Below are 922,746 nucleotides of genomic sequence, written 5' to 3' on the forward strand. Positions count from 1 at the left end.
ATGCCTACCATGATAAGCGCTGGAGTAGTCGCCATCAAAGGAATGACTTTCATTAAAGGGGTAAGGAATAAGGCAAAAATAAAACACAGTGCAACCACTACAGCGGTTAATCCTGTTCTACCACCTGCAGACGCCCCAGTAGCAGATTCTACGTAACTGGTTACTGGTGATGTACCAATAAATGCACCTACCACACTGGCAGACGCATCGGCGGTCATGGCAGGGCCAATTTTAGGCAATCTTCCGTTTTTATCGAGCAAGTTCGCACGGCGAGAAACACCGATTAACGTACCTATAGTGTCGAACATATTCACAAACATTAGCGCAAATATTAAATCCCAAGTTTCAGCGATATGATCAATTGGGTACCAAAAGTCCATTGCCATAAAGGTATTCGAAATAGGTTCTGGTAAGCCAATAATGGCTTCTGGCGTTGCGGTTAACATGCCATTCTCGGTTGGCACGAAGGCACCAATTACGGTGAGCAACACAATAGATATAAGAATGCCTCCGGTAACCTTTTTCACTACCATCACAATAGTAAAAATAATACCAAGTAGCGCAAGCATTACCGCAGGGTCAGATAAATCACCAAGACCCACAAAGGTAGCCGGATTGTCTACAACCAGCCCCGCATTTTTAAGGCCAATAAAGGCAATAAATAACCCTATGCCGCATTGCACACCAATTTTGAGGGCCGGGGGAATAGACTCAGCAACTTTAGTCCTCACCCCAGTTAAGGACAGAATTAAAAAGAGAATACCGTTCCAAAATACTATGCCAAGGGCCGCTTCCCAGGGAATCTCTCGAGATAAACAAATAGTAAAAGCAAAAAAAGCGTTTAAACCCATACCTGGCGCAAGCGCAATGGGGTAGTTAGTCATAAACGCCATCAATAAAGTGCCCAAACAGGCAGCTAGCGCGGTTACCGTTATTAACCCTTCGATAGGCATGCCACTTAAACCAAGGATCCCAGGGTTTACCACTAAGATGTACGACATGGCGGCAAAAGTGGTTAGCCCCGCTACCACTTCTGTTTTTATTGTGGTTCCATGCGCCTGAAGCTTAAAAAGGCGCTCTAATACGTTATTAGACATGTAGATTTCTCTATGCGTTGAGTCATTTATCATTATTTGTTGTTGCATGAAGCAAAAACTTGACCACTTAGTCAGTTTGTTGGTGCGTTTTGTGCTACGGTAAACATAGCCAGAATACGCAAAGTCAGTGTTACGCCAGTGAAATTAACTAATAAAGGTTTTAAAAACCGCGTATTTCACATTGGAAGCGTTATAAAAACGCCTGACTAAATCAACGCTAGAAAAGAAGTTGCGCACTAATTAAGATCAAATTGCATCAAAATGGTGCGCTTCTAACTGTGAGGGGCCATGTCGCTATCAACAATAATTCAAAAACTCCCGAAGGCTGAACTGCACTTGCATATAGAAGGCAGCCTAACACCTGAGCTTATGTGGCACCTGGCAAGTAAACATAGTATCACGTTGCCATATAAAAGCATTGAAGAGATAGCTGCTGCCTATCAATTTACTAATTTGCAAAGCTTCCTCGACATATACTATGCCGGTGCGGGCGTGCTCATTGATGAAGATGATTTTTACGCGTTAATGTGGGCGTATTTCACCCGCTGTCATGAAGATAACGTGGTTCACACTGAAATCATGTTCGACCCGCAAACCCATACCGCAAGAGGTATAGGATTTGATGTGTTCATGCCAGGTTTTTTACGGGCCATGAAAGATGCACAAAAGCAGTACGGTATTTCTAGTTACTTAATTATGTCTTTCTTAAGGCATTTACCAGAAAGCGACGCGTTCGCCACACTTGAAGCTGCAAAACCCTATTATAGTGTTATAGATGCGGTGGGTTTAGACAGTTCTGAACTGGGTCATCCACCATCTAAATTTGAACGGGTATTTCGAGAAGCGCGAGCTCTTGGGTTTAAAATAGTCGCGCATGCAGGTGAAGAGGGGCCGCCAGAATATATTTGGGAAGCATTAGACTTGCTCAACGTTGACCGAATTGATCATGGCGTAAGGTGCCAGGAAGACGAGAAGTTAATGGCTTACATAAACGCCAATCAAATTCCTCTTACCGTGTGTCCATTAAGTAATCTGAAATTGTGTGTGGTAGATGACTTAGCCAAACACAATATATTATCGCTACTCGATGAGGGTTTAATGGTTACTGTGAATTCGGACGATCCTACGTATTTTGGTGGGTTTTTGAATGATAACTATATAGCCCTGTGTGATGCGTTGCCTGTAACCGAAGCACACGTGAAGCAACTTGCTATTAATAGTTTTGCGGCTAGCTTTTTACCGGATGACATTAAACAACAACACATTGCGCATATACATTCGTTAACACGCTAAAATGATAAGCCGCTCATCTCATCTTTCTAGGCGTGGGCGGCAGCCATTTCTGATTTGGTGGCGTCGATTACTGACGCCAACGCGCAAACGTTTACTTCAATTTCATTCCAATCACCTGATGCCGACAATATTTCGATGGATGAGGCTTTCTGGCGCAATGCCTCGGCGCCCACATCACCCGATACACCTTTAATAGCATGGCTGGTAAAGCGAACGTCTTCTAAATTTCTATTTGAAACCGCTGTAGTAAGCGTTAAGTGTTTTTCATCGATTTGATCAATGAACATTTCAACAACACGTTTTAAAAGCGCGTGGTTTCCTGCTAAGCGTTGCAGTGCTTTTTCACGTTGCCAAAGCGACGTACTTTCAAAACTCATAAGTTATTTTTGCCTTGTAAACCAAGTGTGTAGTGAGAACATTTACTGTAGAACGAAAACTGTATACCAAAAAAATTTAAATGTGAACCCAGTTCTAGCAAGGTTTTGGCTGTTTTAATGAAGACAGACTTAAGTATTTCTTTATCGCTCTTGTGGCACTTATCGTATAACAACGACTTCTCAGTCGCGCTTTACGACATAATCGGTACTGTAAATGCATCTGCAATTACAATCAGCAAGAACAATGCCGATAACATAAGTGCAGTTGTATGTAGACTAAAGACTAATAACGAAATGTATAGCGTGGCCGATACTTACATAGAGAAAAAAGTAAATAAGGAAAAACGATAGCTATGGATATGCGAGCGCAAAAAGTGCTTATTGTTGATGACGAACCCGTTAATATCGTCATTATAGAATCTGCTGTAAGTAGTTTAGCGAACGTAATTAGCACCAGCAACAGCGTAGAAGCCCTTCATCTCATTGAAATTCATAAACCTGATTTAATTATTCTTGATATTAGTATGCCTAAGCGCTCAGGGTTCGACATCTGTAGAGCGGTTAAGGCTGATATGAGCTTGCGAGATATACCGATACTTTTTGTGACGTCTTTTACCGACAGTCAGAACGAGCGAAAAGCACTCGAATTGGGTGCAATTGATTTTATTGCTAAGCCTATCGATATCGAAATTTGTAGGATGCGGGTAAAAAATCACCTTTTAATACAACGTCAAAAATCACAGTTATCTATTTACAACGAAAGAATTCTTGAAGAAAAAGAACAATTAAACATTACGCTTAATGCTATCGCTGATGGCGTTATTGCCACCGACGCAGAAGGCGTTGTGACTTTCATTAACCCAGTAGCTCAGCGCTTAACTGGCTTTAATGAATTTCAGGCGTGCGGGCGAATGGTTGATGAAATTATGGATTTACGAGACGCCACGACTAATGCCGGAATGATTAACCCTGCGCTATATACCATGAAGGTTAAGCGGCCGGTTTCTATGGCGTTCAACGTAAAATTAATCAGCAAGCAAGGTAAAGAGTGCAGGGTAGAAGATACCGCTTCACCGATATTAGACACACAAGGGAGAGTTAAAGGGTCAGTCGTTGTATTCCAAGATGTGTCTGAATCGGTGGCGATGGCCGTTCAAATGACCCATGTCGCTAATCACGATCAACTTACTGGCTTACCTAATCGGGTGTTATTGCACGACAAAATTGTTCAGTCTATTAATCGCACCGACAAAGCGCAGCATAGTGTCGCTTTGTTACTTATAGACATTGATAATTTCAAATATTTGAACGATGCGCTAGGCCACAAAGTCGGCGACTCCATTATTCTATCTGTATCGAAACGTCTTCAACATGCATGCGGTTCGACAGCAACGTTAGCAAGGGTGGGCGGTGATGAGTTTGCTTGTTTATTAACCCATGAAGATAGTGGGTTAAGTGCAGATGAAGTCGCAATGAGCTGTTTACAAAGTGCAAGAGAGCCTATTCATATTGATGGGAAGCATCACCAACTTAGTTTAAGTATTGGTATAAGTTTGTTTCCTCAAGATGCTGCTAGTGCAGAAGAAATGATGCGTCACTCAGACACGGCCATGTATCGCGCGAAAGCCACAGGTAAAGATAAATTCAGCTTCTTCTCAAAAGATTTGAAACTTGCCATGCGCAAGCGGGTTGAAACCGAAATAAAGCTTCGCACAGCGCTCGATAACAACAGCCTGACGGTATTTTTCCAACCTAAATATGATTTGAATTTGAATAAAGTCGTTGGCGCGGAAAGTCTAGTTAGGTTAATAGATGAAGATGGCAACATAACGCCACCAGATGAATTCATTCCTTTGTCTGAAGAAACAGGGTTGATACATCGGTTAGGTAAGCAAGTTTTGGTCAAAAGTTGTGAGTTTATTGCTAAATGTGTTGAAGCGAATGAACCGTTTAAAATTGCGGTAAACGTGTCAGCGCAGCAAATAGCGAACCCTTACTTTGCAAAAGAGGTTGAGGAAGTCATTGTGTCGACCGGAATCGATCCGGGGCTATTAGAATTAGAGGTAACGGAGTCTGCTTTGATGGCTGATTTCGATCAAACGCGAAACGTATTACTAGCGCTTTCCTCGTTAGGGCTCTCGTTAGCACTAGATGACTTTGGCACCGGCTACTCAAGCTTGTCTTACTTACGTCAGTTTCCTTTAAACGTACTTAAGATTGATCGATCTTTTATAAAAGACATGGATACCGAACCCCAAGCGCTTGATATAGTGACGGCTATTGTTCGTCTCGGTAATTGCCTTAACATGGTCTTAGTGGCAGAGGGGCTTGAAACCGAATTGCAGTTTCACTCGCTTAGGCAGTTAGGCTGTGAATATGGTCAAGGCTACTACATGTGTAAACCGGTATCAGAAGATGAATTTACTGAACGATTTTTGAATCAGGCGTCTATAATGACGTAATAGCAAAGCTTAAAAACTTGAAAAGATGGCAGTTTGTCTTTTTAGGCTTAATATCTTTTAAGTAATGCTGTACTATCAATTTATGCTTTTTTCCCTTCATTCTCTTAAGACAGTCCTGTTAAATTTATGCAGTTAGAACTAAAACCATACTCGGCATGCAAGGTACTCGTGGTCGATGATGAGCCTATTAGCAGAATGCTGCTTACTTCTATACTTGAGCCTTTTGTTAACTGTATTTCTGCGTCAAACGGTGAAGAGGCTATTGACCAATGTTTGATGCACAAGCCTGATCTCATTCTATTAGATATGAATATGCCGGATGTCGATGGCCTTACTGTTTGTCGTACGTTAAAAGACAATGCTGATACCGCCCAGATACCTGTTGTCTTTGTCACCTCTACGATTGATGTCGAAACTGAAAATATGTGTTGGGAAGTGGGAGCCTCTGATTTTGTGTTGAAGCCGGTTACCGCTTCTACACTGGTTCACCGCATAAAAAACCACTTACAAGGTAAGCTACGCACAGAGCTGCTTGAAAGAATGACGTTTCACGATCAGTTAACGGGCTTATACAACCGGCTGTACTTAAGTAATGAAATTCCATTATTAGTAAAACAAGTGGCTCGTGACCATAGCTCGCTCGGCGTCATCATGATGGATATCGATTTTTTTAAGCTGTACAACGATAACTATGGCCACCTTCAAGGTGATATCTGCCTTCAACAAGTAGCAGCCATTATTGGGGGGCATGCGCGCCGTCCCAAAGATGCAGCCATTCGATTTGGCGGTGAAGAGTTTATGCTGGTATTGCCGTATACCGACATGAACGGGGTTAAGAAAGTTGCTGAAGACATTGTGGCTGCAATAAGAAGTGAGAATATCACGCATTATGCGGGCAAGGATGGAAAGCTAAGTATTAGCGCTGGCTATGCTGTAAGGTCTGCTAATGAATTGCAAGACACCGGCATATCTACACTTATCGAATCAGCTGATATTTTCCTTTTTGAAGCCAAAGAAGCTGGGCGTAATCGCGCAATAGGTTAATCGGCTTCTCCCTTAGAATAATAGCCTATTGTTTAATTTTTTTTCTTTTCTAAAACCACTATTATTGCCTTAATGGAGCAGTGTAAAAGCTGTAGTAGCTCCTCTCTCCCTTAGAGGGCTTCTTGATTTTAATGGCGGTTTGCTATGTCTCAACAATTCGATAGTAAAGAACAGTACCCTATTTCCGTTTCATCAACGGTACTTAACTTTGAAAAAGTACTTAAATCTGGTTGTGACATATTATCCATGCAGCAAGGCTTACTCTTGCACGTTACGGGTGAGCATATAGACGTTATCGCTAAAGCCGCCGCCTCTCTAGCGCCTAATAAATACCTACTACCCCCTTTTCCTGTTGATATTGACTCACTTCCTTCCAGTCAGTTAGAAAGCTGCACTGAGGTTAAACTATGGGCAAAGCAAAATTTATCGGCGGAAGACTTTATTATTGGCCGTATTCACCGTGTTGGTCACTACCACGTTGTGTTAATACTGGTAAACAGCATAGAAGATATCGATTTTTCCTACGATAGAGAAAAGTTATCGTTGCTCGATAACTGGCTGGAAAGCGTTTTACAAAAAGAACGTGGAGCCGACGACAATTCACTTAAACATGCCGAGTTATTTGAAAAACTACAGTCAGTGGCAAATATTGGTGTGTGGGAAGTTGATATCGTTGGAAATGCGCTTTTCTGGTCTTCTCAAACCCGCGTTATCCATGAAGTGCCTCAAAACTACGCCCCAGAGCTTGGCTCTGCTATCGAGTTTTATAAAGAGGGTGCAGATCGTGATGAAATAACAAGGTTAGTTAATCACGGTATAGAAACTGGCGAACCATGGAGCGTTACCTTGCAGATCATAACTGCAAAGGGAAACCATATGTGGGTAGAAAATCACGGTATGGCTGAAATGTATGAAGGCCAATGTGTTCGGCTTTTCGGTACGTTTCAAAATGTTGATAAGGCAGTAAAGCTTCGCCTGGAACTTGAAGCAAGACAGAAAGAAGTAGAAGCGGCCTTTAAAGAACGGGGTAACTTGTTATCTCGTATCAGTCACGAACTAAGAACGCCGCTTAATGGTATTACGGGCATGTTACAGGCCATAAAGTTTGAGCAGCGAGTGAATATTCGAGAGCGAAAAACTGATTTGGCGCTGAAAAGCGCCGACCGTTTATTGATGCTTATAGACGATGTTTTAGACTACACAGAAATTTCCAGTGGTGAGCTTGTACTGAAGAAAAATGACTTCTGCGTGCGGGCAATGGCAGAAGAATTAATTGATGTATTTAAACCCTTGTGCAAAGAAAAAGGCCTTCGGTTATTCGCGGTTCTCTCGTTCCCTGAAAATACCTATATAAATGGTGATGCCAATCGAATAGGACAGATCATCTCCAAACTATTACACAACGCCATTAAGTTTACGTCCCGAGGGCATATTTCTATACACTTAACACTTAAAGAAGCGTTCAATGTACCTAATTTGCTAATTTCCATAGAAGACACTGGTGAAGGAATGGATCAGGCAACGAAAGCTTCGTTATTCACTCCTTTTATACAAGGGAAAAATCAATCGGCCATTAAAGGCAGTGGAACAGGGTTAGGACTGTCTATCGTAAAGCAGTTAGTTGATACAATGGATGGCGAGATAGATTTCCGCTCTGAAATGCATGTAGGTACTAACTTTGATATTGTGCTTCCTGTCACCCTGACGGATGTTAAGCAGGGGCTGCTTGACCACGATGATGCTTTATCATCAAGTTTACTCACTATTCCATTATCTATTCTGGTGGTGGACGATAATGACATTAACCGCATTGTGCTTGCTTCCATGTTGGAAAAATACAACTTTATTGCCGATGAAGCTGAAGACGGTGAAGTGGCAATACAAAAGGCCAGAGAAAAAGACTACGATCTTATCTTCATGGATTGTGCAATGCCGGTGCTCGATGGTGTATCTGCCACAAAAATCATACTTGAAGAAGGGTTGATACGCAGTCAAGGTAGTATCGTAGCAGTAACGGCTAATACGTCTGAAGAAGACAGAGAAGCATGTAAAGAGGCGGGAATGTCAGCGTTTTTGTGTAAACCCGTCGATCAACGCAATGTTACGTTAGAACTTAAGAAAGTACTGCTTAGTAAGTCATTTGCAATACATCAGTGACAGCGGAAGCCCGCTGTCACAAATGGCTTGTAATTGCAGTTTTACTACTGCTTAACAGGTAATTCGTTTTTAACCGTATCCCAGTTTGTCGTAATTTCCTCAATCACCACCGACCCTACAGCATAGGCAGCCTCTACAGCAGACTGAAGTGCCGCGTAGCCTTCGCCAGAGCTTTCTAGTTCTAAGTTCTTAGCTGCCGTTAGCCCTGCTGGCTGCATAGTAAAGTTACTGGCAGTGCGAAGAATAAGAACACGGTCTTTATCAACCAAGTTAGCATTGTCTAGGTAAGTAAGCGCTTGTAGTGTGGCTGAATCTTCCATGCCTGAAGTCACAAAGTTACCCTTGCTTTGCGTCCAATAGCCCACCCAATCGTTTGCCCAGTCATTAAGTAATTTGCCGTGCCAGAATGTAGATGCCGATAAATGTGACCCCGTCATAACCGCTGGAGCAGAAAGCGCATTAGGGAATCCCGTATAAGTCGCTCGCAGTTTATCCATAGCAGGGGTATTAGGTAGCGCAGTATCTTTAGTAAGATTAAACGCCCAATCTCTTAAACTCGCATTTAAAATATAAACTTCACCGTTAGGGGCTTTTTCTGGATTTACCGATGCTGCGTTAGCATAAGGAGAGTGGGTGAAAAGCGGGAAGTAGCCCGTTTTCCAGTCACCTGGAATTTCACGTGCATCAATTTGATGGGCAAGGTCGCCGTCAACTACATAGTCAGTCCATACCGCAGAACCAATAGTGCCGTCAGCAGGATCCATACCTGCAATGCCGGCTACAAGCCAATAAGCATGCGTTAAGTCAAATCTAGGATCTAAGCCGAGTGCCATAATAGCGGCTGATGCGCGAGCGATACCCATACCCGTTACAATACCTAATACACCAGTTTCTTCATTAACAAAAATATCATGGTGAGCATGGGGCAGGGCATAGCGGGTTGAAAGCTTTTGGCCTTTTTTCCAAAGTTGGAACTCACCAGGTTTGTCGCCTTCGTCTTCACCAATTTCAAACATGGCAACCACAACGGCTTTTATCTCGATGGGGGAAGTGTCGGTTGTGTCAGCGCAGTGCCCAGCAGAAGCAAAGAAAGAAAGGGCGAGAATAGCATTAGCAAAATAGCGCATTAATAATTGTCCTCTTAGGTATAAAAAAAGGTAAATCTACGAGGGTAGATTTACCTTTATAACGTTTATTTTTACAACAGCGTTAAGACAGCGTCTTAAAACTTATAGGCGAACTTCGCGCTCCAATGACGTGGTAATTCAGGTAGTACAACCTGGCTACCAAACAAGTCAGGGAAGTTGGCGCGGAAATAACGCTCATCAGTTAAGTTCTTAACAGTAAAGTTAACAGACCAGTCATCTGCCTGATAAGAAACACCTGCATTCACTAGTGTGTACGCTGGAAGCATTACCGAAGCAGAGAAGCCAGAAGCCACTTCTTCAACGTCAACTACGCTCAGGTTAGCCGCATAACCGTTTTGGAAGTCGTAAGTTGCCGTTACTGTGTACACATTTTCAGGAATACCTGCTTTACGTGCATCAGAGTTAGCGAAGCCGTCACCAACTGAGTTTATGCCGATTACATTACCACCAAAGATTAGTGAAGGATCGGTAAGACTTGTTAAGTCTTCAGCACCAAGGAAACCAAACTGGCCCTCGTTTTCAAGTGCAGTAAGGTTGATAACTTTAATGTTAGTGTAGCCTGCAGACATCACTAAGTTTTCGTTAACAACCCAACGAAGTTCAAATTCAGTACCTTTGTTATTCGTGGTGTTGTTAGTAACCGTGTTTTGGCTGCTAAAGTCGGTTCTTTCCATTTCAAATGATGAAAGTGCAAAGTAAAGGGTATCGTCTAGCAATGAACCTTTAATACCAAACTCGAACAACTCAGACGTATCGAAAGCACCGTCTTCTAGTTGGCCAACACCAATTTCAGCACCTTGACCCGCAATAATAGTGGCTTGCTCAGCAGCAGTGATGTAAGGAATTAGGCCAAACGGAAGTTCGTAAGAAATACTGGTATTCCAAGACCAACCGCCTACTGTGTCTTCAGCGTACGCTGGTGTTTCATCACCTGTTGCGCCAAGTAGTAGGTCAGTACGTGAAGTACTTTCAATATCAATGGTGTCGTAACGTACACCAAGTACAAGGTTTAAGCCCCAATCCCACGTAAGGTCGGTCATGGCACCAATACCTAAATCAAGGTAGTTACCTTCATCGTAGTTATCAAAATTCTTGCCTGAACGAGTAGAAAGCAAACGCTTGTCTAGTGCAGATGACGGCATTGTTAAATCACGACGGTTAAAGTACTCGTACGTAAAGTCATCACCGTGTAAAAAGTCGGTGTAACGAATTGACGGTGAAATTTGAAATTGTGCTAACAAGCTGTCGTTTTCATATTCGGTAGCGAAAACAATCTTATCTTCAATTACCCAGCTATCGTGGAATTGAGAGAAGCCGTACGCATTTTCGTTGATGTTATCGTATGAATCGTAGAAGAACTGGTTACGAATTTCCCAGTTGTCTGCGTAATAGATGGTATCGAAGTAGAAAGTAATCGCTTCGTTACCCAATTGGTCATCTGGTGCAACCAATACTTGGCTACCGCTTAGGGTAGTAGTACCTACGTTTTCAAGTGCCATTAGGGCGGTCGCTTCATCATCGGTAAATGCAGCACCAGGCACGTAGAAGAAGCTGTTACCCGCAATGTTTACGGCGCCATATTCTTCGTGACTAATTGAGCCGTCACCGTCTGTATCAAGCGGTTGTGCAGTACCTGTAATATACGTACCGTCGTCAATTAGATCTTGTGTTAAACGGTTCCAACCAGCAACTTGGTTACCATCGTAATCGTGGTACATACCACCAAATTCAACACGTAGGTTATCAGTAATATCTATGTTGAAAGCGGCTTGTAGAATAGTTTGGTCAGTTTGCGTATTTTCATAATAGCTATCTGAGTTTTCAACTTCACCGTACAGGTAGTAACCTACTGTTTTGTCGCCAACTTGTGCTGGACCACCAACCTCTGCCGTTAGTACGCTCTTATCCCACGAACCCGTAGTGTAAGAAATTGCGCCTTCAGGCTTTTCTAAATACTGACCAGAAGAAGCTCGAGCAGATTTAGGGTTAAAGTTTAAGTAACCACCAATCTTAGACGGGCCATAAATAGGAGACGCTGGACCACGAACAATATCAATTCGGCTTGAAGCACCAATTGGCGTAGGGTAGTTACCTGGGTTATCTAGGCGTTTAACGCCGCGGAAATAGGTTTCACCAGGTGTACCACGTACATCAAGTGATCCTGCAACACCAAAGAATGATTGGGTAAATGTACCAGGTGCAAATGCCACTAGTTCATCAATATCTGAAACGTTAAAACGCTCCATTTGTTCTTGAGAAATCGTTGATGCAGAACGCGGTGTTTCAAGAATTGATTTTCCAAAACCAAAAACTGATTCAACATCTTGGCCAGGCAAACTGCCCAGAGAGCCTGTTACTTCAATTTTTTCAACGTCAGCGTCTTTCGGCGCAGATTCAGCCTCTTGTGCAAGTGCGATTGAAGGCACTGACAATGTCAGACCGAATGCTAGCGCACGGGCTAGTGGGTTAAGCTTGAATGTAGTGTTAATCATGGTTTCCTCTATTTTTAATAACCTTTTAAAAGGCCTTTTATACTTTTTTATTTTTCTGTCTGGATAAAAGCACAATGAGTGCCAGCTTCTTGTCCAGTTGGTCAGGAAATTAAATAAAATTAAATTTATGATTTTATTGAACTTTTTTAGAGTAGTGAAAATAGATAATGTTATTTTATTGTGAAGTGTCACAATGCTGGTGGCTCTCTGCACCAGCATTGTGATATTTAGCGTGAGTATTGCACCAATTTCGCTCTTTACACTTCACCTTGGGTCTTTGACGCCGTGCTGGAAGTTTTTTGCGGTGGACTGGGTAGGGTGAGATCTAAAATGATAGCGGTTAAACCCGCAGAGGTAACCGGTGAAAGTAAAACGTTTTCAAGCCAAGTGGGTAATTGTGATAATGCGCTGGGCACCATCATTACACCAATGCTCATCCCTAACGCACACGCGGTGATTAAGCTGCTTCTTCTATCTAACGCGTAGCTGGCAAGTAGCTTCAGACCACCCACGGCCACCATGGCAAACATAACCAACGTTGCGCCGCCCAACACGGGCTTAGGTATAGCTTGCAGCACTCCGCCAACCGCAGGGAACAAACCAACAAATACAAACATGCCCGCCACGAAGAAACCTACTTTTCTACTCGCAATACCCGTTAGTTGAATAACGCCGTTGTTTTGGCCAAAGGTGGTATTGGGAAATGTGTTAAAGGCGCCCGCAATCATAGAGTTAAGTCCGTCACCTAAAATGCCACCTTTTATACGCGATAGGTAAAGTGGGCCTGACACGGGCTCTTTGCAAAACAAGCTATTCGCGGTTAAGTCGCCTGCGGTTTCAATAGCGGTAAACAAGTAGATAAGTGCGATAGGTAAAAACAAGGTAATGTCGAAGCTAATACCAAACGCAAAAGGCTGGGGAACGGCAATAGCGGGTAAATCATTTAAGTGGGAAAAGTCTAATCCTTTAGTAAACCACACATAGGCGGTACCCAAGGTCATGCCTATAAATATAGCCGATAGCCTTACCCAATGATTATTCGACGCGTTCAAAAATACAATAATAAGTAAAACGCTTACTCCTAAGCCTAAATTATCTAAGCTTGCGAATGATTCAGCATTAAACCCACCTGCTAAATCTGTCATTCCAACATTAATCAGTGATAAGCCAATGGCAGTAATAACAATGCCAGTAGTCAATGGTGTGATAATGCGTTTAAGTTGTGTAACAAATAAACTAAACACCACCTCAACCAAGGCGCCCGCCAATGTAAGGCCAAAAAGAAGTGATAAAATTTCTTCGCTACTGCCACCTTCATTTTTTACCTTCATGCCAGCCAATAGCAACGCACTGATGAATGCAAAGCTGGTGCCCTGAATGGCCACTAAGCCACTGCCTACTGGCCCAAATTTTTTAGTTTGAATAAAGGTGCCCACACCACTAACAAAAAGCGCCATGCAAATAAGGTAAGCGGTGTGCTCTGTCAGCCCGAGGGTGGCAGAAATAATTAATGTAGGCGTTATCACGCCAATAAAGCTCGCCAGCATGTGCTGAAGCGCAGCGGTTAAGCACGCTACCGCATTGGGTTTGTCGTGCAGGCTATAGAGTAAATCTTGATGTTGTTCTTGCATGATTAATCCTTATTGCCGCTGCACAGTTCGCTTTCAAATTTACAGATGAATGCACGAAACGTTGGGGGAGTGGTAGGCACAGTTTCTGATGCCACCTGAGTTTCAAATTCAGCAACACGTTGATGAAATAAAGTAAGTTGCTGCGCTTTCACATTTGGTTGTAAAAAGCTGTACTGCAAACTGTTGGTGCCTAATGTGAGTACTTCTTCCCAACTTAAGTTGAATTCGGTTACCGCGATATAAAACTCATCGGTTAATGTGGAGTCGAACATGCCTCTGTCATCGGTAGATAGCGCGGTAGGAATACCTGTTCGCAAATATTCTGGAAAGGGGTGGGTATCGAAGCTTGGCACATATTCAAGCAGCAAGTTTGAAATAAGGTTAATTTCGATAAGGTACTGGCTGTTTCTCATTAGCAATAGCGTATCTGGGTCGAAAATGGTATTTAACCCGTGCCCAATGCGCTGTGAACCAAGCAACAAAGTGTCACGCACATTCGAATCGGCAGTTTCTGACTCGCCAGCGTGAAAGGCCAATAAAATTTTAGGGTAGTTAGCACGAAGCTTACGAAGTGTTGATGCAAACCGTTTCGGTTGCCCATTTATATCATCTTCTCTGCCAACCAAGTTAATGCCTACATAAATATCCCTGTGGCTATCAACAAAGTTATAAATCCACTCTAGCTGAGCCTCTGCGTCGGGTAGAAAGCGCACTAAGGCATACTGGAATCGAACGGTTACGCCAGTGGCTTTTGCTTCTTTGCTAGCAAGTACGTCGGTGTAAATTGCTAAGGCTTCATCTGGGGTATACAAACTGCCGTCAGGTTTTTTTGCGTAACGCATATTCACTTGGGTTTCCAAATATTGCAGATTTTCCTTTTGGTAAGCTTGCATGTTACGTAGCAATATTTTTGACACTAACGTGGGATTAGCGGTTAATTCGTTTAACCGTTGCCAATGGGTAGAAAAGAATTCTTCTCGTCCTTCCGACGCCGTATGTAAGCGAATACTATCCATAAACTCGCGTTTTGAATTGTTATCAAGTAAGCCTAATTCAGTGTAATTTTTCTGAATGCACGGGGGTAATTTAGCCCAGGTCGTTTCGCTAATGGTATGAAAGCGTAATGCACTTTGTGGGTCTGAATGACATGGTTTGATACTTACCTGAGTGTAATAGCTATACCCACCATTTTTTGTAGGATCGGCTGCCAGTTCGTACCACCATTCACTAAATCCTGAACCTGACAAGTGATGATGTAAATCACCGCCTTTTGGCATGGCGTGTAAAAATTGATACATCTGTTGTGGTGTTGCTGTTTTTTTGAAGCCCTCAAACCACAACGGCATAGAAAAAGATAACGAAGTAGAAACAGAAGTAGAAGATGAGGAATTGGCTACGGCACTGGATGCGGCAACACTTTTATAAGCAAAACTGGTAAGAGAGATAAATACAACAAGATAGAAAGGCAAAAAGGTAAGTCGCAAACGCATGAGTACTACAGCAGTATTAAAATTATAATGCGGGTTTTTGCAAGAAGCTGACCACTTAGTCTACGTCCTGCAAGAAGGTTAACTTAATGATTAACAGCTATTTTTAATTAGAAGAAAGGTGGGAAGAAAAAAGTGTAAAGGTGCAGCGCACCAAGTTGGTGCTCTAAAACGAAAAGCGCGCCAATATGACGCGCTCAAATTAACAGCAAGGCGATGAAAGTAATTAAAATTCAACACCTTCATCTAGCGTAACAAAGATGGAGTGACGCACTTCGTTGTACATGGCTTTTGAGCAGTGACCTTCACCTTCAGTATCTTCTAACAAGATAACATCACCAGAACCAAATACATGGCGCTCACCGTTAGAAACCGTAAACTCTGCGCGGCCTTTTAAGATAAATAGAAGTTGGCGTGCTGGCGCAGGGTGCCATTTAAAGTCATAGTCCGCAGGGGTTTCCCTAAAGATAATTTTATCGGCGCCAAACTTTTCTGATAAAAGCCCAATAGGTCCGCCATCTTTCAGTGGAATATCAATTTCACCAAAGTGGCTCTTGCCTTCATCGTCGTTATATATCCTTGCTATCTTCATCTTACTTATACCTGTTTCTTATCATTTAACGAATAATGCTTAAACGTGAACCTAGCGTAGGCAGGAACTAAGCCTTAGTACTTTAACGTACTAAGACTGTGGTGCATTACCGCTAAGCTCGCGGCAACATCTTCTGTGGTGATAGACTCAGCCGGATGGTGACTAATGCCACCTTTACAGCGTGTGAATAACATAGCAACTGGGCATATTTCAGCCATTGCCATGGCATCATGCCCTGCACCCGAGGCCAGTACTTTGGGTACTATGCCTGCTTCAGTTACACCTTTAAGCAATGTATTTTGTAGTGCACTATCACAATGAACCGCTGGCGCACTGTGTGTTTGCTCTATCTTCAATTCCACATTGCGCAACACGGCAATGTCGTTGATTTTTTGCAAAATCTCTGCCAATGCGGCATCTCTCAATGGGTCTTCTTCACTTCGAATATCTAAAGAGAACTGGCATCGGCCAGAAATCACATTCACGCCATTGGGCGCGTTCTCAATTTTACCCACGGTAGCCACAACGCCTGGGCGTTGCTGACTAATAGACTCTACCGCTAAAATCATTTCGGCGCTGGCGCATAAGGCATCGTGGCGCATCGACATAGGCACAGTACCCGCGTGTCCTGCCATACCGGTAACCGTTAACGAAAAGCGTTTCGCACCAGCAATAGCATTTACTACACCTACAGGTAAGTTCTCTTGCTCTAACACTGGGCCTTGCTCAATATGCAGTTCTAAGTAACCCAGCAAGTCAGTTTGTGCAATGGTGGCGCTGTTAATGGCATCAAAATCCAGTCCAAAGTGTTTCATCGCATCTTCTAGCGAAATACCATCTTCGTCTTTTAGCCTGCGCCACTCGTCTTGCCACTTGCCCGTTAACGCACGGCTACCTAATAGGGTAGTACCAAAGCGGGTGCCTTCTTCGTCACAAAAGCCAACAATATCGATATGAAAAGGGAACTGTCGACCTTCGCCGCTGAACATGGCCATTAGCGTTACCGGTGCAACTACACCAAGCATGCCATCGTATTTACCGCCATTTGGCACCGTGTCTAAATGGCTGCCAATAATCAAGCGAGGCGCGTTAGGAACGGCTGATGTATAGCGGCCCCAAATGTTACCTACGCTGTCTTGCCAGGTTGTCATACCGGCTTCTATCATCCAGCCGGACGTTAGCTGATTGGCCAGTTTGTGTTGTTCGGTTAAATAGCGCCTGTCTAAACAGCTTGGGTTTTGGCTTAGCGAACCTAGTGCTTCGCAGCGCGCCATTACTAGCGCGGCCGCATCAGAAAACTCAGACATTCATGGCTCCCGAGTACACAGCAAGTGCGGCGTCTACGCCAGCACCAGCCGGTAACGACATACCTTGTTTGCGTAACACGGTTTCTAGCGATTGCAGGGTATGCAGCACCGCATCTTGGCGCGCGTTATAACCCATAGTGCCTATTCGCCAAATTTTCCCTTTTAGCGGGCCAAAGCTGGTGCCAATTTCAATGTTGAAACGTAGCAGCAAATCTTCACGTACTTGTTCGCCGTGTACGCCATCAGGAATAACCACACCCACTACGTTGCTCATTTTGTTAGCAAGGTCGCCAAATGGTGTAAGCCCTAAAGCTTGTACACCTGCAAGCATGGCATCGCCTGCCACTTTATGGCGTGCAATCACATTTTGCTGGCCTTCTTCAAGGTGCAAAATAGCGCATTCACGGGCGCAATAAAGCATGGTTGCGGCTTCGGTATGGTGATTTAAGCGTTCGTCACCCCAGTAATCCATAATCATACCAAGGTCGAAATAGTTAGAGCGAATTTTCGGGCCACGGGCACTTTCGTGATGTGCATCGCGAATACCGGCTTCAACGTGATGGCGAGTACGCACCACATCAACAAACTTTTGGCTCATGGTAATGGGTGCACTGCCTGAAGGGCCGCCTAAGCATTTCTGCAAACCCACTGATACTGCATCTAGCTTCCACTTGTCTACTTCTAACGGGTTACCACCTACCGATGCGGTTGCATCGCAATAGAACAACACGTCGTTCGCTTCACAAATAGCCCCAATGTCTTCAAGAGGCTGAAACATAGTGGTAGAAGTATCGCCTTGTACTATGGCTAATAATTTAGGCTGTACTTTTTTAATGGCCGCTTCTATTTGCTCGGGCTTAAATACTTCACCCCAAGGCACTTCAATAGTGTGAACTTCTGCATCGGCGCGCTCTGCAATTTCAGCCAACAGGTGGCCAAAACGCCCGAAAATAGGCACGAGTACTTTGTCGCCCGGCTCGATAGCCGACACTAACACCGCTTCAATACCTGCCCGCGACGTACCATCAATCAACATAGTTTGTTGGTTTTCAGTGTTAAATAGCGTGCGGTACAGCGCCATGGTTTCGTTCATGTAGCCTGTCATTACAGGGTCGTATTGGCCTACTAGCTGCGTAGACATGGCCGACAATACACGCGGATAGCAGTTAATAGGGCCTGGGCCCATTAAAAGGCGTGGTGGAGGTGTTAATGGTGCAAAACCAGTCATAATAGGCTCCTAGATAAACACCTGCGCAAGCATGCGCAGGCCAGTAATGATGAGAACAACAGCGAATATTTTCTTAAGCAGACCAGCGTCTAGCTTATTGGCAATGCCTGCACCAATTGGCGCAAAAATTACCGTTAGCGGAACAATACATGCGAAACCAAGAAGGTTGACGTAACCGTAGGTAGCAAACGGCGCATCAACAGGCGTAGTGCCCACAAATAACAGAGTAATAGCAGCAGGCAGCGAAATAATTAGGCCAACAGCGGCTGCTGTACCTACTGCTCTGTGCGCAGGGTAGTTACAAAAGGTAAGGGTAGGGACGGTAAGGGTGCCGCCACCAATGCCAACCATGGAACTAAAAAAGCCAATGCATGCTGCCATAATAGACTGTCCAACACGACCTGGTAGGCCATTAAACAAGGCATCTTTTTTACCAACTAGCATGTTAATAGCAGATAGCGTGGCAATAACACCAAACATTAGCGTTAGGAAGTTAGCGTCCAGTACCGTTACCAAGTAACTACCTGCTAATACGCCAATTAAGATAAACACAGCCCAAGCCTTTAATAGGGCAAAGTCTACGTTGCCTTTGCTGTGGTGGGCGCGAATAGAGCTAATAGACGTAGGCACAATAGTGGCTAGCGATGTTGCAGTTGCAATCACCATGGCGCTTTCAGCCGATACCCCTAGTGCTTGAAATAAGAAAAACAGCACCGGCACTATAACAATACCGCCGCCTACACCTAATAGGCCAGCCAGTAATCCGGCGAACACGCCGGTACCAATTAACGATAAAATTACCGTCATGTTATCGAGTAAAAACTGCATAAATTAAAGATCTCGTTGTGAATGTGTGCTTGCTAATACATGTATGCCCAATGAAATTATGGTGGGTTGCTCTGGCTTATCTTAAAAGGGGTGGACGTCCTTTAAAAACAAGCCAAAAGCAACACACCGATAAAGCGGCTTGGGGTAATGTTGCTGCTAGATGTTATCGTTTGATTAAACCTAGAATGTAAATTTATCGCGGCGTTACACCTTATCAGTAAACGCTTTACCGTCGCTGCGAGGGTCGCTTGCTGCGCTTACTGTGCCAGTAGGCGTGCGAATAACCGCGCCAGCGTGGCCCATTAATTCGTTACAAGGGTCGACAGTCACCATTTCGTGGCCTCGGGCAATAAGGCTTTCACCTACATACTCGGCTAAGTCACGCTCGGCTTTTAAGTTGTTGCTCTCATCACCCCAAGTACGGCCTAATAACCAGCGGCCAAGAGCAATGGCTTTATCAATAGGCTGGTTGTGATAAATATGACGAGCAAATAAGGCAGCTTGTGTTTGTGGCTGACCTTCACCGCCCATGGTGCCGTAACTCATGCGTCGTCCATCGGCTAAATCTGCAAACGCAGGGTTAAGCGTATGAAACGGTTTCAACCCAGGTTTTAGATATTGGTTGCTGTTTGGATCTAACGAGAAAGACGTTCCTCGGTTATTCCACACAATGCCGGTTTGCGGGCTAACAATGCCTGAACCAAACTCCCAATAAAGAGATTGAATGTAACTTACCATTCGGCCTTCGCTGTCACACGCACCCATCCAAATGGTATCGCCAGGTTTCGCCACGTGCGGCCACGGTTGTGCTTTTTCTACCGAAATGTGTTTAACCATTTCATCTAACGATTCATCGGTTAATAAGCTAGACAAATCAACAGGCGTGCGTGATGGGTCGGTAACGTTTGCATTTCGCGCAATAAACGCTTGTTTGGTGCATTCAATTAACAAGTGCACCATGTCAGCATCGGTAGAGCCTAAATGCTGCACTTTGTCGTACAGCGCTAAAATAATTAACGACGCCACACCTTGGGTAGGCGCAGGCAAGTTATACAAAGTGCCTTTGCTAGTGGTGACCGAAAGCGGCTCGACAATTTGCGCTTTGTATTGATTAAAATCTTCAATACGAATAGGTGAACCAGCGGCTTCTAAGTCGGTAGCCAGTTTGCTAGCTAGTTCGCCATGATAAAAATCATCAAGCCCTGCTTTTGCCAAGTGGCTAAGTGTTTTAGACAACGCCGTCAGTTTAAGAATTTTGCCTTTCTTAAGTGCTTTGCCCTTTATTAAAAACTGGTCGAAATTCGGGTCGCCGGCTAAATCGTCAAAGGTTTTATTGCTGGCATCTACCAAGCTTTGCGTCACCTCAATACCCCAATTAGCCTGGCTAATCGCAGTATCAAACAGCGTATTAAGCGATAAGCCATCTTGCCACTGGTGACTTATTTTTAACGCTTCATTCCAACCTGCAACAGCACCGGCCATCGTTAAGGCTGATTTTCCGCCTCGGCTTGGAATGGCACTTTCGTCTTTGTAAAATTCAGGAGTAGCACCTAATGCGGCAATGCCCGAGGCATCAATGCCAATAGGGGCTTTGCCAGGTTCACTAATTAGCCAAAATCCGTCACCGCCCATACCATTCATGTGAGGGTATTCAACGGCAATAGACGCAGCAGCGGCCACCATAGCTTCAATTGCGGTGCCGCCTTTTTCTAAAATATTCAAACCCACTTGCGATGCCGCAAAGTGAGGGGCTGTAAAGCCTACGTTATGCTTTTCACTCATTGTCTTTTTTTATCCATTTGTTATTTGGCCAATGCAACCTTGTATATTCAGTAAGCCTAGTATGACCAATTAATTTGCTGTCAGTGCTTTCGCTAGCTTAATGAGTGCAAGATCGCTGCCTTTTTTGCCTACCAGTGATAAACCACACGGGGCATTTTGTAGGGTAAATAGCGGCATATGAATTTGTGGAAGCTCTGCTAAACCTGCAATTGAGGTAAGCGCCAGCAGGGCATTCCTATCGTTCGCTAATGTTTCTTCGTCAGCATCGCACCGTGGTGCAATGCCGGGGGTAGTGGGTATCAACAATACGTCTACAGTTTTAAATAAGCTGTTTATGTATTCTTGAAACGCCACTTGTTGCTTCTTGGCGTCATCAACTTCTTGTTCAGAAATCGTTTCACACCAATCTAATCGAAGCATAATATCGTTGGCAATGTCAGGGGATGTATCGGTTATCCACTGGCCATGTTGTTGCCAAATTTCAGCACCTTGTAATACGCGAAATGTCGCGGCAGTGTTCAGTGCCGATAAATCCAATTCGTTTTCGGTAATAGGGGTAATAGTAAAACCCGCTTTGTCGCTATCCGCTTTTTCATTAAGTGTTTCAAGCCATTTTGTGGCCAAAGCGCCGTGTTTCGCGCTTTGCAGCAAATGCTGAACAGCACCAATTCGTACTGTGATGTCGTTAGCTTCGTCTGCAGTATTAAATAGCGCTTCCTGCGAAGCATCGGCTAAACAAACGTGGCTCACTTTTTCTAGGGTGTCGAGATCGCGGGTCAGCCAACCTATGGTGTCGAAAGACGGTGCCAACGCCACCATGTTGTCACACGGTATAGCATTGTGCGTGGTGCGTAGCCCCCATAACCCTTGATAACTCGCAGGAACACGAATAGAGCCGCCTGTGTCTGTACCTAAACCAATGTCAGCTAAATGTGCCGACACCGCAACGGCCGAACCTGAAGATGAACCCCCAGGGATGTGCGCAGGTGCAACGGGGTTTACTAGTTGCGGATAATGTTTATTTTGACCGTGTAAGCTATAAGCGAGTTCATCGGTAATGGTTTTACCTTTGAAGGTAGCGCCTGCATCAAGTAATTTTTCAACTGTGCTATTGGTGGCCGTTGGTACAGGGTGTGTGGCCAACCAATCGGGGTTACCCGCTGCGGTTGGTAGCCCTTCAATATGAAATAAGTCTTTTACCGCTAAAGCATAGCCTTTCAGAGCATGGCCTGTTAATTCGAAAGCTGGTGAAGCATTCGCTGCTACAGAATTGGGTTCAGAATCTGAAGCGCTTTTGGCGTTGACTTTATTATCAGCAGGAATCGAAACAAAAGGAGAAGACACGGCACATTCGCAATAGTTGTAAATATACCTCCATGAAACAATCGTTTCTCTTTGTTGTCAAGTGAAACGTTTGTTACTGGCGTGTGATATGCTTTGTTTTTGTAGGTTAGTTATGTGGTTTAGTTTATGTGGCTTAGCTTTTGGGGCGTATCTTTAATGGCGTATCTTTTGTGGCTTATCTTTTGTGACGTAGTTTATGAAGTGTTTTCAATAACCCAACTACAGGCAATGCGAGAGGTGGGTGAACAACCAGTACAAGGGCGAAGCTGTGTTCGTATTAAAACCGACTGCCAGGCTTCAAAAGAAACGCTTCTTCTTCTTTTGTACTGGTTCTGCCCAACACCAAGTTTCGGTGCGGATATCGCCCAAATTGCTTAATAATGTTCACGTGTTTCAACTCATATTCATATTGTTGTTCTAAACCAGGAACCGCAAAAAGTTGAAGCGCAATATCGTGGATAGCCAATGATTCGCTGTGCATAAAAGGCATGTACAAAAATATACATTGCTGGGGGGTAAGGGTTTTGTCAGCCTCAACACTAACCGCCTCTTGGGCTAATACCAGGGCCATAGGATCTTGCGAGAAAGCGTGGGGCGTGTCTCGGTATATATTTCGTGAAAACTGATCAAGCAAAAGAATTTCCGCTAACCGACCTGTAGGCGTTGCTCGCCAGGGCCATAGTTCACCTTGTGATGCAGCGCGGTGCAAGTTTAAAAATTGCGATGCAATAGTGCGATCAAGGGCAGAATCTTGAGTAAACCACTGTGAAGGGGTGAGTTCATTAAACCAAAATGCTAAAACTCTGCTAGACTCTTCTATAACAAGGTGGGATTTATCCATTTCAACTCCAACATCAAATGCTTGGTTGCCTTACTTACGGGAGAACGGCGCGTGTTTGTTTGCATCTCGGGTGGCAACACGAATGGTTATACGTGCTTAACGACTTATTCGATCTTCTATTCTTGCTTAAACATTCTCTAAATAAAAGCAGTTAATGATACTTTAAGTGTTACTTCACATACTACTTTCGCTCGGAAGGCTCTAATTCATCAAGGTCGCCATACAGGCTAGTAATGGCCTCAACACGTTCCGATGCACTGTTTCCTAAGGCAGAATACGTAAAGTTACACAGGGTAGAAACCAAGCTCATTGGAGCTGCGTAACTGTCGAATGGCGTGTAATTATCTACCTGCGAACTTAAATGATTGCCTAAATGACACACCAATAAATGCTTTACGTTATCTCGGTATACTTGCCCGGTAGGGTCGGTGATTAAAATAGTTTGGCAATGAGAAAGCGTATTTAACACATGCTTGAACTGCCGAGTGCGCCTGCGAAACCCAAACAATACCACAACATCATCTTCACCCAAATCGACTAAATCTTCCCCTAACGTTTGGCCTGGTTGAGGCAAAAGCCTTACCGAGGTACGAATTTGCTTAAGTTGCTGGCGAAAATGCAGCGCTAATGGGTAAGCGTTTCTAAACCCGATAAGGGTAATTTGTTGCGCGTTTGCCAGCTTTTCAGCAATAGCAGTAAGGGTGGCAATATCAATATTGTCGAAAGTTTGCGAAATATTATTGAGTTCTTGCTCATGCTGCAGAACCGCAGTGGTGCCAGGGCTAATAGGCACGCCCTGTTCGCGTAAGGTAAGCAAGGTATTTTTTGCTTCTTGATGCGACTCAAAACCAAGCTGACGAAAAAAGCGACTTACCGTAGCTTTCGATGTGTTGGTTTGTTGAGCAATATGAGAGGTTGATTGGGTAACAACCGCAATAGGGTTACGCTGTAAATACTGAGCAATAGTTTGGCCTGATGGCGATAAAGATGCGTAATGCTTCTCTATTTGCTTAATAACATCATTCGAATTTTGGGCCATAAGGAATAATCTTCAACTGCTCAGTGTGTGTCGCGTTCTTTTGGATTGGCAACTATATTGATGCTTTTTAGCAAATAACAACATTACCCTGAAGGAAAATATTTCAGCAATAGTGCTTATTTGCGTGTTATTTATACATACAAAGTTACCGCTTTCTTGCCTGTAAATAAGCAAACGGCCACCCTTGTACCTTAGTTATGCATCATCATGTTCCATTCTCACATTTTATTCTACCGCCAGAACTTCAAAAACTCGCTGATTTTTCGTGACTTACTAATTTACGTCTAATGTATAACGCCGCAGTGTAAGACTTCTAAGCGAATTGGCACTATAATTTCATTATCTTTTATAGTTCATATTTCTGTCATCATTTTGCAATTAAGTAGGGGTTCTTCGTGGTAAAGCTGTGGTCTGAATTGGTCATTTTGTTCGTTGTACTGCCCATTGCCGTGCTTTACTGGATTAACCACGTCGCCGACTGGCTTATGCCTATTTTAGCTATAGTGTGTTTGTTTTGTTTAAGTGTGCTGTTAGCCGATAAGCAATTCCAACGAATTCGTTTATGGCATTGGGAAGATTATGGGCCTCATTTAAAAAGTACCCTTAAGTTCTTTTTACCATGGGCAAGTTTGCTTGCGCTGTGCGTTTACTTAGTTAAACCCGAGTTGTTTTTGCACTGGCCGATTAACGAGCCATGGATGTGGGTAGTCACTTTGTTGGTGTATCCTGTGGTGTCGGTTATTCCGCAAGAAATCATTTTTAGAACCTTCTTTTTCCACCGCTATAAACGCATTTTACCTTCACGTAACGCACGCTGGATTATAAGTACCTTTGTGTTTGGTTTAGCGCATCTGATTTACGGGAACTGGGTGGCAGTGGTTATATCTTGGTGTGGTGGCGCAATATTTGGCTATCGCTACATGCAAACAAATTCAACACCCATTGTGGTAATAGAACATGCTATTTGGGGAAGTTTCCTATTTACCATTGGCTTAGGCTCATATTTGGTAGTGGCTGGCCCTTAGCCTGAGTAAAAAGCAAAGGCCAAGTAGCGGTTAGGTTTAGGCTAATACGTTAATCAACGCGATAACCTATACGACCACCAATGAGAGATAGTGATTGTGTAAAGCTTGAGTAAAAACGGTTTCAAAGGCTGTATCTGAGTTTATATCTGGGTCTATATTCAAGCCTATATTTAAGCTTAAGCCAGATTTTATATCAGAGCGTAAACCTGTTCATGAACCTGTGCGTATCATATATATAATTATAGCAGCTTGTATTATTTAACTGCTAACAGTTAGCAGTTAGCAGTTAGCAGTTAGCGTGGGATGGTCATATTGTTAGGCTGCACCCGTGGTAATTAACCTCATTTCAAGGAGCGAAGGTGGGCATCATCAATTCTTTAACGGCTTTTTTTAACCTAGTTGATTTCTCCCTAGCAAAGCTCGACGTAACAAATTTCATTCTAACAAACATATTGCCCACAGCTTTGTTGGCCGCAGATACCCTTGCGCCTTCTTCTGGAGTAGAAAACCTTTCAGAAGCTCAGTCGGTGCTGTTAGATTTATGGCATGGCTTTTTATACCGATTACCCGGCCTTGGTGTGGGTTTGCTTATTATGGCGTTGTTTATTATTGCAGCCGGCCCGCTGTCCCGATTACTACTTAAGCCATTTTCTTTTTCTTCGTTAACGCCCTTAATCAAGTCGGTAGCGCAACGCTCGATTAGCTTGGTTATTATGCTGCTAGGTGTGTATTTATTCCTATTTATGGCAGGCTTAACCGGCTTTGCGGTAGCGGTAATAAGCGGAACCGGCGTAGTAGGGTTAATTCTTGGTTTTGCCTTTCGTGATATTGCCGAAAACTTTATTTCTAGTTTATTGCTTACTATTCAAAGGCCGTTTCGAATAGGCGATATTGTTGAAATAAACGAGTTTACGGGCATTATTCAAAAAGTAACGTCTCGTGCCACTACCATGGTCGATTTCGACGGTAATCATATTCAAATTCCCAACGCGACAATTTACAAGGGGGTAATTAAAAACCTTACTGCGAACCCACTCATGCGTGGGCATTTTGTATTGGGAGTAGGGTACGATGCCGATATTCGCAACGCACAGAATTTGGCAGTCGAGATAATATCAAGCCATGCAAAGGTGCTTAAAGATCCGGAACCCCAAGTGTTAATCGATAATTTAGGGGCATCGACCTACAATTTAAAAGTGTATTTTTGGGTGAACGTTGAAGACACCAGCGTGCTTAAAATGTCGTCGTTGCTTATGCGTCAAATTGTAGGCCGATTCACTGAAGAAAATATTAGTATGCCTGACGATGCTCGCGAACGTGTATTTCCTAATGGGTTAGCCATAGTGTCTAATCAATCCGTAAGCAAAGAAGATACCGCTGATGATACCAGCGGTTTCACATCGCTTAATAAACCCATCTCCGAAAGTAATAATTTCCCGTTAGCGACTAACAATAAATCAGCGGTAGAAATAGCGGGTGAGTCGGAAGAAAGTAGAGCGCCAGCATCTGCAACTCAATCAGATACAGCTAAGGCAGATACAGCTCGCAGCAGTGCTAACTCAGCGCTTGAACATGAAAATAACAACGAAGACGTTAGCAGTGAAGCAGAAGATATTAGAGAGCAAGCGAAGAAAGCCCGCGATCCTGAAAGCGGTGAAAATATTCTTTAGCTTGCAGCAGATATGAGTGAGCACGCTACGTTGAGTGATGAAACAGTCAGCCGCCTGATGTTAACTAAGGCGCAGTTGGCGATAAATTGCAGCGACCTAGAAAGTTTTGCCACAACGTAACATGGGCTTTCATTGTGGCACTGTATTGCGTGAAGTTATCAACGGCGTGGGTGCGTATGTGCGCTTTAAATGGGGCGCTCAATGCAGTGTTTCCGGCCCATTGTTCCCATAAAGGCTGTAGCTGATAGTGGTAACTATTAAGCGTACTCGCAACGGGCTGAATTTCTTCTATAAAGTACAAGTAAAACACATTTCGTAAAATAGTGGCTTTGTCGCTGTCTATTCCGTTTTCGCACTTCACGTTGTTAAGCGCAGGTGCTAATACTTGGTTCAGTAACGCTAAACGGTTATTCAATACAGTTTGTGTTTGCCACAACTTTGCGGGAAGCCGAGAAGACGCAATAATTTGTAATTGTTGTTCAAGCTCGCCATTGTTGTTAGTGCTAGCTTCTACGTATGCATCCACAGCATTTTTTTGCTTAAACGTTTCTGCTAAACCATTAATGAAGTTAAGCGCATTAACCGTTGCCTTAGCATCTTTATTTTCACTTGCCTGTAATGGCGCCCCCGCCATGCTTAGCCCTAGTTTCATCTCAGTACTGGTTTGCACTACATTTGCCCATACGCTTTGATATTGAGCTTGCTTTTGTTTACGCCATTCCGCCACGGTACTAGCAATGGGGTTATCGGCGGCCTGTAACCTAGCTTCGCAATTAGCCAATACGTTCAATAGGCGATGCTCGTACTGTAAACGCTGTGAAGGTAACTGTGTTTTACCCAAGGCCGTGTTTCTTTCAGCCACTATTCGGCCAAGTTCGCAATCTTGTATGGCGTAGAACTCTCGTATATTAATATTCAACGGGTTCACGTTATTGCCAAGTTCAGCAAGTGTTGGGTAGGTGTGAGAAGGCAGGGCGATATTGCTTGCCGCCACCAATGTGCTGTCTGGCAAAGCTTCTTGAGAAAAAGCCTCTTGTGTTAAAGGCTTATCCAGCACCCTAGACAAACGGGTGGTGTACTCATCCATGGTGTCATCAATGCTAGGCGCACCAAAGCACCCTTGTAATAAGCTAACCGTCATTACAACACTAACTAGCCGCATGGTTTTTCCAGCAATCACGTTTGCAGCGTAGCGGTTCGCTTCATTAACGTACTTATGCCGACGCATTCGTGTGTAGGCTTCGGCCACCATCCACATAAATAACTTGCCCCGTAATATAATTAGCTGAAATTAAGAATGTTGCGGTGTTTGCTATATCTTCAGGCGAGCCAAGCCCACCCAATGGAATGCTATCGAGTAATCGTTGCTTTTGGTCGTGCTCCAATTCTCTTTCAGGCCACAATATGGCGCCTGGTGCAATACCATTTACTCGCACCTCGGGTGCCATTTCAACCGCCAGTGAACGGGTAATAGACGCCAACGCCGTTTTAGCAAGGCCGTACACCGTATGGTGCGGTAGTGGGCGGTCTATGTGCATATCAACCATATTGATAATACAGCCGTTGCTTGCTTTTAAAGTAGGCCATAACGCTTGCGATAAAAACAAAGGGCCTTGTACGTTGCTGCCCACTAATGCTTGCCAGTCATTGGAAGAAATGTCGCCAAGGGGAGTAGGGTAAAAGCTAGATGCGTTATTAATTAGTACATCAATGCGGCCCATAGCTTTCACATTTGAGCCGGCTTTCACATTTGAGTCGGCATGCACTGTGTTACTGCCCAGCGAAAAAGCGTCTGGTGCAGTGGCTTGTTCAGCTAGGCGAGTAATATCCTCTAACTTACACAAGTCTGCCTGTAAGCAAATAGCACTATTAGGCCGTTTGGCATTTAATGAATTCACCAATGCCTTCGCGTCTTCTGCTGAATGGCCGTAATGTATAATTACACGATAACCTGCACTATGAAGGGTTTTCGCCATGGTGGCACCAATGCGTTTCGCTGCGCCGGTTATGAGCGCTACCGGCGAATTTTCTTCAAGCGCTAATTCGGTAGCCATGTCTGCATTCGCGGCTTCATCCATAGTGTTGTTGGCAAATTTTGGTTCGTTAGGCATTGGCAGGCACTACTCCATTGTTCGGTTTTTTATTCAGCGTAACTTTTTATTCGGTGTAACTTTTTATTCGGTGTAACTTTTTGCTCGGTGTTACTTTTGGCCTAGCTTGTTTGCAAAAGCCCGTTCGCGAAAGCCCGCTTGCAAAAGCTCGTTCACGTAAGTCTGTTCGCATAAGCGTGTTTACATAAGTTTGATTGCACAAGTTTGACAGCATTTCCAACAATTTAAAGATAAGAATAAGTAAGCTTTGCAGCCGCTGGTGGAATATTTCACGTGTTGTTTATACCCCGTACGCACAAAATATAGCCCGCAAGGCACCGAAAATACGCTTGCCCATTGCATGTGTGTTTACAGCCGTTATAATCGCCCATCGATAATTGTTTATACCGCCAACCCAAGTATGCGTGTTGGCAAAGAGTAAACGGTTATAAGGCTTATATGGTTTATATAGCACTTTCAGCTTATGTAATGAATATAACAACGACGCGTAAACACCAAAATGAGTGTTTTTATAATTAAAGATGCAAGTGGCGCAGAGTAGGCGTCACCACTGTAAAGGATATATCATGCCAGTAATTACCCTTCCTGATGGAAGCCAGCGCGCTTTCGACCAATCAGTTTCTGTATTAGATGTTGCCAACGATATCGGCCCAGGTTTAGCGAAAGCGACCATTGCGGGTAAAGTGAATGGCGAATTGGTAGACGCAGTTGACCTTATTGAGTCAGACGCTCAACTACAAATCATTACCGCTAAAGACGAAGCAGGCTTAGAAATTCTTCGTCACAGCTGCGCGCATTTGTTAGGCCATGCTATTAAGCAACTTTGGCCAAACACCAAAATGGCGATTGGCCCTACTATCGACAACGGTTTTTACTACGATGTTGATATGGAAGAGAGCCTTACTCAGGAAGATATCCAAAAGCTTGAAAAGCGTATGCTTCAGCTAGCTAAAACTAACTATAACGTGGTTAAAAACAAAGTTAGCTGGCAAGAAGCTCGTGATGCATTCGAAGCTCGCGGCGAAACTTATAAAATGGAAATTCTAGACGAGAACATCAGTCATGATGATCGCCCAGGGTTATACCATCACGAAGAATACGTAGACATGTGCCGTGGCCCTCACGTGCCTAACATGAAATTCTGCCAAAACTTTAAGCTTATGAAAGTCGCCGGTGCATACTGGCGCGGCGACAGCGACAATAAAATGTTGCAACGTATTTACGGCACCGCGTGGGCAGACAAAAAGCAACTTAAAGCATACTTGCAGCGCCTAGAAGAAGCTGAAAAGCGCGACCACCGTAAAATTGGTAAAGCGTTGAACTTGTTCCATTGGCAAGAAGAAGCGCCGGGCATGGTGTTTTGGCACAACGATGGTTGGTCTATTTACACCGAGCTTGAAAAGTTCGTGCGTGAAAAGTTACGCGACTACACTTACGACGAAGTAAAAGGCCCATTAATGATGGACCGTTCGTTGTGGGAAAAATCGGGTCACTGGGAAAAGTACGCCGAAAACATGTTCACTACCGAATCAGAAAAGCGTGAATATGCTATTAAGCCAATGAACTGCCCAGGCCACGTTCAAATATTTAACCAAGGCTTGAAGTCTTACCGTGACCTTCCGTTGCGTATGGCTGAGTTTGGTTGCTGTCACCGTAACGAACCTTCTGGTGCACTACACGGTTTAATGCGTGTTCGTGGGTTTACCCAAGACGACGCTCATATTTTTTGTACCGAAGAACAGATCCTAGAAGAAGTAAGTGGCTGTATAAAGATGGTGTATGAGACTTATGCAGCATTTGGTTTTGACAAAGTAGCGGTTAAACTATCTACTCGCCCTGAAAAGCGCGTAGGCAGTGACGAAATTTGGGATAAATCAGAAGCGGCATTAGCCGAAGCACTTAAAGCCAACGATATTGAATTTGAATATCAGCCAGGTGAAGGTGCGTTTTATGGCCCTAAAATTGAATTCACATTGCACGATTGCCTAAATAGGGCATGGCAGTGTGGAACGGTTCAGCTAGATTTCTCTATGCCGGGTCGTTTAGGTTCAACTTACGTAGCTGAAGACGGCGAACGTAAAGTGCCTGTTATGATTCACAGAGCTATTTTAGGTTCATTAGAAAGATTTATCGGTATTCTTACAGAAGAGTTCGCTGGCTTTTTCCCGCTGTGGTTAGCCCCTCAGCAGGTGGTAATTCTAAATATTACCGATAGCCAAGGCGAATATGCACAGGAATGTGTAAAAAAACTGCAAAAAAGTGGATTTAGAGCAAAGTCGGACTTGAGAAATGAGAAGATTGGCTTTAAAATCCGCGAGCACACTCTCAAGCGTGTTCCGTATATGCTAGTAGTAGGTGATAAAGAGATGGAAGCTGGCGAAGTAGCAGTACGCTCTCGCAGTGGCGACGACCTAGGCAAAATGAGCCTGGAATCTTTTATTGCCATGGCAAATCAGGAAGTGGCAGAAAAGACCATTAAGTAGTTTGAGGGTTTTCGTGTATACTACACGACGGTGTTTGCTTACCAGTACTGAACATTATCCAGATGGTAAGCAAACAGAAGAATTAAATGTTTGGAGGAATGCACATTAAAGGCGCTAATAACAAGGCTCAGGGCGACAAAGCCCGCATAAACGATGAAATTAAAGCCAAAGAAGTTCGCTTAATTGGCAAAGACGGTGAACAAGCCGGCATTGTGACGTTAGCAGAAGCGACGAAACTTGCTGAGGAAGCCAGTCTTGATCTAGTAGAAATCAGTCCGAATGCTGAGCCGCCAGTCTGTAAAGTTATGGACTATGGCAAATTCCTCTTTGAAAAAAGTAAAGCTCAAAAAGAGCAGAAGAAAAAACAGAAGCAAATTCAGGTCAAGGAGATTAAGTTCCGCCCTGGCACTGATGAAGGCGATTACCAGGTAAAACTGCGCAACCTGCGTCGCTTTCTTGAAGGTGGTGATAAAGCCAAAGTTACGATCCGTTTCCGCGGACGTGAAATGGCGCACCAAGAGATCGGTATTGAACTTCTAAACCGTGTTAAAGCGGATTTGGAAGAGATTGCTGTGTGCGAGTCTTTCCCACGTCGTGTGGAAGGCCGCCAAATGATCATGGTGCTAGCCCCAACTAAGAAGTCGTAGTGGTCTAAAAGTTTTTGAGGTACTGCAATCTCAAAACACCCTGCGGCTAAACATTAACCGACAACCGGTAACTGCATACCCAGCGTCGATACTAACAATGCGGAGTTTTAGCAATGCCTAAAATGAAAACTGTAAGCGGTGCCGCCAAACGTTTTAAGAAAACGGGTTCTGGCCGCTTTAAAAGCAAACAGTCTCACTTACGTCACATTTTGACTAAGAAGAGCTCTAAGCGTAAACGTCACCTTCGTGGCAAGAAACTGGTTCATGATTCTGATACCAAATTGGTTCAGCGCATGTTGCCGTACGTATAGACTTAGGAGACTGATTAATGGCTAGAGTAAAACGCGGCACGGTAGCACGTGCACGTCACAAAAAAGTCCTCAAGCAGGCAAAAGGTTATTACGGTGCTCGTTCACGTGTTTATCGCGTAGCGGTACAAGCCGTAACTAAAGCTGGTCAATATGCTTACCGTGACCGTCGTCAGCGCAAGCGTCAATTCCGTCAATTGTGGATTGCACGTATTAATGCTGCTGCACGTCAAAATGGTATGTCATACAGCCGTTTCATTAACGGTTTGAAAAAAGCGTCTGTTGAAATCGATCGTAAGATCCTTGCCGACATCGCTGTACATGACAAAGCGGCTTTCAGCGCACTAGTCGATGCGGCTAAAGGCGCATTAGCTTAATTATTAACTAATTAAGTTTAAGTTCTTTCGGAAAAAGGCGAGCAGGATGCTCGCCTTTTTTCGTTTCTGGCGTCTGTAATCTCAAGTCAAGCTTCATTTTCCACGACTTTTAGCATTGTCATATTTTTTAATCAGTATTTTTTACACTGACGCATTGTTAAACATCGTTTGCGCCGTCAATTGGTAGCATAAAGCCCATCGTCATTCCTACATTTGATAAACTAACAGCTATTCAACTCACAGCCATTGGGGTGGGTCATATTTGTTAGTGACTTTTAATCGGGTATTAAAAAGCTTTAAGGTAAAGTGCTAACATAACGTCTAGCAGCCCTGTATTAGTAGTCGTCACATTAACCATATGTGACCTGATGCAGCAATAATGTTTAGAAAAGAAGGGAAGGTGGGGTTAACTAAAGCCTGTTGAGACACTGAAATTAAGTAATTTAAGCATTACTCACAATGGGCAGTGTCAATTTTTCTGACGGTTAACTGTTGTGCTTTGAATAGTTCGGCGTAAAAGAATTAATGACTAAACAAGGTAATGCACTTTGTGTTGGTAATAAGTAACACTATGGTAGTAAGTAGTAAAGTGACGAACCAACAAATAACGAGTACATTTTTAAAGACCATAAGGTGTTTTAAATGTTATTTCAATATACACAACAAAAAATGCTTATTAAAAAATAGCTGCATAACTTAGCCAATGAATATATATCTTTTTAAATATCTGATGAAAATATGGTCTTAATTTCTATCGAATCGCCAAAGTGTGATGCCCCTAATTCAGTAAGGTGAGTTTTGTCATAGTAAAACAATTGATCGTTTGAGTCTGATACTCTACATTCTTCACTGGTACAGATTATATCTAGGAGGTTTAAATATGAATAATCAAATTCCAATGCAAATTTACTGAAGTAATTATGCTGATAACTGTAGTGAATCCCCTTTTCTTCAGAGACCTTACCAGCTGCAAAATTATTAAGTGATATCTCATTCTTATATGCTTGAAAATACATCAATGGAACTTTTTGGGTGAAAGATTTTCCACTAACTATAATTAATTTAGAGTTAGGGTTGATTTCTCGAACATTTTTAATTGATTCAAGAGCAAATGGTAAGTATTCATCGTACCAATTCATCGACAATATAACGAAATCTGCTTCAGCAAGAAGAGTGCTATTGAGAATGTTCTCAGTAGACTTAAGACAATTGAGGGTGTCCGAAGTAGATAACTCATATGAGTTTTCGGTTAGCATTTTTTCAAATAATTTGTTTTCTAAAAGTACGCTTCGACAACGCGTATATACTATTCTTGAAATTACGCTTAAGTTGTCTAACCTATTTGATTCATATAGGATGTTCAAAAAGTCTCCAGCTTGGGAGTCACCAATAATTAAAACTTTAGTTTTATCTTCTTCGAAAGATATTACCCTATTCAGTTTTTTATGAAGTTCCCAAGTATATTCACCATTGTCATCAGTGTTTTCATCCAAGGTAACTCCACTGTAAACAGTCGCCGGAAGCCTATAAAGCAAATTTGTATTGTGATATGCAAAGAACCCGAAAATACATAATAGCAAAGATATGTACAGTGGCTTAGAAGTAAAATAAGAAGCGGGGGACTTAAATGTCGTTCTGAACTTAATTTTTTCGATGAACCTATTGCTTAAATACCCAAGTAAAACTGATAAGCCTATGCCTAAATACACAAACTCACCGCCAAAATTGAAGTAACTGATAGCAACGACTATTGGCCAATGCCAAAGATATATTGAGTAAGACCAAGCTCCGATTTTTTGAAATATAAAATTACCGGTAACCAAGCTATCACCACGATTAGCTTGGATTATCAAAAATGAACCAAAAACAGGTAAAGCGGCCAAATAACCTGGCCAAGAATTGTATTTTGTAATAAATATATATGCTATTAATATTAATACTATTCCAGCACATTCAATCACTTTTTTATATCTATCACTGAAGCTAATAGGGTAAAGGAAAGCTATGCCGCCGAACATCATCTCCCATGCTCTTGTGTGAAGTAGAAAGTATGATGAATCCGGCCAGCGCGATGACGCTAAAATACCAAATATAAATCCAAGCCCTGTAGTAGTAACTAAAATTATTTTGATTAACCCTAGCGTAAAAAGCTTTCTCAACATAATCAAAATCAAGGGATAAATTATATAAAATTGCCACTCTGCGGATAGTGACCAAGTGTGGAGTAACCATTTTTCGTCTGACGCTGCATCAAAATAACCAGATTCGCTCCAATATACAAAGTTTGACAAAAAGCTAATGCTGGAAGCTACATGCGAAGCAAGTAATTGATATTCACTAGGTGAAAGAAAAAATATTAAAGTACTAAGTAGGACTAAACAGAGAAGTGCTAACGCGGGAATGATTCGGTTAGCACGAGCGATATAAAAGTTTAATATTGTAAAACTATTTTTTTCAATCGCACTAATAATAATTCCTGTCATAAGATAGCCAGAAATTACAAAAAATACATCAACACCTGCAAACCCACCAGGCATCCAAGCGGAATTAAAATGAAAAAGGACAACTGCGATAACTGCTATCGCTCTTAAACCATTTATATCTTTTCTAAACTGCACAGCTGCACACCAACATATATCAAAATAAACATTAAATTAGCGAATAATTCAAGCTAAAAATAAGTTTGAGCTATCGAATTTTGCGACTTTTACCGGGTGAAATCGGGTCTTGAGTGCAAAAGTCAATAAGCATTTTTGTTGGCTAATCCACCAAATACTGTCATGAATACAATTTTAATATCGAACCAAACAGACCAACGGTGAATATAATCTAAATCGTACTCTACACGTTGTACCATTTTGTTCACTGTCTCTGTTTCGCCACGTAAGCCGTTTACCTGCGCCCAGCCAGTAATGCCTGGCTTCACCTTGTGGCGTAGCATATAACCGGTAATAAGCTTACGGTACTCTTCGTTGTGAGCTACCGCATGAGGGCGGGGGCCAACAATAGACATTCTGCCCTGCAGCACGTTAATAAACTGCGGAAGCTCATCAATAGAAGAGCGTCGCAAAAAGCCACCAATTTTGGTTAGGCGCGCATCATTCTTAGTGGCCTGTTTAACCACAGCACCGTTGTCTTGCGTAGTCATAGACCGGAACTTATAAACCGTAATTTGTTTTCCATCTAAGCCGTAACGCTTTTGTTTGAAAATAACGGGCCCTTTAGAAGTCAATTTAACTGCCGCCGCTATGCCTAACATAGGGATGGCTAACATCATTAAAATTAAGATGCTTAACACAATGTCTTCAAAGCGTTTTAAAATGTCGCTAGCACCCTGAAACGGGGTGTCGTACACACTTAACGCTTGTACCGACCCAATCGACTGCCAGCGGGCATTAAGCAAGTTATACATAAAGAAGTTAGGAATAATATAAACGTTAGCCGTGGTGTCGCTGCACTTTTCAAGAATGTGACGAATACGGTTCTCGGCACTCATTGGCAGTGCAATGTAGATGTAGTCCACTTCATTGCGTTTAGCCATTTCAATGGCCGATTCAATATTACCTAGTACTTGATTCTTAAACTCATGAGGTAGGCGGTCTTCGCTTCTATCGTCGAACAAACCTAAGAAACGTATACCCAAATGTTCATTTGAAACGATTTGATTGGCCATGTTGTAACCCAACTGGGTAGCACCAATAACAATCGATTTTCTAGAGTTTAATCCGCTGCGGCGAAGGCGAAAAAGAAACTTTCGCATAACGAAGCGCCAAGCCAGTACAACAACAAATGAAGAGGCGGCCCATAGTAAAACGCCGGGAGGCGTAATTTTTAAATCGCCAAAGAAAAAGAAACCAAAAGCAGTCGTAGCTAACATACTAAGTGCCCACGCTATAGCAGCTGCACGAAGCATTTCATTCGTTCTGTGCCCACGCCAAGAACGATAAAGCTCTACGAATTCCCCCGAAAACTGGAAACTAATAACATAAACAAAAAGGAATAGAAGGCTGCCAGCCGTAACAGGGCTGTCGTAATAAAATGCTGAAGCGTAATAAAGTAAGGTGACAAGGCATAAATCAATAAGCCTATAAATGGTTGAAAAACCACTTTGATTCCTAACTATAAGCCCGCCAGAAGCATTGGGTTCAACCTCGTGAGATTTGAGGACTTGGTTAGGTGCTACTTTATTATCCATGTGTGTATCTCTAAAAAAATAAAAAGTCACGCCGACTTCAATTGTCAATAAAGCAAAAGACCACTGCGTTAATTATTAGCTTTAACTTATAACTAGATAAAGCAAAAAATGTACCGAAAAAGTGCAAAAGCAAAAAGGAAAATGACATCTGGTGCAAAAACTTATGCTAACAAAAGGGGTAAAGATAAAAAACTCGTCACCCGCGAAAAAGCATGAAAGCCTGTACTGCTAAAGTATAGTATAAGCAGGTTGTAATTTTATTACAAAACTATTGAAAGCAATTACCCAACTGATATTGTAAGATAACATATAACCATTATACTGCGTGCCAAAGATTTCAAACTTACAGCAATTAAATCACGCTACGTCTTGAATTGAATCATGTATTAGATCATGTAGTAAAACGTTGTTTTCGCTTAACCAGCAAGCCTGTAAGTTAGACACATTGCTGCAATAATTTTTCGTTAAGCTATCGGGAATAATTGAATGAGTTGGCAATAAAACGTTATTAAAGCAAAGTGTTTGCATGCGCACTACGCCCTGTATGGCACAGTATTAGCATGCCATCCGGCCAATAGCTGAAAAATTATAAATATCACACTCAAAGCGGTTAAATAAATATATTGGTGTTGCTTTTGTGAGCATCAAAACTGATGTTGCACTGTTTTACCCCAATATTTAACTGCATAAGACAAAAAAATTTTAGGAGCGAGTATGTTTAAAAGGACAACAAGCCTTGTTGCACTGTCGGTAATTAGCGCCATATCGAACGCACAAGAGGCTGGCCGTATTGAAGCAGGCCAATTCGACATTATCCCCACGTTCAATACATCGATGAGTTACGTAGATAACGTTGCTTATGCTCGCGATGGTGAACCTAAAATTTATAGTTGGCGCGCCACATTTTCGCCAGAAATTATTGCCGCCACAGAAATTGATGGTAACCCTGTTCAATTTGGTTACCGCTTAGAGCGTGGTGTGTATTTTTCAAGCAGCGCCGACGATTACACCGATCACTTTTTTGAAGCTTCCGGTGAATACGAACTAAATAGCCGTCATCGCTTAAGCGGCACCGCGCAATATGAAGATGGGCACGAAGACCGTGGTACTGGCTTTTCATTAGGCGCCGGTGACGAAATCACTTCGCCTGATACCTTTAAAAGTATGTATGCTGGTGGGGAATACAGTTACGGCGCGTTAACCTCTAATGGCATGCTAACGCTAAAGGCGAGTCGTCAAACGTTAGATTATGACCGTGACGAGCAGGCCTACCTACTTAGAGATCGAGCAAGTAATAAAATAGGCGCAGAGTTCGCCTATAAAATTGCCCCAGCAACCGCCTTAGTATTGGACGTAACCAATACATACGTTCGCTATGATATACAAGAATCTGCTACCCAAAGCCGAAACAGTGATGTAATGCGTATTTTAGCAGGGGTCGAGTGGGAAAGTACGGCTGCTACCACTGGCTTTGCCAAGGTGGGCTATACAGAAAGAGATTTTGAGTCAGCGACTCGTAGTACTTTTAACGATGTCAACTGGGAAGCCGGTGTTGAATGGCAGCCCCTTACGTATTCTACATTTCGCTTTGCGACCAGTGCTGATACGCGTGAAACCAACGGTGAAGGTAACTTTATTAGTGGCCGAGATTACACTGTATCGTGGGACCATGAATGGCTTCAGCGCTTAAGCACTACGGCTAGTATTGGTAGATATAGCGATGAATACGTATTAGATAACGAAGGTATTGCTAACCGTGAAGACGATTTAATGCGTTATAGTGCCGCATTAAACTATCAAGCACGTCGTTATTTAAGCTTTTCTCTATACTACACATTAAATGACAGAGACAGTAACCGAGATGCCATTGGTTACGACAGAAGTATAGTTGGTTTATCTGCCGAGGTTAGCCTGTGAAGCAAAGTGTAAACAGTATTTTCGCCTTCCTTTTTGTTGTAGTGATGTCGTTCAATGCTTTAGCACAGGAAGGTAATTTGAGCATGAGCCGCTACCAATTGGGCTCCGGTGACAGAATTAGTATAAATGTATTTGGGCAAGACGACTTGTCGATGGAAGTACGTTTGCCCGATGTTGGCACTATTAATTACCCGTTTATGGGTGAAGTTAAATTAGTAGGGCTAACATTAGGCGAAGTGGAACAGCTTATCTATGAAGGCTTAAAAGGGGATTACTTAGTTAACCCGTCGGTATCAGTAACCATAATTGATTATCGCCCCTTCTTTATAGACGGTGAAGTAAAACGCCCAGGTGGTTACCCTTACCAGCCAGGTTTGTCGGTAAACAAAGCTGCAGCGTTAGCTGGCGGCTATACCGAGCGCGCCGCACGAGACAAAATAACAATAGTTCGAGAAAAAGATGGCACTACACGTAGCTTTACCGTAACGGTAAGCGACATGATTCAGCCCGGTGACATTATTACCGTTAACCAACGCTTTTTCTAATTAGCAAAAATTTCAGGATACAAAAATAACATGGCAGTAAATCATAGGGACGACGTGAATCATGGCGTGCTAGATAGTGAAACTATCGATATTGCACACTATTTTGGCATATTGAAACGCTACGCTTTTCGCATTGTTTCGTTAGCCATAGCATTCACCATATTGGTGGCTTTGCTGGTAATGCGGATGACGCCACTTTACACGTCGTCTACCACTATATTGGTCGATTCTGAAAATGCCAATGTGGTATCTATAGAAGAAGTGTATGGCTTAGACACTAAGCGTAAAGACTACATGCAAACCCAATACGAAATATTACGTTCGCGCCAAATTGCCGAACGTACCGTAGAGGGGATGAATTTACACTTAAACGATAAGTTTATGCCGCCTGCTGAAGGCCCAAGTGCCATCGACTCGCTAATAGACAGTGCTAAAGACATGCTGCCATTTCTACCGCAGGAAGAAGTGGTAGAGCGTACCGAAGCGCAAATTATTGCAGCTAAAAAACGTTCAGCCGTATTCAGATTAATGCGCGCTGTAGAAGTTAGCATGGTAGATAATACCCAGGTAATGAAGATTTCCGTTACTACCGAATCTGCTTCTTTATCGGCTGAAATTGCCGATACTATTGCCGATGTTTACATCGAGAATTACCTTCAAGCTAAACTAGATATGACAGCAAAAGCAACGTCGTTTCTTACCGAAAGCTTAGAAGGCTTGAAAGATAAGCTAGATATTGCTGAAAAGAACCTATCGCAGTTTTATGAACGTAATCAAGTGGTAAACATAGATGGTGTAGTAGGGCTTGCTGCCGACGAACTAGAGCGTTTAAGCACGCAATTGCTTGATGCACAAACCGCATTAAAGTTAAACGCGGTAATATATCGTCAAACACGTAACAACGTGACCCTTGAAGACATTGCACGGTTACCTGAAGTTCTGAATCACCCTACCATTCAAGGTGTACGCCGCGACGAAGCGAAAGCTATGACCCGCGTGTCTGAACTTAGCAAAGTATACGGCCCTAAGCACCCGAAAATGATAGCTGCTAATGCGGAGCTTTCTTCCATTCGTGAAACGTTAACTACCCAAACTCGCGACCTTATTTCTAGTATTACTACCCAATACCAAGTTTCAGAGCAACGCGTTGCGCAATTGAAACAAGAAGTAGAAGTGGCAAAAGCTGAATTCCGTGGTTTATCTGCGTTAGACAATCAACGCAAAGCCCTTCAGCGCGATGTTGATATTAACCAGCAGTTGTACAATTCATTCTTTACCCGTTTAAAAGAAACCGATGAACTAGGTGGTTTTGAATCAGCAAACGCCAGAATTTTAGATAGCGCTGTAGTGCCGTCACGCCCCTCTGAACCGAATAAAAAACTGCTAATTGGCGCAGCCTTCGTATTCAGCATTGGCTTTGGTGTGTTCTTGGCCATTACCATGGAAACCCTTAACAGCGGCATCCGTTCAGTAGAAGATGTAGAGCGTAAGTTAGGCCAGCGTATGTTGGGTTTAATTCCTTGGCTTGCCCATAAAAAGAAAACCAACTTACCTATTCGCACTTATTTCGACGGTAAAAAGCATCAGTTTGCAGAATCGGTTAGAACCTTACGTACTAGTTTGTCGTTATTGAATTTAGATAAAGATAATCAGGCTATTATGGTTACCTCTAGTGTGCCTAAAGAAGGTAAAACTACTGTGTCTATTAACCTAGCGTTCGCATTAGGCCAGTTAGATAAAACCATTCTTATAGATGCAGACTTACGCCGCCCGAGTATTGGTAGGCAGTTTAATATTCCTAATTACCAGCCAGGTGTAGCTAACCTTGTACTTAAAACCCACAGTTTTGATGAGTGTTTGGTGCGTGACGAACAAGCGAATATTGATATTCTTTCGGCAGGTACAATACCGTCTAACCCACAAGAGCTTCTTGCGGATAAAGGTTTCGATGCGTTAATTAAAGAATTAAAAACCCAATACAAATATGTGGTGGTAGATACTGCACCTACTCAAGCGGTAAGTGATTCAATGGTAATTGCTAACTCGTGCGACTCTATTATTTACGTAGTACGCGCCGACAGTACCAGTGAAAAAGTGATTAATACTGGGTTGTCTCGTTTCTTACAAGTAGGACATCGTCTTGATGGGGTAGTGCTAAATCAAGTAGACTTACGAAAGTCTGATGTAGCACAGAGGTACGGCGGGTTTTATGATCAGTATGATTATACTAGTCATAAGGACAGCTAATAATTAATTGATAGACCTTCACAGTCATATATTACCTGGCATTGACGATGGTGCCAGAACCATGGCCATGTCGATTGACATGGCCAAACAAACACTTGAATGCGGCGTGACGCATTTAGTTTGTACCCCACATATACACCCGGGGTTCTTCGATAATACGCCCGCTATTATTGAAAACGCGTATAACGAACTTGTGTTAGCGCTTGAACAAGAAAACATTCCCCTTACTTTATCTTATGCCGCCGAGCTTCGTGTCTCGGAGCACATTCCTATATGGATAAAACAAAATGCGGTGCCTTTTTTAGGCCAGATTAACGGCAAAAACGTGATGTTGCTTGAAATGCCTCATAGTCATGTGCCATCGGGAATGGAACCGTTAGTAAAATGGTTATTAAAAAACAACGTGCAACCGCTTATTGCACACCCTGAACGTAACCGAGAGCTATTGCGCGAGCAACACAAGTTTGACTGGTTGCAGCGCATAGGCTGCTGGTTTCAGGTGACAGCAGGCGCTCTTACAGGCCGATTCGGTGAGCCTGTACAGAACTTTGCGTTAAGCTTGCTTGCCAACCAAAGCTTTCATGTAGTGGCTTCAGACACCCATGACACGGTTAGGCGACCTAACGATATGGGTGAGGCATTTGCGGTGGTATCGGCAGTAGACGCTGATTACGCCCAGCAAGTTTTCGTTACTACACCGAGTGAAATAGTAGGGGCACCTAGTGTCGTTATCTAACGTGTATGAGCGTCATCAGTTATTAATAAAACGTGTGGTCCGCACTGTGTTTTTTATCACAGCGGCATGGGGCGTAATATGGAGCGCACAGTTTTTTATATCGGGTAACTATTATTATCGGGTGAACAACCAATTACAGGCATGGCAGAATAATCCTGAACGCGTAACCGCTAGCAAAGTAAGCGATGCTATTACTAAAATAGATTCAGCCATTTTCATGTTTCCCAATAACGCGCTTTATTATCAAATGCGTGGCCAGCTTTACGAATGGCAAGCGTTTGTCTCTCAAAACGCAGATCGAAGTGCTGTTGAAAGTGCTGCTGAAAACGACAAAACAAACAGTTTGAAACTGGCCTTTAGTAATTACCAGCACAGCTTATTGCTACGCCCGCTTTGGCCAGCAAGCTGGATAGGGTTAGCATCGGTTAAATGGAAGCGTAACCAAGTAGACGACGCTTTCTATCAATATTTGAACAAAGCCATTCAGGTAGGCCCACAAGACGCTATAGTTCACAAATTCATAGTAGAGTACGGGTTAGCGAATTATGCAGCACGGTCGCCTGAATACATTAAGGTTATTCAGCCGTTAAAACATCATATGAAGTTGGGGTTAATAAACCCTCATAGCAGAGACGCAATAGTGCAAAGTATTGTAAGTTATAATGCAGAAGAGCCAGCGTGCCGATGGATGCGCTTGGCCCCTTACCCAGTTAGAAAACGCATTCCCAACTGTATTACTTACGACTAGTAGTATTAAACTAGCATTTAAAACTTACTTTTAAGCCAATCCCACAAGCCTAGTGAATAGTTTTCGAATAAGTTAACACCCAGCCACGATTTTAATATGTACAGCAGTACCATACCCACCAGTAATGAAAATAGAATAAACAGCGTAAAGCCAAACGCTAACGTAAGCTGGCCAATTTTACTTTCAATACGGGAAGGATCGCGTTTATCTTTACCGCCTAACAGCACAAAATAGAAGCGGCTGTGGCCAATGCCAAGGGTGCCGCGTAAGTCTAGCTTATGCTTGCCCCAGCGCCTGCCTGCTAACGCGGTATTAATATGGGTAAGCTGTTCTTCACTAAACGAGTTGGCCACATGCTTGGGCATTCTTTCTAGCATGTGCTTTACGTTGGGTTCTTCCTGAATAGGGTGATTAACTTTTAACACCACGACTGATTTTCCATAACTGAATCCATTAGTAAATACTTATTGAAATCCCTAATTAGGCACTTACAAAAAACCTAACTTTACGGCTTACGATTACGTTTTGTTGATTGTCGAACCCGAATTCGATTACTCATGGCTCCAAGTGCAAGTAGAGTAATAAAGATAGCAGTGTTAGCAGGCGCTTGTAAGGGAAAGTCTACGCTGGTGTGCATTGCCATACCAATAATAGCCATAAAACACGCAAATGCCGCACCGCGTGGAAGTGGGTGGTGGCGCTGACGAAAAGCATTAAAGGCATTAATGCCGCAAATTAATACAAATACGCCCATTAGTAGTGCGCCAATAACACCAAACTCAATACTAAACTGTAAGTATTCATTATGAGCATGGTCGTAAAAGTGTTGAATACTCTCACTTTGATATTGGGGGTACACAGTATAGAAGGTTCCGCCACCTGTACCTATTAAAGGGTACTGCGTTAACAAGGGCAGTGCATCGGTAACCACTTCGTCTCGGCTTTCATGGGTTAAATCGGTTTGCTCAAGACGTTCTTTCACTTCGTTTAACCCAAACACGCTACTTACTATCATAATGTCGATAATTAGCATGCTAACAAACAAGGCAATGTAACTTTTTTGTCTAGGTTTGAAATACCACAAACCTATGGCTGCGGTTATTGTCATGCTAACAAAAAATGCCGTATTGCCCATTCGTGAACGCGACATTACCAGTGCAATAACCATAATAATTATGCCAATACGAAACAGCACTTTATTGCCTAGCCAAAACTTAAGCCATTTTCTAAGGCGCTCTCGTTTTGATAGCCCATCGTCATCACCTAAACTGGCAATCAGATACCCTAATGCAGCACTTAAAGAAAGCAGCAAGTAGTTTGCAAAATGGTTTTTGTAAATAAAGCTGCCGGTAGCAATGTGCGTAACCGGTTGTTTGAATACTAGGCTGTATTCAATGCCCGACAATACCTCTAGCGACCCATAAATAGCTTGAAATATACCGCTTGCACTAATGGTTATTAACACTAGTTTCAACCGAGACGTTGAGCGCACCAAGGCTAAAACACTGAAAAAAAGCAGGCAATAACAAAGAGATTTTAAAAATACTATTTGGCTTTGGCCTACATCAAAACTAAGCGGTAACCAACTAGCACCCGCCGGTACGTTAGCGTAAGCGGGTAAGAGCTTCTCTGGCCGTAGGCTGGCAATAAGTGAGGCGGGTAGGGGAATTAAATTTAATAACTGCCAAGCAAGAAAAAGTACCCAAAGCAAAACAAAAACACGATATTGGCGAACTACAACAGTAACGGTACGAAAATGAAAGGCCATTAACGATGCACTTATACAAAAAACGGAAATTTGCATAAGGGCCCAAGCCCACGGCCTATTAGCACCTAAAGGAATAGGCAGCCAAAAAAGGGTAAATAAAAGAAAACCGAAAAGAAGCTTTTCGGTTTTTCTATTATTAATACTCAGCATTCACTATCGCCACTTCTTACTACCACTAACGATCACCAACACAGAGTTTAAATGTAATACAAACTTAGTTTGCTGAAACCGTGGTATCGCCACCGCCAGCACCAGCAGCACCAGTACCTACACCTAATGGAGAAACATCGTTGCCAGCAGCCCCTGCCGCAGTAGCAGTAAGCGTTGAGGTATCGATACCTGCATTAATCGCAGCCAAAAGCGCATCTTCTGCGCTAATTACACCGGTTTGTAATGCAACGTTATAAATTTCGTTGGCATCTTCTGGAAACAAGATCATGGCTATTGTTACCACATCAGAAGATTGCTCCGGTAGGGCCCCAAAGCCAGCAATCGCTAATTCAAAGCCGGTTGCGTTATCAACAAGCAAACCTACCATGCTTTCAAAAGCTGGCTGGTTAGTTTGTAAATAAGGAAGGCTAGCGGCAGGAACAGCCACGCTGCCTTCAGCAAGTACTTCGTTGCTTACGTTTACCGCAGCTTCTTCAGCTGGTGTTCCGCTATCGATAGCCGTTAACAGTTGGTTTCTAATTTGCAAACCTGGAACGCTACCTGCGCTGTCTTGCGCAATAGCCACTGGCGAAATAGCAATAAGCACACTCATTACTAATGAAAAAATAAATCTATTACGCATAATAGTTCCTACTTCGAAAAATTGGTTTGCATACATTGGGTATTGTATACCAAATGAACGCCCGTTGTCTTAGCTTTATTTGCTGTGAAAGCCGCAAACAAACTAGCTACTTAAATTATTTCCCTAAGCGCCAAGCTGTGGGCTTAGCAAAGTGATAGCCTTGCTGATAAACAACCTGCAGCTTACTAAGTGTATTACTTTCTAACTCGCTTTCAACCAGCTCGGCTATCACTTTAATGTGTAACCCATTAGCAATACTTACTAAGCTGCTAACAAATAGCTGATTGTCTTTGTCTTCATGAATATCCTTGGTCAATTTGCCGGATATTTTTACAAAATCGGGCTGAATAGCCCTTAACCCACTTAACGATGCAAGATTGTCGCCAAAATGTTCAATAGTAATGGTGCATCCTGCTTTTTTAACCATATCGCAGAATTTAAGGGTAGCTTCCCTATAATAAATAATGGCGGAGTCTTCAATTTCAAACGCTAATCTGTCGCACAACGATTTGTGTTCAAGAAGATAACCACCAAGCCATTGGCAGAAGTCGGCATTCGCAATTGATGCAGTGGCAATGTTCACCGCTACTGTGTGAGGAGAGGCCATGAGTTTACTGACTACCAGCGACGTTACCAATCTATCTACTTGAGGAATAAGGTGCAGCCGCTCTGATGCAGGAATTAACTGCGACATGGGTATATCGGTATTGGTAGATACGTCTTTAAAGCGCGCGAACCCTTCGTAATAACACGGGGCTTTGTTCTCGGTACTAAAAATAGGCTGTATTAAAATATCAGCATACTGTTGTAACAGAATATTGTTTAGCCTTTCACGCCATTCAGTATTGCTATGAATGTAAGTTAGCTCTGAAGCAAACTGCCAGCCTCTGTCTAACTTTGTTGCCGCTAATAGTGCGCTATCTGCTTTTTCCATTACTTCAGTAAAGCTATTTTCACTGGTATATTTAGCTGCGCCAATCCACGCTGTTTTATCGCCATCTTTAAGAAAATCTATTTTATTCATTTCATCGCTAAGGCTTTTCAGTCTTTTTTCGCACTCTTGTTGCGATACTGCTTCCATTAAAATGGCAAAGTCGGAACCCGATACTCTAAAAAGGGTTACTTTATCTGGAAATTGCATGGCGGCCAGTTTCAGTTTTTTTGCAGCCGCACTAACATATTCATCGCCTTCAGCGCCGCCCAGTAAATTATTTACCCGAGCAAGCTGCGTTAACCTAATTAACACCACGTAACCTTGTTCTACCGTAGCTGTGCCACTTAATAGTGCATTCATGTGTCGATTAAAGGCATTTCTATTGGAAAGTCCTGTTAGGCTATCGCCATACGCAATAGCCTTAAATTGTTCAGCACGTGCAGTAAGTTCTTTAAACATGCTTTCTACCGCTCTCGACAGCTTATTTACGGCTAGCGTGATAAAAGAGAATTCTTTAGTAAAAGGCTGGTAGTCAATTTCAGAAAACTTTTGGTTTTGAATGTCGCCTATTTTTTGAGTAACAATTTCTAGTGGCTTGGTAATTTGGCGAATAATAACCAGCAGCACTAGGTAGGCAATAACAAAGGCAATAAAAAACATTAATGCACTTTGGGTAATGCTATCCCATAGCTTTTCGTTCGCAAGGCCTGGGTGGCTTTGCACGGTAAGTTGCCCTGCCATTGTCCAGCCATCGTTAAGCTCGGTATTTTTCACCGGTGGGGTAACGTGCACCGCTTCAGTAAACCAATTTGGTACGGTATCTATTTTATTCGGGTTTTGACGAATAATAAGAGTGTTCCCGCTGGCGTCTTTAACCGAAATGGTTTGGTAGTAGCCCCTGTCGAATATGGCGTTTACCATGGTTTCAGCCACCGCCTGCCCATTTTCTTGCATTATATAGGGCGCCATGGCTAAGCCTAGCGATGTGGCGGTGTCTTGTGCGTGGGTAGCAAGTTGTTCATTCACGTATTCTTTGGTCATTTTTACGTTAATAAAAAAAGATCCGGCGAACACGGCCAGTAAAAAAATAAGTAAGCTAACGCTTAGTTGGGTAGATAATTTCATTGTTCTTGTGTATCTCCGAGCATTACGCTGTTTAAACGATCTATCATGTCGTCCCACATTTTCATGGGGCCGCTGCCTCTTAATTTTCTGCCTGTTCCCATAGATTTCGCCGCCCATAGACCATCACCGTTAAAACTATAAACAGGTGCAAGGTCGCGCCGTTGGTTTGCTGGCAGTATTCGGCGGTTAATATTATCAAGCACTAAAGGAACAGAGGTAGGGCTTGGATAATAGGCTAACACCATATGAGGTTGGTTTAACTCTAACGCGGTTACATACATAAGCCGAAGCTGCGATTTTGGAATACCAAGTTCTATTAACGAAAAGTATTTAGCAATTGAGTAATCTTCACAGTCGCCAGCGCCCGTTCCAATAAACTCAATTGGCGTGGCCCAGTAATCGGGTTGCCGCCAGTGCCTTAGATCATCTACAAAGTCGAATCGATTGAAAAAGCGATTCACCTGGTAAAGCTTTTCATCAATATCGTCGTTCTCAATGCTATTGACTAGTTGTCGCCACTTAGCTACATCTGCCGCACCGGTTTTACCAAACAGGGCTTCAACTCGGCTGTAAACTTCCTCAGTGAAGATGTTTTTCTGTTGCGCGATAACCAAAGAAGCCACACCAAATAAAAGCCCCGTTAGGGCACAAATACAGGTTCGTCGGTAAGTTTTACGCGCGTAGCGGGTTGTCATGCCAATTAAGCCTTAATGCACCATAATGAGACGAATTTATTAGAATAATAGCTGTAAGAAAACGTTAACCACTTCATAGTATAGTAAACATGTGGCAGCAAATTGATAATGTCAAACTTATACAAAAGTTGAAAGTTATTTCAATAAGGTAAAGCAAGTAAACATGATAATGCTGATATATGGCATGGTTCATGTATAGGTTTTTGTAAAGGTTCTGGTAAAGATTCTGGTAAAGATTCTGGTAAAGATTCTGGTAAAGATTATTGTATATGCCCATGAATGTAACAGGGATATTCTAAATGGTATTACCATATACTACGGTTTACGCAATAGCGCATAATAAGAACCGGAACAAAACAAGAGCCAAATATTAATTAGAGTATATTGAATTTTTTGTACTGTACATTAGCAAGCTTAAAGTAATGCAGCTTGCTATGTTGTAATTTTACTACAAAACTAAAATCGAGCTGTGCTAAACTTAGCGTTAGCATTTAGTCTAATGACAAGGATAAAGAAGTTTCATGCTAACTAGTAACCGCCCAGTAGTGTTTATTATTAATTCCCTAGAAGGCGGTGGTGCTGAACGGGTAATGGCAAAATTGCTAGCAATCATGGAAGATTACTTTTCACATGCAAACGTGCCTGTTCACCTTGTTTTGTTAGACACGCTGGAAGAAAGTCAGCAGTGCCCCCCTTATGTTACCAAAACAGTGCTAACCAGTAATGGCAGCCTTAAAGCTGGTTATCAGCAGTTAAAACCGTTACTTAAAACCCTAAACCCCCAAATATGTTTTAGCTTTCTAACGCGCAGTAATTTCTTGAATATAGCCATAGCAAAATCGTTAGGCTACCGCGCCATTATTAGCGAGCGCGTGAATACTACTAGCCATTTATCGGGTGGTTTAAAAGACGGTATTAGTCGCTTTTTAGTTAAGCTTTTATATAAGCGGGCTGACAATGTGGTGGCAGTGTCTGAAGGTGTAAAGGCCGATTTAATAGAAAACTATGCCGTGCCAGAACCTAAAGTATCATTGTTATACAACCCTTACGATATTGCGCAGCTGCACGAACTTGCAAGCGAAGCGGTAACCGATATTCCTAAAGCGCCATATATTATTGGGGTAGGGCGGTTAGTTAAAAACAAAAACTTTTCACTGTTACTAAACGCATATGCCAAAGCCGATATTGTCGAAGATTTAGTTATTTTGGGCGTGGGCGATGAAGAGGCCATGCTTAAAGCGCTAGCTAAAACACTTGGCATTGCAGATAAAGTACATTTTTTAGGTTTTAAGCCAAACCCTTACCCGTACGTGGCCAAAGCAGAATATTTTGTTTCAACCAGTAATGCAGAAGGTTTCCCCAACGCCATTGTGGAAGCCATGTGTTTGAACAAACCGGTAATTGCAACAAATTGCGAATCGGGCCCTGCTGAAATTATTGCCGAACAATACCCTTACCAAGTTTCTGGTGCCAGCGAAGAAAAGAATGGCATACTGTGCGAGTTAAATAACGCACAAGGTGTTGCCGATGCATTGGTGTTATTCAAAGGTAGTGCTAACAGAGCGCGATATGTTGAAAAAAGCCAAGCGTGCGCGCAACAGTTTTCCTATGCTGCTTTTTACAAGCGCGTAAGTGCCATTTTAGAAAAAGATGACTAACTAATTATGTTTGAAGCAATCAAGCTACTGGTAGGGGTGGTTAGCCTAATTATGGTGTATAGAACCATTACCGGTAATTGCAATAAATATTTAGCCTTTGCCATTTGCGCAATATGGTTACGCTACTTTCTATCTGCATTCCACACTGTTACTTACCCCTCTTTGGTGGCGGGTTTTTCAATAAATGCTTTAGGCAGTATAGGAGTGGCTGGTTTAGGTTTGTTATTGATTCCAAACGCTGTTTTTACACTTAAAAAGTTACTTCCGTTTTATGCATTTTTCATAGCGATAGCGGTAAGTGGTTTCGTAAATATGGAAATACCTGGCACCATTAATGTATTGGTGAAATGGTGTTATTTCTTGGTGTTAGCGGGCGCGTTATTTCTATCTATTCGCTGCCAAGGGCAGAATGAAACGTTTAAGAAGTTACTGATTGCCTTTGTTATGCCAGTTTCTTTGCAAGTGTTATCGATAGTGTTAGGAGAGGCAAAAGCCACGGAGGCCGATGGCTCCACTAGTTATATAGGTGGTTATAATCACGAAGCAGCATTTTCTATGATAATAGTGTCGTTCATATTTGTTCTCGGTTTGGTTAATAGAAACGCGATTAGTTTTAGAACCACTTTATTTACATTAGCTGTAGTGCTTTTGGTTTTGGTGAATTATAGAACGGCAATTTTGACTATATTACCAATAGCTGCGATTTTTTATTTTACCTTAATCGAACAGCGTCTAAAGCCATCCCAGAAGGCTCCCGTTTTAACCATTGTTACTATGGTGCTTGCCATTGTATTTTTTGTTCTTTCGCTCTCAATGCAAGAGCGTTTTGCCGATGTGGGGTTATTAGTTGGAAATCTTGACCTCATATTTAAAGCGCCAATGTATTTTAGCGATGCAGAACAGGACATTATGTCAGCGCGGGTATATATCTGGAGTCAATATATTAACGCTTTTACCAACGCCGATCTACTGCACCAAATTTTCGGCTTTGGGCCAGATTCTTGGAAGCACAAATTCGATTTGTATGCTCACAACACTTACGTTTCATATGTTTACGAGTATGGTTATTTGGGTTTTATATCCTTTATCGGATTGTTAGTTTATATCCTTACTGTGTCTTTCAACCTTTCAAACAAACCTCTAGGTAAAATTTTAGCATTCTCGTTGATTGGCTTTATGATAATGAATATGGCTACGATGCCGTTGTGGAATATTGAAGGATTGATATTTTTTGCACTTGCGTTAGGTACTGTTTTCGCTAACCCTAACGTTCAAAAGATGTCGAATAAAGTTAGTACAGAGCATAAAACTAGTATGGAAGTTGACTGATTATATGAAAATATGCGCAATAGGGCTTAGAGGTATTCCGGATGTGATGGGGGGCATAGAGTCTCATTGCCAACAATTGTATCCTCGCATGGTGAAGAGTGGTGCATCAGTAACAGTAATAGCACGTTCGCCTTATGTAGAACAAAAACAGTATGTTTATGAAGGCGTCGAAATTAGAAGTGTCTGGACGTTGAAGCACAAGTTTTTAGAAACATTTATGCATACGTTTCTTGCCATTATTTACGCTAGAATTTTTGTCCGACCAGACGTTATTCACTTACATGCTATCGGACCTGCCTTACTAACCCCGTTAGCACGCTTGTTAGGTATGAAAGTCGTGGTGACTCACCACGGCGCTGATTATGATAGGCAGAAATGGAGTCCATTTGCTAAAAAGGTACTAAAATGGGGTGAGTACTTAGGGGTGCGCTTTTCCAATGCCACTTTAGTGGTGGGCAAAACGCTAACTAATCTTTTGAGAAATCGGTACACCAAGGATTCTCTAAAGATCCGCTACGTCCCTAATGGAATGCTGCCTAAATTTTTAGAAGAAGTATCTTCCTCCCACCTACCTCAAGAATTGGGTATAGAACCGCACAGTTATATTTTGACTGTTGGACGTCTTGTGCCAGAAAAAGGGTTTCATGATTTAATTGAAGCATACAAAAATTCTAAGACTACTGATAAGTTGGTGATTGTTGGAGATGCGGATCATATTGATGAATACGCCTCCAACCTGCTGCAGCAAAAGTCTGAAAATATTATCTTCGCAGGTAGGCGTAAAGGCGAGCAATTACACGCTTTATTTAGTTACGCCAAAGTGTTTGTTCTCCCTTCTTATCATGAAGGGCTGCCGATAGTGGCACTTGAGGCTATTAGTGCTGGTATTCCAGTTCTTCTTAGCGATATAGCGCCTAACAAAGACATCGAAGCGAATGACGACAGCTACTTTCAAATAGGCAACACATATCAACTAAGTGAAAAATTAGATAGGCTAGACTCGCTTAACTTGAAGCTAGATAAAGGCATTTTTCTATCCAAATTCGATTGGGATATTATTGCTCACGAAACGTTTAATACTTTCGAAAGCCTGAACACTCAGTAGCTTATAGCAGTTCGAGCTAGTAAGGGGCCGGATTAGATTTTGTTTCTTACCAACGACTTTTATAGCCTAAATTTTAAAGGGGTAATTTTTGGATAAGCCCATTGTAACTGTAATTGTGCCTGTTTATAACGATGAAAAAAGAATCGCAGACTGTATAAGTACAATATGTGAGCAGAATTCGTCTAGTTTTATATTGGATGTTATAGTTGTTGATAACGGCTCTACAGATAGTACTTTTGAAATAGCCAGCACATTCCCAGTTAAGTATGAGAACGTAGAAGTAGTGCGTTGTATGACCCCAGGTTCTTATGCAGCTAGAAACTATGGAATATCCATGAGTCGTGGAAGCTTTTTTGCTTTTACGGATTCTGATTGCCTTGTTTCAAAAAATTGGATTGAATCCAATTTAGCTAAGTTCAAAAATTTCGATGGAAATACAGTTCTAGCTGGGGAAGTAGAGTTCTATCGTGAAGACGGTAAAAGTACAGAACAAAGCGCCATAGATTTTGAAAATACTTTTTCGATGAAGCAAGAAGAAAATGCGAACAACGGAAAATGTATTACCGCAAACTTTTTCTGTTCAAGGCTTTTGTTTGATAAGTGCGGAACTTTCGACGACTCATTAAAATCGGGTGGAGATATTGAAATGAGTTCTCGCGTTGTGCAAAACGGGGGCAGGGTAGTTTATAACCACCAAGCACTCGTAAAACACCCCTCAAGGAACGTCCGAGAACTAATTGTAAAAAGAAAACGCATCATAGGAGGGACTTGGGATTCATCTTTAAGTAAAGCCAGTTTAAAAGAAAGAATAAAGTTTTGTGTTCTTCTGTTAAAAACGTTTTTGGGTCGAAGTAAAAAGATAGTGCTTGAAACTAACTTTTCATTGCCCAGAAAAATGTCAATAGTTCTTCTTCTTTTCAATATTTTTGCAGTAAGCATCTTTGAACTAATTTCGCTTTCATTAGGTAAAGCCTCAAATAGACAATAAAGCTCATGATTGAGAAAATTTTTAATCATGACTGTCACCATATGGATTACTAAGTTAAATGTCGATCAAAAAGAAAGCCACCGCGGGCAGTTTATGGATGTCACTAACTCGGACGGGCATAAACGTAGTTGATTTTCTCGTCTACGCTTATTTAGCAAGAATTCTTACTTTGGAAGAGTTTGGACTTGCTGGCTTTTGTTTCTTATTCATAGAATTTGCGAACACATTAGTTAACGCTGGTGTTAACCAAAACCTAGTTCAAAGAAAAGAATGGGAAGACAGATACGCCGCCAGTACGATGACATTTGTATTTGGTATGGGTCTTATAGCGTCGGCCGGAATAGTAGGTATTGGTGCTCCTATCGCCTATTACAGCCATTCTCAATTAGCTGCGTTAGTGGTTGTAAGCCTTGCTCCAATAACGTTAGTCACTAGCCTACAGGTGGTAGTAACGGGTAAGTTACTTAGAGAGTTTAAAAATAAACAGATGGGAGTAGCCAAGTTTTGCGCCACCCTCTTATCTGCCATATCAATTATTGCCATGGCGGAAAATGGTTACGGGATATGGGCGCTCATATTCGGCAAACTTATAAATATAACCATTCAATATTTATTTTTAATTTATGTATCGAAATTCAAGCCAGCTTTCAATTTTGATAAGAATGACTTTAAAGAGTTAGTAACGTTTTGTTTACCGTTATTTTGGATGGTAGTACTGCGTTTTTTAAATAAAAAAGCCAGCAATCTATTTACGGGGTTTGTGCTAGGGCCTGTAAGCTTCGCGCTTCTTGCTGCTGCTCATAAAGGCGAGGTAGTAATAAATCAAGTCACAATGAGTTCAATAAACTCCATGATTGTTCCCAGTTTCTCACGTGTTAAAGAAGGTTCGGATTTAGGAGGGCTGTTTATAAGACTTGTTACTGTGGCCTCAACAATCGTGACACCTATATTTATGGGGCTTGCAGCAATAGCTGATCCTTTTGTGACAGTAGCTTTTGGTGAAAAATTTAGTGCTAGTGCAAATTATATGACGATATCTGCCTTTAGTATTTTTCCGCTAATAATAGCTAATTTCCTACCTAACTTGCTAATATCTAGAGCTAGAACTAAAGATGCATTTAATTTGGTCTTGGTTAACATTGTGTGCAACGTAGTTGTCGCTGGGTGTACAATTTGGTTTGGAGTAACGTTCATGCTTATTAGCCTGGTTATTAGCAATTTTTTAGCGACGCCAGTAAGGCTAGCTATAGTTAAAAAGCACATTTTTATAGATACAAAAGCTTTAGTCGTGTCGATAGCACCCTCAGCATTATCTTCAATTGGAATGTTTTTAGCGTTGATGTATGTAAAGCCTTTCATTGCAGCCGAGGTTAATTACGACATAGTAAATCTAGTTGTTTTAATGAGCCTAGGTGCAGTATTTTACGTCAGCTTTTCATTTATATTCTTTTTTAAACAAACATCTAGACAAGTTGAAGAGCTTAAATCGATGCTTTTGAAAAAGAAGAAGTAGATGACTAAAGAAAATAAACATTAAGTATGTTTAGATAAAGTAAAGAAAAGCCCTCGGTTAGAGGGCTTTTCAAGTATTAGCTTAGCAGTGCTAGACTATCTCGTATAATTCTTTAGCAAGAGTGCGTGAGTTAAACTCCTCTTCTACTTTTACCCTCGCCTCAGTTCGAATGTTAGTTAGTGATTCCAATGTAGTTATCTTTGTAATTGCTTTCGCAATACTTTCAGGGTCTTTCTCTGGTACTAAAAATCCGTTTATACCGTCATCAATAAGCTCAGGTATACCGCTATGAAAAGTACTCACAACTAACAAACCTGAAGCCATGGCTTCCATAAGGGCAACAGGCACACCTTCCATATCGCCCATACTATCGATTACCGAAGGCAATAAAAATATATCTGAATTATCTAGTGTTTCTTTTACAAACTGTGGGGTTTTTGGACCATGGAAAGTTATGCGATGAGATACGCCTAATTCTTTACTCATCTGGATAAGTTTATCTTCTAAAGCTCCGCCCCCGATGAGCGAAAGGTGAAAAGTATCATCTAAATAACTCATTGCTTTTATAGCATATTCTAAACCTTTCTTCTCTGTGGCGCGGGCTACACTCACTATTTGAATTTGCTTGGAAAGAGGGCGGTCTTTAAAATCGAATTTATGCATGTCGACACCCATTCTGTGCACAGCAATTGAGGTGCCTTTTGCTCCCCACTTCTCAAGCCTGTTCTTCCAAAAATTACTTATAGGTAGAAGATTACTTTTTTTAGATAACCTAACGTATTCCTGCTTCCAAAAGGCAATACTTTCGTACTCGCTAATTTCATAACCATGAAAAACAGTATGGAGTTTCCCAGTTAGAATACCTGCGGATATAAATTTTTGAGCAACTACACCGTTATTTCCAAAGTGCGCAATGATGCTATCTGCATTTATTCTAAGCAATCGATTGTTCCACAGTGTTACGGCAACCTCATAAGCTAAATTTATATTATTCTTTTTCAATGCATACATCACAAGATCAGCTGCATCTTTCATCGAAGGTTGTGAAGTTTTCACTGCAATAAAAAATTTGATCAAATAAAGAAGCTTTAATGGTTTCTTCACCTTTATCGCATCTGAAGGGGCTAGAAACCGTGTTCTATCCAATAAATTATTCTTTTGTAAAGAATCTAGCTGAACTTCCTGATGTTCTTTGTAGAATGAAACTATTTCTACATCAGCTCCTTGCTCAATTAAGCCATTAATCTGATCTATAACAAAAGTTTGGGATAGAACTGGAAATTTTCTCACGAAAAATACAACTTTTTTCAAACTTAATCCCCATTAGTTTTTACTGAATACACCTTAGCGTTAATTGCTTTTCATGTATAGATTTAGAGTGCTAAATAGTGGCTTTGAGAAGAAGAGTTTATGTGTGAAGAGCTAAAGTTTTAAACGCATTAGGATATAATGAATATAGTCATCATTAAATTTCTTGTCGTCGGCTAATGCCAAGACATTGGACTAGAGAATGAATTTTTGAGTATTCTTAATAATCAATCGATGTACACAAGTTTGAGGAATCCGTTACTGCAAAAGTGTGTCAATTTTTTTTACATAAGTTGTTTTTTTGATTCCCTATTCTTTTTAACGTGCTGTATTTTATGGCTTAATTTAAAGTGGTACAGCTTTTGCTTTTAAGATTATTGTTACTGAAAATATTATAAATCGTCATTTCGGAGTGAACTATGATGAAAAATTTATTTAAAACGTTGTGTGTAATATCGTTATCGACATTTGCACTGACGTCACAAGCTGCTGTTATCTTATCTTCTGACTTTACAGGAATTGATGGTGACGCTTCAAATGTTGCATGGATTGAAAATGATGTTTCAGTCACTTCTGAGCTAGCACCTTTTGATACGAGCGCAAACCTTCTAAGTTTATTCGATTTAGATAACATGTTCGCGGTAGACCAGAACATCCATACAGAAAGCAGCTGGTACGTTGATATCTTCTTAACTGTTAGTTCTTTGATTGATGGAATAGAGCTTTCAAGCTTTGTATTCGATGCTTCTATTTTCAACAATGCTGGTAACTTGCAAAACATCCAACGTGACCTTACTTTTTCATTCGAAGTTTTTGATGGTGCGACGGAACTTTTCAGTGACAGCGACAATGTATTCGCAGGTGATAACAATGATGCAGGTTTTAATCCTACTGAAACTGTAGAATTTGACCTAAGTAGTGTTGTTTTAGCCGGTGGCTCAGACTACACATTGCGATTAACTGCATCGGGTATTGGCGGTGGAAATAATGCAGGTTTTGATGATTTAGTATTGAATGGTACTAGCGTAAGCTCACCTTCTGCACCAGTATCTGTTTCTGCTCCAGGTAGTATGGCGTTGCTTCTTATGTCTGGTTTAGCGTTTCTTATGAGATGTAAACGTAACTAAAAATCCTGTAAAACATTAATTTTCAGAGTCCCCGTCTAGCTTAGGCTGTCGGGGATTTTTTATTTTAATTTGAACCCCTCTAATATTCCCTCCAATATCAGCGGTACCAAGGTTTTTTAATTGGCTTACGTTGAGAACATAATTTTGTCGAAAAATGTAACGAATTTTTACTAGTCCTGATTAGCTTCGAAAATACTAATACGCTATAAACTTCAGTATACTGACTAGCAGTATGCACTTATTTTAATATCTTCATTTATGAGAATTTATTCGGAGTTTCAGTATGCCGCTATTCTTAAACGAAAAAAAATCAGTTTTATTTTTACATATACCTAAAACCGGCGGGACAACTATCGAAAACTGGTTAAACTCCACAAATAAATTTAAGACGCAACTATTTTTTGGGCGACCACTTGAAGATACCAAAGTTACACCTCAACATTTTGGTTATGATACCGTTTCTAAGCTAATAGGTGATTTTGAGGAATTGGAGATATTTAAATTTGCCGTTGTTAGAGACCCATATGAACGTTTGATAAGTGAATTCTTCTATAGGGTAAAGTTGGGACATTTAAAATTAGGCCGGTATCCTGAGCGTTTCTTTGCATGTTGGGTGGTTGATACTTTAAAAAATGCAAAGAATAACCCGCACTTATTAGATAATCATATACGCCCGCAATCGTATTTCACCTCGTCAGATGTATCAATTTATAAATTTGAAGACGGTTTTAAGGAAATATTGCATGATGTAAGTCAAAATATAGGTGTAGTACCACCAGAAACAATAGACTCACATAAAGTAGGTACCAAGAGAGGCGTTATCTGGACAAATAGTGCTATTGAAATGGTACAAGAGCACTACGAATTAGATTTTATAAAGTTTAGTTATAGTAATGAAAAGACTAGTAAAAAAAGGTTAAATTCCTTAAAAGATAAGGTAACTTTTTCTTACTTGATGCTGCGTAAAAGTCTAAGTGACTATTACTGGCGTAACAAATAGCCTAGCGAGTTTAGTCTACTTGTAAAAGAGAACACCATGCCGTAGCTAAGTTATGAATGGTACGTGGAAACAATGGTTACTTACGGCATTGTGTTATCAATAGCTTCTGCTACATACACCTTTACGCTTTCGTGACTTTAACGAATTAGCCTGATTTCTACTTTGCTGTTTTCTAGCTCACTTAAAAGTGGGTCTTCATCAACACCATGTTGGCGAAGGAGTATATTTTTGAAGGTCGCTTTATCTTTATTCTTCGATTTTCGTACATCGTCATTATCAAGCGTTAAAACTAGATACTTGATTTGTCCTTGAACGTACTCACCGATAGGAAATGAGATAGTTGGGTTAGATTTGTCATAATGTTCGGTCGCATTAATCCCCCAGTCTTGCGTGCCGAAAAATCTCGCGACACGACCTCTACTTACTCCATTGTCCGTTTCAAACCCAACCCCTACGATCTCTGGCCAGCCCTCGATGTATAGCGCCAACTCAAGTACAGTCTCTGAAGTTACTTCAAAATCTACTTCAAATTTCGTCCAATTATTCCCTGTTAATACCACCGAGTTTTCATCTTCAATAGTAGTATCCCCATATTTAAGTTGGTTGCTAAATGGACTGTGCGTGTGTTCATCAGCGTCTAAATTCCAGTGTGTTTCAGCATCTAGGGTAGGGCTGTTTGGGGCTTGTAGGTCGCTTTCCTCGCTTGAAATAGTGATGTTTGGAATTATAAATTCTGAAGATACCGTTAGTAACTTGTCATCACTAGCTTCAAGTTCTTCTATATAAGATAGGTCATCCGAGTAGGGGTGCTCAATAACATTATCTAAGTTGAATTCATATCTGGCATCCATTGTATTTCGGTTGTAACAAATATCATTAGTGCTAGAACTACCAATGTATTTTTCTTTGTCGAATATACAATAACCAACCGAATAGCCTGTTTTCTTTGTTAAGAAAACATTGTTTTGAGTGGTTACCCAGAATGTTGTGTCGCCGTTAACGCCCGAAGCCGCTATACCGTTTCTCTCAACATCAATAAAGTTTTCGTAAATGTAGGTTCGGCCAGCCGGTTTAGCAATTAAGCCCCCAGCCTTAATTGCTGTCCATTCTTTTCCTGTTTCGTCGCCTAAATCGTAAATGTGGTTATGGAAAATATAGCTTGGGCCTAGCATGTTAGGGGCAATGCTAATTCCGGCATAACCTTGGGTCATTTCATTGTCGTACACGAGAACATTTTGTTGGCCGCCATCTATCTCAATTAAGTCATCATTGGCATATGCCAAATAGTTACCGTAAATAGCGGAATCGCGTACAAAACCACCTGTACGCTCAAAGTTCTTTCTACCTTCGATAACGTCGTTAAATCTATGGTCTTGTGAGCCGTAAAAGCGATTGTTGCGAACAATCATTTGCCCACGATATTGCTCTTCGGGATGATATGCCCAAACCTGTAATGCATTGGGGCCTTTGGGGTGGCCGTACACCCAGCTATTGGCGCCTAAATTAGGGCTATGAACTTCGCATTCCTCAATAACTGCAACGCCACTTCTTTCCAAATAAATACCTGAGTCATAATTTATTGGGGAATTATTCGTTGTGCTGGAGTACGCTATGTTGTTTCGCATGTCTACAGCTACACGTCCATACTCAGCTACATCACACCCTTTTATCCAAATGTGATGGGTTTTTTTAGCAAAAATTCCGTATCGTTGGCCGCCTCGAATAGTCAGGTTTTCTAGCATTATGTATTCTTGCGAACCGATATTTACAGCAGAAAGCACTTCGTCATCTGCTTGTATTATTTGTCCATCGCCAATAATTTTGGCGTAACCGTCTTCACTACCTTCAATATTTAGCGCTTCTAAATCTAATTGCCCACCGCTGTATATTTCAGAAAGGTAATAAATTTTGTTAGGATCTATTGGCGGAGTGTCTGGATTAGTTTTTTGTTGGAATGAGTACTCTTCAGCATTGCCCGTTGAATCAGAAATAGTGACATGAATGTCATAAACGGCATCAGCTTCTAAGTAAACAATACTGCCAGCAAATGCGCCGTAAATAGGCTCCCAAGTAAGGTCTAAACCTTTTTTCCATTCAGTATCGCTGGCAAGTTTAAACTGTACACTTGTGGTGCTGTATTCATCTTGTCCGTAAAATACCAAACCAATAGAATTTATCAACGGCGTTACGCTATCTGAAAAGCCAGAGGCCGACGCTAAGAATACCACTGAAGGATCTAACCCCGCGGTAATGGCCGCTTCATATATCTGGTTTTTGTTTAGGTTAGAATGCCTTGAAACTAAATTCATCCATTTGGCTGTATCTATAGGAAATAAAGCAAACAGAGCTGTAGCTTCACCTGTAGATAGTTTTGTAATATCAACAGCATTAGGTGAGCTTTCTTGGGGTAACCCTAACTCTAAAATACCTGAAAGGTACAAGCTTTCTATTTCGCTTTTGAATGCCTTAATCCTCTTCTGAACACTTGAAGGGCCTTTGTAAGCGTTCAACTTGGTTTGTATCGATTCCGGAGTGTTCTCAAGCTCTGATAGATAAAGCTGAAGCACCGCACCTGGCTGGTTAGCTTGGTTATAATTCTCCTTTTTAACCGTGGGGCTTGCACATGAAAACAGAAACAGAATGAAAAAAGCGAGAGAAATAAACTTAGCGTTTATTTTGATGAAAAAAAAACGATTCATAGTGAAGCCCTGTAGAAAAGCGAAAAAATGCAGTGCATTTTCGATACATATAAGAAGGGTAGTTGTATTGTATACTCTCAGCAAGCTTGCTTGGTTTTATTTACACAGATAGTTCTAATTTTAGCTGATATGTCTAGCTTGTTAAGTTTTTGTTATTTTTGATTTTTTTGTGGTTTCGTTTTGATAGAAACACTTTAATTGATAGCACACTAGTGTATTCTACTCTCATACTTCTGCGCTTTTAAAGGGCAGGGCGTGATTGGGTGAAAAGTATATATGGAAGTTATATGAAGAAAAAAGTAGCTGTAATTCATCCGGAAGCTGGCTTCTCATCCAGTGGGGGCTCTCAACTTAGCGCATACGAAATGGCTGAGCATTTGGCTACATTTTTCGATGTTCGTTTAATCAGTTCTTCTAAGTGCAGCGAGCACAGCGTTGTTATACCCTGCATTCCACGGGGAAAAGTGAAAAAGCTTCAGCGTAATAAAACAATGGATTGGTTGCTAACTCGCTTTGTATCTAACCCTTCACTACTTATAGAGTCGATAACTAGTTTTCTTACATACACACCTTATTTATTATTTAAACGGGCAGATGTAATTTACCCGAACAATGATTATGGTGGCTTAGCAGTAGCAGCGGTAGTACGTAAGCTTTTTAAAACGCCTATTTTATACACTGAACGTGCTGGAATGGTGTCTAATGGAAAAGTATTACGTAGAAATCTTAAATTTAAACCTGATTGTTTAGTGGTTTTTAATGAAGACACTAAAAATTACGTTAAACAGATAGCGCCAAACCAACGTGTTGAAATTATACCTAACGGGGTAAACCTTTCATTGTTTAGTCCACAGGGCGAGCGATTTGACCACGGGCTTTCGGGAAAAGTGGTATTAACTGTTGGCGCTTTGAGTAAGCAAAATCACAAAAGAATACATTTAGCGATTGAGGCGGTAAGCAAGTTAAACGATGTTTCATTGCTTATTTGTGGTGATGGCCCCGATGTGGCTTACTTTACGTCGTTGTGTGATGCAAAACTTGGAGCAGGCCGTTATAAAATAGTTAAAGTAGATTTTGCGGATATTCCTAACGTTTATCGTGCTGTAGACGTATTTACTTTACCTTCTGAAGATGAACCTTTCGGTCGCGTTTACTTAGAAGCAATGGCAAGTGGTTTGCCTGTTGTTGCTACCGATGACGCGATGAGAAGAACATTAGTTGGAAATGCCGGTAACGTATGTGACGTTACTAATATTGACGAATATGCTGCGGCGTTAGCGGCTACGCTTTCTACTGATTGGGAAAACAAACCAATAGAGCAGGCGGCAGACTACAGCTGGGAAAGTGTTGCAGAACAGTACGCGGAAGTAATAAATAGTTTGTAATTAGTAAAAACTGGGAAGCGGGGTTGAGAGTATTAACCCCAACCCATCTGCAGAGTTAGCTTATAAAGTATCGGTTATTTTCCAAACTTTTTGCGTAATCTGTCTTTTCCCAAGATAACTTTAGTTGTTGCAGTTAAGCCCGCTTCTTGAACAGACAGCGCTATCCAACGAAATTTATTTTTCTTTTTGCCAATTTGGCTAAGTATCTGGTTAGCGACTCTATCGTTATAAGCTTCTTTTCCGAGCAATGCTTTATGCTTTTTAAACGCTTTTAGTCGGGGAAATACTTTTTCAAGCGGCATATTAGCGACTTCGGTTGAAATACTATTGTGGCCTCTACGGTAAAAATAAACATCTTTAGCTATATTCCGAAACTCTGCGTTTTCCAAAGTAATACGAACAAAGAAGTCCCAATCTTGGCTATTCTTTAACTCTTCATCGAACATCAATTTTTTGGCCAAGGTAGCGTTACACGTTACACCGCTCATGCCGCAAAATTTATTACCTTTCTTTATAACGTCAGTAGTAATAACTTGGGTGGGGTTGATATGAATTTTTTCGGGTGTTTCCAAAAAACGATAACCACACGTGACGGCATCTGCGCCATCGTCATGAGCCTTAATATGCTGTTCTAAATAATTCTCATCCCAAACATCGTCATCATCTAAAAAAGCGATAATATCTGAAGTGGATTTTGATATTCCTAAATTTCTGGCTGCATTAGCCCCCGATGCTACAGGAGCCTTCACATATTCAAATTGTTCACGAGGAAAAAGGTTTAATACTTCTTCGTAACTTACCGATGAACCATCGTCTATAACGAAAACTTCTTTGGGTAAAACAGTTTGTTTTAGTACAGCTGCTAACGATTCTTTAAGGTAGTCGGGCCTATTGTGGGTAGTAATAATGACAGAAACTGTATTAGGCATGATTTGTCCACTCATTGTTTAGATATAGCTGTTCTAAGATTCATCAGTAGTGGCATATGCAATGTCTTTCTTGCTACCTTCTACCACTAAATATAATGAATCACATTTCTTTAATTACTTTGGCAAGCTCTTGCTTTAAGAACAGAGCATAAGATTTAGTCAAATGATGCTTGTCTTTAAATTTAATTAAACCATTATCGAGTACTGTACTACATACCCCATCTCTACAAAACTCATTTGAAAAGTCTATCGTAACATCTATGTTATTGTTTAATAGTGGTAATACTTCCTTGTCGTTGTAAAAAGATTTCCGAGTTGTTGCACATCTATCTGGCCCATTAATTTCAATACATAAAGGTGGGTCAAATTTAAACCAAGGGTTATCTCTTATTCCAACCAGTTTGGTATTAGTTAATTCTCTTTTTAAGTGAAGCCAGCTTTGAACATAGCCCTCTGGTATTCGCTCACCAAGGGGGCCGTTTCTTGAAACAGTAGTCATGATGTAAGATGGCTGTAATTCAATTAGCCTTTTTTCTAAATTAATATTCCAATCCAAGCAACTCTGAGATGGGGTATAAAATTCATCGGCAGATTGAGTTAAACTGCATGCACTCTTTATCATTAAGTGAATTTTAAAGCCTTGCTCTAGAGCAATTTCTTTAAGAGGCGAAATCCACTGTGCAGCATGTGAGCCACCTACCAAAGCAATTACCTTATTACTTTCTCTATTTCCATACTCACATTCAATTACGCCAGTGTCTCGCATATTTTGTTCACAGCTATTAAAATAACTTGCACGCATATCTTGTTTTATGACAGTTCCATGAGGGAATAATTGCGAACCTTCGACGCCTGGTAAAATTTTGTTGTTGTAATAAGTATATAAAGCCGCTTTCGCAGGTTTTTCATAAGTTTTGAAAGTCCACAGTGTGGTTAATGCAAAAGCACCCGGAAGAAGCATGGCAATAAATGAATATAAATAAGTTTTTTTATCGCTTTTAACTAAAGAGCTATTACTCCTAAATGGTTTTTCTAGGTATTCAGTGCTAACAAATGCAAGAATAAGGCTGACAAGAATTACAAGAAACCCTAATACATCATAGCTGGCGTCAATGTTAGTGTAGTGGAGTAGAACTAAATAGATTGGCCAGTGCCAAAGATAAAATGCAAAACTGTAATCACCTAGCTTAGTAAAGATTGGCCATCGAAGAATGGAAAAATTTAGAGATTTACTACTAACAATGATTGTACAAGCGGAGAGAACTGGTATGAGTGCTACAAAACCCGGCAGTGGATAGCTATTTCCCCAAAATAATCCAAAGCTTACAATACTTATTATGGCTATAACATTTAGAGCAGTAGACACTCTAACGCTTATTACTATTTTACTACTTACATGAAAAAGTAGTAACCCAATCGTAAATTCCCAAAGGCGTGCGAAAGTATCAAAATATGCTGATTGGGGACTATTAAAAGTCGAATAGAGTGAGTACGAAAATGAGCATATGCTAATCCCAACTAATACCTTAACAACCAGATCCTTTTGCCCTAGTGCCTCCCCCAATTTTTTTGAATACAAGTAAACAATCGGTATTAATAAATATAGTTGTACCTGCACGGATAACGCCCAAAACTGCTGGAAAAGACTTTTACTTTCGCCTTGCCTCAAATAGTCTGAGCCGCTCATCGCCAGATACCAGTTCTCAATGAACAAAAATGTTGCGAAAGCATTCTTTATTTCCATTTTGTAATTAACAAAAGGAATGGCAATCAAAATTGCTATACAAGTACAGCAAAAAACTACAATGGCAGTGGGTAGAATACGACGTAGTGTTTTTGTATAGTATGAAGAAATATGAGACCAATCTAACTTTTCATGTTTGCTTAAAGTATAGGCGATGAAGTAAGCTGAAACGACGAAGAAAACATCTACACCGCCGGAAACGCTGCTGAACCAAATATGATAAACGGCTACCAGTAGTGCTGCAAGCGTTCTTAGTCCTTGAACTTCAGATATATAAGCTTTACTCATATTAAGCGAACCTATTACATTTACGGTTAAGTGAAATTTACTAAAGCTGTAAATTCGTAGTTTTAACTAAATTTGAGGAAATAAGGGCACATACAACATTTCTATACCAGTATTTCAAAATGAATTTATGGTTATGAGTTAAATGTCAACCAACGATTAAGAATCATTTTCAACAAATACTGCGTACAAATAACCTAAATTATTAATTGCGTACAACGGTCGCATATGATTTTTATCACGGTAAAAAAAACCATCTTCTTTGTTTCTTGTTGGGCAGGTACCTTCTGTACACAGGTGTAATATAGGATCTATTACTTTAACACCATCTAGTGCTGTTAACCTTGCGAAGGCGTTCACATGCTCAAGGTATTCCTCCCGTGCTTTTAATTCTGTGATGCTACCTGGAAGGCTTCTTCTTAATGCTAACACTGGGTCAAATTCATCACCGCGGGGTTCTCCGAGTAGAATATAAATTTGGGGTGTTTTTTCTTTCATATCAACTAAAAAAGAATCAAATTCTTTAATTCTAATAAGTATTTGTTGTTCTCTCTCCAAAGGTTCTTTTGATAAATATGAATTAAAGCTGTAAAAAGAGGTAACTATTTTATCGAATTTCACCCTTTCTAAGAGTTCCGAATACATTTGAAGATTTGAACATTTCCACTTCGGATTTTTCATCGATGGCGTTACAAAGCATCCCGCTTGCGTCAAAAAGTAAATATTGTATTCGTTATCTAAGCTATCAACATAAGGATAGATTTGCTCGATATGACTAGCACCCATTACAAGAATGTTCTTATCCGATCTCCCTTTTATGAACCTAATATCTAAAGAACCAATTTCCATATTGGGCTTTGGGTAATTCCAATCATCTTTAGCTTCTATAGCCGACTTAACTAAAAGTTGTTCGCTTGGCGGCAAACGAAATAAGAAACCATTAGTGTAAAGAATTGACAGGCCGACAAGTGTAGATATAAAAGCAAAAGGCAACGGTCGTAGCACATATTTCAAATTTTTAACGCGATAGTCGCTTAATGTTTTAGATTCTATAAATTTAAAGCTAAGGGCGCCGAGGATTAAGGATAGTGGAATACCTATAGCCCACCAATTTTCACCGAGTTCGAAATAGTAACCAGCAACTACAATCGGCCAATGCCAAAGATAAATAGAGTATGACCATTTTCCAAGGGCATGAGTTACACTATTGTTTACAAGTTTGGATTCACCATTATTTGAAACAAGTACTATACAAGCTCCAATAATTGGTAACAAAGATGCGTAACCGGGCCATGGAGTGGTAGATGTGTAAATAAAAAACGAGCTTACTATCAAAAGTAAACCTAATAATTGCAAGGGGCTTTTTACACTATCTTTTAGCTGGATGGGATAAAGGAATACCAGACCGCCGGCTAACATCTGCCATGCCCTTGTCGGAAGCAAAAAATATGCGGCACTGCTTGATTTCATGGTTACTAAAACTGAAAGGATAAACGCTAAAATAGTCCCAGCTACAAGCATTAATGTTAACTGATTCAGTGTTAGAAATTTTCTCAAAATAACTAAAGCGATTGGGTAAATAAGATAAAACTGCCATTCAACGGAAAGGCTCCAAGTATGCAGAAGCCACTTTTCATTAGATGAAGGGTTAAAGTAATTGGATTCAGTCCAATAAACCATATTAGACAAAAACGTCAAGCTAGCAGCAGAGTGCTTCCCTAAATTTAAATAGTCTATTGGTGAAAGTAAAAATAGACCTAAAAACATAAGCACGAAACAAAGAACCGCTAAAGCAGGAATAATTCGTCTAACCCGCGCCTTATAGAACGATAAGATTGAGAAAGTCTCTTTTTCTAAGCCTTTGACAATAATCATTGTCATCAAAAAGCCGGAAATAACGAAAAAGACGTCTACCCCAGCGAAGCCGCCGGGTAGCCAATCATGGTTGAAGTGAAATAAAACCACAGAAACCACAGCAATTGCTCGTAGCGCATTAATATCTTCCCTGAATTTCATTTTCTTTTACTTCTTTTTTAAGGGGCTTTAAAGGTTAAGCACAGCGTACTTATTTATGCGTGCTATTGTCTTATAGAAATCACTAATAGTCGAGATAGTATGTCCCAAGGATAGGCTGTATTTAACAAACACCAAATAAAGCAAGCTTGCTGCCAACTTTAAATGGGCGTATGAATTCAGCCGTGATCCCTGTGACGTAGGGGATCTTCTGTTGAGTCGAGTAGTGCTAGAAGTAAAAAAAGCTGCGTTAAATGCACCTTACTGGTGAAAAGTTGAGTTTTAAATTACATATAGTTGATGTTTTTAGTGCGAAATTTACTCGATTGGCTATTTAATAGGAGTTAACAGCACTATACCCTTTAATTGGAATATTCAATAAGTGATGAAGTACAACGACTAAAGCTAGAAACGTCCTATAGAAGCCAAACAAAATTATCCACTCCCCATACCATCATCAGTAAAAATTTTAAAGTTTTTAGAACACACTCTACATTATTAAATCACCAAAAACATCGTCACTTTTAGTTTCGCTGTACGTGAAAATTTTGATATCTTTTTGATAAATCTGACTCAAGAAATCTAGATTACGTTGATTTATTTCTTCACGTTTGGTTCGTTTCCCTATTGTCTTATTTTTATGCTCGACTTGGGTTGAGTCTATATTTAAAAAGTCTGCAAGATCAGCATTGTAGTTCGTGAATGATAATAAGCGGTCAACCATACACAGGTTATCTTCCGATAATATATACTCCGATTGTGGTTGAAAATGAAAATACTTAAGTAGGTTGTCAAGCACAATTTCTTCGCGCATTGACTCGATAAAATCATTGACGTTATGACAAGATCTTACGTAACGTCTGGCCACTTCTGCGTCGATCAAGTTTCTTCCACCACTTGTTAAGTAATCGAAAGCCGAAAGAAATCGGTCGATAGGGTCCCTGATTATACAGAATTTCTTCCATTCTTTGAAACCACTAGGGTCCAGCTCGCTCCATTCCTTTGATGTACGATGACCTACTCGTTTATCGTCATATAATATTGACTCTACTGACGTCCCCCCATTTTTAGGGATATGTACAAAACAATACCCTGTTTTTGTAAACATATCCGTGATGCTATTGTGAAACTTGGGTTTTGACATCTCATTAAGTTTATCAAAATCAACAAATCGCAACTTGGCATTCCTAATAGCTTTTTTTATTTTTTTTCTCAAAACCATAATTCCTTCATTATTTTCTCCAAGTTTGCGGTAAACCACAGTCAAATAGTAATACAATTATCAAACTAATATCTACTTAAGTCTAATAGTGAAACAGCATTATTCTTTTATAGGTTTAGCTAAATGGGCTATTTTCCCAGACAAAAAGTCCGCTAACATACCCCGCTAAAGTCGGAAATAACGAAAAAGACGTCCACTCCTGCGAAACCTCAGGGTAAACAATCATGGTTGAAATGAAATAAAGCGACACAAGTCACAGCAATTGCTCGTAGCGCATGAAAACCTTCCCTTAATTTCATATTTTTTAATTCTAATAGTTTGAGTAATTTTAGAAGGTTGAGCACAGCGCATCTATATATTCTCGCTATCAACTTGTAGAAATCACTAATAGTCGAGAGAGTATGGCTCAAGAATTGGCTGTTTATTTCAAGTAAGTAAATACTTTCTTGTACATGATGCGATTGCTATAACAATAAAGAACACCCAAGTACTTGGCGAATCCACCCTTACCGCACTAACACTAGCCAGCGTAAATTCTAGCGTTGAATCAATGTTGCGCTCAAAACCGCCAACATCAGGATAAAAGCTCTCGTATACGTTAAACGTTCCTGAACCTTGTTGGTTGTCATCAGTAAAATTTGTATCTTCCCAGAAAAACGATTGCGAGAAGTCGGGCTGTTTGTCGAACAGTTCAGTTTCTTCGCTGAATACCAGAAAGTCATTAATTAAATCGAAAAAATAAATGCTTAAATCGTAGGTTAAGTTTGTTTCACCTTGGGGTGTCGTTTCTATAAGCCTAGCAAAATCGCTAAAATATTCGCCGTCACCAATGGGGCCGCCGTCATAATATGGCCCGTTATACATTTCAATGTGCTCTTCAGGAAAGAAGTCATCTTCAAAGGTGTTGTAAATACCTTGATTGGCAAGGCTGTATGTTTTACTACCCAGGTTTAATTGGGAAGTTAATACGGGTAAGCCAGTTTCCACTTGCCCCCACCAGTACCAGTTGGTTTCCAGTCTGCCTCGTACTTCGTTAGAAAGGTCTAATGTGAACGAACCGCTTACAGGCTGGCCAAGTAAAGTAGCTTCATCGAAAAACGTTTCTTCATTATTTTCAACACTAGAAACAAAGCCTGTGAAATTGAATTGCATGAACGCAGAATGCGCGTTGTAGGAAATAAATAATAAGAGTACAGCTAATATCTTGGTGTGCATAAAAGCTCCTTTTTACGCAATGCGAGTTAAGGCTTGGGTAGGAATTGATACTGCTTAACCATACTGCGCTTTAATAATAAACTTTGTATGAAATTTGTTCTATGGTTTATTTAACCAATCTAAAAACTACCTAAAGTCTTGTTTGCCAGCAAAGTAACCCCGCATTCAACAACTTTTATTCTAGCTTGGTACAAAAATCTGCCAATATCAGCCATATAGGGTAGCGGTTATGTCTATCAGTCGTGTAAACTGTCGCCTTTATTCAGGCAAGCCGCAATTTAACGCACTATATTTAGCCTTTACGGATTTAATCTTTTACAAGATTTAGCCTAATTACAGGGCAATGCATAGCGCATCGTGGTTATCCAGTCATCATGTCAATTGAGGAAAACATGGAGCTTGACGCTATTATCAATCAGGCAAAAGAACTGATTGACGCTGCACAAGATGCAGCCACACTAGACCAAGTTAGGGTCGAATTCATGGGTAAGAAAGGTAAACTTACCGACTTACTTAAAGGGCTTGGGAAGCTTTCTAACGAAGAGCGCCCAGCGGCTGGTCAAAAAATTAACGTGGCCAAACAGCAAATTCAACAAGCTATTTCTGCAAAAGGCGAAGCCCTGCGCAGTGAAGAGCTAAACAAGAAGCTTGCTGAAGAAGCCATTGATGTAACGTTACCTGGCCGTACTGAAGCGCCGGGCAACTTGCATCCGGTTAGCCGTACCATTGCGCGTATTGAATCGTTTTTTGGCGAGTTGGGTTTTGCGGTTAAAACCGGCCCTGAAATTGAAGATGGTTTTCATAACTTCGATGCCTTGAACATTCCGGCTAATCACCCAGCGCGTGCCGATCACGACACCTTCTATTTTAATCCAGACATGATGCTGCGTACCCAAACATCGGGTGTTCAAATTCGTACTATGGAAGCTGAACAGCCGCCGCTACGTATTATTTCACCTGGGCGTGTTTATCGTAACGATTACGATCAAACCCATACGCCTATGTTCCATCAGGTTGAAGGCTTGATGGTAGACAAAAACGTTAGCTTTACCGACCTTAAAGGTATATTGCACGATTTCTTGCATCACTTCTTTGAAGAGTCGCTTGAAGTGCGTTTTCGTCCGTCTTACTTCCCGTTTACCGAACCGTCTGCCGAAGTAGATGTAATGGGTAAAAACGGTCAGTGGTTAGAAGTATTAGGTTGCGGAATGGTACACCCAAATGTACTTAAGGCCGTAAACATCGACCCTGAAGAATACACTGGCTTTGCCTTTGGTATGGGCGTAGAGCGTTTAACCATGTTGCGCTATGGCGTGAATGATTTGCGTTCGTTTTTTGAAAACGATCTTCGTTTCCTTAAACAGTTCAACTAAGGCAGAGAGTAAGCATGAAATTCAGTGAAAAGTGGTTAAGAGAATGGGTTAACCCTGCTTTGTCGGCTAACGAACTGTCTGAACAGTTAAGCATGGCTGGCCTTGAAGTTGATGGTGTTGAACCTGTTGCAGGCGAATTTAGCGGCGTATTAGTAGGTGAGGTGGTTGAATGTGGCCAGCACCCGAATGCCGATAAATTACGTGTTACTAAAGTAAACGTAGGTGACGGTGAGCTTCGCGACATTGTTTGCGGTGCCCCGAATTGCCGTGAAGGCATTAAAGTAGCCGTTGCTGTTGTAGGCGCGGTACTGCCTGGTAACTTTAAAATTAAAAAAGCAAAACTACGCGGCGAACCTTCTATGGGTATGTTGTGTAGTTTTTCTGAGCTAGGTATTAGCGACGATCACGACGGCATTATTGAATTGCCAGCCGATGCCCCAGTAGGCACGAACATTCGTGAATACCTAGACCTAGACGATACCTCTATTGAAGTTGATTTAACCCCTAACCGAGCAGACTGCTTGGGTATTCGTGGTATTGCCCGCGAAGTAGGCGTGTTGAACAACTTAGATGTATGCGAGCCGGCTATTAGCCCTGTTCCAGCCACTATTGACGATAGCATTGCTATTAACTTAAGCGCGCCAGAAGCGTGCCCACGTTATGTAGGTCGTGTGCTTCGTAACGTTAATGTAGCAGCCGCTACGCCGCTATGGTTAAGCGAAAAGCTTCGCCGCTGTGGTATTCGTAGCATCGACCCTATTGTAGATGTCACCAACTTTATCTTGTTAGAGCTTGGCCAGCCTATGCACGCGTTTAACCTTGCTGCTATTGAAGGTAGCGTAAACGTGCGTATGGCGAATAAGGGTGAAACCCTTACGTTGCTAGATGAAACCGAAGCTAAGCTTAACGACGATACCTTGGTTATTGCCGACGACAACAAAGCCCTTGCTATGGCGGGTATTTTTGGTGGTTTACATTCAGGTGTGAATACAGAAACCAAAGATATTTTGCTAGAAAGTGCGTTCTTTAGCCGCGATGCCATCATGGGCCGTGCACGTCAGTATGGTTTACATACCGATGCGTCGCACCGCTACGAGCGTGGCGTAGACTCACAGCTTCAACGTAACGCTATGGAGCGTGCTACAGCCCTTATTTTAGAAATTTGTGGTGGTGAAGCAGGGCCGGTTGTTGAAGCCTGTGAAGAAGACAAATTGCCTAAGCAGGCTAGTGTTTTATTACGACGTGATCGTTTAGCCCGCGTGTTGGGTATAACCATTGATGATGCTCAAGTGCTTGAAATGCTTGAACGTCTTGGTTTAGACGTTGTCCAAACCAATGAAGGTTGGGAAGCGAAGGCGCCAAGCTATCGTTTCGACATTGCGATTGAAGAAGACTTAATAGAAGAAGTAGCGCGTGTGTATGGCTATAACAACATTCCACATGTTGCGCCAACCGCTGCATTGTCTATGTTGCCTTCTCAAGAAGCGGTGTTGCCGATTAACACCATGAAGTCGTTATTATTAAGCCGTGGCTATAATGAAGCGATTACATATTCGTTTGTCGACCCTAAAATTCAAAGTGCACTATTTCCTGATGCGAAAAGCATGGTATTGCCGCATCCTATTTCGTCAGACATGTCTGTGATGCGTGTTAGCTTGTGGCCTGGGTTACTAGGTGCAACGGCTTACAACCAAAAGCGTCAGCAGGGCAGAGTACGTTTGTTTGAAACTGGATTACGCTTTATTCCTCAACAAGATACGCCTAATGGTGTATTGCAACAGCAGGTTATTGGTGGTGTAGTAGCAGGGCGTCGGAACGAAGAACACTGGGACTTAGGCGACAACCCAGTAGATTTCTTTGATGCAAAAGCAGATGTAGAGGCATTATTGGCCTTAACGGGTAAAACCGGTGAGTTTAGTTTTGTAAGTGCTCAGCATAGTGCGTTGCATCCGGGTATGACTGCAAAAATTTTGCTTAATGATGAAGAAGTTGGCTATATTGGTGCTATACATCCACAGTTTACAAAATTGTTGGGTGTTAATGGTCGGGTATTTGTGTTCGAGCTTGAAGTGGAAGCTGTTGTCGCACGTAAATTACCGTCTGCCGCGCCTGTATCGCGCTTCCCATCGAACCGCCGTGATATTGCTATTACGGTGAAAGATGAAGTGAGTGTAGGAAATATTCTTTCTTACATAGAAGAAATTGGCGTAAATCAACTAGTTGGCTTAAACTTGTTTGACGTGTACAAAGGCAAGGGAATTGAACCTGGTTACAAGAGCCTTGCTTTGTCACTTCACTTACAAGATCCGGAAAAAACCTTGGAAGAAGCTGAAATTCAGCAGGCTGTAGATACTGTGGTTAAAGGTCTGGAATCTGAGTTTGAGGCCGCGTTAAGAGAGTAAACTATGGCATTGACCAAAGCCGAGATGGCTGAACACCTATTCGAAAAGTTAGGCATTAACAAGCGTGATGCTAAAGATCTGGTAGAGCTTTTTTTCGAAGAGATAAAAGGCGCTTTAGAAGCTGGTGAGCAAGTAAAACTGTCAGGTTTTGGCAACTTCGACTTGCGTGATAAAAACGAACGTCCGGGCCGGAACCCTAAAACCGGTGAAGACATTCCTATTAAAGCGCGCCGAGTGGTAACGTTCCGCCCGGGTCAGAAATTGAAGAGTCGCGTAGAAAACTCTTCGCCTATCGACCAGTAATCTACCGGTCGTTACAATACTGATAAAAGAGCGGGGTAACTCGCTCTTTTTTGTATTGCCTATTAAAAACCAGTAACCTTGTTGCTGCGTTTCATTTCAATTTGTCTGGAGGAAAGTGTGGCTAAAGCGCTTCTGATTATTGTTGCTGTTATCACGTGTATTGTTTTTGCCATTGCGGGTTGGTTTGTTTATTTGGCAGAAGATACTGATCAGCGCGATCAAGCGTCAGCACAAGTTCCTGTTATTACCCTAATGGAAATTCTACACGCCAGTGATTTGCAAGCTGGTGTAAAAGAAGCGGTTAAAAACGGCGATAAAGACGCCATTCATCAGTGGATGGAACAAGCGCAAGTAGTGGCTGAAGCAGGCCATTTAGCGCAAACTCACATAGAATATTTAGATTCGCAGCAAGCCTATGATTATGTAGTGTTTAACGCTAAGCGTCAGCTGTTTAACGAAGCGTTTGAAGCGCGTTATTATGCGCTAGAAGATATGGGTAATTTAAAAGACGAATACCCAGAGGCGTACGACTTGTTCGAACGTACCGAAGCGTTGCTTGAAAAACGCGATGCGATTATTGTTCAAATGGCGCAGGCTTTGTCGGGCACTAACCCGCCAAGTGACGCGGCGTTGAACGAAGCTAAACAGCGCTGGCTTGCACGTGCCGAAGGTGATTCGCTGTCGCTGACCATAGATGAGCCCCAATCAAATAAAAAGTAAAGCCAAAGAAATTGAACCCAAAGCAAGTAGACCTAAAAAATAAACGATAAGCGCAATGTCATTAACACCCGCACAACGGCCAAAAATACGTAGGCTAAAATACCAAGCGAAGCGCAGGGAGCCTACGTGTTTTTTTCCCTAGCGAGCGCAGCGAGTGCTAATGCGTTTGTTATGCGCAATTTGCTACAATGTGATGGTGAACTATTAGGAGGCATGTTATGGCAACAGCGAGCGTAAGACTAGACCAGAATTTAGTTGAGAAAGCGACCATTATGGGAAAAGCATTAAACCGAACTATGCCAAAACAGATTGAGCATTGGGCAAAGATAGGCGAAATGATGGAAGATAATCCTGATTTACCATACGAATTCGTAAAACAGGCAATTATTTCCAAAGCGGAAAAAGAGGCAGGAAAGTTAGAGCCTTACGATTTTGGCTAAGATTACCAGTGTTTTACAGACAGCTAATTTCAAGAGAGCAGTAAAGAAGTTATATCAGAACCAGAAAAAAGACGTGGATAAAGCTGTAAAGGAACTGATGGACGATCCTCTACTAGGAGAGCAAAAAAAAAACGACCTAGCCTTTCTTCGCGTGTACAAGTTCAAGATGGTTAAACAGTTAACCTTACTCGGTTACAGCTACGAGGATGGCACTGTAATACTTGAATTGATAGCACTTGGCTCTCATGAAAACTTTTACCGCGATGTTAAAAAATTATTCTGACCAATTGCGTATAACAATAAGCTTATTGTTTTACTTTGCTAGTCGGCGGCAATCTGGGCAGTCTTAGCTTGCGTTAAGCTAACAATATGTTGCGGGGGTATTTCTAGCTCTAAACCCCGCTTACCTGCACTTACGTAAATCATTTCGTGTGTTAGAGCGCTTTTATGCAACACGGTTGCTAGGCGTTTTTTCTGCCCTAATGGGCTTACTCCACCTAATAAATAGCCAGTACTGGCAACCACGGTGTCGCTAGGTGCCATGGTAATTTTTTTAACCCCAAGTACCTTTGCCAGCTTTTTTTCGCTTAGCGTGGTGTTTACGGGCACCAAGGCTACGGCTAATTTATTAGTTTCATCGCACACCACCAAGGTTTTGAATACTGCGCTTGGGTTAAGACTTAGCTTATCGGCGGCTTCTAATCCATAGGAAGGCGCCTTACTGTCGTGGTCGTACTTTAAAATAGTATGCGCAATACGCTTTTTCTTTAACAGAGTAATAGCAGGAGTCATCGCGTTATCCTTTTTCCTTCTTCCTTTGGCCTTTATCCTTCGTCCTTTGGGTACCATTGTCGTAAGTGAATAAGTTCACTTGGCAGTAACGGGGTAGCGGCTTGTGTGGCGTAGTCGCTAAAGCCCGCTTTAAAAAAGGGTGATAGCGGGTGGCCTGATTGAGCCCCAGGCAGCGTTAGGATGGCGTCGTCTAAATGACCTGGGCTAACAAAAAAGCGTTCTGATGCGCCGAACGTCGATGATTGAACGGCTGGCATATAAGTATCCCCAAAGCCTTCAACAGTATCCATATTCAGCTTATGCCCTACAAAAGGAATTTGCTCCGCAAACGGATGCTTTACCGTAAGTGCATTTACACTGCCCCAGCGTAAGTCTTCCATATTGGCTTCAATAGGGGAGTGCTCATCTAATAGCGTGTGTTTGGCGCGGCGATAGGCGTCAACCAGTAGATCATCGAAAGATTCAGTACCTTCTGGCAGCCAGCTATCGGGCTGAGTGTGAATGAGTTGCCATACCGCAGGCTCGATGCCGCGAAGTAACGAACGGCTTTGTACGCCTTGGTCATCAATGCTAGACAGTATTTTACCAAACAGTTGGCTTACCACCTCTTTACGAAAATGCTTTACTAGCGTGTAACCTACAGAGTCTTCGCACGCGCATTCACCCCATTTACGCAGATAGGCAAGGTCGGCCTTAAATTCAATATTGTCGTTTAATAACAAACCCGATAGCAGCTGCTGCCACGGCAGCAAAAATTGCGCGTGGTTATCTAACTGAATGGCGTAAAAATCGTTTTCGTTAAAAGAGTCTTTTTCAAATAAGCGATCTCTTATTTGCTGGCCTCTGGCACCAAGGGCATAACCACCATCACCCAGTCTTGCTATGTCATTGGCGGAAATTACCCGCGCATTGGCGGTCCATATTCTGTTGCTGCTTGGGTTTTTTACTACCGGAAGGTTAGTCGTGCGTGAGGGGGCTATTGGCGCAACGGTACTTTCGTCAACGGCGGTAAACGAAGCTTGCTCTCTGTTCATTACTGCGCCGCCGGGTAACCATGCTGCGCTGCCAGCATCATCAACTATCACCATGTTCTGGGTAGGAATGGCAATCTCTTTGCCTACGGCAATAGCATCGTCTACGGTATTCGCGGTGCCCATATCAACAATGGCAAGGTTTACTGCAAAAGGATGATGTGCCACCCAGTTTAATGCGTAACGCTTACCATTAACCAATTTAACGGGGCCGTACTGGCTAATTTCAAGGGTATAGGTATGCGATACCTCTTTGCTTACTATTACTTCATCTACCATATGGGTAGGCGTGTCGTCGGCAAGGGCTATCCAATCAAGGTTATCTAGGTTGGCATTCGTGAAGCCCCACGCGACTTTATTGTTCGTGCCAACTATCACGCCAGGTAATCCAGGCAATGACACCCCTGTTACCGATACGTTAGCCACTGATGAATTTATGCCTGATACAGCAAGGCTATCATACCCTTCGCTTACGGGGGCGCGAGGCGTGTCTTTATAATTCAGCTGTGTGCGATACCAAATAATAGGTACACGCAAACCTAAGTGCATGTCGTTAGCCAGTAAACCGCTTCCTGTTGCCGTAAGGTTTCCGGTAACCGCCCAGTTATTGCTGCCTATATCGGGCAGCTCTTCAGCGTCGTAAGACTGCAGTGCTATTTTTGCGGTAATTGGGGGAACCGAATCATCAATGCCGTCACTAGGTTTAGGGGCCTGCTCAGAAGGGCTAGGCTCAGACGGGATAGGCTCAGAAGGGCTAGGCTCAGACGGGGTAGAATCAGGAGAAGCTGGCTCTGGTAATACAGGGTAGGGCGGTACGTCGGCATGGTAAAGCGCCAGCTCACTGCCATCCAAAGCGGCTTGATAACGGCTAGGCTGGGTAATGAAGTTATATAACGGCGTGCCGTAGGTTTCTTTTAGTGCGGTGCGCGCCAAATCAATTTCAATTTGCCCGCCTTGTAAATCTAAATACATGCTGTAGGCCACCAAAATACTGTCGGTGGGTTGCCAAGGTGATAGCGTTAACCCGGCTGCAATATATTCGAAGGGGGGCACGGTATATTCGTCTAGCGCAGCATTTACGCCATGAGAGTAACTTACCAGCAACTGCTTTTGCGTTAATGGTAGGCTGTCGAAAACTTTTACAGCGCGTTTCGAAAACTGGTGAAAGCGGGCGTTTTTATCTATCTCTAGCGCCACATCGCCTACCCATTCTGATAAGCGGCCCGATGCACTTCTTCGTTGTAAGTCCATTTGAAAGAAGCGGTCTTGGCCGTGGGCAAAGCCTAGGGCATATGCGGCATCGAATTTGTCTTGTGCATTTATTACCGCATGGCCCATATTGTCGCGGGCAAGGGTAGCGGGCGCAGTAATACGAGACGTGGCATGATTGCCGTCTAATGTAGGTAAACTTAGGTGCAACGCCATATACACGCCACCTAGTGCTAAAACGACTAATGCAATTGCACCTAAAACCAACCACTTAATCCAATTTAACACGTGTATTACTCCATTTTTTTCTCTATCCTAACCACACTATCTACAAATTTGAAGTGATGTTTTATGACACGTTTGCGAGAAACACTATGGGCCCGTTAATGCTTGATTGTCAGGCAGAGCGTTTATTGCCTGAAGAGAGAGAAAAATTAGCACATCCTGTGGTGGGCGGCGTCATACTATTTAGCCGTAATTTTTACGATTGCGAGCAACTTACTCAGTTAGTAAAAGAAATTCGAGAAAGTGCCAAAAAGCCTTTATTAATAGCGGTCGATCACGAAGGGGGCAGGGTTCAACGCTTTCGTGAAGGTTTTACCAAGTTACCTGCTATGGGTAAGTTATCCGGGTTGGTGCAGGCGAAAGCGGCAGGTAAAGATATCGACTGGGCAGATTTACTGGAAATAGAGCCAGAAGTAGAAGAGACAATAGTCAACGATGCCACGCTAGAACTAGCTAAAGCCTGCGGTACCATTATGGCTCATGAGCTAAAACAGATAGACATCGATTTTAGTTTTGCCCCTGTGCTTGATATCAACGGGGTGTCGAAAGTAATTGGCGACAGAGCCTTCGCTGAAACCGCAGAAAAGGTGACCCCCTTAGCCTCGGCGCTAATTGAAGGTTTACAGGTTGCCAATATGCCAGCCATTGGGAAGCACTTTCCTGGGCATGGCAGTGTGGCCCCAGATTCTCACGTGGCGTTACCTGTAGATGAAAGACCGCTTGAAGAAATTAAACAAACTGATATGGTTGTTTTTGAAAGATTAATTTCTAAACAGTTGCTAGATGGCGTAATGCCAGCGCACGTTATTTATTCTCAAGTTGATAGCAAGCCAGCCGGTTTTTCCGAGCACTGGTTACAAAAAATATTAAAGCAAGACTTGGGTTTTAACGGTGCCGTGTTCTCTGATGACCTGTCTATGCACGGTGCCAGTGTTGCCGGCAATTATGTCGATCGTGCCATGGCTGCATTATCGGCAGGTTGCCATATGGTATTGGCATGTAATAACCCGAAAGGGGCAGAATCTATTTTAGATGCGCTGCCTCATTCAACAGATTCTTTCGAGGCTTTAACCTCACTTTACGGGCGCAAACCAGCTGTGCATGCCAGTGCAGCTTATAAAAACGCATTAAAGGTGTTGTCGCGCTATGGAACCGGTTAAACCGAAACTAATAATAATATCCTTGGTTAGCGCAGTTGCTCTGTATGGAGTGCTGTTGTTTTCAGGCTTGTCACATATTATGGCCATTAGTGCGGCCATTACTGTGCTGGTTGCCATGTTGTGGGTAACCGAAGCGCTGCATATAGCCTTGCCCGCACTCATTCCTTTCTTCGCCTTTCCTATGGCGGGGGTTATTAGCTATCAAGAGGCTGCATCGGCATTAGGTAACCACGTTATCTTGTTGCTGATGGGGGCGTTTATGTTGTCTAAGTCGTTAGAAAAATCTGGCGTACATAAACGTTTAGCGGTGTACCTTATTCAGCTAACCGGTGCAAACAGTGCCCGCAGGCTGGTATTTGGCTTTATGTTTACCTCTGCCATATTAAGCATGTGGATTTCAAATACCGCCACCACACTTATGCTGCTTCCTATTGCCCTTGCCATTATTCATGCATCTAATTCGCCTAAACTGGGTGTCGCCGTGTTACTGGGTATTGCTTACGCAGCTAGTGTGGGCGGTGTAGGTACGCCTATTGGTACGCCACCCAATATTATTTTTATGAGTGTGTATCAGCAAACTACGGGCACAGAAATTAGTTTTATTGACTGGATGAAAACCGGAGTGCCTATTGTATTGGTAGCATTGCCCTTAATGGCATTGTGGTTAACTCGGCATTTAAAGGGAGTGAAAACCGGAGGGCTTCCCGATGTTGGCCCTTGGCGAAGTGCAGAAGCACGGGTGCTTTTGGTGTTTACCTTTGTGGCCATGGCGTGGGTATTTAGGCCGTATTGGACAGCGTGGTTCGGTATGGATTTTGTTGGCGACAGCACTATTGCCTTAGCGGGTGTGGTACTAATGTGTGTTATTCCCAATGGCGAACGCGAACCTACCGCTACAGGCAGCAAACAAGGTTACTTACTTGACTGGAATACCGCGCAGCAAATTCCTTGGGGAATGTTGTTGGTATTTGCTGGGGGCATTTGCTTGGCCCAAGCGTTTACTGCGTCTGGCTTAAGTGAGTTGTTAGGCCAGGGCTTAACAGGCTTAGCCGTGTTACCGTTGTTTTTGTTGGTGTTAGTGCTGTGCTTGGCGGTAAGCTTTGTAACAGAAATTACATCGAATACGGCTACTGCTACCTTATTAATGCCCATTTTAGCCAGCGCGGCGGTGGCTATAGATGTAGACCCGCTTATTCTCATGATGCCCGCAGCCATTAGTGCCAGCTGCGCATTTATGATGCCGGTGGCAACACCCGTAAACGCCATTGTGTATAGCAGTGGTGAACTTACGGTGAAAACCATGGTGCGCGAGGGCGTAGTACTGAATATTATTGTGGCGTTTGTGGTAACCGCTGGTGTGCTGTTAACGCGAACTTAGTTTGCAGCGCTTAAATCGCAATGCAGCCGCAACTAAACAGCGACTTCATCGAACCCTGCTTCGGCATTTAAAAAGCGGGCGAAGGTGAACAAGTAATCAGACAGCCTATTTAAGTAAGCAGGCACTACGGCGGGTACATCGTAGTGCTTGGTTAGCACTATAACAGCTCGTTCTGCACGTCGGCATACGGCACGGCATACATGGCTTTGGGCAGCCGCTTTACTGCCACCAGGCAGTACAAACGTGGTTTGCGGGCCCAAAGTGGCTGTCATTTTATCAATATCGCTTTCCAGCTTAACCACATCATCTTGCGTAAGGGTAGAGCTGGCTGAAATAGCAAAGCCTGCCTGAAACAAGTTTCGCTGAATAGTGTAAATGTCTTCTTTCAAATGCACGGCTACCATTGAAGCCAATAGCCCCAAGTGGCTGTTAAGTTCATCGATATCACCGTAGCTTTGTACTACCGCATCATCTTTTTCTACTCTTACTGGCTTATCGGCATATATTTGCGTACTGCCTTTGTCGCCCGAGCGGGTATAAATTTTCATGCTGGTATTAATCCTTGTTCTTACTCTTCAGGTGCGCTTGGGCGTTTGTAACGACGAATTTGAACCACCATGCCAAATAAGGGGTGATCAAAGTAATGAAGCTGGTTGCTTATTACCCGGCGCTGTTCGCTAAAGGGTAGTGACACCAATTGATATTCTGGCGTAGCGTTGGCATCTTCATTGCTGCTTACGCTACTCATAGAGCTTGATGAGCTGGCTGCCGCTTGACCTTCAACAGGAATAGGCTGGCGATAGAAAAGCTCGCTATCGATATGCAAATAGGGCACACGGTTTATGTATTTCAAAAATACTTTTATGTTGCCGTCTACTTTCCAAATAGGCGCACGAAATGCTGCGCTTATATTACTTTCGTCAGCGTCGTCGATAACATCGGCGTTATCCAACGCCAATAAATCTTTAAATAATATGGGCGTTGGGCTAGCGAGTCGTGCATCTAAATCGTAAAAGAAGTCGCTTGTTATAGTTTCAGTGCTGGTAGCATTCAGCCCAAATGGCTGGCTGTTACCTTGGTTTTCATTTAACTCGCCAGTAGCACTAACGCCGCTAACGCCACTGGTGCCAATGGTTGTAGCGTCTAGACTTTGGATTTTATCTTCTAAATTTTGATAGCTGTTTTCATCAAAGCTATTTGAACCATAGCTATTCGAATCAGAGCTGTCAGAGATTGACGCAGTGTTGCCAAAGCGTAGTGGTGGCTGCGGCGGGCGCTGAACGCCGTCTTGGTCAAACTCATCTGAAAAGTTGTTGCCAGCAAAAAGGCGAACGTTGAAGGCATCGTCTTTACCGAATTTTACAGGCTGACGCCAAGTAACGTGTAATAAGCGAGTGAGATCGCGGTTTTGTCTAATTTGGCGCGATAAAGACGCCATTTCTTGTGCGTTCTTCGTTAATAAATGGGCGTGGCTAGCGTATGGCCAATCGCTACCTTCAGGGGTAATGGGAAGCTCTTTAGGTGCTGGTAAGCGGTTGTCTGGGCGATGAATATGCCATTTACTGTCGTAATAGCTCAACCAAGGCTTTTGCACTACGCAATACGGCTGGTTAGGTACCGTAACGGTTTCTGTTTCATCTAAACCTAGAAACTCTACCCAATAACTGGCTATTTCTTCTGCCGATAAGCCGTTATCTGATAAATCGTCATTTGATAACGTGTCGGTTGAAGCTTGGGTGCCCACTAATGATTGGGAGCCCAGCTCATTGGCAAAATTAGTTTGAGTAGACTGAAGTTGATATGAATTGGTTTCTTCAGATATTACTTTCGATGCCTGGTTTGTTGCTTGCGCATCCGTTTCACTTGAGGCGCTGGCAAAATAATCAAACTTTGGCCACTCAAGCGCATTGGTTTCACCACAAACCGCAATGCCTTGCTTTAGCATGCTAATGTCGGGGGTAATAACCGCGCCTATTACATCGGCATCGGTAGCCGGAACGGCTAATGAATCAGCTAAATCGAACTGTTCTTCAAGGGCAGACATTGCCACCTTTCTTTCAAAAACAATAACTTCAACATCGAACCACCAGTCGTCATTTGCCAACAACGGGGTAGAAGCCAATACAGCAAGTAGTGGGCTCCAACGAAAAAACCTCATGTTATCGCGACTCCTTTGCAAGGTCGGCAATGATATCGCTAATAAACGCAATACGCGCTTTTGCAGTATCAGTCTGTTTTACTAATCGTAGTTTCTGGCTGCCTTCAAATTTGAAGGTATTTGGCTTGGTTTGTACCAGCTTAATAATATAGCCAGGGTCAACCTTGGTGGTATCTGTAAACTCTATGGTACCGCCTTGTGATGACAAGTCTACTTTAAGCACGCCTATGGCTTCTGCTTTTATTTTTATTTCCGCTACTTCTACTAAGTTTTTCGCCGGTTCTGGTAACAAACCAAAGCGGTCGATACATTCTACTTGGAATTCGTCTATGTCGTCTTGGTTTTTACAGCTGGCTAAGCGTTTATATAACGAAAGCCTGGTGTTTACATCGGCAATATAGTCATCTGGCAGTAGTGCAGGAATGCGAAGCTCTACTTCGGTGTGGTCTGCCATGGCATCGTCTAGCGAAGGCTCTTTACCTTCTTTCAGCGATGTTACCGCTCTATCTAGCATGTCCATGTAAAGGCTGAAACCTATGCTGGCAATTTGCCCAGATTGGTCGTCGCCTAATAATTCACCTGCACCACGAATTTCAAGGTCGTGGGTGGCTAGCGCAAAGCCTGCACCCAAATCTTCCAATTTCGATATAGCATCTAATCGTTTCGCCGCATCTTTGGTCATGCGTTTAGGGTGCGGTGTTAATAAATACGCGTAAGCCTGGTGGTGTGAGCGACCCACACGACCACGCAATTGGTGCAATTGGGCAAGGCCTAAATGATCGGCTCTGTCCATAATAATGGTATTGGCGCTTGGCACATCAATACCGGTTTCAATAATGGTGGTACACACCAGTACGTTGTAGCGCTGGTGGTAGAAGTCGCTCATCACACCTTCAAGTTCACGTTCGCGCATTTGGCCGTGACCCATGGCAATACGTGCTTCAGGTACAATTTCGGCAATTTCTTCAGCGGTTCTGGCAATGGTATCTACTTCGTTATGAAGGAAGTACACCTGCCCACCACGTAAAATTTCACGCATTATGGCTTCACGAATAGTGGCCTTATTACGCTGCTGTACAAAGGTTTTAATCGATAAGCGTCTTGCTGGCGCAGTGGCGATTATCGATAAATCACGCATGCCCGACATGGCCATATTCAATGTACGAGGAATTGGCGTAGCGGTAAGGGTAAGAATATCTACGTCGGCGCGAAGCGATTTTAGCTTCTCTTTTTGTCGAACCCCGAAACGGTGCTCTTCATCGATGATCAGCAAGCCTAAATCTTTGAATTTAATATCGTTCGACAATAGCTTGTGCGTACCTACTACAATGTCTACTTTGCCTTCGCTAAGGCGCTGCATGGTTTCTTTCTGGCCCTTGGCGCTAATAAAGCGGCTCATCACTTCAATTTCAAACGGCCATGCGGCAAAGCGATCTTTAAAGTTTTCATGATGCTGTTGGGCAAGTAGGGTGGTGGGCACCAAAATAGCCACTTGTTTGCCTTGGTTTGCAGCTAAAAATGCTGCGCGCATGGCCACTTCGGTTTTACCGAAGCCTACGTCGCCACATACCAGTCTGTCCATAGCGTGCGGGCTGCCCATGTCGTGAATAACGGCAGCAATGGCTTGGGCTTGGTCTGGCGTTTCTTCAAACGGGAAGCTGTCGGCAAATTTTTGATATTCGTCCCACTCAATATTGTACGCAAAGCCAGGTTTAGCGGCACGACGTGCGTATACATCAAGCAGTTCAGCGGCAACGTCGCGTACTTTTTCAGCCGCTTTTTGTTTTGCTTTGCTCCATGCATCTGAACCTAACGAGTTAAGCGGTGCATGATCGGCATCGCCGCCGGTATAACGAGAAATAAAGTGTAACGACGCGACAGGTACATAAAGCTTGGCCTGTTTAGCGTATTCAATGCATAAGTATTCGGTGGTAACGCCGCCAGCGTCTAGGGTTTGCATGCCAATATAACGGCCTACACCATGATCTAAATGTACCACGGGTTGGCCGGTGGTAAGCTCGGCCAAGTTACGAATAATGGCACTTTCGTCAGTGGCGGAGCGTTTGTCTCGGCGTCTACGTTGGCTAACCTTATGACCTAATAGCTCGGTTTCGGTGATAAATAGCAGTTCGCCACTGTCACTTCGCCAGTTGAAGCTATTTTCAACCATGCCCACGGTAATACCGATGGTGTCGCTGGCACTAACAAAGGTATTGAACGATTCCGCCGCTTTAGGCTTAATGCCCGCCTTTTGTAAAACGGTAAGTAGCCCTTCACGGCGGCCTTGGGTTTCAGCGCAAAACAGTACCTTGGCACCGCGCTTTTTGGCATTGTTCACCGTGGCAATTAATTGTTCTGCGGGTACTTTCTTTTGGGTGTTTATAGCAATGTCGTCAAGCTTGTCGCAGCCTAAGTTAAAGCTGCCCGGCTTTTCTTCAATCACGTCTTTGGTCAAAGTTACCCGCGGCCACTGTTTAATTTCACCAAACAAGGTATTGATTGGTAAGAATAAATCTTCAGGTGGCAGCAATGGCCTTGCTGGGTTGTATCTGTGCTGTTCGTAACGTTCTTGAATGTCTGCCCAGAAAAACTCGCTGGCATCTTGTACATCACCGTGTAACAACAACACACTTTTAGGGTGCAGGTAATCGAATAAGGTAGCGGTTTTATCAAAAAACAACGGCAAGTAATATTCAACACCACTAGGCATGGTGCCTTTAGTTACTTGAGAAAACACCGACTCTGAGGCGTTGTTGGCATCGAACTTTTCTAAAAAGCGCTGACGGAAAAGGGTGATAGATTCTTTATCGGTAGGGAATTCCCGTGCTGGTAGCAACTTTATTTTTTCAACCGCATCGCCAGAGCGCTGGGTTTCGGTATCGAAAAAGCGAATAGAGTCTACTTCGTCATCGAACAAATCAATACGAAACGGCTTGTCGCTGCCCATGGGGAATAAATCGATAATACTACCGCGCACCGAAAATTCACTGTGGCTCATCACCTGACTAACGTGCAAATAGCCCGCTTGTTCTAGGTTTCGCCTGAATTGGTCTCTATCAAGGGTGTCTCCCTTGTTCAGCATCAACAAGTATTTAGCGAGGTAATCGGTAGGTGCCAAACGTTGCATTAACGTATTCACCGGCACAATGAAAATGCCATTTACCTGCTGGGTGAAGCGGTATAAGGTTTCTAAACGCTGCGAGACAATATCTTGATGCGGCGAAAACGAATCGTAGGGCAGGGTTTCCCAATCGGGGAACACTGTAATAGGGACGTTGGTTTCACCGCTTTTATCACCAGAGGCGCCGCCAGGCATAAAGAACGCCAGCTCTTTTTCTAGTTTTAGCGCCGATGGAGTGTCGGCGGTCACCAGCACAATAGGGCCATTGTATTGGGCTTGTGCTTGAGTAATGCACAGTGCGGCGCTGCTGCCTTGTAACTGACCCCATTGCTTGTGGTCTTGCACAGAGGCGGATTTTTTCTGGGTCGGCAAAGGCAAAGATAAAAGAGTTGCTGTCATGTCGTCCTATAAACTACTTATTCGGTTTAAGTGTGTTGCTGGGCTTTTGTATTCGAGCTTTGGTTTTCCGGCTTTTATTCTCTGACTTTTATTATAGCGTCAGGCTCCGGAAGCCTTGTCTTGCGCGCGCTTTTTAAGTTGCTGCGTTTGCAAATGCAAGCTGGCTCGAACAAGTAATTCTTGGTCTTGCTCTCGGATGCTATTGAAAACAAAAGCTATATGGTAGTCATCCTCGACGTTCTCGCAAGTAATAACTTCCCCGTAGCAAAATATAGCGGCCGCTTCAGTATCAAGAAATAATTTGAGTTCAGCTTGGCTGCCGATGTTCATGGCGGTTGAGCTTTTAATAATTACGCCCCCGCCACCGAGCTTTATTGTGCTAAAACGATGATCTGGTTCATCTTGCTGGTGCAAAATAAATGACATCATCAAATCTATTTTACGAGCTTGGTGATTTAAGTATTCCGCCAACGATTCAGCATGGTCGCTTAAATGGCGCAACGGGCGAAGTGCTTGAGCTTCAATGCTGGCCATTTCGCTCGCTACGCGAAATGCATAGGGCATGGCTTGCTCTAAACCCGCTTCAGAAGGTACGGATTCACCTTCAGCAAGTGGCTTCACGTTAATGTTAACGTTGTGCTGAATAGAGAAATACTCATCGAACTGGGCTTTTTTTTCTTCTAGGCTTAGGTTTTCCATCATATCTCCCGCCACTTATCTTGTACGGCCAGTAGCTTACACGTAGTATACGCACTTTACTATTTTGAGATTGCCCCGTCATCACACCTTTGGACTAAGCGCGCATTATGTACTTTCCTCTTCCCGCTTTTATTGCTTATCGGTATGCGAAATCTGGCCCGGCGCAGTCGTCTAGCCAAAATAGCTTTGTTTCCTTTATCAATCGCTTTTCAGTAGCCGGTATTGCCCTTGGCCTAACGGCGCTTATTATTGTGCTGTCAGTAATGAACGGCTTTGAAGCACAGTTAAAACAGCGCATTTTGGGTATTGTGCCGCATATTGAAATTAATGCGCCTGTTGAAGATAGCTTTGTAATGGGCTTGCCCAATGTGGTGGCGAGCATGCCGTTTAGAGAAGCTGAAGCGGTAGTGCAATCTCGTTCCGATTTACGTGGTGTACAGTTACATGGTGTGCAAGCAGACAGCATGGTGCAGCACACCATGGTTGCTCACGAAATGCAGCAGGGCGATTTTGCGAGCCTAACGGCAGGTAGCTATAACGCCATTATTGGCAGGGCGTTGTCTATACAGTTGAATGTGCGGGCTGGTGACAAACTTCGGGTAATGGTGGCTGGCGCTAGTGTTTACACACCATTTGGTAGAATGCCAAGCCAACGGTTGGTCACTATTTCAGGCGTATTCGATATGGGCTCGCAAATGGATGACAAAGTTATTTATATGCAGCTTGATGATGTGAACCGATTATTGCGAGATGTTTCAGGCAAGAATACAGCTACTCGATTATTTTTAGACGATGCTTTTTTGTATCAAGACACGCTAAAGCCTATTGTTGAGGCTGATTTGCCTGTACGTACATGGCGTGAGCGCCAAGGCCCTTTGTTCGATGCGGTAAAAATGGAAAAGAATATGATGTTCTTAATGCTGCTATTAATTATAGCCGTGGCAGCGTTTAATTTGGTTTCATCGTTAGTGATGGTGGTGTCTGAAAAACAAGGCGACATTGCAGTACTGCAAACCCAAGGTATGCTGCCTGGCACCATTATGACGGTATTTGTTTTAAACGGATTGTTTAATGGCGTGAAAGGCGCGGGTATTGGATTGGTGGCTGGTGTGGCAATCACTTTATTGCTCAATCCAATTATGAGTTTACTGAATGTGCCAATTGCGTTGTCGTCAGATGGGCAGGGGTTACCGATTGATATGCACTGGCTGCAAATAGTTTTTGTGACCCTATTTTCATTGTTGCTTTGTATTGTAGCGAGTATTTACCCTGCTAGGCGTGCCATGAAAACCCAACCTTCGCAAGCACTTCAAAACGAATAAGTTAGTGAAATTGCCGTGCAAATTGCGGCAAAATTCACTATAATCGCGGTCTTTAAATTTCGGCCAGTGAGACGTCATGAACAAGAATTTTATCACCTCGCAAGCGTTGCTTCAGGATTCCTTTCGTTTAGCAGCAAAGGTGTATGATGACGGGTTTCGCCCCGATTTCATCATTGGTATTTGGCGCGGTGGTGCACCTATCGGCATAGCGGTACAAGAATTTTTTGAGTTTAAAGACTATTCTACCGACCACATTGCGGTGCGTACTTCTTCTTACTATGGCATTAATAAGCAATCTAAAGAAATTCGTGTTCACGGTTTACACTACTTAGTGGAAAACGCTGACGCTGAACATAAGCTACTTATTGTTGATGATGTTTTTGATTCGGGCCGCAGTGTTGATGCGCTTATTCAGCAAATTCGCAAACTAATGCGTTTGAATATGCCAAAAGATATTCGTATTGCATGCCCTTGGTACAAACCTCAGAACAACACTACTGACATAGTGCCTGACTACTACGTTAACGAAAGTGACGAGTGGTTAGTGTTCCCACACGAAATCGCTGGGTTAAGCGAAGAAGAAATTCGTGAAGGCAAAGGCGAACTAGCCGACGTTATGGATATCTTATTCGATAAAAAGTAAGCGCAACACGCTAGCTTTTACAAAGACACCCATATTAAAACCGCCAACCAGGCGGTTTTTTTATGCCTAGCTTTTATCAAGACACCCATCTTTATGCTTATCACTATAAGGTGAATGCTCTTGGTTATATTTAAGGCTGCAAACGTGGGTGTCCATGTAATTTACTTGAGTGCAATGATGGGGGTCTCGTTAATGCTGAGACGAAAAAACATGGGTGTCTTGTTTAGTTTCTCTCTTATCATTCTCTTATCAAGACACCCATGTTATTTCGACATTCTCTTATCAAGACACCCATGTTTATGCTTATCACTATAAGGTGGATGCTCTTGGTTATATTTAAGGCTGCAAACGTGGGTGTCTTCATAAATCTGTTCATAACTTTGATTTTGAAAAAACATGGGTGTCTCCGTAAGGAGTTTATGAATTAGGGTGGGTGCTCAGATAATTCATCAAGGTTTAAAGGTGGGTGTCTTCATAACGCTCGGGTTACAAGCGTGGGTGTCCATGTAATTTACTTGAGTGCAAATGATGGGTGTCTCGTTAATGGTGAGACGAAAAAACATGGGTGTCTTGTTTAGTTACTGCTTAGTTATCGAAATAAAACTTATCGTGGAAGGTGTAAACCCAAGTGGGTTGATAGATAACAAGTAAGGTGATGGCCATTCCGTTGAGTAAGGCTTCTGGAAAGACCAAAAGTGGAATGAGAAGTACAAAATTATCGTAAATAACATCCCACGTATAAATGTCATCAACAAAATAATAACCCGCAAGTGCGCCGGTTTTAAGAGCAATGCTGAGTGCGCCTGGAAAGAAAGCGCACACAAAAATATAAACGAAAAGTTGGCGGGGTAGATGGTGAAAAGACACTAAATATACCAAGTAGGTTACCGCGACAGGCAGCATAACCCCTAATACGCCATTTACACCAATGGTGTGCCACTGTGCAAAACCAGCGGCGGTAGCACCTAATAACGCGAGGGTGCCGGCCAGAATGGCGTAACGAAACCCGAGCATAAGTGTGACCACACTCAAACCTACAAAATGTACGTCTAGCCCTTCAAAAATTCCCACTTTGAAGATCCAAAAAGCGAACAACGCGGCAGCGCTACCAAATAACAGGTGCTGTTGGTGTTTATCACCCATTAGGCCTACAACAGAAATTTGTTTAATAACGCCAACTAGGGTTAAACAATATAAAGCTAGGCCAAGCCACTGTAGCGTTGTCACGTACTCTCCGTTATTTATCTACTGTAGATTTCTTATTTACTGTAAGTAGCCCAAATAGGCGCATGATCTGACGGCTTTTCAATGCCGCGAAGTTCATAGTCTATTCCGGCATCACTCAATCGTTTGTGCATAGAAGGGGTAGCCAGAATAAGATCAATACGAAGACCACGATTATCATTAAAACCTTTTGAACGATAATCGAACCACGAGTACCTGTCGGTAGTGTCAGGGTTCAAGGTTCTAAAGCTGTCTTCAAATCCCCAATCCATTAGTGTGTTCAACCACACTCTTTCTTCGGGTAAAAAGCTACACTTGCCCGTGCGCAACCAGCGTTTTTTGTTTTCTTCGCCAATGCCAATATCTAAATCGGTATGAGAGATGTTCACATCGCCCATCACAATGACATTTTCATCTGGAGTATGGTGGGTGTCTAGATAAGTCATTAGATCTTTATAGAACTTACGTTTTGCGGGGTATTTAGTTTCGTGCTTTTCGTTTTCGCCTTGTGGGAAGTAACCATTTAATACCGTTACTGGCTGGCCGTCGTTGTCAGTGGTTTTCAATATGATCATGCGACGCTGCGCATCTTCATCATCAGTGGGAAAGCCCATAAGCACAGACTCTGGCTCTTTTTTCGCTAAAAATGCAACACCGTAATGACTCTTTTGACCATGAAAATAAACGTGGTAACCCATCGCTTCAACTGCTTCGACAGGAAACTGTTCGTTGTGAACTTTTATTTCCTGCAGGCCAATAATGTCAGGTTGATGTGCATCTATTAATGCTTGAAGTTGGTGAAGGCGGGCGCGAATGCCATTGATATTAAATGAGATTACTTTCATAAGAACTTCTTAAAAAAACGAATTAATGAATACTAACAGAATGCTGGGTTTAACTTAATGTTTGTGGTGGCAAATTTGTACTTTTTCCTAGCGATATAAGATGATCAAACCAAAGGTTCGCATCGTTGATAATAGCCACGCTTAACGTTTCACTGTTTTGGTTCCCAACATCCGCCCCTTCAATTATTAGGGGTAATATACGTACTACTTCTTGCTTAAATTCGGGCCAAGCTTTGGCCTGTTTTGCCATGGATTGGTAGTAATGTGTAGGAAAACCGAACCCTGCCTTTTCAAGCCTGCGGCTGATAATATTGGCGCCCATCGATGAGCCTAACCATACATACATCGCAGAAATGGTAGCAGAAAGTGGAGTTTCAAAATTAGGTAAGTCAACGTTTTGCAATTCACTAGTACACTGGGCGCTGATTGAATTCAGCTCTGCTAAGTCGTTATTAAGCGCCGTTATCACTGCTTGGGTTTCAAACTGATTTGCTAAAGCCTGAAGAGTAGGGTATTTCTCAGTCGCATCGTTAATGACTAACTTGCAACGCTGGTGGAATTCTCGCATAACGCAAAGTACGTTAAGGTAATTTCCCCGGTGAGCTTCATGAGCTTCACTGTCGTTACACTCCACCATATTATGAAAAAGCGCAAAAGGCGTGCTTTGTTCTAGCTCGTCATGTTTGTTGTAAGTTTTTGCTTTTAGGTCGCTAAATAAGTTCTGCATGAAGTTTTAAGCTTTGCGTTTTTTGAAAGAAAGGCAGATGTAATGTACTACCATGAAATGCAGATTGCTAACATACAAGAAGCATGTGGAGTGCGTTTTGAACCCTCAGCTTAAGACTTAGGCAACACTACACAAAATTGCTCGCAATAATATTAGCCGTAGGGAATGTTTTCAACTTGAATTTACAAGATTAAAGAGGCTTTGCTATTTGGCGGAGAAGCTTGCAAAGGGTATACTTAGCGCCTCTTATCGGCGCCTCTTAAATATAAGGTAATTTTTGTGTTTCCAGATACTGTAACAGCCACCCTAAATGATACTGTGCTAGCGCAAGCTAAAAATTTGTCTGCTGAAGACCGACAAATGCTAGTGATCAGCTACGTACCTAAAGCGAAAGAAATTTGGCTAATCCAAGGTACAGAAGGCTTTGTCATGCTGGAAGACAACGACATCACTCGACTACCCGTTTTTCCTCACAATAACTTAGCGCAGGCGTGGTTGGACGAGAATCAAATTACAGGTACGTGTGTGGCAGTGCCATTTGATGAGTTTACCGAAACGTGGTTACCTGGTTTAACTAAAAATGGGGTGGAATTGGTTATGTTTCCTACCTCTGCCGATGCCGAAAATTTAGTGATGACGGCAGAAGAGCTAAGCGCAGAATTTAGTGCAGATGCTAGTGCCTAGCTGTTGGGCTCAGTTTTCTGAAAACATTAATATGAACTACAACGCTGTAACCTCATAACGATGACAGAATCTACCCAATTGTTGCCTTTGGGGCAAACCGTGGCTACGGCTAAAGGCTGGGATGGCGCCACTCGCGCCATAATGCTGGCTGGCAAGCGGTTGTTGACTTTACCTGAGTCGGCACGCACAGAAGACTCATTGGTACCGGGTTGTGAAAGTAAAGTGTGGGTAGCGTGCACACCTTCACAGCCTTTGGGCGAGCTTGTTATTGCCGCCTATTCACCCAGTAAGATTATTCGAGGCGTACTGGCGGTACTTCTAGAAAAAGCAAATAGCCTTTCAGATGAACAAAGAAAGGCGTACGATTTTGAGCAATACATGAACGCGTGTAATTTGCAGCGCCATTTAAGCCAATCCAGAGGCAATGGTATTTTAAGTGTATTGCGCCGCTTAAATACGCTATAAGTTTTGGTTTTTAGCTTCAATCCACTGCGACATGTATTTACTCGCATTCAAGGTTTGATGCCATAGCAGCCCTTGTAAAAACAAGGCCTTGCGGTGGGCATTTACATCTGAAGCTATAATGGCAACTCGTTCTGCCAAGGTTTCACTCTCGTTGTCATTTTCAAAATCGTGATACAAGGCTAACCCTAACTTACTTGCTAACGACCAACTCTCTTCGCTGTTGTAAAGCCTAGCGGCGTGCTTCGCGAAGTCTTCTGCGGTATCGCAAATTGCGCCTCCCCATGCAGGCTGCGTAGCACTGTTCTCTGTTGCTTCTGTACTCTTCAACGAAGAACTTACCGCGAATGGTGTTATGGGGGACATTTTTTCAGCAATACCTTCAGCGCCAACCCAGGTTGTAAGGGTAGGGGTACCACATCGCATAGCTTCTAGTATTTTGCCTTTAATACCTGCACCAAAGCGCAGCGGCGCTATAAGAAGCTTAGCGTTAGCAATCACATCGTGTGCATTTTCAGCCCAGCCATCTACGTAAAATCCAGTTTTGGGGTTATGTAATTGCGTTGCCTTTTTAGGTGGGTAGGCCCCATAAATATGTAAATTTGCTTGAGGGAGCACCTTTCTAATAGCAGGCCAAACAGTTTGCTTTAGCTGCAAGACGGCATCCCAATTTGGCGCATGTCGAAAATTGCCAATAGTGACAATGTCGGTGCGTTTTTCAAAATCTGGAGCCTTGTCAGTTACCGTCGCGAGATTAAGCGGATGGTAATAAAGCTGTTTTGCGGGAACGTGGTAATAATCGGTAAGCAGTGCGTACTCTGTGCGAGAAATGACCAACGTAAGGTCGCAGCGTAAAATAGCAGCAATTTCCCGCTGGGCTAAAGGCGTATTGCAGTCAGCCTCTTTCGCGGCGCTGGCAATGTGCGATACAACAGGAGTGGCGGCAGTTTCTTTTGATGCTCGCAGTGCATTGTCGTGTGCTTTAACGGCATCGTGCCTAGCTTGTCGTAAACTGTGCAGGTCTTCGGTGTTTAAAATGCGAATAGCTGAAGGACAGGCGTCTTTTACTCGCCAAGAAAACTGTTCTTCGGTCATATATCTGTCGAAAATAACCACATTAGGCGATAGTTTCTCAATTCGCTCATTAAAGCTGCTGCAGTTAAGGGCAACTGCTTCACTGCTTACGCCTATATTATCTAGGTCAGCTTTATGGGTACTGTCAGCTGCTGCGGTCATGAAAGTGACATTATGGCCGTAGCTTAGAAACTGATTAATTAAGGCCAGCATATTTTGACCCGCTGCGGAGGAATTGGGTTCAGGCCACACGTAGCCAATGACTACAACCTGCATTACGCCTTGTGACATTCCTCCTGACATTCCTTGTGACATGCCTTGTAACATTCCCTCTGACATAGTTGCCTGTGCTTAAATGTGTAAAGCGCGAAATAGTAGCACAGCAGGAAATAAAGAAAATGAAACTCTACCGCCGATAAAAATGCTTAAAATCTCCTGCTATTATGGGGGAACCCCTATTGGGACTGAATAAAATGTAATGTAATTTATCGCATACTATACGAAAGATAATGAATTCTAATTAGCTAGGCTAAATAATCGCGCTATAATGTAGCTAGTAGTGAAAAAGCCAATCATGTTTTATAGTTACCGTATTTATTTTAAGGCTTGATGGCGAGATACCCTCTTCTAAATAGAGTAGGTTATATCAGGAGCGTACACCTAAATGACCCTACAAGATATTATCAGTAACGCGAGTACGTTGTTTGTGCTGCCCGACTCGGTAACGCGTTTAAAAGCGTGCATGGATGATGGAGCATCTAATATTGACGATATTGCCGACATCATCTCTTTTGACCCTGCGTTAGCTACACAGCTATTAAGAGTGGCAAACTCGGCCTTGTACCGTTTTCCAAATAAAATAGACACCATCACTAAAGCGCTACAAGTAGTGGGTACACGCTCTACGTACGATCTAGCACTTGCATTTGGTGTTAGCCAAGCGTTCAAAGAAATAGATGGCCAAGTTATCGACTTAGATAAATTTTGGGAGCAAAGTGTCTCTTGCGGTCTGTTAGCAAAGTATTTTGCTGAAATGCGAAATATCAGAGAACCGGAACGCTTATTTGTTGCTGGCTTACTGCATAATATTGGTGAGCTGGTTGTCGTGGACATGTTGCCAGATAGCGCGAAACGTTGTCAGGCGTTTAACGCAAGAGTTAGTCCTGCTGAATTACAGGCTGGTGTTTTGGGCTACACATTTACGAATGTGTCTGCGGGGATCATCAAAGAGTGGGGTATCCCTGAAACAATCTATAAGCCTATTGCAAATATACACGGCGATAAACGCAATCAATCTGATATTGAAGAGCAGATCTTGCAGTTGTCATACGTTTTGGCTTTAGATAACGTGAATTCAGAAATTTATCCTAGCTACAATAACTTAAAACCTGAATTGCACGAGAGCCTATCGCTTAATCGCGACGATTTAGAAGATGCATTGGATATTACCAACTTGCAGTGTATTTCAGTTATTTCCCTGTTCAACCCTAACGCGTTTATGCTTTATTAACGAAAAAGGGCGTACTCATTTATGCAGTACGCCCTTTTTAGTATCTAATTTTAGTGCCTTTCTAGCTAAGTCTAAGTCGCTCTTCAAACATCGCGACCTAATACCTAATCAAAAATTGCCACGGTCTGGCGACTTATAGCAACAACTTCGTTGTCTTTATCCCAAATAGTGGCTTCAGTATGCCCATAGCCATCTTCTGCCTGACGGGTATGCGCTTGGTAAGCAAACCAGTCTGTAGGGTCTACCTGCTTATGCGGGTGGATAAATTCTAAATTCCAACTAACAGTACTTGCTGGGGCAGGCAACTTCATCATTTGTAACAGCGTGGGCGGCCAAGCATCAATCATGGTAATGATGTGTGCATCTGTGATCTTCGCGGGTGGCTTTTTGAAACGCATGTGCCCGTGGTAAACGCTGGTCTTTTTGCGGGTGAAGGGAATGCCTCCCTTATCGATGGCTAAATCGAAATGACGCAAAAACTTAGGGGTAACCTTTGGAATTTGCGGTATGAACTTGCCTTTGGTGGGAGTAGGCATGTCATGGGTGTCTTGGTTTTCTACTTTAATGCCTGATTTTCTGCCAATACCAAAGCAGGCTTGCACGAATACACAGCTTTTTCCGTTTTGCTTCGCATGAGCGGTATATTGAGAAACGTTTTTGCCCTCACGCAACAAGGTTACTTCAATTGAAAATGGCGTATCTGGCGAAAGTGGACCTACAAAGTTAGTGGTAAATGAACGCAGCACGCGTTCTTCACTGACTTTTTGACGAATAGCGCTGTACGCCATGCCTGCTGAAATACCGCCGAATGCTGTACGCCCTTGCGCCCAATTGCTGGGAATAATGAGGTTATCTACTTTCCACTGATTTTCAGAAAGTGCCTCTAATGAAGAAAGAGTTAAAAGCTCGTCTACCGTCATGGTGTTTGTCTGGTCTGATGAGTAAGGGTGCTGATATCCTACCTTAAGCTCAAGCTAACAGAAAGCCTAGGCTAACATTCCTTTTTATATTTACAAATAAGTAACAATAAGTTGTCAATCTTTTAACCTGCCGCGTAGACTGAGTTTTCATTGAATTTAAAGGGAATGATATGGCCCATAGTCAGGTTCAAACGGCACCAGTAGAGAAAGCGGATACGTCCCGCGCCTACAGAAATTATGTGTTAGTGATACTAACGCTGGTTTACGCATTTAATTTTATTGATAGACAGATCATAGGCATCCTTTCTCCATTCATTAAAGCTGATTTGGGTTTAGATGACGCGCAGTTAGGCTTGTTAAAGGGGGTATATTTCGCCATTCTTTATACCGTGGTGGGCATTCCTATTGCGTGGCTTGCCGATCGCTATAGTCGCGTGAATATCATTGCTATCTCGCTCACCCTATGGAGTGGATTTACCGCTGCTTCGGGGCTTGCCATGAACTACACCCAACTGGCGCTGGCTAGAATTGGTGTGGGCATTGGTGAAGCAGGTGGTAGCCCACCTTCACACAGTATTATTTCCGACCTATTTCCTAAAGAAAAACGTGCTGGCGCATTGGCGGTGTACTCATTGGGTATTCCGTTTGGCGTAATGTTGGCATTCTTTGCTTCTGCATTTTTCCTACAAGGTGGTTCCGCTGATTGGCGTACCGTAATGATTAGTGTGGGGTTACCAGGCGTAATACTAGCGCTACTACTCAAGTTTACGGTAAAAGAGCCAAAACGCACCGAGTCAGTACAAACCGATGACGCTGAAAAGCCCAGTGTTTCAGCGTCACTCAAAACTTTATTGAAGATTCCAACGTGGTGGGGAATGGCGTTAGGCATTTCTTTTGGTTCGTTCGGTAACTACGCCATTTCAACATGGATCATCGATTATTATGTACGTGCCTTTGCAGGTCTAGATATAACGCAGTTGCTTATTGCGTTCGGTATTATCAATGGCTCTGCTTATGCGTTAGGCGTGTGGCTGGGTGGCTATATTGCCGATAGATGGGGTAAGCAAAATAAGAAAGCGTATGCGTTGCTACCTGCTATTGCGCTAATCATTGGCGTACCAGCGTTGTATTTTTCGCTTCAAGTTAACGACTTATGGTTGTCAGTAGGCTTAATGACGTTCTTACTCTTCACCAGTGGTTCCTATTTAGGCCCAAGCTTTGCCATGGCGCAAACCCTTGCACCTATCAATGTTCGCGCTATGTCTACTGCATTGTTTTTCTTTGTACTGAATATAATTGCATTGGGCGGCGGGCCAACGATTACCGGTATTATAAGCCAAGCGTTAGTGCCGTCGTTGGGTGAAGTTGAAGCGCTTCGTCAATCTTTACTGTATTTGATTGTGCCTTATGCGCTTTCTATTATCGTGTTCTTATGGACCAGTACTAAAATTGTTAAAGATTGGGAGATGGCAGAGTCGAGAGGGCTGTAGTACTATCTTCTTCATAAATAACATGTTGTTTTAATTAAGGGCTGGTTTACCAGCCCTTACTTTTCCCGCTTTGCTATCGGTACGTATAGCTTTGGTACCGCTTTTCGTGAAGGAGTATTTCATTGTCGAAAACCGATATAAGTTTTCACTTTGCCCATGCAAATGGATTTCCTGCAGGTAGTTATAACGCGCTTTTTTCTTCATTACCTGAGCACTTTCATCGTCTTCATGTTGACCGGTTTGGTCACGACCCTCAATTGCCAGTAAATGCGAATTGGCGCAATCAAGTTAATGAGCTCATTAAACACATAAAAGCCGAAAACACCGACAGTAGAGGTGTTTATGCGGTAGGGCATTCTTTTGGTGCGGTGATTTCATACATGGCAGCCTGCGAAGAGCCCAGCTTATTTCGTGGGCTTATCATGCTTGATCCTCCGTTAGTGATGGGGCCCATGAGTTACTTTTTTCGCTTTGCAAAGAAGACACCGTTAATTAATAAATTAACCCCAGCAAAGCTAGCTGAAACGCGAAATACGCAATGGCCATCTCATACTGATATGGAAGCGTATTTTCAAGGAAAAGCGCTGTTTCGTAATATGGATAAGCGGTGTATTCGTGATTATGTAAAGCATGTAACCCACACTAAAGGTGAGCTGACATCGCTAACATTTAAAGCCGAGGTAGAAGCGTCGCTATTTCGCAATGTACCGCACAATTTAGGTAAGTATAAAGGTAAACTGAAGTGCCCGGCATTGCTGGTAACGGCTAAAGATGGTGCCGTGTGCAGACCGGCTATGTACGAAAGGTTAATTCAGCATAACAACATTGACCATACTGAATTTAAAGGTGGCCATATGTTTCCGCTAGAACATCCTGAAGCAGTGGCTGAACTCATATCAACCACTATTTCAAAATGGAATAACTAGCTATTAGTTGGGAGATAGGCCGCCAACAGGTTGGCCTAGCATTTCTCTTGTAACTAACACCACGCCTTTTTCTGAAACACGGAATCCTCGTGCTCTATCGTCATCGTGGTTGTAGCCGATAACGGTGCCTTCTGGAATAACACAGCCTCTATCTAGCAGTACTTTTCTTAGTTTACAATGACGCATGATTTCTACATCAGGTAAAATTACCGCATCTTCTATAAGCCCGTACGAGTGCACTCTTACGTTAGAGAAGCAAATGGTACCGCGAAGGGTTGAACCAGAAATGATACAACCGCCAGACACAACCGAATTAATCGCTTCACCGCGTCTGTCGTGATCTTCCCACACAAATTTTGCAGGCGGTAATTGTTCTTGGTAGGTCCAGATAGGCCACTTCTGATCGTACAAATTAAGCTGTGGAACCGGCGCAACCATCTCCATATTGGCTTCCCAAAATGAATCAATGGTACCTACATCTCGCCAATAGGCATCGCCACCACCGGTGCTTTCAAATTCAAACGCATACACGGGATGATCTTTGATAATCGACGGAATAATATCTTTACCAAAATCACGCTGTGAGCCAGAGGTTTCAGCGTCTCTTCGTAATTGTTCGAAAAGAAATTCAGTATCGAAAACATAGTTGCCCATTGATGCTAGGCAGCGGGTATCATCGCCAGGTAGGGGAGCCGGATGCTCAGGTTTTTCTGCAAAACCGTTAATACGGAAGTTTTCGTCAACCGACATCACACCAAATGAACCGGCAGCTTCTTCGATAGGCACCGACATACATGAAACGGTCATTTTTGCGCCACTTTCAACATGACGAGCTAGCATAGTACCGTAATCCATGCGATAGATATGGTCGCCAGATAAAATCATTACGTACTTGGGGAGTTCGTCTCGAATAATGTCGATATTTTGGAATACTGCATCGGCGGTACCTTCATACCAGCTATCCGAAAATCGCTGAGAAGCCGGTAGTATTTCTACTGACTCGCCAAGTTCTTTCTTGAAGTGACCCCAGCCGCGTACTAAATGTCTTATTAATGAATGAGACTTGTACTGGGTTACTACGCCAACACGCCTAATGCCTGAATTAATACAATTGGATAGCGGAAAATCGATAATTCTAAACTTACCGCCAAAATAGAGTGCAGGTTTTGCGCGCCACGTTGTTAGTTCGTGTAAACGTGATCCCCTTCCTCCAGCTAATATAAGTGCGTAGGTATCGCGAGTCAGATTACTAATATAGCGTGAACTCTGATCTGCCATGTCCTCGTTCTCCATTTTTTGAGACACAATTTTGCGGTGTCGATGAATGTGTAAAAACCGTAATTCATACCGATAGCACTAGGGCGTAGTAAGTAGAATATTGCCCTTAAAAATTAGGTTTTATGATAACCTAACTTCATATTACACAAGAATAAATATAAAGCCACGGCGTTTTACTGAACTATGTAAAAAAAACGTTATTTTTTTCTTAAGGGATTTTTTATGTCTTCTACTACCCCAGTTATCTTTGACCACGATGGTGGTATTGACGATTTATTATCGTTAATACTTTTACTGCGTTTGCCTAATATTGATGTGGTGGGTGTCACTATTACGCCGGCCGACTGTTATCCTGATGATGCTTTGCTTAGCACTCGTAAAATTCTAACATTGACAGGGAACACTCATATTCCCGTGAGTGTAGGGCAGTTAACCGGCCCAAATCCGTTTCCGCCTGAATGGCGGGCTCAGCCTAAAATGTGCCATGCTACACCTTTGATGTTGCGTACGTCTCATGATGAAGTGAAAGTAGAAACCAAGGCCGCTCATGAATGGATGCAAAGTGCATTAGCTCATGCTGCTGAGCCTGTCACCGTGTTAATGACTGGCCCTGCAACTAACTTAGCCGCCGCGTTAACCCAAAATCCAGACCTGGTAGATAATGTACAAAAGGTAGTGTGGATGGGTGGTGCGGTGAAGGTTAAAGGCAATGTGGCTATGCATGATCATGACGGTTCAGCAGAGTGGAATGCATATTGGGACCCTAAGGCGACCAAAGCATTGGTAGTTAGTGGCGTAGACCTGCTATTGGTGCCTTTAGATGCCACAAACGATTTGCCAGTTAGTTGGGATTTCTTGCGGCAGCTTGCGGTAAAAAATACGCCAGTATCAGACCTATCTGGTCAATTCTGGGCGTCTACGGTAACGTCTATTCCATCTTATGAATTTACGTATTTTTTATGGGATATTCTTTCTACTTGTATCTTAGCGTTGCCAGAAGAAAAGTTACGTATTGAAACCGGTCAGGTTGCAGTAAGCACAACCACGCCGAATGCTGGTCATACATACCTCTGTGGCAAATCAGGGAGCTCAATCTCTTGGGTGGCAAGTGTTGATGCTGATTATGTTCGCGAAATGGTAATTCATTATTTAAGTGGAGAGTTTTGTCAATCACCAGTGCCATTTGTTAAATAATTGTTATATATTTCTAATCCTATGTGATTATCATGGAGTTTTAGATGGCAGTTTTAAAGAAGATAGTTTTAGGTGTGGGCTTACTGATTGGTTTGGTGGTTGTGGTTGGGCTGTTCCTGCCAAAGCAATATAAAGTTGAAAGAAGTATTTTGATTAATGCGCAACCTGAAGAAATTTATCCCGATGTCGTCGATTTACGGGCATGGCAAAACTGGGGCGTTTGGTTTCAACGGGACCCTAGTATGGAAATCGATTACTCCGGACCAGATAGAGCTATTGGAATGATGTCATCTTGGAAAAGCGTGACGGAAGGCAATGGGGAGATGAAAATTACCGATTTAGAACACAATAAAAAGGTAGTTTACTCATTGGCTTTTCCTGAATGGGAAATGGGTTCGACAGGTTCATTGGTAATATCGCCCGCAGGTGAGGCTACCAAAGTAACATGGGTTGACTCCGGCGACGTTGGTAACAATATTATCAGCCGCTACTTCGTACTTATGATGGATGGCATGATTGGGCCAGATTTCGAAATGGGATTAGAAAATTTGAAAACTGTTGTAGAAAATAAAGGGTAGTAATTTAGCCTAGATTTTACCTTAGCGCCAAAGCGCCAAATGATCTTCACTACAGACTAAGCCGAGTTCGCTTATATGGATATTTTCCGAAGCGAACTCGGCTTTTTTCATTTTCGGCGGTAGAAAATTAAACAAGTGACTTTTTAGTGCCGCTAGCTGATGTTATTGATGTTACAGAGACACCCACGTTTAGAAATAATATAAGGCGTTATCAAGACACCCTTGTTTTGAAGCATTAATCATCCGTTATAGAGACACCCATGTTTAGCAATAATAAAAGGCGATATCAAGACACCCATGGTGAGTAACCAGAGTAACCAGGACACCCACGTTATTTTGTACATCTATACTGTTTTACAGAGACACCCATGGTTTCGCAGCAAATAGTGCGTTTATCAAAGTGCGGTTATCAAGACACCCATGCTTAGGTCGTTTGATTTTTATGATGGGTGTCTCGATAAGTTTTGGGGTTTAGATTCGCCTAATTGGTAAGATTATTCAGAGGGTTAGTGCGATATATTACCCTTAAACACTGCATGATCGAGTTTTGAGTTGCTTTAGTATAAAGTCTGTTAAGTAAAGCTGAAGTGGTTGGCGTCGGGCTTATAGATAAGCACTAATCGTGATTGTGTTAACACATCTTGGGAATGGACATGCTGGGAAACAAACGTCGCTTAATAATAGGTCTAGCTTTTAATAAATTAGCCGACTTATTAGCATCTGCAAAAACCACATTACCTGCACTACTAATCTCCCTAGGAGCTCCAAGTTGGATGGTGATGTGGTTGGTGCCAATTCGCGAATCTGGGGCATTGTTGCCGCAAGCATTAATTGGTGTCTATTTACGAAAGAAAAGCGCTAGACACCATGTCTGGCGGCTCGGTATGGCCATACAAATCTCAGCAATATGTACCATGTTAGCTGCTGCGCTTGTCACTGAAGGTTCTGTGGCGGGGTTAATTATACTCGCATCGCTTGTGTTTTTAAGTTTAGGCCGTTCTGCTAGCTCTCTTACCGTAAAAGACATGGAAGCAGATGTCAGTCAAAAAGGTGAACGAGGCAAGTTAGTTGGTTTAGCATCCACGGCTTCCGGTGTGATGACATTGTGCGCCGCAGTTCCTCTCGTGTATTTTAAAGAAGAGCTTGAAGGCTATTCAGTCTTTATCCTGCTTGCATCGTCAGCACTTGCATTTTGTATCACGCTGTTTTTAATGTTTTCGATAAAAACTCATGTTGAAATAGAAAAGTCTCAAAATAAGTCGTTGTTTAATTGGCGTTTTGACAATACGGTATATCGGTTCGTTTTTGTGCGGGGGCTGTTCGTTCATTCTGCGCTAGTGGCGCCATATTTCATGTTGGAAAGTTCTCAAAATGCTCAGTCTTTACTTCCTTTTTATCTTGCCGCACAAGCCCTTGCGTCAATGCTTTCTTCGTTTCTTTGGGGGAAAATTGCAGATAAGAGTGCTCGATTTACCCTGCAATTGTCAGGGGGCTTGGCACTCATAGCCTGTATTGGTTTACTTGCTATGCAGCCTGAAAGTTTGTGGATGTCTGCAGGTTTGTTTTTTATTCTATCAATCGCTCATGCTGGCGTGCGAACAGGGCGCAAAACTTACAGCCTAGATATTAAAGATGGACAAGACAGAACTGAATTAGTTGGTTTTTCAAATACGGCTATAGGCCTTATATTGCTTAGCTTTGGTGGCTTATACGCGATTGTATCGTCATTTATCGACTTTTCAGTAGTGTATATTATGGCAGCAATGCTGGCTGTGGCAATTTGTACTACGCTTATGTTACCAAAAGAAAAATAAGAACAGAGGAGGTAAAGCGCTGTGCGAACTACTGTGATTGCATTTCTAAAGCCCGGTTTATATCTCAGTTGGCATCGGGAAAACGTGGCTTTAGTAATCAAGTTTGGTCTCAAATATGTCTTATAAACAGCATATAATAAATAAATCGGCTGCATTGCCAGTTAAGGATCCTGAAGAATTAGAAGGGTATCTTAATGCGTTTTTAGATATATCAGTTGACCCCGTATTTATTAAAGACGGTGAGGGTAAACTTTTAGTCGCTAACAATGCCTTTTGTGAGCTTGTGAACGTTTCTCGAGCAAAACTGATTGGAAAAATCTTTTCAGATGAAATATACCCTCAAGAGTTTTTGAAGCTGGCGCAACGCGACGCGCAAGTTTTAGATACTGGCGAGGATAAGGTCATAGAGCAAACCCTGAAAGGAAAAGGTAACAAAGTAAGTGTAGTACTCGCTAAATTAAGCAGATTTATCGACCGCAATAATAGACCATTTATTGTTGGTGTCATTCGCGATGTGACCAAACGCAGGCAGAATGAATTAAGAGAAACCACACGTAGTGAAGTGTTAGAGCTCATTACCAACGGAGAGCCTTTAAAAGTGGTATTGAATGCCATTGTCAGTGTGGTTGAGCTTAATAATCCAAAAATGATGTGCAGTATCTTGATTCTTGATGAGTCTGGGAGCCATTTACGAAGTGGAACTGGAGCAAGCCTTCCAGATTTTTACAATGATGCGATCAATGGGGTAGAGATAGGTATTGGCGTAGGTTCCTGTGGTACAGCAGCGTTTAAAAATGAACGTGTCATCGTGGCTGATATTCAAACACACCCTTACTGGGAAAATTTTAAAGCGGTAGCTGAACGCGCTAATTTAGGTGCCTGCTGGTCTGAACCCATTCGCTCTGCACAAGGCACTGTACTTGGCACTTTTGCCATTTATCACTCGAGTATTAATTACCCTTCTGACGCTGATCTTGCGCTAATTGAGCAAACGGCTAGCTTAGCAAGTATCGCTATCGAAAAAAATCGTTCTGAAGAGTCATTAAAGCGCGCTGCCAGCGTTTTTACTCATGCGAACGAAGGCATTATTATTACCGACGCCTCAGCGACTATTATTGAAGTGAACGATACGCTTTGTCGAATCACAGGCTACAGCAAATCGGAAGTGCTAGGGAAAAATCCTAGAATTCTTCAATCGGGTCGTCATGCTACGCAGTTTTATAAAAACATGTGGAATACGCTGAATACAGATGGGCACTGGAGAGGTGAGATTTGGAATCGACGTAAGGATGGTGAAATTTACCCTGAAATGGTCACAATAAGTGTAGTTAAAAACGCGGAAGGGCAGGTTCAACACTATGTGTCGCTTTCAACCGATATATCAGACATTAAACTCAATGAAGGTAAGTTAGAGCGTATAGCGCATTATGACTTGCTGACCAATTTACCTAACAGAGTGTTGCTTGCTAAGCGCCTTAATCAAGCCATTAAGCACAGTCAGATGCAGCAAAATTCATTGGCCGTCGCATTCATGGATTTAGACGGCTTTAAGGCGATTAATGATAATTACGGGCATGACATCGGTGATCAGTTCTTAGTTGAAGTCTCTAATAGTTTAAAAGACAGCTTGAGAGCGGGCGATACAATTGCACGTATTGGCGGTGACGAGTTTATTATTATTATGGTTAACCTGAATGAGTTCAGTGACTGTGAGCATGTTTTGAATCGACTGCTTAAATCTGCCTCTTCACAAGTCAAAGTTGCCGATGCGGTAATGCAAGTGTCGGCCAGTATTGGAGTAACTGTTTTTCCTCAAGATAACGTAGATGCAGATCAGTTGATACGGCATGCAGATCAAGCCATGTACGTTGCAAAACAGGGAGGTAAGAACCGATATCATCAGTTCGATTTAGAGCAAGATAATGCGATTAACACCTATAACAAGTGTATTGATAATGTGCGCATTGCTCTAGAGCGAAACGAATTTGTCTTGCACTACCAGCCCAAGGTGAATATGAGCTCTGGTGAGGTCATTGGCGTAGAAGCTTTGATCCGCTGGGAGCATCCCGAAAGTGGCCTAATTCCTCCGCTCGATTTTTTGCCCGTTATTGAAGGTCACGGTATTAGTTTGCAAGTAGGAGAGTGGGTTATTGATGCAGCTTTAACTCAAATTTCGCACTGGCAGAATCGCGGCATTTCATTACCGGTAAGTGTGAACATTAGTGCACATCAATTACAGCAGGACAATTTTACATCTCGGTTAGAAACCCTTTTATCGGCTCATCCTGAAGTAGATCCAAGCTATTTAGAGCTAGAAATTTTGGAAACCAGCGCGCTGCAAGATACCTTTCAAGTATCTTCAACAATGAATGCGTGTCACGATTTAGGGGTGAGCTTTGCTTTAGATGATTTTGGTACTGGCTACTCATCACTTACTTATCTGAAACGTTTGCCAGCCTACTTAATTAAAATTGATCAAAGCTTTGTGCGAGATATGTTAGATGATACTGATGATTTAGCGATTGTTGAAGGTGTGGTGGGTTTGGCAAAAACGTTTAAACGAGAAGTGATTGCGGAAGGCGTAGAGTCGGTTGAGCACGGCGTTGCTCTTGTTAGCTTGGGTTGTGAGTTAGCACAAGGGTATGGCATTGCTAAGCCTATGCCAGCTAGTCAAGTAGCTCAATGGCTAACAACCTGGGGAGCTAACGAGGCGTGGTTGGCATTAAGCGGTGACCGGGAGCCTGTTTGAGCGCAGAATGACCAAGACACCCATTAGAGTATTTAAAAGATTAATGGGACATCCACCCAATTACCAAGACACCCATCGCAAAAACGCTATCAGGGCTACCTTATTTTACGAAGACACCCATGTTTAAATTTATAGTAAAAATAAGAAGATACGAGAGATACGAGGACAGCCACCTTAATATTGGTTTGAGTCTCATACTTACTCCATTAGATGCGGTGGGTGTCTCGATAATTCGTTAGCCGTGCAAAGATAGAAATTCACCAAGCACTTTGCTCAAAAAATATATATGGACGTAATAAGGCCACTTAGGCGGTTGAAGAAAGGTTTGTAGAGCCGCAGTAGTATATTTCAGATAGGTCTTAAAATTAGCTTTATAAGTTGAAGAGAAGGTAAATTAACAAAGTTTTTTAGTTTTTTGACTCATTGCTGGAGCAGATAAAGGGCATTAACAAGTGATGGAAAGTAGTTTCGCGTTTTTTATACCTCTCGCTCGCTGTCGATTGGTGTTCTGCTTAAATCCCCTCATTGTAGTCTCACAACCAGCTGCATAACTAAACAGCTTTTCAAAGCGGGTTGTAAGTGACTGCCAGTGAACCTGACTAATCCCCAACCGTGATAATATTGGGGCGTAATTGCTATGAATATAACCAGGCTTGTCATCACGAATGATTCTTCCGGTTGTATCAACGAGTTCAAGGTAATCACTCAGTTTAATTGGTATTTCTTTTCTATCGGGTTGTCTATGTTCCCTTGAAAAAGGCAATAATGCAGAAGTTTTCAGTTTGCTTTTTACTGCTTGTAAACGTGCGTAAATACTGGTGTACCTAGAATTTTCAGGCGTTGTCGCTATATTAGCTCTAACGGGGTTTAAGTCCACGTAAGCCATACAGGAAAGTAGGGCGCTCTCATTTAATAAAGCTTGAGATTTAAATCTGCCTTCCCAAAATCGCCCCGTACACTCATCCTCTGTATTAGCTGCCCTAGCGATAAATTCATTAAGGTTTCGCATAAACCAACTAATGTCATATAGGCGCCGGCGGTATACTTCAGCGGTATCGGCTACGGCTTTTATTTCTGCATCCGAGAGGCGCTCACCCTTAAGATATCTCTGGGTAAGCAGAGTGCCTTTATGGATACGGTGCCATTGAGTTAGAACTTTTTCTAGGCTCCATGAATTGGCACTTTGTTTATCAACATGCAGGACTACATGGACGTGATTGCTCATCACCGCATAAGCACAAATGTCAATGGAGTATACCGAAGCTAACTCTAATAAGCGGCGCTCTACCCAGCCCCTTCGATGTTCGAAGCTTTTCCCCGAATGCTGATCAACACCGCATAGGTAACATTGTCTAACGCAGCGTGAAACGCAGTGATAATAAGGAGTATCAGCAAGGCTGATTTGGCTGCGTCTTGATTGCGGCACGGTTAATATCCAGTAAATTCATTTACGTCCATGCTAGCAATCAACTGTAATTGATGAACCTGTATCTTAGGTGTGAATTAATCGGATTAACTCTTTGTATTATTGTGGGTGTCCGGTTAGCTGACCTTTACTATGGGTGTCTTGATAGTACTTTATTGATAGCGCTTAGCGCCAAGCTCAACATAAAGTAAAATTAATTTGTTTTGGTAAGCAATGCGTTAGCAACTTTAGACATTGGCTTTCTGTTTAATACAGAAGAGATAAATTCAGTGGCAACAAGCAGCTTATCCATACTTACGCCACTTTCAATTCCAAGTCCATTTAGCATATACAGAACGTCTTCTGTCGCCACGTTTCCGCTGGCGCCTTTAGCATATGGGCAGCCCCCAAGGCCTGCGACAGCGCTATCTATGCTCGATATACCAAATTGTAGCGCGGTGTAGATATTAACTAGTGCTTGGCCATAGGTGTCATGAAAGTGGACGGCTAAGTCGGCAACAGGTACGTGGTGGCAAACGTTTTCGAGCAAACGAGCAGTAGATGCCGGAGTGCCGGTTCCAATGGTGTCGCCAAGTGAAATTTCATAGCAGCCCATATCATGTAACGCCTTTGATACTAACGCTACTGATTCGCTGGCAATTTCTCCTTCGTACGGGCAGCCCATCACACAAGAAACGTAACCCCTAACTGGGATTTTATGCGTGTTTGCGGCCGCAATAACGGGCTCGAATCTTTTTAGGCTTTCACTGATTGAGCAGTTGATATTTTTTTGAGAAAAAGATTCAGAAGCAGCGCCAAATATAGCAACTTCATCTACGCCAACAGACAGCGCAGCTTCAAACCCTTTTAGGTTAGGGATCAAGGCTGAATAGATAACATCATTGGCTCGGCTAATTCCATTGAAAACTGCGTCAGAATCTGCCATTTGAGGAACCCACTTGGGAGAAACAAAGCTGCCAGCTTCAATACGCTTTAAACCACTTGCGCTAAGCAAATTGATGAGATGTATTTTGTCTTTAGCGCTAAGAATCGCTTTTTCATTTTGTAACCCGTCACGAGCACCAACTTCTACGATCCTCACATTCGAGGGAAAGTGGGTCGCAAGGTTAGTGGCCGATTTTACGATGGGTGTCTTCATAGCGGTTTCCACACTCATTCAACTTCTGACTCAGAATCGAAATTAATTAGCACTGAGCCTCCATCCACCAACTCACCAGGCTGATAATAATAGCCTTGCACCACACCGTCGCAAGGCGCTGTAATACTATGTTCCATCTTCATGGCCTCCATAATAAGTAGCGGTGCACCTTTTTTAACGCTAGCACCAACCTCAACTAAATGAGCCACCACGGTACCATTCATTGGTGCATCTAAGCTTGCGCCACTATGGTTATCGTCATCCCCCATATCAGGTGCTAAGACCTTGAAATGGCAGTGTGAGTCTTGACTAAATAAGCCAAATTGCCCCTCGTTGTTCGAGAAATGGTATGTCCGCCTTACTCCATCTACAAAGGCGATTAATTTATCACCGGCAAGATGACCAGTTGCTTCGATGCTTTCGCTTTCCGTGATTACATTAAGGGAAATACCTTTTTGATTCAGGGTATTACCTGATTGGGCGATATGTCTTATTGTGATTGAGTGAACTTCGTCACCCACCATAATAGAGAGGGATTCTTGATATCCCATGTTGGGGCGCCAGGAGCCAACAATCCCCCAAGGTGAGTGCAGTGAATGACTCTTCGCTGTACTTTGATTACGTGAAAGTACAGACAAAAGTGCCATTGCGGGAAGCTCGGCATCTACTAATTGGCTCTTATTTTTGAACAGGGTGTCAGTGTGTTTATCAATAAACGTTGTGGTTAGTTCAGCGCTAGTGAAAGGCGCACTTGAAGCCACGTCGATAAGAAAATCTATATTCGTGGTCACGCCGTCAATATGATATTGCTTAAGTGCACTAACTAATTGTTTTAAAGCAGCTTCTCTGTTCTCACCCCACACAACGAGTTTAGATATCATCGGGTCGTAATAAACGCTAATGTCGTCACCTTGCTGCACGCCGGTATCAATACGTACTTTACTTGATGATCCTTGGCTAGATATCGTGGGTGTCTCGTTAGGCGACTGGCTTGATATCGTGGGTGTCTCGTTAAGCGACTGGCTTGATATCGTGGGTGTCTTGATAAGCGAGAGCGTGCCGCTGGCGGGCAAGAAATCATTGTTGGGATCTTCGGCGTAAATACGCGCTTCGAATGCGTGTCCCGTTAGCGTTAATTCTGATTGGGTCTTGGGCAGGGTTTTTCCTTCTGCTACATCAAGCTGCCAGCGAACCAAGTCTTCACCGGTAATCATTTCCGTAACAGGGTGCTCTACTTGCAAGCGGGTATTCATTTCCATGAAATAGAACGAGCCGTCTTCGTCATACAAAAACTCAACGGTGCCCGCACCTACATAATTAATCGCTTTGGCAGCTTGAAGGGCCGCTTCGCCCATTTGCTGACGAATATTGGCAGGAAAATTAGGTGCAGGTGCTTCTTCTATCACTTTTTGATGACGACGCTGTACTGAGCAATCACGTTCGAATAGATACACACCGTTACCATGGGTGTCACAGAAAACTTGTATCTCAACATGGCGAGGACGAGTAAGGTACTTTTCAACCAGCATATGTTCATCGCCAAAGCTTGCCATCGACTCTCTTTTTGCTGCACTTAGCGCCGCCGAAAACTTGCTTTCTTTCCACACTTGGCGCATGCCTTTACCACCGCCGCCAGCCGCTGCTTTGAGTAACACAGGGTAGCCCATAGCATCGCTGGCTTGTTTTAAGGTAGCCTCATCTTGATCATCTCCGTGATAACCAGGCACCAAAGGCACGCCGGCATCTTCCATAATTTTCTTAGCCGCAGATTTAGATCCCATGGCTTCTATGGCAGACGCAGGTGGGCCTACAAATATAATATCGTGCGCGGCACATGCTTTGGCAAATTCGGCATTTTCAGATAAAAAACCATATCCAGGATGAATGGCATCTACACCTAGCTTTTTGGCGTATTCAATAATTGCAGTTCCGCGCAAATAGCTATCTTTCGAGGGGGCCGGGCCTAAATAAACCGCTTCATCTGCCTGTAAAACGTGTAAGGCATTTGCATCAGCGTCTGAATAAACCGCCACCGTTTGAATACCCATGGCTTTGGCTGTACGCATCACTCGGCATGCAATTTCGCCGCGATTAGCAATCAGTAGTTTTTTGATCATGCTTGTTTCTCCTGCCACGCTGGGGGGCGTTTTTCGATGAAAGCCCCCAAGCCTTCTTGCCCTTCTTTCGAGGTTCTTATTTTGGCAATTTGCTTACTCGTATCGTCAAGTAACTCTGCATCAATAGGCGCGTTGGCAACCTGTTGCACTAAGGCTTTGGCTTGCGATACCGCCACGGGTCCATTTTTTGAAATTTGGCTAATAATATCGTCAATTGTGCTATCAAGTTCATCTTCGGTCACTGCCTCGCTAAGCAGTCCTAGCCTCCGAGCTCGGCGGGCAGAGAAGACTTCTGCGGTTTGAAAATAGCGCCTACACACCCGCGCCCCCATGGCTTCTATCACGTAAGGGCTGATAGTGGCGGGAATGAGGCCTATTTTTACTTCGCTTAAACAGAACTTGCTTAATTTGCTTCCAATGGCAATATCGCAGCAAGCAATAAGACCAACCGCGCCGCCAAATGCCGCCCCTTTCACGCGGGCAATAGTGGGCTTTGGCAAGGTGTATAAGGTGTGTAACATAGTAGCCAGCGCCATTGCGTCGATATGATTTTTGGCTTCATCGTACTGCGCCATGCGCTTCATCCACTCTAAGTCGGCACCAGCACTGAAGCTCTTTCCTTTGCCTTGTAAAACAACGGCGCGAACGCTGCTGTCGTTGCCAGCGCGCATAAATAGCTCGGTTAACGTAGCTATCATGTCATCGTTGAATGCATTGTGTTTGTCAGCGCGGTTTAACGTAATAAGGGCAACGTTTCTTTCGTCTACGTGATAAGTAACTGCTTGTTCCATAATAAATTCCCCTCAACTACATGCGAAAGACACCGAAGCGGGTGTCGGGTATAGGTTGATTTAATGCCGCAGATAACGATAAGCCTAACACTGTGCGGGTATCAGCAGGGTCGATAACGCCGTCGTCCCATAATCTGGCTGAAGCATAATATGGATGTCCTTGTTTCTCGTAGGTGTCGATAACCGGTTGTTTGATGGCGTGCTCTTGTTCGTCGGTCCAGGCTTCACCTGCACGTTCTTTTTGATCCCGCTTTACTTGAGCGAGCACGCCAGCGGCTTGTTCGCCGCCCATTACTGATATGCGAGCGTTAGGCCACATGAATAGAAATCTGGGGTCGTATCCACGGCCACACATGCCGTAGTTTCCCGCACCAAAACTACCGCCAATTAATACAGTGATTTTCGGTACTTGGGCACACGCAACGGCAGTAACCATTTTGGCTCCGTGTTTAGCTATCCCGCCATGTTCGTACTGTTTCCCCACCATGAAACCAGTGATATTTTGTAAAAATACGAGGGGAATTTTACGCATTGCACACAACTCAACAAAGTGTGCGCCTTTTAGCGCGCTTTCGCCGAATAAGATGCCGTTATTGCCGATGATGCCTACCGGGTAGCCGAAGATGCGCGCAAATCCACACACCAACGTAGTGCCGTATAAGGGTTTAAATTCATCGAAGTCTGAATCATCTACTACCCGTGCGATAATTTCTCGCACATCGTAAGTTTGTTTTGAGTCGGCAGGCACAATGCCGTAAATCTCTTTAGCATCGAAGCGTGGGGGCTTCGGTTCTGCCACATCTAATGCAACATGTTTGGTACGGTTAAGCCTAGAAACTGCATTTCTTGCAAGAGATAGTGCGTGATGATCGTTATTGGCCAAGTGGTCTGCCACACCTGAAATACGGGTATGCACATCACCGCCGCCAAGCTCTTCGGCACTTACCACTTCACCTGTTGCTGCTTTCACCAGTGGTGGTCCACCTAAAAAGATGGTGGCTTGCTCTTTTACAATAATGCTCTCGTCAGCCATGGCGGGCACGTAGGCACCGCCAGCTGTACATGACCCCATTACCACCGCAATTTGTGGAATATTTTTTGCCGACATATTGGCTTGGTTAAAGAAAATACGACCAAAGTGTTCTTTGTCGGGAAACACTTCATCTTGATAGGGTAGGTTCGCACCGCCTGAATCTACCAAGTAAATACACGGCAGGTTATTTTCTTCTGCAATGGTTTGTGCGCGTAAGTGTTTTTTCACAGTAAGCGGGTAGTAACTGCCGCCTTTTACCGTGGCATCATTAGCCACTATCATGCACTCAATACCTTCCACGCAACCTATGCCGGCTACTACGCCCGCGCAGGGTACATAATCGTCGTACACATCCCACGCCGCCAATTGGCCTATTTCCAAAAAGGGGGTGTTGTCGTCAATTAAGGCGTTAATTCTGTCTCGGGGAAGTAATTTTCCGCGTGATTGATGGCGTTCGGCAGCTTGTGCCCCGCCACCTAATGAAACTTGTTCTATTTTTGCAACCAAGTCATTTACTTGTGCTTGCATATGCTGCGCATTGGCAACAAAGGTGTCTGATTTTGTATTTATCTTTGAACGTAGAACGGGCATACCCCCTCCTGTTTGTTCAGTGCGACCTTATGAGCCGCACAGTCTGTCGTTAAGAGCAAAAAGCTGAACTGACACGTTATATTTATTATTTTGATTCGTTAAACAGTTCGCGGCCAATAAGCATTCGGCGAATTTCTGAGGTACCGGCACCAATTTCATACAACTTGGCATCTCTTAATAATCTGCCCGTGGAATACTCGTTGATATAACCGTTTCCACCTAAAAGCTGAATGGCGTCTAAGGCCATCTTGGTGGCTAATTCTGCAGAATATAAAATGGCGCCAGCGGCGTCTTTTCGGGTGGTATCACCACGGTCGCAAGATTTTGCAACGGTATACACATACGCTCTGGCGGCGTTCATTTGCGTATACATATCGGCTATTTTGCCCTGAACAAGTTGAAATTGACCAATAGATTGGCCGAATTGCTCTCTGTCATGAATATAAGGTACAACCACGTCCATACAGGCTTGCATAATGCCCAAGGGGCCACCAGACAGTACCAATCGCTCGTAATCTAATCCGCTCATGAGCACCCGTACGCCTTCGCCTTCTTTACCCAGAATATTTGCTGCAGGTACTTCACAGTCTTGAAATACAAGTTCACAGGTGTTTGAAGAACGCATGCCTAATTTGTCGAGTTTTTGTGCGCGGGTAAAGCCAGGGAAATCACGCTCTACAATAAATGCGGTAATGCCTTTAGGGCCGGCTTGAGGGTCTGTTTTTGCGTAAATGACAAAGGTATGGGCATCTGGACCATTGGTGATCCACATTTTATTGCCGTTTAGGATGTATTTATCGCCGCGCTTTTCAGCACGCAGCTTCATACTCACTACATCTGAACCTGCATTAGGTTCACTCATGGCTAACGCACCAATGTGCTCACCCGACACTAATTTATGCAGATATTTCTCTCGCTGTTCGTCGTTGCCATTTCTAAAAATCTGGTTTACGCATAAATTAGAATGCGCACCATAGCTCAGGCCAATACCCGCTGATGCGCGGCTTACTTCTTCCATTGCTATGGTATGGGCTAAATAACCCATATCGGCGCCGCCATATTGCTCAGATACCGTAACTCCCAACAAACCCATTTCACCCAGCTTGGGCCATAATGCATTGGGGAATTGGTTATTAGCGTCGGCTTCTTCTGCTAACGGGGCAATTTCATTTTGTGCAAACTGGAAGACTTGATCGCGCAATAAATCGATATCTTCGCCAAGATCAAAGTTTAATGTAGGGTAGGAGGTATTCATGCAATTTTTCCTTGTTCTAATTCCGCTAGCTCTTCACGGCATCGAGCTTCTACTTCATCGAGTTCTTGCATCAGGCTTTGAATATCCTCAAGTTGCTGATGAAGTACAGCCCGTTTTTGTGCGGTCATTTCTAACATGGTGCCTAGCTGAACGGCGGAATTGCCATTGGTGTCGTACATTTCGAATAAGGTTTTAACTTCTGCTAAGGAAAACCCCAATCGTTTCCCTCTAAGAATGAGCATTAATCTCACTCTATCTTTGTTGTCATACACACGGTTTTGCCCGGTACGCTTTGGGCTAAGCAGCCCTTGCTCTTCATAAAAGCGAATGGATCGGTGAGTTATATCGAACTCTTTTGCCAGTTCACCTATCGCGAATACCGACTCTTTCTCGTTGTTATTCATAACACGTACCTTTGGTCTTATGTCGTTGTCTTGTGCTGTTTACAAAAAGACTTTCCCTGAATGTAAGGGGATTCTTGACACTAAATATATTGAGGTTTACGTTAACGTTAATTACCTTTTACGTTAAGGTAAAGTAACATTTTGCTAACGTCAATTTTTCATATGTGAGATAGTTCGCTTATCTAAACATGGGTGTCTACATTTTTATACGAAAGTAAAGTTAGATGAATATTATTCCATAAATTACAACTGGTTAGGAGTTCAAGTGATGAGTAGTGAAACAATAGTGATCGTAGCAGCGAAGCGCACACCAATGGGGGGCTTCAATGGAAGTCTGTCTGGGGTAGCCGCCACCGAACTAGGTGCCACTGCCATTAAGTCGGTGTGCGATACATTCGATGTAAGCCACGTTGATGAAGTTATTATGGGGTGCGTTTTACCTGCTGGCTTAGGTCAAGCGCCCGCTCGTCAAGCATCGTTAGGCGCAGGCCTTCCTCTTAGCGCAGGCGTAACCACCATTAACAAAGTGTGTGGATCTGGTTTAAAAGCGGTAATGCTGGCTCACGATTTAATAAAGGCCGGTAGCGCTGAAGTGGTTGTCGCAGGTGGGTTCGAAAGTATGAGCAATGCACCTTACATGTTGCCAAAGGCAAGAACAGGCTATCGCATGGGACACGGACAAGTACTCGACCATATGATGTTAGATGGTCTTGAAAATGCTTACGATGGAAAGGCGATGGGATGTTTTGCGCAAGATACTGCGGATGCTGAAAACATTACGCGAACTCAAATGGATGAATTCGCGCTTAGTTCGCTTTCAAAAGCCAATGAAGCTATTAACAGCGGTAGTTTCAAAGATGAAATCGTGAATGTGACTATCTCAGGCCGCAAAGGCGATGTAGTGGTTGATACTGACGAAGGCCCAGGTTCAGCACGACCAGAAAAGATCCCATCCCTTCGCCCTGCATTTAAAAAGGATGGCACGGTAACCGCAGCAAATTCCAGCTCTATTTCAGATGGTGCGGCGGCGTTACTCGTGATGAGTGAGTCTAAAGCACACGCGCTGGGATTAGCCCCACTTGCTAAAGTGGTAGCCCATGCTACACATTCTATAGAGCCAGAAAATTTCACAGTAGCGCCTGTTGGAGCAATGGAAAATGTACTTTCTAAAGCAGGCTGGTCTAAAGATGAAGTCGACTTGTTCGAAATTAATGAAGCCTTTGCCATGGTTACTATGTTGGCAGTTCAAAAGCTGGGATTAGACGAGCGAAAAGTGAATATAAAAGGCGGCGCATGTGCGCTTGGTCATCCGATTGGCGCATCGGGTGCACGAATTTTGGTTACCTTGCTGCACGCGCTTAATCAAAAGAAAGCGAAAAAAGGCATTGCCTCTTTATGTATTGGAGGTGGGGAAGGCGTAGCACTAGCGGTTGAAATGCTATAAGCAGCATGCTTGATTGATGTCAAAAAAGCATGACTTTGAAGTAAATGGCACCACAACCCGGTGCCATTTGTGTTTTAATTATCCTAACAAAGCGTTCATTATTCGTCATTGCATAGATTCGTTTTATTATAGACGAGTGTCGAATAATTAAACGGATTTTTCAGCAAGCAGCAACTATGAAACGAAATGGCGGGTAAATTGCCTAAATTTTGGCTGAATGTGTTGGTATCGTGATTTTTTAGTTTAGACCGATGTTGCATTTGCAGGCGCTAAGTTAGATACTCTGGTATGCGATTTTTCGCATTTTACGTATTTGTATTTAGGTGGTCTTTTTGATTTCTTTCAGGTGTTTACGCCTTGTCTTCTTCGCAATTTTGCTTACGCTTTCTTACTCAGTGGAAATAGCAGCACAAGCGCTTCAACAGAATATTTCTCAACCGCAATCGACAAACAACACGGCTTCTCGTGAGGTGACGTATTGTGTCGATCCCGATTGGGCACCTTACGAAGCCATACGAAATAATAACCATGTTGGTATTTCTGCCGATTATATTAATACTATTTCCGAGCTCTCTGGCTTAACCTTCAAGCTAGTGCCAACTGAATCATGGGAACAAAGTTTGGCATTCGTACAGGAAGGTACCTGCCAAGTTATCTCCATGCTGAACGTTTCTGACTTTAGAAAACAGTTTCTTTATTTTTCCGCGCCTTACTTTGAAGCACCCAATATTTTAGTTGCCCGTTCAGGCACGCCTATTTTACAAGGTTACGCAGGCATTGGTCACCGGACTGTTGGGGTAGTGAAGGGCTACAGGCAAGTAGAGTATATTTCTAGGCATTATCCTGAGCTAAGGCTTAAGTTAGTACAAACAGAAAGTGAAGGGCTTGCTGAACTGGCAAGAGGAGACATCGACGTTATGGTGGGCTCGTTATTAAGCGTAAACACGCATATCAATAATCAAAAGATAGATAACGTGAGCATTGTGGGTTACGCGGAGCCGTTCGATTCACTTGCGTTTGGTGTTAACAAATCTTCTCGCGACATTATTCCTATCTTGAACACTGCAATTGCCACTATTCCAGAGAATCGAAAGGTTGATATTTATAAGCAGTGGAATAACGTTCAGGTTCGTTATGAGCGGGATTATTTTAAACTTGTGGTAACCACGTGCTTCGTATTGCTGGCCATTATTTGCCTAGTGTGGCGCAATAGAACAGTGTCACAATTTAAACGTTTAACAAAGCAGAAGAATGATGAAATAGAATCGTTGCAAACGACGTTGTTAGACAGAAATCGTACCCTAGAGTTTTTGTCAGCCCACGATACTCTTACTGGGCTATATAACCGCAATCATATGATTCAAAAAGCGGAAGAAGAAATCTCTCGCTTCCACCGCTTTCATACTACCGCATCGTTAATTGTTGTGGAGATTGAGGTTAAGCGCGATTGTCGGGGTGAATTAAACGAGTTCGATAGAGAAAATATTTTAAAACAGGTTGCGTCCCAATGTCTTGCGACCGTAAGAGAAGTCGATATAGTGTCACGCTTCACCGGTGAGCAGTTCATCATTTTATGCCCACAAACCGCCTTAGATGCAGGACGGGTTCTCGCTGATCGACTTGTAGAATGTATCGACGAAGACGTGCTTACCAAAAATACTAAAATGCAAGTCAGTGCGGGCTTAGCAGAACTAAAAGAGAGTGAAAACTTCACCGATTGGTTTGAGCGCACAACGAAGGCCTTGTATCACTCAAAAAGATTGGGCATAGCGAAGGTATCAATAGCAGACTAGCGTGGTACAAAGTGACGCTTAGCCTGCTGCAGTAAACCTTTCTCAAACCATGCTTGGCGGTTTAGATTTGCGATGCAATTGCTAGCGCTTTAAATAATAGGTTCGTAATGCCATTGGTGCGAGTCATAATGTATATGGGCTCGCTCATACTCACGCTCTGAGCGCCAATTACGATTGTTCAATTTAGCTGTTACACCAGGGTACAGCTTCTTATTGGCAATAAGCTTAATATCTTGTTGGTACTGAACTTTTGCATCGCTGATTTCTAGCACTTTCGACTCAATCCAATCAAGCAATGCGTTTTCGTTGTTAAACATTTCAAGCGCCTCAGCCACTTTTGTTTTAAGTTCTTTAGGCACTTTTTTACTTTTCAAAATATCAATTTTTTCTTTGTGCTTGCTATTGTTTTCACGTAGTTGGCGCACAAGTTCGTCAAGCGCATCTTTACGTTCAAGTAGCTGTGCGAAACCAGGGCTAAAATCGACTTTAAGCATGCTGCCAGATACCGCACCCAGGGTGCCGGCCTCTATTCTATCTTGACTTACAATATCGCAAGCAAACAAGTTGCCCATTGGTTTGTCTATTTGGCCCACAATAACGGCGCCACCACAGTGAAGCTTACTATAAGCTAATTGACGGCCAACGGTAATGTTGCCTGAACACTGAATTTCGATACCTTGACCATGCTGAACGTGAATACTGCCTTTCGCTATGAGGTGGCAGTTGAATTCACCTGCGCTATCATTGACTTTCCCCATTGCACCTTCGGTGATAATAATATCGCCACCAGACTCAATGTGAGCAGACTCGACAAAACCGTTTATGGTAACGTCGCCTTCTGCTTTAATTTGCATTTTTTCTGTCACGTCGCCATTAACCAGCACTGCGCCTTCATAATTTACGTGACCCGTACCTACATTGACTCCATTACAAATATAGGTGTCGTCGATATTCATAGTTTGGTCTTGGTATTTCGGCATGCCAGCAATGGATGACACTAATAAATTTTGATCGTTGTCAGCCTGAACGGTACCGGTGCCTTTGCGAAATTCTACCCACTCACCAGGAATGGGAGGTAGCTTGGTACCGCGCACATCAAAACCACTTCTGCCTAAGGTAGGCTCTGTTCTGCGAAGTACAGGGGTGTCTACTTTTACACAGATAACCTCACCCAGGTTGCGCATATCAACCCGCTCACCTTCGTTGGTTTGCGGTTTTAATATGCGTTCAAGCGCATTGGGAACTAACGGAATAAATCGCGATGAGCGGCCATTCCTAGCAGGTAGACCCTTTGATACTGTACGCTCGATGATGGTGCCTGGAGGTGATTTTCGTGCTTCCACTAACATGGCTTCGATAACGCGTGTGCCAAGGCCTCGATGTATATTGTTTTTTAAGGCTAAAGACTTAATGGTGTTTAACGTGGGGGATTTGCCACCGTAGGGTGATGTGATCACAAGGTTGGCCGTCATTGCGTCTTCAGGAATACGAAACTCTATTTCGGCGTTCCTTCTCTCACCAACGCGCTCTTGGACTACGGTGTTGTCACCGGTTTTGAAGTAATGATTAGCAGTATCGCAAGCCGATTTTAAAGCCGCATCAGAAACATATAACCGTTTAGTTTCACCGGTTGCTAACTCCGTTTTTACTTGGCGTATGTCTATTTCTTTAGAAAACTCTGAAGGGTTTAGTGTCAGGTTTATATAGGTTCTTGTTTTATCGAAGCTTATTGTTACGCCGTTCATTACTACATTCATCCTTTGAGCAGTCTTGCTTACTTTTCTATAGTCAATATCGACCTTAACGCTGCAGACTTAAGCGTGTTTATGCATTATTGCAGAGAACAGTAACGCATTAGACATAAGTTTAATGTAATGCGATTCGTTGCGCCGCGTCAAAGGTTTTCGGCATATTGAAATAATGCTCTTAAAATCGCCTGTTTTTCGGGGTTATCAACATGTTCATGAGCAAGGCGTTCTAACGTGCTCATATAGTGCTCAAGCGTAATTGATGCTGACGAAGTGGAGTCAGTTAAACGCTCTTGTCTGTGTCGTTGCCATTTCAGGGTTTCATCATAGGTAAGCGTCGACGGGAAATTACGTGCTCTATATCTAAACAATAAAGCCCTAAGGCCCACATGTTGAGTTTCTTCAGATAATGCGCCAAGTTGTTCCGGGCTTGATGCCAGCACTTTGTCGCACCAATGGCGATCTTCAGTACTTAAAAAGCCACCGCTATAAAGCGCGTGATCGATATCTTGCTCTTTATCGTCTGTGTCGTTTTCATACACGTTTGACAGCTTCATGCCTAAATCACGTTCTTGCGCCAGAATGCGGTAGTTTTCAAGGCAGGTATCTCTGTCTAACCCTAATCTATGCGCATTATCCTCAGTCATCGCTTTTGCGGTAGTCACAAAAGGAGAGCGGTTGATATGAATGAGCTTCAACCCTGGGCGCAAACTATTGGCATCACTGCCAGGCTCGTAACGCGCGTAAAGTTTGGCTTTTATTTCTTCAGCAGAGTCGTTAAGTAGGCTATCGATAGGCTTTGATAAGTCGACAGCAATAATCGCGTTACTGTTGGTTGGGTGTTTTGCAATTGGCATAATCCAAGTACAACACCCTTGGCTAGCAGGCAACTTAGCAGAAATATGTAACAGTACGGAAGGCTTAGTTAAATCAAACTGGTTAGCCACATTGTGCTTACTACGAAGCGAATAAGCATATTCAAATAACCTAGGCTGCTTTTCTTTAATTAGCTTTGCCAAGGCAATAGTGGCATGAACGTCACTTAATGCATCGTGTGCGTTTTCGTGGCTTATGTCGTTTTCTTTAGTTAAGTGCTCTAGTTTGAAACTAGGTGTACCATCTTCGCGAGTGGGCCAGTTTATGCCATCAGGGCGAAGTGCGTAGCATGCTCGAGCTAAGTCTATAATATCCCAACGGCTATTTCCGTTTCGCCATTCTCTGGAGTAAGGGTCATAGAAGTTTCGGTAAAACAAGAATCTAGCAACTTCATCATCGAAGCGTATGCTATTAAAACCCAAACTGCAGGTGTTGGGCGTCGACATTTCTTGATAAATACGCTTGGCAAAATCAGCTTCGTTCGAGCCATCTCGCAAGGTTTGTTGAGGCGTAATACCGGTAACCAAACAGGCTTCAGGGTGTGGCAAGTAATCGTTCGCAATAGCGCTCATAATATTAATGGGCTTACCAATAATATTAAAGTCCAGATCGGTTCTAATAGCAGCAAACTGACAAGGTAAATCTTTTTGTCCACTGGTACCGAAGGTTTCGAAATCGTACCAAAGAAAGCTAGGTTCGTGCATGTTCTGGGTTACATTTTTGAATAAGTGTCATCATGCTGGCAGTGTACACTGCGTGGGTTTGAATACCAAACCTAGCTATTTAAAATGAATTTGATTCATAACTTGCCAATCTGCAAATCTGAAACTAGTTTTTAATGTATATCAGGTAATTGGAATATATTTCACCTTGGCAGCGGTTATAAAACAGAAACTGGGAGCAACGTATTCCCAAAAAATATTGGGCTTCGCTGTTATTGGCGTAATTCTCTTTACTACGGTTGCGGCTCTTTTATTCGAAAGTAACCTTTCGCAAAGTGTTTTAGATGATGTGTCGTCTGAATTAAGTCAGCGAACAAGCGAGATAGAAGGGTTTACTCAAGGCCAAGCCGCGCAATATGCCGATAATTTGAAATTTTTGCATGCCACGCCACCAATATCGGGTATACCACGTGCAATTGAAGCGGGAGGCATTGACCCTAAAGATAAAGACGATTTCGCACTGTGGAAAAAGCGCTTAGAAATCATTTTTATTGCATTTTTGGAAAATAATGAAGAAGTTGATCAGCTTCGCGTAATCAGCGTTGAAGACAGTGGTCAAGAACTCGTGCGTGTTGAGAGAGATGGTTTAAAGATAGCAGCAGTAGAAAGCGTTGACCTGCAAAAGAAGAGCGAAAGAGACTATTACCAAGAGAGTGCAAAGTTATCTCGAAATCAGCTCTATATGTCTGGCATCAGCCTTAATAAAGAGTACGGCCAAGTTGAATTTCCTTATAAACCTGTTATCCGTTTATCCTTACCTATTTTTAGAGAAAATGGCGATAGATTTGGCTTTATAATTATGAACGTTAACACCGCTGTAGCGTTACGCGGTATGCAGCAGTTTGTATCTTCTAACCAACAACTTTATCTTACTGATGATGAAGGCTATTTCATTTACCACCCAGAAAAAAGCTTTAGTTTCAGTAAAGAACTGTCGCCAGAAGTAACGTGGCACACTGAATTTTCATCGCCCTTATACGAAGGAGCTCGGTTGTTAATAAATCGCGCTGATGGGAAGAAAAGTGAGATATACATAGCAAGTCGAAGAGTCATTGTAAGTAGCTCACCGAGCCCTATGTTTATATACGTGCACCTTGCTCTACCTGCAAAAACTATTGCTAATTTAATGAATGAAAGACGATTGGAGGTTTATGGTTTTCTTTTTGCAATGTCTCTGTTGTTCGCCGCGGTATTACTGGTTTTTCATCGTAGTGCCAAAAAGAGCTTTGAGCTGGCAGAGGCTCGGGGAGAGTCGGCAGCAATAGTCGCTGGGTCTAGCGATGCCATAGTGAGTATCGACACCAAGGGAATAGTGAAAAGCTGGAACATGGCCGCAGAGCGACTTTTTAGGTTACCAAGCTCTACCATTTTAGGTCATCACTACAGTGCCTTTGCGTCGATAAGCTCCATATCTTGGGATAAATATCTAAATTCTGAGGTAGCGCGAACCGGCTATTTTCAGGACGAAATTTTATTTAAACAAACATCAGGTATTGAGAGTTGCCTAGCGGTTACTGTGTCTCCCATTTGGGGGGATCACGGGCAGTATTCTGGCGTGGCAGTGGTTTTACGCGACATTACCAAAGAACGTAATACTCAACGCGCTATCGAGAAAAATAACTTAGAGCTTGAAGAGAAAGTGCAAAGCCGCACTAAGCAACTTGCAGAAGCGCGTGATGAAGCCCAAGAAGCTAGTCAGGTAAAAAGTGCGTTTATCTCTAGTATTAGTCATGAAATGCGAACCCCATTGAACGGTATCGTCGGGTCGCTCAACCTGTTGAAACGCCAACCGCTTTCTTCTAAGGCGGAACAACTTGCGGCTATGATGGATGTCAGTTGTAACAATTTGAGCGTTTTAATTAATGACATATTAGATATGTCGAAAATTGAAGCCGGAAAACTAGATTTAAACGTGCAAGCGTTTAATCCTGTGCAATTAATAGAGACATTATCTTCTTCATTGGCGGTACGAGCTCACAACAAAGGTCTGGAGTTTCTTGTAGATACCACAGAGTTGAAAGCTGAAGCCTTGGTGTCAGATCCTCATCGGGTTTCTCAAATTATTAGTAACCTAGTAAATAATGCCATTAAATTCACCGAACGAGGTCATGTGGCGCTTACTGCATCGCTGACACGCAATGACAAGGATACCGCCCAGCTCAATGTGACGATAACCGACACCGGGATCGGCATAGCAAAAGAGCACCAGTCGAAGCTTTTCACAGCCTTTACACAAGCAGATGCCTCTGTTGCTACCCGATTTGGGGGCACAGGGTTGGGTTTGTCTATCTGCAAACAACTTAGTGTATTGTTGGGTGGCGATATCAACTTTTCTTCCACGCAAGGCCAAGGTAGTTCCTTTTCGTTTTGGATTTCAGTGGATGATGTTACTTCGGCAGATAGTCAGCAAAACTTGGCATTATCTAATAAAATGGACGGGTTGCGTTTAGCTGTGTTTGCTCAGTACCCACCGCTTGCAGAAAATATTAACGCCTTAATTAAGAGTGAAGCTGGTAGCAGTGTAGAAACTTACACCGGCATCGTTTTATTCGAGGAAGTTTCTTGGGATACCATTGATGTAATTGTTACTGATTACAATAACCCTATCTTGTCGGTCGTGGACGAAAATTGGGACAACTTGCTTAAACAAATATCTATTCCTCATATCTGTATGTTGCAAAGTATTGGAAAACAAGCCACGTATTATGCCAACTTTACGCCGGCTATTTTAACTAAGCCCTTGTTAAAATCTGAGTTCTTAAAAGTCGTTGACAGTTCTTCCTCTGAGTTCATCGATAGCCCACCTGCCCAGCAAGTCGAATCCAGTGCAACTGATATGGAAAAAGAGAGCATAGCGGGGGCTCATGTATTAATAGTGGATGACAACGCGATTAATATAGAGGTGGCCAGAGGCGTTCTCGATAATTTGCCTGTGTCGGTGAAAATTGCTAGTAACGGTGAACAGGCGCTAGATATTGTAAGGGAATGTGAAAAAGAAGGGCACTATCTTCATTGTATTTTGATGGATTGCCAAATGCCAATAATGGACGGGTATGCTTGTACTAGCGCTATCCGAGATGGCCGCGCAGGGCAAGTACATCAGCAAATTCCTATTATTGCTATGACGGCAAATGCAATGTTAGGGGAAAAGGAAAAGTGCATTGCAGCAGGCATGAGCGACTACGTTACCAAGCCTATAGTGGCAAGCATGGTAGAGCCTAAAATTATTAATTGGATCCAGTCTGCCTACAGCCCCCAATTTCTAGGTAAATCGGTCATGGACGAAACTCGCGTAGTACACAATGAAGTGGCAGATGAAAGATCGCCTTTGGCATCGACATCTGGCTTTGTTGAGCCTTCATCACCCTCATCACCTTTATCTCCCTCATCACATGCATCGCCCACAACACCTGTAGCATCTATCTCATCTACCACACCTTCTTCGTCAGAGGGAAGCGATACGCCTGTTTGGGAAAAATCACGGGCCTTGATGCGGTTAGCGAATAACCAAGTTCTATTCGATAAAATATGTGAAATGTTTATTGAAAGTGTGCCTAGAAAATGTGATGAAATTAAAGCTGCTGTAAACGACAAAGATGCCTCTAAAGTCAAACTAGTGTCTCATACCATTAAAGGTATGGCGGGGGATATTGGCGCAGTGCGTGTGCAAAGTCGTTTTAGTGATATTGAGCGACTGGCCAAGCAGGAACAATTGCTAGAAATAGACAATGCATTGCCAGAAGCCATTAATGAGATAGCCGTATTTTTAAAGGAGTTAAAACCAGCCTAGGCTAGTGTGCAATGTGACATTTATGGTAAGTACGCAGTTTGGTTTAAAAAGCCGCTTAAAAAATGTTTTAGTGAGCAAATTCGAATAGAAAAAGTAGCTGTCATAAGCATAGTCTACTAGGCTTAAAGCGTAACAGAAATAATTTGATTACAAAAAGATAACATTGCGTTACATCATTACTATAACAAGCAGTGCCGTCTCGTCTTCAGGCTGTATAAAAATATAAAAGACGCCGCGGCCGGGAGAGAAATATGGAATCGTTGCTAGTCAGTGATTATATGAATACTCACCCCGTGAAATTAAATGGGGATATGACGGTGGCCGAAGCCGTAGAGGCTTTATTGGCTTGTGGGCAAAGTGGAGGCCCAGTTATTGACGTTAAAGGTAAAGTAATTGGTTTTTTGTCTGAGCAAGATTGTATTGCTCAAATGATAGCGTCGAGTTACTACCGAGAACAGATTTGCCGAGTGGCAGAAATAATGAAAGCGCCGGTTGTGGTTATTAAACCGTATCTGTCGGTAATAGAACTTGCACAATTACTGATTAAAAATAAGCCTCGCGTTTACCCTGTGGTTGATGACGATGGGGTATTGGTTGGAAGTATTAACCGAACGGCAGTGCTTCGAGCAATAGACGTACAACTTCGATCGGGCTATCAGCGCGCTAGCTAGCATTGGTCGTTTTGTAAAAGCATTCCAAAAGTATAAAGGGTAAGCCAATCAGCTTACCCTTTTTTTTGCGTAACGTATTGTTCTCATATCGTTTATCTCACGCAGCTCATCGGCGCCTGATTATCAAAGGTGGCTATGAATAACGGCTATGAAAAACGGCTATGAAAAATGATTGAGAGCAGTTAATTACCTAGAGTGAGTGCTTACGTAAGTGCTTATGTGAGTGCGAATAGCATCAGCTAAGTCGTCCCCGGCTACAAACTTAAAGTTTTGCCGCTGGCTAGGCATCACGTTTCTTCCATCTTGCACCACCAATAGCCCACCTTTAAAGGGACCGCCTAGGTTGACGTTGGAGGTTTCAAGACCATCGGTTTCCGACACGCCATCAATGCCTTTACCATAATTTGCACCAATGCTAATCATACCCACCAAACTATAAGGTGCCTTGCTTTCATAAACAGCGTACTGATTATTGCCTTGGCTAGAAGCAACTAAATAGCGTACACCGTCTACATCGAATAACGATAAACCTTCGATGTCAGCGGTAACCGGGGCTTTTATAGGAATAATAAGCATGGGTGTCTTGTTAATAGTTTTGCTAAGCGTTGATGAAGGCATTGTTTCGGCTTCAGAAATATCCAATGCCCATATGCCTGCGCCTTCTTCTCCCAAATAGGCAATTTGTGTATCAGTGTCTACAACGCAACCTTCCGGCTGAGATGGCAATTCAAAGTCGTGAATTAGGGTGGCAGAAACGCGAGAAGCATCTTCCAAATTATTCAACTGATAGTGCAAGTACCGTCCATCAGTACTATTCACTAATACTTGGGTGTGATTATTGTTTGAAAATGCACACAGCCCATAAATATCGGTTAGCGGGGTAGGGATGTTTGTGTTGAAGGTTAGCTTGCCAGTTTTCTTATCGATGAAAAAGACTGACATGCTGTTGCTGCTTCGGTTGCTTGCTACCGCGATATCGTGTCGTGGCGCCCAGTCGTATGCCACGCCCACGTTATTTACGCGCCCTACCTTGTGTGAGGCAACTAACTCGCCTTGTAAATTGTAGGTATTTAGGCTGCCTTTTTTGTTAGTGCCAATCACCAAACTTTTAGACGGGTTGTTTTTGTTTACCCAAATAGCAGGATCATCGGCTGCATCACCATAATTTTCCACCACATCGGTTTCATAAACAGGCTGCAGTTCTATAGCGGAAAACATGGGTGTCTTGTTAGTGGATACGTCATCGCTTGTGATGGGTGTCTTGATAGTGAGGTTTTCGTTTTTTACTATGGGTGTCTTGTTAAGCGTATCGCTAAGCATGGGTGTCTTGTTAAGAGATGCTTGGTTTGTATTGCAAGCGTACAGCGCGTTTATGGCGTGGGTGATGTCGGTGGTGAAGGTGCTGCCTGAGTTGTCATCGTAGATGTTGGCGAAAACCGTATCGCTTTTTACCGACAGCGCGATATCTTCTGGGGCTATGTCTTGATCAAAACCAAAGAAGGTTGTGGCGCAGGTATTGTGCAGCCAAAGCCCGTTGTGTTCTGGGCTTACCCACGCGGCAAGCGAGCTTTGTGTACCTGGGCTGTTTGTAACTGTGCTGTCTGTAACTGAGCTGGAGGAAAACAAGTTAAGTGCCTCCAACCCATTAAGCGTAGCAACACCTTCTATCGGCGTGTCAGGCTGGTTGAAGGTAAGCGTGCGCTCGACTTCTGCCTCTTCATCTGCAGGCATGACCCATACGCCAGCGTACTCGTCAGCTAAATAGAGGGTAAGTTCCGCGTGACGTGCCGCTGAACGATTAAACTTTGAGTCAGACACGTAAATGTCAGAAGCGTTGTAGTTAACCCCAAGCGCACAACTTTTTATGCCTGGGCCAATAGCCAGAGTTCGTAAATTATGAACGGTGAGTGTGCTATCGCTTTTATCGGGTATCGCCACGTACTGGGTGAGCATGCCTAACGCATCGATATTAACGAACTGTAATTTGCTGTCGATATTTGCACTACACAAGGCTTCCGAGTCTTTTACTTCAGTTGCTGATGTTTGGGTAATGCGAACAGTATGGTTTGGCGTATTGTCAGTACCTACTGTGTAGCTACGTACTTGTTGGCTGTTAATATCAAACACTAAGGCTTGAATATAGGTGCCGTTAGTATGCGCTAACTCATCAGTAACTAAGTAACTTCCAGCTGCAACAAAGTGGCCTTTTTGCGTCGCGAGTATATTTTTGTTATCAGAAACGGTTAAGCCATTGGTTTCACTAATGGTTACGCTTATCGTCTTACCGTTTAAATTGTATGTAGTTTCAAAGTCAGTAGAAACACTAGAGCCAGTTTTTGTTAGCGTTAGGTCGGCTACGCTCGATGCAACTGCATTCGCACTTGTCATAACGGCCAAACAAAACGCGAATTGACTTGTTTTTATGGCAAATGTTGTAAGGTGGTTCTTTACTTTATTCATTGCCAGTTCCTTTTGTTCCAGCGCTAGTCTTTTGTACTTTATGGCGATAAATCACGGCCCCTTTGTGGTTAATAAAGGTAAATCCAAGTTCGTTATTAGTCATACTTACCGCCACAAAGCCCCCCGTCGATTCAGCAAAACGGGTAAAGTCGTAATGTCCTACTGGGCGCACTTCTGAACCACCACCAGATACAATATGTACCAGCGAGTCATTGGGTAACTGGTTATGTTGCAAGTCATGTTCGTGGCCAGCAATGTAGGCATCTACGCCGTGCTGATGCAGTATAGGCTCGAGTACATTTTTAATAGCGCTGGTAGTGCCATAACGTTTTCCACTTGAATACAGAGGGTGATGGCCAATCACAATGTTCCATTTAGCATTGCTGTTTGAAAGCATGGTGTTTATCCACGCTAATTGCTTTTTTGAGCCTTGAGAATAGGCTTCTTGGTATTTCGCTTCAGTGGCGTAATCTGGGTTTAGCGGGTTAGTGTCGATAAATAGAATAAGCGCAGTGGTATTATCTTCTAATTGTACCGTTTTACTATAATACTGCGCGGGCATGTCCCAACGTCGACTCACTTTACTGTAGTCAATTTGTGCTTGCCAATTGCCGCGATAATCATGGTTGCCCAGCACAGGGTGCCAATCAACAAATAAGTGGGGCTGATGGTAAATGTCTTCAAATGAAGTATGCCAGTAAGGGTCTTCAACCGACGCCACCCCGTTATCATAAAAATTATCGCCGGTAGTGGCGATGAATTCAGCATCAAGCTGGTAGCTGGCAATGTCCATCCATTTAGCGACATCCCGTTGATAAAAATGGCCATTGCGGCCCCAGTCGCCCACCACTAAAAAGTGAAAAGCATTATCTTGACCTTCAAGATTATTAATGTGGTGTTGTTGGTAGTAATTGTGTGATGTGATTTGCCCTTGGCACGAAAGTGACAAAAAGGCAAAAAGAAGCAGTAGTACGCGCATGAATTTATCTCTAATAAGGGCGCGCTTGTAGCGCGCCCATTTTTTAAACGCCTATGTATGACGTTTAGGGTTTAACGTATATTTAAACGTAAGATCTTGTTTTACAAATATGGGGTAAATAATGCGCTTAGTTAGCGCATTTGCCATGTAAAACCTAGCTCAAACGTACGGCCATATTCTTCAAATTGTGCATTATTCGTGCGCGAATCGAAGTAGTTATAAAATGGCTCGTTATTGATATTGATTGCGTTGAAATACACCTGCATATCATCGTTAATGAAATACTTTGCAGTGAAATCTAGCTGGGCATGTTCATCTTCGTAACGCAGCATGTCGCCATCAATTTCCTCAAAGTTTTCACTCTTATAGGTCATGGCTAAGCGCAAGCTAAAGTCGTTGGCTTCGTAACCAAAGGTGAGGTTTCCAATGGTGTCTGACTGGTTAGGCAGTTGAGTTTCAAACTTTTCACCGTCTAAGAATGTGGTGGCGTCTGAATCGGTGAAGGTGGCATTGGTCGACATAATAAAGCCGTTGTTAAATGCTTTAACCCACGACAATTCTAGCCCGTGTAAACTGGCACTTTCACCGTTAATGGCTTGAATGGCTTCATCGTAGTCTTCCCAACCTTCGGTACCTGCAACATCGGCATACACCACAAAGTTGTCAATATCTTTGTAGAAATAACCGGCTGACAGTACGCCAATATCACCTGGGTAATACTCTATAGATAAATCAAAGTTTTGTGCTTCGTAAGGTTGAAGCTCTGGGTTGCCCACTTCGGCTTCTCGCTCGGTAACAAAAACGCCGTCATCTTCTTCAGTTTTGCTTTCGATAATTTGAAACGCAGCGACATCTTCAAACTTAGGGCGTGAAATGGTTTGCGTATACGCAGCGCGAAGTTGAAGTTTATCTGAAAATGCGTAGCGTGCGTTGATGCTGGGTAACCAGTGATCGTAATCTCGCTCGGCTTCCCATACCGTGTTAACCACGTCTTCAACATCCGTTTCTTCATTTTCAATAAGTTCAACACGCATGCCTGAGGTACTGAAATCAGTGCGCTCGTAGCGTACACCAGCCACAATATGAAGCTTATCAATATCAACACTACCCATTACGTAAGCAGCAAAGATATCTTCTTCATTGACATAAGTAGCACCATTAGATTCAATCTCTGAATCAAGTTCGGCCAATTCTAGTGCAGCACGGTTAGTGTTGAAATAATCACGCATACCAGAACGAGACAAGCCCGGACCAAAATCGCCTAGTGAATATTCTGGTGAGTCATCACCGAAATCAGCAGGATTAATCCCGTCAAAATCGCCATCGTAAATGAATATGCTGCTGTCGCGGTCTTTTTCGCGGCTACGATATTTTGTGCCTAATTTTAATTCACCCAAATAGCTGCCAAAGTTTACAGGGCGGGCCAAATCGAGTTTGAAACTGGTTTCAGTGTCTTTGGTATAGTTATCTTCAAACGAAATTTCATCAAGCTCGTACGTTGATAAATCCAATGCATCCGCATTTTGAGTGATGGCAGGCCGAATAGTGGCCAGATTCGCATCAATACTGTCGTTTTCAGTTACAAAATTATAGTAGAGCGCGTCTGGCTCATCTTCATCAGATTTAGCATAACCAAGTTGCCAGTCAGCTTTCCATGTTTGAAGCTGGTGTTCACCACCAAGGGCTACTGTAAAAATACTTTGGGTTTCTTTTCTGTCTTTGCTGCCACGCTCAATTTCCGAATCTTCACCGTCTAGGGTGAAGGTATTACTTAAGCGGTATTCTTCGTCTGAAAACTCACTGTACAGAGTGCGAAGATAATACTGGTTGTTAAAGTCTGGACGGTAATCAAGGTTTACTGCCCCACCCAAACGTTCGCGAGTAATGGTGTACTGGCGTTGTTCTACCTCATCATCGCCATTACTTTCAACGTTGTCAGAGCCGAAGTCACGGTCAAAGTATGAAAGGGCAGCAGCTATACCCCAATCAGGCGTTAATTTTTTTGTAATGGTGCCAGACACTTTAGGACTGACTTCGTCACGTAAGTCATTTTGGCTACCTTGTACGGTAATGCTCGCCGTATCTTGTTGTTTGTCGAACGCACTAACACTGGTCACTTCAACAGAGCCGCCAATGGCGTCGCCGTCCATATCAGGGGTAACCGACTTCGACACTTCAAGGGTTTGAATTAGCTCTGAAGGGATAACATCTAATGCCACCGAACGTACACCAGATTCTGGTGAAGGAATGTTTAAGCCGTTAATGGTCACGTTGTTTAAGTTAGGGTCGATACCACGAATGCCTACAAAACGGCCTTCGCCTTGGTCGCGCTCTATCGACAAACCTGGTAAACGTTGCAACGATTCTGCGGCATTTTGGTCGGGGAATTGCCCAATGGCATCGGCAGATACCACATTAGATATACGGTTAGATACACGCTGTTGGTTAATCGCGCTAGCTTGGCTACTACGTTGACCTAGTACGAGTAACTCTTCAAGTTCGTCACCTTCACCCAGCTCAATTGTAGGGCGTACCGTGTCATCATCGCTTACTGTGACTTTCTGCGTGACCGTTTCTTCACCTAAATAAGAAATTTCTAAGGTATAGGTACCCGCAGGTACACCCGAGAAGCGAAAGCTACCGTCGCGTCGAGATTCTGTGGTTAAGTTCAGCTCGACAAGTTTCACTTTAGCGCCTACGTACACTCGCGCTTCTGCGGCGTCGTTGAGCGTGCCGGTAATTGCGCCATTAGCGGCTAAGGCTTGATGAGACAGTGAAAGGCCAAGGGCGGCAATACAGGCAATGCGTAATGTAGAATAGCGGGTTTTAATTTTCATTCTTAATCCGTGAGCAATGTGTGCAAAGTAGTTTGATGATTAATGTGTATGAGCCATGTTTATGATCAAGGTTCGATGCCGAATACGGTAAAAAGTGGATATGACAATTACATGACGAGAACGCTATCAACACCGGCAGAAATGGCGAATATGATCAGAATGGAAGAAAGATGAGCTAAATTGACCTGCTAGTAACATGCTAATAAGTTTAGGTATTTTGATACTTTTTTTAATTTCAAAGGTGCCTTGCCACTAATTTGTCACATTGATGAGCCAAACTGACCCTCGACAATCAGATTAAAAATGGGATATTTCCTGAGTCTTGTTTTACTGCTTGTTCCCGATTGCTTGGTAATCGCGGGAAAAGTACAGTTTGCTACCCATAAGAGTGCGACATCATGTTTACCTTACGAAATGCCACACAGTTCAGTCATCACAAAGGCTGGCTATTCTTTACTTTTGCTACGGTTGCACTGGCGAGCTCTTTGAGCCTGACCTTTGGCAACGCCAAGCCCCTCGCCATTATATCTGGCCTAGACATCGTGGGTGAGGGCAGTGTAGTACTGCTGACTCTAGGATGGATTGTTGCCGTATTGGCCAGTCGGCCGCCAGGTAAGGTCACTAGCCTGTTAATTGTGGGGTTAGTATTTTTCTTATTCTCAATGACACTCGACTTACTTGATGAGTTTTTACGTTACCCTGATTCCGCGTTGTGGCTCAGCATGATTGAGTCGATACCCGCCGCGATTGGCATGATTATCATGACTGCGGCGCTCTACCTATGGCATCTAGAACAGCGTGCAATCAATTTACAGCTTCGGCGCCGAGAATGGGACTACCGAGACCACCAAGAAATAGATCCTATTACCCAGTTGTATCGAGGCGATTACTGGCAATCACGGGTTACCGCATTGCAAGCATCGGGAAATGATGGCTACGTGGCCATTATCGATATTAATGAATTTTCTTATTTTAATCAGCGCTATGGGCAGGCCGAAGGCGACCGCTACTTGCACGAAGTCGCTCAACTGGTGGTGATGAACCTAAGACAGCAAGATTTAGCTTGTCGATATGCCGGCGATAGATTTGCGCTATTGCTGCCTAATGTGAATGAAGCCGAAGCCCAAGATATTGTAAAAGAAGTTAGAGCCAGTATTAGCCATGTAGCGTTTCGCTATAAAGAAGACACGGCCGCCATTTATACCAGTGCGCGCGCAGTGGTTGCGCCACTTACTCAACAAGGATTGCTCACCGATACTTTGCAGCATTTGCTGCTTCAGCTTGAAGACAGCAACAGCGCCCAAAGTAATAAAAATGGCAGCAGGAACGCTGCATAGTGATAGATAGCTCAGTGGTGACTTCAGGGCCAACTCAAAGGCCTGTGCAAACACTTTCGCCAGCACCAGTGACTCAGTCAGACAAAGTGATACCTGCCTATCACCTTGTAAATGCAGTGCTGGACGTGGCCATTCCCCGCGGCGCAAGTAAAGACAGAATACTTCGTGGTACGGGCATTTTTGACGATAGCCTTACGGTAAATACGCGTATTAGTGCCAAACAATGTATAGCCTTATTTTCAAATGTAAGAGGGCAGTGCAAGGGTAATGACGTTAGCTTTTTGATAGGTAAAAGTTTAGGTGGGGTATGGCTACGTGAAGATATAGCCAATATTAAACGAAGCCAAAACCTTGAGCAGGCCATTGAAGCACTTACAGCAATACGGTGGGGGAGTATTCCCTTGGTATCGTTTAAGCGCTTTTCGCTACAAGATAAATATATTTGGGTGTTACAAGACACTATGGGGTGTGAAAAAAGAGGTGCCCATAAGCTTTGGCCATTTATTGCCGAGTTGTATTTATCCATGCTGGTGGCTTTACTTAAGCAGTGGACTGGCACCCGTTTACCTTTGAGTTTTACAATAGATTCAGAAAGACCACGCAACGTTCAAGATTTCGAAACTTACCTAGGACTTCGGGTTGCTTTTCATTCGCCCCTGATGTCTATAACCCTCCCCAAATCTTGTATGACTTCCGCTTTCCCGTTTGCCGATGATAAAGCAGGCAATGTTCAAGGCAATGTTCAAGGCGATATTCAAGGCAATATTCAAGATGATATACAAGGCGATGTTCAGGGTGATATCCAAGGCGATATCCAGGGTGATATCCAAGGCGAGGCACAGCGTAGTTTGGCATATCAGCAAACCCCGGCTTCACCTCAAGACACACCAAATTTGAGCTTACTCGATTATATAAGAATTCAGACATTACAAGAGCCTCAAAAAGGCTTAGCGGATTTAGCGAGAAATTTAGGGTGCAGTACCGCAACGTTAAAACGAAAGCTAAGCGACCATAACTACACGTACCGCGGGCTAAGCGAAGAAGCACGGCGGCAACAAGCCATCGTATTGCTGGCGCTTAAAAAGCTGAACAACGAACAAAGCGCCTCGCAAATGGCCTTTTCCGACCTGCCTAACTTTCGCCGTACGATAAAACGATTAACCGGTTTGACCCCAAGTGAGCTGCGCGCCCGTTAATTTGCTTTGCATTAGGTGCAAAACCTTTTATCCTTTCACTCGTTTTTACATTATTGTTTAAATGTCTACCAATGTAAGCGCGCTAACCTAAACCCGTTTGTTTATAGTTATTTAGACGTAAAGCGCCTTATAGATACAATAATCGTCGGCCTTACGCCGTGCCCATTCTGATTTAAAGAAGTAGAGTTTTCTGTGCAGCAATCAATTTCAAGTAGCCAACCTAAGCCCAATCCAATGGGTTTAACGCCCATTTTATTATTTGTTGTTTTGGTGGTAGCTACAGGCCTTATTACTAACGATATTACCGCTATGCCTATTTTGGTGGCGTTTTTTATTAGTGCAGGTTACGGGCTATGCCTAAACCCTAAAGGCGAAAAGGTAAGTTTCTCAGAAAAAGTACAAACGTTCTGCAAAGGCGGCGGCGATAAAAACATTATTTTACTGGTTCTGATATTTCTTCTTGCTGGCGCCTTCTACGCGGTCACCATCGATATTGGTGCGCGCGACGCTACGGTAAATATGGCACTACAATTTGTACCTACTGCCATGATATTGCCCGGGCTATTTTTGATTTGCTGCTTTATTTCGTTTGCCATGGGTACCTCTATGGGGACCATTACCGCACTTTCACCCATTGGGGCGGGGCTGGCAAACAGCTTAGGCTTACCGGTTGAGCTTGCCCTTGGCGTGGTAGTAGGCGGCGCTATGTTTGGTGATAATTTGTCATTTGTATCAGACACCACTATTGCGGCCACTCGAACCCAAGGTGTACAGCTTAAAGACAAATTTCGTGCAAACTTGATGGTAGCCTTACCAGCTTGTTTGGCCACCATGGTACTGCTGTTAATCTTTGTTGATGTAGATACCTCAGAGCTTATTGAAACTAAAGATTACGATGTATGGCGCATATTGCCGTATTTATTCATTATTGGTTTTGCACTAACAGGCTTTAACGTTATCACTGTTTTGGCAGTGGGTATTGCAAGTGCTTGCGTGGTTGGCTTGCTGCAAGGCAGCTTTACCGTGCTTACCATGATGCACAGCATTCAAAAAGGCATGGGATGGATGCAAGACTTAGCCATGATAGCCATTACCATTGGCGGGATTGTGGCCTTGATGCATGCGAACGGTGGAATTACCTGGCTGATTAACCGACTGACTAAACGTGTTACTAGCAAAAAGGGCGCAGAGTTTAGTATTGCTGGTTTAGTCAGCTTTTTAGATATAACTACCGCCAACAATACCATTGCGATTGTCACTGCTGGCCCTATCGCGAGCGATTTAAATGAAAAGTATGGAGTAGATCCTCGCCGTACTGCATCACTACTCGATATTTTTTCTTGTAGCTTTCAAGGGCTGGTGCCTTACGGGGCGCAGTTATTAAGTGCTGCTGCGGTAGTCGGTATATCGCCGCTTGCCATTACACCTTACTGCTGGTACCCCATGCTTATCTTCGTGTTTGGCTTGTTGGCTATCTGGTTCAACTTTCCCACCTTTGAACAAAAAAATGACGATGAGTTAACAGAAGCATCGGCTATTGTGAAGTAGCGCTAACTCAAAAATAGCTAGGCAACAAACTAGCGTGATTAACGGTGGAAATTTAGCGCCACTTCTTCTAGGATCGTTCTCCGCTGTTTAGCCGTATAGGTTGGTATAGTTGCGGCTTAGGTTGTTTTTACAACATTGGTTTACAGCACGTTTTGCTATTAAGCACCGCAGCTATAATTCGTAAGTACAGACCGCAAGTACAGATAGTACAAATTATACAGATTATACAAATAGTACAGTTCGTATCACCCAGTTCGTATTAAAAAGTAGGATGGTAAATTGTCTTCACCTAACGCGCCTTCGTCGCCTGTCGCTTTTCAAATTAAACCGCTTTATGCACAACTCGATGATTGTCTGTCGGCGGATAAATTCCCGTTAAAACGGCGTATTCAGCAGTTCACGAAACAGCTAAATAGCGGTGAAAAGGTAAAGGATAATAACCAAACTGATGCTGCTGATAGCCCGCAAAGCAAACTAGCCAATCGATATGAAAAGCTTGTTAACGATATTCAAGCATCAAAAGATAAGCGTGCCTTCAGGCTAAAGAATTTGCCAGAAGTGACGTATCCGCCACTGCCGGTTAGCGATAAAAAAGACGATATTAAAGCTGCCATTGCAGCGAATCAGGTGGTGATTGTAGCGGGTGAAACCGGCTCGGGTAAGACAACCCAGTTGCCGAAAATATGTTTAGAGCTTGGCCGTGGTGTCAGTGGCATGATAGCGCATACCCAGCCACGTCGATTGGCTGCTCGCAGTGTGGCAACTCGTATTGCTGAAGAGCTCAACACGCCGCTTGGTGAAAAGGTAGGCTTTAAGATTCGTTTTAGCGATCAGGTTAGCGAGCGAAGCTACGTAAAACTGATGACAGACGGTATGTTGCTGGCAGAAATGCAAAACGACCGTTTCTTGAATCAATACGACACCATTATTATTGATGAAGCCCACGAACGTAGCTTAAACATCGACTTCTTGCTGGGCTATTTAAGGCAGCTATTAGACAAGCGCCCTGAACTTAAACTCATTATTACCTCGGCTACCATCGACCCCGAACGTTTCTCGAAGCACTTTAATAATGCGCCTATTATTGAAGTGAGCGGACGTACGTATCCGGTTGAAATTCGTTATCACAGCCCTGAAGACAACGAGAACGATACCGATCAAACCGACGCCATTGTGGGGGCGGTTGATGAGCTATTAACCGAGAAACCGGGCGATATTTTGGTATTCTTAAGTGGGGAGCGTGAAATTCGCGACACTCAAGATGCGCTCATGCGCAGGCAATACCGCAATACTGAAATAGTGCCTTTGTATGCTAGGCTTTCCGCCGCAGAACAAAACCGTATTTTCCAGTCCCATACCGGAAGGCGCATTGTGTTGTCTACCAACGTGGCAGAAACCTCGTTAACTGTGCCGGGCATTAAGTATGTTATCGACCCAGGTGTGGCGCGTATTTCACGCTACAGCGCTCGCAGTAAAGTACAGCGGTTGCCTATAGAAGCGATATCGCAAGCGTCTGCGAATCAGCGGGCAGGGCGATGTGGACGTGTTTCCGATGGTATTTGTATTCGTTTATACAGTGAAGATGATTACCTTGGCCGCCCTGAATTTACCGACCCAGAAATACTGCGTACTAATTTGGCCTCGGTTATTTTGCAAATGCTTGCGTTGGGGTTAGGAGATATTGCTGATTTTCCGTTTGTTCAGCCACCCGATAACCGCAACATCAACGACGGCTTTAGGTTGCTAGAAGAAATTCAGGCCATCGTGAAACAAAAAGGCCGTATGCAGCTTACCAAAATGGGCAGACAGATTGCCCGTTTACCTATCGATCCTCGCTACGCCCGTATGGTGGTTGAAGCGCAGCGTACCAATGCGTTAATGGAAGTCATGGTAATTGCCGCGGGGCTATCTATTCAAGACCCTCGTGAACGCCCACAAGATAAACGTCAACAGGCGGATGAAAAGCACAGCGAATATACCGATAAAGATTCAGACTTTATTAGTTTGTATAACCTGTGGGACGCGTTTAAAGCGCAGCAAAATGAATTAAGCCAGAACCATCTTCGTAAGTGGTGTAAGAGCCAATTTATTAATTATCTGCGTATGCGCGAATGGCAAGATATTGTTAGCCAACTTAAAAAGTCGGTGGCCGAACTGGGCTTTGGCATTGTGAAAAACGAGCCAGATTATCAAGCTATTCACGAAGCCATTGCCAGTGGGTTACTGTCGCATATTGGCTTTAAAGATAAAGACAGAGAATACTTAGGCTCGCGCAACACCCGCTTTATGATTTTCCCAGGTTCTGGGCTTTCTAAATCGCAACCTAAATGGGTAATGGCGGCTGAACTCGTTGAAACCTCTAAGCTATTCGCCCGAATGGTGGCAAAAATAGACCCCGCGTGGATAGAGTCTTTAGCTGGGCATGTTAGTCAGCATAGTTATTCTGAGCCCCATTGGTCGAAAAAACGCGGTGCAGTTATCGCGTTTGAAAAAGTGACCTTGTTTGGTTTACCTATAGTGATGAAACGAGCCAAAGTGTATAGCCTAATTGACCCGCCGGTATGTCACGAACTCTTTATTCGGGAAGGCTTAGTTGAAGGTAATACGCGGCTTAATTTTGGTTTCTTGAAAGAGAACCAAGCTTTATTAGAACAAGCCGATGAGTTTGAACAAAAGACCCGACGCCGAGATCTTTTGGTTGATGACGACGAATTAGTCCGTTTTTATGCCTCGCGTATTCCGGTAGAAGCGAACAACGAAGCCGCGTTTAAGAAATGGTATAAAAACCAAGAAGCGTTAGTTAAGCAAGCGGGCGGCGAAAAGTCTGGTACCGAAAAGATAAGCGACGTGCTTACCTTTACCGAGGATGACGTGTATCGCCAACAGCCTGGACAAGCCATAGAGAACGCCTTTCCGGATGCATGGCGACAGGGCAACATCACCATGGGGCTTCGTTATCATTTTGAGCCGAATGCGGATGACGATGGTGTTAGCGTGATTATTCCTTTGCCGGTACTCAACCAAGTGGAAAATATTGGCTTTGATTGGCAAGTGGCAGGGCTACGACATGAACGCATAGTGTCGATGATCAGAACCTTGCCAAAGCGCTTACGCCGCAACTTTGTGCCTGCGCCTAACTTTGCGGATGCCTGCATTGCAGATATCAGCGAGACGGATAAAAATGGCCGCCCCATAAGCCTTGTAGAGGCGGTTACCGCCAAGCTTCGTAAAATGACCGGTATTACCGTAGAAGAAGATGAATGGAATCTGTCGCAGCTAGATAGACACCTGATCATGCACTTTACGGTAGTAAACGATAAAGGCGAAACCATTGCGCGCTCAGACGATTTACACGCGCTTAAACAGCAATGTGCTGGGCAAGTAAAAGAAACCTTTGAAAAGGCGGCTACGCCTGAGCTTGAGCGTAGTGGTATTGAAAGTTGGGATTTCGACACACTGCCTACTACTTTTGCGCAAAAAATGGGTGGCTTTGAAGTACAAGCTTTCCCCGCTTTAGTAGAAAAGGGCGACAAGGTAGATATCGCGCTTATAGACGAGCCAGAAAAAGCGCAATCAATGCACCGAAAAGGTGTAAACGTGTTGATTAAAAACGCCATGCCGTCCCCGCTAAATTACTTGCAAAGTAAGTTACCCAATAAAGCGAAGCTGGGTCTTTACTTTAATCCGTTTGGGCAAATTAAAGCGCTTATTGATGATTGTATTTTTGCCGGTATAGATGCGCTGGTGGGCGAATATTGTGAAAAGCACAACACAGATATTCGTAGCAAAGCGGATTTCGATGCCTGCGTAGATATAGTGCGCGCTGAAATAAACGACAAAGTATTAGAAATAGCCAAGCAGGTAGAGCAGGGCTTAACCCTCGCACATCAATGCCAAAAGCAAATGAAAGGCAATGTGCCCCTTAACATGATAAACGCATTGGGCGATTGCAAAGGGCATCTTTCTAGCTTGGTATTCCCAGGGTTTGTATCGGATATAGGTGAAGCACGACTTAACGATTGGAACCGATATATAAAAGGCTTGTCTCGTCGTTTAGAAAAACTACCGATTGATCCGAATAAAGACAGAATGCATCAACTCACCGTTGAAAAAGCCCTAAGTGAATGGGAAAAAGCATGTGGTAAATACCCTAAAGGCAAAGTACCAGAAGCATTATTAGATACGCGGTGGATGATTGAAGAATTAAGGGTGTCTTTATTTGCCCAAGCATTAGGTACGGCTTACCCCATATCGGCAAAGCGTATCTCACTGTTTTTAGCTGACTTCTAGCTGGGAAATTAAGCGGCTTGTTTAATTTCCCAAATGACAGAATCTAATTTTCTAAATATAAATGGACAATTATTGGTCAGGCTGATTGACAAGCAGCCAAGCTCGCCCTATAACAGGTAGAGCAACATGTGGTTTGAATACGTAGTGGAGATGTAGAAATGTTGGGATACGACGATAAGCGAAATTTTTTCAGGATGATGGTTAATTCGCCTTGTCAGTTACAGGTTACTGATGATGAATCGAGCCGCACTATGCAAGCAATGTGTAAAGATATAAGTGCAACAGGCATGTCTTTAGAAGTTGATGAACCTTCGATAGAAATTGGTACGCAAGTTAGCGTTGCTATAGATTCTCCAAGCTCTCAAGTGCCTTCACTAGCAGCCATTGCTACTGTGGTTCGCTGTGAGCCAGACACGGAATCTAGCTGTTTGATTGGGGTTGAAATCACAGAAATGAAATAGGCTGATAGTGTTTTCGCAAGCCTAAGTATATTCATTACAATGACTCACGAAGTCTCTCGTGAGTCTCTCTTGAGTTTCTCTTGAGTCAGACTAGCCTTTTTTTCTCACCGCTACCCATAGCTAATTACATTTAGTTATCGATAAATTATTGGCAATCATTTTGCAGACTTCCCCGGCGGTATGTTTCACGGGCTTTAATGGCCTCCGATTTATCTCGTTGGCTTATCTCACTAGCTTATTTCTTCACATTATGACTGCGCGTATATGACTTGTTTTAAACCTGCTAAGTAACGCCCTTCATAATTTTGAAATCGAATAAGTCGATGGCGCCCTTCGTAAAAATCAATTGTCTTTAACGTCTCTAATCGATAATAATTCTCATTAACGATTCGAGACAAACTTATTAGGTCAATCATTATGAAAAAGACAATCACTTTTGCGTGTATGCACTTCACCGTCGCTTTTACAGTGGCATATTTATTAACAGGTAGTGCAGTAGTGGGTGGGGCAGTAGCCTTAGTTGAGCCAGCTGTGAATACGGTGGTATTTTATTTTCACGAGCGAGTCTGGAAGAAGTTTGAGAGCCAGCCTAATGACCAAGCTAGCGAACAGCAACTACGTAGTGGTCCCGAGCAGGCTTTTGCTTCAAATGAGATGACATTGGCATCATAAGCGTTTGCTAAGTTTGCCTCTTATTTGAATTTTCGAAGAACGTGGCGCTAAAGGTGAGTTAAGTTCAATAACACTTAATAGAACCTTAGCGCCACGTTTTTTTATGCTTAATGAATTAAACAGTAACCCTGTATTAATTCGATTTATTCGTCTGTGACGTGTATTTCGTTGGATGTAAAAGTACGCCTGAAATTACAAATCAGTGACTTCACAAACTAAACCTTTCAAGTAATACCCTTCAGGATAACTGCCTATCACAGGATGATCGGTGGCTTGGTTAAGTCGCGCAATAATTTTGATGGTTCTTCCTGCATCCAATGCAGCATCAGCCACAATTTTTTGAAACAAATCGGCTGGCATTAAGCCAGAGCAGCTAAAAGTAAGCAGTAATCCACCATTTCTCACCGCATGAATTCCGTACAGGTTTATATCTTTATAGCCGCGGGCAGCACGGGTGAGTGATGCTTTGTTGTCGATAAATTTGGGCGGATCAAGGATAACCATATCAAATTGTTCTTTACGTTCGTGGTATTCACGCAACTGCTTAAAAACATCTTTTTTAACGTAATGACTTTTGCTTTCATCTAAACCATTTAACGCCACATGCTGCTTAGCAAGGTCAAGTGCAGGTTGAGAAACATCCACATTAGTAACCGATTTTGCACCGCCTTGTAGTGCGTAACAAGAAAAGGTGCCGGTATAGCTAAAGCAATTAAGCACGTCAGCGTCTTTGGCATAATGTGCAGCGGCAGCACGACTATCTCGTTGATCAAGATAAAAGCCTGTTTTGTGGCCGTTCTCTATATCAACAATGATAGAAAGCCCATTTTCTTTCACGGTAACTTGCATAGGTGGCTCGCCGCTCACCACACCTGTAACTGGCTCTAAACCTTCCTTTTTACGTACATCAACATCGCTTCGCTCGTAAACGTGGGTACCGGGCTTTAACTTGTTTATTGCCCACACAATTTTATCTCGGTGCTTCTCGGCCCCAGCGCTTAATAGTTGTAATACGGCTACGTTGTCGTACAAATCTATGGTAACACCTGGAAGGCCATCACTCTCAGATGCAATCCAGCGAAATGCATTGGTGACTTCTGGGTCAAATAAACGCATTCTCAAATTAAGCGCAATTTCCATACGGCGTAAAAAGAACGCGTTATCGATGCTTTCTTCTTTACTAAATGTCCACATGCGCACGCGAATTTGCGAAGTAGGTGAATAGGCGCCGCGACCTAACCAATCACCTTCTGAATCGAACACATCAACAGTGTCACCACTGCGCCCTCTACCTTTTAATTCTGCCACGGCGCTTTCAAACACCCAAGGATGGCGACGACGAAGGGATTTATCTCTATTAGGGTGCAAAATAACTTGTGATGACATGAAACGTACTCTATTTCTTGAATTAGCTAGGAAGTGGGTATTGCATTGAAAGCCATTAGCCTTATAAAAAAGCCTTTAGCCAAATAAAAAGCCTTTAGCAAATGAACGGCCTTTGCAACCACACGTAAGCGGCGGGGCGAAGTATAGCGATAAAGCGTTGCCTATGCGAATGATTACCCCGTTTACTGACCAGAAGTTAGCTATTTTACTAAGTTTGATAGAAAGTTGTTTAGGCCGCGCAGGCGAGTGGAAACACATAAAGTTATAACAAACTATTGGTGATCATGAGTTTTGTTTTAATCGCATTACGTTACATTATTTGAAGTCTAATTTTGCACAATAAGATAGGTGTTAGTGATATGAGGCTAAAATTGTAAACTCAATTATGCACTTAAAATTATCATCCACGTAGTCATAGGTTAACGTATTTATTCATGCTATCACTAACGTGCAAAAACACACTGCACCCCCAGTGAAATTCCAAAAAAGAGGATACTAATGCAATTTGTAAACTTCGAAAAAGGCTGTGCACCTGAAGGCCTAACAATAGCAGAGGTTGATGCACCCGTACTCACCGACGACAAAGTGCTAGTGCAAGTACACGCCTTTGGTGTGAACCGTGCCGATACACTGCAACGACAAGGGCACTATCCACCGCCCCCTGGTGAAAGTGAAATTTTAGGGCTTGAGGTTGCTGGTGAGGTCATAGAGGTTGGCGCTACCGTCAGTGAGTGGAAAGTGGGGGACAAGGTCTTTGGATTGGTCGCGGGCGGTGGTTATGCACAACAAGTTGCCGTTAACCCGCAGCATTTAATGCGCGTTCCCGAAAACATGCCGTATAGCTCGGCGGCAGGGCTTGCCGAGGTGTTTCTTACTGCATTTCAATGCTTGCGCCTTATTGCGAATGTAAAACCAGCAGAGCGAGTACTCATTCACGGTGGTGCTAGTGGTGTGGGATTAGCTGCTACTCAGCTTTGTCATTATTGGGGAGTAGAAAGCGCCGTTACCGCGTCATCCCAAGAAAAGCTAGCACACTGCCAGCAAAACGGCGCTAACCTGCTGATAAACTATAAAGATAAAAACTTTGCTGAAGAGATAAAAGCTAATTGGCCTGAAGGCGTTAATATGGTGCTTGATATGGTGGGGGGCGATTATCTAAATCGGAACCTTCACATTCTAAAGCGCGATGGCATTGTGGTTTACCTCGCCATGTTGGCTGGGCGTTATGCCGATAACCTTGATATGGCATTAATGCTGGGTAAACGAGCCAGAATACAAGGTACTACGCTGCGCAATAGAACGGATGAATACAAAAGCGCACTTATCAGTGACTTCTCGACAACCTGTTTACCTGCATTTACCACCGGCGAGCTTAGCGTAAACATAGATACGGTATACGGAATAAATGATGTCGCAAAATCTCACGCACGATTAGAAAGTAACGACACGCAAGGAAAGATAGTTGTAGAGTGGTAGTGAGAAGCGAAACATAAAAACAATTTAGCGTAATAAAAGAAAAGGCAATGCTGCCTTTTCTTTTTTGCAAAATCACAAACCTAAAGAGGTATTTGCGTGCAAAGCCATTAGCTCTTAACGCAGTTAGCCTATAAAGCCACTGTCTGGTGTTGTAGGTTTGGCTTCTGCCGCACCCCGAGCTAAATCATCGCAGCGTTCATTTTCAGGGTGACCCGAATGGCCTTTTACCCAGTGCCAATTAATTTTATGCTTGCTCACTGCTTCATCAAGGCGTTTCCAAAGGTCGGCATTTTTTACCGCTTTTTTGTCTGATGTGCGCCAGCCGTTCTTACGCCAGTTGTGGATCCATTGATTGATACCGTTTTTCACATACTGGCTATCTGTCGTCAATTCAACGTTGCAGGGCTCAGTTAAGCTGTTTAATGCTTCAATAGGCGCCATTAATTCCATACGATTGTTGGTAGTATGCGCGAATCCGCCACTTAGCTCTTTACGGTGACTGTTATAAACTAAAACAGCACCATAACCGCCAGGGCCTGGGTTTCCAAGGCATGAGCCATCAGTAAAAATGTGAATGGTTTTTTGAGCCACTGGGTGTCCTTAAATTATTTACTTTCATATTTCGCTTTTCCCTTAGCCTGTGGCGAAGGGGTTGATATACTATCAAAAAACAAAAGGTAAGATTAGAGGAATCATGCGTCAGATTGTACTAGATACAGAAACTACAGGTATCGACCCTAAAGAAGGTCACCGAGTGATTGAAATTGGGTGTGTTGAGCTGGTTAACCGTAAACTTACTGGCAATCACTTTCATGTATACATTAATCCAGGCCGCCAAATTGAACAAGAAGCGATAGATGTTCACGGTATTACGAATGAGTTCTTAACCGACAAACCTACATTTAGAGATGTCGCTGAAGATTTCGTGAATTTTATTCGCGGTGCACAGTTGGTTATTCATAACGCGCCCTTCGATGTGGGCTTTATGGATCACGAATTTGGGATGGAACCGAAAACCCGTGGCGTTATCACCAAAGATATTTGTAGTGTGCTTGATACCTTGGCGGTTGCGCGCAAAATGCACCCAGGGCAGAAAAATAACCTAGATGCGTTGTGTAAGCGTTATGGCATAGATAACAGCCACCGTGAGCTTCACGGGGCATTACTGGATGCTGAAATACTCGCCGACGTTTACCTGCTAATGACCGGTGGGCAGACAAAGCTTAATTTGGCATCTAAGGGCAGCGGTGAAAACCAATCAGATGCACTTCGCCGGTTGAACAGAAACGGAAATAAATTAAAGGTTATCAAGGCTAGCGCCGATGAATTAGCACAGCATGAATCCCGTTTAGATATTGTAGAAAAAGCAGGGGGTAAATGTTTGTGGCGCCCAGAGCAAAACGATGCATAGCTAATTCAGGTGCAGGTTATGGTGTGTTGTTTTAGCTGCTAGACGTACTTAACCATTTTTAAAATACATTTCCAAAGGAGCGGGCAACAGTGAGAGTAGGTGTGATGAAACTAGTGTTGGCGTTGTGCCTATTAGGATGTACTTCAACGGTATTTTCACAAGATACTTCGCTGCCAGCTCCGTCATCACAGGACACGCAAGTCGACACTGCGCCTTCGCCTATTACTGACTTGGGGGATGAATACGAGAACTCGATTAAGTTATTACAGAATCGTTTTCGTATTGATTACAACGTGAAAGAGGTCTCCATGATTTTCTTTCGCGAATACGGCTCTGCCCCCGTAGTATTAGTTCGCCCCGATGGTTCAAAGTTATTTCAAGGTCGGGTGGACGAGACCTACGTTAAGTGGTTCGATGCCGACACCTTCGACATGATCACTATTGAAAACCCTATGCCTGGCCCTTGGCAGGCGGTAGGTCAGGTTAACCCTGCAAGTCGGGTTATGGTCATTTCTGATATTAAGCTTCACGCCACATCGCTTCCCAGCATTCTCTTTTCAGGCGAAATATTAAAATCTACGGCTTACCTAACCAACGGCGGCGAAAAAATAGATAACCAACAGTTCCGTGATGTTGTGGAATTGTCTATTGAGTTCGAAAGTGCAAATGACCCTAATTACGACAACTTTGGTGCTAACGATGCAGAAATTGCAAAGTTTGAAGATAACGGTCGGGGTATGGATGAGCGTCCAATGGATGGCGTGTTCACTGGCCAATTCAATTTAAAGGTTGCAGCAGGTAAATGGCAGCCTGTTTATCGAGTAGACACGCCAATGTTCACGCGAGAACAAATTGGTGCACCCATTATCCTTTACAACAACCCTGTTTATGTGGATGTTGAATTAGACGCTACCGATGGCACGGGAGACGGTTATCACACGCTGCTCATTGATGTGAACCGCGAGCTAGTTAATATTGAGTCACTCCTGATTGACGGTAAAATTAAATTTCCAAACGCAGATATTCAAAACTTTTCGTTAACCGAAGGCGGCGATAGTGTGCGAGAGCATCTTATTGTGGCGTATGAAGAAGGGGTTTATCGCGTTAAATTAACCGCCTATGGCACAACATCAGAAGGCCGAGACTTCATACTGGATGTTCCTGAATATACTTTTGTGGCTGAAGCGCCTGAGCCAGAAGTGATAGACCCGCTTATTGACGGCGAAGACCCTATTGTTGATGGCAGTGAAGATCCGCTTTCAATGGGTGATAGTTCAACATCTCTCAATCAAGACAATACACAGTCGATGGCTGAAGATGATGAAATGGATTCAGGCACGCTAACCCTGATTATTTTAGCGGTGAATGGGACCATCATTTTAATAGGTGTTATTGCTGCGGTTATGATTATCTTGAAAAGGCGAAAGGCCAGTGGTCCTGCATCTGCAAAAGCAGCCACGAAAAAAGAAAATAAAAAGGCCAAGAAGAAAGTGGTGTCTGAATCTGACTTATCGCTTGATAATGAACCTAAGGGCTTTAAAAAGTTGTTGGCAAAGTTTAAGAAGTCGAAACCGGCAGAGTAGGGTAAAGAGTAGGGCAAATAAATAGGCCATTTAAATAGGGCTGTATCGCAGCAGCAGGAGCTCTTTTGCTATTTATTAATACAAAAGTGTAAGTAAGCTATCCTAAGGTGAGCGTGGCCTGTGGGAAGAGCGTCCTAGTTTTATGTGTACGAATTCCCGCCTGATTGAATTATATTTCAACATTGTGTTTATTTATCGTGCAAACAGTGCCCAGATGACAATTTTATTAATAAAAAGCATTGACTCTGCAGGGGCTAAACCGTATTATCTGCGCCGCAGTGAGGGCAAGGGGTTTTAACAACTCAACTAACTCACTGATAACATTGAAATTGTGGAGCGGTAGTTCAGTTGGTTAGAATACCGGCCTGTCACGCCGGGGGTCGCGGGTTCGAGTCCCGTCCGCTCCGCCACTTTCAATGCTATAACTAAAAGGCCACGGAGCGGTAGTTCAGTTGGTTAGAATACCGGCCTGTCACGCCGGGGGTCGCGGGTTCGAGTCCCGTCCGCTCCGCCATTTAGTTATAAAAAAGTGTCTCTTCGATGATGTGGAGCGGTAGTTCAGTTGGTTAGAATACCGGCCTGTCACGCCGGGGGTCGCGGGTTCGAGTCCCGTCCGCTCCGCCACTTATCGAAATAGCACACTTTCCCATTATGCGGAGCGGTAGTTCAGTTGGTTAGAATACCGGCCTGTCACGCCGGGGGTCGCGGGTTCGAGTCCCGTCCGCTCCGCCATTTTCGGGAAAGCATTTACTTTGGCAGGTTCTACTGCTCATTGATAAAACTTCTTTATCAACTTCATACCGCTGCAGGCATCCTGTTTGCGTTTCATCTATTATTTTTTCTACTTCTACTTCCTCTTCTATTTTTCATTTACTTAGTTTTCCCTTGTTTTTCTTACAGTGCTTTAATCTGTAGCTCTTTAATCTATAGCTCTTTCATCTATAGTTATTGTACCTATGTTCTTCTCTCCTAAAGTTCGTCGTTGCCACATAAAAGCCTTTCCCCATATTTGGTATTACTATCCCTTAATGGCGCCTTACTGTTAGGCAACTGAATAATTCGTCAAAGCAGCAAACCACTCGCTTTGTATAATATTGTGGCTGCGTGTCATCTGGACGTTAGATAACTTTATTCTCTTCACCTCATTAACTTATCTTAATACCCTGAAATACTTAAATTCATCTAAAGTATTATGCTAAAAGTCAAATTCTCGACTACTTTCATGTGTATATGCACAACAAGACGCCTTAATTTTATGTGGTACAAATGAGCAATAATGAGCATAGACAATATCTACTCGCTGACAATCTCAGAGCAATCGCCGTATCGTTTCTAACGGTTGTACTTGTTAGCGTTGTGCTCGGCCTACTGATGTTCTCAGTCATAAAAGAACACGAAGAGGCCCGTGCCGAAGATATCTTATCCAATGTGCGGATGGTATTTAAAGACGCTGAAGCGTCACTAGACTATTTAATCGCCAATTCTTATTATTCCTGTAGTGAAGATAATCTAAACGAAATGCGACGCACCTTGTTTCGCTCTCGTTTCGTGAAAGAAATTGGTTTCTTTGGTGATGGGAAGTTATTGTGCAGCACCTATCTTGGGGTATTAAAGCAACCCATAGATGAAGCTGTTCCAGATTTTGTTACGGCATTAGGGGATGCATTTTGGATAAATACACCTTTAGAGTTGTTCGATAATCAATCTAAAGGCACCATCGCGAAGCGGGGGCGTTATAACGCCGTGTTAGATTTAGACGGGGTTATCGGTCTGAATTTCGGTCGAGATTGGGCGCTTTTTTATAACGGTGAGCAACTTTACCATATGGCAGGCAGCCCCCGATTAACGCCTTCTATAACGGGGCGAGAGGGACGCAGTCTTAGTACCGACTATTTTTCCCTCAGAATAATTAAATGTGAAAAATATTACTCCGAAGTATGTCTAACCGTAGTACCTGATGAAGCCAGAATATTTAAAATTCACAAGGGCAAATTAGTGCTCTTTATCTGCATCATGTTAATGGCAGCTGCTTTATCCCATATGCTCACCTTCAATTACTTGCGACGCATACGTTCCTTAGAATCGCGGATAAACCGTGGGCTGAAATCAGGGAAGTTTTATTGTTTGTACCAACCGTTTGTAAACTTAGACACAGGAGAAGTAGTAGGCTGTGAGGTTTTGAGTCGTTTTGAAGATGAATATGGCCCTATCTTTCCTGATGACTTTATTTCCCAAGTGAGAGATATTGGCAAAACATGGGAATTTACTACTGTGATGATAAAATCGGCAATGGATGAATTAAATCGATGCGCCAACATTCCTGAAGGTTTCAAGGTGTCGTTTAATTTATTCCCGTCGGATTTTATGCAAGATGAATTAATCGATTTGGATTGGGTGCTAGATTTAAATAACAAAAATTTTAAGCTTGTGCTGGAAATCATCGAAGATGAACAGCTTGCGACAAGCAGTGCAGCAAAACATATTAAAGCCCTTCGAAGTCGGGGGTTTTGGGTTGCCATCGATGACTTTGGCGTAGGTTATTCAAACCTTAGCCAACTGAAATCTTTAAAATGTGAGTTTTTAAAAATAGATCGTAGTTTCGTGATGGACATGGAAGATCACAGTATTCGTTCATCGTTGATACCCCATATCGTTAATATTGCTGATGAGCTGAAAGTGACCTTGATTGCTGAGGGAGTTGAGAACAATGAGCAGCGACGAGAGCTTGTGAACATGAATGTGGAGTACGGGCAAGGGTGGTTATTTGGTAAACCGCAAACGGTTGAGAATTTAGCAAATACGATTGAGCTGTCTTTCCAAACCCATTAATCGGTTGGCGTGTCTGTCGTTCCGCGATACCATGCAGTTATTGTTAAAAGACGAAGAACGGCTGCATGCAGGACGTATTACATTGCCGCAAAATTTGTAAAATTTATCAAGAAGGCGACAACAGCACGCCTGTTCTAAATAACATTTCACTTTCTATAAATGCGGGAGAGCATGTTGCCATTTTAGGTAGCTCTGGCTCTGGAAAAAGTACCTTGCTGCATTTGCTTGGGGGCTTAGACACACCCACAAGTGGTGAGGTGTGGTTTAAAGGCGAGTCGCTTACTCATCTAAATGCTAAACAACTTGCCGCCTTGCGAAACAAAGAAATGGGTTTTATTTACCAATTCCATCATTTGCTAGGTGAATTTACTGCACTTGAAAATGTTGCCATGCCCCTTCGCATTGGCGGCGAGAGTGCGAGTACCGCTAATGCGAAAGCAAACGCCTTACTTAATGATGTAGGGCTTTCTCATCGTGCAGATCACTTGCCTAGCGCGCTCTCAGGCGGCGAACGCCAACGGGTCGCCATCGCCCGGGCATTGGTCACATCTCCTTCAGTTGTTCTTGCTGATGAACCAACCGGTAATTTAGATGCCAGTACAGGGGAGCAGATTTATCAGCTGTTAAAACGTTTAAGTGAGCAAAAACAAACGGCCTTTGTGATAGTAACGCACGATATTACCCTTGCTAACCGTATGGACAGAGTACTTCGCATTAAAGATGGTGAATTACTTAACGCAGTCACTGAGGAACAATCCTAGTGGCGCTGGCATGGCAACTTGCTAAACGATTTCGTCAAGCCAAGGTCCAAAATCGTTTCATCTCATTTATTTCTATGTCGTCTACCGTAGGTATAGGGCTTGGTTGTTTCGTGTTAATTATCTTATTAAGCGTAATGAATGGTTTTGAGCGAGAGCTAACGCAGCGAATTTTAACTGTTATTCCTCATGGCGAGTTATACAGCACCGATAGGACGGGTATTGAGAACTTAGATGCGCAGCTTTACCGCCTGAACCAAGACCCCAGAATTGCCAAGGTTGAACCTTACACAGAACTTACCGGTATGTTGCAATTCAAAGGTGAGTTAAAGGCGATTTCATTGACGGGCATTGCGGCAGACGCAGAAAACACATTTAGCCGACAAGTAACGGACGAGCACTGGCAAAACTTCGCGCTAAACAGTGACAGTGTGCTGATAGGTAAGGGAATTGCCAATAAGCTTAATATCGTGGTGGGCGATACCGTACAGGCACTTATTCCCGTCACTACGAAAGATTTACGCTTTAGTGCACCCACATCAATAACCTTAACCGTTGCTGGCTTTATGCATGTTGGTGGGGAGCTTGATAACCAATTGGGGCTGATGCACCTTGCAAAAGCTACCGCGGCCGCTGGCATAGAGGGCCAAGCATTGGGTATGCGCTTCACATTACACGATCCGTTTTCGGCCTATATCACCATGCGAGATATAGGTTATAACTACCCTCAAGCGGTCTATATGTCTGACTGGACGCGAACCCAAGGTCATTTGTACAACGACATTCAGCTCGTTCGCACTGTTGTGTATATTGCGTTGGTGCTGGTGATTGCCGTTGCCTGTTTTAATATTGTGTCTTCATTAGTAATGGCGGTACGAGAAAAGCAACCTGCCATTGCTATTTTAAAAACCATGGGCGCAACCGATACACTAATCCGGCGCACGTTTATGTTTCAAGGTGTGCTGAACGGACTCATTGGCATAGTGGTAGGGGTAACCCTTGCAATTATTATTGCCCCTAATCTTTCTACTATTGTGAAGTTTTTAGAAGGTGTTTTTGGGGTTGAAGTGTTGTCAGGCGATATTTATTTTATCGACTTTTTACCTTCCGCACTTATGTGGCAAGACGTGGTAGTCACCTGTGTGGTCGCCATCATCATGTCCGTACTAGCAACCTGGTACCCAGCCCATAAAGCGACAAAAGTGTCTCCTTCTCAATCCCTTCATTAACGGTGTTGGGGTTTAGGTATAGGGGGTAAATGTCATCGCTAGTATGACTAGCTAGCAATAATCTTAGCTATTAAAAGTTGTAGATGATAACCATAGCTAGACGCACACTGAAGCCTTTGATTGAGCGTATTACAGCATGAATACCCTTGGTCATTCACTTACCGATATGTATTGAGATTGTCAGTACAATGCAATTGTACAATGTATTTGCACTGGGTGATGGCAAGACCTATAAGCAATAAAAAAGGGTTAGCGATGCTAACCCTTTTGTGTAGTTCGAATGCGATGAAGGAATTAAGCGTTTTTGTCAAACTCGCTAAAATTCACATCTTCTTCTTTTTCACCGGCATGTTCATTGTAATAAATATCTTCATCAAGCCCACCTTCGCTTTTCGCGACAACACACGACACCATACAGTCACCTGTAATGTTAACTGCAGTACGGGTCATATCAAGTAAGCGGTCGACACCAATAATCAGGGCGATACCTTCAACTGGCAGGTTAACTTGCTGTAGTACCATGGCTAGCATGATTAAGCCTACACCTGGCACACCCGCCGTACCGATAGAAGCTAGGGTAGCGGTTAACACTACCATCATGTAATCGCTTAAACTCAAATCAACGCCATAAACTTGAGCGATAAATACGGTAGCCACACCCTGCATAATAGCGGTGCCATCCATATTGATGGTTGCACCTAAAGGAAGGGTGAAAGACGCTACTGAATTGTTAATACCCAATTTATTTCGCGCCGTTTCCATGGTGACTGGCAGCGTAGCGCTACTGCTTGAAGTACTAAATGCAAACAAGGCGGCATCGCGCATTTTCTTTAGTAGAACAATTGGGCTCAAGCCGCTTAAAAGTTTAAGCAGTATTGAGTAGGTTACTAAACCATGGATGATCAGCACGCCAAATACTAAGAAGAAGTATTTGGCCAAGCTAAAGATAGTGTCGCTACCAATGGTAGAGAACAGTTTAGCCATCAATACAAACACGCCGTAAGGCGCAAGGTTCATGATGATGGTGACAAGACGCATGATAACCGTGTTGATGTCTTCAAAAAACGCACTGACACGTTTGCCTGCTTCGCCAGTCATCGCCATAGAAATACCGAATAACACTGCAAACACGATGATCTGAAGCATGTTGCCTTGCGCCATCGAGTTAATAGGGTTACTAGGAAACATATTAACGATAACGTCACCCAAACTTGGTGCAGTTTTCGCTTCAAATGACGTTTCAGTGGTTAGGTTTAAGCCTTCTCCTGGTGAAATAAGTAAAGCCATACTCATGGCCAGTGTGATTGCTATTGCAGTCGTGACAACATAAAGACCAACAGACTTAGCGCCTAACCGACCTAATTTACTAGGGTCGGACAGGGTACTGGTACCACATATAAGCGAAACAAATACTAGTGGCACCACCAACATCTTTAAACTAGCGATAAAAATCTGCCCAAGGGTAGAAAATATACCATCTACAAAAATGCTATACGCAGAGAACTGGAAACCAAATACCGAAAACGTGAAATCTCCGCTATCATCGAACAATAGTTGAAGAAGCACACCTATCACGATACCGGCAATCATGCCGATAAAGATTCTGGTGGTTAAACTAAATTTATGTGCAGATTGAGACATTAAAATTCCCTGTACATTTTTATATTTTTATTTAGTGTGACAGATTCTATTGATTTTAAAACATAAAAAACGACCCAATTGTCATTTATAAAGGTTCAGGAACGAATTATGCGACAAATTATGCGCGTCTTGTCTAAGACACTCTGGCTATTTAGTACAATTTTTATACTAGCAGCATGTGGCGGAGGCGATTCAGTCTCTAGAGATGATAGCGATGGATCAGATGATGGCAGTGGTTCCTCCGCTACTGTTAATGTCGTATTAACCGTTCAAAACGCCAGCGGCGAAACCGACCGCAACCTAACCGCCGACAATTCTCTTACCGTTATTGCCACTGTTACCGATACCGACGGCGTTGCCCAAGCCGACCAACTTGTCACGTTTGCATTAAGTAATACCGACCTTGCGGTGTTCGGAAACGACACCGGTACAGCGCGAACTGACGACAGCGGGGTAGCAAGAATTACCATTAATGCCAGCACTGCCTCAGGTGATGGTGAGATAACAGGTAGCTTGAGCAGCGGTGAAACCGGCTCTACTACTTTTTCGGCAGTGGGCAGCGCAACGGTTGACCCAGCAACTACGGTATCGTTGGCATTGCAAAATGCCGCAGGTGAATCAGACAGTGACTTGTCTTCAGAAAATAGCTTAACCGCAGTAGCTACGGTATTGAACAGTGAAGGTGAGCCACAAGAAGACTTAATTGTTACCTTCACACTAAGCAATGATGAATTAGCTGTTTTTGGAAATGATACAGGGACTGCCCGTACTAACGAGAGCGGTATTGCGAGTATCAGCTTGGCTGTTGGCACTGCATCGGGAGATGGCGAATTAACAGCGACACTTTCAACCCTTGAAAGTGACACGACTACCTTCAGTTCTACTGGAAGTGTTACCGTTAGCGAAGACCCTGCATCTTTACAATTATATGCAAGTGCGGTTCAGTTGGCCTCTAGTGGCTCTGACGATATCGAACTTATCGCATTAATTAAAAACGAACAAAGCGTGTTGATGGAAGGCGTTGAGGTTAACTTTTCTGCTAGCAATGAAGCTGGTGTCGAATTGCAGCTAACCCAATCTACCACCACCGCCGATGGTACTGCCAGAGCGTTAGTGTCTACTCAGAATGATGCGTCGAATCGCACGGTAACGCTAACGGCTCAAACCGGCGCATTAGTTGAAACCGTTGATATTTTGATCACCGGCACCGAAGTGACTATTAATGGTGCAAATTCAGTTATATTGAATGACACCGCCGAATATACGTTGCGTGTACAAGATTCTGATGGGGTAGCCATTGTTAATCAAACTATCCTACTAGAAGCAGCGAATGGCTCTCTAAGTGAAACTTCGGTTAATACGGGGGCTGATGGTCAAGCGACTATCACTTACACAGCAACTACTTCGGGTGAAGATACGATCACTGCTTCGTCACTTAATGCCTCAGTAGAATTTGAATTAGAGGTTCAACAAGACGAATTTAGCTTTGTGGTACTGCCAGATGAAGAAATATCATTGAACGAAGCGGCCACAATCAGTGTTCAATGGCTACAAGATGGTACTCCAGCTGTGGGTAATAACGTGACATTTAGTGCTTCTCGCGGAGAGATTATTGGCGCAGCGCTTGTCACCACCGATGCTGAAGGTATTGCCTCTATCTCAATAGAGTCTGACAACGCCGGTTTTGCTTCCATTACTGCCACAGGTACTGAGTCTGGTAATGAGTCTACGGTGAATGCGGTTGCGCAAGTAGAGTTTATTGCGGTTGAACCGTTCACCTTGATAGCTGATGCTACACCTGACCTGATTGGCCCTGATGGGCAAACCAGTACTATTACCGCAGTTGTTAGAGACCCTTCAGGTAACCTAGTTAAAAATACCGTGGTTAACTTCAACGTTGATGATGTATCTACTGGTTCTATTTCACCTTCTCAATCTACTACCGACAGCAGCGGTATAGCGTCTACGGTATTTACCTCAGGTGCGCCTTCAAGTGAAGATGCTGTGATTATTCGCGCTGAAGTGGCTAGCGATGAATCTATCTCTGATTTGGTCTATATGACAGTGGGTGATAGAGCATTTGATATTTCAATTGGTACGGGTAACTCACTAGAAGAGCCTGACTCAACCACGTACTTAAAACGCTTTGCTGTTTTCGTATCTGACTCTGCTGGACGACCTGTCAGTGGCGTTGAGTTAACTGCTTCAGGTACGCCAGTCAAGTACAGCGATGGCGGAACATATAGAAAGGGTTTTTCGGATTGGAATGAAGACGAGTCCATTCATGTTCTGTATGTTACTGCTACCTGTCAGAATGAAGATATTGACGGTGATGGAATTCTCTATTTAGGAGAGGATGATAACGGTAACGGTGATCTGGATCCGGGAGAAGATGACAATGGTGACGGGTTACTGGATTTAGGTGAAGATACTAATAGTGACGGGTTCTTAACTCCCGGTATTGTAGGTACCTTAACGTTTGCTGATACAAGCGTAACTGACGAAAATGGTCAGGCCGAATTAGAGTATCGCTATCCGGCAAGTTACGGTGGTTGGTATAATATTGTGATTACTATTTTCGGTCAGTCTACAGGTAGTGAAGCAAGTCAAAATCACTATTACAGTTTAGGGATTTCTTCAGACGACTTAACCAATGAAGGGGCAGGCTTACCTGCGAACCCATTTGGATCTGAAGCCAATTGCAGTACTATTAATTAATACCATTTCAACTAACAAAAAAGCCGGCGTAAGCCGGCTTTTTCATATGCAAAACAATAACTAATCTTGCTGGAATGGATACACAGAACCAAGCTTTAATAGCTGAGTAAGTTCATCCAGTGCAGTACGTGATTCAATCAGTAACTGCGGATCGCGTAAATCGTCTTCAGTAAGTTCATCACGGTAGTGTTTATCTACCCATTTGTTAAGACGCGCAAATTGCATGTCGTTAATTAAGGTCGCTGGGTTTACCGCATCAAGTTCTTGGTCGTTCATGGCTACACGTAAACGCAAGCACGCAGGGCCGCCACCATTGCGCATACTTTGCTTTACATCAAAATAGTTTACCGATTTTATCGGCGTGCCCAAAGTAACTAGTTTGTCTAAATAACGCTTAACCGCATCGTTTTCTTCGCAGTTTGTTGGCGCAATAATCGTCATGTCACCGCTTGGTAGGGTGATGATTTGGGTATTGAAAAGATACGTTTTAATTGCATCTTTTACCGACACCTCATCAGTAGGCACTTCAATAAGATGAAGGGGGGAATCACCAAACTTAGTTTGTAGTTCTTTTAGCCCGGCGTCCTTTTTATAAAAGGCTTGGTCGTGGTAGAACAGTACGTTTTGGTTGCCTACGGCAATCACATCGTTATGGAAAACCCCTTGGTCGATAACATCAGGGTTTTGCTGCATGTACACCACGCCTTCTTCGCTTAACCCATGCAAGCGAGCAACAGCTTGGCATGCTTCTAGTGTTTGGCGGGCAGGGAATTTAGTGGGGGCGGGTTTACTTGGGTCGAAAGCGTGACGGCCGTATACAAAGAGCTCTACTCCAGCGTGGCTGTAATCGGAACACAAGCGAGTGTGGTTTGCTGCACCTTCGTCACCAAAATGTTCGTTATCCGGCAAATGTAAATGGTGGGCAAAATGTTTTTCGTTTGCGAAGGTCGCTTTTAAAATATTACCCGTCACTTGCGGTTCTAATGAACGATGAAACTTGTTTGTTAAGTTTGCAGGTGTAAAATGCACGCGACCATCGGCCGTATCAGCGCTTGGAGAGACTGTGGCGGCGTTTGCTGTCCACATGCTTGATGCAGAGCAACATGCTAAGAAAATCTCTCTAGATTGCTTTGCAGCGCTTTCTAGCACTCTGGCATCTGAACCAGAAAAGCCGAGTCGACGTAATGCTGCTATGTCTGGGCGTTCTTGAGGGGCAAGTACACCTTGCATCATGCCCATGTCAGACAAGGCTTTCATTTTTAGTAAACCTTGTTTAGCTGCTTGTTTAGGGCTGCTAACTGCATTGGCATTGTTCAGAGAAGCAACATTGCCAAACGAGAGTCCGGCGTAGTTGTGGGTTGGGCCAACAAGCCCATCAAAGTTAACTTCAAATTGCTTCATACTTTCCCTCTATTTGGTGTTTGAGCGTTTGACCGCTACCCTATAAATGCACAACCCATGATTTGGGGAGTATTTATAGTGAAGCTAACGTCTCATTTTTTGTTAGCCGCGAATTAATAAGCATAATAAATGCCTGTTAATTACTAGGCGCAAAGGCATAATGGCTGGCATTATACGGTTTTTATGCGCCTTGCCAATCAAGGTGGTTGAAAAGTGAACAGGAATTGCACGCGATTGAAGCAATGGGAAGAATAACTATTAAGAAGATCTTGTTTTCCATTCACTTTGTCGATATATGTTAAAAAAGCACGGGCACCGCAATGGCACAGTCTACGGGCCCTTTATCTTTGAGAATGACTAAAATAGTCCTTTAGAATCAATAGGTTTAATTCAATTATATGGCAAAATCTCTAGTCATAGTCGAGTCGCCAGCCAAAGCGAAAACGATAAATAAATATCTTGGTAAAGATTTTATCGTAAAAAGTTCTGTCGGCCATGTTCGCGATCTGCCTACGAAGGCATTGGGCAAAGTTGAGCCCAAAAAGCCAGCGAAAGAACTCAAAACTTATAGCGAAGAAGACAAGCAAGAATACCTTCGCAGACATGAATATTTAAAACTCGTTGACCGCATGGGTGTAGACCCAGAACAAAACTGGAAAGCCCACTATCAGGTTTTACAGGGTAAAGAAAAAGTGGTTAACGAGCTTAAACGCTTGGCCAAAGACGCTGACACTATCTATCTCGCAACGGATTTGGATAGAGAAGGGGAAGCTATTGCGTGGCACTTACAAGAGTTGCTGGGCAGTAAAGGCAAAACCTATCAGCGCGTGGTGTTTAACGAAATTACTAAAAACGCCATTCAAGAAGCCTTCTCAGACCCAGGTGAAGTGAACGTTGCTCGCGTAAATGCACAGCAAGCAAGACGTTTCCTCGACCGCGTTGTGGGCTTCATGGTGTCGCCGCTACTTTGGAAAAAGATAGCACGTGGTTTATCTGCTGGCCGAGTTCAGTCGGTAGCTGTACGTCTAGTCGTTGACCGTGAACGCGAGATTAAAGCATTTGTTCCAGAAGAGTTTTGGGATATTCATGCAGACTTAACCAGTGAGCAAAAAGCAGCGCTGCGTATGTTAGTAGCCAAGCATGAAGGTAAAGCGTTTAAACCGGTTAATAAAGCGCAAGCAGACAAAGCATTAGAAGATTTAAATGGCGCTAAGTACTTAGTTGAAAGCCGTGAATCTAAGCCTACGTCTAGCCGACCTTCAGCACCGTTTATTACCTCAACGTTGCAACAAGCTGCGAGTACCCGTTTAGGTTTTGGTGTTAAGAAAACCATGATGATGGCGCAGCGCTTGTATGAAGCGGGTTACATCACTTACATGCGTACTGACTCAACAAACTTGAGCCAAGAAGCACTCGATAATTGCCGCGCCTATATCGATGATAATTTCGGCAGCCAATACCTACCAGAATCGCCTAATCGTTATGGTAGCAAAGAAGGCGCACAAGAAGCGCACGAAGCGATTCGTCCTTCAAGTGTTAAGGTAAATGCTGCGCATTTAGGTGATATGGAGCGTGACGCTCAACGCCTTTACGAGCTTATTTGGCGCCAGTTTGTTGCGTGTCAAATGACGCCAGCTAAATACGATGCCACCACTATTAGAGTGGGTGCAGGTAATTACGAGTTAACGGCGAAAGGTCGTGTGTTGAAGTTTGACGGCTGGACACGTGTTCAACCACAGCTTCGCAAAAAAGGTGAAGAAGAGTTAATGCTGCCTGATGTTCAAAAAGGTGATGTATTAAACTTAAATGCGCTTGATCCCAAGCAGCACTTTACCAAACCAGTGGCGCGTTTTAACGAAGCGTCTTTGGTAAAAGAGTTAGAAAAACGCGGCATTGGCCGACCTTCTACATACGCAAGTATCATTTCTACCATTCAAGATCGCGGTTACGTTCGCCTTGAAAATAAGCGTTTTTATGCTGAAAAAATGGGTGAAATCGTTAACGACCGTTTGATGGAAAATTTTGATGACCTTATGAGTTTCGACTTCACCGCCAACATGGAGCAACAGCTTGATGATATAGCGGAAGGTAACAAAGATTGGAAAGACGTACTTAACCTTTTCTACAGCGATTTTTATGGCAAGTTGCTTAATGCCGAGAAAGCCCCTGAAGAAGGCGGAATGCGCCTTAATCAAGCTATTCCTGCTGGCATTACGTGTGACAAATGCGGACGTGAAATGAACGTGCGTACGGCGTCTACCGGTGTATTCCTTGGATGCTCTGGTTATAACTTACCGCCAAAAGAACGCTGCACTAACACCATGAACCTGACACCAGGTGATGAAGTGGTGAAAGTAGATGACGAAGAAGAGTTAGAAACCGAAGCGTTACGTGCTAAGAAGCGTTGTCCTATATGCAGTACTGCTATGGACAGCTACTTAGTGGACGAAACCCGTAAGTTGCATGTGTGTGGTAATACACCAACCTGCGAAGGTACCTTAGTGGAAACCGGTACGTTCAAGATCAAAGGTTACGACGGCCCCATTATCGAATGTGATAAGTGTGGCAGTGACATGGAGCTGAAAAACGGTCGCTTTGGTAAATACTTCGGTTGTACCAATGAAGAATGTAAGAATACGCGTAAGTTGTTACGTAACGGTGAGGCTGCGCCACCTAAAGAAGATCCGGTAGATTTACCAGAACTTCCTTGTGAAAAATCGGATGCGCACTTTGTATTACGTGACGGTGCTTCGGGTATTTTCATGGCGGCGCATAACTTCCCTAAATCTCGGGAAACGCGTGCACCAAAAGTGGAAGAGCTGGCGCGCTTCAGAGATAGAATTTCTGAAAAATTCTATTATCTGGCCGATGCACCGCAAAAAGATCCGGAAGGTAACCTTGCTATCGTTCGCTACAGTCGTAAGACCAAGCAGCAATATGTGATGTCGGAAAATGAAGCGGGTAAAGCTACGGGTTGGTCTGCATGGTATAACGACGGTAAGTGGGAAACACAAGCCGCCAGTAAACCTGCTGCTAAAACCAAAGCGAAAGCCAAAAAGAAATAAAGAGATTTAGTATATGGCCTCGTTACAGGAACAGTTATTAAAAGCCGGCATAGCAGACAAAGGTTCTGCTAAGCAGGCGCGTGCTGAAAAGCGCAAAAAGAATAAGCAAAAGACAAAGAACAACCAGGGTGTGGTGGACGAAGCAACTATTGCTGCTCAAAAAGCCGCTGAAGAAAAGAAAGCCCGTTCACGTGAGTTAAATCAGTTGCAACAGCAAGAGCGTGAGAAGCGCTCTGTCATTGCACAAGTGAAGCAACTCATTGATGTGAACAAACAGCCGCGTAAAGGCGATACCGTACTGAATTTCACTCATGACAATGTAGTGAAGCGTATGTACGTGAGCGCTGAAATGCACAAACAAGTCACCAAAGGCCGCTTAACCGTGGTTATCTTAGGTGACGCCTACGAGCTAGTGCCTACGCCTGTAGCCGATAAAATTGCGCAGCGTGACGATAGCTTCATTATTTACCGTGCAGATTTAGACACCAGCGATAGCGATGGTAAAGAAGAAGCACAAGATGATTGGTATGCCGACTACGACATTCCAGATGATCTTACGTGGTAAGAACTTCTGTGGCGTGAAAGTCTTTTTCACGCCTTTTTTCTTCCCTTCTTCTTTCCTGATTTATATTCCATTCTCTTCGCTATTCAATTTTCTCGCCTATTACTAAAAGGCTAGCGTTTGATGAGCACACCAATTTAACCATGTTTTAGTCACCTGTACGTCGTTATCCTGCCAATGCATTTCTAAGGGCACGGACAAAGACATTGTAGGTGTCTTAGTAAGCGGAATAAAAACACAACCCTCTGTCTGTAAATTTTTAATACAGCTGGGTACTAAAGCTATATTTCGCGTACTGGCGATGTGGGTCAGTAGGGCTTGCATACTACTAGGCTCGTTAGTTACTTGCGGTTGTACTTTCTCGCGGTGGAATGCACTAATAATGGTGTCAAATAAGCTAGATGCTTGGTCTCGGGCAAATAACGTGAGCGGATAAGGCGCTAAATCAGCCAAATTCACGCTGCTATTTTTCGATAATGGATGCGCTACAGACACTACAAGAACAATAGGATCATCAGTTAAATGATGTTGATTGATGAGGCCACTATAGCCGCCATCGATAGGCCGTGAAAAACCGACATCTATTCTTCCTTCACTAAAAGCTTCGAGCTGTTGCGCAGCTGTCATTTCAAATATTTGCACATCGATGAGTGGCTCACTTCGTGAGAAGCGATTTAATAATTCGGGCATAAAATGTGCGCATGCTGAGCTTAAGTAACCAATACGCAGTAACCCCTGTCTACCGTTGGCAACACTTTGGGTTTCATATTGTGCTTGTTGGTAATGGGCTAAAATATCTTCAACATGACGAAGAAATACTTTTCCAGGCGCGGTTAACTCCACATAACGCGTAGTACGCTCAAAAAGTTTAACGTTTAGGGACGACTCTAGTGCATGAATATGGCGACTAACTGCACTTTGAACCGTGTGTAAACGCGTAGCAGCTAATGAAAAACTTTTGCATTGGGCTACTTCAACAAAGGTGTACATGTGTTTTAGGTTCATGAACGTTTGGCCCACAGAGTTAGATTGATGCTGAATATGCATTAAAAGCACCTAAAATTATCATTTAACGGATAGCTTGCCAAGGCGTAAAATACAAGCCGAGTTAATTTAGTTTCATTGGGGTTTTATGCAATTATCACGTTTAGGCGAAATCACTTTATTGGTGATTTCAATGTTGACCATTATGGTTGGAGCAGTATTAGCGCCCGGGTTAAACTCCATTGCACCTGCCTTAGGTGTGAGTAAATTTGCACCCTTACTTATCACCTTGCCAGCATTAGGCGCTATCCTATTCGCCTCTTTTTTTGGAAAGCTCATTGACAGCATTGGGGCGCGCAAAACCTTAGTCATAGCCTTGTGGGGGTACTTACTATTAGGTATTGGTGGTATTTGGGTATACGGGCCTTTATGGGTAAGTATCGACCGAATTTTACTCGGTGGCTTTGCCGCTGGAGTCATGGCGTCAGGCACAGCGATTATTTCACAGTGGTATCATGGTAAAGCTAGGCTGTCTGTTATTGCTAAACAAGGCATGGCCATTGAGTTAGGCGGCGTAATAATACTGTTTTTAGGTGGTTTGCTAAGTGAAATTGATTGGCGAGCGCCATTCTTGCTTTACGGGCTGGCATTAATTTGTTTGGTGCTGACCGCAATAAGCATCCCGCGTGATGAGCCTGAAAACCAGCCTGTGACTATTGGCGAAGGTGGTCAAGTTAATGAAAATTTACGGTCTGTCTTGATTAATGCCGTATTAGCCATGTCGCTGTTCTTTAGTATGTTTATAACACTACCTGGTCATCTTGGGGAGTTAGGCTACAGCGAAGCCGAAACGGGCTATTTACTGTCTTTTATCTCATTCATGGCTGTTTTATCTGCACTGGTTATGCCGCAGGTAGTCCATGCTAAATCAGAGAAACTCACCTTATTTTTAGCCTTTATAAGTTTCGCGGCAGCACACGCAATCTTTGCGATTGCTGAGACTACAAGTTTACTCGTTGTAGCATCTATATTTGCAGGCACGGGCTTTGGGTTTTCTATACCCTTACTCAACCATACCACTGTTGAGCGCAGCAGTGAGACGAATATGGGGCGTAATTTAGCGTGGTTTGCCATGGCGGTATTCTCTGGGCAGTTTTTAACGTCGGCGCTTGAGTTTTTACCTGTAGCAGATAGTGGTGTATTCACAGTGTGTGGGGCAATTGCAATTCTTTGCTCGATTTACGTCGTAAAATCGAAAGCGTAGCTAAGTGATTTAAAGGTAAGTAAACAGTGTTAGCACTGTTTACTTACGCAAAAAGCGAGTTACGTAAGTGACGCTTAACCTTACGCGTTACGCACATTTATCTAAATAATCATTAAGCCCAGCTAAGTATTGGGCTTTCTCAGCGGTGCTCAGCCAGCTTGCTTTAAAGCTGTTTGCCACTAGCGTAGTTAGCTCATCTTCGCTAAATCCCCCTTCTTGCTGAAGTGCAATAAGGTTTTCATTTAAATACGCTCTGAAATAAGAAGGATCGTCTGAGTTAATCGTTGGCATTAATCCACGTTCAAGCATGGCTTTTATTTCAACTGAGGTAAGTGATTGCACCACGAATTGATTAGACACAGGACAAACCGTTAACCCAATATTTTTTTGCTTCACTAATTCGCATAACGCGTCTGATGCTAAAATATTGACGCCATGATCTATTCTGTCTACGTCTATATCTTCTAGTACTTGGCGAATATGTTCTAGGGTATTTTGCTGATTCACATCGCAATGCATCGTAAGTTTTAATCCCCACTCACGGGCTTTAGCAAATACCTCGGCAAACTTAGCAGGCGGGTTATTGTGTTCATCTGAATCTAACCCTACGCCAATGAGTTTACTTAGATGAGGCTCTGCCATAATTAGATGCTTCATGGCAGACTCGGCCGACATATCACGAAGAAAACACAGTATAAGATTACTTTGCACACCCAGTTTGTTACTTGCATCTTGTTGTGCTCGATAGATACCTTCAATGACTGTATCAAAATCGACACCCCTGGAAGTATGCGCTTGTGGATCGAAAAAGAGTTCCACATATACAATGTGCTGCGCCGCTGCTTTTTCAAAGTAGGCCATGGTTAGTGCGTAAAAGTCTTCTTCTTCAACTAATACACTCATGCCTGCGTAATAAATATCTAAAAAAGAGGGAAGGTCGTGAAAATTATAAGCATCAACCATTTGTTCTGGCGTTTCAGCATTCAGTTTTACGCCATTTTTCTGTGCTAAAGCAAAGCTTAGCTCTGGCTCTAATGTGCCTTCAATATGAACATGTAGTTCGGCTTTTGGCATCTTTTGTATGAATTCTTGCATATGGCCTCGGTGTTATTTTTTAGATAAACGCGCGAAAAACGCATTCAGTCTGAAATACAGCTAGTTTAAGACGCTGTTTGAAGTAGGTTTATGTGTAACGCTACGTAGAGTCAAAGCCACATAAAGTTAACGCTACATAAAATCAACGCTACATAGAGACAAAGCGATGCAAAAAACACGCCTTAGTTAAAAGTTATTTTAATCAATTAAATAGCGTAAGTTGTTAATACTAATGGGTTAATGTCGGTTTTATTCCGTGTTCATGTACAGGTGTTTAATGGAAAATGATAAGTAAATAAGCTGTCTAATGCACAGGAGGCGTTTTGGCGCTAATGGCGTCACGCGACAATAAGTGGCAGATGCATCGAGTTAGTGCAGCGTTGTGGTTTATAACACTGGGGATTTCACCACACGCCGGTATGCTCAGTGTGAATTGACCGCTCAATGATAGGGTGCTTGAAGGGGTAAATACTAAAAACCCGGGTAACGTTTTGAATGGATACTTGTACAAATCGCTCCGCGCCAGCAAACCCTTCCAGTTTTGGGTGAGACCACAAAATGGATGCTACGCCATTAACGAACAAGATATCCCCATTGTTATCATCAACAAAGCATAAACCAACACGCCCATCTGATTCGATATTGCCTAGGGTATTAAAAAACTTATTTCCACTAAAGTCAGGAAACAACAAGCTACTCTCATCTACATTAATAAAGCCAGGCTTGCCGCCTCGATGTGATACATCGATTCCGTGGCGAGGGTCGTCGGTAAATTCACTGTGCCTTGAGGCAATGTAAAACGTATCCGCCCGAGCGATTAGCAAAGCATCTTTATTTGTTAGCGCACTGGAACGTGCATATTGAATATTTGAATTTGTGCTTGAGCTGGCTTCCAGTGTAGGTGCAACATCACGGTGCAAGGTATCTCGAGGGTGAATATACTGAGGGCAGTTTCCATAACTTTGCTCTACTTGCACGCGTATAACACCGCCTCGATTGTGCATTATTAATCCGTTGAGCCTATTGCGGCGACGAGTGCTGAGCTGTAACCCAAGTAGCGCAATTTTACTTCCAGTATTGACATCTAACAATGCGGCATCATTAATTAACCAAGTTACATTATCATTTAAGGCAAGTGAAAGCTGAGTGGGTGATGGCGACTGAATATAGTGGTGGTCGTCAACAGTGGTATGGTCACCCCAAAGTGGTATAGCCCAGGGATGCCCCTGGCTATCCACAAGGCCAGCCATCATGAATGGGCTGCTGCAAAAAAATGCGCGGTGCTGTGCTGGCATAAAAGGGCGTATGAAGCCTTTCATCTGCTCATCCATACGCTCAGCAATGCCTAAACGTTGCTGAATACGATATTCCTCAGTATGAAAGACAATCGCATTACTAGTATTAGCGCTGTGCATAACAGATCCTACACCCTATATTCCGCTATGGGAGAACTGGCCATAGGAATAAAATTAGCTAGCGATTCAATACGGTTAACCCAAGCGCGAATAGCGGGGTAGGGTTGCAGCGAAACACCTCCTTCAGGTGCATGGGCTATGTAACTGTACATGGCAATATCCCCAAGCGTCAGCGAGTCGGTAGCCAAGTATGATTTGGTGCCGGATAAAGTATCTTCCATCACTTTTAGCAAGGTTTCAGTTATTGCTGATGCGCTGGCTACATCGATATTGGCACCAAATACATACTCAAGACGAAGTGCGGCCGGGCCTTTGGCGAGTTCACCTGCAGCTACCGAAAGCCAGCGTTGTACACGGGCCTTTTCAATGGGCGTTGTCCCCATCCAAGGATAAATACTGCCGTAAGTATCTGCTAAATAGACAATAATAGCGTTGGAGTCTGACACTGTGTGTTCACCATCAACAATCACTGGCACTTGTCCGAAAGGGTTCTTGGTAATAAAGTCGGCCAATTTGTGTGCACCGTTAACCATATCAAGTTCGTGATTAATGTAGCTAATACCAAGCAGCGACATAAACAATTCCACTTTATGACAATGCCCAGATTTCGGGTTTCGGTAGTGAATAATAGGAGCGTCTTTCATTGTGCTATTTGAGGCATTTTTCGATAATGAAGTCATCAACATTCTCCTTATAAATCAAGTTCTGTAAGGCTTGGAAAGTCATCTGGCCGGCTATCGCCTTCCCAAGTCAGTTTTCGTTCATTGTCACTAATAGGGTGGTCATTAATACTGGCAATGCGGCGCTGCATTAAGCCTTCTGGATTGAACTCCCAGTTTTCGTTGCCATAAGCCCTAAACCATTGACCTGTTTCATCTTGAAACTCATAAGCAAAGCGAACAGCAATACGATTTTCAGTATGCGCCCACAGCGCTTTTACCAATTTATAGTTAAGTTCTCGCGCCCATTTTCGTGTTAAGAAAGCCTCAATTTCAGCCGTTCCGGTAATAAACTCCGCACGATTTCGCCACTGACAATCAGCCGTGTACGCTGCAGCTACTCGCACAGGAGAGCGACTATTCCAAGCATCTTCAGCCAGGCGAATTTTTTCAATAGCAGTTTCTTTGGTAAAAGGGGGAAGTGGAGGTCTCATAAGCTCATCCTGTTTATTTATATTGCAGTGAGTATGATTGCTTGCTAAAAATAAATAATTACTCGATTTTGAAATTTATAATTTCATTATTTGAAATAATAAAAGTGTAGAATAGTTGGTGAATCCCGTTAGGAATGAGTAAAGCGACCCGGTATGGATAGAATACAAGCAATGTCAGTGTTTGCGGAAGCAGCCAAGCTTGGCAGTTTTGTAAGCACTGCCGAGCAATTGTCGATGTCGGCTCCGGCGGTAACGCGGGCTATCGCTACTTTAGAAGCACAGTTGAACACGCGGTTATTTCACCGAACAACCCGCCGTATTCGTTTGACCGAAGCGGGCATACAATATCTTAACGACGTGCAAAGAATATTGGCAGATATAGCGCAAAGTGAAGCCGCAATTGCGGGTGTTCAGTTATTGCCAAAGGGTACGCTGAGTGTAACGGCGCCCGTGTTATTTGGTGAGCTTTACATTACACCTATCATTGCTCAGTTTTTACGAGACTTTCCTGAAGTAAATGTGCATGGCTATATGTACGACAACATTGTTGATTTACTTGATACAAAAATTGATGTGGCAATAAGAATTAGTAAGCCGAAAGACTCTGGATTATATGCCACTACTGTGGGGTATGTAAGAAAGGTAACGGTAGCATCGCCAGACTATTTAGCTAATGCACCAAACCTAAAAACACCGGAAGATTTAAAACATCATACTTTGCTGTACCCGAGTGACTTCAAGGAGCCGCCGGTGTGGAATTTCAAACGTAATGGTAAAACGGTAGCCATCCGTTTACAGCCTAGATTTGAATGTAATCAAAATCGTTCGACAATTAGCGCCGCAAAATCTGGGCTAGGCATCACGCGCCTAATGTCTTATCAAGTTGCCGATGCAATAGAGAAGGGCGAATTAGTCAGTATATTAGATGAATTTAACGATGAAAAGTTACCTATACAAGTAGTCAGTCTTGAAGGGCGTCATAACCTAGAAAAAGTGAAGAAATTCGTAGAATATGTCAAAAGTGCCTTAGCAAAAGATGTGTACTTGAATTCTTAATCTCACGCTAATATTCAACAAGTTGATCGACAATCCGTTTAACAAGTTGTTCATTCGAGCTGTTCATACAAGCTGTTTATACGAGCCCTGCACAACCCTTTTTAAAAGCGCTGGGCCTAAACGTTGAATAGCGATTGATGCATTTCTTTTACTTACCCTCATTAATGACCTCGTTTCTTTCTCGTTCGTAGGTATCATAGCTTTTTTGATACTGAGCTTCGCACTCTTCTCGTTGTGCGCCATAAAGTTTACGGCACTCTTGAAGACGGTTCTCTTGCGTAGCTTCATACAAATCTTGCGACGTGCAAGCGAATAAAAACGCCGATACCGTTGCCACTACCGCGAGGGATGCGAGTTTGCGATTAAACATAAATTACCTTTGCGAACAGAAGTGCCACACTCGTGGCTAACAGGTATTTGTTATGACGGTTCAAATTCCATTTGGTTCATTGATTCACCCGTGCATTTTTTAGTGCTATCTTCATGCAGGTTTAATAAAAATAGCCCCATAAATAAAGAGTAAATAACCAGTCTTATGATTTCTTGGAAAGTATTAACATTTAGTCAGCTCAATACCCATCAGTTGTTCGAGCTTATGAAACTGCGAGTTGATGTATTTGTGGTAGAACAAACGTGCCCATACCCTGAGCTTGATGAAAAAGACAGACATAGCGATACGCGGCATTTATTGGGCTTTACTAATGACAAATTAGTCGCTTATGCCCGTCTGATACCTGCGGGGGTGAGTTATCCTGGGGTAAGTATTGGCAGAGTGGCTACCCATGCTAACTTCAGAGGCAATGGTGCGGGTATAAGCTTGTTAACTGAGGCGATAAAACAGTGTGAAAACCTGTGGCCGAATGAAGACATTGAAATTGGCGCACAAGAATATTTATTAGCGTTTTATCGTAAGTTTGGTTTTGTGCAAACATCTGACATGTATCTGGAAGATGATATCCCCCATGTGGACATGAAGCGTAAAGCCGCAGTTTGATTCAAGTATCGCCTGGGTATTTAGGGGGGCAGATAATTAGGGCGGGTAGTTAATTAAGGTGGGTAGTTAATTAGGGTGGGTAAAACACCCACCCTAAAAAAACCGGTAATTATTGTTGCTTAGGTAGCATGTCTACCAATTCGTTCAGGTCATTTACGTTGTAATCTGGTGCAATAGCCAGTGGATACAATACCTTTCCAGGGCGGGCAATAAAGGCGGCCTGCCAACCAGCTTGTTTAGCGCCAGCAATATCCCAACCGTGCGCTGCAACAAGCATGGCATCTTCGGGTTTAACACCCATCTTTTCAGCGGCCCATGCGTAAGTGCGAAGATCAGGTTTGTATAGGTTGATATCTTCAACACTTAAGCGGTGTTCAAAAAAATCCAGTAAGTCAGCGTTTTTAAACTGGGTATACACCCCTTTGTTTGAAGAGTTGGTCAAGCTTACCAGCGTATACCCTTTGTCTTTTAACGCTTGTAAACCACTACGTACATCTGGGTGTGGTGGCAAACTGCGAAGTGGGGTAACAATGGCAGTTTTCGCTTGTTCTTGAGTAAGCGAGATACCTTCTATCTCAGCTACCATTAGCAATGACGCCACACCAATTTCACCGAAAGTGTGAAAACGTTGGGTGGTGGAATCTACTAACGAGTGGTGCAACATGGTTGAAAACCACAAAGGGAGTAGTTCATTACGCCCGCCTAATGCTTCTCCCACTGAGCTTCGCATTGCAGTCAGGTCTAGCAGGGTTTCATTCACATCGAAGAATATAACTTTTGGGGCAGATGGCTTACCCGTTTCCATGCTGCTGTCTGCAGGCTGTTGAGCATAGCTTGAAAATAACGGCAGTGTGAGTAGTACCGCAGTAATAAATCGTTTCATAAGGTGTCCTCTTCTAATGAGCAAGATAAGTGAGCGAATAATAAGAATGGGTTTTACCAATGATATAAAAATAGACGCTCATATTTTGAATGATTGTTCAAAACGATAAAGGAGATTACAGCAGGGTTCAATAACTTTTTGAGTGTTTGTTCAAAATTGCTATGATGTAAATAGAAAAAATAGGAAATAAGCGAACGAAAGGCACCTGTGATGGCTAAAGCACAATTTGATAAAGACAGTATATTGGATAAAACGATTATGCTGTTTTGGCAGCAAGGCTACCATGGCACGTCGATGCAAGACGTTACCGCTACCACAGGATTAAAGCCGGGCAGCTTATACAACAGTTTTGGCAATAAAGAGCAGTTGTTTATTGCCAGTTTGGAACGTTACGCACAGCGTAGCGCTGACAAAATGAAGCTTGCGATGTCACATGGCACAGGTGAGGGCATCGTTATGCTGTTGACCGACATGGTGGCAGCAAGAGGGAAGAAAGACTATACCCAAAAAGACTACGCAAGCTGCTTTATCATTAAAACCCAACTAGAACTTACGCGTACAGAGCCTAAGCTCGCTAAGCTTGCTGGAGACTACTTAAGCCGTACTAAGGCGCAGTACAAAGTGGCGATTGCCAGCGAATACGGTGAAGCGCTGAGTGAGGTGTATGCCACGTCGGTCATGATGGCTATTTTCGGTATTCGGGTTTACGGATATCAGCAACCAAACGAGGCCGATGTGCTTGAAAGCCTGAGGCTGTCTTTACACTGGTTGCCTTGGACAAAGCACTAAATTAACGTCGCTAAGGCGATATCGGTTTGCCTAGTCAATTCACCGTTAATCTTCCAGTGGTCAGGGCTCCAACCGGCTAAAAATCGATTAAAATCAGCGCAGGCAATAGGATATAGCGCTCGCCACTCCTGTTCTATCTGATGATATTGAGATTCGTATTTTGTGTCTATTAGGTGAGTGTTAAGGCAATCGAAATAGTAATCCAAACATTGAGTAGTGTGGGTTCGTTGATTGCTTTCACTTAACGCGCTGCCAATAAAATAAGCAACGTCTTTTATTCCTACTCCTAATCCAGTGTATTGAAAATCCACACCACCGCATCGGGTAAAGTCGGGGGTAAAGCAAAAGTTGGCAACCTTGGCATCACCATGTAATAAGGTTTGAAAGCGTGCTGATGAAAGTTGGGTCGACAATCTGCTTGCTTCCCGTTTTAAAGGCCCATCTTTCATAGCGTGCCATTCATCTTGTCGTGTACTCAAGTGCCAGTAAGTGCCTTCGGGCCAGACATTTGTGTCAACAATACCCATGAAGCGAGCATGAAATGCTGCCAGCCAACGCAATACCGATTGCGCTTGTTTTACACTTAGCGAAGTGGCACGTTTTGTAAATCCCGCGTTATCTAGGTCGTCCATTACTAAGATATGTGCATTGCTATCGTTTTCACCGCTAGCGGCTGCTATGCACATAGGGGTTAAGCAGTCTGTGGTAGTGCTAGGTTGCAAATGGGTGTAAAAGTAGTGCTCTACGTCAAATGATCGGCATTTTCTAAGGTGACTGGTATTGGTTTGCCATCCTTTTGGGTGGCTAATTTGTGAAGAGGGTTGAACGCACTTGGCCACCACAGGTATTGAAGTATTCTTAGCGTTATCAAACAGGGTTGCACGAAAGCATGCGCCATAACCACTCCATAGTGACTGAATCAGCACTGGGGAACGCACTTCTTTTTGGGTGGTTCTTTCTAACCAATCAATCAAGCTGGGTTTAACTTTATCCAACGTTTTACTCCCACTGTTCAGCAATATGAATGACCATTAAAAAAGCCGCAATTAAGCGGCTTCTTATCGTGTGTAAACAACCTTAGTTCCTAGTAATAACGCTAAGTCAAGGATGACTAGCGTTATCGCTAACTAGCGTTGCTAGTCACGCTTAGGCGTTTTCATCAACACTGGTTGGCAGTGTTGTTGGTGCTGATGCGGCGGCACTTGCCTTCGCAATAGCTGCGCTTCTACCCGATACTACAATAGCTGGGCGGCTATCGTCAGACTTAGCGGTAAGCGCTACGTCATTGAAAGTGTCATCAACCGAAGCTGGTGCTGCCATTGGCGCAGATGCGTTAATACGACCACGGCTGCTAGCTGCTACACCTGTAGTAATAGGCTTAGTTACCGCTGCTTTGGCTTTCTTAAGGTTCGCTTTTGGCGCAGGTTTAGCCTTAGGTTCACTTGCTGCTTTAGCAGAATCTTCACCTAGGTTAATTTCAACCTGTTTAGGTGCAGCTTCAGCGGCAGGAGCAGGAGTAACATCAGCTTTAGCTGGCTTAGGTGCGTCCGCTTCACTTTTAGGCGAAGCTAGCTCGAACTGCATTTCGTCTTGAACTACTTCAGCTACTGGCGCTTCTGGCTTGGCTGATGCGGTTTCTGTTGTTGCAGGTTCTGCTTTTTCTTCCGACGGCGCTAGTACACCAGGCTTAGTGGCTTGAGTGTCTTCCGCTTTAGCCGCAGAAGGCGCTTCAGCATTATCGGCACTTGCATCAACAGCAGCAGGCTGGGCATTCTCATTTTGAGTGTGCGCAGTGTCTGCCTCAAGTTTACTAGGCATAGCCGCTTGCGTATCTTCTGCACGCGGTGCTGATTCACTAATGTCGGCGGTAGGAGCCGTTGAAGCTGGTACTTCTTGTGACGGTGCAGTTTCAACGTTTGCTGTTGACTGTTCACCTACCGGGGCGCTGTTGTCATCATTAGACTGCTGCGCTTCCTTCTTGCGGCGCTGACCAGCAGCACGAACATGACGAGGAGAGCGACGTGAACGGCCACGGCTTTCACGTTTTTGCCCATTTTCATCAGTGTCGTTGTTCGATTGCTCTGAAGAAGATTGAGCATCTTGTTCAGTGGTCGACTTAACGTCAGCTGGCTGAGAGGCTTGTGTTACTGGCGCTGCTGATTCAGAAGCTGCTGGTGCATCAGTTGGCTGAACTGGCGAAGTATTTACTTCTTCAGTTTCTGCCGGGGCTGCTTTAGCAGGTTTTGGCTTATCAACTGCAAGAGACTTAACTGGTTTGCTAGCAGGTGCTTCATTTGACTGTGTATTGTCATCTTTTTTCACACGTACGCTGCGACGAGTATCTCTGCGTTTGCGGCGCTCAGCTACTTCTTGTTTTTTCTGCGCTTCTTGAGGCTTAGCATCTTGAGACTTGCTATCTTGAGTCTTAGGCGCTTCTTCTTGCGCGTTATCTCTGCTTTGCTCTTGCTTAGGCTTCTGAGTCTCGTCACGAGGTTTACGAGGCTTACGAGGCTTGTTGTTGCTTGCGCGTGGCTTGTCGTCTTGCTCAGAACGTGGCGTACGCTGTTCTTGTTCGCCATCTTTGTTTTGAGGCTGGTTACGACGAGTGTTCTTTCTTGGCTTACGACGACGATCATCACCATTGCGATTGCGAGACTGATTGCCACCACGATTATTGCGGCTTTCAGATTGCTTCTGATTTTCTTTTTCTTTCGCTTCAGCTTCTGCTTTCGTTTTCTCGTCTTCACCACCAAGCACATCACCTAACCATTTACCTATGCGGGCAAATAATGATGGTGAGCTTTCAGTTTTAGCTTCAGGTGTTTCTGCTTTAGGCGCAACAACAGGTGCCGCGGTAGGTGCAACTAGCCCTTTCAATGCTGGCTCTTCACGCTTAACCGGCGCTGAAGTAGTGGTTTCAGTTTCCGTTTCAACCGTTGGCATTAACTCTACTTCGTAGCTTGCGTCATCTAGAATATCATCTGGACGGCGGCGAGTGACTTGGTAGTGAGGTGTTTCAAGGTTGGCGTTAGGAATAAGTAATAAGTTTACCCCATGACGCTTTTCTAAGCTTTGAATTGCTTTACGCTTTTCATTAAGCAAGTAGGTTGCTACTGATACAGGAAGCTGTGCTTCAATTTGGCCTGTGTTTTCTTTAATGCTTTCTTCTTCAAGAATACGCAAAATAGACAGCGCTAATGACTCGGTACCACGAATGGTGCCGTGACCTGAACAGCGAGGGCACACGTGGTGCGCTGAATCACCCAATGATGGACGTAAACGCTGGCGTGACATTTCAAGCAAGCCAAAGCGAGAAATACGGCCTAGTTGGACGCGAGCACGATCGCTGCGAACCGCGTCTTTCATGCGATTTTCAACTTCACGTTGGTGACGTACTGGGGTCATATCGATAAAATCGATAACAACCAAGCCACCTAAGTCGCGTAAACGAAGTTGACGGGCAATTTCGTCAGCGGCTTCAAGGTTTGTATTTAATGCTGTTTCTTCAATATCTCCGCCTTTTGTTGCGCGGGCAGAGTTGATATCAATAGAGGTAAGCGCTTCAGTAGGGTCGATAACAATTGAACCACCAGAAGGTAAGCGAACTTCACGTTGGAAGGCAGACTCAATTTGGCTTTCAATTTGATAATGACTGAACAAAGGTACTTCGCCACGATAAAGCTTAACGCGGCTAGCGAAGTCAGGGCGCACTAGTTGGATGTGCTGCAACGCTTGTTCGTAGATGCTGGTTTTATCAATTAAGATTTCACCAATATCGCGACGTAGATAGTCACGAATTGCACGTACAATTACGTTACTTTCTTGGTGAATTAAGAAGGGCGCTTCACGCTCTTCAGCCACTTTAGAAATTGCTTCCCAATGGGTAAGTAGTACTTTTAAATCCCACTCTAATTCTTCGTAAGATTTCCCTACGCCAGCGGTACGAACGATTAAGCCCATGCCATCAGGCAGGTCTAGTTTGTTCAAAGATTCTTTAAGTTCTGTACGCTCATCACCTTCGATGCGACGAGAAATACCGCCAGCACGAGGGTTGTTTGGCATTAATACTAAGTAGCTACCAGCCAGCGATAAGAAAGTGGTAAGCGCTGCGCCTTTTTGGCCACGTTCTTCTTTATCAATTTGAATGATAACTTCTTGGCCTTCCTTAATAACATCTTTGATGTTTGGACGGCCTTCGAAACGGTAGCCTTTAGGGAAGTAAGTGCGAGCGATTTCTTTAAGGGGTAGGAAACCGTGGCGATCTGCGCCGTAGTCTACGAATGCCGCTTCGAGGCTTGGCTCAACGCGGGTTATTTTACCTTTGTAAATGTTTGCTTTTTTCTGTTCGTGCCCAGGACTTTCGATGTCCAAATCGTATAACCGCTGCCCATCAACAAGGGCAACACGCAACTCTTCTAATTGAGTTGCATTAATTAACATTCTTTTCATTGTATCTAACTCTGTTTTTAATACAGCCGTCCAGATACAAAATTAAAGTGACATGTACAAACCCTCACCGCGCAACCTCACGATTGTACGGGGACCTTGTTGTAACGCCGCATTATCCTTGAACTTACGCGGCATGTAACGTTTTTCGTTACTCGTTCCGCGTTTTGTATTGTTCTTAAGGATGTCGGGAGCGACATACCCTTATCTCTATCTATCTTTTTAACAAACACCGCTCTTAGGCTGGCGCTTGTTTGTCAATTCAATTCTGTTAGCTAAACGGCGAACTTATTTTATGTTCGCAAACAGCATCTGAATTATCTAACGGCAGTGTAGTCGTTGCCTCTATAATTCTCGTTCCAGATATAAAATTGCGTGTTCATTGAATAATGCAATTGGAACGTGACGCTGTTCTTATGGATAACAAAAGTGGCGAAATAAGCGGGTAACGAATTAACCTGCTCTAAATGCTCACTATGTTAAATGTTGTGTTTCACCGGCGTGATTTGGCCGCGTAAAATACAGTTTTTATTATGGCATCAAAGGTTCAATTTAAGCAAGGTGTGAGGGGTAAATAACCCCAGATAATGGGGTTTTTCTGTGCTAAATGCTCGTTTAGTATCAAAAGTAGTCAAAGGGTTTTATTTTTAAGGCACATCAAAGTTTCTGTATCGGTCTGCTTTTGCATTGCGTTATAATGGAGTTTATGAAAGAACAAACCCAACAATCAGTCCGTTTCGTTACCGTTGAACCCGATTTAGCAGGGCAACGTGTAGACAATTTTTTGCGCACCCAATTAAAGGGTGTGCCCAAAAGCATGATCTATCGCATTTTACGTAAAGGTGAAGTGCGCGTAAATAAGGGCAGGGTAAAACCCGAATATAAACTCGTTGCCGACGATGTGGTGCGTATCCCACCTGTGCGAGTTTCTGAAGGAACACCTGGGCCGTCGCCAAAACTCGATAAAATTGCAGCGCTTGAATCTCAAATATTATTTGAAGACGATCGCATTATAGTGATTAACAAGCCTTCTGGTATTGCCGTTCATGGTGGTAGTGGTTTGAGCTTTGGTCTTATTGAAGGTTTACGGGCACTACGTCCTGATGCCAATTTTATGGAATTGGTACACCGTTTAGACAGAGACACTTCTGGCTGTATTCTTATTGCTAAGAAACGCTCGGCGCTTCGCCATATGCATGAGCAGTTGCGTACCGGTAAGATGGATAAACGCTACCAAGCCCTAGTGGCGGGGCAGTGGCCTGACAATCGCTTTAAAGTAAAAGCGCCTCTTCGTAAGAATGTGTTGCAATCGGGTGAACGCATGGTGAGCGTAAGTGAAGATGGTAAGCCATCTGAAACCCGCTATCGCATATTGCAAAAGTTCGACACCGCTACTTTGGTAGAGGCTTCACCTATTACAGGTAGAACCCATCAAATCCGAGTGCACTGTTTACACGCTGAGCATCCTATTGCATGCGACCCTAAATACGGTGATACCGAGTTTGATGAGTCTATACGTCAAAAAGGCTTAAACCGCTTATTTTTGCACGCATATAGCATTTCGCTAATTCACCCTGGCACAGAAGAGCGGGTTAAATTTACCGCACCGTTAGATGCCACGTTAACCAATACCCTTAAAGCCTTGTCATAAAGCTTTTAGGGTATTCGGTAAGTTTACTTATTAATTAAGTTCTATTTATTTATATAGATTCTTTATACAGAAGGAACGCTGTAACTATGCGCTATAAGTTGGTTATTTTTGATTGGGACGGCACCTTAATGGACTCTGCCGATAAAATTATCAACTGTATGCAGATAGCAGCAAAACACTGTGACATGCCGGTTCCAAGTGCTGATGCGGTAAGTCACATTATAGGTATTAGCTTAAAACCTGCTATTAAGCAGTTATTTGGTATTGACGATGATGCCCTTGCTGAGCGCTTAGTACTGGCCTATAAAGAAGCCTTTGTAAGTCATGATGCTACGCCGTGCCCGTTGTTTAATGGTGTAGAAGAATTGTTATCAGCACTAAAGGCAAAGGGAGCGACTCTTGCTGTAGCAACAGGGAAGGCGCGAAGAGGCCTTGTTAGGGCTTGGTCGCAAACCGAGACTGGCCATTTTTTTAGTGCGTCACGATGCGCTGATGACGCGCAGTCTAAACCGTCACCTGACATGCTACTGCAAATTTTAGACGAGCTAAATATTAGTGCACATGATGCCGTTATGATTGGCGACACCACTTACGATATGCAAATGGCAAAATCTATTGGTATGCGCAGAATAGGGGTTTCTTACGGGGTGCATGCACAAGTTCACCTTGAAGCGTTGGCGCCTGAAACCATTGTGCATTCCATTGGCGAACTTCAGCAGTTCTTGCTCCGCTAGTTTAGCGTTCAATAGCAAAGCAAATCTTCAACCGCTAGGCCTTGGCAGTAGCTAGGTCTAGCAAATCGATATTAAAATGTTTGTCTAGCATATTATGCAGCAGCATAACGGGAAGCCCTATTAACGTATTAGGGTCGCGGCTGGTAATGCGTTCAAACAATAAGGCCCCCATGCCTTCACATTTGAAACTCCCCGCGCAATCAAGAGGCATTTCGGCTTCAACGTAAGCGCGTAGTTGTGCTTCTTTATGGCTACGAAAATACACGCAGGTTTCTTCAGCCCGAGTAATAGTGTCTAAATTGCTAGTGAGGATGTCGGGTAGGTCTTCGTCTTCTTCAGCTTTACACAAACTTATCGCGGTATAAAAATACACCGATTTACCTTGGCACATTTTCAATTGCGCTACGGCGTTTTCAACTGTTCCCGGCTTGCCTAGTATAATTTTGCCATCAGGACCTTCGACAGAAGCAACTTGATCGCTTCCAATTACAATTCTCCCTGGCTGCTGTTGGGCAATTTTTTTAGCTTTTTCGAACGCTAAACGTTTACACAACGCAAGGGGAGTTTCATCGGGTAGGGGGGTCTCATCTATATCTGGTTTGCTTATTTCTGCTTGAATACCAATATTCGACAACAATTGCTGACGGTACTTAGATGATGAAGCTAAAACGAGTGTGGTCATACTACAAAACCTCAATCTTACATTAAGTGTTAATTAACCGGTTTACGCGTGGTGTGTTCTCTTACGCAAGTCTGTGCTTTTCTTAAACACTGAATTCCTTTTTATGTGGCTGATTTTACGAATAACCTAAAAATTACCCATAAAGAGTCATTACAACTTACCTTAAATATAGCGTGTTTTTATAAATGAGCGTAATACCGTTTGCCAACTTGGTTTTGTTTGATAATACGCCATTTTACCAACCTCCCCCTATTTTAAGCACATCATGTTCTTTTTACTTGTTATTTAGGGGTATTCCCTTAAAATTCGGTTTATGAAAAGAAGTACAAAATCGCTAAATTATTATACAAAAACGCCCATTAAATCTTTGACAGTGGGATGTGGAATCTATAGAATGCGCGCCCTATGCAGAAAGTGAAACTCCCTCATACGGTCGAACCGACCAGCAGCGCTATGAAACGTTCCGATTATCGGGGTGTTCTTGTGTCTGAAGATATGGAACGATTGAGTGGGGCAGTTGTCCGATGTAGTGAATATGTGAACGTCGATGTGCAGTTCAAAAAAGACGAGCAGGGTCTTACTGTATTTCACGGTCATTTAGACACTCAGGTAACACTTCTCTGCCAGCGGTGTAATGGTGAATTTGATACCACACTTGATGTGGATTTTTGTTTTACTCCAGTGCAGGGAGAAGAACGAAATGAAGAAGATCCAATACCCGAGGCTTACGAACCGGTAGAGGTCAACGACCACGGAGAAGTTAATCTGCTTCAGATATTTGAAGACGAGTTACTTTTATCTTTGCCCATCGTACCCCTTCATGCAGAGGAGGAGTGCTCAGTGTCTAAAGATGATATGTCATTTGGAAAGATTGAACCGGAACAAGAGCGAGAAAACCCTTTCGCGGTTTTGAAAGAACTTAAGCGAGACCAGGAGTAAGTTATGGCTGTACAAAAAAATCGTAAAACGCGCTCTAAGCGTGGCATGCGTCGTTCACACGATGCATTGACAGCGTCGACTTTGTCTGTCGACCCTACGTCGGGTGAAACACACCGTCGTCACCACGTGACAGCTGACGGTTATTACAAAGGCAATAAAGTAGTCGGCGCGTAATTCGGCGTCTACATTTTGTCTAAGCTAACCATCGCGTTAGATATCATGGGGGGCGATCATGGTCCCCCTGTTATCCTTTCTGCGGCTGTAAAAGCCATTGAACTTCATTCTGACGTTCATTTTTTGCTATGCGGCGACCAAGCCGTTATAAATCCAGCAATACAAAATCTCACCGCTTCTCAACGAAGTCGGGTAACCGTATCTCATTGCGACCAAGTGGTTGAAATGGGTGAGGCGCCTACCTCTGCGTTACGCAATAAAAAACGCTCTTCAATGCGCCGTGTGATTGAATATGTTCAAAGCAACGAAGCCGATGCATGTGTAAGTGCAGGCAATACGGGCGCGCTCTTAACCTTATCGTTCTACTTATTAAAAACGTTGTCGGGTATTGATAGGCCAGCACTTATCAGCATGATGCCCACCGCGAGTCACCATAATGTTTTCTTGCTTGATTTAGGCGCGAATGTAAATTGCACGCCTGAAATTTTATTTCAGTACGGTGTGATGGGTTCGGTGTTAGCGCAAGAAGCCGCGGGTATTCCTTCGCCGCGAGTTGCCTTATTAAACGTGGGCGAAGAAGATATAAAAGGAAATGCGTACGTAAAGTTAGCCGACCAACTATTTAAAGATGCACCAGGCATTAACTACATTGGCTACGTTGAAGGTGATGACATCTTTACCGACAAAGCCGATGTGGTGGTGACTGACGGTTTTACCGGCAATGTTGCACTTAAATCTAGTGAAGGGCTGGCCAAGTTAGTCATTAATGAAGTGAAGCGCCAGTCACAAAAGAACTTTTATACGCGGCTAATGGCCAAAATTGCTTTTCCATTGCTCAAATCTATCTATAACAGTGTGAACCCCGACCAGTATAATGGTGCGAGTCTGATAGGATTGCGCGGCATTGTTATCAAGAGTCATGGAAATGCATCTAAAGACGCCTTTTATTACGCCATTGTGCAAGCAATGAAAGAAGCAAAGATGCGAGTTCCAGACAAGATAAAAACGAAGATAGAAACGGTTTTATTGGAGCAGCTTTGAGCAAATATTCTCGATTTATCGGTACTGGAAGTTATTACCCTAGTGATATACGAACCAATGCCGATTTGGAAGTTATGGTTGATACCAGTGATGAATGGATCACTGATAGAACCGGTATTAAAGAACGCCGAATTATAGGTGCTGAAGAAACCGCTGCGACCATGGGTGCAGAGGCAAGTAAGAAAGCCATAGAGATGGCAGGCATCGACCCTCAATCAATTGACATGATAGTGTGTGCTACTACGAGCGGACGCTATGCACTTCCTAGCACGGCCTGTGAAATCCAGCGCATTTTAGGTATTAATGGTATTCCTGCATTTGATGTGGCTGCTGCTTGTGCAGGTTATTGCTACGCATTAAGTGTGGCCGACCAATATATCAAATCTGGCATGGCTAAGCGTATCTTGGTTATTGGTACAGATTGTCTTAGCCGTTTGATAGCGCCTGAAGATCGCACTATGGTCATTCTATTTGGCGATGCTGCTGGTGCCACTATTATAGAAGCCAGTGACGAGCCTGGTATATTATCTACTCATATCAACGCTGATGGTTCTTACGGCGATTTACTTTACGTTGGAAACCCTACGCGTGGTGATGAAGCATCTGTTCACGAAAATTGGGGCGTTATGCGCGGAAACGAAGTTTTCAAAGTTGCCGTGAACAAATTGTCTGAAGTGGTTGAGCAAACCCTTGCGGCCAACAATATGCAAAAATCTGATCTGGATTGGCTAGTGCCTCATCAGGCGAATTTCAGAATTATTAAAGCGACAGCAAAAAAATTAGATATGTCGTTAGACCAAGTGGTAGTGACGTTAGAAAAGTACGGTAATACCTCGGCTGCCACAGTACCCACAGCACTAGACACCGCTATTCGCGATGGTCGTATTCAGCGTGGGCAACATTTATTATTAGAAGCATTCGGCGGCGGTTTTGCTTGGGCATCTGCGCTGGTACGATACTAGTTTCTTCTATCCGTCTTATTGAATTCGTTGTATTCAAAAATTCGTTGTATACAAAAAAATAATAAGGAACAACAATGACAAAAACAGCCTGCGTCTTTCCTGGGCAGGGCTCACAATCGGTGGGCATGCTTAAAGAGTTGGCCGACAGCCATCCTTCGGTTTTAGATACCTTCAAAGAAGCTTCAGACGTATTAGGTTACGATCTTTGGGATCTGGTACAAAACGATACCGATGGAAAGTTGAACGAAACCCATATTACTCAGCCAGCTTTGCTTGCTGCTAGTGTTGCTACTTGGCGTATATTAGAAGCACAAGGTATTGAAGTGAGCTATTTAGCGGGTCACAGTTTGGGTGAGTATTCTGCCCTAGTATGTGGCGGTGCTATGTCTTTTGCTGATGCGATAAAGCTGGTTGAAGCTCGTGGTCAATATATGCAAGAGGCGGTGCCAGCGGGTGCCGGTGCTATGTATGCCATTATTGGCTTAGATGATAACACCATTGCTAACGTGTGCCACCAAACGGCGATTGCCACAGGCGACGTAGTATCTCCGGTTAATTTTAACTCGCCGGGCCAAGTGGTTATTGCTGGCGAAAAAGTGGCCGCTGAGCAAGCTGCTGCTGCGTGTAAAGAAGCGGGTGCCAAGCGGGCGCTTCCATTATCGGTAAGTGTGCCTTCGCACTGCGAACTCATGCGCCCCGCTGCTGACAAGTTAGAAGACGCACTGGCGACACTAAACGTTCATACCCCTGCAATTAATATTATCAATAATGTTGATGTGACCATTGAAACTGACGGTGCATCAATAAAAAGTGCGTTGGTACGCCAATTATATTGCCCTGTTCAGTGGACACGTACCGTGGAGTATTTGGCTGCAGCAGGTGTTGAACGCATCATTGAAGTAGGCCCAGGTAAGGTACTTACAGGATTAAATAAACGCATTAATAAAAGTTTAGAATCCATTGCTGTAAACACCCCAGAAAGTGTGGAAGCATTAAAACAATAAGGAAACGCTATGAGTCAGTTAGAAGGCAAAGTAGCACTGGTAACAGGCGCTAGCCGAGGCATTGGTAAAGCCATTGCTAGTCAGCTTGCAGCGCAGGGTGCTACGGTTGTAGGCACTGCTACAAGCGACAGTGGTGCAAGTGCAATTACTGAATATTTATCTGAATTTGGTGGCAAAGGTATTGCACTAAATGTTACCGATAAAGACAGTATAGATGCTATAATCAAGGAAATTAATGACACCTTCGGTGGCATTGATATTTTGGTTAATAATGCAGGTATTACTCGTGATAACTTGTTAATGCGTATGAAAGATGACGAATGGCAAGACATCATTAATACTAACCTTACAGCCATTTTTACGCTGTCAAAAGCAGTACTTCGCGGTATGATGAAGAAACGCTTTGGCCGTATTGTAAATATCGGTTCTGTGGTGGGTAGTTCGGGTAATGCTGGGCAAGCAAACTACGCAGCAGCGAAAGCAGGTGTTATTGGTTTTTCGAAATCTATGGCACGTGAAGTGGCTTCTCGTGGTATAACTATTAATGTTGTTGCGCCTGGTTTTATCGATACCGACATGACAAAATCATTGACGGACGATCAAAAAAGCGCAATTTTTAAAGATATTCCTGCTAACCGTTTAGGTGAACCTGATGAAATAGCAGCCACTGTTGCCTTCTTAGTGAGCAGCGGTGCAGCCTATATTACAGGCGAAACTATCCATGTAAACGGTGGTATGTATATGGGTTAAATTCACGAAAATTGTGAATTTAACTGTGTTTGGGGTGGATTTTCCCCGAACTTGAATGTAAAAATAGAACATTAAGAATTTGGGATGTCGCTGGTTTGACCAGAAAAATTGTTTAAACTGGTGCTTGCAAGCTTGTACCTTGCAAAATAAACTAGCGGCACTTTGACTATCTAGTGACGTTTAAGGGAAACCTAGAATTATGAGTAACATTGAAGAACGCGTTAAGAAAATTATCATTGAACAACTTGGCGTAAAAGAAGAAGAAGTAAAAGCTGAAGCTTCATTCGTTGATGATTTGGGCGCAGACTCACTTGACACTGTTGAGCTAGTAATGGCGTTAGAAGAAGAATTTGATACTGAAATTCCTGACGAAGAAGCAGAAAAAATTACTACTGTTCAGTCAGCTATTGACTACATCAATGCTAACAAAGACGCTTAAGTCTTCGTTACAGTAAATTAAAAAACGGCTCTCTTTAGAGCCGTTTTTGTATTCCCACCTTATTAGTTCCAATGCGAGGGCTTTTTGTGACAAAACGTCGCGTAGTGGTTACTGGTCTTGGCATGCTTTCACCTTTGGGTCTTTCTGTAGATGAGACTTGGCGTCGTCTGTTAGCAGGCGAAAGCGGTATTGGTGAAATCACCCACTTTGATTGCAGTGACTATTCCACCCGTTTCGCAGGTCAAGTTGATAACTTTGACCCGCAGGAATATATAGAAAAGAAAGAAACGAAAAAAATGGACAGGTTTATTCAGCTGGGTATTGCAGCGGGTAAACAGGCCATGGCTGATTCGGGCTTAACGATAACTGAAGAAAATGCACACCGTGTTGGTGTAGCTATTGGTTCAGGCATCGGTGGGCTAGAACAAATTGAACAAAACCACACTAAATTAATGAATAGCGGTCCTAAGCGCGTTTCTCCATTTTTTGTGCCTTCCACTATTACCAATATGATTTCAGGCTTTTTGTCTATCATGGAAGGGCTTAAAGGGCCAAACCTAAACGTTGTGACGGCGTGTACCACTGGTGTGCATAACATTGGTATTGCTGCGCGTACTATCGCGTATGACGATGCGGATGCCATGCTAGCAGGCGGTTCAGAAGCGTCTATTACGCCGTTAGGTATTGCGGGTTTTGCTGCGGCACGTGCATTGTCTGCACGAAACGATGATCCTCAAGGTGCTAGTCGCCCTTGGGATAAAGATCGTGATGGTTTCGTGATGGGCGAAGGTGCTGGCGTAGTAATGCTAGAAGAATACGAAGCGGCGAAAGCCCGTGGTGCAACCATTTACGCTGAACTTGTTGGTTTTGGTATGAGTGGCGATGCCTATCATATGACATCACCACCTGCTGACGGTGAAGGTGCAGCGGCTTCAATGAGTAACGCTATTCGCGATGCAAAAATTGAGAGCAGTGAAATTGGTTACGTTAACGCGCATGGTACATCCACACCAGCGGGTGATATTGCAGAAGTAGCAGCGGTTAAGCGCGTATTCAACGAACATGCGCATAACATGCTGGTAAGCTCTACTAAGTCGATGACAGGTCATTTACTTGGTGCAGCAGGCTCTGTAGAAGCTATTTTCACCATATTGGCACTACGTGACAAAATGGCGCCGCCTACCATTAATTTGGATGAGCCAAGCGAAGGATGCGATTTAGACTTCGTGGCGAATAAAGCAAAAATGTTTACTTCAGACTATGCGCTGTGTAATTCATTTGGCTTTGGTGGTACTAACGGTTCGCTTATTTTCAAACGAATTTAAGCCCGAACACACGTTCGGACACCCGTAGTTATTGATTAAAGGCAGCGCAAGCTGCCTTTCTTGTTTGCGCACAACAACTTGGTATACTGCACAGCAGACGTTAATTATTAGAGCTAGTTGTGAAAATAGTCGCAAATACCGACACCGCATCTTCCACCCCTTCATCCGCCGATGCAATTGCCTTAAACGACAGGGCACTGAACTATGGTGATGGCGTTTTTACTACTATGTGTGTTAGCCAGGGGAAAGTAGAACTACTGACTTTTCATCTTGCTAGGCTCAATCATGATGCTAAAGCGTTAGCTATTTCCCTCGACATGACTGCACTTAGACAGGCAATTGATGTTTATGTCAGCGCACTTACCGAATCTCTTGAACACCCCAGCATTAAAAGAGTAATGAAGGTTCATGTGTCTTCAGGAGAGGGCGGTCGTGGGTACGCACGAGATAGCCAAGCTCCGGCCATTGTTCGGTTTTCCACCCATACGTATCCTGCACATTATTCTGAACTTGCCGTTAGTGGTTTAACTCTAATAAACGCGAAAACACCCTTGGCCATACAGCCTTTACTGGGTGGTATTAAACATATGAACCGGTTAGAGCAGGTATTGGTTAAGCGTGAAGTTGTTGAGGCGAATGCCGATGATGCCTTGGTGTTCGACACGCAAGGGCACCTTATTGAAGCCAGTGCGGGAAACGTATTTTTTCAAACCGATACTGGATGGCACACGCCAAAGGTAAATAACTGCGGTGTAAATGGTGTTGTGCGCCAGTGCTTGTTAAGTACGCGGGGAAAAAATTCGGTAAAAGAAAGCCTAACTAACGCTGATGTTATTGGCGACAACGCCTTAAACGTTTATGAAGGCGAATACACACTGGCTGATATCGCTAATGCCAAGGCAATGGTGATCACCAATGCCTTAATGGGCGTAATGCCAGTCAATAAAGTTGTGCTAAACGACGGAAAAACGAGTGATGAGTTAGCATTTAGTGCGTCTCATGAAGGGGCAAAGCGCCTTGCTAAGTTAGTATTAGATAAAATTCAGGAAGATCATGCGAATAGTTATTAGCATTGGGATAATGCTAGCGCTTGTTGTGGGTGCAATTACCTTTGGTGTTTTATATGTAAATGGGCAAGCTTCATCGCCCTTGTCGATTTCTCAACCGCAGCTTTATACGGTAGAAAAGGGCAGTAACGGATATAAGGTGGTAAGGGAGCTTCGGGCACGGGAGTTAATCGATAGCCCTGAATTAGCAACAAAACTTTGGCTCAAATTTTTTGCTGCTAATACCCATGTAAAATCGGGTACATACCGTTTAACACCTGGGCTATCACTACGAGAAGTATTCGGCGTACTAAGCCGTGGTGAAGAGCACTATTTTGCCGTGAGCTTGGTAGAAGGACTGACACTAAAAGAGTGGTTGGTTACGTTAAAGGCGAAAACTGAACTGATAAACGATGTATCGCTGGATCAGGTTGAAGAGACAATTAATACCACAAGCTCGGTAAATGAGGAAAAAGCGCCAATGCTATGGCTGAACGAAGCTAGCAGCGCCGAAGGCTTATTTTTAGCTGATACGTATTTCTTTACCGCTAACACTGCGGCCAGTAGCATTTTAAAACGCGCGCACAAGGCCATGTTAGATTATGTCGAAACCCAGTGGCAGCAACGGCAACCAGATTTGCCATTGAACTCACCGTACGACGCCCTAATATTGGCAAGTATTATTGAAAAAGAAACCGCAGTGAGCGAAGAGCGCACTAAAATAGCGGGAGTGTTTGTGAACCGACTGCGGAAAAATATGCGATTACAAACCGATCCCACTGTTATTTACGGTATTGGTGATACGTATGATGGTAATATTACCCGTAAGCACCTTCGTACGCCCACACCTTACAACACGTATACAATTAAAGGTTTGCCGCCCACGCCTATCGCGATGGCGGGTAAGGAAGCCATTTGGGCCGCGTTAAACCCAATGGAAACCGATGCCTTGTATTTTGTGGCTAGGGGTGATGGTAGCCACGAATTTTCATCTTCGCTAGCAGCCCATAATGCAGCTGTGCGAAAATATCAGTTAAATCGAAAATAAAAAGTCCAACAACGAATAATTATGAACGGAAAGTTTATTGTAGTAGAGGGCCTTGAAGGGGCCGGAAAAAGTTCAGTGATTGGGCTTATCGTAAAGCATTTGCAAGACGCAGGTATTACGGTTGAGCAAACACGTGAGCCAGGCGGTACGCCTATGGCCGAGGCTATCCGCGAGTGTGTTAAACACGACTGGGACGAAACCGTAGCCGAAGAAACAGAATTACTGTTGATGTACGCCGCCCGGGTACAGTTATTAACTAACCGTATACTTCCGGCGTTAAATGCAGGGCAGTGGGTAGTAGGTGACAGGCATGATTTGTCTTCACAAGCCTATCAAGGCGGTGGCCGCGGCGTGAGTGCCGATACCATGACTGCCATTAGCAAAATAGCGCTTAACGGTTTTAAACCTAATTTGACCTTGTACTTGGACGTTGAGCCAGCAATAGGGCTAGAACGCGCTAGAGGCAGGGGAGAGCTAGATCGTATTGAACAAGCAGGTTTGGCCTTTTTTGAGCGCACCCGTGAACGGTATTTAAGCTTAGCAGCACAAGACGACAGTATTGTGGTGATTAATGCCATGCAAGCTATGGAAGATGTACATAAAGACGTGATAACCGCTGTGCAGGAGTACCTTTCTTAATGCAATCTGGGCAAATGCTTCCTTGGTTCACTGATACCTATAACGAATTGCTTGTACGCTATTTTAATAACAAGCTGCACCATGCGCTGTTATTCATTGGCGCTAAAGGTATTGGTAAAGCAAAATTGGTTGCTGGGCTGTCGGATACGCTGTTGTGCAAAAAGCCAACCCCTCAAGGTGCGTGCAATGCATGCCAAAGCTGCCATTTGCGTCTTGCTGGTAATCACCCGGATTTTTACGTGTTAGAAAGCGAAAAACAATTGGGCGTGGATAAAATTCGTGAAGGTATTGCCAAGTTAAGCGGCACGGCGCAAATGGGGGGCAATAAGGTATTGGTGATCCCCGTGGCCGATAGCATGACAGAAGCGGCGGCCAATGCACTCTTGAAAACGTTAGAAGAGCCCACCAATAATACCTACTTGCTGCTTATCACTGACAGCCTAAATAGAATAATGCCCACTATTTTGAGTAGATGTGAAAAACATTCACTTGGTCTGCCTGATGTGCAAAGTAGTTTGGCCTATTTGCAGCAACAAGGCGTACAAGATGCGAGTGAAGCGTTACTAGAAGCCTATGGTTATGCGCCACTTCGTTTAGAAGCAGCACTTAATAGCGAAAGCGATTTTAATTATCGTACCTTTACTGACGGTATGGGCGCACTACTTGCTAGTTCAGGAAGTCAGCAACTTTTAGCACTGGCTAATAAATGGCAAGGTGACGCTGTTCAGGTAGCAACATGGTGTCAACATATGGCGCATAAATCGTATGTAGAACGCCAGCAAACGCAAGATTACGCACGTTATCGCGCTTGCGTAGACGCAGTAAAAACCTTACAGCACCCAGGGGTAAATAAGTCCATGGTGTTGATAAGTATTTTGAAACAATTTCAGCGCTAGGCCAGGTTATTATTGGGTTAGCCGTAAAAAAGATAGGTATATTTTGTTCGTAGATTCACATTGTCATTTAGACAGATTAAAGCAATCGCCAGAAGCATTGGCAGAAACTCTTAACTTTGCTCGTACCCGCGGTGTAGAGCACTTTTTATGTGTGTGCGTATCGGTGACCGATTACGACAGCATGTTAGAAACCGTAAAGGGCTTCGATGACGTTTCTGTCTCTTGTGGCGTACACCCCCTTCACCAAGAAGATGCATGTACTTATCAAGAGTTACTTGAAAAAGCGCAAGACGATGCGGTAGTGGCCATTGGTGAAACAGGCTTAGATTATTTTTATAGCCCTGAAAGCAAAGCGGTTCAGCTAACGTCGTTTGTTGATCATATTAAAGTCGCCAACGAAACGAAGAAACCACTTATTATTCATACCCGTGATGCCCGTGACGACACCATCAATTTGCTGCGCGAACACAAAGCTAGCCATACAAAGGGTGTGCTGCATTGTTTTACCGAATCTCTTGAAATGGCCCAAGCTGCGATTGAAATGGATTTCTACATCTCAATATCAGGTATAGTCACCTTTAAATCCGCCAGTGAATTACAAGAAGTTGTAAAAGCGGTTCCCCTTGAGCGCTTATTAATTGAAACCGATTCGCCTTGGCTAGCTCCTGTACCTCACAGAGGTAAACAGAATCAGCCTGGCTATGTGGTGGAAGTTGCAGAATTTATTGCCGAATTGAAAGGGATTTCGGTGAAGGAATTAGCACGCATTACTACCGAAAACTTCTATACATTGTTTTCACTTGCCCAACGTAAAGCCGCTTAAGCGACCGGAGTATTTCAAAAATGCCGCAGTGGCGTACAGGGTTAACAAAAAGCTTACACGCTAGCAGAAGTATGCCTGAGAGCCGTTATTTTCAGTTGGCAACCGCTGATAAAGATGGCGTGCCATACTGCAGAACCGTGGTGTACCGAGGCTTAAGTGATGACAACAAGCTGATTGTTATTTCAGATACTCGTACTGAAAAGTACAACCAGTTGTCACAGCAAGCGAAAGCACAAGGTTGTTGGTATTTTTCGAAAACTCGTGAGCAGTATCGATTCAGTGTAAACGCGACTATTGTGACTGAAAACGAAGATAGGGCGCTAATAGAGGCGCATTGGGCAAAATTGTCTGATGCTGGTAAGAAGCAGTTTCTATGGGGCGACCCCGGTACGCCAAGAAACAACGGGTTGCCGCTTCAAATTACAGGCGACTATTCTGTCGCCCCTGAACATTTTTGCGTTATTTTGTTAGATATTTTCAACGTGGACTATCTGAATTTGCGCGGCAATCCACAGTATCGAGAATTACATCGTCGTGACGAAATGGGTAACTGGGTAAGCCAGTCTATTGTCCCATAACACAGCTCGTTGAACGCTAGAAATTAAACAAAAAAACGCCAGCAAATTTGCTGGCGTTTGTGATTTTATCACTAAGCTGTATTCGTTTATTCGAAAATTTTCGAAATCGGCGTATCACCCTTAAACAGATAAGTGGTTAGGTTATCAGTGTCACTACGATTCACTGCTTCCACGATGGCCGTTGCCACATCTTCTCTAGGAATGACAGCATCATCTTGGTTGTCAGGCATATCGGTAGACACCAAATGCGTACCTGGCTCGTTTAACAGTGTGCCTGGGCGTAAAATGACATAAGGCACACCGCTATTCATCAGGTGCTCGTCAGCCATGTGTTTAGCGACTAAATAAGGCTTAATGCTAGAGCTTACTGCGTCTGGATCGCCAGCCCCTATTGAACTTACCATCACAAATTTAGGTGTGTTAGCTGCCTTGGCGTAATTTGCTGCGTTTCGTGCAGCCCAAAGATCTATAAGAAGTGTTTTATCATCGCCAGAGTTGCCGCCGCTGCCCGCAACGAATACAACGCAATCTGCACCTTCAAAATGTTCAGAGAAGTCTTTTTCAAGATCTTGCTCTTTAACGACAAGGTTGTCGTTTTCAAAGTCGTTTAGCTTTTCAGGGCTTCGTACAGGTGCCACCACGTGGTGTCCTGCTTCAAGTAATTTTCCAGTAGCCTGTTTACCAATTTGGCCTGATGCGCCAATGACAAGAACCTTAGCCATAAATGTTACCTCCATGATTAAATATGGTTATTCATAAGCGTGGGAGAGAATTTCGATCACACAGTGCGATGAGTTTCATCATGGTGCGCTAATCGGCAAAAAGGCATTAATTGATTAACTAGGCAGCACCGTGGTTAATATAACTTGTAAAAACAGGAGCTTAAGCAGCAGGTTAAGGTGAGGCTATTTCACAACGGCATTGCGCCCTTCAGCTTTACCTTTATAGAGCTTTTTATCAGCGGCGTGTATGCATTGCTCTACGCTATCGCTTTCACGAATATCTGCAATTCCCGCGGTGATCGTCACATTCACATCATGCCCTTCGCAGTGAAAGGACGCTTTCTCTACCGCTTTTCTTAATTTTTCACCTACCCAATAGCATTCATGGACGTTAAGTTGGGGCAGTAGGATCAGAAACTCTTCGCCACCCCAACGACAAATAACGTCAGAATTCCTCAAGTTCGTACGTAGCAGTTCAGCTATTTTAACTAATATAAGGTCGCCCACATGGTGACCGTAAGTGTCGTTAATTCGTTTAAACCAATCAATATCCACGATAAGTAACGAAAAGGCTTGTGCGTAACGCTCGTAACTGTCCCAAGCCTCGTGAGCTCGACTGGTAAAGTAGCGCCTATTTTTCAGTCCGGTTAACGGGTCTTGGCTCGATACCTGCGTTAATTTTTCTACCACGTCTTCAAGATCTTTGGTTTTTTCTTCTACCATTTTTGCAAGCGCAACCGAGCGATTTTTAAGCGTTTGAATACGCCACCACACAAGTAGCGTTAAAAGCAGAAAAGCGGATGCGAAAATAGCACTTCGCCATACGGGTTTTTCCCACCATGGTGGAACAATACTGATTTGGAGCTTGGCTTCATTTGGACTCCATACTTTTTCTTTATTCATGGCTCGAATAGTAAGCGTGTAATTCCCGGGATCTAAATTGGTGTAGGTCACCCCGCGGCGGCGATGATCGGTAAAGCGCCACCTATTATCAAACCCTGATAATAGGTAGGCATAACTCACCTCGTTTGCGCGAGTAAAATCGAGCGCGGCGAATTCTACAGAAAATGAAACATTGTCCGAATTGAGTACTAATTTATCTACACTGGTACTTGGGAAAAGGTTTTCAGCTCCTTTGCTATGCTCATCAATAATTTCAATATGCGAGATATTGACCTTGGGCGACCAAGGCTGCTGTTTAATATCAGTGGGCTTGAAGCGAGTGAGTCCCTGTGGGCTCCCCATAAATATAGTGTCGTCATCGGTTTTTACGGCGGAGCCTATGTAGTAGCCAGACTCGCTGACACCATTTTGGGCCCCAAAATATGAAACCGACGATAGGGTAGAATCAATATGGGCAATGCCGACGGTTGTAGAGATCCAGAGTGCGTTTTCTTGATCTTCAATGATAGCGCCAATCGAGAGGTTACTTAAGTAACTGTCTGCTTCTATCTGTGTAAACGACACGGAGGGCCTGTCGTTATCCTCAATCACCATAAAATAGATACCGTTCGCCTGCGTGCCAACCCAATAGCCGCCACGAATAGAACGAGAAATCCACGTCACCACTGCGCCGTCAGGGAAATTAGTGCTACTTTCACCAATATTGCGAATTTCACCCGTAAATTTATTGGCAAAATATAAGCCCGATATACTGGCCAGCCATGCACTTTCATTATCTTCAAATATGATACGAGTGGTGAGTGAGATTGGCCATTGGCGAATCACCCGGTTCTCGGAAGGGCGATACACAAAAACGCCATCGCTATAACCGCCATACCAAACGTCGCCATCGGCATCCACGTTAAGGGTATAACCTGCCTTGCCCTTCAATGCCACCAAATCTACTTGTTCCGTGGCGGTATTTAGTTTCGCTAGCCCTGCGCGAGTAGAAAGCCAAACTGCGTCTGACGATTTATCGTAATGCACGGTTAGTAGCTTGTTTGAAGATACCTGACCTTCAGACTTAATTATTGAGGTATAGGGCCCGTTAACCTTGCCAGACTGATAATTGTAATGCCAAAGGTTGTCTTGTGTAGCAAGCCATAAGGAACTGTCTGTGTGGGTAGCAATGCCAGAAATATTATTACTAATAGCAGCGCTGGTTGAAAAGTTGGCCAGTACAGGGTGGTAAATAGAGAAACCATTATCGCGCGACCCTGCCACAATGGTACCCGCTTCGGTTTGATACAGCGATGTAATGTAATTATTCGCGAGATTCGATTGAGAAACCGATAACGACACAATCTCTGATGCTGCTTTAGCGGGAATAATATTCACGCCGCCACTTGTAGCAACCCAAACATTACCATTACGCTGAAATAAAATATTCAGCACATCATTAGATGAAAGGCCGTTACTTTCATCAAAACAAGTAGACGCGGAAAAGTCGTTGTTCGTGAATAAGGGGTACTGGCAAAGACCGTTAGCGCCTGTGCCAATCCACAAGCTCTCGTCAGCAGCGAGTGCCATCAAGGTTAATTTTTTGCCCGCCAGTTGTTGAAGCTCTAAAGTATTAAACGCTGAATTCAGCTTGTATAACCCTGATGTTGAGCTAAGCCAAACATGACTATTGCTATCAATAACAATGTCGGTGAGTGTACTGGTCACGTTCTCTAGAACAGCAATTTGAACCAGTTTATTTAAAAGCGTTGAAAAGCGATAAAGCGCACGGCCACTAATAACCCAAACGTTACCACTCTTATCGATTTTTATGCGTTTGATTGAGCCGGCTTTTATTTCGCTGGAAACCGAAATAGGGAAGTGTTCGAACGTTGCCGTTTCGATATGAAACTTGCTTACACCAGCAATAGAACCAACCCATAAGTATTCTTTGTCTAACGAAGATTCCATTTGAAAGGTAGTAACGGTGTTGAGCCCATCAGACTTATCTTTCTGCCATTTACCGAAATGCTTAAATTCGTTGCCATCAAACCTGTCGATCCCCGACTGTGTCGCCAGCCAAATATAACCGTTTTTATCTTCCGCAATATCTAAAACTGATACCTGCGATAGGCCTTCTTCGATTGAAAAACTTTTAAACACGGGCATAGGAAAGTCTGCGGCACGAGATGTGGCCGCAAAGGAAAAAATAATAGGGAATAGCATAGTGGCGGTAACCAGAAATCTTACCACTACAAACTTCATAAATACGCTCGGGGAGAAGGAATCAAGCGTTACGATATACTAGGGTTAACCTAGTAAAAATGGGACATAAGTATTAATTTTGCAAGTACGAGATATAAGGGCAGATAAAAAAGAACCCCGATTATCGAGGTTCTACTATTAAATCATTTAGTTGGCTAAAAAATTACCACCCACATTGACGGGTAGCATTTTGCTCATCTAACCACGTTTTTAACGGTGCAAAGTAGTCAGCAATAGTACTTGCATCCATTTCAGGTGAACCAGTAAGGGTTTCTAACGCATTTTGCCACGGCTGGCTCATGCCCATTTCAAGCATGGCGTTTAGTGCTGTACCCGCTTCTTCACTGTTGTAAATAGAGCAGCGATTAAGTGGACCTTCATCACCTGCAATATCACATAACGCTTTATGGAATTGAAATTGCAAAATATGTGCTAAGAAATAGCGCGTGTAGGGCACGTTAGCAGGAACATGATATTTAGCGCCTGGGTCAAATGCATCAGCAGGTCTGTCTATCGGTGCTTTTACGCCTTGGTATTTTTCTCTTAATTCCCACCAAAGTGTATTGTATTGCTCAGGCGATACTTCACCAGCCATCACTTTCCAGCGCCATTGATCGACCATCAGGCCAAATGGAATAAAGGCAATTTTATCTAGCGCCACCTGCATTAGCATGCCTATGTCGTTAGATGCATCTGGAATCTCGTCAATCAAACCAATTTCTTTAAGGTACTTAGGGGTGATCGACAAGGCAATGGTGTCGCCAATTGCTTCATGGAAGCCATCGTTAGCTGAACCGCGATACAGCAAGGGCTGGTCTTTATAGGCACGCTGATAATAGTTGTGACCCAGTTCATGATGAATAACGTTGAACTCTTCCCCCGTTTTTTGGATACACATCTTAATACGTAAATCGTCTTTGTCGTCTAAGTCCCATGCTGAAGCGTGACACTGTGCGTCTCGACCTTCAGGTTTTTGGAACATAGAACGTTCCCAAAACGTATCTGGCAGCGGCGCAAAACCCAGTGAAGAAAAGAAAGATTCAGCCTGTTTCACCATTTTTATTTCATCATAGCCCTGCGCAATAAGTGATGAGGTAACGTCGGGTACTGACATTTCTTGTTCAGGCTTCACGATATCGTAAATATTACCCCACGTTTGCGCCCACATATTGCCTAACAAGTGCGCTGGAATAGGTTGGTCTTGCGGAACCAATTCTTCACCATAATGCTCACCTAACTTAGCACGAACGTGACAGTGTAACGATTCATAGAAAGGCGCAACTTGCCCCCACAACCTATCAAGCTCTTTCGGAAAATCTTCTGCTGGCATATCGTATTTACCGCGCCATAGCTCACTCACGTTTTGAAAGCCTAGTTCAGTAGCGCCTTCGTTGGCCAAATTTACCTGTTGTTCATAAAGCGGCTTCATAGGTACAGACACTTCGCGCCAGCCCTTCCAGTACTCTAGTAAAGTGTCGGCATCGCGAATAGTCGCCATTTCGCTGCTCATTTCTACCAAGCTTTTACAGGTGCCATCTTCCATGCAGTACTGGCCAGAACCATACATTGCGCTAAGTTCAGAGCCAATTTTAGCAAGTTGTTCTGTTTTCGCCGGATCTGAGGGTGGTGGCATGGTAAGCCCGTTTTTAAGCAGGTTAAGTTGACGACGAGTATCCTCATCTACTTCAACATCGTTAAATTTAGCCGCTTCTTTAGCTAATACCGCTACTTTGGTGGACAGTACTTCATTAAAATAGGCACTTACCGCGGCGGTATCAAAATTGATGTTAGTGGCGTAACTCCATTCGGCATGTGCGGCGGGCACCTGCATTTTACTAATGTCGTTTTGCGCATTAATAAGAAATTCTTGTGCATCTTGCGCGGTAGGTGCCGCAGGTGTTGTTTCAGTTTTGGTAGTGGCTTCACCGCAACCTATTAGCGTAATGCTAACGAGTGCTGCGACGATAGTGCGTTTAGTTGAAAACATAAGTTTGCTCTTGTCGTTGTTGTTTTTATGTATTGGGAAGTACATATATTTTAGCGTTATATTTTGGAGTGACTAGCACACTTTGTAAAACAAATTTGCAACAAAAAGCGATGGCTGATTGATCTTGGGTAAAGGTGAATAGCGTAAAGCGAAAAATAAAGGCTTAGTCTGCTATCACTATTTTTAGATATTAGCGCATAAGCCGCCTCATAAGCTGTTTTATAACCCGAGTACATTGTGTGAAATTTTGTTTTATTTTGAGCGTGCAGAGGGTAGTCTTTGACGCTCACCTTAATAGGCTCAATGCCATTTTTAGTTGACTTAGTATCATAAGCCAACGGTAATCTCAGGAATTTAAATGAATGTAGAGGTTAGTTTTAGGTTTCTATCGCTCAATAAATTACAAGCTCATACGTTAGAAAGAGAAGTTGCGAATTCATCTACTCGTTATGTTGAAGATACAAATTGTTATGTGGGAACAATTCCACTTACCGAGGATATCTTTGACCCATTGATGATTTTCTTCGAACGCCAGCAGATTGCACTTTCCAACTGCGATATCTTTTTATCGGTGCTTAGCAGTAAAGACACCAACATCGTTGATGTTCCTTCCTCGGTCAACAAGATGTTAAAGCATACTAACTGCAAGCTAGTATTTTCATACACTTACAATCAGTAACGATGTAGTTATGTTCAGTATTATTAGTGTTATTGTAATTGAATGAACGGCATTTCATGGTTCATAAGGCTTTATAATGAGATGGATTTTGTTGGGGCTATGCGTATTGATACTACTTGGCTTTGTTATACCAGAGCCGCGAGTTATTCCCGTAGACAACGCCAGTTCCGCTGATTGGAACAAAGACACCTTTTGGTATGAACCCTGGGGCACTTCAGGGGTCCACAAAGGTATCGATATCTTTGCTAAGAAAGGCACGTCGGTGCTGTCATCCACGCATCAACTTATTATCTATCAAGGTCAAAAGCCAAAAGGCGGCAATATCATACTTGCCTTAGGGCCTAAGTGGCGGCTGCATTATTATGCGCATCTTGATTCAATAGATATTGACGGTATTACTTTTGTTTCCAAGGGGGCAAAAATTGGTACGGTTGGTTCAACAGGCAATGCCCAAGGAAAACCGCCTCATCTGCATTACAGCATTGTGGCACTATTTCCCCATTTTTGGCTGGCCGACGAGTCAACTCAAGGGAGCAAGAAGGCGTATTATTTGGATCCAATATCGTACCTAAGCGCAGCTGATTGAAAATGGAGATATAAATGAGTAGTACAGGCCTCTCAGATACTGGCGCTGAATATAAAACAGAATACGAAGAAGATCATGTGTACGCAGGTTTTGGGATTAGATTTGGCGCATCAATTATTGATACATTACTTTTATTAGCGATAACCTTTCCACTACTGCATCTAATTTATGGCAAAGGATATTGGAGCGCTGAAGACACTGTGGTAGGTATATTTGATATCTTAATTAGTTATGTTCTACCGTTAATCGCCACAATATTATTTTGGGTATATAAATCGGCTACCCCAGGCAAAATGGTGCTTAAAGTAAAGGTCGTTGATGCTAAAACGGGAAGAGCGCCCACGATACGCCAGTCTATAATTCGCTATATAGGGTATTACGTTTCTATTTTATCCTTAGGCTTAGGCTTTTTATGGGTATTATGGGATACCAAAAAACAAGGGTGGCATGACAAAATGGCTAGCACGGTTGTTATTCGACCTAAAAATAAAGGTGTTGAACCGGTACGCTTCCACAAAAACTAACGTTAGATATTGGTGCGAGCGAGGCCTCGAGTATAGCGTATATACTTGCACGGCTGCTTTCAAATTACGTATTAGCCACAAGGAAGTTCGATGAAGCTTGAGCAAAAAATCCCGCCAGTTGTTGTCTTTTTAATATCGGTAACATTAATGTGGGTAACAACCAAGGTTGCAGGTTTCTTAAGTTTTTATCACTCCTTCAGGTTACAGTCGCTAATACTATGTGTATTGCTGGGGGTAGGGGTCGCTTTACTGGGTGTCGCTTCTTTTAAAAAACATAAAACCTCGGTGCATCCTATCAAAACTGAACGTGTTGTTAGTTTGGTGACTTCCGGTGTGTATCAGTACAGCAGAAACCCAATGTATGTAGGTATGTTCTTTTGTTTGGTTGGCATTGTGCTTTACACATCCAACCCGCTTAATATTCTCTTCATTGCGCTATTTGTGTGGTACATGAATAAGTACCAGATAATACCCGAAGAGGCATTTTTAACGGATAAGTTCGGCGCCAGCTATACAGAATATATGAAAACGGTGCGTAGATGGTTATAAGCAAATTAGGTGTATTTATTACGCTTACATTTTGTACCACTTTATTAGCAACCACGTTTCTGAATTTGTTGCCAATAGAGGTGCTATACCTTTATATCGCTACCAGCGTTATTACTTTTGCAGTGTACGCGTTTGATAAATCGGCGGCTCGCAAAGGCAAATGGCGTGTACCAGAAACTCGGCTTCACGTTTTGAGTTTACTGGGTGGCTGGCCTGGCGCCTATTGTGCGCAAGAAAAATTAAGGCACAAGTCGGCTAAAGTTTCATTTAAGCGAATGTATTGGGCTACAGTTGCGTTAAATTTAACAGCGTTTATTTGGCTTTTTAGTGAACAAGGTAAATACTTGATTAATGGAGTTTTTGCTTAATTTATACGTTCTTTACTTGCTGGCATTGAACGGGTAAGATTAAAAGTTAACCACGGACTAAAACTAAAAAAATAAAGGATTATACTGTGCTCAAACATGTCATTACGATAGCTGCCTTTTTACTTATTTTGGCTCCTTCTTACTCGTATTCAAAGGTGCGGGGAGAAGCTACGCACCTGAGTATTCATTCTAAAATACTTGATGAAGAACGTGAGTTGTTCATACATCTACCCAATAGTTATTACCTGGCAAACAGTCATTTATCAAAAGAGCGTGAGCAATCACCATTACATTATCCGGTACTTTATTTACTTGATGGTCAGAGAAATTTTGGTCATGCAGTCGGCACGTTAGACTTGCTCAACCAATCTAATATGGCGCAAGAAATGATTGTTGTTGCTATTGCAAATACCCAACGTTCGAGAGACTTCACTCCAACTTATGATGAAAGCTACAATGAGTGGGGAATGTCAGGCGGGGCAGATAACTTCCTTGATTTTCTTGAGAAAGAACTCGTGCCTTTTATTAACGAAAACTATCGCGCCAATAACTACAAAATAATTTCAGGGCATTCTCTAGGAGGCTTGTTGTCGGTGTATGCCTTGCAGTCTAGACCCTATTTATTCCAAGCGCACTTTGCGTTTAGCCCCAGCTTGTGGTGGCACGAACAGGTTATCTTTGACGGCGCCGAAACCTTCTTTTCGAATTCCACTGAATTGAATAACTACCTGTATATCAATATGGGCAGCGAAGGTGGCCATATGCTAACGTCTTACCAACGCTATAAAGAATTGCTAGACACACATAAGCAAAAAGGTTTTAGCTACAACACAGATTTAGATACCTCAGAAGGTCACAATACCACTGCGCTTGCTGGGCATTCGTTGGCTTATCAATATCTGTACAAATCGTTGCAACCATCAAATGAAGTCTTAAACGGTGGGATACCTGCAATAAAGCAATTTTATAAATTACAGTCTGAAATGTATGGTTATGACATTAAGCCCAGCTATCGCGCCATCAATAGTGTGGGATACAAAGCATTATCTGAAAAAGACTATTCAACGGCTATCGCACTATTTCAAAGTAATGTCGACAGTTACCCCTACAACGCTGATGCCTACGACAGCTTAGCGGATGGTTTAGAAGCTAGTGGCAATTTACAAAAAGCACTAGAAATGAGGTCGCTCGCCATACAGAAAAGTGTGGTTGAAAATGTAGAAAACGGCGCCTATAAAACCCGTCATGCAAACTTACTCAAAAAGATTCAGGACAAGAATCTTTAGCTTTTTCCTTCTTTGAACAAAATTTATAAAGGGTATTGTTTTGGTAGTTATTTATGGGATTGATAAGCATCTAAACCCAATAAAAAGTCAGTTGTCGGATGCAATTCACGGTTGTATGCAATCTGTTTTAGGCATGCCAGAGGATAAACGGGCCCATCGCTTTATTCCGCTAGCCAAAGAAAACTTTTTCTACCCAGGTGGAAGAACAGATAGCTATACCGTCATCGAAATTAACTTAATGAAGGGACGAAAACCTGACACCCAAAAAGCACTGATTAAAGCACTTTTCAAAACTATCGAGTCTAAATTGGGTATCAGTACAGTAGATATCGAGATAACGATTAAAGAACAAGAAAAGTACCAATGGGGTTTTCGTGGTATTACCGGTGATGAGGCGTCAGATTTGAACTACAACGTTGATGTGTAAACTAGGCTCACAGCTTCACTGGACCAATATTATGCCAGCTAGTACTTTGTATTTTAAAAATAGAAATGATGGGAACGTTAACACATTAGTTATCGTGCCTTTCGCGATAGACAGCGATTTTTTTACCGCGCGGCATTATGTATACATAAGGAATTGTCGATGAAAATAAGAATATTAATAACAATGTTAGGCGCAATTGTACTATCGTCATGTAGTTCTTTTGTCAGTGATAATACGGGCAAACAAACCCAATCTAGTAGTTTGATGGATTTTCTTTACCCAGATGAAGAAAGCCGCGTTAAGCACCAGTCTGAAATTCCCACGCTTCAATTACCGGTAAAGGTGGGGCTTGCATTTGTTCCTTCAAGTAATTGGCAACGAGATGGCCTACACGGGAAAGACCAAGTGGAGCTTCTTGAAAATGTGAAGCAGTCTTTTCTTCAATACGAATATATCGATCGTATTGAAATCATACCTAGTGAGTACCTAAATGGAGGGGAAGGGTTTGCTACGTTAGAACAAGTAGGGCGGTTATATGACGTTGATGTAATGGCGTTAGTGTCCTACGACCAAGTGTCTCAGTCACTCGAAAATAACGCGGCATTATTATATTGGACCATCGTGGGGATGTACGTTATTCCAGGCAACGAAAACACGGTGCAAACCTTTGTTGATACCGCTGTTTTCGATATCAAAAGCAAAAAAATGCTATTTAGAGCACCAGGTGTAAGCAAGCTTGAGAAACGCACCACCGCTATAGGTATTGACGATACGCTGGCCGACAAATCATTAGAGGGTTTTGGTATTGCAGTTGAAAATATGTCTACCAACTTAGATGCCGAACTTGCTCGATTCAAAACCAGAGTAAAAGAAGAGAAAATTGCAAATGTTGAACACAGAGCCGACTACAGTGGCGGCGCACTTCATATTTATTGCTTACTCTTTCTGTGTGTCATGTTATTGAGAAAAATAACTGGGCGCTAAATCGATGCTAAGGAGAGCAGATTGAATGTTACCAAGCAAAACCTAGAAGATGCGGTAAGCGCTAATATTCTTTTAGTAAAAAGGAGCAGAGTACTTTAAGTTCCATTAGCAGTATTAAAGTACTCTTACTCTCTTATTGTTTGCCCGAAAAGGTCACATCTACCAACTGTTCTTTTGTATAAGCGTGTCCGTTAGCAATTACTTTTTCTACCGTGGTTGTATTATTGATATCTTCAAGCGGGTTAGCTTTTAGCAAAATAATATCAGCAATTTTCCCAGGAGCAATAACACCCGAATTCAAATCAAGCTCTTCAGCTGGCACTTTTGTCGCCGACTGTAGCGCTTGAAATGGCGTTAATCCTGCCTCATTAACGTAAAAACTTAGTTCACCATGTAAGTTGAGTGCTAGCACTAAGTCGGTTCCGGCCGTAATCTTTGTTCCTTGGTCAAATAACTGCTTCAACGATACAGCTTGTTGGCTCAGACTTTTTAAATAACGAGCTGGTATAGCAGTACCTTTATCCAGACTTTTATTAATCCAGTCTGGGTATAATGCTAGGCGAGAATCTTCGATTAACTCAGGGTGTTTTTTAAGCAAGATATTTAACGAACCAAATATGGTAGGAGTGACGACTTTATTCATCATCGCTAAGCCATCTTCATAAGCTCGCCCGCCTATATGCTTTGGGCTATATCCACGGCGGCTTGTAGCGCCTAAGTGTTCTACTCTATCTACTCCAAACTTAGCTGCGGGGAAAATTTCATGAGTAGTCACAGGTACCCCCATTTCGTTATGCGCGAACTCTACCACTCGCTTTTGCTGTTCATCAGGAAGACGCACATAACTTTTTAGCAAATCGTATTTCAGCGCTTTAGCGCGGCTTAATTCTTTTTCTAAATGGGCTGGGCCAGCGATGGCTATTCCCATTTTGTAATACACTCGTTGCCACTCCATGAGGTGGCCTGTTGTATAAATGCGAGGGCCCACTCTTACGCCAGCTTCGCTAGCTTCACGGTCTTCTACACCATGATAAGGTTGATTACCTGGGTCGCGAATAGTGGTAATACCGTACGCTAGCCAACCTCTGTGTGCACCTTGTCCAAAATCTTTTTGAGGATGAACATGACTTTCGATCAAGCCTGGCATCGCATATAGCCCTGAACCATCAATAGTCTCGTATTGAAGGTGTAATCCCTTACTGTGAGGTGCTATTTCTACAATTAAATTATCTTTTATTAGTATATCAACGTCTTTTTTGAGCGTGGGGCTATCACCGTCGAATAAGTGTGATACATGCAGAACTTTTGTACCAGACGGTATTGCGGGTACATAGGTGAGCTCAATCGGAATATCGGTTATTTTTCCGCTGAAAATATCTACGGTTTTTAGTTTATCGTTTGATTGATAAAGCAGAGTTCTGGAATCCCCAGACCAACTCGGACTGTGAGCAATGTCGCTATCCATAACTCGTGGTGGTCCTAAGAGTTTACCATCGCTTGAAACTGGCCACACGTTCAACTCTCCACCGTAAACCGCGGCCATCTTACTGCCATCAGGTGACCAAACCGGACCTGCACCACCTCGGGTATCAATAGACATATTTTCAATTGGCACGCGCCAATACGGTTCACTGCCATCAAGAGGGAGCATGTAGATTTGATTTGTCCCTTCACGAAAGCTTTTAGAATAAGCTAATGACATTGGAACTGCTAGCAAGCTGCTGTCAGGCGACCAACTGGGTTTACCTGGCTGTTTAAGTCTCTTGGTGGCAAAGGTGATGTCTCCGCTCGCTACATTGACAACGTCTATGCTTGCTTCTCCCCACATGGCGTCGACGTTAATAAACGCAATTGATTTTCCGTCAGGTGACCATGTGGCACCAAGTGGTTGAGTATCTAAATGAGTTAATTGACGCGCTTTGCCGCTATGCATATCGTGGATCCAAAGCTGCATCATATCGCCACCTTTGTCTGACGAATACACCAAATATTTTCCATCTGGTGACCATGAAACATCAGCTTCCATATAATGGTCGTCGGTAAGTTTTGTCGCTTGTTTGCCTATCTCTTTTATATAGATGTTACCTAAGGCGATAAATGCGATCTGATTTCCCTTAGGAGAAAGTGATGGACGCATTACACCCAATACAGGTTTTTCTGTTTTTGAAGTAAGATCACGGGTAGTGTGTTTGTATATTGGGTTTAAACGAGCAAGCTTAGCGTTGAGCGGTATCGTGTCTACTTGTTCTATATTGTCAATAGAACGGCGCCTGATTTTACCATCAGAGACATAGTAAAATTGATTGTTTTTAGACAAACTACTCTTAAATTCGAACACAACTTCATCTGTAGTTATAATCTTGTCATCAAGCTTCATTGCTGTGCCGTTAGTCGATGTTTCTTCTACATAAAGCAATTTGTTATCGTGAGTCCATAACATGGGAGAGAGGCTTGTAGAGGCTTGTTGCTCTAATTTTACATCGCCGTTTAAGCTCGCAGTCCAAATGCCATATATGCCATCATGTTGGCTTGTGTAACTGATAGCTTTTCCGTCAGGCGTCCAAACAGGCATCCTATTCTCGTGCTTGTCATCGGTTACTTGGGTAATGTTTTCGCTATTTACATCGATAATCCAAATGTCATAACTCGGGTATGTATTTTTGCGATCTGACGAAAAAGCCAATTTACTGCCGTCTGGCGACCATACGGGTTCTCTATCGTCAAAAGCACCACGTGTAAGTTGCTTAGGATTAGTGCCATCCGCATTAACTATCCAAAGGTCGTAGCCGCCATCAATAAAAGCAAAGTAGGCGATTTTTGTACCATCAGGTGACCACACTGGTTGCCTAACATCATGGGTTACGTCGGTGAGTCGTTTAGCGTCTCCGCCTTCTGCAGGTAACGTCCATAAGCTTCCTTGCAAGTCTATTGCTAATGTCGAAGCGTCGGGTGATAAGGAGACCGACAGTGCAGTACCTTCGTGAACACTAACATAGTCATAGTCTGGCGGGTTATTTTTCGCAGACACATATGATGTACATATTGAAGCTGTAAGAAGTGCGCTGCAGAGTTTTAAAACACGAGATCTTATTTTCATATAACAACCTAATAAGTAACTCTCGGATAAATCCGAGAGTAAAAAATTAAAATTTCATTTCTAGACTAGCGTAGAGATAACGAGAGTAGGGTAAATATAAGTTGGCTAAATAATTACCTGATGAATTGAGCGGCGGCTCCTTATCAAATAAGTTTTTGATGCCAATTTCTGCAGAGAGACCATCGAACGGCGATTGATAATCAAAGGTATATTGCGCTGATGTATTAACGGTTGTTACCGCCTCTACTTCATAATCGGCACCACTAGCGTAATTCCCATCGATGACACTGCCTGTATATTGAGCAGATAACCGGTAAATGAAGTTATCTAAACTCCAAATAAACCGGCTACTTGCTTTCCATTCAGGTTTTTTACCATCAATTCCCACTTCATCAGCTGCAGATATAGAGATATATTGGTCTAGCAAGCCAGCTTCTTGCGCTTCAAAAGCCGCTTGCATTTCTGGGGAAAGTTCTTGCTTAAAGCTTATGAGTCTAGATACCGCTAGGTTAAAAGAAAAATCACCGTATTCTGTGTTCGCCAGTGACCAGTCGACAGTAAAGTCGAGCCCTTTTGCTTTTAGAGAGTTGAGGTTTGCGTAATTTGTTTGTATATATTGAATTTCACCGACAGGATCTAAGCCTGTACCGCTGAAAGCAGCCAGTTGATCAGCATTGGGCTCATAGCGAAATACTCGCGAATCTGATGATCCTTCTGATACGCGTAAATATAAATCGTGGATGATGATATCAAGTGCAGACTCAACGCCAACTTGGTCGTCGATTTGAATAGTCCATGCATCAACGGTAAACCGCATTCTGCCTAAATTTTCTGGGATTTCTGGAGTGTAAACTAACCCAAATGATTGATTAGTCGAAGTTTCTGGTGTTAAATTTTCGTTACCTTCCATATGCCATGTAACTGCATAAGAGCTAGTACATTCTGAGTAGTTTGCGATAGTATTTTGTCTTACTGCTGCTTCACAAAAAATATAGTCAGGCATCGCGAGGTAACGAGCCATCTCTGATGCGTTAAGCACTTCTAAGTTTGGCGCTTTAAATCCTTCTGACCATGAACCGCGAACCATAAGCTCATCTGCGACACCCCAGGCCAGTGCGACCTTTGGCGTGGAAATATCACCTACATCGCTATAGCTCTCGAAACGACCGGCTAATTGCATATCTAGTGATTGCACTAAGGGAATAGACATATCTGGGGACACTAACGGTATGGCAAATTCGGCATAAGCTGTTTTCACATTTCGGCTACCATACGAGTCTGGAGTAGGACTTGAACCTGCTAAGTTACTGGCATACTCTGCGCCTGTATACCAATCTATGTACGGTTCGCTTCCGTCAACCAAGGCATCTCTTTCATCTTCTAAAGATTCATAACGTACCTCTATCCCCGCAGCAAACCCAACATTTCCAGCTGGTAGTTCTAAAATATCTGACTTATTAATTCTGAAGTCCCAAGACGCTAATTCAGAGATACTTTTTCTTGTAGACCATTGAGTGAAAGCGTCTATAGTAGACTGTGAATTAACGGAGTCATCGCCATAAGCTATGTGGCTAATGGAGCCGCCGGCAAAAGGATTATATCCGTCTGCAGTGGTACTATTTAATGCATCGACAATTTTGCTAACCACATACACCTCAGATCTATCTTTGGCATAACCTTGAGAGTATAGGACTGCAGATTCCCATTCAAAGTCATTATCGGTTAGTCCTTCGAAACCCGCTAATACACGGGTTTGTATATTATCAACCAAAACATCTCTATTACCCGCATCCGTAAATCGGTAATATCGTAGCTCAACCGGAACACCATCATCAGATACATTATCTAAACCGCTTATACGATTTGGGTTTACACTGCCATCGGCTAAATACGTCGCGCCAAGTGGGTTATAATACGCATCGGCAGAGATATAAACAGGCGTGTTTACAGAGAAGACCCCGGCATTCGTCACATACTTAGATTCTGCTTTATAAAGCGCTAATTCACCGATGAAATCTAAAGTAGGACTAACTTGATAAATGAAATTACTAAAGATATTAAAGCGGTCTACGCGCGGCGTTAGATAAGTGTCATCTTTCGCCGTATCATATTTATACTCCTGCGTTGTTGCCCCTTGTGCAAAGCATACATCGCCAACGCTGTCAGATGAACAATTCGAAGAGTCAGCTGTTTCTGCATGAAAGTAACCAGCATTAGATGTTATCTGGTTACCATTTTGTGTTATCGCGAAGGGGGCGACAAAAGTCCCCCATGGTGAATATGAGCTGCTGGCGTCTAAAGATGACGCACCGTATAAGTCGGTGCCAGGTAAAAATTGACTGCGATCACTGGTAGCGGTATACCATTGGTCTGACGTTCTCTGTGGCTCACGGTGGGAGTAGTTATACATCACTGAGATGTTGCCTCTACCATCATCTATATCGGTGCCGAAATACCCAGTTAATTCAGTGTCTGTGCGACTCGTACCTTCAGCTTGGCCAAATTTTACCTTTACGCCAGCACCATTGATATTATTACGAGTAACCACATTGACTACTCCAGCAATAGCATCAGAGCCATAGATAGCAGCAGCACCATCAAGTAAAACTTCAACTCTATCTAAACCATACATAGGAATTGCATTGGTATTAAAAGTAGTTGTCGACATACTATTATCGACGGTTGATGTAGTGGGGTGTATTACAGAGCGGCGGCCGTTAACTAACAGTAGTGTGTTTGATGCGCCTAAGTTCTTAAGGTTTAGTGAGCCCATATCTCCGCGCGCTGCGTTACTGCTTCCAGGTATCCAAGCTTCGTTCCACGTGATATCGCCCATTTGCGGCATACTACGGACTAACTCATTACCATCGGTAACGCCGGTTGCACTCAAGGCTTCTTGATCAAATACTGCTACGGGTAGCGCTGATTCGATACGAGAATTCGCAATTTTTGAGCCGACGACAGCTATTTTTTCGATTTTTGATTCATTATTTTCGTTTAATGCTGATGTTTTGGTTTCGCTACCAACTGGCGCTTGAACTCCACGTCGCTCAACCGTTGCTTCATTTTCTGCTGACATCCCCTGTTGGTTTGGTGTGTTGGATGCCAGTAGAATCTTTCCCGAAGTATTACTACTGTCTTCGAAAACTGCAACGGTATTGTCATCTATCACAGAGTAAGTTAATCCTGAGGAACCTAGTATCTCTGAAAGCGCTACTGAACTGGAATGTTCTCCGGATATTGGTGTGCTGCTTTTACCTGATACTGTATTTGCGTCCACGGCAATCTGTATACCTGACTGCTCGGAATATGTTAATAAGGCGGATGCGAGTGGTTGCTGGGGGATACTAAATTCAGACGAGCTGTTAATTGTTTTTGCAACACTTCCCATTGAGGTAAGGGATATGATCGTTGCCGCTAAAGGTATTAATTTAAAACTACGAAAGTTGAAATTGTACATGCAAACATTGATCCCTATAATTAATTTTTTCTAAAAATTTAAATAAATCTCACTTTCTAAGACGTAGCTAAATTAATTTTAGGAACCAATGTTTGAAATAAAAATAAATAAATTTTTATTAGGTTTTTAAATTGTAATTAATGTTAAATTCGTTGTTGTTTTTATCAACTTTTATGGGATATATGTGAGGTAGGGAATCAATCCAACCATTAATTCCATTTACGAAAATAGTGCCTGAATACCGGAGGTTTAAAATTCTATTGTCATTCACAATAATTGGAGTTTTTGAATATCGGTTGATGTCTTCTATAACAAAACCTAAACTTTCATTAATGTACTTTAATGTACCATTACGCCAAGATGAGTGAGCATCCACATCTACTGAGTCGACAGTAGTGATTGTTTTCTCATCATACGATATCCGCTGTCCAGCTTCTAAAAATGTATCTGTTTCTAACTTTTTGTAAAAAAGATTAGTGGTCATTCTAGCAATATATTTTTCACTTTCAGGCTCAACTATAACCTTTCCTTCAGTAACGCTAACGACGGAACGAATACTTTGTTGCGAGATATTGAATTCTGTTCCTAGAGCTGTTACCGATCTGTTACCGCTGTCGACAGTAAACGGTCGGAGAGGATCTTTAGCGACATCAAAATAGGCTTCACCATAATTAAGTAAAATATGTCTATTTTTATCTGTGTAGGTCACTGTGATTTTACTGTCCGCTCCTAGTGTTATTTCTGAGCCATCATCTAGAACAATGGGTAAATTAACCCCTTTATCAGATTGATAAACCACTTCGCTGTTCATGTGGTCGAAGCCCAAACCACAATGGACTAAATCAGCGATTAAAATAAATGATAGTAAAAAGCTAAAATATAAAAAAATAGGTTTTCGGGTTGTAATGTTGAAATTCACATCTATATTTTTCATATAGGATTTAATTATACTAAAACGGCTTTTTTTATTTTTTAAATGCTCTTTTACAGAAACTTCACCGTCATATCCATCATCTATTAACTCTCTATCATCAGGCCAACTTATTTCTTCTATAGAAGATGTTAAACACATTAATTCTTCTACTTTCTTAAATGCTTCTGCATTTCCTTTATCTTGCGCTAACCACTCTTGCCACAATTGAATTTCTTCTGTCGTGATATTGGCTTGCTTTAATTGATAGTACCAATCGGTAGCTACCTCGAACTGTGTCCTATTATCTGTCATCTTTCGTATCTCCAAATTTTTCATTCAAGCAGAGTTGGCAATGCTCTGTTGCTCGAACTAAATATTTTCTAACCATTCGGTCAGAGATGCGCATTAAATTTGCAATTTCTATATTTGATAAATCGTGAAAACGACTTAGTAAAAAAACTTTGCGGCATTTCGGGGGGAGTTCTTCTATACATGAAGTAATCATGCGAACTTTTTCTTTTCTTAATGCCGCTTGTTCTTCGGAAGGCGATTCTGTTTGGAAAAAAACAAACTTATCTACGCTACTTCGACGTTGCTTATGACGTAGACGATCTATGGCTAAATTAGACGCAATTTTAAATAGGTAAGCTTTTAAATAACTAATTGCATTAGGTTCATCCAGCTTAAGTAATTTTATGTAAGCTTCCTGAGCAACTTCATGCGCATCCGACTCCGATGGTAAACGAGTTCGCAAAAAGTTTAATAAAGATTCGTTGTGCTCTTTGAATAGATCTGCAACCACTTGCTTTTGTACTTCTAAAGGCTCGTCGTTATTAGTTTTTCTTACTGGGTTCACAGCTATATCCATTGTTTACTCTTCTAGAAAAGTCGTTGCTGAAATCATACCTATCCAACTTGTAAGACGCACAAGTCAGACAAAACGGAATCGTAGATAGCGAATAAAATGAATCATTAGCTAAATTGAGTAATAAGTACGTGTCTGAAGAACAATGCCGAATGGCGAAAATAATGGGCCTATAACGAGGTTTGCACGAAGGAGGCTTGGCCTTTTTAAATTACTACTCTGCACTTGAGGCAAGCGTAATTAGTGCTTAAAAAATCTGTAATAATATACAGTTAGGCAGGATATGTGTTTTCATTTTAAAGTAGCTAATGCTAATGATATTTGCAATAAAAAGAAAAGGAGGCCATAGAAAGCAAATACAAATATACATAATTTGGGGTGTTTAATTTTTGTAGTCTATATCCTAATCGTCATTGGATATCAGTGAGCCTGGGCTTTTTACTTTGACACTATGTCTGAACAATTTTGGTACAAAATGTACATTACACTTTGCTTCATACCTAAGAGCCGGAGGAGGGCCTGTAATGTTCTCAGCTATGCTTTGGCGTTAATAAGTAAAACCAAAAGCTATTGTATTAAATACGCTTTGTAGTGTTATTTTGTAAACTGGTTACGCGTTGTTGATTTCGTGATATTAACTAGTCACCTTGAATGAGAAAAGTAAGTTAATCTCACGCTATTATGTGGTGATGCACTGACAAGGAGAGCAGATTGAATGTTACCAAGCAAAACCTAGAAGATGCGGTAAGCGCTAATATTCTTTCATCTGAGCAGTCTGAACAACTGATTGCTTTTTTGAACCAACAAACTAGTACCACTGCTAAATTTGATTTCACCCATGTGTTGTACTACCTAGGTGGGTTAATTGCCATTGGCGCAATGACATTGTTTATGAACCTTGGCTGGGTATCGTTTGGCGGAATCGGTATTGTTTTCATCAGCTTATTCTATGCAGCTGTAGGAATTAAGTTAGCTAACGTTTTTAAGGTGAAAGGATTGTTCGTGCCGGCGGGCCTATGCGCTACCTTTGTTGTTGTGCTAACCCCGTTGGCAGTTTTTGGTGTTCAGCAGGCTTTAGGCGTTTGGCCTGACGATACCGTTTACCGCGACTATCACAGGTATATTCACTGGCATTGGTTGTATATGGAGCTAAGTACGTTGGCGGTCGGTGTTGTCATTGCTTGGAAGTATAAATATCCATTTTTAGTCATGCCTATTGCGGTTACGCTATGGTATTTAACCATGGATGTCTCTGTTATGTTGTCAGACGGGGAATACAGCTGGGAACTAAGAACAATAGTTTCTATGTACACGGGTCTTCTTATGATAGCGCTCGGGTTTTGGGTAGACGTACGCACAGCAAACAAAGCCGATTACGCATTTTGGATATACTTATTTGGCGTTATCGCGTTTTGGGGAGGGTTATCTTCTCAACATTCTGACAGCGAGCTTTCGAAATTCTTCTACTTTCTCATTAATTTCGTGATGATATTTATCGGTGTACTTTTAATTAGAAGAGTATTTGTTGTATTCGGGGCTATTGGATGTACAGGCTATGTAGGATATTTGGCGGCAGATGTTTTCGCAGATAGCTGGTTTTTTCCTATTGCGTTAACGTTTTTGGGGTTGTTTGTGATTTACCTAGGTATAAAGTGGCAAAAGAACGAAGCCGTGATTACCGCGAAAACACGTAAACTTTTGCCCAAGGCAGTGCAAACACTGCTGGACGCTAAACATCTCTAGATTAGCCCGTGTTAAATGCACAAGTTGATACTCGATTCTTGATTAAGAACCTGTTTTTAAATTAGCGTGTTTTTAAATTAGCGGTAAATAGGCCAGCCAATCATTTGGCTGGCATCTATTCACTTTGTGGTTGGTTAATACTTTCTTCGTTTTAATCCTGTCTCCGCCAATATTTTCGCTGAAATCTCTTCTATTGAATATTTGGTACTGTTTAAGAACGGGATCTTTTCTTTTCGGTACAAGTTCTCTACTTCTCGTAGCTCCATTCTGCACTGCTGTAATGATGCATAGCGGCTATTCGCTTTTCGCTCAGAGCGAATTTGGTGTAGTCGTTCTGGTTGAATGGTGAGCCCAAAAAGTTTGTCTTTATAGCGGCGAAGCGCCGTAGGTAATTTAAGCATGTCGCCCATGTCATCTTCGGTAAACGGGTAGTTAGCCGCTTTAATACCAAACTGCAGGGCTAAGTATAAGCTGGTGGGCGTTTTACCTGAGCGCGAGACGCCTACTAAAATAATGTCGGCTTCGTCGTAATCTTTCAGGTTAGAACCGTCATCGTTGGCTAATGCATAGTTAACCGCCTCAATACGAATATCATAAGTGGTTTCATGAATGCTATGCGTGCGATGTTTTTCTGGTTTTGAGGGCACACCAAGCACTTTTTCTAGGGGCGCCACGAATTGATCGAGGAAATTGTAGTTAATACCTACCGATTTTGAAATTATCTTGCGAACATCTACATTCACAATTGTATAAAAAACGAGCGGCCTTTCTCCTGTGTCTTGAAAACTTTCAGATATTTTATCCAAAACCTTGTTAGCTTCTTCCTCAGTTTCAACAAAAGGAATGGTATTGTGATTGAATTCAACAGGGAACAAAGACAGCAGGGCGTGGCCAAACACCTCTGCAGTGATGGCGGTACCGTCTGAAATATAAAAAGCTGTGCGCACAACAAATCCTTAACATTGTCGTAATTTTATTACAAAAGTAATAAAGAGTTTACTTTCCGATTTCCCCCATTCTAAGATGATTTCGTCGAAAAGCTATATGGTTATTAATGATGACTTGATGTAACGCAAGCCTGCTTTACTTGGTACTCGTTAATATTAATAAGCATTAAGCGCGTTTGGATATACGCAGTCGACACGTATTTTACCAATGTTGGGCATGTGGCCCGCCATTGCTTATACCCTACTCAAAAATAAGCTGGAGGCTTCGGCAGTGAAAGAATTCGTACTTTGGTATCAAGAACTGGGCATGCATGATGTAGGTCGCGTTGGCGGCAAAAATGCATCTTTAGGCGAGATGATTTCTAACCTAGCTAACGCCGGTGTACAAGTACCGGGAGGTTTCGCCACAACTGCAGAGGCTTTTAATGAATTTCTAGAGCAAAGCGGCCTAGAAGCTAAAATTCATAACGTATTAGATACACTTGATGTTGAAGATATTGGTGCGCTTAACGAAGCGGGCAAAGATATTCGTCAATGGATCATCGACACGCCGTTTCAACCTGAACTAGAAGAAGCAATCAAAGAAGCGTTTGTGAAATTGCAGGGTGATGCAGGCGATGAAGCATCATTTGCCGTTCGTTCATCAGCTACCGCAGAAGACATGCCAGATGCGTCGTTTGCCGGTCAGCAAGAAACTTTCCTAAACGTGAAAGGTTACGAGTCTGTGTTGGTAGCCATTAAACACGTATTCGCCTCGTTATTTAACGACCGTGCTATTTCGTATCGTGTTCACCAAGGTTACGACCATAAAGGCGTGGCATTGTCTGCTGGTATTCAGCGCATGGTTCGAAGCGATATTTCATCGTCGGGCGTGATGTTCACTATCGACACAGAGTCGGGCTTTGAGGACGTAGTATTTATTACGAGTTCATACGGCCTGGGTGAAATGGTTGTGCAGGGTGCGGTAAACCCAGATGAATTTTACGTACACAAACCAACCCTTGATAAAGGGCTTCCAGCCATTGTTCGCCGTAACCTAGGCAGCAAGCTAGTTAAGATGATTTACTCTGACGATGAAGCACATGGCAAGCAAGTGTCTATCGTTGATATCGACAGCACTGAAAGTAAAGCGTTCTCACTGAACGACGAAGAAGTGATGGAGCTGGCGAAGCAGGCGCAAATTATTGAAAAGCACTACGATCGCCCGATGGATATCGAATGGGCCAAAGATGGCGTAGACGGCAAGCTTTATATTGTTCAAGCGCGCCCTGAAACGGTTCGAAGCCGTGAAGATTCACAAAGCATTGAGCGTTTCCAACTTAAAGGGCAAAGCAATACGGTGTGTGAAGGCCGTGCTATTGGTCATAAAATTGGTGCAGGCGTAGCGAAAGTACTTGGCTCTATTGAAGAAATGGACAAGATTCAAGCTGGCGATGTACTGGTTACCGACATGACAGACCCAGATTGGGAACCTATCATGAAAAAGGCGTCTGCCATTGTGACCAACCGAGGCGGTCGTACATGTCACGCAGCCATTATTGCTCGTGAGCTAGGCATTCCTGCAGTAGTAGGGTGTGGTAACGCCACTGACAGCATCGAGAACGGCGATAAAATTACCGTGTCGTGTGCAGAAGGTGATACAGGTTACATCTATGGTGCAGAACTAGAGTTTGATGTAGTGACTTCACGTATCGACTCTATGCCTGACATACCCTTAAAAGTGATGATGAACGTGGGTAACCCCGACCGCGCATTTGATTTCGCGCGTTTGCCTAATGCAGGTGTTGGCCTTGCTCGCTTAGAGTTCATTATTAACCGCATGATTGGAGTGCATCCTAAAGCGCTACTTAATTTCGACAGCCAGCCTGCTGAGCTTAAAGAAGAAATTAGCGATATGATTGCCGGTTACGACTCACCAACTGAGTTCTACATTGAAAAATTGGTTGAAGGTATTTCTACCATTGGCGCTGCGTTTTCGCCTGAAAAAGTGATTGTTCGTATGTCTGACTTCAAGTCTAACGAATACTACAACTTAGTTGGCGGTTACCAGTACGAGCCAGATGAAGAAAACCCAATGCTTGGTTTCCGTGGTGCGAGCCGTTATATCTCGGAAGATTTCCGCGACTGTTTTGCTTTAGAGTGTGAAGCGATTAAACGGGTTCGTAATAACATGGGCTTAACTAACGTTGAGATCATGATCCCCTTTGTACGTACACTAGAAGAAGGCCGAAAGGTTATCGAACTGCTAGAAGAGCAGGGGCTTAAGAAAGGCGAAGATGGTTTACGCGTTATTATGATGTGTGAATTACCATCTAATGCATTACTTGCCGATCAGTTCTTAGATATTTTCGATGGCTTCTCGATTGGTTCGAACGATTTAACTCAGTTAACTCTTGGGCTAGACCGCGACAGTGGCGTTATTGCTCACTTGTTTGACGAACGAGACCCAGCAGTGAAAGCCTTGCTATCAATGGCTATTCAAGCGGCGAAGAAACGTGGCAAATACGTTGGTATTTGTGGTCAAGGCCCATCAGATCACGAAGACTTTGCTGCCTGGTTGGTAGAAGAAGGTATCGACTCAGTATCGCTTAACCCAGATACGGTAGTTGAGACTTGGTTATACCTTGCTGAAAAGCTTGGCTAATCTGTTTGACGCTAGCCTAGCAATACGCTATTTACAGAAGCTTAAACATCAAAAAGCCGCTTAGATTTTTCAATCTAAGCGGCTTTTTTAATGCGTATTTATTGTGCTTTATTGCGCCTTTATCAAATTATTAACCTTGGACTAAACTAAGTCAGTCTTAGGCTTTTAATTGGTTACCAATAGGTAATTGTCTTATACGCTTACCGCAAGCAGCAAAAATGGCGTTACACAAGGCAGGCGCATAAACCGGTGTTGCTGGTTCACCCACACCCGCTGGTGGTGCATCACTTGGAATAATCTCAACCTCAACCTCTAGCGGCGCATCACTCATACGCGGTACGCGGTAGTCATGGAAGTTACTTTGTTGAGCACGACCTTTATCAAAAGTAATACCGTCACTAATGGCGGCAGTAATACCAAAGATAGACCCACCTTGTACCTGGTTTTTCACCGTGTCGGTATTTACCACAGTACCTGCATCAATGCTGGCCCATGATTTAATGATTTTAAGATCACCTGCCTCAGACACTTCTACTTCAACCACAGTCGCCACATAGGTTAAGAAGCTTCGGTGCGCTGCTATACCAAGGCCTCTGCCTTTTGGTAATTCACGGCCCCAGCCACTCATATCAGCCACTTTCTCAATCGCTTTACGTAGTCGGCCAATATCGAGTGGATAAGCGTCTTTATCGGCGCCGTAGTTGTCGTATTCTGCATTTTGTTCGGTTACATCAACAATGCGATCAGGCCCAATAGTTTCAAGAAGATAGTCTTTTTGATCTCGTCCCGCTTTGTGAGCCGCTTCAGCAATAAAAGACTGAATAGCGAATGCATGGAAGATGTTAGACACCGAACGCATCCATCCTATACGCGCTTTCGCCGGTGCTTCACCACTTTCAAGTTTCATATTAGGGGTATTGATAGGATTATCCGTAAAGCCTAAACGAAGCTCGAAGCTGAACGGTGCGGTAGCGTCTTGTTGGAAGGTAGACGCAATGGGCGAAAAGGCCGTGCGGTGCAAGTAAGCATCAATGCCGCCATTTTCATCCAAAGAGGCTTCAATATGCTGTGCTGAAACCGCATGATAGAAACCATGCTGAATGTCGTCTTCACGAGTCCATTGCACGCGAATTGGCTTGCCTGTCTTCATTGAAAGGTAGGCTGCTTCAGCAGAAAAGTCGGGTTTCGATTTACGACCAAATCCTCCGCCTAGCATAGTGACATGCACGTTAATCTTCTCTTTCGGCATGCCAATCATGGCACCCACGGTTTCCATATCGGCCTGCGGATTCTGCGTAGCAGCCCACACATCAACACGGTCTTTATAATACATTGCCGTAGCGCAAGGTGGCTCCATAGGCGCTTGTGCTAAATGCGGCACGTAATAGTCGGCAACCAATTTATCACTAGCATTGGCAAGCACATTGGCTGCATCACCTTTTTCGCGAACTGATTTTTGTGGCTTCGATACTGTTTCCAGCAAGCTTGCTTTGAAGGCTTCGGAGTTATAATCACCGTTTTTACCATCGTCCCAACTTACTGTAAGGGCGCGACGGCCTTTTATGGCAGCCCAGGTATTGTTAGCGATAATGGCAATACCGCCTTTAGGTTGAAACTGTGGTGCGACTTTCGCGGCGGGAATTTCAACCACATCTACCACACCATCAATAGCTTTAACGGCTTTCGCATCAAAGCTTTTTACTTTTCCGCCAACAACTGGTGGGCGAACCACCACTGCAATTAACGCTTTTGGCTCAAGTACGTCAGCCGCAAAAGTCGCTTTACCGGTCACAATGTCTTTTAAGTCGATGTGCGCCATGGCGGTATTGATATAACGCCACTCGCTGCGTTCTTTTAGGGTAATGCGATCGAGCTCTGGCGGGGTAATTTTTAATGCATCGTTTACCAGTTCAGCATAGGTAAGGGTTTTACCTGAGGTATGAGTAACCACATGTTGCACTGCGCTGCATGAATCGAAAGGTACGTCCCAGCGGGTGGCGGCGGCTTGCTGCATAAGGTGGCGAACACTTGCGCCCATTTCACGTAAACGTTGCATGTTGTAACGAATACTGCGTGAACCATCGGTATTTTGATCGCCGTACTTCGGGTCGCCTTTACCTTGGATCACCACGACTTTGTCCCACGAGGCTTCCATCTCATCGGCCACAATTTGCGCCAATGCGGTACGAATTTGTTGGCCCATTTCAGATCGGTGACAGGTAATCTCAACAACGCCATCGGGGCGTAGTGCTACAAATAAGTTAGCCATTTTGGCTGATTCAGAGGGCTTTGCTAGTACGCCCGCCATGGCGCGAGGTGCAGCGCCCATGAAATACGTACCTAAAACGAGTGCACCAGCGGTGGCCGATGACTTTAGAAAGCTGCGACGAGTTAAGTCGAAATACTTGCTCATGCTTCTTCTCCCGCAGACTCAGATGTGGCTGTTTCTGGCGAGCTTGCTTCAGGAACATAATACTCCACACCAGCCATAGTTTTCGCCGCTGACTTAATCGCTTTGTGAATACGTGGGTAAGTACCGCAGCGACAGATATTGCCTGACATACCTTGCACAATTTCTTCATCGCTTGGGGTAGGGTTACTTGCTAACAAGCTGGCCGCTTGCATCATTTGGCCGCACTGACAATATCCACATTGAGGCACCTTATGTTCAACCCATGCTTGTTGAACGGGATGTTCACCGTCTTTACTCAAGCCCTCAATGGTCGTTATTTTACTGCCTGAAACCGCTGAAACAGGCAATACGCAAGAGCGCTGTGCTACGCCATTAATATGCACTGTACAGGCACCACATTGTGCCATGCCACAGCCAAATTTAGGGCCAGTTAGATGTAGTTCGTCACGTAAGTACCAAAGTACGGGAGTGGTAGGATCGCCCGCAAATTCACGTGTTTCACCGTTAACGGTAAACGTAATCATGGTCTTGTCTCCATTGTCGTAAGTGTCGATGGTCAGTCGAATGCCTCACGTTGCCTGTTTGAATAAATGAAAGGTTTTTGATTTTTATAAAGTGTTATTAATCGTGTCGTTGAATTTTATACTTTTAACGAGTTTAGTGTATAAAAATAACATGACTATGAAGGTTATACTGAAACTTCAGATTAATGGTTTACGATGTGCGATGACAGGGGGGGAAAGCGTAAATTATGCAGTAATTGCTTAGCGAAATTTACGCATTAATAATACGCGGTCTATTCTTCTAGCGCTTGACGCCATCATGTTCTGACTTATTTTGAGCCATCCACGTGCACGGGGCCAGTCGTAACTCAGTAACACTAATCCACCTATCACTAACAAAATTGACCCTGGTAAAAGGGTTAAAATAATGCCGCCGATAAAAAGAATGCCACCAAGGGTTAACCGAACTATTTTCATAATAATTTTTCCATGCGATTAAATGCTGGCTACTGACTTTTAGCTATTAACGGCAAGCCATCAAATGCAGCCATCGAACCTAATCGCTTAAGCCCAATGTTCGAATTAAAGCAATCGAACTAAGGGAATCAAAGGTAACTCAGTTCATTGTGGGTCAAAACCGAACAATTGCCAACCATAAAAGTGTAAACAAGTGTATAGCGTGGGCTTTGAGCACCTATTAGCTCTTAAACCAGGCCTAGCATGGCTAAACTGCCAAACCCGATGGCGGTAATAGGTAACGACACCAATGTGCTTAGGGCAATAATACTCGCCGCCAGACGGTGATCGCCACCTAAGTTTCTTACCATCACATAGCTGGCTGCGGCTGTCGGCGCAATAGACAGCAATAATACTATGCCTAGTTCCATACCTCTGAAACCGGAAAAATAGGCAATACCTACTAGTAAGGCGGGGTAAACAATGCACTTACTTACTGTGGCTAATGCGATGTTATACCAGTCGCTAGAAAAAGAGCGGAACTGCAGTGATGCGCCGGTACAGATAAGTGCTAAGGGAAGGGTAAGCTGGGCAAAATACTCTCCGGTTTTTAAGGCAACCTCGGGCAACGACCATTGAAAATAAGAAAACGGTAATGCTGCAACAATTGAAATAATAAGCGGGTTTCGAGCAATACCTTTAATTTGATTCATTGGCGCAGTAAAACCCACCTGATAGAAGTTGAGCACAAACACCGACATAACATTGTACAAAATGGTAATACAGCCCATATAAACGGATGCGGCTGCCAAGCCTTCTTGCCCATAAGTATTCGCGCAATAGGCCAAGCCGATAATACCCATGTTGGCCCTAAAGCCACCTTGCACTACTACACCACGTGCATTTTGTGGGTTCACGGTGAAATGAACCAATAACATTAATACCGCGCACATCAATATTGAACCACTTATTCCAATAGTGATGAGGGTAAAATTAGCGGCATTAGAAAAGTTTGACTGACTAATAGATAAAAAAAGCAACGCGGGTAGGGCGACATTGAACACCAGCTTTGAACCCGACTCGATAAAGGCTTCGTTTAACCAACGGATGCGAAAAAATACCCAACCCATTAAAAGTAGGATTAGAACGGGCACTAAGGTACTGGTGATAAATGAAAGCATGGGAGTTAATCGATAAAAGCACTAAATTCAGGAGATGGGTAATACATTATCAAACTTAAACAAGGTTGCGGCATTAGTTTGAAAATATAATTTCAATACTTTCATAGTGATGAGCTAATTTTTAACCTTCAGGGCATTACACTGATGTACTATTCCTTAAAAGGCGGCGCTTTATTATAGCTACCGCTGTTTTCATCCCATCAGTGCCGCATTAGTGAAAACAAAATAGGTTAAGCCTTAGGCGCCGCGCATGATGAGCGTTCCACCAAAGAGCAGGGCACCAGCATACGCGTATTTACCGATTTAGGATTATTGATTTTATTCATCAACATGCGCGCTGCTTCGCCGCCTAATTCGTAAGGTTGCTGTTTGATAACGGTAATAGGCACCTTAAAAAATTCAGCCATAGGGATTTCCTCGAACCCAAGTAAAGACACGTCTTGGGGAATAGGAATGTTAGCGGCTTCTAATTCTTTTAGTACATCAATGGTTATTGCAATTTGCTGAGTAAAAAAAGCGGTGGGTGGATTGTCTGACTTCAGCATATCAATGGGAGAGCGATGCAATCCGTCCTGCCGACTCCAATGTATAGTTAGGGTTTCGTCAACGGGTAGATTATGTTTTGTATGTGCATCTACAAAACCTTGATACTTCTCTTGGCGAGACTTAACCGATTCGAACTTTTGGGTTACAAAACAAATATGTTTGTGCCCCAAGTTAATAAGGTACTCAGTGGCATCAAAAGACGCCCGTTTGTAATCAGCAACCACAATGCCGGTGTCACAATCGTCATGTTCTAATTGAAATTGCACCACTGGCATAGTGTTATTCGAAATGTCTTCTATTAGCTTTGCGTTGTTTCCGCAAGAGGCAATAATGGCGCCGTCTACATTTAATTGGCAAAGTGTAGTCAGCGCATTTTTTTCGGTTTTGGGTTCAAAATCCGAATTATAAATGAATAAATCGTAGCCATGACTTTTACAATAATCGTCCATACCACGAATGGTCTGACTGGTGTAATAGCTAGATATATCTCTTACAATAACACCCAGGGTTTTGGTCTTATTGGTTTTCAAGCTACGGGCGATATTATTGGGAACATAATTCAGTTCCTCTACCGCTTTTTGCAATCGCAAACGGGTGTCGAACGACATAAAATCGAAGCGACCGTTTAAAAATTGCGAGGCGGTACTTTTTGATACGCCCGCTTTCTCAGCCACATCGATAAGTCTAACTTTACTTTTATTCATTATTATTCTCTTACTAAAGGCGTTTATAGGAATATTTGTGTTACCAAATACTCTTCACTATTTCACTGCAATAGCATCGCCTACCTGCAAATGAGAGAAGGACACGCGGGTGTAGTTACCTGCTTTTTTATCGGTTTCCCAGTCGCCCGTTCCCGGACAAGCGGGGTAGCGGAATGTTGGGGCATCCTTCGTACTGCATTGGTTATACGCGCCAGCTTTGAAAAAAAGCCAATCATTCTTGTACGCCACAGGGTCATCATAGTCATCTATAAAGCCATTAGCATCAACATTGTTTGCCAAGTTTATCTGGTGCTTAACCGTGGGGTGGTTCTCTGCGCTAAAGGTTAGATACATTGTATCGCCGTAAACGTTAATCTCATAACTGAAAGACTCACCAAGCGCGATGCCTGTTTCACCGGGATCCTTGTCGTCATGCCATCCATCTCCCCATACAGGGTAAGCAATGTCAGTACGTTTAGGGTTATCTTCTGGTAAATTTAGCTCATAGTTCCAAAATACCGTACCTGTCTCATGGTTTGGGTATTTCTTATAATAAATCTTTAGTGGTTCGTTACCCCAACCAAAACCCGACACATCATTTCTAAGGTCATCTAGCTTACCAGCATGAATTTGCCCTACAACAACCGAATATGCGGGGGGCTTGTCATGATATTTAGCATTGGTAGAAACGTGGTCTACTTTAAGGGTGGCTTCCATACGGGCACCGATGGCAGCGAACTTATCTGAGTCTGGGTTTGAGGCAAGTGCAAAGTAATTAGCTGGGCTTTCTAAGCTGGGAACATTGCCGTTTTCATCGGCGTACACTTGACGAAGCTCACTTCGGGTATTCGTTGAGGTGGGAGAGGTGAATGCTTTATTCGCCGCCGCAAATACCATGTTGTTATTGTCGTCTAAATAAAAGAACTCATCCACGTGAAAGCTTGCTAAGTCTTTATTTTTAATTTTGTCGGCCTTACCGTCACCGTCTCTATCTAGCGGTAAAAGTATGTTCCAAGGGGAAAGATCGAATACTTCGCCAGGAGCCTTAGCACCCGATACGGCGTGTGAATCTTGCTGTGCTGTGTTGGTCGATGAAGAAGTGTCAGCGTCGTTACACGCTGCCAAAAAGGAAAGCGCGGCTAAGCCGGCCAGATATACATGTTTAGCGTTTGACATGAATGCGCTCCTTACGGAAATCGTCAAAAGAAAAAAGAGTGATTGAATGAATTAGAAAGTTAGCCGTAGCGTTTACTACGGCAAATGGTCTGGTTAAATAACTATAATTGGTGCTAGCGTAGAGTGAACGTTGCACATACTTCGCCAACGTTGCCATTAGCGAAGTATGCTACAAAGCCTTACCAACGAGCTCGTACGCCGAAGGTAAAGCGTCTATCCGACTCGCTATACTGCCAAATGCTATCAAGCTCTGTTACTTGCACGATAGGCTCACCGGTTAAGTTAACCGCGTTCGCTACAAGCGTAATATGCTCGTTTACATCGTAACTGGCCGAAAAGTCGAACTGGCCGCGAGCATCACGATAGTTATTACCCAGCGTTGGGTCAAAAAATGCTTCTTCAGGGTTGGTACGGTTGTACACACCCGTGGCTAGCGCGCCAACAGGACGTACACGTTTTTCATCTTGAGTGTCTAAATACTTGTCACGCCAGTTATAGGCAAGACGTATTTGGATACCCGCATTTTCCCAGTAAACCTGGCCATTGAAGGTGTGGTTAGAAATATCTAGCAGTGGGTTACCATCAGGTTGTTCACTATCGGCGTAGGTATAGTTGGTGCTAACACCTAAACCAGACCACATGCCAGGAAGAAAACTAAACTGTTGTTGGTAGGCAAGTTCGATACCTGCAATTTCACCGCTTCCACCATTAACATCTGTGTCGATAACAATACCGGTTAGGCCGGCATCACGCTGAGCTTCTACATACGCTAAGTCTTGGTCGCCCGAAGCGTAATTCACATCAGCTTGGCTTACCCCTGCGGTATTCAGTAAACATACGTTAACGTACTCAGTCACGTTTTGACCTGTTACCGTGTTGCTATCAGCCATGCAAGAGCTGCTTGCTACGGTAAACGACTCTACATCTTTATAAAATATAGCGGCAGAGACCATACCACCTTGACCAAAGTAATGTTCAGCAGATAAGTCGTACTGGGTAATACGATAGGGGTCAAGTTGGTACGAGCCTTGTGTACCGGTAACGAGTGAATTATCGACACTAATTGCAGGGCTAAGCTCGCCAAATTCTGGTCGGCGCATTACTTTGGCCGCAGCAAAACGTAAAATGGTATCGTCTGCTAACGAGTAGGTGGCATTGATGCTTGGAAGAAAATCTGAGTAATCATAGCTGCCAGTTTGATCAAATGTATTAGACGTTAAATCAGTTTGCACATACCGTGCACCGACTACCGCGGTAAGTTTGTCGAAATCTAAATGAAACTGGGTATATAACGCTTGAGTTTCTTCGCTTATTTGGGCGTAAGAGCCAGTATTTCGAACCATGTTGTCATCTAATGATCCGGTTAATTCATGGCTACTGCCATCCAGCATTTGTTTTACGCGGTCGTAAGTACCATCAATATTGTAAGCCAGCTCAGCACCATCGTAAACGTAGTAATGGGTGAGCGCGTTAGTGCCAAAAATACCAGATTGTTCAAAGGTATTACTGTGGTTTATTTCCTTAAATCCCCCAAAAGCAGAGTTAAATTCATCTACCCATGTTGGTCTTATCACACCATCATAAGACACACTGGTTTGTAAGTTTTTAAGTTCACTACCATTGTTTCTTAAGTCGTAGCGGTCTAGTTCGTAATCTCTATCCGTAGTACGAATACCTGCTTTTATTTTAGTGAGGAAGCTTAAATTTGAAAAAGGCTCGATGTATTCCATGTCAAAACGAATTGCTGTTTCTTCGTTTTCTTCATAGTAACGCTGGTGGGTAAATTGGCGAATTGCTAAGTTACTTGGATCTAATAGCGCGTCCTCATCCGAAAACGCAATACCAGGTACTGCATCGCCTTCCTGGGTCATGGTAATGGTAAATAAATTTTCGGTAATAGTACCGTCTTCTTCATATTGATCGCGAGAAATGGGGCGTAAGTTAAATTCAGAATTGGTACGCAGGCTTTCAGACTTGGTATACGCCACTTCACCTGAAATTTTTAGTTTGTCGGTAATAAACCATTCACCACCTAGCGCGTTGGACATAGAGTCGTTGGTGGTAAAATCGGCCCATGTTTTAGGCTGTACAAACGCACTGCCTGAGCCAAAACTTTGCAGTTGACCTTGGGCATCGCCGTAGGCGTTGTCTAACACCAAATCAGAATAGTCTTTGCTGTCGTTCAGTACAGAGTAGGCTTCTTGTCCACCGTCAAGGTCGGTAGCATTTACGTCTAAGTAAATAAAAGCGTCGGTATCTTTTGGCGCCCATTGAAGGGACAATCCATAAGCGGTACGTTCACGCTGTTCAGTTTTTTGCTCAACGGTGTTTTGACTGCGAACTAAGTAGTTACCGCTAGGGGTGTTAGCAGCGTCACTGTTGCCGTCGCCGTCTAAATCTAATTCGGTTGGGGTTACAAGATTAAAGAACTCATCACGTCTTAGTGTGCGGTCTTGATACGACATCACTACTGATGCACCAAACGTACCGGCATCACCTAGATCCCAGTTTCTTCCGGCTGCGCCTGTAAACATAGGCGCCCAGTTTTCTGCTTTATCTGCGTACTCTCCATCTAAGGTCACGGCCACCAGAGGCTCTTCAAGCTCTAGCGGGCGTACAGTTGTCATGTTAATAGTACCGCCTAACGCACCTTCAATCATTTCTGGAGTAGGGGATTTAACCACTTCAACGGTTTTTAAGAAGCTAGAAGGAAAGTCATCAAGACTAATACCACCACGACCACTGCCTGAGGTAGAACGACCATTTAATTCAACGCGGTTTTGTGAGATACCACGAATGGTTACCGACTCACCCACACCAAAATCTCGGCTTATAGACACACCAGTGATACGCTGAAGCGCTTCAGCGATATTGTTATCTGGCAACTTACCAATATCTTCCGCCACAATCGCATCTACAATACGAGAGTCGTAACGTTTTAATCGGGCAGACTCAGCAATACTGCTAGCGATACCACGAACTTCAATCACCTCCAAAGAATCTGGGGTTTGTGTGTCCTGTTCTTCTTGCGCAAAACTTGGCAAAGAAAAACCTACAGTGGTAGCGGATAATATGGCTACCGTAAGTTTTGATAATTTGTTGTTCATTTTGCTTCTCCAAAAGCTGTTCAGCTAAGTACCTCACAAACATAAAATTATTATTAAATTCTCTTGTGAAGTGATGGCTTGTCTTATTAATTAGGCAACGTTAATTCGCACTATTATCTATTTCTTATGGCACTAAACCGGTTTAGTTTTTTATTTAAAAAAATTGCTCTGCAACCGGGATATTAACAATAAGGTTACATTTGCATCTCTTTTCGTCAACAAAAAATTATCCAAAAGTATCAAATTTATTCGTTTAGGCCGAAAAAAAGGTTTTTATATCCTTTTAAAATGGTGGGGTGCGGCGTTTATAAACATTTTTAGTTAACATTTTACTGTGAACTAGATAGTACGAGCGTGAAGTGAACGATACTGGGTAAGGTTAAATGCCAATTGTCGTTTTTTACATTTAGCACTGTGGTTACAAGTTTTAATAGACTAGTCCTCTGAAATAATTAAGAATTTTTTATGTGTTGCATATGTGATTTGTTAATTTATTGAGTGTAAAATGTATATTTAATTGGTATTTTAACGTTGACATCAATCACTTCTATGTTAGCTTGTTGGAAAAACTAAACCGGTTTTGTTTTGTTTTGTAAATAACGAATTTAACGCGGTGTTGAGCATGTTTCGCAGAGATTATTGCGGGTTTTCGATTTACGACATCATTGTATTTACGAAAATGCACAAAGCGTTATCTGTGAATTTGTTAACAGATTTTCAATTCTATAGAGGGTATTGACGTGAACACGTTAACAGGAAAAAGAGTATTGGTAACAGGCGGAGCCAGTGGTATTGGTGGTGCTATTTCTTCTGAACTTGCGGCACACGGCGCTACCGTTTTTGTGCATTACTATAGCTCGAAGCATGCAGTTGAAGAGCTTCAGCAAGAAGTAGTGGAATCTGGTGTTGGGGAAATCATTCCGCTACAAGCCGATTTAACCAAAGAAGAGAGTGTTATCGCCTTTGCTAACGACGTTGCTAATCTAACATCTACGCTTGATATATTGGTAAACAATACCGGTGACTTAGTTGAGCGACACACCTTGAGCGATATTAAAAATGACTTTTGGGAGCAAGTGATGGCGGTAAATGTGACTTCCATGATGATGGTTACCCGTGCGCTCTTGCCCATGTTAAAACAAGCCGAAGAAGGTGCATCTATTGTTAATTTGTCTTCGCTTGCAGGCCGAAAAGGCGGGCATGGCGGCTCATTAGCCTATTCCACGTCGAAAGGTGCTGTGCTTACGTTTAGTCGTTCGCTGGCAGCTGAATTAGCTGGCGATGGTATTCGCGTTAACTCGGTAACGCCAGGTTTAATTTTAGGCACACGTTTCCACGCTACCCATACCACCGATGAATCGGCGAACAAAACCATTAGTGAAATTCCGCTTAAACGGGCGGGAAATCCTCTTGATGTAGCTAGGGCGGTTGCGTTTTTTGCATCGGAATACAACGGTTTTATCACAGGCGCTACATTAGATATTAACGGTGGCGTTTACATGGCGTAATGCCTTTAGCACACATCGTACTTCAGCCAGTTCAGTTCAAATATAAGCGGTTGAAGGGCTAAGTTCCCATAAATGACAGAGGTAACGAGATGTCGTCGTTAATAAAAAAAATAATGGCCTTTGGGCCTGCCTTCTTTGCAATAGGGTACACCATAGGTACTGGTAGCGTTACGTCTATGATAGTAGCGGGAAGCACCTATGGCATGTCTTTACTGTGGGTGTTGTTTCTAAGTTGCTTGTTTTCAGGTGCACTTATTTATGCGTTTGGTAATTACGCCATTGTGACGGGCGAAACAGCGCTTTATAGCTTTAAAAAGCACCTCAAGTTCGGTCGGCCTATTGCCATACTCATTATTGCGGGCGTTACCTTTGGTCAGTGGAACTCTTTAATGGGCATTCTAGGTATTTCATCGAACATTATATTTGAAATGCTGGCGCTATATTCTCCATCGTTAAACGACTACAAATACGAGTTAGTACTAGCTATTGCGGTGAGTGTCATCAGTATTATGTACGCCATCATGCTAATTGGTAAGTACTCGTTGTTTGAAAAAATTCTGGTTATGTTTGTATCCTGCATGGGTATTTCTTTTGTGTTTTCCCTTTTGGTGGTGCACCCCATGCCTGCAGAAGTGGCGGCGGGTTTTGTTCCATCAATACCTGAAGTAGAAGGTGGAAAAATGATGGTGGCCGCGTTTGTGGGCACGACTATGGCTGCCGCTACATTTTTATCTCGCCCGCTGTTTATTCAAGGTAAAGGGTGGGGAATGGAAAACCAAAAGCAGCAGAAGAAAGATGCTTTTGTGGCGGCGTTTTTGGTGTTTGTTATTAGTGCGTCGGTGATGGCAGTAGCCCACGGGGCGTTGTTCCATGAAGGTAAAAAGATTACCCATGTACTCGACATGGTGAACGCCCTTGAGCCAATCGCGGGTAAAACTGCATTAACAGTATTTTTCTTCGGTACGTTAGCGGCGGGACTATCGTCGGTATTTCCCTGTTTACTTATTGCGCCCTTATTAATTGCCGATTACCGCTCAGGAAAGCTAGACACAAAATCTACTCAATTTAAAACTATTACCGGTATAGCGTGTTTAGTGGCGCTTATCATTCCAGTATTCGGTTTCAATCCAATAAAAGGGCAGATTCTTTCTCAAGTGTTTAACGTGTTTGTGTTGCCTTTGGTGATTATTGGCATACTCGTGGTTATCAACAAACGAGAACTAATGAAAGAACATGCGCCAGGCAAATTTTTGAATCTTATGTTGGGGCTGGCACTGTTATTCGCCATTGTGATTTCTGCCAATGGTGTGATTGCCATTGTTGAGCAGCTATAAAAGGGAGTGGCAATGGTTATTGTAGTAATGGGCGTGTCAGGAACCGGAAAGTCGACGGTGGGGGGATCCTTGAGTGACCAATTAGGGTTGCCGTTTATAGACGCCGACGATTTTCACCCCGAAGTAAATAAAGCAAAAATGCAAAGTGGAACGGCGCTTACTGATGAAGATAGGTGGCCGTGGTTGCAAACTTTAGCGAGCGAGCTTGCTCGCTACGAACAACAAACAGGTGTAGTGCTAGCGTGTTCTGCACTAAAAGAGAGTTATAGAAAGGTATTAAGCGCCAATAACACGCTTCCTATCAAGTGGGTGGTGCTTACAGGTAGCTTCGAATTATTAAGTGCGAGGCTTTCGGCTAGGGTCAATCACTTCTTTGACGGCAGGTTACTGAAAACTCAGTTAGATACCCTCGAAGTGCCCGGTTACGGCATAAAAATAGACGTAGAAAAGCCCATCACAGCGGTAATTCAATGTGCTGAGACATACGTTAATCAACAGTCTTAGTGCGTAGCCGTTGAGCATACCTTTGACATAACAATTATCTCGAACAACCCATTTATTGACACCGCCGACTTAAAGAAACCATTTTGGCGTGTCATCGAGAAGGAGTTAGATTATGAAAGACGTTTTATCACTACCAGCTAGTGCGTCGAAAGTACCGAAATTAGGCAAACAAGCTTTTACCGTATTTGCGAGTGGAGCATCAGTACTTGCAGTGGGTTTAAAGCGCTGTTTCGCTGCACCTAAACTTTTCATCTTGTTCGCGCTTATATGCTTTCAAAATATTGCTTCGGCGCAAATGGTTAATGATCTTAGTGAATTTAATCAAGCTGTGGCGGCGGCACAACCAGGCGATACCATTGTTATGGCAAATGGTGAATGGCATGATGTTGAATTGGTATTGAAAGGAAAGGGTACTGAAAATAAACCCATTACGTTAAAGGCCCAAGAGCCGGGCAAAGTGAAAATAACCGGCCTGTCTAACTTAAGTGTTTCAGGTGAATACCTTGTAATAGAAGGGCTTGTGTTTACCGATGGCCATACCCCTACGGGTGAGGTTATTGCTTTTCGTACTTCTCCAGACGAATTAGCGAGTTATTCTCGTTTAACTAACGTGGTCATTGATAATTTTAGTCACCCAGAACGCCAACTGTCTGACTTATGGCTAGCTATTTATGGTAAGCACAACCGAATCGACCACAACGCTTTCATTAACAAACGTAACCGTGGGGTAACCGTCGCGGTACGTATGAACTCGGAAGGCAGCCATAAAAATTACCATACCATCGAGTACAACTATTTTGGCCCACGCCAAGTGCTTGGTGCTAATGGTGGTGAAACCCTGCGTATAGGCACGAGTCATTTTTCTAGAGAGTATGCGAATACGTTAGTGCAATATAACTACTTCGATAGAACGAACGGCGAGCACGAAATTATTTCTAATAAGTCGAGCGGCAATACGTTTAAAGGTAACGTGTTTTTTGAAGCGCAAGGTACCTTAACCATGCGCCACGGCCACTACACTACAGTGGAAAACAACTACTTCTTGGGTAACCGTAAACCCAATACGGGTGGTATCCGCATTATTAACGAGCACCAAACGGTAAGTAACAACTACATGTATGGCTTAACAGGGCGTCGATTCCGTGGTGCGCTAGTGATTATGAATGGCGTACCGAATTCGCCACCAAACCGCTACGACCCTGTTATTGAATCTGCCATGAACAATAACGTGGTTATTGATAGTGATTACATTCAGCTAGGAGCGGGCGCAGACGAGGAACGCTCAGCGCCACCTACTACAACTGAAATGCAAAATAATATTATTTTGGGTAAGCAAAACCTTAACCCTATTACCGTATTTAGTGATGTATCTGGCATTTCCTTTAAAGGAAATGTGTTAAACGAAGACGCTAAAAACCCCATTTCATCAGGCTTTAAAAAGGTACCTTATAAGGTAAGTAAAAATAGCAACGGTTTGTGGGTGCCTGAAAAAGGTTTGCTTGAGCAGATTAATTTTGGCGAAGTAAAACTACCGGTTAACAAAAGTGAAACCGGCGCTAGTTACTACGCTAAAAATGAGAGCCACGTTGCGTTTAGAAGTGGTAACAAACTAGTCGTTAACCCCGGTATGGACACGCTTGCCACCGCCCTTGCTGATAGTAAACCTGGCGACGTATTGGTGCTTGAAAATGGCGGTGACTATTTGTTAACCCGATTTGCACAAGTAAACCACCCAGTGACTATTATGGCCGAGGAGGGTGATAAACCCGTAATACGCTCTGAAAAGCCAAGTTTTATAGTAATAGAAAACGGCGGCGCATTAGATGTTGAAAATTTATGGTTTGATGGGGCAGCTTCACCGGATTATAAAGGTAACAGCATCATTAGAACCAGCCGTTACTCTATGAACATTAACTATGCCTTGTCGGTTGAAAATGTGAAGGTGACTAACCTAGACATCAACGGTTATTTCTACTTTTTTAAAGCGCATCCTGGGACGTTTGCCGACTATATCGAGATTAAAAACTCACACATGGAAAACATCACGGGTGCGGTATTGTCTTTAAATAAAGAAACCGATGACCTAGGAGTTTATAGCGTAGAAAACTTAACCTTGTCGGGCAACACGTTTAAAGACATTAAAGAAGAAGTGGTAACCATATACCGTGGTGGCTTCGATGAAAGTACCTTCGGTCCAGCGGTTATTATAACTGACAATACGATAAGCAATGTAGGCAAAGGTTCTACCCATAGAACTGGTGCTTCCATGTATTTCCATGGGGTACAGAACCTACACATCAGTGATTCAAAATGGGTAAACAGCGCCCCCATATCGCTTTATCTAACTAATGGCGAACCGATCACTGTAATTGAAAACGTCACTATGAAAGATACGCCTAAGATACAATCGAACAGCGATAGTTTTGAAGTGAAAAATGTGACGTATTAAATTCGTTCTCGGTTATGTAAAACGCTGAATAAGCGCTTACGTAAATCATATAAACTCGGCATTTAATGCCGAGTTTTTTTATGGAGCGAACTTGGTTGGGTAGCTTAAAACCGATACTCAGTTCAGTATAAAAAGTAAATTCTATCGCTCAAAATGGTTTTGACGCTAACTCACTAATCCCAAGTCCTTTGCCCGTAGCCCTTCATTGATAATTCTATGAAAAAGCTATATGTAAAATTTGTTGTAACGCATTTTGTTTTAAGCGCCATTATGTTTTGTGTTTGGTACTTGGTTGCGGGAATAGAAAATGCGAGGGAGATGACTTTCGTGATAAGTACGTTAGCGAGCTGTATAGCAGCTAAAAATTTAATGGATGACACGTTGAAAGAAAAAACGCTGACGAGTAATAAGAGCTAACGGTTTGAGTATTGGTTAGCGTGACGCCAGGGTAATGTCTTCTCGATATTTTTTCTGAAGATTGTCGGCTAGATGCTAGTTTTTATCCTATTGAGTAGAGCGAATAGACAAATAGCCAAAGTATTTGAAAGCCATAACTTAAACGTTGATATAGTCCAGGGTGAGTTTTAGCTTTCAGTGCACCTGATAATTTATAAGAAAAAAAGAAACAGCCCAGAATGCAATTAAACGAAAATAAGCGCAGTGCTATTGGGTAGACGCTGGAAAATATCACGACAGCGGGCGCGATAATAAATGACAGCAGCATAACTAGCCCTGACCACGTATGAATTTTACAACTTTTTGTTGGTTTAGAGGTGTAAGGGTCGGCATCCATTGGGAAGTAGCCGCAGACCCATGTGCATAGACCATGAACAATCACCATTGCACCTATTATTGTAGTGGGGGTAATTGAGGAGGGATTGAGTGTCGAGTAAGCCACTATTAAATAGTAACCAAATAGAATAAATAAAAAGCCTAATGGGTAGTTGTTAATAGCGGGGGATAGTTTTTGGGTTGGGCTTCCAAAAGCGCCAAGTTCACTACAGAATTGTTTGGCGTGACTATAGTTCGGGTAATATAACGACGCGATGTAAATGCCCACAACAATCCATATTGATGCGACTATCCCAGTATACGACAATAAATCGAGCATGCTTAACTCTTCCTTGAAACTTGTTCTTTGAAACGTATCACCTTGCTATATAATAATTTTGAGCAATGTAAAGTGCTTACACTTGTTATGTGGCTTATGAGTTTAAATGTCTATTTCAATCTGTTGGATTGAGCGGCCAACGCCGCCAGCCATCAAACGAGTAATACAACCATCAACTAATTGTAAATCAACACTTATCACGCTACCTGAAGGGGGATGCATCAAATGGCCTTGCTCAATAAACAAAGTCGTTTCATCTATACCCTTGCGGTCATGAAGGTAGCAGGCTAAAGGGCCAGCAGCCATACCGGTAGCAGCCTCTTCGTCAATGCCATAGCGTGGGGCAAACATTCTAGCGCCCGCGTGACGCCCGGGCACAGTGGTTTCACTAGAAAAAACGTAAAAACCTATTAGGTCATATTGTGCGCTTATTTTCTTGATGAGATCTTGATTGGGCTTAATTTCTGCTACTGAAGATGCATTGTGAAGAGGTACAAGTAAAAAGGCGTTCCCCGTATTCACAATTGATATTGAATCAAGCGGTACGTTGCTTGAAAGATTAAGCGCTGCTCGTACTTCTTCGGTATCTACTACATCGGTGTAGGTTGGCGGTGACTGCTCCATAAATGCCATTGAACCATCAATAATTATATCTCTGGTTCCATCTACCGTCTCTTTCGACATTCGACCATTTTGAACCAAACCAAGCTCACTCATTCTGCTAAACGTTGCTATGGTGGCATGGCCGCAATGCGCAATTTGTTGTACTGGGGTGAAAAACTCCAGTTTTATAGTGGCAACGTCTGAGCGAGAAACAAAGGCTGTTTCTGAAAGCCCCACTTTTTGCGCCACTTGCAGTTTCTGCTGCGGAGTTAAGGCGTTCGCATCTAAAACCACACCGGCTGGGTTTCCACCTATGTCACCGTCAATAAATGCATTTACTATTTCAACAGAGACTTTCATGAGAGCTCCTTTAGCAAACAATAAGGGTTGAATGGACAAACGTCTTACTACCTCTATATTTGAGGTTGGGCAGATCAACTAATAATGGGGTATGTTTTAACTACCAGTCTGCACTGTATTTTTTATTCGCTTCAAAAGCTTCTACTTCTAACGGCGCGTTATCATAGCCGTACGCTGCTAAATCAGAAAAATGCTGCGTGATAATTTTATCTAAGCTGGCATTTTCTATCTGCCGCACATGCACTAATTCATGGGCTAGCTTTGGTCTAGTTAACTCATAACCATTTCGGATATAAATAGAATAACCAAAAACCTGAGCGTTATTGATTATACCTTCTCCGATAAACCCCAGTGCCTCGCCAAGGGTTTTTAGTGCGAAGTTTTCATGCGGAAACGGCACTTCGTCTACATACACCAACCTGACTTTTTCTGGATATGTTATGCCGATGTCAGCAGCAAGTTGTAATTCCTTTCTGTTTAGCGGAACACCTTCATCCACACCTTTATAGTCGGTCTCATATGCCCAATCTATGTACTGAGGAATTAACACCACCGAAATTATTTGTTTGTGAAAAACGACTACTGCGATTATCACAACAACTAGAAGCGACAATAGTCCCTTTATTAACTTCATGTATTACTCGCGTTCCTTTCTGATTTTCGATGTTTTCATAAGTTAACAATAACCTAAGGTCTGCGCAGTAGTATTTTAATAACCACTAAATAGCGTCTCTCTGAGCATTTGGAAATAACAGGCAAGCACGGTCAAACACAAGAGCAGTATGTCTTTGTGATAGGGTGATATCGATGGCATTTGAACTATGATTAAATACCGTAATAATGTTGTCGACTTGTTGAATACGCGCTGCGTTTTGTTTATTAATTCGCTTACCCTGAGACGGCCACAGTCTTGCCAAGGGAGTATGAAGAATTAACACTTCATCACCAATGTCTTGCAATACATGCTCCGGATTATTTAGGCGTGGTGAGCGGAACATAAAAAAAGTAAACAGAAATATAAGCAATGCTACTAAATAGAGATATTCCATGTGGCGCATTTTCCTTTAGTGAATAAATCCAGATTACCCCCTAATTCCCCCAAATAAAATAACAAACTAAAAAACAAAGTAGATTAGCGTACTTCGATAATTGATCAAAACCACCAAAACGCTCTGCCAAAAAAGAAAAGTGTATTTTGCTTAATTACTATGTTATAAATTATACTATGTATTACATAGTAATAAGTTTAACCTAGCTGGAAGGTCATGACAGAAGCTTCAAATCAAAGCGCGAAGTGGGATGCGCAACTTCGCAAAGGCACCTTAGAGTTGGCCATACTTGCCGCAGTCGCGGGCGAAGAAAAATACGGGCTGGCGATACTTAATTACCTGCATAGTTTTGAAACCATGGTGATTAGTGAAGGCACGCTTTACCCATTGCTCGATAGGCTGAAGCGCGAAGGGGTATTGAATGCGAAATGGCATCACGAGGGTGAAGTACGCCCACGAAAATATTACTCGCTTACCGAAAGTGGCCTTGAACGGTTACATATTCTGCGCGCACGGTGGAAGCGTTCGGTAGTCGATATGGAATCGCTGCTAGCAGATTCAGCTATCAGCGAAGGTAACGGCGCAGACAATGTGACAGAAACTGGAAAAGGATAATGAAATGAGTGGAAGGGAACAAATTAGCAACTACCTAAAAAGCTTTAGTCGTTACTTGGCCTCGTTAAGTTCTGAAGATGCAGCAGAAGTCATTCAAGAAATTGAATCTCATATTTATGATGTTATCGATCAGCAGGAAATGGCAGGAAAAGAAGCCAATATTGAAAGCATCTTGGCTGGGCTTGGTGCGCCAAGAGTACTTGCCGAAAATTACGTGAGTCATATTCAACAAGGTACACCCCCACCTAAAGGGTTTCGGCCTTTAACGTCGGTCACTAAAGGACTGTCTAAAACCTTGTACTGGGGCATGTTGGCTTTTGGTTATGGTACGGGTTTAGCGCTAGTTGTATTAGCATTTGCGAACTTATTGTTGCCCAACGGTATTGCCTTTTGGGTAGAAGCTGAGGGAAATTCAGTTGCTATTGGCTTTTTAAGTAACCCTATATTGGCAAATAGCGACGCTACTATTACAGGATTATGGATAACGCCAGTTGCCTTGGTAAGTGCCTACGCGATTAGCCTATTAACCTATCGTATTCTGGCTTTGCTTAAACGGTTTGCTGTGGGCTATCAATATGCTTAAGCGTACAGCGAAACGTTTAGCCAAATCAGTCGGGCATTTTCTACTTGTTTCTTTTATGTTGGCTATTGTTGGTGTGGGTGTCTTAATAAGCCAGCATGGCTCTATTGATATCGGAGACGCCCCATTGGCTTATAAAGTAGGCGGGGAAGGGCCCTTTGTATTTTTTAACGATGAGACACAGATAGGCTCTGATGTTACAGGCTCTGATAATGTAGGTGCTGATATTGTTGGTGCTAATATTGTAAGTACTGGCGTTGAAATTAATTACATCCGCGGAAGCCGAGAAGAAAACTTCTTCATTGAAAAACGCTACGTGCCTTTAACAGATCAAACAGCAGTGCCCCTTGAGGTATATTTTGCTTTAGAAGATGCCACGTTTACCTTCAATTTAAAGCCATTAGACACATTGAACACCAAAACGCCGTCGGTGTATGAAAGCACTGCGCCTATTTTGGCAATGTCTGACTTAGAGGGGAATTACAAAACCTTTCGTGATTTCCTTATTACCCATAACGTTATAAATGAAAACCTAGAATGGCAATTTGGTGAAGGTCATCTAGTGCTAGTGGGCGACATGGTAGACAGAGGATTCTCTACTACTCAATTACTCTGGTTCATTTATAAGCTAGAGCAAGAAGCCCAAAAAGCGGGTGGGATGGTGCATTATATTATTGGCAATCACGAGCTTAAAAACCTTCAAGGCAATTTTAAATCGGCGGCCAATAAGTATATTCCCATTGCGGGCTTAATTGGCAAAAGCCAAGCAGACTTATTCAGCCACAATTCATATATAGGGCGCTGGCTTGCCAGTAAAAATACCATTGAAAAAATTAATGGCCATTTGTTTGTACATGGCGGTATTCATGAAGATATCGCGAACCTTGATTTAAGTTTGCAACAGATAAACAACAAGGCTAAAGCTTATTACCGACAAATGTATTTCCCCGGCGTGGCTGACAAGGTTACAGAATCGCTTATTTCCACTGAGACTGGGCTGGCGTGGTATCGAGGGTATTTCAAAGGTGATGCTAGTAATACAGCTATACAGCAAACATTAGATAAATTTGATGCTTGCTCAATAACGGTGGGCCACACCCTGCAGTTTAAGGTAAATAAGCAATTTGATGGCCGCGTTTTCGCGATAGACGTAAAGCACCCTAATGACTATCGAGGAAGTTTTCCGACAAAATATTCTGAGGCGTTATTGATTGAAAGGGAAAACTTTTATCGGCTTACTGAAACCGGCGAAAGAATAGTTTTATAAGTATGTGGGTATTAGTTCTTGGGAATGAGTGTTAAGTTGATAATGAGCCAAACAGGTCATCACAGCTACGCTCGTAAAATAAAGGCGGCAGAGTACATTTTAAATTCCAAAAGTAGTCTGCCCCTATTTTATATGCCTATTTTATCGTTACCGTTGCGTCACTTACCCATGTTTCGCTGATGGCTTTATCGTCTTTATTTACTAAATATGCCCTTATCGTCACGGGGTTTTCGTTAATTTGTTTGTAATCGAAAGTTAGGCGCCATTGGTTTGTGCCTACTACCGGATAAACGCCGATAGGTTCAATTATTTCGCCATTGCTTGCTTCAACAATAGGCTTAACGCCGCTGTTTCTGTCCAATCCTTCGAATACTGCGCCTTCAAAGTCGATAACCATTTTGTTCACACCTTCGGGAATAGGCTGCCCCGGGATTCCGCCCAAACCCTGTCGAGTATTCGTCACCCGGGCTAATTCTTTGGATATTGGATCGAGCTCGCGCCATTCGATATCATAAGAAAAGGTAAACTCATCGCCTTTTTGAGCGGGTTTCTCGGGCACCCAATAGGCAACGATATTGTCAAATGTTTCGTCTTTCGTTGGGATCTCAATTAACTGAACAGCACCTTTGCCCCATTTTCCACGAGGCTTGACCCAAGCTGATGAACGTTTGTTGTAGAACACCCCATCGTCTTGGTAGTTGTTGAAATCACGATCTCTTTGAATTAATCCAAAGCCTTTGGGGTTTTTATCAAAAAAGCTATTGGTCGACACCAACTTAGGATTATTGAGAGGGCGCCAAATATGTTGACCTGAGCCAGTGTGAATAGCAACGCCGTCACTATCATGAATTTCAGGGCGCCAGTCTTTAGCAACAGTTTTGTCTCTTTCTGAATACCAAAACATACTGGTTAACGGCGCTATGCCTAAACGTTCCACATCTTCCCGCATATACAAATTCGCGGTAACAGACGTAACATGACCTTCGGCGTTTTTATTGTCTTTGGTTAGGCCGAATCGATAGGCGCCCGTGATAGAAGGCCCTTCAAGCAATGCCCAAACAGACAGATCTTCGCTGTTGTTTTCTGCCGGACCAACCCAAAATGCTGAAAATCGTGGAAATTCTTCCGGTTCGCTCATTCCAGTATTTATCGCAATACCTCGCGCTGATAACCCATATTGCCCTTGCGGCCCGTCGGTACGAAAATAAGAAGCACCCAGAAAAGATACCCAGTCTGGCTTCATACCTGGCCGCATAACTCTAAAGCCTGCATACCCGAAGCCTTCGGGGAGTGCGTGAGCAGGGCTATCAGCGGGCATATCAAAAAGTGCGTTACTGAAGGGAACCTCTTGGACAAGATTATTACTGTCTCTGATGAAAATTTTGACTGGCTCGGGAAAATATCGTCCAGGGTAGAATAATTGTACCGGTGCTATTTCACCACTCGGATATAAGGTTTCGTCTTCTTTAAAGCGTATTTTCCAGTGTTGATCGTAAGTGATTTTATCAATTAATTCGGGCACCGGAACGTCGGGAGGAGTATAGGGTTTACCAGCTGATGTTTTAGCAAGGTTTTTTAAGTCTTCGAAGGTAAATTTTGTCTTGTCTGATGCTTGTGCCGCATGTACCGACATGGAGGCAGAAAAAATAATTGCGATGAATAACATCAACTTCATAAAAATCTTCCAATCTATTGAGTCTAGTAAAATGAATTTGCTGTTCGAATTCCAGTGGTAAATTATTCAGCCAGTCCGAAACAGACAACGATAATAAGAAGGAGTTCTTATAATCACCTTTTGCCCTGTCCAGTAATTGCTTGATTGAGTTGAGTGAAACCCGTTCATCATGCACATGTTCCACAAATCTCAGGTTTTTAGGCGCTGGTGCAAAAGCAATGGTTTCTATTTTATTGATGACTAAGCTGACTGAATAACTACTTCAGCTTCATAATTTAGGATCTTAAATTAAGGGGGGCAGGATACATTTTCTTTCGAAAATATACTGTTACCTTATGAGGTTGTAACTCTGACTCGTCTGGCAGCGCTTCAGTACCACTTACCTAATAGATAACTGTGGTGAAATGCTGCAAAGCTGGTATTCGGACTTTATTTTCGCTATTTGCGTTGTTATACCCACTTCACTATTTGCATCGATTTCTCAAAAGATTTAGTTAGTTTCGTACTGCAGTTCGGCTTTGGATTAACTATGATTTGTTGATTGCAAAGGCGTAAAAGGGGGATATCAATTGAACTGTCGGAGTAACCTATAATTGTTTCGTATTCTTCAAGGTTATAGCGCATTTTGATGCGTTCAACTTTATTAGTTGAATAACAGTGAAACTTGCTGACCATACCTCCAGCGAGCCGAGTTTCTTCAGAACAAGCGAACTCCAGCTTTGGAATACAGAGCTTTGCAATAATACGCTTAACCATCCACTCTGATGCACCACTGACAATTACTACTGTGTCATTATTTTGGGTATGTGAAATTAACTTTTCAATCGCGTTTTTATATATGACGGTAGCGTTATTTTCCAAATACCTGTTAATAAAGCGCTTGCGTAATTTAGCTACCTTTTTAGGAGACATTCCACACGTCACTAGCCACAGAAGCACAGAGAAACCAATAAACTTTGTTTTATTCAGTATCAAAAAGGGCAGGGTGAAAGGTAGCGCGAAGAAGCATAATACAAACCGAATAGGATTGCGTTGCACCATGAACTTCATATACTCGGCGCCGGTATCTTTGTTTATTATTGTTTTGTCAAAATCAAACAATATTAAATTCACGGTGCTAAATATTTCCTCAATTTGACTACATGAGTCTTGGTAGCTATTCCACAAATAACGATATTCCACAGTTTGGACAAGTATAATTTGTGAATGTGAACATGCTCCATACCATTAAACTCAAAACTAATGCGATTATTCCGATACTAAGTCTTATTTCTTCAAGACTAGAAAAGGTAAACAATAAAGGGACAAACACACAGCCACAGACAACAGATACTAAGATCCATTTTTTCCTTCGTTTTTGAAACTCAATTGCAATTTCAATGGGAGTCAAAACTATTTACTTATAACGCTCAAGCGAAACGGAAAATACGACGCGTTTTGGCCGAAGGCCAGCGAGTAATTGCCCATACTAGCGAAGAGAAGTTTGATGCATCTGCTAGCGGACATTTCTAACATCACCTCTATCTAATTCTTTTTCTTCAACGCGTACCAGTTTTCTTTAAAATATACCAACGAACCCATGGCTACTGCGAAAGAGATGAGTACTGGATTGTTTGATATGTAGCTAAAAGCTAATATAGGGGATGCCGAAGCGATAGCAAAGCCCAAACGTTGGTTCCTTGTATAGCGAACTTTCTTAAACTTATTTGCTTTCAATAGCACCTGCTGAACAAACAGAGCTGTAACGATAACTAGAATTATAGTTACTTGATAAATGCTAATTTCTTCCATGATATCTCCTGTTGATTTGCTTGCTATATGACAGCTTCAAAGGTTTTAATTTCTCGGTTTTCACCTTGATAGTAAATAACTTAAGGAACTAATAGCTCACCTTCTTGTAAATCACTGCCAATCAAAACACTATGTGCTAATACTAAACCTATAATTTTCCCTACCGCTTCAGATATCAACATGTACTCCTTGCCACATAACAATTTACTAGACCCCAAATCGGTCTGTTTAAACACACTATTATGGTTTTTTTGATTTTATCTATATTCCCAGATTACCTGCTAACCCCTCAAAACAATAAAGCCGGATGGCGTTTTTTACTCACGAATTAAAAGTACAAAAACGGTATGTTCGAGGCTGAAGGAGTATCTGACTCATTTACTTTGTATTATGGTGTAGAAAGTTTAATTTAGCGAGAAGACCATAAAAGTACTAATAAAAGTACTATAAATTAAGCTCTATAAATAAAAGCGCTTAGGTAAAACAAATGAAAAGTGGCATTTATGGCGAAAGGTACGCTAAAAATATTTGTTTAACGCAGAGTGCCTAGAACGATTGTTTATTCTTCACGAATGATTGAAGCGCTCCAAAAGGGATAGGGAATCGCTATTAGCAAATAAATAAAGCAGCAAAAAATATAGTTACAATGAACTTACCTGCATCAAATTTACCCAACGCTGTCACCTGCATTGATAGCAAGTGCAGCGTAAGGTAAGCCTTAGCTATAAACTTCAGCTAGCTATAAAAACAAAGATAAGCAGTAGGTGTTTCAATTTTTACATCGAAAGAAAGGTTTGCATCAATAGTAAACTCTGTGCCCGTTTTGAACGACTGCCAGTCGCTTGAACCTGGAAGTTTAACGGTCATTTCACCTTCCATTACTTTCATTACTTCGTGCTGACTGGTGTTGAAGGTGTACTCACCTGGCGCCATTACGCCTGAAGTACAGGGGCCATTTGCTGACTCAAATGCAATTGAACGAACCTTGTCATCAAAATAACTGTTTACCGTAAAAGACATATGCGCTTTCCTTTTATTGAAAATAGAAGAGCGAGCATTGTGCAATAATTAAAGCTGAATGGCTAACCTGTGATTTTCTAAGATATTCTCATTCGCAAAATAAGCCGGCATTAAAAACGCATCCGGTTATATAAAGTGCAAAATTAGTCATTAAAACCACATGAAATATGTGTAATTGGCTAGAGACTCTCAAGCGCTGTGGTTATACTAGCTCACAATCGCATTTCCAGAGGTTTTACAGCAATTGAGCACAATGAGTTTGCCACGTGTGGTGCCCCAGCAGAGTCTTTTAACACATTATCAGACATATCTAGAACAGCTTGCTAGTACCGCTTTTACCGGCGATGTTGAGTACAGCTATGCCAGCCGTCTTGCTGTGGCCACCGATAATTCGGTATACCAAAAACTCCCTCAAGCTGTGGTATTTCCTAAAAGCGTTGCCGATTTGCAAGTATTAGGCAAGCTGGTTAATGACCACCCGCTAGTGAAATTCTCGGCGCGTGGCGGCGGCACAGGCACTAATGGCCAAAGTTTAACCGACGGCATTGTGGTTGATATGTCGCGTTACATGAATCAAATTCTGGAAATCAACGTTGAAGAGCAATGGGTTAAAGTACAGTCAGGCGTAGTAAAAGATGCACTGAATGACGCCCTTCGCCCCCATGGGTTTTTCTTTTCCCCGGATCTTTCTACCAGTAACCGCGCAACAGTAGGTGGGATGATTAGTACCGATGCGTCGGGGCAGGGCTCGTTGGTTTACGGTAAAACCAGCGACCATGTATTGGGCTTAACTTCGGTGCTGGCTAACGGTGAAGTATTAAACACCACGCCAATTAGTGTGCAAGAGGCAAAAGAAATAGCTGATACAAACGCAGAAAACAGCACTTACGCGGGGATTTTACGCCAAGTGCTAGCTACCTGTGTAGATAAGCGCGATGCCATTATTGAAAAATTCCCGCGTTTAAACCGCTTTTTAACCGGGTACGATTTAGAGCACGCCTATAACGAAACCGAGCAGCTTATCGATGTGAGCCGCCTGATAACCGGCGCTGAAGGCTCGTTAGCTATGGTGGCCGAAGCTAAGCTTTCTCTTACGCCTATCGCGAAACATAAAGCCTTAGTTAATATTAAGTACGATACCTTTGAATCGGCGCTTCGCCATGCCCCTGAAATGGTAAAAGCAAATGCCACGTCTGTTGAAACGGTAGACTCAAAAGTATTAAACCTAGCTAAAACCGATATTATCTGGCACTCCATTGCCAATTTAATTACCGACGTTCCACACAAGGAAATGTTGGGCTTAAATATGGTGGAGTACAACAGCAACGATGAAGAAGAAATTCGCACCCGTATTGCTGAGCTAGAAGACAGGCTTACCGCCGCTGCCGAAACCGGCGAGGGTGGGGTAATTGGTTATCAGGTTACGTTTGATAAAGCGGATATTGGTAAAATATACGCCATGCGTAAAAAGTCAGTTGGCCTGTTGGGTAAAACCAAAGGGGTGCAAAAGCCAATCGCCTTTGCAGAAGATACTGCAGTGCCCCCTGAAAACTTGGCCGATTTCATCATGGAATTTAGGGCTCTGTTAGACAGCCACGGTTTAAAATACGGTATGTTCGGGCACGTTGACGCAGGTGTGTTACACGTAAGGCCAGCTCTTGATTTATGCGATGTTGAACAAGAAAAGTTGATGCATCAAATATCAGATGAAGTAGTCGCGTTAGTGGCTAAATATGGCGGCTTAATGTGGGGCGAGCACGGTAAAGGTTATCGCAGCGAATACGGCTCTGCCTTTTTCGGTGACATGTTATTTACCGAATTGCGTAAAATAAAAAGCGCATTCGACCCGCTTAATAAAATGAACCCAGGCAAGGTGTGTACGCCTTTAGATAGTACTGAAAGCTTGGTAAAGGTTAGCGATACGAAACGCGCGACATTCGATAGAACTATTCCACTCACGTTTAAAGAAGCTTTTGCGCCTGCCATGGAATGTAATGGTAATGGCTTGTGCTTTAACTACGACACTACGTCACCTATGTGCCCATCGAGTAAAGTAACTCGCGATAGACGCCATAGCCCCAAAGGCCGTGCGGGCCTTATTCGTGAATGGATACGTTTGCTCGCGAAAGATGGAGTAGACACCAAAACACTAAGTGCTGAACAATTCGATACGTCGTGGTGGCAGCGCTTTAGTAATAGCCGAAACAAACAAGACGATTTTTCTCACGAAGTGCTAGACGCCATGAATGGTTGCTTAGCCTGTAAGTCGTGTTCAAGCCAATGCCCAGTGAAAGTAGATGTACCTGATTTTAGGTCGAAGTTTTTATCTATTTATTACCAGCGCTACATGCGCCCAATGAAAGACCACCTTGTGGGAAACATTGAACGCATGGCGCCAATTATGGCTAAGTTCTCGCCAGTGGTTAATTTGTTTTTGAAACGAAAGTGGATGCAAAACGGTATTGAGAAAACCATTGGTTATGTAGACACGCCTATTCTATCTGAGCCTACGTTGGCGAATAGAGTAAAAGGGAAAGTGGCTACTTATAACCACGACGCGTTATCTAAGCTAAGTGCTGAAGAAAAGCAAAAGACGGTGTTGATAGTGCAAGACCCTTTCACCAGCTACTACGATGCGAGTGTGGTTGAAGATTTTGTTACCTTAGTGAATGCCCTTGGTTTTACACCGGTAATGTTACCGTTTAAACCGAATGGCAAACCAGAACATGTAAAAGGCTTTTTAGCTAAATTCGCGAAAACCGCAAAAAATACCGCAGGCTTTTTAAATGAAGTGGCGCAGCTAAACATTCCTATGGTGGGTGTAGATGCGTCTTTGGTGTTAGTTTATCGTGACGAGTACACCAAAACCTTGGGTAAAACCCGTGGTGATTTTCATGTGTTGGCAGTGCATGAATGGCTTGAAACGGTACCTAGTGATGTATGGCAGGCGGCAAGCCAAAAGGCAGGTGTGTCAGAGCCTTCGGCTCAGACTTCGGGTCAGAATTCAGCGCAGACCTCAGCTCAGCCATTTGCACTGCTAAGTCACTGCACAGAAAAAACGGCGTTGCCCGCATCTGAAAAGCAATGGCAAGGTTTGTTTGCTAAAGTTAATCAGCCAGTTGATATTTTGGCGGTAGGCTGTTGCGGCATGGCGGGAACATATGGCCATGAAGCCGATCAAAAAGAAAAGTCGTTAGCCATTTATGGGTTAAGTTGGGAGCAAGCAATCAAACGCTATCCTGCTGATGCGGTGCTGGCTACCGGTTATTCATGCCGCAGCCAAGTTGCTCGCATAGAGCAGTTTAAGCCCAAGCATCCTTTACAAGGCTTGTTGGCCTGCGTTACATCACAGCTTTAGCTTATTGCGAACATCGACCGACAACGTAAAAACTAAAAAATAAAATAGATTAGAGAATACTATGACAGACAATACACCACAAAATGAAATGACCGACCAGCAGCGCAGTGAATGGGTGCGTGAACAATTTCAAAAAGCAAACAAACACCTCGCCGAAAATGGTGTGCTTTTTGAGTCAGTCGTAACAAATGAAAGCCGCTATTTGGTGCCTTACTTGGCAGTGTGGAAGATAAAAGACACCAACAATGCGATGTATTGGGTAATGAGTGGCGACTTACCTACAGATTTTATTGCTGATTCTATGGCTACTAGCGCCCGTGGTGCTATTAAGCATTTCGCGATGCAGTGGCAATTGAAGGCGGCGAATTTACGCGCTTCCGAAAGTGCTGATGCATCATCGTTGGAATATGCGGAATTATTAGAAAGTAGAGCTGAAGGTCTGTACGCCATACAAAACCAAGATGAGCTATGGCAAGGCGTTTAAGCTAACCTTTATTGATGCAATGGCTAATGTAGTAGTTAATGCATTTGTGAAACATCGGGGAATGGAAAACGTTCTGCAGGGCATTGCATGCGTTGGCGCGGTACGCCACCGTCCATAAACACTTGCCCTTCGGGCTTAAAGCCTAAGCCTTGATGGTATGACACGCTATCAAGGCTGCAGGACACTTTTAAGATAGTAACTTGATGGCGGTTGGCAACCTCTATTAACGCAGCAAACAGCGCGCGGTAAATAGACATGTTTCGGTAGCCGCGTTTCACCGCAATTCTGCCAATTTCCCCACACTGGGTTAACCGCCCGGTTGCAATGGGCAAGCTGGCTTCCTCACCTTCCTCCAAAAGCAGTACATGAAAAGCGCTGGCATCGCGCTCATCAAACTCACTGTCTTGGGGTACTCGCCATTCCAAAACGAATACATCTTCCCTAATTGCTTTAAGTCGATGCTTATCCCTTGCCCAATCGACGTTCTCTATCGTATAAGCCATATCGGTGCTTTATGCTTCTATCCATTCCCAGTAACCTTTGTTTATAAGTGTAGTTAATGTTGCTAAAAACGCAAAAGAGGGGGGATCTGGCAGAATATTCGCAAAAAGAACATCGTTGTTCACTAAAAGCTGAACCCATTGTTCATCTTCTTTGCTAAAACTAAAACGTTCGCCATTAACGTAAAAGTAGCTGCCAGAACGAGAAAGCGATGTATTTTCAGCACCAGTTGCAATGAGCGCACGTACACCCGGTGCAGGCGCAAACTCCACACCTTCTTCAAAGCCTGCGGCTATTTGGCTATCTGTATATAAATGCTCGGGTGGATATTCAGGGAGCCCTTGTTCGCTTAACGATTCAAGCAACGCATGGGTAAAGTCATCTGAATTAATGGCTGTGATGAGCTGTTTTTTCAACGCGGCGATATCGCTGGTTTCAACCACTGCCGAAGGCATTGACAACTCTCTACCCGCATCGGTAAATCGCACGTTAATGTCGCTGGTTTCTAACATTAACGACAGGCTATCAGCAAGTTGGGCAGTTTCAGGGGCACGAAAGCCTACCGAGTAGGTTAAGCAGTCTTCCAGCGCCTTACCGTCGTGTGGCCAACCCGGCGGAATATAAAGCACATCACCAGGGTGCAGTACTTCATCAATAATAGGCTCGAAACCCTCAATTTGACGAAGTTTAGGGTGAGGGAATACTTCGTTGTATTCTCCTGGCTTACCTACACGCCAACGGCGCTGTCCTTTTCCTTGTACTAAGAACACATCATATTGGTCGATATGTGCGCCAACCCCCGCATTTTTAGTGGCAAAACTTACCATTAGATCGTCTAAGCGCCAGTTTGGAAGAAAGCGGAAGGGTTCAAGAATATCGGCTACGTCGTGTACATACCTGTCTACACTTTGCACGAGTAGGGTCCATGCCCCTTCGCACACGGCTTCAAAATCGTGAATAGGCCCTTGATGCACTTTCCATTCGCCTGTGCCATCAGTAGCGTTGTCACTGGTACTTTCAAAGCTTAGCAGTCGGCTATCTATTTCTTCTTCTTGGGCTAAGCCTGCCAAGTCGTGTTCATCGATAGGATCTTCAAAATCTTGAAAAAAGCCACGTAATACGACGGGCTTTTGTTGCCAATAATGAGATAGAAAATGTTCTATATCGAATTCTTTCATTAAGTAATCTCCACGCATCTATGGGGGTATTATCGTTTATTCTATAAAGGGTTACTAGCTTAGTGTGTATCGTTAAACCGGTGCTCGAAGGCGGCCAATTCACCTATTTTGCTATCAATTAAAACTGGGTAGAACTTCGCTTGGGTTTCAGTGGCTAAATGGGGAAATGTGCTAGCGCAAACGGTAACGGAATTCCCGGTGCAATGTTGTTCTAGCATAGACGCCAAATTAACCGTATTACCCCACACGTCGAAAATGCCGTGCTGCCTTTGTGGCATGCCAGCGGTAACAGGGCCTGCTGCAACACCAATACGAATTTGGCACGGCCAGCCTTCTTTTGATGCAAACACTATAAAGGTGGCGGTAACGGCAAGGGCAAACTGCACGCAGTTGTTTATGTGATGGGTATTTTCTAGCACGCTACTGGGTGAATGACTCTGCGTGCTTACCTGTGTACTATTTCGCGTATTCTGGTCGCCTTTTCGCGAGCCATTTACAGGGGGGGAAGGAGGGAACATACACAGTTCGCTAACCGCCATGTATTCATCGCCATTCGTTTTTACTGGGAACATGTTGTGCGCAGCGGCAAGCTCATCTATTTGGCTGTAAAAGGCATCTAAAGCCTCTATTACCTTTTGTTCTCCAAACAGGGGGGCCAACGTTTGATAACCTTTTATATCTGCAAATAACACACTGGCCGAGGTAAAGGTTTGTCGCGTCAGCGTAGTTGAAAAACCATTTGATGCGCTACATGAATGCCCATTGAAGGGGGGATTTGAAACGCGCTTCAACGGACGAGTAAAAGCGCTTGTAAGCTTGGCGGCAGGGGTTGCTTTTATTAACAGTTGCCGCGTCTGCCGGTAGTTCACAGCAAGGTGATGCAGGTGACGACGGCTATGAGCATGTAAGGTCAGTATAAGGCCCACACTGGCTAGGGTTAACGTAATACTGTTGCTACGTCGAATAGCCCCCTGCCACCCTTGAAGCGAGTCGCTAAACAGGCCGTCGATAACGCAGAATGTTAGGGCAAACAGTAACCCCCAGTAAAGTCGTGGACGTTGCTCATGCTGGCTAAACACCCCCACACAGCATAAGCAGCCAATCAATAAAAAGTGCTGAATGTACACGTCGCCACGCCATAGGAAAGTCGCTAACACAATATAGCTGTAATAGCTGGTTAACAGCAATGTGCGGGCATGCGTCGGCAGGCCTTTGTTGCACAAATATAGCGTGGTAAATGCACAAAGAATATGAAAGGTTAGATTCCACCACAGTGCGATATAATGTGCGCTGTAGTGAGCATACGCCATCAATAGCGGTGTTTGTAACAACAAGCACAGAGCAAAAAAGCGTGCAGTTGCGTGAAGTATTGCCGCTTTTGAATGAAATGTTTTGTGTGTAAGCATGCCTAAATCCCAACCATAAAAAAACGCGGACTGGCCGCGTTTTTAAGTGTATGGAAAAGGCGATGCCTTTATAACTGATCTACTAGCCTGATTGCATCACCAATGTAGCTTGCTGGTGTTAATGCTTTAAGGTCAGCTTTTGCTGCTTCTGGCATGTCTAAGTTATCGATAAACTCAGCCACAATTTCAGCGTTAACCTTTTTACCACGGGTCAACTCTTTCAATTTCTCGTAAGGCTTTTCAATACCGTAACGACGCATTACCGTTTGAATTGGCTCTGCTAGTAATTCCCAGTTGTTATCAAGTTCATTCAACAAGCTTTGCTCGTTAACTTCTAACTTGCTAATACCTTTAAGGGTAGCTTGATAAGCAATAACCGCATAACCTACACCCACACCTAAGTTACGAAGTACAGTAGAGTCGGTTAAGTCACGCTGCCAGCGAGAAATAGGAAGCTTCGCGGCTAAGTGATTAAAGATAGCGTTAGCTAGGCCTAAGTTACCTTCCGAGTTTTCAAAATCGATAGGGTTAACTTTATGTGGCATGGTTGAAGAGCCAATTTCACCGGCAATGGTTTTTTGCTTAAAATGACCTAAAGCAATATAACCCCACACATCACGATCGAAATCGATAAGAATGGTATTAAAGCGGGCTACTGCATCAAACAACTCGGCAATATAATCATGCGGTTCAATTTGCGTGGTATATGGGTTCCACGATAAGCCTAGCGATGTGACAAACTTTTCAGACTCGCTGTGCCAATCTACATCAGCGTAAGCAGATAAATGGGCATTGTAGTTACCTACGGCGCCATTAATTTTGCCTAAAATTTCAACCTTAGCAATTTGTGCACGTTGACGCTTCAAACGCATTGCTACGTTAGCCATTTCCTTACCCATGGTAGAAGGAGAGGCGGGTTGGCCGTGAGTACGTGCCATCATTGGAATATGTTGGTATTCCTTGGCAAGTGCTATTAAGGCATCGATAAGTTTGTCGCAGTAAGGTAGCAACACGGTATCACGGGCTTCGGTAAGCATAAGGCCGTGAGAAAGGTTGTTAATATCTTCAGACGTACATGCAAAGTGAATAAACTCGTTCACAGCAGATAATTCGCTGTTACTCGCCACTTGCTCTTTTAGAAAGTATTCAACCGCTTTAACATCGTGGTTGGTGGTGCGCTCAATATCTTTAATGCGCATAGCATCATCAACACTAAAGTTAGCCACAATAGAATCTAATAATGCGTTTGAGGTATCAGAAAACGCAGGAACTTCTTCAATTTTAGTGTTCGCCGATAGCATTTGCAGCCAACGTACTTCCACTTCAACACGGTATTTCAGTAAGCCGTATTCGGAAAAAATACTACGTAATTCTACGCTTTTTCCAGCATATCGACCATCGACAGGGGAAATTGCAGTTAACTGACTCAGTTCCACCTTCAGCTCCTTAACTAGTTTATCAGCCTGAGCGCCTTTACAGCGCTATTTAAAATTTGTTTTCTGCGAAACAAAATGTTCCGACGTTTACCACCCATTTGACGCCACATTACCGCGGCGCGCACGCCTGCAAGTAATATAGCGCGAACTTTGTGTTGCGTAGCCGGTTGGCCAAGATGATCCGGATTACCCGCAATTTGAATACGCGGTGCTAATGGACTAATAATATCGCTGTATATACTGGCCAAAGACGACACAATTTGCGGGTTTTGAAAGTCTACATGTGCCAACTGGCGCTGCACGTGAGAAATACGCTCTGCCAGCTCTTTCATGGCGGCAGGTTTACGTGCAAGTTTTCTTTCAAGACCAAGAATGCTGGCAATATAACGGGTCAGCTCGGTGTCTTTGCTCTGTTGTTTATCTGATAACTGTGCGAATAAGGTTTTATATCCTACTTCAAGGTTACTTAACTTGCCGAACACTTGCTGTGGGTTTTCAGGATCGGTAACCAATATACTGGAAAGACTCGCTTCCACCGCTTCGTCGTTTGCGGTGCCTTTTCTTGCAAGGCTTTGCACAAGCGCCGCCGATTGACAAACGCCAGCCAAAGCTAAATTATTTTCTACGTCGGTATCTAACATTAACGAATATAGCTCTCAATAATTCCGCCGCCTAAACACACTTCATCTAGGTAGAAAACGGCAGATTGACCAGGTGTAACCGCTTTTTGCGGCTCATCAAAAATAACTTCAATCATATCATCATTGATTGGCGCGATTGCGCAGGGGATATCAGTTTGACGATAACGAGTTTTTACCACTGCTCGCATAGGTTCTGTAATAGTAGTACGGTCTACCCAATGCAGTTGTTTTGCCACCAAGCCTTTAGAGTATAGGCGAGGGTGGTCGGCACCTTGGCCTACAATTAATACGTTGCGTGCTACGTCTTTATCTACCACATACCAAGGTTCTTCACCGTATTTCGCGTGGCCACCAATGTGCAGCCCTTTACGTTGACCTAGGGTGTGATACATCAAGCCTTCATGTTTACCAATTTCTTCCCCTTCCGCGGTTTCAATAATACCGGGTTGGGCGGGTAAGTAGCGGCCTAAAAAGTCTTTGAATTTACGCTCACCAATAAAACAGATACCAGTAGAATCTTTTTTATCGTGGGTGATTAGCCCTTGTTCTTCTGCAATTTTACGTACCAATGGCTTTTCAATATCGCCCACAGGGAACAAGGTTTTCGCTACGTGTTCTTCACCTAGCGTGTAGAGGAAGTAACTTTGATCTTTGTTTTCATCCAACCCGCGCAATAGCTGCCACTTGCCGTCTTGATGACGGCGACGCACGTAATGACCGGTAGCAATATAGTCTGCACCTAAATCTTCAGCAGCAAATTCAAGGAAAGCTTTAAACTTAATTTCCTTGTTACACATGATATCGGGGTTGGGGGTTCTGCCTGCTTTATATTCTTCTAGGAAATACTCAAATACGTTATCCCAGTATTCCGCGGCAAAATTGATGGTGTGAAGCTCAATACCTAGTTTGTCAGCGACGGCTTGTGCATCTTTTAAATCTTCGGCGGCTAAGCAATATTCATCATTATCATCTTCTTCCCAGTTCTTCATGAACAGGCCTTCCACCTGATAGCCTTGCTGTAACAACAAGTAGGCAGAAACGGAAGAGTCGACGCCGCCGGACATTCCGACGATTACTTTTTTGCTCGCGTTTGATTCAATATCAGTCACAACGTAGATAACACTCATTTAGGTTGATTTCAGGGTGGCGGATTTTACCAGATAAAGCCCACCAATTCACATAATAAAGCGATTGTGTTCAATCGTTTTGCTTTCGCGACAAATTTTAGCGTCGCGATGCGTAAATTGGTCGTTTAAAAGCGTATTTCAAGCGCCGAGTTTAAAAATTCAATAAACCAAAAAGCTATAACTAATAATGAACGTAATCATAGTTAGGTTTCATCAATTTAATGGTCTATTAAATAGCGAAACAACTTATTGGCGTTTGAATAGGCGTTTGAATAAATCGGCATTGTTTTAGCGTCAATGTTAGAAACACACGTACTTGCCATTATCGATGCCATCAATGGTCCAATTGCCCACGCGATAGCGGACTAAACGTAATGTGGGGAAGCCAATATGCGCAGTCATACGTCTAACTTGGCGGTTCCTACCTTCACTGATTGTGATTGACAGCCAGCTAGTGGGAATAGCCTGACGAAAACGTACTGGCGGGTTTCTGTCCCATAGTTCAGGTGGATCTATAGCCACAACTTTTGCAGGTTTAGTCATGCCATCTTTAAGCTCAACACCATTACGCAAGGCGTCTAGCGCGGCCTCGTTAGGAATACCTTCTACTTGCACCCAATAGGTTTTACTGGTTTTGGCCTCGGGGTGAGCCAATTTATGTTGAAGCTTTCCGTCGTTAGTCAGTACCAATAGCCCTTCGGAATCCCTGTCCAATCGACCGGCGGCATACACGTCTGGTATATCAATATAATCTTTAAGGGTTTCACGGCCGTCTGCATCGGTAAATTGAGACAGTACTTGAAAAGGTTTGTTGAAAAGTACGATTTTGCTTTCGTTTGCCATGGTGTGAATAATTACTCTTATTCTTGGAATGCCTTCTATCGCAAAAGCCTATCACAAAGCGCGAAATACTGCCCGAGTAAGACAAAGCGAAAACAATAAAGAACATAAAAACGTGTAGGAAATTCGGCGAAATTCAGGCAAGTCGTCGGTTAAGACAATGGTATGACTTGTAACTAAAAGTTTCGACCTTATACTAATGTTCGCAGTTATAAAAATAACAGACTGCCCATTCGTGTTGAGTGCATGAAGGTTGCGTTAATCTCAGCACGAGGACGAAAACAACAAGTGGTTCTGTTGTTAAGTGCAACAGAACATAAAACATCAATTACGTATCGTAGTGACCGAAGGCTTTCCACATGCTTTGTGTTAGTGCGACTAATGGACTAAAACGGTAGTACGCTACCGACAACATTGAGGTACATAATGACCAAGTCTAAGATCATCTATACTAAAACAGATGAAGCGCCAATGCTGGCGACGTACTCGTTGCTTCCTATTATTAAGAAGTTTGCTAGTGCTGCTGATGTTGAAGTAGAGCTAAGCGATATTTCTCTTGCGGCCCGTGTGTTGGCTACTTTTCCCGAGTTTCTTTCTGAAGAGCAACGTGTAACCGATACGTTATCTGAACTTGGTGAAATGACGCAAGATCCTGAAGCTAACATCATTAAGCTACCAAATGTAAGTGCGTCTATTCCTCAGTTGCGCGCCACTATCGCTGAGCTAAACGAAAAAGGCTTTAACGTTCCAGCTTTCCCAGATTCGCCTAAAACTGATGAAGACCAAGAGATTCGTGAGCGTTACGGCAAGGTTCTAGGTAGTGCAGTAAACCCTGTATTACGTGAAGGTAACTCAGACCGCCGCGCACCTACAGCGGTTAAGAATTTTGCGCGTAAGCACCCGCATTCAATGGGCGAGTGGTCACAAGCATCACGCACTCACGTAGCGCACATGCGCGGTGGGGACTTCTACTCAGGTGAAAAATCAGTAACTGTAGAAAAAGAAGGTTACGTAAGCATTGAGTTCACCGGAAAAGACGGCAGCAAGAAAACGCTTAAGCCTAAAGTAAGCTTGCTTGCTGGTGAAGTTATTGACGCTATGTACATGAGCAAAAAAGCCTTGTGTGAATTCTTCGAAGAACAAATTGAAGATGCGAAAAACACAGGCGTTTTATTCTCGCTACACGTTAAAGCGACAATGATGAAGGTGTCTCACCCCATCGTATTTGGTCACTGCGTTAAAGTATTCTACAAAGACTTGTTCGAAAAATGGGGTGACCTATTTGAAGAGCTAGGCGTTAATGCTAACAACGGTCTTGGTAGCGTATACGATAAAATTGCTAGCCTTCCTGAATCTCAGCGTTCTGAAATTCAAAAAGACATCAATGCTTGTTATGCCGACCGCCCACCTATCGCAATGGTGAATTCAGACAAAGGTATTTCTAACCTACACGTACCAAGTGACGTAATTGTAGATGCTTCAATGCCTGCAATGATCCGTAACTCTGGTCAAATGTGGGGACCGGATGGAAAGTCGCACGATACTAAAGCGGTTATTCCTGAAAGTACTTATGCCACTATTTACCAAGAAGTGATTAACTTCTGTAAAACTCACGGTGCATTCGATCCAACTACAATGGGTACAGTACCTAACGTTGGTTTGATGGCTCAGAAAGCTGAAGAGTACGGTTCACACGATAAAACGTTTGAAATGGAAGCTGACGGTACAGTACAAGTTGTTGATCAAGACGGTAACGTATTGATGGAGCATGCTGTTGAAGAAGGTGATATCTGGCGTATGTGTCAGGTGAAAGACGCACCTATTCAAGACTGGGTTAAGCTAGCAGTTACCCGTGCACGTCAATCTGGTATGCCAGCTGTATTTTGGTTAGATGATGAGCGTGCTCACGATGCACAGCTGATCACGAAAGTAGAAACCTACTTGAAAGACCACGATACGTCAGGTTTAGACATTTCAATCATGGCACCTGTTCGCGCGATTCGTTTCAGCATGGAACGTGCTATTCGCGGTCTAGATACTATTTCAGTAACCGGTAACGTACTGCGTGATTACCTCACTGACTTATTCCCAATTCTTGAGCTTGGCACCAGTGCCAAAATGCTTTCAATTGTGCCTCTAATGGCAGGTGGCGGTTTGTATGAAACTGGCGCTGGTGGTAGTGCACCTAAACACGTTCAACAGTTCGTTGAAGAAGGTCACCTTCGTTGGGATTCACTCGGTGAATTCTTGGCGTTAGCAGTTTCACTTGAAGACGTGGCAATTAAGCACGACAACAAGAAAGCTAAGATTATTGCTACTGCATTAGATAAAGCGACTGAAACATTGTTAAACAATGGTAAGTCACCAATGCGTAAAGCTGGCCAATTAGATAACCGTGGTAGCCATGTTTACCTTGGTTTGTACTGGGCAGAAGAAGTGGCTAACCAAACTGAAGACGCTGACTTAGCGGCACAGTTTAAAGCGGTATATGACGAACTATCGGCTAAAATCGATACAATCATTACTGAGATTGATGAATCTCAAGGTAAGCCTCAGGATATCGGTGGTTACTACTACCCTGATTCAGAGAAACTAGAAGCGACTATGTCGCCTAGTGAAACCTTGAAAGCGATTCTAAACGCTTAATAAAACTAAATAGGTTACTGACTTTTTAGTCACCTATTTTAAAAGCGCTCCTGACCAAATAGTCAGGGGCGTTTTTTTTATATTTGTTTAAATTTGAAAAAAACTATCGGTGTAAATTTCTAAAATATTGGCTTATCTTTATGCTAATTAATTTCTATTTATTACTATTTAGTGCAATTTAATCTAACAATGTGGGTGAGCAGAAAGGCAAATTATCTGAATTAAACTCAGAATATTTAAAAATAAGTAATAATTAAAAGAAGCGTTGCGAGGAAATAAATAAAATTTAATAGAAAGAGTAGGGCAGACAACTCTGTGAGAGTGAACGATTGTCGACTCCCTAAGAAAAAACCCACTGCTGCCTAAGTAGGCAACAACAGGCTTCTGTAGAATATGTTCGGTGTTACTTAACGCTCTGGTTCTTCTTTAAAGCCTATGTTTTCGGCGTGTAAGCCTTTAGGGCCCTGTTGCACGTCATACGTGACTTCTTGACCAGCTTTAAGTGAGCGATATCCTTCCATTTGGATGGTTGAGTAGTGTGCGAAAATATCTTCGCCACCATCTTCAGGTACAATAAAACCAAATCCTTTCGCGTTGTTAAACCATTTAACTTTGCCAATCGCCATACTTCGACTTCCTCTTAATCCTTGAACTAACACGATTATGCCCCCACAATATAATTGAAGGCAGCGTGACGTGTTTTGAAAACAACAACGTCACCTCTAAAATGTAGATTTTTTAACCATATTATGTCAAGTGCAAATGTGAATTAATTTTATCCTAAAGTTAGTGAGACATCTGCCAACAAAGCACTATTATTAATTATGAGTAGAGACAACGCCATTAGCATCGAAAGGGAAAAACTCAAAGACGCGCAGCGCCAAAAAACGCAGCCGCCGCCAATGTATAAAGTGTTGTTGAACAACGACGATTACACGCCAATGGATTTTGTAATTGAAGTGCTCATGCAATTTTTTAATATGGATGCTGAGAAAGCGCATCAAATAATGCTAACAGTACACTACCAAGGTAAGGCGGTTTGTGGCATTTTTACTGCTGAGATAGCAGAAACCAAGGTGATGCAGGTTAATCAGTATGCGCGTAAGCACAGTCATCCGCTTATGTGTACTATGGAACAGGCGTAAGTCAATTTGTAGAGGGCGAGCGATATGTTAAATAAAGAATTAGAACAAACGTTGAATGATGCGTTTGTATTTGCCAGAGAACACCGCCATGAGTTTATGACGGTCGAGCATTTGTTGCTGGCGCTACTTGATAACTCAGCAGCCCGTGAAGCACTGCATGCCTGTGGTGCGGATATTGAAGCAATTAAAAGTGAGCTGATTTCTTTCGTTAAAGACACTACCCCGTTGATTCTTGACGAGCAAATGAACGAACGAGAAACGCAGCCTACCTTAGGTTTTCAGCGCGTGCTCCAACGTGCAGTTTTCCATGTGCAATCATCTGGTAAAGAAGAAGTCACTGGTGCCAATGTACTCGTGGCCATTTTCAGTGAGCAAGAGTCTCAAGCCGTTTTCATTCTCAAAAAGTCTGATGTAACCCGCTTAGATATTGTTAACTTCATTAGTCACGGTGTGAGTAAAGCCGAAGATGATGCGCCACTTAACCCGGAAACGGGTGAAGAGGGTGAAGGTGGTGAAGAAAGCGGGTCGGCACTAAGTAAATACGCGACAGATTTAAATCGCCACGCCAAAGAAGGCAAGGTAGACCCATTGATTGGGCGCGATAAAGAAGTCGAGCGCACTATTCAGATTTTATGCCGCCGAAGAAAGAATAACCCATTACTTGTGGGGGAAGCAGGCGTAGGTAAAACCGCTATTGCTGAAGGTTTAGCGTACCGAATAGTAAACGAAGATGTGCCTGAAGTTATCAGTAACAGCACGGTTTATTCGTTAGATTTAGGCGGTTTGTTGGCCGGCACTAAATATCGCGGAGATTTCGAGAAACGCTTAAAAGCAATTCTTAAAGAATTGTCGAAAGACGAAGACGCTATTTTATTTATCGACGAAATTCATACCATCATTGGTGCTGGTGCAGCATCAGGCGGTGTTATGGATGCGTCTAACTTGCTGAAGCCTAAGCTTTCAAGCGGTGAACTTCGTTGTATTGGCTCAACAACTTATCAGGAATACCAAGGTATTTTTGAGAAAGACAGAGCCTTGGCCCGTCGTTTCCAAAAAGTGGATGTGACTGAGCCAAGCGTAAGTGATACCACCAAAATTCTACTTGGCCTTAAAAGCCGATATGAAGATCATCACAACGTACGCTATACACAAAAAGCCATTCAGGCTGCAGCCGAGCTTTCGGCTAAGTACATAAACGAACGTCACTTGCCTGATAAGGCTATTGACGTGATGGATGAAGCCGGTGCAAGCCAGCGCTTGTTGCCGCAATCGAAGCGTAAGAAAACGATTGGGGTAGGGGATATTGAGCAGATTATTGCGAAGATGGCCCGAATCCCTGAAAAGTCTGTCTCAGCGTCTGACAAAGAAGTACTGAAGAACCTTGGCCGCAACCTTAAAATGATGGTGTTTGGCCAAGACAAAGCCATAGAGACGCTTAATGACGCTATTTTGCTATCGCGTTCTGGGTTAGGTGCGGAAGAAAAGCCAATTGGTAGTTTCTTATTTGCAGGGCCTACCGGTGTGGGTAAAACCGAAGTTACGCAGCAACTCGCTAAAATAATGGGTGTTGAGTTGGTTCGTTTCGATATGTCTGAGTACATGGAGCGTCATGCGGTTAGCCGTTTGATTGGTGCCCCTCCTGGTTACGTGGGTTTCGAGCAAGGTGGATTGCTAACCGATGCGGTTATTAAAAACCCGTACTCTGTGGTACTGCTAGATGAAATCGAGAAAGCGCACAGTGATATCTACAACATTCTGTTGCAGGTCATGGATCACGGTACGCTTACCGACAACAATGGCCGCAAGGTAGACTTTAGAAATGTAGTATTGGTAATGACGACCAATGCGGGTGTACAGGAAACTGTGCGCAAGTCTATCGGCTTTAAACAGCAAGATCATAGCCACGATGCGCTATCTGAAATCAACAAGGTGTTTACCCCTGAATTCAGAAACCGCTTAGACGGAATCATCTGGTTTAATCACCTAGATGCTGAGGTTATCTTGCAGGTTGTTGATAAGTTCATTATCGAGCTTCAGGCGCAGCTAGACGTTAAAGGAGTATCTTTAGAGGTTACCCCTGCAGCACGTGCTTATTTAGCCGAGAAGGGCTACGACAAGTCCATGGGTGCCCGTCCTATGTCTCGCTTAATCAAAGAAGAGATTAAGAAAGAACTGGCGAATGAATTGCTGTTTGGTGAATTAACGAAAGGCGGCGACGTTAAAGTAGATTTGAACGACGATAAGTTGGAGTTTGAATATTCGGGCGTTGATGCAGTTAAAGAAGAAACAGAGTCTAGCTAACACCTAGTGAACTTGTTGCACTAGACATTTAATGTTGAATAAAAAATGCTGCGCCTGAAAGGGTGTGGCATTTTTTTTGTTCTTAAAGCCTTGAGCCTCTAACGCGATAAACGCGAAAGGGCTAGGCAGGTTTATTGCCTGTTGATGCAAAGTGACGCTTTAAAGCGCTAAACTCAAACTCAAACCCCTACGCTTTAATGCTAAACCCCAAGCACAAGGGTATTGCTAAAATGCCATCGCGGGGCTTAACTCTACACATACAAAAAAGCCCAATGATTTACATTGGGCTTTTTTTGGAATGCGTTGACCGCTTAATGGCTCATTATCTGGCGCGATAAATGATACGACCTTTTGTTAGGTCATAAGGAGTCATCTCAACAGTGACCTTATCGCCAGTAAGAATTCGGATATAGTTTTTACGCATCTTACCAGAAATATGTGCTGTCACTACGTGACCATTCTCTAGTTCAACACGGAACATAGTATTAGGTAGGGTGTCTTGAACCGTACCTTCCATTTCAATACAATCTTCTTTTGCCATGTAAAGCAGTTACCTCAGTAATTCAAATTTTTTTGCCGCGCAGACATTAACCAATCTTGCGTTGCGTGTAAAGCGATTAAGCAGGTTTTTTATCAAAACGCTGCCATTTATTGCCAGAAAATTGCTCATAAGGGAAAAATTTGTGCTTATAAGACATTTTTTGGCATTCTTCTACGTAATATCCCAAGTAGACAAAATCTCGTTCTTGTTGCTTTGCCTGCTCGATTTGCATCATGATCATCCACGTCCCAAGAGACGATGAGTGATAATCAGGATCGTAAAAAGTATAAAGTGCCGATAAGGCTTGATGCTCTTCGCCATTGTCGATGGTGTCGGTTACTGCCACTGCAATTAACCTATCGCCATCGTAGGCTTCAATAAATTGAGGGCGTTTCCACTCGCACAGAATAAAGTTTTCAAACTGTTCGCTAGAAGGCGGATACATACTGCCATCGGTGTGCCGGGCGCAAATGTATTTCTCGTACAACGGGTAATATAAATGATTGGCGCTCTCGGCGCTGGTTACGACAAAATGTTGGTTGCGATTGAGTATGCGCTTCTGACTTTTAGAAGGGCGAAAAGTAGCCACCGGTATTCTTACCGATTCACAGGCATGGCAATCTGGGCAGTGTGGGCGGTAGATTTGCTCGCCGCTGCGTCTAAACCCTACTTGAATAAGTTGACCGTAACGCCACGCAAGCTGGTTATCTGATTCGGCATAAACCAGTAATTGTTCTTGTTGATTGGGCAAATAGCTACAATCAAAAGATTGCGTAATTCCAAATCTCACGGTGTGATAACCTGCGGATGCCACTGATGCATGTAGTCGGTAGTTAGAGAGCCTTCATCGGTTAGAGTGTGGTTGCTAGTTTGCAGTTTTTCAATAAATTCGTTACGGAAAATTGTTTTCGCACCCAGTGAGGCAAGATGATCCGTTGGCAGCTGACAATCAATGAATGCCATCTTGTTACGCTTCATGTGCTCAACTAACGCTAGCATAGCCAATTTAGAGGTATTACTTTGTTTGTGAAACATAGACTCACCGCAATACACTTTTCCTACACCTACGCCGTATAAGCCTCCAACAAGCGCATCACCGTCCCACACTTCTACCGAATGCGCTAAACCAAGCTGATGCAAATAACTGTAAGCTTTTTGCATATCTTCTGTTATCCAGGTGTCTTGACTGGGCGCTTGTGAATTCGGATTCTTACGTGGAATATTGGCACAGGCATTAATCACAGAATCGAAGGCGTGATTCAACGTAACCTTGTAGCGCTTTTGTCGAGCCAGTTTGCGTAAACTTTTCGAACACACGAAATCATCTAACTCGATAATAGAACGTGGATTGGGCGACCACCACAACAAGGGTTCATCATCGCTAAACCAAGGAAATATTCCGCTAGAATAGGCAGAAAAAAGACGCTGGGCGCTAAGATCTGCGCCAAAGGCTAGTAGGCCGTTTGGATCGTTAAGTGCTTCAGATACAGGAGGAAAGGGTGTATCAATGTCTAAATAAGGCAGCGCTATCATAAAAGGAAAGACATCAAGCCCTGAAAATGGCAGGGCTTGAAATCGAACAAGGCCTAGCCTTGCTCAGGCATAAAGCCATCTAAGTATTTTTCTGCGTCTAACGCAGCCATACAGCCCGTTCCAGCAGACGTTATTGCTTGACGGTAGATATGGTCGCTCACATCACCGGCAGCAAATACACCTTCAACACTGGTTTGTGTTGCATTGCCGTGCAAGCCGCTATTTACCACAATGTAGCCGTCTTTCATTTCAAGCTGTTCAGCGAAAATGTCAGTATTTGGCTTATGGCCGATAGCCACGAAAAGACCCATTACATCAAGTTCTTCGGTCGCTTCACCATCGGTTTCTTTAATGCGAATTTTCGTCACACCCATTTCGTCACCCATGACTTCATCAAGGGTACGGTCTAAGTGTAATACCACATTGCCATTTTCTGCTTTGTCGCGAAGACGCTGTTCAAGAATTTTTTCGCTACGGAAAGTATCACGGCGATGCACAACGTGAACTTCAGATGCAATGTTAGATAAATACAAGGCTTCTTCAACTGCGGTATTACCACCGCCAATGACCGCTACTTTTTGGTTACGATAGAAAAAGCCGTCACAGGTAGCACAGGCCGAAACCCCTTTACCCATAAACGCTTGTTCAGATTCCATACCAAGATATTTAGCAGATGCACCTGTGGCAATAATTAAGGCGTCACACGTGTATGTGCCACTGTCACCATAAAGAGTGAAAGGACGCTTGGTTAAATCTGTTTTATTAATATGGTCGAAGATAATTTCAGTATCGAACTTCTCTGCATGCTTTTGCATACGAACCATAAGGTCAGGACCCGTTAGTCCTTCTGGATCGCCTGGCCAGTTTTCTACTTCTGTGGTCGTAGTAAGCTGTCCGCCTTGCTGGATCCCCGTCAAAAGCACAGGTTCTAGGTTTGCTCTAGCTGCATAAACTGCCGCTGAGTAGCCTGCTGGGCCCGATCCTAAAATAAGTAGGCGAACATGTCTGTTATCTGCCATTTGTATCTCCAACTAATGCCCATTTGTCCGGGCTGAATTCTGCTATAATTTTGAAGCGAAGCTTGCCAACTGTCTGTCGCGCTGTCACTACGCTATAGGTAGCTAGGTAAGGACTGTACCTTGCTTTTTCAACTGCTAATCGGCCAATACCTTTGAAAAACACGATACCTGCGCACAATAGCACTGAAAGAAGGGCGTTATGATGCCTTCATGATGATGAAAAGTCACCCATCTGATGTACTTGGTGATAATTAATTATGCAATTAAGTCTGTTTTTAAATTATTTATAATAAAAGGCGGCGTTATTGCGACGAACTTGCGTTGTATTAGGCGAAATTCGTATTACAATTCATGTTGTAGCAATACGTTAAATCTGTGCTTTAGAAATCACGTTTAGGCACCATATTAACCTTGAGCGCTGGGATTATAATAAAGCGTTTGTGTCATCAATGAGCTTTTTTGCAAAAACAGCGTTTAAATAAGCATAGCGTTTATACTTGCGATAATCATGTGCCAATCCAGCGTTAAAACCGCGCTAACCGGCTATTGAAAAGCAAGGAACAAGCATCCAGAGTGCGCTACTTACTGAAGTGAAATGAGGTGGTTTATGTCACAGTCTGTGATAACAATGCTAAAAGATGGCCAGCACTACATGAAAACCTGGCCTGTCAAAAAAGAACTGTATGCCTACTTCCCTGAATGTAGGGTGGTTGCAGCCACGCGTTTTGCTATAAAGACCATGCCACCTGCGGCGATACTCTCTTGCGCACTGTTACTTCAGAACATGGGCACAGACTATATCCCACAAACTATCACTATAGGTGCATTCTTTCTCAGTATTCCGCTTCAGGGATTATTGTGGTTGGGTCATCGTTCAAACCAATACTTACCACCGCAGTTAAATAGCTGGTATCAAGATATTCACAGCAAGATGCGCTCTGAAGGTTGTAATGTATCGTCGGTCAAATCGAAACCTAAATATAAAGAATTGGCAGCGTTACTCAAAACTGCTTTTAATGATTTAGATAACGTATTTACTAAACATTGGTTCCGCTAAAATACAGTTGCTTGTTACTTTGTCGAAGCACGTTCGCGAGCGAATTAACCGACTAACTAGCTAACTTCTCTTCTACAAGTACGCCATTGCATTTTCGGCACTTGTACTGCGCCCCTTTTAAAATTTTGTTGTGTCGTCTTATTGTCAGTTGGTGTGAACTGCAAAGGCAGGCATAGTTGAACAACTTACCAATCACGCCTTTTACATCAAAACTGTGGGTAGCGTTAGCCGGACGCTTAAACACATCAACCATAATCGCCTGCCATTCCACACCGTGGGGTTTTACCTTTTTGAATAATTGCCAAGTAAGTAAATGGCTCACTTCATGGGGAATGACATCTTGGATAAATTCGTGTTCATTCTGTTTGAATAGTTCGGGGTGTAAGTTAATGCGATTTTGTTGAAGAAACGCAGTGCCTGCATTTTTACCAGAGCGTCTAAAGGTAAGCGCAGGGCGGGGGAATGTGCGCTTGAAATATTCATCAGCGCGTTGGTAGCAGCCTTCTACAGCATCAGCGATATGCTGACGCTGTAGAGAGGTTAAATCATGGTTTGCTATAGTAGTACCTTACCTACGTGACTAATTATTCTACTTGGCACTGCAGGCAAAGAATATAGGTACCCATCGGGTCGTTCAGTTCGTTGAAAATACTGAACTCGCCTAATACACGTTTGAATTCATTAATTAGCGCAGAGTCTGAGTTAGCAAACTGCCACTTTCCAACAAACGTAAAGGCTTGACCGAAGAACTCTTTCCAAAACAGTTCTTGTGCTGAAAGTGTACGTTGAACATAGAAAGTATCGTAGTTTTCTAGTGCAGCGAATTCTGCCGCTGAATTAACGGCGTCTTCTAGCGTGCCTAGTTCATCAACCAATCCAAGTTCTAAGGCGTCGGTACCAATCCAAACACGGCCTTGTGCAACGTCATCTACTTCATCTACCGTCATATCTCGGGCGTTCGATACCAAAGATAAGAAGTTGCCGTAGCTAGTTTCAACATTACGTTGCAAAATTTGACCAAATTCTGGTGCTAAAGGGCGTACTGCTGAGAAGCCCGCTAGCTCATTCGAGCCAACACCATCACTATGAATGCCTAAGTAATCAAGTGAGTTTTCGTATGTCATAAACATGCCGAATACGCCGATAGAGCCAGTAATAGTGCTTGGGCTAGCAAAAATGCGGTCGGCGTTAGCGGCAATCCAATAACCGCCTGATGCAGCATAAGTACTCATAGAAACCACCACCGGCTTACCTGCATTTTTCAACTCAAGTACTTCTTGGCGGATAATCTCTGAACCTAACGTACTGCCCCCTGGGGAGTCTATTTGCAGTACCACTGCTTTTACGTTTTCATCCAGACGAGCTTTACGCAATAACCGTGCGGTACTGTCGCCGCCAATGGTGCCCGCTTTTTGATTGCCGTTTAAAATAGTGCCCTTCGCTACCACAATAGCCACCTTATCGATGTCACTATTGATAGACGGTAGGGGAGGATTAACGACTTTTAAGTAGGTGTTAAAGTTAGTTACATTCACACCATGGTTGTCGTCGTTTTCGCCCACAAGACCGGTAAGTTCAACGCGAACCTCTTCACGGGTTTTTAGTGCATCTACCCAGTTATTTTGTAATGCGTAATTTGCGAAATCCCCACCAGCTTGTTCAAACTTAGCCAGTAAGCCTTCTAGGGTTTCGTCAAAGTTGGAAAGAGGGATGCCACGAGCGGCAGCAACGTCTTCTTTATACTGCTGCCAGTAACCGTCTAGCCATTTACGCTCAGCTTCTTTGGCCGCTTCAGACATATCGTTACGAATAAGTGGTTCTACGGCAGATTTATAAGTACCCACGCGGAAAATGTGCGTAGTAACTTTAAGTTTTTCCAAGAAGTCTTTGAAATACATGCCATAACGACCATAGCCATCTAGCAGTAATGAACCCATAGGATTGAGATAAACGTGATTCGCATGAGCCGCAAGGTAATACTGCTCTTTAGTGTAATAGTCACCAATAGCGTACACAGGCTTTTCAGAGGTTTTGAAATCGTTGATGGCGCGCGCAACTGTGCGAAGTTTGTCTAAACCGCCGCCAGATAAACCTTGAAGGTCTAAAACTAACGCTTTAATCCGTCTGTCTTGCTTAGCGTTTTCGATAACCTTTACGACATCACGCACTAGCACTTCTGGGTTATCAGGCTCTGACCCCATGGCATCTTGTAAGAACTGTTCGAATGGATCGACAGACTCTTTTTCAATAACAAGTTGTCCGTTCAACGTAAGCAAAAGCGCACTATTCGCTTTTACCGTAAGTTGGTCGTCTTCTTGAGAGGTAATCGCAATGATTATGCCAACAAAAATCACCAGAAAAATGACATTGAAAAAAAGCTTACGGGTGAAGTTTAAAACCGTCCACAGGCCAATAAATAAGGATTTAGTCCAGTTTCCTTTGGCAGCCATAAATTACATTACCTTCTGTTTGTTTAACTCTATTATGTTACCGAATCGAAACTAGATCGCTAACTTATTTGTAATTGTTTGTGATTGTACCGCAAAGTCACTCACTTATGGGCATTCTCGTCATCTGTTAGCCATTGCGCAATCACTTCAGCGATGTGCTTATGATCATTCGCGCTTAGTTGCATCATTAAGTCGCCAGTGGTCTTTTTATAGCCTACTTTTTTGTGGCCACGCACAAACAACCGCTTAAGCGGTGATATTTTTTGCGTATCCCGTGGTTGTTTTCTATTGTTAAGTGAAAGTTTATTCACTTCATCACGTTCCTATAACAATACGTTAAAAACGAAGTCCCAATAACAAGGCTCTTGATAATGATAAAGCAATTGTACGCGAACCTCTTTAAAAAACTAAGTGTGGCAGATGGAATACCACTACTGTTGTTAAGGCTTTATTTAGCCCCTGTCATGATTCAAGCCGGTTGGAATAAGGCGAGCAGCTTTTCGTCCATTGTTGACTGGTTTGGTAATGAAGACTACGGATTGGGATTACCTTTTCCGCTCGTGCTTGCTTTTTTAGCCACTGCCGCTGAGTTAGTAGGTGGTGTATTTTTATTGTTCGGCTTACTTACTAGGTTGGTGGCTATTCCGTTGATGGTAACCATGTTAGTGGCGATATTTACCGTGCACATCGACAACGGGTGGTTAGCCATTGCCGATGCATCATCCTGGTTAGCCGATGGCACTATTTTGATGAACGACAGCGTAATGGCGGCCCCTGAGAAGTTAAGTGCTGCGAAATCTCTACTGCAATCTTATGGTAACTACGATTGGCTTACCTCCAGTGGCAGTTTAGTCGTGCTAAATAATGGTATTGAATTCGGTGCTACCTATTTTGTGATGCTGCTGGTGCTATTTTTCTATGGGGGTGGTCGCTATGTGAGTATTGACTACTTCTTTCGTCCTAAATTGCAAGACAACAACTTTAGGTAGCCAGCCTTTAAAATAGACCAGCTATGCTGGTCTTTTCTCATGATAGAACGTAGGATCTTCCTATAACGCTTTGTTCGATAATAGGATACTGAAATGGATGCACTTACGTTACTGCTTAATAGAAGCTCTCAACCTAGACTGAATGCACCTGCTCCGTCAGGTGATGCGCTTGAAAACATCATGCAAGCTGCACTTCGTGCCCCAGATCATGCGTGTTTAACACCGTGGCGTTTTATTGTTTGTGAAGGAAAAGGCTTAGATAAACTAGGCAGCCTATACGAGAAATCTGCTATCGAAAACGATAAGTCTGAGAAAGAAATTGAGCGGGCAGTGCAGTTACCGCATCGCGCGCCTATGGTAATAGTGGCAATAGCCAACTATGTAGAACATGAAAAAGTCCCTCGTGTAGAGCAAATTGCTTCTGCATCATGTGGGGTGATGGCCATGCAAATGGCGGCGGTAGCGCAGGGATTCAATGGCATGTGGCGAACGGGAAGCTATGCGCAATGCGATACGGTAAAGCGTGGTTTTAACTTAAGTGATGATGACGAAATTGTTGGTTTTTTATATTTAGGTACGCCTGCTTTTGAACCTGCGGCGAAACCCAATCGCGATACTTCTGACTACTTTGAATATTGGCGCTAACTTTCAGCTTGTGGGATGCTGGGATTTAGTCTCGCGCTTTATGCGACAAAGATAATGCTAAGAGGTTAACGCTACGAGATTAATCTTACGAGCTTTGCGTTACAAACGTTATGTTACAAGCTTAAGCAGAAAGCTAACCGTGCAGACAAAGGATAAGACAACGTTATCTGCACGCATTGCGGGGGAAGGGGCGGCATTACATTTAAAGCCACCTCTTATCCCAAACTTTATCCTACATGCAGATTTACATTGTATCCGGCGTATTTACGAATGTTGATAACCCGGTCGCCATCTAGCATCCAATACTGGCCTTTAATTCCAGTGAGAACGCCTTCAAACTCTGGTGTTTTGTCTAAGTTAATCGACTTTATTTTTTCTGGGTAAGTATCTACAGGGTAGTGAATGTTATGCACTTCACCATCGGCTTCAGACACCGCTTGTATCCCTTTTGTCTGCTGAATTTGTGCTAATCCATCAGCAATTTTCGACAATATAGTGGCTTTTACTTCAAGTAAATCAACCTGATCTGGGGCACTTTTCAACATAGTGCGCCAATTGGTCTTATCGCCAATATGTTCTTTGCAAAGCATTTCCACTAGGCCGCTGGTGAGTCTGTCTGTTACGCGTAACATGACCGTGGCTTGGGTAGCACCCTGATCCATCCAGCGGGACGATACCCCATCAGTAACGTGGCGAGTGATGCCGACTTTTACATTGCCGGTGTTAGCTAAGTACACAAAGTGCTCGCTAAAGCAGTGTTCTTCGCCCCATTGCGGTTCTCGGCATGTGCCTTCGTGATAGTGACATTTTTCAGGTTTAATAATACAGCTATCGCACTGAGCTAATGAAATTAAGCAAGGGTAGCAATAGCCTTGGCTAAAGCTTTTCTTGGTCTTTCTATTGCAATGTACGCAGTTAATGTCGCCCGTAAAATCAAGGGAAACCTTTTGGCCGATAACCGGGTTTATATCTACCTTGTGTTCTCCAATAGGAAGCTGGTAGTTAACCGTGTTGTTGTCGTCAGCATGCGTGCGCATTTTTCTAAGCGCACCGCTATAAGATGTGGTCATGGTGTATTCCTATTCGCTTAGCTCGCCGCAAAGGTTTTGGGTAAGCTTGGCTTTAATGGTTTCAAACGGCAAATTCTTACTTAATAAATAATGTAATTTTGCTAACGCGGCTTCGGGGGTCATATCGCTGCCAGATAACGCGCCCACTTCCTGCAACCCATGCCCAGTGGCATAGCCGCCCATGTTGACGCGACCGCGCATACATTGGGTGCAGTTAAGCACCGGTATTTGTCTATCCCTTGCATATTCTAATTGAGCAATTAGGGCTGGGCTTTGGGGTGCATTACCTACACCGTAACTTAATAAAATGAGTGCATTTACCGGTTGCTGTAAGGTATTTTTAAGCACTTCTGAAGAAATGCCAGGGTACAAACTTACCATACCAATGGGCTGTGCTTTTACACTCGAAACCTTTAGGGTTTTATCTGACTTAGTAGCAAGTTCACCGGCCTTAAGGCGGATGTTAATACCTGCTTCAAGAAGTGGTGGGAAGTTAGGTGAATCGAAGGCACTGAATCCATCAGCATCTACCTTACGACTGCGATTTCCCCGTAACAAACGGTTATTAAAAAACAGTCCGACTTCTGCAATAGGGAAGTTAGCGGCAACATAAAGTGCGTTTAACAGGTTAACTTGGCCGTCAGAACGCAGCTCTGCAAGAGGAATTTGTGAACCAGTCACTATCACAGGCTTGGTCAAATCTTCCAGCATAAAGCTTAATGCAGATGCGGTATACGCCATGGTGTCGGTACCATGCAAGATGATGAATCCGTCGTATTTATCATAGTTTTCAGCAATATCATCGGCAATGCGTTGCCAATCAGAAGGGTCCATATCCGATGAATCAATGAGGTTATCGTACTCATGCAGTGTGAATAATGGCATTTCACTACGATGAAACTCAGGCATGTCATTCAACGTATCGCCGAGGAAGCCAGCCGCTGGAACATAACCATGATCTGATGGCTTCATTCCGATGGTGCCGCCTGTGTAGGCAATATAGATATGTTTACGCATTGCGTAACCTCACTTCTTTTGTGGGTTTAGGCAGAATGACGGCATTCTAACAGCCCGCAGACTAAAGTCATCCTGATCGCGCAAAAACCTTGTAATCATTAGGGGAGAACAGGCAATATTGGGCGGTAAATTAATAATAAATACACGACAGGTTATTTTTTATAATGAAAACAATGAAGATAAGTTTACTTAGTGCTGCCATAGTGAGTGGCTTAATGGCTGCACCCGCCTTAGGGCATCAGCAAGACAATACAGCGGTTTCTACACAACTGCAGTCTGCGGTTAGTGAAGTCAAAGACATCATAGAAGTGGATGCAAATAAAACAGAGGCAGAAAAATTAGCCGCCTTAACGCTTAAATATTTTAACGAGTCGTTGGAACAAAACCCTGTAATGGCGACATTTTATGGCGTGAGCGATTATAACGATCAGTTCAATGAGCCCATGAGCGAGGCATTGATTGCTAAATCAAAGGCGCATGAGCAAACGTATTTAGCAGCCATTAATGCTATTGATGCGTCTAAACTTTCTGGGCAAGACTGGATCAGCTACCATATTTTTAAAAGCGACAGAGAACACCGCATTGCGGGGTACGAGTTTGGTAGTCAGTACATGCCAATTAATCAAATGTATGGTGTGCATACTTTTTTCCCCATGCTGGGTTCAGGCCAGTCTGCACAGCCGTTTGCTACGGTAAAAGACTACGAAAACTTTATTTCTCGAACCAAAGGCTACGTAGCGTTTATCGATAGCGTAATTGTGTACATGAAAAAAGGTATTGAGGAAGGGGTGGTTTTACCGACTGCTATCACCGAAAAAATGGTACCGCAGTTAAGTGCTCACGTTGTTAAAAAAGCCTCAGAAAGTGTGTTTTACGGACCAGTAAAACAGCTTGAGACAAATGAAAACATTAGCGATGATGAAAAAGCGCGTTTAGCCGCAGCCTATGAGGGAATAATCACTGAAATGATTGTACCTTCGTATCAAAAGCTACACGACTTCGTAGTAGAAGAATATTTGCCCCACACTCGCGCTACCGTAGGTTACTCAGATTTACCAAAGGGAAAGGCGTGGTACGAGTACAAAATTAAAGACAATACGACCTTACCGCTGAGTGCCGATGAAGTGCATGAATTTGGGTTATCTGAAGTGTCGCGCATATTAAGTGAAATGAAAGCGGTTAAAGAAACCGTGGGCTTTGAAGGAGACCTAGCGGCGTTTTTCGATCATCTTCGTACTGACGATAAATTCTACTTTGAGTCTGATGAAGCTTTGATTAAAGCGTACACCGATGTGAAAAAGGATATAGACGCCCGTTTACCCAAGCTTTTCAGCGTATTCCCTAAAGCTGATTATATCGTAAAAGCGGTAGAACCTTATCGTGAAGCGTCATCGGCAGCAGCTAGCTACATGTCTCCGGCACCAGACGGTAGCAGACCTGGCATTTTTTACATCAATACTCGTGACCTAAAAGCCCAACCTAAATTTAGTTTGGAAACCTTAAGTATTCACGAAGCGGCGCCTGGTCATCACTTCCAAATAGCTATTCAGCAAGAAGTGGAAGGTTTACCTTTGTTTAGAAAATTCAACGGCTATACCGTATTCAGTGAAGGCTGGGCCTTGTATGCGGAAAGCTTAGGAAAAGAGCTTGGCATGTTTACCGACCCATACATGTGGTACGGACGACTAAATGATGAACAGCTTCGTGCTATGCGCCTGGTGGTTGATACAGGGCTGCATGCTAAGGGGTGGAGCCGCGAAAAGGCCATTGCGTATATGCTTGATAACTCATCAATGGCTGAGTCTGATGCGGTGGCAGAAGTAGAACGTTATATTTCTATTCCTGGCCAAGCGTTAGCGTATAAAGTGGGAGAGCGTCATATTAGACATTTACGTAATCAAGCCACTGAAGCCTTAGGTGACGACTTCGATATTAAAGCGTTCCACAGCAATATACTGACTGATGGGGCAATGCCAATGCCGATATTGAGTGAAAAAATGTCGATGTGGATAGACGAAGTAAAATCTAAATTGTAAAAGCTAAGGCGAATAAGTTGATAGCTTAGCTAAGCGAAAAGAAAGGCAAACAAAAAAGCGGCTGTGAAAGCCGCTTTTTTATATCTATTTTACTTCTTTACCCGCTGCCTGTTGGTCGGCATGGTAACTAGAGCGAACCATAGGGCCACTGGCTGCATGAGTGAAGCCTATGTCTTTGGCGTAAGCGCCTAGTGCATCAAATTCATCAGGGTGAACATAACGCTTCACAGGGAAGTGGTGGCGACTTGGCTGTAAATATTGGCCAAGTGTCAGCATGTCCACGTCGTGAGCACGTAAATCGCGAAGTACGCCTTCAATTTCCACGTTTTCTTCGCCCATACCCATCATTAAGCCAGACTTGGTTTTAACATCTGGATGCTGCGCTTTAAATTTCTTGAGCAAGTCTAATGACCACTGATAGTTAGCACCAGGGCGACACTCGCGATATAAGCGCGGAATAGTTTCCAAGTTGTGATTGAACACATCAGGAACACCATTTTTAAAGATTTCTAATGCGCGATCCATACGGCCACGGAAATCTGGAACTAGCACTTCAATTGTGGTCGTCGGGCTGTGCTCACGAATCGCGTTGATACAATCTACGAAATGTTGTGCGCCACCGTCACGCAAGTCATCGCGGTCTACCGAGGTAATTACCACGTAACGAAGATTCATTTCAGCAATGGTTTTCGCTAGCTTTTCTGGCTCTTCCGCACTTGGCGGTAGTGGTTTTCCGTGGGCAACATCACAGAACGGACAACGACGGGTGCAAATGTCACCCAAAATCATAAAGGTTGCCGTACCGTGGTTGAAGCACTCAGCTAAGTTAGGGCAGCTGGCTTCTTCGCACACAGAATGCAGTTTATTCTTTCTTAAGGTCTTCTTGATGTGATCAATTTTATCCGTGCTGCGTGGCAGCTTAATTTTGATCCACGAAGGCTTGCGCAGCATTTCTTCCTTTTCAGTAGGAATAATGGTGACAGGAATGTGTTTTACTTTTTCGTCGTCGCGGAGTTTAACTCCAGCTACAGGTCGTGCGTTACTCATCAAAACCTTCTTTATGTCGTTTTTCCGTAATGGAAAGCGCTTCAAGTAGTAAGTCGGTGAGAACTTCACCGGCAACACTTATCGAATCTGGGCCACTCAGACTGGCGGTATCAATCATTTCCATACCTGCATAACCGCATGGGTTAATGCGCTGAAACGGTGACAAATCCATATTAACATTTAATGCCAATCCATGAAATGAGCAACCGTGACGAATTCTTAACCCTAGTGAGCAAATTTTTTTCTCATCTACATAAACCCCTGGTGCATCGGGTTTAGGGTAGGCGGTAACACCGTATTTGGCCATTAAGCCTACCACAGCATCTTCCATCGCAGTTACTAAGTGTCGTACACCTAGCTTGCGTCTACGAATATTAATAAGAAGATAGATAACCTGTTGGCCTGGGCCGTGATAGGTTACCTGACCGCCTCTGTCGACTTGCACCACGGGAATGTCACCGGGCATCAAAATATGTTCAGCTTTGCCTGCTTGACCTTGTGTAAATACAGGGTCGTGCTCAACCAGCCAAATTTCATCTTCAGTCGTATCATCACGTTCATCCGTGAACGCTTTCATGGCAGCCCATATGGGCTCGTAGCTTTGTCTGCCAAGTTGCCGAATAATGACAGAGTCGGTTAGGGTGCTCACTTATAGTACGACTCTTACAAGTTCTAACTTAGCAAGTTCAGTGTAAATAGTTTCCATGTGCTCTTTGCTGGTCACTCGTACACTTACCGATACAGAATGGTAATTACCTTTGCTGCTTGGCTTCACTGCGGGTGAATAATCACCTGGCGCGTGCTGCTGTAAGCACTCAATTACGTGATTAGGTAAATCGTCATGGGCGATGCCCATTACTTTAAATGTTTGATTTGTGGGAAAATCTAGAAGTTCATCGAAACGGGTATCCATGCGATATCCTTTTTATACAGTCATTAAATACAAAAACGGCCCGATTATACCAATCAGGCCGCCCTTGAACTAGTGTAGCGAGGCGTAATGTTACGCTTCGTCGAAACCCAGTTGCAGCATAATGTAATCTTTAATGCGATTAAACATGCTGCCTTCTTTCACTTCTTGCAAAGTGACAAGGGGGTAGCTGGCTACATCTTCGCCTTCAAGTTGAAGGAAAAGTGTGCCTACAACTTGGCCTTTAGCCAATGGCGCTTCTAGTTTTTTGTCTAGTTCAAAATTGGCTTCCAAGTTAGCCGCTTGGCCGCGTGGAATGGTAATGGGGGTAGATTGGTTAATACCAAGGTCTACGGTTTCTCTATCGCCCATATAAATGCGGTGTGCAACAAAACTGTCGCCAGCTTGGTATGGAGTTAGTGTTTCATAAAAACGGAACCCATATTTAAGCAGCTTCTTGTTTTCTACTTTACGGGCTCTTTCACTGTCGGTACCCATGACCACAGAAATCAAGCGCATGTCGCCTTGAGAGGCTGAAGTAATAAGGCTGTATCCAGCATCTGACGTATGACCCGTTTTAATACCGTCAACGTTTAAGCTTTTGTCCCATAACAGGCTGTTACGGTTATATTGCTTGATGCCGTTAAACGTGAATTCTTTTTCGCTGTAAATTTTGTACATTTCAGGGGTTTCAGCAATAAGTGCGCGAGACACTATCGACATATCACGAGGTGTCGTGTAATGGTCAGGATCGTGAAGCCCATGTGCATTTACAAAATGCGAGCCAGTCATACCAAGTGCTTGGGCGTGGGCGTTCATCATGCTAGCAAATGCCGCTTGTGAGCCAGCTACGTGCTCGGCCATGGCAACACAGGCATCGTTACCTGATTGCACTACAATACCGCGTAATAAATCGCTTACCGATACTTGCGTACCCACTTCGATAAACATCTTTGATGAATCTGGGAATTTTTTGGCCCATGCATTTTCAGAAATGGTTACTTCGTCAGAAAGGCTAATGTTACCAGCTTGCAGTTCTTTACCAATCACATAAATGGTCATGATTTTAGTCAAGCTGGCTGGTGCCAATTGCATATCTGCGTTTTTCGACGCGATAACGTGTCCGGTTTCAAAGTCGGTTAAAAGAAAGCCTCCCGCTGCTACTGATGGAGCCGGTGGGGTAACCACTGCTGCATTTGCTGACAGCGCTAGTGCACTGAAAAGCATAAAAGCGAAGGAGAGAAAAGACGGTTTAGCGCGTTGAATTATTCTGAGCATGATTTTATTTTCTTTGACCGTTTATTATCCGTTTAAAACTGAACAGCAGGCACGCTACACAGTTAATACTACTATTTGATTTAGAATTCTAACGTAAGGCGCATAGTTCGACTAGGGTTAAACCGAAAAGTTTAGCTGTTAATGGAGATTAGGCTACGAAACAACGAAAAAGCACCATAAATGACAGATTTGAAACGCGTTTCGCCACATTATTGCCATAGTTGTGACGGTTTTTTGAGCGAGTCGTTAGAGGGTTTGTTTTATCTTATAAGCTTGGGGGTAGCCGTTTTGTTTTAACTGCTCTAACAATTCGTGAGCAAGCGCTTCATCTTCAATCGGACCAAGTTGAAGTTTATATACATTGCCTACTACAGGCATGTGTGTTGGCACCTGATAAAGTGCAGAAAGTACATTTGAAATAGACTCTGCTTTCTTCTGATTTGATAGTGCTGCCACCTGAATAAAATAACCGTCCAGAGAGATTGAGGTTTGCTGAAGATTATCGCTTTGCGCTGAGGTGCTCGCGGCGACCTCAGATGATGGTGTCACTGGTGATGTTGATGCTAGTGCTGAGGGAAGGGGAGCAATACCAATGTATTCGTCGTAACTAACGGTCGGGTTAATACCAACTGTTACATTGTTTTCGGGGTCGAAGTGAATGACTTCAATTTTTACCTTTGCCGTACCTTTGTTGTGATAACCCAACTTTACCGCCGCAGCGTAAGACAAATCGATGATACGGTTATCGTGAAAAGGGCCACGATCATTCACTCGCACAATCGCTTGTTTATCGTTGTCTAAATTAGTCACGCGCACGTAAGAAGGAAGCGGTAAGGTTTTGTGGGCAGCCGACATAGCAAACATATTGTAGGTTTCACCATTTGACGTTAAATGGCCATGAAACTTCTGACCATACCAACTGGCGTAACCTACTTCTTCAAACCCTTTACCTGATGTCAGCGGTGTATAATGTTTGCCTAGCACCTTGTAAGGGCGGCTGTTAAACATTCTATAAGCTTCATACTTAGGAACGGCATCCAAAGTTTCAGGCACTTTCGCTACATGATTCGGGGCAGTGTCTTGATGCTGACTATAGCGACCACTAGGCGCTGACTTACACGCGGCGAGTATAAATGAAGCAAGCAGTATTAACAGTAGTGTGCGCATGTTATCGAGACATTAATCGTTTTTGAGTGGCAATAGACATTAGCATGCCAAAGCCTGCCATTAATGTCACCATAGAAGTGCCTCCATAACTGACTAAAGGCAGTGGCACTCCTACCACAGGTAGTAATCCAGATACCATTCCCATGTTTACAAACACATAAACGAAGAAGGTTAACGTAATACTGCCTGCCAGTAACTTAGAGTAGGCGTCTTGAGCTCGACTCGCAATAATAAGCCCACGTAAAATAACGCAAAGGTAAATAATCAGCAGAACAATAACCCCAGTAAGGCCAAATTCTTCACTGAAAACCGAAAAAATAAAGTCGGTGTGTCGTTCAGGTAAAAATTCTAATTGTGATTGGGTGCCCTGCAACCAGCCTTTTCCATCTACACCACCTGAACCTATCGCAATTTTCGACTGAATAATATGGTAACCCGAACCGAGTGGATCGCTCTCTGGGTTTAAAAACGTCAATACGCGTTGCTTTTGATACTCCGCCATTAAAAAGAACCACATAATAGGCGCGAAACCACCGAGTAACAGCGCAACAAATCCGATAAGCCGCCAACTCATACCGGCGAGGAATATCGCGAAGATGCCGGAGCTGGCAATAAGCAGCGATGTCCCTAAATCGGGTTGTTTAGCAATAAGTACCGTTGGGATAGCCACCATTAAAAAGCCAACCACAATATTCATGGTGCGAGGAGGTAGCGTAAACTTGCTAATATACCAGGCGACCATCATAGGCACCGCGAGCTTCATTAACTCTGACGGTTGAAAGCGAATAAACTTTAAGTCTAGCCAACGCTGAGCGCCTTTACCCATGTCGCCAAATAACAATACCGCGATAAGCATTAACAGCCCCGCGATATAGGCGTATGTCGACAGGCGACGAAATGCGCCTGGGGGAATTTGTGCGATACCAAACATGACCGCTATACTCAGCGCTAGGCGCGTAACTTGACGTTCTACTTGGCCGCTGTCTTGTCCTGATGCTGAATACAGCGTTACTAGTCCCACTGACATAAGCACTAAAAGGCTTAAAAACAGCCAACCATCAATATGAATACGCTGTAAAAAACTGGTTTTATTTGGGTTGAGCGTGTTCTTTTTCATTATTCGTCAACCTTGCTAATTTCGGTGTCGAAAACCCGATCACGAAAATAGAAATCCATGATTTTCTTGGCGACAGGGGCTGCATTTTTACTACCGCCACCGGCGTTCTCAAGCACGACGGTTACTGAAATTTCTGGGTTTTCAAAGGGGGCAAAGCCTACATACATGGCATTGTCTCGCAAACGCTCATCTATTTTTTCAGCATCGTATTTTTCATCTTGTCCCACGGAAAATAATTGTGCAGTACCGGTTTTGCCCGCAGACTGGTAAGGCGCATCAGCAAACGTATGGCGAGCACCACCTTCTTTACCATGCACTACGTCATGCATCGCGTTCAGTACAATATCGACATTATGCTGGTTCTTAATTTCGATAGGTCGAAGGGTTTTAAGTGGAATAATTTCTACTGAGCTATCTTCGTGCATAAACCCACGAATAATTTGCGGAATTATGCGTTCGCCACGATTAACCAAGGTGTTCACTGATTGCGATAACTGAATAGGGGTGGTAGACCAGAACCCTTGGCCAATACCCACAGGAATGGTGTCACCGATATACCAAGGCTGGTTGAATCGTGCACGCTTCCAGCCTCTGCTAGGCATATTCGCATCAGATTCTTCGTATAAATCGATACCGGTAAAATCACCAAACCCAAATTCGTACATGGCTTCACTGATTTTATCTATCCCCAACTTATAAGCTAAATCGTAGTAATAGATATCGCAGGAAACTTCTATTGCTTTTGCGATATCTACATCACCGTGGCCCCACTTTCGCCAGTCTCGCCATGTATGCGATACGTTGGGCAACTGATAGCGGCCATTATCTTTAATCGTATACTCTTCGGTGACTATCCCCTCTTCAAGTCCAATTAAGCCAAGGTGAGGTTTAATGGTAGATGCAGGCGGATACTGGCCTTGAGTGGCGCGGTTTATTAGTGGGCGATCAGGGGAATTTAATAGGGCAGAGTAATTCTTTCTGCTGATACCGTGAACAAACAAGTTCGGGTCGTAACTGGGGTTTGAAAATAACGCCAATACCCCTCCCGTTTTTACATCACTGACAATCACAGCGCCGCGCTGACCTTCCAGTGCCTGCTGGGTTGCAATTTGTAGGGAAAGGTCGATGTTTAATACAATGTCTTTACCGGGTACGGGTGGGTCGACGTTTAATACTCGAATTATCCGGCCCTGGTTATTCACTTCCACTTGTTGGTAACCCACTGAACCGTGCAATAGCTCTTCGTGGTATTTCTCTACCCCCAATTTGCCAATGTCGTGGGTGGCAGCATAGTTATCTTCTTGCCCTGCCTCTACCAGCTTTTGGAGGTCTTTCTTATTAATACGCGCTACATAACCCAGTACATGGGTAAGAGCTTCTTTATAAGGGTAATGACGTGCTAGTCGCGCTTCAATTTGTACCCCGGGGTACAAATGTTTGCTGGCAGAAAAGAGTGCAACATCCTCTTCGGATAATTTAGTCCGCAGGGCAATAGGTTTAAAACGTCGTTGGCCTTTTAAGCTGCTATTAAAGCTTTCACGTTCTTCTGGGGTGATGCCCATCAATTGGGTTAAGCCATCTAAGGTGGCGTCTAAATCGTTGGTTTGCTCAGGTGTGATTTCTAAGCTAAATACAGGACGGTTTTCCGCAAGCAATATGCCGTTTCTGTCATAAATTAACCCACGGTTTGGCGCAACAGGTAATACCTTAATGCGATTCCCGTTTGAGCGGGTTTGGTAAACGTCGTGTTGTTCAACTTGCAGGGAATAAAGGTTATTCAGCACCACGCCTAGCATCATAACAACAATAATAAAGGCGATAGACGCTCGTCTGGCAAATAAGTTTGCTTCAGCCGAGTGGTCTCGAATTGCTTGGCGCTTGCGATGCATAAAAGGTTATTCTCTCACTCGCGATGATACGGGTGGTTCTGAGTAACAGACCAAGCGCGATATAGACTTTCAGAAAGAATAATTCTTACAAGCGGATGAGGAAGCGTAAGTGCAGACAGTGACCATTTTTGTTCAGACACGGCAATACATTCAGGTGCTAAACCTTCAGGTCCACCAATCAAAAGACTGACATCACGGCCATCCATTTTCCAATTATCTAACTGTTTGGCTAATGTGGGGGTGTCCCAAGGCTTACCAGTGACTTCTAATGTCACTACGCGGTTACCTTTAGGAATAGCGGCGAGCATCTGTTCGCCTTCTTTTTCTAGAATGCGTTTAATATCGGCATTTTTGCCACGTTTACCTGCGGGGATTTCGGTAAAACTCACCGGTAAATCGGCGGGGAAACGGCGAAGGAATTCATCTACCCCGGTGGTGACCCAGGCGGGCATTTTTGTACCTACGGCGACAATTTGTATACGCACAGTGGGTAAATCCTTTAGAACATCAAACTACCAACAAAGTTAACCGCAGCCCTTTTTATAAGTCTGCGGTTGGCTTTGTTATGACCACAGCTTCTCTAACTGGTAGAAATCGCGAGTCTCGTCTTGCATCACGTGCAAAATAACGTCGCCAAAATCTACTAATACCCATTCGCCAGTTTCTTTGCCTTCCACGCTTGTTGGTGCTTCGTCTGCGCTTTTAGCTTCTACTATTACATTCTCAGCAATAGCAACAACATGGCGCTTAGAGTTACCAGAGCAAATGATCATGGTGTCGGTAATGGTTGATTTGCCACGAACATCCAGTTCTATAATATCGCGGCCTTTCATGTCGTCTACTTTATCTTTTACGAACTGCTTGAGTTGTTGACTCTCCAAGTGTTTCCTCACTTATTTGATAATTCTTGGTATAACCGATGTGTATAAATATAGTCTGAGACTGCCTGAGGCAGCCACTTTGCTATTAATGTCGTGGCTTGAAACTTTGCGTCATGCAATGCTGTTTCGTTCAAATGTGTTTCTTGCAATGTCGATGATGCATCCGTTTGAACGGCGCTGCGCAATTGCGTTGATGAAACAGGGTGTAATGGGGTATCTGCAAGAAATACTAAGCCAGTAGGCTGAGCATGTAGTTGCAGAACGTCCTCTGTTTTGTTGGCTTTTAACCACTCAACCAAGTCATCAGGTGGTGTAAATGTATCGCTGTCGCGACGCATTACCACTAGGTGACAGAAATCAAGCAAACGCTCCCACTCAAACCAAGACTTAAGATTATACAGGGAATCGGCGCCAATGAAAAAACAGATTGTCTTATTGTCTCTTTCTTTTAATGCTCGAAGGGTTTTTACCGTGTAAGAAGGTGAAGGTAGCGAGAGTTCGATTAGCTCTGGGTACAAGCGTTTATCTTGCTCACAACACAGCTTCACCATGTTGACCCGGTGTTCTTCGCTAACGGCCACCGATTTGTGCGGCGCCAACTTACAAGGCATTAAACCGAGTGCGTCGATATTCAGCGCAGACAATAAATGGAGCGCTGGCGATACATGACCTAAATGGGGCGGGTTAAAAGTCCCCCCTAAAATGGCGCGAATAGCCAAAATGTTAGGCTTCCATCAAAGGAAGGTGAAAAATACCCATCGCCATAAACATCATGCATAAATGGCAAAGCTTCACGAAGGGGCGTGAAATAACGTTTTGTTTAAACGCTAAATCGGCTTGGGTGAGGGCATCCTGAATTTGTAGCAACTGTTCTATGCTAAGGCGATTTAACGCACTTTGATAGAAGCCCTGCCTGTTGCGCCAAATACCAAACTTCTGCCATTGAATGGCTTCACCATTAGCGGTAGCGCTTTTCAATTTCCATAAGACTTCCCATTCACGAATCAGGGCCCAAATAATAATATTTGGCTCTAAGCCTTCACTTTCTAATCGGTAAAGCATTTTCACGCAGCGATTAGCATCACCGCTTAGCATGACATCCACTAACTGAAACACGTTGTAGCGAGATTGATCTACCATCGCCCGTTCAATTTGTGCTTCAGATACTGACTGTTGAGGGTAAAGTAGGGCAAGCTTATCTATTTCTTGTTTTGCTGCCAGTAAATTACCTTCGCAAAAATCGGCAATCATTTTCATTCCAGCTGCATTAATAGTTAGCTGATGTTGTTTTACTTGATTGCTGATCCATGCACTAAGTTGTCTGCCTTCTAAAGGGTAGCAGAGTACAGAAACGCCCATGTCATCGAGCACTTTGAACCACTTTCCACGCTGTACGTCTTTGCCAATTTTAGGACCATGCACTAGAAGGAGAGTATCTTGGGTTAACCCTTTAGCAACTTCTTGCAGCATTTTGCTGCCTTCTGCGCCGGGTTTTCCTGTAGGAAGTTCTAATTCAATAAACTGCTGGTTTGAAAACAACGACATGCTTTGGGTTGCTTCAAGCAGCTGATTCCATGAAAAGCCAGTGTCGGCCACAAGCACTGTGCGCTCATCAAAACCGTTGGCTTTTGCCGTGGTGCGGATTTGCTCTATCACCTCAAATTTTTGCTGAGGCTCATCACCAAACACCAAGTAACAGGACGCTAATCCTTTACCTATCTCACTGGAAAATTGGTTTGGATAGAGTTGCATGCTTAATCAATCAGCTTAGCAGCAGAGGCTTGGCTTGAAAGCCTACGGATAATAATGTCCGCTGCCTCGGCACGCATTTCATCGAGTACTAATTCGAGTTCTCTTGATTTCGCCAATACTTGATCGGGGTCATCTTGATAATCACGCATTACATCGAAGGTAGCCATAATGGCTTCCTCGTCAGGGAATTGAACCCGATAACGCACGGTATAAATCAGTTCGTATTCAGCAACTTGACCCGAAGCGTAAACCGAAAGCAGTCTGCGCTCTAATTTTTCGGGCAGTAAATACAAAGATACGCCGTCGGTAGACGACGTACTATCTTGTTGGTAGACGCCATTTAACCCGTACACAGTAAGGCGGTTGTGAAGCGCTCTTGCAAGAGGTGCATGAGCGCGAGCACTGTTAATAAGCACTGATTTTACATTTTCAGGAAGGCTAGGGGCACTTCTTAAATGAAATCCACAACCGGCAAGTGCAATAAGTGCACTCAGTACCACTGTGTAACGAAGTAAACGGCGCATATTAGTTAGCCACTATGTTGACAAGTTTTCCTGGTACCACAATAACTTTACGTATTGTTTTACCTTCAATAAACGGTTGCACGTTATCTTGTGCTTTGGCCGCTTCTTCAATGGCGTCTTTGCTGGCATCAGCAGCTACGGTCATCTTAGCGCGAACCTTACCGTTAACTTGCACGATAATAAGCTTTTCGTCTTCAACCAAGGCTGCTTTATCGGCGACAGGCCAAGGGGCATGATCGATATCGCTTGTCTGGCCCAATACTTTCCACAATTCGTGAGAAATGTGCGGGGTAATTGGGTTAAGTAGCAAGACCAATGACTCTGCAGCTTCACGCATAATGGCAATATCTTGCGCATCTTCTTGTGGCGCTTTTTGAAGATGGTTCAATAACTCCATAATAGCGGCGATAGCGGTATTGAACGTTTGGCGACGACCTAAATCATCAGACACTTTTTCAATAGTCTTGTGCACTTCGCGGCGTAATGCTTGTTGGTTCTTATTCAGCGCTTTTGCGTCAAGGGCAACAGGCGTACCTTTTTCAACGTGCTCGGTTACTAGCTTCCAAATACGACGTAAGAAACGGTTTGCACCTTCTACGCCCGAATCTACCCACTCTAGTGTTTGCTCTGGAGGCGCAGCGAACATAGTAAATAAACGCACCGTATCGGCACCATATAAGTCGATAACTTCTTGCGGGTCGATACCGTTATTTTTCGACTTCGACATTTTGGTCATGCCGCCGTGAACAACCGCTTCACCATCAGCAGTTAGCCATGCTTTTACAATGCGGCCTTTTTCGTCTTTTTCAGTAGACACTTCGGTAGGCGAGTACCAGGTTTTCTTGCCTGCATCATCTTCACGGTAGTAAGAGTCAGCTAGTACCATACCTTGGCATAACAAGCGCTTAAACGGTTCATCAGAATTTACCAAGCCTTCATCACGCAATAGTTTGTGGAAGAAGCGAGAGTATAATAAATGCAAGATGGCATGCTCGATACCACCGATATACTGATCGACAGGTAGCCAGTAGTTCGATGAAGTAGGGTCAAGCATTGCATCGTGATTTGTAGCGCTTGCATAACGAGCGTAGTACCACGACGATTCCATAAAGGTATCGAAGGTATCTGTTTCACGAAGTGCAGGTTCACCATTGTAGGTGGTTTTCGCCCATTCAGGATCGGCTTTAATCGGCGATGTAACACCGTTCATTTCCACATCTTCAGGAAGTACTACCGGCAATTCGCTTTCTGGTACAGGAACCGATTCGCCATTTTCCAAGTTAAGCATGGGAATAGGTGACCCCCAGTAACGCTGACGGCTTACACCCCAATCGCGCAAACGGTAGTTTACTTTGCGCTTACCAAAGCCTTTTTCTTCAAGGGCAGTTGCGATGTTATTAAACGCATCGTCAAACGCTAGACCATCGAATTTTTCAGAATTTATTAACGTGCCTTTTTCGGTATACGCAGAGGCTGTTAAATCACATTCTTCTTTTGCATCTGAATTTGGCGCGATAACTTGCTTAATGGTTAAGCCATATTTGGTCGCAAATTCCCAATCACGTTGATCGTGACCTGGTACAGCCATTACTGCGCCTGAACCGTAATCCATCAATACAAAGTTCGCCACCCAAACAGGTAACAATTCACCCGTTAAAGGATGTACTGCTTGAATGCCCGTATCACAGCCTTTTTTCTCCATGGTAGCCAATTCTGCTTCGGCTACTTTGGTGTTTTTGCACTCGTCAATAAAGGTAGCAAGTTCAGCATTCGTCTTGGCTGCAAATTCCGCTAATGGATGCTGTGCAGCAACTGCCACGTAGGTTACGCCGTAGAATGTATCTGGGCGTGTGGTGTAAACGGTTAAATCGTTTATGTCGCTGCCGTTTTTACCTAAGTTAAAGGTAATGTCTACCCCTTCAGAGCGTCCAATCCAGTTCGCCTGCATGGCGCGTACTTGATCAGGCCATTCTTCAAGCTGTTCTAAGTCGGACAACAACTCTTCGGCGTAGTCGGTAATTTTGATGAACCATTGTGGAATTTCTTTTTGTTCCACTAATGCACCTGAGCGCCAACCGCGACCGTCAATAACTTGTTCGTTAGCCAAAACGGTTTGGTCTACCGGATCCCAGTTAACCGTAGAATTCTTTTTATAAACCAAGCCTTTTTCATAAAGACGAGTGAAGAACCATTGTTCCCAGCGGTAGTAGTCTGGCTTACAGGTTGTTACTTCGCGATCCCAGTCGTAACCGAAACCTAAAGAGCGAAGCTGAGTTTTCATGTAATCAATATTGGAGTAGGTCCAATTAGCAGGCGCGGTATTATTATTAATCGCGGCGTTTTCTGCTGGAAGACCGAAAGCATCCCAACCCATAGGTTGGAGAACGTTTTTACCCTGCATGCGCTGATAACGGCTAATAACATCACCAATGGTGTAGTTACGCACGTGACCCATATGCAAGCGACCACTTGGGTAAGGGAACATAGAGAGACAGTAGAACTTCTCTTTTTCTACATCGTCATTTGCTTGAAATGAGTTGTTTTCTTCCCAGTATTGCTGAACACGTTGTTCTATATCTTTCGGGTTGTACTGATTTTCGGCCATGAAACTTAGGCTTCCGCATTATTAGAGTTAAAACGTTCATGAAACCTGCTCCCCCAAATTTCATCGTGGGGGGTGAGTCGTCGTTAGACAGAATCACAATTTTGCAGGTTTAACTTGCATGTAGCCGCATAGAATAACCCAGCGCTACACTTAGCCTCAATAGCTAGTGCTAGGTTAGCACGACTTTTTTGTGACTACTTGTCGAAAAAGTAAGCGTATTAGCAAAGGTTTCGCTTCATAGCGATTTAGCACATAAAAATTAATAGCCGCGATTGTTCGTTAATTCATCGATTAGAGGCCCGAAACAGTGCTTTACGGCATAAGGGTTTGACACACTACTTAAATAGGGTTTCACTTACCCTAAAGCACAATAAATAGAACACTATGCCAGGCGAAAGCACCACTATGGCCCTAGATCCAGTTGACCTAACCCCAACCATTAATCGAAAAGCAGTGAATGCTGCCTTAAAAGACGATGAAGCCCTAAATGCCACATTTATAGGGCAGGAGCGCGCGCGAGAAGCGTTAACCTTCGGTCTTGGCATTAACGCGAAAGGTTATAACCTTTATGTGATGGGTGAACCGGCTACGGGTCGCTTTACCTTGGTAAAAGATTACATTGAACGCCAAGTAGCCGTGCTGCCTGCACCAGATGATTGGTGTTATATCAATAACTTTGATGAAGAGCGCGAGCCAGTAGCCCTTCGTTTTCCGCCTGGTGGCGGCAAAGCATTTCAAAAAGACATCACTAGTTTAATTGATGATGTGCTAGATACCTTTCCGGTGGCATTTGATAACCCGGGTTATCAGCGCCGTAGAACCAGCATTTCTCGTGAGTTCGATCAAAAATATGATAGCGCCATTGATGCGGTAGAACGTTTTGCAAAAGCTAATGAAGTGGCAATGAGCGAAGATGGAGGCACTATCACGTTTTCACCTATTGTTGATGGTAAACCCATTAGCGATGCCGAATTTGCGACCGCTAGCGACGAAAAGCGCCAATTCTTTTACAACTTAATAGACGAGCTAGAAAATAGACTAAGTGAAAGTTTATTAAGTCTGCCTTCGTGGAAGCGTGAAAATTCAGAGCGCTTGCGTGAGCTAGACAAGCAAACTGCCGAGCAAGGCATTAAGCCACTTCTAAAGGTACTAGAGCACAAATACGCGTCAGATTTAGGCATTTTAAAATACTTAAAGCAGCTTAAAACCGCACTTGTGAATGCTATTTTACTTATTTTAGCTGAAGAGCAAAAAGACGAAAAAAGTGATGATTTCGATAAACGCTTATTCTTAGAAGAGCAATTTTTGCCTAATGTATTGGTTGCGAATCGTCTAGATGACTCCGCGCCAGTAATCTATGAGCCAAACCCAACTTATCAAAACCTGTTTGGGAAAATTGAATACACCAATATTCATGGCAGTGTTTACACTAATTACCGAATGATTCGCCCTGGCGCATTGCATCGTGCAAATGGTGGTTATTTACTGCTTGATGTCGACCAGTTAATAGAACAGCCCTATGTGTGGGATACCCTAAAGCTGGCGGCGAAATCAGGTAGCTTGAAGATGGATTTGCCCCAGCAAGATGTCGGTATGGTCAACGCAATCACGTTAAACCCTCAACCTATCGATTTGAACGTAAAGATAGTGCTGTTAGGGTCGCGAGACTTGTATTACACCTTGCAAGATTACGATGATGAATTTGATGAGCTATTTCGTGTGCTGGTCGATTTCGATTTAGAAATACAGGTGACTCGACAAGCTTTGTTTGATTTTGTGGGCAAAGTGCGCAAACACATTTTAGCGCTTAACTTAACCGGTATTACCGCCAATGCTATGTGCCGGTTAGTCGAATATTCATTACGCATGGCTGAACACCAAGAAAAGCTTTCAGCACATTTTGCTGAAGTGATTGAGTTGGTGAATGAAGCCCACTATTTTTGTGTAAAGTCAGGCGGTGAAACCCTAGAGCTTGACCATTTGCGCACCGCCCTTAGTGCGAAAAAACGCAGAACAGGGCGAGTAAGCCAAACTTTACTGAATGATATTAAAGAAGGGCATGTACTTATTGCTACCGATGGCAAAGCCATTGGTAAAGTGAATGGCCTTACGGTACTAGATATTGGTGACACCGCTTTTGGTACGCCTGCGCGTATTACTTCTACGGTATTTGCTGGCGCAAGTGGCGTGGTTGATATTGAACGTGAAGTAGAGCTAGGGCAACCTATTCACTCAAAAGGCGTGATGCTATTAACCGGTTACTTGGGTTATAAATATGCGCAACACTTCCCGTTAACCTTATCGGCTAATATTGCGTTGGAGCAATCGTACGGACACATCGATGGTGACAGTGCATCATTAGGTGAGTTGGTGGCGTTAATTTCTGCATTAACCGAAATTCCATGCGTACAAACCCTCGCTATTACAGGCTCTATAAACCAATACGGTGAAGTGCAAGCGGTGGGTGGGGTGAATGAAAAAATTGAAGGCTTCTTCGATTTGTGTCAGCACCGCGGCTTAACGGGTACCCAAGGTGTGGTCATTCCGAAATCGAATGCGATTAACTTGGTATTAGATGCCACTGTCATTGATGCAGTGAAAAAAGGCTTGTTCCACATTCATACCGTAGAAACGGTAGATGATGCGTTAGCCGTATTGATGGGGCAGGACGCCGGTACATTAAGTAGCCGAGGTCGTTACCCCAAAAACACCATTAACTATCATGCAGTGAATCGTTTATACAATATTGCACTTATGGTTAACGGTGGCGACGGCGAATAAGCGCTTTTACTCGCTGGTCGCTCAAGGTTATACCCGTTCAGGCTGTTCGGTCTTTGCATAAGAAAATTCGAGCATCAGTTTGATGTTCATTTTTGTTATAGCCAATACAGCCAATTATTTGGGGGGCATTCTTAAGCCGCCGTCTAAGCGAATAGTCTCACCGTTTAAATAGTTATTTTCGGCAATATGCAGCACCAATTTACCGAACTCTTCCGGTAGGCCTAAGCGTTTTGGAAATTGGACGTTAGCAGAAAGGGCCTCTTGTACTTTCTCTGGCATGGCAAGCAGCATAGGTGTTCCCATTACCCCTGGCGCGATAGTGTTAACCCGAATGCCTAGCGGGGCAAGATCTCTCGCCATAGGTAAAGTAAGTGCAATAATACCGCCTTTACTGGCTGCATAAGCGGTTTGTCCTATTTGCCCCTCATAGCCTGCTACAGAGGCTGTATTAATAATAACGCCTCGTTCGCCCTCATCATTCAATGGTGCCTGCTTCGCCATGGCAGCGGCAACAAGACGCGCCACATTAAAACTACCTACTAAATTAATATCAATCGTGTTTTGAAAGTCACCTAAGGGAGCTGGGTTACCATCTCGGTCCAGCAAACGCTTTGCAGGGGCAATACCAGCGCAGTTTACGCACAGAGAAAGCGTGGAAAAACGAGAAAGGCATTTATCTATTGCATGAGTAATGTCGTCTTCGCTTCTTACGTCAACCTTAACAAACAAGGTATGTTCAGCACCGAGTTCTTCTACACGTTGCTTACCCATGTCTTCATTTAAATCGAGCAAACACACATTGGCACCAGCAGCACGAAGGGCAATGGCAGTAGCGTGACCAAGACCGGAGCATCCACCAGTGACTATGGCGGTTCGGTTTTCTAGAGGTTTTTGTTCTAAATCGGAAGTATAAAGCGAGTCGGGGGTAGGCTTGGTTTCTGTCATAGGGTTTCCGCGTAGGTTCCGTATTATTGTTTGTTAATCTATGTCCACAACGACATTATTATGTCTATTAACATAATATTAACGGGAATACGGTGCGAAAACTATGGTGCCGGTAAAAACCGGCACCACGGCATGACTTATTTTGGCAACTGAATTTTACGCTCTTCACTCGGACGGTAAAGAATAAGCGTGTGTCCAATTACTTGTAGCTTCTCTGATTTAGTTTCGCGAACAATCGCATCCATGATGAGCGATTTTTCTTCACGATCATCAGTGGGAACTTTAACTTTTATCAGTTCATGGAAATTTAATGCGTTGTCGATTTCCGCAACAACACCTTCAGTAAGGCCGTTTGAACCTAGCTGTACGATAGGCTTTAGCGGGTGCGCTAGGCCTTTTAAAAATTGTTTCTGTTTATTTGAAAGTTTCATGTAGTCAATTTTCTTACAATTAATCTATAAATTTAAGCTTGAATTAACGTATTCTAACGCCATCTTCTCTACAATCCTAATGACAATGTATTGGAATGACAAAAAAGAAGCACTCTGCCAGCAGTAAACGTTGGTTAACAGAACATTTTAACGACCATTATGTGCAAAAAGCGCAGAAGCAGGGTAAGCGTTCGCGTGCCTTCTTCAAATTGGAAGAAATTCAGCAAAAAGACAAACTTATCAGCAAAGGTAACACAGTAGTGGACCTTGGTGCTGCGCCAGGAGGCTGGTCTCAACTCGCTTCTGAACTTGTAGGAGACGACGGGCAAGTTATCGCATGCGATATTTTACCGATGGATTCTATTGTTGGCGTTGACTTTTTGCAGGGTGACTTCAGAGATGAAGCTGTTTTGAATGCGTTATTGAACAGAATTGGTGGGAACACCGTAGATATAGTGTTGTCTGATATGGCACCGAACCTGTCTGGAAATGCATCCGTAGATCAAGCTGGCTCGATGTACTTGTGTGAATTGGCGCTGGATATGTGTCATCAAGTACTCAAACCAGGTGGAGGTTTTATGATTAAAGTCTTCCAAGGAGAAGGCTTTGATACTTTTCTACGTGCATTACGTGACTCGTTCACAACCATAAAAACACGTAAGCCAGACTCATCGCGTTCACGGTCTCGTGAAGTGTATTTGGTGGCTCTTGGGTACAAAGTGTAGTACGCTTTGAGTAAGCGATTTTCGTTGCGAAAGTTTATATGTGTAAGGGAAGCACTCGTTGTTTTATCTTTCACAAGTATATTCTTTCGGATTTTTAGAGGTTAGTAGCATTGAGCGATATGGCAAAAAATTTAATCTTATGGTTGGTTATCGCCGTTGTGTTGATGTCTGTATTTCAGAGCTTTTCACCTGGTGAATCGTCGAAAACACAGACCGACTACACAACATTTTTAAGAGAAGCTGAGCAGGGTAACATCCGTGAAGTTCGCATTGATAATAGCGGCGAAATTCGTGGTACCCGACGTTCAGGCGAAACATTTCAAACGTACGTACCGTATTTTGATGACAAGTTAGTTTCTGACTTGGTCAAAAACGATGTGCGCGTATACGGTGAGCCGCCAGAAGAACAATCATTTCTCACATCTATTTTCATTTCTTGGTTCCCAATGCTTCTGCTTATTGGTGTATGGATTTTCTTCATGCGTCAAATGCAAGGTGGCGGTGGTCGCGGCGCTATGTCTTTCGGCAAAAGCAAAGCTCGCCTTTTAGGTGAAGACCAAATCAAAACCACATTTGCTGATGTTGCAGGTTGTGACGAAGCAAAAGAAGATGTGACTGAACTGGTAGACTTCTTACGCGACCCATCTAAGTTCCAAAAATTAGGCGGTAAGATTCCTAAAGGCGTCCTGATGGTTGGTCCTCCTGGAACGGGTAAAACATTGCTTGCAAAAGCAATTGCTGGTGAAGCCAAAGTACCGTTCTTTACCATTTCAGGTTCAGATTTCGTAGAAATGTTTGTGGGTGTTGGTGCATCGCGTGTTCGTGACATGTTCGAACAAGCGAAAAAAGCAGCGCCTTGTATCATTTTCATCGATGAAATTGATGCGGTAGGTCGTCAGCGTGGCGCAGGTTTAGGTGGTGGTCATGATGAACGTGAACAAACACTAAACCAGATGCTTGTTGAGATGGATGGATTTGAAGGTCATGAAGGCATTATTGTTATTGCCGCGACTAACCGTCCAGATGTTTTAGACCCTGCATTGTTACGTCCAGGTCGTTTTGACCGTCAAGTAGTTGTTGGTTTACCTGACATCCGTGGTCGTGAACAGATTCTTAAAGTTCATATGCGCAAAGTACCTGTGTCCGATAACGTTGAAGCAAGTGTTATTGCTCGTGGTACGCCAGGTTTCTCTGGTGCTGACTTAGCTAACTTGGTTAACGAAGCTGCTTTATTCGCTGCACGTGGTAATAAACGTCTAGTGGCGATGGAAGAGTTTGAGAAAGCGAAAGATAAGATCATGATGGGCTCTGAGCGTAAGTCTATGGTGATGACTGAGGAAGAAAAGACCAACACGGCTTACCACGAAGCAGGGCATGCAATTGTTGGTCGCTTGGTTCCAGAGCACGATCCTGTTTACAAGGTTTCTATTATTCCTCGTGGGCGTGCGCTGGGTGTCACTATGTATCTTCCAGAACAAGACAAGTACAGCCACAGTAAACAGCATTTAGAAAGTATGATTTCTAGTTTGTATGGTGGACGTATTGCTGAAGAAATGACCCTTGGCGAAGCTGGCGTAACTACTGGCGCTTCAAACGATATTGAACGCGCATCTGATATTGCGCGGAAAATGGTGACGCAATGGGGCTTGTCAAGCAAGATGGGGCCATTGCTATACGCAGAAGAAGAAGGCGAAGTGTTCTTAGGTCGTTCTTCATCTAGCTCAATCAGAATGTCAAACCAAACTGCTTTAGCAATTGATGAAGAAGTTAAAGACATCATCAATCGCAACTACGCACGAGCTGAAAAGATCTTAAAAGATAACGCGGATATTCTGGAAGCCATGAAAGATGCGTTAATGAAGTACGAGACTATCGACGCGAAGCAAGTTGATGATTTGATGGAACGTCGCGAAGTTCGTCCTCCTGCAGATTGGGATGATCGTCGTCCTTCTGATGGTGACAAGCCAAGCGGCGGTAAACCTACTCGCGAAGGCGAAATTACTAACGATGGTGTTGATAAGCCGTCTGTTGGTAAACCAGGTGACTTACCTAGCTAGAAATTGATATAAAGTTAATAAAACGCCAGTATTTCTGGCGTTTTTTATTTGTGCAGTGATAATTTTTTTAATGATCGATACCACGCCGAGCTGGCAGATTGATTTTAAGAGTAAGTAGATGCAGTTTTCTTCCCACACACTAGACTTATCCCGCCCACAGGTGATGGGTATTTTAAACGTCACACCCGACTCCTTTTCTGACGGCGGCAAACACGCGCTTCTTGAGAATGCGGTAATGCATGCTGAAAAGATGCTATCTCAAGGTGCCACGTTAATAGATGTAGGCGGTGAGTCGACTCGTCCTGGTGCAGCCGCCGTTTCACTAGATGAAGAACTAGGCCGTGTTATTCCAGTAATTGAGGCGTTGCGTGCTAATACCGATTGCATTATTTCAGTAGATACCAGTAAAGCTGAGGTCATGACGCAAGCGGTTAACGCTGGGGCTGGGCTCATAAATGATGTAAGAGCTTTGCAAGAACCCGGTGCACTATCGGCAGCGGCAAATGCGAATGTGCCAGTGTGTTTAATGCATATGCAAGGCCAGCCTAAAGATATGCAGCAGCAGCCTCATTACAAAGACGTGGTTGCTGACGTTAAACAATTTTTATTAGCAAGGGCATCAGATTGCATTGCAGCTGGCATTAATAAAGAGCAAATTTTGTTCGATCCCGGTTATGGATTTGGTAAAACCTTGGAACATAATTACGCACTAGTAAAACACCTCCCAAGCATAATAGCGCTGGGCTATCCGGTGCTAGTAGGTATGTCACGTAAATCAATGATTGGCAATTTGTTAAATAGAAATGTGGATGAACGCTTGGCGGGAAGTATTACCCTCGCTACAATTGCAGCACAGCAAGGTGCGCATATTATCCGCGTTCACGATGTACGAGAAACAGCGGATGCAGTTAACATTGTTAATATGCTAACAACAATAGAATAAGGAACCTTCATGGGGCAGCGTAAATATTTCGGCACTGATGGCATACGCGGTAAAGTGGGCGAAAGTAATATTAATCCCGAATTTGTCATTAAGCTTGGTTGGGCAGCAGGGAAAGTACTTGCCGGACGAGGCACTAATAAAGTCCTTATTGGCAAAGACACTCGTATATCTGGCTACATGCTAGAGTCTTCATTAGAAGCTGGCTTATCAGCAGCGGGTATTGATAGTGGTTTACTAGGCCCCATGCCTACGCCTGCTATCGCTTACTTAACGAAAACATTCCGCTCTGAAGCCGGTATTGTGATTAGCGCTTCACATAATCCTTATTACGATAATGGAATTAAGTTCTTCTCAGCAGACGGTTTCAAGCTAGACGATGATATCGAGTTGGCGATAGAAGACATGCTTGATAAGCCAATGACATGCGTTGCTTCGGATAAGTTAGGAAAGGCAACCAGAATTAACGATGCTGCTGGCCGCTATATTGAGTTTTGTAAAGGTAGCTTCCCGTCTGATTTATCTCTTACCGGTTTAAAGATAGTGGTAGATTGCGCCCACGGTGCTACTTATCATATTGCGCCTAATGTACTGCGTGAACTTGGTGCTACGGTTGTCGAAATAGGTACCGCGCCAAATGGTTTAAATATCAATGAAGGTGTTGGCGCCACATCGATGGACGCGATAGTTGAGAAAGTAAAAGAAACGAACGCACATCTTGGGTTTGCCTTAGATGGTGACGGCGACCGTATTATGATGGTTGATCATTTAGGCAATGTGATAGATGGCGACCAAATTGTTTATATGATTGCCCGCGATGCACTTAAAAATGGTCGTATGCAAGGCGGTGTCGTAGGCACCTTAATGAGTAACCTTGGATTAGAAATTGCCTTTAGTAAGTTAGGTGTTCCTTTTGCACGTAGTAAGGTAGGGGACCGCTATGTGATGGAAATGATTCAGCAAAAAGGCTGGGCAATTGGTGGCGAGAACTCGGGTCATATTTTGAATTTAGCAACGTCTTCTACCGGTGATGGTATTATCGCTGGCTTACAAGTTCTTGCTGCAATGTTACGCTCAGACTTAGATTTACATGATTTAAGTAGTGGCTTTGATATGTATCCTCAGTGCTTAGTCAACGTGCGTTATCAAGATGCTAGTCAAGATTATCTAGCCCACGCTGATGTGCAAGGTGCTAAACAAGAAGCAGAGGCAGCATTAGGTAAGAAAGGCCGCGTATTACTACGTAAAAGCGGAACTGAACCTCTTATTCGCGTTATGGTAGAGTCTGATAACGAAGGGCATTCTTCCAAGTGGGCAGAGCATATTGCTGAAACTGTTCGTAAAGTCGCCAATTAGTTGGCAGAACTGGAAATTTCGCGTTTTATACTTGTATATTTTTACTGAAATCGTTAATATCACGCCCGCTTTAAGACAGGGCTAAGGTCTGCATTGTGAATAACAATAAAAGAAAGCCGCTGGTAGCGGGCAATTGGAAAATGAACGGTAATCGTTCTCTCGTCACTACGTTCAACGATGCATTTGAGAATAATGCGCTTGAAAATGTTGATGTAGTTATTTGTCCTCCTGCTTTATATCTTTCAGCATTTTCTACTCAAGCTTTTGCGCTGGGTGGACAGGATGTTAGTCATCTTGATAATGGCGCTCACACGGGTGACCTTTCTGCTGAAATGCTGTGTGAACTTGGTTGTAAGTACGCCATAGTAGGGCACTCAGAGAGAAGAGACGACCACGGTGAAAGCAATAGCTTAGTGGCCGAAAAAGCAAAGAAATCAATTGCGAGTGGATTAACCCCAATTATTTGTGTGGGTGAGTCGCTTGATATTAGAGAAAGTGGTCAGGTTGAGTCTTTCATTGGCGAACAACTTGATGCATTAGTTGACGGTTTAACCGTTGAAGAGCTTTCTAAATCGGTACTTGCTTACGAGCCTGTTTGGGCCATAGGTACTGGAAAGACTGCTTCACCTGAACAAGCGCAAGATGTACATGAGTTTATTCGTGGATACTTTGCAAAAGTAGACGCAGAGCTTGCTCAAGGGTTACGAATTTTATATGGCGGCAGTGTTAAAGCAGATAATGCTAAAACATTGTTTGCACAACAAGACGTAGATGGTGGCCTCATTGGTGGCGCCAGCTTAAAGACAGAAGATTTTATTTCAATTTGCCAAGCGGCAAACTGACGAGGTAATTATGGTTTACGAAGTGCTACTGGTAGCATATTTAATTGTTGCATTGCTGTTGATTGGTTTTGTTCTTATTCAACAGGGTAAAGGTGCAGATATGGGCGCTTCTTTTGGTAGCGGCGGCTCAAACACGGTTTTCGGTTCAGGTGGTTCTGGTAACTTCATGACTCGCACTACCGCTATTCTTGCTGGTTTGTTTTTCTTCATCAGCCTTACCTTAGGCGCGATGACAGCGAACCGCGAAAGTGCAGAAGACGAGTGGGATAATTTAGAAGTACCAGCGGCTGTTGAAGCGCCGGTTCAAGCGCCAGCTGATATGGATGTTCCAGTTATGGATACGCCTGTAGAAGACGCAGCAACGTCGAATGATATCCCAATGGGCGACGCTCCTAACGCTGAGGCTCCTCAGGCTGAAGTTACTGAGGAAGACGTACCTAAGTCTGACGATTCAGACGTACCTAACTAAGATTTTTGCGGAAGTGGTGGAATTGGTAGACACGCCATCTTGAGGGGGTGGTGAGCATAGCTCGTGCGGGTTCAAGTCCCGCTTTCCGCACCAACTTTAAAAACCGGCTTTTAGCCGGTTTTTTTGTTTCTAATTTTTTTCATGAAATGAAGAATTACGCCAACCTCGCGACTATTAGTATTGTGGTAATTGGGCTATGCTACTAACTCAATTAGAAAAAGTGAATGTACGTATTATGTATAGATCGGCGCGCTGGGAGCGGTAAGTTGCAAATATCACTTCGACAAAGTCTTTTTAGAACGCTTCTTGGCGGGATTTTTATAGCCTCACTCCTCATTGTTGCAGGGGTGTGGAAGTCAGCCAACAACCTGGTTAAACAAAATATTAGTCAAGATATTGCTGTTACCGAAAAGGTGCTGCATAGGCTAATTGAAGATCGCCAAGCCATCATTAAAAGCGTCTCTAACGTACTCCTTCGTTCTTACGATTTTCGACAAGCAGTGGGGACTTCAGACTTACCCTCTATTCAAACTGCATTAGAAAGTTATGCTTCGCGCATTAATTCCGATGTGATTGCATTAGTGAATTTAGATCACACCATTGTTGCATCTCATAGTGCTTTGTTTAAACCGGGTGAAACCTTAGATGCCAGCACCGCTTTGGTTGCAAAAGGCTACGAAAATGGTTTTTTCCTTATTGATGACTCATTAATACAGTTAAACCTTTATAAAGTAGAAATTCCCACGTTACGGTATTACATGATCATTGGTGTGGAGTTTGATGAAGCATTGCTGCAAGAACTAAAAAATCTTGTTGATGCTGAAATTATTATCACCGATATGACTGACAATACGCCTATTTCATCAACGCTCTCGCCAGAGCAAGTAGAATCAGTGTTAACAAGTGACCCCACGCCTTCTTGGGTCGATGTAACTTTCAAGCAGAAAAACACCTACATAAGCCGTGAAGTTAGCTTGGTGTCGATGTCAGAACTTCCGGTACGCATCACTATAGCTGTAGATGTCTCGGAGGCCTATCAGGCGTTTACCAATATCCAACTAAGTATTTTGGTGTTAACCCTAGTTGCAGTTTTGGTGGCGTTGGGGTTCTCAATGCTACTGGCTCGAAATGTCAGCAGTTCCGTTTCTAACCTTGTTAAAGCAGTTAACAGGGTAGCGGGCGGTGAATATGGCGCGACACTAGATAAACCATCAAAGTTACGTGAAATTAGTGAGCTCGCTACTGCAGTGGATAGCATGCAAGAGAGCATTCAAAACCGAGAGAAGCATATTCGGTACCAAGCACAGCACGACGTGCTAACCGGCTTGTTTAATCGCAATTATGTTGAAGGCTATTTTGATGGGAAAATGTCTGAAAATGTAAATTTGCAGGTTGTTGCTATCACCATTATTGGCTTTAGAACCACTAACGACCTTTATGGGTATTCTAACGGTGACAACACGCTTAAGGCACTTGCTACGCGTTTGCTGCGTTGGCCTGGTACATCTGCACGTTTAGCGGGGGGAGAAATTCTCTATATTACCGATACAGCGTTAGATGAAAATCAACTCGAAACATTGAAGCACATTTTAGAGCAACCCGTCGAGAGTAACCTAATCTCCATCCCTGTCAAAGTGGCGATGGCTGTGGTGTCTTGCCCTCAGGATGCCACCAACTCAGAAGAACTATTTCGTAAAGTTAATATTGTTACCGACGAAGCTATTCACTCTAATTCATGGTGTGTGCATTATCGCCCCGAACTTGAGGCTAAGTACGTTAGGCGTTTGACCATTACTACCGAGCTTAAGCGGGCGCTTTCTAGCAATCAAAGCGAGCTTTCAATGGTGTATCAACCTAAAATTGATCTCAGCACGATGAAAGTATGCAGCATGGAAGCGCTAATAAGGTGGAACAACGAAACACTTGGCTTCGTTCCGCCAGATGAGTTTATTACTATTGCTGAACAGGCAGGCCTAATTGAACAAGTCACGACATGGGTTATGCAACGAACCATTGCTGATTTGTCGTACTTTAGGCAGAAAGGTTATGGCTTTACGGTTGCAATGAATTTATCCACTCAAGATATTCAAAATAAACCGTTACTCGATAAATTGGTTTCTATACTTACCGACGCAGCACTTTCTCCAGATGCCCTAGAGCTAGAAATCACAGAGAGTGATTTGGTGGCCGATGCGTCGCTTGCTATTGAAAACTTAAACGCGTTGACGAGCAGGGGGTTTCACTTTGCCATTGACGACTTTGGCACTGGCTACTCTTCACTTGCCTATTTGAAGAACCTGCCTGTCGATACAATTAAAATTGATAAAAGCTTCATATTGTCGTTAGCGACCGATGATAACGATAAACAAATAGTGCATACCGTCTTGGGCTTAGCTTCAGCGTTCGACTTAAAAGTGGTCGCAGAAGGGGTAGAAGACGAGATGTCGCTGAATATTTTGAAAGAATGGGGCTGTGATATTGCGCAAGGTTACTTCATTAGCCGACCATTAGCGAAGGATGCGCTGGAAGAGTGGTTAGAGAATTCACCTTTAGGCGAATAGACGGGAACCGGTAAATTCCTTATTGTTGGCAGTATATATGCATTATAAAAACAAAGTCTGCTCAAAAACGTTAGATATTGCCGTTTGAGTGGGTAAACTGTGAAATTACTTCAAAAACAAGGATATTATTATGGACATTATTCGCATTATACTTTCAATTTTACTGCCTCCTCTAGGTGTGTTCTTACAAGTTGGTATTGGCGCTCAGTTTTGGATAAACATCCTTCTAACATTGTTTGGCTATTTCCCTGGTGTTATCCACGCCGTGTATATTATTGCTAAACGATAGTTAAGTTTACTAAGTTTTAGTAAACCAAGCATTAAAAGAAAGGCCAGTCTATGACTGGCCTTTTTTGTATCAGTAAGATTTATGTAAAACGCGCGCCTAATGAGGCGCGAGTTCTTTTGCCATTTCTTCTTGGTAAGCGTCGGCAAGTTTATTCTTTTGAGAATCGTTAAGAAGTCGGCCAGCAACTTGAAAAAATTCTTGCTCTTCATCAGCAAGATGATGCTCAACTTTTTCTTGAAGAGATTTTAAGTGACGTAGCCACCCGGGGGAGTCCATTTTGGTCTCATCCAATTTTTCGATAAGCTCATCAATCTCGTGGTGCTCTGCAATTCCATGGCGGGTCAAATCTACCGCTTCATCTTTTTTAAGCAGCGGAGAATAAAAATGACGTTCCTCAGCCACTGCATGGCTTTCAAGCTGATCTTTCAACTCTTGGTAGTATTCACGGCGGGCAGCGGTGTCTCCGCTGGTCTCAGCGAGAATTTTAAGTAACAATCGTTGCTTCTCATGATCTTGGCGTAGTGCTTCAAAAATTTTCATCGGTAATCCCTCAACTAGTTGTACTGAATAGGTGGCGTAAAAAGCACTTTAACTAATGCCAGAAGCGTTCCACTATATTGAGCTCACTAAGTCATTGTAAATGCAGCTTTTAGCGGTTACTTATTATTTCGATACATAAGGAACCGCTTAAATAATGCATTTCTTACATAGGGTTTACGGTAATCTTTACCTAACGCTATTGCGCTATGGATTAACTATTGTTTTGTGTGTGGTCGATTCCAGTTAATACTCGTAAACTTGCAGGGTGTGTAGTGATACTAATTTCACTTGCGCTGAAAATCTCACCATCAACTGCATAAGATACTTCTTCGTCAAAATAAAGAGATATCGAAGGGGTTTGTTTGTGCTTAATACTGTCTGAACTGGTTTTATATTCTTCAGGTCCAAACACTAGCTCGGCCAAAGAAAGTAATTGTCGGTCGGATGAATCTTGTGGGGTTAGCCAGGTAATATCTAATTTACCATCAGTCACATCGGGTAAATTTCCGCCTTGCGCGAGTGCGGTGGTAAGTGGTGCGGCATTAGCGATGACTAAGCTTGGCGTTTCCAAATGCTGAGATTCTTCATCATCAAATTTTACCTGAAAACTAAGATTATCATTTTTTCCTATCGCTTCCCAAAGCCCTTTAAGGTAGGCAAATTGTCCGCCCGAGTCTTTCTCACCCCGTCCCGCAGCAGATATCATATGCTCTTCAAATCCCACCGCAGCAACCAGCAACATCATTCGGCCATTACACTGGGCAGTATCGATATCTGCGGTTTTACCGTCAATAATGACGTCACACGCTGTACTGATAGGAACAATTTTACTGGCATAACCATGGAGTACCTGACAAAGGGCATTGGCCGTACCAAGGGGAATTACCCCTAAAGTGACATTCTTATCGGTAAGGGCATTGGCCACCTCCGTTATGGTACCGTCGCCACCACAAGCTACGATAATTTGTGCCCCATCGCCTAAGGCTTCTTTAGCCAAGACTTCGCCGTTTATTTCTTCGGTTGTTTCTTTAACGGTAACTTTAAACTTTTCGTTAAGTCGTGCCAGAATATCAGCCTTTTCAACTTCCCATTTACCCCCTCCTGCAACGGGGTTAGCAATAAGGGTAAGGCGCTTGGTCAATGACAAGCTCCCACCATTCTTTATTTTTTCCAGAGCTGCCAATTGATGTTTGTTTAGCCTTGCTGTTGAACGAACCGATTGAATTTTATCCATCGCATCTAGAATGGATAGGGAAGGATCCCTGGCCAGTAGATAGGCGGCTAGCACTAATACAGAGCGGCCTCTACCTAGTGCACAATGCACAACTACATTCTTACCTTCAACGAGCTGTTGATCTAACCAGTTAATTGCAAGGGTTAGTTGTTCTTGAGTGGGGCTGGTATGATCAAGAACAGGGATGTTCAAATAATCAAAATCTAATTGATAGGCGGTCCAGTCTAAGCCATCGAATTCGGCAGTAACGTCTAAAATAGCGTTAATATTGTTGTTTTTCAGCATATCTACATGTTGTGAAGACATGCGACAACCTAAATAAAGTTGCTCATCAATTTTTTGAAAAGGGGGAACCTTGTCGGTACGCCTTGCATACTCGTTGTATAACCAGCTTCCCATTAAAAATGGAACGAATATCCAACGAATATAAATAGGGATTGAACCATCTTCGCGTTTTCTGAACAATGCAGGGTAGTTAAGCAAGTAGGCGCTACTAACTGCAATCAGCGAAAAACTGATCCAAGCAAAGATAACAGAGAGCCATAGTATTGGGCTAAACCAAGTTAGCACTAATGCTAAAATTGCGCCGAGTACATAATATTTAACCATCTTCATACTGTTCACATTTCCTTTGTTCAAACATTCAGTTTATTTATACAGTGGTTCCGCCAATTTTGTTTATTACTAATGAGCATCTATGAAGGTAGAATGAAAATAATAATTAAAAATTACGTTTTGTTTAATCTTTATAAGTGAACTGGGTCATAGATAGCGCCGTAAAGGTTCCATCAGATTTTCCACATCAGTCAGTATATTCATGAACAGGCGAATGCAATGTCGAACAGTTTTATTATCAAATTGGTAAACTTTTTATGGTTTCAAACCATTTGGTGGTTGGTGGTTCTATACCAAAGCACTTTCTTGGTTTTAGGTTTACTGATTGCCTGGCTTATTTATTCACCGTTGCGAAAGTCAGATAGTAAAATAATGATAGTAGTGCTGTTGCTAGGTACTGTGGTGGACTCACTTTTGATGGTGACAGGGGTATTTGGCTTTGAGCGTGGTGCTTGGTTCAGCGGTGGCGCATCTCATTTGATAATACCTATTTGGCTTGTGTGTCTGTGGGCCGCATTAGGAGGGTCGATTCAGCATAGCTTAAGTGCGTTTGCTGATAAGCCATTACTTGCAATGTTTGGCGGTGCAGTCTTCGCCCCGCTCAGTTATTTCGGTGGGCAAAAGTTTGGTGCTGTCACCTTTGGATATTCCCCCCTAGTTACGGGGTTAATCTTAGCTGTTGTATGGGGTGCAGTATTTCCAGCGTGCTTTTTATTGGCGAAAAAATTAACGGCTCACCATGAATTGAGCCAAGACCATTAAGCATAGCCACTCCCTTAGTCTTTGATTAAAGGGAGTTGGCTGCTAATTTCGATTTGAGCAGTCCTTAAGCGGCTGTTAAGCGCTGTTAGCGTATTGCTTCAACCACATTCTTGCTTCGCGAATGTAAAAACGATGAAATGTCAGACGCTGATTGACTCTTTTTCAAGTTAATAACCACAGCCACATGATTCCTTCTAATAGCATGCCTTACCGCTTGCACTATCTCTGAACGGTCTGGACGAAGGCCAACTAAGCCTGCTACGAACAAACCGGTAAAGATACCTGGGCTTATTAATGCGATGTAGGTAAATAGTGGGTTTTGTTTCGTTAGTTCAGGACCAAACGAGACTAAAAGAAATGCTGCTAGCATGCCTACAAGTAAACCTACACCACCAAGCATTAGGTGAGAGTGCCATAAGTTTTTACCGATACTTTTACTTTCTTGTTCTAACTTCTCGCTCATCGCAGTGTCGCTTGCGTCGATAAAGGCAACTTGATCAGTACTGACGTCAGTTGAATTTGCCAGTTGCTGAATGGTTTTTTTTGCCGTCAATTTGTCTTCAAATATGGCAGCAACTTGAATTTGGTCCTTTGGCGCTAGAGATGCGCGAAGATTTTCATGATTAGCAGTTTGCATAACTTCTCCAATAAACCCGGTCAATTTATACCTGTGCGGTACCCTTCAGCGTTTTTGCCAAAGGCGGGTAAATTCATAACTATTAAGCGAATTTACAAATATTCATTTATAACCATTCAAAATGCGTTCCGCTGGCGGGCTATACTTTGGTCTACATGCTTTCGAAGTGCTCTATTTTTACCTAACGTATTGAATTGTATTGTCAATGTTGCTTTTTTGATAAGGTTAACTTAACTTCATGTCGATAAAACATACCCTAGGTCTAAAGATAACATTTTCACTATGTTTCATATTTACTCACAGTATGAAAATTTGTCTCAGTCTGTAAATCTGTTTTTATCAAAACGTTTTACTGCTTAGCATTTTGAAGACGGCAAATGATTTGTCCAAAGTAAAATTTAATCGCTAACTTAATGAAAGTGTTGGAAAATATTTTTTAATCGAATCAGTTTCCTTGCAATAAGTCATAGTTTTTGGCTGGCACGTCAACATGCACGTAACTTGCATCTTCCTTCAGCATTTAAAATGGCATTGATAAGTTGCCATACTACCAAGCAGCCTTGATGTAAGTTTGCGGTACACATAATTCTAAAAGGGAGTTCACGTGACTATAGGGCAAGTCGTTGAAAGGGATATGCCTCATCCACACCTCACCATTAAGCGGATCCCTTGTGGTAAAGGTGTCTATTATCGTTATACCAGCGGTCGAAAGGTAGAAGGGCAGCGCGTGCTGCGCAGAATCAAATCCCTTGCCATCCCCCCTAACTGGAAAGGTGTCACTATTAGTCGCGACCCTAAAGCAAGCATTCAGGCTATTGGCTTAGATGCTAAAGGGCGAAAACAATATCTCTACCATCCCGATTGGCATAAACAGCAACAAGCAGAAAAATTCAAACGCTTGGCGGTTTTCGGACAAAAGGTACCCGAGTTTCGAGAATATTGCAGGACACTCGTTAATGGCGAGCAGTGGACAATAGAGCGAGCATCAGCCTTGGTGTGTCTGTTGTTAGACTATACCGGCGTGAGAATAGGTAACGCTCAATACAGTAAAGAAAATAATACCTATGGTTTAACTACACTTCGTCGTAAGCATGTCCAAGAAGCAACACTAGAAAAGGTGTCTCTTGAATATTCTGGTAAGCACAGCAAGCGACGCACCATTACTATAGACGATCCTTTGCTAGCCTCGCTAGTGTGCGAATGTACTCAGCTTCAGGGTTACAGCTTATTTCGATATCAGTTAGCTGACGGCTCGTGGTGTGATATCCATAGTGAAGACGTCAATGCATTTATTCACGAACACTTAGGCGACAGTTTCAGCTGCAAAGATTTTCGAACTTGGGCAGCAAGTCGGTTTGCACTGCAAAGCTTCCCTGATGTTGATAGATACTTGCGAGAAGGGCGTAACCGCAAATGGCCTAATTCACTCAGTTCACATGTGTCAAAAATGCTAGGAAATACGCCTTCTGTTTGTAGGCAGTATTACATTCACCCGAAGTTATATTCAGTGTTTGATGAGAAAAATACGTTTGAAAACTTGTTGAAGATACTCCAGCAGGGCAGTGAGGAACTTTGCGATCCTATCGAACGAGATTTAAGCACTGAAAAGCTTTTGTTGTCGATTATTTCATCTGAGTGACAACTTGAATAACTTTTAATAATAAATGCTTCTATTGATATCAATAGTATAATGCTTGTACGAGTTTTGAGACAAATTATTGCGTTTCACGCAGTTTGGGTGTTAGGTTAAAGTGACTATAAATCAGATATTTGTAGTTTTTTATGACCATGGTGATGTGTGTGAAACCTTTTTGCTCATATTGACACAGCAAATAGACCTCATACTAAATTGTCTACTATTTAAACTTGAAATCATAGCGGCGATGCTTATATAATTAGAGCTCTAATCATTATTGTTCAATCTAAATGTTTGATTCTGAGTTTGGCTTAAGGCTAAGTTTGGAAACAAATGATGCGTGTTATTCAAGCTTTCAAATCTTGTATAGCATTTCGACGGAATGCAATGTCCTTCGAACATCTGAATGATGTAATTTTAACTAACATAGGAGAGCAATCTCACATTATGCCAATTGAAAGTTATATATCGCTGGCAATTTATTTTCTGGCGATGTTGGGTATAGGTCTTTTTGCATATCGTCAATCTACCAGTGATATTTCGGGTTACATTTTAGGTGGTAGGAAAGTTAGCCCTCAAGTTACTGCACTATCAGCGGGCGCTTCTGATATGTCAGGTTGGATGTTAATGGGATTGCCAGGGGCAATGTTCTTAACCGGGTTCGACGCAGTTTATATTGCTATTGGTCTTGTCGCAGGGGCATTAGCAAATTATATATTGGTTGCACCTAAGCTTCGTGTTTACACCGAAGTCGCAGATGATTCCTTAACCGTTCCGGAATTCTTCGCAAAGCGCTTCGACAATCCAAAAGCAAACGTACGTATCGTTTCAGCTGTCATCATTGTCTTATTTTTTACTTTATATACGTCTGCAGGGCTTGTAGCCGGTGGAAAGCTTTTTGAAAGCGCGTTCTCAGTTGATTATCAGCTTGGACTGTTTATCACATTGGGTGTTGTCGTTTCATACACCTTATTGGGTGGGTTCTTAGCGGTTAGCCTTACTGATTTTGTGCAAGGTTGCATCATGTTTATTGCCCTTGTTCTCGTGCCGATTGTGGCTTTTACCGAGTTCGATAGTGTAAACCAAATGACGGCAGCGGCGTATGAATCAGTACCGGACTTTACGGAGTCATGGGGTGCACTCACTCTTGTGGGCTTGCTTTCAAGTCTTGGGTGGGGCCTTGGCTACTTTGGTCAGCCTCACATTATTGTAAGATTTATGGCTATTCGCGATGTTAAATCGGTGAGCACCGCACGAAATATTGGTATGTCTTGGATGCTAGTTACTATACTTGGAGCATTAGCGACGGGTTTTGTAGGGATAGCCTATGCAAATCAATTCAATTTAAGCGTGGACGACGCTGAGACTATTTTCATCGTTTTTTCTCAGTTGCTATTTCACCCGCTTATTAGTGGATTTTTAATGGCTGCTATTTTAGCTGCCATTATGAGTACTATTTCGTCTCAGCTGTTGGTATCGGCCAGTTCGTTAACCGAAGATATCTACCGCGTAGTTGCGAAAAAAGACATCAGTGAAAAAGAGACAGTGACAATCGGAAGAGTAGGTGTAGCGGGCGTTGCCTTAGTGGCACTGTTATTGGCAATGGATTCGTCAAACTCCATTCTTTCGTTAGTGAGCAATGCATGGGCTGGTTTTGGTGCCGCATTTGGCCCATTGGTACTATTTAGCTTATATAAAAAGGACTTAACACAGAATGCGGCATTAGCTGGCATTATCAGTGGTGCGTTAACCGTGCTGTTTTGGATATACGCCCCCGTATTGGCTGACGGTAAAACGTTAAGCAGTGTTATTTATGAAATTATTCCTGGTTTTGCGGTAAGCACCGCAACCCTTTGGTTGGTATCGCGCGCAGGTGCTGCGCCGTCTGAAAATGTTCAGCGCTTATTTAGAGCAACCAACCAGCAATTAGCAGATCAACAATCTTAAGGTGAATGAAATATTATGAGTCATCCCAATTGGAAACGCGTGGTCATTAAAGTAGGCAGTGCACTAATCTCGCCGAACAAGCAAGGGTGCAGCAGCCACTACTTGCTAAGTATTGCCCAGTTCATCGTGCGTTGTCGGGCAAATGGAACACAGGTAGTGTTAGTGTCTTCAGGTTCAGTCGCCGCTGGAGCACATTTGTTCCCGGATCATGAAAAATCGAATATTGCTGTGAAAAAGGCAATGGCAGCAGCAGGGCAGACAGAAATGATTGCGACCTGGGACAGATTATTCGACTTCCCATCAGCGCAAATGTTGTTAACCCATGCTGACCTGCGTGATAGAGAGCGCTACGTTAGTATTCGTGAAACCATTTTTAGCTTGTTAGAGCATAACGTTCTACCTATCGTAAATGAAAACGATACGGTAACGACCGACAAACTAAAAGTAGGCGATAACGATAACTTATCCGCTATGGTGGCAGCAGCGGCTGACGCAGATGCACTTATTATCTGTTCTGATATTGACGGTTTATATAACAAAAACCCTCATGATCACGACGATGCTGAGTTGCTCAAGAAAGTAGATACCATTGATGCCAGTATTTATGCCATGGCGGGTGGTGCAGCGGAAGGCGGTGTTGGCACCGGTGGTATGCGCACAAAAATTGAAGCGGCGGAGAAAGCAGTTTCGCATGGTATAGACACATATATTATTAACGGCTTTACCGAACTGTCATTTAACATGTTGCTTGCGGGTAAAAACCCAGGCACACATTTTAGCCCTTACGATAAGCCGATGTTAGAAAACGTGCATTGGATGCGCCATACCTCAAACGCGCAGGGCGAAGTGATAGTTGAGGGAGATTTTGATTCTTCACTGGAAAACGACAGTGAACAACTTACCAGCAGCGAGATAGTTGATGTAAAAGGCGAGTTCTCAGTGGGCGATACCATTTTGGTGCGCAAAGCTGATGGAACTAAGCTTGTTAAAGCGAAATCAAACTACAGTAGCTGTTTACTGAATTTTATCGCGAATCAGGAAAACGATGACTTCGCCAGTGAATTTGAAGATAAGACTGGCCCTATCATTTCTGATCAGCATGTAGCAAATTTGGAGAAAGAATGAGCATTATTACAGAATTAGCAAAACAAGCAAAACAAGCAGCACAAACACTTGCCATCTTAGATGAAGCTGAGAAGAACGCGGTGTTAAAAGATATGGCAGCGGCCATTCGTGGAAACAAAGACACCATTAAAGCGGTTAATGAAAAAGAAGTGGCGCGCGCAAAGGAAAACAACCTAGACGATGCCATGATTGACCGCTTGATTTTAGACGACGCCCGCATTGAATCTATGGCAGAAGGCATTGAGGTTATTATTAGCCTTGACGACCCTGTTGGTCGTGAGCGCGTTATTGGCACCCGTCCAAACGGCATTGAAATTAAAAAGATGCGTATTCCATTGGGTGTAGTGTGCATGATTTATGAAGCACGTCCTAACGTAACAGCCGATGCTGGTGCACTGTGTTTTAAATCGGGTAACGGCGTTATTCTACGTGGTGGTAAAGAGGCACTGGACACTAGCTTAGCCATCGCTGGGCTTATGCAAGACGTGCTTGAAAAGCATAACTTACCAAGAGCATTGGTTACTGTTGTACCTAATCCAGATCGCGCGCTTATGCAAGAGCTAATGGAACAACGGGACTACATTGACGTTATTATTCCACGTGGCGGCGAAGGGCTAATTAACTACGTAACTGAACATTCTAAAGTGCCTGTAATTCAGCATTTTAAAGGTGTGTGCCATTTATATGTAGATAAAGACGCTGATTTAGATAAAGCATTAGCTATTTTGCTTAATGGTAAAACCCAACGTACTGGCGTATGTAATGCGTTAGAAGGTTTGGTAGTACACCAAGCTATTGCGGGCGATTTTCTACCTCGTGTGGCTGAAGCTTTCGAGCAACACAACGTAACCGTGCATGTAAATGAAAAAGGCGCTCAGTACTTCAACGGCGCGGATGTCATTAATGAAGATGCATACGGTGAAGAGTATTTAGGTTTAGAAATTGCCATTCGTGTAGTGGATGATTTCGCAGGCGCCATTTCTCATATTGCTGACTTTGGTAGTAACCATACTGAAGTTATCTGTACAGAAAACGAAGATAGCGCTAAGAAATTTCAGCGTGCCGTAGACGCCAGTGTAGTAATGGTAAACGCATCTTCACGTTTCTCTGATGGAAGCCAACTTGGTTTAGGTGCTGAAATTGGTATCGCGACCACTAAGCTTCATGCCTATGGGCCAATGGGATTAGAATCGCTAACGTCTGAAAAATACCTTGTGAATGGTGTAGGACAAATTCGCGAATAAGCGATGAGAGAACTAACATGAAGTAAATTAGTAAATGATGTTCAAGGTTTTGGCCATTGGTTGGGAATAATCCCACTGGTCGGCATTGTGCCCATCATTGGCATGCTTCATAATAAAGGCGCTGAATTTTCAGCGCTTTTTTATTTTTTATCAAACGGTTATCTGGAGCACCTAAATGGAGATAGTGATTGACCCAATACAAATGTGGCACAATTTTGTTGAATTTGTATTGGATTACAAACTATTAGCTTCGCTATTTTTAGTAGTAATACTGCACTACTTTAAAAAGGGTACTCTTCGATTAATTAAGCGTCGTAGTTCCCGTAAAGGAGAAGATAGACGCAACCAAATCAATATTTTAGAGCAGTTAGGCAATGCATTTATCATTGTGTTGCTGATGATGGTGTGGTCATCTGAAATTCAGAACCTTGCCATTTCTATTGCCGCTTTCATGGTGGCGATTGTGTTAGCTACCCGCGAATTTATTCAATGCTTTATGGGCTTCATTTACTACCTAGGCGCACGGCCATTCAGGGTAGGGGATTGGATTCAAATGAATAACGTCATCGGTGAAGTAGTGGAAATGGATTGGGCGAAAACCGCCTTATTAGAAGTTGACCCTGAAACCTTCAATTATACCGGTAAGCACGTTTATGTACCTAACAGCCAACTAGTCACCCAGACAGTGCGTAATTTAAACTTCTTACGTCGTTATAAATTGCACTCTTTTAATATTGTGAACGAGCCGACGGTAAATGCCTACAGCTTATTACCGGCATTTAGGGCCAGTGCCTATGCCCATTGTGAATACTTTCGTGATGTAGCAGAACGGTATAAAGGCCTTATTGAGCGTCACTTAGAACAAGACTTTATTCAAATAGACCCTGAAGTTGAAATTAAAACTAATGAATTGGCTAAGGTCGTCGTAAAAGTTAGTTTGTTTTGCCCCACAGCAGAGGCACACGAACTTGAACACAAAATGTGTTCAGATTGGCTAAGCCTGTGGTTTGAGGCGCTAGAAAAAAGTGCCTGTCCGCCAAACACATCGTCTAGCTCTCAATCGCTAGGGGAAACCGTTTAAGTGCCAATCTCGTTTGTCAGTAAAATGGCCTTTTAAAAACTCCATTTGATCAGCCAATATTCGCCGGTTCACTAAATAGAACCTTTCATAAACGTTTGGCCTGAAGGGTACAGCAAGCAATGGCATGCTCGCTTCCTCAGGGGTTTTGGCCGCTTTAGCATGGTTACAGCGCTGACAAGACGTTGCCACATTCGTCCAGCTATCTTTGCCACCCCGTGAGCGTGGAATAATATGATCACGGGTTAACAGGCTAGGTGAGAAGCGTTGACCGCAATAAAGGCACAAGTAATTATCACGCCTAAACAGATACCGATTGGTTAATGCTATTTTTCCGCTTAAATCTGTGACTTTGCCATCGCAAGCAATAATGCTCGATAAGGTTAACTGACTTTGATGGCCCTGGTGATCCCAGCCGCCTTTAAGCGTAATAGCATCACTGCCTAATTCAAATAATACCTTTTCCTGACAATAGAGTTTTGCAGCTTGCTCAACATGGATCCATTCCTGTGGCATGCCAGCTTTATTTAGTCTAAGTACTAGCATTACATTCCCCTTAGCGCACCGTGTAGGTTTAGTTATAGCATACGAGGTTTTATGTCATTATGATGAAAATACATACAATTTGAGCGTATTCATACAAATTTCATCTGGTCATGGTGATATTTACGTTGCGGTGAGTATTTGTGCGCTTATTTGTTCAATGTGAACTACATTGTGTAGTGGGTTAATCACAGTGAATACGTGATGTGGACGAAATTGCCACAAACCGCAACGAATTCTACGAATAGAAAATTTGTTAATGGTATTAGCGTTAGTTCATCGCTATACTATGCACCGCGATTATAAGCGATAAATAAGATTGAAATTAAAGGACAAATAGTGACTCCTATTACTAAATCATTTCAGTATGGACAGCATACTGTAACACTAGAAACGGGCGTTATCGCTCGTCAGGCCACAGCAGCCGTCATGGCAAGTATGGATGACACCGCTGTATTAGTTACTGTTGTAGGTAAGAAAGAAGCGAAAGCAGATCAAGATTTCTTCCCACTAACAGTAAACTATCAAGAAAAAACATATGCTGCGGGTAAAATCCCTGGTGGTTTCTTCAAACGTGAAGGTCGTCCTTCTGAAGGCGAAACCCTTACAGCGCGTTTGATTGACCGTCCAATCCGTCCATTATTCCCTGAAGGGTTTAAAAACGAAGTACAAGTTGTTATCACGGTAATGTCTGCTAACCCAGATATCCCAACTGATATCATCTCTATGATTGGTACTTCAGCGGCACTAGCCATTTCTGGAATTCCATTTAATGGTCCAATTGGTGCAGCGCGCGTTGGTTACACTGACGGCGAATACATTCTAAATACCCGTGTTGAAGAACAAGCTGACAGCGATCTAGATCTTGTTGTTGCTGGTACTGAAGGCGCGGTATTAATGGTTGAGTCAGAAGCCGATGTGCTTTCTGAAGACGTTATGCTTGGTGCAGTAATGTTCGGTCACGAGCAACTACAAACGGTAGTAACAGCAGTTAAAGAATTTGCTGCTAACGTTAGTATCGACAAGTGGGACTGGAAACCAGAAGCAGAAAACACAACCCTTAAAGATAAAGTGAAAGCATTAGCTGAAGCTGAAATGGTTGCTGCTTACCAAATCTCTGACAAGCTTGCTCGCAAAGACGCAGTAACTGCTGCAACTGAAAAAGCACGTGATGCTATCCTTGCTGAAGACGAGACCCAAGATAAGAAAGAAGTATCAAACCTTCTTCATGATCTTGAGTCTGACGTGGTGCGTTCACGCATCCTTGCTGGCGAGCCTCGCATCGATGGTCGTGATCCTAAGATGATTCGTGCACTAGACGTTGCAACGGGCATTTTACCACGTACTCACGGTTCTGCTGTTTTCACTCGTGGTGAAACTCAAGCAATCGTTGCAGCTACTTTAGGTACAGAACGTGACGCGCAAATGATTGACGAGCTTCAAGGTCGTCGTGACAGCCGCTTCATGCTTCATTATAACTTCCCTCCATACTGTGTTGGTGAGACTGGTATGATTGGTTCTCCTAAGCGTCGTGAAATTGGTCACGGTCGTTTGGCGAAGCGCGGTATTCAAGCAGTAATGCCAAGCGAAGAAGAATTCCCGTACGTAGTACGTATTGTTTCTGAAATTACAGAATCAAACGGTTCATCTTCAATGGCCTCTGTATGTGGTACTTCACTTGCGCTTATGGATGCAGGTGTACCAATTAAAGCTTCAGTTGCTGGTATTGCAATGGGTCTAGTGAAAAGCGACGAAAACTTCGTTGTACTTTCAGACATCCTTGGTGACGAAGATCACCTTGGTGACATGGACTTTAAAGTTGCTGGTACTACTGGCGGTATCACTGCATTGCAGATGGATATCAAAATTGAAGGTATCACTAAAGAAATCATGCAAATTGCCCTTAAGCAGGCAAAAGAAGCCCGTTTGCATATTCTTAACGTAATGGACGAAGCTATTGGCGGTCACCGCGAAGAGCTTAGCGAATTCGCTCCACGCATTTACACAGTTAAAATCGATCAGGATAAGATCCGCGATGTTATCGGTAAAGGCGGCGCGATGATTCGTTCAATTACTGAAGAATCTGATACCAACATCGAAATTGAAGACGATGGTACTATCAAAATCTTCGCAACTGAGCGTGCTAAAGCCGATATTGCTATCAGCAAGATTGAGCAAGTTACTGCTGAAATCGAAGTGGGCAAAACTTACCACGGTAAGATTACCCGTATCGTAGATTTCGGTGCGTTTGTTGAAGTATTACCAGGTAAAGAAGGCCTAGTACATATTTCTCAAATCGCTCACGAGCGTGTTAACAAAGTAACTGACTATCTTACTGAAGGTGCGATGATTGACGTGAAAGTGATGGAAATTGACCGTCAAAACCGCGTACGTCTAAGCATTAAAGAGTTACTTGAAAAACCTGCTCCTAAGTCTGACGACGCAGAGTAAGGTTTTTATTTGCTACCTTGCGGTAGTTTAGGCTAAAGCCAAAGCACCATATCAAGAAGCATATTTAAGACGTAAGTAAAAAATTAGAAAAGGGAGCTTAGCTCCCTTTTTTGTTTTTAAAGAAAGGATAAACATGGAAAAGCAAACGCAAACTGAAATTGAAGCCGCCGTGTTTCGCCGTTTGGTTGATCATTTAGATGCGAACAAAGATGCACAAAATATCGACCTGATGATTTTGGCTGATTTTTGTCGTAATTGTTTGGCGAAGTGGTATTCCTCTGCCGCTGCAGAGCAAGGTGAAGACATCGATTACGATGCTGCTCGAGAAGTAGTTTACAAGATGCCGTACTCTGAGTGGAAAGAAAACCACCAACTACCGGCCAGTGATGAACAGCTAGAAAAACTAGCAGCACGTCAAAAGAAATAAACAATAAACCCAGCTATAAGCTGGGTTTTTCATTTATATAAACGCGCAGAACGTTTCATGGAAGACGTATCCACAAAAGGCTTATCCACAAAAGCCACAGGGAAACCACTTCGCGGGCGTCGCTTCACGAGAATCGCTTCACGAGAGCCAAACACATGTAAGGCTGCTACCCTTGGTAATCTCGCATATCAAGCACGTTATCAATACCCTCAATCGCCTCATCAGCTATATGAGTAACATAGAGCAGGGTGGTGTGGTTCGAAGCTGCTAAAAGTTTTATTAGTGCCAGCACATTGCTGCGATTTATATCGTCTAACCCATTACAAGGTTCATCAAGTATTAACACCGCAGGGTGCTTCACCATGGCGCGAACAATAAGCAACAAGCGCTGCTCGCCAAACGAAAGGCTGTTGAACGGGGTGTGCTTGCTATCGGTAAAGCCTATTATATTAAGCCACGCATCGGCAATCGCATTTTCAGCATTGGTCGGTGTGGTATATAGCCCGATACTATCGTAGAAGCCAGAGGTCACTACATTGTGAGCACTGCAATTTACCCTGTACTGCATGTGCAGTGCGTTCGACATAATGCCAATGTGTTGTTTTATATCCCATATGCTTTCCCCAGATCCTCGCTTTATTCCAAACAAGGTTAAATCATTGGTGTAGCAGTGTGGGTTATCGCCTGTAATCATGCTAAGTAAGCAGGTTTTACCCGAGCCGTTGGGCCCTGATATTTGCCAATGCTGGCCAGGGTAAACTATAAAATCTAAATCTTTAAATACGGTGTTGTCATCGTACTTAACAAACCCATTTCGAAGCGAAATTAAGGGCGCGTCTTTGGCAAAGGTTTTAGACGTTTCAGTAGTAGGTGGTAACGTGGGTTCAGCCGTGTTCAAGCTAAACCATGAAGATAGATGATTAACTAGCGCTTCAGGAACCAGGCTGTCGTCGCTAGACGATACTATTTTTAATGCCTCAACCAAGACTAATTTGCATGCCATATTCGGCACGTCACGCACCGTGTTTGCGGTAATCACTAAGGTGGACTGAGTTTGTTGGCTTAAAAAGGTGTTTAAACCTGCTCTTGCGTTTTTATCAAGCCCTTCAAATGGCTCATCAATTAAAATTACGTCGGCATTGCTCACCCAGGCTAGTAACATTAGGATTTTACGTGTTTCACCAGTGGACAGTGAAAGAAAAGCCGTATTAAGTAAATGTTCAACCTGCAAGGCGGTTGATAAGGCTTCGTACGCGCTGTGGTGTCGATAATCAGCGTTTGCTTCGCTTAAAAGCTCATGCACCAAGGTAGGCTCGGCCACAATATCGAGCAGATCCGCACTGTCTTTTTGTTTTTCTTCAAGAATAATGGCTTGCTGAACCGCTACGCTCACTTCAGCAACTGACACATTACATGAGCGCGAACCCGCTAAGGGCTTGCCACGACCAGCTAGTGCCGCCATAAGTAAAGATTTGCCAGCACGGTTTCGCCCAGCAATGAGTACATGCTCACCTTGATTGACGGTAAAAGTAAATGCAGGAGTGGTAAAGTTGTTTTCTAGTTTTACTTGATAGTTGTGTAGCGATAGCGTGGTCAAAATGCAGACGTTTCAGTTAGCCAGTATTAAAGCATTTTGGCGGGGATGACGGGGATATGTCAATGTTAACTAACGGTTTGGTCATAAAGTGGCTGTGGGGATCAAGCTGATAATTCCCAAAAGGCTCGCAATCTTCAAACCCGTTTTTGGCATATAGTTGACGAGCGGCGTTGAAGTAGCCTTGCGTGCCTGTTTCCAAACTTAACGTTTGGTAACCATTTGCGATAGCAAATTCAATCACAAAAGTGAGTAACTGTGTTGCTACGCCTTTATTACGAAAAGCTGCAACAGTTCGCATAGATTTCAATTCAGCTTCAGTGCTGCTTAATTTTCTTATAGCGACACAGCCAGTTAGAACATCATCTTGCCATGCGCTAAAGAACGTAATGTCAGGTGACTTTAACGCATTAACATCTAAGGCATGCACGCTTTCTGGAGGAGACGTGGCATACATGTCTTTTAAGTGCTCTTCTAGCAGGGCGATAACATCGCCGCTGCTAAGGTCGTCATGTTTAATTTTCATATATAACGTAAATTGACCAACGTGAGTGGTTATTTAAGAAACGTAATACTCAGGGGGTAAACCCATAATTCGCCCTTGTTGGCTTTTATTGCTGCAACAATAGCAAAAATGAAGTTCAGTATGGCGAGTATTACTAAGCCAAACATACCAATAATAATTAACGTAAGCACGCCACAAATAAGTGAGTATATGAACAAGCTAATTAACCAATTAACGGTGACCTTTCCATGCATATCAATATCTTGGTGCTTATCTTTATTCACCGCCCACATAACGATAGGCAGGATAAACCCTAAACCAGGCACTATAATACTGGTTAACTGGCTAAGGTGAATAAGCATGCAATAGGTGTTAAGTGGCATTCCCCAATACTCTTGAACGCTTCCGGTTTCATTACTAGCTTGATTACTATTGTTCATATCATCGCTCATACAACTTTCCTTGTTTAATTATGCTTATTTATATTTATTTGCTTTAACGGCAGTTACTTCGAATTTTTCGAAGGGAATGCCAACATACTCTGTTAAAATAACAAAATCAACGTACTAGCGAGCTGATTGATCGCGATACGTATTTGTTTCTATTCGGAATTAGCATTATGAACCAACAGCAGCCAAATAATCCTCTTCACGGACTTACCCTTGAAAAAATTCTTGTTCGTCTCGTTGAACATTATCAATGGGAAGGCTTGTACTCTGAAATTAGGGTGAACTGTTTTAACAACGACCCTTCCGTTAAATCTTCGCTTAAGTTTTTGCGCAAAACTCAGTGGGCGAGAGACAAAGTAGAAGCGTTATATATTCGTACATTTAGCTAATCTATTTGGGTAATAGGCCAGCTAACTAACAACATCAAAAAGGCTAAGCCTTCTAGCTATCAAAAGGACCAACCATGGATAACGTTGCGCTTTTCGTCGACGTGCAAAATATTTACTACACCACGCGACAAATTCACAAATGCAATTTTGATTACAATCAATTTTGGCGCTTGGCTACCGAAGGTAGAAACGTGGTGAAAGCAGTGGCGTATGCTATTGAGCGCGGCGACACAAAACAGCGAGAGTTTCAAAATATCCTGCGTGGTATTGGCTTTGAAGTGAAGTTAAAACCTTTCATTCAGCGTGCTGATGGTTCAGCGAAAGGCGATTGGGATGTGGGTATAACGATTGATGCTATGGAGTATGCTGAACTCGCTGACACCATTGTGTTTGCTACAGGTGATGGTGACTTCGATATATTGGCCAATAAACTACGAATTGATAAAAACAAAACAGTGGAAGTGTATGGTGTACCTGAACTTACCGCAGCGTCTTTGATCAATGCAGCTAGCAAATACACGCCTATTCAAGGAGATTTACTGCTTCGATAGTGCAGGTTTTACCCATAGAGGTGCATAATAATTAATCATATAAACTTATTTGCATAAAAAATGGGATTTCTATTATTTATCGTCTATTACTTATCTGACTAATACGTTAATCAACAACGACACCATGTGTACATAGTTTTCTTCTATTGCGCGGCAGGTAGCGGTACATTAACAAAGTGAGACGAGCGTTATGGAAGGTAATTTAACCGGAAAGCTGTATCCAGAAAATGAATGTGACAAAGAACCTATCCATCAATTAGGGAGGGTACAGTCTTTTGGTTTTTTTGTCTCGGTGGACAGTGAAGGGGTAATCACTCATATATCTTCAAACGCTGAACTGAGTTGCAGTTTAAATGCGAATGCATTGCTCGGTACTTCCCTGTGGGAACTAATAGGCCGAGAAGCGTCTCATTCGCTTAGGGGGGCTTTACATCAGTCAACCATCATCAATAAACCCTGTCGAATCTATTCGCTTTCTCTTCCAACCATAAATACGCTTTTCGATGTTAGTGTCCATCAAAATGGCATGAATGCAATCTTCGAATTTGAAGAGAGCAATCACACACAGGTGCAAGATAATATTCTCGCAGCCATGATGAATCAGATTACCGGCCCTAAAGATTTGCAAGACCTTTTTGACGTACTAGTAACGGGTATAAAGGTTATTACTGGGTTTGATAGGGTGATGGTTTATCAGTTTCTTGATGACGGTTCGGGAGAAGTCATTGCAGAAATGAAAGAAAGTGATATGTCTTCGTTTTTAGGTTTACGTTACCCAGCATCAGATATACCTAAACAAGCACGCGCTCTGTACAAAAAGAATCTTATTAGATTAATTACTGATGTTAACAGCGAGACGTATCCTATCTTATCTGTAGATGATAAATCTGCGCTATTGGATTTGTCATTTTCTAGGACCCGAGCAGTATCTGAGATACATATACAATATTTGAAAAATATGGGGGTTGGCGCTTCAATGTCAATCTCTATTATTGTTGATGGAGAACTATGGGGGCTGATTGCCTGTCACCACAATACTGCTAGGCATTTAACGGGGCGTACGTTAGAGGAACTAGAATTGTTTGGTGAGTTATTTTCACTAGAACTGGCCAGGCGCTTAGTGATGGAACGCATTATCGTCAGTGAAAGAGCAAATGCTACCTTCGCAAAAGTATTAAGTAACCTTTCTGTCAGTCATTCACTGACCCTAGCCATTGTTGAGCAGTTAGATTTAGTAAAGAACCTTATTGATGTGGATGGGATAGCTTGTGCTTTTAACGGCGAATTTCAGCACAATGGTGCATCTCTTAGCGAGAAAAAAATCAATATCCTTATTGAAGTATTACAACGACGACCTGAAGCTGAATTTTATCAATTAGACAATTTAGTGGCCGCTGATAAGCGATTAACCGATAAGCACGTTGCTGGTGTGTTAGCACTTCAAATATCAAAGCTTCCTTTAGATTATATATTTCTATTCAGAATGTCGGCAGTACAAGAAGTTAGTTGGGCCGGAAACCCACAAAAAAGCCTTTCCAACATGGATACGCGCCAACGATTGACGCCACGAACCAGCTTTGAAAAGTGGATTGAAACGAATGGAGAAAAATCTAATGCATGGACTGCGTTAGACGTTGAGCGTGCTAAGTCTATTAGGCTGGGTATTATGGAATTAACAATTCGTCATTTACACGAAAAAGAAACTTTACAGAGAGAGGCGAACGAACGACTAGAGTTACTCATTGGAGAGCTTAATCACAGGGTTAGAAATATCTTAAATTTGGTAGGCGCCATCATTGGTCAGACATCTCAAAAGAAAGAAAATTTAGATGAGTTTGTAGCTTCACTTTCATCTCGAATATCTGCTCTAGCACTTGGGCACGACCAGCTTACACACTCGTCATGGAACAGCATTAGTTTCAAAACGCTACTAATAAATGAACTTAAAGCTTATATGGTTAATGAAGCGGCGTTTACTATATTAGGGCCAAATATCAAGATTACGTCATATGCGGTAACGCCTATAGTACTGGTATTTCATGAGCTTATAACCAATGCAGCTAAGTATGGTGCACTTAGCGCAACCAGTAGTGATGGCACTGTATCAGTAACTTGGGCGTTAGATAATAATCAAAATATCTTAATCTTTTGGAAAGAATTTGGCGGCCCACCATTAGCAAAAATGGACACTGATGGTTTTGGAATGACTGTTATCAAATCAGTTATTCCACATGAATTAGGCGGAGAAGTTAAGTTCAGCCCCCAACTGTCGGGACTCCAAGCACAATTTACTATACCTAAGAAGTATATAGAAGTTTGTAAGGGCGAAGAAGTCCAGTATCCACCAGAAGATACACCTAAGGTCACTACCAACACGCGTTTAGTGGCCAGCGACGATAACCACAGAGCTACGTTGGGTAGGGCGTTTGTCATTGAAGATAATTTGTTGATTTCTCTAGATTTACAAAAGAAATTGCGGCGTGTTGGGTTTAAATATATAGATGTATATGGGGATGTAATCGCTGCGAAGGCGGCGTTGAAGAAAGTTACTCCTCAAATAGTATTTCTTGATGTTCATCTAGGGGAAGAAAACTCGTTCAATTTAGGTGAAGAACTCAAAAAGCAATCCATCCCTTTTTTGTTTATCACGGGATATGGTGCCGGAATAGCGCTGCCCGAACCAATTAAAGACGTTGATGTGCTAACTAAGCCTGTTGATAGTCAAGTGTTACAAAAAGCTGTCATGAAAAATATTGGCGAGGTTTTAGCGAATGACTGAATTACCCAAAGTAAAAGTGCTTATAGTAGAAGATCAGACAATAGATGCATTAAATGCCAGCCGTTATGTTGAATCTTTCGGAATGAGTGTCTTGGGAATAGCAAAAACGGCTGAAAAAATATTTTCAATTTTTGATAAATGCCTACCAGACATTATTCTCATGGATATTAATTTAGGAGGTGAAGAAACAGGCATTGAGATAGGAGAAGCCATAGTTGGTACGTATGGTATACCTATTATTTTTACTACCTCCTACAGCGATGACAATACTATTGCTGGCGCATTAGCAATTTCTCCTTATGGCTACTTAGTCAAGCCTTATGGGAGCGCATCTCTTGAAACCGCAATGCGGGTTGCAATAGAGCGCAGAAGAATTGAAGACGATATCCGAGAATCTAATTCAAGGTTTTCTATGGCATCTAATGTTGCAAAACTAGGTGTGTTAGAAGTTGATGAAGCCTCAAACTCTATTTTCATCAATGGCGTAGAAAACTTATACACTTTTCCTAGTAAAATGAGTATTGATAATTTTTACAATTTATTTCCTAGTGAAGAAGTGCCAAAGCTGAAAGAGGCTGTTAAAACTAAGTCTAGCTACCGCTCACTCCTACAAGTTCAAACCGATGAGCAAAATACGCATTGGTTCCAAGTGGTACTCTCTGATGTCATCTTGGCTGAAGGGAGCGTTCAAGTTGGTGCGATTCAAGATATTTCGAAAGTCCAACATATTGAAACGAAGTTAACGGTTGCAGATAAAATTATTAGCGAGGTGCAAGAAGGAATTTTAGTCTGTGATGATACTGGGAAGATTATTAAGGCCAATGATGCGTTACTAATCATGTTGGAAAGAAAAAGAGACGAAGTACTCTCAAAGGATATTCTCTCTATATTTCCTAGTGATAGGAAAAATGATGTAAAACCAGATTTTCTTATGGATGGGAAGCAAACCGAGCTTTCTATTGTCTCAAAAGATAAACAACGTCGTTATTTGATGATGTCAGTAGCGACACTTTATCAAGATTCACCTAAACAATTTCATGTAGCGATACTTACCGATATAACAAAACTTAAAACATCGGAAAAGCAGTTAAAGTACTTAGCCTTTACCGATGCACTTACAGGCGCAGGTAATCGAAACTATTTAAATAATATTGTTGAACGGTACACGGAAAGTCTCGCACCTTGTGCAATTGTCTTCATTGACATAGATGAATTTAAGCTAATTAATGATTCCCACGGTCATGATGTAGGTGATCAAATACTTAAAGCGTGTGTCAGCCGTTTGAGATCAATTATTAGGGAAGATGACTATATCATCCGTTTTGGCGGTGACGAATTTATTATTATTACGACATCTACCTTAGATAGTGAGCTGGAAAGCATTACAAATAGGTTAAAAGGTATTTTTTCTACCCACTTTAAAACCACTGTTGGTGATTTTAAAGTGACTGCGAGTATAGGTGTGGCTGTTTCTTCTGGCAGTATGTCAGCTGGAAACTTGTTAAAGAACGCGGATATTGCAATGTATTCAGCAAAACAGGTAGGCAAAAATAATGTAGTAACATTTGACGAAAGTTTATCTAAAGATATTGAGTATCGCCTTTTTATACAACAAGGGTTAAATCACGCTATTTCTTCAAGAGAGATAAGCGCTTATTTTCAGCCGATTGTAGACGCTCAAGGTCATGTTATCTCGTTAGAAGCCCTTGCTCGCTGGCATGTGCCTAGTCACGGAACAATAAGTCCAGATAAATTTATCCCCATTGCAGAACGAACTCAGCAAATACATGAAATTGGACTTCATATGTTAGAAGAGGTGTGCATTGCCCTTAAAACACTTAAATCATGCGGGTTCGACAATATAAAAATAAATCTCAATATGTCTGCTGTACAGTTACAAAAGAGTTCTGTGGTTGAAGCTTTTACTGACATGCTGTTGGCGCACAAAATAGATACGTGTGACGTCGTACTTGAAATAACTGAGTCTACGCTACAAAACTACAGAGCAAGAGCGACATTAACTAAGCTGAAAAAAATGGGTTTTAAAATATCTATAGATGACTTCGGTACAGGCTTTTCCTGTATTTCAGAATTGGCAGACGATATTTATGATGCGATTAAAATAGATCGTTCGTTATTACCCACGTTTCCGCTAGACAACAACAGTGCAACAAGAAGATCCATTATTATTGAAAATGTGATCAAGCTGTGCAATTCACTTGAAATGCCATGTACTTTGGAAGGGCTAGAAACGCACGAGCAGGTTCACTTTGCGAAAAGTATTGGTGTATCTGCGATGCAAGGGTATCACTTTGCAAAGCCACTTAATTTAGTGGGGTTAATGGAATACCTTCAAAGCTGTCAAAAAGTGAGTGCAGTGACTGAGCGTTAGCCTTACAATTTTAGTATATTCAGGTATTAAATAAAGACTGGCTACTATGATTTCTCAGCTTCCTAAGTGGGTAGAGTTCGGCGCATTTATCTTAGCGCTGGTGGCTGGGTATGTGAATGCGATTGGACTACTTGGGTTTGACCATCAATCTGTCTCGCATCTATCGGGTACTGCAACCCTTTTAGGTACTGGTGTTTACCAAGGCTCTTTGCAAAATGCACTGCATCTTGTAGGGGTTTTGCTTTCTTTTCTTGCAGGCGCTTCCATTGCTGGTTTCTTACTGCATGGTTTTACATTGAAACTTGGCCGGCATTACGATACTGCCCTTGTGATAGAAGCGCTTTTATTGCTTATTGCCTTAGCGTTTTTGTATAACGAACAGTTCATTGGCCATTTTTTTGCCTCAGCGGCTTGCGGGCTTCAAAATGCGTTAGCTACCACCTATAGCGGCGCTATTATTCGCACCACTCACGTTACTGGTATTTTCACCGATTTAGGTATTATGCTTGGAGCCCTGTGTCGAGGGGAAAAGCTAGATACTAGAAAAACCAAGCTATTCTTGTTAATTATTATCGGTTTCATTTTTGGTGGCACAGCGGGGGCAATTCTGTTTGGCATGTTTCAGTTCTTTTCGCTTATTGCGCCAGCTGGCGTATGCCTAGTGATAGCGATGATTTACAACGTCTATTTGCGAAAAGCGGTATAAGTGAAACATTAGCAAAGGTAAACGTTAAAAAAGGCCGCGGACATTAGCGGCCTTGTTTGGGTCTATTTTAAAGATTATTTATGCGCTAGATGTGGCTTAACAGCACCATAATGGATACAAGCAAGTACTGGACATGCAAGTAACACAGACAAACCAAAGGTGTGTGGCGCAAAATAAATAACCAAGGTGTTTAGTGCAGCTAACATGGCGAAAGCACTAGGCTGTGCAGAAACAATCGAAAAGGTTGTTGCCATACTTTGTTTAAAAGTACGTTTAGCTATCAACATTAGTGGTGCAACAAACAGAAATAGCATAATAAATGGCACTGCCGATGAGAATAGTAAACCTAATGTGTGGGCGCTTATATCAATAAGCTTTTGGAATAAAAGCAAATCTACACCGTTACTACCAAGTAGTACCCAAGAGAACAAAAGCTGACTTAAAAACGGCAGCAAAAGGAGAGGGCTAATAAGTAGAAATTTTCCCCACGATGCATTGCTTATTGCAGAAAACGACCATACTTTCCCTTTTGTCGCCAAGTTATGAATACATAGCCAAGTAGCGCCAATAACAGGCACCATTATCCATTTTGAAAGCATTATGGACATGGGCGCGGCTAGTAGGGGATCAGGTATTAGTTGCGCAGGTAATAGCTGTATAATACCTTCAATAATTAACGGGCTCAGCATAAGAACAAATAATGAAAAAGGGGCTTGCTTAAATAATTGCCAACCTTGTTGAAGCCAGGCCCTGTTATCTAAACGCCCTGTATTTATCCCATAGGTATTGTTTTCGTGTGTTTGGGTGGCTTGTAACGCTAACTCATTTTGATTGCCTGAAGTGTGTGCCGTCATCGTGATCCCCTGTATATGCTTTGGTGATTATTAATTAACCTTCAAAGCTATAGTCATGGGCAAAAGATAAAAATTACAAAATGATTGGAAAATAATCTAATTACAGTCTGAAATTTATTTAATGCTCTGAAATTCCTGGCTTTATTGTTATCTTTTTTATTTTAGAAGTTATTCATAAGGACGTGTTAATGAAAGCGATGGCGAGACTGGCGATTCTTTTCAATGTGCTTTTAGTGTCTTCTTGCTCTGACAGCCCCCAACAAGCAGATACGACATTTGAACCCTACGAGCGATCAGCGACTTACACCTCAAATGCTAGCCCAGTGGTACTGGTTGATGAATCTCACCACAATTTTCTCACCATCAATAATCGTTTCAAACCCTTTGCTCAGGTGTTACACAGCGACGGAGTCACGGTTGAATCAAACAAGGTAAGTTTCAGCCAACAGGCCCTTAAAAATGTGGATATTCTTGTTATCGCCAACGCCCTTGATAAAAAGCGAAGCAACTGGCAACCCCCGTTCAACCAAGCGCTGACTAATGATGAAGTATCTGTTGTTATTGCATGGGTACGAAATGGCGGCTCACTTTTTCTTATTGCCGATCACGCCCCTTTTCCGAAAGTAATAGAAAGCCTAGCAACAGCGTTGGGCTTCACTTTTACTAATGGCCACGTCAAAGCAACACTATTTAGCAAGGCCACGGGTACGCTGATTAGCCATGCAGTAACCTATGCGCATGAAGATGCTAAGCAAGATGATAATTTTAGCGCTAATGTTAATTCTGAAGCGAAACCCCCAAACCATGTCGAACTTCCTGTATTTATGCAAGAAAGTCAAAATGGCGCATTCACATCACTATTAAACAGTCAGTTGCACGCAAAAGAAGTGATACAAGTTAAAACTTTCGGCGGCGCTGCCTTTTTACCACCACAAGAAGCAACTTCACTGTTAACCCTTGGGCCACGTACTGTATCTATTGAGCCAGAAGTTCCTTTTGAAATAACGTCAAGCACGCGTCGAAGAGCCATCGAAGGCTGGAGTCAAGGTGCCTTGTTGGTATTCGGTAAGGGGCGGGTTGCAGTGTTTTCTGAAGGCATGATGTTTTCTTCTCAAATCGATACGCGTACGGGAGATAAACATGGTATGAGGTCGGTGGGGGCTGAACAAAACGAACGATTTTTACTTAACATTATTCATTGGCTAGCGGGTTAATCAGAGCTGACAAAAAAGTTGAGTAGCGCATAGATGCAAACTCAATGTCAGCTCCGTAATAACAATCAGGGCTTTAGCACTAACGAGTTAATTCTTGTCTAATGATTTCAGCACCTGCACTCAATGCATCGAGTTTTCCACGTGTTACATGTTGTGATAACGGCACCATGCCACAGTTAGTACAAGGGTATAGTTTGTCAGCATCAACGAACTGTAAGGCCTTTCTTAGGGTATTAGCGACTTCTTCTGGTGTTTCAATAGCATTGGTGGCTACGTCTATAGCACCAACCATCACTTTTTTCCCACGAAGCAGCTCTATTAACTCCATGGGAACCCGAGAATTTTGACACTCTAGTGAAATAAGGTCGATAGAGGACGATTGCAGTTTTGGAAAAATTTCTTCGTATTGTCTCCATTCATCACCTAATGACTTTTTCCAATCGGTGTTGGCTTTAATCCCATAGCCGTAGCAGATATGTACGGCAGTTTCACATTTTAACCCTTCTGCAGCACGTTCAAGTGCCGCAATGCCCCAGTCATTCACTTCATCGAAAAATACATTGAAAGCAGGTTCATCAAACTGAATAATATCAACGCCAGCAGCTTCTAGCTCTTTGGCTTCTTGGTTTAATATTTTCGCAAATTCCCAGGCAAGCTTTTCACGACTTTTATAGTGGCTGTCGTAAAGGGTATCTACCATCGTCATTGGGCCGGGGAGTGCCCACTTAATCGGTTGGCTAGTTTGTTGACGTAAAAATTTGGCATCATCGACAAACACAGCTTTTTGACGAGTAACCTCACCAACCACCATAGGCACACTGGCATCATATCTATCACGGATTTTTACCGTTTTACGCTGCTGAAAATCAACACCGTTTAAATGTTCAATAAAGGTGGTAACGAAGTGTTGTCGAGTTTGTTCACCATCGCTAATGATATCAACGCCAGATTGTCGCTGGTTAAGTAACGAAAGACGTAAGGCGTCTTGTTTGCCCTGAGTCAGCTCATCACCGTCTAATTTCCAAGGTGACCAAAGTGTTTCAGGTTGCGCAAGCCAAGAAGGTTTAGGAAGACTGCCAGCAATTGAAGTAGGTAATAATTTTTTCATAATATGTACTACACGTTTGAATGAGTTAAAGGGCGCAGTTTGCAGACCATTGTTGAAGAATATTGTGGTAAGGCTTGATGAAATTCTCTTCCACGAACTTACCTTGTTGAGCCGCTAAGTGATTGCGTTCTTCTCGGTCATATTCTATTTGTGTGAGTGAATGATCTTGGTGTTTTAAATTCGGCTGATACACTCTACCTGCGACCGCGTTTGCATTATAAATCTCAGGGCGATAAATCTTTTGAAAGGTTTCCATGGTGCTAATCGTGCTTATCAATTCAAGGTTGGTATAATCGTTTAGCAAGTCACCAAAATGATAGAATGCCAAAGGTGCAACGCTATTAGGCGGCATAAAATAGCGAACCTGCAGCCCCATTTTTTGGAAATACTGCTCGGTTAACGATGCGCTATTAGGCTGGTATTCAAAACCTAATACAGGGTGCTGATTTTCCGTTCTTTGGTAAGTTTTGTTTTCCGACACACTCAGGCAAATAACAGGTAACTTACTGAAACTTTCTTTGTAAACGTCCGAGTTCACGAATGCTTTAAACATCTTCCCGTGCAAATCACCAAAATCATTGGGAATGCTAAACTGGTCTCGGTCTTTGTTATGCTCAGATAAGATCACGCTAAAGTCGTAATCTCGTACATAAGACGAAAAGTTGTTCCCCACAATTCCTTCAATGGTTGTATTGGTTTTGCGATCAAGAATATTGGTTTTTAGTATTTCAATGGTAGGAAAAGTACAGCCGTTACCTTCAACATCAATATCAACCGAAATGATTTCAAGCTTTGCCGAATAACGATCGCCGCTAACATTGTCCCAATACGCTAGAGCATTAAAACGATTGTCTATCATCTGTAATGCGTTTCGAAGATTATCCTGGCGTCGTCTACCTCTAGCCAAGTTAGCAAAGTTAGTAGTGATGCGTGTGTTGTCAGATGGACGATAGTTCTCATCAAAACAAACGCGCTTAAGCGAAAAAGTAAAAGTGTTATTCATGGTGATCTGACATTCCATTTGTGAACATAAACCGAAATTTTCCGCTCACTCAAACCAATGTAGTGAAAGCGCCGTTACCTACTACAATTTAACGGTAACGTCTCGGTAGAAGTGAACTGAGCGGTATTTATACGTAAATCATTCCATGAATAAAAATGATTTAATTTCATTTAATAATGATTTTTGCTCATGTTTTAAGTGTCGGTTAATAATTATTTTGGATGATAGTAGGCAAGCTGGTGAAGCGTTGGAACTCTGTAGTTAAAAAAATGGACTCTTTAAATCTTTATAACATTTGAGAATCATAGTTTCTTATACAGTCCATTTAAACGATGTTAAATGGACTATATAGTTTTTAATCTTAAGCAATGAATGCTTTACGAGTTGCTGAAAATAACGTCCTCACGTCGTAAGGTGAAAGCAGAGAGTATCACTCTATAGTGGGTTGCTCTTTATCGTGAATTTTTTTACGTATTAGAGATCCCTTAAGTACGTTACTCGCTACAATTTTACATTTATTGAGTAATCTTGCTAGTAAAGAAAAAATAAGCCAGAGGAGTTTAAATGGGGCTAGAAAAGCTGTTATAGATCTGCGCTTGTCGTTACTTTCACGTTTATCAAAGCCAAATAGCTTTGTTGTTGAATTTGCAATTTTAAGACCTGCAATTACTGAAAAAAATATAAAAAACAGCCATCTATAGCTATAATCAACTCTTACTGCCTTTAGTTGCTCAGACCGTTTTTGCATTTGCTTCTTGTTCATTAGTAGCATAGGTACAATACATTCATTAGCAATGGCAAGTGGTCTAGTTATAACATCTACATTTTTTCCATTTAACTCAGATCTTGCATTACAATAAATTGCGGGAGTTATTTGGCAAATGTGAGACTCTTTCACATATTGTTGAGAATTTTTTGAAATATGAGTCACAGGGCACATTACATCATTATAAGCCATTAGCTCATTTCTAATCTGGTCAATCACATGAGCATCGATCGCAGACCATTTCGGGGAATAGTAGTCTTTTACAGTATCTGCCCCCAAAGAAATATACACCTTATGGTGATAAGCCATGTTTTCATTTATGACCGGTTGAATGTAAGAAGCCCAATCGCAAGATACTAAATCCATCTTATTTTTACGACATAAGGTATCGTAATCTTTTACTTGTTCAAGCAAATACGAATGGGCTCTTTTAGATAATAGATCTTTTTCTGAGTAATCAGACTTTGAACCCGAAACATTCAACTCATAAACAAAGAAAACGGCTGTTAGCAGTGCAAATAGATACCATAGATGATCAAACGCTTGTCTAAATCGTTCTTGCAACCCCAATGAATCTACAATTATTAGTGCTAAGCTCCATCCAACTAAAACCCCCATAACTAACAATGGAATGTACCCTATAGTACTGCCCAGCCTACCAGCTTCGCTAATTCCGTAAGAGTCTGGTAAATAGTTTATATTTGGAATGAATCCGAGGATTGATAAGAATCCCGGACTAAACATAAGAAGTAACACTGTAACTACTCCTTTTTTTCTAGCAATTATGTATCCACATATTGGAAGTAAAAAGCAAAGTAAGAGTGATATTAAAATAAGTGCACTAAGAGGAACTAGAGCCGCTTCTGATGGAGACCAATAACTCCCGTTTATAAAACCAGCTTCATTTATAGTAATGAAATTACTACTGTTTAGCCCTAGTCCATCTAAAATTTGCTGTAAGTTATAAGCTGCACCATACAAAAACAATGCATATGGTATTAGAAATGTTGACATTCTTCACCGAGTTGGCTGTATAAATGTACAGCTTATTGTTTAGGTTAACTTAATGCAACTAACAATTAGCTATCCGAACTTTTAAAGTGTCTATTGCCATTGCATGAATTAGAATTTTTTGTAAGGAGCTTGGAATTTTAATTAGCAAAAAAGAAAGACACCTGATTTTATCTGTTACACTCATTTTTAATAGAGCAACAGTAATAATCAATAATCAATAATCAATAAAGTTAGATATCTATGACAGCACAATCCAACAACATCGTTGATTTTCAACTCCATACATTAGGCTGGAAAGCATTCCAAGATCTTTCGGTTACCATAATGACGGATATTTTTGGGCACGATGTACAGTCTTTTTTCGATTCACATGATGGTGGTAGAGATGGTGCATATCATGGTGTCTGGATAGATAAACCGAATAAATCTAAATCAGGTTCATTTACTGCCCAGTGTAAGTTCTCCTCTGATTATAAAGCAGGAATAAAAGTCTCTGATTTAAAAGATGATATAGAAAAAGCAAAAAGGTTGGCTGCAAAAGGTCTTGCTAAATATTATGTGTTATTCACAAATACCCAGTTAACGGGGTATCAAGATGAGTCTCTACGTGCAGTTTTTGAAGGTATCGATGGAATAGAGTATTTCGCTGCATACGGGAAGGAACGAATCTCTCAGCTTATAGTTGAGTCACCACGACTAAGAATGCTTGTGCCAAGAGTTTATGGATTAGGCGATTTAAGCCAAATTCTTGATGAGCGAGCAGGAGAGCAAGCAAAAGCAATTTTGAATTCGTTAGGTAATGATATTTCAAAGTTTGTATTAACCGATGCTTTTAATAGAAGTGCTAAGGCTTTAGTTGAGCATGGCTTTGTTTTGTTGCTAGGTGAGCCAGCATGTGGAAAGTCAACCATTGCTGCATCTTTGGCATTAGGCGCGCTAGATGAATGGGGATGTAATACGTTTAAATTATGTTCAAGTGATGAATTTATACGTCATTGGAACCCAAATGAGCCGAAAAGACTGTTTTGGATAGATGATGCTTTTGGGGCTACTCAAGTTGATTGGAGTGCTACATTTGCATGGGCAAGAACTTTTCCACATATTGGTACTGCTATTAAAAACGGCGCCAAAGTTATATTTACATCACGAGATTACATATATCAAAGTGCAAAAGGTGATTTGAAAGAAAGCTCTTTGCCTGTGATGAAAGCTTCTCAGGTCGTAATTAATGTTCAAGATATATCTCAACATGAAAGAGAACAGATATTATACAACCATATTAAGTTGGGAAATCAACCTCTGAGTTTTAAAAAAGAAGTTAAGCCCTTTTTAATAGATATTGCCAACAATGAGAAGTTCACCCCAGAGATAGCAAGAAGACTTGGAGATAAGTTTTTCACGAAAGAACTTAGAGTTAGTAAATCAACATTGGTTAACTTTGTTGAAAGCCCTGTTGAGTTTCTTTTAGATGTTTTATCAACTCTAGATAAACAAAATATCTCAGCTCTTGCGGCCATTTTTATGAGGGCTGGAGCATTGGCAAGCCCGATTGAGTTAGCTGAAAGTGAATTGAATGCATTGAAACTACTTGGGGGAACACTTGATGGGGTAATTTCCTCACTCAAGTTTTTAGAAGGCAGTTTAACTTCCCAAAGCTTTGAAGAAGGGCAATATATCTGGAGATATAAACACCCAACTATTAGAGATGCCTTTGCTCAATATGTAGCTGATGATGTTGAATTACTTGATATCTACTTAGGCGGTGCACCTTTAGAAGTGTTATTTCAAGAAGTTGCATGCATAGATATTGAAATGGATGGCGTAAAAGTAATTGTTCCTGAGTCTCACTATTTCCTTGTCATAAATCGTATGAAAACCTTCGAAATTAATACCTGGTATAACAAAAGAGCAGTTAGGCATTTTTTAGCGAAAAAATGCAATCATAAGTTCCTATCAGTTTATTTAAAGGAGAATCCAGATTTCCTAGAAAGTCTAACGATTGATCATTCAGTGTGGTTAGATCCAAATTTGGAAGTAATTTCTAAACTCTTTAATATAGGCTTGCTCCCTGAAGAAAGAAGAATTGCAGTAGCACAGTCATTGCATAAACTTGCAATTGAAGAACATGACACACAATTTGCAAAAGATGATGTCAAAATCTTACTATCTGAATCTGAATTATCATCTATTCAAATAAATATAAAAGAAAAAGTTATAAATAATATAGAGTGTATTATCGATGATTTATCTTCTGATTATGATGAAGAATCAGAACCTGAGGATTATTTTTCTGATTTGGATTACGCAATTAATGATTATGAAGAAATTTTTTCAGGCGATGATGAGATTTGTACGCAGTTAGCTGTTGCAAAGGGTTGGATAAAAGATGAAATAAAAGAAATGGCCACAAAGTGGGCTTATGATCCGAATGATGTATTTGAAAGAGAGCACCTTTCAATTTCAACTCATAATGAACGTTCAATATTTGATGATGTTGATAATTAAATCTGATTTTACTAACTTAGAGATAACATTAAAAGTTTGCGTCAACCAATATTGACTAAGTCATTAAATAATAAAGTTTATGCTAATCCTATCTCGTTCAGCGATAAAAGTAACATTTCTAGGCTATCAAAAAATGAGTTATTTGAATATCTCAAAACCTCCAGAGTATGTTGATAAAAGCCATCCATTCGATATAACTCTTCGATGTAACAATTAACTATTTTTAGTGGTAGCATCAATTATCAACCTGTTGCAGTGCACCACTAAAATGAGCTACCACTTAAATAATTTTCTAAGAAAACAAATCTCAAGTGATGATCCTTCTTATCTATACCTTTTACATATAGTTAAGAGCCGGAAAGACAAGAGATTGACTAAATCTGTATTCGCGGAGTTAGGAGAGCTGGGGAGGTTGAAGCGACGAGTAGTAAAGTATGCAAATCACTTCAGGAGTCTAGTTAATCCAAATGCAGAAATAACGCGTGATAGCTCGTCTATCGTCCTCAGTGCACTTAAGTCCATTCAAGTAAAAAACTTTAGGGGCTTTTCTTCACTTAATGAAAATGACGAAGGCACATTTATTTCGTTTACCAAGGGAGTTAATGTGTTTTTTGCGCCAAACGGTGGAGGTAAAACCTCATTATGTGAGGCGATTGAATACAGCCTTACAAATGACGTTAAAGAGGCTAACCGTCGGAATACCCCCATTAAGAATTATATAAAAAATGGAGGAGTTCATAAAATAAAGTGCATTCTAGCCAGTGGTGCAGAGGCTCCTGTCTCTCCATATTGGAATAGCTGTTTTATCGATAGGAATAGACTTCATGAGTTTTCTTTACTTGGTTCAAAAGATACTAATGTAAAACAGTCCGATGTTCTCGCCACTCTCTTTGAATTAGAAGAAATTGACGAAATTATCAATGGCATGGTTAAGCCAGCATCGTTTAGAGCAAATGACTTTATCAAAACGTCGGGAGATGTGAGCTATAGAGAAGCAGTTCAAAAACTGAGAGATAAAAAATCTATACGACGAAATGAAATTTTCAACATTGAAAATAATAAATCTGAACTAGCTGAATTATTTGAATTGAAAACATTTGATGACGTAAACATCAAGGCGAGAAAAAGTTATTACACAAAGCTGAAAGCACATTTGGTGGCTTCTACACAACGATTTGAAGTTGCAAGTGATGAATTAGATATTTATGGTTTAACTAAGTATTTAAATGCACTTAAACGTTTGAACAATAAACTTGAAGAGAAAAAAGCTAAGCTTAGAGCAGATTCAAGTAAGCTGAATTACCGACAGCTTTACCAGGCGGTCCAAAATTTCGATGACATTTCCACACTCGAAAAATGCCCAGTTTGTGAGACTCCAATAAGTGATGTCTGCAAACATCCGCGTGATGTTGTCAAAGACGAACTACCGAAGCTTGAGCATTTAAATAAGTTAACTATTGCTTGTGAAAAAATTGAAGAACGAATTAAGTTTCGAGTAGATATCTCTTCAAACTATATTGACAAATATCTGAACGAGCATCGAGACTCGCTCAGCCAAGAGATCGTCTCCGTTCTCAACGCGATTTTGAACTCTGACAAAACTGATGTATCAGAGTATTCAACTTGCCTTAGCGCACTAGTTCCTTATGAGAAAGAACTAGAGCAGTTAAATGCCTTTCTGAAAGCAAAGAATAAGAGAGTAGCTAAAAAATCTAGTCGCTTAACTTCGTTGAACTCAACGATTGGTGAAATAGAAGAAAAGATTCGTGCGTGCGTGGCACTAGAAACTGACATTAATGCAAGGGAAAGAAAGTTATCGGAGTTAAATGATGATGTTATTCGAATATTGGCTGACATTAATAGAAGCAATATCCAGAGAAAAAATGATAATGAATTTAATAACTTTGCGAAAGCACTTGAAGAGAGCTACAAGAAACTTTATGAAGAGCTCACTTTATATAAACAGGAAGTAGAGTTAGAGAACATTAGTGGTATAGAACAAGCTACTTTGCAGTATTACAACCAGATAAACAAGCATGATGCGCCAAGTGATGTTGTATCAGAGATTAAATTCAAACAAACCAACGGTACCTATCGGATTATTCTCAAAATGCAAGATGAAGAAGGTGATGCATTTTGTGTGCTCAGTGAAGGGCACCTCAGAGCATTGGGTCTTGCCTTACTGCTTGCAGTTGCCAAGAAAAATAGCCACCCAATCATAATATTTGACGATGTAGTGAATGCAATTGATACAGAGCATAGGTCAAACATTATTGATATGTTCAGTGAAGATAGCTATTTGAGAAATATACAAAGAATTATTACAACACACGACAGGATGTTTTGGGAGAAATTATCAAACAAAAATAAAAAAGCAACAGATGCAGACACATTCTCTAGTAATGTATTAAAGTCCACGAATAAAGGGATAGTGATACAGAATTATGGTGTCAGTTATTCTCAGAAAATAAAAGAAGCACTAGACGTATATGACGTTAGACAAGCTCTAGTTTATTCAAGAATTTGGTTTGAAACAATGGTCAATGAATATTGTGTAAACAACTCTATTCAGATCACAACTCAGTTTACTAGCAGACAGTTGAAGAAAGATAACTGGTTGGAAATCAGTTTAGAGGCAACCTATAAAGAAGTAGGTGAATCACTGGGTGATAGTACAGTAACGTTTGACTTTTTGAAAAATGATTTACTTAACTGGAGTGGACAAAACCAAGAGCATCATGCTTTTGACGAATATAACTATAACTTTTCGCATGCCACTACTAGTTTAGAAGTTCAAAATATTTACGAGAAACTGTGGGTATTCGAAGCACAATTGAATCCAACTTTTACGGTTGAAAAATTGAACTATGAAAAAGCTCAGAGGGAAAGTGTAAAACAAAAACTGACGAATCAGTTGAGTAATCCGAATTTCATTAATAAAGCTCCAGCCAGCTTGGTTCAAGCTTACAGTGATAAATTAGTTGAAGTAAACTTCGATATTAGCTTTTTGGAGCGAGTTTTAGAACAAGTTTAAAACACTGAGTCTTAGTCTTAATTACAACAGTCATGTTTGATTTATAGGGCTTAATAAAATTTGGAAATCGTATAAGAAAGATTAGTGGACAATAATATTAACTGATAATAATTAGTTAATTAGTTAATTAGTTAATTAGTTAATTAGTTAATTAGTTAACCTGTATTATTCGCTTAAATATTTATGAAGATGAGCGACGCGCATATTGGTTCATTTAACAATAAACTTAACTTTCAGGCACAGTTGTCAATTTGACCTTTCCTCCAAATTTAAGACCATGACATTGATGATATTTCCAATAAACTGGAGACAACGGAGATCTCAAAATCAAAAAGCGTTACACCGAAGAACAAATTATTCGAGCGATTAAGCAACGTGAGGCTGGTGCCAAGGTCGATGACATCTGTCGCGATATGGGTATTTCCTCAGGCACTTTTTATAATTGGCGAAGCAAATACGCCGGTTTGGAAGTCAACGAAGCCAAACGCCTCAAAGAGCTGGAATCTGAAAACAATAAACTAAAACGACTTTTTGCCGAGAAAATGCTGGAAGTTGAAGCGATGAAGTATGTTGTCTCAAAAAAGTGGTAAAGCCTACCGGCAAAAAACGTGTCGCGGCTCACTTGATTGAGCGATTCAGGCTCAGCGAACCAAGCGCTTGTAGGCTTGCTTGAATTAGCAGAACGGCATATCGATAAGAAGACTGATGATGTTGTTAGAAGCCGTCTAAAGAAACTTGCGACTCACTATTCGCGCTATGGCTATTTAATGCTGCACGGTTTGCTCAAAGGCGAAGGGCTGGTTCAGAACAGGAAACATACCTATAGATTTTATACGGAAGAAGGGCTTCAGGTTCGAACGAAGAAGCGTAGGAAGTTGCAGCGACCGCGCATGCCAATGGATATACCAACCGCTGCTAACCAGCGTTGGTCTATGGATTTTGTTGCTGATCACATAAGTAACGGCCGTCGATTCAGAGTGTTGAATGGTGTTGATGACTTTACGCGAGAAATGGTGGGGCAACTGGTATCTGTTTCGATTAGCGAAAGAATGGTTGCCCGCTTCTTAACTGACTTAATTGATGCTAGAAGAAAACCAGGTTCTATTGTTTGTGACAATGGGACAGAATTTACGAGTAAAGCGATGTTCTTCTGGAGCAAAGAAAACCACGTTACGCTTAGTTTTATTCAGCCTGGTAAACCAACACAGAATGCATTTGTTGAAAGTCTCAATGGCAAATTCAGGAATGAATGTCTCAATCAACATTGGTTTAGGACATTAGATGAAGCACGTTACGAAATCGATCTATGGCGTGAGCATTACAATCATGTTCGGCCTCACAGTTCACTGAACTATATGTCGCCTGTTGAGTTTGCAAAACAGGCAACATAATATGAAAATCTCATCGACGGTTTGGTACTAATTTCGGGGAAAGGTCATATAGTGTACGTCCCGTGTTGTCGATATTTGAGAAAGAGACATTTCAGCGTGCTTTGGTTGCACAGCATTGCTTAAATTTTTTCCCGCTGCCGCAAAGGCAAGGTAAGTTACGGCCGTATTTTACTTTGCCGCAGTCATCATGGAGTATCCCGTCGTGATAGCACCATTTGCCATCTTCAACAATAAAGTTCGATGTCTCATGTAACTGATATAGGTTTTTATTTTCAAAATAATAAGCCGTAAAATCTACCGTATCCGTCGCGCCTTCATTTATTAGCACTGTAGCCTGAGTAACCCCTTCGGCTTGTTTAATAAGAGCTACATTCTCGGTTTCACCCACTTCCAGTGCAAACCACGTGGCATTAGCTGCATTGGCTGTTAATTCATCAACACTTAATTCCGGTTGACGCACTTTTGTGTAAGTAGCCAGTACATAATCGAATTGCTTACTGGCATACGCAGAAAAACGAGAACGCATTAACTGAGCAGCAGTTTGAGGTGTGGCTTGCCCTTTTAAAAAAGGTTCACAGCAGGAAGAGAATGGTAAATTTGAACAGCAAAAACATCGCATAATTTTTTACAACCAAGTTAGCAGTGCACATATTAAATATATGTTTGGGAAATGTGCACTCGGGCGCAATGCTAACGGTTAATTAAGCGAATTACCATGGCCCTATCGCAAGGTTGCCTTCACTTAACGCTGAATCTACTCGCACATTTACCAAACATACTGAATAAAGTTCGCAAAGCTTTTTGATCATATCGCTATCGGTAGGTTGCAAATCTAAATCAATATTTTCAACATACAGTGTTTTGCATTGGCCGCCGGTTATCAGTTTGCTTATCCATTCTGGCATTTTTTCTTTTTCAGGTTTTTGAATACGGATAGCGTGGTCGACTTCTTTTGAAAACGACACTGAATCGGCCAATAGATAATTCCAGCCCTTACTCGTGCCACCTTTTCCTTCACCTGGATAGCCTTCGAAAGGTAAGGGGAGCTGTACAACATTAGAAATAGCGGTGCTTGAAACAGACTTATTGGTCACTGAGGTACGTAATGCCTGTAAACGTGCAATTGGGGAAGTGTTCATAGCGTTACCTTTTCGTAAGTTATTTTAAGACTGGTTATCTATACAGTGTGTATGCGTATACAGTAGTTACAAGTTAAAAGGATTGCAAGCATTAAATTGTGTTTTTTTCACACAGTGCTTATTTCTTAAATGCTTTTGAATGGTTTTACCGATTTAAAGATGCACGTTCTTCGCGCGCAAACGCTTTAATATCAATGACTACAGCGTATTGTCGGTTAAGGGTAGGCGTACAGCCACCAAAGGGTAAGCAAACTTAATGACTAAATTGGCGACTTAGGTACACTACAACCGCATAGAATTTCATTAGGTTAAACACGATGGCGTGAACCTAGTAACAAAAAATAAGGCATGATTTGCGGTGAGCAGTTTAATAACACTAGGGTATGTTGGTATGTTTGTTTCAGCGTTTCTGGCTGCCACAATATTACCCTTAAGTTCTGAACTGGTATTTACCACCTTGGCGCTAAACGGTTCATCTGCGTTGGTGTTACTCGTTGTTGCATCTGCAGGTAATGTGTTGGGTTCAATCGTAAATTATGTTTTGGGCTTTCGCTTCGGCCAATTGGCGGCGACCAAGTTGCTGCGCGTTTCTCACGCCACCTTTATGCGGGCTGAAGTCATGTATAAAAAGTGGGGGAAATGGTCTTTACTGCTAGCCTGGGTGCCAATTATTGGTGACCCATTAACTCTGCTAGCAGGCACCTTACGTACGCGTTTTTGGTTTTTCTTACTGATTGTGGGAATAAGTAAAACTGCGCGATATGCCGCGCTGTTGTTTTTTATCACTCACTAAATTTGCACCAGTACTGATTAAATTTGTACAGTGTGTTTCCGGTTTTTATTACGAGCATGTTTTTTTCGCGCAGTAGTCACCAAACCTTTAATTCGGTTGAATAACAATACAAAGGCAAACAGCCAATACCATATGGGTTCTTGCCATAGGGTTTTTTGCGACCATGAAAAATGAAGCAACGCCAAAGGTACTATTAAATAAATACTGTTATGTAAATGCTGCCAACGCTTGCCCATACTGCGACGAATTTTCTGAAAAGACGTTACTGTCAATACGAAGAGCAAAACCAAAGCAGTAAGCCCTACAACAATATAGGGCCGTTTAACCAACTCGGTAGCAATCAAGCCCATGTCTAGTTGCAGTTCGAACAGGATGTAAGTCACAAAATGCGACAGTGCATACACAAAGCTATATATCCCCAGCATTCGCCTGAATTTAATTGGCTCTGGGCTAGGCAGTATTTTTGCTAATGGGCTTAACATCAGCGTAATAAGTAAAAGGTGTATTGCCCATATACCGGTTTCGTTTAGCAACGTATCAACAGGATCGGGGCCTAAATTATCTGTTATGCCAGCGTAAAAAAGGCCAACTAAATACCCAAGAGCCAGTAAATGAATGATGCCCTTTAACGACCTGCGAGTTAAATTTGAAACACGAACGGGTTTTTTGAATATTTTCATTAGAAGTTACGGGTTAAATCCATGTTTGCATAAAGTGGCGCTACTTCGCTGTAACCATTGTACATTTCGGTAGGTATTCTATTACGTGACAACAAGCCACCAGTGGTAATACGGCGTTCGCTAGCTTGACTCCAGCGTGGGTGTGATACGTCAGGATTAACGTTCGCATAAAAGCCATATTCGTTAGACGCTAAGCGGTTCCATGTAGTGGGGGGCTGCTTATCGGTCAAGCGGATACGGACTATCGACTTAATACTCTTAAAGCCGTACTTCCATGGCACAACTAATCGAACGGGGGCGCCGTTTTGTGGTGGTAGAGTTTTACCGTAAAGTCCTACCGACATTAGCGTAAGAGGGTGCATGGCTTCATCTAAACGCAAGCCTTCAACGTAAGGGTATTCAATGCCGCCACCCAAGAAACGGTTACGCTGCCCCGGCAACTGTTTAGGATCGTCGAGGGTTTCAAACGCAACATATTTGGCTGACGATAAGGGCTCTGCCGCTTTGAGTAATGCGCCTAACTCATAACCAATCCAAGGGATAACCATAGACCATGCTTCTACACAGCGAAGGCGATAGATACGCTCTTCAAGTGGAAAACGTTTCGTTAAATCATCAAGATTTAGTGTAAGCGGTTTGTTCACCAGCCCATCTACTTTTAACGTCCATTCAGAAGTATCAAATTCTTGCGCGTTTTTAACCGGTTCGTCTTTAGCAGTACCAAACTCATAGAAGTTATTATAAGAGGTGGCCTTAGCTTCTGGCGTTTGAGTTTCGCTAATTTGATATTTTTCTGGTTGGCTAAATTTCAATGCTTGGGTTTTGAACGCCGCGGCTTGCTTTTCATCGTCTTCCCAAAACCAACCTGCTGCATTCGCGGAGTTTGAAAGCAGAGCAGAAGCACCTACAAAACCAAGAGATTTTAGTAACTGGCGACGATTAAGGTAAACACTTTCATCGGTTACGTGATTGTCGGTTAGCTTGACTGATGGTTTAAAGGTTTTGGACATGCTTACACCATTATTGTTGAGCGCGCTTAAACATTAAAAAAATCGATACGCAGAGTAACTTCGGCTTCGCGCGAAGGCGCCGAGGTTACATTACTTACGTGAAGGCAAGGTTTTAAGATTGCAAAATGTAATACACGCGTACTTTTTAAAAAGGATAAATAGCAACTACAGATTAAACGTGCATATATAAAGACCCTTTAAATAAGAATAAAATTTCATGCATTACAAAGAACACCTCGTTTAAAACACAAAGCACGTCAATCTTTAATCTCACCCCGAGAATGGGCGTAACTTTGGCATGTAACCTTATCTTCACCAAGCAAAAATGGATAGCGAACACAGCAAGACACACAATAGCTTTAAAGGATACGAGTTAGACTAATTAGGCTTTTTTGTGCATAGTAATCAATAGCTTTAGCTTGAGCTAAAAATAAAAAGCGCGTAATTTAAATGGTTTACCTATTTTAATAACAAGTATAAAAATGAAAGCCAACGAAAAAGAGCGATCAGCGCTATCTGGCTCAGAAACCAGAGATGTGATCACCCCGTATGCCTTTAAAGTTGACCACGCGCTATTAGGTATTCCTCTAGCCACACCGATTAAGCGCGCACTGGCAATGATCATTGATGTCATTTTAATATTTATGGCTGCAAAGCTTAGCGCAACGTTAATTGCCTTTGTTGCTGCTATGGCTTTTTATAAAGGCACTGCACAACAATACCTTCCTAAAATGTCGCCGTTTTGGCGCAGAGCCTTAAAGCTTTTTGCGGCAAGCTTTCTATTTGTAAGCTCGCTAACGGTACTCTCATTAGCAATAGATTTCTTTGAAGGCGATAGCGCTATACAAGGAATTCAAATAGAAGAAGCAGAAGGGAAAGATGAGTTAAGTGAGCATGATAAATCAATAATACGTACCAATTTAGCGCAAACAGACAACGATAAAAACTGCGATGAAATTTGCCAGAGCGCTGCTAGCGCTAATTTAGTTGCTCAATTACCTGAACTTGCTGAAATTGAAGACGCTGAAAGTACTCAATTTACCCGATCGCTACTGCACTTGATGGCTATAGCAGGTGAAGACTCTAATGCAGCAGAAGATAGTAAAAATACAGATTTAGTGCCAGAGAGCATTGCGGGCGAAGTTACAAATGAAAGTAGCACAACATCTGTCACCAGTATTTTGCAGTGGGGTAAAGGGATTATTCAAGATCTAGGTTTAGGTTTCGGTTGGGCTGCGGTTTATTTTACCTTGTTCTCTTTACTCTGGCGCGGGCAAACTCCAGGTAAAAAAGTGTGTAATATTCGCGTGGTTTCGCTTAGCGGTGAGCCACTTGGCATGCTTGATTGCTTTGGCCGGTACGGCGGTTACGGAGCCGGTTTTGCGACGGGGTTATTAGGCTTTTTACAAGTGTATTGGGACCCAAACAGACAAGCCATTCAGGATAAAATATCTGCCACCGTGGTTATTCAGGGGAGTGTGAACCAAGTTGTAGATGCGCAAACCGTTGCAGATGCAGTTAACGTTTAGCCCTGGTTTACGCAAATGAATAACTTTTCTCCACACTCAACCTTTTCCACGCTTAACGCTAACCGTGAAAGTTATCTTGAATGCCACCTTGTCGAGGAGAAAAGAGTGTGCCATACAAGCGTGAGGCAAATTCATCGGTCATACCAGAGATGTAGTCTGCCAGCACGCGCATGCCGTTATTTTGTTCGCACGCTTTCAACCAACGCTCTTGGGTATTTTCGGGTAATAAGCGTTCGGGATCAGAGCTGAAGGCTTCAAGTAGCTCCATCACTACCATTTGGCCTTTATATTCAAGCTGCTGTACATCAGGACGACGAATCACTTTGTTATAAACAAAGCGCTTGAACAGTTCTAAACCACTTTCAAAGTCGGTTGGCATCTTAGCGTTATAGGCAAGCAGCGGATGCTCAAAGCCTTCTACATCGGCTATTTCTATGGCGGTAATGAAACTGTTTACCAAAGCACCAATAGCGTTTTTACGCTCGTGATGGGCTTTGCTGAAAAGCTTATCGGTCAGTTCATCAATATTATCTGACAACCATTTTATCTCTAGTGACTTGAGCGGCATGGTGACATCGCTAATAAAGTCTTGTCGGTTCACCATGTCCATTACAATTGCGTCTTCTAAATCGTGTATGCCATAAGCAATATCATCCGCAAGTTCCATAATCGAGCAATCAAAAGACTTGAAGCGGGTTTTACTGTGCTTGTTATCAAACTGGTTGAATGACATGAGCTTGTCTTTGTCAGAAGCGCTAAACGGCGCTAGCAACCAATCGAACAAAGGTTCGTCGCAGCGAAACAAGCCTTTAGGCGGATGCCATTGGCTTGCTTTGACTTGGCGTAATGATGCGGGGCGCTCACCCATAACATTAGGGGTTGTTAAGGTATCGATAAAATTGGGGTATTTCACAAGGCCCAGTACACTTCGGCGGCATAGGTTCATGCCATGCTCGGCGGTGTAGGGTTCTAATTGAGTAATTATACGAAAGGTCTGGCCGTTGCCTTCAAAGCCGCCATGTTCGTGCATCATATAATGAAGGGCAATTTCACCACCGTGTCCGAAAGGCGGGTGGCCAATATCATGGGCCAAGCATAGGGTTTCAATAAGCGTAGCATCAAGGGCTAATTTACTGGCGATATCTGGAAACTTACCGCATAACTGCGCAGTAATACCTGTGCCTATTTGCGCGGCTTCTAAAGAATGGGTGAGGCGAGTGCGATAAAAGTCACTTAGTCCAACCCCCAACACTTGGGTTTTGGCTTGTAAGCGCCTAAAAGCGGCACTGTGAAGTACGCGAGCTTTATCTCGCTGGTAGGGATTACGATGATCGCCATCGCGAGAAACACTGCGCGGCAGTCTGCGTGCGTGTAATTCTTCTTCCCATTTTTGTACTGTCACAGTGTGTTCCTTTTTTAAATTTCTTCCTGGGTAATTTCGTCTAAACTAAGCGAAAAACTAGGCACATAGCGAGTCAGGAAATAATCGACTTCATCTGAATGGTATTCTTTTAAAATCTTATCTAAACGCTTTTTCGCCAATTTGAATTCTTGGTTTCCTGCAGAAAGTTCTTCTAAGGTTTTCAAGTAGGCGCATAGCACGTCGGCAGCCTTAACAATAAAGGCTTCTTCTTCTGTGTGAAAATTAGCATCAATGAGTGAAGCGTAATCCTCTTTGAATGCGTCTGGTGCCATGTCGATTAAAATGTTTTCGGCTATCTTTTCAATCTTTTTGTATTCGTGCTTAATATCAGGATTATAATATTTTACCGGTGTTGGTAAATCGCCCGTTAGCACTTCAGACACATCATGAAACATCGCAATGGTAGCAATACGTTCTGCGTTTAATGTTCCGCCAAAAAACTTGTTCTTTATTAAGGCGAGGGCGTGAGCCACCATGGCTACTTGTAAGCTATGCTCCTGAACGTTTTCCGTTCTTACATTGTGCATAAGCGGCCAGCGATTAATCAGTTTTAATCGGGCAAGGTGAGCAAAAAAATGACTTTTATCTGACACGTTAAGCGCCTTGTTGATAGTGTTGAAAGAAGTTACCTATACGGTGAAGCGCAGGAACTAGCACATCACTGTGAGGTAAAAACACTAAACGGAAATAAACGCCGTCAGTCAGATTAAATGCTTTACCGTGTACTAATAGAATCTTTTCAGCGCGCAGCAAATCTAAAATCATCTGCTCATCATTGTTTATGTTGAATTTTTTCTCATCAACGCGAGCGAAGCAATACATAGCACCTTTAGGCTTAACGCAGTGTATACCATCAATACTGTTTAGCATGTCTACCGCCACATCCCGCTGAATGCGTAGGCGACCCGTGTCTTTCACTAAATCGTTTATGCTCTGATAGCCCCCTAACGCAGTCTGAATTGCACTTTGGCAGGGAACGTTCGCACACATCCGCATAGACGACAGAATATTTAAGCCTTCAATGTAATCTCTTGCTAAACGTTTGTTGCCACTTACCACTAACCAACCAGAGCGAAACCCTGCAACACGATAGTTTTTCGACAATCCGCCGAACGTTACGAAAAATACATCATCAGCAAGAGAGGCAATACAGGTGTGCTCGGCATCGTCGTATAAAATTTTATCGTAGATTTCATCACTGAAGACAACTAAGCCATGTTCTCTTGCTAAATCGACGACGTCTTGCAACAAGGCTTTGTCGTACACAGCGCCAGTAGGGTTGTTCGGGTTAATTAGTACAATAGCCCGTGTTTTGCTGGTGATTTTGCTTTTTATGTCGTCTAAGTCAGGGAACCAGCCCGCTTGTTCATCACATCTATAATGTACTGGAGAGCCTGATGACAAACTGACTGCCGCTGTCCACAATGGATAATCTGGGCTTGGGATCAGTACTTCGTCGCCATGATTAAGTAGCGCCTGCATAGCCATCATTATTAATTCGCTAACGCCGTTACCAATGTAAACATCGTCTACACGAATATGCTGAATATTGCGCTGTTGATAATATTGCATAACGGCCACACGTGCTGCGTAAATTCCCGTTGAATCTGAATATCCTTGAGAAGTTGGCAGGTTATGAATAACGTCTTTAAGAATATCGTCGGGGGCTTCAAAGCCAAATGGGGCAGGGTTACCAATATTTAGTTTTAAAATACGGTGGCCTTCATCTTCCATCTTTTTAGCTTGCGCCGCAATGGGGCCGCGAATGTCATAACAAACGTTATCTAATTTGTGTGAGCGAGATACAGTTTTCATGGTCTTTCTGGTTAATTTACAGACCTTGAGGTTAACGTAAACCACATACCCTTGCGAAGCCTAATTTAGCGCTAAACGTGAAAAATATTTCGATTTGGTTAAAAAGTGCACGGGCAATTGAAGTTTGCATCACAAAACTAGCCGAAAACACTTAAAAATTGATTGTTAAACACAATATTAAAAAAAACTTCATAAAGTAAACTTACCAATTTACAGCTAATTAGAAATAAAAAATCATTTAAAAGGCTAAAATCTTGTTAATTAATTGTAAAATTAAGTGAATCGGCCTATCGTATAAGTACGGCGCATTAGTATGGGCGCGCCAACACCTTTTACGTGTAATAGCAGAGGTAATTCTCATTATGTCGCACCATTTTAAAGAAACCCCAGAAAATGCGATAACACAAAGCGGTATTGCAAGGGTAATTCCTTGTAAGGAACTCGATATAGGCGATCCTATAAAATGGCTTTCACTTGGTTTACGTGACGCAATGCGTACACCTATTTTAACCGCGGTGTATGGCGTTATGTTTGCCGTAATCCCTTGGTTCATAATGTACTTAGTAGAAATGACAGGTTGGCATTTAGTCATCATGCCTGCCATTGTGTGCTTTATGTTGATTGGTCCTTTCTTAGCTGCAGGCCTTTATGATATCAGCTGGGAGCTCGAGAAAGGGCACAAGCCTACCTTTATGCATTCATTGCGGGCAATGCGAAGAAATGCAGTAAATGAATGGGGGTTTGGAATATTGCTAATGGTGATGATGATTTTTTGGCTGCGTGTAGCATCACTTATTCATGCACTCTATCCATCGCATATAGAAACGACTATTGAGAGTTTAATGCCATTTTTAGTATTGGGCTCAATTGTAGGTGCAGGCTTCACGTTAGCGATGTTATTTATTACCGCATTTACTCAACCTATATTAATGGAGCGTAAGGTCGATTTGGCCACTGCGTTACTTACTAGTGTAAATGCAGTATGGGTCAATAAAGTTCCCATGCTTATATGGGGCGCCATTATATTTACGGCGGTAGCCATCGGCTTCCTTACAGGATTTGTTGGCTTCATCATATTAATGCCGCTAATTGGTTATGCGTCATGGCATGCATACATCGACGCTATTTCGACTAAACGCGTAAGAAAGTATGATTAAAATGTAGTTTTATTACGAAAAATTGAGGCGGGTATACGGATTTTTATCCAGTTGCCCGCCTTTTTTTGTGAAAATTTCATACAAAAGGCTTTTATTTGTACAAGGATAGACAAAAGTATTAGACCTTTTTAATAGTAAAATATCTCCACCTAGAACGAACCGTTATAACTCAAGCTGATAAAGCTATATAAATCAAACGTATAGTTTGTTAAAGACTTAGTAACATTCTGATTTACCGTTAGTTTACTCACCTTATACAATCTTTAAACAGCAATAATTTCCATTTTAGGTCATAAATAAAGGGCACTCAGGGAATACCTTCCTTGTACTGCTTTTACGAGTTTGCCAAAACCTTTGAGGATCTAATGATGAAATTACTTAAAACTTTAGCTGCTACTGCTGCACTAGCTTTTGCTGTTAATGCTAACGCTGCCCCAGAAAAAGACGTACGCTTTGTAGGCGAAACACAATTTTCTGGTTTCTGTAAAGCGGTTGTACTTGATGATATTAAAGTATTGCGTTCAAGCCTTGCCCGTAACGTAGGTCGCATTGGTGCTAGCCAACGTGAAGTATTACGCATGGTAACTGCAGAAGACGGTTTAACATGTAACGGTGTTAACTTAATCAAGTTCTCTGTTGAGCGCGATGCCAACTCAGTTCACGAATACCTAACGTCACGTAGTTAATTGTGCGTTTACTAAGTTAGCGGGTGGCTGCGCTGTTATGTTTTATCAGCAGAAACACCCGCTACGTAAGTAATGTATTTACGCTATTTTTGGCTTAGTCATCGCAACTACACTATTCACACTTTTATAAGTTTAGCTATTCTAGCTTGTCCGTTCACTATCATTCGCTGAGTATTAAAACGCAGCTTAAGTAGTAACACATAAGCAAGTGGTACCAAAAATAAACTGGTCATGGTGGAGAACACTAGCCCACCAATAATGGCAATGGCCATTGGCGAGTAAGGCGGTCCATCGCCACCTATTCTTGTTGCACCCATTGCTAGCGGTACTAGGCCGAGTACGGTTGTTGCCACTGTCATAAGAATAGGTCTAATGCGAGATTGTGCGCCCAGCACAACGGCGTCATATAGGGTTATTCCCTCATTAACCAATTGATTAATTCTATCAACTAATACAATCCCGTTGTTTACCACTATACCCATGAGAATTAGCATGCCAATCATGCCCATTATCGACATGGATGTACCCGTTACCATAAAGGCCCAAAAGACGCCGGTAAATGAGAAAAGTAACGACGTTATCACCGAGGTAGGCAGCACGAGTGATTCAAACAGCGCCGCCATCACTACATAAATCATGCACAAGGCGAGCAGCATATTCATTTGCATCACCCCATTGGCCTCATCTTGGCGTGAAAAGCTGCCATCTAGTGTCCACTGGTAACCCGTGGGCAGTTCGATATGGGCTAATGCCTGTTCAATACGCTCTTTGGCTTCTTCTATAGTGGCATCATCTTCCAAATTTGCGCCTATATCTAACGCCGTTTGTCGGTAGCTTCGATTAATTTGCGAAAGTTGCTGCACAATCGAGAAGTCCGCCACCATAGCAAGAGTGATTGCCCGGTCTTGATTAAACCCAATATTGATATGCTTAAGTGCATCCAACGATTTTTGAACATCGCTGCCATAGCGAAGTTGAACATTCACTTCACCTGCATCACCATATCGAAATGTGCGTAAATTCGCGCCTCTTAATGCCGTAGCCACAAGCTGGGCTACGTCATTCACTTGAATGCCCAACCGGTTCGCTTTTTCTCTATCAATTCGAATCTGAAGTTCGTCACGCTTAGAGCCAGTATCGGCTTTCACATCGGTGAGTCCATCGATATTAGCGAGTATAGGGATAAGGCGTTCTGATATTTCTAGCAAGGTATCTGAAGATTCGCCCAACAAGGTAATACGCACACCGCCGCCGTTACCGCTGTCCCATTGAAATGATGGGCGAGCTCTAACGAAGGCAGGCATGCTTTCTCGAATATCTTCTTTAATCGTACCCACACTCACAGGGAGATCGTCGTTTAGGGTTATTCCACTTACAGCATGACCAGGTGTAAAGTAGGTATAAACTTGCTTGATATGGAAACGTTCTTGGTTTTCATATAAAAACGCCTCCATTTTATCCACCGTTTTTTCTACTTCATCAAGCGTGTAGTTCTGAGTAACGTGATAATTGAGCCAAATTCGTTCTTGGTTATCATTACCTTCATCATCGGAGGTAACAACCTGCATAGGAATAGCAGTAGAAAGCAAAATACCTAATGCAATCAGTGAGGTTTTTCCTTGGTTTGCCATTACCCAAGACAGAATTCGACCATATCCCGTGATATAGCCAGGTGTGCTGTCTTCTTTCGCTTTAGGAATTGCTATTTTTGTAGTAAGCAAAGGGATCAAGGTTTTGGCAATAAACAAAGAGGCGAAAAGCGAGATACAAATGGCGATGGCGACGTGCTCTAAAAATATGGTGACGTCAATTTTTACCCCTACAATATTGGGCAAAAATACAATGGCCGTAGTGGCGGTTCCTGCAATAACGGCTAAGCTAACATTGTTAACCCCACGCTGAGTGGCGGAGCTAATGTTGTTATCTTGTTGACGTTCTTGAAAGATACTTTCGGTAATAACCACCGCATTATCAACCAACATACCTACCGCTAACATTAACCCCATTAAGGACAAAATATTTAGGGTGTAGCCCAATAAGTACATTACCCCTAAGGTGATGCAAATAGAGAAGGGAACAGAAAGCACCACAATTAATGTAGTCGTCAGTTGACGCAAAAATAAATACAGCACCACGATAGAAAGTAATGCGCCTAACAGTCCGGCACTTAACAAATCAGACAGCGACGAGGTTACACTTTTTGCCACATCGTCCATAACAAACAGGTTAATACCCGTAAACGCGGGGTCAGACTTGGCTTCTTCTATTACTTCCATCACGGCCGACGAGACTTCGACTAAGTTGCTGCCAGACTCTCTGAAAATGTTAAACCCAACTGCAAAGGTTCTATCTAGATGGCGGCCTTCGCTTTGCTCGGGCAATTCAAAGCTGATAGTGGCAATGTCGGACAATCGCACGTTGGGTGAAACCCACATGTTTTCAAAATCAGCCATATCGGTAAATTCACCAACAGGATTAACCAGTATTTTTTCGCCGTTGTCATACATGTAGCCTGCGGTTAACGAAAAATTGGCGTTTTGAAGCTTTTGTCCCAAGGCAGTGACATCAATTTGATAGGCGGTCAGTAATTTCGGGTCTAACCGAATAGTAATTTGCCTTTTGAGAGTGCCATATAGTTCAACCTTAGACACACCTGCAACACGCTCAATAGGGCGCTTTAAGTTGCGCTCTAATAAGTCATACGCAAGGGATAAATCACGATCGCTCGATACGCGAAGTTGAAAAATAGGCATATCATTGGTGTTAAATTTGTACACCATAACACGCTCTACATCTGCAGGAAGCAGGTGGCGAATAGCGTCAATTTTTTCTCTGGCTTCTACGCTCTTGGCCTTAAGGTTTTCATCCCAATCAAACTCAACGATAACTTCTGCTTTGTTTTCATATGACCTTGCTCGCAATCGTTTAATACCCGACATGGTGGCGATGGCTTCTTCCACCGGGCGGGTGATCATGGTTTCAATTTCAACCGGCGTGGCATCGGGGTAGGGCACCTCAACCACCATTTCAGGAATATCAATGCCAGGGAATTTTTCCAGTGGTAATAACTTTCCAGACACTGCGCCGAACAACAACATAGAGATAAACACCATGCCTATAGTCACTGGGCGATTTAACGCAAATCGAGCTAGTGCAGCGCCAATACCACTGATAGCATTTTCAGTGGGCTTATTAGGTTGCGTAGCGCCATTGTTATGCTCATCGTTAGGCGTTTTCATAGGTGCCTCCCGAAACCTCTGAACCTTGGTTTTTCTCTACCACGGTTGATGCTTTTTTATCAAAGAGGCTGTAAAGCACGGGTAGCAGTATTAGGGTTAGTAAGCTAGAAAATAGCAAACCAAAAATTACCGTAATGGCCATAGGTGTGCGTATTTCAGCGCCTTCACCTAATCCAAAGGCCATGGGCATTAAGCCTAAAATCGTTGTCAGTGTTGTCATTACGATAGGGCGTAAACGGGTTTTTCCTGCATCAATGATGGCCGCGTTTTTTTCCATGCCGTTAGCACGTAACTGGTTAATGCGATCAACTAGTACAATAGCGTTGTTAACCACGATACCGCACAACATAATAAGCCCGATGAAAACCACTACGTTCAATGGTGTATTGGTAAGCCACAGTCCGTACACAGAACCCGCGCCAGCAAGGGGAACAGCGAACAGTATAAGCAATGGATGTAGAAGTGATTCAAATTGTGACGCCATCACCAAATACACCATAAAAATAGCCAGCGCTAAGGCAAATTGTAGCGACCTGAAGCTATCTTGCATATCTTCACTTTGCCCAGTCACTGTGGCATCCATAGACAAAGGTAACTGTGTATCGTTAAGCACCTTATTGACTAATGAAACGGCTTCATCTAGCTTCCCTTTTGCTAAATTGGCAGAAATTAATGCCACCCGTTGCTGCCCAATGCGCGTAATTTCACTGGGCCCAACACTCATGTAAACATCGGCTACGGCGCCAAGGGGAATAGGCTGTGATGAATCAGGGTTTACGACAATGGCCCTTACATCATTGATGTTGTCGCGCTGACTGTCTTTGGTTCTAACCAATACATCCACTTTTCTATCTTCAAGGCTGTATTGTGTGGCAACGCGGCCACCAATTTTAGCGGCAATTAAAGACGATACCGTGGCAGCTTCAAGGCCTAAACGAGACAGCTTGGCATGATGAAACTCAATTTTTAGTTCTGGGTTACCCTCACGAATACTGGTAGCGATATCGGTGAAATTGTCATGTGTACTTAATTCGTGGGCAATTTTATCGCTATAAGTTTGAAGTTGGCGTAAATCATAGCCACTTACTTCAACTTGAATAGGCGAGGCAAAGGTAAAGAGTTCTGGCTCAGTAAAAGTAGCTTGAACATTGGGGTAACGGTTAAGCGCATCGCGCAGAGCGGTCTTTACCTTGTCCATATTGCTACTCGCATTTTTGCCTTCGCTCGAACTGGCATTAGGGGCCATTACAATGTTGAGTCTTCCCCAATGATCGCCACCTTGGCTAGGCGCGGCACTAATTAAACTTCCCGTACCCGACATAGCGTAAGTTCTTGCTACGTTTGAATCTGCCGATGCGACTGCCGATAAGTTCGATAACGTTGCATCCGTTGTGCTTAATGGGGTACCCGCTGGTAGGGTAATATCTACCGAGAATTCACCTTGCGACATAGTGGGGATAAGCTCCATACCCAGTTTAGGGACAAGAAGCAGCGCACCACCGGCTGAAACTAAGGCTATCATGACCACAAGTGTTCTGGCCTTCAAGCTAGCCATTAGGGCGCTGTGATATATTTTCTCTAGGCCATTAAAGCCCTTATTAAATATCCACACTAAGGGCGTAAACAATAGCGACAGGCCCTTTGCAAGAATATGCCATGCACCAATCACTAAGGTAATTAGCGCGGCAGGCAAATATACGAACACAAAGCGAAGTATCATTGCAAAAGGCCATTTTATGACATAGCCAATTTTCCCTAGTAAGCTAGTGGGGCGCGCTTTTGCCGGGGATGAAAAAGTATCTTCGTGGGCAAGTTGTGTTTTTTGCTTTCTTCGCGCCATGGCGGGAATAAGGGTAAGGGCTACCACTAACGAAGCGGCGAGTGCAAAACTGACAGTTAGGGCTTGGTCTTTAAATAGCTGGCCCGCAATACCTTCTACAAAAATAAGCGGCACAAATACGGCCATTGTGGTTAATGTAGAAGCGACAATGGCGCCTGATACTTCCTTAGTGCCTGATGCAGCCGGATCGTCAGCCAAAACAGGAGTACTTTGGCTGATATGACCATCAGCGTTGTTTGTTAACATCGCTTGCCTACGCTTTTTGTGGCGGTCGATGTTTTCTAACACCACAATACTGTTATCGACAAGCAAACCCACGGCCAGTGCAATTCCCCCTAAACTCATCATGTTTAAACTTATACCGTTGGCATACATCAGGTTAAAGGTGGCAATAACCGACACAGGAATAGAAACGGAGATGATGACTGTAGTCCAGAAGTCTTTAAGAAATAGGTACAGCACCAACATGGCAAGTAAGCCGCCCATTATTGCCGCTGACTTAACATTATCGATGGCTTGCTTTATAAACACACTCTGATCGTATATTTGCGTCAGTGTGTAATTCGAAGGAATGTCATTCTCAATTTCACTAAGACGAGAGGCTATTTGCTTTGCTACATCAACGGCATTTGCATCACCTTCTTTGTAAATCGCAATTTCAACCCCTTCACTGCCATTGAAGCGGGTTACCACACTGCGATCTTTATACGCACTCTCTACCGTCGCCACATCTTTTAATTGAATATTTCTACCTTCGAAACGGCCAATGAAAAGGTTCTCAATTTCAGTTAAATTCTCAAATTGATTCAGGGTACGCACCAAGAACGCTTGGGCATCGCCTTCAATACGACCACCTGCGGCGTTGACATTTTCGGCTTTAATGCGATCGATAATACGGGTAATAGGAATAGATAACTGACTGGCTTTACGTTGGTCGATAAGAATGTGTACTTCGTTTTCAAGACCACCGCCAACACGCACCGCAGCCACACCCTCAACAGATTCCAGAGCCCGCTTTACTTGTTGCTCGCCGTATAACCGTAGCCTTTTCATTTGGGCGGTAGACAGTTGGCCGGTGGCCACGTTTTCTGTAAGCCCGAGTTTGATCACCGGATCTAAACTCGGGTTAAAGCGCAACAGACGAGGCTTTTCAATGTCGAGAGGCAGTTGAAGCACATCAAGTTTTTCGCGTACTTCTAAGCTCGCGAAATCCATATCGGTACCCCATCTAAACGCCATCACCACATCTGATTGGCCAGCACGAGAAGTAGAGGTTACTTTTCTTACTCCTTTTACTACGCCAATAGCTTCTTCAATAGGTTTAGAAACAAGTTGCTCCACTTCGCCTGGAGCAGCACCTGTGTAATCGGTTCTAATGGTTAACGTGGGGTAGGAGAGGTCGGGCAGTAAATTTACCGATAATCGACCTAATGAGACCATACCAAACAACAGCACAGCAAAAGTAAACATAGACACGGCAACCGGGCGTTTAACCGCTATATCAACAATACGCATGGTATATCCTTTTTATAGCGGGCTTAGCCGTTAACGACATCTACAGGGGCTTGGTCTTTTAGGTTTTGGTGGCCAGCAGTAACCACTTTTTCTTCACCTTGTAAGCCGCTTAACACTTCAATCATTTCGTCTTGTTCAAAGCCAGTTTCAATGTCGACTTTTGTGGCTATGTTGTCTTTAACAACAAAGACGCTATGTTGGTTGTCCATAGTGATAAGCGCACGTCGAGGAAGTAGCGTAGCGCTATTGTGGAGTGCATACTCAAGGGCTACGTCAGTGAACATACCCGCTTTTAATACGTGTTTTTCATTTGGCACCGCAAGGGTAACTTTAAATGTGCCAGTGGCAGCATCAATTACAGGGCTAATTCGCTCTACTGATGCCGTTAATGATTTATTACCTAGCGCAGCAACAATAAGGGTGGCGGGTTGACCTACTGCTACATTTTGCAATTCGTTTTCAGGTAAGTACACCACGCCTTGTAAATTCTGCTGTTGCACAATATGGAACATGCGCTCTCGCTGGAAAGATTCAGTCAGGTTACCTACTTTGGCGTTTCGAGAAGCAATGAAACCGCTAATAGGAGCGGTAATAGTGGTTTCTTTTAAATCTAGTTCAGCAAGATGAACCGACGCTTTGGCTGATTCATATTGTGCGGTCAGTTTGTCGTAGGTATCTACACTGATAAGGTTTTTTGAATAGACTTTGTTTACCTTATCTAACTCGCGCTCAAGACCGGTTAAATCTGCCTTTGCCTTGGCAAGATTGAGTTCATATCTGCGTTTATCTAATTGCGCGAGAATTTGGCCTTTTTCAACGTAGTCACCTTCTTCTACCACTATCTGTTCAATTATGCCGGACGCCCTTGCTACCACAAATGCTTCTTCTCTCGCTTCCAAAATGGCGGTAGTAGTATAAGTAGAGCTAATTGATCCCTTGGTTACCGTAGCGGCTTCTACCGGTATGGCTATCACCGCTTCAGCGATGTTTTCCGTTGGATTTATTGCATCGGCGTCGGTACACGCACCTAGAAGCAAAGATAAAGAGAGTATGCCGCCAGTAAGGGACAGTGTGCGAAGCGAGTTAAACGAAGCGTCCATGGTCAAATACCTGATTGTTGTCGTTAATTATTAGAGTAATAACAGCTAACAGCAGCAACCATGCCAGTAAATGTAAGGAGATATTTATTTTTTAATAATCAATAGGTTGCATTGATTTCCTAAGGGAAATGAAAAAGGGCTATCAATCACTGATAGCCCTTTACACTAATAGATGGTGTATTAGCCTAATTGTGTGTAGATTCAACTAAAGTATAGCTGGTGGTGATCTCCACGTTGCCCGTTAGCATCAACATAACCGAGCAGTATTTTTCAGTAGAAAGTTGTACTGCACGTGCCAATGCCTTCTCGGTCACGCTGCTAGCTACCACTGTGTAGTGGGCATGAATTTTCGTAAACACGCGAGGGGCGTCATCAGCGCGCTCGGCTTCTAGTTCACATTCACAGCTTTCAATTTCGTGGCGGCCTTTTTTAAGAATGTCTACCACATCAATACTGGAGCAGGCGCCAACGGCTAATAATACTGACTCCATTGGTGATACCGCATTACCACTGCCGTCCATAACGGTTTTATACCCACTGTCGGTAGTACCGGTGAAAGTGAGGTCTTTATCCCATGAAACTTGTGCTTTCATTATACTTCCTAACTTTTACTTGCTGCTTACGATTGGGTGAGACGAACGGCGTCTGCGCCAATGGTAATTTTCTTTTGCTTATACAATGCGCCTAATGCCTTTTTATACGCGGCTTTACTTACATTAAAATGTTGGTAAATGGCATCGGGCGGACTTTTGTCGGTTAACGTTGAAATGCCACCATGGGCTTCCAAATCATCTAAGATGGCTTGCTGCAAGGCATCTCGGGTTTCTTTATCATGACGCTGCAACACCACATCAATTTTGCCATCTTCACGGATGGTTTTGACTACGCCGTCGGTAGATTGGCCTACTTTAAGTGGTTTAAAAGCATCGCTATGGAATATTAAGCCCAGGGCTCTTTCATTCAATACCACTTTAAAGCCTAAGTCTGACTTGGCATAAACCAAGCAACTTACATTTTCACCTTCGCTAAGATAGGCGCTGCCTTCTTTAAGGAAATAGTGCAAACGGGTTGCACCTAAAATTCGATTTGTTTTTTCATCAAAGAAAGCGTGAACAACGTAATACATGCCGGGATCTATAGGCGATTCTTGATAATCGGCGGGAATGAGTAAGTCGTTCTCTAGGCCCCAGTCGAAGAATGCACCGAAGTGTGTAGCCGAGACCGCTTTAAGTACCTTGGTTTCACCCACCTGTATGCGCGGTGGCTTCAAGGTAGCAAACAAATCGCCTCGCTGATCGGTAGCCACAAACACATCTAGGGTTTGCTCCACTTCCAGCGACGTGGTTACTTCGTCGTGAGGTAAGGTTACAGTAGGCATATCTTCACTACTGTAGTCGGTTTCATCTACATTATCGGTAAGTGGTGCTAGCGCATAGCCAAACGGATATTCGGCGACCACTTTTAATGTATTAATTTTTCCAATATTTATCATTAACACTGACTTTTAAAAAAGAACAGGTAACATGATATCGGATTGAGGTTAAGAGCTAAACACTTATGAAGTTAAATTGCGATTTAGGTGAAAGTTTCGGTGCATGGCAAATGCCTGTAGACGCCGACATTATGAAATTTATTGACCAAGCTAACATTGCGTGCGGCTTTCATGCCGGTGATCCCGTAGTGATGAAACAAGCGCTGTATCTGGCTAAAAACAGTAATGTTGAAATAGGCGCGCATCCTTCTTATCCCGATTTACAAGGGTTTGGGCGTCGAAGTCTCGCTATGCCAATAAAAGAACTGATAGCCTGTGTTCAATATCAAGTTAGTGCATTGATGGGTATGGCCAGTATTGTTGGCGTGCCGGTGAGTTATGTGAAACCCCATGGAGCGTTATACAACGATATGATGCTTGACCCTCAAGTGCGTACCGCGGTCATGCAAGCTGTGGGGAGTATTAACAAAGGCCGGTTGGGGTTGATGGTGCAATCTCACGCACACAATGAAGCCTTGGTGCTTGAAGCACAAGAATATGGATTGACGTTAATATTCGAAGCGTTTTCCGATCGTCGCTATACCGATGAAGGTTTTTTGCAGCCCCGCTCACAAGAAGGCGCGGTGTTAACCGCCGCAGAAGCGCTAACCCAAGCGAAGCTTTTGATTGAAGATGGTGAAGTTGTCACCGTTAGCGGGCAAAGACTGCCATTGCAGGCTGACACACTGTGCGTACATGGCGATACCGCGGGTGCTGTCGAGATTGCACAACAAATTCGTGAATGCATGAAATAGGTGGTTTAAAGGTATAAGGAATTTACAAAGTAGAAGAAAACACCAAGTGATTTCACTTTTTACTTAATAAATCACGTAAATGCCTTAACGTCGCCATAATTTCACCCTTTTTATTAAGGATATTACTATGCATCCCTTTGGGGATATTAAGCAGATAGTACCTGCTGGTTTAGATGCCATACTTTTGTACTTCGCGGGCGACACGGTAGATGTTGCCAATGCGCGATGTCAGCATTGGTTGCATTCCATTACGAGCCTGACGTTTCCATGGCTAAAAGAATGTGTTCCAGCCTACGACTCATTGCTGCTGGTTTTTGATGCTCATAAAGTGGATAGCCACTTTGTTTATCAGATGCTTCGCTCGCTAGCAGCACAAGATGCGAATATGAGTATCAATGGTACTGGCGGCATTAGCGCAAAAACTCATGAAATACCTGTGTGGTATGGGGCAGAGCCGGCTAACGACTTAGCGTTGGTAAGCCAAAAAACGGGGTTAAGTGAGCAGGATATTATTGATGCTCATATTAGCATGACTTACAAAGTTTACGCCGTGGGCTTTGCCCCTGGCTTTGCTTATATGGGGAATGTGCCCGAAACCTTACAGTGCGCTAGATTAGAAACGCCACGAAATAAGGTACCTAAAGGGGCAGTGGCGATTGCCGACGCGCAAACTGCTATTTACCCATCGTCATCGCCTGGCGGCTGGCACTTGTTAGGTTTATGCCCATTGAATTTAGTGGACACTAGCCATAACGCGCTTTTAAAAGTGGGTGACAATGTAAAGTTCGCGCCTATTACAGAACAGGAATTCAGAGACTTGCATGAAGGTTAGTGTTGAACAAAATGGTTTGCTGAGCCTAATTATCGACAACGGTCGGCAAGGTAAACAGCACCAAGGCTTCTGTCAGTCAGGCCCTATGGATGAAGAAGCATATTGGTGGGCGAATTATTTGGCTGGCAACCAAGAAGGTACGCCCTGTATTGAAATTATAGGTTGCGCAAAATTTGTGTGTGATAGCGATGCGCAAGTCGCTGCCACGGGTCGCAATGTGGTTTGCCTAGTAAATAATCAGTCCGTTTCTCCATTTGAAACTATCTTTGTTAAAGCGGGTGATCGGGTATCTATTGACTGTGAACGCATGGGCAGCAAGGCCTATCTTGCAATACACGGTCGGTGGCAAGTACCTTCACCGTTAGGCAGTGCGAGCACGGTCTTGCGCGAAGGTATAGGCGGCCTTGAAAATAAAGGCGCGCCGTTAGGGGTTGGCGATACCATCAATATTGAAACCCCAACAATACAAAGTGCTCATAGGGCTTTGGCACCGAAGCACTGGCCGCAATACGATTTAAGTCAGCCCTTAGCGCTTATCTTAGGCTACCAAGAAGACAAGTTTAGCGCTTCTGAAAAAGGGCGTTTGTTTTTAAACGAGTATACGGTAACAACAAATATTAATCGTATGGGCTATCGATTGTCTGGTTCACCCATACATAGCAATATGACTAAAATGCGTTCTGAAGCGATACATATCGGTGCGATGCAAATTCCGCCCGACGGACAACCTATTGTGATGATGCGAGACAGACAAACCTTAGGCGGTTATCCAAAGCTTGGCAGTGTAAGTTTGCTTGATGTTAATCGTTTAGCGCAAGCCGTGCCGGGGGAAACTGTTACATTCATGAGTCAGCATTACGATGATGCCCGCGCCGCATTTTTATTAAATTGGCAAAAACGACTTCGCCTTACAGGAGAATAAGAGTGACCATTGCATTTTTAAACGGCGAATTCATGCCGTTATCAGAAGCTAAAATTTCCCCCATGGACCGAGGCTTTTTATTCGGTGATGGTATTTACGAAGTTATTCCTACTTACCACGGTAAAGCGGTAGGGATGACCGGCCACTTAAGCAGAATGCGCGATGGCTTGGCGGCTATTTCTATTACTAACCCATACAGTGCACAGCAGTGGCAGCAAAATCTAGACGGGCTTATCGACGCCAATGCCAGCCATTTTCCAAGCGGAAACATTGGCGTGTATTTCCATATTAGTCGTGGAACGGACACCAAGCGTTATCATGCCTACCCGCAAAATATTACGCCTACCGTATTTGGTTTTGCCTTTGAAATTGCGCCAGCTCAACCGTTAGAAGCAGCCAATGTTAAGCCCTTTAAGGTGGCGCTTGAAGAAGACAAGCGCTGGCAGCGTTGCCATATCAAATCAACGTCATTGTTAGGTAATGTGATGCACTTTCAGGCGGGGGTAGATAGTGGTGTGCAAGAAACTATTCTGCACAACAGTGACGGTATTATTACTGAAGCGAGTTCTTGCAACGTGTTCATGGTAAAAGATAATGCCATTTTTACCCCACCATTAGATAACCAGCTGTTACCTGGAATTACTCGTCAAATAGCGTTAGAAGCATTTAAACGAGCGGGTTTGGGAGTAGAAGAAAAGTGGTTTACTAAGGAAGATTTATTCAATGCAGATGAAGTGTGGTTAACCTCTTCAAGCAAAGAAATTGCCCCTGTCATTGAAGTTGATGGTAAAACCATTGGTAGCGGTGAAGTAGGGCAGATGTGGGAGAAAGCCATAAAGGCTTATCACAATTATAAGTTTGAGGCTTAGGCCTAGCGGCTAAAACTTAAAGCCTGGCTAACAATAACGTAATTTACATTGAAGGATAGGGAAGCGCATGCAGGCAAAAATGCCTAAGCAGTTTCCCTAAATTTAATCTCATAGGGAAATACTTTATTTGTTTCTTTTACACTTTTACCTTCAATAATTGATATCAATGCGCGCGTGGCTAATTCAGCCATCTCTCTTCTCGGTGTGAATACCGTGGTAAGGGAAGGGTAAATAGCTTTCGCAAAACTTAAGTCATTGAAACCACATATATCGATGTCTTTTCCAGGTTTGATCCCCCTGCGATTACATTCCATTACGGCGCCCGCTGCAAGTTCATCACTCACGAAAAATACGGCATCTAAGTCTGGCCACTTGTGAAGCGATTCTGCAAGCAGTTCTGCACCTGCTTGAAATGAGGCATCAGCGCGTGATTGAAGACACATATCATCTTGTAGATGTGCATTGTAAAGCGCTTGTTCCCAACCCCGCTTTCTAAGTACGGCACGCCAGTCTAGCTGCAGCGAACAAAATGCGATTTTCTTTCTGGCTTTCTCGTTTATCAAGTAGTCTGTCATTGCTTTTGCCGCATTGAAATGATCTACGCCATAATTGATGTCGAACGTAGACTCTGATATATCCATAATTTCCGCGACCGGCACATCGGTGGTTTTTAACATTCTTATGGTTTCGTCAGTATGACGACTAGAAGTGAGAATAAAACCCGATACCGCTTGTTGAATATAGGATTCAACAATTCGTTCCTCTCCTAACGCTGAATAGGTAGAGTCACCTATCATTAAGGCATAACCAAGTTCATCTGCAACCGTTTTTGCACCTGAAACTACCTCGTTAAAAACATTGTTTCCAAATGAAGGGAGTAGTAAGGCAAGCGTTTTATTGTTTTGTATAGATAAGCTCTGCGCGGCGCGATTAGGAATGTAATTTAAATCCTTAGCCGCTTTCTTTATTTTCAGCGATAACGCTTTTGAGATGCTACTTGAATCTTTAAGGGCGCGAGAAACGGTAGTTTTGTGAATACCTAAATGTGCGGCGATATCTGAAATGGTTGTGCGTTTTTTAATATTTTTCATAAGGTAGATTCATTTTTATTATTGTTGCACAGTTTACTTATTTCACCGTAATGGGGCGCTATACTCTCGTTTAACAAGGCGTCCAATTTAGGGGCTATGAAGCATCTATCACTGAGCTGATAAACGTTTTGCATTTGGCCACCACCTCATCGATGCTTTGTGAAACATCCACAAAGAAAGCCTCATTTTTATTTGGTATTTCAAGGGTGGAAAACTGACTTTTGAGCATATCATCGCCCACAAAAAAATGCTGTCTTTGTTTAAGCCTTTGGCCAATGGTATCGGTAGAGCCATGTAAGTAGATGAACCTTACATTTGATTGAACGCTTTTAGCTAATGGATTTTTTTTCTCTTCAGCTTGCCTTCCTGTTAGCTCTTTATTAAGCCCTTCACTTAGCCCTTCACATAATATTGCTCGGTAGGATGCTTTAAGCGCTGAACAAGAAATAATAGCGCTTCGATCATTCGCCAAATGATCTTTGGCTATTTTATTCAAATGCGTTAGCCAGTCCCATCTGTCGGCATCTTCTAGCGGGATACCAGCAGTCATTTTTTCTACGCTAGCCGTAGGGTGATAACTATCACCTTCCTCAAAAACAAGTCTCAGCTCAGAAGCCACACGCTCGCCGATAGTAGATTTCCCTGTGCCTGAAACGCCAGTAATAAAGAAAACGGTATTTGCAGTCATTCAACTACCTCTTTGATTCAATGCTAAGCAATGAGCCCGACACTACGTTAATTAATTTAAAATAAGCATAATTCGGAAACCGGTTGCGTTCAAGGTTTCTTTATAATATTGTTACGACGAATGCGCAATTTGTTAACGTAGTGTTGCGTAGAATAACAACGGGTTGCCTGGGTGTTCTCTGTTTACTAGATAATAAGAATTTTCATTACGTACTTCAGAATTTTACGAGCCGCTAACTGCAGGTTTGAGTGCAGGTTTGAGTGCAGGTTTATAGGGAAGAAACATGTCAGATACTTTTTCACTTCTTTTTTTCGCCATTATCAGCATTGTGCTGCTGGCCTATTTGGTTATTGCTAAAAAAGTACATGCATTTATTGCCATTATTATTGCAGCAGCTTTTGTAGGACTAGGCACGGGAATGGACGCCACAGAAGTGCTCAATTCAATGCAAACTGGTATGGGAAATACTCTTGGATTTGTTGCCACCATAGTGGGGCTAGGCGCAATGTTCGGGCAATTCCTAGAAGAGTCGGGTGGTGTGGATAGATTAGCGCTAACCATCAAGCAGAAGTTCGGTGAAAAAAATAGCCAATGGGCACTGGTTATTACCGGTTTCCTCGTGGCGATACCGGTATTTTTTGAGGTAGGACTCATTATATTAATGCCGCTGATATATTCGATGGCGCAAAAAACCGGTAAGTCGTTAATTTATTATGGCATTCCTTTAGCAGCAGGCCTTGCGGTTACCCACGCCTTTATTCCCCCCACGCCTGGGCCAGTTGCCGTGGCGTCTATTTTGAATGCTGATATAGGCCTAGTGATTTTATTTGGTTTTATCGTTGGTGTTCCGTGTGCATGTATCGCTGGCCCAATTTACGCTTCCTATATCGCTAATAAAATCCATGTGCCAGTGCCGGAGCATATTAGAAATATCGAGGCTAGGCCAGTTGAAGCATTGCCCTCATTTTCTTTAGTGGCGGCATTGTTATTCTTTCCTCTTGTTGTGATCCTCATCGGTTCAGTTGCGAAATTTGTGCTAGCCGACGGTGTACTAAAACAAGTCTTTATTTTTGTTGGGCATCCTTTCATCGCACTCACCATTGCGACATTGGCATGTTTTAAGTGGCTTGGAAAAAACCAAGGCTTAAGCGCAGATCAAGTGAGAGATGTGGCATCTAAAGGGTTAGAGCCAGTAGCGTTGGTGATATTAGTGACAGGTGCGGGTGGTATGTTCAAACAAGTATTAATCGATTCGGGGGCAGGTCAAGCCTTTGCCGATGTAGTGGCACTTTCACCTCTTCCCCCGCTTATGGCTGGGTTTCTTATCGCCATTTCCGTCAGGATTATTCAAGGCTCAGCAACCGTTGCAATGCTAACGGCTGCAGGTCTGATGGCTCCCGTTGTTAATGCTTTGTCGTTATCACCGTCTTTATTAGCGCTAATGACCATCTCTATCGCTGCTGGTGCAACCGCTATGTCTCACGTAAACGATACCGGATTTTGGATAATTAACCGCTATTTCGATATTTCAGTAAAAACCACCTTAATATCTTGGACGTGCATGGCCACTATTATTGGCGTTGTCGGGTTAATATTAACCCTTCTCCTAGCCATGATCGTCTAATACTTACTCGTCTATAGCTACACATAGTAAACCTTCGTTTTAGAGCGCTTACTAGAAACTCATTTTTATGACTACTTACTATATTTATTGAAGAAACCGGTTTCCATTCTTGGTTGTAGTTATGCTTGTGGTATGTGTATTTTGTTGAAGCTAGTTAGAAAGGGCTCTATTTTAAATGTACGGTAGGGCGAAAATTGATAGACGCTATACGCTATTTGAGGGCGAACTAGGAGGTGAATATGCGGTGCTACTATGCGGTGCTGCTATGCGGTATTACTATGCAGTACTGGCGTTTATAACAAAAAGCCCTTCAGTTCACATTAAAGGGCTTTTTCTAAACAGAATTGCTTTGCGGTAACTAATCGTTACCTTCGCAATTTCCATCTGTACATTCACCATAAAGATACAAACTATGATGTGTAAGCTTAATATTGTGCTTCTTTGCAATCATATCTTGGCGCTGCTCGATAATATCGTCTTCAAACTCAATTACCTTGCCACATTTTAGGCATACCAAGTGATCGTGATGTTCTTTGTGGCTTATTTCAAAAACTGATTTGCCACCTTCAAAATGATGGCGATTCAATATACCCGCATCATCGAATTGGTTTAGCACGCGATAAACTGTTGCAAGGCCAATCTCTTCCTCTTGCTCGATCAGAATCTTATACACGTCCTCTGCACTGATGTGTTGATTTTGAGGTTCTTGCAAAATTTGCAAAATCTTTAGACGTGGCAGGGTTACTTTTAAACCTGCTTTTTTAAGTTCTTTATTCTGATCCATTACAACCTACTGAGAACGAGATGTTTATCAATGGAGCTATTATAGGTAACTCGTCAGGATTTAAAAGTAAAACTACTGTTTCTTGTTCGGTACGATGGAAATTCGAACGAATTAGAATTTTTTACTGAAGTGGCATCTTGTTGGCTATTTTGTTTTTTGAGGACAGACCAGTTTGTAAGTGTCAGTTATTGTTAATAATTAATAGCATCTATTTAAACTCTGAGTGCATATTTTTAACATTCTGTTAAACTTGTAGTAATAATGGTAAAACGAGGTTGGTACGTAGATTTCATCGCGTGCTTAGAATTATGCCAATGCAATTAACGGTTATAAATAAAATAAAACTAGGTTTTGGCCTTTTTGGTTGTTTGTTACTCATCACAAGTATTCTTTCTTATTTCGGTTTAAACGACATTAGACGTTCAGCAGAAGACGTAGTTGAACGGAAAATGCCGGCTCAAACCAGTATGCTTAAAGTCAAAACTGAGATCCTATCTTTATCTGTGGTTACGGCAAATGGTTTTCATGAAAATACCCCCAGCGCGTTGGCCCAAAATCAACAAAAGTTTAAAACGCTATCAGACGAGTTTGTGCACGATCTCAAGAACCTAACTATTATTCTTCCTAGCAATCCACTTGCGGTAGAGGCGGTAAATGCAAGTTTAGCCTACGTAGAAAATAGTCATGATATGTATACGGCGTTAGCGCAGCGAATTGCGATAGAACGCGCGTTGGGCGAAAAATTGAGTGAAGTAATGAGCGAGGCAGATGAAGCAAGCGCCTTAATGCTGGATTTGTCTTACTTAGAGTCAGACAGTCCAAGCCTCGACACATTAATTGGTGCAGGGACGAATATCGATAATAAGCTGCTTACCACCACAGATTCTTTTAGCGAACTTGCCGCCAGTATAGACGCACAAGACACGGCTAATATAATTGACGATATAAAGTATCAAATCAGTAATATTACGGTAGATAAAGATTACTTAAACCGCCTTGCACTTGATATTGATGATGGGGGTACGGTAGCCGCTTTTAATGAACAATTTGCTTTACTCATTGAAAACGTAAACGGCACCAACGGTTTGGTGGCGCTGCAACAACAAAAGTTAAATGAAATAGCCGTAGCTCAAGCGAAAAAAGACGAAGCATTAACGGCGTTGCAGTTGGCGTTAAGCAGCATTAATACATTATTTGATAGTGTGCAGTCTGAATCAATTGAGGGTCAAAATGCGATTTTGGAATCTGTGCAAACCAACTTAGTTAAAAACTTTGTTGTGGCAGTGATTGGCCTGATTGCAGCCATTACGTTAGGTGTGCTGGCGACCCGAAGCATCTCTACGCCCCTTGGGAGAATTAATGAAGGGTTAACTCAACTGAGTAAAGGGGATTTAAGCCACACGCTACCTGAAATAGGGAACGATGAATTCACGGCACTTTCCGTCAAAGTGAATAGTTTAACCAATAGTTTGCGAGAGTTAGTGGGGAATATTTTAGAACAAGAAAAACGCTTAATTACCATTACTAAGGAAAGCGTCGCCTTAGGTGAAAAAAGCTTACAAGGTGTGGATGAACAACGTAAACAAGTCACGGTAATTTCTACTAATACCCAAGATGTGCAAAACACGAGTCGTAGCAATTTAAGCCAAATTAATGATGCTATGGAAGCGCTGCATACCGTGACCGCACAAAGCGAAGAAATTAGTGTGCTAGTTGCCCAAAACCGCAGTCAGGTAGACAGCCAAGCCCGACAGGCTGAAGCATCCGCAGATATTATAAATCGTTTAGATGGACACTCACGCAGCATTGGCAGCATTTTGGACGTTATTAAAACCATTGCAGAGCAAACCAATTTATTAGCACTTAACGCAGCAATTGAAGCCGCTAGGGCAGGAGAGCAAGGCAGAGGTTTCGCCGTAGTTGCTGATGAAGTGCGCACCTTGGCAAATCGTACACATAACTCGACCGAAGAAATCGAGTCTATGATAGGCAACCTTCAAAAAGATGCTGAGAAAGCGGTAAAAGCAATAAATGCGGGCAGGGAACAAGCCCAAGAAGGGGTGGAAATTACGCAACAGGTATCCCAGCAGGTTGAAAGTATTCGAGAAATCATTGCTCGTTTAAGCCAAATAAATGAGCATATTGTTTCAGATACTCAGCAACAAGATGTTTTACTGGCAGATGTAGCCTCAAGCTTAAATACCATTGTTGCTCTGGCTGATTCTAGTGCTCAGAGTACCCGCCAAGCCAACGAGTCGACTATGATGCTAGATGCGCAAACTGACAGCCTTAAAAAAGCGGTGGAGCGTTTTCAGCTTTAACTTTTTTTGTGGTGTGAATATCGTAACAAATAACAACGCAAACAAAAACGCCGCTAACAAAAGCGGCATTTTTATTACTAATAAGCATGAAGCTTGTGAACTAGGCTAATTCAGATAAACACAGTTCGTCATGAATTTGCTTACACCAAGACTTTACACGCGACTCGGTAAGCTCTGGTTGACGGTCTTCATCAATGCCTAAGCCTACAAAGTGGTTGTCGTCTGCCATTCCTTTAGAGGCTTCGAAATCGTAACTTTCGGTAGGCCATTGTCCTACTAAAATGGCACCACGGCCTTCAACGATATCGCGAACCATACCCATAGCATCAAGGAAATATTCTGCATAATCTTCCTGATCGCCACAGCCAAAAATAGCTACCAGCTTGTCGGTAAAATCAATGTCTTCTAATTCTGGGAAGAAATCATCCCAGTCACATTGCGCTTCACCATAGTACCAAGTAGGGATCCCGAAAATAAGCAAATCAAACTCTGCTATATCTTCTTTGCTGCTCTTGGCAATGTCTTTTACATCAATTAGCTGTTTACCCAGTTCCTTCTGGATCATTTTCGCAACATGTTCGGTATTACCGGTGTCACTTCCGAAAAACAGGCCAACGCTTGCCATATCAAACCTCTATTATTCGTTACTAGTTACTATACACCTGTGCTTAGCCAGAACCATTCAATGATTCCTTTTGCTAGGAAACCAATGGCCCCTAAGCCTAATACCCCATAAGTCACAACACGCCCAATTAACGGCACGTTATTTTTTGATAGGACATCGTGTACCGCAAAGCTCATCAATACAAATAGTATAAATAAACCGCCGTACAGCATGATGGATTCAATTAGCTCAAAGTTTTCTGCAAGCATAGTGTCTTTATTGGAAAAAATCTGGCGCAACTATATCACAGTATATACGCCTAGCAGAGTCAAAAAGGGTCAAAAAAAAGTAATAATAGGCATTCGCATCTTAGATAACGCTAACTTGCCGTCTTTTCTAATGTGCGAGCCACAATTGCATTGAAAACACTTGGTTTCTCAGCATGTAGCCAGTGTCCTGTACCCTCAATAATGTGGGCTTTGGCACTAGGGAAATATTTCGCAATTTCCTTCCTATAAGAATTATTAATGTAATCTGATTCAGCACCTTTAATAAACAAGGTTATCCCATGAAAGGTCAAATTACTTTGAGGCCAATCAAGTATTCGTGAATAACTGGCAATTAATCCATCGACATTAAAACGCCATTTCCACTCGTCGTTGTCAGTTTGGTACAAGCTTTTAAGTAAAAACTGCTGTACACCAGGCTCTTTAACGTATTCAGAAAGAGCGGCTTGTGCCTCTTTCCTATCACTTATCGCGTCAAGTGGGACGTTTTTAAGGCCATCGAACACTGCTTGATGACTATGTGAATATTTCACGGGGGCAATATCTGCCACAATTAAATGGCTAACACGGTCAGGGTTCAATAACGCAAATTGCATTACCACTTTACCGCCTAAGGAATGGCCTAAAAAAGCCGCTTTATCAATCTTGTAATTATCGAGTATTTCAACAACTCCCGTTACCGCAGCTTCCAACGTAAACCCGTTAGTCCAAGGGGATTGTCCGTGATCAGGTAAATCAATACTAATAATATTGTAGGTGCTTTCAAAGTGACGCTTAACGCCTGCTAAGTTATCAGCACTGCCAAACAAACCATGAACTAACACTAACCATGGAGAATCTTTTTGGGCTTCGGATAATTTGAAATGCAAAGACACTTTATACCCTATTAAAAATAGTAATTAAGACTAGTAGTGGGGGGGAATTTAAAAATGACAAGAGATAGAAAGAAGGGGTAGCAGTAAATTTATTCACCGCTAACCCATTTTTATTACACGAGTACTATGCGTTTACTGAATAGTCTTCCAACGACTTTCCGCTTTCAAGTGCTTCTTTATATACGCGAGGCATACGACCGATGCCTGTCCAAGGGTGGGTAACACCTTCACTATCTGTTAATTTATATTTAACAGGGCGCTTTTTACCTACCTTTTTAGGGGCGTCTTCATTTAATGATTGTAAGTCTTCGAAATTTAAACCCGCTTCTTCCATTTGTTTTTTAATTTCTTCAAGCTTGGCACGTTTTTCTTGACCGACTTTTTCTTCTTCAAGCGCTTTTTCTTTTCTTTTATCAATAATATTTGCAAGTTTTTCTTGCACTGTTTCTAGCTCTTGAATGCTTAATTCCTTTACAGCACCTTGTAAACGTCTTCCATGGGTTAAAATATCTAAAAATTCGTTCATTTAATAACCTTTGCGTTTCGTAGTGGATTTTTCAGGCGAATCATAATTAAATTTAGCACAAAAAAAAAGCGGAGAAAGTCCGCTTTTTAATTTTTTAAGATAAATGGCTTTAAATTACATATTTGGGTAATTTGGTCCGCCGGCACCTTCAGGAACAACCCAACGAATATTCTGTGAAGGATCTTTAATATCACACGTTTTACAATGCACGCAGTTTTGCGCATTAATTTGAAAACGCTTAGACCCTTCCTCTTCAATAATTTCGTACACCCCAGCAGGGCAGTAGCGCTGTGCAGGCTCTGCATATTTAGGGAAATTAACTTCTAGTGGAATAGAAGCATCTTTTAATTGTAAATGACAAGGCTGCTCTTCTTCATGGTTTGTATTTGATAAAAATACTGAAGAAAGCTTATCAAAACTTAAAACGCCATCCGGTTTAGGATAGCTAATTTCTTTAGCATCAGAGGCCAAATCCAGTTGAGCATAGTCTTTATGTTCGTCTTTCATGGTGAAAAACAAATTACCATTAAAGAAGTTCTGCTCAAGCGTATTAAATGCGCCCCCCCAGAAATTACCTAATTTATGAATAGCCGGTCCGAAATTACGTGAACGGAATAATTCATCATATACCCACGAATTTTTAAATTTATCGGTATAGCCAGTTAATTCACTTTCAGGGGTTTCTGCATTCTTCGCTAAAGCTTCAATAATAGACTCAGCAGCTAGCATGCCTGATTTCATAGCCGTGTGATTACCTTTGATTTTCGCAAAGTTAAGCGTACCTGCTTCACAACCTACTAATATGCCACCGGGGAACGTCATTTTAGGTAATGAATTAAAGCCACCTTTTGCAATTGCACGGGCACCATAAGAAACACGCTTACCGCCTTCTAAATATTGTTTAAAGACAGGATGGTGTTTTAATTGTTGGAATTCATCAAACGGGCTTAAGTACGGGTTGCTGTAGTTCAAATCGACGATAAGGCCTACGAATACCTGATTATCTTCTGCATGGTATAAATAACTACCGCCAGTTGCGTCGTTTAGCGGCCAACCAGCACTATGTACGACTAGACCAGGCTGATGTTTAGCAGGGTCGATATCCCAAATTTCTTTGAAGCCTATTGCGTAATGTTGTGGCGAAGCGTCTTTATCAAGCGAGAAATGCTCGATAAGGTCTTTACCTAAATGCCCACGGCAACCTTCTGCAAATACGGTGTATTTCGCTCGAAGTTCCATGCCAGGCATATAGCCATCTTTGGGTTGGCCATCTGCGCCAACACCCATGTCACCCGTTAATACACCACCAACACTGCCGTCGTCATTATGAATGACCTCTGAAGCTGCGAAGCCAGGGAAAACTTCCACACCCAGTTGTTCCGCTTGTTCAGCTAACCAACGACAGACGTTACCCATCGACACAATGTAGTTACCATCGTTGTGCATGGTTTTAGGGGTAATCGCGTTTGGTAGGCGTTTTGATGATGATTCACTATTCAATAAATAAATATGATCTTCGGTCACTGGGGTGTTCAAAGGTGCGCCTTTTTCCTTCCAATCTGGAAAAAGTTCGTTCATTGCTCTAGGCTCAAATACCGCACCTGAGAGAATATGTGCACCCACTTCAGAGCCTTTTTCGACAACACAGACCATGAGTTCTTGGTTGTTTTCATTGGCAAGCTGCATAAGCTTGCAGGCGGTTGATAGTCCAGCTGGGCCGGCACCGACGATGACTACGTCAAACTCCATCGATTCTCGTTCCACGGGTGGCTCCTTATGTTCGATTTTTTATAGTGCACTATTGATGAAACAAATAATGCGATGTGTCAAAAACATGTAAATTAATTGTCGTCCTGAAAGGTAATCTAGGTTGACGTTTACGTCAACAGTAAGTACATTGCAGGGAGTTTACGTTAACGTTAACTAGCAGCACAAATACTGTGCAAGTAAACGTGGTGTTAATGATATTTTGGGTCTAGCCTTTTGAAAATGTCTTCGCCGCAACGCAAAGTTAGCGTAAAGCACATTGTTTAAGTTTCAGAATGCGTGGTGAAGTAACGCTGTTTCCTTAACCGCTTATTAGCATGGAATAGCAACATACACCGACGAACTCAACAATTGAGGTAAATATGAAAATACTCGTCCCGGTCAAACGCGCGATCGATTATAACGTTAAAGTAAGAGTGAAGGCCGATAACTCTGGCGTTGATCTTACTAACGCTAAAATGGCCATTAACCCTTTTTGCGAAATTGCTGTTGAAGAAGCAGTAAGACTAAAAGAGAAAGGGATAGCGACAGAAATCGTAGTGGTTTCTATTGGCGATAAAAGCTGCCAAGAACAAATTCGTACTGCGTTAGCACTAGGCGCCGACCGCGGTATTCAAATTGATACAGACCAAAACCTAGATTCGCTTCAAGTGGCTAAGCTTCTTGCTAAAGTTGTTGAAGAAGAACAGCCTCAGTTGGTGGTGTTAGGTAAACAAAGTATCGATTCAGACAATAACCAAACCGGGCAAATGCTTGCTGCATTAACCGGTATGCCTCAAGGCACCTTTGCATCAGAAGTAGCGGTAGACGGAACAAGCGTTAACGTTACCCGTGAAGTTGATGGCGGTCTACAAACCGTTGCCTTAACGTTACCAGCCGTTGTGACTACCGATTTACGTTTGAACGAACCTCGCTATGCTTCGCTGCCAAACATTATGAAAGCGAAACGTAAGCCTCTGGATGTTAAACCAGCTGCTGACTTCGGTGTGGCACTTGAATCTAACGTTAAAGTTCTCAAAGTAACGCCACCGCCTCAACGTGAAGGTGGAGTGAAAGTGGCGGATGTTGCTGAGTTGGTCGAAAAACTTAAGAATGAAGCAAAGGTGATCTCATGACAGTTCTTGTATATGCCGAGCACGATAATGCTAGCTTGAAGTCAGAAACTGCAAAAATGGTTCATGCTGCAGCAAAAATGGGCGGTGACATTCATGTGCTTGTAGCGGGTGAAGGTTGTCAGGCTGTTGCTGACAGTGCTGCGCAAATTGACGGCGTAAGCAAAGTATTGCTTATCGACAATGCAGTTTACAAATATCAGCTTGCTGAAAACGTTGCCGATCTTGTGTTATCACTTGCTGATGATTACAGCCACCTATTAGCGGCCGCTACTACAACAGGCAAGAACTTCATGCCTCGTGTAGCTGCACTTTTAGATGTTGCTCAAATTTCTGACATCATTGGTGTTGAAAGCGAAGATACCTTTATCAGACCTATTTATGCTGGTAACGCTATTGCGACAGTACAATCGTCTGATAGCAAAAAGGTGATCACTGTGCGTGCCGCTTCTTTTGATGCTGCAACAACAGGTGGAAGCGCTGAAGTAACGACACTAGATGTGGTTAAAGAAAGCGAAAAATCTAGCTTCGTCTCTGAAGAGCTTACTGAGTCTGAGCGCCCTGAGCTAACGGCTGCTGAAGTGGTTATCTCTGGTGGTCGTGGTATGCAAAATGGCGAAAACTTTAAGTTACTTGAAGGTATTGCTGACAAACTTGGTGCTGCTATTGGTGCATCACGTGCCGCAGTTGATGCGGGCTTTGTACCAAATGACATGCAGGTAGGCCAAACCGGTAAAATCGTTGCACCGCAGCTGTATATTGCTGTAGGTATTTCTGGTGCTATTCAGCATCTTGCCGGTATGAAAGACTCGAAAGTCATTGTTGCTATCAACAAAGACGAAGAAGCGCCTATTTTCCAAGTAGCGGATTATGGCCTTGTTGGCGATTTATTTGATGTGTTACCTGAACTAGAAAACACATTATAAAAAACGCGTTTAAAAAATCAAAAAAGGCTGCCTTCAAACGCAGCCTTTTTTAATGCTCGTAGTAACGGTTATAAACCGCAGGCGAGGGCAGTGTTAAACACGAACTACAGAATTATCTTCGCTTCCGATGCTGGAAGGTAGATAAGCATCGGCGGCCCAATCGTTTTCCCACATATCACCATCGAGTAGATAGCGAAATTGATACTCATGATCGGTTTCTAAATTAATAGTCAGTGTGAAATCTCCGCTCTTCAGTTTTTTCATCGACAGAGGTTGCTTGTCCCATTCGGTAAAGTCACCCACAAGGCTAGCTTCATCGGCATTTTTTGCTTCTTCGGCGGAAAGGCGGAATGTTACTTTACAAACGGGTTTAGATTTCAGGTATTGCTTTTTTAGGCTCATGACAGGTCATCCCTTTTAGCGTAACAAATTCGTTGTTGCATCGATAAGCGCAACTTTTCCTGCGAGTGTGCAGGTGTTTAAATAATCAACGATTATTACTCATTTAGCAATCTTACATTTTAATTCTGAGTGGATTTTTTTATATTACGTTGAGTCGCGCACTAATTAGTTAAATAATTCACAATTTTTAACAAACGAAGACAAGCGCTTCGCGTCGAAACACATTACACTAGAACCAATAAAAAAATAATAAATCACGTATAGCTTTAACCCATTGTTCGCCAGACAGATTTCACTTATGCAAGTAGGTGAGTGTCGGTGCATCGGCTAAGCATCAGTACTACGTTTTATAGGGAAAATAATGAAAAACTCCATCTGGATAAAAAGCGGTATACCTCTTATCATCATTTTAGTCGCGTTTGTTGTTGCGGCAATTATGATTTCTTCACGTAAACCGCCAGAGCAAATTCCCGTCGAAACGCAAGCCTTCCTTGTTGATGCCAAACCAATGGATTACCAACCTGTAAGCTTCGTAGTTGATTCTCAGGGCAACGTAGTGCCTCGTAATAGAACATCACTTAGCGCACAAGTCAGTGGGCGAGTCGTTAGTTTGTCCGATAAATTGATTGTTGGGGGCATGTTCCAAAAAGGGGATGTGCTAATCACCCTTGAACAAGATGACTACCGCACTGAAGTAAAGTTGGCTGAAGCTGAACTGGCTCAAGCGCATGCTGCGCTTCAAGAAGAGCTCGCAAGAGGTAAAGTCGCCGAGCAAGAATGGCGTTCAGTCAGCAGTGTTGTGCCGCCTGAGCTTGGCTTGCGTAAGCCTCAATTAGCCAAAGAGCAAGCGAATGTTAAAGCCTCTGAAGCAAAACTTGAGCGTGCCAAGCGTAATCTTGATCGTACGCAAATTAGAGCCCCATACAACGGCATAGTGGTTGAGCGAAACATCGATTTAGGTCAATTTGTGTCAGCAGGCGCTACAGTAAGCACCGTTTATTCAACGGACACCGCCGAGGTACGTTTACCCATAACCGATAAAGACTTGATGTTCATTGATATTGGTAATCAATCTGACCATCAATCTGATGTAACGTTAAACGCAACGGTAGGCGGTAAAAATAGAACCTGGACTGGTAAGTTAGTTCGTTCTGAAGGTATTTTGGATACAGGCAGCCGCGTACTTTATGCCGTGGTTGAAGTAAAAGACCCTTATCAATTTAATGGCGGCGACAACGCACCACTTCGCTTCGGTCAATTCGTTCAAGCCAAAATTGTTTCTCATCAAAAGCAAAACTTAACCGTGATCCCTCGCTCCATTTTACGCCTTGATAATACAGTGCTGATTGTTAACGATAACCGCGAAATTGAAATTGTACCGGTTGACGTAGTGCGTACCACGGCAGAAAAAGCTTTCATTGGTGGCGGCTTAAACAGTGGCGCGCTGGTAGTAACCAGTGCGGTTCCGAACCCTTATAATGGTATGAAAGTAAGACTTCCAGGTGATGAGCCTGCCATGCCACCAGAAGCAGAGAACGATAAAGAGGCCGACACTCAATCAGTAGACGTTGAAGATGATACTACTGAAACAAGTCCTGCTTCTTCTGGGGGTAAGTAATGAACCAAATTGATACGCAAAAAGGGTTAATCGCGTGGTTTGCGCGCAACAGTGTTGCGGCAAATTTGTTGATGTGGTTGTTAATTGTTGGCGGCCTATTTGGTGCCTTTAGTATTCAAAAACAAGTTTTCCCTAGTTTTGAAATAGACATCATCAATGTTCGCGTACCGTATTTGGGCGCTGCGCCTCAAGAAGTAGAAGAGGGCGTAATTTTAAAGATAGAAGAGTCGATTAAAAACCTAGAGGGCATTAAACAAGTCACCTCTACCGCGGTAGAGGGCATGGGTACGGTCAGCATTCAAGTTGAGGAAAATTACGACATTCAATCGTTACTTGACGAAGTGAAGGTGCAAGTTGATGCCATTCCTCTTTTTCCAGCCGACACAGAAAAGCCGGTTATCTATCGCCAGAAAATTCAACAAGATGTTATTTGGATTTCAGTATTTGGCGACGCCAGCGAACGTGAATTAAAAGAGTTCGCAAAAGATATTCGAGATGACGTTGCCAACCTTCCAGGTATTTCAAGTGTGCAAGTTGTTGGGGCTAGAGACTACGAAATATCGGTTGAATTGTCTGAGGTAGACCTACAAAAATACAACCTTACCTTTGCAGATGCGGTCAGTCGTTTAAGTCAGTCGAGTATTGATTTACCAGGTGGGTCTATTCGCACCGAAAATGGCGATATTCTGCTTAGAACTAAAGGGCAGGCATACACTGGCTGGGATTTCTCCCAGATAGTGCTAGTCACCAATACTGATGGCACGCGGGTGACGTTAGGCGACGTTGCTTATATTAATGATGGTTTTATTGAGAACAACCAATATGCATTGTTCGATGGAAAACCAGCAGTTAGCCTTCGCGTACAAGCGGTGGGTGATCAAAATGCATTAGAAATATCAGAACAAGTTAACGGCTATATCGACGAGAAAAAGAATGATTTTCCAGCCCATATTTCCGCCGACACATGGGGAGATAGTTCGTTTTATCTAGCAGATAGATTGAACATGATGCTTGAAAATATGTTTTTTGGTGGCTTGTTGGTGTTCTTAGTACTGTCGTTATTTTTGAGAATAAAACTCGCGTTTTGGGTGATCGTTGGCCTGCCGGTTTGTTTTCTAGGTACGTTGTTAGTTATGCCTATTGATATGCTTGGTGTGTCTATCAACATGCTGAGTTTATTTGCCTTTATTCTTGTACTTGGAATAGTAGTAGACGATGCCATCATTATGGGGGAGTCGGCCTATTCCGAAATTGATCAAAAAGGGCACAGTACCGAAAATGTGATTGCAGGCGTTAAGAAAGTGGCTATGCCGGCCACCTTTGGCGTGCTTACTACCATAGCGGCATTCTCACCTATGCTAATGGTGTCGGGTCCTTTTGGTGTCATTTGGAAAACCATTGGGCTCGTGGTGATCATTTGTTTGGTGTTTTCATTAATAGAGTCGAAGCTTATTTTGCCTGCACATTTAGTGCATATGAAATTAAAGCCTTATGATCCAGCGAAGGCTAATAAGCTGCAAAAATTTAGAGACTTTTTCAGTGAAGGTATTAAGCGTTTTATACACAATGTTTATGCGCCATTCTTAGAAAAGACAATACGTAATCGTTACACCACGGTATCCGTTTTCTTAGCCATGCTAATTCTGACTATTGGTTTATTTGGCGGCGGTATTGTTCGATTTGTTTTCTTCCCCAGTATTCCTAGTGACTTCATGTTTGCAAGTTTTGAGCTAGAGCCAGGCTCTTCGCTAAAGCAGCGAGACGAAGTGCTTACTGCATTACGTGAAGGCATGATGCGTATGGATGAAAAGGTGCGTGACGATACAGGTGAAGGCGTAATTAAACACTCCATGGCGTTTGATAACGGTGATTTGGGTGGGGAGGTGTTTGCCGAACTGACCAAAGGTGAAACGCGTACCATGGCCGATTATGAAATTCATCAGCTGTGGCGCGATGAAATGTCTGAAATTCCAGGTGTTAAGACATTCAGTATTGGCGCTCCGGGTGGGCCTGGTGGTGGTGCTGATCTTAGCTTCGAATTTAGCTCTGGTGATATTGCGTCTTTAAGAGCCGTAAGTGATGAATTAAAAAGTATCTTGTCAGGCTACGACGGCGTAACCGATATTAATGATACGTTCTCAGGTGGTAGTGAAGAGATTCAATTAGCATTGAAACCTCAAGCCGACGCATTAGGTATTACGCTACAACAACTAGGGCAGCAAGTACGTTTTGGCTTTTACGGCGCGGAAGTTCAGCGTATACAACGTGACGATGAAGAAATAAAAGTCATGGTGCGTTACCCAAGAGCAGAACGTAGTTCTATTGAACACTTAGAAAATATGCGTATTCGTGCGCCTAATGGCCAAGAGATACCTTTTCAGCAAGTGGCTAGCTTTACCGTAGGCGAAGGCTTCGATTCAATCATTCGTGTAGATGGCAGCCGCTCTGTTACGGTAACCGCCGTAGTAGACAAGGCGTTGATGGATCCGTCTGAAATAACAGGTGAGGTTATCGAATCTGTTATGCCTGATTTGTTAGCTCGCTATCCTAAAGTGGATTTCCAGTTACAAGGCAATGCAAAAGAACAAGCTGATGCAATGATGAGTTTGGCGCAGGGCTTATTATTTGCCTTATTTGCGATTTACGCGCTACTGGCTATTCCGCTTAAATCTTACAGCCAACCGTTTATCATCATGTCAGTCATACCATTTGGTGTGGTAGGCGCTATTATTGGGCACTTGGTATTAGGCATGGCGGTAAGTGTACTGTCGATTTGTGGCATTATTGCGTTATCCGGTGTAGTGGTTAACGACAGCTTGATTATGGTGGACTTTGTTAACCGAGCACGCCAAGAAGGCCATTCACTGATGCGCGCAGCCATTAGTGCTGGTACGCAGCGTTTCCGCGCGATTATATTAACCTCGTTAACGACCTTTATGGGGTTAATGCCAATCGTATTTGAGCGAAGCCTACAGGCCCAAATTGTTATTCCTATGGCAATTTCATTGGCCTTTGGTATTTTGTTTGCCACGATTATTACCTTACTACTAGTACCTGCCTTGTACCTCATCTTAAATGACATTAAAAATGTATTTAAAGGTAGAAAGCATACTGAGTCTGTTAGTTCGGCATCTATCGAGCAGCAGTAATACGCGCTAATAAATAGAAAAACTCCCATCTAGTTCGCTAGACGGATTATAAAAACACCGCATTGGTTCTCCAATGCGGTGTTTTTGTTTGCATTTTGTACGATTGACTATATACTGTATAAATAAACAGTATATAGGTGAACGCGATGACAACAGGTGTTAAAGCAGTTGATCAACTTATTGAAAAGTTCGGAATATTATCTTCACCAGGGCAAGATCAGTTCCAGCGCTTAACCCATTTATTTGGTGGAGATAAGCGGGCTGACTCGTTACCTTTTTGTATGTATCAAAAAGTGATGGGCGCGCCTGTGTCTCGTCGATTTACAGTCCATCACTTTTATTTGCCCTATAAAAAATGCAAGTTAGCCACTTTTATGTTTAATGAAAAAGGGGAGTTAATAGAGCAGGTTTATTTTACCAAGATGTCTCGGATGGTGAATGTTTGCCGTAAGTTGCAGCGTATTCTTTTGGAAGAAAAGGATCTGCGTGAAAATGCATCCCAAGGAATACCACAGGAAGCAAAGCTGCAGAAAGGAATGCTACAGCAAGACAGAGCGTGGACACGAACCGGGCAGTTTGCGGCTTAGCCACTAATGTAGTTGTAAGTATCAGGCAGACGTATGTAGGCCTAGGGAAAATGGCAAATATTAAAAAGAATGCCCAACACCAAATACGAACGAGTAAACTGCTAAGGGAATATAGAAAACAAAAAAGCGAAGGGTCGTTAACACGACACCTTCGCTTTTTTATGTTTATCACTCTTAAATGCAGTACTTGATAAGGCCAAGAATAAAAGTGCAGACCAGATCTGCACTTTCAACCTAAATCAAAATAGTGCTTAGTAGAAAGAGTACTTCACTTCAACACCAAGGATACGTGGTTCGTTCATAATACCGGTAAGGTTGTTAAAGTCGATAGCCCCTTTAACGTTATCTTCATCGGTAATGTTACGGCCGAACAATGCCACTGTGTAGTTATGCTCGAAGTTTTCGTAACCTATACGCAAACCACCTTCAAAGTTGTCGTCAGTTGTAAATTCCACAGACTCATATAAGAAGATGTTAGTTTCACCTTGGAACGCCCAATCGGTAAATACGAAGAATTCACCGTTGTCGCCCATAGGTACAGTGTAGCGTGCGGTAAAGTTAAAGATTGACTCTGGTGCTTGTGGGAACGGGTTACCGTTCACAATGTAGTTGCCATCATCTGCTACTGGGTCGGTAACAGTACAAGAACCACAACCGCCAATCGTTAATGTGTCATCTTTAATTTCTGTGTGGTTGTAGCTGTAGCCAGCAGTAAAGGTTAGTTCATCAGTCGCTAACCACTGAGAATCAATTTCAAAACCGTAGGCTTCGCCTTCATCTGCATTAACGAGTGCAGTAAAGTTGTTACCACCACCAATGGCTGACAATTGCATATCGTCAACCGTGTAGTAGAATGCTGCACCGTTAAGACGAAGTGTTCCATCTAGCAAATCAGATTTAAAACCAACTTCATAAGAGTTAATCGTTTCAGCGTCAGCCACAGATGGTGAGCTTTCAAATGCAACATCACGACCTTGAATAGTTTGAGCACGGAAACCATTTGAGTAGCGAGCGTAAGCAGACATATCGTCTGTTATACGGTAATTAGCGCTAAGTTCGAAACTGGTTTGCCCATCATCAACGTTAATTGGCTCGTAATCTTGTACGCTTGCAGCGCCAATAACGACGGCAAAGCCATCTACGTTTTGATCGCCAACAATCAATGATTTCTCGTCATGAGTATAACGAAGGCCACCAGTAATATTTAGTTTCTCATTCACTTGGTAAGACGTTTGGCCAAATACCGCCCATGTTCTGTTTTCATGGAAAACAGTGGTTGCACCAAAGAAACCGTCAATACTGGTCACGTTGAAAGACGCGTCGTAATAGAAGGCGCCTAGTTGCCAGTTCATTGCATCAGTGGTGTTGCTTGATAAGCGGAATTCCTGCGTATATTGCTCAAGGTCGTCTAGATTATCTTGAGTAACAGCAGAGAATGGAATAACGCCAGGGCCAGATGTGCCATCAGCATTGTTGAAACCGCCATCAATGTCACCAAGGCTTGAACCGTCAGCGGTTTCCATGGCTGAGATTGATGTGAAGGTCACATCATCCATATCGTATTCAAGTTTTAGTGATGCGCCAAAACCGTCATATTCTTGAGGGTTATTGTCAGCACCGTTGCCGTCGATGTCACCATCATAATAAATGGTATCGCGGTCGTAATTTGCGTTTAGGTTATTGCTGCCAACATCAAAAATGTTAGCGCGGAAAATTGACGCTGTGCCATCTAATTCTCTGCCGTGAACATTTAATAAAGCTGAGAAATCGTCAGAGGGTTCCCAAAGAAGCTGTAAGCGATAAGCTTTTTCGTCAAAGCCGCCAATCGCATCGTTTTCACCGGTAAAAGCATTGTCGATGTAATCATCACGCTCTTGCGATAATAATGATAAACGAGCTGATAGCTCATCAGTTAAACCGCCACTAATAGCACCTTCAAAATTCATTGTGCCATAAGAACCAAAACCGGCTTTAGCGTAACCTTCTAAATCTTGTGTAGGTTTTACGGTATCGAACTTAATGATACCTGCTGTAGTGTTACGGCCAAATAAGGTGCCTTGTGGGCCACGTAATACTTCAACTTGTTGCACATCAAAAAGTGGGAAGCTTTTTAGTACCACATTTTCCATTACCACTTCGTCCATGATAATAGAAACTGGTTGAGAGGCGGCTAAATCGAAGTCGGTGTTACCTAGGCCACGAATATAGAAACGTGGCGCTACGCGACCGTTTGACGACTCAGCGTAAAGGCCAGGCACGCGAACGGCCAATGCAAGAATATCTTCACCACCTGAAAACAAGCTTTCAAATTTTTCACCACTTAGCGTCGCGACAGAAATAGGTACTTCCTGAATTGACTGGGTACGTTTTTGCGCTGTTACGGTAATTTGTTCAAGAGCCGTTTCTTTTTTTTGTAATGTTTCTGCTTCTTGAGCAACGATAGAGGTACTGAACGCTGCACTAATTGCAAGCGCCAAAGAGGCTAGTTTATGTGTTCTCATGTGTCCACCAAGAGTTTTAGATTATGCTTTTGTAGTGCTTTTCGGTACAGAAAAAGCGGTCTGTACGCGGCGTAGTATTTTACACAAACTAGGTAATAAAAACTTATCATTGTTGTAAATATTTATTTTCTTATGAACTTGGCGCGATATTGTGAGGGCGATAAACCGGTATTTTTTTTGAAAAGCCGAGTGAAAGAACTGAGGTCTTCGTAGCCCACACTATTCACAATGGACTCAAGCGGAGACATAGAAGTTTCTAAGATTTTTCGCGCTTGTTCTAATCGTAAACCTTGTAAATATTGGATAGGCGTTATTGCACAGGCTTGCTTGAAACGCCTTATTAATGTGCGTTCAGTCATATTATGTTCGTGGGCAACATGTTTCAGGGTAAGACGTTTCGTAAAGTGATTTTCTAAGTAATTTTGTACAGCTAACACATCTTTATCTTGGTGAAATTTATGCTGGCGACTGCTTGCATACACGGTTTGATTCGGCCTAGAAAAATCGAGTACATGAGACTTGGCAGTATCACTAGCCACTTGATGACCGCAATAACGTTCTATAAGCAAAATAGCCAAATCTATCCACGCCATACCGCCACCTGCACAAAAAATAGCATCTTGTTCAGTTACCATCTTTTCAGACTGTAAATTAACACTGGGATAATGAGAGCGAAATTTATCAGCATATCCCCAATGGGTAGTGGCAACTTTGTTATCAAGTAACCCTGACTCTGCTAACAAAAAAGTCCCGGTGCAGTTACCCGCAATATCCGCCCCTTGTTTTTGCAGCCGTTTAATATGTACAAGTTGATTCGCGTTTTCTTGTAAAACCGTATCAATATCGCCGCCAATCGTGGGGATCAGCAAAATATGGGTGTCTGTCACATCTTCAATAGCAATGTTAGGGGTTAGCAGTAACTGGTTAGTACAGTGAAAAGGTTTGCCGTGAAAACTCGCCAGCTGAACTTTAAATTTAGGGGTGGTGGGTTGGTTATGAATGCGCTGCCAACTGATGCCTGCAAATGCGAAAACATCGAGTGCGCCAGTGATGGCAGAAGCCAATGCTTGATCAAATCCTAATACGGTCACGACGAAAGGTGGTTTATTCATAAAAATAATACAGTTTATTAAATACGATAACTAACAGTGATTGTTGGCGTAAATGACCATGATTGTGTCATAAATGACAATGATGGCATGATAACGAATATGACACAATGCATTAACAATTTGCTCAAGGACTTTATTATGGCTGACCAACTTATTCCTCGTCGGGAAATGCAATTCCAACTTTATGAAGTATTAAATACACAGTCTTTGTGTGAAAAGCCCCGTTTTGAAGAACATAACGTTGAAACGTTTAATGCCGTTATTGATATGGCAGAAAAAATGGCTGAAGAGCTTTTTCTACCTCACAACGCTATCGCTGATAAAGATGAGCCTACTTTCGATGGCAAAAAAGTCACCATGATAGATGAGGTTAAAAAAGCCTTTGATACCTACCGTGAGTCGGGCTTTATTGCAGGTCACTTCGATTATGAAGATGGTGGAATGCAATTACCCGTTACTATTATGAATGCGTGTGCGGGTTATTTCTTAGCGGCAAACCCTTCCACTACAGCGTATCCTTTTCTTACTGCTGCGGCGGCAAATGTGGTGAAACATTTTGCCAAGGAAGAAACCAAGCAAGCTTTTTTACCTAAAATGCTAACAGGTGACTTCACCGGCACTATGGCATTAACTGAGCCTCATGCGGGCTCTGGCTTGGCAGATATTCGCACATCGGCAACGCTTCACGAAGATGGCACGTATCGCGTGAAGGGCAGTAAGCTTTATATCTCTGCAGGCGAACACGAATTATCAGACAACATTGTTCATTTGGTATTAGCGAAAATTCCTGGCGGCCCTGCGGGCGTAAAAGGTATTTCGTTATTTGTTGTTCCTAAATACCGTCTAGATGAAAACGGTAACCCTGGCCCCCGTAACGACGTTACTCTGGCTGGACTTATTCATAAAATGGGTTATCGCGGTACGACCTCTACCGCACTTACGTTTGGTGAGAACGGTGACTGTCATGGTTATCTCGTGGGTGAACCACACCAAGGTTTGCGTTACATGTTCATGATGATGAATGAAGCGCGCATTGGTGTAGGCTACGGTGCTGCCATGATTGGTTATCGCGGCTACCGCTATTCACTTGAGTATGCAAAAGATCGTACCCAAGGGCGTGCTGCACCGAAGTTAGCCCCAGAAGACGAGGCTACGCCAATTATTAACCATGGTGACGTGCGTCGCATGTTGTTAGCGCAAAAGTCATATTGTGAAGGTGGCATGGCACTGTGTTTATATGGCAGCACCTTAATTGATGCGTTAGAGACGGAAGAAGACACCGCCAAACGTACCGAAATTTCACAATTACTTGAGCTACTCACCCCTGTATTTAAAGCGTGGCCTTCAGAGTTTGGCCCTAAAGCTAACGACTTAGCCATTCAAATTCTTGGCGGCGCTGGTTATACCCGAGAATACCCCGTAGAACAGTGCTGGCGGGATAACCGTTTGAATCCTATTCACGAAGGAACAAATGGTATTCAAGCCTTGGATTTACTAGGCCGTAAATTATGGCAAAGCGAAGGCAAAGGGCTACAAGTATTAATGGCCCGTGTTTCTGGCGACATGAAAGCGGCTACAACACCACGAGCCCAAGCACTAGCGGCAAAACTTAAACCTTACCTTGACCAACTTGGCGGGCTTATTCAACAAGCGGCGGGTGACTTACGTTCAGACAAACAAGCCGTCTTACTGACTAACGCAAGCTGCTTTTTGAATATCTTCTCTGCCTGCGTAGTGAGTTGGATTTGGTTACGCCAAGCGAATGTTGCCGAGCAAGCATTGGCTAATGGCGCAAGTGGTCAAGACGGTGATTTCTACGAAGGAAAAATGGCAGCTGCTGAATACTTCCTCAATTGGGAATTACCGCTAGTGAAACGTGATATAGAAGTCATTTCGTCACAAGAACCAACCTGTGAAAATGTGAAAGCCAGTTATTTCTAATAACGGCTTCAAGGGCATAACAATGACATACCAACAATGGCACATTGCAGAAAATATTAAGGCGGGGCAATAAAATGGTGGCATCAAACGTAGAAGGCAAACATATCCTTATCACCGGGGGCGGCTCGGGTATTGGTGCGGCCTCGGCCAAAACCTTATGTGAGCGCGGGGCATTGGTCGGTGTTGCCGATTTAAATATGGATGCTGCTGAAGCCTTAGTGCATCAGCTCAAAGAAGCGGGCGGTAATGCCTATGCGGTAAAAGTAGATGTTACTGAGCCTGCAGAAGTGAATGCCATGTTTGAAGCGGCGTTTTCACAGCAAGCCAAACTAGACGTAATCATCAATAATGCGGGTATAGACCATTTCCCAGCGCCCCTTACTGAAGTAGACGATGCTATGTTCATGAAGAACATTCAGGTGAATCTAGCGGGCGTGTGGTATTGCATGAAAAATGCGCTTAAACATATGACCGTAAATGGTGGTGGTCATATTATTAATATTGCGTCGGTAGCGGGCCTGCGTTCAGCGCCCATGATCAGTGCCTATAGTGCATCTAAACACGGGGTGATTGGCTTAACTAAATCGGCAGCGGTGGAATATGCCCGTGCGAATATTCGCATTAATGCGGTATGCCCAAGCTTTGTTGACACGCCAATGGTACAGGGCGTGTTATCTAAATTAGACGAACGTGGGCAAAAAGCCATGGTGGGTGCAAACCCCATGAAGCGTTTAGGCAAACCTGAAGAAATAGCGAATGCGATAGCATGGTTGTGTAGTGACGAGTCTTCATTCATGACAGGGCAATCGGTTGTACTTGATGGCGGCATGTTAGCCTAATCACCCAATTTCTAGCGTTTGATAAAAATTATTGCGTTTAATAAAAGCGCGACAGATTTAAAAAAGGGATAACTATTATGAAAAATTTATTCGATTTAACTGGCAAGGTTGCTTTAGTAACAGGTGCTAGCCGAGGTATTGGTGAATCAATCGCACGTTTGCTGGCGCAATATGGCGCACACGTTATTGTGTCTAGCCGTAAAATTGATGGCTGTGAAGCAGTAGCCTCGTCTATTCGAGATGCGGGTGGTAAGGCAAGTGCGTTGGCATGCCATGTTGGCGATATGGAGCAAATTACCGCTGCTTTTGCAGAAATTAAAAGCGAATTCGGTAAGCTAGATATACTTGTGAATAATGCCGCAGCTAACCCGTACTTTGGGCATATCTTAGATACAGATTTAGGCGCTTACGACAAAACAGTAGACGTAAACATTCGTGGCTACTTCTTTATGTCTATTGAAGCGGGCAAAATGATGAAAGAGCAGGGCGGTGGCGTCATTCTTAACACGGCCTCAGTGAACGGTGTAACACCTGGTGACATGCAGGGTATTTACTCTATTACGAAAGCAGCCGTTATTAGCATGACAAAATCATTCGCAAAAGAATGTGGAAGCTTAAATATTCGCGTTAACGCCTTACTACCTGGCTTAACCGATACTAAGTTTGCTTCAGCACTCACTTCAAATGACCAAATATTGAAGCACGCGCTTAAAGTGATCCCACTAGGCCGTGTTGCCGATCCGGATGAAATGGCGGGTACGGTATTGTACTTAGTGTCTGACGCATCTAGCTACACCACAGGCACGACAGTGGTGGTTGATGGTGGTATGCTAGCGTAAAAACGCTAACGAGATTTTATCATGCATATATGGGTTGACGCAGATGCGTGTCCCAGTGTGATTAAAGACATACTTTTTAAGGCAGCCCGACGTACCGGTCTGCCTTTGTCTTTAGTTGCTAATCATTCTATGTCTGTTCCACCAGATAAACACATTACGTTAACTATCGTGCCATCTGGCTTTGATGCCGCAGATGATTATATTGTAGAAAAGATAGAAGCCGGTGATTTAGTAATAACCGGAGACATTCCTTTGGCTGCCGATATTTTGGCCAAAAACGCCAAAGCCATGAACACCCGGGGCGATGAATACGACAAATCATCCATTCGCGCTGCGCTTACTATGCGAGACTTTATGGATACCATGCGTTCAAGTGGCGAACACACGGGTGGGCCTAAAGCGTTTTCTCAGCGAGATAAACAGAATTTCGCCAATGCGTTAGATAGAATGATTACTGCGGGCACGCGCTAGCGCGAGGGGTTTGACCTTTCTCTCAACGTAGATAATTTGACTGACTCGCTTAAACAAAAAAAGGGCTACGTTTTCACGTAGCCCTTTTTAATTTTTATTATTTAACTGAAAAGCCTATCTCTTAAAACTAAAGCACAGATACTAAGGCTTTCGCTAATGTTTCAACGTTTTCTGAGTTAATACCCGCAATGTTTACGCGGCTAGAGTCAACAAAGTAAACGCTGTGCTTTTCACGTACTTCACGTACTTGCTCTGGTGTAATACACAAGAACGAGAACATGCCTTTTTGATCGTTTACAAAGCTGAAATCTTTTGGCGAACCATTGTCGTGCAAATTCTTAACCAGCATGGCACGTAGTGATTTCATGCGGTTACGCATTTCGTCTACTTCGTTAACCCATTCTTGATTAAGCGCGTCGTCAGACAAGATAATATCAACCAGCGCACCGCCGTAGCTAGGCGGCATAGAGTAGATACCGCGAGCAATAGATTGAATTTGACCTTGAGCAATTTTACGTGTGGCCGTGTCAGCAGTAATAATAGCCGCTAGACCCACACGCTCACGGTATAAACCGAAGTTTTTAGAGCAAGAAGCGGCAACAATTACTTCAGGTAGGTTTTCAACTAATAAACGAAGGCCATAAGCATCTTCATCTAAGCCTTCACCGAAACCTAAGTAAGCAACGTCAATAAAGGGTAGGAATTCACGCTCTTTAGCAACGGCCAATACTTCGTCCCACTGTGCATTAGTTAAGTCTGCACCTGTTGGGTTGTGGCAGCAACCGTGAAGTAACACGATATCGCCTTTCTCAACACCACGAAGGGTATCCATCATGGCATCGAAGCGAATACTAGCAGACGCTTTATCGAAGTACGGGTAGGTTTCAATTTTAAGGCCAGCCGATCCAATCAATGGAATGTGGTTAGCCCAGGTTGGGTCGCTTACCCATACTTTAGCGTTCTCGTTACAACGAACCAGTAATTCTGAAAGAATGCGAAGTGCACCACAACCACCTGGGGCTTGAACCGCAGCAACACGGTCAGCAAGCAATACAGGGCTGCTCTTGCCTAAAAGCAAAGTAAGCATGTTGTCGATATAACCTTGATTACCCTGTGGCGTAATATAGGTTTTGCTGGTTTCACGTTCTAACAAAAGTTGTTGCGCTTTCGCTACGCTAGTAAGAATAGGGGTATTACCTTGCTCATCTTTATAAACACCGACACCTAAGTCGATTTTATGAGAATTAAGATCTTCACGATAAGCAGCTGACAAACCAAGAATTGGATCTGGGGCGAGTTGGGGTAATACTTCAAACACGATATGTCCTCGTTGCAATGCAAAAAATAGCAGGCACGCATTATGCCACCGATGGTAGAAAAAACGACCCTTTATAGTAGAAAATATGTCATTAAATCGGTATTTATGGTGTAAAACGAAATACACATCACAAAAATCTGTGCGAATTAATAAACCTCATACTTACTTTCACTCTTTTCCATGTGTGTAGTGCCAGTCAGAACAGTACTTAACCTATAGTAAAACGTTGGTTACCCACAACTTCACCTAGTGGATTAAATGTGCGTTCATACCACTGTATTTGCTGGTGGCTATTCACAAGAAGTAGGGTAGAAGTACGGGTTCCATATTCTGGTGACTGGATAAATATAGACGACAAACGCTTTTCCCATTCATACCCAATGCCTGTATTGGGGAGTGCATGATCAGAAGCTTTGTCTTCGTCTTTTAAAATAGCAAAAAGTGCCTCTGTATCGAGCTGACTATTTTGACTCACGTAATCGGTTAACGACGCTATTCCTTTGGTGACTTTCGGCCAAGGTGTGGTTAAGTTTGCGTTGGATAGACCATAAACGCCTTGGGTTAACGTAGCATGGGTGTCTTCAAAATTGTTGTATACCGCGAGTGATTTTACATCGCCATAAACCAGATTATAGCCGTTATACTGGTGTCGGTTTGCGCGTAATGCTTCAAGGTAAGTGGGCTGTTTAAGTGCTTCATCCATAAGCCAGTCTGCGACTAAACCACCACGAGAAATAGCATCAGTTTTAATCGTTTCAGGTGCTCGAATATTGGTTAATGCTGCCACTTTTCCGTTACGCGTAACGCCCATCCATGTGCCCTTTGCTAGTAAATCACGGCCTGCAAGTACATGTTGGTTATTTTCCCAAAACCCAGATGCAGCGGTAGGTCTAGCGTGAAATTCATCTCTATTTGCGGCGATAACTAAAGGAAATTCCTGACTTTGGTCTACTGCAATAAACAATATGCACATATACAACTTAACTCGCTGACTGTGGTGAATAATGAACACCGTCACAGCATTCAATATCACGTAAAGGTGGTGGATTGGCGCTAACTTTTTTATGCTTACATACTAAAACGTAGTAAGAGAATAATAAGAATGAAACAAACAATTCATCATCGGTTAGTGGGCAATAAGTTACCACGCAAATGGCCACATTGGCTAAGTGCCTGCGGAAGTTTTATTTTAACTAAACGGGGCTGGCGAGTGGAAGGCGAGCTCATCAACGATAAAAAAGTGATATTAGCGGTAGCGCCACATACCTCGAACTGGGATTTCTTTATTGGCATACTGGTGGTGTTTGCATTGCGCATTAAGGTTAACTTTTTTGGTAAACACACCATTTTTACGCCCCCTTTAGGTTATATCGTTAGGAAGCTTGGCGGCATACCCATTGAACGAAGTAAGGCACATGGGGTGGTAAATAACATCGTGAGGCAAATACAAGACAGTGAAGAGATGGTATTGGCTTTGGCGCCAGAAGGAACAAGAAAAGGGGTATTTCCATGGAAAAGCGGCTTTATGTACATTGCCAAAGAGGCCAATATTCCCATTCAGCTGCTAGGGCTTGATTACGCCACGAAAACTGTTGTACTTGGCCCAATTATTGACCAAATCGACGATATTGAACAACAAATGCAAACAATTTATGCGTTTTATGCTAACGTTTGCGCCCATTATCCAAAAAACTGTATAACCAGCTAACGTAACGGAGCGTTCACCCGTGTCAAAACAGGGATTTACAACCCGGCAGGTTCACGCAGATCGTTTGCTCAATACTCCAGAGCATGGCGGCGTGCATACCAGCACTTCTAATTCTGTACTTTTCGAATTTTCTGATGCCCAAGGTATCATTGATGCTTTTCAGGGCAAACGTGCAGCTCACGTATATTCGCGCTCATCATCTCCGTCGGTTGCCGCATTGCAAAATATGCTTAACGACCTTGAGGGCGGTTTAGGGGCGCTGTGCTTCTCAACGGGTATGTCTGCCATTAGCAGTACGTTGTTTTCTCTTTTAAAAGCTGGCGATCATCTTATCGTTAGCCAATATTTGTTTGGAAATACACGAAGCTTCTTCGATACGCTTGCCGATTATGGGGTTCAGATTACCTTTGCTGATGTCACGGATATCCAAAACATTAAAGAAGCGTATTTACCGAACACGAAAGGGGTCTATACGGAAACAGTAGCGAACCCTGTGACCCAAGTTGCTGATTTACGTGCTATCGGTCAGTACTGCGAAGAGCGCAATATCTTGTTCATGGTAGATAACACCATGACACCGCCACCGCTTTTTTATGCTAAAGATCTTAAGGCGTCATTAATATTTTGCTCGTTGACTAAATACATTTCTGGTCATGGAAATGTGCTCGGTGGTGCAGTTATTGATACCGGTCTTTTCAATTGGAAAGGCTTTGGGAACATTAAAAGCGCTTACCAAGTCGCTGATGAAGCACAATGGGGCTTAACCCAAATTAAGAAAAAAGGGTTACGAGATTTAGGCGCCACACTGGCACCTCAGTCTGCAACGGCTATTGCATTAGGGATGGAAACATTAAGCTTACGCTTAGCTCGAGCATGTGAGAACTCACAAAAGCTTGCTATGTTTTTAGACAACCACCCCAAAGTAAAACACGTATTTTACCCAGGTTTGGCAAGCCACCCGCAGCACTTTATGGCAAGAGAGCAATTGAAAAGAGGCTATGGCGCTATTCTTAGCTTTACCCTTGTTGATGATATCGACCCTGTTCAATTCTTAAACGCCCTTGAGTTGGTTATTTGCGCTACGCACTTAGGTGATAACCGAACGTTGGCATTGCCTGTTGCGCCTACAATTTACTTCGAAAATACAGCAGAAGAGCGTGAGGCCATGGGGGTTTCAGATACCATGATAAGAATATCGGTAGGTATTGAAGATACCGACGATCTTATTAAAGATTTCTCTAGCGCCTTCGAACGTAAATACACCGGCGAATAAATTGTCGGTTTTATTGATTTAACGTTATTTTCACTTTTTGTTCGTCATCGGAGCAGTAACGAACAAAAAGTGGTGTTAATATCGATTTTGCAAGAAGTAGCTTGATCCTTTTCATCGCATTAATTCTCTTAGTTGTGTTGTGGCAAACTCGATTGATTCTGGGTTAGCAGTGAAAGGATCAGCTTCTTGCCCTTCGAATCCTCCCCCGAACTATGCTTTCGCTACCTGCAGCTAAGAATTTCCACCTGAGATTTCCTACTCAAGCATTCTCACTTTAACATTTTAGGCTAGCGTACTTTGTTGCATGATTTTGTCATACGGTTTTATTGCATGGTTTTTTCGTCAATTAAATTCGAACGATAAGTGGGTTTTTTCCTAATATATATTCGATTTAATTTCTCTTATTATTGATTCATTAAATCAAAGGGAGAAATGTAATGACGTCTATTCTTGTTGTGTATTCAAGCCTTAATGGTGAAAACAGTAAATCAACCGAGCTTGCTGACTATTATCTTCAGTCACTTGAGAGCAAAGAAGTATCGGTAACAAAAGTTGATGTGGCAGAACTAGCGTTGGCACATTTAACGGGTGAAGAAATGCAAGCATGGATGACAAACGCTAACGAGCGTTCTCCAGCTCAAAAGAGTTTAGCTGCGGTGTCTGATGATCTGGTTGCACAACTTCAAGCTGCAGACGAAATTGTGCTAGCGGTACCTATGTATAACTTCGGTATTCCTTCTGCACTTAAAGCCTATTTCGACCGTATTGCACGGGCGGGTATTACTTTTAAATACACTGAAACAGGGCCGGTAGGCTTGCTTGAAGGCAAGCAAGCGAAGGTATTCGCTAGTAGAGGGGGCGTTTACGAGGGCGGCGACTACGATACGCAAACACCATACCTAACCCATTTTTTAAATTTCATCGGTATTACCGATGTGAAATTTGTTTACGCAGAAGGACTTAGCATGGGTGAAGACAGTGCTAGCGAAAGTATCGCTAATGCGAAGGGTAAAATAATTGAACTAACCCAAAAAAACGCTGACTAAATCTATGCAGTTAGCAAAACGCAATGAGTGCGTTTGAGCTAAAGTGTGTTCCAAGTTGAGTGTGCTTGATTGCCCCGCATATTATGCGGGGCTTTTTTATGCGTCTTACCATTTTATACGTCTTTCCATTTTATGCGCGGCTTTTTATTCAGAGATTTTTATCAGTGGTTTTTATATTAGGGATTTGTCGAATTGAGTAATTTCCACTTAGGGTTTATCGCCTAATAGTCAATCGCTCGATTCTCTGGGTATAATGTGGGCATAACTAAAAAATAAAGTCGTTATTATGCAGAAATTTTCTTCCCTTATTTTAGCTTCTAGTATTACGCTTCTGCTTAGCGGATGCGCCAATACAGATCCAACTACTGAATTAAACGCTAAAAGAAGCTCCGCCCAAAGTGACACCCTTTCATCTAGGGCACCTAAAAGTAACCGTAATGAACCGATTGCTTCTTACACCCCTGACATTGAACCGGGTCCAGTACAGTACTCGCAAAACGGTGAGATTACCTTAAAGCAAATTATGGCAGACCCGCAATGGTTAGGCAGAGCCCCGACTAATATGGGGTGGTCAATTGATGGTAGCCACATTGTTTACGAAAGAGAACAACCTAACAGCAAGCTAAAAGATGTTTATATAGCAAGTCTTGATGCGGCAGATAAAAGTGAAAAAGCATCGCTATCTCAATTACATCAATATAAATACGATGAGCGGGTAGAGCGCGAAGACGGCGTCATTGCCTACCGGTTTAAAGACAGCGTATATGTGCAATTTGCTAATGATGACGTTGTGCAACTTACCCGTGGTGGTAGCTTTCTCTCATCGCTATCTTTTATGACTGATGGGCGTTTGATGGCATTAAGTGGCAACAGCGCCATTGCCATAGACCTAACGAACGGCAGCAGAGAAGAATTATTAAGTTGGTCATTCAGCGATGAACCAGAACCAGTCGCCGCGCCAAAAGATTATATTGCCGAGCAGCAACAATCATTAATTCAGTATATTGCTAAAAAGCGTAAAGATCGTGAAGCGAAGGCGAAGGCGCAAGATACGCTTGCGGCAAATAACACCAGCATTGCACCTGATACTTTTTATTTCGATAAAACCCATAAACTTGTAGGCGTGAGTGTATCTCCGAAAGGGAATTTTGCGATTGTGGCGACCACGCCAGATACACCTTCCCGAGACGATAGTGACATTATGCCGCACTACATTCAGGAAGATAGCCGCATAGCGAGCAAGCCTGTACGTAGAAAAGTAGCTGACGCTGAACCCATTAATCATCAGCTTTGGCTTTTAGACTTAGCAAGTGGCGAAAAGTCTCTATTAAATTATTTTAGCTTACCGGGCTATAACGATGATGTATTAGCCGATGTAAAGGCTGAAAATGCAAAAGCTAAGGGTGAAAGTTATGATGTCAATCGCTTACCAAGACCTATTACTTTGCTGTCTAGCTGGAACTGGCAAAAGCCGTCTATAAGCTGGCATAAAGACGGTGAGCAAGTTGCGGTAATGGTAGAGGCTTGGGACAACAAAGATCGCTGGATTGCTACGGTAGACTTAGACAACCAACGTTTACTTAACCAACATCGCCTACATGATGATGCGTGGGTAAATTATCGTTTTAACCGCTTCGGTTGGTTTAATAACAGCGAAACCTTGTATTATCAGTCTGAACATTCAGGGTATGCACATCTTTATACGCAAGTACCAGGGCAAGCGCCTAAAGCCTTAACTCAAGGTACGTTCATTACCGACAACCCAACGTTGTCTAGCGATGACATGTGGATGTACTTTACCGCGAACAGTAAACATCCTGGTATCTTTGAAGTTTATCGCGTGAAGGCTACCGGCGGTGAAGTAGAAGCGCTAACCGACCTCAACGGTTTAACAGAGTATGAACTCAGTCCAGATAACGCCACATTAGTGTTAAGTCATGGCAAAGTGTCTCGCCCTCCTGAGCTTTATGTTAAAGCGGTAAATAGCAAAGAAGTGGCTATAAAAATTACCGATACGGTAAGCGATGCATTTACCGCTATGCCGTGGGCAGTGCCTAATGTAGTAGCCATTCCATCTAGTCACACCGATGCGCCTATTTATGCCCGCGTATACTTACCAAAAGACTATCAAGCAGGTAAGCCGCTTAAGGCAGTCGTATTTAATCACGGTGCCGGTTATTTGCAGAATGCCCACCTAGGGTGGTCTTTGTATTTCAGAGAATACATGTTCAATAGCATGCTAGTGCAACAGGGGTATGTGGTACTTGATATGGACTACCGTGCCTCGGCAGGTTACGGGCGCGACTGGCGCACGGCTATCTACCGCAACATGGGGACGCCTGAAGTACAAGATTTACGAGACGGTGTAAATTGGTTGGTAGAAAATGCCAATGTCGATCGCAATCGAATAGGCACGTATGGGGGCTCTTATGGTGGGTTCTTAACCTTTATGTCTATGTTCAACGCACCGGATCTTTTTGCAGCTGGTGCAGCGCTTCGCCCAGTTACTGATTGGGCGCACTATAACATTGGATATACGTCAAACATCCTAAACACCCCGGATGTCGATCCTATTGCCTATGAGCGCAGTTCACCTATTTATTTTGCAGAAGGGCTAGAGAAACCACTGTTAATTAATGCACCTATGGTAGATGACAATGTGTTTTTCCATGACACGGTTCGACTAGTACAGCGCTTAATCGAGCTAGAAAAGGAAGACTTTGAAACGGCTATTTACCCTGTAGAGCCACATGGCTTCGTTCAACCAAGCTCTTGGTTAGATGAATACCGCCGAATCTATAAGTTATTCGAAGAGAATCTGTAGTGAGCAAAGGCTGGCTATTAAGATAAAAAAACGCCCCTATAAAGGGGCGTTTTTGTTTTAGTGGTAGTCAGTAGTGAGTAAAGGGAGTCGTATTGTGACCCCCGATGCTATTTCACTCGTTAACTACCGTTTTTTAGCGGTTAGCCACATAAGTGTGAAGATGATTAATCCACTTAGCGCACCGAATAAGTGCGAATCAATCGCCACTTTGGCGTCAATCAGTGCAGCAACCTGAGCACTACTGCCTGATATTTGTTCATAAATCACTTTAAGCGCCACACCGCCCAGTAAAATCCAACCCGAGCGCATCTTATTCATAATATCCATTAATGCGCCCCATACGAATATACCGTGTAGCGCACCAGATAACCCTGCATACCAAATAAGATCTTCAGAAAACAGATAAAGGCCTGCACTTGTGCCTAAGCTGCACCATACAAACACTTTTAAAAAACGACCTATTCGGTAATGTTCGCCGTGTAACGCCCACAGTAAGGTAAGGCCTGATAAATTCAGCAGCAAGTGATACCCATTGGTGTGCACAATATTGCCAGATAATAAACGCCAGGTTTCTAACCCTTGAATGGCGAAACGATCGTAAGCTAACCACTCACCAGAGAGCGGCTCTAAGAAAAAAGCGACGATAGCGCAAAGCGCTAAAATAAGTGGGCCTACGCTATACTTAGGTGAGACCGGTAGTGACATCATCATTGTTATTTATTTTAGTAATCCGTGTGTGCTGGGTATGATACATAAAATTGCCAGTAGGGTGGAAAGCGTTATCGGTAAAAATGCTTTTTTCGTCGGCTTCCGCCTATATAACAATCATAAAAACGTAATGAGGTGACAAATGTCTCTAATTTTAAGTGAAAAGAAAAACGGGATCTTAACGATCACCATTAATCGCCCAGAGAAGAAAAACGCCTTAACCCGAGAAATGTATCAGAGCATGGCTGACGCATTATTCAGTATTGAAAATGACGATAGCATTAAGACTGTGCTGTTCTGTGGTGAAGGCGACTGTTTTACTTCAGGCAACGATATTAGTGATTTTGCAGGGCGCAAAGAAGGGGATGACGTGAATGAGTCTGCGGCATTTATGCGTGGGCTAATAAACTGCAAAGTGCCGGTAGTAGCGCAGGTTCATGGCATGGCTGTGGGTATAGGCACGACAATGCTTTTACACTGCGATTTTATCTATGCTGAGACAAACACCCGATTTGTTCTACCATTCATCAACTTAGGTCTTGTTCCTGAATTTGCTTCAAGTTATCTTCTTCCGAAAATGGCAGGGCATGTAAAAGCCAGCGAGTGGCTGATGTTAGGCGAACCATTTGGCACAGAAGATGCCTGTCAGTTTGGGTTAATTACCGGAAGCTATTCTGCCGAGGAGTTAACCGAGAAAGTGACATCGGTATGTAAAAAGTTGGTGGCAAAGCCCTCATTTGCATTGATGCAAACCAAATCACTATTAAAGAATGATGTGGAATCTACCCATCACTATATGGATATTGAATTCGATGTGTTTGGTCAAGCTATGGATTCAGAGGCCGCCCGTGAAGCGTTTGATGCGTTTTTGTCAAAACGTCCGATCAATCCGGAGAAATTTAAATAAAGAGGAAGTCATATTTTGAAACGTGGTTCATGGTTTAGTTCATCGTTTTTAGCCATTGCAGTTTCAAGCTGCCTGTTGGTGTCTGCAAATGCACAGCAAGTAAGAGAAGTAGGGGAGCCAGAGGCCGCCACGGGGTATGTAGATAAACAAGCCTTTTCTGCGAATGATTACATGGTGGTAGCGGCTAACCCATACGCCTCCTGGGCAGGCAAAAACATATTGGCCAAAGGGGGAAGCGCCATTGATGCTGCCGTTGCCGTGCAATCAATGTTATCGCTGGTTGAACCACAGTCCTCAGGCATTGGTGGTGGCGGGTTTATATTGTATTGGGACAATAAAAACAAAGTGCTGCACACCTTCGACGGTAGAGAAACCGCCCCTGCGGCCGTAAACTCGCATTGGTTTATTGAAGGCAATAAGCCCATGCGATGGCTTGATGCCGTGGTAGGTGGGAAATCAGTAGGTGTACCTGGCGCGATTAAAGCGCTGGAAACTGCACAAAGTGAATTCGGCACTTTGCCATGGAACACATTGTTTGACGATACAATTAAAACGGCGACCGAAGGGTTTCGCGTGTCGCCGCGGCTGGCTAAGCTTATTGCGCTTGATTACCACCCAGGTTTAAAAACGTTTCCAACCAGTTCTACCTACTTCTTTCCTGCGGGGCTTCCGTTAAAAGAGGGCGCGATACGTAAAAATAAGCAATTGGCTAAAACCTTAAAAGGTCTTGCCGAAAACGGCACTGATTATTTGTATAAAGGCGAGTTAGCAGAAAAGATTGTTAAAACGGTAAATTCTGCGTCAATTAACCCAGGTCAAATGACGACTGAGGACTTAGCCGCTTACGAGCCTATTCGACGTGAGCCGGTATGTGGCTTGTATCGTGATAAACAGATTTGTGGCATGGCACCGCCAAGTTCCGGTGGTATTAACGTGTATCAAATTCTAAAGATGTTAGAAGGGCAGGATTTTTCTACCCTCACGCCTGACTCGGTAGAATTCGCAAACGTTTTCACTCAATCAAGCGCGCTGGCCTACGCTGACAGAGAAAAATACATAGCGGATAGTGATTTTACCAACCTTCCGTTTGCCGCCATGATTAACACTGCGTATTTGAATCGCCGCGCCGAAGGTATTGCGCCAGATAAGAAGTGGCGACGTGTACGTGCTGGTAACCCTTATGGCGATGCCAATATTAGCCTTGGCAGCAACATGGAACAGCCTAATACCTCGCATTTCTCTATTGTTGATAAAGAAGGCAATGCGGTATCAATGACCACAAGTATCGAGTTTATGTTCGGTTCGGGTTTGATGGTGGGTGGCTTCTTGCTAAATAACCAATTAACCGACTTTTCGTTTTCGCCTACGCAAAATCGTTTCCCTGTCCCTAACCGTGTTGAGCCAGGTAAGCGTCCACGAAGCGCAATGAGCCCTACGATGGTATTCGACAAGGATGGCGACTTAGAAGTGGTGGTAGGCTCTCCTGGTGGCTCACGTATTGTAAGTTACGTGGCTCAAACGTTAGTGGGCGTGTTAGATTTTGGATTAGACATACAGCAGGCCATTAATTTACCTAAAATTACTAACCGAAATGATTACACGGCTCTTGAAAAGGGAACGCCAATTGCTGAGCTTGAAGCGCCTTTAAAAGCGTTAGGGCATAATGTAAAGGTTGTCGACTTAAACAGCGGTTTACATGGTATTCAAATTAAATCGGGTAAAATTATTGGTGGCGCGGATCCAAGACGTGAAGGTGTTGCGGTAGGGCGCTAAGCGGCTTCATTTAGCACCATGGCTAAATAACCAAAGGCTGTTCGAATTGTGTATTCGAACAGCCTTTTTTTTGTTACATGAAATGGTCTGGGTGAATTTGAGAAACTTTCCACATACCATCTTCTTTAATAAGATCTAAACTGCGCAAGTCTTCAATTTTATCGTCATCGTACATACCACTTAAAAATACGGTAACCGTTGCCTTTTCTGAAAACTCAGAACGCCCAACACTATTGCCACTTTGTGGGGTAATAATCACAGAATCGTACTTTAAATTTAAAAGGTGGCGCTGTACATTTCTATTACTGTGGTAATTAGTTAGAATTCTAGCCAATCGATCGGACGACAGACTAATTGCAACATCAAGATTATCGTCTTCATACACACTTTTTAGAAACGTAACTGCCGAATATTCTGGCGTACTGTCGGCTAGCATACCGTAGCGACCCATTCCTTCTTCTTTTTCTCCACATGCCGCTAAACAAAGCACGCTAAACATAATGGCATAAAAACGTAAACGAAAAGAACGCATTAATAAAAACCTTAAACAAGTCGAAGGAAAATGATCGCCCACATTATCGATACTCATCCGATGAGACGCAAGTCAATACGTCTAAACCTTTCGAATAATATTCACTTACCTGTTAAACGAAGCTTGAAAATAACTGCCTTTATTTAAAGATAGTTGAGATAAAAGGGTTTGAGCCTTTTTTTTAAAAACAAAAAACGAGGCCGAAGCCTCGTTTTGTTATTTACACTCGTCACCGATTAACGGGTTGGTAAGCGTGATTATTGTGTTTCTTCTTGGTCGCCAAATGCGCCCGCAAATAATGGGCTGCTTAGGTAACGTTCAGTACCACTGGCTAGCAGAACAACAACAATTTTGTCTTTGTTCTCTGGGCGTTCAGCAAAACGTTTTGCTGCTACCACTGCTGCACCAGAAGAAATACCTGCAAGAATACCTTCTTCGGTCATCAAGCGGTGCGCCATTTCCATACATTCGTCGTTGGTGACTTGCTCAACTTCGTCAATCAAGCTTAAGTCCAAGTTACCTGGAATGAAGCCTGCACCAATACCTTGAATTTTGTGTGGCCCTGGTGTGAGTTCTTCACCATTCATCGCTTGAGTGATAACAGGCGAGTCAGTAGGCTCTACAGCAATAGAGGTAATAGCTTTACCTTGCGTGTTTTTAAGGTAACGGCTCACACCAGTAATGGTTCCGCCTGTACCTACGCCTGCTACGAATGCATCAACTTTGCCGTCGGTGTCATTCCAAATTTCAGGACCCGTGGTCTTTTCGTGAATAGCAGGGTTAGCAGGGTTATCGAACTGCTGAAGTAAAACGTACTTTTCAGGATCAGAGGCCACAATCTCTTGTGCGGCGGCAACTGCGCCTTTCATGCCTTTTGGTGCTTCAGTTAATACTAAGCTAGCACCAAGGGCTTTTAATAGCTTTCTGCGCTCTAAGCTCATGCTGCTAGGCATGGTAAGCGTTAGTTTGTAACCACGTGATGCTGCAACAAACGCAAGGGCAATACCTGTGTTACCACTGGTAGGCTCTACAATTTCCTTACCTTGGGTAAGCACGCCACGTTTTTCTGCATCCCAAATCATATTGGCGCCAATACGACATTTAACGCTGAAGCTTGGGTTACGAGACTCAACCTTTGCGTAAACGTTACCAGAAGTAACGCGGTTTAATTTAACTAAAGGCGTGCGGCCAATAGCCAGAGAGTTGTCGTCAAATACTTGCATTATTAATCCTTACCTAGTTAGGAAATCCCAGCAGTCGTGATTTATACGACCTTTATAATAGTTAATAATTCATAGCCTGAATTTGGGGATTTCGTCATACCCCTATATCATTGGTCCCAAACGTGAAAATGCAAAGTGCTTTTTCGCTATATGTTATTGTTATTTTACATGACGAATCAGAACGAAAGAGGTAAAACCATAATGGCTTTTAGTGGAACGTCGAATTATATCGCTACAAAAGATTTGCAACTTGCCGTGAATGCCGCCATTACGCTAGAGCGTCCACTGCTTATCAAAGGTGAGCCGGGCACCGGTAAAACCATGTTGGCTGAAGAGTTAGCCGCCAGTCTTGGAACCGATTTAATTCAGTGGCACATCAAATCTACTACAAAGGCACAACAAGGCTTGTACGAATACGATGCGGTATCTCGTCTTCGTGATTCACAGCTGGGTGACGATCGCGTTCACGATATTGGCAATTACATTGTTAAAGGAAAACTGTGGCAGGCATTTGAAGCAGGCAACCGTCCTATTTTATTAATTGATGAAATAGACAAAGCGGATATTGAGTTTCCAAACGATTTATTGCTAGAGCTCGATAAGATGGAATTCTTTGTATATGAAACTCAAGAGCGTGTGGTGGCCACAGAGCGCCCCATAGTAATCATCACGTCAAATAACGAAAAAGAGCTGCCTGACGCCTTCCTACGTCGTTGTTTTTTCCACTACATTCAATTTCCTACGCCTGAAGAGATGCAGCAAATCGTAGATGTGCATTTCCCAGACTTAAAGAAGAAGCTGCTTGATGAAGCATTAAAAGCCTTTTTTGAAATTCGTGATGTTCCAGGGCTTAAGAAGAAACCGTCTACTTCAGAGCTTATCGATTGGTTGAAACTGCTGGTAGCCGAAGACATTCCACCTGAAGCGTTGCAATCCAAAGACGGTAAAGCCGCCATTCCACCGCTATATGGTGCACTACTTAAAAACGAGCAAGATATTCACTTGTTCGAAAAATTGGTATTTATGGCGCGCCGCTAATGCTTATTCAATTCTTTTTCACGCTGCGAAAATATCAAGTAAAGGTAAGCTTGCGAGAGCTACTTGATTTACTCCACGCCTTGGAAAAGCATATTGTTTATGCAGATTTAGAAGGCTTCTATAGTTTGTCTCGAACCATCATGGTGAAAGATGAGTCTCAATACGATAAATTCGACAGAGCATTTGCCGATTATTTTGAGGGGGTAGAATCTATCGATTTATTCGGTAAAGAAATCCCCGAAGAATGGTTACGTAAACAAATCGAGAAAACCTTAAGTGCAGAAGAGCGTGAAGCGCTACGCCAGTCTGGCGGGTTAGAAGCTTTAATGGATACCCTTAAAAAACGCCTTGAAGAGCAAGAAAAGCGACATCAAGGTGGTAACAAATGGGTGGGTACGGGAGGAACATCTCCCTTTGGCGCTTATGGCGACAACCCTGAAGGTATTCGTATTGGGCAAAAGGGCAATCGTCGTAACTCGGCGGTAAAAGTGTGGGATAAGCGCGAGTTTAAAAACTTATCTGCCGACGTTGAGCTAGGCACACGAAACATTAAAGTGGCCTTGCGTAAATTACGTAAATTCGCCAGAACCGGTGCCAGTGAAGAACTTGATGTGGCTACCACCATTGGTGAAACGGCCAAAAAAGGCGGTATGCTAGATATACACATGTCGCCCGAGCGCCATAACGCGGTTAAGGTGCTAATGTTTTTTGATGTGGGCGGTTCGATGGATCCTCACGTTAAAACCACGCAAGAACTTTTCTCTGCAGTGCAGAGTGAGTTTAAATACCTCGAGTACTTCTACTTTCATAATTGTGTGTATGAAGAAGTTTGGAAAGACAACCTGCGCCGTGAAAAAGAGCGGGTATCGGTTCACGATATTATTCACCGGTACGGTAAAGACTATAAAGTTATCTTTGTTGGCGATGCCACCATGGGGCCTTATGAAATTTCCTATCCTGGTGGAAGTGTAGAACATTGGAACGAAGAACCGGGTAGTGCATGGCTAGGCCGAATACTGAACCACTTTAACAAAGCGGTTTGGTTAAACCCGCAAGCGGAAAATTATTGGCCTTACTATTCGTCTATTTCCATTATAAAAGAAATTGTTGAAGACAGAATGTACGGGCTAACCCTTGAAGGCTTAACCCAGGCCATCAAAGAGCTCAGCCGTTCACGCTAGGCATTGTTTATTTGGCCGTTTGCATTAGCCGTTCTCATTAGTCAGTGTGTGAGACGCAGAGAGTTATAAAAAATGAGTAAAGTCGCAAGCATACTGTTGGCGGGTGGGGAAAGTAAGCGTTACGGCGGTAACAAGTTACTCTCCCCGCATCATAATGGGTTGCCGTTAATCCAATATGCGTTGCAGCAGTTACACGGGCTTAATCTTGCCGGTACTTATGTGGTTACTGGGCGTTGGCACAGTGATGTTGTTGATGTTGTCGATATGATGTCGGCAAGCACAGCTCAAGATAGCAATAGCACTAAGGTGTGTTATAACCCGTTGTGGCGTGAAGGCATTGCGTCGAGTATTCGTTGTGGTCTGCAGGCTCTTATGCTGGAAAAGAGCCTTATGCAGGCAGCCGACAATGAGTACACCCATGTGTTAGTACACTTAGCCGACTTAGCCAGTGTTACCACCGCTACACTGCAAGCATTGCTTAACGAAATCCCATCAAATCCCAATCACATCATTTACAGTCAGTGGCATAAACGCGGTCTTGATGAGCAAGTGAAAGTAAAAGCGACAGTGCCTGCTATATTCCCCAAAGCAGCATTCGAGAGCTTGCTTGCGTTAAGCGGCGACAAGGGTGCAAAGAAAGTAATAGAAGACTGGAAAGACAAGGGGCAGGCTATTGGTGTCAATCACCCCGAGTCTGCATTTGATATTGATGCACCTAGTGATTGGAACGCCTATCGGAGCAACGAGGCATAACCGATAGGCAGGGTATCAATTAAATTACGTGGCGAATCGGTAGCTTGGTCGTTGAATATAATAAAGTCTTGCACCTAGCATGACTGCCGCAGCACTTAACCCCACAATAAATCCAATCCAAAAGCCGCCAGCAGACATAGGCTCTGCCGTTATCCAATTAGTACGGCCTAATATAACGCCGGTGGGCAAACCAATTAACCAGTAAGACACAAACGTAATGATAAACATGGCGGTAGTGTCTTTGTATCCACGAAGCGCATTGGCTGATATTACTTGTATAGCGTCTGAAAGCTGAAAAATTGCTGCGTAAATAAGTAGGGCATTCGCCATTTGGTAAACCGCCTCATCGCTGGTATAAAGCCCAATGATGAATGCTTTGGCACTTAGCGTGAACGTTGCAGTACATGCCGCGGTAACAAAGCCGATTAAAATCGAGCACTTTGCGGCAATTTTAGCTTGCCGTCTATTATTTTGCCCAATGCGATAACCTATACGAATAGACGCTGCCATACCAATACTCATGGGTACCATAAACATGAGTGCCGAGAAATTAAGGGCTACTTGGTGGGCGGCAACTGTGGTGGATCCAAAAGGCGCAAGCAATAGTGCCACTACCGCAAATAAGGTCACTTCAAATAGCAATGTCATGGCGATGGGAAGGCCAAGCTTGAAGGTACGCTTTATGGCAACCACAGACGGCTTGTAGTACGTATCGAAAAGCTGGTACTTTTTTAGCGCGGGGCTAAAACGTACGTAAATGAAGGTAGCAATTAGCATGGTGTAAATAACAATAGCTGTTGCTACACCACAACCCGCGCCACCAAAAGCGGGTATAGGGCCAATACCGTAAATGAAAAGGTAGTTACCTAGTATGTTGGCCATTAAACCAATCACGGTAATTAACATGGTAGGTTTGGTTTTACCTAGCCCTTCACAGTAGTTTCTTAGCCATTGATAAAGCGCGAATCCCGGCATGGCACACAGCACGTAAACCACATAATCCACGGTGATGGTATGAAGCTCATCTGCCATGGGGAATAGCGATACGATGTTACCAGCAAAGGGAATGAGTGCGGCCATAGCTACACCAACGAAACACACTAAATAGCCTGCTTGTTGACTGGCATTGGCAATGCCGGTGATGTCTTTTGTACCTTGAAGCCTTGAAATAATGGGCGGTAAAGCTAGCGCAATACCTTGTATAAAACATAATAAGGGCACGGTAATACTAAAACCTAGGGCTACTGCTGCCATATCAGTGGCGCTATAACGCCCTGCCATAATAGTATCGCTCACGCCCATTAGCATTTGGGTAATTTGCGCAATTAATAGTGGCCAAGCCAGCTTTATAATATCTCTACCTTCAAGTAGATAACGTTTGTTCTTCAAGGCTACAGATCCGATTCAGGTGAAAGTAAATCAAAAGGGATAACAGGCAGGATTGTGCCTTTTTCAACATGACTGATGTCTTCGTGAATAATCATTAAACAATTGGCTGCGGTAATAGACGTCATGACACCAGAACTTTGTGTGCGAAACGGCGTTACCAGAAAATTGAAGTTTTCATCGTAGGTTATCGTGGCGCGCTGAAAATCCCGACGGCCAGCACGACGTTTAATGTCGCAGGTTACCGTGGCATTAACGGTTAGCGGCTTACGAACTTGCTGTTCACCTTGCATTTTTCTAATTAACGGGGTAACAAGAAGTTTAGCGGTTACAAAGGCAGAAACAGGGTTACCAGGCAAACCACAAAACAAGGTATTGCCAATATGGCCTAAGGCAAAAGGTTTACCCGGTTTAATTGCCACTTTCCAAAAGTCGATACTACCTAAAGCGTCTATTACGTCTTTCACATAATCGGCGTCGCCAACCGACACGCCGCCACTACTTACCATTACATCTACCCGTGCGCTTGCTTCTTTGAACAGGGCGGTGAGTGATTGTTCATCGTCTTTTACTATGCCGAAATCGATAATCTCAACGCCCAACTCTGAAAGTAGGGCACTCACACCAATACGATTCGACTCATATATTTGGGTAGGTAAGCAGGGTTCGCCAGGTTGAGCTAGTTCAGAACCTGTGGCGACAACACCCACCTTAACTTGTTTTACTACGTCTACCGTGGTGAGCCCTTGTGAAGACAACAACATAAGGTGCTGTGGCTGTAATCGAATACCTTGATTTACCAGTGACTGTCCAATTTTAATATCCGCTTCTTTCTTGCGAATGTTTTCGCCACAAGCGTGCTGCTTATTAATACTTACGTGATTGCCTTCAGTAGACGTATTTTCAACCATCACTACGGCATCGGCGCCTGGAGGTACTGGTGCGCCCGTCATGATTTTTATCGCGTGGCCGGGTTTTAAAGGTTCGTCTGCGGCCATGCCAGCGGTAATGGTGCCCTGAATAGGCATAAGCGTGTCTGGTTGACTACTAGCTGCATTAATAGCGAAGCCATCCATTGCCGAGTTATCCCACGGCGGCACAGATAAAGAAGCATGAACTTCGGAGGCGGTAATTCTTCCTAAGGCGCGGCTTAATTCAATGGTTTCAGATTCACCCAAGATGCTCGTTGCATCAATTGCTTTTTCCAATGCGTGTTCTAACGATAACCATTTTGAAGACATGAAAACCACTCCCTAATTTGAGGGTGGTGATTATCACCTAAATGCGCCAATAAACCAATGTATTAGGCAGTGACGATAAGGAAATTACAACAAAAACGGCGCTATAAGCGCCGTTTAGAAAAGGGTAATGAAGAGCTCAAGAATGTGAGGTTACTCAAAGTCTTGGTTGCTTATCCAAAGTACCTGGTAGGGTTTCAATTGCAAAAAGGCATCCGACAAGGCAATTTGTTGGCGAGTCACAAGATCTATCCAGTTATCAGTACCAATCAAATTGATATCTGACAGCAGAATAGTTTGCTCTTCATCCGACACATTACTAATGCAGAAGATACTTTGCTTTCTGTCTAAACTTTGTCGCCAATAACCGAAAATACTTTCGTTAAGCTGCAACGTAAATTGCGTAGCATTCGGGTGGAATGCTGGCTGAGCTTTACGAATTCGAATTAACTGAGACAATCGCGTCAATACTTTGTGATGCTGTGAATAGGGCGAATCAAGCAAGGCTTCTAGCTCTTTAAAGTCCCAACGTCTACGGTTGATTGAACGGTTTTGACCTGTATTAGCCACTTTCTCATAGTCGTTAGACGTACCTAATAAACTATGAATATAAATGCCTGGAATACCTTCCATTCCCAGCATAATGGCGTGCGCACAGATAAAGCGGTCTATCTGCCATTTATCCGGGCCTTTTGTTGTTCCCTGTAACGCATCAAATAACGTAATGTTTATTTCATAAGGCTTTTGCTGCCCATGATCAGATGCGCGCCACGAAATTTTGCCACCAAAGTTTTGCATGGTATGCACAAGTTCTGAAATTTCTTCATCGTCTAGCAACCCTTCGGCAGGGCGAAGGCCAATACCATCGTGCGATGCAATGAAGTTAAAGTATGCCGTACCGTTTTGCGCAGGTGGCATGCTCATCATCCAACTCTTTAAGTACTTACAATTACCCGTTACCAAGGTGTTGACCAATAGTGGTGGCAATGAAAAGTTATAAATAGCATGGGCTTCATTGGCATTACCGAAATAGGTCAAATTTTCCCTGTTAGGAATATTGGTCTCAGTAATTATAATAATAGACGGGTCGACATGTTCAATCAGCGTGCGAATTAACCTAATAACCTCATGAGTTTGAGGAAGGTTAATGCAGTTAGTGCCAACAATTTTCCACAAAAACGCCACAGCGTCTAAGCGGAATATTTTTGCGCCCTTGTCGATATACAAACGAATGATATCAATGAACGTAAGAAGTACCTTAGGGTTCCTGAAATCAAAATCGACTTGGTCATGACTGAAAGTACACCAAACATGTTTAGTGCCATCTTTGGTTTCTGTTTCACGCAATAAAGGCGAAACCCTAGGACGAGTAACAATAGACAAATCGTCAGCGGGATCCCCAGTAAAAAAGAAATCTGAACCTGGACCTTCACCTTTGATGAAATTATCGAACCATACACTGCGCGCAGAACAGTGGTTAATCACCAAATCAGTCATTAACCCGTAGTCTTTCGCAATGGCTTCAATATCGTCCCAGCTGCCCAAGGCTTCATTCACACTTGAATAGTCGATAACCGAAAAGCCATCGTCTGAACTGTATGGAAAGAAAGGCAGAATGTGCACATTATTGATGGTGTTCTTACTATAGCGATTTAAAAAGCGATTGAGGGTAACGAGCGGTCGCTCGTCGCCATCAATAACGCTATCGCCATAGGTGATCATGATGATGTCTTCCTCGTCCCAATAATTAGAATGGGATTGAGGAAGCGACACATCTTCATCAGGCTTAATGCCCATCGTCTCCATTAAAGACATGGTTAAGCTTTCTAATGAATGCTCAAGGGGTACATCAGCATAGATATATTCTAGATGGTGCTTCACTTTGTCATGGAGTACTTGCCATGTCATTGTCTATTACTCCATAAATTCTGCGGTGTCAGCTTCAACGGCCTCCAGCAAGCGCTCGAGAATATCTGGCACAGCGCTGGTTACTCGGTTCCAACTTGGAATGAAAGGGGTTTCCATTGGGTTTTCTAAAAAGTTCTGTCCAGCTTTCATGATATTACTGGCAAACATTTCAACTGCTTTTTCTTCACTGTGAATATCAAGTGTAAGACCGTTCATGACTGCGTCGTTGTGATAGGTCTCAATAAAGTCTAGTGCAATTCTGAAATAGGTAGCCTTGATAGAGCGGAACATCTCGTTACTAAAGGTATAACCTTGGGTAGCCAACTTTCTAAAGATGGCCTTAGTAATGTCGATAGACATTTTAGATAAGCCACCATGTTCATCATTAAGCGACAAATCTTGGTGCTTGTGATCGTAAATATCGCAAATGTCGGCTTGGCAAAGGCGATTGTGCGAATAATTGCGATGCATTTCAGACAGTACGCCAATTTCTAAGCCCCAATCACTTGGAATGCGAATATCGTTTAGCACATCGCGGCGGAACGAAAACTCACCGGCTAACGGGTAGCGGAAGCTGTCCATAAACTCAAGGTATTCGTTGTCACCCATAATACGCTTAAGTGCGCGTAATAACGGTGTCACTAATAATCGAGATACGCGGCCGTTAATTTTACCGTTCGCTACACGGGCATAGTAGCCCTTACAGAACTCATAGTTAAAGTTCGGGTTTGCGACAGGGTAAATAAGCTTAGCCAATAAGTCTTTGTTGTACGTCACAATATCGCAGTCATGCAGAGCAACAGACTCAGCACGGTTTGATGCTAAAACATAGCCCATGCAATACCAAACATTACGGCCTTTACCCAACTCTTTAGGTGCTAGACCTTTTGATTGTAGTTCTTCATCAAGGGCTTTCAAGCGAGGACCGTCGTTCCAAAGTACGCGATGATGCTGAGGCAGTTTGTCGAAAAACTTTAGCGCATGTTTATATTGCGCCATATCGGCGCGATCTAGCCCTATAACAATTTCAGATAAATAAGGTACGCCCGTTAATTCATCAACAATATGAGGTAAGGCATCACCTTCTAGTTCTGAAAAAAGTGATGGCAAGATAAGTGCCATGGGACGTTTCTGTGAAAAGCGGAGTAACTCGGCTTCTAGTTCCTCTGTTGGTCTACGAGAAAGATTATGTAAAGTTGTAACCACACCGTTTTGATAAAAATCAGCCATGTGTCCTCCTGATTATAGGGAAAGCAATTGAGTTAGCATTTCGTTCCAGCCTTCTGGGCCAGGTAACGTGCTGGTATAAACCTCGTCTTTTTTAACAGAAGGCGGAGGATTTACCGGAGATAAAATTCGTATAGCGATATGTGCTGCTTCAAGCATAGCAATATCGTTTTTTCCATCGCCAAGGGCAACGGTTTTAACATGACTATCATGTTGTCTTTGGTATTCGGCCGCTAGCCATTTAAGGGCTTGGCCTTTGTCGCAATTGCCAGATACATGGATAAATCGCCCGCCTTCTAGAGGATAGGCGCCACGTTCTTTAACTGCCGCAATAAATTTTTGTTTGTTTTCATCAGAACCAGTCCAAAGTACAGGTTCTCCAAATTGACGTTTAGCTGCTAGGGCAGCAGACGCTTCGTCTAAGCCTGTACTGCTTTGAATTTCTTCTAAACTCATTTGCGAAAACTGTTTAAACTCACCTTCAAAATCTGCTTTGATTTTATCGAGAAGTTTAATCCAGTAATTTTTATTGGATATAAACGATTTACACCAGTAACCATCTACCCATACGGTTCCGCTAGGTTTCTTTTTGAAAAAGCCATGTGGAATAAATATGGCCGCGCCGTTTTCAATGATAAATGGCCCAGTAAGGCCAATTTGCTCTCTTAAAGGCTGTAGCTCAGCGAAGGTTTTACTGGTGGTTGGAATAACCGGTATATCTCGTGACTCTAACGCTGTTAAAGCAGGTTTCGCCGCCTCAAAGGAGTAGGTATGGTGGTCTAACAGCGTGCCGTCCATATCGGTGAAAACTAGCGTTCTTGTCATTACTTTACTTCCTCGCCGGTTATAGTTCTTGTTTCATCTAGCGAATACACAGTGTCACACTTTGTAGGCAATGTTTTAAGTGCATGCTCGGTTAGTCGTTGGTAATTCTGAATAAACTGTGCAACTTGTTCATCGGACATTACCCCTGTAGAAGCGCCTTTGGTTGCTACAGCAAGTTTATGTTCTTGCTCTAACCGCCAGCGGTAAACACATTCAAACGAGGGGGCTTTTAACATAACCCGATAATCGATTTGATCAAACAAGCTTTGATAGTCGTTTGATAATTCAGTATTAACAAACGAACGCCAAATACCAAGTGGATCTTGGTTTTCTTCTAAACTATTTATGGGTTGCTTCATATCGGCAGCGCTTTGCGGTGTTACCCCAACACACCATCCCTCTAAAATAATGATATCTGGTGGCGCGGTCACTACAGGCCACTGATTAACAGGGAAGGGGTCGTCTATCGCTTTATTAAAACGGGGAAGGGCAACTTGGCCGCTGCCTTTAAGCTGCTTAAACGTATCAAGGGCAAGAGGCATATTGTGTGTACCGGGTACACCTCTGGTTGCAAGCAGCGGATGGACCTTTATCGATAGCGCATTTCGCTGCGATTTATCTAAATAAAAGTCATCAATAGAAAGGCAAACCACTTTTTTAGCGTAAATGCTGGTTAAATACGCGCTAATAAAATCAGTAAGCGTAGATTTTCCTGAGCCTTGGCAGCCGTTAATCCCGACCACCAATGGGGCTTTACTTGAATTTGTTGCACCCTCTTGGTGCTTAACTAACCGTTCGCATAATGGGATGAACCATTTTTGTGCAGTGTCCGCATACGTACTTGGTAGCTGATGTGTCTTTAAAAACCCATGTATGTCCATGTTGCAACCCTATTAAATGCAGAATACGTACATCATGGGGAATATAGGTTACAACATTTATGCCAACATCACGATTGCATTACATAGGGGTGAACTTATTTACGATTCGCGACAATCACGGCTCGTTGTGGTGCAGGATACCCCTCAATGGTGCGAGTAATATCTTCAGGGTCGAGAAAATCTTTCAATGACTGGCCTTCAATCCATTCAGTGGCCCGTTGTTCATCCAGTGTTGTGAAGTTCTTATCAACCACACGAATGTTTTCAAACCCAAGACGCTCTAGCCAAACCGTTAAGGCGTCTGTGCTAGGTAGAAACCACACATTGCGCATTTGAGCATAACGTTCTCCGGCCATTAATACGGTTTGCGCATCGCCATCTACCACTAAGGTTTCTAATATCAGCTCTCCACCTTTTCGCAGTTGATGCTTAAGTTGGGTGAGAAACTGAATAGGATCTTTTCGGTGATACAGTACGCCCATTGAAAAAACGGTATCAAACGCGTTCAATGGCTGCATTTCTTCAATACCTAGCGGTAAGAAGTGAATGCGATTATCGGGTATAAAGTGTTTGATAGCTTGAAACTGAATCAGAAACAGCTGGGTGGGGTCGATGCCTACCACGTGAGATGCATCACACCCAAGCATACGCCACATGTGATAACCGCTACCGCAACCTACATCTAGCACGGTTCTGTCTTTAAGTGGCGATATATGCGGGGCAACCCTGTCCCATTTCCAATCTGAACGCCATTCGGTATTAACGTGAATGTCGTGTATATGGAAAGGGCCTTTGCGCCACGGCATAAACTGTTGCAGCAACCCTAATATCTTCTTCTGGGTATATTGGTCTATATCATCCGCTGTACCAATTCGAACCTCATCAACAAGGGTGGTAGACGAAGGTGTGGTGGTTGGAATTTTTGCAAGTAGACGACACCACTTATCGAATTCACCGTGTTTCTGACTCTTTTGCCATTCATTCATTTGCGCAGGTAGGGTTTGTAGCCAATGCGATAAAGGCGTATCTAAAATAGATTTGTAGCAGTCGTTAAACCACGTTGATTCTGGTTTCGTCATATTCTTCTCGGTATTCTTAATTGTGAATCTTAGTGTTGATAATGTTTCACAGTATTATGATTCACAGTATTTTTTATGCTAATTCACGGATTGCTGGCTAGAAATGCATTTGGCGTAGCTGCTCACTTAACCGCGATGCCAACTACTTTATTGCAACCAGCGAGGTAAAGTTAAAGCACTTAAACCACATCACCACATCTTTAAAACCAACGGACTTTAATCGCGTTTCGTGTTCGCTGAAGGTATCGGTCAGCATAACTTTCTCGATGGCGGCGCGTTTTTGGCTTACTTCTAATTCACTGTAGCCATTGTCACGCTTAAATTGGTGATGCAGATCTATCAGTAGTTCGTTGCCAGCCACGGTCGGGTGTTTAATTTTCTCTGAAAGAATTAAAACACCACCTTCATTTAAACCATCGTAAATTTGTTTTAATAGCGCTTCTCTATCAGCAGGTGGGATGAATTGTAATGTGAAATTCATGACTACCATAGAGGCGTTTTCTATCTGGGTATCTTGGGCGTTTTGCTGAATGATGGAAATTGGGTTTGGCAGGTTGAAGGCTTGAACCATGCGTCGACAACGGTCAACCATGGCATCGGAACTATCTATACCAATTATTTCACAAGGCACATCTTGAGTAGCGCGAGCAACAGAAAAACTTGCAGCACCCAAGGAACAACCAAGGTCATACACCCTAGTATTGGGTTGTACCTTTGTTTTCGCTAATTCGCCAATGGTATGAACAATAGTTTCATAACCCGGCACCGAGCGTTGGATCATATCGGGAAAAACGTCAACTACTGACTCATCGAATGAAAAATCTGCTACCTTTTTAAGAGGGTTGGCATAAAGTCTGTCGTGTTTTTGCACAAAATGTACTCAGCTAGCGGGAATTTGGTCGGCAATTTTACCCTCACAAATTTAAATGCCAATGGAAAACAGTAAAAAAATCAAATAAAGCGGTGATTTTTAACGAATAGGGCTTTTAGAATTAAATCGAAAGTATTAACCTAGAGACATAAGAACTAAAGGAAGCAACAACGCTAATGACAAGAATTCTTGTAGCAGATGATCACCCATTGTTTCGTGAAGCACTCAGCGGAGCGTTAGGACCTTATTTTGAAAACGCGCAGATTCTTGAAGCTGGAAGCCTTGATGCTGCGCTGGCCGTTTTAAATGAATACGACGGCATCGAGTTGGTCTTACTCGACTTAAACATGCCAGGCGGTGAATATTTTAATGGCATTATTACCTTGCGTGAACAATATCCTAATATTCCTATCGGCGTAGTATCGGGTAGCGATACGGTAGAAGTGGTAGCACAGGTAATGAGCTTAGGCGCTCAAGGCTTTATCCCTAAGGTGTCAGCAACACGTGAAATGGCGCAAGCTATTGTGGACATCATTGCGGGTAAAAAATGGCTTCCTGAAGGTATGGAAGAAGAGCTTGAGAAAGTAGACGACGAATTGAAGTTGTTGCTTCAACGTTTCAGAGAGCTAACGCCTAAACAAATTCAAGTATTATCATTCCTACGTGCAGGCTTAATGAACAAGCAAATTGCCCACGAAATGAATGTAACTGAAGCAACGATTAAGGCGCACATCAGCGCAATTCTACGTAAGCTTGAAATCAATACGCGTACGCAAGCAGTATTGTTGATGGACAAGCTTCAGCTAAGCTAGTCGTACAAGCAAGCGTTACAAATTAAAAATAAAAAAAAGCCGGTGTTGTTATTAACACCGGCTTTTTTGTCTGCGCTGTATATACAGTAGTGGTATTTCACTACTGTGTTAGCGTAATAGCAAGGTGATGAAATCATTGCGTGTTGTAAATTTTGCCTGAGTAGGCGCAATCACGAGCAAAGATAACCAAAAAATAGCCGTCACTTTAGTGCATAAAAAAAGGCCGCCGAAGCGGCCCTTTTTAGGAAGGATTAAGCTAAGCAGCTTTGCCTCCTCGTTTCTTTATTTCGCTAGAAGAGTTCACTTTAGCCACTAATTCTTCGTGGTCGAAATCGTCCACGTTAATGGTTCTCAGTCTTCCTGCTTCTGTACGACGAAGTAGGTCAGCTTCTTCTTCATTAATGATGTCTTCACTAAGCGCTTCATCTGCTAACGCCGCTAAACGTGTGAAAGGCAGTTTCGCTTTCTTATGTTTGCAAATGCGTTCGAAGATTGGCTCGGCTGCTAACACGTCATCAAGGGTTTGTTCTAAGTCACCGAACAAGTTACCTTCTTCACGAGACAGGTACTGACCATAACCTAAACGGCTACGTGCGCTACAAGGGGTTTGTAGCATTTGTGCAATAGCATGCTCGGTTTTATCAGAAGGCTTACCAACGCGACGTCCAAACGGAATAACAAGGCCACGAAGTACAACACCAATGGCTTTGTTAGGGAAGTTCGCTAAGAAGTCGTCAATCGCTGTTTCAATGTCATGCAAGGTGTTTTGCATTGCCCAATGAAGTAGCGGTAAGTCTTCTTTTAAGCGACCATCTTCGTCAAAACGCTTCAAGGTAGTACTACCTAAGTACAAGCCGCTTAAAATGTCACCTAAGCGTGCAGATAAGCGCTCACGACGTTTTAAGTCGCCGCCTAACACACCCATAGAAACATCAGTAAGCAACGCTAGGTTTGCACTATAGCCTTGTAACAGCTTGTAGTAGTGAGCCGTTTCGTCAGTGAAAGGCGCACTGCTGAATACGCCACTTGTCAGTGAGAACCAAACACTGCGAACCGTATTTGAAATGGCAAAACCAATATGACCAAATACGGCTTTATCAAATGCACTAATGCTTTCTTTTTTGTCTTCAATTGACGCAGCTTGAATTTCTTTCAACACGAAAGGGTGACAGCGCATTGCGCCTTGACCGAAAATCATCATGTTACGAGTAAGGATGTTCGCGCCTTCAACCGTGATTGACACTGGAACACCTTGGTAACCACGGCCCAAATAGTTATTTGGCCCAAGCATTACGCCCTTACCGCCATGAACGTCCATTGAATCGTTAATCACTTGACGCATTTTTTCAGTAAGGTGGTATTTACAGATTGCCGATATAACAGACGGCTTCTCACCTAAATCAACACCTACTGTTGAAAAGCGTGTTACGCCATCCATCAAGTAAGCATTACCACCAATACGGGCTAGCATTTCTTCTACGCCTTCCATATGACCAACAGGCATACGGAACTGACGGCGAATACGTGCATACGCACCTGTAGCCAATGATACAGATTTAGCGCCACCAGCAGCAGAAGACGGTAGGGTAATACAACGGCCTACTGACAAACATTCAACCAGCATACGCCAGCCTCTACCAGCCATTGCTGGGCCACCGATGATGTAATCGATTGGAACGAATATGTCGTTACCGCGAATAGGGCCGTTTTGGAACGGGGTATTCAGCGGGAAGTGACGACGACCAATTTCTAGGCCTTTTGTGTCGCGAGGAATAAGTGCACAAGTAATACCTGGCTCTTTATTCTCACTTAACAAACCGTCTGGATCTTGAAGTTTAAACGCTAGACCAATAACTGTCGCCACTGGCGCAAGAGTAATATAACGCTTGTCGAAGGTTAGGCGCATACCTAGCACTTCTTCACCGTTCCATTCGCCTTTACATACCACACCAACATCAGGAATAGCGCCAGCATCAGAACCCGCTTCAGGGCCCGTTAATGCAAAACAAGGCACTTCTTGACCTGCCGCTAGGCGAGGTAAGTAATGATCTTGTTGTTCTTTTGTTCCATAGTGCTGAAGTAGCTCACCTGGGCCTAACGAGTTAGGAACACCAACCGTACTTGAAAGTACGGCGCTAACGCCAGCAAGCTTTTGAAGAACACGAGACTGTGCGAACGCTGAGAACGCCAGGCCGCCGTATTCTTTTTTAATGATCATGGCAAAGAACTTATGTTCTTTAAGGAATGCCCAAATTTCAGGAGATAAATCGGCATCTTTATGGTTAATTTGCCATTCATCTACCATTGAACACACTTCTTCAACCGGTCCGTCTAGGAACGCTTGTTCCTCAGCCGTTAAACGACCTTTAGGAATGCGGTGAAGTTTTTCCCAATCAGGCTTACCACTGAAAATATCACCGTCCCACCAAACTGTTCCTGCATCGATTGCTTCTTGCTCGGTGCTAGACATTTCTGGCATTACCTTTCGGTAAAACGATAATAATTTTTTAGTGATGTGTTGCTGACGAATATTAGAAAGGGTAAACGGCAGCGTAAGTGCTAGGAATACAATCCAACCAAGTAAACCAATATCACCAAATAGAGTCCCTAAAATCATGACCCCACCAGCGATACACACTGCTGTTACTAAGCTGGTACGTTGATAGCTGGCAACTGCCAAAGCTAACACTACCAGTAAAAACCAAATAAAATCTGCCATACTTCGCTCCTGAAAAGGCGTTAGATGTAACGCTAATCGTTCCACTCATTTTGGCTCATTACGCGTGATTGTGCGCAACTATCAAATTGAGGTCAGACCAGCATGGGTTAAACCTATTATTTAATGACCCAAAGATCAAGATTTTTACATGAATTTTGCATTAAAAGTAATGGTTATAGTGCAAGTTAGAACGCGGTATATATGGGTTGACCAGCTAACTTGTTGTCAACCACGCGGCATGATGAAGATTTAAAGAAAAGAGATAACAGGTGGGGCTCATCCATCGATGATGTCCCCACCTACAAATAGTGTAAGCAACGTTTACTGAGTAACGTAAGACTTCAATTTAATATCGCCTTGTTCTTCACCATCTTTAAATTGCTGCAAACGCACCAAGGTATAGTTTAATGATGGAGCAAACCACGCAAAGGTTTCACGGGTCTTAGAGTCGCGAATAAGCTTTACTTTCACCGTCTCGAATTCGCCATAGGGTAATGACAGACTTTCCTTGGCCACCACTTCTACACCGTAGGTACGTAACTCACCACGATAGTTAACAAAGTCGTACGAAAGGTTAGTTTCGCCAGAGGCTAATTGGTTTGCCAAGTCTACGCGGTATATTTGGTTGTCGAACTGACCGTTCCAAACAAATTCTTCGCCATTTTCAACCGCAATTTTGCCGCCATTGTCGGTATTGAAATTAACGGTAAGCTTTTTATCTGGCCCTGTGCCCGTGCGAGTATAATGATACTCAATGGGTAACACAGTACTGTCTTCTACTTTAAAAATAGAATGCTCGTAGCGTTTGTCAGATAAAAAGAATTTCGAGACTTTAGAAGAGTAGGTGAGGGAGTATTGTGTGTTGCTTAACGCTTCAAGCTTAATGCGAGCTTCGCCCACATCATCGCCCCACTTGTAAGCCGTATAAACTGCCTCGTAGGGTTGAAGTTTATTCTCTGTTGTATCGGCTGCGTGGGCGTTAGCGCCCACAAAAGCCAAAAGAAACGCTGCTACAAAGCTGCGTTTACTCGTTTGCATAACCCGATTCTGGGAGTTCTTGCTCATCTAGGATAGCCTTATTATTTACCATCTTAAGTCGCCCCGCACTGAACCAAGAAAGCACTAATGGGTAAATGCGACGCTCCTGTTCTTGAACACGATCTGCTAAGTCTACCGCAGTGTCATCTTCGAAAACCGGCACGCGACTTTGAATAATGACTGGGCCGCCATCTAACTCAGGTGTAACAAAGTGCACGCTAACGCCGTGTTCTTCGTCGCCATTGTCGATAGCTTGCTGATGCGTATTCAACCCTTTGTATTTAGGCAACAAAGATGGATGAATGTTCACTAATTTTCCAGAAAAAGTATTTACAAACTCAGGCGTTAAAATACGCATGAAGCCGGCAAGCACAATATAGTCTGGGTTTAATGATTCAATTTCAGCTTGCAATGCCTTGTCGTAGCTTTCCCGACTGTCATGCTGCATGTGGTCTAGGCTAATGGCGGTAATACCGGCTTCTTGCGCACGGGTTAAACCGTACGCATTAGGGCGGTTACTAATAACACCACATATTTCAGCATCAAGCTTTTCAGCGCTGATGTTATCAATAATGGCTTGTAAGTTACTGCCGTTACCTGAAATTAAAACGCAAAGTCTGGTTGATGGAGTGCTCACGCGTTTATCTCAACTTGCTGCTCACCGTCTTTGGCTTGAATGTCACCAATTAACCAGGCGTTTTCACCGTGTTCTTTCAAGGTTGCAATAGTGGTATCTACATCGGCTTCATCAATAACAATCACTAAGCCAACACCACAGTTGAACGTACGGTACATTTCGTGACGAGTAACGTTGCCGTTCTCTTGTAGCCAGCTAAACACTGAAGGCCACTGCCAGCTCTTTTCGTCAATGACCACTTTTGCATCATCAGGTAATACGCGCGGGATGTTTTCCCAAAAGCCGCCGCCAGTAATGTGTGAAATAGCGCTGACTTCTACTTTCTCAAGCAATGCCAATACAGATTTCACATAAATACGGGTAGGTTCAAGTAAATGCTCGATAAGCGGCTTGCCGTCTAAATCTTGATTTACGTCGGCATTGCTCACTTCCAAAATCTTACGAACCAGTGAGTAACCGTTAGAGTGAGGACCTGATGATCCCAATGCGATAAGTTTCTGGCCAGGCTTCACTTTAGTGCCGTCAATAACCTTTTCGGCTTCAACTACGCCTACGCAGAAACCTGCAATGTCGTAATCGCCGCCATGGTACATTCCCGGCATTTCTGCGGTTTCACCACCAATTAGGGCACAACCCGCTTGCTCACAACCATTACCAATACCGGTTACTACCGATGCAGCAACATCAACATCTAGTTTGCCAGTAGCGTAATAATCTAAGAAAAACAGCGGCTCTGCGCCTTGTACAATAAGGTCGTTAACACACATGGCAACTAAGTCGATACCCACACCATCGTGACGGTTTGCATCCATAGCAACACGAAGCTTAGTGCCTACACCATCGGTTCCAGAAACCAGCAACGGGTTCTTATATTTTGTTGGAAGCGAACATAATGCGCCAAACCCACCAAGGTTTCCTTTTACTTCCGGACGGTGAGTCCTTTTAGTAACGGATTTAATACGGTCGACAAGTTGGTTTCCCGCATCAATATCGACACCAGCATCTTTATAACTAAGAGAGGTTTTATTTTCGCTCACGTTTGCGCCCTAGAACTAAGAGTAAGAGGTAGAAAAACGCGGATTCTACCAGTAAGTCACCACAAGTCCAATTGACTAGGGCGGATAAGGGTCAGATCATGTGAAAAAAGTGTAATTTGAGTATGAATTCCCTTTTTTGGTGGCTTCAAACTTCGTTTTTTATATTTATAGATGAAATAAACATAAATATGACAGAGAATAGCGGGCAACGATCTTTTGGCGTTGTAGTGGAGTAGTGAAGAAATTGATTTCTTATCGGAACAGGAAAATTAGGCGTATGTTTCAGCAACAATTAATTCGCGGTGTAGGGGTGGCAATAGCGGTGTGCACGATGAGTGCCCATGCTACGCAGCACGTGGTGGTTAATGAAGCACAGATACCTGTTAGTGATCAGAGTCAAAAAACACAAGCCAATGCAGTAAAAAAAGCCCTAACTGAGGTAATGGTGAAGGTATCGGGAAATACCGAGGTGTTGCAGAACCCTGGTGTAAGGGCTGCACTTAGAACGCCTGAGGCGTACCTTCGCTCGTACCGTTTTTCTTATTCGGGCAACGACACCTTTTATGTTGCTGAGTTTGATAAAACGAAACTGACCGATTTAATGAAACGTGAAGGCCTGCCTTTATGGGGCGAGCGTAGACCAGAAACTATTGTGTGGTTAGCCACAGAAACTGACGACAACGAACGCATCATTTTAGATGAAAGTACACCAACACCCGTAGGGGAAATGTTGGTTAACACCGCGAAAACCCGTGGTGTGCCGGTAAGTTTACCGTTAATGGATTTAACCGACTCAGCCAGTATTTCCATTTACGATGTGTGGGGTAGGTTTGTTCAGTCTTTAACAGCATCATCACAGCGTTATGGTGTTGATAATATTATTGGCGCTCGTTTGTATAAAAATACCGCGGGTGAAATGCCGTCTATTCCTGAAGGCTTACCTGCTTCATCCGGCGCTTTTCAAGATACTAATTCCCCAGACAATACCTACACTGATAATCAAAGCCAAAACGCTATTGCAGGTACAGCGCAGCCATTAAGTGGTCAACTCGATTTAAGTGACGTTGACAACATGGTTGATGGCACGAACCTGCAGGTAAACGACGAGCAACAAGCTAGCCTTGCAGGTGATGAAGTGACCGCCACGGCGGCTTTGGTGAATGAAGCGCAAGAAATGCCGCCTTTCACGATGGATGAATTCACTCAACACGCCCAAAAAGCACAAGAAGGTGAATATGCGCTTGATTGGGTGTTTGTGGGTAATGGCAAGGTAAGCTACGGGTCTATTTTTGCCGACGAACCTACCTCACTTACTCAGCAGTTGGTTGATGCCTATGCTAACTACTTATCTTCACAATACGCGGTGATCCCACGTGCGGTAGATGCAGAAAGAGTGCAAATATCTGTGTCGGTTGCCAATATAGACTCATTAAAAAAATACGCTAACGCTAATGCGTATTTGAAGAGCTTAAGCGTGATAGAAGAAGCGATGTTAACTGGGCAAACTGGTTCAGTAGCCACCTACAATTTAACTTTGCTTGGCACCCCGGAAGATTTACTCAATACCGTAAGGCTTGAATCTAAACTTCGGCCTGTAACGGATTCTTTCGGTCAAGTGGTAGAAGGATATACCTTTTACTGGAATGAATGACCCTTTTGCTATGCAGCTAACTCTCCCTGTAACGCTACCCACAGATGAAACCTTTGACAGTTTTGTTGATACGGGAAACCAAGAAGTGGTGGCGTTGCTTAAGGGTATTCCAAGTGCTATGCCTGCCTGGCAGGATGCGCCGTCTTTAGCGTCGCTTTCTGCATTACACTTGCCATTAGTGACATTGCTAGGTGGGCAAGGATTGGGTAAAAGTCATTTACTGTATGCATTGTGTCATCAACTGGCGCAGCAGAACGTAAACCACCTTTATTTAAATTTGAACCATCATGCCCAGTGGTCTTTCGATATTTTTGATGGGTTAGAAAACCTCTCGGTTATCTGTTTAGATAATATACATGCCATTGCGGGTCATGCACGATGGGAAGAAGCCTTATTCGACCTTTTCAATCGGGTGATAGAAAACCCTCACGCACTTATTGTGGGTAGCAGTCAGCATGGGCCTTCACACCCCGCATTTCAATTGCCAGATTTAAGTTCTAGGCTTGCGTGGGGCGTAATTTATCATTTAACGGCGCTGAATGATGAATCGCGTAAGGAAGTGGTTCGATTGCGGGCTAATCAACGGGGATTGCGGTTGTCAGAACAGGCATTGCAGTTTTTGTTGCATCACAGCGACCGAGATTTGCGAAGCTTATTAAACTTATTAGCCAGGCTTGATACCCGCTCATTGCAAGAACAAAAAAAGCTCTCTGTCGCTATGGTTAAGCGAGAACTCGGGCTTTAATAAGCACTGCTTTTTTCTGCCGCTCTCGCTCTGCCGTAACATCAAAGCCTATGGCTTGGGTTTGAGAGGCAAGAGGAGCGATACTGCCTGCTTCTGTGCTTGCACCACTCACCGCATTAACGGTCCAATTTACGCTGGTGATTGATGTGCCCGATGGGGCAATAACGGCAAAATCAGCAGAGTCGCCAGCAATGAGTTCGCTGGCGCCCTGAATGGTTAAACTGGGTGGCGAAGATGGGGTGGGTGTTGTGACACTACTATCTCCTCCTGAACCGCCGCATCCATATAATGCCAACAGTGAAATCGGTAGTAGCCACTTCATCATTATTCCCCTTGTTCGAAATGCGCCTTTTCTTCTTGCATAACTTGTTTAAGTTTTTTCAATCCAAGGCCAAGTTCACGTCCACGTTTACGCGCAAACGCACTGCAACCAACGAACATTCCCACACATAGTAGAATTTCAATTGCTGCATACCAGCGCTCTTCAGGTACAGCGTAAGCCACCGTACAGCCGTGCATTAAATAAAACAGTACCACGAAATTTGCCCAAGCGTGAGTATAGGGCTTACCTTGTATAACGCCTTTGTAAGGTAAAAGTAACGGCACTAAATAAACTAGCGTAATAAATATTGGTGAGTACGTTAGCGTTTTATTAAGAAAAAACTGCCACGCAATAATCCACACAATTAATAAGGTATGACAACCCAGTGCCAAATAACGATAAAAACGCGTGTTAGGCGCCATGTGTTGTCTCCTGGTTATTTGCATGCCACAAAGCACTGGCTAAGTTTGCCAGACGTTTACCTTGAGCAATACATAAAGATTTTTCATCTTCGGTAAGTGTGACCGCATTATCTAGGGCCACATGGCTCACACCGTAAGGGCTACCACCACTTCGCGTGTGATGCAGTGCAGGCTCGCTGTAGGGCAGGCCGCACATCACCATGCCATGGTGAAATAGTGGAAGCATCATAGACAGCAGCGTTGATTCTTGACCGCCATGCATAGAAGAACTTGATGTAAATACACACGCAGGCTTATTAATTAACGAGCCTTTTAACCATTGGCTACTGGTGCTGTCTAAAAAGTGCTTCACTGGTGCAGCCATGTTACCAAATCGCGTAGGGCTTCCTAGGGCAAGCGCGCTGCACTGCTCGAGTTCTTGTAAGGTCACCGTAGGGGCTGCGTTAGGGTTTGCCTCTTTTAAACTGGCGTCTGCATTTTCTTCGCCTGAGCTCTGATCACTTGAACTATTCGAGTTAATGTTTAGGCTTGCCACGCTGCGCACTATTACTTCAGGTCGCACAAATGATGCAGCGGTAGCAGGTGATGCAGAGAAAGCTTTTGCTTCCATGCTTGATAGTTCAGCCATTGCACCTTGTGCTATAGCATCGGCTAACTTTTTGGTACTGCCATGGCGGCTGTAATAAAGAATTAAAATAGGGCCCATTATACGATTTCCAGTACGGCCTCTGGCGGTCTTCCAATACGGGCTGCATTGTTGTTAATCACCACAGGGCGCTCAATTAACTTAGGGTGTTCTACCATAGCGGCGAAAAGCTGCTCATCGGTAATATCTGCACCACCTAATGCATTCGCTTTATAGGCTTCTTCTTTTGTACGCATCATGTCTCGCACATTTTCTATGTTAAGTTGCCCAAACAAGGTTTTAAGTTCATCGATACTCAGCGGCGTTTTTAAATATTCTACTACGGTAGGCGAGATACCTTTTTCTTCAAGTAGTGCTAAGGTTTGGCGGCTTTTAGAGCAGCGCGGGTTATGTAAAATAGTAACCGAAGACATAATGTCGCCTCATCGTTAAATCATTGCCAAATTTTGGCGCTGACTATTGCTTGTTTGAAGGTATTTTTCAAGGTGCTAAGGCCTTATTAGTGACAAAAGCGCAATAATATTGGTGTGTAGGCCCCATAAATGAAAGGTGATGCTAAGCAATTAACCCTGCTTGTGCAAACTACGCGTTTAATCTGGCGTAAATACCAAGGTAATCTCAATCTCAAACACATGAAAATACTTGCTATTAAATACACAGCAAGGCATGTTTGCACACCGTTGTTATCTATATTGTTGTTTATATTTTTATAAATAATAACGCTGCTCTTATGGCAAAGAAGTATGGCAAAGAAATACGGCAAAGAGTAAGGCAAAGAATTACGGTAAAGAAGTAAGGCAAAGAATTACGGTAAAGAAGTACGGCAAAAAAGGTGCGCTAAAAATGACGAACGCTGTGAAGCAAGGGCTGTTGATTGTATTGGTGATGTTACTTTCAGCAACCGCTGGAGTATGGTTTTACTATTACCATCAAACCGACTTTGAAACCCTTCAGGGCGAAACATATCAATGGCGTGATTTAGAAGGTAATTGGGTGATCATTAATTACTTTGCCCCCTGGTGTGCGCCGTGTTTAAGAGAAATGCCTGAGTTACATCATTTAAGCGAAAACCTACCGCCAAACACTTTATTATTCGCCATTAATTACGACGTGCTACGGGAAGATGATTTACAGGCCATGGCAAACAAGTTTGATATTACGCTGAATTTGATTGTGGCTAATGAAGAAACCCAGCTTCCCATTACTAAGCCGCCGTATTTACCGGCGACTTACATAGTGGGCCCGAAAGGGCAGGTTCAAGCCGAAATTTTAGGTGAGGTAACCGCTGATATCTTAAAAGACAAAATTGCAGCGTTGCAGGCTCGGGCACTATAAACGCTGTAACCGCTCTTCTTGATCTCTAAATTGCTTTATTCTTGCCCTAATGCGCTGCTTTTGAAGATGATCGTCATCTTTCGCAAAGTTATAAGCGTACTGTAATTCATCTACGGCGCGGGTGTAGGCGCCATACAGGGCGTACACTTCTGCCTTACTTTGATGCATTTGCGAAAAGCGCTTCGCTTTTTGATACGCTTCTGACATCAACTGGTGCGCAATTTGGTATTCGTCGTTCACCAATAAAAAGTCTTTCAATAAGCTAATGGCATCATCATAACGACTGGCACTTATCATGGCATTCGCTTGGTTCAGTGCCAGTACTTGATTGCGTGGGCTGTTCTCTACAAACGGTGACAGCATTTCCACTGCCTTCAAAGGCTCGCCTTTAGCAATGTAGATATCTGTTGCGGCATCTAGGTAAAACAGGTTGCCGCTATCTTTGGTTAACAACTCACCCATAATGATTTCTTGGGCTTTGTCGTACTCTTCCGTTCGCATATACGCCAATGCTAAGGCGTAAAGCGAAGCTTCTCTTACGCGATAAGCCTTTTTATCTACCTGTGCGGTGAAATATTCTACCGCGTAATCAGGTTCGAATGAGTACCTGGCCATGATTCTTGCTTTAGCAAGTTCAAACTGTTTGCTTACCGGAACAAAGCGAGAAGGGTAGTCGTCTGCACGCGAACGGGCATCGGCAATACGAGATTCAGTTAATGGGTGAGTTAACAAACGCGCTGGCGGGCGAGAAACGTTTCGATACTCTTCAGCCATAATTGAAAAGAAGTCGGCAGCGCCATTGGCGTCAAAACCTGCTCGAGACAGCATGGCAATACCAATGCGGTCGGCTTCTTGTTCATTAGAGCGGGTGTAGTCAATTTGCATTTGCACAGAAGCCGCTTGGCCAGCTTGCATTGCCGCCATACCCGCCTGAGGGTTTGCCATGGCAATTAATACGCCACCAATAAGTGAAGCAATCGCTAAGGGCGACGAACGTTGTTGCGCTTGCATGCTGCGAGCGATATGCCGTTGTGTAACGTGAGAAATTTCATGAGCCAGCACCGAGGCCAATTCACTTTCAGTATTTGCCCGTCGCATAAGGCCCGTGTGAACACCTATATGCCCACCAAAGAAAGCGAAAGCGTTAATCGCATCGTTATCTACCCAGAAAAAACGGAAGGGAAATTTAGCATTTTCGGCATGAATAACTAAGCGGTTACCTAAATCTTGTAAGTATTCGTCTAAAACTGGATCGGCTATTAGCGGGCTTTGCCCGCGCATTTGACGCATAACGGCATCGCCAACAATCATTTCTTTGTCTAAAGAAATAGCGTCAGACGCCACTACGCCAATTTCAGGCAGCGCATTTTTATTCGTGTAACTCACGCTTTGCGCAATACTCGACAAGCTTGCTGTAATAAGGAAAGACAGCACCAAGAGTTTTTGAGATAACCTTTTCTTCATGTACCTGTGATTTACTGAACAATACTGGAATACGTATTAGAGCACCAAAGTACCGTTTCAGTTTCAATTATTTATTATGAATTTTATCATTCTGCCTAGATAAGTAGGTTTATGCCAGTTTTAGTGCAATTTACCCTTATCAATTACTTTGGCATTTGACCTGAATATTGCTTGTTAAATCGTCTTACCAGATTGATTTAAATAGAAAGTGTATTGCCCGATGCTTAGTCTTTACACTATGATGCGTATCCTATTCTTCAAATTTCTCAGGAAGCTTTTATGATCAGTGTGTTTGGTCGCTGGTACCGACGCAAATTTTCCGATCCTGATGCAGCTATGCTGCTTATACTCATACTTATTACAACCGCCGCGCTGCTTTTGTGGGGCGAGCTTATCATGCCTGTTTTAGTGGCAGCCATTGTGGCTTATTTACTTGATTGGCCGGTTACCCACCTTGTTAGATTCGGCGTAAGCCGTGCTATTGCTTGCGGCATCGTATTGATGGGGTTCATTACCCTCGTCATTTTCATGTTGATTGGTTTAGTGCCCATTGTCACTCGGCAAAGCATTAATCTTATTCAAGAAACCCCTTTAATATGGCAAAAGGCCCAAGATTGGATCTTAACCTTGCCAGAAAAATACCCAGACTACGTGCAGGTTTACCAAATTCATCAAATGATGGAAGGGCTAAACGACAAACTTGTTGGTGTAGGCGAAACATTAATATCAGCTTCTTTTAGCAATATTGCGAATGTGGCTGCGCTACTAGTTTATGCGGTGCTTGTGCCTTTAATGGTGTTTTTCATGTTGAAAGACAAAATGTATTTCTTAGAAAGCATTTCTAACTTGTTGCCTAAAGAGCGCCGATTAATTACGCAAGTTGGCCATGAAATGAATTCACAAATTGCCAATTACATTCGCGGCAAAGTAATAGAAATTGTGATTGTTAGCTTAGTGTCGTGCGTGACCTTTGCCTTCATGGATTTACGTTATGCTATTTTGCTTGGCGTATTGGTAGGTATTTCTGTACTAATTCCTTACATAGGCGCAGCGGTAGTTACCATTCCTGTTGCTATAGTTGCATTGTTTCAATGGGGCTTAACGCCTGATTTCTGGTATTTGTTTATTGCCTATTCGATTATTCAGGCATTAGATGGAAACTTATTAGTGCCTTTGCTCTTCTCTGAAGCAGTAAGCCTGCACCCACTGTATATCATTATTGCTGTGCTGGTATTTGGCGGCCTTTGGGGCTTCTGGGGCGTTTTCTTTGCTATACCGTTGGCAACATTGGTAAAAGCAGTAATAACGGCGTGGTCGAGTAATCCTGCTGGATTACCGGTGGCTGAAAGTAAATAAGCTGTACATATTTACAATCCAGTGAAATAAAAAAGGCGGTAGTGTGAACTACCGCCTTTTTTGTCAGCTTTGCATCAATCTTTTTATCAATATTAAATCGATATCAAACCGCTAACGAAATACGTTTATAAAGAGTTACTTGTTATCGGCCAAGTAATCTAACACCACTGTGTGATGCTCTTTGGTTTTAAACTTATTAAAAACGTGTTCAATAACGCCGTTTTCGTCTACTAAAAAGCTCATGCGGTGAATGCCGTCATACTCTTTACCCATGAATTTTTTCAAACCCCATACGCCAAAAGCGTCTGCTACGGCGTGGTCTTCGTCAGACAACAAAGTAAAGTTTAGGCTTTCCTTTTCAGCAAATTTTGGCAAGCGTTTAACCGCATCAGGGCTAATACCCATTACTTCCACATTCAAGCCGTCTAACGCCTCTTTACTGTCGCGTAAGCCTTGTGCTTGCACGGTGCAACCTGGTGTCATCGCCTTAGGGTAAAAGTAAACCAGTACTTTTTTACCTAGGTAATCTGATAACGTAATGGTTTCATCATTTTGGTTTTGAAGTGAAAACTGTGGTGCTTTATCACCAGCTTGAAGCGTGTTCATTAGATTCCTTAATATGTTTGTCTACAACTTTACCGGTTACATTGAGTTCTTCAAACAACGCGGTTAGTTCTGATTCTAGAGCAGCAAAATCTTCCGAGGCGGGCATGTTCACAACAAACTTGCATCGCATACATTCGTTTTTACACTCGGCCGCTTTGTACGTGGCTTGTCTAAATGCACTGATTGACGCGTTACGTTTTGCGAAAAAGCCCGTCACTGCCTCAATAAGGCCAGCGGTATCTTCGCCGCTGAATTCAACGTGAAATAAGTGATCGAGATTTTGCTTTTCGTGGTGACTGGTACGTTTCATCATGGAAAGCAGATCGAGACGCTGACAAAGGGGAGGCACAGTACACTCAGCGCGAGTAATGGCTGACTGCGAGCCTTCTAAAATCATAGTGAGTGAAAACTCTTGGCCATAAATAGCTTGCCGACTATCTAAAATGTTGCACTGGGCTTCTGATACCGTGGATGCAATTTCACTTAATATACCCGTTTTATCTGAACCTAAAATGGTCACAATCAGTTGTTGCTGAGACATTAAAACCTACATCACAAGAAACGTATTGCGTGATGGTAGCATAGAGTTTTTTTTTAGTACCAGCGGCTTTTTGTAGTATTGATACAGATTATTGTCAAATTCTTGGCATTTAGGCGTGAGATAGCTTGTGTTTAGCTACCGACATATTTACCATGTGCGCTCATATTTTGCGGAGAGATTATGTTTACTGGTAGTTACGTAGCACTCGTCACGCCGATGTTTGAAAACGGCGACATCGATTACAAGTCACTTGAGAAGCTAGTGCGCTTTCATGTTGAACAAGGCACACATGGTATTGTGTCTGTTGGCACCACTGGCGAGTCGGCCACCTTACCGTTTGATGAACACGTAAACGTAGTTAAAGAGACCGTTGCTATGGTGTCTGGCGCTATTCCTGTTATTGCAGGTAGTGGCGCAAACTCAACTGCCGAAGCGATTTTTCTTACCCAACAATTGGGGGCGGCCGGTATCGACGGCTTCTTAAGTGTAGTTCCTTACTACAACAAGCCTCAACAAGCAGGCATGGTGGCACACTTCAACGCCATTGCTGATGCCAGCGATTTACCGGTGTTGTTATACAATGTACCGGGTAGAACCGTTGCTGACATGCTGCCTGAAACCGTTGCCGAACTTTCATCTCACAAAAACATTGTTGGATTAAAAGACGCAACCGGTGATATTGCTCGCCTTAAAGCAACACAAGCACTCGTACCTTCAGACTTCGTTTTACTCAGTGGCGATGACGGCACAAGTTGTGAGTTCATGTGTGAAGGCGGTCATGGTGTTATTTCTGTGACAGCAAACGTGGTACCTAAGGCTATTGCACAAATGTGCGAAGCCGCTTTAGCAAAAGATTTTGATAAATGTCGCACTATAGATGAAAGCATCGAATTGCTTCACAGCGCGCTATTTATCGAGCCTAATCCAGTTATTCCAAAGTGGGCTTTATACAAAATGGGCATGATGGAAAGTGCACAAATGCGATTACCTATGGTTTTACCGGAACTTGTAAGCCAAAAACATATCGAAGAACTATTACAAAAATACGCATTGATTTCGGGTTAATAAGGAACACAGATGAATAGAACGCTGGCTATAGTGAGTTCGATGGTAGTAATCGCACTTGCAGGTTGTTCAAGCCAAACAGATAGAAAGACGGCTTCAGGAACGTACAAGTACTTAGAAACAAAAGAACAAACCTCAGTACGTGTTCCAGCCGACTTAGATGCGCCCACTTTTTCTAGAGAGTTTGCAGTACCTGAATTAGACGAAAGCGTAGATGAAAGTCTTGTTGGAAAGAAATTACTTGTGCAGTCTCCTGCATTGGTATTGCCGCTTGTTACTGGTTCACACGTTGAAGAAGGCAAAAGCACAGCAACAATTTGGTTTGACCAAGTTGATGATAGCCAGCCGTTAAGCCAAGCCGTGTGGAATTCTTTGTTAAGCTTCCTAGAAGAACAAGGCATTGGCGTAGATTTCTTCGATCCTGAACAGCAAGTGTTAAACACTGACTGGATGATTATCAAAAAAGAAGTGGATAGCCCTTGGTACAGCTGGACCAGCACCGAAAGTGAAGTGGGTCGCCGCTTTGAATTCGTTCTAGACGTAAAACCTCACGGTAGAACGGCAGCGCTTTCTGTTGATTTAAAAGACTACATGGCCACTACTGGTGACGATGTTGTTGCAGAAATTTCTAGCATGCAAGAGCGCCGCGAAGAAGTAGACGTACTGAACCAAGTGATTGGTCATTACGAATACCAAATTCAGTTACAAGAAACCCGCCGTATTGCACGTATTCGCCAAGGCTTAAATACCGAAATGGGCTTTAACGATGACGGCAACCCCGCATTTATGGTGGATGCACAGTACGACGTGGTATGGCCACGTATGTTGCTAGTATTGCGTAAACTTGGTTTCGACGTAAAAGATTTAGACAAATCAAACGGCTTACTGTTTGTTACCTATAATGGTAGTGACACGGGTTGGTGGGGCGGCTTGTTCTCCAGCGACAACGAGTTACTTGAAAAAGGTGACTACCGTTTAAAAGTTTCACGTGCCGGTGAGAAACGCAGTTCAGTGACTTTCATGAATAATGAAAGCGAACCTTTTGAAGCCAATCAGGTTTCAGACCTTTACGGCGCATTTGCCGAGGTCATGTCAGAAGATAACCTTGATATATAATTGAGACTGAGAATGGAAAAACGTGACGAGCTTTACCGCGGTAAAGCAAAAACTGTGTATTTTACCGATGACAGCGATAAGTTAATTCTGCATTTCAGAAACGACACATCAGCTTTCGATGGTGAAAAAATTGAACAGCTAGACCGTAAAGGCGAAGTGAATAACAAGTTTAACCATTTTATTATGACTAAACTTGAAGAAGCAGGTATTGCTACGCAAGTAGAAGCCTTGCTTTCTGACACTGAATCTTTAGTTAAAAAGCTAGACATGATCCCAGTGGAATGTGTTGTTCGTAACCTAGCGGCTGGCTCTTTGGTTCGTCGCCTTGGTGTAGAAGAAGGGCAAACGTTGGCACCGCCTGTGTTTGAATTCTTCCTCAAAAACGACGCACTGCACGACCCTATGATTAACGATTATCATATTGTGTCATTTGGTTGGGCGACTGAAGCGCAAATTGCTGAAATGAAGTCGTTAACGTTTAAAGTAAATGCCGTACTTAAATCGCTGTTTGATGAAGCAGGCATGTTGCTAGTAGATTACAAACTTGAATTCGGTGTTGATCCTGATGGCAACATTGTTTTAGGTGATGAATTTACCCCTGACGGTTGCCGCTTGTGGGACAAAGAAACCCGTAAGAAAATGGATAAAGACCGTTTCAGACAAGGCCTAGGCTCAGTAGTTGAAACTTACATTGAAGTTGCAGAACGCTTAGGTGTTTCACTGTAACTTACATAGTAATGTAAAGATTGAACGAAAAAAGGACCCATTGCGGTCCTTTTCTTTTGCCTGTAAAAAGGTAAATTAAACAACACTTTGATTAACAGAGCTTTGATTAACAGAGATTTGATTAAACAACACTTTATTTAAAATAGCCTTGTTCAAAAAGAGCTTTGTGCATTTTATATAAAGCTAAATGCACAACTAAACGTTATAAAATTATCATCATTATAAAAAGGGCTTTTATGTATACGCTGCTGGAGAAAACGAATGGGTAACCCGTACGGATTAGTGTGTATTGCCATGCTGGCGTTTGCGGCCAATTCGTTATTATGCCGAATGGCATTGGCTAATACCGATATCGACCCGGGTCTTTTCACCACAATACGCTTAGCCAGTGGCGCATTGTGTTTAGCCCTTTTAGTGGCCTTTACTGCCCGCCGTTCATCAAAAAACACCCGCCCAATAGCAGCAATTAAACAACAAGCATCAATAGCAGGGGCGTTAAGCCTATTTATTTATGCTATTGCATTTTCTTATGCGTATATCTCGATGTCGACAGGCACAGGCGCGTTGCTACTGTTTGGGGCGGTGCAGCTCACTATGATTTCAGTAGGCTTATTAAAAGGCGAACGCTTTGCTTCGTTTCAGTGGCTAGGGTTTTTACTGGCTTTTGCAGGCTTAGTTATCTTGCTGCTTCCAGGGGCTAGTGCGCCACCATTGTTTTCAGCTTTATTAATGATAAGCGCCGGTATTGCATGGGGTTTTTATTCTTTACTAGGTAAAAAGAGTAATGCGCCCTTATTGCTCACGGCGGGTAACTTTTTATATGCCACGCTTCTTACCCTGCCTTTAATTGTTTGGTTATGGGTAACCGATACCTGGCAATGGAGCAACGATGGGGTGTTATTTGCGCTGGCATCTGGAATAGTGGCATCTGGTTGTGGCTATGCCATTTGGTACAAGGCATTACCTTTAATTCAATCGACAACGGCTGCCACCGTTCAGTTAAGTGTTCCGGTTATTGCTACGCTGATGGGCTGGGCGTTTCTTGCCGAAGCCATTAGCGTACAAATTATGGTTGCCTCTTTAATGACATTAGGCGGTATTTGGTTGGTTATTAAAATGCGCAAAGCTTAGTTAAACGAAGCTGTGTTAAACGAAGCCTAGTTTAGGGAAGCCTAATTTAAGAGAGAAGTACGCCTGCTGGACACTACTAATAAAAGGCAAAGTAGCAGTAATTGGCAAAGCATGTTAAAAAGTAGTTAAATGTAGATGTCGATGAACTGGGTTGTTATCCCATTAGCCTCTGCGCCTATACGGAGCCTCAGCGCCTATACAAAGCCGCAGCGCTGATATGAGCGGCAACTCAGACTAAAAACCGCAGCTTCGACCATTACTATAAAGGATTAACGTGGGCTTATTGACTAACATTCGGCGTGCACTAATTGCTTCTAAATTCCAGCGTAAAGACTTAAAAATTATTGAGGCTATTCCATGCGAAAGGTTTGCCACCATTGTTTTCGACTTTAAAGATAAAGGCTGGGAATTAACTGATGCTAGAGGCGAACTAGATGTAAGCCGTGACAGTTGGCAGGGCAAGCTTCGAAAAGGAACCAGTACACTAACTTGCACATGGAGTAAGGATGACCAAGGCGAGATAGTGGGCTTAACCCGCATTGTTGAGGGCATAGCGAAAGACTACAACTTAAAAGTGCAATCTACGCCTAGTCGATAACCCATGCCGATAAGCTGAGCTTTTGGTTTTCAACACATAAAAAAATGACGTAAATAAGCATAAGGGAAACAAAGCTTATCTACGTCATTTATCAACTGATGGAGCTGTAATGAGAGCGGTTACGTTATAGCGGTTACGTCATAGTGGTTGAGTGAACAACACGCTATTACCATTTTCCATTGCAGCCATCTTTTCTAGCTTTCTACTACAAAGCTTTTAACTATAAAACCTAGAAGCGGTAAGACGCCGACACTCTAAAGCGGCGCGGTGCACCTGGCTCAACCCATACATCGGCAAAAGAGTTGGTGTAGTGCTCTTTATCGAAAAGGTTGTCTACTTCTGCACGTACCACTAAGTTTTCAACCGGTTCAATTTGCGCAAATGCGCGCACGGTAGTGTAACTAGGTAAATAGAAGTCTGTTGCTGTTTGGCCTAAACGCTCATCAACGTACAACAAACCAGTGCCTAGGCGAACCGGCATATCTGAAACCATAAGGCTTTTGCCTACTTGAACGCTAAGCTGATTTTCAGGCACGTTAATTAGCGGGTCGCCCGCTTCAATAGCCGCCACAAAGTTAGCGTCAGCCGCATCGTTGGTACTTTCTGCATCGATATACGCGTAAGACACCCACAACGCAATGCCATTGCTGAACTCAGCGTTAATATCTAGTTCAACACCACGACTGCGCGCTTCACCGCCAGGGGTTAAAAAGAAACCGTCAGACGCTTCATCGCTGCTATCGAACACCAAAATATTGCTTTGATCGATATTAAAGATAGACAGAGTGATATCGCCGCGAATATTGTTAAACAACGACGTTAGGTCGGTTTTAACACCCACTTCGGTAGACTCAGATTGGTTTGGTTCAAAAGGATTACCTGCATAATCAGAACCCGTAAGTTGGCGGAAGCCTTCACCGTACGTGGCGTAAAAACTAATGCTGTCATCAAGTAAATACACTGCACCTAACTGAGGTGAAAATTGGGTGTCATCTTGCGAGGTAATGGCTACCGGATCGCTTAAGCGGTTTTGAATTTCTTGTTCAAATTTGTCAATTCGACCACCAAAGCGCACTTGAAATTTATCGGTAATGTTCACTTGGTCTTGAATGTACATTCCCCACGCTTCTTGGGTTTCAAGGCGGTTTAGGTTGTCTGACAATTCAACATCAGCCACAGGCGAGTAATCTGGGTTAAGAATATCTACCACAAGATATTGGCTTAAATCCAAATCGTTAATGTCTGTGTCGCCAGAAAAATAAGATGGGCGGTAGCGCAAGATAACCTGATCGTTTTCGAACTTATCGTAATCACCACCAATAATAACGCGATGGCTAATTGAACCCGTATCAAACTCACCGGCAATTTCGCCGCGCAGTACTACATAATCGGTTTCAAAGTCGCGGTAGCGTTTAAAGCGTGAAAGCAAGGTTTGATCTGGGTCGATAAACAAGGTTTGACGCCCTGCAAAGTTGGTTTCTAGTGCATTACCTTCAAAGGTAGTGTCACGCAGGCCAGCGCCGATAAGTAGGTTCCAGTCATCGTTGAGTTCGTGAGAAATCTCAAGCTGGTGACCAACCACGTCGGTAGTAATTCTATCGCCAGATGGGTCGCCCACGAAGGTTTCAATGGGCTGAATTCCTAACTTACCATCCACCGCAATAACACCACGGTCGAAGGGGATTTTTTGATTTGTGTGTTCAAGCTCGTAGGTAATACGGGTATCTTCAGAAAATTCCCAGGTAACAGAAGGGTAAAATCCTAACTTTTCGGTTTCTACCGTATCTCTGAAGCTTTCAGCGTCTTCGTAAAAGCCCACTAAGCGAACGCCAACATCTTCTTTTGCGCCCGCTACCGTTTGCACGTCAGCTTCAATGCGCATTTGATCCCAACTGCCATAAGTGGCTTTTACTTCGCCACCTGAAACAAATTGTGGGCGCTTGGTCACTAAGTTTACCGCACCGCCAGGTTCACCACGGCCAAATAAAGCCGCTTTAGGGCCTTTTAATACTTCCACATGGTCGATACCCGCCAAATCACGAGGGCCACCAAAGCCACGGCCAGCATTAAACCCATTTACCAAGAAACCACTTGGTAGGTTTTCATCACCAGAAAAACCACGAATGGCAAAACTATTCCACAATCCACCAAAGTTATTCTGCCTAGCTACCGAAGCAGAAAGATCTAATGCATCATTTAAGTTAATGGCACCTGCATCACCAATTAAGCCTAAGTCGATATCTTGCGCGGCGGCAGGCACTTCTTTGTATTCAAACGCACCTTGATAAGCGCGGTGCATGCCGTGTACCGTAATTTTCTCGACCTTTGCTTCTTCGTCTTTTTGAGACGAGCTTTGGTCATTTGTTTGAGCAAAAGCAGGGGCATTGAAAAATGCAGCAATACTGATGGCGAGTGTAGATTTCACCCAGTTATTTTTCATTGGTGTTTTCCTGTGTGTTCGTTCTTGTTGTAGTAAATGTTGTAGTAAATTGTGAAGTTGTAGTGAATTGTGGAAGCTGCTTAAGGCTGGCTTCTGTAAACTCAGGCGCAGCAAAAAGTTGTTGGTAATAAAACTCGCGCAAGGATGCGTGAAACGCGCGCACCTTATTTTCATAATCAATCATAGATTGCACGTTGGTGTTAGCGGTGTTCGACAACAAACGCTGGGTTAGCAACGAAGGCGATAACAAAGACACATAACCTGCCAGTTGGTTTTTTCTAAGGGTGGCTTGTTGATAAGCGTTAGAAAGTTCGCTTGCCCGTTCATCGCCAACTTGTTGAAAAGCGTAATACCATTTCCAGTTAAACGAACCATAACGTTCAGGATCGTACGCCGTGTAATCGGCCCATTGTGGGTGGGTTTCAATAAACTTTTCCCACGTGGCTTCTATCGGCTTATCCCAGGCGCCGTTTACCGCTTCACGTTGTGTAAGCACAATGTCGCCACCTTCCGGTGTATCGACAATCGCATTAATAACGGTATGACCGGTAACCGGCACTATTACGGTGGTAATAAGCCATACACCCAACATTAACGAGGCAAGGTGGGTGGCACTGTATTTAGCAAACCGTTGCGCCGCGCCAATTGCCAATACAATGGCAGACCACACGCTTATAGTACCCAGTACAATAACGCAGGCTAACAAGATAGAACGTAGCGATGCGCCATTTACAATGGCAAAGGCAATAAAAGGAATAAGTGTAACTAAGGCTAACGGCACCAGGGTAACTAGCGTACGCGAGGTCCATACCGCATGGCTATTGCGCGCCGTTACATTAAGTAAGTCGAAACGTCTGGCTTCACGCTCTTTTGCTTTTAAGTCGTACAGCAACAAAATAATAAATAGCGGTAATAACACGCTTACTACAAAGGCAAAATCGAAACGCCCTAAAAAGGCTAATTCTGGGTTGTCGGTGTCGCTTTCGTATATTTGGCCTTCAAGGGCTAACATACGTATACGATGTTTCCACGGAAACACATCACGTTCACCCACAACAGCAAAGGCGAGGGGCGAAGGCGGCGCATAGGTTAGGTGAAAGGCGTAATACGCCACCATGCCATAGCTATTTTGATGGGAAAGCACCGCTTCACGCTCTACAGTGTCTTTTTCTAATAAGCGTTCAATAGTAGCTTGTTGCGCCTGCATTTCAGCATGCCCCGACCACAAGGCTACCGTGCTTAATAGAAATACCACCAACAAGGTTAATTTGAATTGGCGATGTGCAAACACAAACCCCGCTTCGCGCTTAATATCGTTAAACCGCATCATGGGTTTAGCCTCCTTACTGCAAGATTAAGAAGTAGTACAGCAACACCCACCCAAAGAAGAAGTTGTAAACAGTACATGGCAGCACTGCTTAAGCGCGCTGTGGGGGCTTCGGGCTGGAAACTAAATTCAGACAATACTGCCCAGTTACTGGCCTGTACTACCGCTTTATCTGCGGCTTCTTCGCTAGCATTGCGGTTCATATCAAGTTTGTAATCAAGCTTTTCTACGTGCACTTTGTTTAAGCCTTGTACAAACTGCATACGTAGCATTTCGGCTTCACGCAAAAAACGGTGGTGAGTTTCAATACTGGTGCCCGCAAGCAGCGTAGAGAATGAACGCAGTGCCACGGTAGGGGAAAGCCAGCCAAACTGCCTTGCAATACGGGCTTGGGCTAGTTCTTCTTGCATGCGGCTTTCTGCAAATTCATTAATGACAACCGCTTGGCGCTGTTCAGAATATTGCGCCACTATGCCTCGAAAGTTCACGGGTAGGTCGTCTACCGAATCGACATTGTATTTATCGAGAAGGTCTTGTTTAAGCTTAACAAATGCCGGATCGTTAACATCGTGACCATCGCCTAAGCTTCGAAGCTTTTCTTCTACTTTAAAGTCGGCTTCTAACTTACCAATAGAGGGCTCTATACTGGTCGCCACACTGCTGCCCATTCTAGGTAACAATATGCAAGCGCTCATCCATATAACGATAAGCACGGTAAAGCTGGCACTGCTTTTTTCAAATAACGTAGAGCAGGCGGTAACCACCACAGCCCACAACATGAAGTAGAGCATGTAACCTAAACAAAAAAGCGTTACCACTAAGGCACTTTCATTGGAAAAGGCGACATACACGCAAGCTAATAACAAGGGCAGTAAAAAAACACCGCTAGCCAGCATTAATGCCACCAGTTTTCCAAGCACCAATTGCCAACGGCTAGCGCCTTGGGTAAGTAATAAAGTGAGTGTGCCTGCTTCACGTTCCCGTGAAACACTGCCGTAGCCAATAAGAATAATAAACAGTGGCGCTAACACCAACGCCAAAAAGCTTGGCGTTAAGCTACTAAAACGGGTAAGCCCTGCAGACTGACGCTGCTCGGCAAACATGGCACTGTTTTGCCTGTGGCCTTCCAAGAAAATAGCGTTACCTGTGTACGTGTCTACACCCGGTTCTATTACGCTAAGCGGGGTAGGCGTACGAAACACATAATGCCCGTAATGCACCATGCGGTGCGGATGTTTGTCGGGCTGCGATAAAAAGCGTTCTTCAGCTTCATGTTGAAGGTGTTCTCTGGCGTGCGCTGCCTCTTCAATATGAAAGCTATTTACCACAAGTGCAGCAAGGGTAAGTACACTGCCCAAAATTAATACCGTGGTGGCAACTTTGGTTCGCAGCCAATAACGCCACTGTTCGGCGCAAATGGTTTTTATTGTATTGTTCATATTCATTTGCGCCCAGCAAAGGCTGCGTGAACGGCTTCGGTATCGATAGGCGTATCGCCCGAACGTTCAAACGAACCAGTAAGCTTGCCGTTACTTAGTAACACAATGCGGTGCGCAACCTGACAAGCCCCATATACATCGTGGGTTACCATAAATATGGTGGCACCATTGTTTGCTAATTCAGACACTAGCGAGTTAAATTCATCAATAGCAGCAGGGTCGAGGCCAGAGGTAGGTTCATCTAAAAACAGCACTGGGGCATTACGAAGAATGGCTAATGCAATGGCGGTTTTCTGCCTCATCCCTTTTGAGTAGTTCGACAACGTGTTGTGCCAGGCATTTTCTTGAAGCGCTACTTTTTTAAGTGCTTCATGAATAGCATCGTCCGTTTTTTCGACACCCGCAACCGACAAAAAGTAGCGAATATTCTCATACCCTGAAAGGTGACCATAAAGCGTGACCGACTCCGGTAAATAAGCCACCGACTTTTGCACTTCATTGGTATTGTCTGCTACCGACATGCCCATAACAGACGCTGTGCCAGCGCTAGGTTTCATTAACCCTAAAAAGGTTTTAAGGGTTGTGGATTTACCCGCACCGTTTCCACCAAGAAGGGCAAACACTTCACTTTTGCCTACTTCAAAATTAAGGTTATCAAGAATAGTACGTTGGCCTATACGTACCGATAATTCACTAGCACTAATTACAGATTTTGATGTCATTGATTTACGGTATAAAGTCGAAAGTTGGCGATATGTTATATTGTAACAAATGTGATGTGAAATATTTTTTGCATTTTTCGTTTGTATAGCCACGAAGCGATTGGTAAATGACTAATTGGTGGTGCTTAGATGGCTAGTTATTGGTGCGTAGCTGGGTAGTAAGTAAAGAGTTGAGGCTAGTAAATAGCCATTCTTATAGCGCTATATCATTGAACAAAATAGGCATTTCATAGACGTGAACATGACTTGCTATTATCTTGTTGTTATTCAGCGTTTAAGAGTATGTTGTAGTGTATATTTTGTATGGTTCTGAAGTGTCTTTGTATACGGGTAAAATTCGTGCTTACCTTAACTATAAGCAACTGCCTTTTACCGAAGTGCTGTCTACCGTATCGGTATACAAAAAAATCATTCGCCCGAAAACCGGTGTTACCTTTATTCCGGTGGTAAAAACACCTTCAGACGAATACTTACAAGATACCGCCCGCATTATTGATTACTTTGAAGCGCAGGCTCGGGCTAATACACAGGCAGATACCAACACCAATAATCTATCAGTAGTGCCCAACACTCCGGCACAGCACCTTGTAAGCGAACTGTTCGCCCTATGGGGAGACGAATGGCTGGTTATTCCCGCCATGCACTACCGTTGGAACAAAGATAACTTTCCTTTTATATACGAAGAGTTTGGGCAAGTAGTTACCCCTAAAGCCCCAAAATTTGTTAAAGCGTATTTTGGAAAGAAACTAGCCAAAAAGTTTCAAGGGTTTGTGCCACTGTTAGGCATTACCGAGAAAAGCATTCCCTATATTGAAGACTGGTACGAAAACACCGTTCTGCATTACTTAAACGAACATTTCGCTACCCATAAATATTTGCTGGGCGATAAACCCTGCACTGGCGACTTTGGTTTATTAGGCCCATTGTATGCTCATTTATACCGCGACCCTGCACCAAAACAATTAATGGATAAGTTAGCACCCAATGTTGCCGCCTGGGTTAAGCGAATGAATAACCCAGGCGCTGCTGCCAGTAACGATAATAACCCTGCCAGCAACCCTGCCTTTTTAGAAAACGACGAAATACCTGCAACCTTATTGCCACTGTTAAAAGACATGTTTGCTCAGCAATGGCCGGTGTTGAAAAACACTTCAGAAGCGTTAGCTGATTGGCGAGAGAAGAATGCGAGTAATGAAAATACTTCGTGCTTTATTCCAAGAACAATAGGGCAGCACACTTTCAAAATAGGGCGGGGCGAAGCTGAAAATGTAGAAGAGCAACGTTTTATATTCAGCTTTCATCAATACAAATTGCAACGTGTATTAGATGTGTTTAATAGCACTGAACAGCCCAGCTCAGAATTGACGAAATTGTTAGAAGAAGTAGGGGGTTTGGAATATATGCAACTGGACGTGAATGAGCGTGTTGCTTTTGAGGGGAATAGGTTGGTGTTTGAGTGAGTTGGTTTGTTTGTTTTTATACAGTTTGTTGCGGTTTTGGTGTTGTTGGAAATAAAAAGGAATCATTCCGGAATGTGGCGGCGGCTTTGAAAGCTTGGATTATAATCTATTGATAATAGGTTGTTTTCGTGCGAAAGTTTGTGGATTAGGGAAAAGATGTACGGAAACTTTCCATCTTGTATAAGGGATTTTTTCCATATAATCAGCTGTTAGCCACTTCAAGGATACATACGAGAAAGTTCATGGAATATTTAACCGATTGGAAGTTTTGGTCAGCATTTATAGCACTGGTTGCTCTAGTGCTATCTCAGTTGCCTCCAATACATATTTTAATACGTCGTCCTAAACTTGAACTGGAGGCATATCAACGGATATTTGTAAACCATAAAATTGGTAGTCCTAATTTACAATGCCATTTAATTATCAGAAATGCCGGTCGAGGTACCATTCGAATCAAAGGTATTCAGTGCTGTATAAAACGAGATGGGAAAGAAGTTATGTCTTTTCCAGCCCAAAATTACATTGTAAAGCCTAGTGAAAATCAATGGGTTTTGTTCACAGGTTTTGAACTTAATCCACTAGAAGAATGGTCACATACGCTACAATTTTTTAATTTCGCTGAGCGCGAAGACGAAAAGTTGTATCAACAGTCTGAAATCAATTTAAAAAACGAGATCGCTAGAATAAAAGAAGAAAAAGGAGAGAAGTTTTTTGCAATTGCCAGCGATTCAGCGGTAAAGCCATTTCTAGATATGTTTGAAAAGCACTTCTGCTGGCTACCCGGTGATTACTCAATGGAGATTTCGGTGATCACTAATAACCCAAAAGTAACAGCTATAGCATCTTACCGGTTCACACTTTTTGAGTCGCAATCAGAAACACTAAAAGAGCACAAATTGGGTTACCCAAGTGGCGCTGCAATTTATTGGGAATCTCAGAACTATCTAGGTCAATGGATAAACATCGAGGAAAAAAGCGGCTAACAAACCACTCAAGGCTCTCGCTTCGCTCGCTGGGACGCTAACACATGGGCTGCGTCACTTCGTTCCTGATTTTAGCCCATGTATTATCGCCCCTTAGTGGGGCGTTGGTATGACTCCCCTTGTCAATAAAAACCGAGCGTAACCCTGACACTCTTTCAGCCCATAATTAGCTTTGTTTCTATCTCATAATAAATGAGTTAACGCACCGGATGAGGCAGTAATGTCGTCGGTTGGTATGCTGGTATTCGTAGGTTACTTATTCATTGAATAAGCAGAGCTGACCTTACATGTTCCGCCGTAGCACCTTCTCTTCAGTCTAGGCTCGTGGGTCAATCACGGTTAGGTAATTGCCATCATAACGCCCTCGTAGGTTGTGCCACATCCCGCGGCCTGATCCGAACGCGTTAACTCAAACTCGCTTATCATGCTGGTACTCGGCTTAACCGTAGTTTTGGATTAATTGGCGTGAGCACCACTTCTTTGGCGATAGCCCAGATGTATGCTGCCATTTCTCTAGCTATCGCCGTGATGATTAAATTGTAGTGTTTGCCTTTTTTACTCATACGCTGATAGCGTTTGCACAGACGCAGCTGTGCTTTCCAAGCGATATCGACAATATCTTTGGGTAAGCCTTCCTGCCTTAACTGTAATTCGGTAGAGATGTTCGCCGGATAACGATAACTATGTGCGCCCTCAATAAGTAAACGCCTAGCTCTACCATTCCCACATTTGGTTATTGCGCCTAAGTGCCGCTTTCCGCCTGAGGAATGCTCGCTTGGTACCAAACCTAAATAGGCCATGAGCTTTCTAGGATGGTCGAAGCGGTGTAAATCTCCAAGTTCAGCTACCACGCCAACCGCCACTAGCAGCCTCACACCACGCATGGCTTGGATTGCTTTAACAACAGGATAATAGCGCCACTGGTGTACATGATGGGTTAGCTCATTATCTAGCCTTTCTAACCGACGAATCCGCTCTTCAATAGTCTGCAGCTGTTCCTGCAATACGATTTGCTACGCCGGATGAGGTAATATTAGTTCGGTCAGCCACCGCAGATGTTTTTTCGACCAATTTGCCGTACCTTCGTAACGAATATTATTTCGAAGCAACAGCGCTTTGAGTTGGTACTTGGCTTCTTTTAAATCCTTCATTGCCGCTTCGCGAGCGCGGGATAAGTCACGTACCGCTTCATCTTCAGGCTCAGGAACATAGATAGGTGTAAGATCTTCCGACTTTAGCAACTTCACTAATTTAAGTGCATCACGGCGATCAGTCTTAATCCGTTCACCAGGCTTTTTGGGTATAAGGGACGGCGCTACAACATAGCAACAATGCCCTAAACTTGTTATCAACCGATAAATCCAGTAGCCACAAGGTCCTGCTTCGTAAACCACATGAATTGTCGCGCCCGGATACTTCGATTCAAACTGACGAATGAGCTTTTTGACGCTGACTTTTGAAGAAGGAATGCGGCCATAGTGCACCGCACTTGCTCCACGCTGCTCTTCACAATAAGCCACTTCATGGAATTCTTTGTGAGTATCTAATCCTAAAAAAATTATGCTATGTTTGTTCATGCTAGCCTCCAAATGATTTAGTCTTAAGCAAACTAATTATGGCACTGGCTTTTTAAGCTAACCCACGAAAATGCGGAGGCTAGCATTTCACAGGGAGTCATTGTGTCTAGGTATTCAATGGACTCTTATCACAATCTGATGGTTAAGGTGTTAGATCACTTTGAGCATATAAAATTCGATAAATCTAATGCGTGGCATAGATTGATGGTTTCTCTTTATTGCTCAGTTGTCGAGAATTCAGATACATTGTTGGTTTTACAGAAAAAACGGAAAGGAGTAGCTTTACCAACTGTTACTAGAAGTTTAATGGAGGCTTTTGTTGACTTAAAGAATCTAACAAATGACAAAGGTTATGGTTACTTCTTAGATGTAGCGTATTACAAAGAATGGTTAAGAGTCACAACAGCCGCTAAAAATCCTGATAACGCTCTTTTGCAAGAACTCTCACAAGCTACTGAGTTTGAGCAGCAAGTTAAAGAGTGGGAAGAAAAATTAGATGCTCTAAAAGCGCAAGGGTATATCAAACTAAGTCAATACAAAAAGTTTGAGAAAGCTGAAATGATTGATGAATACGCATCAATTTATAACTTTCTATGTGCTCACTCACATAATAACCAAAGGGCATTGATTGATCGTTATTTAGTACCTAACGAAGATAAAACCGACTTTACTCTTAAGCTTTTTCATGAAGTAGATGATGACAAATTAAACCAGTATTTGGAAATTGGACAGGAATACTTTAGGGCTAGTAGTGAGTTAATTCATAAAGTGTTAAATACAGGCCGAGAGTTTGAGTTTCAGAATACCTAACAAGCCAATTAAGACGGGACTGCTAACAGCTTGCTCAGTTCCGCTTCGCTTCACATTTTAGCAAGCTATTATCAGCCCCTATTGGGGCGTTAGCTATTTAAGGAAGTGTATGCCACCTTACGAATATTTTGCAATGAAGTATATTAACCAGTGGTTGCTAAAAGAAAGAGCATTGCATGCTAACTTATCAGAGAAACATGTTTCTGAAGATATTGTTTCTAAGTCGCTCCACTTTTTTCAAGTATTGAGGACTTTTAAGGGATTGTCAGATGGAGACGGGAAAGAATTTATAGTAAAAGCACTATTAGATAATTCTAAACGATTAACATCTACTAATTTCCCCGCTAAAGTTGAAAAGCTAGCAGATGATTTTAATGATAAGTTTAGTACTCGGAATATTTCAGCCTCATCTAAATTAATGTGGTTACGAAAACGATCACCAGTAATTATTTATGATAAGTGGGCAAAGAAAGCTCTTGTTAATAAAGGCCTTTCCAAACAAGCCTCATATGCAGAATATTGCAAAGCTTGGAATGTTGAGTACGATAAGCATCAAAAGGCTATTAAAAAAGCGTGTGTTAAGTTACTTGATGCTAAAGATTTTTGTGCTCTTTGGGAGTTAACAATTACGGAATCTCGAGATATAGTTAAATCTGACTGGTTCCAAGAGAGAGTCTTCGACATGTACCTATTGCATGAGGCTAAAAATAGCTAACAAGGAATTTAAACGAAAATAAAACAGTGGGTTACGTTCTTCTTCGCTTCACAGTATAACCAACTATTTTAGTCCGCTTAATGCGGCTTTAGGTGCTACGGAGTATTTCACACATGTCAGGCTATACGATATTTACGGTCCCAATTTATTTAAGAAGCCCAGAACAACATAGAACTTTAATGGAACAAAAAAAAGCAGAATATATTGGGGACGAGAGTGGTGATCTTGAACGACAGCTAAAATCAGATTATTTTGATGCATCTGTATTAATTCCTTGAAAGTTTTCTCAAATCGTTGGGTATATAGAAATAAATAGAGAATTCTCTGATTTAAAAGCCTATGGTTGGTTTGTAAAAATACGACCAACTTATAAATCAAAAGATAAAACTATGGAATATCGCGGTAAAATTGGTGATGTTTCAAAATTGAACCGTGAAAATGAACAAATAAAGAGTGATATAAAAGAATTTATTGCATCTGTGCCTAGTTTTTCTGATTTGGTAAAAAATAAATACTTAGACACTGAGGCGTTGTTTATTGCTCTTGAATGTATGGACTTTTCCAAGTTGCAACGCACCTAACAAGCTGTTAAAAAGGACATAAAACAGTTGGCTTTTGTTCCTTCGTCACTATTTTAGCCAACAATTTTTAGCCTGTTAACAGGGCGTTAGGGTTCTAAGGATGGATTGTCAATGAGTATAGTTATAGAACCAGCTACAGCTGCATCCGCTGCTTCGCTTGCCCGTCTTATTAAAGAATGGTCGAATTTAAGAGAAGCAAAGAAAGAAGAGGAGTTAAAAACTCCCGAGTGGAAACAGCTAGAAAAATCTTATCTTGAACATTTAAAATGGCGTTTTGATTATCCTAAGAAAGTCTTTGGCCAGCAAATATTAGCTAATTGGATTATCACATTTGTGGTACTAGCTCTAGTTGTGTCAGGGCTAGTTTTTTCCTTTCTACAGCTTCAATATGCAATTACGCTAGGTGATATGTCATCGCTAAGTACAAATATTGAAATTGAAACTGCAGGTAAAGTCTCTATAAGTTCTTCAATTGTAGGCGCAATAACATTAGTGATATCTCTCGCGTTTTTTGCGCTGTATTTAAAATATGTCTTCCAAATTAAGCACACTCATCCTCCACATGTAAGTCTCTCAGAGACAGATGCTCAATCAATTCTGAACAAACAACAATCACAAGCAGTGGATGACAAAGATATTGATAATTTGCAAATCAAAAGTGTTCAACTAGGGTAGCCCTAACAAGAATTAAACTAGGATAAAAAGCAGTTTGCTTTTTGTACACTCCGTTCACTTACTTTAGCCAACAATTTTTTGCATGTTAATTAGGCGTTAGATTGCAACCATAGATAGGAGAAAAAATGTCACAGTGGGATGAGCAATTAAGTGATCATGCTATCCATGCAAGTATCGAAAACTTAGCCGATAGGCTAACTGATGACTCGCTTGTGACTGAAGATCTCAACGTTGTTGAAATTATCGATAGAATTAAACAGGCTGCATCCTACGTGGAGAGTTGTCTGAATAATGTGATTCCAGCTCTAGTTAATCACTCTCATCTTAATAAAGCCAATAGTCACATATCCAGTATTGCCTCCGAATTGAATTCTTATATATCAAATTCTAATGTAGGCCATTTAAATAATACCTCTGCACACATCGATAATTTGATGACTCAGATTAATGCCTTGCCTATTGTGAAGCCAGCTATTTCAGAGCAGTCATTCACTCGCTCTCTTGTAGAGTTTAAGTCTCTCGCTGAAAAGTCGTTTAGTGAGATGAAGAAGGAAAAAGATGAACTGGTAAAATCAGTTGAGAAAATGACTGAAACGTCTATTAGCCAACAAGAAAAGCTGGATAATCTATCTAAAGAAATTGAGCGTTTTGACCAAGGTATTTCAGAATCGCTTAATAACTTTAATGAGCGATTTGAAGAGGTGGAGAACAAATATACTTCACAGCTAGATTCAAGGCTCAGCGAATTTAATGAGCAGTACGACGACTATTCAGAAGCCTTTGATTCTAAAATTAAAGAAAGCATAGATGCTAACCAAGAGAATATAAGTAGCGTTATCTCTGAACATAAAGCTCAATATGAGCAACAGCTGAAAAGCCAAAAAGAAGAAGCAAATTCTGTATTAGAAGAATTAGAAGAAAAGAGAGCGGAAGCTTCAAATTTGCTTCAAATAATTGGGAATATTGGGATAACAGGTAACTATCAAAATATTGCAAATAATGAAAAAAGCGCAGCTGACAACTGGCGAAGGATTGCGCTTGGCTTAATGGTCTGTATGGTTCTAATTATTGGTATTACCATCTTCATTTCAGCGTCAAATGGATTTGACTGGAAATTGGCGTTTTTTAGGGTTGGGGCTGCTTTTGTCCTTGCTATACCGGCTGCATATGCTGCTAAAGAGTCCGCTAAGCATAGAGCTTTAGAAAATCATAACAGAAGAGCAGAGCTTGAATTGGCATCGCTAGATCCTTATCTCGAAAAACTCCCCGAGGAAACAAGGCACAAAGTTAAAGAGGAGCTAACCAAGCAGTTTTTTGGCCTAAATACGCCACAACAAAAGGGCGAAGAACCGGTTTCAAATAAAGCGATTTTCGAGTTATTAAAGTCGGTCATAGATAAGAAGTGATGCAATCTAACAAGCGCAGCCACGGCGACAAATTTTTCGTTACGGGTGTGACTACACTACAAAGCCGCGCGTGCAGCGGGCGTTAGGCATTAATAAAGAGAGATCGGAGATCATAAATGGCATCAACAAAAGATGTAGCACAATGGATGCTAGATGAAATAGACCAGAATGCTTATCTCGAGCAAGGGGGGGCTGTATATACAATTCATGAAAAATTCGGTGATGAGTTTGTTTATACTAATGACAATGGAAATCTAGCAATAGCGAAAAAAGTTTTAACTGCTTTTAATAAGCTATCTGGAGATTCAGTGGTATGGCTTCGTGGCGAAAAGGCATGGGTTCCGAGACAAGAACATCATTACCCCGGTAGGCAACAAGATTAGCCTAACAAGTTGCAGCAGTTCGCCCCCGACTAAACAAGACAGGCATATTTGGAAAGATAAAGCTGTTTTTTACGAAGGCTATATTCGTCGCCCATTGTTTAGGTAAACGTCTCTTTTTTTGGTCGATGGTTGGAAAAAGCAGAAGTGCTTGTAGGGGGATGAGGTGCTTAAGCATATTTATTCCTTCAGCAGCGTAAGGTGACAATCAGTTTTGCGAGATTCGCTATTTAGATGCAACACTATCACAGTAATCGCATTGCATTTTGTCGCCCTTGAATTCGTTGCTGATGTTGGTTGTGTGCGTATTGCTCAAAGTGAATCACTTTGCCAGCGGCCAGCTTAAAGCAGGTTTCAAACTGCGTGGTTAAAGTTAGCCAATGTTCGTGTTCAATATTGAGACGTTCTAAAATAGTAGGCAGGCTATGTTCAACCTTGCCGCGCTTGTTTGGATGAATATAACGGCTGGTTATATCTACAAGCTATAAGTAGTATGGGAGGGTAAAAGGTAAACCTTGTGGTATCTCTTGCATGAAATTACCCGTAAAAGGCATAAGTCGTTTGGGTGTTTTGCCTACCCTGGCTGCGTTAATACGGTATTTAATACTGGTATGGTGTGATGTTTCAGGTGTATTAGCCATCTTTGCTCGTACTGGGTTTAAATCAACATAAGCCATACAGGCGGTCAGGGCCGACTCATCTAATAGCGCTTGGGATTTAAACCGTCCTTCCCAAAAATGCCCAGTGCAGTCATCCTCTTTATTAGCGGCCCTGGCAATATATTCATTTAGTGCACGCATAAACCAGCTGATATCAAATAGTCGTTTACGCCATACCTCAGCCGTTTACTTCACCGTTTTAATCTGGGTTTCATGTAAGTCTTTGCGTAAATTTGGTGATATATAGCGCTGCGAGAGTAGGGTGCCTTTGTAAAGCCTGTGCCAACGTTGAATCACTTCTTCTGTACTCAGTGCGTCCGCCTTCTCTTTAGCTATGTGTAATACTAGATGCGTATGATTACTCATCACAGCATAAGCACATACATCAATGGCGAAAACCTCACTCAAAACATGAATAAGGTCTTCCACCCATTGGCGACGATGTTCAAAGCTTCTACCGTTTTCCTCGCCACACAAAAAAGCACGACGAACACAGCGGGAAACACAATGATAATACGGCGTATCTAATAAACTAATTTGCGACTTTCGGGCTTTAGGCATTACGGCTGTCTGACTCTGATTGACTCGTTTACCAGTTTGCATTGCCATTCAGATTAAAGAAAGTGTACTAAGGAACAGTTTTGGTGTTTTCGAATTATGCCTGTCATGTTTAGTTACCAAAAGCCGACTTAATCCGAGGCAATGTGTTCGACACGAATAAAAATTACATTCAAAGTTAAAGGGTTACCTTAATAATTTTTGTAATAGACAGAGGTTGCATTCAAGTTTAGGATATAAAAACTTGTTGGGTTTGAATTAGCAGTAAATTGAAACATAGACGGTGTCCATTATATTGTTTGAAGATCACATAATTAGCTAACTCTTGCTTGAATAATGCGGCCCGGTGCTAGGTGCAATGAAAAACCAGTAGGCCATTAAAGTGTGGAGCCATCACTCAATCTAATACACAATAGTTGGCTGTACTCGTACCTCATAGGTTTTAGCCGACGTCTTTTGGCCGCTAAGAAAAGCGAATGTGATATGAAAGGATTATAAATAATGGAAAGTATAAATCTAAATGAATTGCGAGAATTACTGAAGTATATCGCTTTCGCTGGCACTAAAAAAGAAGCCAGTACTCATTTGAGAAAGCTAAAATCCAAGGAATCAAAACTCAAAGGTGTACTTAATGGTTATACGGTAGGAAAATTATCTGAAGCCATTAACTTCGCCGATCAAGCTGCAGGAAATGTAAAAAATAAAGAAGAATTGATATCGCATATGGAAAGTTCGTGGAGCGTCTTCGAAAGTGATATCAATAATGGAACTTCCGGTCGAAATATCTAACCTAACATATGTCAATTCAATTATTATGATTTCAATTCGTAGCGTTCTTTTCGTCGGAATATTGGCGCGTTAACTCTCATTTGTAGCAGGAGGCTAAAATGTCGGTAGGCCCAATAGGAAAAAAACAAGCTAGATCAGGTAATGTTAGCTATAGCGATCCTGTAACTCTGCACGAAACATCGAAATCAAGGATTGATTTTGTTCCATTTTATATTAATAAATCTTCAGGTGTTGAGCTAGCGGGAAAGATACAAACATATAGAAAAGAACAATCACCCTTTGGGCTTTTACCTGTTGAAGAAAAGTCGCTATCCCTACAAGGAAATGCAATTCTAAAGCTATTTGATGCTTTGAAGTCGCATATTGCTGTTAAAGATGAAAATGATGGCGATTTTCTTCTTATCAAGGTCAATGATGGAACAGCCCAATTAGCTGAGCATGATCCACAGTCAGTAGCAAATGCATTAACATCTGTTTTATCTCAAGATGAAATTATCGCACATCTACAAAACACTGACATTACGGATGAACTAGCTAATGCATTAAAAGGTTCAATTCGTCTTAAGGATATGAAAGCGGCAGTTAACCGATTACGTAATCATCTTAATAATCAAGAAAATGATGAAAAAATTTACCAGAAATGGTGTGAAGAGTATCCATGGGCGTTCGGTAACGCGTACGTCGTAAATGATGATATTAGAGCTATATCTCCTCATGATCATTTAGACCTTATGTTGTCTAATGTGATTGCTGGCTTTAGGGATGTGATCGAATTAAAGCGCCCTAATATGGAAGTTATGAATTACGATAGCTCTCATCGAAATTTTTATTTTTCATCCGAAGTCTCAAAAGCAATAGGGCAATGTCATCGTTACCTAGATACATTTAATGAAGTAGCTGTGAAAGGGCTTCAGGATCACCCAGAAGTCGTTGCCTATCACCCTAGAGCAATCATCGTAATTGGGCGTTCACATAATTGGAGTCCTGAGAAACATAGAGCATTGCATGGATTGAACTCACGACTTACTAATATATCAGTAATGACTTATGATCATTTATTAAATCAAGGTGAGCGATTAGTCAATTTACTCGAGCCCGCGCCTGAAGATCTAAAACCAGCTATAAACCAAGATAGTAGCTGGAATGACTTTGAATTCTGAAAGTGAATAAGTTGCTTAAACAGTCTAAACAAGACAGGCATATTTAGGAAGGTAAAGCTGCTTTTACGAAGGCTATATTCGTCGCTCATTGTTTAGGTAAACGTCTCTTTTTTTGGTCGATGGTTAGAAAAAGCAGAAGTGCGTGTAGGGGGATGAGGTGCTTAAGCGTATTTATTCCTTCAGCAGCGTAAGGTGACAATCAGTTTTGCGAGGTTCGTTATTTAGATGCAACACTATCCCAGTAATCGCATTGCACTTTTGTCGCCCTTGAACCCGTTGCTGATGTTGATTGTCTGCGTATTGCTCAAGGTGAATCACTTTGCCAGTGAACTGCTTGAAGCAGGTTTAAAACTGCGTGGTTAAGATTAGCCATTCAGATTAAAGAAAGTGTACTGAGGGACAGTTTTGATGGTTTTGAATTGTGCCTGTCTCGTTAAGTTTACGAAAGTCAAACTTATATACGGAGACAATTTCAACTCGCATCAGGAAATCAAATCTTGTATCTTCGAATATATTGAGATTTTTTATAATCGCGTACGTCAGCATTCAACACTGGGTTATGTAAGCCCATATGAATACGAAGCGATATACGCTTAACATGGATGTCCACTTTTAGTGGGTAAGACCAGTGTATCTCACAAATTTCAAATAGAGCATTATGAAAAGACCCCATTCTAAAGAAAGCATGCTGCTAGAAATATCTGCGCAATTTAAGCTTCAAGATTTATGTATTAGTCATCAACCTCCTATTATTTGGAGAGAAGATAGAACTCATGATTATGGCTTCGACGGTGAAATAGAATTAACAAAGGAAGACAAAGAAAAAAATATCTTTCTAACAGGACAAATATTAAAAGTTGTTATTAAAGCTACTTCAAAAAGAAGTAGCGGTAAGCCCCTCGTTCCCATGAGGACTCAGAAACTTTCTTACTACAAGCGTTGTGATTTTGATACACTAATTTTTCTGTACAAGTCAACTACTGATGAATTGTTTTTTAAATCATTGAAAGATATTAATGTAAAAGAAGAACAGGTTGTTCAAAATATAGTTTTTAATGTTGATGATAAAATAAATCTAAACTCTGAATGGCTTTCAAATTATCACAAGATAGACGAAGCTCCAGAAGTTTCAATGTTGGTTGATGATAATAAAATCTCTAACACACTTGATGTCACATTTCATCAAGAGCTTGAAACAAATTTAAAAGCTTGCAAAGCTGGACAGGGGCAGTGGAAAAAATATGAGAGTATATGCATTAAAGCTCTAGAGTTCATTTTCAGAGATTCTTTTAGAAACTATCATTCAATGACTCAATCTAGAAATTACAATGGTTTAGATATTAAGGATTTAGTGGTACCAAATCGATCGAAAAATCAATTTTGGAATGAAGTTAGACAGGATTATCAAGCTCGTAATATTATTTTTGAATTTAAAAATTACGTAAAACCAATTGGTAAAACACAATTAATACAAGTTTCTCACTATCTAAAGAAGAAGTCTTATGGACGTTTTGGAATAATAATTTGTAGGAAAGGACTGTCAAAAAATGGTGTAGAAGTACAAAAAGAAATGTTAAGGGATGATGACAAAATGATCTTAGTGTTGAGTGATGTAGATATTCTCGAATTAGTAAAACAGAAATACCATAAAAATCAACCAGAACTAATTTTAGAGAAAATGAAAACAGAGCTAGAGCTAAGCTTATAATCTACAACAGCTAACAAGTTACTTAAAAGGACAAATACTAGTTGGTTTTTGCCCCTTCGTCGCTTATTTTAACCAACTAATATTTGCCTCTTAGTGAGGCGTTAAGATCCAAGGATGACCTGTGCCAAAATATAAAACTGCATACTTTTTAAATGATGATAACGTTTGGGAGCCTACTTCCTATCAAGAATTAACTGATGAGAATGTACGAGCTCGACTACGTGAAAAAGAATTACGTGAAAAAAGAAATGGTGAAATATTACTTGGAATCAGGAATCATCCAGAGACACCTCACTTCTTTAGAAAAAGGCTGATTCGCCAAAATATTGATAAAGGTATTAGTGAATCAGATAAACATAATAATATAGTCGGCTTTTTAGAAAACTATTTAGATAGTAAGTTCAGTAAGCATTGTTTTGGTTACTATGAAAGACCTTGGGATAAAGAAAAAGGATTTGGTGAAATAGTAAAAACTAAATCATTCAAATGGAAAAAAGAAGTTGGTTTTGGCTTGGCATATGGCAAATATATTGTTTTTGATATACTTGGACGGTCAACAGAAAACATAGCCCTTCTAGATTCATCACCTTATGTAGCAATTGAGGTTGTAGATACACACTTTCACTCTAAGGAAGCATTTACTGCACTGTTGGAGTTGTCTAAAAACCTCCCATTTGTAATTATTTACTATTACGTAAACAAATTCCCAATGTTAAACCAACAGAAAAATCCACTTAGATCAAATGGCTACTCAAAAATTAGAATTCATAGCTATATCGCAGATGGTTCTTTTTGGATAAAAGATAGCCGGATAGAGGAAGAAGATGATGTATCTATTTCACCAGATGTGCCAAATGAATATTATAACCTTATTAAAGAAAGGCTCTTGAATGAGGGGTTCATACGAAATGGAACTTAATAAGTCATTTCAGCAGGACAAAAAACAATTGGTTTTTGCTCGTGCCTCGTTTATTTTAACCAACTATTTTATAGCTTCTGAATGAGACGTTAACCTCAGGGCTTACAAGGAATCATTTAGAATGGAAGATCAATTTAAGCTTTTGATAAAAGCTATCGAAAGCTTGAAACAAGAACCAAATATATTCAAAGATTATATCTTTCCCATTGTTAGTGCCTTTTTATCTGCACTATTTGGTGCGCTGATCGCATACTTCACACTGAAAAGACAAGAATCGTTAAAAATAGAAAAAGAAAAGCTAGATGCCGCGAATAAGTGGACACTAGATATTCAAAAAGCTAGGTCTTCGCTAATTGCTATCAAGCAAAACTATTTTAAAGATTTATCTAGCAACCCAACACAGCGAGTTGGTTCAGTGCCTAGCATAGTTGTAAAGGCTGAAAACATTAAAGAGTCATATGCAGATCTAGGTTTTATTGTTCCGACAGAAGCAGAATTGAAAGAGAAGAATTTAAAGTGGGCTCAGATAGCAAGAGTTGATACTCTCGTATCAAATTTTAATTCATTACTAACTATGTGGGACTTGAGAAATAGAATCAATGAAGAATTTAAACAGGCTATCTTAAATAAGCATGGGAATGGTGCCTACCTAAAATTGTCTTTAAATGACGCATTGTCCGCGTTTGGTCAGCCTGGCATGGTTGCCTTGATAGACATCACTGAACGTTGTATAAAATTGACGGACCACTTAATAATAGAAACGAATGATTTTTTGGAAAATTTTCCAGATGTGGTTGAAAAGAAAATAAACCTGAGAAGGCTAAAAAAATACAGTCAATTATTAAAGTATCACCATGATGGGAATGAAAAGTTTTTAGAGATGTTACAACTTATGCCAGAAACAGATTATTCAGCCGTTACAAAAGTTTTTGGCGAGACCGAAGAAAGATTAAAAGAGCGACATCGAACAGGTTATGAGCAGTCCTAACAAACGACTAAACAAAACAGGCATATTTGGGTAGGTAAAGCTGCTTTTATGAAGGCTATATTCGTCGCTCATTGTTTAGGTAAACGTCTCTTTTAGTCGTTGGTTAGAAAAAGCAGAAGTGCGCGTAAGAGTAGTTGGTGCTTAAGTATATTTATTCCTTCGCCCGCGTAAAGGAGGAATCAGTTTGGCGAGACTCGCTATTTAGTTGCAACACTATCCCAGTAATTGCATTTCACTTTGTCTGCCTTGAACTCGTTGCTGATGTTGATTGTGTGCGTATAGCTCAAGGTGAATGACTTTGCCAGCGGCCTGCTTAAAGCAGGTTTCAAACTGCGTGGTTAAGATTAGCCATTCAGATTAAAGAAAGTGTACGAAAGGAAGGTTTTGGTCTTTTCGAAATATGCCTGCCATGTTTAGTTGCTCGCAAGGTTTAATGCCTGATCTGCTTCCGTCCGTCAGACCAATATACGAGTACAATCAGCATGGGATTAACGCCATAAAATAATGGTGCTCACCGGTGATAAACTTCGAGTTTTTCGCTATGATATTGATGATTTCCGAGTATCCTATCTATATTATTGTTTACATTTGCAGAGGCTCGTAAACATGATTCGTTAACCACTTACAAGGAAGTGATAACCTATGAATGAATCAAATAATGAGTTTGGTGAAGAACGACGCCAAACTACTCCTGAACAACAGGAGAAATATCTTGAACGCAAGAATGCATTCAGAATCGACTACCGACAACGAATCGATATCTTTTCTAAATCTGTATTATTGTTTTCTGCAGGCGGACTCACCATCTCAATGTCAATGTTTTTGAAAAAGGATGGGCCGCTTATTTCGGTCACAATTATGCACGATTTAAAATTATCGTGGGGGCTTCTTTTATTCACCATTATATCTTTTTGTTGCTGTCACTACGTTATGATACTCCAGGGTCAATATGTTAATAAAAACTGGGATGGTAGACTCCCACTTGGAGACGACCAAATCTCTGGGAACGACACAATGACTGCCTTCAGAGCTTTCATCGGGATAATAGGCTCCATCGGTTTTGTTACTTTCATTTTTGGTCTTATTTCGCTTGTATTAGCTGCAGTAGAGACGATTGAGGAAGTTAGCGGTTAACAATTTAAAGGACTAAATAACGGACTAAATAAGACAGGCATATTTATGTATAAAGGTATACATTCTGTGCCTGTCTTGTTTGATTTTCAATGGCAAACACCTCACTCAAAACATGAATACGGTCTTCCACCCATTGGCGACGATGTTCAAAGCTTCTACCGTTTTCCTCGCCACACGAATCCTAAACAAGACAGGCATCTTTGGGAAGTTAAAGCTGATTTTACGAAGGCTATATTCGTCGCCAATTGTCTAGGTAAACGCTTCATTGAGGTCAGCCAAGACTTAGATTTCTTTGAAGTTTGCAAAGATTTTATCGCGTTTCTACCATCTAAACCTGCTCGTATATTAGATGCAGGCTCCGGCGCTGGCCAAAATGCAGCAGCATTAGCTCAAGAGGGTTTTACTGTTACAGCTGTAGAGCCCATGCCAGAATTCTTGAGTGCTGCAAGAAAGAGATATAAAAGCGCATCAATCACCTGGCTTAAAGGTAGCCTTCCTGATATGGCATGCTTAAATATGGGCACAGCTCAATTCGATTTTGTTCTCATTGATGGGGTATGGCACCATATTGATAGCACTGAAAGGGAAATGGCGGTAATTCGTCTCTCCGTACTAATTAAAAAAGGAGGGATATGTGCCATATCACTCAGAAATGGGCCTGCTGGTTTAGGGTCAAGGGTCTATCCGACAGACACGAAATTCACTATTCAACAATTCGAAAAGCATGGTTTATTGTGCATTTTCGAAGTGCAAAATAAATCCAGCATCTTGCCAAATAAAGAGAATGTAAAGTGGGCGCGTATTGTTTTGCAAAAGTGCTAGCACATCACCTAACAAGCAAAGGCAGCATCGCCCTGCGGGCTGGACGAACTAATGCGCGCCGCTGTTTTAGGCGTTGGTATTTCTTCGACCAGTCGGCTGTGCCTTCATAAATAACGTGTAGTGTTGCGCCAGGATATTGAGATTCAAACTGACGGAGCAGCTTTTTCACATTGACCTTGGACGAGGGAATGCGTCCGTAGTCATCTGGGGGGCTCCACGCTGCTCTTCACAATAGGCAACCTCGTGTGAAGCTCTCTATTCGTATCCAACCCGATAAAAATCATGCTATGTTTGTTCATACTAGCCTCCAAATGATTTAGTCTTAAGCAAACTAATCATGATTCCGTGCTGCGTTCCGGTGGCTTTTTAAGCTAACCCAAAAGAATGCGGAGGCTAGCATTTTACAAGGAGTCATTGTGTCTATATTTCAGGAAAAATCAGATGAAATTTTTAGTTATTTTTACTCTCTCCGCATTGCTGCTTGGTTGCTCTTCTACTGGTAGAAATGCAAATTTATATTCACAGCCACCAGAATCAGAACCTAGTGTTATTTTTTTAGGAGAAGAAAGTCCCGGAAAATTTCTAGGTAAAGGTCATGAAAAAATTTACCTGTGTCGTGTCGATGGGGCTTTTCAGAATAGTTACTCATTTGATAAACCTACAAGAGTTGCACTTGGAGAGAGGCTAATAAGTATATGTTACAACGAAGATGCCAATCATGCCGAAGCTCCAATTAAAGCATCTTTTGATACTACCGCAGAGTATCAAATTAAACTTGGCGAACATAGTTGGACTAAAGTGAATTTTTCAGTAGTTGATAAAAATACTGGTGAACTAGTAATTGGCCCTGTAACGGTTCCTAAACAGGCTGGTGATCTTCCTCTTTTGATATTTACACAATGAAATATTACAAAAACATAATATCCTTTGCTTCGCTCATTGAGACGAGTTTAGGATGAAAGAAGTAGATTCATTTATTTATCTAGAGGCTCTTGAAAGTATTAAGTAAAAAGAGTATTTGATATAAGTTTGTTGTACAAATCCAGGTATGGTTAACAAACGCTAACGTCTTCCTTTTTATATGGCGATACTGCGGGAGATAAAACTAGACGTGAGCTTCAACAATATTTAGGTCATAAGAACATCCCTTTTGAAAGTAAAAAGGTCTGTGGGTAAGCGATAAACTAACAAACAAGTTATGGGCGGACGCATGATAGTAGGCTGCGTTCGTTCCTTTCCATTTTAGCCAACTATTATCAGCCGCTTACTGCGGTTTTATGAGTACTCCCTATGAGCATCACGTTCTTACCTATAAGTAGTAGTAACGCTAATTATATTAAGGTAATAGATCTTTATAAAGAAGCATTCCCCGAAGCGAGGAAAGTGCCTAAATGGTTTCTCAAGTATCAGTTGAGGAATGGAAAGTTAGGTTTTAGTGCTTTGCATACAGAAGATATGTGGATTGGTCTTATTCACATAACAGAATATGAAAATATTGTATTTATCCAATCAATTGCAATATTAGAATCTTGCCGTTCAAAAGGCTTTGGTAGTCAAGTACTCGAATCCTTAAAAAATGAACATTTAGGTAAAAGGATAGTTTTAAACATTGAGGTCATAGATAAACAGGCAAATAATTATCAACAAAGAGTTAAACGTAAAGAATTTTATGAGAACAATGGTTTTTTACCTTCAGGTTTTACAGTTAAAGAGCCAGGTGAAAATCTTGAGATGTTAATATATGGTTCAGGTATTACTAAAAAAGAAATAGAGTATATGTACAAAAACCTTTTCGGAAGGGTCCTAGGTTTATTTATCAAGCCAGAGATCACTAAAATTTTATAAGTTTTAACTTTTCCGTACACGTAAAAATTAATTCAGAAAGGCAAAATACAGTTGGCTTTTGCCCGCTTGTAGAAGCGTTATGTTGCAAATGGAGTCTCCTGCATTGGATGCTATATCAACTAAAAATTTAAACTCAATGCCAGAGGTATTAGCGTTAAAAAAGCTACTTCAATCGCTGGCAATGCTAGATGCAATAATGTCCCCTGAATGGGATGAACGTTTTTATTCGTTCAACTCAAATTGGGGCGATAATGAACAAATGGGTTCGATGAAAAATGGCTGCGGTGATGATTTCTTTGTACTGTTCAATCAAGATGGCTGCTTTGTTAAAGGTTTTGATCATGAATCTGCAATGTCATCTTGGAGTACTGATGGTTAAGTTCCATGGCCAGATTTATTAAAAGGGTTGCCATCTGAATTTATTGCTGCGTCTAAAGAGCCTGCTTTCTCTATGGACAATATTTCGTTCTGTATTTGGAAACTTCACACGGCTGACTTTTGGGGTAAGGGTGACTTCAAATTTGCAGTGGACGAAGATCCTGATGGTTCAGAGTATCTTTTAGAAATCTTTGACTGTAACCCTGAAACATATAGGATATTTGCTCTAGAGTACTATGAGGTAGATTTAGATGTTGCAACTATTGCAAAGTTTTATAATCACTTACCTTTAACCGATGAATTGGTTAAAGAAGTAAACTCTGAAGTAACATTAAAACAGCTAGATAAAGACATTTTAGAAATTGGTTATCCTTGTGTCGATGCAACATAACTTGTCGCCTAAGTTCTCTGCCGCACTAACACGTGGCCTTAGTCATTTCGCTTCAATGTACCTATTGCGTAGGCGATACACCCATTAGGATTGAAAAAACATGTATATAGGAGAGGTTTCAAAACTTACTGGCGCGTCAAAAAAAGCAATCCATCACTACGAAGCGCTAGGGTTGTTGTCTAAGGTGCCTAGATTAGGGAAGTACCGCATTTACGATAAGCACCATGTCGTCATAATCTCGATGATAAAAAAAGCGCAATCCCTGGGTTTTAAACTTTCAGAATTGCTGCCAATGATTGAGGCAAAGGCAAAAGAAAATCGCTTTCCGGTCGAGGTGGCGATTAATGCCATAAAGCAAAAGCAGAAGCAAATTAGAATCGAGATTGAACAAGCCAAACAGCTAGATGTTGAGTTAGGGTCATTAAAACAAGAACTGATTGATCAATTTCCGCTTAACAACCCAAACAATTAAAAGCCCTTGACTGTTCCCCTAGGGGGAGAGTTTATAGTCTTGTCACTTAATAACTTTATAGGTGAATACAAGATGTCTAATGTATGTTTGGTAACCGGGGCGAACGGTCATTTAGGAGGAAATGTAGTTAGAGCGCTTATAGCACAAGGCGAAACCGTAAGGGCAGGGATGCGTGATATTCAAAATGTGGATAATTTTTTCCACTTGAACTGCCAAGTCGTCTATACCGAAATGCAAGATATAGACGCAATGAGAAAAGCCCTAGAAGGTGTCGATATTTTATATCATGTTGCCGCGGTATTTAAACATTGGGCTAAAGATCCTATTACTGAAATCGTCCAGCCGAATGTAAAAGGGACTGAAATTGTCCTTAAAGCGGCGGCCGAAGCCAATGTGAAAAAAGTGGTTTATGTTAGCTCGGTTGCGGCTGTTGGGCACGATGGAAACTATCTAGATGAAAAAAGTTGGAACACGTTATCTAACAACGCCTATTACAACTCTAAAATAAAGTCAGAGCAAAAAGCTTGGGAGTTGGCAAAAAAATACAATCTTTGGATGGTTTCGGTTCTACCCTCAGCAATGATTGGTCCCCATGCTAATCGACTCACAGACACTATGCAGTTTATTGAAACAATTAGAACCAATAAGCTTCTGATAGACCCTCATTTTTTCTTTAATTTCGTTGATGTTCGCGATGTGGCAAAAGGCGTAGTTGCTGCTACTACGAAAGGCAGTTCTGGTAGCCGGTACATATTGGCTAATAACAACGCTTCGTCACTTACTGAGATATACAATGCTGCCCAATCAACGGGAATTAACTTAAAAGCTCCAACACGACTACCAAAGTGGGTAATATATTTTATTGCCCTGTGCGCAGAGCTGGCAGCTAAGGTGACAGGTAAACCCGCAGAGCTTATTAGAAGCCAAGTGGCTTTATTCTATGGCATCAGGCAGGAGTATGAAATAACGAAAGCTCGTAATGAACTTGGATACGAGCCTCGCCCACCGTCAGAAGCGCTACGCGATGTATTTGAATACTTAAACGGGCGCGAAAGTAAATTATGACCTTCTCCACAATTCTTCCACAATTTGTTGTTACACTATGATTAATAAGCCAAATTAAGCACAAAGTGGCGAGATCACGGTGGAGCTTTCCTCATGAAACACAATCATTGACTAAACAAGACAGGCATCTTTAGAAAGGTAAAGCTGTTTTCGAATTATGCCTGTCATGTTTAGCTACAACAGCCAAGCCCAGAACTGACAAAATTATTAGAAGAAGTAGGGGGCTGTTTTTTATACAGTACTTTGTGTTTTTAAAGTTAGTAAAAATAAAAAGGAATTGTTCCGGAATGCGGGGGCGGTTTTGAAAGGCAGAACGTAGTACATTGATAATAGAATGTTTTCGTGCGAAAGTTTGTGAGTTAGGGAAATGATGTACGGAAAATTTCCATCTTGTATAAAGGAATTTTTCCACATAATAAGCTGTTAGGCGTCATTTACTTACAGCATTAAAATGTGGGTTCAAACGTGACATTCCAGCATCAATGTTGTTTCGCTAGGTTGTATTTACGGCCGGCTTTTCCAGTAGTTTCAACGGCTTTAGCAACGCACTTTTCGTCAGCATCACAACGACAACATTTAACAATACAAGTTATCTAAACTCGCTCTTTTATCCACCAATGTCGTTAACGTCTGGCATTTCGCACAGGGTTGTTTTATCTTAAATTCAATAATTTAATTACGCGGTCTAATTGGCTAGTGGTGGCAGCAAAGCTGCGTACGTTCCTTTGTACGCCTAACAAAACGCTGTTGGCACTCCCTTCGGTCGCTGGGACGCTAACACGTGGGCTGACTCACTTCGTTCGGATTTTAGCCCACGTGCTAGCGCCCCAAAGCTTAGCGTTATGCGCTTAAGCAAAGTCAAGGATTTGAGATTTGATTCTAGGAACGAAAACATTAGAAAAACTTCGCATTCTTATCAATGAAGAAACAGAATACCGAAGTGGACCTAAAATAATTCAATTCTTCAATGAGTTGGGATTTAGTGACAGTTACGGACAAGGCTTTCCTTCGCGTTGGATGTATACCGATGAAAGACTTGCAGCAATCAATGGCACACCAAATATTGATAAATGTATTAAAAACTTATTCTCTCCTGTTAGCTTTATTGAAACCCCTGAAAAACTTGATTTACATATCTCAGAATTCAATAAATATCTCGCATTTGATAAATGGAAAGTTGTAAGAAACCACGCGGATATCTCGTTTCAAAAACTAGATAAAGTTGAATTTACTACTCCTAAGAAAACAAATGATGAAGAAGGTTTTCTCAACCAAGAGTTTAAGGATTTAAAGCTATCTAACCTTCAATTGGATAGCACTATAACTAGCGTGCTTGAGTATAGAATTAAAGAAATAGAAAACTGTTTCTCTGCTAACGCTCCACTCTCTGTAATTCTTATGGCTGGTAGTACTCTTGAGGGTATTTTACTTGGTGTTGCAACTAGTAATCCAAGGATATTTAATTGCGCTAATAGCGCACCCAAAAATCGGGAACAGAAGGTAAGGCCATTTCAAGAGTGGTCACTTGCAAATTTTATCGATGTTTCAAAAGAGATAAATTTATTGCATCATGACGTTCATAAATTTAGTCATGCACTCAGAGATTTTAGGAATTACATTCACCCATTTGAACAAATGAGTACAGGCTTTAACCCTACAATGTATACAGCTAAAATTTGTTTGCAGGTATTAAAAGTCGCCATACACCAAATCAATGAGAATAATAGGTGTATCAGCGCATAACAAGTTGCTTAAACGGACAAAAAACAGTTGGCTTTTGCTCGTTCCTCGCTGATTTTAGCCAACAATTTTATTGCCGTTTAGCAAAGCGTTATAAGCCTTTAGGATTCCGATGAAACTTTTTGAGTTCTTAGCTCGAATGAGAGAAGAAAAATTTCCACTGCGTATAGAGTATCGAGAACATATCGGGTGTGTTGATGTAGAAGTTGAAGCATTTTCTGAGCGTTGGGTTGTTTCCTTCGATGAAGATGGTTTCGTTGATTTTGTTATTTATAAAGATATAGAAGCGCCAGACAATGAAAATGCGGACTTATTAGAGTCTCTGTTTAACCGTCCCCAGAAAGCTTGGTTAAATGCAGCAAAAGATTTGGGTATAGAATTTATATCTCCATATGAGTTCACTGGTTCAGATGGCGAAGAATATCAAATTACGGGTTTACTTCCTCAATTTGGTGGTAAAAACGGAACATTGATTACATCTCGGAAAGATGATGATGAGGCTTGCTTTGAAGCAAATAAATTGGATGGCTTTCAAAGTACAGGGCTTAACCCAACGTACTACGATAAGTATGATCGTAAAAACGTCATTGAAACTTTGAGAGACTGGGATTGGAACTCAAAAGAACCAAAACCAGAATGGTATGGTGAATAGGCTTATAACAAGTCATTCCAAAGGACAAAAAACAGTTGGTTTTTGCTCCTGCGTCGCTTATTTTAACCAACTATTTTTTGCCTCTGAATGAGGCGTTAGCAGTCAAATAGAAATAGGAGAAATCATGGAGCAAGTTGAAGTTAAGAAAGTTAGTGCAGGGACTGTGTATAAATTGTTTGCAATTGGGTTAACCGTAGGCTTTCTCCCATTGTTCGTGTTGTTTGGCATCTTAGGCGCTTTTGGCATGGAAGCATTAACCTGGAACGAGCAGCCGGTAACAGGTATCAAAGCAATATTTGTTGGTCCTTTAATGGCCGTATTTATGTCATTAATTTTTACAGCAATAATCGGTAGTGTATGTGCGTTTGGTCTATGGATTTTCTCTTTTTTTAAGCCATTGAAAATCGAGTTTACTATAAATGAAGTGTCACAATAAAACTGCTAACAAACGGCTCAAACCGACCTCCACTGCGTTGCTCGTTTTGTGCTTTTCCGCTACGCTCGCACAAAACAATCCACTCAGTTCCGGCGGCTTAGCCGAGCGTTATACGTTCAGGGAGAAATAGTGCAGATAGCTATCAGTAAAGGTAAGGCTTTATTTTATATGATTTTGAGTACCCTGATAGGTATTACCTGTATCGTATTTGGTGGCTATTGGATTATTTCAGGTGAAGTAAGCATAACTAAGTTTTGTCTTTTTCTGTCTGTCGGCACGGTTATGAGTACATATGCATATGCGCAGTTTCAAGTTGTTAGAAGCTCATCTGTTGGTTTGCTTTTATCACCGGAAGGTCTAATCGACAATTCAACATTGCCCAATGATATTTTAATAAAGTGGTCTGAAGTTGAAACAATTGAATACCCAGCGATTGATCCACCCCCTCATTTTTCAGTCTTGCTAAAAGACGATAGTGAGTTTTTTAGCCATCTTGATTGGTTCTCGAATTTGTACTTTAGAATTACAAAGTTGTGGTACAAAACACCAATAGTGTTGGTTTTAGACAATCTAAAGTGTTCAACCAATGAACTAAAAAGTGTTTTACAGGATTACTCTACAAAATATGTGTAAAGAACGTATAACAAGGCCTTTAAGCCATTCACTGCGTTCATTTGAGAGCTCCCCCTATAAAGTAGACACCTAACCAAATATCAGGTAGGTGCAAAATGGCGAAAATAGTCAGTGCAGAACGAGTCGTTGAATATTCACTGGAATATAAAATTCGAGTGGTTAAGTTAACGCTAGGATTGGACGTCAAAGCGAAGGATATTGCGGACATCCTAGGGCTACATCCGATAATGATTTATCGTTGGCGGCAAGAGTACAAAGCAGGTAAATTTGAAGAAAAGCCGACGAGAAGAATTTCAATGACTAAAGAGACCTCTGATAACAACGAAGAGCTCAGTAAGGACAAAGAAATTGCGAAGCTCAAAAAAGCTCTAGCGGACGCTCAGAAGGAAAACAACTTCCTAAAAAAGTGGGAGGGGTATCTGAAGGAACAAAGTCAGAAAAATTCTCGTTCATAAACGAACGACGTGATGAATTTGGCATCAGATACCTTTGCACTCAATTACAAGTCTCGACGAGCGGCTTTTATAAATGGTTTCATAAAGGGCTTAGTCGTCGCCAAGCGCTGAATACTGAGTTAACGAAAGAAATCCATCGTCTTTACACCCTTCATAAAGGAAATTACGGCAGTCCTCGCATTCATAAGCAGCTTCAGGCTCAAGGTTGGCAGGTCAACCATAAAAGAGTGGAGCGGATAATGCGCGAACAAAAACTTGTTGGTAAAGCCGCTAAAATATATCGACGCCACCCTCTGCCAGAAAACACCTGCAACAAGGTAGGCAACCTTATCTTGAATCACGTAATCCCACGCCGCCCAAATCAACAATGGTGTGGCGACGTAAGCTATTTAAAACTCAATGGACAGTTTATATACCTGGCAGTTGTTCTCGATATGTACTCTCGAAAAGTCATCGGTTGGTCACTCGATAGGCAAAGGAAAGTATCGCTAACAATAGACGCTCTGGACATGGCACTTAAGTCCAGAAAGCTTTGCTCTGGTTTAATATTCCACAGCGACAAAGGAACTGAATATGCGTGTCACGACTATCAGAATCATCTAAAGAAGTGTGGGATAAAGCCAAGCATGAACCGGCCAGGAAAGATGACAGACAATATCTACGTTGAGACGTTCTTTAGGACATTTAAGACCGAGACATACCACGGCGAGAGGTTTAAGGATGAAAGCCACTTACGGAAAACTACGCAATGGTATCTTGAGGAGTATTACAATAATCAGCGAATACACTCATCGTTGAACTTTAAAACACCACAGCAATATGAAAGTATGTAACTCAACAATTGAAACGAGTGTCCACTTTTATGGGGGAACTCTCTTTGGACAGCTAGCTCTCCGGTCTTATTGTCTATGGCTTCGCCATTTTACACAAACGCCCTACAATCTAGCTGCCACTTAAGGCGACGTTAACCGACCGAATAAGATCATGCGACGAATTACTATCAATCGACCTAAAGAAAAAGTACGCGGCAGAAAGAGAAGGCTCCGCGTCTTGGATAAATGGGCCGACTCTTTTGAAGGTTACTTCCCTTCAGAGTATGCCCAAGAAAAGTACTGGAATTGGAAGTTGCCTGTGCTTGACCGGTTAGTTGGTCCACCTACAACCACTAATGAGATACAAGCTCATTGCTCACAAGCCATATTGAGGGCAGCAAAGCATTTGTTTGAAGCGAGACCAGAAGAATATAGCCATGCTGTGGTATCTGCTTTGATAACGTATCCGCAGATGTTTGGTAGTGAGATCTGCATATTCTTTGACAAAGATTACTTTGCGTCATTCTTTGATCGAAATTGCGAATGGGAGTCTTTAACTCCTATTAATGGCAAAGAACTTTCAAAATCATTAAACTTTGATGTACCGCACCCATTTATTCAGTCTGGCTACATTCATACAACAAAAGACGAATGGGAAGGTGAGATAACCACTTACGAAGAAGAATGGTGGTCTTTTCATGCTAAGTAAAACGGTTAACAAGTCAAGATAGCATCTCCATTTCGGGGCTGGACGCGCTAACGCGCGCCGCTGCTTGATGCGTTATGTATCTTGAAGTGTAAAGCTCCTTTTCAAAATAAACGCGCTACGTCTTCAGATTTTCTATTGGCACTCGACGAGCAAGGGCGACTGGCAATTGATATTAGTGATAATCGAAATTTAAAAATACATAGCGAAGAACTTACACGTAAATTAAACAAGCAATTTGAAATTATTGGTCCAACAGTTGAGAACAATAGGAAATTCGCAAATCAATTAATTAGCGATACAGTAGTTTTAATAGCATCTCAAAATGGTTGGCTTAAAAACGCTTAGTATCAACTCCCAAGTGCAACATTGATCTTGCGTAGTCACTCTTCTTCTGCCAAGGCGTTTTAAACCCATACCGTTTACGCGGACGACTATTAAGTCGCTTCGCTCCAAAATTTAGCACACGTGTTATTACCATTAAGCGGGGTGTTAGCATTACAAGGATTTGATGAAAGGTTATGGCTTCAAAAATTAGCGTTTTTTCTTTGCCCCTTATATTACTTACGATGTGTTCATGTTCTACATCGGCACCAATTGTTGTACATGAGCAATACGGTGAGATGAGTGCCGATAATGAACTGTTTCGCAAAGAAGCGAGTGATTGTGCGTTACAAGCTGGAGAAAGTGTTACTGGCACAACTTTAGACAAAAATTCACATAAAGAAGATGTAACCGATGCAAGCGTCCAGTTATTAACATTTTTTAGCGGTAATGCTTCATGTCTTAAATCTAAAGGTTGGTACATTAAAGAGTAATGCTATAAGTCAATCAAGCGACTAAAGGCTAGCGGTGAACTAGCCTAAGCTTGGTCTCACATCTGCAATGGAAATGAAGAGTTTGTTTTCAGCGTCTTGAAATGCCTGAAAACCATAGCGTTCATAGAAATGTTTTGCTCCGTCTTTGGCATCAACAATAACAACTGGAAATGCAACACTATCACTAGCGGCTAATAGCTTTGTGAGTGCGTCGATAAGCAGCCACTCACCAAAGCCTTTCCCTTTGTATCGGTCATCGACAGCAAGACGGGCAATCAGACCACCAGAAGTGGATGATTGGTGCTTTTTTTGTAACTTATCAGGCAATGCCTGTAAGTCAATTGGTGTCATTGTTAGCGTGTAAAAGCCGATGACATGTGAGTTGTCGCTATCATCTTCCAAAACAAACGTTCTGGTGTTGTCTTTCTTTGCTTGCTGACTCGTTATTACCTTAAAGTAATTATTGAGAGCTTCGATGCCACAGTTGAATCGGTTTCTATCGTGTTTAGCTTTATCTAGCAGTACCGTATTCATTATTGAGTTTTGCTATCGTATCGATCAGCAGCAGCTTTTAGTTTTGAGTTCTGTGTTGCAGTACAGTCTAAAGCTTCCATAAGCAACATCGCGTCAGCTTGGCTCAGTTTTAAAGCCTGTTCACGTTCGATAACTTGTTTAGCTTTTTCGATTGCAGCGCTTAGAACAAACGAGTTGATGCTAGACATGCCGGCAATCGCGGCCGCCTTAGTAAGTAAGTCTTGTGTATCGACATCAACTCTAGCGGTGATGCGAGGCAAAGTAGTAGCCATAATGTTATCTCCTGTTGTGTCAAAATGTCACATGTGCATTATGGTCTTAAAGTGTGGAATAAGCAATTTCGGTGTCACTTTGGCACGCAAGCGAACAAGTGATTAATGATTAATTCGACACGCGGCTATTGAGGCGAAGTAAGTAGACCTACGCTTGGGTTTCTTCATCATATTGTAAATTATTGTCTTCGCCATAGTTTCTCCAAAAATTGTTGTTACACTATGATTAATAGGCCAAATTAAGCATAAAAGTGGCGACATCACGGTGGAGCTTTCCTCATGAAACACAATCATTTATTTTTAGTGTTACTTTTAAGTGGCGGCTTACTATCAGCTTGCCATCAGCCCGATACTGCGCACTGCGATATCATATCAGCGTCTGTAGAAGAGGCCGGTTTTAATAAGTCGGTACAGGTAACATGTGACGACAGCTATGCTTATTTAACTTCTAGTACCTATCCCAGCCACGATATGATGAATGGCATTACGGGCACCAACGAACAAATTCCGGTACCCGCTTTAGATTATGCAGCACCCATAAAGCTTAAACCTGCCAAAGCTGAATCATTAACCAGTATTGATGCTGCATTAGGTGTTGCCGTTAATGGCGTTCCTATATACGACTATTCATCTCAAGGCGAACTTGATTTATCACACTACAACGAAAACGTTGATACCGTTAAATTAGGCCAGTTAGACAATTGTGGTGGTCACGCAGGGCGGGGTGACGATTACCATTACCATGCGGCGCCTACTTGTATGATTGAAACCATGGCGAATCGTAAAAGTAACCCCATTATTGGATGGGCGTATGACGGGTATCCTATTTACGGAGACGATAATCCAGATGGTAGTAAAATAGAAAAGGGCACACTGGATGACTGTAACGGTCAGGCTGATGATGTATTTGGTTATCGTTACCATACGTCAGAGGCGCCGCCTTATATCGTTCAATGTTTGGTTGGAAAAGTTGATGTAGGTGACTTACCCAGAGTAGCACCGCTTACCAGCACCGATAAAGATGGTTCTACAACAACACTGAATGCTATGCGAGATAACTTAACGCCTCCCAGAGATGGCGTTGAAAATTTAAAGCATACTGTGTCCGATACTGGTAAACGTTCTATGACTTATACCTACCAGGGGCAAGATTACTTTGTGCATTACACGCCGAATGCGTTAAAGCCAAACTGTTTTGATTTTGAACAAAAAACGGTGAGCAACGGTGGGATAGTAGAAACAGGTACGTTTTGTCGAAATACCGATTCAAAACAAAACCCAAACCAAAACCAAAGCCAAAATGAAGAACCAGGCAGAAGACAAGACAACTCTCCGCCACCGCCACCAAAAGGTGATAGAAAGCCACCTCGCCAAAACGACCCTAATAGTGCAAAAGTTAATAAAACGACACACACTACAATGGTGAACAAAAGCCATACTTTTAAACTTGAAGCATGGGCAGACAATTGGTTCGCGGCGTATCTTAACCAGCAACTTATTGTTGAAGATTCAGTACCTATTACCACTGAACGTTCGTTTAATGCAGAAGAGGTTACATTTTCGGCCGATTACCCGCTCACTATCAATTTAGTTATTAAAGATTTTAAGCAAAACGATACTGGGCTTGAATATATTGGTACACCAAGGCAACAAATGGGAGATGGCGGCTTCATCATGCAGCTTACCGATATTTCAACCAATGAAACGGTTGCGGTTAGTAATAGCGCCTGGCATTGCAAGGTACTTCATGAAGCGCCATTAAATAAGCAGTGTGAAACTGAGTTAAACCCAACCGCTGGCACAGCACCTTGTGATTATACTAGTACCGAAGCACCTTCTGGGTGGAAAAAAGCAGGGTTTGATGTAAGTGAATGGCCAAATGCTACCGAATATAGCGCGGCAATGGTTAGCCCTAAAGATGGCTACAACCTTATAAATTGGGATGCACGTGCGAAGTTAATTTGGGGCGACGATTTAGAAACCAGTAATACGCTTATTTGTAAATTTACGGTTGAGAAGCCGTGAGAAAGCGCATGAAGACATTCTTGTTTTCAGTATCGTATTTACGCGCCTTGCTGAAGGGGGTGTTTGCATTTACTTGTTTGCTATTCTCTTTTGTAACAAATGCTCATGTGGTTGAAGAAACCACGGCGCAAGTTATATTGCGAGACGGACAAGTAGAAATACGGATGCAAACCGACAGAGCCCATTGGGTAGCAGCAGTAAGTGATAGCGCCGCATTTTTAGTCGGTGATATAGACAGCGTTATGTCGAAGGGGCTATCCATTAAAGCGCAAGATACCTTTTTTGCGTCGATTCTAAAAAAGCAAACGGTAATAAGCGTCAATAACATTGAACAAGCTATTGATGGCATTACTGTAATAGAAAACGAGAACAGGCAAAAAATGACTGTGGTGATGTACGCCACCCATACGTTATCAAAGGTAGAAAGCATTGGGCTAAGCTTTCCACAAAGCTTAGGAAACATTCACAGCAGTTTTAGTAAACCTCAATATCGAACGATACCCGCAGGAAGTTACCGTAGCGTAACACTGAAATAGTATGGATTCTGTAACGGCAGAGAGGATAAAAACCAATGGCCGTGTTTAAAATTTTCCGCTGCTAATATTGCACACGCTAACTTCCACTTCTTTACAAACCTGTTATGTCATCAGTACAGTTTTGTCCCATTTTCTGGATACTTTCGTGACATCTTTCTTTCAGTATTGATAGGGCGTTAACACAAACCTATTTATTACTAAGGAAACATCATGAAGCGATTTAATAAAATTTCTGCAGCGGCATTGCTTGCGTTCGCAAGCCAACAAAGTTTCGCTGCTGATATAACAGTAGAAATTCAGAACTTAACTCACGGGTTGTACTTCACACCTATTGCCGCTGTGGCGCACACCGCTGATGCCAGCTTATTTGAAGTAGGCGAAGCTGCCAGCACTGAATTACAAATGATGGCCGAAGGCGGCAGCTTAGACGGTATCGCTACCATTGGTAGTGCTATCGGCGCAGACGTAATTGCTAATCCTGCAGGCGGACTGTTAGCGCCTACCATGTCTACGTCAGCCGACTTAATGACAGCCGACGACAATGTTGTATTGTCGGTAGTAGCGATGATCCTTCCTTCTAACGATGGTTTTATCGGGTTAGATAACTGGGAAATTCCAACAGAAGCTGGCACTTATACGGTTTTCATTAATGCCTATGATGCGGGCACAGAAGCTAACGACGAATTACGTGGTAGCGGTGAACCAGGTATGGCGGGTATGCCAGTACCACCTCCATTAGATCCATTACTTGGTAATGGTGGAACCGGTGTAGCAGGCGCAGATACTAACACTACCGTACATATTCACCGCGGAAACATTGGCGACGACTCGTTAACGGAAGGTGCAAGTGATGTAGACAACGCCGTTCATCGTTGGTTGAACCCAGTAGCTAAAGTAACAGTAACCGTACGATAAGGAGGCTGTTATGCAATATTTAGCCAAACATTATAAAAAAGCATTGGTACTTACGTTACCCTTTTTGCTTGCGGCGTGTGGTGATGACGATACCCGTGAAGTAATTGTAGAAGTAGAAGTGCCAGCTGAAATTCCCGATCCAGTGCCGGTATCGTACGACGTAACCGTCACTAATTTAACCAATGGTCAGCCAGTTTCGCCGCCTGCGGTAGTGCTGCATAGCGAAGGTACCTTGTGGGAAGTAGGTGCCGTTGCATCGGTGGAACTAGAGCGTATTGCCGAAGTAGGCGATTCAGCCGACTTTTTAACATTAGGTGATGCGAGTGCTGGCGGCGTTGGCCCAATTACCCCAGGCGACTCACAAACAATTAGTGTCACTATTAACGATATTACTGACGCTAACCTGACTATTGCTGCCATGCTGGGAAATACCAACGATGCCTTTACCGGTATTAACAGTTGGAGCCTAGCCAACCTTGAAGTAGGCGCTACCTATACGACTGTTAGCCCAGCTTATGATGCAGGTACGGAAGCAAACACAGAAAGTGCTGCAACCGTGCCAGGCCCTGCAGCGAACGGAGAGGGCTTTAGCCCAAGTCGTGACGACACAGGCTTTATCTCAATGCACCCAGGTGTGGTGAGCTCGGACGACGGCCTTACAACCTCGGCGTTAACGGTTGAACATAAGTTCGATAACCCGGTTATTCGTATACAAATTACGCGAACTGAGTAATGAAAAATAACGCCCAAGACTTAGACTAAAGTCTACTTTAACGGGCAGGTAAATAAAAAGCGTTAATCTTGTGAAAGATTAACGCTTTTCCATCGTTCTATTAGTTTTTGAACTGTGGCTTTCCCAAACATGACCGACAAAATATTAATTGTTGAAGACGACCAAGATATCGCAAATTTAATGCGGGTTAATCTGTTAGAACTGGGTGTTGAAATAGAACATCAAACTGACGGAAAAGTAGCGTTGGAATGTGCGTTGTCTGATGAATACGCCATTGTGATTTTGGATGTAATGCTGCCTAGCATGAGCGGTTTAGATATATGCCGCAAGGTGCGAGATGCCTTGCCCATGCAAAGCATTATTATGCTTACCTCGAAAACCTCTGAAACCGACAGAGTTTTAGGGTTAGAGCTTGGCGCCGACGATTACATGACAAAACCATTTAGCGTAAGAGAACTTCAAGCAAGGGTGCGTTCTCAGCTTCGCAAATATCATGTGGTGCAACAAACTCAAACCACGCAACAACAAACAGATACACCGTTAAAACTAGGCCGCCTTGTTATCGACCAGCGAAATCATCAGGTATTTTTATCTGAAGAAGAATTGGTACTAACCGCCACTGAATTTGAATTGCTTCATCATTTAGCCAGTCACCCTGGGCAAGTGTTTAGTCGCAGCCAATTATTAGAATCGGTGTGGGGTTATCATCATAGTGGCTACGAGCATACGGTGAACTCACATATTAACCGGCTGCGTTCGAAATTAGAAAACGACGCCACCGCGCCCCAAATTGTACAAACCGTATGGGGTGTAGGGTACAAATTTAATCCTCAAGGAGTATAACGCTATGAAATTTGGCTTTTATCCTCGCCTTGCCGTGTGCTTGGTTGGCGTATTTATGGTGGTGATGATTGCCTGTTTTTACTCCACGAATTTATTACAAAAACGTACTCAACAAGAAGCAGAGCAAAAACTGCATATTGGGTTAGCGGAACATCTTGTTAGTGATAACCCGTTACTGAAGGAAGGGGTGTACGACTACGAAGCCCTTGGAAACCTTTTCCATACGCTAATGATTTTGGGGCCAAGTTTTGAGTTCTATTATTTAGACCCTGAAGGCACCATTCTTACGTATTCGGCCGAGCCTGGAAAAGTGAAAGCCGATGCGGTGGATATTGCCCCTATAAAACAGCTTATCAATACCGATCGCGGCTTTCCCATTGAAGGTGACGACCCAAGAAACATTGGCCTGCAAAAAATATTTTCTGCGGCACCGGTTTATAACAACGAACAACTGCAAGGCTATTTGTATGTGATTATTGGTGGTGAGCGTTACGACTCCATTATCGCGAATTTACAAAACAGCCAGAGCATGCGTGAAGTCGCATTATTTATGTTTGTTGGTTTGTTTTTGCTTTTGCTAGCGTTACTTGTGTTGTTTAAATATTTCACCACGCCATTAAGACGCTTAAGCGATGATATGGACCGCGTACGAGAAGCCGATTTTCATCGAGAAAAACTACCCCCTAATTTGGCTACATGGAACAGAAACAGCGCCAACGAAATAGACCGCTTAGGCTGTGCGTTTACCGATATGCTTACCCATATAGACAATCAGTTCGACCAGCTTAATAAAATTGATAGTCAGCGCAGGGTATTGCTTGCCGACTTATCACACGACCTGCGTACTCCTTTGGCTAGCCTACAAGGTTACATTGAAACATTAGCGCTGAATGAAGACAGTTTATCTAAAGAAGATAGAAGGCATTTTGTGGATGTGTCGCTTAAAAACGCGAAAAACTTAAAGCATCTTATCGACCAAATATTCGAGCTGGCGTATTTAGAAGGCGGGCAAGTTACCTTGCATCAAGAGTCTTTCCCGTTAGGCGAATTACTGCATGATGTGGCCGCAAAGTTCGAACTAGACGCGAAACAAAAAAATATCGCTATTAAAGTTATTCCCGATCACTTTGAATACTACGTGTTTGCTGATATTGGCAAGCTTGAGCGCGTGCTTACGAACCTTATTGCCAATGCTATTCGCCATACTCCGGAAAATGGCAGCATAGACCTTGCTGTGGTGTTACATAACGATAAGCTTAGGGTAGATATTCGTGATACTGGTATTGGAATTAGCGATAAAGAAATAGCGTACATTTTTGATGCTAGGTATCAGGCCAGTAATACAGAAAAAGACACCTGTAGCCATGCAGGTTTAGGTTTGGCTATTTGCAAAAAGCTAATGGCACTGCTGAATTCAGATTTACGAGTAGAGAGTCAATTAGGGAAGGGCACGTGTTTTAGTTTTGAACTTACCTTAGCGAATAGTCATTAAGGTTGGGCTTAACGCGGTAGGTAAATTATAGCGGGCTTGATTTATAGCGGGCTCGATTTATAGAGGCACTTTGATTTTAAGCGGGCTTAAGGCTACGCAGCAGCACGGAAGAATTTCATCATCATCAATAAAGGCGAGGGGATCGGTAGTATATTCAACTTCGCCTTCAATCAGCTTAGTTCTACACGCACCACAAAAACCTTCACGGCAATGGTAGTGAATATTGATGTTAGCGGCTTCAAGGGCGGTAAGAAGCGTAGTATCAGGGGGGGAAGAAATACACCCCACATCAACAACGTCGATGCGGAGTGTTTTATCAGCTGTGCTCATTATTTTTTGGCGCTACTTCTCAGCGTTTTTATAGTGTGATCTGTTAGCGCTAGCGCTTAAAATCAGCTTAGCGCTACAGTTCGAAATCAGCAAAATCGTCTTCACTCACCGCAGAGTCAATTTGACCTACCAAGTAAGAACTAATTTCAGACTCTTGTGGTGCTACCTGAACGTTGTCAGAGTTAAGGTAGTTGTTCATCCACGGCAGAGGGTTACTGCTGATATCAAATGGTGCATCTAGGCCAATAGCCGTCATACGTTGATTCGCAATGTATTCAACGTAAGAACAAAGGATTTCTTTGTTAAGGCCAATCATAGAGCCGTTTTGGAATAGGTAATCAGCCCATTCTTTTTCTTGCTCAACGGCATTCATGAAGATAGCGCGTGCTTCTTCTTTGCAGTCTTCGGCAATTTGCGCCATTTCAGGGTCGTCTTTGCTTCGTGCCCACAAATTCAAAATGTGTTGGGTAGAAGACAAATGTAGGTTTTCATCACGGGCAATCAGGCGGATAATTTTTGAATTACCTTCCATCAACTTGCGTTCCGCAAAGGCAAACGTACAGGCAAACGACACGTAGAAACGAATGGCTTCTAAAGCATTCACCGAGTTCATGCACAAGAAAAGCTTCTTCTTTAACTCGTACATGTTGATGGTATGGGGCACGCCATCAACCGTGTGCACACCTTCACCTTGTGTTTGCCATAATTGAGTGGCAAAAATAAGGTCGTCGTAGTACTTCGAAATGTCGGCGGCACGGCGCTTAATTTCATCGTTAACCACAATGTCTTCAAAAATTTCACTCGGGTCTGAAAACAAGTTACGCAAAATGTGCGTGTAAGAGCGAGAGTGGATGGTTTCAAAGAAAGACCATGTTTCTACCCACGTCTCAAGCTCAGGCAACGAGATGATAGGTAGAAAGGCGATATTAGGGCTGCGGCCTTGAACCGAGTCTAATAGGGTTTGGTACTTCAAATTTGAAATAAAGATGTGCTTTTCAGGGTCGGTTAATTTTTGAAAATCAACACGATCGCGAGATACATCTACTTCCTCAGGGCGCCAGAAAAAGCTAATTTGCTTTTCAATAAGCTTTTCGAAAATGGCATGCTTTTGTTGGTCGTAACGAGCTACATTCACCGGATTACCGAAGAACATAGGTTCAACCAATGGGTTGGTACTTTGCTGATTAAACGTAGTATATTTCATGAGTGCCTAACTAAAAACTTAATGATAAACGCGTTTTATTTATTATGTTCTTGCTGCGATACCGATTTCGCAAAAGCGGTTGCGTGCTAAATTTTGCACGCACCGCCTGCACAATCATCGTCTTCTTCTATAACCACTTCTTCTTGACGAGGTAACGGCTCATTGGCTTTAACATCTAATGCTGAAGCGTCTGTCGCACCATCGCGTGTGTTGTGGTAGTACAGGGTTTTTACACCCAGTTTGTACGTTGTTAATAGGTCTTTCAGTAACAGCTTCATAGGAACCTTGTTACCGTCATAACGGCTAGGATCGTAGTTGGTGTTAGCAGAGATAGTTTGGTCGATAAACTTCTGCATAATACCTACTAGTTGTAAGTAACCATCGTTAGAAGGAATATCCCACAACAGTTCGTACTTATCTCTTAAGCGCTCGTACTCTGGTACGACTTGCTTAAGTACGCCGTCTTTACTTGATTTAATACTAATAAAGCCACGTGGCGGCTCAACACCGTTTGTTGCGTTTGAAATTTGAGAAGATGTCTCAGAAGGCATTAACGCAGACAAGGTAGAGTTACGTAAACCGTGAGTCTTGATTTCTTCACGAAGGGCATCCCAATCGTAATGAAGTGGCTCGTTACATACGCCATCAAGATCTTTCTTGTAGCTATCGATAGGCATGATGCCTTGCGAATAAGTGGTTTCGTTAAACTTAGGACACGCGCCTTTTTCTTTCGCTAGGTTGTTCGATGCTTTCAGTAGGTAATACTGCATAGCTTCAAACGTGCGGTGAACAAGGCCGTTAGCGCTATGGTCTGAATACTTCACACCGTTTTTAGCTAAGTAGTAAGCGAAGTTAATAACGCCCACACCTAAGGTTCTGCGACCCATAGTGGCATTATATGCCGCTGGCACTGGGTAGTCTTGGTAATCGAGTAGGTTATCAAGTGCACGTACCGCTAGGTCTGATAATTCTTCAAATTCGTCTAGTGACTTAATTGCCCCTAAGTTGAAGGCAGATAGCGTACAAAGGGCAATTTCACCTTCTTCGTCGTTAACGTGCTGCAAAGGCTTAGTAGGCAATGCAATTTCAAGACAAAGGTTACTTTGACGTACAGGTGCCACTTCAGGGTTGAACGGGCTGTGCGTGTTACAGTGGTCAACGTTTTGAAGGTAAATACGACCTGTGCTTGCACGCTCTTGCATGAACAAGCTGAACAGCTCCATGGCTTTAATGCGCTTTTTACGAATGTTGTCGTCGTTTTCGTATTGCACATACAAACGCTCAAATTTTTCTTGATCGGCAAAGAACGCATCGTAAAGGCCAGGTACGTCAGATGGGCTAAATAATGAAATATAGTCATCTTTCATCATGCGTTGATACATGAGTTTATTGAACTGTACGCCGTAGTCTAAGTGACGAACGCGGTTTTCTTCTACACCACGGTTGTTCTTAAGCACTAATAACGATTCAACTTCCATATGCCATAGTGGGTAGAACAAAGTAGCTGCGCCACCACGAACACCGCCTTGCGAACAGCTTTTAACGGCTGTTTGGAAGTACTTGTAGAAAGGAATACAACCTGTGTGGAAAGCTTCTCCACCACGAATAGGGCTACCTAGTGCGCGAATACGGCCAGCATTCACACCGATACCTGCTCGCTGGCTTACGTATTTAACGATAGCGCTAGCGGTGGCGTTAATTGAATCAAGGCTATCGCCAGTTTCAATGAGTACACACGAGCTAAATTGACGAGTAGGGGTACGTACGCCAGACATAATTGGCGTAGGTAGTGATAACTTAAACGTAGAAGCAGCATCGTAGAAACGACGGATGTAGCTCATACGGGTATCTTTCGGGTAGTTAGCGAACAGACACGCTGCTACCAAGATATAAAGGAACTGGGCACTTTCGTAAATTTCACCGGTTACACGGTTTTGAACCAGGTACTTACCTTCAAGCTGCTTAACGGCGGCGTAGCTGAAGTTCATGTCGCGCCAATGATCGAGATAGGTATCCATCTCGGCAAATTCTTCAGCAGTATAATCTTCAATTAAATGCTTATCGTATTTGCCCATCTCAACCATGTTAGTGACATGGTCAAACAGTGCAGGGGGCTCGAACTGACCGTAGGCTTTCTTGCGAAGGTGGAAAATAGCAAGGCGAGCTGCCAAGTATTGGTAATCAGGCGCGTCGGTAGAAATTAAGTCTGCAGCTGATTTGATAAGGGTTTCATGGATTTCGCTGGTATTGATACCGTCGAAAAACTGAATTTGAGCTTTAATTTCAACTTGTGAAACTGAGACGTTTTCAAGTCCTTTTGCAGCCCATGTCACCACCTTATGAATTTTTTCTAAGTCGATGGATTCTTGCTCACCATTTCGCTTGGTGACGGATAAACTATTATTCATGTTACTCTGGCCGTTGTCTGTTAGCGCGCGAGGCGTGGGTATATCACCCTGTTATAATGTGTATTCTTTTTAAGTTAGTTGTTTCGCTGCGAAGTAATACATCTGCGTAAGACCATTTGCGCGAAATACACAACTAACCACGACCAACCCTAAACTTATTAGCGCATAAGTTTGAGAGATGCCGCTGAATGCTTTTCTTTAATAGTATGTTTTGTCTGATCATCCGAAAAACGCAGTGAAAGGATCGTTGTCGATCTCAATATTTTCCAAAAATTCACTTTGGGATCCCGCGTTGGATTAAACACAAGATAGTGAGGTTTGCCTCACAATGCAACCCAATATCTGGTGCTTAAACGAGCACTTAAACTGGCACGGATTTTAGGTTAGTAGTGACTAACTTTTTAGCTTTGTACAAGCCTTAAATATACTGATTGCAAGTACTATTCGAAAAAATGATCGAGGCTTAAAATAATTTAACTTAATATCGTACTTAACACTTAAACACGATATGTGGTGTTGAAATTATCATCAAGCCCCAATATGTAGTGCTAATTAATCTTGCGACACCGTATATAGTAGGTAGTTAACATCTACATTGCGGTCAGACAGATAAAAGCCCTGGGAAACCGGGTCCATATGTAAGCCGGTCATATCTCGTGGTAGTAAACCGGCATCATCGGTCATCTGCATAAGTTCAGAAGGTTTAATGAATCGAGAATGATCGTGAGTGCCTTTTGGCACCAGCTTCAATAAATACTCAGCGCCAACGATCCCCATCAAATAAGACTTTATATTGCGGTTTAATGTAGAGAAGAAAACATGGCCACCAGGCTTAACTAATTTAGCGCAAGCCCGCACTATCGAAGCAGGGTCGGGTACATGTTCAAGCATTTCCATGCAGGTCACTACATCGAACTCGCCTGCATGACTGTCTGCGAAGGATTCAGCGGTAACACAGTGGTAGTCAACATTAATGCCCGACTCTAAACCATGAAGCTTGGCAATTTCTAATGACGCACTTGCCATATCGAGCCCAACAACTTCAGCACCAGCTTTCGCCATAGACTCTGCCAATATGCCGCCACCACAACCAATATCCACCACTTTCTTGTTAAACAAGCCATTACTGTGTTGGTTAATAAAATCTAAACGAAGTGGGTTAATTAAATGTAGGGGTTTGAACTCACCTTCAGGATCCCACCACCGTGAGGCTAACTCAGAAAACTTATCAATTTCCTGCTCATCAACGTTTGTCATTTATATTTTTTCCTTTCTGCGCCTGCTAATTATTTTGCATTGATTTATCGCATCGATTTTTACATACCGATTTTGCAAAAGAACGCGCATGACTAATGCCGCTCGACAGATAGAAGCTATCTGCGATTAATTAAACACTGCCTATATAAGAGCAATAACATAACGCAAAACCAGCGTTAAGGCATCGTTTTTGGCACTTGAATGCAGTTTCGAGTGTCTGCTTGAACGAAAAATAATCGCTTGTTCACGAGTACGTAAGGAAGGGCAATTAAGCGCTACATAAATGTGTCATCAAGTGTTACACTCGAAGCAAGATTATGACCCCATAATAACAATGCAAATCTATCATTTGCTTCTCTATATTGTGTAGATTGAGCTAAATAGATAATGCAGAACAAACCGAAATAAAGGGATTAAGCAGTTTATGTCTGATAACGCTAACGAAATCCTCCCCGTTAATATTGAGGAAGAGTTAAAGAACTCCTATCTCGATTACGCGATGAGCGTTATTGTCGGGCGAGCATTGCCTGACGTAAGAGATGGTTTGAAGCCTGTACACCGCCGTGTGCTGTTCGCAATGAACGAACTGAAAAACGACTTCAATAAACCATACAAGAAATCTGCCCGTGTGGTAGGTGATGTAATTGGTAAGTATCACCCACATGGTGATTCTGCGGTATACGATACTATTGTACGTATGGCCCAGCCATTCTCGCTTCGCTACATGTTGGTAGACGGCCAAGGTAACTTTGGTTCAGTAGATGGCGATTCAGCCGCTGCAATGCGTTATACCGAAATACGTATGGCAAAAATTGCCCACGAACTTCTTGCCGACCTCGATAAAGAAACCGTCGACTTCGTACCTAACTACGATGGCACTGAACACATTCCAGAAGTGTTACCTACCAAGGTTCCTAACTTACTGGTAAACGGTTCTTCTGGTATCGCGGTAGGTATGGCAACTAACATTCCGCCACATAACTTAACGGAAGTTATTAACGGCTGTATTGCCCTTATTAAAGACCCATCAATTACAATTGATGACTTAATGCTTCATATCCCTGGTCCTGATTTCCCAACTGCCGCTATGATTAGCGGTCGTAAAGGTATTGATGACGCTTACCGTACCGGTCGCGGCAAAATATACATGCGCGCCAAAGCGGAAATTGAAACGGAAGATAACGGTAAAGAAACCATTATCATTAATGAAATTCCGTACCAGGTTAACAAAGCTCGCCTTATTGAGAAAATTGCTGAGCTAGTTAAAGAAAAACGCATCGAAGGTATTTCTGCACTACGTGACGAGTCTGATAAAGACGGTATGCGTATTGTTGTTGAAGTAAAACGTAACGAATCTGCAGAAGTACTACTTAACCATTTATATGCCAATACGCAGTTACAAACGGTATTCGGTATTAACATGGTTGCGTTAGATAACGGCCAGCCTAAAGTCTTTAACTTAAAAGAGACCTTAGAAGCCTTTATTCTGCATCGCCGTGAAGTCGTTACCCGCAGAACGGTATTTGAACTACGTAAAGCTCGCGATCGTGCACACATCCTTGAAGGTTTAGCTATTGCGCTAGCCAACATCGACCCAATTATTGAGCTAATTAAAGCCTCACCTGGCCCTGCTGATGCGAAAAAAGCATTAGTCGCACAAGGTTGGGATTTAGGCGATGTATCGCAAATGCTTGAACGTGCTGGTGATGATGCTGCACGCCCAGATTGGTTAATGCCTGAGTTTGGTATTCGTGACGGACAATACTTCCTTACCGAACAACAAGCACAAGCTATTCTAGACCTTCGCTTGCACAGACTGACTGGTCTTGAGCACGAAAAAATTCTTGAAGAATACAAACAGCTTCTAGAAGTTATCGCTGAACTACTTCACATCCTTAATAGCCCAGAGCGATTAATGGAAGTGATTGAAGAAGAGCTTGAAAAAATTCGTGAAGAATTTGGTGACGCGCGCCGCACTGAAATTACTGCTGCTAGTCACGATATTGATATTGAAGACTTAATCGAACAAGAAGACGTTGTAGTGACCTTGTCTCGTGAAGGCTATGTGAAGTATCAAAAACTTAATGATTATGAATCTCAGCGTCGTGGTGGCCGTGGTAAATCCGCTACCAAGATGAAGAATGAAGATTTCATTGAGAAGCTATTAGTAGCGAATACTCATGATCACATACTTTGCTTCTCAACCCGTGGCCGTTTGTACTGGTTGAAAGTGTATCAATTGCCGTTAGCGAGCCGTAACGCGCGTGGTCGTCCAATTGTGAACATTCTTCCTTTAGAAGATAACGAGCGTATTACTGCAATTCTACCTATCAAAGAATTTGAAGAAGGTAAATTTGTATTAATGGCGACGGCTAACGGTACGGTGAAGAAAACCGATTTAAGCCTTTATTCACGTCCACGTTCAAGCGGTATCATTGCCGTTAACTTGAACGAAGGTGATGAACTAATTGGTGTTGACATTACCCATGGTGATGACGACATTATGTTGTTCTCAGACGCGGGTAAAGTGGTTCGCTTTAACGAAAAACTGCGTGACAGCGAAACAGGTAACGTTAAATTAGATGCTGAAACTGGCGAAGAACTATTAGCACTACGTCCAATGGGTCGTACCGCTACCGGTGTTCGTGGTATCAGATTACAAGACGACCAACGCGTTGTGTCCCTAATTGTACCTCGTGGTGATGGTCCTATCCTTACTGCCACAGAGAACGGTTTTGGTAAACGTACACCGCTTGAAGATTACCCAGCGAAGAGCCGTGCTACACAAGGTGTAGTATCCATTAAGGTTTCTGAGCGTAATGGTAAAGTGGTTGGCGCGGTTCAAGTTGATGAAGCCAATGAAATCATGCTTATTTCTGACCAAGGTACTTTAGTACGTACCCGCGTTGGTGAAGTATCAGTGGTAGGTAGAAATACCCAAGGTGTTCGCTTAATACGTACTGTTGAGAACGAACACGTTGTTGGCTTACAACGTATAGAAGAAGTAGTAGAAGAATTGCTAGAGTTAGATGAAGATGGCAATCCAATCGCTATAGAAGAACCTATTGAGCAAGAAGAAAACGCTGCACAAGACGGCGACAGCTCAACGACAGAAGAGTAGGGTATTGCCCGCTTAATTTAAAAGCGGGCAGTTATCGGTGTTCTTTATTACAAGCGGCTTAGGCCGCTTGTTATTTTATAGGTGTTGAAAAACGCAATGAAAGAGGTTTTCAATTTTAGCGCTGGCCCGGCAAAGTTGCCTGAAGCCGTAATGCAAAAAGCACAAGCTGAATTTACTAACTGGCGCGACTCAGGTTGCTCGGTAATGGAAGTCAGTCACCGCGGAAAAGATTTCATCGAGATAGCAGCCAAAGCTGAACAAGATTTGCGCGATTTACTCTCGGTTCCTAAAAATTACCATGTTCTTTTCACCCATGGCGGTGGACGTGGTCAATTTGCAGCGGTTCCCCTTAATTTATCGTCTGCGTCAGACACCAGCCTTCACTTAGTCAGTGGCTCTTGGTCTGAAGGGGCGGTAAGTGAAGCGGCGAAATACAATAATGCTGTTGTGGTAGGCGAGCTTTCTAAAAAAGAAGGTTTGCATTACATGCCGCAACCCTCACTTGCCAATGTAGATCAATCTGCAGCGTATTATCATTTCTGCCCGAATGAAACCGTTGACGGTATCGCCTACGATTGGTTACCAGAGTCTGGTGATGTACCGCTGGTTTCTGATATGTCGTCTACCATTTTGTCTCAGCCTCTTGATGTTGCTAAACACGGTCTTATTTACGCCGGTGCGCAGAAAAATATTGGCCCAAGCGGTTTGTCGGTGGTGATTGTTCGTGAAGACTTAGTGGGCAAAGCTCGCAAAGAAACACCATCAATTTTCGATTACGCATTAGCCGCTAAAGCTGATTCTATGTATAACACGCCGCCCACGTTCTCGTGGTATTTGGCGGGGTTAGTGTTTGAGTGGCTTAAAGAGATGGGCGGCGTTGATGCTATGGCAAAACGCAACAGCGAAAAAGCATCATTGTTGTATTCTGCAATCGACACCTCTGATTTCTATGCTAGCCAAGTACACCCAGACAATCGTTCTAAAATGAATGTGCCGTTTCAGTTGGCTAACCCTGAATTAGACGCGCTATTTTTAAGCCAAGCACAAGACGCTGGCTTAATGGCATTAAAAGGTCACCGCTCTGTAGGCGGAATGCGTGCCAGCATTTATAACGCTATGCCCGTTGAAGGGGTAATGGCGTTAGTAGAATTTATGCGTGAATTTGAACGAGTAAACGGGTAGTCATGGAACAGTTAACATTAGAACCTATTAGCAAAGTATCAGGGGAAGTAAACGTTCCTGGGTCTAAAAGCCTATCGAACCGTGCATTACTGCTTGCTGCATTAGCTGAAGGTGAAACCGAACTAACAAACTTGCTTGATAGTGAAGATATTGAGCATATGCTAAATGCGCTAACTAAACTTGGCGTTACTTATTCACTTAGTGAAGATAAAACTCGCTGTAAAGTGGTGGGTAACGGCGGGGCGTTTTCAGTTGCCGAGCCACTGGAGCTTTTCTTAGGTAATGCAGGTACAGCAATGCGCCCATTATGCGCTGCACTCGCAGCTAGTAATGTACAATTCGTACTTACCGGTGAGCCGCGCATGGAAGAGCGCCCTATAGGCGATTTGGTTGATGCATTACGCATGGGTAACGCGGAAATTGAATACCTTAAAAATGACGGTTTTCCTCCGCTACAAATTAAGGGTAAGACGTTATCCGGCGGTGAAATGGAAGTGGACGGTAGTGTGTCGAGTCAATTTTTGACTGCACTATTAATGTCTGCACCGTTGTTTACTGGTGACGTGACCATTCGTATTAAAGGCGAATTAGTGTCGAAACCGTATATCGATATTACCCTAGATACCATGGCGAAGTTTGGTGTTGAAGTGAGCAACGATAACTATCAAACATTCACCATTAGTGCAGGGCAATCATATCGTTCGCCAGGTAAATTTATGGTGGAAGGTGATGCTTCATCGGCTTCTTACTTCCTTGCAGCCGGCGCCATTAAAGGCGGCACGGTACGCGTAACCGGAATTGGTCAAAATAGCATACAAGGTGATATACGCTTTGCCGATGTGCTTGAAGCCATGGGCGCTAAAATCACTTGGCATGATGAATATGTGGAAGTAACAGGTGCTCCACTTAAGGGTGTAGACATGGATATGAACCATATTCCTGATGCGGCCATGACCATTGCCACTACTGCGCTTTTTGCACAAGGGCCAACCAGTATTACTAACATCTACAACTGGCGGGTAAAAGAAACTGACCGTTTAAACGCCATGGCCACTGAACTTAGAAAGCTGGGTGCAGAAGTAGAAGAAGGTCATGACTATATTAAAGTATGGCCAACGGATACGTTAAAGCATGCTGCCATTGATACCTATAACGATCATCGCATTGCCATGTGCTTTTCGTTAGTGGCGCTTAGTGATACGCCGGTAACCATTAACGACCCAGGCTGCACCCGCAAAACCTTCCCTGATTACTTCACACGGTTTGCCACACTCTATTCTTAGTCTTCAAAAAGACCTTATTTCGTTTATAGCGTATTATTTTTAAAACGAAATTTAGCCTTATGTACAATGCCATCAACGCTGGATGGCATTGCTTATCTCTACTTAACGCGTATAATTGCGCGCGATTTTTACGTATTTTATAAATTCTGGAGCAGGTATGCATTCTACACCCGTAGTCACGGTTGACGGTCCCAGCGGTGCAGGTAAGGGAACGTTAAGTAGCTTACTCGCAAAGAAGCTTGGATGGCACTTTTTAGATAGCGGCGCGATTTATCGTGTTCTGGCTGTCGCAGCTCTACACCACGACCTACCGTGCGACGATGAAGAATGTGTTGTTCCGTTAGCAACGGGTCTTGATGTAAGTTTTGAAACTGACAAAGACACCACACGTGTCATTTTGGAAGGTGAAGACGTCACTGACGACATCCGTACTGAAGAAGTAGGTAGTGTTGCTTCGAAGGTTGCCGCGTTACCTCGCGTTCGTGAAGCCTTGCTTCGACGCCAACGTGCTTTTCAACAAGATCCTGGCCTTGTCGCCGACGGCCGAGACATGGGTACAGTGGTTTTCCCAGACGCAAAAGTGAAGATATTTCTTACCGCTAGCGCCGAAGCCCGTGCTGAACGTCGCTATAGCCAGTTGAAAGCTAAAGGTATGGATGTTAATATTGCGCGCCTTTTAACCGATATCAAGGCCAGAGATGAGCGAGATACACAACGTTCAGTGGCGCCATTGGTACCGGCTCAAGATGCGGTAATTATAGACTCAACGGGCTTGGATATAGACCAAGTCTTTGAAAAAGCGATGGATATCATCAATTCGCGCCTTTAAGTAAGGTGAGTTTTTAAGGTATTCAAAGCAGTGCTACCACAGGGAGTGGCGGCTTTTACTAATAACCCCACGTTATCCGGATTTGAAGCGTGGATATCAACTTAAAGTTAATTTAAACCTTATGACTGAAAATTTTGCACAACTTTTTGAAGAAAGCTTACAAGAACTAGAAACACGTCCAGGTTCAATTGTAAAAGGTACTGTAGTTTCTATCGACAAAGACATCGTTCTTGTTGATGCAGGCTTGAAATCAGAAAGTGCTATCCCAGCTGACCAATTTAAAAACGCTGAAGGCGAGCTTGAAATCGCTATCGGTGACGAAGTAGATGTAGCGCTAGACGCAGTAGAAGATGGTTTCGGCGAAACAATCCTTTCTCGCGAAAAAGCGAAGCGTCACGAAGCGTGGGTTGAGTTGGAAAAAGCTTACGATGATAAAGTTACCATTAAAGGTGTTATCAACGGTAAAGTTAAAGGCGGTTTCACTGTTGAAGTTAACACAGTGCGCGCTTTCCTTCCTGGTTCATTGGTTGATGTACGTCCAGTACGTGACACAACTCACCTTGAAGGCAAAGAGCTAGAATTTAAAGTTATCAAACTTGACGCTAAGCGTAACAACGTTGTTGTTTCACGTCGTGCCGTTATTGAAGCAGAAAGCAGCGCAGAGCGCGAATCTCTTCTTGCTAACCTTGAAGAAGGCCACGAAATCAAAGGTATCGTTAAGAACCTTACTGATTACGGAGCATTCGTTGACCTTGGTGGCGTAGACGGTCTACTACACATTACCGATATGGCTTGGAAGCGCGTTAAGCACCCAAGTGAAATCGTAAATGTTGGTGACGAAATCAACGTTAAAGTACTTAAGTTTGATAAAGAGAAGCAACGTGTTTCTCTTGGCATGAAGCAAATGGGCAACGATCCATGGCAAGAAATTGCTTCACGTTACCCAGAAGGTACTAAGATCTCTGGTCAGGTTACGAATCTTACCGATTACGGCTGCTTCGTTGAAATCGAAGACGGCGTTGAAGGTCTTGTACACGTTTCTGAAATGGATTGGACTAACAAGAACATCCACCCATCTAAGGTTGTTAACCTAGGTGACACAGTTGACGTTATGGTTCTTGAAATCGACGAAGAACGTCGTCGTATTTCTCTAGGCCTTAAACAGTGCATCGACAACCCTTGGGAAACTTTCGCTAAGTCACACGAAAAAGGTGACAAAGTGTCTGGTAAGATCAAGTCAATCACTGACTTCGGTATCTTCATCGGCCTTGACGGCGGCATCGACGGTCTAGTTCACCTTTCTGACATTAGCTGGAACAAGTCTGGTGAAGACGCTGTTCGTGACTATAAGAAAGGCGACGAAATCTCAGCTGTTGTTCTTCAAGTTGACCCTGAGCGTGAGCGTATCTCTCTTGGCGTTAAGCAAATCGAAGAAGACCCTTTCAACAAGTATCTGACAGATAACAAGAAAGGTGCTATCGTTGTAGGTACGGTTACTGAAGTTGACGCTAAAGGCGTTACAGTTAACCTTTCTGAAGAAGTTGATGGCTACATTCGCGTTGCAGATTTATCTGTTGACCGTATTGAAGACGCAACTGAAGCTGCTAACGTTGGCGACAGCATCGAAGCGAAATTTATGGGCGTTGACCGTAAAAACCGCACCGTTAACCTATCTGTGAAAGCAAAAGATCAGGCTGACGAAAAAGAAGCTATCGACAAGGTTAATCAGCAAGAAGATGCTGGTTTTGCTAGCGCAATGGCAGAAGCATTTAAAGCTGCTAAAGGCGAATAATAAGCTATATGTGGGAGTGCCTTGCACTCCCTTGTTCGCAGTAGCTGTTTAACTATAATATTGAAACGAGGTTAGTATGACCAAGTCTGAATTAATTGAACGGCTCGCGGATCAAGCGCGTCAAATTCCTGCGAAAGATCTTGAACTGGCAATTAAAGAGCTTCTTGAACAGATGGCCCAGACCCTTCAAAAAGGCGATAGGATTGAAATTCGAGGCTTCGGCAGCTTTTCATTACATTACCGCGCTCCGCGCGTGGGACGTAACCCGAAAACTGGCGAAACAGTAGAGTTAGATGGCAAATATGTCCCTCACTTTAAGCCAGGTAAAGAGCTTCGAGAAAGAGTAGACGCCTCCATAGCTTAAATAAAAAAAACCGCACATGTTGCGGTTTTTTTATATCTATTAAAAAAAATTTTGGTATATTCATTACTTACGTTTAAATTTATATCTGGATGCAGGTTTTATTTATAAACCTGAATGGATTGTAGTTAATTAAATACGGTGCATGGTGTACCAATGTCGGCCGGCGAAGAACAACAAATTATAAAGCAGTATCAGCCGCTTATTCGTGCCTTAATTCCTTATGAGCAAGATAATCGCTTATTGGAAGGTATTAATAAATTTTCAAAGCGGCTCCCAGGCAATATCCGCAAAATCATTAAAGAGGAAGTCGTTAGGCTTACGTCTTTAACTGATGCATCTGCGGACAATTCTGCGTTCGCAAAATTCCCTGTCATGAAGTTTAAACATTTTGGCATCCCCATGCGTTTAGACAAAGTGGGCGCTAAAATCCTTCAAAATGAAACTGCTTTATATCAAGAACGATATACCGTAGGTGTGTTTGAGTCGGTGATGAACTCCGATTTTTATCAAACACAGATTAAGCGCGATCAATTCAAAAAAATTGTTGAAGCATTTAATGTAGAAAGCCAGTCATTTACTGATATAGATTTTGGTAACGACATTGCTGTAAGGCCCAACTTCACTGTGTCTTCCGTGGATTTTGAAAAGGGTAGGCATTGCACTGTAAGCTCACTTTCTTTTACCGGTATTGCTGTAGAAACAAAACGACCGCCTAACGTAACCACCGGTGATATTGTTACCTTCGTTATACCGGAAGTAATGGGCTTAACCACCGAACCGACTGAAATTACCTACGAACTCGATGCCATTAAGTACAATAAGCACTTGGGTAAGTACGAGTCATTTTTTACGATTTCATCAGAAACCGATCTTAGTCTGCTTAATAATTTGAAGCGCTACATTAAAGGCACGTCGTATAAACAGCCTTTGCAGCGAGACTTAGAAATTGAAAGGGCCATGCAAGACCTCGAACGCGACCGTATTTTAGAAAACAGCCCCTGGTTGCCAGTTTTTCTTTCTGCCCATCAAAAATCGCTTAAGCCAATTATTGCGCTCTATACTAAAGCGAATGTGGACAACAACAATTCAGAAAAGCTACTAGCGAGTCTGCAAGACAAATCGCATTTTGAAAATTTGGTTCAAGAATTAAATAAGTACAATGAAGCTTTTATCTTTCATGGTGTGATTAAAACCAAAAGCGGTCAAATTACTATTACTGCAACCCATCGCCAACTTGTAGAACTTGGGCAACTCAATGCTATCGTTTATCTACTGGTTAAAAGTGGGGAGTTTACTTGCACGCAGTGCCGCTTAGAAGAAGTAAACCGAGAAGACAAAGTAAAAGCATTCGCTATTCATGACATCCCTAGCAAAGAATTTGAACATCTTGCTGCGTTAAGCCATGTAATGTACTGCCGAGATATTTCTATGTACCTTACTAATTTAACCCTTAGCGAGAAGTGTGATTTCAAGCCCTTATCGAAAACGCTGCGGGCTTCGGGCGAAAACTGGTCCATCGATTTCGTGATGGAAGATGATCTTGATAGGCGGTCTGAGACCCGGTATATCATCGATAAAGTAGCCATGATAAAAGTAGGGCTGCTATCTTCAATTAATGTGCGTGTTGCCGATTTATCTGCCAGTGGTATGAAGTTAATGGTTGCCCCAGGCACTGAGCTGCAAAGCGAAGTACGGGTATCGGTACCAGATCTTAAAATTAAAAATGAGAGATATAAGGTTGTTCACTATGACGCTGCGTCAGGCGTTGTGCGCCTATGCTTAGAAGATGTAAAAAAATCTAAAGCTGGGGCAAATGTTGATGCCATGGTTGAAGAAAATACCGCGTATTTCAAAATTAGAGACATTGCGCGTATTCAACGCTCAACCCATCGATTTATTTGGGAGCTAGCCGTACGCCATATGCCTTCGCTTTCTGTGCTTTGCGTAATGAACAGGCATATTCTGGATAGACTTAAAACCGTATATCAAAGCGATTCATCTGACGACTTATACCCATTTTCTCGTACCGCAAACATTATTCCATTACATGGCTTTTTTGCCGATAAAGCGGTAGCTAAGCCTAAATCGATGATGCTTGAAGCCATGTTTAAAGGCGATGTTGAAAACAATCTTGTGGTGCATTGTGTACGTAAAAGCGACAATCGCTTGGTATACATAAAAGAAAGCGATTTTCTTTATTCTAAATTACGCTCGCAAATTCAGAATCAGCTAGAAGAAGAAAAAGTGCAGGTGAGTGCCACTAATGTAACGGCTATTCGTTGTTATGGCGCCACGACACCGCTTACCAAGAAGCGTTTAGCACAGCTGTCTAAACTTGATAAGGCAATGTACGACAAATTAGAAACCATGCAAGCTGGCTATACACACTGTATTTTTGTGACTAATATGTCTGCATTGCATCACGACTTGGTTATGGCCAAATTAATTGCAAAGCAAGAGCGCCCTTTATCAGAAGATGAAGCCACCGCCTAACGCTAAGTAAGCATAACTAAAACCTTGGGTTTTGGTGTTATCTCTTGCTGCATTTTGCTATTCTTTATTAATTACGTACAAGAAGGGTTTGGTCTTGAAAGGGATCCTCACAATACTCGCCATTTTGGTATTACTGACATTTGCATTTGTCATTGGCACACAAAACGAAGCCTATATCACCGTTAACTATCTTATTGCTCAAGCTAACATGCGGGTTTCCACCCTTATTGCTATTGCGCTTTCTTTGGGTGTGTTAATAGGGATACTTATTATGTCAGCAAGCTGGTTGCGTTTACGCGTACAGTTGTTGTCGGCTAACTCAAAAATCAATAGCCTGAAAAAAGAACACTAATATGCTCGAACTGCTGTTTTTACTTTTGCCTGTTGCAGCAGGTTACGGATGGATTATGGGCCGTAACAGTGTTCGCCAAGCACAACGTAAACAGTCTAGTATTCTTTCTAAGCATTATTATAAAGGCTTAAACTTCCTCCTTTCCGATCAACCAGATAAAGCGGTAGACACCTTAATCAAAATGATTAATGTGAACAGCGATACGGTTGAAACTCACATTGCGATGGGCAGCTTCTTTCGCCACCGCGGCGAAATAGACAGAGCCATAAAGGTTCACCAAAACCTAGTAAGCCGAGACGAGCTGCAACCTACGCAACGTGAAAGCGCGTTAAAAGAACTTGGCCATGATTACACTCATGCTGGTTTCTTAGAACGGGCTGAAAACGCTTTTCTTCAATTGCTTAATAGCGACAAGCACTATTTAGTGGCGCAAACCCAGCTATTTAGTATTTACCAAACCACCAAAGAGTGGGACAGAGCCATTGAGCTTGCCGAGCGCATGGTGGAATGCCATGGCGACAACGATGATGTGTGCGAACGCTTAGCGCATTTTTATTGTGAACATGCGGTAGCGAAGCTTAAAGACGATGATCAAGGCACTGCGTTGTCCTTGCTTCAAAAGGCCGTTAATGCCGATGAGCATGCAGTAAGACCGTGGTTAATGCTTGGACAGCTTGCACTTCAACAACAACGTTACAGCGACGCACGGGCTTATTTTGTGCAAGTGGCAGAGCGTGACATTAATTGGTTCAGTGAAGCGGTTCCCAGTTTAGAAAAAATTGCGGAAGAAACCGGAGACTGGGATAGTTTCGCTGAAAGCTTAGAAGCCCATTGGCAAGAATGTGCAACCTCGTACCTTGCCATGGTTGATGTATTGTTGAAAAAAGGCGATACCACGCAAGCGGCGGATTATCTATTAGAACAACTACGTAAACGCCCAACCATGCGTGGCTTCAAAACCTTAATGGGGTTGTATATCGACCAGTTAGACGATAAGACCTCAGCAGAGAGCTTACGTATATTAAAAGAATTAGTAGAAAAGCAAATGTTGCAACGCCCTAAATACCGCTGCCATAGCTGCGGGTTTTCAGGGCGTAAACTCTACTGGCTATGTCCTTCATGTAAAAAATGGGGCGTAGTAAAACCAATAAAAGGGCTAGACGGAGAATAACTTCACCATGCAAGAACCTCGCGTTATTGTTGCACTCGACTATGACAACCAAGAACAAGCACTTTCGTTTGTAGACCAATTAGATCCCAGCCTGTGTAAAGTTAAAGTGGGCAAAGAAATGTTCACCTTATTTGGCCCTGAGTTTGTAAAATCTTTAGTGGCGAAAGGCTTCGACGTTTTTCTTGATTTGAAATTTCATGATATCCCCAATACTGTAGGTAAAGCGTGTAAGGCAGCCGCTGAACTTGGCGTATGGATGGTAAACGTGCACGCCAGCGGTGGACTTCCAATGATGCAGGCAGCTAAAGAAGGCATTGCGCAAAGTAGCCGTCCTGAAACCAAATTAATCGCGGTTACTGTACTTACCAGTATGGATCAATCGCAGCTAAGCGGCGTGATTGATAATGTAACGCCAGAGCAACAAGTGTTGCGCCTAGCATCGTTAACTGCCCAAGCGGGTTTAGATGGTGTGGTGTGTTCTGCTAAAGAAGCCGCGATGCTACGTGATGAAATTGGCGAAGACTTTTTGTTGGTAACTCCTGGCATACGTCCTAAGGGGAGTGATGCGGGCGATCAAAAGCGTGTAATGACGCCACCAGAAGCAATCGACAGTGGCGTAAGTTACTTAGTGATGGGAAGACCTATTACGCAAGCTAGCGACCCTATGGATGTGTTAAAGCAGGTAAACGCCTCTATTAGCTAGTTGCCGACTAGCTACCTCCAAAAAAACAAATACATATAAAAAAACGCCCAGTAGTGACGCATTCAATATGCTAACCACTTACTGGGCGTTTTTATTTGCTAGCACTTAATAAGTACTAGCAAGCCAAACATTTACTTATACGTACTTACGCGTTAAGTGCTTCTTGTGCAGGTGTGTAAGTTAAACCTAACTTTTCACCTAATGCGTCAACCACTGCTTTATAAGTTACTTTGCCTTCATGAACGTTAAGACCGTTCAATAAATGCTTATCTTCAAGCATGGCTTTAGCAGGGCCTTTATTCGCTAATGCTAAACCAAACGGAAGCGTTGCATTGTTAAGGGCCATTGTTGAAGTACGTGCAACACCACCTGGCATATTCGCAACACAGTAATGCACTACGTCGTCGATGATGTATACAGGGTCTTGGTGTGTAGTGGCTTTAGAGGTTTCAAAACAACCACCTTGGTCGATAGCAACATCAACCAACACAGAGCCTGGCTTCATGGCTGCTATTTGTTCGCGGTTAAGAAGCTTAGGAGCTGCTGCGCCAGGAATAAGTACGGCGCCAACAACAAGATCAGCTTTTGAAGAATAATGTTCAATAGCATCAACCGTTGAGTAAACCGTTTTAACTTGGCCATTAAAAATGTCATCTAACTGACGAAGGCGAGGAAGTGAACGGTCTAGAATAGTAACGTCAGCGCCTAGGCCTAATGCCATTTTAGCTGCTTGCGTTCCTACAACACCGCCACCAATAATAAGGACTTTACCCGGTGCTACGCCAGGAACGCCGCCTAGAAGGGTGCCGCTGCCGCCATGTGCTTTTTCTAAATAATGTGCACCGGCTTGAACTGACATACGGCCAGCCACTTCGCTCATTGGGGCTAATAATGGCAAGCCACCACGGTCGTCGGTTACGGTTTCGTAAGCGATACAGGTTGCGCCAGAAGCAATAAGAAGCTCTGTTTGCGTAGGATCAGGGGCTAAATGAAGGTAAGTGTAAAGGGTTTGGCCTTTACGAAGCATTTTACATTCATTTGTTTGTGGCTCTTTCACTTTAATAATCATTTCTGCTTCAGCAAAAACTTGCTCAGCAGTAGATGCGATAGAAGCACCAGCTTCAACGTACATTTCATCGGTAAAACCAATTGCATCACCGGCTAGCGTCTCAACTAACACTGAATGACCATGACTGGTAAATTCTTTCACTGCCGCAGGCGTTAAGCCAACGCGATATTCATGGTTCTTAATTTCTTTTGGTACACCGATTAACATAACTTTTCCTCTAATTGATTAGCCCAGTGGCTCACTTGCCGATTATTATTTGATTCAGTATACGTGAGATAAAAACGAACTATGTGCTGAAAAAATATGAGTTGCAGCATATAATCTGGCTTTGTGTCATTTAGCCGGAATAAAATATGCTGGTAAAAACCCCAAAACACCTTGACCGAATAGACAGGAATATACTGATTTCGCTACAAAAAAACGGGCGCATATCAAACGTGGAATTGGCTAAAGACGTGGGCTTGAGCCCCAGTCCTTGTTTAGAGCGAGTTAAGCGCTTAGAGAGCCAAGGCTATATAAAAGGCTACCATGCCGTGGTTGATCCAGAAAAACTGGGCGCTGCCATGCTCGTTTTTGTAGAAATCACATTAACGAAGACGTCAGTAGATATCTTCGCAGAATTTTCTGCGGCAGTTAGGCTCCATGACGATATACAAGAGTGCCATCTTGTGTCAGGGGATTTTGACTTCTTACTTAAAGCTCGGGTTGCAGACATGTCGAGTTACCGTAGATTATTGGGCGACACCTTACTGCGCCTTCCAGGTGTGAGTGAGTCACGAACCTATGTAGTTATGGAAGAAGTGAAAAGCACAACATCACTTCGGATTAATTTGAAGTAATGAAAGCATGGCTCAATTATGGGCATTTGTGATAGGCTGTGCAAAAATACAGTGGTTATTGTTAGTGTGAATTTCGCCCTCAACAGTGGGTGTAAGTAAACCGATTTGTAATACACCTTATTAATAAATTACTTATTGAAAACATTACGATAATATTGGCACTGCATTTGTATTCTTCTTTATCGATAGAATTATCACAACATCGAAACATCAATTTAGTTTAATAAGTGACTTAGGGTTATGACGCAATTAACAGGGATTCAGCGAATTTGGGAAGCCGGCATGATAATAGCCTGTGTCTTCGCCTTTTTCTTATTGCTGGCATTAGTATCTTTTCATCCGGGCGACCCTGGCTGGAGCCAAGCCGGCTTGCAATTAGACGTACATAACTGGGTAGGGTCTACCGGCGCGTGGAGTGCCGATTTATTACTTTTCTCTTTTGGCTTTTTAGCTTACTTACTGCCTTTTGGTGCCGCCTTTTTAGGCTGGTTCTTATTCCAGCACATAAAAGCCTTGGAAGAGTTCGATTACCTCACAATCGGTTTACGTATTATTGGTGGTTTATTGATGGCACTGGGTGCTACGGGAATTGCCAGTATAAATTTTGACGACATATACAACTTTTCTGCCGGCGGCTTTGTTGGCGATGTTATTAGTTCAGCCCTTGTGCCGTACTTTAATACCGCAGGCACTATTTTATTGCTTTTGTGTTTCTTCTGTACCGGCTTTACCTTACTAACCGGTATTAGCTGGTTAAGTATTGTAGACAGACTTGGTGAAATGACGCTTTGGTTTGGGCGCAAATGTGTCTCTTTACCCCAACAGGCACTTGCGCTCGATATGCCAAGGCTTGCGCTTCCTTCTCGTAGTGCAAAGTCTGAAAATGATGAATTAGACATAACCAGCATGCGTGCAGAGCCCGCAGAAACACCTGAACCTGTCTATACGCCGCCACCTCAGGCAGAGCGTAGTGAACCTTCATTTGGTGTTCCTGATGATGTGTTTGATGATGACGATGTTCCGCCTTTTGAAACAAAGCGCCACACACCTGATAATGCTGATAGCGAAAGCAAACCTAAATCGAGTTTTTCTTTATCAGGAATGCGTGAAGTGGTACGCAATAAAGTAAAAGAAGCCAAGCCTTCTAGTAATGACGAAGCTGCAGTTAATCGTCAAGATACTCAGTCGCAGTCTGATGAAATGATTGAGCCAACCTTCGATATATCGCAAACCGATACGTTAGATGAAGCGCAAGCGACTGAGGCACTACACACTGCTGAGCCTGTTAATGCAGAGCCATTAGACGCGCAACCTGCTCCTGAATCAGCACCAGCACCAGCACCACAGCCAGCGCCTAAGCCAGTACATCAACCCTTTACACCCGTGGCGATGGGTGCAAAATCCATTACTCGTCATGAAGGGGAGGGGAGCGAACCTATTACGGCTATGCCTTCGTTCGACTTGCTTGAGCGCGCAGATAAACACGAAAACCCTCTTACTCAGGAAGAGATTGACGGTATTTCAAGGTTAGTTGAAGAGAAACTGGCCGACTTTAATATTGAAGCCACGGTAGTGGGTGTTTATCCCGGCCCTGTAATCACGCGTTTCGAGCTAGATTTAGCACCAGGGGTGAAGGTAAGCAAAATTACGGGGTTATCTAAAGATTTGGCACGCGCCATGTCGGCCATATCGGTGCGTGTAGTGGAAGTTATTCCGGGTAAATCTGTTATAGGCCTTGAGCTTCCAAACAAAAAGCGTGAAATGGTGCGTTTAAGTGAAGTGATTGGCGGCGATGCTTTCCAGCGTAATAGCTCACCGCTTACCATGGTGTTAGGTGCGGATATTTCCGGTAAGCCTGTCATAGTAGATTTGGCTAAAATGCCTCACTTGTTAGTAGCGGGTACAACTGGTTCGGGTAAATCGGTTGGGGTTAACGTTATGATCTTAAGCTTGCTGTATAAGAGCACGCCAGAAGATGTACGTATGATCATGATAGACCCGAAAATGCTTGAACTATCGGTATATGAAGGCATTCCGCATCTGCTTGCCGAAGTGGTAACCGACATGAAAGAAGCGGCTAACGCCCTTCGTTGGTGTGTAGGTGAGATGGAGCGACGTTATCGCTTGATGAGTGCCTTAGGGGTAAGAAACCTAAAAGGTTACAACGCAAAAGTGGAAGAAGCGATTGCCGCTGGTACGCCTATTCAAGATCCGTTGTGGAAGAGTGAAGAAAGCATGGAGCCCCATGCGCCTGATTTAGAAAAGCTGCCTGCTATTGTGGTTGTGGTAGATGAATTCGCCGACATGATGATGATTGTAGGCAAAAAGGTGGAAGAGCTTATTGCTCGTATTGCGCAAAAAGCCCGAGCAGCTGGTATTCACTTAGTTTTGGCTACACAGCGACCTTCGGTAGATGTTATTACCGGCCTGATTAAAGCGAATATTCCAACGCGTATAGCATTCCAAGTTTCCAGTAAAATTGATTCTCGTACCATTTTAGACCAGCAAGGTGCTGAAGCACTGCTAGGTATGGGTGATATGTTGTACTTGCCACCAGGCAGCCCAGTACCTACACGTGTGCACGGCGCATTTGTAGACGACCATGAAGTTCATGCCGTTGTAGCAGATTGGAAGCGTCGTGGTGCGCCTAAATATATTGATGAGATATTAAATGGCGAAGCGTCCGCCGAGGTACTTTTACCCGGTGAACAAGCGGAAGGTGAAGATCAAGAATTTGATGCATTTTATGATGAAGCCGTGGCCTTTGTTACCGAAACAAGAAGGGCAAGTGTCTCTAGTGTGCAACGCAAATTCAGAATTGGTTACAATCGCGCCGCACGATTAGTGGAACAAATGGAATCTAGTGGCGTCGTAAGTGCACAGGGTCACAACGGTAACCGCGAAGTATTAGCTCCGCCAGCGCCTAAGGATTAAAAAGAATGAACAAAGTAGTACTTATTATGATGGCAATGGCGCTAACGGCGCCGTTAAGCTTATCTGCAATGCCAGTAGAGGCAATTAATGATGTCAGTGGTGGGGCCGAAGTGGTGGTTGAATCTGCTACAAAGCCTGAATTTACCTCTCACAGTGCTGAAGAAATTTCAGAAGCCAATGATGCGAATGTACTGTTAAAAAAACGCCTACATGGATTACAGCAATACCAAGCTGCTTTTACCCAAACGGTAACGGATGCCCAAGGTAATATTGTGCATGAAGCGCAAGGTACCCTAACCATGATGCGCCCCAATAAGCTTCGTTGGGAAACCACCTTTCCTGATGAAACCTTGCTGATTGCCGATGGTGAAGCGGTTTGGAATATTGATACCTTTGTTGAACAGGTGACTATTATTTCGCAAGACCAAGCGATTAAAGACAACCCTATTGTGTTATTAACGGCTAACGACGATGAAACTTGGAATAGCTTTGTGATCAGTAAGCTTGATGACGCGAAGGCCAGTTCAACGTTAGAGCAATACCAAATTGTGCCTAAATCGGCAGATGGCCAAATAAAGTCACTGACTTTAGGTTTCAACAGCGACGGCATACTGTCGACTCTTGATATGCTTGATGCACAAGACCAAACCAGTGCGTTAGTCTTTAGCGAGCAAGACTTAGATTTTGCTATTGATACGGCTAAAAATAACCTGTTTTCTGTAGATGTGCCGCAAAGCTATATTATTGATGATCAGCGATAGCCGATAATTGATGATCAATAAAAGCAAAGATTCGATGATCAATAACAGCAAAGCGCCATTTGAGCCTTTCGCGCCACTAGCAGCTAAAATGCGGCCGGTGACTATAGATGAGTATGCCGGCCAGTCGCACCTATTAGGCCCCAACAAACCGCTACGTAAAATGTTAGAAGCAGGCCATTGCCATTCTATGATTTTATGGGGCCCACCAGGTACGGGTAAAACGACGTTAGCCGAGCTTATTGCCACCTATACCAATGCTTCGGTTATTCGCATTTCAGCGGTAACCTCTGGTGTTAAAGATATTCGTGCTGCAATGGATACCGCAAAAGAAAACTCTCGCTATAACCAACGTACTTTGCTGTTTGTGGACGAAGTACATAGGTTCAACAAAAGTCAGCAAGATGCATTTTTACCCTTTGTAGAATCTGGCACCGTCACTTTTATTGGTGCCACCACTGAAAACCCTTCTTTTGAATTAAATAATGCATTGCTTTCTCGTGTTCGGGTTTACGTACTTAAAGCGTTAGAACAAGACGCGCTGGCTGAATTAATGCAACGCGCGTTAACTGATGAAGAAAAAGGATTAGGTTTACGCCAATTAAGCATTGAGGAAGATGCGAGTAACGCCTTATTAGGGTTGTGCGGCGGTGATGGTCGAAGATTACTAACGTATTTAGAGCTGGCAGCCGACTTTACCGAGAACAGTGTTATTTCTATTGCCGATATTGAACAAGCCGTAGGCGAAAAAATTGCCAGCTACGACAATAAAGGTGATACATTTTATGACCTGATTTCGGCGTTTCATAAGTCGGTACGGGGTTCAGACCCTGATGCTGCATTATATTGGTACGCTCGTATATTAGACGGTGGTGGTGACGCGCTGTATGTCGCTAGGCGATTATTGGCCATTGCTTCTGAAGATATAGGCAATGCCGACCCTAGAGCCATGCAGTTAAGCATAAACGCCTGGGATACCTTTCATCGCGTAGGGCCTGCTGAAGGTGAACGTGCAATAGCGCAAGCTGCTGTTTATTGTGCCTTAGCGGCAAAGAGTAATGCTGTTTATATGGCATTTAGCCAGGCTAAAGCATTAGCAAGACAAACATCAGATGCGCCTGTGCCCATGCATTTACGTAATGCCTCCACCGAATTAATGAAAGACTTAGGTCATGGTGATGGCTACCGGTATGCGCATAATGAACCTAATGCTTTTGCCGCAGGTGAGGTTTACTTGCCCGATAGCATTGCAGGCACTCGTTTGTACGAACCTAACGAGCGCGGTTTAGAAAAAGCGCTTAAAGCAAAACGTGACTATTTAGACAAGCTTAATGAACACGCGCAACATGCGCGTAATAATCAAAAACGGTGAATATTGTGCCTCAAGGCGTTATTTTATACTGCTATATTGCAGCGGGCGGGGCATTTGGGGCTTGCTTGCGTTATTTTTGCACCACAACCATAGATTCTTGGTTTGGAAAAAGTATGCCCTTTGGTACACTAGCGGTGAACGTTGTAGGCTCATTTGCTTTAGTTACCTTATACGGCTTTATTGAGCGCAACGAATTAACCGACTCTCCCTACCGTGCATTAATTGGGGTAGGGTTGTTGGGCGCGTTTACTACATTTTCAACATTCTCTGTGGAAACGCTCACATTAATAGAAAACGAGCTGTGGCTAAAAGCCATTGCTAACATATTTCTTAACGTTGGCGCTTGCTTATTAGCAGGTTGGCTGGCTATTGAACTCATGAAAGGATAAGTAGGAACACATGTTAGATCCAAAGTGTTTACGAGGCGATATAGAAGAAACTGCCAAGCGTTTGGCTGCCCGTGGTTATAACCTCGATGTAGCAACATTTAACTCGCTAGAAGAAAAAAGAAAAACACTTCAGTCCAAAACACAGGATCTGCAGAACGAACGTAATGTTCGAAGTAAGTCCATTGGTAAAGCAAAGTCACAAGGCGAAGATATTGCGCCTTTGTTGGCAGAAGTGGGCAAATTAGGCGATGACTTAGATGCGGCTAAAGCTGAACTAACGGTATTGCTTGATGAAATCACGGCCTTTACCCAAGGCATTCCTAACTTACCGCATGAGTCGGTACCTGAAGGTAAAGACGAAGACGACAACGTGGAGATTTCACGTTGGGGTGAGCCACGCGCTTTCGATTTTGACGTGAAAGATCACGTTGATATTGGTGAAGGGCTAAATAATAGCTTAGATTTTGCTACGGCAACTAAATTAACAGGCAGTCGCTTTGTAGTGATGCGCCGTGAGATGGCTCGCTTAAACCGTGCTATTGCCCAGTTCATGTTGGATGTTCACACCAGTGAACATGGTTACGATGAAATGTACGTACCGTTTTTGGTAAACGCCGACAGCCTTTATGGTACAGGGCAATTACCTAAATTCGGTGAAGACTTATTTCATACTCAACCAGCAACAGAAGAAGGCCAAGGGCTTTCACTTATTCCAACGGCAGAAGTGCCGTTAACGAATATTGCTCGTGATGAAATTCTAGACGAGAAATCGCTACCGATTAAAATGACTGCGCATACTCCTTGTTTTCGTTCAGAAGCAGGCTCGTATGGCCGTGATACCCGTGGTTTGATTCGTCAGCATCAGTTCGACAAAGTTGAGCTTGTGCAGCTAGTGAAGCCTGAAGACAGCTTCGATGCGTTAGAGGAACTTACTCAGCACGCAGAAACTATTTTACAGAAGCTTGAATTGCCATACCGTAAAGTGTTGCTTTGTACTGGTGACATGGGCTTTGGCGCATGTAAAACCTACGACTTAGAAGTATGGTTGCCAGCGCAAAATACCTATCGTGAAATTTCATCATGTTCAAACATGGTAGATTTTCAGGCCAGACGTATGCAAGCCCGCTTCAGAAACCCAGAAACGAACAAGCCTGAGTTGCTTCATACATTGAATGGTTCTGGTTTAGCGGTTGGCCGCACGTTGGTGGCTATTTTAGAAAACTACCAACAAGCCGACGGAAGTGTAACGGTACCTAAAGCCCTGGTACCTTATATGAATGGTGTAGAAGTGATAAAGGCTTAAGCCTTTAAGGCATTCGCTTTGAGGCATGTGCTTTAAGGCATGTACTTTAAAAGCTAGAGCCGCAATCTACATTTCATATTTAATGACTATTTTAAGCTCGTAGATGTTCTATCTGCGAGCTTATTTGTATGTGGGATATAAATAGCTAAAGGCAAATGGCTTTGTTCTTGGGGTTTACCGTTTAGCACTTGTTAATTAAAGCGAAAATCGCTGCCTAAGAAAGCGCGCTACACCGTCTTCATTATGATGTCCAATCACTTCACTGGCTGCGTTTTTGATAACAGTCTTAGCATTGTCGGGGGCGTAACATTCATTAGCCAATTCAAACATGCTTAAATCGTTGTCGCTGTCGCCAAAACAGATAACATTGGTAGCACCCAGTTGTTGTTTCAAGTTCATGACCGCACTACCTTTACTGGCTGCACGGTGATGAATATCCATCCAGCTAAAAGAATTTCCCTCTATTGCGGGCCCTGAATACGCAATAAGGTTTTCAACGTCGTTAATGGTTTTCCACATATTTCTAACTGTTGTATTGTCGCCAATCATACTGATGTTGGTTATTTTAGCGGAAAGAGAAAGTTGGCTTATCGAGCGAAGTATTGCGTTCGTCTTTATAAAATATTTGTCTAGTAAATTTTGTTCTATTGGGTGTTTTGCCGTGGGGTGATAAACAACATGAGACGTGCCATCAATAACGTTAACAAAAGGAGTGATATCATTTTGGTGCGCAAGATGAATAATGAATTCAAGCTCATTAGTATTGACTAGGTTTTCGAGGGTTAATGCATTGGCGGTTGGGTCCCATATAGCTACACCGTTATTATAAATATGGGGCAGCAGAAAGTTATCTTCTGCAATAATGCTGTTAGCGGATAGCATGGTTCTGCCCGTCGCTACTGTATATGCAATGCCGTTCTGTTTCAGAAGGGCTAAGGTCTCACGGGTATAGTTTGAAATTTGCGATTCGCTATTTAACAGCGTCCCGTCTAAATCGAAGAAGATAAGATCCATGTGTTGCTCCTCGTTAACCTTAATAAGTGCCTAAGCGTTTGCGCTAGCGTAAACCGGTTTTACCAGCACTTTTTACAAGCACTTTGCAGGCTTCGGTAACCCAGCAAGTTTAGTGGCTTGCTTGGCTGGGCCTTTAGGGAACAAACGTTGTAAATAACGGCTATTACCTTTCTCTGGCCCATATTTAGCTGCCATCGCTTTCACTAGCGCACGAATAGCAGGGCTAGTTTCAAACTCTTCATAAAAGTTGCGGACAAAGCGAATAACTTCCCAATGGGGCTCACTAAGGCTAATGTTTTCGTTTGCTGCTAGCGTTGGCACCATGTCTTCATTCCACAAGGTGTGATCAAGCAGATAGCCTGCTTTGTCAGTAGGGATGGTAGTGCCGTTAAATTCAAAATGAAACTGTTCTTGGGTCATTAATAACGCTCTGTAGTTGACGCATAAGGTTTTGTAAGTGCTTCTATTAGCGCACCTACAAGAGCACAACTGGATAAAAAGTATCAGTCAGTGCTACAAATTCATCCATCGATATTGGTGTGACAGATTCCGTATTGTCTTCGCTACTTGCTTCATGGGCAGGCGCTTGACTCGCCTTATGGAATAGCCCACGCAGGGCCATATCATCTTGTAGGGCAAATAGGCTTGTTGCACTGTGCATAGCTTCACCGGCATTTATTGTGTTCGATAAACTGCTCAACAGACTGTGATCGGTCTGTTGGCTATTAGTCTGTTGGGTGTAATACACACCGTCGTCGACTAGAACAACTGCGTTGGCAGAATCTGCACTTATAGACGCCTGTTGAAGGGTTTTAACCGCTACAGCACTTAGCGGGTAAGATTTTACAATAAAGAGCATTAGAAGGTCACCACATGGTCTACACGCGCACACAGTGCTAACTTTTCATCAATTGATAACAGTGAAGCATCTAGTTGCGCTATTGACTCATGTTTTTGGTTAGCTAGAGGCGACTGCCTTAAACTTTCTTCGCAAACGTAACATTCTTCAATATCGAAAAAGGGCAGGGAGCCTAACCGTTTGCTGTGGTTTTTTGTTCCGCGAACAGATTCAGTTTTAGTAAGTTGCAATACACCTTGTTGTTCGAACAGCACAATGATCTCATGGCCATAATTGGTAGCAGCGAGTGCAAAGTCTAGCCCATCTTGGCTGGTGCTAGATTGATAAGGGGCTTGAGTAAATCGAATTAATAAAGTAGCCATTAAAACTGTACCACCTTATCGCAGTCATGAAGCGCGGTAAAAAATTCACCTAAACCTGCCTGTTCAAAACCCTCTGCCACATTAGCACCTGATACCCCGGCGCTAGCAGCTTCCTGCGCACCTATTACGCCTCGTTTAACCGCGGCAGTAATACAAAGGAGTAGGGTAACGCTATGGTCGTTTTTAAGCGCTTGCCACGCACCCAATGGATAAAATTCATCACCCACCTCTACCATGAAGCCATTAGCATGATGCACACCTTGGCCATAGAAGAAGACGTTATTAACAGTATGCCCCTGTGCAATAGCACTATTGATAAAGGAAACCGCACGTTGTGCGTGTTGACCTTCATATGGGGAGCTTGTTACTAAAATCGAATAATGTGCCATGACTCTACAATATGCTTAATGATTAATTGAATGATAAATCTAAAGTTTATTCTAGTAATAGAAACTGCGCCGTAGAAACAAAAACACCCCAGTTACGGGGTGTCTTCTTTAACGTTTGCGTTGAATTTAGTCGTCGCCGCCAAATGCACCTAGAAGGTGAAGCATAGACGTGAACAAGTTATAAATGTTCAAGTACAAAGAAACCGTTGCGCGAATGTAATTTGTTTCGCCACCGTTGATGATACGGCTTGTATCAAACAAGATGAAACCAGACATAATAAATACGATAGCTGCGCTAATGGCCAAGCTTACCGCAGGTACTGCGAAAAACATATTCGCAATGGCCGCTACAATCACAACAACTAAACCTACAACCAAGAAGCCGCCCATAAACGAGAAATCTTTTTTGGTAGTAAGTGCATAACCAGAAAGGGCGAAGAATACTAACGCAGTAGCACCTAACGCTTTCATAATTAAGCCTGGGCCTGCTACACCTAAATAGAAGTTAAGCGTGTAACCTAATGAAGCACCCATTAAACCGGTGAACAAAAATACCCAATAAATACCTGAAGCTGATTCAGCTTTTTTTTGTACAACAAATAAAGTAATGAATGCACCAATAGTCATGACTAATGACATGATAGGAGGTATACCTACTGCCATGGCAACACCAGCACAAACCGCACTGAACGCTAGTGTCATCGCAAGCAGCATATAGGTGTTGCGCAAAACCTTGTTCGTTTGCAACACTGATGGTTGAGATGCACTTGAATACATCGAACGTTGATCCATTGTTTCCTCCAAAAGGACTTTGTCTTTAACCAAAACGGTAAACTAACTATTAGTATATGTTGTATGGGTTTTAGTTCCCATTTTCAAGTAGTTTCAAATGAAAATAGTGTTAGTAAGTATGAATTACGTGTCAACAGCGCAATTAGCGCACTAATTGTTTGAAATGCCATCACTTAACTTATTTTTTTTAATTTTTACTTTACAGTCATAAAAATATCATTAAGATACGCAGCACTTGGAGAGGTGGCAGAGCTCGGTTTAATGCACCTGACTTGAAATCAGGCGAAGGGTCAAACCTTCCGGGGGTTCGAATCCCTCCCTCTCCGCCAAGTTCTAGAAACCCGCACACTGTTGCGGGTTTTTTTATGCCTGCAATTTTATGCCTGTAACAAATTACCTGATTTTATCTTCTATTCGATGTATGTTTTGCATTCAGTCTCTTATTTAAAAAAATACTTTTAAAAGCCTAGTGCTAGTTTAAGGATGAATTTATGAAGCGCTTTTTAGCTATGTTACCCATTGTCTTGTTGGCAGGTTGTAATTCAGATAACGACGATGGCGTTGTTTGTACCACTGAAGTTATTCCAGGCATCGCTATTACCGTTATTGATGATGTAACTGAAGCACCTATTTCTTGTGGCGCCACTGCCTTACTTCAAGAGTCGAGCTATGAGGAAGAGCTAACCAACCCAGAATCCTCTGATTGCGATTCTACTACGATGTTGTTAGGCGCAGTTGAGCGACAAGGCTTTTACAACATTACCGTACAAAAAGAAGGGTACGAATACTGGTATGCCTACGATGTAGAAGTGACCGAGGGGCTTTGCCACGTTGAACAAGTTGAAGTGGAAGCAAGATTAATCCCTTTATAAGGTGCTGAAAATAACTTCCTACACAAAATGTGAAGTTTTGCAGATTTACATACTTTGGTTATTCGGTAAATGGCGAAAAACAAGTGCTTTTTACACGAAATACGGCCTTTGTCATACATTTTGTTTATCTATTCGCCAGTTGGCACACTTTATTTAGATTTGCACTTTACACGCCGAAAAATATCATTAAGATACGCAGCACTTGGAGAGGTGGCAGAGCTCGGTTTAATGCACCTGACTTGAAATCAGGCGAAGGGTCAAACCTTCCGGGGGTTCGAATCCCTCCCTCTCCGCCAAGTTCTGAAAACCCGCACACTGTTGCGGGTTTTTTTATGCATAAAATAAATGCGAAATCAGCTTACGTGTAAGACCACAGTCGCATTGTTACACGCTATTAACAGGTATAGCCTTGCCATTCTTCCAGCAATCGTAAGGTGTAAAGTGTCTCAAGAAAGCGATTCTTATCAAAAACTTCACAAGCCAAGTAGTACGTTTCAATCTAGAGAAGATTATCTCAATCACGAGTTACAAATTATTGCGCCAAAGCGCTGGCGACTGAACCTTCCTGGTAGAGACTACCGATTAGAGTGGGAAGACTGTGTGCCTGGCATGGCGGCAACAATAGGCAAAATTGTAATGGTTGCGGCTGTTGTCGGGGCGTTTGCTGCGCCGTTAGGGTTATCACCTGAATTCGTTGTAGAAAACGTTCGGTTTGAGCTGCTTATTGCTGCGGTGCTTTTTGTTGTGTTGATATCCGGTTTTTTCAATCCTTCAGCGAACTTAGCGGGTACCCATGGCCCTTTACTTCCTCTCGTCCCTCTGATGGTTGCATCGGGCGGTCATCCTATGGCGTTAGGGCTGTTAATTGGCTTTTTTGGCTTTTTGTTGGGGATAACCAAGGGCGGTAGTGTACTAGCAAAACTAACCAGTAATGGGGTTTGTGGCGGCCTTTTACTGTATTTAGGATTCATTGGTATAACTGGGCAAGTGAAAAAGCTGTTTGCCTGGGCAGAGAGTTTCGACATGGCTTATTTAGCCTTTGTGGTTATTGTTGCCACCATTTTAATGTATGCATGGTTGGAGCATATTCAAAAGCGTTGGTTGGCTATTCCTTTAGGCGCAGTCATGGCAGCGGTAATTGCTTTTGCCCTAGGCGCGCCATTTGAATTTACTACCTCGCCTGGTATGCCAAATTTAAACCCAGCCTATTGGTGGGGTGAAAATACAGGTTGGCAATTGGGGTTACCTAATTGGTCTCATTTTATTGCGGTACTGCCATTTGCTGTATTAGCGGTGTCTATGTGGTCTCCGGATTTTCTTGGTCATCAGGTTTTCCAGAAATTGAGCTATCCGAAGAATAGTGACAAAGCGCACATGAATATCGACGATACCATGATTGCAGCATCTAGCCGCCAAGCGGTGGGAAGTTTACTTGGCGGTGGCAACATTGCTTCATCGTGGGGAACCTACATAATACCAGCGTCAATTGCGCGTAGACCTATTCCGGGTGGTGCAATAGTAACTGGCATATTGTGTGTAGTTGCTGCCATTTGGGGTTACCCAATGGACCTTGCTATTTGGCCTCCCGTGTTATGTGTTGCATTAATAGTGGGTGTGTTTTTACCGTTGATGGAAGCCGGTATGCAAATGACGCGAGAAGGAAAAACAACACAATCTGCAGCACTAGTGGTTATTTCATCAGTACTGGTTAACCCTGTGTTTGGTTGGTCTTTCACTATGCTTCTCGATAACTTAGGGTTAGTGGGTTGTAAGGAAAGAGCAGGGGAGCTTGGTAAAGCCGGCCGTTGGCTGATCCCTGGTATCACTTTTATTGTGCTTTGTACGGTAATGGCCTTAATTGGTATGTTCCCTGGCGTACCCGCGATTATGGAGACATTTAGATTGTAGGTGCTTTGCGCGATTACTTTGAAAGACTAAAGTGTGTGCCACAGATTTATCGCGCATGCTTTTTAGCGAAAAAGTGAGCTTTTATTCGTGTTGTTCGGCTTTTTGTTTATCAAATAGACACTTGATTGATTTTATTGAAATTAGCACTTTACAGAGAAAATTAAATCATTAAGATACGCAGCACTTGGAGAGGTGGCAGAGCTCGGTTTAATGCACCTGACTTGAAATCAGGCGAAGGGTCAAACCTTCCGGGGGTTCGAATCCCTCCCTCTCCGCCAAGTTTTGAAAACCCGCACATTGTTGCGGGTTTTTTTATGCCTGAAATAAAGTGTATTAGCACGACAGCAAACGGCAGTAAGCGGCGTATAGTTTCGGGCACGTTTAATTAAATAAAATTCACAATTCTAAAACTTTAATTAAGGTTAGAAGATGCCCTAGCCACTAACTAGCAATGCCGCATTGACAAACGTCCATACAAACGAAAGATAGCGGTGAAAAAGTACTGCAACTCATTGAAAGTTTTTCTGATCTTCCTCTGTCTATAATTTGTAATAAGCTCTTATAAAATGATTACATTCATTATAACTAATGTGTTCGACTACGCGGCGTTAATAAAAATGAGTGAGAGACTAAACTAAGGCTCACGCGTCAGTCGCATGTTGGTCATAATTTTTTGCTAAAAACGATTAATCATAAGCTTTGTATACTATCGCCATTCTATATAGGTACACTTGTTTAAAGACACTAGTTCGCAGATGTGTGGTTAGGGCTTCACTCTAATGTCCAATTGCAATTAAGGTGTATAGTAAGTGATATAGAGGTTATTACTCATTACAGTGCTAATGCTTAAAACGAAAGTGTAAGTGAAACGCAACGACAACCCGTTACACCCACTGACGAAAAAGAATAAATATAGAGGATTGATATGCAGGCTATGAGTACGCTCAATTTGAGTCAGGGAAGTGTTGAGCAAAAACGTGAGGAAATAAAAGCGTATTTTACGGATTCGTTTGATACCTATGAAAGCCTATTTACTTGCCTAGCAAGCGATGAAGCCTATTTTCAGCGTGCTGAAAAGCTTCGCCATCCACTCATCTTTTATTTTGGCCATACCGCTACTTTTTTTATCAATAAGCTTATTTTGGCTAAAACCATTTCTGAGCGCATCAACCCAAGATTCGAGTCTCTATTTGCTATTGGTGTAGACGAAATGAGTTGGGATGATCTTAACGACGAGAACTACGCATGGCCGTCTGTTGATGAGGTGCGTCAATATCGACGCCAAGTACGCGATCTCGTGTTATCGGTAATAGAAACCCTCGATTTTAGTATGCCTATCAATTGGGAAAGCCCAATGTGGCCGTTGGTAATGGGTATTGAACATGAACGCATTCATTTAGAAACATCCTCAGTACTTATCCGTCAACTGCCTATTAGCCAGGTTAAGACCGATAATGAAAATTGGCCTAGATGTAACGTTTTCTCTAGTGCTCCTATCAATACGTTAATCGATATGCCAAGTGGCGAGGTTATCTGCAACAAGCAGTGGAACGATGCCTTGTATGGATGGGATAACGAATATGGTCATCATCAAGCGAGCGTAGCCGAATTTAAAGCCAGTCAATTCGTTGTGAGTAATAGTGAGTTTTTAGCGTTTGTAGAAGCAGGCGGATATGAGAACTCAGATTACTGGGAAGAAGAAGGTAATAAGTGGCGCGAATACACAAAAGCAGCGCATCCGACTTTCTGGGTAAAGACTGACAACGGTTATTTGTACCGCAGTATGCTAGAAGCATTTCCGTTACCACTGAGCTGGCCTGTAGATGTGAATTACCACGAAGCCAAAGCCTTCTGTAATTATAAAAGTGAGCAATCCGGCACGTTAATTCGACTACCTACTGAAGATGAGTGGCTACGTTTGCGAGAGTGTGCGGGCGTTACCGAAGATACCTATTCAGACGGTTATAACATTGCGCTGAACAAGTATGCGTCTAGTGAACCGGTTGATGTTAACCAAACCGGTGATTTTTACGATGTAGTGGGCAACGTATGGCAGTGGACAGAAACGCCAATTTACCCCTTTGATGGGTTTAAAGTGCACCCGTTGTACGATGATTTCACCACGCCTACCTTTGACAACAAGCATAACCTTATTAAAGGCGGAAGCTGGATATCTACGGGGAATGAGGCAATGGCACAAAGCCGTTATGCGTTTCGCCGTCACTTCTTTCAACACGCAGGCTTTCGCTATGTAGAAGCTGCGCTACCCATACAGGTAAATGATTTGGATTACGAAAGCGATACACAAGTATCACAATACAGCGAGTTTCATTACGGTGACACTTACTTCAACGTTGAAAACTTCGCTAAAGCGAGTGCACATTTTTGTTTAAGCCACATGCCTGAAAATAAAGGCGGCAAGGCGCTAGACTTAGGGTGCGCAGTAGGGCGCTCGTCGTTTGAATTGGCTACCTATTTTGATCATGTTGATGGTATCGATTTTTCTGCACGGTTTATTAAAACCGCTGTTGCTATGCAAGAACGAGGTGAAATTCGCTATAACCTTATTGAAGAGGGCGAACTAACGTCATTTAAAGCCAGAAAGTTAAGCAACATGGGCTTAGCGGAATATGCCGATAAAGTCCATTTTGCTCAAGGTGACGCGTGTAATTTGAAGCCGCAATTTACAGGCTACGACTTAATTTTTATGGGTAATTTGCTTGATAGAGTGTACAGCCCTAAGAAAGTACTGACCGACGTTACAGCAAGGCTTAATGCTGGCGGCATACTGGTAATAGCCTCACCCTTTACGTGGTTGGAAGAATACACAGAACGTAGCGAATGGTTAGGCGGTTATAAAGACGAGAACGGTGAAACGTTGACGTCGACAGAAGCGCTGGAAGCCACGCTTAAAGAGAGTTTTGAGCGAGTAGGGGCGCCAACTGAAATTCCTTTCGTTATTCGTGAAACAAAGCGTAAATATCAGCATACACTGTCTGAATTTAACGTGTTTAAAAAGCGATAGTATTGTGTATAGAGCGTTTAAGCGTTGTGTTCTTTGCCAAGAAGGTCATGAATGAAAGCGGCTAATCCTAGTGCTAAAGCGGCTAAGCCTCGCGCTAAAGCCTCTAGGCAAGGCGATACAAGCGCTCTAGCAGACGCTGATCAACTAGCGGACAGCAGCGTAAATATAAACGCAGCGTTGAGACAACAGGTTGCCGATATCGACAACCTGTTTTCTGCGCAATTTAGTCAATTCTCATCGCTGTGGCATACACCTTTGGGTTGCGGTGATATTAAGGTCAATACTAATACTATTACTGTTGTTAATGATAGCGATGGCGATGGCGAAACTAACGCAAGAAGCCGCTTAAAGTTTTCATCGCTTTCTACTCGGTTCCCGCATGCACCAGAACACGCAGTAAGTATGTGGATAGCCGACATGGACACGGCGCCATCTAAGCACATTGCCCATGCTATATCTGCATTTGTCTCTTCGCATTATGGGTATCAGTCAGGTGATATTGGTGATGTTGTGGCAGGCCGTTACGCTAAACAAGGTGCAGTCATTGCCGCTAACTCGGTAGTGAGTACGGCAAGTGTTATGGCTGCAGTAGATACTGCGTTGAAGGTGTGTACCACCAAAGGTGATAAAGTCATGGTGCTTTCACCTACCTATGGCCCCCTTCGAGAAAGAATTGCAGCGCAGGGTTTAAACCTCGTTGATGTGAGTATCGACGAGATTAGTTTTAAAGAAACCGGTATAGAGATAAATATAACCGCGTTGTTAGATGCAGATTGTACTGCCTTTGTGCTTTGCCACCCGAATAACCCCACAGGCACAGTGCTAAGCGAAACACACCAACATGATATTGCCCGCTTTTGCAAAACTCACAATATCACCCTAATTCTTGATGAAGTGCACAGTGAATTTGGTTTTATTGATGCCGATGCCACTGTTGATGCTTCGAGCAACACCAAAACTAACACCAAGCATAATGCGCATTATCCCAATAAAGTATGCACCAATGAAACGTGTGCCATAAAACCTTTCGCGATAGATGTCCCATTTGTGCAAGACTCGATTATTCGAATAAACAGTGCCGGTAAGGCATTTAATTTATCGGCTATACCCGCTGCGTCGTATGCCATTATCGCGAATGATGCTTTACGGGCTAAATTTGCGAAGGAAATAGACAGTTGTCATCTTGAGGCGTCACCCGTAGCAAAAGTTGCGCTGATTGCGGCATACGAACAAGCAGATGATTGGTTAGCGTTAGTGCTAAAGGCCATTGCGTTCAATAGGCAATACACAAAAGCGCTTATGAACGTACTGAGCCCAACAACCCCATTTACGTTGGGCGAAGCCGGTTATTTTTTATGGTTGAATTTGAATCAAAACTTTCCACAAAACACGTTCGTTGAAGTCTGTAAGCGAGGGGTTATTGGTGTGGATGGCGCGAGCTTTAATGCCGCAGGTTATTTGCGCCTTAATTTGGCTTGTCATCCAACTGCGATAAAAACCGCGTTACTAAGATTATTCTCCGATTAAGTTATCGCCTTTTGTTATTCTAGCCTTAGCGTTTTTCTAGCCCTATCGTAGCCTTAGCCTTAAAACACATTACCGCCAGCGTAAACTCATATCTAATTTATTCATTCTCAAAAAGCGAATGAACGGTGCTAATTTACCTAATTTTATCCCGCTGCTTAGTAACTACAATAGGGTGTATTGAAAATTAATTATCGTAAACAGGCGCATTGATGGTTCTTAAAAAGCGCCTCGATGAAAGGATATAATTATGCAATACATACGAAAAGGTAGCGAACGAGGCAACGTAAACCTTGGTTGGCTTAACAGCAAACATAGCTTTTCATTTGGTCAGTATTACGACGCCAATCATATGGGGTTTTCTGTACTTAGGGTATTGAACGACGACATCGTACAGGCGGGTAGAGGGTTTGAAACCCATGGACACCGAGACATGGAAATCATTTCTTTTGTGGTAAGCGGTGCGTTAAAACACAAAGACAGCACAGGGAATGATTACCTTATACCTGCTGGTGATATTCAAGTAATGAGTGCAGGAAAGGGCATTCGGCATTCTGAAATGAATGCATCTGATTTTGAGGAAGTTAATTTTATTCAAATTTGGATTGAGCCTAACGTAACGGGTGTTCAGCCTGCCTATTTACAAAAGTCGGTTGGTAATAAAAACGGGTTAGCGCTGCTTGTTAGTGAGTCGGGGCAAGACGGCTCATTAAAAATTAATCAGAATGCGCGTATTAGCAAACTGGCCCTTAGCCGAGGGGACAGTTTCGACTTAGCCGTTGAATCTTCACCAACCTTGGGGGCTGGCTATTTGCACATTGTAAAAGGCGAATTAACGGTTAACGATGTTAAGTCAGACAAGATGAATACCTTAACGCAAGGCGATGCAATTGGGTTAGGCGCGGGGCAACAGATAGTGGTTTTAGCTAATGATGATGTGCTTGCACTGTGGTTTGATTTACCTGCTATTCGTTAATAAGTTGGGGCAGTACCTTTATTAACCAAATTAGCCTGTTAACGATTGTTTTTACACATTTCCTTACTACAAATTGGCACTGAAAAGTTTACCTAGTCGGTAGTCGTGGTATGATACGAACACATGATTGGTAAGTAACTGGTGGAATCCACCTCGGTTACGGATCTTTTTTGTTTGAAAGCAAACCGTAGTCAGTGAGATACATGTGATAAAAATAATCCTAGCAGATGACCATGATTTGGTCAGAAGAGGGATCCGCCGAATTCTGGAAGATGTCGTAGATTTTTCAATCATAGCTGAAGCTAAAAACGGCGAAGATGCCGTACAGCTATGTCGAAAAAACGCTCCAGATGTGGTGCTCATGGACGTAAATATGCCCGGTATTGGCGGGCTAGAAGCAACCAAACGCATTGTGCGGATGTCAGAGAACACCCGCGTAATTTGTTTGTCTATGCATAAAGAAAGCCCCATACCTATGCAGGTAATGAATGCTGGCGCGTTCGGCTTCTTAACGAAAGATGCCGAACCTGAAGAAGTTATTCGAGCCATTCATAAAGTGGTTGCTGGGCAAAAGTATATCGACAGCGAAGTTGCGAACAGCATCGCCATCGATAAGCTTTCACCAAATTTAGACAATCCGTTTAATGATTTATCAGATAGAGAGTTAAGTATTGCGCTTCGCCTCACCAAGGGTAAGCGAGTACCTGATATTGCTACTGAACTAAGCATTAACGCAAAAACCGTCAATACATACCGTTACCGTATGTTTGAAAAGTTAGGCGTAACCACTGATGTGGAATTAACTCACTTAGCGCTTCGCCACAAACTCATCGATTCGAATTTGCTTTAGCCCAGTATGTCTGCATTTGATTCCGCAGCGTTTCTCAAAAATTTAACTTCTCAACCTGGCGTATACAGAATGTATAACGCCCAGGAAGAAGTCATCTATGTGGGTAAAGCAAAAAACCTTAAAAAGCGTGTTTCTAGCTATTTTCGAATGAATGTCGATAATGCAAAAACACGCTCATTGGTAATGCAAATTGCCAATATGGATGTCACCGTTGTAAATAGCGAAACAGAAGCATTTTTGCTAGAAAACAACTTCATTAAGAAGTATAAGCCACGTTATAACGTGGTCATGCGTGACGATAAATCCTACCCTTTTATATTCCTATCTGATCACCAGCATCCACGTTTATCGTTTCACCGTGGTCCGCAAAAGAAAAAGGGCGAATATTTTGGTCCTTATCCTAGTGCGGGTGCCGTTCGTGAAAGTCTGCGTTCTATGCAGCGTATTTTTCCAGTACGCCAATGTGAAGACAGTTACTATCGCGCTAGAAGTCGCCCTTGTTTGCAATATCAAATGCAACGATGCAGTGCACCTTGTGTTGAAGGTTACGTTAGTGACGAAGAGTATAACGAGCAGATAGACCTCGCTAGGCTATTCCTAAAAGGTAAAAACCAACAAGTCATTGGTACCTTGGTAGATAAAATGGAAAAGGCCAGCGAAGCACTAAACTTTGAAGCTGCCGCACGTTATCGCGATCAAATCAACACGCTTCGCAAAGTACAAGAGCGCCAATGGGTAGCGGGTACCCAAGATGAAATGGACGTATTTGGTTTTGCGGTGAAAGGCAATATGGCGTGTATTCAGGTGATGTTTATTCGTGACAGCCAACTTTTAGGCAGCAAAGCGTTTTTCCCAAAAGTGCCGAACACCGCCGATGAACAAGAAATATTCGAATCCTTCTTATTGCAGTTCTACTTAGCGGGCAACAAACTTATTCCTAAGCAAATGGTATTTGCCAGTGCGTTGTCTGATGAAGACGCAATTGCCGATTTACTTAGTAGTGAAGCCGGATACCGTGTAAATTTCTTTAAAGGTGCACGTGAAGAGAAACGCCGCTATTTAGAACTAGCACAAGCCAATGCTGAAACCGCACTAGAGGCCCAGTACGGCGAACAAAAGTCGGTATTTGCCCGATATCTCGATTTAGAAACGGCGCTTGAGTTAGATGCGCCATTACAGCGTATGGAATGTTTCGACATAAGTCACACCTCCGGCGAACAAACCGTGGCCTCTTGCGTGGTGTTTAATCGTGAAGGCCCACTTAAAAGCGATTACCGCCGCTATAATATTGAGGGCATTACGCCCGGTGATGATTACGCCGCTATGGCACAAGCCCTTAAGCGTCGCTATAAATCGGTTAAAGAAGTACAAAAGATCCCTGATTTACTGCTTATTGATGGCGGTAAAGGGCAGTTGTCGCAGGCTGAAACTTTCTTTCAAGATTGGCCGCATGATAAAAAGCCTATGTTATTAGGGGTGGCGAAAGGCACAACCCGTAAGCCGGGGTTAGAAACTATTATATTGGCCGATAGCCACGACACCGTGCCTATGGACAGCCACTCACCCGCATTGCATCTTATTCAGCATATAAGAGATGAATCTCACCGCTTTGCTATCACTGGGCACAGAAACCGCCGTCAAAAGGTGAAAACCACATCAAGTTTAGAAACCATACCTGGAGTAGGGGCTAAACGTCGCCAAACATTGTTGAAATACATGGGCGGGCTGCAAGGGCTTAAAAAAGCCAGTAAAGATGAAATTGCCAGCGTACCAGGTATTAGCAAAGAGTTAGCTGACACCATATACGATCATCTTCATCTTTAATCTCATCCAATACGCGCATTAATACGTAAATTGCGGTAATCTGTTAAAAATTGAAGGCTTAAAAAAAGCCGCGCTAAACCTGCCTATAATAGGCGAAAATTTTGAGATGTATTTATGTGGACGGTTCCAAATTTAATTACTCTATTCAGAGTAATCCTTATTCCTGTGTTTGTTGGTGTTTATTTTCTTGATTGGCGTTGGGCACACGAAGCTGGCGCAGTTATTTTCTGGCTTGCGGCGATTACCGATTGGTTCGATGGCTATTTAGCCCGAAAACTTGAACAATCTACGCCTTTTGGTGCTTTCCTCGATCCTGTTGCCGATAAGCTTATTGTGGGGGCTGCATTATTAATGATTACCCACAGTTACGGTAGTTTATTGATTACTATTCCAGCCATTGCACTATTAGTGCGAGAAATTTATGTTTCTGCGCTAAGAGAGTGGATGGGACAAAATGGTGTGAGGGAAGCGGTAAAAGTGTCATTTATTGGCAAAGCAAAAACGACTGCGCAAATGTTAGCCATTATTGGATTATTATCTGGCCTTGAATCGTTTATGGGCATTCCACTTTATTGGGTAACCCTAGGTCATATTCTACTTTATTTCGCTGCAGTGCTGTCAATTTGGTCAATGATTATTTACTCACGTGCTGCGTGGCCACACTTAAGTGCGGGTTTAAAAGATAAGATTTGATCGTCTATTGAACAATGTGAATAAAAATGTAGCAAACGATCACAAAAATGCATATTTCCTTGTTTTTCGTATTGACACTTTCAGCGTTACAGGTAGAATTCATCGCACATTTCGAGACGGCAACAACGAAACGAAATGTAAGACTTTAAATGCGGGAATAGCTCAGTTGGTAGAGCACGACCTTGCCAAGGTCGGGGTCGCGAGTTCGAATCTCGTTTCCCGCTCCAAAGTCTAGTATTACGGCGGAATGGCAGAATGGCTATGCAGCGGATTGCAAATCCGTGGATCTCGGTTCGACTCCGGGTTCCGCCTCCATAATGCTTTAATGCTACAACAGGTTTCTACGCCTGACACCCCAACCGAAAGGTTACCCCGATGCCCGGGTGGTGAAATTGGTAGACACAAGGGATTTAAAATCCCTCGTCAGTAATGACGTGCCGGTTCAAGTCCGGCCCCGGGCACCATTTCAAAGCCTTTAAATTCAATAGCTTACAGCTACTATAATTTTACTCATTTAACACAAATATACCAATTCCGAATATTTCCGAATATGACTTCCGAATATTATTGAAATTTAGGCATTAAAAAACCGCAATTAAGCGGCTTTTCAACTCTCCGGAAATACCGGATAGTTCTGAACTCAAAACCCAGGCTTCATTTCTTCAAGGTGACAGTAACCATCGTGAATATCTCCAACGTGCAATTCTCTGTATATTACATCTTCAGTGAAGCCATTCTTATTTAGCCATCCTATGAAACTCAGGCCTTCTTCTTTCCTTGTAAACATTTTGACGGTATGTTTCACAAATAATGAGTCCTCAACTTTTTCGCCATTATCTTGCGCCCATTCTTCAAAAATTGCTTCTGCATCGAAGTCCTTTAACGCTCTTACCAGTACATTTACACGGTAGTCCGAATAAATGCCAGATGATAAAGCTATCAATTCACCTTTTTTAAATTTCATATTTAGTTTTTTGTTATCAAGCTGATTCACTTCTTACTCTCCACTGTTGGTACCACTGCTACCTTCCTATCATACACACGAACCTGGCTTTCTGTCTTGTGGCCACTGGCCGCTTGCTTCTCGCCAACCGTACCTACAAAATCACTAATACCCTTTGCTTTTATGTCATGAAACGTAAAATCTAAAGGCAGCTGCGTTAGTTCGCGCGCCTTAATAATAGCTTTGCGCCAACGCTGGTCGAAACTTGGTACCGCAAATGGGTGGCCATTCTTTTGGTGCAAAACAAACATACTGAATACGTCTGGGTTTATTTCATTAGCAGTACTGATCGCCTTACGTAAACGTGGGCCCCATTCTTTGATTTGTTTTTTACCTGTTTTACCCTGCTGAATGAAGATACCTTCCTTTAGCAGCTGGCTTTGATGCAATTTAACTACGTCAGCTTTACGAGCCATGCACAAATAGCTAATTTCCATAGCGGCCTTAACGACTGGGCACGCATGCTGATAAACAGCATCATATTCGTAATCTTCAATGTATCTGTCACGCGCCGTTTCTTTAAATTGTTTAACGCCCTGGCATGGGTTGCGCTTCACTTTTCCACGCTCGTAAGCCCAGCGGAACACACGAGATAAAAATGCTTTATGCCGGTTGGCCTGCACTGGTGATTTTTGGCCTAATATATCCATGAACTTTCTAACATGAACAGGGTTTACTGCGTTCGGGTCCATCTTTCCAAATGCAGCTAATACTTTCTTACTGTACTTTTGATAGTCTTTTCTGGTGTGCTGTGAAAGATCTCTGAAATCTGCACTTTCAAAAAAGTTATCTACTAAATATTTCACCGTGTGTTTGTTGTTACTGATCGCCATGAACTTTTCGTAGGCAGACCATACGTCAGACTGCTTTGCATCTAAATCGCACAAACGAACTGCGCCGCCACCAACTGGCCTAAATTCAAATGCGCTTCTACCTCTGTAAACCCGCTGAGGCATCCATTGGTCTTCTACTTTACGTTTACGTGCCATGGCTATTTCATAAATCCTGCGTTAAATCCATCATCGTTAGCAGCATCACCCGCCGCTTTATCTCGGCCATTTAGCCAGTCGTCAGTTGTCCACACGTCACCTTTCGCGTTAACACGATAGGTGATGCCGTTCTCTTCAAACCAACGAATTTGCGACCCGCGCTTTTCGTAGCCGGTCATTGTTTTAATGTCTGAGCCGATAACTATTTGCATTACTTTGACCCTTCCAGAATCCAAGTCCTACCTTTAGCTTCGGTTCTTCTGGGTTGCGATGAGTAACACTCACGTAACTGTACGACAAAGGCTGCAGCGTTAGTCGCAAAATGAACTGGTGCCATAAGACCTGCTGAGTTACAAATGAGATCCATGTGCGCTAAATGTGATGAGCTGGCTAATGTTAAAAGCTTGCGAGAAACCTGCTTTTCACGCACATATAATTCAAGCGTTTCTTTGAGTGCTTCTCGCAATTGCTGTTCGTTCATGCATTCGATATCGTACATGTTAAGATTGCCCTAATAAAAACGTATCCTGAGTACTATTTTCAACACCCTTGTTGATATGAATTTTGTCGCTATCCTTCAGTCCTTCTCTCATGGCACGATCATCTGCAGATATTTTCGAACGTGACATATAAACTTTGTTGCTACCTTCGTACCAATCGGTTATGGCCTGAATTCTGTTATCAACGCAAATTAACCCATGACCTTTGACCTGACTTTGCGACGATTTAGAAGCTTCTAATAATCGAGAACCCAACCCTACGCAAAGCCCCGTCTTGTAGCTGTTCGCGTTGCTTTCAGTGTAACCGTCAGCCTTGAACTTAGCTTTAAGCTTGTCGATTTCTGTAAGCGCTATGTCAAAGGTGTATTCAGCAATATCAATATCAGCCTCAACGCCAATGAAAAGTAACTCTGCATGAAGTCCTCGAGCGCTAGCGAAAAGGCCATATACGCCAAATGCTTCACATATGAATTTATGTAGCAAGGTTTCACTCTTTTTGAAGACGCGCCTTCTATGGGCGATACTCTTTTTAACGAACTCAGGTTTTTCCAAGTCACCATTGCAAACATGGTACCTAGCCATAAGTGATAGAGCTTTCGACATGGCATTTTGGGCTTCATGCTCGTTACTGGTTGAGGTTGCGAGAGCAATTAGTTTTGAAATCTTGTCTTTAATTCTTTTTAAGTTCATTTTCAAACAACCTCATTTACTAATTCAAACATTTTAGCCTGGTGCGGTTCTAACGCTTCTGGCCTGTTAGTTACTTCGAACACTTCAATATTATCTTCGTGCGCGTGGCGGTTACAAAGCTCTGTGCAAAACACCAACTTTTCATGGCGCGTACATTGGCCAAATTGTGTTCTGGTTTTAGGGCGTCCAGTATATTGTTCAACATACGGGCAGTGCTTATCTTCTTTATAACCTTTCACATCAAAACTGTTGCAGCTGATGCATGCTTTTGGGAGTCTCATTTGCATCACTCATTCCCCTTACTAAGCTGCTCTTCTAATTCACCAACCTTGCTTTCAAGCGCTTCAATTCGTTTTGAATAGAGCTTTAGCGTTTCAGTTACGCAATTTGCTCTGTACTCTAAGGACTGTAATTTAACCTCTTCAGCTGATGGCAGCGTTCGCTTTGGGTATGTCGGTTTAGGTGAGCTACAAAAAAACCACATCACTCACCCCCTTTGGCTTGCTGTTTCATATCCCAATAAACAAAATCCATGAACGACTCAAACATATCGCCATATTCCAACCAGCGAGTTCCGCGCTCCTGCGCTTTGGTAAGCTTCCGAATTTTACCCATACCAAGATATTCAACCTTCCAAGTTGGGTGGCAGTTGGCTATTACTCCTGGCTTATCATGGTCAAAATTAACACCTATGTGGTGACCGCAATCTTTGGTGATAGTGCCTGGTTTACCGTCAACCAAAACCCTGCGCCCAAAACAGGCATTTACACCATAGTTGTTATTGACGTACTCAAAAGAATCTCTCACGAATCACCCCCTTTGCGTAGTTGTTCAACCCACATGCCTACAGCTTTCAAAATTGGCTGTATATTTTTATCATCAGCCCAACCCGCAAAACCAATAAAGCCATCACTATTGAATGAAACGCACTCGCGACGTTCCCATTGATTAGTTTTCATTTCTAAAAACTTAGTCACCTTGCGATTTTTCAAGCGCATACTTCCGTTGTAATTAGGTGCAGATTTAAAAGCTTTACGTAAGCAATTCATTAGTACTGAAATCTGATATTCAGAAACATTGAAAGGAGTGATTCCTTGTTCTGCGATCAGATTTCTAGCATGGTCTCTATCCGTTGGGATTATCACGACTCACCCCCTTTGCGTAGTTTCTCACAGGTCTTCTCTGATGACTTTTTTAACGCATTTAAAAGCGCACCTCTCATTTTATCGTTGTATTTTCGCCCCAGCAGAGGGGTTTCGTGTTTGTAATTAGCTTCAATAAATGAGTCGGTGAACACTTCAATTGCTTCAATCCAATGCTCTAGGGCGAATTTGCTTGAAAACTCAGGCTCATACATTACTGAATCATCTGCCGTGCGTGAAAGCCTAGCGAGGACTCTAGCCAGCTCATCTGGCTTATGATTCGCCAATGGGCCGTTTAATTCACGGTTTATAGCGTTTCTAAAATATGAAACATCAAGCCCATAGCGGTTTTTGCCGTTTTCTATTGGCAGTTGATTTTGCTTCAACTCCCTTTCACGCGCGCGTAGTTGCTCAACCTCTTTTTGGTACTTCCGTATCGTTTCGCGCTGTGCATCAATTCGTATTGATAACCCTTTATTTTCCTTCTCCAGCTCTTTCACCCGACTCATTGCCTGGTTATAAGCAACTAGAAGCGAACCGGATTCGTTGTCCAATTCCGCATTACGCTCGTGCAGCTGGGTAATTTCAGATTCAATCTCTGCCGCCTGATCGCCAGTTAAGGTAACGGGAATACCTAATTTGAATGTTGTTAAGTTCATCAGCTTTCATCCTTAGCCGTAAGTGACAACTCTAAGCCTACTGCATTAGCAAATGCTTGAAGGTTGTCGAACGATGGGCAGGTTTGGCCCCTTCGCCATTTATAAACAGAACGCTCTGAAAGCCCAGCGTCATGAATTGTGCTTATCGCTTTACGCGGTGGTATCGCTTTAAAAATTTCGTTAACCAATGCTTTTGAATCAGCCATAACTACAGCCCTAAGTCTGCAGGGGTAAGGCCAAGCTCACGACCCATTTCAATGGCTTCGATTCTGCGTCTAACGCGGTTAGTTTTTAGCGATTCTTGCTTGCTAGGCTTACGGGTTACTTCTTTACGCCCACGAAAACATGAGTCGTTACCTTGCTGAAAAATATCGTTGTGAGGTCTCATGCGGCAATATCCTTATCATTTGCTTCTGCTTCTAACTGCTTCGCTTTCACCAGCTGCGTAGCGAACGCATCAAATTCAACATGCTCTGCTGGGGTTAAGCCCAACACATCTTCAAACCTAACTTCGTGAAGCACTTTTATTAGCGCGTTCACGCCGTTACTGTTTACTTGCATTAAATGTTTCATGCATATTCCTATCTGATTATTCATCTAAGTAATCATGTAAGCCCTTCTGTCTAGCTAGGCGCTCGAAGCGTTTAAGGGCTTGTTTTTCTATCTCTTCAATTCGGTACTTGCTACAACCGCAAACCTCGGCCAAATCACCACGTGTTACGGTCATACCTGGCTCAATCAATACACTAAGTACCGCCAAGCCAAGGTCAATTTCACAGCTAGAAGGGGTACCCATTTACGCATTAGCAGCAAGCGCTGCAGCTTTCGATTGCAGGCTGTAGTAGCAATCTAAGAAAAGCGCTTTTGCGCCGCCTGGCGGTAGTGGGTGAATGGTAAAGGTGTCTGGCGTGAAGCTTTTAAGGTGCGTCCAGTGCTGATCGTGCGGCATCATTAGGTCGCGTACCTCAGTAGCTAAAATAGTAAGGTCGGCGTCTTTTACACATGCATGCACAGGCCACGAAAGCCCAACACTTTTGAATAACTGCTGTTCAACGGTATTAAGAATGCTTTGATAAACGGGGAGCAACTGCTTAAGAGGCGATACCACATCACCACAATAGGCTTCTGCAGCATCATGAAGTAACGCGGCCAAGGCGTGTTCTTCTGGCACGATAGAACTCACAAGTACGCTATGTTGTGCAACTGAATAGAACTCACGCGTATGGCCATTAAAGCGACATATATTTGAAAGCGCGTGGGCGATATCTTCAATATCAAACTGCATTTCACTTATATTCGCGTAATCAAACACTTTACCGCTTCGCAATTGAACCGATGGCGCCATGGTAGCGTTCGGTAGGCGAACCACATTTGATGAAGTATTAACGGGTAGGGGAAGCGCGACGTTAAACTCTCTAAGCACCTCGCGCATCTTGGTAATAGTTTCTTGCACTTTCTCAAGAAGGTAGTGATCACCTGGCCATGAGTTCGCGCTGCTTAAATAGCAATGATTTAGGCCATCCTTCCAAATGTCGACTACGAAATAGCCTTTGTCTAACTTAATTTGATGCTGGACGTTAAAACGCGCATCTTTACTTAGCGCGTCGATTAACAAGGTTAGTTCATCTTTCCCAGCTGCAAGCGCTGACTCTATAATTGTTTGGTTTTGCATTGTCGTTTTCCTTATCTATTTAATTTATCTTGATTTTTTATACAGCCGTTTATATATTCGAATGCTGGTTGTTTTTTTAGCCAGACACCCCCGCATGGAAATGGAATATAAAAGGTAAGAATATTGCCTTTACTTACCAAAAAGATAATACTAATATTAGTTAAAAGGTAAGATTAAGCAATACCAAAACGGTAAGAAAATAACTGGTAAGACCAGTGTAGCGGGCAAGGTGATTAGGTAAAAACGGAATAGCGGTAAGATTTCTGATAATATTTAACTGTACAAATGTACAACAATTAAATTTATTGGAATCTATTATGAAGAAAACACTTAAGTACTCATTTTTAACATCAGTTCTTTTATTCGCTTGTTACGCCCCCTTTTCTGCCAACGCTACCGACACCGATATTAAATTAATCGGCTGCTCAATTTTGCCCATCGCTTGCTCATCAACATTAGGTGCTGGAGGTAGTGGGCATGGTGGAGCAACGACACAAGGAGCCGGGGGTACCGGCCATGGAGGAAAACCTGATGCTACTGGATTTACATACAATAAAGCGGAGTTCAAAAGACACCTTTAAGGTGAACGTATGAGCTTAATATCTACCGCTTTTGAGTGGGCTATCGATCAATGGGCGGTGACTCTCACCGCTCTTGTGTTCATATATAACTGGGTATTTAAACCGGAGAATAAGCAACTGCTTGCCTGTTCTTTAACAGTCACGCTGATGTATGCGTTAGGTCACTTTTTACTTGCTTGGATAAACGAAATCCCCCTCCCAGAACAAGTTACCTTTAGGTATTCGTCTCGACTTCTTTTATATGCACTTGCCGTAGGCTTTTTGGCTGCGTGTGTTTATAAGATTGGGCCTAATACAACCACTAATATCACGTTCGCTTCGTTCATTGTCGCGATGGTCCTGCAGCTGCTGCTGCATATTGATAGAAACGTATTAGCACTTAATGCTATTAGTGAATATATAGCGACTGGCGTTGTTACAACGAATTTAGAGGTGGAAACTGGTTATTGGGCTTTATGGGATTGGTACACAGGCATACTGAATGCCAGCGCTGCGGTTCTAATTATTTATCTTACGATAGGCGAGGAGTTGAAGGAGTATTTATGTTCACGTTTTTCTTAATGGTTATATTTTTTGCGGCTATCATTTTAATATTTAAAGTGACATTTTCTAAACCAAATGAAATAGAGCGCCAAAAAAAGATGGCGCTCAGCATAGCTACAATTAGGTATTTAAAAAGGTGTGCCGAAGAATGCACAGATGGCCTAGCGGTGCTGGACTACACCAAGAGAAGGGATGAAGCCATTGATGATCTATTAAATTATTTAGAGAAACATAAGATAAGTGACTGTGACCAGGTGAAAGAGGCCGACATTATAAAGCTTGATGATTATCGCCCACGCCAGTCCGCGTAGCGTCTTTATCTGATATTAAAGACTTATACTCAGTAACGATTAAGCTGGTAACAGCCTCAGAATCTATAGATTTTTTTGGCTCATAAATCCCAGCAGCAATTAGTTGATTGATGACGTTTTTTACTGCTAAAGAAAGTAAACCCTCGTCATTCAATTGACCGATTGAGTCATCTTTCGAAACCTGCAACTTATCCATCCAACCAATAGGTTTGCTAAATGCTGACTCCAATTTTCTAGCAAATTTATCCCCCATTTTTTTACCGCTATTACCATTTTTTATTTGGCTAATATAGTTCGGATCAGTGTAAACAGCATCGGCTAGCGCTTTAATTGAGCCAACTGCCGCGATTAAATATTCAAGGTTTAACCGACGAACCTCTTTCACATCCATTATAAATTCCAGCTTTCTGCTCATGACGTTTCCATAGAACCATATCTTACCTATTTGGTAAATTAGCTTGACGGTAAGATTTGTCAAGACTAGAATCTTACTTAAACGGTAAGGTAAAGGTTTATTTATGACTCTCAAAGAATGGTTTAAGAAACACAAGTCGTTAGAAAAGCGCATGGAATTAGCCAGGGCCGCTAACAGCACCGTGGGATATCTGAACCAACTAGCTTATACATCCAAAAAAGCTAGCGTTTCGATGTGCGCGGGTCTCTATAGCGCTTCTGCTGAGATAACACCTGAAGATGTGATCTTCCCTGAAGATGAAAGGCCGGATATTGCAGAAGTGTTTAGCACTAAACAGATGCATGAGAGTGCAGCATGATTCCGTTCCTCATGGATAACTACCTTTTCACTTGCATCATCTTCGAAGCGTTCATGTTCACGTACCTCTACGTATATCGCCGTTATGAACACAATTACTTCGACGTACAAATTCTGGGGCTGATTGGCTCGTTGGTGTGGCCACTAACGTCAGTCATCTTAGCTCTATGCTTAATTTTTGTGATGGCCGTCATTGTCATGTGGCTAATGCTAAAAGCGATTACCGCAATTTTAGACAAGGTGCTTAGGCGCCCAAAACACACACGAACCGACAACAGAACTTGGTAAAGGGGAATTCATGAGCGCATTAAAACAAAATCACACCATTCTAATCGATGGTATTGAAGTCAGTCTTTCTTTTGATATTTCAAAAGAAGCTTATGAACATCACCTTCAAGACTTAGAGCCTTGCGATAGAGATTCACAAGCGCTCGATCTTGCGAGTTCATTAGGGGGCCTAGCTGTAAGCCAGCTTCATGAAGTAGCTTCAAAGCTTGCTCTAAGTTTTTCTGTTCAGGCATGTAAGTTCCTTGAGTTAGGTGAGGCTCATACCGCTTTAGTGAATGAAGCCGAGCCATCAGGCGAAGTTTGGCAAGTAAACATTGGAAAAGAGAAAGCTATGCTAACGAGGCTAGAAAACGGTAAGGCGGTGGAAAGCTATCGACCAACCGATAAGGCATCAGCATTAAAAGGCATAGACTCAATTCTCCAAGGTCTTAAGCCTAAGCCAACCGAAGTCCTGTAGCAGCTCGGTTGTTTTTATCCGATTTACAGCTTAGCAGTCTTTGGAATTTTTTTAACAGGGTTTTGAAATGAATAAATCTAGTAACACACACATGTGGCACAAACCGCCGTTTTCAGTTCGCGCCCTTAACGCAGCGCTTATGGCCGTAGCGGTTATCGCTGTTATTTGCCCATTGGCGATCATTGCTTACTGCTTGGTGGCTAAGTAATGAATCCGTACGGGCGCATGTTTAAGTACATGAAAATGCCACCTGGCAGAGGCATAACGTTCAAGGTGGGCGATGCGGTTAGGCCGGTACCTGGCGCGAAATCGCTAACAGACAATATAACGTTCGACGGTACCAGTTACGCAATAGTGAAAATAGTATCGCCCAACATGATTCATATAGACGACGACCTTAACGGGCGCTGCAGGTTAGCCCCAGAAGATCTTAAGCACATAAAGAAAGATGGCAAATAGCGCCATTTGTTAAGGCTTTATAGTTGGTCAGCCTCTCTACTTTGCATTGTAACTAGTGCATCGGGCCAGCATGAAGCTTTAACAAATTACGTTTACCAACGCTAAGGAAAAACAATGGAATTAGCAGAATTCGAAATAACGCTTCTTAAGTGTTTCGACCCGCTTTCGGCTTATAGTCGACAAGCACTATTAGAACTAACCGGTGTGGCTGAAACCACTAAGCTTTCGCGCGCATTGGGCGTTCTTAATACCCAAGGCCTTATCCATAAGTGCCCAGCCGAAAAAACATGGTCGCTAACCGAAAAAGGTAAAAAAGAGACAGCACCGGTAAGCACTTCGGTTCACATAGTGACAGAAACGTGCAAAAGCAACATAGAACCTATTGCATCGGCACGCAAACCAAAGTCTGACCCGCTAACACAAGCTATACACAACACCCAGAAGCGACTAATCGCAATGGGAAGAAAGCCAGAACGCATAAAAGATAAAATTCTTACACTGGCCGAATTGGGTAAATATTTAGACCCTACAATTGACAGTTTGTTTACTGAGATAGCCGACGACCTAAAGCAGCTGGAAGCCATTACGGGGGCACGCTGTGAATCAGGCCGAGCTTGAAGCGTTGAGCGATAACACGCTGACTCCCTTCGCAGTAACGCTATATATGCGTTGCTTTTACAAAAACAGAGGCTATAGTGATGGTCTGGTTCACGTTAGCCAGCGTTCTATGCGAAACGCAATGGAACACACCCCACCACGCGGTTCTACTAAGTGTGCAGGCGCACCTTCTAGAGAAACTATCCGCACCGCAATAAGACAATTAGAGAAAGCCGGACTAATCGAATTAGCCCAAAAAGGCGACTTAAAAGAACAAAAAGCAGCCTTATTCTATTGCACTTTAGCTCACACAAAATCCTTGCGTCCAAATGAGGAACAACCAGAGAGCAACCAAGGAACAACCAGCAATAAAAAATTCCCGCATCCCACGGCTGGCAACGCATACAGCGGAAATGTCGTAAATTTAAAGAAATTCGATGAACAACCCATACCTACTAAACCTATAGAAGATGAAGAAGATAACGCGTGCGCGCGCGAAAATCTTGAATTCTGTGGTGACTGGGTTGGCTTAGCAAATCAAGCGGGTTGGTCTGGCAGTAACGAAGAAGCACAAGCGCTGTTCAACAAGTGGAAACTAAGCGATAGCGCAAACACCTACCGACATATCACAACACACCGAAAGTACTGGATGCGTTATTGCGCAGCCATCAGACATAACCAGGTCAAAGGGGTCAGTCATGCACTCAACCAGCAATCTAGTCAACAACGTGGGTACCGCAATGCAACAGCAACCGCAATGCGAGACTGCATTGAACGGGCGCAACGAGGGGAAGGTGTTGAAGCCTTCGACTTCAGTAACGACCAGGCTTGAAACGGTTTACCAGTTTTGCATGACAAACTTGAAACCTGTGTTGATGGAGTACTGGCCAGAGTTTGTGAACAAGTACCCAGAACTGGATATGCAGCAATGGGCCATTCGTGAATATGCGAAACAAATGGTCGATGAAGGCATTAGCAACAGTAAACAAATTCAGAGCGGGATCACCAAAGCCTGCAAAGAGAAGTTTCGGCCTCGGCCTACTGAGTTTGCGAAGCTTTGCAAGCCAACCGCTGAAGAACTTGGCTTACCATCACTACGCGAAGCCATGGATGAAGTAATTGCTCGAAAGGGTAAATACAAAAATCAAGAATTCACTTTTAGCCACCGCATTGTTGAATTGATTTGTGAGCGTATTGGTTATCGCGTTTATCGAATGCGTGATTATGAATTCGCTGAGCTTTTCAAAGGTGAATACGATTATTGGATAAGTCGTTACATGTCGGGTGATTTACCCGCTGCACACAAAGCACTGGAATACACGCCGCCCACGAAAGCCAAAATTGATAGCTACGTAGCAAATCATGGTTTGCCAATGCTAGGTAACGACACGCTTAGTCAGAAAATAAGAGAACTTGGTATTGCTGTAAAGCACAAGCGCCAAGAATACATCAGCACCCCAGAACAAAAGGCAGTTTAACGTGAAAGATGTTAACCAAGACACAAGCGAAACCGAGACGTTGTTGAACGAGTGGGGCAAGTGGGCCCGTATGGGTTTAGGGCTGAATATTGGCAGGGGAGACAGTAACAACGTTTATTTCATCAATGATGACATGGCATTGTTAATCGACAGGTTGGTAGCTGAGCTTAAGCGAGATAGACCGCTTCTAGCCAGCATAGTGGTGATGTATTACCGTTCTGATTACAATTATCCGATGCTAGCTAATGCGCTGAAAATAGGTGAGACGAAAGCAAGAAGTTTACATAAATCAGCTATTTGTTGGATTGATGGTGCCTTGGTGGGGTTCACGTTAGAAGTTAATATTGCATAATTTTAAAAAAATAGTTGATCCACGCGCGCGGATCATCTACCTTGTTTCCCGTAAGCTCACGAAAATTGCGTTTAACGAGAAGGTCACCAAATTGGTGGCCTTTTTTTATGCCTGCTTTTCTCTGCTTCTTGCTTGTTTTTCCCACTTCGCCTCACCATTTGGTGGGGCTTTTTTATTGGTGTTTACAATGTTCCCATACGGTAAAACTTCACAAGCGCGGCTTAGTACGTGCCATGCTGATATTCAAACCATATGGAATGAACTTTCTAAGTACATCAACGCTTCAGTGTTTTGTGGGCATCGTGGGCGAGAAGACCAGAATGATGCATTCGAGAAAGGATCGAGTGAGTTAACATGGCCTAACTCTAAACACAACGTTTACCCTTCAATGGCTATCGACTCAGGCCCATACTTCGTTGCACTGGGTAACACAGATTGGAAAGATGAAGTAGCGTTTGGTGTATTTGCTGGCCATGTCATGCTAGTGGCTAGACAGCTATACAAACAAAAAAAGATTACTCATCTAGTTCGCTGGGGCGGTGATTGGGATATGGACGGTAGAAGCCGTGATGAACGTTTTCGTGACTTACCCCATTTTGAATTGTACGTACCGGAGCCCCTTACATGAATTGGTCAAATGTTGGTGATTACCTTAAAGGGAATACAACCGGCGTTACGTCGTTAGTCGGCTCATTGTTAACCGGTAACGTGTTAGGCGCTGTTAGCGCTGGCGCTTCCATGGTAGCTAGTGCAACCGGCACTACAGACCCAGAACAAGCACTGTTAGAATTGAAGGGCACACCTGGCACAATGTTAAAGTTGGAAGAAATAGCATTGCAGCGTGAAGCTGAGGTTAATCGCCATATTGAGTCCGTTATGAAGTTAGAGTTAGACGACCAACAGCGTAGCCATTCAGAGACACAGGCCACTATCCGTAATGGCGATAATGCGCAAGGTATAGTCAAGTATGTAAGGCCTTCACATGCAACTGTATCGCTTATTGCTGCAGTGTATTATGGCTTATTCACTATCTCACCAGACATATTGGTGCTTAGTGCGTTCTTAACGCTGCCCTTTACATATGCGGGTTTGAGAGCGTATGACAAGCGCAACGTGTTAGCCTTCAATAGTAAGATCAATCTAAAGTCTAATTAATCTGGATAGACATTTGCATAATCATGTTGTTGACCCAACTGAAGGACACAACAACATGCACACCTACGACGATACTAATAGACCATTCACAATGACAGACAAAGCATCAATGACAACTTACGCAGGTAGCGCTCTATCAGCGGTATGGGGCGTGATGACTTCACAAGAGTTCGGCATCCTCGCTGGTGTTCTCATTGGTGTAGTTGGTTTACTTGTTAATATTTATTTCAAGTTGCGAGACGACAGGTACAAGCAAGCGGAAGAGTTCAGGAAGCAACAGCTACACACTAAGATGATGAACCCCGATGAAGCGATAGATACCACTCACAACCATCTATAAAAAAAGCGCGGGTCCTTTTGGAGGCACCCCCTCACACGGCGCATTGACTCGCGTTTTTCTAACAGCTATAAAATTTCATAGGGGGGTTATATTTTGTTTGATTTAGATGATAAAGCTAAACAAACAGAATTTGCTTCTTTGGTTGGTGCATCGCAACCGGCCATACACAAACACCTTGATAGCGGAACGCTAGTTCGCGGCGGTACCTACCGCCAGTGGCTACGCGCTTACTGTGAAAAATTACGAGACGAAGCATCAGGCAGAACTGCAAGCGACCAACGCTTGCGGCTTGATGAAGCACGTACCCGTGAAGCTGTTGCCAATGCCCGTAGTAAAGAACTTGCTCTGTTCAAAGAAGAAAAGCTGGTACTCGAAAAGGGTATGGTTCGTGAAGCAATTGATGCATGGATAGCTATCGCCAAATCTGAATACATGAATTCAATTGACAAAATTATTGCCGAGTTGGAAAGCCAACACGGAATCAAAATAGATAGAGACCCCATTGATGGAACTACTGCAGCTGCCATGCGAGTTATTGCAGACTTCCAGTTCCAATCTACAGACCCTAATTGAAGAATCCCGCTCGGGCTGGTTACCGCCTGAGAATATCCCAACCCGCGAATGGCTAGAAAAGTATTTCAGATTACCAGCTGAAGACGCGGATTTTGCTGGGCTGTATAACGCAGATTATGTTCCATATTTCTGGGGTGTAATGTATGCGCTAGACGACGACTTTGTAGAAATGGTCGGCTTGATGAAAGCTGCACAAATCGGCTGGACACTGCTAGAAACTGGCTGGATAGCAAAACGTATTTGCTGTGAACCCAGTCGAATACTTGGTCTTTTCCCCAAAGACGATAAAGCACGTGATTTCATAGAAGAGAAATTCGAACCTGTCATACGGGCCACACCGGAACTGGCCAAAAAAGTCGACGTTTCAACCAGTCGAAAAGCTGGCAACCGAAGCAATAAAAAGAATTTCCCTGGCGGTTCACTGAAAGTGTTTGGTTCAAACTCTGTCAGTAACGTGAAATCTACACCTTCGCCGGTAGTGTTAGTTGAAGAGCCGGACGATACCAACGGCAATGTGGGCGATCAGGGTGATGCTATTCGCTTAGCCCGAGAGCGTATCAAGCGCTTTAGAAAAAGAAAGTTTGTTATTGGCGGTACGCCGTCAGTAGAAGATTTAAGTGAAGTTGAGCACTACATCAACTTAGGCACTCAGCGCGTGTTACCCGTGGCGTGTCACGACTGCGGCGATACACATGTTCTTGACTGGGAAAATGTAAGCTGGGTAGAGCGTGACGAAGGCACTGTTCATCCTGTTTATGGCCGACACATACCTGAAAGCGCAATTTATGCCTGCCCACATTGTGGCAGCGCGTGGAACGATTGGCAGCGCCAGCAGAATATTTTCAATACTTGCGACCAGGCAGAGAAAGCCGGTGACAAGTTTTGTGGCTGGGTACCTACGGTAGAGACAGATGGTGTAATCGAAACCTTCAAAGGTTTGTCTGAACTTTACGTTTGTATACCAGGTACCAGCTTAGCCAGTCTGGTGAAAGATTATCTTGAAGCCGAACATGAAGCCGCGGCTGGTGATGAAGCTGGGCGAATCATCTTTCAAAACTCAAAGCTTGGTAAGCCTTACGCGTACCGTAGTAAAGATAATCTTGACCATGAGCAGCTTCAAGCGCTGGCAGACGACTACCCAGAACTTACGGTACCTAAAGGCGGTTTAATTGTTACTGCTGGTATTGATGTTCAAGACGATAGGCTAGCAATAATCATTCGCGCCTTCGGACGAAACGAAGAAAGCTGGCTGGTTTTATGGAAAGAAATCTCGGGCGATACGGTTGATAAAAACGACCCAGTCTGGGATGAGCTAGACCAAATATTATTTAATGGTTTTGAGCATGAAACGCTGGGTCGCGTGTTTTTATCTGCCGCCAGTATTGATAGCTCGGACGGTGGTACTAACCATGCGGTTTATCACTATGTAAGAACGCGCAGTAAAAAGCATCGCCGCGTTCATTTAATGGCTATCAAAGGTGATAGTAACGACAACGGGAAGCGTGAAATATTCCGTTTACCCTCTGCAAAAATTGATCACCATAACGCCAAGCGAACCACTAAAGCCGATAAACACGGCGTTCTTGTGTACTTAGTAGGTACACACAAAGCAAAAGATATTCTTTCTAAACGTCTGCAGGGTACTGCGGCCTTTATGCATAGCTATAAAGACGCCCGAGCAGATTACTGGGAGCAAGTGACAGCGGAAGTTAAAGCCCCAAGCAAAAAATTACGGGGCCAAATGACATGGCAAGTGCGAAGCGGCCGACGAAATGAAGGTGGCGACTGCGAGGTTTATGCCCTGCATGCTGCTATGTCTCAAAAAGTGCATGCAAAAACCCCCGCTCAGTGGGATGCAATAGAAAATAACCTTAGCCAGAAAGACATGTTTAGCGAAGCGCTAGAAGCTGAACCAAAAACAGAAAGCAAACCTTCACGCAAACGAAGAGCAAATTCACCCGCTGCGCGACCACGCCGGAAACGCGCATTTGATTCTCAGGTTAGATAATGAATGAACCCAAACGCATAATCAAAGGTGACTCTGTTGCCTGGTCGCGTGTGATTGCCAATGCATCCCACACTTATCAGTACATTCTTGTAGGGCCAGACAGCAAATTCACCATTGATGCCACTGTTGATAATGGTTTTTTAGATGTAAATCTAACCAGCGATAAAACCAAAAGCTTTCAATCCGGCGAATACCGCTGGCATTTGTTCAGTGATGATGGAACTGATCGCTTCAATGTTGCGCATGGCTACCTTGTTATAGATGCCAACCCGCATGATTTGGAGCATTGCGATACATCTTCACATGCTGAGCGCGTGCTTCGTGCTATTGAAAAGCGTATCGAGGGTCGAATTTTATCAGACCACGAAAATTACAGTGTGGACGGTAGAAGCCTTACGCGCATTCCTATTGAACAACTGGAAAAGTTAAAGCGCCGTTACAGTTGGCAAGTACGCAAAGTGAAAGTTAAAAAAGGCTTAGTAGCCAACCCCCGCCGCGTTTACTACAGGTAATTTATGTTCTCTTTTCTAAGAAAAAAGCCAACTGAGCCAACATCAGAAGAGCCTGTTCGCAAAGAGCCGGTTATTGACGCTACCGCATTAGGGGGAAATACAAACGCCCGTGATGCAAAACGGCACAAGGCATACGCGCAGCAGCGATTTGCTGCAGCTAGCAGCCCTAGAATCAAAAGCAATAGCTTTTTTTCTGCTGGATTGAGCGTAGATGAAACCTTGCGCCGTGATTTGCTGCGCTTAAAAGCTGCCAGTCGTGCGGCCGGTGAAGATGTTGGCTACATGAAACGCTACTTTTCCATGGTGCAAACCCATGTCATTGGTGACAAAGGGCCACGACTTCATGCAGAAGTAAGAGACAAGCGCGGTGAGCTAGACAAAATTGCCAATCAGTCCATCGAAAAAGGCTTTATGCAGTGGGCCAAGTTGGGCGTTTGTGAGATTAGCGGCCGCATGGATTTAGTGGCAGCAATGCAATTGATAGCGAAAACAGTGTGTCAAGATGGTGACATTATTATTCGTCACATTGATGGTGCACCGAATAAATTTGGTTACGCCTTTCAGTTGTTAGAAGCTGATTTACTTGATGTGTCGCTGAATAAAGATTTAGGTAACGGCAACCGCATTAAAATGGGTGTTGAAATTGATAAATGGGGCAGGCATACGGCCTACCATTTACTGACTAACCACCCAGGGGAATTTACGTGGTCGTTAAATGGTAAGCGTTACATGCGTTTGCCAGCAGATGAAGTACTACTTCCTTTCCCAATGTTTCGCCCTGGTCAAACTCGCGGGGTTCCTTGGGCTCACGCATCACTTCTAGATTTTCATGATATTGGCGGTTACCGCGAATCATCATTAGTAGCCAGCCGTATTGCCGCCAGTAACATGGTGATGTACGAGCGAGACCCAGAACAAGAAGCGCCAGAAGAAGATGAAGAAGGTGATTTCATCTTTGAACTAGACCCTGGCGGCGCAGCCATTACCCCAGAAGGTTATCGCGCCAAAGAAACCAACTTCCAACACCACGGCGATTCAGTAGCAGATTTTCAAAAAGCAGGGCTTAAAGGTGCGTTTGCTGGGGTAGATGTTAACTACAGTACCGGCGGTAACGATTATGAAGGTGTGAGCTGGTCAAGCTTGCGTCAAGCCGTCTTAGAAGATCGTGAGCATTGGAAGCGACACCAAGGCTGGTTCATTAGCCAAGTGGCTAGTGTTATCTATCAGCGCTGGCTTAAAAATGCTTTGTTGCATGGTGGCATTGAAAATCTTATGCCGTATGACTTAGAGCGCTCAGTTGATGCGTTCTCGTTTAAAGGCAGACGCTGGCAGTGGGTAGACCCACTTAAAGATGAGCAAGCTATTGGTGCGTCTATGGATAACTTCACTTGCAACCCGATGGATGTGCTTAACGAAAAAGGCGTTGATATTGATGCGATGGCTGAAGGTTGGGACACATATCTTTCAGCGTTAGGACCCATGATGAAAGTGGCCAGTGAATTAGGTATCGGAAAAGCCGCAAAGCTGGCCGTGGCCAGTGCTAAAGCAGCGCCCTCAAAAAATGGTGATGATGATGAAACTGAATAAAGTTACCGCAGACATGTTTCGAAAGGGTGAATGCCCTGTAATGCAGCGTGACATGGCCGCAGATGTAGAAAGTGTAGATGAGGAAAGCCGCGTAGTAACGTTGAGCTTTTCCAGCGAATACGAAGTTGAACGCTGGGGTTGGGTTGAAACGCTTGGCCACAACGAAGGTGAATGTGATTTAAGTCGAATTACGAATAAAGGCCCGTTCCTATCTGATCACAATTGGAATGACCAGCGCGGCGCAATCCAAAAGGCATGGATTAAAAACGGCCGTGGTTACGCAGAAATTAAAATGAGTCGTAACCCGCTTGGCCAGCAGCTGCTTGTCGATATGCAAGATGAAATTCGCGTTAACGTTTCCGTTGGGTACCGCATTCATGCGGCGCAACTGGTGCGTGAAGAAAAGGGGCTTGAGTACTACCGCGTAACGCACTGGGAACCCCTTGAAATATCCTCTGTATCTGTTCCAGCAGATCCAACCGTAGGGCTGGGGCGCGCTGAAGAGATACAAATTAACCCTGTAAAAATAACCACCACTGAGGTACGTAAGATGGATGATGATGAAATCCAAGTAGTAGACGCCCCGGCTGAACAAACCGCTCGCTCGGTTTCACCGGAATCCACCAACACACAGCGCACATTTGCAGAGCCGCGTAAACCAAAAGAAGATGCTGAGCCATCTGCAGCGCAGCGCATTGCTGAAACCGCGAGTCAATATGGCGCTGAAGGTTTAGGTAACGAATTCATTGCGAAAGGGCGCTCTTATGAAGAGTTTAACAACGCATTGATTGAGCGTTTGCATAGCAAGCGTAAAGCACCTGAGTCTGAATCGACCATGATTAATTTAGATATTGGTGAGACTGAACTGCGTAAATATAGCGTTATTAATGCATTACGCGCCGTGGCCACTGGTAACTTTAAGAAAGCAGGCTTAGAGCGTGAAGTGTCTGATGCTATTGCTAAGCGTACTGGCCGTGATCCTGATGGTATTTTCCTTAGCTATGAAGCAATGGGCTATGGTTTACGCCAACAGCAAATGCGGATGCAATCTGCAGGCACGGCAGGCAAAGGTGCTGAACTGGTTGCAACTGAATTGCATGCAGAAATGTACATTGAATCGTTACGTGCTCAAGCGGTAATTGGCCAGCTTGGTGCGCGCATGGTTTCGGGCTTAGTGGGTGATGTTGATATTCCTAAGCAAAATGGCTCTGCAACGTTCTACTGGGTTGAAGAAGATGGCGCGGCAACAGATAGCGACTTAGCGTTTACCACTGTTCAGCTGCGCCCTAAAACATTGGCTACTGCAGTGCCTATTACCCGCCGTATTATGACGCAATCAACGCCAGATATTGAAGCGCTGGTATTAGGCGATATTATGCGCGGTCAAAGTCTCGGTTTAGACCACGGGGCATTGTATGGCTCTGGTGCTAGTAACCAGCCAACCGGTATTGTAAATACATCTGGTATTGGTGCTATTGCATTTACAGCACCAGGCAAACCCACATGGGAGGAAATCGTTCAGTTTGAAACTGATGTAGCTGAAGCTAATGCCGATGCTAACACCATGGCTTACCTAATGCGCCCTTCCATGCGCGGCACACTGAAGTCGACAGAGAAAGCAGCTGGTACCGCTAAATTTATGTGGGAAGGTGGACGCGTTAACGATTACAACGCTGCAGTAACTACTCAAGTTAATGCTGGTCAGATTTTATTTGGTGATTACTCTCAGGCGCTAATTGGCTTGTGGGGCGCGCTAGATGTAGTGCCTGATCGCGCGACCAAGGTTGCGTCTGGTGGCTTAGTGATGCGTTTATTCCAAGACGCTGACGTTGCTGTTCGTCATCCTCAAGCATTCTGCTTAGGCGAATAATCCGCATTTAATTAATGTTTAACTGCTCTAAAGCACCTGAAAGGGTGCTTTTTTTATAAGGTGAAAAAAGATGGCTACAGTAGCTAAGAAGGTAAGCTTTGAACTCACACGTGGTGTGCGTTTAAACGGTAAAGGGTATTTTCCAAAAGCGAAAGGTAAAGTGATCCTTTCGCTTGCTGAACCACTGGCAAAAGAATTGGCTGCAGCGTCGAAAGGTAAAATTGTAACTGCTAAAGCTAATACAGAAGTAACTGAACCTGTTGACGATGACGGCTTGGATGCTGCATTTGGTTCTGAAACGGACTCTGAAGGCGAAGGCGAATAACGCTGTGAGCTTTCAAAGTGATATGGCCTCGGACATGGAGAACGTTTTTTTTAATGACTTCAAGCACGAGGCCATTATCAATGGGCAGGTTGTTAAAGGATATCTTTTTAGAAACGCGCATGAGTTTGGGAGTTTAGATACAAACCAAATTCGTTTCGATATTCCTTCAACTCAATTGCCAGCGCTGGAACGCCGTTCAATTATCACGGTAGAAGGCGTTAAATATGTTTATATCACTAAAGAATCAAGTGGTGATTTAGTGAGTCTTATTCTTGAGCGTTCGCGCTCATGAGTAAGGTGGTCTCGGTTGACTCAAAAGAAGCCATCGCTGAAATGAAGCGAATGAGCCGTGCGCTAAACGTACACCGCAAAGGTGAAGTCAACCGTGCCATGGCTGCAACAATTAACGATAGCCTGAAGCGTTCACGTACAAAAATAGTTCGCAGAGCTTCGAAAGCAATGCAAGTGAAACAGGCCCCAATTAGAAGCAGGGTTAAAATAACTCGCGCTAAAACCACTAATTTAAACGGCAAGGTTTGGGCTGGTACCAACCGCCTAAGTGCGCGAACTGCTGGCGCAAAACCTCGCGGTGATGGTCATGCTACAGGGCCTTATGAATGGTCGAATACATTCACCAATAGCGGGTTAAAGAATATCTACATTCGAAAAGGGCAGGGGCGAGGCAATATTGAAGTGGCTGGTTTCGGGGCAAAGTTTACTGAACGTGCCTTAGTCAACGCAGTAAACACTGAAACCGAAGCGGCACTTTCTAAAGACTTTCCTGCAGAGCTATTTCGCCAATTGAAATGGCGTTTAGATAAAGCATTAGGTATCAAATAATGGCAACACGAGCCCAAATTCGCGAAAAGATAAGGGCGGTTTGTGAGCCAGCTGGCTTTCAAAAAACCTTTGCCTATTCCCCCTCGCAAGTATTTGAAGATGAAATACCGGCGCTTTCTGTCTACTTCGAAGATGGAGAAACCGAATACAGTTTTGATAATGAAGGCGTAACTGATGGACGCGTTATTGTTGAAATTATGCTGCAAGAACCTGGCGATTTAGATGCTGCTCTAGATGCCAAGGCCAATCAAGTTCAACAATATCTTCGTGAAAAACCTTTTTTGGATGGTTTGATTGAAGGGATGAATAGAACCAATTTTGCATATGACCGCGACGGCGAAGCCTCAACGGGCGTACTGCTACTTACTTACACAATACAATACCTAGACGAGGATTAAACCATGAAGGGTAAACTTACTTCATTGCACCGCTCTACTGATACTGGCTCTACCTTCGGAGATTCCATTGCCGATATTATGTCGATGGAACCCGGCGAAATGACATCTGAAGTTGTGGATGCAACGCAATACGGTACCGATCATGATTGGAAAGAGTCGGATTATGGCCTGCGCGATGGCGGCGAATGGAACATTACTGTTCGTTATCGTGAAAACCAGACTGATGTTGAAGCTCTGATTGATGCTTACCACAACGGCACAAAAGAGTATGTTCAAGTGCAATTCCCAGCACCTATCAGTAAGGGTATTGATTTTCGTTGTTTGGTGACAAAAGTGGGCTATGCGACACCAAAAGAAGGCCAGATTGACCGTACACTTACTCTGAAAGTAGACGGGCCCGTCAACGAAGCTGACATTACATAATGTTCTCTTGGTTTAAGCGGTGGCGCGCTGAACGCAAAATGCCAAAGGATGAAACCTTTAATTTTCGAGCGATTAGCGCAGTTGTCAGTTTCGGCCGTTGGATTATCGTTGAGTTAAGCGGCGCTGATTGCGTGGTTATAATGGATCAGCTGAACTTAATTCAACGTTCAAATACCCCCGACGAACAAAAAGGTCGAGAAGTGATGGCGTTGCGGTATCAAGCCATTGCTATGTCACTTAGAACAAAGCGGGGACGCATACCCCTTGACTGGCAAAATGAAACCGACCTGTTATTTCTAGCCTCGTTCCCTCAATCGCAGGTCACAGAAGCGTTAGGTGAGATAGCGAAGGTTTCAGATATGCAATGGTTAGACCCTCAGTATGTTCATGATGCTGCTGAGCAAAGCGTTGAAACCCAGCAGCTTGAACCGCTAAGTGATACGGAGCTTGCAGCAAACCCCTCATAGGCCAACCCTATCGAATCGCCACTTTGCGGTTGGCCTTAAAACTTGGTCAGTGTGATGCTGATCACTTCCTACGTAAATTAAGCGCGTCTCAGTTGCTTGAATGGTTTCGGTTTGCCGAGCTTGAACCTTTTGGGGCACGCGTAGAGCAAATGCAAACTGCAGGTTTACGTGCTCAAGTGGCAAATTATTTACGCAAAAAAGGCAGTGAACCATTCACTGCTCAAGACTTTGTGCTTGGGTATAAACCACAAGTGCAGCCCAAACAGATGAGTGTTGAAGAACTTTATCGCCGTTTCACTGGACAGTCATGAATAAAAAGAATTACGAAGTTGAGCTTAAAGGGAATACCCGCTCATACCGCACCGAATTCGGGCGAGCTATTACCAGTAATGAACGCTTCAATAATTCAATGCGTGGTTTGTCTCAAGGTGCTACTGCTATTCAGGGGCCAATGGGTGGTGTGGCCAGTAGAATATCTGTTGTTAACTCACTGTTTTCTAGTGGCGCAATTGTGGCCACTGGATTGGCAGCTGCTTTCGCTGGTGTGGTAGCAGTTGGTTATAAGTCACTTCAGGTGTTTAACGAGTATGAACGTTCTCAGTTACGGACTGAGGCGCTAGTTCGCGCCACGGGTAACGCCGCAGGCTTTAGTGCTGAGCAATTACAACAGCAAGCGGATAGTGTGGCGTTAAACACGCTGGCCTCAGTGCAAGGCATTACTGAAGCGCAAAATGTACTGCAAACATTTAAGTCTGTGAGTGGCGAAACCTTCACGCAGGCCGTTGAGCTCTCGCAAGATATGGCGGCGGTTTTTGGTGGTACGGCCAAAGACAAAGCCCTGCAGCTAGGTAAAGCACTTGAAGACCCTGTTGCCGGTATAAACGCACTTAAGCGAAGCGGTATAAGCTTTACTGCTACACAAAAAGACATGATCCGCAGCATGGTAGAAGCCGGTAATGTTGCTGGGGCTCAATCGGTAATTCTTGAGCAGTTAGCGGGTCAAGTTGGTGGCGCGGGTTCAGCCGAGGCGGGAGGTTTGGCCGGTTCGGTTGACACGCTTGGTCAGCGCTGGGATGAGCTGTTATTAAGCTTTTCAGAAAGTACGAATTTGGGTGGGGGTGTTAGTAAATGGCTAGATGGTATTTCCTATTCTCTTGACTACCTTCGCGGAAAAATTAAACCCACTATTCAAGAGTTAGAAGTTGAGCTTGCTGTTCTTGAATCCAAAGCAAATGAAAGTACTTCGAAACGTGGTGAGAATGCTAGACGTGCGGCTAATGCCATAAGAGAAAGTGAAAAGGCTGAAATCGAAGAGCAGATATTACAGCTTAAAGCTGAGCAGGGCGATTTAGATGCTTTAAATGCTCTTATTGAAAGCCGCATTAATAAGCTAGCTGATTTAGATCAGCAAATTCCGAATGCTGGGAATACAAAGATAGGCCGATTTGGTCGCGGTGATAGCGAGAAAGAAGAGCTTCAAAAACAGAAAAGAAAAGCGGTTGGTGAGCTGAATGAATATAAGCGCCAATTAAAAGAAGTTGAAGCGGCAACCACTGCGCATGAAGAGACACAAAGAGCGATAAAAGATGAAGCAACTGACCAGGCCAATGTCAGACGAAATGCCGAAGCTGAAAAAGTTATTGCTGGCTTGCAAACCCAATACGAGCGTATTAACGACGAAGCGCTAGCAGCTGAAGGGCGCGATGCTGAGTTGGCCAACGTGCGTTATGAACGCAAAGTTGCAGCCATGAATGCTGAAATTGAACTGCTACGCGAAAAGGGCTTACTCACTGAAGAATTAGAAAAAGCGCACCAAGAAGCGTTAGATAATTTACTTTTGTCACGTGATGACAAGGTTGCAGAAATAAATCAGCGTGAAATTGACGCCGCTTTAGAAAAATACTCTGCCATTCGTGAGGCCGCGCTTGAAGCAAATGATGCTGATATTGAGTTGGCCGAGTTTCGCCATGAAAAACAAGTTGAAGAAATCGAGGCTGAACTTGAAATGCTTCGTGAAAAGGGGCTGCTAACTGAAGAAATTGAAGCGGCTCATAAGCAAGCGATGGAAGATTTAGAATCTACTCATCAGGCTAAGCTTACTGAAATTCGTGATGAAGCACGTGAAGATGAACTTAAAAAAGAGCAAGAAAAAAGAGAACAATTACAAGCTGGATATAACGCACTGTTTGATGTTGTCGGAAGCTATTTTGACGGCATGGAAGGTAAAGAGGCCGGTTATGCAAGAACGGCGTTAGCGTTAGGGCAAACGCTGCTTGATGACAAAAAGCGCAAAGGGTTACAGTCAATTTGGACTAACACCATGGATGCGGCGATGGGTGCATATAATGCGCTTGCCGGCATTCCAATTATAGGGCCTGCTTTAGGGGCGGTTGCTTATGGCGGGGTGGTGGTAACTGGTGCCGCTGCAGCTGCAAAATTAACGGGTATGGCTCACAGTGGTATGACTAACATACCCCGTGAAGGTACGTATCTACTGGACGGCGGCGAACGTGTACTTCAGCCAGAACAAAACCGCGATTTAACACGCTTCTTATCTTCCTCAGATGTAACCAATAATGCATCTAGTTTCAGCGTGAGGAATGAAAACAACTTCTACGGTGATAGCTCTTCTATCGACTGGCGTGAAAAATCACTCAGCGATAAACGGTTTATTCGCCAGTTAAAATCACGTTTGCAGAGACCCGCTTAATGGCATCTTTTCCTATTGAATACTTTACCGAGGTTGATCCTCAGTTCGTTGTCGATATCGTTAAAAACGAAGAGCGTCTTTATGAAAACAAAAGTCAAGGTAGTGAAGCGCCGTATTATGTTTTTGCACTTACGTCAAAGGCGGTATCGCACGATGCAGCGATGGAAATTAGCGGCCACTTAGATTGGTATAAAGATTCTCTTCGTAATTTCACGCTGAAAAACCCGCTTAAGTCGGTTCGATCTCACACAGGTCTATATCTTTATACTGCGGCCAGTGAGGGTGATGAAGAAATAGAAATCGGCGGAATTACACCCAGTGTAGTCAAGGCTGTATGGGGCGGCGATTTTATTCAGTTCAACAACGATACCAAAGGGTACCGGCTGGCATTTAGTGAAGACTCTAACGCTTCTGGTGTTTGTACTGTCACGCTGACCCAGCCATTACTTAAAGATATGGCACTTGGAACGCCTATTGCCTATGGGTCAAATGTTGAGTTTCAAGTGTGCGTTAAAAATAGACAGGGTGGCGAGTTCGGTATTAAGAGTGCTGGCCGTGTTGTGTTCGATGTAGAGCTTATGGAGCAGCAATGATTTCATTAAGCGCTGAAGATTTAGAGAGGTTCAAGGGTTACAACCCGACGCGTTACAGCTGTCTTCTGTTGAAAATGCAGTTGAATGGTGACTGGATTTATTTAACTGATAAAGACGTACCGGTTACTTATGCTGGCGCTACTTATATACCAGGTTACATCACTTCTAAAAGTATTGGTGACATAGAGATCACATCAGAGCCTGCAACGAACGATGTTAGCGTTACTTTAGATGCGAGAGACGGCGCGTTTGTTTCTTATTTTCTACAAGAAGGCTGGATGAATGGCTCGGCAACTATATACGAGCAATTTGCCGACGAAAGCGGCGTTATCCTTACGCTTAATATATTTCAAGGGCTTATTGACTCGCGTGATTTGGTACCTGAAACGCAAAAAATAGACGTGGGGATAGCGTCTGTGTGGGCAGACTTCGAGAAGCAATCAGGGACGAAAACAAATTCAGGTTCACAGCAACGTTATTACCCTTCAGATACCGCGTTTGACCATGTGGCACGGGCGCAGCGTAAAATTTATTGGGGTAAACCAGCGCCAGTAACGACAACAGCAACTACTACCAGCGGTGCATCGGGTAGCGGTATTTTTGCAAACCCAAATTCGGAGTTATAATTTTGGGTCTATTCAGTTTTGTAGGTGATTTCTTTTTTGGCTGGTTGCAGCCTGATGTGCCGGAGGCGTTACCACCTGGTGCAGAGCTTACCTCTGCACAAACCGATGCATTTATTGGCAAAGTGTACGGTACTGTCGAGAAGGCGCCTGGCAACATTATTTTTAAAGAAACAAATGATGCCGACGACGACGATATTAAAAATGATCTTTTACATATTATTGTAGTTTGGGCTGAGCAGGTTGAAAGCATTGATGAAGTTTATATTGATGATATACCTGCATCTTCCAGTAACCCGGCGTTCTTTCATGATGATGGGGGGCGAATAGTTCATGTTCGTAATTTCCCCAATGGCATGGATAGTTATGTAGATTCTAATCTCACGAGGGCAGGCTGGCGCTCAACAGATTCTGCATCTGGCAAGGCATGTTCATACATAAGATTGGAATACCACGGCGGCGAGTACGCTATTTCATCAGAGCCAAAATTAACTGCTGACCTTACCGGCACCAATCATTCTAATCCTTCTCATGCATTAAGCAATTACTTACAGGCGAGTGGTTATGGCAAAGTTTTGTCTAGCAGTTTACTTAATCTGTCTTCTTTTGCTACTGCTGAAGTGCTTTGTGATAGTCGCGTTGAAGAGGTTGCTGGGCAGACTCAAACGCGCCCTTTGTTTTCGTGCAATGTAAAGCTAGATACCAGTGAAAATGTACTTGATAACGTCAACAAGCTGCTTAAGCCAATGCGTGGCTGGTTACCTATTATTAATGGGCAGCTGACGTTAATTGTCGAAAAAGATGATGACCCTGTTTCGGTACCTATTTTAGAGCGTGACATTTTAACTCTTGACCGTATTACTGAAGGGAACAAAAGCCAGCGTTACAATCGCGTGGCAGTGACTTACTACGACCCAGAAGCTGACGGTACGGCGCAAGAGGCAGTTTACCCAGAAGCCGGAAGTGAAATTGAAGCAGAATTATTAGCAGAAGATAACGGAGTACTGCTTGATACTTCCGTTGAATTGAAAACATGCCGTAATTGGTTTGAAGCATTTGAGTTTGCAAAGACGTGGCTAGAAGTTTCTAGGCAGCAAACGCGCACCCGAATTACGCTTCCAAAATGGGGCCTGATTTATCACGTAGGTGATATTGTTCCTGTTTATCATTCATTCCCTGGCTGGGAAGGAAAGTTATTTCGTATCGAGTCGACGAACTCTGACCGAAAGACTGTGACGCTCAGCGTTCGTGAGCATCAGCCTTATATTTATGACTTCTTTGGTGAAGGCAATAAGCCTGAATTACCTGATACCAGTTATTCAAATGCACCCCCAGCCATACCCGCCGATCTCGAAGTTGAGCACGTCTATACAACGTTTACTCAAGTTAAAGTGTCGTGGGTTTCTGAGTCGCTTAGATTTACCTATCAAGTGATTTCCAGTACTGGCCTAGTGTTAGAGAGCGAAACTATTGCTAGGCGCTGGGTTGAGCTTAGTGGTTATGCATTAGGTACCTATTCTTTTAGGGTTAGGGCGTTGGGTGGCTTAGCGCAGCGTTCTGGCTGGGCTGAAATTCCTATTGTTATGCAAGAGCCTGGCATTCCTACTGACATCACTATCAATGCCGGTGCGTTTGAATTAGAAGTTATACCGTATTTGGCGGGTTCTGATTCTTCAACCGCGTTCTTGTTCGCAATTAGCCACGATATTGAAGACACAGAACCACCGCTACCGCATCGCGGCCCCGCGCACGCTTATACATTCCCCGGCTTAGCGCCAAACCGAGAATTTAGAATTTGGGTATGTTCTACCAATGCGCTAGGTGATTCAGATTGGACCTCGCTGCTTGCCTCAACCAGCACTGCAGGTTCGAATTGGGATGACATAGTTCGTTCGGTAACGATACCTGGCTTACCTGAAAACCTTGGGAATACCATTAGTGGTGTAGTGGAAGATATTGAAAACTGGTCTAAGAAAACTGGTGATTTAGGCGAGGAATACGAAACGTTAATATATAACGTAACGCAGGTAGTACAAGCCAACCAACTAAACAGCCTTGAAATAATTGGTGTTAAACAAAAAGTAGGCGGTAGCAGTGTTCAAGCTCAAATATCAGAGTTTAAAAATGCGCAGATTGGCTATGAAGATAGTGAGGGCAACTGGGTTGAAGGCGCTGCTTTCGCTCAAGCATTTCAAGAGGTAAAGATAAATAACCTGGAAGGGCAAGCTGTTAGCGTATTTTCATATTTCCAAGCGCTCGAAAATGCCATTGGCGAAGTTGAAGGTCAAATTCAATTTGCTATTGATGCTAACGGCCGCATGACAGGCGTGTTTATTAATGGAAGTGAAACCGTTTCTGAGATTGTTTTTCTCGCTCAAAATACTTACTGGGTTGATAGTGAAGGTTATGTTGTGCTGGGTGTTAACACCGGCACAGGTGAAATGGAGTTTCACGGTTCTGGACGATTTTGGGGTAAGTTAGCTTCACCAGAATTCCAAATGATCGGCAGCAGCTTTATGAAGGTTGAATTGGCTGATGGATTTGGCCCCGATGACCTTTGGTACTGGTACGGCCCCGCATTATTAAATGAAAACGGTGAGCCCGACTATCCGAATTTAAGCCAAGAAACAGCTATTCAATGGAAAAGTAAAGACGGGAGTTTGTCGATAGGTGGGGACCTAGAAGCTCAAAAGGCCTATCTTAAGAATTGCACAGTAGAAGAAAATTGCACTGTTAAAGGTACGGTCTACGCAAACAAAATTGAAGGTGATGTATTAGACAGGTACGTGGTCGTTGTTCAAGGTGAATATACCGTAGGTGCAAACTCAGACTACACGCTTGTACAGGGGACTGTTGTGCCTGGCTTCGTCGGTCCAGATTTCAATAGAACGCTGACAATATCAGGATTAGCTTTTGACCATCAGGGCGGCGGCGGTTCAACGTCCAACTTTGATGTGGCGCTATATATCGATGGTGTAGAAAAGCAGCGTTTCAACTCTCGAAACGTAGAAGAAGAGGGTTCTGTTACTGTCTCGCTTGGTGCCGTTATCCCTCAAGGTATTGACAATGTGCATTTCAGAGCAGCGCTAGAAACCAGCACTAATGACAATATCTTAGTTCAGCAGTCGGCAATCATAATTGACGTTGCTAAAAACGGCGAGACCATCAGCAATGTAACTGCTCTATACAACGGGTCAACTCCCCCGAGCGGTAGCACTGGAGGCGGTACAGGTTCAGGTGGTAACGGCTCAGTGGTTATTGGCTCAGGTTCAACCGGCAATGAACAAATTCCCTAATTAGCGCTGCATCAAGGCAATAAAATAACATGAGCGAATTTATTTTTAATCTGAGCGATATAAGCGCATCAGATGGTAGCGCCGTGGTCACTGTAAATAACAGTGATTCAGTTTTCGGCGTGGTTGAGGGAAGCCAGTTATTTATTGCTGGCAAACTTCCAAGCACTATTCTTGAAAGCAGTACAACGGATAGTACGATCACCCTGAGTTCGCCATGGTCACAGGGTGACGTGAGCAATGTGGCCGCGAAAATCATTCCCATTGGTACCGTGGCTGAATTGCTCACAGCGTTAGAGCGAAACCGAGCAGCTTATCAAGCGTTTGTAGATGCAGGCGGTGCAGGTACCTCTGAAGTTTCTTGGAGTGACATTCTTGCTTCATCGCTACCGGAGTTTGTAAAGCGATGGGGGAAATACAGCGAGATAACCGAAAAGCCAGATTATGCTCAAGGCTGGCCAGATTTTGAGAACGTTACTGGGAAGGTTTCTCAAGAGCAGTTACCGGACGATCTTGATTTTGATGGCGAGCTATCTCACGCACTAAGCCCACCAATTGACGAAGAAAGCGCATTACTTCAACGGTTGATTGATTACCCAAAACTCAAACAAACAGAAGTATTGCCAACCACCTCACCGAATAATAGAAAAGAAATACTCACGGATAACATACGGGGCTTAATTCATGTAGCTATGCCAGATTCATGGTTTACGGTGCCTAATTCGCTGCAAAGCCGTAAGTTTATGGTGATGCCTAGTAGCCGTTATTTAAAGCTCAATGCTGCGTATACGGGCGATATTACGTTACGCGTTTGCCCGATGGGTAACGGTGGAAATGGTTTACCAGGCAATCCAACACTCGCCAATCATGAATGGCACACCATAACGGCAAACGTAACCAACTTAGCCACCATAGGCGATGGCTTTGTGGGCGTGATTGACTTCATTCAAATGGGCAACCGGTGGGAAACCCTAGACACTGAAAAATCACACTTCGAATCACTTAACGCTTACTACACTCGCGACAATGACGCGTCAGTTTCAAGCCCCTTTTTAAATTTCTCTTTGCGTAGCGATGGGTATTGGTACAGCGAAGATATGACGCCTAGTAGCCCTCACACGTTGGGTGGTAGTTGGGTTCAAGATGGCAACACATTCACCGTTACCGAGGCTACAAGCGGCACAGATGCTTTACGTTTTTTCGCGGATGCGTTAGACGATTATGAATTTGAATTGGTGATCGCGGTGAATTATGTGAGCGGCAAGCTAGCTATTACAGATGCCAACCAAGACCCCAACATAATTTACTATTCAGGAACCGGCCGGTATATCACAAATGACCGCATTTACTTTAAGCGCGGCAGTAGCTCTGTTACTGCAGCATTTACGGTTGAGTCTACAAGAATGAGAATGCCGCACTATGGATAGATTGTTTGATATTAACCAAACCGTAGCGCCAAGCTGGACGGATGGCACTGAATGGGTGCATGACACAAACCCTGCTAACGAGGTTGAAAACGTTTATCGCCGTATTTACTCAGATAGTGAAGAAGGAAACCCCGACTACCGGTTAGCCCCAGGTGATAGATTTTATATCGGAGCGGCAAAAGATGCGATTGCCGATTGGACGCCTAGAACTTTGCCATGGACGTTTGATATAAGCGCGGGGCGAGCAGGCGATCGTTTAGAATTCCACTTTGGCTTGCAAGTTGGTGAAAATGACATAGACACTACGCTAACTGAGCATAGCCCGTTCATTCAGAACGTAACCGGCGATTTCATTTTAGTCGGAGCAAACCATCAAAGCTTTACTGGGATAAAAGCAAAAGACTCTGATCCAGTGCTAAAGCTAACGCAAGCGAACACTGGCGGCGCGGTTTACGGTGCACTATTAAACAACACTGGCCTAATTGATACTCAGGGGTACGCGTTAACCGATTGGGAATTTAGAAAGCTTAGGTTCAATGATATTGAAATTAAGTCGTTAGACATTCCTAGTGGTTCAAGCAACGTAAGCACTCAAGATTTTAATATCAGCGGTTCGGGTGATATTGGTATTGCTATTCGTTCCGGCCACGTTGACATGGAAGTGATCGGCGGCAAAATAACAAACCAGAACCACGGCTACAGCAATAATCAGACCCTACTACATGGGTTAGAGATAGAGGAAGGCGGCGAAGCGATAGTAAGAGAAGTTAAAACGAAAGGCTTCAGCGGTACTGGGTATAAATTTAAATGCCCCGTTGATGTAAAGCGTTTAACTTCCACACGCGATGGCGCAGGGTTAGAGTTTCAAGAGTATTCAACCGCTCGATACTGCATGGTTAGCTGGACTAGACAGTTAGCCGGTGACAGTTTCGCGTACTACTTTCCCAAAGGTGGTGAACTCAATAATTGTGGCTGCAACTTAGATGAAGTCGGCGGCTTGGGTGTTGTTGTGGCCGGTGAAGGCGCAACCGTAATTATCAATGGCGGTGACTATCGAGCGCATTTGCCTTTGCCGTTTCTTTCTGCGCTAGGCGCCTGCACGTTTATTTTAAACAACGTGATGCTAAATGGTGTTTTATATAACGAAACGGTAGAGCTTGAAGAAGGCGAGGCATGGCGCAGTGAAAAAGCTACGGTAACAGTAGATGCCATGGAAGTAGCCGCAAATAAAACGCTATCACTTCCATACCAGCACATACCTGAAATGGTTGATGCTATCGCGGTTCAAGGCTCGCAAACGCCATTCAAAACAGTTATCACTTTACCCACTGATGCAAGGATAGCATGCACGCCCGATGGCACACTGCGTTACATACCAGGTACGGCATGGCTTCATTTAGACCCTGGCGAAAGCGCAGTAGACTACTTCAGATACAGCACCCCCGAACTTATCTACATGCACAAGTTCATTATCAACGGTTCTGAGGAAGTAGGCCCCAAAGTTGTGCAGCCTAATGCGTTTAGCGGTTCAGGCTGGACGAATAACAACGGTGTTTATACGACAACCGGCACAAGCAATTCACTTACAGCTAGCTACGCATTTGAAGAGGGTGAAATCTACCAAGTTATTCTAAATCTTAGTGAGCGTTCTAGCGGTTCGGTTATGCCTAAACTTGGTGCCGCTATACCCAAATACAGCCATGCGATTGAAGGCTATGAGGTATGGCTGATACGCGCACCGGCTAACACCACGCAAATAGAAATAACCGCCAGTGGTTACAAAGGCACAGTTCAAAATATTTATGTGCAAAAACTCATAAGAACAGAAGCACCAGCCTTACCTGAATTAAGCGCCACGGTAGATGGAAGCACCGCAAATATAGAATGGGAGCTTATACCGGTAACACGTTTACGAGATACCTATACCGCTGATGTTCACATTCAAAACCAAGAGTTAGATCAGGAAGTTGATGCTGGCTATGTGAACGATGATGAAACCCTAAGCTACCTATTTGAAAACGTATGGTGTAGCGGTAAGCGTAAAGGAATAAGCCTTTACGGTTGCGAATCACTTGAAGTGGATGGCTTTAAATGTACTGGCGGTTTTGATGGGCAGCTCGATACGTGGATAGTGGGTATTCAAGCGGATTTATATCATCCTTATGCAAAGGTGCAGCAGTTAGGGAATATAACTATCGATTTGGGGCTTGATTCCAACTACGGGAATTATGAGGCTGAGAAGGGCAACTCTGATCCTGTTGTAATTAACGGGGCCTATTCGGGTTATGAGAGTTATTTGTATAGCGCCCACCTTTACAATGTGGATTTAGCGAACGGCTCTGATGCTAACGGCGATTTAAAAAAGCGCGTAGAAATCAATAATGGCCGACTAGAGGGCGCATGTAAGACGCTTCGAACACATAAGCACGGCTCGTTAGTTGCGGCCAACTGCGAAGTAATACAGGGGTACGGAACCCGCGAAGTATTTTCAGTCCAACACAGCCCAGCTTACCAAGAGATATGGAATTGCACCGTAGATGGTGTTCGTTGTGTGAGCACCACGCAGATGAACGAACAGAAAAAAGACGCCAATTATTTCTATGAAGGACGCGGCTTATTAGGCGGCAATCGTTCATCAGTCGAAGTGCTAAAAACCTACCCCACCCTAGATGCCTTAAACCGTTTCACCATGACCGACATGCAATTTCAGGTGTCGAGCGATAACGGTTCAACGTGGTCAGATTTAACCGTTGATAACGTGGATTTACCTGGCGTTATCGGTTGCTTCAAACGTTCAGTTAGCTTTTCAAGCGGTACTTATGAAATCCGATGCCGTTGCTTTAACGGCGCCTTAATTGGCGCTTGGTCAAACACAGTTTCAATAACAATTTAAAGAGAGAATAAAGAATGGCAATTCTATTTGACGGAGCAGGGCATGTTGGCGGCTTCACCGCCGTGCTAGATGGTGATTTTGATGTAATCTTACCAACCATAACCTACACCGCTGGCTATACTTCCGTATTTGGCGCCGATGATGAGGGTACATTTTTACAATTAAGGGGCACTGTTACTCGCCTTAGATTTGGGAATGGCGGCTCTACTATCGACTTGGCAACCGGCGCACTTGTGGGGGTTACCGTATCAGACGGTAGAATTAAAAGGGTAGGCGATCAGTTAACGTTTACATTGGCTGGTGTGTCACAAACAATAACGAGTACGGCCTCACTGGATATTCGCAATTGGGGGCAGCATGACGGACGCTCTTTCTTTGAAGGTACAATGTCAGGTGTCGCTACTATTACCGGCAATCTTGAGGGGGTAATCACTCACGATTTTGATGGCGGCGTAGTCGATGAAACTGACATGCCAAATACATCTGGTGATTATGACCACGGTACTTTAGTAGGATTTACCACAGGTGGTTATCAAACCCCCGCAACATCTGACGCAGTAGCAAACGCGGGTGATGATTTAGGCGGCATTAATGCTGGTGACAATGTTCAGTTAGACGGTAGCAATTCCCAAAACGTAGACAGTTTTACATGGGTGGAAACCACATCAACAGGCGTGACATTAATTGATGCCAATACGTTAACGCCTAGCTTTGAAGCCCCTGCATTCACAGACCCCACAGAAATAGCGTTCGCCTTAACGGTTGACGCTGCAAACGGTACTACCGACACCGATTCGGTGAGTTACTTTGTTCTTGAAGATGGTGCAGCTATTACAGACCCCATCGAATTAGTGGTTATGGATGCCCCCGGCTTTCCCTATGACCCACCTACTTTAACAGGTGGTGCACATATACCGATGATTATAAATCAAGCGGGTACGCTGGAAAGAAACGTTGATGGTGCTGGATGGGTTTCAGCAGGTGCGGTAACTGAAGGTTCACACGTAGATGATTTTATTGGTGATGTTGGTGCGTTCACCGTTGAATATCGTATCGCTGAAAACCCTACAACCACAGTAACAACTCAAGAAATCGTAATAGGGTTTGGTGTTGATACATGGGGGCATTCAAACATGAGCGGAAGAGGTGCTTCTACCAGCGCTAATTACACTCCTTCAAGCGCTGGCACAAAAGCTTATATGTTTGGCAATAACGGTGTATTTAAAGAGCTAGACGACCCATATGATAGTCACAGTGGTCAGGTATACGGTGTTTCTTCTGATAGCAGTGCTGGCGGTTCTTTGGTTATCTACATGGCTAATGTTTGGCTGGAAAACAACCCCGACATACCAATCTACTTTGTTCCTAATGCTAAAGGCAGTTCAGGAATGGAAACGTGGTTGCCTACCAGTACAGATAGAGTTAACGGGTACAATCTTTATGAAGCGGCAATGGCTAGACGCGCTGAAATTGATGTTAATATTTGTTTAATCTTCATCGGCGGTGTTGATTACAGTAGCACAGGTGACGCGTATACAAACGAATTAGCAGGGTTTGGCGTTCTTTCACAAGCCAACTGGGATGAGTCAGGTATAAAAACCGTTCTTATTACAGAGCCTTATTACCCAACCAGAACACAAGGGGATGCTTACGTAGGGCAAGATGCTATTAGTCAAGCTATCAACGATGCCCCACGTTTTCACGAACACGTAGCCTATGTAACTGAAACCATTTACCCAGTAGATATTTCAGACGGTAACGGCGGCGATGACGTTCACGCCACAGGCGGTGCGGCTCGCCTTGATATGGGTACGCGAATTGGCCGCTCATTGGTTAGAGGTCACAGCACATCATGTCTTGTAAAGCTTGAAGGGTTAGAACCTACCGATGGCGTGATGAATATTACGCTTTTAGATTCTAGCGATAACGAAGTTTATAACCAGCCTATCATTTTCCATAACGGAGAAGCTTCAACAGCAGGATTAAATCTTGAACAAGGTGAAGCGGTAACAGGTACGGTTTCAGACGGAGCGAATACTTACCAAGTTTCAGGCGTAGTTGCTGGCGATGTTACAGAAGTGGTAGCTAACGTTGCCCCAACAGCCAATGCTGGCCCCAATCAATCAGTGGCGGCGGGCGTAACAGTTCAGCTAGACGCATCTAGTTCAACACCTGGCACGAATCCCATTGCATTATATGAGTGGACGCAAACGGCTGGTGACACTGTTGCGCTTGAAGATGAAACCACCGCTACACCGTCTTTCAGTGCGCCAAGTAAAACTAATGCGCAAACTATTACTTTTAGCGTGGTTGCGATAGATTCAGAAGGAAATCGAAGCGCTGCAGCTGCTGTTTCAATTGACGTAGCTGCTGTTGTCTTAAGTGAAATATTAAAGATAATCGAACGATTAGATTTTGAGCTGCAAACGCAAGGTGATGTAAATGCTTATTATGGCCGCGCTAATCGTGAAGTAATGAAGCTGAAACCTTCCAATCCTGAAGGGTTAGTGATGGATGGCGAGTTTTTAAACCTAGAAAGCAACACGATCACTGAGGTGAAAATTGTTGCTGAGGGGGTTTCAATATCATCTAAAACAGATGCAATTAACATTAATAAATCTGAGCTCATCCCGCGACTTGGGGATTTAGATATTGGTAAAAACGGTAATATCTACTTTAGCATTATTGTTTTTGTAGAGGGTGACGACAAAGGTGTGGTTGTGTCGTCGAAAGGTGCAACAGGTAACAAACCAATGATTTACGTCACTCTATAAGGTAAAGGTCATGCCATATCTCACCACTAATTTTGGTTCAATTAATATTGAAGACTACGTTACAAGTAGAATTATCCGTATTAAATACAATGGTAAAAACTTTAAATTCTTTGGGCAGTCTGAAGGCGAGAATGGCATGATTATCTATATAGGGCATGGTGAATTAGAGTTCCGTGTTGTGGCCGCATTGAAAGACTGGTGCGCTAAAAACGGCATCGGTTATGTTCGGTGGGGAGATGGCCCTGAAGCAAACAAGACCATAAATATCCTCAAAAAAGCTTCATAATATTCGCCTTTTTTAAACGGCAGAATGCGCCCTTCAGAGGTGCGTTTAATTCTGAAAATAACAATTAAGTTATTAATATAAATTGCTTTTGCCATGTGATTTAAAATCCCTCGTCAGTAATGACGTGCCGGTTCAAGTCCGGCCCCGGGCACCATTTCCTATTACATCTAAATACATCCAATTTAAATTCTTAAAGCTTTTAATACGCTAATTAATTTCAGCATTTTGCTTTATGGCTAAGTCACGCTCTGTGCTACCATATCACTCTAATCTGATTGAGTTTATTGCGTGCTTCCACATATTAATTCTATTCTGGCGCTTAGAACGTCTGAGCTCAAACGAGCAAAGCGAGCATTTAATGCGCGGGGTAGTAAAGTTATCCGTTGCGATATTTGTTTACTGCCTGTAAACGCGTGTATTTGTGCCGATAAGCCTGAGCCACAAGCATCCTGTGCGGTACTTTTCATCATGTACAAGGGCGAATACTACAAGCCCACCAACACAGGCCGATTAATTGCAGATGTGGTAGCTGAAAATTACGCGTTTGTGTGGCAAAGAACCGAACCCGATGCCGATTTACTGGCGTTACTAAGCAACCCTAAATACCAACCTATTATTATATTTCCTCACGAGTATGCTGAGCCAGCGCGCTGCATACCCAAGCCTGAAGATAAAACAGATAAAATTCCATTGTTTATATTTTTAGACGGCACGTGGCGTGAGGCGCGAAAAATGTTTGGTAAAAGCCCTTACCTTGATAAGTTTCCGGTGCTGGGTGTATCCCCTGAAATATCATCGAATTACTTGTTGCGGGAATCTACACGAGAATTCCAGCATTGCACTGCAGAGGTGGGAATAAACGTGTTAGATTTGGCAGGTGAGGTTGAAGCGGCTTCGGCACTTGCGAAATACTTCAGTATTTTTCGACATCAATACTTGAAAGGGAAGCCCCATTTAAGTCACAAAATTGAATTTGCAAAGGCGCAAGTTAAGTAACCCTTATCTTGCGTGCATTCGCGCTTAACTATAAGGTTAAGCAATTAAAACCCAAGGAGAAAAACATGGCAACAGTTACGTTTCAAGGTAATTCAGTTTCAACTGTAGGTTCGCTTCCAGAAGTTGGGCAGCAAGCCCCAGACTTCACATTAGTAAAAGCGGATTTAGGTGAAGTAACCCTCGCTGATCTTAAGGGTAAACGCGTTATTCTTAACATTTTCCCTTCTATCGATACGGGCACGTGTGCAACGTCAGTGCGTAAATTCAATGAACAAGCAGCTGGTCTTGACAATACACAAGTTATTTGTGTATCTGCTGACTTACCCTTTGCAGCTGGCCGCTTTTGTGGTGCAGAAGGTATTGAAAATGTGATTACCGGTTCTACTTTCCGTACAAGTTTTGGTGACGACTACGGTGTAGCATTCACCTCTATGCCGCTAACTGGTCTGCTATCACGAACAGTCGTTGTGATTGATACCGACGGTAAGGTACTTTATACCGAACAAGTGGCTGAAACCACGGAAGAACCAAACTACGATTCAGCAATGGCTGCTTTGTAATTAAGAATATAAAGCGTAAATAGCTCAAACCAGTAATGCCCACAGCGTTACGTGGGCATTTCAATGGAGAGGGTGATATGTCGATGTTAGTTAATGTTCAACAGCTTGCCACGCAACTGCAAGATGAACCCATCATTTTAGTGCGTGCGGTTATGGACGACCCGGTTACCAAAACGCCTGATTCTCGTGATGCCATGGTGTTGCCAAACTCTGTGGATATAGACTTAGACGGCGAGGGCAGTGATCACACCACGGGTTTTCCTCATAGTATGCCAGCCGAATCTGACCTTGCTTTGTACTTAGGCCGACAAGGTTTAACCGAACGTTCGTCTGTAGTGGTTTACGATACCCGAGGTATGTACAGCGCCCCCCGTGTTTGGTGGATGCTTAAGGCCATGGGGCATGAGAACGTAAAATTGTTAAATGGCGGCCAAGTAGCGTGGGAAGAAAAAAACTTACCAGTATCAGAACAACGTATTCCCTCACAGTTTAAGTATGAAAGTAATGCGCAGAGCAAATGGTTTGTAAATAGCTCAGCGGTTATCCAAGCAATTAATACCGATGCTCAACTAGTCGACGCCAGAAGTGAAGCGCGGTTTTACGGGCAAGTAAAAGAGCCTCGCCCTGGGGTTCGTTCGGGGCACATGCCAGGTGCTTACAATCTTCCATTCACAGCGCTGTTAGAGAATGGTTCTTTTCTAAGCATTGATAAATTAAAAGAGGTTTTTGCCAAAGCCAGCATAGATTTATCAAAGCCCATTATCTGTACCTGCGGTTCAGGAGTTACGGCGTGTATTATTGGCGTTGCTGCACTTATGTGTGGTGCAAATGATGTTGCTATTTACGATGGTTCTTGGTCTGAGTGGGGAGCTAACGCCACTTTTCCAGTTGTGAAAGATTAACCTTCGGTCGAATTAGGGTAGTCGTGTTACGTGTATATATTTCAAAGGAATTGAGCTTATGAATACACCGCCTCGCGTTGTAGTGTTAACTGGTGCAGGAATTTCAGCAGAATCTGGATTAAAGACATTTCGAGATAACAACGGATTATGGGAAGAGCACAGTGTGGAAGACGTGGCTACGCCCGAAGCATTCGCACGTAACCCCGAACTTGTATATCGGTTTTATAATGAACGTAGAATGCAATTGACTACTGATTGCGTTAATCCCAATGCTGCTCATGAAGCGCTCGCGACACTTGAACGCGCTTTGAAAGGCCGTTTCACATTAATCACGCAAAATGTCGACGATTTGCACGAACGCGCGGGCAGCGAACGTATCTTGCATATGCACGGAAAATTACTGTCTAGCCGTTGCGTAACCACAAATAAAACGTTTGAATGCAAAACTGCGTTCGACGGCCAAACCGCTTGTGCCTGTTGTAATACCGCCACTTTACGACCCGACATTGTATGGTTTGGTGAAATGCCCCTTTATATGGAAGAAATTTCACAAGATATTGCGAACGCAGATATCTTCTTAGCCATTGGAACCTCAGGAAACGTTTATCCTGCCGCTGGGTTTGTGATTAATGCGAAAGATTCTGGCGCACAATGCATAGAGTTAAATTTAGAACCTAGTGCGAACAATTGGTTGTTCGATGAATCTATTAGCGGCAATGCCACTGAAATAGTCCCAGCGTTTGTAACGCGGTTAATTAAAGAATATGATCTTTAAATAAAGCCATAATTTGAAGATATTCATGGCTAAAGACGCTTTACTAGCCTGTAAGCTCACTGACACTGAGCGCCTAAAATATAGAGTATTATTAATAATATATGCCTTACCTGAATGAATTTTTGACCATTGCCCTAGTACACCTTGTTGCAGTAGCTAGCCCAGGCCCTGATTTTGCAGTAGTGGTTCGCAATAGTCTCGCTTACGGTCGCCGCATTGCTATTTATACAAGTGTTGGCATTGGACTGGCAATTTTGTTGCACGTTGGTTATTCGTTAGTGGGCTTAAGCATGGTTATTGCCACTACGCCATGGCTTTTTCAAACCTTTAGTTATCTTGCTGCGGGTTATTTATTGTATATTGCGTATGGCGCGCTAAAAAGCGGGCCTACCCAACCGCCAGCAGACGGCGAGTTTGGGGTAAGCAACAGCAAAGATAATCTGGATGAAACTAAGCTAGCTAATAACAAGGCGGCCAATAATAAAAAAGCTAACACGCAAATATCTGCACAAAAAGCACTTTGGATTGGCTTTTTAACAAATGGCTTAAACCCCAAAGCGACCTTATTCTTCTTATCGTTGTTCACCGCTATTATTGATATCGACACGCCTTTTTCAATCAAGCTTGGTTACGGAATTTACTTAGCCATAGCAACAGGGCTTTGGTTTTGTTTTCTATCCTACCTACTTAGTACCAGTAAAATTGCTCAACTTATTGGTAAAAAAGGATACTGGCTAGACCGCGCGATGGGCGTTTTACTGGTTGGCTTGGCTGCAAAACTAGTCTTGGGCTAACATTTCACTCGGTGATTTGTGCTTTGAAGCTAAACGCTAGCCATTACATTTAATCAACTAATACTTGGTTATTGGGGTTAACCGCCATATTTATGTATAATGCGGCGGTTAAATTCGATAGCAGCAGTAGAGGAACGTGTGGCAGATAATAAAATGCCTTTTAAAGATAACCAGCCATCAAGCAAGCTAGAAAGAACACTTTCAAAGCAATACGATTTCGATATTAAGTCGTTGTTTTCCCGTGCTAATGGATTGGTTAAAGCAAACTTTTCAAGCTTATTTCAAGCTTCATTGGTTCTATTTCTTACATTTGTCGCACTTGGTTTTGTCGCTCAGAAGTTCATCATTTTCAATGACGATGGCACTTTTATTTTTGAACACCAATCGTTAATTGAAATTGTCGCTATTTTCATTGTTGCGCCGTTGATTGGTGGGTTGTATATGATGGGGGTAAGCCATGCCAGAGGTCAAAAGACCACGGTTTTTTCTATATTCAGCTACGTTTCTTTAATTTTCGCATTAGCCCTAACACAGCTGGTGAATGGTATTGTGGTACAAATTGGCTTGGTATTGTTATTCGCCCCTGGTGTGTATTTATGGATGGCGACGTCTTTTTCACTGATGCTAGTTGCCGATAAATCGCTCACACCGCTTCGCGCTATTATTTTATCGTGCCGGGTATTTAATGCCTATTGGGCACCACTAACTGGTGTTTTTGCCGTCTTCATTATCTTATTTATCACGGTTCCATTAACACTAGGTTTATCCCTTATTTGGGTTCTACCCCTGTATTTCAGTATGCTAGGCTTGTTGTATGAAGAAATGATTGGTGAAGAGGGCGAACATACCCCAACTCAATCCGTTCAACATAAAAGGAATGAGTCGAGCTTCGATGCATAAACGGGAAACGCTAAAAATTGTTTTAATTACTATTGCTGTATTGGCAGTAATAGTAATTAACGCGCTTATATTAACCAAGCGCGAACCCGATATTTTAGATATTCCAGAAACACCTAAAGCCACAAAGCCGGTTCCCGACTTTTCTGCGTACACCGACGTTAAAGAAAAAAAGAGTGCTTTTTTCGATTACTTACGCCCTGAAGTTGAAAGACAAAATGCGTATTTACTTACCCTTAGACACTACATACAAACGTTGTATCGTAAAGCGTTGAACGAAGAGCCCCTAACCGACGATGACATTAGCCGCCTTGAGTGGTTGCAAACTGAGTACCGTGTTAAGGCGGAACAACCGCTTACATCTCGTCTGCTTGACTTGCTACACAAAATCGATATTTTGCCTGCTGAACTCGTGCTCGTGCAAGCCGCGAACGAGTCGGCGTGGGGCACCAGTCGTTTTGCCAGAAAAGGCTACAACTTCTTTGGTATTTGGTGCTTTGTGAAAGGGTGTGGCTTTGTACCCGGTAAACGAAATGCCGGCGCTACGCACGAAGTCGCAAAATTCCCCAGTCTATCTCGGGCGACTTATACTTACATGCGAAACCTTAATAGGCACGAAGCCTATACCGATTTACGAGAAATCAGAGAGCGGTTAAGGGCAAATCAAATCCCCATTACTGGCGTTGCTTTGGCAGAGGGGTTAATGAACTACTCTGAGCGTGGCGCGGCCTATGTAGACGAATTACAAACCATGATCCGGTTTAACCAGGAGTTCTTAACTGAATGAAACGTATAGCTTGCGCGATAATAGGCGCATTACTCACCTCAAGTGTTGCCGCTGAAATGGTGAATGTGGAATACAGCCGTTTTTATAGTCACGTAAAAAAACTGGATAATGAAGACACCCAAGCTCTGCAATTCGCTTTTGGTTTTTTGCGTGTTGGTGAAGGGCGGTTATGTGAAATTAATAATGCTGAAATAGTCACTGACAAACAAACTTTGCCATTAGAGGTTAGCGATGAGTATCGATTCACTGTTCCTACGGAAAAAGCGCTAAAATTGGCAAATGCCTACGTAAGCATAGATTTAACAGAAGCGGCTAATGTATGTGATATGTCTGTGCAGCTTGAAACAAAAAGTGAATACTTAACCGCCAGTTATACAAAAGAAGAGCTCAATTTTATCTATGGTCAATATGAAGCGTTCTTTAATGAAATGGGCAGCTTTTTATCGTTCTTAATGCCAACGGTGAAAGGGTTGATGTTGCAATTTGATGATAGAAACTTAGATTATATTACCCCAGAAGGGCTGCACATTAATAACGGTATACTTCACCTAGAACAAAGTGAAATCAACGAAATCAAAGGACTTACGTTACCGAAAGCCCCACTTCGTGTGACCGCTATGGCATCAAGCTAATAGCTGATACTTAATTTGCTCAGCAATACGGGTGATGGTTTCTTCACCCTTTTCACATAGCTCTTGTGCGCGGTGAAATTCCATAATACCCACGTCCGTTAATTGGGGCTCTATCAGAATATCCGGCGGATCGCCCGCTAAACGAGAACGTGTCACCCTTGCTTGAAGTATCTCTAGCGAACTACTCATCACACTTAAAATCCCTGGAGGGCTACCTTTAGGGACTTTATTTGGTGGCGGCGAAATTGTTTCTTCTATGGCTTCAATAGCTTCGCTAGCAATCCCTTCGTTTTGTTCGCTATGCTCGCTGTCGGTTTCCGTTTCAGTTTCCGGTTCTGCTTTTTCTTTACTGTCAGGTGAGAACCACTGCTTAAGCACGTTTTGGCTTTTTGTGAAAAAGTCTTCGGTTTTTCTTTGGTTTTCTTCGTGATCGAGTCGTAATTTTTCAAGCCTAAGCGGCCTGAAGTCAGCATTAAGGTTCACGGCAATAACAAAGTCTGCACCAAGCTGACGACACAGGTTAACAGGCACTGGATTAACCACCGCGCCATCTACTAACCAACGATCGCCATGGGCCACTGGGGCAAATAGTGCAGGAATAGCACACGAGGCTTGAATAGTGTTGCCAATCTCGCCAGAACTGAACACTACTTCGCGACCTGTATACAAATCGGTAGCCACAGAGGCAAATGGTTTTTCCATCGCTTCGTAGGTTGGGGCACAAAACTCACTGGCAAGCTTATCAAACACTTTTTGCCCGCTAGCAATACCGCCTCTACGTAAACCAACGCCCATCAAAGCAAGCACCTGCCAATCTGACAAAGAACAAGACCATTCTTTAAGGCCTTCTAATTTGCCACTGGCGTAGGCGGCACCAACATAGGCACCGATAGAACAACCTGCCACCACGTCAATTTTAATACCCAGCTTTTCTAATGCCTGAATAATACCAATGTGTGTCCAACCTCTTGCAGCACCCGCACCTAATGCTAGACCAATTTTCATTTAGTTTGATTCCATCAGATTGATAACGTGAACCGTGTCGTCAGAGGGCTCATTGGGCGACTCAAAGCTCGGTGGATCGAAACCAATATCACCATCTTCAACCGGCTCGTTCTGGGTAGTTATACCTTTAAAGTCGTGCAAATTCTTGTCGACCAAATGTGACGGCGCTACATTTTGAAGCGCACTAAACATAGACTCAATTCGTCCAGGGAATCGGCGATCCCAATCTTGTAGCATGGCCTTCACGTTCTGACGCTGCAAATTCTCTTGAGAGCCGCACAAGTTGCAAGGGATAATAGGAAATTCTACGGCATCAGAATAACGTTGAATGTCTTTTTCGGTGCAATAGGCTAGAGGCCTGATCACAATGTGTTCACCATTGTCGCTTACCAACTTTGGTGGCATTGATTTAAGCTTACCGCCATGAAACATATTCAAAAAGAACGTTTCTAGCATGTCGTCACGGTGATGGCCTAGGGCAATTTTAGTGGCGCCTAACTTTTTGGCCGTACTGTATAAAATACCGCGACGTAATCGTGAACAAAGCGAACACGTGGTTTTACCTTCAGGCACTTTGTCCATAACAATAGAGTAGGTGTCTTCTTCTACAATTTTGTACTCTACACCTACACTTTCTAGGTATTCAGGAAGTACGTGCTCTGGAAATCCAGGCTGCTTTTGATCAAGGTTAACCGCAATAATGTCAAAATGAATTGGCGCAATGCGTTTTAAAAACATAAGAATATCAAGCATAGCGTAACTGTCTTTACCACCAGACAAGCACACCATCACTTTATCGTTATGTTCAATCATGCCGAAATCAGCAATCGCTTTGCCTACATTACGACGAAGTCGCTTTTGTAGCTTATTAAAGCTGTATTTTTGTTTATTTTGAGACGCGGTTAACGGAGCGTCCGCACGGTTTGTGCCTGCACTGGTCATATCAATAGCTTGGTTACTGCGAAAAAAACCATTATACAGTAATCAAGTAAAATTGAATGTGCGAGGTGAAGATTTTTTGTATCGCGCTAGCACTGACTGCTAACAAATGCCAATAGCGCTTAAGGCTATAGTCCGATAGCGCTTAAGGCTATATAACGTTTGCTAGCAAAGCGTGATGTCAGGCTATGCACGAACTTGTATGAATTACCGTGAAAGCGGCGAAATAAAACCGTCTGGTTTTATTGCCAGTACATCACACACAAGTTCATCAATAACATGTTCAGCGGTGTTACCTATAAGGGCCGCAGAAATACCTACTCTGCCAACCGTACCGATGATAACAAGTTCAGCGTCTATATCTTTGGCTATCCTTGGAATGACTTTTTCGGGAAGGCCTTCCTTCACATAACAGCGCTCGCTATCGATAGCATACTTTTCGCAGTGTGTGTTCATCTCAAGCTCGTGATGGTGCTTTACTGCGTTGTTGTATGTGTCTGGGTCAAACTCAGGAACTTCAATAGCAATATTTAGCGGCGTAGCGGGGTAGCTGTTTACCAAATTAACGTTACCACTGAGTAACGCGGCATAATCGTTAGCTATTACAGTGATTTTGTCGTTAAGTACTGCATGTTCATCGTCTTCACTGCCTATATTTACCGCAGCAATAATTTCACCATTTTCAGGCCATTCATGATCTTTAACTAACAATACGGGCGAGGGACATTTTCTAAGTAGATGCCAGTCTGTAGGAGTAAAAATAACAGAGGCTAAATCGTCATGGCGCTTAGTTGCTTTTACCACTAAATCTATATTGTTGTCGATAACGTAATGCACCACAGCTTCAAAGGCACGGTTGTTCCATTCAACAACTATATCGGTTTTATCAAAGCCTAAATCGGTAAGGGTTTTACGCAACCAACCCGCATGTTCCTTAGTGACCGCGTCGCGCATAGCTTCACGATCATCAGGGCTAAGCATGGTTGTCATATCGTAAGATAAGTCGTAAACCACCAGCATGGCGGTGACAGAGGCACCTGTCTTTTTGGCAAGTTCATATGCACGGCTAAGCGCAGGTTGGGTCTCTCTATCGGCTTCAATGACAGCTAATATACGTTCATACTTAATCATAACCCCTCCAAACATTTTTAGATTTTTGGTTGCTACAATTTAAGTGTAATACCTATTTGCTATTACGTAACTTGTTTTAGATCAAAAGCTTTGAAGATTAGCTATTACAGGCGATATTAGGTGCAACCACAGACGTTAAACGTTGTGACATCTCATCAAAATCTAAAATAGTGATGAGTTTACCGTCCACTTGGATAATATTTTCTTTTTGAAAACGGCTTAATAGGCGGCTAATGGTCTCAATAGTTAGACCAAGATAGTTCCCAATTTCATTTCGAGTCATGGTTAGGTGAAATTCTTTATTTGAAAATCCACGTTCTTCGAAACGTTGAGAAAGCTGAGAGAGGAAATACAATAGACGTTCTTCCGCTGAGCGTTTATTAAGCAACATCATGAGATCATGATCTTGTTTAATTTCCGCACTCATAAAACTCATTATTTGATGTCTTAACTTAGGAAATTGAACTGACATCTCATCAAGCGTTTCATACGGTAGTTCGCACACCATGGCGGTTTCTAATGCCTGAGCATAACTTTGGTGCTTGTTTTCCCGTAAGGCATCGAAGCCGATAATATCGCCAGGGAAGTGAAAACCTGTAATCTGCTCTTCACCATCTGAATTGGTGACGAAAGACTTAAAAGAGCCCGTGCGTACTGCGTAAAGAGAGTTGAATGTATCTCCCGACTTTACCAGTAAATCACTCTTGTGAAGGGGTTTCTTTCGCTCAATAATATCATCTAAAGATTCAATCTCAGTCTTGTTTAGTGCAACGGGCAAACACAAGTGGCTGAAACTGCAATTTTGACAATGAATTGAGAATTGGCTTCCTTTGCTCATAGGTTCAAACTATAAATAGATTCGACTTAATATAATCTTACTCTTTTGTTTATGAAATTGCTGCATAAATTAAAAAGAGAGCATAAATAGCCAATATTCCTGAAAAGCATTGTCTTACCACGGGATGCCTGAAACCTGCTATTAGATACTGGCTACCTGCGCTTGCGGCTAACAAAGTGGGCAGAGTGCCTAACCCAAAAAATAACATGATGGCAGCGCCGTCAACGGCTGACCCCGATGCCAACGACCACGTTAACGTGGAATAGACCAACCCGCAGGGAAGCCAGCCCCATATAAAGCCATAGGGTAGTGCATAAACTGGGCTTTTGAATGGAAGAAATCGTTTAGATATTGGCTGAATAGCTTTAAATAAGCCGCGCCCCATCGCTTCAATATAATTCAAGCCTTGCCACCACTTTCCCAGATAACACGCTAATAGCAGCAGCATAACGCCACTAATCAAAGATAAAACGGGTTTAGCGATAGGCACAAACTCGGTGGCTATTTGGCCGACAGCGCCTGTAATAGCGCCGGCTAATGTATAGCTGAGGATACGGCCGAAATTATAGGCAAGGGTGTAGGGTAATGCCGGTTCATTACTTGGCGTTACTGTACGTAGTGCGGCAACAATACCACCGCACATACCCACACAATGCACTCCGCCAGCAATTCCGATAAAAAAAGCAGAGAATATATTAATCTCTGTCATCTGTTTCTTTACGTTGTTGTAACTGCTTTCGCTGTTCGGCTAGCTTCTTTTCATCACCAGATAAATCATCATCAAACAAAATGCTGTAGCCCTGTCTATCAAGATCTTCAAACTGATTGGTTTTTACCGCCCAGAAAAAGATAACCAGTGCCAGCGCAACAATAATAATAGCAATGGGAATTAAGACGTAAATGATACTCATATTATTTACTTAATAACCTCGTTGAATTGGTGACCACAATAATACTACTCAGTGACATGCCAACTACGGCCATCCAGGGAGAGAGTAACCCCGACACCGCAAAGGGTAGAATGATAATATTGTAACCTACTGACCATGCAATATTTTGCTGAATTTTACGTTTCGCCTGTTTAGCTACAGAAAATAAGGTTGGTACCGATAGCAAACTGTCACCTAGCAAAATAACATCGGCGGCTGTTTTGGCTACATCTGTGGCGTTTCCTACCGCAACCGCCACATCTGCGCTAGCAAGAACAGGGGCATCGTTTATACCGTCGCCCATCATCATGACTTTGCGACCTTGCTTTTGCAAAGTATGCACCTGTGAATATTTTTGCTCCGGTGATAAGCCACCCTTTGCTAAGTTGATTGGTAAACTGGCAGTAAGTGCATCAACGTTTTTCTGTGTATCGCCACTTAGCACCACTAATTGATGCTCATTCAGTGCGGTGAGTGTCGCTAAGGCATCTTGCCGCAAGCTATCATTTACGCAGAACGCGGCCATTAATACACCATCTGCACACAAAAACACGTTTGCCGGTATGTCTACCTTTGAGGTGGTTGATAAGTTACAAAATACGGCTGAACCCATAGTAAAAACGACGTTGTCTATCTCACCACTAATGCCGCCACCTGGTGTAACGGTAAATCCGTTCATGGTATTAGGCAGGGTTTTATTTTGTGACTTAACATTATCGTTGTCGAAGGCACGAGCAATAGGGTGCTCAGAACGAGACTCTAACAATGTAGTTAGCGCCATTACCTGCACTGGATCTACCCCTTTAGCAAACCAGCGCTGTTGCAAAGAGAACTTACCTTCGGTCAGTGTGCCGGTTTTATCAAGGGCAATGGTATCAATATCGTTAAGTTGCTCTAATGCGTCAGCACGCTTTAACAAAATGCCCTGACGATTTAACTTTGCCATAGCGCAGGTTAACGCTGAGGGTGTGGCTAAGCCAAGGGCACAAGGGCAAGTTGCCACTAATACCGAGATGGTGATCCAAAAAGCATCTTCACTGCCCACAAACGACCAATAACTGTAGGTTAAAGCCGATATCAACAACACTGAGAACACAAAATAACGGGAAAAGTTATCGGCAATCTGCGCAGCTTTTGGCTTGCTTGCCATGGCGCTAGCTTGTAAACGTACGATTTGATTGACCAAGGCATGCTTTAAGCTTTGAGTCACTTTAACCGTTAGTGTGCCATCTTGGTTTACTGTACCGCCGTAAACTACATGGCTGGCCGATTTACTGACGGGATTAAATTCTCCCGTTAACATAGACTCATCAACCGCAGCGGTACCGTCTAGCACAATACCATCGACAGGGATGGTTTCACCAGGCTTCACCAGTACCACATCATTGGGCGCTAATTGCTTTGCAAGGACCTGAACAATACAGCCATCTTCTTCAATTTTGGCCGCTGAAACAGGAATATATTGCATCATATTGGCTGAAATTTGCGCCGCACGGTGCCTGCTCCTATGTTCAAGGAATCGGCTTAACAGCAGTAGAAAGATAAACATGCATATGGATTCAAAATACACTTCACCTTGCTCAAGCAAAGTGGAACGTAAACCCGCAAAGTAGGTACCAAATACCGCGAGGGTGACAGGCACATCCATATTCACGGTTTTTGCGCTTATTGCCTTCAAAGCAGCTAAATAGAACGCGCTTCCTGAATAAAGAACAACTGGGGTAGTAAGGGTGAGTGCAACCCAATAAAAGTATTGACGGGTTTCTTGTTCAATGGCACCAAACCAATCAAAATAAAGCCCAGCCATTAGCATCATCACCTGCATGGTCATGATGCCTGCCAAGCCTAACTTTTTAATAAACGATTTTTGCTCGCGCTTATAGCTCGCTTCATGTTCATCTGGGTGAAACGGTGAGCCAACATAACCTATGCGTTTTAGTGTGGTAAGTATTTGGCTAAGTTTAATAACATCGGGTTGCCAGGTTATTAGTGCGCGACGCTCTTGAACGTTTACGGCGACTTGCGCAATACCTGATACTTTTGATAGCTGCTTTTCAATCAGCCAACCGCACGCTGCACACGTTATGCCTTCAAGGGTTAGCTGTATTTGCTTGTGCTGGCCTTCGTCAAAAACAAACTCTTCTTGAAGGGCTGGGTCGTCATAAACGTTAAGCGCAGAAAGGCTTTCTAATATACCATCGTCTGACTTTTGGGCTGGCTCAGTACGAAACTGATAATAATCTTCCAAGCCATTATCTACGATGGCTTGAGCAACAGCTTGGCAACCAGGGCAGCAGAGCTGCCTGGTTTCACCTAATATTACTGCTTCGTATTTGTGTGTTGCATCGTTCGTTAACGCGCAATGGTAACAAAGGTTTTCGCTCATTACGGATTAAACTTGATGGCGCCAGAGTAGGGAAGTTGCAGCGTATTTTGTACTTTCCAACTGTCATCTACAGGAGAAAGCGAAACTTGCCATTTACCGGTAAGGTCCTTTTCGACAAAACCCCGGTAAATACCATTAGCATCACGACTTAATAATACACTTGCATCACGCTCTTCGATGGTCACATGATAAAAATTCAGTTTAAGGGCGTTTCCTTCTTGAGGAATACCTGAATGGAATTTTACTGCAATACTGCCGTCAGTAATGGTTAGGTCTGTTGTTATGTTTTTGCGTTTCGCGATGGCTTCTTTATCAAGCCGTGCATTGATGGCTTTACCTTCTTTGTAATAGTCGTCTACTACTAAGCTGTCTTCGGTTGAAATAGCCAATTTCAATAACACGCCACCCATTACTAATGTAATTAGGGGAACAGCAATAAGGAACCAGGGCCAGAATTGTTTATACCAGGGTGTATTCATTAATTACATCAACTCGTTTACTACAGAAAAACCGGCGCGTTAGGAAAAATAAGGCATCCAGTTAAAGAGGTGTATTTTCTCATAAAAAAAGCCCCGTGATAACGAGGCTTTTTAGCATTATTGTTGGTTGTACGAATTTAGTCGTTAGAAAGACTATATACGTACGATGCAACAACGTGGATTTTGTCATCACCCAAGGTTTTCTTGAATGAAGGCATAACACCATTTCGGCCGTAGGTTAGTGTTTCAGTAACCGCACGATGGCTTCCGCCATACAACCAAATGTTGTCAGTCAGGTTAGGCGCACCAAGTGCTTGGTTACCTTTACCGTCCATACCATGACAGGCAGCACATGCAGCAAAGCGAACTTTACCTGCATCAGCAAGTTGTTGGTCAACTTCACGCCCACTTAGGCTTAAAGCGTACTCAACGACTTCTGTGATACCTTGCTCACCCATAACATCTATCCATGCTGGCATAGCGGCTTTACGGCCTAACGTTAGGGTTTCAACAATTTTTGCACCCGAACCACCATATAACCAATCGTTATCAGTAAGGTTAGGGAAACCACCGTTTTGGCCGCGAGCATCAGAACCGTGACACTGAGAACAGTTTTGCATAAACAAACGCTGTCCTACTTTATTCGCTTCAGGGTCTTTCGCTAGTTCCTCAACAGGAATTTGCGCATACGCTTCGAAAATTGGGTCGAACTTTTCAGCTGCATAATCCAACTCACGATCGTACTCTACAAACTTGCCTTGCTCTTTTGCATCGATACGCGCTTGCGCCGATTCTTCAAGCGTCAATATGCCTTGGTTTGAGCTCTTCCAGCCAAATAAGCCTTCGTATGAACCCAATCCAGGATAAAGGGCAAGATAGATAAAACCCCAAATGATTGTCATGTAGAACATGATTGTCCACCAACGAGGAAGGTTATTGTTTAACTCCTCGATGCCGTCAAATTCATGCCCCATTGATTCTCCTTCTGGTACGCCTGTTTGGTTAGACAAACACCAGCGCAGAAGGAAATAGCAACCAATGATTAACCCTAGGGTTATCACTGAAATCCATATTGTCCAAAACATACTCATAAGTTCGAGACTCCTGCTAATCTTCTTTTGATTTTTCTTTGTCTTCGTCTGCGAAAGGCAAATTCGCCGCTTCATCAAACTTTTGCTTGTTGCGGCTACTAAAAGCCCACCAAACTATGCCAATGAAACTAACAAAGACGATGACAGTAAAAATGCTACCTACTATTCCTTGATCCATATTATTTCAAATGTGTGCCAAGAGATTGTAGGTATGCAATAAGGGCTTCCATTTCAGATTTACCCTGTACTGCCGCTTGTGCTCCCGCGACATCTTCGTCGGTATACGGTACGCCAAAGCCTTGGAAAACTTCCATCTTCTTGGCGGTTAACTTACCGTCAAGTCTGTTTTCTGCAAGCCATGGGAAACCAGGCATATTCGACTCAGGTACCACGTTACGCGGATTAAGCAGGTGAACACGATGCCATTCATCACTGTAACGCCCACCAACACGTGCTAGGTCAGGACCAGTACGCTTAGAACCCCAAAGGAAAGGGTGTTCCCATACTGACTCACCAGCAACACTGTAGTGACCGTAACGTTCTGTTTCGGCACGGAACGGACGAATCATCTGACTGTGACAACCAACACATCCTTCACGGATATAGATGTCACGGCCTTCTAATTCTAATGCTGTATAAGGACGTAAGCCTGTTACCGGTTCCATTGTTTGCTGCTGAAACATCAGCGGCGTAATTTGAACCATGGCACCGAAGCTAATCGCAACAAGGATTAGCACGGTTAACAGGCCGACATTTTTTTCAATTAACTCATGTGGATTTTTCATTATGTCGTCTCCTTATTACGCTGGCTGAGTTGTAACATCAGCAGCGATACTACCTTTAGGGGCACGAACGGTTTTCCATGTGTTGTAGGCCATGATAAGCATGCCAGTAACCACGAAACAACCACCAATGAAACGAACCACATAGAAAGGTTTAGACGCTTCAAGCGATTCTACAAAGCTATACGTTAATGTACCGTCAGCATTTACTGCACGCCACATTAGCCCTTGAAGAACACCTGACATCCACATTGCTACGATATATAGCACCACACCAATTGTTGCTAACCAGAAGTGAACATTAACAAGACGTGTGCTGTACATCGCTGGCTGACCAAACAGGATAGGTATTAAGTGGTAAATAGAACCAATTGATACCATGGCTACCCAACCTAGTGCACCTGAGTGTACGTGGCCGATAGTCCAGTCTGTGTAGTGAGACAGTGCGTTAACTGTTTTAATTGCCATCATTGGGCCTTCGAAGGTAGACATACCGTAGAAAGACAATGAAACAATTAAGAAACGTAATACAGGGTCAGTACGCAATTTATGCCATGCACCAGATAGCGTCATTATACCGTTTATCATTCCGCCCCAAGAAGGAACGAATAGAATGATAGACATCACCATACCTAGCGACTGTGTCCAATCGGGTAGGGCAGTATAATGTAAGTGGTGAGGACCAGCCCAAATGTACAATGAAATCAATGCCCAAAAGTGAACAATAGATAATCTGTACGAGTAAACTGGGCGACCTGCTTGCTTAGGAACGAAGTAATACATCATGCCCAAGAAGCCAGCAGTTAGGAAGAAACCTACTGCGTTATGGCCGTACCACCACTGCATCATGGCGTCTACTGCGCCTGCATACAATGAATAAGACTTAGTGAAAGACACCGGAATGGCCATGCTATTACCAATGTGCAATACAGCAACGGTAAGCATGAACGCCCCTAAGAACCAGTTCGCAACATAAATATGCGACACTTTTCGGATAACTAGGGTTCCGAAGAAGTTAATGATATAAGCGAGCCAGACTAGCGTAATCAATATATCGATTGGCCATTCTAGTTCAGCGTATTCTTTCGAGCTGGTTAAACCTAAAGGTAGAGAAACTACCGCCAATACGATAACGGCTTGCCAGCCCCAAAACGTAAATGCAGCAAGTTTGTCACTGAACAGTCTAACCTGAGAGGTACGCTGAACGATGTAGTATGACGTTGCGAACAACGCACAGCCGCCGAAGGCAAAAATAACGGCATTGGTGTGCAAAGGACGCAGACGCGAAAACGTTAGCCATGGTGTGTCAAAGTTAAGCATAGGTGCAAATAATTGCGCGGCAATAAATACCCCTAGGCCCATACCAATGATACCCCAGACTATGGTCATAATGGTAAATTGCCTAACTACTTTATAATTGTAGTCAGGTTGTGCTTGGCTTATTTCACTCATTTTAATGAATCTTCCACTTCAAATGAACTATGGTCTCCAACAGCCGTTCAAGTACGGTCTAGACATGCGAAAGCAACGGAATAACGCTTCACACCGAGCTCGGAAAGAGTAATAATTATAGTCTCCAAGCCAGTTGGTACGCGGATGATAAGGTTTTTAATTACAAAAAGATACCATAAACTACCTGAGCTTGATCTCCATCAATGAAGAAATATACAAAATTTAAGAAATGCTAAATAACAGTAACAAAAAGAGATCATTTTATTCACAAAGGTGGCTTACCCCGCTTTGCATTTTTCTCGTTGCAGTATGTGTATTTGCAGTGCATCAATACCAAATGTCCGCTACGCCTTCTTCAAGCTCCTTAAATGAAATAGGAGAGAGCTGTACATTTGTCAACGAGCACTGTGAATTTTTAATACATGGCAGGCATGCTTACGCGGAATTTTCAGAGAAAGTAGAACCTGAAACCTCTATTACCTTAGTACTCGATTTACCTGTAGGCACAAAGATAGAAAGTGCCTGGATAGAGGGTGTGAACATGTACATGGGTAAAGTGCCTGTGCTGCTTGAAAATAAACACAATGGCGAATGGTCAGGTTGGTTTATGTTGGGAAGCTGTAACGAAGAAAAAATGAAATGGCAATTGCGGTTAAATATAGAAGGGCAGGCAGCACCAAGCCACCTGAACTTCGAAACGACAATCTAGTATGACTTACATTTGAGACTGTAAGTAGTTAGACAAGCCAAGGCGTTTTACTAGGCCAAGTTGTTGCTCTAACCAATGGGCGTGATCGCGCTCGGTATCGTCAAGCAGCACGACTAAGATGTCACGTGTTACGTAGTCTTTTGCAGACTCACATAGCGCGATGACTTCTTTAAGTTTTGCATCTACTTCATATTCGACACGAAGATCGCTTTCAAGCATCTCAGGTACATCTGAACCTACTTTAAAGCCAGTTCGCGTGACCATGTCTGGTACGCCTTCTAAAAACAGCATACGCTCGATAAGTTTAGTGGCGTGGCCACGCTCATCGTCAAATTCGTGATCGATACGCTCATAAAGTTTAGTGAGCCCCCAATCTAAATACATTTGAGAATGAATGAAGTATTGATCCATAGCGGCCAATTCATAAGAAAGTAGCTCGTTTAGACCTTTAATGATGGTTTGATTACCTTTCATTAGTCATCTCCCATTACTTGCGCCTGAAGGTAGTTTTCAATACCCATAGCGCCGATTTGATATTCTTGAGTTTCAATCCAATCTAAATGATCTTCTTCGTACTCTAAAATTGATTCTAGGATGTCGCGCGTAACGTAATCCTGCTTTTCTTCGCACAGCGCGATGGCTTCGCGTAATAATGGTAACTGTTCTTTTTGGAATCTGGCATCGCAGCTCAGCATTTCCTCAGTATCTTCACCAATATAAAGTTTGCCTAACGCCTGAAGGTTAGGTAACCCTTCTAAAAATAGAATGCGCTCAATTAACTCATCTGCTTGCTTCATGTCTTTAATCGACTTTTTGTAGTTCTTTTCATTGAGCTCTTGTAAGCCCCAATTTTTGAACATACGTGCATGCAGAAAGTACTGATTTATAGACGTTAACTCACTGGTGAGTACATCATTCAGCTTCGCGACGACTTGTTTGTCACCTTGCATAATAAAAACCTTAATTATCAATATGACGCTAGTGTAGATTGAAAATACGCAAATGTCAAAAAATTACTTTAAAAACAATGGCATACAAATGGAAATGGTTATCACTTCATCCTTTGTTTGCATTAAGAATTGTCGACTATTTTTGTTGCGTATTTGCATAGGCTAAACTTTCTTCGGCAAAACCTAAACCCGCTTCGGTGAAAAAGTTAAATACTTTATCAACGCCTTGTTCTAGCAAATGATTAACTTCATCTTCATACCGTGCGATCGCTGCTACTTTACCGGTATAACCCGCGTTTCTAAGTTGACGGGTGATATTGATTGCGTCTTGTATAGAAGGCAACGCTAATAAAATTAAGTGAACATTTTTAAGTTCTAGGTTGTCCCACAAGTCTACATCTTCACCATCACCACAAATAACATTTAATCCTTCACTGGCAAGTTGCTTTACTTTCACTCTATCGGCGTCCATACCCCATACACTCACATCAGCAAGTTTAGATAACGCGTTAAATGCACCTTGCCCAACACGTCCCATTCCCAACACTAAAAACTCAGCTTTGTGCAAAGTAGGGTAAATGTCTTCTTTAAGCCGGCGGTTTTTTTCGAAACGTTTAATCGTGTCTTTATATTTGTGATATTGAGAATGCGAGGTTCGATACAACACACTAGTAATAACGAAAGAGACGGACAATGAAAGTGCAATCACTACTAACCAGCTTTCAGCCAATAAACCCAGCGAGACGGCAAGTGCACCTACAATAAGCCCAAATTCACTAAAGTTAGACAGCACAAGGCTACTTAAATAAGACGTTCGGCCTCGTAATCGAAGTGACGTAAATAGGCCAAAGAATAGGGCAGCCTTTATAGGGATAAACAAACAGAACACCAACGCGATAATAATCATATTGAAATCAGGAAGTGCGGTTAACCCGATGGTAAGGAAAAAGCCTATCAAGAATAAGTCTTTGAAACTAAGTAACGATTTAGCAAGCTCACTGGCCTTTTCATGTTGCGCCAACATGATGCCAAATATCAGAGCTCCTAGATCGCCTTTAATATTAACCAGCTCGAATAGGTGATAGCCGCCTAAAGCAAGAATGAACCCAGTAAGAGGGAGTAACTCTCCGTGACCTGACTTATTAATAACACGGTTAATAAGCGGCATCGCTGGAATAAGTGCCAACAACCCGAGTGCCCACACTGAAGGGAGTTTGCCTGTGGCAGCCACTAAAAATATAACAGCAAACACATCCTGCATAACCAAAATACCAATGGCAAGTCGGCCATGACGGGTTTTACTTTCACCGCTTTCTTCTAGCACCTTAATAACACAAACCGTACTGCTGAAGCTTAGGGCAAAGGCAATCAGTGTAGCGCTTTGCCATGTTAGCCCTTCTATATACTGGCTGGCTACTGCAGCAATGCCGTACACACCACACGTCACAATACCTACCCAAATGAGGGTATGGGTAATACTACCGGCCCACACTTCACGTTTACTTAAGTCGCGAACGTTTAACTTTAAACCAATAGTGAACAACATGATGGTAATACCCAAGTTGGCTATCTTGGTAAGATCATCAGTGAGCGTGTAGCCTGAAAAATTGAGCAAAAAACCCGCGACTAAGTAACCTACTAACGGGGGGATCCCAATAAGTTTAACCGTTAAACCGCAAACAAATGCGAACAGAAGAAATGCATACTCCATGAATTACCTTTCACCATTTCGATTAATGAGTACAAATAGAAATGCCTGTAGTCCGTTTGAGCCATGACATTTCTACCTTACATTCTTATATTAGTTAGCGCGGCGATAACTCAAAATTTTCAACACGCTGATGTATATAGAAGTGTTTAGATTAGCATGTAATGAAACATGAGCGAATGGGAAAAGATAGATACCATTATCTTGCGTTTATATCACTGTAGGTTTTAGCAATTAAAGATATAGTAATAAGTAAATGTACCGCTTAATAAAACCCAAAATTGTGTTGGAACAGTAATAACTGATAATCACACATGGAGTAGCTATGCGAAATCAAATCTTAGGAACCTTAACGGCATTATTTATTTTTAACCTACTGGTAGGTTTTTACTGGCATCCAGCGTGGTGGTTTCTATTATTAACCGTGTTGCTACTCGGTTTAGCAATCGTCGATACAGTCCAGAATAAACATGCGATCTTAAAAAATTTCCCGTTAATTGGCAGAACTCGCTGGACCGTTGAATCATTGCGACCCTTTATACAGCAGTATGTCTTAGAATCAGATACTGGCGGCGCGCCCATATCCCGTATGTTTCGCTCTATTGTGTATCAACGAGCAAAAGACAGTAGAGAAACTATTCCTTTTGGCACCCAGTTAAATACTTACGACGATGGTTATGAATGGATAGGACATTCATTATCAGCTCGTGATATTGATGAAATGAACCACGACCCAAGGGTTACGGTAGGTGGAAAAGACTGCAAGCAACCATACCATGCTAGCATCTTGAATATTAGTGCGATGAGCTTTGGTAGCTTGTCTAAAAACGCCATTCTGGCGCTTAATAAGGGCGCTAAGAAGGGGAACTTTTTTCATAACACTGGGGAAGGTGGCTTAACGCCTTACCACGAAGAAAACGGTGGTGACATTGTTTGGCAAATTGGTACTGGCTATTTTGGGTGCCGAACCAAAGACGGGAAGTTTGATGCCGATCTGTTTAAAGAAAAAGCGTGTTTGCCGCAAGTTAAAATGATTGAAATAAAGTTAAGTCAAGGCGCTAAACCCGGCCATGGTGGTATATTACCGGCTTATAAAAATACACCCGAAATAGCGAAAATTAGAGGCGTAGAGCCAGGTACTCAAGTAGATTCACCGCCTCGTCATAGCGCCTTTTCTACGCCGTTGGAGATGATTGATTATATACAAAAGCTTCGCGATCTAAGTGGCGGCAAGCCTATTGGAATTAAACTCGCGTTAGGCAGAAAAAGTGAATTTATTGCCATGTGTAAAGCCATGGTAGAAACCGGTATTACTCCCGATTTTATCACCGTTGATGGAGGCGAGGGCGGTACAGGCGCTGCACCTCTTGAATATTCAAACTCAATTGGTTTTCCACTGAGAGAGGCATTAGCATTTGTGGATGATTGCTTAATAGGTTTTGATTTACGAAAAGACATTAAAATCATAGCTTCGGGTAAAATTATCACAGCATTTCAGCTAGTTAAAAACTTGAGTTTGGGCGCTGACATTTGCAACAGCGCACGGGGGATGATGTTGGCGCTTGGCTGTGTTCAGTCACTCTCGTGTAATACTAATAAGTGCCCAACCGGCGTTGCTACGCAAGATCCAAAGCTGGCTAAAGGGCTAGATGTAACAGATAAATCTGAGCGAGTGTATCGCTTTCACAAGAAGACGCTGCATGCATTAATGGATATGCTGTCTTCAACCGGCCATGTAAGTACAACGGAATTAAACCGCACACATATATTTAGACGTGTAGATCAAGCAAGTATCGCACGTTACGACGAAATCTTTCCGTTAGTGAAAACCGGTACACTGTTAGGTGATGATATTCCAGAGCGATTTAAGCTACACGTCAAAGAAGCTAATTCTGATAGCTTTATGCCGTGCAGCTTATTGGCTGAAATAGAAGAAGAAACGAAGTCAGTTTCTTAATTTCCACCTTGAGCATCTTGTTCTGGCATGCGTAATTGATACAAACGATACTCAGAAGTTCGATAGGGGACGACTTTATATTTAGGCTGTAAATAAGCAACTAAATCAATAAGTTCCTGAACAGTAAGTACATTGTTCATATTCCGCATGCGCGATTCTCCATCGACGGAAGTCATACTAACAGGCTGCCTACGCGTTAACTTATGTGAGGGGTTTATCACACTGGTGACAAGCTCTCCATAGGTTGTGATCCTGCCACTGCTTCCCCCTAGAGGTATTGGTTTGGGCACTAGATAAGCATGATTTTCTGGCATTGTTATGCCTTCTATTTGGTGACAGTCAGTACACTGGTACTTCTGAAATGCCACTTTACCAGCGTCTGCATTTCCCTCAGGTAAGCTAAAACCCCGAGGCGAGTCTGGTCCTAAATCACACCCCGCCAATAACAACGCGATTAAAAGTAATGCAGTAGCAAGTTTTGCCATGTTCACGACTCCAACTTTATTATTCTGAAATTTTATTATGGTGCAAATCTAGAACGGGGAATTGATTTCAATCAAAGAAATGTGAACAGTAGTTAACTATATTGTAATTATCCACTCCCATTAATGGAACGAACTAATGGACGATTACAACACTGTTTTAGTACCTGTAGATGTGTTTTCAGACTATTCGCAAATTTTATCGAAAGCCTTGCGCGTAGCACCAGACCCAAAGAACGTTCATTTACTTTATGTGGCATTTCCACAGACTAACGTTGAGCCCTACGGACTATTTTTGGAACGTGACTATTCACAAGACGTGCAAGAACAAGCAATGACAAAATTGAAAGACATTGCGGCAATTAACAATATTCCTGATAGCAACGTAAACGTCGAAATTGGTTCACCTGCGGATGAAATACATCACTTAGCTGAAAAGTTAAACGCCGATCTGATTGTGATAGGCACACACGGACAAAGTGGGCTTCGGCTTCTTCTAGGATCTACGGCGAATGCTGTACTGCACGGTGTGAAAAGAGATGTATTAGCAGTAAAAATATAAACAATGACACAGTAATTGACCTTAACGCTAGCGCTGAACGATACGTAACATATCTGTCATTCAAATAAGTTAGTGTCTAGGAATTATCACTAAACACTGTACTGTTATGCCACCAAAGCGCTCGGGTTTTCTCGTTTATATTTTGCTACTATCTACTCTTATAGAGGAATAAAAGCGGCATTTTCCAGCGAAGCCGCGGTTAGGCAAGAAGTTGTAGCAATGGCACTATTACTTCCCATTGTGTTCATGCTTGAAGTAACAAACAGCGAAAGAGTGTTGCTACTCTTCTCGCTGTTCATTGTGCTAATTACCGAATTACTCAACACTGCCGTGGAAAAACTATCGGACCACGTAAGTACTGACATGCACGAACTGATAGGGAAGGCCAAAGATATTGGATCGGCGGCGGTATTTATCATACGACATAGATTTTCACATGGTTTCTGGGCTTTTCTTTTCGTCGTAACATTGCTCGATTAACTCCACCACAGAACTACTTAAGTTCTTTAGATGTGATGCATCAACACGACTTTCACCGCCGTGATTCAAATCGGAAATGGTAAACACGACATCTTCGCCGCTAGAATTCACATGAACTAGCACTTCATCTTCCTCATCGACAAATGGCACTTTGATATAAAGCGGCTCATTATTATCAGCAAAATAATCAATAGCTTCATCGACTGAAGTGAACGCTGGTTTCTTTTCTGGATGAAGTGACCAGGTTTTAGATGGGATGACAAGTTCGGCAATTGTTTTACCGTGTGACGCGTTAATACCATTAGACATAACATTTCCTTTTTTAATACCTATGCTAGTTGGTACGAAGCCATTCGATAATTGGGTTCAATTTTGATAGCAAACACAGGAAAAGAAGAGAATGTTTTGGGAAAAGAGAAGGGGAAAGACAGGAGTAATCAGCTCAAGAAGTTACGCGTAACTCCTTGTAAGCAATTTCATTATTAATATCAATTAGATATAATCTTGACATTATATCCCGAAGAAATCCGCAATTAGAACATATAACGAAATAAATCCTATATCGGGCACGGGCAGTTTAATAAAACCTATAATTAACGTTTAAATTTTTCTGATAACTTCGCCATTCCGCCTCGTTTTACATTAGCTTGTTGTGTGTAGTGACCAGGCATTTCAGGCGATTGCCAGCCTCCGGCCAGTTGGAGTTCGGGCAAGGTAGCACCATTTTCTGCAAGTGATACCGCGCCACCAACTCTGCCACTATGAGGCGTGATGTTTTCTTTTATTTCCGCCCGGGCAGCAACTCGTTTCCATATTCGATAAACACTCGAATAATCGAGAATTGAAGATTCATGTATCGGTGAATGTTGATGTGTATTTGCCTGTTCGTCATAAGGCAACAGTGCATGCCCGCGGTTTGAAACCCGGCGAAAAAGTATACCTCTGTTTATACGACGTAGATCATCAACAAGTCTTTCGCTCTGTGTCTTAGCATTAAAATTGGCTTCAGCGATATATTCATCAACCATGTTGATAGTACTAGTAGAAATAAATCGATGTGAACCCTTACCACTTTGGTCTGACTTTGACGTAACCACCAACACTGCATTGTTGCGTCTACTAATATGCTCAGCACAAACGCGTACTAACTCATCAGCGCGTAAGAGTGCATCAAACATTAAGTTCATAATCGTTAAATCGCGCATTTCTAATAATGTGTCTGGAATAATCTTATTGTTTATTTCATCCAATAAGTCGATAGTAAGCGGAACGGCTTGGTTATGACTAAGTTGGAACTTCCGATTCTCAATAAGTGACAAACGAACGAAATCCCGCAAATAAACCGATTGGATGATAGGATTCGGAAGTTTTGCAATGCCTAAAAATTTACTCAGCGCTGATAGGCGGCGTTTGATAGTTCTGTAGGCGAGGGGAGACTTACACAGTTCTTCTACATAGCGTTTGATTGCGTATTCGTTATGAGAGAAATCATCACTAAAACTGTCGATACGTTCTGACTGGCAGAAAATGGCGAAGTCGTTAAAGTCACTGATATAAGCGCGTTGTGTATTGCGAGGTAGCTTTGTGAATATGTCACGAAAATACGCATCAACATATTCAGCTCGTTCTGTATTGGTACTGTCACCATCGACAATAGACAGTTGTGTATTTGAACCAGGTTTGAATATAGACGACATCTAACTAACTCATTGTTTTTATGAACATTAGACTAAATCATTTCACGCATGATAATTACAGTTATCATGCGTGAAATGATTGAATTAGCCTTATATTATCCCGATTCTACACATTTTAACTGTTGTTATATACAGTTAAATTGGTATTGATCACATTTCCTTTTCTAATCGACTATTTATTAAACGTGCGCTACGCAAAATCTAACGGTATATACCTCTATTATGCGCTCAGATTTTACGTAGACGCACATTCAAATTGCGTACATTTCCACTTTATTGTGTGTAATCTTACGGTGATTAATCAGTATTCTACGCACTAGTTCTATCGGTGATTAAACTTGTACCACTTGGAAAGTACGAAATAATAAAAAGATTACAGCTCCCAAAACTCATTGTTTAGACGTTAAAGAGGCAATGTAAAAGACACTAAAGTAAATTGCAGTACACATTGTCAGTAACGCAGTAGAAAAAATATAAATTATGAAAATAGGTTAGGTGTTATTATTTAGGCAATGGTCGCTGGTAATAAAAGTTAAAAATAGCGGTAAAAAGCATTGCGTAAAATTAGACACTACGAGAGCTTTGGTATTGTACTCGTATTGCCAGAAAGCCTGAGCATTTAAATAAAACATGGCTTTATCATTTCCTCATAATCATTTGCTCGTATCAAAGCTAAACGCTGGTTAAATTACACAAAAATATACAAACGCTTTAATAAATATACTGACTAATTTTTGTATATATAAAAACTCACTGTGTTCAAACGCCTCAGAAATAAATTACAACGACGTATCATTATTCTTAACGCTGTTACTCAATTAACAATGTCATTGGCAAGCTATTAATTTAAAGCGTGTGCTTAGGTGATGTAGAACTTCTAATTATTGCCCTTAGGATATTAGTTTCCATTTTAGCCTGATTAATTCAAATAATGCGGAAAAACACACACGTAGCGTTAGGACAGGGAACAACCTTAATACTGTCTACAGTGATACAGCATTTGGAATACGTCCACACATAAATACGCCTAGCTATATAACAATATCTATATCCAATTTAACATAATATACATTATGCGCAATTAAGTATATGAGGGTTTAGGGTGGTTAATGCTAGCCTTTTCGATAGCTTTGTCGTGCGTGATGACTTACACACTTTTTCTGCGTTTCGTTATTGCGTGGTTTTGAAATGTGTTTTTATAGCGTGCGTGAGATTAAAATCTGAGGTGTTTAGCGTGGTATCCATAGCAAGATTTCGCGTACAAGCGCATCGCAATCGACTGCTATCTTATGAAAGTTTCGCTAAGAGATTCTAGATAATGATTAGACTTACTATTTAATGTGGTAACGAGTGTTAAGTAAGAATATTTAAATTATGGTTAAGCTAACGTATAAGTTATTGGTAATAAGCTGCCCGCTTTACAGTCTTAGTTTTTCAAAGCCGCATTTTCTATTTCTAATATAATTATGCGTTCTAACATTCTTAACAACTGCTTGCGGTTTTCTCTTTGTATTTTAGTCAGGCTTTTATTTAATAAAGTCACATCTTCTTCTGATAAAGATACTTCAACACTTTCGGTAATATTCGCGTTGTGTACAAATTGTTTGTAATGACTAACGCTGTTTTCTATTGCGGTATCTATTAAATGTTGCGAGCAGCCAACTAGCTTGCCAGTAATATACGTAGCAATAACTTTTCTTACTTCTGTTAAACATGTAGGAAACGCTATAACATTTTCTACATGTTGTTTTATGTCATCACTTTCAATTGTGCTCACTAAACGCTACCTTCAATTTACATATAATCCGCGTATTTAAATCTATTATTTGGTTTTAATAGAACATTGCTGAATTCATAAATTCAGTAAATAAAAGAATCTATGGCTTAGCTTCTTTTATTGTTTAAGCTATTAACTGCTGCACTTAACATTTCTTTATCGCCGTCATGAATTAACGCTTTCATACTGCGTTCATAAGCTTCTTTGGCATGTTTAGTTGCAGCTTTACAAATATCATCATTGCTTGTTTTTGCAATGGCATCTAACGTCTTTTGTATTCTTATAGAGACTTCAATCATGGATGCACCATCTCGTGCTAAACCTGTGAATGCGTCATCAAACATATCGGCCGTACTCATGTCAGGTACGGTTACTTTATCGTATTTAATGTCACGAATGTCATCGCATTTTTCTTTGTGCGCCCACTGAATAAACAAACGAGCATAACTGCCAAGAATACTGATGGCGGTACCTGGGTCGTTTACTGAAGGCGAAAGCGCGCGGGATGCTATTTCTGATAGCACGACCAATCCATATCTAGGATCGGCTTCAAATGACCGTTCGCTGCCAATTTGAAATGCTGAAAGTAGTGATGATTTATCACTGGCTTTACTGCTGCTGTCATCCTCGGAGTTTTTCGGTTTAAAGCTCTCGATGTAGCACAGCGGTTTATCCGGTGTGCAAAATTGGCCGGGTAGCATGGCGATATGGACTTGGGTGTCTCGTTCTTCAGCCCACGCTTGCACTTTTGCCATATCAACCATTTGTACATAGCCAATACTATCAGTTGTTAGTGTTTGGTATTTTGAGGGATCACCGCCCTGCTCTTTCACACTGTTCGGCTGCTGCTTACCGCCGAGCCTGGGCGTCGATAATCGATGGTTAATAGCACGCATGGCGGCATCTTCAACTTTTTGTACCGTAGAGCCCACACGGCCGAGTCTCGCGACACTGTCTACCCACCGGATAAACGTAAGAATGACAATCACAAAGACGAGACAGGTAAGACAAAAAAGTAGAAATATTCCAGCGTCTTCGAAGAAATTGTTAATTGAAGCGGTTATGGCGACGACGCTAAAGATAAACGCGCCTACAAAAGTAGACAGTGCATTTTGTGAGGCATCATCTGAGATAATTAAACTTACCGAACGTGGCGTCGACGACCTGCTGGCAGATGCATAGGCGTTTACCATAGTACCGGCCGAAAAAGTCGCTATAACCAACATGCTCGATGCCATAATGGATAACAGTGTTTCTACCGAGGATTGATCAACTTTAGGTAGGTGCTGCGCAAGTGCGGTGCCGTCTGCCAGTTTCGAGGCGAACACAGCCGCTATCGACAATAAGCATAATGTTAATGGCTTTACCCACAATTTTTCTTTAACACTGAATAGCAAAAACCGTAATCGGTCTACAGAAATAGGCGCATCCATGAATTTATGTCCTTTCTTTTATTATAATTATAGTCAGAAGTTTCTATTTCATACGTTTGTTACCGGCACAACGTTTAGAGCAATACACTACGTTATCCCAATTCTTCTCCCATTTTTTGCGCCATGTAAAGGGTCTGTTGCACACGGGGCACATTTTGCTTGGTAAATCAGACTTCTTCATTTTTAGATAATTTGGTTAAAAAGATGGTCGCGCTGTCTTTCATTGCATCAATGTTTTCATCTTTCATTCGGCTATAAGTTTTATACATCATTGCCATTCTGGGGTTACCGCTTAGCTTTTCTTTATGTTTATCGATGAAATGCCAGTATAAGTAATTGAACGGACATGCCTTAGGGCCTGTTTTTTTACTGACTTGATAGCCGCAATTTTTGCAGTAGTTCGACATTTTATTAATATAGCTACCACTTGCGATATAAGGTTTGCTCGCGAGTTGACCGCCATCACTGTATAAAATCATACCCGCTACATTAGGCAGTTCTACCCATTCATAAGCATCTGCATAAACCAGCAAGTACCATTGCTGTACCTCTTCGGGTGACAACCCTGTTAAAAGGCAGAAATTCCCCAGCACCATTAATCGCTGTATATGGTGAGCATACGCGTTTGCTTGTGTTTCCTTTAAGCATTGGCGCATGCAATTCATATTGGTTTGGCCATCCCAAAAGAAATCGGGGAGTGAGCGATTATTATTGAAATAATTATCGCTTTTAAGGCCTGGCATAAAGTGCCAATAAAACCCTCTAACAAATTCCCTCCACCCCAGTATTTGGCGGATAAAACCTTCAACCGAGTTAAGCGGCGCAGTGCCTGCGTAGTAAGCCGATTCCGCAGCATCAATGGCTTCTCTTGGGCTTAGCAAACCACAATTTAAATAAAACGCGATATGAGAATGATACAACCAAGGCTTACCTTCAACCATGGCATCTTGGTATTGGCCAAAATGGGGTAACCGTTCTTCTATGAAGTCGCTTAGCACCGTTAACGCATCGTCACGGGTAACGGCAAAGTGAAATGGGTTAATATCACCAAAGTGATCGCTGAACTCGCTCTCCACCAAATGAATTACATCTTGAGTAATCGCATCTATTTCAAATTGCGTGTGTGAAGGCACATTTGTACCTGCAGGCATGGGCTCTCGGTTTTGAGCGTCGTAATTCCATTTCCCGCCAATAGGGTTTTTATCTTCCATCAAGATGCCATGCTTTCTACGCATCTCTCGGTAGAAAAACTCCATGCGCAACTGCTTTCTGTCATGGGCCCAATCACTAAATTCTTTGGGGCTGGCGAGAAAACGAGAATCATTGATTATACTGACAGGCACACCTAGGGATTGCTCCCATTGCTGCATGCTTTTCAATAAACGATATTCGCCAGGTGATGTCACTTTAACATTATCAAAGTCGCCGCTCGCTAGCGTATATTTAACTTGTTCGAGCAAACCGCCTTGGTTTGACTCATCGTTATATTCAATATAGTTGACGTTAAAATTATCTTCCTTCAACGCTTTTGCGAAATGTCGCATGGCACTAAAGAGGAAAACAATTTTCTTTTTGTGATGCTTTACGTAAGTAGCTTCCTCACGTACTTCTGCCATCAGCACGGTATCTTGCGCTTTTGTTGCGTTTTCTAAAACAGGCAGGTTGTGAGTAAGCTGATCACCTAAAATAAGTATTAAAGACGCCATGGGTACCCTACTCTTTTAAAGCCTGAAAGGCATCTAAAGCACGCTGTCTCGATGCTTTTAAATCTACGATAGGTTTAGGATAAGTATCCCCTAGATGTACGCCTGCATCTTTAGCAATGACCGGCGGCGCATCCCAAGGCTTATGTATGTATTTATCAGGAAGGTCGGCAAGTTCAGGGCAGTACTTCCTGACGTACTTTCCTTGTTTATCAAATTTTTCTCCCTGTAATAACGGGTTAAAAATTCTGAAATACGGTGCTGCGTCAGCGCCTGTGCCTGCTACCCACTGCCAACCAGCGGTATTGCTGGCTAAATCAGCGTCTACTAGGCAGTCCCAGAACCAACGTTCGCCTTCTTGCCAACTAATAAGAAGATTTTTAACCAGGAAAGAACCTACAATCATACGAACACGGTTGTGCATATACCCGGTTTGCCACAGTTCTCGCATACCTGCGTCGACAATAGGGATACCGGTTTGCCCTTTTTGCCATGCTTTAAGAGATTTGGCATCAGTGCGCCAATTGAACTTATCAAATTTATCATTAAAGTTTTTGGTCGGTATGGTTGGAAAATGGTAAAGCAAGTAATAGCTAAACTCGCGCCAGCCCAACTCACTTAGGTAAGTATCTATACTTTTATCTTCACTGGTTTCAAACCTATCTTTAATGGCATACCAGACTTGATTAGGCGACACTTCGCCAAAATGCAGATGCGGTGATAGATGAGAGGTTCCATTCATTGACGGAATATCACGGGCATCTTTATATTTGCGGGCAGAGTGCTCGATAAAATCTTGTAAATTGTCAGCGGCACCGTCTTCACCTGGTTTCCAGTGATTTTTAAAATCACTGTCCCAATCTAGCGAAGGAAGTAAGTTGAGATCGTCTATATTACAAGAGCCGTTAGCCTTAGTATTTTTACTGTCATCAACATCGGCATATGTAATTCGTGCTGGCGGTGCTTGAGGATAGCGTGGAGGCTCAACGTTCAAACAACCTTTTCTATAATATGGGGTGAAAACTCGGTACGGCGTCCCGTCTTTTTTGTGCACCTTCATCGGCTCCCACAGCAAACTACCGTTACTGCTGTGCGCCTCAAAGTCATTGTCTAAAAGCTGCTTTTTAATCGCTTTATCTCGATTAATTTGCCAAGGCTCATAGCAGCGATTCCAATAGATTCCCTTCGCTTCATAGGCTTCCATTAATGCAGGGATAAGCGTTTTAGGATCGCCTTTAAATACCTTTAGGTGATTATTCAATCTCTCGTTCAATGAATTCAACGAGTGATGTAACCACCAGTTACTGGCGCCTCCTAATGCTTTTGCATCGTTCGCATTATCATCGTAAATGTAAATCGGGATTATTTTTCCTTCATCACAGGCTGCATTTAACGCGGGGTTATCTTTTACTCTAAGGTCCTGTCTGAACCACATTATTGACACTGGCACTGTCACGGTTAGCCCTTTAATTGAACATTATATAAACACTTACGCATACATATGATACGATAATCGCAGAAAGCAGGATCCATCTACCCCAAAAAAATGTATAAGGGAGGGAACCCTATGTTACTGGATAATCATGTGATACGTGATTCAGCAAGACCTACAAGAGGCTTGTTTTGGTTTCGCCACGACTTACGTTTTCACGACCAAGTGGCGCTATCATCGCTTTGTCAGCAAGTAGACGAATTAACGCTTCTCTTTATAATAGACGACAGCTGGTTTGTACCAAACTCTTACGGTATTCAACCCGTTGGTGAGCATCGTTTTAACTTTCTTATAGATACAATAGAAGCATTAAACGAAAAAGCGAGCGCTTTGGGTCACTCTATTTTGACCTTAAAGGGCCAAACTCCTGAACTACTCGTGTCTTTGCTTTCATCTAATGCTTATACGCACTTTGGTGTTACTGAACACGGAGGCTATAACGAGCGCAGAGAAGTAGAAGCGGTTTCTCGTTTTTTTCCTAATATCGAAATAGTGACAGGCGAATCTAGCTCGCTTTTCAATCAAAATGACCTCCCTTTTAATCTTGAAGTCATGCCGGATGTCTTTACCCCTTTTAAGCGTAAAATTGAATCTGCAATAAAACCCTGTGAACCTGTAGCAACGTTAACCGCATTGCCTAACCCTTTCACGCCAGATATTGACGCTGAATGCCAATATACGCTTAACCGTCGACCTCCACGTAATCAAACAGAAGGCTCATTCGTTGGAGGCGAAGACGCTGCAATCTCTCACTTAAACAGTTATTTATTCGAATGGAAAGTGGCAGCGAGCTATAAAGAAACGCGAAACGCATTAGATAATTGGCGCGACAGTACAAAACTGTCGCCTTGGTTAGCCACGGGTGCGCTATCGGCGCGGTATGTAATTCAAGAAGTTAAACAGTACGAACAAAACGTCGTTAAAAATGATTCAACCTATTGGATTTATTTTGAATTGCTTTGGCGTGAGTATTTTTATTGGCTTCAACAGAAGTTTGGACCAAAGTGGTTCCAGTTTGATGGCATAAAATCAAAAACGCCTAATACCAGCCACAACCATGAAGTATTTGTTGGTTGGTGTAACGGACAAACGGGATACCCTATTGTTGATGCGTGTATGCGTCAACTGGCGTCTACGGGTTATATGTCTAACCGAGGTCGACAATTGGTGGCAAGTTGCTTTGTGAATGAACTCAGGCAAGATTGGCGCTATGGCGCGGCTTGGTTCGAGAGTCAATTGTTAGATTATGATGTGGCTAGCAATTGGGGAAACTGGTTGTACCTGGCTGGCGTAGGTACAGACCCCCGAGAGAACCGGCAATTTAACTTGCAGAAACAAACCGAAATTTACGACCCGAAAGGTGACTTCTGTGCGAAATGGCTAGATTAACACCTTTATTTGTTACGTAAACATACCCACTAGCTAGCCTCTTTTTCAAGTTATGCGTAGCCTGCGGGAAGCAAATTCAGCCATTTTGGTTACGTGTAACCCAGTCAAGAGCAGTAAAAACGGGTTATCGGTTGTTTTTACGTAACCACTCATTAAGCAATTTAATTTGGCCACATTTGTAAGCGGCATACATCAAACGTACTGAGTTAGACACGGCTTCACTATCACTCCACCCTGTTTTCTCTCTAATTTCGTCGTAGCAAAGCTTAGCTTCTGGAGAAACATAGCCTCTCACAAGCTTTTTCCCTGCATCTCGTTGACGTTCTCGAAAGCGGCGTTGCTTATCAGCATTCGCTTTTGCTTTTTCTTTTATTGTGCTGTTTTTCGTATTTTCTGTCATAGTAATCACTAGCTCGTTAGTAATTCGAGTTTAACACGCGTTTTTATTTAGAAAAATGACTGTTCGGAGTTGTTTAGCTTACAAGTGTTCGCTAAATTAGCACCGCGAATTTAAAAAACAACGAGTTGGGAATGTCAGACAGAAAAAATAGTTTTAACAAAGAAGATTTATTAGCATGCAGCCGCGGCGAAATGTTCGGCCCAGGTAACAGCCAACTACCCGCCCCTAACATGCTAATGATGGATCGTGTCGTTTCTATTACTGAAGATGGCGGTGAACATGGTAAAGGCGAAATAATTGCTGAGTTAGACATTACGCCAGATCTTTGGTTTTTCGATTGTCACTTCCCAGGTGACCCTGTAATGCCTGGTTGCTTGGGTTTAGATGCTATGTGGCAGCTGGTCGGATTTTTCTTAGGCTGGTGCGATGGGCCAGGTAAAGGGCGTGCTCTTGGCGTGGGCGAAGTGAAATTCACAGGCCAAATACTGCCTACTGCCAAAAAAGTGACTTACAAAATCACCATGAAGCGTGTTATCAAACGTAAACTTTTCATGGGAATGGCGGATGGTTCTGTTGAAGTAGATGGTAGAGAAATCTACGTTGCGAAAGATCTTAAAGTAGGTTTGTTCCAAGACACATCTAACTTCTAAGGTAATAACAGCGTCAAAACGATAAAAGCCCCATTACTGGGGCTTTTTCATTGCTTAATCACTTTCTAAGAGAGAAGACGTTATTTGACACTAAGACCTACGTGCCTGTCTTCTACCGCCTCGCGCCAGCCTCCTAACCATTCCGACCGAGCGTCATTCTGTTGAAAAGGACAGATATCCTTTGAACGACCGCTAATACCAGCTTGATACCCTTTTGAATGGGCGCGTGTCAGTTTATCTCTTTTTTGTCTTTTCATTGATTAGCCTCTTTAACTTTGTAGGATGTGCTACAAATTCTCTCTCGGGCCCAATACATCGTTTTTCAATTGATAGTGGCGGAAAAGTCATTGTGCACACTACTGTGATAGTGCAATGTGCAAAATGGTTCAACATAATTATTGTAAAGAGTGCATTGACATTTGGTAATGTTATGAAACATAAATGAATTTTATATTACACTTTTTGGGCATATATATTTCAATTTTTAAATCTTTTAGCAATTAAAAAGGCCGCCATTAACGAGCGGCCTTTGAAAAATAACTAAAAGTAGAGCGAATTGATTATTTCTTCAATTTGCGACGGAAAATGGCCAGTAAACTTAGCGCCATTAAACCAAAGAAGCCCGTAGAAGCCCCACTACGCTCGAAGCTATCATCAACTTCTTCGCCGTCTTCATCAATACTACAATCGTCAATCGTGCCACCAGTCGGTGATAATTTTACTGCAACAATAGCATCAATTTCTACGGTCTCACCTTCTGTGTTAATTATATCAACACCTGTACTATATTTACTGGTTGAACGAATACGCGCATTAGCGATAATCTCATCATTATCGTTAATATCGATAGCTTCTAGCAATGTGTATTCACTGTCACACGGCGTTAAATCGTTCAAATCTAGAAACTCTTCGGTATCAATATCGAACATGAACGCGTGCGTTTCACGAACCGTATCGGATGTCGCATCAAAGTCTGATTTACCTACAATAATATTATTATTATTGATGGCATTTGCTTGCACGCCGGCAGTCGCAAAGAAACCCTCTGGGTACAATTGCTCAGTGGTATCTAAGTTGTATGCGAACAAACGAGAACGCGCGATATCACTTGACTCACGTAACACTGCACCTGCTACCCAGTTGTTATCGTTAATTGCCATTGCTTGACTAAGTAAGTTTTCTTCTCTTGGAAGTAGCTCTTGTGTTTCACCGTCTCTATAAACGGTAGCAACACGCTCGCTTTCATTTAGGCCTGTAGAGTTAGGACGGGTAATCGTTACCGCATCACCCGTTAACGCTTCACCCACAGCAATACCTTGTTCATTGATGTCATAGGCATAAGAAAAGTAATGTGAGGTGTCGTCTTCTTCTGGCGTGAAAAGCAGTGGGAATGTGTCAGTGCTTATTACATCACCGTTAACATCTAATTGCCAAATAGTTGCATTAACTTCCGATGAAAGCACAAACGCAGGTAAATAGTTGGTAGAATTTGTCACGAAATAGCTAGAAATACGGGGTACGTTGAAATCACCGCCGTAAATGCTGTAGAAACAACGCCCTTCTGGCAAATCGCCACGTATTTCGTCATCTTCACAATTTTCTATTGCTTCATCGACCGTATCTAAAAAGCTAACGGTACTGAAACCAGCAACTTGTAGATTTTGGTTAACGGCACGCGCTGATGAAAAGCCCCCTAAGGTATCATCAACCGAGGTAATGATTTTAGTTCCGGTGGTAGTCTGCACAAACGCTTGCTGCGGTAACTCCGAGTAGGTGTAATTGATGGTATCGCCATCTTCATCCTCATATTCATCCAGAACAACTACGCCTGGAGAATCACCAACAATAAAATTACCGCTTACGCTATCTCTTCCGCCTGCTTCGACAGACTGAGTGTAATCATCAAATTTGTCGGTTACTTCATCTAAACCAGGCACCAAGTCTATATCGGTGGTATCGGTCAAATAGGTCCTGAAGCTAGCAAGCTTTTGGCCTATTGAGTTACCTTGATTTGAAAGAAGAAAGTTAACGACTAAGGTGTAATCAGCATCAGTAAATACACCTTGCAAAGCATCATCTTCATTTTCAAGAGCCCCTGAAAACGAGGTAAAGAAACTAGTGTCTTCTTCTAACTGTTCTACATCAACAGGTGGGTTAAATTCCAACTGCACCATTGATAACATTTTACCGGTATTATCAATTGAACGGGCGAAGGTATTTTGACCAACATCCTGCAAAGGAAGTGGTGTCACGGTGTAGGTTTCGGCCATTGCCGAAACACTACCTGTTGCCAACAGAACGGCGACGGCAAGCTGAGTTCGTTTCATCTAAAATCCTATTTACTGCTGATTATCTTCCAGCATACTTTCTAATTCATCCCAGCGCGCATATTTCTGGGATAAGGCTTGTTCTTTCTCTGCTAACAGAGCTAAGGTTTTTGCAGTTTCATCGTTCCCTTTTTTAAAGAATTCAGGGTCGTTAACTAACAACTGCATTTCCGCTAATTCATTTTCATACTGCTCAATATCTGCAGGCAGCGATTCAAGTTCTCGTTGATCTTTATATGATAACTTTTTCGTCTTACGGGGAGAAGACTTAGCACTAGGACTATTCGAACTTAAATTAGTTTCATTCTTTACTTTGGCTTTTTCGTCTTTAATGACTTGTTGACGTTTAGCATTCTGATCTTTATACCAGCTCTCTACATCTGTGAAGCCACCAATGAACTCCCGTAAAAAGCCTTCGCCTTCAAATACGACACAACTGTTAGCAACATTGTCGACGAATTCCCTATCATGACTTACCAGCAAAACAGTGCCAGCATACTCATTTAAAAGGGTTTCTAACATCTCAAGCGTTTCAACATCAAGATCGTTAGTAGGCTCATCGAGCACTAGTAAGTTACTAGGCTTGAGCATAAGTTTGGCCAACATTAGCCTGTTTTTCTCACCGCCAGACAGTGACTTCACAGGCGCATTTACTCGCTCAGGTGAGAACAAATAATCTTGCAGATAACTAATAACATGCCTTGGATGCCCGTTAACCATAAGGTCACGTTTACCATCACCTACCGCGTCAATCACGGTTTGTTCCAAATCTAACCCATGGCGGTGTTGGTCAAAATAGGCGACTTCAAGATTAGTGCCTTGCTTACAATTGCCGTTATCGGGTGTTATTTCACCTAATAACAACTTAATCAGCGTACTTTTACCGCTACCGTTGGGTCCAACAAGTGCAAGTTTATCGCCACGTAGTACATTAAGGTTTAGTCCCTTCACAATTTGATTACCGCCAATGGCGTAATCTAAGTCGGTCACTTCAAACACCATTTTGCCCGAGCGCGTGCCCTGGTGCTGACTTACCACCGCGTTACCTTGCACTGCACGTCTGGCTTTACGTTCGTCACGCAGCTTTTTCAATGCACGTACACGGCCTTCGTTACGGGTACGACGGGCTTTTATGCCTTGGCGTATCCACACCTCTTCTTGCGCCAGTTTCTTATCAAACTCGGCGTTATGCGCAGCTTCTACTTCAAGATCTTGCTGTTTTTTCTCTAAGTAGGTTTCGTAGTTGCCTGGGTAACTGGTTAATCCACCACGGTCTAAATCAACAATACGGGTTGCCATATTTCGGATAAATGCCCTATCGTGACTTACAAATACAATGGCGCCGTTGTAATTAGATAAACTACTTTCCAACCAGCGAATCATTTCGATATCTAAGTGGTTGGTGGGTTCGTCAAGCAACAGCAAATCAGGTGAACGAACCAATGCGCGTGCAAGTGCCGCTTTACGTCGCCAGCCACCTGATAAAGTAGACAATGAAATATCAGGCTCTAATTTAAGCATGGTGAGCGTTTGTTCTATTTGTTGCTCAAATTGCCATGCATCACGGGCTTCCAAGGTTTCCTGCAAAGTTTGAAGACGATTTAAGTTAGCTTCACTAGGGTCTTCAGCCACCAACTTAGTCTGATGATGATAAGCCTTAATGGTATCGCCTACATCTGCTAACCCTTCAGCAACGTAATCGAAAAGGGTTACATCGGTAGTTTGTGGTGGATCTTGCTCTAATCGAGCAATAATTGTGTCGCTTTCTATGATGCGCTGTCCGTCATCGGCTATCACATCACCTGAAATCACCTTCATTAAGGTGGATTTACCACTGCCATTTCGGCCTACTAAACACACACGCTCTTTGGGTTGAACAATCAGTTCAACACCATCTAATAAAGGGGGGTTACCGTAGATGACAGTGATGTTCTTTAACTGCAAAATACTCACTGTAAGAATGTCTCCAATGCGTTGGTATCAAATGGCCAGCCTATTTCTGCGCCATTGTCTTCCCGTTTCAATACAGGAATGCGAGCACCGTATAAATGATACAAATCGGTGCTATTACGAATATTTACTTTTTCAACCGCTAACGAAGAAAACTGCTGTGTATTGGCCAGCTCAATGTCGGCCAAATCGCATAAACTACACTGCGGCCCAGTGTAAAACACTATTTTCATAAAGCTTCTCTTGGTAACGCTTCTCTTGATAACGTTAGGATCCAGCACTTATGAATGTTTCCGCGGCGAGAAAAGTCTTCAGGTATGGTCTCTTGAGTAATATTTTCAATACTGAAACCTAAGCCTTGTAATGCCTCTTCATCTAACTTGAAGCCACGTTTGTTGTTAGAGAAAATTAACGTGCCGCCTTCATTTAGACAATTTCTAGCATTTGTTAGCATAGCAACGTGGTCACGCTGTACATCCCACGTGCTTTGCATACGTTTAGAATTCGAGAACGAAGGTGGGTCGATAAAGATTAAGTCGTATTTACCCTTATGATCGCCTAACCATGACGTGCAATCAGCTTGAACAAAAGCATGTGGCCCATTTAACTTGTTAAGCGCTACATTCTTTTTCGCCCAGTCTAGATAAGTGTTAGACATATCAACGGTAGTAACCGATTTCGCGCCACCTTTAGCTGCAAACACAGATACACTGCCGGTATAAGCAAACAGGTTAAGCACGTCTTTACCTTTTGAAAGCTGCATAACTTTTTGACGGGTGTTTCTATGATCTAGAAATAAGCCCGTATCTAAGTAGTCAGTCAAGTTCACCAATAGGCGCGCACCGTTTTCGTAAACTTCCATCATGGTGCCAGACTGGTTAATTTTTTCGTACTGCTTAGTTCCCTTTTGCTGGCTGCGTACTTTAAGTACAATTTGCTTAGGCGAAACACCGGTCACGCCAGGCAAATAAAGCAACACTTCTTGCAAGCGTTTACGAGCTTTGTCTTCCGACACTGTTTTAGGCGGCGCGTATTCTTGTACTACCAACCAATCGCCATACCTATCAATTGCCACGTTGTAATCGGGCAAGTCGGCATCGTAAATACGGTAACAGTTGGTATCAACTTTGTTGATCCAACCTTTCATTTTCTTAAGGTTTTTCTTTAAGCGATTAGCAAATTCATGATTCGACGCATCTTCAGAAAATTGAACCGTGTTTTCTTCGCTTAACACATAGTTCACTAAACGGCACTCTAGCTTACCGTTATTCATCCCGTAGTCTTTGGTTGCTCGCAATTTTAATACACGCAATAAGTCACGGTTGCTACTAAGCAGTGAAACGTGCCAGCCTTTCCATGCTTCTTTAAAGCGCTTACCCCATTCGCTGAAAAGCGGAATAAGAGCCGTTAGTTCACCTAAACGTTCACCGTAAGGTGGGTTAGACACCATATAACCTGGGGTCGCAACCGGCGGTGACGACTTAGTGGCATCTTGATTACTGAATTTAATATCGTTAAAAACGCCTGCATAATCGGCGTTATCTTTGGCAATGGCAATCATTCTGCGGTTGTAATCGGCAGCGAAGATTTCGCTCTTACTTTCTGTTTGGTTCGCAATGGCATCATTTACCAACGAATCCCAGTATGCGGCATCGTGGCTTAGCCATTTGCTAAAGCCCCAATACTCACGCTTTATGCCAGGAGCAATATTACGTGCCATGAAGGCCGCTTCTATGGCAATAGTACCCGAACCGCACATCATGTCAGCAAGGGGCTTGTCCATGTTTTCGGTCCAACCACTGCGCATTAGCATGGCACAGGCAATATGTTCTTTAAGTGGAGCATCACCGGTTTCTTGACGATATGAACGCTGGTGCAGACTTGCACCAGCCATATCAAGGCCAATAATTACATTGTCTCGTTGAAGTCTGGCGTAAACAGGAAAATCTGGCATTTTTCGCTCAACCGACGGGCGAACTTGGCCTTCTTCTACGAACTGATCGACAATGGCATCTTTAATTCTAACCGCGCCGAACTGCGTGTTCTTAATTTCGTAGTTGGTACCAATAAATTGCACTGACAACGTGTGGCGAGATTCCATATGCATCTGCCAATCAATATCCATGGCTGTCTTATACAACTCTTCAGCATTACCTGCCTTTCCTGTGCCTAAGATCCAAATAACGCGGTTGGCTAACCGGGACCAAAGACAAAGTTTATAAGCGTCTTCTTTGCTTCCTTCAAATTGCAACATGCCCGGAGACTGTTTAATTTCTGCACCTGGGCATAAATTGAGTATTTCTTGCTTAAGGAGTTCGTCAAGACCGCGGCTGGTTGTTGCCAGAATAGTATTCATTCAATTACCTGATAGAGCGTGTGTTTATTGACACACGCTTGAGTGTATAAAACTGTAATGTGTCGCTTTCGCTAATTATAGCGCTTTTACAATGCGTTTAACGAGGTCGGGCCCCTGATAGATGAACGCAGAGTATACCTGAACTAACGATGCTCCGGCATCTAAACGTGCTTTTGCGGTTTCAGGAGAATCGATACCGCCCACGCCTATGATAGGAATTGCTCTATCAAGAGCACTCGATAGCTTTTTCGTTACGTTTAAGCTCATGTCGGTTAAGACAGAACCGCTCAGCCCACCCATTTCATCAGCATGCTTCAACCCTTGTACAGCTTCACGGGACAATGTGGTATTAGTAGCGATAACGCCATCCATTTTGCTGGCAAGCAAGGATTGAGCAATACTTTGAATTTCGCCATCTGATAAATCCGGTGCAATTTTTATAAATAGCGGTACGTATTTACCGTGAGTTTGAGTTAGGGTTTCTTGCGCAGCTTTAAGGCCTACCAGCAACGCATCTAGCGCTTCACCATACTGAAGGTTTCTAAGCCCAGGGGTATTGGGTGAAGAAATGTTGATAGTCACATAACTGGCGTAGGGGTAAACCTTGTTCAAACAAATAAGATAATCATCAAGTGCTTTAGCATCATCAGTATCTTTATTTTTACCAATATTGATACCAATGGGGCCTTTAAACTGGGCTTTTTTCACTTGAGACACTAAGTGATCAACGCCTTTGTTGTTAAAACCCATACGGTTAATGATGGCCTGTTTTTCAGGAATGCGGAATAACCGAGGTTTAGGGTTACCCGCTTGCGGGCGTGGTGTAACCGTCCCAATTTCTACGAAACCAAAACCCATTTCAGCAAATGCATCTATACAGTCACCGTTTTTGTCTAGGCCTGCCGCCAAACCCACAGGATTATCAAAGGTTATACCTGCAATCGTCACTGGCTTTTGGATTGTCGTGGTGCTGTAAGCCCACTTCAACGGCGTGTATTGCGTTTTATTTAACCAGTTGATAGTAAAATCATGGCTTTTTTCAGGTTCGCATTGAAGCAACAGTTTTTGCACTAATGATTGCATAGGTGTTTGTTTTCGCTTGTATTTGGTATAAAAAAGCCCTGTTTTACAGGGCTTCGTCATTTTTGATAGCGTGTATTCTAATGGCTAGACTTCACGCTTAAAAGCATCAATTCACGTAATGCGACAGAAAATTTCGCAAATTCGTGAGTCGTGCTGGTCTTAAACTCTGACATCATATGATACCAGCGCTTCAACAGCACTTGATTACTCTGCATCCAATCTTCCAATATTTTGTCTGCATCGCTAGCGTCTGGATTAATCTGAAGTAGATTCGCCGCAATAGAACGCTGCTGCCAATCCAATTCTTCACGGTAAGACGCGCGGGCTAGTGCTTGCCAATGGTTGCTGACTGCTTGATTGTTAATTTGATCTAAGAACCAATGCAATTCTAGTTTAGAACCTAGCTGGAAGTATAAGCGCGCGACAACATCTACGTTACGTTTTTCAGCTGCAACCACGTGTGCTAAGTCGAAACTTGAGAACATATTAGAGAAGCTGGCCACTTGGTACGCAATATCCTTCGGTACATCTTGCGACACATAGGTACTTGTTTTCTCTTCTAACTGTGAGTACTCAGCTTCTACTAAGTAATTCTTTAGATTCTTAGATAAGTTATTGAAGGTTTCACGATAACTCGCAATAGCCTCTTCAATAGACAAGGCTTTATTGCCATGCCTAATGTACCAGCGTGCGGCGCGGCGCATAATGCGGCGAGCTTCATCTAGCATCTTAAGCTGTAGCTTAGCAGAAATAACGTTATCTAGGTCTTCAATACGGCTCCATAGTGTTTCCATATCAAAAATACCGTGCACGATAGCGTAAGCGTTAGCAACGTCATCAACGCTCGCGCCGGTTTCTTCCTGAATACGGAACATAAAATTAAGGCCCATATCGTTAACCATATTGTTGGTTAATTTAGTGGCAATAATCTCGCTTCTAAGTGGATGCTGCTGCATATGTGTACTGAATTTTTCACGTAACACTTCAGGGAAAGCTTGAAGCAGCAATTTACCGTGATAAGGGTTATCAGTGATTTCAGGAATATTCAGTGCATCTTTTAACACCATTTTCCCATAGGCGATTAAGACACTAAGTTCAGGTCGAGTAAGACCACGATCTGAAGCCACTCTATCCGAAATTTCATCATCACTAGGAATAAATTCAAGCTCTCTGTTAAGTTGCCCTTCACGCTCTAAGCCGTGAATAAAGCGAAGCTGTTCTTTCAATAAGCTAACGCCTGACATCTCAGTAATCGAAATAGATTGAGTTTGACGATAACAATCTTTAATTACGATACGGGATACGTCGTCGGTCATATCGTGCAGTAAGTTGTTGCGCTGTTTAACCGTAAGTTCACCGTCGTTAACCACGCTGTTAAGCAAGATTTTGATATTAACTTCGTTATCGGAGCAATCAACACCACCTACGTTATCAATAAAGTCAGTGTTAACGCGGCCGCCAGACGCTGCATACTCAATTCGACCTAACTGCGTTAAGCCTAGGTTACCGCCCTCACCTACAATTTTGGCTTGCACGTCTTTGCCGTTTAACCGTAAATCGTCATTGGCTCTGTCGCCCACTTCAGCATGAGACTCTTTTGAGCTCTTAACGTAAGTCCCGATGCCACCATTCCAAAGCAAATCCACAGGCATTTTTAAAATGTTATGGATAAGTTCGTTTGGCGTCATCGACATTTGACGGGTGCCTAACCACTTTTTCATTTCTGGGGTTAGCTTTATCGATTTCGCGGAACGGCTGAAGATACCGCCACCTTTTGAAATCAATGTTGAATCGTAATCTTCCCAACTTAACCGAGGGTTTTCGAACAACCTAGCGCGCTCTTTATAACTTGCAGCTGCATCGGGGTCTGGGTCGAAGAAAATATGTAAATGGTTAAACGCCGATATTAACTTGGTGTGCTTAGATAAAAGCATGCCGTTACCGAATACATCTCCCGCCATATCACCCACACCAACCGCTGTGAAGTCTGTGGTTTGGCAATCGATACCAATTTCACGGAAGTGACGTTTAACAGACTCCCAACCACCACGTGCAGTGATACCCATTTTTTTATGGTCATAACCGACACTGCCACCTGAGGCAAAAGCATCACCTAACCAAAAGCCAAATTCATCAGCAATACCATTAGCGATATCAGAGAAAGTCGCGGTGCCTTTATCGGCTGCCACAACCAGATACGGGTCATCTTCATCTAGTCGCACCACATCTTTAGGCGGTACTATTTCACCGTTAACAATATTGTCAGTGATATCAAGCAAACTAGTAATAAAGGTGCGATAACACGCTTGGCCTTCTGCTTGTATAGCTTCTCTGCCTTCGCCAACAGGTAGTTTCTTACAAACAAAGCCACCTTTAGCACCTACGGGCACGATAACCGTATTTTTTACTTGCTGGGCTTTTACTAAGCCTAAGATTTCAGTCCGGAAATCTTCTTGGCGATCAGACCAACGAAGGCCACCGCGGGCTACTTTTCCGCCACGTAAATGCACACCCTCTAAACGCGGGCTATATACAAATATTTCAAATTTAGGCAGCGGCAATGGCATATCAGGAATCATTTCAGGCAGCATCTTAAATGACACATAAGATTTTTCATTGCCTGCTTCATCGGGCTGATAGAAGTTGGTGCGAAGGGTCGCCGACATCATATCTAAATAACGACGAATAATTCTGTCGTCATCTAAGTTACTCACGCTGTCTAACTGGGTTTTAATATTATCAAGTAACGCTTCTTCTTTCTTCGCACTACGTTTTTTCTTCGGATTAATGCGCTGATCGAAAAACTCCACTAACAAGCGGGCAATATCAGGGTAATTCGCCAAGGTGTTCGCAATGTAATCACGACTGAATGAACTGCCGGTTTGACGCATGTATTTTGCGTACGCACGTAAAATAGTGACTTTACGACCCGTTAAATTAGCACCTAAAATCAAACGGTTGAATGCATCATCTTCTAAATCGTTATTCCATACTTTCGCAAAGGCATCTTGGAATAATGTCTGTGCGCGCTCCATATCAAAGTGTTGGCCACTTTTATGTAACATGGTGAAATCCATCACCCAGTTTCTTAAACCATCTGGACAAGTGATTTTATATGGGCTTTCATCAATGACGCGTAAACCAAAGTTTTCAAGCATCGGCAGTACGTCGGAAAGATGGATAGGTTCAGCGCGGTGGAACAACTTAAGTTTCACTATCTGGCTGTCAGACTGCTCTTCTTGAGGACGATAAAACAGCATGTCGAGAGTATGATCATCATCTAACTGTTCAATTTTACCAATATCAACAAGAGCATCACCCGGTAAGTTCTGTTCCATATAGCTACGTGAAAACGCATTACCATATTTGCGCTCAAGGGCTTTACCTTGCGCTTCACCGTGTGCCGCTGAAATAGAGGAAGCTAATCGATCGCTCCACGTTTTAGTTAGCTCAATAATATTACGTTCTATTTCCTTCACATCAAATTCCGCGTTGTTGTCGTTGACCCTGGCAATGTAATGCGTGCGCGCATACACAGATTCAGAAAAGAACGTAGTAAATTCAACTTCTTCTTTAGCACCTAACGACGCTTTCAGAAGCGCTTGAGTATCTACACGCAGTTGCGTGTTGTAACGCTCACGAGGAACAAATACCATACACGAGAAGAAGCGTCCAAATACATCTTTGCGAATAAATAAGCGTGAAATACCCCGCTCTTGCATCTGGAATATACCCATCACGATTTGGGCTAATTCTTCCGCTGGTGTTTGCAGTAGCTCATCACGAGGATAGGTTTCTACAATATTAACGAAGGCTTTAAATGCATGGGTACCCGGTTCATAGCCAGATAAATCGCAAATACGCTGAATCTTTTCGCTCAGCATAGGGAGTTGCGTCACACTTTGATTATAGAAAGACGCAGAATAAAGGCCAAGAAAACGGTGCTCACCCACAACTTGCCCGTCCTTGTTGAATGCTTTTACGCCAACATAATCCATGTAAGCAGGACGATGAACGCGAGCACGAGAGTTGGTTTTGGTCAAAATCAACGGACTTTGGCTTAGTGCTTCTGCTCTTGCACTTGCTGGCAGTTTCGACAACAGACGTTCTCTGTCGTTAATTGAGTTTTTCAATAACCCTAAACTTGTATCGTTAGCGGGTATCCAGCGATGGTCGCCTTCTATAGCCTTCACTTCGTAATAACGATAGCCCATCATGGTAAAGTTGTGATCGCTTAACCATTGCAAATAAGCTTTAGTTTGTTTCTTTTCATCAGCAGACCCAGGCCAGTTTAGTTTCGTACTGTCTTTAACTACTGTTTCTAACTTAGTGGTCATTTCTTGCCAGTCTTTAACCGCCAACGACACTTCGTCTACCACTGAGTGTAATTCTTTCGTTAATTCATCAATGTCTTTTTTCGCACTTTGATGGTCAACCTCAATAAATATGACGGTTTCTTTTCTGGTATTTTCCACTGTCTTGCCAGGCTCAGCGAATTCCACCACTTGGTTTTTATTATTTCGCTTTATTCTAATTGGGCTATGCAAAAACAAATGCGCGGTAATATTTAACCGGTTGAGTGACATACGAACCGAATCGACAAGAAACGGCATGTCTCTAACAATTATTTCAACAATGGTATGGCTTGAGTGCCAGCCATGTTTTTCAATTTCTGGGTTGAATACACGAATGTAGGGTGCTGAATTATCAAATTTAGCAAGCCCATTCCATAAGCTTAAAGTGGCACCATATAAATCGCTGTCGTTGCGATCTTCTAAGTCATCACTTGAGATATTTTTATACAACAGGCGTCCGAATTGCTGCACGAGTGACTTCTGCTGGGCATCCACCTTTTTTTCAATGAGTGCAAATACATTATCTAGCAGTACTGAGTGTCGCTGTGAGGTGACTGTCATTAGTTAACCTTATAAATGTCGTAAGTGCTAAGTTGCGCGGCTATTTTCGCTAAAACTGAGAGGTATTGAAAGCCCCTTTTTAACCTTATATTAACAGCATAGATAACTATGCAAAAAACGCATACAAAAAAGGGCCTTACGGCCCTTTTTTATGATTAGCTATGCAAAAATATTATGCACCGGGGTCGTTTCGATTCCACCACAAGAATCTCGCAAGCGCTGGAAGTACGATAATTGCTCCTAACATATTCACCACGAACATAAAGGTCAACAAAATACCCATATCCATTTGGAATTTAAGTGAAGAGAATACCCAAGTACTCACACCTATTGCCAGCGTAATACCGGTGAATAATACCGCACTACCACGCTCTTTAAGTGCAGCCAAATAAGCTTCTTGCACTGTGGCACCTTGTTTAAGCATAAGGCTCTTGGTCGACAAGATATAAATACCATAATCAACACCGATACCTACGCCTAGTGCAATAACCGGCAAGGTGGATACCGTAAGACCTATTTGCAAATACGTCATTAGCGCTTGTGCTAATACTGAGACAACATACAGCGGAATAACCACTACTAATGTTGCACGTATAGAGCGGAAGCTAATTAAGCATAGGGCGATAACGGCACCAAAGACATAAACCATCATTGGATCTTGTGCAGCCTCTACCGCTTCGTTCGTCGCCGCCATCACCCCTACTGGGCCCGACGCGAGACTAAACGACATATCATCAGTCTCGTATTCACTACGGAAGTCTTTTACTGCATCTACCACACGAGAAATGGTTTCTGCCTTGTGATCTTCCATAAACAGAATAATCGGCATGACAGAACAATCACCATTCAATAGGCCTGATGAGGTAGGCACACGGGAAATAGCTTGCACCAAGGTTTGTTGATTGCGAGGTAATACCTGCCATTTAACGTTACCTTCGTTATAACCCGCGTTCACTATCTTAGCCACTGAAGCTAATGATACAGCAGATTGAACACCTGGAACGTTCTCCATTTTCCACTGGAAATCATCCATCGCTTTCATTACGCCGTGAGACGTACAAGCTTCAGGCGTGGTTTCTACCAGAATAGAGATGTAATCCACTGTGACTTCATACTTGTCAGTGATCAAGAAGGTATCTTGGTTATAACGTGAAGACTCATGAAGCGCTGGTGCGCCGGCATGCAAATCACCTATCTTCATGTTTTGTGCTTGGTAATGCCCAAAACCGAACAATATGGCGGTAACGATAAGAATAATGGCTGCAGGCTTTTTGCGTGAACACGCAGAAATAATGGCCCAAAAACGTGAGTTACTATTTTCTTTGCCTGCAAACTTATCAACGTACTTCTTATCAAGTTTTAAGAAGCTCATGAGTACCGGCAACAGCATTAGGTTGGTTAAAATAATAACGGCAACACCCATACTTGCTGTAATAGCCAGCTCACGGATGATACCTATATCAATAACTAATAAGGTCATGAACCCGACGGTGTCAGAAAGTAATGCTATACCACCTGGTACCAACAAGCTTCTAAACGCTGCCATAGACGCACGTTTTGCCCCTATACCTGTTACCGCACGCTTTTCTACCGCGTTAATCATTTGCACGCCATGACTTACACCAATAGCGAAAACTAAGAACGGCACCAGAATAGACATAGGATCCATACCGAAGCCTAACGACGTTAGTAGACCTAGCTGCCAGATAACGGCAATCACTGAACACAGTAGTGGCAATATAGTGAGCATGATACTGCGAGAGAAGAAGTACACCATGACGGCCGTTATCGCGATAGCAATAGCGAAAAACAATAGTACATCTTTAGCGCCATCGGCCACATCACCAATCATCTTGGCAAACCCGATAATATGAATAGAAATATTTTCGTTTTCATATTGGCCGCGAAGTTGCTCTTCAAGCTCAGCCGCTAACGCAAGTGTATTTAAGGGTTCACCCGTTTGTGGGTCGATATCCAATAACTGCGCTGTCACCATGGCACAGCTATAGTCGCTAGCTACCTGACGGCCAACAATATTGGCTTTTTCAATATTGGCAGCCACTAGTTCTAACGCCGCAGGATTAGCTGAATTGAAGTCAGCTGGAATAACTGGCCCGCCAGCAAATCCGCCTTCTACAATTTCAGTAAAACGAGTAGAAGGAGAAAACAATGAAATAACGAGAGAACGATTCACACCATTTATAAAAAATAGCTGGTCGTGCACATTCTTTAACGTATCGAAAAAGTTCTGATTGAATATATCGTCGTTCTTATCACAAACGGAAACTAAGATATTGTTCGCACCGCCGAAGTCTTGGCGATGTTCAATATAGGTTTTCATGTATTCATGATTGAGTGGAATATTTTTTTCAAAACCAGCGTCAAGTCGCATCTGCGATGCTTGAAAGCCTAAAAAAACCGTCGCGATAGCAAAAAGGGCTACCACTAATTTACGGTTAGAGAAAACAAGATGTTCAATGAAATGGGTCATAAAAGCGAAACCACCCTACTTTGTATTTAGCGTTTTTATACCATTCGCGGTAACAGCTATGGTGTGGCCATTAAAGCTAACGGCATTTAACATGGCAGCTTTATCTTCAACCTGTGTGACTGAAATACCTTTTGCAGGCTTACAGTTTGCAGGATTAGCGTATGGGTCGTGATCACTGACAGGTAGCGGACGAGTGGCAGATACCATCATACCGTTGTTACCCATAGCAACAACCGTGTCGTTATCGGACAGTAAAATTGAGTTTAATGTACTGGTTGAACAAGAATTTACGTATTCCCATTCACCTTGTTCACGCATGACAAAAATATTGCCGCGAAGACCTACAGCCAGTAGCGTTGATTCATCAAGGGCTCTAATATCAAAAAATGAGCCTGTGTAGTCAACGTCAAAGCGTTCCCAATTTTTCCCCTTATCGTCGCTGCTAGCTAATAAACCCGCTTCTCCAGCAAGGTATAGCTTTTCGCCATCGCGTGTTACACGATTCAAATGAGGTAAAATAGATTCTAATTCTTGCTGATAGAAGGCTTCGTCTTCTTCTCTAACGCTTTCCAAATATTCACGATCGTATGGGTCTAGTAAACTAGCATGACGCTCAGTTTCCCAGCTTTTCCCGCCGTCTGTAGTACGGTAAAAAAGCCCGTACGCGCCAGCAGCAATGCCATGACTTTCATCGAAAAATAGTACATCTAAAAATGGACGTTGAAGCTCGGGCTGAACATTCTGAATTTCCCAGCTTTGGCCCTTGTCTGAAGAATGAATAATAGTGGCATCATGGCCTACCGCCCAAATATGATTGCCCACCACGGTTGTCGCAGTGAGTGTAGCTTGGGTAGGCACAGCAACTTGATTAAAAGCCGTTCCATCTTCTGAAATAAGAATATGACCGCGTTCTCCGACAACAACGACAAATTTATCAGCGTCAATATCTAGCAAAACTGACTGTTCAACTAAGGGTGCAATATAGGCATCTTCCGCTGAAGCAGTAACGGAGTAATTTGCTGCGAGTGCTGCAGTTATGCACGCTGCAATGGTTTTTTTCATGATTAACCATTCTCCCTAAAATTTAATTGTCTGAAAACAAAAACGGTTGGCATTGCCAACCGTCTTAACACAAAACGCTTAGCGTTTACCTTCTCGTCGTAACGCCTGAGGCGTAAACTCTACGTCTCTTGGACGAATCGAGAAATCATACATTTTTTCTTCGTTATCTAGACCAATGGCCAAGTAACGGCGAGAGTTTAAGTCGTAATAGGTATCTAGGGTTGACCACTGTGTTGGTACTTCATAGTAGTTCACTCCATAAGCTACACCAACACGGTACAACTCACCACGATTATCATACATATCAGCAACTTGAATTTGCCAGCTATCTTCATCAATGAAGAATACGCGTTTTTGATAAATGTGACGGAAACCTTCTTTCAACGTAGCTTCAACCACCCAAACTCGGTGCTTTTCCCAGCGCGTCAAATCAGGGTTAACGTGGTTAGCATGAAGAATTTCATCGTAACTTACGTTATCTGAATGCAGTGCATAGTTATTATAAGCTACGAACATCTCTTTCTTGCCAACGAGTTTCCAGTTGTAACGGTTAGGAGAACCGTTAAACATATCGAAGTCATCGGTAGTACGCAGGCCATCTGCTGCGGTTCCTGGCGTATCATAAGCAATGTTAGGTGCTAAACGTACACGACGCTGGCCAGTATTATAAGTCCACGCTTTACGAGGCTCTTTAACCTGATCTACTGTTTCATGAACAAGCAAAGCAGTACCTGCCAAACGAGCTGGCTTAGTCACTTTTTGTTTAAACATGAACAATACGTTTTCATCAGTTAGCTTTTCAGGTGTAGCACCCTCTTCAGCATACTTAATCATTAATTGTTCATCAAAACCGATGACGTTGTAATCACCTGAAGTGGTTACCGCAGCTTGTCCACCATTACGTTCAACTGCCGCACCGCGATAGCGCAAAATGTGGTTCCAAATCGCTTCCATACCCGTTTTAGGCATAGGGAAAGGAATACCTAACACAGCGCCTTTTATGCCGTTTCCGTCATCAAGTAACTCAGCATTAGTAGCGTTAACCTTTGTTGCATCATAAACAGCTTGTGGGTTAGATGCTGAACGGCGGGTCTGATATACCGGCATGCGGTAAGTATCAGGATACGCTTCGAACAACTTTTTCTGACCTTCAGAAAGGAAATCAGCATATTCTTTATAATTCGATGCTGTTATCTCAAACAACACTTTATCGCCTGGATACGGGTTCGGATGGTGATCGCCTACCGAATAGCCTTCAGGTGCTGATGTAATACCACCCGTCCATGCGGGAATGCTTCCGTCAGCATTCGCTGCTTGTATAGCGCCCATAGGCGTTAGTTCACCGCCTAACTTCTTGGCATCTTCTTCAGAAACCTTAGCGTGAACACTTGCACCTGTTAGCGCTATTGAAAGCGCTGCGGCAATAATTCCTATTTTTCTAATCATATACATCACTCTTTAGATTGAATACTTGATGTTAAACGAAATAAAATCTCTGTCTGACAATGCATTAGTGGTACCAATACCACCCCAGAATGCACTATATGAAGCTGTTGCTGACCACTTGCTTAAGTAGTCGAACGTTAGCGCCAGTGCCGCAGATTTAACATCTTCAGTGAAAACATAAAGAGGGTCTGGTGTTGTACCCTCTACATCGTGAGAGAACGTAGCACGGGCTCGAAGGTTAACGCCCGCCATAATATCGTTCCAATCAGCAACGGCCAGTAGTCGATAACCCCATGCGTCATCAGTGGCAAACGGGTTAGTTTCTGGACCGTCGGAAAGACCAACGTGAAGCCCTTCACGGCTATTTCCATCGGCTGTCGGTTCAAGTGAAGGTGTACGCGCTGTACCCGGAGCATTCAAACGAATCACGTCTGGGTCTGGCATATCAACAATGTTCACATAACCTAGCTCACCTAAAAGCACGAAGTTATCTGCGCCAAACTTAGGGCCATACACATGTGAAGCGGTTAATTGCATCTGCCAAGTGTCTGAGAACAAGAAGCCTTCAGCTGTTTCACCTGGTCCTACCGCTCGGCCAATATTGTTTAATTGCGATATACCTTCTAAATCTGGGCGAAGGCCTGCATTAGCCAATTGTTCAGGCATACCCATATAGAGTAGCTCAACATCGTCAATTTGCAGCGGTTCATCAACACGGTAAGCAAATTCACCGGCTAGCGCGGTAGTGCCAACGTTGGTGTTAAAACTCACCCCGTATAACTTAATGTCTTCTGGATAATAAAACTCAGATTGGGTGAATGCACCCAGCTCAGTAAGGTTATCGCGCGTCACTTCGTTAGTTGCAATGAAGGCTAAGTCTGACGCAATACCTTCGGCGGTAAAGTCAGACGTTACACCAGAGATAAGTGGACGTTGGCTATGGTAGTTAATGTGGTAGAAACTGATTTCAGATTCGTTCAATGCCTCAGCAAACCACGTAACACGTAAACCGTATTGACCTTGGTCGTCGGCATCTTTATGCGCCTCATCTGAATAGCCACGAATAGCCACTTTAGTAGGGTATGCTAAATAGGCAGAGGCAATATCAGCAGAATTACCGCCAGCACGTAACAAATCACCGTAGCCATTAAGTGCAGTTAACAAGTGATCTAAATCGATATCAGGGTTACCACTGAAACCTAGCTGGATGTTTTGACGTTGACCGCCCTCACCTGCAAAGTCATTACCCGCGAAGTAACTACCAGATACAGGCAACCAACTGCGTTCCCATTCATATTGATAGTAACCAGAAACGCTTAATGTATCGCTTAGTCCCAATGAGGCGTAAACCATACCCACTGGAATAAATACTTCTTTAAGTTCCGCACCTGGTGCACGAGCACGAGTAACGTCTACTGGGTTTGTTGTGTTGATACCATGTTGGATAAAGGTACTTTCACCCCAGCTGATAACTTGACGTCCAACTCGAAGTGTTAAAGGTTTGTCACCAATCCACCAATCTCCATAGAAGAAAGCATCGTACAGACGCACATCATTACACAATAAATCTTCTGCTTCTGGATCTTGGCAGTGATCATATTGAACACCGGTAATGGCATTTGAATTAGGACGGTCACCATCCATTTGTTCAAAGTCGTAAAACCAGAAACCACGTGCAAAGAAACCAAAATCGCCAAAGTTAATATCTAGCTCATGGTTTCCTGAAATTTGTGTTGCAAATGCATCACCTGGGTCGTGAGATAAGTTTCCTAAGTCGCCATTGGTTGAATAACCGCCGTCAGCTAACGCCCAAACGTCGCTACTAGGATAAAGTGGATTGAATGCAGCATGGTAACCTGACCAATCAAACTGTGCGTGATTACTGTTTCCGATAAGACTGTAATCTCTAGATTCAGTACGAATACTCGTTGCAGCAGTGATTGTAGAATCAAGAGAAATGCTAACGTCTCCTACTTGCCAATTAGCGGCATTAGCAGGAAGTGCGGCAGCACCCAATAGGGTTAGCACACCTACAGCAACAGGTGACATCTTAAAAGCGCGAGGCCTATTTATCATATTTTTATACTCCCTAGTCGACGCACAAGGCTGCGTGACATCGTGATCAACCATAACGATTAACAAAATGATTACATCATTTTGCCACTTTCGCAAGAAGTAATCGTACCAGTTAACAAAATTTACAACATTAATCGTATCAAATAGTTATTGCTTTGTGGGGACTATAAAAGCAACTTATCCGAAAGGTGTAAGTAATTGGCGGGATCGTAAAAATTTACGCACAAAAAACGACCACAGGTAAAGGTTGAAAGTGCTAGCGTAACCTTTCGAAGGCTTTAATTTTGTTGTTGGCGTCTACAACCATGCGAAAACGACCGACAACACCTTGGGAGGTAATGAACTGCTTTATTCTGGTAGAGGGGACTTGTACGCTGGTGCCATTTTCCGCCACCATAACAACGGTAGGCACAGCACCAGAGTACAGTGCCTCACATTGAATGTAAGGCACATTGACTGAAAAGTAATAAACGGTATCAGTGGCTTGAATGGTTGTCATACGCCAAACTTTTGCTCACTTTCTCAAACACATCCTTGCTTAAGCCTTTATGGTTTAACAATCGACCTAGCTGTGCTTTCATCAACACTTGATGGGGTTCTGCAAAACCTTGCCATTGTATCAATGGAGTTACTATCCGTGCGGCAACTTGCGGGTTAATAGCATCTAGCTTGATAAGATAGTCGGTGACAAACTTATACCCTTCCCCATCTAAACTATGGAAACGTTCGCTGTTATAGAATGCAAAACTGCCTATTAGTGAACGTACGCGATTAGGATTACCCATACTAAATTGAGGGTGCTCGCTTAACATGGTAATGGTAGCCAATATGTCTTCACGTGGCTGGGTTGCATGTAAGGCAAACCACTTATCTAGCACTAAGGGGTTATGACGCCATTTTTCTTCAAACTTAGCCATCAAGCTTTCAAACGCTTCAGATGATAGTGACTGGGCGGCTTTTAAAGCACCTAGCGTGTCAGTCATGTTGTCTGTGTTATCGAACTGCGATATCACCAAGTCCTTGTGCTGTGGTAAGCGTGCCAAATGAGACAGCAGTACATTTTTACAGCGACGAGCATTAACGGCATCTTGCTGATAGCTATAGGCCTGTGTGGCGATACCGTTAAACGCATTAAGGAGCACGTCTTCTAGCTGTGTAGAAAACTGTTGGCAAAACGCATTTCGGGCCTCTATAAGTGGTTGCACATTAATATCGCTTCGAGACTGACACAAGGTTTCAAATGAAGGTATCACTAAGCATTCACTTAAAAGCTCAATATTATCAATTTCGCTGTCTATTGCAGAGCGAATACCCGCCCAAATACCCCTGTCTATCGTAGCAGTAGCGTTTTCATATAACTCACTAATACAGCGGTTATACAAAGATTGCATGGCATCCCAACGATTAAACGCATCTTGGGAATGGGTAAATATAGTGAGTAATGAAGCGGTATCAAGCTCATTGTGTACTTTTACAGGAGCAGAAAAGTTACCAAGAAGTACCGGAGTCAACTTCTTCGTATCACACGTGATGGTAATCGTGATTTCAGGCGCATCTAGTATCAAAAGATCGTTCTGAATAATACCACTGTCATCACGGTACCGATTACCGTCTTCATCGATAACTTCAAAACCTACAGGAATATACAGAGGAAGCTTTTCGTTTTGATCTGCTGTACTAGGCGTATTTTGCGTTACGGTGAAAGTATGTACATATCCCGTATCGTGTTTGATTACATTGTGAGCAAGGGATACTTGCGGTGTACCAGATTGACTATACCAGCGAGAAAACTGAGTAAGATCTAACTCGGTAGCCGATTGCATGGCTGAAACAAAATCATCACACGTCACTGCTTGGCCGTCATGACGACGGAAGTATTCGTCCATTCCTTTTCTAAAACCTTGGGGCCCTAAAAGGGTATGGAACATGCGAATAACTTCTGCGCCTTTATCGTACACGGTCACCGTATAAAAGTTATTCATCTCAATAACTTCTTCAGGGCGAATAGGATGGCTCATCGCGCTGGCGTCTTCTGCAAATTGATGCTCGCGCATCACACGCACGTGTTTAATACGGTTGCTTAACGGCGATGTCATGTCAGCACTGAATTGCTGATCGCGAAATACGGTTAGCCCTTCTTTTAAACTAAGCTGGAACCAGTCTCTACACGTTACCCGGTTACCAGTCCAGTTATGGAAATACTCGTGAGCGATAACAGCTTCTACATTAAAAAAATCATCGTCAGTGGCTGAGTCTTGGTCGGCCAATACAAATTTACTGTTAAATACGTTCAGGCCTTTGTTTTCCATTGCGCCCATATTAAAGAAATCAACGGCCACAATCATGTAGATGTCGAGGTCGTATTCGAGCCCGAACACGTCTTCATCCCATTTCATGGCTCGCTTCAATGAATCTAACGCGAAGGTACCTTGAGATTTCTTACCTTTATCAACATAAAGCTCTAGCGCCACCTCTTTACCGCTTGTGGTGGTATAGGTATCGGTCAATAAATCAAAATCGCCTGCTACTAACGCGAATAAATAACAAGGTTTCGGATGAGGGTCGTGCCACGTAACGAAATGCGTACCATCAGGATTTTCGCCACGTGCTACAGGGTTACCGTTAGATAACAACATGGGGAACGATTTATCCCCTATTACCTTCACCGTATACACTGACAAGACATCAGGTCTGTCTAGAAAATAAGTTATACGCCTGAAACCTTCTGCTTCACACTGCGTGCAGTATGCACCGCCGGAAAGGTACAAACCTTCGAGTGCTTTGTTATTTTCTGGGTCGATATGATTTTCAATTTCTAACTCAAAATCATCCGCATCGACATCTAGCGAAAGCGTTTCGTCATTTTGTGTAAAGTTGGTGAAAGGTTTACCATTAATATGTATAGAAACTAACGATAATTTCTGCCCGTCTAAAACAAGTGGCTGTCTTTTGTGGCCGCTATTTGCATCAGCGCTTTCCACTGAGTTTTTACCCGTATCGGTAACAAGCGTACGCTTAACGCTAAGTTTACTTTTGACCACGGTTTTTGTTGGGTGTAAGGAAATAGTCAGGTCGACTAACGGGATAGAAAAAGCGGGCGGAAGATAATCCGCCCGACGTTTAGCTGTAACTGACATAGAGTCTCCTAAAACAGAAAGTCTACGCAACTATTATTGGTTAGCTTCGCCAGGTTGCTTTGCATAATCTGGAGGTGTTAGGCGAAGAATTTTAATTCCCAAGTAGGCGTAGATAATAGCAAGAATTGGGTTTATTACGTTAAAGAACGCATAGAAAACATAGTCGAATGGGTTAACCAACAGCACACTGTGCATGTAGGCACCACAGGTGTTCCAAGGAATAAGTGGCGACGTTAAGGTTCCACCATCTTCCAGACTTCGAGATAGATTTAACTGGTGTAAACCGCGTTTTTCGTACTCTTCTTTGTACATGCGCCCAGGCATAACGATAGAGATATACTGATCGGCCGTTACCAAGTTAGTCGCAAAACAGGTAAGAATAGTTCTACTTACCATATCACCGGCCGACTTAGCCCCTAATAAAATAGCGGACACTGCACGTTTCAATAACCCTACTCTTTCAAGTACGGCACCAAACGACATGGCGCAAATAATTAACCAAATCGTATTGAGCATAGACGACATACCGCCTCGTGAAAGCAAGCTATTCAAGTTTTCATCAGGGGTTGAAAAGCTCACGCCATCAAATAAGGCCGTCCAAACGACTTTTAACGCACCGATATTGGCGCTATCGTCAGGGCTAGCCATGCTAGCAACTACATCGCTTTGAAACAACACAGCCCATACTGCACCTAATAATGCGCCAATAGACACAGCAGGAAACGCAGGCACTTTTTTAACCGCAAGGGTTAGTAATACAACAAGGGGAACCAGTAAATACCAGCTTAAATCGAAAGATTCATTCAATAACAACTGCATTTGTTCGATGCGATCTGCTTTGGCATCACCGGTTTCACTAAAGCCCAATACCACAAATAAGATAAGCGCCAGAATAAAGCTAGGTATGGTAGTCCAAAGCATGTAACGAATGTGTTCAAACAAATCTGTACCTGCCACGGCAGGCGCTAAATTGGTTGTTTCAGAAAGCGGAGAAATTTTATCGCCGAAGTAAGCGCCAGATACCACGGCACCGGCAGTAATGGCCGCAGACATATCCATACCTGCAGCAACGCCCATAAGCGCTACCCCCACGGTGGCCGCGGTAGTCCAAGAACTACCAATACTCATGGCAACCACAGCGCAAATTAAGCATGCAGCGGCATAAAAGAATGAAGGGTTTAATAATTCTAAACCGAAATAAATAAGTGTGGGTACGGTACCAGCCAACATCCAAGTACCAATAAGCGAACCTACTGCCAATAGAATTAAACACGCACCGAGCGACATTGAGATACCATCGACGATACCTTTTTCAATGGTCTTCCAGCTGTAACCGTTTTTCATGCCAATAATGGCAGCAAGCCCCATGGCCAGTAATAAGGCAATTTGGTTAGGGCCATATGATGAATTATCGGCAAATAAATAAACCGCACTGCCCATCATTAGCACTAAGGCTACAATGGGGATCATCGCGTCAAATAATGAAGGTTCTTTTAATTCTTTAGTCGTTGTCATTTTTATTATTCTTAAGCCTTAAATCAAAAAACTGAGCGGTAAAACATTAGCGCAATAATAACCGGGCAAACGAAGCGTACATACCAAGGCCAAATCTTCCAAAACAAACTCTGCTCTGCGTTTGCGTCGCCTTCTTTAAGTTCAGCAAGTATGGCATCTCTGCGCCACACCCATCCGGCAAATATACATAACACTAAACCAAGTAGTGGCTGGCTGTACTCAGTGGTGAGGGCAATAACGAACCCGAACAGTGCATTAAAATTAAGAATAATGATGCAGCTAAGTACAAAAATAATGGCTGCCATTAACACTACCGCTTTTTTACGCACTAAGCCCCTGCTTTCCACCATGTACGCCACAGGTACTTCAAGCATTGATATTGAAGAGGTAACGGCGGCTATCGCCATTAACGCAAAGAAAGTAAATGCAACAAATACACCTACACCGCCGATTGTATCAAATAAGGCAGGCAACACTTTGAATATAAGCGAGTCACCTTGAATTAGCGCACCCTCTGGCGTAAAGATTTCTACACCATTATGCAGCGCTACGTACATGGCGGGAATAATTAGCATACCGGCAATAACAGCAACGCCGATGTCTACTAATGCAACAGAAGCACCAATGGTGGGCAAATTTTCTTTTTTGCTTAGGTATGAACCGTAAACCAACATAGTTCCCACACCCAATGACATGGAGAAAAAGGCTTGGCCCATGGCATCAATTAATAAGTCGGGGTCAAGAATACGTGTAAAATCAGGCACCAAATAAGCGCTCCAGCCATCAGAGGCACCAGGCTGCAAACTGACATAAACGATAAGGGCAAGGATGAGCAGCACCAGTGTGGGCATCAATCTTACCGACCATTTCTCAATGCCTGACTTTACACCACCCACAACGATAAAAGCTGTTAACGCCATGAAAATAAAGCAGAAAATAACGTTACGCGTAACTGAAGATGTAAGCAGCCAGTCACTTGCAGACTGTAGTCCCACCATATTGACGGCAGAATCAGCAAAATAAACCAACATCCAACCGCCCACAATGGCGTAAAACGCAAGGATAAGTGAGACGGTTATGCAGCCCCAAATTCCTGTTGCACGACCAATGAAGTTTCCAGAAATATTGCCTAGCGCATCTACCATGTTAGAACGAGAGCTGCGCCCAATGATGAGTTCGGCCATGAGAACGGGATATGCAAGAACAAATGCGAGAAGTAAATAAACAAGAACAAAAGCAGCACCGCCATTCGTTGCCACTTTGGTGGGGAAACCCCAAATATTACCGAGCCCAACTGCTGAACCCGCTGCTGCGAGCACGAACCCGATTCGAGAAGAAAACTCGCCTCTGATAGCCATGTGATTTCCCTTTATTTATTATTGTTGTATAGGTATATCAGACACAAAAAAAGGGCTGGCCATTGACCAGCCCTCTGTCATCAACCTTTAGTGTGTTATTGCGTATCTGCCTGTTTCAATCATATCAAAAGTAATATTGGCAGCTTCATCTAAGAACGGATCTAACTCTTCCATATCTTCAGGTAGGTCATCAAGTGTTTTGACTAATTCTTTACCCATACGCTGTAAACGTTCATTGGCTCTTTCGAGTGCTTTTTCTTCAGCTTCTTTTTTATCTGACTCACGTTCAGATTTTACCAATGAAATAAAGTTCTTATCTTTGTTTTCTTTGTACTCAACAATATCGTCGTGAATATAAGAAAACTCAGGGTCTTGCATGATACGTTTATTATGTTTCGCAGTTAATACGTCTAATGCAGCCTGTCCGTCAGCAAACGTTGTGTAATTTGCGCGGTTAATGCTGTCCCAAGGTAATGCGTTATCCTGTTGGCTCTCGCCCCAATCAGCCGGTTCTATTGCTGAAGGATAAAGAATATCTGGCACTACCCCTTTGTGCTGCGTACTTCCACCGTCAATACGGTAGAACTTAGCGATAGTGAACTGCACGCTACCTAGTGGGTTGTCGTACAAGTCATAAATTTTACCTAAACCACGGTGTTGTTGAACAGTCCCTTTACCGAAGGTTTGTTCTCCAATAATTAACGCGCGATTATAATCTTGCATTGCTGCGGCGAAGATCTCTGACGCCGACGCACTGTAGCGGTCTACTAAAACCGTTAATGGGCCATCGTAAGAAACTTTTCCATCGGTATCGCGATTCACGCTCACCTTAGTTTGGCCGTAACGGATTTGTACTACGGGTCCTTTTTCGATGAAAAGGCCGGTAAGTAATGTTGCTTCTGTTAAAGAACCACCACCATTTCCGCGCAAATCTACAATAATACCTTTAACGTTCTGCGCTTTAAGGCTGTTTATTTCCTTTTCAACATCAGCGTGTAGGTTGTTGTAGAAGCTAGGAATCGTAATAACACCTAAAGGCTGATTTGCATGTGGTCCAGTTTCAGGCGTGTAAACCTCAGACTGAGCAGCTCGGTCTTCAAGCTTAATTTTGTCACGAGTAAGACTGACAACAGACATCGTTTTTGCATCTGTCGCGCCTTTTTGAACTTGCAAGCGTACCGCGCTGCCTTTAGGCCCTTTGATAAGCTCTACAACTTCATCTAAGCGCCAGCCGACAACATCAACAAACTCTTCATCTTCTTGAGCCACACCAACAATTTTATCTTCCGGCTTTAATGCGCCCGATTCATCAGCAGGGCCACCAGGCACGACGCTTTTAATAACGGTGTAGTCTTCCTCGCTTTGAAGTACCGCACCAATACCTTCAAATTCCAAATTCATTTCCATTTGGAATCGATCAGCATTACGTGGTGAAAGATAACTAGTGTGAGCTTCGATGGTGCGCGCAAATGCATTCATAGCAATTTGAAATACATCTTCGCTTTTAGTTTGCTTAGTTCGCTTAATAGAACGTGTATAGCGTTTTTCAAGAAGCTCTTTAGCTTCTTCCCACGTTTTGTCAGCAAGAATAAGATTTAACGCATCATACTTAACACGTTGACGCCAAATCTCATCTAATTCATCTTTGCTAGTAGGCCATTCGGCTTCTTCGCGGTCGTAATAAAATTTGTCGTCAGCTTTTTCAAAATCAAAAGGCCCTTTCTCCAGCATAGCCAGCGCAAACTCATAACGCTCAATACGGCGTTGTGCGCTTACATTGTACATGTCGTACGCAACAGAAAGGTTACCTTTACTCAACGCATCATCAAAAGCATTTCGATATTTTTCGAAACCCACCACATCAGACAATAAAAGGACTTGCTTGTTGTGATCTAAAGATTCAATGAAGCGCTGATAGATTCGTGCTGATAACACATCATCCAACGAAATTTCTTTATAGTGAGCGCGAGTAAATAACGCACTTACGCGTTTAGCAGCAACACTATGCTGTGTCTCTTGTTGAAGAACGGGTAGCTCTTCAACATCTGGGGTTGTGGTGACTGCACCAGCGCCTACCCCAACGGTAAGAAATGCACTAGCAATGGAAATTCGAAGGATATCTTTCATATTTACGACCTCTTGGAGCGTGCCAAACGTAAAGCATCTGCATTTACTTTTACCACCATACCTGAGTCTAACTGAACATGAATACCGTCTTTAGCAATTTCGGTAATAACGGCTGGCATAGGTGTTTTACCTAATTTAACCGTTACGTTTGTACCTTGTTGCATATCGGCATCAGTCAATTTAGCCGGTGGTGTTTTAGTTGGTCTCTGAATTTTCGGTTTAGTTCCCTGCTGGCCTTCTTTGTTGCTGCCTGCAGGTGTAGAACCTGAAGATTTCGGACGTGCAAATTGACGTTTTTCTTTCTTTTGAGGCTGCTGAGCTTGCTTAGCTTTGCGCTTTTCAGCGGCTTTCGCTTTGCTTTCTTCTAGCTGCTTCTGTGCATGATCGGCATGCTCTTTCTCAATGGTTTGCCCTTCAACACCATCTAAGTCGACACGGTTAGCGCCTTCTTTGATGCTGTAGAGATAACGCCAGCTATTTGTATAGTGACGAAGTGTAGAGCGGAGTAATGTTTTACTCACTCGTTCTTCGTTTTCTAAACGCTGGGCTAAATCTTGAAAGATGCCGATCTTAAGTGGTAGGGCTTCGCCTTCAATACTAAAGCATTTAGGGAAGGTCTCGGAAAGGAAAGCGATAACTTCCTTACTGCTAGTAAACTTTTCTGGTGATTCCATTAAACTTTCTAAATTATTCAAGAGATTTCTTCATTACTCTCATCATCCCAAGTTGCCAGCGCGTGGTCAACCCAATCGAGTAATTCGTCATCATCAATTTCTAATAAATGTTTATCTTGTTGCCAAGACTCCCAACCGTGTTGCAATAATTGTTCAAGCCGATGGGTTTCAATATCTTCATCGGCTCTATCATAAATTGCGTGAAGTACGAAATTCAATCGTTCTGACGCTTCATCAGGGTCATCGTGATTGTCTTCCATATCTTCATAAGTAGATAGTACTACATGGATGTCAACGTTGTATTTCATAACGATTGCTGAGATTCAATAAGTATATCGGCTATTTTACACAACCCAAGCTCATCTTGCTCGTCGAAACGAGAAAATTCTGGGCTATCGATATCTAAAACACCAATTAGTTCGCCATTTACTACAAGAGGAATGACGATTTCGGAGTTTGAAGCAGCATCACAGGCAATGTGGCCAGAGAAGGCGTGAACATCTGCAATACGCTGTACGGTGCGGGTTTCAGCGGCAGTACCACACACACCCTTCCCCATAGGAATACGGATGCAAGCGGGTTGTCCTTGAAAAGGACCCAACACTAACTGCGCTTCTTTATAAAAATAAAAACCAGCCCAATTTACCTTATCGAGATGGTTAAAAAGTAGTGCACTGATGTTTGCCATGTTGGCAATGACATCGTGCTCACCAGCAACCAGGCTTTTCGCCTGGCTTATTAACTGGGCGTATTGTTCTTCTTTCAAACGGTTACCCTGCTATTGAATAATAGTGAAACTAACGTTTATGCGCGCTTCAACCGTTTCTTGCCCTGGTAAAGAAACCGACATTTCTTTGGCAAACGCATCTGCACGCATAACTGGAACGGGCATATTGCCACCAGATTCAGAGATTGCAACTACTTCGCCCACTTCAACGCCTAATTCCTTCGCCAAAAGTGCCGCTCTTGCCTTTGCATCCTTCACCGCTGCAACTAGTGCAGTTTGGTATGCGTTGGTTTGCGTTGTACTAACAAACGAGAACTGTTGAATGCGGTCAACGCCACGACCTAGTACACCGTCTAACACTTTATCATAGTTTTCGATATTAGAATCAGTCACTGATATTTCGCGACTTAACGTAAACCCTTCTTGTACTCGACCATTAGGACTGTTCACATAGCGTGGGGTTAAACGAACTTGCATAGATTGAATGTTATTGCGCTCAATACCCTGCTCTAGCAGAAAGCTAACAACAGCGCGTAAATCGGAAGCAAGGGTCGTGTTAAGCTTACCAACAGTTTCGCCTTGTTCTTCAATAACAAAGGTAACTGAATATGCATTAGGCGTGACTGACATTGCGCCTGTGCCTTGAACATGGATAAGTTGTTGCTGAGGCTGAGCCATTGATGCCGTACTAAGCATTGTGGCAACAATGCCCGTTAATAATATCATCGGTGATAAGCGCTTGCCTGCGGCAGTACGTTTAAGAGGCATCTCTAGTTTACTGATTGAATTCATTAAAAACTCCGTGTTTATTATCATTAGTTCAGGCAAATCATAAGTAACGGTAAGTGAACGTATTATGAACCGCAACTAAATCATTCATAAAACAGGCGAGTTAACTGATACGTCAGTTTTAATAAAAAGCGTTTAACTTTTTTTGCTTTATAGGGTTAACCAATGGCGATAATAAAAAGTGGGCCCTATGGCCCACTTTTGATGTGTCGTAAACTTATGCCCTAATCTGTATTTTTTATTTTAGTACTTTTTGTAACGATGTAAGGCAATGATCGATATTGCGTGGTTTACACGCATAGCCCATTAATCCAATGCGCCATACTTTACCAGCAAACTCACCCAAACCAGCACCAATTTCTAAATTGAAATCGTTAAGTAGTCTTGCGCGAACTTCAGCGTCATTAACACCGTCTGGAATGTTCACTACATTGAGTTGAGGTAGGCGATATTCAGCATCTACGGCAAGTGAAAGACCTAAGCCTTCGAGTCCAGCCACCAGCTCGTTATGCCCAGTTTGATGGCGTTGCCATGCGTTTTCTAAGCCTTCTTCTTTTAAAATAAGTAGGGCTTCATAAAATGCATACATACTGTTTACCGGTGCAGTATGGTGATAAGCACGCTTCGCCCCTTTCCCCCAATACCCCACAATTAAGTTCATGTCTAAAAACCAGCTTTGCACTTTGGTTTTGCGGTTTTGAATAACATGCACTGCACGGTCGCTGAACGATACGGGTGAAATTCCTGGTACACAGCTTAAGCACTTTTGTGACCCCGAATAAATGGCATCAATGCCCCACCCATCTACGTCTAGCTCAATACCGCCTAAAGAGGTTACGGCATCGACTATCGATAAACAGTCGTATTGTTTTGCAAGTTCACATAACCGTTTTGCATCGTTTCTCACACCGGTTGAGGTTTCTGCATGTACGAAAGCCAGCACTTTAATATCGGCCTCTTTTTTAAGTGCATCTTCTACCGCGTTCAAATCGGTTTGCTTGCCCCAATCGTTTTTAATCACGATAGCTTGACCGCCACATCTTTCAACATTTTCAACCATACGGTTGCCGAACACGCCGTTGATGCACACCAATACTTTATCACCTGGCTCCACAAGGTTAACAAAGCAGGCTTCCATCCCGGCGGATCCCGGGGCTGAAATAGGCATTGTTAATGCGTTTTCAGTTTTAAATGCGTATTGGAGCAGCTGTTTGGTGGCATCCATAAGCTCGATAAATAGCGGATCTAGATGACCAACAGTTGGCCTAGCAATAGCGTTAAGAATACGAGGGTTTACGTCTGAAGGACCAGGCCCCATTAATGTGCGCTCAGGCGGAAGAAAAGTGGAATGCGTTTGCATATCAGTCCTTAACAAAAATAGTAACAATAGCGTACCTGCATTCTTACAATCTTAACGGCTGGGTACAACAGCTTGTTATGAACATAACTAACATGAATGGAAAATCTTTACTTCATAATCAATCCAACCTTGAGCAAGATGTGGATAACCCGTGCGTATCGTGAGGATAAAAGCGTTGAAAAAAATCAGAAACTCCGACCAGTAAAAAGCCTATGATTTTTCAGAAGTTATTATTATTTTATTTAGATTAAGGGGTCTGTAAAATAAATTTCACAATGTTTAGTTTATAAAATAAAAAAATATGGACTATAGTTATTGTCCGTCTGAAAGAATTTGCATGCACTTCTCCCTTGCAATAGTTAGCGCACGGCTCAGCAATGAGCCATTCCCCTATGCCCAGAACCTATGTTCTGGGCATTTTTTATGGGACAGGTATAACTTCCTTTGACCAAACGCTCTGCAATAAAGCGCTGAAATGAAGCGCTGAAATGAAGCGCAGGAATACAACGACATAATGGAAGTGGCAAGAATAATAGCGGTTAGCGATTATTCCTACATAAGACATGATAATCTGGCTGGCGCATACTGATTAAACTTCAGAAAGATGCTTATTGTAATGCGTGGCATTATGCGCATAGTGCGCTGCAGATGCTTGAAGCTTTTCCTCTACACTGCTATCGAACTGCTTTACCACTTTTCCCGGTGATCCCACCACTAAGCTGTAGTCTGGAATTTCCATATTTTCGGTAATTAACGTATTAGCGCCAATAATGCAGTACTTGCCAATTTTCGCGCCATTTAACACCACAGCATTGATACCAATTAAGGAGTAGTCACCTACGGTGCAGCCATGCAACATGACTTTGTGACCCACGGTTACGCCTTTACCTAACGTTAGAGGAATGCCCGAGTCGGTATGAAGCACACTACCATCTTGTACGTTCGTGAGCTCCCCTACCGTAATCGCATCCATATCTGCGCGAATAACCACATTAAACCATACACTGCTATGGGGCTTTAATATCACGTTGCCAATAACATGTGCGCCGGGGGCAACATAACTGGTGCTATCACACTCGGGCGTTAACGTATCAAGAGAATATTGCATAAGCGTTCCTCGTTCATTGTTTTTAGTCTAGTTGGCTCAAAACACAGGGTGGATATGTTGTTAGTCGACATCGACTTGTCGCATTAAGCCTTCTTGCGTTGCAGAGGCTACCAGCTCACCTTGTTGAGTGAAAATCTGACCTCTCACCAAACCTCTTGCTCCACCACTAAACGGACTTTCCATTACATATAATAACCATTCATTCATATTAACGGGGCGGTGAAACCACATCGCATGATCGATAGTCGCAATACGTAGCGATTTGTCGGTGACTGAAATTCCGTGTGGCTGTAGTGACGTGCTTAAAAAGTGGTAATCAGAAGCATACGCTAGTGCCGCTTGTTGCAGTGTAATCTCAGGAGCAAGCTCATTCCTTGCTTTCATCCAAATATAGCGTTTAGCCGGTTGGCGATTAGACTGATAGGAATTCGCCGCACCAATAGTACGGATATCTACCGGGCGATGATAACTTAATGCTTCTCGCATAGGACGGGCAATTTTGTCGAAGTTCTTTTCATAAAATTCGATATCAGACTGCACTTCTTCCGGTGGTGGCACGTCAGGCATATCCGCTTGCTGGTGATGCATTCCTTTTTCTGGCACTTGGAACGATGCTGTCATGTAAAAGATGTTTCGACCATCTTGAATTGCTTTTACTCTTCGAGCAGAAAAGCTACGACCATCTCGCACTACTTCTACATCGTAGACCACAGGTTTCTTTGCATCGCCGGGAAGCAAAAAGTAAGTATGGAACGAATGGGCAACACGGTCTTTGTCTACCGTTTCATAAGCGGCAGCTAACGCCTGCCCCAAAACTTGACCACCAAATAATGCGCGAAAGCCTAAATCCCAACTTTGACCGCGATACAAACCCGCTTCAACAGTTTCTAATTCAAATAACGAAGATAATTTAACCTCAGGCATGCTTTTCTTTCTCTTGTTGCTCAGCGTTCGGGTTTCTTGGGTAGTATTTTTCAGGTAAATACGCCCTATGCTCAAAAAATCGTGTGTCTTTATAGGGTAACTTCATAAAGCCTGAAATGCCTAGCCCTTTTATTGACGGCACATGTTCAACTAACTTGGCTAATAATTCAGAAAACCTATCTTGCTCGTGATGATTGAGCAATGTGTAATAACTATGAATCTTTAAATGGGTACTTAAGGCTTCAAAGATAATACAGCCAGTGTGATGAATCGTATTCAGCTCTTTAATAATTGTAATAATAGGCTCAGGTAATTTCAAAAGCTCATCTGGATCGTCGCCATCCTCAAAGTAAGAATGGGTTCTAGATTCATCTTGTGCCACCGATGCGCGGGACAAATCAAACGGTATTACGCATTTAGATGTTGGTACAAACGCATCGTTCTCGGTTTCTCGTTCGATATGCAGCGTGTTTTTAGCGTTAAACATGCAGCATTTAAATACCCCAGGCTTATGAATAGCGCGTGCAAGGTTAATCACGTTGTTAACCGCAAGTTCGAAAGCTGCTTTTAATGCAGCGTCGTGTAAATTTAAACTGGAGTCTACATAAACGCCGTTTGGCTCCCAGCGAATTGCCATACCACCAACAACGGGATACCTGCCAAGACGACTAATTGCCGAAACAAAGGCTTTTTCGGTATCGCCCATGCCTTGCAAAAAGTTTTTGTAATATCGATCGAACTGGGCATCATCGATATACCGCAATGACGCATCTTCTAATACCGATTGCTGGCGCAGATAAGATTTACGAGAGCTGTAAACAACGGTTTCAATGTCATCTTGCGATGGCGTAACCCACGTAGGAATACTCGGTACATACTGCAAAACGGTGTCTTTAGAAAACACCATGTGTTTTAGCACGTGCAAATTATTGAAGAAGTAATCTCCTCCTTGCTGCCTTTTCTTTGGGTCGTCACTGAGCATGTATTCTAATATGCTTGCTAGCATTTTTGGCAAGCCTAACGATGAAGGGCGAATAACCTGATGGCCATACCGACATGATTGCCCCGATGCTAAAGCATATAGCGTGCTTGCCATACCTTGCTCATCGAAGCGTGGTGATGATAACGCCCCATTTAACTGCTCTTCCCCAATAAAATAAACATCACCTAATCGGGCGTTTGTTTGGTGAAGCTCGCTAGACATCAAATCCATCACATTGTTACTGGTGTACTGACCATTTTCGTCTACTTGTGCAAACACAGATGAACCCCAATCGATAAGCCCAATGCTCTCTGTAGATTCATCCCATACCAAGTTAGAAGGTTTAATATCGCCATGAACGATAGGTTTGGCATTGCCATTTTGCGTATGCTGCCGAAAACACTGCAACAAATCACCAAGCTGTACCGCTATTTTCACTATGATCCTTGGCGGCAGTGGCCCACGAGCCAAACTTACTTTTTCAAGATCGTCGCCAGGGGCACGGCCCATCACCAAAATAGATTGTTTACCTATTTGCTGATATTCAACCAATGCAGGCACATAAGGATGAGAAACTTGAGATAGCATAAAGGCTTCTTCCTCAAGCCGTTCTTGTACATGCTGAGGAAGATTTATTCGAGAAAATTTAAAGACGTGTTCTTGTGCGTTTGGGTTTTGATTAGCATGTGAGTCCGAACTCGAGTTCAAGCCTAGATTTTGATTGGGCGCGGTACCTGCAAATGCAAAACCAAACGCCCCTTTTCCCAATAGGGAGATATTGCGATAACCTAAACTAGCTAACTGGTCGATGCACAGTGTTACCCAATCCTTGAGCTTTTTAGCATCAGCATGCGAGAGCAAATAAATAGACTGCTCATCGGGTATATAAAAATGCGTTAACCCTTTTACCTGAGACATGCCAATTGCCTACCTCTTTTTAATGTTTACGCTTATGTGTTTTAACTCGTTTTCGGTATTCGTTTATAAGTACAAGCTAAAGGGATTACTCTTCAGTAGTTAGCCATGTCAATGTGTACGCAGCGTTACTTCCTAATAACGGCGTGATCTCATCAAGGGCTTCACGCATACTGACATCAAGTTGCCATGGTGGATTGATGACACATAAGCCAGAACCGTACATGCCAGCATCGGCGGTATTTTCTTCAACGGTAAGTTCAATAATGAAACAAGGCTTACCTAGTGCTGATAACGACTGACACATTTGCTGGCTAGCCCCACTTTTAGCCCCAGCTCTCTGTGATAGTAACGGATACCACACTACCATTTGCGCTTGCTGCCAACGTGCTAATACTTTCTTCACCGCACTGACTACATCTTGGTATTCAGAAAGCTTCTCGTAAGGCGGATCTATTAATACCGCGCCACGATTAGGTGATGGTGGAGTCAGTGCAATTAAGCCTTCATACCCATCCCTGTGATGAATATGACTTTGGCTATCGCCAATTTGCCACATGGCATCATCAAGTTTTTCGTGTTCAGCTGGATGTAACTCCATAAGATGCAACACATCGATATCACGTTTTAGTTTGGCGCTAATAGCCGGTGAACCCGGGTAACATCTATCACTTAAAAACCCGTTACATAGCGACAAATAGGATTGCAACAAAGGCGAATTTGCCGATAGGTTTGCCACTTTATCTACACCAGACTCATACTCTTTATTTTTGGATGCTAAAGCATCATCGAGCTGATAAAGCCCAGCACCACTATGTGTATCATAGAGGGTGAAAGGCTTATTTTTTTTCTTTAGATGGCTTATTACGCCCATCCAACAAAGATGTTTGATAACGTCGGCGTGGTTGCCGGCATGAAATGCATGTTGATAGCTAAGCACGATATACCATGAGTTGACGCGCAAACTGCGCAGGAAATTGTAGTTTAGCAGTCAATAATAACGCTTGGCCTAACATCCACACAAGCCCGACAACCCAGTTCCTTGCAATTAACCGCGATATAAATAAGCTTCCCATCAATAAGCGCTCTGTAATTAGATTCAAAGCACTTATATCAAGGCACCTGTATCAAAGCACTTTGATACAGGTGTTCACATTTACATATTTATCTATCACTAGGCTATGGGCCTACCGCCCACATTAAAAATACCTATCGCTATTTCAAGTGCATTAGCATGGTTTCTGGTTCTTCGATGAAGCTAGACCAGAGATTATTGAAGCGGACCATAGTGGCACCATCAATGATGCGGTGGTCGCCAGACCAATTCACCATCATGATACTGTGCGCTTCAACGCTACCGTCAGCGGCAAAGCGAGGAAGGGTTTGCGTTTTGCCCAGCGCGACAATAGCCGCTTCTGGCTTATTAATAACCGGTGTAGCTGTAGTGCCACCAATAGCGCCAATATTTGAAATGCTGATAGTGCCACCTTTAAGTGCATCACCGCTTAATTTACCTTCTCGAGCTTGTTCGATAGTGGTATGCATTTGCTGGGCAATATTAAACAAAGACAGGTGTTCTACGCCTTTAACATTAGGCACTAAAAGACCCATTTTAGCGTCAACAGCAAAGCCGATATTATGGTGATTAAAATAAGTAAGTTCAGTGCCATCTTCGTTTAATTGGCTGTTAATAATGGGAAATTCTTTTAACGCCAACGACAATGCTTTTACAAAAAATGGCATAAAGCTAAGCTTTATTCCTTTTGCTTCAAACATAGGTTTTAGCGACTGTCTTAAAGCAATTAGCTTATCCATTCTAATTTCATCGCTCACCGTAAAGTGAGGAATGGTATTGACCGACGCCACCATTTGTTTTGCCATAGCGGCTCGAATGCCTCGTACTTTTTCGGTATAGCTTGATTCGCTCGCTGTATGATTCACTTCGTCGCGCAATATATTACTAGTCTCGCTCATGGCATTTGACATAGTGAAGCTTTCACCGGGGCTTTCATCAGTGTTTGCGCTTTCGCTGGTGGCGCTAACATGGCTGACATCATGTTTTAAAATACGGCCTTTTTTGCCACTACCCGCAACGGCAAGTAAATCAATCTCGTGTTCTCTGGCAATTCGACGCACTGCAGGGCTTGCCAGAACTTTTCCAGGTATCGCGATAGGAGGCTCAAAATCCCCATCTTGCCATTTATCATTAATGGCTGTGTTCCCTTGATCACTGGAATTAATTTTTGCAGGTGCTGCGCGATGGTTTGTATTTTCGTTTACTTTTTCTTCATTGCCTGCTTGCTTATCTGTAGCAACAGCCGTTGGGTCTTCGGCGCTATTTTGATGACTTTCACTAGCGCTTTCATCAGTATCAAGGGCAAATAGCGGGCTATGCACTTCTGCAATATCGCCTTGTTTATAATAAAGCTTATGTACCGTGCCTGAATGCTTGGCAGGAATTTCTACCACAGCCTTATCTGTCATTACTTCAACCACACTTTGGTCTTCAGCAATAACATCCCCTTCTTTCACATTCCACTTGACGATTTCGCACTCAACAATACCTTCGCCAATATCAGGTAAAATAAAATCAATATTCATATTATTGGCTCCCTTTTAATAATGTAACGAGCGCTTGATAGCTTCGTAGGTTTTAGTTTCATCAGGCATATATTCGGTTTCATGAGCAAGTGGATAAGGTGTATCTAAACCACAAACACGAGTAATAGGCGCTTCTAGATACAAAAAGCATTTTTCTTGGATAGTGGCGGCAATTTCACTGGCGAAGCCGCCAGTGAGCGGCGCTTCATGATTAATAAGAAGTCGACCGGTTTTCATCACAGAATTGATTACCGCTTCGGCGTCCCACGGTAAAATTGAGCGCAAATCGATAATTTCACAAGACACGCCATCATCTAGCGCCATTTCAGCGGCTTTTTGCAAAATCTCAATTTGTGCACCCCACCCCAATAAGGTGATATCTGTACCCTCTTGTACCAAATCGGCTTTTCCGAGAGGCAGTTCATAATCATCTTCAGGTACATCGGCAATAGACGCGCGATATAAACGTTTCGGCTCAAGAAACAGCACCGGGTTTTTATCGCGAATAGATGCTAGAAGCAGGCCTTTAGCTTGGTAAGGGTCTCGTGGAATAACCACTTTTAAACCTGCGCAGTGTGCGAAAAATGCCTCTGGCGATTGGCTGTGATAATGACCACCCGATATACCGCCACCATATGGCGTGCGTATGGTAAGGCCGCCAACATCAAACTGTCCGCCTGAACGATAACGCCATTTGGCCGTTTCATTTACGATTTGATCGAACGCGGGGAAAATGTAATCACCGAACTGAATTTCAGCAACAGGGAAAGCGCCTTGTGATGCAAGCCCGTTTGCGAATCCAATAATGCCCTGCTCGGTAAGCGGCGTGTTAAAACACCTGCCTTTACCAAACTTCTCTTGCAGATGACTGGTAGCTCTAAATACCCCACCAAAATGTCCCACGTCTTCACCAAACACCATGACCTTCTCTTCGGCAGTCATGGCAGTAATTAGCGCGTTATTAATTGCCTGTAGTAAGTTCATTTTAGCCATTAGCGAACACTCCCAGACGTTTTAGGATATTTTTTAGGGTACTGTTTAATATGAGCTTTTAGCGAAGTAAGCTGATCTTGTAAATGCCAGGGTACACTGTCATAAACATCTTCAACTATTTCCTCTATGCCGCAAATAGGAATGGTTTCACTGACTTTCAGCGCCGCGAGTACGTCTTGACGCGCTTTATCTACCTTGGCTTTATTTTGCTTTTCATCAAACCAACCTTTATGGGTAAGCCAATTCGCCATTCGTGCAATTGGATCTTTTGCCCGCCATTTATCTTCCTCATCTCTAGAACGATAACCAGTAGGATCGTCAGACGTAGAATGCGCAGCAAGTCGGTAAGTCATGGCTTCTATTAATACCGGGCACATTTCTGCTAACGCTATACGGCGTGCTTCCTGCGTCGCGGCGAATACCGCTATAGGGTCATTACCATCAACCCGAATCGTTTTCACCCCATAGCCAATTCCGCGTGATGCAATACCATCACCTGCAAATTGTTCTTCTGACGGCGTTGAAATGGCATACCCATTATTACGACAGAAAAAGATTACCGGGCAATTGAGTACCGCAGCCATATTTATGCCTGCATGGAAATCCCCTTCTGAGGCTGCGCCTTCGCCAAAGTAACAAATAGTGATGGCCTCATTTCCTGCCATTTTTTGCCCATAAGCATAACCTGATGCTTGTGGTATTTGGGTTCCTAATGGTGATGATATAGTCATAAAATTCAGCGCTTTATCACCATAATGGATAGGCATCTGCCTTCCTTTATTGGGGTCGGCTTTATTACTGAACATTTGATTCATGAATTGATCAGTTGTATAGCCTCTAAAAGCAAGTGCACCCTGTTCACGGTATTGACTCATGATCATGTCATGGGGAGATAAAGCAGCTGCACTGGCAACGGCAGCGGCTTCTTCACCAGTACTTGCTAAATAAAAGCTAATTCGACCTTGGCGCTGCGCCGCCACCATTCGCTCATCGAGAATTCTGATGTATTCCATGGTGTCGTGAATTTTTAACGCCAACGTTTGGTCAAGCTCTGGAAGTTGAGCAGATTCATGCTCACTTCCATCTGGTTTGAGCAATTGCAGCATGGGAATATCAATTAACCCATTGCCGATAACTTCAACCCTGTTTGTTGTTTTAATTTTTCCGAGATGATTTCTATCTTCCACAATAATCTCCCTGCAATTTGAAGGATTCGAAAGCGAGATTGCTATGTTAACTATGCTAGTAGAAGTATGTTGGTGGCGTTGTGCTATTTCAGCAGTGCTTTATTAACTAAATATGATGAAAATTCTCAATATCTAATTTTAATAGAACTAATATCCTAATAATTACCGAGAGTGTTAATTTTATGATAACAGAAGGATAACCCGATGCATTTATTTGTAAAAATAGGGTGAGAGTATCTTAGGTTGAGGATAGGTGTACGATACCGAATTGACTGTTGTGCAGCCAAAATCGACACCCTTTTTTTAACTAAGATCAACTTAAAAATTATGACTAAATGTAACAACATGTGTAATTCATATTAATGTTTAATATTCATTACAAAGTGAAAAAAATTGTGCTAGAAATATTATTGTCATTGTTATGACAATAAAAATTGGATCAACAAAGCCAATAAAAATAAGAAATTTCATCCATCCAGGGAAAATCCCAAAAACAGGCCGACGGAGGTTACCTGTGAATAATAAAGTGACGTTAGCTGTATCAGCTGCACTAATGTCGATGTCCATGCATTCTGCTGCAGAGCTATCATCTGCAACCGAATCGTTTTCTGTAACTGCAGATCAACTCAAAGCAGTTAAAGCGACATCGATAAACAAGTACAAGAACACTAAATCAGTTTCCACACCAAAAACACTCTACACCGCTGAGAAAGGACTCGAAAATAAAGATTACATTTACTTTGTACATCTTTCTGATGACGCAGTAGCGAGCTACGATGGTGGTGTTGAAGGTTTAGAAGCGACTAACCCCCAACTAAAAAAACAAGTTTCAGTCACACGATCTAACTCGTCTGCTAGCAAACGCTTAGACGCTTCTCTTCCAGAAGTAAAAGCATATGCCTCTTACCTTGAGAAGAAACAAGCAGAAATTATTACTATAGCAGAGTCTGCTGTAGGTTCTTTAGAAACTGTAGCAGAATATAAATATGCACTTAACGCAATTGCGGTAAAAGTATCGCCAGCTGAGGCAGAAGCCATAGCGCGTTTGCCTGGTGTTAAAAACGTTGAACGCGATGAAGTGTATCAACTTGATACTGACACTGGCCCTATCTTAATTGGCGCTCCTGCAGTATGGGACGGCACAGCCAATGAAAGCGGCGTAGGTCGTCAAGGTGAAGGCGTAGTTGTTGCGGTACTAGATACTGGTATCAACAGTGATCACCCTTCTTTCGCTGACGTAGGTGGTGATGGTTACGATCACACTAACCCACTTGGCGCCGATGTTTACTTAGGTGAATGTGCGGTTGAAGCTGAAGTTCGTTGTAACGATAAGCTAATTGGTATTTATAGCTATCCGTCTATCTCTGACGTATACGCAGATGCCGATATCTTCCCTCAGAACGGCACTATACGTTTTGGTGAAGATTACAACGGACACGGTTCACATACTGCGAGTACTGCAGCAGGTAACGTGCTTGTCGATGTCGGTGAAGTTACGGCTGAATTTGACGTAAATGCGAGTGATGGTGTTGCAACTGGTTTTACCTTTGGTCAAATTTCAGGTGTCGCTCCTCACTCAAACATTATTTCTTATCAAGTATGTCAACCTGGTAACACTGGTGATACCTATGCAGGTTGTACTGGCGCGGCTATGGCTGCAGCGGTAGACGATGCGGTTGAATCAGGTATTGTTGATGTAATCAACTTCTCTATTTCAGGTGGTGGCTACCCTTGGAGTGGTTCGCTTAACGCAGCATGGTTAAATGCACGTAACGCGGGCATTTTTATTGCTCAATCTGCGGGTAATAGCGGCCCTGATCCAGAAACAACTGAGAAACACGCACCGTGGATTACCGTTGTTGCTGCTTCTACGCACGGTCGAAGTGTAGAGTATGATAAAGAAATCTCTTTCACTGGTGGTGCAACTGAGTTAGGTGCTATCGCTGGTAAGAGTAACTCTGGCGCGATATCTGGTTCAATCGTTTATGCAGGTGATTACACCAATGCAAACGATCCTGATGGCGATCCAGCACAATGTTTAGAGCCTTTCCCTGAAGATACTTTCGCGGGTGAAATTGTTGTTTGTGACCGTGGTGCTATTGCTCGTGTAGCTAAAGCATCTAACGTTGCAAGTGGTGGCGCTGCAGGTTTCGTTCTAGCAAACCTTGCAGATGGTGCAACATCAGTTAATAACGATGCGTATATTATCCCAGGTATCCATGTTGATGCGACGAATGGTGATATGCTGCGTTCATGGTTAGCAGAAGGTGAAGGCCATACCGCTTCAATTACTGCCTCTGAAGGCATTTTAACAGTGGACGACGACGCGGCTGATATTATGGCTGAGTTCTCTTCACGTGGTCCTAATACATCAATTAGCACACTAACACCGTCGGTAACTGCGCCGGGCGTTAGCATTTATGCTGCTTACTCTGATGAACAGTACGGTCAAGATTCTACAGGTTCTGCTCCTGCTGATTACGCCTACCTTCAAGGTACGTCTATGTCAGGTCCTCATGTTGCGGGTGCTGCTGCACTTGTACGTCATGAGAAACCATCGTGGACACCAGATCAAGTACGTTCTGCTCTTATGATGACGGCTACCACCGATGTTCTTAAAGAAGATGGTGTTACCGCAGCAGATTGGTTTGATATGGGCGCAGGTCGCATTGAAGTAGACCTAGCAGTTCAATCTGGCTTAGTTATGGATGAAACAGACGCAAATTATGCTTCTGCTGATCCAGCACTAGGTGGTGAGCCTCGTACACTTAACCTACCTTCTGTTACTGACGACAACTGTGTAGGTTCGTGCACATGGACTCGTACCGTAACAGCAACTAAAGACGGCTCTTGGTCTGTAGACGGTATAGGAATTTCTGATGGTATAGAAATTACCGTTACACCTGCTACCTTCGACCTTACTGCTGGACAATCTCAAGAGTTAACGATTGAGATTGATGCATTCCGCGCAGAAAGTGACGTTTGGTCATTTGGTCAAATCAACTTAGTTTCTGGTTCATCGCCAGACTTACACCTTCCTGTTTCAATTGTTGCATCTAACGGTAATTTACCTGATGAAATAGACTTTGAAGCACATCGTAATCAAGACTCGTACTTGCTTGAAGATGTAATGGCAGTTGAGATTACTGATCTTCAGGTTACGTCTTACGGCCTAACCAAGGCAACCAAAGTTGAAGGTATGGTTGCGCAAGATTCAGACAACAGCGATTATCTAGATGATTTAGAAGATGGTTTGCATATTACTCAAATTGAAGTACCTGAAGGTACACTTCGTTTAGTAGCTGCTACCATGGATACTACGTCGCCAGATCTAGATTTGCGTATATTGTTCGACTCAAATGCCGATGGTATACCTCAAGAAGATGAAGAAGTTGCTGTTGCCGCAACTGCTGCAACTGAAGAGTATGTAAGCGTTGAAATGCCAGAAGCAGGTAGCTACTGGGTAATTGTACAGAACTGGGCTGCATCATCTGATGAAGAAGGTTTTGAAGATAGCTTCGTATTAGCGCATGCCATGGTTGATAACCAGCCAGGTGAAGGGTTAACTATTGACGCTCCTTCAGCTATTCCTCAGTTAACTGAATTCGATGTACGCTTTACATGGGATTTAACTGACGCGGTTGAAGGTGATATCTACGTTGGTGCTGTTTCAATAGGTACTGATGCTGATAACGTTGATAACCTTGGCGTTATTCCTGTTGATATCGTTCGTGCTGAAGATGATGTTTATGTAACTGCAGAATCTGAAGAACGTGTTCTACCAGGTGAAGAAGCAACTTTCTATGTAAACGTACTTCCAAACTTTACTACGGAAGACCGTGACTATGAAATTTCACTAACGCTACCAGATAACGTTACGCTAGTTGAAGGTTCATTGTCTCATGATGGTGTTGCTACTGAAAATACGCTTTCTTGGTCTATTACCCAAGAGTCGCTAATTGGTGCTACTCCTTCTTACGCAATTACTACTAATGCTACTGATACGTTCTGTGCTAATCCTGACTTTGGTCAAGGCGGTGGATACATCGACCTAGCCGGTTTTGGTATTGGTATAGATGATACATTGGATGGGGACACAGTAGATGGAACTTATACACTTCCTGCTTACTTCCTAGGCACATTGTATAGTGCAGTTACAGTTACTGATGATGGTTTTGTAACATTAGGTACTGCTATCTCGTCACCTTGGGTTAACCAAGACCTTCCAGATGTTGCAGATCCAAATGGTGTTATTGCTCCGCTATGGCGCGACCAAGAATTTGACGTTGCTAATGGCACAGGTGTTTCTGTCGCTACTGCTGGTGCTGCGTATACCATCATTGAATGGGATAACATGAGATTCTGGGGTCTTAGCGAAGATTTCGCTGATATTGCAGATTACCAAATTGTTTTCTTCAATGAGCCAACTGAAGGTCAGCCAAACATCGTATTCTCATACGATAACGTGACACACGACCTTGGTAGTATCTTGCCTGTGACCATTGGTTACGAAGATATTGATGGCGCTACGGGTCAAGCTCCTTACTACACGCCTTACAGCCAAGACTTCTTTGATGCTAACTTTGATGCTGAAATTACATCTGGTACGCAAATCTGTATGTATCTTGATGACGTTGATAGCAGCCCTACTCAATTAGCTTACACCGTTATGGTAAATGCTGATGACGCTGGTGGTGCTATTCAAATGATGGCCATGTCTGAAGTGACTAACATCCCTGGTGCAGCATCTGCAGTATCTGAAACTTACGAAGGTTTACAAGTTGAAGGTCCTCCAGTTGTAACTATCAACGGCATGACAGTGGCAACACTAGAAGTTGTTGAATTAATGGAGTTGAACTTACCTGGCCTAGTAGAAGAGCCTAATGGCGACGCTGTCGACATTACTTGGAAGCAAGTTGAAGGACCAGCAGCTATCATTGCAGGTGCGGGCATAGAAGAAGCTATCCTAGTTGCTCCAGAAGTAACGGAAGATACGTTAATTGTGCTTGAGCTTACTGCTACTGATAGTAACGGTAATACTTCAATGGCAACCGCTAATGTAACGATAAAAGATAACTTACCACCTGTTATCAACATCACGGCTCCGTTTACTGTTGAAGAAGGTGAGTCAATCACTGTTTCTGCTACAGCAACAGATCCAGAAGGTGATGACGTTACATTTACCATCAATGACATCCCAGGCTCAAGTCTAACGACTACAGCGCCTAATACGAATAGCACTATTGCTGTTACGTTTGAAGTGGTTGCATTTGATGGCTTAAATACAACAACAGAAACAGTAACCGTAAGCGTTACTGATAAGAGCGGTGGTTCAATGGGTTGGTTAACATTGCTACTTGTTCCAGTTGTGTATTTACGTAGACGTAAAATGAAATAAGCGATATCGCCTAGATATTACTTAAACGTAAAAGGCCGCTGTTAAGCGGCCTTTTTTATATCTGAAGAATTGTTGAGTATTGCTAGCTATTGTTAAACCTACCTAACGTTATATCTAGTCAACTACGCTTTTATTATTCTTCATCTGATAATCTCGACAACGTACTATCTAAACGTTTGTTCGGTTGAACCCCCATTTCTCTGAACTTCTCTACTTGCCGGACTAAATTTCCACGCCCACTTGAGAGCTTATTCATTGCTGCATCATAACTGCCATGGGCGGTATCTAGTGCTTTACCAATCTTTTCAATATCAGAGACAAAGCCTACAAATTTATCGTATAGCTTTCCTGCTTGTTCTGCGATGAGTTGCGCGTTTTGGTTCTGGTACTCGTATTGCCAAATATTATTGATGGTACGCAGTGCCACAAGCAAATTCGTGGGGCTAACTAACATAATATTATGATTGAGGGCGAGTGAAACAAGATCAGGCTCTTCTTCAATGGCCAATAGAAACGCTGGCTCGATAGGTATGAACAGTAAAACATAATCTAGCGTGCGCAGCCCTTTTAGCGACTGATATTCCTTGGCGCCTAGCCCTTTAATATGGCCTTTGATTGAAGCGACGTGTGCACTGAGATACTGTTTGCGGCTAGCGTCATCGTCGCAATTAAAATATTGCTCGTACGCCGCTAAGCTTACCTTGGAATCGATAATCACGTCTTTGTCATTCGGTAAATGCACCACAACATCGGGTTGCAATCGCCTACCCTGTTCAGATTGTGCCGACACTTGGGTTTCAAATTCATGGCCTTCGCGAAGACCAGATTCTTTGAGTATGCGCTCTAAAATAACCTCGCCCCAATTCCCCTGCTTTTTATTGTCGCCTTTAAGGGCATTGGTTAACGCTGATGCTTCTTCGGTTATGCGCTGATTCAACGCCTTTAAACTTAAAATTTCCGTTTTTAGTGATGCCCGCTCTTGTCCTTCACGAATATGTTGTTCTGAAATTTGTTGTTTAAAGCCATCTAATTGGGATTTGAAGGGTGCTAGTACCGCTTCAATATTATGCTTACTTTGGGTTTGATAGGTTGCGCTTTTCTCATCAAAAATTTTATTCGCTAAGTTTTCAAACTGGGTTTGTAAGCGTTGTTCTGACGAATGCATTAAGGCAAGCTTTTCTTCATGATTCTGCATAAGCGCATCAAGCCTAGCCTTTTGCGCTTCGTATTGCGCCTGCAACTTACTGTACTCTTTTTGCAGCACGCCTGATGTTTCACTAAGTTGATGTTTCTCAATTAGAACCTGCTCATACTGACGTGATTTTTCAACCAGCATGCCCACACGCTCTTGGGTTTCATTGTAAGCCTGCTGCTGCGCAAGTAACGCATCATTTTTTTCGGCAATGTTTTTGTGAGCCTGGTTCAGTGTTCTACGGGTCGCTATTAGCAAAATAAGAAAAGTTAACGCCAGTAATAATAAGCCAGCATTCAAATATTGGGGGGGAAAATCAGATAAGGAATACATAAACACACACGCACTGTTAATTTATACAGCACTATAAACAAAAACAGGTGCCATTGGCACCTGTTTTAAACACAAATGTATGATTACTTAGATAACGCTTTATCTAAGTCTTCAATTTTTGCTTTCCAAATAGCAGGTCCAGTTTCATGCGCGTTAGCGCCTGTGCTGTCTACTGCTACGGTAACAGGCATGTCTTCCACATCAAATTCGTAAATGGCTTCCATACCTAAATCTTCAAACGCCACTACCCGTGACTTCTTGATAGCTTTAGAAACCAAGTATGCTGCACCACCTACGGCCATTAAATAAACTGACTGATGCTTTGCAATAGATTTGACCGTTGCAGGGCCACGCTCTGCTTTACCTATCATACCGATAAGGCCTGTTTTGTCTAACATCATGTCAGTGAATTTATCCATACGAGTGGCAGTAGTTGGACCCGCTGGGCCTACTACTTCATCGCCAACCGCATCAACAGGGCCTACGTAATAAATAAAGCGGTTGGTTAGATCTACACCTTCAGGTAAACCTTCACCGTTATCAAGCATAGTTTGAATACGCTTGTGCGCTGCGTCACGGCCAGTCAACATTTTTCCAGAAAGTAATACGGTTTCACCCACTTTCCAGTCTTGAATGTCTTCTTTGGTTACATCATTAAGGTTAACACGACGGGTGTTTTCACCCACTTCCCACGTTACCTCTGGCCAATCTTCTAATTTAGGCGGCGTAAGTTCAGCTGGACCTGAGCCATCTAAATGAAAATGTGCATGTCGGGTTGCTGCACAGTTAGGGATCATCGCCACAGGCTTAGACGCCGCATGGGTAGGCAAAGACATAATTTTAACGTCTACTACGGTCGTTAAGCCACCTAGGCCTTGAGCACCAATACCCAATTGATTCACGCGCTCGAAAATTTCAACACGTAGCTTTTCATCTGTGGTTTCTGCGCCACGAGCAATCAGCTCTTGAATATCTACCGGATCCATTAAGCTTTCTTTAGCGAGTACTGCTGCTTTTTCAGCTGTACCACCAATGCCTATGCCTAACATGCCAGGTGGACACCAGCCAGCGCCCATGGTTGGCAACGTTTTCACTACCCAGTCAGCAATATTATCGCTAGGGTTTAACATTACCATTTTAGATTTGTTTTCTGAGCCGCCGCCTTTTGCCGCAATCATCACCTCAACTTTTTCACCTGGCACCATATCAATGTGCACAACTGACGGAGTGTTGTCTTTGGTATTGGTTCGCGCGCCCGCGGGATCGGCAACGATAGAAGCGCGCAAGGGGTTATCTGGATTTAGATAAGCGCGGCGAGTACCTTCATCAACCATCTGTTGAACAGTCATGTCGGTTTTATCCCATGTCACACCCATACCTACTTTTACAAAGCAGGTCACAATACCGGTGTCTTGACATAAAGGACGTTTGCCTTCAGCTGACATTCTAGAGTTAATAAGGATTTGTGCCATCGCATCTTTAGCTGCTTGGCTTTCTTCTCGGTTATACGCTGCTTCTACGGCTTTAACGTAGTCGAGCGGGTGATAGTAAGAAATAAACTGTAGGGAATCTTCAATGCTATCAATGAAGTCCTGTTGGCGGATAACGGTCATGACATCCTCTTTTTTTATTTTGCTTTCGTGGTCTTAGCCTGCTAAAAAAGCGTATACTAGCGCATCTGTTGGCACCGTACCATGTAAAATATGGGTGAAGCTTTGCGATAAAACAAACTTGTGCAGGTAAATTTAACGCGCTTAGCTAACGTTAGCTGTTAGATAGCGTGCTAATACGGTTTAGTTAATTTTCCAGTACCCATTTAACGCAGCTTCAATGCCGACAACATTCTTCTTAACCTGATGTATAGAGTTAGTTTTTAATGCCCGCAACATCGCAAGTTACCATTACGCCAATCAGCACATCGTTTTCCCTTTGCCTTATAGATATTTTTGAGCGGGTTGCCCACCGCGCGGGAGCCGTTTTGCTTGATACCTGTGGCTCCACGAAAAGCAATGGTCGCTACAATGTGATGGTATGGGAGCCTAGCGCTACCGTAACGGCCAAGCACGGTGAAGCCCCTCTAGTGCAATTAGATGGCGAGAAGGCATTCACAACTGACTTTCAGCCTTTTGAAGCCGTCACGCACTACCTTCATGGATCAGTGGCCAATCTTAAGGTAGATGAGACTAGCCAATCATTAGCTAAACAACTCCCTTTTATTGTAGGCGTAACGGGTTTTGCTGGTTACGATGCAGGGCGCTATTACGAAAAGCTTCCAGCAAATTCGGCGCAAACCTATACCACCCCAGACTTTTCAGTAGGGCTTTACTTATCATCTTTAATTGAGGATACGGTAACAGGTACCTTGTATTTTTGCTCGGCGACAGGTGAAACCTCGCCACCTGACTTTATCATTCAGCCTAATTTTACTACTGATTTTAAAAATAATGCTGATACTGGCGATTTTTGCGATGAAAACGACCATAAAGGGCGCGTCTCTTTAGCCTCCATCAATGATGAGAAAACACATGGTGATGATATTGCTAAAACGCCGTTTTCATTAACCAGTGATTGGAAATCTAACCTGACAAAAGAAGTCTATATTGGATGTATTGAACGAATTCATGATTACTTAAAAGCGGGTGACTGTTATCAAGTAAACATGGCCCAGCGGTTCTCAGCTTCATATACGGGCGATTGCTGGCACGCTTATCGCGCCCTACGAGAAAGTAACCAAGCGCCCTTTTCCGCATTCATTCAATTAAAAAACAGCACTATTTTGAGTATTTCCCCCGAACGCTTTATTAGTGTTAAGCAGGGCGTGGTGGAAACTAAACCGATTAAAGGCACTCGCCCACGGTTTAGTGATGAAGCGAAAGATGCACAAAGTGCTCAGTCTTTGCTTACTGCATCGAAAGATCGTGCGGAAAACCTTATGATTGTTGATTTACTGCGTAATGATCTTTCAAAACACTGCAAGCCTCATTCAGTAAAAGTACCTGAGTTATTTGCCTTAGAAAGCTATGAAGCAGTGCATCATTTGGTAAGCACGGTTGTCGGCGAACTTAACGACAATGCAACGCCATTAGATTTACTTGCCTCCTCATTTCCTGGCGGTTCTATTACAGGCGCACCTAAAATTAGGGCCATGGAAATTATAGACGAGCTTGAAGTACATAGACGCAATATCTATTGCGGCAGCATTTTTTATATGGGCTTTCGTGAAGATATGGACTCAAGCATTTGTATTCGTACGCTGCTTGCGGAGAATAACCAGCTGCATTGCTGGGCTGGTGGTGGTATTGTTTTAGATTCAGTGGCTAATGACGAGTACAAAGAAACCTTGGATAAAGTGTCTAAAATTCTGCCAGTGCTAACCTCCCACTTTGGAGCGGGCCGTGAACAGAGCTGATTTCCTCCGCCAATTTCACCATCTGCGTCAAACGCACCGAGAGCCCGATTACCCGCTTAAATCTAGAGGTAGGCCTGCTGCGGTATTAATCCCTTTAATGGATTATGGTAATGAGCTGACGGTGTTGCTCACAGAGCGTGCACATCACTTACGTCATCATCCAGGGCAAATTAGTTTCCCCGGTGGCGCAGTAGATGAAGTAGATAACAGCGTTTTCGATGCCGCTCTTAGAGAAGCCCACGAAGAAATAGGCATGCCTTCTGAAAACGTAGAAATTATTGGTGTGTTGCCCAATTACAGGACAGTAAGCGGTTATCAGATAGCCCCGGTTGTTGGTTTTGTTGAACCAAGCTTCACGCCTGTTATCGACCCTAACGAAGTAGAAAGTGCTTTTGAGGTTCCATTAGCTCATGTGCTGAATCGCAAAAATCATCTTATTCATACTGCTCGTAAAGGTAAGCGTTCATCACCTATCTATTTTATTCCGTGGAATGAACATATGATTTGGGGCGCTACGGCCGCCATACTACGAAACTTGTCTCACCATATTCACCCTTAAGCTCACTTACTCTCAAACACACCTACCCTTGCGTGCCGTTAAATATTTCTTTACAACACATTAGCAATTCTAATTAACTGATTAGCTTTTCTGTATTGTAGTTAAGCCCGTCTACATGCATGATCTAGGTATTAGTAATTTAGACGGGTGTATTTTTATGATTAGTGTTTTTGATATGTTTAGCGTGGGTATTGGCCCTTCAAGCTCGCACACCGTTGGCCCCATGCGTGCGGGTGCTGAATATGCTAAAACACTTGCAACAGACACCGCGTTGTTTTCAAAAATCACGACGATTAAAGTGGAGTTGTTTGGCTCTTTAGGTCAAACCGGCATTGGTCATGGTACAGGTAAAGCCGTTATTCTTGGATTATCGGGTGAAATGCCTGAAAGCATTGACGTGAATAAAATAGAGCCATTACTAGAAGACGTACGAAACCTAGAATCGTTGTACCTAAATGGCGAGAAGCCTATATCATTTCCAAACAAAAACGCGATTGTTTTTCACCGCCGTAAAACGCTTCCCAAGCATGCTAATGCACTTACTTTTTACGTATATGAAAACGATACCCTGCTGTGTGAGCAAACGTATTACAGCATTGGTGGCGGCTTTATCGTAAAAGAAGAAGACTTTGATGCCACTAAAGCGCATGCAGGTGCCGTTCAAGCAACTGTACCTTTTCCTTTTAAGTCTGGTGCTGCCCTGCTAGAGCAATGCAAAAACAATGGGTTAAGTATTAGCGCCCTTATGCTTAAAAACGAAACGACGTTTCAACCTGCTCACGCCGTAAAACAAAAGCTGTTTGAAATATGGTTAGTGATGAAAGCCTGTGTTCAACGTGGCATCGACAGTGAAGGCATATTGCCAGGTGGTCTTAAAGTGGTGCGCCGTGCGCCGGCGCTTTATCGTCGCCTGCAAACTGAACATACTACTGACCCTATGCAAACCATGGACTGGGTAAACTTATTTGCCTTAGCCGTAAATGAAGAAAATGCAGCTGGAGGCCGAGTGGTAACTGCGCCCACCAATGGCGCGGCCGGTATTATTCCTGCGGTTTTACATTATGTAGACAAATTTATTCGCCCAGTGGATGAAGAAGTGGCAAGCCGCTTTTTACTCACCGCAGGAGCGATTGGTATTTTGTACAAAGAAAATGCATCCATTTCGGGTGCTGAAGTAGGCTGTCAGGGTGAAGTGGGTGTGGCATGTTCTATGGCTGCGGGTGCGCTGGCAGAGATTATGGGCGGTACTGTACCTGCAGTAGAAAATGCAGCTGAAATTGGTATGGAGCATAACCTAGGGTTAACTTGCGACCCCGTGGGTGGCTTAGTACAGGTACCTTGTATTGAACGCAATGCTATGGGTGCAATTAAAGCGATAAACGCTTCACGCTTAGCACTGAGAGGCAGCGGCGAGCACAAGGTATCGTTAGATAAAGTCATTAAAACCATGCGTGATACGGGTAACGACATGAAAACCAAGTACAAAGAAACAGCCCGAGGCGGATTGGCGGTTAACATTATTGAATGCTAACCGTTAAAAAAACTGGCTTTAGTGCACCAGTAGAAACAAAAAAGGCGATGGCGGTTTAAGTAATAACACCGCAAATCGCCTTTTTATTCTGTTACGTATTCTCATACATAAACAGCTAATCCAAATGACCCGATTAACTCTTCCGCGCTAAATTTGGCTTTTTGGCTAATCTAGCTTACTTTACCGGTAAAGTTACTCCTTTGAACATCTTTTCAACTTCATCATTGTTTTTCAGCATCATGGCTTTTTCAACTTTATCTTTCGTTAAATGCGGTGCAAAGCGCTCAATAAAGTCGTACATATAGCTTCGTAAGAAAGAGCCCTTTCTAAAGCCTATTTTGGTCGTGCTGTAATCGAACAAATGACTTGCATCAATTTTCACTAAGTCTGAATCGAGTTCATCGCTAACGGCCATGGAAGCAATAACACCAATACCCACACCTAACCGCACATAGGTTTTAATGACATCGGCGTCGGTGGCGGTAAAGACAATTTTAGGCGTAAGGCCTGCACGCTCAAACGCTTGGTCGAGTTCCGAGCGACCAGTAAAACCAAATACATAGGTTACAAGGGGGTATTTGGCGATATCGCTAATATCAATAGAGCCTTTCTTCGACAAAGGATGGTCTTTATTCACAATTACACTTCGATTCCAGTGATAACAAGGCAACATCACTAAATCATTGTATAAATGCAAAGCTTCAGTAGCGATAGCAAAGTCGGCTTCGCCCTTAGCGGCCAGATCACTGATTTGCGATGGCGTCCCTTGATGCATGTGTAAAGACACCTTCGGGTACTTGCTCATAAAACCTTGGATCACATCAGGTAGCGCATAACGTGCTTGCGTATGCGTAGTGGCGATATTTAGCTTACCTTGGTCGGGTAGCGTATGCTCCCGTGCCACCGCTTTGATACTTTCTACTTTGGCTAAAATTTCGCGGGATATATTAATGACATCGTTTCCGGCATCAGTAACATGGGTTAGATGCTTACCACTACGCCCAAAAATCTGTACACCCAACTCATCCTCTAGCATTCTCACCTGCTTACTAATGCCCGGTTGAGAGGTATATAAACTTTCTGCCGTGGCAGAAACATTCAGATTATTGTTAAGTACTTCTACTATGTAACGTAGCTGTTGTAATTTCATGTAAAACATCGCTCCTTGTAACCAGTTGTGTACTATAACCTTATCGTTATAACCAAAACTACTAATAATTACGATAAGCTATTACAAAAGTGACAGATTAACCCACAAAATAGTAGGTAATTTTGCGCTAAATAAGTAATACTGAAAATGGGTTACCTACTGAATAATTGTTTTCCTTTATCCTTACAGATGTTTTAATTGGTACAACACCTTCAAATTTAAGGAAAATAACGGGTTTTATTCATATGAGTGAAAAAAAGCAACTTACCTCTCCTATCGACTTTTCGTCGGTGCTAGCAGCTGCTGTGCACGATATGAAAAATTCGTTGTTTCTTCTTATTCAGTCAATTGAAAATCTTTCTAATGATTTAGCCCCTGAAAATAGTAAAGCACGAGAGCAAGTGGCTAGTGTGCATTACGAAGCATCGCGGCTTAATACCAATTTAGTACAAATTTTATCACTTTATCGTGCAGAATTAGAAAGTCTGCCGATAACAGTAGATGAATGCTTTGTTAGTGACTTAATAGACGATGTAGTTGGGTCTAATAATATTTACATTGAACAAAAAGAAATTGTGGTTAAGGCGAATGTCGACCTCAATTTAAGTTGGTATTTAGATAGAGAGCTTATATACCTATTAATTAACGACGTATTGGTAAATGCCCTTCGGTATGGTACCTCTCAAATTTGTATTTCAGCACAGGTTGAAGATGACTGCCTACATATTTGCGTGGAAGATGATGGCATCGGCTATCCAACGTCTATGCTTGAAAAAAGTCACGAAGACTTAGCCGATTTTCAGCTTAGTCAAGGTAGAACAGGGTTAGGTCTTTTCTTTACTAGACTTATTGCATCTGCTCACTCGCAAGGCAAACAGCAAGGAGAGATTTCTTTAAGCAATGGCGGTTCTCTTGGCGGAAGTGTATTTAGGGTAAAAATACCGTAACATTAACGCATAATAGTTTGGCAGTGAAAGCCAGCATATAATTCGAATTAAGTATTAAACGGAAATACGCGCATGTACATGATAATAATAATTCTGATTGTTGTTTTACTGATAGCGGCAATTTTTATAAATGCTATGCAGCAACATCGCGCTAAGGCTGACTCGGAGCGTCGGGCAGATCTGGCTAAACAACGCGCTGTTATTGATGAAACAGAGAATGTTATTCTAGCTTGCTCAAACATGCCTATTTCAGGCCGCATGTTACAAATCTTGGATAACCGGGTTTTAGGTGCGCTTAAAACCGTCAATGAGCTTGGTGGTACGCCAGAAACAAAACAAAAACTTGCCAATGCAGAGCAAAAATCCGCTTCACAAAACCCTGATTCGGTAAGCGCTAAGGAATTCGTTTTACCCGATAATGACAAACTTATTATTCAGTACATACAGGCTGTTAAAAAACTTCGCATTTTACTTCGTTCAGAACACAGTAAAGGCAAAGTTGAAAGCAAAGTGTTTTATGACGAAGACAAACAATTAGAACGCTTACAAATTAAGGTTAATGTTGAAACGCTAATCAAACGCGGCAGAGCTGCACAGCAGTCGAACATGTTAGGTTCAGCCCGTCAGTATTACGAAAAAGCAAAGACTGCGCTAGAAAATCAAAATCAGCAAGATGAATACACACAGACTCGTTTGGCCACACTGCATGAATGGTTGTCAGAAATTCAAAACAACCTTAAAAGCGTTAACGCACAAGATAGAGCGAAGAAACAAGAAGAAGAGCGTGATGAATTGGATGAGTTATTTGCGCCTAAGAAGAAATGGTAACGCACCTGTTTATCAGCATTTGACACTTTACCTGTGGTAGTGATGTAAAACCTCAGTCCATAATGCTTGACCAGCCACTGACATATCACGCTTGGCGTTTTTCACCATGCCCACCCTTTTCACCAAGGGGTCTTCTTCCATTTTAAGCACGGTTAGCCCTATGCTTTCCATCGACGTAATGCACAGCGATGGCATAATAGCGATGCCTAACCCCTGCTTAATTAGCTGACCAAGGGTACCCAACTGCCCTGTTTCGGCAACAATAACGGCTTCACCCACGGTACTTATCTTCTGTTGTGTCCACATTCTTACTGCCGACCCCCTATTCATCATTACCATAGGGTATTCGATACACGTTTCCCAATTAACCGTTTTTGCTTTTGCCAATTCATGCTGGGGGTTGACCACCACCACAAAACAATCGTCGAAAAGAGGTGTAAATATAAGCCCCTCATTCTGCTGCGGTTCGAAGGTGAAGCCCATCTCGGCTCTGCCCTCTGATACTTCATAAATCACGTTCTCCATCACCACATCTAAAATACGCAGGTTAATATTGGGCGCAAGTTGGTGATACCGTTTAAGTAAATGCGGTAAATGTGATTCGGCAAAGGAAGGCATAGCCGCAATGGTTAGGCGCCCTTTAGCCATGGCGAAAAGGTTCTGAATATCACCAAAAGTGTCGTCCCAGTCCCGCATTATTCTAATGGCGTTAGGTAATAAGGCTTCACCTTCTTTGGTTAATGCCACATGCCTGGTGCTGCGACTAAACAATTTCCCACCTAGCTGCTCTTCCATTTTCTTTATTGCAGACGAAAGGGCTGGCTGGGTAAGGTGAAGCTTAATAGCAGCCTCAGCGAAGGTACTTGATTGCGCTACGTGAATAAAAGCCTGTAAATTTCTGTATGAAATATTCATTCAACTAAGACCTACACCCTATGTTTGAAAGGATAACCGACAAGATAGCCAACACATTGACTTGCCCGAAATCCGAAAAATTAACAACCATCACTAATCACTCAATTAATAAATAAAACTTATTAATTGAGTGATTAATTCAATTTTACATAATTGATAACATTGTTGATACTTTTACTTAACACATTTTATTAATGCTAAATTTAAGGGGAAGTACCATGTCGGGATTTGACAAAGTCGTCACTACCTATCAAGAAGCCATGGACGGGCTGACCGATGGTATGACAGTTATTGCTGGTGGTTTTGGGCTATGCGGCATTCCAGAAGGCCTGATTGCTCAAGTTAAAACGATGGGCACTAAAGGCCTTACTGTGGTTTCTAATAACTGTGGTGTAGATGGTTTTGGACTGGGCATCTTGTTAGAAGACAAACAAATTCAAAAAATGGTGTCTTCTTATGTAGGCGAAAACGCCCTGTTTGAAAAGCAATTATTAAATGGCGAGCTTGAAGTTGAACTTACGCCGCAAGGCACGCTAGCCGAGAAGATGCGTGCTGGTGGTGCAGGTATTCCTGCATTTTATACTGCTACAGGCTATGGCACGCCTGTAGGCGAAGGTAAGGAAGTGAAAACGTTTAATGGCCGACCTTATATTTTAGAAGAAGCTATTAAGGGCGACTTCGCCATTGTAAAAGCGTGGAAAGCCGACCGATATGGAAACTGCGTTTATCGTCATACCGCACAGAACTTCAACCCTATGGCAGCCACCGCGGGCACAATTACCGTTGTTGAAGCAGAAGAGATTGTTGAGCCAGGTGAGCTAAACCCTAGCGAAATTCATACGCCCGGCATCTATGTAAATAGAGTCATAAAAGGGGAATTTCAAAAGCGCATAGAACGTAGGGTTGTTTCTAAAACTGCGCATAACACCACAGCAAAGGAGACACAATAATGGCATTATCACGAGATCAAATAGCAATGCGCGTGGCTCAAGAATTCCAAGATGGTGACTATGTCAATTTAGGAATAGGTATTCCAACGTTGGCCGCCAGTTTTGTGCCTGAAGGCATTAGCGTGATGCTTCAATCTGAAAATGGCTTATTAGGCATGGGCCCCTACCCTCAGGAAGATGAGCTAGACGCAGATATGATTAACGCTGGTAAAGAAACCGTTACCGCCATTACCGGAGCTTCAATTTTTAACTCTGCGGAAAGCTTCGCCATGATCCGTGGCGGTCACGTTGATTTTACTGTGCTTGGTGCATTTGAAGTAGACGTAAACGGTAATATTGCGTCGTGGATGATCCCCGGAAAGCTTGTAAAAGGTATGGGCGGCGCTATGGACTTAGTGGCAGGCGCTAAAAATATAATTGTGACCATGACTCACACTGATAAACATGGCAACCCAAAACTGCTTAGTGAATGTACCCTGCCGCTAACCGGTGTAAATTGCATAACCCGAATTATTACCGATCTTGCGGTAATGGAAGTGGTGGATGGTGCCTTTTTACTAAAAGAACGTGCCCCCGGAGTAACTGTTGAAGATATACAAGCAAAAACCGGCGGTAAGTTAGTTGTATCGGATAATGTGACCGAAATGCAGGTATAACCGCATTTTCGCCAAGGTAAACGCATAGCAAGCTTTCATAATATCGGCCTTTAAGGGATAATACGCGATGATATTATTCATGAGGCCGAATCTTGCTAGTTACTGACTTACCCGTTCATCACAAAATCATTACTAAACTCGAAAGTAGAAACTTTACCGAGCTCACTGAAATTCAGGAAAAAAGTATGCTTCCTGCTATTCAGGGTAAAGATATTATTGCCTCATCTAAAACGGGATCGGGTAAGACACTCGCATTTTTAATTCCGGCTATTAATCGTTTGATGTCGCAAAAGGCGTTAAGTCGACAAGACCCTCGCGCGCTTATTCTTGCACCTACTCGCGAATTAGCTAAGCAAGTTTTCATAGAAGCCAAAACCATGTGTACGGGATTGAACTTATCTTGCACGTTGGTTGTGGGCGGTGAAAACTACAACGACCAGGTTAAAGCCTTACGCCGTAACCCACATATTATTGTGGGCACTGCTGGCCGGGTGGCTGATCATTTAAAAGATAAAAGCATATTTTTAAATGGCCTAGAACTGCTTATTTTTGATGAAGCCGATCGCATGCTTGATTTAGGCTTTTCAGAACAGCTAAACATGATTAACGAATTTGCGAACCACCGTAAGCGCCAAACCATGCTGTTTTCAGCTACGTTAGATAGCATAGAACTTAATTACATGACTGCGCGTTTAACAAAAGCTGCAGTGCGTGTATCGGTAGGTGATTCAACGGCGCACCATGGCGATATTCAACAACAGTGTTTCTTTGCTGATAATATCGAGCATAAAGACGCCCTACTTCATCACGAAATTTCAAACCGTACTTATAACCAAGCTATTGTCTTTACCGCAACACGTGAAGATACCGACCGTTTAACCACCATGTTAAACAAAGACAAGCTTGAAGCCATCGCCTTACGTGGCGACTTACCACAAAATCAACGTGCTGCAATTATGAGTGAGTTCGCCCGAGGCCAGCATTCTGTTTTGGTGACTACCGATGTGGCATCACGAGGTTTAGATTTATCTAAAGTTGGTTTGGTTATTAATTTCGATTTACCAAAAAATGCGGATGAATACATTCACCGTATTGGTAGGACGGGACGTGCTGGTCAAAAAGGTGAAGCTGCTTCATTTGTTGGCCCACGCGATTGGAAAAGCTTTATAGCACTGAAGGCACATTTACAATATGAACTAGAGTGCGAGGCACACGAAGCACTACCTGCTAAATTCAAAGGAATTAAAGCCCCTACGCCTAAACAAGATACGCAGAAAAATAAAGCCAGCAAGCAAGATGGCGCAGAAGCAACTGTTGCTAAGAAAGTACGCCGCGTAGACACCATGGCAGGTACAGAAATTGGTATGGCGCCAGTTAAACGTAAGCCAAGAAAAGTAGAGCTTGAACCTGAAGACGATACCGAGTTTGAAGCTGGCATTAACGTAGATAACAGTGTTGATGATGATTTAGATAATAGCGATAAAACTAGCTAGGTATAGCTAAAACCGGAAAATTTCTGGTTACAGATTTAAATTGTTGCAAAGGAGCCTAAGTGCTCCTTTTTTGTTTTTTGATTGCAAATAACCCATTAATTTACTTAATCGCTACCACAGCATTTCAGTAAAATACATCTTATTCCCCTAACACACGATTTTGGTATTTTTAATTCATGAGTAAAAATCACCATTAAGATTTGTTGTTTTATTTTCTGGTGTTAGCGGTTAATCTGACAATATGAATAAAATTAAAAACTCTATTTTGGGGTGTGTAGACAGGCCACTTTTGGGGTCTAGTAAATTGTTAGTTTCCAAGCGGTAACCAATTGTTCAAAGTAATGAATTTGAATTTTGTAACAGTAAAACTGCCTAAGTCGCCTTCGACTGTTAGTTAAAAGTTATATGCTTCTCGGATATTTAGAAAAGGAATTTTAATGAATAAACAAAGCAAAGTATTTCATCCAGTTACAAGAGCATGCGCAATGCTCGGTGCTGTTATTTGTGGCTTTTTTGCAGTCACTCTGTTCGTTTCTAGTCTAATTGCCTTACCCGATATTATTACTGCATTAAAGGGCTGCTCTAAGGCTATTCTAATAGCTGCTCTTGCGTGGGCCTTTTGGTATGCGGCTAAATATAGTAAAAACCCTTTCCTCATCACTCCATTTACCAAGCCGGAATAACGAATACATAATTCAAGAACGTATATGAACCCACCATACAACTCAATAAACTCGCTCAATACGTTCGCTGGAAAGCATACACGCAGGGCCGCTTCGCTATTATGTCCTACGTGCATGCACGCGGTATTGAGCAGTTAGGAGACAAGGATGGAACACTTAAAATTAGCAATGCCGGGCTTCGCCTTAATTGCGATTCAACTCATCGGACTAGTAGTTCCGCATATCTTTTATCTAGTGAACCCTGTTTAATTATGGATTGCGATATGCACCGTAGGGCTTCCATGCTTATTCATTTCATTTACATTTCGGGCACTAAGACTATTTAAATTCTTTAAAAAACATATGTATTTAGAATTTTTCTAGCTATTTCTCTAATAATTTCAACTATTCCATCAATGATTTTTTTTATTGAAATCTGGCTTCACTTTAAACCGTCTGACGGTCCTGCTCTTGGTTATATGGGAGTCTTTTATTTAGGCTACGCGTATTTGTGGTTGCCAATGTTGATTATATTAACTTTCTATGTAACAAAGGTTCCCAACAAGACACTTACAGTAAGACGATAAACGCATGGTTTTCGTTTATACCTCACTAATCTTAACCGCATATATTAGACCTCATTGTGAGGCGTAATATGCCAACGGCAATAACATTACTCGGCGGTGCGACTATTTGTAAGTTACATTTACGGGCAATTTAAGGCCCAATAAAACTCAAAGAGGGACAAAATGCCAATTAAAAAATGGATATTTCAATACAGCATCGCTTTGCCTCTAGTGTTCGCGTTACTTTCGAGCATTCAATACATTAAAGGACATACGGTTTCTTACTCTTTGGTCTTTGGTTTGACTTGGTCTTTTATTTCAGTAGCAATATTCGCTACGCGCAGAGCTTATAATTTTAAGAAAAATATCGACTGCCAATTATGTAACGACTTAACCCAAAGTGATTCACAACAAAAGTAGGTTTAATCATGACTTATGGGTTATTTACCAAGTAAATTCACCAGTTGTACGGCCTGGGATTCAAACCTGCGTGCTGACTTGCTTCGCTAAAGCCCGTATAAAAACGCTCCTTATTTAGAAGCTATGTGTCTATAAACTGGAAGTGCGTACTATGAAAGAATGGCTTGAAAAAGTAGAAAACGCTTTAACTAAAGCTCTAGAATCTGTAGATAGCAGCGATGAAATTTCTAGAGAGAATATGTATATGCTCGCTCCTATTATTTATTCTCAGACTCATAACATGAATAATGAGCAGTTGTTAAAGGAAATGATAGAAGCAAATGATGAGCAATTTAAGGAAGATTGTTCTCATGATGAAAATTCAAAACTCCAATACAAGTATCATTATGTATCTTCTTTTTTGAATTGCTATGTTGTCGCTGGAAAAATTGATGAGATGAAACTCGATAAAATAATGGATTATACAAACGAAAAGTTGAATCTATTTGAAGACGGTTATGAATAGTACTAGAGCGCATAACCTGCGGCGGTTTTCTCCTCTTAAGGTCTGTGACTGCCTTTTTGCTGATACGCCTCTGAGCCGCTTAGCATTAGCTAATCTTAAATAGTAATGTAACAAACTTTAAAAAGTAACATCTTTTAAAAAATGAAAGGAAGCAAACGGTGTTGAAAATAGCTAAATATTTTAGTTATATAGTTCTCATCATATTAATTTCGTTAGTTGGGTTTGTATTTATTACTCCAATGACATTCGATTCTAGTACTCCCCCTCTGCACTATGGAAAAGTTGATGCTGAGCTGTTTTTGGGTAAAGGTAAGGAACAGCCTTTAGTTGTATACTTTGGCGGCAGTGAAGGCGGAAATAGTATGACAAAGCCTCATAACATTAAAGAAAGACAGCAATATATTGATCAAGGATATGCGATGTTAGCTGTTGGATATTTTGGTATGGAAGGTATACCTCAAGAGCTAGATCGAATTTCTTTAGATGCTATTTATAATGAAATAGTTCTAACATTAAATAACCCAAGATTAAATTCTAATTGTGTCGCTGTTATGGGTGGCTCTAAGGGAGCTGAATTAGCACTTACCTTGGCTTCTAAATACACACAAATCAATGGTGTTGTTTCATTAGCTGGAAGTCATGTTGTATTTGCTGGCCCTTCTTTTTTTGCTGATGGCAAAACCTCTTCATTTATGTTTAATGACCAAGAGCTCCCTCACGTACCACTAACGCTGAATATTTTACCATCAGTTTTAATGGGTGATTTACGACGTGCTCATGAAATAGCACTAGAGGATATTGATGCTGTCGAGGCCGCTAGAATAAAGGTTGAGGATATTAATGGCCCTATTCTGTTGGTTTCTGGTGAAAAAGATCACATATGGCCTTCACAAGAAATGTCAGTAGAAGTTATAGAGAGATTGAAAACAAAAGGCTTCCCACATCCTTTTAAACATATCGCTGTACCTAACGGAAATCATTTTCAACCTCAAAGTGATTTCCACCCGGAAGTGATTAAATTTTTGAATGAAAAATTCTTGCCTTACTGCGATGTTCATCATCAGAACATCGCCGTTGACTCCCAAAAAAGCATTTAGGCTCGTAAACTCTCTCGTACAATTAAAAATACGCTATTGTCGCTGTGCTCAATAATGCTTAAGCTTATGTTCACGTTTTACAAGGATGATTTATGAAACCAGTACTTTTAATATTGTTACTAGGTCTGTATGCATGTTCCCCTTCCCCTGAAGATTTAGCGAATATAGCCAGTCAGCAGTTCAGGGAAAGTGGCGAAACAGAAGAGACCTGGCTACATGACGGTGAACTCCATTTTTCCACCGCATTAGAATGGCAAAAAGCTTCTTTTCAAAACAAACGGGCGACTTCTTCAGATTTTCTATTAGCACTCGACGAACAAGGGCGACTGGTAATTAACATTTCTGATAATCAAAGTTTAAAAATACATAGCGAAGAACTTACCCGCAAATTAAACAAGAAATTTGAAATTATTGGTCCGGCTGTCGATAACAAAAACAAATACAAAGACCAATTAATTAGTGATGCCGTCGTTTTAATAGCATCTCAGAATGGTTGGCTAAAAAGTGTATAGCAAATAAATCAACTAAAAATAAGCGGGGGTTTACGCTTTCTAGCCGCAAACTTGCCACACAATTAGTTTTCAAAATAGGTAAATAAATGGAACTCAATCAGGTTACTTTACCAGTAAGCAATATGGATGATGCTGTTGGTTTTTACTTAAAGCTTGGCTTCACACAAATTGTCGACACACCTCACTATGCTAGATTTTCCTGCCCAGATGGAAACGCTACATTTTCTTTATCTCTTGAAAATGAAGTGTTTGAAAATAAATCGGTGATTTATTTTGAACACGAACACCTTGATGAGCTTCACAAAAATTTATCTCAAAAAGGTATTCAGTTTTTACAACCCCCTATTGAGCAAAGTTACCTTTGGAAAGAGGCTATTCTAAAAGACCCTTCTGGTAATAAGATCAAACTCTACTGGGCGGGAGAAAACCGCTTAAATCCGCCGTGGAAAGTAGAAATACGAGAGTAACACGCGCTTGAAAGTACTCGTTAGATTGCTTACTTTAAATATCAGTAATTTATTTCTCGCCGTCTATTACGGCGTTTACATCAAGGAAGAATTGTAATGTTCGCCGTAATGTTTGAGTTCGTAGTTAAGACTGGGTATGAAGAGCAATTTCTTTCCGCGTGGCCCAAAACCACGCAAGGTATTTTCCTATTCAAAGGAAGTCTAGGTTCTCGTTTACATAGGCATAAGAACGATACTTTTATCGCTTACGCTCAATGGCCAGATGAAGAAACCTATCGCCAAGCCGCTAACATCGAGATGAGCGCTGCATATGAACAGCAACGTCAATTAATGCGAGACAGCCTTAATTTAGAATCAACAAAAACCTTGTATGAAATGGAAGTTGAAATTGATTACTTACATCGTAGAGTCTTTGATGTATAACAATAAATTGAGCAACGACTGACACGGCCTAAGTCGTAAAAATTGTTGCCAACTGACTTCGTATAAGGTGTTTTAAGGGCTAAATTTATGGTGAAAGAAAAATGGTATAAAAACCCCGAGATGATAATTGCACTCACAGCGCTGTTCATTGGGCTGCTTACCGCTTTCATTTCAATTTACTCTGCTTACACTGACCGCGCTTATGCTAAAGCTTCGGTATGGCCCAAAATTGAAATTTTTAGAAGCCATAATGTTGATTCTTTTAGTTATGGCGTTGCTAATAAGGGAACGGGCCCAGCGCTCATCAAGTACGCAAAAGTGTATTCGGGTACGAAATTTCTAAAAAAATGGTCAGAACTTCCAGAATTCAAAAATATATCTCAATCCCATTTAAACAATACTACTTTGCCGTCGGGTCACTCTATAACACCTCTAAAATACAAAGGTGAATCGGTTTCGGATATATTGGCTATAGATAATAATATTGAAATAGAGCTTTGTTATTGCTCAATTTATGAGGATTGTTGGGTAGTTGATCGCACAAATATAACCCAACCAGTCAATTCATGTTCAGTCCGCACTGAACACGCATTCTGGCAATGAAGTAATTCGTTAGAATCGCGCTTAGTCAGTTCTATTGTTGTGATACCTGATGTAGCCAAATCAGATTTAGAATTATCCAAAGTTGCATTGATACTTTATTTAGCTTACATATTACCGCGCTCATTGGGTTCTTATTTTCAAGGAAGATATGCGTAGTATTCAAATTTTAGGCTTAATAAGCGCACTCGTTGCTCTAGTAGTTTCGTACTGGTCAATGTTTATCATACTCCGGTATCAAGCGAGTCTGCCGCAAGTTCGGTAGGCTTAGTATTAATGTTTGTTATTGTTCCTTTATTTGGGTTTTCTGCCACCCTATTAATCCCATCGTCCTTAGCTTTAGTAAACGCTAAGTTTAGAAGAGCAACCTTCTTCTTCGGTAAGTTTTGGTACTGTGTATGGGGTATTAATAGCTTTTTTTCACTGGCCTATTTAGCCTTAGGATTATACTTTTCTTACCTTTATCTTACTGTTGGTTATGGGAAGTGATCTTACGAATAAAAATTTTAAAAGCCATCTACTCAAATAATGGCTAATAGGGAAAAGCCAATGAGACAGTTTCTTTTAAGTTTGTTTGTATCAACCCTGCTTGGTGCTGCTATTTTATTTTTTTCACCCTATTTTATCGGTGAAATCGAGCCTTGGATCTCAGATTCCTATTACTACACTGGCGCGCTAGTATTGGCAGGTTTTATAGTGCTTGTTGATCGGCATGCTTCTTACGAAAGCATTTTTATAGGCATTGTGCTTGGGCAGGCTATTTACATGTTTACTTTTATACCTGTAGATTCATTGGTTGGTGTTGCTTTGGTTATTATGGCCTTCAAAAGCTTGTTGTCTTGTGTAGGTCTATTGTTAAAGTCAGCAATTAGTGACGTTTTGCATTTGATTAAAGGGAACACCTAACATTCTGTTAAATATGTTCTCTCCCCACTTAGCCACTGTTTTAGAGATAAACTGAATCACCTGTAAAAATTTAGAAAATATAATGAAGAGAATAAATGTAATTGGTACAAGTGGCAGTGGGAAATCCCATTTTAGCTATCGGCTTGCTAAGAATTTAAGTATTCCTTACATCGAAATGGATACACTATTTTGGCTGCCAAATTGGGAACATTTAGAAAACGACGAGTTTCTTTTCTTGCTTGAAGCTCATTTAGAGAAAGCGTCTTGGGTACTAGATGGTAATCAATCTAAGACAAACCACCTAAAATGGCAGTACGTAGATACAATAATTTGGTTAGACTACAGTTTCTATCATACGTTTAAACAAATTGTAGTTCGCTCAATTAAACGTTCATTTTCAAAAAAAGAGTTGTGGGCAGGTACAGGAAATACGGAATCATTTAGACGTAACTTTTTCTCTTCCGATTCAGTTATTCTCTGGATGTTACAAAATTACTGGAAAACCAAACGTAAATACGCAACGTTTTTTGCCAGTCAAACATTAAAAAATGTCCGCTTAGTTCGCTTAACGTCCCCCCAACAAGCGGAACACTTTTTAGCAAATGTGCAAGTCATCTAGCCACTCGTTATTTGTGAATGCTAACGTTTTTAGTATAAGTACATTAAAAACAGAACGTGTTAAAAATTTCATATAGCACTTTAAAAATAAGGAAATAAGCATAGTGAAAAGGATACTTTATGGACTGTTATTTATAGTGTGCAGCCAATGCAATACATGGGCAGTTGAAGCAGTATTTACAACTGAAGACCTAGTTATAAATAGTAAAAAGCTTGATGAAACACGTAACCTTGTTGTCTATTTGCCCGCTGGTTACTCAAAAAGCGATGCACACTACCCTGTACTGTATGTTACAGATGGTGATATTCAGGGGCCTCATACTGCGGGTACGCTAGATTATTTGGCAAAATTCGATCAGGCACCACAGATGATTGTTGTGGGTATTGTAACCCCCCGTGAAACACGCGAAAGAGACTTAACTTTAACCAGTGCAGATAAACAAGACCCAGAGCAGTTAGCAAATGCAGACCTGTTTTTAGCTTTTGTTGAGCAAGAAGTAATACCCGAAGTAAAAGCGCGTTATCGTACTTTAGATTACCAAGGGTTAGCTGGCACCTCGCACGGCGGTCAATTTGCTATTAATGCTTTAGTGAAACGGCCAGGTTTGTTCAATGGAGTTGTAGCAGTAAGCCCGTCTCTATATTGGAATAAAAGCCAGTTACTTACATTAACTGAAACCGCGTTAAAGCAAGGTAGTTTGCAAGGGCGCTTGTATATTTCTATAGCACAAGAAGAGCCTACAATGACTGAGCCCTTTGCCAACTTTGTAGCACTCACTAAGTATTACCCTAACCAGCAGTTAGCCGTAATCAGCCAAACATTTAGTAATGAAACGCATAACACCACTGCCTTACTTGGTCAGTACTATGGTGTGAAGTATTTATTTGATGGTTGGGCAATACCAGAAACACCACAAACCTTAGCCGATTTACAGGCTATCTTTGCAACACGCTCTTCTTTGCTAAAAACAGCGCTGATCATTCCTGAGGATCGTGCTGCTGGATACGGACAGTGGCTACAATACTTAAACAGGCAAGACGATGCGCTTACAATGCTTCAATGGAATAGAGAAACTTACCCACAATCATTAAATGCACATTTATTGCTAATTAAAGCTTATCTTCATTTTGATATGGAAGATAAAGCGCATCAGGCGCTTAGTGAAGCAATGAAGTCAATAAAGGGGCTTAGCACTGAACAAAAAGCACAGCTTGAAAGCTTGTTCCTTTAGTATCTTTACCCCTCACAAAGCTAAGAAGGTGCCAGTAACTATTGTGTTTCTATACTGGCTCCCTCTAATAGCATCGCCTACCCTGCTGTTTTAGACGATTGCTGTACGGCGTTATTTAGCTGATTAAGCTCTTTTTCAGTAAGGTTTCGCCATTGACCTGGCTTTAAGTTACCTAGCTCTAGATGCATTATGCGCGTGCGTTTCAACTTGGTAACTTCATAACCTAGAAATTCGCACATGCGACGGATTTGTCGGTTTAAGCCTTGGGTTAGAATAATTGAAAATTGAAACTTACCACGAGCATTTACCTTACACGGTTTAGTTACCGTGCCTAAAATAGGAACGCCTCTTGCCATTTTTTGTACAAAACGCTCACTGATGGGTTGGTTAACCGTCACTTCGTATTCTTTGTCATGGGCATTTTCAGCGCGCAGAATTTTATTCACAATGTCGCCGTCACTGGTCAGAATAATCAATCCTTCTGATGGCTTATCGAGTCTGCCTACTGGAAAGATTCTCTGTTTGTGCTTGATTGCATCAATGATATTGCCTTTCACATGACGCTCGGTAGTGCAGGTAATGCCAATGGGCTTGTTGTATACCAAGTAAATGCGGTCCGATTTATCTTCGGCTACCGCTTTAACAAGCTTTCCATCAACCTTCACTTTATCGCCTTGCGCGACTTTGGTGCCTAGCTCAGGCAGCTTATCGTTAATGGTAACCCTATTTTGCTCAATTAATTTATCAGCTTCACGTCGTGAGCACAGTCCTGTATCACTGATATATTTATTAAGACGTTTTGTTACCTCAGAGCTCATGCTAAAAGTCCCTACCTTTTTTCTAAACGACAACGTGAGTAAACCGTGCCGGTTGTATTCTCAACTTTATTACCGTTAATTTTACTATAAAAAAAGCGAGCTAAAAGCTCGCTTTTTTAACATTCAGTTAGTATTAATATTCCCACCAACACTCTTGCCACCACTCAAGGAATTCCTCAAAGTCGATATAGCCGTCGTTATTGCTGTCTATTAATTTAAAACCTTCCTGTACATGGCTGGCTTTTGTTTTTGGCGAAATAACGGTTAATAACTCGATAAACTCCGTTAAATCAATCTGACCATTACCATCTTGGTCGAAGAAGGTAAAATCTTTCTTTATTTCTTCAATTTTTTCGTCTGAAAGTTGAGCGGTCACGCGCTTTCCCTTTTTTTAGCAACTACATAGAGGGTGAGTGTAACGCCCTTATTGAGTAGTGTCTATGCCTGATTTTCTCTTGCTTTTAACGCGCGTTCACGTTGCAAACGGGCTTTTTCTTCACGCTTTTGTTCCATGGTGATCCGCGCCTCTGTACCCACGTGTTCTTGCTGCCTCATCTTCGCAAGATTAACTTGTTTTTCACGTTCACGAAAACGAGAAAGTTGATCTTCTGTATGGGTACCAAAACAATGCGGGCAGCTTACGCCAGACTCATACTTCTCACTTTGCATGTCTTCATCTGTAATCGGTAAGCGACAGGCATAACATTGATGATAGTCACTTTTTTCAAGATCGTGATTCACAGCCACACGATTATCAAATACAAAACAGTCACCTTCCCACAGTGATTCTTCTTTTGGTACATCTTCTAAATATTGAAGAATACCGCCTTCCAGATGGTATACCTCGTCAAACCCCTGCTCTTTTAAATAGGCCGTAGATTTTTCACAGCGAATACCGCCGGTGCAAAACATGGCTACTTTTTTGTTTTTCTCTGGGCTTAATGTTTTAGCGACATATTCTGGAAACTCGCGAAAAGTCTCCGTTTTTGGGTCGATAGCGTGCTTGAAAGTGCCGATTTCGATTTCATAGCCGTTACGGGTGTCTATCACGGTGACGTCGGGATCGCTAATTAGCGCGTTCCAGTCACTAGGTTTCACGTACGTACCTACGGTTTTACGCGGGTCGATACCTTCAACACCCATGGTGACGATTTCTTTTTTAAGTTTCACCTTGGTGCGGTAGAAAGGCTGTTCTTCGTGAAGTGACTCTTTACAAGAGATGGGGTTAATTCTCTCGTCGGCATTAAGATATTGGAGTAATCCGTCAATACCTTCTCGCGTGCCTGAAACGGTGCCATTAATGCCTTCGCTGGCAAGTAAAAGCGTACCTTTAATGCCATTAGATTCCATGGCAGTTAATAGTGGTTGGCGCATAGCCTCGAAGTTTTCAAGCGCGACGAACTTGTACATCGCGCAAACGATATATTTAGACATAGTAGTATTTACCTTTGCTAGTTGGAACGTAAAACCAGTGCAAAAATGCGGCGCGCACTATATCAAACCAGTTTTAAAATTTCCAGTTAGGCAGCAAGAAAGGATTCAGACTGCTCAATAATGTCACTAAGCATTGTGTTGTCTTCATCAATAGAGGTGGAATAAGTAGCGGCAATGCGCTTTTGAGTGGCTAACGAACAGTTCGTAATAACATCTTGGCTAATTTTCTTTGCGTCATTCGTTTGTGCAAGAGGTACTGGGTGCATTTCATTGTGAAGGCGTACTTCCTCAAACTGCAGTGATGTGGGCTCCTGCAATGCTACTTGATGCGCTATTGTTTGAGACAATCGATTCATGTGCAGCCAATCTGACTCACTCGCACAAAGTGGTGCTCTACGGTAGAAATTAAGTGCTTCTAGCCGCTGTGTAATACCACTAGTGGCTTCGTCTTCGTTTGGGCTTTCTATCGATATAGTGTCGGCAAGTGCACTTTGTTGCATTGCCAAATACAAAGCAAAAAGCGTGGCATTACCCGATGCTTTTGACAGGGTACCGTTCCATTCCCAAGCCATACTGGGGTCTATGGATTTATTTACATTTATATCGTTATCAGACACAAAAATAGGAAGATTTAAAATTCATACCTATAGTGTCGGCAAGATAATGTTTTTCTTAAGCTTATTCTTGCCCTTATCGGTATTTTAAACAATCATATATAGAACCTCTCAAGTAGTTGAAGTGTCATGGTTATCATTGGATGAAAAATGAACTTTTCGGATAAGCAGGTGCTTATTGTTGAAGATCAACGCCCTTTTCTCTTACTGCTTCGTGGATTATTACACTCCATGGGTGCAAGTGACGTTGTCACTAAATCTTCTGCGGAAAAGGCTCTGTCTCTTTGTAAAAAGCAAAAATTTGATATTGTTGTTTGCGATCTTCATTTAGGGGTAGACAAGAAAAACGGTTTCGAGCTTATTGAAGAGCTTAGAATAAAACGCTTAATTAAACCCACCACCGTGTTTATATTAATTAGCGCTGATAGCGCACGCCCTGTGGTACTTGGCTCTATTGAGCGACGCCCTGATGATTATCTTATTAAGCCTTTTTCGCAGGTACAACTTAAAACACGTATTACCCGTGCCTGGCAGAAACGGCAGTTTTTAGGGGCAGTATTGCAAGAGGTGGCCAATGAAAATATCAACAATGCTATCGATTTGTGCGAAGATCTTATTGGTACCCCATCGCCCTACAAAGGTACCTGTGAGCAGTTGTTGGTTGAACTGTATTTGCGCCTAGAGCAATACGACAAAGCGTTGGACGTACTTTCGCCCTACTTAGAAGGAAAGCCAATAATTTGGGCCAAAGTTGCGTTGGCAAAAACCTATCTAGCCTCAGAAAAATACGATAAAGCCATAGGTATTGCCGAGGATATTATTAAACGCAACCGGTTTAATGCCGAGGCGCATGATGTATTGGCGAAAGCCAATGATGCAAAGAACCAAGGCGAAATCGCAATTTCTGCTATCAAGCAGGCTATAAAACTTTCGCCCTTTTCGTTGCCTAGGCATTTTAGTGCATGCTCTATCGCGCGAAACCATAACGATTACATTTTAGCCTCTACCTCTAGTTTGGCCATTTGGGATTTATCGAAAAGAACCGTGCATCAAAACAGCCTGCATTGGTGTGGGTTTATTCGAAGCTTGCTTGATGTCGCCGAATATACAGATGACAAACGTACACGAAACCGCTATCAACAAGAGGCTTTACTTGCCCTGCAACGAGGTAAGTTTGATGAAAACATACTACGAATAGACGAAGATTTTGACGTCAGTATTTTTGGCAGCATTATTAACGCTCGAGTTAATGCTATTGATGGAAAAATGCTGGATGCAAAAAAGAACTTGGCGCAATCACAAGCTGCTATAGACGAGAAGTACACCACGCCGCCAATCGCATTTATTCCAGATAGCCTTAAAGTCATGTACGACCTTGGTGAATATGAAGATGCACTACAACTTCAAGATATTATTAAGCAGCAGAATTTAGAATTCGATTCCAACAGCAACTTTTTATTGCATTCTGAGACGACCAAAGCCCAACAAAATCTTACAAATTATCAGCAGTTTAACCGTGAAGGCATTCAGCTTTATCAACAAGGACAGTATGAAAAAGCAAAAGACTCTTTTGCGCTTGCGCAAGGTTTTTCGCCGGTAAATACAGGTGTAGCGCTCAACTTATTGCAGTGCTTATTACAAATATTAAGCAAAAACCAAAAGCCAGATCCTGATTTATTTAAACAATGCCGTCGACTTTATAAACTTATTGACGACATGCCACTAAAGGCCCAACACGAAGAAAAATACTCCACGCTTCGCAATGACTTAGACACTTTTATGGGAACAACATAATGATAATAACCCAATCTAAAAAAACCTGTGCGCTTGCTAGCCTACTTTCAGTTTTAGCACTTAATGGGTGCAGTCAAACACCACCTTGTGAAGACATTGTAGAAGTAAATCGCCAATTACATGTATGCAAAAGTTTGTCGAAAGTGATGAATGACAACCGCTATCCCCAACAAGCTATGTCAGCGAAAAAACGTTATGAAAGTGAATGTGAAAACTTCAGATACTATCGAGATGATTACGACACTATTTGTAAAGGAGAGCAGCAAGCCATTGGTAAAAAGGCTCAAGCTGCGGTTAAAAAGGAAAGTTTGCCCGCCAAAGACTACTAAGTAGAAGGTTCTTTATGTATCCAGCTTTATTTGGGAATGTCGTACATAAAACTTACATGCGCAACTAGTTTTGATTGGCGATGTGGTTTTGATTTAACCATGTTACGGTACGGTGAAGCGCCATGTGAGTAGCAACATCTTTTCAATGGGGCGTATAAGTAGGCGAGAAAAGGATATGAATATGTCTAAACGCGTTGCAGTGCTAACATCAGGTGGTGATGCACCAGGAATGAATGCTTGTATTCGAGCTATTGTTATAGCCTGTGAAAGGCACGGATTTACACTATTTGGTTATCAGCATGGGTATAATGGCTTACTTGAGCAAGAGTACGAAATACTTGCGCTTCAAGCAACGCACAACCTCATTCAGCAAGGGGGCACCGTGCTGCACAGCGCCCGTTGTGAACCTTTCAAAACCGACGAAGGTGCGAAAACTGCTGCCACAAACCTAACAGAACTAGAGATTGATACCCTAATTGTGATTGGCGGCGATGGGTCTTTTAGAGGCGCCGATCACTTAGCTGATTTCTGGCACGGTCAAATCATTGGTATTCCCGGCACTATAGATAATGATGTGGCTGGCACCGATGCTACCATAGGTTATTACACCGCTATCGATACCGTTGTTTCATCAATCGATAAAGTGAGGGACACCGCAGACGCTTTTGAACGTATTTTCATTGTAGAAGTGATGGGCAGACATGCCGGTTTTCTTGCGCTAAATTCCGCCCTCGCCTCGGCTGCCGATTACGTTATTTTGCCAGAAACCTTTGATCAATGTGATACAGAGATGGATAAGATTACTGGGCAAATTGAGAAGAGAAGGCAACGCAAAGGCGCGATTAGTTTTATCATAGTGGTAGCTGAAAATGTGTGGCCTGGTGGACTTAACGATTTGGCCGACAAACTGGTATCAAAAACCCAGTCTGAAGTTCGACCTGTAACGCTAGGGCATGTTCAGCGTGGTGGTTCACCGGTGAGTCAAGACCGGTTGCTTGCCACTAAGTTAGGCACCTATGCGGTAAGTTTAGTGGGCAGTGACACCAACGGTATTATGGTAGGTGAACTTAATGGTACGCCGAGTGAAATTGCCTTAACGGAAACATGGGAGAAAGATAAACCCCTAAACCCTTCCAGTATGGAAACCATGCTCACCATCATGAATGAGCGATATTAAAATAAAGCTAATTGAGTAACGCACCACCAAAATAGTTATGCGTAACCAAATATTATCCTTACATATCAACAAGTTGAATTAATATATTGGTAAACACAAAAATGCCCGATTTCTCGGGCATTTTTAGTCAATCTTACTGTTCGCACAGCCAGTATGTTGCTAACGTACTAAAGCTTTTAGCCTTACATTTTCATAGCGGCTTTTACTTTGTCTCTATGACTACGACTCACTTTTAGTTCGGTGTCATTTTGCAAAATAAGGTGATATTCACCGCTAATGTGGCTTACCAATTTTTTAACGAAACGAATATTGGCAATGGCAGAACGATGTACTCTAACAAACCATTGAGGGTTAAGCTCCTGCTCAAGCTCTTTCATGGTTTTACGCATGATGTGCATGCCATCTAATGCGTGAACACACATATAATCACCCGCGGCATCTATCCACTGTATGTCTTGTACGTTCACCCTAGTGACTTCAGAACCATCTTTAATGGCTAAAACATCTGGATAAGGGTTAGTTTCTACCGGCTCGCCATTCGCAAGCTTACGCAAGATTTCTTCGCAATCGTCGCCAGTAAGTTCGGCAACCAAATTCACCAAACGTTTTGACTGTTCATCTTGATGTTGCGTAGAAAAATATTCTCGCACTTTCACTAGGGCATCTTTAAGGCGTTCGTCGTCAGCAGGCTTTAACAAGTAGTCTAATGCATGCACATCGAATGCTTTAATTGCATAACTGTCATACGCAGTAACAAACACGACCATGGGGATAGGTTGATTAAGCTCTCGCAACTTATGAATTACCTGAAAACCATTTAGCCCGGGCATTTGAATATCAAGAAACACTAAGTCAGGGCGAAGTTGTGAAATGCTACTTACCGCCTCAAGCCCATTTTGACACTCGGCCAGTACCTGAATGTCGTCATGACGTTCTAACCTAGCGCGAAGTCCACGGCGGGCGAGTGGCTCATCGTCCACCACTAAGGTTTTAATTACTTGCTTTGTCATGCGCATACATCCTTTACTTCATAGGGAATACGAATTCGAACCCGCACACCCGACGGCTGATTATCTTCAATCGAAAATGCGAAATTGCGTTGATACAGTGAATGCAATCTTTCTTTAATATTCGCCAGTCCAACACCATTTTCACGGCTTAACTGACCATCTACAATGTTTGCACCGGGCCCATTATCAGCCACATCCATGAGTAAATCGTTTCCAAACGCGCGGGCTGTTATCGCTATTTGACCACCGTTCTCCATTTTGGAGATGGCGTGCTTAACAGCATTTTCAATAATAGGCTGCAATATCATGCTAGGAACAAGTGCATTCTCACACTCTTCATCGATATTCCAGACTACTTCTAATCTGTCATCAAATCGTACTTTTTCAATCTCAAGATATAACCGCAAGGCCTTTATTTCCTGGCCTAAAGGTACTCGTTTAATAGGGTCATTATCTAAAGAATAGCGTAAAAAGTCGCTCAAGCGAGAGACCATGGCCTCTGCAGTATCGTTTTCTTTTAACAACACTAAGGTAGAAATTGCGTTTAACGTGTTGAACAAGAAGTGAGGATTGAGCTGATAACGCAGCATCTTTATATGCGCTTGATGAGCCATAGTGCTGGCTTTAAGGGCATTTTGCTTTTCTTTTTGTAACATCTGGAAGTTTTTTATGCCGAAGTAAACACCACTCCAACACCCCACCATGATGAGTGAGTTAATCGTATTGGTAAAATACATGTACCAAGCATCAGGCCGGTAACCATGCTTGTAAATTTCCCAATAGTTTATATTTTTAACCACAGCCCACAATAACGCTATCAAATAACAAGACGCTATCACTGTCATCAACATGTTTAGCGGCGACTGTTTCCTTGCCCAGCGATAAACGTATCGCAATGGTATAGTTAGCAACCAGCCAGCATAGGCATTGAGTAATATGATAAATACCCAAATTGGCCTTACATCGTGAAGGAACGAGCCAATATAATAAATGATGGCAAAACCTGCCCAGCCTGCGCTGTGCAAAGTCCAAAATAATCTTTCGTTACTTTCAATAACGCGCTGAAAGCGGCTCACATGTTTACCAGTGGTTGAATTGATTGATAGATTATACGCAAGGTAAGCCCCTTGCGGAGCATCTTGGTCGTACCTCATATGCGACTTGTCGCACGCTTCCCTAAGATTAGTGACTGCAACTAATAACTAATATTCAATCTCTTAAGCCAATGCATCCACCACCATGCGGGCCCCACGAGTAAAAACCGAAGATCTTCCAGAAATGAGGGCTTTTTACCTTCAATTTTATGACCAATAAATTGCAGTATCCACATGACAATAAACAGCGATAGACAGAACAGCCAAACACTTACGCCATAGTAGGCAATCAAATTAATACCACCAAAGCAAGCAATCGTGAGTAGCGTCATAGCCGCGCCAATTGGCCCAGACAATTTGAAATAGTAAAACAGAATGGGAATGGCAAGAATGTGTGCCCAAGTCACATCAAAATCGGCAATGAAATCAGGCACCGGTATCGCCCAAATAAGCCCTAAAGTGACAAAATAGATGCTAGGCACCGCAATGGCGTGAATAAGCACATTGGTTTTATTTTGATGGCTTTCACTGTATTGCAGTAATAGCTTTTCAATCGTTCTCATAGCAAATTCCACTTATTGTTATAATAATTGCTTCAACTTTTTGTTTTGAACATCGTATTAACTAATTAGCGTATGGCCTGCTAAGAGCGCATTGACAGCATCTTCATCGCTATCGAATTTCAAGCCATAATAAACAAAGTCTGATTCTAGCTGGTGATTTTTGACAGTGGCATTCAGTGTGGCTTCTTTACTATCGGTTGAATAGACTAATGCAATTTTAGTTTCATCAATCATGATTGGCCACTCGGGCTTAAGGGGCAACGCTATGCGGCAGCCATCGTTCGATATATCCACGATAATACCGGTCACATGTTCAGACTCAGGAAAAGACTCACAGGACACCTTAACCGCAATACCAGGTTGCGCTCGCTTATTGGCACGAAGGCCTATTGATTCGATACGACGAGGAAAGCTGGTAATCAACAACCCTGAGGGTTTAGCCAATAACTTGAGTACCTTTACTCTAAACGCTATAACCTGCCCGGCATCACCTTCCAGTACAAAGCGTACTACAACATCGTTGCCCACCGTCAATAAGTCTCTTACCACTATCCATTTTGCAGAAGTCGGGATTTGGAATATCATGCAGGTGGCCATTTCCATACCTACATAAGCAGTTTTCACCCGCTTAGGTGCCGTTGGTGTTGTAATTTGCAAATCTACCACTGCACCAGGTGGCAAGGCACACAAATTATCGACGTCTTCTCGGTTAAGTTGACTACTTACTGCATTTTCTGACATGTATTTAAGAACATTCTTATTATACTTACTCTCAATGTAACCAATTTTGTGTCGGCTGACAAAACCTTCTCTATCAGGCATGATGTCGCCATATTTTTTATGATACGAATAATTTTTTATAAAGGTCACCATGAATAGCGCTTCACTTCACTACCAATTGTCGATTTACTCGTGGCAACAACATTTGTTTGATGTAACGTTAACCGTGCCGTCTCACGAATCACAAACCTTATCGCTCACGTTACCGTCTTGGATCCCAGGCAGCTACATGGTGAGAGACTTTGCCAAAAATATAGTGTCGTTAGCAGCTAAGAATACTGAATCTGATGAACCTATTGCTTGCGCTAAGTTAGATAAGCAAACGTGGCGAGTCGAAACTCAGGGTGAGGCAGTCACTATTACCTATCGGGTGCATGCCAACGACTTATCAGTGCGTTCTGCGTTTATTAACGACGAATATGCCTTTATAAACGGCACCAGTGCATTTCTTAGTGTTGAAGGCTTTGAACAACAACCATGTAAATTGCAAATCATTAAACCCGCCGTGGCGAATTGGCGTGCCTATACCAGTATGCCAATGACTGACGATATGCCAGATAGCTGGGAATATGAAGTGGCAGACTATGCTGAGTTTATCGACCACCCTCTTTATATTGGCGTATGTAACTTTCACAGCTTTGAAGTGGAAGGCGTTACCTTCGAGTTGTTATTCTCGGGTAGAAATAACCTAGACATAGAACGCATTGCCAATGACTTAACCCCAATTTGTAAGCATCACATGCAGTTATTTGGCGATCCGCAGCCTATTAAACGTTACTTGTTTATGACCTTGTTGGCAGATACTGGCTTTGGTGGTTTAGAACACCGTGATTCGACCGCTCTACTCTTTCCTCGTTTCGACCTACCTATGGTGGGCGAAAGCGATACCAAAACCGATGGTTACATTACGTTTTTAAGTTTGTGCAGCCACGAACTTTTTCATACATGGCATGTTAAGCGAATTAAACCAGAGGTAATGGTTAAGCCTGATTTGCAAAAAGAAACATATACAAACCAACTGTGGATTTATGAAGGCTTTACCAGCTTTTATGATGACGTTACCTTAGCGCGTGTAGGCGCTATCAGCCCACAAAAATACTTAGACATTGTGTCGCAAAATATAACGCGTCTGCTGCAAAATGCGGGCAGGTTCAAGCAATCGGTAGCAGAAAGCAGCTTTGATGCATGGACAAAATTTTATAAGCAAGATGCCAGTGCTACTAACGCGATTGTTAGTTACTACACCAAGGGCGGCATTATTGCTTTCGGACTAGATTTATTATTACGTGAAAAATCAAATAATGAAATCAACTTAGATTTGCTAATGCGTCATCTATGGGATCAGTACGGCCGAGACGAAAAAGGCACGCCCGACGATGTCATTGCCACTTTATGTAAGCAAGATTTTGATATTGATATTTCTGACTATCTAGCTGATGTGGTTTACGGTACAAAAGATGTGCCGTTAGAGAATTGGTTGTCAAATATTGGCGTTGAATTACTCACCCGCACTAAAGTATCAGCTGAAGATAAAGGTGGCAAAACAAGCGCCGAGGGTATGAAAAGACAATTGGGTGCTAACTGCAAACCTGCCCCTATAGGGTTAACGGTTACTCAAGTCTTTGAAGGCCTAGCTGCCGCCGACGCGGGTATTATGGTTAACGATATCATTATTGCGGTAAATGGTTTTGTGGTAAACCAAGCGAAATTACAACGTATATTAGATGCGACAAATACCGGGCAAGTTAGCCTTTCACTGATTCGAGATGGCCGATTATTAACAGGCGATCTTGATATTAGAAATGCACGAGAAGATGTGTGCAACTTTTCAATAGTGGATGAGCGCAAATTTTCGGCATGGTTGGGGCTTAACTAACGATTCTTAATTAGTCTTTATTAATCTTTGCTTATGTAGATTCGCACCTTTGAAGAATCGCATATCGGTTTGGATACTAGTAGATACAAAAAAGGGCTACCGTGTTGGGTAGCCCTTTCTTATTTTAATGAGATGGCGGGAGCCATTAGCCTTTTAAGGCGTTCCCGCTCTATTCAGGGGTTCCCGCTCTATTCTGGCGTTCCCACTTTATTCAGGGGTTCCCGACACTACCGTCTGTGGGTCGAGACGCATCTTGCCTAAGTTAATTCGCCAATCTAGGTGTGGACCCGTTGCTCTACCCGTAGCGCCAATGGTGCCAATCTGCTCACCTTGCGCTACGGTATCGCCTACTTCCACTGTGATGGAATCTAAGTGAAGAAAAGTAGAAAAGACACCCATTCCATGGTCAAGAATTAACGTATTACCCGAATAGTACAAATCTTCTGCCAAGGTTACTGTGCCTTCAACGGGAGCGGTAACTGGCGCACCTGTTGGGCCGCCTACATCAACGCCAAAGTGTGGCCATTTTGGCACGCCATTTAATACACGCTGGCTTCCGTATACACCGGTTATCGGCCCTTTTGCTGGCCACTCAAACCGGGTAAACAACGCGTCGGCATCGGTGACTTTACTTCGTGCAATCGACACATTTACGTTGTCTTGCCTAATTCTTTCAAGCACTGCTTTTGGCGGTGTCACCATCTTAGAATCAAGCCCATCTATACGTTGAATGTTGTATTCACGTTTAGTGAGGGTAATATCACGTACTGAAGTAGTACCATCGACAAGTTCAACCTTAAGCGTGTGAGAAAGGCTTGCATCACGAGGAAAACCAAACACGAATTTGCCTTCGCTATTAAGCGCTAATGTTTCTCCATCAAGGGTAACAATTGCATCAGGGGCAACTTGCCCTCTTATCAAACTCCCTTGTGTTAGGGTGCCATTTAGCGTTATTCCATCTTGCTGCGCGTGAACAGCAGTCAAACTACCACAAATTAGTAGTAAGGCTGAAAAGCCAGTTGAACGTGCTGCGATTTTTAGTGAATTAATCACACTAGATTGGATAGACTTAACACCCTTAACCCTAGAACTCATTACTACTCCTTTACGCACCTTCATCACACTTAATTCGCACTAATACCGCACTAGTATAGTGTGTTAGCCAATAGCCGTTACCCGGTTTTGCCTAACACCTTCAAACAAAAAACGCCGTAACTAGTCAGACACCATGGCGCCTTTACCCACACCTTCATAAGCCACTACTTGGCAATGATTGTTGGGAGTACGTTTCTTTTGTTCAACTAACAAATACTGGGCTAAACATTCCACCGTTGAATCTGTGGTGATCACTTCACAATCGGCTTTTGGAATAAGTAACTCAAAATAGCCTTGCGATGACTCGTAAGCAAATGAGAAGTAATCGCTAGGGGTAGCGACTGAACCGGTTATTTTGCGATCTTCGTAGGCTATTTCGTCTTCCGTTGTCGCAATGTAGATATCGTCCCAGCGATTTGCCCAGTAAGCTTGTTCTTGTTCGCTAATTTTACCATCAAGGTAAATATCGATGCGTGAACGATGGCCGTGGGCTATACGCTGACAGTTTCCGTCGTGCTTTTTTAACCCATGGGTATAATGATAAAACGGCGACTCTATAACTTCGGTACGCAGCTTTAAAGTGATGTTATCAACGTTTTCTGGTAAGTGGGTGGCAAGCACCTCTTTCAAGTAAACGCTCACCGATTCCATGGTAACCACATCTGAATACAAAAAAGCATAGGCTTCTGCTGGACAGCGAAGCATGATTTCTCGGCCGTCTTCACAAGTAAAGCGCACTTCAACCTGTTCATTCACGTCATCATGGATAACTGTCGCGCCCGCATATTCTGCAGGCACAAGCAATTTATGATCGACATATTCATCAATCAGTCGTTTAAGGTCTTTTTTTACAATACCAAAATCCTGAACCATACTTTCTTCGTTAAGTTCGCCGGTTAGGATTACATCGACAATCCAGCTTTCGCCTACCATGCCGCGCTTGGGGCAAAGGTAAGAAAAGTCCATTACTGTCAAATCGTTTACAAATAGTTGCATGACACCCTTGTATCGTGTTCGTTTTCTGTTGTTAGTATACGTTTTTTACGTGTTAAACGCAGTGATTAGTCCATAGAAGATTGGCGATTAAGCTGATCTTTTAAATTGGGTGGTATACCACGAATCGTTAAGGTATCGGTGGCAGGGTCGTAAAATACCCGATCGCCCATCAATTTGCGCTCAAAGCTTACCGATACACCGCCGCCCTGCCCCGTAAATTTCGCGAGCTGTTTTAGCGCAGCGGGATCTGGCTGAATTTCTTTTTCAAGCGGTACTTCCATAGACTGAGTAAATGAAGAAAAGTTGCTACTGGTTTCTTCATTTGAAGGCAGCCTATTGGCTAACTCATCTACCGATAAGCTTTCCCCTGCGTCTATTTTTTCTTTGAAATACGTTTTCACTTCTTCACGGTGCTGGTGTTGCTCTTGGGGATCTAACGACTCACTGGCCAAATAGGCATCTACAGATGAAATCAGCTGCTTGTTTTGCTGCTTTACATCAACCAACTCTTCGCAGCCAACAAATTGCATAAAGAAGTCAGAAACTTTACGGCCCATACGACCTTTTATAAAGCTGACGTAACGCTGTTGTTCTGGTTGTATATCCCATTGGGTTAAGTCGATGCGAACCGCGAGTTGCATGCGCGCCAAATCTAGATGCTCTCGAGCAGACAAATCCAGTGAATTGGTTACTTCAACATGAGAACGCGTATTTAACAGTGCAATCATCAAATATTGCGTCGCCAAAAACTCATACTGGCAAAAAATAAGAAACCCCGTTTCTACAGTGCCCGTATCTATTAACGTTTTCACTAATCGTTTTGTCGCCGATAATGAAAAGCTATGAAATTCTTGTTCTAAATTGTCGCCACCCGCTTTTTTCTGCGCCAAATAGTCTTTCAAGCCTTCGGAAAACTCTGCTACGTTATCCGTATTTTCTTCATCGCTGTGCGAAACAAAGTGACCAACCCCTTTTCCGGGTTTAGCATTAAAACTGTGGTTAATCTGATGGGCTAAAAGCTCTATTTCAGGTGTAACTGCTAAACAGTTTTCACGAGGAATAGCTTCAATCTTGTCATCTTTATTAACGACTAAACGATGTACAACAAAGTGATGAATCAGTGCACTCATAGAGTTAAGGGTGTCCTGTTGCTTAAAAAATGTAAGAAATACCTACGGAATTGCGGGATTTTAGAATGAATGATTGTTATCACTCAAACAACGATTATAATCATTTTACGAGTAAAACCATTCTTTTTATCAAAGAAATCATAAAAAAGAGGCGTAGCAGTGCCCCAGAATAGCCGTTATACCAATGCTGAATTTGAAACCTTAATGAATAAAGTCATTCTAACCCTCGAAGAAAACGACGCGGGAAGAGATTTATCATTAATGGTACTAGGTAATGTCATTACCCATATTTTACAGACTCAGGTAAGTCCTGACAAACGCGAAGCCATGGCAGATCAATTTGCCAATGTGCTCAAGAAGAGTGTTCAAGGTTAAATAGGCTTCATTTATGATTTTAGCCGAATCTCCTCGCCGCCAGCGAGTGACGAAATTAGTAAATTGGGGCCATTGGTTCGCCTTTGCGAATATAATAATTGCCATTGTTATTGCATCAATTTTTGTGTTTTCTTCACCTATGCCAGGCACGGGCGTGGGCACGCTTTACTTACTGACCAATTGGTTGGGCCATATTGGCTTTATGACCTTTTTTGGCTTTGTCATTTTTATTTTGCCTTTATGCTATTTAGCCACCAACCCAAGGGCAATTAAAGCCAGTGCGTCTATTATTGCAGCGGTTGGGCTTGCCTTGTTAGCATTCGATGCGTTGTTATTTAATCGCACTGGGTTTCATATCAGCTTTCACGCTGCTGACTTGCTTAAAACCGAAGCACAAACTCAAATAAGTGAATTCTACTGGCAACAGTGGGCTTATTTATTCATGCTGTTTCTAGTATGGCTAGGCTTTCAACTTGTACTTGCTAATGCAATCTGGAAACGGGTCGAGCGCTTTTCTAAACACAAGATTGGCGTTCCTGTAGCTAGCTTCTTCGTTGTGTGCTTTGTTAGTAGCCATGCAGTGCATGTATGGGCCGATGCTGAGCTTTATCAGCCCATTATTAAGCAAGATAACATGTTTCCGTTATCTTACCCTGCTACCGCTAAAACGACGATGTCACGCTATGGCTTACTAGACTTAGCTGCATACGAAGAACGTAAACAGCTTCAGTTTAACTCTGATATCCATAATATTAATTACCCTGCTGAGCCGGTGTATTGCTCTATTGATTCTGGCAAGAACATGACCGTTATTGTGCAAACAGATGAAGGTGACATTTCTGGCATTAATGACCTAGGGTTAAACGCGTTAGAAAACTATCATTCTACGGCTAGCAGTCTAGATGGGTTAATTACGACTACCTTGTTTGGTGTGCCAGAGATTTATCAAGACTCGCTTAGCAACAAGCGCCCTGTGTTGCTAGCCCTGCCGGTTGGTCTTGGTATGCCTGTGTCTATTCATTTTGACGAGAGCTTGCCCGATGATATGTTTTCAAGTTATCAGCAACCTTTGTCGAATAACCATAACGGCTTGCACTTGGCGTTTCTTCCGGCATCAGTGATTGAGGGCTATGTAACGCAAGATATGCTGCAGTCCAATAAGGTGATGATTGCAACCGGTTACGGCAATGAGAGTTCACAAGGCATGCTGTACAGTAACATGTCGCTAAGTGCTGATATTGCGAGCACTGAAGATCTGGCGCCAACGATTATGAATGCCCTTGGATGCGCAGCTCCTACTACCTTCTACTCTACCGGTCAAAACTTGTTGAACCCCAGTCGTAAATGGCTAGTGAGTACCTCTGGTGAGCGTATTGTGGTGTTCCATAATGGAAAACGTACTGATGTGTTAAGCAACGGCAGTTACGAAATTACTGAGGTTGCTACAGGCAAGCGCAGCAATGCCCCGCTTAATGTTGATTTATTAAGCCAAGCTATCAAACACTTATCTCGGTTTTCTAATCAAAACTAAGATGTTAAAGGCGCCAAATTAGGCGCCTTTTTTGTATCTTTTCAAATTCGTTTTTATTCCACACCCAATGTAAATGCTGATTGAGAACTGCACGGTTTTCTCTTCAATCTAGGTTCCCTCATCATGAACGGTTTAACTGTTAGCTGTTAGCTGTTAGCTGTTAGCCAGCATGAAGCTAAAATGTGACCTATACGCTACTAGGCACAGGTATATCATTCAAAGAAGTGACTTGTGTAACATTTTCTAATTCAGCATTGGGCGGCGGGGCTTTGCTAGAAACATAATAACAGTGAGATAAACTGACTTCTTGCCCTGCCTGTATATCTCGCCAACTGTCACCAATCATAATACTTAAAGGTAGAGAAATAGAATGTTCTTCTGCGGCCTGTATTAGCATGCCCGGATTAGGTTTGCGGCACGCACACTGTTTTTTGTAAGTGCCAATGCCATGTTTTGGATGATGAGGACAAAAATACACAGAAACTTTACCAATTCCGGCTTGGTAAAAGTCTTGCTGAACAGCGCTCATCAATGCATTAAAATCATCTTCAGAATACAAGCCTCGTGCAATGCCCGACTGATTGGTAACGATGATAATTTTATAGCCCGCATTTTCAAAACGCGTTATTAACGAGAATATGCCGTCTACATATTCAAAATCTTCGTAGCGGCCCACATAACCATGATCGACATTTACAATGCCATCACGGTCTAAAAATAAGGCTTTAACAGTGTGAGAACCCATGTTGTGCTATCTCTTCAACTGCATTCAAGCGGTTTCTGGCATTTTTAGCCAAGCTTGAACACGAAAATCAACGGTGACGTGGTTTAGCTTTTCAACAATGACAGCCAATCTATCCGGAGGTAAACGCCAGTAATAAGGCGTCATTTTTATCAACGCGATTTTTTGTTCATCGTTATCGAAATGCAAAGGGTAATTTACGGTTTCATCTAAAGATTGTTCAAAACCCACCCGCTGTTCTTTTTCTACAGCATGTTTTGCGGGGTTGTCATATACCAACGACTTTAACTCGAACAAATGCATGGGTGCAGGGTCCACGGTAAGCAAGAGCCCACCCGCTTTTAACACCCGTGCATACTCTTCACTGCTACCGGGAGCAAAAACTTGAATTACAACATCTTGCGTATTTGATTCAATGGGCAAATCAAAGCTACTGGCCACAACAAACTGCTGCGACTTATACGCTTTCGCTGCTAATTCCACCGCAATTTTCGCGATATCACTACCACTGCCAGAAGTGTTAATACCGTTGGCTTCCAAACCTGTGACTAGGGCGTTTAAGTAACTCCCTTCCCCGCACCCTGCATCGTAGATCGCAAGTTCTGCTTTCCCATTAATACTGGCATTTCCACTCTTACGGGTGTCGGTGTAATACTGCGCCACTATATCGGTCATGCGTTGCTTTAATGGCCCATAACCATTGAGGTCGTGGAACTCTCTTCGAGCGCGAACCATACTTTTGTCGTCACCAGGTGACTTAGAGTTTTTAAATTGTACGGGAAGAAGGTTAACGTAGCCTGCTTTCGCTTTGTCAAAACTATGGTTATTGCTGCATTGAATGACCGAGGCGCTAATATCGATTGGGCTTCGGCAAAGTGGGCATTGCCACATAAAAAAGAGTCCACTGTAAACTGTCTAATACTGGCAGCGAGTTTATCAAACTTCGCTGCCGGTGTCGTGACTGCTTCAGCCCTGATACTAGGTTGTGAAAGTGTTTAAGGTAAAGTAAGGCTCACACAAAAAAGCGTGGCTATAAATCAGCCAATGGATGGGCTTCATTGGTCCAGGGCGAGTCAAAGAAGGATGCAACCACCTCTTCTGGCACATCTTCCACTCTCTTGTATTTCCATTTAGGCGATAAATCTTTTTCTATTAGCAATGCACGTACACCTTCCTGAAACTCTCCGTGTTGACCACAGCGACAAGACATAATAGCCTCCATACGAAAGCAGTCAGCTAAAGACAACTCGGCCCCACGTTTGCACTCTTCAAATACTAAATGCGCCGTTATAGGTGACCCTTTAGCCAATGTAGATTGGGCCCGACTTAACCACTTATCTTCGCTTACATCTGCTGATAATAAATTATTCACCACATCGGTTACATTATCGGGTTCACACCATTTCTCGATAACGGATCGGTGAGACTCTACATTTGTTACAAGCTCATTTTCTGGCGTGTTAAGGCCGTTTAAAATAGTGGTAACTTGCCCGTTAAGTGAATCGGTTTCATCATCGAGTTTCCACGAGTAACTCTGAAGAGCGTCAAACATGGCGGGTTGTTGATCAGACGCCACTAATACATCAGCTAATTCTACGTAACAGGCGTCTGAGCCATTCATTTGTGCGCCAGTAAGTCCTAAGAAAAGTCCAGTTTTGCCTGGTAAGCGTGGCAGAAAATAGCTGCCTCCTACATCAGGATACAATCCAATGGTTATTTCAGGCATAGCAAGACGTGACGTTTCGGTGACTACGCGATGGCTTGCACCACAGATTAATCCCATTCCACCGCCCATAACGATACCAGAGCCCCACACAATAATGGGTTTGGCGTAATGATGAATTGTATAATCGAGGGTATATTCAGTACGGAAAAAAGAGGCTAGAAAATCAGGAATCTCGCCATTCGATTCAAGCATTGCGTTGTACATAGAGACAATATCGCCACCAGCACAAAATGCTTTTTCCCCTGCCGCTTTTAATACGACACAAACAAGATCACTTCTATTTTCCCATGCTTGTAGTGCGTCTAACAACAAACTCGCCATTTCTAAATCTAACGCATTTAGGGCTTTGGGTTTATTTAGGGTAAGCACGCCAATCGTATGCCCTGACTGTGTTGCGATTTCTTCAACAATCACTACAGATTTTGTATGTTCCACTTCTTACTCCTTGTAGCATCAACTCTTCTTTTTCATCAAGCCTGTTATCACAGAACGCTATTTTCATCGCTTAGTAAGCGCCTTCCGATGATAACTCGCATAATTTCGTTTGTGCCTTCCAATATTTGATGTACCCGTACATCTCTTACGTGACGTTCTAACGGATATTCTTTGATATAGCCGTATCCACCATGCAACTGTAACGCGTCGTTACACACCTTAAAACCTACATCTGTGGCAAATCGTTTCGCCATTGCGCAATAGGTACTGCTATCAGCATGTTTACTATCAAGCTTACTGGCTGCCATTCTCACCATTTGACGGGCAGCAACCAATTCAGTTGCCATATCTGCTAATTTGAATTGCAACGCTTGGAAAGTAGCAATGGGTTTTCCAAATTGCTCACGTTCAGTGAGATACTGCCTGGCCACATTAAGCGCTTGTTGCGCCGTTCCTATGGAGCATGTTGCTATATTAATTCGCCCACCATCTAACCCCTGCATAGCCATTTTAAAACCTTGGCCTTCATCACCTAAACGACACGACGCATCAACCTTCACGTTGTCAAAAGTAATCATTCTGGTTGGCTGGGCATTCCAGCCCATTTTCTCTTCCGCTTTGCCGTAAATAATACCGTCGGCATCAGCGGGAACAGCAAACGCACTGATCCCTTTTGGGCCGTCTCCACCGGTTCTTGCCATTACCACTAATACGTCAGTACTGCCTGCGCCAGATATAAACACTTTTGCGCCGTTGAGCACATAGCCATTATCTACTGGCGTAGCTTTAGTTTTCAATGAAGCAGCATCTGAGCCAGCACCGGGCTCGGTTAAGCAATAAGAAGCCAGTTTTTCCCCTGATACAAGTACTTCACACCATTGCTTTTTAGTCGCTTCTTGGCCCCAAGTAGCAATCATCCACGTGGCCATGTTGTGAATGGTCAACATAGCAGTGGTGGTAGTGCATCCCATGGAAAGCTGCTCAAAAATAATGGATGCATCAAGGCGCGATAATCCCAGCCCGCCTTCTGATTCAGGAGTATATAAACCACAAAAACCTAGTTCACCCGCTTTTTTAATGGCCTCGACGGGAAAGTGATGGTCTCTGTCCCATTGTGCAGCATGGGGTGCAAATTCCTGCATCGCAAATTGACGAGCGGTTTCTTCAAAGGCGAGTTGATCATCTGAAAGGTCGAAATTCATATTGCTTGCCCTTCTGGGTAATAAATTGATAATTTGTTATGAACTGTATCAACTAGAACACAGCCATTGAGTATACAGTCTTAAATACAGTATCTAACAACTTACCTTCACGTAAACGTAAACATCAAAAATAAATAAAGTTAATGTAAAATAATTGTGACAAATATAGTGATGCATTAATCCGTTTTTCAGCTCCCCTTGTCTTAAAATAATAAATAAAGACATATAGTTAGAAAGTTAACCTTACGGCTAATGCACTTTACACCCAGCGCTGATAAGCTATGTTTATTAAAACACTACTATACTGACACCTCTTGGATTATCGGATTGCTATTGTTGAAGATAACGCGACTGCGCGCACCACATTGCGAGGGCACCTTCTGCCCATTGCAAAATTAAACGTGAGCAGTTTTGGTTCAGGTGTAGAACTTAAGTCGGCGTTACGTAAACAGCATTTCGAACTCATTATTATGGACTACCACTTAGGCCAAGGACGAACGGGAGTGGAATGGGTGCAAAGCCTTAAAGAATCAGATTTTATTCGCCCTAGCACCGGCCTTATTTTTCTTACCTCCGATCGTTCTCCGCAAACCATCGGCCGCATAATGGATTTGCAACCTGATGCATTGCTTATAAAGCCTTACACCATTGCGTCATTATCTCGTCAAATAAAGCACTATTTGAGCTATCGTAAATATATTGAGCCCGTGTTACGGGAAATGGATAACAAACAACGCCCTTCTGCTATCACGCTATTACGTAAAAAATTGCGAGAAGGCGTACCACCAAGGCTAGCGTCTGATGTAGGCAAACTTTACGCCAAGCTCTTGTTTGAAAACGAAGATATTTTACATGCGATGCGTGTATATGACGATGTACTCACGCGTTCAGATAAAGTACTTTGGGCTCAGTGGGGCAAAATTAGGTGCCAATATGCGGCGGGATTATGGCCCGATTGCCAAGACGAACTTAGTGGTATGGTAACTTCAAGCCTAGCGCGAGACAGCGCATTTGAATGGCTTGCCTCTCTATCTTTTGAGCAAAAGTCGTATGAGCAAGTAGAGGCCTATTTAAGCCAGATAAAGTTCAGTGATCTTAGCTTACCCGCTACTAGGTTAAAATCTATCGCCTATCAAAAACAGGACAAGGTCGTAGAAGCCATAGACCTGCTCCAAAAAAAGCGCGCTATGCATCGAAGTGCTAAAGACAGATTTAACGATTTTACTTTCGAATTGGCGGAGTTTTACTTACTGCTAGCAGAAGAAGCGCCTAGTACCAATCGAGATGAAAGCTTAAGCCAAGCTCGTAAGTTAGTTGGCCTGGCAGGTCGCAGTCAAAGCGATCGTCAAGTATTACAAAAAAGAGACTACCTACTGGCCTTTTCAGCCATTTTAGAAGGCGAAGATCAAAAAGCCGCTCACTTGCTTGAAAGTGACTACATGGATGATTACTTGCGTACCGAGCCTTCGATGCTAGTGATTGCCGCAAAAGTACATCATGGTTTAGGCGAGGAAGGTAAAGCTAGCCAATTACTAGCCCTTGCAAAGCAGAAGAATGCCGAGCTACAGATTATCTCAGAGCAGGTCGCTAACGACGATCTTATTTTTAGTGGTGGTGAGCGTCTAGGCCTTAATCATGACCAGGCAGTTATGCTAAATGAAACCGGTACACAGTTGTTCATGAATAAACAATACTTGCCGGCAATGAAGCATTTCTATGATGCATTGAATTTATCGCCAGAAACGGCTGCATTCGGGCTCAATTTATTGCAGTGCATGATTGAATCAGACACCGCCGTTTATCGTAAATACGGAATTCGCAAACTGCTTCGCGTTATTGCTGATATGTCACTTTCAGATAGTAATCATCATAGGCTCACCCAATTAAACCTAACGGCCCAAGCTAATGCAGAAAAGCTAATGGCCCCTGCTATCAACGAAGACAACAACCACCATTAGACGTTAGGTATAACTAACCGAGTGTGCACATAATAGTGGTATGTTATTTCAAACGCATTAGCAGGCTGGATGTATCCCAGCGATGGCCACCCATTTTTTGAACGTCGCCATAATATTGGTCTACCAAGGCCGTTAGTGCTAATGTTGAGCCATTTCGACGCGCTTCATCAAGGGCAATAGATAAATCTTTTCGCATCCAATCTACCGCAAAGCCATAATCATAATGATTTTCGAGCATGGTAGACGCACGATTTTCCATTTGCCAAGATTGTGCAGCGCCTTTGCTGATGACATCAATCACCGCTTTACAATCTAATCCTGCTTTTTGACCAAAATGAAGTGCCTCCGCTAGCCCTTGAACAATACCGGTAATGCAAATTTGGTTCATCATTTTTGCCAACTGGCCACTACCACTTTCACCTAGCAATTGACTGTGTCTAGCATAAGCAGAAAAAACAGCTTCAGCACGGTCAAAAGCCTGTTGTTCGCCTCCCACCATAACGGTAAGCAAACCATTTTCAGCACCGGCCTGGCCACCTGATACTGGCGCATCTAAAAAGGCTATAGACTGTTGCTGGCATAATGAAAACATTTCACGCGCTACTTCTGCCGACGCGGTAGTGTGATCTATCAGCAGTGTACCCGGCCCCATCGTACCTAAGGCTTGGCTGGCAACGTCTTTAACATCGTTGTCGTTACCTACGCACATCAACACTATATCAGCATCTTTTGCGGCTTCTGCTGGGGTTAACGCTAGGGAGCCCTGAAACTCTTTAACCCACTTATCTGACTTCGCTTTTGTGCGATTATAAACAGTAACATCAAAGCCTGATTTTGCTAGATGCCCTGCCATGGGGTAGCCCATCACGCCAAGCCCTAGAAAACTGACTTTTATCGATGCATTATCGATAGGTGAACCTACAGATGAAGACGTTGTAGTTGTATTATTTGACATAGTGTAACTCTCGTCATAACTGATTATACTGAAGCGAAGTGTAACAAACTTTCTGATAACTAAAACAAAACAATAACTAAAATAAAGAGAAGCGCTATGAGCATATATAGTCACCAAGTGGTTAAAAATAACGGCGAAGCTATTGCTATGTCAGACTTTAAAGGCAAAGTATTACTTATCGTTAATACCGCCAGTAAATGTGGCTTTACTAATCAATATGAAGGTTTAGAAAAACTCTATAAAGCATATAGTCCGAAGGGCTTCGAAATATTGGCATTTCCTTGCGATCAATTTGGTCACCAGGAACCGGGTTCAGATGATGATATTGCTCAATTTTGTAGTATGAATTTTGGAGTTTCTTTCCCATTATTTAAAAAAACTGACGTTAATGGAACGCAAAGCCATCCTCTTTACGTTGAATTAAAATCACAAGCACCTGGTTTACTTGGCTCTAAACGCATAAAGTGGAATTTCACTAAGTTTCTTGTCGATGCTAACGGAAACGTGGTTAAGCGTTACGCCCCAACCACGAAGCCGAGTGAAATAAGTGATGATATTGATGGACTCTTAAAAGCCTAAATTATTAACGTTTGATGAAGAGGGAGTGCAGTGTAATGAAAGTCGCGTTTTTTAGTGCCAAGCCTTATGAAGAAACTGTTTTTAAGGCAGCAGCCTTGAGCTTAGAAAAAGCTGAGGGCTCAGAAAAAGCCGAGGGTATTCCCCCTATTTCCTTTACTTATTTCCCTCATCAACTCACCGCTGAAACTGCCTTGCTTTGCCAAGGTTTCGATGCTGTCTGTGTTTTCGTCAATGATGAACTTAACGCGAAGACTTTATATATTTTGCATGAGGCTGGCATCAAGCATATTGCCCTACGCTGCGCCGGTTTCAATAATGTTGATATCGCAACAGCTCATGAACTCAATATCAGCGTATCGAGAGTACCTGCCTACAGCCCGGAAACCGTGGCTGAACACACGTTAGCACTCATTCTTACGCTAAATCGCAAGACTCATAAAGCCTATAACAGGGTGAAAGAAGGTAACTTTGAATTAAGCGGTTTACTGGGTTTCACTTTACACAACAAAACAGTAGGCGTGATAGGTACAGGGCGTATAGGCCAATCGGTGATCCGAATTTTGAAAGGCTTTGGTTGCAATGTCTTATGCTACGACCCCTACCCTAATGAGCAACTTGAACAGGATGGCGTAGTTTACACGTCACTAGAATCGCTTTTTAGCCAAAGCCATATTGTTACTCTTCACTGCCCGCTTACCGAGCAAAGCTATCACCTTATCAATGAGTCGAGTATTGCCCTCATGCCCAAAGGCGCCATGCTGATAAACACATCACGTGGCGGATTGATTGATGATAAGTCGGTAATCAATGCGCTAAAAAGTGGGCATTTAGGGTATGTGGGTTTGGACGTTTATGAGCGAGAATCAGAGTTGTTTTTCAGTGACCATTCACAAGATATTATTCAAGACGACATATTTCAGCGTTTACTCACGTTTCCGAATGTATTGGTAACCGGGCATCAAGGCTTTTTCACCAAAGAAGCTTTGAGTGAGATTGCCGCCATTACCCTAGATAACTTACGCTTCTTTGCCGGTGACTCTAGCCTGAACGTTAACAACAATATGGTTCAGCACATAACTTAAGGGGCTTATTTTAAGAGGCTTGGCTTAACGGGTTTAAGCTAATGAGAATAGCTTCAAGCACAAAGCTTAAAGAAAATAGTAGAAAAGTAGCAATATTTGCTACTTTTCCAACACAAGATGGAAGTACTTACCTAACCACATAAACGGTTCTGTTTGGTTATAGGTTCGTTCTAGGTTTACCAACCCTTCAAATTGGGTAGTTTGATGTTCTGGGTTCTTCAAGTAATCATGAAAACATCGTATGCCAGTTTTCGCTTTTACCGTAAAACCAATAGACTCACAAAAATCGCTGGCTTGTTTAGCCGGTAACGGATTTTTAGGGTTAAGGCGAACTTGGTTCCTGACTTTCATACCTTGCGCAATGTAATCAAAATTACCGTAAATGGCGTTAGTCATTAAGTTTGCATCACGGTTAAAAAAACTCAGGCTTAATATTGCCCCTTTACGCATGTTGTCATAGAGAAACTGAATAGCTTGGTAGGGCTCATTCAACCATTCCAAAACAGCGTGGCACACTATAAAATCAAAGTCTTCCATATTTTGAATATCTAACAAATATTGATGTTGAATATTCACGTTTGAAAACGTTTTTAAATTTTCTTTAGCATGAACCAATACATCTTCTGACCCATCAGTTAGCAACACACTATGCCCTAACGATGCCAAGTGAGCGGCCATCACACCTGTGCCGCCCCCCACTTCTAGTACCTTTTTAGGCAGTGTACTTTCTGTTACTTCAACAAAAGGGGCTAAGGCTTCACAAAGCATAATTTGTCTAAGCTTACCTTTTGTAGTGCCATAGATGTTATCGGCAAACTTTGCGGCTATACCGTCAAAAATATGATCTGATTTTTGTGTCATGCTGGATTTGGAATATCGATAAAAGAGACGTCGAGGTTAAACTCGATTTGAATGTGCTCACCTAATGCCTTCACGCCGTAGCGCTCAGTGGCATGATGACCCGCCGCAAAAAAGCTAATGCCCATTTCACGCGCCGTATGAATAGTTTGTTCAGACACTTCACCGGTAATAAACGCATCTACCCCTGCCGCAACAGCTTGCTCTATAAAGCCTTGACCGCCACCTGTACACCACGCAACGGTTTTAATAGCTTTAGTATCATCACCTTCCGCTAATACAGCGCGTCCTAACTTATCCGCTAAAAACTGCTGTAGGTCATGCTGAGATATTGGGCTTTCGAACTCCCCTTTCATAACCACACCCGAAGGTTTTACGCCGCTTAGGGCTTGTACATTGTCAATATTAAGCAGTGCCGCAAGCTGTCGGTTATTCCCAAACTCGGGGTGAACATCCAATGGTAGATGGTATGCGTATAAATTAATATCGTGTGCAAGTAATGCCTTGATGCGCTTTTTCTTCATGCCGCTAATCGCTTGCGACTCGCCTTTCCAAAAATAGCCATGATGCACCACGATGGCATCGGCATTTTCTGCAATGGCGGCATCAATCAAGGCTTGTGAGGCCGTTACCCCTGTTACCACACGTTGAATTTCTGGCTTGCCTTCAACTTGCAGACCATTAGGGCAATAGTCGCTTATCTCATGGGCTCTAAGTGTGCCATCTAGATAGCGTTTAAGTTCAAGGTTACTTACTGACACAAACACTCCGGTTAACTGTTATACAATCACTTCAACAATCATGTTGAACCTATAGAATTGTTAAGCATTATACTAATTTTAAACGGCTACTGCCGTCCTTTCTTTTTACACATGCCATGCTCATGTGGGGACTTGTTGAATAGTATATTAAGCCAAGACCACACAATAATTTATAGCGTTAAACTCACTAGTCCACGCCCAATGTTAACTGTAATATAACCTATGTAGAGTGTTAATTTGTCTTGCCTTCAAAACACATCAATTTATGTGACGACGCAACTAAGGACTAGTTATGTCAATTAAAACAGTAATTACTCATCAATATCACTTACCGATGAGCATCGAAGAGATGGTGGCATTAAGTGATGGTCGCTGCGCAGCTTTGAGTTGGAGAAAGGATGCTGGATATCAATTTATCCTACTGCAAGACGGCAGCGTTGATACGCTTCCCTTCGTTATACCTTATGAACTAGGAGAGCTTTCGTGTGCAGCGTTATTTATTACAAAAACGGGGTTCGGCTGTGTTTTTCACGATAGTGTTGTCATATATACATTCACAGACAAAGAATTCAAAACATACCCTTTTTCAACACCCTTACCGTTAGATGCAGCTAAGCACTCCACTGCGCCGGTAAAAGCATACATGGATGAACTTACCGGAACAATCCACGTAATTTTAGAAGATTATTTTTATAAAAGGCGTGGACGATTTATTTCGACAATAAGTTTAAATAACAACATTGCTTACTATTCACCATTATATACTTTTCCTTTCAATACGGCTTGGTATTACGAATGTGCCGATATCTGTTTTAATGAAGGGCCACTTGTACACATCATTAATTGTCCATTCATGTGGCGTAAAATTGAGCCATGCCCATCAAACTCAGCGCACTTAATGAAACTAAACGATGACGGAAACTTTCAAGTGACTCCTACGATACACGGCCGCGGAAGTTTTTCTTCAGATAAACAATACTTGATGGTTAAATCAATCTTTAGTCCTTACAGCATTCATTTTTATACACTGGACGGAGCTAAAGCTTATGTTTTAAATCTGACACCCAAACGGGTACTAGGGAACATTGATAAGAAGTGGCTTGAACACGTCGATAAGTTTAATGACACATTGTGGCTTGCGCACGATCACGACGTAACTCAGGTTAGGCTTTTGTGATAAACGCCGCTCGAGCTACCACTCCCCGCTCTTATTTAAAATATCCGTAATGGACTTTGCAATTTCCCAGCGCGGTGTATCACTTGAGTTACTCAGTATAATTATTGCGTTTTTACTGTCTGGATATGTAAGCACTAGCGATTTGTACCCACGAATACTACCTGGATGCCTAGCGACTTTCCCATATTCATTCTCATAAACCTGCCAACCTAGTGCCATGTATATTTCACCCCACGTGGTTTTTACTTGTGGCACTAACATCGCATCGAAGGAATGATTATCTAAAATGAAAGGATCATTGTTAAGTGTGAGCGTAAGCCATTGGCTTAAATCGTATACATTAGCAATGAGGCCTTCACTGGGGTTAAATGCTATGTCATAGGGTCGCTGCTCAAGCTTGTCTATTAACTTTCCCCTGTAGGTTGGATGCGCTTCAGCTAAATTTTCATTTGAGCCATCATAAAAATGACTTTTTCTGATTTTTGCTGGCTCAAAAATATTGTCATAGATGAAAGCGTCATAGCGCTGACCACTAACTGAGCGAATGATCTCACCCAACAGATTATAATTAGTGTCACTATACACAAAGCTGTGACTTTTAGACTCTTCGGGGACAGCGCCTCCCACCAATTCTAAATAACGCTTCAGCGATCTACCTTGTTTAACACTCGCAGGCCTAATAACGTCGCTTAAACCCGAAGAATGGGTGAGTAATTGCTTTATAGTAATTTGAGACTTTTCAAGCTGTGGTATGTATAAACCTACTTCGTCATCGAGGCTTAGCTTTTTCAGCTCTACCAATTTCATTATGGCTTGCGCGGTGAAGAGTTTAGAAATTGATGCTGCCCTGAATAGCGTCTTATCGGTAGTTGGCCTAGTTAATTTCTCATCTAGGTAGCCGAAACCTCCAATATAACTGACTTCGCCAGCAGTAATGATCGCTACTGCCATTGCGGGAATAGTAGACTCAACTCGAACTTCATCCAAGTACTGTGTCAGCTCCTTATGACTGTCTGGCTCGCCAGAAATAGCATTTACGGAAAAAACGAATAGGATTGAAAAAGCAAATTTACGGTATATATACCCAAACGCGTATTCAATATTCACAAAGAGTTTCCCTACTCATAGCCAAAATTAAAAGTAACTTCGACTATGCCTTTTTAAATTGAAAGTAGCGGTTGATTCACGATGAAGGTAAAGGACGTAGTTACCAGAATTTTAATACGTCTGCTGCCAGATAACCTACACCTATGCCAAAACACATCATAGAAATCGTTCTAATGAACTTTAAAAACTTTGATGCATCATATATTTGCTTACCTTTGAGTAGTGAATCAATTATATGATCCTGCCCCGTAATCGACAAAATAATGGAAGCCACAAAAAAACCGAGGGAGACATAAAGATCTTTATTTGCTTCTATGGCTTTCAATTGAACAAGAACGACGATTGCACCAATAGCAGCAGAAGATAACCACGCATATTGTTTTAGTAATTCAAAATGTAATTCTGTGGTAAGGGTCTCATTTTTGATTTTATTCTGTTGGGCTGAATCTAGTTCCGGTTTTTCTTCTAATTCCAATGAATCCATTATAAACATCCAATTTTAATGTAGATCTACCCTCATTGATGAGGCTAATAATACTTTTGCAGTATTCTTACAGGAAATGAATCAAGAGCGTTTCATTAGTTGCGTTTAATTTAACGACTTTGTCTAGCAGGTTCAAACGTATCATATCTTGGCAGCGCAGCATCTAAGTTGTCCCAGTTTGCTTTTGACGTAACAAAGTTGTGAGAGATGGGTCTTTCTGAAATATCTGAATCTACAATACCAAGCCGAATTCTCAGCTTTTCAGGATTAGCTGCATTTGAACTATAAATGGGTGATGCACAGGTCGAGCAGAAATGTCTATTTTTGCCTGGTTTAAACTCGTATGTAGCAAGTTTCTTCTGTGGGTCTATTAGGCGGAATTCGTTAGCATTGATAAAGCCATTGGTGGCATAGGCAGTGCCACTATTCTTTCTACAAAGTGAGCAATGACAATGAATGATGTCATCTATCGAGCCTAAAATCTCGACGCTTATTTCGCCGCACAGACAGGTTCCGTAATACATATATATACTTCCTTTTACCTAATCCCTATCTAGAATGCATGTTATCCAATCTCGGTAACTTAACACTCTGGCCTCATTTTTTAGTTATTTTGTGAAATGTTGCCAGCAACGCCTTGTGCTACAAAGGGTACTAGGTGACTGATCACCTCTTCAATGTCCACATGCTTGTGAAAATCTGACTCAGCAATTTCTGTTAACGCTCGGCTTGAAGCCATTGAGAAGACAAAACTTCCCATTGCAAAGTGCAAGCGCCAGAAAAGCGCTTCTTGAGGAAGGTCGGGTAAGCATTGTTGAATAGCGTCAACCAAGGCTCTAATTGTTTCGCCGTAGTCGGTCATAATGAAACGGCGCAAGTGTCCTTGGGTTTCGTTATACCCTCGACCCAATAGCTGAACAAATATGGCTGTACCCGACGGTCTTAACACATTGAGTTTCAACATAGGAGGAATGAGTGCATACAACAAGGTAGCAACACCTTCGCTTCCGGAAGATACCTTATTGTTGGCAAGGCAGGTATTCACTTCGGGCATCAAAATATCGAAATACCTTTTTAGCACTGCCTGGATAAGGTTTTTCTTACTACCAAAGTGATAATTGACTGACGCTAGATTAACCTCGGCTCGAGTCGTAATCTCGCGCATCGATGTCTGCGTGAACCCTTGCTCTGAAAAGAGCAGTTCAGCAGCATCTAAAATATCAGCTTTAGTTTGCTTCGCCATTTTTTATTTTTCTTTAACCTAAGTCTCATCACACCCGTTCCTGCGTGTGAAAACGACTCGGAACGGGGCAAAAAGGTTACGCATAACCACAAAGGAATTCTGTAACCTATTATTTTATATTAATTATTCTTAAAACCAGTGCCTTGCTTTGTTCCAAGTCTGCATGACTACGCGTTCAGCAACAGCTGCAACCGACAGCCCTAGCTTTTCTGCCACATTCTTCTTCAACGAGTACTTAACCTTAAATATTTCGCGCTCTGGAAAGTGCGACAAAATGTAATCGTCTGACGTTGAAAGCGCATCAACCAAGCCTAGTTCTTTGGCTTTAACACCAGGCCAATATTCACCCGTTGCCACTTTCTCAATGTTCATTTCAGGGCGCTGGCTATGAACGAAGTCTTTAAATAACGTGTGAATTTCTTCAATCTCTTCTTTAAATTTTGCGCGCCCTTCGTCATTATTTTCACCAAACACGGTAAGCGTACGTTTGTATTCACCTGCCGTATGTTGCTCAAATTCCACATCGTTCTTCTTCAATAATTTATTGAAGTTTGGCAATTGCGCTAACACACCAATTGAACCGATATAGGCAAATTGTGACGCTAACAATTTATCTGCCACACAAGCCATCATGTAACCGCCACTGGCCGCTACTTTGTCTACCGCGATAGTTAACATTAGGCCTTTTTCTTTAATGCGCTGTAACTGCGAAGCCGCTAGTCCGTAACCATGTACCACACCACCGCCACTTTCTAAGCGCACAAGTACTTCATCTTCTTTATTCGCTACACATAAAATAGCGGTGATCTCTTCACGTAAGTGCTCAACTTCGTTCGCATCCATAGAGCCTTTAAAATCGATGACGAATAAACGCGACTTTTCTTCTTCATCGTTCGCTTTTTTACTTTTGCTTTTGGCTTTATCTTCTTTCTTCTGCTTTTTAGCCAATTGCTTCAATGCTGCTTTGTCGAGCAACACTTGCTTCGCGTAATGGGTAATGTCTTTTAATTGCTCTGAAAGAGAGATTATTTCTAACTGACCTTTACCCTGTTTCTGCTTACTAGCAACGCCAACGATGGTCGATACCACGATAATAAACGCGATAACCAAGGTAACGGCCTTAGCCACAAATAAACCGTATTCGTACAAAAACTCCAAACCTATCTCCTAGTACAAAATAAAAGGGTCTGTTATCAGACCCTTCTTAACGACCTTATTGTCCTAAATAGAACTTACATTAAGGCGACTTTATATAATGGCGCCTATAATAGCAGTCTAATTTTCCTCTGACGATAGGGTTAATGTACTGATTGTATTTGCAGATATTTCTTCGTCGGTAAAATAGAGTTCTCGTAAGGTGGGTTGAGACGAATAAAGTTCGGTTTGATCAATTGAATGTTCACTGCCATACCCCCTAGATTGAGAGTATGAAAGAAGGCCTCTGCCTTGTGGCCCCTCTTCAGTAAAGTTAATGACCATCATCCAACTGCTACCATAATTAATATGATAACCCTCTGCTTCTGCGCTCATAATGGTATTACTGTTAAGCGGTGCATAGGTATGTCTTGGCAGTAAAGTGCCGTTGTTCCCCGGCACAATATTAAACACATTAAAGCCACCTTCAATGTTATGTGCCCCGGCCCATGGAAGTTTAATACCCGATGCAGACCCGTCTGGAAGGCTCCGTTCTACAAATTGTACTTCGCCTAAGGTTGCATCAAGCGCTACACCGGCTTGGTTAACAACCTGAACTGCAGCAGCAAATTGATTAATTGTGGTGTCATTCTGCAATAAACCACTTGGCGTGGTAACAGGGTTATCAACAGAAAACGGTGTTTCCCACTGTGGATCCCTGTCGAATTGAAATGCAAACTCTCTAAATACGTGTGCCCCAACACTGTCTTTGTTCATGGTGCCATCCCACGAGGCCAATGCTGCACAGCCAGCAGAAATATCTACGTCTTCACCATTTACCGTTACAGGATCACTACCTTGGGCTGTACAAGCTTGAAGTAAGCTAGGCAACACCATATCGGCCAGCATGCTTCGGTTGTTAAGTAGCAAGGTTTCCACTTCGTCAGGCGTGAATGTGTTATCACTACCTGCTTCAGATTCAATAAATTGCTGGGCTAAGCGTGATCGCAGACTTTGTTGATTTTCCACATTGCCATAAAGTGGCGAAACACCCGTGATAGGTGAAGATAAATTTGTTAACCAGAAGCTGTCGTTAGAGTTTTGAACTGAATCTGTTCCTTCATATTTGGGTGCTTCCTCGTAAGGTACAGGTCCATCAAAATCAAACGCTGAGGCAAAACCGGGTAAAACAGTAAAACCTGCCGCTATTTTGGTTTGTACTAAAACTGGATTAGTGGTCAATTCTGAAATGGCGGTTTCAGTTAAATTGGGGACGGTAGAATCGTCTATATAGAATACCTGACCGTCCGCTGAAGCAGACATGGTGTTGTTAAAAATAACACCATCATAGTCTTTGAAGGCTTGTTTGAACTCATCCATAGAGCCCGCCATATTCATCGCTAGCCAGTGATCAACAACATCCAAATTCGGCAAATTTGCATCTTTAATGGCAAACGCATTCGTGTCCGTCCACTCAAAATTACCCGGCACTTCAATCATAGGCCCGTAATTTGTGTAATAAGCGGTTTTATTAAGCATAATGGTTTGGCCTGGTGCCACCGCCACCTCAATCTGCATAGGCTTTTCGTAAATGGTTCGTTTACTACCATCAACCCTATGAGTAAGGCCCGTATCGTCATCTTCATCTAACGTTAATTGATACACGACAAAGTGCTCAGCTGTAGAAAAGGTGTGTGTCCACGCAACGTTTTCGTTGAAGCCTATATTCACCGCACCTGGTAACCCCGTCAAAGAGCCACCTGTGACGTTTAAATAGCCAGGTATTTGTGTATGGAACTGCCAAAAACGTAAATTCCCTGTGTGAGGAAAATGGGGGTTTCCTAAAACCATTCCCATGCCGTTTGTGGTTTTATCGCTCCCTAATCCCCAGCCATTAGATCCCATGTCTTGTGGATTTTTCTCCGGCAGCGCTATGGTAGGGTTAATGTTAAATGGCATGGCATTTACTTGCCTATTCGCCGCCAAGGCGGTAGGTGATGCAGCTGTTTCTTGTGAAGCGACGTTCAAGTTTGCCGCAGGAGTGGGTAAATAGCTTTCGCCCTCAGGCGCCGCTAAAAACATTGGCCCTAAAAAGTTAGCAGCACCTGGCAGTAACGCAACACCCAGTGAATACGTTAATAAATCAGTACTATCAATTTCCGTCACCCAAGGCTGTCCAGCACATGATTGGTCTTGGTCAGCCACAGGGGTGTCGGCCAAGTAGCGGTTATAACCTGCTGTATAACCTTGAAACATGGCTCTTGAGTTTGCTGACATGCGTGCTAAATTCTCTTCAGCCAGCGCACGAATCCCTAATGTCAAAAATCCGAAATCGTTAATAAGATGCTCTGAATCACCACTGCCCGCTTGGTTGTCGGGACCAAAGTATTTCGAGCGCTCGGAATTATATTTAATAATTTGGTCGGCTAAAACACACAAATTATCTTTAGCAAACGCATAACCCACCCCGTAGGCCATACTTTCTAGATTATCCGCTTTAATATGAGGTACACCGTAAGTCGTCCACGTTATGTCAGCCGTTAATACACCATCAGTATCGAAAGCAGGTACCGGTGTAGGTGTAGGTTCAACGGGAGATGGCTCAGGGGTGGTAGGCGTTTGAACGTTATCAAAATTATTATCGTTCCCTCCACAACCTAGTAGCGTGGCAGCAATAGAGGCTGCGAGAAGTGTACGATATGGCAAATTACGATTCTTTGGTATTTTCACAAACTGTCCCTTATTGTTGTAATACGCGAAATCAAGATCCTGTGTCTTTTTTTCTTCAACAGATCCGACCAATTAACACTACATTAACAACAGGAAACATTCAAACAACATTTTAGCCTTTAGTTTAAGTAGGCAAAAAAAAAGACCGACATAAGTCGGCCTTTTCTCGATTACTAATTAACTAGTTACATATCATTAGTTAGATACAACCGTTTCATCAGTAATGGGTAATACTGTAGCGTCAGTAGAAATATACCCTGCTACTTCTCTTTGCATTTCGGCAGTCACCGCTGCGTTAGCTGCTGGACTTAAACTTGATGCATGCGCACCACTGTTAAATAAGACCAAGCCACTTAGTGCATCGGTACCAGATTGGGTAGTCGTAACCTGCTCTAAACCAATGGTATTAGCAAGGGCTAACTGGCCAGACAAAGGTAATGATGTACTTACTGGTATCACTTGGTCAGGCAGATTTTCTTCGCCGCCATCACCTACCACTGTCATCATGTGTACGGGTGTCGTTTCACCAAGCGTAGTGGCATAGTTAGTTGGGTCTCCAGCATCCATCACAGTTTGTGCTGCAAATGCAAACTCAGCAAATACCGCATTTACTTCTGCAGCTTGTTCATCACTTAAGGCATCCATAAATGCGCTTACCGCACCCACTAATTGTGCTTCTGAAACATCCGTTGTGCCATAAAGCTGAGTTAACAAGGCAACAAAATCTTCAGATGACTGTGATAACAATAACCCTTTAATAAGCGGACCAAAAGTAGGAGACTCAAGTAAGAACTGAGCCGCACCGCCTCCAGGAGACTCTAACGAGGCTTGTTTAACAGCATACATACCGTCTAGCGCACCTAAAGTCTCGCCCATACTGGTATTCGCTACTGCGGCAAAGTTACCGCCAGTAATAGCGCCTAGTGATACACCCATGATAGACACACGAGACATATCAAATGACACGTTCTGGCTAGCTGTAGCATCAACTACTGCGTTCAAACCTAAACGTAAGCCCAATAAATCAGACACGCTTTGACGCAGGTTGTCACGAGCAGTCGGCAAGCTTGCCAAGTTCATGTAATGCGTCGCGCTTACCGTTGTTGCATTGATGTCATCAGTGCCGTCACCATCTAGATCATAACCACGAGTACCGTGAAGTGGTTGGTCGATAGCTACCGAAGCAATACCTGCCAACGACAACGTACCCGTAATGGCTAGCATATCTTCTTTTTTACTCGTAATACCATGGGCTAAAATCACTACCGGCCAACCCGCATCAGGCATGCTGACAGAGAAGCCAAGCGCACCAGCAATTGCTGGGTCTGGAATTGTCACCTGCACATCTAGCGTTTCTTCACCCATGTTTCCGCCCGTCATTTGAGGGAATGGGTTAAACTTAGTGATGTTACGCGCGTTATCTAGCATTTCGCCATTAACACGTAAATCAGATAAGCCAAGGCTTGAGCACGTTTCGAAGTTTGGACCTGGTGTGGCACTGGCGAGTACTTCATCAGAAGCCGTTGCTAACACAATACCGCTGTCGCAAGCTGCTTGCCAAAATTCATTAACTGGTGCAGTTGGGTTTTCTGCACTTGGAACACCCAGGAAATAAGGAAGCGATACGCTACCCTCATAACGTTGTGCGGCACAAAATGGACCCGCTTCAGCAAGTATGCCAGTCGACACAGCCACAGCGAAATCGTTAACCGCACCCCATTGCGCAGATAACTGACCAGAAACGGTACCTGCTAACCCAGCGCACGTTTCAAGGGCACTGAAGTCAGTGGCTTCAATAACAGGTACTAAGGCTGCTGCCTCCTCAGGTAAACTATCTATTCCAACTGAGACCGCACCAGCGACTACTTCTTCGGTAACTAAATTTAATGCTTCCATAGCCGTAGGTGCACTATCAACGTCTCCTACTACAATAACAGGAAGTGCTTCACCCGCGGTTGGGTCTCCAGCAGCAGCGCGTGCTGCAAACTCACCTACCATTACTTTTTTGATGGTATCGAGTGAATTGGCAATTGATTGCGTAGTGAATGCAGAAACATAGGTGATATCTTCACGCTCATAACCTGCACCAATCACTGGGTTTACCAGTGAGTTCACAATGCCTTGAAGCAATAATTGATCATCACTTGATAATGGCAGTGTATTGATATCTTGTCGTGTTGAATCCCACGATGTAGAGCCTTGTACAGACTTACCAGACGAATCTTTCAACGCGGTGGTCATTACTAACATGTGACCTTGCGCCGGCTTCAGTGGTTTTAATGGCACAAAGGTAATTGTTGATTCATCAGCAAGAGAAAGCACATAATCTTCGCCGTAAACCAACTGATCGCCAAGCTTACAACCCGCAGAAGGCGTCGTGATTTGGGCGCAATCTGGATCATTTAAATCCAACCCTAGGGTTGCTTCAAACATCAACACGCCAGCCGCCAAGGTAGACGCATCAAGTGAAACACCTGCCGGTGTCTCTACCGATATAGCAAATGGATGCTGAGTTGACCAGCCGTCTAACACATTAAGTGCATTTTGCGGATCAGCAAAGTTAGTTGGATCGTCTACCGGAATGTTAAGCGTATAATCGAAAAAGCCGTCATCCCCTGGTAGCATTAGAAGATCGTTAGGTATATTTAAATCGCCACTAGCGGGATCAAACACGATACGTGAAAATGGTGTTTGGACCTCTGTCTCGGCCTGAATATCGGACAGGGTATCATCGGAGCCGCCACAGCCTGTTAGACCCAGCGCAAGGGCCACACTGGAACTTAATATGAGTTTTCTCATTCTTACTCCCTACAAGCATTGTTGTTATTCTGTGTATCTAAAACTCGCATTGCTTGTAAGCTGGCACCTTTAACGCCTTGTTCTTACTGCAAACTCACCGAGTTTCAAACATGTTAGACCAGTTGTATCTGCCTCAATCTTATTAACTTTGTTGCAACTTTGCAAAGTTTTGTTAACGCTAAACGTTATTTTTTTTTACGTTTGGTGTTTTTATACTTCGAAAGTTTTACTTATTGCGTAGTGTGAGTATCATCTGCACCTATATAATATGAACCTATTGCGCAGATAACTATATGCGAATTTATTAAGGATACTGATGAACGATTATCAAGCCCCCGCCGATTTATTAAAGGGTAAAGTCATTCTTATTACAGGTGCTGGCGATGGCATCGGTGCTCAAGCAGCGCGGACTTACGCAAAACATGGTGCCACCTGTATTTTATTAGGCAGAACCGTCTCTAAGCTAGAAGCCGTTTACGATGAAATTGTAAATGCTGGGAGTGTTGGGAATGCTGAACCTGCACCAGAGCCTGCAATAGTACCGCTAGATATGAAAGGCGCAACACCGTCACACTACCAGCAAATGACACAAACTATTATAGATCAATTCGGTAAGTTAGATGGTGTGTTACACAACGCTTCTGTGCTTGGGCATTTAAGTTCTTTTAAAGACATTGAGCAACAAGAATGGCTTGATGTGATGCAAACCAACGTAAACGGTACGGTATTCTTAACTCAGGCGCTAATCCCTGCCCTAGAAAAAGCTGATAATGCATCGGTTATTTTTACTACCTCTAGCGTTGGGCGAAAAGGTCGCGCGTTTTGGGGGACTTATGCGGTATCGAAGTTCGCTACAGAAGGTGTCATGCAGACGTTAGCTGACGAGTATCAGAATAAGTCGCTACGCTTTAACTGTATTAACCCAGGTGGCACACGCACTAATATGCGCGCACAGGCTTTTCCTGCTGAAAATCCTGATACATTGAAAACACCTGCTGACATCATGCCTATGTATCTTTACCTCATGGGTAATGACAGTATTGATGTGAATGGTCAATCTCTTGATTGCCAACCTAAGCGCTAAAAGTGACAACCAACACATACCCATAGAAAAAGCCGCGTAAACGCGGCTTTTTTATGGTGAAACTTTATGTTTGCTTGATGGCCTAGCTTAGTCGCCTATTTTAGCCCACGTATCACGTAACCCTACCGTGCGGTTAAATACAGGCTTGTCATCTGTACTGTCTGCATCTAAACAAAAATAACCGGTACGCTCAAACTGCCATGCACCTGCTTCAGGTGCTCGCTTAGCAAGCCCAGCTTCAGCCCAGCCAGTCAGAACCGTTAATGACTCTGGGTTTATCACATTAGTGAAGTTCTCTTCAGCGGCTGGGTTAGGCACGTTGAACAAGCGATCGTACAACCTAAACTCAGCTTGCTGCGCTGTTCCTGCGTCAACCCAATGGATAACGCCTTTAACCTTGCGGCCATCAGCCGGGTCTTTGCCTAGCGTGTCAACGTCATAGGTACAGTAAACCGTGGTTACGTTACCTTCTGCGTCTTTTTCTACACGATTAGCTTTAACCACATACGCATTACGTAAACGCACTTCTTTGTCTAGCACTAAACGCTTGAACTTTTTATTTGCTGACTCGCGAAAATCTTCCGCTTCAATCCAGATTTCACGACCGAAACTAATTTCACGTGTGCCCATAGACTCATCACTAGGATGATTTGGCGCTACTAATGTTTCGCTGTCGTTTTCTGGATAATTTTCAATCACTAATTTAATAGGATCGAGAACAGCCATCGCACGAGGTGCGTTCACGTTTAAGTCTTCACGAACACACGCTTCTAACATGGACATTTCCACCATGTTGTCCATTTTAGTCACGCCAATGCGCTTGCAAAATTCACGTATCGAACCCGCGGTATATCCACGACGACGCAAGCCTGCCACAGTCGGCATGCGCGGGTCGTCCCACCCGCTAACGTGATTTTCTTCAACCAGCTGAATTAATCGACGTTTACTCAATACGGTGTATTCAAGGTTAAGACGTGAAAACTCATACTGACGTGGTGTGCTGTCAATAGTGATATTTTCAATCACCCAATCATACAAACGGCGGTTGTCTTGGAACTCCAAGGTACACAATGAATGGGTAATACCTTCAATGGCGTCCGAAATACAGTGCGTAAAGTCGTACATGGGGTACACACACCATTTATCACCCGTTTGGTGATGATGAGCGTGTTTAACACGGTAAATTACCGGGTCACGCATACACATAAAAGGTGAAGCCATATCGATTTTAGCGCGAAGACTACACTCACCTTCTTTATAATCGCCCGCTGTCATCTTAGCGAATTCACGCTGGTTGGTTTCAACGTCGGTATCACGGTATGGGCTATTCTTACCTGGCGCGGTTAATGTGCCACGTAGTTCGCGCATTACGTCTTGAGTAGAAAAGTCGACGTAAGCTAGGCCTTTGTCGATTAATTCATTCGCAAAACCATGAAGCTGGTCGAAATAATTTGAAGAGTAACGCTCTTCACCATCCCACTCAAAACCCAACCATTTAACGTCTTCTTTAATAGAATTAACGAAGGTAATGTCTTCTTTTGCTGGGTTTGTGTCGTCGAAACGCAAATTACAGGAACCTGAGTAATCTTGCGCAACACCAAAATTTAGGCAAATAGACTTTGCATGACCAATATGCAAAAAGCCATTTGGCTCCGGCGGGAACCGAGTTTTAATACTTTCGTGCACACCATTGGCAAGGTCTTTGTCGATGATCTGACGGATAAAGTTGGTCGGACGGTGCTCAGTCTCGGCCATTCGCGTGTTCCCCTTAGCGTTTGAATTAACGTTTAAAAATAATCTTAACGTTTAAAATTAATTAATATTGTGGATTAGTATAACACTGACCTAAAACTGACAACCACGTTTTATTACACCTAGCCTTACAAGTGACTAGTTTTAACGCGATGAAACGTTTTTTTGCTGTTTCTTGTATTAAAAAAAGGCGTGTGACTAGCAAATAAAGCGTGGTTAGAAGAAAGTATGGTATCTTTCTTCTTGTCGACAACTCGGTCGTAGCAGACAAACATGGTGCCCATGAAAGAAAAAGCAACCTCTTTTGATATTGCACATTTGGCAGGCGTTTCTCAATCAACAGTATCAAGAGCACTGAATAACAGCCCCTTGGTAAATCAAGAAACCCGTGATCGGGTTCAGCGCATTGCTCGCGAACTTAATTATAAAGTTGATAAGAATGCCAGTAATCTACGCAAGCAAAAAAGTAGCACCATTGCACTTTTGTTGTTTGAAGATCCCACCTCAGATGATTCAATGATTAACCCTTTCTTCCTCGCCATGTTAGGAAGTATTACCCGTGCCTGTGCGGCTGCGGGTTACGACTTGCTGGTGTCGTTCCAAAACTTGGAAGATGACTGGCATGCAGAATATGAAGACTCAAATAAAGCAGATGGCATAATTTTATTGGGTTACGGTGATTACACCGATTATCGCAGTAAAGTGGCACAACTTGAGTCACAAGGTACTCATTTCGTTCGTTGGGGCGCACCCGATGCCGCTCATCCAGGTGTGAGTGTTGGCTGTGATAATTTTCAAGGTGGTTACAGCATTACCGAACATTTAATCGCCCTGGGTAGAACTCGTTTTGCGTTTATTGGTGATTCAGGCAATAAAGCCCCTGAGTTTATGGCTCGTTTTCAAGGTTATACAGAGGCGCTAACAAGCCATAATTTATACGAAAATTCGTTGCAAAGTGATGCGGTTTCTACCGAAGAAGCTGGCTTTGATGCCATCCAAGGTTTGTTGAACGATGCTAAACCTAACGAAGTAGGGTTACCTGACGCTATAGTTTGTGCATCAGACTTAATTGCTATGGGCGTTTTGAGAGCGTTAAGGCAAACAGCGCTTAACGTGCCTGACGATATTGCAGTGGTAGGTTACGATAATATTGCGGTGTCGGCCTTCACGACCCCTGCGTTAACTACCGTTCAGCAAAATACAAAGCTAGCCGGTGAATTATTGGTAAGTACGTTAATCAAAGCCATTTCAAATGAAAAGGTAGAAGATTTCCTTATGCCAGCGGAAGTCATAATTAGACATTCATGTGGGGCAAAAACCTAGGCAGCCTAAGCCTTGGCTGCCTAAGTCTTGGCTGCCTAATTTAATAAGCCTGGCTAACTCGCTAGACTAACTTTCTTACGTTAGCTACCTCAGGTTAGCTATTTTGAGCTGCTTAGTTATAGAAAATGCCCCGCTAAAACATGATTTACAAATAGTGAAAAAGCGCTTGTTGTTGTTAGTAGTTAACGAGCAACAAGCGCTTTTTTATTGCGAGGTAAAATTTACTGCGCCGACATTTGCTTAATAAGCGCCGCTTCTAGGCCATCTGAATCTAACGCCCCTTCCCTAACCCATACTTGAACGCCATTAGCGGGCACTGACGTTGTTAACGCGTCACCGTTAACCAATTCACGTGTTTCGCCAGACAACTGCTCAGTCCATGTGCCAGTTTGCATGTATTCATCGATACTAAAACTTGCAGGTGCTTCGGCTTTATTCAGCAATACCAATGCGGTTTGTTGTGCGCTATCACTTTGCAAAACACGGTAAAACGCGGCCTTATGACCACTTAATTCAAGGTTAAACTGCAAACCTCGCTGAAGCGCGGGTGTGCTCTTTCGTACGTTTGCGATTTTAGCCAATTCAGTGGCAATAGGATGAGACTTAGCGTTGTCTATGTTGTGCTGGCCAAAGTAATTACGGTTACCTTGGTGCTCAGACGTACCACGCATATAGCCAATTTCTGAGCCTTGATATACCACCGGAATACCTCGCACCGTAAACAACCAGTTGTGCGCATTAATGAAACCATTGTCGGTGGCATTAATGCGTGCCATATCATGGTTGTCATAGAAAGTCGTTAGATCATAAGGGTTGTTGTAAGGCCCATGCGTTAAATACAAGGTGTCGGCTAACGTTGCGAAGTCACTTTCAAGTGGCTTTTCAAACACCTTTACCATGGCTTCTTGCATCGGGAAGTCGAGCACACTTACCGCACCATTTTTGGGAAGTGTGTGCTGTGCAATAAAGTTCGCATCATATTGGAAGCTTTCGCCGAACATAAAGAAGTTGGGATGCTCTGCCCTAACCCGGTCTGACATTTCTCGCCAAAAATCATGGGGAACATGACGAATAGTATCAATACGAAACGCATCCGCGCCTTGTGAAATCCAGTAAAGATAACTATTGATCAAATAATCTCTTACCTTAGAGTTTTGATCATCAAGGTTAGACAGCTTTACCAAGTCTGGATAGTCATGAAAGAATTCATGCATTGGATTGTTTTTCGGATCTAAATCTTCCGGGGCCAAGTTCTGGTGATCAGCGACTAACTCGCCTTCAGCATTATAAATTTCACCATATCCAGGTTGGTCAGAGGGCATGGTAAAGCTTGGCGTACCGTGGTTGGCTACAATATCAAATACCGATTTTAAACCGAAGTTTTCACGCATTTGTGTGGTGTACTGTTTCACACTTAAATCATGGCTTATCAGGTGCTCATCAGCTTTATAAAAGTTAGTTGCCCAGTAACCGTGATAACCGGTTTTGCCACCGTCTTTAAATGCGTCACCAAAAGTAATTTGCTCATCGCCGCTAAATGACTGGTTTGGATTTTCTAGTACTGGCGTCATCCAAACGGCGGTAAAACCCATATCGCGAATATAGTCGCCATTGTTAAGCACTCCTTTCAGGTCGCCGCCCATATAGCCCACATACGCTTTTTCACCGTTAGGACCTTCCATGGGGAGCTGCCATGTTGGAAACTTACCGCCTTGGTCTTCATAGTTATTGCCTGGGTCGCCATCCACGAACCTGTCTGTCATTACAAAGTAAATCGCTTCACTGGCAAACGGTGTGGTGGTGCCTAAAATACTGACTTTGCTATCCGCTTTACCATAAGAGGCAGCTGAAGATTCTGCCTCGGCCTTTGCCGAATCAGCAGACATTGACGACGATGTATTAGCACAAGCTGTTATTATGCCTACACCCAATGCAAGTGTGATAGCAAGGGTAAGGTTTTTTAATTTATAGGTCATTATGCTAGTTCCTTATCAGCGACTTCTGCTTCTACTACGTCGTGTTCTTTTACGAAAAATACAGCGATGGCCCCTAATAACATGGACGCTCCGGCGACAACAATAATGTATTTAGCTTCGTTATCGAACACACTACTTAAAATCCAGCCTGCGGTTAAGCCAGATACTATCTGTGGTGCGGCTACCGTGAAGTTAAATATGCCCATATAAACGCCGGTTTTGTTGGCCGGTAATGCGCCGGCTAGCATGGCATAAGGCATCGCTAAAATAGCGGCCCATGCAATCCCTACCCCAATCATTGGGATAAGAAGCTTCACTGCCCCAATGGGCACGGTAACTTCAGTAATCAATAAGTTTACATTCACCATGGTAAGGTCTTGGAAGAACAGAAAACTAACGTAGCTTAAGCCACCTAAAATTAACGCCCCAGCGTAAATAGTTTTTCTACCAAACTTGTCGGCCAGTCGGGCTAAAAATACAGAAAAGACGGCGGCGAATACTGAATAAGCAGCAAACAATATACCCACCCAGTCACCGGCGGCGCCTTTAGCGGCTACAATAGCATCGGGTACTTGAGCAACTGAGGCAATGTGCGCTGGATCCCACCATATTTTGTCCACTCCCCAAATGTGCTGGGTAATTGCTGGTGTGGTGTACACCCACATAATAAACAGGGCAAACCATGAAAAAAATTGTACAACGGCAAGTTGCTTCATGGTTTTAGGCATATGAACAACCAAGGAAAAGAACGCCTTCATACGCTCGATAAATGGTGCTTTTGGCGTATTTTCTGGCTTAACGTCATTTTCAGTGCTTAGGCCTTTGTATCTATTGTACTCTACGGGCGAATATTCTTTGGTGCGAAAAACAGTCCAGATTACCGTACCAAGCAAAACTGTAGCCCCAATATAGAAAGCCCAAATAACAGAAGGTGCGACTTCTCCCATTTGCGCAGTATTTTCAAGGCCAACCACGTTAGTTAACACGAAGGGCAAAATTGAACCTATTACTGCACCGATATTGATTAGCAACGATTGTATGGAATAACCAATGTTACGTTGCGACGGCGGCACCATATCAGACACTAAAGAGCGGAAAGGCTGGAAGCACACGTTAAATGAAGCATCCATTAACGCGACCATCAGCGCCCCCATTAGCATCGGCGCAAGAAAGGCAACAAACAAAGGCGCGTTAGGTAATAAGATCATACCTAGCACTGCAGCGACGGCACCCGCAAGAATAAAGGGTCTTCTTCGTCCTAAACGATTCCATGTTCTGTCTGACGCTGAGCCAACAATAGGTTGAACAATCAACCCCATAATCGGTGCCACTAGCCAGAAAAGTGATAATGAATGAAGGTCTGCCCCTAGGTCTGAAAGGATACGGCTCACATTGGCATTTTGCAGCGCGAACCCAAATTGAACGCCTAAAAATCCAAAGCTGACATTCCAAATTTGCCAGAATGATAAACGAGGTTGATTTACTTGCATGAGACCACTCTACTTTTTTGTTGTTATATTATTTTACGATGAAAACATTCGCCGACATTGGCGCTAACGTTACGGTTTCACTGGAGGCGAATTCCTTATCGTCTTTAAGACGAGTCATATTCTTTTTACCGTTAGTGACCACGTTATATTTGTTCATATCTACCGTTGATGCTTTTTCATTTTTGTTCACGATTACCAATATCACGGGTGACTTACTGTTCACTTTTTTTACATTGGTATCTTTATCACCCTGTATACTTGGGGCATTTTTAGCATTGACCTGCCTTGCGTAGGCATACACGCCATCAACAGGTGCATAGTGCTTGAAGCTGCCCTCAAAAACCGCGGGGTAGTTTTGTCTTAGAGAGAGCAATTGTTTAATTCGTGACTGTGCCCAACGCTCATCATCCGATAGCCCTTTGCCAGTAAATGCGTTCTTAGTATCGCTTTTCCACCCGCCAGGGAAATCACTTCGAATAATACCGTGATCTTCCGTGTTAGGGTTGCTCATCAATATTTCAGTGCCGTAGAAAACTTGAGGAATACCCCGTGCAGTGAGATAAAACGTCATCGCCATATCCCAGCGATTAATGTCTTCATCAACCTGAGAATAGACGCGGCTCATATCGTGATTGTCAGCAAAAATCACTAGGTTATTTGGCTCGCCGTACAGAAAGTCTGTCGCTATCGTTTCATAAATAGACGTTAGTCCCGTGTCCCAGCCTTCTTTTGAAGTAAGCCCTTCAGCCACTGCACTTTGCAATGCAAAGTCCATTACACTAGGCAATGCACTGACATAATCATCATGCCTATGGCTTCCAGCTTGCCAATAAGCGGTAATAGCAGGGTTTACCGACCATTCCTCACCCACTATGTTTAGATTCGGGTATTCTTGCATCAGTCGCGTGGTCCAATCAGACAAAAAGTCTTTATCAGAGTATGAATAGGTATCTACGCGAATGCCGCTCAAATTTGCAAACTCTACCCACCAAATCGCATTTTGAATAAGGTATGTCGCTAGGTGCGGGTTCCTTTGATTCAAGTCTGGCATGCTGGGAACAAACCAGCCATCACTAAACGCCTTGATATCACTTTGAATCGCATGTGGGTCGTGAAGTGATTCTCGTTTATGAGTAGTGCCAACAAACACGCCTTGATTGTTAAGCCAATCTTTAGACGGCTTGTCTTGAACCCAAGGGTGACCACTGCCAATGTGGTTTAGCACCATGTCCATAATAAGCCCAACACCATGCTCAGACGCTTTTTCACTGAGCTTTTGATATTGTGAATTTGAACCGTAACGTGGGTCTATTTTATAATAATCTGTGGTCGAATACCCATGGTATGAATAGGTATCCATGGCATTTTCAAGCAACGGCATCGACCATATTTGGGTAAATCCCATATCAGCAATATAATCTAGATTGTCGATGATCCCTTGAATATCACCGCCGTGGCGCCCGCCTTTGTTGTCGCGATTTAACTTGTCTTCATATCCATCAACGCTGTCATTGCTTTCATCACCATTGGCAAACCTATCAGGCGCAATAAGGTAAATGGCATCTTTAGGGCCAAAGCCCACCCGCGATTGAGAATGTTGTCGTCGTGCATTAAGTGCATAGTCAATGTCGTGGGATGAACCATCTGGTGCGATGAGCGATATAACAACCCTTCCCGCTTCTGCACTATCTGTATTTAACGTGACGAATAAATAGTTTTCACTGTCTAATCGTTTCGAGCCCACAACGTTGACATCAGTAGCATTGATTGAAGCGGAATAGTTGGCAACACCGTCGCCATGCAACATAAGTTCAACCGTAGGCTTTTCCATACCCACCCACCAATTTGGAGGATAAACGTCGATGTCAGCTATTGCAGCATATGAGAACGTCAGCGATGCAAGTGTCGCAACGCTGTTTACAAAACGGTTGGTGACTAATGAAGCTGCTGAAACCAAAAAGCGAGGCACTAAAGGAGAAGTGAATGAGGGCGCTTTTACTATTAGCCAGATGCGAGAAATGTTAAAACGGAAATGCAACACACCCCCTCCATGTTAATAAGACGTTAAACCACTATGGCATACTACCCCCACCAGCTACTCACGCCAATCCTATGCATACGTATTCACCTTGAGGATGAGTATGAAATAGCGAGCGAAGGCTTGGATAAGCATGTTTTAAGCACATTCTGCTGTGTATTTTTCGGCCACCGAATTTCATAACGGGGCATGCATCGAAAAAGTGCCCACTCGATAACTTCTTTCAATTCCATTAGGCATTGGAATAACAATAGAAAACCATATTTGAATTAATCAGGAACCAAATCAAATACCTTACTTTCTAGGCCCGCTAAGCTAATTGTAATTTCAAGCCCATTGTCAGTAGCTGTCATGGTGGCATCATCATGAGGCAGCAGCGCCTTTACGCTGATGGGCTTCGTGCTATTGAAGCGCCCGCCTAGTGCGTTTATTTCCTTCATATCGCCAGAGGGGATCGTAAGTGTAAACTCCCCTGTTGCTTCTTTTGAAAAATTGGCTATGACTAATATCACGTTATTTTCTGCATGCCTGATAAAGGCAAACTGTTGCTCAGTATAACCACGAGGGCGCGCACGTTGCAGTTTTTCATAACTGGTACCTTCGAGCACAGCTTGGTTGAGATTAGCTTGATGCAAACTCACAAAATCACCCCGGATGGCTGTATTGTTGGATGCAATTTGCATCACATTTTCATAGAAGCGACGTAAGGATATTTCTTCAGCTGTTGACTGGCCACCATCAAATTTCCCCAGATTCATCCAGCGTTGATGAGCGGGTACGCCAGCATAATCGAATATAGTAGTACGGGTAGGACTACCAAATCCCATATCTTCACTGCCATCCTCTCCTACATCTTGACCGAAATAGAGTAAGAAAGGCGCGGTGTTTATTAACGCACTTACGGTTAACGCTGGTTTGCCCTGTTTCGCACTGCCCGCAAAATCAGCGCTTGGAATACGTTGTTCATCATGATTTTCTAGAAAATTGAGCATGTGTGAAGATATGTCTGCAACGTCTTGGTTAGTGCTGACCAATTCACTCACTTTACCTTCACCTCGAACAATTGACTTCAAGGTGTCATAAAAGCCTACTTTATCGTATAGGTAATCCATTTTTCCTAGCTGAATGTAATCTCGGTATTTATCAGGTTGATAAACTTCCGCTAGCAGAAACGCCTCAGGGTTTCTTTGCTTAATGGCACTGTTTAAAAATGACCAGAATTCGACTGGCACCATTTCAGCCATGTCAAACCGAAAACCATCAACGCCTTTATCTAGCCAGTAAAGGGCGATGTCTCTGAATTTGTACCACGAATCAGGTAACGATTTATCAGCCCAAAAAACCGCATGTTCTTCTACAGACATATTTCGATAGGCTTCTGGTAGCTTTGGAAAGTCGTAGCTACCGTCGGGTTTTACGCCATAATTAATCTTAACGGTTTCATACCAGTCATTAATATCGGGCTGTGGTGCTCGACTGCCGTTGCCCGTCCATTTAGCCGGAAATTCATCAAACTTTCCGTCAACCAAATGATGCTGATCCTTTCCAGTAACTGCGCCCCCTAAAACAGTTTCTGCAACGCCCTCGGGCAATACAAATGGTGTATTGGGTATGTAATAGAAATTATTGTTTCGAGAATACGTTTTTGACGTATCGTCGTTAGCACCAAAGTTATCATGGCGTGATGAAAACGAATGATAACGGCGCGCTACATGGTTAGGCACTATATCGATAACCACTTTCATATCGTGCTGATGAGTACGCTGGATAAGCGCTTCGAATTCTTGTAATCGGTTTGCGGGGTTATCTGCTAAATCAGGGTTAACGTTGTAATAGTCTTTAACTGCATAAGGCGAGCCAGCACGCCCTTTAATCACATCGGGATCATCGTCAGTAATTCCAATGTTGAGGTAGCTGGTAGCTAAGGCATGATGCGGAACACCGGTATACCAAATATGAGTGGTACCTAACGCTTTAATACTTTGAAGGGCCTGTGGCGTGAAGTCACTAAATTTCCCAACCCCATTTTCTTTCAGTGTCCCCCACGGTTTATTGGTGGTATTCGTATTCCCGAACAATCGAGTAAATACTTGATACACCACAGGCTTGCCAGAATTGGGGAGAATTTCTGTCACTAAGTTATTCGTGCTCTCACTTTCCATGAAATTGGCACCTGACTGTGGGTAAGCGATACAGGATAATAGTCCTAGCGATAACACTGCTACCGTTAATTTCTTAACCGCCGAGCTTACATTTACGTTTTTATAAACGCTTTGGGAAGGAGTTTGTGCCGCTTTGTCTGCTACACTTTTCACCACATGAAGGTGATTTTTCGTTTCGATATTTAACACTACAAGTATACCTTAACATTGGGTTGCCAATAGCATACTCGTTAAGGGAATGTTAAAACAATTCCATACGTATTCAATACTAAATTAATACGATGTCATTGCTTTGTTCCGTTTCCCTTGTTCTTCAATTTGTCCTTAAATCTGTAAAATCTTAGTCGTCTTTATAGAAAAAAACGCGCAATATAATATTAAAACTATGCCGCTTTACTCGCAGTAAATTCTTCTTCTGCTTTCATGGTGGCACCAAACATATTTTCAGTTAAGCTACCGGCAAGATCATTTTTAATACGCATTAAAAAGCTGCGTAGCGCTGGTGTTAATTCACTCTCGATAGATTTTGGCTTGATACGATATACTGCACGTAAACCGTTGTAGTCAATTGGGTCACCCAAACGTTCAAAATTAAACCCAAACATTTTTAATCGGCGTGCCAGTTTAGGCTCCATCAATACGTAGGCATATTCCATTTCCTGTTCAACGCAAATGCTCAGAGCGATGAAGTAGAGCGCCAAAGACAGATAAGGAATGTGTTCCAGCAAAACACTTTCCGCTTTACTCACTTTCTGTTTACCAGAAGGTTTGAATGGCGCTTTAGCTTTAAGCTGTCTAACTCTAAACGACTTAGGAATAGCTAAACGAGAAATTTCACAGATTGAAGTTCTACCAAGTTGCGCGGGCACCAATGCTTTATCTTCAATGGCGTGAATACACTTTTCTTCTAGCGGTAGGGCTTGATTGCGAATAGCAGGCATAATGATACGAATCGTTCCTGCACAATCCCCTGTAGGTAAGTGTTTGATATAACAATTGACAGAATAGTCATCATATCTGTCGACTTCTAATCCCGTAGAACGCTCTTTTTCGAAGTTCATTTCTTCACAATAAACTTCGTGTCTTGTGCTGAAACATGTTTCTCGGTCTTCATTGTTTTGTGCTACCACAAGTGAGTAACGACTAAAGAAAAAACTCGATAGTTCATCCATCTGTTTTTTCTTTCTTTTGTTTCTCAATTTCTTCAAATTAGAAGAAATATGGCTATGAATTGTTTTTAACTTATTTAGCGAAGTAGCGACACGTTTTTTCAATTTTTGGTCCTCTATAGATTTAGCAGGCCCAGTTTGAAAAGAATGACAAAAGTTTACCTTGTGCTCACACACAATTTCACTCTCGAATACAACGATTCAAACCGATTTATAGTTTTGATTGATTATTATTATCCCGGCTCTCACGTATGAGGCTATTACCTGAGATATACTCTGATTTTGCTAAACGATCGTAAAGTACGACGTTTGCGGTAGCAGCTAGATTCATACACGAGTACGTAGGTATGTAAACAACATGGTCACACCACTCAAGTACGCTTTTATCTAAGCTGCCATCTTCTGGTCCGAAAATGTACATTGCATTTTCGGGATGTTTGAATTCTGGTAAAGGTAACGCGCCTTCTACTAGCTCTATGGCTACTACACTTGCATTTTCAGGCACGACCTCTTTTAAGTCATCAACGCCGATAGTTGGGATCTTTTTATGAAAAGCCTTCGTATCAGCATTAAAGTTCTTTGCAATACGGTATCTGTATCCGGTGTAAAACACACTTGATACTCCGTAGCAGCCTGCAGCTCGTAAGATAGAGGCGACATTTACGGGGTTTTTCGGATTCACTAATCCTATACTTACGGTTTGCTTTGATAGCGAAAGGGAGCTCACACGACCTCTTTTTATTATTTTGTTATTTTATTATTTTGCTTTCGCAATAGCCTTTCAATACTGCCACTTAGCTATTGCTATGAATCGCCATTCTAGTTTATTCATTAGTTCGGTATTGCGCATTATTGTTATACTTTAGTTTAATTACGCGACGGTTTTATTACGCTGCGTAGTTTGCGCTTCTACTTTCGACTTCGATATCACTCGTCTTGCCATTCGTCTTCCCTGCCCGTAGCCACGCAGTAATTTCTTTTTATCCATGGTTAGGCGCTTAACGCAAAACGCTTCATCAGGCGCTATGACAGTAATCGTGCAGTCAGACGGCGGATTTAACAGAAAATTCAAAGTTTCATTATAAATATTTGATCTTTTTGTCATCTTATCTAGTAAGGCCGGTTGAGCGCCATACATTTTTTCCAAGAGCCACGCTGTTTTAACTGCTGGTTTTGTAAAGCCCTTAGGTTGAGAGAGCACCACAGTAATGTCACGAGCACCCATCTCATAAGCTTTTCTCACCGGTATAGCATCAGCGACGCCACCATCATTATAGCGCTTGCCATTTATTACGGGTTGTTCTCTAAACGCTGTTGGGATCGCACAGGATGCTACCATCAACGCATCAACATTTTCTTCCGTTGCTTGTATGTATTCACATTCGCCTGACTCGACACTGGTGATCCCTACATACAATGGCATTGTTGCTTTTTCACCCGGTGCTGGTATACCCAGTGACTTCTTAGAATGGTGCCATAACCAATGTACATCAGTCATATGACCACCCTTTATAAATCGCATTGGGCTAAAAAACTCACGTTTAGTGGCGTACTGCGTGATAATGGTTTTGCTAAGGCCTGGCATTCTAGCAACGTATGTTGAAAGATTGGTTGCTCCAGCCGAGACCCCAATAGCGAAATCAAAAGGATAGTAATTTTGTTCCATGAACTTATCCAATACGCCAGCTGCAAAAACGCCACGCATCGCCCCACCTTCTACCACTAAAGCTGATTTCATTGTCTCAATCTCCGTTAAAGCAATATATGAATTACTGCTTAATTAAATCCTTCTATTGGAGCTCCCCTAGCCTTTTAAAAGCTCAGGAAAACAATGTCACTCTATAATACCTATCATCAACCACACTTATTGCCAACTAACCGCTGTGCATAATCATGCACTATTATTATGTTGCAATTGTGTAAGGTGGTTATCTACTACATAGTTTGAATAAAGCAAAGTATGTTCCAATAGTGCGGAATTTTTATTCTGATGGAATTTCGAGAAATAAATTGCGGAAAAAATTGATTGGTTTAATGGAAAAAACTGTTTAAAGAAATGAAAAAAAGCCGTGAAAATCCACGGCTTTAGTTTCTGATTTATCGCTAACGGTTATTTAGGACTAACAGTAAGCGTAGGAGACTGACCATTAGGGCCAGATACTTTAAATTCGTATAGCCCCGCTTCAGTTACTTCAATAACAAGATTATTGTTGCTAAATGCCAACACTTTTGGTTGATTCGGCGTCACCAGGTTAGATATTGCATCATTTGGGTTACCTAAGTTAACGGTATTCCAATCTTCTGATGCTACTTTGAATTCTGCACTTCCTACGCTGAGCTCAATGTCTACCGTGTATTCGCCTTCACCTTGATAGGTAAATAGGTCAGTGGTTCCCCACCCGTTCATCCCACCACGAACGTACACTTCTGTGGCACCAAAATAGGCTTCTTTGTACACACCTATGGTTGGATTGTTTTCGTCATTCACATCAAAAACAAATACATAACGGTCTGCTTCTTCAATGGTCAGAAGCAGGTTATCGTTTGTTCTTGCTAAGGCCGTTGTTTGGCCAACGTTCACATTTCTATCTGCATCATCAGCACTTAATGCGCCAAAGTTAACCGTATCCCAATCTTCAGAAGCGACTTTGAATTCATAACTACCTGGTTCTATATCCATTGTCACTTTATAGATACGCCCCCCTTGATACTCAAGTTCGTCGTTAGTGCCCCAATCGTTCAGTGCACCTCGAATATACACTGGCGTTCCAACATAGGGCTCCTCGTTTACAATACTGAGCACTGGAGACTCTGCATCCGAGGCATTAATGGTAAATAGATAAGTAGCGCTTATTGCCGGCGTGAATGCTAAGTTATTGTTGGTCCTAGCCAATACTTTAGGCTCAGTTTCCACAAGCGCAGCATCATCACTTTCTGCAGCACCAAAGTTAACCGTTTCCCAATCCTCTGAAGCAAACTTGAAGCCGTAAGTGGTTGAACCTTCAAGGGTAACGGCCACTTTATATACACCATCACCTTTGTAGATGAATGGGTTATCAGTTGTCCAACCATTCATATCGCCGCGAAGGTAAGGCGTAGTCTCGCCATAAGGCACAACATCCGGCGCACCAGAAGTTGCGTAGGCCGATAACCCATAACCTTGTGCCCCTGATTGCGGCTTCACAAATACAGCAATAGTCAGTGCTGGAACGGTGAAAATACCATTCCCGTCTTCTGCTTCGTTAAACGTTGCCCCTCGAACCGCTTCATCACTTGAGTTCATTTGCCGTGCATGTAATGAAAACCCGGTTGCGGTATTGATACTAATGGATTTCGTTTCATACCCCGTATTTACTAGCACTACAATAGCGTCATTTTGCATATCAAGATCAGCGCGGGCTTCTCCGTCAGTGCCAGCGTCAGAAGCAACACCGTCATCAATGCTCATGGCTATCAAACCTTTTTGCTGGTTTGAACCAATGTTATGAAAGCCAATACGGTCAATAATGCCCTCTGCGGTAGTTAAACGAAATAACGGACTTTCCGTACGAATGGCCAGCAACTCGTTAAATACGTCCGACGCTAGCATGATGTCGGCCATAGATGCATCACGTTCTGGGCTATAAATAAACTCGCCCATTTCTTCCCAGCGAACTTCATTGTCTTCAGCTAACGGTAAACCCACGTTCCAGTTATTGGTTTCATAGGTAAAATCAACGAAGTTGAACCAATCACCTGCGTCATAGGTGTTTCTATCCATAGACTTAGATCGCAGTAAATCTCCGCCCATCTGTAAGAATGGAATACCTTGCGACACAAGCGGAATACCGATAGCTACGTTTTGTGCACGCACGCGCTCACTCAACGAAATATCCATTGGCAAAGTATAGTTCAGCTGATCCCATAAGGTTTCATTATCATGTTTAGATACATAATTAATAATATCGGCTGGGTCTAATGCGTAACCGCCTAGGTTACTGGTATTGCTAGCTACGCCTGCCGAGGTTTCAAGTACATAGTCTTGCAGTGTGCCTATCATGCTCATTTTCACTTTATCTTGGTCGCTTAACAGCGCGTCAGAATCAGGTGAAAAGATATTACCTTGGCGAATAGCTTCACGAATTCTATCGTTATACGTGCCTATTTGCGTACCGGCCATATTCAGTTGGTTAGCTTGTTCGTAACCTCTGTCGATGCGTGTCCAGCCCTCACCGTAGAAGTAATTATCTTCATCTAATGCTTGTACGCTGTTGCGCAATTGCAACATCGTCTCTTTAGAAGCTTGGCTCATGATGTCAAAACGAAAAGCATCGTATTTGTAATGCTCGGTCCACATAAGTAGTGAATCCAGCATTAATTTTTCCATCATTACGTTACGCGGTTCCGTATCATCACAGCAGGTTTCGCGAACAATATCGCCGGTGTCGATTTCATAGCGATGGAAATAGCCAGGTACAACTTTGTCCAGTACAGATTTCGCAAACACGCCAGAAGCATTGGTATGGTTGTATACCACATCTAACGCAACACGAAGCCCCATTTCATGCAGAGCTTGAATCATTGCCCGCATTTCGACAATACGTGCTACACCTTCTGCATTTGATGCATAGCTTCCTTCTGGTGCGTTGAAATGATGTGGATCGTAACCCCAGTTGAAACCATCAATAGCACGCATATCACTTGTGAGCTGCTGTGCTTTCGCTGCTTCAGCGAGAGGGTCGTAACTGTTATAAACATCAATAAGTAATGTGCCGCTGTTCTCTTCTTCACAAACCGCGGCTTCCGCGTTAAGGCGACATAAGTCTGCAACCGTGTCGAATAAACCAACAGTCTTTGTTGGGTCTTCATCAATGGTGGCAATATCGTTCGCGGGCAGCACATGGAAGTAGGTTAAGCCTGCCTCAACCAATTTTTGTAGATGTAAAACAGGCGCCGTGTTTTGCTCGGTAAAGGCTAAGTACTTACCACGATTTGCTTCGCTTGTAGACATGTCGCGAATACTGAAATCACGAACATGGCCCTCATAAATAACCGCATCTTCAGGGTTTTCTAACGTAGGAATGCTCTGAGTATCCCACCCGTCTGGTTTTAAATCATCATCTGATAAGTTTACAAATCGAGAGAAGCGGCCATTGGTGCTAAGGCTTACCGAATAAGGGTCAGTAACTTCAAGTACCTCTACCGCCCCCGTTTGCGGATGAAAAACCGTGACTTCATAGCGATAAAGTTGTCTATCTAACGACATATCGCCTTCAAATTGCCAGATACCTGTATTAGTGTCGCGCGTCATCGTATAGCGACTCGCCAGGGTTTTATTGTCGTTGTATGTTAGCAACTCTACATTTTGCGCTGTGGGGGCCCATACCGATACAGCAATACCCGTGTCAGAATACACGGCACCTAAACTTGCTTCGTTTGCATCTTCATCACCCGCGGTGAAGATAGCATCAATAACCTTTGCGTTTTGTAAGCCTGTTGCTGCTATTAGCACCCCGTCACTGTCATACCCACCCACTACCGCTTGAGTGGTTAAAACAGTCTTAGCATCCTCTAGGCTCCAGTCGCCTTCCCAAGCCTGAAGTGCCGCCAGGCTTTCTGCTTTGGCTGTTTGGTTTTCATCTAACGTGGCAGGCATTAACGCTATTGAGGTGCCGTTAATTCCATCTTCCAGTGAACTCTCTAAGTCAGCATTCGCCGAATAGTGAAGCTTCACGGTCGATACGGTATCAGCCACATCCCACAATATCGTGTTAGCATCTAGCCAATGTGCACCAAAACCTTCTATATCTACAGGCTGTGGCCCGAGAGACATAATGGGGTATTCAAATAACGTGGGCTCCCCTGACAACGTAAAGTTCATACGCACGTACGTTTCGTCATCTTGAACTAGCGAAGCTTGAAAGTCTGAACCGCCAAGCTCTTTACCGGCATCGTCAGTGCCTAAGTGAATGATAAAATTGTGGCAGTTATCAAAATTGTCTTTTAAATCTAATATCCAATACGCACCATAATTAGGATCGATACCCGTATGTTGACGTCCATTGGCCCAGTCAGTATCTGCATCGGCATAAGCGTCACATTCATCATTGTTCCATGTATGCAAACGCCAGCCTTCGTACGCGGGGTCGTTTGTGGAATTATCAGCATCAACTGCCGCGCGGTTGTAGTATAAAACTGCTTGATTATCGGCAGGGAAAAATACCGGTAGTGGCAAACTCGGATCGGCGCCAACTACACACGCATCATTAGTTTCATTAGGCACCGTGGGTGCATCACATTGAATAGGCGGTGGCGCGATGCACGCTGTGCCGCCTGCATTAGGTACGTTTGGTACATTACAAGTGAGTAAATTGTTCGAGCCAGACTCAACACCTGAGCCCCCACAACCTACTATAAAGAGCGCTGTTAGGATAAGCGCCGCAATGCGCCAGGCCTTCAGCATTGGCGTTGACATTGGCGCTGTTAAGGGTTTTGTTAACATGGATAACTCCAAATTTTTCTTTTTCATAAACGCAGTATTGGCAGCGATAGCCTTTGGTTTCAGTTTCTGGCAGATAGGTAAAATGCTCATAATTGATATGTCATCCCCAAGTAATACTGCGTTCCGAAAAACTGAATGGTGCCGGTTTGTTCAGAAGAGGTGAAATAGCTTTTGGTAGGTTCGTCAGTAACGTTGTTAACTTGAAACAATACGCTCCAATTGTCGTTAATTTCATAGGATGCTTGGTAATCGACAACCAGTTCAGAATCAAAATTCACGGTTTGATCGTTTACAGCCACTTGCTCAGACACAAAGAAATCGCGATAACGCCCAGATAAGCGGGTTTCAAACCCTTCGTATTCCCAAAATAGCGTCACTGTGGCGACATTTTCAGATAACCCAGGCAAGCTATCCGAATACACCGAACTACTTAGCGTACGTTGAATTTCACTTTCCGTGTATGAGTAACTCGCCGTTACCCCTAAACCAGACCAGAAGCTTGGCAGCATGCTGTAAATTTCAGTGTAGGCAAATTCAACACCGCGAATATAGCCACCTTCAGCATTATTCACGGCCGTGCTATAGCTGCCGTTTTCTGTAGGCACGGTAACAAAGATAGGGTTACCATCAGCATCCCGAGACAACTCAGCCTCTTGCCCTACAAATTCAGGTTCAAGATACACAGGAACCTGAACCGACGCTGGAACCACAATGCCGTTGCCACTAAAGTCATAAGGTTCTATGTTAATTTCTTCGATAAAAGATTCTATGTCTTTGTAGAATGCCGCCAGTATTAACGCCCCTTCGGTATCCTCAAAATAGTATTCCCATGAAATATCGTATTGAGTGGCGTAAAAAGGTTCTAGGTAAGGGCTATTTGTTGCGTTACCGTTTACCTTGGCGGTAGGTTGCGACAAGGTCACTTCCCCGGAGTCTCTATCCTGTACAGCGGTTACCGTTTCAACGGTGGTAGAAGCATTTGCCGCAAATCTATTAATAGGCGCACGGCCCATCACTTTTGCTGCGGCTACTCTTAGTTGCGTATTATCTGTCAGCGCAAAATTTAGGTTGATAGACGGCAACACATCGTCGTATTCGTGAGTAAGCGTTGTGAAGCGATAAAAGTTGTTAATGAGGCCAGCATCGTCGGTAATGTTTTGCGCGCCAGCGGTGGGATCACTGACTTCAATTGTGACACCGGTTTCTGGATCGGTAATTAATGAAGTGGCACGCTGGTAAGTGGTAGAGCTTTGTTTTGTTTTTACGTAACGAACCCCCACATTGCCGGTTACAGGCATACCCCCAATCTCAGTATTGAGTCCTGCCATTAAATATGCAGAGTTTACGGTTTCAAATACCTGCCCACTTTCCTGCATAGTCCAAGAAGTAGATGGCCCTGTACCTGGGCCATTAATCACACCTGCTGCTCCAGCCCCCCAAGTTTGTACTGGTTGAGGATAGCCGCTCGGAAACCATGCATTAAGCGCACTGTTTAAATCTACCGACAAATAGCTTGGGAAATAGCTAAAATCGCCAGCCCAATCAACTTGCTCTACCATGTCATCCGTTAAACGCAGCGGTGGCTCACTGGCAGAGAATGCACTGTCGTTTCCGTATTCAAATACCGAACGATCGTTACTGTACTCTCTATCGGAATAGCGATAGCCAAACTCCAACCCAGTTACAATAGGCATATCCACAAAGTATTGGAAATCGACTTTATAAGCATCGAGTTCGTCTTTGTTAACAAACGGGTAAATGCCGTATTTACTGACCATCACCCTATCGATATCGGAAAAAGTATCCGCTTGATTGAAGGCTAAATCAGGAAGGTTGTTGCCATTTAACAAATACGAGATTTGAACGTTCTCATCAAACACTGGACTGACAGCGTTGGCATCTTCGCTAACTAATGACCACAACAAGCCATTACGGAAATCACTTTTCGCGGTGGAGCGTGACACATCAAACTGTACCGATAAGTCAGCACTAATTTCCCAATCTGCGTTAATACCAAAGTTTTCGACGCTATCGAAATCTTGGTTGTCGTCGTTAACTAGCTCAACTCGAGTAAAGCTACTGTCTGTTCGTGAGAAAGTACCACCAATCACACTATTGTTCACAACAACAGGGTTCGTGATGCCAGCTGTTATCCCCCCTAGTTTGACTCGATACCCACGGGCAAATTCTTCTGAATCGAACTTAGAGATAAACGCATCAGCTTTTAAGGTGAAATTATCAACCGGTGCCCACTCTATGGCTGCAACGTAACCATCGCGAGTTTGCTCGCCCCCTTTATGTTGAATCTCAAAGCCTTCAGAAATAAGCTCACATTCTGGGCAGTCGGTGCCAGCTCTGTCGTTGTCACCTTCAATCCCATCTACATCAACAGCCCCGTTATACGCTAACCCCACAAACTGAGTAGAAACACTGGGTTGGAATAAGCGTGCATAACCTAGGGATAAACCAACGGTGTCGTCCATGAACTTTCCTTGATAGGAAAAGCTCAATCGATGACCAAATTCACTCGCATCCGATATCTCACTGGCTCGGTCGTTATACATGCCACGCATATTTGCACTGAACTTATGCTGCTCCTCCATGGCTAAAGGGCTTGCTGTCTTCAGTTCTACCGTTCCAGCGATCCCCCCTTCAATCAGTGATGCTTTAGGCGATTTATACACACTCGCTTCGGTGATTAACTCTGAGGGGTACTGGTCGAACTCAATGGCTCTGCTTCCACTGGTAGACACTTGCTCACGTCCATTTAATGTAGAGAACACAAAGTCACCCGCTAAACCACGAATGTTGATCTCCGCCGCTTGGCCTCCGGTACGAACCGCAGATATACCCGGCAGTCGGGTAAGCGCATCTGCCATAGATACATCAGGCAAACCGCCCAAATCATCAGCAGAAATTTGTTCTGACACCGTGTCAGAAAAGCGCTTTTGGTTGAGTGATTGTATTAGGCTAGTACTAAACCCCCTCACCTCTATGCGTTCGAGTGTTTCCTCGGATATATCGTCGACCGGTATATCTTCACCTGATAATTGGCTACTCGATTGATTGTTACTATTTATTGCAGATTCGCTGACTTCATCAATGGTGTCTTCTTGCGTTTGTTGAGCGTATGTTGGCAAAGTAAATGCCAACCCGCTGCTGACCAACGCCACCATGATGGGCTTAAGTTTGAATGTTCTCATTTGTGCCCCGTTCCTTGTTTTTTTATCAACGGTTCGGGAATACAACACCCAAACTCGTCACTTATGGTTCTGCCATAAATAGTATCGGGTTGTATAAAAAGAGAGCAACACTATGCATACGTATTCATTTACATTAAATTTACAATGCATTAAATATTAGCAAGGGCTAACTTAAACGGGATAAGTAAGATATTGAAATTAAATAGAGAAAAGCTCCCTCAAGGGTAACTTAAGGGAGGACTTGAGTACTTGACGGCTTAAGAATGTTAAGTGACGAGGCGCGATTTATGGTGATTTACAGCAAGACACAGTAACTTGCATCACCGCACACAGGCCAATTAGATTAAAAGCTTACAGACGTTTTATTTGCACTATCGATCATTGATTGAATGTATGCGTCATGAGTGGGTAGCGATGCTATTGGTTCACGCTTAATGTTATACAACGACGATAGCATGGCTTGCGTTTTCTCATCTGAAAAGCTATTCGCTAGCCCATGATAATCATCTGGTACTAGCCCTTGTCCATACATAACTTGCAGCCAAGAGCTTTCTAAGAACAGGTCATTTTGCTCACGCACCAAATTGCCATTTTGTTTGAACAGCGCCATTTTGTGAGTCAACGAATCTGGCAAAGTTAAATGACGCATATCTCGCCAAAAATCACTGTCTTCACGTTCATTTAAACAATAATGTAAAACTAGAAAATCTCGTATTTGTTCAAATTCTACTTTTGATTGTGCGTTGTATTCTTCAACCGCACTATCTGAGATACCTTGATGCGGGAAAAGCTTAATTAGCCTCACGATAGCTGATTGAATAAGGTGAATACTGGTAGACTCTAAAGGCTCTAAGAATCCAGAAGAAAGCCCTACCGCGACCACATTTTTACACCATTGTTGTCTACGACGGCCAGTAGTAAATTTAATGAGTTTAGGATCGCCCAGTGGTTTGGTGTCAAGGTTAGCCATCAAGGTGTCGTGAGCTTGGCTATCACTAATATAACGTGAACTATAAACGTGACCATTACCATTACGATGTTGTAAAGGAATTCGCCATTGCCAGCCAGCACTGTGCGCGATAGAACGGGTGAAGGGTGCGGTATTTTCATGGCGTTCAGAAGGTACAGCAATGGCGGAGTCACAAGGCAATAAATGAGACCAGTCATCATAGCCTGCCCCCAATGTTTCATTAATTAACAGCCCTCGAAAACCTGTACAGTCAATAAACAAGTCCCCTTCAATGGCATGGCCATTTTCGAGATGTAATGCTTTTACATTCCCACTGTGTTTGTGTCTTGATACGTAGCTGATTTTACCTTCAACACGTTTAACGCGCAGCCCCTCGCTGAGTTTACGTAGGTATTTGGCATACAATGAAGCGTCAAAATGATAAGCAAAAGGGAGCTCTAAAACCGGGTCTTTTGCGTTAATACGTGCAAATTTACCTGCCTCGGCTGCTAAGTAGTTAAGGTCATACTCCCATAAATCGTGTTTCAAACCCTGCTGGCGTGCTTTTAGCCAAAAGTGATGAAAGTGACAAAAGGCCATGCTTTTGCCTGGTGCACCAAACGTATGGTAGTACTGTTGTCCTTGTTGCTTCCAGTTTTCAAAGCGAATTGCCAGCTTAATGGTGGCCTTGGTATCGCGAAGAAAGGTAGCCTCGTCAATCCCCAGCACTTGGTTGACTAGTCTAATGGGCGGAATGGTAGCCTCGCCTACGCCTACTGTGCCAATAGCCTCAGATTCAACCAAGGTAATATTCACAGCGTCGCCAATGACTTTTTTGAGCAACGCCGCGGTTAGCCACCCTGCTGTGCCGCCGCCTGCAACAACAACACGTTTTACCGGCGCTTGCTTAGCTTCATGGTGAACTGTTGTCTGTTGATCTGTTGCTTGTTGACTCGCTGGTGTTTTATTCGCTACTGCCATACTCAGCCCTTACTACTTACTTCACCACACTGTAGATGGTTTACTTGTACTTATACAATAAAAAACCACCTTTTGCTTCCTCGCCTGAATACATCTTCGAGCGCTGAAACAACAAGGTGGCTTGTATCTATTCTAATGTTTGCTTTCGCTTAACAATTAGAAGGTATAGTTAAAGCCTAACAAGTAGTTAGTACCGTAAGATTGATATTGCGTAATCTGACGAGAATCCGCCTGAGACGCTTGAATATCATCTTCATCAGTTAGGTTTTGCGCTTGGAAAGTAACACGTAGGCCTTCCAAAGACTCAATACCAGACTCACTAAAGTCGTAACCGATTTGGGCATCAACCAAGGTACCGCCTTGCTTAGTAGCATCTACCAATGCCAAGCTAGTACCACGTTCTTCCGTTAAGTAATCATCACGCTTAGTTGCCGCAACACGGAACTCGAAACCATCGCTTTCGTAAAAGAACGTCATACTGTATGACTCTTCAGACAAGCCTGGAATTCGGGTTTCAGTTTGCGTTGGTGCTGCGTCTACTTCACCTTCCATGAAGGTGGCACTTGCGAACAAGCCAAAGCCTTCTAATGACTCGTGAAGCAATTCACCTGGTAATGAACCTTGCAGTTCATAACCGCGCACATAACCTTCAAAACCATCTAGTACACTGCCGACTGAACCTAAGAAAGTAGCAGGCGTCTGCCCTTCTGAACCTTGGTGTAAATCAGGAATGTACACATCAGAGAAATCCGTTAGTACGCTCGTATCGCGATGCCAGTTTTTAATATCTTTATAGAAGAATGATGCCGCTACATAACCCGTATCCGAGAAGTAATTCTCATAAGCGATATCTAACTGGTTAGCTTCAAGAGGCTTAAGTTCAGGGTTACCTGAGCTACCGCTCCAAGGACCATTTTCAGGATCGGTACTGGTAATTTGGTTATCATTAAATGCGAAGGACGCCTGCGTATTTGGACGCATATCGTCCATACGTGGTCTTGAAATGACTTTACCCAATGCGAAACGTACAAACTGACCTTCGGCAACTTCTGCTGAAAGGTTAAGTGTTGGAAGTACATCTGTGTAATCAGCGCCGCCAGAAACAGGTACCGCTACTGTCATGCCATCAGCATCGGACGTGGTTGAGAAACCCGTAGATTGCTGGTCAGCATTAACCACTTGTACACCCACGTTACCGCGAATATAGATATCACCTACTTCCATTTCTAAATCAAATTTAGTGTAGAAAGTCAGCAACTCTTCATCAACTGTATAGCTATCACCTAAGCGATCGTTTTGTACCAGCTTGGCATCAGTCGCTGTGTAATAACCACTTTGGAACAGACCAAGTGAATCATACGCTAGAATGCCGTCTATACCGATGAAATCTAGAGGTACTACGCCTAGTACATCTGGAATAGCCGCATCACCAGGATAGCTAGGGGCAGTTAAATATGCACCGTTGTTTTCTTTGGTTTTGCTACGATCTGAGTAGATAACGCCCGCAGACATGCCAGTTACTACGCCCCATTCAACGTACCCTTTTGCATCAAAGCGGTAAGTATCTAGGTCTTCTTCATAGTTTGGTTGGTTAACAAAACCATCTTGTGCGTCTGCGCCAATAATAGGTGCGCCCCATGCTTGTGGACCTGCAAGACGAATTAAGCTTTCATCAGTAAGGTCAACAGGTGCAATGCTTGGGTGATCAGAATATACCGCGCCGGTAGACGTCATTTCCCAGCTACGAGCAGTAATAGGACGTCCATCAATTCCTGCCCGGCCTACGCCTGAATAACTTTCTACATCGATAATGTCTTTTTCAACTTTACCGGTAGAATAGTCGAACTCTAAAGTCCAGTTATCATTTAAGATGTATTCTGCGTTCACGCCTACCGTCGTTAAATCAGCTTCTTGAGTACGAGCATCATTACGAATAACTGAATAGAAGCCATCGTAGTAACCTGATGTTACTAAACCGTTTTCAACACCAGTAATGGTATATTCGCCAGTTCCCCATTCAGCACCACCTTCTTCAAGACCCCGACGAACGTCATCTTCTACGAAGTCGATATAAAGCGCATCTACTTGAACATTTAGTTTATCAGTAGGCGCCCATTCAACTACAGCGGCGATAGAATCACGCTCTAACATTGCTGAACGTGCAAAAGAGTCGTGACCACCTAAAATAGTAGTTCCTTCTGCCACATCTACACCGGCTGCTGCATTATCAGCATTCGCGCCTGCATAGCCCCAACCACGGAAATGTTGTTCTTGACGTGGTGATTCCATGCTAGCAACAGTCAGTGCAAGACCAATAGTATCGTCAGCAAATTGGTCAACGTAGTTTACTGAAATACGATGTCCGTTGTTGTCAAAATCTGGGTTAGGAGAATCTTCAGCATTCTTTTCATACGAGCCATTAATAGCGAATGTACTTTTTGCTGCAAGCGGACTAATGGTTTGAAGGTCAATTGAACCACCAATATTTTGGGTGGTCATGCCAGCTTCTGCTGTTTTATAAACAACGATGCTAGAAATGATTTCAGTTGGGTAAAGGTCGAATTCAACGCCGCGGTTGTCGCCCATACCTAATAATTCACGGCCGTTAAGTGATGTACCTACGTAGTTTTCGTTGAAACCACGTACTGAAATACCACTTGTACGTCCGTTTCTACGCTCACCAGCTAAGCCAGGCAAACGTGAAATAGATTCTGCAATACTTGTGTCTGGTAATTTACCGATGTCTTCTGCGGATAACGCTTCAACAATGGAGGTGCTATCCATTTTAATCGCTTGAGCGCGTTGCAAGCTGCCACGTATACCGCTAACTTGAATAACTTCAACGTTAGCTTCATCAGCTGCTTCTGAATTTGTTTCTTGTGCAAATGTAGGCGAACAACCAAAAGCTACGCCACCAGTGATCAGCGCAACCTTGATGAGATTTGGTTTAAATTGTTTCATAAAACAGGTGTCCCATTCAGTTATATTTGTTGTCTTTTTGTTATTTTTATGACAATCGAATGACAATGTATCCAGTCGCTGACAATCCTATAGAGCACACGGGCTTTGCACAATTGCTTGCATACGTATTCATAGAAAATATTCAACACCCCATTAACATTAACCGTCATGAAATTATTGAAATTTAACAACAAAATTACGTAAATTCGCCACTAAACTTGTTTTATGTTGTAATTTTGTTACGGCATAAAGGCGTTTTTTGAGGGGGTATGCGAGGGCGCAAACAGTGAGGACGAAAGTTTAAAAAGCAGAATTTTTCTGCTTAGACTTTTTTATAAAACACCAATAGAAAGACACAAAAAAGCCCGCTAATTAGCGGGCTTCACTTAAACACTTACGTGCGCTTTGCCAACTACCAACCCGTAGTTTCGCGAAGTGCCTTGCCGATTTCAGCAAGAGAGCGAACTGTTTTAACGCCCGCGTCTTCTAGTGCTTTAAATTTCTCATCAGCTGTACCTTTACCGCCAGCAATGATTGCACCAGCGTGACCCATACGCTTACCTTCAGGTGCAGTAACACCCGCAATGTAAGAAACAACAGGCTTAGTTACGTTAGCTTTGATGAATTCAGCAGCTTCTTCTTCTGCTGTACCACCAATTTCACCAATCATAACGATAGCTTCTGTTTGAGGATCGTCTTGGAACAACTGTAGGATGTCGATGAAGTTAGAACCAGGAATTGGGTCTCCACCGATACCAACACAGCTAGACTGGCCGAAACCTTCGTCAGTAGTTTGCTTAACGGCTTCGTACGTAAGTGTACCAGAGCGAGAAACAATACCTACTTTACCAGGCTTATGGATGTGACCAGGCATGATACCAATCTTACACTCTCCAGGAGTAATAACACCTGGGCAGTTAGGACCAATCATGCGAACGCCTTTAGCATTTACGTATTCTTTAACGTAAAGCATATCTAGCGTAGGAATACCTTCAGTAATACAAACGATAAGCTCGATACCAGCATCAGCAGCTTCAACGATTGAATCTTTACAGAATGCAGCAGGTACATAGATAACAGTCGCAGTTGCGCCTGTTGCTTCTACCGCTTCACGTACTGTATTGAATACTGGAAGACCTAGGTGCTCAGTGCCGCCTTTGCCTGGTGTAACACCACCAACCATTTGCGTACCGTAAGCAATAGCTTGCTCAGAGTGGAAAGTACCTTGACCACCAGTGAAACCTTGACAGATTACTTTGGTATCTTTGTTAATTAATACAGACATTATTTGCCCTCCGCAGCAGCAACAACTTTCTCTGCTGCATCAGTTAGCGACTCAGCAGCAATGATATCAAGACCTGAGTTCGCTAGAACTTCACGGCCAAGCTCTGCGTTTGTACCTTCAAGACGTACAACAACAGGAACACTAACGCCAACTTCTTTAACTGCGCCAATGATACCTTCAGCAATCATGTCACAACGAACGATACCGCCGAAGATGTTAACTAAAACAGCTTTAACGTTGTCGTCAGATAAAATGATTTTGAATGCTTCTGCAACACGTTCTTTAGTCGCGCCGCCACCAACATCAAGGAAGTTAGCTGGCTTGCCACCGTGTAGGTTTACGATGTCCATTGTACCCATTGCTAGGCCGGCACCGTTAACCATACAACCTACGTTACCGTCTAGCGCAACATAGTTAAGTTCGAACTCAGCAGCATGCGCTTCACGTGCATCTTCTTGAGTAGGATCTTGCATAGCTTTAACTTTAGGCTGGCGATATAACGCGTTGCCGTCGATTGCTAGCTTAGCGTCAAGACAGTGAAGGTCACCATCTTCTTTAATGACAAGCGGGTTAATTTCAATCAATGCAACATCAAGATCTTCAAACATCTTAGCTAGGCCAAGGAAAATCTTAGTGAATTGTTTGATTTGAACGCCAGAAAGACCAAGTTTAAACGCCATTTCGCGTGCTTGGTAAGGCTGAGCACCAACAATTGGGTCGATTTCAGCTTTAAGAATTTTCTCTGGTGTTTCTTCAGCAACAGTTTCAATCTCAACGCCACCTTCAGTAGAAGCCATAAACACAACACGACGGGTTGTGCGGTCTACTACTGCACCAAGGTACAATTCGTTAGCGATATCTGTGCAAGTTTCAACAAGGATTTTGCTCACAGGCTGACCATTTTCGTCAGTCTGGAAAGTCACCAAATTTTTGCCAAGCCAGTTTTCTGCGAAAGCTTTGATTGCGTCAGTATCTTTTACTAACTTAACGCCACCTGCTTTACCGCGACCACCTGCGTGGACCTGACATTTTACTACCCACTCACTACCGCCAATGCGGTTAGCGGCCTCTACAGCACTTTCAGGAGTGTCTGCTGCGTATCCTTCAGAAACAGGTAGACCGTATTCTTTGAATAGCTGCTTACCTTGGTATTCATGCAAATTCATGGTGTTTCTATCCGATTTTTAGTAAGACAAAAGCCGCTTTCGCGACTTGATTAATTAGACTGATATTATAGGGCGAATATCAGCGTTGTGGCAGTAACGCGACTTATATAAATAAGCAGCGCTGCTGCACACAATAACAAGAGAGGAAAGCCTTACACGTCTAATAGAAGGCGTGTTGGATCTTCAAGCATCTCTTTAATTGTTACCAAGAAGCCTACTGACTCTTTACCATCAACAATACGATGGTCATAAGACAGGGCTAGGTACATCATTGGCAGAATTTCCACCTTACCGTTAACAGCCATTGGACGATCTTGGATTTTATGCATACCCAAAATAGCGCTCTGTGGCGGGTTAATGATAGGCGTAGACATCAATGAACCAAACACACCACCGTTAGTGATAGTAAAGTTACCGCCTTGAAGGTCTGCCATCGACAATTTGCCATCACGGCCTTTAATTGCCAATTCTTTAATTCCTTTCTCAACACCAGCCATACCAAGTGTATCCGTATCTTTTAAGATAGGCGTAACTAGACCGCGAGGTGTTGATACCGCGATAGAGATATCGAAGTAGTTGTGATAAACAATGTCATCACCGTCAATCGATGCATTAACATCTGGGAAACGTTTAAGTGCTTCAGTTACCGCTTTCACGTAGAAAGACATGAAACCTAAACGAATACCGTGACGTTTCTCAAAGCTCTCTTGATACTGCTTACGAAGTTCCATAATTGGCTTCATGTTAACTTCGTTAAACGTAGTTAGCATAGCAGTAGAGTTTTTAGCTTCAAGTAAACGAGTTGCAATCGTTTTACGAAGACGTGTCATAGGAACACGTTTTTCTGTGCGATTACCAGTAGGTAAATCAGCTGTATCAGCTGCAGCAGATGGCGCTGAAGCCGCTGGTGCACTACCACCTTTAAGGTGTTTTTCTACGTCTTCTTTAGTGATACGGCCATTTTTACCCGTACCTTTAACTTTTGCTGCGTCTACGCCTTTTTCTGCCAATAAACGGCGTACTGAAGGACTAAGTGCATCGCTGCTGTCATCTGAATCATCAGATGCAGCTTCAGACGATTCAGATGCTGCTGCACCTGACGTTGCGCCCTCAACAAATTTAGCAATCACTTCTTCAGCTGTCACTGTTGCGCCTTCTTCGGCAACAATTTCAGATAGTGAGCCATCAGCAGGCGCTACCACTTCTAAAACAACTTTATCAGTTTCAATATCAACCAAGTTTTGGTCACGGCTTACCGCTTCGCCTACTGCAACATGCCATGTGGCGATGGTTGCATCAGCTACCGACTCTGGTAATACAGGTACTTTAACTTCTGACGTTTTACCGCTAGCTGCAGGTGCTGCTTCCTTTTTAGATTCAGCTTTAGCTTCAGATTTAGCTGGCGCAGCGCCACCCTCTTCTAATTTAGCAATAACTTGCTCGCCTAGTACCGTTGCACCCTCTTCATTAAGAAGCTCACCGATAGTTCCGTCGGCTGGTGCTACAACTTCCAGCACAACTTTATCAGTTTCAATGTCAACCAGGTTCTGGTCACGCTTTACCGCGTCGCCGGCCTTTACGTGCCAAGTTGCAATGGTGGCATCGGCAACTGACTCTGGTAAGACCGGAACTTTTATCTCAATTGTCATCATTGTTCCTTATTTAATAGTGAGTGCGTCTTCAACCAGCGCTTTTTGTTGCTGATTGTGAACGGAAACATAACCTACAGCAGGTGAAGAAGATGCTTCACGACCTGCATATGTTAATTTGGCGCCATCTGGAATTGCTTGCCAGAAATGGTGTTGACTGCAATACCAAGCTCCTTGGTTTTGCGGTTCTTCCTGACACCAAACCCAATCTGTAACGTGGCTGTATTGTGCCACAACTTTAGCGCATTCTTCTTGTGGGAATGGATAAAGTTGTTCCAATCTTACGATTGCAACGTCTGTTTGTTCATTTTTACGGCGCTGGTCAAGCAAATCGTAGTAAACCTTGCCTGAACACATCACCACACGCTTAACGTCTTTCGGATTAATATCGTCAATTTCGCTAATCACATTGTGGAATTTGCCTTCTGCTAACTCTTCAAGAGAAGAGGTTGCAAGCGGGTGACGCAACAAGGATTTAGGCGACATAACGATAAGCGGTTTACGCATAGGGCGAACCACTTGACGGCGAAGCATGTTAAACACTTGCGCTGGTGTTGAAGGTACACATACTTGCCAGTTGTGATCAGCACACATTTGCAAGAATCGCTCAAGACGAGCCGAGCTATGCTCAGGACCTTGACCTTCGTAGCCGTGTGGAAGCAGCATGGTTAGACCACATAAACGGCCCCACTTCGCTTCACCTGAACTCAAGAATTGGTCAAATACAACCTGTGCACCGTTCGCGAAGTCACCAAACTGGGCTTCCCAAATAGTTAAACACTCAGGTTCTGCCGTTGCGTAACCATACTCAAACGCCATAACCGCTTCTTCTGAAAGCACAGAGTCGTAAATTTCGATCTCGCCTTGGCCTTCACGAATATTTTGCAGTGGCATGTACGTTGAGCCATCAGCTTGATTATGCAATACCGCATGACGGTGGAAGAAAGTACCACGGCCAGAATCCTGACCTGTCATACGTATATCTTCACCAGCATCAACCAATGATGCGTAGGCTAGATTTTCTGCCATTCCCCAATCAAGTTTCTTTTCACCGCTTACCATGGCCTTGCGGTCTTGGTATAACTTGTTTACACGAGATTGAAGTTTATGACCTTCAGGGAAACTTGTTAACGCTTCGCCAAGTTCTTGAAGTTTTTTAACACTGATAGCGCCATCATATGGCGTATCCCAATCGTGACCTAAGTACGGAGACCAGTCTACACTGTGCTCTGTCATCGGACGCCATTCTTCAACTACACATGCACCATGATCTAATGCTGCACGGTATTCTTCTAAATAGCGGTCGGCATCACGCTGTTCAATAACCCCTTCAGCAATAAGCTGGTCGGCATAAATAGCGCGAGGTACAGGATGCTTCTTCACTTTTTGGTACATAAGCGGCTGAGTTGCGTTTGGCTCATCAGCTTCGTTATGTCCATGACGGCGATAACACACTAAATCGATAACAACGTCACGCTTGAATTTATTACGGTATTCAAGGGCTAGCTGAGTCACAAAAGCAACCGCTTCCGGGTCATCAGAGTTAACGTGGAAGATAGGCGCCTGAACCATTTTCGCAATGTCAGTACAGTATTGCGTAGAACGGGTATCTTCAGTTTTTGACGTTGTGAAACCAACTTGGTTGTTCACCACAATACGTACAGTTCCGCCCACGGCGAAACCGCGAGTTTGTGACATATTGAAGGTTTCTTGCACTACGCCCTGCCCAGCAATCGCTGAGTCACCGTGAATGGTAATAGGAAGCACGGTATTAGTATCGTCATTACGACGTTCAAGACGAGCACGAACAGAGCCCATCACTACCGGGTTCACAATTTCAAGGTGAGACGGGTTAAACGCGAGCGCTAAGTGAACATTGCCACCTGGCGTTGCAAAATCAGATGAGAAGCCAGCGTGATATTTAACATCACCTGCACCTAATGAATCGTCATGCTTACCTGCAAACTCGTCAAACAACACTGATGGGTTTTTACCCAACACGTTAACGAGTACGTTTAGACGACCACGGTGAGCCATTCCAATAACCACTTCTTTAGTGCCTGCAGCACCTGCATTAGTGATTAGGTTTTTAAGCATAGGAACTAATGCGTCGCCACCTTCCAGTGAGAATCGCTTGGCACCTGGGAATTTAGACCCAAGGTACTTTTCCATGCCGTCAGCAGCCGTTAGCCCTTTAAGTAGGGTAAGTTTTTCATCTTTAGAAAACTCAGGCTTGGCTTGTACTGACTCAATTTTTTGCTGTAACCAGCGTTTTTGGTCTGTATCGGTAATGTGCATGTACTCAGCACCGATAGAGCCACAATATGTTCGGTTAAGTGATTTAAATAATTCACCTAATGACATTGAATCTTTGCCGATAGCAAAAGACCCTACGTTGAACACACTGTCAAAATCTTTATCAGAAAGGTTATGGTGAGATAGTTCTAAATCACGAACGCGCTCTTGTTTCCATAATCCTAGCGGATCGAGGTTGGCATGTTGATGACCACGGAAGCGAAAGGCATTGATAAGCTGTAACACTTTAACTTGCCTGTCATCCGAGACCGGAGTGCCTTCAACTGGTGCGCTCGACATTCGTGCTGTCGGGCCTAGAGCAGCTAGCTTCCTAAACTGATCTTTAACACTAGTATGGTTGGTTTCAAGTTCAACGCCTTCGACCTTGGGTAGGCTATCAAAGATTTGACGCCAAGTATCGGAAACGCTCTGCGGGTCTTCCATATACGATTCGTACAATTCTTCGACATAGGCAGCGTTGGCACCTGCCATATGCGAGGAATCCCACCACGCTTTCATCACGCTTTCTTGCATTTAATTTGCCTTGCTACGTTTTGTAAATTCTATTAACCATCGGTTTGTATTATAAGGTTATTCGTGACATAACCAAGCGTTATACCGATGAATACAAAAAAAAATAGCCATCACATCCGGATGGCTATTTAGAGCATTGCTTTCTGTCACTCAGGAGTAAACAGAATATAGTACTAAACAGCCCGTTGTAAAAGCATAGACTTAATATGTCCAATTGCTTTTGTCGGGTTTAATCCTTTCGGACATACACTTACACAGTTCATAATACCGTGACAGCGGAATACGCTAAATGCATCATCTAGATCGTTCAAACGTTCATCGGTTGCAGTATCACGGCTATCAATAAGGAAACGATAAGCGTGAAGCAGACCAGCAGGCCCGATAAATTTATCCGGGTTCCACCAGAACGATGGGCACGACGTAGAACAACATGCACATAGAATACATTCATACAGTCCATCAAGCTTAGCACGTTCTTCAGGAGACTGAAGATGTTCTCTTGCAGGAGGCTGTTTATCATCGTTGATTAAGAATGGCTTAATCTTTTCATATTGGGTATAAAACTGTGTCATATCAACAACAAGGTCGCGTACTACTGGCAAACCTGGAAGTGGACGAACAACAACTTTACCTTTACCTAATGCAGACAATGGCGTGATACAGGCAAGACCATTCTTACCATTCATATTCACACCGTCTGAACCACACACACCTTCACGGCACGAGCGGCGGAATGATAACGTTGGATCTTGCTCTTTAAGAGCAATTAGTGCATCCAACACCATCATGTCACGACCTTCCTCGACTTCTAGAGTGTAGTCTTGCATGCGTGGCTTGTTATCAACATCAGGGTTGTAACGATATATCGAAAATTGTAATTGCATGATCGTTGCCTCTCTTAATATGAACGCACTTTAGGCGGGAAAGCTTCCCGAAGCTTAGGCGCCATATTGACATCACGTTTAAGCATTTTTTCAGTATTCGGATCGTAAACGCTGTGGCATAACCAGTTTTCATCGTCACGGTCCGGGAAATCGAAGCGGCTATGTGCGCCACGGCTTTCCGTTCTGAAATTCGCTGCTACTGCTGTGCTGTACGCGGTTTCCATAAGGTTATCAAGCTCAAGACATTCAATACGCTGAGTATTGAAATCGGCACTTTTATCATCAAGGCGAGCATTCTGAAGACGTTCACGAATTTCACCAAGTTGCTTAAGGCCGTCTGCCATGGCTTCACCTTCACGGAATACTGAGAAGTTAAGCTGCATGCATTCTTGCATATCTTTTTTGATTTGAACCGGATCTTCGCCCTTACCTTTCTCTGAGTTCTCCCAGCGATTGAAGCGAGACATTGCCACTTCAAGGTCAGACTCTGATGCTTCGCGGAATGGCGATACGTCAGAAAGGGTTTTACCTAAGTGTAGACCAGTCGCACGACCGAATACTACAAGGTCAAGTAGTGAGTTACCACCTAGGCGGTTAGCACCGTGTACAGATACACATGCAATTTCACCACAAGCGAATAAGCCGTTTACCACTTTATCGTTGCCGTCTGCATCAACAGTTAGACACTGACCGTCAACGGTAGTTGGAATACCACCCATCATATAGTGACAAGTTGGTATCACAGGAATCGGTTCTTTAACAGGATCAACGTGAGCAAACGTACGAGAAAGCTCAAGAATACCTGGTAAACGCGATTCAAGTACGTCTTTACCAAGGTGATCAAGTTTAAGTTTACAGTGAGGTCCCCAAGGGCCATCAAATCCACGGCCTTCGCGAATTTCAGTCATCATTGAACGTGCTACAACGTCACGACCAGCAAGGTCTTTCGCGTTAGGCGCATAACGTTCCATGAAGCGTTCACCGTCTTTATTAAGTAGGTAACCACCTTCACCACGACAACCTTCCGTTACTAGCGTACCAGCACCGGCGATACCCGTAGGGTGGAACTGCCACATTTCCATATCTTGTAGTGCAACACCAGCACGGATTGCCATACCAACACCGTCACCGGTATTAATGTGAGCATTGGTAGTAGAAGCGAAGATACGCCCTGCTCCACCCGTTGCTAATACGACTGCTTTAGACTTGAAGTAAACCACTTCGCCTGTTTCGATATCGATAGCAGTACAACCAACAACGTCACCGTCTTGGTTTTTAACTAGGTCGAGTGCATACCACTCAGAAAACACCTTAGTTTTATTTTTAACGTTTTGCTGATAAAGCAAATGCAGCAATGCGTGACCGGTACGGTCAGCGGCAGCTGCGGTACGAGCGGCTTGCTCGCCACCAAAATTTCTTGATTGACCACCGAAAGGACGCTGGTAAACCTTACCATTCTCAAAGCGTGAGAAAGGTAAACCCATATTTTCCATCTCTATGATGGCTTCTGGGCCAGTTTTACACATATATTCTATAGCGTCTTGGTCACCAATGTAATCCGACCCTTTTACGGTATCATACATGTGCCATTCCCAGTTATCTTCATGGGAATTACCTAGCGCAACAGTAATACCACCTTGCGCTGAAACCGTATGTGAACGGGTAGGAAATACTTTAGACAGTAGTGCACATGATTTGCCAGATTCTGAAATCTGCAATGCTGCACGCATACCAGCGCCGCCGGCACCAATAACTACTGCGTCAAACTCGTGAACGGGTAAACTCATCTTACACTCCCCACAATACAAACAGACCAACAGCGACGTAACCAAAAGCAATGATGTTTAGAACATACTGAATGATTGCACGCAAACCAGACGCCTTCACATAATCGGTAAGTACCTGCCAAAGGCCAATACGAACGTGGATCATGATGGCGATAAGTGCTGCCAATGTGAACACCTTCATCGCTAGCCCAGAAAATAATCCGCGCCACTCAATGAAAGTAATATTATCAGTGGATATAAAAAACCACGCCATGAATACCGTATAAGCAAAAATAATTGCAGCGGTAGTACGTAGTGACACGTAATCTTGAATACCATTACGCTTTAAGCTTGCTTGGTTGCCTAGCATAGTGCTACTCCCAATACTACTGTCAGCACAATCCAAAGAGCGATAGCTATTTTGGCGCTGAGGTTTCCTGACTCCAACTCTTCCCAGTGACCTAAATCCATAACTACATGTCTTAGGCCGCCTAAAATGTGGTAAGTCAGCGCTGATAAAGTGCCTATTGCGATCACTTTTCCAATGATACCGTCCATCATCGCTTGTACGTTCGCAAACCCTTCAGGCGAGGAAACAGATACTGCCCATGCCCAAATAACAAAGAGTAATGCGAAGAACATTGCGACACCGGTAACACGGTGGAGAATTGACGAAATAGCGGCAGGCGGAAATTTAATAGTATTGAGTTCTAAATTTACTGGTCTTTGCTTTTTCACAATGTATGCCTGTTTAATCCGTAGGGATAATGAATTACTCGCCGTTATTATGTCCTGTGCGAGTTAATTCGTTTATTACCTGTTAATTACCTCATCCAATGAGTTGTTAACAATTTGTGAATTATTCTTTAATGCACTTAACAGAATAATTATTCTGTTTTAATGCACTGCTGAGTATATCCAGCACAGTATATAATTACAATTTTTTGTGCTGTAGTAAGACTTTAGTCTTTTTTGACAAATCTTCCTGATAAACACAAAGAAAAGTAGCCACAATTACTAACAACAAGCATGGAATGCTTAATAAACAAGGCTACAAAGTGTATCAGCACTAAACTAGAATAACACTATTTTCACTAGTAAAATTAAGGTCTTTTAATGAAAACGAGTAATTCTCAATCGACAAAAGGTTATTTTTTCAGCTAAGGTGTTAATAAATTTGGTAAACGGTGGTTTACCTTTTGGCAAAAGACATTGATAATTACCCTGAAACGGGTTTAGTGCGATTACCAAAATGTTAACGATAGAGATTCCGGCTGAGCATTATAAATCTCAGTAATTCGGAATATTTATTGTGCATAAATGCAATTAAATTGACTTATTGGTACATAATAAAGTACAAATACGCCACTTTTCCCCAACGAAACGAGCATTTTCGCCCGTTTTCGCTGCAAACAGAACCATTCTGAGGAGAGCATTTTATGGCAGATCAGAAAGCCATTCTTAAAGCCGGCGGTAAGGAAATCGAGCTTCCTATCTTGTCTGGCACCGAAGGACAAGACGTAATCGACGTTCGTACCCTTGGTCAACACGGTTACTTCACCTACGACCCTGGTTTTATGGCGACAGGATCTTGCGAGTCAGCTATTACTTACATTGACGGTGCTGCTGGTGTGTTACTACACCGTGGTTTCCCCATTGAAGAATTAGCGCGCGATGCAGACTACCTTGAAGTTTGTCATATGCTTCTACACGGTGATGCGCCGTCTAAAGAAGAATATGAAGAATTCAAATCAACGATTACACGCCACACCATGGTACATGAGCAAATTAACATGTTCTTCCATGGCTTCCGCAACGATGCCCACCCTATGGCAATGTTATGCGGTACTGTTGGTGGTATGTCATCTTTCTATCACAGCGACTTAGACGTTTCTAACGATGAAGAACGTAAACGTAGTGCACATCGCTTAATTGCGAAAATGCCTACCTTGGTAGCCATGTGTTACAAGTACAACATTGGTCAACCATTCGTTTATCCACGTAACGATTTGAGCTATGCAGCTAACTTCCTGAACATGATGTTCTCAGTTCCTGCTGAAGAATTTGAGATTAGCCCTGCGGTTGAACGTGCAATGGATCGTATCTTTACGCTTCATGCTGATCACGAGCAAAACGCATCTACTTCTACCGTTCGACTAGCTGGTTCATCTGGTGCTAACCCTTACGCATGTATTGCGGCTGGTGTTGCTTCACTTTGGGGCCCTGCCCATGGTGGTGCGAACGAAGCATGTCTGAATATGCTTGAGGAAATTGGTACGGTTGATCGCATTCCTGAGTTTATTGCACGCGCTAAAGATAAGGCTGACCCGTTCCGTCTTATGGGCTTTGGTCACCGTGTATATAAAAATCACGACCCACGTGCAACAGTAATGCGTGAAAGCTGTCACGAAGTATTAAGTGAACTTAATGTTAAAGATCCACTACTTGAAGTAGCAATGGAGCTTGAAAAAATTGCATTAAGCGACCCGTACTTCGCAGAGAAGAAATTGTTCCCTAACGTAGATTTCTACTCAGGTATCGTACTTAAAGCTATTGGTATTCCAACCAACATGTTTACGTGTATCTTCGCATTGTCTCGTACAGTGGGTTGGATTTCACACTGGCATGAAATGATGAGCGATCCAAAACAAAAAATTGGTCGTCCTCGTCAGCTTTACACTGGTCACAACCAGCGTAAGTACACGCCATTGAAATAAGCGTGAACAGATAGTTATTTGTTCATAAAATAGCGCCTTCTGGCGCTATTTTTTTGGCTCTTTTTTAATAAACTTTCGTACAAGAGTTTATTAGAATAACCGCAGAAGGATTATGTTATATGCCCTACTCTGTTGTGTTGCTTGGCGTCGCTGGGCTCATCCCTTTTTTAGCTATGCCAATAGCTTATTCTTTTAATCTTTTATCACTAACCCAAAGCGCTATTTACTTTATGCAGTACTCAGCGGTTTTATTGTCTTTTTTTGGTGGCATTCATTGGTGGGACTCAATCAGTAATCAGCGTTATGGCAAACAAATGTATATCGCCATGTTACCCAGCATTATCGGTTGGCTTTGTTTGGTATTTAGCCACGATCCGAAAACGTTAGGGGTGCTTTCGCTTAGTTACGTTGCCATCTTAGTGTATGACAAATTCACGCTTAGCCTACCAAAAGGTCAAATTGTAAGTTATATCAGTTTACGTATAGCGCTTACCTCGGTCGTGGTAATTAGCCATGCTTGGATGATTTATCTCATTACCTAACTTTTATAGTACATAGCGCACGTTGTCAGGAAACATCATTGCGTTATAAAAATTGGCTGATGCTACAAGTGTTTGCCAATTGTTGAAACGGCACGTGCCAGCAAGACACAAAAAAAGCGCAGTCATAATTATCATGACTGCGCTTTTTCATACACCGGCAATACACTCCTGTGTATGCGTTGCGTTTTTCTTTTAATCTAATCCTTGTTCATTTTATTTAACAAGTCAGCCGTAAAAAGAGTAAAAACGCGGGATGTTACTCGTCACGTATAACCGAAAGCAACTCAGCCGTTTTTTCTTCCATCAAGGCTATATCGCCTCGGCTTTCTACGTTTAAGCGAATAACCGGTTCGGTGTTCGACTTACGCAAATTAAAGCGCCATGTGTCGAATTCCAACCCTAGGCCGTCGGTAGTATCGATCACCGTTGCAAGGGGCTTATATTTAGATGTTGCGCGCTCAAGTGCAGCATCTGCATCTTTAAGCTTGCTGTTAATCTCACCCGACGATGGAAATGCTTCAATGCGCGCTTTAACCATGCTCGCCAACGATTGCTTTTTAACACACACAAGTTCGGCAATTAGCAACCAAGGGATCATACCTGAATCGCAGTAAGCGAAATCTCTAAAATAATGGTGCGCACTCATCTCACCGCCATACACCGCGTCTTCCTTGCGCATACGCTCTTTAATAAACGCATGACCTGTTTTCGACTTAATTGGTGTACCGCCAGCATTCGCCACAATGTCTTCAGTATTCCAAAATACCCGTGGGTCATAAATAATTTTACTGTCTTGGTTTTTCTCAATGAACGCTGCTGCAAGCAAGCCAACAATGTAATAGCCTTCAATGAAGTTACCGCTAGCATCGAATAAGAAGCAACGATCGAAGTCGCCATCCCACGCCACACCAAAGTCCGCGTTATGTTTAATAACAGCATCGGCAGTGTCTGCTCTGTTTTCTGGTAATAGCGGATTTGGAATACCATGAGGGAACGTGCCATCTGCTTCGTGATGCACTTTAATAAAGCTAATTGGAACTTGTCTGCTCGCTAACTCAGCTTCAATAGCATCAAGCGCTGGACCTGCTGCACCGTTGCCCGCATTAACCACTATTTTAAGTGGTGTGAACGAATCAAGATTCACATAAGACAACATGTGGTCTACATAGGCTGACATACAGCTATCTTCTACATAGCTTCCCGTATCAGTTAAATGTGAAACCTTAATGTGTGCATGACCGTTATAAAAGGCATCAGCATCAATAGTCTCACCTTGCGTGTAATAAGCAAGACGCTGTGATACTGCTTCGTCGCTCAACTGCTCAGCGCGCTCTTTAATGGCGTTTAAGCCCGTATCGCCACTAATGGGCACAGAATCAGCTTTTACCAACTTCATGCCATTATAGTTAATGGGGTTATGGCTAGCTGTTACTTCTATTCCGCCATCGACACCTAAGTGTTTAGTCGCAAAATATATCTCTTCCGTACCTGCCATACCGATATCGGTGACGTTCGCGCCAGCATCAATTAGCCCTGCGCTCAAGGCAAGTTTTAAGGGGGTAGAGGTTAAACGAACATCACTGCCCACCACTACTGTTTTCGCTTTCAACTCTTCAGCAAAGGCGTAACCAATACGATAAGCCGTTGCTTCATCAAGTTGGCTATTAAGCTCACCGCGTATGTCATATGCTTTAAAGCACGTAATTGGTTTAGTCATGTATTAGAGTCTCTGTTCCCTGTTAAAGCTATTATTGGTCACTTGTGTGACAACAAAAAGTGTTACAACAAAAGTGACGAATATCATTCTAAAGTAGATGGTATAAAACCCCTCACCTTCGCGCAATGCGCTTTTCAAATTACTAAGCAATTAAACGTACTTTATTTTTTCTCTATTGTGGGAAGTCATTAAATCTTGTTTTGGGCCAACGGGAACAACTTGGGTAGGGTTTATCATGGTGTGGCTGTAATAATAGTGACGTTTGATATGGTCAAAATTTACTGTGCTTGCCACACCTGGATATTGATACAACTCTTTCATATATCCGTACAAGTTTGGGTAGTCTGCAATTTGGCGAATATTGCACTTGAAGTGACCATGGTACACCGCATCAAAGCGAATCAAGGTGGTGAACAAGCGCCAATCCGCTTCGGTAATTTGATGGCCCACTAAATAACGTTGTGTCGACAATCGTGTTTCTAACGAATCTAACGCGTCAAACAAGACCTCAACGGCTTCTTCGTAGGCACTTTGCGTGGTAGCAAAGCCAGCCTTATAAACGCCGTTATTGATAGCGTGATACACCGTATTATTAATATCGTCTATTTCTTCGCGCAGCGCAGCGGGGTAAAAATTTTGTTTATCTCCCGTAAGCGCATTGAAGTCACTGTTGAAAATACGAATGATATCTGCAGATTCATTATTTACTATAGACTGGGTTTGTTTATCCCACAGCACCGGAACCGTTACCCGCGTGGTAACATCATGTTTTGCTTTGGTGTATAGCTGATGCAGGTAATCATAGTGATATAGCTTATCGCCGGTACTTCCTGGGTAGTCAGAAAAACTCCAACCATCCCCAAGCATATCGGGGTTCACCACAGAAACATCAATGTGTTCAGTAAGCCCTTTCAGTTGCCTTAAAATTAACGCACGATGAGCCCATGGACAGGCATAAGCAACATAAAGATGGTATCGACCAGACTCTGGTGGGTGTTCGGCTCCTGCTTCACCGCCTATCGTACCTCTAAACTTCGACGCTTGACGTTCAAATTTACCGCCATTCTCACTCGTGTCATACCATTTATCTTGCCATATTCCGTCTACAAGCAATCCCATTTATTTCTCCAAGCATTCGTTTCAAAACGTGTTATTCAATCATGTATAACTTTGAACGTAATGCCTGTATTTTTGGATTTAACTTCCTAGTTTTTAGAACGAATAGATAAAGAATAGGTATAGCACCTTTACCTAACGTCCATATTATCGATGATTGTTGTGGAAATCGGCACGACTTCAGTAGCTAAACCCATTTTTAAAATGGCAATATCGTACGGTTTTGACATGTCTTACTGGCAGATCAGAGAAGAGCCCTTGCAATATTGCCCTTTTTTGCGATCATGCGCCCCTTGAGTAAAAGCTTTTAATTTTTGTTTATACTGTTCTGTTTTTCCCCGGTTAACGAGTAATGGCTGAACAGTTTTAACGCAGCGCTTAAACAATGCGGCTATTGGCATAGCAAGAACTGGAATACAAAGTGAGTATATTGGAAGATCAACGATTTGGCGGTATCGTGCGCCTATATGGCGTAGAAGCCGCAGAAAAACTTGCAATGAGCCATGTGTGCGTTGTGGGTATTGGTGGTGTTGGAAGTTGGAGTGCAGAAGCGCTTGCGCGCTCTGGTATTGGTAAAATCACCCTGATTGATTTAGATGACGTATGCGTAACCAACACCAATCGACAAATTCATGCGATGGCCGATACCATAGGCGAAGCGAAGGTTGACGCTATTGCCGAGCGTATTAAACGCATAAACCCAAATTGCGAAGTGGTATGCATTGAAGACTTCGTCACACCAGAAAACACAGCAGAACTGTTAACCCAAGCTATGGATGCTGTTATTGACGCAACTGACAGCATAAGAGCAAAAGCTGCCATGGTAGCCCATTGCAAACGCGCAAAAATCCCTATCGTGACTGTTGGTGGTGCGGGCGGACAAATTGACCCTACTCAAGTGACCCGGGGCGATTTATCAAAAACCACCCAAGATCCTCTTGCGGCTAAATTGCGCAGTGAATTGCGACGCAATTACAATTTCAGTAAAAACCCTAAACGCCGCTTCGGGGTTGAATGCATCTATTCAACCGAGCAGTTGCGTTATCCCCAGCCTGATGGCAGCGTGTGTTATAACAAATCGGCAATGGAAGGCGGAACGCGGCTAGATTGTGCAGGCGGTTTTGGCGCGGTCGTAACGGTAACTGCTACCTTTGGTATGTTCGCATCAGCCAGTGTAATCAATCGCTTAACCGGTCATAAATAGACAAACGGGAATAACTACCGCACAATGTTGTTAGCAGGTTTAAAAATGACGATAGCGAACATCACACTATCGCGTAAAGGTTAAGTCAGAAGGATAATAAAATGTCACCTATAGAGCTCGAACAATTAATGAAGGACTGCGCAGAAGATGCGGTTGCTACAGCCCAAGAAGAGTTCAGTTTAACCTTAGAGTATTCTGCTGAAAGTGTTTCACTTGTAGATGATATTTTGCTCAGCTTTTTAGACAAATATCATGACAGTGCATTAGAAGATGAAGCAGTTTTTACCATTTGTAATATCTTTGGCGCGTATGTAGGAGAAACGTTCCAACGTTTTGTGGGTGGAACATGGCTTTATGACCAATCGAACCCTAAAGCACCTTACGTGTTATTAGTGGTCGGTGAGAATTCTTATGCCTTTGCTGGTATTTGTTACGAACGGCTAGTGAACGACAGCCAGGTCAGCGTTAAAGCTTATTTCGATCAATCTGTAAGTAATCACCGCCAGTAAACAGTCTGTTTTGCACTTTTATCGTGTGGGGCTTATACCTTTTTGCCTCGCACGCGACTAAGGCACTAGGATTTTCCTTATCTAATTCTCAAAAAATAACACCTTTACTAAGCACTTTTGTGTTTGTTTTATTTATTCGTAATTTGATACCAAATTACTCGCAATGAGGCTTTTTCCAATCTTGTATCATCCAGCGCAAATGCCGACTTCGACTAATACAATATAAGCTGATAATAGACACCACCACCTTGATGGCAGTTATCATTTCAAACCCCCAATGTACTGACACAATATGATAAAACTGTACACTCAACGACGCTATCACGCCCACTAAAATAAGTGGCAACAATGCGCGAGACCACCCTGTGATCCCCTTTTTCCATAGCCTTTCACGTTGCGATATAAGCACAAGCCCTAACACTATCGGTACACTGCTTAGTAATGCCAAGCCTAAACTTTCACTTTGAGGATAAAACAGCTTAAGTAACGCTTCAGTTTGCGAACGCGAGGCCAGCGAAAAAATAAACGCAATCCAGTCCAAACTAAATAGCGCCAGTATGACGTACAGCCATTTTGGCGGTAAAATTCGGCCGGATTCATCGTAATATTTTAATGGCAGTTTAAGCATGAAAAACAAATAGCCTTGCTTTAAAGAATAATTAATAACCCAGTTATTATTGGGCTAATAATGCAAACTTAAAGCGCTAAAAGAAAATATCAGGCAATTTGGCATAGTTATAAATGTTTTAATATAAACGACACGGCTTCAGGTGATTTAAACGAATTATGCTTAGACACAACAATGAGTCTTTCTAAGGCTTCCGGTATATCGGCACTTTCGTAGGTCACAACGCCATCAGTGAGTAATAAACACACTTCCCTTTTTTCACATTCAGTTTCTTTTTTCGACCCAATAATGGAATAGGCATTTCCTTGAATAGGCATAGGATACAAGGTGTTCATCAAGGGGTGACCTGGCTTTAATGAGTCCAGACTTTTAAATTTAGTGTTGGTTAAATAACTCTGCATGTCTGACTGAACAATGTCGAGCCCATTTTCATCGAGTAACTCAACAAACATACTTTTGAGTTCATAGGGTATTTGCACCAACGATGAACCAATATACCCGATTGCCGACGCCGCTAACGCCGACCCCTTGTGGGGCGTATCTAAATAGAAAACGGTGTTCGTTGTAAATCTAGGTTCAAAGAAAAAGGTGTCCCGAATATCTTCTGACATCGACTCTTCAAGCTGCTCAGGAGGGACAGCAAAGGTGGTATTCCAAAAGGCGTCGCCAGGCAATACTGTCAGTAACTTGGTTATAAGCCCTCCTAAACTGTGCCCAATAAATACCGCTTCGCGAGTGATTAGTGGGTTATCAATGGTGGTCAGTAGCGCATCAAGCTCTCTTCGAATTTTCATGGCGCTATACAGTGGCGGCTGACCTGAGGGGTAAAGCACATGCCAAACTTGATAGCGTTCGTTCAACCATTCGTCATTCATTACTGCCATAGTCAAATAACGCCAAATCAAGGGGTCGGAATTAAGACCATGGATCATAATAAGGGGAATTTTGGTGTCAGACATTTCCCCAATAACATAAATTCCTCTAAGGGCTTTTGCCTGCTTAGTACCCACAAAGCCTTTCCAGCGAAGCCCTCCGACTATCGAATCATTTAGTAAGGCTAAATAGCTGGCACTTGGAGAGTACCGAGCCATATAGGCGTTATTACCCACACGAACCGTGGTTCGGCCATGAATTTTCTGAGCATCTAACGTTATGTGCACCTCGTTACCATCTAGCTTAATGCCCTGAAACATCAATGTGTAACTGCTGTAAGTCCCTTCTTGAGGGTAATAGGTCTGTTCAGTTTCTGTGGCTGCTTGTTCTCTTACTACCACGGCAACGCCGTACTCTCCTAGAATGTTGGGTTGCAGTGCATCTTCTGAAGTCAGCATTCTAGATGCAAAAATGATTGGCTGGTCTAAATTCAAATGGGTGTGAAAATGTGCTTCATCTTCTTTTCCCGACATGCGCAATGTCAGCAAACTCATTAGCGCATCTCGATGACGTTTTAGTGCAAATTGGCGCTCGTCAGCACTGACATCATCCCGCCCAAGTAGCGCTTGTGTACACAACAAGCTGTTAATTAAGCCTTCTGTCGAACGAGGCAATATGGTCACGCAGCTCCAATAAAGCTCACGGGTGGTGTGCTTAATATAATCAAGGGTGTATTCTGGCGCATTAGACAAGCGCAATGTGAGTGATGGTGGCTCAGATTTATAATAGTCTGAAGAACATGATGCTAAGCCAAACATAACCAAGCTAAATAGAATGGGTAACGTTTTTCCGCACTTAAAACTGCCCATGAAGCCCTGCCGTGAAACTTATGCGAGAAGAGCAAAAGAGTATGATGAATTTTTGTTCAGTATTCCACTAATAGACAGTATTGTTCTTAGTTGAAAAAGTTTTACCTCAAAGAGCTGCGAACCCGCCATACTTACTGTATAATCCGCGGCCATTTTAGGCACAAGTAGCGTCGTTTACCGGGTGATATTTTAGATGACAGTAGAAACCTTTAATCCAAGTAAAGCAGCAAACAAAACCACTACTTTAGAAACACCAGTCAAAACACTGACTGAAAATCGTAGTTCAGGTGCAAGCAACGGCGCCCGCATTGGGTTTGTCAGCTTAGGCTGCCCAAAAAACTTGGTAGACTCCGAGCGCATTCTTACGCAATTGCGTACTGAGGGCTACGATGTTGTGCCTACATACAACGATGCTGATTTGGTTATTGTTAATACCTGCGGCTTTATTGATGCGGCGGTAGAAGAGTCACTTGATACCATTGGTGAAGCGCTTAAAGAAAACGGCAAAGTCATTGTAACTGGCTGTTTGGGCATTAAAGAAGATGAAATCCGTGAAGTACACCCTAATGTACTGGCTATTACCGGCCCTCACGCTTATGAATCGGTAGTTGAGCAAGTTCACGAACATTTACCTAAGCCTCAACATAATCCGTTTGAACATTTAGTGCCCGATCACGGTGTTAAACTTACGCCTCGTCATTACGCGTATTTAAAAATATCAGAAGGTTGTAACCATAGATGTACCTTCTGCATCATTCCTTCCATGCGTGGCGATCTTGTAAGCCGTCCGGTGGGCAGTGTGCTTGATGAAGCAAAGCGCTTGAAAGCGGCAGGTGTTAAAGAGCTATTGGTTATTTCACAAGACACCAGTGCGTACGGTGTTGATGTGAAGCACAGAACAGGCTTCTGGGATGGTATGCCCGTTAAAACACACATGCAGCAATTGTGTGAAAAACTGGGTGAGATGGGCATTTGGGTGCGTCTACATTACGTGTACCCCTACCCGCATGTTGACGACCTTATTCCACTGATGAATGAAGGTAAAATTCTACCTTACCTTGATATCCCGTTTCAGCATGCCAACAAACGTATTTTACGCTTAATGAAACGCCCAGGTAGTGCAGATCGTACGCTTGAGCGCGTTAAGAAATGGCGTGAAGCCTGCCCTTCATTGGTTATCCGCTCAACCTTTATCGTAGGTTTTCCGGGTGAAACTGAAGAAGAGTTTGAAGAGTTACTCGACTTTATTCGTGAAGCACAGCTAGATCGTGTGGGCGCATTTGCTTACTCACCGGTTGAAGGAGCTCGTGCCAATGACTTACCTGATCCTGTACCTGAAGACGTTAAACAAGAACGTTTGGCGCGCTTCATGGAAGTTCAGGGTGAAATTAGTGCACAGCGTTTACAAGCGCGCATTGGTAATGAATACCAAGTAGTTATCGACAGCGTAGACAGCGAAGGCGCTGTAGGGCGAACTTATGCCGATGCACCTGAAGTTGATGGGTTAGTTCACCTAAATGGCGTCTATGACGTGAAACCTGGTCAACGGGTGTGGGCTGAAGTCATTCATGCTAACGAACACGATGTGTGGGCTGTGCTGTCTGAAGATCAAGACGAAGACGAAAGCCAAGATTAATCATAGAAATGGCCACTAGGTTTTCAACAAGTCGTTCAAAACAATGACAATATAATAAACAAAAAACCGGTAGTTCCTAAGGAGCTACCGGTTTTTTTTAGTTAAGAGTATGTCGAAAGCACATCAGACGGATGTTACTGCGCACTTACCAAGGCAGTTCATCACCATTTGAATGTATAAAACGCCCTGCGCTATCAAGGGTCATTTCGTCGATACGAGCGACCAATCTTTCAGCAGAAGTATCTGCATCAATATCGCCGCTGCCATTAACCATTTCAGTTTGAACAAAGCCTGGGTGAAACAAACCTACCGCTATTCCTTCTGGCTTGAGATCGTTCGCTAGTGACACACCAGCAGCATTTAACGCCGCTTTCGACATTCTATACCCATAGTAACCGCCAGAAGTGTTATCAGTCATAGAACCCATTCTGCTGGTGATCATGGCTATTTTACTGTTGTCGGCCATTGATGGAAGAAGAGTTTGTGTGACAAGCAGAGGCCCCATCGCATTCACTCTAAACTGATAATCTATGGTATGAGGTTCCCAGTCGTCTAAGGTTTCTTTGCCTAACACACCTGCGTTATTAATGAGCAAATCAATCTTAACGTCTGCTAGCTCCGCTAAACTATCAGCCAGCGTATCTGGCTGCGATACATCAACACCCGTTATCACTTTAACGCCAGATGAATTAAGCTCATCACAACTATTGCGACAGGTGGCGTACACCGTCGCGCCTTTCGCTTTATATTGCTTAACCAGGGCTAGACCAATACCGCGGTTACCCCCTGTAATGACTACGTTCATTTTAACGCTCCCTATTTATATGCTGCACGCTACAAATATAAATACAAATACCAGTGCTATGCCGAAAAAAGTCGATGGCATGTATTCACACTGAAAGCCTGTGTTAACCATTTATTGGCAATGATTAATTAGCCTTTCAGCAGGCTAATCATTTTTGCATTTGAATACCGGAATATCTTTTGGCTTTTTTTGATGATTACTCGTTTTTTGAGCCGCTAAAAAAGCGAATAAAAAGCGCGGCCTACCCTAACGATGCCAGCAAACGCGCAAGATCCTCAGGCGTGTCTATGCCAACGGGTGGTTTAGCATCTGCTACGTCGCAATGGATTTTGTCGCCATACCACAATGCCCTAAGCTGCTCGAGAGATTCAATTTGCTCAAGGGCACTAGGCTGATAACTAACATACTGCTGCACGTATTGTGCACGGTACGCATAAATGCCTATATGTCGAAAATACAATTTAGGATCAGCACTTTGACGGTTTTCCATCATACGATCACGTTCAAATGGGATAGCGGAACGAGAAAAATACATCGCCTCTTTATGTGCATTTACCAATACTTTAACCATATTAGGGTTAAATACATCGTCGCTTTCTAAAACAGGCGTAGACAAGGTAGCCATCACACATTGAGGTGCATTCGACAAATTACTCGCCACTTGCTTAATGTTTGCCGCCGGAATGAAAGGTTCATCGCCTTGTACATTAACCACAATGCTATCAGCGGCAATGTTTTCTTTCTCAATTACCTCGGCAATACGTTCGGTGCCAGACTGATGTGTATCGGCGGTCATACATACATGAGAAAATTGGTTAGCAACATCGGCAATGCGCATGTCGTCAGTGGCGACAATGATTCGCTCAGCACCCGCTTCAGTGGCACGTTCTACCACATGCTGAATCATGGGCTTGCCGTTAATATCAGCCAGAGGTTTACCTGGAAAGCGGCTAGAGCCATATCGTGCGGGAATAACTACTGTAAATGCCATCACACACCTATCGCGTTGCGTCTACTTCATCGAGTGTCATTACCGTTGCTTTACTTTCGATAAGCACCGGAATACCGTCTTTAATATCGTAAGCTAAACGGTCAAAGCGGCAAATTAGCTTATCTTTTTCATCATTAAGCACCAACTTGCCTTTGCACACTGGGCATGCCAGTACTTCTAATAATTTGTTATCAAATGCCATTGTATTTCCTTGCTTGCTAAGGCGTCATTGTTAAGCCAGCATTAACCAGCTTGTTATCTATTTGTGTGAAAAACTTCTTATCGATACTTGCTGAAACGGGCAAATACCAACAATCGCTGTGAGCGATATCACTTAACTTCACTGCATCTTTTTCGGTCATTAGCACAACGCCCGATGGGATATCATCTGCGGTAAATTGATGATGGTCGGGAAACGGTAATGCACTGGACAAGTTTAACCCCATACTCGTTAACTGCGAGAAAAAACGTTCAGGCGCACCAATACCTGCCATGGCAGTAATATTCTTACTGCGCAAGCTAGTCAACTCAGCCTGCTCGGTGGGGTTTGTAACAGAGCACACTTCACCGGCTACCAACTTCATAAGATACTGAGGTGTCTGGCCTGCTGTAAGGTCTGGTAACGTATTGTCAGCACGGTTATGCACAATGGCATCTACTGTTGCCAGCCGCCAGTGACCTTCCCTAAGCGGCCCCATAGGTATTAAAAAGCCACTGCCGGTTAAACGCTCGTCCATTACCACCACTTCAACATCTCTTGCTAATGCATAATGTTGAAGGCCATCATCACAGATAATAAGGTCGCAATTAAGATCATTTGAAAGATAATCGGCGCCCCGGCTACGTATAGGGTCAATCACCACGGGTACTTGACTTCGAATGGCCAGTAGTCGAGGTTCATCCCCTACTTCACTGGCATCATCATTAGCCGTGACTTGACGAGGATAATAGCTAGACTTCCCCCCATACCCTCTACTTAAAATACCAACTCGAACACCTTTTTCGCGATAATACTGCGCAAGTGCAAGTACCACGGGTGTTTTACCGTTCCCGCCAACCGAAATATTGCCTACGACAATAACTTTAGCACGGCCTCGATACACCTTTTTCAGACCGGTAGAGAACAAAAACCTTCGAAAAGCTGATAACAGCCAGAAAAGTATCGCAAGTGGCGATAACAGCCACACTAGCGGGTGACCAGCGTACCAGCGCTTCACCATACGACTCACTTAGTTATCACCAAACTGCAGCGCGTGCAGCTGAGCATAATGCCCACCTTTTTCAAGTAACTCCTGATGCTTACCACTTTCAATAATGCGACCTTGCTCAACCACCATGATAGTGTCGGCATTTTCAATCGTCGATAACCTGTGGGCTACCACAATACTGGTGCATCGTTTTTGTAATGTTTCTAGTGCATCTTGAATAAGTCTTTCCGATTCCGTATCTAGCGCCGAGGTCGCTTCGTCTAAAATCAGAATAGGCGCATCGGCTAAAATAGCGCGGGCAATAGCGATACGCTGACGCTGTCCGCCAGACAACATAAGGCCATTTTCACCAATAACAGTATCGATACCTTCAGGTAAATTACCCAAAAACTCATCGACGTGAGCCATTTTGCAGGCTTGCTCAATTTTGGCCTGCGACACGGTTTCTTTTGCACCATAAGCAATGTTATTGGCAATAGAATCGTTAAACAATGTTACGTTTTGCGACACTACCGCAAACTGCGCCCGTAGTGATTTTAAATCGATACTGTCTAAAGGGTTGTCATCCAACCTGACTTGCCCACTTTGTGGTGAATAGAATCGGGTAAGCAGCGACGAAATGGTCGACTTTCCGCTTCCAGAACGCCCTACCAAAGCAACAGAGTGGCCAGGTTCTGCGGTAAACGACACATTCGTTAACGCAGGCGAATGCTTTCCAGGGTAAGTAAAGGTCACATCATCGAATTCAATTTTACCGACTGCACGCTCTAGTTTTATGTCGCCTGAATCAGCTTCGTTTTCTTTATCTAGAATTTCAAACACGCTCACGCAGGCAGTCATGCCTTTTTGAAACTCATTATTAATCGTCGTCAGTTGTTTTAAAGGTTTAAGTAGCATCACCATACAAAACACCACGTTAATAAATACACCCGCAGAGAGCTTTTCAACCATGCCAGGCGTGCTGGCAATATAGAGCACTACAGCTAACGCCACAGATGCAATAACCTGAATAGATGACACACTTAAAATCTGGGTAACCGCAAGCTTCATGGTTTGTTGGCGGTTATTATTATTTTTCTGCTCGAAGCGTTTTTGTTCGATGGTTTGCCCACCAAACATAATGACCACTTTATGGCCTTTTACCGCCTGCTCTACCGCAGATGTTAAATTGCCCATCGCTTGTTGAATGTTTCGACTCACCACTCTAAAGCGCTTACTCACGAATGAGACAATAACGGCAACCAAGGGACCAATTAACAAGAAAATAAGAGATAACTGCCATGAGTAATAAAACATGACCGCGAGTAATCCAATAACAAGTGCCCCTTCCCGTACCAAGGTTAACAAGGCTTTACCAGAAGCATTGGCAACTTGTTCTGTGTCGTAGGTCACTTTACTAATTAACGCGCCCACTGCTTGGGTATCGTGGAAAGACACCGGCAAATGGATGTATTTATCGAACAACTGTTGTCGCATGCGCATGACGACCTGCGAACCAATCCACGTTAGTGTGTAGGTACCAAGAAAGTTAAATAGGCCCCTTAATAAAAACAACGGGACTATCGCATACGCAGCTAATCGTAAGTACGCCTGATCATTTTTCCCTAGCGACTCATCAATCATGGGCTGCAATTGTGCAAATACGAAAGTATCTACCGCGGAGTAGCCCACCATGCCAATAACGGCAACGAAGAAAGGGAGTTTAAATTCACGCAGATAGCGTAAAAAGCGTTTAACCTGGAAGGCCGACGGATCGGTTTGTTGCATCAAAGTGTTTTAACCTGTTCGTTATTCATTACTTTCACCCTCGCTATTGTACTAGTACTTGAGTCATTTCCCTAATCAACCCCATGCTTTGATTAAAAATTTTCCTCTTTCTTCATTTCAGATTCTGAAGAAACAAGGTGTCTAGGTGTGTAACTTGGCAAATACCAACGGTTTTGGGCGTCTTTTCGTTCTGACCTAACTATATAGCCACCTTCTGTGAACTCAAGTCGAATGAAACCAAATTCGCTGGTGGTAAATTGGCGAACGCCATATTTCTGATAGCGAGAAAAGACCGATTGGCTTGGAAATTTCCACCTATTTTCATATCCTTGGGTATAAATAACCACATCAGGAGAGACGCGTTGAATCCATATGTCGGTAGATGAAGTTTTACTGCCATGATGAGGTGCAACTAACACATCAGCACGCACTGCTGTTTTTTCAACGTTGCTTTTATTATCTTGAATACCGTTTGTTCCCGCTTCAATTCCCGCTGCCATTCGCTTTTTTTCTGCATGTAGTATGGCGTACTCACTGGCTCGTTCAATATCGCCAGGAATCAGAACACTGTGGTGTCCATCCTCAATTTTAATCACGCAAGACATAGCATTATTGTCTTTTTGATTTCCTTTTTCAGGCCATAAAAAGGTAAGCGTTAACCCTTGCCAGTTAATTACCCTTCCTCGCTCACATCCGTCTATCGGGCTTATCCATGCGGGTTTAATACCTTTGGTGTCTAACCAGGCACTCAATGCGGCTTTTCCTCCTGCATGATCAGTATCGCCATGACTGTGAATAACCATATCTACGTGTTCGCTGTTATTTTGCTTCAGGAATGCAGGTATAACCTGACTCGCTAATGGCGCTTCACCGTTATACATAGGCCCTGTATCAACAATGATGGCATGTTCCCCTTTGGTTAACGCGATAGCAGTTCCCTGGCCAGCATCAAACACGTTAACAAACCATCGAGTTGGAGAAAAATGAATAAAAGAGAGACTAACTGGCAGTATTAGCAATAACACACAGGCCCATTTGTATCGCCACCTGGGTAAAATGGCTAATAACATGGCGATAAGCAGGCACAGCATTGAACCCGTGGTGGGATAGAAGTGAATTGCGCTTATTGGCCAAGATGCCGCGTCGCTTAACCAGGTTAAAAGCCAGCCTAATACCTTATCTATTTTAAGTAGCACCCAAATAGCACAGTCTAAGCTTGTAGGAATATAATACCCCGCCATTACTGCAAGCAGTGCCACAGGAAGAACAAGCGTAATAACAGGCAATACAAAAAGATTAGTGATAATGCCAATAGTGCTAGCCGTACCAAACCACAATAGCGTGATAGGCGCCATTACAACGCTTACCCCTAATTGAATGCAAAATAAAGCTTTGTACCACGGCATTGCCTGGAATCGAAATCGCCAATTCAGCAGCCAAATACTTATCACCGCGCCTATGCTTAAATAGAAACTGGCTTGTAGCAACGACAAGGGAAACAACACAATACAAGTAAACAACATGAAAACGCCCATATGAAATGGCCGTAACACACTATTAAATACAGCAAAGCCAATACCCACCACCAATAAAACAAAGGCTCTGACTACTGGCAATGCTATCCCGCTTAACATCACATACAGTGCCGTACTACAAACCAAAGTCATTAATACGTAGCGCCTTAGGTTTATGAAATCGTACTTCCTTTTTATTATGCTACTGGCAACAAAAATAAGCGCGCTACATACATAAAATACCGTCATGGCGATAATGGATAAGTGCATTCCCGATATACTGAAAATGTGCGCGGTACCGGTTCGCCCAATCGTGTGCCAGTCGTCTTTGGTTAACAGACTACGCTCACCAATCAATAACGCCTGAAACCAACGCATTTGATCAAGTGGCAGCGTAGATAAAAAAACGGATATGTTATGACGAACACTATGGTTGTGAACCACGGCTTCACTGTGTAAATGTTTGATATAACCCGTAGCCACAATTTCTTGGCTGGCAAGGTATTGTTGTCGATTGAAGCCTACTGGATTCAGCGTGCCGTAGGCCGGTTTTAATTTTGCTGTGGCAGTGAATTTGTCTCCGTTGTGTAAACAGGTACCCATCATGCGATGGCTCAATGTCATTTTTCGAGTGAACTTCAGTGCTATATCGTCTATGGCGTTGACGTTGACGACATACGACATATATCGCGGTTCATCTTTTTCATACTCTGCGTTTACTGCACTGTCGATATTTTCCGCGTTTTGTGTGTGTACTCTATTTTCTTGATTATTCACGACGCTTTTTTGACCACTTAGACAGCCTCCCCGGTCAACCGTCGCATTAATTGTGACATCTTGTTGAATTTTGCTCTGTGGTAGTTGCCAAGATAGGTGCCAATACCCTAAACTCGCCATCCATGTAGCACCTATTAATGTGCCACTTACTGCAATAAGTACAAACTTCATCCAAGACGTTTGTTTACCGCCGCTTATTGAATAAAGGTAAAAATTGCACTTTGATAGGAACAGCAGTACACCACCACCTATGGCAAGCGTCATCACTAGGTTTAGCGATGGCAACTCGGGCCATAAAACAGCGGTTGTTGCGCTAACACAAAAACTGCCACACCAAATTGTGATACGATTTACCATTGTTTTACGTAGCAATAAATATAGATGGCTGAATGTAGCCCATATGTTGATAGTTAACGAACGAGTGTTATGCCTAAGAAATTTATTAGACGTTTCCTGCCTGAACCGCAGGCTGTAAAGAACAACAAAATTCTGCGCGTGTTTGGCAGCGTTTTGCACGAACCTAATTTATGGCATTTAAACAGACGTTCAGCGGCAGGCGGATTTTGTATCGGGCTGTTTTTTGCGTTTTGGCCTGTGCCCTTTCAAATGTGGCTTTCTGCGGGCGTCGCCATTCCTTTTCGTGCGAATTTACCGCTATCGGTAGCCACGGTATGGGTTACCAATCCTTTCACCATACCGCCCATATTTTATGCTGCTTATAAGATTGGTTCTACTGTACTTGGGACCAAGCCTGAACACTTTGAATTCCAATTCAGTTGGCAATGGGTGGTGGAAAGCATCAGCACTATTGGCCCCGCATTTTTGGTTGGCTGCGCAATTTGTTCCATCATCGCCAGTGCCGTGGGGTATTTCACCCTAAACTGGATTTGGCGTTTTCAGGTTAAAAAGGCTTGGGAACGCAGAAGATTGGCTCGTGCGAAAGCCAAAGTGCAAGCACAGTAGCCAGCTCCCCCTACCATAGGCAGGCGGACGCTTAGGCTACGAGTTCTTAGTACGTGCCTAAGTACATCAAATCATACACACGCAGACATGAAAAAGGCGCTCTTAAGGCGCCTTTTTTCATTTGTATGGTTTGCGTTCTGTTAATACTGACTGCTCAAACTGTGCTAATTATAAAGGCTAGTCATGCTCTGCTAAAAAGGCTAGTCATGCTCTGCTAAAAAGGCGAGTAACTTAGCTTCATCCCACACTTCAACATCTAGCTCTTGTGCTTTGGTAAGCTTAGATCCCGCTTTTTCACCAGCGACCAAAAACGAGGTATTTTTCGATACCGAGCCTGCCACTTTAGCCCCTAATAATTGCAGTTTCGCTTTAACATCGGAGCGGCCCATTTCACTTAATGTTCCTGTGACTACACAGGTTTTTCCATCAAGCGGTAACGCACTTTGTGGTTTTTTCTCAATTGCAGGCCAATTAATACCCGCCTCTAGTAAGGCATCGATAACATCGGTGTTGTGAGGTTCGTTGAAGAAGTTATGCAAATGCGCCGCAACAATACCACCTACATCTTGCACTTCAATGAGTTCATCTTCGCTGGCGTTACGAATTGCCTCAAGGGTTTCAAAGTGCAAAGCAAGGTTCGCTGCCGTGGCCTCACCGACTTCTCTAATACCTAACGCATATAAAAACTTCGCCAATGTGGTAGTTTTCGACGCCTCGAGTGAAAGCAACAATTTGGCTGCAGACTTTTCGGCCATGCGTTCAAGGCCAACCACATCGCCCAATTTAAGATTAAAGAAATCTGCAGGGCTATGCACTAAATCGGCATCAACGAGTTGATCGACCAACTTATCGCCTAAACCGTCAATATCAAATGCTTTTCGTGAGGCAAAATGCTTTAACGCTTGCTTGCGCTGCGCCGCACAAATAAGACCACCTGTACAACGAGCAACCGCTTCGTCTTCCAGTTTTTCTACATTAGAGCCACAAACTGGACAGTCTGTAGGAAAAACAATGTCTTTAACGTTGTCATCTCTTTTGGCTTGTACCACAGAAACCACTTGGGGAATAACGTCACCCGCGCGTCGAATAATAACGTAGTCGCCTACTTTCACCCCTAGTCGGTCAATTTCATCTTGATTATGTAGCGTGGCGTTTGACACAGTAACACCGCCAACAAACACGGGCTCTAATCTTGCCACTGGCGTTACAGCTAAGTGTCACCAGAGCAACCTAATTTCAATTAGAGAACATCCGGTTATATTAGACTTTATATCAAAAATAAAATAGCTTCACCTATTTGAAAACATACAGGTAGGAAATGCAAATGGATACGACAATGAGCTTAGATGAAAAATATGCCTTTATCAAAATCCATTATGGAGAGTCTATACACGGTGGCACGGTTGAACTGTTCAAAGAAATAAGCTACTCCCAAGTCATGAAAATATCAAAAAATCTTGTTGCATATAGCAATATCCTCTGCCCTGTATTGCTATCTAGTGGTAGAAAGGACTTAACTTATTGTTTGAAACTTGTAGCTATAGATTTAAGCCAGCGACTTGCTAAACCTACTGCATATTCAAACTTTATATCACTAAAAACACATATTATTAAATTGATAGAGCGTGGCGATATAACTTGGGTACCTTATTCTACAGAACATCTCTCTTTTCTCAGTGTTGCTATCCCCAAAATGACTTATGAAGAACTTAAAAAGCAAGCAATCCCTAGAAAAATTCAATTAGGATTCAAGCATGTAAATCCTAAAATTGGAGTATTTAAAGAAGTCCTGAATAAAACATGTAGCCCTGAAATCTCTGGCGCTTTGATAAATCACGCGATGGCATACAAGAAGAAAACGAAGCAGAGGATAATAGCTCAATTAACAGATTTTCTTAACGGTATAACTACAGATAAGCCTGATTGGTATAATCATCCACTGGTTTTACAAAGTGAATTAATTAAGTTCCGGGCGAACCTGCTTGACCGGTATCAAAGAAATACAGCTTATTTGCATTTCCATATTATTAGTAAAGCAATAAGAACACTAATGGAACAAGGACTACTAGACAGCCAAATAGACCTGCCTGACAACTATAAGGGGTCATGGCGTGATCAAACATTGCATGCAAACAATCCCTTAGTATCTAGCTTAGATTTATACGATTTAAAAAGTATATCTTCTAATAAAGATACGCCACGATTTCTCGAACTGTTGAAAAAAGAAATCCATACGAACCTTGCCTGCTTGACGGATGTAGCAAAAGATATTGTTTGGAAAGGTTATCAAGATTATTTATTAGGATCCGAAGTTGTTACTCAATATAAAAATTTCATTGTACAACATACAGATAAAAACATTGATATCGAAGCTGAGCTTGCTCCCAAGTTTCAAGCTAAATTAAGCGCGATTTGGCCAGAAAACAACATATCTGACTTTTTAACATCTAAGCGCGTTGCGTATTATGACAGCAACTATGAGTTTTATATCGCAGGTGGGACCAATGACCCAAATAGCCCTTACAAAGTAAGTAATTCTGTAAACAGATATTTGGGACTGACCATAGAAGTAGCTTCAGCTATGCAAACGATAATCGTGGAAGAAATTGGCATCAATCCATTTTCTCTCTACGATATCTCGATATCATCTGACGGGGTTGGTAGAGAGTTTGTTCAAATTACTGATGAAGGGTCTGTCCGACTTCGCGCTTTAAAAAAACGCGCAAAACAATCAAAAACAAGGAAAGCTAAAGGAGGCCCCGTCTTACTCTCACAGATACAAAAATCAGATATAGATGCTGCTACTTGTCTGAAAATGGCTTTAGAAATGACAAGTAGAGCCAGAAATTCGAGCGAAATTAGAAAGCTTTGGATAATTCGGACAGCAAATGGGGTGCAACATGTTTCAGACACTGCATTTCAACATAACTTTAACAAAATGAAAGCGAGCCTACCTAGTGAAAATAATGCCTTACAACACTCAACATTAAAAAAAATAAGAGGTTCCAAAGGGGTGTTAATATTTCTTCAATCAAGAGGGGATGCATTGAGAACCGCAAATTACTTAGGTAATAAAGTCGAAACAACCTTAAATAGATACATTCCCCCTTATCTATCAGAGCTAATCTATAGAAATAAAATTAGAGCGTTTCAAAATATATTGCTATACATGGCGATTGGTTTGGAAGATTCGCCCTCAGACGCGCTTAATATGAGTGAGGAGGAATTAAAGTCTCAGCTTGAAGTTGCTTTTAACAATGAAGATATGGGTGGTAATTTTTACGACAAACTTAAAAACCCGAATGATGAAAATACCCAGAATAAAGAGGTGTATTTTTGTGTTTCTATCGACAATATAAAAACAGCTCTTATCTATATTAAAACTGGTAGTGATCCGATACTTAAGGAGCAATGTGTCAATGCTGTTTCAGCAATATCTGAAAGCACTGTCATAATGAAACAAATGCTCCGAACTGCTCAACTTGCAGTGCAAAAAAGCGAGGTTAAATAAAACATGAGTGAAAGTGCAAATTTAATAGACGATGATTTTGTTGACTTTTCCAAATTGATTGATTCCGCAGGAAAGTTTGAATACGAAATGCCCAGATGGCTATTAAATGACAATATTTACGACCAAGAATGGTTAGCTTCAAAAGTGGCTATAGATATTGACTACTATCGTAAGAACAAAAACAAAGCACTAAAGATAAATTTTAAAAGAAAGATTTCTGACGTGGAGTATTTGACTGACGGAAATAATGAACCTTTATTGAAAGACATTATGCATAGCTTATTATACTTGGACGCACGAGGAAAAATAACACGACCATTAAGAGCTAAAGCCATTCTGGTCGCCATTACAGACTTAATTAAACATGCTAATGAGGTTCGGCAAAAAAAATCAAGATTGCTTGTACGGGGACTAGATCAAATAAAATTAAACGAGCTTAAAGATTTTATTATGGATTATAATACACAGCCTCATGTATTTGCTGCCGCCCTTAAAATCATAGATTTGAACTATGGTTCATCTTCACGAATCGACTGGATTAAGATAAAAAATGAGCTTAATTTAACAACAAGATCACTAATGTCATTGCAGCACTCTTTGAAAAAACACTATAAGAGTAACCCACCTAAAAACGATAAGAGTTCTTATCAAGAAGACCACTCAGTGACAAAGAAATGGAACCAACCCAATAAGGTTCGTGAATTTCAACCTGCGAATACAATGGATTTCGATATAGACACAGATTTACAACCTTCAGAAAAGACAATATCAAATATAGTATCTTTGCTTGAGGCGGTCTACACAGCAAGGGCATCTCAAAAGTATAAATTTGCTCACTCGCCCGCAGCATTATTTAGCAATGGTGAAACTCTGTTTGATAGCATGAGACAATCAATAAAAACCCCCATAATGCCTACTTCTAATTACCTGCATTCTATTTCAACAAGCCTTAAATTTGCTAGGAAGTATGGTTATGCTATCCGCCAGCATTTATCCGTTCTTGCGAAAAATGAGCTTAAAAAAGTAGATAACAGCGACGTTTACCGCTCAAGCTCATCATTACAAGAGGAAGTGTTTAAAGAAACACCTTTGCCAGACGTATTAAAAGAACTGAATATTACGTCGTGGTGTGACGACAATTTGGTGTGCTTCAGCCAATTTAGACGAGAAATGTCCATGGCCGTTGCGATAAGGTTATATTTAGCCTCAATTTACATACTAGTAGCAGGTTTTGTTGCTAGTAGAGTTATGTCTATGAGAAGTTTAAAACGGAACTGCTTTGTTCAATCGCCTATTGATGGACTTTTCGATTTAGTCTTAAGAATTCCAAAAACTTCTGAACGTATTGAACTTGAAGATGTTCACCGCCCAATACCAGACTTGATATTCGATTATGGCTTAGAGTTTGCACTTTTAAATAATGTTCTAGAAGAGAGAAGAGGCTTTATTGTAGATGAAAACGAACAGTTCTTATTTGGTGGTTTTTTGTCACACACGTCTTTTAAAGCCTATACATCAGAATTTGCTCAATCGCGTGTTACCCCTCTCAGCGATGATTATATAAATGGTTGCCTAGACTTGTTTGCAGACTGGAGTTTCTCTCCCTTAATTAATGGAAAACGATGGTATCCAAGAAGTCACCAATACCGACGAACGTTTGCTGTACTGTATTTCAACATGACTGACAATACGGGGTTAGAAGAATTGTCCTGGTTTTTGGGGCACGCTGACCTAGAGCAAACTTTTCACTACGCAGAAGTATCTCCAAGTTCCGAGTGGATTGACGAAGCAGAAGTTACAATTGCAAGGATTGGTGCTTCTCTTGGTAAGGCGATACTGGGTGATTCAAGCGTAACAAATATTGTAAATACAGCTCGTAAAAAAGCAAAAACATCTCTGGTAATTGAACCTTTAGTAAGAGATTTGATCGATGAGCATAAAAAAAATACTGGTGAGACAGTTCGATTTCATCGAATTGAAGGAAATGCTGTGTTTTTTTATTTTCAGAAAAAAGAGGCATATTGACGTGGCGAGATTTCAAAAAGGGCAAACTTCTCAATCTGTAATTTTGAAAAAAAAAATGATCACTGAATCAATGATTCGTAAAAGTGAAATCCTCAATAGCATAAAGCATTATGATGAGATTCCCGATAGCTTAACGACCAGTAAATCCACCATCACTAAGACAATGGTAAATAAGTGGCACGACGACTCATTAGGCGTAATAAGGTATTCTTACAACTCTTCAATGACAGAACACAACGCATTAGCTTTACGCGAATTATCAGTTGCTATTGAAGACCTTAATGTAAGGCTTAAAAAATCAGAAGCAAACAAAAATAAAAACGTTGCGATAAAAAAGACTCGGTTAACAACCCATGATATTAATGAGTTGAAAAGAGAAAATGAAGACTTAAAATCTGCACTTGCAGAAGTTTACAGGGCATACATGCAACTTTTAGATAATTGTAGAGAGGACGAACAAATAGACAAAGCTTATAGAAAACTGATTTTGGATCAGGCTCGTATTTTAGGAAATAACAGATTGGCTTTGATAAAATAATGTCATATGTCATGACGGCTAAATCACCCTGCCTTGATTTCCTTATAACCAGTCAGCGCAGAAATGAAAAACATGATTGCTCACTGTCTTTAATAATGAAGAAAGGCGGTGGCATAGATTGGCACGCCAATGCTTACCTAACCAAATTGGGCGGAGGCGCTCAAATATTTAATATTAGGCCGTTAGCACCGACGGTTACAAAGAAAGCTTATAGCCTAAATATATTTTGTTCTTTCCTTGAAGATAAAAAAATTTCTCTATCCGACATCAATGATTCGGCTTTATATCAATTCATAGGCGTATTAAAAGATCGAAAGATTGCCGATGAAACAGTATTAACGCACGCCAGAGTCGCTTTGGGTTACGTTATATTTTTATCTGATGAAAATCCCCACTGGAAACTAGCAACTGAAGAAAAAGACACGGTGAGAGCATACAGTGTTCATTACTCTGAAAAGAAGTTTAAAGCAGGTAATAGAGAAATAACTTATGTAGATCATGTATCATTTGCGGGGTTGATTAGCATTGCCGTGGACGTAGAGTATATTCACGATCATGAATTTGTTTTATGGTTGGACGCCATTAATGAAAGCACGTATCACCCAGAGCTTAATGAATTTTTAATATACAGATGGCAAGCCTTCTCCACACTACTTGAGATTACTGGGGCAAGAATAAGTGAAGTTCACCAGATAACAAAATCTTCAGTTGAAAACGCTTCTAAGTCGCTCCTGAATTCCAAGAAGTGTGTATTAAGAGATATTCCGATTCTAAAGGGTAAATATAAAGGTAAAAAAAGAGAAGTAGAAGTCACAGGTGATGACCTACAGATCATAATGTATTACCTAAAGTTAGTCGAAAACACATTTCCCAACCAAAACCATGACGCCATTTTTGTTGATGCACGAAGTGGCAAACCATTGGCAAAATCATATCTAAAAAACTATGCAAAAAAAGTAATTAATGCCAGTAAGTATAAGGAAGAGTTGCGCCATGTCACAAATCACTCTTTCCGACACAGATTTATTACAATGAATGTAGCTAAGGCGATTAAGAAACTAGCAGCATCAGGAAGCTTTAATAATATTTTGAGTGTTGCTGCTACAGCATGCCGAAAAGTCACAATGCATGCTTCAAATGCAACTATGGCAAGATATGTCCATTTGGCGTCTGAACTGAATCATCAATCAACTCAGCTAGATAGTGTTTTACTTGCAATGTCGTCTCAGGTCAGAATTAGAATGATTAGAATGATAAATATCAGTAAGTCCTTGAAAGCGAAAAAAATCGATGAGACTGAGGCGATTCAATCGTTATTGACTAACATTGACGAGATTGCAAAATTCGATTTATAAGTTGTCTTAGTGTGGTTGCCAGATCAAGTCTGAGCTAGTACAAGTTACTAGTACAAGTTACCGCACTTTACGCTCAATAATCTTTCCACTAAGACCACTACAATCGTTCCCTGTAGTGGCAGAATAAACCCGTACACCTTCTTATAATTCGGCTACCAATAGATAACAGTCACAAAGTTAATTAAACACCGGCAAATATTTATTTGGTTTAAATAAGGTAACTGTATATTATTCAATATAATCGGGACAAAATAATTGAGCCGAAGATATTTGGGAATTAATATGACCGTCAGCTCTTATGAAAAAGACCTCGCTATATGTGAACATGTATTTAATCATTTTATTTTAAGTGACCAATTCTTTGGATTTGTCACCATTGGTATCCTTGCAAAGTATGCTAACAAAAATAATGTTTATTCTAGTGATTTTAAATTATTGGTTCGCGAACGAGGTTTTGATTTAAAATCAAAATGTAACGAAAGAGGCGTATACTTCTCTCGCTCGTGCTCCAAGGCTCTCGCAAACAAACATCCAGTTAAATTATTACGATGTGCTGAAATACAATCAGTGATTGCTGAAAGCGGTATAAAGGGGGCTTTATCGCAGTTAAAAATTAAAAGGAGCATAATCGACCAACTCTTTTACGAAATGCTAGGGTCGGTGCAGTACCGAACCAATTTTTTAGAGCTTGGATGGGATATTGCCGACTTACCCCACCTTACCACTCCTCTTTATAAACAGATGGTCAAATACATAGTAAACAATCAGGTTACCGATAAGCATGCATTACGCAATGCAATTGTGAGAGATATGAATGATGGAAAAAAATGGTGGTTGCACGAACATTTAGTGAATACTGACAAGCCTGGCTTCATTTACGTAGCTATGCTGTCAGAGGAAAACAATTTGTATCGGGTTAAAATAGGCCAGACTGAGCGTGAAATAAAAAAACGCCACAGTGAACATCTCAGAGCAAAAAAAGTAAATATCGATACCACGTTTTTGTGTAAATATGTCGAGTCTCCTGTTAAAGAAGAATCCGCTATTTTGTCTTATTTCAGGGAGCATGGGCAGCTGATTAGTGGCAGAGAAGAATTTATCATTAATAATAAGTTGGCAGCGACACTCAAGGACTATTTAGTCAGCGATGTTAGCTTTGCTACTTTCGTTTCTCAAGCACAATAATAGCCTAAAGATGTCCATAAAAGGCGTAGCAGTCCAAATTACAATGGCAAGTTGGCAACTAATCTCTTAGCATGAACGATATTCCCTAATTTCGGGACATAAGGTTTCACTGTCATAATGCAGTGATGATTAAATCTCTTGTACATCCCGATTATTTAGCCCTTACAAGTTGGCTTAAAAATTCCCGTAAACAGAAAGGGTTAACTTTGAGAGATGTTGCTGAAAGAATTGACGAACCATTTCAAACAGTGAGCAAGATTGAAAATGCACAGCGCAATTTAACGATCTTAGAGTACGTAGAGTATTGCAGAGCAATAGAAGTAGATCCGGCAATTGGCTTAGATTTGATCATTAAACTATCGTCAAAGAGAAGATATTGATAGTACACCTTGAGATGGTTTTATCGGTTGCTGCAACAAGGCCTTCTTTTCATAGAATCGAATAGTATCTACACCCACATTTGCTTCCTTTGCGAGTTTACTTATTGTGTACATATAAAGCCCTAAATAGTTTGACTCACTTACTAAACGAAAAATAGCATCAAGTCATAATTTATACCGAGTTTGCATAAATTCATCACGAGCATCAACAATAACTGATGATGGCAATTCGACAAAATCGAACGGTAAAAACAACACAACCCCTTGGTCGTCATGCTCAGTCACACCCTAAAGTCGTCTATAAAGAGCCTGATATCACAGAGTTAGCATGGCAGATGTCTTTTTTAAAGAAATCTGCCGTTCACTTCTCCTTTATTTAAGTTTTCTGCCGTGCACAAGTCGATATAAAACAGGCAAGACTATCAATGTCAGCAAAGTAGAAGAAATTATTCCGCCAATGACCACTGTTGCCAAAGGTCGCTGCACTTCTGCTCCCGTTCCCACATTAAGCGCCATTGGCACAAAACCAAGGCTAGCAACCAATGCCGTCATCAGTACCGGCCGCAAACGCGTTAAAGCACCATCAACAATAGAGTTAATTAACTCACCTGTCTCTTCCAGCCTTTGACGGATAAACGACAACATAACCAAACCGTTAAGCACAGCAATGCCAGACAGTGCAATAAAACCAACGCCTGCTGATATAGACAAGGGCATGTCTCTCACCCATAGCGCAAAAACGCCACCTGTTAATGCTAAAGGCACACCGGTGAAAATTATCAATGCATCTTTCACCGAGCCAAAGGCAATGACTAGCAATGCAAGAATTAAGAAAAGCGTCGCTGGGACAACAAGGCTCAATCGCTGACTCGCACTTTCTAACTGCTCGAACGTACCGCCATAATCAACCCAATAACCACTTGGCAATACGACATTTTCTGCTATTTGCATTTTTGCTTCAGTAACAAACGAGCCTAGGTCGCGCTCTCTTACATTCGCCGTTACCACAATACGGCGCTTGGCGTTTTCTCGGCTGATTTGACTGGGTATACTGGCATATTTAAGCGTTGCAACCTCTGCTATAGGCACATAATCACCATCCCCTGTCATAATGGGTATGGTGCCTAGCGTATCAAGATTATTGCGAATATCCTCTGAGTAGCGCACGACTATCTCGAATCGCCTGTCGCCCTCGAATATCAAGCCAGCTTCTTTGCCGCCAATCGATGCGCTTAACCAAGTTTGCAAATCAGTGACATCCAAATTATAACGCGCTAAAGCATAAGGCTTGGGGTTCACAGTAAAGATAGGAATTTCATCAACTTGCTCAACGCGTGCATCCGCAGCGCCGGGTATATCTTGCAGTACCGCTAATATATCACCGGCTGAATCGCGCAGTTTATTTAAATCATCCCCATAAATTTTTATACCTAAGTCGGCTCTAACGCCACTAATTAATTCGTTAAACCGCATTTGGATAGGTTGAGTAAACTCGTAATTATTGCCGGGCACGTTTTGAAGCTCACGCTCCATTTGCTCGACAAATTCGGCTTTAGATAAAGTAGGATCTGGCCATTGGTCGATAGGTTTCAACATCACAAACGTATCGGTAACATTTGGCGGCATCGCATCTGTGGCAACTTCTGCCGTGCCGGTTTTAGCAAAGACAGTGCTCACTTGTGGGTACTGCATAATGACGTCTTCCAGCCTTTTTTGCATATCCACGGCTTGCTCTATGCCAGTGCCGGGCACTCGCATAGCGTGCAAGGCAATATCCCCCTCATCAAGTTGAGGAATAAATTCAGAGCCAAGTCGCATGCTTAGCCAAACGCTTACAACAACCAATAATGTCGCTGAGCCTATTACCAACCAACGTAGTTTAAGCGACCATAAAAGAACCGGACGATACACCGATTTCGCCCCAACTATAATTGGGCTCTCTTTTTCACTGACTTTACCCGACATAAACATCGCAACGGCTGCTGGCACAATAGTGATTGAGAACACCATCGCAGCAAGTAATGCCAAGATAACGGTGGCCGCCATCGGGTGAAACATCTTCCCTTCTACCCCTGTTAAACTAAAAATAGGGATATATACAATGGTAATAATCATCACGCCAAAAAGACTAGGTCGTATTACTTCGTTGGTTGCTTCATATACAACTTCAAGTCTTTCCTTGATGAGCAGCACTGAGCCGGTTCGCCGCTGCGCTTCACTTAAGCGCCTGATACAGTTTTCAACGATGATAACCGCACCATCTACAATTAACCCGAAGTCTAACGCTCCTAAGCTCATTAAGTTTGCGCTTACTCCTGTTTGCACCATCCCTGTTATTGTGGCGAGCATAGCGAGCGGTATCACAGCGGCGGTAATAATAGCTGCTCTTATATTCCCAAGCAGAAGAAACAACACCACAATCACCAGTAATGCGCCCTCAACGAGGTTTTTACGCACGGTATTGATGGCTTTATCTACCAGTGCGGTCCTATCGTAAACGGTTTCTATTATCACACCTTCGGGCAAGCTAGCTTGGATTTCATCCACTTTGTCAGCCACTGCCAAGGCCACAGCACGACTATTTTCACCAATGAGCATCATGGCAGTGCCTAAGACGGTTTCCTTACCCTCTCGTGTCGCAGCCCCCGTTCGAAGCTCTTTACCAATAGCCACTTCGGCAATATCGTTAACGGTCACTGGAGATTGGTTAGTGAGTGTCACCACGACATTACCAATATCTTCAATTGTGGCCAGCTGCGCTTGAGAGCGCACCAGTATTTGTTGACCGTTACGTTCGATATATCCGGCACCTTGATTGGCATTATTTCGCTCCAATGCCCTCAGCAGATCGTCAGTGCTCACACCATAATTAAGCATACGTTGAGGATCAGGATTCACATGATATTGCTTGGTAAAGCCGCCAATAGCGTTTACTTCGGTGATACCTTTTACTAAAGCGAGTTGAGGTTTTACCACCCAGTCATGCAGTTCTCGTAGTGCCATCGCATCAAAGTCTCTGCCGTCAGCCGTCAATGTGCCCGGCTCAGCGCTGAGCGTGTACATGTAGATTTCACCCAGACCCGTGGCAATCGGCCCCATTTCTGGCTCGATACCCTCAGGTAGCTGACTTTTAATAATGCCTATCCGCTCATTAATGAGGTTTCTGGCAAAGTACAGGTCGGTGCCTTCTTCAAATACGGCGGTCACTTGAGACAAGCCATAACGAGATAGTGAACGGGTATAATCCAAGTTTGGCAAACCCGCTAAAGCGTTTTCTACCAAAAAGGTGATGCGCTGCTCAGTTTCAAGCGGCGAATAACCAGTTGCTTGTGTATTGATTTGAACTTGGATATTGGTGATATCGGGTACGGCGTCAATAGGCAGCTTTTGATAACTAAATAAGCCAAAACCAATGACTAAAAAACTCAGCATCAAAAATATACCGCGCCTGTCGATTGCAGTGCGAATAATGGAGGCTAGCATGTTAAGCCTCCCTTAGAGCCTTGCAGTAGCAAACATGTATATTCAGGTTGTATTGAGGCATTAATGATCATGACCGGCCTCCGATTTTTCTAGATCTGCTTTGATCAGGTAACTATTTGTAGCCACCACACGCTCACCTATTTCAATGCCGCTTATGACTTCAATATAGCGACCATCAGTTACACCGAGCTGCACGGGTCGTGGTTTATATTCATTATCATGGTTAACAAATACCACTTGCTTTTCTTCATACTCTTGCACGGCAGTCACAGGCACCATATGACTCACGGCCTTGGTGGTTGTCGTTACCTGCGCTTTTACCAAGGTGCCTAATGGCCAATAGCCACTGCTATTGTCAACAGTGACATTAGCAAGCGAATGCGGACTACTATCAGCAGATGGTGTCAGGTAAGCAATTTCAGATAGCTGCTCAAAGTTTGCATGCCTTAATTCAACAGCTTGTCCGACCTTAATTTTGCCGAGGTGCTGCGAGAACACGGTTAATTGTGCCCACACATCCTTGTAGTTGGCTAAGGAAAAAAGTACTTGTCCGTTTGATAACTCACCATTGTTGGCATGCCGAGCTATTACGTTGCCATCAAATGGAGATGTAATTGAGTAGCTTTTTAAACTCTCATTTGATTCTACGACCGCTAAAATATCTCCTTTTTTAACGGTGTCGCCAATGTTGACTTTGACATCGTTGATCACACCGTCAAAACGCGCTCTGATATGACTCAAAGAAGCAGGATCTGCACTTATTCGGCCATAAAGTGTGGTCGAGAGTGCAATGTCGCCAGCAATAACATTTGTGGTAGTAATGCCATTTTGCAAAGCAGTCTCGTCGCTCATCGCAACGACTTCACCAGCGTGTTTATCATCCTCATGAGAATCACCGTCTGCGTGTTTGTCTCCCGCGCTCACCGCCCCATGTATCATCATTAGCGTGATGCTTAAAACGAGTACTTTTAATATTGTGAATGTTTTTAATAGAGTAAATTTATTCATGATAGTTACTTCTTATCGAAATGTTTGATGGCTGCTGCATAGTGATGTCGTGCGCTAGCTTTTTGGAAGCGTTGCTCTTTGCAGTATCCGTTTTTGCAGTGCTGCTTTGTGAAGCCTTAAGTGCGAGACCGGTAAGCGTTTCAATTTCTGTTTTGCTTAGGTGCACTTGAGACGCCGCCTCAATTAATGTCAGGCGCGTATTTAAGAACTCTTGTCGAGTAGATACCCACTCCAAATAGCTAAACCGGCCATCTAAATAGGCGCTTTCGACTAACTCCAAGGCTTCTGTAAGAGGCGGTATGACAGTTTGTTGGATAGCGTCAACCTCTAATAATGCGCGGGTGTGCTCACCTAAGGCTTGATTAACTGAATGTAAAAGACTGCGCACATTACTCTGTTTTTGCACCTCTATTGCATCAAGGCGAGCTTTTTGCGCCTCGTATTCACCTAAGTTTCGTTTTTGTTGAAACAATGGCACGCTGATCCCGGCTATTAAAGCAGTTTCATCAATACCTTGTATTCGTCGAATACCCGCCGACCACTCAATGTCAGCTCGATTATTGGCTTGCACTAATCTGAGCTGTGCTGCTTGAACACGGCTTTGTTTTGCAAACAAGTCTATATGCGGACTGCTTTGGATAGCGGCAGAAAGCATCTCGAATGACCCAATGTCTTGAAACGCAAAAAGCTTACCTTCCACACGCTTAAAAGTGGGCGTTTGTTCGCCCCACATGGTGGCAAGACTGCGCAGTGCAAATTGAAGACCTTCTTGAGCTAATTTAACATCGAGTTTTGCTTGGGCTAGCGCTGCTTGGGCGCGTTTTTGCTCTAGCAATGGTGACGCGCCTGCATCAACGCGCTTAGAAACTGCGTTATAGGTATAGAGTGCAAGTGTCTCTGCATCGTTTTGCACGTCTAAGGTGGCTTGCAATACAAGTGCATCGATGTACCGACGATTCAGCTCGCCAAGGACATCCAATGTGCGTATTTTCTTTTCCACCTCTTGTTGTATTTTACGCTCAGAGAGTACGTCCAATCTTGCGCTAGGCTTGTCGTTGAGCTGTAGTACAGATGACAAGGTCAAACTGACTTCGAGCTCCTTAATGCCCGACACCTCGCCGGTTCCCATAAAGTTTTCTAGTTCAATCCCAGCATTCAGTGCGGGTTTAAGCGCGGCAGTTTTTGATTCACCGTCAATCACTCGCTGTCTAAATTCAAACTCATACAAACTTGGATTATTGGCAAGTGTAAGTCTGATTGTATCTTCAAGGCTCAGCGTTTCTCGTACGGGCGCTTGAACACCTTCATCTAAATAGCGACTAGTTTGCACCGCTTGTGCGGCAATTGGACTCAATGTTAAGCCCAGCATGCAAGCAAACGCAATGGCGCGTGCATGCACAAAAATATGAAACATTTTCATTAGAATATCCTAATAATTTATCAATATTCAGTGACGCGCTTTTTCTCAGCGAGACACTATCGAAAGCGATATTAGGATAGTGTTTTGGGTGGGCGTAGTAATCGGTTGATGGGTGCGTCGATAATCGCATCCAAATAATTAAAGTTGTGGGTAGACACCACAGATTGTAGATTGTTGATGTCGTGCTGGCCTAACCACTGCGCATGCGTACCGTGGCAGTGGCCACAATGATGGCAATCGGCAGGGTTATGGTGATCTGCTTTTGCTGACTCACCAAGCACTTTAGTTGGCATATCATTTGAAGCTTGATTGTGCTCTGAATGCTGATGTTCATGTTGCAAATGTTGTGTGTCTATTGCATGAAAATCTAACGAATTGGCCACAGCAGAAAACGACTGAAAGAGTATCAGCGAGATCATGATGTAACTTATTCGTTTTAAATTTTTCATAAGTGCCAGTCTACCAAGCCTATTTCACTTCGTCACGACATTGTTCGTCAGCAAATTCCAGCTCTACTGTGGTATGTTCAAAATGATACTTTGCTAATGAGCTTTGTATGCCCTCTTTCAATGACTGTATGTGCTCAACACTGACTTCACCTTCCAACACAAGGTGGACAGTCATCACATTGCGCTCTCCGTCTAAAGACCAAATATGAAAATGATGGAGGTCGCTTATCTTATCGTTTGCAAGCAAGTCGTTTCGGATTTTTGACATTTGCTCTTCATCTGGCGTTGCCTGTAAAAATAGCATCAGGGTTTCTTTTAGGTTACGAAACACATTGAAGAGGATGAACAAAGTAAAGCCAATGGACAGGATGGGATCTAAAATCGCCCAAGGCTTAAACATTAAGACGATGGATACAATAAATACGGCAACCCAACCGAGAACATCTTCTAGCAAATGCCAATTAAGCACGCGCTCATTTAATGACGTTCCTTCGCTTAGTTTATAAGCGGCGAAACCGTTTACTGCCATACCAAAAATAGATAAGGCTAACATCCCCTCTACTTGTGGCATTTCAGGCACAGCCAAACGTGGGATTGCTTCAAACAATATCCAAATAGAACCTACCGTGAGCACTAAACCGTTAATCAACGCGCCCAATAAAGAAAAGCGCTTATATCCATATGAGAAGGTTTTATTAGCTGATTTATCGCTAAGTTTGTTCAATCCCCAAGCTGTGCCAATTGACAAACTATCGCCGAGGTCATGCACCGCGTCTGCCATGATAGCGGTGCTGTTGGTTAGCCAACCACCGATAAACTCGATGATGGTGAACACCACATTTAAAAAGAACGCCCAGCCAATGCGCCTTGATGCATCGTCTGAATTTCCATCTGAGTGCGTATGGCTATGTGAATGATTATGACTGTGCATGTTTGATCTTATCCAAGATTACTTTATTTGCAGGTGAAAGCGGCATGAGTTTGAACGGGCTTACACTTGCCCCGCCCGTATTGCCCTCCGGCAACAAGCCAATAGCCGTTTTGGTAACAGCACCAATCAGCCTGAAGAGCTGCCCGAAGACTTCTATAAAGTCCTTACGTTTTAATCCAAACTTGAGCATTTCATAGTGTACTCGGGTATGGTGATAAGTTGAATGTTGCCCAATCACATGTGCATCTTCCAATGCTGTAAATCCAGCCTCATCATCTTTGTCAGTAAATAATTTATGTGCTTCATTCAATTTCTGGGTTACGTAAGGCTTTGCTGCTTGCGTAAAATTCATAAAACTTCTCCATTAGATGCGCTGTTATTACGAAGTTCTTGCTTGGCATCTTTTAAGATTAAGATTGCACCCCGCAAGACGATAATTGAAACAATAAAGCCAATCACTAAATCAGGCCAGCGAGTGTCAAATAGATAAACCGTCACTCCCGCTACAATTACGCCCACGTTGGCAATAACGTCATTCGCCGAGAAAATCCAACTCGCTCGCATATGTACTTCGCCACTCTTCTGTTTTCTAATGATTGCTAAACATATAACGTTAGCGATTAAGGCAACAAACCCCATCCCCATCATTAACAATGACTCGGGGTCACTGCCTAATATCGAACGACGAGCAATATCTAATAAAATAATAAGGCCTAGAATCAATTGAAAATATCCGCTAATTTTTGCGGCATTTGCTTTGTGAATGATGGTTTTACCCACTGCATAAATACCAATGCCATACACCACCGCATCCGCAAGCATATCCAATGAATCAGCAATAAGCGCTGTTGAGTCAGCCAATAACCCTACACTCATTTCAACAACGAACATAACGGCATTAATGCCTAATAACCAATACAACACCCTTTTTTGTTCTTGGTCTTTGATTTCAATGTCGCACCCACAGCCGCTCATAAAAACACTCGCTTTACTGACTTATGACACAAGTGTAAACTCTATACTTGGTATAGAGTCAAGCGCATTAGGTAAAGTAAAATGAAAATAGGACAGTTAGCAGATAAAACGGGCTTAAGTATTCAAACTATTCGCTTTTATGAACGAAAGGCGTTGTTAGCAGCACCACAGCGCACGCAATCGAATTATCGAAGTTATTCGGACGAAGCACTAAAGCAGTTGCTGTTTATTAAGCAATGCCGTTCGCTAGATATGACGATTGAAGAAATTAGTTTAGTACTAGAAACACGAACTAACCCAGAAAGCAGTTGCGAAAACGTCAATGCTACAATGGACAAACATATTGATGATATTAAGCATCGAATATCTGAGCTAAACGCTCTACAGAAAACACTTAAATCCATGCGAGCCGCTTGTAACGACGATAAGAAAATCAAGGAATGCGGTGTTTTGCACAGAATAGACAGCATTGTAGATTCGCACTGCCCTGCAAAACGTAACGACTGAGCCTCAATGACTCGTTCGCTAGCGAACGGTATAACAAGTTGTTGCCTCACAATAAATAGTATTTCCAATGAAACGCTAGTTTTACCGATTGGGTTATAAAATTAAATATCCTGAAATCTATTTAATCCTTGAGCCATCCGCACAATTTCTTGATTTTCCAGTGCCAGTAAGTTGTCCAAAAGTTCTTTATGATGAGGGATTACAGCCTGCTCTCTTAGATAAGAATAAAGTGCTATCACTTCTTGATGTTGTTCAATTACGATTGCTGCAATCTCTGAGTCTGCCTTTTGTTCAAATGCGCCGTCGCAATGTTCGTGTAAAACTATTGGATTCTTTTCCAAATATTCTATAAAGAGCGTTTCCAACTCTCCAGATTCCGCTTTCACTGAAAATGATTTAATAAGCGCTGCTAAATGCTCCTCATGAGCAATCAAGTATTGCATTGCCATTTTTGAGCGCTCAGAATTATTTGGTTCGCAATGCGTGAGGCAGCTTGCTAGTTGTTTATGGAAATCCATGGTCCACTCTAAAATATCTCTTACACTTTCTATTTTCATACTAACTCTCGATATCCCGCACAGATTAAAAAGGCTCCAGACAGAAATTTAAAGTAAATACCGCTTAAAATCATAACGGCTAGATTACAGTTGCATTACAAATTTGTCAGATCCGCTCGTTTATGTGTCGTTTCACGTTGGGTCACTTTAAATTAAAAATTAAGCCATGAATACGTCACCACTTATTCGCTTATTTCAATTAAGAAAGAGGCTAAAACTCTCATCTAGGCTTGACTAGTCATAGTCGGACTGCTTTTTGCACTACTCTCAAATATGACTAGGAGAGAGTGACTATATGGACATTAAGTTGTGCTCTACTTCCCAAGACTTAGGGCGTTTTGACTTGATTTGTTGTAGAAGAGCGATTTTTTATTTCTGTAAGGTTGATTGCATTATTTACCTACATATGTGAACTTTTTACCCGATATTGACGGGGTTTGAGCAACATTATGAACGCAAATAAAACAGATAAAGGATTACTTGATGCATTTGTAAAATGCGCTGCGTGCCTCGCTTTGCTTGTTTTATCATTGTCTAGTGTTGCATGTGAGCCTTCAAACAAAAATGACGCAACTGCCAACTTCATTGAGTCCGCAACGACTCAGCATCATTCTGACAATACGCAACATTTGGAACATTCGCAACACTCGGAACATCAAGATCATACAGAGTGCGACGGTAAGTGTTGTGACGGTGTTTGTGAGTGTAAATTAGGCTCGAGCTCTAACCTTTCATCAATGGTTGCACCTGTTTTGAAATCAATCAATGCACCATCTTTTTCAAACTTTTATTTCTTCAATTTTTATCATTTCTACTCGGGGTTTAGCCTCCTGAGGCCGCCTAAAATCAACTTCAATTCTTAAGCAGTTTGTCAGGTTACTACCTTACAAACATGTAAACAGTGCAGCGTATCGCACATATCGCTAAAGAAGTGAGGTTCTTATGAATAATCGAATGAAGCAACATAGGCGCATTTTTTTGAGAAACGCGGCTTATGCCACTGGTGGCTTTGCCCTGCTAGGTCAGATGAGAGCACCTTGGGCTTTCGCAGAGGGTTATAGCAATAGCAAAAATGACAACAGTATTGCAGAGGTAAACTACGGGGATGCAGTAGTAAGTGGGAAAAACATCAACATGACTATTTCTCGCCAGCAAAAGAAAATTGCCGGCGATGTTGCAAGCCCTATTACCATCAACGACATATCACCTGGCCCATTGCTCCGGTTAAGAGAAGGTCAGCAAGTTAAGATTCATGTTACCAACGAATTACCAGACAGCACGTCTATTCATTGGCATGGTTTTATTCTCCCATTTAACATGGATGGAGTACCTGGCGTTTCATTTCCTGGTATCGACCCGAACTCTACGTTTACCTATGAATTTGATATAAAACAAAACGGCACCTATTGGTATCACAGCCACTCGGGACTGCAAGAGCAACTGGGGCACTTAGGCCCGGTCATCATTGACCCTTCCGACGGTGACATAGGTGCAGACAGGGAGCATGTCATTCAGTTAAGCGATTGGACCTTTGAAGATCCACACGATGTGTTCAGGCATTTGAAAGTGGCAGAGGGTTACTACAACTATCAACAACGCACCATAAGCGACACTGTTAACGATATTAAAAAGCAAGGTTTTTTTAATACAGTAAAAGAAAGAGCTATGTGGGCCAATATGCGGATGAATCCCAGAGATATTCTCGATGTAACAGGCTCCACATATACATATTTAATAAATGGCAGAGATGCTCAAACCAACTGGACCGCGCTCTATAAGCCCAATGAAAGCATTCGATTAAGGCTCATAAATGGCTCCGCCATGACGTATTTTGATTTTCGTATTCCGGGCCTCGAAATGACGGTAGTGGCTGCTGATGGACAACCAATAAAACCCGTTAAAGTCGATGAACTTCGAATCGCGGTTGCTGAAACCTATGATGTAATTGTAAGGCCAATCGGCACGACTACATACACTCTTTTTGCAGAAAGCATGGACAGAAGTGGCTTTGTTCGTGGAACGCTTAGTACTGAACTTGGGAAAGAAGCGCCTGTGCCGACATTGCGTGAAATGCCAGAGCGTGGCATGGCGGCCATGGGGATGAATTCAGATATGGCCGGGATGGAAGGCATGAACAAGCAATCTAATAAGCCAATGAATAAAGAAGAGTCTTCTGAGTCATCAATGGACACAATGAATGACCATTCATCGATGCATATGCGAGCACTCCCGGTAGATAATATTAATATTGAGCATGATGAGGAGGGTCATGGACCCGGTGCAAGTATGCTTGCAACAAACCCTACCAGTCGACTTGATGAGCCAGGCATTGGCTTAGAGGACGCAAAACATCGGGTACTATTATATAGCGACTTGACCGGCGCTGAGGAATGGCCCGACACCAGAGAGCCGACCCAAACTATTGAATTACATCTTACTGGCAATATGGAACGTTATATGTGGTCGTTTGATGGACTCAAATTTAACGAAGTCGATGGCCCTATTCATTTTAGGTATGGCGAACGAATTCGTTTGATTTTAGTGAACGATTCTATGATGAACCATCCAATCCACTTACACGGTATGTGGATGGAGTTAGAAAACGGGAATTATCCGCCCCCCCGAAAACATACGATAAGTTTAAAACCCAGCGAAAAAGTGTCGCTCTTGATAAGCGCAGATGCCCCCGGAAATTGGGCATTCCATTGTCACCTGCTCTATCACATGGATGCGGGCATGTTCAGAATCGTATCGGTCTCGTAGGGGAAATTATATGAAAAACACGTCTAAAATTTTCAGTACTTTACTAATTGGTCTTTGCGCATCGTCTAATGCGCAAGAGATTCCATCAGATTGGCCAAAACCAGTCGAACAGTACAACACGGGCATGATTTTATTTGACCGTTTTGAATATACACGCACAAACGATGAAGAAAACATCGGAGTGTGGGACATGATCGGATGGTACGGCGGTGATACCTATCGCCTTTACTTCAAAAGTGAAGGCGAAAACAAGCAAGATGATGGCGAACCAACAGATTTAGAGCGAGCTGAGCTCCTTGCTAGTAAATTAATTGCGCCATTTTGGGAATTTCAAGTCGGTATTGGCACAAGAGGACTGCTAAGTAGCGATACGAGTATGGAGAACTATGCCGTCATTAGCTTGTATGGGGTTGCTCCTTATCAATTCGAAATGGATAACTCCATTGTGATTAATGAGGATGGTGATGTCAGTTTCTCAGTAGAAGCCGAATATGAAATAAGAGTAACCCAAACGTCATTCTTACAACCGAGACTTGCCCTTGCTGGTTCGCTTTCAGAATCTGAAAGGTTTGACCGCCCCTCTGGCCTCAATTCGATACGTTTAGGTTTGCGATATCGCTATGAGTTTGCAAGAGAGTTTGCACCATACGCAGGCATTTATTGGAGTCGGAGTCTCGTTAATAGCGCTGATATTGCTCGAAACAAGGGTGAGTCGGTAAGTGAAACTGGTTTCGTGGTGGGTGCTCGATTCTGGTTTTAAGCGCTTTTAAAAGGAGCAATCAATGGAAGTAATTATTCAGTTGATGATAGCTTTAGTGGCAATAGGCCTCGCTACGACGAGTCATTTTTTAAGCCTCAGAGCGTTAAAAAATTACGTTGTTAGCTCAGACCTTTCTGCATACTTAAAGCTCATTGCAGTAGTTTATGGCATAACCTTTAGCCAGTTGATAGCTGCCTTTTGGTTCGCCGTAGGGTTTCTGTTATCTATAGAGATCGGTCTAGGCGATTTGCAGGGATCAAGTTCTCTTTATTTTATTGAAATTTATTACTTCTCACTCATTAACTTAACCACCTTAGGATTAGCTCAACTAGAGCCAATTGGGCATTTAAATTTCTTATCAGGTTTGGAGGCAATGACGGGCTTTTTGCTTGTTAGCTGTTCGGCCTCTCTAATATTTAAAACAATGAATCAGTCCTAGAAGGACAGACAGGATAACGTGATGACTAAATATACAAAATTTTTAGCAATGATCTTTACATCAACTGCGGCCATGCTGTTAATGATGTATTTCAATACATATGCATTTGACCACATTTTTTTTAGCGAAACGCGGTTTTACATGGCTATCTATATGGGCTCAATAATGGCAATCATTATGTTGCTATTTATGCTTAACATGTATGAGAACAAAGCCAAGAATTGGACAATTTTGCTAGGTAGCGGACTCATCTTTGTGATCTCACTGTACCTAGTCCGCTCTCAATCAACCATCGCTGATGAAGCGTGGATGAAAGCAATGATACCGCATCACTCTATTGCGATTTTAACTAGCGAGCGAGCCAATATCTCAGATAAGCGAGTCCTCAAGCTAGCAAACGAAATCATTGCGGCGCAAGAGCGAGAAATCAAGGAAATGAAATGGTTACTAGAGGACATAGAGAAGAATGGTGAAGTAAAAACTGAAGCTGAAGTTGAAAGTCGTCAAGTACCGGATTTCAGTCAAAAATAGACACGCCATTGGAAAATTACAAATTACTTATAATTAGGAGAAGACCATGGAATTAAGAGCAAAATTATATCGAATGCATACAGATGAACACATTTGTCCCTATGGCTTGCGATCTAAAGACCTACTGGAACGAGAAGGGTATCAAGTAGAGGACCACAAGCTAGCAAGTCGTGAAGAAACCGATAAGTTCAAAAACGAACACGAAGTAGAAACAACCCCTCAAACGTTTATCAATGGAGAAAGAATCGGAGGGTATGACGATCTACGTGAATATTTTGATTTAGGGGAAGCAGGACAAACGGGCACCACCTATACACCTGTCATTGCAATATTTTCAGTTGCATTGTTAATGGCACTAGCAATCGCATATGCCTTTGTTCAAAGCAATTTTTTCATTCAAGTTATAGAATTATTTGTTGCATTTAGCATGAGCTTATTAGCGATTCAAAAGCTTAAAGATCTCTATAGTTTTACGAACTCCTTCATCACCTATGACTTACTCGCTATGAGGAATATACGCTACGGCTACATTTACCCCTTTGCCGAAGCGTTCGCTGGAATCGGAATGCTCGCAGGCCTGTCTGGTTATCTCGTTGGCCCTGTCTCTCTATTTATCGGGACAGTAGGCGCGGTTTCAGTATTCAAAGCGGTGTATATTGATAAGCGTGAACTCAAATGTGCATGCGTGGGCGGTGATAGTAACGTACCGCTTGGCTTTGTATCACTCACAGAAAATCTCTTTATGATTGCCGCAGGGTTATGGATGCTCTCAACCGCAATGATTTAAAGACGGTGGAGACATATTTAAAGCTTTAAAAACAAAATAGATTTGTGTCTCCACAAAATAGTCTTTCTTAAACCGCATTTTAAGGAATATTTACAATGAGTTCTCACAACGAAGATTATGAAAAAGGAAGCTTAAGTTTAACCGGTACAATAGCGATGGGCACTGGTGTAATGATTGGAGCAGGAATATTTGCGCTCACCGGTCAAGTCGCGGAATATGCAGGTTCGCTTTTCCCGCTTGCATTCATCATAGCCGCCATCATTAGTGGATTTAGTGCCTACAGTTACATCAAGGTTTCAAACAAATATCCATCTGCGGGCGGGATCGCAATGATATTAAAAAAGGCCTATGGACCAAGTGCCGTGACCGGAGGTGCCGCATTATTAATGGCACTTTCAATGATTATCAATGAAAGTCTGGTGGCCCGAACGTTTGGCACATACACCCTTCAGTTATTTGATGTGCAAGAAAATAGCATATTAGTCCCGATACTAGCTATCGGACTCATCATTTTTGCATTTGTTGTAAATGTTGCGGGTAACAAGGTAATTGGAAGTGTATCTAAGGTTACAGCCGTCTTGAAAATTGGTGGCATATTAATTTTCGCCCTTGTAGCACTCTGGGCAGCAGGGTTTGCTTTTCAAGCCGCTAGTGCTGATGTAAGTGAAAATTCCTCTGCTAGTGGATTTTTAGCTGGGACCGCTTTGGCGATTTTAGCCTACAAAGGATTTACAACTATCACCAATAGCGGCGACGAGGTGGTCGACCCAAACAAAAATGTTGGGCGAGCCATTATAGTGTCTTTATTAATTTGTTTGGTTATCTATTTATTAGTCTGCTATGCCGTAGGCTCCACATTAACGGTCAAACAGATAGTTGCAGCTAAAGACTATGCACTCGCTGAAACGGCTCGTCCCGCTATCGGACAGTATGGTGTTTGGTTTACGGTGGGTATTGCAATAATAGCGACCGCATCGGGTCTACTAGCCAGCGTTTTTGCGGTTTCGCGTATGTTGGCAATGTTGACAGATATGAATTTGATCCCCCATCGGCACTTTGGTATGCCCGGTAATATTCAAAAACATACTTTGGTCTTTACTGTAGTTGCTGCCGGACTACTTGCCGCTTTTTTTGATCTTTCAAGGATCGCATCTTTAGGAGCCATTTTTTACTTAGTAATGGATATTATCATTCATTGGGGCGTATTAAAGGTACTTAGAAAAGAGGTTGGAGCAAACCCACTGGTGGTGATCACCGCAATTATATTAGATGCTGTTGTTCTTCTCGCATTCATTTGGATCAAAGGCAGTGATGATTTACAGATTATCATCATTGCTGGCATTGGCATTGTTGCCGTTTTTGCCTATGAGCGCTTTTTCCTCAGGCATAAGCGCAAAGATGATGACGATGAAGGACATGCCCATGATGGCTAGAATAAAAAAACTTTGAGGATATAGTGCGGGAAATGCACGTTTATCGGCCTGAACATTCTATAAAATTGAATCAGTCCGATAGACGTGTAGATATGAGCTCTACTAGTTACACCTTCACAGATATTGATTGCTTAATTTCACTCGGCTCGGTCTGGTTATTACCGTTCACTTTATTCGCCTCCGCAATGGCGCTTTCTCCAGCTTCTTTCTTTTTACAGTTGGATGTTTCTGCTTCTGCTGTTTGATGATTTTTTTCCAATTTGTCACTCACAATCGGTCGATAAACTGGCGTGTTGTTAGAAATCTGCATTGATAATGTCTCCTTAAGATTAAAAAGGTTTTGAACGATGTTTTAAGTCTTTTTATTTAGAGCGCTTGCCCAGATCAGTTGTATGGCAGCTCCATGGCTTATGTTTGGCATTTTCGCGAATATTTTCGTCAACAAATTGATAATAGCCTTCTTTGAAATGCGTCCACCAATCGTCCGAAATGTCGGCTCTGTGCGTTCGAACTATATTCTCGATGCCATCCAGTTCACAATGCGTCGCATCATAACCAATATGAAGCGTGTTGGATGACTCTTCAAAGGACACTGCATCAACGCCGATGGTTGAATCTATATCTCGGACAATTAAGTCTAAATTGTCCGCAGTCACACCCGTCAGTCGAAGGTGACGAATTACTAAATTTAATTCATTTACACCAACTCTATGATGTTTGTTACTCATTGTTTTTTCCTGCCTATAAATATGTTGATACCTTCGACCATCGCGTTTTACAAAAACGTTAATTGCCATATTGTAGATTTGAACTGCTTAATTTAGGGAGCCAAGCAGGCGTGTTATCTTTGTATGCTAAATAACGCTCCCCAAATTCGGCTATCGCAGCCTTTTCTTCACGTTTCGCTAAGCGAATATAGACTAGTGTCAATATTGGAAACATGATCAATGTCGGGATGGTGGGCCATTGCAATAAAAAGCCAAACATTATGATAATAAAAGCTAAATACTGTGGATGGCGACATCTTGCATACCAACCTGTATTGGCAAGCGAATGGTTTTTCTGCGCATGATGTAAAACGTTCCACGCAGAAGATAAAATAAAGAAACCAGCAACGATGAGTACATTGCTAGTAATGTGCAATATGCTCCAATGGGCATCCCCCTCAAGACCTAAAATCGTTTGGAGCAAATGTCCATTTTCATGTGCAAAAAAATCTGTGTTTGGGTAAAGCTCTGTTAACCAGCCTGACAAAAAATAGATGGTGAGTGGAAACCCATACATTTCTGTGAACAAAGCAAGTATAAAAGCGGAAAAAGCACCCAAGCTTCTCCAATCGGTCTTTGATTGTGGTTTTACAAAGCTAAATGCAAAAAATATAAAAATGGCCGAATTTATGAAAACTAAGCCCCATAGGCCATAGTCGGATTCACCGTGCATCGTTTTCTCTCTTTTCTTCGATGTTTGTAGTTGTTTTTTGTTGAGGCCTTTCTTTGAACGTCATTTGGTCTTCTTCTGTCTCTTTTTGCTCGTTATTATGACGATCGTGCCCGTGACTCCCATGCATAAAAAAATGCATAAAGGGGCAAAGTAACAGAATCAGGTAAGGCAAATATGACCACACATGCTCGCCATGCTCAAAAAATAAAAAGTAACTCGCAGCAGCAATGAGTCCCAGTGCAGCCCACCCAGAAGGCGTTTTCCAAAATGATAAATTTGAATTGCTCATATTTATTCTCCTTTTTGAAAGCTAACGAATCATTGAACCGTTATCTTCCCTTTATACATTTGCATTTGACAGTGAAACGCGTACTCACCTGATGGTAGCGCTGGAAGAGATATAACTGTCTTCTTATTTAAAGGTAGCCGTTCTGAAATATCTAAATCGGGTATTGATAGCATTTCTGCGCAAGGAGTCGCATCAGCTCGATGAAATACTATTTGTCTTTCTTCATTCGCTCTGATTTTGATGTGTGCTGGTTGGTAAATACCGTCTTTTACCAAGACCTCTAACGAGCCTTCAGCGATACTAATATTGTGCTCTTTGTACAACCAAAACCACCAGACGATTAGAACAATAAGCGCAATTCCTACAAGGTTGATCCATAGCATCATCACAATCTCCTAATGCTCTTTTGCTTTAAACAATCGCAAACGATTGGCGTTGGTGACGACTGTTAGTGATGAAAACGCCATCGCAGCACCAGCTATTACTGGACTTAATAAAAGACCGAAAAATGGATATAAAACACCGGCAGCGAATGGAATACCCGCAACGTTGTAAATAAATGCTCCGAATAGGTTTTGCTTAATATTGGTTAGAGTGGCTTTACTCACCGCAATTGCGTCAGCAAGACCATGAAGAGAGCCCCGCATTAGCGTAATGTCAGCGCTTTCAATGGCTACGTCAGTACCTGTACCTATTGCAAAGCCTACATCTGCGTGAGCTAGGGCGGGTGCGTCATTAATACCGTCACCTGTCATACCCACAATTTCTCCCATCGTTTGATACTCAGCTACTTTATTTGCTTTTTCCTCAGGCATAACTTCAGCCACAAACTCTGTGATACCTGCTTTTTCAGCTACTGCCTTTGCCGTTGAACGATTATCGCCAGTTAGCATTACTACCCGAATTCCATTGTTCTGAAGGCGCTTTATTGCATCAATAGAATCAGTTTTAATTGGGTCGGCAACTGCAATTACTGCAACAAGTAATGAATTAACCGCAAAATACATTGGGGTTTTAGCTTCAGAGGCTAAGCCTTGGGCTTTTTCGACGTAGTCGCTAATGTCAATATTTCGCTCTTTCATTAGCTTTTCGTTACCGAACAAAAGCGTGTCACCCTTAAGCTGTGCTTCAACGCCCTGCCCAGCAATCGAGGAGAACTGAGTGACTTTTTTAGGTAATATGTTTTTTGATTTGGCACTTTCAACTATCGCCATCGCTAAAGGATGTTCTGAGCCTGCTTCGATACTCGACGCGAGCATTAGCACTTGTTTTTCATCTTGACCGGGTGCTAACAATACATCGGTTACCTTAGGTGCTCCCTCAGTAATAGTGCCTGTCTTATCTAAAATCATCGTAGTAATTTTACTGGCTGTTTGCAGCGCCTCGCCGTTTCTTATCAACACACCAGCTTCTGCGGCTTTGCCTACTCCTACCATTACTGACATCGGTGTCGCTAAACCAAGTGCACATGGACAAGCGATGATGAGAACTGTTGTTGCCGACACAATTGCGTAAGCAATAGCTGGAGACGGCCCAAAGTTTAGCCAAACTAGAGCGCTTATTACGGCGATGATCATAACAACGGGCACGAAGTAAGCTGAAATGATATCGGCTAAACGTCCTATCGGAGGCTTTGAATTTTGAGCGCGTTTTACCATGTTGATAATTTGAGCAAGCGCCGTATTTTTGCCTACGCGCGTTGCCTTAAAAATAATTGAGCCTGATTTATTAATCGTACCAGCGACGACTTCTACCCCCTCTGTTTTTTCTACAGGCATCGGCTCACCGGTCAACATAGATTCGTCAACTGTGGAGTGTCCTTCTACCACCACGCCGTCTACTGATATTTTTTCACCTGGCCTGACTCGAATAAGCTCATCGAGCAATACTTGTTCTATTGGAATGTCTTCATCTTTATCGTTTCTAATAACACGGGCTGTTTTAGCTTGCAGGCCAATTAAACGCTTAATCGCTTCTGAAGTCTTACCTCGCGCTTTAATCTCAAGAGCTAAGCCAAGATTGATTAAACCAATAATCATTGCAGTCGCTTCAAAATATACGTGTCTTGCCATTAGGGGAACCACATCAGGAGCAAACACAACCACCATTGAGTAAAGCCAAGCAGTTCCTGTTCCGAGAGCTATTAATGTGTCCATATTCGCAGAATGATTTTTAAATGAATTCCAAGCGCCCACATAAAAGTGTTTACCCGCAAAAACCATTACGCCAAGAGTCAGCAATCCGACGGTTAACCAAACGAGTCTTTCTGTAGTAGTTGTTACTGTCATTTCGCCAAAGACCAGACTGTAAATCATCAATGGCACACCAAGCGACAACGCAACGGCCATTTCGCGCATTAATTTTTTGTAGTATTGCCAGTCGGCTTTTTCTTTTTCGTCCAGAGCTTCTTGCTCAGAGTCGCTGTCGTCTAATTTTGCTTTGTATCCGGCTTTTTCCACCGCTTCTATAATATTTGAAACCGATGTATCTCCAGTTACCGTGACAACACGCTGAGCGAAGTTCATCTCCGCTCGTTCAACCCCAGGCAGATTGTTTAATGCCGCCTCAATTTTGTTGACGCAGCTGGCACAACTGGCTCCTTCAATTATAAATCGATTTTCTGATAGATTATTGGGCTCTTGGTTGGTTATGTCTTTGACCGCAGGAGTTTCGCTCGCTGATTGGGCTTGCTTGTTACAACAACAGTTATTCGCTGTCTTTTGGGTAACTTTTTCAGTTGCTGTCATTTAGACTCCGTCGTGTTATTGGCGCGTTTAACTTTTTTCTGTGCTCTGTATTTGCATAGATTCATATTTTTTTGACTCTAATTGCATAGTAATTAGGGGCAATACGGGAACAAGACAAAAAGCAATAAGGTTGCTTTTATATTAAACATAATTTTAACGGTGTAAGATGTTAGGAACACGGCACTGGCATTACAGTTTGATTACTTTTCTGTCATTTATGAGATAAATAATTGGTATGCGCAAAAACGACAATGTGAACGGCTACTAATTGACTAGAAGACTTTTAGCTAGAAATTGGACTCACCCAACATTATGAACATCTTTAGGCTATTATTCGCGAGAAACGAGGTCATCAGTAATCAATGATGTAGCCCTGAATTTTAAATTAAATTACCACTGACTACGCACAACTTTTTGCGCTTCGAGATAAATATTGATAAGTGAAGATTCACAAAAATGTATCATACTTTGTGGACGTTTCGACTGGCTGGATTGCCCAAGATAGCGGACGGATCTGTTTAGATGAATTTAATCCCTTCAGAGCGATAAACAGACATCAGATGGTCAGCTCGGGAGAATAGACCCCTAAAGACAAATATTAGAAATTCAGATTTGAAAATTCGGGGCTGGCCACACTTCGTAAAGCAGAAGCTCTAGACTCAATCAGATTTGGCCTGATGAGGCGTAAATTTCTTGATTAAAGTTAATTATGCACAAAATATAGGATCTGTAATTGCGATTGTTGATATTGCCCCAACTGTATTAGTAATCCGAATTGTAGGTGAAAAATAGTTTGAATAGTAATATTGAACATTTGGAAAAAACTCTTCCAGAGGACTTGACCATTTCACTCAGGCAGTTTGAGAGTGAAGAGTTTGCAAAAAAATTTGGAGAAACTTGCATATATATTTTGAGCGAGCTCTCCAAACGTTTCAACTTGTCTAATTTGGACGGAGTAACGATTGCTTATGATTATTCGAGTGAGGTCGCGGCAATAGATCGAGGTTCTAATGGTTTTGGTGAATTAAAACCAAGCACAGGTGATGTAGAAGGAATCGCAATGGCTCCCGCAGTTATGCGAGACGGTAAAATCAAATCTCATCTTATATTAAATGCTAATTATCTAGTTCCTATGCTAGATTTTAACGGAGAGCATATAGAAAAAGGTATAAACGTAATCGCACACGAGTGTGCGCATGTAGAATCAAATCACGCATTTTACGAGTGCTTTCCAGAATATTCATACGGTAAGATAATTCATAGCGTAACCGAATATCTAAGAATACTTGCTGGTCAGGCATCTTGGGATGAGTATTTTGCAACAAAGCTTTCCGCCACGATCGGAGACAGTGATCCAAAAGCTTTTCAAGAGACTTTTTTGCGTGTTCTAGATACATCCGAAAAGTCCATCTACTCAGTTCTTATTGACTACCAGCACCATCATGATGTAACTAAAGGTATCGAAGAAGTGGGAAACGCAGTTATTGAATTAATGAAGTTTGCTTCATATATGATTGGTGACTGCATAGGTAGAAAAGAAAGCCCTTCAGAAATACCAAATGTAAGAGCAGCATTGGATAAAAGCTGGTTCACACCTTATTTTTTCGAGTTGGTTAACTCTCTTAACGCACTTGATGAAGACTATCCTAATTGGCCTTCGTTTGAACCTTTCGAACGAGTTATGAGGCTTTACGATAGCGTTTTAGCCCACTATGGTGTAGTTGTTGAAAGTAGCGATTCAGATTCACCTTACGTTCATTTTTATAAAATGCCATTTTATGATGACTACTTTTAACAATACGTTTAATTTTTTAACTGACCGAGAAAAGAATGCTGAACGTCATTCCATTGATAACATATTAAGCTCAAACAAACCTGAGTCCTCTATAGGCAAACAATGGACATTAAACGCCTTAATAATCGACATCCGGTATGGCTGTCCTGCGTCGTACAAGCTATTGATTGACTTATTAAGCATAAATTCCCGGATATACCAAATTAATTGCTTCACGCACATCATCTGTATAGTTGTCTTCCACAGAATCTAGATACCTGTGAAACTCATCCCAGTTTCCTACAGAAAATATCTTTGTATCATAAGGTTCTAAAAGCATTGATTCAGGGTTCTCGCACCATTGCTTCATGGCCCTGTCTATAAAAATTGCATCGCTGTAAGGACCGAAAACAGAAATGCACTCAGAATCATAGAATAGTCCAGCCAGTTTCCGGCGTGCATTGATGGGGTTAGTGTATGCTCCGTTCTTGACCATCTTTCGTAAAACCGCAAAGATTCCACACGAAACCTTTATATTTGGAATGCTTGTAAAATAATGCGATGAAAAAAATGCGCTTATTCTTCTTAATCGCTCATCAATTTTCATGGTTGTTCTATCACAATGAAGTAGCGATTCTACGTACATCGTGTCCATTGGGGCATCCATATAACTCATCAGGTTTCCAGTTCCAACATTGGCAACCATCTGCAAATACTGATTAAGCAAAGATATCCCGTATCCTCTGGCCTCCATACTTACATCTTCTTCGAAGGAAGTTGTCAGTTTTGCCCAGTCCGGGAACAGATTTACCAGACCTTCGATTGCAGCAGCCTTTCCTTGTCGCATAGCCTCTAAGTCTCCCAAGTAGGGACGTAAATCGATCCAAATATAATCATCCCATCCATGGATTTCATCGCGAAATGCATCGCGCTCTTCGATAGGTTGAATAATTTCTGAATTGGACCTAAATGCGTCAAATAATCGATGCATTTGTTCCAGCTTGATCTCGTAGGCTTCTCTAAATTTATAGCCGCGTGCAGTTTGCTTTATGAATTTATAGAGGTTTTCTTGTTGCTCGTGTCTCCACAAGTGCGTTTCGTCTGTATGAACGGATGAATATGGACATACAACTAATTGCCTAGCAGCCATGTCTTTTATGCGATTGGCCGCATCTATAAATGATCGCTCTTGATCCCTAAAAGCATGAGACAGAAAAAACTGATCAAGATAAATTATCTTTTTTCGAATATCTGGGAGAGGGAACATTGTCCGTTCTCCACAACTATTACACCCTCTATTTAGGATGTTTCTACTGACATTGACGTTCCCATACTTTCCTGTAACACCGCACTTGGGGCATGGTTCATCAAGATATCTGGATATCAGCACGCTTTTTTCCTTGTGAGCTTAACAACTTAATATCGAACCCATGGGTCATTTATATAATTTGTTGGTTTTAATATATTAACTGCCGTGTTGCCAAAGATATATTTTTAATCATTAATTAATTTTTTAAGAAGATAAAACGATCATAGGAACGTTTTTTTGAATATAGGAGTAAGTCATTGAAACGTCTGTTTTACGCACTTTGTAGTCTATCAGTCATCTTTGACTGGCATCAATAGACAAGGATCAGGCTTTCCAAAGGCAGGCTCCAAACTGCTGTTTCAGATAAGAGAAGAGCCGCCGGTCGGAGTATATCAATAATCAAAAAGTAGTATGATACTCTTTTGTAAAGCATGACACTTTCGGTGTTTGTCAGCCTACACCGAGCTACACTATTGTAAGCTTCCCAGAATACACATTCATCGCGCTATAAAACTCATACTCGCCTGGCGGATAAGCAGAAAAGTTCACCGATACTTGTTTATTAAGTTTGAGTCTTATCGATAATCCTAGCTCCGGAAAAAGTAGGTATTCAGAGCATAAATTTGAATCCGTTCTCAGAAAAACAATTTGATTAGCTTTACGAGCTTTCAATTTAACCCTTGCGGGTTGATAGTGTAAGTCTTTTACCTCGACTAAGATGCTGTCGTGTCGATGTCGCTTTTTAATGTACTCGCGAAAACTTAGTATTAGTAGTAAACATATTAAAAACAATGCGCCGCTAATCCATGGCATTTTAGAATCCTTTTATACAGTTCGCTGAACAGCTACTTTTTGATTATAAAGAAATGCTCGTTCGAGCGATATTTAAGTTAGCTGGTACGTCTTGATTAATCAGGAGAGCGAATGAAAAAATAGGGCAGCAATTGCTACCCTTTATTGGTTTGAGCAATGTTTAATTATTTATCGAACTCCACCATATCATGTTGGTATATTTCTCCTGTGACCACACTAGCGCTTGCAAAGTGTTCATCCTGCTTTTCTCCGAGCCTCACTTTTCCCACAAACTCACGAGAATAGCCAGTTTCACCCTCATTTATAACAAGCTTATCCATTACCGTTCTGTAAACGTTAAATACATCGCCTGTTTCGAGGCTTTCTGTGTTTGCAACGCAAATAAGAAGAGTGTTGTCACCTTTAACACTAGCAACTTGGCCGCTCATTACATAATCATGGTATAAACTGTTGGCACAACCGCTTAGAAGCGCAGTTGCGATTAATATCAGTGTCGCTAATTTAAGTGTTTTATTCATTTCAAATTCCCTTAATACGTTTATCCTTAGCTCAAAACGCAACTACCTTGCTATTAAGCGGCGCAAACCAGCATGCATATTAGTTGCTTGATATCTATTTGTGTTCATGCACCTTTTTGGATTTTTCTACGGTATGCTCCATCATTTTTTCCATCATCTGAAGGCGCTTTTCCATCATGGACATTTTCATTTCAGCAGACATTTCCTTGCCATGCATCATGCTTGAATCACCTTTAGAGTGATGCATCGTGCCCATCATGTCTTGCATGCTTTTAGCATGCTCATTGAGCATTTGTTCTCGTTTCGCTGGGTCGTTTTCTTGTTTTATTTTCTCTAAGGCACTGTTCATTTTTGTAATGTGTTCATTCATCTTTTCTATCGATGCATCATCCATCATATTCATCGGCATATGCGATTTATCGCTGTGTTGATGCGCACTGGTGATACTTAATGGGGAAAACATCAAAAGTGAGGAAAAAGCGATTATAAGTAGGTTTTCATATTCAATTTCCTTGTTGTTGAGTTAATGATTTCTGTCTTTCGATGCAAACAAAATCTGCTTATTGCATCAAATTTTGAAATGTAACTGTAATTCAAAATAAACGTTGTTTCACGGCAGAAGCATTACAATTTAATTACCTTTTGGTAATCAAACTTTGTGTAGTAATTAACTTGCAGGAGCGTTAAGCGGACTAGCATGAAAATGCGAAAGGTGGAAAAAAATTTGGCAATAAGATAAACGCTGCCGCCCCATTAATAACAAGAAGTCGACAGCGCGGTGTTTTTAATTAGACCAATGAATATGCGTGATTTTCCAATCATCATTCAACTTTTCTAAACCTATGGTTTCGTTCCCAATATGGTTTACTTCTTTTCCTTTGTATTGCCCTTTCACCAAGCTTCTCGACAAAGATATTGCATATGTGCCGTTTTCTTTTACATGATGCTCTATAAGCTCAATTTGCATTTGTGACAAATACTTCATATCAGAGAGCATATGATGACTTGCATACTCTTGGGCGCTTCGCTCCACACCCTTTCCTTCAAAAATTAAAACATCATCTGCCAAAAGGCTTGCAGCTAAGTCGCCATTCCCTGTTTCTAAAGCTTTATGAAATTTAAGCACTAACGTCGCTGCATCAGAATCTGTTCCGCTAAAGTACTGTGATTCTTCGTTGTGTTTCTCATCTCCATGAGCACTAACTACTGCACTAAATGACAATAGAAATGCAAAAACAGTCAAGGGTCTTAAAGCAGTCATTTTCATAAACATTTTCCTTTTCTTATTTTGGCGAAAACGCCGATTATTTATGTTAAAGGTTCGGGCTCAGCGCAGTAGTTAACAGCGCTGTAAGAGACAAAATGAAAAGCCCAATAATGAACTCAAATTTGATTGATTTGAGTAATTTAAAGCGCACATTTTGATCCTTAGGTAGCCTAGGTACCCAAAAAAGCTTATGCCCAGCTGCTAACGTGAGCATTAGAGCAACTGCAAAAAGTTTGGATAAAAAGGCAAGTCCATATTCAGTGAATATAAGGGTCGATGGGGAAGACAGTAGCTGTATCAACATTACTACACCAACTGTGACTAAGATAAACACCAACACTATGGCAATGTTACCGTAACGTTTCATGACGAAAGCTAATTCGGAGTGATTGAGTAATCTACAAGCAGTAATCAGTGGGTATAACGAGCCTACCCATGTCAAACCAATGAGGGAATGGATAAAAATTTGAATTTCGCCCAACGTGACAAACTGACTAGCATGTCCGGTCAGGGAAAAAGTAAACGCTAGCGGCAATGAAAACATTGCGGTGCTTGTTAGCAGTAGCTTGGATGACACTAAACTCTGGTCACGTTTGAGTTTTTGTAATAGAAACCACGTAAGCAACGCGAACAAAACAAAGATAGCGCTACGAATTGCGGCAATAGTTCCTACCTGTGAGTGCCACATCATCTCCACCATGAAAGGAGAAAACATACCCGCTAATCCTTTCTCCGCCATATAGCCAGTCTGAAGAAAAAAACCAGCGACACTAGCAAAAAAGCCAACAACTGAAAGGCGAACAGAATAGTTTAAGGTAACCAGTTGCCAGCTTTTATGAGCCTTGAATGCTACGCGCTGCTTGCTGCCTTTTAAAAGTAACAAAGTAGCGCTAGAGCCCATAACACCCATCATACCTAAATAGACTAGGAATTTGCCTAACACTAAAAATGCGGTCCACCATTCTGGCAACATATCGATTTACCTATTTAACTCTTAATAACTAATGAGTCATACCTGAATGATCCATCGAAGTATTTTTCATGTCTTTGTGCTTCATTCCTTTCATTTTTTTGCTCACATGCACCATAAATGAAAGCTGTCCCTTCATTTTATGACCGTCATCTCCCATAATGGTCCATGAGACTACGTAAGTATCCACAGCAAGCAAAGGTAAGCTGAAACTATAGTTTTTGTTTGCGTCCATCGAAGGTTCAAAGCCAACATCCACAAGCTCACCTTTTTTACTTTTAACCTTTAAGTCAACAAGACGCACATCATCTGCAAAATTGAGATCCAGGTTGTCTGGACTTTCCATCAACATAGCATTGTCTTTCGGCATTGATGAGGCCAACGATGTATGAGCATATGCTTGTATGCTTAAGCTCAGACTTAAAACGAAAAGTGCGATGATTATTGATTTCATATTATTTCCTTAATAGATAGTTTGTTTAAATAATGTAGTTGTTCTTGTTTGTTGTCGTAAAAAGTGAATCGTTGGTGATAGGCCGAATGTCACGGACGCATAGTCGCGGGCGAAAAAGTTCGCCACGCTACTACATGTCAATAGTCCTCTTATGAAATGTCGTTCCTTGCTTGAAGCTAGCATCAGAAAGTATCCAGCAAGTGTTGAATTTGCCTTCTCTTCCACAGAAAATAAATTGCGGGTAAAACCAACAAGGTCAGTAGTAAAGCGCTAACCATGCCACCAACCATCGGAGCAGCAATACGACTCATGACTTCAGACCCAGTGCCTGAGCCGTAAAGTACGGGTAATAAGCCAAATATTATGGTCGCTGTGGTCATCATAACCGGTCGGACACGTAATCCAGAGCCATGAATAACCGCTTCAGTTAACATGTTTATGGTGGGTTTGACGCCCTCAGATTTACATTTTTCGATTAAGGCTTGATACTCCTGATTTAAGTAAACAAGCATAATTACGCCAATTTCTACGGCAACACCTGCAAGTGCAATGAAGCCGACGCCGACGGCAACTGAAAAGTTAAAACCCTCTATGTACATCAGCCAGATACTTCCCACCATAGACAGTGGTAAAGTCCCCATAATGATCGCTACTTCGATGAAGTTGCGAAAATTGAGATACAGTAGAATAACGATGATAGCTATGGTCAAAGGAACCACATAGGTTAATTTCTCTTTAGCCCGCAACATATACTCATATTGTCCAGACCACTTCACCGAATAACCTGCCGGTAAGACTAATTGCTCGCTCACTGCTTTTTGGGCTGAAACCACATAGGAACCAATATCTACACCATCGATATCCACATACACCCAGCCATTAAGCCGTGCATTTTCACTTTTAATACCTGGAGGACCATCTTCAATATACACATCCGCCACATCGGCCAAAGCAATTCGTTTACCCTGTGGTGTAACGATAGGTAATAAAGATAAGGACTCAGGCGATGAACGATAAGACTGAGGATAACGAACATTTACAGGGTAACGCTCTAAACCTTCAACACTCTGAGTCACATTCATCCCGCCGATAGCACTTGAGACAACTTGTTGGACGTCAGCGATGTTTAGACCATATCGTGCTGCCTTTTCGCGCTGAATATCTACTTTGACATAACGTCCTCCTGCGACACGCTCAGAATAAACAGAAGCAGTGCCGTTAACATCGGAAAGTATGGTTTCAATTTGCTGTCCGATTTTCTGAATTTCCTTGAGATCAGGGCCACCAATTTTAATACCAACGGGCGTCTTTATACCTGTTGCCAACATGTCAATTCTAGTCTTAATTGGCATTACCCAAGCATTCGTTAGGCCCGGCAATTTGACCACTGAGTCAAACTCCTTTATTAAATCATCAGTTGTTAAGCCTTCTCGCCACTCCTCTTTAGGTTTTAATTGAATGAAGGTTTCTATCATCGTTAAAGGAGCCGGATCGGTTGCGGTATCAGCGCGACCTACTTTCCCAAACACGGTTTCGACTTCTGGGACCGTTTTGATCAGCTTATTGGTTTGTTGCAACAACTCTCGGGCTTTGCCAATCGATATACCCGCATAGGTTGTTGGCATGTACATCAAATCCCCCTCATCCAAAGGTGGGATAAACTCGCTGCCAATCTTGTTCACAGGCCACAAACCTATCGCTAGTACTAAAGCCGCAGCTAACATCGTTACCTTAGGGAAACGCAGAACAGTTCTAAGCGTCGGCATGTACAAAAAAGTTAAGAAACGATTGACTGGATTTTTGCTTTCAGCAAGTATTTTACCGCGCACAAAATATCCCATAAGAACGGGCACAAGCGTAATTGCAAGAGCTGCTGAGGCTGCCATTGCATAGGTTTTGGTAAAAGCAAGCGGTGAAAACATGCGCCCCTCTTGTGCCTCAAGCGTAAACACAGGCACAAAACTGACTGTTATAATTAGAAGACTGAAAAACAATGCAGGGCCCACCTCAGATGCTGAATCCACAACTATTTGCCATCTATTCTCTTTGGTTAAGGGGGTGCGCTCCATGTGTTTATGCATATTCTCAATCATCACAATCGCCCCGTCGCTCATCGCACCAATAGCAATAGCAATTCCACCCAATGACATGATGTTGGCATTAATACCTTGCATGTACATCACGATAATTGCTGTGATAATCCCTACTGGAATACTAATGATCGCAACAAGTGACGAACGTACATGAAACAAGAATGCAATACACACCAGTGCAACGACGATAAACTCTTCCACTAATTTCGATGCAAGGTTGTCTACCGCTCTTTCTATTAGTGCAGAGCGATCGTAAACCGTGACAATTTCGACCCCATCGGGTAAGCCTTTTTTAAGGTCTTCAAGTTTTGCTTTGACGCCGTCAATCGTTTTTTGCGCATTTTCACCAAAGCGCATAACAACGACACCGCCAACGGTTTCCCCTTCACCGTTTAACTCAGCTACCCCCCTTCGCATCTGTGGACCAAGACGAACATCAGCAATGTCTTTTACCAAAAGCGGCGTTCCATTTTCGTTTACACCCAAAGGAATGAGCTCAATATCCCTTTTACTCTCTATGTAACCTGTGGCACGGACCATGTATTCAGCTTCAGCCATTTCGATGACCGATGCGCCTACTTCCTGATTTCCGCGCTTAATCGCCGTTTGAATGTGAGAAAGCGGAATGCCATATGCTCGCAACTTCTCCGGATCGACCTGCACTTGATATTGCTTTACCATGCCTCCAATAACTGAAACTTCAGAAACGCCTGGCACCGTTTGAAGCTCATACTTAAGGAACCAATCCTGTAAGCTTCGTAGTTGGCTGATATCGTTTTGTCCCGTTTTATCAACAAGTGCATAGAGATAAACCCAACCCACGCCGGTAGCATCTGGCCCCAATTGTGGTCTTGCGTTTTCGGGTAGATTAGGAGCAACTTGCGATAAATATTCAAGCACTCGACTACGCGCCCAGTACAAGTCGGTGTCGTCATCAAAGATGATATAGACATAAGAATCGCCAAAAAACGAATATCCTCTCACTGTTTGTGCCCCGGGCACTGACAGCATTGCGGTAGTCAAAGGATAGGTAACTTGATCTTCTACCACTTGAGGCGCTTGTCCTGGATAACTAGTTTTTATAATTACCTGTACGTCCGACAAATCGGGTAATGCATCAACCGGCGTGTTTTTAATGGCAAACAACCCACCACCCACGAGAATAAGCGTAGCCAGTAGAACAAAAAATCGGTTATTGACCGACCATCTAATTATGGCAGCTATCATTGATGAGCTCCTTGATGGTCTGAATGATTAGAATGATCCATGTCTTGGGTATCGTTCATGTCTGTCATCGAGCCCATGATGTGGACAGTTGCCACTTCAAAACTTCCAGAGTCGGTTTTGACAATTTCCATGTGCAGTGACATACCGGCTTTCAATTCTTCAATAGCAACGCTATCGGCAACATCGAAATCCATTGTCATACTCGGCCATTCCCACTCATCAATAGGACCGTGATCAACGTTGATTTTTCTGCTCTCCATCATCACGTTATTTATGGTTGCCTCTGTCCAAACCGACATAATAGGCTCTTCCATACTGTGCATTGCGTCATGACCTGAATCAGTGCTCTCCTCAGAGCTATCCATGTCATTCATCGAATCCATGATATGAACGGTGGTTACTTCGAAACTTCCAGAGTCAGTTTTAGTGATTTCCATATGAAGTGACATGCCGGCTTTCAACTCATTAATGTCGACGCTTTCGGCAACGGTGAAATCCATTGTCATGCTCGGCCATTCCCACTCTTCAATAGCGCCATGATCAACATTTATCATTCTATGATCTGTCATCACACTGTTTACGGTCGCCTCGGTATATACCGACTGCGCAGTCGCTTCAGGCTCCTCCATCCTTTTGAAATCAGAACTAATGCTGCTTTCTGAATCGAGTAAGAATTGTGCTGACGTAACGATTTTGTCGTTGAGTCTCAAGCCTGATAAGATCTCTGTATATTCATCAACTACCTGTCCTACTTCTACTGACACCGACTTAAACTTACCGTCTCCAAGTGCTAAAACCACTCTATCTTGGCTACCAGTTCTAATTACCGCCTCAGAGGGCACGAGTAAATTCTCACCTGTTAAATCGGAATGGATCGTTACCTGAGCGAACATGTTAGGTTTTAGTGCATAATCATCATTGGTAAATCTCAGTCTGACTTTAAGCGTCCTAGTCGTTTCATCTAGGGTTGGATAGATATAATCAACCTCTCCTGTCCACTCTTTACCTGGGAGATATTCTAAAGTCATAGTCACAGGCAAACCCTCTTGAATTTGAGCAGACTGTCGCTCAAACACCTCAGCATCGACCCAAACTTTATCCAAGGCACCAATTGATAAAATTGTCAGTCCTGGCTTTACGTAAAACCCTTGACGCACATTCAAGTTATCAACAAAGCCAGTTTGGGGTGCATAGAAGGTTATTGTTTGCTGAACTTTACCAGTTGAGATAAGCGATTGAATCTCAGATTCTGGCATTTGCAGCGCTTTTAACCTTGTTTTTGAAGCCTCTATCAGCTCCTTATTTGAGCGTTTTAAGGCAATAAGATATTCTTCTTGAGCATTTACAAGTTCGGGAGAATAAAGCGCGTATAGTGGCTCGCCCTTTTTGACATATTCGCCCGCTGCTTTTACGTATAGCTCATCTATCCAACCCTCTACCCTTGGGTGAATATGAACGAGTGTGTCCTCATTATATTGGATATAACCTACTGTTTTTATAGGTACGTGCAAAGACCGCTTTTCCACTTTAGCAGTACGCACACCTAGATTGTTCACTACAGTTGGCGAAATCTTCACCGTACCTGGGCTATCGCCAGCGCCTTGTTCATCTTCGTAAACAGGTACTAAATCCATGCCCATAGGGGACTTCCCAGGCTCATCTCTTCTATAGTTTGGATCCATTGGCGCAACCCAATACAAAGGCTGCTTTTCTCCAGCATCCGCCGCACTATCATGTGAGTCATTTGAGCTTGGTAATATTGAGTAGGTAAGAGCTGTCATTACAGCGCCTGCTATCACGCCTATAGCGATTGCGTTAACAGTTTTCATTGGTTTGCTCCAAATTCAGATACAGCTTTAAGACTCTGCTCAGAAAAAAAGTAATTTAGTTGAATGTTTGTTTTAAGTAGTTCGACTTCGATTTCTAATGCGTCAATACGAGCATTTAGATCAGCAATCCTAGCTCTCACAACTTCAGCAAAATCACCGTCATCATTGGTATAAGCTGTTAACGAGGCTTCGGCTTGTTCGCTTGATTGCTGGAGAATATTCGTGCGATATAAGGTCTGTCTCTCCAACAGCCGTTCTCTTGCTGCAAAAATGGATTGCATTTGAGCAAGCATGCCTCTAAGCACTAATCGTTTTTCAGTTTTAATTGCTTCTGATTCGTTAACGGCGGCGCTTACTTCTTTATCTTGTTTATTTTCTGTAAACAAAGGGAGGTCAAAGCTAACGCCGATTGAAAGAAAATCTGCTCGGCTTCTGTCCATTTGGTCATCTGCTCGATATGCATAACTGGCATTTACTCCCCATTGCGGCTTGTATTGTTGTTTCGCTAGTTTAATGCCAGTCTGACTAGACTTTATTCGGCTTTCAACAGCTCTTATTAGAGGATGCGAGATGAGTATATTTGCCAACATTTGTTGATTATTAGCTTTTAATATCTTGTAGTAGGCGTTCTCTATTCCTTCAATTTCTGGCAACGTTTTTGGTAGTTCAAGAGAGGCAACATTTACCGAGTTATTGAACGCGCCTGAATCGCCGCCGGTCAACCATTCTAAAAGTTCGGCCGAGGCTCTTTCTTTTTGAGAAGATAGCTTTGTGAGTCTGTCTTCAAGTCGCGCTAGTTCCAACTGCGCTCGGATAATATCTTGTTGCCTGACTTTACCGACGGCAGAGGAGTAATTCGCTTCTGCAATTTCACTGAGTTGTTCAAACAAAGATCTGTCTTTCTCAATTAGCGAAATGCTTTGCTGCGCTAGATAAACGTCTAACCACTTCATAGAAACGGCAACTTGTGTTTTGGCTATTCTGTCCAATCGCATAAATGGATGCTGCGTTGCCAATTCTTCGAGTTGCTTGCGTCTAATACTCAAGCTTTCTCCACGAGGAAACATCTGTGAAATGCCAGCTTTAATTTGAGTCATAGGCTCTTGGTCGAATGCGAAACCATCAGTAGGGACGTTTGCCAACCCTAATGACACAACTGGATCAGGCAAAGTATCTGCGGCGATACTTGAAGAAATAGTTGCGTTTTCCCGATATTGGCTACCTTCCAACCACGGGTCCTTTTGAATAGCTTGGGCAACAGCCTGCTGCAAAGTAAGGGGGGTCTTTTGTTCTGCTGATATTTGACTACTTGTTGTAACAAGCAAAATTAGGCATGCAAGGCCTTTAAAAGCACTCATCAGAATTGCTCCTCATACGAATTCACCTCTGCAAAAACCTCTGCTGTACCGTCATCTTTGAGCAATAACACTTGATATGGTCTGAATTGATCGCCGTTCTCCATTCCTGGACTGCCAACAGGCATACCCGGCACCGAGAGGCCGATTGTGCCTTGCGGAACATTATCTAAGTATTTAACAATAAATTTGACGGGTATATGACCTTCGAAAACATACCCTTCAGTTGACACCGATGTATGGCAGGAGCGGTACATTGGCTCGATTCCGAGATCTTGTTTTTTAGTAGTGAGAAAAACAATATCATCTACATCGGTTTGGATGCCTTGAGATTCAGCATGATCAATCCATCCCTGACAACATCCACACGACTCGCGTTTAAAAACGTCCAACTTTAAACTTGGCTCAATATCTTGGGAATTGGTCTTGTTTTGTTCAGTAGTAATTGATTCATTTGTGCATGCAACGACGATAGTCACTGAAATAAGCAGCACTAATTTAGTAAAAAGCAATTTTATTGGCTTCATTTGATTTCTCTTTCTAACAATTTAAATGTCGGCCACAGCCTTCATTGGGCGGCGTTCGATATTGGAATTTTGACGAGCTTCGCCAAATTTTTGGAGTTAGGCTAAAGAGCGTTTTGGGGGACGTTGCAAGCGACCAAGGACAGCATCATCTGCATCCGTGATAAAAGTGTTGGGCTTAAGGGATTTGAAGTCGATTGGAGTTAAAATGTCAAAATTCACGAGCATCGCGATGGACACGATGCCTAGTGGACAAGCACACCCGTCGCCACAGCAATCCGCGTCCATCTGACTCGTCTCATGGCTATTTTGTGATGAATTATGGTCGTTATCCATAAGGTGTTGCTCATGCATATCGTTTTGCATGTCGCAGCCAGGGCTGGACATCGCAAACGAATCTGCAACTTGAGTGCTTAAAAATATTATAAGCAAAACAGTTTTAATGCATTTACTGACCAAACCGACCCTTAATGAATAATCTAATACGACTTTACTATTCTTGAAATACCTTTGATAAGGTATTCTAAATATAGTTCCAGTTGAAGAGTATAGTTAAGCAACATGGCAGTGCGATTACCTGCTCATTACAATGTTGTAATCTAGTCAGAGCAATCGTTGGTTATTTTTATGCATTGGAATATATTGCTTGTGAGTGAGGTACGTTTTGTTGGCCCGAGTTGCAACATCCAATCTCGAACACCCACTTGTTAAACATTTAGCAACACTAAGTACCGAAATCGCATTAAACATGACGTGAGTGAACTATGAAAATTTTGGTAGTCGAGGATGAAAAGAAAATCGGTGACTATATAAAGCAAGGACTAACAGAGTCTGGATTTGTCATTGAACTCGTGCGCAATGGTTTAGACGGTCATCATAAAGCGATGACAGGCGAGTTTAATCTAATAATATTAGACGTCATGCTCCCAGATATTAATGGTTGGCGGATTTTAGAGTCATTACGTCAATCTGGCAATCAAACGCCGGTATTGTTTTTGACAGCGAGAGATAGTGTAAATGACAGAGTAAAGGGTCTAGAGCTGGGCGCTGACGATTATCTAGTCAAGCCTTTTGCTTTTGCAGAATTGTTGGCTAGAGTCAGAACCCTTTTTCGAAGAGGAAATACAGTAGCTGCCAACCTGCTACAAGTCGCAGACTTACAAATGGACATCCCGTCTCGTGTTGTAAAACGCGCTGGCCAATCCATTAACTTGACAACAAAAGAGTTTTCGCTTTTAGAACTCATGGTCAGAAGACAAGGAGAGGTGCTTCCTCGCTCCTTGATTGCGTCTCAAGTATGGGATATTAATTTCGACAGCGATACAAACGTCATCGATGTAGCGATACGCCGCTTAAGAGCTAAAATTGATGATGCATTTTCCCCTAAATTGATTCAAACGGTTCGTGGTATGGGATACAAGTTAACAACTGATGAAGAGCAAAATTAAAAGGCAAAAGCCGTATTCAATTTCCTTTCGAACAATGGTATTTGTGGGAATAGCTATCTTTGTGTGTTTGGGCGTTATGGGCACACTCGTAGTCACCTCCATCGAAGATCATTTTCAAGAACAAGATGCCGATGAGCTTGATGAGGTGTTTCATGCCATTAAGTTAAAGCTCGAAAAGTCACATAATCAGTCAGTACAACCCAGTAAGCTTTTATTTCAGGCGGTTTCAGGACATCATGGTGTGTACTATTATGTTGAGGATGCCGAAGGAGATACAATATTTTCAAGCGAAGGAGCCGACTTTTCTTTCTTTCCTAAAACAGCCAAAACATACACATCAATTAATCCCGCAGACATGCTGTTATTTAGCGATGAAAACCATATGCATAGAGCCATTAAATTAGGTTTTAATACGCATGATACTAGCTATACCATCATCGTTGCTTCAAACATGGAATTTCATATGACATTTATGAACAGCCTTTTGAAATCGATTATTGGCATCATTATTTGTTCGGGCATTATTACAGTCTTAGCTGCGCGTTTTGCGATTTACAGAAGCCTATCACCATTGAGAAAGCTTACGCGAAAAATTGAAACCATCACCGCCGATAATCTTGATATACGACTAAACCCAGATGTGGTACCGGAAGAATTAATCACTCTAGTAAGTTCTTTCAATACCATGATTGAGCGGCTTGAGGATGGATTTGAAAAACTATCCCACTTCTCAGCCGATATCGCGCATGAATTACGAACCCCAATAACTAGCTTAACTACCCAAACCCAAGTGATGTTGGGACAAGCTCGGTCAAATGACGAATATGCTGAAATACTTTATTCGAATTTAGAAGAATATGAGCGTATGACGAAAATGGTAAGTGATATGCTGCTATTAGCTAAAACCGAGCACGGTCTTATAAAGCCATCAATTGAACCTTTAGATATTCAACAGGAAATATCAAGCCTACTCGATTACTTTAATTTACTCGCTGACGAAAAGCATATAAACATCCAAGTCACCGCATCCGCCCTTACTATTCAATGCGATAAAACCATGTTCCGACAGGCAATAGGAAATCTGATTTCAAATGCGATTAGACACGCTCCTAGTAATAGTACGGTAGAGATCAAAACGGAGTCCAAAGGAAAAAAGCAGAAAATAATGGTGTTAAATAACGGGGAGAAAATTGAGCCTCAGCATATTCCCAAATTGTTCAATCGTTTCTATCGAGTTGACCCATCTCGACAAAGAGATGGGCAAGGTACAGGCCTTGGATTGACTATTGCTAAATCTGTGATGAAAATCAATGGAGCCGATATGTACGTCGAATCAGATGAAAGTAAGACGGTTTTTATTATCGAGTTTAGCGATACTTAAAAATAAGATGATGACGACGGGTAATCATGTTTGGAAAATTGCTAATTTATCGGGCTATTTATTGAGGTCGCAATATGAATTAAATTAAGACTTATGAACATGTTAATTAGAGCATGTTCAAATATTAATAAAATAAATGAAAATTATTTTGAACATGCTGCATTACATGAGCCCAATTTGTCGTTAGATTATTTATTGGTCTGACTAACGGGAAAACCTATTTTAATTATCGTGTATTCTTACAACCGTGTTACCCATTTCGCCAAATCAATAAAGGAGCTTTACCTAATAAAGTCAAGATACTGCTGCTCAGACAAAACTTTTACTCCTTTGTCTTTTGCTGCGTTAATTTTAGTTTCGCCAACTTTATCGCCTGTCACAAGATAAGTTGTCTTTGAAGTTACCGATTTTCCAACTTTTGCGCCTAGGGCTTTAGCCTTCTTTTCCATATCTGATCGGGAACCTTCAATCATAGTGCCTGTAAAAACGATTATAGCTCCAGATATCGGTGATGACAATTTTTCAGTATTTTCTATAGCTGTTGGTCTTAATGCAAAGCCTAAATCATAAACCTTAAAAAATTCTTCCCTTATATTTTCTAAACCCTCTTTAATAGCCTCAGCGCTAATTTCAGCGAATCCATCAATTTGGATCATGTCAGAAACTGTGAGTTCAAATAAACTAACTAATGAATGATGTTCTAGAAGTTTTTCGCAATTCCCTGAACCTAACCGGCTAACCCCAAACGCAGATAGGAATCGCCAGTCTTCAATCTCAATACTTCTGCTCGCTTGGAGTTGATTAAATAAATTTATCGCCGTCTTCTCACCAAAGCCAATCCTTAAGAAATCGTCAACTTCTAAGCCATATATTTCATGGATATATTTAACTCCAAAGCTGGTCAGCTTTTCAATCGTCTTAGACCCAAACCCATCATTATTACCAAGAGTTTTGAAAAAATGAACTAAGGTGTTTTCAGTTTGCGCGGGGCAGTCTATTTTATTAGGACAAATTAAATTATCTGATTCCCACAACAAATGAGATCCGCAACTGGGGCATGAATCAGGAATATCAGGTGCAACCTTCGTTAAGACCTCTTCAATTTTGGGAATTACTAAACCACTTCTCACCAACCTAATTATAGCGCCAGCTCCAACGCCATTTGTTTTGACCATATTGTAATGGTGAACTGTCACTCTGCTTATAGTGACTCCACTTAATTTCGTTGGCACAAGTTCGGCTACAGGTGCTATCCTTCCAGTTCTTGATGTTTGTGGTATAACCCTAACTACTTCGACATTTGCAGATTCTTCATTTACTTTAAATGCTATTTGCCACCTATGGTTACGTCTTGTCGCGCCCATATACTTTTTAATAGTCTCATTTGTAGTCTCTAAAATTACACCATCCACATCAAAGTCTACCGAACTCCAAATACCCTCAACGATTGATTCAAACTCATCCATCAACACCGAAATTTTGACTGTATTATTTTTAAGAAGAGCGAAGGGATAAAATACACATGCGCCATCTTTTATAGCCTTCTGGATTCTGTTATCAACCTTCTTTTCAGCTATAATAGCGGCTTGGATATTTCTAGAATTTTCAAAATAACTACTGAGTACCTCAGTGAAATAACTTTTTTTAATGACTATTTCACCGGGCCCCAAACCACGCTCTCCGGAGTTGGCTACCTTCAATCCGCGTTTAAATGCTCTTGTTACATCTTGTCCTCTATAACCATCCCCTCTGGTATATAGAGTATCACCGTCATCAAAGGCTGCATAACCATCGAGTTTAGGTGTCACCCTAATATCAATCTCTTCTTCAGGTACATTCGTCTCTTGAGCTGCTTTTTGTATTCTCTTTACCCACTTCTCGATATCTTGAAGTGAATATGCTTTTTCCGTTGACAACATTCTTTCTGGAAGTTCGACTGTTTTAGACTCAATTAAAGGCTCTGGCTCAACAGTGTTAAGGTATGGATGAAGATGATTTTGATCTCGCAATAATGAAATGTATATATCATATTGCTTATCTGACAGAATCGGACTACCCGCCCGATAAAGGGCGTTGGATGCTTTTAGAATAAATACTAACTCTTCAGTATTTAAGTCTGACCGAGAGAACAACGATACTAATTTTTCTGGCTTAAATTCTTCACCTATCTCATTCAATATTTCCAATTGTTCTTTGGTAAAGTCAATATTCAGCATATCAAAGCCCTCCATTTAAACGAACAACTAAGGTGGTATTGTTATATCCTAATGATGGCTGATAAATATCCGTTTGGAAAAACGATGTAAGGGTATCGTTGAGACCTTTTGTGAAGACATTAATTAAATAATGTAACTTGAGTATTTGAACAAATCTATTTGAAACAATTTTGTCCATGGTGACACCCATTGCACCGGTACGTCCTACTTGAAACTCAACATCTAACAGTTTGGTTATTTCTTCTTGGGCAGGGAATTTCTGTGCAATGGCCCAGCGCGGCGCGCGTGCAACAAAGCCTAATGTTTGTTGTACGCTTATATCATCAACTTTAAACACTACGCCATCAATATCGTAAGGTAAGTCGTCACGAAGGGTCAATATACGCTGATAATACGCTAAGCAGCCTTTGCCTCCCTCTGCGGTGTCGATATCAGGGCATAAGGGTATACCCCACTCACCTAACTGCGCTAATCGCGCACTATGATGATGTGGCAGCTCAAAATCCTCAGGCGTAACCACACCCAATGAATAGGCGTAAAACATTAACGGGCGTTTCGCTGTTACTTTTGAATCAAGCTGTCTAAGGCTTCCAGCGGCAGCATTACGCGGGTTAGCGAAAACTTTACCGTCGTTAGCACGCTGATAATCATTAAGCGCTTCAAAGCCCTTTTTAGGCATAAATACTTCGCCGCGAACTTCTAATCGAGACGGGTAGTTTTCGCCGCGTAATTTAAGAGGAACGTTAGCAATGGTGCGAACATTGGTAGTAATGTTCTCACCAACTTGGCCATCACCCCGAGTCGCTGCACGTACCATTTCGCCATTTTCATAAAGAATACTAACCGCTAATCCATCAAGCTTTGGTTCGCAACTAAAACCAAGTTCTTTATTGTCTTTTAGGCGATCGTAAATACGTTTTTCAAACGCCAATAGCGACACATCATCAAACGCGTTATCAAGTGATAACATAGGCACTTCATGGGTAACTTGCTCGAAAGCAGAAAGCGCAGAGCCCCCCACTTTTTGACTTGGCGAACTTACACTCTGCAATTCAGGGAATTGCTTTTCGATGCTGATGAGTTCCTGCATACCTCTATCATATTGCGCATCGGGCACTGTTGGGGCATCGAGCACATAGTATTGATAGTTGTATTCGTTTATCTGCCCACGAAGTGATTCGGCGCGGGCTTTTGCTTGTTCTAACGTGTCTGACATGATGATACTTGCGTGTAATTTTTTAAAAGAAATGGCGGTGTCACTCTGCTAACTAAAACAGAGGCAGCACGCTCACTCAATGCTAATTGGTGACTGTACTTAACGCCAAATAATTGTCCTAATGGTAGCATGAGAAAACAAAAAAGGGCCGCTAAAAAGTCAGGCCCTTTATGCTAATTTATAGGAATTGACTACTGGCGGGCAATCATACGTTTGCGTTCAAACTCACGTATTTTTTCCATGTATTGCTGCAAACCTTGTTTAGTTAGCACACTACGACGTCCATCAAGCACTTGAGCACCGAACTCATCCGCCAACTTACGTGCGGCGTTGTGCATCATATTGAACACTTGATGAGGGTCGCCCTCAATGGGCAGGATCATAAACAAAGAAACTCCCTGTGTGTTAAACGTTTCAAGGTTATCAATATCGAAAATTCCAGGCTTAAACATATTAGCCAAGCTAAATAACACTGGTCCTTTACCATTGGAATTAACGTGGCGATGGAAAATATCTTGGTCGCCAAACTTAAAGCCAAGCGTTAGTAACATTGGCAACAAAGCTGCGCCAGATATTGGGTCGTCCTCGGGGGCTTTAACGTTGAGTACGAGTACTTCTTGTTCAACTTGCTCAGAAGCGCCCTCATTTTGGGTGCGACTGCCTGAAGCAGTTTGCGTACTGTTATCTTGGCTGTCTGTACTGGCGCTTTCTGCGCTTCTTGCATTGGTTGCATTGGCTGCACTATCGTCAAAATCGATACGCATTTGATCATCGCCAAATTTAGGCTCTTGGCGCTTACGAGAAATAGGCTTACTGCGCTTGCCTTTCATAAAGCGTTTAGCTTGTTCACCTAAGCCGCTGGCACTTACGACCTCAGCACCTTCGCTTGCCTGATTTTGGGTCTCTTTGTGGCCTGTTTGCGCAGTATTACCCGACACAGATTGTGTTGCCGGTGAGTCCAAACTGAAATCATCGATTTCTGGTGAGTTGTGTTCAGGCGTTGGTTGGCTATTGCCCGCATCATGAGACACTGGCGTACTGTCTACTGCACTATAAGTCGCAGAGGGCTGGTTGGTCGCGGCAGTTTCAATTTCGCTAGCAGGTTCATCATCGCCTTCACGTAATAGAAACCCAGGAGGTTCTGGGAAGGAATCTGCACTCAATCCGTCATCTACATTTGCAGGGACTGAAGTGCTCTGAAGATGCGGCTTTGGATTAGACACTACCGAACCATAAAGCTTAGGTTTATCGGCTACCTTTTCTTTCGGTGTATTAGTCTTGGAAGCGGAATCTTCAGCACTCGCTCCACTACTAGCGCCATTAGCTTCTTTCTGCGCAGTAGCAGCTAAATGATCAACCGTTTCATTTTCACCCGATGCATTATTAACATCATGCTTAACACCTACATCGCTAACATCGCTATCAGCGGTGCTATCGTTACCATAAAAGCTTTTTGCTTTGGAGGCACTCGCCGCTGCGTGATTGGCATTGCTATGTGAATCACCTAGGTCTTGTTCATCGCTTGTATCGAAACTGTCTTGCGCATTTTCTTGTGCGTTGCCAGAACTCACCACGCGAACTTGGCCAATACCTAATTCATCAAATCCTTCTGATTGCGAACCTTCTTCCTCACCAGTATCTGCCCACTGACGGGGTTCAACTCGAGGTTTAGTGCTCGCCTTTCCGTTTTTGCGAATTTTCCAAATACCGTGAGCAAGCACTGCAATTATAAAGCAGGTACCTGCAAACAATAGTGATAGACGTAATTCATCTTCCATTTAGCTTCGTCGCCCTTTGTTATGCTTCTGCGAAAGCCATTGCTTGTTCAACATCAACCGCTACCATCCTAGACACACCAGGTTCTGCCATGGTAACACCGGTTAAATGACTTGCCATTTCCATCGCAATCTTATTGTGGGTGATATAAATAAACTGTACCGTTTGCGACATTTCTGAAACCAAGTTACAAAAACGCCCAACGTTAGCATCATCCAATGGTGCATCAACTTCATCCAGCAAACAAAATGGTGCTGGATTAAGCCTAAATATCGCAAATACCAATGATAAAGCGGTTAACGCTTTTTCTCCACCGCTTAAAAGGTGAATTGTACTATTTTTCTTACCAGGAGGGCGCGCCATGATAGTCACCCCAGTTTCTAGTAAGTCATCGTCGGTTAACGCTAAATAAGCGGAGCCTCCTCCAAACACTTTTGGAAACAGGGTTTTTAAATCTTGGTTCACTTGCTCAAACGTAGTAGAAAAACGGGTACGGGTTTCTTTATCTATTTTACGTATCGCGCTTTGCAATGTTTCCAATGCATCGGTTAAGTCATGGTATTGAGTATCAAGGTGTAACTTTCGTTCCGATTGGGTTTCGAATTCTTCTACCGCTGCCAAGTTGACCGCCCCTAAGCGAGACAAACTTCCTTGCGTGCTTTCAAGTTCTTTCTGCCACTTGGTTTCATCAGCGTCTTCAGGCAATGTTTCAAGAATAGATTTGAGCGACTGCTGGCTGTCTTCCAGCTGCTCCAAAATAGCGGTAGCACGCACTTTAAACCCTTCAATCTCAATATTTAGCTTTTCGATGTTGCTCGTGCGCTCTTGAATATCTTTCGCTAACGCCTGCTGGCCTTTTTCTGACTCACGCAGCATTTGTTCTATTTCATCATGCTTAGATTGGTACTCGGAACGCTTGTTTTCAAGTTCACTTTTTTGTGTAAGCAGTTCTTGTAATTGAACTTTTTGAACTGCTTGCGGCGCCGACAAGTCTGTAAGCTCTTTGCTTAGCGTATCCCGTCTGGATTGATAATCGGTTAGCTGCTGTTGGTTACGCGTTACCTGTTGAGCATATAAATTTTGATGACTTTCCAACTGCTGTACTTTTAATGCCATCTCATGAGCCTGGTGTGTTAACGACTCTACCTTACTGCGAAGTTGCGCCACCTTATTATCAAATTGTTCTCGGTTATTTTGCGCTTCGCTGACGCGATCTTCGTATTCCAATAGTTGTGCTTCATGAATTTCAAGCTGTTCAGATAAAGTAACAAGCTGCGCTTCTTCTTTACTTAACATGACATTCTGCTTGTTTAATTCGTCTTTAAGTTTTGTGCTTCGCGCCGCTAATTGTTCGTTTTGCATCACTAATACAGACATGGCATTGGTATGCTGAACTAGCGTATTTTTAAGGCTCTCATAAGTGAGTTTGGCATGGTCACTTTTCTCGGCATTACGGCTAACCAGCACGTTGGCTTCTTCTACTCTAGCCTGGGCTAATGCTATATTGTCTTCAATGTGATTAAGCTTTTCACTTAATTCAGCCAGCTTTGATGCTCTATGTAACACGCTGTTTTCAACTTCACCGCCCCGCACTACCCAATCTTTAGCACACCAAAGACCTTCTACTGAAAGTACAGACATTGTGTTTTGAAGGGTGCCGACCATATCCAGTGCATCAGCGTTGGTTTTACACAGTAGAATATGATTGAACGCTTCTGGCACCCGTTTGTTTTGTAAAGCCGCAGCCAAGGTGTTGGGTTGCTTTTTATCGGTGAAAGCTGATTGGGCAAACACCCGCCCCCCCATGGGCAAAAGCGTTATCTGATTAACTAAGTCGTTTATTTCAAGAGAACCGGCAATATAAGGTTGATGCCAATAGCGCAATACGGTTTCCACACAGTCATTCAAATGTTCTGGCACATTCAGCTGCTGCCACAACAATTGTAAGTCGCTATGCACCTCGGTATTGCCCGTAGCAGCATCGTCTTGCAGTGCCGATAGTGCTGCAATGGTAGATTGCAAAGACTGTCTTTCGCCATCTAGCTCTCTATGCATTGTTTCTGCTTGTACTAGGGCTTGCTGACTGCTTTTAAGGGCTTCTTTGGTGTCGTTGTATTGCTCCAACGCCTCGCTTACCTGAACTTCGGCTTCATCAATTTGCGCATTTAACATCGAAATCCGATCGGTAATATCATCGGTATCGAGCTGGCTAAGCTCATCGTTCAGTTCACTGATACGCTGTGAAGTACGAAGCTGCATGTTCATCGTCGACTGAATTTGACTATGGCAGGTTTGTACTTCTTGCTTTAAACGATGATAAATTTGTTCGTGCTCGCGGCTTTGTGCACTGAAATCACGGCGTTCTTGCTCGGCATCATCAAACATGTCTTTGGCTTGTGCCAAAGCTTCATCATTCAATGCTTGCTGGGGTAACAAGGTGTCTAAACCCGATTTAGAGGTGGCTAACGCTTGATTAGCTTCTTCTAACCCAGCGACCAACAAGTTCGTTTGCTCGTTCAAGGTGACGAGTTCAGCCTCAATCTGTTGTTTGCGCTGCTGACTATGTAATTCGTTTTGTTCAATACGAGTAATGGCGTTACTGGTGGTGAATAGCTGCTGCTGCACATCATCGGCAGCTTGTTTGTTTTGCGCCAGTTGCTCTTTGTAGGTGAGCATGCCCGCTTCATCACCATGTTGCCGTAACACTAATGCATCAAGTGCTTGCTGGTGACCTTGCAGCACTTGCTGCAAGTTTTCAGTTTGTTCGTTATTTTTTAAAAAGCGAATACCCGCTAATTGCCCCTTGAGTTCACGGACTTTCTCACGCAACATTTTATAACGGGTTGCAGCCGCGGCTTGGCGCTGAAGCTTTTCGAGTTGTTGACCAAGTTCATCACGCACATCATTTAACCTCGCTAGGTTATCTTGCGTGTGGCGAATACGATTTTCAGTTTCCCGCCTTCTTTCTTTGTACTTAGAAATACCGGCCGCTTCTTCGATGAAAACTCGCAGCTCTTGCGGCTTAGATTCTATTAGCCTAGAAATCATACCTTGTTCAATAATGGCGTAAGAGCGAGGCCCTAACCCTGTACCCAAAAACAAATCGGTGACATCACGACGACGGCACTTGGTGCCGTTTAAAAAATAGGTAGATTGGGCATCGCGGGTGACTAATCGTCTTACTGATAATTCGCTGTAAGTCGCATATTCGCCGCCAATTCGCCCTGCACTGTTATCAAAAAACAACTCAACACTGCACTGCCCCACAGGTTTACGAGCGGTAGAGCCGTTGAAGATAACGTCGGTCATGGCATCGCCCCGTAAGTTCTTAGCAGAACTCTCCCCTAGCACCCATCGTACGGCATCGATTACGTTCGACTTTCCGCACCCATTTGGGCCGACTACAGCTGTCATTTCACTAGGAAAAGGAATTGTGGTTGGGTCTACAAAGGACTTAAAGCCCGCTAGTTTGATCTTTTTTAAACGCACAACAATACCTTACGCACTAAAGCTACGTAACAAGATGCGCCCCGTTGATGGGGGTTAAACGTTATAAAAGAAATATTTAGCGTATTGGCTAAGTGCATTAGGAAGCACATTTTTATGGTTTTTATTATGCTTGGACTTTACCAAATCTAACAGCTTGTAACAATTACCATTTCGTTTGCGTTAGGGTGTTACGTATAATGAGTAAGTAACTATGCTTTAGTAAAAGTGTTAGTAAAACCATCGTAGCAAAACCGAGCACTGGAGTAATGATGAGTTCGCGAAGTGGTATACATTATTTTTTTGAAGGGTTTTCATTAATTAAAACTAAAGGCTTAAAACGCTTTGTTTTTGTTCCTTTAGCTATCAACATTCTGCTTTTTTCCGCCGCATTCTATTTTCTATTTGGCCAAATTGAATACGGCATAAGCTATGTAATAAACCTAGTACCTGAATGGCTGGGTTGGATTAAAACGGCAGTAAATTTCTTTTTATGGCCGTTAGCGGTGTTAAGTGTACTGCTTATATTTGCCCTAATATTTGGCACACTTGCAAACTGGATTGCTGCGCCTTTTAACGGTGTATTGTCAGAAAAAGTTGAGCGCCACTTAACAGGGCAAGCGATGGGTGACGATGGATTACTCGACCTTGTAAAAGACATTCCACGCACCTTGGGCCGAGAATTTACCAAGCTCTTTTGGTATATCCCTCGCGCTATAGGCTTCTTGATACTGTTTATATTTGTGCCTGTATTCGGGCAAATTCTGTGGTTCTTATTTTCAGCCTGGATGATGGCAATTCAATACTGCGATTACCCTTACGATAACCACAAAATTGACTTCAAACGCATGCAAAATCACCTGTCGCAGCATAAAGGCAAATCGATGTCCTTTGGCATTATGGTGAATATCTTTTCACTTATTCCCGTGGTGAACTTTATCGTTATGCCAGTCGCCATCTGTGGCGCTACATCAATGTGGGTAAGTGAACTACGTGACGAGGCATTAAGAAAACGGGTTTAATGCTTTATTCTTCGGTATTGGTTTTAGCGTCTGTATTAGCATCGGTAGTGGTAGCAGAATCTGCTGCCGCCTCACCCGCATTTATTTCACCACTCGCTTTGTGGCTTTCGTAGGCCGCAAGCCATTGCCCGGCCTCTTGGGATTGTCCGCTTTTATGAAAAGCCTGAAACAGGTTCATTGAAATAGGTCGCTGCGCCGCGGGATTTGCTAACTGGTCTTGCCACAAAGACAGGTACAAATCGGGTATGACCCCACTATCATGGTGTTCCATAAACGTGATAACACGACTAGGTTTGTAGCTGGTGACGTTTATTGCACCACAGGTTTTCGCAGTGCCTACCCGTAAAGGTAAAAACGCTTCTTTGGCTTTGGTTTCCCAGTGATTTACGGTGTTTTGAGGATGATAAGCAATGGCACCGTCCATAGTAAGATTAGGCGGAGCAAATGTATTTAACCCTTCGTTAGAGCAGTATCGCCTCGCGGCGTTGCGTGACAACGCATATTCGTCAATAAAACCCGCGAAGTGCGCCAGCTCGTGTACCATCACCGAGTAAGCATCGCTTATATCTAAGTACATCACCCCATTTTGGACATTAGCTTTGCCCTGCTCCGATACCACGATGGCATGGGTAACATCCCGTGCCTTAACAATTGGCGCCAGTGGCTTCACGTTGCAGGCAAGATTACCTTGCCCTTGAAAATTAGCGTTACAATCGAGCACATTATTTTCAAGCCATAAAGGCGGCGCAATACATAGCGGAAGTTCACTCAACCGCTCATCGTTCACATAGTCTTTATATAACTTATCAGCACGAGCAATCGTGGCCAATGAGGTAGCAACAAGTTGTATTCGCTGATGGCACATTGTATTTGATTGCCATGAATATTGAGACACAGCAGTAGGTGTTGTTGGCCTATACCGTTTAATAACAGATGCTATCTGCTGCGCTAATTTATGACCTTCCTTAGCGGCGCGCTGAATAAATACTTTTGCGTCGTCACGATTATTTTCATCCCACAATAACCTGCCGTACTTAAAAGCACTTTGCATATCATCCATGGCCGTTTTCTGAAGCCAAGGTTTTGCTAATTCTGGTTGAGCGTGTAATAGATACCAATCAGCGAGTGCAGCTTGAGCAGGCATATAACCTTGCTCAGCCGCTCTAATTAACCATTTCTCTCGTTTTTCTGGATTCTCAGTCGCCATGGCAAAGGCGAGTTGCGCTTCGGCGACATTACCAAGGGCAGCTAAACGAACAAGCCGATCTGAAGCGGCCTCTTCACCAAGTAATTGGTACAACGCCCATGCTGCGTCAGCATTATTAATTGAGGCTAACTGCTCAAGCCAATATTGGGCATTATTTTTAGTTGCTACATTGATAAGAAGGTTTTGTGCTTCTTCGCTTGCATTATCGTTGCCCTGACTTGTACCAGATAGTTCATTATTTTGAGCAGCAAGCCATAGCAACGCGTAAACGCTTTGCTTTAACGGCCGAGCTTTATTTGATGAAAGTGAGCTATTCGCAAGAGCACTAGCAGTTGAATCAACGCTGGCTGAATCAGAGCTAAGTGGATCAGAACCGGCTTGTTCGGGTGCCAATGCATCAGTTTTGGTTGAGAGAGGTTTGGCTAAGAGGAATTGCTTATCGTAAGCATGTATTGCCGAGGTAGCATTACGCACTAACTGCTGCGTGTAACGGCCGCTGTCGCCCGCTATTAGCAACAGCGCTATTATCGCTAGTGTTAATCCACGCATTGTTTAGGCGCTGTTACTCTTCAGCGTCTGTGGAACTTTGACGAAGACGGTTAAGCTCCATACGAGCGTAACGATGTTCAACATAATCAAAGACGTTGGTGCTCAGCGCCAACTTAAAATAGTTAGAAGCGATACCATTGTTGCCATCTTGGCTATGGAACTTGCCTAAATAAAAGTACGCTTCACACAGCCTATCGGTTAATGCTTTTTGACTCTTTACACCGTCAAGTAGCGAATTAAGCACTGCGTTTTCATCAACCACGCCTAAAAATAAATCGGTTAGTGTGGTGGCCCAGTGTTCATTATTTAATTCTGGCCGAATAGCCGCTAAATAAGCCTGACCTTCTTCTGGCGATAAATCGTAATGGGCAAAATACGCCCACAAGGCACGAAACGGGTCAGAATTATCCTTTTGTAAAAACCAGCCTAAATCTTCTATAGCCAATTCCGATCTACCGCCGTAATACAAGGCAATGCCACGGTTTAAAAAGGCGAAGTCATATTCAGGGTTAATTTCCAGCGTAGAATCGAAAGAATCGTAGGCTTGAATAAAATCACTTTGCTGAATGTAATGGATACCCATTGAATTGTAGGCTTCTGCAAAATCCGGCTTAAGGTTAATGGCCTGACTGTAATCAAACTGTGCTAATCCACCTAACCCGACGCTGTCGTATAGCATTCCGCGCTGTAGGTGAAGTTCTGCTTTGTCTTCATCAGACAAGGCGCTGCTACCCAAAATTTGATTGTAACGGGCAATAGCCATTTCAGAGCGAGGATTAACTGGCGCTGGCTCTGCTAACAGTAAATTACCCATTTGTGGTTGGCGAGAAACTTCTGGAGTTTGTGCACAACCGCCTAAAATACCAACAAATATGAAAAAAAAGATGAGACTAACGTTTCGACGCATGGTAAAAAAGCATTCTTAAGTAAGAAAAACATCCCGCGTTACAGATGCGTAAGCGGCTTTATATGCCGCCAACTTTCTCGCATTTAGTGTAAAAAGTAAAGTTATAAGTCGGGAGAATGTAGGTAGTTATGGATAATAAAAAGATAAAAAAGCTAATAGAACAAGCACAAGAAGTTCAACAACACTCGCACTCACCTTATTCTGATTTTAAAGTGGGTGCAGCTGTACTTACCGAGTCAGGTGATATTTTTGCAGGCTGTAATGTCGAAAGTGCCGCTTACCCCCTTAGCCAATGTGCTGAAGCCAGCGCCATTGGAAATATGGTTAGCCACGGCCACAAACGCATTCATTCTATTGTGGTGGCGAGTCAAAATGACGAATTTTGCTTTCCTTGCGGAGGCTGTCGACAAAAAATTGCAGAATTTGCCCCAGACGATACCCCTGTGGTGATGGTTACTAAATCGGGTGAAACCCACGAAACCACCATTGGTGAATTACTGCCTAATGCGTTTAGAGCACACGATTTAGGCAAGTAGTAAGGTTTAGGCTTGATATTTAGGGATGAGGTCTTACGCGGTTATTTAACATTTTATAAACCCGCGTAAGGCTTACGCTTTTCACCCGCGATATTCTATGTTTCTTTCCCCCCTTTTATTTGGATGCATTGCTTAATTCACGCTCAACCCAAGTGCTTTTTTAATGACTAGGTCTTATCAGCACATTTTCGGCGCAGCAGAACGAGTAATATTTAAGATCAGTCCATTTTGATTGAAGGCTAATGCTACTTGATCACCAATTTCAATGCCTGTGGCAATACGCTGGTGCGCTCTCATACTCGCGACAAGATTATCAGATAGGGTTATTTGCTTTGACGAGCAATCTACTAACGTCCATTGATTATTGATGTTCGTCAGTGTCGCTACGCTTGTTCTTACTGCATTCAACGTGGCCAACTGTTGTTCGTAAGCTCTACTATAAGCCTTATATTTTTTGCTGTAATCGTTACTATCTACATCGGCTATTTCGTCAGTAAAACCGTGTACTTCAAGTTCAACATCTATAGTGGCAATATCTACAGTATTGCTTACCTGGCTTTTAAAATCATAAATACCTACCAATATAACCAATACAAAAGCGGCCGCACCAAATGCAAACCAGTCTTTATGCCAACCGCCTAGAAGTTGCCAAAAGCGTGAGCCTTGGCCAAAACGTGAATATTCATGGTGTTTTGCATTATTTATCACGTTACGTTTTATGCGACTTGGCACTTTGCGTTGGTTTTTACTGTGCTGATATGCCTGATGGAATTGTTCATTTTCGTCGTTCATGATTGTGACTCCAATGCTTTTTTAAGCTTTTCCCTTGCATAACGAAGACGTGTTTTGACTGTCTCATGAGGGACACAACAAATTGTACTTATCTCGTGTACGCTGAACCCTTCTTGCTGCAAGGAAAATGCTTCTTTCTGCTCGAAGGGTAACCGCTTTAATAGTTGGTGAAAGTCCGGTACCTCATATAACGGATTACTATCAGACACCAAGCTTTCAACCTGATTACAATGGTTACTTTGTTGATATTGTTTTCTAAGTTCATCTAGCAGGGTGTTGCGCCCAAGGGTGAAAAGCCAGCCCAGAAATTTTCCTTCCTGGCGATACAAGTGCTTTTTTTCTATTACCTTTAGCCAGGTTTTTTGGGTTATATCTGCCGCCATATCAGCATTACTCATGACCAGCAAATAGTAATAAAGAGCATTGCTATGTTGATCGTATAAACGAGATAACGCTTTAGGTTCCCCCGTACGCGCATATCGTTCCATTAAGCTTTCATCGCTTAAGGGTGCACTGAACCAATCTTTTACCGATATCAGCAGCCCTGCTCTGGCATAACTCATACGCGCTCCCTTATTCACCTTGAAGAACTAAGTAAAAACCAATCAAAACATACTATTGCCGTGCGGATTCAAAACGAAAATCTAATACAACAAACATATCATGTTGAGCCACTGGCACACCATTTTCTATTTTTGGTTTATATTTCCATTTAGACAAGGCTCTACGTGCTGCACGGTCGAACACTCGCTTGGGCTCGGCGCTAATAATATGAATATCTTGTACCGTACCATTTGAGGCTACCGTAAAACCTAACTTCACCCACCCTTCTATACCATCTCGCAACGCTTCTTGGGGAAAAGAGGGATCTACTCGAAATTGCGGAGAAGCTTGCATATCCTTTTGTCCACTTTGAAAATTCGGATTTATATTCACCGTATTGTTGGTAAATTGAGGGGTAAACTTAAACGTTGTACCGGTGTCATTGGGCGTAGGATCTGCTTTGGGTATTTCCATAGGCGGCTGTGCTACAGGCTTCTCCATGGGTTTTATAGGCGTACGTACAATCACTTTAGGGTCGTCCAACGCCAGTACAACCGGCCCAACAGTTTGATACTCCGACACTTTACCCCCAACCTGATTGTTCTCTATCAATTTAGCCATAACGGCAAACAAAGCAAAGGTGATAACTACACTCATAGCTATGTAAATAAGTGGCTTAACGCTGAAGGGGCGAAGTACATCATGTTCTGTAAATGCGTTCATATTGCTCTCCTGTTTTCTTACATAACGAAACAAGATGGCAATAGGGGTGATTTATTTTTACGATTAAATTAAAACTGCATGCGGGCAACCACTGGTATGACCATTCAGATTGATAAATTGACTCTTCGTCATCTGCTAATACTATATTCAGTCTCGTAGACCGGTGAAACCTAAGCAGCGTACGCTTATCATAGAGCTCGTTTTAATAAGCACGTATTAATGAGCCTGTATCGATAAGCTCGGCTAAAAAAATACGAAAACGATAAAGCGGCCTAATGACGTTTCCCAGATAAATTTTGTTGCGTTGAATGTTCCGTTGAAAGCCTAACGCGTTTTTAAGCACATTTTACGCACTATATATGGAATATAACTACCCATGACCACTAAAACTCAAGCCTTATTCACCCCTTTCGAACATAAAGGGCTTTCTGTAGACAACAGAATTGTAATGGCACCGATGACTCGTGAATTCTCTCCTGAAGGTATTCCTACCACAGAGGTTGCTGACTACTATCGCCGCCGCGCTGAAGGTGGAACAGGATTAATTATCACAGAAGGCACTACGGTAAACGATCCGGTTGCCAATATGAGCCACCGCATTCCTGTTTTTCACGGTGACAAGGCGCTTGCCGGTTGGGAAGAAACGGTAAAGGCCGTGCACAGTGTTGGTGGTAAAATTATGCCTCAGCTTTGGCACGTAGGAATGGCTCGTGTTGCTGAAAAAGCCCCTTTTCCAGAGCTACCTAGTGCAGGGCCTTCAGGCTTATTTAAACCTGGTAAGCAAGGCGCAGAGCCAATGACTCAACAACATATTGAGTCTGTGATCGGTGCTTTCGCAACTGCTGCCGCAGATGCTAAACGTATTGGTTTTGATGGTATCGAAATTCACGGCGCACACGGCTATCTGATTGACCAGTTTTTCTGGAGCGGCACTAACGAGCGCACCGATGATTGGGGTGGCAGCATGGCGAACCGTGGTCGCTTTGCGGTAGAAATTATTAAAGCGATCCGCGCCGCTACGTCGCCTGACTTCCCCATTGTGCTTCGTTATTCACAATGGAAACAACAAGATTACACAGCGCGCCTAGCGGAAACACCACAATTACTTGAAGAATTTTTAGCGCCGCTTAGCGATGCAGGTGTAGACATTTTCCATTGTTCACAGCGCCGTTACTGGGAAAATGAATTCGAAGGTAGCGATTTAAACCTAGCAGGATGGACGAAAAAGCTGACTGGCAAGCCAACAATTACCGTAGGCTCAGTAGGTCTTAACGATGATTTCTTTGGTGCCTTCACCGGGAAAGGTTCGAACACACGTGCTATCGATGATTTGATTGAACGTTTAGAAAAAGGCGAGTTTGATTTGGTAGCCGTAGGCCGCGCCCTACTCCAAGATGCCAATTGGGCAAATAAAATCAAAAACAACCAGCTTGATGAATTAGAGGAATTCTCAGGGAAAGCCCTCGCGTCGCTTACATAAGCTGTTATACCAACACGTACATAGGCAATTCCATAAGCGTTGATATAAACGCTTATGGAACCTTTGCATGTCCACTCAATAAATTCGCTGACTTGCTCGCTAACATACGTGCACGTACATAGGATTGTTTAAGTGGCAACACCCACAATGGCTGACAACACTACGCTCATCATTGACCGTTAAACCAAGCAGTAATCTTCACTATGACACAACCCATGCCGTCTAATAAGTTAGCTAAAAATACACTGCTATTAGCCGCAGCTGCCATTGGATTTGCGCAAACCGTTCTGTTCGCAATTTTAGCACCACTGGGTAGAGAAATTGGCCTAATAGAAGTGCAAATTGGCGCCATTATCTCTTGCTCATCTCTCACATTATTTTTAATCAGCCCTTTGTGGGGGCGTGCAAGCGATCGCTGGGGTAGACGAAAAGTACTCTTAATAGGATTGTTTGGTTATTCTGCGGGTACTTTGGTTTTCGCGGGTGTATTCCAAGCTGCACTATTTGGCGTGCTAGCTCCTTTAGCAGCGCTTGTCTTACTTATCATTACGCGAGTGGGCAATGCCACGGTAATGGCTGCTGTATCGCCTTCAGCAAGTGCCTACATGGCAGATATCACTACGGTTGAAGAGCGAGTTAAGGGGATGGGCGCGCTAGGTGCTGCAACCAATATTGGCTCAATTTTGGGGCCTGCCATTGGTGGGTTGTTGGCCAGTATAAGTTTACTTACGCCGCTTTATTTTTCTGTGGGTGTAACCGTTGCCGTCGCGGTATTAGCCATGTTTTCTTTGCCCGTGCTGCCCAAGCCTACACATACTTCAGCACCCAAGAAACTTAAATACACTGATCCTAGAATATTCCCATTAATAGTAGCAGGCGTATTGTTGTTTATGGGCTTTGCCATCGTTCAGCAAACTATAGCCTTTCGGTTTCAAGACACCTTCGTACTAAACAGCACCGATACCGCCAAAATTGTAGGCTTTAGTTTAATGATTTCTGCCGCATCTGCATTGTCGGTTCAAATGCTAGTTATTCCACGATTAAAGCTTCGCCCATTCACATTATTACGGCTCTCAATGCCCATCATGATGATCGCGTTTGCTATCTTAGCCTCTGGTGAAACTAAACTTCAGTTTATGTCAGCCATGTGCGTATTGGGTTTGGGTTTAGGCATAGCGGGGCCAGGTTTTATGGCTGGGGTATCGATAGCGGTATCATCAGATGAACAAGGTGCAGTAGCAGGCATCGCTGGCGCCTGCCCACCTTTGGGGTTCGCAGTAGGCCCGCTTTTAGGCTCATATCTTTATGCTATAGATGCCTCACTGCCCTACTGGTTTTCGTTCAGCTGTTATTTGTTGGTGTTTTTCTTCACGCTAAAATTTAAAACACGCCATTAAAACGGGCTGTTGCTAAACAGGCGCTATTTTGTGACTACAATCTCTTCGGCTTCTGTTACTGTTTTTGCGTCGGCCCGTTCAATAACTTTAAGTAATGTAGTTTGAATAGTTTCATCGGTTCTTGCGTCAGTCTTGCTGGCAAATTTCTGCTCTTGTGGAGCAACGCCTTCTTCGGCAATAAATCCCATCACTACTTCGTTTGCGCAATCAGGCGTTTCGCCATAATACGTTAGGGTAATTTGTGGGTAGCCTTGAAATCCTTTCTTTACCCTTTTGGCAATACGTTTTGTCGATTTATCTAAATTCATAATAGCTCTGGTAGGTCATTGTTCTAATGCTCAAAGCATTACATGTAACCTGTTCAATGTCGCAGGTTATTTACTTATAAATACCTAATTCATGGTAACCAGCATAACCCTTGGCTAGTAAAAGTGGGTTATTATGAAGAAAAAAGCTGATACAACAACGACAAGACCCACTAATGCACACCATGCATCACTGTGCTGATTGCTACTACGGCCACCAAACATTTGGCCTTCACTTTCCCTTCCGCTTCCATTTTCTGAGCGCCGTAAATTATTTTGTTTAGGGTATCCGCCAAAAGTGACCGCTTTGCATATAGGCCAACCTACCCAATAGCAAACGGTCCAAAAAAACAATTCAATAATTAGGTAACCAGCTGCCCTGAATAGACCTTTGGCTACTTCCCCTACAATAACTTCTTCCATCATCATTCCCACGTGTATGTGACGCCTTTTGAGCCGCTTAGAGATGCTTCTAGGTGAATTGAAAGCGACACGCCCAGTGCAATTAGCTTAAGAGCAGAATAGACAATAACTGCTTTGCTGACAAAGAGTGAGGTGTAACGAGATATGTTGCGTGTCTTTCTAGGTGTAGTCTTTCTAGGCGTAACCATTTTAGTCGTAACATAGAAGCTGAGAAATAAACGTATAAGGTGGTGCTACAAAAATGCGCTAAACGAAAGCTTTAGCGAGCATCCTTCGTCAATCTAAGGTTATGTTTTTGACGTATGCACATCGTTTTTTAGTACCAGTACGATTAGCAATATAATTGCTAACGGCGGCACGAGTGCAGAAAAGAAAGCTACGACTGCGGTAAGATTAGGCGATTGGGTTTTTCGCTTCCCTAAGTAATAGCCAAGCGCAGCCATAAGTAAAGCAAATACAACAATAACTTGCCCAAACAATGTCGCATTAATATTCATAACAAGCGTTCCATTTTATCATCTTGGTAAAACCAACCTTAGCGGAGACGATGGTCGTCTTACCATCGCCTTTACGTAAAGTTGAGTATTTTTACACGAGGAGCTAACTGATAAAGAAGCGAGTGAAAGTGTAGCTTAGTTAACGTTAATGCTGCCTTTGTCTATCTGTTGTACTGCGGTGTATGGAATAACAATAGTGTCAGCCACAATAGAAAACGCTGCATCAATAACAAAGAAAGGGACATTCCCAAACGTAGAACCGATATTTTCACGTCGGCTTGGTTCACCGTTTAACAAGCATATATTGTATGAAAAGCCACTATATACACGAGGTATTTCTTCACAGTAACTTTTCTTACCTTGATGTTCAATTTGAACATGGTTGTTGTCAGGAGAAATAGTTTTCACAGTGGCACAAGAGCAACACGCTAAAGATAAGAGGGCGAGAGGTAAAACTTTCATATACTACTAATTCCATTTAATACAGTTGAATTGGGGGCAACTTAGTGCAGTTGATGTTACTGCGAAATTGATAGCAGAAACTATAACGCAGGGATTAGCTCCAGTAAATCGGTAGCCCCCACATCTACACCACGTTGAGAAAGTAACGTAGTAATTTGCCCGCGGTGATGTGTTTGATGGTTAAATAAGTGCTGTATAAGTTGACCGAAGTTTTTCGTATGTGGCACGCCCGACGTATCTAGAAATGATAAGTCAGTGATAAGCACTTCGCTTGATAATGCTGTAGCGAAGGCCAAAATAGCCTCATCTACTTTCAATCTTTGCTCGCGTAGTAACCCTATATCCCCAAAAAGTGTTTCATCTAGCTTTTTAGGCAGCGACATTGCCATTACGCCGTTTAACTCGCTGAACTTATCAGGATGCTGTGCAAATCGTTGAAGCCAAATAATATCGGCAACCAATATGTGGTTAAGCGTGCCTAAGATAGATCCAAAAAAAGCCCCCACATCTTCACTCAATGCGGCTGGGCTCAATTGCGATGCAGCTGAATATACAGACTCGTTCATCCATTGATTGTATTGAGCCATCAATGTGAAGCTATTTTTTAAAGACATAAACGTTCCTAAGACATGTTGCTTCGTTTAGTTAATGCCACTTTAAGTTCATCTAAGTAGCCTTCAAAAGGCTTCCACTGCCGCATACCCGTTTTATATATAGGCTGGCGTACTTGTTCTGAACTGGGGGTTTTAATTACCCTTTTGGTTTCATAGAAAGACAAACAAGCAGGTTCAAATGGCAGGCCACAATAATCAAGAATACGATGTACTTGCCCTTCTAAATCTTCAAGCACATCTTCGTGCTGTACGGTAAGAATGTGATCGGGCAATACGGTATGCCAGTGGTTCATTAGCTTTTCATAAGCGCAATAATAACGCCCAATATCATCTAACGAATAGCTGAACTCCTGCCCTTCCCCGAATAGCTGCTTAAAACCACTAAAACAACAATCCATGGGGTCGCGTCTAGCATCAATAATCTTTGCGTTGGGCAAAATGCGTTTAATAAGCCCAATATGCACAAAGTTATTCGGCATTTTATCAATAAAGAAAGGGGCTGATTGACGATAAGCCTGGGTTTGCGCCATGTATTTTTCGCCAAGGGCAATACACGCTTCATCAGATAAATCGGCAAGATTATACGGGTACGCTTTCTTTTGATTACTTAAGCTAGAGGCAATGCCTAAAATATCATGTAGCTCCATGGTGCCATCTACCATAGAGTGAGACGCCAAAATTTGCTCTAGCAACGTAGAGCCTGCCCTTGGCAAGCCAACAATAAAAATAGGATCTGGTGCATCACACCCACTAAATTCACTCATTAACTCTGCATCGCAGGCCAATGCTTGCGCTTCAAGTGCCGCCTCTGTGCGGGTAATGTCGAATCGATGCGTGCGCTTTTTAAGGCTGTTACCTTTAGCATAATAATCAAACGCTTTGTCGGCCTGCTTGGCATCTTCAAAGCCTTTCCCTAGTGCAAAGCAAAGGTGAATTCTGTCGTCTAGCTTTGTGATTTCAAGCGCTTCTTGCTGCTGCATAACCGCCAAGGCGCTATCATCAAATCGATAAGTCTTTGTGTTAGCTAGGCTCCAATACGCATCGCCGAAATCAGGTGCGAACGCGGCGGCTTTTTCATAAGAAGCAATGGCCTCTTTCACGTCACCCTTCGCTTTTAACGCATGACCCAGGGCTACCCAAAGTGCGGGGCGATCTTGTTTATCGGCCAGTAAGCTATGGTAAATACCAATCGCTTCTTCCAGCTCACCAACCCCCACCAACGCGTGGGCCAGGCTAACTTTTATGGAAAAGCTTTCTGGCTGTTGCGTTAAGCGTGCTTGTGCAACTTTGGCGGCTTGCGGAAATTTACCTAGTTTTGCCAGTAACCCTTGATAAGCCGCTTGGGCTTTATCGTTTTCAGGGTAAAGTGCAACACAGCTTTCTAGTAAAAACTCAGCATCGTGATACACCTTTAGCTGTACGCCTAATTCTGCCAGTAGCATCATGGCTTCAGGGTGATGTTTGTTTTTGGCTAAAAACTGACGGCAGACTTGCTCTGCTTTGTGCAATTGACCTTCGTGCATAAGGTCGTGTGCGCCAAACAAGGGTTTGGGCAAGCTTTGTAGGAAACTGATGTGCTGCTGCGCTAATAGAAGGGCTTGGGGTTGATTGTCACGCTTGTATACCGCTTCAAGTTGCTGCCACGCAGCTAATAACGCTGGATTAAAACGAGTTGCTTGATAAAAAGCATTGGCGGCTTCGTTGTGGGCATTGTTGCGAGCATAACAGTAGCCCAACTCTTGAAAGCCTCTTCCATAATCAGGGAACAAACCTACTAACTGTGAAAGTGTATTAATAGCGTTCTTGATATCTCCCGATAGTCGATACGCCACCGCCATGACATACATGGCTTCGCGGGTTGCGTCTTCGCTGGGTTTTACATCAAGAAACTGCTTACTTTGCGCAATAACATGCTGATGATTAGACTGCATTAAACTTTGCTTTAGCGCAGAAAGGGTTTGTTGTTCTTGTGAATTCATAAATACAGCATGCCTAAAAACATAAAAAAACGGCATACCCTAAGGAATGCCGTTTTAGGTAGGTGTAACATATTACATGAAGTTCAAATTACACCAAAGTCAGATTACACACCTTGTGTGTTAGTAGTAATCGTAAGAAAAACGAACACCAATAGTGCGTGGGCGATTCGTTACTACCTTAGGTGTAAACTGCTGAGTATCAATGTTTAAAATTGCGCTTTCATCAAACACGTTATCAACATAAAGCTCGGCTTTCCAAACATCGTTAGTCACACCAACGGCTAGGTTAGCTAGCATGTAAGACTCTTGTACGTAACGTCCACCTTCAAAGGTATTGCCATTTGAATCAGCATAAGTCACCCCTTCGTAAACGTCTGCGTGCTTCTCAATTTTAAGGCCAGAACCTGTGCCGTAAATAAGTTGCGTTGCATCTTCCATTACGTAAGCGTCCATTACCATGCCAGCATAACGGTCACCCGTGTAGCTTACAGAGCCGTTCACATAACCACGCTTGTCACCTTCCAGTTCGAAGAAATAACGTGCGTTGATGTTACCCGAGAAGCTTGCAGAGTAAGGTAGTTCAGAGCCTACACCCGCTGCAATACCTTCAAGCTCAGAATTTACACTAGTTAATTCAGTACTTAGCAAACTAAATGCAGCATTAATGACTAAATCGTCTGTGGCTAACCAGGTAATATCAGCATCTAAACCTTGAATCTCTGCATCACCAACGTTGTCGGTAAATACTAAGAAAGAGATGTTAGTTGGGTCGAAACGTGATGTTTGTAAATCACTAATTTCAGAGTAATACGCTGTAGCGTTTACACGTAAAATACCGTCTAAGAAGTCACCCTTCACACCTAGCTCGTAGTTATCAAGTGTATCTGTGGTTGAATACACTGGAATACGGAAGCCTTCAAACGCGCCATTTTGGTTTTTCGCCAAACCACCACCAACACGGTTAGTTACTGGCGGACGGAAACCTTCTGAATAGTTAGCAAACAATAGAACATCATCGTTTACCTTCCAATCTAATGAGAACTTGAAGATAGTATCGTCAACGGTAAGTACACCATCGCTACCTAACAAATCAGTTTCTAGCTGACCACTAGCAATAGCAGCATTTACTGCATCTGGGTCTAAACCAACGGCGGCCAACTCATCTGGGTCTAAAGAACCAAAGGCTTGTACACGACGGGTTACATCTACTGTTGTAGTAGAACCTGTGTACTTATCATCAATTTGATACCAACGGGCACCAACACTCGCGGTTAGTGAATCAGTAATGTCGTATTCAAACTGACCAAATACGGCAATTTGTTCAACGGTATGAGTAATATCGTTAACAAAGCTGATTTCAGATGGGAACGGTCCGCCATCGCTATTAATGCCATCAGTACCTACTAAGGTTCTTTGTAGGTTATTGAAGCCGTATTGCGTTAGCTCACCATCAGTATTGGCAATTTTGAACTGTCCTACTGTGGCTACTTCTTGGTCATCATAGAACAAACCAGCTGTTACACGCCAAGGCGTATCCATGGTAGTTACAAAACGAAGCTCGTGCGTTGAACGAGTTGTCGTTGTGTCTTCTCTAAAATACTTAGTAGGATCTAAACAGCGCTGATCTTCAGCTTCAACACCCGACTCATAATGGTTACACACATAATACGCGGCGAAAGCACCACCATTGGTGTAGCCTGTGTAATCAGCTAGTGTATCTATTTCACGATCTAGATAGCCACCTGTGTACACAAGGTCTAGCTTCTCTAAACGACCTTCTAGTGTCCACGTCGTTAAGCCGAACTCGTCTTTGTTTTCTTCTTGAGCAAAACGAAGCGCTGAGCTTTCGCCTTCAAGAGTTGGATCGTAAGCAAATACACCTTCAGTATCTAACGTTTGTTGGGTGTGCTGAACTAACAAATCCCAATCATCGTTAAATTCATACAACAAACCAAAACGCGCACCTGTGTACAAGGCATCGTTAAAGTCTTCTTCAACAAGCGCATCATTTTGAGGCGATACAACAGAAGCTTCTTCGTTCGAGTTAACGCCTCGGCTAGTTACGCGGTTTTGATCCATTGCAACAGGATCAGCAAGTGGGCCGCCAGAGATACGGTCGATAACAACCGCACTGCCAATGTAACCCCCCTCACCTGGAACGTTCATTACGTTATCAATCCAGCCGCCTTGCTTGTCGTTGTAAGCCGCAACGCGGAAACCAAGCTTATCGGTAAGTGGCAAATTGAAGTAAGCCGTCACCGAGTTACTCATTTCACCGCCTTTGGTGAAACCAATATTGGTATCAAAACCAGCACCAAAACTGTTTAAGTCAGGTTTGTTAGTAATTAAACGAATTGTACCAGCCTGAGAGCTTGCACCAAACAAGGTACCTTGTGGACCTGGTAGTACTTCAACACGCTCAACATCGGTAGCGTAAACGTCTAGGTTACGTCCAGCCATGGATACTGGTTGTTCATCTACATAGAAAGCAACAGAAGGCTGTAACGCTTGAACTGAAGATAACATGATGTTTGATTGGGTAGTCGCCGCGCCACGAATATATATTTCGTTTTGGCCGGGGCCCGTACCCTGAAACACTACGTTTGGTAGGAATTCAACGTAGTCTTGAAAATTATCAATGCCTAAATTTTCGAGTGCTTTACCATTAAGTGCAGTAACGGCGACAGGTACATCTTGGATAGACTCGGCGCGTTTAGTGGCGGTAACTTCTATAGTTTCAAGTTTCGCTGGCGCTTCAGATTCTTGAGCGAGCAACGGTGTAGATGCCAATGCAGCAACAATTGCACAGCTAAGCTGAGTTTTACGCATAATGTGTGTTTTCCCTATTAGGTGATTTTTTATTCTTTGAACTGTGTTTACTTAAGACACTTATCAAAAATATCATTTATATTAACCCACAAACCAAGATTAATTTCTACTCTAACTATTATTTAATCACTTATACTTTAGTTTTCCCTCTATTTATAACGTGGAATTATAAAGCCGCCATTCAAATAAAGAATCAGTTCTAATAATTACAATCAAAGTTTATAAAAGTTGTTCCATGCTGTATATTTCGACGTAACAACTCTAAGTCGACAGATAAGAGAAAGGACTGATACTAGCGTGAGCGAAACTGAGAACACATCACCCTTAAACAAACCCGTGTTTTACACGTCTTCAATAATAATAGCTTGCCTGCTCATTTTTGCAGCAGCTTTACCTGAAACCGCAGATTCACTTTTCAAAACGATTCAAGCAGTCATAGTGACAAACGGCAGTTGGTTCTATGTACTGACTGTTGCCATTGTTTTGTTATTCGTAGTTTATCTGGGCATGTCTCGCTATGGCGAAATTAAACTAGGCCCCGACCACGCCGTACCCGAATTTAAGTTCACTACTTGGCTTTCTATGCTATTCGCTGCCGGTATGGGTATAGGACTTATGTTTTTTGGGGTCGCCGAGCCCCTAATGCACTTTTTAGCGCCACCGACGGCGCAAGCTGAAAGTATTGATGCTGTGCGCGAAGCAATGAAAACGACCTTTTTCCATTGGGGTGTGCATGCTTGGGCAATTTATGCTGTGGTGGCTTTGATATTGGCCTATTTTGCGTATCGACAGAACTTACCGCTAACCTTACGTTCTGCCCTATATCCGTTAATTGGAGACAGAATTTACGGATGGCCAGGCCATGTTGTCGATATCTTTGCCGTTACCTCTACCGTGTTTGGTGTTTCAACATCACTAGGGTTAGGCGCATCTCAAGTTAATGCAGGCTTTAATTACTTATTTGGCTTGCCTTCAAATACCACTGTTCAAATATTGATTATGGCAGGGGTTATCGGCTTAGCCGTCATCTCTGTAGCAACAGGACTAGATAAAGGTATTCGTATTTTGTCTGAAACCAACATGGTTTTAGCCATTTTACTGCTTCTTATTGTTTTAGTGTTGGGCCCAACCGTATTCTTACTGCAAGCCTATATGCAAAATACGGGGGCGTACTTATCTGATTTAGTTAGAAATACGTTCAACTTATTTGCCTATGATAAAACCGATTGGATTGGTGGCTGGACCATATTCTATTGGGGCTGGTGGTTAGCGTGGGCACCTTTCGTAGGTTTGTTTATTGCGCGTATCTCATACGGCCGTTCTATTCGTGAATTTATCTTGGGTGTGTTACTTATCCCATCTGCCTTTACACTTTTCTGGATGACTGTATTTGGTAATGGTGCTATCGACCAAGTATTAGTGCATGGTAAAGATATATTAGCCACCATGGTTAACGAGGATAGTGCCGTCGCCCTGTTCGTATTCTTAGAGCAGTTCCCGTTCTCATCGATATTAAGCTTTATTGCCGTAATAATGGTGATCGTGTTCTTTGTAACATCGTGCGACTCAGGGGCAATGGTAGTAGACATGCTATGTTCGCATGGTAGAAACGACACGCCGTTGTGGCAGCGAATTTACTGGGCCGTTGGTGTAGGTGTGGTAAGTGCCGTTTTACTTTATGCTGGTGGTTTGGGGGCACTTCAAACCATGACAATTGCCTCGGCATTACCCTTTGCAATCGTGTTGCTAATAGCGATAGCGGGGCTGTTGAAAGCGCTACGGGTAGAAGCCTATAAGCGTGAAAGCTTACAAGTACTTGCTGGAACGCCGCAACATAATGACGGTGATAAAAACTGGAAAGACCGATTAGAGAACATAGTGACCTTCCCCGATGAAGCCGCAGTTAGGCGCTATTTACAGAAAATTGTGAAACCCGCAATGACTGAAGTTGGGAAAGAGTTCGAAACACAGCAATTTGAAATCGTGATTGATGAAACCGAAGAGGCGTTGATGTTAACCGTCACTATGGGAAGCGATCCTGATTTTGTATACGCAGTGTACCCTTCGGTTACTCATCAGCCAGAATTTGGCCCGAGTGACATGCCAGAGGTAGACGAAGGCGAAAAGCCCACGTACTATCGCGCAGAAGTTCATTTAAGTGAAGGTGGTCAAAACTACGACATTATGGGATGGTCGAAGATCTCAGTTATTAATGACGTTATTGATCAATTTCAAAAGCATCAACACTTTATCCATTTGCTTAACTAGTTTGGGTTAGGGTTGCAGATTTATTAGGAATAAAATGCGAAAAGAAGAAGAATTGTTAGTTGCTCTACGGCGCGTGATCCGCGCCGTAGACCTACGCAGCAAGCAATTGAGCAAGCATGTTGGGCTAACAGGCCCACAATTATTGGTAATGCAAAATATTCAAGAGAAGCCGGGTATTATGGTGCGAGAAATCGCTGAAAACATAAACCTGAGCCCTGCGACCATTACCAATATTCTTGATCGCCTAGAAGGCAGAGATTTAGCAACCCGTATTCGAAGTACGCAAGATAAACGTAAAGTGGGCGTGTTCCTTACAGAAAAAGGAAAAGTGGCAGTTGTGAATGCTCCTCGCCCCCTTCAGGAACATTTCGTGGAGCGTTTTTCGCAGCTAAAAGAATGGGAGCAAAGTCAAATGGTTGCTACGGTTCAGCGAATTGCGAGCATGATGGATGCAGAAGATATTGATGCATCACCGTTTCTTGAGCTTGGTAGTATTTCAGAAAAACCAAACTAAAACCTGTTTAGGTTTTTTCGCTTAAGCACATTTGCGATATACAAAAACAAAACAGCCGGCATATGCCGGCTATTTTTATTTGTACTTACGAAAATACTTAAAACCTTTAGTACCCATACCTTCAGTTACTATTAAAGGGTTATGACTGGCGCTTTAGTCAGTGTTTTTATCTGCGGCTTTCAGCGGATTAACCCTGCCGCCAGTTACTTTGTCGGCACGGCCTTCTTCTTTGGCTTTTTCGGCGCGCCGTTTTCTAATTTCTTTCGGGTCGGCAATAAGTGGGCGGTAAATTTCTATTCTGTCGCCGTCTTTAACCGTGTCACGCAATTTAACCACGCGACTCCATATGCCAACCTTGGTGCTCGATAAATCGATATCAGGGTACTCATTTAATAGATTCGAAGCTTGAATTACCTCTTCTACGGTTGCACCTTCGTTTATCGACACATCCACCAAAGACTGCTTAGTAGGAAGTGCATAAGCTACTTCAATATGCATTAAGCCTTCACTCACGCGTAAACACTCCTAGCACGTTCTGTGAACGCAACCACCATATTCGCTGCCAAGTTATTGAAGATTTTGCCAAATGCCATTTCTACTAACTTATTGGTAAATTCAAACTCAAGGTTAAGCTCTATTTTACAGGCTTCGTCAGACAACGCTGAAAACGTCCAACCGCCAGTTAAATAGCGAAACGGCCCATCGACAAGCTGCATATCTATTCGCTTACCGGGTTCAAGTACGTTATGGGTAGTGAACCACTGCTTAATGCCTGCTTTTGCCACTAACAACGAGGCTTTCATGTTTTCACCAGATGCTTCTAAAACCTTGCTGTCTCGACAACCTGGTAGAAACTGCGGATAAGCCGCAACATCGTTTACCAAGTCGAACATAGCCTGGGCGCTGTGTGCTACCAATGCACTGCGTTGTATACTCGCCATGTACTTCACTATATAAATATCTAAAGGCGCATTATATCATAGAAAAAATACCACAGAAAAACCCCTTCTCTCGTCTTCGCTTTTTAGGTTTCGCCCCCACATCGTTATGTAAGGCCACAATACCTTTTGCACTAATAAATATTAGTAAATGAACTAATAAATATTGCTACAGGTATACAGACATTCTTACGACAATCAGTATAATAGCGAGCATGAAAAAGAATAAAGCCAACAAAAACACCACCGGTACCATCGCGCAAAACAAAAAAGCGCGCCACGACTATTTCCTAGAGGACAAATTTGAAGCAGGTATTCAGCTTCAAGGCTGGGAAATAAAAAGTATCCGCTCAGGTAAAGTTAACATTTCCGATTGCTATGTGATTATTCAAAATGCCGAAGCTTATTTGGTAGGTTGTCGCATAAGCCCGTTGAACCAAGCATCTACTCACGTTGTGTGTGAACCCGAACGTGCGCGTAAATTGTTATTGAAAAAGCGCGAACTAGACCGACTAATGGGTGCAAGAGACCGACAAGGTTACTCTATTGTAGCCACAGCCATGTATTGGAAGAAATGCTGGGTTAAGTTAGAAATCAATCTTGCCAAAGGTAAGCATGAGCGAGACAAACGAGACTCGTTAAAAGATCAAGACTGGCAACGTCAGAAAGAAAGAATGATGAAACACAGCGTTTAACGCTGTGTTTTTCTTTTAGCTGTCACATTATTTGCAAGGCTGGCTATTAAACTGGTTGCTGGGCTATTTATTGGTCTGATTGCTGGACTATTTGTTGGATTGATCTGCACTAACATTACTTGCACTAGCTGAACTAGCGGTAACATTTTTGCCACTGCTATTGTCTGGGCTAGTAAGCTGAATACTACCATTTTTAGCGTTAACATCACGCTTAGTCATCGACTTGCGATGCATCATATCAAGCACCAAGCTCCAAAATGGCGAAGGCGAACGCAAGGTTGTTAAGTTGTTACCTAAACGCCTTAACTGACGGCGAACCATAGCCATGTTTGCTAAACTTGCTAACGATTTATCTTTCCACGTACAGTGCGGAATAACGCCAGAATAGCGCCATTCTTGCTGCCACTTCTTGGCTAAATCAGGCGTAATGGCCAATGCACTGGCTAACCCCACCAATGAACAACCTTGCTGAATCACTTTTTCAGCAACTTCAGCCCGCTTTATACCGCCTGTTGTCATTAACGGAATATCGGTTTTAGTTTCAAGGCTGTGTGCAAATTCTAAAAAGTAAGCTTCACGAGCAAGAGTAGTATCGTCGCGAGTTTGCCCTTGCATGGCCGGTGCTTCGTAACTACCGCCTGACAATTCTACCACATCAACACCTAGCGCCTCTAAACGGCGTACCACTTCACAGGCATCATCAAAACTAAACCCGTTACGCTGAAAATCAGCAGAATTAAGTTTAACCATAACAATAAAGCCACTTGGGCATACCGCGCGAATTTGGCTAACAATATTAATCAGTAAACGTGCACGATTAATAATAGAACCGCCCCACTCGTCTTGTCGCTGATTGGTTAGTGGTGATAAAAATTGGGTGAGTAGATAACCATGGGCCGCGTGAATTTCAACGCCATCAAAACCCGCTTTTTGCGCTTGCACTGCCGTTTCAACAAAGCGTTTACACACATCGTGAATGTCTTGGCAGGTCATTTCTTTTGGAACGGCAAACAATTTTGAGTGTTTACCCATCTTAAGAGGTACAGCTGAGGGCGCAATGGCTTTACCCTGCATGGCTTTAAATACCTGACGACCAGGGTGATTAATTTGCATCACCGCTAGCGCACCGTTGGATTTGATAATTTTAGCCCAGCGCTCAAACGGCTCTAAGGGGGAGTTTTTATCTAGTACAACACCACCTGGGCCTGTCATCGACTCACGATCGACCATCACGTTACCCGTAATAACCATGCCCAAGTTGCCATGCGCCCAGTACCGGTAAAGCGTATACAGCGCACTTCCAGGAAGACTGCCCGCACTCGACATGTTCTCTTCCATCGCCGCTTTTACAAGGCGATTACGTACCACTACCCCGCAAGGTAAGGTATAAGGCGTATAAATTATTGAGTCTGAAGGCATTAGCACATTAATTGTAATTTCAAGCCGGTACACTTTAATGGTTATTGCCGATAAATGCATCTTTTGAAAGCAAAATATAAAGAAATCATTTAACCGCAAGCAAGTTATGTTATACTGCGCTTTCACACTCGGGGCTGATTAGGATTCGACAGGATCTTGGAAGCCGGAGGTGCATGCAGAGGTGCGGCTGGCCTCTTAAAAAAGCCGCATACAAATAGTCGCAAACGACGAAAACTACGCACTAGCCGCTTAATAACCGGTATAGGCCCTTCCACCATAGCTTTGTTTGCTAGCGTGGATTCGGAAGGTCATCCAAGCAAACTAGCGAGGGAAACTCTCCTGAGGTTGAACCGCGAAATAGTATCGGGACAGCTACCAAGAACCCTGTTTGTCGGGGTCTAAAGTAGTTAAAGAAAAGACAAACTAAGCATGTAGTACCAAAGGTAGACATTTTCTGGACGCGGGTTCAAATCCCGCCAGCTCCACCACTTTAAAACCGCTACAGCCCCACTACAACGCGGGCTGTAGCGGAATCCCCCACTAATACCCCACTAGCAATCAACTACAAAGTACACTTGTTCTGCACACACTGTATTTAAAGGGTTTCAGGCTTTTTTAGAAGTTTTGGATTTGCTTCAAATTTAATTGGAAATACACAATTACTGCACGTAGGTTTCTCCGATTTTTCGTTTAGTTTAACGAAGGTACTTTTATTCTATCCATGTTTCTTGTGTGAATATATTCTCAGCTAGTGTAGATAATATCGTCGGCTCTGAGAGTTTGCGGCACAACCATTCAGGAGTTTTATGAAGATGATAAAGTGATGGCAAGTTCTATGTAAGTTTTAACAATGCTCCAATTATAAATGGCACCCTCCTAACAGTAAGTAAAAGAGTGAGTTTTAATCGTTAGTTATTACTGGTTAAAGTTGATGTATAATCAATGCCCTGTGGCCCTTTCGGGTTACTCGCGACAAAGAAGGTTGGTTCGCTGGGATTCATGACGGAATATTTGCAAGGAGCATTGATTGAAAATTGATAATGTAAAACTCGTTGGCTTTAGAAACTTTAAAGATATATCAGTACGCTTTAATGATAGAACTTTAATTATTGGCAGTAACGACGTCGGTAAAACAAACTTGTTGTATGCTTTACGCTTGTTGCTAGATAAGTCTCTATCAGACCGAGATATTGAACCAGTCCTAACTGATTTTTATATCAACAGAGATGGTGAACAATCCGGTTCCTTTACAATAAATATATATTTTTCAAAAGTTACAGAGGATGCTGTTTTATCAATTTTAAAAGGACATGTTAGTGACAATGGAACATGTGTAATTTCGATGGTTGCTGATAGAGCGACACTAGAGTACCAGATCTATATAGGTTGTTCAGAAGACGAATTAGAATTAGTTCAATCTCGATTTTATTTAAAGCGTTTAAATCTGAGATATGTTCGTTCTAGGAGAGACCTCGAAAAATTCATTAATATAGAAAAGAAAAAGCTTCTAAAGCAATCTCAAGATAATCTTGAAGAGGCTGATTTTGCAGCCGATCAAGTAGAAATGAAAGTAATTTCTGAACAGTTAGGTCAAGTCAATGAAAAAGTGGCTGGACTTAATTACGTTAAAGACGCAACATCTATAGTTAATGAAGAGCTAAAGAAGTTATCACATACGAATGGCGACTATAGCGTCCATTTAGATACTGGAGCCATTAAAGTTAATCAATTTATTGATAATTTGGAGCTTGGCGCTTCAACTTCAGGCTCTAAAATAATGCTAGGGGGTGATGGGAGAAATAACCAGATATTATTAGCATTATGGAAGGCAAAAAGTCAGAGGGAGTTTGACCCTGTCCATGAAGTAACATTCTATTGTGTAGAAGAACCTGAAGCTCACCTCCATCCGCATCAACAACGTAAATTGGCTGACTACTTAATAAATGAATTACCAGGCCAAACAATTATCACCAGTCATTCACCACAAATAACTGAGCGTTATAAACCTGATTCCATTATACGGCTCTTCTCTTCAGCTGAAGGCTCTAAAGCAGCAAAAGATGGCTGCTCCCATTGTATTTCAGATGCATGGGATGAGTTGGGCTATCGGATGAGCATACTTCCGGCAGAAGCTTTTTTTGCTAGTTGCGTATTTCTTGTTGAAGGGCCTTCTGAAAAATTGTTCTATGAAGAGCTAGCGACTCAATTAGGGTTTGATTTAGATTTTTACAATATAACCATCTTATGTGTTGATGGTATTCAATTTAAAGTCTATTGCCAGATACTTGATGCAATGGAAATTCCTTGGGTGCTGAGAACGGACAACGATGTTTCTGGAACTAAGGGAAGACCTGATAAAAGAGCTGTAGGGTTTAATCGCTGTTTTTCTCTAATGGGTTTACCCAATGCTCCATATTATCCGGCGAATACTTCATCACAAGACCTTGTTGATAATGGTGCTTGGCAGAATACTTCTAACCAAGTGAACCCAAATGGTATGTTCTTATCTAAAATAGACCTTGAGAACGATATCGCTCTTGAGTTGGAAGCTGAGCTTTTAGCTTTTGCAGATGTAGAGGACGTTCAAGATGCCATTAAGTATTTGCAGGGCAAAAAGGCGATTAGAATGCGAGAGTTTATTTCACAAAATAGAGGTGCGTTTGTCAATTTAGACAATGGTGAACTGGCAAAGCCACTTGTATTCGCAGTCGCTCAGGCTATAACTAAGCATGGCTAATTTTGAATTTACCCCAGATCAAGAAGCTGCAATTTTATCTGCTGCTAACATGGTTATTACCGCCTGTCCAGGAAGCGGCAAAACAACTGTCCTCGTCGAAAAAATAAGAAATGAAGTTCAATCGCTTCCTGACTATAAAGGCGTGATTGGCATTACGTTCACGGTAAAAGCAAGCAAAGAATTAAAACAGCGGTGTAAAAAAGATGCGTGCGATTTAAAGGCTAGCTTTTTCGGGACAATTGATCACTTTTGTTTAAGCGAAATTATTTATCCATTTGGTGCCAGATTGATAGGCCACGTTTCGTCAGCTATTGAGTGCAAATTATTCGATGAGATTCCCCAAGCCTTAAAAGATCAACTACCTACTATTTCTGCTTACTCTGGCGACATTAAAACTGAAATTTATCCAAAATTTGAACAAGACATAAAGACTTTGTATGAGAATGGATATGTTTTGCTTGAGCTTTTAGGGGTAATGGCTAACCATATCCTAAGTAACTCTTTAGCCTGCCAAAACTACTTTCGAGCAAAGTATTCTTCTATTTATGTTGATGAATATCAGGACTCATCTGAACCTCAACATATGCTATTTTTGAAGTTAATAGAACTGGGGTTAACGGGCGTTGCTGTTGGGGATACACAGCAATCGATTTATGCATGGCGAGGAAGTAACCCCGAATATATTACAAGTTTGACCGACCAGCCTGAAGTCTTTGAACATCACATAGTTAACATAAATCACAGGTGCCACCCTTCTATTACCAACTATTCGAACAGATTATTTAACCCAGCTTGTGATTTAATTCCCACTGATGAAATAAGAGTTTATAGATGGAGTTATCAAGGTACTCAGCTAGATGTGTCTGAACAAGTTAGTTACTCTATTCTCGATATTATCGAAAAAGGTATAACAGACTCTTATTCTAAAATAGGTATTCTAGTTAGAAACAATATATCTCTCGAATTTCTAGAGCAAAGGCTGAAAGTCCCTTTTAGAATTTTTGATGAAAATCCATTAGCTGTTAGAAACACTCGTATTACTAATTTGTTTGCAAGCTTGTTGCGGTATCGTTTTAATGCTGATTATAGGATTAACGATGTAATCGAAACATTTGAACGATACATAAAAGTTCAAGAGCAACAAGTCCCTAATCTTCGGAGATTAGTTGCTGATGTAAAAAACAAAGGTTCTGAAGAGCTGGCTGAGTCGATTATTAATATCTCTGAAGGTATTTATAATTGTGTTATTTCAGATTCAGATAAAGGGCTAATTCATAATATTTGTGTTGATAGTAAGTTGCTAAAACATTACATGCCAATCAACGAAAATGAAGTACAAGTAATGACTCTTCATAAATCTAAAGGACTGGAATTTGATGTGGTTTATCATTTAGACCTTTATGACTGGGTTCACCCTAAAAGGCTTGTTGTTCCAGGTTCATGGGAAGTTCATTATGATAACTGGGGACAAGAACTGAATCTTCATTTCGTTGGTATTACTAGAGCAAAAGAACACTGTATATTAGTTACCAGTAGCAACCGTTTAAACTATCAACACCAAGTGAAAAACGGTAAACCTTCTCAGTTTTTCGATTTACCAGGATTAACAGGGTTATATAGAAAGTAAGTGGACACAATATTTATCAATAAATCTTTCAAATCAGAAAGCCAAAAGCCACTGTCTAAATTAGTCAGTGGCTTTTGGCTTTCTGAATGCTGCTATTACTTAGCTATCGGCTACGAGCTTCCTGTCGTTTAGACTGCTTTTCATAAGCTTCGATATAGTTACCATAATGTTCAAACAACTGCTGTGGCGACGCGTGTCCCATGAGCTTCGAAATTTTCCAAAGGTTTTCGCCTTGAGATATTAGTCTTGTGGCAAACGTGTGACGAAGTTGATATGGATAGCGATATCGCACCCCAGCCCTTTCAATAATTTTTGACCATCTATGCTTTCTAAATGAGTCAGCGTTCCATCGCCTTCCTTGGTCATTAACAAATACGTACTCCTCGTCGTGTTTATCCATTTCTAGCTCTAACAAGTCAGCAAGCTCTTGAGTAATCGCTATTGTCCGTTGTCCAGCGGCCGTTTTAGTACATTTTGTCTCGCCGTGGACAACAGCATCGTAAATAGAAACCTCAAGATTTATAAGACAAACGTCCTCTTTTTTTAAGGCAACCCATTCACTTGATCTCAAACCTGTTTCGCTTAACAGAGTTATAATTGCTTCTTCTGTACCGCTGGTCTCTTTTCTAATTTTTGCCAGTTCATTTGGAGAAAAAGGAAGAACATCTTTATGCATTTTTCTGTTATCGCTTTTTTTTGCAATCTTAATATGGTCTTTTAACTTAAAACCGATAAGTGGGTTCAGCCTGATCACCTTATCTGTAATTGCTGCATCCAATGCAGACCGCAAAACTGATAGCCGATTACCTAACGTTTTTGAAGAAACAGTAGCGTTCTCAACGAAGTTAACAATAGTAATACGCTCCAGTTCAGCTACAGGTATACTCCACAATGGCTCAAGCCCTTTCAAATCTTTTTTGTAGCCAACGATTGTAGATATGGAAAGTCCTCGCTCCTTTGCTTTATCGATATACCTGTCTAGATAAGTTTTAACCGTAACACCCTTCGTTGCCCCACCAAACAACTTTAGTTTTTTAGATTTAGGGAAAAAATCGGCGTAGAAAAATGTTTCCTTAGCGATCTCATGCTTGATGGTTCCTAATACATTAGCTGCCGCGTTGAGGCCTGCCTGAGTAATACCATAGCCAACAGGCTCGCGACACTGGATGCCTTTGTAGGTAAAGCACAATTGTATACCAGCCGCACGTTCGTTTTTATCATAACGAATCGACACACCGCGCACTTTATTTAGCTTTTCAGCATTTTTCTTCAACAACATATACAATTTTCCTCTTTAAGAATTTGAGCCGCTAGTGCGTGCCCATTCACTGATTGCTACGAGGTCAACCCAGCGCTCACGAGCATGTGCTGGTTTGAAAACATGTGTGCCCTTTACCCAGTAGCCACGCTCGATGCGGCGCTCAATCGCTTTTATCTTTTCACCCGACAAATCGCAATACTTACTCAATGGAACGGTTGTTAACACGTACTTAATCCTCTTTACCTCTTCTTCGACTCTTCACGGCAGAAACTTTGTGCCACCGCAAAAGCTTGTATTGACAACTTGCCCCCCCATATTCGAGAAATGAGAGACAAGCTGTTTCACCGAAGGCAAGTAGCCATCCGATGAAGCTATTTTTACAAGTTAACCATTCTCAAGCGAAATTTACGGGAGAATGGAAATTGAGGTTATAAATGCCACCAAGTAAAAAGCCATGTAAACGCTGCGGATCGTGGGAGCGAACTTCTAAAGGGCCGTGTGTTCCCTGCAACAGAAAAGGCCAGAAACGAAGGAATCGTGCAGACGCCACTGGACAAAGCAAAATCGACGATGCTAATGCACTTGCGAGACAGGAAGCCATAGATAAAGGTCAGAATGTATACACCACCGTTGATTTTTGTTACGCATGTAACACCAACCTTAGATACGTGTTAAAACATAAGTGCTTTGAATGTAACTATCTTGGTGCACCAGATAACCCTGACGACAAGCCCCGTCCATTGAAATCAAAAGGTCAAACCTCTAAGCGATAAACATTCAACTGAAAGCACTGAGTAATTTCAGTGCTTTGCAACCTTCTGTCACTAGCGTTTAGGCTATAAGTTCCGCCAATCAATATGATTTGGCTATATCCATTCATCGTTCAAACTACAAAAGTCATCAGAGATAGAAAAGGTGTCATCAAATGTATTTGACGCTTCAAATACAAAGGTCGGCTCTATAGCTAAATCAAACGGTTCAATGCAGTCGTCAATAATAGCAATCACAGCTTCATCGTCATGATTAAGTGGCCCATCACCGATGATATAGCCACCAATATCCACGCTACTATTTTTTATAAGGGGTAAGCCAGAGCCTGGGTTTAGCTGGGGAGCGCATATTTCTTGATCGCATGGTTCAGGTGATTCTACTGATGTGTCGCAGTGGTCGAATAGTTGGTGGCTAAGTAGTGTCATGTTAATTCCATAAATATTGATTTAGTGACTAGAAATTTACGGAAAATTGTGGCATTTTCAATTTCATTGACTGCATAGTCAGCAACAATGTAATTGCCTCCTAAGCGACAACAAGTTCATATAAAAGTGCTTAGTTTCTTCTGCGATATTTGTGCTATTTCCCCCTTCCCAAAATAAATTCCCTTCTTAAGCTCCCTATTACTTCTGAGGCCAACTCAGAAAATAAGGAAGTTAAAATATGTGAGGTAGTCGACGCCTACTCTACTCGGTGTTGCTTTAGTGACATAATGGGGAAAGCTGCTAGGAGACGTTTTGTTTGCCGTATGGATTATACAACTTATCACGCAGTTTGAAGTCCACAACTCTTATCCATTCGTGGGCTTGAAAGGCTGGGCTTTTATTTTTTTGCTTTATGCTACAGTGTTAATTTGCGAATTTTGGCGAAAAAAATATCCTATTAACGAATATGATTAGAGCACCCTGGGGTGCTCTATTTTTACTGATAAATACTGCTATTTACATGCACCAGGCACACGGCATGCGCATGAGGATGGAGCATGACATGCATGATCATCCCCGCAACGCGCAGCTTTATTACTGTTCGCACCATAAAGCACATCTGTTGGATATTTTCCAAAGTGGTTTTCATACAATGCAATCGTTTCGTCAAAGGCAGTTTGCAATGAGCGTTGGTCATCATCACCGTAGATACCAAAGTACGGGTAATGGTGAATAAAGTAGCCAAATATTGTTTCGCAATCTTTTTGGTACGCCATCGTATCAAGGATATGCTCATGCCAAAACTTGTCTACAAGCTTATTCGGCACTAAAGCAACTTTAGGATAAATCAGCTTCAGGAAAAGAAACTTTTTGTATTCCTCTTCTGCGAAGTCTATCAACTCTTCAGTCCAAGTGGCCTCAGACGATTTAGATAGCTTCCATTTCAACTTATCCAAGTTTAGCGAATTTATTACCACGTGCTGCTCACTATACTTGCCGTCATCAGCCCCTACTTTTTGTGCGAACGCCTTATTTGTAACTTGTGCCATTACAGTATTCATATTATTTACCTCCCTGTTGAATTTGCTTACTACGATTACCGTGTTTCTGGTCATACTGCTTGTTAGTTCCAGGTGTTCCTTTGTTAGGGTTTTTCTGGTTTGCAGAATTGTCCATTGGCTTAATTTTTTTCTTTTGAGACATATCATTGTTTCCTTTTTAAAAGTTTAAAGTGCGATACAAACACGTATCACCTTCGCTTAAGGAAACGTTCTAAGTGCTTTCGTTGAATTAGACTGTCAGGAATGAACTCTTCACGAGCTTTTTTGAATATAAGGCGGTAGTTGCCTAGTTTAAATCGTATCAAGCCTTTCGCTAAGCTCAATTGACATCCGCCAAGTTCGGCATAGTTTTTGCCGGACTTAAGGCCTTCCTCTATCTGTACAGCTTTAGAGATGTACTTACGGCACTCAGCCGATTCGTATTGGTTGAAAAGTTTGCGTAGTGTTGTCATGGCTATCTCCTTTGTTTCGACGATAGCCAGTTTTTATTTGTGCGCCGCACAAACAAGCATCAATTCAACATTTTTTGAAAATACTCCCAGGCTTCGTCTGTTTCTGCCTCAATAGCCTTTATTTTCTTATTCAGCGCCTTCACAACAGGTAGGCGAATGACAGCGTCTTCTTCAAGTTTTCGCAGTATCTCTTTAGCCTTTTCATACTGCTTGTCACCAAAGAAGTGTTCTGCTTCCTCGTATCGCTCCATGTAATCTTCCCAGGGAATAACTTGAGAATACGCTGTTAAAATTGGCGATATGTCAGAAGGGTCATTCTGATTAGAAAAAAACGGGGATGGCAGTTTATCCCTGAACAAATCGAACTCAGATGATTTAAGCGTTGCAATAATTTCATGGATGTTTTCTCTAACTACGCCTAAGCAAAAAAACTCTAAATACTGCTGATTGGCAAGCTCTAACAACTCTTGTTCGTATATTTCAGTCATCCCTGACTTTGCATAGCTTTGCAGAAATGCCTTAGTCTTTTTAGTATCTCCATTTAATAGATACCAGATACACAGAATATTCCTAACAGAGTGTCTTCTACCTTTAAGAATAGGATATTTGTTTTGTGGAATACCGTTTGTTTTTTCGCAAATTATTTTCGGCCTATATAGGTTTGCACCGCTTTTTTTAGCAAATATGGTATTCAATGGAATTCGAATGCTATCTGGTAAGTCTTCTGTTTTCAGACAAATGCGAGCTAACTCAAGGAATGATTGAACTTCTACATTTTCCATCAGTTGTACACCTCGTCACAAAGTAGATCGCGAACATCACTTCGTCCTATTTCCTCCTTTTTACTACTCCTAAGAATATCAACAGCTTTCTCACCTTTAACGCAGCGGTAAACTATGCGGTTACTTGAGCGATACCTGTAGTCGTTTACTCTTTCTTTATTGTAGTGTTCATAGATGTAGTCGATCGTTCCCTTACATTGCCCTAACAGAATTGACTCTAGCTTAGACAGGGAAAGTATCCCTAAAAAATTCCGCCTATTTTCGTCTACCTCGTTACAAGATCGCACAAGGTCAAGACTTTTGTGATTTTTAAGTGCTGCGATTGCTAAGCACTCTCCCAGCTGCATAAATTCTTTCTTGTTAAAAAGTACAAAGGTAGCCTTTGACACTTCACTTAGGTGGGCACAGTTGGAAGGTAAACGTTCTTTCGCAAAAGATTGTGAAGAGAAAACTAAAATGGCTAAGATAATGAGATACTTCATCGGTTTACTCCTTCCCAAAATGCTTAAACGCTTTCACAAATATAAGCGTTGTTACTATCCATGAAAAAAACGTGAGAGAATCTGCTATCACTCCGTTTCCTAACCTGTCGAAAGCGCCTAATATTGTTTCGTTTGGGTGGTCTAAACCTATTATGAATAAAGCGAGTGCTAAAAAGTAAATTGAGAATTTTACTAAATTTATAACGATGCGGTTGAATCCGTTCGCCGCTAGCGCCAATTTATATCTGACGTCATAGTGAGTAATCTTCACAGATATAAGTTTCTTTAGCTTAAAGACTGTTAGCGCTGCGAGGGTTACCATGAATAGCTTGTCTATCGTTGTTAAATCAGATGTGTTACCCACCCCATCTAGATGTTCAAGCTCTGAAAATATAATAACCGCGAAGTAATAGGCGATTAAGTATAACGAGACCAGCAACGAAATCAGGTGCAGAAAAGATTGATAATAAGGTATCGCGCTTCCTTTAAATTGATAGATACCTTCGGGGTCAAATAACCTTATTTTTTTTCTGGCTTTCTGAATGAATTTAGATTCTAAATCGCTGACGTCTAAGCTTTTAAGTGGCTGCCCGTTTTGGTTTTGTGAAGTCTTGGCTTCGTTGTTATCTGTTCTCGATTCAGGCGTTTCTGGTTTATCATTAGCAAAACTAGGCTGAGAGTCGTAATCCATTACCATACTGCGTTTCTCCATTTGCAACGTGTTTTCTAGCTTTTGTATCGCAACGTTGATTACTAAAGTGAGAATAAGCTTTTCTGAAAGGATGAAAGCTTACACTCAATGAGAAATTGCTCCTAACACGGCGCTAAGAGCCTATTTTTATAATAATTAAATTTGAAAGATTCCGAAAGACTGGGGTAATCTTACTAGCCCCTTTTTATATCCTCCAGATCTCAGGAAGTTAAAAAACAAGGCCTATTGAGAATTTTTTTAGCTACAGTTAAAAGCGGCATTTAAACGCCAATGAGGCTTCGTTACTAATGAGTGTTGAGATTGTAGATTCATTGGCCTGTGGCGTTGTTGGCAGTGTTTTTTTACTTAACATTACTCTTAACAACTTAACTTTTGACTCATATTTAACCCAAGACTGTGAAGCTAAAAAATTGCTCACACATGATATAAAATATCGATTGGCTAAAAACTATGCCGCCTAAGATTTATGAAGCTTGCTGTATTCTTTCTCTAGCTTGATCAATAGCTCACTATAACGCTCCATAGAAACGGAAGAGCTAATGTTATTTAGCATAAGAAATTTGATGAAAGCAATTAAATACGACCTGTAACCACCTATTTTATTTAATAGTTGGTCTTTACAATAAGCATCTTTGAACTCTTGTTCAGTGTTTGGTATGGGAAAATTAACTTTATCAATCTCCAAACTGAAAACAGATTTCAAGACCTCAGAATTGCTTTTTCCGTTCCCCAACTCATAAATGAGTTTATCTAACAACTTCAATTTCTTATGTGACAAGCGTATATCACCAGAAGGGAAATCACTTCTAGCCCCTTCGATAACATATCCATTGAGTGATAGAACGTGCTTTTTATAAATACTTTTTCGTTTGTTTAATTCAAAACCATGTTTCAGTAAAAGTTGGGAAATAAAGTCTAAAAAACTTCTACTATGAATATAACTACTTGAAGCCAAGGAAGAAAAAAGCATATCATCTGCATAGCGTGAGTATTCAATTCCATGAATGGAACAGTGCTTTTGGATAATAATATCTAATTTTCGATAAATTATATTCGAAATCGCTGGAGACGTCACAAATCCCATTGGCAAAACTGATTCCCCAGCAAATTTTCTATTAGCGCTGTGGGAAGGAATTGTAAAAGTTACAAGATCAACAAAACAATTCAATAGGAGCTTTTCACCTGTATCATCGACAACCAATTCATCTTCTATGTAATGACTGAAAGTCTCAACAATCGATGGCTTAGTAATTGAAGGAAAAAAGCTTTTAATATCTAATCTAAGGAAATTGTAGTTATATCTATGTGGTTCCAAAAAGTCAAAATATGAAGTGTGCTTACGAAATGCCTTTGCGGCATTATTTAACGGTATTTTATATAAGAACCTTTGATTCAACTCTTGTTGATATAATTTTTCTCGTGATCTATCCCCTAGGGCATAGACAAATTTTCTACCAATTTTAAAACTGCTGACTTGATCTTCAACAAAAGGATTTAATACCTGCTCCTCAATATTCAAAATATCGAAAAATAATTTCTTGTCTAACTTTTTCATTTAATAGTTTCTTTTGATACTAAAAACATCTTTTCACGCTCGTGGACTAAAAGTTACGTGTCGGTGAGACCAGGCTCAGAGTTGGTAATTAAGAGCTCGGAGCGTCAGGGCACTCACTGATGTAAACATCAGTCTCTATACTCTATCAAAAAGAAACTCTTTTGATGATATCATCAAGCTCTGGAAAAACAACCGCGAATTGACCATAGAACCTTTTGCTATCACCGTTAGTTTCCAAATCAATTTCATCAATGCAATAATCAATAAAGCTCGTTGCCCACCCACTCGTCTTACTCGTGTCAAAAGTAAAATTCTTTAAATAATCAGTTCTTACTTTTTCAACAAAGTCTCTTACGTCTTCCGAGACTACCCTATCATACGAATCTGAAGTGAGTTTCTGGTAAGTATTAGTCTTCCCGCCAAAAACCAATCTAAAAGCAGCAACAAGATCATGACTCGGCAACTCAAACTCCTTTACCTCATCTCTTATCAGCTTTAAATACGCAATTTTAATTCGCTGTGAAAACCTTTTTAAGTCCTTGGAAAGAACAACATCTTTATCACAAAATGAAAACAAAGCTTTAAAGGCTATTTTGACATCACCATGACTTGAAAATCCACGTTTAACACCTTTAACCTTTTTATGTATATCTTTTCCAGGCGAAACATTAAAACCTAACATAAACTCTCTAAAAATCCATTTAACGAAATAGGGAATGCTCCTGTAATTTATTAGAACACCTTCAATTGTGGTGTAGTTAAATCTAACATTACGATTTTTAAAAACATTACGATTTGCGTAATTTACAAAATACTCTAATTTAAATAAGCTAAAATCCGTTCCGCTACTGGTAATTTTTTTGGGAGAATCTACAGCAGAAAAAACTTCTTTTATTGCTTTCGAAATGTAAAAGTTTTTTGAACCATAGAAAGAGAATTTTAGAGATTTTTCTGCATTCGACAAGTTCACTTTTTTATTGGACAAACTTAATTTTAAAAGCGGCAAGCTTTCAACATTCACATTTACTAAGAAATCCGAATCATAAAGTATTAAAAAAGGGACTGGAAGATTACTTTTAGTTGGGTCTAACGCGTTGAGGTGGACATCATTTGCATTATATACATCTATATCTCTCAACTTATCAAATTTAGACGCCAACTTTAGATTACCAAATATTTCCAATTCAGTCTCACCTTCTACGAAAAGGATGAATTTGCTAAAAAACAATCTAGCTTCATTGTCACTAAAAATATTTAAAAACCTGGAGTCATCGTAGTGTGATTTAATTTTACGAATCTGTGTAGAATTATTTATATACTTCTTAAAATGAAGAACTTGATGCTCTTCATCTCCTTTAAAAAGTTTAACAACAGTCTTTATAATGTTAGGAGAATGTGTTGAAAATATTATTCTGGGATAAGGCGTCGCATATCGCCCTACTTCACGCTCACTCTTAGTTTTTTGAAAAGACTTATATATAGTATGAAGTCGATGAATTAACAGCTCATTCTTTTTGGGGTGAAGACCAATTTCAGGTTCATCAACGAAAACGGTTGGTGTGATAAATTCTCGTCGAGTCAGAGCAATCATCAAGTTTAGATATAGCTCTAAAAACTTATGTGAATTTGTCCCATCTGATTGTCGAGCTAAATCTTCGCCTTCTATGTTGAAAGTATGACCTTTCAATCCTACTTTTACATAATTAAGCACTTTTTCCTGATATTGGTAAGCAGACGTAGTTGTTATATCATTAACTTTATCAACATAGTCTTTATACGCTCCACTCTTTTTCGAGACTCGTTCATCAATAAAATCAACTAGGTCATCAATCTCTAATGTATTCATGTTGAGAAACTTTAGTTGACTAATAGTTTCCCAAATCTTACTCCAGTCATAAAGATTAATATGTCTTGTATCAATTGAAAAAAAAGGATAAACCCTGTTTATAATTTCGAGAACTTTATTATTCTTTGTTGACCAATATATAGAATTGTCTTTTCTTACTGAGAGCGTTAAAACGTAACTAGAGTTTTTACGACTTTGCTGCTTCGAATATTCAGTGAAAGCAGCTAATCCAGTCAAGTTATGCTTTAACGAGAATAAAGTATTGAAAATGTGGCGAAAGTAAGGGTTACTTAGATCTTTTCTTTTTGACGTTACAATTTTTTTGAGTCGGGTTGTGTCATATTCAATGGAAATAGTACCAATTGCAGAGTAATTTGAAAACAAAGAGGGCGCTACAACTTTTTCATGTCGCAGACAAGAGTAAAAGTAATTCAATAATACAAGAAGGTTAGATTTTCCTGCATTATTTTGACCAACAATACAATTTACATCCTTAAAATCAGGTATATATATATCTTCGAAAGAGAGTAGATTTTTTATTCTTATTGACTTAATACTCATTAAGTGTGTTTACCTATAATTTTATTCTTAATATGATTTATACCAAGTATCTGAACAGTCAACTTTTAGCATAAGAATTAAAAAAATGTTAAAATATCAAAAACTTGTGGTTAAAAGTGAATCCGTAATTTTTTCTGTAGTTTAAAGCACTTTCAATTTATTAATCATAGAGTCACAAAACATCATCAGTCTATCTATCTTTTCAACAATTTTTATCTACTCTGATATAGGAGGGATAGGAATATACTTTTCACCAACATCTTCAAGGCGAAAGCTGTTCTTAATTCCTCGACGTGGAGGATCGAACTGCTACTTGGCAAGTGGTGTTCTTATTAACTCTGCAAAAAATCTGTTTTGGCATTCAGGCATAAAACGCAACATTGCTGGCAAAAATGAAGGGCACATCGAGTAATTTCGCGTAATAGATCCCTTGTTGCATCCCCTTACCGATTTCATTCTTATTGGCTTTAGCTTCTATAACGGCAAGGGGCATTGAGGGTTTGTGATAAAGCACGATATCAGCGGATTTTACTTTTTTACGTGCAGCGACCATACCGCGAACGACAACTTTACCATCACGCAGTTTTACTTCCTGCCGGATTTGGGTCATAACATCCCAACCAGCCTGCTTTACAGCGGGCATGATGTACTTAGATATGATGTCTATTTCTGATAGCGCTTTTTGTTCACTGAACACATACGTACTCCGTATACAGTTCACGTGAAGGCCCAATGACAGTGCTCTAATTGAGAACTGGGTTGAATCCCTTCAACGTGACGAGATAGTCCTTTTGTGCGATGCTCGCGTATATTCGCCTCTTATTAGACAAAAGTATCAGAACACCGCCTTATTGTCACTTATACGTCCGACAAAACTCACTTGCGCGGACATCTAACCACAAAATAAACTCATGATTAAAGTGTAATAATCACTCGATTTTAAACTTTTATCAAAAGCAGAATCACTCTAGAAGTCAGCGGTTAAAGAAAAAGCATTGCTGCAATCTTAAAAATTCTCCTTGTTTGGCCCTTTTTATGGCCGAAGACATAAAAGGAGAAATACATGAAATGTAAGCGGCAATTTTTTATTGCATTGTTTGACGTGCTTAGCTCACAGCTGATGACAATAGGAGACATTCTGTTTGTGATTTTTGTTGTGCAACTAATAACTCGATTCGAAGTTGCAGAGAGCTATCCGTTTATCGGAATAAGAGGCTATATGCTAATTTTGCTTATCTATTTAACATCACTTGCTTGTCTCTTACAAAGTACAAGGCTGCGAAAAAAATAGAATGATCTTGGAGCACCCGCTGGGTGCTCTTTTTTCTTCTAATTATTTACCTATTAACATCCGCAACTTGCTTTTCGCTCTCATCGAAGATGCAAACAACGTAATCGGTACGATTATGTAATAAAGCTTGAGCAAAGCTCAATAACTACTGCGTAGTGAACAGTTATGTGAAACATATTTGGTCACGAAGCCGGAGTCAGCATCGCAGATTAAGGCCAATTTTAGTTTGCCTCAGCAAACCAGGGTGAAGTTGCGTAGCAACATATCCCTGCCTGAGCACCTGCGGTGCGAATGTAGCGAGGCGTATCCGAGTAACACTTTTTCCCGACGCTACACTAGGGTAAAAATGGCCTTAATCAGCGGTAGCTGACTCCGAGTAAAACTTCTGTCGCAGTCACAACGTGACAAGTAGCAGAGCAGCGACGAGTCGCGTCAGCTCTGCTTTGCAGAAGATTTACTCCTACGAAGTAGACAACATTTTAAGAATAAGAAATGTTGTAGCTAAGCAGTATGCTTAGCAAAGCGAAGCTTAAGCATAATGCAAGGCATTGTGCGCTCATTCGAAGATTCTCCCGAGCTTGGTTCTATGTAGTTATGATTTAAAAACAGGAGAATGAAATGAACTACATAGACCGTGCAATCGAGTCTTCTATACGCAACCTACACATCACCAATAAAAGTGACCCAGCGTCAATCGGCATACAGCGAGAGAATGCCACAATAGCGATAACAGGAATATTTGGAGTTACCTGCAAAACCGTAATTCAGCGTCATCTAGAGCTATCTAGAGAAGCTGTAAATAAACTTGTAAATCGACTCAAAAAGAAGCAAATCGTAGCTATACACCCTACTTTTGCTAACCAAGACAGGAACTTCATAGTTCTAACCAACCAAGGTATTCGGGAAGCGGAATTTTTGCTCAACAGAGAACTACACCTGCGCTCAGATGTTAGCAGAGTGAACGAACGAAATTTGCTTCATGACCTCTCGGTACAGATTGTTATTCTCGACTTGGTGAAGGCTAACAAAATTACGGGATTTGCTTCTGAGCGCGATATTGCTATTCAGTTAGAGAATAGAGCAAATGACCCTCGACTGGTTGATGCTCTGGTTGTCGATGCAAATACTGGCTGTCGTATCGCTATTGAGATGGAAGCATCTAATGCCAAGAACAAATCTAATGGCGACCTTCGCGCAAAAATACTTAGTAAATATCTACAGGAATTTGAAAGTGACGACGGGCTATATGAATTTGTCTACATGTATAGTCACCCCCAGCGATTTCTTACTCAGATTGAGAAGGCCCACGCTCGTCTATTCGCAAATACCCGTTCTTCTTTCACTGAAAGTCAGCAAGCGACACTAACGAGCCAAATCAAATTTCAGCACAATCAATGTGATGTCATATACGAATTAATGTTTAACAGTAAAAGACCGTTAGGAGATGACAAGTCACAGTCTATTTCCAGAGAAGCGTTTTTCACAGAACTCGCCAAACTGGAAGCGCTTGCACAGAGTAGCAAAGACAGAATAGTGGAAATAAGGTTAGAAGGCTTTCGTGACGGTGGAAGAGTTTTAGGGTTACTAGATTAATTTTAGACTTGACCTCAGGGAGCGATACGCTCCCTTTTTTTTTTTTATGGCTTACGATAGCTTCAAGAATTATTGAATATCGTGTTGATAGACAAAGCATCTTTAACGTACATACCTCTATGTACGTCGAGCCAGCAGAGGATTGCACTGTCGAGGTTTACTGTGCTATCAGTAGTGCTCCCACCCGAGTTCATGAGACTCAAGCAGATTGAGTTTATGAAAGATTGCGGCTCAGCTATTACTACATAGCCCCCGATTACGAAAATTTTCAGCATAATTTACATGACAATGGAAATTTCGATTGAAGTAAACTGAATATAGTTACTGATTAATGTGAGCGCGACGCATTAGTCTGGTAACAGGTTTGACGGTACGCCATTAACTCCCCCTTCATACAGCAGGAGACTAAATATGACTTAGACCCATCTGGTAGATTGGCGTTGGCTCTTGCCTTAAATTAGTGGGCTAGACGATGCGGAGGCGTCTTACAACCTCGGCATATAGATAAAGTGTTTGCTTTATCCTCTAAGGCGTACCGTCCTTTTTAATATGTATTTTGCTTGTATCGACTCACTTCGATGTATTCCCGCGCCCTCTTGAATAGTCGAACGTCTGTTAAGTCAGCATCTCTTTTTTTACACTGAAACTGATGTCTTGCTTTACGGAAGGCAGCCATTGCGCAGATTAAAGTAAAAATATCACTTTCATCTAGCAGAATTCTCATGAGCAGAACTTAGTTAATCATAGGACTAACTGAGGAATTTATTATGAGACCTAACTACGAAAGCGTTTTCGACGCTTGCATTAAACTCTCTGGAAAATGGATATCACTTGCTAATTCAGTAAGCTATGACGCAATTATTAATACACTTTGGAACACACTGTTTCTATTGCTAGATTATCCCGACCTCATTGCTTTTGAGACACTGTCATACAGGTTATTTTTGATTTCGTTTGGATGCGTGGGTATAGGGGTTATTTTTTCACTAGCTGCGTATTTTTGTATGAGAACATTGGAGAGTGAATAATATTGAGCACCCCGCGAGGGGTGCTTTTTTAATACTAACTTTCAGCTTCTATGTCAGCTTTTAAAACGCAAGGTCGCTTCCAAACAATTGGCTTTGTTGCTAGCGCCGTGATAACACCGTTATTGAATGACTGTCCACCACCAATTGGATTATAAATACCAATCACACGAGGTGTGATTACCATAGATTCGTCCATTAATAGGGCTTTTATAGAACCAATCGCAAGAATTGCGTTTTGGATGGTTGTTCGGTCTAATTCACTAGGAAGCGGGAGGTTAGATGAGACTAGAGGCCCAGTTGCTCCCAAGGTTTGAACAACCAATGTCCCAGAAATATTGCCAGCTCTTGCCTCTGCCGCAATCTCAGGAAGCCCCGACAAATCAACTTCACCATTAGTCACAGTAACTGTAGCAGTAAGCCTTAGTCCTACACCTACGTATACTGGCAGCGAAATAGGTTCAAAATCGGCTTTTGAACGAAGTTCAGTTACTGCTTTAGTGTTTGCTTCATTAAAGTAAGAAGAAAAAATTTCACTTTCCGGATTGGGCAAAATTTTATAGTTTGAAACATAACCTGGAGGTAGTGGCTCTAATAGTGGAACTATTTCTCCTTTTCTGTCTTCTTCCCATTTATAATCAAACAATCCAAATCTACCTTTTCGGGCAACTTGACCGACAATTTCTCTTCTAGCGAGAAAACTACCCTCAACTGTGTCTGTATTCATATAATCTATAACTACTTGATAGGTGTTGCCTTCATATCCAATAGTAGTTGAACCAAAACTCAATCCGCCTGACGAAGTAAATTCTCCCACTGCCAATCTAACGGTTTGATCTGGAAACGATATTTTTAAATCTTGGATCTTAGCTTTAACGCTATCACCCAGAAAGGCTGGGTAAGAGTCGCTTGAACAGTGGTCTTGGTAGGCGACCTGCACAGGTAGGGGGTCAAACGGTATGTAGCTGAAAGAAGTCTTGTTTTCAGCAAGAGTAATCGGCACGCTCATGTTAACGCAGCCATACAGTGTGATGCTTACGAATAATAGGACAGCAGATATGTAGTGTTTCATTTCAAACTCCCTTTTGAATATTTTGGATAAAATACATTAGATTAAAATTCAATCAATAATAGATCAAATTTTAATCAGTTTATATTTTTTTTTATCAGAATTGCGAAGAACTACTCATTACTGAACAAATTAAAGTCGAATCTATGTGTATAGTGAAGTTGGTTAAAAAAGGGCTGCAAAGCAGCCCTTAAAGTAAGTCGATCCGCTCACTCCACTCATCAATTGCTTCCAACGAAAAATAACGTTTTTTCGATACGCCAAATACGTTTTCAAACTCAAAATCATCGACTTCTTTAGAATTGATGAATTCAGAGATTTGTAATTCAAAGAACAGAAACAACAAGCATCTTTCCGAAGGAATAAAGTATTTCTTTCTCAGTTCCTCTGGAAGCTGCTGTACTAGCCCATCTGATAGTACAAAGCCGTTAGTAATAAACTTCTCATCTTTGTGTTCATAGATATAGTCGAGTGTCTCAGGATTAAAATGCCAGCAAACTCGAAACTTATCAGGCCACTCCGTTCTTGTAGTGCGTTTAAATTGATGAATAAATGTGATTTGCAGATCACGTTTTGGTGTCTTTTTAGTCATAGTTAAGTCCAATTAGTAAACCTCATAACTAACTAGGCTTACATCTGGAGCATTATGGTAATATGACTCACAGAACAGACATGGAGCGTAAACATGGATTGGAAATTCTTCGCAGTGTTCTTCGGATTGTATTTGGTATACGAGTCATGCAGAGTTCTTTACGAATGTTGGAGAGATAAAATGACTTTTAGCCAGTGGTGGAATGCGCCTTTGAAAAAAGAGAAGCCAACCAATTTTGAGGCATAATATTTGAGCCTAGCAGAAATTAAAAAACACAAATACTGCACAGACTTCCCTACAGGCCAATAAAATAGCGACTAAGACGCGGGTTCAAATCCCGCCAGCTCCACCAATTCAACATTTAAAGACGTCCTAGGGCGTCTTTTTTTGTGTCCGTACCAACGTAAAATCAATAACTTAGCGTATTTTAACGTTCAATAGCTTCCCTTAGCTTCTTTGATCTTTAGGTACACCATTGGGTACACAACGCAAACTAGAGGAAATTGGTGTACCCATTATGGCAAAGGTTACCACACGGCTATCTGATTGCGCTCTTTAGTCTTTGGCAGATAAAAGCCCCTAGCTTGTTCAATGGGGATTTGGTGGAATTCGTAGAGTAAGATCTCTTGCCCCCCACCAAATGAATGTATGTTCCCGAAAAAGGTATTACGTTTCTGTCCTTTTGGGCTTTAGTTTCCACGGGCAAATTCTTCGCCCTCGTTGCCGTTGCCCCATTATTGACCGTAGATAGCCACGAGGGAGAAGGTAAGTGTGACATCAGATGACGTTATTCCTTTAAATTCGTAAAAAAACTTAGTAGCAGAAAAAGTAACTGACTTTTTATTGTTTTACCAACATTACTAGCAAAGAGATTTCATCAAGTACTTATGTAAGAAGTACCATGTAAGAAGTGCAGATAGATATTGGAACATTTGCACTTGACCGACAAAACTAAGCTATCTGTGGCGCTAGCAATAGAATTATAATGTTTCATTAGCGTATAATGGTCTTACAATAAGAAGTCACTATTCAATGTAGCTGCCTGATTTTGTTTAGTTCACTAGGCCTACAAAGATTCAAAAAATCCCTACTACACCAAATTTATATTAAGTTGCCATATCGAACGTTAACGTAAATACGTTAACTGCTTTCTATCGCGCAATTTCTTACAACGTATTTGTGATTGCTGAGGCTTACGTTATTCCTCACCATCAAATTTTAAGGTATTTATGTCTGCATCATCTTCAAACCCAAGCGCCGTAGTTTGGCCTATCTTCGTAATGGCGCTGGGCACATTCGTTTTAGGGCTTACAGAGTTTTCATCTATGTCGATGTTACCTCTTATCGCCGAAACTTATGCTGTCACGCCATCAATGGCCGGTAATGTAATAAGCGGCTATGCCATTGGTGTGGTCATTGGCGCGCCGTCGTTTATGTTACTTACTAACAAGACCAACAGACGCACTTCTCTGATCATCTTTGCAGCGATGATGTGTATAGCTAACGGCTTAAGTGCTATCGCCTCTAGCTTGCCAGAGTTGGTGTTTTATCGTGTATTGTCTGGTTTGCCCCACGGCGCTTATTTTGGTACCGCGTTATTAATTGCCGCTAGTATGGCCCCTACTGGAAAACGGGCCAGCTATATGTCGATGGTATTTGCTGGGTTAACTATCGCCACTATTGTCGGTGTTCCCATGGCAACTCTGATAGGGCAAAATATGAGTTGGCGAGTGTGTATGGCGCTAGTCGCAGCCCTTGCGTTCATCACCATCGCACTTATTTATATGTTCGTGCCTAGCAGCCCAGTCACCACGCCAACGAACTTACGGGAAGAGTTTGGCGTGCTTAAGAACAAACTCGTATGGTCAATTTCAGGCATCATCTTTGTTGGCTTTGGGGGTGTGTTTTGTATTTATACCTATCTTGCCGATACCATATTAAACGTGACGAACTCGCCAGAGGTGACCATTTCGGTTGCCATGATGATGTTTGGTATTGGTACCACTATCGGTAATTGGTTCATTAGTAAACTGGCTGACAAATCTCCTCTTCGCACCACAGGTATTGCGTTGCTATGCAGTGTTGGTGTGTCTGTTATATATGTGTTTGCGGCAAGTAATATTTGGTGGCTTTACCTTACGGTATTTCTGCTTGGTGCTAGTGTTGGTTTAGCCGCCGTTATTCAGTCGATGTTGTTAGATGTTTCACCCACGGGGCATGCAATGATAGGTGCGCTTGTGCAGTGCGCATTTAATACGGCAAATGCTATTGGCCCAATGCTGGGCGGCGCAATATTGGCCTCGGGCGCTAGTTTCAATGAAACTGGCTACGTGTCGGCTATGCTTTTCTTTGGTGGGTTTATCATGTGGGCGCTTAGTTATCTGCAACTGCGTAATCGCAATCCTGCCCCTGCTACAAGTTGAACCACTAGTTAAAAATAAAGGGGTAAGAGTACATTTCATCTTATTAATGCACTCTTACCCCATTTGTTATACCCCACTTTCAATACCAACTAAAACTGGCTCTCATTAACCAACTCAAGCCAAATAGGATTGGTATAGGCTTTACGGCCTTCAATATCTTCTACGACCAAAGCAACCCAGCCCGAAACTTGTGGAACTTCAAAGTTAACGGAGTCGTGATCCCCAGTAAGCGTTTTATCTTCAAGCACTACGCTGTTCGCGGCGCTTTGATTATTGGTAGCAGAGGCTGCGCTATCACTACCAATCAACTGCACCGACTTAAGGCCATTTACCGCCACCAAATCGAAACTTATTGTTTGTGGTTGTGCCTTTGCTAGCTTCATTGTATCGCCAAACATTACATTTTCAGGGTAAATCACAGGGCCAAAAGATACGTATGAATGGCCATCCTTTGCAGCCTGTGCAAAGGCCTTAGCTGTCGGTTTACTGCCGGTATACACAAACAACCGATTTAAACCACTGGTTTGGTTTAACACATCGTGAGTGTCTGATCCTGCGGTAAAATAGTAGGGTAACCCTTCATTCCAAAACTGATGCGCTTTATTAATAGTTGGCTCGTTATTCACCACGGCATTTAACTCAAATAAATCTATGCTAGGGTTAAAGCCGCCCGGCGCTGTGCCTTTATCTAAACTGCTTAAATAGCCATAAGGTATGTAGGGGTGATTTGACGCAATAACAGTAGCCCCCATACGCCGCACATCTTCAATAATGCTGTGTATATCATCTACACCTGGGTCGACCGTTAATTGCGCCCCGCTATCGATAGGAAATGCGTTGAAATGCCCCCAAGACGGTGACACTTCAATAGACGGTATAAAGGGTACATTGCGTGCATCGGCCAGAGTTTGAATGGTGTCGTTGTTTTTAGTGGAATCATGATCACTTACAAATAACACGTTTAGCCCAGCAGCTAGTTGAGAACGCACCAGATTTATAGGGTTTGTTGACCCTTCTAATACATCGGCATGATGGTGCAGGTCGCCTGCGTACCAACCGTATTTCGTAGGGTACGTTTTTACATCAATAACACTTGCTAAAGTCGTGGTTTCATTTGCGTTAACGCTTGCCGAAATCAAAGTACTTTTGGCGTTAAAGCCCGCGCCATGTGAAACGCTTAATTCGTATTCCCCTGGTGCCAAACCAAATACGGCGTTGCCAATATTATCAAGGTCGGTGAAGAAGGCTCGTGCCCCTAAATATTCGATGAGTGGTTGATTGCCCTGCTCTATTTTAATTTTTGCATCTATGGGCTGCTGACTTTTTGCGTCGGTAATATTAAGGCTTATTTTACCCGGGGCGCGTAGCGCATCGAATGAGAGTTTCTGAGTCACGTTCTCTTCAACGGTAATCAGTCGCGTTTTACTGTCTGAATGTTGTTTGCCCGTAGCGTAAACTTCGTAGTCGCCTACCGGCAGCGTGAAATCCACATTCTTGCCGTTCCCCATGGCCCACATATAAGGCACACCATTTTGCGACACTACAATGGCGGCTTGTTCAACGGCTTGCCCTTCCTGTGTACTTACGTGCGCCTCTATTGTTCCACTTTTAAGCGCCTTTCGCTTTATTTCGGCACTCACAACGGGCGCTAAGTTACCACGGGGCAATACCTGATAATCACCCGAAAAAGTCATACTTTGTGAAGGACTAAGTGTATGTGCCGCGTATAAATCACGCGACTGATTTTTAGTTTCACGCATATAAGGGGCGTGCAATGCAACCGCCCATTCTTCGTCATAACCCACGAAACGGTCTGATAACCATACATTTTCAGATGATTTTTCGGTAGTGTGGCTACGAGGAACAGCAAATTTGTATCCGGAATCTGGCCATAAGGTGTAGCCTGAAAGCGCGTCAATATCGCTATCACCTTTATTGGTCATTGTGGTTTCAACATGAATAAGATCTGAGCCCTCAGAAAGGCTGTACGTTGTGCTTATTTCAGTTTCGCCAAAGTCTCTTTTAATATTCACGACCGCTTCTTGAGCAGTATCTTTAAGAATATCTATTTTAGTGTAGGTATTAGGCCAGCTTGACCAATTATTTGGGATGAAATCGGCAAACGCAACGCGGTCGTTACTAAGCGTGCCATCCTCTTTCACATTGGCAATGTCAACTATACAGCCTCTTGCTACGCCCCACGGCGGCGCTGAATCTACTGCAATAGCGAATGCGAGTTGATCGTTTTGAATGGTTAAATCTTCGTTGGAAATAGCATTCCCATGTGGAATAGCCGTTTTCCCTTTTGTGATACTAACCGAGGCATGACTTGCATGTGATAAAAGACTCCCCGATACCAGTAATGAAATACCCAATAATGCAGGACTTAGCGTCGAAAACTTCATGAAAACACCTTATGTGGTAATACAAGTCGTTTGAGTGAATGGCGCATGAAAAAGACAGCAATAGCGCGTTAGTACGTAAACCATGCGAAAATATTTAAGAATAAAGCCGCAGCCAGTAAGCCTGGTTGCGGCTTTATTATTTTTATTCTAAAGCGCTATTGAATAGCGCTTTTACACTTATTGAATTACATCGCAACGCGCACGTTGAAAGAAGCGATGCGAGGGGCACCAATCCATCCAGCGTTTGCAGCAATAGAACCAAGGTAATCTTCATCGAACACATTGTTTACAGTAAAGCTTAGCTCTACGCTATCAATGCTACCGCCAATGTCGTAAGCCGTTTTACCTAAATACAGGTCGCTTACAATGTAAGAGTCAGTTTCTTGTGTATTAGCTTGGTCTAAGAAGCGCTCACCTACATATTTTGTGCTAATGCCAGCGTAAAAATCACCTTTGGTGTAATCAAAACTAACCACAGCCATATCTTCTGGCGAGCCTATCACGGTATTACCGCTAACGCCTTCGTCAGTATAAGTTGAGTCGTTTTTAGTATATGAAACATAGATGCCTAATGAATCGGTAATGCTGTAATCAATTGATGCTTCAATACCATCAGATTCAATACCACCGTCATTGATGTAGCCGCCTGCAGCAGATTCTAAGAAATCGATACCGTTTACGTCTTCGTTACTTACAAAGGTAATGCGGTTTTCAAATTCAATCGTGTAATACGTTAAACTTGCATTGAACCCACGCGTTGAATAACGCAAACCGAAATCGATATTGTCTGCGGTTTCTGGCTCTACCGTACTGATATCAGTGTCGTCACGCTCTAACACCGCATCTTTTACCGCTGCAAAGTTCTCTGCATATCCACCGAAAAGCTCTAAACCGTCAACCGGTAAAGGTGCAACGAAACCAGCAGAAATAAGTACATCTGAGTCAGACGATATATCTAAGTTATTTTCAGGGGTAAACTGGTCTTCTTTAGACACATCAACGTTAAACTGCTTTGCGCCTAAACGAATTTTAGCGAAGCCTGCATCAAGTTCGTTTTCAACATAGTACATAAGGGTTTCAACAGGAAACTCTCGGTCGTACTGAATCCAATAAGGGGTGTTTTCGTAACGAGCGCTTGTTGAAGCATCAATGGTTTTGTGCCAATCGCGGTATTCGTCACGCTGATAATCTTCGTACCAAAAACCACCACGAACTACGTTGTCCATATCGGCAATAGTCGTATGCCAAACAAAATCACCGTTTATGCCGTAACGCTTTTTGTTGTAATGAGTGTGACGATTAGAGCTTACTGCAATAGCGCCCTGCTCATAACAATTTGGATCAACTTCAGCGCCACCACCACCATAAGGTGAACTGATTGAGCTGACACAGTTATCAATAGGTGACAACGCTTCGCCAGCACTATTAACAAAATAGATTAGGCCTAGGGTGCTGCCGCCGTTTACGGTGCTTGAAGTATTTAATTCAGAGTTTGCATTACCTGCGCCGTCATCGGTTACATCGGCAATATAGTATGGGTTCCACTTACCAGTACCTTCGTTTTCGTGATAATAAACGTTAGTACTAAAATCAACACTGCCCACTGAGAAATCGGCTTTTAGATAGGTGAAGAAGTTCTCACGCTCGGTAACCCACCCTTCGCGAAACACCTGATCTTGATAAGGAATACCCGACCACGTATCAGTTAGGCCATCCCATTCAGGGTTTTGAGCATACTGGGCTAAACCATAAACACGTTGATAGGTGTATTCTTGTGCATCGTCGTAACTCACGTAGCCAGTAAGGTCTACTTCACCAACTGTACTAATGATTTTACCTTCTAAATGGTCACGGGTATTCGTAATCGACCCATCCATGTAATCATCATTTTGCTGAGTAGACAGTGAAAGCCATGCGAACGTATCTGGGGCAATCTCGCCCGTGTCGTAACGAACATAAACTTTACTACCGTTGTATTCTGCAAACGTAGTGCTTACTGTTAGTTGCTCGTCTAGTGCAGGCATGATGGTTGTGAAATCCATCGTACCGCCTAGCGCTTCATTCGAACGAGAGCTAATATCAGCGGTACCCTGTGAAACCTCAGTACCACGTAAGTTTTCAGTATCGATATAACGGCTGGCTTTAGTACCACCACCATAGTTCGAGTTACCGTTGGCAATGCCATCAACAGTCATCCCAATCTGCTGAGAATCAAGGTTAACCTGAAAACCACGAATTGAAATCGTTGTAGACCATTCATCAGAACCAAATGGGTCGCCTTCAGTTACCAATACACCTGGCAAATTGTCGATTAATGCCAATGCGCTAGTCATCGGGGTCTGTTGCTTTTTCATTTCTGTAGAAATTGCGCTGTTAGCGTATGAAACATTACGCCCAGTTACTAATATTGATTCAACATCCTTGTCTTCTTTATCTGCTTGCGCTTCCGCTTCTTGAGCTAATGCGTTTATTGACGTCAAAGACATCCCTGCAAGTACAGATAAAGCGATTAAGCTTCGTTTTTTTGGCACATAAGTGTTCATAAAACTCCCGTTGTGTGTTGTGTTTTATTTTCTGTTATTAGATAGATAGTGATGTTTTTATTTGAGGCTCTTACGGCCCTGAATCTATTTTTGTAAAATCGATTTCGTTGTCTTCAGGAGAACTATCGATATTTTTTACGGTTTTAGGTTTGCGATACAGCATGAAAAACGCACAGCTGAAAAACAGGCCGATGACTAACGCCCCTACCCACTGAATTTGTAAAAACTCGAATTTAAAAAGCAGTGTCAGCAAGGAAAGCATGACGACATTCATGGCAATATATTTAAATCTGCCAAATCGCTTCACCGTTAAATTTAAGTTGTCTGTGTACAGGCGAATTAGCGAATCTAATGAGTTAATAACAAATACAATCCCTACGAAGGCCATCGCAAAATTCTTTAAGCCCGTGGTGGGTATGCCAGCTTCGTGATATTGATAAATAACGCTAAACCATACCGCGATAGGTATTGAGGGAAATATCAGCATGGCACCTAGCACTTGATAGGTGCGTAAACCACCTACAAAACGCGAAGTGAACTGCCCAATCATGATGCTCCACGCGAACCACCAAAATAGGTAAAACTCGTGGTATTCGTTTAGCGGCAATACGAAGTGTTCAATGTTTCCAAAGTAACTGCCGATGAGTTCTAAATTATGTGTAAATGCGGCAATTTGGCTGTCACTTCCCAAGAAGGCCCCCGCCCACATGAAGCCGATTAACGCAATAAACAACCATGTGGTAGAGATACTTAATAACCGTACATATTTAATGTCGGTGCTCGAGTAAACCGCAAAGCAGATAGCCGCGAACACGATGAAATAGAAAATTGGAATGATAGATTCGCCATCGCCGATAGCAGGTAAATACCAAGGTAAATTCGACAATAGTAAAAACGCGGTAAAGGCGCAGGTTCCAATAATGACCACGTTATTAATGAATTTAACCAGTGGTATTTCGAAGAACTTAACCTTGGGTTCTACCACGCAGAAATAAAAGCAGGTAAGAAAGTAAAAGCCCCATATTAGGAAGCCCCAATAACCAAACTCAATCGCAATAGGATTGGTAAAGGCGTATTCAGGGTTCGCTGCTATGTTTGCATAGCCACCGAACTCGGTAAGCGGAAACATGATTAGGCCTACATCTAAGCCCGAGGTAAATAGAATAGCAATGAAGGTGAAAAGCCTTACCGGTGTTACACCGATACACTTCACATTTCCCCATTTAACAAGAATAACCACAATGGCCAATAGGGTGAAAATGATCCCAGCATTAAGCCATAAGGTCATTACTAGCTCCCCAAAACAATCGGTAATGCTTCATCTTTCTTCCTGTTGTTATATTTTTCATACGTACCAAAAATGCCTTTTTGGTGCGTGTAGGCCGCTCAGATTAAATCGCTGCATTACGCTGAACCGTTTCCCAGTTAGTTGATGTAGCAACGCTAACTGGTGAATGTGCTAGCGCTGGCTTGCCTAGTATTAAGTCAGCCGCTTTTTCTGCCACCATAATAGTGGGCGCGTTTAAGTTGCCATTAGGTACGGTTGGGAAAATTGAAGAATCCACCACACGTAGCCCCTCAATACCATGCACTTGCGTATTGGAATTCACTACTGCCATGGCATCTTCACCCATTCTGCACGAGCATGACGGGTGATAAGCACTTTCGACCGCTTGGCGCACAAAGGCGTCAATTTCTTCATCGGTTTGAATATGCTTACCTGGTTGAATTTCATCTTCTCGGTAGTCGTCAAACGCGCTTTGTTCAATGATTTCACGGGTTAAACGCACGCAGGCACGAAAGCCTTCAATGTCGTCTTGATGCTGCAAGTAGTTAAATTGAATTTTGGGTGCGTCGGTAGGATTAGCCGTTTTAATAGTAACGGCACCACGGCTTTTAGGCTTATTGTGACCAACATGCACTTGAAAACCATGACCATCAAAGGCACTACGTCCGTCGTAACGCATGGCCGCTGGTAAGAAGTGATACTGAATATCTGGCCATTCAACACCAGGCTTCGAGCGAATAAACGCGCAAGACTCAAAATGGTTGGTGGCACCTAACCCTTTGCGGGTAAACATCCAACGTGCACCAATTAGTCCTTTTGAAATCAGCCCTAATTTACCGTTAAGCGTAATAGGCTGTTTGCACTTGTACTGGAAGTAAAATTCCAAGTGATCTTGTAGGTTTTGCCCTACCCCTGGCAAATGGTGCTTAACGTCTACGCCTGCTGCTTTAAGGGTGTCGCTGTCGCCAATGCCAGAAAGTTGTAAAAGGTGTGGCGAGCCAATAGAACCCGCGCTTAGCACCACTTCTTTATTGGCTTGTGCGGTAACACGTTTACCGTTTACGCTGTACTGCACACCCACCGCTTTTTTGCCTTCAAGTAAGACCTTCTCAGCCAGTGCACCGGTAACAAGCGTTAGGTTTTTGCGCGATTTAATCGGGTCTAGGTATTCACGACTGGCTGAACTGCGCACGCCGTCTTTCACGGTCATGTGCATTGGACCAAAGCCTTCCTGCTGGGCGGCGTTATAATCAGCCGTTGTAGCGTAGCCCGCTTCTTTTCCCGCTTCTATAAAGGCGGTGTATAAAGGGTTGGCCATTTCGTTGCCATTGTTAACCCCTAATGGCCCATTGCCACCCCGATATTCGTCGTTCCCTAGGTAAAAAGACTCAGCCTTTTGGAAGTACGGTAAGCACGCTTGGTAGTTCCAGCCTTGTGCGCCGTGTTCTTCCCACTCATCGAAATCTTTTGCATGGCCGCGAACGTACACCATACCGTTAATTGATGAAGAACCTCCTAATACCTTGCCTCGTGGGCAATGCATTTTGCGGTTATCAAGAAACGGCTCTTCTTCGGTGTGGAACTGCCATGCATATTTGTCGCTATTCATGGGAATAGACAATGCCGTGGGCATTTTAATAAAAATGCTTTTATCACTGCCGCCGGTTTCTAGCAAAAGTACGTTATTGCTTGCGTCTTCTGATAGTCGGTTAGCCAACACACACCCTGCAGAGCCAGCACCTACTATGATGTAATCATATGCTTGCTTACTCATTAAAACGGGCTCTCTATGTCGGTCATGCCCACATATACTGATTTGGTTTGGGTGTAGTGATCGAGTGTTTCAATTCCATTTTCGCGGCCAATGCCTGATTGCTTATAGCCGCCCACAGGCATTTCAGCCGGTGAATTACCATAGCTGTTTATCCAACAAATACCGGCTTGCAGCTTATGGATAACGCGATGTGCCCGTTTAATATCTTTGGTAAACACACCTGCAGCCAAGCCTAAGTGGGTATTGTTAGCTCGCTGAATAACATCCGCTTCGTCTTCAAACACCAACACACTCATAACTGGGCCAAAGATTTCTTCTTTAACAATAGTCATCTCGTCGGTGCAATCGGTGAATACAGTAGGTGCCACAAAGTAGCCGTTTGGCGCAGATTCAGGGCTAAGCGTTGTACCGCCCGTTAGCACGGTAGCGCCTTCTTCAACACCTTTATTGATGTAGCTCATCACTAAGTCTTGGTGATTTTTAGAAATAAGTGCGCCTAAATTCACGTTTGGATCGAGCGGGTCGCCAGCCACTATGTTTTGTTCTGTACGGGTTTTAAGTTCGTCAATAAAGGCTTGGTATACCGATTTATGCACGTAAACTCGTGTACAGTTTGTGCAAACTTCACCTTGGGTATAAAAGTTACCCAGCATGGCGGCACCTACTGCTTGCGATACGTCGGCGTCTTCAAACACCAACAATGGTGATTTACCACCAAGTTCCATGGTGACGTCTTTTAATGAACCGGCTGCACTCGCCACTACCTTTTTGCCCGTACCGACTTCGCCAGTAAAAGACACTTTTTCAATATCTGGGTGTTGGGTTAACCATTGGCCAACTTCTGCTGCACCTTGTACAACATTAAACACGCCAGCGGGTACGCCCGCTTCAAAGAAAATTTCAGCTAGTTTAATAGCACCTAGAGGTGTTTCTTCTGAAGGTTTAAATAGTAAGGCGTTACCTGCCGCTAAAGCTGGGCCAGACTTCCAACATGCAATTTGTAATGGGTAGTTCCAGGCACCAATACCTGCACAAATGCCAAGTGGCTCTTTACGTGTGTAGTAAAAGTCGTCGCCTACCATTTGCTGTTGACCTACTTGCGTAGGAGCAAGGCCAGCAAAGTATTCAATGACATCAGCACCGGTTACAACGTCTACACACTCGGCTTCTTGCCAAGGTTTACCGGTATCTAGCACTTCAATTTTAGCCAGCTCATCATTTCGTTCACGAAGTAACGCCACCGCTTTTAATAGAATACGGCTGCGCTCAACCGGTGTCATAGCAGACCAAGTAGCAAAGCCTTCTTTTGCGCTTGCTATTGCCGCTTGTTGTACCGCTTCGTCTGCCACTTCAACATGGTAAATAACGTCGTCGGTAGCAGGGTTTTTAACCGCAAACGTCTCACCACTGCTATTAGCAATGAACTTGCCGTGAATAAAATTTTGATAAACTGGAGTCGTCACATTAAAACCTATTTTGATAACTATCAGCAGCTTAAAACCCACTGATATTGTTCAAATTTACTTCGTCAGGCGTGCTTACCGCTTCACGCAGGCCTGATCGCTCGAAATAACACACATACCGCTTAATTAACGTCTTGAATCCGTTATTTATGCTTAAAACGTTTACAAACAGCGTTTTCACTAACGCCTAAAATGCTTTGCAAGCGTTATACAGCGGCTAACTGAAAGATAGATTAAAGAAGCCCCTCTATTCAGTATTGAAGACTAAAAAAGAAATCTAACTTTATATGAGAAATGTGTATTTTTTATTAATTGATCGTTCAATAAAAATAAATACTAAGGGATTAACACTAATAATTCAACGTTGACATAGGCTGAATTTGTTGAAAAATGATTTGAGCTAAATCTAAGACGCTTTGTTTGAATCCGAACGGACAGGTCAAAATGCGCTCAATATGCTGTTTTATTAGCTTAACTCTTTCGATTTTGGTTTATTTATAAACAATTCAAAGGAGGGCCTATCATGGCCTGCGAGAACATTCGCTTTTTAGAATTACCGATTAGGTTGAACACGAACAATTTCTTACGCTAAGTACCAACCTATAAAAAGGTTACAAAACAACCAGAAAAATTCGAAGAAGTCAGTCTTATTTCATAAGTGGACGGACAGAATTAGTTAGTTCGACTCGTTTCAAAGTGCAATAGCGCGCTATCAGTGGTGATATCAGTGCGATATAATTCGTAGTATTCTTCGTAACAAAACCAAAATAGTGCATACTTTCGTAAGAAGCGGTAACACTGTGATGAATAAGGCGAAAATTACCTAAGTGCACAAAATTAAACTCACGCAAGATGAAAACCTGTCTTTAAGAGTCGATTATCAGCTATTACCTAGTGATCATCAGCGTCTCGACCTGTTTTTTTCACTGCCTGATGAAATGGGTATTAGCTCGAAGACCCTTACCGAAGAACAGTATTTTCACCACAGTATTCAAAACCACAGTGCTTATTATTCAGATAAGTTGCATGTTCCTTTGGTTCGAAGCCGCTTTATCAGTCAGAAAAAAGGCGAGCAGAGTGATTACCGCTTAAATTTAAACTTGTACTCGTATCAAATCCGTACCGCACTCGACACAGACGTTAAGCAAACGCTGAAGATTAAAGATAGCAAAACGTTTTATCCTCAAGCTATCGTATTAGCAGAGCAAACCTCAGATCTGTTAAAAAAACTTAGGCGTTACACCCCTTCTGATGAAAAACTACGGGCGTATTTTGAGAATGCCGATAATTATTTGAGTTGGCAGGTAGAGCAGTCTTTTTTAAAGCTATTGTCCTCTGCTCCAAAAAGTAGTGATTATTCCAGTGAGCGAAAATTTCTTTTCGATTTCTGTCGCCGAGAAAATCAATACCGCGCAGATAATCAGTACAATTCGCAGATTACGTTAGACGATCCAAACCGTATTACGAATAAGATGCGGCTATTACAGCGTTTAATTGAATACGGCGTGGTATTTCAAAAGAAAACGAAAAGCCTTAATACTTATTTAAACCGCTTGGTTAAAGGTACGGTAACCGCTGTGATCATGGCGGCGGTAATGGTTTTAGTGCTAAACGCTCGTACTAATTTCACTGAGGTGACGGTGGCCTTCGTAGGTATACTGGGGGTTATTTACGGGTTACGGGAAATCTTTAAAGAAGACATTACACGGGTAATTTGGCGGCGTATTCAAAAGGGTTTACCGAAGTGGAAGATCATTTATAGCCACAGCGTAAACAAAAGCAGAATAGCCACCCAAACTATTTGGCTTGAATACATTCGTAATAGAGATTTACCTAAGCAGGTTGATAGACTGTATCAAACCCGTAGGCAGCAAAACAAACAGGCCGCTCAGCTGTTACATTTTCGCAGCGATACTCGCGTGAATGCGAAAAGCTTCCTGCCTGGTTACGATGACATACAACAACGTATTTACTTCAACCTTACCCCTTTTATTCGTTTTTTGAAAAAAGGCGAAGGTAGGCTGTATTCGCTAGACAACAACAAAATTACTAAGCAGGCTGTAGAGAGACGCTATCAAATAAACGTGGTGCTAATGCATACTGACAAACAAAAGCACCAGCAAGTACAGCGGTTTAAAATAACCCTAAACCGCTCTACTATTATCAATATTGAAGCGCTGGAAGTACGTGAAGCAGATTAGCGCGTACTTTTTTCACTAATGACCAATGCTACCCCCAAAATAGCCGCGGCCATTAAACTAAACCACCAAACAAGTGCTATCGATATTGGCATTGACGACGACATTGCTGCATAAATCGTCGCAACCAATGACAGCATGACTACGATCCAACCACTAGCCGCCATTGCTTTTTGAACTAATACCTTATTTTTTGTACGACTCAATTTAGAAGCGACTAGCTTGAAGTGCTTGTTGCTAGCCAAGGCGAGCAATGTAATACCTATAAATAATAAACCGGCGACAACTAGCACTATGGGCGCCCCCCTTTGCCAACGGTATTGTTCATTGGCGGGTTCTCTAACCTACCCTTTAACCAATGCGCTAAAACAGCGAAGCCACTCCCAGCTAAAACAAATGCAATAATAAAACTTAAGTAAGTGACATCCATCGTACTGAATGCATTCAGTGTTCTGTCAAAAGGCATACATATTCCAACCACAGCCAGCCCCATATAGCTTACGGCAGCAACCAATACTTGTTCAAACCACGCGTTTTTTGCAGGCCTAAAAATGGCGTGTAGCAAGCAACATAGCCAAGCAATAAAAAATGCATTAATTTCCATATTAGCTCGGTTTAAGGTGTCGGCAGCGATAAGCCGGTTAGCAAGCAAAAAAACAGGCGTTGCAATGGCCATTCCCATAATGGCAGCGATGTTGCCCTTTTCCATAATGTATAACGATAAAGGCCTACGCTTTTGCCCTTTACCAAGGTTTGTACGCCGCTGATTAACCCAAACAATTAACCCCGAGGCAATAAGCACGCAGCTCAATACCCCCAAGCCAAAAAGTAACCACCGTAAACCAGTGGTGGCAAAGTTCGCTTGGTGTAACCCATACATTATTCGCCTGAAAGTGGCGGGTGCACTTTCATCTGCATAGCCTTCAAGAGGCGTTGCGGTATAACTTGAATAAACAAGTCGGTCGGCGCGGTTCGAAACCGTTAGGCTTTTAGTGCGTTCAATAATAAAGCGGCTATTTTCGTTACCCGGTGCTTCTACCGTGATTCGCTTAATCGCGTGTGGCTCTTGCCATTGTGCTTTTAAGCTAGTCAGTATGGCTGAGTACGCTATCGATTTGCTTAGCGTATTTTCAGAGGCGCCTGCTGCCGAGCTTTTTACCGAGCCTGCTGCCGTATTTGTACTATCAGTAAGTGGGGGAAGCGATGGAATGATTGCTTTATTCACGCCCCGCTCGCCTTGTTCAAAATGCATATTTGCCGAAAAAGGCATGTACATTATGGCGTATATCATAATGGCACTAATACAAATCATTAAGCAAAAAGGTAGCGTTACAATGCCAACCAATGCATGAAGATCGGAAGTCCATTTTGTAATCTTGCCTTTGCGTAAGGTAAAAAAATCTTTGAAGAAACGTCTATGAGTATAAATTCCACTGAAAAGAGTAAGCAGCATAGCCATAGCGGCTATTCCGGCGATATAGCGGCCGCCGTAACCTCTAAGTTGCAACGTATAGTGGAAATTCCTGAAGAACAAACCACCTTTCGTATCAGTTGTTGACTTAAAAGGCGTAGCGTCTTTGTTAAAACTCACCCTATGGCGTGTTTTCCCCTCACGCCACTGAACATACCAATGCTGTTCTCTGGCGGTAGGTAGATAAATTCGCCATGAACTAGCGCTTTTGCCATGTTGTTGTAAGTAGTTTAACGATTGTTCTATCTGGTATTGCTGACTCTCTTGAGTCACCTTTGTATTAGTCTGCGTATTGGCCTGCGTATGGCTCGCCTTCTCTACCACAACATTTCGGTCAAACCCATCGCTTACAATAACCTGCCGCTCTGGCATCATCCAATACGTAATTTCTGGGGTAAAATAACTTAGCGTACCCGTTACGAAAATAACGAATAACAACCAGCCAGAAATAATGCCTAAGTAGGTATGAAGCCAAATCATTGTTTTTCTAAATGTTGTTTTCACAATACGTCTACCAAGGGCAAAAATAGCACGGCTAATGCGATAATCAGAGTACAGCTAATAAGCCATCTCACAATGTTCGATACCGCGAAACTAGAAATAAATAGAATAAAAAAAGCGACATAACTCATCATGCTAGCAGTGAGCACAGCTACGCCTTTGTTGATATGCAATAAATGCACGAAAGAATAGGTTAAGTAAATGGATAATAATGCGGATAGCACATAGCCGCCAATAATGGCGGCTATGCTACGCAGTATAACAGCTACGTTTTTATTCAAGCGTTTTAATACCTGTCTTACTATAAATGCCTACGATTAAAAGCGGTACGCAACCGTTAACTTGGCATTTCGTTCTTCACCAGGAAGACCACCAAGGTACATAGCGCTACTATAGTAATCGGTATTATCAAGGTTTTTGATATTTAGCTGAACATCCCAGTCGTCAGACACATAGCTAATTGCAGCATCCCATACTGTGTATGAATCTACGAAGGCGTAATAAATACCAAACGCAGATGCTGAAATAGTACGCTCATCTTCATAAGACACACCAACACTGAATTTTACGGGTGCAGGTAATGCGCTGAATGAATGACTGTAAGTTAACCACGTGCTTGCCGTTTTTTCGGCAATACCTTTGGTTTGCTCTTCATCAGTGCTGCTAGCAAAATTACCCGGTTCTGTTACCGGCTCTTGGTACGTAGCATTAGTGTTAAGCGCCCATTGCTCATTAATGTCGAAGTTAATATCAATTTCAACACCGGTAGTACGCTCTTGCTCATCGTAGTAGAACTCTGGAACATCAATGTTGTACGCTGGGTCGTCAATATTGTCTTCATACAATGGGTTAGTGTATTGCAGGTTCGTTCTTGCGGTATCGAATACCACGATTGAACCAAGTAACTGTTCAGATAACGCGGTAAAGCGTAAACCTAAATCCCACGAGATTGACTCAGAATCAGGGCGATTGCTCTCTTCGCTCAGTGAACCTAAGACACTGTAAGCGGTTCTACCTTTTGAATGGTTAATAAAGGTAGAGATATTCGGTGTTACTTTATAGGTTAAGCCTAAGTTGTAAGTGAAACCGTCATCGTCAGCATCGTACTCTGGGTTACCATCGCTATATTGGTTCAAATAGGTTTGTTTAACCGCACCATAAGCACCGCCGAAACGACCTGTTAGATATTCATTGAAGTACAACACTTCTTGAAAACTTACGCCCCAGCTAGATACGTCTTTTTCATACTTGCTACGCAGCGATGGGTTGTAATCATCGAACGTACCCGTTGGCCAGTTTGGATTACGAATATCCAAAATGTAAGGCACTGCATCACTTCGTGTATCGTCAGCATCCCAAATAGACCACTGCGCGTAGGACATTTCGTGATCTTCGTAGTTCGCGCTAAACAGATGCTCACCTTCAACGCTGCCAGCCGACCACGTATTCGTAACATCAATAAAGTATTGCCATACTTTTTCGTCAGCCACAATGTTTCGGTATTCTTGCCTGCGAGCAGCAAATGGGTACAACACATCGTCAATAACTAACGGCGCACGTGGCTCCAAGTTGATTACATCTGTGCGTTCCGTATACACATAGTTGTATGCACTAGTTTGGCGAATATAGTCAGTTTCGTATGTACGGTATTGTAATTGCTGAGTCAGTGTCCAGTTATCCGCTAAGTTCACATCTTGGCGTATTTTGATACGAAACTCTTTGCCTTCATTTGGCTCTGACAATGGTGAAATAAGACTGGTATCGCCTAAATCATAGGGTTGAACACCATCTGTAGAGGTTAGCGAAGCTGCAAGCTCTGCTATTTGCTCATCGGTAAGCTGCAAACCGCCGCTATCTACGTCGCCATTAACTAAATCTGACGCGGTAACACTACCAGCCTCAGCATCTAATAAAGTTAAGTCGATTAAGCGTACCGGATGACCGATAGAGTCAATTTGCACCGCATCGTCGATATATGCTGCGGAAATTAAAAATTTGTTGTCGGGAGAATAGTCATATCGCAATGAAGTATAAAGCTCGCTTCGTTCATCACTAAGTCCACGATAGCCGTCTGATTGTTCATGATTAGCCACTACGCGATAAGCCAATGAGTCATTTATGGCGTTTGTTGCATCAAACATAAGTGAGTAACTGTCCCAGCTACCTATCGATGCTTCTATCTCGTATCGCTCTTCAAACTGAGGCTTTTTCTCAATAAGGTTGATAATACCGCCCGCTTCACCCATACCGTAAAGACCCGTTGCAGGGCCTTTTAACACTTCAATGCTTTCTACATTAGTCATTGAACGTGTTGGGTTGTAGCTATTGCCTAAATCTGCACCAGCATAAATACCATCGTAGGTATAATTTACACCTAAGCCACGAATAGCAAGATTATCGCCAACGCCGTAGTTATTGCCATCTTGGGTTAAACCACTAATGTTACGAATACTTTCTTGCAGCGTGTCGACGCCCTGCTCTTTTAGTAAGGTTCCATCAACCAGTACTACAGCCGCAGGCGTTTCCATTAAGCTCATGTTCGACTTAGTAGCCGTACCGGATTCTAATATCAGTCTGTTATGACGACCGTAAACAGTAACAATATCTAGGTTTTCGTCTGTTATCGTTTGCTCTATCTGTGCTTCTTCACCGCTTTGCTCTAAGGACGTAACATCCTGTGATTGAACAGCTTGAGCCGAGATTGCAGTGGTATAAAAAAGGGAGAAAATCGCAGTAGCTGCGCTAATTTTAGTCGTGTGTGTACAGTTTATGTGCATTATGTGTCCATTATATAGTTGCAAATGATAACCAATCTCATTATCAAGCGCGCATGGTAATTAAACACATTTTTTAATTCAACTACATTTACAAAAAATCCTTATTTTACTACTCGCGATGCACGTAGCTACTCGGTGCTTGGCCAATCAGATTCATCTATTATGTCTTTCAAAATCAGCGCTTCTCTTAGCGTACTAATTTTCATCTTAAGCTCATCACGAATTAAACGAATTGCAGGCGTAATAAGTTGCCTGCTAGGTAGCACTAGCCACATTTCAGTAAGCGGTACGTGATAAGCTGGCATAATCCGTTGAAGTCTCCCGGCCAGTAAATCCTCTGCAATATCAATAACGGACTTCTTTGCGATACCCACCCCATCAACACACCATCGGCGCACAATGTCGCCATCATTCACTGCGCGGTTACTTTTTACTTTAACTTTGAATTTCTCTTTACCTTTCTCTTTACCGTCCTCTCCACCTTTGTAGAGATCCCAACCGTCGTGGGTTAGCTCGTACAATTTGTAAAGCAATGCATTGTGATTTGCTAATTCTTGGGGGCTAGTAGGTTCTCCATACTTTTCAATATAGTGTGGCGAAGCACAAATAAAGTGTGGGATATTGCAAATTTTAAACCCATACATATTGAGCTCTTGTACCGCGCTTTTGGTCATGGCTCTTAGCGCAACATCTACCCCGTCGCGGTAGAAATCCACACGACTGTCACTTACCTGTAACCTAACAGATACGTCTTCATGTTCCGCCATAATGTCGTTTAGCAAAACCCGCATTAGGTTTCGGCCCATCTCTGAAGACATGGCCATCTTTACTTCGCCGTTAATGTCTTGCTGCTCTTCACTGATACGCATAACACCTTGTTGCAGTAAGTCTAGTGCTTGCTGACATAAGGGGAGAAAACGCTCACCTTCAGGAGATAGCCGTATTTTGCGGGTAGTTCGCACAAACAGTTGAGTACCAACGTCTTGCTCTAACCGTTTTAAAGCTACGCTTGCGGCAGATGAACTTATGTCTAGCTGGTTCGCTGCAGCAGTTATTGAATGCAGTTCTGCCACCTTAAGCAATACTTGCAAGTCTTCTATCTTCATAACATTTTCTTTTTCATTTAGTAGAATTTAGTTCTATTAACGCTATCGTTGTGTATTTACAATGGCATAAATTTTAGTCAGATTTATCTCATTATAGCTAAAATCAAATCAATATCTTCAATCAAGGCAACTATTATCCACGTTTTAACGAAAGTGTATTGACGATTTGCCCATTTATCCACTGCCTTTCAGCCCATAAAATACCCTCAAGCAATCAAGTTAAAGGGTTTAAAAATGAAATTCACAGTTAAAGCAACATCGCTCGCGCTCGCATTTTCAAGCGCAGTGGCATTTTCAACATCATTTACAAGTACAACAGCCTTTGCCGCAGAAACCGCATCTAGGGTCGTAGCAGCAGATGATATTGAATGGGGTTACCTTAACCCGCTTCGTGGTGATAAGAGCCCAGGCGCAGCCGATCTTTGGGGAGACCGCACTAAAAATACCGCAACCGGTATGCTGGTGCGCTTTAATAAAGGTTTTGAATCTCCACCGCATATTCATAATATTACGTATCGCGGCATCGTGATTGACGGTGCTATGCACAACGACGATCCTAGTGCAGGTAAAATGTGGATGCCTGCTGGTTCTTTTTGGACCCAACCTGCTGGCGAAGATCACACCACAGCAGCAAACGGTAGCGCCAACCTAATCTACTTAGAAATTGATTCTGGCCCTTATTTGGTACAACCGTCTAGTGAGCATTTTGATAATGGCGAACGCCCGCTAAACCTGCATAAAGACAATATTGTATGGCTTAACGATGGCGAGCTGCACGACATAACTGCAGCAGGTGTCTCGTCTACTTATTTGTGGGGCAGCACCGCCGATATGAATGGCTCAATGATAAAATTACCGGTTGGCTTTAAAGGCACTATTGGTACACACGCCAGCGAATTTCGCGCTGTCGTTATAGCTGGCGACGTTGATTATCATTCAGTAGATATCACATTACCGATATCGTTAAGTGCAGGTAGCTATGTAGAGTCTACTGGCAACTTCAAGCATCAACTCGTGAATGAAGGTCAGCAAGAAGCGACTATTTATATTCGCACTAATAGTGCTTACCGCGTTTTCTAATAACCATAGAGAGTGAATTAAGCCTATAGTTTTAAAGGGCTAATTCACTCGCCCATTTTTTGGTCAGCTAGGTTGGGTCAATCACTATGGCAAAATGAAACTACTTGTTTGCTGCTGATCTATATATATATTTAACAAAATAAGGTCTTAAATCTCGATATTAAAACACGATAAACAGGTGAAAAAACCTTCATTTTATTTTTAATTTATTCTATTCTAATCAATTAGTTGAATAAGCTCCATAAGTGGTTGACGAGTGCAAGAGAAGTTTGCGATAGTGTAACAATGCCTTATGCTTTACATTCTTCTTTGTGATTTCTTTTCACTTGGCCAATCTCGGAGCACTTTAATGAGAACATTTCTGGGAATAGCCAGTTTTGGCTTAGTTTCTTTTACCTCTGCCGCATTAGCCCAAAGTACGCCTTCAGAGTTTGCTGAATTAAGTTTTCAAGCCTTGCTAGATGTCGATATAAATGAAAAAGATACCGAACAATCTTCGCCGAATAGGTGGAGTTTCGCTGTACAACTGAAAGCCGCAGAATTTGATGGCTATAAAATTGATGATAGCGATGTGAGCCTTGATGATGTGCTGTTCTCTCTTGGTGAAGAGCCACGGACTTCAAGTAACTTTCCTGTTGTACCGACAATTATCGACCAGTACGCTAAAATTGTTCAGCTAGGTTACCAAGTAAATGAACGCCTTAAGCTCGGTATCCAAGTGCCTTTTATTCATCAAGAAACTGACCACATTAGTGTGGTACCAGGCTACGACCATTTTGTTATTTCATCTTCAGGTTTGGGCGATATTGCGCTGTCAGCCAGTTATGCGTTAGAAGACAACAGTGAGTTTAGTTGGTGGGTTACTGCAGGGCTTAGCCTGCCAACAGGTTCAATTGACGAGCAAGGTGATACGCCTAGAGATGCAGGTGATCAACAGCTTCCCTACACAATGCAGTTAGGCTCAGGAACCTACGATATCCCTGTTGAAGTGAGTTATCAAAATAAAGGCGAGCATACGTTTACTGTTACCCTATCGGCCATGCTTCGCACGGGTACCAACGATAGGCACTATCGCTTAGGAAACAACTATAAACTTAGTGGAAAATATAGCTTCCCGCTTTCTCAGAGTACGGCATTGTTCACTGGGGCAACATTGGGCTATTCCGAGTCTATTCATGGTCAGGATGACGAAATCACTATAGGTGGTAACTTCCCTTACCCTGCAAGTATTACTAACCCTGATTTGTACGGCGGAGAAAAAGTGAGTGTGTTTGGGGGAGTGTCGTTTGTTCCTATCGATTGGTTAAAAGTGGTAGCTGATATCAGTAAACCTGTATATCAAAACCTAAATGGCCCTCAACCCCAAGAATTGTGGCGCGCAGGCCTTCAATTCTCCGTATTGTATTAAACGTTGTACATGCGTTCTTTATTCATTGCTGTCGCTCTGACCTTAGCCGTCAGTCACTCGGCTTATGCAGATCTTAAAAAGCTCGACAAGGTTAAAGCGGCTTACATGTTTAACTTCACAAAGTTTATGACATGGCGTAGTACTGACGCTGGCTCGGTCAACTTTTGTGTGCAGAATGACGAAACGTTTCAGCAGTTTTTAACCCAGTTAGTTGAAAGCCGACCAACGAGTAGCGGTGCACCCATTCGCATCGTGATGTTGGACAAAAAGCAAAACTGCACCTTTGCCTATCTCATCGAAAATGATGACAGCCTGTTAAACCTAGCCGCATCAACCATCATTATAAGTGATTTACCCAACCTTATTGACCGCCCAGCGGTATTTACATTTTATGAAGAAAATAATCGGTTAAGGTTTGAAATTGATTTAGCAGAGGCTGAACGTCTTGAGTTAACGATTAGTTCTGAATTGTTAAAGGTAGCGAAAATTAAATGATATTTCGTTCTACGTCGTTTTTTACCAAACAATTGTTTGCCGTCCTCTCGGTTAACTTTCTATCTTTGTGCCTAGTAGCGGGTTTACTGTATTCGAATTTCGTTGACGATCACAAAACCAACTTAGTGAATGTGCTCAGCAGCCAATCTACATTGTTGGCGTCGGCCAGCCGCTCATCGGTGCTTTTCAATGATGCGCAGTCTACCCAAGATTTACTGTTTGCAGCATCGCAGTTGCAAGCTACACTAACCGCAAAAGTTTACGATGCTGAATTCAACCTATTCGCCGAATATGCCAGAGAGGGCGTTTTAGATTTAACCTCCCCTCAGCAACTTCCACTAGGGGAAACCTTTAAAGACGATGCGCTTTACTTTCTAGAGCCTATCGTTTTTGATGAAGAAATTATTGGCTACCTTCTGCTATCGGCCAGTACGTACTCTCTTGATACACAACAACACCAGGCAATGCTGGTGGTGATAGGCGTATTGTTATTAAGTATGCTGCTTTCATACTTGCTTAATTTTCGTTTACAGAAGCTCTTTACCAGCCCCATCGATAAGCTGATTTCACTGATTAGAAAAGTAGCCACATCCCGTGAATATCACACTCGTCTGCCAGAAGTACGTAACGACGAATTAGGCGAGTTATTTTCTGGCGTTAACGATATTCTGGCAACCGTTGAAAATCACCAAGAGCAGTTAAAGGCTCACAATACTGAACTTGAAAGTTTGGTAGAACTTCGAACTCGCCAGCTTTATCAACGCGCCAATTATGATGCGTTAACGCACTTACCCAATCGCCACCTTTTTGTAGATCAGTTGGAGCTTGCGGTAAGCAAAGCCAATAAACATGGCAGCCCACTGGCCGTTATGTTCCTAGATTTAGATCGCTTTAAGCTTATCAACGACAGTCTGGGGCATGATATTGGCGATAAAGTGCTTATTGAAGTTTCAAAAAAGCTGACTGAAATCGTGATGCAACAAGACAGTGTGTCTAGATGGGGCGGCGATGAATTTGTGGTTATGGTTGAAGAAATTCACGCTAAAGATGATTTAGCGTACCTTGCTAATCAAATCATTGCCAGTTTGAGTGAACCTATGCTGTTGGAAGGGCATCAACTTCACATTTCTACCAGTATTGGTATTGCGATATATGAAACCGAGAGTGAAAACGGCATCTCGCTGTTAAAACATGCCGATACCAGCATGTACCACGCTAAAGAAAATGGGCCTGGTCAGTTCTGCTTTTTTAACAACGGCATGTTAGAAAATTCGCTGAATCGACTGTCTGTGGAAGGGAAATTACGACAAGCGTTAAAGCTTGAAGATGCGTTTCATATGGTTTACCAGCCTCAAATTTGTGCTTACACGGGCCGTGTTCAAGGTATGGAAGCGTTAATACGTTGGCAAGATGGTGAAGGTAACTATATCCCCCCTTCAGACTTTATTCCTATCGCAGAGGAAGCTGGCTTAATTAATTCTCTTAGTATATGGATATTAAACCGAGTAAGCACTCAAATGAATCAGTGGCGGGCGCTTGGTGTTCCTTTAGTGCCAGTTGCGATTAACTTACCTGCTTGTTTTATTACCCAATTAGATTGCGCCGAGCAAATTGCCGACATTATGGCGTCTAACCAAATACCACCTGAGCTCATTGAAGTTGAACTGACGGAAAATACGTTTATAAGTTCTACGGAATTTGCATTAACGTCACTGAAAAAGCTTAAAAAATTGGGCTTTAACGTCTCTATTGACGACTTTGGTACGGGTTATTCTTGCCTGAGCTACATTTCCACCTTACCTATCGACAAGTTGAAAATTGATGGCAGTTTCGTGCAAAAACTTGGGAAGTCTTCATCTAACGATGGCATTGTGAGCGCGATTATTATGTTGGCCAAAGGGCTTAACCTAGCCACAGTGGGCGAGTGTGTAGAAACAGAAGATCAACTTATGCGTCTGCGTGAAATGGGTTGCGACGTGATACAAGGCTATTACTACCACCCTCCTCTACAGGTTGATGCTGCAGCCACGTTAATGCTGGAAACTATCAAGAACTAGAGTTTTCCAATATACCACCTAACGGTAAGCCCTACTGCGACGGTAATCACCACACTCGTTAATGTACCCAACAATACGTATTCGGTTAGCTTTTTGTCTTCGCTTTTTGTCAAATCACCAAACCGAAAAATTGATTTAGCGGCAAGTAGGAACCCTATTGCTGCAAATTGATTGAGCAGTACAAAAGTAAGAATAAGCAAACGCTCTAAATAACCAATTCGCTGCCCAGCCATGGCGAGTGTATTTTGTATGGGAAGCTGAACTAATGTACTGGCTGTTTTTGGTTTAGCATGCTCATCAAGCTCTTTGCTCCATGGCGACAGAAGTTGTTTTATAAAAATGGACGTTGGCTTTAAAATAATTAAGTACGCCAAGAGTATGGCCAGATGCTGATGGTTAATCAGTAAGATTTGCTTAAACAACGGCTCTATCTGAGCAGTAAGCAGTGCCCATAAAATAACGATAACGCCAATGTGTGCCGCTTGATCGATTGCAAACGCTAAGGTTGTGCTTTTTGCGTAAGACTTTATTGCATCTATAACAAAATGGCTTATTAATATTCCACCAGCCACCATCATAAGTGCGGTAAAGTCGATATCTGCCAATCCCGACTCTTTGGTTGTAAGTACCGTTATAGCCGACGTCGCGAGCAACGCAATAAGGGCCAAGACCCCATGCAATAAAGCATGAAGATATAACGCGGGCGATTGAAGGTGTTTAGTATTTCGACTTTCCACCCAGCGGGTTGGCTGAAAATAAAAGTCTCCCAGTAAATGGGCAACCAATAGCCCTATTACTATGCTAAGTTGCTCCATGCTTACTGCTCCGTTTTCACTTCTGTTGCCATGTAATGCAAATAATCACTGACTAAGTGATATTGACTGGCGTTTAAAATACGCGTGATATTGCTGCGGTTTTTACCCAGCGTCGTCGCAATATTCTCATGCCCTTTATCTTCTGCTTTAATGTAGGCCAGTAACGTTTCCGACTGTGTTTGCGTTAAGGATGTAATATGGCTATCGACAAACGCGGTCAATAAGCTTGCGTGTTTATTAAACGCTTCATTGTCGCTTGAAAAGGCAAGATATTGTGACTTCAAGCTATCAAGTGCCCTACCCGAACGAACGAAGGCATCACCATTTCCGGTTTTCACTTTCCCATCAGTAAAACTCACGTTGCCAACACCTACGCTAATACGTATATCTGTAGTGGGCGTGCAAGCTTTTAATGCTAACCGGATGCAAATGGCGACAAGCATGGCTTTTTCAGGCTCTGGAATGACAACTTGAAAAGCATCACCACGAAATACGTCGTATTGCCCGTTGTACATTGCCGACTGCTCCTTAAGTTCATGGGTTAGCACCTGTAATACATGAGCTAAATCGCTATTACTTAATTGCTGGGAGTTTGCGATATCTCCGGTTATCACCGCCTGCCGCTTGTTCGTATTATCCATACATTCCCTTTTATCTAGCTTTTAATCAGCCTTTATTTGCTCTTTGTTTGCTCTTTGTTTGCTCTTTGCTTTCTCTTTGTTGTGGGGAGGAGGGCTGATTTCGATTAATAATCGCCAATCTCATATCTAGCTTGCACCCACTTTCACCTTATCTGCAACATACCCGCAATGTAGATTGCCTGTGTTTTTATACAGATGCAATATTACTCTACGGTGAGTCTCATTGGTTTGAAAGTTACCGTAATAAGACACTTTCAGTAAAGTTACTATAAATAATCACATTTATCAAAGTTAACAAAAACAATCACAACTATCAAAGTTACTGTAAAAAGTAACAATTTCGGATAAGCAACAACTATTAGTGTTAACCCTTGCATAAAAAAGACATAGATATCAGCGCTCTAATCTTCAACTTTGTAATGCGACTTGCAAAAGTAGAATGGTTGCTCTACCCTACCCTTATCATAGTAGAACAAATATTCTACTTATCTCTCAGAAGTTAGATATTGAAGATTGGAGAGCAAGATGACGCCCGATGAGCGAAAAAATGACATTGCCGCACGGTTAGAAAACGCTTTTAGCATTAATGGCTTTACCCAGCCTAATGTCGCCTCGTTAAAAGAACAAACGGGTACCACGCTAAAAACCTTATACAAATATTTTCCTTCTAAGGAAGCTATGATCATTGGGGCACTAACCCACCGCCACCAGCGGTATTTGTCATTTCTAGCCGCAGACTGCCCGGACAATATGATAGCGGCAGTAAAACATGTTTTTTCACGTTTAGCGTTATGGCTACAGCAATACGCCCCTAACGGATGCATGTCGCTACAAGCCTTATCAAGCTACCCAAACTACACACAGGTCACCACAGCTGTAAATACTCATAAAGCCGACGTACGCCAATGGCTTTACGATTTAACGCAAAGCGAATCACTGTCTCGTTCACTGTTCATCATGCATGAAGGAATGTCAGCTGCGTGGCCAACCATGGGCGAACAAGCGTTAACCACAACGCAGGCCATGTTAGATCAAACGCTTATTAAACATGATTTATCTTAAAGGAGACGATGAATGTCCCAACTTCCCTCACATATGAAAGGGGTAGTGCTTACCCATCATGGCGATCTTGATGCGCTTAGTTTTCGTCACGATCTTCCCCTGCCTATTCCCGCTGCCACCGACGTTGTGATTAAAGTGGCCGCCGCGGGTGTCAATAACACTGACATAAATACTCGTAAGGGATGGTACACAAAGGACGATAGCACCGACGTTGAATCCTGGAATGGTGAAGCATTCGCACTCCCTCGAATACAGGGCGCAGATGTATGCGGTTATATTGTAGCTGTAGGCAGTAAGGTAGACACTGCACGTATTGGTGAGCGGGTCATTATTGAACCCTGCTTAACCGAAGCGGATGGCGCTAAATTACCTTCACCTTGGTATTTTGGATCTGAATGCGACGGCGGTTTTGCCCAGTACACAAAAGTAGCTGCAAAACATGCCTATACCGTAAATACATCCATGTCAGATGCCGAGCTTGCTTCATTTCCATGTTCATATTCTACCGCTGAAAACATGCTGCACCGCGCTAACGTAGTCACAGGAGACAGAGTACTGGTTACTGGCGCTTCTGGTGGCGTAGGTTCTGCTGCGGTGCAATTAGCAAAAGCACGAGGCGCTTTTGTAGTGGCGATCACCAGTGAATCAAAACAAGACGCATTGAAGGCTTTAGGGGCAGATGACACGCTAACTCGCGACTGTAATTGGTTAGCGTATGCGAAGGATAAGCCGTTTGATGTTGTTATCGATTTAGTGGCAGGACCAAGATGGCCAGAACTGCTTGAGATGATGCGCCCCTTTGGTCGCTACGCAGTATCGGGCGCTATTGGTGGGCATAGCGTAACCTTAGATGTTCGAACCCTGTACTTAAAAGATTTACAACTACTGGGCTGTACTATGATTAGTGAAAAGGTATTTGGCAACCTAGTGAAGCGTATTGAAGCGGGTGATATTGCCCCACTTGTCTCTAAAACTTACCCCATTGAAGAGATAAAACAAGCGCAAACAGACTTCGAGCAAAAAGCCCATATTGGAAAACTGGTACTTACGCTTTAACGCAGCGCAGTTTCATGGGTTTCCCATATATCAACGCGATTACGCCCTAGCGATTTAGCCAAATAGAGTGCAGCATCGGCTCGCTGAATTAATTCGTTAGGGCTCACTGGGTGACTAAATGCCATGGTAGAAGCGCCTAAGCTTATCGTCAGCCTACTGTTGTAATTTGATTGTTTGAACATAATGGCTGCTTTCTCGATATTACTGCGAATACGCTCGGCCACTTTTAGCGCTGAACTCATGTCAGTGAAGGGCATGATGACGGCAAATTCTTCTCCACCATACCTTGCCACCACATCATCATTGCCAATACAGGTTTTCTTCAATATTTCGGCCACCTGAATTAATACGCTATCGCCCGCTACATGGCCATAGCAATCGTTGTAAATTTTGAAGTGATCGACATCAATCAACAATAAGCTTAGCGGCGTTTTACTCTGAACACTTCTTTGTATATCGCTTTGCAAGGTATCGTCAAACAGCCTTCTGTTCGCTATCCCTGTTAAACCATCAATATTGGCAAGTTTAGCTAACTTAAGGTTGGCTTCTATAAGTTGTTGTTTTGCCTCAAACAGCGCCCGTTCGTTATGGGCGTTTTGCAATGTATTTGCCAACATCTGTGCAATACGCTTTAAATACTTAATATCATAATCGCGCCACGTGTAAGGACTACCCGTTATATCACAACCAATAAAACCAAAAATCCCTTCATCCAATTCAATAGCAGCACAGAGTATCGAACAAATACGCTCTCGCTCGAACTCCTCTTTTTCCCCTGCAGCTTCTTTGGGTAAATAGGCCACATTATTTACTTTGAAAAGGCCATCTTGCTTAATTTTTCTATTCAGATACGGCATGGTTTCCATCGGTAACGCTTGAAGATCATCTTTATAAGGCGTCACCCCAGCAGCTACCCATTCGTGGGTGTTACAAGCAAATTTTGTGTCATCAAAAAATTTAAATAAATAGCAACGGTCAAGGTCGCAGAATTCACCGAATGCGCCCAAAATACTCTCGATAAGACTATCGATTTTGTCACTGGTAGTATTAATCAGTTGCGTAGATAGGGTTGAAAGTAACCCATTAAACGTAATGTGTTTGCCCACAGGCGACGATTCTTCCGGCGCAATAAACAAATTATTCTGAACCGCCTTTGCGTTAATCACCACTAGGCTAACGCCGTCAACCGTAATAACAGCACTTTCTATAAAAAACTGAATCCCTCTTTCATAAGATTGGATGCGTACCCATTGGCAAAGGTGCAAGGTTTCCTCTGCTATAGCAAAGGGGTGATAGCTACCTGAAAGCTCCTCTTTAGTAATAGGATCGAAAAAACGTAGGCTGTCTAAGAACGCATCAGATACGCGTGCCTCACCGAACTGACGCGCAAATGCAATGCTTACATCAAACTCTGTATCACCAAGGCGTTTGAACAATAAACACGTAGGGAGTTGACGTAATAATGCAATGCCTTCATTTGGCTTCACTTATAGCCCTTATAGAAAGTTAAACAGTTAGTTATTACTTTAGTACATATTACTAAAACACGCTTTTCAGCGAATAGGTTCAACTGTAAGAATATTTGCATTAATCCATTACAAGGAACTTACGTAATAAATTGCAGCAGCTATGTTTCACCATAGTGTCATTCTTTAGAATGCGAGGTAACTTACGGATGGGTCAATATGAATGAATCAATAAGTGGGCTTTTAGATAAACTTGTTGATGAAGATGGGGGCGAAAAGCAAAGCGCTGAAGATATTATCGCTCGCTTTGAAGACAGAGGGTTTGGTCCACTACTGCTAATACCTTCGTTAATTGCCCTGCTGCCTACTGGCGCCATCCCCGGCGTGCCTTCATTATGCGGTATTACCCTCTTTTTAATCTGTATACAGGTTGCACTAGGCAGAAGTGCACCTTGGTTACCAAATAAAATTACCAAGCAGGAAATTAAACAGGACAAGCTAGAAAACGCAGTAGACAGAGCCAAACCTTACGTTAAAAAAGCCGAGAAGCTGTTAAAACCACGCTTAGCGGTACTATCAAACACCCCATGGAAAAATATAGTCGCGGGTTATTGTGCTATAGCATCGCTGTGTATGATCCCGCTTGAAGTTGTGCCTTTCGCCGTAGCACTCCCCGCATTTGCGCTAACATTAACCGCTATAGGTATGACTAACCGAGACGGTGTATTTATTGGCCTAGGAATGATAATTCAGTTGGGTACCGTGTATTTAGCGCTTAAAGTTTCTGGTTTAACCTAGAGAGAGTTACCACCGAAGTTTCAGCGGTTAAATGGCATTTTTAGCAATGCTATTATGCCTGCATTATCGTTTGTTGCAGGGTAATCTTTTTGCCCTATAGCAATATCTTCATCGCGCATGGTTGCACGGCTTTTAAAACTACCAAAGAGTTTGTCCCACCAAGAAACGCTAAAACCAAAATTAGTATTCGACTCTGCTTTTAGTTGGCTGTGGTGAATGCGATGTAACCGCTGGGTAATAATAACCATCCCAATTCTGTCATCCCATTTTTGCGGAAGCCTAATATTCGCATGGTTAAACAAGGCAAATCCGTTCAAACCAACTTCGAAAATAACTATCGCAATAGCAGGCACACCGAACGCAATAACCACCGCCGCTTTAATGAACAAGCTTAATACAATTTCGATAGGATGGAAGCGAAGCCCTGTGGTGGTATCTACATGGCTGTCTGCGTGGTGCATTTTATGAATACGCCACAGCAAAGGAACTTTATGAAACAGTCTGTGCTGCCAATAAATCACCATATCTAACAGCAATACACTAAGCGCGACCACAACCCAATAACTCACATTTACGCTGTTAAATAAACCCACATTAGTACTATCCGCCCATAAAGCCACCCCCACTAAACTAGCCGGCAGCACCACTCTTGAGCACAGCGCGCCTAGTAACACCATACTCAGGTTGCCTTTCCACCTGCTAGCTCGACCCAATACAGATTGCCGCGCTGGCAGCCATGCTTCTAGCAAAGCCATTATTACGAAAATGCCTAAGAATAGACTGACTCGTACAAGTACAGTGTTATCCACTATTGCTTCTCTTTCTCTTTATTAGTGCAGTAATCATCAATACCTTCTACGGCTTTAAGGGTAGTAAAACCACTGTAAACTCGTGTGATGATGGTAATGCCACACGCTACCGCGAAAACATAAGCCAACACCGGAAAATACGCTGGCCATATACAGAATGCTAAAAATAAGAGTATGGTTTCGGTGCCTTCAGTAAGCCCCTGCATATAGTAAAAGCTCTTATTCTTAAACTGTGGCTTTTCGATATTAAATTTTTCTGCGGCTACAGCAAACGCCAAAAAGCTACTACCTGTGCCTACAAACGCAGCCATTAGCACTAGTGCAGGTACGCCCCATTCGGCAGGGTTTGCTACACCAAACGCTAACGGCACGGCAGCGTAGAATAAAAAGTCTAAACAAATATCTAAAAAGCCACCTGCACTACTGCTACTTTGCTGAAAGCGAGCAAGTTCGCCATCAATACCATCGAATACTCTATTTGCAACAATGCATATGAAGGCCATTGTCCACCACCCATTAATAATGGCAGGAACCGACAGCATACCAATAACAAAACCAGCCAAGGTAACTTGATTTGGGGTAACGCAGGCTTTGCTTAGCGCCACAATCATGGGCCTTAACAGCGGCTTTATAAAAGGCGTAACTTTAGCATCTAACATGTTTCAATCTCTATTAAGTGCCCTTGGGCAGCTTCTACATCTTCACTATCGTGCGTAACTAATAAGGTGGGCAGACCACGAGCTTTAAGCTGACTAAATACCCAAGTTCGCATTTGTGTTTTGGTTGCAGCATCTAATTTACTAAATGGTTCATCGAGTAACACCACATTAGGTGCGGCAGCCAACGTTCGCAATAAGGCGATACGCGCCTGTTGTCCGCCCGATAAGGTCTGTACGGGTCGATGCTGTAAATCGCTAAGGCCCACTTCGGCCAACATCTCAGTCACCCGTTGCTCACGTTGCGCTTTTGATAACGTTTTTTTACTAGGCGCATTATGAATCGAAGCTTTGCTAGGCGCATTACTAGGCGCATTGCTAGGCAATGCAAACGCAATATTTTGCCCAACTGTCATATGTTCAAAAAGTAAAGGGTCTTGATATAGCACGCCTACCCCACGATTGTGAGCTGGCATGCCGTTAATGCACGTATTATTAATGTATATACTTCCTGTCATGGAAAAAGGCGCAGTTAACTGCCCAGCAATAGCGTTCAATAAGGTCGATTTGCCAGAGCCGCTTGGCCCCATGATAGAAAGTACTTCGCCTGAGTTAATTTCTTCATCGAGTGAAAGCAAGGTATCTGTGTATCGAAACAAACTCACCTTATCTAGTTTCAAGGTCATAATTTCGATTTCCTTGTTTTCAGAAGCGTATAGCGCCCCATCGGATTAAAACAAATTGTTGGCAGCCACCACGCCAGAATAAAGCCTAATAAGGGCATAAGCGTTTGCACTATTACATACACAGCCGTTAACCGCGCACTGCTACCCGATGCCGCTGCGACTGCTTCTGTGGTAACAGTAGCTATACGCCCACCAGTACTTAGCAAGGTAGGCAAATACTGGCTGAAACTAATCGCCAGCCCTAGCGCAAAAGCCACCAGCATAGGGGAAAACAATAACGGTAGCTTTATTTTCACAAATACCTGCCATGGCGTTTTTCCCATGCCATAAGCTACCTGCGCATACCTAGGGTCAAACTTACGATAAGCCACTGCCAAGGAAATAAACACATAAGGCAACACATACACAAGATGGCTAACAAATAAATGAAGCCACACGGCCTCGTTAAAATAGGCTAATTGAAACCATACTAAGCCATATAAGAAGGCTACGCCTGGTATTAACAGCGGTAAAAACAAAGTCAGTGACAGCAACGCCCCTGACCATCCCCTGAAGTAAGAGGCGGTTTTGCTTTCTTGTCTGCTACGCCAGCTTTTTTCACTATTCTCGTTTAGGGTTTCTGCCTCTAACGCTAACGTAGCAACAACTACCGAAAAGCCGCTCACTAACACTGCAAGCAACACGGTATTGTTGAAAGGTTCTGCTAGTGCCGTAAGCGTGGTTTTCCAATGTAGTAAGGTTAACCCTTCTGGGAAAAAAGCAGGAAACTGCCAGAAAGTGGCAAAAGACCAAAGTACGGTGCTGACGATTATCGAGACTATTAGTAACACATAAACGGCCACTATCGCGCGTGCCAGTAACAAGGAAAAAGTGTGACCTGTATGCCTATGCCCATTTGAATAGAAGTGAACTTGCGCATGCTTCGTGGCTTTTTCACCCACAATCCATACGCAGATAGCCACAAGGGTTACTGCTACTTGTAGCAGTGCAGCCGCTGAGGCCTGAAAGCGCATCGATAAATCAACATGATTAAACCATTGCACCACGGCCACGGCTAGTGTGGGCGGATTATTAGGCCCTAACAGCAAGGGGATTTCCACATTCGCCGTAGCGTAGGCTAACACCGCCAGTATAGGTAAACGAACTTGGGGATACACAATAGGGAAAATAGTTTTAAAGAACACCGTGACCGGCGAGTAGCCTAGCGCCGTCGCGCTGTTGAAATAACCATCGAACTTACGCTTAACGTGTGGCTGCGACATTACGCTCACTGCCATTAAAAACACAAAAGGTAGCTCTTTTAATGCAAGCGCAATAATGATAGATATACCGTAACTGTCGTACGGAAATGCCCACGTTGGCGGCAATAGTGTACTAGCTCCACCTACATCAGCAGTTTCGCTTATTCCTATACTACTTAGTATGTTACTCGCATTGGCAATAATGCTAGCAAAGAAACCAGAAGGTGAAAGCACGAATAATAGTGCAATGGCAGCTGCAGCATGAGGCAACACTAATAACGGGCTTAACCAGGTTTGCAGCTTGTTTAGATAGGATGAGCGGTAAAACACCGCCAACAATAAAAAAGCACTAGCAACGGAAATTACCGTGGCTGTTAAGCCTGTGAAAAACGACAATAACGCCATTTTACTCATGCCATCTATTGCAAATAACTGTGCAAAAACACTGAAAGTAAAATCATGAGCATCTAATGCCGGAAAATAACCAAAAGCCGGTAACACCACACCTACTAGCCCCGCCAATACTGGCAGACTTAACATTAGGATAAGTAGCACCCGAACGCTTAGCGTTATGCGTTGAAAAAGTGTCATGCTGTGAAGCACGTTAGAGCGTGATAGCACCGGCATTAGAACCGCTCACCGTAACGGTCAAACCATGCTTGGCGTATGGCATCTGTCCAACTGCTATGGGGCTCAGCGAAAAGTGGCACTGTCTTTTGTTTGTTTAGCTCAGAAGCGTGGTGCGAAACACCGTTAAACAATGTTTTGTCGTTATCAGCAAGCATAGAGAAATCGAGTACTGAGTCGTCACCCCACACTGCCAATTGCTGCTTTTTCGCTTGAGCTTGGGGTGATAATAAAAAATTCACTACTTGCTTAGCGGCAGTAACGTTTTCTGTGTTGTAAGTAATGCCAATAAAATGCACGTTCGCTAAACTACCGTCTTCCATCGCATAAGTACGAATACTGTTGGGTAAGTCAAAACGGTTTACAGCACTGGGTATTTCTGCGGCGGTAAACGAAAAGGCCAATAGTAACTCGCTGGTCCCCATTAGTCTTTGAAGTTGCGAAGCTTGTCGCACCATATAATCGCCCTGTTTATACATCAGAGGATGCAACGTATCTAGGTATTCAAAAAGCGCGGGGGTAATTTTCGCCAATGCAGTGTCAGTTACCGGCTTGTACAACAAATTTTGATGATCGTCATTTAACGCTATGGTCGCATACTTTAAAAAGCTTATGCCTAAGTAATCGTTGGGTAATGGGTAGGTGAATCGACCCGGGTATTGCTTGGCAAAGACAAGTAATTCATGAATGTTAAGCGGAGGCTTTTCTACAAACTGCTGATTATAATAAAACACCATAGATGCCTTGCCCCACGGCGCTTCTTGCCCGTCGGTAGCAATACCAAAATCGGTGATCATGGCTGGGTTTCGAGACGGATTAGTAAGTGCAAAATTAGGAATACTGCTTACCCAGTCTTTCAACAATAAATTATGACGTTTCATGGCGGCGAAATTTTCGCCATTAATCCAAATTAAATTAACGCTACCTTGGTTGTGATTCCCCGCCGCTTTTTCAGCAAGTACACGAGATACCGCATCGCTGGTGTCGGCTAGCTTCACATGGTTCAAGGTAATATTGTAATGGCTACTTACTTGCTGACTTACCCACTGAATATATCCATTTACTTGAGCACTCCCGCCCCACGCATGAAACTGTACCGTCGGCGAATCGCCTGATGCCTGATATGAAACTGGTAAATGATTTTGAGGCTGATCTTTTAATTGAGTAGTAGATTGCCCCTTGTCATTTACTTGTGACTGGGCATTTTTTTGCGCGGGCTCAGATGCAAAAGCCAGTGTAGAAGCAAACATCACAGCCGTTACTAGGCTAAATATGGCTTTAGAAGAAAAAGCCACCTGACCGGCCATATAAATTACTAATTGAACAGTGGCATAAGCAACGACTTGAACCATTGAATAAGCAGCTACAGGAACCACTGTATGAAAACCTATGCCGCCCCTTGAATTGACCATTAGCGCAGAGGACATACGCAGAGGCATTAGACGAAACAAGCTGTCTAACGCCGCTAACGAAAAATTACTCTTGGTCATTCAGCGCCCAGTTGTAATCCAAAAACTCAATGTCGCTTTTTCCTGACAGAATCGTTTTTATGTCACTGTCATCGAGCGGCGAACCATCTTTGGATGATAGTGCGTTGCCGTATTGAGCGATAAACCCCGTTAAGCTTGATGAATCACGCCATTTCATTTCAAAGTCTTCTTTATACCAACTGAAAATTTTCGAAATATGAAGGGTATTGCCATCGTAATAATTGCGGCTATTGTCAGATAAAAAACGAACGGTCTGCTGCTCTAATTGCTCATCTAACTTGTCGCCCACATAGGCTTCTTCACGTAATGCAGGGCAACCAATACTTGCACAGTTTACGGCAAAGTGAATACGGGGTTCGTTGTACACTCCTTTTTCACGAATTAAACCGTGTTCGATGCCGTCAAGTGTACGCTTTTCACCAAACAGTGGCGCAAAAGCTTGCTTCCAAGGTGATGAAAAGAACCCCCCAATATCACGAATAGAGGTTAAATCAGGGTATCGGGTTAATATTAAATCGATGGTATAGGCATTGTACGCATTAATTAAAAACGCCAACTGCGTGTTTTTATCCCACTGATTGAATGTATCCTTCGACACTGCCGATAAACTTTTCAGATAAGCAGTAAGGTCCGATTGCGACGATTTAAAACCCGCATAATCAACTTCTGTGCTCGTGCCTTTAATTTCTACTCCATCACCATTGGTAACAGGGTTAATAGGCGCAACATACTTCGTTAGCATTGCTGAAAAAGGGGTGTGTAACCCTTCTTCAGCATGCGCCACTGGCATAGCCAGTAGCGCAGTCGCGGCAAGTAATTGGGTTGTTCTTTTTAAGCGGTTTAGACCTGAAGATAATTTCATCATAATTGCTGCCTTATTAACCACGACGCCACGTGTGGAATTTTTCCACATAGCTTAACAATTTTTCTGGTGTGTTAGCGCGTTTCCATGTACCAGCAGTGTTTTTGGCACCCTCGGCCCACGTTGGGTACGCGTGAATAGTGCCAAGTAATTTGTTAAGTCCCAAATCGTGCTTCATGGCTAATACAAATTCTGCAAGCAAATCACCAGCGTGTTCAGACACAATGGTTACCCCTAGAATTTTATCTTTGCCCGGCGGTGTAAGCACTTTTATAAAGCCTTTTCTTGCGCTCTCTGCAATGGCCCTATCAAGTTCTTCAAACTCGTAGCGGGTGACTTCTACTTCAATGCCCTGCTCGGCGGCATCGTTTTCATTAAGGCCCACTCGCGCCACTTCAGGGTCGATAAAAGTAGCCCATGGAATAACACGGTAATCTACTTTGAATTTTTTAAAGATACCAAATAAGGCATTTACCGCGGCATACCAGGCGTGGTGTGCGGCAACATGGGTAAATTGATACGGCCCTACTACATCGCCCGCTGCAAAAATGTTAGGCATTAAGGTTTGTAGGTAGTCATCGGTTTCAATAGTACGGTCAAACTGAATGCCCAACTCTTCTAACCCAAAGCCGTTAAGACGTGCTTTACGCCCTACCGCCACAATGACTTCGTCATATTCAATAGCGCTTTCTTTACCGTCTTTCGCGACTACTAAGGTTTTAACACCGTTTTTAATTTCAAAACGAAGGGCATCGTGACTGGTTAATACGTTTACGCCACTATCGCGAAGCACGGTTTCTGAAAATTCGGCGACTTCTTTGTCTTCTCGGCCCATAAGATGATCTGAGCGCTCAACTTGTGTTACGTCACTGCCCAAGCGCGCAAAGGCTTGTGCTAGTTCGCAGCCAATCGGACCGCCACCTAATACAATCATTCGCTTTGGCGTTTCTTCTAACTCAGCAAAACGGCTCCATAGCGTATCAGAAGTGACGTAGCCACTTTCTTCAATACCTGGCAATGGTGGTACAAACGGGCTTGCGCCTGTCGCCACTACAATGCTTTTGGTCGTTAAGGTTTGCATGCCGCCATCGTTTTGCTTTATTTCCACCGTCCAAGGATCGATGATCTTTGCGTAGCCTTTTACTACATCCACACCCAAACTGGTATAGCGCTCTACACTGTCTACCGGCGCGATAGTGGCAATAACGTTATGTACACGCTGCATCACTGTTTTAAAAGACATAGTAGGTTCAACACTGTGCAAACCATAGTTTTCAGCTTGACGCATCTGGTTGGCTACTTTGGCAGTTTTGATGAGGGCTTTACTTGGTACGCAACCATAGTTCAAACAGTCACCGCCCATTTCACCGGCTTCCACAAGCGTAACTTTCGCTTTTACCGCTGCGGCAATATAGCTGGTGACCAAGCCACCCGCACCTGCGCCAATAACAATAAGGTTTCTATCGAATTTAGCCGGCTTTTTATAGCCTTTGTATACACGGCGACGCTCAACAAACGCCACAATGGCTTTAGCAATCCACGGGAATATACCCAGTAATACAAACGATAATATAAGTCCTGGCGATACAATGCCCGATAAGCTGTCTATCTGCGCAAGCTGGGTACCAGCATTTACATATACGATGGTTCCCGCCAACATACCTAGCTGACTTACCCAGTAGAATGTCCATGTTTTAATTGATGTTAGGCCCATCAATAAATTAATCAGGAAGAACGGAAACACGGGCACTAAACGCAATGTGAATAAATAGAAAGCACCTTGTTTTTCAACGCCTTCGTCAATCTTTTTAAGCTTTTCACCAAAACGCTTTCTTACCGTATCGCGTAAAATAAAGCGTGCCACTAAGAAGGCTACGGTTGCACCTACGCTTGACGCAAACGATACAATGATAAAACCCTGTACTAGTCCAAATAAGGCACCCGCGGCTAAGGTAAGAATGGCAGCACCAGGCAACGATAAAGCTGTTACTGCTACATAAATAGCGAAGAAGACCCCAATACTTACCAGTGGGTTTTCTTCAATTTGCTGTGTAAAGGTATCTAATGAACCTTTCAAACCATCAAGGGTGAGATAGGTATTTAAATCGAAGTAGAAAAAGCCAAAAACGGCAGCCACCAATACGGCGATAAGTGCAATTTTCTTAAACATAAACTATTCCTTAATTGCGCTTAAAACGCGTATTGCATAGTGAACTGAACGTGACGAGGTGTATTGGGCATGGCCAGAGTAGCGCCAAAATAACCACCTTCAAACACAGGCTGCCAGTTTTCTTCGTCAGTAATATTAATAACTTCAACACGAAGGCGCATATCATCAGTAACCTGATAATCTGCATTTACATCAATATTAAATTGGTCTCGTATAAATACGGTTTGTAGAAAATCTAGCGGGAACGACTTGGTGTACAAGGCCGAAGCTCCAACTTGTAAGTCATCGGTAAGTTGCCAGCCAGCATTTAATGACACGATTTGCGATGGAATGCCCTGCACTAATGAGTCAGACGGAGCAAACGCCGCAAAAGACGGCGAACCAACGCCATTGCCTTCAATAATGTCTGGTCGACTATCGTCAAAAGCATCGGCCACTTGTGCAGTATCTTGAAACGCCGCTGAATCATCGAAGCGCGCATCCAAATAACTGTACGCCGCGTTTACCCACACATCTTGCCCTTGGTAGAAAACTTGCAACTCTGCGCCTTTGGTTTTCACACCACTGTTGCTGCCATCGCGGTTACGTAAACTACGAGTCTGGTCAAATACCGACACTTCACCATACCAATGACTATCAGGGGAATACTTAAGCCCTACTTCGTAAAGGGTATTTTCAGTGGCAAAATTTAGCGGGTTAATTTCGTTGGCACTGGTAAGTGTAGTCCCCCCTGCCATGCTATTGGATGTGGCATCATTCTCTGACCACGCCACATAAGCATTAAGTGATTCTGTTAGCTTGTACACCGCACTGAGTTGTACGCTTTCAAGTATATCGTTATAGGTGTCAGAAGCGGCGGTAACCCCTTCAGGAGCAAGTGGATCGCGCGCTTCTACATCGTAATAGTCGAACCTAACACCAGCAATAGTTGAAAACGATTCTGTCCACTGTGAACGCTGCTGAAATGCAAGGCCCGTTTGTAAGGTGGTTGAATCCGTGGTGTCAGATAAATTGTAATCCCCTACACCATCGCCATCTATATCATACTGGGCACCAGGTGATACAAATACGCCGGGACGAAGCTCAACCAATCGTGATTTTTGTGCATCGGTTAAGGGTATTTCTCGGTTACTTAACGGGCCCGTTAAATCTACAGGGCTATCAGCTTCAGTTGTAAACTGGCTGTAACCTAATACATCGTTATAACGTAACGCCAAACCAAATGTGGTGGTTTGCTTATCGTTCCAAACCACGTCTAATTCAGTGCGATTCTCGAACGCATCGGCACCATCAATAATCTCTACAAAGCTATTCTGAGCAATTTCTTCACGGGTTAGGTGTTGATAATAGGTCATGTTACGTAGCACAAGGCTATCTGAAAATTGATGGGTTAAATTGCTGCGCAGTACAGTAGTTTCAGCACCATTAATATCATTAGGGTGGGTATACACCTGACTTCGGGGAATAACCACTTCACCGGTTGGTGAGATAATAGCGCCCGCACCAGGTACGGTACTGCCATTCGCTTGTACGCCTTGGCCCGTTATATAAAGGTTGTTATCAATCAGGTTTTGCGTGGGGCGATTAATACCTGCAATGTCAGGATATTCGGCATCGTAATACTCTGCACTTACGTCCCATGTTGTGGCATCGCTCGGTGTATATCTGTACGCAATAAACAAGTTTTTGCTTTCACGCTCTGCAAAATCAAAAAAGCTACCGTGATCTAGCCACTCAACGCTGACTCTAACCCCACTCTTTCCTTCTTCAATGGCGGCACCATAATCAAGCTGCGCTGAGTATTGATCCCAGCGACCAGCGCGCAACGTAATGTTCCCTTCGCTACCTGAAGTAGGCGCAGTTTTGGTTTGCAGGTTCACAAAGCCACCATTTCGCTGTGTACTACCAAACAGCACGGGCGATGGCCCTTTCACGACATCTAGTTGCTCAACACTGTTGAATGAAACCGGTAAACCAAAACCATTGTTGCCTGATTGGCGGCGTATACCATCTTGAAATAGCTCGCCCAATTGCCCACGTATACTTGGCAAACTAGGGGTACCAAAACCGCTAGATGCATAGGCGTTTGGCGCTGCTTTTACAATATCGTGTAAGGTATTGATGTTTAATGCATCCATAGCTTCAGCCGACAAAGACGTTACCGCTCGCGGCGTATCAGCTGCCGACATACCAGCGCCAAATAATCCACTTAACGTATTGTCGCCAGGGTTTAACGGGTTTAGCGCTTGCTGATTTCCGGTAACCTCAACGACTTCTATATCATTTTTGTCGATGGTATCAAGCGTGTCAGCTTGCTGAGCTTGCAGCCCTTGGCTTACAGATAGAGCCAGTGCACTGATGGCAAGCCCAATATTATTTCTCATTCGTATTTTTACCTTACAAGATTGCTTACTCGACAAGACCGACACCCGGCTGAAAATATTTCATAAGCATTTTTATTTTTTTTCTATGAAAGTTTTTGAAATTTAATATGAAAACGCCCGTTCTTTATCGCTACACAAATAAATAGGAGTTAAAATGCAATCTCAACAAACCACTGATATTTCCAATCGCCTCAGTTGGTCCCTACTCGCCCTTCGTGTTTCTGTTTTCATTGTTATGTTCGTGTGGACATTAGATAAATTCGTAAACCCAGCGCACAGTATGAAAATTTTCCAACATTTTTATTCAATTGGTGGCGTACCAGAAACAGCTGTATACATTTTAGGTGCATTTCAGTTGGCACTGGTTCTTGCTTTCGTTGCCGGTATTGCAAAGCGTTACACCTACGGTTTCGTTTTCTTACTTCACGGCGGGTCTACATTGTCGGCTTTCGCACAATACTTTGATGCCTTCAATAACTTGTTATTTTTCGCTGCATGGCCAATGTGGGCGGCGTGTTTTGCCCTTTATTTATTAAGAGATGCTGATACTCGTTTTGCGTTAGGCAAATAGAGTATAGTCAACAACTTAAACGCAGCCTGCATCTTAGATAAATATTTACTTATATATAGCAGGTTTAGTTCATTTTGGCAGTAGTATATAGCTGCTGCCATTCTGTTTCGTTCACAGGCATTATCGATAACCTACCCCCCTTTTTCACCAAACCTATTTCTGTAATGTTAGGCATTGCCTTAATGGCAGATAGCGGCAATACGCTTTCAAACTTTTCTACAAACTTTACATCTACCCGAAACCACCGCGGATTTTCACGCGAAGATTTAGGGTCGTAGTAATTGGATTCAGGGTTAAACTGGGTTTCATCTGGGTAACCTGCCTTTACTACTTCTGCTACCCCGGCAATACCGACTATTTTGCAACTCGAATGATAGATGAAAACCTGATCACCAATAGCGACCTTATCACGCAAAAAGTTTCTTGCTTGGTAGTTACGCACCCCGTCCCAGGGTTCTGTTTGGTCAGGCCGTGAATTTAAATCATCAATGCTGAATGCATCGGGTTCGGTCTTAAATAGCCAGTAAGCCATACATTTTCTCGTTATTATCCTAATTGATATAGCAATGCAGTATAACAAAGGCGGTGAATTTAACGACAGCGCTATACCTAGGTTGCTGAGTACTGGTATAATCAAAGCTCGGTCTGCAATGTTTATATTCGCTCTAAGCAATTTCATACCCGCCTATGGCTATTTATAGTGGCTCTAGGCAGTTTTGTATTTGCGATTAGCAATATGAACGATGATGTACTGACCTACTTAATTCTTTTTTTTCTCTGCTATATGTGAATCTTATGCAAGCCACCATTAAGGCCGATCGCGGTCTATTTTCTTATCCTAAATATTGGCCGCACTGCCTTGGTACTGCGCCGTTTCTTCCCATGTCTAAAGAGGAAATGGATGCCCTAGGATGGGACAGCTGTGACGTTATCTTAGTGACTGGTGATGCGTACGTAGATCACCCAAGCTTTGGTATGGCAGTTATTGGCCGTGTACTTGAAGCCCACGGTTTTCGTGTAGGTATCATTTCTCAGCCCGATTGGACGAGCAAAGATGCCTTCATGACCCTTGGTAAGCCAAATTTATACTTCGGTGTTACGGCGGGCAACATGGATTCCATGATCAACCGCTACACGGCAGATAAAAAACTTCGTCATGACGATGCCTATACAGCAGGTAATGTTGGCGGCAAACGCCCAGATCGCGCGGTTACCGTATACGCACAACGATGCCGTGAAGCGTTTAAAGGCACGCCTGTTATTGCCGGCGGTATTGAAGCTAGCTTACGCCGTATCGCCCATTACGATTATTGGAGTGAAAAAGTACGTCGTTCAGTATTGTTCGACTCCAAAGCAGACATGCTATTTTTCGGCAATGCCGAGCGCCCATTGGTTGAAGTTACCCACCGCTTAGCGGCGGGTGAAACTATTGATGAAATGCGCGACATTCGTGGCACCGCTATTATCGTGAAAGAAGCACTACCTGAGTGGCAAGGGGTTGACTCAACCTCGTTAGATCGCCCCGGTAAAATCGAGCCTATCTCAAGCCCTTATCAAATGGAGCCTGAGTGCGACTCACAAGATAAAGATAAAGCAAACAGCGAAGCGCCTGAAGCCGCGCCCGTCGTGATACAGCCTCCGGAACGCCGCAAGCCTTGGGAAAATGTATACGTTAAGCTCCCAGCGTACGAAACAGTAAAAGATAACAAAGTCTTATACGCTCATACGTCGCGTATTTTGCACCAAGAAACTAACCCTGGTTGTGCCCGTGCATTAATGCAGCGCCATGGCGATAGACATATTTGGATAAACCCACCCGCCATGCCTTTAGAAACAGAGGAAATGGATGCGGTATTCGACCTTCCTTATCAGCGTGTACCCCACCCTGTTTATGGCGATGCCACTATACCCGCCTACGATATGATTAAGTTCAGTATCAATATTATGCGCGGGTGTTACGGCGGTTGTACCTTCTGTTCTATTACAGAACATGAAGGGCGAATTATTCAAAGCCGCTCTGAAGACTCGATTATTCGTGAAATTGAAGAAATTCGCGATACCGTACCTGGGTTTACCGGTGTTATTTCAGACTTAGGTGGCCCTACGGCAAATATGTATCGTTTGCGCTGTAAGAGCCCTAAAGCCGAAGCTACGTGTCGTCGTCCATCTTGTGTATACCCAAGCATTTGTGCACATATGGATACCGATCATAAGCCGACCATCGATTTGTACCGTCGTGCTCGTGAATTACCCGGCGTGAAGAAAGTGCTTATCGCTTCTGGTGTTCGTTACGACTTGGCGGTAGAAGATCCTGAGTACGTAAAAGAGTTAGCGCTACATCACGTTGGCGGCTATTTGAAGATAGCCCCAGAGCACACCGAAGACGGCCCATTATCTAAAATGATGAAGCCGGGTATGGGCAGCTATTACCGCTTTAAAGAGTTGTTCGATAAATATTCGCAAGAAGCGGGTAAGAAACAATATCTTATTCCGTACTTTATTGCCTCGCACCCAGGCACCACAGACGACGATATGTTGAATTTGGCGATTTGGCTGAAAGAGAATAAGTTTAAGCTCGATCAAGTGCAGAACTTCTATCCTTCACCAATGGCCACAGCAACGACTATGTACCACACCGAAGTAAATTCACTTCGCAAGGTAACAAAAGACAGTGAAGACGTGCCTTCGGCTAAGGGTGAAATACACCGACGCTTGCACAAAGCTATGCTTCGATATCACGATCCTAAAAACTTCGCGCAAATTCGTGAAGCCCTAAAGCGTATGGGCCGTGAAGATTTAATAGGCCGTGGAGCTCAGCACTTGGTGCCGCCGGAAACCGCAGATGAGAAACGCAAAAAAGCGGCGAAAGGCAGAAATGGAGAACGTGGGTTAACGAAACATACTGGCTTGCCGCCAAGTTTTCAACGTAAAGCCCGAGGTAAAAACAATACTGCTGGCGCTTCTAGCGAAAATAGAGGTGGGAATAAAACTGAGAACAGAAACGGCGGTAAAAGCGGCGGGCAAAATCGTGGACAGAATACGCCAAGCTCACAGCGAAGAGGGAAGCCAACAGCGAAACGCTAGTTTCGCTGTTGCGACTCATTCTGCCCTTCTTTGTAGTAAGCCTCGGGGCGAATATCAGTTAGCTAGGTTAGTTAAACCTGTTGTCTGATATCGGCCACTTGAGTTCTGCTACCTGGACTGTCAGTCGGTTTTAAGCGTACTTTTTGTAGGCACAGCAATACCTTTGCTGTGCCACTTAAATACCACAAAGATTAAGTCTACTTCTCCGGTATTTTTCACCCCGTGTTCATCCCAAGGGGCTGCGTATAGCATGTCGCCGGTATTAGCCTTAAATATTTCACCTTCAACGCTCCACTCCCCACTTCCCTGAGTCACCAATAGAAACTCTTCATCACTATGTTCGTGAGGTGGGTGAATCTCTACACCGGGCTTAATAACCGCCATACCCGCAAGTGATTGGCTTGTACCAAAGGTTTCATCATTGTGGTAGCTATAGAATATCCAGCCCTCGCCTTCATCAATGGCTGCTTTGACCTGTGGGATCACGTGTGTTTTGAAACTGTCGCCAGAAATCACTTTGTCAGTGTCGTTCTTATTAACCGCAAAAGTATCTGGGGCATAAGCAATAGAAAAACTGCCAAAAACACCTAAAATAACAGTTAGCATTATAGGTAAATTACGCTTCATTCATCCTCTCCCTTTGGTAAATTTGCTTTTTCAACCACCGCCACATACGAGGCAGTTAGGCTGCTAATGTATAGCATATCTGTCGTTTCTAACACCCCTGTTGTAAGCGGATAATTTCCACTTGGGTCTTGTAAATCACTTGTCACTTTGCCTTGTTTATTTAATTTTATAACATGGCCGTAGGCTTTTGCTTTAGGGCGCAGTGATGCAGGCAACCGCTGTACTACTTTACGCAAAAAAGGAGAGTTTGATAAATCGTCTAACGAGGCGGAACGCGGGGAAGCAAACCCTACCCAGTAGCCACCGTCGGGTGCTGTGGCAATATTATCGGGAAAGCCGGGTAAGTTATCGATGAACACATCCACCAAACCTATTTTGGGCCCAGCAATGAAGTAACGTAACACTTGGTAGCTACCTGTTTCGTTCACCAAAACATATTGCTGGTTATGGCTGATAGCAACCCCATTGGCAAAGACTAACCCATCCATTAAAACAGTAGTGACGTTGGTATTTGGATTGTACGCGAGTAATCGGCCATTACCTTTGTGCTCTAAAATTTCTAACAAGCTGCCGCTAAGTGTTCCGCCATAGGCTTTTGCACTAAATTTAGTGGTGGCGTCAGAAAAATATATCATGCCATTTTCTGCCACATCCACATCGTCAGCGTACACTATGGGCGTGCCATCAACAGTATCAGTTAGCAAGGTTATATCACCCGATGGCGAAATAGAAAGTAACCCCAGATAAGCATCTGCCACAATAAGATTATCGCTGGCATCGAACTCCAACCCCAGCGGCCTCCCGCCCGTGTTAACCCAAGGTGTAAAGTGGGTATCGTTGGGTGCTAATAGCATGATAGTGCCAGAATGCGTGGCCGTGGCAATAATACCATCACTTCGCAGAGCAAAATCTTCTGGGCCGAATTCGTTGCCAAGGGAAAGGCTATCAGAAAGGGATAGTGAGTCGTTAGTAAGGTGAACGCCGCTGTAACCTTTATTTTCTGGCGCATCCCAAGCTACAGGTTCAACCGGCACGGGCCAAAACAGTAAATATCCCGTCACTGACAATAAAGCGATGATTAGTATAATTCGCATGCGCTACCCTTTTAATTCCATCTAAATATAGAACCGTAGCAATAGCATGTTCTTACCCTAGGGTTAAATTCAGATTGGTGATTATTCAATATGTTTAAACGCTATAGGTAGATAAACCTTTATTAAAAGAGTAAGTGATTTGATTAAGAGGAAAGTAAAAATGAGGATGGAGATAACTGTGAAGGCTGAGATGCAGATTAAGCTGAAGGTTTAGGAAAAAAACAAAAGTTAGACACAAAAAAGCGCGGCTTTCACATTTTGGTTATTTAACCTAAGTAAAAGCCACGCTGTATTAGCTAACGCTACCAATGCAGTCGTGTTTGTACAGTGTATTAAGCCATTGGCGATTGCGTTTCAGTCGATACTGATGTGCTCTTGTTGCCATTGCCATTTTGCGTTGTTGTTTGATTTTCTTTTTGAAAATCCGACAATAGGGTTTCACGCTTAAGCAAAGTGTTGCCTCGAAAAATACTCCATATTACATAAATGAGCATGGGTATGTTTAATTGCAACGATGCCACCGAAAGTGCATGTTCCCCGTTCACAGCGCTATAAATAAATAAAAGCAATAACACACTGATACCTGAAATTATCAGCCACACTGGTTTGGTAAGCCGCTTTATGGCCACTGTAAGTGCTACATTTAGCACCATTATTCCCCAGAATATTGCAATTAAGGAACCTGAAAAGAACATATCTGCTATTGCCGTGAACGCCAATGCACTCACACTGCCCCACACCGTGCAATACCACAAACGCGTGGCCAACACAGGATGCGCTTTTTTAGATAACCACACTTCCATTCCCGATACGCACAGCATGGTTAGCATGATACCCAAAACAAAATACAGTACTTTACTCGGTATTCCTGCAAAGTCGCCAAAGTGAAGGCGATAAACAGCCCACAACAATTGCTTACCCCATGCGCCATCGTCGTAACCGGCAGTGCCTAAATAATTACCTGCGGTATCAAATCGATATGCTTCACCGTATATCATTCGCCCTGGTACTTGTGCATAAATTTCAATGAACTGTTCAGGTTTGTTCACCTCGTGAACAGTCACAAATATAAGCGGGTTTTCTGGGGCTATGGTTTCCATTTTCGCGATGGCTTTACCTATCGCTGGTTTACCCTCTTGCGCTTCAATGACTGGATCGGGGGTAAATACTTGGTTTATTACCGCATCCCTGTCACCGCCATAATTTAATTGTGCCACTAGCACCAGTACGATACCGGCTAAACCAAAATAGGCCCCTGTTATTGCAATGACTAAATGAAATGGTGACGCCCAAAGGCCAAAGCGATTGTGCAAATCAATTTGGCTTTGTTGACCATTGCCGCCACGGCGCATTTTGAAAGCATCTCGCGTCAACCGTTTGTGTGCAATGATACCTGTAATAATAAGGGTACAAATAATAGCCCCTAAAGCACTGACCAATATCATGCCCCAACTATTGGGTAGGTTAAGATATAGATGCAAGTCCACTAACATTTGAGTAAAAGACACGCTTTCCTTCTCAAGCAAATTTCCCTGCGCATCAGCGAAATAAGCAGCATGATCGTTTTCTACCACTAACCTTGGAATACCTGATGTCGGGAGCACCACAAATAAATGATCTGTTTTTTCAGGGTGTTTAGCTAAAAAGCTATCCATCGCCTTTTCAACTGCCCCATCCTCGACGGTTTTAAACTCGGGAATATGCGGTTGTTCCCAGCGTTCAAATTCTAAATGGAATACAGCAATAGTGCCTGACAAGCACACTAAAAAGAGCAATACACTTAAAAATACGCCTACCCAACTGTGTGCATTTAGCGCTGACTGTTTTGTTGCTTTTTTCATTTTTATTCCTAAATTGGCATTGCCATCAGTATTGCTACACTTACTGCTGTTGCTACAAGATAGCCGCCAACCGTTTTAATTTTTTTCGATGTAGCTAGGTAGTGGTAAACTGCAAGCCCCCAAATGATGGGTGATATCACCATACAGGTAGCTAACTGCCCTGTTATATCCATCGGTAATAGTGCACAAATCGCTAGTGATGCAACGACGCTAAATACCAGTAACAGCAGCAAAACTACGATGTAGTGCAAAGCATGCTGAATTAATGTGCGAAGAGAAAAGTCTAGTTTTCTGGGCTGGGGGATTTGTTGCGGAACAGCTGTGTGTGACTGATTCATTGCTATAAAAGGCCACACTAATAATCCAGGTAAACACAGCGCGTAAACCACACCAAATTCCCAACCTACAGAGTGTGACCACGCTATAGAGGACAAAAGCCAAACGCCTATCCCCACATACAGCATAGGGCCGGTTTGACGCCGCCAGCTTTGGTAGACTGCCGCCATAGAAGCTAAAGAAAGGCCGCTTGCGGCAAATAACATGAACATAACTTACCTTTATATATTTTTATTAGTGCTGAAATGTTTAAACGCTCGGCAGCCGATAAAATAGCCGTTACCCAACAGGTTTGATGCGTAGCCTTATGAGATTTTACTTCGCGTTTTTTCTCAGCTGAAGTTATGTATAAATTACCAAAAAACAGCAGCAAATGAAAACAATAATTATTCCTATTTGATGTTTCATTAAGGATAAATAGCGCGAAATTCACTTCATAAAAAAGGCCGACTTACTTGAGTAAGTCGGCCCTATGTATTGCGCTAATTATTACAAAGATATTTACGCTGCCTGTGTTTCTTCGTCCATCTCTATGACTTCGTGGCTTAGCAAGTATTCAAATGCTGCTAATGACGCTTTTGCACCCTCGCCCATTGAAATAACGATTTGCTTGTAAGGTACTGTTGTAACGTCACCGGCTGCAAATATACCTGGCGCAGACGTGTTACATTTCGTATCAATTACAATCTCGCCGTACTTGCTCATGTCAACCACGCCTTCGATGAATTGACTGTTTGGTACTAGGCCAATTTGTACAAACACACCTGAAAGCGCTAGAGTGTGTATCTCATTGGTATTGCGATCTTGATACTCGATAGCATTAACTTTTCCGTTCTCAGCAGTGATTTGATGCGTCGCTGCGTTTCTGATAATAGTGATATTTTCACGTTTCTCAGCTTGGTCAATCAGTACTTGGTCTGCTTTAAGTTCTGGCATAAATTCAAAAACCGTTACCGATTTAACAATACCCGCTAAATCAAGTGCCGCTTCAATACCCGAATTGCCACCACCAATAACTGCAACGTCTTTACCTTTAAAGAAAGGACCATCACAGTGTGGGCAGTACGCCACGCCGTTACCTACGTTTTCTTTCTCACCTGGCACACCAAGTTCTCTCCAACGTGCGCCAGTAGCAACAATAATTGAACGAGTACGAATTTGTTCGCCAGACGATAACGTAATAGTTTTAACATTGCCTTGTTCTACAGAATCAACACGAACGTGCTCTTTAAGCGTAATATCATAATCGTTCATGTGTTCCATTAAATTACCTACTAGCTCAGGGCCGGTAGTTTTAGATACTGAGATTAGGTTCTCAATACCCATTGTATCTTTCACTTGACCACCGAAACGATCGGCAACCACAGTCACTTTTAAACCTTTACGTGCACTGTATATCGCTGATGCCACGCCCGCTGGACCACCACCAATTACGGTAACGTCTTGTAGCGGTAACGACTCACCCTTGTTCGCCTCTTTTAGCGATGGGTCACGTTCGATAAGTTTATCGATAAGCACCGATGCATCCACCTTACCATTAGCGAATAGCTCACCATTAAGGTAAACGCTTGGAACGCCCTGAATATCACGTTCTGCTACTACGTTTTGATACAATCCACCGTCAATCATTTCAGACGTAATGTTTGGATTAAGTAGTGCAAATTGGTTAAGCGCTTGAACGACTTCTGGACAGTTATGGCAGCTTAAGCTGATAAATACTTCAAAGTTAAGTTCTTCTTTAACGCCTTTAACAATCGCTTTTACGCTGTCATCAATTTTAAGCTCGGTACCTGATGCGTGAAGCATACCTAAGATAAGCGAGTTAAATTCGTGACCGCCAGGAATACCAGAAAAGCGAATGCCTGTATCTTCACCATCAGCTTCCAGTAAAAAACTGATTGAGCTGCGTAAAACACCGTTAGTGTCGCGCTCTTCAAGGCTTAGTTTGTCACTTACACCAGCAATGTCGGACAGAAACGACACAAGCTCTTCACGCTTGCTGTGTTCACCGGTCTGTACGACGAAGGTTACGTTTTTCTGCATTGACTCAGCATAGCCTTTCAACGCTTGTAAAATTTCTTTAGTTAACACGGTAGTCTGCCTTATTTTCGACACGCCGATCCCCGCCAACCATTTTTCAGGCTAACAACATAAGCAGGAATTGGAAATTTATTAGATAGGGAGTGGAGACCCACTCCCATTACTTGCTTATAAATTACTTATAAGCGCTAAGCGGTTGCTTAGATTTTGCCTACTAGGTCAAGAGAAGGAGCTAGTGTAGCTTCGCCTTCTTTCCATTTAGCTGGGCAAACTTCACCAGGGTGAGAAGCAACGTACTGAGCAGCTTTGATTTTGCGAACTAGGTCGTCTGCATCACGGCCGATACCTTCAGAAGTGATTTCCATCGCTTGCACGATACCTTCTGGGTCAACTACAAATGTTGCACGGTCAGCTAGACCCATAGTTTCACGCATACAATCGAAGTTGCGAGTGATTTCACCCGTTGGGTCACCAATCATTGCGAACTTGATTTTGTTGATAGTGTCAGACGAATCGTGCCAGGCTTTGTGAGTGAAGTGAGTATCAGTAGATACTGAGAATACTTCTACGCCACGAGACTGAAGCTCTTCGTACTTATCAGCAATGTCGCCAAGCTCAGTTGGGCATACAAACGTGAAATCGGCTGGATAGAAAACAAATACTGCCCACTTACCGCTGATATCTTCGCTGCTTACTTCGATGAACTCGCCGTCTTTAAATGCTTGTGCTTTGAACGGTTTGATAGCAGTGTTAATTAATGCCATGTTTACTTTCTCCATTTAGTGAGTGTTGTTTTGTACCTACGACTTTTAGTCTATAAATACAAACAGTACGAAAAATTACAAAGCCCATTTTGTTACCAGCATTTTGCTGTTGTGCAAAATCGACTTCGTTGAAACTGGTGATAAGAATAGCGCGGTTTTTTTAAAAAAACTAATTGGTATTTTTGAATGTTTCAATCAAATTTACCAATCAATAATATAAATTAATCGCAAAAATCCCGAACAAGCGAAATTTCTCACATTCCACCTCCCCACGCAAGCCTCGCATTCAAAAACCAATAAAGGTAATGTTAACGCCATCATTGTTACAACGGCATGGCAGTTATGGATCGCGCGAAATTTCTTAATCAAGAAATTGCTAAAATTGACGGCACCCTACCTTCTCCCCACTTAGCTAAACATTTGAAAATGGCCTTAAGCCCATTTGTATTTTACCGCGGTAGCGCACAACTATTTTATGCAGACCTAGCAAATCGCCACTTACCAGTGCCAGAGGCATGCTTTTCGATGTCACTCACCAGTGTAATGGGTGATTGCCATACGTCTAATTTTGGTTTTCTTACTGAGGAAGGCTCACACGGCGACACCGTTATTTTTACGCCGAACGATTTTGACGATGCCTGTGTTGGCTATGCACATTGGGATATTCTTCGCTATCTTACTTCACTGTCTCTGGTAGAAACCCATTGCAAAGGTATTTCTGAAGGCCGCTTTTTGATAGACATGCCAGGCCCGTTAAAACCAGCAGTAGACACCCACCAGGTTAATCACGCCCAATACCTATTCCTTCAGGAATACGTGGCTACATGTCAACGCGTGACTGAAGATGCGACAGTTATCAATGAAGCTATGGAACAAGAGCCTGATGGAAAATTGAAAAAATTCTATCGCAAAGCATTGGAACGTTCGTCTTGCGGCGAAAAGTTCGAATCTAAAAGTGCGCTAGCTAAAGCGGTTCATTTAACGCAGGATGGCCTGAAATTTAAACACATTACCGATAAATATACGCCGCTGAGCCCAGCAGAACATCAACAGGTGTTAGCGGCATTCGCCCCCTATATGGATGATGACATTGTTGATATCACCAGCAGAGAAAATGCCGGAACCGGTTCGGTAAATATGCGCCGCTTCTATTTCTTAGTTGGCCCCAAAAAGCCGCATAACGCACAAAGCTTTCGTTATTGTCACATTGTTGAGGTAAAACAACAGCGCAAAGCCGCGCCCTTATTCTACTTCGATAATGTGTGCCCGGTGAATCGATTGAACCCTGCTCATCTGACCGCACGCAGCCAACGACGAATGCAGCGCCGTCCAGATTTATTGCTCGATGAGGTTATTTGGGACAATGCACACTGGTTAATTCGCTCACGCCACCACGCCAAAGTAGGACTAGACCCTCATGATATTGGTATGGGAAATAAAGCGCGAAACGGAGACTTTGGTTATTTCGCTAAACTGTGCGGCTATACGCTTGCGTTAGCCCATTGTCGTGGTGACAGGCGAAGTACACGCTTTGCGAAAAGTGCTGTAAAAGCGTTAAACCACCATACTAATAGTGCGCTAATTACTAGTGCTAATCATTATGCAAAGCAAGTTATTGATGACCACAGTTGGTTTTGCGATGCGCTAAAAAACACGTAACGCGGGTATTTATCGTCTAGCGATAACAAGTGTGCACTGAAAAATTTTTATTCTTTGTAGTGTTATTTATAGATGCAAAATGCCTTTTATGACGAGCCAATGTCATAAATAACCTTATTTGAATAAACTAACCCACTGATTTATATATGCATATTAAAAATAAACTTGAATAACGTTAAGTCATTCCTGCGTTGACATTATAGTTATAGGCTAGGTCTAGCAATAACAAAGAGGGTCTGCTTTGACAGACCTAATAATAAAAGACCTAAGAGGGAAACAACCAGTGAAAACTCCATTGTCACTTATAACAGCAGGTATTCTTACTGCATTTTCGGCCAATGCCAGCGACTTAGTTATCAGCGGTGTTGTTGATGCGTCACTTACCGGCGGCCTTCCTAAAGCTGTTGAACTTTACGTTGTAAACGATATTCCAGATTTATCGGTCTACGGGCTTGGCTCTGCCAACAATGGCGGCGGCACTGATGGCGTAGAATTTACTTTCCCAGCAGATAGCGCCTCAGCGGGTAGTTATATTTACGTAGCATCTGAAATTGATGGTTTTACTGAATTTTTCGGTTATGCACCAGACTACGATACTTCGGCCATGGGTATAAATGGCGATGATGCGGTAGAGCTTTTCGAAAATGAAGCCGTTGTTGATACTTTCGGTGACATTAATGTTGATGGTAACGGCACAGCATGGGAATACTTAGACGGTTGGGCTTACCGAAAAGACGGTTCAGTCGCTAATGGCGGGACTTTCTCCTCTGACAATTGGACTTACAGTGGCGTAGACGCACTAGATGATGCAGCAACCAATGCAGCCGCCACCACGCCCTTCCCTGTTGCTACTTTTAGTACTGAAGGCGGCGGTGATGATGAAGTTCCACCAGAAGAGCCAGTTATTGAACTAGGTGTTTGTGCTGACGCAGCAACCCTTATTAGTACCATTCAAGGTAGTGGCGATGCTTCAGAAGAAGTTGGTAACAGTCATATTGTTGAAGCCATTGTTACTGGCATGGGTGCGGGCGGTTTCTTCTTACAAGAAGAAACAGCGGATAGCGATGGAGATGATGCCACTTCTGAAGGTATTTTCGTTAACGGTAGCACTACTATTGCGGTAGGTAACGTTGCTCGCCTATACGGTGAAGTAGTTGAAAACTACGGCATGACTACGCTTAACTTAGACAGCGATGTGACTGCACTTGATTGTGGCGCAAGCGATGACGTATTGATGACGACTATCGATATGCCTTACGATTATTCTCTTGAGCCATTTGAAGGCATGCTAGCTTCTGTTGTTGATGCAACGGTAACTAGCACAAACGATTTGTGGCGTTACGGCGAAATTCAAGTAAGTGACAGCGTTAAACGCCAGCCTAGCGACGTAGCAGCACCACTTTCAGACGCATACGTTGAAGCAGTTGCAGCCTCAGAAGCCAGCTTACTTAAAATTGAAGATAACAGCAGTTCTAGTTACCCAGACACCATTAACTACTTCCCTACCTTTAGCTATGCAAATGCTATTCGTATTGGTGATACTGTGTCTGCAAGCGGCCCGCTAAATTATAGCTTCGGTGCGTTTAGAATTAACCCTACCGAAGTGATTACAGTAACTTCTACTCGCGAAGCGAACCCAGTGGTAACTGAAGGTAACTTATCGATTGCTACCTTCAACGTATTGAACTACTTCAATGGCGAAGTTGATGCTAACGGCGATGTAACCTTCGATTTCGATGCAAACCGTGGCGCAGAAGACGAAACTGAATTCGCATTACAAGAAGCCCGTATCGTTGAAGCCATTGTAGGCTTGAACGCTGACGTTGTTGGCTTAATGGAAATTGAAAACGATGGATTTGGCGATGACAGTGCTATTGTTAGCCTAGTGGCTGCGGTAAACGCTGAACTTGCCGATACTGAACAGTATTCATTTATCAGCACTGCTGATAGCACAGAAATTGGTACTGATGCTATTACCGTTGGCTTGTTATACCGCGCATCTATTGTGACGCCTGAAGGTGATGCACAAGTAGTAGACATGCCAATTCAGCAAATTGATGAAGACAGCGTTGCACAAATGCGCCCTTCTTTAATTCAATCGTTCGCCCACATTGAAAGTGGTAAAACCTTTGCTGTTGCCGTTAACCACTTTAAATCTAAAGGTTCAGAGTGTGGTGAAGATCTTGCTGAAGCAGTCAGTGAAACGGATACCATACAAGGCAGCTGTAATGCACTTCGTGTATCTGCTGCTATTACACTAGGTGAAGCATTAAGCGATGAAAGCTTACCTGAGCGTATTCTAGTATTAGGTGACTTGAACTCGTACAGTGCTGAAGATCCGGTTGCAGTACTTACCGACTACACCGCTGAAACCCAAGGCTACACGGTAATGACCGCAGCAAATACAGGTATGGACGATGGTGCCTCTGTAGAAGTAACGGCTAATTATGGTTACGTAAATCTTGCAGAAGAGTTTGATGCTGAAGGTTACTCTTACTGGTTCTACGGTACAGAGCAAGTAGGTAGCTTAGACCATGTGCTAGCAAGTGAAACCATGCTTGCTGATGCGGTAGATGGTGCACATTGGAGTATTAACTCTCCTGAAGTTTACCAATTCCAGTATGATCAAGCGCTGACCTATTACGCTGATGAAGACGGATATGCATTTACTGATGTAGGTCCATTCCGTAGCTCAGATCACGACCCGTTCATTGCAACCTTCAACTTAGAAGCAGAATTACCAGATGAAGGTGATGATGTAGTTGAAGATGATAACGATTCAGGTGGTTCTATGGGCTTCATCTTAGCACTAATGGCTGGTGTTCTAACCTTTCGCCGCCGTTCAGCTAAGTAAACTCATCAAACGTAACCGCCACACATAAACGCGGGCGGTTTAAAACTAAAAAAAGGGATGGTTTAAAAACCATCCCTTTTTTATATCTGCTTTATATTCGAGTATTTGCGCACTATTTAGTTAATGCAGGCAAACTATACCCAGCAAGACTCGCTGTCCAACGTATTCATTTATGCTGTTGGGTGACCAAGAACGCCCAAGGCTTCCTTATCGTGAGGCGCTTCTACCTCAAGCCCTAACTTATCAATATACTGATCGCGCTTGTCTGCTTGTGAAGCTGATAACTTTTCGTTAGTTAACATGCGTGCTGCCAGTGTGACCACTTCCAATTGCTCATCATTCAATGGTTGGGTGCTGTGCATTTGAAGCAACACTTTCATCAAACTCAATGCTATTTGTTTATCTTTGGGCGAAATAGTCAGTGCTTGTCGCAAATTATTGTAGGCAGGCTGCAACCGGTTCTCTTTATAGTGAACCGTAGCCATGTTCTTCAATTCTTTAGTCGTGAATTGTATCTCGGTTCGTTCAATAGATTCTTGCTTGAGATATTCGTCGACGACTTGCGAAGAAAACGTATCACCTTCAATTTGCGTTTTAAGCTTTTCTAAAATACTAATGCACTGCTCACGCATGCCTAGCTCATGAAAGGCTTTCATTTTGTCTAAGTTATCTTCCATCGATTGCCCAGTGGTGTGCACTGAACTGGCGTTCATGATTTCTTCAGCAGACTTCTTTTGATTTCGAAGGCACAACATACGCGCTTTAATTACATCTATTTGATCACCAAGTTGGATTTGAACCCCTTTTTGCTGACTTATCTCTTCGAGATCATTTTGTGCACGTTGTATGTATCTATCACCCTCCCCTGCACCAAGGCTAGTGGCTAAGTCGATAGTTGAACGAATTACATTCAAAGCAAGCTCAGGTGAGTCATGAATAGAATTTTTGGCAAACTTCGCCATATTTTGTACCGCCGACAATTGACCTACTTTGTCGTGGTTAAGCCGTGCCAAATCCCACAACCGCTTATTACGTTCAATGTTACGAGGCGCTAACTTACTCGCTTCTTTCATTTGTTCGTAAGCTAACTCAAATTGTTCTTTCTCAATAAAGTACTGTGCCAACAGGTCATAGGTTAAAAAACGGGTATCTGGACGAAGTAATAAATCTTCAACCATAGATTGCGCTTCTTCCAATTCATCCTGACGTAACAAGGAACGAGCTAAGCCAATATGAACCCAAGCATGATCCATGGTTTGCAGAAGTTCACGGTAGTAATTTTCAGAGGTTTCATAGTCACGTAATTGCAGCAAACACTCACCAATAAGGCGCCTAATTCTAGGATGATAGTCAGACAGTGACACATCTTTTAATTGACGCTCGGCATAGTACATTGCAGTAGAATAGTCACCGACCTTCATGCAGTGCATCATTTTATGAAGTTTATAGCGTATCTGAAGTAAATAATTTAAACGAGACTCGATACTACTTGGCTTTAGCGGTTTCACCCAAAAATCATCAGGCTGTAATTCAACTATACAATTAACCAATTCTGGCGATGTTTCAGCACTTAGAAAGATAACCGTTGTGGTGTCATTGATATGATTTAAATGTCTAAGCTCTTCAAATAAATGAAAACCATCTTTGTCGTGACTAACATTGAATGCAAGCAGCACAAAATCAAAACGCTTTTCTTCACACAAACGAATAGCGTGAAAGGCATTAAATGCACTCACAACATGTTTGATACCAATAGCATGCAACGCAGAGGCTACAACATCGTGCACTAAACCCTGGTTGTCGATAACCAGAACGCGCAAATCCTCTTTTGAGGTGGGGGCAGGAATTTTTTCCAACATTCAACCAATCACTTTTTTCTTGTCCCTAAGACTTATCGTAGTTACCACATCTGTTAAATGGAGGGTTTAACTATCTACGATATAATAAGTCAATAATCTACTGTTGGGGTTTAACAGTAACTGCATCACTTGGGAATTATACTTTTGACTTATCGTCTTGATACTAGCATTAGAAGCAAGGGTTTAGCCATAGGTGAATTACTTTGGTGGATCAATATTTTCATTAATACTGGTATTCAACCTAAACCACCCCGCAACTGAGTGCCGCTCGCGTTTTGCGGTGAGAACCTCGTGCGGAAAATCCTCACTAAGAAAAATGGCAATGGTGCCTTTTTCAGGTAACACCCTCACGCCAAGGTCATCTTTTTCATTGGTATATAATACTAACTCGCCACCATCAGTAGTTTGCCAATCATCATTCAAATAGGTCACCACCGATAACATTCTATTGCTTTCACCTTTGAAAGCATCTAGATGACGTCTGTAAAAATTACCGGGTGCGTAACAGGCAAAGTGGCTCTCGAATGAGAATAACCCCATGAATAAATGGCGATTAATATACAGCCGTAAGGCCTCACACCAATCTAGCCACAATCGCCCTTCCGAGGAGGTGCCGTCTATCCAGCATATCTCATCGCTTCTGACTTTTTCTTGGTGTTGAAATTGCTCAGCCCGACCAATGCCCGCGCGCCGATATGCTTGCTTAGACAGGGTATCTTGGCAAGCGACCAGTGCATCTATAACAAACTCTGGTACGCCTAAAGGCCTTATACTAAAGCCCTTTTCGAGTAAATCGCTGACAATACCACTGAAGTAGTTTTCATCAAAAACATAAAGAGGTGAAGGTAAATCTAACGAGAAACGTTCCATGATTAATTTTTGGCTTTGCGCAGCAGTGGCGCACGTAAACGGATGCAGGTTTATACGCTTAAGTGACAGGTGCAGCAAGCAATAAATGCACAGTTTACGTACAATTGTGAAAGGCACAATCACGCTAGTTGTAACACATTGGTTTTAATGGGAATAAAACTTGCTTTAAATACTTGGTCAAACAAGAATGAATACCGTTAGCCCCACGGAAATAATTATGCTCAAATATAAAAAACAACCACTGGTGGTAAAGGCATGAGTCAGGATCAAACAGTCATCGAAGAAACCGAACATCATCTAGCGCTACGTAACTTGCGCCTAGATGATTACAGCGACGTTAAAGCGTTGATGGATAACGTGTATGCGAACGTTGGAGGCGCTTGGCCTTATAACAACTTCAAAGCCCAAGTAACCACTTTCCCAGAAGGTCAAATTTGTATTGAAGACAAAGGTAAGGTGGTGGCCTTCGCAATCTCTGTCATTGTGGATTACGACCAATTCGGCGACAAACACAGTTACGATGAAATTACTGGTGATGCCTATCTTACTACTCACGATCCAAATGGAGATGTGTTGTATGGCGTTGAAGTTATTGTGTGCCCAGACTATCGGGGGCTAAGACTAGGCCGCCGTTTGTATGAGGCACGCAAAGAGTTATGTAGAAACCTGAACTTGAAGTCAATTATGGCTGGCGGTCGTATTCCTACTTATAAGAATTACGCAAAAGAACTGTCGCCCTATGAATACATTGAACAGGTTAAATCTAAAGACATTTACGATCCTATCCTTACTTTTCAGCTATCTAATGGCTTTGAAGTAAAACAGGTTCTCAGTGCCTATTTACCCGAAGACGAAGCATCGAAAGGCTATGCAACGCTTCTGCAATGGCACAATATCTATTATGAACCAAACAATCCGTCGCTTATTACTGGCCGGAAATCGAGTGCGCGTATTGGATGTATTCAATGGCAAATGCGTTACTTCAACAATGTAGAAGAACTCCTTCAGCAAGTTGAATATTTCGTAGACGCGTTATCGGATTATTCCTGCGATGTGGCATTGTTTCCTGAATTTTTTAACGCACCGTTAATGGGGCTGAGCCCGTCTGATACTTCAATTGATGCAATATGGCACTTAGCCACCTATACCGATGAAATTCTGACTTCCATTTCGCACCTTGCTGTGTCGTACAATATCACTATTATTGCCGGCTCCATGCCTGTGGTAGAAGAAGACGAACTGTATAACGTTAGTTATATCTGTAAGCGCGATGGCACCATAGAGAGTCAGTACAAATTACACCTTACTCCACACGAAAAGAAAGATTGGATAATGAAAGGTGGTAATAGCCTTAAAGTGTTCGATACTGATTTCGGGAAAATCGGGGTACTAATATGTTACGACGTGGAATTTCCTGAACTTGCGCGGTTGTTGTCTGAACAAGAAATGCAGATTTTATTTGTTCCTTTTTGGACAGATACCAAAAACGGCTATTTACGCGTTAGACGCTGTGCTCAAGCCCGCGCCATTGAAAACGAATGCTATGTGGCCATTGCGGGTAGCGTGGGTAACTTACCCAAAGTAGACAATGTTGATATTCAATATGGTCAAACTGCGGTATTTTCACCTAGCGACTTTGCATTCCCCCACGATGCTATTGTGTCGGAAACCACACCAAATACGGAAATGACGCTGATCGTAGACCTAGATTTAGATAAACTGACTAAACTTCAAAATGAAGGTTCTGTTAGGAATTATCTAGATCGTCGTCGCGATTTGTATCGTGTAGAATGGTTTGATAGTGATACATAATCGCCATTGGTATTTATAATTAATTCAATATAATATCGATGTTATTATGCGCGATTAATTATATTTTTCGGTTACTGCGCCTACATCCAGGTAGGTTGCAGTTAACCCAATGCTTAAACGAGATAAAATAGAGAACTTATGGCAAATAATTCGAACAATGATGATTTTCCAACTATTCGCTTAGATGATGAAGATCGTCGCGATTATCAAAAAAAGCGTCAGCCTTCGCCAGCCAAGGCACCTTCGAATTCCTCACCGTCTACCAGCCCCTCCCCCAAAGCCCCTGAAAAAAGCAGTGTCGGCGGTAATGGCATATGGGTATTCCTAATCGCACTTATTGCCCTCGGTGCCTGTGGCGGATGTTACTACCTATACACATTGGTAGAACAACAAAAAGTGGTGGCTTCTCACGCTGAAAAGCGCATTCTTGAATTAGAGAATAAGCTTTCTGCCACTGGCGAAGAGATGGGTGAATCTACTGTCGCTTTGCAAGTTAAAGTTAATGAATTAGCCAGTAAGACCAATGATTTGTGGGAACAGATGGACAAACTTTGGGCTTCAGCATGGCGCCGAAATCAAAAAGAAATTGCTGACCTAGGTGATAGAGTTGGTAACGTTCAAACTGCGCTTCAAGGGAATATTAAAAAGGTTGCCGATGATGTAACTGGGCAACAGAGCCAAGTTAGCTCGGTGAAAAATCAACTGGCTTCTTTAGCTGATGAAATTCTTGCCTTAAACGTTCAATTAGAACAAGTCTCTGGTGATAAACGCAGCAGTGAACAACAAGTACGAAACTTGTCTGACAAATTATCTGTGTTAGAGCAACGTAATAGCTCCCTGTCTGGGCGCATTACCAGCCTTGAAAATGAATTAAGAGAAATCGCCACCAAGGTAGTTTCACGAAGCACCACGAGTTCTACAAACTCTGCGCCGTCCTCTGTGGCGAGCGTTTCAGAAGGCTAATTTCAGCTTCAAATTGGTATACATCTTTAAAGGAGCCTATCGGCTCCTTTTTTGCGCGGATGGTATTAACCATAAGTAGCATATATTCTGTTTTTCTTCGATGCTATAAACATTATATAAGTGGTGGCCTTGTGTGTTGCTATTTTTTGCTTAAATGAGAACAGGCGGTAACTATGATTTATCAACCTAGCGCTTACCCCATTATTGAGAACAATAATGTGAAAATTATTGGTTCAGGCACGAAGACACTTATGCTTGCGCATGGATTTGGCTGCGACCAAAACATGTGGAAGTATCTAACCCCCTATCTAGAGCAAAAGTATAAAATTGTACTGTTTGACTACGTGGGTTGTGGAAAATCTAAGGTCAGTGCTTATGATAAATCTCGATATGAAGAATTAGAAGGGTACGCACAAGATGTTATCGATATTTGTGAGGCTCTTGAGTTAACTGAGGTCACATTTATTGGTCATTCAGTGAGCGGCATTATTGGCTACCTCGCTTCGGTTATCGCCCCGCAGTATTTTTCACATTTTGTATTGGTATGCCCCTCTCCTTGTTTCCTGAATTTACCGCCAGACTATTTTGGTGGTTTCGAAAAAGAAGACTTGGAAGAGCTTATTAATTTAATGGACAAAAACTATATTGGCTGGGCGAGTTACCTTGCACCATTAGTGATGGGGGGAGAGAACGACCCCAACTTAGTGAAAGAACTTGAAAGCAGCTTTTGTTCTACCGACCCTAAATATGCGAAACCTTTTGCTAAGGCTACTTTCTTTTCTGATTATAGGAATGTCCTTCCGACAATTTCTTTTCCCTCACTTATTTTGCAAAGTCGCAGCGACTCATTAGCATCAGTAGAGGTTGGGAAATATATGCATGAGAAAACGCCGTTGTCATCACTTGAAGTTATTGATGCTCACGGTCATTGTTTACATATGACGAACCCCCACATCATTGCAGAAAAAATAGAGCTGTTTATATCTTGAATGAAGCGTTGCTCGATCTCTTTCCTAGTTTACTTTTAGTATCGAACTTACGCTCAGGACGCATCGATTATTGTAATAAAGATGCGCTGGAATTCATCGGCTCTTCTCGCGAAGAGGTGGTAGGTAATAATGTTTCCAATATAATTTCGCGGGCAAGTTTAATTTTTTTTGAAAGCTATGTTAGGCCATCTGTGCTCGCAACGGGTAGATTTTCAGAACTTCAAATGACATTGGTCACTGCGCAGCAAGAACGGTTACCTGTATTGTCAAATGTTGCACTGCATGGCGAACAACTGTACTGGTCTATGCATTCAGCAAAAAGCCGCGACAAGCTCTATCAAGAATTGATAGAAGTAAGAGACAGTTTAGAATTAAAAACTGACGAACTGACACTACTTTCCCGTCTCGATCCGCTTACTAATTTACTTAATCGCCGTGCTGCCTCTGCAGATATTCGTAAGCTGCTCGATCAGGTGAATCGAAAATTTGTTCCCGTATCTTTCTTGCTTATTGATATTGATTTCTTTAAAAACATTAACGATAAACACGGACACGATGTAGGTGACGAGGTTATTGGTTTGTTATCTAAAACGTTAAAAGCGGCCACCCGAAAAACCGATGTTGTAGCCCGCTGGGGCGGCGAAGAATTTCTGATAGTGTTATATAATTCAACCCAAGACAATGCCCGCTTATATTGTAAATGTTTACATGAAAGGATTGCCGAAATGCGCTATTCACGCGCAGATAGAATTACGGTGAGTATTGGTGTGACACAACTCCCTGTGCCGCAACGTGACACTGTTTTACAAGTTGAGACATTAATAAAAGAAGCCGATGATGCGCTTTATCGCGCTAAAGACGAAGGCAGAAATCGTACCGTTTTTCACACAGACAAACGCGCCAAAATCTAACTAACAAGCACCATGATACACGCTTGTAAGACTAAGCACTACCACGAGCTTAACTGGTATTAACCAGTCGTTGCAACGTGTGTTTCTCAGCATTTCCTATACGTGCTTTTGTTGAGGGATGCGATTGGAACCAACTACTTTCAGAGCCCAGCTGCTCATTGTCGTTTGATAATTTGCGCATTACGTCTGCAAAGTCAGCGGGATCTCGTTGCATTAATTTTAATTTTTCAATAGCAAAGTTGTCCGCCTGCCATTCATGCTTTTGGGAGTATTGGTTTTGTACAACACTAGAACCTATTCCCATAAAAGATTCAATTGCTCCGCTTAAATCACCGAAAAAGTAACTTATCGCTAGGGTTGCAAATAAGGATTCGGCCACCATTTGCATGGAATGGTTTTGTGCCACATGGCCAATTTCGTGTAACAAAATAGCATCAAGTAATGTTTGGTCGCCATCTACCAGTGTTACCAAGTCATCGGTAAACACTATGGTGCCGTCAGGTAACGCAAAGGCATTGGGCCCAATTAAATTGGAATCTCTAAAGTGAACCCGAATATTGTTTTCAATACCAAGTCCGCTAACTTGCTTTACGACGGAGTCAAAGCCCACCATTAACTGCTCACGTTGCAAATTAGGTAGCGTGCTAGGCTCCAACATTGAATAATCTAATGCGCTCAACGTATGCTGTGAAGCTAGGGATTTAATAGAGTATGGTATCTGGTTAGCAAATTTAACGGCCGCCCATGGCATACCTTGTACGAAAATAACATAGAGTAAAAGTGGTACTAATAAAACACTCGCAATTAGCCAAGGCTTTTTAGTTTCCATTTGAGAGATACGACTACCTGCCCCACCATCTAACCACTGATCTAACAGGGGCGATGGAGAGCAAACCAGTAAGCGGTCGTTAGGTAAGGTAATTTCTCGAGGTAAATTACCCAGCTTCGACTTCGCATTGACGTCAGATTGCTGAAATCTTAGCGGCTCATTGCTTTCACTACTGCCAATATCGACACTTTCACCTTTGTCAGCAGTAACGTTCGCGTCTATTTCTAGCTGGCTTGTTGTCACACATCGCTCATCTTTAACACGCTTATCACCATTTAATAAACGAATGACCAATGCATCATCTTCAATACTCGCGGTAACAAGTGTTACCGCTGAATCATTTGATTGATATAACTGCCCGTGTATCATTAGGCTAACCTAATGCGACATCAACATCGAACAACGTTGCCGCTTCTTCAGCTGTCGCGCCCACAGAACCGGTGTTAACGGACGTAACGCTATCAATACCTGATAACACAGTAACCTCAGTAGCATTAGCAAAAAAATGAGCGCTGCGAATTTTCGCCCACGGAATAGCGAAGCCTAAGGACAGAACGATAGCGATAACATTAGTTGTTCTAAGCCATACCAACGGCATTACACCCACATTGGAATTGAATTGACCCACGTTTGGTATTTCACTATTTTCATAAATATGATTGCGGATAAGTGCCGTATAAAGCTAGATGAAATAGCATAGGCAATAAGGTACATGGCGAACAAAGCGATCATTACTAAAGGAGCGCCGTTTTCTAATGTATGAATAAGGCTAGTAAAGCCTAATCCCATTATACTTGCACCTACCATAAACACTGCCACGACAATGCCCACAGCGCCGAGTGAGGCAAGGTAATAAGATCCCGTGCTCAGTTTGGTGGTAAAACTACTATCACCGAAAGCTGAATTATCAACTAGGTATTCGTCTATCTTCTTCAGCGCCCATGGCAACATCAAGTACATGGTAAATAAGCTAACAAAAGGCAGAACCACGAAAACAACAAACGCGTCACCAAAGCCGCCATTGAATTTAAACCGAACATTTCGATACCCTGTCATACGCATACTGAAGCGTTGACCAAGCACCACCATCACGGGTGTGAGTCCCATCAATAGAAATACCAATAATGCGCCTGCAATAGGGTTTAGAGCACTTAAAATAAAATAACTAGCAAATAAACACACCGCAATAATACGGCCTTTTAAAATTTGTAAAGGATTCGCTAGATAGGAGAACCGATGACCATCAATCTCGGTATTACCGTAAAAGTATCGGTTGGTTCTTACTTTTGCCCACGCAGAATAAATACCCAGTGTCACAATAGTGAGCAATAGATTTACAATCCAAATAGAAAAGAATTCTGACGCTTTACCATGAAAGGAAACCTTTCCCTTTCTTAACACACTTGCGGTAGCTACAGGGGAGGAAGCTCTTGTGGATAGAGCTTCTGGGGATGAAGCTTCTGGTAATTCAAACTGCACGATTCGCTCTTCTAACTCTTGCGCCAATTCTGGGTGCTCAATTTCGTTAATTGTGGCGCGAGCTTGCTTTAATTCTTCCAGTGAATACGTTGAGTAATCAATATTTGACGACATACATCCCTCTTATTAACAGTAATTTCCATATGCTTAAAGCATTACCAATGCTAAACATACGCAACATTCACTAAGGGGGCAACGTTTTGCAGACATAAAAAAAGCACCCTAGGGTGCTTTTTTCATTAAAAACTTAAGCTTATCGACGTAGGCCAAGACGCTTAATTAGGTCAAGATAACGCTCAGCGTTCTTGCCTTTAAGGTAGTCTAGAAGCTTACGACGCTGGCTAACCATACGTAGAAGACCGCGACGTGAGTGGTGGTCTTTCTTATGATCAGCAAAATGGCCTTGAAGCTTGTTGATGTTGTGAGTTAACAACGCAACTTGAACTTCTGGTGAACCAGTATCACCTTCTTTTACGCCATAATCAGCAATGATTGTTGCAGTTTCGTCTTTAGTTAGTGACATAACATTCTCCTAAATTATGTCCGGCCGATCACTAATTCAGCCAGACGGAATGAAGCGCGTATTATAATGACAGCGCGCCAGTTAGCAAGGGAAAGTGTAAACTTTATTGGTTGTACACAACCCGCCTTTTTGGGTTAACAAAAATATCCCCATTAGACCCCGCTTGGTCCTTTGGATCTTTAACGCCTTCACCTACGCCTAAAAACAAACCTTGTTCGCTTTCACCGAAATAAACCCGGTAAGGCTGACCAACTTCCAACGGCTCATCGCAGGTACCTTTAACACTTTGACCGTTATCAAAGCGATGCTTTTCAGCCTCGTTAATACAGACCAAAGGCAACCTACTGACGGCGGTATCCATGGGGATCATAAATGCGTCAAGTGCGGCAAAGTCACCCTCTTCTAGTGCTTCTTGAGTAGCAATTAGCGTATCAAGAGACACCATTTTATCGGTTGGATAATCGGCCACTTCAGTGCGATGTAAGCGAGTAACGTAAGCGCCGCACTTAAGAATTTGACCAATATCGTCTACTAATGAGCGAATATAAGTGCCTTTACTGCATTTAACCCGCATATCGACTTCGGGCAGCGCGATACGAGTGACTTCAAGTTCAAATATTTCAATATCTCTCGCTTCACGCTCAACCGTTATTCCCTGACGGGCATAATGATAAAGAGGTTTGCCTTGGTGTTTTAGCGCCGAAAACATAGAAGGGACTTGTTTACTCTTCCCTAAGAATTGCAAACACGTGTTTCGAACTGTTTCTTCATCCACCGTCACCGGCTTTTCTTCAACGACTTCACCGTCAGCATCAGAAGTGGTGGTGCGAATCCCTAAGGTTGCGGTGACTTCATAGGTTTTCTCCGCATCCAATAAGAATTGAGAAAATTTAGTGGCTTCACCTAAACACAAAGGCAGCATACCGCTGGCCAAAGGGTCTAGCGCGCCCGTATGACCACCTTTTGAAGCTTTGAACAACCAACGTACCTTTTGAAGAAGTTGGTTTGAAGAACCGCCTAATGGCTTATCTAGCAATACTATGCCGTTAATATCGCGGCCTTTACGACGCCTTGCCATTTATTCCTTCTCTTCTGACTCGTCGGTATCGCGCTTTGCGTCATCTGCCGCAACGGTTTGCGATACCAAGTTAGAAATGCGCATACCTTCAATAATTGATTTATCTTCAAAGAAGTGAAGGTGTGGCACAGAGCGCATGCGTAAACGCTTAGCCAAAATACTACGAATAAACGGCTGAAACTCGGCCAGCTGTTTTATTTGTCTTTTGCCTTCTTCTTCTGTGCTGTTATAGATAGTCACATATATTTTAGCGTGGGCTAAATCTCGTGTTACATCGACATCAGACACAGTAATAAGTGGCATATCGCCTACACGGTGTTTGTATTCATTTTGCAGAATGCTAGCCACTTCTTTATGAACTTGCTGCGACACTCTGTCGGTACGTGAAAATTCACGAGCCATAACTTTCTCCTGTCTTTAAATCAGCGATTGTTGCCAGTCACTCAGGCTTTTATAAGCTAAGCCGCTTTAAGGTATAACCTTTTAAAGCTTAGTCTATAAACAACCTAGTCTCATTTTGAAAAGTGACAGACAAAAACGGGGGCTTGTGCCCCCGCTTTATTTATACTGATTTAGTTAGGCAATTAGATTTCGCGTTTAACTTCAACGATTTCGAAGACTTCGATTTGGTCTCCAACTTTTACGTCGTTGTAGTTCTTAACGCCGATACCACATTCCATACCGTTACGTACATCTTGTACGTCATCTTTGAAGCGACGTAGAGATTCTAGTTCACCTTCATAGATTACTACGTTTTCACGAAGTACACGGATTGGATTGCTACGCTTAACCACACCTTCTGTAACCATACAACCAGCGATAGCACCAAGCTTAGGCGATTTAAATACATCACGCACTTCAGCCAGACCAATAATTTCTTGTCTGAACTCTGGCGCAAGCATACCGCTCATTGCTGCTTTCACTTCGTCGATTAGGCTATAGATAACGCTGTAGTAACGTAAATCAATTTCTTCAGCTTCTAGTACGCGACGTGCAGTAGCATCGGCACGAACGTTAAAGCCAAGTACGATAGCGCCAGAAGCTGCTGCCAATGTCGCATCAGTTTCAGTGATTCCACCTACGCCGCTACCAACAATGTTCACTTTAACTTCTGCCGTTGATAGTTTAATCAACGATTCAGCAATTGCTTCAACAGAACCTTGTACGTCAGCTTTAAGTACAATGTTAAGTTCGCTAACGTCACCTGCTTCCATGTTCGCAAACATGTTTTCAAGCTTGGCTTTTTGCTGACGAGCTAGTTTAAGCTCACGCTTCTTCTGATGACGTTTAGCCGCTACTTCACGGGCTTTACGCTCGTCTTTCACTACCGCTGCATCTTCACCAGCTACTGGAACACCAGATAAACCTAGTACTTCAACAGGGGTAGAAGGACCAGCTAGCTTAAGCTCTTGACCATGCTCATCGCGCATTGCACGAACACGTCCGTACTCTTCGCCACATAGCAGGATATCACCGGCTTTCAGCTCACCTTCTTGGATAAGTACTGAAGCTACTGGACCACGACCTTTATCAAGGCGTGATTCAATAACGATACCGCGACCAGGACCTTTAGCTACCGCTTGTAGGTCAAGTAATTCAGCTTGAAGGTTAATGGCTTCTAAAAGACCATCAACACCCATACCGGTTTTAGCAGAAACGTTACAGAACTGGTGCTCACCGCCCCACTCTTCTGAAATAACTTCCAGTTGAGAAAGCTCAGTTTTAACACGATCTGGATCGGCTGATTCTTTATCCATCTTGTTCACGGCAATGATTAACGGTACACCAGCTGCTCGAGCATGTTGAACCGCTTCTTTCGTTTGTGGCATTACGCCATCATCTGCCGCAACAACCAAGATAACGATATCTGTAGCCGTTGCTCCACGAGCACGCATTGCAGTAAACGCGGCGTGTCCAGGCGTATCTAAGAAGGTAATTTCGCCATTATCAGTTTGTACTTTATAAGCACCGATATGCTGGGTAATACCACCGGCTTCACCGTCAGCCACTTTCGCGCGACGAATGTAATCAAGTAGTGATGTTTTACCGTGGTCAACGTGACCCATGATGGTAACTACAGGTGCACGTGAAGTTTTATCACCGCCTGTGCCATCATCAGCCAACAATTCTTCTTCAAGTGCATTGTCGTTAACCAGTTCAAATTTGTGACCCATTTCTTCAACAACAAGTACTGCTGTGTCTTGGTCAAGAACTTGGTTAATTGTCGCCATCTCACCCATTTTCATCATGGTTTTGATAACTTCATTAGACTTAATCGCTAACTTGCTAGCAAGCTCGCCAACAGTGATAGTTTCACCTAGCTTAACGATACGCTCTACAGGTTGAGCTGGCTTGTTGAAGCCTTGCTTCAAGTGCTCACCTGCATTTCGCTTAGACTTTCTGCGACGACGTGAAGAACGCTCAACTTGCGCGTCTTGCTCGTCTTCTGCTTCTTGAGCATAGCGATTTGAATGTAAATGCACTTCTTCAGCTTCCGCTTTCTTACGAGCTTCAGCTTCTTCTTTCCAACGACGCTCGTTTTCTTCTGCTAGTTTACGCGCTTCATCAGCGGCTTTCTTAGCATCTTCTTCAAGCTTCTTCTGTGCTTCTTCTTCCTGAGCCTTACGAAGACGTTCTTCTTCAAGACGAGCAGCTTCTTGAGCCGCTTTTTCTTCAGCAGACATTTCAGGCTCATCTTTCTTACGTGCTTCAGCATCTTTCTTCGCTTGTTCAGCACGACGAGCACGTTCTTCTTCAGCAGCCTTTCTTGACTCTTCCGCTTTACGTGCTTTTTCTTCAGCAGCTTGTTTTGCTTCAGCAGCAGCTTTTTCTTCTGCTTCACGTTTCAAACGTGCTTCTTCAGCTAACTTCGCTTCTTCTTCCGCTATGCGTTGTTGCTCTTCAGCATCAGTACGCTTAACGTAAGTACGCTTTTTACGTACTTCTACTTTAACTTCTTTCGACTTGCCTACGCTAATAGTACTGGTTGTCTTGCGTTTAAGTGTCATGCGCTGAGGTTCGGACGCGCTGCCGTGTTGCTTACTTAAATGATCCAACAGTTTCTTTTTCTCTTCTTCAGTAACCTGAGCGCCGGCATTCTTTGTAATACCCGCGTCTTTAAACTGGCCAACCAATCGGTCAACGGTCGTACCAATGTCGCTGGCGAGCTTTTCAATAGATACATCTGCCATTACGTATTATTCCCCCTGTTGACCTTTACTCTTCATTGAACCAAACGATATTACGTGCTGCCATAATCAGCGCACCCGCAGTAGCTTCGTCTAGTTCATCAATATCACTAATTTCATCTGTGCCTTGCTCGGCCAGTTCTTCAAGGTCGGTAATGCCGCGGCTGGCCAACACATAGGCCACGTGCTTACTCATTCCTTCAAGGCCTAGTAAGGCTTCGGTAGGCTCTGCGCCTTCAAGCGATTCTTCGTTTGCTAATGCACGGGTCGTAAGGAATGCACGTGCACGATTACGCAATTCTTCAACGGTATCTTCATCAAGTCCGTCGATGGCAAGAAGCTCGCTTGCTGGCACGTATGCCACTTCTTCCAAGGTGGTGAAACCTTCATCAACTAACATAGCAGCAAACTCTTCGTCTACGTCTAGGCCAGCGGTAAAGATGTTCAATACCTTCGCGTTTTCTTCTTCATGTTTCTTGTTCAGATCTTCTACTGTCATCACGTTTAGTTCCCAACCAGTTAACTGGCTAGCAAGGCGAACGTTTTGACCGCTACGACCGATTGCCTGAGCAAGGTTGTCAGCTTCTACTGCTACATCCATCATGTGACTGTCTTCGTCCACAACAATAGAGGCAACTTCTGCAGGTGCCATGGCGTTAATAACAAATTGTGCTGAGTTTTCATCCCACAATACGATATCAACACGCTCACCACCCAATTCGCCCGATACTGCTTGTACACGTGAACCACGCATACCTACACACGCACCAACTGGATCTAAGCGTTTGTCGTTAGTTTTAACGGCAATTTTTGCACGGGAGCCCGGATCACGAGCCGCCGCTTTAATTTCTAGTGTTTCTTCAGCGATTTCTGGTACTTCAAGTCTGAATAGCTCTACAAGCATGTCAGGATGAGTACGGCTGATAAACAATTGAGCGCCACGTGCTTCAGGGCGAATTACATAAAGTAAGCCGCGAACACGGTCGCCTGGTCTGAACGTTTCACGAGGAAGCATATCGTCACGGTAGATAACACCTTCAGCGTTATTACCTAAATCGATGATAATGTTGTCGCGGTTTACTTTCTTAACCGTACCGGTTACTAGCTCACCGACTTTATCTTCGTATTCTGCAATCATTTGCGCGCGTTCAGCTTCACGTACTTTTTGTACGATAACTTGTTTCGCGGTCTGCGTAGTTATGCGGTCAAATTTGATAGATTCAATCTGATCTTCAACATAATCGCCTAATTGAAGCTCAGGCTCTTCTACTTGCGCAGCAGAAAGGGTAATTTCTGCGAATGGGTTTTCTTGTTCCTGATCGTCAGGAATAATTAACCAACGACGGAATGTGTCGAAGTCACCAGAGGTTCTGTCGATACTTACTCGTACTTCAATATCGCCTTCATTTTTCTTTTTGGTGGCACTGGCAATTGCAAATTCCAGCGCTTCAAAAATCTTCTCTCTAGGCACTTGTTTTTCATTTGAAACGGCTTCCGCCACTAACAAAATTTCTTTATTCATTTTAGCCTCACTCAAGCTTTCGTCGATGAAAGCATTGCTGTTCCGTTATTCGAATGTGGGAACAACGTTACCTTTTTCGATATTCGCCACAGCTAACTGGAACTGCTGGCCATCCACTTCAATATTGACTACGCCATTGTCGCATGCCAATACTTTGCCTTTAAAGTTACGTCTGTCGTCCATCGGCATTGATAAACGAACCTGAACAACTTCACCTATAGAATCAACATAATGCTTTTCTTTGAAAAGCGGTCTATCCATACCCGGTGAAGATACTTCTAGGTTGTACTCTGTGCTAATTGGATCTTCAACATCCAATATCGCACTCACTTGATGACTTACATCTGCACAATTATCTACGGAGATACCGTTTTCATGATCAATAAAAACGCGAAGAATTGAATGTTTCCCCGCTCGTACAAATTCGATCCCAACCAACTCAAACCCTAAAGCTTCTACACCCGGGTTAAGCATTTCGGTTAGTTTCTCTTCAAGTTTTGCCAATGCAAACCTCCAAAAACGAAAAAAGGGCCTTAAGCCCACCTGTCATCACCTAGCTCAGCTAGGCTGACTCCAGGGTCTAATACAACAAAAAGCCCCGGACTAGCGGGGCTTTTATTAAAATTCTGAACCCATATTTGTCAAAAAGACAAATGCAAACACATGGGTAAAAAACACCGGTAGGTGATAGTTTGCTGATAATGGAAGCGTTACTTTCCTGAACACTGAGGGAGCCCGCTACCATCACTTAATGAGCGCATTATACTGATTGGTGCCTCATTAAGCAACAGCACTCGACTATTAGTTGTTAGCCTATGTTTCATAAAACAAGGTTATTAGTATCCGTCTAGTCTTCATCTTTCCACTTTTCTTTAATTTCTAGTATCTGAGGTAATTTTGCTAGCAACAAATCAATTAGCGCCGGATCGAAATGCTTCCCCTTCTGACTTTCCATAAAGGCTAACGTTTTTTCTACGCTCCACGGCTCTTTATAAGGCCTTTTACTGGTGAGTGCATCGAATACGTCAGCCACTGCACAAATTCTACCCTCAATAGGAATGTCTTCACCTGCTAATCCATTTGGGTAGCCGCTACCATCCCATTTTTCATGGTGGGTCAATGACACTGACTTAGCTACCATTAATAACGCGGAATCGCATTCCCCTAGAATTTCTGCACCAATTTCAGGATGGGTTTTCATTATTGCAAACTCTTCGTCTGTCAATTTACCAGGCTTCAACATGATGCTATCAGAAATACCAATTTTACCTATATCGTGCATAGGCGCTGCGTGCAGTAATATTTCAGCTTGGTCATCACTAAAACCATATGCTAACGCCAACTCTTTAGAGTAATGACTCATGCGTAATACGTGCATACCAGTTTCGTTGTCTTTATATTCAGCCGCGCGGCCTAAGCGCTGAACCACTTGTAATCGAGTACGCATTAATTCGTCAGACTGAACTAACGATAAATGGGTGTTTACTCTGGCTTTTACTACCGGTGGTGAAATGGGTTTAGTAATATAGTCTACTGCGCCTGCTTCGAAACCTTCCGCTTCATCATGCTCATCATTTAACGCGGTTACAAATATAACGGGAATATGACGTGTGTCATCTCGACCTTTTAATATTCTACAGACCTCAAACCCTGTAAGCCCTGGCATCATGATATCTAACAAAATGAGCTGGGGTTTTCGTTCAGATGTTATTCTAATCGCTTCTTCACCGTTTTTAGCAAAAATGAGTTGGTAATCTGCCGCTAACAACTGTTTTAAAACTCTCAAATTTACTGGCTCGTCATCAACCAGAAGTAAAGTAGGCTTTTCAATTTGTCTTAACATTATCGCGCTTCAATCTCTGTGGTTAACGTATCAATAAGCTCGACGAGCTTAGCTTCAGCACGCTCAAACTCAAAATCATCAATATCCATGATAATGGAGGCTAAGGTGTCTGTGTACTCACCACCTGCAAGCGCCTTAACTTCTTGTAACTCATCTTCATCAAGCATGTTTTGCTCAACACTTTGCTTCAATTTTACGAGGTGCGCTAACAACACAGCGTAGTCGACGTCTTGCTTAACTTGCACCGTTTTGATCTCGGTAGTGCCCTGTAACCACGTAATAACATCGTTAAATGATTTTTTAAGTAATTGAACTGTGGAAATATCTAATTCACCAGCATGTGCATTCTTCTCGATATCACGGCATACCGACATTAAAGGATCCAAACACAAGTTTCCGGAAACCCCCTTAATGCTGTGGGCTAATGATGCTGTTTTTGATGCATCATCATCGAGAATAGCCGTCGTTATTTGCGCAATTTTAGCTTCGTTTTCGCGGGTAAATCTCGCCACTTCGTTACGATGAGTTTGTGCATCGCCCCAAAGCATAATCGCTCGATTCAGGTTAACCACTTTGCTTGATTTTGGTTTCTCTGATTTGTCGTCATTTAAAATTAATGTGGCTGATTCATCAATTTCTTTGCCCAGTACGCGTGCCATTTCTCGGGTAAGTACGGGGTAATCGATAGGCTTATTGGCAAATCCGTCCATTCCCGCATCGGTTGCGGCATGTCTATCCTGCACTAATACACTGGCTGTTAACGCAATAATTGGTATGGGTGGTAGGCCATGCTCAGCCTCGTATTTTCGTCTTTGCATTGATGCTTCTAGGCCATCTAATACAGGCATTTGTAAATCCATCAACACCAGCTCAATACCGGGTAACTTCATTTTTTCCAGCGCTTCTTGACCATCGCGTGCCACCTCAACGGTATGCCCAGATCGTGTTAATAATAATGATAACAAATCAATATTTTGAGCAATATCGTCTACGATGAGAATATGCATTGGTGATAATTGGACAGGCTTGCCCTCTTCAACTGCCATTGGTGCAATTGCTGGCACTAATGGCAAGCGGAAAGTGAAGGTACTGCCCTTACCCAACTCACTTTGAGCACAGATGTTACCGCCCATCAACTCAACAAGTTGTTTAGAAATGGTTGTGCCTAAACCTGTACCGCCATACTTTCTGCTCATTGAAGCGTCAGCTTGGGCAAATGCGTCGAATACACGACTAACCTGCTCGCTATTCATGCCAATGCCCGAGTCTTTTACTTTAAAGTAAACAAAAGAACTGTCACTGGATACTTCTAACATCACACTACCATCGCCAGTAAATTTAACAGCATTACCAATTAAATTATTAAGCACCTGCCTAATACGTTCTGGCACACCGTTGTATGCCTCGCGAACCTCACTGCCAACGTGTACTTCTAACGTAATGTTTTTACGTTTGGCTTCTAGCCAAAATGTCGAGACCACCGTATCGACTTCTTCGCGAATAATGAAGTCGCGATAATCTAAATCAAGTTTCCCTTTGTCTAACTTTGCGCTATCAAGAATATCGTTTAATAGATGTAGCAGTGAACGAGCAGAGCGATTTACTGTGGTAAGGTGACTATGCTGTTCTGGCGGCATTTTTTCTGCAAGCATCAAATCGCTAAACCCAATAATGGCGTTCATTGGCGTTCTTATTTCATGGCTCATGTTCGCAAGAAAGTTAGTACGGGCTGCCGCAGCCTGCTCGGCTTTTTCTTTAGCCTTTATAAGTTCCTCTTCCATTTCCCTACGGGGGGTGATATCAGAAATAAAACCGTCTAGATAAATAGTGTTGCCATCTGCATCAAGAACGTGAACACCGTGTTCGGTTACCCATCTAACCTCACCCTTCTTATTTATAATGCGGTACTCAATATTGAATGTGTTTTGGTCGGTAACTTCCGTTGCTACTCGTTTTAGATCATCTGGATGGCAAAGGGAGCCAAAAGTAATGCGAGGGTTGGGTAGAATAAAATCATCAGCGGCATATCCTGTTATTTCACTGACTGCGTCGCTGATAAATACCATGGGCCAATCAGGCTCATTTAAACACCTGTAGGCAATACCTGGGATATTTGAAATAAAACTTCTGAATTTAGCTTCACTTTCACGCAGCGCATCTTCCATTGCTTTGCGCTTTCTTAAATCGGAGAAAAAGCCAACGAACAAGGCCTTACCATCAAGTTTGGTATACCCCATTCCAACACGAACAGGAATAAGCTCTCCACTTTTACCGACAATCACCACCTCGCGGCTAGTGCCGATTATTTGTTCAGTCGGCACTGATTTTTGTTCAAAAAAGTCGGTATTGTAAATAGATTTCTTATCATCTGGAGCAAGGATTGCGCCTTGTTGCCCAATAAGTTCTTCCGGCAGATAACCCGTTACCGCCTTAACTGCAGGATTAGCGGTTTGAATAATACCTGTACTGTCTACCGTAATTATCGCATCTACGGCAATATCCGTAATAGCTCGCTGAATTTTTTCGCTTTCGATAGCACGTGAACTGACATCTTTGTACTTGAATAACAAAGTAATACCCAGAACAAGGGCAATAAGCGTAACCGTTACCATGGCAATAGAAAGTGCTAAATAAACGGATATCTCAGAAGGTTGGGAAGAAAACTCCATACCTGGTGGCATGACAAACCTAGCTGCTGACATTCCGGTGTAATGCATCGCCGCTATAGCAAGGCCCATCACAACACTCGAAATAAATGCATCCCTTCCAACACTCGACGTTTTGGAATTCACAGCACTAAGGCCAAACTTTATCCAAAGAGCAAGCATCGCGAGGGAAACAGCAACAACTATTGAGAGGATAAATAATGAAGGGCTATAGCGAAGTAAAGGCGCCATTTCCATAGCCGCCATACCACTGTAGTGCATAGTGCCAATACCCGAGCCCACAAGCACGCCGCCAGTTACTATTTCAGAGAATGAAATGGTTGGCTTCGTCATAAGATAAAGCGCAACCCAAGCCGAGGCTATGCCTGGTAATGCGGATGCTAGCGTTATACCCAGGTTGTAGGAAACAGCGGTGCAAAGTTCAAAGGCAAGCATACCTAAAAAATGCATGGCCCAAATTCCGCCGCCCATTGCAATACTGCCAGCACTGAGTAAGGCATATTTTCTAAATTTATTGGTGGAAGTTGCAGCCTGAGTCGCAACGTTAAAAGCCATAAACGAAGCAAAAATGGCAATCATTAATGATAGTGCTACTAAGCCAAAGTCATATTGTCCGTCGAGCAAAGTGACTTCTTGCCCTATCATGAAAAATTGTTGAATCATACTACTCATCAGCGCTTTTAAAATCAGAAATTATTAAGGAGTTTAAAAATATACCAGCAGTACATTTTTCTCTTTTTTGTTATTAATTTACTTTTACCATTTTATACACACTAATTGAACAAGCATTACCAATTAAATTAACCAATAGGTATTGATGGGCATTACCATTTGCATATTTTTAAGGGCGAGGTACAAGAAAGCGTCAATATGACGTTTGTACAATAGCAGTCAAATGTTGATTTAAATGTGATTGATAGAGAGGCTAATATCGAGAATATAAAGGATAGATAAAAATAGATTAGCAGATACAAAAAACCCCGGCATAAGCCAGGGTTATAATGTGGTTGCGGGAGCAGGATTTGAACCTACGACCTTCGGGTTATGAGCCCGACGAGCTACCAGACTGCTCCATCCCGCGTCTGTTCTTTTGAACTACTGCTTGTCTCTATACTTAGACAACTCAGTTTTTAAATCGTTTAATTTTCTGTGGTTGCGGGAGCAGGATTTGAACCTACGACCTTCGGGTTATGAGCCCGACGAGCTACCAGACTGCTCCATCCCGCGCCAGAAAATAACGTTGTTGGTTTGAGGTGTTTGATGTCTCCCTTCAACGTGGGGCGTATTATACATACGCACTTTTGTAACACAAGGACTTATTACTTAATTATTTCACTTTTCTGACTGTTCGCTTCATTATTAATCGTTATGTTTAATCGCCAAACAATTTAAGGTCAAAACTTAAACGTTTAGGGTTTAAAGCTTTCCATTTTTGTTGCCAGTTTAAAATCTAATTCACTTAAACCACCCACATCATGAGTAGTTAATTTCACTTCAACCCGGTTATAAACGTTAAACCATTCTGGATGATGCTTTAATTTCTCTGCCCAAATAGCAATTTG

At 42.8% G+C, this 922,746-nt stretch carries 783 protein-coding genes, 13 tRNA genes, 1 other RNA gene and 8 pseudogenes (2 of these 805 running past the window's edge); 376 read left to right on the top strand and 429 right to left on the bottom strand.

Going from position 1 to position 922,746, the window contains the following annotated elements; translation table 11 throughout:
* Nucleotides 1-1,097, bottom strand: partial view of an NCS2 family permease gene (locus ALT761_RS07340; protein WP_013784617.1) — the 5' portion only. 235 nt of this gene lie to the left of the window's left edge; 1,097 of the gene's 1,332 nt are visible here — the first part of the coding sequence; the start codon lies at nucleotides 1,095-1,097; its stop codon lies off the left edge, out of view.
* A gap of 288 nt (nucleotides 1,098-1,385) precedes the next feature.
* Here ALT761_RS07340 and ALT761_RS07345 point away from each other — a divergent pair, with 288 nt between their 5' ends.
* Entirely contained in the window at nucleotides 1,386-2,390 is a 1,005-nt protein-coding gene (locus ALT761_RS07345; RefSeq protein ID WP_013784616.1) for an adenosine deaminase, read from the top strand.
* A gap of 26 nt (nucleotides 2,391-2,416) precedes the next feature.
* On the opposite strand, the gene ALT761_RS07350 is transcribed toward ALT761_RS07345, so the two are convergent.
* Nucleotides 2,417-2,767 (bottom strand): Hpt domain-containing protein, encoded by a 351-nt coding sequence (locus ALT761_RS07350; protein WP_129737648.1) that lies wholly within the window; start codon nucleotides 2,765-2,767, stop codon nucleotides 2,417-2,419.
* 353 nt (nucleotides 2,768-3,120) lie between these two features.
* On the opposite strand from ALT761_RS07350, the gene ALT761_RS07355 reads away from it, so the two are divergent.
* The 3 genes from ALT761_RS07355 to ALT761_RS07365 all read left to right on the top strand — a co-directional run bounded on the left by ALT761_RS07355 (nucleotide 3,121) and on the right by ALT761_RS07365 (nucleotide 8,430).
* Nucleotides 3,121-5,229, top strand: coding sequence for a GGDEF/EAL domain-containing response regulator (locus ALT761_RS07355; RefSeq protein WP_129737650.1), 2,109 nt, complete (start codon nucleotides 3,121-3,123; stop codon nucleotides 5,227-5,229).
* 126 nt (nucleotides 5,230-5,355) lie between these two features.
* Complete coding sequence (locus tag ALT761_RS07360; protein WP_129737652.1) at nucleotides 5,356-6,273, top strand: GGDEF domain-containing response regulator; 918 nt, start codon at nucleotides 5,356-5,358, stop codon at nucleotides 6,271-6,273.
* Nucleotides 6,274-6,417: 144 nt separating this feature from the next.
* Nucleotides 6,418-8,430, top strand: a complete 2,013-nt coding sequence (locus tag ALT761_RS07365; protein ID WP_129737654.1) for a hybrid sensor histidine kinase/response regulator — start codon at nucleotides 6,418-6,420, stop codon at nucleotides 8,428-8,430.
* A 44-nt stretch (nucleotides 8,431-8,474) separates the two neighbouring features.
* Here the strand turns inward: ALT761_RS07365 and ALT761_RS07370 are convergent, their stop codons facing one another.
* The 12 genes from ALT761_RS07370 to ALT761_RS07425 all read right to left on the bottom strand — a co-directional run bounded on the left by ALT761_RS07370 (nucleotide 8,475) and on the right by ALT761_RS07425 (nucleotide 24,149).
* A complete protein-coding gene (locus ALT761_RS07370; protein ID WP_129737656.1) occupies nucleotides 8,475-9,557 on the bottom strand; it encodes a purine nucleoside permease in 1,083 nt (360 codons plus the stop codon).
* Between the two features lie 95 nt (nucleotides 9,558-9,652).
* Entirely contained in the window at nucleotides 9,653-12,070 is a 2,418-nt protein-coding gene (locus tag ALT761_RS07375) for a TonB-dependent siderophore receptor (protein WP_129737658.1), read from the bottom strand.
* Between the two features lie 257 nt (nucleotides 12,071-12,327).
* Entirely contained in the window at nucleotides 12,328-13,701 is a 1,374-nt protein-coding gene (locus ALT761_RS07380) for a uracil-xanthine permease family protein (RefSeq protein ID WP_129737660.1), read from the bottom strand.
* Nucleotides 13,702-13,703: 2 nt separating this feature from the next.
* Nucleotides 13,704-15,191: an adenosine deaminase family protein gene (locus ALT761_RS07385; RefSeq protein ID WP_129737662.1), complete on the bottom strand. Its 1,488-nt coding sequence runs from the start codon at nucleotides 15,189-15,191 to the stop codon at nucleotides 13,704-13,706.
* A 223-nt stretch (nucleotides 15,192-15,414) separates the two neighbouring features.
* A complete protein-coding gene (locus ALT761_RS07390; RefSeq protein ID WP_013784606.1) occupies nucleotides 15,415-15,780 on the bottom strand; it encodes an AraC family ligand binding domain-containing protein in 366 nt (121 codons plus the stop codon).
* A 74-nt stretch (nucleotides 15,781-15,854) separates the two neighbouring features.
* A complete protein-coding gene (locus ALT761_RS07395) occupies nucleotides 15,855-17,087 on the bottom strand; it encodes an allantoate amidohydrolase (protein ID WP_129737664.1) in 1,233 nt (410 codons plus the stop codon).
* Complete coding sequence (locus tag ALT761_RS07400) at nucleotides 17,080-18,315, bottom strand: pyridoxal-phosphate-dependent aminotransferase family protein (protein WP_057792580.1); 1,236 nt, start codon at nucleotides 18,313-18,315, stop codon at nucleotides 17,080-17,082. The genes ALT761_RS07395 and ALT761_RS07400 overlap by 8 nt, the downstream gene beginning before the upstream one ends.
* Nucleotides 18,316-18,324: 9 nt before the next feature.
* Complete coding sequence (locus ALT761_RS07405; protein ID WP_129737666.1) at nucleotides 18,325-19,143, bottom strand: sulfite exporter TauE/SafE family protein; 819 nt, start codon at nucleotides 19,141-19,143, stop codon at nucleotides 18,325-18,327.
* Between the two features lie 204 nt (nucleotides 19,144-19,347).
* Nucleotides 19,348-20,925 (bottom strand): gamma-glutamyltransferase family protein, encoded by a 1,578-nt coding sequence (locus tag ALT761_RS07410; protein ID WP_129737668.1) that lies wholly within the window; start codon nucleotides 20,923-20,925, stop codon nucleotides 19,348-19,350.
* 69 nt (nucleotides 20,926-20,994) lie between these two features.
* Nucleotides 20,995-22,269 carry an amidase gene (locus ALT761_RS07415; RefSeq protein WP_129737670.1) on the bottom strand — a complete coding sequence of 425 codons (1,275 nt, stop codon included), beginning with the start codon at nucleotides 22,267-22,269 and terminating at the stop codon, nucleotides 20,995-20,997.
* A 277-nt stretch (nucleotides 22,270-22,546) separates the two neighbouring features.
* A complete protein-coding gene (locus ALT761_RS07420; RefSeq protein WP_129737672.1) occupies nucleotides 22,547-23,110 on the bottom strand; it encodes a DUF924 family protein in 564 nt (187 codons plus the stop codon).
* Nucleotides 23,111-23,291: 181 nt separating this feature from the next.
* Nucleotides 23,292-24,149 (bottom strand): MurR/RpiR family transcriptional regulator, encoded by an 858-nt coding sequence (locus ALT761_RS07425; protein ID WP_129737674.1) that lies wholly within the window; start codon nucleotides 24,147-24,149, stop codon nucleotides 23,292-23,294.
* Nucleotides 24,150-24,544: 395 nt separating this feature from the next.
* On the opposite strand from ALT761_RS07425, the gene ALT761_RS07430 reads away from it, so the two are divergent.
* Nucleotides 24,545-25,174, top strand: a complete 630-nt coding sequence (locus ALT761_RS07430) for a CPBP family intramembrane glutamic endopeptidase (protein WP_126873667.1) — start codon at nucleotides 24,545-24,547, stop codon at nucleotides 25,172-25,174.
* 464 nt (nucleotides 25,175-25,638) lie between these two features.
* Nucleotides 25,639-26,844, top strand: a complete 1,206-nt coding sequence (locus ALT761_RS07435) for a mechanosensitive ion channel family protein (protein ID WP_442858145.1) — start codon at nucleotides 25,639-25,641, stop codon at nucleotides 26,842-26,844.
* A 64-nt stretch (nucleotides 26,845-26,908) separates the two neighbouring features.
* Here ALT761_RS07435 and ALT761_RS07440 read toward each other — a convergent pair whose 3' ends face one another.
* Both ALT761_RS07440 and ALT761_RS07445 read right to left on the bottom strand, forming a co-directional pair.
* Entirely contained in the window at nucleotides 26,909-28,102 is a 1,194-nt protein-coding gene (locus tag ALT761_RS07440) for a DUF3080 family protein (protein ID WP_232043558.1), read from the bottom strand.
* Nucleotides 28,059-28,898, bottom strand: a complete 840-nt coding sequence (locus ALT761_RS07445) for an SDR family oxidoreductase (protein WP_129740586.1) — start codon at nucleotides 28,896-28,898, stop codon at nucleotides 28,059-28,061. Before ALT761_RS07445 ends, ALT761_RS07440 begins: the two co-directional genes overlap by 44 nt.
* A gap of 623 nt (nucleotides 28,899-29,521) precedes the next feature.
* On the opposite strand from ALT761_RS07445, the gene thrS reads away from it, so the two are divergent.
* The 4 genes from thrS to rplT all read left to right on the top strand — a co-directional run bounded on the left by thrS (nucleotide 29,522) and on the right by rplT (nucleotide 32,770).
* On the top strand, nucleotides 29,522-31,438 hold the full coding sequence (gene thrS, locus ALT761_RS07450) for a threonine--tRNA ligase (protein ID WP_013784594.1): 1,917 nt from the start codon (nucleotides 29,522-29,524) through the stop codon (nucleotides 31,436-31,438).
* Between the two features lie 98 nt (nucleotides 31,439-31,536).
* Nucleotides 31,537-32,085, top strand: coding sequence for a translation initiation factor IF-3 (infC, locus tag ALT761_RS07455; RefSeq protein ID WP_126873690.1), 549 nt, complete (start codon nucleotides 31,537-31,539; stop codon nucleotides 32,083-32,085).
* Nucleotides 32,086-32,198: 113 nt separating this feature from the next.
* Nucleotides 32,199-32,396 (top strand): 50S ribosomal protein L35, encoded by a 198-nt coding sequence (gene rpmI, locus ALT761_RS07460; RefSeq protein ID WP_012518091.1) that lies wholly within the window; start codon nucleotides 32,199-32,201, stop codon nucleotides 32,394-32,396.
* A gap of 17 nt (nucleotides 32,397-32,413) precedes the next feature.
* On the top strand, nucleotides 32,414-32,770 hold the full coding sequence (gene rplT, locus ALT761_RS07465) for a 50S ribosomal protein L20 (RefSeq protein WP_013784592.1): 357 nt from the start codon (nucleotides 32,414-32,416) through the stop codon (nucleotides 32,768-32,770).
* Between the two features lie 719 nt (nucleotides 32,771-33,489).
* Here rplT and ALT761_RS07470 read toward each other — a convergent pair.
* Nucleotides 33,490-35,388: an acyltransferase family protein gene (locus ALT761_RS07470; protein ID WP_129737678.1), complete on the bottom strand. Its 1,899-nt coding sequence runs from the start codon at nucleotides 35,386-35,388 to the stop codon at nucleotides 33,490-33,492.
* Nucleotides 35,389-35,510: 122 nt separating this feature from the next.
* A complete protein-coding gene (locus tag ALT761_RS07475; RefSeq protein WP_129737680.1) occupies nucleotides 35,511-36,965 on the bottom strand; it encodes an undecaprenyl-phosphate glucose phosphotransferase in 1,455 nt (484 codons plus the stop codon).
* A 714-nt stretch (nucleotides 36,966-37,679) separates the two neighbouring features.
* Here ALT761_RS07475 and ALT761_RS07480 point away from each other — a divergent pair.
* From ALT761_RS07480 to ALT761_RS07500, 5 genes are read left to right on the top strand one after another with little or no spacing between them, the layout of a single operon-like run.
* Nucleotides 37,680-38,882 carry an outer membrane beta-barrel protein gene (locus ALT761_RS07480; protein WP_129737682.1) on the top strand — a complete coding sequence of 401 codons (1,203 nt, stop codon included), beginning with the start codon at nucleotides 37,680-37,682 and terminating at the stop codon, nucleotides 38,880-38,882.
* 44 nt (nucleotides 38,883-38,926) lie between these two features.
* Nucleotides 38,927-39,427, top strand: a complete 501-nt coding sequence (locus ALT761_RS07485; RefSeq protein WP_208805119.1) for a polysaccharide biosynthesis/export family protein — start codon at nucleotides 38,927-38,929, stop codon at nucleotides 39,425-39,427.
* A gap of 30 nt (nucleotides 39,428-39,457) precedes the next feature.
* Complete coding sequence (locus ALT761_RS07490) at nucleotides 39,458-41,674, top strand: GumC family protein (RefSeq protein ID WP_129737689.1); 2,217 nt, start codon at nucleotides 39,458-39,460, stop codon at nucleotides 41,672-41,674.
* A 7-nt stretch (nucleotides 41,675-41,681) separates the two neighbouring features.
* Nucleotides 41,682-42,410 (top strand): tyrosine-protein phosphatase, encoded by a 729-nt coding sequence (locus ALT761_RS07495; RefSeq protein ID WP_129737691.1) that lies wholly within the window; start codon nucleotides 41,682-41,684, stop codon nucleotides 42,408-42,410.
* Nucleotides 42,397-43,158: a VpsP family polysaccharide biosynthesis protein gene (locus tag ALT761_RS07500; RefSeq protein ID WP_129737693.1), complete on the top strand. Its 762-nt coding sequence runs from the start codon at nucleotides 42,397-42,399 to the stop codon at nucleotides 43,156-43,158. The genes ALT761_RS07495 and ALT761_RS07500 overlap by 14 nt, the downstream gene beginning before the upstream one ends.
* Nucleotides 43,159-43,175: 17 nt before the next feature.
* Here ALT761_RS07500 and ALT761_RS07505 read toward each other — a convergent pair whose 3' ends face one another.
* The 5 genes from ALT761_RS07505 to ALT761_RS07525 all read right to left on the bottom strand — a co-directional run bounded on the left by ALT761_RS07505 (nucleotide 43,176) and on the right by ALT761_RS07525 (nucleotide 48,473).
* Nucleotides 43,176-43,586: a 3-phosphoshikimate 1-carboxyvinyltransferase gene (locus ALT761_RS07505; RefSeq protein WP_129737695.1), complete on the bottom strand. Its 411-nt coding sequence runs from the start codon at nucleotides 43,584-43,586 to the stop codon at nucleotides 43,176-43,178.
* A gap of 77 nt (nucleotides 43,587-43,663) precedes the next feature.
* Nucleotides 43,664-45,076 carry an O-antigen ligase family protein gene (locus tag ALT761_RS07510; protein ID WP_129737697.1) on the bottom strand — a complete coding sequence of 471 codons (1,413 nt, stop codon included), beginning with the start codon at nucleotides 45,074-45,076 and terminating at the stop codon, nucleotides 43,664-43,666.
* Between the two features lie 64 nt (nucleotides 45,077-45,140).
* Nucleotides 45,141-45,719 carry a hypothetical protein gene (locus tag ALT761_RS07515; protein WP_129737699.1) on the bottom strand — a complete coding sequence of 193 codons (579 nt, stop codon included), beginning with the start codon at nucleotides 45,717-45,719 and terminating at the stop codon, nucleotides 45,141-45,143.
* A 115-nt stretch (nucleotides 45,720-45,834) separates the two neighbouring features.
* A complete protein-coding gene (locus ALT761_RS07520) occupies nucleotides 45,835-47,778 on the bottom strand; it encodes a bifunctional diguanylate cyclase/phosphodiesterase (protein WP_129737701.1) in 1,944 nt (647 codons plus the stop codon).
* Complete coding sequence (locus ALT761_RS07525) at nucleotides 47,775-48,473, bottom strand: transglutaminase-like cysteine peptidase (RefSeq protein ID WP_129737703.1); 699 nt, start codon at nucleotides 48,471-48,473, stop codon at nucleotides 47,775-47,777. The genes ALT761_RS07520 and ALT761_RS07525 overlap by 4 nt, the downstream gene beginning before the upstream one ends.
* 521 nt (nucleotides 48,474-48,994) lie before the next feature.
* Between ALT761_RS07525 and ALT761_RS07530 the strand changes: the two genes are divergently transcribed.
* The 5 genes from ALT761_RS07530 to ALT761_RS07550 all read left to right on the top strand — a co-directional run bounded on the left by ALT761_RS07530 (nucleotide 48,995) and on the right by ALT761_RS07550 (nucleotide 55,066).
* Nucleotides 48,995-50,131, top strand: coding sequence for a glycosyltransferase (locus ALT761_RS07530; protein ID WP_129737705.1), 1,137 nt, complete (start codon nucleotides 48,995-48,997; stop codon nucleotides 50,129-50,131).
* A gap of 6 nt (nucleotides 50,132-50,137) precedes the next feature.
* Nucleotides 50,138-51,460: an O-antigen ligase family protein gene (locus ALT761_RS07535; protein ID WP_129737707.1), complete on the top strand. Its 1,323-nt coding sequence runs from the start codon at nucleotides 50,138-50,140 to the stop codon at nucleotides 51,458-51,460.
* Between the two features lie 4 nt (nucleotides 51,461-51,464).
* Complete coding sequence (locus tag ALT761_RS07540) at nucleotides 51,465-52,565, top strand: glycosyltransferase family 4 protein (RefSeq protein ID WP_129737709.1); 1,101 nt, start codon at nucleotides 51,465-51,467, stop codon at nucleotides 52,563-52,565.
* Nucleotides 52,566-52,653: 88 nt separating this feature from the next.
* On the top strand, nucleotides 52,654-53,553 hold the full coding sequence (locus tag ALT761_RS07545) for a glycosyltransferase (protein ID WP_129737711.1): 900 nt from the start codon (nucleotides 52,654-52,656) through the stop codon (nucleotides 53,551-53,553).
* Nucleotides 53,554-53,611: 58 nt separating this feature from the next.
* Nucleotides 53,612-55,066: an oligosaccharide flippase family protein gene (locus ALT761_RS07550; protein ID WP_129737712.1), complete on the top strand. Its 1,455-nt coding sequence runs from the start codon at nucleotides 53,612-53,614 to the stop codon at nucleotides 55,064-55,066.
* A gap of 90 nt (nucleotides 55,067-55,156) precedes the next feature.
* On the opposite strand, the gene ALT761_RS07555 is transcribed toward ALT761_RS07550, so the two are convergent.
* Complete coding sequence (locus ALT761_RS07555) at nucleotides 55,157-56,377, bottom strand: glycosyltransferase (protein WP_129737714.1); 1,221 nt, start codon at nucleotides 56,375-56,377, stop codon at nucleotides 55,157-55,159.
* Between the two features lie 416 nt (nucleotides 56,378-56,793).
* Here ALT761_RS07555 and ALT761_RS07560 point away from each other — a divergent pair, with 416 nt between their 5' ends.
* Together ALT761_RS07560 and ALT761_RS07565 are read left to right on the top strand one after the other, a co-directional pair.
* Nucleotides 56,794-57,501: a hypothetical protein gene (locus tag ALT761_RS07560; protein WP_129737716.1), complete on the top strand. Its 708-nt coding sequence runs from the start codon at nucleotides 56,794-56,796 to the stop codon at nucleotides 57,499-57,501.
* Between the two features lie 283 nt (nucleotides 57,502-57,784).
* Nucleotides 57,785-58,501: a sulfotransferase family 2 domain-containing protein gene (locus ALT761_RS07565; protein WP_129737718.1), complete on the top strand. Its 717-nt coding sequence runs from the start codon at nucleotides 57,785-57,787 to the stop codon at nucleotides 58,499-58,501.
* Nucleotides 58,502-58,638: 137 nt separating this feature from the next.
* Here ALT761_RS07565 and ALT761_RS07570 read toward each other — a convergent pair whose 3' ends face one another.
* Nucleotides 58,639-61,200, bottom strand: a complete 2,562-nt coding sequence (locus ALT761_RS07570; protein WP_129737720.1) for a right-handed parallel beta-helix repeat-containing protein — start codon at nucleotides 61,198-61,200, stop codon at nucleotides 58,639-58,641.
* A gap of 287 nt (nucleotides 61,201-61,487) precedes the next feature.
* Between ALT761_RS07570 and ALT761_RS07575 the strand changes: the two genes are divergently transcribed.
* Nucleotides 61,488-62,585 carry a glycosyltransferase gene (locus tag ALT761_RS07575; RefSeq protein ID WP_129737722.1) on the top strand — a complete coding sequence of 366 codons (1,098 nt, stop codon included), beginning with the start codon at nucleotides 61,488-61,490 and terminating at the stop codon, nucleotides 62,583-62,585.
* A gap of 74 nt (nucleotides 62,586-62,659) precedes the next feature.
* On the opposite strand, the gene ALT761_RS07580 is transcribed toward ALT761_RS07575, so the two are convergent.
* The 5 genes from ALT761_RS07580 to ALT761_RS07600 all read right to left on the bottom strand — a co-directional run bounded on the left by ALT761_RS07580 (nucleotide 62,660) and on the right by ALT761_RS07600 (nucleotide 69,993).
* Nucleotides 62,660-63,514 carry a glycosyltransferase family 2 protein gene (locus ALT761_RS07580; protein ID WP_129737724.1) on the bottom strand — a complete coding sequence of 285 codons (855 nt, stop codon included), beginning with the start codon at nucleotides 63,512-63,514 and terminating at the stop codon, nucleotides 62,660-62,662.
* 100 nt (nucleotides 63,515-63,614) lie between these two features.
* Nucleotides 63,615-65,546, bottom strand: coding sequence for an acyltransferase family protein (locus tag ALT761_RS07585; RefSeq protein ID WP_129737726.1), 1,932 nt, complete (start codon nucleotides 65,544-65,546; stop codon nucleotides 63,615-63,617).
* Nucleotides 65,547-65,702: 156 nt separating this feature from the next.
* On the bottom strand, nucleotides 65,703-67,559 hold the full coding sequence (locus tag ALT761_RS07590) for an acyltransferase family protein (RefSeq protein WP_129737728.1): 1,857 nt from the start codon (nucleotides 67,557-67,559) through the stop codon (nucleotides 65,703-65,705).
* Nucleotides 67,560-68,046: 487 nt separating this feature from the next.
* A complete protein-coding gene (locus ALT761_RS07595) occupies nucleotides 68,047-68,772 on the bottom strand; it encodes a sulfotransferase family 2 domain-containing protein (RefSeq protein ID WP_172602861.1) in 726 nt (241 codons plus the stop codon).
* Between the two features lie 432 nt (nucleotides 68,773-69,204).
* Nucleotides 69,205-69,993, bottom strand: coding sequence for a hypothetical protein (locus ALT761_RS07600; RefSeq protein ID WP_129737732.1), 789 nt, complete (start codon nucleotides 69,991-69,993; stop codon nucleotides 69,205-69,207).
* 392 nt (nucleotides 69,994-70,385) lie between these two features.
* Between ALT761_RS07600 and pheS the strand changes: the two genes are divergently transcribed.
* The 6 genes from pheS to ALT761_RS07630 all read left to right on the top strand — a co-directional run bounded on the left by pheS (nucleotide 70,386) and on the right by ALT761_RS07630 (nucleotide 75,514).
* Nucleotides 70,386-71,366 carry a phenylalanine--tRNA ligase subunit alpha gene (gene pheS, locus ALT761_RS07605; protein WP_013784552.1) on the top strand — a complete coding sequence of 327 codons (981 nt, stop codon included), beginning with the start codon at nucleotides 70,386-70,388 and terminating at the stop codon, nucleotides 71,364-71,366.
* Between the two features lie 14 nt (nucleotides 71,367-71,380).
* Nucleotides 71,381-73,768 carry a phenylalanine--tRNA ligase subunit beta gene (pheT, locus tag ALT761_RS07610; RefSeq protein WP_129737734.1) on the top strand — a complete coding sequence of 796 codons (2,388 nt, stop codon included), beginning with the start codon at nucleotides 71,381-71,383 and terminating at the stop codon, nucleotides 73,766-73,768.
* A gap of 3 nt (nucleotides 73,769-73,771) precedes the next feature.
* On the top strand, nucleotides 73,772-74,071 hold the full coding sequence (ihfA, locus tag ALT761_RS07615) for an integration host factor subunit alpha (RefSeq protein WP_013784550.1): 300 nt from the start codon (nucleotides 73,772-73,774) through the stop codon (nucleotides 74,069-74,071).
* 117 nt (nucleotides 74,072-74,188) lie between these two features.
* Nucleotides 74,189-74,791: a hypothetical protein gene (locus ALT761_RS07620; RefSeq protein WP_129737736.1), complete on the top strand. Its 603-nt coding sequence runs from the start codon at nucleotides 74,189-74,191 to the stop codon at nucleotides 74,789-74,791.
* Nucleotides 74,792-75,009: 218 nt separating this feature from the next.
* On the top strand, nucleotides 75,010-75,231 hold the full coding sequence (locus ALT761_RS07625) for a TA system antitoxin ParD family protein (RefSeq protein ID WP_013784548.1): 222 nt from the start codon (nucleotides 75,010-75,012) through the stop codon (nucleotides 75,229-75,231).
* Complete coding sequence (locus tag ALT761_RS07630) at nucleotides 75,224-75,514, top strand: type II toxin-antitoxin system RelE/ParE family toxin (protein ID WP_129737738.1); 291 nt, start codon at nucleotides 75,224-75,226, stop codon at nucleotides 75,512-75,514. The genes ALT761_RS07625 and ALT761_RS07630 overlap by 8 nt, the downstream gene beginning before the upstream one ends.
* A gap of 38 nt (nucleotides 75,515-75,552) precedes the next feature.
* Here ALT761_RS07630 and ybaK read toward each other — a convergent pair whose 3' ends face one another.
* Entirely contained in the window at nucleotides 75,553-76,023 is a 471-nt protein-coding gene (gene ybaK / locus ALT761_RS07635) for a Cys-tRNA(Pro) deacylase (RefSeq protein ID WP_129737740.1), read from the bottom strand.
* Nucleotides 76,024-76,055: 32 nt separating this feature from the next.
* Nucleotides 76,056-78,551, bottom strand: coding sequence for a penicillin acylase family protein (locus ALT761_RS07640; RefSeq protein WP_129737742.1), 2,496 nt, complete (start codon nucleotides 78,549-78,551; stop codon nucleotides 76,056-76,058).
* A gap of 98 nt (nucleotides 78,552-78,649) precedes the next feature.
* On the opposite strand from ALT761_RS07640, the gene nagZ reads away from it, so the two are divergent.
* The gene (gene nagZ / locus ALT761_RS07645) at nucleotides 78,650-79,708 is read left to right on the top strand and encodes a beta-N-acetylhexosaminidase (RefSeq protein WP_442858146.1); all 1,059 of its coding nucleotides are present in this window, start codon (nucleotides 78,650-78,652) and stop codon (nucleotides 79,706-79,708) included.
* Nucleotides 79,695-81,086, top strand: coding sequence for an SLC13 family permease (locus ALT761_RS07650; protein ID WP_129737746.1), 1,392 nt, complete (start codon nucleotides 79,695-79,697; stop codon nucleotides 81,084-81,086). The genes nagZ and ALT761_RS07650 overlap by 14 nt, the downstream gene beginning before the upstream one ends.
* A 32-nt stretch (nucleotides 81,087-81,118) precedes the next feature.
* On the opposite strand, the gene ALT761_RS07655 is transcribed toward ALT761_RS07650, so the two are convergent.
* From ALT761_RS07655 to ALT761_RS07670, 4 genes are all read right to left on the bottom strand, one after another.
* Nucleotides 81,119-81,634, bottom strand: a complete 516-nt coding sequence (locus tag ALT761_RS07655; protein ID WP_013784542.1) for a cob(I)yrinic acid a,c-diamide adenosyltransferase — start codon at nucleotides 81,632-81,634, stop codon at nucleotides 81,119-81,121.
* Between the two features lie 20 nt (nucleotides 81,635-81,654).
* Nucleotides 81,655-83,244 carry a CsiV family protein gene (locus ALT761_RS07660; protein WP_129737748.1) on the bottom strand — a complete coding sequence of 530 codons (1,590 nt, stop codon included), beginning with the start codon at nucleotides 83,242-83,244 and terminating at the stop codon, nucleotides 81,655-81,657.
* Between the two features lies 1 nt (nucleotide 83,245).
* On the bottom strand, nucleotides 83,246-86,764 hold the full coding sequence (gene mfd, locus ALT761_RS07665) for a transcription-repair coupling factor (RefSeq protein ID WP_129737750.1): 3,519 nt from the start codon (nucleotides 86,762-86,764) through the stop codon (nucleotides 83,246-83,248).
* Nucleotides 86,765-86,863: 99 nt separating this feature from the next.
* Nucleotides 86,864-87,463 (bottom strand): PilZ domain-containing protein, encoded by a 600-nt coding sequence (locus ALT761_RS07670; protein WP_129740587.1) that lies wholly within the window; start codon nucleotides 87,461-87,463, stop codon nucleotides 86,864-86,866.
* 107 nt (nucleotides 87,464-87,570) lie between these two features.
* Between ALT761_RS07670 and ALT761_RS07675 the strand changes: the two genes are divergently transcribed.
* A complete protein-coding gene (locus ALT761_RS07675) occupies nucleotides 87,571-88,785 on the top strand; it encodes a lipoprotein-releasing ABC transporter permease subunit (RefSeq protein ID WP_129737752.1) in 1,215 nt (404 codons plus the stop codon).
* Nucleotides 88,786-88,861: 76 nt separating this feature from the next.
* Nucleotides 88,862-89,428, top strand: a complete 567-nt coding sequence (locus ALT761_RS07680) for a phosphoribosyltransferase (protein WP_013784537.1) — start codon at nucleotides 88,862-88,864, stop codon at nucleotides 89,426-89,428.
* A 585-nt stretch (nucleotides 89,429-90,013) separates the two neighbouring features.
* On the opposite strand, the gene ALT761_RS07685 is transcribed toward ALT761_RS07680, so the two are convergent.
* Genes ALT761_RS07685 through ALT761_RS07695 form a run of 3 tightly spaced genes read right to left on the bottom strand, consistent with a single transcriptional unit; the run spans nucleotide 90,014 to nucleotide 92,224 of the window.
* Nucleotides 90,014-90,655, bottom strand: coding sequence for an energy-coupling factor ABC transporter permease (locus tag ALT761_RS07685; RefSeq protein ID WP_129737754.1), 642 nt, complete (start codon nucleotides 90,653-90,655; stop codon nucleotides 90,014-90,016).
* A gap of 32 nt (nucleotides 90,656-90,687) precedes the next feature.
* Nucleotides 90,688-91,497, bottom strand: a complete 810-nt coding sequence (gene xthA, locus ALT761_RS07690) for an exodeoxyribonuclease III (protein ID WP_129737756.1) — start codon at nucleotides 91,495-91,497, stop codon at nucleotides 90,688-90,690.
* 49 nt (nucleotides 91,498-91,546) lie between these two features.
* Nucleotides 91,547-92,224, bottom strand: coding sequence for a hypothetical protein (locus tag ALT761_RS07695; RefSeq protein WP_129737758.1), 678 nt, complete (start codon nucleotides 92,222-92,224; stop codon nucleotides 91,547-91,549).
* Nucleotides 92,225-92,503: 279 nt separating this feature from the next.
* Between ALT761_RS07695 and ALT761_RS07700 the strand changes: the two genes are divergently transcribed.
* Nucleotides 92,504-92,908, top strand: coding sequence for a DUF2750 domain-containing protein (locus tag ALT761_RS07700; protein ID WP_013784533.1), 405 nt, complete (start codon nucleotides 92,504-92,506; stop codon nucleotides 92,906-92,908).
* A 60-nt stretch (nucleotides 92,909-92,968) separates the two neighbouring features.
* Nucleotides 92,969-93,373, top strand: a complete 405-nt coding sequence (locus tag ALT761_RS07705) for a SufE family protein (RefSeq protein WP_129737760.1) — start codon at nucleotides 92,969-92,971, stop codon at nucleotides 93,371-93,373.
* Here ALT761_RS07705 and ALT761_RS07710 read toward each other — a convergent pair.
* Nucleotides 93,368-94,759 (bottom strand): glycosyltransferase, encoded by a 1,392-nt coding sequence (locus ALT761_RS07710; protein ID WP_232043560.1) that lies wholly within the window; start codon nucleotides 94,757-94,759, stop codon nucleotides 93,368-93,370. The two genes, ALT761_RS07705 and ALT761_RS07710, sit on opposite strands and share 6 nt — an antisense overlap.
* 349 nt (nucleotides 94,760-95,108) lie before the next feature.
* On the opposite strand from ALT761_RS07710, the gene ALT761_RS07715 reads away from it, so the two are divergent.
* Entirely contained in the window at nucleotides 95,109-95,954 is an 846-nt protein-coding gene (locus ALT761_RS07715; protein ID WP_129737762.1) for an HDOD domain-containing protein, read from the top strand.
* A gap of 104 nt (nucleotides 95,955-96,058) precedes the next feature.
* Here the strand turns inward: ALT761_RS07715 and ALT761_RS07720 are convergent, their stop codons facing one another.
* Nucleotides 96,059-96,874, bottom strand: a complete 816-nt coding sequence (locus ALT761_RS07720) for an acyl-CoA thioesterase (RefSeq protein WP_126873698.1) — start codon at nucleotides 96,872-96,874, stop codon at nucleotides 96,059-96,061.
* A gap of 170 nt (nucleotides 96,875-97,044) precedes the next feature.
* Between ALT761_RS07720 and ALT761_RS07725 the strand changes: the two genes are divergently transcribed.
* The gene (locus ALT761_RS07725; protein WP_126873697.1) at nucleotides 97,045-98,364 is read left to right on the top strand and encodes a spinster family MFS transporter; all 1,320 of its coding nucleotides are present in this window, start codon (nucleotides 97,045-97,047) and stop codon (nucleotides 98,362-98,364) included.
* A gap of 122 nt (nucleotides 98,365-98,486) precedes the next feature.
* The gene (locus ALT761_RS07730) at nucleotides 98,487-99,290 is read left to right on the top strand and encodes an alpha/beta fold hydrolase (RefSeq protein WP_129737764.1); all 804 of its coding nucleotides are present in this window, start codon (nucleotides 98,487-98,489) and stop codon (nucleotides 99,288-99,290) included.
* A gap of 3 nt (nucleotides 99,291-99,293) precedes the next feature.
* On the opposite strand, the gene glgC is transcribed toward ALT761_RS07730, so the two are convergent.
* Nucleotides 99,294-100,568, bottom strand: a complete 1,275-nt coding sequence (glgC, locus tag ALT761_RS07735) for a glucose-1-phosphate adenylyltransferase (RefSeq protein ID WP_129737766.1) — start codon at nucleotides 100,566-100,568, stop codon at nucleotides 99,294-99,296.
* Nucleotides 100,569-100,790: 222 nt separating this feature from the next.
* Here glgC and ALT761_RS07740 point away from each other — a divergent pair, with 222 nt between their 5' ends.
* The 4 genes from ALT761_RS07740 to ALT761_RS07755 all read left to right on the top strand — a co-directional run bounded on the left by ALT761_RS07740 (nucleotide 100,791) and on the right by ALT761_RS07755 (nucleotide 106,903).
* Entirely contained in the window at nucleotides 100,791-101,762 is a 972-nt protein-coding gene (locus ALT761_RS07740; protein WP_129737768.1) for a nucleoside hydrolase, read from the top strand.
* 44 nt (nucleotides 101,763-101,806) lie between these two features.
* Nucleotides 101,807-102,340 (top strand): SRPBCC family protein, encoded by a 534-nt coding sequence (locus ALT761_RS07745; protein WP_129737770.1) that lies wholly within the window; start codon nucleotides 101,807-101,809, stop codon nucleotides 102,338-102,340.
* Between the two features lie 653 nt (nucleotides 102,341-102,993).
* Nucleotides 102,994-104,154, top strand: a complete 1,161-nt coding sequence (locus ALT761_RS07750; RefSeq protein WP_129737772.1) for an MFS transporter — start codon at nucleotides 102,994-102,996, stop codon at nucleotides 104,152-104,154.
* Between the two features lie 115 nt (nucleotides 104,155-104,269).
* On the top strand, nucleotides 104,270-106,903 hold the full coding sequence (locus tag ALT761_RS07755) for a bifunctional diguanylate cyclase/phosphodiesterase (protein ID WP_129737774.1): 2,634 nt from the start codon (nucleotides 104,270-104,272) through the stop codon (nucleotides 106,901-106,903).
* A gap of 445 nt (nucleotides 106,904-107,348) precedes the next feature.
* Here ALT761_RS07755 and ALT761_RS07760 read toward each other — a convergent pair whose 3' ends face one another.
* The 7 genes from ALT761_RS07760 to ALT761_RS07790 form a co-directional block, all read right to left on the bottom strand.
* Nucleotides 107,349-108,329: a transposase gene (locus ALT761_RS07760; protein WP_129737776.1), complete on the bottom strand. Its 981-nt coding sequence runs from the start codon at nucleotides 108,327-108,329 to the stop codon at nucleotides 107,349-107,351.
* A 193-nt stretch (nucleotides 108,330-108,522) separates the two neighbouring features.
* Nucleotides 108,523-109,467 (bottom strand): hydroxymethylglutaryl-CoA lyase, encoded by a 945-nt coding sequence (locus ALT761_RS07765; protein WP_129737778.1) that lies wholly within the window; start codon nucleotides 109,465-109,467, stop codon nucleotides 108,523-108,525.
* Nucleotides 109,468-109,481: 14 nt separating this feature from the next.
* Nucleotides 109,482-111,584, bottom strand: a complete 2,103-nt coding sequence (locus ALT761_RS07770) for an acetyl/propionyl/methylcrotonyl-CoA carboxylase subunit alpha (RefSeq protein WP_129737780.1) — start codon at nucleotides 111,582-111,584, stop codon at nucleotides 109,482-109,484.
* The gene (locus ALT761_RS07775; protein ID WP_129737782.1) at nucleotides 111,581-112,375 is read right to left on the bottom strand and encodes an enoyl-CoA hydratase/isomerase family protein; all 795 of its coding nucleotides are present in this window, start codon (nucleotides 112,373-112,375) and stop codon (nucleotides 111,581-111,583) included. Before ALT761_RS07775 ends, ALT761_RS07770 begins: the two co-directional genes overlap by 4 nt.
* A gap of 16 nt (nucleotides 112,376-112,391) precedes the next feature.
* Nucleotides 112,392-113,999 (bottom strand): carboxyl transferase domain-containing protein, encoded by a 1,608-nt coding sequence (locus tag ALT761_RS07780; RefSeq protein ID WP_129737784.1) that lies wholly within the window; start codon nucleotides 113,997-113,999, stop codon nucleotides 112,392-112,394.
* 85 nt (nucleotides 114,000-114,084) lie between these two features.
* Complete coding sequence (locus ALT761_RS07785) at nucleotides 114,085-115,254, bottom strand: isovaleryl-CoA dehydrogenase (RefSeq protein WP_129737786.1); 1,170 nt, start codon at nucleotides 115,252-115,254, stop codon at nucleotides 114,085-114,087.
* Entirely contained in the window at nucleotides 115,251-115,658 is a 408-nt protein-coding gene (locus ALT761_RS07790; protein WP_013784514.1) for a MerR family transcriptional regulator, read from the bottom strand. The genes ALT761_RS07785 and ALT761_RS07790 overlap by 4 nt, the downstream gene beginning before the upstream one ends.
* 268 nt (nucleotides 115,659-115,926) lie before the next feature.
* Here ALT761_RS07790 and ALT761_RS07795 point away from each other — a divergent pair, with 268 nt between their 5' ends.
* Both ALT761_RS07795 and ALT761_RS07800 read left to right on the top strand, forming a co-directional pair.
* On the top strand, nucleotides 115,927-117,102 hold the full coding sequence (locus ALT761_RS07795; protein WP_129737788.1) for a thiolase family protein: 1,176 nt from the start codon (nucleotides 115,927-115,929) through the stop codon (nucleotides 117,100-117,102).
* 323 nt (nucleotides 117,103-117,425) lie between these two features.
* Nucleotides 117,426-118,895 carry a diguanylate cyclase gene (locus ALT761_RS07800; RefSeq protein ID WP_232043561.1) on the top strand — a complete coding sequence of 490 codons (1,470 nt, stop codon included), beginning with the start codon at nucleotides 117,426-117,428 and terminating at the stop codon, nucleotides 118,893-118,895.
* A gap of 89 nt (nucleotides 118,896-118,984) precedes the next feature.
* Here the strand turns inward: ALT761_RS07800 and ALT761_RS07805 are convergent, their stop codons facing one another.
* Complete coding sequence (locus tag ALT761_RS07805; protein WP_129737792.1) at nucleotides 118,985-120,640, bottom strand: FapA family protein; 1,656 nt, start codon at nucleotides 120,638-120,640, stop codon at nucleotides 118,985-118,987.
* A 149-nt stretch (nucleotides 120,641-120,789) separates the two neighbouring features.
* A complete protein-coding gene (sbcB, locus tag ALT761_RS07810; protein WP_129737793.1) occupies nucleotides 120,790-122,223 on the bottom strand; it encodes an exodeoxyribonuclease I in 1,434 nt (477 codons plus the stop codon).
* Nucleotides 122,224-122,389: 166 nt separating this feature from the next.
* Here sbcB and ALT761_RS07815 point away from each other — a divergent pair, with 166 nt between their 5' ends.
* Both ALT761_RS07815 and ALT761_RS07820 read left to right on the top strand, forming a co-directional pair.
* Nucleotides 122,390-126,031, top strand: a complete 3,642-nt coding sequence (locus tag ALT761_RS07815; protein ID WP_129737795.1) for an ATP-binding protein — start codon at nucleotides 122,390-122,392, stop codon at nucleotides 126,029-126,031.
* Between the two features lie 251 nt (nucleotides 126,032-126,282).
* Nucleotides 126,283-126,702, top strand: a complete 420-nt coding sequence (locus ALT761_RS07820; protein ID WP_129737797.1) for a CBS domain-containing protein — start codon at nucleotides 126,283-126,285, stop codon at nucleotides 126,700-126,702.
* Nucleotides 126,703-126,888: 186 nt separating this feature from the next.
* Here ALT761_RS07820 and ALT761_RS07825 read toward each other — a convergent pair whose 3' ends face one another.
* The 3 genes from ALT761_RS07825 to ALT761_RS07835 all read right to left on the bottom strand — a co-directional run bounded on the left by ALT761_RS07825 (nucleotide 126,889) and on the right by ALT761_RS07835 (nucleotide 132,978).
* A complete protein-coding gene (locus ALT761_RS07825) occupies nucleotides 126,889-129,162 on the bottom strand; it encodes a phytase (RefSeq protein WP_129737799.1) in 2,274 nt (757 codons plus the stop codon).
* Entirely contained in the window at nucleotides 129,155-130,141 is a 987-nt protein-coding gene (locus tag ALT761_RS07830) for a metallophosphoesterase (RefSeq protein ID WP_129737801.1), read from the bottom strand. The genes ALT761_RS07825 and ALT761_RS07830 overlap by 8 nt, the downstream gene beginning before the upstream one ends.
* Nucleotides 130,142-130,272: 131 nt before the next feature.
* On the bottom strand, nucleotides 130,273-132,978 hold the full coding sequence (locus ALT761_RS07835) for a TonB-dependent receptor (protein WP_129737803.1): 2,706 nt from the start codon (nucleotides 132,976-132,978) through the stop codon (nucleotides 130,273-130,275).
* Nucleotides 132,979-133,376: 398 nt separating this feature from the next.
* On the opposite strand from ALT761_RS07835, the gene ALT761_RS07840 reads away from it, so the two are divergent.
* From ALT761_RS07840 to ALT761_RS07865, 6 genes are all read left to right on the top strand, one after another.
* Nucleotides 133,377-134,315, top strand: coding sequence for a GGDEF domain-containing protein (locus ALT761_RS07840; RefSeq protein ID WP_129737805.1), 939 nt, complete (start codon nucleotides 133,377-133,379; stop codon nucleotides 134,313-134,315).
* A complete protein-coding gene (locus ALT761_RS20775; RefSeq protein WP_232043562.1) occupies nucleotides 134,315-135,511 on the top strand; it encodes a helix-turn-helix domain-containing protein in 1,197 nt (398 codons plus the stop codon). Before ALT761_RS07840 ends, ALT761_RS20775 begins: the two co-directional genes overlap by 1 nt.
* 234 nt (nucleotides 135,512-135,745) lie before the next feature.
* Entirely contained in the window at nucleotides 135,746-137,059 is a 1,314-nt protein-coding gene (locus ALT761_RS07850; RefSeq protein WP_129740590.1) for a Na+/H+ antiporter NhaC family protein, read from the top strand.
* Between the two features lie 279 nt (nucleotides 137,060-137,338).
* Nucleotides 137,339-141,349, top strand: coding sequence for an ATP-dependent RNA helicase HrpA (hrpA, locus tag ALT761_RS07855; protein WP_129737807.1), 4,011 nt, complete (start codon nucleotides 137,339-137,341; stop codon nucleotides 141,347-141,349).
* A gap of 158 nt (nucleotides 141,350-141,507) precedes the next feature.
* Entirely contained in the window at nucleotides 141,508-141,810 is a 303-nt protein-coding gene (locus ALT761_RS07860) for a PilZ domain-containing protein (protein ID WP_013784499.1), read from the top strand.
* A gap of 417 nt (nucleotides 141,811-142,227) precedes the next feature.
* Nucleotides 142,228-142,482, top strand: coding sequence for a DUF2061 domain-containing protein (locus ALT761_RS07865; RefSeq protein ID WP_129737809.1), 255 nt, complete (start codon nucleotides 142,228-142,230; stop codon nucleotides 142,480-142,482).
* 192 nt (nucleotides 142,483-142,674) lie between these two features.
* Here ALT761_RS07865 and ALT761_RS07870 read toward each other — a convergent pair whose 3' ends face one another.
* The gene (locus tag ALT761_RS07870; protein ID WP_126872165.1) at nucleotides 142,675-143,868 is read right to left on the bottom strand and encodes a class I SAM-dependent rRNA methyltransferase; all 1,194 of its coding nucleotides are present in this window, start codon (nucleotides 143,866-143,868) and stop codon (nucleotides 142,675-142,677) included.
* Nucleotides 143,869-144,366: 498 nt separating this feature from the next.
* On the opposite strand from ALT761_RS07870, the gene ALT761_RS07875 reads away from it, so the two are divergent.
* On the top strand, nucleotides 144,367-145,344 hold the full coding sequence (locus tag ALT761_RS07875; protein ID WP_129737811.1) for an NAD(P)H-quinone oxidoreductase: 978 nt from the start codon (nucleotides 144,367-144,369) through the stop codon (nucleotides 145,342-145,344).
* 123 nt (nucleotides 145,345-145,467) lie between these two features.
* On the opposite strand, the gene rnhA is transcribed toward ALT761_RS07875, so the two are convergent.
* Nucleotides 145,468-145,935, bottom strand: coding sequence for a ribonuclease HI (gene rnhA, locus ALT761_RS07880; RefSeq protein ID WP_057792430.1), 468 nt, complete (start codon nucleotides 145,933-145,935; stop codon nucleotides 145,468-145,470).
* Nucleotides 145,936-146,038: 103 nt separating this feature from the next.
* On the opposite strand from rnhA, the gene dnaQ reads away from it, so the two are divergent.
* From dnaQ to lolE, 9 genes are all read left to right on the top strand, one after another.
* A complete protein-coding gene (gene dnaQ / locus ALT761_RS07885; RefSeq protein WP_013784493.1) occupies nucleotides 146,039-146,755 on the top strand; it encodes a DNA polymerase III subunit epsilon in 717 nt (238 codons plus the stop codon).
* A gap of 89 nt (nucleotides 146,756-146,844) precedes the next feature.
* Nucleotides 146,845-148,338: a TIGR03503 family protein gene (locus ALT761_RS07890; protein WP_129737813.1), complete on the top strand. Its 1,494-nt coding sequence runs from the start codon at nucleotides 146,845-146,847 to the stop codon at nucleotides 148,336-148,338.
* A gap of 333 nt (nucleotides 148,339-148,671) precedes the next feature.
* Nucleotides 148,672-148,748: transfer RNA gene (locus ALT761_RS07895), tRNA-Asp, on the top strand.
* Nucleotides 148,749-148,775: 27 nt separating this feature from the next.
* Nucleotides 148,776-148,852 (top strand) — tRNA-Asp (locus ALT761_RS07900).
* Nucleotides 148,853-148,885: 33 nt separating this feature from the next.
* Nucleotides 148,886-148,962: transfer RNA gene (locus ALT761_RS07905), tRNA-Asp, on the top strand.
* Nucleotides 148,963-148,993: 31 nt separating this feature from the next.
* Nucleotides 148,994-149,070: transfer RNA gene (locus ALT761_RS07910), tRNA-Asp, on the top strand.
* A gap of 534 nt (nucleotides 149,071-149,604) precedes the next feature.
* Entirely contained in the window at nucleotides 149,605-151,167 is a 1,563-nt protein-coding gene (locus tag ALT761_RS07915; protein ID WP_129737815.1) for an EAL domain-containing protein, read from the top strand.
* A gap of 65 nt (nucleotides 151,168-151,232) precedes the next feature.
* Nucleotides 151,233-151,928: a lipoprotein-releasing ABC transporter ATP-binding protein LolD gene (gene lolD / locus ALT761_RS07920; RefSeq protein WP_129737817.1), complete on the top strand. Its 696-nt coding sequence runs from the start codon at nucleotides 151,233-151,235 to the stop codon at nucleotides 151,926-151,928.
* Nucleotides 151,928-153,154: a lipoprotein-releasing ABC transporter permease subunit LolE gene (gene lolE / locus ALT761_RS07925; RefSeq protein ID WP_129737819.1), complete on the top strand. Its 1,227-nt coding sequence runs from the start codon at nucleotides 151,928-151,930 to the stop codon at nucleotides 153,152-153,154. The genes lolD and lolE overlap by 1 nt, the downstream gene beginning before the upstream one ends.
* Nucleotides 153,155-153,448: 294 nt before the next feature.
* On the opposite strand, the gene ALT761_RS07930 is transcribed toward lolE, so the two are convergent.
* The gene (locus ALT761_RS07930) at nucleotides 153,449-154,795 is read right to left on the bottom strand and encodes a dicarboxylate/amino acid:cation symporter (protein WP_129737821.1); all 1,347 of its coding nucleotides are present in this window, start codon (nucleotides 154,793-154,795) and stop codon (nucleotides 153,449-153,451) included.
* Nucleotides 154,796-154,903: 108 nt separating this feature from the next.
* Between ALT761_RS07930 and ALT761_RS07935 the strand changes: the two genes are divergently transcribed.
* The gene (locus ALT761_RS07935) at nucleotides 154,904-157,513 is read left to right on the top strand and encodes a beta strand repeat-containing protein (protein WP_232043563.1); all 2,610 of its coding nucleotides are present in this window, start codon (nucleotides 154,904-154,906) and stop codon (nucleotides 157,511-157,513) included.
* Between the two features lie 60 nt (nucleotides 157,514-157,573).
* Here the strand turns inward: ALT761_RS07935 and astB are convergent, their stop codons facing one another.
* The gene (gene astB, locus ALT761_RS07940; RefSeq protein WP_129737823.1) at nucleotides 157,574-158,914 is read right to left on the bottom strand and encodes an N-succinylarginine dihydrolase; all 1,341 of its coding nucleotides are present in this window, start codon (nucleotides 158,912-158,914) and stop codon (nucleotides 157,574-157,576) included.
* A gap of 398 nt (nucleotides 158,915-159,312) precedes the next feature.
* On the opposite strand from astB, the gene topA reads away from it, so the two are divergent.
* Both topA and ALT761_RS07950 read left to right on the top strand, forming a co-directional pair.
* Nucleotides 159,313-161,979 carry a type I DNA topoisomerase gene (gene topA, locus ALT761_RS07945; RefSeq protein ID WP_013784485.1) on the top strand — a complete coding sequence of 889 codons (2,667 nt, stop codon included), beginning with the start codon at nucleotides 159,313-159,315 and terminating at the stop codon, nucleotides 161,977-161,979.
* A 13-nt stretch (nucleotides 161,980-161,992) separates the two neighbouring features.
* Entirely contained in the window at nucleotides 161,993-162,544 is a 552-nt protein-coding gene (locus ALT761_RS07950; RefSeq protein ID WP_126872174.1) for a DUF2058 domain-containing protein, read from the top strand.
* A 102-nt stretch (nucleotides 162,545-162,646) separates the two neighbouring features.
* Here ALT761_RS07950 and ALT761_RS07955 read toward each other — a convergent pair whose 3' ends face one another.
* Complete coding sequence (locus ALT761_RS07955; protein WP_129737825.1) at nucleotides 162,647-163,588, bottom strand: LysR family transcriptional regulator; 942 nt, start codon at nucleotides 163,586-163,588, stop codon at nucleotides 162,647-162,649.
* A gap of 85 nt (nucleotides 163,589-163,673) precedes the next feature.
* On the opposite strand from ALT761_RS07955, the gene ALT761_RS07960 reads away from it, so the two are divergent.
* A complete protein-coding gene (locus ALT761_RS07960; protein ID WP_129737827.1) occupies nucleotides 163,674-164,789 on the top strand; it encodes an MFS transporter in 1,116 nt (371 codons plus the stop codon).
* An 87-nt stretch (nucleotides 164,790-164,876) separates the two neighbouring features.
* Here ALT761_RS07960 and add read toward each other — a convergent pair whose 3' ends face one another.
* The 4 genes from add to ALT761_RS07980 form a co-directional block, all read right to left on the bottom strand.
* A complete protein-coding gene (gene add / locus ALT761_RS07965; RefSeq protein ID WP_129737829.1) occupies nucleotides 164,877-165,884 on the bottom strand; it encodes an adenosine deaminase in 1,008 nt (335 codons plus the stop codon).
* 404 nt (nucleotides 165,885-166,288) lie between these two features.
* Nucleotides 166,289-167,299 (bottom strand): pyridoxamine 5'-phosphate oxidase family protein, encoded by a 1,011-nt coding sequence (locus ALT761_RS07970; protein WP_129737831.1) that lies wholly within the window; start codon nucleotides 167,297-167,299, stop codon nucleotides 166,289-166,291.
* An 8-nt stretch (nucleotides 167,300-167,307) separates the two neighbouring features.
* On the bottom strand, nucleotides 167,308-167,979 hold the full coding sequence (locus ALT761_RS07975) for a glutathione S-transferase (protein WP_129737833.1): 672 nt from the start codon (nucleotides 167,977-167,979) through the stop codon (nucleotides 167,308-167,310).
* Nucleotides 167,980-167,990: 11 nt separating this feature from the next.
* Nucleotides 167,991-168,452, bottom strand: coding sequence for a nuclear transport factor 2 family protein (locus ALT761_RS07980; RefSeq protein WP_129737835.1), 462 nt, complete (start codon nucleotides 168,450-168,452; stop codon nucleotides 167,991-167,993).
* Between the two features lie 153 nt (nucleotides 168,453-168,605).
* On the opposite strand from ALT761_RS07980, the gene ALT761_RS07985 reads away from it, so the two are divergent.
* Entirely contained in the window at nucleotides 168,606-169,508 is a 903-nt protein-coding gene (locus tag ALT761_RS07985) for a LysR family transcriptional regulator (RefSeq protein ID WP_129737837.1), read from the top strand.
* Between the two features lie 148 nt (nucleotides 169,509-169,656).
* Here ALT761_RS07985 and ALT761_RS07990 read toward each other — a convergent pair whose 3' ends face one another.
* Nucleotides 169,657-169,878, bottom strand: coding sequence for a hypothetical protein (locus ALT761_RS07990; protein ID WP_129737839.1), 222 nt, complete (start codon nucleotides 169,876-169,878; stop codon nucleotides 169,657-169,659).
* 165 nt (nucleotides 169,879-170,043) lie between these two features.
* On the opposite strand from ALT761_RS07990, the gene ALT761_RS07995 reads away from it, so the two are divergent.
* A complete protein-coding gene (locus ALT761_RS07995; protein ID WP_129737841.1) occupies nucleotides 170,044-170,502 on the top strand; it encodes a GNAT family N-acetyltransferase in 459 nt (152 codons plus the stop codon).
* Between the two features lie 109 nt (nucleotides 170,503-170,611).
* On the opposite strand, the gene ALT761_RS08000 is transcribed toward ALT761_RS07995, so the two are convergent.
* Complete coding sequence (locus ALT761_RS08000) at nucleotides 170,612-171,385, bottom strand: haloacid dehalogenase type II (RefSeq protein ID WP_129737843.1); 774 nt, start codon at nucleotides 171,383-171,385, stop codon at nucleotides 170,612-170,614.
* A gap of 210 nt (nucleotides 171,386-171,595) precedes the next feature.
* Here ALT761_RS08000 and ALT761_RS08005 point away from each other — a divergent pair, with 210 nt between their 5' ends.
* A complete protein-coding gene (locus ALT761_RS08005) occupies nucleotides 171,596-172,174 on the top strand; it encodes a TetR/AcrR family transcriptional regulator (RefSeq protein ID WP_129737845.1) in 579 nt (192 codons plus the stop codon).
* Here ALT761_RS08005 and ALT761_RS08010 read toward each other — a convergent pair.
* Nucleotides 172,171-173,169, bottom strand: coding sequence for an oxidoreductase family protein (locus ALT761_RS08010; protein ID WP_129737846.1), 999 nt, complete (start codon nucleotides 173,167-173,169; stop codon nucleotides 172,171-172,173). The genes ALT761_RS08005 and ALT761_RS08010 overlap by 4 nt on opposite strands.
* 151 nt (nucleotides 173,170-173,320) lie before the next feature.
* Nucleotides 173,321-176,623, bottom strand: a complete 3,303-nt coding sequence (rne, locus tag ALT761_RS08015; RefSeq protein WP_129737848.1) for a ribonuclease E — start codon at nucleotides 176,621-176,623, stop codon at nucleotides 173,321-173,323.
* Between the two features lie 703 nt (nucleotides 176,624-177,326).
* Here rne and rluC point away from each other — a divergent pair.
* The gene (rluC, locus tag ALT761_RS08020; protein WP_129737850.1) at nucleotides 177,327-178,271 is read left to right on the top strand and encodes a 23S rRNA pseudouridine(955/2504/2580) synthase RluC; all 945 of its coding nucleotides are present in this window, start codon (nucleotides 177,327-177,329) and stop codon (nucleotides 178,269-178,271) included.
* Between the two features lie 86 nt (nucleotides 178,272-178,357).
* Nucleotides 178,358-179,005, top strand: coding sequence for an HAD-IIIA family hydrolase (locus ALT761_RS08025; RefSeq protein WP_129737852.1), 648 nt, complete (start codon nucleotides 178,358-178,360; stop codon nucleotides 179,003-179,005).
* Between the two features lie 34 nt (nucleotides 179,006-179,039).
* Here the strand turns inward: ALT761_RS08025 and ALT761_RS08030 are convergent, their stop codons facing one another.
* Nucleotides 179,040-179,687, bottom strand: coding sequence for a Maf family protein (locus tag ALT761_RS08030; protein WP_129737854.1), 648 nt, complete (start codon nucleotides 179,685-179,687; stop codon nucleotides 179,040-179,042).
* A 405-nt stretch (nucleotides 179,688-180,092) separates the two neighbouring features.
* On the opposite strand from ALT761_RS08030, the gene yceD reads away from it, so the two are divergent.
* From yceD to ALT761_RS08100, 14 genes are all read left to right on the top strand, one after another.
* Entirely contained in the window at nucleotides 180,093-180,626 is a 534-nt protein-coding gene (yceD, locus tag ALT761_RS08035; protein ID WP_013784463.1) for a 23S rRNA accumulation protein YceD, read from the top strand.
* A 3-nt stretch (nucleotides 180,627-180,629) separates the two neighbouring features.
* Nucleotides 180,630-180,800 carry a 50S ribosomal protein L32 gene (gene rpmF, locus ALT761_RS08040; protein WP_013784462.1) on the top strand — a complete coding sequence of 57 codons (171 nt, stop codon included), beginning with the start codon at nucleotides 180,630-180,632 and terminating at the stop codon, nucleotides 180,798-180,800.
* Nucleotides 180,801-180,815: 15 nt separating this feature from the next.
* Entirely contained in the window at nucleotides 180,816-181,841 is a 1,026-nt protein-coding gene (gene plsX, locus ALT761_RS08045; protein ID WP_129737856.1) for a phosphate acyltransferase PlsX, read from the top strand.
* Nucleotides 181,838-182,803, top strand: coding sequence for a beta-ketoacyl-ACP synthase III (locus ALT761_RS08050; protein WP_013784460.1), 966 nt, complete (start codon nucleotides 181,838-181,840; stop codon nucleotides 182,801-182,803). The genes plsX and ALT761_RS08050 overlap by 4 nt, the downstream gene beginning before the upstream one ends.
* A gap of 74 nt (nucleotides 182,804-182,877) precedes the next feature.
* Nucleotides 182,878-183,807, top strand: a complete 930-nt coding sequence (fabD, locus tag ALT761_RS08055; RefSeq protein WP_129737858.1) for an ACP S-malonyltransferase — start codon at nucleotides 182,878-182,880, stop codon at nucleotides 183,805-183,807.
* Nucleotides 183,808-183,816: 9 nt separating this feature from the next.
* Nucleotides 183,817-184,557, top strand: coding sequence for a 3-oxoacyl-ACP reductase FabG (fabG, locus tag ALT761_RS08060; RefSeq protein ID WP_057792377.1), 741 nt, complete (start codon nucleotides 183,817-183,819; stop codon nucleotides 184,555-184,557).
* A gap of 199 nt (nucleotides 184,558-184,756) precedes the next feature.
* A complete protein-coding gene (acpP, locus tag ALT761_RS08065; protein WP_013784457.1) occupies nucleotides 184,757-184,996 on the top strand; it encodes an acyl carrier protein in 240 nt (79 codons plus the stop codon).
* 86 nt (nucleotides 184,997-185,082) lie between these two features.
* A complete protein-coding gene (gene fabF / locus ALT761_RS08070; RefSeq protein WP_057792376.1) occupies nucleotides 185,083-186,321 on the top strand; it encodes a beta-ketoacyl-ACP synthase II in 1,239 nt (412 codons plus the stop codon).
* Nucleotides 186,322-186,440: 119 nt separating this feature from the next.
* Complete coding sequence (pabC, locus tag ALT761_RS08075; RefSeq protein ID WP_129737860.1) at nucleotides 186,441-187,391, top strand: aminodeoxychorismate lyase; 951 nt, start codon at nucleotides 186,441-186,443, stop codon at nucleotides 187,389-187,391.
* The gene (mltG, locus tag ALT761_RS08080) at nucleotides 187,375-188,415 is read left to right on the top strand and encodes an endolytic transglycosylase MltG (RefSeq protein WP_129737862.1); all 1,041 of its coding nucleotides are present in this window, start codon (nucleotides 187,375-187,377) and stop codon (nucleotides 188,413-188,415) included. The genes pabC and mltG overlap by 17 nt, the downstream gene beginning before the upstream one ends.
* 21 nt (nucleotides 188,416-188,436) lie before the next feature.
* Complete coding sequence (gene tmk / locus ALT761_RS08085; protein WP_129737864.1) at nucleotides 188,437-189,054, top strand: dTMP kinase; 618 nt, start codon at nucleotides 188,437-188,439, stop codon at nucleotides 189,052-189,054.
* Nucleotides 189,054-189,950 carry a DNA polymerase III subunit gene (locus ALT761_RS08090; protein WP_129737866.1) on the top strand — a complete coding sequence of 299 codons (897 nt, stop codon included), beginning with the start codon at nucleotides 189,054-189,056 and terminating at the stop codon, nucleotides 189,948-189,950. The genes tmk and ALT761_RS08090 overlap by 1 nt, the downstream gene beginning before the upstream one ends.
* A 43-nt stretch (nucleotides 189,951-189,993) precedes the next feature.
* The gene (locus ALT761_RS08095; RefSeq protein ID WP_129737868.1) at nucleotides 189,994-190,773 is read left to right on the top strand and encodes a TatD family hydrolase; all 780 of its coding nucleotides are present in this window, start codon (nucleotides 189,994-189,996) and stop codon (nucleotides 190,771-190,773) included.
* A 20-nt stretch (nucleotides 190,774-190,793) separates the two neighbouring features.
* Entirely contained in the window at nucleotides 190,794-191,351 is a 558-nt protein-coding gene (locus ALT761_RS08100) for a pyridoxamine 5'-phosphate oxidase family protein (protein ID WP_129737869.1), read from the top strand.
* Nucleotides 191,352-191,437: 86 nt separating this feature from the next.
* On the opposite strand, the gene ALT761_RS08105 is transcribed toward ALT761_RS08100, so the two are convergent.
* The 3 genes from ALT761_RS08105 to ALT761_RS08115 form a co-directional block, all read right to left on the bottom strand.
* Entirely contained in the window at nucleotides 191,438-192,073 is a 636-nt protein-coding gene (locus tag ALT761_RS08105; RefSeq protein WP_129737871.1) for an SDR family oxidoreductase, read from the bottom strand.
* A 183-nt stretch (nucleotides 192,074-192,256) separates the two neighbouring features.
* On the bottom strand, nucleotides 192,257-195,220 hold the full coding sequence (locus ALT761_RS08110; RefSeq protein WP_129737873.1) for a ligand-binding sensor domain-containing diguanylate cyclase: 2,964 nt from the start codon (nucleotides 195,218-195,220) through the stop codon (nucleotides 192,257-192,259).
* Nucleotides 195,221-195,383: 163 nt separating this feature from the next.
* Nucleotides 195,384-197,207, bottom strand: coding sequence for a M2 family metallopeptidase (locus ALT761_RS08115; RefSeq protein ID WP_129737875.1), 1,824 nt, complete (start codon nucleotides 197,205-197,207; stop codon nucleotides 195,384-195,386).
* A 358-nt stretch (nucleotides 197,208-197,565) separates the two neighbouring features.
* Between ALT761_RS08115 and ALT761_RS08120 the strand changes: the two genes are divergently transcribed.
* The 8 genes from ALT761_RS08120 to rhlP all read left to right on the top strand — a co-directional run bounded on the left by ALT761_RS08120 (nucleotide 197,566) and on the right by rhlP (nucleotide 202,610).
* Nucleotides 197,566-197,886 (top strand): hypothetical protein, encoded by a 321-nt coding sequence (locus ALT761_RS08120; protein ID WP_129737877.1) that lies wholly within the window; start codon nucleotides 197,566-197,568, stop codon nucleotides 197,884-197,886.
* 76 nt (nucleotides 197,887-197,962) lie between these two features.
* The gene (locus ALT761_RS08125) at nucleotides 197,963-198,472 is read left to right on the top strand and encodes a M23 family metallopeptidase (RefSeq protein ID WP_129737879.1); all 510 of its coding nucleotides are present in this window, start codon (nucleotides 197,963-197,965) and stop codon (nucleotides 198,470-198,472) included.
* Between the two features lie 14 nt (nucleotides 198,473-198,486).
* Entirely contained in the window at nucleotides 198,487-198,996 is a 510-nt protein-coding gene (locus tag ALT761_RS08130) for an RDD family protein (protein ID WP_197724988.1), read from the top strand.
* Between the two features lie 90 nt (nucleotides 198,997-199,086).
* On the top strand, nucleotides 199,087-199,545 hold the full coding sequence (locus tag ALT761_RS08135) for a methyltransferase family protein (RefSeq protein WP_129737881.1): 459 nt from the start codon (nucleotides 199,087-199,089) through the stop codon (nucleotides 199,543-199,545).
* A complete protein-coding gene (locus tag ALT761_RS08140) occupies nucleotides 199,536-199,913 on the top strand; it encodes a DUF1294 domain-containing protein (RefSeq protein WP_129737883.1) in 378 nt (125 codons plus the stop codon). Before ALT761_RS08135 ends, ALT761_RS08140 begins: the two co-directional genes overlap by 10 nt.
* 86 nt (nucleotides 199,914-199,999) lie before the next feature.
* Entirely contained in the window at nucleotides 200,000-201,199 is a 1,200-nt protein-coding gene (locus ALT761_RS08145) for an alpha/beta hydrolase-fold protein (protein WP_129737885.1), read from the top strand.
* Nucleotides 201,200-201,239: 40 nt separating this feature from the next.
* Complete coding sequence (locus ALT761_RS08150; RefSeq protein ID WP_129737887.1) at nucleotides 201,240-201,626, top strand: tautomerase family protein; 387 nt, start codon at nucleotides 201,240-201,242, stop codon at nucleotides 201,624-201,626.
* Nucleotides 201,627-201,785: 159 nt separating this feature from the next.
* A complete protein-coding gene (gene rhlP, locus ALT761_RS08155) occupies nucleotides 201,786-202,610 on the top strand; it encodes a rhombotarget lipoprotein (RefSeq protein ID WP_129737889.1) in 825 nt (274 codons plus the stop codon).
* Nucleotides 202,611-202,743: 133 nt separating this feature from the next.
* Here rhlP and ALT761_RS08160 read toward each other — a convergent pair whose 3' ends face one another.
* The 4 genes from ALT761_RS08160 to ALT761_RS08175 form a co-directional block, all read right to left on the bottom strand.
* A complete protein-coding gene (locus ALT761_RS08160; protein ID WP_197724989.1) occupies nucleotides 202,744-205,638 on the bottom strand; it encodes an amidohydrolase family protein in 2,895 nt (964 codons plus the stop codon).
* Between the two features lie 115 nt (nucleotides 205,639-205,753).
* Complete coding sequence (locus ALT761_RS08165; RefSeq protein WP_172602862.1) at nucleotides 205,754-208,987, bottom strand: TonB-dependent receptor; 3,234 nt, start codon at nucleotides 208,985-208,987, stop codon at nucleotides 205,754-205,756.
* A gap of 298 nt (nucleotides 208,988-209,285) precedes the next feature.
* The gene (locus tag ALT761_RS08170; RefSeq protein WP_172602863.1) at nucleotides 209,286-210,392 is read right to left on the bottom strand and encodes a FecR family protein; all 1,107 of its coding nucleotides are present in this window, start codon (nucleotides 210,390-210,392) and stop codon (nucleotides 209,286-209,288) included.
* Nucleotides 210,382-210,948 carry an RNA polymerase sigma factor gene (locus ALT761_RS08175; RefSeq protein ID WP_129737897.1) on the bottom strand — a complete coding sequence of 189 codons (567 nt, stop codon included), beginning with the start codon at nucleotides 210,946-210,948 and terminating at the stop codon, nucleotides 210,382-210,384. Before ALT761_RS08175 ends, ALT761_RS08170 begins: the two co-directional genes overlap by 11 nt.
* 708 nt (nucleotides 210,949-211,656) lie before the next feature.
* On the opposite strand from ALT761_RS08175, the gene ALT761_RS08180 reads away from it, so the two are divergent.
* Nucleotides 211,657-212,688: a DUF2157 domain-containing protein gene (locus ALT761_RS08180; protein ID WP_129737899.1), complete on the top strand. Its 1,032-nt coding sequence runs from the start codon at nucleotides 211,657-211,659 to the stop codon at nucleotides 212,686-212,688.
* 134 nt (nucleotides 212,689-212,822) lie between these two features.
* Here ALT761_RS08180 and ppsR read toward each other — a convergent pair whose 3' ends face one another.
* Nucleotides 212,823-213,635 carry a posphoenolpyruvate synthetase regulatory kinase/phosphorylase PpsR gene (gene ppsR / locus ALT761_RS08185; protein WP_063458448.1) on the bottom strand — a complete coding sequence of 271 codons (813 nt, stop codon included), beginning with the start codon at nucleotides 213,633-213,635 and terminating at the stop codon, nucleotides 212,823-212,825.
* 271 nt (nucleotides 213,636-213,906) lie between these two features.
* On the opposite strand from ppsR, the gene ppsA reads away from it, so the two are divergent.
* Nucleotides 213,907-216,279: a phosphoenolpyruvate synthase gene (ppsA, locus tag ALT761_RS08190; RefSeq protein WP_129737901.1), complete on the top strand. Its 2,373-nt coding sequence runs from the start codon at nucleotides 213,907-213,909 to the stop codon at nucleotides 216,277-216,279.
* Between the two features lie 157 nt (nucleotides 216,280-216,436).
* Here ppsA and ALT761_RS08195 read toward each other — a convergent pair whose 3' ends face one another.
* The 7 genes from ALT761_RS08195 to ALT761_RS08225 form a co-directional block, all read right to left on the bottom strand.
* Nucleotides 216,437-218,692 carry a xanthine dehydrogenase family protein molybdopterin-binding subunit gene (locus ALT761_RS08195; protein ID WP_129737903.1) on the bottom strand — a complete coding sequence of 752 codons (2,256 nt, stop codon included), beginning with the start codon at nucleotides 218,690-218,692 and terminating at the stop codon, nucleotides 216,437-216,439.
* Nucleotides 218,689-219,216 (bottom strand): (2Fe-2S)-binding protein, encoded by a 528-nt coding sequence (locus ALT761_RS08200; RefSeq protein ID WP_129737905.1) that lies wholly within the window; start codon nucleotides 219,214-219,216, stop codon nucleotides 218,689-218,691. The genes ALT761_RS08195 and ALT761_RS08200 overlap by 4 nt, the downstream gene beginning before the upstream one ends.
* A gap of 240 nt (nucleotides 219,217-219,456) precedes the next feature.
* A complete protein-coding gene (locus ALT761_RS08205; protein WP_129737907.1) occupies nucleotides 219,457-219,672 on the bottom strand; it encodes a tellurium resistance protein TerC in 216 nt (71 codons plus the stop codon).
* A gap of 227 nt (nucleotides 219,673-219,899) precedes the next feature.
* Nucleotides 219,900-220,832, bottom strand: a complete 933-nt coding sequence (locus ALT761_RS08210; RefSeq protein ID WP_129737909.1) for an AEC family transporter — start codon at nucleotides 220,830-220,832, stop codon at nucleotides 219,900-219,902.
* Between the two features lie 230 nt (nucleotides 220,833-221,062).
* The gene (locus ALT761_RS08215) at nucleotides 221,063-222,082 is read right to left on the bottom strand and encodes a LacI family DNA-binding transcriptional regulator (RefSeq protein ID WP_013784429.1); all 1,020 of its coding nucleotides are present in this window, start codon (nucleotides 222,080-222,082) and stop codon (nucleotides 221,063-221,065) included.
* Between the two features lie 57 nt (nucleotides 222,083-222,139).
* A complete protein-coding gene (locus ALT761_RS08220; RefSeq protein ID WP_129737911.1) occupies nucleotides 222,140-223,258 on the bottom strand; it encodes a polysaccharide lyase family 7 protein in 1,119 nt (372 codons plus the stop codon).
* 179 nt (nucleotides 223,259-223,437) lie between these two features.
* On the bottom strand, nucleotides 223,438-226,365 hold the full coding sequence (locus tag ALT761_RS08225) for a TonB-dependent receptor (protein WP_129737913.1): 2,928 nt from the start codon (nucleotides 226,363-226,365) through the stop codon (nucleotides 223,438-223,440).
* Between the two features lie 740 nt (nucleotides 226,366-227,105).
* On the opposite strand from ALT761_RS08225, the gene ALT761_RS08230 reads away from it, so the two are divergent.
* The 4 genes from ALT761_RS08230 (at nucleotide 227,106) to ALT761_RS08245 (ending at nucleotide 232,160) form a co-directional block, all read left to right on the top strand.
* Complete coding sequence (locus ALT761_RS08230; RefSeq protein ID WP_129737915.1) at nucleotides 227,106-227,873, top strand: SDR family NAD(P)-dependent oxidoreductase; 768 nt, start codon at nucleotides 227,106-227,108, stop codon at nucleotides 227,871-227,873.
* A gap of 89 nt (nucleotides 227,874-227,962) precedes the next feature.
* The gene (locus ALT761_RS08235) at nucleotides 227,963-229,207 is read left to right on the top strand and encodes an Nramp family divalent metal transporter (RefSeq protein ID WP_013784425.1); all 1,245 of its coding nucleotides are present in this window, start codon (nucleotides 227,963-227,965) and stop codon (nucleotides 229,205-229,207) included.
* Between the two features lie 12 nt (nucleotides 229,208-229,219).
* Nucleotides 229,220-229,711 (top strand): gluconokinase, encoded by a 492-nt coding sequence (locus ALT761_RS08240; protein ID WP_129737917.1) that lies wholly within the window; start codon nucleotides 229,220-229,222, stop codon nucleotides 229,709-229,711.
* A 112-nt stretch (nucleotides 229,712-229,823) separates the two neighbouring features.
* On the top strand, nucleotides 229,824-232,160 hold the full coding sequence (locus tag ALT761_RS08245; RefSeq protein WP_232043564.1) for a polysaccharide lyase 6 family protein: 2,337 nt from the start codon (nucleotides 229,824-229,826) through the stop codon (nucleotides 232,158-232,160).
* A gap of 499 nt (nucleotides 232,161-232,659) precedes the next feature.
* Here ALT761_RS08245 and ALT761_RS08255 read toward each other — a convergent pair whose 3' ends face one another.
* From ALT761_RS08255 to ALT761_RS08270, 4 genes are all read right to left on the bottom strand, one after another.
* On the bottom strand, nucleotides 232,660-233,271 hold the full coding sequence (locus ALT761_RS08255; protein ID WP_129737921.1) for a DUF998 domain-containing protein: 612 nt from the start codon (nucleotides 233,269-233,271) through the stop codon (nucleotides 232,660-232,662).
* 102 nt (nucleotides 233,272-233,373) lie between these two features.
* Complete coding sequence (locus ALT761_RS08260) at nucleotides 233,374-234,234, bottom strand: PhzF family phenazine biosynthesis protein (protein ID WP_129737923.1); 861 nt, start codon at nucleotides 234,232-234,234, stop codon at nucleotides 233,374-233,376.
* A 100-nt stretch (nucleotides 234,235-234,334) separates the two neighbouring features.
* The gene (locus ALT761_RS08265) at nucleotides 234,335-234,868 is read right to left on the bottom strand and encodes a hypothetical protein (protein ID WP_129737925.1); all 534 of its coding nucleotides are present in this window, start codon (nucleotides 234,866-234,868) and stop codon (nucleotides 234,335-234,337) included.
* An 85-nt stretch (nucleotides 234,869-234,953) separates the two neighbouring features.
* The gene (locus ALT761_RS08270) at nucleotides 234,954-235,283 is read right to left on the bottom strand and encodes a hypothetical protein (protein WP_129737927.1); all 330 of its coding nucleotides are present in this window, start codon (nucleotides 235,281-235,283) and stop codon (nucleotides 234,954-234,956) included.
* A 216-nt stretch (nucleotides 235,284-235,499) separates the two neighbouring features.
* Here ALT761_RS08270 and ALT761_RS08275 point away from each other — a divergent pair, with 216 nt between their 5' ends.
* The 3 genes from ALT761_RS08275 to ALT761_RS08285 are packed head-to-tail and all read left to right on the top strand — an operon-like array spanning nucleotide 235,500 to nucleotide 237,745.
* The gene (locus tag ALT761_RS08275; protein ID WP_129737929.1) at nucleotides 235,500-235,898 is read left to right on the top strand and encodes a PadR family transcriptional regulator; all 399 of its coding nucleotides are present in this window, start codon (nucleotides 235,500-235,502) and stop codon (nucleotides 235,896-235,898) included.
* A 4-nt stretch (nucleotides 235,899-235,902) separates the two neighbouring features.
* Entirely contained in the window at nucleotides 235,903-236,481 is a 579-nt protein-coding gene (locus ALT761_RS08280) for an HAAS signaling domain-containing protein (RefSeq protein WP_129737931.1), read from the top strand.
* Nucleotides 236,474-237,745, top strand: a complete 1,272-nt coding sequence (locus ALT761_RS08285) for a metallophosphoesterase (RefSeq protein WP_197724990.1) — start codon at nucleotides 236,474-236,476, stop codon at nucleotides 237,743-237,745. Before ALT761_RS08280 ends, ALT761_RS08285 begins: the two co-directional genes overlap by 8 nt.
* Before the next feature lie 136 nt (nucleotides 237,746-237,881).
* Here ALT761_RS08285 and ALT761_RS08290 read toward each other — a convergent pair whose 3' ends face one another.
* The 4 genes from ALT761_RS08290 to ppnP all read right to left on the bottom strand — a co-directional run bounded on the left by ALT761_RS08290 (nucleotide 237,882) and on the right by ppnP (nucleotide 242,231).
* Entirely contained in the window at nucleotides 237,882-239,420 is a 1,539-nt protein-coding gene (locus ALT761_RS08290; protein WP_129737933.1) for a glucan biosynthesis protein, read from the bottom strand.
* 450 nt (nucleotides 239,421-239,870) lie between these two features.
* Nucleotides 239,871-240,533 carry an HAD-IB family phosphatase gene (locus ALT761_RS08295; protein ID WP_172602864.1) on the bottom strand — a complete coding sequence of 221 codons (663 nt, stop codon included), beginning with the start codon at nucleotides 240,531-240,533 and terminating at the stop codon, nucleotides 239,871-239,873.
* A 411-nt stretch (nucleotides 240,534-240,944) separates the two neighbouring features.
* Nucleotides 240,945-241,211: a hypothetical protein gene (locus ALT761_RS08300; RefSeq protein WP_129737936.1), complete on the bottom strand. Its 267-nt coding sequence runs from the start codon at nucleotides 241,209-241,211 to the stop codon at nucleotides 240,945-240,947.
* Nucleotides 241,212-241,946: 735 nt separating this feature from the next.
* Nucleotides 241,947-242,231 carry a pyrimidine/purine nucleoside phosphorylase gene (ppnP, locus tag ALT761_RS08305; RefSeq protein ID WP_126872209.1) on the bottom strand — a complete coding sequence of 95 codons (285 nt, stop codon included), beginning with the start codon at nucleotides 242,229-242,231 and terminating at the stop codon, nucleotides 241,947-241,949.
* Nucleotides 242,232-242,484: 253 nt separating this feature from the next.
* Between ppnP and ydiJ the strand changes: the two genes are divergently transcribed.
* Together ydiJ and ALT761_RS08315 are read left to right on the top strand one after the other, a co-directional pair.
* Nucleotides 242,485-245,589: a D-2-hydroxyglutarate dehydrogenase YdiJ gene (gene ydiJ, locus ALT761_RS08310; RefSeq protein WP_129737938.1), complete on the top strand. Its 3,105-nt coding sequence runs from the start codon at nucleotides 242,485-242,487 to the stop codon at nucleotides 245,587-245,589.
* A 61-nt stretch (nucleotides 245,590-245,650) separates the two neighbouring features.
* The gene (locus ALT761_RS08315; protein WP_129737940.1) at nucleotides 245,651-246,073 is read left to right on the top strand and encodes a DUF4826 family protein; all 423 of its coding nucleotides are present in this window, start codon (nucleotides 245,651-245,653) and stop codon (nucleotides 246,071-246,073) included.
* A gap of 35 nt (nucleotides 246,074-246,108) precedes the next feature.
* Here ALT761_RS08315 and ALT761_RS08320 read toward each other — a convergent pair whose 3' ends face one another.
* The 7 genes from ALT761_RS08320 to ALT761_RS08350 form a co-directional block, all read right to left on the bottom strand.
* A complete protein-coding gene (locus ALT761_RS08320) occupies nucleotides 246,109-246,576 on the bottom strand; it encodes a GNAT family N-acetyltransferase (RefSeq protein WP_129737942.1) in 468 nt (155 codons plus the stop codon).
* A 9-nt stretch (nucleotides 246,577-246,585) separates the two neighbouring features.
* The gene (locus ALT761_RS08325) at nucleotides 246,586-247,752 is read right to left on the bottom strand and encodes a JmjC domain-containing protein (RefSeq protein ID WP_129737944.1); all 1,167 of its coding nucleotides are present in this window, start codon (nucleotides 247,750-247,752) and stop codon (nucleotides 246,586-246,588) included.
* A gap of 59 nt (nucleotides 247,753-247,811) precedes the next feature.
* Nucleotides 247,812-249,158, bottom strand: coding sequence for an adenylate/guanylate cyclase domain-containing protein (locus ALT761_RS08330; protein WP_129737946.1), 1,347 nt, complete (start codon nucleotides 249,156-249,158; stop codon nucleotides 247,812-247,814).
* A gap of 68 nt (nucleotides 249,159-249,226) precedes the next feature.
* Nucleotides 249,227-250,594, bottom strand: coding sequence for an adenylosuccinate lyase (gene purB / locus ALT761_RS08335; protein ID WP_129737948.1), 1,368 nt, complete (start codon nucleotides 250,592-250,594; stop codon nucleotides 249,227-249,229).
* 14 nt (nucleotides 250,595-250,608) lie between these two features.
* Complete coding sequence (gene hflD, locus ALT761_RS08340) at nucleotides 250,609-251,235, bottom strand: high frequency lysogenization protein HflD (protein ID WP_013784398.1); 627 nt, start codon at nucleotides 251,233-251,235, stop codon at nucleotides 250,609-250,611.
* Nucleotides 251,235-252,362, bottom strand: coding sequence for a tRNA 2-thiouridine(34) synthase MnmA (mnmA, locus tag ALT761_RS08345; RefSeq protein ID WP_126872213.1), 1,128 nt, complete (start codon nucleotides 252,360-252,362; stop codon nucleotides 251,235-251,237). The genes hflD and mnmA overlap by 1 nt, the downstream gene beginning before the upstream one ends.
* Nucleotides 252,363-252,662: 300 nt before the next feature.
* Complete coding sequence (locus ALT761_RS08350; protein WP_129737950.1) at nucleotides 252,663-253,205, bottom strand: rRNA large subunit pseudouridine synthase E; 543 nt, start codon at nucleotides 253,203-253,205, stop codon at nucleotides 252,663-252,665.
* Nucleotides 253,206-253,628: 423 nt separating this feature from the next.
* On the opposite strand from ALT761_RS08350, the gene ALT761_RS08355 reads away from it, so the two are divergent.
* Nucleotides 253,629-255,848, top strand: coding sequence for an NADP-dependent isocitrate dehydrogenase (locus ALT761_RS08355; protein WP_129737952.1), 2,220 nt, complete (start codon nucleotides 253,629-253,631; stop codon nucleotides 255,846-255,848).
* Between the two features lie 407 nt (nucleotides 255,849-256,255).
* Here ALT761_RS08355 and cspD read toward each other — a convergent pair whose 3' ends face one another.
* A complete protein-coding gene (gene cspD / locus ALT761_RS08360; protein ID WP_013784394.1) occupies nucleotides 256,256-256,474 on the bottom strand; it encodes a cold shock domain-containing protein CspD in 219 nt (72 codons plus the stop codon).
* Between the two features lie 198 nt (nucleotides 256,475-256,672).
* Here cspD and clpS point away from each other — a divergent pair, with 198 nt between their 5' ends.
* Both clpS and clpA read left to right on the top strand, forming a co-directional pair.
* On the top strand, nucleotides 256,673-256,993 hold the full coding sequence (clpS, locus tag ALT761_RS08365; protein ID WP_129737954.1) for an ATP-dependent Clp protease adapter ClpS: 321 nt from the start codon (nucleotides 256,673-256,675) through the stop codon (nucleotides 256,991-256,993).
* Between the two features lie 24 nt (nucleotides 256,994-257,017).
* On the top strand, nucleotides 257,018-259,294 hold the full coding sequence (gene clpA / locus ALT761_RS08370; RefSeq protein ID WP_013784392.1) for an ATP-dependent Clp protease ATP-binding subunit ClpA: 2,277 nt from the start codon (nucleotides 257,018-257,020) through the stop codon (nucleotides 259,292-259,294).
* A 322-nt stretch (nucleotides 259,295-259,616) separates the two neighbouring features.
* Here clpA and infA read toward each other — a convergent pair whose 3' ends face one another.
* From infA to trxB, 4 genes are all read right to left on the bottom strand, one after another.
* The gene (gene infA / locus ALT761_RS08375) at nucleotides 259,617-259,835 is read right to left on the bottom strand and encodes a translation initiation factor IF-1 (RefSeq protein WP_013784390.1); all 219 of its coding nucleotides are present in this window, start codon (nucleotides 259,833-259,835) and stop codon (nucleotides 259,617-259,619) included.
* 76 nt (nucleotides 259,836-259,911) lie between these two features.
* On the bottom strand, nucleotides 259,912-260,625 hold the full coding sequence (locus ALT761_RS08380; RefSeq protein WP_129737956.1) for an arginyltransferase: 714 nt from the start codon (nucleotides 260,623-260,625) through the stop codon (nucleotides 259,912-259,914).
* Entirely contained in the window at nucleotides 260,622-261,368 is a 747-nt protein-coding gene (aat, locus tag ALT761_RS08385; protein ID WP_129737958.1) for a leucyl/phenylalanyl-tRNA--protein transferase, read from the bottom strand. Before aat ends, ALT761_RS08380 begins: the two co-directional genes overlap by 4 nt.
* A gap of 53 nt (nucleotides 261,369-261,421) precedes the next feature.
* Nucleotides 261,422-262,387, bottom strand: a complete 966-nt coding sequence (trxB, locus tag ALT761_RS08390) for a thioredoxin-disulfide reductase (RefSeq protein WP_057792262.1) — start codon at nucleotides 262,385-262,387, stop codon at nucleotides 261,422-261,424.
* A gap of 607 nt (nucleotides 262,388-262,994) precedes the next feature.
* On the opposite strand from trxB, the gene yfbV reads away from it, so the two are divergent.
* Nucleotides 262,995-263,444, top strand: coding sequence for a terminus macrodomain insulation protein YfbV (gene yfbV / locus ALT761_RS08395; protein WP_057792258.1), 450 nt, complete (start codon nucleotides 262,995-262,997; stop codon nucleotides 263,442-263,444).
* A 52-nt stretch (nucleotides 263,445-263,496) separates the two neighbouring features.
* On the opposite strand, the gene ALT761_RS08400 is transcribed toward yfbV, so the two are convergent.
* From ALT761_RS08400 to ALT761_RS08410, 3 genes are all read right to left on the bottom strand, one after another.
* Nucleotides 263,497-264,003, bottom strand: coding sequence for a SprT family zinc-dependent metalloprotease (locus ALT761_RS08400; RefSeq protein ID WP_331903092.1), 507 nt, complete (start codon nucleotides 264,001-264,003; stop codon nucleotides 263,497-263,499).
* 25 nt (nucleotides 264,004-264,028) lie between these two features.
* Nucleotides 264,029-265,894 carry a signal peptide peptidase SppA gene (gene sppA / locus ALT761_RS08405; protein ID WP_129737960.1) on the bottom strand — a complete coding sequence of 622 codons (1,866 nt, stop codon included), beginning with the start codon at nucleotides 265,892-265,894 and terminating at the stop codon, nucleotides 264,029-264,031.
* 101 nt (nucleotides 265,895-265,995) lie between these two features.
* The gene (locus ALT761_RS08410; protein ID WP_129737962.1) at nucleotides 265,996-266,205 is read right to left on the bottom strand and encodes a hypothetical protein; all 210 of its coding nucleotides are present in this window, start codon (nucleotides 266,203-266,205) and stop codon (nucleotides 265,996-265,998) included.
* A gap of 60 nt (nucleotides 266,206-266,265) precedes the next feature.
* On the opposite strand from ALT761_RS08410, the gene ALT761_RS08415 reads away from it, so the two are divergent.
* Complete coding sequence (locus ALT761_RS08415; RefSeq protein ID WP_129737964.1) at nucleotides 266,266-266,883, top strand: HvfX family Cu-binding RiPP maturation protein; 618 nt, start codon at nucleotides 266,266-266,268, stop codon at nucleotides 266,881-266,883.
* A gap of 93 nt (nucleotides 266,884-266,976) precedes the next feature.
* Nucleotides 266,977-267,528, top strand: a complete 552-nt coding sequence (locus tag ALT761_RS08420; RefSeq protein ID WP_129737966.1) for an NAD(P)H nitroreductase — start codon at nucleotides 266,977-266,979, stop codon at nucleotides 267,526-267,528.
* A 227-nt stretch (nucleotides 267,529-267,755) separates the two neighbouring features.
* Here the strand turns inward: ALT761_RS08420 and ALT761_RS08425 are convergent, their stop codons facing one another.
* Together ALT761_RS08425 and ansA are read right to left on the bottom strand one after the other, a co-directional pair.
* Nucleotides 267,756-268,598 carry a DUF2797 domain-containing protein gene (locus ALT761_RS08425; protein WP_013784379.1) on the bottom strand — a complete coding sequence of 281 codons (843 nt, stop codon included), beginning with the start codon at nucleotides 268,596-268,598 and terminating at the stop codon, nucleotides 267,756-267,758.
* A gap of 9 nt (nucleotides 268,599-268,607) precedes the next feature.
* Entirely contained in the window at nucleotides 268,608-269,615 is a 1,008-nt protein-coding gene (ansA, locus tag ALT761_RS08430; RefSeq protein ID WP_129737968.1) for an asparaginase, read from the bottom strand.
* A 164-nt stretch (nucleotides 269,616-269,779) separates the two neighbouring features.
* Between ansA and ALT761_RS08435 the strand changes: the two genes are divergently transcribed.
* A complete protein-coding gene (locus ALT761_RS08435) occupies nucleotides 269,780-271,651 on the top strand; it encodes a DUF885 domain-containing protein (RefSeq protein WP_129737970.1) in 1,872 nt (623 codons plus the stop codon).
* 84 nt (nucleotides 271,652-271,735) lie between these two features.
* Here the strand turns inward: ALT761_RS08435 and lipA are convergent, their stop codons facing one another.
* From lipA to leuS, 13 genes are all read right to left on the bottom strand, one after another.
* Complete coding sequence (gene lipA, locus ALT761_RS08440) at nucleotides 271,736-272,698, bottom strand: lipoyl synthase (protein WP_013784376.1); 963 nt, start codon at nucleotides 272,696-272,698, stop codon at nucleotides 271,736-271,738.
* Nucleotides 272,691-273,347, bottom strand: a complete 657-nt coding sequence (gene lipB, locus ALT761_RS08445; RefSeq protein WP_129737972.1) for a lipoyl(octanoyl) transferase LipB — start codon at nucleotides 273,345-273,347, stop codon at nucleotides 272,691-272,693. The genes lipA and lipB overlap by 8 nt, the downstream gene beginning before the upstream one ends.
* Nucleotides 273,348-273,611 carry a DUF493 family protein YbeD gene (gene ybeD / locus ALT761_RS08450; protein ID WP_013784374.1) on the bottom strand — a complete coding sequence of 88 codons (264 nt, stop codon included), beginning with the start codon at nucleotides 273,609-273,611 and terminating at the stop codon, nucleotides 273,348-273,350.
* A 90-nt stretch (nucleotides 273,612-273,701) separates the two neighbouring features.
* Entirely contained in the window at nucleotides 273,702-274,886 is a 1,185-nt protein-coding gene (locus tag ALT761_RS08455) for a D-alanyl-D-alanine carboxypeptidase family protein (protein ID WP_172602865.1), read from the bottom strand.
* A gap of 246 nt (nucleotides 274,887-275,132) precedes the next feature.
* Nucleotides 275,133-276,053, bottom strand: a complete 921-nt coding sequence (locus ALT761_RS08460) for a septal ring lytic transglycosylase RlpA family protein (protein WP_129737974.1) — start codon at nucleotides 276,051-276,053, stop codon at nucleotides 275,133-275,135.
* A gap of 1 nt (nucleotide 276,054) precedes the next feature.
* A complete protein-coding gene (gene rodA, locus ALT761_RS08465; RefSeq protein WP_129737976.1) occupies nucleotides 276,055-277,170 on the bottom strand; it encodes a rod shape-determining protein RodA in 1,116 nt (371 codons plus the stop codon).
* The gene (gene mrdA, locus ALT761_RS08470) at nucleotides 277,170-279,059 is read right to left on the bottom strand and encodes a penicillin-binding protein 2 (RefSeq protein ID WP_129737978.1); all 1,890 of its coding nucleotides are present in this window, start codon (nucleotides 279,057-279,059) and stop codon (nucleotides 277,170-277,172) included. Before mrdA ends, rodA begins: the two co-directional genes overlap by 1 nt.
* A 14-nt stretch (nucleotides 279,060-279,073) precedes the next feature.
* Nucleotides 279,074-279,544, bottom strand: coding sequence for a 23S rRNA (pseudouridine(1915)-N(3))-methyltransferase RlmH (gene rlmH, locus ALT761_RS08475; RefSeq protein ID WP_013784369.1), 471 nt, complete (start codon nucleotides 279,542-279,544; stop codon nucleotides 279,074-279,076).
* 78 nt (nucleotides 279,545-279,622) lie between these two features.
* Nucleotides 279,623-279,940, bottom strand: coding sequence for a ribosome silencing factor (rsfS, locus tag ALT761_RS08480; protein WP_013784368.1), 318 nt, complete (start codon nucleotides 279,938-279,940; stop codon nucleotides 279,623-279,625).
* A gap of 8 nt (nucleotides 279,941-279,948) precedes the next feature.
* Nucleotides 279,949-280,659, bottom strand: a complete 711-nt coding sequence (gene nadD / locus ALT761_RS08485; RefSeq protein WP_129737980.1) for a nicotinate (nicotinamide) nucleotide adenylyltransferase — start codon at nucleotides 280,657-280,659, stop codon at nucleotides 279,949-279,951.
* A 4-nt stretch (nucleotides 280,660-280,663) separates the two neighbouring features.
* The gene (gene holA / locus ALT761_RS08490; protein ID WP_129737982.1) at nucleotides 280,664-281,692 is read right to left on the bottom strand and encodes a DNA polymerase III subunit delta; all 1,029 of its coding nucleotides are present in this window, start codon (nucleotides 281,690-281,692) and stop codon (nucleotides 280,664-280,666) included.
* A gap of 2 nt (nucleotides 281,693-281,694) precedes the next feature.
* Complete coding sequence (locus ALT761_RS08495; protein WP_129737984.1) at nucleotides 281,695-282,216, bottom strand: LPS-assembly lipoprotein LptE; 522 nt, start codon at nucleotides 282,214-282,216, stop codon at nucleotides 281,695-281,697.
* A 1-nt stretch (nucleotide 282,217) separates the two neighbouring features.
* Nucleotides 282,218-284,821, bottom strand: a complete 2,604-nt coding sequence (gene leuS, locus ALT761_RS08500) for a leucine--tRNA ligase (protein WP_129737986.1) — start codon at nucleotides 284,819-284,821, stop codon at nucleotides 282,218-282,220.
* 384 nt (nucleotides 284,822-285,205) lie between these two features.
* Between leuS and ALT761_RS08505 the strand changes: the two genes are divergently transcribed.
* On the top strand, nucleotides 285,206-287,602 hold the full coding sequence (locus tag ALT761_RS08505) for a Lon protease family protein (protein ID WP_129737988.1): 2,397 nt from the start codon (nucleotides 285,206-285,208) through the stop codon (nucleotides 287,600-287,602).
* 114 nt (nucleotides 287,603-287,716) lie between these two features.
* On the opposite strand, the gene ALT761_RS08510 is transcribed toward ALT761_RS08505, so the two are convergent.
* Complete coding sequence (locus tag ALT761_RS08510; protein WP_232043565.1) at nucleotides 287,717-288,547, bottom strand: 3-hydroxyacyl-CoA dehydrogenase; 831 nt, start codon at nucleotides 288,545-288,547, stop codon at nucleotides 287,717-287,719.
* A 137-nt stretch (nucleotides 288,548-288,684) separates the two neighbouring features.
* The gene (yhbY, locus tag ALT761_RS08515; protein WP_013784361.1) at nucleotides 288,685-288,978 is read right to left on the bottom strand and encodes a ribosome assembly RNA-binding protein YhbY; all 294 of its coding nucleotides are present in this window, start codon (nucleotides 288,976-288,978) and stop codon (nucleotides 288,685-288,687) included.
* 95 nt (nucleotides 288,979-289,073) lie between these two features.
* Here yhbY and rlmE point away from each other — a divergent pair, with 95 nt between their 5' ends.
* From rlmE to ALT761_RS08560, 9 genes are all read left to right on the top strand, one after another.
* Nucleotides 289,074-289,703 (top strand): 23S rRNA (uridine(2552)-2'-O)-methyltransferase RlmE, encoded by a 630-nt coding sequence (gene rlmE / locus ALT761_RS08520; RefSeq protein WP_129737990.1) that lies wholly within the window; start codon nucleotides 289,074-289,076, stop codon nucleotides 289,701-289,703.
* A 110-nt stretch (nucleotides 289,704-289,813) separates the two neighbouring features.
* Nucleotides 289,814-291,760, top strand: coding sequence for an ATP-dependent zinc metalloprotease FtsH (gene ftsH / locus ALT761_RS08525; RefSeq protein ID WP_129737992.1), 1,947 nt, complete (start codon nucleotides 289,814-289,816; stop codon nucleotides 291,758-291,760).
* 118 nt (nucleotides 291,761-291,878) lie between these two features.
* A complete protein-coding gene (folP, locus tag ALT761_RS08530; protein ID WP_129737994.1) occupies nucleotides 291,879-292,703 on the top strand; it encodes a dihydropteroate synthase in 825 nt (274 codons plus the stop codon).
* 9 nt (nucleotides 292,704-292,712) lie between these two features.
* Nucleotides 292,713-294,056, top strand: a complete 1,344-nt coding sequence (gene glmM / locus ALT761_RS08535; protein WP_129737996.1) for a phosphoglucosamine mutase — start codon at nucleotides 292,713-292,715, stop codon at nucleotides 294,054-294,056.
* Nucleotides 294,057-294,151: 95 nt separating this feature from the next.
* Nucleotides 294,152-294,898 (top strand): triose-phosphate isomerase, encoded by a 747-nt coding sequence (gene tpiA / locus ALT761_RS08540; RefSeq protein ID WP_129737998.1) that lies wholly within the window; start codon nucleotides 294,152-294,154, stop codon nucleotides 294,896-294,898.
* Nucleotides 294,899-294,908: 10 nt separating this feature from the next.
* Nucleotides 294,909-295,367: a preprotein translocase subunit SecG gene (gene secG / locus ALT761_RS08545; protein ID WP_129738000.1), complete on the top strand. Its 459-nt coding sequence runs from the start codon at nucleotides 294,909-294,911 to the stop codon at nucleotides 295,365-295,367.
* Between the two features lie 7 nt (nucleotides 295,368-295,374).
* Nucleotides 295,375-295,460 (top strand) — tRNA-Leu (locus ALT761_RS08550).
* Between the two features lie 173 nt (nucleotides 295,461-295,633).
* Nucleotides 295,634-297,928, top strand: a complete 2,295-nt coding sequence (locus ALT761_RS08555; RefSeq protein ID WP_129738002.1) for a bifunctional diguanylate cyclase/phosphodiesterase — start codon at nucleotides 295,634-295,636, stop codon at nucleotides 297,926-297,928.
* Between the two features lie 130 nt (nucleotides 297,929-298,058).
* The gene (locus ALT761_RS08560; RefSeq protein WP_013784353.1) at nucleotides 298,059-298,217 is read left to right on the top strand and encodes a YqaE/Pmp3 family membrane protein; all 159 of its coding nucleotides are present in this window, start codon (nucleotides 298,059-298,061) and stop codon (nucleotides 298,215-298,217) included.
* 96 nt (nucleotides 298,218-298,313) lie between these two features.
* On the opposite strand, the gene ALT761_RS08565 is transcribed toward ALT761_RS08560, so the two are convergent.
* Both ALT761_RS08565 and ALT761_RS08570 read right to left on the bottom strand, forming a co-directional pair.
* Nucleotides 298,314-298,757 (bottom strand): hemerythrin domain-containing protein, encoded by a 444-nt coding sequence (locus tag ALT761_RS08565; protein WP_129738004.1) that lies wholly within the window; start codon nucleotides 298,755-298,757, stop codon nucleotides 298,314-298,316.
* Nucleotides 298,758-298,968: 211 nt separating this feature from the next.
* Nucleotides 298,969-300,606, bottom strand: a complete 1,638-nt coding sequence (locus tag ALT761_RS08570) for a diacylglycerol kinase family protein (protein WP_129738006.1) — start codon at nucleotides 300,604-300,606, stop codon at nucleotides 298,969-298,971.
* A 219-nt stretch (nucleotides 300,607-300,825) separates the two neighbouring features.
* On the opposite strand from ALT761_RS08570, the gene ALT761_RS08575 reads away from it, so the two are divergent.
* On the top strand, nucleotides 300,826-301,368 hold the full coding sequence (locus tag ALT761_RS08575; protein ID WP_129738008.1) for a DUF2878 domain-containing protein: 543 nt from the start codon (nucleotides 300,826-300,828) through the stop codon (nucleotides 301,366-301,368).
* A gap of 85 nt (nucleotides 301,369-301,453) precedes the next feature.
* Here the strand turns inward: ALT761_RS08575 and ALT761_RS08580 are convergent, their stop codons facing one another.
* Nucleotides 301,454-302,005, bottom strand: coding sequence for a hypothetical protein (locus ALT761_RS08580; protein WP_013784349.1), 552 nt, complete (start codon nucleotides 302,003-302,005; stop codon nucleotides 301,454-301,456).
* 604 nt (nucleotides 302,006-302,609) lie between these two features.
* Here ALT761_RS08580 and ALT761_RS08585 point away from each other — a divergent pair.
* The 5 genes from ALT761_RS08585 to ALT761_RS08605 all read left to right on the top strand — a co-directional run bounded on the left by ALT761_RS08585 (nucleotide 302,610) and on the right by ALT761_RS08605 (nucleotide 309,038).
* Entirely contained in the window at nucleotides 302,610-303,644 is a 1,035-nt protein-coding gene (locus ALT761_RS08585; protein WP_129738010.1) for a DNA topoisomerase IB, read from the top strand.
* 444 nt (nucleotides 303,645-304,088) lie between these two features.
* Nucleotides 304,089-305,588: a sodium/proline symporter PutP gene (gene putP / locus ALT761_RS08590; protein ID WP_129740598.1), complete on the top strand. Its 1,500-nt coding sequence runs from the start codon at nucleotides 304,089-304,091 to the stop codon at nucleotides 305,586-305,588.
* 15 nt (nucleotides 305,589-305,603) lie between these two features.
* On the top strand, nucleotides 305,604-306,713 hold the full coding sequence (gene proB / locus ALT761_RS08595; protein ID WP_129738012.1) for a glutamate 5-kinase: 1,110 nt from the start codon (nucleotides 305,604-305,606) through the stop codon (nucleotides 306,711-306,713).
* On the top strand, nucleotides 306,710-307,957 hold the full coding sequence (locus ALT761_RS08600; protein WP_129738014.1) for a glutamate-5-semialdehyde dehydrogenase: 1,248 nt from the start codon (nucleotides 306,710-306,712) through the stop codon (nucleotides 307,955-307,957). The genes proB and ALT761_RS08600 overlap by 4 nt, the downstream gene beginning before the upstream one ends.
* Nucleotides 307,958-308,132: 175 nt before the next feature.
* Entirely contained in the window at nucleotides 308,133-309,038 is a 906-nt protein-coding gene (locus ALT761_RS08605; protein WP_129738016.1) for a mechanosensitive ion channel family protein, read from the top strand.
* Here ALT761_RS08605 and ALT761_RS08610 read toward each other — a convergent pair.
* Nucleotides 309,021-309,581, bottom strand: coding sequence for an HNH endonuclease (locus ALT761_RS08610; protein ID WP_129738018.1), 561 nt, complete (start codon nucleotides 309,579-309,581; stop codon nucleotides 309,021-309,023). The genes ALT761_RS08605 and ALT761_RS08610 overlap by 18 nt on opposite strands.
* A 336-nt stretch (nucleotides 309,582-309,917) precedes the next feature.
* Between ALT761_RS08610 and pnp the strand changes: the two genes are divergently transcribed.
* Together pnp and ALT761_RS08620 are read left to right on the top strand one after the other, a co-directional pair.
* Nucleotides 309,918-312,029 carry a polyribonucleotide nucleotidyltransferase gene (gene pnp, locus ALT761_RS08615; protein ID WP_061997389.1) on the top strand — a complete coding sequence of 704 codons (2,112 nt, stop codon included), beginning with the start codon at nucleotides 309,918-309,920 and terminating at the stop codon, nucleotides 312,027-312,029.
* 133 nt (nucleotides 312,030-312,162) lie between these two features.
* A complete protein-coding gene (locus ALT761_RS08620; protein ID WP_057792185.1) occupies nucleotides 312,163-312,456 on the top strand; it encodes a DUF1244 domain-containing protein in 294 nt (97 codons plus the stop codon).
* Between the two features lie 166 nt (nucleotides 312,457-312,622).
* On the opposite strand, the gene ALT761_RS08625 is transcribed toward ALT761_RS08620, so the two are convergent.
* From ALT761_RS08625 to ALT761_RS08635, 3 genes are read right to left on the bottom strand one after another with little or no spacing between them, the layout of a single operon-like run.
* Nucleotides 312,623-314,053 (bottom strand): ATP-binding cassette domain-containing protein, encoded by a 1,431-nt coding sequence (locus tag ALT761_RS08625; RefSeq protein ID WP_129738020.1) that lies wholly within the window; start codon nucleotides 314,051-314,053, stop codon nucleotides 312,623-312,625.
* A 16-nt stretch (nucleotides 314,054-314,069) separates the two neighbouring features.
* Entirely contained in the window at nucleotides 314,070-314,576 is a 507-nt protein-coding gene (locus tag ALT761_RS08630; RefSeq protein ID WP_129738022.1) for a GNAT family N-acetyltransferase, read from the bottom strand.
* Nucleotides 314,577-314,605: 29 nt separating this feature from the next.
* Nucleotides 314,606-315,007: a DUF4870 domain-containing protein gene (locus ALT761_RS08635; protein WP_013784338.1), complete on the bottom strand. Its 402-nt coding sequence runs from the start codon at nucleotides 315,005-315,007 to the stop codon at nucleotides 314,606-314,608.
* Between the two features lie 167 nt (nucleotides 315,008-315,174).
* Between ALT761_RS08635 and ALT761_RS08640 the strand changes: the two genes are divergently transcribed.
* The 5 genes from ALT761_RS08640 to ALT761_RS08660 all read left to right on the top strand — a co-directional run bounded on the left by ALT761_RS08640 (nucleotide 315,175) and on the right by ALT761_RS08660 (nucleotide 321,821).
* Nucleotides 315,175-315,393: a VF530 family DNA-binding protein gene (locus tag ALT761_RS08640; protein WP_013784337.1), complete on the top strand. Its 219-nt coding sequence runs from the start codon at nucleotides 315,175-315,177 to the stop codon at nucleotides 315,391-315,393.
* A gap of 74 nt (nucleotides 315,394-315,467) precedes the next feature.
* A complete protein-coding gene (locus tag ALT761_RS08645; RefSeq protein ID WP_129738024.1) occupies nucleotides 315,468-315,944 on the top strand; it encodes a LabA-like NYN domain-containing protein in 477 nt (158 codons plus the stop codon).
* A 190-nt stretch (nucleotides 315,945-316,134) separates the two neighbouring features.
* Nucleotides 316,135-318,723 carry an HWE histidine kinase domain-containing protein gene (locus tag ALT761_RS08650; RefSeq protein WP_129738026.1) on the top strand — a complete coding sequence of 863 codons (2,589 nt, stop codon included), beginning with the start codon at nucleotides 316,135-316,137 and terminating at the stop codon, nucleotides 318,721-318,723.
* Nucleotides 318,716-321,115: an EAL domain-containing protein gene (locus ALT761_RS08655; protein ID WP_129738028.1), complete on the top strand. Its 2,400-nt coding sequence runs from the start codon at nucleotides 318,716-318,718 to the stop codon at nucleotides 321,113-321,115. The genes ALT761_RS08650 and ALT761_RS08655 overlap by 8 nt, the downstream gene beginning before the upstream one ends.
* 46 nt (nucleotides 321,116-321,161) lie before the next feature.
* Nucleotides 321,162-321,821, top strand: coding sequence for a YoaK family protein (locus tag ALT761_RS08660; RefSeq protein WP_129738030.1), 660 nt, complete (start codon nucleotides 321,162-321,164; stop codon nucleotides 321,819-321,821).
* Nucleotides 321,822-321,895: 74 nt separating this feature from the next.
* On the opposite strand, the gene ALT761_RS08665 is transcribed toward ALT761_RS08660, so the two are convergent.
* Nucleotides 321,896-322,675: a hypothetical protein gene (locus tag ALT761_RS08665; RefSeq protein WP_129738032.1), complete on the bottom strand. Its 780-nt coding sequence runs from the start codon at nucleotides 322,673-322,675 to the stop codon at nucleotides 321,896-321,898.
* Nucleotides 322,676-322,863: 188 nt separating this feature from the next.
* On the opposite strand from ALT761_RS08665, the gene ALT761_RS08670 reads away from it, so the two are divergent.
* A complete protein-coding gene (locus tag ALT761_RS08670) occupies nucleotides 322,864-323,889 on the top strand; it encodes a DUF4350 domain-containing protein (protein WP_129738034.1) in 1,026 nt (341 codons plus the stop codon).
* 79 nt (nucleotides 323,890-323,968) lie between these two features.
* Here the strand turns inward: ALT761_RS08670 and ALT761_RS08675 are convergent, their stop codons facing one another.
* From ALT761_RS08675 to ALT761_RS08685, 3 genes are all read right to left on the bottom strand, one after another.
* On the bottom strand, nucleotides 323,969-324,997 hold the full coding sequence (locus ALT761_RS08675) for a methionine synthase (protein WP_129738036.1): 1,029 nt from the start codon (nucleotides 324,995-324,997) through the stop codon (nucleotides 323,969-323,971).
* A 25-nt stretch (nucleotides 324,998-325,022) separates the two neighbouring features.
* A complete protein-coding gene (locus ALT761_RS08680; RefSeq protein WP_129738038.1) occupies nucleotides 325,023-326,000 on the bottom strand; it encodes a DUF1852 domain-containing protein in 978 nt (325 codons plus the stop codon).
* Nucleotides 326,001-326,430: 430 nt separating this feature from the next.
* Nucleotides 326,431-327,780, bottom strand: coding sequence for a hypothetical protein (locus ALT761_RS08685; RefSeq protein ID WP_129738040.1), 1,350 nt, complete (start codon nucleotides 327,778-327,780; stop codon nucleotides 326,431-326,433).
* 240 nt (nucleotides 327,781-328,020) lie between these two features.
* Here ALT761_RS08685 and ALT761_RS08690 point away from each other — a divergent pair, with 240 nt between their 5' ends.
* The 3 genes and pseudogenes from ALT761_RS08690 (at nucleotide 328,021) to ALT761_RS08700 (ending at nucleotide 334,710) form a co-directional block, all read left to right on the top strand.
* A complete protein-coding gene (locus ALT761_RS08690; RefSeq protein WP_129738042.1) occupies nucleotides 328,021-330,285 on the top strand; it encodes a hypothetical protein in 2,265 nt (754 codons plus the stop codon).
* Nucleotides 330,286-330,655: 370 nt separating this feature from the next.
* Nucleotides 330,656-333,319 (top strand): AAA family ATPase, encoded by a 2,664-nt coding sequence (locus tag ALT761_RS08695; protein ID WP_197724991.1) that lies wholly within the window; start codon nucleotides 330,656-330,658, stop codon nucleotides 333,317-333,319.
* 326 nt (nucleotides 333,320-333,645) lie between these two features.
* Nucleotides 333,646-334,710: pseudogene (locus tag ALT761_RS08700) on the top strand (IS3 family transposase).
* A 91-nt stretch (nucleotides 334,711-334,801) separates the two neighbouring features.
* Here the strand turns inward: ALT761_RS08700 and ALT761_RS08705 are convergent.
* A complete protein-coding gene (locus ALT761_RS08705) occupies nucleotides 334,802-335,329 on the bottom strand; it encodes a YchJ family protein (RefSeq protein WP_129738044.1) in 528 nt (175 codons plus the stop codon).
* A 91-nt stretch (nucleotides 335,330-335,420) separates the two neighbouring features.
* Nucleotides 335,421-335,849, bottom strand: a complete 429-nt coding sequence (locus ALT761_RS08710) for a deoxyguanosinetriphosphate triphosphohydrolase (RefSeq protein WP_129738046.1) — start codon at nucleotides 335,847-335,849, stop codon at nucleotides 335,421-335,423.
* A 358-nt stretch (nucleotides 335,850-336,207) separates the two neighbouring features.
* On the opposite strand from ALT761_RS08710, the gene ALT761_RS08715 reads away from it, so the two are divergent.
* Nucleotides 336,208-336,642, top strand: a complete 435-nt coding sequence (locus ALT761_RS08715) for a YqaA family protein (protein WP_232043566.1) — start codon at nucleotides 336,208-336,210, stop codon at nucleotides 336,640-336,642.
* A 17-nt stretch (nucleotides 336,643-336,659) separates the two neighbouring features.
* Here the strand turns inward: ALT761_RS08715 and ALT761_RS08720 are convergent, their stop codons facing one another.
* Both ALT761_RS08720 and msrP read right to left on the bottom strand, forming a co-directional pair.
* Nucleotides 336,660-337,322 (bottom strand): sulfite oxidase heme-binding subunit YedZ, encoded by a 663-nt coding sequence (locus tag ALT761_RS08720; protein WP_129738048.1) that lies wholly within the window; start codon nucleotides 337,320-337,322, stop codon nucleotides 336,660-336,662.
* Nucleotides 337,322-338,332: a protein-methionine-sulfoxide reductase catalytic subunit MsrP gene (gene msrP / locus ALT761_RS08725; RefSeq protein ID WP_129738050.1), complete on the bottom strand. Its 1,011-nt coding sequence runs from the start codon at nucleotides 338,330-338,332 to the stop codon at nucleotides 337,322-337,324. The genes ALT761_RS08720 and msrP overlap by 1 nt, the downstream gene beginning before the upstream one ends.
* Before the next feature lie 482 nt (nucleotides 338,333-338,814).
* Here msrP and ALT761_RS08730 point away from each other — a divergent pair, with 482 nt between their 5' ends.
* Nucleotides 338,815-339,861 carry an RDD family protein gene (locus ALT761_RS08730; protein ID WP_129738052.1) on the top strand — a complete coding sequence of 349 codons (1,047 nt, stop codon included), beginning with the start codon at nucleotides 338,815-338,817 and terminating at the stop codon, nucleotides 339,859-339,861.
* Nucleotides 339,862-339,919: 58 nt separating this feature from the next.
* Here the strand turns inward: ALT761_RS08730 and ALT761_RS08735 are convergent, their stop codons facing one another.
* The 3 genes from ALT761_RS08735 to ALT761_RS08745 are packed head-to-tail and all read right to left on the bottom strand — an operon-like array spanning nucleotide 339,920 to nucleotide 343,099.
* Nucleotides 339,920-341,263, bottom strand: a complete 1,344-nt coding sequence (locus ALT761_RS08735) for an anti-phage deoxyguanosine triphosphatase (RefSeq protein ID WP_129738054.1) — start codon at nucleotides 341,261-341,263, stop codon at nucleotides 339,920-339,922.
* Between the two features lie 14 nt (nucleotides 341,264-341,277).
* Nucleotides 341,278-341,877 carry a 5'-deoxynucleotidase gene (gene yfbR / locus ALT761_RS08740; protein WP_057792155.1) on the bottom strand — a complete coding sequence of 200 codons (600 nt, stop codon included), beginning with the start codon at nucleotides 341,875-341,877 and terminating at the stop codon, nucleotides 341,278-341,280.
* 1 nt (nucleotide 341,878) lies between these two features.
* Nucleotides 341,879-343,099: a pyridoxal phosphate-dependent aminotransferase gene (locus ALT761_RS08745; RefSeq protein ID WP_013784313.1), complete on the bottom strand. Its 1,221-nt coding sequence runs from the start codon at nucleotides 343,097-343,099 to the stop codon at nucleotides 341,879-341,881.
* Between the two features lie 362 nt (nucleotides 343,100-343,461).
* Here ALT761_RS08745 and ALT761_RS08750 point away from each other — a divergent pair, with 362 nt between their 5' ends.
* Both ALT761_RS08750 and ALT761_RS08755 read left to right on the top strand, forming a co-directional pair.
* Nucleotides 343,462-344,256, top strand: coding sequence for a DUF2189 domain-containing protein (locus ALT761_RS08750; RefSeq protein WP_129738056.1), 795 nt, complete (start codon nucleotides 343,462-343,464; stop codon nucleotides 344,254-344,256).
* Between the two features lie 368 nt (nucleotides 344,257-344,624).
* Nucleotides 344,625-344,942: a DUF3718 domain-containing protein gene (locus tag ALT761_RS08755; RefSeq protein ID WP_129740601.1), complete on the top strand. Its 318-nt coding sequence runs from the start codon at nucleotides 344,625-344,627 to the stop codon at nucleotides 344,940-344,942.
* A gap of 116 nt (nucleotides 344,943-345,058) precedes the next feature.
* Here the strand turns inward: ALT761_RS08755 and ALT761_RS08760 are convergent, their stop codons facing one another.
* From ALT761_RS08760 to ALT761_RS08780, 5 genes are all read right to left on the bottom strand, one after another.
* Nucleotides 345,059-348,181, bottom strand: a complete 3,123-nt coding sequence (locus tag ALT761_RS08760) for an efflux RND transporter permease subunit (protein WP_232043568.1) — start codon at nucleotides 348,179-348,181, stop codon at nucleotides 345,059-345,061.
* Complete coding sequence (locus tag ALT761_RS08765; protein WP_129738058.1) at nucleotides 348,168-351,536, bottom strand: efflux RND transporter permease subunit; 3,369 nt, start codon at nucleotides 351,534-351,536, stop codon at nucleotides 348,168-348,170. Before ALT761_RS08765 ends, ALT761_RS08760 begins: the two co-directional genes overlap by 14 nt.
* A gap of 23 nt (nucleotides 351,537-351,559) precedes the next feature.
* Nucleotides 351,560-352,636, bottom strand: a complete 1,077-nt coding sequence (locus ALT761_RS08770; RefSeq protein ID WP_129738060.1) for an efflux RND transporter periplasmic adaptor subunit — start codon at nucleotides 352,634-352,636, stop codon at nucleotides 351,560-351,562.
* A 185-nt stretch (nucleotides 352,637-352,821) separates the two neighbouring features.
* On the bottom strand, nucleotides 352,822-353,229 hold the full coding sequence (locus tag ALT761_RS08775; RefSeq protein WP_129738062.1) for an OsmC family protein: 408 nt from the start codon (nucleotides 353,227-353,229) through the stop codon (nucleotides 352,822-352,824).
* A gap of 26 nt (nucleotides 353,230-353,255) precedes the next feature.
* Entirely contained in the window at nucleotides 353,256-354,128 is an 873-nt protein-coding gene (locus ALT761_RS08780; protein WP_129738064.1) for a CvfB family protein, read from the bottom strand.
* Nucleotides 354,129-354,193: 65 nt separating this feature from the next.
* Between ALT761_RS08780 and ALT761_RS08785 the strand changes: the two genes are divergently transcribed.
* The 4 genes from ALT761_RS08785 (at nucleotide 354,194) to ALT761_RS08800 (ending at nucleotide 357,545) form a co-directional block, all read left to right on the top strand.
* Nucleotides 354,194-354,922: a 5-oxoprolinase subunit PxpA gene (locus tag ALT761_RS08785; protein ID WP_126873570.1), complete on the top strand. Its 729-nt coding sequence runs from the start codon at nucleotides 354,194-354,196 to the stop codon at nucleotides 354,920-354,922.
* A gap of 127 nt (nucleotides 354,923-355,049) precedes the next feature.
* Nucleotides 355,050-355,754 (top strand): 5-oxoprolinase subunit B family protein, encoded by a 705-nt coding sequence (locus ALT761_RS08790; protein WP_129738066.1) that lies wholly within the window; start codon nucleotides 355,050-355,052, stop codon nucleotides 355,752-355,754.
* A complete protein-coding gene (locus tag ALT761_RS08795) occupies nucleotides 355,744-356,676 on the top strand; it encodes a biotin-dependent carboxyltransferase family protein (RefSeq protein ID WP_129738068.1) in 933 nt (310 codons plus the stop codon). The genes ALT761_RS08790 and ALT761_RS08795 overlap by 11 nt, the downstream gene beginning before the upstream one ends.
* Before the next feature lie 2 nt (nucleotides 356,677-356,678).
* Nucleotides 356,679-357,545 (top strand): D-amino acid aminotransferase, encoded by an 867-nt coding sequence (locus ALT761_RS08800; protein WP_129738070.1) that lies wholly within the window; start codon nucleotides 356,679-356,681, stop codon nucleotides 357,543-357,545.
* An 83-nt stretch (nucleotides 357,546-357,628) separates the two neighbouring features.
* Here ALT761_RS08800 and ALT761_RS08805 read toward each other — a convergent pair whose 3' ends face one another.
* Nucleotides 357,629-358,636, bottom strand: coding sequence for a LacI family DNA-binding transcriptional regulator (locus tag ALT761_RS08805; RefSeq protein ID WP_129738072.1), 1,008 nt, complete (start codon nucleotides 358,634-358,636; stop codon nucleotides 357,629-357,631).
* A gap of 94 nt (nucleotides 358,637-358,730) precedes the next feature.
* Nucleotides 358,731-359,324, bottom strand: coding sequence for a gluconokinase (locus ALT761_RS08810; protein WP_129738074.1), 594 nt, complete (start codon nucleotides 359,322-359,324; stop codon nucleotides 358,731-358,733).
* A gap of 283 nt (nucleotides 359,325-359,607) precedes the next feature.
* Here ALT761_RS08810 and ALT761_RS08815 point away from each other — a divergent pair, with 283 nt between their 5' ends.
* Nucleotides 359,608-360,948, top strand: coding sequence for a GntP family permease (locus ALT761_RS08815; RefSeq protein WP_129738076.1), 1,341 nt, complete (start codon nucleotides 359,608-359,610; stop codon nucleotides 360,946-360,948).
* A gap of 358 nt (nucleotides 360,949-361,306) precedes the next feature.
* On the opposite strand, the gene fur is transcribed toward ALT761_RS08815, so the two are convergent.
* Nucleotides 361,307-361,732: a ferric iron uptake transcriptional regulator gene (gene fur, locus ALT761_RS08820; RefSeq protein WP_057792126.1), complete on the bottom strand. Its 426-nt coding sequence runs from the start codon at nucleotides 361,730-361,732 to the stop codon at nucleotides 361,307-361,309.
* Nucleotides 361,733-362,046: 314 nt separating this feature from the next.
* Here fur and ALT761_RS08825 point away from each other — a divergent pair, with 314 nt between their 5' ends.
* A complete protein-coding gene (locus ALT761_RS08825; RefSeq protein ID WP_129738078.1) occupies nucleotides 362,047-364,053 on the top strand; it encodes a methyl-accepting chemotaxis protein in 2,007 nt (668 codons plus the stop codon).
* A gap of 100 nt (nucleotides 364,054-364,153) precedes the next feature.
* Here ALT761_RS08825 and fldA read toward each other — a convergent pair whose 3' ends face one another.
* From fldA to ALT761_RS08850, 5 genes are all read right to left on the bottom strand, one after another.
* Nucleotides 364,154-364,678, bottom strand: a complete 525-nt coding sequence (gene fldA, locus ALT761_RS08830) for a flavodoxin FldA (protein WP_013784294.1) — start codon at nucleotides 364,676-364,678, stop codon at nucleotides 364,154-364,156.
* 29 nt (nucleotides 364,679-364,707) lie between these two features.
* Entirely contained in the window at nucleotides 364,708-364,926 is a 219-nt protein-coding gene (locus tag ALT761_RS08835; protein ID WP_013784293.1) for a DUF2788 domain-containing protein, read from the bottom strand.
* A gap of 110 nt (nucleotides 364,927-365,036) precedes the next feature.
* Complete coding sequence (locus ALT761_RS08840; RefSeq protein WP_129738080.1) at nucleotides 365,037-365,819, bottom strand: alpha/beta fold hydrolase; 783 nt, start codon at nucleotides 365,817-365,819, stop codon at nucleotides 365,037-365,039.
* A gap of 124 nt (nucleotides 365,820-365,943) precedes the next feature.
* Nucleotides 365,944-366,345 carry an H-NS histone family protein gene (locus ALT761_RS08845; RefSeq protein ID WP_129738082.1) on the bottom strand — a complete coding sequence of 134 codons (402 nt, stop codon included), beginning with the start codon at nucleotides 366,343-366,345 and terminating at the stop codon, nucleotides 365,944-365,946.
* A gap of 114 nt (nucleotides 366,346-366,459) precedes the next feature.
* On the bottom strand, nucleotides 366,460-368,109 hold the full coding sequence (locus ALT761_RS08850; protein WP_129738084.1) for an electron transfer flavoprotein-ubiquinone oxidoreductase: 1,650 nt from the start codon (nucleotides 368,107-368,109) through the stop codon (nucleotides 366,460-366,462).
* Nucleotides 368,110-368,474: 365 nt separating this feature from the next.
* Between ALT761_RS08850 and ALT761_RS08855 the strand changes: the two genes are divergently transcribed.
* A complete protein-coding gene (locus ALT761_RS08855; RefSeq protein ID WP_126873553.1) occupies nucleotides 368,475-369,227 on the top strand; it encodes an electron transfer flavoprotein subunit beta/FixA family protein in 753 nt (250 codons plus the stop codon).
* A complete protein-coding gene (locus ALT761_RS08860) occupies nucleotides 369,224-370,150 on the top strand; it encodes an electron transfer flavoprotein subunit alpha/FixB family protein (protein WP_013784288.1) in 927 nt (308 codons plus the stop codon). The genes ALT761_RS08855 and ALT761_RS08860 overlap by 4 nt, the downstream gene beginning before the upstream one ends.
* A 93-nt stretch (nucleotides 370,151-370,243) precedes the next feature.
* Here the strand turns inward: ALT761_RS08860 and ALT761_RS08865 are convergent, their stop codons facing one another.
* A complete protein-coding gene (locus ALT761_RS08865) occupies nucleotides 370,244-370,552 on the bottom strand; it encodes an isoamylase early set domain-containing protein (protein ID WP_126873552.1) in 309 nt (102 codons plus the stop codon).
* Between the two features lie 361 nt (nucleotides 370,553-370,913).
* Here ALT761_RS08865 and ALT761_RS08870 point away from each other — a divergent pair, with 361 nt between their 5' ends.
* The 3 genes from ALT761_RS08870 to ALT761_RS08880 all read left to right on the top strand — a co-directional run bounded on the left by ALT761_RS08870 (nucleotide 370,914) and on the right by ALT761_RS08880 (nucleotide 375,906).
* Nucleotides 370,914-372,170, top strand: a complete 1,257-nt coding sequence (locus ALT761_RS08870) for an efflux RND transporter periplasmic adaptor subunit (protein ID WP_129738086.1) — start codon at nucleotides 370,914-370,916, stop codon at nucleotides 372,168-372,170.
* Nucleotides 372,170-375,319, top strand: a complete 3,150-nt coding sequence (locus tag ALT761_RS08875; protein WP_129738088.1) for an efflux RND transporter permease subunit — start codon at nucleotides 372,170-372,172, stop codon at nucleotides 375,317-375,319. Before ALT761_RS08870 ends, ALT761_RS08875 begins: the two co-directional genes overlap by 1 nt.
* A 146-nt stretch (nucleotides 375,320-375,465) precedes the next feature.
* Nucleotides 375,466-375,906, top strand: a complete 441-nt coding sequence (locus tag ALT761_RS08880) for a hypothetical protein (protein WP_129738090.1) — start codon at nucleotides 375,466-375,468, stop codon at nucleotides 375,904-375,906.
* Between the two features lie 251 nt (nucleotides 375,907-376,157).
* On the opposite strand, the gene ALT761_RS08885 is transcribed toward ALT761_RS08880, so the two are convergent.
* Nucleotides 376,158-378,407 carry a TonB-dependent receptor gene (locus tag ALT761_RS08885; protein ID WP_129738092.1) on the bottom strand — a complete coding sequence of 750 codons (2,250 nt, stop codon included), beginning with the start codon at nucleotides 378,405-378,407 and terminating at the stop codon, nucleotides 376,158-376,160.
* 122 nt (nucleotides 378,408-378,529) lie between these two features.
* A complete protein-coding gene (locus ALT761_RS08890; RefSeq protein ID WP_129738094.1) occupies nucleotides 378,530-379,519 on the bottom strand; it encodes a GlxA family transcriptional regulator in 990 nt (329 codons plus the stop codon).
* 138 nt (nucleotides 379,520-379,657) lie between these two features.
* Between ALT761_RS08890 and ALT761_RS08895 the strand changes: the two genes are divergently transcribed.
* From ALT761_RS08895 to ALT761_RS08910, 4 genes are all read left to right on the top strand, one after another.
* Complete coding sequence (locus tag ALT761_RS08895) at nucleotides 379,658-381,460, top strand: acyl-CoA dehydrogenase (protein ID WP_129738096.1); 1,803 nt, start codon at nucleotides 379,658-379,660, stop codon at nucleotides 381,458-381,460.
* 74 nt (nucleotides 381,461-381,534) lie between these two features.
* On the top strand, nucleotides 381,535-382,299 hold the full coding sequence (locus ALT761_RS08900; RefSeq protein WP_129738098.1) for an SDR family NAD(P)-dependent oxidoreductase: 765 nt from the start codon (nucleotides 381,535-381,537) through the stop codon (nucleotides 382,297-382,299).
* 77 nt (nucleotides 382,300-382,376) lie between these two features.
* Nucleotides 382,377-383,138, top strand: coding sequence for an SDR family oxidoreductase (locus ALT761_RS08905; RefSeq protein ID WP_129738100.1), 762 nt, complete (start codon nucleotides 382,377-382,379; stop codon nucleotides 383,136-383,138).
* Between the two features lie 21 nt (nucleotides 383,139-383,159).
* Nucleotides 383,160-383,609, top strand: a complete 450-nt coding sequence (locus ALT761_RS08910; RefSeq protein ID WP_013784278.1) for a YaiI/YqxD family protein — start codon at nucleotides 383,160-383,162, stop codon at nucleotides 383,607-383,609.
* Nucleotides 383,610-383,736: 127 nt separating this feature from the next.
* Here ALT761_RS08910 and ALT761_RS08915 read toward each other — a convergent pair whose 3' ends face one another.
* Both ALT761_RS08915 and ALT761_RS08920 read right to left on the bottom strand, forming a co-directional pair.
* A complete protein-coding gene (locus ALT761_RS08915) occupies nucleotides 383,737-384,927 on the bottom strand; it encodes an amino acid aminotransferase (RefSeq protein WP_129738102.1) in 1,191 nt (396 codons plus the stop codon).
* 208 nt (nucleotides 384,928-385,135) lie between these two features.
* Nucleotides 385,136-385,900, bottom strand: a complete 765-nt coding sequence (locus tag ALT761_RS08920; protein WP_129740603.1) for an NRDE family protein — start codon at nucleotides 385,898-385,900, stop codon at nucleotides 385,136-385,138.
* 129 nt (nucleotides 385,901-386,029) lie between these two features.
* Here ALT761_RS08920 and ALT761_RS08925 point away from each other — a divergent pair, with 129 nt between their 5' ends.
* The 4 genes from ALT761_RS08925 to ALT761_RS08940 all read left to right on the top strand — a co-directional run bounded on the left by ALT761_RS08925 (nucleotide 386,030) and on the right by ALT761_RS08940 (nucleotide 391,778).
* Nucleotides 386,030-386,635 (top strand): 1-acyl-sn-glycerol-3-phosphate acyltransferase, encoded by a 606-nt coding sequence (locus ALT761_RS08925; RefSeq protein WP_129738104.1) that lies wholly within the window; start codon nucleotides 386,030-386,032, stop codon nucleotides 386,633-386,635.
* Nucleotides 386,636-386,654: 19 nt separating this feature from the next.
* The gene (locus tag ALT761_RS08930; RefSeq protein WP_129738106.1) at nucleotides 386,655-387,908 is read left to right on the top strand and encodes a cystathionine gamma-synthase family protein; all 1,254 of its coding nucleotides are present in this window, start codon (nucleotides 386,655-386,657) and stop codon (nucleotides 387,906-387,908) included.
* A gap of 437 nt (nucleotides 387,909-388,345) precedes the next feature.
* A complete protein-coding gene (locus ALT761_RS08935; protein WP_129738108.1) occupies nucleotides 388,346-388,954 on the top strand; it encodes an FMN-dependent NADH-azoreductase in 609 nt (202 codons plus the stop codon).
* A gap of 286 nt (nucleotides 388,955-389,240) precedes the next feature.
* A complete protein-coding gene (locus ALT761_RS08940) occupies nucleotides 389,241-391,778 on the top strand; it encodes a S9 family peptidase (protein ID WP_129738110.1) in 2,538 nt (845 codons plus the stop codon).
* Nucleotides 391,779-391,901: 123 nt separating this feature from the next.
* On the opposite strand, the gene rrtA is transcribed toward ALT761_RS08940, so the two are convergent.
* Nucleotides 391,902-392,486, bottom strand: a complete 585-nt coding sequence (gene rrtA / locus ALT761_RS08945) for a rhombosortase (RefSeq protein WP_041452885.1) — start codon at nucleotides 392,484-392,486, stop codon at nucleotides 391,902-391,904.
* Between the two features lie 142 nt (nucleotides 392,487-392,628).
* Between rrtA and ALT761_RS08950 the strand changes: the two genes are divergently transcribed.
* Complete coding sequence (locus ALT761_RS08950) at nucleotides 392,629-393,393, top strand: enoyl-CoA hydratase (RefSeq protein ID WP_129738112.1); 765 nt, start codon at nucleotides 392,629-392,631, stop codon at nucleotides 393,391-393,393.
* 15 nt (nucleotides 393,394-393,408) lie between these two features.
* The gene (ggt, locus tag ALT761_RS08955) at nucleotides 393,409-395,166 is read left to right on the top strand and encodes a gamma-glutamyltransferase (protein ID WP_013784269.1); all 1,758 of its coding nucleotides are present in this window, start codon (nucleotides 393,409-393,411) and stop codon (nucleotides 395,164-395,166) included.
* A 73-nt stretch (nucleotides 395,167-395,239) separates the two neighbouring features.
* Here the strand turns inward: ggt and ALT761_RS08960 are convergent, their stop codons facing one another.
* A complete protein-coding gene (locus ALT761_RS08960) occupies nucleotides 395,240-395,698 on the bottom strand; it encodes a hypothetical protein (RefSeq protein ID WP_129738114.1) in 459 nt (152 codons plus the stop codon).
* A gap of 257 nt (nucleotides 395,699-395,955) precedes the next feature.
* Entirely contained in the window at nucleotides 395,956-396,921 is a 966-nt protein-coding gene (gene cysK, locus ALT761_RS08965) for a cysteine synthase A (RefSeq protein WP_129738116.1), read from the bottom strand.
* Nucleotides 396,922-397,122: 201 nt separating this feature from the next.
* On the opposite strand from cysK, the gene ALT761_RS08970 reads away from it, so the two are divergent.
* The 3 genes from ALT761_RS08970 to ALT761_RS08980 all read left to right on the top strand — a co-directional run bounded on the left by ALT761_RS08970 (nucleotide 397,123) and on the right by ALT761_RS08980 (nucleotide 399,893).
* Nucleotides 397,123-397,959 (top strand): AAA family ATPase, encoded by an 837-nt coding sequence (locus ALT761_RS08970; RefSeq protein WP_129738118.1) that lies wholly within the window; start codon nucleotides 397,123-397,125, stop codon nucleotides 397,957-397,959.
* Nucleotides 397,959-399,140: a vWA domain-containing protein gene (locus tag ALT761_RS08975; protein ID WP_129738120.1), complete on the top strand. Its 1,182-nt coding sequence runs from the start codon at nucleotides 397,959-397,961 to the stop codon at nucleotides 399,138-399,140. The genes ALT761_RS08970 and ALT761_RS08975 overlap by 1 nt, the downstream gene beginning before the upstream one ends.
* Before the next feature lie 72 nt (nucleotides 399,141-399,212).
* Nucleotides 399,213-399,893, top strand: coding sequence for a nucleotidyltransferase family protein (locus ALT761_RS08980; RefSeq protein WP_129738122.1), 681 nt, complete (start codon nucleotides 399,213-399,215; stop codon nucleotides 399,891-399,893).
* 24 nt (nucleotides 399,894-399,917) lie between these two features.
* Here the strand turns inward: ALT761_RS08980 and ALT761_RS08985 are convergent, their stop codons facing one another.
* The 8 genes from ALT761_RS08985 to cmoA form a co-directional block, all read right to left on the bottom strand.
* Nucleotides 399,918-401,282, bottom strand: coding sequence for an MATE family efflux transporter (locus ALT761_RS08985; RefSeq protein ID WP_129738124.1), 1,365 nt, complete (start codon nucleotides 401,280-401,282; stop codon nucleotides 399,918-399,920).
* Nucleotides 401,283-401,284: 2 nt separating this feature from the next.
* Nucleotides 401,285-402,520: a molybdopterin molybdotransferase MoeA gene (gene moeA / locus ALT761_RS08990; RefSeq protein ID WP_129738126.1), complete on the bottom strand. Its 1,236-nt coding sequence runs from the start codon at nucleotides 402,518-402,520 to the stop codon at nucleotides 401,285-401,287.
* 150 nt (nucleotides 402,521-402,670) lie between these two features.
* Entirely contained in the window at nucleotides 402,671-404,425 is a 1,755-nt protein-coding gene (locus ALT761_RS08995) for a sugar phosphorylase (protein WP_129738128.1), read from the bottom strand.
* Nucleotides 404,426-404,431: 6 nt separating this feature from the next.
* Complete coding sequence (locus ALT761_RS09000; RefSeq protein WP_013784255.1) at nucleotides 404,432-405,655, bottom strand: glycosyl transferase; 1,224 nt, start codon at nucleotides 405,653-405,655, stop codon at nucleotides 404,432-404,434.
* Between the two features lie 12 nt (nucleotides 405,656-405,667).
* Nucleotides 405,668-406,477 (bottom strand): HAD-IIB family hydrolase, encoded by an 810-nt coding sequence (locus ALT761_RS09005; protein ID WP_129738130.1) that lies wholly within the window; start codon nucleotides 406,475-406,477, stop codon nucleotides 405,668-405,670.
* Complete coding sequence (locus ALT761_RS09010; RefSeq protein WP_129738132.1) at nucleotides 406,477-407,358, bottom strand: kinase; 882 nt, start codon at nucleotides 407,356-407,358, stop codon at nucleotides 406,477-406,479. Before ALT761_RS09010 ends, ALT761_RS09005 begins: the two co-directional genes overlap by 1 nt.
* A gap of 95 nt (nucleotides 407,359-407,453) precedes the next feature.
* Nucleotides 407,454-408,437 carry a tRNA 5-methoxyuridine(34)/uridine 5-oxyacetic acid(34) synthase CmoB gene (gene cmoB / locus ALT761_RS09015; RefSeq protein WP_129738134.1) on the bottom strand — a complete coding sequence of 328 codons (984 nt, stop codon included), beginning with the start codon at nucleotides 408,435-408,437 and terminating at the stop codon, nucleotides 407,454-407,456.
* Between the two features lie 142 nt (nucleotides 408,438-408,579).
* Nucleotides 408,580-409,308, bottom strand: coding sequence for a carboxy-S-adenosyl-L-methionine synthase CmoA (gene cmoA / locus ALT761_RS09020; protein WP_013784251.1), 729 nt, complete (start codon nucleotides 409,306-409,308; stop codon nucleotides 408,580-408,582).
* A gap of 176 nt (nucleotides 409,309-409,484) precedes the next feature.
* Between cmoA and ALT761_RS09025 the strand changes: the two genes are divergently transcribed.
* A complete protein-coding gene (locus ALT761_RS09025) occupies nucleotides 409,485-410,120 on the top strand; it encodes a response regulator transcription factor (RefSeq protein WP_129738136.1) in 636 nt (211 codons plus the stop codon).
* Nucleotides 410,121-410,376: 256 nt separating this feature from the next.
* Here the strand turns inward: ALT761_RS09025 and fadE are convergent, their stop codons facing one another.
* The 4 genes from fadE to purM form a co-directional block, all read right to left on the bottom strand.
* Nucleotides 410,377-412,839: an acyl-CoA dehydrogenase FadE gene (gene fadE / locus ALT761_RS09030; RefSeq protein WP_129738138.1), complete on the bottom strand. Its 2,463-nt coding sequence runs from the start codon at nucleotides 412,837-412,839 to the stop codon at nucleotides 410,377-410,379.
* A 321-nt stretch (nucleotides 412,840-413,160) separates the two neighbouring features.
* Nucleotides 413,161-413,904, bottom strand: coding sequence for a DUF3108 domain-containing protein (locus ALT761_RS09035; RefSeq protein WP_129738140.1), 744 nt, complete (start codon nucleotides 413,902-413,904; stop codon nucleotides 413,161-413,163).
* Nucleotides 413,864-414,514, bottom strand: a complete 651-nt coding sequence (gene purN, locus ALT761_RS09040) for a phosphoribosylglycinamide formyltransferase (RefSeq protein ID WP_126873520.1) — start codon at nucleotides 414,512-414,514, stop codon at nucleotides 413,864-413,866. Before purN ends, ALT761_RS09035 begins: the two co-directional genes overlap by 41 nt.
* Nucleotides 414,511-415,551: a phosphoribosylformylglycinamidine cyclo-ligase gene (gene purM, locus ALT761_RS09045; RefSeq protein ID WP_129738142.1), complete on the bottom strand. Its 1,041-nt coding sequence runs from the start codon at nucleotides 415,549-415,551 to the stop codon at nucleotides 414,511-414,513. The genes purN and purM overlap by 4 nt, the downstream gene beginning before the upstream one ends.
* A 277-nt stretch (nucleotides 415,552-415,828) precedes the next feature.
* Between purM and ALT761_RS09050 the strand changes: the two genes are divergently transcribed.
* Nucleotides 415,829-417,202 (top strand): DUF2066 domain-containing protein, encoded by a 1,374-nt coding sequence (locus ALT761_RS09050; protein WP_129738144.1) that lies wholly within the window; start codon nucleotides 415,829-415,831, stop codon nucleotides 417,200-417,202.
* Between the two features lie 10 nt (nucleotides 417,203-417,212).
* On the top strand, nucleotides 417,213-417,947 hold the full coding sequence (gene hda, locus ALT761_RS09055) for a DnaA regulatory inactivator Hda (protein WP_129738146.1): 735 nt from the start codon (nucleotides 417,213-417,215) through the stop codon (nucleotides 417,945-417,947).
* Here hda and ALT761_RS09060 read toward each other — a convergent pair.
* From ALT761_RS09060 to arsC, 4 genes are read right to left on the bottom strand one after another with little or no spacing between them, the layout of a single operon-like run.
* Nucleotides 417,925-418,272: a hypothetical protein gene (locus ALT761_RS09060; protein ID WP_197724992.1), complete on the bottom strand. Its 348-nt coding sequence runs from the start codon at nucleotides 418,270-418,272 to the stop codon at nucleotides 417,925-417,927. The genes hda and ALT761_RS09060 overlap by 23 nt on opposite strands.
* Nucleotides 418,272-418,691 carry a DUF2069 domain-containing protein gene (locus ALT761_RS09065; RefSeq protein ID WP_013784241.1) on the bottom strand — a complete coding sequence of 140 codons (420 nt, stop codon included), beginning with the start codon at nucleotides 418,689-418,691 and terminating at the stop codon, nucleotides 418,272-418,274. The genes ALT761_RS09060 and ALT761_RS09065 overlap by 1 nt, the downstream gene beginning before the upstream one ends.
* Complete coding sequence (locus tag ALT761_RS09070) at nucleotides 418,681-419,397, bottom strand: NAD(P)H-dependent oxidoreductase (protein ID WP_129738148.1); 717 nt, start codon at nucleotides 419,395-419,397, stop codon at nucleotides 418,681-418,683. The genes ALT761_RS09065 and ALT761_RS09070 overlap by 11 nt, the downstream gene beginning before the upstream one ends.
* A complete protein-coding gene (gene arsC, locus ALT761_RS09075) occupies nucleotides 419,397-419,750 on the bottom strand; it encodes an arsenate reductase (glutaredoxin) (RefSeq protein WP_129738150.1) in 354 nt (117 codons plus the stop codon). Before arsC ends, ALT761_RS09070 begins: the two co-directional genes overlap by 1 nt.
* 430 nt (nucleotides 419,751-420,180) lie before the next feature.
* Here arsC and ALT761_RS09080 point away from each other — a divergent pair, with 430 nt between their 5' ends.
* The gene (locus ALT761_RS09080) at nucleotides 420,181-420,672 is read left to right on the top strand and encodes a TlpA family protein disulfide reductase (protein WP_129738152.1); all 492 of its coding nucleotides are present in this window, start codon (nucleotides 420,181-420,183) and stop codon (nucleotides 420,670-420,672) included.
* On the opposite strand, the gene ALT761_RS09085 is transcribed toward ALT761_RS09080, so the two are convergent.
* Nucleotides 420,667-422,136: a M48 family metalloprotease gene (locus ALT761_RS09085; protein WP_013784236.1), complete on the bottom strand. Its 1,470-nt coding sequence runs from the start codon at nucleotides 422,134-422,136 to the stop codon at nucleotides 420,667-420,669. The two genes, ALT761_RS09080 and ALT761_RS09085, sit on opposite strands and share 6 nt — an antisense overlap.
* A 279-nt stretch (nucleotides 422,137-422,415) precedes the next feature.
* On the opposite strand from ALT761_RS09085, the gene ALT761_RS09090 reads away from it, so the two are divergent.
* Entirely contained in the window at nucleotides 422,416-423,492 is a 1,077-nt protein-coding gene (locus tag ALT761_RS09090; protein ID WP_013784235.1) for an AI-2E family transporter, read from the top strand.
* A 135-nt stretch (nucleotides 423,493-423,627) separates the two neighbouring features.
* On the opposite strand, the gene bcp is transcribed toward ALT761_RS09090, so the two are convergent.
* Together bcp and ALT761_RS09100 are read right to left on the bottom strand one after the other, a co-directional pair.
* A complete protein-coding gene (bcp, locus tag ALT761_RS09095) occupies nucleotides 423,628-424,098 on the bottom strand; it encodes a thioredoxin-dependent thiol peroxidase (protein ID WP_013784234.1) in 471 nt (156 codons plus the stop codon).
* Complete coding sequence (locus tag ALT761_RS09100; protein ID WP_013784233.1) at nucleotides 424,076-424,639, bottom strand: glycine cleavage system protein R; 564 nt, start codon at nucleotides 424,637-424,639, stop codon at nucleotides 424,076-424,078. Before ALT761_RS09100 ends, bcp begins: the two co-directional genes overlap by 23 nt.
* Before the next feature lie 180 nt (nucleotides 424,640-424,819).
* Here ALT761_RS09100 and dapA point away from each other — a divergent pair, with 180 nt between their 5' ends.
* The 5 genes from dapA (at nucleotide 424,820) to ALT761_RS09125 (ending at nucleotide 429,275) form a co-directional block, all read left to right on the top strand.
* Entirely contained in the window at nucleotides 424,820-425,704 is an 885-nt protein-coding gene (gene dapA / locus ALT761_RS09105) for a 4-hydroxy-tetrahydrodipicolinate synthase (protein WP_013784232.1), read from the top strand.
* A gap of 12 nt (nucleotides 425,705-425,716) precedes the next feature.
* Nucleotides 425,717-426,820, top strand: a complete 1,104-nt coding sequence (gene bamC / locus ALT761_RS09110) for an outer membrane protein assembly factor BamC (RefSeq protein WP_129738154.1) — start codon at nucleotides 425,717-425,719, stop codon at nucleotides 426,818-426,820.
* 12 nt (nucleotides 426,821-426,832) lie between these two features.
* The gene (gene purC, locus ALT761_RS09115) at nucleotides 426,833-427,546 is read left to right on the top strand and encodes a phosphoribosylaminoimidazolesuccinocarboxamide synthase (RefSeq protein ID WP_013784230.1); all 714 of its coding nucleotides are present in this window, start codon (nucleotides 426,833-426,835) and stop codon (nucleotides 427,544-427,546) included.
* A 261-nt stretch (nucleotides 427,547-427,807) separates the two neighbouring features.
* Nucleotides 427,808-428,677, top strand: a complete 870-nt coding sequence (locus ALT761_RS09120; RefSeq protein WP_129738156.1) for a DMT family transporter — start codon at nucleotides 427,808-427,810, stop codon at nucleotides 428,675-428,677.
* A gap of 283 nt (nucleotides 428,678-428,960) precedes the next feature.
* The gene (locus tag ALT761_RS09125) at nucleotides 428,961-429,275 is read left to right on the top strand and encodes a hypothetical protein (protein WP_129738158.1); all 315 of its coding nucleotides are present in this window, start codon (nucleotides 428,961-428,963) and stop codon (nucleotides 429,273-429,275) included.
* A 229-nt stretch (nucleotides 429,276-429,504) separates the two neighbouring features.
* On the opposite strand, the gene ALT761_RS09130 is transcribed toward ALT761_RS09125, so the two are convergent.
* Genes ALT761_RS09130 through ALT761_RS09145 form a run of 4 tightly spaced genes read right to left on the bottom strand, consistent with a single transcriptional unit; the run spans nucleotide 429,505 to nucleotide 435,203 of the window.
* Entirely contained in the window at nucleotides 429,505-431,715 is a 2,211-nt protein-coding gene (locus ALT761_RS09130; protein WP_129738160.1) for a TonB-dependent siderophore receptor, read from the bottom strand.
* Nucleotides 431,705-433,045 (bottom strand): DUF3526 domain-containing protein, encoded by a 1,341-nt coding sequence (locus ALT761_RS09135; RefSeq protein ID WP_129738162.1) that lies wholly within the window; start codon nucleotides 433,043-433,045, stop codon nucleotides 431,705-431,707. Before ALT761_RS09135 ends, ALT761_RS09130 begins: the two co-directional genes overlap by 11 nt.
* Entirely contained in the window at nucleotides 433,042-434,487 is a 1,446-nt protein-coding gene (locus ALT761_RS09140; protein WP_172602867.1) for an ABC transporter permease, read from the bottom strand. Before ALT761_RS09140 ends, ALT761_RS09135 begins: the two co-directional genes overlap by 4 nt.
* On the bottom strand, nucleotides 434,484-435,203 hold the full coding sequence (locus tag ALT761_RS09145; protein ID WP_129738166.1) for an ABC transporter ATP-binding protein: 720 nt from the start codon (nucleotides 435,201-435,203) through the stop codon (nucleotides 434,484-434,486). The genes ALT761_RS09140 and ALT761_RS09145 overlap by 4 nt, the downstream gene beginning before the upstream one ends.
* A 290-nt stretch (nucleotides 435,204-435,493) precedes the next feature.
* Between ALT761_RS09145 and ALT761_RS09150 the strand changes: the two genes are divergently transcribed.
* Together ALT761_RS09150 and ALT761_RS09155 are read left to right on the top strand one after the other, a co-directional pair.
* Nucleotides 435,494-436,663: a glutathione S-transferase family protein gene (locus ALT761_RS09150; protein ID WP_129738168.1), complete on the top strand. Its 1,170-nt coding sequence runs from the start codon at nucleotides 435,494-435,496 to the stop codon at nucleotides 436,661-436,663.
* Nucleotides 436,664-436,905: 242 nt separating this feature from the next.
* Nucleotides 436,906-437,646 carry a hypothetical protein gene (locus ALT761_RS09155; protein WP_129738170.1) on the top strand — a complete coding sequence of 247 codons (741 nt, stop codon included), beginning with the start codon at nucleotides 436,906-436,908 and terminating at the stop codon, nucleotides 437,644-437,646.
* A 422-nt stretch (nucleotides 437,647-438,068) separates the two neighbouring features.
* Here the strand turns inward: ALT761_RS09155 and ALT761_RS09160 are convergent.
* Nucleotides 438,069-439,223, bottom strand: a pseudogene (locus ALT761_RS09160) (IS110 family transposase).
* A 117-nt stretch (nucleotides 439,224-439,340) separates the two neighbouring features.
* Between ALT761_RS09160 and ALT761_RS09165 the strand changes: the two are divergent.
* From ALT761_RS09165 to ALT761_RS09190, 6 genes are all read left to right on the top strand, one after another.
* Nucleotides 439,341-440,033, top strand: coding sequence for a DUF5677 domain-containing protein (locus ALT761_RS09165; RefSeq protein ID WP_129738172.1), 693 nt, complete (start codon nucleotides 439,341-439,343; stop codon nucleotides 440,031-440,033).
* A gap of 109 nt (nucleotides 440,034-440,142) precedes the next feature.
* A complete protein-coding gene (locus ALT761_RS09170; protein WP_129738174.1) occupies nucleotides 440,143-440,748 on the top strand; it encodes a hypothetical protein in 606 nt (201 codons plus the stop codon).
* Nucleotides 440,749-441,137: 389 nt separating this feature from the next.
* On the top strand, nucleotides 441,138-441,329 hold the full coding sequence (locus ALT761_RS09175; protein ID WP_129738176.1) for a hypothetical protein: 192 nt from the start codon (nucleotides 441,138-441,140) through the stop codon (nucleotides 441,327-441,329).
* Between the two features lie 111 nt (nucleotides 441,330-441,440).
* Nucleotides 441,441-442,004 (top strand): hypothetical protein, encoded by a 564-nt coding sequence (locus ALT761_RS09180; RefSeq protein ID WP_129738178.1) that lies wholly within the window; start codon nucleotides 441,441-441,443, stop codon nucleotides 442,002-442,004.
* Nucleotides 442,005-442,129: 125 nt separating this feature from the next.
* Nucleotides 442,130-443,410 (top strand): hypothetical protein, encoded by a 1,281-nt coding sequence (locus ALT761_RS09185; RefSeq protein ID WP_129738180.1) that lies wholly within the window; start codon nucleotides 442,130-442,132, stop codon nucleotides 443,408-443,410.
* A gap of 116 nt (nucleotides 443,411-443,526) precedes the next feature.
* The gene (locus ALT761_RS09190; RefSeq protein WP_129738182.1) at nucleotides 443,527-443,793 is read left to right on the top strand and encodes a DUF6953 family protein; all 267 of its coding nucleotides are present in this window, start codon (nucleotides 443,527-443,529) and stop codon (nucleotides 443,791-443,793) included.
* 242 nt (nucleotides 443,794-444,035) lie between these two features.
* Here ALT761_RS09190 and ALT761_RS09195 read toward each other — a convergent pair.
* Nucleotides 444,036-445,010 (bottom strand): annotated as a pseudogene (locus ALT761_RS09195) (transposase).
* 119 nt (nucleotides 445,011-445,129) lie between these two features.
* Between ALT761_RS09195 and ALT761_RS20945 the strand changes: the two are divergent.
* The 24 genes and pseudogenes from ALT761_RS20945 to ALT761_RS09320 all read left to right on the top strand — a co-directional run.
* Nucleotides 445,130-445,280 (top strand): annotated as a pseudogene (locus ALT761_RS20945) (IS3-like element ISCps9 family transposase); the annotation flags it as partial.
* Between the two features lie 228 nt (nucleotides 445,281-445,508).
* Nucleotides 445,509-445,796: a hypothetical protein gene (locus tag ALT761_RS09200; RefSeq protein ID WP_129738184.1), complete on the top strand. Its 288-nt coding sequence runs from the start codon at nucleotides 445,509-445,511 to the stop codon at nucleotides 445,794-445,796.
* A gap of 98 nt (nucleotides 445,797-445,894) precedes the next feature.
* Nucleotides 445,895-446,956 (top strand): Shedu anti-phage system protein SduA domain-containing protein, encoded by a 1,062-nt coding sequence (locus tag ALT761_RS09205; protein WP_129738186.1) that lies wholly within the window; start codon nucleotides 445,895-445,897, stop codon nucleotides 446,954-446,956.
* A gap of 408 nt (nucleotides 446,957-447,364) precedes the next feature.
* Nucleotides 447,365-447,553 carry an IS3 family transposase gene (locus ALT761_RS20870; RefSeq protein ID WP_129740604.1) on the top strand — a complete coding sequence of 63 codons (189 nt, stop codon included), beginning with the start codon at nucleotides 447,365-447,367 and terminating at the stop codon, nucleotides 447,551-447,553.
* 61 nt (nucleotides 447,554-447,614) lie between these two features.
* Nucleotides 447,615-448,664 (top strand): DUF4365 domain-containing protein, encoded by a 1,050-nt coding sequence (locus tag ALT761_RS09215; RefSeq protein WP_129738187.1) that lies wholly within the window; start codon nucleotides 447,615-447,617, stop codon nucleotides 448,662-448,664.
* Nucleotides 448,665-448,785: 121 nt separating this feature from the next.
* Nucleotides 448,786-449,583 carry a hypothetical protein gene (locus ALT761_RS09220; RefSeq protein ID WP_129738189.1) on the top strand — a complete coding sequence of 266 codons (798 nt, stop codon included), beginning with the start codon at nucleotides 448,786-448,788 and terminating at the stop codon, nucleotides 449,581-449,583.
* Nucleotides 449,584-449,704: 121 nt separating this feature from the next.
* Entirely contained in the window at nucleotides 449,705-450,571 is an 867-nt protein-coding gene (locus ALT761_RS09225) for a hypothetical protein (RefSeq protein ID WP_129738191.1), read from the top strand.
* A gap of 642 nt (nucleotides 450,572-451,213) precedes the next feature.
* A complete protein-coding gene (locus tag ALT761_RS09235) occupies nucleotides 451,214-451,705 on the top strand; it encodes a hypothetical protein (RefSeq protein WP_129738193.1) in 492 nt (163 codons plus the stop codon).
* 45 nt (nucleotides 451,706-451,750) lie between these two features.
* Nucleotides 451,751-452,527, top strand: coding sequence for a class I SAM-dependent methyltransferase (locus tag ALT761_RS09240; RefSeq protein ID WP_232043569.1), 777 nt, complete (start codon nucleotides 451,751-451,753; stop codon nucleotides 452,525-452,527).
* Nucleotides 452,528-452,968: 441 nt separating this feature from the next.
* Complete coding sequence (locus tag ALT761_RS09250) at nucleotides 452,969-453,430, top strand: hypothetical protein (RefSeq protein ID WP_129738195.1); 462 nt, start codon at nucleotides 452,969-452,971, stop codon at nucleotides 453,428-453,430.
* A 387-nt stretch (nucleotides 453,431-453,817) separates the two neighbouring features.
* The gene (locus ALT761_RS09255; RefSeq protein ID WP_129738197.1) at nucleotides 453,818-454,372 is read left to right on the top strand and encodes a GNAT family N-acetyltransferase; all 555 of its coding nucleotides are present in this window, start codon (nucleotides 453,818-453,820) and stop codon (nucleotides 454,370-454,372) included.
* A gap of 79 nt (nucleotides 454,373-454,451) precedes the next feature.
* Nucleotides 454,452-454,751, top strand: coding sequence for a hypothetical protein (locus tag ALT761_RS09260; RefSeq protein ID WP_129738199.1), 300 nt, complete (start codon nucleotides 454,452-454,454; stop codon nucleotides 454,749-454,751).
* Nucleotides 454,752-454,823: 72 nt separating this feature from the next.
* On the top strand, nucleotides 454,824-455,141 hold the full coding sequence (locus ALT761_RS09265; protein WP_129738201.1) for a hypothetical protein: 318 nt from the start codon (nucleotides 454,824-454,826) through the stop codon (nucleotides 455,139-455,141).
* 100 nt (nucleotides 455,142-455,241) lie between these two features.
* A complete protein-coding gene (locus ALT761_RS09270) occupies nucleotides 455,242-455,613 on the top strand; it encodes a MerR family transcriptional regulator (RefSeq protein WP_129738203.1) in 372 nt (123 codons plus the stop codon).
* Nucleotides 455,614-455,685: 72 nt separating this feature from the next.
* Nucleotides 455,686-456,678, top strand: a complete 993-nt coding sequence (locus ALT761_RS09275; RefSeq protein WP_129738205.1) for an NAD-dependent epimerase/dehydratase family protein — start codon at nucleotides 455,686-455,688, stop codon at nucleotides 456,676-456,678.
* A gap of 873 nt (nucleotides 456,679-457,551) precedes the next feature.
* Nucleotides 457,552-458,421: a hypothetical protein gene (locus ALT761_RS09280; RefSeq protein ID WP_029774161.1), complete on the top strand. Its 870-nt coding sequence runs from the start codon at nucleotides 457,552-457,554 to the stop codon at nucleotides 458,419-458,421.
* Nucleotides 458,422-458,530: 109 nt separating this feature from the next.
* Nucleotides 458,531-459,070, top strand: coding sequence for a hypothetical protein (locus ALT761_RS09285; RefSeq protein ID WP_129738207.1), 540 nt, complete (start codon nucleotides 458,531-458,533; stop codon nucleotides 459,068-459,070).
* 124 nt (nucleotides 459,071-459,194) lie between these two features.
* The gene (locus tag ALT761_RS09290) at nucleotides 459,195-459,506 is read left to right on the top strand and encodes a hypothetical protein (protein ID WP_129736221.1); all 312 of its coding nucleotides are present in this window, start codon (nucleotides 459,195-459,197) and stop codon (nucleotides 459,504-459,506) included.
* A 129-nt stretch (nucleotides 459,507-459,635) separates the two neighbouring features.
* A complete protein-coding gene (locus ALT761_RS09295) occupies nucleotides 459,636-460,139 on the top strand; it encodes an STM3941 family protein (protein ID WP_129738209.1) in 504 nt (167 codons plus the stop codon).
* Between the two features lie 95 nt (nucleotides 460,140-460,234).
* Nucleotides 460,235-460,594: a transposase gene (locus ALT761_RS09300; protein WP_129738211.1), complete on the top strand. Its 360-nt coding sequence runs from the start codon at nucleotides 460,235-460,237 to the stop codon at nucleotides 460,592-460,594.
* Nucleotides 460,546-461,427 carry an IS3 family transposase gene (locus ALT761_RS09305; RefSeq protein ID WP_129738213.1) on the top strand — a complete coding sequence of 294 codons (882 nt, stop codon included), beginning with the start codon at nucleotides 460,546-460,548 and terminating at the stop codon, nucleotides 461,425-461,427. Before ALT761_RS09300 ends, ALT761_RS09305 begins: the two co-directional genes overlap by 49 nt.
* Before the next feature lie 217 nt (nucleotides 461,428-461,644).
* Nucleotides 461,645-462,115: a DUF3916 domain-containing protein gene (locus tag ALT761_RS09310; RefSeq protein WP_172602868.1), complete on the top strand. Its 471-nt coding sequence runs from the start codon at nucleotides 461,645-461,647 to the stop codon at nucleotides 462,113-462,115.
* Nucleotides 462,116-462,250: 135 nt separating this feature from the next.
* The gene (locus ALT761_RS09315; RefSeq protein WP_129738217.1) at nucleotides 462,251-462,460 is read left to right on the top strand and encodes a hypothetical protein; all 210 of its coding nucleotides are present in this window, start codon (nucleotides 462,251-462,253) and stop codon (nucleotides 462,458-462,460) included.
* Between the two features lie 173 nt (nucleotides 462,461-462,633).
* Nucleotides 462,634-462,930: a hypothetical protein gene (locus ALT761_RS09320; protein WP_129738218.1), complete on the top strand. Its 297-nt coding sequence runs from the start codon at nucleotides 462,634-462,636 to the stop codon at nucleotides 462,928-462,930.
* Nucleotides 462,931-462,969: 39 nt separating this feature from the next.
* Here ALT761_RS09320 and ALT761_RS09325 read toward each other — a convergent pair whose 3' ends face one another.
* Nucleotides 462,970-463,467: a GNAT family N-acetyltransferase gene (locus ALT761_RS09325; protein WP_129738219.1), complete on the bottom strand. Its 498-nt coding sequence runs from the start codon at nucleotides 463,465-463,467 to the stop codon at nucleotides 462,970-462,972.
* Entirely contained in the window at nucleotides 463,464-463,736 is a 273-nt protein-coding gene (locus tag ALT761_RS09330; protein ID WP_013784183.1) for a type II toxin-antitoxin system TacA family antitoxin, read from the bottom strand. The genes ALT761_RS09325 and ALT761_RS09330 overlap by 4 nt, the downstream gene beginning before the upstream one ends.
* A gap of 279 nt (nucleotides 463,737-464,015) precedes the next feature.
* Here ALT761_RS09330 and ALT761_RS09335 point away from each other — a divergent pair, with 279 nt between their 5' ends.
* The 6 genes from ALT761_RS09335 to ALT761_RS09360 all read left to right on the top strand — a co-directional run bounded on the left by ALT761_RS09335 (nucleotide 464,016) and on the right by ALT761_RS09360 (nucleotide 470,280).
* Nucleotides 464,016-465,761, top strand: a complete 1,746-nt coding sequence (locus ALT761_RS09335) for a YHYH protein (RefSeq protein ID WP_129738220.1) — start codon at nucleotides 464,016-464,018, stop codon at nucleotides 465,759-465,761.
* 8 nt (nucleotides 465,762-465,769) lie between these two features.
* Complete coding sequence (locus tag ALT761_RS09340) at nucleotides 465,770-466,297, top strand: hypothetical protein (protein WP_129738221.1); 528 nt, start codon at nucleotides 465,770-465,772, stop codon at nucleotides 466,295-466,297.
* A 210-nt stretch (nucleotides 466,298-466,507) separates the two neighbouring features.
* Entirely contained in the window at nucleotides 466,508-467,212 is a 705-nt protein-coding gene (locus ALT761_RS09345) for a spondin domain-containing protein (RefSeq protein WP_129738222.1), read from the top strand.
* 10 nt (nucleotides 467,213-467,222) lie between these two features.
* Entirely contained in the window at nucleotides 467,223-467,945 is a 723-nt protein-coding gene (locus ALT761_RS09350) for a spondin domain-containing protein (protein ID WP_013784179.1), read from the top strand.
* Nucleotides 467,946-468,074: 129 nt separating this feature from the next.
* Entirely contained in the window at nucleotides 468,075-468,788 is a 714-nt protein-coding gene (locus ALT761_RS09355; protein WP_129738223.1) for a response regulator transcription factor, read from the top strand.
* Nucleotides 468,789-468,792: 4 nt separating this feature from the next.
* Entirely contained in the window at nucleotides 468,793-470,280 is a 1,488-nt protein-coding gene (locus ALT761_RS09360) for a sensor histidine kinase (protein WP_129738224.1), read from the top strand.
* Between the two features lie 57 nt (nucleotides 470,281-470,337).
* Here the strand turns inward: ALT761_RS09360 and yfaE are convergent, their stop codons facing one another.
* From yfaE to ubiG, 4 genes are all read right to left on the bottom strand, one after another.
* Nucleotides 470,338-470,610, bottom strand: a complete 273-nt coding sequence (gene yfaE, locus ALT761_RS09365; protein WP_129738225.1) for a class I ribonucleotide reductase maintenance protein YfaE — start codon at nucleotides 470,608-470,610, stop codon at nucleotides 470,338-470,340.
* Nucleotides 470,611-470,683: 73 nt separating this feature from the next.
* Entirely contained in the window at nucleotides 470,684-471,814 is a 1,131-nt protein-coding gene (gene nrdB, locus ALT761_RS09370; protein WP_129738226.1) for a class Ia ribonucleoside-diphosphate reductase subunit beta, read from the bottom strand.
* An 86-nt stretch (nucleotides 471,815-471,900) separates the two neighbouring features.
* Nucleotides 471,901-474,222: a class 1a ribonucleoside-diphosphate reductase subunit alpha gene (nrdA, locus tag ALT761_RS09375; RefSeq protein WP_129738228.1), complete on the bottom strand. Its 2,322-nt coding sequence runs from the start codon at nucleotides 474,220-474,222 to the stop codon at nucleotides 471,901-471,903.
* A 552-nt stretch (nucleotides 474,223-474,774) separates the two neighbouring features.
* Nucleotides 474,775-475,479, bottom strand: coding sequence for a bifunctional 2-polyprenyl-6-hydroxyphenol methylase/3-demethylubiquinol 3-O-methyltransferase UbiG (gene ubiG / locus ALT761_RS09380; RefSeq protein WP_129738230.1), 705 nt, complete (start codon nucleotides 475,477-475,479; stop codon nucleotides 474,775-474,777).
* 424 nt (nucleotides 475,480-475,903) lie between these two features.
* Here ubiG and gyrA point away from each other — a divergent pair, with 424 nt between their 5' ends.
* The 10 genes from gyrA (at nucleotide 475,904) to pyrF (ending at nucleotide 488,769) form a co-directional block, all read left to right on the top strand.
* On the top strand, nucleotides 475,904-478,600 hold the full coding sequence (gene gyrA / locus ALT761_RS09385; RefSeq protein WP_129738232.1) for a DNA topoisomerase (ATP-hydrolyzing) subunit A: 2,697 nt from the start codon (nucleotides 475,904-475,906) through the stop codon (nucleotides 478,598-478,600).
* A gap of 96 nt (nucleotides 478,601-478,696) precedes the next feature.
* The gene (gene serC, locus ALT761_RS09390; protein WP_129738234.1) at nucleotides 478,697-479,782 is read left to right on the top strand and encodes a 3-phosphoserine/phosphohydroxythreonine transaminase; all 1,086 of its coding nucleotides are present in this window, start codon (nucleotides 478,697-478,699) and stop codon (nucleotides 479,780-479,782) included.
* Nucleotides 479,783-479,784: 2 nt separating this feature from the next.
* Nucleotides 479,785-481,065, top strand: coding sequence for a 3-phosphoshikimate 1-carboxyvinyltransferase (aroA, locus tag ALT761_RS09395; protein ID WP_129738236.1), 1,281 nt, complete (start codon nucleotides 479,785-479,787; stop codon nucleotides 481,063-481,065).
* Between the two features lie 157 nt (nucleotides 481,066-481,222).
* Nucleotides 481,223-481,894, top strand: coding sequence for a (d)CMP kinase (gene cmk / locus ALT761_RS09400; RefSeq protein WP_129738238.1), 672 nt, complete (start codon nucleotides 481,223-481,225; stop codon nucleotides 481,892-481,894).
* 121 nt (nucleotides 481,895-482,015) lie between these two features.
* Nucleotides 482,016-483,686: a 30S ribosomal protein S1 gene (gene rpsA / locus ALT761_RS09405; protein WP_129738240.1), complete on the top strand. Its 1,671-nt coding sequence runs from the start codon at nucleotides 482,016-482,018 to the stop codon at nucleotides 483,684-483,686.
* A 76-nt stretch (nucleotides 483,687-483,762) separates the two neighbouring features.
* Nucleotides 483,763-484,050: an integration host factor subunit beta gene (gene ihfB, locus ALT761_RS09410; RefSeq protein ID WP_013784167.1), complete on the top strand. Its 288-nt coding sequence runs from the start codon at nucleotides 483,763-483,765 to the stop codon at nucleotides 484,048-484,050.
* Between the two features lie 153 nt (nucleotides 484,051-484,203).
* Complete coding sequence (locus ALT761_RS09415; protein WP_129738242.1) at nucleotides 484,204-486,543, top strand: PilZ domain-containing protein; 2,340 nt, start codon at nucleotides 484,204-484,206, stop codon at nucleotides 486,541-486,543.
* A 94-nt stretch (nucleotides 486,544-486,637) separates the two neighbouring features.
* Nucleotides 486,638-486,895: a LapA family protein gene (locus ALT761_RS09420; RefSeq protein ID WP_129738244.1), complete on the top strand. Its 258-nt coding sequence runs from the start codon at nucleotides 486,638-486,640 to the stop codon at nucleotides 486,893-486,895.
* Nucleotide 486,896: 1 nt separating this feature from the next.
* The gene (gene lapB, locus ALT761_RS09425) at nucleotides 486,897-488,066 is read left to right on the top strand and encodes a lipopolysaccharide assembly protein LapB (RefSeq protein ID WP_013784164.1); all 1,170 of its coding nucleotides are present in this window, start codon (nucleotides 486,897-486,899) and stop codon (nucleotides 488,064-488,066) included.
* A 7-nt stretch (nucleotides 488,067-488,073) separates the two neighbouring features.
* Complete coding sequence (pyrF, locus tag ALT761_RS09430; protein WP_129738246.1) at nucleotides 488,074-488,769, top strand: orotidine-5'-phosphate decarboxylase; 696 nt, start codon at nucleotides 488,074-488,076, stop codon at nucleotides 488,767-488,769.
* 145 nt (nucleotides 488,770-488,914) lie between these two features.
* Here pyrF and ald read toward each other — a convergent pair whose 3' ends face one another.
* Nucleotides 488,915-490,045 carry an alanine dehydrogenase gene (gene ald / locus ALT761_RS09435; RefSeq protein WP_013784162.1) on the bottom strand — a complete coding sequence of 377 codons (1,131 nt, stop codon included), beginning with the start codon at nucleotides 490,043-490,045 and terminating at the stop codon, nucleotides 488,915-488,917.
* A gap of 146 nt (nucleotides 490,046-490,191) precedes the next feature.
* Here ald and lrp point away from each other — a divergent pair, with 146 nt between their 5' ends.
* From lrp to serS, 6 genes are all read left to right on the top strand, one after another.
* Nucleotides 490,192-490,677, top strand: a complete 486-nt coding sequence (gene lrp, locus ALT761_RS09440) for a leucine-responsive transcriptional regulator Lrp (protein WP_013784161.1) — start codon at nucleotides 490,192-490,194, stop codon at nucleotides 490,675-490,677.
* A 240-nt stretch (nucleotides 490,678-490,917) separates the two neighbouring features.
* On the top strand, nucleotides 490,918-493,611 hold the full coding sequence (locus tag ALT761_RS20915) for a DNA translocase FtsK (RefSeq protein WP_129738248.1): 2,694 nt from the start codon (nucleotides 490,918-490,920) through the stop codon (nucleotides 493,609-493,611).
* A 5-nt stretch (nucleotides 493,612-493,616) separates the two neighbouring features.
* Nucleotides 493,617-494,372, top strand: coding sequence for an outer membrane lipoprotein chaperone LolA (lolA, locus tag ALT761_RS09450; protein WP_129738250.1), 756 nt, complete (start codon nucleotides 493,617-493,619; stop codon nucleotides 494,370-494,372).
* Nucleotides 494,373-494,406: 34 nt separating this feature from the next.
* On the top strand, nucleotides 494,407-495,741 hold the full coding sequence (locus ALT761_RS09455; protein WP_129738252.1) for a replication-associated recombination protein A: 1,335 nt from the start codon (nucleotides 494,407-494,409) through the stop codon (nucleotides 495,739-495,741).
* A gap of 5 nt (nucleotides 495,742-495,746) precedes the next feature.
* Nucleotides 495,747-496,130 (top strand): fluoride efflux transporter CrcB, encoded by a 384-nt coding sequence (gene crcB, locus ALT761_RS09460; protein ID WP_129738254.1) that lies wholly within the window; start codon nucleotides 495,747-495,749, stop codon nucleotides 496,128-496,130.
* Nucleotides 496,131-496,140: 10 nt separating this feature from the next.
* The gene (gene serS, locus ALT761_RS09465; protein ID WP_129738256.1) at nucleotides 496,141-497,433 is read left to right on the top strand and encodes a serine--tRNA ligase; all 1,293 of its coding nucleotides are present in this window, start codon (nucleotides 496,141-496,143) and stop codon (nucleotides 497,431-497,433) included.
* Nucleotides 497,434-497,628: 195 nt separating this feature from the next.
* Here the strand turns inward: serS and ALT761_RS09470 are convergent, their stop codons facing one another.
* The 6 genes from ALT761_RS09470 to ALT761_RS09495 all read right to left on the bottom strand — a co-directional run bounded on the left by ALT761_RS09470 (nucleotide 497,629) and on the right by ALT761_RS09495 (nucleotide 500,849).
* Nucleotides 497,629-498,447 carry an HAD family hydrolase gene (locus tag ALT761_RS09470; RefSeq protein ID WP_129738258.1) on the bottom strand — a complete coding sequence of 273 codons (819 nt, stop codon included), beginning with the start codon at nucleotides 498,445-498,447 and terminating at the stop codon, nucleotides 497,629-497,631.
* Nucleotides 498,448-498,519: 72 nt separating this feature from the next.
* A complete protein-coding gene (locus ALT761_RS09475; protein WP_126873205.1) occupies nucleotides 498,520-498,867 on the bottom strand; it encodes a TusE/DsrC/DsvC family sulfur relay protein in 348 nt (115 codons plus the stop codon).
* A gap of 55 nt (nucleotides 498,868-498,922) precedes the next feature.
* Entirely contained in the window at nucleotides 498,923-499,306 is a 384-nt protein-coding gene (locus tag ALT761_RS09480) for a DsrH/TusB family sulfur metabolism protein (protein WP_129738260.1), read from the bottom strand.
* The gene (locus ALT761_RS09485; protein WP_129738262.1) at nucleotides 499,306-499,668 is read right to left on the bottom strand and encodes a DsrE family protein; all 363 of its coding nucleotides are present in this window, start codon (nucleotides 499,666-499,668) and stop codon (nucleotides 499,306-499,308) included. The genes ALT761_RS09480 and ALT761_RS09485 overlap by 1 nt, the downstream gene beginning before the upstream one ends.
* The gene (gene tusD, locus ALT761_RS09490) at nucleotides 499,668-500,057 is read right to left on the bottom strand and encodes a sulfurtransferase complex subunit TusD (protein WP_129738264.1); all 390 of its coding nucleotides are present in this window, start codon (nucleotides 500,055-500,057) and stop codon (nucleotides 499,668-499,670) included. The genes ALT761_RS09485 and tusD overlap by 1 nt, the downstream gene beginning before the upstream one ends.
* A gap of 126 nt (nucleotides 500,058-500,183) precedes the next feature.
* Nucleotides 500,184-500,849 carry a Bax inhibitor-1/YccA family protein gene (locus ALT761_RS09495; RefSeq protein WP_129738266.1) on the bottom strand — a complete coding sequence of 222 codons (666 nt, stop codon included), beginning with the start codon at nucleotides 500,847-500,849 and terminating at the stop codon, nucleotides 500,184-500,186.
* Between the two features lie 237 nt (nucleotides 500,850-501,086).
* On the opposite strand from ALT761_RS09495, the gene ALT761_RS09500 reads away from it, so the two are divergent.
* From ALT761_RS09500 to ALT761_RS09565, 14 genes are all read left to right on the top strand, one after another.
* Nucleotides 501,087-501,178 (top strand) — tRNA-Ser (locus tag ALT761_RS09500).
* Between the two features lie 162 nt (nucleotides 501,179-501,340).
* Nucleotides 501,341-501,721 carry a hypothetical protein gene (locus ALT761_RS09505; protein ID WP_129738268.1) on the top strand — a complete coding sequence of 127 codons (381 nt, stop codon included), beginning with the start codon at nucleotides 501,341-501,343 and terminating at the stop codon, nucleotides 501,719-501,721.
* Between the two features lie 204 nt (nucleotides 501,722-501,925).
* Nucleotides 501,926-502,017, top strand: a tRNA-Ser gene (locus tag ALT761_RS09510).
* A gap of 145 nt (nucleotides 502,018-502,162) precedes the next feature.
* Complete coding sequence (locus ALT761_RS09515) at nucleotides 502,163-503,629, top strand: DUF3360 family protein (protein WP_129738270.1); 1,467 nt, start codon at nucleotides 502,163-502,165, stop codon at nucleotides 503,627-503,629.
* 186 nt (nucleotides 503,630-503,815) lie between these two features.
* A tRNA-Ser gene (locus tag ALT761_RS09520) sits at nucleotides 503,816-503,907 on the top strand.
* 647 nt (nucleotides 503,908-504,554) lie between these two features.
* The gene (gene ovoA / locus ALT761_RS09525) at nucleotides 504,555-506,654 is read left to right on the top strand and encodes a 5-histidylcysteine sulfoxide synthase (RefSeq protein ID WP_129738272.1); all 2,100 of its coding nucleotides are present in this window, start codon (nucleotides 504,555-504,557) and stop codon (nucleotides 506,652-506,654) included.
* A 51-nt stretch (nucleotides 506,655-506,705) separates the two neighbouring features.
* Entirely contained in the window at nucleotides 506,706-508,181 is a 1,476-nt protein-coding gene (locus ALT761_RS09530; RefSeq protein ID WP_129738274.1) for an aminotransferase class I/II-fold pyridoxal phosphate-dependent enzyme, read from the top strand.
* Nucleotides 508,182-508,428: 247 nt separating this feature from the next.
* Nucleotides 508,429-509,154: a pirin family protein gene (locus ALT761_RS09535; RefSeq protein WP_129738276.1), complete on the top strand. Its 726-nt coding sequence runs from the start codon at nucleotides 508,429-508,431 to the stop codon at nucleotides 509,152-509,154.
* Nucleotides 509,155-509,359: 205 nt separating this feature from the next.
* Nucleotides 509,360-510,004, top strand: coding sequence for a UvrY/SirA/GacA family response regulator transcription factor (uvrY, locus tag ALT761_RS09540; RefSeq protein ID WP_129738278.1), 645 nt, complete (start codon nucleotides 509,360-509,362; stop codon nucleotides 510,002-510,004).
* A 6-nt stretch (nucleotides 510,005-510,010) separates the two neighbouring features.
* Entirely contained in the window at nucleotides 510,011-511,828 is a 1,818-nt protein-coding gene (gene uvrC, locus ALT761_RS09545; protein ID WP_129738280.1) for an excinuclease ABC subunit UvrC, read from the top strand.
* Between the two features lie 114 nt (nucleotides 511,829-511,942).
* Nucleotides 511,943-512,521: a CDP-diacylglycerol--glycerol-3-phosphate 3-phosphatidyltransferase gene (pgsA, locus tag ALT761_RS09550; RefSeq protein WP_129738282.1), complete on the top strand. Its 579-nt coding sequence runs from the start codon at nucleotides 511,943-511,945 to the stop codon at nucleotides 512,519-512,521.
* Between the two features lie 151 nt (nucleotides 512,522-512,672).
* Nucleotides 512,673-512,748 (top strand) — tRNA-Gly (locus tag ALT761_RS09555).
* Between the two features lie 14 nt (nucleotides 512,749-512,762).
* Nucleotides 512,763-512,836, top strand: a tRNA-Cys gene (locus ALT761_RS09560).
* Between the two features lie 62 nt (nucleotides 512,837-512,898).
* Nucleotides 512,899-512,985, top strand: a tRNA-Leu gene (locus tag ALT761_RS09565).
* Between the two features lie 176 nt (nucleotides 512,986-513,161).
* Here ALT761_RS09565 and ALT761_RS09570 read toward each other — a convergent pair.
* The 14 genes from ALT761_RS09570 to ALT761_RS20725 all read right to left on the bottom strand — a co-directional run bounded on the left by ALT761_RS09570 (nucleotide 513,162) and on the right by ALT761_RS20725 (nucleotide 519,176).
* Nucleotides 513,162-513,515, bottom strand: coding sequence for a hypothetical protein (locus ALT761_RS09570; protein ID WP_129738284.1), 354 nt, complete (start codon nucleotides 513,513-513,515; stop codon nucleotides 513,162-513,164).
* Nucleotides 513,512-514,513 carry a phage integrase central domain-containing protein gene (locus ALT761_RS09575; protein ID WP_129738286.1) on the bottom strand — a complete coding sequence of 334 codons (1,002 nt, stop codon included), beginning with the start codon at nucleotides 514,511-514,513 and terminating at the stop codon, nucleotides 513,512-513,514. Before ALT761_RS09575 ends, ALT761_RS09570 begins: the two co-directional genes overlap by 4 nt.
* 2 nt (nucleotides 514,514-514,515) lie before the next feature.
* Nucleotides 514,516-514,725, bottom strand: a complete 210-nt coding sequence (locus tag ALT761_RS09580) for a DUF4224 domain-containing protein (RefSeq protein ID WP_129738288.1) — start codon at nucleotides 514,723-514,725, stop codon at nucleotides 514,516-514,518.
* Entirely contained in the window at nucleotides 514,725-515,012 is a 288-nt protein-coding gene (locus tag ALT761_RS09585; protein ID WP_129738290.1) for a hypothetical protein, read from the bottom strand. Before ALT761_RS09585 ends, ALT761_RS09580 begins: the two co-directional genes overlap by 1 nt.
* Before the next feature lies 1 nt (nucleotide 515,013).
* Nucleotides 515,014-515,703 carry a DUF2786 domain-containing protein gene (locus tag ALT761_RS09590; protein WP_129738292.1) on the bottom strand — a complete coding sequence of 230 codons (690 nt, stop codon included), beginning with the start codon at nucleotides 515,701-515,703 and terminating at the stop codon, nucleotides 515,014-515,016.
* Nucleotides 515,704-515,705: 2 nt separating this feature from the next.
* On the bottom strand, nucleotides 515,706-515,990 hold the full coding sequence (locus ALT761_RS09595; protein WP_129738294.1) for a hypothetical protein: 285 nt from the start codon (nucleotides 515,988-515,990) through the stop codon (nucleotides 515,706-515,708).
* A 196-nt stretch (nucleotides 515,991-516,186) separates the two neighbouring features.
* A complete protein-coding gene (locus ALT761_RS09600) occupies nucleotides 516,187-516,510 on the bottom strand; it encodes a hypothetical protein (RefSeq protein WP_129738296.1) in 324 nt (107 codons plus the stop codon).
* Nucleotides 516,507-516,848: a hypothetical protein gene (locus ALT761_RS09605; RefSeq protein WP_129738298.1), complete on the bottom strand. Its 342-nt coding sequence runs from the start codon at nucleotides 516,846-516,848 to the stop codon at nucleotides 516,507-516,509. The genes ALT761_RS09600 and ALT761_RS09605 overlap by 4 nt, the downstream gene beginning before the upstream one ends.
* Nucleotides 516,845-517,504, bottom strand: a complete 660-nt coding sequence (locus tag ALT761_RS09610) for a hypothetical protein (RefSeq protein WP_129738300.1) — start codon at nucleotides 517,502-517,504, stop codon at nucleotides 516,845-516,847. The genes ALT761_RS09605 and ALT761_RS09610 overlap by 4 nt, the downstream gene beginning before the upstream one ends.
* Nucleotides 517,504-517,710 (bottom strand): helix-turn-helix domain-containing protein, encoded by a 207-nt coding sequence (locus ALT761_RS09615; protein WP_129738302.1) that lies wholly within the window; start codon nucleotides 517,708-517,710, stop codon nucleotides 517,504-517,506. Before ALT761_RS09615 ends, ALT761_RS09610 begins: the two co-directional genes overlap by 1 nt.
* A 2-nt stretch (nucleotides 517,711-517,712) precedes the next feature.
* Nucleotides 517,713-517,892 (bottom strand): hypothetical protein, encoded by a 180-nt coding sequence (locus ALT761_RS09620; RefSeq protein WP_129738304.1) that lies wholly within the window; start codon nucleotides 517,890-517,892, stop codon nucleotides 517,713-517,715.
* Entirely contained in the window at nucleotides 517,889-518,077 is a 189-nt protein-coding gene (locus ALT761_RS09625) for a hypothetical protein (protein WP_129738306.1), read from the bottom strand. Before ALT761_RS09625 ends, ALT761_RS09620 begins: the two co-directional genes overlap by 4 nt.
* A gap of 16 nt (nucleotides 518,078-518,093) precedes the next feature.
* Complete coding sequence (locus tag ALT761_RS09630; protein WP_129738308.1) at nucleotides 518,094-518,300, bottom strand: hypothetical protein; 207 nt, start codon at nucleotides 518,298-518,300, stop codon at nucleotides 518,094-518,096.
* Nucleotides 518,301-519,176, bottom strand: coding sequence for a hypothetical protein (locus tag ALT761_RS20725; protein ID WP_197724993.1), 876 nt, complete (start codon nucleotides 519,174-519,176; stop codon nucleotides 518,301-518,303).
* 317 nt (nucleotides 519,177-519,493) lie between these two features.
* Here ALT761_RS20725 and ALT761_RS09640 point away from each other — a divergent pair, with 317 nt between their 5' ends.
* Genes ALT761_RS09640 through ALT761_RS09650 form a run of 3 tightly spaced genes read left to right on the top strand, consistent with a single transcriptional unit; the run spans nucleotide 519,494 to nucleotide 520,611 of the window.
* The gene (locus ALT761_RS09640) at nucleotides 519,494-519,757 is read left to right on the top strand and encodes a hypothetical protein (protein WP_129738310.1); all 264 of its coding nucleotides are present in this window, start codon (nucleotides 519,494-519,496) and stop codon (nucleotides 519,755-519,757) included.
* A 9-nt stretch (nucleotides 519,758-519,766) separates the two neighbouring features.
* Nucleotides 519,767-520,318, top strand: coding sequence for a hypothetical protein (locus ALT761_RS09645; protein ID WP_129738312.1), 552 nt, complete (start codon nucleotides 519,767-519,769; stop codon nucleotides 520,316-520,318).
* Nucleotides 520,300-520,611, top strand: coding sequence for a hypothetical protein (locus tag ALT761_RS09650; protein WP_129738314.1), 312 nt, complete (start codon nucleotides 520,300-520,302; stop codon nucleotides 520,609-520,611). Before ALT761_RS09645 ends, ALT761_RS09650 begins: the two co-directional genes overlap by 19 nt.
* Here the strand turns inward: ALT761_RS09650 and ALT761_RS09655 are convergent.
* Nucleotides 520,571-521,026 carry a hypothetical protein gene (locus tag ALT761_RS09655; RefSeq protein ID WP_129738316.1) on the bottom strand — a complete coding sequence of 152 codons (456 nt, stop codon included), beginning with the start codon at nucleotides 521,024-521,026 and terminating at the stop codon, nucleotides 520,571-520,573. The two genes, ALT761_RS09650 and ALT761_RS09655, sit on opposite strands and share 41 nt — an antisense overlap.
* Before the next feature lie 103 nt (nucleotides 521,027-521,129).
* Between ALT761_RS09655 and ALT761_RS09660 the strand changes: the two genes are divergently transcribed.
* The 40 genes from ALT761_RS09660 (at nucleotide 521,130) to ALT761_RS09850 (ending at nucleotide 556,454) form a co-directional block, all read left to right on the top strand.
* Entirely contained in the window at nucleotides 521,130-521,384 is a 255-nt protein-coding gene (locus tag ALT761_RS09660) for a hypothetical protein (RefSeq protein WP_129738318.1), read from the top strand.
* Complete coding sequence (locus tag ALT761_RS09665; protein WP_129738320.1) at nucleotides 521,381-521,671, top strand: hypothetical protein; 291 nt, start codon at nucleotides 521,381-521,383, stop codon at nucleotides 521,669-521,671. Before ALT761_RS09660 ends, ALT761_RS09665 begins: the two co-directional genes overlap by 4 nt.
* Before the next feature lie 10 nt (nucleotides 521,672-521,681).
* On the top strand, nucleotides 521,682-522,128 hold the full coding sequence (locus ALT761_RS09670; RefSeq protein WP_129738322.1) for a hypothetical protein: 447 nt from the start codon (nucleotides 521,682-521,684) through the stop codon (nucleotides 522,126-522,128).
* A 67-nt stretch (nucleotides 522,129-522,195) separates the two neighbouring features.
* Nucleotides 522,196-522,336 (top strand): hypothetical protein, encoded by a 141-nt coding sequence (locus ALT761_RS20600; RefSeq protein ID WP_172602869.1) that lies wholly within the window; start codon nucleotides 522,196-522,198, stop codon nucleotides 522,334-522,336.
* Nucleotides 522,336-522,587 (top strand): hypothetical protein, encoded by a 252-nt coding sequence (locus ALT761_RS09675; protein WP_129738324.1) that lies wholly within the window; start codon nucleotides 522,336-522,338, stop codon nucleotides 522,585-522,587. Before ALT761_RS20600 ends, ALT761_RS09675 begins: the two co-directional genes overlap by 1 nt.
* A 114-nt stretch (nucleotides 522,588-522,701) precedes the next feature.
* Nucleotides 522,702-523,205 (top strand): hypothetical protein, encoded by a 504-nt coding sequence (locus ALT761_RS09680; RefSeq protein WP_129738326.1) that lies wholly within the window; start codon nucleotides 522,702-522,704, stop codon nucleotides 523,203-523,205.
* Nucleotides 523,186-524,016, top strand: coding sequence for a hypothetical protein (locus ALT761_RS09685; protein WP_129738328.1), 831 nt, complete (start codon nucleotides 523,186-523,188; stop codon nucleotides 524,014-524,016). The genes ALT761_RS09680 and ALT761_RS09685 overlap by 20 nt, the downstream gene beginning before the upstream one ends.
* Before the next feature lie 19 nt (nucleotides 524,017-524,035).
* Nucleotides 524,036-524,662 carry a replication protein P gene (locus ALT761_RS09690; RefSeq protein WP_129738330.1) on the top strand — a complete coding sequence of 209 codons (627 nt, stop codon included), beginning with the start codon at nucleotides 524,036-524,038 and terminating at the stop codon, nucleotides 524,660-524,662.
* 1 nt (nucleotide 524,663) lies between these two features.
* Nucleotides 524,664-525,014: a hypothetical protein gene (locus tag ALT761_RS09695; RefSeq protein WP_129738332.1), complete on the top strand. Its 351-nt coding sequence runs from the start codon at nucleotides 524,664-524,666 to the stop codon at nucleotides 525,012-525,014.
* 187 nt (nucleotides 525,015-525,201) lie between these two features.
* The gene (locus tag ALT761_RS09700; RefSeq protein ID WP_129738334.1) at nucleotides 525,202-525,642 is read left to right on the top strand and encodes a M15 family peptidase; all 441 of its coding nucleotides are present in this window, start codon (nucleotides 525,202-525,204) and stop codon (nucleotides 525,640-525,642) included.
* Nucleotides 525,639-526,169, top strand: coding sequence for a hypothetical protein (locus ALT761_RS09705; RefSeq protein ID WP_129738336.1), 531 nt, complete (start codon nucleotides 525,639-525,641; stop codon nucleotides 526,167-526,169). Before ALT761_RS09700 ends, ALT761_RS09705 begins: the two co-directional genes overlap by 4 nt.
* A gap of 13 nt (nucleotides 526,170-526,182) precedes the next feature.
* Nucleotides 526,183-526,509, top strand: a complete 327-nt coding sequence (locus ALT761_RS09710) for a holin (protein WP_197724994.1) — start codon at nucleotides 526,183-526,185, stop codon at nucleotides 526,507-526,509.
* A 93-nt stretch (nucleotides 526,510-526,602) separates the two neighbouring features.
* Nucleotides 526,603-527,082 (top strand): hypothetical protein, encoded by a 480-nt coding sequence (locus ALT761_RS09715; RefSeq protein ID WP_129738338.1) that lies wholly within the window; start codon nucleotides 526,603-526,605, stop codon nucleotides 527,080-527,082.
* Complete coding sequence (locus ALT761_RS09720) at nucleotides 527,045-529,090, top strand: phage terminase large subunit family protein (protein ID WP_232043570.1); 2,046 nt, start codon at nucleotides 527,045-527,047, stop codon at nucleotides 529,088-529,090. Before ALT761_RS09715 ends, ALT761_RS09720 begins: the two co-directional genes overlap by 38 nt.
* A complete protein-coding gene (locus ALT761_RS09725) occupies nucleotides 529,090-529,602 on the top strand; it encodes a hypothetical protein (RefSeq protein WP_129738342.1) in 513 nt (170 codons plus the stop codon). The genes ALT761_RS09720 and ALT761_RS09725 overlap by 1 nt, the downstream gene beginning before the upstream one ends.
* Before the next feature lie 3 nt (nucleotides 529,603-529,605).
* On the top strand, nucleotides 529,606-531,189 hold the full coding sequence (locus tag ALT761_RS09730; protein WP_129738344.1) for a phage portal protein: 1,584 nt from the start codon (nucleotides 529,606-529,608) through the stop codon (nucleotides 531,187-531,189).
* On the top strand, nucleotides 531,176-533,059 hold the full coding sequence (locus ALT761_RS09735; protein WP_172602870.1) for a phage major capsid protein: 1,884 nt from the start codon (nucleotides 531,176-531,178) through the stop codon (nucleotides 533,057-533,059). Before ALT761_RS09730 ends, ALT761_RS09735 begins: the two co-directional genes overlap by 14 nt.
* Nucleotides 533,060-533,129: 70 nt before the next feature.
* Nucleotides 533,130-533,384: a hypothetical protein gene (locus ALT761_RS09740; protein WP_129738348.1), complete on the top strand. Its 255-nt coding sequence runs from the start codon at nucleotides 533,130-533,132 to the stop codon at nucleotides 533,382-533,384.
* A gap of 4 nt (nucleotides 533,385-533,388) precedes the next feature.
* Entirely contained in the window at nucleotides 533,389-533,676 is a 288-nt protein-coding gene (locus ALT761_RS09745; RefSeq protein WP_129738350.1) for a hypothetical protein, read from the top strand.
* A complete protein-coding gene (locus tag ALT761_RS09750; RefSeq protein ID WP_129738352.1) occupies nucleotides 533,673-534,224 on the top strand; it encodes a hypothetical protein in 552 nt (183 codons plus the stop codon). Before ALT761_RS09745 ends, ALT761_RS09750 begins: the two co-directional genes overlap by 4 nt.
* Nucleotides 534,224-534,622, top strand: coding sequence for a phage tail terminator protein (gpU, locus tag ALT761_RS09755; RefSeq protein WP_129738354.1), 399 nt, complete (start codon nucleotides 534,224-534,226; stop codon nucleotides 534,620-534,622). Before ALT761_RS09750 ends, gpU begins: the two co-directional genes overlap by 1 nt.
* Before the next feature lie 3 nt (nucleotides 534,623-534,625).
* A complete protein-coding gene (locus ALT761_RS09760; RefSeq protein ID WP_129738356.1) occupies nucleotides 534,626-535,045 on the top strand; it encodes a phage tail tube protein in 420 nt (139 codons plus the stop codon).
* Nucleotides 535,045-535,512, top strand: a complete 468-nt coding sequence (locus ALT761_RS09765; protein WP_129738358.1) for a hypothetical protein — start codon at nucleotides 535,045-535,047, stop codon at nucleotides 535,510-535,512. The genes ALT761_RS09760 and ALT761_RS09765 overlap by 1 nt, the downstream gene beginning before the upstream one ends.
* A 23-nt stretch (nucleotides 535,513-535,535) precedes the next feature.
* Entirely contained in the window at nucleotides 535,536-535,823 is a 288-nt protein-coding gene (locus tag ALT761_RS09770) for a phage tail assembly protein T (RefSeq protein WP_129738360.1), read from the top strand.
* Entirely contained in the window at nucleotides 535,820-538,222 is a 2,403-nt protein-coding gene (locus ALT761_RS09775; RefSeq protein WP_129738362.1) for a phage tail length tape measure family protein, read from the top strand. The genes ALT761_RS09770 and ALT761_RS09775 overlap by 4 nt, the downstream gene beginning before the upstream one ends.
* Entirely contained in the window at nucleotides 538,222-538,815 is a 594-nt protein-coding gene (locus ALT761_RS09780) for a hypothetical protein (protein WP_129738364.1), read from the top strand. Before ALT761_RS09775 ends, ALT761_RS09780 begins: the two co-directional genes overlap by 1 nt.
* On the top strand, nucleotides 538,812-539,441 hold the full coding sequence (locus tag ALT761_RS09785; protein WP_129738366.1) for a hypothetical protein: 630 nt from the start codon (nucleotides 538,812-538,814) through the stop codon (nucleotides 539,439-539,441). The genes ALT761_RS09780 and ALT761_RS09785 overlap by 4 nt, the downstream gene beginning before the upstream one ends.
* Before the next feature lie 2 nt (nucleotides 539,442-539,443).
* Nucleotides 539,444-542,734 (top strand): phage tail tip protein, encoded by a 3,291-nt coding sequence (locus ALT761_RS09790; RefSeq protein WP_129738368.1) that lies wholly within the window; start codon nucleotides 539,444-539,446, stop codon nucleotides 542,732-542,734.
* Between the two features lie 29 nt (nucleotides 542,735-542,763).
* The gene (locus tag ALT761_RS09795; protein ID WP_129738370.1) at nucleotides 542,764-544,158 is read left to right on the top strand and encodes a hypothetical protein; all 1,395 of its coding nucleotides are present in this window, start codon (nucleotides 542,764-542,766) and stop codon (nucleotides 544,156-544,158) included.
* Complete coding sequence (locus ALT761_RS09800; RefSeq protein ID WP_129738372.1) at nucleotides 544,151-547,051, top strand: hypothetical protein; 2,901 nt, start codon at nucleotides 544,151-544,153, stop codon at nucleotides 547,049-547,051. Before ALT761_RS09795 ends, ALT761_RS09800 begins: the two co-directional genes overlap by 8 nt.
* A 14-nt stretch (nucleotides 547,052-547,065) precedes the next feature.
* Complete coding sequence (locus tag ALT761_RS09805) at nucleotides 547,066-549,825, top strand: PKD domain-containing protein (RefSeq protein WP_129738374.1); 2,760 nt, start codon at nucleotides 547,066-547,068, stop codon at nucleotides 549,823-549,825.
* A gap of 10 nt (nucleotides 549,826-549,835) precedes the next feature.
* Nucleotides 549,836-550,111 carry a hypothetical protein gene (locus tag ALT761_RS09810; protein ID WP_129738376.1) on the top strand — a complete coding sequence of 92 codons (276 nt, stop codon included), beginning with the start codon at nucleotides 549,836-549,838 and terminating at the stop codon, nucleotides 550,109-550,111.
* A 288-nt stretch (nucleotides 550,112-550,399) separates the two neighbouring features.
* Nucleotides 550,400-551,107: a tRNA-uridine aminocarboxypropyltransferase gene (locus tag ALT761_RS09815; protein ID WP_232043571.1), complete on the top strand. Its 708-nt coding sequence runs from the start codon at nucleotides 550,400-550,402 to the stop codon at nucleotides 551,105-551,107.
* A gap of 65 nt (nucleotides 551,108-551,172) precedes the next feature.
* Nucleotides 551,173-551,667 carry a thiol peroxidase gene (gene tpx / locus ALT761_RS09820; RefSeq protein ID WP_013784130.1) on the top strand — a complete coding sequence of 165 codons (495 nt, stop codon included), beginning with the start codon at nucleotides 551,173-551,175 and terminating at the stop codon, nucleotides 551,665-551,667.
* Between the two features lie 77 nt (nucleotides 551,668-551,744).
* Entirely contained in the window at nucleotides 551,745-552,569 is an 825-nt protein-coding gene (locus ALT761_RS09825; protein ID WP_129738378.1) for a sulfurtransferase, read from the top strand.
* Nucleotides 552,570-552,627: 58 nt separating this feature from the next.
* Nucleotides 552,628-553,344: a Sir2 family NAD+-dependent deacetylase gene (gene cobB / locus ALT761_RS09830; protein WP_129738379.1), complete on the top strand. Its 717-nt coding sequence runs from the start codon at nucleotides 552,628-552,630 to the stop codon at nucleotides 553,342-553,344.
* A 101-nt stretch (nucleotides 553,345-553,445) separates the two neighbouring features.
* Nucleotides 553,446-554,138, top strand: a complete 693-nt coding sequence (locus ALT761_RS09835) for a LysE family translocator (protein WP_129738381.1) — start codon at nucleotides 553,446-553,448, stop codon at nucleotides 554,136-554,138.
* Between the two features lie 138 nt (nucleotides 554,139-554,276).
* Nucleotides 554,277-555,038, top strand: a complete 762-nt coding sequence (locus tag ALT761_RS09840) for a stress protein (RefSeq protein ID WP_232043572.1) — start codon at nucleotides 554,277-554,279, stop codon at nucleotides 555,036-555,038.
* Entirely contained in the window at nucleotides 555,031-555,822 is a 792-nt protein-coding gene (locus tag ALT761_RS09845) for a glucosaminidase domain-containing protein (RefSeq protein WP_129738383.1), read from the top strand. The genes ALT761_RS09840 and ALT761_RS09845 overlap by 8 nt, the downstream gene beginning before the upstream one ends.
* The gene (locus ALT761_RS09850) at nucleotides 555,819-556,454 is read left to right on the top strand and encodes a DUF2987 domain-containing protein (RefSeq protein WP_129738385.1); all 636 of its coding nucleotides are present in this window, start codon (nucleotides 555,819-555,821) and stop codon (nucleotides 556,452-556,454) included. The genes ALT761_RS09845 and ALT761_RS09850 overlap by 4 nt, the downstream gene beginning before the upstream one ends.
* Here the strand turns inward: ALT761_RS09850 and ALT761_RS09855 are convergent.
* The 12 genes from ALT761_RS09855 to ccoN form a co-directional block, all read right to left on the bottom strand.
* Nucleotides 556,446-557,459: a patatin-like phospholipase family protein gene (locus tag ALT761_RS09855; RefSeq protein WP_129738387.1), complete on the bottom strand. Its 1,014-nt coding sequence runs from the start codon at nucleotides 557,457-557,459 to the stop codon at nucleotides 556,446-556,448. The genes ALT761_RS09850 and ALT761_RS09855 overlap by 9 nt on opposite strands.
* Entirely contained in the window at nucleotides 557,460-558,401 is a 942-nt protein-coding gene (gene ttcA, locus ALT761_RS09860; RefSeq protein WP_129738389.1) for a tRNA 2-thiocytidine(32) synthetase TtcA, read from the bottom strand.
* Between the two features lie 204 nt (nucleotides 558,402-558,605).
* A complete protein-coding gene (gene uspE / locus ALT761_RS09865; RefSeq protein WP_129738391.1) occupies nucleotides 558,606-559,529 on the bottom strand; it encodes a universal stress protein UspE in 924 nt (307 codons plus the stop codon).
* 97 nt (nucleotides 559,530-559,626) lie between these two features.
* Complete coding sequence (gene fnr / locus ALT761_RS09870) at nucleotides 559,627-560,367, bottom strand: fumarate/nitrate reduction transcriptional regulator Fnr (RefSeq protein ID WP_057791847.1); 741 nt, start codon at nucleotides 560,365-560,367, stop codon at nucleotides 559,627-559,629.
* Between the two features lie 49 nt (nucleotides 560,368-560,416).
* Nucleotides 560,417-561,076 (bottom strand): sulfite exporter TauE/SafE family protein, encoded by a 660-nt coding sequence (locus ALT761_RS09875; protein ID WP_129738393.1) that lies wholly within the window; start codon nucleotides 561,074-561,076, stop codon nucleotides 560,417-560,419.
* Entirely contained in the window at nucleotides 561,063-561,278 is a 216-nt protein-coding gene (gene ccoS, locus ALT761_RS09880; RefSeq protein WP_013784118.1) for a cbb3-type cytochrome oxidase assembly protein CcoS, read from the bottom strand. The genes ALT761_RS09875 and ccoS overlap by 14 nt, the downstream gene beginning before the upstream one ends.
* 1 nt (nucleotide 561,279) lies before the next feature.
* Nucleotides 561,280-563,682 carry a heavy metal translocating P-type ATPase gene (locus ALT761_RS09885; protein ID WP_129738395.1) on the bottom strand — a complete coding sequence of 801 codons (2,403 nt, stop codon included), beginning with the start codon at nucleotides 563,680-563,682 and terminating at the stop codon, nucleotides 561,280-561,282.
* A complete protein-coding gene (locus ALT761_RS09890; protein WP_129738397.1) occupies nucleotides 563,682-564,161 on the bottom strand; it encodes a FixH family protein in 480 nt (159 codons plus the stop codon). The genes ALT761_RS09885 and ALT761_RS09890 overlap by 1 nt, the downstream gene beginning before the upstream one ends.
* Before the next feature lie 137 nt (nucleotides 564,162-564,298).
* Nucleotides 564,299-565,252: a cytochrome-c oxidase, cbb3-type subunit III gene (ccoP, locus tag ALT761_RS09895; RefSeq protein WP_129738399.1), complete on the bottom strand. Its 954-nt coding sequence runs from the start codon at nucleotides 565,250-565,252 to the stop codon at nucleotides 564,299-564,301.
* A 16-nt stretch (nucleotides 565,253-565,268) separates the two neighbouring features.
* On the bottom strand, nucleotides 565,269-565,430 hold the full coding sequence (locus tag ALT761_RS09900; RefSeq protein WP_013784114.1) for a cbb3-type cytochrome oxidase subunit 3: 162 nt from the start codon (nucleotides 565,428-565,430) through the stop codon (nucleotides 565,269-565,271).
* A 1-nt stretch (nucleotide 565,431) separates the two neighbouring features.
* Complete coding sequence (ccoO, locus tag ALT761_RS09905) at nucleotides 565,432-566,037, bottom strand: cytochrome-c oxidase, cbb3-type subunit II (RefSeq protein WP_129738401.1); 606 nt, start codon at nucleotides 566,035-566,037, stop codon at nucleotides 565,432-565,434.
* 15 nt (nucleotides 566,038-566,052) lie between these two features.
* A complete protein-coding gene (gene ccoN / locus ALT761_RS09910; RefSeq protein WP_013784112.1) occupies nucleotides 566,053-567,486 on the bottom strand; it encodes a cytochrome-c oxidase, cbb3-type subunit I in 1,434 nt (477 codons plus the stop codon).
* A gap of 322 nt (nucleotides 567,487-567,808) precedes the next feature.
* On the opposite strand from ccoN, the gene ALT761_RS09915 reads away from it, so the two are divergent.
* Nucleotides 567,809-568,195 (top strand): hypothetical protein, encoded by a 387-nt coding sequence (locus ALT761_RS09915; protein ID WP_232043573.1) that lies wholly within the window; start codon nucleotides 567,809-567,811, stop codon nucleotides 568,193-568,195.
* A 6-nt stretch (nucleotides 568,196-568,201) separates the two neighbouring features.
* Here ALT761_RS09915 and bfr (ALT761_RS09920) read toward each other — a convergent pair whose 3' ends face one another.
* From bfr (ALT761_RS09920) to ALT761_RS09930, 3 genes are all read right to left on the bottom strand, one after another.
* Nucleotides 568,202-568,669 carry a bacterioferritin gene (gene bfr / locus ALT761_RS09920; protein WP_129738405.1) on the bottom strand — a complete coding sequence of 156 codons (468 nt, stop codon included), beginning with the start codon at nucleotides 568,667-568,669 and terminating at the stop codon, nucleotides 568,202-568,204.
* Nucleotides 568,669-569,145, bottom strand: coding sequence for a bacterioferritin (gene bfr, locus ALT761_RS09925; RefSeq protein ID WP_057791831.1), 477 nt, complete (start codon nucleotides 569,143-569,145; stop codon nucleotides 568,669-568,671). Before bfr (ALT761_RS09925) ends, bfr (ALT761_RS09920) begins: the two co-directional genes overlap by 1 nt.
* A gap of 136 nt (nucleotides 569,146-569,281) precedes the next feature.
* The gene (locus ALT761_RS09930) at nucleotides 569,282-570,856 is read right to left on the bottom strand and encodes a cation:proton antiporter family protein (protein WP_129738407.1); all 1,575 of its coding nucleotides are present in this window, start codon (nucleotides 570,854-570,856) and stop codon (nucleotides 569,282-569,284) included.
* Nucleotides 570,857-571,178: 322 nt separating this feature from the next.
* Here ALT761_RS09930 and ALT761_RS09935 point away from each other — a divergent pair, with 322 nt between their 5' ends.
* Nucleotides 571,179-572,810: an FMN-binding glutamate synthase family protein gene (locus ALT761_RS09935; protein WP_129738409.1), complete on the top strand. Its 1,632-nt coding sequence runs from the start codon at nucleotides 571,179-571,181 to the stop codon at nucleotides 572,808-572,810.
* Here ALT761_RS09935 and ALT761_RS09940 read toward each other — a convergent pair.
* Nucleotides 572,807-573,295 carry a c-type cytochrome gene (locus ALT761_RS09940; RefSeq protein WP_129738410.1) on the bottom strand — a complete coding sequence of 163 codons (489 nt, stop codon included), beginning with the start codon at nucleotides 573,293-573,295 and terminating at the stop codon, nucleotides 572,807-572,809. The two genes, ALT761_RS09935 and ALT761_RS09940, sit on opposite strands and share 4 nt — an antisense overlap.
* 136 nt (nucleotides 573,296-573,431) lie before the next feature.
* On the opposite strand from ALT761_RS09940, the gene ALT761_RS09945 reads away from it, so the two are divergent.
* Together ALT761_RS09945 and ALT761_RS09950 are read left to right on the top strand one after the other, a co-directional pair.
* A complete protein-coding gene (locus ALT761_RS09945; RefSeq protein ID WP_129738412.1) occupies nucleotides 573,432-573,854 on the top strand; it encodes a universal stress protein in 423 nt (140 codons plus the stop codon).
* 96 nt (nucleotides 573,855-573,950) lie between these two features.
* A complete protein-coding gene (locus ALT761_RS09950; protein ID WP_129740610.1) occupies nucleotides 573,951-574,334 on the top strand; it encodes a diacylglycerol kinase in 384 nt (127 codons plus the stop codon).
* On the opposite strand, the gene ALT761_RS09955 is transcribed toward ALT761_RS09950, so the two are convergent.
* The 7 genes from ALT761_RS09955 to ALT761_RS09985 form a co-directional block, all read right to left on the bottom strand.
* The gene (locus tag ALT761_RS09955; RefSeq protein WP_129738414.1) at nucleotides 574,287-574,643 is read right to left on the bottom strand and encodes a hypothetical protein; all 357 of its coding nucleotides are present in this window, start codon (nucleotides 574,641-574,643) and stop codon (nucleotides 574,287-574,289) included. The two genes, ALT761_RS09950 and ALT761_RS09955, sit on opposite strands and share 48 nt — an antisense overlap.
* Nucleotides 574,644-574,927: 284 nt before the next feature.
* Entirely contained in the window at nucleotides 574,928-576,031 is a 1,104-nt protein-coding gene (locus ALT761_RS09960) for a tyrosine-type recombinase/integrase (RefSeq protein WP_129738417.1), read from the bottom strand.
* A gap of 1,426 nt (nucleotides 576,032-577,457) precedes the next feature.
* Nucleotides 577,458-577,808, bottom strand: a complete 351-nt coding sequence (locus ALT761_RS09965; RefSeq protein WP_129738419.1) for a hypothetical protein — start codon at nucleotides 577,806-577,808, stop codon at nucleotides 577,458-577,460.
* A 107-nt stretch (nucleotides 577,809-577,915) separates the two neighbouring features.
* Complete coding sequence (locus tag ALT761_RS09970) at nucleotides 577,916-579,241, bottom strand: DUF2254 domain-containing protein (RefSeq protein WP_129738421.1); 1,326 nt, start codon at nucleotides 579,239-579,241, stop codon at nucleotides 577,916-577,918.
* Nucleotides 579,242-579,284: 43 nt separating this feature from the next.
* Nucleotides 579,285-579,422: a DUF2256 domain-containing protein gene (locus ALT761_RS09975; protein WP_082604920.1), complete on the bottom strand. Its 138-nt coding sequence runs from the start codon at nucleotides 579,420-579,422 to the stop codon at nucleotides 579,285-579,287.
* Nucleotides 579,409-580,947 carry a cryptochrome/photolyase family protein gene (locus ALT761_RS09980; protein ID WP_129738423.1) on the bottom strand — a complete coding sequence of 513 codons (1,539 nt, stop codon included), beginning with the start codon at nucleotides 580,945-580,947 and terminating at the stop codon, nucleotides 579,409-579,411. The genes ALT761_RS09975 and ALT761_RS09980 overlap by 14 nt, the downstream gene beginning before the upstream one ends.
* Before the next feature lie 7 nt (nucleotides 580,948-580,954).
* Nucleotides 580,955-582,400, bottom strand: coding sequence for a cryptochrome/photolyase family protein (locus ALT761_RS09985; protein ID WP_129738425.1), 1,446 nt, complete (start codon nucleotides 582,398-582,400; stop codon nucleotides 580,955-580,957).
* A gap of 111 nt (nucleotides 582,401-582,511) precedes the next feature.
* On the opposite strand from ALT761_RS09985, the gene ALT761_RS09990 reads away from it, so the two are divergent.
* The gene (locus tag ALT761_RS09990; RefSeq protein WP_129738427.1) at nucleotides 582,512-583,825 is read left to right on the top strand and encodes a DASH family cryptochrome; all 1,314 of its coding nucleotides are present in this window, start codon (nucleotides 582,512-582,514) and stop codon (nucleotides 583,823-583,825) included.
* Nucleotides 583,826-583,949: 124 nt separating this feature from the next.
* Here the strand turns inward: ALT761_RS09990 and ALT761_RS09995 are convergent, their stop codons facing one another.
* Nucleotides 583,950-584,225 carry a hypothetical protein gene (locus ALT761_RS09995; RefSeq protein WP_013784088.1) on the bottom strand — a complete coding sequence of 92 codons (276 nt, stop codon included), beginning with the start codon at nucleotides 584,223-584,225 and terminating at the stop codon, nucleotides 583,950-583,952.
* 131 nt (nucleotides 584,226-584,356) lie between these two features.
* Between ALT761_RS09995 and fabA the strand changes: the two genes are divergently transcribed.
* Nucleotides 584,357-584,875, top strand: a complete 519-nt coding sequence (fabA, locus tag ALT761_RS10000) for a bifunctional 3-hydroxydecanoyl-ACP dehydratase/trans-2-decenoyl-ACP isomerase (protein ID WP_057791803.1) — start codon at nucleotides 584,357-584,359, stop codon at nucleotides 584,873-584,875.
* Nucleotides 584,876-584,955: 80 nt separating this feature from the next.
* Here fabA and rmf read toward each other — a convergent pair whose 3' ends face one another.
* The 28 genes from rmf to ALT761_RS10140 all read right to left on the bottom strand — a co-directional run bounded on the left by rmf (nucleotide 584,956) and on the right by ALT761_RS10140 (nucleotide 624,979).
* Complete coding sequence (rmf, locus tag ALT761_RS10005; protein WP_013784086.1) at nucleotides 584,956-585,132, bottom strand: ribosome modulation factor; 177 nt, start codon at nucleotides 585,130-585,132, stop codon at nucleotides 584,956-584,958.
* 303 nt (nucleotides 585,133-585,435) lie between these two features.
* Nucleotides 585,436-587,202 carry a DUF3466 family protein gene (locus tag ALT761_RS10010; protein ID WP_129738429.1) on the bottom strand — a complete coding sequence of 589 codons (1,767 nt, stop codon included), beginning with the start codon at nucleotides 587,200-587,202 and terminating at the stop codon, nucleotides 585,436-585,438.
* 12 nt (nucleotides 587,203-587,214) lie between these two features.
* Nucleotides 587,215-589,155: an ATP-binding cassette ATPase Uup gene (uup, locus tag ALT761_RS10015; RefSeq protein ID WP_129738431.1), complete on the bottom strand. Its 1,941-nt coding sequence runs from the start codon at nucleotides 589,153-589,155 to the stop codon at nucleotides 587,215-587,217.
* Nucleotides 589,152-589,385, bottom strand: a complete 234-nt coding sequence (locus tag ALT761_RS10020) for a glutaredoxin family protein (RefSeq protein WP_129738433.1) — start codon at nucleotides 589,383-589,385, stop codon at nucleotides 589,152-589,154. Before ALT761_RS10020 ends, uup begins: the two co-directional genes overlap by 4 nt.
* The gene (gene rlmKL, locus ALT761_RS10025; protein WP_129738435.1) at nucleotides 589,382-591,508 is read right to left on the bottom strand and encodes a bifunctional 23S rRNA (guanine(2069)-N(7))-methyltransferase RlmK/23S rRNA (guanine(2445)-N(2))-methyltransferase RlmL; all 2,127 of its coding nucleotides are present in this window, start codon (nucleotides 591,506-591,508) and stop codon (nucleotides 589,382-589,384) included. The genes ALT761_RS10020 and rlmKL overlap by 4 nt, the downstream gene beginning before the upstream one ends.
* A gap of 75 nt (nucleotides 591,509-591,583) precedes the next feature.
* Entirely contained in the window at nucleotides 591,584-592,591 is a 1,008-nt protein-coding gene (pyrD, locus tag ALT761_RS10030) for a quinone-dependent dihydroorotate dehydrogenase (RefSeq protein WP_129738437.1), read from the bottom strand.
* A gap of 77 nt (nucleotides 592,592-592,668) precedes the next feature.
* Nucleotides 592,669-597,507: an NAD-glutamate dehydrogenase gene (locus ALT761_RS10035; protein ID WP_129738439.1), complete on the bottom strand. Its 4,839-nt coding sequence runs from the start codon at nucleotides 597,505-597,507 to the stop codon at nucleotides 592,669-592,671.
* 172 nt (nucleotides 597,508-597,679) lie between these two features.
* A complete protein-coding gene (locus tag ALT761_RS10040; protein WP_129738441.1) occupies nucleotides 597,680-599,998 on the bottom strand; it encodes an efflux RND transporter permease subunit in 2,319 nt (772 codons plus the stop codon).
* A 15-nt stretch (nucleotides 599,999-600,013) separates the two neighbouring features.
* Nucleotides 600,014-601,060, bottom strand: a complete 1,047-nt coding sequence (locus ALT761_RS10045; protein WP_129738443.1) for a WD40/YVTN/BNR-like repeat-containing protein — start codon at nucleotides 601,058-601,060, stop codon at nucleotides 600,014-600,016.
* Between the two features lie 78 nt (nucleotides 601,061-601,138).
* Nucleotides 601,139-602,506, bottom strand: coding sequence for a DUF1329 domain-containing protein (locus ALT761_RS10050; RefSeq protein ID WP_129738445.1), 1,368 nt, complete (start codon nucleotides 602,504-602,506; stop codon nucleotides 601,139-601,141).
* Nucleotides 602,507-602,518: 12 nt separating this feature from the next.
* Entirely contained in the window at nucleotides 602,519-604,582 is a 2,064-nt protein-coding gene (locus ALT761_RS10055) for a DUF1302 domain-containing protein (protein ID WP_129738447.1), read from the bottom strand.
* A gap of 256 nt (nucleotides 604,583-604,838) precedes the next feature.
* The gene (locus ALT761_RS10060; protein ID WP_013784075.1) at nucleotides 604,839-605,081 is read right to left on the bottom strand and encodes a DUF2835 family protein; all 243 of its coding nucleotides are present in this window, start codon (nucleotides 605,079-605,081) and stop codon (nucleotides 604,839-604,841) included.
* Complete coding sequence (gene pepN / locus ALT761_RS10065; RefSeq protein ID WP_129738449.1) at nucleotides 605,059-607,719, bottom strand: aminopeptidase N; 2,661 nt, start codon at nucleotides 607,717-607,719, stop codon at nucleotides 605,059-605,061. The genes ALT761_RS10060 and pepN overlap by 23 nt, the downstream gene beginning before the upstream one ends.
* Nucleotides 607,720-607,752: 33 nt before the next feature.
* Complete coding sequence (gene nhaC, locus ALT761_RS10070; protein WP_129738451.1) at nucleotides 607,753-609,234, bottom strand: Na+/H+ antiporter NhaC; 1,482 nt, start codon at nucleotides 609,232-609,234, stop codon at nucleotides 607,753-607,755.
* Between the two features lie 23 nt (nucleotides 609,235-609,257).
* A complete protein-coding gene (locus tag ALT761_RS10075) occupies nucleotides 609,258-610,592 on the bottom strand; it encodes a sodium-dependent transporter (protein WP_126872275.1) in 1,335 nt (444 codons plus the stop codon).
* An 87-nt stretch (nucleotides 610,593-610,679) separates the two neighbouring features.
* On the bottom strand, nucleotides 610,680-612,719 hold the full coding sequence (gene prc / locus ALT761_RS10080) for a carboxy terminal-processing peptidase (protein WP_129738453.1): 2,040 nt from the start codon (nucleotides 612,717-612,719) through the stop codon (nucleotides 610,680-610,682).
* Nucleotides 612,720-612,721: 2 nt separating this feature from the next.
* On the bottom strand, nucleotides 612,722-613,393 hold the full coding sequence (proQ, locus tag ALT761_RS10085; RefSeq protein ID WP_129738455.1) for an RNA chaperone ProQ: 672 nt from the start codon (nucleotides 613,391-613,393) through the stop codon (nucleotides 612,722-612,724).
* Between the two features lie 17 nt (nucleotides 613,394-613,410).
* Nucleotides 613,411-613,701, bottom strand: a complete 291-nt coding sequence (locus ALT761_RS10090) for a hypothetical protein (RefSeq protein WP_013784069.1) — start codon at nucleotides 613,699-613,701, stop codon at nucleotides 613,411-613,413.
* A complete protein-coding gene (locus ALT761_RS10095; RefSeq protein ID WP_057791774.1) occupies nucleotides 613,698-614,159 on the bottom strand; it encodes a GAF domain-containing protein in 462 nt (153 codons plus the stop codon). The genes ALT761_RS10090 and ALT761_RS10095 overlap by 4 nt, the downstream gene beginning before the upstream one ends.
* 12 nt (nucleotides 614,160-614,171) lie before the next feature.
* Nucleotides 614,172-614,912 (bottom strand): SIMPL domain-containing protein, encoded by a 741-nt coding sequence (locus tag ALT761_RS10100; RefSeq protein ID WP_129738457.1) that lies wholly within the window; start codon nucleotides 614,910-614,912, stop codon nucleotides 614,172-614,174.
* A gap of 235 nt (nucleotides 614,913-615,147) precedes the next feature.
* Nucleotides 615,148-616,269: a pyridoxal-phosphate-dependent aminotransferase family protein gene (locus ALT761_RS10105; RefSeq protein WP_013784066.1), complete on the bottom strand. Its 1,122-nt coding sequence runs from the start codon at nucleotides 616,267-616,269 to the stop codon at nucleotides 615,148-615,150.
* Between the two features lie 589 nt (nucleotides 616,270-616,858).
* The gene (locus ALT761_RS10110) at nucleotides 616,859-617,377 is read right to left on the bottom strand and encodes a gamma carbonic anhydrase family protein (RefSeq protein WP_129738459.1); all 519 of its coding nucleotides are present in this window, start codon (nucleotides 617,375-617,377) and stop codon (nucleotides 616,859-616,861) included.
* Between the two features lie 60 nt (nucleotides 617,378-617,437).
* Nucleotides 617,438-618,301 (bottom strand): acyl-CoA thioesterase II, encoded by an 864-nt coding sequence (gene tesB, locus ALT761_RS10115; RefSeq protein WP_129738461.1) that lies wholly within the window; start codon nucleotides 618,299-618,301, stop codon nucleotides 617,438-617,440.
* Nucleotides 618,294-620,201 (bottom strand): protein kinase domain-containing protein, encoded by a 1,908-nt coding sequence (locus ALT761_RS10120; protein WP_129738463.1) that lies wholly within the window; start codon nucleotides 620,199-620,201, stop codon nucleotides 618,294-618,296. The genes tesB and ALT761_RS10120 overlap by 8 nt, the downstream gene beginning before the upstream one ends.
* 85 nt (nucleotides 620,202-620,286) lie before the next feature.
* Nucleotides 620,287-621,138 carry a 23S rRNA (adenine(2030)-N(6))-methyltransferase RlmJ gene (locus ALT761_RS10125; RefSeq protein WP_129738465.1) on the bottom strand — a complete coding sequence of 284 codons (852 nt, stop codon included), beginning with the start codon at nucleotides 621,136-621,138 and terminating at the stop codon, nucleotides 620,287-620,289.
* 275 nt (nucleotides 621,139-621,413) lie between these two features.
* Nucleotides 621,414-622,799: a 2-oxo acid dehydrogenase subunit E2 gene (locus tag ALT761_RS10130; protein ID WP_129738467.1), complete on the bottom strand. Its 1,386-nt coding sequence runs from the start codon at nucleotides 622,797-622,799 to the stop codon at nucleotides 621,414-621,416.
* 15 nt (nucleotides 622,800-622,814) lie between these two features.
* Nucleotides 622,815-623,792 (bottom strand): alpha-ketoacid dehydrogenase subunit beta, encoded by a 978-nt coding sequence (locus ALT761_RS10135; RefSeq protein ID WP_129738469.1) that lies wholly within the window; start codon nucleotides 623,790-623,792, stop codon nucleotides 622,815-622,817.
* Nucleotides 623,792-624,979: a thiamine pyrophosphate-dependent dehydrogenase E1 component subunit alpha gene (locus ALT761_RS10140; protein ID WP_129738471.1), complete on the bottom strand. Its 1,188-nt coding sequence runs from the start codon at nucleotides 624,977-624,979 to the stop codon at nucleotides 623,792-623,794. Before ALT761_RS10140 ends, ALT761_RS10135 begins: the two co-directional genes overlap by 1 nt.
* A 514-nt stretch (nucleotides 624,980-625,493) precedes the next feature.
* On the opposite strand from ALT761_RS10140, the gene ALT761_RS20885 reads away from it, so the two are divergent.
* Nucleotides 625,494-630,377: a S8 family serine peptidase gene (locus ALT761_RS20885; RefSeq protein ID WP_129738473.1), complete on the top strand. Its 4,884-nt coding sequence runs from the start codon at nucleotides 625,494-625,496 to the stop codon at nucleotides 630,375-630,377.
* Nucleotides 630,378-630,510: 133 nt separating this feature from the next.
* On the opposite strand, the gene rmuC is transcribed toward ALT761_RS20885, so the two are convergent.
* Entirely contained in the window at nucleotides 630,511-631,902 is a 1,392-nt protein-coding gene (rmuC, locus tag ALT761_RS10150; protein WP_129738475.1) for a DNA recombination protein RmuC, read from the bottom strand.
* A gap of 83 nt (nucleotides 631,903-631,985) precedes the next feature.
* Nucleotides 631,986-633,515 (bottom strand): fumarate hydratase, encoded by a 1,530-nt coding sequence (locus ALT761_RS10155; protein WP_129738477.1) that lies wholly within the window; start codon nucleotides 633,513-633,515, stop codon nucleotides 631,986-631,988.
* 263 nt (nucleotides 633,516-633,778) lie between these two features.
* Between ALT761_RS10155 and pabB the strand changes: the two genes are divergently transcribed.
* From pabB to ALT761_RS10170, 3 genes are all read left to right on the top strand, one after another.
* Complete coding sequence (gene pabB, locus ALT761_RS10160; RefSeq protein WP_129738479.1) at nucleotides 633,779-635,311, top strand: aminodeoxychorismate synthase component I; 1,533 nt, start codon at nucleotides 633,779-633,781, stop codon at nucleotides 635,309-635,311.
* A complete protein-coding gene (locus ALT761_RS10165) occupies nucleotides 635,298-635,870 on the top strand; it encodes a CoA pyrophosphatase (protein ID WP_129738481.1) in 573 nt (190 codons plus the stop codon). The genes pabB and ALT761_RS10165 overlap by 14 nt, the downstream gene beginning before the upstream one ends.
* A gap of 157 nt (nucleotides 635,871-636,027) precedes the next feature.
* Nucleotides 636,028-637,401 (top strand): L-serine ammonia-lyase, encoded by a 1,374-nt coding sequence (locus ALT761_RS10170; protein ID WP_129738483.1) that lies wholly within the window; start codon nucleotides 636,028-636,030, stop codon nucleotides 637,399-637,401.
* A gap of 175 nt (nucleotides 637,402-637,576) precedes the next feature.
* Here the strand turns inward: ALT761_RS10170 and cysB are convergent, their stop codons facing one another.
* On the bottom strand, nucleotides 637,577-638,551 hold the full coding sequence (gene cysB / locus ALT761_RS10175; protein ID WP_013784052.1) for an HTH-type transcriptional regulator CysB: 975 nt from the start codon (nucleotides 638,549-638,551) through the stop codon (nucleotides 637,577-637,579).
* A 245-nt stretch (nucleotides 638,552-638,796) separates the two neighbouring features.
* Here cysB and ALT761_RS10180 point away from each other — a divergent pair, with 245 nt between their 5' ends.
* Both ALT761_RS10180 and ALT761_RS10185 read left to right on the top strand, forming a co-directional pair.
* Nucleotides 638,797-639,498, top strand: coding sequence for a sensor histidine kinase (locus ALT761_RS10180; protein ID WP_129738485.1), 702 nt, complete (start codon nucleotides 638,797-638,799; stop codon nucleotides 639,496-639,498).
* A gap of 72 nt (nucleotides 639,499-639,570) precedes the next feature.
* Nucleotides 639,571-640,326, top strand: a complete 756-nt coding sequence (locus tag ALT761_RS10185) for a hypothetical protein (RefSeq protein ID WP_129738487.1) — start codon at nucleotides 639,571-639,573, stop codon at nucleotides 640,324-640,326.
* Nucleotides 640,327-640,353: 27 nt separating this feature from the next.
* On the opposite strand, the gene ALT761_RS10190 is transcribed toward ALT761_RS10185, so the two are convergent.
* Complete coding sequence (locus ALT761_RS10190) at nucleotides 640,354-641,241, bottom strand: LysR family transcriptional regulator (RefSeq protein ID WP_129738489.1); 888 nt, start codon at nucleotides 641,239-641,241, stop codon at nucleotides 640,354-640,356.
* 218 nt (nucleotides 641,242-641,459) lie between these two features.
* Between ALT761_RS10190 and ALT761_RS10195 the strand changes: the two genes are divergently transcribed.
* From ALT761_RS10195 to ALT761_RS10265, 13 genes are all read left to right on the top strand, one after another.
* Entirely contained in the window at nucleotides 641,460-642,191 is a 732-nt protein-coding gene (locus tag ALT761_RS10195) for a CoA transferase subunit A (RefSeq protein ID WP_129738491.1), read from the top strand.
* The gene (locus ALT761_RS10200; protein ID WP_129738493.1) at nucleotides 642,191-642,847 is read left to right on the top strand and encodes a CoA transferase subunit B; all 657 of its coding nucleotides are present in this window, start codon (nucleotides 642,191-642,193) and stop codon (nucleotides 642,845-642,847) included. Before ALT761_RS10195 ends, ALT761_RS10200 begins: the two co-directional genes overlap by 1 nt.
* Before the next feature lie 92 nt (nucleotides 642,848-642,939).
* Nucleotides 642,940-644,340: a DEAD/DEAH box helicase gene (locus tag ALT761_RS10205; RefSeq protein WP_129738495.1), complete on the top strand. Its 1,401-nt coding sequence runs from the start codon at nucleotides 642,940-642,942 to the stop codon at nucleotides 644,338-644,340.
* A gap of 437 nt (nucleotides 644,341-644,777) precedes the next feature.
* Entirely contained in the window at nucleotides 644,778-645,023 is a 246-nt protein-coding gene (locus ALT761_RS20605; RefSeq protein ID WP_172602871.1) for a hypothetical protein, read from the top strand.
* A 1,116-nt stretch (nucleotides 645,024-646,139) separates the two neighbouring features.
* Nucleotides 646,140-646,493: a hypothetical protein gene (locus tag ALT761_RS10220; protein WP_129738500.1), complete on the top strand. Its 354-nt coding sequence runs from the start codon at nucleotides 646,140-646,142 to the stop codon at nucleotides 646,491-646,493.
* Between the two features lie 158 nt (nucleotides 646,494-646,651).
* Complete coding sequence (locus ALT761_RS10225; RefSeq protein WP_129738502.1) at nucleotides 646,652-647,590, top strand: acyl-CoA thioester hydrolase/BAAT C-terminal domain-containing protein; 939 nt, start codon at nucleotides 646,652-646,654, stop codon at nucleotides 647,588-647,590.
* A 92-nt stretch (nucleotides 647,591-647,682) separates the two neighbouring features.
* Complete coding sequence (locus ALT761_RS10230) at nucleotides 647,683-648,102, top strand: hypothetical protein (protein WP_129738504.1); 420 nt, start codon at nucleotides 647,683-647,685, stop codon at nucleotides 648,100-648,102.
* Between the two features lie 86 nt (nucleotides 648,103-648,188).
* Nucleotides 648,189-648,569 carry a VOC family protein gene (locus ALT761_RS10235; protein ID WP_129738506.1) on the top strand — a complete coding sequence of 127 codons (381 nt, stop codon included), beginning with the start codon at nucleotides 648,189-648,191 and terminating at the stop codon, nucleotides 648,567-648,569.
* 96 nt (nucleotides 648,570-648,665) lie between these two features.
* Nucleotides 648,666-648,992, top strand: coding sequence for an antibiotic biosynthesis monooxygenase family protein (locus ALT761_RS10240; RefSeq protein WP_129738508.1), 327 nt, complete (start codon nucleotides 648,666-648,668; stop codon nucleotides 648,990-648,992).
* A gap of 87 nt (nucleotides 648,993-649,079) precedes the next feature.
* On the top strand, nucleotides 649,080-649,595 hold the full coding sequence (locus ALT761_RS10245; protein WP_126872295.1) for a hypothetical protein: 516 nt from the start codon (nucleotides 649,080-649,082) through the stop codon (nucleotides 649,593-649,595).
* 546 nt (nucleotides 649,596-650,141) lie between these two features.
* Nucleotides 650,142-650,498, top strand: coding sequence for a hypothetical protein (locus ALT761_RS10255; RefSeq protein ID WP_129738510.1), 357 nt, complete (start codon nucleotides 650,142-650,144; stop codon nucleotides 650,496-650,498).
* Between the two features lie 82 nt (nucleotides 650,499-650,580).
* A complete protein-coding gene (locus ALT761_RS10260; protein ID WP_129738512.1) occupies nucleotides 650,581-651,117 on the top strand; it encodes an adenylate kinase in 537 nt (178 codons plus the stop codon).
* Nucleotides 651,118-651,220: 103 nt separating this feature from the next.
* Nucleotides 651,221-652,348, top strand: a complete 1,128-nt coding sequence (locus ALT761_RS10265; RefSeq protein WP_129738514.1) for an alpha/beta hydrolase — start codon at nucleotides 651,221-651,223, stop codon at nucleotides 652,346-652,348.
* Between the two features lie 77 nt (nucleotides 652,349-652,425).
* Here ALT761_RS10265 and rluF read toward each other — a convergent pair whose 3' ends face one another.
* The 4 genes from rluF to ALT761_RS10285 form a co-directional block, all read right to left on the bottom strand.
* Entirely contained in the window at nucleotides 652,426-653,166 is a 741-nt protein-coding gene (gene rluF / locus ALT761_RS10270; protein ID WP_129738516.1) for a 23S rRNA pseudouridine(2604) synthase RluF, read from the bottom strand.
* 133 nt (nucleotides 653,167-653,299) lie between these two features.
* Nucleotides 653,300-653,542, bottom strand: a complete 243-nt coding sequence (locus ALT761_RS10275) for an EF-hand domain-containing protein (protein WP_013784036.1) — start codon at nucleotides 653,540-653,542, stop codon at nucleotides 653,300-653,302.
* Between the two features lie 62 nt (nucleotides 653,543-653,604).
* Nucleotides 653,605-654,600: an oxygen-dependent tRNA uridine(34) hydroxylase TrhO gene (trhO, locus tag ALT761_RS10280; RefSeq protein WP_126872299.1), complete on the bottom strand. Its 996-nt coding sequence runs from the start codon at nucleotides 654,598-654,600 to the stop codon at nucleotides 653,605-653,607.
* A gap of 86 nt (nucleotides 654,601-654,686) precedes the next feature.
* On the bottom strand, nucleotides 654,687-655,172 hold the full coding sequence (locus tag ALT761_RS10285) for a VC2046/SO_2500 family protein (RefSeq protein WP_129738518.1): 486 nt from the start codon (nucleotides 655,170-655,172) through the stop codon (nucleotides 654,687-654,689).
* Nucleotides 655,173-655,364: 192 nt separating this feature from the next.
* On the opposite strand from ALT761_RS10285, the gene ALT761_RS10290 reads away from it, so the two are divergent.
* The 3 genes from ALT761_RS10290 to ALT761_RS10300 all read left to right on the top strand — a co-directional run bounded on the left by ALT761_RS10290 (nucleotide 655,365) and on the right by ALT761_RS10300 (nucleotide 658,514).
* A complete protein-coding gene (locus tag ALT761_RS10290) occupies nucleotides 655,365-657,008 on the top strand; it encodes a tetratricopeptide repeat-containing response regulator (protein WP_013784033.1) in 1,644 nt (547 codons plus the stop codon).
* Nucleotides 657,008-657,337: a hypothetical protein gene (locus ALT761_RS10295; RefSeq protein ID WP_129738520.1), complete on the top strand. Its 330-nt coding sequence runs from the start codon at nucleotides 657,008-657,010 to the stop codon at nucleotides 657,335-657,337. The genes ALT761_RS10290 and ALT761_RS10295 overlap by 1 nt, the downstream gene beginning before the upstream one ends.
* 181 nt (nucleotides 657,338-657,518) lie before the next feature.
* Nucleotides 657,519-658,514, top strand: coding sequence for an ATP-dependent 6-phosphofructokinase (locus ALT761_RS10300; RefSeq protein ID WP_129738522.1), 996 nt, complete (start codon nucleotides 657,519-657,521; stop codon nucleotides 658,512-658,514).
* Between the two features lie 182 nt (nucleotides 658,515-658,696).
* Here the strand turns inward: ALT761_RS10300 and ALT761_RS10305 are convergent, their stop codons facing one another.
* The 4 genes from ALT761_RS10305 to ALT761_RS10320 all read right to left on the bottom strand — a co-directional run bounded on the left by ALT761_RS10305 (nucleotide 658,697) and on the right by ALT761_RS10320 (nucleotide 662,003).
* Nucleotides 658,697-659,524 (bottom strand): LytR/AlgR family response regulator transcription factor, encoded by an 828-nt coding sequence (locus ALT761_RS10305; RefSeq protein WP_129738524.1) that lies wholly within the window; start codon nucleotides 659,522-659,524, stop codon nucleotides 658,697-658,699.
* Nucleotides 659,521-660,600: a sensor histidine kinase gene (locus ALT761_RS10310; RefSeq protein WP_041452856.1), complete on the bottom strand. Its 1,080-nt coding sequence runs from the start codon at nucleotides 660,598-660,600 to the stop codon at nucleotides 659,521-659,523. The genes ALT761_RS10305 and ALT761_RS10310 overlap by 4 nt, the downstream gene beginning before the upstream one ends.
* Nucleotides 660,601-660,719: 119 nt before the next feature.
* Nucleotides 660,720-661,181, bottom strand: coding sequence for an Mpo1 family 2-hydroxy fatty acid dioxygenase (locus tag ALT761_RS10315; protein WP_129738525.1), 462 nt, complete (start codon nucleotides 661,179-661,181; stop codon nucleotides 660,720-660,722).
* 57 nt (nucleotides 661,182-661,238) lie between these two features.
* Entirely contained in the window at nucleotides 661,239-662,003 is a 765-nt protein-coding gene (locus ALT761_RS10320) for a PilZ domain-containing protein (RefSeq protein ID WP_232043423.1), read from the bottom strand.
* Between the two features lie 49 nt (nucleotides 662,004-662,052).
* Here ALT761_RS10320 and ALT761_RS10325 point away from each other — a divergent pair, with 49 nt between their 5' ends.
* Nucleotides 662,053-663,837 (top strand): M61 family metallopeptidase, encoded by a 1,785-nt coding sequence (locus ALT761_RS10325; RefSeq protein ID WP_129738527.1) that lies wholly within the window; start codon nucleotides 662,053-662,055, stop codon nucleotides 663,835-663,837.
* 207 nt (nucleotides 663,838-664,044) lie between these two features.
* Here the strand turns inward: ALT761_RS10325 and ALT761_RS10330 are convergent, their stop codons facing one another.
* The 3 genes from ALT761_RS10330 to yejK form a co-directional block, all read right to left on the bottom strand.
* Nucleotides 664,045-664,932: a M23 family metallopeptidase gene (locus ALT761_RS10330; RefSeq protein WP_172602872.1), complete on the bottom strand. Its 888-nt coding sequence runs from the start codon at nucleotides 664,930-664,932 to the stop codon at nucleotides 664,045-664,047.
* A 120-nt stretch (nucleotides 664,933-665,052) separates the two neighbouring features.
* Nucleotides 665,053-665,928, bottom strand: a complete 876-nt coding sequence (locus ALT761_RS10335; RefSeq protein WP_129738529.1) for a 6-pyruvoyl trahydropterin synthase family protein — start codon at nucleotides 665,926-665,928, stop codon at nucleotides 665,053-665,055.
* Nucleotides 665,929-665,993: 65 nt separating this feature from the next.
* On the bottom strand, nucleotides 665,994-667,058 hold the full coding sequence (gene yejK / locus ALT761_RS10340) for a nucleoid-associated protein YejK (RefSeq protein WP_129738531.1): 1,065 nt from the start codon (nucleotides 667,056-667,058) through the stop codon (nucleotides 665,994-665,996).
* Nucleotides 667,059-667,217: 159 nt separating this feature from the next.
* On the opposite strand from yejK, the gene ALT761_RS10345 reads away from it, so the two are divergent.
* On the top strand, nucleotides 667,218-667,433 hold the full coding sequence (locus ALT761_RS10345) for a DUF1414 domain-containing protein (protein WP_013784021.1): 216 nt from the start codon (nucleotides 667,218-667,220) through the stop codon (nucleotides 667,431-667,433).
* A 13-nt stretch (nucleotides 667,434-667,446) separates the two neighbouring features.
* The gene (locus ALT761_RS10350; protein WP_129738533.1) at nucleotides 667,447-668,964 is read left to right on the top strand and encodes a DUF3413 domain-containing protein; all 1,518 of its coding nucleotides are present in this window, start codon (nucleotides 667,447-667,449) and stop codon (nucleotides 668,962-668,964) included.
* A gap of 187 nt (nucleotides 668,965-669,151) precedes the next feature.
* Here ALT761_RS10350 and ALT761_RS10355 read toward each other — a convergent pair whose 3' ends face one another.
* From ALT761_RS10355 to ALT761_RS10370, 4 genes are all read right to left on the bottom strand, one after another.
* A complete protein-coding gene (locus ALT761_RS10355) occupies nucleotides 669,152-669,709 on the bottom strand; it encodes a D-glycero-alpha-D-manno-heptose-1,7-bisphosphate 7-phosphatase (RefSeq protein ID WP_129738535.1) in 558 nt (185 codons plus the stop codon).
* A gap of 24 nt (nucleotides 669,710-669,733) precedes the next feature.
* On the bottom strand, nucleotides 669,734-670,597 hold the full coding sequence (locus ALT761_RS10360; RefSeq protein WP_129738537.1) for a putative RNA methyltransferase: 864 nt from the start codon (nucleotides 670,595-670,597) through the stop codon (nucleotides 669,734-669,736).
* Between the two features lie 139 nt (nucleotides 670,598-670,736).
* Nucleotides 670,737-671,867, bottom strand: a complete 1,131-nt coding sequence (locus ALT761_RS10365; protein ID WP_129738539.1) for an enoyl-CoA hydratase/isomerase family protein — start codon at nucleotides 671,865-671,867, stop codon at nucleotides 670,737-670,739.
* 47 nt (nucleotides 671,868-671,914) lie between these two features.
* Nucleotides 671,915-673,069: an acyl-CoA dehydrogenase family protein gene (locus ALT761_RS10370; protein ID WP_129738541.1), complete on the bottom strand. Its 1,155-nt coding sequence runs from the start codon at nucleotides 673,067-673,069 to the stop codon at nucleotides 671,915-671,917.
* A 314-nt stretch (nucleotides 673,070-673,383) separates the two neighbouring features.
* Here ALT761_RS10370 and ALT761_RS10375 point away from each other — a divergent pair, with 314 nt between their 5' ends.
* Nucleotides 673,384-675,027, top strand: coding sequence for a response regulator (locus ALT761_RS10375; protein ID WP_269472487.1), 1,644 nt, complete (start codon nucleotides 673,384-673,386; stop codon nucleotides 675,025-675,027).
* A 43-nt stretch (nucleotides 675,028-675,070) separates the two neighbouring features.
* Here ALT761_RS10375 and ALT761_RS10380 read toward each other — a convergent pair whose 3' ends face one another.
* Nucleotides 675,071-675,982, bottom strand: a complete 912-nt coding sequence (locus ALT761_RS10380; RefSeq protein ID WP_129738543.1) for an NAD(P)-dependent oxidoreductase — start codon at nucleotides 675,980-675,982, stop codon at nucleotides 675,071-675,073.
* 96 nt (nucleotides 675,983-676,078) lie between these two features.
* Between ALT761_RS10380 and ALT761_RS10385 the strand changes: the two genes are divergently transcribed.
* The gene (locus tag ALT761_RS10385; protein ID WP_129738545.1) at nucleotides 676,079-676,561 is read left to right on the top strand and encodes a glutathione peroxidase; all 483 of its coding nucleotides are present in this window, start codon (nucleotides 676,079-676,081) and stop codon (nucleotides 676,559-676,561) included.
* Between the two features lie 35 nt (nucleotides 676,562-676,596).
* The gene (locus tag ALT761_RS10390; RefSeq protein ID WP_129738547.1) at nucleotides 676,597-677,643 is read left to right on the top strand and encodes a 2-hydroxyacid dehydrogenase; all 1,047 of its coding nucleotides are present in this window, start codon (nucleotides 676,597-676,599) and stop codon (nucleotides 677,641-677,643) included.
* Nucleotides 677,644-677,742: 99 nt separating this feature from the next.
* On the opposite strand, the gene ALT761_RS10395 is transcribed toward ALT761_RS10390, so the two are convergent.
* Entirely contained in the window at nucleotides 677,743-678,504 is a 762-nt protein-coding gene (locus ALT761_RS10395) for a methyltransferase (RefSeq protein ID WP_129738549.1), read from the bottom strand.
* Nucleotides 678,501-679,262 carry a Nif3-like dinuclear metal center hexameric protein gene (locus tag ALT761_RS10400; protein WP_129738551.1) on the bottom strand — a complete coding sequence of 254 codons (762 nt, stop codon included), beginning with the start codon at nucleotides 679,260-679,262 and terminating at the stop codon, nucleotides 678,501-678,503. The genes ALT761_RS10395 and ALT761_RS10400 overlap by 4 nt, the downstream gene beginning before the upstream one ends.
* A gap of 292 nt (nucleotides 679,263-679,554) precedes the next feature.
* Here ALT761_RS10400 and ALT761_RS10405 point away from each other — a divergent pair, with 292 nt between their 5' ends.
* On the top strand, nucleotides 679,555-680,439 hold the full coding sequence (locus tag ALT761_RS10405; protein WP_129738553.1) for a hypothetical protein: 885 nt from the start codon (nucleotides 679,555-679,557) through the stop codon (nucleotides 680,437-680,439).
* A gap of 15 nt (nucleotides 680,440-680,454) precedes the next feature.
* Here the strand turns inward: ALT761_RS10405 and ALT761_RS10410 are convergent, their stop codons facing one another.
* The 7 genes from ALT761_RS10410 to ALT761_RS10440 form a co-directional block, all read right to left on the bottom strand.
* Nucleotides 680,455-681,546, bottom strand: a complete 1,092-nt coding sequence (locus ALT761_RS10410; RefSeq protein ID WP_129738555.1) for a serine hydrolase domain-containing protein — start codon at nucleotides 681,544-681,546, stop codon at nucleotides 680,455-680,457.
* Between the two features lie 100 nt (nucleotides 681,547-681,646).
* Nucleotides 681,647-682,030 carry a hypothetical protein gene (locus tag ALT761_RS10415; protein WP_129738557.1) on the bottom strand — a complete coding sequence of 128 codons (384 nt, stop codon included), beginning with the start codon at nucleotides 682,028-682,030 and terminating at the stop codon, nucleotides 681,647-681,649.
* A 110-nt stretch (nucleotides 682,031-682,140) separates the two neighbouring features.
* Nucleotides 682,141-682,554: a GFA family protein gene (locus tag ALT761_RS10420; RefSeq protein WP_126872316.1), complete on the bottom strand. Its 414-nt coding sequence runs from the start codon at nucleotides 682,552-682,554 to the stop codon at nucleotides 682,141-682,143.
* A gap of 80 nt (nucleotides 682,555-682,634) precedes the next feature.
* Nucleotides 682,635-683,273 carry a TetR/AcrR family transcriptional regulator gene (locus tag ALT761_RS10425; protein WP_126872317.1) on the bottom strand — a complete coding sequence of 213 codons (639 nt, stop codon included), beginning with the start codon at nucleotides 683,271-683,273 and terminating at the stop codon, nucleotides 682,635-682,637.
* A gap of 129 nt (nucleotides 683,274-683,402) precedes the next feature.
* The gene (gene sohB / locus ALT761_RS10430; protein WP_129738559.1) at nucleotides 683,403-684,431 is read right to left on the bottom strand and encodes a protease SohB; all 1,029 of its coding nucleotides are present in this window, start codon (nucleotides 684,429-684,431) and stop codon (nucleotides 683,403-683,405) included.
* Between the two features lie 117 nt (nucleotides 684,432-684,548).
* The gene (locus ALT761_RS10435) at nucleotides 684,549-687,137 is read right to left on the bottom strand and encodes an acylase (RefSeq protein ID WP_129738561.1); all 2,589 of its coding nucleotides are present in this window, start codon (nucleotides 687,135-687,137) and stop codon (nucleotides 684,549-684,551) included.
* Between the two features lie 195 nt (nucleotides 687,138-687,332).
* Complete coding sequence (locus ALT761_RS10440) at nucleotides 687,333-689,936, bottom strand: VolA/Pla-1 family phospholipase (RefSeq protein WP_129738563.1); 2,604 nt, start codon at nucleotides 689,934-689,936, stop codon at nucleotides 687,333-687,335.
* A gap of 316 nt (nucleotides 689,937-690,252) precedes the next feature.
* Here ALT761_RS10440 and ALT761_RS10445 point away from each other — a divergent pair, with 316 nt between their 5' ends.
* Nucleotides 690,253-691,020 (top strand): YciK family oxidoreductase, encoded by a 768-nt coding sequence (locus ALT761_RS10445; RefSeq protein WP_129738565.1) that lies wholly within the window; start codon nucleotides 690,253-690,255, stop codon nucleotides 691,018-691,020.
* A gap of 87 nt (nucleotides 691,021-691,107) precedes the next feature.
* Here ALT761_RS10445 and glnS read toward each other — a convergent pair whose 3' ends face one another.
* The gene (glnS, locus tag ALT761_RS10450; protein ID WP_129738567.1) at nucleotides 691,108-692,775 is read right to left on the bottom strand and encodes a glutamine--tRNA ligase; all 1,668 of its coding nucleotides are present in this window, start codon (nucleotides 692,773-692,775) and stop codon (nucleotides 691,108-691,110) included.
* A 279-nt stretch (nucleotides 692,776-693,054) separates the two neighbouring features.
* On the opposite strand from glnS, the gene ALT761_RS10455 reads away from it, so the two are divergent.
* Nucleotides 693,055-694,095 carry a LacI family DNA-binding transcriptional regulator gene (locus ALT761_RS10455; protein ID WP_129738569.1) on the top strand — a complete coding sequence of 347 codons (1,041 nt, stop codon included), beginning with the start codon at nucleotides 693,055-693,057 and terminating at the stop codon, nucleotides 694,093-694,095.
* Between the two features lie 221 nt (nucleotides 694,096-694,316).
* Here ALT761_RS10455 and ALT761_RS10460 read toward each other — a convergent pair whose 3' ends face one another.
* The 11 genes from ALT761_RS10460 to ALT761_RS10510 form a co-directional block, all read right to left on the bottom strand.
* Nucleotides 694,317-696,071 (bottom strand): alpha-amylase family glycosyl hydrolase, encoded by a 1,755-nt coding sequence (locus tag ALT761_RS10460; protein ID WP_129738571.1) that lies wholly within the window; start codon nucleotides 696,069-696,071, stop codon nucleotides 694,317-694,319.
* Nucleotides 696,071-697,561: an MFS transporter gene (locus ALT761_RS10465; protein ID WP_129738573.1), complete on the bottom strand. Its 1,491-nt coding sequence runs from the start codon at nucleotides 697,559-697,561 to the stop codon at nucleotides 696,071-696,073. Before ALT761_RS10465 ends, ALT761_RS10460 begins: the two co-directional genes overlap by 1 nt.
* 28 nt (nucleotides 697,562-697,589) lie before the next feature.
* Complete coding sequence (locus tag ALT761_RS10470; protein ID WP_129738576.1) at nucleotides 697,590-699,602, bottom strand: glycoside hydrolase family 13 protein; 2,013 nt, start codon at nucleotides 699,600-699,602, stop codon at nucleotides 697,590-697,592.
* 266 nt (nucleotides 699,603-699,868) lie between these two features.
* On the bottom strand, nucleotides 699,869-701,761 hold the full coding sequence (locus ALT761_RS10475; protein WP_129740614.1) for an alpha-amylase family protein: 1,893 nt from the start codon (nucleotides 701,759-701,761) through the stop codon (nucleotides 699,869-699,871).
* A 383-nt stretch (nucleotides 701,762-702,144) separates the two neighbouring features.
* A complete protein-coding gene (locus ALT761_RS10480; protein WP_129738578.1) occupies nucleotides 702,145-702,933 on the bottom strand; it encodes a PEP-CTERM/exosortase system-associated acyltransferase in 789 nt (262 codons plus the stop codon).
* Between the two features lie 208 nt (nucleotides 702,934-703,141).
* Entirely contained in the window at nucleotides 703,142-703,657 is a 516-nt protein-coding gene (locus tag ALT761_RS10485; protein ID WP_057791637.1) for an RNA methyltransferase, read from the bottom strand.
* Nucleotides 703,658-703,801: 144 nt separating this feature from the next.
* A complete protein-coding gene (locus tag ALT761_RS10490) occupies nucleotides 703,802-704,668 on the bottom strand; it encodes a patatin-like phospholipase family protein (RefSeq protein WP_129738580.1) in 867 nt (288 codons plus the stop codon).
* 372 nt (nucleotides 704,669-705,040) lie between these two features.
* Nucleotides 705,041-709,411, bottom strand: coding sequence for an alpha-1,6-glucosidase domain-containing protein (locus ALT761_RS10495; RefSeq protein ID WP_442858125.1), 4,371 nt, complete (start codon nucleotides 709,409-709,411; stop codon nucleotides 705,041-705,043).
* 86 nt (nucleotides 709,412-709,497) lie between these two features.
* Nucleotides 709,498-712,614, bottom strand: coding sequence for a TonB-dependent receptor (locus ALT761_RS10500; RefSeq protein ID WP_129738582.1), 3,117 nt, complete (start codon nucleotides 712,612-712,614; stop codon nucleotides 709,498-709,500).
* Nucleotides 712,615-712,957: 343 nt separating this feature from the next.
* Entirely contained in the window at nucleotides 712,958-714,544 is a 1,587-nt protein-coding gene (locus tag ALT761_RS10505; protein WP_129738584.1) for a tryptophan halogenase family protein, read from the bottom strand.
* 156 nt (nucleotides 714,545-714,700) lie between these two features.
* Nucleotides 714,701-717,505, bottom strand: a complete 2,805-nt coding sequence (locus ALT761_RS10510) for a TonB-dependent receptor (RefSeq protein WP_129738586.1) — start codon at nucleotides 717,503-717,505, stop codon at nucleotides 714,701-714,703.
* Nucleotides 717,506-717,564: 59 nt separating this feature from the next.
* Here ALT761_RS10510 and ALT761_RS20890 point away from each other — a divergent pair, with 59 nt between their 5' ends.
* Nucleotides 717,565-717,693 carry a hypothetical protein gene (locus ALT761_RS20890; protein ID WP_256772412.1) on the top strand — a complete coding sequence of 43 codons (129 nt, stop codon included), beginning with the start codon at nucleotides 717,565-717,567 and terminating at the stop codon, nucleotides 717,691-717,693.
* 224 nt (nucleotides 717,694-717,917) lie between these two features.
* Here the strand turns inward: ALT761_RS20890 and sucD are convergent, their stop codons facing one another.
* The 8 genes from sucD to sdhC form a co-directional block, all read right to left on the bottom strand.
* Nucleotides 717,918-718,790: a succinate--CoA ligase subunit alpha gene (sucD, locus tag ALT761_RS10515; RefSeq protein ID WP_013783986.1), complete on the bottom strand. Its 873-nt coding sequence runs from the start codon at nucleotides 718,788-718,790 to the stop codon at nucleotides 717,918-717,920.
* Nucleotides 718,790-719,956: an ADP-forming succinate--CoA ligase subunit beta gene (gene sucC, locus ALT761_RS10520; protein ID WP_057791629.1), complete on the bottom strand. Its 1,167-nt coding sequence runs from the start codon at nucleotides 719,954-719,956 to the stop codon at nucleotides 718,790-718,792. Before sucC ends, sucD begins: the two co-directional genes overlap by 1 nt.
* A 152-nt stretch (nucleotides 719,957-720,108) precedes the next feature.
* Complete coding sequence (gene odhB / locus ALT761_RS10525; RefSeq protein ID WP_129738588.1) at nucleotides 720,109-721,605, bottom strand: 2-oxoglutarate dehydrogenase complex dihydrolipoyllysine-residue succinyltransferase; 1,497 nt, start codon at nucleotides 721,603-721,605, stop codon at nucleotides 720,109-720,111.
* Between the two features lie 9 nt (nucleotides 721,606-721,614).
* Entirely contained in the window at nucleotides 721,615-724,434 is a 2,820-nt protein-coding gene (gene sucA, locus ALT761_RS10530; RefSeq protein WP_129738590.1) for a 2-oxoglutarate dehydrogenase E1 component, read from the bottom strand.
* Between the two features lie 173 nt (nucleotides 724,435-724,607).
* Nucleotides 724,608-725,318, bottom strand: a complete 711-nt coding sequence (locus ALT761_RS10535) for a succinate dehydrogenase iron-sulfur subunit (protein ID WP_057791623.1) — start codon at nucleotides 725,316-725,318, stop codon at nucleotides 724,608-724,610.
* 14 nt (nucleotides 725,319-725,332) lie between these two features.
* Nucleotides 725,333-727,105, bottom strand: a complete 1,773-nt coding sequence (gene sdhA, locus ALT761_RS10540) for a succinate dehydrogenase flavoprotein subunit (protein ID WP_013783981.1) — start codon at nucleotides 727,103-727,105, stop codon at nucleotides 725,333-725,335.
* A 1-nt stretch (nucleotide 727,106) separates the two neighbouring features.
* Nucleotides 727,107-727,454: a succinate dehydrogenase, hydrophobic membrane anchor protein gene (sdhD, locus tag ALT761_RS10545; protein ID WP_126872334.1), complete on the bottom strand. Its 348-nt coding sequence runs from the start codon at nucleotides 727,452-727,454 to the stop codon at nucleotides 727,107-727,109.
* Nucleotides 727,448-727,822, bottom strand: coding sequence for a succinate dehydrogenase, cytochrome b556 subunit (sdhC, locus tag ALT761_RS10550; RefSeq protein WP_013783979.1), 375 nt, complete (start codon nucleotides 727,820-727,822; stop codon nucleotides 727,448-727,450). Before sdhC ends, sdhD begins: the two co-directional genes overlap by 7 nt.
* Nucleotides 727,823-728,523: 701 nt before the next feature.
* On the opposite strand from sdhC, the gene ALT761_RS10555 reads away from it, so the two are divergent.
* Together ALT761_RS10555 and ALT761_RS10560 are read left to right on the top strand one after the other, a co-directional pair.
* A complete protein-coding gene (locus ALT761_RS10555) occupies nucleotides 728,524-729,801 on the top strand; it encodes a citrate synthase (protein WP_013783978.1) in 1,278 nt (425 codons plus the stop codon).
* A 119-nt stretch (nucleotides 729,802-729,920) separates the two neighbouring features.
* The gene (locus tag ALT761_RS10560) at nucleotides 729,921-730,343 is read left to right on the top strand and encodes a DUF3429 domain-containing protein (protein ID WP_129738592.1); all 423 of its coding nucleotides are present in this window, start codon (nucleotides 729,921-729,923) and stop codon (nucleotides 730,341-730,343) included.
* 256 nt (nucleotides 730,344-730,599) lie between these two features.
* On the opposite strand, the gene ALT761_RS10565 is transcribed toward ALT761_RS10560, so the two are convergent.
* Entirely contained in the window at nucleotides 730,600-732,060 is a 1,461-nt protein-coding gene (locus ALT761_RS10565) for a phosphomannomutase CpsG (RefSeq protein WP_129738594.1), read from the bottom strand.
* 150 nt (nucleotides 732,061-732,210) lie between these two features.
* Nucleotides 732,211-733,179 carry a glutathione S-transferase family protein gene (locus ALT761_RS10570; RefSeq protein WP_129738596.1) on the bottom strand — a complete coding sequence of 323 codons (969 nt, stop codon included), beginning with the start codon at nucleotides 733,177-733,179 and terminating at the stop codon, nucleotides 732,211-732,213.
* A gap of 418 nt (nucleotides 733,180-733,597) precedes the next feature.
* Between ALT761_RS10570 and tcdA the strand changes: the two genes are divergently transcribed.
* On the top strand, nucleotides 733,598-734,380 hold the full coding sequence (gene tcdA, locus ALT761_RS10575; RefSeq protein ID WP_372339288.1) for a tRNA cyclic N6-threonylcarbamoyladenosine(37) synthase TcdA: 783 nt from the start codon (nucleotides 733,598-733,600) through the stop codon (nucleotides 734,378-734,380).
* 101 nt (nucleotides 734,381-734,481) lie between these two features.
* A complete protein-coding gene (locus tag ALT761_RS10580) occupies nucleotides 734,482-734,889 on the top strand; it encodes a hypothetical protein (RefSeq protein ID WP_129738598.1) in 408 nt (135 codons plus the stop codon).
* 154 nt (nucleotides 734,890-735,043) lie between these two features.
* Here the strand turns inward: ALT761_RS10580 and ALT761_RS10585 are convergent, their stop codons facing one another.
* Both ALT761_RS10585 and ALT761_RS10590 read right to left on the bottom strand, forming a co-directional pair.
* Nucleotides 735,044-735,517, bottom strand: coding sequence for a DUF2919 family protein (locus ALT761_RS10585; protein ID WP_013783972.1), 474 nt, complete (start codon nucleotides 735,515-735,517; stop codon nucleotides 735,044-735,046).
* A gap of 107 nt (nucleotides 735,518-735,624) precedes the next feature.
* Nucleotides 735,625-737,259: an esterase/lipase family protein gene (locus ALT761_RS10590; RefSeq protein ID WP_129738600.1), complete on the bottom strand. Its 1,635-nt coding sequence runs from the start codon at nucleotides 737,257-737,259 to the stop codon at nucleotides 735,625-735,627.
* Nucleotides 737,260-737,452: 193 nt separating this feature from the next.
* Here ALT761_RS10590 and rimO point away from each other — a divergent pair, with 193 nt between their 5' ends.
* Nucleotides 737,453-738,895 carry a 30S ribosomal protein S12 methylthiotransferase RimO gene (gene rimO / locus ALT761_RS10595; protein ID WP_129738602.1) on the top strand — a complete coding sequence of 481 codons (1,443 nt, stop codon included), beginning with the start codon at nucleotides 737,453-737,455 and terminating at the stop codon, nucleotides 738,893-738,895.
* 145 nt (nucleotides 738,896-739,040) lie between these two features.
* Here rimO and ALT761_RS10600 read toward each other — a convergent pair whose 3' ends face one another.
* From ALT761_RS10600 to ALT761_RS10625, 6 genes are all read right to left on the bottom strand, one after another.
* Nucleotides 739,041-739,700: an SDR family oxidoreductase gene (locus ALT761_RS10600; RefSeq protein ID WP_013783969.1), complete on the bottom strand. Its 660-nt coding sequence runs from the start codon at nucleotides 739,698-739,700 to the stop codon at nucleotides 739,041-739,043.
* A 241-nt stretch (nucleotides 739,701-739,941) separates the two neighbouring features.
* The gene (gene kdsB, locus ALT761_RS10605; RefSeq protein WP_129738604.1) at nucleotides 739,942-740,691 is read right to left on the bottom strand and encodes a 3-deoxy-manno-octulosonate cytidylyltransferase; all 750 of its coding nucleotides are present in this window, start codon (nucleotides 740,689-740,691) and stop codon (nucleotides 739,942-739,944) included.
* 7 nt (nucleotides 740,692-740,698) lie between these two features.
* The gene (locus ALT761_RS10610) at nucleotides 740,699-740,893 is read right to left on the bottom strand and encodes a Trm112 family protein (protein ID WP_013783967.1); all 195 of its coding nucleotides are present in this window, start codon (nucleotides 740,891-740,893) and stop codon (nucleotides 740,699-740,701) included.
* A gap of 16 nt (nucleotides 740,894-740,909) precedes the next feature.
* Nucleotides 740,910-741,911 (bottom strand): tetraacyldisaccharide 4'-kinase, encoded by a 1,002-nt coding sequence (gene lpxK, locus ALT761_RS10615; protein ID WP_129740617.1) that lies wholly within the window; start codon nucleotides 741,909-741,911, stop codon nucleotides 740,910-740,912.
* Nucleotides 741,912-741,920: 9 nt separating this feature from the next.
* A complete protein-coding gene (gene msbA / locus ALT761_RS10620; RefSeq protein ID WP_129738606.1) occupies nucleotides 741,921-743,666 on the bottom strand; it encodes a lipid A export permease/ATP-binding protein MsbA in 1,746 nt (581 codons plus the stop codon).
* A 92-nt stretch (nucleotides 743,667-743,758) separates the two neighbouring features.
* On the bottom strand, nucleotides 743,759-746,314 hold the full coding sequence (locus ALT761_RS10625; protein WP_129738608.1) for a DNA internalization-related competence protein ComEC/Rec2: 2,556 nt from the start codon (nucleotides 746,312-746,314) through the stop codon (nucleotides 743,759-743,761).
* A gap of 69 nt (nucleotides 746,315-746,383) precedes the next feature.
* On the opposite strand from ALT761_RS10625, the gene ALT761_RS10630 reads away from it, so the two are divergent.
* Complete coding sequence (locus tag ALT761_RS10630; RefSeq protein ID WP_057791593.1) at nucleotides 746,384-746,920, top strand: DUF2062 domain-containing protein; 537 nt, start codon at nucleotides 746,384-746,386, stop codon at nucleotides 746,918-746,920.
* 200 nt (nucleotides 746,921-747,120) lie between these two features.
* Here the strand turns inward: ALT761_RS10630 and ligA (ALT761_RS10635) are convergent.
* Nucleotides 747,121-748,131, bottom strand: a pseudogene (gene ligA, locus ALT761_RS10635) (NAD-dependent DNA ligase LigA); the annotation flags it as partial.
* Between the two features lie 113 nt (nucleotides 748,132-748,244).
* On the opposite strand from ligA (ALT761_RS10635), the gene ALT761_RS10640 reads away from it, so the two are divergent.
* The 6 genes from ALT761_RS10640 to ALT761_RS10665 all read left to right on the top strand — a co-directional run bounded on the left by ALT761_RS10640 (nucleotide 748,245) and on the right by ALT761_RS10665 (nucleotide 755,914).
* On the top strand, nucleotides 748,245-750,431 hold the full coding sequence (locus ALT761_RS10640) for a hypothetical protein (RefSeq protein ID WP_052009988.1): 2,187 nt from the start codon (nucleotides 748,245-748,247) through the stop codon (nucleotides 750,429-750,431).
* 3 nt (nucleotides 750,432-750,434) lie between these two features.
* A complete protein-coding gene (locus ALT761_RS10645; RefSeq protein WP_052009989.1) occupies nucleotides 750,435-752,456 on the top strand; it encodes a hypothetical protein in 2,022 nt (673 codons plus the stop codon).
* 1 nt (nucleotide 752,457) lies between these two features.
* The gene (locus ALT761_RS10650) at nucleotides 752,458-752,994 is read left to right on the top strand and encodes a hypothetical protein (protein ID WP_032094202.1); all 537 of its coding nucleotides are present in this window, start codon (nucleotides 752,458-752,460) and stop codon (nucleotides 752,992-752,994) included.
* Nucleotides 752,995-753,005: 11 nt separating this feature from the next.
* Nucleotides 753,006-754,349, top strand: coding sequence for a site-specific integrase (locus ALT761_RS10655; RefSeq protein WP_232043425.1), 1,344 nt, complete (start codon nucleotides 753,006-753,008; stop codon nucleotides 754,347-754,349).
* A 282-nt stretch (nucleotides 754,350-754,631) separates the two neighbouring features.
* Nucleotides 754,632-755,534 carry a GIY-YIG nuclease family protein gene (locus ALT761_RS10660; RefSeq protein ID WP_032094204.1) on the top strand — a complete coding sequence of 301 codons (903 nt, stop codon included), beginning with the start codon at nucleotides 754,632-754,634 and terminating at the stop codon, nucleotides 755,532-755,534.
* Nucleotides 755,535-755,659: 125 nt separating this feature from the next.
* Entirely contained in the window at nucleotides 755,660-755,914 is a 255-nt protein-coding gene (locus ALT761_RS10665; RefSeq protein WP_129740618.1) for a helix-turn-helix domain-containing protein, read from the top strand.
* On the opposite strand, the gene ALT761_RS10670 is transcribed toward ALT761_RS10665, so the two are convergent.
* The 8 genes from ALT761_RS10670 to ALT761_RS10705 all read right to left on the bottom strand — a co-directional run bounded on the left by ALT761_RS10670 (nucleotide 755,897) and on the right by ALT761_RS10705 (nucleotide 764,180).
* Complete coding sequence (locus ALT761_RS10670; protein ID WP_232043427.1) at nucleotides 755,897-756,028, bottom strand: MerR family DNA-binding transcriptional regulator; 132 nt, start codon at nucleotides 756,026-756,028, stop codon at nucleotides 755,897-755,899. The two genes, ALT761_RS10665 and ALT761_RS10670, sit on opposite strands and share 18 nt — an antisense overlap.
* A gap of 258 nt (nucleotides 756,029-756,286) precedes the next feature.
* A complete protein-coding gene (locus ALT761_RS10675; protein WP_032094206.1) occupies nucleotides 756,287-759,397 on the bottom strand; it encodes an efflux RND transporter permease subunit in 3,111 nt (1,036 codons plus the stop codon).
* Nucleotides 759,398-759,457: 60 nt separating this feature from the next.
* On the bottom strand, nucleotides 759,458-760,405 hold the full coding sequence (locus tag ALT761_RS10680; protein WP_032094207.1) for an efflux RND transporter periplasmic adaptor subunit: 948 nt from the start codon (nucleotides 760,403-760,405) through the stop codon (nucleotides 759,458-759,460).
* Nucleotides 760,398-761,825 (bottom strand): TolC family protein, encoded by a 1,428-nt coding sequence (locus ALT761_RS10685; protein ID WP_032094208.1) that lies wholly within the window; start codon nucleotides 761,823-761,825, stop codon nucleotides 760,398-760,400. The genes ALT761_RS10680 and ALT761_RS10685 overlap by 8 nt, the downstream gene beginning before the upstream one ends.
* 71 nt (nucleotides 761,826-761,896) lie before the next feature.
* Nucleotides 761,897-762,274 carry a hypothetical protein gene (locus ALT761_RS10690; RefSeq protein WP_032094209.1) on the bottom strand — a complete coding sequence of 126 codons (378 nt, stop codon included), beginning with the start codon at nucleotides 762,272-762,274 and terminating at the stop codon, nucleotides 761,897-761,899.
* Between the two features lie 19 nt (nucleotides 762,275-762,293).
* The gene (locus ALT761_RS10695; RefSeq protein WP_032094210.1) at nucleotides 762,294-763,205 is read right to left on the bottom strand and encodes a cation diffusion facilitator family transporter; all 912 of its coding nucleotides are present in this window, start codon (nucleotides 763,203-763,205) and stop codon (nucleotides 762,294-762,296) included.
* Nucleotides 763,192-763,557, bottom strand: coding sequence for a DUF3703 domain-containing protein (locus ALT761_RS10700; RefSeq protein ID WP_032094211.1), 366 nt, complete (start codon nucleotides 763,555-763,557; stop codon nucleotides 763,192-763,194). Before ALT761_RS10700 ends, ALT761_RS10695 begins: the two co-directional genes overlap by 14 nt.
* Entirely contained in the window at nucleotides 763,554-764,180 is a 627-nt protein-coding gene (locus ALT761_RS10705) for a cation transporter (protein ID WP_032094212.1), read from the bottom strand. Before ALT761_RS10705 ends, ALT761_RS10700 begins: the two co-directional genes overlap by 4 nt.
* 81 nt (nucleotides 764,181-764,261) lie before the next feature.
* Between ALT761_RS10705 and cadR the strand changes: the two genes are divergently transcribed.
* The gene (cadR, locus tag ALT761_RS10710) at nucleotides 764,262-764,687 is read left to right on the top strand and encodes a Cd(II)/Pb(II)-responsive transcriptional regulator (protein ID WP_032094213.1); all 426 of its coding nucleotides are present in this window, start codon (nucleotides 764,262-764,264) and stop codon (nucleotides 764,685-764,687) included.
* A 101-nt stretch (nucleotides 764,688-764,788) separates the two neighbouring features.
* Here cadR and ALT761_RS10715 read toward each other — a convergent pair whose 3' ends face one another.
* Nucleotides 764,789-765,244 carry a hypothetical protein gene (locus ALT761_RS10715; RefSeq protein ID WP_013783939.1) on the bottom strand — a complete coding sequence of 152 codons (456 nt, stop codon included), beginning with the start codon at nucleotides 765,242-765,244 and terminating at the stop codon, nucleotides 764,789-764,791.
* 942 nt (nucleotides 765,245-766,186) lie between these two features.
* Here ALT761_RS10715 and ALT761_RS10720 point away from each other — a divergent pair.
* The 6 genes from ALT761_RS10720 to ALT761_RS10745 all read left to right on the top strand — a co-directional run bounded on the left by ALT761_RS10720 (nucleotide 766,187) and on the right by ALT761_RS10745 (nucleotide 771,957).
* Nucleotides 766,187-768,007 (top strand): copper resistance system multicopper oxidase, encoded by a 1,821-nt coding sequence (locus tag ALT761_RS10720; RefSeq protein ID WP_032094215.1) that lies wholly within the window; start codon nucleotides 766,187-766,189, stop codon nucleotides 768,005-768,007.
* A 10-nt stretch (nucleotides 768,008-768,017) separates the two neighbouring features.
* Nucleotides 768,018-768,767 (top strand): copper resistance protein B, encoded by a 750-nt coding sequence (locus ALT761_RS10725; RefSeq protein ID WP_032094216.1) that lies wholly within the window; start codon nucleotides 768,018-768,020, stop codon nucleotides 768,765-768,767.
* A 22-nt stretch (nucleotides 768,768-768,789) separates the two neighbouring features.
* Entirely contained in the window at nucleotides 768,790-769,206 is a 417-nt protein-coding gene (locus ALT761_RS10730; RefSeq protein ID WP_032094217.1) for a hypothetical protein, read from the top strand.
* Between the two features lie 21 nt (nucleotides 769,207-769,227).
* Nucleotides 769,228-769,737, top strand: a complete 510-nt coding sequence (locus tag ALT761_RS10735; protein WP_032094218.1) for a DUF305 domain-containing protein — start codon at nucleotides 769,228-769,230, stop codon at nucleotides 769,735-769,737.
* 46 nt (nucleotides 769,738-769,783) lie between these two features.
* A complete protein-coding gene (locus tag ALT761_RS10740; protein WP_032094219.1) occupies nucleotides 769,784-770,524 on the top strand; it encodes a MauE/DoxX family redox-associated membrane protein in 741 nt (246 codons plus the stop codon).
* A 95-nt stretch (nucleotides 770,525-770,619) separates the two neighbouring features.
* On the top strand, nucleotides 770,620-771,957 hold the full coding sequence (locus ALT761_RS10745; RefSeq protein WP_129738612.1) for an APC family permease: 1,338 nt from the start codon (nucleotides 770,620-770,622) through the stop codon (nucleotides 771,955-771,957).
* 106 nt (nucleotides 771,958-772,063) lie between these two features.
* Here the strand turns inward: ALT761_RS10745 and ALT761_RS10750 are convergent, their stop codons facing one another.
* The 6 genes from ALT761_RS10750 to ALT761_RS10775 are packed head-to-tail and all read right to left on the bottom strand — an operon-like array spanning nucleotide 772,064 to nucleotide 776,433.
* Nucleotides 772,064-772,267: a hypothetical protein gene (locus ALT761_RS10750; protein WP_032094221.1), complete on the bottom strand. Its 204-nt coding sequence runs from the start codon at nucleotides 772,265-772,267 to the stop codon at nucleotides 772,064-772,066.
* Between the two features lie 52 nt (nucleotides 772,268-772,319).
* A complete protein-coding gene (locus tag ALT761_RS10755; protein ID WP_032094222.1) occupies nucleotides 772,320-772,685 on the bottom strand; it encodes a hypothetical protein in 366 nt (121 codons plus the stop codon).
* 58 nt (nucleotides 772,686-772,743) lie between these two features.
* Nucleotides 772,744-773,397 carry a methyltransferase family protein gene (locus ALT761_RS10760; protein ID WP_032094223.1) on the bottom strand — a complete coding sequence of 218 codons (654 nt, stop codon included), beginning with the start codon at nucleotides 773,395-773,397 and terminating at the stop codon, nucleotides 772,744-772,746.
* Nucleotides 773,387-773,686 carry a DUF2933 domain-containing protein gene (locus tag ALT761_RS10765; protein WP_032094224.1) on the bottom strand — a complete coding sequence of 100 codons (300 nt, stop codon included), beginning with the start codon at nucleotides 773,684-773,686 and terminating at the stop codon, nucleotides 773,387-773,389. The genes ALT761_RS10760 and ALT761_RS10765 overlap by 11 nt, the downstream gene beginning before the upstream one ends.
* Nucleotides 773,687-773,715: 29 nt before the next feature.
* A complete protein-coding gene (locus tag ALT761_RS10770) occupies nucleotides 773,716-774,072 on the bottom strand; it encodes a cupredoxin domain-containing protein (RefSeq protein ID WP_172602873.1) in 357 nt (118 codons plus the stop codon).
* 9 nt (nucleotides 774,073-774,081) lie between these two features.
* Nucleotides 774,082-776,433, bottom strand: a complete 2,352-nt coding sequence (locus ALT761_RS10775) for a heavy metal translocating P-type ATPase (RefSeq protein ID WP_172602874.1) — start codon at nucleotides 776,431-776,433, stop codon at nucleotides 774,082-774,084.
* A 793-nt stretch (nucleotides 776,434-777,226) separates the two neighbouring features.
* Between ALT761_RS10775 and ALT761_RS10780 the strand changes: the two genes are divergently transcribed.
* Nucleotides 777,227-778,228, top strand: coding sequence for a hypothetical protein (locus ALT761_RS10780; protein WP_032094225.1), 1,002 nt, complete (start codon nucleotides 777,227-777,229; stop codon nucleotides 778,226-778,228).
* Nucleotides 778,229-778,403: 175 nt separating this feature from the next.
* Here ALT761_RS10780 and ALT761_RS10785 read toward each other — a convergent pair whose 3' ends face one another.
* The 11 genes from ALT761_RS10785 to ALT761_RS10835 form a co-directional block, all read right to left on the bottom strand.
* Complete coding sequence (locus ALT761_RS10785; RefSeq protein ID WP_032094226.1) at nucleotides 778,404-779,474, bottom strand: hypothetical protein; 1,071 nt, start codon at nucleotides 779,472-779,474, stop codon at nucleotides 778,404-778,406.
* Nucleotides 779,475-779,981: 507 nt separating this feature from the next.
* The gene (locus ALT761_RS20950; RefSeq protein ID WP_052009990.1) at nucleotides 779,982-780,329 is read right to left on the bottom strand and encodes a cupredoxin domain-containing protein; all 348 of its coding nucleotides are present in this window, start codon (nucleotides 780,327-780,329) and stop codon (nucleotides 779,982-779,984) included.
* 164 nt (nucleotides 780,330-780,493) lie between these two features.
* A complete protein-coding gene (locus tag ALT761_RS10795; RefSeq protein WP_032094227.1) occupies nucleotides 780,494-780,847 on the bottom strand; it encodes a hypothetical protein in 354 nt (117 codons plus the stop codon).
* A 94-nt stretch (nucleotides 780,848-780,941) separates the two neighbouring features.
* Nucleotides 780,942-781,310 (bottom strand): hypothetical protein, encoded by a 369-nt coding sequence (locus tag ALT761_RS10800; protein ID WP_052009991.1) that lies wholly within the window; start codon nucleotides 781,308-781,310, stop codon nucleotides 780,942-780,944.
* 321 nt (nucleotides 781,311-781,631) lie between these two features.
* Complete coding sequence (locus ALT761_RS10805) at nucleotides 781,632-782,114, bottom strand: YybH family protein (protein ID WP_032094229.1); 483 nt, start codon at nucleotides 782,112-782,114, stop codon at nucleotides 781,632-781,634.
* Between the two features lie 46 nt (nucleotides 782,115-782,160).
* Nucleotides 782,161-783,087 (bottom strand): copper resistance D family protein, encoded by a 927-nt coding sequence (locus tag ALT761_RS10810; protein ID WP_032094230.1) that lies wholly within the window; start codon nucleotides 783,085-783,087, stop codon nucleotides 782,161-782,163.
* A 28-nt stretch (nucleotides 783,088-783,115) separates the two neighbouring features.
* Nucleotides 783,116-783,538: a copper resistance CopC family protein gene (locus ALT761_RS10815; RefSeq protein WP_032094231.1), complete on the bottom strand. Its 423-nt coding sequence runs from the start codon at nucleotides 783,536-783,538 to the stop codon at nucleotides 783,116-783,118.
* Nucleotides 783,539-783,720: 182 nt separating this feature from the next.
* Nucleotides 783,721-786,858, bottom strand: coding sequence for an efflux RND transporter permease subunit (locus ALT761_RS10820; protein WP_032094232.1), 3,138 nt, complete (start codon nucleotides 786,856-786,858; stop codon nucleotides 783,721-783,723).
* Entirely contained in the window at nucleotides 786,855-788,687 is a 1,833-nt protein-coding gene (locus ALT761_RS10825) for an efflux RND transporter periplasmic adaptor subunit (protein ID WP_032094233.1), read from the bottom strand. The genes ALT761_RS10820 and ALT761_RS10825 overlap by 4 nt, the downstream gene beginning before the upstream one ends.
* Nucleotides 788,684-790,045 carry a TolC family protein gene (locus ALT761_RS10830; protein WP_032094234.1) on the bottom strand — a complete coding sequence of 454 codons (1,362 nt, stop codon included), beginning with the start codon at nucleotides 790,043-790,045 and terminating at the stop codon, nucleotides 788,684-788,686. Before ALT761_RS10830 ends, ALT761_RS10825 begins: the two co-directional genes overlap by 4 nt.
* Nucleotides 790,045-790,569, bottom strand: a complete 525-nt coding sequence (locus tag ALT761_RS10835; protein WP_052009992.1) for a DUF411 domain-containing protein — start codon at nucleotides 790,567-790,569, stop codon at nucleotides 790,045-790,047. The genes ALT761_RS10830 and ALT761_RS10835 overlap by 1 nt, the downstream gene beginning before the upstream one ends.
* A gap of 761 nt (nucleotides 790,570-791,330) precedes the next feature.
* Between ALT761_RS10835 and ALT761_RS10840 the strand changes: the two genes are divergently transcribed.
* Together ALT761_RS10840 and ALT761_RS10845 are read left to right on the top strand one after the other, a co-directional pair.
* Entirely contained in the window at nucleotides 791,331-792,014 is a 684-nt protein-coding gene (locus tag ALT761_RS10840; protein WP_013783912.1) for a heavy metal response regulator transcription factor, read from the top strand.
* A complete protein-coding gene (locus ALT761_RS10845) occupies nucleotides 791,998-793,395 on the top strand; it encodes a heavy metal sensor histidine kinase (RefSeq protein ID WP_032094236.1) in 1,398 nt (465 codons plus the stop codon). The genes ALT761_RS10840 and ALT761_RS10845 overlap by 17 nt, the downstream gene beginning before the upstream one ends.
* 281 nt (nucleotides 793,396-793,676) lie before the next feature.
* On the opposite strand, the gene ALT761_RS10850 is transcribed toward ALT761_RS10845, so the two are convergent.
* From ALT761_RS10850 to smc, 4 genes and pseudogenes are all read right to left on the bottom strand, one after another.
* Entirely contained in the window at nucleotides 793,677-795,611 is a 1,935-nt protein-coding gene (locus ALT761_RS10850) for a BRCT domain-containing protein (protein ID WP_032094237.1), read from the bottom strand.
* A 187-nt stretch (nucleotides 795,612-795,798) separates the two neighbouring features.
* Nucleotides 795,799-796,827, bottom strand: a pseudogene (gene ligA / locus ALT761_RS10855) (NAD-dependent DNA ligase LigA); the annotation flags it as partial.
* Between the two features lie 191 nt (nucleotides 796,828-797,018).
* Nucleotides 797,019-798,605: a cell division protein ZipA gene (zipA, locus tag ALT761_RS10860; protein ID WP_129738618.1), complete on the bottom strand. Its 1,587-nt coding sequence runs from the start codon at nucleotides 798,603-798,605 to the stop codon at nucleotides 797,019-797,021.
* A gap of 19 nt (nucleotides 798,606-798,624) precedes the next feature.
* Nucleotides 798,625-802,092 carry a chromosome segregation protein SMC gene (smc, locus tag ALT761_RS10865; RefSeq protein ID WP_129738620.1) on the bottom strand — a complete coding sequence of 1,156 codons (3,468 nt, stop codon included), beginning with the start codon at nucleotides 802,090-802,092 and terminating at the stop codon, nucleotides 798,625-798,627.
* 269 nt (nucleotides 802,093-802,361) lie between these two features.
* Here smc and cysZ point away from each other — a divergent pair, with 269 nt between their 5' ends.
* Nucleotides 802,362-803,111 (top strand): sulfate transporter CysZ, encoded by a 750-nt coding sequence (gene cysZ / locus ALT761_RS10870; protein ID WP_172602875.1) that lies wholly within the window; start codon nucleotides 802,362-802,364, stop codon nucleotides 803,109-803,111.
* Nucleotides 803,112-803,115: 4 nt separating this feature from the next.
* On the opposite strand, the gene ALT761_RS10875 is transcribed toward cysZ, so the two are convergent.
* Nucleotides 803,116-804,867 carry a sel1 repeat family protein gene (locus ALT761_RS10875; RefSeq protein WP_232043430.1) on the bottom strand — a complete coding sequence of 584 codons (1,752 nt, stop codon included), beginning with the start codon at nucleotides 804,865-804,867 and terminating at the stop codon, nucleotides 803,116-803,118.
* A 13-nt stretch (nucleotides 804,868-804,880) separates the two neighbouring features.
* Entirely contained in the window at nucleotides 804,881-805,774 is an 894-nt protein-coding gene (gene nlpI / locus ALT761_RS10880; RefSeq protein WP_129738624.1) for a lipoprotein NlpI, read from the bottom strand.
* 128 nt (nucleotides 805,775-805,902) lie between these two features.
* On the opposite strand from nlpI, the gene cdd reads away from it, so the two are divergent.
* Entirely contained in the window at nucleotides 805,903-806,310 is a 408-nt protein-coding gene (cdd, locus tag ALT761_RS10885) for a cytidine deaminase (RefSeq protein WP_126872349.1), read from the top strand.
* 177 nt (nucleotides 806,311-806,487) lie between these two features.
* On the opposite strand, the gene ALT761_RS10890 is transcribed toward cdd, so the two are convergent.
* The 3 genes from ALT761_RS10890 to ALT761_RS10900 are packed head-to-tail and all read right to left on the bottom strand — an operon-like array spanning nucleotide 806,488 to nucleotide 808,368.
* Nucleotides 806,488-807,102, bottom strand: a complete 615-nt coding sequence (locus tag ALT761_RS10890; protein ID WP_129738626.1) for a hypothetical protein — start codon at nucleotides 807,100-807,102, stop codon at nucleotides 806,488-806,490.
* Nucleotides 807,099-807,665 carry a sigma-70 family RNA polymerase sigma factor gene (locus ALT761_RS10895; RefSeq protein WP_232043431.1) on the bottom strand — a complete coding sequence of 189 codons (567 nt, stop codon included), beginning with the start codon at nucleotides 807,663-807,665 and terminating at the stop codon, nucleotides 807,099-807,101. The genes ALT761_RS10890 and ALT761_RS10895 overlap by 4 nt, the downstream gene beginning before the upstream one ends.
* A gap of 52 nt (nucleotides 807,666-807,717) precedes the next feature.
* Nucleotides 807,718-808,368, bottom strand: coding sequence for an energy transducer TonB (locus tag ALT761_RS10900; protein ID WP_129738628.1), 651 nt, complete (start codon nucleotides 808,366-808,368; stop codon nucleotides 807,718-807,720).
* 376 nt (nucleotides 808,369-808,744) lie between these two features.
* Between ALT761_RS10900 and ALT761_RS10905 the strand changes: the two genes are divergently transcribed.
* The gene (locus tag ALT761_RS10905; protein WP_013783899.1) at nucleotides 808,745-809,848 is read left to right on the top strand and encodes an NADH:flavin oxidoreductase; all 1,104 of its coding nucleotides are present in this window, start codon (nucleotides 808,745-808,747) and stop codon (nucleotides 809,846-809,848) included.
* 203 nt (nucleotides 809,849-810,051) lie between these two features.
* Nucleotides 810,052-811,245, top strand: coding sequence for an MFS transporter (locus ALT761_RS10910; protein WP_129738630.1), 1,194 nt, complete (start codon nucleotides 810,052-810,054; stop codon nucleotides 811,243-811,245).
* A gap of 23 nt (nucleotides 811,246-811,268) precedes the next feature.
* Here ALT761_RS10910 and ALT761_RS10915 read toward each other — a convergent pair whose 3' ends face one another.
* The 7 genes from ALT761_RS10915 to ALT761_RS10945 form a co-directional block, all read right to left on the bottom strand.
* Complete coding sequence (locus tag ALT761_RS10915) at nucleotides 811,269-811,553, bottom strand: hypothetical protein (protein WP_129738632.1); 285 nt, start codon at nucleotides 811,551-811,553, stop codon at nucleotides 811,269-811,271.
* 114 nt (nucleotides 811,554-811,667) lie between these two features.
* The gene (locus tag ALT761_RS10920) at nucleotides 811,668-811,985 is read right to left on the bottom strand and encodes a hypothetical protein (protein ID WP_129738634.1); all 318 of its coding nucleotides are present in this window, start codon (nucleotides 811,983-811,985) and stop codon (nucleotides 811,668-811,670) included.
* 275 nt (nucleotides 811,986-812,260) lie between these two features.
* Nucleotides 812,261-812,470: a hypothetical protein gene (locus ALT761_RS10925; protein ID WP_129738636.1), complete on the bottom strand. Its 210-nt coding sequence runs from the start codon at nucleotides 812,468-812,470 to the stop codon at nucleotides 812,261-812,263.
* Nucleotides 812,471-812,605: 135 nt separating this feature from the next.
* Nucleotides 812,606-812,932 (bottom strand): YceK/YidQ family lipoprotein, encoded by a 327-nt coding sequence (locus ALT761_RS10930; RefSeq protein ID WP_129738638.1) that lies wholly within the window; start codon nucleotides 812,930-812,932, stop codon nucleotides 812,606-812,608.
* A gap of 80 nt (nucleotides 812,933-813,012) precedes the next feature.
* Entirely contained in the window at nucleotides 813,013-813,546 is a 534-nt protein-coding gene (locus tag ALT761_RS10935; protein WP_129738640.1) for a DinB family protein, read from the bottom strand.
* An 8-nt stretch (nucleotides 813,547-813,554) separates the two neighbouring features.
* Nucleotides 813,555-815,525, bottom strand: coding sequence for a tetratricopeptide repeat-containing sulfotransferase family protein (locus tag ALT761_RS10940; protein WP_129738642.1), 1,971 nt, complete (start codon nucleotides 815,523-815,525; stop codon nucleotides 813,555-813,557).
* Between the two features lie 120 nt (nucleotides 815,526-815,645).
* Nucleotides 815,646-818,354 carry a TonB-dependent receptor gene (locus ALT761_RS10945; RefSeq protein ID WP_129738644.1) on the bottom strand — a complete coding sequence of 903 codons (2,709 nt, stop codon included), beginning with the start codon at nucleotides 818,352-818,354 and terminating at the stop codon, nucleotides 815,646-815,648.
* Between the two features lie 297 nt (nucleotides 818,355-818,651).
* Here ALT761_RS10945 and ALT761_RS10950 point away from each other — a divergent pair, with 297 nt between their 5' ends.
* Both ALT761_RS10950 and ALT761_RS10955 read left to right on the top strand, forming a co-directional pair.
* The gene (locus tag ALT761_RS10950; RefSeq protein ID WP_129738646.1) at nucleotides 818,652-820,622 is read left to right on the top strand and encodes a BCCT family transporter; all 1,971 of its coding nucleotides are present in this window, start codon (nucleotides 818,652-818,654) and stop codon (nucleotides 820,620-820,622) included.
* Nucleotides 820,623-820,656: 34 nt separating this feature from the next.
* A complete protein-coding gene (locus ALT761_RS10955; protein ID WP_057791558.1) occupies nucleotides 820,657-821,136 on the top strand; it encodes a MarR family winged helix-turn-helix transcriptional regulator in 480 nt (159 codons plus the stop codon).
* Between the two features lie 153 nt (nucleotides 821,137-821,289).
* On the opposite strand, the gene ALT761_RS10960 is transcribed toward ALT761_RS10955, so the two are convergent.
* Both ALT761_RS10960 and ALT761_RS10965 read right to left on the bottom strand, forming a co-directional pair.
* Nucleotides 821,290-821,649: an RnfH family protein gene (locus tag ALT761_RS10960; protein ID WP_129738648.1), complete on the bottom strand. Its 360-nt coding sequence runs from the start codon at nucleotides 821,647-821,649 to the stop codon at nucleotides 821,290-821,292.
* The gene (locus ALT761_RS10965; protein WP_129738649.1) at nucleotides 821,646-822,077 is read right to left on the bottom strand and encodes a type II toxin-antitoxin system RatA family toxin; all 432 of its coding nucleotides are present in this window, start codon (nucleotides 822,075-822,077) and stop codon (nucleotides 821,646-821,648) included. Before ALT761_RS10965 ends, ALT761_RS10960 begins: the two co-directional genes overlap by 4 nt.
* 212 nt (nucleotides 822,078-822,289) lie before the next feature.
* Between ALT761_RS10965 and smpB the strand changes: the two genes are divergently transcribed.
* Nucleotides 822,290-822,769 (top strand): SsrA-binding protein SmpB, encoded by a 480-nt coding sequence (gene smpB, locus ALT761_RS10970; RefSeq protein ID WP_013783878.1) that lies wholly within the window; start codon nucleotides 822,290-822,292, stop codon nucleotides 822,767-822,769.
* Nucleotides 822,770-822,856: 87 nt separating this feature from the next.
* Here the strand turns inward: smpB and ALT761_RS10975 are convergent, their stop codons facing one another.
* Nucleotides 822,857-824,188 carry an NADH:flavin oxidoreductase/NADH oxidase family protein gene (locus ALT761_RS10975; RefSeq protein ID WP_232043432.1) on the bottom strand — a complete coding sequence of 444 codons (1,332 nt, stop codon included), beginning with the start codon at nucleotides 824,186-824,188 and terminating at the stop codon, nucleotides 822,857-822,859.
* Between the two features lie 130 nt (nucleotides 824,189-824,318).
* Between ALT761_RS10975 and ssrA the strand changes: the two genes are divergently transcribed.
* The 3 genes from ssrA to ALT761_RS10990 all read left to right on the top strand — a co-directional run bounded on the left by ssrA (nucleotide 824,319) and on the right by ALT761_RS10990 (nucleotide 828,552).
* Nucleotides 824,319-824,676, top strand: a transfer-messenger RNA (tmRNA) gene (ssrA, locus tag ALT761_RS10980).
* 539 nt (nucleotides 824,677-825,215) lie between these two features.
* Nucleotides 825,216-826,925, top strand: coding sequence for an ATP-dependent nuclease (locus ALT761_RS10985; protein WP_129738653.1), 1,710 nt, complete (start codon nucleotides 825,216-825,218; stop codon nucleotides 826,923-826,925).
* A complete protein-coding gene (locus ALT761_RS10990; RefSeq protein ID WP_129738655.1) occupies nucleotides 826,918-828,552 on the top strand; it encodes a UvrD-helicase domain-containing protein in 1,635 nt (544 codons plus the stop codon). The genes ALT761_RS10985 and ALT761_RS10990 overlap by 8 nt, the downstream gene beginning before the upstream one ends.
* 103 nt (nucleotides 828,553-828,655) lie before the next feature.
* Here ALT761_RS10990 and ALT761_RS10995 read toward each other — a convergent pair whose 3' ends face one another.
* The 9 genes from ALT761_RS10995 to ALT761_RS11030 form a co-directional block, all read right to left on the bottom strand.
* A complete protein-coding gene (locus ALT761_RS10995) occupies nucleotides 828,656-829,831 on the bottom strand; it encodes a site-specific integrase (RefSeq protein WP_129738657.1) in 1,176 nt (391 codons plus the stop codon).
* 15 nt (nucleotides 829,832-829,846) lie between these two features.
* A complete protein-coding gene (locus tag ALT761_RS11000) occupies nucleotides 829,847-830,038 on the bottom strand; it encodes a hypothetical protein (RefSeq protein WP_129738659.1) in 192 nt (63 codons plus the stop codon).
* 641 nt (nucleotides 830,039-830,679) lie between these two features.
* On the bottom strand, nucleotides 830,680-831,009 hold the full coding sequence (locus ALT761_RS11005; RefSeq protein WP_129738661.1) for a hypothetical protein: 330 nt from the start codon (nucleotides 831,007-831,009) through the stop codon (nucleotides 830,680-830,682).
* Between the two features lie 512 nt (nucleotides 831,010-831,521).
* The gene (locus ALT761_RS11010; RefSeq protein ID WP_232043435.1) at nucleotides 831,522-832,070 is read right to left on the bottom strand and encodes a glycine-rich domain-containing protein; all 549 of its coding nucleotides are present in this window, start codon (nucleotides 832,068-832,070) and stop codon (nucleotides 831,522-831,524) included.
* Nucleotide 832,071: 1 nt separating this feature from the next.
* Nucleotides 832,072-832,212 carry a hypothetical protein gene (locus tag ALT761_RS20610; RefSeq protein ID WP_172602876.1) on the bottom strand — a complete coding sequence of 47 codons (141 nt, stop codon included), beginning with the start codon at nucleotides 832,210-832,212 and terminating at the stop codon, nucleotides 832,072-832,074.
* 46 nt (nucleotides 832,213-832,258) lie between these two features.
* The gene (locus tag ALT761_RS11015; RefSeq protein ID WP_129738663.1) at nucleotides 832,259-832,522 is read right to left on the bottom strand and encodes a ParE family toxin-like protein; all 264 of its coding nucleotides are present in this window, start codon (nucleotides 832,520-832,522) and stop codon (nucleotides 832,259-832,261) included.
* Nucleotides 832,523-832,581: 59 nt separating this feature from the next.
* Nucleotides 832,582-833,304, bottom strand: coding sequence for a hypothetical protein (locus ALT761_RS11020; RefSeq protein WP_129738665.1), 723 nt, complete (start codon nucleotides 833,302-833,304; stop codon nucleotides 832,582-832,584).
* Nucleotides 833,304-833,786: a hypothetical protein gene (locus tag ALT761_RS11025; protein ID WP_129738667.1), complete on the bottom strand. Its 483-nt coding sequence runs from the start codon at nucleotides 833,784-833,786 to the stop codon at nucleotides 833,304-833,306. Before ALT761_RS11025 ends, ALT761_RS11020 begins: the two co-directional genes overlap by 1 nt.
* 4 nt (nucleotides 833,787-833,790) lie before the next feature.
* Nucleotides 833,791-834,498, bottom strand: a complete 708-nt coding sequence (locus tag ALT761_RS11030) for a hypothetical protein (RefSeq protein ID WP_129738669.1) — start codon at nucleotides 834,496-834,498, stop codon at nucleotides 833,791-833,793.
* 287 nt (nucleotides 834,499-834,785) lie between these two features.
* On the opposite strand from ALT761_RS11030, the gene ALT761_RS20615 reads away from it, so the two are divergent.
* Nucleotides 834,786-834,959, top strand: coding sequence for a hypothetical protein (locus tag ALT761_RS20615; protein ID WP_172602877.1), 174 nt, complete (start codon nucleotides 834,786-834,788; stop codon nucleotides 834,957-834,959).
* On the opposite strand, the gene ALT761_RS11035 is transcribed toward ALT761_RS20615, so the two are convergent.
* From ALT761_RS11035 to ALT761_RS11045, 3 genes and pseudogenes are all read right to left on the bottom strand, one after another.
* Nucleotides 834,956-836,053 carry a reverse transcriptase family protein gene (locus ALT761_RS11035; RefSeq protein WP_129738671.1) on the bottom strand — a complete coding sequence of 366 codons (1,098 nt, stop codon included), beginning with the start codon at nucleotides 836,051-836,053 and terminating at the stop codon, nucleotides 834,956-834,958. The two genes, ALT761_RS20615 and ALT761_RS11035, sit on opposite strands and share 4 nt — an antisense overlap.
* A 145-nt stretch (nucleotides 836,054-836,198) precedes the next feature.
* Nucleotides 836,199-838,460: a retron Eco8 family effector endonuclease gene (locus ALT761_RS11040; protein ID WP_129738673.1), complete on the bottom strand. Its 2,262-nt coding sequence runs from the start codon at nucleotides 838,458-838,460 to the stop codon at nucleotides 836,199-836,201.
* A gap of 379 nt (nucleotides 838,461-838,839) precedes the next feature.
* Nucleotides 838,840-839,103, bottom strand: a pseudogene (locus ALT761_RS11045) (type I restriction enzyme HsdR N-terminal domain-containing protein); the annotation flags it as partial.
* A gap of 1,266 nt (nucleotides 839,104-840,369) precedes the next feature.
* On the opposite strand from ALT761_RS11045, the gene ALT761_RS11055 reads away from it, so the two are divergent.
* A complete protein-coding gene (locus tag ALT761_RS11055; protein ID WP_129738677.1) occupies nucleotides 840,370-841,344 on the top strand; it encodes a hypothetical protein in 975 nt (324 codons plus the stop codon).
* A 1,062-nt stretch (nucleotides 841,345-842,406) separates the two neighbouring features.
* Here the strand turns inward: ALT761_RS11055 and ALT761_RS11065 are convergent.
* Together ALT761_RS11065 and ALT761_RS11070 are read right to left on the bottom strand one after the other, a co-directional pair.
* Nucleotides 842,407-843,441, bottom strand: a complete 1,035-nt coding sequence (locus tag ALT761_RS11065; protein WP_129738681.1) for a hypothetical protein — start codon at nucleotides 843,439-843,441, stop codon at nucleotides 842,407-842,409.
* A 187-nt stretch (nucleotides 843,442-843,628) separates the two neighbouring features.
* On the bottom strand, nucleotides 843,629-844,030 hold the full coding sequence (locus ALT761_RS11070) for a hypothetical protein (protein ID WP_129738683.1): 402 nt from the start codon (nucleotides 844,028-844,030) through the stop codon (nucleotides 843,629-843,631).
* Between the two features lie 1,229 nt (nucleotides 844,031-845,259).
* Here ALT761_RS11070 and ALT761_RS11075 point away from each other — a divergent pair.
* Entirely contained in the window at nucleotides 845,260-846,453 is a 1,194-nt protein-coding gene (locus tag ALT761_RS11075; RefSeq protein WP_129738685.1) for an MFS transporter, read from the top strand.
* An 89-nt stretch (nucleotides 846,454-846,542) separates the two neighbouring features.
* Here the strand turns inward: ALT761_RS11075 and ALT761_RS11080 are convergent, their stop codons facing one another.
* The 5 genes from ALT761_RS11080 to betB all read right to left on the bottom strand — a co-directional run bounded on the left by ALT761_RS11080 (nucleotide 846,543) and on the right by betB (nucleotide 855,926).
* Nucleotides 846,543-848,858: a CehA/McbA family metallohydrolase gene (locus tag ALT761_RS11080; protein WP_129738687.1), complete on the bottom strand. Its 2,316-nt coding sequence runs from the start codon at nucleotides 848,856-848,858 to the stop codon at nucleotides 846,543-846,545.
* Between the two features lie 185 nt (nucleotides 848,859-849,043).
* Nucleotides 849,044-851,401 carry a TonB-dependent receptor domain-containing protein gene (locus ALT761_RS11085; RefSeq protein ID WP_129738689.1) on the bottom strand — a complete coding sequence of 786 codons (2,358 nt, stop codon included), beginning with the start codon at nucleotides 851,399-851,401 and terminating at the stop codon, nucleotides 849,044-849,046.
* Nucleotides 851,402-851,471: 70 nt separating this feature from the next.
* Nucleotides 851,472-852,689: a BCCT family transporter gene (locus tag ALT761_RS11090; protein WP_129738691.1), complete on the bottom strand. Its 1,218-nt coding sequence runs from the start codon at nucleotides 852,687-852,689 to the stop codon at nucleotides 851,472-851,474.
* A gap of 103 nt (nucleotides 852,690-852,792) precedes the next feature.
* Nucleotides 852,793-854,463, bottom strand: coding sequence for a choline dehydrogenase (gene betA / locus ALT761_RS11095; protein WP_129738693.1), 1,671 nt, complete (start codon nucleotides 854,461-854,463; stop codon nucleotides 852,793-852,795).
* Entirely contained in the window at nucleotides 854,463-855,926 is a 1,464-nt protein-coding gene (betB, locus tag ALT761_RS11100) for a betaine-aldehyde dehydrogenase (RefSeq protein ID WP_129738695.1), read from the bottom strand. The genes betA and betB overlap by 1 nt, the downstream gene beginning before the upstream one ends.
* Nucleotides 855,927-856,753: 827 nt before the next feature.
* Here betB and ALT761_RS11105 point away from each other — a divergent pair.
* Nucleotides 856,754-858,127, top strand: coding sequence for a hypothetical protein (locus ALT761_RS11105; RefSeq protein ID WP_129738697.1), 1,374 nt, complete (start codon nucleotides 856,754-856,756; stop codon nucleotides 858,125-858,127).
* Here ALT761_RS11105 and ALT761_RS11110 read toward each other — a convergent pair.
* The 5 genes from ALT761_RS11110 to ALT761_RS11130 form a co-directional block, all read right to left on the bottom strand.
* Entirely contained in the window at nucleotides 858,124-858,417 is a 294-nt protein-coding gene (locus ALT761_RS11110; RefSeq protein ID WP_172602878.1) for a DUF3325 family protein, read from the bottom strand. The genes ALT761_RS11105 and ALT761_RS11110 overlap by 4 nt on opposite strands.
* Nucleotides 858,417-860,099: a PepSY-associated TM helix domain-containing protein gene (locus tag ALT761_RS11115; protein ID WP_232043436.1), complete on the bottom strand. Its 1,683-nt coding sequence runs from the start codon at nucleotides 860,097-860,099 to the stop codon at nucleotides 858,417-858,419. Before ALT761_RS11115 ends, ALT761_RS11110 begins: the two co-directional genes overlap by 1 nt.
* Complete coding sequence (locus ALT761_RS11120; protein ID WP_129738704.1) at nucleotides 860,096-860,377, bottom strand: hypothetical protein; 282 nt, start codon at nucleotides 860,375-860,377, stop codon at nucleotides 860,096-860,098. The genes ALT761_RS11115 and ALT761_RS11120 overlap by 4 nt, the downstream gene beginning before the upstream one ends.
* A 36-nt stretch (nucleotides 860,378-860,413) precedes the next feature.
* Nucleotides 860,414-862,873 carry a TonB-dependent receptor gene (locus ALT761_RS11125; protein WP_129738706.1) on the bottom strand — a complete coding sequence of 820 codons (2,460 nt, stop codon included), beginning with the start codon at nucleotides 862,871-862,873 and terminating at the stop codon, nucleotides 860,414-860,416.
* 128 nt (nucleotides 862,874-863,001) lie between these two features.
* A complete protein-coding gene (locus ALT761_RS11130) occupies nucleotides 863,002-863,979 on the bottom strand; it encodes a LysR family transcriptional regulator (RefSeq protein WP_129738708.1) in 978 nt (325 codons plus the stop codon).
* A 234-nt stretch (nucleotides 863,980-864,213) separates the two neighbouring features.
* Between ALT761_RS11130 and ALT761_RS11135 the strand changes: the two genes are divergently transcribed.
* From ALT761_RS11135 to ALT761_RS11150, 4 genes are all read left to right on the top strand, one after another.
* The gene (locus tag ALT761_RS11135; protein WP_129738710.1) at nucleotides 864,214-865,059 is read left to right on the top strand and encodes a DUF4437 domain-containing protein; all 846 of its coding nucleotides are present in this window, start codon (nucleotides 864,214-864,216) and stop codon (nucleotides 865,057-865,059) included.
* A 349-nt stretch (nucleotides 865,060-865,408) separates the two neighbouring features.
* Complete coding sequence (locus ALT761_RS11140) at nucleotides 865,409-866,467, top strand: transporter (protein WP_129738712.1); 1,059 nt, start codon at nucleotides 865,409-865,411, stop codon at nucleotides 866,465-866,467.
* Nucleotides 866,468-866,476: 9 nt separating this feature from the next.
* A complete protein-coding gene (locus ALT761_RS11145) occupies nucleotides 866,477-866,962 on the top strand; it encodes a YfiR family protein (RefSeq protein WP_129738715.1) in 486 nt (161 codons plus the stop codon).
* Nucleotides 866,959-869,019 (top strand): putative bifunctional diguanylate cyclase/phosphodiesterase, encoded by a 2,061-nt coding sequence (locus ALT761_RS11150; RefSeq protein ID WP_129738717.1) that lies wholly within the window; start codon nucleotides 866,959-866,961, stop codon nucleotides 869,017-869,019. The genes ALT761_RS11145 and ALT761_RS11150 overlap by 4 nt, the downstream gene beginning before the upstream one ends.
* On the opposite strand, the gene ALT761_RS11155 is transcribed toward ALT761_RS11150, so the two are convergent.
* Together ALT761_RS11155 and ALT761_RS11160 are read right to left on the bottom strand one after the other, a co-directional pair.
* Nucleotides 869,016-869,834, bottom strand: coding sequence for a DUF3307 domain-containing protein (locus tag ALT761_RS11155; protein ID WP_129738719.1), 819 nt, complete (start codon nucleotides 869,832-869,834; stop codon nucleotides 869,016-869,018). The genes ALT761_RS11150 and ALT761_RS11155 overlap by 4 nt on opposite strands.
* Nucleotides 869,835-869,836: 2 nt before the next feature.
* Nucleotides 869,837-870,475, bottom strand: coding sequence for a hypothetical protein (locus ALT761_RS11160; RefSeq protein WP_129738721.1), 639 nt, complete (start codon nucleotides 870,473-870,475; stop codon nucleotides 869,837-869,839).
* Between the two features lie 525 nt (nucleotides 870,476-871,000).
* On the opposite strand from ALT761_RS11160, the gene ALT761_RS11165 reads away from it, so the two are divergent.
* Nucleotides 871,001-871,537: a TetR/AcrR family transcriptional regulator gene (locus tag ALT761_RS11165; protein WP_129738723.1), complete on the top strand. Its 537-nt coding sequence runs from the start codon at nucleotides 871,001-871,003 to the stop codon at nucleotides 871,535-871,537.
* Between the two features lie 12 nt (nucleotides 871,538-871,549).
* On the top strand, nucleotides 871,550-872,593 hold the full coding sequence (locus ALT761_RS11170) for an alcohol dehydrogenase family protein (RefSeq protein ID WP_129738725.1): 1,044 nt from the start codon (nucleotides 871,550-871,552) through the stop codon (nucleotides 872,591-872,593).
* On the opposite strand, the gene ALT761_RS11175 is transcribed toward ALT761_RS11170, so the two are convergent.
* Entirely contained in the window at nucleotides 872,590-874,080 is a 1,491-nt protein-coding gene (locus tag ALT761_RS11175) for a sensor domain-containing diguanylate cyclase (protein WP_129738727.1), read from the bottom strand. The genes ALT761_RS11170 and ALT761_RS11175 overlap by 4 nt on opposite strands.
* A 198-nt stretch (nucleotides 874,081-874,278) precedes the next feature.
* On the opposite strand from ALT761_RS11175, the gene ALT761_RS11180 reads away from it, so the two are divergent.
* Nucleotides 874,279-874,857 (top strand): exopolysaccharide biosynthesis protein, encoded by a 579-nt coding sequence (locus tag ALT761_RS11180; RefSeq protein WP_129738729.1) that lies wholly within the window; start codon nucleotides 874,279-874,281, stop codon nucleotides 874,855-874,857.
* Between the two features lie 20 nt (nucleotides 874,858-874,877).
* Here ALT761_RS11180 and ALT761_RS11185 read toward each other — a convergent pair whose 3' ends face one another.
* Genes ALT761_RS11185 through ALT761_RS11220 form a run of 8 tightly spaced genes read right to left on the bottom strand, consistent with a single transcriptional unit; the run spans nucleotide 874,878 to nucleotide 885,782 of the window.
* On the bottom strand, nucleotides 874,878-875,666 hold the full coding sequence (locus tag ALT761_RS11185) for a sterol desaturase family protein (RefSeq protein WP_129738731.1): 789 nt from the start codon (nucleotides 875,664-875,666) through the stop codon (nucleotides 874,878-874,880).
* Nucleotides 875,666-876,325 (bottom strand): CDP-alcohol phosphatidyltransferase family protein, encoded by a 660-nt coding sequence (locus ALT761_RS11190; RefSeq protein ID WP_129738733.1) that lies wholly within the window; start codon nucleotides 876,323-876,325, stop codon nucleotides 875,666-875,668. The genes ALT761_RS11185 and ALT761_RS11190 overlap by 1 nt, the downstream gene beginning before the upstream one ends.
* Nucleotides 876,319-877,008, bottom strand: a complete 690-nt coding sequence (locus ALT761_RS11195; protein ID WP_129738735.1) for an ATP-binding cassette domain-containing protein — start codon at nucleotides 877,006-877,008, stop codon at nucleotides 876,319-876,321. The genes ALT761_RS11190 and ALT761_RS11195 overlap by 7 nt, the downstream gene beginning before the upstream one ends.
* On the bottom strand, nucleotides 877,005-878,840 hold the full coding sequence (locus tag ALT761_RS11200; RefSeq protein WP_129738737.1) for an ABC transporter permease: 1,836 nt from the start codon (nucleotides 878,838-878,840) through the stop codon (nucleotides 877,005-877,007). Before ALT761_RS11200 ends, ALT761_RS11195 begins: the two co-directional genes overlap by 4 nt.
* A gap of 35 nt (nucleotides 878,841-878,875) precedes the next feature.
* Nucleotides 878,876-880,366, bottom strand: coding sequence for an ABC transporter substrate-binding protein (locus ALT761_RS11205; RefSeq protein WP_232043439.1), 1,491 nt, complete (start codon nucleotides 880,364-880,366; stop codon nucleotides 878,876-878,878).
* A complete protein-coding gene (locus tag ALT761_RS11210; RefSeq protein WP_442858147.1) occupies nucleotides 880,353-881,228 on the bottom strand; it encodes a DUF547 domain-containing protein in 876 nt (291 codons plus the stop codon). Before ALT761_RS11210 ends, ALT761_RS11205 begins: the two co-directional genes overlap by 14 nt.
* A 16-nt stretch (nucleotides 881,229-881,244) precedes the next feature.
* Nucleotides 881,245-883,398, bottom strand: coding sequence for an FAD-dependent oxidoreductase (locus tag ALT761_RS11215; protein ID WP_129738741.1), 2,154 nt, complete (start codon nucleotides 883,396-883,398; stop codon nucleotides 881,245-881,247).
* A gap of 20 nt (nucleotides 883,399-883,418) precedes the next feature.
* Nucleotides 883,419-885,782 (bottom strand): TonB-dependent receptor, encoded by a 2,364-nt coding sequence (locus ALT761_RS11220; protein WP_129738743.1) that lies wholly within the window; start codon nucleotides 885,780-885,782, stop codon nucleotides 883,419-883,421.
* A gap of 154 nt (nucleotides 885,783-885,936) precedes the next feature.
* Here ALT761_RS11220 and ALT761_RS11225 point away from each other — a divergent pair, with 154 nt between their 5' ends.
* Nucleotides 885,937-886,353: a hypothetical protein gene (locus ALT761_RS11225; protein WP_129738745.1), complete on the top strand. Its 417-nt coding sequence runs from the start codon at nucleotides 885,937-885,939 to the stop codon at nucleotides 886,351-886,353.
* A gap of 64 nt (nucleotides 886,354-886,417) precedes the next feature.
* Here the strand turns inward: ALT761_RS11225 and ALT761_RS11230 are convergent, their stop codons facing one another.
* A complete protein-coding gene (locus tag ALT761_RS11230; RefSeq protein WP_129738747.1) occupies nucleotides 886,418-886,885 on the bottom strand; it encodes an EVE domain-containing protein in 468 nt (155 codons plus the stop codon).
* A 263-nt stretch (nucleotides 886,886-887,148) separates the two neighbouring features.
* Here ALT761_RS11230 and ALT761_RS11235 point away from each other — a divergent pair, with 263 nt between their 5' ends.
* Nucleotides 887,149-889,437: a YgiQ family radical SAM protein gene (locus ALT761_RS11235; protein WP_129738749.1), complete on the top strand. Its 2,289-nt coding sequence runs from the start codon at nucleotides 887,149-887,151 to the stop codon at nucleotides 889,435-889,437.
* A 120-nt stretch (nucleotides 889,438-889,557) separates the two neighbouring features.
* Here the strand turns inward: ALT761_RS11235 and ALT761_RS11240 are convergent, their stop codons facing one another.
* The 6 genes from ALT761_RS11240 to ahpC form a co-directional block, all read right to left on the bottom strand.
* Nucleotides 889,558-890,064, bottom strand: a complete 507-nt coding sequence (locus ALT761_RS11240; RefSeq protein WP_129738751.1) for a cupin domain-containing protein — start codon at nucleotides 890,062-890,064, stop codon at nucleotides 889,558-889,560.
* Entirely contained in the window at nucleotides 890,061-891,158 is a 1,098-nt protein-coding gene (locus ALT761_RS11245; protein ID WP_129738753.1) for an SMP-30/gluconolactonase/LRE family protein, read from the bottom strand. The genes ALT761_RS11240 and ALT761_RS11245 overlap by 4 nt, the downstream gene beginning before the upstream one ends.
* A 332-nt stretch (nucleotides 891,159-891,490) precedes the next feature.
* Nucleotides 891,491-892,999, bottom strand: a complete 1,509-nt coding sequence (locus ALT761_RS11250) for a PepSY-associated TM helix domain-containing protein (RefSeq protein WP_129738755.1) — start codon at nucleotides 892,997-892,999, stop codon at nucleotides 891,491-891,493.
* An 8-nt stretch (nucleotides 893,000-893,007) separates the two neighbouring features.
* The gene (locus ALT761_RS11255) at nucleotides 893,008-893,547 is read right to left on the bottom strand and encodes a hypothetical protein (RefSeq protein ID WP_232043440.1); all 540 of its coding nucleotides are present in this window, start codon (nucleotides 893,545-893,547) and stop codon (nucleotides 893,008-893,010) included.
* A 289-nt stretch (nucleotides 893,548-893,836) separates the two neighbouring features.
* Entirely contained in the window at nucleotides 893,837-895,426 is a 1,590-nt protein-coding gene (ahpF, locus tag ALT761_RS11260) for an alkyl hydroperoxide reductase subunit F (protein ID WP_129738757.1), read from the bottom strand.
* 149 nt (nucleotides 895,427-895,575) lie between these two features.
* Nucleotides 895,576-896,139 carry an alkyl hydroperoxide reductase subunit C gene (gene ahpC, locus ALT761_RS11265; RefSeq protein ID WP_013783827.1) on the bottom strand — a complete coding sequence of 188 codons (564 nt, stop codon included), beginning with the start codon at nucleotides 896,137-896,139 and terminating at the stop codon, nucleotides 895,576-895,578.
* A 342-nt stretch (nucleotides 896,140-896,481) separates the two neighbouring features.
* Here ahpC and ALT761_RS11270 point away from each other — a divergent pair, with 342 nt between their 5' ends.
* Nucleotides 896,482-897,798 carry a DUF2252 family protein gene (locus ALT761_RS11270; RefSeq protein ID WP_129738759.1) on the top strand — a complete coding sequence of 439 codons (1,317 nt, stop codon included), beginning with the start codon at nucleotides 896,482-896,484 and terminating at the stop codon, nucleotides 897,796-897,798.
* Between the two features lie 283 nt (nucleotides 897,799-898,081).
* Nucleotides 898,082-900,652: an ExeM/NucH family extracellular endonuclease gene (locus ALT761_RS11275; protein ID WP_129738761.1), complete on the top strand. Its 2,571-nt coding sequence runs from the start codon at nucleotides 898,082-898,084 to the stop codon at nucleotides 900,650-900,652.
* Nucleotides 900,653-900,822: 170 nt separating this feature from the next.
* Here the strand turns inward: ALT761_RS11275 and ALT761_RS11280 are convergent, their stop codons facing one another.
* Entirely contained in the window at nucleotides 900,823-902,511 is a 1,689-nt protein-coding gene (locus ALT761_RS11280) for a response regulator (protein WP_129738763.1), read from the bottom strand.
* 198 nt (nucleotides 902,512-902,709) lie between these two features.
* Nucleotides 902,710-903,381: a 2OG-Fe(II) oxygenase gene (locus ALT761_RS11285; RefSeq protein ID WP_129738765.1), complete on the bottom strand. Its 672-nt coding sequence runs from the start codon at nucleotides 903,379-903,381 to the stop codon at nucleotides 902,710-902,712.
* Between the two features lie 255 nt (nucleotides 903,382-903,636).
* Here ALT761_RS11285 and ALT761_RS11290 point away from each other — a divergent pair, with 255 nt between their 5' ends.
* The 4 genes from ALT761_RS11290 to ALT761_RS11305 all read left to right on the top strand — a co-directional run bounded on the left by ALT761_RS11290 (nucleotide 903,637) and on the right by ALT761_RS11305 (nucleotide 908,056).
* Nucleotides 903,637-905,193, top strand: a complete 1,557-nt coding sequence (locus tag ALT761_RS11290) for a bifunctional GNAT family N-acetyltransferase/carbon-nitrogen hydrolase family protein (RefSeq protein ID WP_129738767.1) — start codon at nucleotides 903,637-903,639, stop codon at nucleotides 905,191-905,193.
* 138 nt (nucleotides 905,194-905,331) lie between these two features.
* Entirely contained in the window at nucleotides 905,332-906,156 is an 825-nt protein-coding gene (locus tag ALT761_RS11295; protein WP_129738769.1) for a hypothetical protein, read from the top strand.
* Nucleotides 906,157-906,329: 173 nt separating this feature from the next.
* Nucleotides 906,330-907,145, top strand: a complete 816-nt coding sequence (locus tag ALT761_RS11300) for an alpha/beta fold hydrolase (RefSeq protein ID WP_129738771.1) — start codon at nucleotides 906,330-906,332, stop codon at nucleotides 907,143-907,145.
* Entirely contained in the window at nucleotides 907,142-908,056 is a 915-nt protein-coding gene (locus ALT761_RS11305; RefSeq protein ID WP_129738773.1) for a sensor domain-containing diguanylate cyclase, read from the top strand. Before ALT761_RS11300 ends, ALT761_RS11305 begins: the two co-directional genes overlap by 4 nt.
* 49 nt (nucleotides 908,057-908,105) lie before the next feature.
* Here the strand turns inward: ALT761_RS11305 and ALT761_RS11310 are convergent, their stop codons facing one another.
* The 13 genes and pseudogenes from ALT761_RS11310 to ALT761_RS11370 form a co-directional block, all read right to left on the bottom strand.
* On the bottom strand, nucleotides 908,106-909,254 hold the full coding sequence (locus tag ALT761_RS11310) for a M48 family metallopeptidase (RefSeq protein ID WP_129738775.1): 1,149 nt from the start codon (nucleotides 909,252-909,254) through the stop codon (nucleotides 908,106-908,108).
* Nucleotides 909,255-909,258: 4 nt separating this feature from the next.
* Nucleotides 909,259-910,478 (bottom strand): annotated as a pseudogene (locus ALT761_RS11315) (YjgN family protein).
* 139 nt (nucleotides 910,479-910,617) lie between these two features.
* A complete protein-coding gene (gene rpsO, locus ALT761_RS11320) occupies nucleotides 910,618-910,887 on the bottom strand; it encodes a 30S ribosomal protein S15 (protein WP_013783816.1) in 270 nt (89 codons plus the stop codon).
* 103 nt (nucleotides 910,888-910,990) lie between these two features.
* On the bottom strand, nucleotides 910,991-911,965 hold the full coding sequence (gene truB, locus ALT761_RS11325; protein WP_129738777.1) for a tRNA pseudouridine(55) synthase TruB: 975 nt from the start codon (nucleotides 911,963-911,965) through the stop codon (nucleotides 910,991-910,993).
* Nucleotides 911,966-912,367, bottom strand: a complete 402-nt coding sequence (gene rbfA, locus ALT761_RS11330; protein ID WP_013783814.1) for a 30S ribosome-binding factor RbfA — start codon at nucleotides 912,365-912,367, stop codon at nucleotides 911,966-911,968.
* Between the two features lie 182 nt (nucleotides 912,368-912,549).
* The gene (gene infB, locus ALT761_RS11335; protein ID WP_129738779.1) at nucleotides 912,550-915,156 is read right to left on the bottom strand and encodes a translation initiation factor IF-2; all 2,607 of its coding nucleotides are present in this window, start codon (nucleotides 915,154-915,156) and stop codon (nucleotides 912,550-912,552) included.
* Between the two features lie 25 nt (nucleotides 915,157-915,181).
* The gene (gene nusA, locus ALT761_RS11340) at nucleotides 915,182-916,675 is read right to left on the bottom strand and encodes a transcription termination factor NusA (RefSeq protein WP_013783812.1); all 1,494 of its coding nucleotides are present in this window, start codon (nucleotides 916,673-916,675) and stop codon (nucleotides 915,182-915,184) included.
* A 45-nt stretch (nucleotides 916,676-916,720) separates the two neighbouring features.
* Nucleotides 916,721-917,179: a ribosome maturation factor RimP gene (rimP, locus tag ALT761_RS11345; protein WP_129738781.1), complete on the bottom strand. Its 459-nt coding sequence runs from the start codon at nucleotides 917,177-917,179 to the stop codon at nucleotides 916,721-916,723.
* Between the two features lie 343 nt (nucleotides 917,180-917,522).
* Nucleotides 917,523-918,518 (bottom strand): response regulator, encoded by a 996-nt coding sequence (locus tag ALT761_RS11350; RefSeq protein WP_129738783.1) that lies wholly within the window; start codon nucleotides 918,516-918,518, stop codon nucleotides 917,523-917,525.
* The gene (locus ALT761_RS11355; RefSeq protein WP_129738785.1) at nucleotides 918,518-921,847 is read right to left on the bottom strand and encodes an MHYT domain-containing protein; all 3,330 of its coding nucleotides are present in this window, start codon (nucleotides 921,845-921,847) and stop codon (nucleotides 918,518-918,520) included. Before ALT761_RS11355 ends, ALT761_RS11350 begins: the two co-directional genes overlap by 1 nt.
* Nucleotides 921,848-922,188: 341 nt before the next feature.
* Nucleotides 922,189-922,265: transfer RNA gene (locus tag ALT761_RS11360), tRNA-Met, on the bottom strand.
* A 69-nt stretch (nucleotides 922,266-922,334) separates the two neighbouring features.
* Nucleotides 922,335-922,411: transfer RNA gene (locus ALT761_RS11365), tRNA-Met, on the bottom strand.
* A 182-nt stretch (nucleotides 922,412-922,593) separates the two neighbouring features.
* On the bottom strand, nucleotides 922,594-922,746 hold the end of the coding sequence (locus ALT761_RS11370; RefSeq protein WP_129738787.1) for a 4a-hydroxytetrahydrobiopterin dehydratase. The gene runs 153 nt beyond the window's last position; 153 of the gene's 306 nt are visible here — the last part of the coding sequence; the start codon falls outside the window, past its right edge; it ends in the stop codon at nucleotides 922,594-922,596.

The sequence above is a fragment of the Alteromonas sp. 76-1 genome, assembly GCF_900654235.1.
In the GTDB taxonomy this organism is placed as follows: domain Bacteria; phylum Pseudomonadota; class Gammaproteobacteria; order Enterobacterales; family Alteromonadaceae; genus Alteromonas; species Alteromonas naphthalenivorans.

Bases quoted from the DNA above. Each gene is read 5' to 3' on its own strand.
- ALT761_RS07345 (WP_013784616.1), top strand. From the start codon at position 1,386: ATGTCGCTATCAACAATAATTCAAAAACTCCCGAAGGCTGAACTGCAC.
- ALT761_RS07350 (WP_129737648.1), bottom strand. From the start codon at position 2,767: ATGAGTTTTGAAAGTACGTCGCTTTGGCAACGTGAAAAAGCACTGCAA.
- ALT761_RS07355 (WP_129737650.1), top strand. From the start codon at position 3,121: ATGGATATGCGAGCGCAAAAAGTGCTTATTGTTGATGACGAACCCGTT.
- ALT761_RS07360 (WP_129737652.1), top strand. From the start codon at position 5,356: ATGCAGTTAGAACTAAAACCATACTCGGCATGCAAGGTACTCGTGGTC.
- ALT761_RS07365 (WP_129737654.1), top strand. From the start codon at position 6,418: ATGTCTCAACAATTCGATAGTAAAGAACAGTACCCTATTTCCGTTTCA.
- ALT761_RS07370 (WP_129737656.1), bottom strand. From the start codon at position 9,557: ATGCGCTATTTTGCTAATGCTATTCTCGCCCTTTCTTTCTTTGCTTCT.
- ALT761_RS07375 (WP_129737658.1), bottom strand. From the start codon at position 12,070: ATGATTAACACTACATTCAAGCTTAACCCACTAGCCCGTGCGCTAGCA.
- ALT761_RS07380 (WP_129737660.1), bottom strand. From the start codon at position 13,701: ATGCAAGAACAACATCAAGATTTACTCTATAGCCTGCACGACAAACCC.
- ALT761_RS07385 (WP_129737662.1), bottom strand. From the start codon at position 15,191: ATGCGTTTGCGACTTACCTTTTTGCCTTTCTATCTTGTTGTATTTATC.
- ALT761_RS07390 (WP_013784606.1), bottom strand. From the start codon at position 15,780: ATGAAGATAGCAAGGATATATAACGACGATGAAGGCAAGAGCCACTTT.
- ALT761_RS07395 (WP_129737664.1), bottom strand. From the start codon at position 17,087: ATGTCTGAGTTTTCTGATGCGGCCGCGCTAGTAATGGCGCGCTGCGAA.
- ALT761_RS07400 (WP_057792580.1), bottom strand. From the start codon at position 18,315: ATGACTGGTTTTGCACCATTAACACCTCCACCACGCCTTTTAATGGGC.
- ALT761_RS07405 (WP_129737666.1), bottom strand. From the start codon at position 19,143: ATGCAGTTTTTACTCGATAACATGACGGTAATTTTATCGTTAATTGGT.
- ALT761_RS07410 (WP_129737668.1), bottom strand. From the start codon at position 20,925: ATGAGTGAAAAGCATAACGTAGGCTTTACAGCCCCTCACTTTGCGGCA.
- ALT761_RS07420 (WP_129737672.1), bottom strand. From the start codon at position 23,110: ATGGATAAATCCCACCTTGTTATAGAAGAGTCTAGCAGAGTTTTAGCA.
- ALT761_RS07425 (WP_129737674.1), bottom strand. From the start codon at position 24,149: ATGGCCCAAAATTCGAATGATGTTATTAAGCAAATAGAGAAGCATTAC.
- ALT761_RS07440 (WP_232043558.1), bottom strand. From the start codon at position 28,102: ATGTGGATGGTGGCCGAAGCCTACACACGAATGCGTCGGCATAAGTAC.
- ALT761_RS07445 (WP_129740586.1), bottom strand. From the start codon at position 28,898: ATGGCTACCGAATTAGCGCTTGAAGAAAATTCGCCGGTAGCGCTCATA.
- thrS (WP_013784594.1), top strand. From the start codon at position 29,522: ATGCCAGTAATTACCCTTCCTGATGGAAGCCAGCGCGCTTTCGACCAA.
- infC (WP_126873690.1), top strand. From the start codon at position 31,537: ATGCACATTAAAGGCGCTAATAACAAGGCTCAGGGCGACAAAGCCCGC.
- rpmI (WP_012518091.1), top strand. From the start codon at position 32,199: ATGCCTAAAATGAAAACTGTAAGCGGTGCCGCCAAACGTTTTAAGAAA.
- rplT (WP_013784592.1), top strand. From the start codon at position 32,414: ATGGCTAGAGTAAAACGCGGCACGGTAGCACGTGCACGTCACAAAAAA.
- ALT761_RS07475 (WP_129737680.1), bottom strand. From the start codon at position 36,965: ATGGATAATAAAGTAGCACCTAACCAAGTCCTCAAATCTCACGAGGTT.
- ALT761_RS07480 (WP_129737682.1), top strand. From the start codon at position 37,680: ATGTTTAAAAGGACAACAAGCCTTGTTGCACTGTCGGTAATTAGCGCC.
- ALT761_RS07485 (WP_208805119.1), top strand. From the start codon at position 38,927: ATGTCGTTCAATGCTTTAGCACAGGAAGGTAATTTGAGCATGAGCCGC.
- ALT761_RS07490 (WP_129737689.1), top strand. From the start codon at position 39,458: ATGGCAGTAAATCATAGGGACGACGTGAATCATGGCGTGCTAGATAGT.
- ALT761_RS07510 (WP_129737697.1), bottom strand. From the start codon at position 45,076: ATGCTGAGTATTAATAATAGAAAAACCGAAAAGCTTCTTTTCGGTTTT.
- ALT761_RS07515 (WP_129737699.1), bottom strand. From the start codon at position 45,719: ATGCGTAATAGATTTATTTTTTCATTAGTAATGAGTGTGCTTATTGCT.
- ALT761_RS07520 (WP_129737701.1), bottom strand. From the start codon at position 47,778: ATGAAATTATCTACCCAACTAAGCGTTAGCTTACTTATTTTTTTACTG.
- ALT761_RS07525 (WP_129737703.1), bottom strand. From the start codon at position 48,473: ATGACAACCCGCTACGCGCGTAAAACTTACCGACGAACCTGTATTTGT.
- ALT761_RS07530 (WP_129737705.1), top strand. From the start codon at position 48,995: ATGCTAACTAGTAACCGCCCAGTAGTGTTTATTATTAATTCCCTAGAA.
- ALT761_RS07535 (WP_129737707.1), top strand. From the start codon at position 50,138: ATGTTTGAAGCAATCAAGCTACTGGTAGGGGTGGTTAGCCTAATTATG.
- ALT761_RS07540 (WP_129737709.1), top strand. From the start codon at position 51,465: ATGAAAATATGCGCAATAGGGCTTAGAGGTATTCCGGATGTGATGGGG.
- ALT761_RS07550 (WP_129737712.1), top strand. From the start codon at position 53,612: ATGTCGATCAAAAAGAAAGCCACCGCGGGCAGTTTATGGATGTCACTA.
- ALT761_RS07560 (WP_129737716.1), top strand. From the start codon at position 56,794: ATGATGAAAAATTTATTTAAAACGTTGTGTGTAATATCGTTATCGACA.
- ALT761_RS07565 (WP_129737718.1), top strand. From the start codon at position 57,785: ATGCCGCTATTCTTAAACGAAAAAAAATCAGTTTTATTTTTACATATA.
- ALT761_RS07570 (WP_129737720.1), bottom strand. From the start codon at position 61,200: ATGAATCGTTTTTTTTTCATCAAAATAAACGCTAAGTTTATTTCTCTC.
- ALT761_RS07575 (WP_129737722.1), top strand. From the start codon at position 61,488: ATGAAGAAAAAAGTAGCTGTAATTCATCCGGAAGCTGGCTTCTCATCC.
- ALT761_RS07580 (WP_129737724.1), bottom strand. From the start codon at position 63,514: ATGCCTAATACAGTTTCTGTCATTATTACTACCCACAATAGGCCCGAC.
- ALT761_RS07585 (WP_129737726.1), bottom strand. From the start codon at position 65,546: ATGAGTAAAGCTTATATATCTGAAGTTCAAGGACTAAGAACGCTTGCA.
- ALT761_RS07590 (WP_129737728.1), bottom strand. From the start codon at position 67,559: ATGAAATTCAGGGAAGATATTAATGCGCTACGAGCAATTGCTGTGGTT.
- ALT761_RS07600 (WP_129737732.1), bottom strand. From the start codon at position 69,993: ATGCACACCAAGATATTAGCTGTACTCTTATTATTTATTTCCTACAAC.
- pheS (WP_013784552.1), top strand. From the start codon at position 70,386: ATGGAGCTTGACGCTATTATCAATCAGGCAAAAGAACTGATTGACGCT.
- pheT (WP_129737734.1), top strand. From the start codon at position 71,381: ATGAAATTCAGTGAAAAGTGGTTAAGAGAATGGGTTAACCCTGCTTTG.
- ihfA (WP_013784550.1), top strand. From the start codon at position 73,772: ATGGCATTGACCAAAGCCGAGATGGCTGAACACCTATTCGAAAAGTTA.
- ALT761_RS07625 (WP_013784548.1), top strand. From the start codon at position 75,010: ATGGCAACAGCGAGCGTAAGACTAGACCAGAATTTAGTTGAGAAAGCG.
- ybaK (WP_129737740.1), bottom strand. From the start codon at position 76,023: ATGACTCCTGCTATTACTCTGTTAAAGAAAAAGCGTATTGCGCATACT.
- nagZ (WP_442858146.1), top strand. From the start codon at position 78,650: ATGCTTGATTGTCAGGCAGAGCGTTTATTGCCTGAAGAGAGAGAAAAA.
- ALT761_RS07650 (WP_129737746.1), top strand. From the start codon at position 79,695: ATGGAACCGGTTAAACCGAAACTAATAATAATATCCTTGGTTAGCGCA.
- ALT761_RS07655 (WP_013784542.1), bottom strand. From the start codon at position 81,634: ATGAAAATTTATACCCGCTCGGGCGACAAAGGCAGTACGCAAATATAT.
- ALT761_RS07660 (WP_129737748.1), bottom strand. From the start codon at position 83,244: ATGAGGTTTTTTCGTTGGAGCCCACTACTTGCTGTATTGGCTTCTACC.
- mfd (WP_129737750.1), bottom strand. From the start codon at position 86,764: ATGACAGCAACTCTTTTATCTTTGCCTTTGCCGACCCAGAAAAAATCC.
- ALT761_RS07670 (WP_129740587.1), bottom strand. From the start codon at position 87,463: ATGGAAAACCTAAGCCTAGAAGAAAAAAAAGCCCAGTTCGATGAGTAT.
- ALT761_RS07675 (WP_129737752.1), top strand. From the start codon at position 87,571: ATGTACTTTCCTCTTCCCGCTTTTATTGCTTATCGGTATGCGAAATCT.
- ALT761_RS07680 (WP_013784537.1), top strand. From the start codon at position 88,862: ATGAACAAGAATTTTATCACCTCGCAAGCGTTGCTTCAGGATTCCTTT.
- xthA (WP_129737756.1), bottom strand. From the start codon at position 91,497: ATGAAAGTAATCTCATTTAATATCAATGGCATTCGCGCCCGCCTTCAC.
- ALT761_RS07695 (WP_129737758.1), bottom strand. From the start codon at position 92,224: ATGCAGAACTTATTTAGCGACCTAAAAGCAAAAACTTACAACAAACAT.
- ALT761_RS07705 (WP_129737760.1), top strand. From the start codon at position 92,969: ATGACAGAATCTACCCAATTGTTGCCTTTGGGGCAAACCGTGGCTACG.
- ALT761_RS07710 (WP_232043560.1), bottom strand. From the start codon at position 94,759: ATGTCACAAGGAATGTCAGGAGGAATGTCACAAGGCGTAATGCAGGTT.
- ALT761_RS07715 (WP_129737762.1), top strand. From the start codon at position 95,109: ATGACCCTACAAGATATTATCAGTAACGCGAGTACGTTGTTTGTGCTG.
- ALT761_RS07720 (WP_126873698.1), bottom strand. From the start codon at position 96,874: ATGACGGTAGACGAGCTTTTAACTCTTTCTTCATTAGAGGCACTTTCT.
- ALT761_RS07725 (WP_126873697.1), top strand. From the start codon at position 97,045: ATGGCCCATAGTCAGGTTCAAACGGCACCAGTAGAGAAAGCGGATACG.
- glgC (WP_129737766.1), bottom strand. From the start codon at position 100,568: ATGGCAGATCAGAGTTCACGCTATATTAGTAATCTGACTCGCGATACC.
- ALT761_RS07740 (WP_129737768.1), top strand. From the start codon at position 100,791: ATGTCTTCTACTACCCCAGTTATCTTTGACCACGATGGTGGTATTGAC.
- ALT761_RS07745 (WP_129737770.1), top strand. From the start codon at position 101,807: ATGGCAGTTTTAAAGAAGATAGTTTTAGGTGTGGGCTTACTGATTGGT.
- ALT761_RS07750 (WP_129737772.1), top strand. From the start codon at position 102,994: ATGCTGGGAAACAAACGTCGCTTAATAATAGGTCTAGCTTTTAATAAA.
- ALT761_RS07755 (WP_129737774.1), top strand. From the start codon at position 104,270: ATGTCTTATAAACAGCATATAATAAATAAATCGGCTGCATTGCCAGTT.
- ALT761_RS07765 (WP_129737778.1), bottom strand. From the start codon at position 109,467: ATGAAGACACCCATCGTAAAATCGGCCACTAACCTTGCGACCCACTTT.
- ALT761_RS07770 (WP_129737780.1), bottom strand. From the start codon at position 111,584: ATGATCAAAAAACTACTGATTGCTAATCGCGGCGAAATTGCATGCCGA.
- ALT761_RS07775 (WP_129737782.1), bottom strand. From the start codon at position 112,375: ATGGAACAAGCAGTTACTTATCACGTAGACGAAAGAAACGTTGCCCTT.
- ALT761_RS07780 (WP_129737784.1), bottom strand. From the start codon at position 113,999: ATGCCCGTTCTACGTTCAAAGATAAATACAAAATCAGACACCTTTGTT.
- ALT761_RS07785 (WP_129737786.1), bottom strand. From the start codon at position 115,254: ATGAATACCTCCTACCCTACATTAAACTTTGATCTTGGCGAAGATATC.
- ALT761_RS07790 (WP_013784514.1), bottom strand. From the start codon at position 115,658: ATGAATAACAACGAGAAAGAGTCGGTATTCGCGATAGGTGAACTGGCA.
- ALT761_RS07795 (WP_129737788.1), top strand. From the start codon at position 115,927: ATGAGTAGTGAAACAATAGTGATCGTAGCAGCGAAGCGCACACCAATG.
- ALT761_RS07805 (WP_129737792.1), bottom strand. From the start codon at position 120,640: ATGAACGGCGTAACAATAAGCTTCGATAAAACAAGAACCTATATAAAC.
- sbcB (WP_129737793.1), bottom strand. From the start codon at position 122,223: ATGCACGAACCTAGCTTTCTTTGGTACGATTTCGAAACCTTCGGTACC.
- ALT761_RS07820 (WP_129737797.1), top strand. From the start codon at position 126,283: ATGGAATCGTTGCTAGTCAGTGATTATATGAATACTCACCCCGTGAAA.
- ALT761_RS07825 (WP_129737799.1), bottom strand. From the start codon at position 129,162: ATGAATAAAGTAAAGAACCACCTTACAACATTTGCCATAAAAACAAGT.
- ALT761_RS07830 (WP_129737801.1), bottom strand. From the start codon at position 130,141: ATGCGCGTACTACTGCTTCTTTTTGCCTTTTTGTCACTTTCGTGCCAA.
- ALT761_RS07835 (WP_129737803.1), bottom strand. From the start codon at position 132,978: ATGAAAATTAAAACCCGCTATTCTACATTACGCATTGCCTGTATTGCC.
- ALT761_RS07840 (WP_129737805.1), top strand. From the start codon at position 133,377: ATGTTTACCTTACGAAATGCCACACAGTTCAGTCATCACAAAGGCTGG.
- ALT761_RS07850 (WP_129740590.1), top strand. From the start codon at position 135,746: ATGGGTTTAACGCCCATTTTATTATTTGTTGTTTTGGTGGTAGCTACA.
- ALT761_RS07860 (WP_013784499.1), top strand. From the start codon at position 141,508: ATGTTGGGATACGACGATAAGCGAAATTTTTTCAGGATGATGGTTAAT.
- ALT761_RS07865 (WP_129737809.1), top strand. From the start codon at position 142,228: ATGAAAAAGACAATCACTTTTGCGTGTATGCACTTCACCGTCGCTTTT.
- ALT761_RS07870 (WP_126872165.1), bottom strand. From the start codon at position 143,868: ATGTCATCACAAGTTATTTTGCACCCTAATAGAGATAAATCCCTTCGT.
- ALT761_RS07875 (WP_129737811.1), top strand. From the start codon at position 144,367: ATGCAATTTGTAAACTTCGAAAAAGGCTGTGCACCTGAAGGCCTAACA.
- dnaQ (WP_013784493.1), top strand. From the start codon at position 146,039: ATGCGTCAGATTGTACTAGATACAGAAACTACAGGTATCGACCCTAAA.
- ALT761_RS07915 (WP_129737815.1), top strand. From the start codon at position 149,605: ATGAGCAATAATGAGCATAGACAATATCTACTCGCTGACAATCTCAGA.
- lolD (WP_129737817.1), top strand. From the start codon at position 151,233: ATGCAGGACGTATTACATTGCCGCAAAATTTGTAAAATTTATCAAGAA.
- ALT761_RS07930 (WP_129737821.1), bottom strand. From the start codon at position 154,795: ATGTCTCAATCTGCACATAAATTTAGTTTAACCACCAGAATCTTTATC.
- ALT761_RS07935 (WP_232043563.1), top strand. From the start codon at position 154,904: ATGCGACAAATTATGCGCGTCTTGTCTAAGACACTCTGGCTATTTAGT.
- astB (WP_129737823.1), bottom strand. From the start codon at position 158,914: ATGAAGCAATTTGAAGTTAACTTTGATGGGCTTGTTGGCCCAACCCAC.
- topA (WP_013784485.1), top strand. From the start codon at position 159,313: ATGGCAAAATCTCTAGTCATAGTCGAGTCGCCAGCCAAAGCGAAAACG.
- ALT761_RS07950 (WP_126872174.1), top strand. From the start codon at position 161,993: ATGGCCTCGTTACAGGAACAGTTATTAAAAGCCGGCATAGCAGACAAA.
- ALT761_RS07955 (WP_129737825.1), bottom strand. From the start codon at position 163,588: ATGCATATTCAGCATCAATCTAACTCTGTGGGCCAAACGTTCATGAAC.
- ALT761_RS07960 (WP_129737827.1), top strand. From the start codon at position 163,674: ATGCAATTATCACGTTTAGGCGAAATCACTTTATTGGTGATTTCAATG.
- add (WP_129737829.1), bottom strand. From the start codon at position 165,884: ATGCAAGAATTCATACAAAAGATGCCAAAAGCCGAACTACATGTTCAT.
- ALT761_RS07970 (WP_129737831.1), bottom strand. From the start codon at position 167,299: ATGCACAGCGCTAATACTAGTAATGCGATTGTCTTTCATACTGAGGAA.
- ALT761_RS07975 (WP_129737833.1), bottom strand. From the start codon at position 167,979: ATGACTTCATTATCGAAAAATGCCTCAAATAGCACAATGAAAGACGCT.
- ALT761_RS07980 (WP_129737835.1), bottom strand. From the start codon at position 168,452: ATGAGACCTCCACTTCCCCCTTTTACCAAAGAAACTGCTATTGAAAAA.
- ALT761_RS07985 (WP_129737837.1), top strand. From the start codon at position 168,606: ATGGATAGAATACAAGCAATGTCAGTGTTTGCGGAAGCAGCCAAGCTT.
- ALT761_RS07990 (WP_129737839.1), bottom strand. From the start codon at position 169,878: ATGTTTAATCGCAAACTCGCATCCCTCGCGGTAGTGGCAACGGTATCG.
- ALT761_RS07995 (WP_129737841.1), top strand. From the start codon at position 170,044: ATGATTTCTTGGAAAGTATTAACATTTAGTCAGCTCAATACCCATCAG.
- ALT761_RS08000 (WP_129737843.1), bottom strand. From the start codon at position 171,385: ATGAAACGATTTATTACTGCGGTACTACTCACACTGCCGTTATTTTCA.
- ALT761_RS08005 (WP_129737845.1), top strand. From the start codon at position 171,596: ATGGCTAAAGCACAATTTGATAAAGACAGTATATTGGATAAAACGATT.
- rne (WP_129737848.1), bottom strand. From the start codon at position 176,623: ATGAAAAGAATGTTAATTAATGCAACTCAATTAGAAGAGTTGCGTGTT.
- rluC (WP_129737850.1), top strand. From the start codon at position 177,327: ATGAAAGAACAAACCCAACAATCAGTCCGTTTCGTTACCGTTGAACCC.
- ALT761_RS08025 (WP_129737852.1), top strand. From the start codon at position 178,358: ATGCGCTATAAGTTGGTTATTTTTGATTGGGACGGCACCTTAATGGAC.
- ALT761_RS08030 (WP_129737854.1), bottom strand. From the start codon at position 179,687: ATGACCACACTCGTTTTAGCTTCATCATCTAAGTACCGTCAGCAATTG.
- yceD (WP_013784463.1), top strand. From the start codon at position 180,093: ATGCAGAAAGTGAAACTCCCTCATACGGTCGAACCGACCAGCAGCGCT.
- rpmF (WP_013784462.1), top strand. From the start codon at position 180,630: ATGGCTGTACAAAAAAATCGTAAAACGCGCTCTAAGCGTGGCATGCGT.
- fabD (WP_129737858.1), top strand. From the start codon at position 182,878: ATGACAAAAACAGCCTGCGTCTTTCCTGGGCAGGGCTCACAATCGGTG.
- fabG (WP_057792377.1), top strand. From the start codon at position 183,817: ATGAGTCAGTTAGAAGGCAAAGTAGCACTGGTAACAGGCGCTAGCCGA.
- acpP (WP_013784457.1), top strand. From the start codon at position 184,757: ATGAGTAACATTGAAGAACGCGTTAAGAAAATTATCATTGAACAACTT.
- mltG (WP_129737862.1), top strand. From the start codon at position 187,375: ATGCGAATAGTTATTAGCATTGGGATAATGCTAGCGCTTGTTGTGGGT.
- tmk (WP_129737864.1), top strand. From the start codon at position 188,437: ATGAACGGAAAGTTTATTGTAGTAGAGGGCCTTGAAGGGGCCGGAAAA.
- ALT761_RS08090 (WP_129737866.1), top strand. From the start codon at position 189,054: ATGCAATCTGGGCAAATGCTTCCTTGGTTCACTGATACCTATAACGAA.
- ALT761_RS08100 (WP_129737869.1), top strand. From the start codon at position 190,794: ATGCCGCAGTGGCGTACAGGGTTAACAAAAAGCTTACACGCTAGCAGA.
- ALT761_RS08105 (WP_129737871.1), bottom strand. From the start codon at position 192,073: ATGGCTAAGGTTCTTGTCATTGGCGCATCAGGCCAAATTGGTAAACAG.
- ALT761_RS08110 (WP_129737873.1), bottom strand. From the start codon at position 195,220: ATGAAGTTTGTAGTGGTAAGATTTCTGGTTACCGCCACTATGCTATTC.
- ALT761_RS08115 (WP_129737875.1), bottom strand. From the start codon at position 197,207: ATGTTTTCAACTAAACGCACTATCGTCGCAGCACTCGTTAGCATTACG.
- ALT761_RS08120 (WP_129737877.1), top strand. From the start codon at position 197,566: ATGAATGTAGAGGTTAGTTTTAGGTTTCTATCGCTCAATAAATTACAA.
- ALT761_RS08125 (WP_129737879.1), top strand. From the start codon at position 197,963: ATGAGATGGATTTTGTTGGGGCTATGCGTATTGATACTACTTGGCTTT.
- ALT761_RS08130 (WP_197724988.1), top strand. From the start codon at position 198,487: ATGAGTAGTACAGGCCTCTCAGATACTGGCGCTGAATATAAAACAGAA.
- ALT761_RS08135 (WP_129737881.1), top strand. From the start codon at position 199,087: ATGAAGCTTGAGCAAAAAATCCCGCCAGTTGTTGTCTTTTTAATATCG.
- ALT761_RS08140 (WP_129737883.1), top strand. From the start codon at position 199,536: ATGGTTATAAGCAAATTAGGTGTATTTATTACGCTTACATTTTGTACC.
- rhlP (WP_129737889.1), top strand. From the start codon at position 201,786: ATGAAAATAAGAATATTAATAACAATGTTAGGCGCAATTGTACTATCG.
- ALT761_RS08170 (WP_172602863.1), bottom strand. From the start codon at position 210,392: ATGACAGATAATAGGACACAGTTCGAGGTAGCTACCGATTGGTACTAT.
- ALT761_RS08175 (WP_129737897.1), bottom strand. From the start codon at position 210,948: ATGGATATAGCTGTGAACCCAGTAAGAAAAACTAATAACGACGAGCCT.
- ALT761_RS08195 (WP_129737903.1), bottom strand. From the start codon at position 218,692: ATGAGCAAGTATTTCGACTTAACTCGTCGCAGCTTTCTAAAGTCATCG.
- ALT761_RS08200 (WP_129737905.1), bottom strand. From the start codon at position 219,216: ATGATTACGTTTACCGTTAACGGTGAAACACGTGAATTTGCGGGCGAT.
- ALT761_RS08205 (WP_129737907.1), bottom strand. From the start codon at position 219,672: ATGAAAATAGTTCGGTTAACCCTTGGTGGCATTCTTTTTATCGGCGGC.
- ALT761_RS08210 (WP_129737909.1), bottom strand. From the start codon at position 220,832: ATGCTTTCATTTATCACCAGTACCTTAGTGCCCGTTCTAATCCTACTT.
- ALT761_RS08215 (WP_013784429.1), bottom strand. From the start codon at position 222,082: ATGAATAAAAGTAAAGTTAGACTTATCGATGTGGCTGAGAAAGCGGGC.
- ALT761_RS08220 (WP_129737911.1), bottom strand. From the start codon at position 223,258: ATGTCAAACGCTAAACATGTATATCTGGCCGGCTTAGCCGCGCTTTCC.
- ALT761_RS08225 (WP_129737913.1), bottom strand. From the start codon at position 226,365: ATGAACAACAAATTATCAAAACTTACGGTAGCCATATTATCCGCTACC.
- ALT761_RS08235 (WP_013784425.1), top strand. From the start codon at position 227,963: ATGTCGTCGTTAATAAAAAAAATAATGGCCTTTGGGCCTGCCTTCTTT.
- ALT761_RS08240 (WP_129737917.1), top strand. From the start codon at position 229,220: ATGGTTATTGTAGTAATGGGCGTGTCAGGAACCGGAAAGTCGACGGTG.
- ALT761_RS08245 (WP_232043564.1), top strand. From the start codon at position 229,824: ATGAAAGACGTTTTATCACTACCAGCTAGTGCGTCGAAAGTACCGAAA.
- ALT761_RS08255 (WP_129737921.1), bottom strand. From the start codon at position 233,271: ATGCTCGATTTATTGTCGTATACTGGGATAGTCGCATCAATATGGATT.
- ALT761_RS08260 (WP_129737923.1), bottom strand. From the start codon at position 234,234: ATGAAAGTCTCTGTTGAAATAGTAAATGCATTTATTGACGGTGACATA.
- ALT761_RS08265 (WP_129737925.1), bottom strand. From the start codon at position 234,868: ATGAAGTTAATAAAGGGACTATTGTCGCTTCTAGTTGTTGTGATAATC.
- ALT761_RS08270 (WP_129737927.1), bottom strand. From the start codon at position 235,283: ATGGAATATCTCTATTTAGTAGCATTGCTTATATTTCTGTTTACTTTT.
- ALT761_RS08275 (WP_129737929.1), top strand. From the start codon at position 235,500: ATGACAGAAGCTTCAAATCAAAGCGCGAAGTGGGATGCGCAACTTCGC.
- ALT761_RS08280 (WP_129737931.1), top strand. From the start codon at position 235,903: ATGAGTGGAAGGGAACAAATTAGCAACTACCTAAAAAGCTTTAGTCGT.
- ALT761_RS08285 (WP_197724990.1), top strand. From the start codon at position 236,474: ATGCTTAAGCGTACAGCGAAACGTTTAGCCAAATCAGTCGGGCATTTT.
- ALT761_RS08290 (WP_129737933.1), bottom strand. From the start codon at position 239,420: ATGAAGTTGATGTTATTCATCGCAATTATTTTTTCTGCCTCCATGTCG.
- ALT761_RS08300 (WP_129737936.1), bottom strand. From the start codon at position 241,211: ATGGAAGAAATTAGCATTTATCAAGTAACTATAATTCTAGTTATCGTT.
- ppnP (WP_126872209.1), bottom strand. From the start codon at position 242,231: ATGTCTTTTACGGTAAACAGTTATTTTGATGACAAGGTTCGTTCAATT.
- ydiJ (WP_129737938.1), top strand. From the start codon at position 242,485: ATGAGTTTGCCACGTGTGGTGCCCCAGCAGAGTCTTTTAACACATTAT.
- ALT761_RS08315 (WP_129737940.1), top strand. From the start codon at position 245,651: ATGACAGACAATACACCACAAAATGAAATGACCGACCAGCAGCGCAGT.
- ALT761_RS08320 (WP_129737942.1), bottom strand. From the start codon at position 246,576: ATGGCTTATACGATAGAGAACGTCGATTGGGCAAGGGATAAGCATCGA.
- ALT761_RS08325 (WP_129737944.1), bottom strand. From the start codon at position 247,752: ATGAAAGAATTCGATATAGAACATTTTCTATCTCATTATTGGCAACAA.
- ALT761_RS08330 (WP_129737946.1), bottom strand. From the start codon at position 249,158: ATGCTTACACACAAAACATTTCATTCAAAAGCGGCAATACTTCACGCA.
- hflD (WP_013784398.1), bottom strand. From the start codon at position 251,235: ATGTTAGATACCGACGTAGAAAATAATTTAGCTTTGGCTGGCGTTTGT.
- mnmA (WP_126872213.1), bottom strand. From the start codon at position 252,362: ATGAGTGTTATCTACGTTGTGACTGATATTGAATCAAACGCGAGCAAA.
- ALT761_RS08350 (WP_129737950.1), bottom strand. From the start codon at position 253,205: ATGGCAAACGAAAGCAAAATCGTACTTTTCAACAAACCTTTTCAAGTA.
- ALT761_RS08355 (WP_129737952.1), top strand. From the start codon at position 253,629: ATGACCAAGTCTAAGATCATCTATACTAAAACAGATGAAGCGCCAATG.
- cspD (WP_013784394.1), bottom strand. From the start codon at position 256,474: ATGGCGATTGGCAAAGTTAAATGGTTTAACAACGCGAAAGGATTTGGT.
- clpS (WP_129737954.1), top strand. From the start codon at position 256,673: ATGAGTAGAGACAACGCCATTAGCATCGAAAGGGAAAAACTCAAAGAC.
- clpA (WP_013784392.1), top strand. From the start codon at position 257,018: ATGTTAAATAAAGAATTAGAACAAACGTTGAATGATGCGTTTGTATTT.
- infA (WP_013784390.1), bottom strand. From the start codon at position 259,835: ATGGCAAAAGAAGATTGTATTGAAATGGAAGGTACGGTTCAAGACACC.
- aat (WP_129737958.1), bottom strand. From the start codon at position 261,368: ATGATAGCGCTGCCTTATTTAGACATTGATACACCCTTTCCTCCTGTA.
- trxB (WP_057792262.1), bottom strand. From the start codon at position 262,387: ATGGCAGATAACAGACATGTTCGCCTACTTATTTTAGGATCGGGCCCA.
- yfbV (WP_057792258.1), top strand. From the start codon at position 262,995: ATGTCACAGTCTGTGATAACAATGCTAAAAGATGGCCAGCACTACATG.
- sppA (WP_129737960.1), bottom strand. From the start codon at position 265,894: ATGGCTGCCAAAGGAAACTGGACTAAATCCTTATTTATTGGCCTGTGG.
- ALT761_RS08415 (WP_129737964.1), top strand. From the start codon at position 266,266: ATGATAAAGCAATTGTACGCGAACCTCTTTAAAAAACTAAGTGTGGCA.
- ALT761_RS08420 (WP_129737966.1), top strand. From the start codon at position 266,977: ATGGATGCACTTACGTTACTGCTTAATAGAAGCTCTCAACCTAGACTG.
- ALT761_RS08425 (WP_013784379.1), bottom strand. From the start codon at position 268,598: ATGACCACATCTTATAGCGGTGCGCTTAGAAAAATGCGCACGCATGCT.
- ansA (WP_129737968.1), bottom strand. From the start codon at position 269,615: ATGCGTAAACATATCTATATTGCCTACACAGGCGGCACCATCGGAATG.
- ALT761_RS08435 (WP_129737970.1), top strand. From the start codon at position 269,780: ATGAAAACAATGAAGATAAGTTTACTTAGTGCTGCCATAGTGAGTGGC.
- lipA (WP_013784376.1), bottom strand. From the start codon at position 272,698: ATGAGTAACGCACGACCTGTAGCTGGAGTTAAACTCCGCGACGACGAA.
- ybeD (WP_013784374.1), bottom strand. From the start codon at position 273,611: ATGGATACCCGTTTCGATGAACTTCTAGATTTTCCCACAAATCAAACA.
- ALT761_RS08455 (WP_172602865.1), bottom strand. From the start codon at position 274,886: ATGCTCAGAATAATTCAACGCGCTAAACCGTCTTTTCTCTCCTTCGCT.
- ALT761_RS08460 (WP_129737974.1), bottom strand. From the start codon at position 276,053: ATGCGCACACTACTGTTAATACTGCTTGCTTCATTTATACTCGCCGCG.
- rodA (WP_129737976.1), bottom strand. From the start codon at position 277,170: ATGAAAAAGAACACGCTCAACCCAAATAAAACCAGTTTTTTACAGCGT.
- mrdA (WP_129737978.1), bottom strand. From the start codon at position 279,059: ATGCATCGCAAGCGCCAAGCAATTCGAGACCACTCGGCTGAAGCAAAC.
- holA (WP_129737982.1), bottom strand. From the start codon at position 281,692: ATGCAACTCTATCCAAACCAATTTTCCAGTGAGATAGGTAAAGGATTA.
- ALT761_RS08495 (WP_129737984.1), bottom strand. From the start codon at position 282,216: ATGCGCCGTTTACTTCGTTACACAGTGGTACTGAGTGCACTTATTGCA.
- leuS (WP_129737986.1), bottom strand. From the start codon at position 284,821: ATGGCCGAAAATCAGTACAACCCGAAAGATATAGAACAACGTGTTCAG.
- ALT761_RS08505 (WP_129737988.1), top strand. From the start codon at position 285,206: ATGCCAGGCGAAAGCACCACTATGGCCCTAGATCCAGTTGACCTAACC.
- ALT761_RS08510 (WP_232043565.1), bottom strand. From the start codon at position 288,547: ATGACAGAAACCAAGCCTACCCCCGACTCGCTTTATACTTCCGATTTA.
- yhbY (WP_013784361.1), bottom strand. From the start codon at position 288,978: ATGAAACTTTCAAATAAACAGAAACAATTTTTAAAAGGCCTAGCGCAC.
- rlmE (WP_129737990.1), top strand. From the start codon at position 289,074: ATGACAAAAAAGAAGCACTCTGCCAGCAGTAAACGTTGGTTAACAGAA.
- folP (WP_129737994.1), top strand. From the start codon at position 291,879: ATGCAGTTTTCTTCCCACACACTAGACTTATCCCGCCCACAGGTGATG.
- glmM (WP_129737996.1), top strand. From the start codon at position 292,713: ATGGGGCAGCGTAAATATTTCGGCACTGATGGCATACGCGGTAAAGTG.
- secG (WP_129738000.1), top strand. From the start codon at position 294,909: ATGGTTTACGAAGTGCTACTGGTAGCATATTTAATTGTTGCATTGCTG.
- ALT761_RS08560 (WP_013784353.1), top strand. From the start codon at position 298,059: ATGGACATTATTCGCATTATACTTTCAATTTTACTGCCTCCTCTAGGT.
- ALT761_RS08565 (WP_129738004.1), bottom strand. From the start codon at position 298,757: ATGAAAATTTTTGAAGCACTACGCCAAGATCATGAGAAGCAACGATTG.
- ALT761_RS08570 (WP_129738006.1), bottom strand. From the start codon at position 300,606: ATGAAGATGGTTAAATATTATGTACTCGGCGCAATTTTAGCATTAGTG.
- ALT761_RS08575 (WP_129738008.1), top strand. From the start codon at position 300,826: ATGTCGAACAGTTTTATTATCAAATTGGTAAACTTTTTATGGTTTCAA.
- ALT761_RS08580 (WP_013784349.1), bottom strand. From the start codon at position 302,005: ATGCAAACTGCTAATCATGAAAATCTTCGCGCATCTCTAGCGCCAAAG.
- putP (WP_129740598.1), top strand. From the start codon at position 304,089: ATGCCAATTGAAAGTTATATATCGCTGGCAATTTATTTTCTGGCGATG.
- proB (WP_129738012.1), top strand. From the start codon at position 305,604: ATGAGTCATCCCAATTGGAAACGCGTGGTCATTAAAGTAGGCAGTGCA.
- ALT761_RS08600 (WP_129738014.1), top strand. From the start codon at position 306,710: ATGAGCATTATTACAGAATTAGCAAAACAAGCAAAACAAGCAGCACAA.
- ALT761_RS08605 (WP_129738016.1), top strand. From the start codon at position 308,133: ATGGAGATAGTGATTGACCCAATACAAATGTGGCACAATTTTGTTGAA.
- ALT761_RS08610 (WP_129738018.1), bottom strand. From the start codon at position 309,581: ATGCTAGTACTTAGACTAAATAAAGCTGGCATGCCACAGGAATGGATC.
- ALT761_RS08620 (WP_057792185.1), top strand. From the start codon at position 312,163: ATGGAAAAGCAAACGCAAACTGAAATTGAAGCCGCCGTGTTTCGCCGT.
- ALT761_RS08630 (WP_129738022.1), bottom strand. From the start codon at position 314,576: ATGAAAATTAAACATGACGACCTTAGCAGCGGCGATGTTATCGCCCTG.
- ALT761_RS08635 (WP_013784338.1), bottom strand. From the start codon at position 315,007: ATGAGCGATGATATGAACAATAGTAATCAAGCTAGTAATGAAACCGGA.
- ALT761_RS08640 (WP_013784337.1), top strand. From the start codon at position 315,175: ATGAACCAACAGCAGCCAAATAATCCTCTTCACGGACTTACCCTTGAA.
- ALT761_RS08645 (WP_129738024.1), top strand. From the start codon at position 315,468: ATGGATAACGTTGCGCTTTTCGTCGACGTGCAAAATATTTACTACACC.
- ALT761_RS08650 (WP_129738026.1), top strand. From the start codon at position 316,135: ATGGAAGGTAATTTAACCGGAAAGCTGTATCCAGAAAATGAATGTGAC.
- ALT761_RS08655 (WP_129738028.1), top strand. From the start codon at position 318,716: ATGACTGAATTACCCAAAGTAAAAGTGCTTATAGTAGAAGATCAGACA.
- ALT761_RS08660 (WP_129738030.1), top strand. From the start codon at position 321,162: ATGATTTCTCAGCTTCCTAAGTGGGTAGAGTTCGGCGCATTTATCTTA.
- ALT761_RS08665 (WP_129738032.1), bottom strand. From the start codon at position 322,675: ATGACGGCACACACTTCAGGCAATCAAAATGAGTTAGCGTTACAAGCC.
- ALT761_RS08670 (WP_129738034.1), top strand. From the start codon at position 322,864: ATGAAAGCGATGGCGAGACTGGCGATTCTTTTCAATGTGCTTTTAGTG.
- ALT761_RS08675 (WP_129738036.1), bottom strand. From the start codon at position 324,997: ATGAAAAAATTATTACCTACTTCAATTGCTGGCAGTCTTCCTAAACCT.
- ALT761_RS08680 (WP_129738038.1), bottom strand. From the start codon at position 326,000: ATGAATAACACTTTTACTTTTTCGCTTAAGCGCGTTTGTTTTGATGAG.
- ALT761_RS08685 (WP_129738040.1), bottom strand. From the start codon at position 327,780: ATGTCAACATTTCTAATACCATATGCATTGTTTTTGTATGGTGCAGCT.
- ALT761_RS08690 (WP_129738042.1), top strand. From the start codon at position 328,021: ATGACAGCACAATCCAACAACATCGTTGATTTTCAACTCCATACATTA.
- ALT761_RS08705 (WP_129738044.1), bottom strand. From the start codon at position 335,329: ATGCGATGTTTTTGCTGTTCAAATTTACCATTCTCTTCCTGCTGTGAA.
- ALT761_RS08710 (WP_129738046.1), bottom strand. From the start codon at position 335,849: ATGAACACTTCCCCAATTGCACGTTTACAGGCATTACGTACCTCAGTG.
- ALT761_RS08720 (WP_129738048.1), bottom strand. From the start codon at position 337,322: ATGAAAATATTCAAAAAACCCGTTCGTGTTTCAAATTTAACTCGCAGG.
- msrP (WP_129738050.1), bottom strand. From the start codon at position 338,332: ATGTCCAAAACCTTTAAACCATCAGTCAAGCTAACCGACAATCACGTA.
- ALT761_RS08730 (WP_129738052.1), top strand. From the start codon at position 338,815: ATGAAAGCCAACGAAAAAGAGCGATCAGCGCTATCTGGCTCAGAAACC.
- ALT761_RS08745 (WP_013784313.1), bottom strand. From the start codon at position 343,099: ATGAAAACTGTATCTCGCTCACACAAATTAGATAACGTTTGTTATGAC.
- ALT761_RS08750 (WP_129738056.1), top strand. From the start codon at position 343,462: ATGTCGCACCATTTTAAAGAAACCCCAGAAAATGCGATAACACAAAGC.
- ALT761_RS08755 (WP_129740601.1), top strand. From the start codon at position 344,625: ATGAAATTACTTAAAACTTTAGCTGCTACTGCTGCACTAGCTTTTGCT.
- ALT761_RS08760 (WP_232043568.1), bottom strand. From the start codon at position 348,181: ATGAAAACGCCTAACGATGAGCATAACAATGGCGCTACGCAACCTAAT.
- ALT761_RS08765 (WP_129738058.1), bottom strand. From the start codon at position 351,536: ATGCGTATTGTTGATATAGCGGTTAAACGCCCGGTTGCCGTGTCTATG.
- ALT761_RS08770 (WP_129738060.1), bottom strand. From the start codon at position 352,636: ATGGACGCTTCGTTTAACTCGCTTCGCACACTGTCCCTTACTGGCGGC.
- ALT761_RS08775 (WP_129738062.1), bottom strand. From the start codon at position 353,229: ATGAAAGCACAAGTTTCATGGGATAAAGACCTCACTTTCACCGGTACT.
- ALT761_RS08780 (WP_129738064.1), bottom strand. From the start codon at position 354,128: ATGATAAATATTGGAAAAATTAATACATTAAAAGTGGTCGCCGAATAT.
- ALT761_RS08785 (WP_126873570.1), top strand. From the start codon at position 354,194: ATGAAGTTAAATTGCGATTTAGGTGAAAGTTTCGGTGCATGGCAAATG.
- ALT761_RS08790 (WP_129738066.1), top strand. From the start codon at position 355,050: ATGCATCCCTTTGGGGATATTAAGCAGATAGTACCTGCTGGTTTAGAT.
- ALT761_RS08795 (WP_129738068.1), top strand. From the start codon at position 355,744: ATGAAGGTTAGTGTTGAACAAAATGGTTTGCTGAGCCTAATTATCGAC.
- ALT761_RS08805 (WP_129738072.1), bottom strand. From the start codon at position 358,636: ATGAAAAATATTAAAAAACGCACAACCATTTCAGATATCGCCGCACAT.
- ALT761_RS08810 (WP_129738074.1), bottom strand. From the start codon at position 359,324: ATGACTGCAAATACCGTTTTCTTTATTACTGGCGTTTCAGGCACAGGG.
- ALT761_RS08815 (WP_129738076.1), top strand. From the start codon at position 359,608: ATGTCAGATACTTTTTCACTTCTTTTTTTCGCCATTATCAGCATTGTG.
- fur (WP_057792126.1), bottom strand. From the start codon at position 361,732: ATGGATCAGAATAAAGAACTTAAAAAAGCAGGTTTAAAAGTAACCCTG.
- ALT761_RS08825 (WP_129738078.1), top strand. From the start codon at position 362,047: ATGCAATTAACGGTTATAAATAAAATAAAACTAGGTTTTGGCCTTTTT.
- fldA (WP_013784294.1), bottom strand. From the start codon at position 364,678: ATGGCAAGCGTTGGCCTGTTTTTCGGAAGTGACACCGGTAATACCGAA.
- ALT761_RS08835 (WP_013784293.1), bottom strand. From the start codon at position 364,926: ATGCTTGCAGAAAACTTTGAGCTAATTGAATCCATCATGCTGTACGGC.
- ALT761_RS08845 (WP_129738082.1), bottom strand. From the start codon at position 366,345: ATGAACGAATTTTTAGATATTTTAACCCATGGAAGACGTTTACAAGGT.
- ALT761_RS08855 (WP_126873553.1), top strand. From the start codon at position 368,475: ATGAAAATACTCGTCCCGGTCAAACGCGCGATCGATTATAACGTTAAA.
- ALT761_RS08860 (WP_013784288.1), top strand. From the start codon at position 369,224: ATGACAGTTCTTGTATATGCCGAGCACGATAATGCTAGCTTGAAGTCA.
- ALT761_RS08865 (WP_126873552.1), bottom strand. From the start codon at position 370,552: ATGAGCCTAAAAAAGCAATACCTGAAATCTAAACCCGTTTGTAAAGTA.
- ALT761_RS08870 (WP_129738086.1), top strand. From the start codon at position 370,914: ATGAAAAACTCCATCTGGATAAAAAGCGGTATACCTCTTATCATCATT.
- ALT761_RS08875 (WP_129738088.1), top strand. From the start codon at position 372,170: ATGAACCAAATTGATACGCAAAAAGGGTTAATCGCGTGGTTTGCGCGC.
- ALT761_RS08880 (WP_129738090.1), top strand. From the start codon at position 375,466: ATGACAACAGGTGTTAAAGCAGTTGATCAACTTATTGAAAAGTTCGGA.
- ALT761_RS08885 (WP_129738092.1), bottom strand. From the start codon at position 378,407: ATGAGAACACATAAACTAGCCTCTTTGGCGCTTGCAATTAGTGCAGCG.
- ALT761_RS08890 (WP_129738094.1), bottom strand. From the start codon at position 379,519: ATGAATAAACCACCTTTCGTCGTGACCGTATTAGGATTTGATCAAGCA.
- ALT761_RS08895 (WP_129738096.1), top strand. From the start codon at position 379,658: ATGGCTGACCAACTTATTCCTCGTCGGGAAATGCAATTCCAACTTTAT.
- ALT761_RS08900 (WP_129738098.1), top strand. From the start codon at position 381,535: ATGGTGGCATCAAACGTAGAAGGCAAACATATCCTTATCACCGGGGGC.
- ALT761_RS08905 (WP_129738100.1), top strand. From the start codon at position 382,377: ATGAAAAATTTATTCGATTTAACTGGCAAGGTTGCTTTAGTAACAGGT.
- ALT761_RS08910 (WP_013784278.1), top strand. From the start codon at position 383,160: ATGCATATATGGGTTGACGCAGATGCGTGTCCCAGTGTGATTAAAGAC.
- ALT761_RS08920 (WP_129740603.1), bottom strand. From the start codon at position 385,900: ATGTGCATATTGTTTATTGCAGTAGACCAAAGTCAGGAATTTCCTTTA.
- ALT761_RS08925 (WP_129738104.1), top strand. From the start codon at position 386,030: ATGAAACAAACAATTCATCATCGGTTAGTGGGCAATAAGTTACCACGC.
- ALT761_RS08935 (WP_129738108.1), top strand. From the start codon at position 388,346: ATGACGTCTATTCTTGTTGTGTATTCAAGCCTTAATGGTGAAAACAGT.
- ALT761_RS08940 (WP_129738110.1), top strand. From the start codon at position 389,241: ATGCAGAAATTTTCTTCCCTTATTTTAGCTTCTAGTATTACGCTTCTG.
- rrtA (WP_041452885.1), bottom strand. From the start codon at position 392,486: ATGATGTCACTACCGGTCTCACCTAAGTATAGCGTAGGCCCACTTATT.
- ALT761_RS08950 (WP_129738112.1), top strand. From the start codon at position 392,629: ATGTCTCTAATTTTAAGTGAAAAGAAAAACGGGATCTTAACGATCACC.
- ALT761_RS08960 (WP_129738114.1), bottom strand. From the start codon at position 395,698: ATGCGTTCTTTTCGTTTACGTTTTTATGCCATTATGTTTAGCGTGCTT.
- cysK (WP_129738116.1), bottom strand. From the start codon at position 396,921: ATGCAAGTATTTGACGACAACTCTCTGGCTATTGGCCGCACGCCTTTA.
- ALT761_RS08970 (WP_129738118.1), top strand. From the start codon at position 397,123: ATGGCTTTTAGTGGAACGTCGAATTATATCGCTACAAAAGATTTGCAA.
- ALT761_RS08975 (WP_129738120.1), top strand. From the start codon at position 397,959: ATGCTTATTCAATTCTTTTTCACGCTGCGAAAATATCAAGTAAAGGTA.
- ALT761_RS08980 (WP_129738122.1), top strand. From the start codon at position 399,213: ATGAGTAAAGTCGCAAGCATACTGTTGGCGGGTGGGGAAAGTAAGCGT.
- moeA (WP_129738126.1), bottom strand. From the start codon at position 402,520: ATGTCTTCAAAATGGTTATCGTTAGAACACGCATTGGAAAAAGCAATT.
- ALT761_RS08995 (WP_129738128.1), bottom strand. From the start codon at position 404,425: ATGACATGGCAAGTACTCCATGACAAAGTGAAGCACCATCTAGAATAT.
- ALT761_RS09000 (WP_013784255.1), bottom strand. From the start codon at position 405,655: ATGGCTGATTTTTATCAAAACGGTGTGGTTACAACTTTACATAATCTT.
- ALT761_RS09005 (WP_129738130.1), bottom strand. From the start codon at position 406,477: ATGACAAGAACGCTAGTTTTCACCGATATGGACGGCACGCTGTTAGAC.
- ALT761_RS09010 (WP_129738132.1), bottom strand. From the start codon at position 407,358: ATGGACATACATGGGTTTTTAAAGACACATCAGCTACCAAGTACGTAT.
- cmoB (WP_129738134.1), bottom strand. From the start codon at position 408,437: ATGACGAAACCAGAATCAACGTGGTTTAACGACTGCTACAAATCTATT.
- ALT761_RS09025 (WP_129738136.1), top strand. From the start codon at position 409,485: ATGACAAGAATTCTTGTAGCAGATGATCACCCATTGTTTCGTGAAGCA.
- fadE (WP_129738138.1), bottom strand. From the start codon at position 412,839: ATGGCAGATTTTATTTGGTTTTTACTGGTAGTGTTAGCTTTGGCAGTT.
- ALT761_RS09035 (WP_129738140.1), bottom strand. From the start codon at position 413,904: ATGAGCAAGAACTCCCAGAATCGGGTTATGCAAACGAGTAAACGCAGC.
- ALT761_RS09050 (WP_129738144.1), top strand. From the start codon at position 415,829: ATGTTTCAGCAACAATTAATTCGCGGTGTAGGGGTGGCAATAGCGGTG.
- hda (WP_129738146.1), top strand. From the start codon at position 417,213: ATGCAGCTAACTCTCCCTGTAACGCTACCCACAGATGAAACCTTTGAC.
- ALT761_RS09060 (WP_197724992.1), bottom strand. From the start codon at position 418,272: ATGATGAAGTGGCTACTACCGATTTCACTGTTGGCATTATATGGATGC.
- ALT761_RS09065 (WP_013784241.1), bottom strand. From the start codon at position 418,691: ATGGCGCCTAACACGCGTTTTTATCGTTATTTGGCACTGGGTTGTCAT.
- ALT761_RS09070 (WP_129738148.1), bottom strand. From the start codon at position 419,397: ATGGGCCCTATTTTAATTCTTTATTACAGCCGCCATGGCAGTACCAAA.
- arsC (WP_129738150.1), bottom strand. From the start codon at position 419,750: ATGTCTTCGGTTACTATTTTACATAACCCGCGCTGCTCTAAAAGCCGC.
- ALT761_RS09080 (WP_129738152.1), top strand. From the start codon at position 420,181: ATGACGAACGCTGTGAAGCAAGGGCTGTTGATTGTATTGGTGATGTTA.
- ALT761_RS09085 (WP_013784236.1), bottom strand. From the start codon at position 422,136: ATGAAGAAAAGGTTATCTCAAAAACTCTTGGTGCTGTCTTTCCTTATT.
- ALT761_RS09090 (WP_013784235.1), top strand. From the start codon at position 422,416: ATGATCAGTGTGTTTGGTCGCTGGTACCGACGCAAATTTTCCGATCCT.
- bcp (WP_013784234.1), bottom strand. From the start codon at position 424,098: ATGAACACGCTTCAAGCTGGTGATAAAGCACCACAGTTTTCACTTCAA.
- ALT761_RS09100 (WP_013784233.1), bottom strand. From the start codon at position 424,639: ATGTCTCAGCAACAACTGATTGTGACCATTTTAGGTTCAGATAAAACG.
- dapA (WP_013784232.1), top strand. From the start codon at position 424,820: ATGTTTACTGGTAGTTACGTAGCACTCGTCACGCCGATGTTTGAAAAC.
- bamC (WP_129738154.1), top strand. From the start codon at position 425,717: ATGAATAGAACGCTGGCTATAGTGAGTTCGATGGTAGTAATCGCACTT.
- purC (WP_013784230.1), top strand. From the start codon at position 426,833: ATGGAAAAACGTGACGAGCTTTACCGCGGTAAAGCAAAAACTGTGTAT.
- ALT761_RS09120 (WP_129738156.1), top strand. From the start codon at position 427,808: ATGGGTAACCCGTACGGATTAGTGTGTATTGCCATGCTGGCGTTTGCG.
- ALT761_RS09130 (WP_129738160.1), bottom strand. From the start codon at position 431,715: ATGAAAAATAACTGGGTGAAATCTACACTCGCCATCAGTATTGCTGCA.
- ALT761_RS09135 (WP_129738162.1), bottom strand. From the start codon at position 433,045: ATGATGCGGTTTAACGATATTAAGCGCGAAGCGGGGTTTGTGTTTGCA.
- ALT761_RS09140 (WP_172602867.1), bottom strand. From the start codon at position 434,487: ATGAATATGAACAATACAATAAAAACCATTTGCGCCGAACAGTGGCGT.
- ALT761_RS09145 (WP_129738166.1), bottom strand. From the start codon at position 435,203: ATGACATCAAAATCTGTAATTAGTGCTAGTGAATTATCGGTACGTATA.
- ALT761_RS09155 (WP_129738170.1), top strand. From the start codon at position 436,906: ATGGAATATTTAACCGATTGGAAGTTTTGGTCAGCATTTATAGCACTG.
- ALT761_RS09165 (WP_129738172.1), top strand. From the start codon at position 439,341: ATGGACTCTTATCACAATCTGATGGTTAAGGTGTTAGATCACTTTGAG.
- ALT761_RS09170 (WP_129738174.1), top strand. From the start codon at position 440,143: ATGCCACCTTACGAATATTTTGCAATGAAGTATATTAACCAGTGGTTG.
- ALT761_RS09175 (WP_129738176.1), top strand. From the start codon at position 441,138: ATGGAATATCGCGGTAAAATTGGTGATGTTTCAAAATTGAACCGTGAA.
- ALT761_RS09180 (WP_129738178.1), top strand. From the start codon at position 441,441: ATGAGTATAGTTATAGAACCAGCTACAGCTGCATCCGCTGCTTCGCTT.
- ALT761_RS09185 (WP_129738180.1), top strand. From the start codon at position 442,130: ATGTCACAGTGGGATGAGCAATTAAGTGATCATGCTATCCATGCAAGT.
- ALT761_RS09190 (WP_129738182.1), top strand. From the start codon at position 443,527: ATGGCATCAACAAAAGATGTAGCACAATGGATGCTAGATGAAATAGAC.
- ALT761_RS09200 (WP_129738184.1), top strand. From the start codon at position 445,509: ATGGAAAGTATAAATCTAAATGAATTGCGAGAATTACTGAAGTATATC.
- ALT761_RS09205 (WP_129738186.1), top strand. From the start codon at position 445,895: ATGTCGGTAGGCCCAATAGGAAAAAAACAAGCTAGATCAGGTAATGTT.
- ALT761_RS20870 (WP_129740604.1), top strand. From the start codon at position 447,365: ATGGTTTTGAATTGTGCCTGTCTCGTTAAGTTTACGAAAGTCAAACTT.
- ALT761_RS09215 (WP_129738187.1), top strand. From the start codon at position 447,615: ATGAAAAGACCCCATTCTAAAGAAAGCATGCTGCTAGAAATATCTGCG.
- ALT761_RS09225 (WP_129738191.1), top strand. From the start codon at position 449,705: ATGGAAGATCAATTTAAGCTTTTGATAAAAGCTATCGAAAGCTTGAAA.
- ALT761_RS09235 (WP_129738193.1), top strand. From the start codon at position 451,214: ATGAATGAATCAAATAATGAGTTTGGTGAAGAACGACGCCAAACTACT.
- ALT761_RS09240 (WP_232043569.1), top strand. From the start codon at position 451,751: ATGTATAAAGGTATACATTCTGTGCCTGTCTTGTTTGATTTTCAATGG.
- ALT761_RS09250 (WP_129738195.1), top strand. From the start codon at position 452,969: ATGAAATTTTTAGTTATTTTTACTCTCTCCGCATTGCTGCTTGGTTGC.
- ALT761_RS09255 (WP_129738197.1), top strand. From the start codon at position 453,818: ATGAGCATCACGTTCTTACCTATAAGTAGTAGTAACGCTAATTATATT.
- ALT761_RS09260 (WP_129738199.1), top strand. From the start codon at position 454,452: ATGTTGCAAATGGAGTCTCCTGCATTGGATGCTATATCAACTAAAAAT.
- ALT761_RS09265 (WP_129738201.1), top strand. From the start codon at position 454,824: ATGGACAATATTTCGTTCTGTATTTGGAAACTTCACACGGCTGACTTT.
- ALT761_RS09270 (WP_129738203.1), top strand. From the start codon at position 455,242: ATGTATATAGGAGAGGTTTCAAAACTTACTGGCGCGTCAAAAAAAGCA.
- ALT761_RS09275 (WP_129738205.1), top strand. From the start codon at position 455,686: ATGTCTAATGTATGTTTGGTAACCGGGGCGAACGGTCATTTAGGAGGA.
- ALT761_RS09285 (WP_129738207.1), top strand. From the start codon at position 458,531: ATGAAACTTTTTGAGTTCTTAGCTCGAATGAGAGAAGAAAAATTTCCA.
- ALT761_RS09290 (WP_129736221.1), top strand. From the start codon at position 459,195: ATGGAGCAAGTTGAAGTTAAGAAAGTTAGTGCAGGGACTGTGTATAAA.
- ALT761_RS09300 (WP_129738211.1), top strand. From the start codon at position 460,235: ATGGCGAAAATAGTCAGTGCAGAACGAGTCGTTGAATATTCACTGGAA.
- ALT761_RS09320 (WP_129738218.1), top strand. From the start codon at position 462,634: ATGGCTTCAAAAATTAGCGTTTTTTCTTTGCCCCTTATATTACTTACG.
- ALT761_RS09330 (WP_013784183.1), bottom strand. From the start codon at position 463,736: ATGGCTACTACTTTGCCTCGCATCACCGCTAGAGTTGATGTCGATACA.
- ALT761_RS09335 (WP_129738220.1), top strand. From the start codon at position 464,016: ATGAAACACAATCATTTATTTTTAGTGTTACTTTTAAGTGGCGGCTTA.
- ALT761_RS09340 (WP_129738221.1), top strand. From the start codon at position 465,770: ATGAAGACATTCTTGTTTTCAGTATCGTATTTACGCGCCTTGCTGAAG.
- ALT761_RS09345 (WP_129738222.1), top strand. From the start codon at position 466,508: ATGAAGCGATTTAATAAAATTTCTGCAGCGGCATTGCTTGCGTTCGCA.
- ALT761_RS09350 (WP_013784179.1), top strand. From the start codon at position 467,223: ATGCAATATTTAGCCAAACATTATAAAAAAGCATTGGTACTTACGTTA.
- ALT761_RS09355 (WP_129738223.1), top strand. From the start codon at position 468,075: ATGACCGACAAAATATTAATTGTTGAAGACGACCAAGATATCGCAAAT.
- ALT761_RS09360 (WP_129738224.1), top strand. From the start codon at position 468,793: ATGAAATTTGGCTTTTATCCTCGCCTTGCCGTGTGCTTGGTTGGCGTA.
- yfaE (WP_129738225.1), bottom strand. From the start codon at position 470,610: ATGAGCACAGCTGATAAAACACTCCGCATCGACGTTGTTGATGTGGGG.
- nrdB (WP_129738226.1), bottom strand. From the start codon at position 471,814: ATGAAATATACTACGTTTAATCAGCAAAGTACCAACCCATTGGTTGAA.
- nrdA (WP_129738228.1), bottom strand. From the start codon at position 474,222: ATGAATAATAGTTTATCCGTCACCAAGCGAAATGGTGAGCAAGAATCC.
- ubiG (WP_129738230.1), bottom strand. From the start codon at position 475,479: ATGACAAACGTTGATGAGCAGGAAATTGATAAGTTTTCTGAGTTAGCC.
- gyrA (WP_129738232.1), top strand. From the start codon at position 475,904: ATGTCTGATAACGCTAACGAAATCCTCCCCGTTAATATTGAGGAAGAG.
- serC (WP_129738234.1), top strand. From the start codon at position 478,697: ATGAAAGAGGTTTTCAATTTTAGCGCTGGCCCGGCAAAGTTGCCTGAA.
- aroA (WP_129738236.1), top strand. From the start codon at position 479,785: ATGGAACAGTTAACATTAGAACCTATTAGCAAAGTATCAGGGGAAGTA.
- cmk (WP_129738238.1), top strand. From the start codon at position 481,223: ATGCATTCTACACCCGTAGTCACGGTTGACGGTCCCAGCGGTGCAGGT.
- rpsA (WP_129738240.1), top strand. From the start codon at position 482,016: ATGACTGAAAATTTTGCACAACTTTTTGAAGAAAGCTTACAAGAACTA.
- ihfB (WP_013784167.1), top strand. From the start codon at position 483,763: ATGACCAAGTCTGAATTAATTGAACGGCTCGCGGATCAAGCGCGTCAA.
- ALT761_RS09415 (WP_129738242.1), top strand. From the start codon at position 484,204: ATGTCGGCCGGCGAAGAACAACAAATTATAAAGCAGTATCAGCCGCTT.
- lapB (WP_013784164.1), top strand. From the start codon at position 486,897: ATGCTCGAACTGCTGTTTTTACTTTTGCCTGTTGCAGCAGGTTACGGA.
- pyrF (WP_129738246.1), top strand. From the start codon at position 488,074: ATGCAAGAACCTCGCGTTATTGTTGCACTCGACTATGACAACCAAGAA.
- ald (WP_013784162.1), bottom strand. From the start codon at position 490,045: ATGTTAATCGGTGTACCAAAAGAAATTAAGAACCATGAATATCGCGTT.
- lrp (WP_013784161.1), top strand. From the start codon at position 490,192: ATGCTGGTAAAAACCCCAAAACACCTTGACCGAATAGACAGGAATATA.
- ALT761_RS20915 (WP_129738248.1), top strand. From the start codon at position 490,918: ATGACGCAATTAACAGGGATTCAGCGAATTTGGGAAGCCGGCATGATA.
- lolA (WP_129738250.1), top strand. From the start codon at position 493,617: ATGAACAAAGTAGTACTTATTATGATGGCAATGGCGCTAACGGCGCCG.
- ALT761_RS09455 (WP_129738252.1), top strand. From the start codon at position 494,407: ATGATCAATAACAGCAAAGCGCCATTTGAGCCTTTCGCGCCACTAGCA.
- serS (WP_129738256.1), top strand. From the start codon at position 496,141: ATGTTAGATCCAAAGTGTTTACGAGGCGATATAGAAGAAACTGCCAAG.
- ALT761_RS09470 (WP_129738258.1), bottom strand. From the start codon at position 498,447: ATGGATCTTATCTTCTTCGATTTAGACGGGACGCTGTTAAATAGCGAA.
- ALT761_RS09475 (WP_126873205.1), bottom strand. From the start codon at position 498,867: ATGACCCAAGAACAGTTTCATTTTGAATTTAACGGCACTACCATCCCT.
- ALT761_RS09480 (WP_129738260.1), bottom strand. From the start codon at position 499,306: ATGCTCTTTATTGTAAAATCTTACCCGCTAAGTGCTGTAGCGGTTAAA.
- ALT761_RS09485 (WP_129738262.1), bottom strand. From the start codon at position 499,668: ATGGCTACTTTATTAATTCGATTTACTCAAGCCCCTTATCAATCTAGC.
- tusD (WP_129738264.1), bottom strand. From the start codon at position 500,057: ATGGCACATTATTCGATTTTAGTAACAAGCTCCCCATATGAAGGTCAA.
- ALT761_RS09495 (WP_129738266.1), bottom strand. From the start codon at position 500,849: ATGGATCAACGTTCGATGTATTCAAGTGCATCTCAACCATCAGTGTTG.
- ALT761_RS09505 (WP_129738268.1), top strand. From the start codon at position 501,341: ATGAAGCGCTTTTTAGCTATGTTACCCATTGTCTTGTTGGCAGGTTGT.
- ovoA (WP_129738272.1), top strand. From the start codon at position 504,555: ATGCAGGCTATGAGTACGCTCAATTTGAGTCAGGGAAGTGTTGAGCAA.
- ALT761_RS09530 (WP_129738274.1), top strand. From the start codon at position 506,706: ATGAAAGCGGCTAATCCTAGTGCTAAAGCGGCTAAGCCTCGCGCTAAA.
- ALT761_RS09535 (WP_129738276.1), top strand. From the start codon at position 508,429: ATGCAATACATACGAAAAGGTAGCGAACGAGGCAACGTAAACCTTGGT.
- uvrC (WP_129738280.1), top strand. From the start codon at position 510,011: ATGTCTGCATTTGATTCCGCAGCGTTTCTCAAAAATTTAACTTCTCAA.
- pgsA (WP_129738282.1), top strand. From the start codon at position 511,943: ATGTGGACGGTTCCAAATTTAATTACTCTATTCAGAGTAATCCTTATT.
- ALT761_RS09575 (WP_129738286.1), bottom strand. From the start codon at position 514,513: ATGGCACGTAAACGTAAAGTAGAAGACCAATGGATGCCTCAGCGGGTT.
- ALT761_RS09580 (WP_129738288.1), bottom strand. From the start codon at position 514,725: ATGCAAATAGTTATCGGCTCAGACATTAAAACAATGACCGGCTACGAA.
- ALT761_RS09585 (WP_129738290.1), bottom strand. From the start codon at position 515,012: ATGTACGATATCGAATGCATGAACGAACAGCAATTGCGAGAAGCACTC.
- ALT761_RS09590 (WP_129738292.1), bottom strand. From the start codon at position 515,703: ATGAACTTAAAAAGAATTAAAGACAAGATTTCAAAACTAATTGCTCTC.
- ALT761_RS09595 (WP_129738294.1), bottom strand. From the start codon at position 515,990: ATGCAAATGAGACTCCCAAAAGCATGCATCAGCTGCAACAGTTTTGAT.
- ALT761_RS09610 (WP_129738300.1), bottom strand. From the start codon at position 517,504: ATGAACTTAACAACATTCAAATTAGGTATTCCCGTTACCTTAACTGGC.
- ALT761_RS09615 (WP_129738302.1), bottom strand. From the start codon at position 517,710: ATGGCTGATTCAAAAGCATTGGTTAACGAAATTTTTAAAGCGATACCA.
- ALT761_RS09620 (WP_129738304.1), bottom strand. From the start codon at position 517,892: ATGAGACCTCACAACGATATTTTTCAGCAAGGTAACGACTCATGTTTT.
- ALT761_RS09625 (WP_129738306.1), bottom strand. From the start codon at position 518,077: ATGAAACATTTAATGCAAGTAAACAGTAACGGCGTGAACGCGCTAATA.
- ALT761_RS09630 (WP_129738308.1), bottom strand. From the start codon at position 518,300: ATGGGTACCCCTTCTAGCTGTGAAATTGACCTTGGCTTGGCGGTACTT.
- ALT761_RS20725 (WP_197724993.1), bottom strand. From the start codon at position 519,176: ATGCAAAACCAAACAATTATAGAGTCAGCGCTTGCAGCTGGGAAAGAT.
- ALT761_RS09640 (WP_129738310.1), top strand. From the start codon at position 519,494: ATGAAGAAAACACTTAAGTACTCATTTTTAACATCAGTTCTTTTATTC.
- ALT761_RS09645 (WP_129738312.1), top strand. From the start codon at position 519,767: ATGAGCTTAATATCTACCGCTTTTGAGTGGGCTATCGATCAATGGGCG.
- ALT761_RS09650 (WP_129738314.1), top strand. From the start codon at position 520,300: ATGTTCACGTTTTTCTTAATGGTTATATTTTTTGCGGCTATCATTTTA.
- ALT761_RS09655 (WP_129738316.1), bottom strand. From the start codon at position 521,026: ATGAGCAGAAAGCTGGAATTTATAATGGATGTGAAAGAGGTTCGTCGG.
- ALT761_RS09660 (WP_129738318.1), top strand. From the start codon at position 521,130: ATGACTCTCAAAGAATGGTTTAAGAAACACAAGTCGTTAGAAAAGCGC.
- ALT761_RS09665 (WP_129738320.1), top strand. From the start codon at position 521,381: ATGATTCCGTTCCTCATGGATAACTACCTTTTCACTTGCATCATCTTC.
- ALT761_RS09670 (WP_129738322.1), top strand. From the start codon at position 521,682: ATGAGCGCATTAAAACAAAATCACACCATTCTAATCGATGGTATTGAA.
- ALT761_RS20600 (WP_172602869.1), top strand. From the start codon at position 522,196: ATGAATAAATCTAGTAACACACACATGTGGCACAAACCGCCGTTTTCA.
- ALT761_RS09675 (WP_129738324.1), top strand. From the start codon at position 522,336: ATGAATCCGTACGGGCGCATGTTTAAGTACATGAAAATGCCACCTGGC.
- ALT761_RS09680 (WP_129738326.1), top strand. From the start codon at position 522,702: ATGGAATTAGCAGAATTCGAAATAACGCTTCTTAAGTGTTTCGACCCG.
- ALT761_RS09690 (WP_129738330.1), top strand. From the start codon at position 524,036: ATGACAAACTTGAAACCTGTGTTGATGGAGTACTGGCCAGAGTTTGTG.
- ALT761_RS09700 (WP_129738334.1), top strand. From the start codon at position 525,202: ATGTTCCCATACGGTAAAACTTCACAAGCGCGGCTTAGTACGTGCCAT.
- ALT761_RS09705 (WP_129738336.1), top strand. From the start codon at position 525,639: ATGAATTGGTCAAATGTTGGTGATTACCTTAAAGGGAATACAACCGGC.
- ALT761_RS09725 (WP_129738342.1), top strand. From the start codon at position 529,090: ATGAATGAACCCAAACGCATAATCAAAGGTGACTCTGTTGCCTGGTCG.
- ALT761_RS09730 (WP_129738344.1), top strand. From the start codon at position 529,606: ATGTTCTCTTTTCTAAGAAAAAAGCCAACTGAGCCAACATCAGAAGAG.
- ALT761_RS09735 (WP_172602870.1), top strand. From the start codon at position 531,176: ATGAAACTGAATAAAGTTACCGCAGACATGTTTCGAAAGGGTGAATGC.
- ALT761_RS09740 (WP_129738348.1), top strand. From the start codon at position 533,130: ATGGCTACAGTAGCTAAGAAGGTAAGCTTTGAACTCACACGTGGTGTG.
- ALT761_RS09750 (WP_129738352.1), top strand. From the start codon at position 533,673: ATGAGTAAGGTGGTCTCGGTTGACTCAAAAGAAGCCATCGCTGAAATG.
- gpU (WP_129738354.1), top strand. From the start codon at position 534,224: ATGGCAACACGAGCCCAAATTCGCGAAAAGATAAGGGCGGTTTGTGAG.
- ALT761_RS09760 (WP_129738356.1), top strand. From the start codon at position 534,626: ATGAAGGGTAAACTTACTTCATTGCACCGCTCTACTGATACTGGCTCT.
- ALT761_RS09765 (WP_129738358.1), top strand. From the start codon at position 535,045: ATGTTCTCTTGGTTTAAGCGGTGGCGCGCTGAACGCAAAATGCCAAAG.
- ALT761_RS09775 (WP_129738362.1), top strand. From the start codon at position 535,820: ATGAATAAAAAGAATTACGAAGTTGAGCTTAAAGGGAATACCCGCTCA.
- ALT761_RS09780 (WP_129738364.1), top strand. From the start codon at position 538,222: ATGGCATCTTTTCCTATTGAATACTTTACCGAGGTTGATCCTCAGTTC.
- ALT761_RS09785 (WP_129738366.1), top strand. From the start codon at position 538,812: ATGATTTCATTAAGCGCTGAAGATTTAGAGAGGTTCAAGGGTTACAAC.
- ALT761_RS09795 (WP_129738370.1), top strand. From the start codon at position 542,764: ATGAGCGAATTTATTTTTAATCTGAGCGATATAAGCGCATCAGATGGT.
- ALT761_RS09800 (WP_129738372.1), top strand. From the start codon at position 544,151: ATGGATAGATTGTTTGATATTAACCAAACCGTAGCGCCAAGCTGGACG.
- ALT761_RS09805 (WP_129738374.1), top strand. From the start codon at position 547,066: ATGGCAATTCTATTTGACGGAGCAGGGCATGTTGGCGGCTTCACCGCC.
- ALT761_RS09810 (WP_129738376.1), top strand. From the start codon at position 549,836: ATGCCATATCTCACCACTAATTTTGGTTCAATTAATATTGAAGACTAC.
- tpx (WP_013784130.1), top strand. From the start codon at position 551,173: ATGGCAACAGTTACGTTTCAAGGTAATTCAGTTTCAACTGTAGGTTCG.
- ALT761_RS09825 (WP_129738378.1), top strand. From the start codon at position 551,745: ATGTCGATGTTAGTTAATGTTCAACAGCTTGCCACGCAACTGCAAGAT.
- cobB (WP_129738379.1), top strand. From the start codon at position 552,628: ATGAATACACCGCCTCGCGTTGTAGTGTTAACTGGTGCAGGAATTTCA.
- ALT761_RS09835 (WP_129738381.1), top strand. From the start codon at position 553,446: ATGCCTTACCTGAATGAATTTTTGACCATTGCCCTAGTACACCTTGTT.
- ALT761_RS09845 (WP_129738383.1), top strand. From the start codon at position 555,031: ATGCATAAACGGGAAACGCTAAAAATTGTTTTAATTACTATTGCTGTA.
- ALT761_RS09850 (WP_129738385.1), top strand. From the start codon at position 555,819: ATGAAACGTATAGCTTGCGCGATAATAGGCGCATTACTCACCTCAAGT.
- ALT761_RS09855 (WP_129738387.1), bottom strand. From the start codon at position 557,459: ATGAAAATTGGTCTAGCATTAGGTGCGGGTGCTGCAAGAGGTTGGACA.
- ttcA (WP_129738389.1), bottom strand. From the start codon at position 558,401: ATGACCAGTGCAGGCACAAACCGTGCGGACGCTCCGTTAACCGCGTCT.
- uspE (WP_129738391.1), bottom strand. From the start codon at position 559,529: ATGATTAAGTATGAACGTATATTAGCTGTCATTGAAGCCGATAGAGAG.
- fnr (WP_057791847.1), bottom strand. From the start codon at position 560,367: ATGAGCAAAGGAAGCCAATTCTCAATTCATTGTCAAAATTGCAGTTTC.
- ALT761_RS09875 (WP_129738393.1), bottom strand. From the start codon at position 561,076: ATGACAGAGATTAATATATTCTCTGCTTTTTTTATCGGAATTGCTGGC.
- ccoS (WP_013784118.1), bottom strand. From the start codon at position 561,278: ATGAGTATCATTTACGTCTTAATTCCCATTGCTATTATTATTGTTGCG.
- ALT761_RS09885 (WP_129738395.1), bottom strand. From the start codon at position 563,682: ATGAGCGAAAACCTTTGTTACCATTGCGCGTTAACGAACGATGCAACA.
- ALT761_RS09890 (WP_129738397.1), bottom strand. From the start codon at position 564,161: ATGAATACACCCTGGTATAAACAATTCTGGCCCTGGTTCCTTATTGCT.
- ccoP (WP_129738399.1), bottom strand. From the start codon at position 565,252: ATGAGTATGTTTTGGACAATATGGATTTCAGTGATAACCCTAGGGTTA.
- ALT761_RS09900 (WP_013784114.1), bottom strand. From the start codon at position 565,430: ATGGATCAAGGAATAGTAGGTAGCATTTTTACTGTCATCGTCTTTGTT.
- ccoO (WP_129738401.1), bottom strand. From the start codon at position 566,037: ATGAAAAATCCACATGAGTTAATTGAAAAAAATGTCGGCCTGTTAACC.
- ccoN (WP_013784112.1), bottom strand. From the start codon at position 567,486: ATGAGTGAAATAAGCCAAGCACAACCTGACTACAATTATAAAGTAGTT.
- bfr (WP_129738405.1), bottom strand. From the start codon at position 568,669: ATGAAAGGTAATCAAACCATCATTAAAGGTCTAAACGAGCTACTTTCT.
- bfr (WP_057791831.1), bottom strand. From the start codon at position 569,145: ATGCAAGGTGACAAACAAGTCGTCGCGAAGCTGAATGATGTACTCACC.
- ALT761_RS09930 (WP_129738407.1), bottom strand. From the start codon at position 570,856: ATGGAGTATGCATTTCTTCTGTTCGCATTTGTTTGCGGTTTAACGGTT.
- ALT761_RS09935 (WP_129738409.1), top strand. From the start codon at position 571,179: ATGCGAAATCAAATCTTAGGAACCTTAACGGCATTATTTATTTTTAAC.
- ALT761_RS09940 (WP_129738410.1), bottom strand. From the start codon at position 573,295: ATGGCAAAACTTGCTACTGCATTACTTTTAATCGCGTTGTTATTGGCG.
- ALT761_RS09945 (WP_129738412.1), top strand. From the start codon at position 573,432: ATGGACGATTACAACACTGTTTTAGTACCTGTAGATGTGTTTTCAGAC.
- ALT761_RS09955 (WP_129738414.1), bottom strand. From the start codon at position 574,643: ATGTCTAATGGTATTAACGCGTCACACGGTAAAACAATTGCCGAACTT.
- ALT761_RS09960 (WP_129738417.1), bottom strand. From the start codon at position 576,031: ATGTCGTCTATATTCAAACCTGGTTCAAATACACAACTGTCTATTGTC.
- ALT761_RS09970 (WP_129738421.1), bottom strand. From the start codon at position 579,241: ATGGATGCGCCTATTTCTGTAGACCGATTACGGTTTTTGCTATTCAGT.
- ALT761_RS09975 (WP_082604920.1), bottom strand. From the start codon at position 579,422: ATGAAGAAGTCTGATTTACCAAGCAAAATGTGCCCCGTGTGCAACAGA.
- ALT761_RS09980 (WP_129738423.1), bottom strand. From the start codon at position 580,947: ATGGCGTCTTTAATACTTATTTTAGGTGATCAGCTTACTCACAACCTG.
- ALT761_RS09990 (WP_129738427.1), top strand. From the start codon at position 582,512: ATGTTACTGGATAATCATGTGATACGTGATTCAGCAAGACCTACAAGA.
- ALT761_RS09995 (WP_013784088.1), bottom strand. From the start codon at position 584,225: ATGACAGAAAATACGAAAAACAGCACAATAAAAGAAAAAGCAAAAGCG.
- fabA (WP_057791803.1), top strand. From the start codon at position 584,357: ATGTCAGACAGAAAAAATAGTTTTAACAAAGAAGATTTATTAGCATGC.
- rmf (WP_013784086.1), bottom strand. From the start codon at position 585,132: ATGAAAAGACAAAAAAGAGATAAACTGACACGCGCCCATTCAAAAGGG.
- ALT761_RS10010 (WP_129738429.1), bottom strand. From the start codon at position 587,202: ATGAAACGAACTCAGCTTGCCGTCGCCGTTCTGTTGGCAACAGGTAGT.
- ALT761_RS10020 (WP_129738433.1), bottom strand. From the start codon at position 589,385: ATGAAAATAGTGTTTTACACTGGGCCGCAGTGTAGTTTATGCGATTTG.
- rlmKL (WP_129738435.1), bottom strand. From the start codon at position 591,508: ATGAATACTATTCTGGCAACAACCAGCCGCGGTCTTGACGAACTCCTT.
- pyrD (WP_129738437.1), bottom strand. From the start codon at position 592,591: ATGCAATCATTAGTGCAAAAACTGTTGCTTCAATGCGAACCTGAAAAA.
- ALT761_RS10035 (WP_129738439.1), bottom strand. From the start codon at position 597,507: ATGACAGTCACCTCACAGCGACACTCAGTACTGCTAGATAATGTATTT.
- ALT761_RS10040 (WP_129738441.1), bottom strand. From the start codon at position 599,998: ATGACCCATTTCATTGAACATCTTGTTTTCTCTAACCGTAAATTAGTG.
- ALT761_RS10045 (WP_129738443.1), bottom strand. From the start codon at position 601,060: ATGAAAAAAACCATTGCAGCGTGCATAACTGCAGCACTCGCAGCAAAT.
- ALT761_RS10050 (WP_129738445.1), bottom strand. From the start codon at position 602,506: ATGATTAGAAAAATAGGAATTATTGCCGCAGCGCTTTCAATAGCGCTA.
- ALT761_RS10055 (WP_129738447.1), bottom strand. From the start codon at position 604,582: ATGATAAATAGGCCTCGCGCTTTTAAGATGTCACCTGTTGCTGTAGGT.
- ALT761_RS10060 (WP_013784075.1), bottom strand. From the start codon at position 605,081: ATGACAACCATTCAAGCCACTGATACCGTTTATTACTTTTCAGTCAAT.
- pepN (WP_129738449.1), bottom strand. From the start codon at position 607,719: ATGTCAGTTACAGCTAAACGTCGGGCGGATTATCTTCCGCCCGCTTTT.
- nhaC (WP_129738451.1), bottom strand. From the start codon at position 609,234: ATGACAACGACTAAAGAATTAAAAGAACCTTCATTATTTGACGCGATG.
- ALT761_RS10075 (WP_126872275.1), bottom strand. From the start codon at position 610,592: ATGGCTATCAGAGGCGAGTTTTCTTCTCGAATCGGGTTCGTGCTCGCA.
- prc (WP_129738453.1), bottom strand. From the start codon at position 612,719: ATGAAAGATATCCTTCGAATTTCCATTGCTAGTGCATTTCTTACCGTT.
- proQ (WP_129738455.1), bottom strand. From the start codon at position 613,393: ATGGAATCACCAGAAAAGTTTACTAGCAGTAAGGAAGTTATCGCTTTC.
- ALT761_RS10090 (WP_013784069.1), bottom strand. From the start codon at position 613,701: ATGAAATACAACGTTGACATCCATGTAGTACTATCTACTTATGAAGAT.
- ALT761_RS10100 (WP_129738457.1), bottom strand. From the start codon at position 614,912: ATGAATTCAATCAGTAAACTAGAGATGCCTCTTAAACGTACTGCCGCA.
- ALT761_RS10105 (WP_013784066.1), bottom strand. From the start codon at position 616,269: ATGCAAACGCATTCCACTTTTCTTCCGCCTGAGCGCACATTAATGGGG.
- ALT761_RS10110 (WP_129738459.1), bottom strand. From the start codon at position 617,377: ATGCAATATTCTCTTGATACGTTAACGCCCGAGTGTGATAGCACCAGT.
- tesB (WP_129738461.1), bottom strand. From the start codon at position 618,301: ATGCCTGAGGTTAAATTATCTTCGTTATTTGAATTAGAAACTGTTGAA.
- ALT761_RS10120 (WP_129738463.1), bottom strand. From the start codon at position 620,201: ATGTCTCAGGTAAAAGGGTTAACGCATTTTTATATACCCGATGAGCAG.
- ALT761_RS10130 (WP_129738467.1), bottom strand. From the start codon at position 622,799: ATGAATATTGATTTTATTTTACCTGATATTGGCGAAGGTATTGTTGAG.
- ALT761_RS10135 (WP_129738469.1), bottom strand. From the start codon at position 623,792: ATGGCTAAAATGAACTTACTACAGGCAATTAATAACGCGCTAATTACT.
- rmuC (WP_129738475.1), bottom strand. From the start codon at position 631,902: ATGTATTCCTTATCTGATTTTCCCCCCCAATATTTGAATGCTGGCTTA.
- ALT761_RS10155 (WP_129738477.1), bottom strand. From the start codon at position 633,515: ATGACCGTTATCCGCCAACAGGACTTCATTGATAGCATTGAAGATTCC.
- pabB (WP_129738479.1), top strand. From the start codon at position 633,779: ATGCCCGCAACATCGCAAGTTACCATTACGCCAATCAGCACATCGTTT.
- ALT761_RS10170 (WP_129738483.1), top strand. From the start codon at position 636,028: ATGATTAGTGTTTTTGATATGTTTAGCGTGGGTATTGGCCCTTCAAGC.
- cysB (WP_013784052.1), bottom strand. From the start codon at position 638,551: ATGAAATTACAACAGCTACGTTACATAGTAGAAGTACTTAACAATAAT.
- ALT761_RS10180 (WP_129738485.1), top strand. From the start codon at position 638,797: ATGAGTGAAAAAAAGCAACTTACCTCTCCTATCGACTTTTCGTCGGTG.
- ALT761_RS10185 (WP_129738487.1), top strand. From the start codon at position 639,571: ATGTACATGATAATAATAATTCTGATTGTTGTTTTACTGATAGCGGCA.
- ALT761_RS10190 (WP_129738489.1), bottom strand. From the start codon at position 641,241: ATGAATATTTCATACAGAAATTTACAGGCTTTTATTCACGTAGCGCAA.
- ALT761_RS10195 (WP_129738491.1), top strand. From the start codon at position 641,460: ATGTCGGGATTTGACAAAGTCGTCACTACCTATCAAGAAGCCATGGAC.
- ALT761_RS10200 (WP_129738493.1), top strand. From the start codon at position 642,191: ATGGCATTATCACGAGATCAAATAGCAATGCGCGTGGCTCAAGAATTC.
- ALT761_RS20605 (WP_172602871.1), top strand. From the start codon at position 644,778: ATGAATAAACAAAGCAAAGTATTTCATCCAGTTACAAGAGCATGCGCA.
- ALT761_RS10220 (WP_129738500.1), top strand. From the start codon at position 646,140: ATGAAAGAATGGCTTGAAAAAGTAGAAAACGCTTTAACTAAAGCTCTA.
- ALT761_RS10230 (WP_129738504.1), top strand. From the start codon at position 647,683: ATGAAACCAGTACTTTTAATATTGTTACTAGGTCTGTATGCATGTTCC.
- ALT761_RS10235 (WP_129738506.1), top strand. From the start codon at position 648,189: ATGGAACTCAATCAGGTTACTTTACCAGTAAGCAATATGGATGATGCT.
- ALT761_RS10240 (WP_129738508.1), top strand. From the start codon at position 648,666: ATGTTCGCCGTAATGTTTGAGTTCGTAGTTAAGACTGGGTATGAAGAG.
- ALT761_RS10245 (WP_126872295.1), top strand. From the start codon at position 649,080: ATGGTGAAAGAAAAATGGTATAAAAACCCCGAGATGATAATTGCACTC.
- ALT761_RS10255 (WP_129738510.1), top strand. From the start codon at position 650,142: ATGAGACAGTTTCTTTTAAGTTTGTTTGTATCAACCCTGCTTGGTGCT.
- ALT761_RS10260 (WP_129738512.1), top strand. From the start codon at position 650,581: ATGAAGAGAATAAATGTAATTGGTACAAGTGGCAGTGGGAAATCCCAT.
- rluF (WP_129738516.1), bottom strand. From the start codon at position 653,166: ATGAGCTCTGAGGTAACAAAACGTCTTAATAAATATATCAGTGATACA.
- trhO (WP_126872299.1), bottom strand. From the start codon at position 654,600: ATGTCTAAATATATCGTTTGCGCGATGTACAAGTTCGTCGCGCTTGAA.
- ALT761_RS10285 (WP_129738518.1), bottom strand. From the start codon at position 655,172: ATGGCTTGGGAATGGAACGGTACCCTGTCAAAAGCATCGGGTAATGCC.
- ALT761_RS10290 (WP_013784033.1), top strand. From the start codon at position 655,365: ATGAACTTTTCGGATAAGCAGGTGCTTATTGTTGAAGATCAACGCCCT.
- ALT761_RS10295 (WP_129738520.1), top strand. From the start codon at position 657,008: ATGATAATAACCCAATCTAAAAAAACCTGTGCGCTTGCTAGCCTACTT.
- ALT761_RS10300 (WP_129738522.1), top strand. From the start codon at position 657,519: ATGTCTAAACGCGTTGCAGTGCTAACATCAGGTGGTGATGCACCAGGA.
- ALT761_RS10305 (WP_129738524.1), bottom strand. From the start codon at position 659,524: ATGACAAAGCAAGTAATTAAAACCTTAGTGGTGGACGATGAGCCACTC.
- ALT761_RS10315 (WP_129738525.1), bottom strand. From the start codon at position 661,181: ATGAGAACGATTGAAAAGCTATTACTGCAATACAGTGAAAGCCATCAA.
- ALT761_RS10320 (WP_232043423.1), bottom strand. From the start codon at position 662,003: ATGCCTGATAGAGAAGGTTTTGTCAGCCGACACAAAATTGGTTACATT.
- ALT761_RS10325 (WP_129738527.1), top strand. From the start codon at position 662,053: ATGAATAGCGCTTCACTTCACTACCAATTGTCGATTTACTCGTGGCAA.
- ALT761_RS10330 (WP_172602872.1), bottom strand. From the start codon at position 664,932: ATGAGTTCTAGGGTTAAGGGTGTTAAGTCTATCCAATCTAGTGTGATT.
- ALT761_RS10335 (WP_129738529.1), bottom strand. From the start codon at position 665,928: ATGCAACTATTTGTAAACGATTTGACAGTAATGGACTTTTCTTACCTT.
- yejK (WP_129738531.1), bottom strand. From the start codon at position 667,058: ATGAGTGCACTGATTCATCACTTTGTTGTACATCGTTTAGTCGTTAAT.
- ALT761_RS10350 (WP_129738533.1), top strand. From the start codon at position 667,447: ATGATTTTAGCCGAATCTCCTCGCCGCCAGCGAGTGACGAAATTAGTA.
- ALT761_RS10355 (WP_129738535.1), bottom strand. From the start codon at position 669,709: ATGGGTTCTCACACTGTTAAAGCCTTATTTTTAGACCGTGATGGCATT.
- ALT761_RS10360 (WP_129738537.1), bottom strand. From the start codon at position 670,597: ATGTGGCAATGCCCACTTTGCCGAAGCCCAATCGATATTAGCGCCTCG.
- ALT761_RS10370 (WP_129738541.1), bottom strand. From the start codon at position 673,069: ATGAATTTCGACCTTTCAGATGATCAACTCGCCTTTGAAGAAACCGCT.
- ALT761_RS10380 (WP_129738543.1), bottom strand. From the start codon at position 675,982: ATGTCAAATAATACAACTACAACGTCTTCATCTGTAGGTTCACCTATC.
- ALT761_RS10385 (WP_129738545.1), top strand. From the start codon at position 676,079: ATGAGCATATATAGTCACCAAGTGGTTAAAAATAACGGCGAAGCTATT.
- ALT761_RS10390 (WP_129738547.1), top strand. From the start codon at position 676,597: ATGAAAGTCGCGTTTTTTAGTGCCAAGCCTTATGAAGAAACTGTTTTT.
- ALT761_RS10395 (WP_129738549.1), bottom strand. From the start codon at position 678,504: ATGACACAAAAATCAGATCATATTTTTGACGGTATAGCCGCAAAGTTT.
- ALT761_RS10405 (WP_129738553.1), top strand. From the start codon at position 679,555: ATGTCAATTAAAACAGTAATTACTCATCAATATCACTTACCGATGAGC.
- ALT761_RS10415 (WP_129738557.1), bottom strand. From the start codon at position 682,030: ATGGATTCATTGGAATTAGAAGAAAAACCGGAACTAGATTCAGCCCAA.
- ALT761_RS10420 (WP_126872316.1), bottom strand. From the start codon at position 682,554: ATGTATTACGGAACCTGTCTGTGCGGCGAAATAAGCGTCGAGATTTTA.
- ALT761_RS10425 (WP_126872317.1), bottom strand. From the start codon at position 683,273: ATGGCGAAGCAAACTAAAGCTGATATTTTAGATGCTGCTGAACTGCTC.
- ALT761_RS10440 (WP_129738563.1), bottom strand. From the start codon at position 689,936: ATGAGAAAACTCATATTAAGTTCCAGTGTGGCCCTTGCGCTGGGTCTA.
- ALT761_RS10445 (WP_129738565.1), top strand. From the start codon at position 690,253: ATGAACGATTATCAAGCCCCCGCCGATTTATTAAAGGGTAAAGTCATT.
- glnS (WP_129738567.1), bottom strand. From the start codon at position 692,775: ATGGCCGAGACTGAGCACCGTCCGACCAACTTTATCCGTCAGATCATC.
- ALT761_RS10455 (WP_129738569.1), top strand. From the start codon at position 693,055: ATGAAAGAAAAAGCAACCTCTTTTGATATTGCACATTTGGCAGGCGTT.
- ALT761_RS10460 (WP_129738571.1), bottom strand. From the start codon at position 696,071: ATGACCTATAAATTAAAAAACCTTACCCTTGCTATCACACTTGCATTG.
- ALT761_RS10465 (WP_129738573.1), bottom strand. From the start codon at position 697,561: ATGCAAGTAAATCAACCTCGTTTATCATTCTGGCAAATTTGGAATGTC.
- ALT761_RS10475 (WP_129740614.1), bottom strand. From the start codon at position 701,761: ATGGAAAGTGAGAGCACGAATAACTTAGTGACAGAAATTCTCCCCAAT.
- ALT761_RS10480 (WP_129738578.1), bottom strand. From the start codon at position 702,933: ATGGATGAACTATCGAGTTTTTTCTTTAGTCGTTACTCACTTGTGGTA.
- ALT761_RS10490 (WP_129738580.1), bottom strand. From the start codon at position 704,668: ATGAAATCAGCTTTAGTGGTAGAAGGTGGGGCGATGCGTGGCGTTTTT.
- ALT761_RS10495 (WP_442858125.1), bottom strand. From the start codon at position 709,411: ATGTTAACAAAACCCTTAACAGCGCCAATGTCAACGCCAATGCTGAAG.
- ALT761_RS10500 (WP_129738582.1), bottom strand. From the start codon at position 712,614: ATGAGAACATTCAAACTTAAGCCCATCATGGTGGCGTTGGTCAGCAGC.
- ALT761_RS10505 (WP_129738584.1), bottom strand. From the start codon at position 714,544: ATGGCAGTAGCGAATAAAACACCAGCGAGTCAACAAGCAACAGATCAA.
- ALT761_RS10510 (WP_129738586.1), bottom strand. From the start codon at position 717,505: ATGAAACAATTTAAACCAAATCTCATCAAGGTTGCGCTGATCACTGGT.
- ALT761_RS20890 (WP_256772412.1), top strand. From the start codon at position 717,565: ATGACAATGTATCCAGTCGCTGACAATCCTATAGAGCACACGGGCTTT.
- sucD (WP_013783986.1), bottom strand. From the start codon at position 718,790: ATGTCTGTATTAATTAACAAAGATACCAAAGTAATCTGTCAAGGTTTC.
- sucC (WP_057791629.1), bottom strand. From the start codon at position 719,956: ATGAATTTGCATGAATACCAAGGTAAGCAGCTATTCAAAGAATACGGT.
- odhB (WP_129738588.1), bottom strand. From the start codon at position 721,605: ATGACAATTGAGATAAAAGTTCCGGTCTTACCAGAGTCAGTTGCCGAT.
- sucA (WP_129738590.1), bottom strand. From the start codon at position 724,434: ATGCAAGAAAGCGTGATGAAAGCGTGGTGGGATTCCTCGCATATGGCA.
- ALT761_RS10535 (WP_057791623.1), bottom strand. From the start codon at position 725,318: ATGCAATTACAATTTTCGATATATCGTTACAACCCTGATGTTGATAAC.
- sdhA (WP_013783981.1), bottom strand. From the start codon at position 727,105: ATGAGTTTACCCGTTCACGAGTTTGACGCAGTAGTTATTGGTGCCGGC.
- sdhD (WP_126872334.1), bottom strand. From the start codon at position 727,454: ATGCTAGGCAACCAAGCAAGCTTAAAGCGTAATGGTATTCAAGATTAC.
- ALT761_RS10555 (WP_013783978.1), top strand. From the start codon at position 728,524: ATGGCAGATCAGAAAGCCATTCTTAAAGCCGGCGGTAAGGAAATCGAG.
- ALT761_RS10560 (WP_129738592.1), top strand. From the start codon at position 729,921: ATGCCCTACTCTGTTGTGTTGCTTGGCGTCGCTGGGCTCATCCCTTTT.
- ALT761_RS10565 (WP_129738594.1), bottom strand. From the start codon at position 732,060: ATGACTAAACCAATTACGTGCTTTAAAGCATATGACATACGCGGTGAG.
- ALT761_RS10570 (WP_129738596.1), bottom strand. From the start codon at position 733,179: ATGGGATTGCTTGTAGACGGAATATGGCAAGATAAATGGTATGACACG.
- ALT761_RS10580 (WP_129738598.1), top strand. From the start codon at position 734,482: ATGTCACCTATAGAGCTCGAACAATTAATGAAGGACTGCGCAGAAGAT.
- ALT761_RS10585 (WP_013783972.1), bottom strand. From the start codon at position 735,517: ATGCTTAAACTGCCATTAAAATATTACGATGAATCCGGCCGAATTTTA.
- ALT761_RS10590 (WP_129738600.1), bottom strand. From the start codon at position 737,259: ATGGGCAGTTTTAAGTGCGGAAAAACGTTACCCATTCTATTTAGCTTG.
- rimO (WP_129738602.1), top strand. From the start codon at position 737,453: ATGACAGTAGAAACCTTTAATCCAAGTAAAGCAGCAAACAAAACCACT.
- ALT761_RS10600 (WP_013783969.1), bottom strand. From the start codon at position 739,700: ATGAACGTAGTCATTACAGGGGGTAACCGCGGTATTGGTCTAGCCCTG.
- kdsB (WP_129738604.1), bottom strand. From the start codon at position 740,691: ATGGCATTTACAGTAGTTATTCCCGCACGATATGGCTCTAGCCGCTTT.
- ALT761_RS10610 (WP_013783967.1), bottom strand. From the start codon at position 740,893: ATGGCATTTGATAACAAATTATTAGAAGTACTGGCATGCCCAGTGTGC.
- lpxK (WP_129740617.1), bottom strand. From the start codon at position 741,911: ATGGTGAAGCGCTGGTACGCTGGTCACCCGCTAGTGTGGCTGTTATCG.
- msbA (WP_129738606.1), bottom strand. From the start codon at position 743,666: ATGCAACAAACCGATCCGTCGGCCTTCCAGGTTAAACGCTTTTTACGC.
- ALT761_RS10625 (WP_129738608.1), bottom strand. From the start codon at position 746,314: ATGGTAAATCGTATCACAATTTGGTGTGGCAGTTTTTGTGTTAGCGCA.
- ALT761_RS10630 (WP_057791593.1), top strand. From the start codon at position 746,384: ATGCCTAAGAAATTTATTAGACGTTTCCTGCCTGAACCGCAGGCTGTA.
- ALT761_RS10640 (WP_052009988.1), top strand. From the start codon at position 748,245: ATGGATACGACAATGAGCTTAGATGAAAAATATGCCTTTATCAAAATC.
- ALT761_RS10645 (WP_052009989.1), top strand. From the start codon at position 750,435: ATGAGTGAAAGTGCAAATTTAATAGACGATGATTTTGTTGACTTTTCC.
- ALT761_RS10655 (WP_232043425.1), top strand. From the start codon at position 753,006: ATGACGGCTAAATCACCCTGCCTTGATTTCCTTATAACCAGTCAGCGC.
- ALT761_RS10660 (WP_032094204.1), top strand. From the start codon at position 754,632: ATGACCGTCAGCTCTTATGAAAAAGACCTCGCTATATGTGAACATGTA.
- ALT761_RS10665 (WP_129740618.1), top strand. From the start codon at position 755,660: ATGATTAAATCTCTTGTACATCCCGATTATTTAGCCCTTACAAGTTGG.
- ALT761_RS10670 (WP_232043427.1), bottom strand. From the start codon at position 756,028: ATGTACACAATAAGTAAACTCGCAAAGGAAGCAAATGTGGGTGTAGAT.
- ALT761_RS10675 (WP_032094206.1), bottom strand. From the start codon at position 759,397: ATGCTAGCCTCCATTATTCGCACTGCAATCGACAGGCGCGGTATATTT.
- ALT761_RS10680 (WP_032094207.1), bottom strand. From the start codon at position 760,405: ATGAATAAATTTACTCTATTAAAAACATTCACAATATTAAAAGTACTC.
- ALT761_RS10685 (WP_032094208.1), bottom strand. From the start codon at position 761,825: ATGAAAATGTTTCATATTTTTGTGCATGCACGCGCCATTGCGTTTGCT.
- ALT761_RS10690 (WP_032094209.1), bottom strand. From the start codon at position 762,274: ATGAAAAATTTAAAACGAATAAGTTACATCATGATCTCGCTGATACTC.
- ALT761_RS10695 (WP_032094210.1), bottom strand. From the start codon at position 763,205: ATGCACAGTCATAATCATTCACATAGCCATACGCACTCAGATGGAAAT.
- ALT761_RS10700 (WP_032094211.1), bottom strand. From the start codon at position 763,557: ATGAATTTTACGCAAGCAGCAAAGCCTTACGTAACCCAGAAATTGAAT.
- ALT761_RS10705 (WP_032094212.1), bottom strand. From the start codon at position 764,180: ATGAGCGGCTGTGGGTGCGACATTGAAATCAAAGACCAAGAACAAAAA.
- cadR (WP_032094213.1), top strand. From the start codon at position 764,262: ATGAAAATAGGACAGTTAGCAGATAAAACGGGCTTAAGTATTCAAACT.
- ALT761_RS10715 (WP_013783939.1), bottom strand. From the start codon at position 765,244: ATGAAAATAGAAAGTGTAAGAGATATTTTAGAGTGGACCATGGATTTC.
- ALT761_RS10720 (WP_032094215.1), top strand. From the start codon at position 766,187: ATGAATAATCGAATGAAGCAACATAGGCGCATTTTTTTGAGAAACGCG.
- ALT761_RS10725 (WP_032094216.1), top strand. From the start codon at position 768,018: ATGAAAAACACGTCTAAAATTTTCAGTACTTTACTAATTGGTCTTTGC.
- ALT761_RS10730 (WP_032094217.1), top strand. From the start codon at position 768,790: ATGGAAGTAATTATTCAGTTGATGATAGCTTTAGTGGCAATAGGCCTC.
- ALT761_RS10735 (WP_032094218.1), top strand. From the start codon at position 769,228: ATGACTAAATATACAAAATTTTTAGCAATGATCTTTACATCAACTGCG.
- ALT761_RS10740 (WP_032094219.1), top strand. From the start codon at position 769,784: ATGGAATTAAGAGCAAAATTATATCGAATGCATACAGATGAACACATT.
- ALT761_RS10745 (WP_129738612.1), top strand. From the start codon at position 770,620: ATGAGTTCTCACAACGAAGATTATGAAAAAGGAAGCTTAAGTTTAACC.
- ALT761_RS10750 (WP_032094221.1), bottom strand. From the start codon at position 772,267: ATGCAGATTTCTAACAACACGCCAGTTTATCGACCGATTGTGAGTGAC.
- ALT761_RS10755 (WP_032094222.1), bottom strand. From the start codon at position 772,685: ATGAGTAACAAACATCATAGAGTTGGTGTAAATGAATTAAATTTAGTA.
- ALT761_RS10760 (WP_032094223.1), bottom strand. From the start codon at position 773,397: ATGCACGGTGAATCCGACTATGGCCTATGGGGCTTAGTTTTCATAAAT.
- ALT761_RS10765 (WP_032094224.1), bottom strand. From the start codon at position 773,686: ATGAGCAATTCAAATTTATCATTTTGGAAAACGCCTTCTGGGTGGGCT.
- ALT761_RS10770 (WP_172602873.1), bottom strand. From the start codon at position 774,072: ATGATGCTATGGATCAACCTTGTAGGAATTGCGCTTATTGTTCTAATC.
- ALT761_RS10775 (WP_172602874.1), bottom strand. From the start codon at position 776,433: ATGACAGCAACTGAAAAAGTTACCCAAAAGACAGCGAATAACTGTTGT.
- ALT761_RS10785 (WP_032094226.1), bottom strand. From the start codon at position 779,474: ATGTTCCCTCTCCCAGATATTCGAAAAAAGATAATTTATCTTGATCAG.
- ALT761_RS20950 (WP_052009990.1), bottom strand. From the start codon at position 780,329: ATGCCATGGATTAGCGGCGCATTGTTTTTAATATGTTTACTACTAATA.
- ALT761_RS10795 (WP_032094227.1), bottom strand. From the start codon at position 780,847: ATGAATAAAACACTTAAATTAGCGACACTGATATTAATCGCAACTGCG.
- ALT761_RS10800 (WP_052009991.1), bottom strand. From the start codon at position 781,310: ATGTTTTCCCCATTAAGTATCACCAGTGCGCATCAACACAGCGATAAA.
- ALT761_RS10805 (WP_032094229.1), bottom strand. From the start codon at position 782,114: ATGAAAATGACTGCTTTAAGACCCTTGACTGTTTTTGCATTTCTATTG.
- ALT761_RS10810 (WP_032094230.1), bottom strand. From the start codon at position 783,087: ATGTTGCCAGAATGGTGGACCGCATTTTTAGTGTTAGGCAAATTCCTA.
- ALT761_RS10815 (WP_032094231.1), bottom strand. From the start codon at position 783,538: ATGAAATCAATAATCATCGCACTTTTCGTTTTAAGTCTGAGCTTAAGC.
- ALT761_RS10820 (WP_032094232.1), bottom strand. From the start codon at position 786,858: ATGATAGCTGCCATAATTAGATGGTCGGTCAATAACCGATTTTTTGTT.
- ALT761_RS10825 (WP_032094233.1), bottom strand. From the start codon at position 788,687: ATGAAAACTGTTAACGCAATCGCTATAGGCGTGATAGCAGGCGCTGTA.
- ALT761_RS10830 (WP_032094234.1), bottom strand. From the start codon at position 790,045: ATGAGTGCTTTTAAAGGCCTTGCATGCCTAATTTTGCTTGTTACAACA.
- ALT761_RS10835 (WP_052009992.1), bottom strand. From the start codon at position 790,569: ATGAAGCCAATAAAATTGCTTTTTACTAAATTAGTGCTGCTTATTTCA.
- ALT761_RS10840 (WP_013783912.1), top strand. From the start codon at position 791,331: ATGAAAATTTTGGTAGTCGAGGATGAAAAGAAAATCGGTGACTATATA.
- ALT761_RS10845 (WP_032094236.1), top strand. From the start codon at position 791,998: ATGAAGAGCAAAATTAAAAGGCAAAAGCCGTATTCAATTTCCTTTCGA.
- ALT761_RS10850 (WP_032094237.1), bottom strand. From the start codon at position 795,611: ATGCTGAATATTGACTTTACCAAAGAACAATTGGAAATATTGAATGAG.
- zipA (WP_129738618.1), bottom strand. From the start codon at position 798,605: ATGGAAGATGAATTACGTCTATCACTATTGTTTGCAGGTACCTGCTTT.
- cysZ (WP_172602875.1), top strand. From the start codon at position 802,362: ATGAGTTCGCGAAGTGGTATACATTATTTTTTTGAAGGGTTTTCATTA.
- ALT761_RS10875 (WP_232043430.1), bottom strand. From the start codon at position 804,867: ATGCGTGGATTAACACTAGCGATAATAGCGCTGTTGCTAATAGCGGGC.
- nlpI (WP_129738624.1), bottom strand. From the start codon at position 805,774: ATGCGTCGAAACGTTAGTCTCATCTTTTTTTTCATATTTGTTGGTATT.
- cdd (WP_126872349.1), top strand. From the start codon at position 805,903: ATGGATAATAAAAAGATAAAAAAGCTAATAGAACAAGCACAAGAAGTT.
- ALT761_RS10890 (WP_129738626.1), bottom strand. From the start codon at position 807,102: ATGAACGACGAAAATGAACAATTCCATCAGGCATATCAGCACAGTAAA.
- ALT761_RS10895 (WP_232043431.1), bottom strand. From the start codon at position 807,665: ATGAGTTATGCCAGAGCAGGGCTGCTGATATCGGTAAAAGATTGGTTC.
- ALT761_RS10900 (WP_129738628.1), bottom strand. From the start codon at position 808,368: ATGAACGCATTTACAGAACATGATGTACTTCGCCCCTTCAGCGTTAAG.
- ALT761_RS10905 (WP_013783899.1), top strand. From the start codon at position 808,745: ATGACCACTAAAACTCAAGCCTTATTCACCCCTTTCGAACATAAAGGG.
- ALT761_RS10910 (WP_129738630.1), top strand. From the start codon at position 810,052: ATGACACAACCCATGCCGTCTAATAAGTTAGCTAAAAATACACTGCTA.
- ALT761_RS10915 (WP_129738632.1), bottom strand. From the start codon at position 811,553: ATGAATTTAGATAAATCGACAAAACGTATTGCCAAAAGGGTAAAGAAA.
- ALT761_RS10925 (WP_129738636.1), bottom strand. From the start codon at position 812,470: ATGAATATTAATGCGACATTGTTTGGGCAAGTTATTGTTGTATTTGCT.
- ALT761_RS10930 (WP_129738638.1), bottom strand. From the start codon at position 812,932: ATGAAAGTTTTACCTCTCGCCCTCTTATCTTTAGCGTGTTGCTCTTGT.
- ALT761_RS10935 (WP_129738640.1), bottom strand. From the start codon at position 813,546: ATGTCTTTAAAAAATAGCTTCACATTGATGGCTCAATACAATCAATGG.
- ALT761_RS10940 (WP_129738642.1), bottom strand. From the start codon at position 815,525: ATGAATTCACAAGAACAACAAACCCTTTCTGCGCTAAAGCAAAGTTTA.
- ALT761_RS10945 (WP_129738644.1), bottom strand. From the start codon at position 818,354: ATGCGTAAAACTCAGCTTAGCTGTGCAATTGTTGCTGCATTGGCATCT.
- ALT761_RS10955 (WP_057791558.1), top strand. From the start codon at position 820,657: ATGCGAAAAGAAGAAGAATTGTTAGTTGCTCTACGGCGCGTGATCCGC.
- ALT761_RS10965 (WP_129738649.1), bottom strand. From the start codon at position 822,077: ATGGCGAGTATACAACGCAGTGCATTGGTAGCACACAGCGCCCAGGCT.
- smpB (WP_013783878.1), top strand. From the start codon at position 822,290: ATGAAAAAGAATAAAGCCAACAAAAACACCACCGGTACCATCGCGCAA.
- ALT761_RS10975 (WP_232043432.1), bottom strand. From the start codon at position 824,188: ATGCCTTCAGACTCAATAATTTATACGCCTTATACCTTACCTTGCGGG.
- ALT761_RS10990 (WP_129738655.1), top strand. From the start codon at position 826,918: ATGGCTAATTTTGAATTTACCCCAGATCAAGAAGCTGCAATTTTATCT.
- ALT761_RS10995 (WP_129738657.1), bottom strand. From the start codon at position 829,831: ATGTTGTTGAAGAAAAATGCTGAAAAGCTAAATAAAGTGCGCGGTGTG.
- ALT761_RS11005 (WP_129738661.1), bottom strand. From the start codon at position 831,009: ATGACACTACTTAGCCACCAACTATTCGACCACTGCGACACATCAGTA.
- ALT761_RS11010 (WP_232043435.1), bottom strand. From the start codon at position 832,070: ATGAATACTGTAATGGCACAAGTTACAAATAAGGCGTTCGCACAAAAA.
- ALT761_RS20610 (WP_172602876.1), bottom strand. From the start codon at position 832,212: ATGTCTCAAAAGAAAAAAATTAAGCCAATGGACAATTCTGCAAACCAG.
- ALT761_RS11015 (WP_129738663.1), bottom strand. From the start codon at position 832,522: ATGACAACACTACGCAAACTTTTCAACCAATACGAATCGGCTGAGTGC.
- ALT761_RS11020 (WP_129738665.1), bottom strand. From the start codon at position 833,304: ATGGAAAATGTAGAAGTTCAATCATTCCTTGAGTTAGCTCGCATTTGT.
- ALT761_RS11025 (WP_129738667.1), bottom strand. From the start codon at position 833,786: ATGAAGTATCTCATTATCTTAGCCATTTTAGTTTTCTCTTCACAATCT.
- ALT761_RS11030 (WP_129738669.1), bottom strand. From the start codon at position 834,498: ATGGAGAAACGCAGTATGGTAATGGATTACGACTCTCAGCCTAGTTTT.
- ALT761_RS20615 (WP_172602877.1), top strand. From the start codon at position 834,786: ATGAGTGTTGAGATTGTAGATTCATTGGCCTGTGGCGTTGTTGGCAGT.
- ALT761_RS11035 (WP_129738671.1), bottom strand. From the start codon at position 836,053: ATGAAAAAGTTAGACAAGAAATTATTTTTCGATATTTTGAATATTGAG.
- ALT761_RS11040 (WP_129738673.1), bottom strand. From the start codon at position 838,460: ATGAGTATTAAGTCAATAAGAATAAAAAATCTACTCTCTTTCGAAGAT.
- ALT761_RS11055 (WP_129738677.1), top strand. From the start codon at position 840,370: ATGAACTACATAGACCGTGCAATCGAGTCTTCTATACGCAACCTACAC.
- ALT761_RS11065 (WP_129738681.1), bottom strand. From the start codon at position 843,441: ATGAAACACTACATATCTGCTGTCCTATTATTCGTAAGCATCACACTG.
- ALT761_RS11070 (WP_129738683.1), bottom strand. From the start codon at position 844,030: ATGACTAAAAAGACACCAAAACGTGATCTGCAAATCACATTTATTCAT.
- ALT761_RS11075 (WP_129738685.1), top strand. From the start codon at position 845,260: ATGTCTGCATCATCTTCAAACCCAAGCGCCGTAGTTTGGCCTATCTTC.
- ALT761_RS11080 (WP_129738687.1), bottom strand. From the start codon at position 848,858: ATGAAGTTTTCGACGCTAAGTCCTGCATTATTGGGTATTTCATTACTG.
- ALT761_RS11085 (WP_129738689.1), bottom strand. From the start codon at position 851,401: ATGAACACTTATGTGCCAAAAAAACGAAGCTTAATCGCTTTATCTGTA.
- ALT761_RS11090 (WP_129738691.1), bottom strand. From the start codon at position 852,689: ATGACCTTATGGCTTAATGCTGGGATCATTTTCACCCTATTGGCCATT.
- betA (WP_129738693.1), bottom strand. From the start codon at position 854,463: ATGAGTAAGCAAGCATATGATTACATCATAGTAGGTGCTGGCTCTGCA.
- ALT761_RS11125 (WP_129738706.1), bottom strand. From the start codon at position 862,873: ATGCACATAAACTGTACACACACGACTAAAATTAGCGCAGCTACTGCG.
- ALT761_RS11130 (WP_129738708.1), bottom strand. From the start codon at position 863,979: ATGAAGATAGAAGACTTGCAAGTATTGCTTAAGGTGGCAGAACTGCAT.
- ALT761_RS11135 (WP_129738710.1), top strand. From the start codon at position 864,214: ATGAAATTCACAGTTAAAGCAACATCGCTCGCGCTCGCATTTTCAAGC.
- ALT761_RS11140 (WP_129738712.1), top strand. From the start codon at position 865,409: ATGAGAACATTTCTGGGAATAGCCAGTTTTGGCTTAGTTTCTTTTACC.
- ALT761_RS11145 (WP_129738715.1), top strand. From the start codon at position 866,477: ATGCGTTCTTTATTCATTGCTGTCGCTCTGACCTTAGCCGTCAGTCAC.
- ALT761_RS11150 (WP_129738717.1), top strand. From the start codon at position 866,959: ATGATATTTCGTTCTACGTCGTTTTTTACCAAACAATTGTTTGCCGTC.
- ALT761_RS11155 (WP_129738719.1), bottom strand. From the start codon at position 869,834: ATGGAGCAACTTAGCATAGTAATAGGGCTATTGGTTGCCCATTTACTG.
- ALT761_RS11160 (WP_129738721.1), bottom strand. From the start codon at position 870,475: ATGGATAATACGAACAAGCGGCAGGCGGTGATAACCGGAGATATCGCA.
- ALT761_RS11165 (WP_129738723.1), top strand. From the start codon at position 871,001: ATGACGCCCGATGAGCGAAAAAATGACATTGCCGCACGGTTAGAAAAC.
- ALT761_RS11170 (WP_129738725.1), top strand. From the start codon at position 871,550: ATGTCCCAACTTCCCTCACATATGAAAGGGGTAGTGCTTACCCATCAT.
- ALT761_RS11180 (WP_129738729.1), top strand. From the start codon at position 874,279: ATGAATGAATCAATAAGTGGGCTTTTAGATAAACTTGTTGATGAAGAT.
- ALT761_RS11190 (WP_129738733.1), bottom strand. From the start codon at position 876,325: ATGTTAGATGCTAAAGTTACGCCTTTTATAAAGCCGCTGTTAAGGCCC.
- ALT761_RS11195 (WP_129738735.1), bottom strand. From the start codon at position 877,008: ATGACCTTGAAACTAGATAAGGTGAGTTTGTTTCGATACACAGATACC.
- ALT761_RS11200 (WP_129738737.1), bottom strand. From the start codon at position 878,840: ATGACACTTTTTCAACGCATAACGCTAAGCGTTCGGGTGCTACTTATC.
- ALT761_RS11205 (WP_232043439.1), bottom strand. From the start codon at position 880,366: ATGACCAAGAGTAATTTTTCGTTAGCGGCGTTAGACAGCTTGTTTCGT.
- ALT761_RS11210 (WP_442858147.1), bottom strand. From the start codon at position 881,228: ATGAAATTATCTTCAGGTCTAAACCGCTTAAAAAGAACAACCCAATTA.
- ALT761_RS11215 (WP_129738741.1), bottom strand. From the start codon at position 883,398: ATGTTTAAGAAAATTGCACTTATCGCCGTATTGGTGGCTGCCGTTTTT.
- ALT761_RS11220 (WP_129738743.1), bottom strand. From the start codon at position 885,782: ATGAGAAATAATATTGGGCTTGCCATCAGTGCACTGGCTCTATCTGTA.
- ALT761_RS11225 (WP_129738745.1), top strand. From the start codon at position 885,937: ATGCAATCTCAACAAACCACTGATATTTCCAATCGCCTCAGTTGGTCC.
- ALT761_RS11230 (WP_129738747.1), bottom strand. From the start codon at position 886,885: ATGGCTTACTGGCTATTTAAGACCGAACCCGATGCATTCAGCATTGAT.
- ALT761_RS11235 (WP_129738749.1), top strand. From the start codon at position 887,149: ATGCAAGCCACCATTAAGGCCGATCGCGGTCTATTTTCTTATCCTAAA.
- ALT761_RS11240 (WP_129738751.1), bottom strand. From the start codon at position 890,064: ATGAAGCGTAATTTACCTATAATGCTAACTGTTATTTTAGGTGTTTTT.
- ALT761_RS11245 (WP_129738753.1), bottom strand. From the start codon at position 891,158: ATGCGAATTATACTAATCATCGCTTTATTGTCAGTGACGGGATATTTA.
- ALT761_RS11250 (WP_129738755.1), bottom strand. From the start codon at position 892,999: ATGAAAAAAGCAACAAAACAGTCAGCGCTAAATGCACACAGTTGGGTA.
- ALT761_RS11255 (WP_232043440.1), bottom strand. From the start codon at position 893,547: ATGTTCATGTTATTTGCCGCAAGCGGCCTTTCTTTAGCTTCTATGGCG.
- ahpC (WP_013783827.1), bottom strand. From the start codon at position 896,139: ATGGCATTAATTAACACTGCTATCAAACCGTTCAAAGCACAAGCATTT.
- ALT761_RS11270 (WP_129738759.1), top strand. From the start codon at position 896,482: ATGGATCGCGCGAAATTTCTTAATCAAGAAATTGCTAAAATTGACGGC.
- ALT761_RS11280 (WP_129738763.1), bottom strand. From the start codon at position 902,511: ATGTTGGAAAAAATTCCTGCCCCCACCTCAAAAGAGGATTTGCGCGTT.
- ALT761_RS11285 (WP_129738765.1), bottom strand. From the start codon at position 903,381: ATGGAACGTTTCTCGTTAGATTTACCTTCACCTCTTTATGTTTTTGAT.
- ALT761_RS11290 (WP_129738767.1), top strand. From the start codon at position 903,637: ATGAGTCAGGATCAAACAGTCATCGAAGAAACCGAACATCATCTAGCG.
- ALT761_RS11295 (WP_129738769.1), top strand. From the start codon at position 905,332: ATGGCAAATAATTCGAACAATGATGATTTTCCAACTATTCGCTTAGAT.
- ALT761_RS11300 (WP_129738771.1), top strand. From the start codon at position 906,330: ATGATTTATCAACCTAGCGCTTACCCCATTATTGAGAACAATAATGTG.
- ALT761_RS11310 (WP_129738775.1), bottom strand. From the start codon at position 909,254: ATGATACACGGGCAGTTATATCAATCAAATGATTCAGCGGTAACACTT.
- rpsO (WP_013783816.1), bottom strand. From the start codon at position 910,887: ATGTCACTAACTAAAGACGAAACTGCAACAATCATTGCTGATTATGGC.
- truB (WP_129738777.1), bottom strand. From the start codon at position 911,965: ATGGCAAGGCGTCGTAAAGGCCGCGATATTAACGGCATAGTATTGCTA.
- rbfA (WP_013783814.1), bottom strand. From the start codon at position 912,367: ATGGCTCGTGAATTTTCACGTACCGACAGAGTGTCGCAGCAAGTTCAT.
- infB (WP_129738779.1), bottom strand. From the start codon at position 915,156: ATGGCAGATGTATCTATTGAAAAGCTCGCCAGCGACATTGGTACGACC.
- nusA (WP_013783812.1), bottom strand. From the start codon at position 916,675: ATGAATAAAGAAATTTTGTTAGTGGCGGAAGCCGTTTCAAATGAAAAA.
- ALT761_RS11350 (WP_129738783.1), bottom strand. From the start codon at position 918,518: ATGTTAAGACAAATTGAAAAGCCTACTTTACTTCTGGTTGATGACGAG.
- ALT761_RS11355 (WP_129738785.1), bottom strand. From the start codon at position 921,847: ATGATTCAACAATTTTTCATGATAGGGCAAGAAGTCACTTTGCTCGAC.